The organism is Bacillus sp. FSL W8-0519 (genome assembly GCF_038005585.1).
Lineage (GTDB): Bacteria > Bacillota > Bacilli > Bacillales > Bacillaceae_G > Bacillus_A > Bacillus_A paranthracis.
This window is the reverse complement of the sequence record NZ_JBBOTL010000001.1, coordinates 1,483,333-2,406,078: the sequence shown is the minus strand read 5'-3', so window position 1 is coordinate 2,406,078 and position 922,746 is coordinate 1,483,333. Positions and strand designations below refer to the sequence as shown.

The following is a 922,746-nucleotide window of genomic DNA, read 5'->3' as shown; positions in this document are numbered from 1 at the left end:
GATACCCATCCTTCTTTTAATACACGAAAATAAAATCCTGTATATCCTGTTTCTTGAAAATATAGTGGTAACTTCGGGATATTGTATTTCTTAGCTAATTTAAAACAAGGTTGCCTTGGCTGCGTTACTTGTACAATTGCTTCTCCAATTTGAAATGTATCACCAATACAAACATCCTCTTCGCGCATATCACTAACTGTTATATTTTCTCCGAAAGCCCCATATACAAGATCTTGATTCAACTCTTTTTCCCAGTATGGATAGTGATCACCAGTATAAACACAAACTGCTTTATCTACTCCTCCATGATGAACTAAGTCAGCTTGTCCATCCCCATTAAATTTTACAAAAGATAAATATACCGGTTCCTTTACTTGTTTCTTATTTATGCCTGTATGAATTACTTTTCCGCCGTATGTAACCTCTTTTGGTAATCCTATATTTAAAGATAATAATTGATATTCATTAGCCATTCTATTTCCTCCTTTAAAGGTGTTACATGTATTTTCTCTCGGTTAATTTTTACAATCCTCTCTGTTATATAAAGATGATTATAAAACCTCTAAAATCATTGTTCAATTCAATTATTTATATAATAATGATAGGTATATCCTATTATTATGCTTGAGGTGATTCCAATCGAATTACGACAACTTGAATACTTTTTAGCTGTTTCAAAAGAATTACATTTCACAAAAGCAGCTGAGAAATTAAATATTTCACAGCCTTCACTAAGTCAACAAATACGTGCATTAGAGCATGAAGTTGGAATGCCCCTTTTCGATCGAATTGGTAAAAAAATATCTTTAACCGAAGCTGGGAGGATTTTATTATTACATAGTAAAACAATTTTTCATGAAGTTGAACAAGCCCGTTCTGCTATTCAAGATTTAAACGGATTACAACAAGGTTCCTTAACAATTGGATCATTATTAACCGTCGTAAATTACTTACTACCACCAGCTATTTTAAATTTTAATAATTTATATCCCAATATAGAACTTTCTGTATTAGGACTTCGCACAGGAGATATTCGTGAAAAATTATTACAAAACGAACTAAATATTGGCATTACATTTCTACCAGTGCACGATAAAGAAATTATTTCTATCCCTCTCTACAAAAGTGAACTTATAATAGTCGTACCAACTGGTCATCAATTAGCTGAACATAATCATGTATCTATTGCTGAATTGCAGAATTACCCTTTAATTCTTTTACCTAAAAATTTCTTTTTAACCGAATTAATTACATCCCATTGTCAAAAATTCAACTTTAAACCAAAACCAATTTTAGAAATTAGTACAATGGAATCTTTAATCCAAATGGTTTCAAAAGGCATGGGGATTACAGTTTTACCAAAACCGTATATAGACTTTTTACAAAATAAAAACATTCAAGCTATTAAAATAGAAAATCCTACTCCAATAATAGAAATAGGGCTTATTTATAGAAAAGATAAATATATGTGTGCTGCAACTCGAGAATTTATTAAACAATTGAAACTAACCGTACATTCTTTACAAAATTAAACGAACAAAAGAGATTATCCTATGAAGTCATTTCATAACGACCTAGTAGAATAATCTCTTTTCATAATGAAATAAAGTATTAACTATAAATTTTAGTGTACCTTTTTGGAAATTGGAATATATTTTGTAAAATAAGCCCCAACTAACAATAATACGATTGAAAATAGCACTGTCAACATACCGCCGAACTGAAACCAATATGCGAACAAATTAAAAATTGCAAGTGAAAAGAAACAAATTGAAGTTAATGCACTCTTCAATCCTTTTATTTCTGCTTTTTTTCTTTTTTGATACGCAATATACATGGAAACGGCTAAAAAAATGATAAAAACAAACATTAATAAAATGTTTAGCATCGGTAATCCCTCCAGTATAAATAACCTCCTTCGGTGCTACCATATTACCCCATTTACCCTTTTGGAATCAATTTATTATTCTCTTCTCTCCAAAAATCAGTATAAGTTTTATTTTCAAAGTTCACATTCACCTCAGAAAAAGGAAGACTCCCTCCAACCTCCAACGAGTACCAGTCATTTAAAAGTGGAGACCCGAAACAAATATTCATTGTGCATTCATGCAAATCAAATAATACGGAATGTAAAGTTCCAAACCATTCTTCATAATTATGCACCGTCAGCCCGGCAGGATATTCTTTTTGTACTAATCCTTTTAAAGACTCTATACTCACTTGTTCATTTCGATTTAAATGTTCATACAATGTGTGATATCGGTTTGTAGATTGTTCTAATCTTCTACTATTCAGTTTTTGAATAGGTAAACTAATTGCGTGGTTTGTTGATACGATAAAATCTTGGCTTTCCTCAACAATTGTGATTATTGATTTATATCCATCAAATATTTCAATACATACTGCATCTACAGGGTCGGCTACTATTAGATTCATATTACTAGCAATTGGTATTTCTTCTATTAGTGACTTAGCCTCCTGCACATTTTTGCATTTCTCCAATAATACTCTAATGACCGCAAAACATTGTAAACCACTTACCGCTGGCTTTCTTAAACCCGCAATATTTCCAACCGGTTGACCACATGCTGAAAATGTAACAGATAATCCATGCTCGTTAACTCCTTCCGTTCGGCCAAAATATTGAGTAGAAAAGCCACTATGTGCATATGCACCTTCAACATGAGTCGAACAAAAACGCATATCATCTATTACTGGTGACAAATCATAGTTTCTTAATACATAAGTATGCTTTAAATCTGTCTTTTTAGGTAAAACAGCACAATGGCTACAACCTGCTTTTAATAGTGTTTGATAATAATACATCATATTTTCAGATGAAATTTTTAATACTTCACAAAACCCTTCAATCTCTTCATTAATTCCTGGACAATAATTATGTAATATGTTCCTAGATTCTGTCCAATGCTGATGCGATATTAAATTTTCTTTCTGTATAAATTGCGGAATAAGGTAAGGATGTTGTTTTACAAATTCCCCTTGTTGCTTACCGATTTCATAATGACTTCCTTTTAGCGATGAAAAATACCCCTTTACTTGATACATCTAATTCCCCCTTATTGAATTTATCCATATCGTACCAAATAAATTGTATTCATTCTTGATGTTTTTTACTGTCTTTCAAATCAAATACGGCTGGAATAAAGCGAACAGTTATAAAATAAAAACTAGGAAACTGTAATCTTTAACAGTTCCCTAGTTTCCTTCATACTAAATGATTCCCTCTTCCACCATCGTTTCTGCAATTTGCACCGAGTTCCACGCCGCACCTTTTAATAAATTATCGGAAACGATCCAAAGATGGAATCCGTTTGGTGTATCAGGATCTTTTCTAATTCTACCGACAAATGTATCTATTTTCCCTTCTGCGTATAATGGCATTGGATACAGCTGTTCACTAGGGTTATCCTGCAAAATAACACCTGGTGCATCAAACAATACTTCTTTAATTTCTGCAACAGTTGCTTCTTTTTCAAGCTCTATATAAACCGATTCTGAGTGACCTGATATAACTGGAACACGCACACAAGTAGCTGCCATTTTCAAGTTTGGGTCTTCTAAAATTTTCTTCGTTTCTTGTATCATCTTTACTTCTTCAAAGGTGAAATCATTATCCGTGAATATATCTACTTGAGGAAGTACATTAAATGCAATTGGATAATGTTTTTTATCTTTTTTCGCTGGTAATATAGTACTCTCCACTTCTTCACCTGCAAGTATTGACTTAGCCTGTTCTTTTAATTCTTGAATTGCATGAATACCAGAACCCGATACAGCCTGATAAGTGGAAACGATAATTCGTTCTAATCCGAATACTTTTCGTATTGGCTGAAGAGCTGTTACCATCTGTAATGCTGAACAATTCGGAACTGCTATTATCCCTTTATGTTCCTTTAAAGTGTGCGCATTTACTTCCGGAACAACAAGAGGTACATCACGTGCCATTCGATATTCACTTGTGTTGTCAATTACGATGGCACCGCTAGAGACAGCTTGATTTACAAATTGTCTAGAAACTTCTCCTCCAGCGCTAAAAAAGGCAATATCTACCCCTTCAAAGCTATTTATTTTTGCTTCTTGTATAATGATCTCTCGCCCTTTAAATTGTACTGTCTTACCAGCCGATCTTTTTGACGAAAGTAACGTAACTTCAGTTATATTAAACTTTGTTTCTTTTTCTAACAGTTCAATAATTTTCTGACCTACTGCACCCGTAGCCCCAACAACAGCTACATGATAGCCCTTTTCACTCATCTTTTCTCCTCCAATGTTAAATGAATAAATATTTCTACAATTTCATTTTATAAGGAATTTAATCATTTGGAAAATTGAAATACGTGATATAATCATTCACAAATCATGATAATAAAAGAGGGATTGTTTATGGAAATGAGACACGTTAAAACATTTTGTGCGATTGTTAAGTATGGTGGTTTTTCTAAAGCTGCTCATGCATTAGGTTATGTGCAATCTACAGTTACAGCGCATATGAAAGCATTAGAGAACGATTTACATATTCCTCTTTTCGATCGGTTAGGAAAAAAAGTACTTCTTACAAAAGCAGGTCATCAATTTCATCCTTATGCTTTAGAATTACTTGCAATTTATGAAAAAGCGCAAGAAATCCCTCAAAATACCGATCAATTAGAAGGTACATTGAGTATTACATCAAACGAATCATTAGCAGTATATCGTTTACCACAATTATTACGTACTTACAAACAGAAAAATCCGAAAGTAAATATCGTACTTGAAACAAACACAAATGAACAAGCATTACAAAAATTACATGAAGGAGAAACAGACGTTGTCTTCATAATTGGAGAAAGTATAGAACATAATGATTTTATTACGTGTACTTTTAGTAATGAAACATTTGGATGGATTTTACCACCCCATTACTGTACACACTCTAATCCATTTTATTTACTAAACGATACCCAGTTTATCTTTACGGAACAAAGCTGCGGCTATAGACCGATGGTAGATCGTTTTTTACGTCAAAGCGGGAATATTCCAGCTAAAACATTTGAAACTTCCAACGTTGAAGTCATTAAACAATCCGTCATGTGTGAATTAGGAATTTCAATTCTTCCTTACATCGTTGTACAAGAAAGTTGTCAAAAAGAGCAACTCTGTTTTCAGCCTATTGAAACTCCAACAGTTATTCAAAGCCATGTAATCTATCATAAATCTAGATGGATTTCCCCTGTAGTACAGTCGTTTCTTTCACTATTAAAGGTTATGAAAGTATAAAATAATATGAAAGAAAACATGAGTTGAAATCCTTTAAAGAATATCAACCCACGTTTTCTTTACTACCACTTATATAGTCATCTTCTTTTTATTAGGTGATGTTTTTTCTTTAACTAGAACAAATATGATTGGAAGGACAAGTAAACTAGCAATTGCACAGATTGTTCCTAAAGAAAAAAACGGAAATCCATTACTTATGGCAAGTGACGCTACGCCAGAAGCAATAGTCATCCCAATATACATGGCAGAGCTATTTAATGCCATTACAGTCCCTCGCACAGCTGGTTTTAATTCTGAAATTAGTGCCGTTAATGATGCTTGTCCAAATCCAATAAATAAACTCCAAATAATATGTACAATAATTGCAATTACTAGATTTTCTGTGGAAAGCGAGAATGACATTACACTAATTGAGGATACAATGCTCGCAATGACTATAACACTCTTCTTTCCTATTTTATCAGCTAATTTTCCACCTAAAATATTACCAGCTACACTACCAACTCCTGCCAAAAAAATTACTATACCTATTTTACCAACAGAAATTCCAAAATTATTCTCATAATAAACACCTATGTATGAAAACATGCCATGTAATCCAATTGTCCATAGAAACGTTGCTAATAATGCAAATAAAACTGATATATTTACTACAGTCATTTTCAATGGTGCATCCACCGTTTCCGTTAAAGAAACATGTACATCCTCTCTCTCTTTTTCATTTCTTAATATGTGATTAATTAGTAATGTCAGAAATAAAGTTAAAAGTCCTATACTATAAAATGTCCATTGCCAATTTCCTATTTCAGATAAAAATGCGCCTATAGGTACTCCAATGACTGTTGAACCTATCATTGCTCCCATAATTGTTCCCATCGCTTTTCCTCTTGACTCATATGTAACTTTATCTCCTACTAATGCAAAAATACTTGGCATAATCATTGCACCAGATAAACCTGTTAGACCGCGAAATAATAAAAGAATTTCAAAATTCTTCGCTAATCCCGTACAAAATGTAGAAATAGAAAAAATAATAAACCCTATTATGATCATACGTTTCCTTCCAACTCTATCAGACATCATTCCAAATACGGGTGCAGTTATTCCATAACAAAGTGCATAAATAGTAATTAATAACCCTCCACTCCCATCAGGGATACTAATTGTTTCTGTAATTACTGGTAATAAAGGTGCCACTAATAATGAATCTAATCCAACAAAAAAAGCTACAATTGCCAAAATACGTATCATTGACTTTAACTCCATATATAACTCCCCTTTATTTCACATATGAAATAATTATTTATTATTATCCCTTCTTTAATTTTCACTGTACTAGTTTTTATTTCACATATGAAGTATTTATATAAATAAAAATGTAACAGAATGTTACATTTTTACTATATTTAATTCAAGTGCTTCTTCCACTTTAATAATAAAGCCTCTAAAAGTCCTTCTTCTTCTTTCGTAAAACAACCACAATTCTCTTTTAAAAAATCACTATATTGCACATCTACTTGCTTTTTCGTCTCTTCACCTTTTTTAGTTAAATAAACGAGCGTTTCACGTTGGTCATTCGGGTTCTTCTCTGTCATTACGTAACCATCTCGCTTCATCCGTTGAATCATTGTTGTCATATTACTTGGAACACATCCCATGTTTTCAATTAACTTTGACATAGATACTTTCCCAGATTTTGCGAGTACTTGAATCACTCCAAATTGTACATAACTTATATCATATTGTTCAATTGCCTTATCTAGATTTTTTTGGAGTAAATGATAAACATCACGAATATTACCGTAAAGCTCTCTGTTATTCATATGTAAGCCCCTCTATTTTATTTCATATATGAATCATATTCCCATTTATTTCTTGTGTCAACAAAAACACCTTTGTAATTATGATGACAAAGGTGTTTCAACATATCTCTTATTTATTAGTCTGTCCCCCACCTGCAATTAATTTACTACCTGAATATGTACCTTTTTGCATAAACACCTGATTAATCAACTCTTTTTGTTCCGCTTCTGACATTACTCCTGTTCCTTCGCCTAAATTCCCGCTTTGTAATTTCCAAATCTGATTGTGATCCGCATCCATTTTTTCATATTTTCCTTGTTTCCATCTCTCTAAAATATCTGCATATATTTTTCCTTGTACTAGATCATTGTTCTTTACAATATCAAGTAAACTTTCAATACGTTCTTGTGTAATAAAAATATAGCCCCACTTTTGATCAGCTTTCGTTTTTTGATGTGCCATTTCATGTAACGCTGTCTGTATTTTCTCATCTGTCCATTTAAAATTTTTATTAAAGCCGCTATTTGGTAATGAATGATTGCCATTTTCTAAAACCTTTGCATCTTCAGCTTTTACATTACTATCAGCCAGCACTTCTGCTGCCGGAGCAGCGGGTGATGCCTTTTTCGCAGCTGGTTTACTATTATTCAAATAATACAGCATACCATATGTTAAACCTACTCCGATTACCGCCATGCCAGCTATAATTCCAATTATTTTAAAGAATGTTTTCATCTTGCTCGTTTCCTCCCGCATATCTCATTCATAATATCTATTTATCAAAAACAGATGCAGCATCTCTTTTTTCGCTGCTTACTACAATTTTTTCATACTAGTCAACATAAACATAACTTTTACTTTCTAGAAATGTAGCAACTCCATCCTCATCGTTACTTTTAGCAATAAATTTAGCGACTGCTTTTAATTCCTCAACAGCGTTACTCATCGCTACACCAACCCCACACTTCTCTATCATTTCCATATCATTGTAGTCATCTCCAAAGGCAATAACTTCAGATACGTCTCGATTTAAGTGTTGTAGAACATATTGAATACTATTCCATTTTGAAACTTCTGCATGCATAATTTGACACAATGTCCCGTCATCTGTAATGACTGCCTTGCATTCATCAGGCAATTCTTTAATAAATTTCTGGTTTATTGAGCCTTTAGTACAAATAATCGCTTTAGAAGCTTTTTCAAATTCTAAACCTCTTACATCCATAATTTCACATGGTATATTACCAAAATAATAAGTAACATCAAAATTTGAATACAACTTATCACCTATTTCAAGGCAAATCTCATGAAGATTATACTTGTTTGCTATTTCTATGATTTCTAAAATGTTATTTTTAGAAATCTTCATTTCATATAAAATATCATTCCCTTTAAGAACTAGAGCCCCGTTATAACAAATGATAATCTCACTCTTTAACACGTCGGGAATATACTGTTTTATAGCTCTTGGCGGCCTTGCTGTAGCAAAAATCAATTCGTCTCCATTATTTTTACATTCCCTTAGAATATTAATAGATTTCTCTGAAATTGTTTTATCACTTCTTAATAAAGTCCCATCAAGGTCTGAAATAATAATCTTTTTCATACTTATCTTTATTCTCCTTTCACAAATAATAATTCGAAATATTGGTTATTTTTTGGATCACCAGAGCTGCTGCGGATAGTTAATCTCAACTTTCTTTTTTTCTCAATTTAATTCCAAATATCATTTCCATTTGTTATATATTTTTTATTTCCTGAAGTACATACATATTTCCTTATATTGTATTTCTTTTCTTTAAAAATTGAAAGATTATTCTGTCAAAAACACTATCTTTTCTAAATACTAATTCCACTCAAAGCATTTCATTTTAATTTTATAAAAATAAATGATAGCCTTATATTTAAAGGAGATGAATAAATATGAGTTTATTGCATAACGGTTTAACTTTTTTAAACTTTGATGATACGTATTTATTACAAAATAAACTACATTCTTATTCACATGAAGATATTGATTTTACTCATTTAGAACACGCAAATCTATATTGCGAAAACACTTCTTTAATGCATATAAAAAGAGCATTAAATCGCAGAAAGAATAAAGGAATTACTTTTATAGGTTCTGGAAATTATCATTATGTATCTCATTTATTATTAGAAGAAATAAACAAGCCTTTTACCCTTATACTATTTGATCATCATACTGATATGAACTTACAGGGAGCGAATGAACAGACTCTTATTTCCTGTGGATCTTGGGTATCATTTTCTCTTCGAAATAATGATAATTTAAAGAAGGTAATCATTATTGGGCCTTCTTCTCTTACAATTCATTCTAATGATTGTCCATACGTAGAAATTTTTCCAATTGATATATCACATGAAGTATCCATACATACAATACTTTCACATATTCATACAGAAACAATATATGTAAGCATTGATAAAGATGTTTTAGATCCAAAAGTTACTATTACCAATTGGGATCAAGGGCACATGAAATTATCTAGACTTTTACAATTTATTCATTCTCTAATTATGAATAAATCTATTTATGGTATTGATATTTGTGGTGAACTCCCAGTTTATCCTTCTCAACTTTTCTTACCTAAATATAAAAATGCTATTCATAAAAATGAACAAGCAAACTTACAAATTTTAAAAACAATTTATGAAACGAACTTACATATTCAATATGCATAAAAAGAACGAGTACCTTATAAGGTACTCGTTCTTTTTATGCGCGATTTTCTTTTAACCACTTCGTAATCGCATCTAATCTCGAAACATCAAAACGACTCTCTTCACACACATGTAAACTGTTTAAGTTATTTACAATTTCTAGTTCATTCGTTTTTACACTTTTCGCTTCAATTATTTTGCAGTACCCGTCTGTAATGGCATTTAAATTTTCATAATAACGTTGAAACGATTTTGATATATGTAAATGTTTTTCAAAGTTTCTTCTTCTTTTTGTCTCGTCAAATTCTTTCCGTTTTCTAAGTTCTTCATCATTCGTATATAAATAAAAATATTGATCAGGAAAACCAATTTCCCTATGTATCAGCTTTTCTTTATAAAAGTTTTCTATTAAAGATAATGGCTGATCAAATATTTCAAAATGGAAACACCAATTATAACTAAGCGGCTGATAAATGTCTCCATCAAGTATTACTAATTTATATTGCTCTGACTTCTGCATTGCTATTTTCCAGCGCTCTACTTGTTTTTCAAAATACCATGTTCTATGTTCATTTTTTGGTCTTTCAAATAATAAATTCACTTCAGGTATAATATAAGCACCATAATTCTTTTCTAACTCACGACACGTTGTGCTCTTACCAACCGCACTTGCTCCCTCAAACGCTATAATCCCCATAGTTTCTCCCTCTTTCATTAACTAAAATCTCTTTGTTTCGCTTTTCTCCCCCATAACTGTTTCCATAAAACAATTGAAGCGATGGAGAGCATTATTGTTGTAATGATACTGCCTTCAATACCAAATGTGCCTCCATGCAATATTTCTGATCCATTTGTTATAGACTTAAAAATCGGAGTGGAATACACATTTGTACCACTAACGGCGAAACCATATACATTATATTGCGCCCAATTCCAAATTGAGTGCCATGCACATATTCCCCATAGACCATCTTCTTTCAATACGTATAAAGCTGCGTATACTCCAACTAATATTATATTCGATATAGATAATATTGTAATTCCCGGATTAAGGAGATGAAGAAATCCAAATAAAAAAGAAGTAACAATTATTCCAACCCATATACGACCTCTAGTAGAAAGAACCGGGAATAACCAACCTCGTACAATAATTTCTTCAGTTGCCCCTTGTATTAAAAATGCAACTAAGGATCCTAATATACCTACTATTACTGTTGAGGTAATATGTTGTACTTGTAATTTTACACTTCCCATTAGTAACAGCAAAATAACTGGTATTGAAATAAATACAAATCCTATTAATGCACCTTTTAAATACTTTCTCATCCATTTCTCTTTCCAAAAACCAATGGATGAAAATGGCCTTTTTTCTACAAAACGAATCCATATAAATAAAATGAGTATAGCTCCTCCAAATGTTAACAGCATTCTAATATTATCATAAATCCCTTTCATGAATGTTGTTTCAACTTTCGGTAAAAATAACATAAACAACATAAATAGTTCACCTAAAGTCAAAAATATAATGGCTAATATTACAGCAAAGATTGGATGGACTTTTTTTCTCCCTGTTTTTGCTGCTTCAATTATTTTAAATGAATTATTTTTCACTCTCTTTCCTCCTTTTCCTTTATTAATATTTAATTCCCACCAGTTAACAACCATATTTTACCACAAGTGACCTATTAATAATATTTCACTCCATTTTTTACATGATTTTGCATAAACCAAAATTAGGAATAATATATAAATAAAAGAGATGTTTTTGTGTCTTTTACCATCCGATTTCACACTGGTATTACCAGCACTTGCTATTTCCCACCATTTGTTGTAAGATAGTAATTAAGGTCAATTTAACAGTATATTTTCTTTGCATATTATCAAGTATCAATCAGGAACATTTTATATTCCTTATGGGTTTTTGATAATATGTGAAATTTTATTTTTCATTCAAATAAGGCCGAACATATTGTAATCTTTTTAATTTTTAGGAGGCATTACCATGACATTAACAGGTAAAGTAAAATGGTTTAACAGCGAAAAAGGTTTCGGTTTCATCGAAGTTGAAGGTGGCAACGACGTATTCGTTCACTTCTCAGCTATCACTGGCGACGGCTTCAAATCTCTTGACGAAGGTCAAGAAGTTAGCTTCGAAGTTGAAGACGGTAACCGTGGACCTCAAGCTAAAAACGTTGTAAAGCTATAATTCAAACAATAAAAAGGTTGTTACCAGCACGGTTAACAACCTTTTTAATATATAACTAAAATTTTTTACATAAAAGGAGTGGTTACATGTATCGCAATCGAAAGAACGATGTAGCAGAAGTACCACCAGAACAAACCCCTGTCTGGGAATGTGAAGCAGAGGATTGTTTAGGATGGATGAGAAAGAACTTTTCATTTGAAGAAGAGCCTAAATGCCCTTTATGTAAAAGTAGCATGAAAAGCGGAGAACGTTTATTACCTAAGTTAGGTTAATTTTTACTTAACCCCTCTTATTTAAGAGGGGTTTTTTATTATAAATTTAAATCTTCAACATCCGTTCGAACTATAGAATACAATAATGCATCATGTTGCTTATTTCCTTGATGAATATATCCACGTAATAATCCTTCTTTATGAAAACCTATTTTACATAACATTTTACAAGAAGTAACATTTTCAGGGTATGTAATAGCACCAATTCTAAATAAGCCTAAATCTTGAAATCCATAACGAATAATTTCCCTGGCTGCTTCTGACGCATAACCATTCCCCCAATAACGAGGATGTAAGTCATATCCAATTTCAGATCGTTTACTCCATAATTGTAAATTATTTAATCCAATTGTACCTATTAAAGTATTTGTTTCTTTTAATACAATCCCCCATCGTATTGCCTTTTTCTCAAAGTAATTTTTTGAAAAAGATTCAATCATACGTGAAGCTTGTCCAAATTCTGTAAAAGAATTCATACCGTAATAACACGTTACCTCATCCAATGAAAAGATTTCATATATTTTTTGACAATAAGATTGTTCTATTTCAACTAAACGCAAACGTTCTGTTTCTAATATAGGAAATGCCATAGGATCACTCCTTTCTTTCTACTTATTCATTATAGCAGAAAACATATTTATAATTAGGAAAGTCCTCAATGTCCCATTAATCAAATATTTCAAGAGTAGCCTCCCCTCTTAATTCAATACGAAATAAGAGTAACCCTTCTTGCATTTACATGATGCGAAAAATAAAGAGATGATCATAGTACATTGATCATCTCTTTATTCCATACTCACTTTTCCCTTCTAAAACAACACCCTACCCCATACATTTATGGTAAAATATAGTCAATACATTATTTTATTGTGGAGGTGTAAATTTCCTTTGTATATATTCATCAGCTTATCCCTCTTACTCATATTACTCATATTTTTATTCGCAAAAAAGTTCACTCCAAACTCATTCATGATGACTAGTTTTAAAGGCAATAGCTTTAAGACATTTTCAATCAGCATTTTAATCGCCGCTACTCTTTCTCTTTCATATGGAATCTATCACGCAGCAACATATCAATCTAAACATTTAGATATCACATTACAAAATCAAAACTTTACTGTTTTCGGTAACGTTGGAGAGCTTGGATATTTCTCAGAAGAATTATTAAAAAAAGATACAGAAGTTAAGCTACATTTTGCCTCTTGGAAACCAATGCAATTAAATAATCCAGAAATAATAGTAAACTATCCTTCAGGTAAACAGGAAACATGGAAACCGAACATAACATTACTTCCTGCCAATAAATTAAAAGAGAAACATGGTATAAAAGAGCTTTATCAACTCTCATCATATTCATTTAAAGAATCCGGTAATATAACATTAACGATTACTGAGAATCATACAACGAATAAAAAGATCTCAATTCAAGTAAAATAAATAAAATGTCCCTCCGTTATATTGGAGGGACATTTTATTTATATATGTATGCTATATTAATTTGTCGGTTCATTTAATGTTGCAATTATCTTATTTGCAGTGTTCTTTCCATTTCCAATACACGCACCAATACCGACACCGTAATATGAGGCACCTGCTAAGTATACATTAGGATATAGATCCGTCATTTTTTCTTGTAATGTTTGAACTGCTTGATTATGTTCTAAATGATATTTCGGCATTAAATCTTTCCATTTTGTCACTTCAACTACTTCTGGTTCACCTTTAATTCCGAGACTCTTTTCAATATCATATAAAGCGACTCGTACTAGTTCTTCTTCATTATAATTTTTAATCGTTTCATATACCGGATTCGTACTCTTATAAAACATTCTCACTAATAGCTTTTGGTTTCCAGATGTATGTTTCCACTTCCGGCTTGTCCATGTACAAGCATCACAATGTAAATCACTGTTTTCTGTTACGATAAATCCTGTGCCGTCCGCTGGTAATTGTTCATCTAGTATGTCAAATCCTAAGTAAATACTTATAAGTGATGAATTTTTAAATGTATGAAACTGCTCGTTTAACTCATTAGACTGTAATAAACTTTCTGCGATATCATGCGGAGTTGCTAAAACAACATAATCAGCTTGGATTGATTCGTGATTTGCAAAGGAGACTTCATAGCGATTACCTTGTTTACTTACAGCTGTCGTTACAACACCCTTCTTAACAACCGTCTCAGTCAGCACTTCTTCTAAACGATCAATAATCGTAGATAATCCACCTTTAAATGATACGAACTTTTTGTTTCCTGCTGATTGAAACTGCTTTTTATTCTCTTCAAAACCTTTAATAATACTTCCATATTTATTTTTATAATCCAGTAAATACGGTAGTGTAGACGCCATAGTAAGCTCATTCAATTTACCAGAATATACACCTGAAAGCACCGGAGCAATTTGTCTTTCTACTAACTCTTTTCCTAAAAAGCTTTCTAAAAATACAGCAAGAGAAGTATCTTTTGTAAACTCTTTATTTTTCGTTATGAAATCTTTTAAAGCAACAATTTTCCCTTTCGTTGATACTAGCGTACTGCTAAACAACGATCGGGCACTCATCGGTATCCCAAATATAGTATCAGAAGGAATTGGATGTAAAATATTATCCGAATATATGTAAGAAATACCCGTTTCATTATATACCATTTCTTCTTCTAAATTTAAATCTTTTATAAGCGGCATGACATGTTCATTACGAGCAACGATAGAATCTGCTCCGGATTCCATAATAAAATCCTTTTCTTCTACACTATGGATTTTCCCACCTAAGTACTCTTCTTTTTCTACAAGGATTAAATTTAAATCTATATTATAATCCTTTTTTAATTTTTCTAAATAAAACATAGTAGAAAGTCCCGTTATACCTCCACCGATGACAACAACTGTTTTCATATGTATTGCGCTCCTAACCGATACAATTAATAATTCCTTTATTATTATACCCAAAAGTCCTTATATTCGACTAGCAACTTGCGCATTCTGTAAGAAATTAGACAATATATCCGAATAAATTTTTGGTTGATCATTATGTACTAAATGACCGGCAAACGGAATAACGGCAATATGAATATTTCCGTTTAATTGTTTGAACGTTGTAACAGCTGTAACTTCATCTTCTGAATCTCCCCCAGCAATACAGAGTGTAGGTATTTGAAGATTCGCTACATCACCAGTTTCATCGAAAGGATACCAATCTTTAACTTGCCACGATTCAAGCAATGCTTTCCAATCACTTTTTTCATGAATTTGATTCATATACGTTATAACTTCTTCATTTTTCATCAATTGCTCGTGACACTTCGCTTCATACTCCAGAGACTCTTCCCAATTATCCCTCTTAACCGGAAAGATTCCTGAAAAAGTTAATGTTCTCACTTTCTCTGGATACTTTTTTGCAAATAATAAAGCGATTAATCCCCCTAGTGAAACACCCGCTATATGACATCTATCAATTTGTAGATGCTCTAACGTATCATATAAATCCTTTGCAGAACGTAGGAAATAATTCTCCAATGTCCCCCCTGATTTTCCATGCCCTCTTAAATCAGGGCGAATGACTTGATAATTTTGTTCTCGAAAAAATGCTACCTGCTCTTCATATTCTACTAAACCTGTCATACCACCAGAATGTAAAAGTACGATTGGTTCCCCTTCTCCTGAAATGTACGTATGTAATATCATGTATCCGCCTCCTCTAAAACAGAATATTCCATCTATTATTAGTATATAGAATATACATCTGAATTTCCAAATAAAAAAGAACTATAACATTTTCACATCATGTCATAGTTCTTCCTATTTTAAAAACATAAAGTAATTAATCAGTTTGTCTATTTCTTGACTTAATGCCAATACTTTTTCATGTTGAATTCCGTAATCTGATACTAAATATAAAAGTTCTTCTTTCTTTATTTCAATTACTTTTTCCAATTTCACTAATTCCATGTCGTTTTACTTCTCTCTCCAATACTAAAATGTATGTATTTTAGTATAGCCTATTTACATAATTAGTAAAAGTAAAATACTCATGTAAAATCTTACATATTTTAAAATAATATACTAACAACAAATAAATTTATATTTTTGTACCTTAATACAGACCATTAGGCTTCATTACGTATTCATAACAAATCGGAATTTCTCTAAAGTTATATCTTTATATTTTGGAGCCCTCCTAATATGATCAAAGTAACTATATGAGAATTTAAAAACATGTCCAAAATCCCAATCAATTGACAAGCCACCTTTTAAAACAGTTTTATTTTCCATCTTTCTATCCCCCGTAAAAAAATCACTTTATACTCATCCTAAAGATGGCGTCAATACAAATAAAATATGATTGGATTCATCACTCTTATTCAAAAAACGATGTTTCACATTTGGCGGGATACGTACAACATCTCCTTCTTCTAAGAAGTACTCTTTGCCTTCTAACTCCACATAAACTTCTCCTTTCATAACAACAGCAATTTCTTCTTTATCTTCATGTGAATAGTGATTTTCCGTTGTATTTGCTTGTTTATTTAGGTCCATCATTAACATTTCAATACGCGCTTTCATAAAATCTGGTGTTAATACATCGTAAACTATGTGATCGCTATTTTCTCGATATACTTTCTTTCTATCTTTCTTCTTAGAAATGAGTGAATCTGTATCAATCTCATTAATAAATAGTGTAAATAGCGGTACATTTAACGCTTTCGCTATTAATTCCAATACACTTAACGAGGGATTCGCATGTCCTCGTTCAATTTGACTAATTAATGAAGTACTAATTCCTGCATAATCCGCAAATTCGCGAATTGTCATCTTATTTTTCTTACGATAACTTAATACAGTTTGTCCAAGCCTATCATGTATCATAGTAAATCCTTCCTTCGTCCATCATAATATATATTTCATCGCTTTTGTGTTGACTTACTAAACAAAGGCAAATAATCCTTTTCTATCGTCTCCGAGACTTATATACTTACCTTTGTACATTTTATCGTATTTAGTTTATTATAATAGACAATCTATCGGAGGGACAAACTTTGAAATCACCTATTCTTTCATATTGCATCTTATTTTTCGGTGTATTCGCCTTATCAACTTCAGCGATTTTTGTAAAATTGGCAGATGCTCCTGCAACTATCATTGCTTTTTATCGATTATTTTTCGCTGTATTAATTCTGTTGCCATTATTACTTTTTAATCGAAACAATCGAAACGAACTAAAAACAATAACAAGAAGACAATGGGGATTCGGATTCATTTCTGGGCTATTTTTAGCTGCACATTATGTACTATGGTTTGAATCGTTACAATATACTTCTGTAGCAAGCTCTACTGTTATCGTAACGTTACAACCTTTATTCTCAATGATTGGTGGTTATTTTTTATTCAAGGAAAGGTTTACGAGAGGCGCGATTATCGGTTGTCTCATTGCTATTTCAGGAAGTATCATCATTGGCTGGCAAGATTTCCAAATTAGCGTGGAAGCCTTATACGGAGATATTTTAGCATTTATTGCGGCAGGAATTATTACCGCATACTTTTTCATTAGCCAATATGTTCGTAAAGATTTGTCACTTATACCGTATTCGCTCATTAGTTATGGAAGTAGCGCCTGTTTTCTTGGTATATTTGCTTATATGAAACACGAATCTCTTATCCATTACTCTACACAAACTTGGCTATGCTTTATTGGTTTGGCGTTTATTGCTACGATTTTAGGGCAAACGATTTTTAATTGGTTATTAAAATGGATGAGTGCTACTGTAATCTCCATGAGCATTTTAGGAGAAACAATTGGGACTTGTATACTAGCGTACTTTATATTAAATGAGACTATTTCTTTACAACAAGGACTAGGCATTACAGTTATTTTTATTGGTCTTGCATTATTTTTATTACAACCAAATTCTAATAAAAAAGCATGACATTATACTGTCATGCTTTCACTATCCATTATGTACAATTAAACCATCAGGTCTAAAACGACTCATCATAATTTCATTAATAAACTTTCCGTAAGCTTTTAAATTTCCTATCTTTACTCCCTCTTCTACAAATCCGAATTTTTCATATAGAGTTTTCGCTTTAGGATTCGTTTCTAAAACACCTAGTTCTACTCTCTCTAACATTAACCAATTATCAGCCAAATCAAGCATTTTTGTAAGAAGAGCTTTTCCAATGCCTTTATTATGATATTCACTATCTACCCCGATAAACAAATCACCCGAATGAGATCTACGTCCAGGACTTTGGGTTAACCCAACAAATCCTACAACTTCCCCATCATACTCTGCGACAAATTCAAATTGATTTGGTGCTAAATTTCGAATTCTATTTTCCATCGCATCTACACGCATGCTAGGTAAGAAAATCATATAAGGTAAAACGTCATCTTGTATGCATATACGGTGAATCGCTCTGGCATCTTGTATTTCTACTGCTCTTACTTTGATCGTCATATTTTCTTCCCTCCATATTCTTAACAATACATATATTCATTCTAGCCTCCCGCATGAAACCCCTTCTCTCCTTTATTTCTTTATGTTATTTTTATATAATTATTTCGGCATAATATTAGCTTTACGAACAAACTTATCTACATTAACCGGTTAACTTTTTACTTTATTATATAACGCAAGCAGCTTTTCCATTGGAATACCATTTACTTTCATACCGGCTATATCACAATTTTCTATTTCCATATTTTTTAGATTACTACTACTTATCGTACTCCCTTCTAAATCACATCTATTAAATGAAATAGGATATTTATTTTCTCCAAGACTTGTATCTTTAAATTGAACTCCACCTAAAATCACCAAACTAAATTTACTGCCAGAAAGATTTAAATCTGCATATGAAGAACTTCTAAAATTAATATTTCTAAACTTGGATTGACTTACATTACAATTGCTCATATTCATATTCCTTATATTGCTGCCAACAAATGAACTATTTTTTAAATTTACTTGATAATACTCTGTATTTTCCAAGTTGCAGTTTTCGTATTGGCTATTTTTCATGTCTTCATTTTTAAATACACTTTCTTTGTTTGAGCTCGTCCCTATTCTTTTCACGTAACAATACTCATCTTCTGATTCAAAAATTGTTTGGTAACCCATCTTTTTATAAAAATGGTGATTATTAATTTGTCTACTCGATGTTTCGAGATCCCAAATCCTTATGCTTGGATATTCCGCTTCTATTAATTTAATAACATTTGATCCAATTCCTTTCCCTTGATAAACAGGCTCTACAAAAATACGATCAATCCGGCCATATGACTTACCTGAGATCGTAACTATAATTCCCCCGATTATTTTTTCATCCATTATTACTTTATAAGAATCCAATTCTTCGATTGAATATCTCATCATTTCTACTGAAGAATACCCTGGTGGTTGGATGTTATAGTCAATAACATCACCTTGACCACATAACCATCGTTCTGCTTCTTCATCAAATGTTCTTGTCATTATTTCTGTTAATTTTTCAGCATCTAAAATTGTAGCTTTTTCTATAGATATTATTGCCATTTTTGTTTTCCCCTTTATTATTACAAGATAATATTTTTGTAAACAATACAGTTATAAAATAAAGAAAATTAAAATTAATCACTCTACTTATTATTAAACTACAAATCAACCTATATTTTCCACTGTTCTTTAGATGAATAAAAAAGAGACCATGCAATATAAACATGATCTCTTCTATTATTTATTTTCACTTGTATATAATTTAAAATTAGTTTTTATTTCAGCCACTCGTTACAACTATTACTTAACTCCTGTAAATCCTCTATAAATCGACTTGCATGATATCCATCACAAACCGAATGATGTACTTGCAATGAAACTGGTAGCATAACTTTATTTTTTTCATTAAAATATCTCCCACAAGTTATAATAGGTAATAGATAATCAGCATCATTACTAATATTAAGATTAAATCCAGTAAAACTAGTCAAAGGTATGCTAGAAATCGGAAATACATTAGGCGGAGTATTTTCTTTCGTGAAAAGACCATGGACACTAGCATAGTATCTCATATCGTCTTCATAATTTTTATAGAAAGTGCGGAAATCACTTGAATAATCCGTCCATATACTTGAAAAAGACTTATCATCTTTATGAAAGATTGTATAACTCGGGATCATTTCCTCCCAATAGCCTAAAGCTCCTTCATCATTAAAAGATGTTCGAAATTCTTTATGATTATTTACTACTTTAGAAATTAAATATATAAAAACGGGATAAAATTTTACTCCCTTTTGATATACTTCCTCTAATAACATCGTGATATCAACATTAACAGTCATACTAAATGTACATTTCAACTTTAAATAATGCTCAAAATACTGCTCTCTATTCCAATTTTCTCTATCAATTACATGAAACTTCATTTTAATAGCCTCCTAAAATTTTCTTTTTATTTTAGGAGGCTAATTTCCTTGCTTTCACCATAATTGTTCACTCCTAACAGTTTACATTTCACCCTAATTGTTTATTTAATTATATTACATCTATAAGAATCAATTCACATATTTCTGGAAATCCATCCACATACTATAAATAAATCAAATAAAATTTGGAGGATTCATACATGAATAACAAAAATATAAATAAAAAAGAAAATGTTATCGAAAACGCTACACCTATTCAAAATAATAATACTGCCAATCTTACTATCGAAGAACAAGCAATGAACGGCTTATATGGAATGCCAGAAACCGATATTGAAGATGCTGATCATGCTGCATCTGATGATTTGACTTCAAAAAATTAATTACATTGAAAAAAGCCAAGGAAAATATCCTTGGCTTTTTCAACTACGCATCCACTTTTTGTATCTCTTCACTCTTCCTTGAAAGTTTTCCTGGCCAAAAAGCAAAGCGGCCTAAAACGACTGTGATTGCCGGTACAAGTAGTGGTCTTACAATAAACGTATCTAGTAATACACCAATTGCTGTTACAATACCAAATTGAACGAGCACTTGAATTGGAAGTGTTCCTAATACAGCAAAAGTTCCGGCTAAAATTAAACCTGCAGATGTAATGACACTACCTGTTTGTATAACACCATTTTTTACTGCATCCAAATGATTTTGTGTCTTCCTGTTTTTCCATATTTCTGAAACCATAAAGATATTATAATCTTCACCTAAAGCAACTAGAAATACAAATGCGTATAACGGTATTGCACCTTGAATAGCCGGTGCCCCCATACCGAAGTGAAGTAATATCCATCCGGCTCCTAATGCAGAGAAAAATGATAAAACAACAGTTACAATTAAATAAATCATCGCGACAATTGATCGTAAGTAAACAAGTAATAATAAAGCTATAATACTAATCATTACTGGAATAATAACCGCTTCATCACGTTCTGTAATTTGCTTTGTATCATATAATGAAGCCGTTTCTCCGCCAATCCATAGTCGATCTTCTGCATTACTAACCCCAGCATCTTTTAATACTTTTTCTACACGAGTTTTCAATTTAGGGATTTGATCTAATGCTTCAATTGAGTATGGATTTTCAGCTAAAGAAACCTCATACATTTTAATTTGCTTATTTTCTTTCCCCTCTTTTGGCTCTTTCACTGTTTTTACGAAAGAAAATTTCTCTAGTTCTTGTTTAATAGGAAGCTCTTTTCCTTTCGTGTCAACAACAACTTTTGCTGGCGCTAGTTCACCAGCTGAAAAATGATCACTAATTAACGTAAACCCTTCGCGTGAAGGCATATCTTTAGGAAACGATTCTAATAAGTCATACGTGTATTGAATACGTGGTACAAATGATGCCAATCCACCTAATACAAATACAGTAAGCATAATGATTGTCCACGGTCTACGTACTACAACATCTCCAAGTTTTTTACTAAAGGCACCTTTTGATTTTTTAACTTTTACTACTTTCTTTTTCCTTCTTGCTAATTCCTCATTCATCGAAGTTGTTCTCGGTACAAACGGGAAGAATGCAGCTCTACCGAAAATTAATAATAACGCTGGTAAAATTGTTAAAGCAGCGATTCCCATAATAAATACAGCAACACTAAATGGTACTGCAAATCGATGGAAGGCACCATAATGAGCAAGTAATAATGTTCCTAATCCAAGTACAACTGTTAACGCACTCATTATTATTGCACCACCAGAAGCTTTAATTGCAAGTTGCAGCGCCTTATATTTGCTTTCTTCTTCTAACAAGTACTCCCGATATCTCGAAATTAAAAATAAGCAATAGTCCGTTCCAGCACCGAACAATAACACTGTCATGATTGATATCGCTTGGGCATCGACTTTAATCCATCCGTGATCAGCTAAAAAACCGAGTGTAGGACTAATAATGCCGTATGCAAAGCCAACAACAAGTAAAGGTAAAATCGCTAATATTGGTGAGCGGTACAATAAGATTAATAAAACCAATACAAGTAATACAGTAGCAACTAACAATTTCACATCTGCTTGACTAAATAAGCTAACTGCATCCGTTTGAATGCCTACAGGTCCAGATAATCGAACATGTAAACCAGCGTCACTAATTTTTCGTTTGAATGGATCTTCATCGACTTTACTATTCACTATGTTTCTTAAATCTTCAAGATTTCCTTTTAATATATCTGTTCCAGCCGACTTGTTAAAAAATACCGGTGTAACAAATGATGTACCGTCTTTTGAAGTACTTTTTGATAATACTTGTTCCGGGATTGTATCAAATGGTGGTAACGTTGATTGTTCCTTTAAAGGACTAGCTTTTAACTCTTTATAAACGTCTTGTATGAGTTTATAATCTTGTGACTGTAATCCACCATCTCTATACCATACTACTAACAACGGATTCCCCGCATTATTCGGAAACTCTTTTTTCATAAGTGCTTCCGCTTGCTGCGACATAGCTGTTTCGGGTAAATTTTTCGGGTTCGGTTCTTTCGTACTATTTACTTGTGGTAACGTAAATGAAAGTAATAATGTAATAAGAATCCATACCGATAAAGTGATCCATTGCGTATTTTTACCTGCTACAAGCCTCCCTAACATATGTAACGGGTGCTTTTTCATAAAAAACCCACCTTCCTTTTTTCCTCCACTATTAATTATATATACTGGTCGGTTAATTAATCAAGAATGAATAAAAATTATGTTATAATTATCTAAACAATACATGTCAGGAGCGAATGGATTTGGAACAAAAACAACGCCCTCTTGGAAGGCCTCGTCAAAATAAAAATACAAAATCTACAAAAGCAACCATTTTAGAAGTTGCAACTCGGTTATTTCTTACTCAAAATTATCAAGTCGTTTCTATGGAGGAAGTAGCAAAAGTTTGTGGTGTTACGAAAGCAACCGTCTACTATTACTATTCAACAAAAGCAGATTTATTTACCGCTACTATGATTCAAATGATGGTACGTATACGTGAGAATATGTCGCAAATACTCTCTACAAACAATACTTTAGAAGAGAGATTATTAAACTTTGCTAAAGTTTACTTACATGCCACAATGGATATCGATATGAAAAACTTTATGAAAGATGCAAAACTGTCGTTATCTGAAGAACAATTGAAGGAATTAAAAAAAGCTGAAGATAGCATGTATGAAGTGTTAGAAAAAGCACTCGCTAAAGCGATGCAATTTGGAGAAATCCAAAAAGGAAACCCTAAATTTGCCGCTCATGCATTCGTATCTTTATTATCAATTGGGAATTTTAAAGATGAAAATGACAATCCTATTCTTACAAATATAGATGAATTAGCACAAGAAATCGTTTCTTTTTATTGGAACGGATTAGGACGTTAAAATTACATGGGTTTCCTTTAATAAAAAAGCATGTTTGTATTTCTTCAAACATGCTTTTTTATCATTTAAGTGTTTTATTTATATACCAACAATTAGACTACACTTTAGCATCCATTATTAAAAAATTATTATCTTCGACTTTTACAAATTTTGAAGTTGAATCTTTATATTCCCCTTACTTAATCCCCCGTGGTAACAAACTACAGATTCAATATCTAGATTTAAATACTTCTTCAAAGACTGCCGTGCTTCCATAATATTTAAAGTTGTTGGAGCATGAACTCCTCCTAACACTCCATTCACACTATACATCGAGTCTCCAGCGACAAGAATTTTGCTTCGTTTCAAATATAAACTAATATGCCCCGGAGTATGCCCTGGAGTATGGAGAATTCGTATTCCACCGCAATACGGAAGTTCTTGCCCGTCAATCACAGTGTCACTCACTTTTCCTTTTGGTGGATTCTCTACATGTACATCTTTCAATAAAGGTAAATCTCCCTCAATATATGGCTTATCTAACTCGTGCGCATATACTTTAATATCGCTTACACCATTCTCAAATACATCAGGAAGGCTACCTATATGATCTATATCCTGGTGTGTCAAAATCACAACTTTTAGCTTATCAACAGATACCCCAACTCTCTCCATCTCTACTTGTATATCTTCGAATTGTCCAGGAAAACCAGTATCTATTAAAACTGCCATTTCATCATTCCATAAAAGAATTGGGTGAATGATAAATTCTTGAAATTTAAGTTGTAACATTTCTACCCCTTTAGCAATCTCCATACAGCAATTCTCCTTTATAACTGAAGTTTGAAAATATGTACGAGTAAACTGAAAATATAAAGCACCGCTATCTCATAATATGTTTTGTCATCCCAATAGAGAATGCTTCAAACCCTATAGATTCATAATAAGATTGCAATTTTCCCACACACATAAGTTGCGGAATAACCTTGTTTTGTTCGCAGTGATGGATTAATCGTTTCACTATGTCTTTTCCAATACCAATATACTGATACTCCGGCATTACACATACACCGCAAATAACACCTGTTATTACACCATCTGATATAACACGCCCCATACCAATTAATTGTTGCTCTTTAAATGCGTATATTGCATACCAACTTTGTTTACACATTTGTTCTAATTCATTCACTGTTAATTTAAGAGAATTCCATCCTAAAGATTCATATAAAGCTAATAATTCATTAAATTTTGTAGGATGTTCACTTGTGTAGTGTATACTATTTTTCATGTAAATACTCCCTATTCTATAGTTTGTTAATGTTTCATAAAATTCCCCTTATGAAAATTGCGATTGACGTGAAAATAACTAGAACAAACTTCAATAAGAAAGATAGAATTCCTTCTCAACATAAAATAAAAAGAAGTTATCTCACTTGAGATAACTTCTTTTATGTAAGACTCTCATTATATTATCAACCAAAAAATATACAACTGCATACGATTAGCACAAACAAAACTAATAAACCATTTGAGAAATAACCCATTGAATACTACCCCTTTATTAAATTATGTAAAAGATTTTATCATAAAATGATTTACAACTTAATAACTGAAAAAGACATTGTATTCATTAGTTACGTATATTTAGTAATATTTTAATTTCTATTCATATTCTCCTTACTTTATTGTACTAGAAACTAAAAAGAATTCTCTTTCCCTTTTCATCCCTCAACTAAAATTCAATAATACAAATTTCGAAATGTTAATATATGATAAAATAAATTTAACAACACTTTACTTACAATAATAAGGGGGCCTGCTCATGAAGGCGAATCTAGGAACAATAAAAGAACACTTAAACAGTGAAGAAGATATTCTTTCTACACTCTACTGCGTAATAAATTTTGGTTATATCAGTAGATCTGGCATTTTAGCTGCTACAAATAAAAGATTATTGTTCTGTTCTGATGCTATGTTTGGAAAAGGACTAAAATGGGAATTCAAATATACTGAAATAGAAGATTTCAGTCATACGGATGGGGTTGTATTAGAGATGTCTGCAATTCCCTTTATCAAAAAAATAACCATGAACCATGGAGACGATTTTATTGTCTTTGATAATTTTTCAAGCCCACAAAACGTACAATCCTTTTTTAAGTTGGTTCAATCCAAGCAATAAACCTATCAAGACTCTTACATATACCATATTCTTTGACACGGTAAAGCTTATAGAATGTAAAAAGAGGGTTGCATTTGCACCCCTCTTTTTATATGTCACTGTTTTACTTTAAAATCTCTTTTTCACACATAGCTCTACTTATATTTTTTTGACTCATAATACCTTCTTAATTTTCATAATGTTTTCACCTAACTAAACGTATGATTTAGATTATCTTCATTATGCATGCTACAATCTTTCAATAGACCACATTTAACATTATATAATTTTTATAATTAGATAATACAAATTTATTTACGCTACTTTTACAGCTTTATTCTTCAAAATAAACTTTGCAAATAAGAAACGCACAAGTGGCCCCATAATAATTAATTGTAATGGATAAGCCATAATGAAATTTTTAATAAAAATTGTAAAATATATTGAAACAAATGAATCCCCTTGTAGCCCACCATGTAAATGCATCATAGTCATTCCGAAAAATGACATAAAGAACACCATTCCGATTACCATTGCTGTCGCCATCGCAACTATAATATTTATTTTCTTCGATTTATCAAACGGTAACATGAATACAATTTTTTTCGCACAAGGTCCAACGATACATATTTCAATTAATAGCGCAATAATAAATCCAATTAGTAGTTCTAATGCGATCTCCTTAATATGAATTGGCCCTCCTGATCCATTCGTTAGTAAATTGTAAAACGTCATTACGATAACCATCCCAAGGCACATCATCATACCAAATTGGAGGTTTTCCTTTCTTGTTGTTGGCAAAATTCATCATCCTTTCTCTTTGAGTCTTTGTCATTATATCGATATTGGAAACCTCTTCGTAAGTGAACATTTTGTGAACAAATTTAAAACGTTTTCATATATTTTCTTTGCTTTCAACTCAAATTCTCACTTTTACTTATAAAGGTTTTATATATTTCAATGTTGAATTACTAAATTGAAACATTACTACTAGGAGGAGAACCATGAATGAACAAGGATTTTTCGTATATCATATCGTAACAAGGAAAAAAATGAAGATTGGACAAAGCATTCAATTTAATAAAAATCAAACTAATACGCTATTCCACTTCTTTTTTGAAAGAAAACATTTAAATTCTAATGGTAAAGATTCTATACAAATTTTAAAAGAACATTATACAAATGAAGAATTACATATAAAGAATGAAAATGCTACAGTCGTTATGAATTACATGGATCAAACAATTAGAGCCATTAGAGAAACGATTGTGGAAATGGTTAGGCTGCAAGAATATCCTGATTATCCATCAAGATTGTCTTGTTTATATGCTGCTAAAAGCTATGAAGATGCTTTAAAATGGAAAGCATTATTTGATTCTTACAATCGAGAAGTTTTGCAGATTGTTAAACTACGAGTAATCGGAAGTTCTTTTGAAGGTGACGGGAATCTTTTACCGAAAGAAGATGCTATTCCTTTTTCTCAAAAAATGGAACAAGCTAGAGAATATTGGAAAGGAAATGTGAATAACGAACTCCCTGAGCTACTCATTAATGGCGAAATTGAAGTAGTCGAAATTATTGATGACTTTTCCTCAATGCATGTTTAATTTCTAACTAAATCAAATAGGATGGAGATTACAATGATGAAAAAAGTGTACTTCAATCATGATGGTGGTGTAGATGATTTAATTTCACTATTTTTATTACTTCAGATGGATAATGTCAAACTTACAGGTGTTTCAGTTATCCCTGCTGATTGCTATTTGGAACCAGCAATATCTGCAAGTCGCAAAATTATTGATCGCTTCAGCAAAGAATATATTGAAGTAGCCGCATCAAATTCCCGTGCGAAAAATCCATTTCCAAAAGACTGGCGGATGCATGCATTTTATGTAGATGCTTTACCAATTTTAAATGAGGCTGGAAAAGTTATAACACCTGTAGCAGCAAAGCCTGCACATCATCACTTAATAGAAACGCTTCTACAAACGGAAGGAAAAACAACTTTATTATTTACGGGACCCCTAACTGACCTTACTCGTGCATTATATGAAGCTCCCATAGTCGAAGATAAAATTGAACGTCTCGTTTGGATGGGGGGGACATTTCTTACCGCAGGCAATGTACATGAACCAGAGCATGATGGAACAGCTGAGTGGAATTCATTTTGGGACCCTGAAGCAGTAGCTCGTGTATGGGAATCAAAAATTGAAATTGACTTAGTGACACTAGAAAGTACAAACCAAGTTCCATTAACTATAGACATACGTGAACGTTGGGCAAAAGAACGAAAGTATATTGGTGTAGATTTCCTTGGCCAATGCTATGCGATGGTCCCTCCCCTCGTTCACTTTTCAACGAACTCTACTTACTACTTGTGGGATGTACTAACAACTGCGCTTGTCGGAAACACTAACCTCGCAAAAACTCAAACGATTAATAGTATCGTTCATACATACGGACCAAGCCAGGGGCGTACAGTGGAATTTGATGGTGGGCGACCTGTAAATGTAGTATATGATGTAAACCACAATGGATTTTTCAACTATATAACTGAATTAGCAAAGAAGGCTTCTACTTGAACCACTATCTATACGAAAAACACATAGAATGACACCCCTCCAGACAATGATTCCCCATTTAGAATTTGGTTGAAACTACATATTTAAGTATTGAAAAGAGTATTGAATTAAATTTCAATACTCTTTTTGTGCAATTTAATTATATTGGATTCATGTCGTGTCTTATTGATTATTCATTTCATAACCATTTACAAAAAACGTTATTGTTTCTAATTCATCTTCATTTAATTCTCTATCTATGTCTCGTTTATACGCTTCCTTTATCTTCCCTTCATCGCCTTTATGTATTTCAGTATAAGTTCCTACTGTTTTTAACATACGAATCTCTTGTAAAAACTCCTCTCGATTTATCGCTTCCCCATGAGAGAGAATATATGTCTCAGCATCAAATTTTTCTAATTCATCTATTAATGCAAACGTTCTTTTCGTCGTATAGTTCCACTTCGAAGAAAAAATATCTGCATATATACAGTCTCCTAAAAACAATATCTTTTCTTCTTTTATGTACATAACAACTGAATCATGTGCATGATCTCCGCCCACATGTTTTAACACGCAGGTCACCTCACCAAGGTCTAATTCAATTTGATCCTGGAACGTTAAGGTTGGAAGAATAATTTTAATATTTCTCGCTTTTTCTTCAAACTCTTTTTTGATGCAATCCGCACAAAATGCAATTTCCGTACCCTCTTTTACGCGTGCGTCCAACGCTTCATCTGTCCATTCATAAGATACTATTGCCTGCATTTCTTTTTTCGTTTCAGCGTGTGAAATAGTTAATGCATTCTGTAATACAGATAATCCAAAAATATGATCCCAATGCCAATGCGTTAGTGCTACAAAATCAGGATTCGATACATTTTTTTCTTTTAACATTTCTAAAAATAATTGTGCATGTTCCTCTGAATTCCCTGCATCGATCATTAATGTTTTTTCTTTTCCAATGACCATTCCTAATATAGGTCTATCTGTTTCAGAAACTGGTGTCATATACCAAAATGAGTTTCCTATTTTTTTAATTTGTTGCATAACCAATTCCCCTTTTCATTTTCTCACTTAAATTTAATATATAAATTATAACGAATCACTACTTTTTTCTCTATAATCAAACACAATTACTTGGACTAATCTAACTTTCCTTTTCGTAAGCTAAAAATAAGGTGGAAGAATCGGAGTGTGATACGATGGAACGATTATGGATTCCTATGATAGTTACATTTTTTTCATTTGGTGGCTTATTATTAGGCGGTGCTGTTGGCATTGCTACGCGCCAGCTAATTGAAGAAAAAATGCATCGTTTATATGCATTATGTGGCGGAATTTTACTTGGACTCTTACTACTTGAAATTATTCCTGAAACATTTTCAAGTTATGAAATGATTGGACCTATACTTGGTATGGCTATCGGTATTTTAATTATGAGCTTATTAGATAACTATTGTCACCATCCAATGATACATACAAAAGATCAACAAGCATGGCAAACTTTCCTTTTTCTCTCTTTCGCTATATTTATTCATAATTTGCCGAGTGGATTTGCTTTAGGTACTGCTTTTATTAATCATGCTGACTCTGCCATACCTTTTTTAATAGCAATCGTCGTTCACCATATTCCTGAAGGCTTAGCATTAATTATCCCCTTTCTATTTACAAAACATAAATATATTTCCTTTTTATTAACAACTTTATTACTATCTCTTATTCTCGGTACCGGTACAGTTTTTGGCATTTTAATGGAAGGAAAAGCGCTTCATTTACAAGGACTCATTATGGGAAGTGCTATCGGTTCACTTGGCTATGTCACAATTCATGAAATGCTTTGGAAAGCAAAGAAGCAGCTCTCTTTCCTTTCATTTTTAACATGGGCATCTAGTGGATTTTTACTAATAACAGTATTTACACTATTCGCTGGTCATCATTAAAGATAATAATATTATCATTTGTATATTTTTCCTTTTTCTCCAAAACATAATAGTATCTACCTGATTATAAGGAGGAACAATTATGTTTGGAAAAACAGCCGGTGAAGCATTAGTTGATTTATTAATTGACTGGGGCGTAGAACACATATACGGTATGCCTGGAGATTCCATCAATTCTATCATTGAAGCTTTAAGAAAAAAACAAGATAAAATTAAATTCATTCAAGTTCGCCACGAAGAAGCTGGTGCATTAGCAGCGGCTGCCTATGCGAAATTAACAGGAAAACTTGGCGTTTGTATGGCAATTGCAGGACCTGGTGCTATTCATTTATTAAATGGTTTATATGATGCGAAACTCGATAAAGCCCCTGTTCTAGCAATTTCAGGTCAAGTAGAAACCGATTTACTCGGAACGGATTTTTTCCAAGAAGTAAATTTAGAAAGAATGTTTGATGATGTCGCGGTTTATAACCAGCGTATTATGTCAGCAGAGCAACTACCTGCCGTAGTGAATCAAGCAATTCGAATGGCTTATACGAAAAAAGGTGTATCCGTTCTTACAATTCCAGATGATGTCCCGAAATTCGAAGTAAAAAATGGTGCTCGTATTACAAATACTTCTTTTACTTTGCCTGAGTTGTTTCCACAAAAAGAAGATTTAGATGCAGCAAAACTCGCAATAAATGCAGCGACAAAACCTGTTATTTTAGCTGGTAAAGGAGCAAAACATGCGAGAGAATCTTTACTTGCATTTGCAGAACATATTGGTGCTCCAATCGTACTTACATTACCAGCTAAAGGCGTTATTCCGGATGAACACCCTCTTTGTATTGGTGGATTAGGATTAATCGGAACGAAACCTTCTTATGAAGCAATGAAGCATGCAGATACTTTAATTATGGTTGGTACTTCTTATCCGTTCACCGGTTTCTTACCTGACAAAGCTAAGACAATTCATATCGATACAGATCCTGCCCAAATTGGGAAACGTTATGCGACAGATATTGGTTTAGCTGGTGATGCTGAAAAAACTTTACAATGGTTAATTGAAAATGTTGAAGAACACACAGACCATTCCTTCTTAGAACATTACCAAGACATGATGAAAAAGTGGGAAGAAAAATTACACGATCAAGAAGAAGACTCTTCCATTCCAATTAAACCACAACGCGTTATGCATGCTCTGCAGCAAGTAGCACATGATGACGCAATTCTATCAGTCGATGTCGGAAATGTAACAGTATGGACAGCAAGGCACTTCCGTATGACAAATCAACAATTTATCATTTCTAGCTGGCTCGCAACACTTGGTTGCGGTTTACCTGGTGCTCTTGCTGGAAAAATTGCATTCCCGGATAAACAAGTATTTGCAGTTTGTGGTGACGGTGGTTTTGGAATGACAATGAACGACTTCGTAACAGCTGTTAAATATAAACTACCAATTGTTGTCGTCGTATTAAACAATAATAAAATTGCGATGATTAAATTCGAGCAAGAAGTCATGGGTAATATCGAATTCGAAACAGACTTAACGAACCCTGATTTTGCAAAATATGCAGAGGCGTGTGGAGGTATCGGATACCGCGTTGAACATATAGATGAATTACTCCCAGCTTTTGAAAACGCAGTAAAACAAAACAAACCATGTATTATCGATGTAGTTGTAGATGCTAACGAAGCACCAATGCCAGCAAAAATCACATTTGGTCAAGCTGCTGGTTATACGAAGCATATGATAAAAGAATTATTTGAAGAAGGTAAGATTGATTTACCACCACTATAAACAGAAAAAGATAGCTGAAAACAAGTTGCTTTCAGCTATCTTTTTATTTTTGTATCTCTCTATAAAAAGAAAAGTCATTCGTAGTTGGTTGTACTTGTTTCTCTGCTTGCACTTCTCTACCTTTCCGCTCTGGCCTTCTCGTATTTCCTAACTTAATCGCATCTTGCATACTATTACTAACTAGATTTCCTGCGAGAATTGTCATACTATAAAAAGCAATCGGTATAAGTACAATCCATGTATGTGTAGTTAAATGGCGGAAGTTTTGACCAATTAGGCCAGTCCATTCTTTTGTTACACTATCTGGATCCATTCCACTGAAGGTTATTGTTCCGCCAAAAAATAATTGTAACAAACCAAGATGTAAAAGAAGTAATAACGTACTTACAAATTGTTGTGCTACTAATAAAAGAAATGGTGGTAACATATGAGGCCATATATGGCGCTTCAACCTCTGCCACTTACTACCGCCGAGCACAGTGGCTGCCAACATAAATTCTTCTTTCTTAATACGTTTTACTTCTTGCGCTACATACAACATCACTGTGGGTACAGCGAGACATACAAGAACTATAATTTGAAATGCCACACGCAAATATAACGGCACAACTTCTGCTCCACTATCAAACGTTAATACTTCATTTAACATAAAATAAGAAATCATAACCATCGGTACAATACTAAAAGGATCAAAAAAGGATGAAATAACTGGAAAAGAACGTTTACCATACATACCAAGAAGTAAACCAATTCCCCCTCCAACTATAACTCGTAAAATCGCTATAATTATACTTGCACCAACTGTCCATTTTGCACCTTCTATTATTTATTAATTGAACAAGGTCACGACCTTTCACATCACTTCCAAACCAAAATTTACTTGATGGTGCAAATGGAGCTGCCTCTAGTTCCCCTTTTTCGTTATACATCATCGTAAGTTCACGAATATTCCCATCAAAAAACAACGTATATCCAATACTAACAATCATTAGTACACTCAAAAAAGTAATACCTATCCAAAATCTCACATCTCTTTTTACAACTTGCCACATGTTACACACGCTCCTTTATAACATTTTGTAAGAACGTATGTAATAAACGAAATAGTATAAAAAGCGGTACGTATAATATAATTAAGCTCACTGTAAATATTTCTAATTTCGAATTTTCTTTTACAAAAACAAACATGCCGTACGTATTAAATATCCATTCAATAATATATAGATTTGATAACATAAATAAAATATTTGTTTTTGCATAATAGATCGTTGTTAACAAAACATTTCTTGAAATATGATGTGTTAAAATATGTCTTAAACTAAGCCCTTTACTTTTAGCAAACAAACTATAATCTTTCTCTAATTCTTCTTTAAACCGTAATAACAACAGTTTAATAAACAATAATGTTGTTGGTATTGTAAGACATATAATTGGTAACAAACGTATCCTTTCTTCCCCTAATCCAGCCAGTTTGATCGGCATAAATCCTGTTTTTTGAAACATAATTACGACAAGAAGTTGCGATAATAAAATAAGTAATATATCTGGTATACTCTCAAGCGTAAGAAAAATCCCGTTCCACATTTTCTGTTTCATATGAGAACGCTGTAATACCCAAACGACAAGTATATACGCTATAAGCAACGAGAATAAAAAAGCTGAAAGAAATACAATCATCGTTTCAATATAATGAATCCATATTTGCGGAAATAATTTTCTTGAGTCCCGAAATCCATATGTAATTTCACCCGGTTGAAGTAACTTTCCTCCAAGAAATACAATCGTGTTCCAAAAACCGATTAAATCAATTTGCAACCCCTTAAATAAACGCGGTAGTGCACCTAGGCAGAGTATACATAAGATTGCAGCTACTAGTTGTAAACAAGTAATCCCACACCACTTAACCATTCGCATCAACATAACAATTTCCCCTTACCATACGATAGAATATTCAGAAATAAAAAACTAAATATATCACATCTCTTTAGCTACTGTATGTACTTGCTTTTGCCCACTTGGTAGAATAGATTGATATAAACATGTAACAAACAATAATAAACCAAATAAAATAATATACAATGTATCTGCAAGAATCCATTTTGGGAATAACATCGCTATCGCCCCGAGAGATAAAAGCTGGAATCCTGTCGTTAATGGACTAAGCAAGCTTTGTACACGCCCCATGAATGACTCTTCTACAATTTCATACATCCAGCCCGATATTGCAACATTAATAAACGGTAAAAAGAAAGTCGCAAAAGCGATACATACATAAAAAGACCATACGTGATTTACAAAGTAACACATACCGAAGAAGATCCCTGAACCTGCCATACCAAATACAATAATAGGTTTAGGAGCATATTTCTTACCTATACTCGTTGCTACTATACTTCCAATTAATAATGAAATCCCTCCAACTACACCGCCCACCATTGCTAAACTTTCATACGTTGCTGGTGCCAATTTGTATTTTAATATGTAAGTAGTAGATACGCTTAAAATACCATTTAATAAACCAAACACGATAAATCCTAAAAGTAATTTTTTTAAAGTTTCATTTTGGTATATATACTTGATCCCTTCTTTAAACTCTGTTATTAACATCTTCAAATTAACTTCTTTCCATTTTGTTCTCCCATTTGGTAAACGAACTTTTTCTGGAATGGAGATCGTTTGAATCAAAATACCACTCATAATAAAAGTGAGCGTATTTACTAAAATGCTCCCGTAAATTCCAAAAGTCCAGTACACCATCGTTGCAATTCCTACACCAAACAAAGCATACAAACTATTTACCATTTGATTCATACCCGCTGCTGCACCGTATTGGTCTGATTCAACCACTCCCTGTATCATCGACTGTTCTGATGGAGAGAAAAATTGTATACATGCATTTTCCAAAAACAAAAATATAAAGACAAGTATAATCATCCCGTAATAAAGCGAAATTAGGATTCCAATATTACAGAGCGAACAACATATATTACTTATCGTACAAATACGTTGTCTATCAAAACGATCCACTACTGTCCCTACTAATAGAAAAAAGATTAATGCAGGTAACGCAATCATAATTTGCGTCATTGTTGCGTAAACTGGTTGTTTTCCGTATTGATCTAACAAGTAAAACATTAAAGAAATTCCAGCAATCATAGAACCGAGTCGTTCTAAAATATTCGCTAGAAAAAATCGTGCATACACTTTGTTGCGAAATAACTGTAGCATTTCTTTCATATTTCGTATCCTTTCTCTCGACAAAATAGTATTATTTTAGTCATTTCTCGGAAGTTATATTATATTTTTCGACCATTATCCAATCTTTTCCTTCTATATAAAGAACAATAAAAAAACTCTTGTTATCTATACAAGAGTCTTTTTTATTTAACTTCGCTTCATGTAATGATATATCTCGCTAACTTTTTAATTCTCTATAGTTTGGATACACTTTATTTATTTTACAAATGTATCGGACATCCACTCATAAAACTTTTCCTTCTCTTCAAATTGCGGATAATGCGCGGATTTTTCAAAAGTAATAAATTCTTTTTTCTCTGCTTCAATCGTATCAAAATATGTTTTTGCCGCATGAAATGAAGTATTATAGTCATATTTCCCCATAAGGAAATAAAACGGTAACTTCAGTTTCTTCACCTTAGTAGGTAATGGATTCTTTAAATCTTTTTCTAATAAGACAGTCTGAGAGTGTGATAATCCAACGTTATAACGAATTACGTCAAACAAGTTATATTCATTACTAAGTAACATCCCGATGTTATCACCATTTGGATTTTCAATGAGTCTTGATGTTCCACCATATTTCGCAACATAATTTCGCGGAGTGTATGTATCGCCATTTTTAATTTTTTCAGTCAATCCATTTAAATAGGAAACCTCATCTGTATTCCCAGCATTTTGTGCCTGTTCAATTACATAGTTTAAACTATCCATTTCACTTTCTACTGTATCACTCATCTGCCCTATCCCAACATACGCTTCGTATTTTTCAGGTGCTTTATTAGCAGCTTGCATTCCAATATATGTACCGTAAGAATGACCAATTAATATTACCTTTTCTTTTCCCATACGTTTTGAAATATACTCTGTCATAGCTAATACATCCTCTACAAGAAGATCTGATGTAAGATTTGAATATTCCTCAAAGAAATGATACGATTTCCCACTTCCTCTTTGATCATAATTAACTACGGTGAATTTCTCTTCCAATAATTTTTGATACTTTTGAGCATATGGTATTTCTGAAGAACCAGGTCCACCATGTACAAAAATAATAACTGGATTGTTCTTATCTTTGCCGCGTATCATAATTTCATGACTACTTCCATTTATCTCTATTTGTTCTAATGTACTTATACTGTTTTTTCCTTTTATTTGCGAAGTCCATGTAGGAAATACTAGTGCTACGATTAATGTTAGTGTAGTTATGACTCCAATAAATGTTATTAATTTTTTTATCTTCTTCATAGGATATATCCTTTCTTATAAATTTGTAAAAATAACAATTTAATTCTATAAAACTACATTAATAATATCCCATACACTTCTTAACATTCCGCTATATAAACTCTTAATATTTTCTTAATTTTCAATACATTAATCGTAGAAAAACTTAATCACAGGTATTACAAATATAGAAAAAAGCCCTTGTTTTCAAACAAGGACTCTTTTCATAAACTATTTAGCTACTTCTTCTTTCGGCATTACCATACCTTTATAAAGTTGAACAGTTATCCAGTAATAGATGAAATAAATGACTAAGAAGATTCCTATTGGCACCCACACTTTCACAAACGGGTCAACTAATATAAAGCTGAATAAGTTAAGCCCTACTAACACGTGGGAAATACCAATAATCGCTGGGAAGATAAATAAATATGAAATTTCTTTATATATACTTTTCGTTAACATACTACGTCTCACACCAATTTTTCGTAACATTTCATAACGTCGTACGTCACGAGAAGCACCTGTTAATATTTTGAACATAAGGGAACTTGCCATCATTGCTAAAAATGCAATTCCGAGGAAAAATCCCATAAACATTGTTCCACTCATGAAGCTGTTCATAAATTGATAAATTGTCATTTTCGTAAATAAGTCTACTTTTGTACCTGTTGTTTTTTCAATTTGTTCTTTTTGTCTCTTATCTATTTCGATCAACAACGGTTTATACTTTTTCATATCATCTACTTTTGCTAATGTTACAGTGTGTTCTGTTCCTTGAATTCCTTTATAATGTGCTTCATCTGCAATTCTTACAGGTTTTCCGTTAAATTGATTATGTGTAATTTGTATTTCTCTTACAATTGCATCTTCCCAATCCCTCGGCATACGAGGGAATTTTGCTGATTCAGGAGCCTCTAAAGCAGAATATACAGGTTCAGTTAAAGGTTCAGTCACACGTTTACGAACAGGCTCTTTTAAAGTTTTTGTATCAAAGTGGTCTGAAACAAGTGGCGGTTTCGCAGTTAAATCGTTACGTAAGTAATAAACCGCTTCTCCATCTACTTTATACTTGTACTTGCTTTCTTCCACAATTTCCATTTCTTTTAATGCAGCTGTATCTTGTTCATTCGGATCATGAATTACGACATCATACACACGTGAGAAGTCTGTCATAATACCTACATTTTTTTGGAACGCCATACCTGCTGTCATCGCACCTGCTCCTAATGCAATTAACATTGCTACAGTACCTAATACTCTCGATAAACTATTTACTCGAAAGCGTAGCTGTGCATATGTAAAACTATTTAAGCCCGTTTCATTTCGCTTTTTATTCCCTTTAATTTTCATCACAAAAAATGGGAGCAATGAACTAAAGATAAAATATGTTCCAAGCGTTGTAACGATTGTCGCTATTATAAAACCAAATTCAGCATATATTTTTACGTTAATCATAAAATAGTACCCTGTACTTACTAGTAATACACCAAGTACAGTCATTATAATAATGCGAGTTTTACTTTTCTTCACTTCATCTAGTGTTTCATCTTCACGTATTAATTCTAATTCTGTTTTACGTAATAAACGGATGCTATTCATTAAACCAGTAATAAAAAATAGTACTAAAAAGAAAATAGCTGTAACTATGATTGCTGGTGTATATACAGATGAATAACTACCCTTTGCTGAAATTTCCATACCATTCATTAAAAAGTTTCCTGCTACACTTGCTAGTAACATCCCTACTAAAATCCCGATAATAATACTAACAATACCCATACCGAATGTTTCAATAAATAATAATTGTGCTACTTTTTTCTTTTTCGCACCAAGCATCATGTACATACCGAGTTCTTTTCTTCTTAACGTGAGTAAGAAAGAATTGGCATATATAATATAAAATACAGTGATGAAAGATAATAGTATTGCACCTACCCAGAATACGAGTCTAATACTACTAATAAGACTATTATCCTTCGTAAATTCACTATTCATCGCCATCGTTTGGAACATGTAAAAAATACTAATACTAATAACGAGACCGATAAGTAAAACCATATAATCTTTTAACATCTTTTTCATACTATGACGTGATAATTTGAATAACATAGTCTCGCCCCCTACTTAGACTCAGCAGCTGAGCCCATATGAGCGAGCACACCTAAAATGTCTTGATAGAAACTTTCTCGCGTTCCTTGACGCTTTAATTCTTTATATAAAAGACCATCTTGAATAAATAAAATACGTTCACAATAACTGGCACTAAATGCATCGTGTGTCACCATCAAAATACTTACATTGTGATTTTCATGTAAATCTTGCATCGCTTCTAATAAGCTTTTTGCATTTTTACTATCAAGCGCTCCTGTCGGTTCATCTGCTAATACGATTGCTGGATTATGTACTAAAGCTCGTGCTGCCGCTGTTCTTTGCTTTTGTCCACCCGAAACAGCAGTTGGATATTTTGTTAAAATTTCAGTAATTCCTAATTTCTTCGCCACCTCATTTACCTTTCCCGTAATCTCACTTGAAGGTACACCTTGCAGAGAAAGTGGTAAAGCAATATTTTCATAAATTGATAAGTTTTCTAGTAAGTTAAAATCTTGAAAGATGAACCCTAATTTTTGAGATCGAAAATCTGATAATGCATTCCCCTTCATAGAAGTAATATTTGTACCAGCTATCGTCACACTGCCACCTGTCGCTTGATCCAATGTACTAATCACATTCAGTAAAGTCGTCTTTCCAGATCCAGAAGGACCCATAATCCCTACAAATTCCCCTTCTTTAATACTTAATGACACACCCCTTAATGCTTTTGACTGATTCTCATTTCTTTTCCCATACGTTTTTTCTACACTTTCTACAGTAACTACATTTGTTGACATCTCTTTCACTCCATCCCTTTTGTATAAATTTAATTTCTCACACATTTCTTATCTTTTTCTCATGTAAATTCTTAAGAATTTTTTAATTCTTCAAACTAAAAAGGTTATACAGATAACATGAACCTATTTCCTACTTCATATTCTCATCTTTCTACAACTCGTTCCTTCGATTTCGCTTACATTTACCTTACATTTTTGTAAGGTAAAAAAGAAAACACACCATTATGAATTGGTGTGTTTTCTCTTTAAACTCTATTTCCGATTATTTATTTCCTCTTTCATACTTTCCACAAATCCATTTAGTTCAACAACTTCTGATTTTTCTTCCCCATATTTACGTACATTTACAGCTCCGTTCTCCATTTCCTTATCCCCAATAACAAGTACATAAGGAATTTTTTGCATTTGTGCTTCTCTAATTTTATATCCTAATTTTTCATCTCGTACATCTCGTTCGACACGAACACCAGCTTGTGCTAATTTATCCACAATCTCATCTGCGTATTGTACATGGACTGCATTCGAAACTGGAATGACTTTCACTTGAACTGGTGCCACCCATGCCGGGAATGCACCACCAAAGTGCTCAATTAATATTGCTAAAAATCGGTCTAAAGATCCTAATACTGCTCTATGAATGACAACTGGTCTTCTCTTTTCATTCTTCTCATCTATATAATTTAAGTCAAACTTTTCGGGCATTTGGAAATCTAGCTGGATTGTTCCGCACTGATGACTTCTATTTAAAGCATCTTTAATATGGAAGTCAATTTTCGGTCCGTAAAATGCACCGTCACCTTCATTTAGTCTATATTTACAATTCAATGAATGTAATACATTTGCTAACGCCGCTTCTGCTTGTTCCCACAACTTATCATCACCCATTGAATCTTCTGGACGAGTAGAAAGTTCTACTTCATATTCAAATCCAAAAGTTTTATATACATAATCGATTTGCGCCATTACAGATTTGATTTCATCTTCAATTTGTTCTGGAGTTACAAATAAATGTGCATCATCTTGGCAGAAAGTACGTACTCTTAATAATCCGTTTAACGCCCCACTAAATTCATGGCGATGTACTTGACCAAACTCACACATACGAATCGGTAATTCGCGATAAGAATGCAATTTATTTTTGAACATTAACATATGACCTGGGCAGTTCATTGGTTTTAATGCAAAACTTTTATTATCCACTTCTGAGAAATACATATTATCTTTATAATGTCCCCAGTGCCCTGATCTTTCCCATACTTCTTGGTTCATCATGAATGGAGTGCGTACTTCTTGATAATTATATTCTTTTTGAATTTCTCTTAAAAAAGCTTCTAATTCATTACGAATAATTTGACCTTTCGGTAAATAAAACGGCATTCCCGGAGCCTCTTCAGAAAACATAAATAACTCAAGCTCACTCCCTAATTTACGATGATTTCTTTTTGCTGCTTCTTCAACGAAATGTAAATACTCTTCTAATTCTTTCTGGGAAGAGAATGCAACACCATATATGCGCTGAAGCACTTGATTGTTACTATCTCCTCGCCAATATGCACCGGAAACGTGAGTTAATTGAAAGGCTTTCAAATAACCTGTAGATGGTAAATGTGGTCCTCTACATAAATCTACAAATTCACCTTGCTTATATAGTGTTACACTTTCCTCACTAGGAATTGCTTCTAAAAGTTCTAATTTCAAGCGATCGTTCATTTCTTGAAACAGTTTAGCTGCTTCTTCTCGAGAAACCTCAACTCGTTCTATCTTTATATTTTCATTTATGATCTTTTTCATTTCTTTTTCAATTTCCCGTAAATCTTCTACGTTTACACTACTTGGAAGGTCCATATCATAATAAAATCCATTTTCAATAACCGGTCCTACACCAAGGTTTACATTACCATAAATTCTTTTTATAGCTTGTGCTAAAATATGTGCCGCAGAGTGCCTTGCAATTTCTACACCTTCATTTGAATCTAAAGTAATGATTTCTACTTCCGCATTTCCCTCAATATTACGGCGCAAATCATATAACCCATCATTTACTTTCCCCGCGACTGCTTTCTTTTTTAAACTATTGCTAATGGATCCCGCAATTTCTTCTAAAGTAATTCCTTTTACAAATTCTTTCACACTACCATCTGGAAATTTAATTTCAATCATTTGTTCTTTCATTTTTCATCTCTCCATTTCATAATAAAAAGCACACTCATCCCTAAAATAGGGACGAGCGTGCTTATACCCGTGGTTCCACCCAGATTCCCATCATAAAAAACATAATGGCTTCATTTACGGTAACGTCGTTTACACGGCACTAGATACTTCATTTCCCCAGTGCAGCTCTAAGGTGGTAAGTTATTTTTCTGCGTTAGGAAGTTCTCAGCTTTCCTTCCTTCTCTGTATAACCGGGGAAAATAACTCGTGTCCTTTTCTTCGCTTATTATGAAATTGAATGCAAAAAAGCATATTCATCCCTAAAATAGGGACGAATATGCTTATATCCGTGGTTCCACCCAGATTCCCATCACAAAAAACATAATGGCTTCTTTTGCGATAACGTCGCTTACACGGCACTAGATACTTCGTTTCCCTAGTGCAGCTCTAAGGTGGTAAGTTATTTTTCTGCGTTAGGAAGTTCTCAGCTTTCCTTCCTTCTCTGTATAACCGGGGAAAATAACTCGTGTCCTTTTCTTTGCTTTTATAATTACATCCATTAATTGTTATTTACTATATCTTATTCATTTTATTTTTGCAAGTGTTAAAAATAAATTTTTATTTAATAAAAAAAGAAACCAAAAATAAATTTTTGGTTTCTCCTTCTCAATTTTACCACTCTTGTGGTTCGTAATTTAAGTCTGCAAATAGACGGCGTTTCTCTTTCTTCGTTAAATCTCTCCACTGTCCAACTGGTAAATTATTCAATTCAATATTCATAATTCTCGTACGTTTTAACGTATATACTTGATACCCTAAAGCTTCACACATACGACGAATTTGGCGATTTAGTCCTTGTGTTAAAATAATTTTGAACTCATATTTTGATAACTGTGTGATCTCACAAGGAAGTGTTTTCGTTCCTAAAATTTTCACACCAGCTGCCATTTTTTCTAAGAAATCAGGTGTAATTGGCTTATCTACTGAAACGATATATTCTTTCTCATGTTTGTTTTCAGCACGTAAAATTTCATTAACGATATCACCATCATTCGTTAACAAAATTAAACCGTCTGAGTCTTTATCAAGACGTCCAATGTGACTAATTCGTAATGGATGATTCACTAGATCGATAATATTACCTTTTACTGATTTTTCACTTGTACATGTAATACCTACTGGTTTATTTAAAGCGATATATACGTGATCTCGAGCAATGCGAAGTTGCTCTCCATTTACGCGTACATCATCACCTGGATTCACTTGGTCACCAATTTTTGCAACCTTACCGTTAATAATTACTCTTCTCTCATTAATTAATTTATCTGCTCCGCGTCGAGACGCTTTTCCAGCTTCACTAATAAATTTATTGATACGCAAATTAGGCACATCCTTTTCTAAAAAAATTTCAAGCTCACACTGCTTCTACCGTACAATACAAAAGGGTAAGCCTCCTATTATAACTTAAATATATTAACATGAAAGGGTATATAACGTCTTCTATTAATTACTTATTTATAAGAAAATATCTTTATTATACATTCATTTATGCACTTTTTCCGTGCTTAATATACAAACCATTCTTCCTTACATACAGCTTCTTTACCTCTTATATCTTCTATATCTTCATGAATATTAGCTAGTTTATACAACTCAGGGAAAATCTCTTCTACATAATTTTGATGCGCCATTCCATCTTTCCAATAAGTTAACACGATGTAACGATTTTCATTTTTTAAAGACTTCCCAACTACCCCACCTAGCATCCCTTTTATATTTTTCATTCCTTTATTCCAAATTGTTTCTTGTTTATGTAAAAATTGCTTTTCTTTTTCTTCCTTTACATCACATACAGCCGCCCTTACGAAGGATCCTTCTGTAACAACGTCTTTCAAAGGCACTTCTGCTATATCATACAATGTTTGAAATAATTCGATTTCACATGAAAGAAACGTATCCACTTGATTACTATTTAAATAAATTGTATCGTGAGCACCATTCATAAATGATTGATATGCATTTCTATCTTCCCATAAAGTAAATACACATGCCTCATTTTCATTCCATCCACCAAATTGTCCATAAAAACCATCTAGATGCTGTATATCACGCCATTTTTCTTGTGCTTTTGAAAACAATTCCTTTTTCTCTTCTTCTACCTTACAATAGATTGTTTTTAGTAGCATATCTAATTCCCCCTTATCTTACATTCCATTTCTCATCTGCAATACTTTCTACTTTTCCCCTAAACGAACATTATTTTTACTCTCTATTTCTTCAGCTCTTATATGTATTAAAGAGGACCATTTCATCTCGTATCCTTGTTCAACACGCATATTTATCTTTTCTGTTCCAAACAACGATACTTTAAAAGATACGCTGTTAAACATCCATTTGAACTTCCTGTTGCCACGTCTTTCGGAATCCCATAATAGTCTGCAAAATCACGAACACTTAGATCACCTATTTGTTTACATAACATAATTATATCCTTCTAGTTATCTATAGTATTCAAAAAAGCATCCGCTCTTTCTATCAGCCATTCACCAAACGTACTTAAAAATAATAAAATTTCATTTATATCATTTATCGGTTCAATTACATATTGTAATGCCTTTCTCATATTTTTTTCTTGTTCGGGAAAATGCTTACTAAATAATTCATAGGCAGGATATAAGTCTCTGGAGTAAAGTCCTTCTCTCTCAATTGTCAATGCTAGACCTGACCTGATTATTATTTTCATAATCCAACGGCAACAATCCACAATATCATCCACGCCTTTATTATGAATTAATTCTTCGCGTGCTTGTCCAATTTGTTTCCGCAATTGAATAAGGTGTTCATAGGCTAACTCCTCACTTACTTTATATTTAGGTAAAGACAATGTTACATCTTGACCAAATATACATACTCCATGTGTCTGTATCATAAAGCTTATAAAAGAAAAACTCTTGGAATTTATCACTTCTTTTTCACTGTGAAAACTCAATTCCACTCCTGTTATACAACTAAACTTTTGCAAACTTTGAACTTCTAGTTTCTTTCGCCAGCTTAAGTCTATTAATTTAGGATCCTTTCGTACTACTATAATCACATCTATATCTGCAATTCCTTCAATTCCAATCCCTCTTGGAATTGAGCCTCTTATATAAACACTGTGTAAATCATCCTGTAGCAATTCACAACAAGTATTTTTTATTTCTTGTATTACCTCCATAAATATAGGTTGAACTTTTTCAATATGTGCATCATTTATAATATATCCTTCATCATCAGTAAAACAAAAGCGCCCTATTTTCTTTATAGTTGGCAAATAATCAACTCACTTCCATACAAAAAATTATTTTATTCCATACGTATATTATAATTCTAATAATTCAGAATTAAAAACAAAAAAATAGGATGTAAACACTCTTATAAGGGCGTTTACATCCTTTCACTTTTATCATCATTTATTTTTCAAATTATAACGCATATCTTTCCATATGCTGTCTACATAACTTCCACCCAGCCATTTCTTTCTTAAAAACTTCCATCGCTAAAACTGATGCTACTTTTTTATCTTGCAAATAAAAATCTACAATTGCAGATAAAATCAGTTCATTCTCTGTTCTTAAAATATGTGTTAGATCTTTATATTTCCAATAAGGTTTTTGTCCTTCATAACTTTTTAATGTTTCAATATTATCTTCTTTATATGTAGCGCCTCGGTATACTTCATAGTCTCTATCACTGTAATACCCAAAGTAACCTATAAAATCATCTGATACCCAACTATTTATTTTCTCAATGTTACCAGCATTTAAATCTTTACGATATTCCTCAACCGCACGTATTGCTTCTTTCTCCATTGAATATATCTCCTTTTATTTTCCTATACGATTTTTATTCTCTTTTATAAAACAAAACACCTTCTTATTTATAGATTGAACCTCTTTTTAAAAATACAAATAACCATAAACAACTTAGGGAAACCTCATTGTTTATGGGGCATTCCATTTACTTTTCAAATAAATAATACGTAAGTTCTCCCGGATAATGTAATACTGTTACTTTCCGCTCACCTTTTTTAAAACTAACAGTATGCCCGTTTTCTCCTAAGTTCTCCCATCCATTTGCCTTTGTAATAGGCACTACACTTATATATTGATAGTCCTCTTCATTATCATCGTTAATATGAATTGCTGACATTGGTACTGGAAAACCTTTAATTTTAGATTCTTTATTCATAAATATGAATGTAATTAAACCAACTAATAACATAGCCATTGAAATACTTGAAACTAGTTTTCTTCTATTCATTTTCACTAAAAACCCTCTTTTCTCGTATATAACTTTCATTATTTTACCAACTTTAATTATTTACGTATATAAAATAAATAATTTATATACTTTCCAACTTAATTTTCTCTACTTTAAACAACATCATTGTTATATATTATAATTATAAGTTTTTAAATTTTGGAGGCGTTACATATTGCAGAAATTACTTTTTACTAAATTGTCAGTTATTATTTCTATTTTCATCATTTTCGGTATGATTTTCTATGTTACTAATGTGAAAAATAACAATGAAAAAGCAACTGTAGAAACAGTGGATACAAAAATTTTCAAAACTAAATTACAACCTAAAATCGATGAATTGACTACTAATTATAATGATATCATCGAAAAAGATTGGTTGCCTGCTTGGGAAGAGATTAACACGAACGGTGATTCAGTAGACAGAGATAAACTATTAGTTACAATGAATGCTGTTTCAAAACAATATGAAAACATTATGAATGAAATAGACATTTTGAAAATTAAAGAAGATATATCAGAAGTACAAATACAAGAACAACTTCTTTATTTCACAACTGAATTTAAGGCTGCTTCTAAATTTATGAAAAACGCGGCAGATTTAATTATAGACGGAGCCACTAACTCTACTCCAAACAGTGCAACAATTGAAAATACGAAACATGCTTTAGGGCTTGCAGATCAACATATTGTCATCGCTTTATCTACTTTAACTGAAGTTGAAGAGAAATTAGGACTTTCGAAAAAATAGAATTCTTTACTATTTTAAAATAAAAAATGATTGCATTTCATTAATTGTATATCTATAATGTTTTTATTGATTCTATACACATTCAATTCGTATAGGTTATTAATTTTATAATTCGGATGAACCATTCAGGAGAAGGTCTATTGATCTACCGACGGGGCAAAAAGTTGTTAACCGACTTTGAAACTCTCAGGTCTTGTTTACAAGTAGAACTGCATGGGGACGAATCTCTGGAGAGACTCCCTCCCGCTTTAAATAGCGCGGAGGAAAACGAGCACCGAAGGAGCAAATCCGCTACTATAGCGGATAATCTCTCAGGTAAAAGGACAGAGACAAGCGAAAGAAAATGCCGATTTGTATCGGTTTATTTTTCTATCCCTTGTTTCTCCAGAGGCCATTTCATTTACTTGAAGTGGTTTTTATTTTTTCTAAAAAAGGAGAATAAAGATGGAGACAGTAAGTAAAGTATTAGAACAAATCAATCACTATGTGTGGGGATTACCAACGTTGTTGTTACTCGTTGGTACTGGTATTATTCTCACAGTGCGTTTAAAAGGTTTACAGTTTAGTAAACTATTATACGCTCACAAACTAGCTTTTAAAAAATCAGAAGATACATCTTCCTCTGGAGATATTAGCCACTTCCAAGCACTTATGACAGCTATGGCGGCAACGATTGGTATGGGAAATATAGCTGGTGTTGCAACTGCTGTGACGATTGGTGGACCTGGTGCCATCTTTTGGATGTGGATTACTGCTTTGTTTGGTATGGCAACAAAATATGCCGAAGCAATTCTTGCGGTGAAATACCGTGTTAGTAATGAAAATGGTGAATATTCAGGTGGACCAATGTACTATTTAGAACGTGGTTTAGGTAAGAAGTGGCTTGCAGTTTTATTTGCTATATTCGGTACAACTGCTTCTTTCGGTATCGGGAATATGGTGCAATCTAATTCAGTTGCAGAGGCAATGCGAATTAATTTCTCTTTCCCTCCTGCTTTAACTGGTATAGTAATGTCATTTTTAATCGCTATCGTTATTTTAGGCGGTGTAAAAAAAATTGGGAAAGTAACAGGATATGTTGTTCCTATTAAAGCTTTCTTTTATATCATTGCTGGTCTTATCATTATTTTCTATCACTACGATCAAATTCCTGAAGCATTTTCACTTATTTTTTCTGGTGCGTTTAATGGTACTGCAGCTGCTGGTGGTTTTATCGGTGCAACAGTTGCATCAGCTATTCAAATTGGAATGGCGCGCGGCGTATTTGCGAACGAAGCTGGTTTAGGGAGTGCCCCTATTGCCGCGGCGGCTGCAAAAACTGATTCCCCTGCAAAGCAAGCTTTAGTTTCAATGACTGGTACTTTTCTAGATACGTTTATTGTATGTACAATTACAGGGCTAGTATTAATTACTACAGGTGCATGGAAGTCTGGTAAAACTGGGGTTGAAGCTACAACACTTGCGTTTCAATCTGTATTCGGTACTGCTGGTAGTATGATTCTTGGTATCGCAATTATTTTATTCGCCTACTCTACTATTTTAGGCTGGTCGTATTACGGTGAGAAATGCGTGGCTTATTTATTTGGAGAAAGTGCTGTTAAATATTATAAAGCAATCTTTATTGTCATGATTGCTATTGGTGCGAATTTAAAATTAGGCATCGTATGGACATTTGCGGATATTGCAAATGGACTTATGGCGATTCCAAACTTAATTGGTCTTATTGGGTTAAGTGGTATTGTTGTTGCTGAAACGAATCGCTTTTTACAAGCAGAGAAATTGAAAGAAAATAATAAAAAACAGGCAAGTTAATCTATGAAAAAAGGAATGACTCATACATGATGAGCATTCCTTTTTTCATCCCCTCTTTTACTTTATTACTATCATTAAAAATATATTTATATCAATGTTTACTCCTTTTTATTCCTCCAAAAGTTTTTCACATAAATGTCATAAATCGTATGGTCTAACTATATAGTTGAAAAGGAATGCGACATTAAAGTGTCGCTGAAAAACTCATCCAAGAAAAGGGAGGAAAAATCTTTTGAAAAACAAAATCATTGTTTTCCTATCTGTTTTGTCTTTTATTATTGGTGGTTTCTTCTTTAACACGAATACTTCAAGCGCTGAAACATCATCTACTGATTACGTTCCTAACCAATTAATCGTTAAGTTCAAGCAAAATGCATCTTTAAGTAATGTGCAATCTTTTCATAAATCTGTCGGAGCTAATGTCTTATCTAAAGATGATAAGTTAGGTTTTGAAGTCGTTCAATTTTCAAAAGGTACTGTAAAAGAAAAAATAAAGAGTTATAAAAATAATCCAGATGTGGAATATGCAGAACCGAATTATTACGTTCACGCCTTTTGGACTCCAAACGACCCATATTTTAAAAATCAATATGGATTACAAAAAATTCAAGCTCCACAAGCTTGGGATAGCCAACGAAGTGATCCTGGTGTAAAAGTAGCCATTATTGATACAGGAGTTCAAGGCTCACACCCTGATTTGGCTTCGAAAGTAATTTACGGGCATGATTATGTTGATAACGACAATACATCTGATGATGGGAATGGTCATGGTACACATTGCGCTGGAATTACTGGAGCACTTACGAATAACAGCGTCGGAATTGCTGGTGTTGCCCCACAAACTTCCATTTATGCTGTTCGCGTATTAGATAATCAAGGAAGTGGTACTCTCGATGCTGTAGCGCAAGGTATTCGAGAAGCTGCTGATTCGGGTGCAAAAGTAATTAGTTTAAGTTTAGGAGCTCCAAATGGTGGTACTGCATTACAACAGGCCGTTCAATATGCATGGAATAAAGGCTCTGTTATAGTTGCAGCTGCTGGAAATGCTGGAAATACAAAAGCTAATTACCCTGCTTATTACAGCGAAGTAATTGCAGTTGCTTCTACAGACCAATTAGATAAGAAATCTTCATTTTCTACTTATGGTAGCTGGGTTGATGTTGCAGCACCAGGTTCAAATATATATTCTACTTATAAAGGAAGCACGTATCAATCATTAAGTGGTACATCTATGGCAACACCTCATGTCGCAGGAGTTGCTGCTCTTTTAGCAAATCAAGGATATAGCAATACACAAATTCGCCAAATTATTGAGTCAACTTCTGATAAAATTACTGGTACAGGTACGTACTGGAAAAACGGTAGAGTCAATGCATATAAAGCTGTACAATATGCGAAGCAATTACAAGAAAATAAAGCTTCTTAAGAAATAAAGTAAAACTTTAATCAGTTGATCTACCATTCATGCGGAATAAAATAGAAGGAGAGACTTCTACAACTAAAGCCTCTCCTTCTTATAAACTATATTACTCTCCCTGCTTTTTAACCATATGTAAATACAGAACAAAATCCATCATTGTCGACGAATGACCAAGTTGACGAATCATCGCTGTTATATTTCCTCTATGATATGTACCATGATTTACGACATGTTGTACTAACTCTAAAATTGAAGTTTCTAATTTTCCTACATATGGATTCTCGATAACAAATACAGCATTCACATCTTGTATTGTACTTAAAAAGTCTTTATATTGATCTGCCATGTTTTCAAACATTTTTTCTAATTCATGTAACGATTTGTTTTCCATTTGTTTTCGTAAATCTTCTCGGCCTTGTATTGCTTCATTCATACTTTTACCATGCAATATGTGTAACCACACTTGATCTGTAATATAAATATGGGCAAACGTATCCTTGATTGATGGAAATACACTCTGCATCTGTTCAGTAAAAATCGTCTCATAGTTTGGTAATTCTTTTAGTCGATTGAATAATCGTAGATTAGCCCAAGCATGGTAATCCACTTGTTTTAACATGTACTCTTTCAATCGAAATCGCCTCCTTATTGTATGAAACGAATAGTTTGTTTCTTTATTTCTGATTCTCTATCAGCTTTTGCAATTCCTTTTTCTTCAATTTCTTGTTTATTTATAGTTTTATATTTTACATACGTATGAAATTCCGTTTGAAATGGAAACGGTGTAATCCGAATTGTTTCCTTGTCCACCCATTCAGCTTGTATAGGTTTCTCCTCCTTACTATTAAACATTTCTGTTCCTTCAAAACCATCTTTAAACAAATCAATTTCCTCTTCCTTTTCTACACCCGGTTTATTCATACAGACATATAAAGAAAGTTCATCGCAAAACTTTAATAATCTATAATGCTTATCGAACATCACAAATTGCTCTTTTGTTAGCGTCGTCAATATTCTTTTTTGTCGTTCCAATTCCCCTGTATAAAATGACATCATTTCTTCATCTTCCTCATTTAATGGAAATGATAAAAAATGCTTACTACAAAGTAATGCTCCGTATGGATTGGCATCTTCAATTTCATTCAAACCAATCGTATAAAAGACAAAGCGTAATGAACTTGGACAATCCATAAAAGTATATGGAATATTTTTAGCATCATTTAAAATTGGTACTTTATCAAGTTCTATCCATCCTCTATCATGCTCATATATTGCATCAATTGTCTCTTTTAAATATGTTTCATCTTCAAAAAAATCTTCTTTTATATGCTTCGCAATCTCTCCAGCTAAAAAACCATGATCATGTTGACGAATTAATATACTTTCTTTCTCATCCTTTTCACGAAAAATCATCTGTATACTCCCCCTCATCCTCATATTACAGCGTTTTCTATGCATCAATTCTTAATTAATCCCTAAATATTAGCAGGGATTCAGTTTCTTGCAACGAAATTAACATAACTATATAGCATTCTTTCTAACAATATAAATAGCTTTATCTTTACTATCTATTATACTAAATCATTCATTCCAAAAAATTTTTTTATGAGGTGAAAACATGAACAAAACAGAATTAATTAAAAATGTCGCACAATCAGCTGATATTTCTCAAAAGGATGCTTCTGCAGCTGTACAATCTGTATTTGACACAATTGCTACTGCATTACAGTCTGGCGATAAAGTTCAATTAATCGGCTTTGGAACTTTTGAAGTGCGTGAAAGATCTGCTCGTACAGGACGTAATCCACAAACCGGCGAAGAAATTCAAATCGCTGCTGGTAAAGTTCCTGCATTTAAAGCAGGTAAAGAGTTAAAAGAAGCTGTGAAATAAACAAGAAACCAGCCATTTTATAGGCTGGTTTCTTGTTTTAATTTAGTAATTGCTTTATATTTTCTGCATGATACACCTCGCAAATATAAAATATGCATCTGCAGTTACTTACAATTTGATATTTTCTTGTTGGATACACATGCGCCGAAACAGAGCATCCATCAAATAATTCAATAATATTCCCAGAAGGCTGATATCCTTCATATAATACGTTCCTTCTTACTTCCATCTTTTCTATAAGTTTTTCAACTGGAATGTTTCCACTCTCTAGCTCCCTCTTTATTGTATTTGGTAAAAACGAGGTATCCGCAAAAATGAGATTTTCAGATAATACTTTCCCTTTATAACTAATATTGGATACACGGTAAAGAAATGTTCCGTTTTTATCAAAGAAACTCTTTGCTTCTTTCGGGATATACTGTCTATCCAGCACCTCTTGTTCTAGAACATCAAACTGAACTGTATCATTCAATAACTTTTCTAAAGCATGAATAGATGATGTATCTCCAGAAAATAAAATATTTTTAATTGCTTGTACATTATAAGTGGATTCATTTGTTCTATTTTCCGCTACTAGCATGAGGAACACCTCTTCTATAAAATATTTAATTAAACTTATTTATCATTTAAAAGCGCTACTGCATCCAGCTGTATGATTTCGGTGACTTCTTTACTACATATTGCAATTGAAGCTATATAATCTATACTTGGCCTTAAATCTCTCATCACTGTATTTTCTACTAACTCTTGTCTATCCTGAAAAACTAACAAGTTTGGAGGATCATTTGGAGCTGATATAGTAATATCCACTGGTGGAATCATTAGACCTTCACCTGTCGCTTTGAGCACAGCTTCCTTTCTAGTCCAATATGTTAAAAAACCTTCTATTTTTTGTTCATTTGGCAACTTCATAACTTGCGCTATTTCAATGTCGGTTAATACGCCTTCTACCATTTTCATAACATCAACATCTGGATTCATTTGTTCAACATCAACGCCTACAGGTGCAGACTTTGTAAATGCAACTACAACCCACTCACCCGAATGTGAAACCGATAACTGCGGCATCCCCTCTGGTAATTGTGGTCTACCATGTTGTAACTTACATACTGGGCACAGCCTATCAATTGGCACTTGAACTGGTGACATAGAAAGTATTTTACCTAGAACTAATCTACTAATTACACAACCGATTATAAAACGAGCACGATCTGCCGAATGATGATATGAATTTGCTTTCTCTCGTTCAACATCATTTAGTAAATTGTAATGCCATGATTGTAAATCCGAAATTCTTCCCCACCATATTTGACAATCATTCTCATTCAAAATCGGTATAGAATCTACAACTTTACTTTCTATCATGTAAACTCTCTCCTTCTAAATACCAATATCATTTTATTTCAAAAGACCATTTTCAAACTTATTCATTTACAACTTCTTTCTCTTTTTGTAATACAGGTAACGGTTTTTTCTTCTTTTTTGACATTACCTCTTTATCAGAAATACGTAAAGAAAATAGTAATGCTACGAGTAAAAATATTGCTGATCCAATTAATGCTGCTTGATATGGCAATAAATCTGAATGAGTATTATGTTGCACACTGCTATTTCCAAAACCGGCTAGTATACTAGCTAAAACAGCAACTCCTATCGCTGAACCTAATCGATTTTGCACATTAAATATAGTAGTTGCTCTCCCCATAGAAGGCGGCGTTATATTGTTAAATGCAGAAAATTGAACTGCTCCAACTGATTGGCCTAAGAAAATACCTATGCCAAACAATAATACCCGTATTTGCCAAGGGTTCGTATCGTGATTTACAAAACTTAATAAAATAAAGATAATCGCCGTACAAATTAACCCTATAGAAATTACCTTACGAGCTCCTAATTTCTTATATGACCATGGCACAATCTGTGACGATATCATTAATCCAATGGCCTCTGGGAATGTAGTAAGACCTGATTCCAGTGCGGATGCTCCTATTACATTTTGATACATAAGCGGAAAAACAAATAACATTCCTAGTAAACCAGCTGATGAAAATAATGAAATAAGGCTCATCTTTCTAAAGACTGGTTCTTTTAATAAGCGTAAATCTAACATCGGTTGCTTTACTTTCAGTTCTACGATTATAAACAATGTAATGAATACAACCCCAGCTATCCCAGTACTCATAATTTCTGGAGAAATCCACCCTTTTGACGGTCCCTGGCTGAGTGCATATATGAGCATCGCAAATCCTGGTGCTGATAAAATAAAGCCGAGAGAATCAAAGCGACCAGCTGATTTTTCAACATGCTCTGCTAAAAATAGAAGTCCAAATAGCAATGCAACAATTCCAAATGGTAGATTAATATAAAATGCCCAGCGCCAAGACATTTGATCTACAAAAAAGCCACCAATAATTGGTCCTACTGCCGGTGCGACAGCAATTGGCAACACAATAAACCGAGAAATTTTCGGCCTTTCCTCTGGTGAAAATGTTCGGAATAACATCGCCATCCCAACTGGTGTTAAAAGCCCCCCACCAGCACCTTGAATAATACGAAAAATATTCAAGGATGTAATATCGTTCGCTATCCCACATAACGCAGATGCGGTTGTAAATACGAAAAGAGCAGCTAGAAATACTCTTTTCGTACCGAATCGATCTCCTAACCAACCAGAAATCGGAAGGAAAACAGCTAAGCTAACTAAATATCCAACATTAACTGTCCCCATAGCAGATGGTGGCACTTGCAGTTCCTTACTTATCGTTTGCAGTGCTACATTTACAATCGTTGCGTCCATGGCAGCCATAAACATCGCTGTTATATATACGATGCTTACAACTACTTTTGGATTTATTTTTGCTTTCATTATCGTTTTCCTACTACTATTTTTTCACCAGCTTGATTACTTTTTGGATTCAAATCTGTCCAGGTATTTTCAACATATTGTAAGCAATCGTGCCTGCTAGCTTCTTCATGTACGACATTCCACCCAATAGGTACATCAAGAAAGACAGGCCAGAGAGAATACTGGCCCTCCTCATTTATTAATACTTTATATGTGTAATTATCATTTTCAAATGGATTCGTCATACTCTCCTTACCCCTTTCTTATTCTGCAAATATTTCGCTAATACTTGTCCAATTTCCGTAAGTGGACCTGGCTGACATAGATCTTTATGTCTACAGTCAATATCATGCTGCACAATTTTCCCATCTAAATAATTTAGCCATGTATTTGGAGAAATAGGATCAAACCAGTCTGGTATAACAGTAGATCTAAAGAATAAAATATCTCCATTATAAACTTTCGGTACGTATCTCCCTAATAATCCTACCGAATTTACATATGTTTCTTTCAAGTTCAATATAGTCTCTTCTTCAAGACTTGCTAATGCACTTCCATCTGTACGAAGGATTTCAACTGCACTCTCCATCGTAAGTGGTTTACCATCCATGTTATCTGGGTCATATCCGCCTAAAGCAAGTAATGCGATTAACGCTTCCTCTTCAGTAGGCGCTTCCGTATTCGGTAGGAAGTGACCAGGATAAGAATCTAGCATAACGAGTAATTCTACTTCTTCCCCTTCATTTTGTAGTTGCGCTGCCATTGCATGCACAACATTTCCTCCGAGCGACCAACCGAGTAAACGATATGGTCCGTGAGGCTGTACTTCACGAACGTGTTTTAAATAATCCGCTGCCATTTCCTCTAAACTTCTTGGAAGTTCTTCATTTTTAGCGATACCACGTGCTTGCACGCCGTAGATTGGATAATCTGTTCCTAAAGATTTCATAAGTCCTGCATAGCACCAACTTAATCCACCTGCTGGGTGTACACAAAATAGTGGCAATTGGTTTCCGCTTGCTCGTAACGGAAGCAACACATCGAGTGCACTTTGTCCATTTCCCACTTCAAGTCTTTCAGCAAGGCCTGCAACAGTAGGTGCTGCAAATAAAGTTCCGATATTTAATTCGATCCCAAGTGCTTCTTTAATACGGCTCATAAGCTGCACTGCAAGGAGTGAATGACCACCTAAATCAAAGAATCCGTCATCAATTCCAATTTGAGGTACACTTAGTACTTCTGTAAACAAGTCACATAACATTTCTTCTTGCGGTGTTCTTGGTCCACGACTAGAAGATGATACGATAAATTCTGGAGCTGGCAATGCCTTTCTATCTAACTTACCGTTCGGAGTTAAAGGGAACTCATTTACTACTACAAAAGCGTATGGAACCATATAATCTGGTAAACTACCACTAGCAAACTGACGCATTTCATTCGTATCAATCGCTTCATTATTTGATGCGACGATATAAGAAACTAATCGTTTATCCCCTGGTTGATCTTCCCGTACAATAACTGCTACTTGCTCAACTGTAGGGTGTTTCATTATGACCGCTTCTATTTCTCCTAATTCAATTCGGAATCCACGAATTTTTATTTGATGATCTGCACGTCCTATATAATCTAGCGTCCCATCTTGACGCCAGCGTGCTAAGTCTCCAGTACGATACATTCTTGTACCTGGCTTGCCAAATGGATCTGCAATAAAACGTTCTGCAGTTAAACCTGCCCTTCCTAAATATCCACGAGCAAGCCCTGCACCTGCAACATACATTTCTCCAACTACTCCAGGTGGCACTGGTTGTAAATAATGATCTAATACGTATACTTTAAGATCAGGTATACTGCACCCAATTAAACTATTTGCTCGTAAAGAAACGGTACTCTCATCTAGCTCAATATAACTAACATGTACTGTCGTCTCAGTAATACCGTACATATTAATAAGCTTCGGTGCGTTATGAGGATGTCGACTATACCAATCTTCTAATCGACTTAGCTCAAGTGCTTCACCTCCAAAAACAACATATCGTAAAGATAATTGTTGGCCAATCTCTTTATTTTCACGATCTGCTTGCATCAATTGATAGAACGCTGATGGAGTTTGGTTTAAAACAGTTACCTTTTCTTTAACAAGAAGCTGTAAAAATTCTTTCGGCGAGCGACTTACAGTATGTGGAACTACAACTAAGCGCCCTCCGTATAATAAAGGTCCCCAAATTTCCCAAACCGAGAAATCAAAAGCATATGAATGGAACATCGTCCACACATCGTTTCCATCAAACTGGAACCAATGATCAGTTGCTCCTAAAAGTCTTACTACATTTTGATGAGGTATCATAACGCCTTTCGGTCTACCTGTTGAACCTGATGTATAAATAACGTAAGCAATATGTGATGGAGTTAATGGCTTCACGCGCTCCATTTCATCAATATTGTCTTCACTATGTTTCTCAATTTCTTCTATTACTTTTACATTATCAACTAAAACTTTTAGTGCCTCATTACATTCAATTTCCACTTCTGAATTCGTTAAAACACATGATGGTTTCGCATCGTGTAGCATAAAAGAAATACGGTCTGCTGGGTAATCTGGATCTAACGGAAGGTATCCAGCACCAGCTTTAAGAACAGCTAATAAGCTTACAACCATGTTTAATGATCTTGGCATCGCTAAAGCAACGAGTTGATCAGGACCAATTCCTTTTGCTATTAGGAATCGAGCTATTTTATTTGCTTTTCTATTTAACTCTTCATAAGTTAATTTCTTATTTTCAAAGACGACAGCAATAGCATTTGGATTAATATGAACCTGCTTTTCAAATAATTGTGGCAATGTCATTTCTGGTGCAATTTGAAAACCACCATTCCACTTTTCTAACACTGTATTTTTCTCTGCTAAAGTTAATATTTCTAATCTGCCAATGGATTGATCTGGATTTGTCGCCGCATCATCTAATAACAAAATGAATCGTTCTATTAGTTTTTGAACCGTTTCATGTTTATATAAATCGGTACTAAACTCTAGTAAACCATGTAAACCGTTCGGAGTACCATCAACCCCGTGACTCTCACTAATTTCAAATGTTAAATCAAACTTCGCAGAGCCAACACTTTGAATTTCAAGGCTCGTTTCTATATCCGGGACATCAAAGATTGCTTCTGGCGTATTTTGGAAAGCTAACATAACTTGAAATAGCGGATGACTATTTCGAGTACGCACCGGGTTTAACACTTCAACGAGTCGTTCAAATGGAACATCTTGATTTTCATAAGCTGCAAGATTTGCCTGCTTCACTCTATTTAATAATTCTTTAAAACTTGGATCTCCTGAAGTATTTGTACGTAACACTAATGTATTTACAAATAAACCAACAATATCTGAAAGTACATCATCATTTCTTCCAGCAATCGGACTTCCAATTGGTATATCAGTGCCTGCACCTAATCTTGTAAATAGCGCACTTAGTCCTGCTTGCAATACCATAAACAAACTAACTCCGTTTTTCCGTGCGAGCTCTACTAACCTACTATGCATACCTGCATCTATATGAAAATGAATTGTTTCTCCTCTGTAACTCGTTTCCATTGGACGCTGATAATCTGTAGGTAACTCCAATTGATCTGGTAATCCCTTTAACTCTTTCTTCCAAAAATCTAATTGTGTTGAAATGAGACTTTCTTGTGTAGTTTCATCCCCTAACAATTGCTGTTGCCAAAGTGCATAATCTGCGTATTGAACTGGAAGTGTCTCCAGCTGTACTTTGTTCCCTTGACATCGCGCTTTATACGCCGCTGTAAAATCTCTCGTCAACGGTTGTAACGACCAGCCATCCCCTACAATATGATGCAATAGAATTAGTAATACATGTTCGTTTTCATTCACTGTAAATAGTTGCAAACGAACTGCTGGTTCAACATCGAGGTTAAAGCTATATCTTACAGCCTCCGCAAGTACACTTTCTAATTCATTTTTACATGTATTTGTTATAATCATTTCAAGATTTAAGTTTTCCATATGTAAAATTTCCTGGTAGGAACTACCTAATACGTTAGGGAAAATTGTTCTAAGTGTTTCATGTTTCTCGACTACATCATAAAAGGCACCTTGTAATGCTCCCTCGTTCAACTTTCCAGACAAACGAATGACTAACGGAATATTATAAGTAGGACTTGGACCTTCTAAACAATGTAAGAACCATAGTCTACGCTGTGCAAATGAAAGTGGAACTTCATTTGGCCTACTTACTTTCTTAATCGCTGGTCTTGCAGTTTTTGCTCGATCCAATTGTTTCACTAATTCAGCAACAGTTGGCGATTCAAATAGTTTTCCAATTCCTAATTCGACACTTAACGTTTCACGAATTCTTGCCATTAAACGCGATGCAAGAAGCGAATGTCCACCCATTTCAAAGAAATTATCATCAATGCTAATGCGAGAAACACCAAGTACTTCTGCAAATAAATGACATAATATTTCTTCTTTCGGATTTCTAGCAACTCTCTCATTGTTCATGCCATTAAAATCAGGAGCAGGTAATTTCTTTCTATCAATCTTTCCATTTGGCGTTAGTGGTAATTCTTCTAGCAATACAAATGCTGATGGCACCATATAATTCGCTAAACTTTCTGAAACATAAGAACGAATTTCTGAAAGATGAATCGTTTCCTTCTCTTCGGCAACAATATACGCAATGATTCGTTTATCATTTGGACGATCTTCTCGTACTATAACCACTGCTTGCTTAATATTTTCATGGCGTTGTAATACCATTTCAATTTCAGCTAATTCAATTCGGAAACCACGAATTTTAATTTGATGATCTGCGCGGTTCATGTACTCTAAAACACCATCACTGCGCCATTTTACTAAATCACCTGTACGGTACATGCGCTGCCCTGGTTTTCCATAAGGATTTGCAACAAACCGTTCAGCTGTTAACTCCGGTTTTCCTAAATATCCGCTTGCAAGTCCTTCCCCTGCAATATACAATTCACCAATAACTCCAGGTGGAACTGGTTGTAAACCTGCATCTAATACATACACGTCTGTATTCCAAATTGGCTTTCCAATAGGAGGTATACCACTTTCCCTTTCATCGATGTTCATGACAGTAGACCAAATAGTCGTTTCAGTTGGTCCATATAAATTAGTTAATGAACAACCTAATTCTTTTAATTTATTTGCTAAATGCGTTGGAAGAGCTTCACCACCAACTAGTATGTTTAGCCCTTGTAGCTTCTCTGGATAATCAGTTACTAACGCCTGCCAAAGCGTCGGTGTAGCCTGCATAATGGTCACTCTTTCTTCCTGTAAAAGTGTCGTTAATGCAGAAGGCTCTTGAATGTCTTCCTTTTGCGCAATTGTTAAACTTGCACCACTAATAAGAGGTAAATAAATTTCTAGAGCAGAAATATCAAACGCAAATGTTGTCACTGCTAATAAATGATCATGTTCATGTAACGAAAACTTTTGTTGCATAGCCATTAAAAAGTTACTTAAACCTCTCATAGGAACAATTACACCTTTTGGGTTACCCGTTGAGCCTGAAGTATATATTGTATAGGCTGGGTTTAAAAGTGATACATCATTCTTACATTCTATATTCATACGAGAATATGTATGTAATTCTAGTTTCGTTTCTTCGTCATCTAATACAATTTTTTTCATATCATTTTCTATAACTAACTTAGATGAAACAGATGAATGTGTTATGATACAAACTGGTTTTGCATCATTTACTATATAATTTATTCGCTCAGCTGGGTATTCTGGATCTATTGGTAAATACGCTGCACCAGCCTTTAAAACTGCTAGCATACTAGTTACCATTTCTATTGATCTTGGAAATACTAAAGCTACAAACTGATTTGCTCGTATTCCTTCTTTTACCAAATAGTGCGCCAGTTCATTCGCTCGTTCATTTAACTCTTTATACGTAAGATCTACACCGTTACAAGTAACTGCTACTTTATTTGGAGTTTTTTGTACTTGTTTTTCAAATAGTATAGGTAGGGCGATTAAATTATCAGCTTCCTTAGTTTCATTCCATTCCAATAAAACTTTATGATTTTCTTCAGGAAGAGTAATATTTATTTTTCCAATCGACTCGTCTTTTTGATAAGCATTTATCATTAATTCTAATAATTGCATAAATCTTTCTTTATGCAATGCTAGCTCCACACCATTATATACTTCCGGATTCGCATCAAAATGAATCATTAGCTCATTTTGATCAAAACGTTTATATACATTTATTGATAAATCATCGACAGGTCCTGCTGATAAATTATGTGTAATACCACGATTCCCACCAAAGTTAAGCCCGTAATCAAAAGGCATAACATTCACTAACGGTCCAAATAACCTTTGATTTTCACCTAATAACTTTAAGTCTCTTCTTAATTCCTCATGACGGTATTTATGATGGCGACGTACGTCTCGGATTTCTTTAGAAACTTGCTGTAATAATTCTACGAGAGTTATATTTGGGGTTACAGTAAGACGAAGTGGTACTAAATTCATTACCATACTCGGTGTATGAATAGATGCAGAACCTAGACGCCCCATCATCGGTAAACCTAAAACAATATCATTTTCACCTGTTAATTTATGCATATAAATACTTGTTACAGCGACAATGAATTCCGGCCAACTTGTTAACGAAATATTGATATTTTCTAGTAAAGCTTTCGTACTAGAACTACATAAATAAGCTGTTTCACGTAAAAATCCATTCGATGTTCTCGGTGCTCGTTCTGCCAAACTTACAACGTCTGGTTCATCCGCAAATTTTTCTAACCAAAAAGCACGATCTTCCTGAAATTGTTTAGACTCACGATACTCCATATCTTCTTGCACAACTTTTGCAAGAGAACCAAATGTCTTTTCATTCTTGTTTGTTTCTTCTATAAGTGATGTATACTCATTCGCTACCTTTTGGCTAAGAAGTGAAAATCCATAGCCATCCATCACAATGTGATGGATGCGCTGATACCAAAAGAAACGATTATTTTCAACTTGAATAAGTGCTTCAATAAATAAAGTATCTTTTTTCAAATCGACTGGCATAGATAAATCATTTTTCATCCATGCTTTAGCAGCCTCTTCAGGATTTTCTTCTTTACGAACGTCAATAAAATGCATATGAAACTGTGATTCTTCAATAACTTGCCATGGGCCAATTTCATCCTCTTCGAAGCGAACATGAAGTGCTTCTGCTTCCATTACAACTTTACGTACAGCTAATTCAAAAATGTCTTGATGAATATTTCCGTTTATTTCTACATATTCCCCAGTATTATAAATTGGATTAAGCGGATCTAATTGTTGCGCAAACCACATACCAGACTGCGCAGATGATAACGAATGACGAATCTTTTGACTATTAGGCATTCTTCACTACCCCTTTATTATGTAGTCTATATTAAAGTACACGTTCTGTTTGCAGAGATAATAAGCGATGCCAATCAACAACTGTTGGGTTCTCTGCTAAATCCGCAAAAGTAATCTCCTTTCCTTCGCGACGCCACTTCTCTACTAAACTCATAATTCTGACCGAATCAAGTCCTCTATTTAATAAATCTTCATCAGTCCCAACACTCTCTACTGGTTCACGAAGTAATTGTGCAACTAGTTCATGTACTTTTTGTAAAGTGATTTCATCATCATCTTTTAAACCTTGTAACTCTGTTAACAAACTATTAGTTGATGTCGTTACTGCACATCTATTTGACGCATACTCCAACGCTTGTTTATGATGTTCTAGTGAAAAATCAGCAACTGCATCCGCTACAAAGAACGGCTGAATTCCATCCATAAATGCTTCACAAGCTGTTAAAAGGCAGCCAATATGCGCATAAATACCGCAAATAATGAGTTGATCTCTTCCTTGTTCATTTAAAATTTCTAATAGATTTGTCTTTTTAAATGCACTATATCTCCATTTTGTTAAGAATATATCATCCTCATCAGGAGTAAGTTCATCGACAATTTTCTTTTTATCTGGTCCAGCAGGAATACCGTCCCCCCAAAAATCTTGTAATAACCCTCGTTGTTCTAGTGTTTGTCCACCCGGTTGCGCTGTATAAACAACTGGTATACCAAGTTCCTTACATTTTTCTCTTATCACCTTAATATTTGAAATGAGTTCTACTTTCGGTGACTCTTTATCGCTATATGCATCAAGAAAATATTCTTGCATGTCATGGATTAGAAGAACCGCACGTTTCGGATCTGGTTTCCAATCCACTTTATTTTTTGGTAGTTCTGATTCAATTGGCATTTTATATACTGAAATAGATGGGATAGCCATCTAATCACTTCCTTCCGGTTTTTATTATTGTTTTACTGTAATAAGTTTTTCAGCAATGACTTTACGTAGTTCTTTTTTGCTTACCTTTCCAACGCCTGTTTGCGGGAATGATTCAATAAATTCAATTCGATCTGGAATCTTATAAGCTGCTATACCACGCTCTCTTAAAAATTTTTTTAATTCACTTACTGCCGGAGCTTGTCCGCGAGCTATAACAAATGCACAAGTACGTTCTCCTAAATAATCGTCAGGCATAGATACAATCGCTACATCATGTACTGCAACATGTGCTAATAGATGATTTTCAACTTCTTCCGCGGCAACTTTCTCACCACCACGATTAATTTGATCTTTATCTCTTCCTTCTACAATGATGTAACCTTGTTCATTTACTTTCACAAGATCTCCTGTGCGATAAAATCCATCCTTTGTAAACGATTGTGCATTATGCTCTTCTGCTTTATAATAACCACGAATTGTATATGGCCCTCTTGTTAATAAACTACCTACTTCGCCAGGTTTTACATCGTTGTCATTTTCATCAACAACTCGTACTTCATCGAGTGCAGACATTGGTCTACCTTGTGTATAAATAATAATTTCTTCCGGATCATCTAATCTTGTATAGTTCACTAATCCTTCCGCCATACCGAATACTTGCTGTAATGTACATCCAAATGTAGGGCGTATACGTTTTGCAACTTCAGCACTAAATTTCGCGCCACCTACTTGAATCACTTCTAGACTCGATAAATCGTTATTACGTGAAGATGCAGCATCAAGCCATAGCATTGCTAATGGTGGTACGAGAGCAGTAATCGTAACTTTTTCTTTTTCAATAAGTGCAAATGCCTCATCTGGACTACCTCCAGTTGCCAGCACTACTTTTCCACCCGCATAGAAAGTTCCAAATGTTCCAGGAGAGCTCATCGGGTAATTATGTGCTACTGGAAGAACGGCCATATAGACACTCTTTGCACTTAAATTACAAATTTCAGCGCTAACACGTAAACTATAAATATAATCATCATGCGTTCGAGGAATTAATTTAGAAAGTCCTGTTGTCCCTCCTGATAATTGGAGAAACGCAACATCACTTGGCTGAACTTCTGGTAATGGAACGGGATCTATATATAAATCACTTATGTTCACAAATTCTTCTTCTTCTCCCACTACAATTACATGTTGTAAAGTTGGCACTTTCTCTTTCACTTCTCTTGCTAGTTTTCGATAATCAAAACCGAGAGCTTTATCTGAAATAACGTAAGCACTCGCCTCACCAAACTCACAAAAATAACTAATTTCACTGCTTCGATGTGAAGGTAATGCAAAAACAGGAAGTGCCCCAATTCGAAATAGTGCAAAACATACTTCGAAAAACTCAATAACGTTAGGTAGCTGGATTACAACTCGATCCTCTTGCTTTATTCCTAAATTCAGTAGCCCTGAAGCTAATCGATCTACTTTTTTATCAAACTCACTATACGTAATATGCGTATTACCACTTACAACTGCAATTTGATCGCCATATTTTTCAGCTCGCTCTCTTAACATCCCGCCAAATGTTTCCCCAAGCCAACACCCTTCCTCTCGATAACGATCAGCAAATTCTTTTGGCCATTTTGTATAACCTGTTAGCATTCTTTCTGCCCCCTACTTTTCATTAAGTGAACTATCATTTAATCCTAATGCTTTCAACATTGTTTGGAACTTAGCTGATGTTTCTGCTAATTCATCTTCTGGTTTTGACTCAGCAACAACGCCCGCTCCTGCATATAAACGGAGTGTATTTTCTTGTACTTCAGCACAACGAATTGTAACAATCCATTCACCGTCTCCATTTAAATCACTCCACCCTAGCATTCCTGTAAAGAATTCACGGTCAAATGGCTCAATTTTTTGAATCGCCTCTCTCGCTTCTTCCATCGGTGTGCCGCAAACTGCTGGCGTCGGATGAAGAGCAATTGCTAATTCCAAAGAAGTAGTATTCGGATCCTTTAGTTCACCTTTCACTTCAGTAGATAAATGCCACATCGCTTCACTATGAATAACGGATGGCTTTTCCGGAACATGTAATGTATGACAGTACGGACGAAGCGCTGCAGCAACTGCTTCTACTACTACCGCATGTTCATGTAAATCTTTTGGAGAAGAAAGTAATTCCTCTGCTCTTCTCTTATCTTCAGCTGAATCCTCACTACGTGGCCTTGAACCAGCTAACGGATTAGAAATAACTTGCATACCATTACGTGAGACGAGTAATTCAGGGCTCGCTCCAATTAACGTCTTACTACTCTCATTTTCATCTTTCGATACATTCACAGCAAATGTATATCCATGCTTATTATGCGCTGCTAATTCTCGAAGAAGTTTTTGCTTATCAATCTTTTCGGAAGAATTAACATCTAACGATCTGGATAGAACGATTTTTTTTAAATCCCCGCCCTTTATTTTTGCAATTCCTTGCTTCACACCATTCATATACACTTCAGGCGCTGGCATTGACGTCATTTCGAATGTTACGTTCTCATTTGTTTCAAACTGATTTGTTGTATTCAATTGTAAACGCTCAGAAATTCTGCTATATTCTGGTACGATAAGTTGAACTTCTTTTCTACGATCAAATGGCAAGGCACCGACGACGATAGGATTCGGATTTCCTGCTTGTTTTGCATTACGTAACACTGCTTGTACAAGCTCTGGAAAACTTTCAATTTCATGATGCTTTACTGTAGTAAACTCTCCTTCTGCTAATATCGTTCGAGTTGGTGAAGCAAAAAAGAATGAAGATTCAGTCTTATAATCTTCTAGTAATTTTTCTGACAGTTCCTTTACAGCCGTAAATTCCTTCATTGTATAGTAACCCCCTGAATTTTTTATTAAACGCCTAATGTAGCTCCGCCATCAACACATAAATTATGCATTGTAATATGACTAGCTTTATCTGAAGCTAAAAACAATACTGCTTCAGCAATTTCTGAAGGCTGTGCAATTTTTTGTAACGGTATACCGAGTCTATATGTACTTTGAGAACCAGCAATTATATTTTTTTCTCCATTCTCATCAGCCCATAGTAACCTTTGCATTTCAGTTTCAGTAGAACCTGGAGAAACTACGTTACAGCGAATGTTATACGCTGCAAGTTCTAATCCTAAACATTTCATAAACATCGTCGTAGCAGCTTTTGATGCAGCATATGCAGCCATCTCCATTCTCGGCGTATTTGCTGCATTTGAACCAACTGTAACAATTGCCCCTGACTTTCTTTGCATCATATGTTTACTTACTGCTCGGGACATATAGAAAACTCCTGTAGAATTTACAGAAAACGTTTTATTCCAATCTTCATCACTTAACGAGTGAATCGCTCCCATACGTAAAACCCCTGCAACATTTACTAATATATCTATTGGCGCTATTTCATTTTCAATATCATTTACCATCTGTTCAACTGCGGTACTATCACTCACATCTAAGCAAAACGTTTTCAAATGTATTTCATTTAAGAGTTCGTTTAATCCCTCTTCATTTTGATCAACCGCAATAACTGTAGCTCCTCTTTCTAAAAACATTTTAGCAACAACACTACCTATACCTTGAGCTGCACCTGTTACTAAAACAGTTTTCCCATCAAATTCCCCTAAGTTCATTTCCTCTATCCTTTCATTTAAAAATCAATCTAATTAAACAAATAATGATAATGATTATCATTATCGATGTAAAAAATAATACACTTACTAAACTAATTGGTCAAGTGTACTTTTCATTAAAATATTATTCATTGATAATGTTTTTCATTTAATGTTCTTACACCGAAATGATAATCTTTCTCAATAAACTTGTCAACCTATTTTTATTTTTCAGATAAAAACTTTAGTGCTTTTCAATACAATTACATCTAAAAGTATTAATAAACACTTACATTAATACTTTAATTCTTACTCCTCTTTGTAAAAATTGAAGATGATAAACTGAAGGTCTCTTCAGTTACAAAGCCTTAACAAAAAGTCGAACATTTATTTTCTCAATATTTGTCTGAAAATATATCTTGCAAACATCAATTCATATTTTCTTTATTATTTAAGATTTAATACATATTTCGAATACGATGTATCGATTTATTATATTCCAATATAATCCAAACGGATATTTCACTCACTTTTATATCAAAAAAAATAAAAAGTAATTTAACCTTGTTAAAATAACTCAAAAAAGCACCCTATTTAACAGGATGCTTTTTCGTAACTATAGTGTTATAGAAGATTTATATACTTATGCTACGCTGCGATACGCTTCTTCTTGTTCTTTTTTCTGTTTAGGTGCTCGAATTAAAATTGCGATAATGAATGACACGACACATAGTACGCCAATCACCATAAAGGTTGGTTTGAATCCACCTAGAAGTGCACCGATAAAGGAACCTGCAAGCGCTCCAAATCCAAATCCTTGATACACAATTCCGTAATTCTTACTATGGTTTTTCATACCGAAGAAATCACCAACAATAGCTGGGAAAATAGTAATATTTCCACCAAAACAAAACGCTACACTTGCTACACATACGAAGTAGATACCGTAATTCAAATCTACGAAACTTAGAACTAATACCGAACTCGCCATAACCACAAAAGTACCCGTAACGATTTTTAAACGACCAATTTTATCTGATAACGGTCCTAGAATAATACGGCCTAATGTGTTAAATATTGCAACCATAGCCACCGCATTAGCTGCTGTCGCTGCACTAAGCCCTACAAGTTGAACACCAATGTCTTTTACCATACCAATTAAGTATAAGCCACTCATACATGATGTAAATAACATGATGAATAATAAGTATACTTGTTTTGTGCCTAACATTTCTTTCATTGTATATTCATGAGTGTTTGTTTCCTGAACTGCACCTTGATCAGCAGCTTGATGGATTAAACAAGCTCCAAGGACAATCATAGCTGTAACAATTAAACCCCAATATATAAACGCTTGCGATACACCAACGGAATCGATTAACTTTGCATTTATATATTTGAAAATTAAGCTACCTGTACCATATGCAGCTACAGATATACCAGAGATTAAACCTTTACGTTCAGGGAACCACTTAATTAAATTAGATAGTGAAGTAATATAAGCTGTACCATCTGCGTAACCTACAACAACTCCTGCTAGTATATAAAGCAATATTAACGAAGAAGCTTGTGAACTAAGTACTAATCCTAGTCCTAATGCTAGTCCAGCTATCATAATAAGTTTACGAAGTCCCCATTTTTCTTGCAATTTACTTGCAAATAAAGTTGAAAATGCTAAGGAAAGACTAGTAATTGAGAAAGTTATCGCAACCGCGTTAAGACTCCAACCGTATTTACTAACTAAAGGCTGATTGAATAAACTCCATGTATATATCGTTCCAAGTCCCATTTGAACTATTACTGTACCAAGGACAACAAGCCATGGATTAACCTTTGATTTTTTCATACCTTTCCGCCTCCTCTTTCTATTTCAATGCTTTTCGCTAAGTCTTGTTTTTTTATGTTCATTTTGGTCATCTCTTTTGATTTAACACCCTCATTGTATAAGATGTTTTCAGTTATGTAAGCACTTACAAGACAAGGCGTCAAAAACATGGAATCAGTTACAGAAAACGAAGGATGAAATACAAAAAAATGTTTTTTAAATACGTAATAGTTGTTCATATTGTTTTGTATAAGTTAAATTTACATATGTTTTTGAATCCTTTTTTCAATAGTAAAACAATAAAACCGTCTCTTTAATAAACATTAAAGAGACGGTTTTATTAAATTAATTCATAAGCCTGACTTTCTTTATACATTTATAATTGTTTCTTCAAATGTAATAATTGGCTCTACAAATTCCATCATAATGAAAGCATTTTTAATACGTCTTGTTAAAACTTCTTTTAATTCTGCACACATTTCTTCTGTAAGTGATTTTACAAATACAAAGTTGTGATAATACATCACACTCTTCTCTTTACTTAAAGGATTTAAAAACATCCCCTCTTTTGTAACGAGAGCGTTAGAATGCCCCGCTAAAGTTGAAAGAAATGTCTCTAAAATTTTTATTTCTCTTTTTGAAAATGCTTCTTCACAAACTACTTTAATATTCATTTCTGTTATCATTTATATATTCCCCCAACCATTTTTTCACAAGGGGATACTATTAAATCTTTACACAACTCCCCTTGTCGTTCAAAAAATTCACCAGAAAACTAAGTTGACTAACTTGTTTTTTCCCTTTATTCATATAAATCTCTCCTTTCGTATATATTACTTCTCCATTTGTAATTGATTACCTTTTTATATTGAAGTTTTTCTATGTTTTTAATTGGAATTTCACCAAAAGGGATCTTATTCCTAAACATATATTTTTTTGTACTCCTAAAAAACCCTTACTTATTTACTTTACGTTTTGGGCTACATAGTATTTGTCTTTTAAATAATTTGTTTAGCTGCAGTATATATTACATAGAAATATTGTTTCACTGATGCTGAAAACAATTTACTTTGCTTATAATAAAATATAACTTTTAGCATAGGAGTACTTTATACTCTTCTATTAGACTACAAATATTTTTTTGATAAATAAAACTAAATATTCACTAATATACTTATACGTGGTTTAATATATATAATAAAAAATATTTCTGTCTTTAATGAGGAGGTACTATGAAAGCAAACGTAGGGGATACTATACTTTTTCAACGAAACAATTTAAAGATTACAGGATCTGTATTAAAACTTTATACTGAATCGGTCTTAGTTGAAATTACAAATGTAAGCGGTGGTACTTTTGAATTTGATCGAACAATTGTAAATCATAAAAACTATAAAGTTTTAAATGCAAATACATAAAACAACACAAAATAGCTCCTGCTAAACAGCAGGGGCTATTTTATATAAAAATATTTCACTAGTTTATATACCCTAAAACATTAACAATCTTACTCGCTTTTAAATTGTTAATATGATAATAAATTTCTAAACCTCTTCTCTCTGCTCGTAACACTTTACCCTTCATTTTTGATAAATGTTGTGAAACAGTAGATTGCGGGATGTTCAGTAACTCTGTTAATTGTGTTACATTACAAGTTTTTCTTGTACTTAATTCATTTACAATTTGCAGTCGGATTGGATGCGCCATAATTTTTAAAATATCTACATCTTCTTCTGAAACTAAAGTTTTTTTCATTTCACTCGTATATGTTGTCATAAGACATTCCCCTTTTATATGAATTCCATTTTTATAAGATCTATTTCCAAAATTTTTAAAACCCTCGATTAAAACTTTCATATAGAAATAAAAGGATTTTAAATTTTTGAAAACAGAACTTACATTCACTTTATTTATTTGGTACATATACATAATACAATGTTAATATGTGCTCTATGTGAAGTTCGCATAAATTTGTAATGAAGATTTTTCAAATAATTCACATCTAACTACATATTTCCTCCTAACACTATCCAGTGATTTTAACATATTTTAGGCGTTTGTATATACTATCTACAAAATAAATGTTATTTAGGGGGAATTCAAATGCCTACAATGTTACAAGAAGAAGTTGAAGAAGCGCGCGAAACATATGTCAGTCGTATCATTTTGGTCGGTGGATCGGCTTTATTTTTAGTAGGTGGTGTTATCTCGGCAATTTCGGCTTTTAAAGCTTATAATCGTTTGGAAAATACGCCGTCTTCTACAGATAACTCATAGGTGAATTATCTAATTTTGAATAACAAATAAAGAGGCTGTCCCAAAAGATGCTTTTTAGCCAAAATCGTATAAAAAGTGAAAGGCAGAAATGTTGATTTTATAACATTTCTGCCTTTTCGATTTCATGTGATCTTACTTCGAAAGAGACTTATGAGACAGCCCCTTTATTTTATCAAAAGTTCTATACTAAAGAATCGCAAATAATATGAATTACAATTGAACTTACTTCACCACAAACCGTGTCTGACTACACCCATCCTTCTGCTTCGTTACTTCTAATACAGCTGGCATTGCGTTTTTCAGCTCTTGAACGTGTGAAATGACACCGATAAATCGGCCTGATTTTTGTAAGTCAATTAATGCGTCTACAGCTTTTGTTAATGACTCCTCATCTAATGAACCGAATCCTTCGTCGATAAACATCGTTTCGATGGATATACCACCTTCATATGCTTGAATGACGTCTGCCATTCCGAGCGCTAAGCAAAGCGATGCATTAAATTTCTCGCCGCCAGATAGAGTTTTTACATCGCGTGTTTGGCCTGTGTACGCGTCGTATACATCTAGACCTAATCCACTTTGACGATTTCTCTTTTCAACTCGTTCACTTCGTTTTAAATAAAATTGTCCATTTGATAATTTACGTAATCGTTCGTTTGCAATTTGAACAATTTGTTCTAAATACTCAATTAAGATGTAACGTTCAAATGATATACGGCTTTCGTTATCACCTTTCATTACTTCATATAAGTCAACAAGTTCTTGGAAAGCTTTTTCTTCCTCATGAATTTGCTCATCAATACGTCTAATATTTTCATGTAAATCAGAAATATATGTTACCGCATTTTGCGCACGTTGACGTTTTTCTTTAATGATATCAAGGTTAATTTCTAGATCTTTTATATGTTCACCTAACGCTGTAATATCCATATACTCTTTATCTTTTAATTCACCCTGTAACTCTTCAATTTGTTTTGCAAGTACTTCAAGAGATGAATAATAGCTTTGAATTTCTTTTTGTAACATATCCATCTCGGCATCACTTAATTTCGCTTCTTTATACGTAATTTGATCTGTAAATCCACTCTGTTCAAGCTCTTTCATAAAGCGCGTGAAAGTCTCTTCTTTCTTCGATTTTGCACTTTCAAATTGATTAGAAGCACCTTCCTGTTCTGCTTGAATACGTATATTTTCATTTTGCCAATGTTGATACGCCTCCTGCACTTTCTTCCATTCGTCCTCCATTAATTTGAGCTCATGCATAGCTTGGTCAAACTGGACTTTCCAAGCTTGGACTGTTTGTAAGTTTTCAGGAATGTTTTTCTTATCATGTTCATATGACGTACGAAGCTGCATACAATCCATTTCTATACGGTGCTGTTCTGTTTCTACCTCATGTTTTTGTTTCTGAAGTGCATCTACTTTTTCTTCTATGCTTTTTATTTTCACAGCTGTTTGCTTACGCGTTTCTTCACTTGCTTTTAACGTATTCACTTCAGTTGCTAATTGTTTTCCTTTTTGAACAAGCGCACTATATGTTTCAGCTAATTCTTCTGAGCGATAACCTCGCTTCTTAACCTCTTCTATTACTTGTTCATATTGAAGATGATAGAAATTCCATTTCTCCTCTACTTGCACATGTAATTTTTCAGCAATGTTCTTCTTGTCTCTTAAATCATTTAACTCTTTTTCATTGATGGCATCACTTTGCTCTGAAGCTTTTTTCGGATGGTTCGTGCTGCCACATACTGGACAAGATTCACCATCATGTAGATGAAGAGCTAATATACCAGCTTGTTCACTTAACCAGCGACGTTCCACATTCTCATATGCACGAACTTTCTCTTGCATCTTAATAAATGCAGTTTCTTTTTCTTGCTCGAATTTTTGTTTTTCTTGCCATACGTCATATGCTTGCTTTAAAACTTTTGCATCTTCTCGCATATTCGTTAGTTCTTCTACTTTATCTACATATCGTTCAAGCGCTCGCTCTAATTGCTGTAATTCACCAGACATTAGCTGTTTTTGATTTGTATGCTCTTCTAATTGTCGATCTAAGTTTTGCATACTTTCTTTTAATTTTCCTAGTTGAATTTCTGCATTTTGTAAATTCAACTGTTTCTCAGCTAATGATGCAATAATCGGTTGTAACTCTTCTAATCTTTGAACAAGTTTTTTTGCATTTTCTCTCTCAGGTTCTTTATTCTTTACTGCTTCATATTTCTCCTGAGCAAGTTCAAAATTATTCATTATATTTTCTTTTTTAGCGATAATTTGTTTTAACAAACTTTCAGCTTTCTGCTCATTTTGCATTGCTTCTTCGTACCACTGTTCAAATGGTAATAAGCGCTTCGCTTGTTCCGCACGCTTAAAAGATATTTCTTTCATTTCAATTACTGAACGTTTTTCTTGTAAAGTATTATATTTCTCATTCTTTTGTTGTAAATCTATAAATTTCTCATTTACAGACTTCGCTGCATGAAAACGTGTTTCAGCATCCTTTAATTGCTTCGTTTGAATATCTTGTTCTACTTGTAATTGCTCCACCTCTGCCTTATACGCAGCTGTCTCTTGTTCTAATGCCTCTACTACTTGATGCGTATTTACATGGTCTTGTTCCACTAATGTCTCTAATAATGCTCCATCACGAATTGGTAATTTAAAAACATTACGGAAATATAACTCTCGCTCTTTCTGTTTTTCTTGTAAGACGTCTTTCCATTGTTTTCGTTTTTGGTCAAGTAACTCACGCATTAACTTATAACGATCTGTTTTAAAAATACGACGCAAAATCTCTTCTTTGTTTTCTGTCTCAGATGTTAATAGTTTTCGGAATTCCCCTTGCGGTAACATAACAATTTGGCTAAATTGATGTTTACTTAAACCAATTAAATCTTCTACTTTTTTATTTACATCCGTTACATGGAAACGATCAACAGCCGGAATCTTCTCTTCATCAATTACTTCATATAATTCTACTGCATGTCCCGTAATCGTCTTGTTCCCTTGTTTTTTATGTCCCAGTTGTCGTTTTATTTCATAACGTTTCCCTTTTAACTGAAAGGTTAATTCTACGCTTGTATACACATTATCATCAGCAAATTGACTGCGGAGCATGCTCGTATCACTTCGTTCTTCTCCGCTTGCCTCACCATATAAAACATAACAAATCGCATCAAAAATCGTTGTCTTTCCGGCGCCCGTGTTTCCAGAAATGGCGAAAATACGATGCTCTCCCAAATCGTCAAAATCAATTACTTCTTTCTGTTTATATGGGCCAAATGCCGTCATAATAAGCTGAATCGGTCTCATCCTCGTTCACCTTCCCGTTCTTGCACTGTTTGTAATACTTCTACAAATAGACGTTCTTTCTCTTCTGATAAATCTAAGCCTTTCATTTCTTTATAAAAAGCCTTTAATAATGATAAATCATCCATTTTATGTCTTGAAACAGTTACTTCATTTGACTCAGTGAACTCTCGTCTTTGAATGGCTCTTTCAACATGCATTGCATTTGGATAAACAGAGCGTATTTTTTCCATTGGCTGCAAGACAGGATTTTCATCTAATAATTTTACAAACACGTAATCTTCACTTACTGGATGTTGTAACAATTCATCTATTTTCGCTTCTACTGTTCGCATTTTACGGCGTGGTGTAAGTAACCTTTTTTCAATTGTTACTTCACCTTGCTCGTCCAATTCCACAATATAATATCCTTTTTTATGTTTTTCTTCAGAAATAGAATATGCAAGTGGAGAACCTGAATATCGAATTGTCTCATTACGTACAAAATGCGCTTGATGTAAATGTCCAAGCGCTGTGTAATGAAACTTATCAAAATAATGACTATTCACGTATTCAGCACCACCAATTGAAAGCGGTCGTTCAGCATCACTTGTATTCTCTTCCGCTTCGCCCGCAGAAGTTACAAATGCATGACCAACAAATACATGTCTAGCTTCTTTATCCATCGTTTCAGAAAGCTCATTCATAAAAATACGCATCGCATCATCATGAGAACGTACGTCTTCGTTTTTCAATACATGTCTCACTATGCTTGGATCCGCATAAGGAATGAGATGGAAGTGAACCTCCCCATATTCATCATTTAATATAATTGGCTCATATGGAAATTGAAATTGCCCCACAATAAATAATCCTTGTTTCTTCATTAAACTACTTCCAAAATGAATACGATCTGGACTATCATGGTTTCCTGCGACTGCAATAACTGGTGTTTGTAAATCAATCACTATTTTTTGCAGCACATCATTTAATAAGTCTACTGCTTCCGTAGGTGGAATTGCTCGGTCATATAAATCCCCTGCAATAATTACGGCATCTGGTTTTTCTTCTTCAACAGCTTGTACAAACTGATCTAATACAATCTTTTGATCTTCAGTCATATACACGCCATGAACAAGCTTTCCTAAATGCCAATCGGCTGTATGAAATAACTTCATGGTTTCCTGCTCCTTTTAATTTACTGAATTTAGTGATACAAGTTGATAGTTTATTGTAGTTTTTCCGTTCTCCCATTCTAACTTTTGTATCATTGCACTACCGATTCTTTCTTCATTTGATTTATATAAAGGTAATATTTCTTGAACTGTAAATAAGTGATAACCATCCAATTTTAATTGAAATATGTTTTCTTCTATATGTAATCTTACTTCTTTTTCATTTGAAATAATTTTTGTGTGCATCTCAAATTTCATGATAGATACAACCCCTTTTTCTAATCTCTACACTATTAATAGTATATTGGCTATGCAAGATTGACAAGTAAATACACGGTAAAGTACATACTTTTCTATTGCGATATGTTTTTTTAATTTCACATATAATACGGTATGTGAAATTTTATTCTTTCCAAAAATAAAAATGTCTCATATGACATCTTTATTTTTGGATAAATTCTTTCATTACATAATATAAAACTGTAATGAAAACAATCGCTACAAAAAATGAAAATACTGCAACAATGTACCCATCTTTATTTAATAAAATGCAAAAAGAAATAGATATGATAAAAATCGGAAATACAAGTCGTACTTTATCCTTCACTTCCTCTGTCGTATCTGTATGATGAAAATATTGCGTTATCCCTATCATTAAAGAAGACAAAATAATCACCGACAATAGTAAAGGTACTGGCATTCCGATTTCTCCTTTCTCTATTTCTAATGAAAAGCAATTTTTCTTTCATTATAATCACTTCAAATACTCTTTTCGAAGTGATTATGTACAATTTACACATATATAATAGCGTGTTTATCATGGTAACTTCAAATAATTACAATTACAGTAATGTTGTAATATTCATTTTCAACCTCCAAAATCCTGCAAATATAACTCGTCAAAATATGCAGTGGATAAATTAACATATACCGCCAACTTTAGACAAAATTTATAAAGGACATTTCAGTACGTATAAAGAATTAAGAATAAGAAGATATGTAAGGGAGGATGAATTATGACTGAACACGTTTTATTTTCTGTTAGCGAAAACGGCGTTGCATCAATTACTTTAAACCGCCCAAAAGCACTTAATTCTTTATCTTATGACATGTTGCAACCAATTGGGGCAAAACTGAAAGAGTGGGAACATGATGAGCGAATTGCGCTTATCGTATTAAAAGGAGCTGGCACAAAAGGTTTTTGTGCAGGTGGCGACATTAAAACTCTTTATGAAGCACGTTCAAATGAAGCTGCATTGCAGCATGCGGAACGTTTCTTTGAAGAAGAGTATGAAATTGATACATATATTTATCAATATAAAAAACCGATTATCGCTTGTTTAGATGGAATTGTAATGGGTGGTGGTGTCGGTCTTACAAATGGTGCGAAATACAGAATTGTAACTGAGCGTACGAAATGGGCAATGCCAGAGATGAATATTGGCTTCTTCCCAGACGTCGGTGCTGCTTATTTCTTAAATAAAGCTCCAGGGTATGCCGGCCGCTATGTCGCTTTAACAGCATCTATTTTAAAAGCTTCTGACGTATTATTTATAAACGCTGCTGATTATTTTATTGCATCTGATTCATTACCAAATTTCCTTACTGAACTGGAAAGTGTAAATTGGTCTAAAGAAGATGATGTACATACTCATTTAAAAGAAGTCATTCGTACATTTGCAACTGCTCCAACATTAGAAAGCGAGCTTGCTCCTTCATTAGAAGAAATTAATTCACATTTTGCATTCGATACAATTGAAGAAATTATTCATTCATTAGAGAAAGATCAAAGTTCCTTTTCTTTAAAAGCGAAAGAAACGTTATTATCAAAATCTCCTATTTCACTAAAAGTAACATTAAAACAGTTTATTGATGGACAAAATAAGTCCGTTGAAGAATGTTTCGCTACTGACCTTGTACTTGCTAAAAACTTCATGAGACATGAAGATTTCTTTGAAGGAGTACGATCTGTTGTCGTTGATAAAGACCAAAATCCAAATTATAAATATAAGCAGTTAAGTGATGTTTCAGAAGAAGATGTAAACCGGTTCTTTAACTTACTTAATGCGTAAAGTGAGAATTTAATAAGTAGGGTTTATCTCCCTCTTATTATTAGTAGAAGCAATCGCCCTTTCATACGGGATTAAATTGAGGCTATATAGTCGTATAATTACACGCCTATATAGCCTTTTTCCTATTTAATAAATTTTAATAAAATTTAATTTTATTAAATCGAATTATGTGCTACACTATTTTTAATTAAATATTCTAAAAATAAAAGAAGGAGGAGCGACTATGATTGAAAATTATTTTCTTTTCATCATTATGTCTATTTGTCTTATTATTTTACCTGGTCCTGATACTGCAATGGCTACGAAAAACACATTAGTTGCTGGTAAGGTAGGCGGGGTGAAAACAGTGTTCGGTACATGTGTTGCACTATTAATTCATACTTTAGCAGCAGTAATCGGACTTTCCGCACTTATTGTAAAGTCAGCTCTTTTATTTTCTATTTTCAAGTACGTTGGAGCTCTATATTTAATTTATATTGGTATTAAAGCCCTTTTAGCAGTAAGAAATAAAGAAGGCGTCAATACGAACGATATATCTTTGAATAACGCAAACGAGAATACTTCTTGCTTTCGCCAAGGGTTTCTTACAAATTTATTAAACCCTAAAATCGCAGTCTTCTTTTTAACATTTTTACCGCAATTTTTAAATCCAAATCATAATACGTTTATCCAACTTCTTATAATGGGCCTTACTTACTTAGTTTTAACAGTTATTTGGTTCGCTTTTTATATATTTTTAATTGATAAAATTAGTGCTTTTATGAAAAAACCGAAGACACAACGTTATATTCAAGGGTTAACGGGAATTGTCTTAATTGGTTTTGGTATTAAACTCGCTTTTGAAAAAAGCAATTAACAAGAAGAAAACCACCACTATTCATAGTGGTGGTTTTCTTTTAACAACTGATTTGGCTGTCTACTTTATATTAAAACCAGCGCTCAGTTACAACTTTTTTACGTGTATAGAATTGAACGCCATCTGTACCATTTGTACCTAAATCACCAAAGAATGAAGCTTTATTTCCTGCGAATGCGAAGAATGCCATTGGTGCTGGAACGTTTACGTTTACACCGATCATGCCCGCATCGATGTTATCACGGAACGTTTGTGCATGTTTACCGCTTGATGTATAAATAACCGCACCATTTGCAAATTTAGATTGATTTGTTAGATTAATACCTTCTTCTAAATCTTTAACACGTACAATGCTTAATACTGGAGCAAAAATCTCATCTTGCCAAATTTTCATTTCTTGATTTACACCGTCAAAGATTGTCGCACCTACAAAGTAACCTTCTCCAACTTCTTCCTTAATTTTACGGCCATCTACTAATAAAGTAGCTCCATCTGCTACACCGCTGTTAATATAGCCCAATACGCGTTCTTTATGAGACTCACGAATTAATGGTCCAACATAATTATCTTCGTGGAAACCGTCACCTACTTTTAACTTCTTCGTCTCTGCTACTAGTACGTCGATGAACTCATCTGCAATTTCATCAACTACTGCTACTACTGAACATGCCATGCAGCGCTCTCCACTACTTGCAAATGCAGATCCAATTACACCTTGTACCGTTTTCTCAAGATTGCAATCTGGCATAACAATCGCATGGTTTTTCGCACCAGCTAACGCTTGTACACGTTTCCCATGTTTCGTACCTGTTTCATATACGTAACGAGCTACCGGCTCAGATCCAACGAACGAAACAGCTTGAATATCTTTATTTTCTAAAATGCTATTTACAACATCTTTTCCGCCTTGCACTAAATTTAATACGCCTTTTGGAAAACCAGCTTCATAGAATAACTCTACAAGTCGCTCTGCTAAAAGTGGCGTTCTTTCAGATGTTTTTAATACGAATGTATTACCACAAGCAATTGCAAGCGGGAACATCCATAATGGAATCATCATCGGGAAGTTAAACGGCGTAATTCCAGCAACAACTCCAATTGGGTAGCGCCAAATTGATCCATCAATGCCGCTTGCAATATTCGGAAGTGCTTGTCCCATCATTAAATTTGGAGTAGATGTTGCAAGTTCTACTGCTTCAATACCACGTTGTACTTCACCAGTTGCATCCGTTAATGTTTTACCATTTTCTAGCGTAATGATTTTTGCAAGTTCTTCTTTGTTTTCTTGTAAAAGCTGTAAATATTTATACAATTGTCTTGAACGATTCGGAACTGGTACTTTAGACCATGTTTCGTATGCTGCTTTTGCCGCTTCAACAGCTTTTTCAACATCTTCTTTCGGAGATAGCGGAACGTAAGCGATAATTTTTCCAGTCGCCGGATTTGGAACTGCTTCTACTTCTGTACCAGTAGATTCTACCCACTCACCATTAATATGATTTTTTACTCGTTTAATTTCAGTTGTAATCATTATATTCTCTCCTTTTTTATGATGTTTATAAGTCTATTATTTTTGATTAGAAATTAATTGTTCACTAACTTTCTTATATAAAGCAGCCATATCGTTTTCACCATACCCAGCTTCACTTGCTTCTTCATATACGTTTAATAGCATTTCGCTTACTGGTAAGTGAAGCTCACTTTCTTTCGCTAAATCTACTGCAAACCCTAAATCTTTCTTTAATAAATTTACAGTAAAACCTGGCTCGTAGTTTTCTGATGCAATAAAACTTTTATAATTGCGCTCATAAATTCTACTTTGACCATAGCTTACATTTAAAATATCAAACATTTTATCTAAATCCATATTGTTCTTTTTCGCTAATGTTAAAGCTTCACTCACACCAGCTGTATAAAAACCAATTAATAGGTTATTAATTAATTTAACTGTTGTCCCACTATCAATTTGCTCACTAACATGGAAAATGTTCGCACCTAATACACCCATGATAGATTCCGTCTTTTCATATACCTTTTTTGATCCACCAACCATAAATGTTAATGTACGGTTTTCAGCTCCAATTACCCCACCACTAACAGGTGCTGCTAAAAAGTCTACTTTCTTTTCCTTTGCAGCTTCCTCTAACTGTTTGTTTAACTGTGGAGATACAGTACTTGTATCAATTAAAACTACATTCGAGTGACTATTTTCAAATAATCCTTCTTCGCCAAAATATACCGCTTCAACAGCGCGAGGTGAAGGTAAACTTGTAAAAATTACATCGCATGTTTCTGCTAGTTTTGAAATTGATAAGCCGATAATTCCGCCTTCTTTTTCAAAAGAAGCTTCAGCATTTTTATTTAAATCCACACCATATACTGTGTAACTTGATTTAACTAAATTTTTAGACATCGGAAGACCCATGTTACCTAAACCGATAAAACCAATCTTTTTCATATCGCTTTCCTCCTATTTACACAATATACTTTCCGCGATTTATACTAGCTTTCGCAATTTCTCTCTTTTTTGTAAATACGTTCGTGTATAAAGGCACTAATAATTGACGAATTTCAGTTAAAATCACGTGTCTATCTTGTTCTTCTGTAATAGCCGCGGAAAGTATAGAAATCGCTGATTCTTCTACTTTGCGATAGCCTTCTTCACAAATAACGTCAGTTATCATTTGTTTCGTACGCTCTTTTTCTGCACCATTTTTACTAATTGCTTTACTCGTACGTAAAAATGCTGATTCCATGACGTACACGTCCGTTAACATATTTGATAATACACGTGAATATTCTTGCTCTTGATCAATTTTTAAACCTGGAGTTTTAGAGAGCGTTTTCAAAGATTGTTTCAACAATTTTTTCGCTAATAAAATGTAACGATGGTTTCTTTCGACATTTTCTACATCAATCTCTATTTCAGTATCTTCAATTTGTTCCATTTGCTTCATTAACATTTTGGCAACTGTTAATCTATTAATTTCGTTCGTCCCTTCAAAAATACGACTAATTCTAGCATCACGGTATAATCGTTCTACTTCATACTCTTGCATATAACCGTAACCACCATGAATTTGTACAGCTTCATCTACGATATGACCAAGTGTTTCAGAAGCATTTACTTTATTCAGTGCACATTCAATTGCAAATTGAGACATTTTCTTCATAAGATCTTCATCGCTCTCATGAATTGCTTCATCAATTACACCTGCTGTACGATACGCTGCACTTTCTGCTCCATATGTAGCAATGATCATATTTGCAATTTTCTCTTGAATCATCGTAAAGTCTACTAATTCCGTTTGAAACTGTTTACGTTCTTTTCCGTATTGAACGGACAATCCAATTGCTTGCTTTGCTGTTCCAATATTTCCAAAGGCAAGTTTTAATCTAGCAAAGTTAAGAATATTAAGAGCTACGTGATGCCCTTTCCCAACTTCCCCTAAAACATTTTCAGCAGGTATGACAACATCTTCTAAAATAAGGGTAGCCGTTGAAGAACCTTTAATCCCCATTTTCTTTTCTTCTAGCCCAATAGATACCCCTTCACATGTTCTTTCGACAATAAACGCTGTCATTCCTTTATTTGTCTTCGCAAAAACAACGTATACATCTGCCATATGAGCATTTGTAATCCATTGCTTCTCACCATTTAACTTCCAAGCAGTACCATCTTCATTTAATACTGCACTCGTTTTTGCACTTAAAGCATCAGAACCAGCATTTGGTTCAGTTAAAGCATAAGCCCCAATCCATTCTCCTGATGCAATTTTCGGCAAATATTTTTCTTTTTGTTCTTTCGTTCCGTAATATATGTAAGGCAATGTACCTACACCTGCGTGTATATTAAATGAAACGCTAAATGCACCAGCGTATCCCATTTTTTCTGCTACAAGCCCTGAAACTGCCTTTCCTAATTCAAATCCGCCATATTCTTCTGGAACCTCGATACTTAATAATCCAAGTTCTCCAGCTTTCTCAAACAATTGACGAGAAACTTTATAGTTATGTTGTTCAATATTCTCCATTTGTGGAACAATTTCTTGTTTAACGAATTGTTCAGTCGTTTTTGCGATTAAATCTTCGTCTCCTGAAAAATCTTCTGGCGTAAAGAAAGCATGATTCACATCTTTATTAAGTGAAAAAAATTCATCCCACGGTAACTTCGTTTTCTCCATCTGAATCCCCCTATCATTTCGGCCTTACTTGCTACTACATATGCTCGTCTACGATGAGTGGAATATCTTATTTTTGAAAACAGAAGGCGATGAATTTTCACATCAAGCAGTTTGTCTTGCTAAAGATGTATTCTCATCGCCTTAGTTGTTTTATCTATTGATCCTCTGATAATACTGTTTTTGCAATTCCAGTATCTAGTTCTTCAAAGTCATGATATGAAATTGTTTCATATAACTCACTTCTCGTTTGCATATTAGAAAGTGCATCTTTTTGAGAACCAGTTTCCTTAATTAAAGTAAACACATTCTCATACGCTTTCGCTGCTACGCGAAGTGAAGTTACAGGATAAATAACCATTTGGAAGCCCATATTCGCAAATTCCTCTGCACTATAATACGGCGTTTTCCCGAACTCAGTCATATTGGCAAGTAAAGGTGCATTTACTTTACTATTAAATAGACGGAATTCCTCTTCTGATTGTAGCGCTTCTGGGAAAATTGCGTCTGCACCTGCTTTTACATATGCATTCGCTCTTTCAATTGCTTCATCTAATCCTTCTACACCACGAGCATCTGTGCGCGCTACAATATATAAGCTCGGTGCAACTTCTTTAATCGCTTTAATCTTTTGAACTAATTCTTCTGTCGTAACGAGTTTCTTACCATTTAAATGGCCACATTTCTTTGGTAATTGCTGATCTTCAATTTGGACAGCTGCTACTTTCGCTTCCACCATTTCTACTGCTGTTCTCGCTACATTTAGGACGCCACCGAATCCAGTATCAATATCAACAAGAACTGGTAAGTCTGTAGCTCTTACTAGATCCCTTGCTCTCTCTGCTACTTCAGTAGACGTCACGATTCCTAAATCAGGTAGCCCTTTACTTGCAGTATAAGCAGCTCCTGATAAATAAAGAGCTGAAAAACCTGTATTTTTCGCAACAAGAGCTGCCATTGCGTCATGAGCACCTGGAATTTGCAAAATTTCATTTGCTTCTACTAAAGCTCGGAAGCGATTCGCAAGCTCTTCTTGTGTTGACTGTTTATTCACAACCCAAGCCATTCTAAATTCCCCCTATTATTAAATTAAGAATAGATCTACAAATTCATTTACATTCATATTTTCTAGTTTCTCTTCATTTAAACAAGCTTCATGAATTTGTTCTTGTTGCTTACTAGAATAATGACCTGCCATATTTGCAGTGAATTTTTGAACAACTTTTGGAATCGCTTCGTCTCTACGGAAACGGTGACCAAGTGGATATTCACATTCCACATTTTCTGTTACAGTTCCATCTTTGAAATGAACTTGAACAGCGTTGGCGATTGAGCGCTTGTTCGGGTCAAGGTAATCTAAACTGTACTGTTTATTTTCAACAACAACCATCTTATTACGTAATTCATCTACACGTGGATCATTTGCTACTGCATCCTCATAATCATCCGCAACGATATCCCCTTTTAATAAACCAATTGCCGTAATGTATTGTAAGCAATGATCACGATCCGCTGGGTTATTTAATGGACCTTCTTTATCAATAATACGAATTGCTGATTCGTGCGTTGTAATTGTAATACGGTCAATCTCATCTAATTTCCCTTTAATTTCTGGATGTAATTTCACAGCACATTCTGCAGCTGTTTGTGCATGGAATTCTGCTGGATATGAAACTTTAAATAATACATTTTCCATTACATAAGAATCTAATGGTCTTGCTAATTTTAATTCTTGTTTATTGAATAATACATCTTGGAATCCCCATCCTGGTGCAGATAATGCTGTAGGGTAACCCATTTCACCTTTTAGAGCAGTCATTGCAAGATGAACACCGCGGCTCGTCGCGTCACCTGCTGCCCATGATTTACGTGATCCAGTATTTGGAGCATGACGATATGTACGAAGACTAGAATTATCAATCCACGCATGTGATAATGCATTAAAGATTTCTTCACGTGTTCCACCAAGCATTTTCGCAACTACAGCAGTTGTTGCTACTTTTACATATAATACGTGGTCAAGACCAACTCTGTTTAAGCTGTTTTCTAAAGCAAGTACACCTTGAATTTCATGTGCTTTAATCATCATTTCTAATACTTCACGTACTTTTAACGGTTCTTTTCCTTCTGAAATACGAACACGGCTAATATAATCTGCCACAGCTAAAATTCCGCCTAAGTTATCAGATGGATGTCCCCACTCTGCTGCAAGCCAAGTATCGTTATAGTCTAACCAACGGATCATACATCCGATATTAAATGCACCTTTCACTGGATCAAGTACATATGACGTACCTGGTACACGTGTACCATTTGGCACGATTGTTCCTGGTACAACTGGTCCTAATAATTTCGTACATTCTGGATATTGTAATGCTAAAATTCCGCATCCAAGTGTATCAAGTAATACGTAACGAGCAGTACTGAATGCTTCTGCACTTGTTACCTCTTTATTTAATACATAATCCGTAATCTCTTCTAATAATGCATCTTTTTGTTTAATTTCATTTGTTTTAATCATGCTATCCTTCCCTTTCTGTCGAAAATTCGTTATTATTAATGATGGGTGTCGGTCAAACACCCATCTGGCGGGCGGTGCTAACAACTCCCCAGTTGTTCTTATTTACTAAGCACATGTCGCTCGCCAATATAATTTACACGTGGACGGAACAAACGATTGTTCGCATGTTGCTCAATAACGTGCGCACATAGTCCTACTGTTCTAGAGCTAAAGAAGATTGGTGTGTACAGTTGAATTGGAATACCAAGCATCCAATATACTGGAGCTGCGTAATAATCAAGGTTCGGATAAATTCCTTTTTCCTTCTCCATAATCTTTTCTCCAGCTTCACACATTTCATATAGTGTATAGTCACCTTTCACATCACATAACTGTTTTAAAGCTTCCTTCATCATCAGTGCTCTTGGGTCCATCTTCTTCATATATACACGGTGTCCAAAGCCCATAATTTTTTCTTTGTTATATAGTTTCTTCTGTAATAACTCTTCAAACTTTTCAACATTACCAGCTTCTAAAAGCATGTACATAACCGCTTCGTTTGCACCGCCATGTAAGCTACCTTTTAAAGATGCAACCGCACCTGTTAAAGCACCATATAAGTCGGATTGCGTAGATGCAATAACGCGCGCTGTAAATGTAGAGTTTGGCATTTCATGTTCACTATATAAAACAAGGGAACGATCAAAAATCTTCTCCTCAAGTTCAGTTGGTTTTTTACCTGTTAACATATAGAAGAAATTCGCGCTATATGATAATTCCTTAAGTGGTTCGATTGGCTCTTCATTATTTAAAATATGATAGCTATTCGCTACAATGTTTGGTACTTTACTCAATAATTTGTATCCGCGACTTTTGTTTACTTCTAACGAGCGGTTTTCAATATCATTATCGTAACCAGCTAATGCGGACACACCTGTACGCAATCCATCCATAGGGTGTGTTTCTTTCGGTAATGCCTTCAGTACGTTGAATACACCTTCTGGTACCGCGTATTCTTCTTTTAATTTCTTTTCAAGTGTTGCTTTTTCATCTTCATTCGGTAGATGTTCTTCCAATAAAAGGTGCACAATGTCTAAGTACTCTTTTGTTTTTGAGAGTTCGATTAAATCATACCCTTGAATTACAATTTCACCTTTCACTGTGTCAAGAAACGAAATCTTCGTCTCCGCTGCCACTACACCATCTAATCCCGGGGAAAATTTTTCTTCAGCTTTCATCATTATTTCCTCCAATCCTAATAGATCTTCGTGCACATAACTGTAAGCCTTTACAATATTGTGAAACTACATTTCTATTTCAATGTATCAGAGTTTTTAGAAGATTTCAATTTATTTTATAATGATAAGTTTCCTATACTTTTCTTACTGTAACAATACAATTTTTTGAAAATAATTCTTATATTTTATAAAGAAAGAATAGACTTCTTTGCATATTTTTAAAAACAAGATATAAAGATTTTCCATATAACACCGCCAAATATACAATTATTCTAATTTTATTTACGAAATAGAAAAAACGAGCTGTACATAAATACAGCTCGTTACTATATGATATTTATTTCACTATGTCTTAAATATAATTTTTATATAAAACTTATTCATTTTTAATAAAGTTATTATTTTACATAATTAAATTGAATTTCTTCCATTTCCTCATGATAACTTACAAATAAATCATAGTTTTGAAAATACCAAAGATCATCAACATCTACAAAAAATATAATACCTTCCTTCTCAACTGACACGATTTCCCCATCTGGTTTCTCTGCAACAATCCCTAAAGAATATCCAGGCTGAATTGAACTATTCCCTCCGTACCTTACAGTAAAACGTACAGATTCACCGTGCTTTATACGTAATTCTTCCTGGAACCATTGTAGAGCTTTACGATCAATTGAAATTCTCATCTTTATTCCCCCCAGTTTATGCAAACTCTTTTTTTCCTAATCGTTGTTTTACAAAGAAGACGAAAATAATTAAGGCTATTAATGCTGAAATTGCACTCCCTGAAAATAAAATACGATAACCAAACATTTGTGAAACAACTCCAAGTAAAATAGCACCTAACCCGATTCCTAAATCAAACGCTGTAAAAAATGAAGCGTTCGCAACTCCTCTTTTACTCGGATCGACAATTGTAAGCATTGCCGCTTGCAATGCTGGCTGTGCTGAACCGAATCCAACACCATATAATGTAGCTGCGATAACTACACCTATTAAATCATTTGAAATCGTTAATACAACTATTGCAATAATAGTAATGCATAGTGCCGGAAGTATGATAAATACTTCTCCATACTTATCTAATAGTTTTCCTGAAATTGGCCTTACAATCGTTAAAGCAATTGCATATACAAGAAAGAATGTCCCAGGATTCACATCAATTGACGATGCAAATAGCGGTAAAAACGTCGTAATGCCTCCATATGCAAATGATAAAAAGAATACAACTATCGTAATGGATAGAACCGATTTTTCAAACAGTTGTATTTTCCCTTTTTCTTTTTGTGGTGTGAATGGCATTTTCGTCATTAACGATAGTAAGACTGCCATAAAGGATAAAAGAGTTGCTAATAAGAAAAGGCCGTGAAATGAATAATTTTGTACAACCGATAATCCAATCATTGGGCCGATTGCCATTGCAATCGTCATAGCCATTCCATACCAACCCATACCTTCACCACGGCGTGAATCTGGAATAATATCAGTTATCGCTGTTCCAACAGCTGTTGTAGAAACAGCCCATGTTACTCCGTGAATAACACGTAAAACAGCTAAAAGGACAATAGTCGTCGCTAAATGATAAGAGTACATCGTTAACCCAAAAAAGATGAGTCCCAAAATAATAAAGGATCTTCTACCATATTGATCCAACATCCCTCCAATAATCGGTCGTATTACAACTGCCGCTATTGTAAACATTCCCATCATAAGTCCGACTTGTGATTCATTGCCACCTATCTCTTTAATAAAAAGTGGGAGCGTTGGAACAAGTAAATAAAATGCTGTAAATAAGAATAACATTGCGAAAGTCATTTGAATAAATGATTTCGTCCATAATCGTTCCATAAATATTCCTCCATAAAAACGTAAAATCTTACAATTAACACCTCTATTTTACTGTTTCCTTGTTCCTTTTCCCTCCGTAAATAGACGTATCTTTTTATAATAAATAGTCTACCTTCAATTTAAATTGGTCTTACAACTTTATACGTATGTTTTAGCCTAAAGTCCTATCTAACTGTACCTTTATATGTGTGAAAAGAATATACTACTTTATTATCGCAACTTAGGAGTGAATATTTTTATGTGGGTATCATCAAGAGTAACTGCCGTAGTTCCTTCGGCTCCTGGGATACACGTTCCCGCCGTTCATACAGCTAGTTCTGATGTCGGTATTGAACTTCCCGCAACTTGGCAACACTATCAAATTCCCGGTCAAATTACCCCCTCATTTTGGCATCATGGTGCACATCCAAGTAGTACCCCCTTTCAAAGCCACGCTTATCCTCCGTTACCTCAATCTCAAATTTTTTATCATTTTCCTTCAATTTATTTTCAAAACTTCTATGGTACTTTTAATATTTAAAATACATTGTCTCATAGCTACTGCATTTAAAAGAAAAAAGCACTTAAGATTATAATTTTTACAAATCTTAAGTGCTTTTTAATATTTTTTATAAAATTTTCTTATTGTCCATTATTAGCAGGGGCCTCTCCTGCATTACCGCCAGTTTCTGGTTGTGTGGTCGCTGGTGGAGTTGTATTTCCTTGGCCTCCTCCATTATTTGCTGGAGGTGTCGTATTCCCTTGACCTCCACCGTTATTTGCTGGAGGTGTCGTATCTCCTTGGCCTCCTCCATTATTTGCTGGAGGTGTCGTATTCCCTTGGCCTCCACCGTTATTTGCTGGAGGTGTCGTATTCCCTTGGCCTCCTCCGTTATTTGCTGGAGGTGTCGTATCTCCTTGGCCCCCTCCATTATTTTGTTCATTTTGTTTCTTTTCTTCTTCTTGTTTCTTTTGCTCTTCTAGTTTCTTTTGTTCTTCTTGCTTCTTAAGTTCCTCTTGTTTCTTTTCTTCTTCTTGTTTTTTCAGTTCTTCCTGTTTCTTTAATTCTTCTTGCTTTTTCTCTTCTTCAGTTTTTTGCTGCTGATCTTGTTTTGGTTTTTCTGTCGTATCCGGTACGCTCGTATTTGGAGAAGAATCACGTTTTTCACCTTTTATACGCAGCTCACTACCTTCTTGAATTACACTACTTGGCATTTTAAATCTTGATTTGTCAGTAGCAAACTGACTCATCATTGCTTTAAAGATCAACTGTGCAATTTTCGTATTTTTACTACTAATATACTCGTCTTTACCATCTTTCATATATCCAGTCCATACTGCCATCGTATACTGCGGTGTATAACCTGCAAACCAACTATCACGAGTTGCACTTTCCGGAATGTTAAATTTCGCTAATTGTTTTGAATCATAGTTTGTTGTACCTGTTTTTCCAGCTACATCTAAAGAACTTATATTTGCTGCTGTACCAGTACCTGATGTCACTACTGAACGAAGCATATCAGTAATCATATATGCTGTAGAGTCAGCTATAACTTGTTTTGGTTTTTGTCCAAAACTTTGTGACTTTCCGTCTGGATAAACTACTTTCTTAACAAAATGCGGTTTTGCATACTTACCACCATTACCAAATGTCGCATAAGCACCCGCTATTTCAGTTGGTGATACTTCGTTTGTACCAATAGCTGTAGATTCTGTTGGCGCTTTTTTAAATGTAATACCTAATTTCTCAGAGAATTCCTTTGATTTATTAAGTCCTACTTCTTTTGCAGTTTTAACTGCTGGAACGTTACGTGACATTTTTAACGCCTCACGCATAGTAATTGGACCTAAATGACTTCTGTCTGCATTTCGAAGTTCTTGTCCAGTTGAATATTTAAATGGAGAATCATCAATTTGATGATACGTAGCCCATTTTAAGTATTCAATTGCAGGACCGTAATCAAAGATTGGCTTCATCGTCGAACCAGCTGCACGATCTAATTCAATGGCCATATTATGCCCTTTAAATACGGCTTTATTTTCACCGCGCCCACTACCTATAGCACGAACCTCTCCGGTTTTCGTATCCATAAATGTGAAAGCACCTTGGAACTTATCATTTGGATAATTAATAATATTTTCATTTAAAATCTTATCAGCAAAATCCTGTGCTTTCGTGTCTAATGTTGTATAAATTTCTAAACCGTCAGAACCAATATTAGCATCTGGCAATTCTTTTTCAACTTCTTTCACAACCGCATCCATAAATGCAGGATATGGCATTGCTTGTACAGTTGCAGTCCTAAGTCCATCTGTTACTTTAACTTTCGAAGCTTCTTCCATTTCTGCCTTCGTAATATAACCATGTCGATTCATTAATTTTAGTACAACATTTCTTCTTTCTGTTGCTCTTTCAATATTTTCTGTTTTCGTCGGATCATAGTTATTCGGTGCTTTTGGTAAACCTGCAAGCATCGCAACTTCTGGTAATGTTAAATCTTTCAATTCTTTACCATAGTAGTTTTGTGCTGCTGTTGCGATACCATACGAACGGTTTCCTAAGTTAATTTTATTTAAATACATTTCTAAAATTTCATGTTTTGAATATTGTTGTTCTAGTTTATACGCTAAATATATTTCCTGAACTTTACGTTTTGATGTTTTTTCCATCGATAAGAAGTAATTTTTAATAACCTGTTGCGTTATTGTACTTCCACCTTGTGAACCGTAATCTCCTTTAAGACTCACCAAAACAGCACGGGCAGTACCTTTAAAGTCTACTCCGCTATGCTCGTAAAAACGTGCATCCTCTGTTGCTAAAAATGCATTTTCTACTAATTTAGGAATTTGATTATACGTAACATTCGTCCGCTTTTCTTTCCCGTATTCATATACCAAATCGCCATTTTTATCATAAATTTTTGAGGATAACGGATTAACAAGTTTTGCTTTCTCAAGTTTTGGTGCATCCTTAATCATTACGAAGAAGGTAGCAACTCCCCCCACTAAACCAACAATACCAAGTAATAAACAAGTAATTAAAAACTTGCGAAAAAATGATGTTTTACCTTTTGGTTTTTGTGTTTTAGAAGCTGGCTGTTTTTTCTTTTTAACTTGTCGTCGCTCCTCTCGAGAACGATAATTTTCTGACATGTTACTTTCTCCTGCCTTTCAATTCTCCCGTTGATTTACTTAAAAATATTGAGGTCACTTTCTAAAATAAATTTAATTAAGAAAGTATATTGACCTGGAGCATTCAATATTTTCCTAATTCACAGATTATAAATTTTAGAATGCTTGTTACACAAAGTATTTTCACTTCTATTTTTCTAATAATGCTGCCCCTTTAAGCATAGAATGTAAAAAGTGAATTTTTAATACCTCGTATAAATAATATACCTTTTTTTCAAATGGTCAATATTTTCTTATTTATAAATCAAAGGTGAAATAAAAATAGCACAACGATATGTACTTCGTGTGAACTTCCTTATAATTACGTATAACGAACATTTAATATATTGCATATAAGTATAATACCTCTTTAATTATAAAGATTTCAACACCACAACCTCAACATCTATAAGATATTATTAAAAATGAAAAGTGAGGAGTTGCGTAATGATGGAGTTATCTCCCGTGATTTCCAAAACTATAGTTGCTGTTGGCTATAATCCTTTTTCTATGATTTTACGCATTCAATTAAAGCATGGACTGTATGATTTCTTTAACGTTCCTGAAAACATTTACACCGGTTTATTAAACGCACACTCTAAAACGAATTATCACAATACTTATATTAAAAATTCTTACCGCTACACTAAAATTTAAACTTAACTAGAATGAAAAAAGAAAGGAGGTAGTCCCCCCTTTCTTTTTTAAATCATTTCACAACTCAGCTATCTTCTGTTCTTTTTATTTATTTCATCATATGCTTGAATTTGTTTTTTTAAACGCCGATCTGCTTTTTTATCATGTACAACTAATATCGCATGAATAACACCTGGAACCCAAAATATTAATGTTAATATGAAATTAATTACTGCTTGAAATGGTTTTCCGCAAAATAATACGGCTACAGGTGGAAGAAGAATTGCCAACAAATACATCATCTCTTGAAAACTCCTTGTTTTGTATTTTTCTCTCTCCATACACTATAAAAACCAGTAACTTTTACATTTCCGATATTTTTATTACCCACTAATAACTGTTCTACCATATCCTACATCTTAATAAAACTATATTTATGTTTACAGTGAGATTCGTCTAAAAAATTTTCAAACCATTTTTTCAACATAGAACTGTTCACCTCTATGAAAGAATCTTCATCTTGCCTTATTACATACTTTTACTTAAATACTCAATCTCATGTTGTAACTTTTTAAATTGTTCAAAATGCATAGTGATAGATTGACTGTTTCCATACTCAGCACTATGCTTCACCAATAAAACACCCGTGTCATGAAAAAACGCGTCAAGCTCTTTTCTAATGGATACTTTCATTATATGCGCTGTTTTAATAGCCGATAAAATTGCAATTTCATTAAACTTTAATTTTATTTCCTTTGGACAAAATGCTTCTTCCACCAATATAACTTCATTGCTATAAATAAGTGCAACAAGATTACTTGACTTTGCATCTGTTAAATCTACTTTTTTTATAACATTATTCATTACATTTTGCCTCCTTTGTTTTCATATATGATAATTATACAATTTTCATTTTTAATTACGTAACCTTACATTCAGTTTAACACACTTTTATTATGGGATTAAGCTACACTTCAAACGTTTTATTATTCCGCAATTTTCGTTAGATGAACCCTTTGGACTATAAGACCATATAGTAGTGTTAACAAATGATTGTAAAGTGGGTGAGAACTATGCCCTCAGTTGTAGGGAATTTAGTTGTACAAAATAGTAACGGTTCATTTAATTTAGGTGATTTCTATAACGTTTCTCCAAAAGAAAACACGAAGGCTTATAATGGATCTGGTGCTTCCAACGTTGGTTTTGTTGTTAATACTTTTAATGGTGTGAGTGCGACTAATACGTTTGATTCTGACCTTGCGGATCAAAACCAAGTCGGTACAGCTTAACCCTATTTTTTCATCGTTCTGTTTAAGAATTTTTAATTTGTCCATACTATAATCAGGCTGTTATACAGCTATTGTTGATTTTTGGAGTACCCTATCTTTTTCTCCCTTTCCCTGGGGCTTAGCAGCTAGTATGAAGCTAGCTGCTTTTCCGTTTCATTTTTTCTGTTTCACATCTAACATAGCTTACTTTACGCTATTTCAATAATATCCGTGGTATTAAATACGTAAGTTTTATAAAACGCGTCAGTACACATTACAATGCGCTTTAGCGGATTTATATGTACAACTGTCATGTAGCTTGTAAGTATGTATCCATCTTCAAAATATGTCACCAATATTTCTTTCTCAGACAATAATGACATTAATAATTTATCAGAAATTCCCTCTTTTGCTTCTTTTGTTAAAAATGGTTTTTGTACTTTAAATTTCTCCCCAATAACCTTTCGCATACTTAATAACTGTTCCGACATTACTGTAAATGGAACCCATTCTCTTTTTGCTCTTTGTATCTTTACATCATTCATTTCTCTATCTCCTCGATTATTTATCCATTCTATTTCAAACATATTGCGCTTCGATTATTCTTTAATAATTGCTCGGCTCATATTTCCACCGCATGAACAGATAGGAAATCTCCCACCTCAAAATTCACAACATACAAGGAAAGTAAGTCGAAAATCAACTCCTCGTAAACAGCCGATTGGTGAAAATGTAATTAGTGGATGATGAACACCCACTAATTACATTTTCACTTTATTTCTAAATCGTATACTATCTACACATACAAGAACATTCGTTCTAATTATACACGAACCTACGTTCTTTTGAGAAGGAATTTATTTTTTCTTCATCAAATGAGCCTTTTTCCCATTTAATAGGAAGTTCACGTATCAACTAAAAAACGACTTCACTTAAAGAGAAGTCGTTTTTTCTAATCACCTATATTTCTATATTTATTTTTCTATCCTGACAAGTGTTCTTTCTGGAATACGAATCTCATCTATATGAAAATGATTTATTTTTAATTTTAATTCTCCCAATCGTTCCTTATCTTCATTACCAACCCAACAACTGAATAATTCAAAATAGTCCCCATCATTTAAATAACCTTCCATAATCGTGCATAAAGCTATTAGCTTTTTTTTAGCTTCCTTCTTCTCCCTTTCTGTTTGCCACTCATCAAGTTCAATACCTCACATTGTTGAAATTTCATACGTGTAACTTGTTTGAAATTGAAACTCTTGTACAATTTCAAGCATACTTTCATCTGAAAAACATGGTCCAAAAACAATTACATCATTAGAATCTGGATCCGTTAACGGAATTTCTACATTGCATCCTATATAACTTGCTAAACTCATTTTTACTCCTCCAATATTCACATAAAAATAACTTATATGAACATTTATCTACCCAAATATAAAATCCCTGCCTAAATTCAAAAAATCTATGAGATTTATAAAGAATCAAAACTCGTTCCTTATAAATTTCTATGAAAAGAGAGCAATTTAAACACTCTCTGTTCGTACATACTGCGTCAAACTATTTATTTATTTATAATTCACTCTAATTACTAAATATATTTTGGTTGTACTATTATATGTAACTCCCTCTCTGTTACTGCTTTTTTCGGGTTTCGAAAATACTCTAATTCGTATTTTAATACCTCATATTCAACCATCCCGATCTTAATCCCTTTCGTTTCTTTTAAAATAGCTAATAGGTTATTTATATCTTCATCATACGATTCAAAAATTTTCCCTCCGTCTTCTCTTTGAAAAATTACTTTCACATTTTCTCCCCCTACATCATTTATTTATCTATCCAATAATTCATTCTTCACCTTAAAATTTCATACGAAAAAGAACATCCATCTTAATAGAATGCTCTGCTTTTCACTTCATTTAACGTCAATATATTTCAATCTTATTGTATGTTTCATTCTGCAAATTATGTTTATCCACTTCTATAAAGTGAAACTTTAATCCACTCAATCTTTGTTCATTCCTGACTAATAATTAGCCTACGCAAATCTTACTGCCTACAAATAATGGGCTAAAATTAATTAATTCATTTTATATTTAATGAGATGAAACAAAACATTATAATATCAACATTCTATGAAGTGATGATTAACCTACTTCAAAATAATTACATAAATTCCCATTGTAATTCTTAATATTTATATGTAATATTGTATTGTCTTACTATCTATTTATAACTCACACACTAACTAGAAAAGGGAACCTTTAAAGGTTCCCTTTTCTAATTACAGTCATTATTTCTTTTCTAGAAATTCAAATGTATTTTTAAACTCTTTATCATTCACCTTAATATCAGCATCTTTCAATAATTCATTGACTACTTGTTGTTTCCATTTACCTGTCGTGTCTTGTAGTCTTTGCTGTTCTATATCTTTACGAATTGAATCTTTTACTTCATCAAATGGCTTTAATTCTTTTTTATCTGTCACTTTAATAATATGGTAACCGTAAGTTGTTTTTACTGGTTCACTTACTTGTCCTGCATCTAATTTATATGCAGCTTCCTCAAATTCTTTTACCGTTTGCCCTGGAGCAAAACCAGTGATTTCCCCGCCCTGTTCTTTTGAACCAGTATCCTCTGAGTATTGCTTCGCTAAAGCCGCAAAATCTTCTCCGTTATTTACTTTCTCTTTCACTTCTTTAGCAGTCTTTTCATCTTTTACTAAAATGTGACTTACCTTCATTTCTGGTTTATAGTTATCTTTTACATCTTTTTCTGTAACAGTCGCTTTAATCGCTTTCTCAAATGCAATTTCTGGCTTCATTTTTTCTTTTAATTCATCTTCATTTTTCAATCCAAGTTGTTCTAAAGTCGCTTTAAAGTTCTCACCCATTTTATCTTTTGCTTCTTCTACTTTCTTTTTTGCTTCCTCATCTGAAACTTTATATTTATCGAGCAACGCCTTACTTAACACCATTTGGTATAAAGTACTTTCCCCATATTTTTGTCTTAATTCTTTACTTAACTCTTTCTCTGTAACATTTCCTACTTTTGATGTTACTACGTTGTCTGAGGAACCACATGCAGATAATGCCAGTACTACACATGAAATAATTGTTCCTAAAAATAACTTTTTCTTTTTCAATTCAAAATACCTCACTTTTATTATTATATAAGAATAACTATACAGTGTTGTTGTGTATACAATGTGTTTTCTAGATGTAATTCATTTCATTTGAATAAACTATGTATCAGTAAAGGGACTCTTTACGTATTCATAACACATGTAACTACCTATAGTTACATGCTCTTCTAGTATCCAATTATTTTATCCAATATGTACCGCATTTTTCGCTCTGCCCACACATGTAAAAATTTTGATTCATTAATATTCCCTTAATAATTTATACATTCAGGCTCTGCATAGTAGTGAACTTTATATCATTATCAACTAAAGATTCATATTATACTAATATGCCTTTATAATCTAAACAAAAAACGCAGTATACAATAATACTGCATCATAGGAGCTGATTTCATGGAGAAAAAACCTATTGTTTTCAAAGTCCCACCAAATTCAAAATTAAAAGTTACATTTTTCGGTCCTTGTAACGAAGTAATTACAAATGTTTCTATAATTAATCAACTTTCCACACCTAAATGTCAAACTATTACACAATATCCAAACTATACGAAATATGAAACTGAAGTACGATCATTATCGAGTTGTTAATCCATTCTATACAAAATCCTTACAATTTGGTTAACTACAAAACCTTATTAATAGACTAAGATTACTCATTTCATGATATTTCATTGATAATTTATTGATTTTTCACACATTTACACCAACCGAACATATATTATCGTATGGAGATTATCCACTCATAAAACCTATCTTTCTTTAGAGCGTACTTTTTATGTATGCTCTTTTTTTATTTATCCCTTATTCTGTACATATAAATCTGATCACTTTTATATTTCACGTCGGGTAAATCGACCTGCCCTTTATAAATAATCTAGTCAAGGTGTCCCCCATAATACTTCTTTATTTATTAGACATTCACTACTCTATTAAATTCGTGTATCCATTCAAGCACCATTCATCTAATATATTTTCCTTCTAAATTCACAAAAGATGTATTAAAATTCTTTATATACTCAAGGAGGTCAAATATGTTCAAGTTGCATCCCATACTACTCATCTTAGGTTTTATTTTATTTTTATATAGTGTACTTGCCTTCATGTTATTCCTTTCCATACAATAGTAATACCTGCACAAACCGATGTTAAATATGTAATTTCTATATAGTAATGAAAAAGCCTTTAATTATACGGACATAAATTAAGATGTCTTTTTATACCGTTAGGCAACTAGCAAATGTAACGCCAAAGAACTTTTACACCCTTGTTACTTACTCTTTTTATTACCTGCAGAAAATCTAATACTTAAAATAAGATAGCCCTTTCAACATCAAAACTGTAAAAAATAATTTTAAAACTTTACCTTTCATCATTACATCTTTAGCATGTGAAATTCTCATGAAACAAACTCTATTTAACCGATTTACTTATAAAAAAATAACAATAATAATCCCCCACCATTCGGTACAGGGGATTAACTAAACCTACTGAAAAGTATTTTATTCTCTTCGTTATTTAATTGGAGAAGGAAATCTTGCAGCTTCAAAATGAACCGTATTCACGCCATTAACATTTTGAACAATTACTCCGGCGACACTACTCTCAGCAAAAACTTCAACTGAATCCCCTGCTTCTAATTGAAGAATAGAAGTTACTGAAACATCATTGTTAAAAAATACTCCAGTCCCAAAGAAATCATTATCTATTGCTATCGCTGGATTTCCATTCACACGAATTTCAACTCTAGCTCTGTAGTTCACATTAAAATCATTTGGAGAGAATGTTATATTCCCTAATATACTATATACCCCTTTAGTCTTCGGAATAAAAATAGATGTTGCTGGGTTATATTCATTCGCTAAATCAAACTGTTCATCTTGGAACAATACTTTAACAGAAGTATTTTCCGGGACAGGTTGATTCATTGTATTAACAGCTCTAAAGGCAGATGCCCTTACAAGTTTTTCCTTCTTATCCTCACAACAATTTTCTTTTACATACTTTTTATCACATTTACTATTTTCTCTAAAGCAATTATGACTTTTCTTTTTATAATCTTTACAATACTTACAGTAATAATAAGACGTAGTAAATCCCCCTTAAATTTATTATTACATACTATGCAATATAGATTAGAATCGTTTGGACAAACTGATACTCCTTTTAATAGAAAAAACCCCACCATTTCGGTGAGGATTACCCTTTATCTGCTGTATACTCAACTTTATTTAATTGGTGAAGGGAATCTAGCAGCTTCAAAATGTGAGCCGTCTTCCGAAGGACTTAAAACTCCGTCTATGCTACTTTGTGCATAAACCTCAACTTGATCTCCTGCATGCAATTGAATAATCGTCGAAACACTTACTACATTTCCAAAACTGATTGGACCAAAAAAGTCATTATCTATAGCTATTGCCGCGTTTCCATTCACACGAATTTCTACACGAGCTCTATAATTTAAGCTAGGATCGTTTGGAAAAAAACCAATCGTTCCAATAACAGAGTATACTCCTTTAGTCTTCGGAATAAAAATAGACGTTGTTGGATTATACTCATTTGCTAAATCAAATTGTTCATTTTGGAACAATACTTTTACAAAAGTATTAGCAGGAACAGGTTGATTCACCGTATTTCTAGCTCTAAATGCTGATGCCCTAACAAGACTATCCTTGTTGTCATTACACTTACTATTGTTCTTACAACAGTTATGCTGTTTCTTTTTATATTCTTTACAATACTTACAGTAGTAATAGCAAGACATACTCGTTCCCCTTTCATGCTTATTACTCCATATTATGTAAAGGAGATTCACAATGTTTGGACGAACTATTGTTTTCCCCCTATACTTGTCGCCTATTTATATACACGTAAGCGGAAGACATTTCAATAACACAACAACCTAGTAGTATAGTAATCTCTATTCAAATTTGATAAATCCCTTTCCTTTCTATTTTACTTTTTATGCATAAAAAAGAACGAACTTACATTCGTCCTTTCACACATTTTTATGGTCCAAAGCTTATCATCCAACCTAACATAAATCCAAATATAGAAAACAATAGCATAAAAAGATATAAACTACATGCCCACAATGCATATTTCCGACTTTTTCTTTTTGTGATCATTCCTATGACTGAGCATACCAATCCAATACCAACTATTTGCAGAAAACCTTTACCTATAAATGTTTCTTGTATAAGCAATATAATGTTCAAATATAATAACGCCAGAAAGGCAATAATTAATGAAATAGTCCCCATCCACGTTTCCTGTTTATAAATATGATTCTTTCTTTTTTTTAAGAATGCCAATTCCATAACCTCACTTCACCTACTTTCAATTTTCTAACTTTTTCGTGGCTCATTAATTTTTCAACTTCTGCTTTAGGTCCTGTTACAACTGCCCCATATGTTTTTACCCCATTTTTTTCAAGGAAAGAAATACGCTTTGACAACTCTAATACTTTCGCTCTAGATAGCTTCACTGCTAAATTTTCATGCTTTTGTAATGACTTTAACACATCAATAAATTGTTCCTCATGAGGTGAATCACTCACAAAAGCACCACTTGGTCTTGAAATCATATCTGCTGGAAAGCCAATCGGAGCAACATACATACCCTCGTCATTCGTTTGCTTCTCCTCTAACCCTGTATTAACGGCATACCAGACGATATCAATAGTGGGAAACATATTCGTTACCTCTTGTACACTCAACAATTCTCTAAAAGATATAAATGCTTCTACAACAGATTCTTGCGGAAGACCCTTTAATACTTGCGCTTCTTCACTACTATTATAGGATGAATTATAATTATTAGGATGAGACAATACCTCGTTATCTATATATGGGACTTCCGGAATTTTTTCATCTGTTGTATATTCACGGCTAACTTTCGTTGCTCTACTAAATATATAATCTGTTTTCTCTTCTCCTATTCGAATATCTTTCTTCCCTACCCTTTTATACAAATCAAAATGCAATTGTAAACTAAGCGGTAACAATGTTTGCTCCATGTCCCTATCTTTCAAAAATACATTTGGTTCTGTTACACTTAATGTTTGATTTACTACATTCCGTATCTCCATTGCGTTTGTAGGTGCAAATACATAGTATGCGAGAGTAGATATATATAATATAGGTTGAATAAGTAATAAAAAAGTAAATACAATTAAAACATTCGTAATACGCGCTCTTTTTTTCCCTATTTTCATCACTTGCTCCTGTTTTCCATTAGAAAGTGCATCCGGCCTTTGATGAAGAGCTTCTTGTAACAATTCTTTATAATCATCTTGTTCAGAATGAGGTTTATCATTTGTCATTTTGACTCTTTTCCTCCTTTAACAATTCTTTTAATCTCTTTCTCCCGCGAAATATGTGACTTTTATACGTGTTTAACTTTAAATCTAATACAGAAGCACCCTCTTCGTACGTTAATTGATGTACGTCACATAATAAAATAGCTTGCGCCTCTACCACCGGTAAAGTATGAATAATCTGAATTAATTTTTCATAACTATTTTTTGCGACTACATACTCTTCTGTAGATTCACCTGCTTGAATTGTTTCTAATTCCTCCGTTCCTACAAAAGCTACTTTTTTCTCTTTCCTAACAAAATCAATAAAGGTATGATATGCCACTTTAAAAAGCCATGATTTCACCTTTTGGTTTTCATAGTCTTCTAGATAAAGAAACGCCCGATAAAAAGTCTCCTGCATCAAGTCCTCCGCTACATGATGGCTACGAGAAAGGGAAAATAAATACCGGTACACATCGTTTATATAAACTTTATATATTTCTTCAATCTCCATCCCCCTCCTCCTTTCATATATAACACGAATAAACAAATTAAAAAGTTGCATTATTTTTCCTTTTTATTCATAAAAAATATTTATACGTTTCAATAACTATTTACAATTATAAACAAAACATAAGATGTTATGGCTATAAATATACTTCAAAATGGGGAAAAACGGTTCGGATGTTCTCCTGCTCTTGTAAATTGATAGTCATAGGACAATCTTCCTGTACGATATAACCACAGATAGGATTTCGTTGCTACCTCTCGTCCTGGTTCGCGTTAGTAAATGTTCATGTATCTTTTCATATAGTGCCACTATCCATCATTTGTCATGATAAGATAATTCTCATTCTTTCTTCGATCGACGATATTTTCTTATCAAAAAACAACTTGTAGAGTATGTACAAAGATTATCTCATCAGCTATTTACAAATTGTAGATGGAACTATTTGACGCTTACATATACACTCATCCCCCTCAATTATTTCCGCTATTTGCGGATACCTCAAAATTCGGCATCTGTGATAAAGGTAGGTGGGAGCTGGGTTTCCCGTATATATCCAATTGGTAATGGTTAGGTTAATAATCGGTTTGGGATACCTGCTCCTATTCATAAAATTTTCAGCTTATAGATTGAAGACAGTTCCATATGGAATCGTAAGAAAAGAACTTCCATACGGTGTGATTTGATGCACTGGATAAAAATACTCCATAGATGAATAATACGGCTGGATACCTTGTTGTTGCATTTGCATTTGTTGTTGCATTTGTAACGCTTGTTGAACAGCTTGAACTGTACTTTGTGCTCCGCTAAACGTTATTGATGTACCATATGCTGGTCGCATACCCGCTTGAGAATAAAAATACGAATAAAACATTTTTTTCAGCTCACTTTCATATAAGTTATTACAAATTATGTTATGATTCTTTATTTCAGTGGGTGCTGAAAGTTAGTCTATTAGCTTTGATTAGGTTTAAAAATTTCTATTCTCTCTTACACTTTCATATTTCAGTTACAAAGTTTATCTCCTAATACTAATTTAATTTTCGGAGGGGCATTTCATTTACAAGTTTTCGATAATTACTTTACAAACTAAAAAGGTAAAAAATTCACTATTTCTAATTCCATTCGATTACCTTCAAAACTATACAAATGAATTTTTAAGATTATTAAAGGTAAATTATCTATCTATACATCCTCCACAAAATAAAAGCACCCTAAACGGATGCTTTATTTTTCACTACTATAATTTCTTAGCAATAATTCAATTGTCCACGAATTTCACCATTAGGATGTTGTACTGTATGAACATTAATATAAATGTTTCCAGATATGATTTCATTTACAAGAGTAGCTAATGTTTGACCCGCTAACGGCCCAACCAAATCTTCTTGAGTAATTATTCCCGTAAGCGTTGCACACTCTATTGAAACCGGATTTGTTATAGGTCCAAATAAAAAAGCTACAACAGGACCATTAGTTCCTTTTGCTCCAATATGCAGATGGGCAACTACTACATCCTCTATATCAAATAAATCCAACTTAAATTTTAGGCTAAGCTCGTCCTGGCTTAATTTAAAGAAAGCCTCCCCTCGAGCGTCTGTTTCTACTGGTGGAACTTCATTTCTACCACGTAGCTTTGCAAAAAACATATCTATCACTCCTATGCTTTTATATACTACTAATATATTCATACCCTTTATATAAAGTGATAAAGAAGCAGTTGTTAGACCAATAAAAATTCATTTTATATGATAGATTAATTTATCAATTTTATAAAATCCATTAATTTAACTATAACGTTTTTTAAATTTGATTCATATATTGTAGTAGATTACTAGAAGGGAGGTGTAAATATGGAAAGTTGTGTTTTGTTCGTTAATGGACAACCTCTTTTAGTGGTATCAGTTGCTGGAATCGAAATTGCTAGATTAGAACTTTCTCTTCAAGTAGCATTGACTTTAATAGCATTAGGAATTCCAATCTGTGCATAAAAGTTAGGCATTTATAAAAAGAGGGCTTAAGCCCTCTTTTTTATTTTCACCTTTCCTTCACAACAAAAAAAGACGCCATTAAAATCACGGCATCACGTACAATAATTGCGATTTGTTTTATCATTACTTCACTAGCAACCCTAATTCATGTAGAATTTCTGAGAACGAATAGCCATATGCAAAACCTATAATACGAATCCCTGGGGTCCATCTATGTTCTAAATTTTCATTGTATGTTTTCTTATAATACTTTAATTCAGAATCTATATTATATTTGTCGTTAATAATTACTTCCTCACTATGAAATCCATCTATTTCAATCTGAACAGCTACGTACTCTGCTCCCTCAATTAAGGCTTTAATATAACACTTTTCTAATTCCTCTAATGTCATCCCCATTATTAACCTCCTATCATAATGGGCGTTTTGTTCGATAAAAAAGAACATCTGGATCAGTAAATACGAAGATATACAAAAGGTAATCTCATTGAGTATTCAATAGTTTATAAGCTGTTTGCTTGTCCCGCAACATATTATATGATTTTTATATAAAAATAGTTCATCCAAAAAAGTAAAAATTACCATTTATTATTTTAAAAGATAGTTACAATCTTATTTTTTAAGCTAGTCTATCAATCGCTCCCTTGTGTTAAAAGAAGCAACTAATTATATTTATGAGTTTAAAAACAGTCACAAATTATCTATATCACGCTCTAATCTTATTTTCTTAACCTCATTAAATTCCTTTACAAATTAAAAAAGCAGCTGTTACGCTACTTTACATTCATTTTATCCCCAAGAGAAATGATAAATATATTCTCCCGTTACATTTTGATTAATCCCAGTAATTCTAGCAAACCTCATTAAGTCTGCCCCTTGAAGAAAATACATCGCAAGCATTACTGGTACTTGCGACCACATAAATTGATAAAAATCCTCGACTCTTTCGTTTGTTGAAACAATTAAATCATTTACAGGCCCTTGATTCCATACAGAAGTACTAACTAAACGAAACGGAAGATCTTTCCCATTAACTACTATTCTTGCCATGCTTTGAGTTATGTCCACATCAATTCCCTCCATCATTACAAAAATCGGACCTGTGTATTTACTCCTATGGTTATAAATATTCTTGACTTTCATAAATGACTAAGGCAAATCTCTATTTTTCACTTCTATTCAAATGAATTTATTACAGTAAAAAATAAATGAAATTTTAGTATTACTCTCCCTCAACTTCCGTATTATTTAGATTATTTATACCCTTGTTCGCTTTTACAATCCGGTATGCAAAATTACATATCTTATTATCTCAATATCACTTTATTAACTACAATTTGATAGAAATTCATTTGTATCACCTGATAAATCAGCGTTTGTAATTTAATTCCTTATTTGAAATTCCACTCTTTTATTTTTAAACACTATATTCAAATAATTATATTGGAATTTCTTGTTGTATACACATCTATCTTTTTCATGTATTATATACGAGAAGAGTAAGGTAAGAGTTACTCTTTGCCATTTTAGGAAAGGTCCTGTTGGAAACAACAGGACCTTTTTCGTATTAGTAAAAGCAATCTTGATTTACTCATTTAACCCACTCATTACTTCCCCAAATATAGTTTCAACCATTTTTGCTTTAAGCTCTCTGACCTGAAATGCTATATGTTCTCTTCTAAGTAATCGACTACTCGTACTATGCGTGCTTCTCTTTACATACCTAACTTTCCGTACAGCTTGTTTCCCTTTAAAGTATTTCACATAATACAAACAAAAGAGCCGTTCTTGTTCCGTCAACTCTTCATCATCTAGCATCTCGTTCACCTCCTTAAAAATGCAGGATTTCCCTTTCCACTATCGAATTAGTAATGTTCGGAAAGGGGGTGTAACATGGCGGAAATTAAAGTAGGACTTACACAATTTTTAGACTTTACACTGAAAAGTAGTGCAGCTAAAACAAATTTTGTAAAAAATCTTAAATCTCAACCTGAATATCACCCAGTTTTTGATTACTGGAAACAATTACGAGAAACTGTTATTAAATTTCATAAAAACGAACTAGCTTTTGACTGTTTTGAAACATTAGTACAAACTGTTGACCAGAAGAAAAAGCAAAACTACATTGATGTTATAAAGCAGTATAAAAAATTTATTAAAAACAAAGACGTCTCTTGGTTTGATCCAGGTAAATCACATTGGTTATCACATAATTTAATCGTCCGCTCATCACCTGAACTTGGTTTGCTCATTAATGATGAGCCACATCTTATTAAACTGTTTTTCAAAGGAAAAAAAGAGCGAATTGATAAATATAACATCAACTCAACATTAACATTATTAAACGAATCAACATTTTCGAATGAACATAACAATGTGAATTATACGGTCCTTAATATCCAAAAGAACAAAATGTATACGAATAACTCTATTAATAATGATCATGTAATAGCTCTTGAATCAGAAGCTCACCAGCTTTGTTATTTATGGAATAAGATATAAAGGGTGTAGGAATCTCTTTATATGTCTTGTTCATGCGTAATTTAGGAACATTTTTCACAAACTACATTCATTTCGTTTAATTGAAGCTCACCTTCTTGTTTCTCACAAACAATGCAGGGTGGGCATTTTAAAAAAATAGTTTCTTTACCCATTTCACCATCCTAGTTACCCCTTTGAAAGAATAATGTAATACTGTCTTTCTATCACATCTACATTCCCCCTGACTTCTACCGCTAAATACTTCCTAACATGTTCTTACGATTCCTTTCTCGCTCCATATCATGTTTTTCTTTCACTCTATACAGTGCCGCAATTTTCCCTTCTAGTTAGCCTTGCTTCTTTTACCTGCATTACTTTATTTAGCTGTAATTGTTGCTGGAACTCCGCTAACGCCACTTAATCTCTTCTCTCACAACACCTCATAAAAATATATGGGGAAAAGAACTTTATAGCAATGGCTATCATGAATACAATTTACCTTACTAATAAATAGTAGCCTTACAATTTCAGAAGTTTGACACAGCTCACGAAAAAGCTTATAAAGAAAAGTGAGGTTCCTAATATTCATTTCTAAATTTAAGATGCATATAAGACTAGGACATAAAAAGTAGAATCACACTGGATATCTACTCATATGTACCAGGACTTCAAGAAACTGCGGTGGATCAATTTGCTAACGAATTTTCCGAAAAGAAAGGTTCTCGTTATAAGTTTTCCTTTCACAGCAAATACACCAACTAAATAACCAAAAATATTGATAGTGAAAAAGGAGAAACTAACATGAAAGAAATCAAATCTGAACAGGAATTCAAAGACATCATCGCAAGCGAGGAGCCAGTAGTTGTTAAGTTCTTTACTACATGGTGTCCAGATTGCGTGCGGGTGAAGAACAAGTAATTATTAAAGATTATATAAGTTTAGTAATCCCTATAACATAAAGGTTTTGAGGACATATCAGCGACCATTTCCCTTTTAAAATTACTCACGAATTTTCAGTTCGTTAGAAAATCTGTTAGAAGTTTGAGAGAAGTTTTCCTTGCAAACTTGTTAGCACTTTTTTATTTGATTGAATGCCAATGGTTATTTACTACTCCATTCAATTCATCCGCTAATGCATCTAATCTTTCCATTTCTTTTTCACCAAGTTCTTCTAAATAATTTTCACGATAATCTTCTGTCATTCTTTCGAGTGTTAAATATAGCCAATAAGCAACTTGAGAACTACTCATTTCATACTTACGTAGAACCTCATTTAATGCTTTTGCTGATTCAGTCATGTTGGATCACTCCTTTAGATAACTTTATTTTTCTCTTATTTGGTGGTAATGTCATTTCAGCAATAAAAGGTTTAGTTGTTTCTCCACCTGTTCGCAAAATATTAAATGCATGATATCTTTTCAATTTCAAACAATCCGCAAGTTCAAATGGTGCTAGTTCCTCTGCAAAAGCTTTAAATGTTTCTTTTGATGTTGGATACAAATGATAATGCGGTAGTGCATTCTTAATTGCTTGTTGTGCTTTCTTTGGTAACTGCTCCCAATAATGAAACAACCAAATAAATCCTACACGCCATTTTCTACTTTCAACAGCCATACTCTCCCAAAGTTTAGCGCTACGATTAAATTGATGCGGTTCATCCACCATAACAAAGAACGGAAATTGATTTTCTTCTTTTCTCATTTGCATCGCCAGATTTATTTTTGTCATTAATAAATTGCCAATTATATTTATTTGTTTCGGTGTTAAACCGTCTTTTTTTGCTACATCAATAACAAAAGCTTTTTTCTGACTCATAATTTTCACAAAATCGATTGATTCATTACTACTGAAACAATCCATCAGGAACGGATCCCCCATAATCATATCCATACGATTGTAAACAGGTTTAATCAATCTCATCCGCATATTATCGCTTTCATTCAAGTATTGGATAAGGGTCTGTTTATGAATCCCCTCTGGCATTTCTTCTATTACTTCCGCTAAATATTTTTTATCTTCCATAATACTGAATATCTCTTTTAACTGTGGAGTCTTCATACCAATTATAAAGGCGCGTAAATATCTTTCTGTTTGCACGCTATCCTCTAAACTATCCTCAAAGAATGAGAGTACTGCATCAGCTAACAATCCTTTTCCATAATTACTATACTGGGTTTCACACCAATCAAAAGATGGCTTTAGTTCAGAAATATTGATAATTTCGTATTGTGATGGATCTAAGACTTCTTTTAATTGATTTGTAACTTGGTGTTTAGCAGGATCAATAAAAATTGCACCAAACCCATTCCTTACTGCTTCTACCATTCTTGTAGCCCCATATCCATCCGTTTTACCTTGCCCCATTCCACCGATAACAGCAGTCGGTAAACACAGCTCATCTTCATTTTTAACTGGCATGTAAATTTGTTTGGTCTCACCCTTATAGGTTTGTGAGCCTAATAGTAATCCATTTTCAAATAAACTTGCTGGTACATCCGTTTCTAATTGCTTAATACTTTCAATTTTATACCTATCTTGTAAATGGTAAGTTGGCAACATGAATAAACGTGATGCTTCTTGAATAGACATATAATCAGAGTACATACTGATATTTTTGCGGCGCTCTTTCATATGCTGGAGCGTTCTTTTTCTATTTGCTGGGTAATTGATTAACTGGTTATCTCCATCTAATTCTCGAAAAGCTGTACTTATACTACGATTCAAAAGTATAGCTTGCTTTTCATCTTTCGCTTGTATCGCAATGCGAATATGAATTTGATATGCATCTCCTCGTGTCTTTTGTAGAGTTTCACTTCTTAAATGACCGTCCTTTAAAATAATTGCCCTATCGCTTTTTATAGAAATTTTTTCAGCGTTTTTCCCTGCTATTATTTCCCCAACAAAATTAATTGTACCTACTAACGAATGGCTAACAGCTTTCGAGGCCATATATGCCACATCTCTTTTATTAAAATGGAAGCGTAAAGGCATGTGTCCATCCTTTTTAAATCGTTCATACTGCTCTATAGCCGAGTTATACCAATCGTAGTGAGCTGGATGGCATAAAATTTGTATAATAATTTTTTCATCATCTTTCATGATGTTCAATGTCTCTAATAAAGAATTTAACCAGTTCGTTCTACGATCTACTTTTACAGATAGAAAATAATGATATCGTAGTTCCATTGTCGATATATATATTGGAGTGAATGTTTTGAATGGGTCTTCTATTTCTTTTGTTGTAACATTTGGCCATGTAGAATGAATAGCCTTTTCGGTTGATTTATCCATATCTGTTGGTATTGTAACTAAAAAATGTGTTTGTTTAGGTTGAAGTACCAATTCCCATGATAAAAAGTTTTTATCAAGCTTTTTCTTTTGTTTATTCCATCTTTCAAATACCGAACGATACATACAAAGCTGTTGTGAAAAATGATCAACACGATTATTCTCTAATTTGGAATGTGGGATGACTTGAATATGTTTCATTTCACCACCATCGCCTTTCCGATTTGAACAAGTATTTGCATAATTGCTGGTGCGAATTGTAGGCCTATGTAGCCCAAGCATGACCATTTGATCATATTAATTCCTGCACTCTTTTGTCCAAGCATTACTAAGATAAAACCAGAACTGATTGTGAGAAAACAGACTGGATATGATATACCTTGTATAAGTTGAATTAATGGTTCAAAAGCGTTAATTATTTTATCTTCAATCCAGCCGCTTGCTGCAGCTTGTTGAGTATTACCTAAAAGTAATGATGCTCCTAATCCAGCCGCATATAAAATCGGTTTTTCTTTCTTTTTCTTTTCCTTATATTCGCCACTCATAAACTCACGAAAATTATACGTTTCAACTTTTGCCATTCATCATCTCTCCTTTAGATGTAAATACTATACATACTTAGACAAGTAAGGAGCTGACGGTATGCCAGTCTTAGTAGTGATAGGTAAAGCATTAATGTATTCTGGTTCAGGATTACTTATTTTAAAGTTACTTGTTGATGCAATATCATGAATCAAATAAACGACGTCGCTTTACGATTTGACATAGATACCTTCACCTCTTGTTCTTTTACAGGAGGTGTTTTTGTTTCTTCTATTTGAAAAGAAGTTGGCGCTGTTATTGCATTTAAATTAGATAGCGAAACGCCTTCCATATCTCGTTGAATCAAACGTTTTATATATTTTGAAAAAACACCATTTTTTTCAGCATGTTTAAATAACAACATTTCAAATGGGTCTTTTTTACTAAAAGATACACTTCGGATTTTTCTATTTTTACTCACAGCCATAAACCACCTTTGCTAGGTTATACATACCAATTGCATTTGCATATTTAGAATGCAATTTTGTTACTTTCGAACCCGATTCAAAACTCGGACGAATAACCTTACAATCTGTGAATCGACTCTCGATGATAGGTTTTAATTTTTCTGCAATGCCTCCACCAATGCGAATAGGATCATGACGATTAAAGCGATTTAAGGCAGAAATTACACCTGAACCCATTGCTCCTATATCTCTTGTTTTTGTAGATTCCGCACCAAATCCAAGTGTGAAACTTTCCTTATCGATGAACTGGCCATCTTTAACTGTAGCGATATTTATGGTTCCGCTACCTGCATCGATAATCCTCACAAATGGCTCTTCTGGTATACACCAATAGGACGCAGCGCCTTCAGCAGCTACTTCCGCGCGACTAATTTGAAATCTTTTTTCTACTCCATTTAGTATTAATGTGTGGATTCCAGTAAGCATTGATTTTATTTCTGCTTTCTCAATTTCATCATGCATCTCAATCGGCTGACCTACAATCAATTTAACATCATTCGTTTTACTGAAACGATGGATAGCAATTAAAATTCTCAGTTTAGCATCTTCATGAGCCTTAGAAAGCCCCATTGAGTTTCTTGGAAATTCGGATTCTCTTTCTGCTAATTCACCTGCAAAAAAATTCACTCCATTGTAGATGCCAATCATTTCATCTTGATAGTTTGTTTCTAATCTTCTTTTTCGCGCTTCACCCAAAAATGAATTAAATGAGAAAACACCTTCTTTTGTAACTCCTTTCACTTCTTTATTTCCTGCATCCACAACAACTATCTCCATTTCATTCCCTCCCGTATTACAAGTGTTAAACCAATGTAATACTTCTGTCTTACTGTCTTACATTGGTATTACCGTTGTTAGTTAATTGTATTACCGTATGATTGTCTATCTTGCCTGTACAATTCAACATTTTTTGTGTTTGAGTTGTACTTTTTTAAAGGATTAGCTTTTTGTTTATGGAATTAGACAAAGAGGTGACTTTCTATGGAATTTAAATGCAGATTAAAAGTAATTTTCGCTGAAAGAGATATAAAAATTGGTGAGTTTGCTGATACTGTGGGGATTAATCGGTCAACATTAAGTCTCATTGTAAACGGGAAAACACTTCCTAATTTCACAAATGCTTATATGATCTCACGTAAATTACAGGTTCCTATTGAAAAAATTTGGATATTACAAGCTGAAAACAAATAAAAGCGCCCGAAGGTATACTTACCCCACGGACGCTTTTGCGCTCTTAGCGATGCTTGCGAGCTATGCTAAAGCTTATGCATGTATTTTAAAATAATGCATGTTTCTTGCAAAAATCTTTTTATGGATTAACTTTTTGTAAAATTTTCTAATTAATCTGATATACTTATAACCGTGTCAATAATACATACTCAGGGGGAAATTATCATGAAAAAAGAGCTATCTGTATTAGTTGCAACAGCGGTTTTAACAATGGGGCTTGCTGCATGCGGATCTACTGAGAACACTACAAAAAAGGAAGAACCGAAGGCTACTGAATCTAAAGAAGCAAAGACGGAGAAAAAAGATACGACAACAGAAAAGAAAGAAGCATCCAAAGAAACGGCTGCTACTTCTGAAAAAGAAACACGAAAAAGCGAATACGGTACGTTAACAGTTCTTAAAAAGAACGAAAATCTTGGCATCGCTGAAACTTCTGGTCCTTTCAAATTAGAATTAAATAAAGCACAAGTAGCGAAAATGGAAGTTAGTCCTAATTACAAACAAATGTTTAAAGATAAAGACAAAGTAACTGTTGTTACGATTGCGATGAAAATAGAAAATACAACTGATGATACAAATTCTTATTACCCTGACCAAGCTGTACTTGTTACAAATGACGGCGAACAAGTAGAAGCTTCTACTTTTATTAGTGACCATCTGGGTGGAGAATATATTGGGAAGGTAAAGAAACAAGGGAATGTAATCTTCCTTCTTGATGGGGAACCTGAAAAAATTAGTCATTTAAAACTCTCTATTAAAAAACCACATAATAAAGAATTTACTCCTGTTGGAGAAGAAAAATTAATTGAATTTGATATAAAATAAACGAAAAAAAGCCGCCCAACAGGACGGCTCTTATTTTTGCTCATCAAACTATTCTTTTGTATAGAAGTATTTAAGTCCTTTCGCATCTAGCCAAGCAGTAGCTCTATCTAATTCGTTTCCTTGGCGATAATCGGTTTCAAAACGCACGAGCCCTTGTTTATCTCCATAAGAAACAATATTAGATTTATATCCAAGAGCATCCATCATTCCTAACATCTCAGATACTAACGCTGTACCAAATTCATACGTAACAACTTTACTAAATTTATTCACGATAATCTCCACTCCTTCTTCTTGTTTCTCTGTTTTTTCAGCAATTTGATTTGTAAACCACGCCAAGGACTTGCTTCCAATTAACTCATTTAAATCACATTTACCAATACCAGGTACATTTCCCGTTTCTGTGTACTGCCAAATATCGCATGGATAAGCGGGTTTGTTACCGCCATAACGCGGAATCCATACAAAGTCACATTTTACATTTGCCATACCAAAAGGAGCGTACATATGATGGCCGACATATAAGCCGACTTTCTTAGCACCTAAACGGTATAACTCATCGATAAACGCTTGGGTGCCAGCTCTCATGTCGTCCATTGTTTTCACTTCTACATCAGCCACCCAGACCGTCGCACTTTTATCTCCACGGTTCCAGAAGTCTTGCGCTTCTTTCTTTGCATCAGCAATGGAAACGAATCGGCAAAACGCATAGTTACCGAAAGGAATGTTATGTTGCTTCATGGCTTGTACATATCCTTTGTATAATGGATCAACGTAATTTGAGCCATCTTGCACACGAGCAATTACAAAATCCAAATACTGTTTTGCGACTGGCCAGTTAATATTTCCGTTCCATTTTGAAATATCTACGATTTGTCCCATTATTGATCCACTCCTTTTTTCTCCGTTTGTTTTTGTTTCCCACCTAAAATTTCAACAGCATTCGTTAAAGCTTGCGGAAGTGGAACTCCCATTCTTCCTGCATTTTCTAAAAGAGACAGTAACTCATTTCCGATAAAAAAGAAAATCGTCGCTTCTCGTATTGCACTGTTTGTTCCCATAATTGCATCCGCTTGAGTAGCTGCTGCAACCAAAAGAAAAAGCACCACCTTTTTGGCGATGCCTTTAAATCCCACTTTACTTTTTAATTCCCCGTTAAAGCCTGCTGCGAATACACCGGTAATATAGTCGATTGCTGCCATGATAACAAGAACTTTCAACGTTGTATCCCACCCTCCCAAAAAGTATCCGCAGTAGCCACCAAAAGCAGCGATAAAAGATTTTAGTAATACATCAATTCGTTCCATTGTTCCTCTCCTTCCCAAAATAAAAAAGCCCACTATTGTGCGCTATTCTTAATTAAATCTGCTCTTCCATTGTCCGTTAAGTATTTATCGATGCGTTCTTTAAAGTGTTTTAATCGAGTCATAATATACTCATACGAAAATGCTTCTTCAATAATACGTTGTGCAATGTACTCAGCCATTCATCACACCTCCTTCCATTGGTGGGACGATAATTTCATCTAATGCTTGCTGCATTAACTTAAGTTTATCTTTAAAAGCTTCCACTTGCTCTACTGTTGGACTCGTAATAATTAACTCATCCAATGCGTTTTTTAAAAGTGCTTGTTGCTGCTTTAATTTTTCTAATTCAGAACGGTCAATCTCGCTTGCTGGCGGATCGATATATTCATAATGCGTTTTACTCGTTGCTAAGTCCACATAAAGCGCAGCAATTTTCCCGTTTTGTTCTGGATCGGGTAATTCTTCTACAAGTACACCTGTCAGTTCTAACTCTTCTTTCGTTTGCTTTAAACCGTGCTGTGCATCAAATGGATAGCGATGGATGAAACCGACACGAGCTTCTGTACTGTTCTCATTTCGCTTTGTTAATGCTCCTAAATAAATCATAATAGAACCTCCTCTACCATAAGTCTGCGAATGTTGCGTATGGTCCTTCAAAAATAGCCATACGAGTAATTTCATCTTGTTCCGGACCTATCGACCATAACTCTTTTCCATCAGGTGCTATTTTTTTGATGGATTTACTTCTTGCTGCAGCATAAATAAATCCATCTTTAGAAAGGACAATATCAACCGATTCAGCTTTATCAGCAAACTTACAGCGCCAGATTTGTTGGAAGTTCTGATCGTATTTTGCTACACCATCTCGGAACGTAAAGAATAGATTATTTGCATCTACCGCTATACCTAATCCGTTACAATCAAATCCTAAATTAAATTGCTTCACTTCTTTTCCGTCTTTTGTAATTCGAACGATAGTCCCACCATTCGCTCCAATAAAGACATGCGTGTTATTCATTGCAAAAGCAAAATTATTCCCCGCATTAGACGCAGGTAAATTAAATATCTGAGAACCGCTTGGGTCAAATCTAAACACCCTAGCCCTTATCGAATTAGATGTCGCCCCTGTATTGAACAAAACAAAGATATTATTATCTTTATCCGTTACTATTTGAGTTATTGATCCATCCGACTCATTTATCGTTCGCTTCCAAACTTCTTTACCTTGTGTATCTCGTTTGACTAAAATCAACCCAAGACCCTCATAAATAAATCCGTCCTTATCTACCGCAATCGCGGGAGTACCCGACCGATCAAGTCCACCCAATCGTTCACTAGCAGTTTTCCCCCACGCTACACTGCCATTAGGGGAAAGTCTCGTAAGTTTTCCTCTTACATATTCACCTGTCATAACGTAACCATCTTTATCTACTGCTAACGACTGTATATTTTCATATGTTGTATTATAGCCCCATAAAGGACTTCCATCATGACTTGTGATTTGTTTTACTGTAGAATTTGCATTTAACTGGACTTGCCCATTGTACGTTGCATAATACACATACACTTGCAAGTTACTGAAATTCACCCACTTCGTTCCATCCCAGTAATCCGCAATGAGCCATTCCCATTTTCCGTTACGGTACATTTTCGCAATACCGAACATGGAGTAAATTTGCATGAATTTATTTTTAAATACATGTAATTTATTCAAGTTTATGTTGCTAATAATGGAGTTTCTTGAGTAATCCATGTTGATTTCCTTCTTATTCGAAAAGACTTTTACAATCTTTTCTAAGACCATCTTCATTTCGATGTCTTTCAGAATGATCCAGATATTCCCCTCCTCTTTCGGTGCTTCCAGTCCTTCTTCGAGAAGTAGTACTTTATTTGGAGGAATATCGGTTTTAACCCATATATCTCCCTTTAATAAGGCTTTCGGTTCCGCCTTTTGGATAAACACGTTAATGACTCGTTTGAGTCCAAGAGAGGAACCACCAAAACCATGTTCTTGTAAATACGGCATTATTGCAACACCTCGTTTACTATATCTCCGTCACCATCGAGAATGAGTTTGTATTCATCTATTTTCGTAATCGTCTTTCCATCATCAGCATACTCTGCAACAGTTTGTTTATCGTAATCACCCGTTGTTGCGCTCACGGTAATAATGGCTTTTCTTCTCAAGATACCGCTTTTCGTCTTCCATTCGATGGTACGGAAAATACCGTTATCATCTTTATTGCTGCGGAATCGACTGAGTGACTCAAGGTGTTTATCCAGCTTATTGGAGTTGGTATTCATTTTATTTTTCAGTTCGGTGATGTCCGTTGTATTATCAGCAGTTGCTTTTTTCAGCGCTACTATATCTTTCGTATTCTCACTCGTTGCATTTACTAGAATAGAAAGTCCTGTTGCGGTGTCTGCTTGTTTTTCTACTAATTCTGTTACCGATGTTTTAAGAGATTGATTGTATGTTGCCTTTACATCGATTGGATTTGTTGTAAATTGGTGTTTATCTTGCACTAGGTATGTGACTGTGTATTCGGCTGTTGGGTCATAATTCGCAGATTCAGTTCCCCACGCCGCACTTGTTGATGCATACCGAGTCCACATATTATCCTTCACACCATTTTTATAAATAGCAACCATATCTTTTAATTTATTCTTTAACGGGTTTGCAGGGTTTGTCTGACCGTTGATATAGTAAACACCTGGTTGTCCTGTTGCCGTTTGTGGCACTACCCTCTCTCTTACCACAACACCACTATCGACACTCACCTGCGTCATACCCCTTACAGCAAGATCACCTTCAACTTGTACATTTTCAACTCTTGGAGTAGCAAGCTGATATGTTAACTTATATGGCGTATAATTAGGCGCTCTATTCGCTTTCACATAGGCAAGTGTTTGCGTTGGTGCGTCTTTATCGTCAACAACAGATTTCCATGCAATAGGCTTGCCGTTTGCATCGGTGGTTTTTACTTTCCAGCCGTTGAAATAGGCTTTGATTTCTTCTAGGACTGGTACATAATCTTGTGAGTACCCTGATTCCACATTAGGTATAGTTAATGTCACGACTTTCCCATCATCAATATAGGAGGTATCAGGGACATTCCAATTATATTCTCGCTTCATAAATAACCCTGTCGGTTTTTGAGTAATAGGAGATTGTGCTACAGTTGATTGTTCTATTGTGTAACCAAAAATTTTAAACCCTTCTTTATTTACTACATTAAACCAGTTTTTCGTGCCATCCAACACAACATCTCGTTCCCACTTACGAAGCACCTTCCACTGTCCGTCTTCCTGGTGCAACACATCATTTACACCGTTTTGCCCTGCTAATACCGCATTCGTGTATAAATACGATGGATTTCGTGGCGCGAATGGTTTTGGTTTGTCTCCTAAAACTAGCATTGGATTTGAAAAAACAGATAAACCTGACTGATTTTCTTGCCTTAAAATTATTTGTAATTCTACTGTTTCAGCTAGAGTTACAAAAGTTACACTGCTACTTTTAGTATCATTTAAAATTTGTTTTATTGCTCCGTTTGAACTTATGGAATTAATTTTAAATACACACGCCATCGGGAACGATAAATTATATTTTTGATTCGCATTTACCCTTAATCTAACATCATTATCTTGATTCCAATTGGTTGCATTTAATTCTAAATCATAAGGAGCCAGTACTCTTGCATTCGCATGTAATCGCCAAGCTAAATCCGTGAACGGTGGTATCAAATTCCCACCTTCCACAGTCACCACAGGATTTAAATGTTGCACACCTTGGACATACGGGAATTTATCCAATAACTTTTGACCGCTGTACTCTGGATCTACGTTAATCTTGTTATAGGTCGATTGGTCTACTTCGTATAAAGCATCCTCTAGCAGCGGTAATGATGTATTCACTTCTAGCTCCAGTTCTACGTAATCTGTGTTGATTACGGATGCTACAGTACCGTTTGATGGTTCTGCGGATGCAAGGAAATAAACAAATCCATCCGACTGTAATTCTACTAGCGCTCCACCTGCGCTATAAGATAATTTAGTAACAGTACCATTATTGTGACTAACCCCAACAGCATACCCTGTACCGACCCATCTATTTAATGTCGCTTTATTCCCATTAGCACCACTACCAAATCCCCACCAGTTACATGCAATTTTTGTAACAATCTGCTTCGCAATTGCAACTTTCTCAGCGAGTGTTGTTTTCCCTTGCCAAATTTGAGGTCCGAATTTGTCTTCTAATGTACGGATGATGTTGAACGAGAATACGTTTTGAGGAAATTGACCATCACTTATTGTATTGCTCGTTTTATAAACTCCGTTAAGAGTATTTATACGGTCATATTCCACCTCGAAAGGGAAATTATTCAAATTAGTTGGATTTAGCAAGGAATTACCAAAACCAACCTTACTTATATTCCCATTCTCAACAACATTCCCTGCTACTTTCCCACGAAAATCCTGCTTAATCGAATAAGATACAGTCGCTTGCCCAGTAAATCTCGTAACACCTTCGTACGTATTGCCACCATACAAAATTTTTGTAGTTCCTTTTTGCGGAATAAATACATAATATTTCGTATTATCTAAGTTGGTTTGTCCTAATAGATTTACAAGTGTACGCCCTTGAATTTCTACTGATAATGAAGATGCTACTGGTGCATTTAGGACGTTTAATCCTTGCTGTAATAACTGCGACTTCTTATCCGTTTCAGCTAAATCTGCTCCAACTTGCTGTAAGGCGAACTCAACTGTTTTTTCAGAGTAGTATCCCTTCGCATCAGCTAAGTTCACATCTTTCGCTTCACGTTTCGGTAACTGTGTTGTTGGTACCTTGCCCTCTTTATCTAACCCTGCAATACCATTTGGTTTCCCAACTTTATTTTCCGTTTCATCTTTCAATGTTTTGATAGAATCATCGGTATATTTATTTACCGCTCGCTTTAACTCATCAAGATCACCTTGCAGCATAACTAATCTATCGATTTCTTCAAATGCTTTTACTAATACTTCCCGTTGTACATATTCATTGCTTAAAGGAAGTGATAACTTCAATCGAGTCGTTAACCTTGGCATACTCTCACACCTTTCTGTATGCTTCTAATTCAGTCCATTTCAATTTATCTGCTTCAGTCCACGGTAAGTTCGCATTATCAAGTTCATTCCAAGTCACGTAAGTAAAGATGTAGTTAATATCTAAATGAGCTGGAATAATCGCACGTAATGCTATTCGGATATCTATTAAGTTTGGCGGTATGCCATACTCTCCAACAAATTTGATATTGACCGTATACTTCGGAATATCTTCTGTTACGTCCACTTCACCGTACTCGAAGCTTTCTGCTACTTTCTTAATCATCGCAATTCTTGTTGCACCAATACTTCTCAATTTACTGTTTACAAATGATTTTCTTTGATCAAGCGGCTTTTTTAGATTCACGGTGATGCTACATTCTCGTTCCCAGTCGTCAATGCCCCATGTACAAGTATCAACATGAAACTGATTTTTCGTTTCTACTCGTTCCTTTGCTTCTTCTATCAATTCATCAGCAATGATTTGCATTAAATTATTAAACAGGTGAGAGCTGCGGTATTCTCGCATGGAATATTCAAGTAAACGTTCTACTACTTCCTCACGTCGCATTGATCGTTACCTCACCTAATACAGCAATTTGACCATAATTCACAACAACGTCTTTTTGCTGTCCATTCATCAGAAGTTCTTTCGCTTGAATCAGCCCGAATGCATCTACCGCAATTGCACCTGCTTTTAAATGGCTAATCGCATAAGGCTCTCTCAGTATGGATTGCCTACTTGCATTATCACGCCAATAGAGCTTGTTACACGCTCGCAAATATGCAGTGATCTCTTTAATCAATACTTTTTTAATATCATCAATTCCGTCTAAAGAGGACACTTTAATTGATAAATTGATTGGAACCGCTGTTGCAGAAATAACAGATACACTCGCTCCGATTGGAGATTTTCCGTCACCAAGTTTGTCAGTTGGCGCGATAATTTCTTTTACTCCTTTTACAAGCAGATCTGAAGCTGGCATAAAACTCGAATCACAAATCAAAAGTTTTACAGTACCTTCTCCATTTGCGACTGGATGAACCAATACACCACCTATATCTTTGATCGCAAGCCCCCAACGAATATAATCGCCAATATTTCCACTGTTTGATGATTCCCTCAGCCACGTAAAATAACGGCTCGCAAAATCCTCATCGCGTTCCGCTTCTTCTCCACCAGTGATGCGCTCGCTATTAGATACATTAGAAACACCAAATGTTGATTCCATGAGTTCAATCGTTCCTGGTCCTGTATTCCCGATTTCACCTGGCGTAACACATTCGATGTTGACTGTCACACTTCCATTCGCTCCGATAACAGCTTCTTCTAATTGCACATACTCAATAATTTTTTTATCGAGTTCGTAACGAACAGACACGTATTTCGCACCTTTAATCAGCTTAGTACCTTCATTTCCCCACACGGTCACTTTCCCTTGTGATTTACGCGCTGGATAACGAACGAGTGGTGTTCTAGCTTCTACAATGACATCTAAATCAGTACCTTTTGCATATTGTGCGAAGCCATTGTAATACCATGTCTTCAGTTCTTTTCTGCCTTCACTGCGTTCGATTGCGAGTGGCTTTAATACATCATAGATAAAACCGCCCTGCCTTCTATCCCACTTCTTATCGACTTTACTTAATAAACGACTCATGACATCATCTTCTGTTTCATTCCACCATGCAGGATAACTCATTCTGTCACTTCCCTTCTCACAGGGATATTTCCGTAAATGGTATATACTGTGTATTCCGCAACAAATGCAGATTTTTCATCGCTTTGACGTTCAATCTTGATGACACTCACATCAATAATCCTGTCGTCATAAATCAAACTATCTCGTATTGCTTCTTTTAAGCGCAGTATTTTTGCTGCTTCATTTAAGTTCTGATCAATTAATACACTACGTGCTTCTGTGCCATAATCGTCGTTATAAACCCGGTAAGCGTTTCTTGGTGCACGATGTATTTTCTCAATGAGATTTGCCATACCTCGTTGCCCCTCATCTATTGTGACAGCTCCGTTTGCATCTGTGACAAACTCACATGTTTCAAAATCAAACAATGGCGTTAAATAACCGGTGATTTCTTCACTTTTCCTTTGTTCCTCTGTCTCATCGAAGTTCCAATTGATTTTCGGTATAGAATCAAACATAGGTGTTCACCACCACCCATAAGTCATTTTTGGATATAGAAGGAAAACGATTAGGAATAACAAGTGCTTTCGTACCAGCTGAAATCGGCCAGGGACAAAATGTTTGAGCTGCCGGAAAACTAATACTGTTATCTGCAAGAACAACGTAATCAGAACCGGTATAAGTACAAACTGCGACCATTTCATGAAGTGGTTTCAAAACATACTGCCGATCTGCGGGACCTGTTCCAGCAATTCGTTGTACCAGTACTGTTTCATCTTTTATGAATTTCACATGCGGTATAACAAAAAAAGCACTTGGCAAAGCCTTTGATGAACCGTGAATTTGTATCGTCACGTTTGGTTCACCAGTTATCACTTTACCGAGTGCGAACTCGCTTTCTTCTGGTTTGTCTCCTGCGTTTGTAATATGATTATATATTCGCTCGATACCTCTCATCCTTTCACCTACCCTTCTTCTTTTTTCACTTCTTCTGGCGGTACGTATGCTTTATTTGGCAGTGTCGTTGTTTTCGCAACATCTGCACTTAATACAACGCGGTTCTTATACACTTTGTACGATACTTTGCGAAAATAATACCCACCCAGCACCGTTTCCGTTGCATCTTCCAGATACACGTAATCACCAGACCAGAACCTTATTTCATCTAATCCGTGTACATGTTCGATTGTTCTTGATACATCCGGAAGTGTTTGCAGTTTCAGCATACTGTCTGCTCTACTTTGTGCAGCAGCTTCTGTTTCTGCGCTATACTCTTCCACTGTCGATAACGGTCCGTATTTTCGTATAGAACCTCCATCAGATTGGAATGCGACAATATTTTTTTCGCGGTTCACAACCTTAATACGGTTTTTTACATTCTCCGATGACACTTTCTTTTCTACACTCGTTAAACCCGCGCCTAATACAGGAACGAGTTTCGGTGGTGTCCACTCGAAAACACGCAATCCTTCCGGTTCAAAACGCACCCAATATTTCTTTCCTGTTCGTTTCTTACTCTCGTGAAGAATGATGATGATTATATCAAATATACTCTCTGCATTGTTTTTATCTAAATGCATAAGCGGAAATACAACGCCAATATCCACCATTTCTTTTATTGGATAATTGTATTTCCCTAAGATTTCACGCATCATTTGTGTTGCCGTTCTATTTTGGAACACAAACTCATCATCGGACTTCACCAAATTAAATAAATGATCATACGCAGTAATTTGTATTTCTTTCCCATTCGCATCACGGTATGCACGAATTAACCCTTTAAACCAAACGGTTTTACCGACTTTAATTTGTAACGGTTTACCATCTAAATCCTTAAATTCTTTATGGTGCACGAGTGAAAATTCAACCTTCACTGGCCCTGACTGATAATCATCATCGAATGCGATAGGAGGAATTACCGCTTCTGTTACGTCCATTTTGCCGATTAACACCTCAAGCAATGTAATCCCTCCTATCCAATATAATTCTTTGATATGAAGCCATGAACGTTGCTATATTGAATCATTACGAAACCATTTTCCCCCTGGTCATCACGACCAAGTGTAATCGTAGAACCTTCTTTAACGGTTCCGATTATTTTTCCGTTTGGTGAAGGAGAATCACGTACTGCAACCATACCAGCACCTATCATCGTGGCAGTTTTTAATGCGTACTTGTCTAAGTTTTTAGAAGGTGGTCGTGTAATTTCACCATTCGCATTCATAAAAGCTAATTTAATTTCCTTATGTTCTCTAAACACAATGGAGTATTCTATATAGCCGGGCTTATCGATCCAGTACTCAAATGACTTTAAAATCATTTCTTTTTGATAGTTCAGCTCGGTAATACAAAGTAATACGGGTTCTTCCGCTTCTTTGATTCCAATCAATGCATCCACTGCTTTTTGTGGATCATGACGAACTTCTTCACCGTATACCTTCTTAAACGAAAAAAAGGAAGTCCAAGAGACTTCCTCTAATTCCAAACCATCCGTAAAAGGGATTGCACCATGTTTTAAGGTTTGTACCTCATCCATTTTCACCCCTCCTCCTTTTGGTCCAATACCAGAAGGAGTGACGGGAAATGTTAGCTTTGCATTCTTTGTTAAAAGAAAAATCATTGCTCCATCACCCCTAAATTTACTTTTGTACTTGCATTGTTCACATCATCCAATTTATCTGCTACATAGTTGATAAATTTATCTGCTAATTCTTTAAATGTAGCATCGTCAGTATTCATCGCTCTTGCTGCATCGGCTGAAATTGTTACGTTGAATTCATTTGTTGTATAGTTCTTTTGTGAATGATTTGCATTGTTTGATGTTGTTGTATAAGATTTTCCGTTTCCGCCATTCGCAAAAGGTACAGTAATTTCTTTCGCAACATTAACTGCAGTATAACGAGCATCTTTTTTCTTCGCTTGCATACCATTTTCTAAGCCTTTAATTGTCCCAACACCAAATTTATGGAAAAGCTTTGACGGGCTGTTTATGCCTAGCAAGTTTTTTACTGGAGCTGGAACGATACTATCAATTAAGCCAGCTACTTTATCACCTAATCCGACAGCCGCCGATTTAATTCCATCCCAAAGTCCGTTTATTATTGCTTTTCCATAAGCGAGAAATTTTCCTGGCAATTCCTTCACGGTGTTAAGGATATTTTGCCAAGTTGACTGGAAGAAGCTTTTTATATTTCCTAAAATCGTTTTCACCGCGTTTAACATGCCGCTTAGGGCATTGGATACCCCTGTACGCATAGCGGACCAGGTTGAGGACGTAAACGAACTCACATTCGACCAAATCGAGCGGATAAATGCACCTGCTGCGTTTAACCCCGCAGAAATGGCTGATCGTAGGGCAGACACGGCTGAGGACACGACCTGAACGATCCCGCTCCAACTCGCGCGAAAAATGTTGAGTACCACCTGCAAAATTGTGGTAATTATATTTCGGATAAAATTGAATCCAAAATTGATCACCGATTGCAAAATGTTTATATATCCACGGACAATCGTAACCGCTCCGTTAAACATAAATCTAAATCCGGCAGACAATGCATTTCCGAGACCATTTATAGACTTGGTGAAAATCGATTTCGCACCATTCCAAATCGTAGTAAGCCCCGTCATAAATCCATTTCTTATTGCAGCCCAACCGCCAGTAAAAATCGCTTTCAGAGCTGTAAATCCTGCTTTAAACACACCAAATAGACGTCCAAGGAATAATAATTGCACGCCGTTCCAAATTGCCATTAGTGCGTTTGTAAATAAAGATTTGATCCCTTCCCATAATCCGCGCCAATTTCCAGTCAGTAAAGATGAAAAAATCTTCACGATCGCAAGGATTACGCCTGTCACACCTTTTATAAAGCCGGCTAGATTTTGAAGTGCTCCAACTACGATAATTTTTATCACGTTGAAGACTACAGAAAGAACTGGTTGTAAAGTACGAAAAATTGTAATAATCGATTTTACGATTGTGGATAGGGATGACATAATAACCGGTCCGCTTCCTTTAAAAGCAGAAGCAATTTGGCTAGCCACTGATTTTACGACTGAAACGATTCCGGAAAAGGCTTGTTTCACAGATGAAATGGTGCTTGTGATCTGCCCAATCATATCTGGTGATAGACCAGCCATTTTTAAGAAGGATACACCTTGTTTTGTATTCCCTTTAAAAATATCAAATAAGCCTTTTACAGCATTTTTCACATTATTTATCACGCCGATTGATTGTCGGATTGTCGCTGGATCTAGACCCGCTCTACTTAATAAAGAAACTGCTTTCCCTTCGTTACCGCCAAGAAGTGCAGAGAATCCTTTTACAGTATTCATCACAGAAGAAAGAGCACTCTTTACACTGAATATGACCCCAATTGCACCTTCAGAAAACCCTAATGTTCTTAGGAATCCACCGGCTTTCGTATCATTTCCAGACACAAGCGCCTTAATGCTAGCAATTGCAAGTTTAATATTAGTGGAAATCGTCATAACAGTTTTTATCGTTTCCGGACCAAATCCAAGGCTACCTAAAATAGATGCACCTTTTCCTTCGTTACCAGAAAAAATCGCTTTAATTCCATTCCATGTAGAAGTAAGGAACGTTTTTACTTGTCCTACTTTATTCATCAGAGAATCAAATGCAGATTTCACACCAGCGATTGCACCATTAACGATATTTCGGAAAGTCGTACTCTTATTATAAAGAACGACTATAGCAGCTCCTACCGCTATAATAGCGGTGACTACACCAAAAGCGATTCCGATTGTTGTAGCTAAAGCTCCTGCTGTAACTCCAAATACACCCGCAAGTAAAGTGAATCCTGATACGATACTTGGAATAAGTGCAGCTACAATCGCAAGAGCGCCACCAAACGCAATTAAGGTACCGATAATAACTGCTACAACAGCAATTGTTGTTTTTGTCCCCTGACTCAATCCGTTAAACCAACTTACAGCTGATTGTAAACCAGATACAACAAGTTTAATCGCAGGTAATAAAGCATCACCTAAAGCAATTGCAGCACCTTCAAGACCAGATTTCAACTCAATAATCTGCCCATTTAGGTTTTCATTCATGGTTTTCGCCATTTTTGATGCCGCGCCATCTGCTTGTTGAAGCATTTGGGTGTTTTTACCGAGTGCATCTCCGCCTTTTTCTACAAGAACCGCCCAGTGTTTATAGGCTTCCGCTCCGAAAAGCGTAGAAAGGGCTGAAGCTTTCTGTTGCATTGTTAATCCTTTTGTTTTTTCTTGGATGTCACCAACAAGCGCAGGTAATGGTTTCATTACACCTTTGCTATCGAAGAATGATAGATTTAGTGATTCCATTACTTTACGCATGGCTTTTGTAGGGCTTGCCAAACGAGTTAAAGATGATCCGAATGCTTGACCTGCTAAACTACCTTGAATACCAGCATCAGACATTGCCATTACAGCTGCAGTTGATTCTTCCATACTCCAACCAACTGATTTCGCAGTAGGAGCCAAATATTTCATGGCTTCTCCTAATTGCGATACATCTGTATTGGCACTGGCGGCGGCTTTTGCAAGTACATCAGCAACATGTCCAGCTTGTCCTGCTTCAATAGCGAAACCTGACATGATATTTGATGATATATCCGCTGCTCTACCTAAATCTAAGGCACCAGCGGCGGCTAAATCTAACATACCAGGCATAGCTTTCATAATATCGCTCGTCTTAAAACCAGCCATAGCAAGGAACTGCATTCCTTCTGCCGCTTCTGAAGCAGAGTACTTCGTTTTTGCCCCTAATTCCTTCGCTTGCTCCGTCAACTGTCCTAATTCGACTTTTGATGCACCAGAAACAGCAGCTACTTTACTCATTGCCGCTTCAAAATCAGCTGCAGTTTTTACACTTGCACCAAGACCTGCAACCACAGCGCCACCTGCTGCACCTGCAACCACACCAGTAGTAAGTAACGCCCCTTGCGCTTGTTCTAAGCCGTTTAACATTCGAGCATTTCTTTCATTTACGCCGCCAAAGCGTTGCTGGAGCTGGCTCATTCCGTTACCAGCTTCAGTCGCACTTTGACCTGTTCGTCGCATCGAATCACTTGTTTGGTTCGCTTGTTGATTGGTTTGTTGCATAGCAACATTAAATCGTTGTGTTTGTTGTGTTAATTGCGCCGTTCTCTGAGTTGTTTGTTGTAATGCAGCTGCCCCTGTGTTTTGTATACGCAGCGAACTATTTAACTGTCTTGCAGCTTGTGATGTCCGCTCCATTTGTTGTGTGATTCGTTTTAAAGGAGCAGACATCGAGTCCATTAAACTAATCTTGCCGGTTACTTGTTTGCTACTCATAGTTCACCGCCTTCATTAATCTTGGGCCTCGGCGGCTTCTTCATCTAATTCGTCTTGATATAAACAAGACGCAATTAAAAAGAGCTTCTTCTTATGTGGCATTAGAAAAAACTCTTCTGGATCAACATTATGTTTTTGAAAAAGCCTGTGGGCCCAAGATGCCATCGGGTCGGTCTTGATTAGTTTTTTACAGAATCAATCTCATCTTCTGCGGATCCTTCTCCTAATCCTGATAGCTCCACGATATAGTCTGTCGCTTTTACAATACCGCCTAATGATAAAATTTTTGGTACGATATATTCAGGGTTTGGTACTGGTGCACCGACCTTTTTCGCTAGTTCTGGTGATTTCCAATCAATATTTGTTCTCGTTTCATCTGTCGCAGCCGCAATCATTAAAGCATTGTACTTTGCTTCATTCATTTGTTCTAATGGTGGTTTCCCTTTCCCTTGCGGAATTTTTTTAATTACAGATTTACGGATATTTTGTTCTTCTTCGGCATCAACCGATTTCATAGGTAAGACAATATATTTTCCATCGATTGTTTGTACTTCCAATTCACCACGAACACGATCATCTGTATTTACCGCAAATAAATCATCTAAGCTTGCAAATTGATTTTTCTTTAATTCTGTCATAATAAGTATTCCTCCTAGCGCTTTTCGCGCGATATTTTATGTGCAAAGAAAAAAGAGAGGTTGTCCCTCTCTTTACTCAATAATTTCGAAATCATCGAACGTGAACGGAAAATCCTCTTCCACAAGATCTTTTACTTTAAATGCTAAAAGCGCTGCTTCATCAAAGCTAATCCCTTTAATGGCTACTTTATGATTCGCACCTTGTGTTTCTGCGTCTGGATCATGTAAGTCTCCAACTAATGTAAATGTTTCGTCTGGATTCGTTAGGATACGTCTAACAAGGGCTTTCGTATTTTCTGTGAAATACATTTTCATCTTCCCGGTACCAGAACCACCCATAATACGGTTACCATCTAAGAATGCATTCGCACGTTCAATTTTCTTTTTATCAAACTTAATTTTCGCTTCAAATTCCGATACTTCTGTCATTTGATCGCCTGTATCGTTATAGACCGCACCGTATTTACCACGAGCGATTTTACGAGGGTTGACTGTAGGTAAATTATTATCGTAAATGGACATCTAGCAGACCTCCTTAGGATACTTTATTTTTGTTGTATACTTTTTCAATTGCATCGATAATCAGATACTCCGTGATGAAATACGCTTCATCTTTGTAGACTGCCTTACCAAGATCTTGCGTATGGCGTGGGTCTTCATAGCAATTGAATGTGCCTAACTCAATAACTTCTTGTTCTGCAAGTCGAGTAAGTAATTCGTCTTTGATTGCTTGAGCAGCCGCAATACGTTTTGCTTGTGTGTTCGCTTTTGAAATATATCGATTGAAGATTTTTTCTTGTGCATTTGTAATGTAGTCAATACCGAGTACGACCTTCACCTTTTGCAGTGTGCGGATTGTCGCTGCTTCATCCGCATCCTCTGCCATACCAATTACTGCATCAAGGTTTTTCAGTGTTGTCATTGTGTTGACTGGCGTATTGAAACGAACTTTCTTTCCTTCCTGGAAGAACACGATATTACCCGTAGCAATACGTGCTTTCGTTTCTTCTACACCAAGCTTATCCACCCAAGTAAACGGGGTCGCTTTCTGTGCCACACTTTCATTTAGTGGGCATGCTAAAAGAGCCGCAGCCATGTAAACCGCAACTTCTTGTGGTGTATATAAACGCTCATCAATTTTCGCTTTTTGTACACAGTTCGCAATGCCGTAGTAATCAATATCCGTCGAACCTTCACCTGCTGTATAACCGGTAATTAACTTTCCAGCCACACGCATCGTTTGAACAAATTGCACAAGAAGTGTCTTGAGCGCAACATCTGTGACACCATCTAATACGACTCCATCCAGATCTTCTTCTGCTTTGGCTAAAGCAAAGAAATCATTGTAGTTCTCAACTTTTACGTTTTGTCCACTTACTCCACCAGCAAGAGGAATATTATTCGCATCACCGACTGTACCTGTTTTCCCGTCAATTTTGGTGATGACAATGTATAAGCTGTATTTCGTTTTGGCAATCAGTTCATCAATTGTTGCAAAGCTTACACGCTCTAATTCCGTAAAGCCTTCTGTGACGATTAACTGCTTTACACCTGTTTCCCCTAATTTCGGACGCACTGTTACTTTAAAGTTATTACCACGAGTGCCAGTATACTTAGCAGTAACGTTGACTGTATCCAATGCAACCGTCGCTTTCTTTGCATCTGTTGCAGCAAGACGCACGACTTTTAACAGCTTTAATTTCGTCATACGCGCTAAATCAACGAGGTGTGATGTTTGTCCTACGAAAGGATTGTTATCGTATGAGTATAAGTCTACAACGACGTTTTCTGGACCCCAATCCGCTTTAATCGGCATCATTAAAGTGCCGCGAGCAGTCGTATCAACTGCACCTTTTACAACGAGCTCTGCAAAGGAATAAAACCCGGTTTCGAGTTCGTGCTTGCCTTCTTTAAATGGTTTTGGCATCTAGTACACCTCTTTCTTCAAAAATTCTTGAATGGTACGATTCGCAGTTTCTACATCTACCTCACTAAAAGCAGAAAGCGCAGTACCAGCAACGTATTTCGGAACACCAAATAATTGTTCTGCTTGATCCACAACTTCATTTACTGGATAATTCACAATTGGAGCAGGAGTAGATTGTTGCTTTTCTTCTTTATTTGCCATCACGGCCACCTCGCTTTTTATCAACTAACCTGATATTGTTGTGAAATTTACGTAGGATTTCATGATGCTCCACAAGTTCAATGAACCTTTCTCCTTTTACAGTGAAGGTCCACACATCAACATCAGCTTGCTTTATTTCAAACTCAACATCCTCTAAACGAGCTTTTGTTGGGTTGTAGTCCTCATCTACTAGCGGAATGTCATAACAACACCGCGTAAGTGCATCTTGCAACTTCGCTTGAAATTGCAGTGCTTGCGTTTCTGGCGCTGTTTCTTTAGCCAGGAACAATGTACCGTGGATCAGTGGTCTGTACCGGTGAAACCCAACTGAATCTTGATACGGTTTACCGACTGGCGTTTGTAAATAGAAAAAAGGAGGCTCTGTTTCCTGCCTCCTTCTTGTCGTATATCCTTTTATGCCAGTGATAGTTTGAATGAATTTTAGTACACTCGTTACATCACACGAAACCAAGTTCATTCATAATCTCTCCCACTCTGTCTTCAAGCCATCGTAATGCTTCCGGCTCGAATTCATGCCAAGAGTCTTCCAGCATATGAGCGCCTTCTACCCATTTCCCTGCCTTTTTGGCAGCTTCACGGCTCATACCACTCTTTCTTGTACGGTGACCTGCTTCAACGTACTCAGCGTATTCAATATTTGAACCAACTACGATTTCAACGCCTTCCCCCATACCAACTTTTAAGAAAACTGCACCATCACCATCTACCCCTGCACCAGCAGATATAAAGGAATTACGTAATGCTTCTGTATCTACTGGTGTTTTCTCAACTACCATGTTCATCAGTTGCAGCGCTAGTGCTTCTGCCCATAATTCAAGTAGTTTGGGGAGCTTTTGGTTTATTACGCTTTTTATTTGTAGCATCCACTCATCAAAACCTTCTAGTATAAAGCCACCTTCGAAACTGCCGCTCATACTACCACTTTATCCTTTACATCAATTTCGAAATGGTGAATACCTTCACGGTCTGGAATCGGTTCGGGACATGAAGCAATGAAGGTGCCTAATTTATAACCACTTTTTTCTTCATACACTTCAATCTCATCACCAGCTTTAATACCAGGATAACGAGTGAGCAGAAGGTGTGTTCCATCTACTTCAACTCTTCCAAGTGGCTCGTTAATCTTGCTTAGATTTTTCTTTTCTAAAGAACATGATATACCTTCCGCAAGCGTAATCTTTGCTTCTTTGCTGTCATATTCGCTTCCATCATCTGCAAAGCGAAAGATGTTCATTTTATGAAATAGTAATTCATCAAAATTACTCAAAAGAAGAACACCCCCGAGTCGTTTTCCGGCTCTGTATATCCTTCAATGATTTCCATTGCCAAATCACGATACGATTTATTCTTATCCGCAAACGTTTCTTTGTAAGTGGAACGCTCAATACTTTTTACCTGTCGCGGTTCTTTCTCGTCTTTCACGAGATAACAGACGGCAAGTTTGATATCATCAGGGACCTGCTCATCTATTTTCTTTACTTTTGAGCGCACAAAAATAGAAGCTCGTAACAATGCGGCTTCCAGATCACTCACGTTATTTAGTTCAGCAAACAAGCTTTTCGCTTCATCTGCTGTAAGTAAGCTCTTCATCACACATCAATTTGCATTACGCCTGATGGATATGAAAGCTCAGGGAATGCAGCTTTTCCGATTTCGATGAATTCATTTTCTGTATTCAGTTCTCTCCAAGGCTTAACATACACTCCTGGTTGTCCGCCCTTTTCAACAGTTGGGCCTTGAACAGTAGAGCCTAGTGTAGTCTTACCTTCGATTCCAAGGAATACGACACGGCGTTCTGGTAAATAACGCTCTGATTTCCCATCTTCAAACGTAATTTCTAAATCATTTGTTGTAATCGGCGGGATGTTCCAGCGATTTAGGAATGTTGTTAATTCATCAGGCGTTACCATACCGCCTGCAATACCTTTAATATTTCCGATTGTTGATTTCGATTGCAGAATATCAAGGTATGCTGCATTCGACATGTGAATCGCTAATGGACGACGACCTGCATTAGCCTTCTTAAATTTTTCAATCCAATCTACAAGGTCTTTAATTGGGTTTGAGTTTTCTGTATCACTCCATTTTTTCGTTGCAGCGAATGCTTTCGGCACATCGAACTTTAAATCTAACGAGAATCCATCTAAATCGTATTTAATGTTCCCTTTGTACAATACAGATGAACGTAAATACTCTTCTGTCTCTTCCACACCTAACTTTAAGTTATCGATATGGTTAAAAGCGCGGTCAATTACTTGCTGACGCTCTTTATCAAACTTTGTATTCATGATTGTTAATTGGTCTTTTTGATCAAAGCGGTAACGGTGTGAAAGCTTGGCAACTTCACCAACAGCAGTTTCTAATCCTTGTTTGTCACGTAATGGAGCAGGTGCGCCAAATTCTAATAAATTCGCAGCGACATTTTGATTTTTCTTAAAGATGTCATATGCAAATGTTAGTCCGTATACATCCTTATCACGTGGTAAAAACGATAATGTTTTTGACTCAAACGGTATCGTTAAATTTTCCACATAACCAATTAAGGTTTCACGTTTAAATTCATCTAATTGTAAGATACTCATTCAGCTTCACTCTCCTTATCGAATGTCTAACATTTTTGCTTTTGCTTTGAACTCTGCAGTAATCGCAGGGCATTTTGATTCTTTCACATAACCACCAACAAGCCCTACTGCTTGCACATCGTTTGTATCGATACGAATATCACGGAATAATAATGATACTTGCTCAGTTGATGCTGCATCCTTCACTTTGTCAAAAGGACGTGTTTTCTTTGTTGTCGCATCGAAGATTAATGATGTGCCGGCAGGAATAACACCTGCTGAAAATGCAGTGTAATCTAGCGTTACTGTAATGGTTTTTATACCTACTACATCACGCAGAATTTCTTTACCAGAAACAACTGTATTTTTACGTGTATATAGATTCAATCTGCTTCACTCCTTAATTTTTTTGACTACGGCGTTTCGCTAATTCTGCACCTTTATCGTAGTCTGTTTTGGATGCTGGTGGATTTCCACCGCCTGGTGCAGTGCTTCCTGGTTTTTGTTGGCTACCACCTCCTTGACCGCCTGGTACTACTTCCTCACTTTCAAACAAGAACGGTTTCTCTGCCTTTACTTGTTCAATCGCTTCTTTCATATTCGTGATTTCGCCAGTATCAGGGTCAGTCGTTAATAATGGTTTAACCGCAGTAAAAAGGAGATCTGCATCATGCGGTTTGTGCCCGATAGAAGCTTTAACAAACGCAAGTTCAGTCTCCAATGATTTATTTTTAGTTGTGAGTGTTTCGTTTGAAGCTCGCAATGTTGCATCTGCCTCTTCTTTCCCATTTGCAGCAGCTAATTTATCTTGCAAATCCTTTAATGATTCAACGCCTAACTGCTTATACACATCCAATTTACCTTGTCGCTTTGCTTCTTTTGTTGCATCACCAAGTTGTGTATCCAGTTGTTCCTGCGTATAAGTCACAGGTGGGTCAGCTGGTGGATCTGTTGGTGGTGGGTCTTGTGGTGGATCAACTGGCGGATTCGGGTCCGAAAAGTATTGGAAGTTTCCTAAGCGTAGTCTAAATGTTGGTTTTACTTTTTCATGTAATTTCATTATTCTTCACTCTCCTGTTTCTTCTCTTTTCTATACTGCTTGTGATAATCAGCAGCAGAGCTTACATTTTGTTCTTTTGCATACTCTTCAAAGTTCTTCGCATCAGTACGATATGTTTTACCGGTTTCAAGGTTCCTTGCTGCACGTTGACGGTTTGAGTTATCAAATCCTCTTATGACTGCAACGAACGTTCTCCTGCAATTGGGATGCTCGACAGCTGCCACATTTTTCGAATCTTCTACCGAAACCTCTTTCCCATCCATTGCCCGGCACCTTGGACATGTTCTGTTATCTAATGACTCCAGTATCTTCATCGCTTCAATTAGATCCATACCTAATTCATCACAACGATTACTAAAATCGGTCATGTAGTCTTTCTTCGTTTCATTACTGGCCGTAATAATTTCAGTACGTACGAGACGTTCACTTTTGTATGCTTCTTGTCCGATTCGTTTCTGTAATTTATCAGCAGTCTTACGGAAACTCTCACCACGTTGCATAGAGTTCACCAATGTTACTCGTAATTCTGCTTTGAAGTTCTTTGTTTGCCCCCATAAATTATCCGAGAAGTGACCGTGACCCCAATCTTTCGTTAACAATGTTTTGATGGCACGTTCTGGTATGACTGGCGGTACAACAATGTATCCTTGTATTTGCCCTGCAACAATATAAGAAGCGAACGCATAATCAACTGCACCTACAGTTCTAATGGATGTAGTCACCGTGCCCGTTATCTCCGCATTCATACGATCAATACTCATTTCCATCTGTCTTAGGATTGCTTCTAAATCTTTTCCTCTTCTGATTTCGTCCCAATCCCATTTATCTTCTGGTGAACCTAAGCTTGTTCTTGTGTAAAGATAGGAAAGCTCCTTATTTATGTCTTGCAAGAACTCCGCGTACACTTCAAGCAGCACACGAATACGCTCATCCTTGAAATGAATGAGCTTTCTCTGCTGTTCTATCGCCATTTCCTGAAGCTTTTTCAGTTCTTCATGATTCATAGCTCATCATCCGTTTTATCGCTCTTCTGCATACGTTTATCACGGTTTGCGATATGTCCATCAATATTCTTCAAGTCAACTGTTTTACTCTCTGCTGCTTCTTGTTCCAATCGTTTCTGCTCTTCTTGTACTTTTTCAACGAACGGATTATTTTGCAGACGAGTAAATTGTGATAGTTCTCCATCTTGTTTAAGGAGGATTTCCACTAACTCTTTTAAGTTTTGTGGTTTATTACGATGTACCTCCCACCAAATCCAACGATGGTTAAATAAATCGTCCCGTTCATTTCCAGGCATCATTGTTTCTCTTAATACATCGGCTGGTTTTTTAACTTTGCTCGCAAGTAGCTTCTGCACATTTAACATCATGGTGATAATTAGGAATTTTCTCCTAATATAACGAGAAAGATATATTTCTTTTTCATTCACTTGTAAATCAAGCGGTGCATATAACTGTTCGATTGCCACACCAGATAAATCTGTAATGGCTTCTTGCTTATATATTTTCGGTAATTGAGATGTCTCAAATATTGAATCAATCATCGTTCGTGCTTGCCATTCAATCGGATCATTCTTCATATCAGCAATTAGATATTTTACATCAACCGAACTTTCTCCATCACTTTTCGCACCAATCGCACGTTTACTCCGCATTTTCTTCACATCGTCTTCATTTGGTATTGCACCAAGGAAAAGAAGGTACGGATCACAAAATACATCTAAACGATTGGAGTTGTCTGATACAAGACGTGATAGTTCTTCTAACTGTGAAATAATATCCGGTGAAAGGTTACTGGGTCCATACGGAATTTTACCGCCTTTCGGTCGTGCAAACTCACCATTTTGGAAGTATGCTGCAGGTACGATTGGAAGGTAGTGATAAACAGGATTTTCTTTTTTTCGTTTATCGAAAATAAAAGAACCATTTTCATGCACCAAGTACGTGACAGTTGTATCGTCATATACCTCCACATACTCAATTTCTTCATCGCCTACTTTATCTTTGTATCGATGAACAGTAGCAATCATTTCCCCACGATAATTAAATACAGGAAAACATTCGTTTAACGGATACGATTTGTACCGAATTTCACCGAAATCATTAAAGTAAAATAAAACAGTCGCTCCTCCTGCAATCAACGATCGTTTCGTATTTAAAAAATCCACCGCATGATCTTCATTATCTTCTGTCACGGATTCCAGTAACGCTCTAAATTCTTCAACCATTTCTTTTTTTACACCATTTTTAACAACCGTATCTGGAACATCACGGCTTATTGGCTTCCCTAGCATATAGGAAGCTGGCATATTACAAATAAGTTTAGAATAATTAATGACGATGCGATGGTTTGGATCATCATCTCGTTTTGGATTACGTTTCAATATTGCAAAATCACCATCAAATATATCTTGTTGTTTCTCTATGGTTGTTAGCAGCTTATCATGCTCTTTTAACAAGTCACTTAACTGCTCCCAATCATTCTTTTTCAACTCTTCTGTATATGCTTCTGTCATACTCACACCTCCTTTTCGTTTAAAAAGGGTGCGGAACCATTGCTTCAATCGTTCAAACATAGCGCACCTCCTAAAATCAACGATCAAACGAACTAAATACCGCTTCATTACCTTTCAAGATAATTGTATTAACAAAGTAACGATCACTATCCATCTGATGGTCATTCTGCTTAACTGGTTTGTCTTCACCACGTTCCATCGCTTTCTCATCCCATACATAAGAAGAGAACTCACGTAGTGTTTCTTTACAACAATCGCAGAATTTAATTAATTCCGTTGTTAATGCAGTCGCTACATTACGTATTCCATCTAATACATCGTTCTTTGCCTTTTTCACTTTCCAACCTTTTTGTTTCAGTAAAATAATAAATGAGCTTGCGGACGGGTCTACGATAATACGCTTAGTTAGACCGTTTGCAAACTCAACCAAATCATCATAATATTGTTCATCTGACTTCTGTAAATTCTTCTTACGAGCGTCATGATGGTATTCTTTCACCTTATACCAAATGCCACCTGATAATCCCCATAAGCCAAATGCCATCGGGTTTTGGGTACCGTAGTCACAAGAGATATAATATTGTTCATATTTTCTCGGATGCGACGGTACAACATGTTCCTCTTCATTGAACATACTGTATATTAAGCCTTCTGCCATTACCCATAAACCTAAGATATAGCGTTGATAGAACACGCCGCTAAACATACGTTTAAAGCGGTCTTTCACTTTCTCAGAAAGAGATAAGTTGTCATCCATCGTGAATTTCAAGTGACAAACTAACTTCTCTTTTTTCTTATCGATAAGTTCTGTTTTTACAAAGTGATATGGTGAACCTGGGTTACAGTTCATAAATATCTTTGCACCATCAACAGAACAACGCCCAATCATTTGATCAATAAATGATTTAGGAAATAGAGCAGCTTCATCTGCTAATGAACCAGCAGCAGTTAAACCCTGGAGTGTATCCTGCGAGTTCTCTTTATTAGCACCAAATAAGTAGTACGTATTCCATCCAATTTGCAGATAATTTTCAGAACGATTGTAATCATATCGCCATCCCCATGCGGTAAGTATCTGTATCATTGGATTAATTACGTTACGTTTTAATGAGCCAATTGATTTGCCGGCAATAATAAATGATTCGCCTTTAAACTTTTCCTGTGACCATTGCAAGAAGCTACAAATCATCGAAATTGTTTTACCGGAACGAATCGCGCCATCTGCAATAACGATGTCATGATTCTCATAGGGCGAACCATCTCGCCACCACCATAATAGTTGTAATTGTTTATTTGAAAACGGCTGGAACTTAAACGATTTGGTTTTACGCTTTTTAATCCTCGCCATCTGCATCACCAAATACTTCTTTCATCTTCTCTGGATCAGGAGCAGTAGCTTGTAAGAAATCTTGAATTGCTTCTGCATTATCATCATCTTCATCACCAGTTAGATTTGCAATTTCAGCATTAGCTTTCTTTATGTTCGCTTTCTGTACTTCCATATGCATCTTATGACGCTCTTCTTCAATTTTTCGTTTGAAGTTATCAGGCACTAAATCGAAGTACATCGCCAGCTTATCAAGTGCTTTCATCTTGTCAGCAAGCTTAATAGACACGCCATCTTTCCCTTTCTTCACTTCGGTAATAATGGACCCATCGACCTCATCTGATTCCGAAAAATCTACATAATTAATTTCAACCATAATTGGATTTCCATCATCATCTTCTAACGGCCCAAAGGCTCCCATTGCTTGTACTTCTTTCTTTCCAAAAGTCACGTAATTCGTAATATCCGCAAAAGCAATCTTGATGTATTCATTCAATACATCCATCGCTTCTACAAAAATATTCTCAACCATTTCGCCTTTAATCTCTCGGATGTATGATGCTACACGTTCTCTTCTCAGTAACCGGCTACTCGTAACATGCGCACTACTCTTGGCATAACCAGCTTTCAGTGCAGCTTGCGTACCGTTGAAATACTTCACGTAATACAAACAAAAGAGCCGTTCTTGTTCCGTCAACTCTTCATCATCTAGCATCTTTTTTAACTTGGCTTTTGTCTTGGGATTTTTAACATTAGTAACGCTCCTTTTCGCAATAGTAACGTTACCTTTTAATTGTTCATCCCATTTATCTTGTGATTTCCACTTTCTGATTTGAGATGGCTTCAGGTTTAGCTCCTTTGCAATCTCAACAAGTGGCTTCTCACCATTACTCGCTTTGTATATTTCGAATGCTTTATCACGATCTGGACTACGCTGTCTCGCCATCTACATCTCACCTGCCACCTCACGTTCGAGTTTGTTTTGTGCAAAAGAAAAAGCACCTCATTGGGTGCTTTAATTAGTCAACGATTTTTACTGTCTTACCGTCTTCTTGAAGAACTAAATCTTTATTACATTCAACATTTACTTTACCAGCTTCTTGAGTGAATCTAATGATAGTACCGTCATCATATTCACTAACAGTAACTATTTTTGTAGCCGTTTGTTCTAACACAGTGTTTTTCACTAAAACACGTCCCTCTAAATCGATTTCCATTTCTTGTGTCAATGTTATTCCTCCGTCTCTTCTATGAATTAATAAAAGTTAACTATCACTTTTATCTATATACCATTATACAATAATGTTCGACAATTTCACTCAATTCAAAATAATATTTTTTATCCGTACAACATTATATTCATGTCACCAATCAACCCAGCAATCATACTAGGCTCAATAAGAAACACAAAAGCCACGATACAAATGCACCGCGGCTGAATATATACATGTAATTGGTCTTTTCGCCTTTTCATTCTCCGTCCATTCCGACCGAGTAACGTTTTGATAAAGGGGCTATGATCATGGATTATGAGCGCATAGATACGTTATCCCCACGTTATGCTCTTTTCAAAGAACAAGTAACTGTAGGAATATCGTATCGTTGATTCCAATGTAAAAAGGTACCTGATTTAGTGCCCAAAATAGTGCCCTAAACGGTACCCGAAAAGTTCCATCTCTATGTCATACTAAGCGCTTTTGCAAACCGTAAAACACCTGATTTCCTCTTTCTATAATACTTTCCTCTCTTCATCCCAAGCACAGTATAAATGTATTCATCATTTAACTCTTTACGACTCATATATTTCATTTTGAGTATTTGCTGCTCGTCCTCATCAAGTGCTTCTTCAAACGCTCGCTTTAATTGTCTATATCTGATTTCATCTTCTGTACATTTCCTTAGTTCCGGAAATAATAATTCGACTCCGAACGCCGCTTGCTCTTCTATATTTTTAAATTTCACTTTTAACACGCGGTATTCTTGTAACTCTTCTATCACGAAAGGCCGTATTTCCTTTTCATTTACATGCCTAGAAGGTTGATTCATACGATACGGTTCCCCTCCGTTCGATCTGATTGCATTTTAGGACATTACTTCATTTCTTTCTGACATTCTTTTAAATAATCGATAGTTTCTTGAACCTGTTCTTTTGTTGAAAGTAATTCCATCACATTTCCTTCTGTGTTATACACACGAATCGTTCTTTCCTTAAACTCCATCCCTAACATTCCATCCTCACCTAAAAACTTTGCGTTAGCTTTCATTTTCAAAACCTCGCTTTCGAAAGATTATTTTGTTGAGTTTCTAAAAGAATTAATTCCAATCCCTCCTTTTCTATAAAACTCAGCTTCCCATTCATCTTTATAAACTTCCTGTAAACGGCCATATGAGTTTATAGTCATTTTCTCCCTCGCCATTGGCAAAGATGCATTAACACTAATAGGAAGACTTATAGGTAGTGTGATTTGCATTTGTTTCACTTTCTTACTACATTTCACGCAGAGCTTGTCGTTCGTTCCATCTTCCATGTCTACCCATTTATGTTTGCATTCCATTTTGCTTCCTCCCTTTGATACAAAATGAAATTTTTGTTCTATTTCTCTATCAGTAAATACGCTTTGCGTTCACCTTGTTCGTTCGTTTCAATCGCCCATAATGTTCTATGTGTCATATCTCCATCAGTTGATTCACCGTATTTCAATACAACATTTTTCCCGTCCAATTCAGATAATTTAAAAGTTGGTATGCTTGGAAACATACTCATCTCCATTTCTCAGCTCCCCTTTCTAATAAAATAGCGTTTTTATTCAATTATCGATCTAACTTCTTTACGTTTTTATAATCTGATATGAAACATTTCATATTTCGACATTTTTCTACACAAACTGACAAACTTGGTGTATTATATAGCAGAAGAGTAATTAAAAGACTTACTCTTTGCTATTGAGGGAAGAGCCTGAGAGCCATATCAGGCTCTTCTTTGTTTATATACCATTTATTCAAATAACGATTTTGTTTTAATTAATTCCTTGCAATGCTTGCATTAGCCCAAAAAACAGCTTCTTCAAGTTTTGTTAAGGCTAATGATTTTTCACGACTATTCGGGCATGATCCATCAATTAAATTTGCAAAATGTAAAGCTTCATTTCTAATATCTACAAACTTCTCTGTTTGTCCCTCTTTAGGTGGATGGTAAGTAAAGTTCTTTTTAATTTGTTCTTTCATGATTTTTAGCTCCTTTTCCAAAATAAAGATTTTATTTAGTTTTCCAGTAGCTCCGGATTATCGTAAATATTTTTATCGAAACCATCATCTAATCTGTTAATCCAAAAATTATTTAATGGGATTTCCCAATTGAATGGCTCAACTGATTTATCTATAGGATCCAAGTACCATCCAACAGCGGTATCGATAATTTCACCTGTTTCATGACACCTAACTGGAAATTCTCCTTTTTTTACAATGTAAAATCCATCACTGTCACCTTCGAAAATCTCCTTGCTATTTTTATCTTTCAAACCTGTATATTGTCCTACTGATTTTTTGTCTACAACATAACCAAGTAATTGATTTGAAATTAAATTTTGAGGAACGATATAATGTAATCCCGCTCCTGTTTTAGCATAGCTTCCATACATCCAATTCCCTTCACATTTACCTCTAAACTTAGATTCTTCCATCATCCATTCTCCCTTTCGTTTTCAAATAACTATTTTGTTTAAATTTCATCTTCGATTTCTATCTTTACAAAATCGACTGATTCAGAATAATATCCGTTCGATTCCCCTAACCAACGAAGCGTTACATATCCCTTGATTGTCGCTAATTTATAAAACGTCCAAGTGCTACTTCCCCAATCATTATCTGGGCCATCTTGACTAACTTCTTCTGCCATTGTTATAGGCGAACCAATAAGATCATCTAAATCCCCGATAATTTCTTCAATTCCAACTGACTCGCAGCAATCTTGTTGGTGATACATCTTGTAAATTTCCCCATCAGAAGTATAGAACAACAATTCATCTGGAACGTCTTGTTTAATTTCTGTTAAAACTTTTCCTTCTAAAATATCAAATGATACATAATTCATTTCTCATCCACCCTTTTCTCCAAAATAACGCTTTTGTTTGATTCTCATCCGCCCATATTAGGATTGATGCATTCCCACATATAATCATCAAATTCAATCTCTACGTTCTTAATAATCTCGCCTTTATGGATCTCAACATCTTGGTTGAATTCCATCCCTTTCTCGAACGCATAAACTTTTATATCCACGTTGTATTCTTTAGATAAGGTTGCTAATGGTGCTGCATCTATTCCCCAAGCCGCTTTATAATCTTCCAGTACGCATATTTCTAATTTATCTTCATCATCTTCAAAATAATGCTGAATGTTACTCTCTATAAAATTCCGACGTGTTCCTTTAATATGAAAAGCATTTTCTGACTTGATGAAGATTTCATACTCATCTTCCTCTACGATTTTTTCAGCAGGCGTTTGTTCAAAAAATCCATTTGGAATAGGAGTTAATGCTTCCAATAAAAACTTTCTAACATCCTCTTTTGTTCCTCTAACTTTAAAAGTACCTTCACACCAATTTGGCATATCTCTCATTCTCCTTTTCTAATAAAATTCAAATTGTATTACTTTATTTTTTATCAATAACTTAAAATATATTAATGATACGTAAAACACTTGTTAAGACTGATGTAATTCGCACTATTTGTTTCCCAAACGTTATATAATCAACTTGCAAGGCAATAGTTAAGACAGAAAATAAGGGTTCTGCCTTACTCTTCATTGTTCTATTTAATTACTTCCTTTTTTGAGTGCTAGGAGAACTCCTAGCCTTTTTTTATTCCTTCTTCTTGAAGAACCGGTTATACATATCTAACGCCAATATCGGTGCCCAAAAGAGAATGAAGAAGGCGATTATTAATGCAACTGGAGCTGGCACCTTTTCGATAATCTGATCTAATCCCTTGTTTCGGCACCAATAGCTGTAAAGCGAACCAAGCATCAAATATATCCCTAATACAGTTACAATCATTTCGCCACCCCCTGTTCCTTGCCGAATGCTGCAGCTCTTTCGTTGATTCGTTTTAATATGCGGCTAATATGCGGTTGACTCACTCCAGCATAATTACTTATTTCTTCTTGTGATTTATTTTGCGAGTGCATATCCCACACAATCATTTCTCGATCCTGTAATGTCTGAACAAAAGAATGAACTAACATTCCATCTTCAATTTCTTCTGTTTTACTCATTGAAGATTCATCAACCAACATTTGTTCTATAGTTACATCTTCATTGCTATTCCCTGTTGAATAAGCAATATCATTTAACGATTTTGTCATATGTTGATAGCGTAAAGCCTCTTTAACTTCTTCAATAGGTGCATCCAACTGCTTGCTGATTTCTTCTGGTTTCGCTTCTGAAAGCCCGTATCTCATGATTTTCCCTTTCAAGTAATATACAGAACGCGGTAACTTTACCTTTTGGGCATCTCTAATATTCACTGCGATCATGCCAAATATCTTTGGTATAGCGTAAGTAGTAAATTTGTATCCATACTCTGGATTAAAGCCCTCTCTCGCTTTCAGTAAACCGATCATGCCGTATTGAATTAAATCATCTATTTCTAAACCCGTATTACTCTTAATCACTTCAGCAGTCGAACTGTATTTTTTCCAAACGAAATTATAAACAAGATTTTTGTATTTCTTCATAAACTCATCATCCGGCATCCCTTTTACATCAACTGTTTCAGCCACTCGCTCCACCCCTTTTGATTTCTCTCATATTAGTTGGTCCTGTCCATTTCCCTTCACGTTCCCACTTCTTCTTGAGCTTTCCAACGTAAGTAAAACTGCGCTCATACATAATGCTGATTTCTGTATCTGGGATTCCCTTTTGATTTAACCCTCTTACAATTTCAGGCGTTAATCCAACTGGTACCCTTTTTCTTGGCCCACCATTCTTTTTCGGTTGTGTATCCAAGTATCTACCCAACTGGCGTAATTCTTCACCAGTCGGGCATGCTTTACACTCATTCACACTAAAACATTCATTTGAGGTACGATTATAATAACAACGTCTGCATTTCTGCTCGATAATGTCACCAATTTGGTATGTGAGCTCTTTTCGTTCTTCTTTTGTCAGTTTCATACCGCTCACCTATAAAACTACTTTGAGCGCCATACCGAGCGCTTGTGCTCTACCTTGTAACTCAAGGCGATGTTCACGTTCTTTTGCAGCTGTTTCTTCTGCGGCACGTACATTGATATGCATTTTTCGAAGATCATGCTCCAATTCATGGTTCTTTTCCGTAATCACATTAAATTCGTTAAGTAATGTGTTGTAATCCTCATCACGAGATTGTAGCTGCTCTTGCGATAGCTTTAGTGCATCTTCTGCTTCAAAGCGTGCCTTCTTTTCTGCGATAAGATCTTGCGCTAGTTTTTCTTTTATATCTTTTAATTCCTCGTACAGTTTCGATACTTCGCTTAACTCTTTTCGAAGTGTGTCTTTTTCACCAAGAATGTCATTTAATCGCTCTTTCCAAGAAACATCTAACGTTTCTGCTTTCTCAATATGTTTAGCCACTACAGAATTAAATTTTGGCGGTTCAGATTTCGTATTTTGAACGTTTTGAGGATGTGGTGATGGTTTTGTATTCTGCGGATTCTTTGATGCGCCTACGCGCTTGATAGGCGTTCTGTTTGCTTCTCGTCTTTTCGAAACGTGATGATACAAAGTTTTTTCGTTTACGCCTAAGTGTTCAGAAAGTCTTCCCCAAGTCCATTTCTTACTATCTGCAGCTCGTAATTTTTCAGCAGTCGTACAAATTTGATCCCAGTTTCTTTGTTCAGCCATATGTTCCGTTCTCCCCTCGAGTAGGCTTTCACCTAAACTTTTTAGTTTTTCACCGATTTCACAGTTCTCTGAACACCATGAAGTTTTATGGTTTTTGCAAGTGTTACTATATTTCGGAACCTTCGTACAGCCTTTACACTGATCATCTTGTATATTTAAAATCCTAAGTCGGACCTGCCGTTTCTCCTTTTTGTTCAATCCATCACCCCATATGAGATTGAAAGGCAGGTAGTACAACGAAATTGTTATACTACCAACCTGTAATTGTTAGTCTTCTAATTTTTCATTGAAAGGCTTGTCCTCATCAGCGCCTTCAGATTCATCAGAAGATTTCGATTCTTTTTCTTGCACTTGCTCTTCTTCCGTTACAACCGGTTCTTCCGCCATTGTTTCTTCCTTCGGTTTCTCTTCTGCCTTTGGCTGCTCTGCTACATCAGGCTGTTTCTCTTTCCATTCGTGCCATTTAATCGCTAATGGAGCAACACGTTTACGATACTCATCGATAACTTCAATGATTTGCCCGGATGACATATTGAGCTCGCTTGCAAGTTTTAAGTAAGACTCACCATCAATACGACGTTTCACGATTTCAGGTAATTTATTCGGCATTCCTTCAAAACTTGGTGCTAAACCGCTAATGATAAACGCATCAACGATTTCACGGTCTGTTTGCTCTTTCTCTTCACGCGTTTGGATCTTTTCTTCCGGGATATCGAAATCCGCTTCCATTTGCTCATACGCTTGTTTCACTTCTTGCACAACGCCTTTATCGTCTACTTCATATTCTGTTAACGGCTTGTTTGTTTTCGCGTTTAATTTCACATTGTAATTCACCACAAGAGATTCGATTGAAACATCCACTTTGATATCAATCATTTCAGATAGTGCTTCCATACTTCCATTTAACGAATCATCTGTTACTTCCAAAACGATTTCTTTTTTACCACCCGGTTTAAGATTTACTTTCTTTAACGTTGGTTTGAATTCGATATATGACATATGATCCGCTCCCTTTATTTAACTTGTTTTAGTTTTTTCTCTTCACGTTTTAATTTGTTGTACTCATCAAGTGTGATAAAGCCGCCGTATTTCTTTCCATGCTTTAGCAAGATGAGCTGTAAATGTGGATATTTATATTCGAACATCTTCTTTTTCACCGCGAATGTTTCGGTAACCATACCCTTTATGTCGACGACTTCCACATCACCATTTGGCAAATAAACCATGAAGTCTGCACTGTATGTAATTGCTTGATATTTTTTGCCGTTCTTTATAAACGCTGGTTGCAAGGTGAATCTCGGTTGCAATTCGAAACTTGTGATTTCACCTGCAGCTTGGCGTATTTTTAATCCGGAATAATAATCCGCTTCCGCTTTACTATCGAAAACATGACCGTCTAGGTTCACTTTCTTGTTGTTGTACTTACTCAATATCCATCATCCTGACGTTGATGGTTTACCTTGTTCTTTTCCAGGTATGCCGCTGCAATTTCTCCCCAAGTAAATCCGAGCATTTCACCAAGGGCTATAAATAAATCTAAACCGAACTCATAATCAAACTTAAAGTTCCACTCGAGTATAAATAATTTATTAAATTGCTCGGCAATTTTATCGCAAAAGAATGGTTTTATGTCCAACGTTTCAAGAGATTTATCTACTCCTAATTCCAGACCAATTGAAAGAATAAAGTGTAACCCATCCACGTATTCCTCTAAGATTATCTCTCGTCCTGATGCAGGCTTATCACTCCAATATTTAAAGCAACGTGTTTCGTTTGCAAGTTCAGCTAATTCCACTCGTAAAGCTACCACTTTTTCTAACAATAATACCTTCCCTTCAATCCCGTGTTCTTGAACAATCCGTTCATCTAACACTTTTTGCATTTGAAATAGCTGCGGTAAATTCATCGTTTTTCCCCTTTCGCTTCGCTGATCAGTAAAGTGATTTCGTAAACACCATTTTGAAAGTTTGTCATTCCATCCATCCCCTTCAACATTTATTAACTAATCCCACGAGCAGCAACAATATCAAGTGCCTGTTCTTGCGTGAATCCTTCTTTTACCAACGCATCAAATCTCGCTTTATATAATTTTGCAAGTTCCCCATGATACTGAATTTGCAAATGCAATTGACCTTTAAAATCATCAAGAATCATTTCAAACTCAATATTGGATAATTTACCGTTTTGCTCATTCAAATTGCATACTCTCCTTTTTGATAGCTTCGAATCACATTCCCCTCATCATCGTAGTAAGCAATTTCCCAGAAAGGATGGCAGTTGTGCTTCTCAATTTCGCCATCGAACAAAACGAACAAATTAGTTTTCCAGTTTCCAACAATCGTACCCCACATGCCAGCTACGTTTACTCGCATACCCATGTAAGCGAAGTGTAGGTTTCGAAAGTTTTGCATTTTCTTGAATGCTTGTTCCGCACTATACATACGCTTGATATCAAAAACACCTTCATTCTCACACTTTACAAACTTCATGAATTCTGCCATCGACATCGTTAAAAATTTGGTTCTGAACTTTTGCCAGTACAGGAATCTTGCTTTACTTTCCGTTTCGGCTACTACAAATTCTTCGTTCGGCCAATGTTCAAAAATGGTTGTGAGTTTGAACTTGTAAAGGAGAAAGCTCATCAGTCATCCTCCTTTACCATGTTGTCTACGAAATAGATTGGTTTTAATTGACTCTTATCAAAGCTTCTTGACATCACAATTGTTAAAGCACCTTTCAATGCAACTTCCTGGCAAAGGTCATCGTACTTTAATTGGAATCTTTCACCCAAGTACTCGACATAATCTCCCTCTTTAAACTCATCCACTTCACGTCCAACTTTCGCAAACACTCTACGTCTCTTTTCTTGCGCGATTTCTTCTGGGTTAGCTTTTCGTTCAATGTATTTCTTTGGTATGAATTGATTTTTTAAGCGACTGATTTTATCAACTATAAATTCATCATCATTATGAATGTCAGTTACTTTGCAAACATTCCCATCAATAACAGCCCAATCACCGACTTCAAACTTTGGCTCTTCTATCAAATCCCACTTTTCTGTTAAACAATTGCGAAGCTGCACAACTTGTTCTTCCTTTTCCCAATATAAAGCTGTTTCACAAGCTTCATCGCAAACAATACGAGCAATCGCTCCAACACCGCTTTTTGATACATCCTTAAACTTAGTACCAACTTTAAAGACGCCTTGTTCCATGCCTAACAATATTTCACCGCGACTTAATCCCTTGGTCTTCATCAATCCAACCACCCCCGTTTTTCACCTTCACGCAAGATGGAATCAATCAGCAACTTTGCTCCCTTCTGACTGACAACGACTTGTCCATCGAACAGCTCAATATTTGCATCGGATGCTTCACCGGTTACTACACAAACCTTCTCATGCTTTGCAAGAACAACGTTTTTACCATCTACATGGATTTCTAATTCCGTTCCTTCATGTAGTCCTAATGTTCTACGTAATTCTTTCGGAATCACTACACGACCAAGTTCATCTATTTTTCTTACGATACCAGTGTTTTTCATGGCTTCTTCTCCCCCTTAATTTGCAATCAACTTGCGGAACAGTTCTTCGTTTCTTGTGTCTAACGCATAATCGATGAGTTGCGCTTTACCGAGCTTTTCTAAGTTGTTAACCACCTGTGCCAATTCCATGCGAGTCGCCATTGGTAAGTCTGTTTCGTCCGTACCTTCACCTTCTAGCACTTCGATGAATTGCGGGAATTTATATTTATCAGCGAAGTTTAATTCGATATAGATATCTTCATCACGATTATGTCGGATATGTTAAAATGCTTTATCTGGATCAGTACCGACTAAACCATTCCGGTAAAAAACAAAAGGCTTCGTTTCTACACATGTTGTTGAAATGAATATAGCTCTTGAATAATTTCCTCTTGCATGTTCAACGAAATGAACTTGCTGCAATAACTGATCATGGCTCATTAAGTAATTTAAAGTCCATACACTTTCACGCCACTTACATTGAAAATTGTTCAAAAACCACTTAACAAACTCACGCTTTTTCTCAACCGACACGTTGCTCATGCAGTAACCCCCTTTTCCATCCTTCAAATTTTTGTATCCAAGCATCCCAATTTTCTTTTTGCGCGACTTCTTGCTGCTTTGCTACCTCGCACGTACAACCTTCAATCTTTATTGCCCCGGGATAAATTTCCGTATGAACTACACCAGTGTTACTACATGTCATGCACATTTTCTTCACTCCTTCTCACGATAATCATCGCCTTCTACAGCGATTAAATAATGTTTACTCATGCCGAACAAACGGCTCTTTGCTGCATAACCAATCTTTTCAGGTAATGTTTCATCGTCTTCATTTGAGCTGTATAAAATCGGCAAATTATGGCGATACCGATAATCAATAATTTGATAGTAGAGGTTCTCTTTGGCTTCTGACCATTTTGACTTCCCTAAGTCATCCCAGATGAGGACCTCTACTTGTTTTGCGTGGTTTAATAATCGGTTAAATTCTTTCTTATCATCGTTCATCATCTTCGCTGCAATAAGATCATCCATGAAAGTTCCGTCTGATATAAGCAGTACGCTATGTCCTCGCTTCATGAGGTACTTTGCTGCAGCTACTTGAAGATGCGTTTTGCCAAGTCCAAAACTGTTATGTTCTCTCTTTGCTTGTGCTCGCTTGGCTGGTTCTAATTGCTTAATCCGGAGTTCTCCAAACGTTGCGATGAATCCCAAGCTATTTTGTTTTGATTCCTTGATCTCTTTGAAGTTCTGCAAGTATTTCCCCATCGTGTTATACAAAAGCTTTTGTTCTTCTGTTTCTCGCTTGTATGAATCAAATCGCGCATCCGTAAATTCCTCTGGAATCATCGCGTTTTTCAGCCTACGTTCCAGTACTCGTTGCGCTTTACATTCGCAATCCTTTTGCATTGCCACTCGCATACCAAACTGATTTACTTCTTCGTAAAAAACCACTTCTGAATCCTGACATTTTAAACATCTATACTCGTTTAATGAAGCTTGGCATGTTGCGTTCTCGGCTTGCATTTTCTTCCTCATAGCTTCTGCCCGTACTAAAACCTTTGCCAACGCGTCCCCTACGTGTTGCATTTTCTACACCACCTCTTTGGTTTTTATAATCCTCATCAAGCTTGATTACATCTGCCAATGTTTTCACGTTGCTTTTTTGCCAGTTGATTAAAATCTTTCGAATGTAAGCCCATCTTGGAGCATTTTCATCGATAGCTTTATCAACTGCTCTATTTACTAGCTCACTACCAAACGAATCACAAAACTCTCCTAATTCCTGCTCTGCAATTACACTTAATGGAATGTTACTTTTCATTAGGTGTTCTAAGCTATTTTTAAACTGTGGATCAATTAATGGATGATGGTTACCATCATCATCTATATTTGTAGTAATCTCTGTAGTAATCTCTGTATTTGTCTTACGTTCTAACGTAGGAGGTTCCTCCGTTTTATCGTAAGAGGGTGGTACGTTTGAACGTAATAGGCTATTACTTTCTATCGTAGGTGGGCTATTACGTTTCAACGTAGGAGGGGTACCATTTCCCCAATATAAAATTGATATTTTTTGTATTTCTTCTGGAACAGGTTCAATAAACATCACATTATTGCACCTTGTCCCATTTACAATTACCGTTCGAAATTCAATATGAAGCAAGTTTCTATCTTTTAAATAATCACATGCATCTTTAACTTGTCTTTTAGTAAAGCCAAATGAATCTGCGAGCTGTTGATAATTCTTTTGAAGCATATCCGCCTTAAATTTCTGTTTGTACTTTACTTGATTTGATTCTTCATTCCTTATTTCTGTTGGTTTATACCAATAAACAACTTCTCCTAAGATGGTAATGGCAATTACATATGGCTTTCCGTTGTCTAATGTGATTGTTTTAAACCAACCATGATCTATCACATTTCCACGGAAGTTCATTTGTCCAATTTGTAGCACCTTGCTGTTCAAATGATTCACTCCCTCTCACAAATCGCGATGTAAGACTCATTTTCCTTAATGACTTTCTCTATTCGGTAACCTGGATATCCAGTTTGTATATAACGTGCAATCGACTGTTTTAATTCATCTTTTGATTGTGCTCTCTCCCACAATTTGCGAGAGAGTAGCACCTTTGATTTGTCACTCACCTTCAATCACGAATTCTGCTTGTCCATTCCCTTCGGCTGATTGATCTACTTCAATTGGATCAGCTTCAATGAATTCTGGTTCTTCCGTGATATCTTTTCGAACTACTTCGTCATGCTGCGCTTGTGACTGCACTTCAATGCTAATTGGTAGGTATTTAAACATATAACGAACCACTGTTTTCTTTGCCATTTCCTCATAATCTGTTTTCCACGGGCTATAGTTAGAATTTGCTGAAGCTGAACGCCCTCTACGTTTTTCAATTTCACTCTTTGGCATAAATTCCATTTGATGCCCACCATCTTTGAAATGCGCGACTGCATACGCTCCAATAAACTCACCACGATCACCAAATGACGGTTTGTGCTTCAGTTGAGGGTGTAAACCTAACTCGTATTCAAACTCATCATTTTCGTACACTGCATGAGCGTAAATGCTTTGTATATGACCAGAACGTCTCGCTAAATCAATCATGCCTTTATATCCGATAATGAAAGTCGCTTCACTCTTATACGGTAAGATGTAGCAATGACCTAGTAATCCAGGTTCAAGCCCTAATTGTACGGCTTGCATAACAGCTCCCATCAGTGACGGTACTTTGCATTCAAGTAGCTTTGGATTTGTACGAATCGTTGTTAAGGCAATTCGGCTCATCCGATCCATGCTCATATGCTTTGGTAATACTTCTGCAAAACGTGGAGCCATTTTCTTCATATACGCTTCCACTGTTTGTTCAGGTGTTACAGGTGCGCTCGCCTTACGATTTGCTAATTGATTTTTAACATCTTTGTTAGTTGCCATTATTTATTTCCTCCCTTATTTAACCGTGAATTTTCTTGCTTTAGATTCTTTAACATACTGCTCATATAAATCAGGATGATCTGCTTTAAATCGCTTGCTATCAAAACGATTAGTTGTGTAGGACTTCCAAAAAACTTTGTAGTTCTCAGTTCCACCAGCTTCACTTGTACCAAGCTTTGCTTTGATTTTGTTTTCGTACTCTGCCTTTTGCTCTTGTAACACTTTAATCTCTCTATCCACTTGATCACGCGCTTCAATGAGAAGTTCTTCTTGCTTGCCTAAACTTACAAAGCTATCTGTAATGGATTCTGGATATAAATGTTTAAGTAATTCTGTTGATGCATCCGAACCGTCAAACATCGGTGGCTCGTTCTTCTCAACGTTGTTGAGCCAAAAGTCTTTTTCAATATCGATAAGATACTGTATCAATTCCTCATCTCGTTCGATTTTTTTATGAACGAACTTATTACCACCGATTAGTACTGCAATCCACCATGCTTCATAGCCAGTTACAGCCATATAATGTTGACATTGGAGAAGGTAGGCTGCTGGAACTTCTTCATCTCCCCACTCTTTTTTTAAATATTCCGACGCTGTTTTGCATTCAAGTCCAACTTTTTCACCAACAATTAATCGGTCTACGTTTGCTAACATCCACGGATATTCAGGATGCTGGAGGATTGCATTTCTGCGTTGCACCTTTAAATCGGTACGTTTCGCAAATTCTTTTGCAACTACTTCTTCCAAAACATTACCGAAGTATGCCGCTTCACTTTGTATATCTTTTTTTTCAATCGCTTGTGTTTTTTCAAGGAACACTTGCACCGCTGACTTCCATTTATTTAAACCTGCTATTGCAGAAACATCAGAACCGCCAATACCTTGCGTACGTGCTTGCAACCATTGTGTGTGGTCCATGTTGAGTGTATTAACCAATACTTTTGCTTGCATGTTCTATTCACTCGCTTTCTGTGATATACTAGCCATAACTTATCTTTTAAAGGGGACTCATTGCCGTGAGTCCTTTTTCTATTCCCCAGCAGTTTTCTTCTCAAATCCAAGCTGCGTAATCATGTAATCCATAATGTTTTCTCTCAAAACTACTTCACCATCTGGTGCCATCAAAAACTCATCACCTGGCAGAATTTCATTTCCTAAAGCATCCTCAACTGGATGATCAATCATTTGTTCTTGCGGGTCAGCTTTGCCGTAACCGTTGTGCATCGCCATCGGGTTATCTAGCATCTTGTTCACCTCCTTCCACAGAAGAATGAAATATGTTATACTAGCCATGCGTCATACTTCAAACCGTTCTAGGCGTAGGACGGTTTGTTTTGTTTTCTTTCAACTTTCGATGTTCAATGGCACATGTAGCATGTTGTAATCTCCATCCACCTTTGAATCGTTCGAAGTGACCTTCTCTTACGCCGACCTTCTTACCACATCTATAACAGTAACCCTCATACTTATTTCTCACTTAGCTCACCTCCTCGCAAAGAGTTATGTAATGCGCTCTTACCACCGCACTTGCATCAACACCCTGACTTCTTAACCGCTGGATGATTCCTAAAATGTTTTTACGATCTCTTTCATGTTCTTCATCATATTTTTCTTTCGCTCGATACAGTGCTGCAAGTTCCCTTCTAGCTAGTCGTGCTTCCTTAATCCATTCACATAATGCATTTGCATCACGCTCTCTAAGCGCTTCAATTTGCTTTTGATTACAATGTAGTAAGAACTCATCTAACACTTGTTTCTTTTGCATGTCTTTTGGTAGAACTGGTGCTTTAATGCTCATATTCTCTTCACCTTCCGTAATTGTTTATTTTCTTTTTTTAACTGTTCATTCTCTTTGATAAGCTTTTCGAATGCATCAAATAACGCTACGCCACCCATGAATGACACAATAACCACCGCTGTTATTAAAAGGCTGAATGTACTTTCAACCAATATCACTTCCACTAAATCCCTCCTATACGATTTTTTCAGCTTGCTTTTCCATCCACTCATAAAATTTATGAGTAATGATCATCCATCGTTTTCCTTCTCTAAATGCTGGGAATCCGTCAGTTTTAACAATTTCGTACATTCTGTTCTTTCCGACTCCCAAAATCTCCATCGCTTCTTCTAACGTAAGTAAAGGCTTTTGATGGTTAGATTGCGACTGTTGATTTTGAAGAAGTTCCATTAATGGCTGGATTGCTTTTGATACTGCTTGTTGGATTTGTTCTTCAATGGTCATTTTGTTTTACTCCTCTCTATTTAACTTAACCAACTTTCACTTAACTATTAGTTAAGTTAAGGACAAAAAATTTTGATTGCATCTAGTTTCACTTTTAAAAACTCAGCAATTTTTACAATTAGGTCATAATAAGGACGGCGTTTGCCATTTTCTATGTACCAATAGTACACTTCGGTAATACCAACGGCTTCAGCTACTTCCTTACATGTATAACCTTGTTCTACACGTAGCTGCTTTAGAGTTTTCATATGCAACTCCTCTCTTCCGTTTTTGTTGTTAAACTCATAATAACTTAACCATAAGTTAAGTTCAAGTCTTTTTTGAAATTTTTTTCAAAAAAAATTTCCTCTTCCAACTTAACTGAGAGTTAATATATAATGTCAGTAAGGTAATATAAAATAAAATGAGCATATTATAAAACAATATAAAATAAATTTTGGGGAGCTTGGAATATGTTTAATCATGAGAGGTTAAAATCACTACTTGATAAAAAAGGGATTTCCCAACAACAATTAGCTGATGCGATTGGTGTTAGTTATGTTTCTGTTTATAACTACGTTGAGGGAAAAAAGAAACCAGGAATACGTACATTGCAAAAGATAGCAAATTTTTTTAAAGTTACTACCGATTACCTGTTAGGATTATCTGATTCGCCAAATTTAACAGCAGACCAAGATTTACAACTTACAGCAGAAGCTCAAGAAATTCTTCAAATCATAAATGAACTACCTGAAGAAAAACGAAAAAAGGCATTAGAACAACTAGAAATGTTTGTAAACTACGAAAAAGCAAAAGGGAATATTTAACGACAAAAGACTATCCAAGAGTAGATAGTCTTTTTACATTGCTTTTTCTCTTTTAGGTTCACTTAAACAAATAGATAATAATGTCTCTTTTGGGTTATCTTCTTCTTGTAGAAGTAATAAAGCTTGTTTAATCAGATTAACTTCCCCTTCTGCATTTTTCATCTTCTCTTATCCCCTTATCATTTTGTTATTTTTTTACATAAATTTCTTTTTTGTTCGTACACCTAAAAAGGAAATTTCCCCTAAAACTACAAATGACATCGCCTAAATAGACGATGTCATTTTAAATATATATGTAAACCTTAATTGCGTATCTTACCAACCGCCACCAGGATCAACCATCATTTTCTGAACTACTGGTTTTGAGTCATTTGTACTAGGCTTTTCTTTCGCAGAATCAGTGTTAACAACTAGTGTAGCTGCTAATAATAGTGCAGGAATAATTGTAATTAACTTTTTCATCTTATCACCTCTTTCCATTGTTAATTATACCAAATATTCAAATTAAACCCAAGTAAATTTTCGGTAAATTCGAATAAAATATATTTCCTGATTTTTGACACATTAGGAGAGATTGTTTCAGTAACTCTTCTCTTTTAGTTCCTTGATATGTTAAAGCCAAATATGCGGTCTGTATGTCCGTTAATTCACCAGTGGCACTTTTTATTTGATTTAACAATTCTCTTGCTCCTGTTGTGTTACCTTGTCTAATCATTAAATATGCCATTTCGCCTTGGTGAACAACATCTGAATCACAAATTCCTTTGTCATGATGAATCTTTAAAAATGATAATGTATGTTGCACCATTTTTTTCTTTTTCTCTATACCTTTAACCTTTCTATCACCAATCAATTGTAAAGTTTTCTCTAGGTAATATTTTGAGTTCTCATATTCACCTGCTGAGAAAACGTATGATTCACCTAATTTTAAGTATGCATTTACTTTTGGAAAAGAAAAAAAGTTATCCCACTCAAGATCATCTATTAATTTAATACAAACGCTCCTTGCTTCATCTACTTCTCCGCCTTGCAATGAAGTAACTGCAATCGCTTCTCTATAACGTAATTTGAAGCACTCACGAAGATACTTATTACTAATTTCATCAATTTTAGTTTCCAATGATTTCAGACGCTCATTTAAAGCTGTATAATTTCCTGTTTGATATTGCGCTTGACATAATAAAATTTCAGTTAACACTTCCATCTCCGTTGTTTTTACGGATTTACTTTCTACATGCAACGCTTTATGATACTGTTTGGCATTCAGTTCACCGATATATCGTTGATAAATAATTAGGTAAACTCTAGCGAATTCTTTATTTTCAGACACCTTAGACTGTAATTCACTATTTATTACTCCTATCAATAGATCGAACTTGCCTCTTAAAGCTAAGTCCTCCATCGCTTCGCGTAAATTCTCTGATTTCGGATTTGTGACATCGATATAATTCTTTAACATATTCCCTTGTACCTGTATTCCTTTGTTTAATAGGATGATTGTTTTAGAAAGAAAACCAAAACTAATATCTGTGTTACCTTTAAATACTTTTGTAACAGTACTTGGCTTAACACCCCAATGATCTGCCAGTTTGTTTTTTCTGATACCAGCTACACATAATTCTTTTTCAATTTGACCTAGAGCTTTCCACATGTTTTGTCCCCCTTGTTGGAACAAGACACACTTCCCTATCATGAAAACGCACCTTAATGATGAATCACATCCAAAAGCTGTGTTATACTAGCCGTATACGTTACGTAGACTCGTAACCGAAAGGCTCATGGCAAATGTTTTCCCTACTTCTATTAGGGTTAAACGGTGTAAACGTGTTCCCAGCACAGTTACACACGCTATGGGTCTTTTTCGTTCCGTTTGATTTCTTAAAATCAGTTTATCACAAGATTTGGAATTTTTAGTGCAACGATTGTACAACAAGGTTGAGAAATATTTTCTCAACCCATTGATAATATTTATAACATTTTATTTAATTTTTGAGTTTATTACAATCAATTATAGTGGATAATGAAGAATTTACCTATAATTTTTTGTATGGATACATTATCTTATTTTGCTACAAATATAAAATTACTACGTGAGGAACGTGGTTTAACACAGCAACAATTAGCAGATAAAATGACCCTATCTCGCAGTCGAGTAAATTCACATGAAAATGCTATATCAGCACCTGACTTTGACACTCTTGTGCAATATGCAAATTTCTTTGATGTATCTACTGACTTCTTGTTAGGTTTAACTGATGAAAGACGTACTTATGCACCGACGGATCAGATCGGATATTTATATACTTCTTTATCAGATATCTTAACGAATTTAACAGTAGAACAACAAAATGAAATTACGAAAAATTTGATGCGTTATGCCCGTTTCCTCAAAAACGATGTAAAAGACTTCACATAACGTGAGGTCTTTTACTTTTCTTTATTTTACCACAAAACAGAACGTTCGTTCTCTTTGTTTTTAAAAAAATATTGAGAAAGTTTTAAACTACATTCCTCCTGGATCTTGAGTATGACCAAGAGTTCCCGGATCAGCATATCCAGCACCACCACCTGGTCCGGCTTCACTATTCTTTTGAGTGTAATTCCATCCACCCGGATCTTTTGTATATGTATTTCTCATGGCTTCTTCCCTCCTTCCAGATTTGAATCTACAATTATTTTAGCTCACATGTTCTGCATCTGTAAATTCACTATTTCACTATTTTGGAATTTTGTAGGATTTCATACTTTTATTTTTGAATTAAATATATTAATATACATATAATTAGTTATAAGGAGTAAATTAAATGAATCAAATTGACTTTAGTTCTATACAGGCACCAGTTAATCTACTCGCTATGCAGGCAGCTATTATGGTCCTTGCCATGATAATTACCGGTAGCTTAGTTTACTACATGCTGTTAAAAATCCATACCCCAAAAACGTTTGCTAGTGTGATTGCGACGGTGTGTACTTTGGTAGTTGCCATTAAAACAATTACAATTCTGTTTACATGAGAACAAAAAAAAGAGCCTTGATGGCTCTTTTTATTTTAACCTCTTTAAACTGTCGTTAACTTTTTTCTTTCATTCACCTCAAAGTTAAATCGATTTTTTATCATCGCATTAATTTGGGGTGTCGAATTAGAAAAACCTAAATGTTTTCTAATGAAATCAAAATCATTATCATTTAACAGTTCAATGAATGCAGTGTTAACAAAAGATGAATTTAATGCTGTTACTCCCTTAAACGATACTACCGCTTTCTCATTTTGAGCAAACGCTTTTCTAATTAAGTCTTGAATTATTTTACCGTCGTCATTCGAATAGCAGCGTGCTACATGATCTAATACATTAATATTTACCATTCGAAATCCTCCTCATCTAATATAATATTTTCTATATTATCGGCCTTTAATTTAATTTGTATTAAAGTACCTGGATAATATGACGATGTTATACTATGTTCTACCTCAACATCATTTTTTCCTGCTTTACAAGTAAGTATACCATGATTAGAGCGAATATACATTTCTCCGCCATTATCTCTTACAACGTTTGCAACTAAAGTGGCTAATCCAACTCCTCTATTTCTAGGAGTGCTTCTTGTTGAAAAACCTTCTTGTATCGCTAACGCCAAAGCTTCACCATCATTCAAAGAAGGTCGTTTTTGTTTAATGTTATGTGGAATACCTACTCCGAAATCTGAAATAGCAATATGTACAGTATTTTCATTATCCTTATTCGGGTAGTGTTGCGCGAAAATACAACCAGACTCTTCCTGTGCGTGATCTTTGATGTTGTTAAAAATCTCTTCCATAGACACCCTTATATCATCGACCGATTCAATGGTTACCTCTAATCTATTCGCTAACCATTGCGAGAATCTCATTCGTAAGAATTGATAACTGTCCGCATATTTAACTAAATTTAACGGCATTGTTGTTCGACGTAAACACGATTCTTCTCGTAGTTTTTCTCCAAGATATTGTTCAAAAAATAGTGAGTCATCTAGATACTTAAGAGCATCTCGATCGTCTATTTTTCTGGGTAATGTCAACTTACATGTAACTCCATTTTTTGTTAACCATTCAAACAAATTCCCTAACACGGTTACTCCTGTCGGTTCAATAAATCCTAGTGTTCGGAAATTGAATGTAATTTCACTATCCTTCGGTTTTAAATCATGATCGATAACTTTTTCTAACAAATCATACATTGATTCGCCCAAAAATCTTTTTGGCATAAGGACTTCCATGCTTAAAAACTCACCCCATCTTTTATATCCTGTACATTAAACTTATGTACTTTATGTCTATTTCTATTATATCGCTTTTGTCGAATATTGGAAGGGGGTAGCGACAGTATATTGTATAACGAACAAATTATTTATCCCTCTTACAAAAAGTTACAATCATATCCTATAACTGAATTTGTTCATATATGGTAAAATGTATCCATCGCTGATATGTCCAACTATGTAATTTCCATAGCAGCAAAATTACAACTAGACTTATACAACATGAATCAATATAAGATGAAGGAGTGTATAAATTGAGAGGGCATGTCACTAAAAAGGGAAAGAAATGGTACATTGTGGTTGATAACGGTGTAAATCCTATTACAGGAAGGCGAAAACAGAAATGGATTTCCGGTTATGATAGAAAGAAAGATGCACAAGCTGATCTTTCTAAAATACTCGTAGAAATGCAAGAAGGCTCATATATTGAGCCCACTAAAATGACAGTACGTGAATTCTTTATTCAATATCTTGCTGCCAGAAAGATAAACCTTAGAGAAACCACGTACTATAATTACCGAAAACATATTAACAATCATATTATACCAAAACTCGGTAATATTCCAATGCAAAAGTTAAAAGGGATCGACCTCGAGAGGTTTTATAGTTCTTTGTCAGAAGGAATGAAACCTGTCACAGTTCGTAGCATTCATCAAATCGTGCGAACTGCACTAGCTTACGCTGTACGCCATGAAATTGTAAAAAAGAATGTAGCTGATGTCATTAGCCCACCTACTGCTGGTGCTGATGCAAGAACGGTTAATACATGGACTGAAGAAGAAGTTCTTCTTTTTTTAGAGAATGCAAAAGAAAGTCGTTATTATATCGCTTACCTTCTTGCAATTACGTGTGGAATGCGTAAAGGTGAAATCTTAGGGCTTCAATGGAAGGATATTGATTTTGAGAGAAGAACTCTATCAGTTAACCGTTCCCTCTCTCATATCACTAAAGAATTCCATGAACCTAAAACATCTTCAGGAAAAAGATTAATTGTTCTGCCTGAAATCACTTTACTGGCTCTCCAAGAGCATCTTCTGAAAATAAATGAAGAAAAAGAGCGATATGGTGAAGGCTATAACGACTATGATTTGGTTTGTCCGACATATAACGGTAACCCATGTAATTTCAGAAGTTTGACACAGCTCTGGAAAAAGCTTATAAAGAAAAGTGGAGTTCCTGATATTCGGTTCCATGATTTAAGGCATACCCATGCAACATTAATGTTGAAACAAGGTATACATCCGAAGATCGTAAGTGAACGATTAGGACATAAAAAAGTAGGTATCACACTGGACACCTACTCGCATGTTGTACCAGGGCTTCAAGAGACTGCGGTGGATCAGTTTGCAAACGAATTATTCGGGAAAAAAAATTCTCGTTAGAATTTCGTTAGAAGTTTTCGTTTCCAAACAAAAACAACACCTAAATTATTCCAAATATTATAAGTGAAAAAGGAGCAACAAAACATGAGAGAAATCAAGTCTGACAAGGAATTCAAAGACATCATCGCAAGCGAGGAGCCAGTAGTTGTTAAGTTCTTTACTACATGGTGCCCAGATTGCGTGCGTATGGACAACTTTATCGGAGATGTAATGGAAGAGTTCAATAAGTTTGAATGGTATTCTATTAATAAAGATGAGTTCCCAAATATCGCTGAAGAGTATCAAGTAATGGGTATTCCAAGTTTACTTGTATATCAAAATGGTGAGAAGCTAGGCCACTTACATAGTGCTAACGCAAAAACTGAAGAGCAAGTTACTGAGTTTTTAGAAGCATACTAAGATAAAAACCCTCTGAAAAATATTTTCTAGAGGGTTTTTTATTTTTTCCAAATCAGCTGTCAGAAGTGTACATATTTGTACTCCCTTCTCCTTCCAGGGTTATACATAGATCTAAATCGCTTGCATACCCTAACTTTGCACTTTACAACATATTTTTCCTTCACGAAACTTTGTTATCCACTTCTTAAAAAGCTATAAAACGTCAACAATGTTTGTATAGACCCACACGACTTTCGTTTGATACTCTATTTATAGAAAGAAATTCCTTGTAGAAAGGTGAGTGATTAAAATGGATACTCTTTCTCATAAAGAAGCTGATAAAGGTGCTATTGTCAGCATTTTGGCCTACATATTTTTATCCTCTATGAAAATCATCATCAGTTATATTACCCTCTCTAGCGCATTACGTGCTGACGGTTTAAATAACTTAACCGATATCGGTGCTTCTTTAGCGATATTAATTGGTCTAAAAATCTCTCGGAAACCTCGTGATCCAGATCATCCATATGGGCATTCGCGTGCAGAACAAATTGCATCACTTGTTGCTTCTTTTATTATGGCAACGGTCGGATTAGAAGTTGTTATTAGTGCCATTCAATCTTTTTTAAATCCGAAACAAGCAGCACCTAATGTACTTGCTGCATGGGTAGCTTTATTTTCTGCTGTCGTTATGTACTGTGTGTATTTGTATACGAAAAAGATTGCAGCACGAACAAGAAGTAAATCATTAGAAGCAGCTGCAAAGGATAATTTATCAGATGCCCTCGTAAGTATCGGTACAGTAGTAGGCATTGTCGGTTCACAGTTCCAAATGCCTATTTTAGATCCTATTGCCGCTTTAATTGTCGGTCTTATTATTTGTAAAACTGCATGGGAAATTTTCGTAGAAGCTTCTCATATGTTAACGGATGGAATCGATCCAGATAAGATGGAAGAGTATGCTGATGCGATTGAACATATTGGTGGCGTGGAAAACATCGTTGATATTCGCGCTCGTATGTACGGGAATCAAACGTACGTTGATATTACAATTGAGGTAGATGCTCGTATGGATGTTGGAGAAAGTCATTGTATTACTGACAACATCGAGGCTATGCTTCGGAAAAAGTTTGGCATTTATCATGCGCACATTCATGTTGAGCCAATGGAAAAAGAACCTATTATGACATAGGTTCTTTTTTAATGAACGTTTTATGAAATATAACACATAAAACGAGCCAGCTACCGCCAGCTGCCCATCCTGCTAATATGTCAGATGGATAGTGAACGCCAAGATATATTCGGCTAACTGAAATAGATAATACAACAAAGCTCGCTATAAAAATAATCAACAATTTTTTATGCAACGTAATACGTTCTTCTGTAATCGTGACGTATGCAATAAATCCTAAAAAAGCAGTAGCATTCATCGTATGACCGCTCGGAAAACTATATCCAGTTGCAGTAACAAGCTGCGACACATCAGGTCTTGCTCGCTCGTACCATAGTTTAAGCATACTGTTTAAATAACGAGATCCATAATAATTAATTGTTAGAAGTAATGCGCTAAGCAACTTTTTTCTAACGAGAAAATACATTACAAGAATAATGAGTAACGGAAAATATATTCTTTTGGAACCGATAAACGACACCCAAGTAAAGTAGGCTGTCAAATAATCGTTTCGAAAACTTCGAATAAAATGCGCGACTATATTGTCAAATTTCTCAATACAAGCGGTATGATACGAAAGTGATAATACGACAAAACAAATGAGTAGCGTTGAACTTAACAAGTATAAATGTCGATATCGTTTCACATACATAACCTCACTATGCAAAAAAATGGAGCGGTTGTTTTAGTTTTCCTCTCCATTCCTTTTTTATGCATAGTTTATTTAAAAATATAATTGTTAATTGTTTCTTTCATCATTGGAATATCTTCATTCGTTACTGTAAAGCGCATCACTTTCTCATCAAGATCAAGTGCTTCTGCAAATAAACCTGCTAATCCACGAGATTTTCTGTCTACTTCCATAATAATCTCTAGGCGATCGTAAGCACTTGGTAAAATTAATAATTCTAGTTCATCTAATTTCCCATAATACTGTCCAGAAACAGGAACAAACTCAAATTCTTGTGCAAATGGAACTTGCTTACGTAATCGATACGGTAATTCTTCACATTCTATATGACGCGCTTTAAAACCTAATTGATTCACACTTTCTAACACACTATTTAATAGTGCATTTGGCAACACTTGAATGTAATCACGATCACTCGGATCTATACTACGTTTAATATCAAGGCCTGTGTGAACCCAAACTGTTTTCATTCCAAGAGTAAGCGGTGTTTCAACTGGCATTTTAAATGAAAATGGAATTTCTCTTTTTTCATTCGGCTCAACAGAAAAAGGTTCTGTTAAACGAACTCGCTCTAAATCATATGTTGTTGTTATTTTTTTATCATCCACTTCTCGAATATACGATGTTGATAGCGTTAAGTAAATGCTTTCAATTTGTTGGCTGACGGAACCTCCAGTTATGTGAACCTTTCCGTATATCTCTTCACCAACAATATACTCATCTTTTTCAAGAACTGTATCTACTTTTGCATTACCGATACCAACGCTTGCTAAAAACTTTTGAAACATGGATCCTCCATCCTTTCTAAAGCAAAAGCTACATCTTTTTTTAAATCTTGTACATTCTCATAGTACGGCGTTTTTATTTGTAACATACGCATCAACATTTCACGGTTGTAATTTTCCAAAGTTAATTCGTCATACCATGGTTTTTCATATTTCTCATTAGATTCATAGCCTGCATATAATAAAAATAATGAGAAATGACCAAGCGCATAAAAATCGCTACGAAAGTGAACTTCTCGCATCAAAGCTTGTTCACCTTCATACGTTGTAGCTCGTTCATCACCCTCACCTTTCAATTTCGCCAACCCAAAATCAATAATACTAATTTGGTTTTCTTTCATTAATATGTTTGGAATGCGTAAATCTCGGTGAATAATACCTTTACTATGAAACACTGATACAATTTCTAATATTTCATATAAAATTTTTAAAACTTCACGTTCTGTATATACATGTCCATCTAAGAAAATATAATCTTCAAAATTTTTACCAGGCATATATTCCATCACAAAAAAGCTTTTTTTCTCCCATACGAAATGATCATATAAACTAGGAATTGCATGATGATTTAATGTTTGTAAAATCATTTTCTCTTGTTCAAATGATTTTCTACCAGACTCATATCTTTGTTTACTTTGTCTTAATTGTTTTAAGACTTTATATCTATTTATTTGTAAATCATTAACGACATATGTAACCCCATAACTACCCATTCCAATTACTGATTCAATTTTATAACGTTCTACAACAATTGTATTTTTTCGCAGTGGTCTATCAAATAAAGCTAGTATACGACGCCATTTCATCAACTACTTGAAAAGAAGCTACGGCTTTTACGTTTTCTTTTATAATGATGATGCCCATAACCAGATGAACGTCGTTTATAATCGCTACTTGAATAAGAGCGACCTCTATGGCGATAATCACTACTAGAATACGAACGATATTTTTTCTTTCCTAATAAAGAATCAATAATTTTTTTGAACATCCCTTCACCTCTTGAGTAAAATTTTCTTTTAATTATACCAAGTATTGCTGGCTACATTTGTGACAAGTTTGTAAAGAGTAAAAAACGACGAGTTAAGCCCGTCGTTACTTTCACTCATCCTCTTCATCAAACACTTCATCAATCATACATTTCTCTAATAAATACTCAAATGTAATATCTGCGAGATCTTCAATTTCTTCTCGTTTTGGGACGTATCCTCTTTCAATTAGTTGCTCATAAAAAAACTCCGCAATCTCTTCCGTATCAATTACGACTTCAATTTCCTTCATGAGCATCACTCCTTTATTTCTGTTTTATGAAAAAATCTCAAAAATATGTATATGAGATTAGAAAAATAGTTTTTCTTTTTTATAGGTCATATCCTTTGGACAAGGTGCATACGATGGTAGTACAAGCTATCAAAAAGGGGGATATAATTATGGAATATCAATACGAGGTAAAGCAAGAAGTAGGACAAACAAAAGAAGAGTTCATGCATGAAGATCAATGGGCAGACTCTCTTATTAAATGGCTTTTTATTTTTTTAATAATTGTAGGCATACCTTATACTGCATATGTTGTTGTTCAATTCATTCTCTCTTTCTAGTTAACTATTTTTTCTCTGTCAATTTAACTAAATAATTATGAACAACATCCATAACAATTTTGTATTCTTCATCTTTAAATGTATCAAATAACAATTGATAATCGTTATAAATATCAAGTAATCCATCAATGATTTCTTGACGATTTGTCTTAACACTCACTTTTTTCGAGTTGTTAATTGACTTTAATTTTCCTAAATCTAATTTATTCATACCTGCTTTATCTTGTTTCATTTTCTTCAAAATTGCATTTGCCGTTTGAGCATTGGCAAGTAACGTTAAATCTGACTCATCCGCTTCTAACCATTCACCATCCGTAATTCGTGACAGTTCATATATTGTATCTTCCCATGCATCATTTTTATATCTCCATACTTCTGTACGAAAACCAACAATACGGAAAACATCTTTATCATATCCTGTTACTTGCACGAGATCACCAAATGTGAAATTATAGTTTAATTCAATCCACTCAGTTTCACCTTTTTTCATATCTTGCTCTGTAACGTGCTGCAATGTTTGCTCTACGTAAAATCCATCGTGATTATTGACTTCGTATACGTAAACTCCATCTAAAACCTTCATATTTGTGATTTTACCAACGGTTCCATATAGCGTAATCACGACTATGTCCCCTACGTTATATTTAGGTTGCTTTTTCCTTGCCATCTATATCTCTCCTTTTTTTGACGTCGTGATTTTGATAACAGTATATGCAACCTACTTAAAAACGCTTATCACAGAAGCGTATATTCATAAATTTTTTCAATAAAAAATATCATCATATGAAAATTTATTTACAACGTAAAAAAAGCTAGCAAATAGACTAGCTTCATGTCGAAAAAAGTTCATATAGTTTTTATCTATCTTGTATGTATAAATCCCACGCTTCATCAAATATAGACATACTTTCTAGCATTCCACTTAGCTCTAAGTATGAACTAATTTCATCGTAATCTTCAGATTGCTTCGGAAAACTTAAATCATCATACATTGCCTCTGCTAAATTCGATATTTCATTACTAAATAAAGCTGCACGATGCTTCATCATATAGTGGTAAAATGTCTTTTTCAAAAATATTCCCTACCTTTCTAGCTTGGGTACATTATACAAGGCAAAAAAGAAAAAAACCAGCATAAAAGCTGGTTAAAAGTCGAAATAATTTCTTTTTAATAGACGTGGTCTTCCCATTAATTCTTCATATGTTAGTTGTTTTGGTAAGTCTTTCGTATAAATTAGAAACAATTGATCTTCTATTTCTTTCACTGTTTGATCTGATTGATAGTCCATACCACATGAGGAACAAGAAATGCATGGTGTCTCTTGGATTTCAATGGCTTTCGTACCATCTGGTAATTCCCAATATACAGTATTTAAGCTTTCTTTTGCTTCTGTACTGTCACACCACATACAATTCATACTGCATCACCCTCAGTTTTTTTGTCGTTTTCTTCTAATTTAGCCATTTGTGCTTGATATTTTTTATCTTTCAATTGGTCGCGCTTATCACGTTTATCTTTTAATGTTGCATGCGTTTCATTATCCTCATAGTCTTTACGACGGTTCATACGCTGTAAATCGTCTGGAACAAGATTAAATTTCTTATCACTCATAAGGCCTGCGATACCAACATCTGAACGTTTTTCTTCGTAGTTTGGATAAATTTCTTTAAAGTACCCTTCTGCTCTTCCTGGAATGTAGCTTTCTGGCTCTGGATACGTTGTAATAACACCTTCAAAGTTACGAAGTACAACTTTATCTGCACTTTGCGAGATTAAATAGTTTGGTTGAAGCGCAATTTTACCGCCTCCTCCTGGTGCATCAACAACGAATGTTGGTACTGCATAACCAGACGTATGTCCGCGTAAACCTTCAATAATTTCAAGACCTTTAGAAACTGGTGCACGGAAATGACCAATACCTTCCGATAAGTCACATTGATAAATATAATATGGACGTACACGGATTTTTACTAAGTCATGCATTAGTTTTTTCATAATTGGAACACTGTCATTAATACCAGCTAAAATTACTGCTTGGTTTCCGACTGGAACACCAGCATTCGCTAACATTTCACATGCTTTTTTCGATTCTTCAGTAATTTCAATAGATGTATTGAAATGTGTATTTAACCATACTGGATGATATTTTTTAATAATGTTACATAAGTTTTCTGTAATACGCTGCGGGAATACTACCGGCGCTCTCGTTCCGATACGAATAATCTCAACATGCGGAATCTCTCGTAAATTTTTTAATACATATTCTAAAATTTTATCGTTAATAAGAAGACCATCACCACCAGAGATTAATACATCTCGTACTTGTGGTGTTTCACGAATGTAAGCAATTGCATCATCTAATTGTTTCTTCGGCACACCCATTCCAATTTGTCCACTAAAACGACGGCGTGTACAGTAACGACAATACATAGAACATTGATTCGTTACTAAGAATAGTACGCGGTCAGGATAACGATGTGTTAACCCTGGAACTGGTGAATCTTCATCTTCATGAAGCGGATCTTCTAAATCATATTTTGTTTTATATAACTCTTCCGAGATCGGTACAGATTGCATCCGAATCGGACAGCGTGGGTCATCAGGATTCATTAACCAAGCATAGTACGGTGTAATATTTAACGGGATCGTTTTCGTTGAAATTTTAACGCCCTCTTCTTCATCAGGTGTTAAGTTAATCACTTTCTTTAAGTCATCTAACGTTTTGATCGTATTCGTTAATTGCCAAACCCAATCATTCCATTGCTCTTCAGTAACATCTTTCCATAATTCGATATCCTTCCAGTGACGATTTGGTTTGTATACATCATGTAACATTGCTATTCCCCCTTTTTATACGCTCATCCTTTATATAAGCAATAGTTATGCCAACTTTACTTTATTGATAAGTAAACGTACGGATAACCCTATTATATAAGCGAAAAAAATATTTTTAAGCACTGTATGAAATCCATACATACTATCATATTCATTACTTTTTATATATGTAAACGCTCTTTTATTGGTGCAAACACACAAAAACCGCCAATTATTCGGCGGTTTTGTCGTACTTACTCAGTTTATATTGAAGCGTCTGACGAGGGATACCTAACATTTTTGCAGCCTGTAATATATTCCCTTCTGTTTCAATTAACGCTTGATCTATTAATTTTTTTTCCGTTTGATGAAGTGCTTCTCTAAGAGGCAATATGCCCTTCTTCTTTGGAAAACTCTCTTTCCGAAATGTACGCGGTAAACAATTGGCTGTTAATGTATTCCCTTCTGCAATAATGACAGCATGTTCAATCGTATGTTTTAACTCTCGAACATTTCCAGGCCATTGGTAAGCTTGTAGTCTTTCTTTCGCTTCCTTATCCATTTGAAGTACACCTTTTTTATAACTTTTATTATATTCTTTCAAAAAATAAGACGCTAACAATAATACATCCTCCGTTCTTTCACGGAGCGGCGGAATATATAATGAAAAGACATTTAATCGATAGTATAAATCAGTGCGAATTTTATTCTCTTTTAAACATATTTCTGGTGGCTGATTCATTGCGGTAATAACGCGAACATCTACTTTTCTCGTCTTATTATCACCAATACGACGAATAACACCATCTTCTAATACACGTAGCATTTTCGCTTGTAAATCGAGTGGCATTGAATTCAGTTCATCTAAAAACAATGTCCCTCCATCTACAAGTTCAAATAATCCCGCTCGTTCAATTGCCCCCGTATAACTACCTTTCGTCGTTCCAAACAATAAACTTTCTAATAGAGACTCTGGCAAAGCTGCACAGTTTTGTGCAATAAACGGCTTGTTCTTCCGCTTAGAGGCTTCATGAATCGCTTGTACAAATAATTCTTTCCCTGTTCCTGTTTCCCCATATATTAAAACATTCGCATCAGTTGGGGCTACTTTTTGTGCTAATTCTTTCGTCTGTTTAAACCGAGCATCATTCGTCACGATCGTCTCAAATGCAACATCCTTTTTGACCGCTTTTTTTCTAGATGACCGCTTTATTTTCGACTGCAAATCGACTATTGTATCGGTAAGTTTTTGTACTGTGGAATAATCTTTTGCAATTTCAACAGCTCCAGCAATATTTCCATCTATGAAAATAGGTAACGTCGTATTTACTGTACAAATGTCTTCCCCATTTAAGTTTTGATAATGCTGCACTTGATGAACGATTGGCTTTTTTGTATCTAATACTTTCATCAACGTACTTGTTTCCCTAGATAAAGAAGGAAACGCTTCTAACAAATGTTTACCTAACACTTTTTCAATTTTTGATCCATCGTGTTTTGCAGCTACAGTATTATAGAAAATTGTAATACCATTTTCATCTACTGCGTGTATAGCCTCATCAATACTGCCCAAAATCGCCTCAATGACTTCTTGTGTCGAAACTGCTAGCAATGTCATCCCCCCTCTTGCCGAAAATCCAGCAAATACTATGCCGAATTTCCGGCATACCTATGTGCGATTATAAGCATGACGATTCCGTTCTATTTTTATAACGTACTATTTAGACAAATCTTTTACCCATATATTCATATCTTCTAGCTTATCAAAAATGTAGCAATTGTTCGCCAATCTTCCTGTATACGTATAGCCTAACTGATGAAAGGCTGCGTTCATTCCGAAAGAAAGCGATCGAGCAATTGTATAAGAACAGAAAATCGATTTTTCTTGAAGTTCTTCTTCTAACTTAATTAATAAACTTTTCATAAACCCATGTTTACGATATTCGGGTAAGGTCGCACAATTTGTTAATTCTGCATTTCCTTCTTTTATATTCATTTCTGCAGACGCTGTACTAATTATTTTCCCCTCGAATTCATACACATAGTAAATTGTATCGTCTTCTTTCATCGTTTGTTTTACATATCTCGCTTCGTTTAAAGGAGTTGGATACACTTCAAATACTTCTCCAAAGACAGCTGCTAATTCTTCTGCGTCCTCTTCTGTCGCTTTTCTTAATAGGAATTTTTCCGGAACTATTTTTTCCTTTACTTCTTTTGCTTTTACACCGCTTAAAATGGTATCTTCCTCAGCCCAATGAATACTATTTCGTCTTTCATCATTATTAAATTTCACGAAGAAGTATGCATCGTGACCTTGAAAATAATGTGGTATTGTTGCTTCTAATAAAAAACCGAAAGAGAGCCATGTTGAAACATGCTCTCCCTTTCCTTTAACAATACATTTAGTGAAAGAATGTTTCTCTGTTAATTCGTCAATTGTTTGGATGATTCTCTCAATATTTCCTGTGTAGTGGTCTACTCGAATACGTTTATTAAAATAGTCCAAAACGCCTTCTACTGTATAGCCATTCGTCTGTTCTCTAAAAGATTCATAGTATTTCATTTTTTCACCTCACACCAATCTAGTAATGTACATGCAATAATTTTTGCGGCAGCTATCATTTTATCAACTTCTATATATTCGTTTGGATAATGCGCTACTTTCGTTTCTCCTGGGCCAAATACTATCGTTGGTACACCTGCGATTTGTGTAAATAAACCTCCATCAGTCCCCCACGGTGATGCTTCAATAATCGGTTTGTTCCCTTCGATTTCAACAAAGTTATGTTCAAGCGTTGTAATTAACTCATGATTTTCTTCTAGTTCACCTGGAACCCATCTTGCTCCAAACCATTCCACTTCTACAGGATTTTCAACAAACCAATTGTCCACATCATTTAATTTAGCGATCCAATTCTCGAACTCTTCTTTTGCTGCCTCTATAGTCTCATTCGGCGCAATACCGCATCTTCCTTCTAAAATTAACGAATCAGGAACAGAACTTGGCCAGCTACCGCCTTCAATTTTCCCAATATTAATTGGAATTGGGATCGGGATTCCTTTAAATAATGGATCTGTAATTCGGTCATTTCTCTTCTCTTCCAACTTTCTCAAATGATCTATAACAAACATACTTTTTTCAATTGCACTTACTCCTTCATAACGCGTCCCACCGTGTGCTGCTTTCCCTTTCACATGCAGACGAAACCACATGGATCCTTGTTGTTTCGGGAAAAACTTCATATTTGTTGGCTCCGGAATAATAACACCATCTGCTTTATATCCTCGTAATATAGTTGCTAATGTTCCTGCTCCGCCACTTTCTTCTTCTATTACACTTTGAAAATAAATATCTCCTTTTAATTCAATACGAGATTCAATAATTGCTTCCATCGCAAGCATTAATGCGACATTGCCGCCCTTCATATCTGTCGTTCCACGACCATATATACGATTTCCTATTTTCTCACCACTATAAGGATGATAGTCCCACTGATTCACATCTCCTTCTGGTACGACATCAATATGCCCATTTAATATCATAGATTTCCCGTCGCCGCTTCCTTTAAGGGTTGCCACAATGTTCGGGCTATCTGAAAAACTTGTACGCGGTGATACAAAATAAGGATGATCTTTCATTTTAGAAAATGGTGGCTCCCATATATCAAGATCTAAACCTAGCTCACGTAATTTTTCAATCACAATTGCCTGCGCACCACTTTCATCACCAGATACGCTCTTTTCTTGAATTAATCGTTTTAAAAATTTTACGCTTTCTTCTTCATGACTCTCAATATAATCACAAACTTGTTTTTTTAATTGCTCCATATATTATATCTCCCCTCATTCAATTACTAGTAAGTTAGAGCCAATTTTAAAATCCGCTTCTGTATGTTGTTTTATATCTTCCACTGTGTATGGGCTCATCAATTCTTGTAAAATAAGTCCATCCTGCGTTACTTCCATTACTGCCATATCCGTAATAATTAAATCTACGCATTGTTTTGAAGTTAATGGTAATGTACACTCCGAAACAATTTTTGCATTTCCGTATTTATCGACATGATTCATCACAACAACGACCCGCTTCGCTTTTTGAGCTAAATCCATTGCTCCTCCAATACCTGGAACACGTTTTCCTGGAACAATCCAATTTGCTAAATCACCATTCTCGCTTACTTGTAATGAACCAAGAATCGTTATATCTAGTAAACCTTTTCGAATCATCCCAAACGCTGTGCAACTATCAAAATAACTTGCTCCTGTAATAAGAGAAGTTGGCAAACCTGCTGCGTTACATAAATTTTCGTCTTCATTTCCTTTGCTTGGTGTAGGTCCCATACCTACAATTCCATTTTCTGCATGAAACATAACGTTTATATCGTCAGGCAAATGATTCGGTACAAGCGATGGTATACCAATTCCTAAATTTACAATCATACCATTTTGTATTTCTTTCGCTGCACGTCTAGCAATCTTATCTCTCACTTCTACGCCCATACCCATTTCCAATTCACTCCTTCCGACGGTACGATATAATTTACAAATACTCCTGGGACAACAATTTCTTCTGGATCTAAACTTCCCAGTGGAACGATTTCTTCTGCTTCTACAATCGTTATATCCCCGGCCATAGCAACGTGAGGGTTCATGTTACGAGCGCTCTTATCAAACACAAGGTTGCCGAACGGATCTGCCTTTTTCGCATATACAATCGCAACCTCAGCAGTTAATGCTGTTTCAACTAAATATGTTTTACCATTCATTTCAACAGTACGTTTTCCCTCTTCTACAATCGTATCAACACCTACATCAACTAATACGCCACCAAGTCCTACACCACCAGCGCGAATACGCTCTGCTAATGTTCCTTGAGGAGAAAACTCAATTTGTAACCTTCCTTCGTTTAGCTGTCTTCCTGCATTTGGATTTGATCCAATATGAGAAGTAATTAATGATTTTACCCTTTCATTCGTAACGAGACGACCGATTCCTACATCAGGAAATCCTGTATCATTTCCAATTAAATTTAAATTTGTAACTCCTTTTTCTAAAATGGCCTGTATTAAAGATGGAGGGGAGCCAATCCCCCCAAATCCTCCAAACATTAATGTCATATCATCGTGGAATAAAGAAATTACCTCCTCTATCTCTTTTAATTTACTGAATGTATTCGTAATAGTTGTCATGCGATACTATGCCCTCCTTTTTGCATCATTTCTTCAACACTTTTTGCAAAAATTGAAAGTAATTCATCTAACTCGGAATATGTAGTTGTCATTGGCGGTGCTACAAGCAGTGCGCTATCTTCTTTTCCTGCTTGCCCTGAAACAGCTTGGTATAAAAGAAGACCATTTTTAGCTGCAACCGAAATAAGTTCCGATGCTTTTGTAAACGGTTGCAATTCTACTCCAATCAGCAATCCTTTTCCACGCACATCAGCAATGATTGTCGATTGTTGCTGAACTTTCTGTAATCCTTTTATTAAATACTCTCCCTTTTCCGCTGTTTTTTCAGGTAGATTATGTTTCTCCATATATTCAATAACAGCTAGAGCTGTTGCTGCAGATAATGGATTTGCACTTAACGTATGTCCACTCATAACAGAACGCGATCCTCGTAAAATTGGCTCCATAACACGGTCACTTACAACCGTCGCTGCCATCGGTGTGTATCCAGCTCCTAAACCTTTACCAAGGGTCATAATATCCGGTTCTACACCCCAATGCTCCATCGCAAACCATGCACCAGTACGCCCAAGCCCAGTCATTACTTCATCAGCAATAAATAAAATATCGTAATGACTACAAATGTCTTTAATAACTTTATAATATTCTTTCGGCGGAACGACTGCACCTCCAGCTGCTCCAATAATCGGTTCAGCAATAAAAGCCGCAATATGTTCTGCTCCAATCCTTTCAATTGATCTTTCTAGTTCAGTCGCACAAGCAAGCTGACAAGTTGGATATACCTTTTGTACCGGACATCTAAAACAATATGGAGCTGGAATAGTTGGATAATCTTCTAAAATTGACACGAAACGTTGTCTACGCAGTGGATGCCCAGACATTGATAAGGCTCCCATCGTAATACCGTGATAACTCATCCATCGTGACAAAATTTTATGTTTCCCTTGAATACCTCGCTCTTGAAAATGTTGAATTGCAATTTTCATAGCTGTTTCATTTGCTTCCGTACCACTATTCACAAAAAAGCTCCAGTTCAAATCTCCTACACTTAAATCGCTTAATTTCTTCGCTAATTTTTCAGCTGGTTCACTCGTAAACTGTGATCTATAAACGAAAGCAATCTCCTCTGCTTGCTTTTTGATAACGTCCGCAATCTCCTTTACGCCATGCCCAATACCTGCCGTAATTGCTCCTGACGAGCCATCAAAATATTTATTTCCGTTTTGATCATACAAATAGACACCTTTTCCATGTGAAATCATTGGATATGGCTGACCAACAAGTGGTTTAATTAAGTAATCGCGCATAGCGCTCCCCCATTTCTCCAATTTGTATATATATATGAAGAAAATTGACGTTTCTTTCATAAAAAAGAACCCTCTGCGAAAGCAGTGAATTTATCAAAAAACTATTATAAAATATACAAATGAGTGCTAAATATCATTTTAAAAACAGAAAATTCAGAACTTGAATTAAAGACCAACCCTTATCTATACGCTCAAATAACCCTCCCTTATATAAAATTAACGCTTCACTAAATGTTTTTCTAACATAATGTCAGCTTCCCTCAAGTGCCGACATTGTGTAAACTTCGACGAAACTCCCTTTAAACTCCTTCCTGTTCTCCTACTTTATATTGCATATTTTTAAACAAATCTCGACAATTAATCCTACTAAATGCATAGCAATTATTTTAAAGAAATCAATATTTCACATACAACTCCATCCGTTTTATACAATAAAAAAAGAACCGATTAACCACATTAATCAGTTCGGCACGACGCTCTTTTATCAGTTAATACCGTCACTTGCTAACATAAATAGAAACAATAGTATTACAAAATCACAATTCATCCTACAGTATAAAGCACAAAACCATCCATAACTCCATTCACAATTCCTTGCGGGATATCCCCATCCCAAGGTTTCATTCCTTTCCTTAATTTCAAACTACCTTTCCTTTATAATTTATGTAGGACAATTATTACTTTGTATGTGTATTTGCCCATAATTAAAAAAATCCCTAGTTTCCTAAGGGTTTCAGGACATGGTTTCGACATGTGACATGTTATGCTCTCAAATTTTTCATTTCGAAATACACACTTCCTCTGCCAATATGGATGATATATTTTTGTATCCTCTAGAAAATTATAACTCTCGTTCACCTAAACTTATCTTATCCTTAAAAAATACTTATTATTAATTTTCAACCTTTCTCCTTTAAAAAACAATTTTTTCGCATAACCTCATTCTTGCTAAGCATATAGTTTTAATGATGACAAAGGAGGAATGTTCATGTCTCAACCTGAAATCGAAAAATATGGACAAGAAGCTGCACGTTACGAACAGCTCGCTCGTTACTATCAATTTCATAATCCCAAAAAATATGTAGAACTATATATGAAATATTATGATGCGCTTACGAATCTTGTACAGGCATACGAAAAAAGAAATTCACAAGAAGCTGCTTTACCATCGCACATAAGATTTTTTCACTCTGCTTCAAATACACCTGCCGTTGACATTTTAGTAAACGGGCAAAAGGTAATTAAAAATATTTCATTTAAACAATTTAGTCCTTATTTAACATTAGTACAAGGTAAGTACCGAATAGATATCGTTCCTATTGGAAATGAAACGCCCATCTTTTCAGCTTTAGTACCAATAATGGGAAATCACACTTATACTTTTGCCGCAATAAATAGTGATAATCATCTACAATTACAACCTATGCTTGATAATACTCATTTACCAGCAGGCCAGGCAAAAATACGCTTTGCACACTTTTCTCCTGATACCCCTGTTGTAAATGTAAGTTTAAAAGCTGGCGATCATTTATTTGAAAATGTACTCTTTAAACAAATAACAGATTTTTTAGAAGTTAGCCCTGGTACAGCGGATATAGAAGTTTCACTCGCAGATCATCAAAGTGTCTTACTAACTATACCGGATTTCAAAGTCGAACCGAACATTATTTATACAATTTCAATTTTAGGTTATTCAACGAAAGATCCTAAATTAGAAGCCGTTATACTTACGAATTAAAACAGTCTACACCATTCATTTGGTGTAGACTGTTTATTTTTGAAATGCAATTTGAAATTCTGTCCAATCATTATCTGAACGACACATGATGGACCCATTATGCTTTTCTACAATTTGTTTACATACAAATAACCCAATACCAGTTCCTAACTTTTTAGTAGTTACAAATGGTTCAAAAATCGTTTCTACATTTTCAGCTGGAATCATTGGCCCGTTATTTTTTATTACAATCCGAATCGATTGATCTTCTTCAAATACATCAATGATAATTTTTCGTTCTTCTTTCATTGATTCAAGAGCGTCAATTGAGTTCATTAATATATTTAAAAATACTTGTCTCACTTCACTCCGATAACCAGTAAGCGGAATTGGGTATGGCAAATTCTTTTCAATAGAAACATTTGCATTGACCAAACTTGGATATAAGAACTGTATAATGTCTTGAAACAAATCATTTAGCCAAAACCGTTCAGATTCAGTCCACATTTCTTTTTTCGATACGAGTAAAAATTGCGAAATGCGAAAATTTAATTGGTCTAATTCATGAGAAATAATATCTAAATACGATAAACTAGGATGGTCTGCCTTTAATAATTTGACAAACCCCATAATGGAAGTAAGCGGATTACGAAATTCATGTACAAAACTAGCTGACATTTGCCCTAAAATTGTCAGCCTTTCTTTATGTGTTTCGTTAATATATTGCTGTTTTTCCTCTAAATTTCTTGATATAATTTCCGAGTATTTTAAAACAGTGTAATAAATTAATTTGTCAAAACAAGTATGTATTTGGGCCATAATTGGTTTCAATTCACGTGCACTAACATCTAATTCACACATCGCTTCGAAAAGCTCATTTCTTCCTACATTTGCATTATAAACAAAATCACCTATATTCGCATCTGCTCCTGCACGTTCAATAGCAATTTTCTCGCATAATGGCTGAAGATAATTTATATCTTTTTCTTCCATAGTAAGTTCAATAATAAACTCTAATAAATCCTCTCCATTTTGAACTGCTTCTAGTCTAAATGGATCTTTATCGGAAATTATCATTTTGTTTTTCCAGTTCTCAACGAATTGGTGCCTGTTGTTTTTCAAGTGCGAACAAAATACTTCTTTAATATCCTTATCGATTGGAAAAACCTCCATTCCTCCATTTCCATGCGACGAACACCCTTTATATTTTGAATATTAACACAAAAAACATGATTCGTTAATAGATTATTGTCACATTTTGTTAATATGTGTTGATAAAATTTTTATAACTTTATTAATTGTTTAGATTGTTACATTCCATTTTCCTTCCTTTCATTCAAATTTTTTATATTCGATGCGACTTTTTTTGCATCCTGCTTCATTCTTTCGTACAATAGAAAAGGAAAGGTGTGAAAAATATGGTAAATAAAAATGTGGAAGATTATCTCCAAGAAGGCATTTACGGCCAAAAGCAAAACAAACCAGAAGAACGTAATATGTATTTAACTACATTACGTGAGCGTGTAGAAATCGCTTTAACTATCGGTCAAGTAATGCAAAGTAATGTATATTCTGAAGTAGCTAGTAGCATGCACTCTTCTCAATCATTACAAATATTCCTAAATGGCGGCATTGCTTACCCACATTTATCAAAATACATTAAATTAGCGAACGAAAAAAATGTTCCTTTTACAATTGTTCAAAATAAAGGTACAGAAACACCAATCGGTTTAGTATTATCTCATAGCACTGCTGTCGACAAAGAACAAATTTATGTAGAAGATGCTATTTTCAAACAAGAAATGAAGTAAAAGGTACACTTGATTAAATGAAATCATTCTAAGAAACGTCAAATAAACAAAAAAAACGAGTATGGAATCGTAAACATTTCCTACTCGTTTTTTTCGATGTTTAAGTTCTAGTTCCTTTATTTTTTAATACACACTAATTTCATTTCTGTCATTTCTTCGATTGCATATTTAATTCCTTCACGCCCCGTACCACTTTCTTTCACACCCCCGTAAGGCATATGGTCTACTCTGAACGTTGGAATATCATTTATCATGACACCACCAACTTCAAGCTCATCAATTGCACGCATAGCTTTAAACAAATTATTTGTAAATACACCTGCCTGTAGACCGTAACGTGAATGATTTACTTGCTCTATAGCCTCATCAAATTCTTTAAATGTATTTACTGTCATAAGTGGACCGAACACTTCTTGGCACTGTACAGATACATGCTCTGGAACATTCGTTAATACAGTTGGTTCAAAAATCCTTTCATCACGTTTGTTACCACCATACAAAACGTTCGCTCCTTCTTTAACTGCTTCTTGCACCCAGTTATCGATACGCTCGACATCTTTTTTCGAAATTAAAGCTGATACATCCGTTTCCTCAAGCAACGGATCACCAACAACAACTGTTTCCATCGCTTTCTGTAACTTAGATAAAAATTCATCCAGTCTCTCTTCATGTACAAAAACGCGTTGTACCGAAATACAAACTTGTCCATTATTAACAAATGCTCCCCATTTTACTCGTTCAATTAATTCATCTGTTAATTCAACATCTTCATCAATAATAACAGCGGCATTCGATCCTAGTTCTAACGTAACTCGCTTTAACCCAGCCTTTGCCTTAATTCCAAGTCCAACTTTCGGACTTCCCGTAAAAGTAATGGAAGCAACATCATCATTTGTAACTATTGCTTCGCCTACAGTTGAACCAGGACCAGAAACAATATTTAAAGCCCCTTTTGGCAATCCTGCTTCTTCAAATAGTTCAACTAATGCATAAGATGATAGAGGCGTTTGATCAGCTGGTTTTAATACAACTGTATTTCCAGCAGCAATTGCGGGGCCCACTTTATGTGCCACTAAATTTAATGGAAAATTAAATGGTGTAATAGCTCCTATAACCCCAATCGGTTTTCGTATTGTGTATGCAATACGCCCATCTGCACCAGGTGCCGCATCAAGTGGCAGTGTCTCACCGTATATACGCTTCGCTTCTTCAGCTGCAAATTTGTATGTCTGAACGGTACGATCTACTTCCCCCCTTGCAGCACGTATTGGTTTTGCAGCCTCTTTTGCAATAATTTCTGCAAATTCTTCTCTTCTTTCATCCATTTTTTGTGCGACTTTCTCTAAAATAGTCGCTCGATCATATGCAGATAATGTATTCATTTCTTTCATTGCATTTTTTGCGGCAGTAACAGCCTCTTTTACATCTTCTTCCGTTCCTTGCGCAATTTCCGCTAATGTTTCTTCAGAGTATGGTGCGTATAATGGTTTATACGTGTTTACAGACTTCCAATCTCCATTTATATATAAATGCTTTTTCATAATTCTTCCCCTTTCAAATATATGTATACAACAATACTTCACCTAGTGAAAGGTCTGACTTATTTCATTGTAACATAGCCCTTATTCTGCCAAAAACATTATGCTCAAAAAAAACTCTGCCATCTAGCAGAGTCTACGAACTAATTTGTTCTTGTAATGAAATTTGTTTTTCATCTTCTAAAATAACAATTGATTCTACAGTTTTTGTAACTTCTAGTCTCTTTATATAGTGTCCATCTAATTCTTTTACGCAAAACTTATAATTTTCGATTTCAATGAAATCCTCTTCGGCAATTTCTATATTCTTCGTTAAAATCCATCCACCTATTGTGTCAACACCATTATCATCAATCGTTAAACCTAATAACGTATTTACTTCACTAACAAGTACTTTTCCCTCTAGTATTGTTTTCGTTTCACTAACTTGTTGAATTTCTGGCTGTTCATCTGTATCAAACTCATCTTGAATATCTCCAACTATTTCTTCTAAAATGTCTTCAACAGTAACAAGTCCAGACGTACCACCATATTCATCTATCAATATAGCAATATGTGTTCTTTCTTTTTGCATTTTTAAAAATAAGTCGTGTATTGGGATAGAGTCGATAACTAAAATAATCGGCCTAATATATTGCTCTACTTTCTTATTACTAACCGCATTATGCTGCACAAAATCTGTGAAAATATCTTTAAAATTCACAAAGCCTATTACGTGATCTTTGTCGCCATCAACAACTGGATATCTCGTATATTTTTCCCGAGACATTTTTTGCAACGCTTCTTCAGCAGGCATTTCTTTACTTATAATATGCATCTCAGTTCGGGGTACCATTATCTCTTTTGCTATACGATCATCAAATTCAAAGATTTTATTTACATATTTATATTCAGACTGATTAATCTCTCCATTTTTGTAACTTTCTGAAACTAATAACCGTAATTCTTCTTCTGAATGAACTTCATCGTGCCCTTTCGGTGGTTTCAGCCCTAGCAACTTCGTAATTATTCGGGCTGATCCATTTAATAGCCAAATAAATGGAAACGCCATACGATAAAAGAAAGTTAACGGTTTAGCAACAAATAAACTCACCTGTTCAGCTTTTTGAATCGCAAATGTTTTTGGAGCCAATTCCCCTATTACAACATGCAAAAATGTAATAAACAAAAACACTAAAATTACAGCAAAAATATCTGCTAGTTGAGTAGAAATGTTCAAATTCACAAAAAATGTGTCAAACATTTGCTTTAACGCAGGTTTACCGAACCACCCAATTCCCAGTGCTGTAACTGTTATTCCTAGCTGACAAGCAGATAAATATTCGTCTAAGTTTGTAATGACTGTTTTGACAGATGTTGCGCGATTATTTCCTTCTGCAATTAAATAGTCAATTCTTGAACTTCGCACTTTAACAATTGCAAATTCTGCTGCAACGAAAAATGCCGTTAAGGCAATTAAAACAATCACTATACTTATACTATATATGTCCAAATACTTTTCCTTACTTACATTGTAAGCAAGGAAGCCACCTCCTACTTAATTTTATTCAAGTGAAGTAAGCATTCTAATACTCTAACAAAATTCTACATTAGCAACCACCTTTTTATATATTATATGCATACATAAAAAAGATATTTATCATTATGATAATCTAATTCATTTCCCTCAGTCAAATGATTCTAAATTTCAAGATAAAAACTTTTATATTCACGATATATTCTTCCTAGCTTCATTTCGTGAAAAAACACTTTCTTTGCCGATTCCACACTTCTTTTGTCACACTGGAAGGGAACTTACTTCATAGATCGAAATCATTCAACAGGATATATATAGGAGGGATTATTTTGGAATATAAAACACCATTTATCGCAAAAAAATTAGGTGTTAGCCCAAAGGCTGTTGTCCGGATTGCACAACAATTAAATCTTACTATAGAAAAAAATAAATATGGTCACTTTATTTTTACACAAGATGATTTAGACCAAATGTTAGAATACCATCTTTCACAAATAGAGAAGTCCCAAAACACTCACCCTACTCAAAAAACATCATCAAATGATGTTGAAGAATTGAAAACTCAAGTAAATACAATTGTTCAAAACATATCATCACATGATTTTGAGCAATTAACCGCTCAATTAAACACAATTACGAGAAGACTAGATCGAATGGAAGAACAAATGCAAGATAAGGCAAATGATGTTGTTACGTACCAACTTTTACAACATCGCCGTGAAATGGAGGAAATGTTAGAGCGAATTCAAAAACTAGAAGCTACCCTCAAGAAAGAAGAACCAATCTATATTACTCCCGATACAAAGCCAATATATGAACGTGAAAAGAAACCGAAGCGCCGTAAAATGATTTTTAGTATATTTGGATTATAATTTTTAGACCCTTATTAAAATAATAAGGGTCTTTTTCATGAAGAATAATTTCATTTTAAAATCGCATTCTCTTTATTATACATATTCATTTCGTTTTATTTGGTTAACATAATATTCTTACTGTATTCTGCGATTAATGCCTGTGCATGGGCATTTCCTTGAATTACATCTCGAAATTCTTTTAAAGAATACAAATGCGTAGCCCCTTTTCGGGCATGAATTCGTACTGGTACACCTTGTAAAGTATCATGAAATTGAAATGGCTTATCTATCGGTTCAATTGGGAAACCGAGTGTTAATAAATACATATACATTCTTTTTGTAACCGCTGCGATATACCATTCTGCTTTTGTTTCTAATGCATGCATAAATAAAATAGCTGTTAGTCTTTTGAAGTGTCCTCTCCCACGAGACGTTTTCGCAATACTTAACTTGCCTATTTCATATACATTTTGCAAATCTTTCACTAAATCATTTTTAGAAAACGGATAGAAAAACTCAGAATTTGATTGTTCTGGTACCGTATACTTCATACATTCTACTGTACCGATATGATGTTCATCTTCTATTAATAAAAATCGTGATGGATTTAAATTACGTTCTACGAACATTAAGTTTCTTTCTTCACAAAAATCTCCCCATAGTTGCTCGAACCAAAAATGTTCTTCCTTTGTTTGAACACGCTGGAACATATTTCCCCGCCTTTCCCATCGCCGCTCTGTTTTTGATAACGCTTTCACTATCTATCATATAAGAACAAATCTTCGTATGCAACTAAAAATATTTATGACTTATTATATTCTGCAAAACGAATTAAATTCCATCATAATCATCTCTTATCCCTCATGTACCATCCTTCTCACAATATATTTATATTACTTGCAAATTCATATCGTATGAAGCCGTCTCCCCTACTGCATATAATTCTTCTTAATCTAAAGAAATCCTTTATAAAAAAGGATTTCTTTTACTTCTTCATGCTTTTTAACCACTTCTCAAAAATTTGTACCATTCCATGTTTTCCAGCTAATTTCTCTTCCCCTTGCTTTGTTTTATATGGATATAATTGTAAGAAAATACCACAACCAGACTCAATTTTTTTACTATGCATATGACTTCCTGGATATACACAAATGACTTCATAAATGGCCCTTCGATGATAGACTCGCTTTCCATCCTGTTCTTCTACAAATTTTATAGACCAGTACTTATACATTTGCTCAGTTGCTTTCGTATTCCCAACGTGCTGAAAAATATTGTACATTGGGCTATACTTCACTTCAATAATAATAGAAGATTGATAGACGTATTTCTCTTCCCCCTTTACATAACAGTCTAAGCGAATATCTGGCTTCTTCGTATCTTCTCCATTATAAAAATTACTCCCTTTACTTAATGCAATAAGAGGATGTGTTTCAATTAAATCATTAAATGCGACATGGACTTTCATATCATCTCGATGTAAAACTACTGTCGTTCCATCTTGTAATCCATCTACATAAAAATGTTCTTGTATTTGTTCACGAATGGAATTTCTAGCTTCAAAACCAATTTGCTCTAACATGGAAATAACGATAAAAAAAGCGTAATATTCATACACTAAAAAAGTTGGTTTATAAACAAATAATAAAGATGGAGATTGATCTGTATATTGTGGGAGTAAATCTAAATGCTGTAGTAATTGTTGATGTGGTATCGGTAAATTATGTGCGTTCATTCTACCCGTTTCAGAAACTTCTCTCCAAAATGGAGAATGCATTAAAGTTTGAAAGTATTGTACACTATCATGTACGAAATGCGCTAAAATTTTATATTCTTGTATCTTCATAGAACTTTTTCGTAAATCCGCCTCTTTTAGTAAATGTATATTTTTATATTTTTGTTTCTCTCTATCGGTCACTGATCCATTACGCTCAATTGTTTGTATAATCGTTTTTACAGCTTGAAATTCTTCTGATTTCTTCTTTTTTTCTCTTTCTAATATTTCAATTGTTTGACGCAAAAAACTTTCGGCTTCAAGTAAATAAAGATAAAATTGCATCGCTTTAAATTTAAGAAATGCATTTTCTATACTATTTTTTTGTTCGATAAACTTACGATTATAATATTTTGCGTACGGTTTTCTTTCCGCCACTACCGCTCCTTTCCTCGTTACTTTCCGCTCCTTTTCTTCCCATTTATATTCATGTATAAATTTTGAACTCGATTCTATTTTCTTAAAAATTTGCTTTATCTTTTTCATTTTTTGCGGCAACTTTCTAAGTAACACTAGATAAGAAGAATCTTCAATATCGCTAAGTGCAGAGAAAGTCTTTTTATAATAACCTCTATCTAAAATCAACTCATTTAAAATTGACTTCACATAGTTTTGAATCATTTCAAATTGATCATCAAAAAAATTTTTTGGAACGACTTGAAAAGCGCCATAATACGTTCGATTTTCTATATTCACCTCAAAATGATATAAACCACAACGCCATGGATAAAAGAATTCCGTTTTTCCATGTTCATATATTAATACCTTTTGTTTTTTTTCATTTATTTCATATTTTGTCTCTTTTATATTTTTCTGTCCCTCATAGACTTTATTCCATATAAAAGTAATATTCATTGGATTTTCATAATGGTATTGCAATCTAATTGGTTTTAATTCTTGCACTTTATAAATACATTGAACTAATGCTGTTGCAGAGGTACAAAGACGATTTAATAAAATATATTCTCCTTTTGACTCCGTTCCAATAATTAACTTTAATACAAAAGGAAGCGTTTCTTTCGTATCAACGATTTCTGTTTCGTATCGCCCATCATTTTGCATAACCATACAACTCCAGTTCTCTACGCTTTTCTCTTATATATGCTAAAGAGTGTTCAAATGTAGATACTCTGTTTGCAAGTGGAGATTGCAAAAGAGGTACTAATGTTGCCCCCCTTTTTACTTCCTCTGAAAGTAAAGACCCAACCATCATTTCAGTCCCTCTTATTTTCGTCAATACACGTTGCTTTATTTGTAAATCAAATCCTTCCTCTCTACTAATCATATAAGAATGATTATTTTGGAACGGTATATTTTGCAAATAAGTAGCAATTGCATTTGCACATCGAAAAGAAATTCCCTTTGACGTATCGTGTGATGACAATACACCATGTAACTTATCTAATAGCTCTAACTCTTCTTCAGAAAACACCTCAATCATCGTTTTATTCCTGACCCAATTTATGCGAAATTCTCCTGCAGTTACTTTCAGAGGTGGTTGTAATACAACTTTCTCTTGCTCCATACACATCTCACAAAACGGAATCTTTCGTAAAGTTATTACATTCGTCCGATCTAATAATCGATCTGAGAGCTCCTTCGTTGTTTCATCAAAATTCACAGTACCAACAAATATAATATTTTCTCCAATTTCAATTGTTGGCGGAATTGAATTTTCTTTTTCTTGCACACCTTCATATAAATTTAAAATACGATTTTGTTTTTCAAGTTGAAGAACAGATAGAAATGGAGTAAACCAATGCTCAATATGTGACATATTCATTTCATCAAAAACGATTATATACAGCTGATTTTGATTTTCTTTTGCCTTCATTAACGCCCTAACTAATTTTGTTTCACTTTCAATAAAAGTACCATTTGGATGAAGGTAACCAAGTAAATCATGTGGTTCTTGATATGATGGTGAAATCGGGATCCAAACCAATTCTTCCCCGTATTGTAATCCAAGTGCTTCTGCATAAGCTTGCACAAAACGGGATTTTCCAGCACCTGGTATCCCCCCCAGAATCGTCAACATATTTGTTTTTGTACTTATATGAAAGTTATAAATATCTGTTTCATCCAAATATAGCCCTTTATTACGTATAAAACTTTTCACATACTGTAAAAAGACGGATTCACGCTCATCCCATTCCCATTCATCCTTTTGCACTTTTATTTCCTCTACCTCTACAAGCTTACCTTCTTCAGTTATTCGTTTTTTTAATTGCTCATACACATGATTGCTTACAAAATATAATTGATCTTCTACCGCTATTTCTACATACTTCATCCAGTCATTAAGTTCTATATACTTACATTCCCGCTGCTGTTCAAAATATGCGATTGAACTAATTGACGATGACTTTAAAGATATATTTCCATATAACCTTCCCTCATGCCACAATAACTCAGGGGGCTCAAAGTCTTTCGGATATTTTGGCATTAGAAATGACAAATAACCGTTACTAAGTTTTCTTTCTAAAGACTCTCCCTTTTTATAATCGGAAACTTTAGGTACTGGAATCATTTTATAACCGTTTGCTATTTCTCGCGCTTCTTCTGTACAAATTAACTCCACGTATATATGTCCTCTTTCATAATAGAGACGAAACATAATCAATTGCTTTTCTAGTTTTCTTTTCTTTAATTCCGAAAAGACTTTTTCATTCTTTTTATTGCTACATAAACCTTCAAATACATATGGTTCATTTTTCAATTGCTCTTGCAATGTGAATGGTATTGGCGATAGGCATTGTACAAAGAAATTCTCTCCACTCTTCTCACTCTCTGCTTTTGTAAACTTCCCAATAAACCTCATATAGTACATTCGTTTTATAAAACTTGGCTGAAGAGCTTTATGTAATTTCACCTTCGTCACCTTCTTTTTTTCATACTATTCTTAGTGTATGAAAGAAACGCAAAACTAGAAACAAAAAACCTGACGTTATCCGCCAGGTTCAAAATGAAATCGTATATTAATGAGATGGAAATGCGTTTTTCTCTTGTAAGATGGCATTATGAGCAATTTTCATTTTAGCAAGTACATATCGTAAACGATCTTCAGCGTTTTCATCTTTATGTTGCTGTAATTCCGCCAAATTCTCTACCGCACTCGCTAAATTTTCAATCACTCCTCGCAGTTCAGGATGATGATTAAAAAAAGATTCTTGCACTAACACTTTCCTTACTTCACTCGCTAAATCAACAATTCTGTTCAACTGTTCTTTTCCTTCCATTTTCATCCCTCCTGAATATCTTATGTATTAAATATTCTATAGACAAAGAAAAAAGCCCTTTAAATGAAAAGGACTTTTACATTTTTATATTTCCAGTCAATAACATATAAAGAGATGTAACAGCTGCTACGACAATTGCCCACATTACATATCTCTCTATACGAGTAAAACAACGATTTCCTTTTTCTTTTCTTGCGTACACATAAACAATGATCCCAATTCCGTATACGATTGAAACGAGCAATAAATTCTTCAAACCAGCTGCATAAATAAGCCATATAGAGTAAAGTGAAGCAATTAAAGCTAGCGAACCATTTTTCACTTTTGCATCTTTTAGTTCATTTGTAATCACTAATTTGAATTGGAATAACGCTGATAATAAATATGGTACTAAAATTGATGTTGACGCTATGAAATACATAATTTGATATGTTGACTCTGAAAACAGAACGATTATAAATATAACTTGGGCAACGCCATTTGAGATCCATAATGCCATATGCGGTGTTTGTTTTTTATTTATTTTCGTAAAGACTTTCGGAAACACGCCATCTTTTCCTGCTACATGGGAAATTTCAGAAACAAGTAAAAACCAACCTATTAATGTACCTACAAGTGAAGCAACTAACCCGATGTTAATCGCTACTGCGCCCCACGTCCCAACAACATGTTCTAATACATGTCCCATTGACGGCGTTTCTAAAACAGAAAGTTCTCCTCTTGTCATCGCTCCCATTGACAAGACAGAAATTAAAATATAAATAGACATTACTAAAATAAGTCCTAATACTGTCGCTTTACCGACGTCTCGACTATTTTTCGCTCTTCCAGATAATACTACCGCTCCTTCAACCCCGATGAAAACCCAAAGAGTTACAAGCATTGTATTCTTCACTTGACCAAGTATAGAGGAAACTGAAATAGTTCCTTCTCCCCAAAAATCATGTGTAAATGTATCCCAGCGAAACGCTGTTACCATTACAACAATAAATAATACGATTGGTACCAATTTCCCTATTGTTGCAATCACATTCATAATAGATGCTTCACGAATGCCAAATAAAATTAGAAAATGAAGTGTCCATAATAAAAGTGATGCTCCTACGATAGACGCAACACTATTTCCACCTTTAAAAATGGGGAAGAAATAACCTAATGTACTAAACAGTAACATGATTGTTGCAACGTTTCCTAAAATTCCTGCTAACCAGTATCCCCAAGCACTGTTAAATCCGATATATTCACCGAAACCAGCACGTGCATAACTATAAATCCCGCCCTCAAGCTCTGGTTTCTTTCTTGCTAACGTTTGATATACGAGCGCGAGTGGAATCATTCCCATCGCTGTAATACACCAGCCAATTATGATAGAGCCGCTATTTGCTCCTACTGCTAAATCATGCGGTAAACTAAAAACACCGCCACCAACCATTGTTCCGACTACTAATGCAATTAATGGAAAAAATCCTAACTTCTTTTCTATTTGTACCACCCCATCTGTCATTCTAGGTGTTATGTTCGTTCAACTATTAAAGTCACCTTTTTCTCTAATAGACGCTTCTCTTATATTTTTTCAGGAAAACATTACTTATTCTAAAAGAAAATGAAGAAAAATGGAATACTTTTTTGAAAAAATGTATAAGTATGCACAAAAAAACCGTTCATTTTATAATGAACGGTCATTTCATACATATGAATTTGTATATTTTTTGTAAATTTAACGAAGTAAATTCTCTTTTTGTAAAAATTGTTTTGCGACTTCTTCACTACTTTTACCATTCACATTTACTTCATAATTCATTTTTCGCATTTCTTCATCTGTAATTTTTCCAGATAATTTATTTAATACTTTTTCAAGTTCAGGATATTTTTGTAATGTCTCTTTTCTTAATAACGGTGCACCTTGATATGGTGGGAATAACCCTTTATCATCTTTTAACACTTTAAGTCCGTACTGTTCCAATTCACTATCTGTTGAATATGCATCGATTACGTTAACATCTCCAGATTCAATTGCGCTATAACGCAGCTTCGGCTCCATCGTTTTAACATTCGAGAACTTATAGTTATATAATTTTTGCATTCCTTTATAACCATCTTCACGATCAGCAAATTCTAATGTGAACCCTACTTTAGCATCCTGTGCAATATTTCCTAAATCAGAAATTGTACTTATATTCTTTTGATCTGCTATTTTTTTCGGCATAGCTAGTGCATATGTATTGTTATACTCCATTGGTTTCAACATAACCATACTATATTTCTTTTCCATTCCAACGCGAGCCTGCTCATATACTTCATCCCGATTTGTACTTTTTGGCTCTTCTTTCACGAATGTAGATAAAGCTGTTCCCGAAAACTCAGGGTATATATCTACTTCCCCTGATTTCAACGCTTCGAATACAAATGATGTTTTTCCAAGACCTGGTTTTAATTGTACATGTAAATCGGTATCTTGTTCAATAAGCTGCTTATACATTTGAATTAAAATTTCAGGTTCTGATCCAAGTTTGCCCGCAATAACAATATCTTTCTTTTCGGTATTCCAAAGAAATGGAGAAGCAACCATTATACAAACAATACATATCGTCAATATAACACGCTTAGACGAACGTTTTGGACTCTCAAGCACCCGAAGTACTACATCAAAGAATAAAGCAAGTAACGCGGCTGGTACGGCCCCTAAAATGATAAGCGCATGATCATTCCGATCGATACCAAGCAATATGAGTTTACCAAGCCCACCAGCACCTATAAGAGCTGCTAATGTAGCCGTTCCAACAATTAATACCATTGCCGTACGAATACCGGCCATAATAATTGGTAACGCAAGAGGAAGCTCTACCTTCCACAGTCTTCTCCAGCTATTCATCCCCATAGCTTTCGCTGCTTCAATTAAAGATTCATCTAACTCCCGTATTCCTGTATATGTATTGCGTAAAATAGGTAATAGTGCATACACAACTAATGCGATAATCGCTGGAAGTTTTCCGATTCCTACTAACGGAATTAATAGTCCGAGCAATGCAAGTGATGGCACTGTCTGCATTACTGCAGAAGTTCCTATTATAAATTCAGCCATTCGCTCTTTTCTCGTTAATAAAATGCCAAGCGGTACCGCAATAATTACTGCAAAAAATAATGAAATAAGCGATATTTGTAAATGCTCACTTAATGCAGTTAGTAATTCTATTTTTCGTTCTTGGAACGTCTGTATAAAATCAGTCACTGTTTAGCCTCTTTCCTTCATTTGTTCAACGATATAATTGACAATATGACGACTTGTTAAAGCTCCAACATATCGACCATTTTCTTCAACTGGAACGACTTCATCAGCTCGCAGGCGAACTAATGCTTCTTGTAAAGAAGAATGTAATGATAGTGCCTCCCCTTCTATCCGCATACTTTCATCATGTGGCAATACATCTTCAATACTTTTCCCCTCATACCAAGGTCTTCCACGATTTCCAATGAATTCTTCTACAAATTCATTTTTCGGGTTATGTATAATTCCTTCTGGCGTATCTAATTGAACAACTTTTCCTTCTTTCATAACACAAATGCGATCTCCAAGTGATAATGCTTCTTGCATATCATGTGTTACGAATACAATTGTTTTTTGAATCTTCTTTTGCAATTGTACGATATCCTTCTGAAGCTGTTCTCTACTTAATGGATCTAGCGCACTAAATGGTTCATCCATAAGAACGATTTTCGGGTTTGCGGCTAATGCCCGCACGACACCTACACGTTGTTTTTGTCCTCCTGATAATTCATCAGGCATGCGATCGCGATATACGTCTGGATCTAGCCCGACCATCTGGAGCAACTCATCGACACGAGCTTTTATTTTTTCTTTGCTCCACTTTCTCATTTCAGGAACAACTGCAACATTTTCAGCAATTGTCATATGAGGGAACAAAGCGATTTGCTGCAACACGTACCCTATATCCCATCGTAATTCATTAATATTGTATTCTTGAATATCTTTTCCATCGATTAAAATTGAGCCTTCTGTCGTTTCAATTAAACGATTAATCATTTTCATGGTCGTTGTTTTCCCGCAACCACTCGGACCAATGAGAACAAAAAATTCTCCCTTTTTAATTTCTAAATGCAATGAATCCACTGCTTTTGTGCCATCTTCATATGATTTTGACACTTGATTAAACTGAATCACAAATACAACTCCTTTATCGTTGTTTCCTTTATTTTGATGGAATATGGAATTCATTTCAAATGATACGCATTATTCAACAAAAAAAGAGCTCACATTTGAGCTCTAACGGTCTAACAATATTGTTTTCATTATAGCGGCGTATTCACGCACATACATTTTTCTCTTAGAGCGCATTGGCGTTTCAGCAGCTAGTGCCTCCATCCTCATGCCTAAACGCTTTGCAATTATTTTCGTTCTATATAAATGATACGTATTGCTTACAACTACCGCATGTTTCACATCATATAAATCTATACTAAACTTTAAATTCTCATACGTATTTGTAGATTGATCTTCTATTAAAATACGACTCTCATCTATACCATGTACCATTAAATAGTTCCTCATACTATGAGCTTCCGGTATATCTTCATCTTCTCCTTGACCACCTGAAACAATTACTTTCGCTTCAGGATGAGAAACTAAATATTCCAATGCTACATCCAAACGGTTTTGAAGAGATAAAGACGGTCTATCTCCAAATAACTTTGCACCTAATATAAGAACGTACGGAGAGTGATGGCTCAGCTTTTCACGAGCAACTTTCTTCATTCGAAAGGTCATATAAAGAATGTATAGTGGTGGTAATAATAAAATTATAAGTAATATCCATTTGTTCATATATATGTTTGCACTCCCTTTCTTTTTATTATATAAAAAAAGATTGGAAGGCAGAAGTGTTTTTTAAACGATTGATTTATTAAAAACTTTCGTCCCTACTTTACGTTGTGAATATACATAATAAAGAGCAATTCCTAATGATAGAATCAATATACAGCTAAGTACGTAAAACGGGAGCATTACCCCAGCTTTAGATACACCAGCTGTAAACAGCATTAATAATACAATTCTTATTCCTGTACCAATTAATCGAAATAAGCTGTCAACACGTCCCATTACTTCGTTTGGGATTTCCTCCATCATCAATACATTTCTCGCCACTCTTGTCCCCGCATTTCCAATCGCATGAAAAATCGCTAGTCCATATAACAACATTACGGAAGGTTCAATAATCATTGCGGTAATTGAAATTACATAAATGCACATCGTCATAACGATTGAAACTTCTGTTTTGACATATTTCATTATGAGTGGAATACAGATTCCTGCAACAACAGCTCCAACACCGTACATCATTCCCTCTATCGCGTATACAGAGGCATTAGCTTTAAGTATATCCGAAATATAAACTGGTATTAAATAATTTGCCATCATGACACCTATAAACGGCATATAAGTAGCAAGTAAGAACCAAAAGAGCTTAGGACGTTTTTTCATAAAGTGAATTCCTTCGAACAATTGCTTCTTAAATGTTATTTTCTTTTTAATCTCTTTTTTCTTGACATACGGTATACATAAAAACAGCAAAAATGCTCCTACAAAAGTTAACATATCTACTAACAATATCCACTTCAAAGACACAACTTCAATTAGAAAGCTCGCGGCTGCTCCTGAAATAACTTGTGTTAACTGTCCTTGTATTTCCATCGTTCCACTTAAACTTTTATAATGTTCTGCTTGAAAAATTTCTTGGTTGAACGCAAAAATTGTAGGATAAAATAATAGATAGTAAAAAGAGCCCGCTATATAAATAAGAATATAATGAATAGAATGATAGGATTGCCCAGCAAATCCCCATATAACCATTATTCCGATTACGGCTATCCCAATACCTTCATTACATAATAATAAAGATTTTCTTGAAAAACGATCAATACTTTGCCCGATAAACGGAGTTAACAAAAACATAATCAGTGTTGAGATGATGGAAACATAACCAAACGTTGTCTCTCCTCCACTCTCTTTAATTAACAACCATGGAATCGTTATCATTACAATACCGGAACCAATAGCTGATAGACTATTGGCCCCTAGAATGAAATACAAGCGTGAATCTTTATAAAGAGATGACATATCACTCAACTCCTAGTTGCTTTTTCACCTCTTTATATACGCTCATATATGCTTTCAATTCTTTAACTACATCATGAATTAATGGTTTTGCATCTTCCCCAAGTTCACCATCTTGCACATGTAATCCATCAAGAACAACTTGTTTTGGAATTGCATTTGCATAAACACCTCTAGCGACCGTTCGCATGCTGTTTAATGCATTTATTCCACCTTTACCGCCACCAGCAACCGCTAACAACGCAACTGGTTTATGAATAAATTCATTACTACTTAAGTAATCTAAAGAGTTTTTCAGCGCACCGCTCATCGCATTATGATATTCTGGTGTACATAATACAACCCCATCCGCAGCTTTCACTAACGTTTTTAATTTTTTCACTGCCTCTAAATCACGTTGTGACTCTTCTCCATTGTATAAAGGTAACTCCTCAATTGCTAAATCATATAATTCCCCTTCAAATTGATCCGCAATATATTTTGCCACCACGCGAGTTCTACCAAATTTTCTTGGTGTACCGTTAATAACAACTAGTTTCATGATTATTTCTCCCCTTTGTTTTCAATTTCTACTTATATATTATCAGAAATTTCTACACAAAACACAATATAAAGAGTTAACTTGTTTCATAAAATAGTATGATAAACAAAAAAGAACTCATACTTTCGTATGAGTTTCGTACAATTACTTTGTTTCATCTCTCATGCTCAATGTACCTAAACTTTCATTTGCTTTAAAATGGTTATATGCTTTTTCCGCTAATCTTTTCCGTTCTTCTGATAATTCTATATATTTCATTACGTTTTCAATTATTTTTTCATACGGAGTAAATACAATACCCGGCCAATCTATTTCGTCCTCTGGGTTGCTATTTTCCGAAATAATAAATTTCTTATTTGCCACTGCATAAGAAACTCGAGGAGTTTCAAGAATACCAGATAAGTAAAAGTGGATATTTAATATAATTTTAGACCTGGCAATTAACTCATTTCTAACAATTCCCCATGCATTATTTTTAAAAACAATATTTAAATTCGGGGCAACGACTTTTAATTGATCCAATATAGCTTGCCGCCTTGGGTTAAGAGCACCTATAAACAGTATATCAATGTCTTCAATTAATTCTTCATCAAATGCATCTTTTTTTATTTCTAAAGTTGGTGCATAGTTCATGCCTACATGTTTTATTTCTTTTCCTACTCCTCTTTGTTTTAACCATTCTATATTTTGTTTACTATAATCCCAAATTTCCTTATCTTTTAATAACATTAAATAAAGAGGATGCGCATAAGGGCTTCCTTCATATAGCTGTTCTAAATTATAAATAATTGCATTTTTCGGAAGGAGATGTGGGCTATGTGCATATGTATGCGCTCCAAAAACAATTGTATTCCCCACATTTTCGAGTATTGTTTCTGATATGATTGCTGTATTTCCCTCTTGCTCCAATCGCCATTTCAAAGCTCGCGCAACATCTATAAAACTACCATACGTCTTTGGGCATATAAACAAACAATAATCATATTCTTTATTCAAATAAGCTTCCATTAGCCTTAAATTATTCTTATATAAATCTACATCCGGATATTTCAGTAAAAGATCCTTTGCATGTTTTTTTGCTACTTTATATAGTCCAGCATAATAAGCAGCAATGCACCTTCTTAATTCAATTCTTTGCTGATGTTCATCTGATACGTCCATGTTTAACAGAAGATTTGCGATACAATACGCTTTTAAATGATCACGATCATAATAATAATCTAGTAGTGGCAACAATTCTTCATACGTATTTCCATGCACAGATTCTCCTAGTTCTAGCGCCCATCGTATTAATTCCATTATTACTCCACTACTCCTTTAACCGAAATTGTATTTAATAAAATTTCGCATTACTTTCTACCATATTTGCTATATGCAACGGTAACTCATCTTTTTTCGATTCCAAAAATTTTTGTGACACTGCACCTAAATGCTTTTTATGTGGTATATAAAAAGCATTTATAGAAATCTCATAGTCAAATAAGTAATCATACACATGATAATCTACAAATAGAAGATCATTTTTCGGAAAAGGAATTTCCTTCCCTTGCAGGGCATACATCAAAGCAATATTATTTTGAGATTTTAATCGATACATTCTTGCAAGTTGATATAATGGCTCAGCCCTAGTTGGTCTATATTCCCACGCTTTTTGAAAATAAAGAACAGCTAATGCTGTATATTGCTCTTCTTGTTTCTTAGCATTTTCTTTTTCATCCACTTCTGTTACTTCAAGTTGTTTATTTGCTGAACGAGTTGCTAATTGTTCATAACAAAATCCTATTCGCAATAACGAATAAAATACCTCTTCAACCCATCCCCCTGCTTCCACTCGTTTTTTATACCATTTAATCGAATCTTCAAATTGACTTAAATGAAAATACGTTTGGGCTAAATAAAATAAATATCTTATATGCAAATCTGGCGTAGTTTCTGGATCACTCAGCCCTTGTAACAACAGCCTCTCATCTCTTTCAAATTTATCCGCTTTACTCCCACCATCACCAGGGTCATTAACGACAAGCGTCTCCAGTCTAGCTACTCTCGTATTGTAATCCTCTCCAACTTTGGAACGATCTATATCCCAATACTCATGAGTAACACCGACTGATTTCCATGGTAAAGACGCTTTTAAAAGCCGTGTAAGCCAATACTTAATATGAATATCATATTGTAATGTAAGATAATGGTCTTCCGTTAAGCTCGTTTTATCGAAATTCGGATCAACCTCTAAAATCATATCCGCATCTAATATTAATAAATAATCTGCTTCTGGGTATGTTTTTTGCGCTAACGAAACAGCTAAGCTTCTGTTATAACCAAAGTTTTTAAACGGCTCATGATGAACCGTCCCAGGTATCTCATTTTCCTTACACCAATTTTCAATAATTTCAGGCGTATGATCAGTTGATCCAGTATCACAAATAGAAACAAAATCTACAATTGATTTCGTAGCATTTAAACATCTTTCCATAATTCTAGATTCGTTTTTAACAATCATACAAAGACATAACTTTTTTTCTTCCCCTACATTCTTCACTTGCTCATTTCCCATTTAACCACCTCATATTTTTTTAACACGCTCTCTCCATATGTAACATCATTTCTTAGCTACACTGATGACATAATCATTCTTTTACTATTTATGAAAACTTCATTTTATTTATTCTTATTTTTATGTTGGGACATATTTCATGCAGCGCTTTATACTTAATACAACCAATACAAAAAACATAATGCGGGAATCCGTACATTTCAAAGTCTAAGAGGAGGTTATATTTTGTTGGATTACATTTGGCTAGATGACAAATCACCAATTTTAGAACAACTACCAAGCACCTTTAAATCTGCAGCTATATTGCTACACCCTTTTGTCCAAATGCCTTTAGAATGGGAAAAGTCTGTGAGAAAAAAACTATATGAGCACATCTATCCTAGCGCTGAAGAAATCATTCATAATGGGAAATCCGTTTCTTGGAAGGAAATGATGTCTTATAGTGGATTACATTCATACGCAGAATTAGCAATGGCCATGTTGACTTCCATTGGTGCTTTTACAGAAGAATATAAAAGAGAGGATTTAGCTGAAAAACTACATTCAAACTTAAAAGAAGATCTTTATTATCCAACAGAAGATTATACGTCTATATTTTTATTACATAAATTACTTAAACTCCTCGGTTCTAAAGGTGCAAAAAATTTATATTTCTCTGAACCAATTCTTGATACAAACGGATTATTAGAAGTAGATAATACTACTCCATTAGATATTTGGGACATTAGCAATAATGAGTTAATTATTACTAGCGAAGACAATGAGTATGCGTTTATGAGTATATTCGATTCCTTTACAACCTTATTATTAGCTAAAGAAGAAAATATAGAATATATTATTCAATCAATGAACGTTGAAGCTGTCATTTGTGACAAAAAAACGATGATTGATTGGTATTTTTAAATTAGTAATTTCTTAAACTATAAAAAAGAAACTTGCGCTTATGCACAAGTTTCTTTTCAAAAATCATCCTCTATTTTTTCACAACTTCATGCCCACCGAACTGATTACGTAATGCTGAAACTACTTTTCCATGGAATGTATCATCTTCCTGAGAACGATAGCGCATAAATAATGACATAGCGATAACTGGTGCTGCAGCTTGCAGTTCAAGTTCCGTTTCAACAGTCCATTTTCCTTCTCCTGAAGAGTTCATTACACCTTTAATGCCATCTAGTTTCGGACCTTCTGCAAATGATTTTTCAGTTAAGTCCATTAACCAACCACGGATAACGGATCCGTTCGGTAAAGTTACATAATATCCGTTTCGAAACAAATTCTTTTTCTAGTTTTTGAGTAACTTGTTATTTAGCTTAATAGGTATGTGGTTTGTTGTACAAACTCAACATTTTTAGTAAGATTTCGTAAGGTGTTAGGGGACAAAAAGTTTTAAATTTCATGAGCAAATTGTAGTAATAGATTAGATCAAAAAACGCCATCCTTTCCTATGATTCTATAGAAAGAATAGCGTTTTTTTCATTTTAGGTAGAATTTTATTTTGTTAACTTGATGATACTGTGCTTCTATCCCACATCGTCTCTAATTTGAAAACATTTATTCCATTTAATAATCCTTTAATGAAAATAACCTAACTGACATATTCAAACAACTCTATTGACACTTAACACTACACTTCATTAAGGTACATTATTCTAAATTTATTGATGTAGTTGAGATGGACTCACTTTTTGAATTTGAACAAGTATATCAAACGCTTTACCTAATGATATATCAACTGTTTTTGGTATATCAGGCCCTTCGGTAGTTACTCCAGCGAAAATTGGATGTTGTTCGTTCAACCAAGTTTTTGTCACACCGTTTGCCTTACGTAAATCAATAAAAAATTGATCTTTTTTAACTTGTCCAAAGATGTAGTTATAACTGTTTGGATCATCCGATTTTAATATTCCATTTGGGCCAAATTCACCATCGCTATTCTTAACATTGTATTGTCCTTCATAAACTGATGTTCCAATAGATACGTACCGTTTTCCGTAATACTCTGCTAAATACTGCCCAGCTACTTTAGGGTATACAAAAGGAAGCATATTTGTTTTCGAAACGTGGCCATTATGCCCCCATACAATAGTTTTTCCTAAATGTTCTTCAGTCCACTTTGCATTTTCATACATTGCGATATCATGTTTCAAATATAAATCAGATGGTTTATCAGGAGGTGACGTTAACATTGTAGTAAACTGTTCAATAATACGAGCATTTTGTTTTATCCATGCGAACTCTTTAGATTTCCCATTTAAATAACTTTTATTTTCCTCTAATAAAGCACTAATTTGTTTAGCATCTGAAATATACTTTTCTTTTTCTTCTTTCGTAAGGCTTTCAAAAGTATTCATATCCTTTGTTACAGGAATAAGACCTTTTATCTTCTCTTCTATCCTCGGCACAAGTTTTGAATTGGTTCTTTTAACATATTCTATTATATTATTATAAACATTCTCGTTTACTGATTGAATGTCCATCCCGATGATACGCACTTTAGATTTATGTTTTGGATTAGCATTATATTGCCGAATCCAATCAAGTAAATCTAACATTTCTTTCGTCTTAAATACAGGTGATAGATGCTGGCTTGGATTTCCCTTACCAGTAAGAACATATCGATCAAGTTCTAAAGCTCTGTCCCACCCCTCTTCTAAAACTAGGTTGGTAAAACCCTTTTCAGATACTAAATAATTTACAATACGGTTTTTCATCGTAAAAACTTCATGAGCCCCATGTGTAGCTTCACCTAAACCTACAATTGAAGCTGAACCCACCATATTCTTAAATGGTTTTAAATCATTAAAAGGTGTATTTGGATTTGTTGTTTTTAAAGGCTTCGCGTGCATTTCTAACCATTCCGCTATTTGATTTTTATTGTAGGGAGCTGTAACAGAAACTCCTGTTTTAGAGTCTGCATAAGTACTTCCTACAAAATTAGTCAGTATTATAGCAGAAACACCAAGTGCAGTAATCATTTTCTTTTTCATAAAACCCTCCTGAAATATTTACTTAAAACGATAGCGTTCTTTTATACTTAATTACGATTATTAAATTTTTTTAGAGCAAGTTGTTTTTTGCACCAAAATGATATATTTTAAACTATAAACCTATGACAAAACTTATCCATTTCGCCTTTTTGCCTACTTCCTAAATTCAGCAAGTAAAATACTTTTAAAAGGATCAGGATTACTAAAGTTAAAGCTGTTCAAATTGACGGCCAATGTATGCTTGCCTCCAAGTGTTCCACCAACAAAAGTGGAAAACCCTAGAACGCTACCTCTGTGTCCCCATACCGAGACACCGTTCGGAAGCTTAAATTCAACGATTCCAAGACCATATCCCGCTCCTTCTCTATCTGTAGGAACTGTAGTAAGCATTTGTTTTAGTTGCTGTTCCTTCAGTAATTTACCACTAAGTAAGTAAGAGAAGAATTTATTTAAATCGTCAGCAGTAGAAATTATATCTCCATCCGAGCTACCTGGGTTCATATATGTAACGTCTTTTAGCTCACTTGCTCCGTCTAGTTGGAAATAGCCACGGGCATGCTTAGTGCCTGGAATCACGCTTGAATTACCAGGTAGGAATGTATTTGACAAATCAAGCGGTTCAATAATCCGATTTTCAACCTCTTCCGCATAGCTGTTGCCAGTTACTTTTTCAATAAGGATCCCCAGTAATACGTATCCTGTGTTTGAATAAGACCAACCCTTTCCCGGGGCAAAGTCTGGGGGAAGAGAAATCCCCATCTTTACAAATTCTTCAGCCGTATACGATTTTTTTATATCCGTAATATCGAAGTCTTTTGAATTTATATAGTCAGCAATACCACTTGTATGATTCAATATTTGCCGGATTGTAATCTGGTTACCATCATATCCGTTTCCTTGAATGACACCAGGCAACCATTTTTCAATGGAGTCATCTAGATTCAAACGGTTCTCTCCAGATAATTGCAGTAGCACTGTTGCAATGAACGTTTTCGTCACACTGCCAATACGAAAGCGAAAATCTGCTTTCATTGGTTTCTTAGTTCTCACATCTGCTACCCCAGCGGTATAACTCCAAGTTTTACCACCCTTAGAAATTTGAGCGAGTATTCCTGGGTATCCAAGTTGTAGTGCATCTCGCATTGCTTTCTTAACGGAAGTACGATCGCTTTGCGTACTTGTTTGTAAAGAACTAGATACATTTTGCGACGATTCTGCTTTTACAATTGAGGCTGGTGTTATGTATAACAGGGAATTCCCAGCTATTAATAATGCTAGACTTCCACATATAATTTTACTGCGTGTTTTCATAAAGCATTCCTCTCCTCTATTTAAATTGTATTAATGATTGATAGGTCTAACCACACAGCTATCAACTCTCCCCATGATAAGGGTCAACACTGAATTTGCAATCATCTATAGACCAATTATTTCTTCAAACAACTCTCTGACCTAATAAATGATTAATCCCTCTTCTTCAGATATCTGTTAACTTCTATAATTTCTTCTTTTCTTCCATAGCGTTTTATTAATTAATTTGTTTTTATATAAATAGATAGTAACTACTCCCCCTCCCGTTCTTCTCTATATTTTGATCATACACATTGAAAATCTCTTTTTTCTTACTCCTTCCTTACAAATTCCTTACGTTCCAAACCACTTCTATATTTCGGTGGTTTTTGTTTTAAGAAAACTTAGTTCTATTAACTTGGTAACATTGGAATAACACCAAATGCCAATCAATTGAAGTAAAGTAAATGCTTCAAAAATAGGAATATTAGGAATTTCTCTTGATGGACATAGAAATCCGGTCCTCAATATAGAGATTTCCTTATGTAAGTATATTCCGCATTATAATTATAAAACTTAATTAATTTCTTATTTTTCAGAAAAATATAAAAACATCCCGGAATTTATTGTATAATGTTGTAAAAAGATGTCGGAGGGATTTAATGTTACATAAAATATCTCAATTCACAATGAAGCTTTCATCAATTCTTTTATCACTCTTATTATTATTAAATTTACCTTATTTATTTATCACTCAAAATGGATTTACCTTTCAACCAATTTATTTTTTTGACCAGATCGTTACTATGTTAAAACAGGTTTTCTCCCCTGAATCATTGTTGGTTATAGGATCAGACCCTAAGTATGGTCATTTAAAAACAACACCATTATTTCCAACTGTTTTAGAGCCTTATCTATATTCATTTACTATTTTATTTTTAGCCTTTTTGCTTGCGCTCTTTTTTTCATCTAGCATGGCATTTTTTTATTTTTTAGCAAAAGATTATATAAAAAAATGGATAAACCGAATTGTGTTCATATTAGAAGCTGTCCCTGATATGATGATGATGATTTGTTTGCAAATATTTTTCATATGGGTACTTCAGAAATTCGGAGAAGCTCCTTTCACTATTATTTCCTATAATGAAAATCGAGCTTATTTACTCCCTATTTTATCTTTATCTGTTTTACCTACATTACAAATGTTTCGAATGATGGTGTTATACATAAAAGAAGAACATGGAAAACATTACGTAGAGGTTGCATATGGAAAAGGCCTTTCATCAAGTTATATACTTTGTATTCATTTATTCAAAAATATATCTATCCACTTCTTCCACCATTTAAAAACGATTTTTGTTTTCTTACTGTCTAACTTATTCATTTTAGAATTCGTTTTTAATATGCAAGGCATTATTCAATTTTTATTTAAAAAGGCGTTTATTTCACCACCAGCTGCATTTATCATACTTGTGATGATTATTTTACCGTTTTACACCATTTTTCAAATCATCTCTTTCATGATGAATAAGTGGCAAAAGCAATTGAAAGGAGCAGCTTTATGAAATCTATTTGGAAATCAAAACGCTTTTTAATCGGCTTTACTTATTTATTCATACTTGTTTCAGCTAGTTTTATTTATAGTTGGTTCTTTAAAGATACCATCCCAAAAGCTCCCCAGTTACTTTACAATGACAATAACGAATTACTTGGAAAAGCTCCCTTTCCACCATCATTAATACCGCCTTTTGGATCTGATCGTTTTGGAGAGTCTGTTTTCTTACAAATTATAGAAGGAGCAAAATTTACTATTTTATTAGCCGTGGCAATTAGCTTCTTTCGAATTTTATTCGGAACATGTATAGGAATACTCTTAAGTTTATACGCTTCAAAATTCAAGAGATTTTTCCAAGCATGCTCAGAAGTTTTTTACTATATTCCTACTTTATTTATCGCATTTATACTCATCACACCTGTTAATATTGTAATCGTATCAAATGCTGATAGATTAGATCCAAATATTTCATTTGCGTTTTATCAAGTACTCGTACTTATATTCGTCGCACTGCCTACACTTTCTTTATATATATCCTCAGAGGTTGATGAATTTATGAAACAAGATTACATTTTAAGTTCCCAATTGCTAGGAGCTAGCCGTTTTCATATTATCAAAAAACACTTACGAGTCTTGTTACTTGATCGCTTATTTGTGTTATTTATGGAACATATTGTCCAAGCGCTCATACTCGTTATCCATTTAGCGTTGCTTGATATTATAATTGGCGGGATACAAATGCGTGAACTGTATGACGGAGTGCTCAAACCTGTTTCTCTATCTAATGATTGGGCTGGCCTTATTGGATTAAATCGTTATGAAATGAATCTTTCGTGGTGGATTATTTTTTATTCTCTCGCTTCATTCTTTATTACGATTCTATTTATTAAGCTTATGACAATCGGGATTCAAGATGCACTGAAAGCAAGAGATTCGCAAACTGTAGCAATTCAATCTGTTCCTGATCATAAAAAATTTGTTAAACATAAAGATTCTTTTTCTTTTGCAAATAAAGTAAACCTTTAATCATCTCTCATAAATCAAGTATGAATTGGCATTGATATTAGTAGAATATAAAAAGATGATCCCTATTGCATACAGGGATCATCTTTTTATGCAGTCTAACTTTTTTACATGTACTTTGTTAGACTCATATTTTTTATATTTAATGTGAATTATTTGCAATCACAATTATGCTGTTTAAAATCGATTACCATACGTCCTTGAATTCGACCTTGTTCCATTTCTTCGAATACACTTTGTACTTTATCTAGAGAACAAGTTTGAACAACAGGCACTACTTTTCCTTCTGCACCGAATATAAATGCCTCTTCTAGATCCTTACGAGTACCGACTAGAGAGCCAACCACTTCAATTCCATCTAGTACAAGTCGCGGAATGTTTAAATCCATCGTTTCTACTGGTAAACCTACTGCAACGACTTTACCACAAGCACGTACTGCATCAACTGCAGAGTTGAATGCTACTTTTGAAACAGCTGTTACTACAGCAGCATAAGCACCACCAAATTCATCTTGAACAATGTTATCAGCAGGACCTTGAGAAATTGGATTGATTGTCATATCAGCTCCAACCTCTTTTGCTAAGGCTAATTTATCGTCATTAATATCTACTGCAATTACCTTTGCACCAAATACGTTTTTAGCATATTGAATAGCTAGGTTACCTAATCCACCACAACCATAGATGACGATAGGTTGGCCAGGTTTAATATTGGATACTTTTATAGCTTTATATGTAGTTACACCCGCACATGTGATTGATGATGCTTGAGCTGGATCTAATCCTTCTGGTACTTTCACCGCATAATCAGCTGTCACAATACATTGTTCAGCCATACCACCATCTACTGAATAACCAGCATTCTTAACTTCACGGCAAAATGTTTCCCTACCTGTTACGCAATATTCACAACGTCCACAAGATTGGAACATCCATGCAATACTTACACGGTCTCCCACCTTTAGTGAAGTAACATCATCAGCGATTTTCGTCACAATACCTATACCCTCATGACCAAGAATACGGCCATCTGTGTTTCCAAAATCATGATTTGCAACGTGTAAATCAGTATGACAAACTCCACAATACTCTACATCTACTAGCGCTTCACCTGAGTGTAACGGACGTAATTCTTTTTCAATAATTTCAATGTTTGCTTTACTATTTTTATTAACTACTACTGCTTTCATATGTGATCTCCCCTTTAGTGTTTTAGAATTTTTCATGAGTTCATCTCACAACTTCTGTCTTCACTAGTTTGGCTAATCATTGTGCCAAGTTTAAATGTTCAATCATCATTACATGTTCATCATAACATGACACTTCAAAAACAAATTGTGAAATTATGAACAATGTTTGAATTGTTGTATAAATCGTTTTATATTTTTTTAAATGAGAGTCATCACTGGCTATAAGTAAGTCTCATATTTCTACAAGAAAATAAATAAACAAACTATTCACTAATAAAAAAGGGGCTGTCTCATAAGTCTCTTTCGAAGTAAGATCACATGAAATTGAAAAGGCAGAAACGTTATAAAATCAACATTTCTGCCTTTCACTTTTTATACGATTTTGGCTAAAAAGCACCTTTTGAGACAGCCTCTTTTTTATATTCGTTTCATCGAAATTGTTTCACGAATACTTTGTAGATTTTGCAACGTTTCTTCTTGGCGTTGTAACGATAACCCAACGTACAAAGTATCTAATAAACTTAACTGCGCTAATCTTGATGAACTTGCTTCTGTGCGGAATTCCGTTTCACGTGTTGAAGTGTATAATGTAATATCAGCCATTTGAATTAATGCCGATTTCTGATAACTCGTAATCGCAATAATTTTAGCTCCTCTTGCTTTCGCTACTTCTAACGCTTCCAGTAACCCTTTATTGCTACCAGAATGAGAAATGCCGATAACAACTGAATTTTTCGAGAGCAAACCAGCTCCTATAATTTGGAAATACGAATCAGTATGAGCGATACATGAAATACCCATTCTCATAAATTTATGATATGCATCCATCGCAATAATACCAGAACCACCATTTCTGTAAAACTCGATTCGATTTGCTTCTTACAAAGCTTTTACAGCTTGCTCTAATGCCGTATCATTTAACAAATGCAATGTATCTTGTAGTCCTGTAATATGCGAATGAAAAACTTTTTAGCAACAGTTACCATACTATCTTCTGCTGATACTTCTTCATGAATATTTTGCATCGGTGTATGGACAATTTCACGAGCTAATGTAATCTTTAAATCTTGGAATCCTTGCAAACCGAGGTGTTTACATAAGCGAAATATCGTAGCCTCAGAACTATTCGTAACTTCTGCTAACTCAGTAATAGATCTATGTACAACATCTTGTGGATGTTTTAAAATATGTTCAGCAATACTTCGCAATTCCGGTGATAAACCGTTTAACGAAGCTTGAATCTTTCCAATCCCACTTCTTGTACCAGGCATAGCATATCTTCACCTTCAATCGTAGCTTTATCCCGTAAAAAAACAATTGGTGTGGGTTAATAATCAGTGGGTATAGACCCTCCACGGATTAAAATTTCATTTTATTGTACCTAATTATTGAAAGAAGAAAAACCTTTATTAGACTTAACTATAACATTTTAATTGCTCCTATGTATTCTGTCATACTATGCGAAACATTTATTCATACTTATTATTATTTTCCCCATGTTTCACTGCATACAATGCAGCTTGCGTACGATCATCTACTTCTAATTTAGCTAAAACATTTGAAACATGTGTTTTTACAGTTTGTTCTGTAATATGAAGCACTGCTGCAATTTCTTTATTACTTCGCCCTTTCGCAATTTCACGAAGTACTTCTTGTTCTCTTTTCGTTAACATAGAAAAAGGGTTTTCTTTCTTGACTACTGATCGTCCTAATAGTGCTGGTGTTACTTTCGGATGAAAATTCGTATTTCCTTCATGTACTGCAATAATAGAAGCTACAAGTTGCTCAGGTTGTACTTCTTTTAATTGATAACCATCTGCTCCGGCTTCAAGTGCTGGTAAAACATAATCTTGCTCTGAAAAACTGCTTAATATTAGTATCTTTATCGTTTCATCATATTGTTTTATTTGTTTTGTTGCTTCGATGCCATCCATCTTCGGCATTGATAGATCCATTAATACTACATCTGGCCTTTTTGTTTGGACGAATGTTAACGCATCTTCTCCATTTTCTGCTTCCCCAACAATTTCAAATTCTTCTCTCGTTTTCAAAAAGAATACAAGTCCTCTTCGAACGATATGATGATCCTCAACTAGTAGTAATTTAATTTTCAACCTTCTTCTCCCCTTCAAACTGGCAATTGAATTTCAATTTTCGTACCCTTTTTCAGCTCCGTTTTTATTTGAAATGATCCCCTCATTAACTGAATACGTTCCTTCATACTTTTTAAACCGAGTGCTGACTCTCTTACTTGCTCTTGTATAAATCCTATTCCGTTATCCTCTATGTAAAAATACAACTGGTTATCTTCTATTTTTAAAAGAACATGTACCTTTTCACATGAAGCATGTTTTTTACAATTATGTATCGCTTCTTGACTAATACGCCATAAAACTTCTTCTATTTCATCACCAATTGAAACCATTCCATCAATTCGAACTTCCACGTGAATCCCTAACAACTTTCCGTAATTTTTAATTGCTTCAGCTAACCCTTTCTCTAATCCTTCCGGTCTTAATTGCCAAATCAAAAGTGTCATCTCTTGTAATGCTTCCTGTGATAATTCTCCAATATAGCTCAACATCTCTTGCAAGTCTCTATCTTGCGTCATATTTAGAGTACCTTTTGCGGTTAACATGATAGAAAATAACAATTGTTTTACTGAATCGTGTAAATCACGTGCAAGTCGATTTCGTTCAGCTACTACTACATATTTACGTTCTTTTTCCACTAGCTGAATACGTTGGATTGTCGTCCCTATTTGAAATGCAATTGATTCTAATAATGCTAATTCTTCCTCTGAAAAATGTGTTTTTTGAGGCGCGGCCACATTTAAGAGACCAAACTTCTCCGATCCAGACCTAAGGGGAATTGTCGCATGGTGCGTAACATTTTCGGTATCTCCCCAATTACACTCAATCGCATCCTCTATTCGCTTACATTCAATAATATTTGTCGCTTTTTCCAATCTGCCATTTACAAAACGCTCTACACACCAGCAATCTCCTTCACACATCGGCTTCTTCTCTTGCCACGTAAGAGCTGGCGGTAAGTTTTGATCTACAAGCATACGGTGTTTTCCACTTTCATCAATAAAAAAGATCCAGCCTGTTTGTAAATTCATAACTTGTAACAAAGTATGTAACACTTTTTCTAACATGTCTTGTAAATTTGTTGCTTCATTTAATAATTCAGCAATTTCTTTTAATGCCTCTAAACGATGCATCTCTTTTTCTTCAAAGTTCATTTTCATCACCATCTATCATTATAACATTAAGAAATTTCTAAATTCTACAAATTAAAAAGAACTGAATTCCTTCAGCTCTTTTTTTATATCAATCATTTTATTATTATTTTTCTATCCAATGTCGAAAGCAGCACTTCCGTTACCAAACTATTCTACTTTAGCTGTCCGATAAAGATTGTCCACCTTGTCTATGCTGTAAACTTTCAGTAGTAACAAGCATATTTGCTGCTGGCATTTGCACTTGATTCTTATGGAACATAGACATTAATTCAAATCTTACTTGTCTAGAAGTTTCAAAATAATCTTCTGGCTTTATTAAACCTGTAATACAAAATTCATATCCAACGTATTTCAGATTCGGGTTTAAATCTGTAACACCTACATATTTAAAAGGTTCAACAGCTTCATCCTCTACTTTATAAAGACTTGGGGCCAACTTTTCATTACAATTCACACAAACTTCCTCTAACAATTCCTTAACTCTTGTCGGATCTTCCTGATAACTTACCGTAATTCGTTCAATTACGCGCATCCAGCCTTTATTAAAATTTTGTATCGTTCTAATCTCTCCGTGTGGTATGGTAAGGAGTTTTCCTGACCATTCACGAATTTGCATAAAACGAATACTAATTTCCTCAATCGTTCCTGAGTTTGTTCCGTTAAAAGTAACAAAATCGCCAACACGAAACTCTTTGTCCGCTAATCTCGCAAAGCCTAATATAACATCTTTCAGCATCTGTTGTGCAGCAAAACCGATAACAACCCCCGCTATCCCTGCACCTGCAATGATACTTTTTATATCTACAAATTGGCTAATTAAATATATGATTAGACTAATGATAATGATATATCTAAAAATAGATCGAATCACACTTTGAATCGTTTGCTCTACCTCTTCATCAAAAAAGCTTGATTTCCTAAAAAACCAATCAATAATGCGGTTTATGACAAATGAAATAATGATTAGGACGAAAGCAAATAGTAAAAATCTTAAAAGTAAAAACTCTCTTACATAATTAAAAAATTCTTCAGTATACGTTAATAAACTCATCTAACCACTTCCTTACTAATTAAAAAATTCATAATCGTCTCAGTTTATTCTAGGAAAATCTATTATCTTCTCTAAAACGTCGCTACCCTTACTATGTATTTTGACTTTATTACTAATTCACTTTAAACAGTATGTCTAGATGTTCTTTTCCTTTCCCTTTAAATATACCCTTTTTAATAACCTAAAGGGAGCTAATCGTGAAATTTTTTAAGCGTTAAAACTTTATTCTACTCATTACGATTTCAACTAATTTATTCATTAACTAGATAAAAAAAGAGCTGAATTTATCAGCTCTTTTTTTCGATATTAATTGTTGTTTTACTGTTTTTTTCTTCTTTCAATTTTGGCAATTCAATTGTCAGTACGCCATCTTTATAATTTGCTTTAACATTTTCTTCCTCAACTCGTTGAAAATTAAAGCGTCGAGTTACAGAACCTATAGAACGTTCTTTACGAATATATATGCCATTCTCATTTTTTTCTTCTACTTCATTATGATTAGTTGCTTGAATCGTTAATACATCTTGTTCAAATTCAACTTGAATGTTTTCTTTTTGAAAACCCGGTAAATCTGCTTTTACTGTATATTTATCAGACTGTTCATGAACATCTACTTTAAAAGTATCCATGTTCATCGGTTTAAAGAAAGCATCTGTCATCCCTTCTAATAAAGAAGGCCCAAAATCAAAAATACCATTTTGACGTTTTGTTATCTCTGGAAATAAATTACGCATATTTTTTCCTCCTTATTATTTATGAATGAAAGATTATCTCTTTCTGCCTTTATTATAACATTTGGTCAAAAAAGGTCAAAGATTTTGTTTGACCTTTTTTGATGTATATTTTACCAAATAAAACAAATAAGTTATATGACTTCTCTCCCTCTTATAAAGAGGAAAATATTCACATAACAACGAATAGTATATTTGCTCTTATTTTTTCTTACGGAGGTTACATACAATGGGGTATATTGAAGAACTTAGAAAAGTTGTCGGATCAAGACCACTCAATCTAGCAGGAGTTGCTGTAGCTGTTTTCAATGAACAAGGACAAATATTACTTCAACAAAGGCGAAATGGTATTTGGGGTGTTCCTGGTGGATTCGTTGAACTTGGTGAATCAACAGAAGAAGCTGGGAGACGAGAAGTGTTCGAAGAAACAGGGATTGAAATAGGAACCTTACAGTTAATAAGCGTATTTTCTGGAAAAGAATTTTTTGTAAAATTACCAAACGGGGATGAGTTTTATCCTATAACAATCGCATATCTTTGCAAAGACATTAAAGGCGGCTTGCTAAAAGCTGATGGGATCGAATCATTAAGTGTCCAATTTTTTGATTTTGATAAGCTACCAGAAAATATTAGCCCATTTATAAAAAAATTAATTGAGCAAAACCTCGTCTCAATTTAAACGTAAAAAGAGACCTTTTTTAAAGGCCTCTTTTTTTACTTCACTTCTGCGTTTAAACAAGATTTAAAATGCCCAAGTGCAAATTCATGCCCTTGCGCATTAAAAGATGCAACCGCCTTTTCATAAACTACAATTTTAAACCCTTTATTATAAGCATCTACTGCTGTATGAAGAACACAAATATCAGTACATACCCCTACAAGGTGAACCTCTTCAATTCCTCTTTCTCTTAACTTCATCTCTAAGTCTGTTCCTGCAAATGCACTATATCGCGTTTTATCCATGTAATATACATTCTCTGCATTTTTATATGTTTCGTACACATCTTGTAATTCACCAAACAAATCTCTTCCATTTGTACCCGTTATGTTATGAGGCGGGAATAATTTTGATTCAGGATGATATACATCATTCTCTTCATGTTTATCAATAGCAAAGACAACGTAATCTCCATTTTCGATATATCGCTTCGTTATATGTACAAGTTCTTTCTCAATTTCTTGACCGGGTTTTCCGCAAGTTAAAGCACCTTTTTCCGCTACAAAATCATATGTATAATCAATATTTATAAGAGCTCGTTTCATTACTATCTCTCCTTCTCCTGTTTCACAGTAAACAATAGAAAATTTGTTATTACGACATCGTATGTACTATTCGACATTTCAAATGAAATACCTACATTTTTCTTCTGAAACTTACCTTATTCCGAGTTTATCATATAATAGCTAAACAATGGTAAAACAAATAGACCCTATCGATAAGTCATAAATTTGATAATGGAACGTAACTTGCATCATAAACCAAATTACTGACATCATCATATTAATCAAGAAGATACAAATACACCAGTTCACCTCTTCAACCGCTTTTTCTGTCATAGTAGTAACAAGTGGTCTCTTCCTAATTTAATCATATTAGAAAACGAAACAAGTGATTCACTATTACAACCTCTAGTATAAATAAAAAGTACACTACTTTTTGAGTAATGTACTTTTTATTCTTCTTATGACGCTGGTTTTGTTTCGAATGTTGCTTGATTAAAACTAATAACCTTTCCTTTCGGATCATTGTTTTCATACTGAACTGCCGTAATCGTATGACTACCTGTTTCAAGCGTCTTTTCTTTTAATTGTACTGTTGTCTGTGTTGTACTAGTTACTTGATATTTATCTGCAAACACTCGATCTACAAATACGAATGTTTCTTTATCATTTTGAAAATTAGAGAGCTCTAATTCAACGTGTTGAATTAAAGTATCCTTTTTAATGAATACAGCTGGTATATTACCATTCTCAGAAGTACCGTCTGGTGTAATAACTTTTACTTTTCCTTCTCCGACTGGCACTGCTCCTTCAGGAAATACTACTATATTCTCATTACTTGCGTTTACAACTCTTTCTTCCTGCTTTGATTGCGCACCTTCTTTTTCTTGTGGAGCGCCGCAACCGGCTAATAACAATACAGACAATCCAGTGATTATGAATTTTTTCAAAATTCATCCCCCCTGTCATTTCATTATAATTTATTATACAAAAATAACTTTTAAATTTTAAGACTATTTCCAACACTTTCATGAACAAATAGAATCTTGCTCACGATTAATGTATCATACTTTCCCTAATAGAACATTAATTTTTTTTATGAAATAAATAGTAATTCCCTCTTATCTATCATTTTAGCCTAACAGATTAATTACATACCTATCCAAAATAAAAAGACATTGTTTATTCAATGTCCTTTTATTTTGAGCTTTAAAAAACAAATGTTGTAATCTCATCTACTTCTTTTCTTGGAAGTTTCTTCGGCTTATCTTTCGGAAAACCGAGTGATATAACCATATTTATTTGCTTTTCAGGCTCAATTTGTAAATATTGTCGTAGTTCATCTTGAGCTAACAATACCGGTCCTGTCATTGGGCATGTACCAAGCCCCTTCGCATGTGCAGCTAACATTAAGTTTTGTGCCGCTAAACAGCTGCTCTTAATTCCTTCTTCTTCCCAAACTGAATCTGGAACAAAAGCAATCGGATCAAATATCTTTTCACGAAACTTTGATTCATATGGCGTTGCCAAACATACGATTAATACTGGTGCCTCCGAGAAAGCTGTTGCATATGGTCCAAAAGAACGTGTAAGTAATTTCCCTGCTTTCTCTTCTCCGGTTTCTGCCGCTTTTGCCGCAAGTTTATGTAATGCATCCCATGTCATTTGTTCAATTTCTTTAATTTTCTCTCGGTTCATAATGACCAAGAACTCCCAAGTTTGTGAGTTCGTATCACTCGGTGCATAACGAGCACAATCAATAATTTCTTTTATATCACTAGTGGATACTTCTTGTTCTGTGAACTTTCTAACACTTCGTCTACCGTGAATTACTTCTTTAAAATCTTCATAATTCATACATTAAATCCCCTTTTTACAGCGTTTTCAAATCTTGTCCTATCCTTGAATTATATCATGAAAAAAAGCTGGAGTAATACCAGCTTTTTTCTTCAATATTAGTTCGTAACTTTAAACAAACGAATACTTTCTTCATATGCAACTTGGAGTTTCTTTGTAATCGGTCCTCTTTCGCCGTTCCCGAACTGCTCGTCACCAATTTGAACGACTGGGAATATTTCAAGTGGCGTCGCTGTGAAGAAGCATTCGTCGGCCTCATACACTTCTTGAAGTGGAAATTCTCTTTCTTCTACTTCAATATGTAACTCTTTCGCTAATATAATAACATAGTGACGTGTAATGCCGTGTAGAATGAAATTGTCAGCCGGATGTGTAATCAATTTATTATTTTTCACCATAAAGAAATTTGAATGACACCCTTCCGTTACAATTCCATCTCGTACTAATATCGCTTCTTGATAGCCTTGTTCGTTTATTTTATTTTTAATCATAATATTAGGTAGCAGGTTTAAGGATTTTATATGACAGAACTTCCAGCGTATATCCTCTTCTACAGTAACTTTTATTCCTCGTTCCATAGAAGCAATTGGTCGTGGAAAAGAAACAATGTTTGCGAAATATGTTGGTTGCATATTTGACTCATATACATGATTACGTGCTTGAGCCCCTCTTGATATTTGCAAATATACATTCCCATCTTCTTGAAATTTATTTTTTTCAATCATTTGATATAACTCTTCCATTAACTCTTCCTTAGTAAACGGTGGAATTAATTTTATTTCTTCCATAGAATGAAAGAATCGTTCTAAATGTAAATCTAATAAATGTGGCTTCCCATCATATAGTCTGAATACCTCGTATATACCATCACCAAATTGAAAGCCTCTCTCCTCTAATGGAATCATCGGCTGTTCTTCCTTCGTATTTACAATTCTTCCGTTAAATAAAATCCAATCTTTATGAGTAGCTTTCATTTATTCCCACTCCTTTATTTCATGATTGTTTTAATTGTACAACTTATGCACGATCAAAAGAAGCAATTTTCTGTATTTTAACAAAATAAAAAGTGCATCACCTATTTAAAGTGATGCACTTTTTATTTACTTCAGAAAATATTTTTCAATATCATCTAACATAAGATTTGCAGCTACAATACCACCTGCTGTATTCCAAATCACTTCATCTACTTGGAATACTTTATTCTCTTTAGAAGCCTGCAGTTGCTTAAAGAGTGGATCTTCTGTCCATTCTTTTGCTAATGTATTTCCTTCATTATTCTTATCCGCGTCTTTATCAGATGTGAAATAGAATAAATAATCCCCGTCCATATTTGGAATTTGCTCTTTTGTAATTCCTTTAATTGCAAATTCATCTTTATCTTGTAATGGTGGTCGTTTAAATCCAATATCATTTAATACAACACCTGAGAATGAATTTTTTTGATAAATACGAACGTCACCAGGGACGAAACGAATAATAGAAACTTTAGAGTTAACTTTATCACCTAATTTTTCTTTTATTCCTGCAATACGCTTTTTATAATCATTAAGAGCATTTTGCCCTTCTTTTTCTTTATTTACAGCTTTCGTATAAAGTGTAAAGTTTTCTTTCCAATCACCGCGTAATGTTTCAGCATATACTGTTGGCGCGATTTCTTTTAATTGTTCGTATATTTTTTCGTGACGCATTTTATTTCCGATAATTAAATCCGGCTGAAGCTTCATTACTGCTTCTAAATTAATGTCACGCTCAGTTCCTACTACTTTCGTATTTTTTAACTCTTTCGCTAAATGAGGATACCATTCATCACCAGCTCGTGGTTTCGTCGTTCCAACCGGCGTTACTCCAACAGATAAAAGTGCCTCAGCGCCCTCATTTGTTAAAACCACAACTCTTTTTGGCGTACCATTTACTGTCGTTTCGCCCATTGCATGTTTTATCGTATACGAATCTTTCGCTTTAGCTGATGTATCATTTTCTTTCTTCTCTTCTTTACTACACCCTGCGATTATGATTGTTAGTAGCATAATGCAAAATATAAGTATATTTTTAGTGCGTGCCATAAGTCCTCCTAGTTGAAATTGATTATCATTTACTTTTTAAAGATTAATGTATATATCATACATTGTCAATAGATATATCAGAAAACTTTTTCAATATATATAATTTAGACCTCATTTTTATTCAAACTATTTTTATATTTATTTGCTACTCACATTTTTTATTCGTAACATGTGAAACATAAATGGACATAAGAAAGTAATTGTAAATCCAGTCAATACATAACGTAAATAATACATATCAGGTATGACTTTTTTTAATAGGAGCTGTACCACTAACAAAATACTAAGACCCAATACTGTTTTTACCACTTGCATTTTAAAATCATTACTTTCATTCATATTAATAAAATGATTCTCTAACATGATACCAATCGTAGAACCTGTCAAAACTCCTAGTAATTTAAGATTATCTACTTGGCTTGTCATAACATACATAATGAGTGAAACAGCCAATATAATTCGTTGTAACAATATAAATTTCCTATCACTTAATTCCATTGTTACTTTCGTATATAAATAAACAACTATGACACTAAATAAAACGGCACCTATTATATCACTGAGCCAATGTACACGTAAATATAGACGAGAAATAGCAACTAATATAATAAAAACAATACCAATGATCCAAACGATTCTCTTTTTACATAAAATCATAAATGAACCCCAAAACGTTGTTGCTAACTGCACGTGTGTACTTGGGAAAGAATAACTTGCAGCTGATTTTTCATATAAAGATTGAATTCCGTCGTATGTATACGGTCGCGGAATTTTCATAAATTCTTTTATCACTATACCTATATATCCAGAGAAACAAAGCATAACAATCATATGAAATGCTTTTCTTTTAGAAACGCACCAATACGAAATTGAAATAACAATTAAATATAATGTTTCATTTGCAATAATAGATACAAGTTTAAAAAATGCTGTAAGTACACTTCCCTCCAGACTGATCATCCATTCAAGAAATAACATATCAATATTAAACATACAAACACGATACCTCCCTAAAATTTAATTCTGCTATTTTTTAGCACTTCATATAAAGTGAAACTTTAATCAGCCCTAACCAATCGGACTTTTATGGGCAGCCCAATCCCCATCTAACTTCTTTGCTTTCGTTGAATTTTGAGGTGTGGGTCTTACTGCCCATTAAAGCGAGACAAACTAGTTGATTAACATTTCCAATTTATACACCCACTTACGTTACAGATTAAGAATATATAGTACCACATACTAAAAACAGATAATATGTTAAATCCTCTAATCATTTTTATAAATTTCAATGGAATTTTGAGTTTTATATACAAAGCCATTACAATTACAAATTAAAAAACCGCCTTATGTAAGGCGGTTTCTATCATTTTGTTTTAACCAATTTAAAATAAATATATACGATTGATAGTGAATATAACGTATGCAAAATAAAAGAAATAAAAGGGCTATTCCAGTGGTACTATACAGCAAACCAAACTTCAAAAAAATATTTAACAGCGGTGGAAAGTTCGTTATGTTTTGTAATGTAAGTAGCATACAAAACAAAAGGAAAAACACTGGGGCATATTGTAATTCATATGGCTTTCTCTTCTTATTCATTCTTTTTCGAATAAGCATATGGCTTAGCTCCGCTACTAAAAAACATCCTCCAATTAATACAAGACCAGAAGTCATCGTCATACACCCACCTGCCTTATATTTATCCCGCATAACTACTCATCGTTATATTTTCTTCACATATATTCCGTCTTCCACATTAAATCCAAAGCTCTCTATGAAAGATTTCGCTTGTTCTGTTAATTCCGTTTGTAATACCTTTATCTCTTTCACATTTCTTTCTTTCATCATCATTTCAAATGTGAAATACGTATTTGCCCCATAACCGTAACTTTGATAATCAGAGTGAATAATTAACTGAGATAAAACCACAGTCTCCTCTTGAACACGATAATCTATTACACCAATATATGTATCATCGACTTTCACACAATACTGTACCTGTTTCTCACTTAAACTATGTGAGTGAAACATTTCTTTAACAACGCTTTCATTTTCTACAGTTACTTTTTCAAACGTAATCATATGTTGTCCATCCTTTTACTATTATTGTATCAATAATACGTCCTATTTATGAAAAAAACCTTAAGACCATATGCGATCTTAAGGTTTTTCTAATTAAACTAAGCTATACGCACGTTTCGTTTCTTCGTGGAACTTATTCGTATCGTATTTATGCTCAACATAAATTTGATGCCATACCATAAACGCAAGTACAGTCCAAATTTTACGGCTATAATCGCCTTTATCTGCACAATGTGCTTCCAGTAAGTTTAATACATACTGTTTGTCGATTAAATGCTCTGTTTTACTCTCGTTTATAATATTGATAGCCCAATCATGCATTTCGTCTTTTAACCAGTGACGAATTGGTACTGGGAATCCAAGTTTTTTACGATCTAATACGTGATCTGGAACGATTCCGCGTGCTGCTTCACGTAAAATAGCTTTCGTAGTTCCGTTAGCAATCTTAAATTCAGTTGGAATTTTAGATGCAACATCGAATACTTCTTTATCTAAGAACGGTACGCGAAGTTCTAATGAGTTCGCCATTGTCATTTTATCAGCTTTTAATAAAATGTCACCGCGTAACCAAGTGAACATGTCAATGTATTGCATTTTGCTTACATCATCATAATCTTTAATTTCGTTATACAATGGTTTCGTGATATCCATATAGTTAACACTTTCATTGTAATACTTCATTAATTCAGCTTTCTCTTCTTCACGGAAGATTTTCGCGTTTCCATAGTAACGCTCTTCAATTGGCGTACATCCACGCTCTAGGAAGCTCTTTCCTTTAAAGCCTTCTTTAAGAGCACCACTTAGTGCTTTTAGAACGCTCTTACCTGGGCTAGGAATGTAAGAGAACATTTTCAGTGAGTTTGGCTCACGATAAATGTTATAACCACCAAATAGCTCGTCTGCACCTTCGCCTGAAAGAACAACTGTTACATGCTTACGTGCTTCTTTTGCAACGAAGTACAACGGTACAGCTGCTGGATCTGCTAAAGGATCATCCATATGCCAAATGATTTTTGGGAACTCATCCATAAACTCTTTCGCTGAAATGAATACGTTATGGTTTTTAACACCTAATTTCTCAGCAGTTTCTTTCGCAACATCAACTTCACTGAAACCACGTTGCTCAAAACCAACAGAGAATGTTAAAAGATTTGGATTCATTTCTCTTGCGATAGAAGCGATGATAGATGAATCGATACCACCAGATAAGAATGAACCTACTGGTACATCACTGCGCATATGCACTTTTACTGAATCATATAACACATCACGAATTGCTTGGATATGCTCCTCTTTCGTTGCACTTGAAGCATTGAAATAAGGTTTCCAGTAGCGATGGATTTCCATCTCTTTACCGATTTCTTTTACGAAATAATGACCAGGTTCGATTTTATTAACATCAATTGTTAATGTTTCTGGCTCTGGACCATATTGGTACGTAAAGTAATGTTGTAATGACGTTGGGTTAACGCCTTTATCTTCCATCACATGCATAATACTTTTCTTCTCAGATGCGAAGAATGTAGTATCACCTTGTTGTGCGATGTATAAAGGTTTAATACCGAAGTGGTCACGTGCACCGAAAAGTTTCTTTTCTTCACGATCCCAAATCATAAATGCAAACATACCACGAAGGTAGTCTACACATTTTTCTTTCATATGTGCATACAATGCAATGATAACTTCTGTATCAGATTGCGTTGCAAACGTTGCACCTTTTTCAAGTAACATTTCACGTAATTCTACATAGTTGTAAATTTCACCATTAAAAATAATTACATATCGATCATTTTCATAAGTTAGCGGCTGATGTCCTGCCTCTAAGTCAATGATACTTAAACGGCGGAAGCCAAATTGTACATGCTCATCACGAAAATATCCTTCGTCATCTGGACCACGGTGGAAAATCATCGTGTTCATATTTTCAAATTGATGTTTTTCTGTTTCTGAAAACTCTCTAGGGTTTTCACATAAACATCCTACAAAACCACACATACTTCTTACCCTCTTTCAGTTTTCATTCTGTCTCTATACTACTATATCAACCCTATTTATACTAGCATAATCAACTGAATATGGCGACCAAAAACTATAAAAAAATCACTCCATTTCACATTTTTAACAATTTTTTATGAAAACATGAAAATTAGGCAATCACCTTTCTCCGCTTTTGTCATATGATATTGCAAATTGATTTCTAGGAGGGAATACCATGAGTGAAGAAAAAAAAGACTCTTCTCGCCCACCAGTTCGCAATTATTTAAAGCAAATTGATGATTTCTTCGAGCAAACACCACTTCGCAATGTAATTGCTGATTTAAATCATTTTTTCCAAAAAGGAAATCGTTTATTAACATTCCCTGTAGATTTATATGAAGTTGGTGAAGAACTCGTTGTTACAGCTGAACTACCAGGTATACAAAAAGAACAAATTCAAATTGAAATACAAAATGAATACTTAAAAGTCTCTGTAAAAGAAGAGATACTGGAAGAAGAAGAGCAAACATCCCATAACTATTATCGCCGAGAACGTTCTATTTCAGAAGCATCCAGATTAATTAAATTACCGTACTCCATTAATAAAAAAGCAGCAAAAGCTTCGTATCAAAATGGCGTGTTAGAAATTCGGGCTCCAAAACTTCCACAGCAACATGACATTTTATCCATAGACTAATGTAAAAAAAGAAGGGTGCTTTAATTTGCACCCTTCTTTTTATTCTGCTAATCGCTTCATATCACGTATAATGTCCTCATACGGCGTATTACTAATGCCACTGTACTTTTTCATTACTTTTCCGTTTTGATCAATTAAATAAAATGATGTACCATGCATAACTTGACCATTCTCAGGTTTATCTACAAGTGTTTGGAAATTATCTTTTGCAAACTTTGTAATATCTTCTAACGAATAACCTGTTAACAGGTTCCAGTTACTAGTATCTTCTGTAAACTTTTGAATAAAAGCTTTCAAGTTTTCCGGCTTATCAAGGTCAGGATCTACGCTAAATGATACAAACTGAATATCTAATTTCTCTTCCTTTGCCATTTTCTGTAATTTTGCCATATTAGCAGTCATTGGCGGACAAACTGTTTGACAGTTTGTGAACATAAAATCTGCAACCCAAACTTTCCCTTTTAAATCTTTTGTACCAAATGGCTTTCCATCTTGATTTGTAAATTGGAAAGTTTCTAAATCCCAATTCAATGGTTTACGAAGCTTTGAACCTGATCCACTACATCCAGCAAGTACAAAGAGACAAAATACAACCATAAGACCAATTACTTTTTGATAACGCTTCATTTATAAACCTCTTTTCTCTATCCTAAATTTAAATAGGTTATGTTTATCATAACAAAAGTTAACACTACGAGAAAATTGTTTACTACATTTGTTCACGAAATCGTACGAATTTACGTATGTTACTTCTTTATTTCAAGCGAATTACTAGACAAAATAATTTTTTTACTATTATATCTCTAAATAATCGTCGCAAAACTAATTTTATTGTTATTTTTGTAAATGCACCTTCCTGTTTTTTTACAATTATTTAAACATTCATCCATGTTATACACTGTATTCCTTAACAACATTTCGGTACAATACAATTACAACGATTTTAAATGAGGTGATGTTCATGGCAAAGCGCTATGAAAATATGGATAATGTGAGTACAAAAAAATCAATTCGCTCTTTTATACGCTGGCGTAAAGAACGAAAGCAAAACAAAAAAGATTTTTCTTTCTTAGTAGAACAATCACCCGTTAAACAAAGTGCATTTTTGCAAAGTAATATTGAAAAAACGACTGTCACATGGATTGGGCATTCTACTTTTCTTATCCAAACGAATGGACTTAATATACTAACGGATCCAGTATGGGCCAATAAATTGAAGCTAATCTCAAGACTTACTGAACCTGGTCTTTCTATACAAGAACTACCTAAAATTGATATTGTCCTCATTTCACATGGTCATTATGATCATTTAGATTTTTCAACACTTCGCCAACTTAATGATGACGTATTATACTTAGTACCCATTGGGCTAAAAAAATTATTTACTCGTAAAAAATTCAATAATGTAGAAGAGTATAAATGGTGGGAAAGTACGACTATTGATGATGTTTCCTTTCACTTCGTACCTGCTCAGCACTGGACGAGAAGATCATTATTTGATATGAACACATCTCACTGGGGTGGATGGATTATTAAAAATGACAATATGGAAGAAACCATTTATTTTTGTGGAGACAGTGGCTATTTCCAAGGTTTCAAAGAAATTGGCAAACGCTTTTCAATTGATGTTGCCCTTATGCCAATTGGAGCTTATGAACCAGAATGGTTTATGAAAATATCTCACGTTTCACCTGAAGAAGCAGTGCAAGCTTATTTAGATTTAAATGCTACACACTTTATACCAATGCATTACGGAGCTTTTGCACTCGCTGATGAAACACCTCGCGAGGCAATAACAAGGCTTCGAAATAATTGGAATTTACGTATGTTACCGTGGGAACAACTGCATGTACTCTTTTTAGGTCAAACTTTCATTTATAATAGTGAAACACATTATAAGAAAGTGAATGAAAAAATTGAAACATTACATGTATAACGTAACTACTGATTTTCTATATTCAACATATAATATAGAAAATCATAAAGGGTGTTTTTTATGAATGAATATTTACAGACTCGCTATATCATTAGCGGTAGTGCCTGTATAGCCCTTCTTATTTCTTACTTTCTATTCACATAAAAAAGCTACTTGAAATAAATTTCAAGTAGCTTTTTTATTACTCTGCTAAATACATAAATCCGATTGCACCCGGACCTGTATGAGTACTAATAATAGGCGTTGTAAAGAAAATTTCTGATTTAGCAAATCCACTTACTTTTTCAACAGCCGCTTTTACATTTTCAGCTAAAGGAATTGCTTTCGCATGCGGAATTGCCACAGCTTTTACAACTTTTCCAGCTGTATCTTCCTCAAATAACTTAGCTAACGTTTTTACAATTTGACCTTGGCTACGCACTTTCGTTACAGGGTTATAAACACCATCTTCAAGGCTAGCAATTGGCTTTATATTAAGTAGCGAACCGATAAACGCTTTTCCTTTACCGATACGCCCACCCTTCACTAAGTTTTCTAATGTATCTACTACTACATATAATCGAGTATTCTTCCTTACTTCATCTACACGTTTTAAAATTTCTTCTAGTGAGCGTCCTTCATTTGCCATTTTCGCAGCTTCAACTACTTGATATGCTAAAGCATGTGTAATAAATTGCGAATCAACAACTGTTACTTTTGTGTCGGTCATTGATGCAGCACTATTTGCAGTTGCCACAGTACCACTCATTCCACTTGTCATATGAATGGAAAGTACTTCACTTCCATCTTCCCCTAACTTGTCATACATTTCTACAAATGTACCCATTGCTGGTTGTGATGTTTTTGGTAGTTCCTCTGATTTAATCATTTCTTCAATAAATTCATCTGGTTGTAGATCAACGCGATCTAAATATGTTTGTCCATTTACAGAGATTGATAATGGTAGAACATGGATGTCATACTTCTCAATTACCTCTTGTGATAAATCTGCCGTTGAATCTGTTACAATTTTAATTTTTTGCATATTATATTCTTCCCTTTCCAATACGCTCTCCTTGTTATTATACTAGTATTCCCATTGCTTTCAACAATTTGAAACGAAATTTCATTAAATTAATTATATTTTTATATCTAAAATGAAAAAGACAGAGCTCTTAACCCTGTCCCCACTCTATATCATGCATTTTTTTCAAGAGTATTTGTTTTATATACATTTAAATAATCATTCCACTTCAAACAATTTTGTAAATATTCACGGAAAGAATACGAAAATCTTGGGTGTTTTTGTTTTTGAATTTTTGCAATAAATAATTGAAGACGAGACTGTATTAGAAACGATAATGGATGCTGCGCTTGTAGGACAGGGATTTCAAATATTTTAATACACTCCCCTGTTGAATGAGTGAAATAAAAACTTTTCGTAATCACAATATCAATCCTCTTTTTCATTGGATTTTTGAACTTCTTCTACTTTACGCTGTAACACGTTGTTTAAAGTGGCGACTCCCATGAATACAAAAGTATCCTTAGACAATCTCTGTAGTCCTTTTGGTTAGAAGATTTATACTCTATTCATCTTCACCTAATCCATCCCCCACCCTAAATTCCTAATAAGATAAGGACTCGTTATCCGTATATTGCTTAATATATTCAGTATAAACTTATAAAAGCGCAAAGTTTGTCTAAATTTTGGAGATTCTATAATTTTTTTCTTCTCTATATTGTATACGTTTATAACTAGAGTATAACAAATAAATAAAAAAAGTGCCTTTATAACGAGGCACTTTTCGACTGAATTTCTTCTTCTCTTTTCTTTTTTCGCTTACTCACAATCTTTGATAAAGCGATACTAATTTCATAAATACAAATAAGCGGTACCGCAACTAAACTATGTGATAAAAAATCTGGCGGTGATATACACGATGCAATGATAATCAATGCTACGTAAGCATACCTTCTTATTTTTATTAGAAATTCCGCCGTCAATAGTCCAATACTCGTTAAAAACATTACTACTACTGGCAATTCAAAAATTACAGCAAATGGAACTGTTAAATTAAGAACAAAATGAAAATACTTTTCTGTCGTAAACATCGTATTAAACATTTCATTACCTATCGTAGTTAAAAAATGAAATAAAAACGGCATTACAACAAAATATCCAAAGCATAAACCTGCAATAAATAATATAGACAATACCGGTATATACATTAACGTCATCTTTTGTTCATTTGCATGTAAACCCGGTTTTACAAATAACCAAATTTGTATAGCAGCAAAAGGAATTGTACAAACGATAGCAAATACTGTAGCAATCGAGAAAAAAATCCACAATACATCACTTGGACCGAGAACAGTTAATTTCATTGGTAAGTCTTTTACAAGCCAAAAATAAATATCCTTCGTAAAAGTAAACCCAACAATTAAAAATAGTACAAAGGATAACACGGTATATATTACTCGTTTGCGAAGCTCAACTATATGTTCTACTACACTCATTTCCCGATCTTCCATCTCGTTCACCACACTTTATTTATCCATTTCGAAGAAAATTCATTACATTTTTTCTTTCTTTTCCTTCTCTTGAAATGCATCATCAGTCAATTCTTTCGTTGATTTTTTAAATTCTTTTAACGTTTCCCCTAAAGCCTTTCCGATTTCCGGCAATTTTTTCGGCCCAAATAAAATAAGTACAGCTACTAAAATTAAAATTAATCCTGGAAAGCCAATATTTGAAAACATTTCTCCATCCCCTTTATTAGTAGATTCCTTGTCCTACTATTGCATAATTTTATTTTGTCAAAAAAGTTTGAAAACGTCAACAAAACCATTACCTTTTGTCAAAAAAATTCAAAAATATAATCAATTATACAAATTTCATTTTCTATTGCTCTTGTGTATGATATGGTAAGGGAAATGACATATTATTTTATCCCGCTTTAACGGGCAGTAAGAACCACACCTTAAAATTCAGTGCAAGCAAAGAAGTTACGTGGGGGTGGGCTGCCCGTAAAAGCCCGATTGGTGAGAGCTGAAAATCAGTGGGGGGATGCCCCCCCACTGATTAAAGTTTCACTTTATAATAGTAGAAAGGATTACCATTATGACTGAAAAAATGACACGAATGACACAATTTGTGAAAGAAGAAATTGCAAATGCAATTACACATGGTATCGGTGCCATTTTAAGCATCCCTGCCTTAATCATATTGATTATTCATGCCTCTAAACATGGTACCGCATCTGCTGTTGTTGCATTTACGGTTTACGGTGTAAGCATGTTCTTACTGTACTTGTTTTCGACATTGTTACATAGCATTCACCATCCAAAAGTAGAAAAATTATTTACTATACTAGATCACTCAGCCATTTATTTATTAATCGCTGGCACATATACTCCTTTTTTACTTATTACGCTTCGTGGACCATTAGGTTGGACGTTACTCGCAATTATATGGACCCTTGCAATCGGGGGTATCATCTTCAAAATTTTCTTTGTACGTCGCTTTATTAAGGCATCGACGCTATGTTATATCATAATGGGATGGCTCATAATCGTTGCTATTAAACCGCTTTATGAAAATCTAACTGGACATGGTTTTTCACTACTTTTAGCAGGTGGAATTTTATATTCTGTAGGAGCTATATTCTTCCTTTGGGAAAAGTTACCTTTCAACCATGCCATTTGGCATCTTTTCGTATTAGGTGGTAGCGCAATGATGTTCTTCTGCGTACTCTTTTACGTCTTACCTACGGCATAATAAAAAAGGTTTCAGCTTTATGTAAGCTGAAACCTTTTTTATTACTTATGTAATTGTGATGCGATAACATCCTGTGTATGCTTCGTTAACTCTTTAATATCCATAGTCGCATACTCTTCAGGTGTAATCGGCTTAGAAATTGTTACTGTTGCACGAGCTCGCTTCATACGATTTCCATTTGCTTCAAACATTTTATATGTCCCATCTAATGTTACAGGTAAGATTGCTACACCAGATTTTACAGCAAGATGAAAACTACCAGCCTTAAACTCTCCAACTTCCCCACCCTTACTTCTCGTTCCTTCAGGGAAAATTACGATAGAATGTCCATTCTTCAATAGTTCAATCCCATCTTTAATCGCTTGAAGTGACTGGCGGCGATTGCTACGATCCATAAATACACAATTCATAAGTTCCATCCAAGTTGGTACAACTGGGAACTTTTTAATCTCTGCCTTTGAAACGAAGCCAATTGGTTTATTTAAATAACCTAGTAAAACAGGGATATCCATATTACTCTGGTGATTACTTACAACTAGTACCGGCTTGTCTTTCGGAACATTTTCAAGTCCTTTAACTTCTACTGTTCCTCCAGCTACACGTACCATTTTCTTACCAAACCAATTTGTCGTTTTGTACACAGCATTATCTTTTTCTTGTGGCGACATCGTATTTACTTGTCTTTTAAGACGCCACATTCTCGGTGTAATCGCAATTACGATTAAAATTAAATAAAAGATTTTAAAAAACGTTTGAATCATACAGAACCCCCACCTATTATCATTCCGACCTTCATTATACTAGACAAACGAAGGAAAAAGAAGAAAAAATGTCCAAACAACAAGTGTTTGGACATTTTTAAGTATGATAGATTAGAAACGTTTTGCTAATTCACGAGCATTAGCAATTGCTGCTTCTTTAATTTCTTGTGCTTTTTCAGGGTTTGCATTCATACCTTCAACTGCAATATATTCAGTATCATTTACACCGACAAATCCTAATACAGTTTTTAAGTGATTGCGTCCGAAGTCTACAGCTGCGTATGCTCCTTCAGAATATACGCCACCTGTCGCTTGAATGTGAAGTGCTTTTTTACCTTCTAATAAGCCAACTGGACCATTTTCAGTATATTTGAATGTTTTACCTGCGATTGCTACGTTGTCTAAGTATGCTTTTACTACTGGTGGGTAGCTAAAGTTCCACATTGGAGTTACAAATACATAACGATCTGCATTCATAAATGTTTCTAAGTTTGTGTTCATTGCTGCAACTTTTTGTTGTTGAGCTTCAGTTAAAGCTTCAAATCCTTCACCTGCTGCAAATTTACCCCAAGCAGCGAATACATCTGCATCGATTGCCGGTACTGTAGTATTGAATAAATCAATTGTTACAACTTCATCTTGTGGATGTTCGTTTTTATAAGCTTCGATGAATGCTTCCCCTACTGCCATTCCGAAAGAACCTTCTGCTGAATTTGGATTTGCTGTAATAAATAGTACTTTTGTCATTGTATTCTCTCCCTTTTCTACATTTTATCTTTAATTTGAGATTTATAATTTGAAAGTAAATAACTTACCTTATGTAAGTATAATACAAAAAGTTTCATTCGATGTCAATAAAAAATAGCTACTTTTTTTTCGTAAGTTAATGATTTATTTTGTTTCCTTAAAATTCAGTATATAGATATTAAGAATTCTTTCATAGAAAAAGGCTAGCTCTACAAATTATAGAGCTAACCTTTTATTACATATTATTTTTGAAATACATGTTTTACTTTTTCAGCTGGAATATTACTTCCGCCTCTACCTTTTACATCTTCAATCATCATAGTAATAACCATATCTGGTGAATTTAAATCAAATGCAGCGAACCAGCCTAGTTCTTTTCCTTCAGCCTCTTTTGATACTTTTAATTCCGCTGTACCTGTTTTTCCAGCAAGAGTCATGCCATCAATTTTAGCAATTTTCCCAGTACCATCTGGATCATTAATTACTTTCGTCATAGCAGTTTTTAATATATCCTGATTGCCTTTTGAAATTACATTCTCTTTCCAAACTTTTGGTTGCTTATCTGTTTTAATAATATATGGAGAAGGTATGTTTCCATCATTAACAATTGGTGCGTACGTTAATGCTAGATGGAGTGGCGTCATTAATACTTGTCCTTGTCCATAACCTGTGTCTGCCATTTGAATATCATTTTTAATACTATCATTTGCGATTTTAGAAGCTGGGAATCCATATTCAATTGGTAATTTCTCATCGAATCCGAATTTTTTCGCTTCACTCATAAATTTGTCTTTCCCGATCTTCAAAGCTTCTTGTGCGAAATAAATATTATCCGAGTATTTCATCGCCTTATCAAAATCAATCGGATTTGCATCTTTTACACGCGTTACATAATAATTACCCCAAGAAGAATCTTTTGTCCATTTCAATCCTTCAATTTTTAACTCTTCTTTTGGATCAATCGTTTTCGTTTCAAGACCAATTGCTGCTGTAATAGGCTTAAATACAGAACCTGGAACTGATAATTGTGTAAATCGATTCGTCATCGGTTTTTTCGGATCATTATTTACCGCATCACGTTGCGCTTTTGACGCCCCTCTTGTAAGGGTATTTGGGTTATAAGCTGGTGTGCTCACAAGTGCAAGTGTTTCTCCAGTCTTTGGATTAATTGCTGCACTTGATCCTACCTCATTTTTCATTTCATTATAAATTTCGCTTTGAACTGCACTGTCAATCGTTAAAGTTACATTTTCTCCATCAACAGCATCTGTTTTTGCTAAATTTTTAATTTCTTTTCCTTGTGCATCTTCTACGAAGACACGCCCACCTTTTTTACCGCGTAGCTTTTCTTCCAGTACTTGCTCTAAACCAGCTTTACCTACTGGATCATCTGCTTGATAACCTTTCTTTTGTAACGTTTTTAAATCTTCAGCATTCACTTTTCCAATATAGCCAGTAAGATGTGCGGCTTCTTCTCCTAATGGATATGAGCGAACATTTACTGGTTTTGTTGCAACACCAGGTAAATCTATGTACGTATTTTGTGTTGCTCCTTCAGGCAATATTCCAATTGGTACAAGGTAATTTGGTTTTACCCATTTAGCTGCTAGTTTTTGATCAATTTCTTCGACAGACATATTTAGTAACTTCGCTACCGTTTCTTTCGTTTGCGGAGCTGTATCCCCTAATTTTTCAGGAATCAATCCGATTTCAGAAGCTTTACCATTTACCGCAAGATATTTACCGTTACGGTCATATATTTCTCCGCGCTTCGGCTCTGTCGTTTGCATACGCACTTTACTATCTTTCGTCATACCTGGGAATATAAAATCAGGAGTCCAATCTATTTTCCAAGATTCTTTATCTCCATCCTTTTCTTTCACCATTTTTGCTTCATGGGCAAAATTGATTTTACCACCAACAGTATCCATGCTTACTTTAAAAGGAACAGGACCTTCATCTTTTTTATCTTCTTTTACTTCTCCTGCTTCTACTTTTAAGTTTTTCACTTCAATGCCAGAATAAATTTTTTCATATTTCTCAGTGAACTCTTTCTTTGAAATATCTTTTTTTGCCTTTTCTGATAATTGATCATACATTTCTGCAAATTTTTGTTTATTCCATGCTTTTGCATATGTATCAAATGCTTCTTGTGGTTTTTCTTCTTTACCACATCCGACTAACATGAATGTTAAGCAAAGAAAAAGAATCCCCCATATCTTTCTCAATCGATTCTCCTCCTCTTTCTCTCTTAATACTCTTGAAAATTTTAGCATTTTCACATGCTACCTTTCATTATAGCACTATCGAATCTCATCTATAAACCTATATTGATGGATATAAATAAAAAGATTGATGCGAATATTCACATCAATCCTTATTATTATTGTTGCTTTTCATATACATGATAATAGTACGTATACGGATTTTTTTCATCCGTTAAACCTTTTTCAACAAAAACTTCTTTCCAATTTGTCATATCCATTTCTGGGAAGAATGTATCTCCTTCAAATGCATGATGGATTTTTGTTATATATAACTTGTCTACATAAGGTAAAAAGAGATCATAAATTTGTGCTCCGCCAAAAATAAAGATCTCTTCTTCATTTTTGCATAGCTCAAACACTTCTTCTACAGAATGTGCTACTTCACATCCTTCAACATGATACCCTTCATTGCGAGTTACAATAATATTACGTCTTCCAGGCAGTGGTCTACCAATCGCTTCATAGTTCTTTCTTCCCATAATAAGCGGATGACCCATCGTTGTTTTCTTTACATATTGTAATTCACTCGGTAAGCGCCAAGGTAAATTATTATCTTTACCAATTACTCTATTCTCGTCCATTGCGACCATAAATGAAACTATCATCTTTTCATCTCCTCTACAATTACACTGCAACCGGTGCTTTAATTGCTGGGTGTGGATCATATCCTTCAATTGTTAAATCTTCCATTTCAAAATCGAACACAGATTTCACATCTGGATTTAATATAAGTTTCGGGAATGGACGTGGTTCACGTGCCAATTGCTTTTCTACTTGTTCAAAATGATTCGTATAAATGTGTGCATCTCCAATTGTATGAACGAATTCTCCTACTTCAAGTCCACATTCATGTGCAATTAAATGTGTTAGTAACGAGTAACTTGCAATGTTAAATGGAATTCCAAGGAATATGTCACCACTTCTTTGATATAGCTGACAAGAAAGTTTGCCATCTGCTACATAAAATTGGAATAACGTATGACAAGGCGGTAATGCCATACTTGGTACATCTTCAGGATTCCACGCAGAAACAATTAGGCGACGCGAATCTGGTGTTTTCTTAATCATTTCAATTACATCTTTTAATTGATCGAGTGTCTCACCAGCTGTCGTTTTCCAAGCACGCCACTGCTTACCATATACGTCTCCTAAATAACCATATTTATTTGAGAAATCATCATCTTCTAAAACGTTCTTTTTAAACAATTCCATTTGCTCATCGTACTGAACTTTAAATTCCTCATCTTGTTGTGAGCGAAGACCGAAATCAGTCATGTCAGGACCAGTATACTCTTCACTTTCTACCCAACTCTTAAATGCCCATTCATTCCAAATGTTGTTATTATGCTGCAATAAATAACGAATATTTGTATCACCTTTCATAAACCAAAGTAGCTCACTTGCTACAAGTCGAAACGGCACTCTCTTTGTTGTTAATAAAGGAAAACCTTTACTTAGATCAAAACGCATTTGATATCCAAATACAGATACAGTGCCTGTCCCTGTACGGTCTTCTTTCTTCGTACCATGCTCCATTACATGGCGGCATAAATTTAAGTATTCATTTTCAGCATGTTTCATATGTAGAAAAACCTTCTTTCAAATCTCTAGTCTATATGGATTTTATCATAAATTTAATGCTAACAGATTGAACAAACTAAATTTATAAAAAAACATTTCTATACTTAACAAAATTCTACTTCTGTATGTTCTTACAAAATCTAAATTCATATGCGCCTGAACCTAATTTCATTTCAGGCATATCACTTGACCTCCAATCATCTTCCACTATTCGTAATGTAGCAGATGTATTTGTTGGCACATCAACGTTCAATACTGCTTGTCCATGTTCTACACGCCAATCAATTTTAATTTCCCCATATGCTGTTTCACGCTTAATACAAACCCAATCTAGATTAGAATTAAAATGAGGCTGAATATAAAAATGTTTATATGCTGGTTTTGTTTCATCCACTTCTAATCCAATAATATATCGGTATATCCATTCAACGATAGAACCATATGCGTAATGATTGTACGAATTCATACTATCATTCCAAAGGGTTCCATCCTCTTTCACACCATCCCAATGTTCCCAAATCGTTGTGGCACCTCGTTTCACTTGGTATAACCATGATGGATAATCTTCATGAAATAGAAGCTTACAAGCAAGGTCATGACGGTTAAACTTGCTTAATATTAAATTTAAATACGGTGTTCCTATAAAACCTGTTGTTAAATGATTTTTATTTGCTTTTAAAAGCTCAATTAATCGATTAAATACTTTCTCCTTCACATTATCTTTCACTAGTTCAAAAAGAAGTACTAATATGTGGGCTGTTTGGGTATTTGAAATTAACCTACCATTCGGTGTAACAAATTCATTTTGAAACGCTTGAACAATATTTCCATGTAGCTCAGCATAAAACTTAGCATCTGTATTTTCACCTAAAATCTCAGCAACCTTTCGTAAAAGCGATGTAGAATACGCGTAATAAGCTGTCGCAATAAAATGCTTGTCTGTTCCGCCTTCATATACATCAGGTTTCGTATCTAATGCGAGCCAATCCCCTAAATGATAGCCTGTATCCCATAAATACTCATTTTCACCTTGTGAACGTATGTAATCTATATACTTCTTCATACTGTTATATTGCTCTTTTAAAATGGATACATCTCCGTAATGTAAATAGTGAACCCATGGACAAATAATTGCTGCATCGCCCCAACCGCCAGAAGTATGTAAATCAAAATCCGCTCTTTTCCCAAATGCATCTGGAATAACTAATGGCACAGCTCCATTCACATTTTGATCTAATGATAAATCTTGGAGCCATTTTTTAAAGAACAATTGCACATTCATAATTTGCGTAGCTGTCCCAATAAACATTTGTGCATCTCCTGTCCATCCAAGTCGATCATCTCGCTGCGGACAATCTGTTGGCACATCAAAGAAGTTCCCTCTTTGAGACCACTCCACATTATGATGAAGTTGATTGATTAATGGATTAGACGTTTCAAATGCTGTTGCTTTTTCCATATCTGTATGTAATACACACCCTTCAAAATCTGCTATTTGAGGGGGCTGGGTTAATCCACTTATTTTCACATATCTAAAGCCTTGATAAGTAAAATGAGGTTCAAACGTTTCCTCCTCTTCTCCTTTTGCTATATACACTATTTTTTGTTTTGCCTTTCGGAGATTCCCAGTATAAAAGCAACCGTCTTTATTTAATATTTCAGCATGATGCAATTCTATCTTTTGTCCAGTATAAACATGACGGACTTTAAACCGAACCCAACCTACCATATTTTGCCCCATATCAATAAGCCATTCATGATTGGGTAGTTTTGAAATAGCGATTGGTTTTATAATTTTCACTTTACGAATCGCTTCATTTTCCTGTGCAACAATTATTTGTTTGGAATGCTCAATTACTTCACCATCTTCTAGCACTTGTTCACTTTCTTCTAGCCTAGCGTCATAAACTTCTCCTTCATAAATTTCCGAATACAAAATAGGGCTTGGAGTTACTTTCCATGTTTCATCTGTTACAATTTTTTCTTTCGTTCCATCTTCATACGTGATATGTATTTGAGCAATTATCGCACGTCTTTTCCCGTAATAATTACGTACATGCTGCATAGTAATCGGCCCTTTATACCAGCCGTTACCTACCAGAGTAGAAATATCATTATACCCAATCTTTAATACATGCGTTATATCATATGTTTGATACAATATCCTTTTATCATAACTTGTCCATCCAGGGGTAAAATAACAATCTCCAATACGCTCTCCATTTATAGAAGCCTCGTATAATCCTAAACTAGTCATATATAAACGTGCTTTTTTAACTAATTTTTTAATAGAAAAGCTTTTATGAAAAGACATAACTTGCGTGCGTTCTTTTTTCGCAGCAATCCATTTTCCGCTCCAGTTTTGCCCTTGTAATCCAGTCTCCCAAAATGCTACTTCTGACCAAGGTGATTCTTCTCCGTAATTATCCCATACCTTCACTCGGTAAAAATAGCGTGTTTCCGTACTATATGAAAACGAATTAATTGGTATATATAAACTTTGATCTGTTTCTACCTTCTGTGAATCGAATACTATAGTTTGAAACTCTTTATCCTTCGCAACCTGCAATTGATACGCAAGTTGTTTTACATTTCGTTTACTCGACTCGATTTGCCAACTAATTTTAACAACTTTCGAATCTATACCTATCGGATTATTTTTATTATCACAGAGCAATTTTTTTATTGTTAGCACACTTCTTCACCATCTTTTCTAAATCTTAATTTAAATTAATTATAATAAAAATAAAATTCTAAATAAATAATAATTTTATTCATCCTTACAAAATTATTAACTTTCCATATTTAAAAAGGTTTTCATTTTCTATTACCGAAAGTATAGTGCGGTAGAACAAAAATTATATTTGGAGGTTAGAAGTATGTCTAAAATTGAAACGCCTGTTATGACTTCTTTACAAACAACGGTTGAAAAAATGATGAAGGATTTAAACGTCCCGGGAGCTGCTGTAGCTATTATAAAAGACGGTGAAGTTATTATTTCAGAAGGATTTGGCTATCGAAATCTAGAGACAAAAGAACTAGTTACACCGCGTACTTTGTTCGCAATTGGTTCCTCAACGAAAGCTTTTGGCACACTTTCATTAAGTTTGTTAGCACAGCAAAAAAGGTTTAATTGGGATACTCCTGTCCAGTCTTATATACCTAACTTCTCTTTATCTGAACTACTTGCTAGTTCACAAGTTACAGGAAGAGATTTAGCTTCTCATCGTACCGGGGTAAGTCGTCATGATGCCCTTTGGTACAGCTCTTCCTTATCTCGAAAAGATCTCGTTGAAAAAATAAAACATTTACCACTTGATGCACCGTTCCGCACATCATTTCTATATAACAACTTAATGTATGCGACAATTAGCTATATTGTAGAAAACATAACAAATCAAACGTGGGAGCAATACACTACAGAACATATTTTAGAACCTTTAAATATGAGACATACAAACTTCTCTGTTACCGATTCACAAACGACAGATGAATACGCTTTACCTTACATTGAAAATGACGGTGAAATAAAAGAAGTTCCATTCCGCAACATTGATACCGTTGGCGCTGCTGGTTGTATCAATTCTACAATTAAAGATATGGCAAATTGGGTACTTCTCCACTTAAATGAAGGAAAATTTGGAGATCATGAATTAATCTCCTCTGAATTATTACAACAAATGTATACACCACACAATTCCATTCCAGACCAACCGGTTTTATCACTCCCTGAATCTCCATTAAATAGTTACGGTCTTGGTTGGTTTATTAGCGCTTATCGTGGTAAAAAAGTAATTCATCATGGCGGTAATATCGATGGATTTTCAGCGCTTGTTTCATTCATACCAACAGAAAACATAGGCCTTGTCATTTTAACGAATGCTGGAGGAACATTACTTCCTACTTATCTCGCTAATCAAATTTATGACGAACTACTTGAATTAGAATCCATTGATTGGCATAAACGTGCTGTAGAAGATACTGAAAAAATGAAGGAAATGATAAAAGAAGCAACTGAATCCATTCCAGAACAAATTAAAGGAACTACACCTTCTCATAAATTAGAGGATTATACTGGTACTTTCGAACATCCGGCATACGGAACATTACAAGTATACAAGCGAGATGATTCGTTATTTGTACAATTTATGGAGATGGACATTCAATTAACACATCATCATTACGACATCTTTTCTGCAAAAGTTGATTTATTCCAAATGAAGATGAATCTATTATTTGCATATGAAATGAGTGTGAACGGTGAATTCCCTTCCCTTCAGTTACATGTACCAGCTACGCTAAGTACTCAGCCGCTTGCATTTAAGAAAATTAAATAAGTATTTTGATGGTAAAAAATAAAGGTAGGTGCGAATCACACCTACCTTTTCTATTTCATATCAATCTTATTTGGTTGAAACCAAATTGGCTTCGATAACTCAAAGTTATTATGATCCTCTAAAACTATAGTAAGGCGCTCTAACATATCATCTAACATATGCGGCGCTGCTCGTAATGTCCAGACAACTGAGGAGAAAACTGTCATACCAACGTACACCGTGTATAATTTCCAGAATTCCTCTGGTATTTTTCTATTAAAGTATCCTTCTATTTGTCCGATTGAATACGGAATACTAATGTCCCTTGCAAACAGTGCAATTTTCACAAAATCATGAAGTGGATCGCCCCAGTCGTAGCCATTAAAATCAACAACACCTACATATTTTCCATCCCGTACAATTATATTTTCTAAATGAAAATCATCGTGTTGAAATCGATTGGGGCGGTTCTTTAAAGATATTTCATTTTCTTCAATAAACTTTATGATTTTATCATCATTTTTTATGTTTATTCCACATGTTTTATATGCCTCTAAATATTTACTATGTTTTTTCATTGCTCTTTCATACCATGGAAGTATATCATTAGGAGCTTCATATGTATGCATTTTTGCTAAATCTTTTCCTGCCTCTATACCAATTTCATATTGTTCTTTTGGTGAATACGTAGGCAATAGCTTCTTTGCATCTTCCCCTTCTAAATACGAAAAAATACTATAGCATACACTTTCATCTTCCAATATACCTATTTCAATCGGCTTTTGTGCCTGTATGTTACGTTTTTCCATTTCATTTAAAATTTGAAACTCTATTTTTCTTCTTTCATACTCTTGTATATCGCCAATCCGTAACAAATATTTTTCCTCATCAATTGTCGTAACTATATATTTCTTATCCGGTGAAAAACCTTTAGAAATTTCTGCAATATTCGTTGCATCTTTTACTATTTGTATATTGTTTTGCCATGTTGTAATTGTTTTCATGTATATTCCTCCTTACATTTCTACATTTGGTGTGTAAGCCACTTCTATAATAAACCCATTCGGATCATAAAAATCAATCGTATAGTACCCTCCCGAATAATGATTCATTTCCATCGGACCACGTATTATCTTTATTTTCGTGCTAGAAAGAAATTCTGCTACCTCATCAACTACTTTTCTATTAATAGCTTGGTAACAAATATGTCTTGGTCCTAAAGTTCTTACGATTTCTTCATCTACTTCTTTAAAATATATTTCACTTTCTCCTGTGCTATATGCTACTTCATTTAACTTTCTCCAGCCAATTATAGAAAATAACATATCATAAAAAGAAATGGACTCCTCTAAATTCGCTACCCAAAATTCAATATGATGAATACCTGCTCGAAGTGTATTCATATTAAGAATACGCCCCTTGTACTACTTGTACAATTTCCATAGGTGTATTGACCATATAATCTGGTGCATCTTTTTTCACTGTTTCAATGACATCATATCCCCAAGATACCCAAATTACATTCACCCCTGCCTTTTTACAAGCCGCTACATCTCTCTGTTCATCACCAACGTATAACATATCTTTCTCCGTTATCTTTTTCGATTTTAAAAACCTTTTAATCATTTTATCTTTACCGAACAAATTTTTAGAACAATACACTTCTTGTATATTTTCTATACCATTATTGTGTAAAAACGCACGAATATGCTCCTCTGAGTTCGATGATATGACTGCAATTCCGTAGCCTTCTTTATGTAGTTCGTCTAATACATCTTTCATCCCATGGAACAAAATAAGATCTTTTATGGCAGGTTGATACAATTTATAAAACTCCAGCGCTAATATTGGTAGTTTATACAGCGGTACATCAAGTTGTTTACATCTTTCTGGCATCGTTAATTTACGTAAATACTCAATTTCTTCTTCCCTTACCGTTTTATATCCGTGCTTTTCAGCAAGTTGATTATAAATTGGTACAAATATATTTTGTGAATCTACTAATGTGCCATCAAAGTCAAAAACAATATATTTTTGCATTGTCCTACTCCCTTTACTTCTTTTTCTAAACCTATTTTATTCAACAACATAGTCGTCTTACCCTTCTATAAACATAAAAAAAGAACAAGATTTCTCTTGTTCTTTTTAAGAAAGCCATTTTGGCGGCACATTCGTATTCCAATAAATATTTCCCAACTCATGATGTCCGGAGTACCCATCATCAAAACGGTGATAGTGGAAATTAAAATAATACCCATCTTGCGGTGGATGATCTCTTCTTACGTGGAAACGCAATAAGTCATTTCCTGTTTTCGTATCGTAAACGTGAAAAATCTTTTCATTATTTCCACCAGCTGGTTTTTGAGAAATCGCTAATGATTGTAACGAATCTTCCGGTACATCATTTGCTAGTTCAGCAATTGCCTCTTCAATCTTCGGTAATATTACATCTTTAAACTCATCTTCAATTACTGGACCAATTTTAGTACCAAACTTTTGCATCGACTGTTTCTCTGCTTCTTGCATTGCGTAAGTAATAAAAGTATCGGTGGTTAACCTGTCATTCGTTTCTTCATATGTATAGGACGTACTCTCCAAATTTTGTTGCCCAGCTGTGCTTGTAGGCTTGTCCGCAGCTTTGGCATTATCAAGCAATATGGAAGGAGGCGTCACTAAACCAAATGTAAATACGGTAATTAATGCGACTAAGGTTTTTCTAAACCAATTTGGCATGTATGTTTCCTCCCCTTTCACTCATTATATTTTATATAACGGTTGTTTCCTCTATTATACAAAATGATTGTAATTTTTGCACTTTACAATTTTGTTAACGTTCACATATTTTTCACTTGAATATGAAATTGTAAGATTTCATACAATAAAAATACAACAATGATGAGGAGGAGATCCGATGACTTTAGATGTCATGTATTCCGCCGCAAGCATACTCGTTTTAGTATATTTTATTTATCAATGTGTGACAGATTAGAAAAAGAGCCATTTTTCGGCTCTTTTTCTATGGTAAAAATACAATCCAACCAATCCATACTATAAAAATAATCCCGGCAATTACAGCTGCTAATAAATAAAAATAAGAAAGGATAATTATTCCATATAAAAGGATTACTGGAAGTAATAAATAGCGATCTGCCTTCCATCTTAACAATAGTAATTTTCCTTCATCACAATATAAATGAAGAAACATTTTTTTCGCAAATTCAGCCCAATAATCGCGTGCATAGCGGGAAATTGCAAATAAAGCAAATGCAAGAATAATAGCTGCAATCCACCTAGGACTCATAACAATACTTATCGCGCTTATACATACAATTTGAATATAAAATATTCCTGCACTACTTGTACGGAAAAATTCTTTCAAAAAGGATTCAACAATACGATCATCAGTTTTCTTCCCTAAAAACTTTTTAGAACGTGGAAACATCCACGGCTTTTTATTCGAACTACTCGGTTTAGCTGCATGACCACCAACTTGCATAATCCCACTCGTCCAGCGCATACTTTCTTCTTTTTCTTTTTCAACTTCTTTAAAAAAGGAATTTCTATAATTTAGTTTTTCTTTTATCAATGCGATAATTAGAAAAACTACTAGACCGATACATAGTATAGAATAAAATGGATTTTTATAAATAAGAAACAGGCTCATTCCCAAAAAGGATAGACTTATAGAAAATATTACATTTTTTATAATCCATAGTAGCCATCGTTTCCCCACACGTACATGAATATATCTCGTTAATAACGACAACATACATCGAAATAGAGTAAAGAATAACCAAAATAATACGACTTGTATCTTCGTCACTCCAATACTTTTCATCAACACTGGTAACATAGCAACAACAACTACTACATTCGTTATCGCTATTCGAATAAACGTATATGTCATGCCATACTGGATTAATTTTTGCATGTGAGCGGGATACGAAATTAAAAATAAACTATCCGCTTGCTCAAAAAATGAGCGAACTCCTCTTGCATATGTAATCACATAAAATGCGAGTAGGCCTAATCCGAAAAAAACCGTCTCTCCTATCGCTAGTTCTTCCATCCATAGTGAACGATAATAAATTCCCATAAATATAAGTGCCGGAATAATAATATATAGCGCAACCGTCCAATCAGTTATAGAACGTATGGACTTCCATTTGCGCCCCAGTTCATGGCGTAATCTTTTATAAAATTGTTTTTTAATCATGCTGTTCACGCCTTACGATTACATCAAAACAATCTAATAATGAACTTCCTGGCATTTCTGCTAACGTTTGAATTGCCTCTAAATGGCCATCTGCGACTAATGTACCTTGAGAGATGAGTAAAAATCTTTCGCAAATTCTTTCAGCTGTATCTAATACGTGCGTACAAAGTAAAATTCCTGCCCCGCGTTCTTTTTCTTTATATAAATAACTTAAAAACTCTTTCGTAGCTACTGGATCTAGTCCGATAAAAGGTTCGTCAATGATATAAAAATCTGGTTCTGTTAAAAACGCTAATATAAGCATCGATTTTTGTTTCATACCTTTAGAAAACTTTGATAAATACTCATGTTTATGCTTATCCATTCGAAACATATGTAATAACTCTTCAGCTTTCCGTTCCCAGCTTCCGGCTTCGTTCTCGCGAGCTGCCATTAATAATTCAATATGTTCCCAAAGCGTCAAATAATCATAATATGTCGGGTGTTCTGGCACATATGCATACGGATTTTTCTTCTCGCCAAATGATATTTCACCATCCACATTTACAAGTAACCCAAGTATCGTTTTAATCGTCGTACTTTTCCCGGCACCATTTGCACCAATAAGAGCAACTAATTCACCTTTTTCAATAGAAAAAGCGATATCATGAATTGTTTTTTCACCTATTTCATATCCAGCAGAACGGATATTTACTTCTAACATACATTCCCCTTCTTTCCATTTCCAATACAAACAAGGAAAAGAATAATATATAACTATTTATATATCATTATAAAATATTTACTTTCCTAGCAGGAAAAAATATTTTTTAACAGAATAATAAATGTTTGATTACATTTTATTGGAGTGGATAATATGTCTTTTCAAATTCGTGAAGCGACGATAGACGATATAGATGCGCTTTGCTCTTTGACGAAAGAATTAAAAGGTTCCTCTATTTCCTATGAAGATATGAACAACCGATTGCAATTCGTACAAATGAGTCCTTTTGATTTTTTATATGTTTATGAGGAAGAAGAAACTATATTTGGATTACTTGGGTTTCGTATACGTGAAAATTTAGAAGATGTAACTCGTTATGGGGAAATTTCAATTATTAGCGTTGATTCTACAATACGACGAAAAGGCATTGGGCAAGTATTAATGGATTATGCAGAGCAATTAGCAAAGAAGCATAATTGCATTGGCACATGGCTAGTTAGTGGAACAAAAAGAGTAGAGGCTCATCCTTTTTACAAAAAATTAGGATATGAAGTAAATGGTTACCGATTTGTAAAATATTTTTAAACTACTTTTTAACGGAAAGGACTATAACTATGACAAACTTTCAAGCAATTTTCATTGACCGTGACGGTACAATTGGTGGCGATACTACAATACATTACCCAGGATCATTTACATTATTTCCTTTTACAAAAACATCCTTGCAAAAACTAAAAGCTAATCATATAAAAATTTTCTCTTTTACAAACCAGCCAGGTATCGCTGACGGGATAGCAACTGTAACCGATTTTGTACAAGAATTAGAAGGCTTCGGTTTTGATGATATTTATGTATGTCCTCATAAACACGGTGATGGTTGCGAATGTCGTAAACCAAATACAGGCATGCTGCTACAAGCAGCTGAAAGACACGGGCTTGATTTAACACAATGTGCTGTAATTGGTGATCGCTGGACTGATATCGTTGCAGGAGCAAAAGTGAATGCGTCAACGATTTTAGTACGAACAGGCGCTGGATACGACGCTTTACATACGTACCGAGACAAGTGGGCACATATTGAACCAAACTACATTGCAGAAAACTTTGAAGATGCGACAAATTGGCTTTTAAGTCAACTATAATGCAAATGAAAAGAGACGCCTTCAAAATGAAAGCGCCTCTTTTCATCTAATATTTTTTAAAACGTCAATTCATAATGGAAATAACGATTATCTCTCAAATAACCATTTTCAGCGTATAATCGCTGCGCTGATAAATTATCAATCTCCGTTTGTAATTTTACACCTTTTGCACCATTTTCTAAGGCAAATTCTTTCGCAGCTTCTAATAATTTTTTTCCTGTTCCTGCTCCGCGCTTAGCAGCTTGCACAAATAAATCATTTAAAATCCATAATTCTTTCATCGAAATAGAAGAAAATGATGGATATAATTGCGTGAATCCAATATATTCCCCGTCTTCAACTGCCACGAAAATAACTGATTCTTTTTTCTCGATTCGATTTCGTAAAAATACTTTTGCTCCTTCTAAATCGGAATCTTGTCTATAAAACATACGATAGTTATTAAAAACTGATGCTAGTCCATCTAAATCTGCAATTGTTGCCTCATATATTCTCATTTTACTCCATTCCCCTTCCAATACTGTCTCATTATATCCGTGGCCCATTTAGGCTGTACGATTTCTTCTTTCGGCATAAACTCTTTCATTATCGGCTTTATATCCAATATAGGGGTACCATCAATAGCATCTAACCCCTCAACAATAATTGATTTACCTTCTCTTTTCATTACCTTTACAATGGTTGCTCCTATACGATTCGGACGATTTTTCCCGCGCTGTGCAAAAATCCCTACTTTAGGATAATCATGATTATTTCTAGGATGTCTAGCAACATATTGAATTTGTTCATCAGTTACTTTGTGAAAATAAAAAACTACTTCAATATGAGAAAAATCTTCAATCCCTTGTATACTTTCTTCTGTATACATTTCCGTTAAAGTAATATAGGATTTTACTTCTCCCCACTCATCGTCTTTTATTTCCTTTCTTTCATTATGTACAAATGCGATTGGTTGAACTGAAAACATACGCATTCCCCCTTACATGTAACCACTTACATTATAAAATATTTTCTGAATGTTTTCCACATATACAAATTAGGTTACATAATATAATTATAATCTATTTCCTACAGCGAAATTAACTGCTTCAACTGCATGTATATAAGTCGTATCGAATATTGGAATGGATACGTCTTCCTGCTTTATTAATAATCCTATTTCTGTACATCCTAAAATGATACCCTGTGCGCCTTTTTGCACTAAATCTTCTATAACTGTTTTATAATACTCTCTGGATTGAGATACGATTTTTCCTAAACATAATTCTGTATATATGACTTCGTTTATTTTTTCTCTATTTTTTTCTAATGGCACTATGACTTTTATATCATTCTCTTTAATACGTGATTTATAGAAATCTTGCTCCATTGTATATTTTGTTCCAAGTAAACCAACAGTTTGAATACCTTTTCTTTTCATTTCTTTCGCAGTTGCATCTGCGATATGTAAAACTGGAATATGAATATTCTCCTTTATTTTCTCAATTACTTTATGCATTGTATTTGTGCAAATAATAATAAAGTCTGCGCCTCCCATTTGTAATGAATATGCTGCATTCCCTAGAATTTCTCCTGCACTATCCCAATCACCGCTAGACTGGAATCCTTCAATCTCTTCAAAGTCTACACTATTAATTAAACATTTAGCTGAATGTAACCCACCTAATCTACTTTTTATTTCTTCATTTATGATTCGATAATATTCAGCAGTTGATTGCCAACTCATACCACCAATAAGACCTATCGTTTTCATTAAACCCACACCCACCTTATACTATTTATTCAAGATAATTTCGAAATTTTATTATGTATATTATACATAATAAAACAAGACTTTACGTTTGATATATAAAGTCTTGCTTTAACTATTTCCAAGGAAATTTTATAAGAATATTCTGAAATTAATCACCTAATGTTTTTATAGAATCTTCATATCGATAATGAAAACATTCTCGATACAACTGTTTAATTTCATCATATGATGGCACACGTGGGTTATTTGCTGGACTTCCACTTTCAATTGCATCTGACGCCATTTTAGAAATAGCTTTTTCAAATTCAACTTCACCAATTCCGTATTCTTTTAAATTTGGAATACGAAGATCAAAACAAAGTTTTTTTATTTCCCCCAGCGTGTAGTCGGCTACTTCTTCATCACAATAGGAATACAAATCTTTATTTAAACAGCGGCCGATTTCCGCTAATCTTTTTACCGCACTACCTTTTGTATATTCTAAAACTGTAGGTAATAGTATTGCATTTGATATACCGTGTGGTACATGAAATAATGCCCCAACTGGCCTCGACATTCCATGAACTAACGTAACAGATGCGTTTGAAAATGCAATTCCAGCTTGTAAGGAAGCAATCATCATCGCTTCTCTTGCCTCCATATTCTCCCCATCTTCATAAGCAATACGTAAATATTTCATAATACTTTCAATTGCTGAAAGAGCGAGTACATCTGTAAGTGATTGTGAAACTTTAGAAATATATGCTTCGACTGCATGACATAATGCATCGATCCCTGTTGCTGCTGTAATATGAGGTGGTACAGAACGTGTTAAAATCGGATCAATAATCGCTACTTGCGGGGTAAAACTCGGATGCTTCATCATCATTTTTACATCTGTTCGTTTATTCGTAATTACTGCTACACTTGTTACTTCTGACCCAGTACCCGAAGTTGTTGGAATTGCAATGAGCGGTAGCGGATCATTGTCTATTTCCATATCCTTTTGGACATAATCTTCTACTTCTCCGCCATTTGTATATAACACCGCAACTGCTTTTGCTGCATCAATACAACTTCCACCACCAAGACCGATAATAAAATCACACTTTTCTTCTTTACAAATAGTTAACGCCTCTAACACGTGTATATTTGTAGGCTCAGCATTTACCTTATTATATGTAATAACGGTAATACCTTTTGTATTTAATTGTTGTATACAACTCTCAACATATCCTAAATTCTCCATAATTGTATCCGTAACTATAAACGCTCTTTTCCCGAATTTCTTGGATTGTTCCCCCAGTTTTTCAAGCGAATTTCTTCCATATAATACAGACTTCGGCATACGAAATTCAGCAACTTCTTGCAACTACTCCACCCCTTCTTTCCCTAATTCATGTTTTCGTCTATAAAATATCTATTTAATAAATCCCTGTTAAAGTATAGAACGCGATAACTAAAAATACAGCAAGCGTTTTCAAAACTGTAATTGCAAATATATCTTTATATGACTGTTTATGAGTTAATCCTGTTACTGTAAGAATAGTAATAATAGCCCCGTTATGTGGTAGTGTATCCATTCCACCTGATGCCATTGATACGATACGATGCATTACTTCTAACGGAATATCAAATTGATGAGCCGCTGCAATAAACTTATCTCCCATTGCACTTAAAACGATTCCCATTCCTCCTGATGCAGAGCCTGTAATACCGGCTAAAATATTCGTCGTGACTGCTCCATTCACGAGAGGGTTTGTGAATGTGGCAGAAATGCCATCTCTCATGATTGCAAAACCTGGAAGTGCGGCGATGACACCACCAAAACCAAACTCAGCTCCTGTATTCATTGTCGCAAGTAACGCTCCGCCAATACTTGTATTCAATCCAGCTTGAAATCCTGTTACGACTCGTTTCCAATATAATAATAACGTTGTTACAATACCTATTATAAGTGCCAATTCTACCGACCAAATTCCAACTACTGCACTTAATTCTACTTTTCCAAATGCTTTCATACCAATTGTAGAAAAATCAAAACCATTCGGATACCACTTCGGTATCATAATAGTAAAAACTTTATTCATTACACCTACTAAAACAAGTGGTATAAAAGCAATTACTTGCTGTGCTCTTGTAATTTCAAGACTTTTCAGTAACGGCATATCTTTTTGTTCTACTTGTAAAGAAGCTGCCATTTCCGTATTCCCATCGTTAAAACCAAAATATCCTTCTCCAGCTGCTTTCGCCTTCTTACGTCTACTCTCTAAATATAGTAAACCTAACGTAAGTACAAAAATTGCCCCTACAATACCAAGTATCGGCGCAGCATAAATGTCTGTTTTAAAAAACGTTGTAGGTATTACGTTTTGAATTTGTGGTGATCCAGGTAGCGCATCCATCGTAAACGTGACCGCTCCAAGAACAATCGTTCCAGGGATTAAACGTTTTGGAATATTCGCTTGTCGAAACAGCTTTGCTGCGAATGGATATACAGCAAACACTACTACATACACACTAACACCGCTATATGTTAAAATAGCCCCCATTAATACAATTGCTAATATCGTACGTTTTTCACCAACTAACTCTATAATTGTCTTTGCAATTGAGTCCGCAATTCCTGACATTTCTACTACTTTCCCAAATATTGCTCCAAGTAAAAATACAGGAAAATATAGTTTAATAAAACCTACCATTTTCTCCATAAAAATATTCGAAAAGAAAGGTAATACAAAACTAGGCTCTGTCAAAAACACTGCAAATAAAGCAAAAATCGGTGCAAATAAAATAACAGAAAAGCCTCTATAAGCTACAAACATAAGTAAACTAAGTGCTAATAATATAATAACTAGCTCCAATTATACCCCTCCTTTAACAGAAGATTCAAACTTTTATTGATAAACTTCTACTACTAATCTTTTGATTCTGACATCCCTCCTCTTATTCATACAAATTTTTCATGCTAAAAATGTCTAATTATAAGTATTCGATTACATATGAAAAATCCCTTTAAACAAAAAACGATTTCATCATCATACGTTATAAAGGGATTATTAGTCTCTATATTTACTTCTTTATCAAACTATTTTCTAAACAAAAATGATGTAGTTCTTTTACATCATTTACGATATGAGTCGCACCAACTTCAGTCAATTCCATTTCACTACCATAGCCATATAAAACGCCGATCGATGCAATTTCATTATGATTCGCGCCGATTATATCGTGCTTTCTATCTCCAATCATAACAATTTCTTCTTTATTAAGTTCTTCATTTGTTTGTAAAATATGAGCAATGATTTCTTCTTTTTTTATTCTTGTACCATCTAAATTACTTCCAATGATACCTTCGAAATAATTTGTTAGTTGAAAATGCTCTACAACTTGTTCAGCAAATATAGTAGGCTTTGAAGTTGCTATAAATAAACGATTTCCAGTATCTTTTAATTGTTTTAAAAGATTTGGAATACCCTCGTAAACATTATTCTCCAACAATCCACGTTGCTTTAAATATTCTCTGAAATAAAAAACAGCTCGTTCAACTTCTCCTTCATTCATATTATATCTCTCTACAAATGATTGCTGGATGGGTGGACCGATAAATGAATCTAACTCGCTTATATGTAATTCTTCAATGCCAACCTTTTTTAATGCATACAATACTGAATTTACAATCCCTTCTTTCGGATCCGTTAATGTTCCATCTAAATCAAATAAATATGTTGTGTACACGTTTCAATCCCCCACTCGTTTTACTTTATAAGTAACCTATAACAGATTTCCCCCTCTTTCCCTTCTATTATAATACTATCATTATCTTTTTTTCTGAAAAATTACTTTTCCTATGTCACATACTTTCACTTACAAAATGTAATAGATATGATAAAGTAAAAAAGTTACAATTATTTTAATAGAAACTGGTGAAACAAATGGTAATTACGTTAATTTTTATAATGGCTTTCACGATTGTAATCCACGCAGTTGAAACAAGCTCTTATAGTATTCGATTAGCAGGCGTTCGTTTAAAGAAGATCGCTGTTGCATTATCTGTCGTAGGAATCGTATTGCTCATTTCAAGAACGTCAAACTTACTACAAGCCTTTTTACTTGGCGGGATTGTCGATGAAGCAAAACTAGATTCTTCTATTGATTTAGAGAATATTATGCGACTCGTTCTATTATCGGCTTCTGTTGGTACGTTGCTTGCGATTATACTATATCCAACTTTGACAAAACTATTTGGATACGTCATTCAAAATTTTGAAACAGATGGTTCATTCATTCGAATGATGAAGACGAATAACATTCAAAAATTAAAGTACACAAAAAAATATGTACGGTTTCCAAAGTTCGAAATGATTCATAGACTACGCATTGGTGGTATTCCAAAACGTATTATGCTTATTAATATGTTTGCTACTGCTATTTATACAGCAGGTGTTCTTTCTGCCCTTTACGCTTCATTTCTAAATCCAGATTATGCAACAAACGCAAGTACAGCTTCTGGTCTTGTAAATGGTTTTGCTACAATTTTATTAACCGTACTACTCGATCCACGCATCGCTCTTTTAACAGAACGTGCTTTACAATCAGAGAATGGTGCTGAGTCTATGAGTAAAATGTACGGTTGGCTAATGATTTCTAGACTTTTTGGTACATTATTAGCACAACTACTATTTGTACCAGGTGCTTACTGGATTTTATGGATTATTGAACTAATACATTAATTTACTAGAAAGGTGAATATATCAATGAATATCCAAACAGAGCAACATATCATTCGCTTAATAGAAAACGACGAATGGATGATGGACGTATTACAATTAGCAAAATCACTAGAATTACCTGATTGGTGGATTTGTGCCGGGTTTGTTCGTTCTAAAATTTGGGATACTTTACATAACTACGAAATAAGAACAACTATACCAGACGTTGATGTCATTTATTTTGATCCTTTTCGTAAAGATGAGATATACGAACAATTATTAGAAAAGAAACTGATAAATTTGGATGCCTCTATCCCTTGGTCTGTAAAGAATCAAGCTCGTATGCACGTAGTAAATAATATGCCACCGTATTCTTCTTCTGTTGATGCTATTTCTAAATTCCCTGAAACAGCAACGTCTTTAGGGGTTACATTAGACGAAAAAAACAATGTTATATTAACAGCTCCGTGCGGCATTGAAGATGTTCTTTCCTTACAAGTGAGACCAACAGCTCATTTTCTGGAATCGAAAGAGCGTATACATATGTACAAAAACAGAGTTATTAAAAAGAACTGGCAAAGTAAGTGGCCTAGCATTACAATCACATATCCAGAAATTTAGAAAGGATGCTTCTTATTTAGAGAAGCACCCTTTTCTTCATTTCAAAAAATGTATGACTGTTTCTGCAAACCTATTTGCTTCCTCATAATGAGGTGAATGACCACTTTCTTCAAATACGATATACTTGCCGTTTCGGGCATCTTTATTAAATATTTCAATTTGTTTTTCACACGTTACAACATCATGTTTTCCTACTATTAATAACATTGGATTCTGTACATCTTTTATTTTAGATAATAATGACGTATGACATGCTCCCTCTAATTTTAATCTATCAAAGTGAATTTTGGAGCGATTTGAAAATTCTTCCCACTCTTCATCACTATATAAACTCTCATCTGTCTCATCTTCCTTATTATTGTAAATCTCCATTCTTTTTTCTTCTAATTCATCACTTAATCTTATATAAGCTTCTAACAACTCTTCTGAACAAGCATTGCTAGATGAATAAAATAAACACGCTTTTGCTACTTCTTCTTTTCCATATTTTTTTAATAAGTCCGCTGTCTTTTGTAATAAAGCTCTACTTGTTAATGCAAAATCAAAAGTTGGCCCTTCAAATATTATTTTCTCTATTGAACTTGGATATATCGACGCATATAACAATGCTACATATCCACCGAAAGAATGTCCAATTACAGACCACTTCTCAATTTGTAATACTTTTTTTAATTCCTCACAGTCTTCAATTAAATCTTTTAATCCAAAATCTTCGTCCTCAGTAATTTCTTCTGAGCGACAAACACCTCTTTGATCTATCATAATTACATATAAAGAATCTTTTAAACGTTCCGCTTGATGAAATGAAAAATCGTAACAACTTTCTCCTGGTCCACCATGCAAGTATAGAACTGGTTTATTTTTAGGGTTTCCATGCGTTTCAACGTATAGCTTTTTTCCTCTAATATGCATGTATTTCCCTGCTTCTATCAAATTCGCCTTTATGATCATCACCTTCTTTTTTTACTGAATATTATAACATCAACTGTTAAATAATCCCTATTACATTTAAAAAGACGATAATGATTGCGAGTGGTGCTACAAATCGAAGTAAAAACGCCCAACAAGTAAATACTTTCTTTCCATAATTTCCACCTACAAAAAACTCTGCTTCTAATACCTTTTTTTCCATTTTAAATGAAACGAAAATACTAATGAATAGTGCACCAAGTGGCATTAATATATTACTAGATAAGAAGTCTACTGCATCAAAAATATTTTTTCCGAAAATCGTAATATCACTCCATACTCCAAATGATAACGCTGATGGTATACCTACTAAGAAAATGCAGAAACCGATCATCCATGATAACTTTGTTCTTCTTTCTTGTTCGCCATTTGCTACTGCTGAAACAACTGTCTCTAATAGTGAAAATGCCGATGTTAATGTCGCAAATGTAAATAGTGCAAGGAATACTGTTAAGAAAAACCCACCAAATGGAATTTGACTAAATACTGATGGTAATACGATAAATAGTAATCCAGGCCCTTCTGTTGGCTCCATTCCTAATGAAAATACGGCCGGAAAAATTGCAAGTCCTGCAAATAATGAAACAAATAAATTCAATCCAACAATTGTTATTGCTGATTTTGGTAAACTTTCTTTTTTATTTAAATAGGAACTATACGTGACCATAATCGATATCCCGATACTAATCGCAAAGAAAGATTGTCCCATTGCGAACAAAATACTTTCTGAAGTAATCTTTGAGAAGTCTGGTTGTAAGAAAAACTTCACACCTTCCATTGCATTATCAAGTGTTAATGAGCGAACAATAAGAGCGACAAATAAAACGAACAACGCTGGCAACATATATTTACTTGCTTTTTCAATTCCGTTTTGTACACCTTTTGATACGACCCAAATCGTAATGAACATAAAAGCGAAATGTCCCATAATTGCCCAAACAGGATTTCCAATTGTTTCAGTAAATAATGAACCGTAATTTTGTCCTGGAGTAATAAGTTGTCCCGTTACTCCTCTGAATAAATAAATTAACACCCATCCACCTACAACACTATAAAACGAAAGTAGTATAAAACACGTTCCGACGCCAAGGCGTCCAATCCAGTGCCACCCTGTATTTGGTGCAATACTTTTAAATGCGCCAACTGCTTGTTTCTGCGTACTACGTCCAATCATAAATTCAGCTATAAGTAGTGGTAATCCAATTAATACAGTAAATAATATAAAGATTAAAAAGAATGCTCCTCCCCCGCTTTTCCCAGCGATATAAGGAAACTTCCATATTGCGCCAAGTCCAATTGCCGATCCTGCTGCTGCCATTATAAAACCTAATTTCGAAGTCCATTGCTCCGTCTGTTTCATCTCATTTTCCTCCTAATAAAATCATTTTATATAAATAATTAAATTTTATAAACCAATCCGAATAAACCCTCCATTTCTATTTCCATAAAATAAAAAAATGGCTCAACGTCTCTATATAAAGAGACGCTAAGCCATTTACTTAACGCGGTACCACCCTTATTGATTCCATTATGAATCCACCTTAGTAGTAATCGTTTGATTACAAACCTAATATCGAAGGTTAACCGTTAAGATTTACTAAGAATGTGATTCCGTTCCACCTTACTGCTCCTAGGCGAGTTCAGGATGTCATTTGACTATGTCACACCAACCCATAGCTCTCTGTACAAATATACGACCTTACTACTCCTATTCAACACATTTAAATATTTAGAATATATTTTCTTTTGAAATTAATATGAAGTATATCGGTTATATTTGTAACTGTCAAGGGATATATTAAAATTTGTTGAGAAACCTTTTTATGATCCTCCGTCATCATCATCACTATCAGCAGTACCTTCTTCTGGATCATCTTTATCTTGTTGTTACGATGACTCTTTTTGTTGAATAACGTTAGTTACCGCTGTAGTAGGCGACTCCACCTGTTATTGGATGTACTCTTACATCAACCGTTAAATCGTACTTTACGATGACTTCAAAACATAATACACCCCTTAATTTTTACAATAATTTTTTCTCTAGTAATGTCGTACACTGTACAAAGCCACTACAATCTATAAATTTTAACACTTAATACACTTATAAAATTATACGTTTACCAACTTATTTCTACACTAAAATGCAAAAAAGCACTTGTTGCCATAATTGACAATCAAGTGCTTTAAGTTCATATGTTTTTAAGTAGCGGAAATTTATAAGTTTTGTAGTAACAGTATGACACCCTTTACATGTCATGATAACTACTACGTTAAAACTTACGAGTTTGTACGAGTTCGTTAGTTTCATGCTCACTCCATGTGTTTATATTCACCGCCATGTAAAATGTCATATCGTCTAAGCTCGTACCTCGTTTTCTATTCTATCATTGCACACCGTACTCCATGATGGTATAACCATCATGGAGTATGTATTTTCAAACACCTTATATCTATAACTCTAGTAGAGATCATTTTTGTGTATTAATATATTCTCTAATTAGTTTCACATCACTTTCTCTCTTTTCATCAGGGGAAATTCCTAATTTTTTATACTTCCATATAATTAATCTCTCATAATGATTATAATTATTTTCTTCGTCTAATAAAGTATAATCAAATTCAATATCAAACTTACCAGTAGAATATAACTCAAATGTTAAATTAGTCCAAGGTTCCTGCTTATTTCTTTTAAATTCTTCCCATAACTCTCTAAAGAGGCTGTCAAGAAGATTTAATTGACGATCAGTCTCGTCTTCATCAATCCCTTCCATATCTTCAATATCTAAACTGTATATTGGTTCCTGCTTATTTTTTGGATAGTAGAAAAATACCGTCGAATCACTATATTCCTCAACTTCTGAATATACCATTACTTTTTCCCATGGTTCTGGAATAATATTGTTTAACTGTATAGCTACTTTTTGATAAATACTTTCCAAGTTCTCTGTATTCATTTACTTTCCTCCATATACATTTTTCAAACTAGCTTTAAATTTTTCTCCATCAATTCTATATTTTATGTTAAAGCTTACAGGCCTCACAGAATTCCCTTCATATACAGGTCTAATATCAACTATAACTTCCCGCTTATCTCTTAAAGCTTTTGCCCAAGCAGATTCCAATTTTTTATAAGCACTTACATTAACATTACCATTCATTGCAACTATGTTATCAATTAGCGGAGATCCATTAAATTGCGTACCGATTAAATGTCCACCATGATCGCCTTGAGTACTAGGAGCTTTGACTCGGTCTTCTCCTCCAGCAGCTAGCTGATGCTTACTATTACGTTCTCCCATCTCTAACGTTAATTCTCCAGAAGCTCTCTCAATTCTTCCTAGTTCATCTGTTTGATATAGATATCCATTCGTTTCATATTTTACATTAGGTTTCAATTTAAATTCATCTAAAAAGTGACTACCATCTTTAACTACATCATCAACAGCCTTACTACCTTTACCCGTACCCTTAACAACCTTACTCTCCATATACTGATAAGCCTCTTTCAGAGAATACTGTCCCCCCTCTGAGACCCTTCCTACTCCAGGCATGACATAGGCTTTCCCTACACCTGGGATCCATTTGTACTCCATTAATGTTTTTACTGCGTGCTGGATCTTTTCATTCCCCTGCAAGAAAGTTGTTTTTACGGTTGTGGCACCTTTGTTCCATAGGCTTCCGATTTTGTCGGCAAATCCTTTTGCTGTGGAGGCTACAAAGTTTACACCCTCTTTTACTTTGTGGCTGGCTGTTTTTATGCCATCGACAGCTGCTTTTCCAGCTACCATTGTTACGCCTTCGCCTAGTTTTTTTCCTGCTTTTACAATTGTCTTCCCAAAGCTAGAAGCGACATACTTTATTCCTTTTCCAGCAAGACTTGCCACTTTTCCAACAGGAACAAAGTTTAGGAGCGTCCATCCTGCGGCAATGAGTCTTTCTTTTGGTGATAATTCTTTTCCTGTAATAGGGTCTTTACCGGTAACTGCACGAATTGCATCATTTACTCCGATGAATTCAGCTGCTCTTTAGAATCTATTTTCTTATACTATTTGCTGAAACAATATATGTACTTATCATTTATTATACTCTCCTCTTTTCTATCCTAAAATGAAAAAAACACTTGTTGCCTCTCATAGACAATCAAGTGCTTTATGTTCATATGTTTTTAAGTACTATAAATTTGTAAATCTTGCAGTAAAAAATGTGATACCTTTTGTATATCATAAAAACTACTATTTTAAAACTCACGAGTTTATACGAGTTCATTAGTTTCATATACAATCCATGTGTTTATATTCATCGCCTAGTAAAATGTCATCTCACCTAAGCTCGTACTTCTTTTTTATTCTATCATTGCACATAGTAATAGTACTCCATGATGGTATTACCTTCATGGAGTCTCTATTTTCAAATATATCATTTTTCTTTTTTCTAATTCAATATTTTAATTATCTTTAGTTCGCTTGCCTTATGTGTTAGTGATATATAACACCTTTCTTATAGATAGCTTTGGCACTATAGAGTGCTCCTAAAAACATTATCTTTCCTCTCTACACAAATGAATATAATGACCAAATTCAGGAAATACGTCCCAGTTTCTTTCAAGGGTATCGCTAATCTCACGCTCCTCGACTAAGCCGGTCTTTAAATCCCTTTTTTCCATTGCTATATAGCCATTTTCTCGGAATCCCCAAATTAAGCTACTTACTTCTGTATCAGTTTCATCATCATATTCCCAATACGTAGCTGTTCTTAAAAATATCTTACTCTCACTCATAACTTCAAAATCATAATTTAAATACTTACAAATAAAGTCATCATAAAATCCCACCGAAACCCATTCATTTGTAACATTTACAATATACTTAAGGTTTTCATCTTCAGTTAATACCGCCGTATATGGTTCATGTTTTTGATGGTATGTGTATGCATCACGATCATCTAGAATATTCCAAGGCTTCTTTTTAATTTCCGACCATTCGTCACAATAATAAATTTTCATAGTCAATTATACACCTTCCCTTTAATATCCCTAATAATAATCCTATTTTTTGTTGCTTCATCAAGAATCGTTTGCGAAATTGGTTTATTTTGAACTGGCACTTCTAATATTAACTCACCTTTAAGTCGCCCCCCTTTGAGAGCGTTAGGATTAAAAGGACCATTTGATATTTTAGAAACTGAAGGATATTTTTTTGTAATTTCATTTAAATAACTCTTAGCTGTTTTTTCTTGTACTTCACTAAGCTGAGTGAATTTTCTCGATACTATTCCCTTATTTTGTGCATATGAGTCAACTACGTATTTTTTACCCCTACTTCTTTTGTTTCCAACGTAAGCTTAACATCATTCCCTTTAAACATTGGGAATCCTAAAATATCAAGCGGACAAACTATAATATCAATGGTATGACCGATGATATTAATATTATTGAGGATTTGCAAGCGAATGTCAGTTTTTGTTGAGAAAATAGGGATGGAAAAGACGAGCTTTTTTATTTAGATTGATTGATTCGAACACATGTTGGAAACGGGAATGAATGCTTTAGAGCATTTACAGAATTTCTTTACAAGCAACGAATCGAACGAGACATGGGAAAAGCTATCCTTGAAGTTCGTAAAAACAAATTAAATAATCTACGAATTGTTGGTAAAAATAATAAAAACATTAACTTAAACGAAGATGATAAATAACTCTTGTCATGAAATAACACTATAAAAAAAGTCAACAGACCACTACGTTCTCCTAACGTCGCTGTTGACTTTTCTTATTGGAAATGCATTTTTGTCAGTGCCCATGGAACTCACAAAATAGCATCAATTTCCTTTTACAATTTGACCAATATCTTTCTCATCTTCACTTATTAAATCATAAAATCCTACATGAACCCCTTCTTTATACAACCAACATAGGTCTGTTCCATAGGGAGCATCAAAAATTTCTAACATAACTGGTGCTATTTCTAATATAGAGCTTGCTCCTAAAACTTGAAAATTACTAGAATCATTTACATATTCATCATCATCTTCTAAAGAGTAAATAGTCCACCCATTTAATTGAGGAACTTCTGATTTTTCTCTAAATGTATAACGTATTGGTTTTCCGGCTACAACATTCTTAGAAACAATAAAACCTCCAAAGTCAGAATTATTAACTTTCATATTCACACTCCTCAATAATAGTTAATAAATCATTTCTCCAAGAATACTCTTTGGCATAATCCACACATGATTTTCCAAATTCATCTTTCAAATTATACTTTGAGCCACTACTAATAAGTAGTTTATACATCTCTTTATTATCTTTTGTAGACAATTTATTTATCGTAATAGCATATTTCAAGGGGATAGCATTATATTTATCTAAAGCATTGATATTAATCTCATTATCAATAAGTAACCTTGTTATCTCTAATTCATATTCTATTGTTGGACGTAAAACACAAAAATAAAACATATGCAATGCATTCCTTTTATTTTTAGCTGTAGTATAATTAATATCAATATCCTCTTCTAGCAAAAATTTTATAATCTTAAGTTTTTCACTAGAATTTTTATCATTAATCATTGCCATACACAATAAATTGATATCTAACTCACTATCAATTTGATTAATATCACCATCATAAAATCGTTTAAAATCTTCATAAGTTCCTTCTCTAACCGCATCAAAAATATTTAATATTTTCATTGCATCATCTTCCTAACTACTCATATTTATGACTCCTATTTGCAGAAGGCGTTTCTAATCTGAAATTATCTGGGTTAAACTGAAATTCCTTTAATTCTTCAAGAGTAATCTCACCATGTTTATACTTCTCAAACATTTTCTTATACGAATTTCCTTCTGTATGCCCAAAATCTACTTTACCTTTTCGTGGTCGTCCAGGTTCCAGTCAATTGTCTCACTAGTGTTAGGGTCTCGTAAAATTCCATCTGGGTCTATCTGTTTATTGAAAACATCTTTTTCAAATCCAAGTTTCTTTTCCCCAGATAATTGTGGTCTACCCCTAGGCTTTCCGTTTTTAATATATGGACCATTTTCTAAAGGGCCTGAAAAATCATCTAATTTCTTTATATTAGCTCCACTGGCTTTATCACCAACATCACCCGTACCCTTAACAACCTTACTTTCCATATACTGATAAGCCTCTTTCAGAGAATACTGTCCTCCTCCTGAGACCTTTCCTACTCCAGCTATGGCGAAGCCTTTTCCCTCGCCTGGGATCCATTTGTACTCCATTAATGTTTTTACTGCGTGCTGGATCTTTTCATTCCCTTGCAAGAAGGTTGTTTTTACGGTTGTGGCACCTTTGTTCCATAGGCTTCCGATTTTGTCGGCAAATCCTTTTGCTGTGGAGGCTACAAAGTTTACACCCTCTTTTACTTTGTGGCTGGTTGTTTTTATACCATCGACAGCTGCTTTTTAGTAGATACTCTTTATTTTCTCAATCTAACAAAATATTAGCTTTTTTATTATAACTTATTTCTATACTAAGACGAAAAAAGCACTTGTTGCCTATCATAGACAATCAAGTGCTTTAAGTTCATCTATTTTTAAGTAGTATAAATTTGTATATTTTGTAGTAACAGTATGACACCTTTTATATGTCGTGACAACTACTACGCTAAAACTTACGAGCTTGTACGAGTTCTTTAGTTTAATATATATTCCATGTGATTATATTCATCGCCTAGTAAAATGTCATATCGCCTAAGCTCGTACTTCGTTTTCTATTCTATCATTGCACACAGTACTCCATGATGGTACAACCATCATGGAGTACTTACTTTCAAACACCATATATTTTTTCTATCCACATCAAAAACAAATTCGTTTTCATTCTCTTTTCTTGTCTACCTACGCACAAAACTTTAAATATAATTATATATAAAACAAAAAATATATCAATAATACTTATAACTTCTATTCATCATGAACAATTAATCTTCTTATAATAAAAATGACCTTATTCAGCTTTAAGCTAAACAAGGTCATTTATCTATATTAAAACTCTTCTTCCCATGCTTCTTTTGCATCTAATAACCTTTGTGATAAAAACTCATAAAAATTCTTTGCTGTATTGTAGTCATCAAGTCCACCTTGTCTATCCCATGCTATTACTGGGCACTCATTGTTTTCCATATTACTAGTGTCTAGACAATAAGCATATTCCCCAATATTTTCAATAACTACTAAATTCTCACTCATTCCTAAATCCCTATAACTCTCTGTTTCAATAACAACAGAAGCTATATTAGACTTAGCCACCCCTAAAATATCAACACCAAATAACCCACCAGAGCCATAATTTGTTAAAAACCACTTATAACTTTCTGGCAATTTTAACTGTAGGGTATCTTGAACATAATCAACTTGTTTTTTATCTACTCCACCAGTAAAGTCATCTGATTCCATATTTACCTTAATAAAATTGGTTAATTCCTCTTTATTCATTCAAAATTCCTCCTTTTATAATTCAGCTTTATCTATTTGTTTAGCTCTCCATCTCCAATATTTCGACCTAAAATTTTCATATTGCTTTTTTAACACAGGGTCGTTTCTAAAGCTTCCACCATTCTCCACTAAGCCATGCAATATTTTATAATATTCCTTATGCATGCTACCCGGAAGCTCCACCATTGATCCGGGCTCTCTTTGAATTAAATGATGAAGTTCTATAGCAGTCCCATCTTGCCAAATTGGTGCTCTTCCTTTTTTCATCAATTGGAGATTTGTCATACCAGTTTTAGGGTCAATTCTCATATAATCAATATCTAACCTTTGAAAAACCCGTCTGCTAATATCCCTTACTTCTCCATTAACTTTAGTTGTTCCAGTATATTCTACATCCTTATAGTTTTTATATTCTTTACCCGTACCCTTAACAACCTTACTCTCCATATACTGATAAGCCTCTTTCAGGGAATACTGTCCTCCTCCTGAGACCTTTCCTACTCCAGCTATGGCGAAGCCTTTTCCCTCGCCTGGGATCCATTTGTACTCCATTAATGTTTTTACTGCGTGCTGGATCTTTTCATTCCCTTGCAAGAAAGTTGTTTTTACGGTTGTGGCACCTTTGTTCCATAGACTTCCGATTTTGTCGGCAAATCCTTTTGCTGTGGAGGCTACAAAGTTTACACCCTCTTTTACTTTGTGGCTGGCTGTTTTTATGCCATCGACAGCTGCTTTTCCAGCTTTTCCAGCTTTTCCAGCTACCATTGTTACGCCTTCGCCTAGTTTTTTTCCTGCTTTTACAATCGTCTTCCCAAAGCTAGAAGCGACATACTTTATTCCTTTTCCAGCAAGACTTGCCACTTTTCCAACAGGAACAAAGTTTAGGAGCGTCCATCCTGCGGCGATGAGTCTTTCTTTTGATGATAATTCTTTTCCTGTAATAGGGTCTTTACCGGTAACTGCACGAATTGCATCATTTACTCCGATGAATTCAGCTGCTCCTTCTATTCCCTTTTCCCACCATGATTTTTCATGTTTCTTTTCTTTTTTATGGGCTTCTTTCAATTTTTCATTTTGTTTCTTTTGATATTCTTCATCAGCTTGACGAAACTTTTGAGCGATACGCCGTAATTCTTTTTCTGTAACTTGTAAGTTACGTATGTAAGATTCCATGAGTCTCATTGATCTCATATATTCCCCATAAAAATGTTGACTCGTTGCTCCTTGCCATTGCATTTGAATACTAAACATAGATTGATTGAGATTTTGTTGTATGGTCTGGCTGTGTGTTTGCATCTCTGATATGTTTTTGGCAATTTGTTCGAGTTGTTCAGGTTTGACCTTAATTTCCAAACCTTCTCCCACCTTCCTCTATTTTATACCAAAAATGAATAGAACTGCATCAAATTTTACTTATCCCCTTTAGAAAAAACATCAAAAATACTATTATCACAAATCGCTTCAATTTCTTCCTTTACAAATAATTTTTGAAATTTTGTTCCTGGATTTAATATTACATTTGCCTCTAAATCTATCGTCTTTAATAATTCAACTGCATTCATAGAGACATACGGACATTCTTCTGGAATAACCATTTCTAAATGTTTCAAATCAGAATACAGTGGTAACATTAATCCTTCTTCCATTTCAAAATAATGAATTTGCAATTGTGTATTTTCAGTTGAAATCAAATTTCCTTCTTCATCTACAGTTGTATCGCCCTCTACCGAAGCAACAACGTACAAATTTGATTTCTGTAATATCTCATAAAAACGAACTCTTTTTTCTTCATTCTGTAAAGCCTCCACTAACGCCTCATCTAATGGACAAATTTCTAGTAAACTCATTGAACTTCACTCCTTATGCGAAATAATTTCGCCATCTTACTCAAAGTAAGATGGCGAATATTAAATCTAATTATTTTTTAACGTTCATAGATTTAATTGTTTCTACATTCTTTTTTGCTTGTTTCGTTATTTCTCCATTAATAGCATTTGCATATTTATCACGAGTTAAAAATTCAAAACATTTATATGCATTATTCGTATCAGTTGCGGACATATAACCTGCACCTTTATTCAACATTTTTAGAGCTACCGTATTCATCCATTCTTTAGCATCTGCTTCTGGATATCCTAATTCCATAGAACGATAAGTTAATTCAATTGCTGAAGCTAAATCTTCAATTGTATCTTTATTTCCACTTACCTTTGCAGCTTCAAATGTACTCAAATACTCAATTGTCACTTTTACTTCATCTTTAATTCCTAGCTCTTCAATTCCTGGTGTTTTATATAAAATTTGATAGTTGTTTAAAGCATCCTTATTCTCTAACTGTTTTGCTTCTTTAATTACAAGACCAGCTACATTAGAAAATCCTGTTTTGTCAACAACACCTCGGGAAGCTGCTTGACCATAATAATGTAAAGCATTATAAAGGCTCGTTTGACCTTTTTTATTTGCTTCATCACCTGCTAACTGAATAAGTTGAATTCCCTCCATTTTTTTGGATGCATTATCAATCATATTCATACCACTAATTTGGCCAATCGTTTTATCAATATCTTTTAACTGTGCAAGTAATGTGTATGATGGTAATAAGTTTTTACTTACTTCACTTTGCCATCCTGTCGTTCCATTTATTTTATTCCATTCATTTTCTGTATCTATCCATAATTTATTCGCATAATTAACCATTTCTTCTCTTGAGCGTTCCAATGGGTGCTTTGTACGAATTGCATTTGCAATATTTAATACCGCTGTATAATATTCTCCCTTATTTGCAGCATCGTTTGCTTTTCTTTCAAACATTAGCGGCATTAATAATTTATGAGATTCATCTTGAACAGATTTTTCTACTCTTGCCGTATTTGCTAATAAATTCGCTTTATTTATAGCATCTTCGACTTTGAAATTAGAATCTTTAATTTGTCCACGAAGTCCCTCTACAGCCGCACTAAATTGCTGTTCTAATTTTTCTTTTTGTTCTCCTGTTGCACCGTCAATATACTGATTTGCTAATAGTAAAGCATTTTCATATTGTGGATTCGCTGGATTTAAATATACATCAATTTGAGCAATTGCTTCTTCAGCCGGATCAGATTTCACTTTTTCTTTTTGATTACTTGAATCTACATTATTTGTTTTATTGTTATTTGTGGCACCTTCAGTTATTGATTCTTTTAGATTTTTCTCACTTGATGTAGCTGTTTCCTCATTTTCACTTACATTTTCTTCTTTAACTACTTTTCCTTCATTACTGCTAGGAACATCTTTCACTGCTTTTCCTTCATTACTGCTAGTCTTTTCTTTTACAGGGCTTGCTTTTTCTTTTGTCTCAGTTGCAGACATCACTACTGATGTTTGGATATTAAGGTTCTGTAATTCTTCTTGTAATAGCTTGTTGAAAATATCTTCTACATCTTGATTCGCTTTTTCTACTAATGTAGGATCTACGCTTTCAAATACTGATGTAACTAAATAAAATTTACTTAATGCTTGTTCTAAAGATGCTACATCCCCTGTATTTGACCACTCTCTTTTTTCTTTTGTTGCTGTTTGATAAACTTTTTCTGCTACAGATTTAATATAATCCTTCTTATTTTCACTTAAATATCTTTGTAGCTCTTCTTGAGTGGTAACCGATTCATTTAGTACATTCATTTGATTACGTAAATAGAATAGTGCTCTCTCATTTGAATATTCACCACTTGTAAGAATTTGTTCTACATTATCTAATGCTAGCTTATGTTCAGCTATTGATTTTGATTTTGATGGTGTATTCAATTGGCTAACGAGCGTCCAGTCTTCTTTTTTGCTATAGTAGTTCGTTAAATTATTTAATGCATTTTCATCCAGTTCTTTTTGACTCGTATAAAAATCATTAAAGAAAACAGATGAGTAGTATTTTCCATTGCCAGCGTACCACTCAACTAAAATATCTCCCGTTTTTGGTGATACTGTAATTGTTGGGTGTGTTGGTTCTGGATCTGGTTTTGGTTCTGGATCTGGTTTTGGTTTTGGATCTGGTTTTGGTTCTGGATCTGGTTTTGGTTCTGGATCTGGTTTTGGTTCTGGATTTGGTTTTGGTTCTGGATCTGGTTTTGGTTCTGGATTTGGTTTTGGTTCTGGTTCCGGTTTTGGTTCTGGGTCTAGTTTTGGTTTTTCTGTTTCAGTTCCTCCTGTTCCAGTATTAGTTTTTGGCGGTTCTACAGTGGATGTAGGTAATTGAGCATTATCATTATTTTTATTTGGCTCCGCCACAGGTCCCCCCATATTAGATGGCAAATCTAACTTTTGTGGAGTTGGTGCATCCGATAATTTGATTTGTGGATCTTTCTTTTCCACCGATACTTCATCTGGTTTATACGTCACTGGTGTAATTGGTGATTTATTATTCCCAATTAAGTCTGCTAAATTAATAGTTGGTTTTTCGCCGGGTTTTTCATCTTTTTTTGCAGGATCAGCGACTAAATTCGGGAACATAGACTGTAAATCGCCCCCTGTAATACGATCATCTTTTTTCTCTTCTGTATTACTTGCTAGTTTTACTTGTTCTTTTCCTGCTGTCTTAAAGCCTTTGTCATACACAAGATATCCTGATGTTCCTAGTAATGCTACCGACATTACTGATATAGCGACTTTTTTCCCTAAGTTATTATTGTTTTCCTCCATGTCCTTTTCCCCTTTTCCTATCTTTATTGAATCCAACCGTTTGTTTTCATTTCTGTTAGTTTTTCTTGCGCAGCTCTTACTTCAGATTCATTTTCATTTGCTTGCACTGTTTTTCTTAAGAAGCGACTTGCTTCCTCATATTTTTTCTGTTTAATTTTAAACATCCCGAATGCAAAATTCACATGCGGATTTTCATCGTTTTGTGAGTATGCTTCTGTGAAAAGCTTCTCTGCTTCATTTCCTTGTCCCACTTTATCGTATAAAATCCCTATATTTACAAGCGTATTTATATCGCGTGTTCCACTGCCGACAACTCTATTGTAAGCTTCTAACGCTTGTTGGTATGCAGCCGTACTCTTTGCGCCATCTCGCGTTTCATAAAATTGGCCCGCTTCGTAATACACAATTCCTAGTTGATTTAACAACTCAATATTTTTCATATCTTTTTGAATTGCAACTTGTAAGATGTGAGATGCTTGTTGATAATTCATTTCTTTCTTCGCACTATCAATTAGGTTTGTTTTATTCCAAAGCACATATAAATTTGAAAGTTCAATTGTATATATGGCATTCTTTGAATCTTGCATAATAGCTTCTTTAAAGAAAGATTCTGCTTTGTCTAACTGTACAGTTGCGGTTGATAGTTGACCTTTTAAATACGAAACAATTGCTTTATCTTCATTTGTTTTCGTACTCATTTTGACAATAACATCTTCTGCCTTTTCAAATTCCTTCATTTTCATATGACTTACAGCTAAATCTCGCATTGCATCTTTTTTGTATGGTTCAATTCCTTTTGCATTATTCGCTAGCGCTTGTTCAAAATTTTGCACTGCTTCTTGATATTTCCCAATGCGGAAATTCGCTGAAGCTAATAAATAAGCAGCTTCATTATTTTCTTTATCTATTTCTCTATCTTTTATTAGTTTTGTAATATAATCGATTGCAATTTTATTTTTTCCTTCAGCAACGTAAATCGTTGCTAATTGGAGATAAGCCTCGTCTTTACCCTTCACAGCAATTGCCTGTCCAACAGCTTCTTCAGCTTTTGTATATTTTTTATCATCATAAGCTTGTCGTGCTTGTTCCATAAACTTTTGATATTTAGCATTTGTTGTGTAGAAATAAAACAACGTCGAACCACCTATTACAACCACTACAGTTGAACCAATAATCAAAATCCATTTTTTATTCTTTTTCCACCATTTAGAAAAAGGTGACGGTTCACTTTGTTCATGTGCTACTGTAAGTGGTTGATTGGATGCTTTTGCATTTAAAATCTCATCATCTATATCATATTCCACTTGTTTTTTTGTTTGTTTTCGGCTCTGTAGAATGCTATTTGGCACTGTAATTGTAGCTGCTACTTCTTGCTGCGACTCTGTTCCTTGCTCTTCTTCTATCTCTTTAATAATGCTTTCAATTTCCTGTTTTAACGCCTGATCAATGTTTGGAAATTGTACGATTCGTGAATAGACGAAACAAGCAAATGCTGCATTGTTTTCTCGTTCCAATTCAGTAGCTAATTCCAAATAATGTTGTAGGACCATTTTATTATTTATTTCAGGCTCTTGACTCTCCATAGTTTGAATGATATATGCGAGTTCTTTTTGCAGAGCTGTTGATGAATTGAGTGAATTGAAAATTATTTTATATTCATATAATGCCGCTTGTTTAAATCCTCTCTCTTCTAATAATCTTGCAATTTCCAAACATTTTGATACAAAAAGAGAGTGTTCTTCTGCTGACTGCCTTTCCGCATCAATTTTTATTATTTCTCTCGCGCTATTAAATACATCGTACCACTGTGCAAAGCTTGGGCATTCTGCGAAAGAATTACTACTCCATGCCTGCTTAAATAATTTTGCAATTTCCCCGTTCCATTGATTATGTAATACTTGCTGAAGTAACGTATATCTTTCACATTCTGTCTGCATTTCTTCCGTTTTAAAGTAACTTGCATCCGTCCATTTTTTATTTCGAACTTCTTCACTACACCAACTTAATATTTCTCCTATTAAAATAGCACCTGCAAATCGATCGGCTTCTTTTTGCCATACTCCACTTGTCAAATACTTTGGTGCGTAACCCGCTGAACCTGCTGGCAATAATGACGGTCTTTTCGTTTTTGGGCCATACATTTGCTCAACATCAACAAGTTCGATATTGTGTTGGCCTTCAATTGCATTTTCACTTAAGAAAGGTACAAGTACGTTGCTAGACGATAAATCATTATGAGCAACTTCATTTTCTTCCATCATTTTAAGTGTTGTAAGAAATGCTTCTGCAATAAAGAAACATTGTTCTTTTGATAACATTCGTTGTTCTTGTAAAATATCAGCCCAAGTTGGACCTTCAATCCAAGGCATTACAATACTATTAGCAAGATCTTCTGATTTTTCGATAGCAGATGTATGTTCTTCTTTAGTAACGATATAGCGTGAACATACTTTCAGACCTGCTAAGGAAGAAAGTGGTTTCAGAAATGCTAGTTGATGTTTTTCCTCACGATAGCGTTCCTTAAAAACTTTTAATGCAATTCGTTCTACACCATTTTCCTGTTGTAATTGATAAACGGTTCCTTGCCTTCCCTCTTGGCCATAGGGCATTTCAATACCAATTACAGCTGGGTGTTTCTCAAAACGATAAACATCTTTATTAAGATTAATTTTTTCTCCTACTTCTGGTCGGAATCCCATTTTATCCCCTTACTCTCGTATAACAATTTTTCAAAAAAAGACCAGGAACAATAGCTCCTGGTCTTTTGCAATTGTTCTATTCTTAGTATGCGTTATCTGTGTTACGGAATTTATCAGCGATACGTTTTAAATCTGTTGAAATACCTTCTAAAATTGGAATGTATTGTTGCATTGCTTGTTTAGATTGGATAAATTCTCCACGGAACTTCGCTTGTGTTGCCCCAGCCCATTGTCCTTCTAAACTATTAATATCGCCTTCAAGTCTATTAATTTGACTTTGTGCTTCTCCTGCTGCGTTTTTAAAGTTTCCTGCGATTCTTTCAAGTTCTTCTGGTGTGATTTTAATTTCTGCCATTGTAATAATTTCCCCTTTCAAATCATAAATGATACAACAATTAGATTATAAACTATATTCATACAATTTTTAAAGAGCTAAATTACAAAAAAATTCTATTTTCTAGTAATTTAACCCTATTTTAATATTATTTCACTTTTAATTCAGCCCATTTCACACTAATTTTATCTATCATCGTGCGAAGTAAATGTAATGGTGTATATGCACATTTTATTTTTATTGGCTTTCTACGTATACAATATCCATCCCCACTTAATAATTCTTGATCCATTTCAGTATGTGGAAGTTTCATATTAAAGAAATACACATCGTTATTTTGTGTCGTTCCCAATAAATAACCAATACTTCTCTTTCTAATTTCCGCAAACCATTTTTCATGAGAATAGCTATTTAAACTAGACGTTGTAGCCGCTGTCATAAAGTGAATCCCTTTATTTTTACAGTTTTGGACTATTAGTTCCATTTTATTTTTCGCCTCATAATCAGTAGATAATACAGTTAACATTTGATCAATATCATCAATTGCAATGATTATTCTCTTATATGGAAACTCTACTGTTACGTTTGGATCTATAGAAGGCATTATTGGTTCTCTATTATTTATTAGCTCTAACAATTCATCTAACATTTCTTTTAATTGCATACCCTCTGTAACTTTCTTCTTCACATGAGGTAAATCTCCAAGAGCTAATAAGCCTGTAGGTCTTTCACCAAGGTCTACTAAGTATAGCTCAACCTTTTCAGGAGAGTATTGGTATGTAGTAGTGAATAGAAGTGTTTGTAATAACGATGTTTTTCCACCTTCTATTCTTCCCCCAATAAATATATGACTCATTTCATCTAAAGAAAAGCTTTGTAAGCGAATATCCTCTGTTTCTATACCTGCTGAAATTTGGGCTGTTTCTAATTTTTCAACCATATGTTCTACAAATATTTCTTTAGGTACCATTGGAATAGCTTTTGCTTTTTCACCATCCCATTCTCCATTCATTTTTTGAATAATTGTTTTTAATTGTTGAGAGTACTCAAGTTCACTTTCCCCAATAAACGGCAATGCTGCTTGGAATAGTTCCGGCGGTTGCCCTTTCATTAATCCACGGCCAACAGGAACTTCAATTAATGGGAATTTAGGTCTGCCTACTAAGTTATGGTATTCTGTTCCATCTTGCAATTCAAATGTAAGTGCCATCGGTATATTATTACGAACACGATCGAACATATCAATTGTTTGATTCAGAGAGAAATAGAAATAAACTCCGTATGTACTTGATTCACGCAATAATAATTCTAATACTTCATTTTCTTTCTCGAATTCATTTTTGAATCTTATATAACCATCTACCATTACTACTATAGCTGGTATTTTCTTTTCCACCATTCGGTTATACATAGAGAATGACTTTGCACCGATATTAGAAAAACTCTCTTTTCTATGCGTGATTTCCTTCTTTAAAAATCCAAATAGACGTTTCATTTTCTCATTTTCGCCTTCTTGTATAATCCCGCCTATATGAGGTAAGTCTCTAAAATCTAAGAACATTCGACCAAAATCAATAACATAGAAATTCACTTCTTCTGGTGTGTGCGATACAGCTAAGGACATAATAATTGTTTGCAACATCGTCGTTTTCCCTGTACCTGGCATACCATAAATATTTAAATGCCCTTCTTGTAAATCTAACTTCAGAGGAAATTGTGCTTGATTTGCAACATCATCAATTAATCCTACTGTTACTTGTAAATATTCTTTCGGTTTATTCCACTCAGCAATTGTCCAATTTTCCATAGCATAAAATTCTTTTAACAATAATTTTTCCGGTAATGGATCCAGCCAAGGTCCTGGTAATGCTTTAATATTTTCTTTTTCTGATACGCTCTGTACATATTGAATAAAAGCTTGTAATTGCTTTGGACTATTTGTCATTGGTTTTGGACGCTTTTTCACTTTTATTCTTTCACCGGAAAGCTTCACTTCTGTAAAGTCAACAATATCAAGAACTTTCTCTTCATCTGGATTATAAGGTGCTCCACTCCATGCAGATTGGAATAATTCCAATACTTCATTGCTACCAACTTGAAGATATCCTCGCCCTGGTACATTGATTTTAGATGCATCTGGAATCTTTAACATTTCACGACTATCCGCGTCATCTTGTACACGTAAACAAATTCGAAAACGTGAGTTACTCCAAATCTTGTCATTTACAACCCCTGAAGGTTTTTGAGTTGCTAATAATAAGTGAACTCCTAATGTCCTTCCTATTGCAGCGACACTAATTAGCTCGTCCATAAATTCTGGTTGTTCCTTTTTCATTTGAGCAAACTCATCAATAACAATAAATAAATGTGGTAAAGGTTCTTTTTCACGCCAGCTTGTTTCATAATATTCATCTAGATGCTGAACATTTCCAGCTTGAATGAATAATTTTTGTCTCCGTTCTAGTTCTGCCTTTAATGAAATTCTGGCACGCTCAATTAAGTTCGGGTCCTCTAAGTTCGTAATAGATGCAATAATATGCGGTAATCCCGCAAATGTGTTTGACATCCCACCACCTTTATAATCAATAAGCATAAATGCCATCTCATGAGGGTGATAGGTTGCTGCTAACGCTGCTATTATAGACTGAATTACTTCACTTTTTCCTGATCCTGTTGTGCCAGCCATTAGGCCGTGTGGACCATGCCCTTTTTTCTCTATTTTATCGTGAATATTTAGAAAAACAGGTTTACTTCCTTCTCTTACACCAATTGGAACCGGTAATGAAGTCGGATATCGATTTTCTTTCCATCTCTCTAGCACTTGTAGCTCTTCCATATTTTTAGCTTGAAACAAGTCTAAAAATGTTAATACTTTCGGAATGTTGGCTGCTGTAGAACTTTTCATTCGAATTGGAGCAATGCTTCGCGCTCCTAGTTCACATCGCTCGAATGAAAGTCGATCTACTTTAAAACTAGCACGCGTTGTTCCACTATTTTCAGCTGAACTTGAAAACGTTTCTACTAACTCACCATTTTCTCCATTTAAGCTTATTACAAGATCACATTCCATCGGTAAGCGTTCCTTTTGTTCCGCAAAAATAAATGTAGAAGCTCCTACACTTTCACCTTCTCTAAGTAACATTGGAGTTAAAGGATCATCTTCTAAAAACTCTCTCGCTGATAAGAAAAATACATACATCGGAATTAAAGGAACTTTTGCATCTGCTTGCGCAGAGGAATTATAGATTCTACGCATATTAAGTGGGGTAAATAGTACTTCAGCTAATTTCTGTGCATCTTGTTGATTTTCAGATAAAAAGCGCATACTTCTCTGTTCATCCCATACATGAGGAAGCCACCTCATCCAATCCCACTGCATTTTCTCCTTCTCATGATAAAATGCTGCTATTTTCACTTCATTTGGTGCATGATGCGTCATAATTTGTGTCGTTACAATTCGAATAAAGTTTAGTCTATCTTCTTTATTTCCGACTACACCAATTACATCATTTTTTTTCAAAGAAATTGAAATATGTCCATTCGGTATCGTATTGAAATCTCTTTTCACATTTTGTGCTTCTGTAACTAATGGATTTTCTTCGTAACCTTTCTGTTCAGGCACCTTCAATTCTACAAGGAATGGTCTTTCTCCTGTACCAATACGAATATCTAAAAAGTCTGGACTTTCAGGTGTTCTCTCCCACAAATTACTTTCCCTGTTTTCAATTCTTTGTACACTTTTTAATGGGCTTGGATTTTGTGTAATTAAATATTTTGCTTGTTCAACCTTTAACGTATCTAATTCCACTCGATGCTTTTGAATTTGCTCTAAATATCTTGTTTGTAATTGTTCAACCATTTGACGATGTTCTTTCTTTTTACGGAAATGCCCCATCGTTGTAATTATATATGATCCCAACATCGGAATACTTGAAACCATCATTAATGGCATATAACTTGAATTCATCTTCATAAATTTCATCATTACAAAATATAATACCAATGTTAAAACTGTCATCATTGCAGGCAGTAACATTGTTTCAATTGAAAACTTCGGCTCCTCCGGTATATTCGGTGGATCATGAATAATAACATCCCCTGTTGGTATCTCTACTTTCACACGCGGAGAGCGTTGAAAATACGGTGATTTTTGCACAAAACATTTCTCCTTCCCCATCCAAAAACTATTACTCAATGATTTTCCATACATAATCTTCTTCACTAGAAGACATATCTTGTTTAACAGGTTCATTATAAACTTCTTCTGCTGGCATCATTTCAAAAGAAGGGATAATTGCTCCTTTTTTATGTAGCATTACATATTGTCCATCCCACACATCATTATCGCGCAACGTTTCATCATTTCGAATAGAATGCCACTCTTCTTTATCTTTCGCCACTCTAATTTCATAGATCCCGCTCAATGCTTCATCTATTTTTTCATGATGTAAAATCGCTTCAATAATTTGTACCACTTTTACGTCATTTGGAATTGCAATATCAATTTCTTCATTTGACTGTTTTATGTATGTCACAATAATCTCTTCCACGTTAATTCACCTTTTTTCCATCGTGTTTATTACCAAGAAACATCTAAAAATGAAATATCATCGCTTGTCGGAGAGTTCTGTGCCCTCTCAATTTCTTTTAACACTTCCTCAAAGTTATACTGCTTAAGCGGCACAAGTCCGTCTGAGTGAATAACTATCCGATTCGCTTCTTGCCTAGATAATGCCTTTGAAAAAACCGCCAATTCCCCACCAATAATACCTCGCTGTGTAGACCATCTTTTCTCTATATTTCTCTTAAACTTCATTACATTCGAACAATTCTCCTTATCTTGAAACAATTGTACAAATGAATCGCCATGTGTAACTATCGTTATTTGTACTTTATCTTCATTTGGAATGAGTTCTATTTTCCCGCCAATAAACATCGTTTCACTACCTTGTTTTCGCTTTTCCTCCAAGACATCGCGAAGTAACCACGGTGTTTTTTCTGGCAACCGAAATGCACTCACTTCCTCTGAAGCTTCTTCTATCCAATTATTTAACTGTTCATTTAATAATGTAGCAATATCCATTTCACTTTCTTGACATGTTTCAAACAAGTTTACTAACTTCATACCAAGAAATTCCGCAGCAATTTCACCATGAAAAGACAGCCCTACACCGTCACATAACGCAAATATGAAACTAGTTCCATTATCTTGAAATGCTAGGAAGTCCTGTCCACACTCATTTAAATCCTGCGTTTCCTTTGCTCTTACATAGCTATATCGATAAGAAAAATGATTGGTTTTCTTATCTTGCAATACCGTTTCTTTCTTTTGCGATAGGATATATTTCACCATACTTCCCCCTCCTATCGAACCGGCGTTGCAGCCGACATTTGAAATCCAAGTGATACTAAATCCGCATTTGTCCCAGGAAACATCATCACCGCACCATCTGCAATATGAAATCCATGTTCTGTCATCATCTCACGATAGCTTTGAGGGATAGGCGATGAAAGTCTTTGCAACTTTGCACCATATTCATCTGTAATCTCTGTATTTGGCATAATGCCTTCCCACTTCTTTATATTAGTAATGTGTTCTTGCATGATTTCATCTGAAATAAAAATATTTTCAATTAGTACATTTCCATCAGGTACAGACATATTCATAATTCTTCGCACAATTAATTCTGGATCTTCACCAGTAGAAGCACCATCTGTCATATGACAAACAACAGGAGCTGGCCCGTCTTGTAAATTTGGTAATTCCTTTTGCAATAACTTCTCTACTACAGAGAAAGCTTTTGCTGTATCAGTTAAACGATGCGTTTGTATTTTTTCTAGAGGGCGAAGTCTTGCTACCTCGTCTATTGTTTTCACCCCACCCAATAAATCAAAAACATGATCGCTATAGGCTAAAATAGATAACTTATATCTCGGGAGCAAGCGACTACCTTTTGTTGAACGAAATACCATTTGGCGAATCGCTAAAGAAAGAGCATCCGTTACAATATCAATTCTTCTTTTTTCTTCTCCGCCTGCATCCATCATTTGGTTCATTGATGCGCTTACATCAAGAAGATAAATTATATAAGCTGGTGTTTGTTGTGTTGCTTGAGTTTGATATAACATGTTTCATACCCTTCCATACATTATTATATGAACTTTTTTTATATTCATATTTCATTATAACTTATGAATTTTCTTTTTCTCAATTCATTATAAAATGTTCTTAATATAATTTACATATTTTCACACAAAAAAACTATTATTCCTTTTAACATATGTTGAAATACATAAACCCCTTCTGTAATATAGAAGGGGTTTAAAATTATGGTATAAGACGAGTACAATCTCTCGGAAAAGCACTCGCTTCTCGTACATTTGTTAATTCTAATAGTTTATATACAACTCTCTCTAATCCAATTCCAAAACCACCGTGCGGAGGACAACCGTATCGAAATGTATTTAAATACGATTGAAATTTATCGGGATGTAATCCTTTTTCGTGAAACGAAGCGAGTAACATTTCATAATTATGAATTCGTTGTGCTCCTGATGTTATTTCTAATCCTTTATATAGTAAGTCGAACGAATCAGTTATAGCTGGATTCTCTTTATTCGGCATCGTATACATCGGTCTCGCTTCTTTCGGATAATGTGTAATGAAAACAAACTCACTCTTATATGTTTCCCTCACATATTTCCCTAGTAACTTCTCACCTTCTGTATCTAAATCCCCAATTGGCGATTCTTTCCGATACTTACTTTTCAAAATTTCTTGCGCTTCTAACAATGTGATTTTCGGTATTTCTGTAATGACAGGTACTTCTATTTGTAATAGTTGTAGTTCTTTCTCACAGTTTTTTGCTACTTGTTGAAACATATATCGTAATACATCCGTTTCTAATTGCATCACTTCATGAAAATCATTTATAAAGCCAATCTCTACGTCTAACGATATATATTCATTTAAATGACGGGAAGAATTGTGATGTTCCGCTCTATATACAGGTGCAATTTCAAAAACACGTTCTAATCCTCCCGCTACCATCATTTGCTTGTAAAACTGTGGTGATTGAGCTAAATACGCTTCTTTTTGGAAGTATGGAAGCTTAAAAACATTTGCTCCTCCTTCTGCCCCTTGCGAAACAATTTTTGGAGTAAATATACGTGTGAAATCGTTCTCTATAAGGAATTCACTAAAGCTCTGGACGAGCGTAGATTTCACTTTAAATATAGCAGCGGTTCGCTCATGTCTTAATGATAATACCCGTTCATTCAGTAGTTGATCTAAGCCAACTTGTAACTTCTTTTTATTTATTTCAAATGGAAGTGGTTCTGCGCCATTTAATATTTTCGCTTCGTGAGCAAGCACTTCAATCCCTAATTCTGTTTTCGAAGTCTCTACTATTTGGCCTACGACTTGAACAACACTCTCCACATCTACTTTAAATCCAGCTAGCTCGTTTTCTAATACGCATTGCATAACCCCTGATCGATCCCTTATTAATAAAAAACTAACATTACCTAGATGACGAATCTTTTTTACCCATCCTTGAAGTAATACAACCTTTCCGCTTTGCTTCGTACATTCTTTTGTGAGTGAACGCTTCATTATTGACTCCATTATTTTTCCCTCCGGTAATTTTATATTTATTTACGTTATTGTTGTCATCGTCATCATCCACGGTCACTCACCTCCCTTAAAAGAATACAAAAATCCGCCCCTATAAATAGGGACGGATTTTTCCGCGGTACCACCCAAATTGTCATAATGACCATCTTAGTCCTGATAACGGTAGGTACCGTTTGCTTTTACTAATTATCACGTTCAAAGCAACACTCACAGGTGTCTTTCCATCATGCGGTATCGCAATCTTCTCAGCAACCGATTGCTCTCTGTAGACCTTTGCATCATGTACTTTTCCTAATCATCACTTTTTATATTTACAGAGTATTCTATCTCTTCACACTATAAAATGCAAGCACTTTTAAATATATTTTAATTTTTCACATCCAGTTTTGTACAATTTCCTCTAAAGCCATTCCACGTGAACCTTTCAGTAAAACAACATCCTTTTTCGTTATTACTTTTAATACTTCCTCTGCTATCTCGGCTTTATTATCAAATGATTGTACTTTTCCTGCATGATAGTTCTTTCTTGCTTCTTCCGCTACAATTTCGGCTAACTCTCCATACGTAAATACATATTGAATACTCTCTTCATTTAACATTTTACCAATTTCTCTATGATATGTTTCACCGTTCTTCCCTAACTCCAACATATCCCCAATCACTATCATTTTTTTCTTATAGGCATTTAACTTCTGTAACGTTTCAATTGCAGCCTTCATGGAGGAAGGACTGGCATTCCATGCATCGTTAATAATTGTAAAACCTGTTTTAGCGGTTAAAAACTGAAAGCGCATTTGTGTAATATTTATTTGTTGCAATGCTTCTTGTATTTTTTCTATAGGGACTTTGTAAAATTGACCTACAGCGATTCCGACAATCGTATTAAAAATATTATGTTTTCCATGTAAGGGAACATCGTACTGTATTTTTGTATAATTTAATTTAAAATGAACACCATATTCATCTAATTGTACGTTCGTTGGAAACAAATCATTTGTATACTTTCCACCAAATGACTTACTTTCTATACCTAGCGTATTAATATGTTGAGAAAGTAATGGCTCATCACCATTATATAAGAACAGTCCACCGTCATGTAATCCGTCTACAATTTCAAATTTAGCCTTCGCAATCTCTTCTCTTGATCCAAGCGTCTCTAGATGTGACTGTCCAATCATTGTAATAATCGCTACATCTGGCTGTGCGATTCGTGATAAATTTCGAATTTGTCCTTTTTCACTCATTCCCATTTCAAGTATTAAGAACTCAGTATTTCGTTCCATTTCTAAAATTGTTAACGGCAAACCGATTTGACTATTAAAATTACCTTTTGTTTTATGCACTCTATAAGTTGAACTTAAAATGCTTCCTATTATATCTTTTACCGTAGTCTTGCCATTACTACCTGTAATTCCTATTACTTTTACATTTATCTCTCTTCGATAAAATTGTGCCAATTGTTGCAAAGCAAACAAAGTGTCATCCACAAATATAATTGGAATCCCTTTTGGCGGAGTACCGTAAGACTTTTTCCACAAGGAAGCGACAGCTCCATTATCCATTGCTTCTTTCACATACTCATGCCCATCTTTCACCCTAATGATTGGAACAAATAAATTTCCTTCTTTCATGTTTTTGGAATCTATACAGACACCATGTATTTCTAAATGATGAAATGATTCGTATAACCCTTCTCCATCTATTACTTCTTCAAGTTTTTTCAAATTCATTTGAATCAAAGTATCACCTTTTTCCATTAAATTACATATTTACTGTTTTATTTACACATATTAATAAAAATTTTATAGCGAGGTGTGTATATGCAAAAAGTGATTAGTTTCTTTCTCCTATTGTTTTGCCTAATTGTAGTAAACGAAACGTACGCCTATTCACCAAAATCTTTACCTATCTCTCAAAACTCTGATCAATGGCAAGTGAATATTGCTGAACCGAAAAAAGTAAACAAAAAAAAGCTTCAAGCTAAAAAAGATGAATTCCAAACTTATCAATTTTCAGTAAAAAATGTTGGAAACAGTGAAGTATATAACGTACAAGTCGAAGTATTCCGCAACGAACCAAAAACAAAAACGAAATATGAACTCTTTTCTCTAAAGGAAAGTCGTTTAGCAAGTGGAAAAACTGGATTTGAACATGCTAATTTTCCAGTTGCTACAAAAGCGGATGAAGTTGATGTAATGATTACTTGGCAAGAACACCCTTTCCGATCGATGCGAAATGGTCAAAAAGTTGAATCTAGAAAATTTAAAGAGCATTTTGTTTTTAAAGATGAAAAAAAATAAATGGAATGCGAATAAATTCACATTATCATCTATATAGCTTACTTTACTAGTACCAGTTCTAAAGCAAATTAAAAAGTCGTGGCTTATACATGCCACGACTTTTTATATTAATTCGTACTAATTCCTCTCGCTGCCCAAATACGATCGATATCCGCAGCATGTTGTCCGCCATATAAAAGAGCATCCGCTTGCTTAATCGCTTTCGCTCCATCACTGAATTTAGAGTTTGGTGTTAACGACCAGTGCGATTGTAAAATAATTTTCGTTGCAACATCACGACCAAATGCTTGCGCCATCTCATATTGTCCTTGAGCCCAAATTTCTCCATCATCATGTACTTCATTCGTAATATCTTTCGGATACACTTTATTATTATCTAATCGGCGTAAGCACGTCGGATCTGAACTAGAATAAGCAGTCGCATCCCATTCTCCAACACATGCTTTTCCGTAGCCTGTTGTCGATACTGCATCTTCATACGTAGCACCTAAGAAATCACCAAACCCTTCTCCCATCGCTCCACCTTCTGCAGAACTACCGAAGCCAGGAACTTGGTTATCTTGAATTGAATGTCCATATTCATGTGCGATAATACCTGCATCTTCTGCATCATCTACTCCACCAGTACCAAAGGTTAAAGCTTTCGTTGTCGGAGAATAAAACGAGTTGTCCGCCGTCGTTCCATTTACATTCACTTTAATAGAGCGATTATTAATATTTTTAAAACCTAGACTTTGAATGTAACGTTGTAAAGTATCGATATGATAATACGACATCACATCTTCAAAGCTATCATTTGCACGTGTATAGTTAAATTGTAAGTTTGTAGATTTCGTTTTTGCTTTTGAGGAAATCGTTACATACTCTCCAATTAAAAATCCTGTCCCATCTAAACCTTTTAACGTAACAGTCTTTAATTGGTTCGTTAATGCTGTTGAATCTGCATCATTGTTATCTTTTAAACCTACTTTACTACCGCTAGATACGACTGGGTTAGGTAAAAATACTTTTCCTGATCCTTCTGCTTTACGGTTTATATCAACCTTTTTAATTAACTTTCCATTTTCTGCATCAACAAATGTTTCCCATGCACCAAATGGATTATTAGAATGGACTACAACTTTATATACTGGACGAGCAATTCCTTCTTCAACAATATATCCAAATTCTTTCTCTGTAGGAGCCCATAAGTTTTGTTCACTTACTTCTCCAACATACGCCATTGATTTTTGTATTGCATCTTTTTCACTAATTTTTGTAGTAGCTTCCTTCACACCTTTAACAGATTGATAATCAGAAACAGCAAGTACTCCCTTTCCCTCTCCGTTAAGAGTAACTGTAATTTGTTTTGAAAATACAGGCGCACCATTCACAACTTGTTGGAACCTAACATATGAAGCTACTGACGTTTCTGTTGTAGAAATATATTGTAAGTCTGAAAGGTCTGCTTTTAATCCATACTGCGCAGCATTTTCTTTTAAATATTCTGTTGCTTTTTTCTGCGGCGAATAAGCTTCTAGCTTTACTTGCTGTTGTTTTTCCAATGCCGAAACTGTAGAAATTGTCCCCATTACTAACGGCACAGTCATTGCCATTGCCACCATTTTTTTATTAAACATAGAACCACTCCCCCTAATAAAGTAGCTCAACCTTATCCCATTACCACTAGGCAATCATTCCCCATAAAATGGGGGGAATAAAAATTGAATCTACGAGTAATTCTCTATGAACAATTCTATTACCTTTCCATTTAGGGGGAGTGAAATTTTCTCAATATTTATGTGTAAAGCGAAAACAATACTGTAGAAATAAATTTTAACAGCATTTTAATTAGCGTGTTATGGAGAAAGAATTTTTCTAGAGGTCCTATCGAATGTATTATGCAGAAAATAGCCGGATAAATTTCCATCATACAAAAAGGAAGTTGGAATCATTCCAACTTCCTTTTCTTTAATTAACTGAGCTTAATTTAATGCGGACTTTTGTCTCACCTAAAGAAATTTCATCGTCTTTATTCGTTAAGTGACCAAATGTAAATTGTTTAACGAGTAAGTTTTCTTCCAACAACTCTTTATGATTCGTTAACGTTTGCTGTAGTTCTTCCTCTGTATCAAGAATTACATCTACTCGTAAATTAACAGGTAAATTCAACTGCTTACGATATTCTTGAACGGCGCGAATGAATTCACGTGCTACCCCTTCTTGTAGCAATTCTTCCGTTACATTCGTATCTAACATTACTGTATATTGTCCGTTAGTTGTATTAGAGAATCCAGATTTCGCAACTTTCTCTACTAATACATCTTCAGTCGTTACAACTATTTCTTCTCCTGATGCTACTTCGTAAACTGCTCTTTCTGTAGAGACAAAGTTTTGTACCTCGTCTTGTGATAATTGTTTTAGCCAGCCATTTACTGCATTCACATTTTTACCGAACTTCGGCCCAGCCGTTTTAAAATTCAGCTTTAATTGATAAGATGTGTATTTCGTTTCATCGAGTTCAACATGGAACGCCTTCACATTTAACTCATCCATAACGATATCACGGTAAGATTCCCAATCCATATCATTTTCATTATGCTCAAGTAATACAAGTTCCGCTAACGGCTGTTTTACTTTTAAAGAATGTTGATTACGATTACTTCTTCCAAGTTCAACAACTTGTAAAACTGCATCCATTTCCGCTTCTAATTTCGGCTGAAGTAGTGATTCATTTACAACTGGATAATCCTCTAAATGAACGCTACTTCCAGTTAAATTCAAATGAATATCTTCAGCGACAAACGGTGTAAATGGTGCAATTAGTTTACTAATTGTTACAAGCACTTCATGAAGTGTCTCATACGCAGCTGCTTTTTCAGCATTCATACCAGATTCCCAGAAACGATTACGTGATCGTCTTACGTACCAGTTACTTACTTCATCTACAAGCGTCGCGATTTCACGAGCTGCATTCGTAAATTGATAATCATCAAGTGCAGTTCTCACTTTTTTCGTTGTGCTATGCAATCTTGATAATACCCATTCATCCAATTTCGTCCGCTTTACGTCATACGTTTCGTTCGGATTATACTCATCTAAATTTGCATATAAAACGTAGAAGCTATACACATTGACTAATGTATCTACAAATTTAGATTTTGCTTCTAATACTGTTCTTTCAGAAAAACGCTTCGCATTCCACGGAGCACTGTCAACGAGTAAAGCCCATCTTAAAGCATCAGCACCAAACTTCTCTACTAAATCAACTGGATCTAGTGCATTCCCTTTACTTTTAGACATTTTCTGTCCTTCCTCGTCTAGAACATGCCCTAGTGATAGCACTCGTTTATACGGTACTTTTCCAGTATATAGTGCTGATACAGCTAATAAACTATAAAACCAGCCGCGTGTTTGATCAATTCCTTCTGCAATTACATCTGCTGGAAACTGTTCTTCAAATAACTCTTTATTTTCAAACGGATAATGATATTGCGCAAATGGCATCGAACCACTATCAAACCAAACATCAATTACTTCTGGTGTGCGATTCATTGTACTTCCGCATTTTTCGCAGCAAACTTGCACTTCATCTACATACGGCTTATGCAATTCTAAGTCTTCAGGTGTCTCTTTCATACTATGCTTTCTTAAATCAGCAATGCTTTTCGGTGCGAATTGATGATCGCAACTTTCACATTCCCATACGTTTAATGGTGTTCCCCAATATCTATTTCGGCTAATATTCCAGTCCACCATGTTTTCTAAAAACTTACCAAATCGTCCATGTTTCATATGATCTGGATACCAAGTAACAGTATCGTTGTTTTGTAAAAATGTATCTTTAATTGCAGTCGTTCGGATTAACCAACTTTCACCTGCATAATAAAGAAGTGGTGAATCACAGCGCCAACAATGTGGGTAACTATGCTCATACTTTTCTTTATGATAAAGTAAATCTTCCTTCGCTAAATAACGAACGATATCTACGTCACAATCTTTTACAAATTTACCTTTCAAAAATGGTACTGCTTCTGTATATTCACCTTTCTCATCTACAACATGTAAGAATGACAACCCTTCACTTTGAACGACTCTATAATCGTCCTCTCCATATGCTGGAGCAATATGAACGAGTCCTGTACCACTATCTGCCGTTACAAAATCTGCTCCGATAACGCGGTACCCATTTGTAACTTCTTTCATCGGAAACGGTGCTGTATAAGAAGTATTTAATAATTCTTCTCCTTTATGAACAGATAATACTTCATAGTTTTCTTTTAATACATCTCGTACACGTTCTTTCGCAACAATGTATACATGACCTTCTTGTTTCGCTTTCACGTATTCCATATTTGGATGTACAGCGAGTGCAACATTTGCTGGAAGTGTCCAAGGTGTTGTCGTCCAACCTAGGAAGTATTCATTGTCACTATCTTTCACTTTAAACTTAACTGTTGCACTTAAATCTTTTACTGTTTTATACCCTTGGGCAACCTCATGTGAACTTAGTGAAGTTTGACAACTTGGGCAATATGGTGAAACTCTATGCCCTTTATACAATAATCCTTTTTCATGAATCGTCCCTAAAATATGCCATACACTTTCGATATATGGATTCTCTAACGTAACGTATGGATCATCCATATCTACCCAATAACCGATACTTTCAGTGAATTCACGCCACTGCTTCTCATATGTGAATACACTCTCTTTACACTTCTTAATAAATGGTTCAATTCCATACTCTTCGATTTCATGTTTACCAGAAATACCAAGTTGTTTCTCAACACCTAATTCTACAGGTAAACCGTGTGTATCCCATCCCGCTTTTCTTAATACTTTATAACCAGACATCGTTTTATATCTTGCTACTACATCTTTAATTGTTCGTCCAAGTGCATGACCTACATGTGGTAGTCCGTTCGCCGTTGGTGGTCCTTCATAAAACACAAAAGATTGTGCGCCTTCTCGATTCTGAATTGATTGTTCGAAAATGCTCTGCTCGTTCCACTGTTTACGAATACGTGTTTCTCTCCCTACAGCTGACTCTTTTACATCTACTTTCTTCATCTACAATCACTCCTTTTGAATGTTTTAAAGCACACAAAAAACCCGTCCCTATAAAATAGGGACGGGTTTACCCGCGATACCACCCTAATTCTATTAGCTCTTCACTAATAGCACTTAGCAACGTACTATCATACGTGTTCTTTGTAACGGTAGACATCCGTCCGAGCTTACTCATTTTCAGCCTCGGCTCCTCGGAGATGATTTTCAAATAACGTCTGCACACCGGCTTTCAGCAACATACCGGCTCTCTGGGGAACAGTACACTATTTTACTCTTTCTCGTCTTCAGATTTGTATACTTTGTTAAAAGCTATTTTATGCCATTTGGTAATCAATTGTCAACTAATTCGAAATATATATTTAATTATGCCCTTTTTTCACTATTCTTATACAATTACTTTTCAAATTCTCGCAGTGCTGCTAAATTTTCATCATCCTCGATAAGTTCAGCGAAAAATCCCGACTCATCCTCACGAAGTACAATTTCAAGCTCTTCCTTCGCCTCTTCATTCCTGTTTAACTGTGCTAAATAACAAGCACGATCATATCTTGCTAACAAATCACTCGCATCCATTGTTACTACTTCATTTGTTATTTTTTCTGCCTTTATCGTTTGGCCAGCACCATGATATGAAGATGCTAAAGAAAGAAGAATTGCTGTTTCATTCGGATGATGGATAGAAGCATTTTCTAATACGTGAATTGCCTCTTCAAACCTCTCTTGACTTTGATATATTTCTCCTAAAGCAAGAAATGCTCTACTTACAAATGGTGTTTGCTCCGTTAATTGTAAAGTAATCTTTTCTGCTTTTCTTTCTTCTCCTGCTTTAAAGAATACTTGTGCCTGAAGAAGAAGAGTATCGTAATCATCTGGTAACTCTCGAACCATTTGCTTCGTTAATTCCATAGCATCTCTTAACATACCTTCTTCCTCGCACTCAACGAAAAGATTTACAAGTTGCTTCGCTACTTCATAATCCCATTTATTTTCTAGTGACGTGTGCAGAATCTCTATTGCTTCTCTATTCATCTCTACATTCTCATAAAATAGCGCAAATCGCTGCGCTGCCATACTATTTTTCGGATTTAACTGTAACGAAATTTCATATAAATCAATGATTGTAGTAATAATCGAAATTTCTTTCGCACGGTTTTTCATACGATAAAGAGCTCTCGTAAATATGGATTTCTTCGGCTGTTCATTTTGTTGACGTTCAATCCATCTTTCTGTAACTGCAGATGCAGCGTACATAAACGCCATACTTCTTTCTGCCTTTTTGACTTTTAATATGTGAAGAAAATCTCGTATGTTAGACCATTTCTTATGTTGTTCTATCGCTTTTACATATACATCAAATATACGTTCATTATTTACATCTTTTTGTATAACCTTCATTGCAATTTCAATTGCTTTTGCATTTCTATTTTTCACTAATACTTTTGCATAATGATATAAAACTTCTGTATGCTCACTATCTAATCGTAGTGCCTCTTCAATCTGTGCTTGTTCTTTATCTATTTCATCCATCGCTCCATACACATATGCAATCGCATCTAATCGCCATATTTCAGGCACTTCGTCCACTAATTGTTCTAGTTCAGTCAGCAACTCTTTCTGAAGATTCATTTCTACTGAAAGCTGCGCCAAATATTCCATATTAATATGCAGCGGCTCTTCTTTCATTGCCTGAACCATATGACTTTGTTCTTTAGAACGATTTTCTTCTTTTTCATATATTTCCGCAAGCTGTAAATGTACACCGACGAAATTCCCATCAAGCTCTAAACATGTTTCATATGCCTGTTTTGCTTCCGTCAATTGTCCTAATGCCATAAGTGTTTCACCAATTCGGTAATACGGTAATGCCGTTTCCTTTTGTTCTATCGCCCTTTTATATCTTTTCATCGCTTGGCCATACTGTCCGATAGATTCATATAAAATACCTGTATAACAACCATATTCACTTACTTCATTTCTTTCTTTTTGTAACGTTCTTAAGAATGCTATACCTCGCTGCACAAATACCGTTCCTTTAATTCGATTCACATATTCATCTAACGCGCTTGCTACATTATATTCGCTCTGCTTTATACCACTCTCTAACTTAGACAATGCTACTTTAAACCCTTCTTCACTTCCACCAAGTTCAACTTCAGCATCCCATAAAACCATTCCCGCATTCATAAGAAAATCTTGGCTCTTTTCAATTTGTTTTTCAATACCGAGAATATATTCTTTTGCTTCCTTATATTGTTCTCTTGCCATATAAACTTGCGTAAGTCCGAAGTGAGAATAAACATCATCATGATTTTCTTCTAAAGCACGAGTATACAACGATTCTGCTTCTTCCAGGCTATCATTTTGAAAATGATAGTCACCCAGTTTTACATATAGAGGTGCCTTATCATCACAATTCTCAATACCTTTTAATAAAATTTCTTTCGTACTTTCCTCATCCTTCAAATCAGATTCGTATATTTCCGAAAGTTTCGTATAAATGTAAGGTGCATTACTATCCAAATGAATCGCTACTTTAAGCCCTTTTATCGCTAAATGTATTTTCCCTAAATGATGCGCACATCTCGCGCGCTCATACCATACATGTGCCTCATTTTTATTCTCTCTTAATAGGTCATTAAAAATTTCATACGCTTCTTCATATCTTTCTAAATCTATTAATATTAATCCGTGATTCGTTAAAGTGAATCTTTCTGGACTACGTTCTAAAGCAACTTGAGAAAACTGCAACGCCTTTTCAGATTGATCGATATACATGTATGATAACGCAAGGAAACTCCAAGCAATCGGCTGATCTGCGTCTAATTGTAATGAGGAACGAAAACTTGAAATCGCTTCTATATAACTCTCCTGTTCAAAAGCATATCTTCCGTTTATGAAATGATATAAAGCACGATTATTTTTCTTCTCAACACTCGCAAGCATTTGTCCAGCTTTTTCTAATTCTTCAAGACGAATAAAGCACTGCGCACCATGTAATTTAACAAAATCTGAGTTAGAAAATTTCTCCATTAACTTTTCTATACAATATAAAATAAATTCTTTATCTACTTCAACATCTAAATGCTTAACCGTATATAACCACGTATTCGGATTATCACTTGTCTCTTTTAAAAACTGTACTAACTTATGAATCCCCTCTTTATCTTGTTCATCTAAATGATCCGTTAAAGAAAAAATTGATTTGAAATAAGTATTTTCTTCTTCATTTAAAAATGATAGCTGTTCCTTCTTTTCTTTCGGAACAAATGTAATCGCTAAACAACCTGTATAACGATATTTATCTTGTAACTTACTATATTCCACAATAACTGGCTCTATAAAGTTCGGATCTTGAACATAAAAGGCCTGCAATGTATCATCATATCCAGCTAGTACTTGTACATGTGAAGCATGCTCAATATCTATACTTAATAAAACAGGAATTCCTTCATCAATCAATCTCTTATAATTCTCTTCATTCCCTTTAAAATAACGATATTCATAACCTAATTCTTCTAAATAAGAAACAGTATCTGAAAACTTCGATCCTGTCATATCAAAAATAAACTCTGCTATTTCATCTTGTGTACGTTTTTCTCCCCATAATTGCAACATCATTTCTAAACTTGTCGGCACACAATAATTATCCTTTTGTACGATGGGAACGATCGGCAGGTGAACCTTTTTTCCATCTGGATTTTTTTCTAAATTATGATATAAAGACCCTTTTAAACTTTTTTTTTCTTTTAATAACTGTTGTAAATCTACAAGTTTATTCATTTTGTACAATGCTTCTGCTCGTAAATGTACGAAATAAGCTTTATACGCATGATAAGGAAGCTGTTTATTTATGTTATCTATTACTGATAACATATCTTCGTACTTCCCTAAATCTAACACATATTTTATCTTTTCAAAATGAAAATATGGTACTTGTGGGAACTTTACAATTGCATCATCAATTAGCTGCAATGCACGTTTTTGTTCTCCTTTATTCGCATATAACTGTGATAATAAATAGGTAGATAACTCTTCACAATCTTTATGCTGCATACCAGCTATAAATTGTTCTTCTGCTTTCTCCCATTCACCTGTATGCATATAGACGTATCCCCATTTATCAAACACGGCACGTTCACTGTACTCCTCTGCCTTTTTCATATAATAAAGAGCTTCTTCATTTCGTTTCATTTCCAACAAACATCGTACTAAAGTAAAATATGTTTTCGCTAAAAGATCAACTTCAATTTCTTCTTTATTTACCTCTTCTAATGAGTCTTTTAACAACTGTTCTGCTTCAAGAATTTTCCGCTCATCAATTAACTCATCACAATATAAAGAGAGCGTTCTCATATTTGGGAATTTTTTATAGGCATAGCGAATGAGGAATGAACTGTATTGGTGCATAAGCCCTTCATCAGTAAGACGTATTAATATATCAAACTCCTTATGTGAAGGAATATTAGCAAGCCAATTCTTTACATAAGATAAAGTATTCTTTTCTTTTATATATGAAATTTCATTATTTATTTCCTGTAATCCATCTATAAATCTCTTGTCTTTCAAACAAGCATCTAACTGCTTAAAATCTAGCATGTATTCACCTCGAATATTTATTTATACTGCTACTTGCTTAGATTTTACACATCATATTGTATGTATTCAACTAAAATCTCCTATAATGGATAGTATTATTTAATATTATTCAAATTTATAACAAAATATAGTCAAAATGATTGTTTTTCTCTGTATTTTGTTTGATTAAATGGAATAACGTAACATGCGGATCTTATTTTTATATAGCTGTAATCATTACATGAAATTATATCGGCGATAATTCAAATATATCAGCGATTATATGTCGAATATCGACTTATCGACATTCAGCGACATGTTTCATCGTATTACTACCTATTAACATACTATTTCACCAAATGTAATTTTCATATTCGGAGCGTACACTAATGAAGAATGTATATGAAATGCTTTAAAAAATCGTAGTTCAGCTTCATATTGAGCTAGCGCATCATCATATGTTAATCCTCTGTCTATTAAATGTCCTATAAATTGCTGTTTATCACCTGGATTCCCCGCAATCCCCTCTTCCTTTAATGAATGATACAACTTCGCTTTACCATGATGGTGCATATTAGAATCTAAAAAGTTCACTTTATCACTTACTCTACATTCAATATTTTCCACGCCTAATTCACTTAAATATATCGGTATTTTCATACCAATATTTCCATCTTTTCCGCTTCTCTGTGTGTCACTTTCAAATAACTTCTGCAAAGTGCCTAACCTAATAAATTCCGATTGATTCTCCCCATCTAAAAAATATGAAGACATATTTGATATCCAATGTGGTTCAAAACAGATTATTTTTCCGCCCTTTTTAACTGAATGTATCATTTTTTGTAGCATTGTTTCTGGAGTAGTCATATGTAATAAGAAAGCATGACAGATTGCTATATCGTATTTATCGTTCAGTTCAATTTCTGTAGCATCTCCTTCAAGAAATTGTGACTCATACGGAAGTAAACGAAACAATTCTCTCGCTTCAGCAAGTAATGTTCCCCCGCTATCAATGCCTGTATACTTTGAACCTTTTGGAAGTAATGGCATTAATACTAAGCCTAAATAACCATATCCACAACCGAAATCAACGATATGTACGGGCTTTTTAATCTTCCAAACTGTATTTACTAAAAAGCTTACATAATCGTCGTTGTAATATAAATCTCTTGTATTTTTTAAATAAGTTAGTTTACTGTTCCAATCATACGTTTCCAACGTCTAACGCCTCCTTTTATATACAAAACTAAAGTTCTCTATATAATAGTCGTATTCCTACACTTTTCTTAAAATTTCAAAGCAAAAAGCTAGTGTGTTATTAAAAATACACTAGCTTTTTATTTGGAAGAAAAATTTAACAAGTACAATCACAATCAAAACAATCCGTACAATCTAAATCGCCACAATCTGCTTTTCTCTTTCTTTTGTTTCTCTTAAGATAATAATACAGTAGCCCAAACAATAGTATACAAATAGTAAAAGCTATTATTGCTTCTGTATACTTATTTTGAATCATAAAACCAATTCCACTTCCACCTGAAATAAAAATTAGAATTAAGTAAATCCAGAACATCTATGTAAATACCTCCGTTACTATATACCTTAAGATAATATCCAAATAACACTTGATGAAATAAATAACCCCATACCATTACCGCTTAATACACCAGTAGTTACTCTTAGTAAATTTGTGCTACTTCTCCATTTCCACTTTTGGGTAAATCCATCAATAAGTAACGGAATTTGAGCAGAGAATGATAGTATAATTGCAAAAAGAAATGAAAGTGTTATATAAAAATAAATTGGAAACATTAATATACCGATAAGCATGCCTGTACAACGCGCACATAAAGGTATGTATTTTTGTAGTTTAAGAAAACTTCTATCTGATCTTCTATGACAAGGAATTTGTAAAATCATATTTCGAATCAATATAAATCCTCCTCTCTAAAAAGATTTTAATTGATTTTGAAAATTAATTATATATCCAAATAAAAAACAAACCAGGTTTATATACTAAACCCAGTTTGTCAGTTTATTACTATGTTACATCTCCTCAGGTGCCTCCACCCCAAGTAAACGTAATCCCTCTTTTAATACAACCGTCACAGCATACACTAATGCCAGTCTACTGTCTTTCTCTTCACTCTCTTCTAATATACGCACATTTCCATAATATTTATTAAACGATTGTGCCACATCTAATACGTATTTCGAAATAACCGATGGCTCATTTTTGTTACATGCTCCTTCAATTACTTCTGGGAATTTGTTTAGTAATTTTACGATATTCCAACTATAATCGTCTTTTAAGGTAAACGTACACGTTTCAAATTCTACGCTTTCTTTTCTTAAAATAGAGCAAGCACGTGCATGTGTGTATTGTACATATGGGCCTGTTTCCCCTTCAAATTTCAGCATATTTTCTAATGAGAATTCAATATTATGCATACGCTCATTTTTTAAATCGTGGAAGATAACTGCGCCTACACCGACTTGCTTTGCTACTTCTTCTTTCTGTTTTAAATTCGGATTTTTCTCTTCAATATTTTGTTTTGCAAGTTCGATTGCTTCCTCAAGTACTTCTTCTAGTAAAATAACTCTTCCTTTACGTGTCGACATTTTCTTACCATCTTTTAAAATGAACCCAAACGGTACATGTTCCATGCCGTCAACCCAAGTGTAGCCCAACTTTTTTAATACAGTGAAAAATTGATTGAAGTGTAAACTTTGTTCCGGGCCAACTACGTATAACGCTTTATCAAAACCAAATGTGTTTTGACGATATAGTGCTGCTGTTAAGTCACGCGTTGCATAAATCGTCGCACCATCTGATTTTCTAATTAAGCAAGGTGGCATTCCCTCTTCTTCTAAATTAACGACTAATGCGCCTTCTGACTCTTCAAGTAAATCATGTTCCTCTAAAATCCCAATAAAGTCTTCCATTAAATTATTATAAAAAGCTTCTCCTTGAAAATTAGTAAATTCCACACCGAGAAGTTCATAAATACGAGAAAATTCTTTTAAGGATTCGTGGCGGAACCAATTCCAAAGCTCAACAGCTTCTTCATCACCTTCTTCTAATTTCTTAAACCAAGCGCGTCCTTCTTCTTCTAATTCTTCGTCGTCTTTTACCTCTTCATGAAATTGAACATATAACTTAAATAATTCACGTATTGGATCCTCTTTCACTACTGCTTCATTTCCCCATTTTTTATAAGCTGTAATTAACTTTCCAAACTGTGTTCCCCAGTCTCCAATATAATTAATTCCTACAACTTCATAGCCACATTTTTCAGCGATATGTTTCAATGAATTTCCTATCATTGTAGAGCGTAAATGCCCCATTGAAAATGGCTTTGCGATATTAGGAGAGGAATAATCGATAACGACCGTTTTTTCATATCCAAAATGATTGTGACCGTACTCTTCTTTCTCCGCTAAAATCGTTTTTAATACTGTATCACTTACCGTTTCACGATTAAAAAAGACATTTACGTAAGGACCAACAGCCTCTACTTTCGCAAAAAACGGATCACTTAATTTCTGTGCAACTTCCTTTGCAATAATAGCCGGTGCTTTTTTATATTGCTTCGCTAATGAAAAGCATGGGAACGCTGCATCTCCGAATTCATCTTGTTTCGGTGTTTCAATTAAATCTAAAATTTGCTGTTGCGTTAATTCATTCGTAAAAATATTAGATAAACTTTCTGCAAACTGCTTTTTATAATCCATGCTACAACCTCCTTCATTTTTAAAATACAAAAAACTCGTCTCTAAAAAAGAGACGAGTTTGAACCCGTGGTACCACCCTTGTTGTTCATTACGAACCACTTTCCCGTTTATAACGAGGACAGGGGGCCTCGGCTTACTCTACTATTCGTTCAAGAAGCATCTCCGAAGTGCGCTTCATCTTTTTCTTCCGCACTAGGCTCACACCATCCCTAGCTCGCTTTCCTTCTAAAAAAGACTACTCTCTTCATCACAGACAGTATATTTAATTATTGCTTATTATACATCTTTTCAAACAATTAGCAAGGGTCAATTACACCAAAGTGAAACTTAGCACTTTTTCTTTTGTATACGTGAAAATTGTGTTTTTCAAATCTAGAACTACGGAAATGATCTTTTAATACGACACGCTTTCTCGCCACTCGCTTCGCCTCCGCAATTGTTTCATCAGTAATATCATGATACAAAGCGAAATGTTTTAATCCTTTAATTCCGTCAGATTCTATGACAGTTTCTTCAAACATCGGATCGAGATAAACGATGTCATAGCTATTATCTTCACATTGTTTTAAAAATGCGAAGTGCTCCGTTTGCTTTACATCAATTCGTTGCATTGCTTCATCAATTTCAGAAACAGATGAAGACCATGTTTTCAAACCATTTTCCATAATATAAGTCATATACTCATTGCCTTCAAGTCCTGTTACTTTTCCGCTTTCACCAACAATATAACTAGCTACAATACTATCTGATGCCATCCCGAGCGTACAATCTAACACTGTCATTCCTCTCTCTAATTGCGTGGCTTGTACAAACGGATCATGTTCTCCGCGCATTAACCTTTTCACACGAAACATCGCTGAGTTCGGATGAAAGAAAAACGATTCTTCCGTACCTTTTGGATAAATAGCTAATCGGTTCTTCCCTACGACAAGTACATCTTGTTCATACTGTTCATGCAGCTTATGTACTGGTATGTCATTACGTTTAACGAAAGAAGCATTTAATTCTGCTGCTACCCTGTTTGCATAAGCTGTCATTTCTTTGTTCGTTCTTCCTGCTGTTGTTACTATCATTTTTTCACCTCTATATAAAGAAAAGAGGGAGATTTACTCTCCCCCTTCTTTAGCAATTCTTTTCGAAAGCTTGTTCTAAATTCGTAATAATTTCGTCCATAGTTGCACCTTCAATTTCATGACGGTGAATGAAGTGAACAACTTCTTTTCCTTTTAACAATGCCATAGATGGTGAAGACGGAGGAATTTCTCCGAAGTATTCACGCATTTTTGCAGTAGCATCTTTATCTTGACCTGCGAATACAGTTACAAGATGATCAGGTTGTTTTTCAGCACGAACAACCGCTTGACCTGCTGATGGACGTGCTAAACCAGCTGCACAACCACAAACAGAGTTTACAACTACTAAAGTTGTACCTGTTACGTTTTCCATAAATTCTGTTACAGCTTCTTCTGTAGTTAACTCTTCAAACCCAGAACGCACTAACTCTTGGCGCATTGGGATTACCATTTGGCGCATGTATTCTTCATAAGCATTTGACATCTTGTAATCTCTCCTTCAACTTTCATTCCAAATTCATCATATCACGCTCTATTAATAGGTGCAAAAGAAAGATAACGATGATTTCATTTTTTTGTAGGGATTTCACAAATCCCTTCGCGGCAATGTCCAACTGGGACAAGTTTTCTATTGTTAGCGATATAATCGTATACTTTACTTCCAAAACCAAGTACGATAGATAGCTTTATAAAAGGTACGGCAAACCAATAAGATGGAACGACCTTTGCTAATACATATATGCTATGAATGCCGTCATACCACTTATTATTTTTTAAAATATACAATCTTTGTTCCATCTTACTTTGTAGTTCTTGAGAAAGTTCATACTTCTCAACTACATCTTCATCTCTAAATGAAAAAAATTTCACCTTACCCTTTTTATCTAATTTTTTCGTACGTTCTGCAACCGCCGTACACATCGGACACCAACTATCATAGAAAACAATCATACATTATTCCCCTTTACGAGACTCCGTCATTTGTTTCCATACAGAACCTTTTGCTTCTTCTCCGCCTTCAATACGCTCTAACGCTAGACGTGCTTGCATTGCTACTTCAAACTCTGGATCATCTTGCGCTGCTTTTAATGCTGGAATCGCACTTTCGTCTCCTAGTTCAAATAAGAACATCGCTGCACGCCATCGTACTAATTTACTTGGATCTTTCAGAGATTTAATCATAACGAACATCGCTGCTGGGTCACCTACGTCTGATAAGCAATCACCTGCTGTACGACGAACGCTTACAGAGCGATCTAATAAGGCTTTATATAATAACGGTAATACTTCATCACCTTTTACCATACCTAAATATGCTGTTGCTAAACGGCGAATCGAAACTTTTTCATCATCTAACGCCATCTTCAACACTGGAATATCTTCTTCAGTAGGATCCATTTGTTCTAAAGCTGCAAAACGTTTTTTCCAGTCAGCATCTTTCATCATCTCTTCTGTTACTTTATATGGCTCACGCTTTTGAATCGTTACTTCAACAGCACCTGCCTGATTTAATAATTCTTTAACCGTTTCATTTACACGTTCTTCCGGATAAGCAGCAACAATCTCTTCTACTACTTCTTTCCCGATTTCTTCAAAATTACCGTAACGTGTACTTTGTTCCACCCATTTACGTTCTTTTACAACGTTTGGTGCAGACATTTGCACTTTCATAATTGATTCTTTAAAACGGTCAGGTAAACCAACACGTTCTTCCGTCGTTCCATCTGTTAACTTTACTTGCATTGGAATTGTAAAGAACATTTGAACAAACACTTTCACTTCCCCAAAATGAGCAAGTTGTTGTTCTTCACTTTCTTCCACTACTTCTTCGCCAAAAACAGCACGAACTTGTTGTAATAACACTTTCCAGTCATACTTTGCATTTCGCTCCACTGCTAAAAAGTCAGCTACATGATATACACCTTTAATGCCTTCAATTTTCAAAATTTCTTGCACTTGCATTGGCGCTTGTTCTTTATTTTCATTTGTATAATTATTACGTGCTCCTGATGGTAATACTTCATTCAAAATAACTTTCATTGTATTTGGACTTGGCGTCGGTTCAATTGCTTTAATCTTCACGTAAATAACTCTCCTTTATTGCATGTTCTTAGCTGTATTGTAACATGTTATCACGCTATACTCCTACTCGGATGCTTAATTTTACTATTTACCTTTCTACATCGCCGGAAAGTTTCATTCATTCTATTTTCACCTAATCATTCCATAACTATAGTTAAAAATATAATTGACAATTACATAAAAAGGGATTAACCTTAACTCATAAAATGACCGCGGTCATTTTATGAACAAAGTCATTCAAAGGTGGAGTGATAACAAATGAACAATGTCATAATTATTGGTGGCGGTATTGCTGGACTTTGCGCAGCAATTTCCTTACAAAAAATAGGAATAGAAGTAAAAGTATATGATAAAAACAATGAGCCTACTGTTGCTGGTGCAGGTATTATCATTGCCCCAAACGCAATGCAAGCACTTGAACTATACGGCATTTCTAAGAAAATCAAAAAATTCGGCAACGAAAGTGACGGTTTTAACCTTGTATCCGAAAAAGGTACTACTTTCAATAAGTTAATTATTCCAACTTGCTATCCAAAAATGTACTCCATTCATAGAAAAGATTTACACCAATTACTACTTTCTGAACTAAAAGAAGATACTGTCAAGTGGGGAAAAGAATGCGTAAAAATAGAACAGAATGAAGCAAGCGCCTTAAAGATAGTATTTCAAGATGGTAGTGAAGCACTCGGTAATATACTCATTGCGGCTGATGGTATTCATTCTGTCATTCGAAAGCAAGTAACACAAGGCGATAATTATCGTTATGCAGGATATACGTGTTGGCGCGGCGTAACTCCTGCTAATAATCTTTCTTTAACAAATGATTTTATTGAAACTTGGGGAACAAACGGTAGATTTGGTATCGTCCCTCTTCCTAACAACGAAGTATACTGGTATGCGCTCATAAACGCGAAAGCTAGAGATCAAAAATACAAAGCTTACACAACAACAGATTTATATAATCATTTCAAAACTTACCATAATCCAATCCCATCTATTTTAAAGAACGCATCGGACATTGATATGATTCATCGTGATATTATAGACATCACTCCAATGAAACAGTTTTTTGACAAACGCATCGTATTCATTGGGGATGCTGCCCATGCACTTACTCCGAATTTAGGCCAAGGTGCTTGCCAAGCAATTGAAGATGCGATTATTCTGGCTGAATGCATTAAAAATAATGCTCATTATCGTCAAGCATTTTTAGAATACGAACAAAAACGACGAGATAGAATTGAAAAAATCTCAAATACTGCATGGAAAGTTGGAAAAATGGCACAAATAGAAAGTAAACCTTTAACTATAGTAAGAAACGAAGTAATGAAACGTATGCCAAAATGGGTTTCTGAAAAGCAAACACATGAACTATATAGTTTTCATTTATAACATATAACTATAATGAAAACTATAAACAGAATTATGACGTAAGATTCTATTTGAGATTATCTCTTAAACAGATATAATTGTTTTTGTTAGGAGTAGATAAAATGCTTAGAGAAACGAGAAAAAAAGAGTTAAAGGAACTTATATTCCTAAAAGCAGTACAGCTCTTTCAAGAACGCGGGTACGAAAATGTAACGGTTCAAGATATTACTACTGCATGTGGGATAGCGAAGGGCACTTTCTTCAACTACTTTCCGAAAAAGGAAAACATATTATTATTTTTAGGTGATTCTCAAATTGAGCTATGGAATGAAAGTTTAAAAACTTACGAAAATGTGGAACATCCAAAAGAAAGAATCAAACTTGTTTTAGGCGATTTACTGGATCGATTTACTGGACATGGTGATTTAATGAAGCATGCCGTCTTTGAGATTATAAAGTCAAACTACTTAGTAGAAAATGAATTAAAAAGTATACAACAGCTACAAGAAGGTTTGTCTTCAATTATTACAGAAGCGAAAGAGGCAGGAAAATTAAACAGTCAATGGGATATAAATATTATCACTTCTACTGTTATGAGCACTTATTTTTATACACTAATGTCGCATTCGCTACTACATGGAAATGAAATCATTGCGAAAAATATTCTCAATCAACAATTAGATGTTGTTTGGGAAGGTATTAATCAAAAGTGATAGAGGGCTATGTTACTAGACCCTCTTATTACGATGCCCCCTCCCGCCTTCTCTCCAAAAAGGTTATACTCTCAATCACAACTTCAGTTCTATATATTCTCTTGCCTTGTTCATCATCGTAATTACTCGTCTGAATACGCCCTGTAATCCCAACAAGTGAGCCTTTCTTACAATATTCAGTTACATTCTCAGCCGATTTTCGCCATACGACACAATTAATAAAATCTACTTGTTGTTCACCTAAACTATTTCGAAATCCTCTATTCACCGCAACACATACTCGTGCATACGCGACGCCTTGCTTTGTGTAGTATAATTCTGGCTCCTTTGTCAATCTACCGATTAATACAACTCGATTCATCATAAGTTATACCACCTCACATATTTTTCTTCATTGTAAATAAAAATGTATGAAGGGTAAAAAGCGTAAAATAATATATTTTAAAGTAAAAAAGATTATTTTTTATGCTATAAAAGAAAAAAAGAAACCTTACATATTTTAAACATGTAAGGTTTCAAAAATTATACTTCACTGCATGAAATGTAATATCCTCCACGAGCCATCTTTATTTCCGCACGATACAATACTTCTTCTAAGTAAAAAGTTATCGGTTTTACTTTACTCTCAAATTTAAGTTGTTCATTACATTCAGCTGCATAACTTTCAATAGCTGAAGTAATAACTTCTCCCGATGGATACGTTAAAGCATCATCTAGTTCTATGAAAAAACTTTTAGAAAATAATTTTTTCATAATCCCTTTCTTCTCTTTCATCATATTCCATCCACTTCAATTTAAAGTTACCAACATCCATATTATACCACATCATCAATTTATCTTTGAAAATAAAAAAATCCTGCATTTTTCATGCAGGATTTTTTATTAGTCATTTTTCGTAAAGTAAGAAACGAAACGAAGAATTTCTAAGTATAACCAAACTAATGTAAGCATTAGTCCCATTGCAGTGTACCACTCCATATATTTCGGAGCTTGACTACGTACACCATTTTCGATTAAATCGAAATCTAGTAATAAGTTTAGTGCAGCAACTACGATAACAACTGCACTAATAATAATACCGATTGTACCGCCTTGGTGAATGTACGGAACCGTTACACCAAACATGTTTAGTAGAAATACGACTAAGTACATAACCATAATTCCAAGTGTTGCTGCCATCACGCCTGTACGGAATTTATCCGTTACTTTTACTACACGTGTTGCATATAACACTAACATTGCAAATAGAATTGAGATTGTTAGTAAAACAGCATTTAAAACGATAGAATCGCCAAATTTCATTGTATAAACCGCTGAAATACTACCTAACACAACCCCTTCTACTGCTGCATAGATTGGTGCACCAAAAGGTGAAATACGTGGGAAGAACATAGATGCAAATGCGATGATTGCCGCAACGATTAAAGCGCCAATTAATACTGGCATCTTCATCGTACCCTCTATCATCTGTATGTATGAATAGACAGACGTTGCAAGTAGCAAGATAAGCATAATAAACGTTTTGCCTACTGTTCCGCCAATAGTCATCGCAGAAGCACTTGCTCCTTCTTTACGGAATGCCTCTTTTTTCAACATTGGATTAGATGTTCTCATTTTTTCCCTCCTAAAATAGGTTCTACCAATAGTGTAAAGTTTTTCTCTTTACTTTTCAATATATGCAGCTTGTTTTTATTTTAATCCTTCAACAATGTCCGATAGTTCACTCCATCTTTCCATCGTTTTTTCTAGCTCTTCTTCTGTTTTCTGCTGTGCTTCAGACAATTCTTGCGCTTTCGTAAAATCAGAACCAACATTCGCAAGCTCTTCTCCAATTGATTCTAGCTTTTCTTCAAGTTCCGCAATTGTATCTTCAATAGTTTCCCATTCGCGCTGCTCGTTATATGAAAGTTTACGCTTACGTTGTTGTTTCGGTGCTTCTTCCACTACTTTTTTCTCTTTCTGTACTTCCGCTTTCTCAATAAGTTCTCTCGTTTTTTCCATTTCTAAATAATCCGTATAACTACCTAGAAATTCACGCACTTCTCCTTCTCCCTTAAAAATGAATAATTCATCTACTACTTTATCTAAGAAGTAACGGTCATGTGATACAGTTAAAACGACACCGGGGAAATCTTCTAAATAATCTTCTAATACAGTTAATGTTTGTGTATCTAGATCATTCGTAGGCTCATCGAGTAATAGTACGTTCGGTTCTCCCATTAATATACGTAATAAATATAAACGTCTTCTTTCACCGCCAGATAATTTGCCAAGCGGTGTACCATGTGAATGCGGCGGGAATAAGAAACGTTCTAACATTTGAGACGCACCAATTACTTTTCCGTCTGTCGTATGAATGACTTCAGCGATTTCTTTAATGTATTCAATCATACGTTGATTTAAATTCATCTCTTCATTTTCTTGCGTATAGTAAGCGATTTTTACTGTTTGCCCAACTTCAATTTCACCACTATCAGGAGATATTTTACCTGCAAGCATATTTAATAGCGAAGATTTCCCGCTTCCATTCGCTCCAATAATTCCGATACGATCGCCTGGTTTCACGATATGATTGAAGTTGTTTAATACTGTTTTATCGCCAAATTTTTTCGTTACATCTTTTAACTCAAGTACTTTTTTCCCAAGGCGACTACCGCTAAGCGCAATATCAACTGACTGTTTTGCAGCTGGCCCTTCTTGACCTTTTAACTCTTCAAATCGTTGAATACGTGCCTTTTGCTTAGTCGAACGAGCTTTTGCACCACGGCGAATCCATGCTAATTCGCGGCGATATAAGTTTTGACGTTTTGATTCCTGCGCAAGTTCTTGTTCTTCACGAAGTGCTTTCGCTTCTAAAAACGTACTGTAATTCCCTTCATAACTATACAGTTTTCCATTGTCTAATTCGAAAATACGATTCGTCACACGATCTAAGAAATAACGATCATGAGTTACAAGTAATACTGCACCTGTGTACCTTGCTAAATATTCCTCTAACCACTCAACTGTCTCATGGTCAAGATGGTTCGTAGGCTCATCTAAAATTAATAGATCCGGTGTTTCAATAAAACACTGCGCCATCGCAATACGTTTTTTCTGCCCACCAGATAAATTTCCAACAGTTGCTGTGAAATCCGTAATTCCTAGTTTCGTTAATAACGATTTTGCATTCGCATTTGCTTCCCACGCACTCATTGCGTCCATACGTTGTTGCACTGCAAATAATTGTTCCTGTACCTTTTCATTACTTGGATCTTTTTCGATATGTAATAGCGCCTTTTCATAATCACGAAGAAGACGAATTAAAGGTGTATCACCATGGAAGACTTGTTCTAATACTGTTAATTGTTCATCAAACTCTGGTTGCTGTGATAAATAACTAATTGTATACCCACGTGAATGAGTCATATCACCTGTGTCAGGAATTTCTGCCCCTGCAATAATTTTTAACAACGTTGATTTACCAGTACCATTTACACCAATAATTCCGGCACGTTGTCCTTCTGCAATACTAAATGATAATCCATCAAATAACGGTTTCTCTCCATATGATTTTGATAAGTTTTCCACAGTTAACATTTTCATATTTGTGCATTCCACTCTTTCATAAATTGTTCAATAAACTGTTCCATATAACGATGACGAACTTCAGCCTCTTGTTTTGCTGCATTCGTATTCATTAAGTCTTTTAGTTTTAAAAGTTTTTCATAAAAATGATTTAAAGATGGGTCATTATTTTTTCTATATTCTTCTTTCGTCATCACTTCACGAGGAGGAATAGTTGGATCATACATTAGTCTCCCTTTCGCTCCGCCATACGCAAATGTGCGAGCTATTCCAATTGCACCAAGAGCGTCTAAGCGATCTGCATCTTGAACAATCTTCCCTTCAATTGACTCCACTTTACCGCCATGACCACCTTTATAAGACATATTGGCGATAATATGAAGAACATGCTTACTTTCCTCTTCTTCAACATGTAACTCTTCTAACCAATCAGAAACTTTTTTCATTCCTGCTTCTTCACTTTCATTTAACTTCTCATCTGCCACATCGTGAAGTAATGCTGCCATTTCAATTATAAAACGATTTCCTCCTTCTTGCTCGGATAAAGAAATCGCCAGTTTATGTACACGCTCAATATGATACCAATCATGCCCACTCGCATCTTTTTCTAAAATATGTTTTACAAAAGTAATTGTTTTTTCTATCTTTTCTTGTTTTGTCATTTTATCTTCACCCAGTTACTTATTGTAACACGCCCGCATTTTTTCATCACATATTTTCTTGTCCGCCCATACACTAGGTGGTAGGCATCATCATGAAGGAGGAATAAATATGTTCTATAATAATCAACCGCCTTACCCACAACAACCATTTTACCCTCAGCAACAAGAACAAAGATATACAGAACAATATGAAGAACAAGAGCAACAATATGAACAAAATCCATATGCAGCGCCACAAACTCAAGAACAACAATTTCAACAAAATCCATATGACACACGTCCAAGTTACGAATATCCTCAAAATCCATATGCAGTACCACAAACTCAAGAGCAACAATTTCAACAAAATCCATATGTAGCACCGCAAACTCAAGAACAACAATTTCAACAAAATCCATATGTAGCAGCACAAACTCAAGAACAACAGTTTCAACAAAACCCATATGTAGCACCGCAAACTCAAGAACAACAATTTCAACAAAATCCATATGTAGCAGCACAAACTCAAGAACAACAGTTTCAACAAAACCCATACCCAACTCAGCCACAACAAACTCAAGTACAACAACAAATGTATCAACCAAACTACGACGCACGTGTCTCACCACCTAAACCACCAACATTAGATATTACACAACCACAAATTTTACCACCTGGACCAACATTAGATATTACACAGCCTCAAATTTTACCACCTGGACCAATTACAGAACCAACGCAACAACAGATTCAACAAGTTGTCGGTACACAGTTCTTACCTTTAAAGAAACCTGTACTAGATTTCGTAAAACCTTGGGTAGATTATGGTTTAAATGAAGCGAAACATACATCACACAAACACGCTTTAACAGAAGTTGCTGCGATTATGTTTTTAGTTGGGAAAGGATTTAATCCGACAATTGCTCATTATATTGTAGAATCTTGGGAGAAGAATGAGCAGTTTTAGTTTCATTCATTTTATGCTATATAAAAAGATAAAAGTGCCACAAATGTCTGCTGTACAAACATTTGTGGCACTTTTTATTTTTCACGTTATATCTTTTCTAAAATAGTATTAAATTAATCTTGTCTTCCGCTCTTCTATCCGAATTACTTTTCCACTTTGATATATAAATGATTGTTCACCAAATCCACTTTTGGGTGGTTCTATTAGCTGAACCTGACCATTTTCAACAATATATATTCCGTTTATTTCTAAATCAATTTCAGCTGTCATTTCAACAAGATTTTCTTTTCTAATTCCCACCAAGATTACTCCCATATGTTATTATTACTTTATCGAAGTAAGTGGTTTTATTCATCCACTACGCGAGTAAAGGTGTGAAAATTTTTGAGTAATATGAATAAAAGCCGAATTGAAATTCTAAAAATGAAAGCAAAAAGAACTGGTAGTAGAAAAGAACTCGTAGACGAACTTTCTAATATTGTTACAGTTTCTATGGACTCATTTATGGATCCAAAATCTAATGATTTATTTTGTAAAGACTTATTTAACACGCTAACACAAACTTCAAACATAAAAAACTTTGGTAGCACTAATTATGAAGAAAACAGAAGACTATCAATAGTACTGTTAAAAGAAACAGCTAAAACCATTAAATTTCCAGTTGATCAAGGGAGGCTCTTTTTCTCTAAGGGTGGTAAAATTGAAGCAGTTAAACTGAACATTGGTGAAGTATTTGAGAATTTAGAAGAGTTATCAACCATATCAAAATTTCTAACTGGATATGCAGATTTTGTATTAGTTGGGGATGATTTAGAATTCGGGATCGTTATTGAGCGCACTGAATATCACTACGAATTCAGTATGTGGGGCGTATCCACAATATGAAATACGAAAATACAAAAGACCACTTCAAAATGAGAGTGGTCTTTTTATTACTTTATCTATCAACCTTTTCAAATGATTCATATCAACACTTTCTTTTAAGACCTTTTCTTCCTAGGACCTATAATCAATTTAATCGCCGTTCTTTCTTGATCATTAATAGTAACCTCTTGAAATGCTGGAACAAAGGCTAAGTCAATACCACCTGGAGCAACAAATCCTCTTGCGATTGCAATTGCTTTAATCGCTTGGTTTAATGAACCCGCTCCAATCGCTTGAATTTCTACATTTCCACTTGTTCTTAGTACACCTGCTATTGCGCCTGCGACTGAATTGGGGCTTGATTTTGAAGATACTTTTAATATATTTTCCATGTAAGTTGCTCCCTCTATTATTTAATTACTCTTTTGTTACCGTATAAAATATTTCAACGTATCTTTAACTACTATTCACACCAAAAGCAAACAATACTACATATGTACATTCATTCGATACTTTTTCTCTTCTTCCTGCCGTGCTACGTAAATAAAGGTCAACGACTCCAAACCTTATATATACAAATATTTAAAAGACATAAATTCACTTAAACAATCACATCATTGTAACTGAAGATACTCGTTTTACTTTTGCAGGTGCAATTACAATATAAAAAGCATTCCTGCTACATTTCAAGAATTCTCTACCAAATACTTAACCTTTGTGCCTTCAAAAATTCCCATTATACCTTTCTGTTAATCTAATAAACATGAAAAAAGTACCGAGCTCTTCTACTACAAAAATTCGGTACTTTTTTCTCATTCTTTCTTATTTCTCCACATAAACCGACTTAACGATTGTACGATTATATGGTTGTCCTTCTTTATTCATCCCTTTTATATCCATCGTAACGTTATATACTCCTTGTTGCTTTATGTCCTTCAAAGCACCAGTAAATGTATTGTTATTCACATTTTGTAATTCATTATATTCAGAGACTAGTTTCCCTTCTTTATTCACGACTCTTACTGTTATGGAAAGATTTCCTTTCATTTCAGGTGCCACAGGTGATTTTTTCAGTTTATACTCAGATTTATTTAATTTTACTTTTGTAGGCATTTGAAGAACAAATGGTGCGCCATCCTTGTAATCGCTTACAACTAAATATGCATCTTTCGACTGCTTCGCTATCATTTTAACTTTCCATTCTCCTACATCCATTTTATCAAATTTAAATGTTTTAATTGTCGCGCCACCAAAGAAAGATTCATCTTCACCAGTAGTTATAACACTATCCTTATTTGTATACACTTTTCCTTTTGGTGATATCATTTGTACTTCTACATCCGACGAAGCAGTTAATATAGAAACAATTCCTTCTGCCTTTTTATCAACCGCAACAGTTTGCTCTATCCACTGATTTTGTGGCAATTCCCCTCCTAAAATGCTTTGATTTGAAGTTGTATTTAATTGTTCTATATTTTCATTTGAACTAGTGCTGGATGCTACTAAAGCTGGAACCGGTACATTTGCTGTACGTAAATACGGTTCAATTCGTGAGAACACAGCAGATCCTTTTCGTATATTATCATGATCAAATCTAGAATCTGTAAATAAATGCGTTCCATACGGCAGCTTAGCACTCCACTCATTTACTAGTCCATCATTTGAACCGTATGATGACAAATATAATCCACCCATTGATAACGCCGAAAATACAGGGCCCCAGCTAGTCCCAGTAACTGTATAATAACGGTTTAATTTAGCTGCTGGATTATTATCAATCGTTGAACGAAATTTTGCCATTTCGCCCATTTGTAATGAATACGTACCATCATCTTTTTGACCTAATATAGAAGCAAGCCATCCTGCCCACCAACTATATGATAAATCCGCTAAGTTTGATCCATGATGTGGCGTCGCAAGTGTAATAACATTTCCGACAAATCGATTTGCCCCATATTCTACTAATGCAGCTTGTGTATCGATACCACCTTTACTATGTGCTACAATATTAACTTTTTTACCGAAATGATTATATATTTCTTCTAATTTTTGTGCTAACAATTTTCCGTTATCCCACTGACTAGCTGACCCTTTCCCAGCAGCATCATATAATTGTATAAATACTGTTTGATAGCCTGCTTTCAAAGCATAGTCATACATATCATTCATATCGTGATATACTGTCTTTCCATACCAACTATCAGCATTCCCATTCCTTCCTTGCACAAAGAGAATTGGAGGCTTACTTTCATCATAATTAGCAGGTTTTTGACCTAAAAACCATTCTCCAGGTGTAAAGACTTCTTGATCTGGAAAGCCTGTTTTAAGCTCTTTTACAACTTCTGCTCGCACATTTGTGCTAATCATTGGAACCATGATAAAAAATACAATTAGTAAGGCAACACATCTTCTCATCAATCGCATGTTACTCCCCCCACATTTTTTGAAAGAAGGCGCTCGTTGTAATATTTTTTATCTTCTCTCTTAATACTAGATAATCTTTGTACTTAAACAAGACCCTGTCCCTATTCTTAAGAGATTACTAGTCCCCCTTCTTCCTTAACACACGTTATTCTCTTTGTTTCTATCTCTTCCTTTTGAGTGAATGCTACAAAAAAGTTTCTCAACAATTGTTAACTTTACTGAATCTAATATCCCCCAATTATTATTGTTTATATAAAGCATACAAATCTTGAAAAAACTTTAGTAAAAAAACACTTTATTACCAGCTAGTTATAAAAAAAGTTAATGAATATATGTGCTTTTATTTAATTAAATACAAACTAAACAAAATAGAAGCTAATATTGTAAGACTTTCCTATCATTAAATATTAAACTGAATTTTATGAATAGATACTAATATTTCCAGAAACATATATTATGATAATTTTCGCAGACTTGAATTAAACTTTTAGAAGTACTAACCTATTGGTGAGCAGAAGAAAATTCTGTAAAAAGAAAGGAGAATGCTTTATGATGACCGATTTACAAAAGGAGTTTTTTAAACGATTAAAAATTCCTGCAAAAGAAATAACATTTGATGATTTAGATGCAATTCTCTTAAAAATGGGATTGATTCTCCCCTATGAAAATCTCGATATTATGGCTGGTACTATTAAAAACATCTCAAAAAATAACTTAATAGAAAAGTTACTTATTCAAAAACGAGGCGGTCTTTGTTATGAATTAAACTCCTTATTGTATTACTTTTTAATGGATTGTGGATTTCAAGTATATAAAGTAGCTGGTACTGTTTATGACCTTTATGATAATAAATGGAAACCCGATGATGGTCATGTCATTATCATATTACATCATAATAATAAAGATTATGTTATAGACGCCGGTTTTGCCTCTCATCTACCTTTACATCCAGTCCCTTTTAACGGAAAAGTCATCTCTTCTCAAACGGGTGAATATCGAATTCGCAAACGAATTACCCGAAAAGGTACACACATTTTAGAAATGAGAAAAGGAGCTAACGGGGAATCTACAAATTTCTTGCAATCTGAACCTTCAGATGAATGGAAAATAGGCTATGCCTTCACTTTAAATCCAATAGATGAGAAAAAGGTTAATAATATCCAGAAAATCATTGTAGAACATAAAGAATCTCCTTTTAATAAAGGAGCTATCACTTGTAAATTAACTAATTATGGTCACATATCATTAACAAATAAAAATTATACAGAAACCTTTAAAGGCACCAAAAATAAACGTCCAATAGAATTAAAAGATTATGCTCGCATTCTTCGTGAATCTTTTGGAATAACGCAAGTGAAATATGTAGGAAAAACACTAGAAAGAGGTTAGTTGACTAAAAGTATTTCATAATAAAGCAGATTCCATATTTAGAATCTGCTTTATTTTATATTTTGTTATAAAGAAATTTGTTTTGCTCTTATCCTTTAATTTTCAATGATATACTCATCATCATATTTATCGTATTGGAGCCCTGACCCTATTTTTGATTCCGTAACTTGATCTCTTAAAAACGGTGCAGCTTCCATCTTGCTAGTTGCAATTTCAATTCCATATTTCTTCGTTAAATGGGCTAATTCTATTAAAAACCACTCTCTTCGCAATGTAACTGGAATATCAAATGTCCTTCTTTTCATATATAATAGCACCTCTTTAATTTTCATAACTTAAAAATATCACTGCATGCACGTATGAAAACTACTTTTCATCACTAACAGCCAATGAAACATTATAGTATATGCATGTCCATTTTAAACGTGCTATTAAAAAAAGAATACTTCAGTTTACATAAAATAATTATTTATTAGTAGAAAGAGGCTTGTCCTCCTCTTTCTACTCTAGAGATTTAAATTAAGAACATCTTGGTACACCTAAAGCTAAGAATAAACCTGCTACTCCCGCAGTAATCGGTACTTTTAACGTAATAACATCGTCTACTTTCGTTACTAAAAAGAAAGCATTACCTTCTTGTAATATACAAGTCACCAACAATTGGAATTCCATTCAAATCCCCTCCTTTCAATCTATATATTATACTTTATGGATTTTATTTAAAAATGTAATAGGAAATATATCCATTTTCTTCTATATACAAATAAATGTTCATCAGTCTATTAAAAATATTAATGTCCGCTGTTAAATACCACTCCTATTATTCTCAAATCAGACACATAATAAGTGATTTCAATCACCACGTTGTTTTTCATTTATCGCTATTCTTAATTTAGATATTACATTTAAACTTTATGGAGGCATTCATATGGAACATACATTTACTGAAACTTCTATTGTCGGTGAGATTGTTACACAGTTTCCGAAAGCTAGTGATCTTTTTAAATCCTATAGAATAGATTTTTGTTGTGGCGGTAATAAGCCACTTATTGATGCAATTCATGAAAGAAATTTATCAGCTACTGAAGTAATTACAGAGTTAAATACGCTTTATCATAATACGAAACGATTAAATGAATCTGAAATTGATTGGAAAAATGCTTCTTATCGTGAATTGATTGATTATGTAATTCATAAGCATCATCGTTATTTAAATGAAGAGTTACCACAGTTAAGTCCTTATGTGACGAAAGTATTACGTGTTCATGGAGCAAATCAGCCGCATTTAGCTAAAATTCATAAGCTATTTCATGAACTTAAAATGGAATTAGAACAGCATTTAATTAAAGAAGAAACAGAAGATTTCCCATTAATTTTAGAATTTGAAAAAAATCCAACTGATGAAAACTATGCAAAGTTACGTAAAGTAGTAGATGAACTAGAAAATGAACATAACCACGCTGGCAACATTATTAAAGAGCTTCGTAAAGTTACACATGACTTTACTCCTCCAGAAGGAGCTTGCGGCACTTATCGACTTGTTTACAATCGCCTTGAAGCGTTAGAGTCTGATTTATTTGAGCACATTCATGTAGAAAATAATATTTTATTTCCACGTGCCATTACGAGAGCGTAAATAAAGTGCAGGACATGAGTATACATACTGATGTCCTACTTTTTCATTTTGCGAAACCTATCCACATCACCCTCACATAAATCAGAATTTTAACAATTTGTGAATCATTATAAAAATGTGATAAATATCACATCTCCCCCTTTCTTGATTTTCTATAATAAAAATATAATCCTTTGTTCAACATTTCACATAAAAAGGGGAAACGAAAATGAAAAAACGTTTAGTTATGATCGGAAATGGTATGGCTGGCATACGTTGTATGGAAGAAATATTAAAACATGATTGTGATTCATATGAGATTACTATTTTTGGAGATGAACCACACCCAAACTATAATCGCATTATGCTCTCTCATGTTTTACAAGGTAAAACAAATATACAAGATATCATTATGAATGAATACAGTTGGTATGAAGAAAACGAAATAACTTTGTATACAAATGAAAGAGTTCAAAGTATTGACCGAGAAGAAAAAGTTATTATTACAGAAAAGAATCGTACTCTTACATATGACAAGCTTATTATTGCAACAGGTTCTAGTGCTTTTATTTTACCGGTTGAAGGTTCCACTCTTCCTGGTGTAACAGGTTTTCGAACTATTGAAGATACACAGTTTATGATGGATACTGCTAAAGAAAAGAAAAAGGCCGTTGTCATTGGTGGTGGATTACTTGGTTTAGAAGCAGCAAGAGGTCTTATTGACTTAGGAATGGACGTACATGTTGTTCATTTAATGCCTAGCTTAATGGAGCAACAACTAGATACGAAAGCAGCTTCTCTACTGCGTGAAGATTTAGAAGCACAAGGCATGAAGTTTTTAATGGAAAAGAAAACTGTAAAAATTCTTGGTACAAACCATGTTGAGGGCATTCAATTTGAAGATGGTGAAGTTGTAGATTGTGATTTAATCGTAATGGCTGTCGGAATCCGACCAAATACGCAAATAGCAAGAGATGCTGGTTTAATTGTCAATCGCGGCATTGTAGTCAATGACTATATGCTAACAAATGATGAGTCCATTTATGCAGTTGGCGAATGTGCAGAACATGACGGTATCGCATATGGACTTGTTGCCCCTCTTTATGAACAAGGTGCAATATTAGCAAAACATATAACAAATTTACAAACTGATGGATATTCGGGCAGTATCGTCGGTACGCAATTAAAAGTTGCTGGTTGTGATTTATTCTCTGCAGGCCAAATTTATGAAGATGATCAAACGAAAGCAATATCCATCTTTAATGAATGCAAACGTTCCTATAAAAAAGTATTAATTCGTGACAATAAAGTCGTCGGTATCGTTTTATATGGTGACACCGCTGATGGTACACGCCTCTTTAGCATGTTAAAGAAAGAAGAAGATATACAAGAATATACACCAGCGTCCATTCTTCACAAAGCTGGTGAAGAAAGTGAATTTGATGTTGCTACAATGAGTGCGGATGACACGATTTGTGGATGTAATGGTGTTACGAAAGGAACAATCGTACATGCCATTTTAGAACAAGAGTTAACGACTTTTGAAGAAGTTAAAGGCTGTACGAAAGCCGCAGGGTCATGTGGTAAATGTCGTCCACTTGTAGAACAAGTTTTATCTCATACACTCGGAGATGCTTTTGATGCCTCAGCCCAGTCTGCTGGTATGTGCGGATGTACACCTTTATCACGTGATGAAGTCGTAGCGGCAATTCATGAAAAAGGCTTAAAATCACCAAAAGAAGTACGAAATGTTCTTGGTTTTGTACATGAAGATGGCTGTTCGAAATGTCGTCCTGCTTTGAACTACTATTTACGTATGGCGATTCCAGAAGAATATGAAGATGATAAAGCCTCCCGTTTCGTTAATGAAAGAATGAATGGTAACATCCAACACGATGGTACATTCTCTGTTATTCCACGTATGTACGGAGGCGTTACAACAGCAGATGATTTAATGAAAATTGCTGAAGTTGCGAAAAAGTATAATGTTCCACTTGTGAAAATTACCGGTGCAAGTCGAATTGGCTTATACGGTGTTAAGAAACAAGATTTACCTAACGTATGGGCTGACTTAAATATGACTTCTGGATATGCGTATTCAAAATCTCTTCGTAATGTAAAATCATGTGTTGGCTCTCGTTTCTGCCGTTTCGGTACAAAAGATTCATTAGGACTTGGTATGCTCCTTGAACAATCATTAGAAATGGTAGATACACCTCATAAAATGAAGATGGGTGTAACGGGTTGTCCGCGTAACTGTGCGGAAGTACTTACGAAAGATTTTGGCGTTGTTTGTGTCGAAAATGGATACCAACTTTATATTGGTGGAAATGGTGGTACAGAAGTACGTGAAGCTGATTTTGTAATGATTGTACCTACTGAAGATGATGTTCTTCGCATCGCTACAGCTTACATGCAATATTATCGTGAAACTGGTATTTACGGAGAGCGTACTGCCTACTGGACAGAACGATTAGGCTTCGATCACATAAAAGAAATACTGCAAGATGCAAATATGGTCACTAAGTTAAATGAACGTTTCCAAACAGCTCGTGGCACATATAAAGAAGCTTGGGGACAAGCACTAGAAACGAAATCATTAAAAGCGATGTATGAAGTAGAAACTGTGAAATAAGGAGCTGTGATCTATATGATACAAACGAAAGAAAAAATAAAAGTTATGCGTGCAGAAGATCTTCCTATTCAAATCGGTAAAGAGGTACAAATGAAAGGTATGTCTATCGCCCTATTCCGCCTCTCAAATGGTGATATTCGAGCTGTAGAAAATCGTTGTCCTCATAAAAACGGACCGTTAGCAGAAGGAATTGTATCTGGTGAATTCGTCTTTTGTCCACTGCATGATTGGAAGATTTCATTACTAACAGGTGAAGTTCAAAAACCTGATGACGGTTGTATTCAAACGTACGAAGTAGAAGTCATTGATGATGACATTTATATATATATGTAATTTACAAAAGGAAGCCTCCCCCCCTGGCTTCCTTTTAAATAAAACTAGATGAGGTGCAATTATATGAACGGATATGTATATTTAGTTGGTGCAGGACCAGGTGATGAAGGGCTTATTACAAAGAAAGCGATAGAGTGTTTAAAACGTGCAGATATTGTTTTATATGACCGTTTACTAAACCCTTTCTTTCTTAGCTATACAAAACAAACATGTGAACTTATGTATTGCGGAAAAATGCCAAAGAATCATATTATGCGACAAGAAATGATTAACGCACACCTTCTTCAATTTGCAAAAGAGGGAAAAATTGTTGTCCGATTAAAAGGCGGAGATCCATCTATTTTTGGCCGTGTTGGTGAAGAAGCAGAAACTTTAGCAGCAGCAAATATTCCATATGAAATTGTACCAGGCATTACATCTAGCATCGCCGCTAGTAGCTATGCAGGTATCCCCCTTACCCACCGTAACTACAGTAATAGCGTTACTTTACTAACCGGACATGCAAAAGGTCCTTTAACCGATCATGGAAAATATAATTCATCTCACAATAGCGATACGATTGCCTACTACATGGGTATAAAAAACTTACCTACAATTTGCGAAAACTTACGACAAGCAGGAAAGAAAGAAGATACGCCAGTAGCAGTCATTGAATGGGGTACAACTGGTAAACAGCGCGTTGTCACAGGGACACTATCTACCATTGTTTCTATCGTCAAAAATGAAAATATTTCTAACCCTTCTATGACAATTGTTGGTGATGTCGTTTCCTTACGTAATCAAATCGCTTGGAAAGAACGTAAACCATTACATGGTAAAAAAGTTTTATTTACATCCGCAACAAATAAAACAAGTGTAATGAAGCAAAGGTTACAAGAAGCTGGTGCAGAAATATATCAAATTCCAACTTTCAAAAAGGAAGAATATACATTAACCCTTGAACAAATCAATGAAATTTTTAACGTTGATCGTCTTGTTTTTTGTTCAGCTGAAAGTGTAGAAATTTTGATGCAATCATGTAGTAAATACCAGAAAGATATTCGTTCCTTACAGGCAGAGCTGCAACACATGAACGTTGCCACTCAAGAAAAACTTATGCAATATGGCCTACTAAGTAAAGAAGCAAAGTTCTCTTCCGATACAACTGTTTATTTAGGCAGAAATATTAATCGGATTGCATTTATTCAAGAGAAAATTGGTGCCGGCTCCTATATGATGACTCATAAGTATACAATTGATCATCGTTTCGATGAAGTCCATTCTCGTATGCTTTCAGAATTCTTATGGGATAGCATTGTATTTGAAGGACGCGCTTCTATTGATACGTTTCTAGCAGAAGTAAAACGTCTTGGCTTTATCGATATTGTTACTCTCCCATTCTCATATACCGACGTTCCAACTTTACACTATGCAAATAAAGTCGGGTTTCATAACATTGATCATCAATTACAAGAAACTCTTATGCAGAAAGACATGGTAAGACAATGAAAGGAATTGTATATGTTGGACACGGTAGTCGCTTGCAAGAAGGGAACGAACAATTCATTCACTTTATTCAATCTGTTATGAAAGAACGTAACGAAAGCATTCAAAAAATAGCTTTTCTAGAACTAACGACACCTACCATTTCGGATGCAGTTACAGAAACGATACTAGAGGGAGCAACTGAAATAATGATTGTACCTGTTTTATTATTTGCAGCAGCTCACTATAAATGTGATATTCCTTTTGAGATAGAACAAATGCAAAAGCAATATCCACATATAACATTTTCAGTTGTACCACCTTTTAGTACGCATCCGCATATGGTTGAACTTGTAGTGAAAAGAATACGTGAAGCTATGCCAATGCAAAATAGTAGTATTTTACTCGTAGGAAGAGGTAGTAGTGACCCCCAGCCCATACATGAGTTACAGCAAATTGGAGTAGCTGTCGAACAAAAACTCAGTATACCAGTATCGTGCTCCTTTTTAACGAAAGGAACACCCTCTTTTACTGCTGAGCTAAAGACAATAACATCAACTGCATCCCATGTATATGTCATGCCCTACCTTCTCTTTACCGGATTATTGCTTCAAAAAATTAAGTTGTATACAAAAAAATACGATCACGTGACGACTTGTAATTGCCTACAGTTTGATACATATATGAAATTAACATTGTTAGAACGAATGGAGGAATGCATATATGTATAACATGTACCCCCTTATGTTTAATCTGCAAAATAAAGTGGTCGTTATCATTGGTGGAGGTAAAATTGCATATCGAAAAGCGTCTGGATTAAAAAATACAGGCGCTTTTGTCACCGTTATCAGCCCAGAAATTTGCGAGGAGATGAAGGAACTTCCTTTTATTACTTGGAAGCAAAAAACTTTTAGTAATGATGATATTAAAGATGCTCACCTTATTTATGCAGCTACAAATCAACATGCTGTAAATATGATGGTCAAGCAGGCCGCCCACGATTTTCAGTGGGTTAACGTTGTAAGTGATGGTACAGAATCATCTTTTCACACACCTGGCGTCATTCGACATGATGAATATGTTGTCACTATTTCAACTTCAGGTAAAGATCCATCGTTTACGAAGCGTTTGAAGCAAGAACTAACATCTATATTGCCTAAACTTATAAAAAAGATTTCTCGTACACATAAATTGTAGTCTATTTCTTAGTTAAAATCGTAATTACCTTTGGACAAACGTTTGTTAGGGGACGTTTGTTCTTTTTGTTGTAGTTCCGTTCTTTTATTCCATAAGCAATCTACGAAGAAAATGAATGGTGTTTGCAACTTGTAAGCAAGTAAATTTCATGACAAGTGCAACATTACGAGCAACTCTTTCTATTCAGTTTTTATATTGGATATTCATTCAACCAATTTAGCGCTTGTTCATAATCGTCAAAAAACTCTACGGATTCTTTTGTATTGGATTGTTGCAAATACTTCAGTATCTCTCCTTCTTCAAGAAGAAATGCAATTGCCTTGCTATGATTCAAAATAGTTTCATTGAAGAACTTCTCTTTCCATACTTTTTGAACAGAAAAATGATTTGGCGTGTATCCTTTTCTATCCACCAACAATTTGTATTTCCGCCCCTCAGAAATAAATTGCTGACAAACCTGCTCAAAGCCATTAAACCATTCATACACATCCTCTGTTTTAATCTGGCCAATTAGATGGGTAACAATCAAATCTCCTGAAATAGTTGTACTAATATTCTGTTTACTCATTTTAGAATCATCTCCCTTAAATACAATTATGAGGAAAAACCTCATAAAATCAATAAAGATAAAATTCTTACTTGACACTCCCGCCCCATCGCTATCATCCTAAGCTCATGTAATCTTAATTATAAGCGAAATTGCGTCTTTTTTCGCAAGTCTATATGTAAATGCTTTAAAGATTTGTATACGAAATAAACCTTAATGAGTTTCCTTTTTTGAATTAAGCCGCTTAATTATCAGACACGATACAATTGTAAACGACACCTAATATATGAAAGACTGCTTTTTCTCATATCGATTCCCTTCCATCACTCGCCACCTCAAATCTATTCGTTTTTGCATGTAAATTCAAAACAAAATATATGACAAATAAATAACGACAGTTACTGTAACAATACTAAAAAGTGTTGAAAATAAAACGATTTGCGCATGTAGTTCAGGCTCTATTTGATACTCCATAGCAATGGTTGCTGTATTTCTTGAAGTAGGAAAAGAACTTGCAATAAATAATGATTGTGCAACAATACCATCAATCTTTAGTAGGTAGATCATGGTAAGTGCTACTAATGGTCCCATCAGTAACCTTCCAATTAAAGCCCATGTTATGACTCGATGGAAAAATTTAAGCTTAATGTTGGATAATTGCGCCCCTAGCAATATGAGTGCTATTGCAACAAAACCATTCGCAAGCTGATTAAGAGGTAGCAAGATAGAATTAGGTAATTGAATTGTAAAAGATTGAAAGAGAATCCCTAATACGAGCGCATGAAATACAGGCAGTCTTAGAAATGATTGAATAATACCTCCGATTGTTTTTGTTGCTGATAGTAAGTTATATATTCCATATGAATAGGTTAAAAGATTCTGGAAAATAACAATGAAAATCTGAATGGAAACCCCCACTGGATTGTGACTAAAAATCAATTGACTTACTGGTAATCCATAATTACCGGAATTCATTAACGAAATGCTATTTTTTAGAGCTGCACTTTCCCCTTTTTCTAACTTTAATATTTTTGAAATAAAATGACTTACTATGATCAGACTTAGACTGTAAAGCATTAAATAGTATATTATCTGGAGCAACAAATCTATTTCTATACGAATATCATATATATTCACAAATACAGCCGCAGGCATCAAGCAATACGTAATAAGTGTAGATAGTTGCTTTAAGTCAAATTGAAACTTTCTTTGTAAGATTGCACCAATTAGCATCAATATTAATATCGGTAATATTACGTCTAATATAATAAAAACAAACATTTACAACCTCATTCTACATATATTTTAGTTGGATTAAACACTTTACTACATATGGATCACATTTAATTCATCGGAAAACACTATTAGTTCTCAATAATCAGAAAAAACACTCATTTCATTTCCCTCCCCTTTCTTTTCTTTAACATAACAAATATGATCCATAAAGAAAATTATGGATTATTTATAGAAATTTATAATTTTATCTTATCGAACTGAACTGTATTCTTTAGTTTAAGTATACTTTTTCACAATACTCATTAGCCTTATCAAAAAGCTGGTTCTAATAAAATATGAAGTTTTTTCTTGTTATAGATACCGTCATATGTTTTTTAAAATTCCGAGGAATTTCAATTTTTATATTTCTTGATATAGATTGATAGATATTTTTTAGAAAGGAGTGACTATTAATCGATTCATTAGCGATCAATAGTCATATCGTTTAATTCAAAAGTTATTGTTTTCATTCTCGATATATTCCGAATGTTTTATGAGGATGTTTCGTTTATTCATTTCAGTCTTATAACAATCGTACTGTTTCTTTTACTTTGTAAACTTTCAATAGACAAAAAACTGAGTTCTCGATTGTAGAATTAGATTTAAGGTCATACATTTATCCCTTAATTTCTTTATCTGTAGGCAAAACAATTGCAGCTATTATATAAATTAACACTGTAAATCCGCTAGTAAAAAAGGCTGATAATGCAGTTACTATGCGAAGGATACTAACATCAATTCCATACTTGTCACTTAAGCCACCTAACACACCTGATACTTGTTTATCTTGAGTGGACTTATATAACTTTTTCATCTAAACACCCCAATCCAATTAAATATTTGCTTTCTAAAAATTAGTTTAATCTTTATGCTTGAACTAACCTGCCCTTTAATTGAATAACATCTGATATTTATATTTTAACATAAAATCCCATTACTCTTCTGTTTTTCATTTTAAAACCACATTATTTCAGGAAACAAACGTTCGTTAAGATATCAATAGAAAACATGTTGAAGCCTATTACTAAAAGAACCATCCCAAAATACTTTGGGACGGTTCTTTTTCCTTATTAATGATTCTTTAACATCACTAAGAGTTTCTCCTGACTATACATCCAGACTGTAATAATTAAACAAGCAAGTGCGACTTCTGATAACGCCATAAATCCTATTGCATAATGACCTGTTAGTTGGAATAGTAATGTTAAAATTAGAGGCGGGAAGAATCCTCCTAGTCCGCCTAAAGCTGAAACGAGTCCGTTTACAATACCAGCTTGTTCAGAGAAATACATTGGAACGAGTTTGAAGATTGTACCATTACCGATACCTGCGCAAAATGCGACAAGTAGGCAACCAAATGTATATACGTTCATGCTAGGCATAAATGATAAAATAATACCTGAAAGTGTTAAACCGATAAATACGAAGATTAATATTTTAAATGGATTAACCTTATCACCGAGCCAACCACCAATCGGACGCATAATTGTTGCGAGTACGATGAATCCGGCTGTACGTATACCTGCATCTACTTTCTCTAATCCGAAATGAGATACTAAAAAGTTTGGTAAATATACTGTAAATGCAACAAATGATCCGAAAGTTAAAAAGTAAAAGATACATAAAAACCAAAGTTTCTCATTTTTATATACACCTTTTATTTGTTCCATTAGTGGTGTATTCACTTTTTTCTCTTTACGATCACCTAATAAAAAGTTCATAAGTGCAAACGCTGCAAGTAAAATTAAATAACATTGTACTGTCGTTCTCCAGCCAACTGAAGTTGCGATAACAGGCGCTAAAAATGAAGTAATTGCTGTTCCAGCGTTACCGACACCGTAAATACCATTTACAAAACCGTGACTCTCTTTTGGAAAGTATTTTGGTAAAGAAGTTACTCCTACAGAGAATACAGCACCACCGATTCCTACAAATAATCCACCAATAATTAAATCCATCATAGAATTGGCAACACTAATATAAAAAACAGGAAATAATAATAGAATAAAACTAATAAAGAATAATTTTCTTGCTCCGAAACGATTGGTCCAATAACCAATTGGAATGCGAAGAACAGAACCTAAAATAACGGGTACTGCTGTTACCATAGAAATTTGTCCCGCAGTTAATGGGATATCCACTTTAATATAGGGCATTAATGATGATAAAATAACCCACACCATAAAACCGATAATTAGATTAGAAGTTTGTAAACTTAATTGAAAATTAGGACTTTTCATCCTGTTCCCTCCTATGTATACGTAGTTATATTCATTCCCTCCAGCCTAATCACGTTCTTACATGATTAGGCTGAAAAGAATCAACCACCACTTACTGGCGGAATCATTGCTACGACATCACCAGTTTGAATAATGTCATCCTCATTTGCGTATTCTTCATTTATCGCGACCATAATCTCGTTTGAAATTGCTACATTATATTCCTTAATCAGAACTTCCTTCAGCTTCGCGACTGTAATATTTTCACAATCTATGTGTAATGCTGGCTTACTTACTTCTTCTTGTAAATGTGCAAATAATAGTACTTCAATCAAATTCTCATCTCCTTTCCAGGCTCGCCATTACCATATGCTGTTTTCTCTAACTGATCGCCTATCCACGACTCACTATCTTCCCAAAACTCTTTTTTCCATATCGGAATAATTTGTTTTATACGCTCCATAATATATTCATTCGCCTCATAAGCAGCTTTCCGATGCGGTGTAGCAACAGCAACGACAACAGCCAAATCAGAAATTTGTAATGTACCAATGCGATGTGTAATTGCCACATATGCCCCAGGCCATTTCTCCCCTACTTCTGTACCAATTCTCTCAAGCTGTTTCTCCGCCATTGTTTTATAAGCTACATACTCTAAATAAAGGGTACGACGGCCTTTCGTAAATTCTCTAACAGTGCCAATAAAAGTAGTAACCGCACCACACTCACGCCGAATTACTTTGTTTGTAACTTCTTCAATTGATATAGGTGTATCTATTACTTCATAATACGTATGTGTCATTTCGCACCTCTTATCTTTGTATAAATTAGCAACCTATTTTTCTATTATTTGTATGAACGAAGCAATTCTTTCCATGGCCATTCACTTCCGTTGGTTGATTCTAATAACAGTACCGAAACAGTAATTCCAGCTTTAAATCCTCTCGTTCCCCCTGGCAAAACGATAAATGCATTCGCTTCTGCAAGTGAAGAAATTGCGCTAGATTTATCTAAACCAACTGGTGTAACTTGTAATTGACCATCTACAATTTCTACTCTCCCTCTTACAAATCGAGTAAACGGATTTGCTTTCGGAAAGTCTTTTTGTAAAATTGCCTCTGCACGAAATACGTACGAATCTTTTCTATGCAAGTATGTTCCAATGACTGGTCTAACATATAATTCACAACCGACATAACAAGCTGAAGGATTACCAGATAAACTAAATAGTAGTTTTCCTTCTACCTCAGCTACAGTTGTCACACTTCCTGGTCGCATCGCTATTTTGTTAAAAAGTACATTAGATTGTAATCTCTCATAAATAGCAGGCAAATAGTCATAGTCTCCTACTGAAACGCCACCAGTCGTAATTAAAATATCAACTTCTTTTATCGCCTTTTTCACATTGTTATAACACGTCTCAAAATCGTCAATGAATTGTCCATAATACCGTACAACTCCGCCCGCTCGTTCAATTTGCGCAGCTATCATATAGGAGTTACTATTTCGAATCTTCCCTGGCTTTAATTGTTCATGTACTTCAAGCAGTTCACTACCCGTCGTTACAATTCCAATAATCGGCTGTTTTACAACATGTACGGAACTATAACCAAACGTAGCAAGAAGTGCTGCAACTCCAGGATTAATAACAGTCCCTTTTTTCACAAGGGTGCTATTTTGTTTTACATCTTCTCCTTTAAAAGAAATGTTATCACCAGGAGAGAAAGACCGTTTTAATACCATATAAGTCTTTTCGTTTTCTTCAAACCCTTCCGTTATCTCCAACATCACAACCGCATTACACCCTTTCGGAATTGCGGCTCCTGTCATAATACGGACAGCTTGAAATGCTTTCACTTCTTCTGTAAAAACAACCCCTGCTCCAATTTCACCAATCACTTCAAACTGAATGGGATTACTGCTACTTGCTTCTTTTGTGTCTTCCGCTCGAATCGCAAATCCGTCGTACGGAGAGCGATCAAAATGTGGGACATCATGATCTGCAATAACATCTTCTCCAAGCGTTCTACCGTAACTTTCTATAAGAGAAACCTCTTCTGTTTCACCTTGATGAGCATATTTCATTACTCGTGCAACTGCTTCTGCCACTGGAATCGGTATACGTTTTTCTAACATTCTTTTTCACCTCGTTTTAATAAGGAGAAACTCTCTCTGTTCATCCTATATATTTTGCATATAGTCGTTTTGCCATTTTCACATCATTTGTCCCATGAACAAATGCCCTACCGTCTGTAAATAAAACGAAACGATATTCATCAATTAGAAATGATAGTAAGTACGGCGTTTTTTGGACATGTACAATTTTTTGTAATCTTTTTTTAATTTCGTTTAAATTTAGAGCTCTCTTTATTCCTGGACGGATTTGAACTGTATTCCGTCCGCATAGCACCTCCGTTTTCACCTGTGATTCAAATGTTAAACTTGGGTACGTACGTGTATTTCCGCAAGATGGACATGTACTTTTTTTCTGTTTATTTACTTTTAATGAGAGAAATTGATTGTTCCAAATATCAAATGATAACATTGTTCCTCGTAGCGTCTCGAAATCATCCACCAATATTTTCATTGCTTCTGTCACTTGGTGAGCAACAACCATCTGTACAGCTGGCTGAATAATTCCCGCTGTATCACATGTTGCACCGCCCATCGGATGATCCATTAAGCAGCGAAAACATGGTGTTTTTCCTGGAAGAATTGTGTACGTTACACCGTAACTTCCAATGCATCCACCGTATATCCAAGGTATATTTTCTTTTTGTGAAATATCATTTATAAGTAGACGCGTATCAAAGTTGTCAGTCGCATCTAATATGAGATCCACTTCTTTCGTTAACTCTTCCATTTCTTTCATTGTGACATCCGTTACAACTGGTACAATTTCCACCTCAGAATTAATCCTTCTTACATGTTCTGCCGCTGCAATTGCTTTTGGTTTGCATTGTTTTGCATCTTCTTCTGTATATAACTGTTGCCGTTGTAAATTACTCCATTCGACATAGTCACGATCGGCAATTGTCAATTTCCCAATTCCCATCCGAACGAGCGCTTCTGCATTTGCAGCTCCTAGCGCCCCCGCACCAATTAAGAGCACATGCTTTTCCCTTATTTTCCTTTGTCCCATTTCACCTATTCCAGAAAACAATACTTGTCTTGAATATCGCTCTTGCATAAGGAATCCTCCTTTCGCTATCCACCAATGTAAGACATCTCAACTTTTTGACGTTTATTTGTACTTTCCGCCGTTCTTTCATCTGAATATCGATCTGTTCTATATCGCCATGTATGTTGTAAAATTTTTAATAGTGATGCATCAGAAATATTTTCTCGAAGAAGCGATCGTAAATCCGTTCCTTTTTCTCCAAATAAGCACGTATAAAACTTGCCGTCTGCCGAAATACGGGCTCTCGTACAAGAAGAACAAAATGACTCAGATACTGAAGTAATAAATCCAACTTCGGCATCGCTTCCTACATATCGATACAATTTCGCAACTTCTCCAAAGTAACGAGGTTTAACAGGTTCAATTGGATATACACGATTAATTTTCTCTATTAATTGTTCCTTCGTAACGACTTGTTCAAAGTTCCATCCGTTCGTACTGCCTACATCCATAAACTCAATGAAACGTAACTGTATTTCTTGTTCTTTAAAATACTGAGCCATAGGAAGAATTTGACTATCATTCATCCCTTTTTTTACGACCATATTTACCTTTACTTCTAATCCAGCTTCCTTCGCTGCTTCAATTCCTTTCAGTACAGGTTTCGTACTTACATGTCTTCCATTAATTTTTTGGAAGACACAATCCTCTATTGCATCTAAACTAATATTTACACGCTTTAATCCTGCTTCTTTTAGCGCCTTAGCTTGTTTTGCTAAATGAATTCCGTTTGTTGTGAGCCCAATATCTTTTAAGCCTTCTAGCTTTGCAAGTCTTCCAATTAACTTCGGTAAGTCTTTACGCAATAAAGGTTCACCGCCAGTAAGCCTAATTTTATTAATTCCCATACTTATAAATAATCTCGCTAACCTTTCTATTTCATCAAACGTTAATAAACACTCTTCCTGTAAAAAAGCATAATCAGGTCCGAACACTTCAGCAGGCATACAATATGTGCACCTAAAATTACAACGATCAATAACTGAAATGCGTAAATCTTGAAGTGGCCGCTTTAAAGAATCTTTCATGTTCTCGTGCATCTATATCCCTTCTTTTCTGCTGCAATCCTTAGTAAGCTTTCATTTTTTTATTTGCCTTTATTATAAAAAAGAAGCTACATATTCAATGTGACTTTTCTCACATCACTTTCCCCATTCAAAAACTTTTCACAAATCCGTTCGCATTTTGTTCACATCTTCAGGCCATACTCCTTACGGTCATTGAAATTTTACATTATTTTTAAAATAGCTCTTGCATTTTCATCATATTTACACTCAAAATAGGAAATGTATTGCTTATAAGAAGAAAGGTGATTGCTGTGGCAAACAGTATGACATTATCTCAAGATTTAAAAGAATTACTTGCATCTGTTGAATATAAAATGCAGATAAAAAAAGGTAGTTTTATTTTTCAAGAAGGTATGGAGGCAACCGAACTCTATATCATCCACTCAGGAAAAGTACAAATTAGTAAACTTAGTGCTGACGGACAAGAACTAACACTTCGAATTTGTTCGGCATACGACATTATTGGAGAATTAACATTGTTCACGGATAATGCGAAGTATTTATTAAATTCAAAATGCCTTGAAGATGTTGAAGTAGGCGTTATAAAGCGTGAAGCGTTAGAAAAAGAATTACTCCAAAAACCAGCTCTTGTATTTGAATTTATGAAATGGATTAGTGAACATTTAAGAAGAATGCAAACGAAGTTCCGAGATTTAGTATTACACGGCAAAAAAGGTGCCTTATATTCTACTCTCATACGAATGACAAATAGTTATGGTGTTTTAAAGGAAAATGGTATTCTCATCGATTTACCGTTAACGAATCAAGAACTTGCTAATTTCTGTGCAACTTCACGTGAAAGTGTAAATCGAATGTTAAATGAATTAAAAAAGCAAGGTACAATTTCTATTCATAAAGGAAAGATTACAATACACGATTTACAATTTTTAAAATGTGAAATTGCTTGTGAAGATTGTTCTGCTTCTGTTTGTAGTATTGATTAGCGTCTTATTTAGGTACTTATACCTATAAGGAAAGCCGAGGTCTCCAATTAGATCTCGGCTTTCCTTATAAATTACGAAACATATAAAACTAATTTATTTTTTCAATTCATTTGGAATACGTCTTCTGTAAATTACATAGCTACGGCTTACATATTTAATTGGGGCACTAAATACGTGTACCAGTCTAGTAAATGGCCATACTGCGAAAAGCCCCATTCCCGCAAGAATATGAATTTTAAACCATACAGGTACTTCCTTCATATAATCAACTTTCGGTTGAAAAACGAAGAGGCTTCGGAACCATGGACCGATCGTTGTACGATAATCAAATCCTTTTGAGTCGATATTTAAAAACGTTGAAGAAAGTCCTGCTAGCATTACGATAAGTAATAGAATAAGCGCAATATAATCTCCCTTTGTACTCGTTGCAATGATACGTTTTACCGTTACGCGGCGGTACGTTAATATAATTAAACCGATGATTGAAGCAACCCCTGCTGGAAGCCCAAAACTAATTGCTACTACATGATACGTATGCTCAGAAATACCTATGGAACGGTATACAGCTTCTGGAATTAAAATTCCCATAACATGACCGCCAATTACGAACATGATCCCAAAGTGGAATAATAGACTTCCGATTCGGAGCATTTTCTTTTCTAATAGTTCACTAGATTTTGATGTCCATCCAAATTGATCATAGTTGTATCTAAAAATATGTCCACCGATAAAGATTGCAAAAATGATATAGGGAAACAACACCCATAGAAATTGATCCATCATTTTGACAACTCTCCTTTCTAATTTGTCTGTACACCCCATGTATCGATAGCGAGTAGAACAGCCGCAAGAATTGGTTCATACATACTATCAGCTTCTTTTAACTGAACGTGTAATGCTTGGATGTTCTCTTTGTATTTACTCATAATTGGTTCACTGTCTTGCTCATTTGCATTTGCAAAAAACTCTAGTAATAGCGGTAAATAATCAGGTAGTTCTTTATCTGTTACTTCAAAACCAGATTTTTTATAATGCTGTTTTAACTCTAGTAATTCAATACCTCTTTCCCTTTGCTCACCGGTGTTCATATACGTTAAATACATATTTGTCTTCTTACCAAAATCAAATGTATATACGTAACTATCAATAAGTTGATCGTTCGTTTTATCCAGTGCTTGTTTTATAAATGCTGTAAGTGAAGTTTTAACTTCTTCCTGTTCAATCGCTTCAATCTCTTCTTGCAATTCAGCTAAAGCTTCTCTCCACCCGAGTTCCGGATAGGAGAGAAGGAATGAAGAACAAGAAAAAGCAATTTGTAGACTTTGTTTCATATTTTTCCGCCCCCATTATTTAAGAAATTGTCATGCAAGAGCCTGGACCACCTGCAAATGATAAACCACAGCTTCCTTGTTCATTGTATAAATCTGCAACTTGTTCGCGGTGAGACGTCGGGATAACAAAACGATCTTTATATTTTGCGATAGCAAGCAGACGATACATGTCTTCTACATCTTGTTTTGTTAAACCAAGTTCTTTTAATACCGCTTCATTTGGTTCTTTATTAATTTGCAGTGCTCTCATATGCGTTCGCATAACAGCCATTTTTTTCAATGTAAGTCGAATGTGTGATTCATCTCCTGCAGTGAGTAAATTCGCTAAATATTGAATTGGAATACGCATATTATCGATAGCAGGGAAAATCTCTTCTGCTTGCCAGTTACTACCTTTCCCTTCCACCATATTCATAATTGGGCTAAGCGGTGGGATATACCAAACCATTGGCATTGTACGATACTCTGGGTGAAGTGGTAGAGCAATTTTCCAATCGATAATCATTTTATAGATTGGTGACTGTTGTGCCGCTTTAATCCACTCTTCAGGAATGCCTTGTTTTTTCGCTTCAGCTGCTACTTCAGGATCATTTGGATCTAGGAAAACAGTAAGCTGAGATTCATATAAATCTTTTTCATTCTCAACAGAAGCCGCTTCTTTTACTTTGTCAGCGTCATATAGCATTACCCCAATATATCTGATACGTCCTACACATGTTTCCGAACAAATTGTTGGCATACCAGCTTCAATACGTGGGAAACACATTGTACATTTTTCCGCTTTATTCGTTTGCCAATTAAAGTACACTTTTTTATATGGGCAAGACGATACGCAGAATCTCCATGCACGACATGCGTTTTGATCCACAAGAACAATCCCATCTTCTTCCCGTTTATACATCGCACCAGATGGACAAGACGATACGCAAGATGGATTCATACAATGTTCGCATATGCGTGGTAAATACATCATAAAGACATTTTCAAAATCGGTTTTAATTTCTTCTTCCATTTTCTTTACGTTCGGATCTTGTAATCCTGTTATATGTCCACCAGCTAAATCATCTTCCCAGTTTGGACCCCATTCAATTTTGTCGATAAATTCGCCTGTAATTGCTGATTTCGGACGAGCAACTGGCTGATGCTTACGCTGCGGACTATTTGTTAACGTTTCATAATCATAGTTCCACGGTTCAAAGTAATCATCAATTGTTGGTTGATCTGGATTGTGGAAAATATTCATAAGGCGCTTCATTTTCGAACCGGATTTCAGCTGAATTTCACCATTTTTCAATTCCCAGCCACCTTTATATTTCTCCTGATCTTCCCATTGCTTCGGATAACCAATGCCAGGTTTCGTTTCTACGTTATTGAAATACATATATTCAGCACCTGGACGATTTGTCCAGGTGTTTTTGCACGTTACGCTACAAGTATGGCAGCCGATGCATTTATCTAGGTTCATTACCATTCCGACTTGTGCTTTAATCTTCAAGCCAATCTACCTCCTTCAGTTTGCGAATTACAACGTTTAAATCGCGCTGGTTCCCAGTTGGACCATAATAGTTAAATCCATAACTTAATTGACCGTATCCACCAATCATATGTGTCGGTTTTACGTGAATTCGAGTTGGACTATTATGCGTTCCCCCGCGATTACTTGTTAATTTCGTTCCAGGTACGTTAATGTGGCGATCTTGCGCATGGTGCATAAACGCCATTCCTCTCGGTATACGGTGCGTTACAACTGCACGTGCTACAACAACACCGTTACGGTTAAAGCACTCAATCCAATCATTATCTGCAACACCAGCTTCTTCAGCATCTTCTTTATTCATCCAAACAGTTGGACCACCTCTAAATAGCGTTAACATCGGTAATGAATCAAAGTACATACTATGAATGGACCACTTATTATGCGGTGTTAAATAGTTTAGTGTAATCTCTTTCCCTTCTACTTCAGGTCGTGATTTACGGAACGGTTTATGTTGCAGAATTGGTTTAAATGTTGCCATCGTTTCACCAAATTCTTTCATCATGTCATGATCTAAATAGAAAGATTGTCGTCCAGTGATTGTTCTCCAAGGGATGAGACGTTCTACATTTGTTGTAAATGGTGAGTAACGGCGCCCACCTTTTTCAGAACCTGTAAAGGCTGGAGAAGTAATTACTGTTTTTGGCTGCGCTGTAATTTGTTCAAATGTGAAGCATTCTTCTTCACGTTCTTCTGCTAAATCACGTAATTTTAAATCTGTTTGTTTTTCAAGTGCTTCCCATGCTTTTACAGCCATATGACCATTTGTTGTAGAAGAAAGCGTTAATACCGCTTCAGCAGCATTGATTGCTTCTTTTATGTCTGGACAACCTTTCGCAATAGAATCTGTTCGAACAACTCCTAATCGGCTTTTTAATTGCTCATACTCTTTTTCTGCCGACCAAGAAATTCCTTTCGTACCAATCGGTTGTTTCCCGGCATTTGGTCCAAGTGCTGTCATTTTGTCATAAATCGTTTTATAATCCCTTTCGACAACATGAATTTGCGGCATCGTTTTACCTGGTATTGGTTCACACTCACCTTTGCTCCAATCTTTAATCTTACCAAGTGGTTGTGCTAATTCTTGCGGTGTATCATGAAGAAGTGGTGTTGCAACAACTTCTTTCATTGGTTCAAGATCAATTTTCTCTGCTAAATCTGACACAGCTTTAGAAAGTGAAGTGAAAATATCCCAGTCAGAACGTGCTTCCCATGGCGAACCGATTGCCGGATTAAATGGATGTACAAATGGATGCATATCTGTACTGCTTAAATCGTGTTTTTCATACCAAGTTGAAGCCGGTAAGACGATATCAGAATAAAGCGCTGTTCCAGCCATACGGAAATCTAAATTAATGAGCAAATCAAGCTTCCCTTCTGGCGCTTCTTCATGCCATTTCATTTCTTCTGGTCGTAATGAATCACTATCATCATTCATTAATCCGTTCGTTGTACCTAATAAATGTTTTAAGAAATATTCGTGTCCTTTACCAGAACTTGAAATTAAGTTTGCACGCCAAACGAATAAGTTGCGCGGGAAGTTATTTTTGTTATCTGGATCTTCAATCGCAAATTTTAGTTCTTTTTCTTTTAATTTTTGTGCAACATATTTTCCGATTTCTTCTTGTGTTGTTGCACCAGCAGCAACAGCTTCTTTATATAGTTCAATTCCATTTTTCTCAAATGTCGGATAAGAAGGTAACCAGCCAAGTCGCGCCGCTAATACGTTGTAATCACCGTGATGTTGATAACGAGAGTTGCCTTCGACTGGTGATGCTAAATGTCCCACTGGTGTATCTTCATAGCGCCATTGATCTGTTACGAAATAGAAGAAAGATGTACCGTTTTGTAATTTCGGTGGCCCTTGCCAATCTTTTGCCATTGCGATTGTTTGCCATCCTTCTGCTGGTCGTAATTTTTCTTGCCCAACGTAATGCGCCCAGCCACCGCCGTTTACACCTTGTGCTCCAACGAGAAGTACAAGATTTAAAACGGCGCGATAAATTGTATCAGAGTTAAACCAATGGTTAATACCAGCCCCGACAATAATCATTGAGCGACCATTCGTATCAACAGCATTTTGTGCGAACTCACGAGCGATTTGAATAATAAGCTCACGTTTTACTCCTGTCATTTTCTCTTGCCATGCAGGTGTAAACGGCACGTCATCATTGAAGTCTTTCGGCTCTTGTCCACCAAGCCCTCGGTTCACACCGTAATTTGCTAACGTTAAGTCATATACAGTAGTAACGAACACTTCGCCCTCTTCTGTCATAACCTTTTTCACTGGAATTGTACGTTCTAATACTTTGTTTCCATTATCAGAGAAGTACGGGATTTGTACAGTTCCAACATGATCTTCCATTCCAAGTACAGAAAGACGTGGATCAATCTTTTCGCCTGTTTCTTCATCTTCTAAACGTAAATTCCATTTCTTTTCGTTATCCCAACGTGACCCCATTGTGCCATGAGGTGTTGCAAAATCATTCGTGTTCTCGTTCCAAAGTACAGGTTTCCATTCTCCTAACTTTGTTTCGCGTCCAATATCAGAAGCATTTAAGAATCGATCCGCAACGAATTGGTCTCCTTTTTGTTTCAATGTAACGAAGAAAGGAAAATCAGTATATTGCTTCGCATACTTTGTGAAGTATTCCACTTGATTATCTACGTAAAATTCTTGTAAGATCACGTGCCCCATTGCCATCGCAAGTGCACCGTCTGTACCTTGTTTCACACTAATCCAATCATCCGCAAACTTTGTTGACTCAGCAAAATCAGGACTGACAGAAACGACTTTCGTTCCTTTATATCGAACCTCCGCTAAAAAGTGTGCGTCTGGTGTTCTTGTCATCGGTACATTTGAACCCCATGTCATAATGTAACCAGAGTTATACCAGTCACTACTTTCTGGTACATCTGTTTGATCACCCCAAATTTGCGGAGAAGCTGGTGGTAAATCTGCGTACCAATCATAGAAACTAAGCATCGGTCCACCCATAAGTTGCATAAAGCGGCTGCCTGCAGCATGACTTAACATCGACATAGCTGGAATTGGTGAAAAGCCAACATTTCGGTCTGGACCGTATTTCATTACTGTATATAATAATGAAGCTGAAACGAGTTGTAACACTTCATCCCAATTCGCACGAACGAATCCCCCTTTACCACGTGCCTGCTTATACTTGCGTGCTTTTTCAGGGTTTTCCACAATGCTTTTCCAAGCATCTAATGGTGACCCATTATTTTGTAATTCCTCTAGCCACATACTCCAAAGAACACCACGTACATACGGATATTTCACACGAAGTGGACTATAAATGTACCAAGAAAAACTCGCTCCACGTGGACACCCTCGTGGTTCAAAGTCAGGCATATCTGGACCTGTTGTTGGATAGTTAAGCTCCTGTCCTTCCCAAGTTACAATTCCATCTTTCACATAAATGTTCCAACTACATGAACCAGTACAGTTCACACCATGTGTAGAACGAATTACTTTATCATGCTGCCAACGCTTTCTATACACATTTTCCCATTCACGATCTTCATATGTTTCTTGTGTATGATTATCGTTATAACGATCTATTGGTGAAAAATATTTTAAACGTCTCATTAGTGCTGAAGGTTTCTTCTTCATACTGTTCACTCCTTTAATACGTCTCTCTTACATACCCTTACTATAAGAGAGGTTGTAAAATACAGATGTGACATTTCGCACAGTTCAAGAGATTGTCAAAAATTCCGAAAAAAATATAAAAAGGTGAAAATCTAATCATTGTGGAGGGCTCACATCCTTCACTGACTGTTAAGTTACTTCCTTGCTTCTAGCAAAGTTTAAGATGAAGTACAGATAATAATGAGCTTGTAAAAAAATTTCTTATATAATAGAGGAAGTAATTTGGGAGTAGTTAAATTTGATATACCTAAATCGTTAGATGAGTTAATAAATGAAAATACAATACTTTAAATTCACCATATCAAGGGCAACTATCCTGAAAATAGTTGAACAAAAAACGCCAGGAAATCCATATGAATTGTCAGCAACTTGGATTGAATCAATAGAAGAATACACCAAGAATGTCAGGATTTTAAGATAATAATAAAAGGAGTATATTATGAAATTAGAACCGCTTTATGCAGAAAACATTATCGTAGCCGTCATATATAAAAATGAGTTTAGATGGTATGTAACAGATAAAGAACTATGGTTTTTAGATTATAATAAATTAGATAATGCATATAAAAATTTAGGTATAAGCATTGAAGATAATGACGAAACAGAAGAAAGAAATGGAATAAAAGTATTAGATCATGAAAATGTAGAAGTATTTTTAGTAAGGATTAATAAATATAAAACAACTAAAGAAGAATTAAATTATTTACTACTTGAAAATATTAAAAGGAAAAATGCAGGAGAAGATCTATTAGATTTTAGTCCAATCTTATTAATTAACTTTGATAATAAAATACTATATTCAATGTTTCCAGAACCGGCATCATATGAAAACTATGTACCAAAAGATTGGAGTGGTACATATGAAGATTTCACTGAATTCATACCTACATCAGAGAAATATTGGATAGATAAGTTTAATAATAATTTACTTTTACTATAATTTAAGTAGGAAAATAGAGATGATAGTATAAGAATTTATTACCTTAATAGAGCTTATGAGATTAATAGAGAAGTAAATAGAGTCACTAAAGCCAGAAATAAAGGAGTAAAATAGTCATGAAATATCCATATAGTTTTGAAGTGCTTAACAGTAGTGATTTAGTTATGAGACTTCCTCAAGAAATTAAACTTGTTGAAACTTTTTTAGGAATTGAAGTTACATCTTTTGGAGATTGGATTTTAGAAGAAATACATAATGTTTTAAACGGAGAAAAAAATTATGTAGTAGTAAATGGCAACATTTGCAGTTTAGAAATTCGGAACGACACAACTACTGTGTTAGACAATTTAGCCGAAGATGGTAAAGGAGAATATTGTGAGATTGAAACAATGGAATTGGTAGAATTAATTCATATTTGGTTAAATAAACGAAAAGAATATAAGAAAGATAAAAAATAAAGGAGTGTAATAATTTAAATAACTGGCCTCTTCATGAGAAGTCGACTTTATTTTTTATTCACAAAGGGGTATTAATATATGTTCCAAACTATACGCGTAGGGTTTCCTACGCTATTTATTTTGCTCATTGAGGTCAATCTTTCCTTCCCCTCTTCTACTTTTACCGATGATACTATTCTATATCAAGACATATTTCACATAAAAAGAGAAATCATTATTTACCATATTGCCCTTAGTTACTGAAACAATTATACTAGATGTAATCAGAATAAATAATCTGAATATTCTTAGAATTAAAGGTAATAGTTTTATACTCGCACATAGAGAGGTACGTTCTATTTTCCACTAAATAGATTAGAAAACGATAATAACACATTAGGAGGATTACGATGCACCAGCTTGATTCATTACATCCCATTATAGAAAAAATAATCAACAATATTGAAAAGTTAATGGTCGGAAAACGAAAAGAAACGATCTTAGCTTTGACAGCTCTCTTAGCTGAAGGTCATGTACTATTAGAAGATGTTCCTGGCGTCGGGAAAACAATGTTAGTACGGGCACTTTCTAAATCTATTGATGCTGATTACAAACGTATTCAATTTACACCTGATTTACTTCCATCAGATGTAACAGGTGTTTCTATTTATAATCCGAAAGAGCTTCAATTCGAGTTCAAGCCTGGACCAATTATGGGGAATTTTATACTTGCTGATGAAATTAATCGTACATCTCCCAAAACACAATCTGCCTTACTTGAAAGTATGGAAGAAAGCAATATTACAATAGATGGTATGACAAGACCGTTACCAAAACCGTTCTTTGTAATGGCTACACAAAATCCGGTCGAATATGAGGGAACATATCCTTTACCAGAAGCCCAGCTCGATCGTTTCTTATTGAAGCTAAAAATGGGATATCCTTCGCCAGAAGAAGAATTTGAAATTTTAAACCGGATGGAAAAAACAAATCCCCTCTCCCATTTACAAGCTATTACTACAATAGAAGAATTACTTTATTTGCAACAAAGCGTACGGGAAGTAAGTATGGACAAAGGAATTAAGCATTACATTGTAAAGCTTGTTAGTCAGACTCGTTCTTATAGTTCTATACAACTAGGTGCAAGTCCGCGTGGCTCGATTGCTTTAATGAAAGCTTCACAAGCTTATGCATTCATCCATGGCAGAAATTATGTTATTCCAGACGATATTAAATTTTTAGCTCCTTACGTGTTAGCTCACAGACTCATTCTAAAAATGGAAGCAAAATTTGAAGGAATAACAGGGGAACAAGTTATTTCAAAAATCGTTGCACGAACTACCGTGCCGACTCAAAGGAAGATGAACCTTTAATGAAACGCACGCTACGAGCACTATATCACGTTACGAAGTTATTACTAATCCCTTTATGCCTAGTGTTAACATTTGTGTATGCTATGCTTCAAGGAGGATTTGTAAGTTGGTTTTTATTTTACAGTATGGTTCCTATTGGTCTTTATTCACTTTTACTCCCCTTCTACGCTTTACGGGGTGCTGAAGTAAAAAGAATAACAAATCAAAACGATTATGTAGCAGGAGAACGATTTGTAAGCACGATTACAATAAAAAGAAAATTTCCTTTCCCCTTACTTTATTTAGTTATAGAAGATGAACTGCCACCACACCTTACAAGTTGTAGACAAACAAAGATGAATAAAACAATACTCTTTCCAGGATTAAAACGAAATATTTCGTTTCAATATGCAATTGACACAATCCCTAGAGGAGAGCACACTTTTTCAAGCGTACGAGTCAAAACTGGTGATCTATTCAGTATGATGGAGAAAGAAGTAACTTTTTCAGTTCCGGATACATTTTTAGTCTATCCTCAGTATGTAGATATAACGTATCAGCAATTGGAAAACCATTTCGAACAAGGAGCGCTCTCAGCAAATATAAATTTCACAAAAGACTCTACCATTTCTGTCGGTGTGAGAGACTATAAACCTGGTGACCGCTTTTCATGGATTGATTGGAAAGCAACTGCAAGAACAAACAACATTATGACGAAAGAGTTTGAACAACAGCGTAGCCATAATATTATGATATTCATAGACAGAACTGAGTCCCCTCTATTCGAATCAGTCGTCACATTTACTGCCTCTATTGTCAGGGCTGTATTGAAGCAAAATTCACCAGCGTCATTTGTGTCTGTCGGAAAAGAACGAACTTTTTTCCCTTTAGACAATGGAGATAGTCAGTTGCAGCAAATCTTTTGTCATTTAGCGAAAGTACAAGCGGACAGTGTATTCCCGCTCTCCCGGAGTGTAGAAATGGAATTAAGAAAAGTTTATGAACCCGTAACGATACTACTCGTGACAAGCGATCTTTCTCCCGATATTCAAAAGGCGGCTGACTATGCCGCTATACAAAATAGAAAATTACTAGTTTTTATTGTAAAAGAAAAACCGAATCAACTCTCACATCGAGAACTAAGTATTTTAGAAACTCTACAAAAACGAAAAATATTTGTAAATGTGGTTTATGAAAACCGATATACAAATGTGTTTTTTGAGGTGAGCAAATGACAACATTACAAACAAAATACAAATGGGATATGAGCAGATTCTTCATGCATGCATGCGCATTTCTACTTTTACTAGAATGGATACGACCCCTTATAGGTATTACAAACGTAGGTAGATTAGATATTTTTGTAATATTTATAGGAATTTGCTTCACTCTTTCTTTTTTTCAAATAAGGTGGCAAATTCCACTAAAGATCGTGACGATTTTATTCATCATTCATTTCCTGTATTATAAAAATGCTTTTATTAATCCAACTTGGCTAACAAAATTTTTTACTGATATTTCTCGAAATTCCTCCCTGTTATTTCAGGGGAATTTACTAGATATTTCTCCTGTTTTTCCTACACTTTTATTTTTTTTATCATTTTGGTTTTTGAGTGCTTTCATCTCTTTTTGGATGATTCATAAAAAGCGTGGATTGTTATTTCTTATATTGACTATTATTTATATCACCGCTTTTCATAACTTACATGTATACAATGCAAACTACGCTATTATTCGTACCGTTGTCATCGGCTTTTTTATGCTGAGTCTTCTTCGCATAGAACATATAAAAGAGAGTGAGCACTTACAAAATTATGCTAGAGAAATCTCAAAACTACTTAAACCTCTTACAATATTTATTGTATTGTCAGCAACCATCGCATACTTTGCGCCAAAATTTGGCCCTCAATGGCCAAACCCAATGGATTTTTTAAAATTCAACACATCCGAATCAAGTAAAAAACAAGAAGTTTCTAAAATTGGATATGGTCTTGATGACTCAAAATTAGGCGGTCCTTTTACGGCAGATCCTACAATTGTTTTCACAGCACAAACGCAAAACAAACAATATTGGAGAGTAGAAACGAAAGATTTTTATACCGGAAAAGGTTGGGAAGTTTCTGAAAATCAAAAGAAGGTTACTTTTAAAAATAAAAACGACGTCGTGAGTTGGTACGAACAAAATACAAAAACAGAGACAACTTCGGCAACAATCACCATGCAAAAAAGTTATCCGCACCTTACCTATCCAGCAGGTTTAGTATCAGTTGAGGCTTCTTCCGATGTATCATACAGCGTTGACCCATTTTCAGAAAAAATCTATACGATGGACGCAGACTCTTCCACTACTTTACATTCATATAAAGTAACATATGAGGTCCCGGAGTTTTCCATAGAAAACTTGAAAGCTGTAAAAACGAATGAAGGTCAAGAAACAAATCCTTATTTCATGACAAAGTACACGCAACTTCCCGAATCATTACCGCAGCGAGTAAGAGACTTAGCTGTTAATCTAACAAATGATAAAAACAACCGATATGATAAAGTATTAGCTATTGAAAACTACTTTACTGACCATTCTTTTGTATATGAAACAACGAATGTCTCATTCCCTACCAAACACCAAGATTATGTAGATCAATTTCTTTTCGATACAAAAAGCGGCTACTGTAATAATTTTTCGACGTCTATGATTGTTTTACTTCGTTCTGCCGGGATTCCAGCTCGTTGGGTAAAAGGTTATACAGAAGGAACACTTGATAATACGTTGGTGGGTGCGGAAGGTGAGGATGTTTATAAAGTCGCGAACGATAACGCACACTCTTGGGTCGAAGTATATTTCCCTGGATATGGATGGATTCCATTCGAACCGACAAAAGGATTTACGAATCCCTATAATTTCACAAATAATACTCCTGCTCCTACTTTACAAAATAACGAAGTATATAATTCTAATAACGAACCCATACAACAACGAAACAATGAAGCAAAGCTCAAAAGTTTAATAGAAGATACAGAAGATGCTTCTACTAAAAAGATTCCAAATTCTAAAAATGGATTTTCTTGGTGGTACGTATTCCTCTCTACGATACCGATTAGTATTATAGGATACATTCTATTCATCACTAGAATGAAATGGATTACGTTTTTTATCATTCATTTCTATAAATATCGAAAAGATGATGCCGTTTATACAAAAGCTTACGATTCACTCCTAAAACAATTTGCGCGAATTGGTATACGACGAGATGAGAGTCAAACATTCCGAGAATATGCTCTCCATGTTGATACACTTTACAACTCGGCCGATATGCAACAACTTACTTTCAGTTATGAGAATGCTATATATCAAAAAGGACAAGCCGCAGCAGAATGGAAAAAATCCGTACAGTTATGGGAAGTACTTATGAAAAAAGCTGCTTCTCCACCTAAATCAAATAACTTCCATTCAGCGATTTAATATTGACAATGTGAATGTAAATAAAATGCCTCAAAGAACAAAATAGTTCTTTGAGGCATTTTTTAATAAAGTGAAACTCCTAGTTATTCGCCAAGTACCTTCTCAATCTCAACCTCTAAATCCACCGGCTTCGTTTGCGGTGCAAAACGCCCTACTACTTTTCCGTCTTTTCCAATTAGAAATTTTGTAAAGTTCCATTTTACTGCTTTCATACCGAGTAAACCTGGTGCTTGTTCTGTCATGTATGTATACAGAGGATGAGCCTTATCACCTTTTACATCAATTTTTGCAAACATTGGGAAGTTTACACCGTAGTTTAATTCACAAAAACTAGTAATATCTGCTTCTGTTCCTGGTTCTTGCCCTCCGAATTGGTTACAAGGGAAACCGAGTATTTCTAGCCCTTGTTCTTTATATTTATCATATACTTCTTGTAATCCTTTATATTGCGGTGTAAACCCACATTTACTAGCTACATTTACAATAAGAAGTGCTTTTCCTTCGTAATCTTTTAACGATTTTTCTTCACCTGTAATTGTTTTAGCTGAAAAATCATAAACTGTCATTGTCCTTACCCCTCTCTTCACTATCATTCCATGTTTATACTATACTACATTCGTGAATTTACAGCTCTTATTACGTATTTCTCTCTACAATTGAAAGCGCTTTATTTCCGTTCGAAAATTCGACACAAATTACTAGACTTTTATGATGGAAAGTTTTACAATTGAATTGTGAACAAAATGTGACAGTTTATATTCTATTATTATAGAAAAGGATGGTGTTCAATATGAAAACTGCACAACATGAAACGATTTCAAATCGCGAGTTTTATTTCGTACTATATATGATGTTATTGTATGTGATTGGCTGGGTAATCGATGTAAATGGTTTATTTTTAAGCTCCTACTTTAATTTAGCGGGAGAGATTATGCTTCCATTAGTTGGCGGCATTGTTGGACTATTCGTTATGTCTATTAATAAACAACAAAGACAATAAGAACATTACAAAAAGGCAGAAGACGAAACTTTCGTTTTCTGCCTTTTTGTATTTTTAGCGTATAATAGTTACATACCGTATATAAGGAGTGGTAAAGATGAAAAAAGTAGAACAATTATCTTCTCACCTATATCTGATTGATGATTTTGATTTACAACATAATGAACGAACTGGTACGTACGTTTTATTAGGTGATGATATTACTTTAATTGAAACTTGTGCAGCCCCTTCTCTTCCGTATATTTTAGACGGCTTACAACAATTACATATTGATTTAAACGAAGTTAAAAACATTATCGTTACACATGTTCATTTAGATCACGCCGGTGCTGCTGGTTTAATGATGGAAAAATGTCCAAATGCTACTTTATATGTGCATTCTCGCGGTGCTCGTCATATGATTGACCCAACAAAACTCATTTTAGGTGCAAAAGCTGTGTACAAAGAAGATTTCGATAAACTTTTTGATCCAATTCTTCCAATTGAAGAAGAACGTGTTCATATTGTACAACATGGTGATACGTTACAAATTGCAGAAGACCGCATCCTTACATTTTATGATACACCGGGACATGCAAAGCACCATATTAGCATTCACGATTCATTAACAAACGGCATTTTTACTGGCGATACAATTGGAATTTATTATAGAGAACTCGCAGACCTTGGTGTAGAACTGTATTTACCATCAACGTCCCCTTCACAATTCCAACCAGATGCGATGATTGCTTCTAAAAATCATATTCAAAGTATGAATGTAGATACTATTTATTTCGGCCATTACGGCGCATCATCCAATGTTACAGAAGTATATAAGCAACTAGAACATTGGTTACCTATTTTCGTTCATACTGGTAAAGAGGTCTTTGAAAAATATAATGATTTCGATGAAGCTACTAAAGCTTTGCAAACTGTATTAATAGATAAGGTCTCTTCTCACCTTACAAAGTTAAACGTTCCATCAGATCATTCCGTTTATAACATTTTACATCTAGATATAGAAATTAGTGCGATGGGCATTATAGATTATTTCACGAAGCAAGAAAAAGCAAACACCACTATTAAATAACCGTAAAAGAAGAGATATACAACAGTAGTTATTGTATATCTCTTCTTTTTTTGAATATATTTTGAGTAAAGGATGGTGGAATATAATGCAAAAAGTGATGCTATACCTCTGCTTTACATTATTTATCGTCTTATTATTATTTATCGGAGTGAAAATTCAATTTTATTTAGATACAGACGCACAAGTAAACTTTAACGTTTATCCAAGATTATTCTACTTTACACTCTTCCCTCTTATAGTCGGCATTTTATTACGATTCCTTCAATCTACTAATCGTGAAACGAGTAAACAAAACTGGCGCTTTCAACCGGATAAATTTATCGCCATTACTGTGCCTACACTATTCATTTCCTTTTCTCCAGCTCTACTCTTTTCACCAGTTGGTGCATACCTACCTTATATAACTAATATTATTCTTATCAATACAACTTTTGTTACGATAATTAGTTTAATAGCTGGTTATTCCCTTTTAGATTGTTTTATACAAAAGGATCCTGCAAATATGAAAAAATATAATTGAATACTCTATTTTATTTCAATAAAAAGGCTCTAAGCGAAAGCTTTGAGCTTTTTTTAATTATCTCACCTTTTCGTCTACATACTCCATAATCTGCTCTGCTTTCATAAATCTTTCTTTATATGCCTCAGGTATTTCTTCTACTTTTATTGCACCAGTTGATTTTGTCTTCACTCGTACGATTTCATGTGTCATTAAAGCTTCCATATAGCGATCAAACTCTTCTTGCGTTAATACTTCCCTACTTGATTTATGACCATTTAATTTATCAAAGTATGGTTGAAGGCCCATACTTACCTTTTTCATTTCTTCTCTTTTTGCTGGCGATAATGCATCATAATCAATATTGCCGTTCGAATCTCCGTACGCAAGCTTTGCATTTGTTAATTTCTTTAGTTCTTTTGTAAACACTTCATATTCTTTTGTACCCATTTCATCTTTCGCTTCTGATAACTTTGCACTAAAACGCATGTACGCCTCTAATGTCATCGTTCCAGCATGTTTTTTTAAGTTTTCAAAAGACCCGTATATACCATCTGCCATAATAGATTGATATGCAAAACCAGTTGTTGGGATTAAAAACGCCGCTGCAAGTACTCCTGCGATAAGGCGTTTCTTCTTACTTCCCCCACGCTTCATTTTTATTTGAACGATTACTTTTTCTTTCAACTCCGGCGGCGCAACAATCCCCTTCGCTTCTTCTTGTATAGATTCTCGAACTCTACAATCTAAACTCATTTCACATTCCCTACCTCTCCTAAAAAGATTTCTTCTACTTGCTCTTTTTGACGTAGTTTCTTTAAAGCCGAATGAATTCTAGATTTCACAGTACCAATTGGAATATGTAATATTTCTGCTACTTCTTCTTGTGAGTAGTCGTGCAAGTACCTTAAAATAATAACTTGTTTCAATTTATACGGTAATTTATGAATAAGTTCGATTAGTTTTCGATTTGATATTTTACTTACAACATCGTTAGAAAAATCACTTTGTACCGGTTTTCTTTGCTCTTCTGCTTTTTTTATAATTCGTAGTCGCATCCATCTCTTTCTTCTATAAGAGTGAATTTGTTTAATTACAAGTCCAATTAGCCAAGGACGAAATGGCTTCTCGCTATCATACTTACGAAGCGATTCATATAGCTGTATGTATATTTCTTGAACGACATCATCTACATCCGCTTTATCATCTATTAAAAAATGTGCTGTCTTATATACTTCGTGAATCGTTACATCATATAATTCACTATACGCTTCTTTATTTCCTGATAAAGTTAATTGGATCAAATCTGTATACACTGTTTCATCCTTCATATACCACCCCTCCTTTGTCTTACACTTTATATTGGCAAGTAATCTATATTTCGTTCGATTTTTTCAAAAGTTTTTTATATGAATTAATATAATGATTCAATACGTTCATAAGCTTCACTTATAACCTTGCATAACTATTATATAATTTTCCAATTCCTGATAAAGATTTAAAATGATTTATATAGTCAAATTTAGGGGGATAAATAATGAAAGCTATCATTGTAACATCGTTCGGTGGTCCTGAAGTGATGAAATATACAGATGTGGATATGCCGGTTATTTCAGAAAATCAAGTTTTAATTCGCGTTGTTGCTACAAGTGTAAATTTCGCTGATATTAAATCACGTTATGGCAAAAAAGGAAATAAAGTACTACCTTTTATTCCAGGGATAGATGTCGCTGGTATAGTAGAACGTGTCGGCTCTCATGTGAAAAATATAAACCCTGGACAACGTGTCATTGCTTTTCCTCAAAATGGATCTTACGCAGAATACGTTGTTTCAAATGAAAATCTTACTTTCGTTTTACCTGATGAAGTCGACTTTCAAACTGCAGCAGCATGCCCTATCGTATCTTTCACAAGCTATAATTTACTCGCAAATGTAGCAAGGCTTCAACAAGGTGAATCAGTACTCATTCATGCGGCTGCTGGTGGAATTGGTACTACAGCTATTCAACTTGCAAAACTATTAGGGGCTGGAAAAGTTATCGGTACTGTCGGAAGTGAAGCAAAAAAAGAAATTCCTTTATATGCTGGAGCTGATTATGTAATTTGTCATCAGAATGAAGATTTTGTAGAGAAAGTCAATGAGCTGACAAACGGTGAAGGGGTTGATGTAATTTTAGATTCTATTTCTGGAACTGTTTCGGAAAGAAGTTTAAAATGTCTTGCTTATTACGGCCGCCTCGTTCATTTCGGTAATGCTAGTGGTGAAATTGGCAATTTTCAAACGAAAGATTTACATGCAAGTTGCCGCTCTATACTCGGTTTTAGCTTTGGAACTACACGAAAAAAACGTCCTGAACTACTCCAAGAAACTGCAAATGAAGTTTTCCGTTATTTGCGTGACGGACGTTTGCAAATCAAGGCTACGAAATCTTTTCCACTTCAAGATGCAGGGAAAGCACATGAATGGGTCGAAAGTAGAAAAAGTACAGGGAAAGTAATACTAACTGTTCAGTCCTCCTCCTGAAATGAATACTTGAAACCGAGGTGTCATTCATGGGATCACGAATTATGCATGCTATTATCGCTAACGGTATTGCCGAAAAACTATGTATTCAAGATAGAACTTCTTTCATACTCGGAGGTGTAGCCCCTGATGCGGTTCATTCAGCAGAAGAAAAAGGAACTTCACACTTTTACGCTGGCACAACGAAAAATTATACGAGAAGGATAGCTTTTAATTCTTTTTTTCAAAAATATAAAGCTCAAATGGATTCCCCTTTTCTCTTAGGCTATTACACTCACCTCATTGCTGATGATAATTGGCTAAGCGGCTTTTTTCTTCCTTGGTTAAAAAATAGAATAGAAAATGATGAAACGATCGCACCTATGTACTATAACGATTTTAAATTGTTAAATGCAAAATTGCTTCATCATTACGATAAAGAACAACAGCTCTTCTCGCTTCTCAATCAAGATGCTCACATTGTCGATATTGAAGAGGTTTCTAAAGAAAATGTTTTAGAATTTCGAAAATATCTTTTTGAAGATATGTTGTATCCAAAGCAACATTTGCATGAAGACTTACAGGTGTTTACGTTTAATCAAATTGTCGGTTATATGGAAACCGCTATTGAAAAAGGAACATTTTTTATTAAACAACTCTCTCATGATAAATTCATTTCAAAGATTTAATCCCCCTCAATATGTTTGAGGGGGATTTTCACATAACAATATTATTATCGGTTCTTTTCCATAACCGCAAAATAATTCCCTTCACTATCAGCAAAGTTAAATACTTTACCAGAAGGCATAGTTACCATTTCGCCAACAGTAACATTTTTATTTTTTAAATCTGCATATAATTGATCAAGATTTTCTGAGAAGAACATTAAAGACGGTGTACCAAGATTCAATTCTGGGCTCATCTTAGAGATAACTTCTTTATTATGTAATATAATGCTCGTTTCAGCACCGTTAGTTGGAGCGATTTCAATCCATCTCATTCCTTGTTTATTATCTTCCTCTGCAACTACATGAAATCCTACCTTTTCCGTCCAAAAATTTACTGACTCATCTTGATTATTTACATATAACATAATTTGTCCTACTTTATGGATCATTGCATTTCCCCCTAATGGTTTTTATATTCTATGTAGCTTTCTACAAATACTATCGTTATTCCTTTTGAGTTGGTATGTACTTCTTTGCAAAATTTATCGACTGACTCATCCCATCCAGTTCATCAAAATAATCATTTCTTTCAATCATGTTATATCCATTGAATCCAATTTCATCTAATACCTTGAAGAATATATCGAAATCCACTTCACCATTTCCTACTGCTACTTCAATATACTTACTTGAACTATCGCTTTTCACTTTTGTACAATCTTTAATATGAGTTTGTACTATATAATCTTTTAATAGCAATAAACCTTCTACCGGATTTTCATTTACATCACTAATTAAATTTGCTGGGTCAAAGTTAACCGCTAATCCTTTTGAATTTATATTTTCTATAAATCGCTTTAACACTATCGCTTTTTCAGATCCTGTCTCAATAGCGAAAAATCCTCCAAATCTGAACGCTAAGTCTCCTATTTCATTACAAACACGTATCATTTTATCATAGTACTCACTATTTTCATCATCAGGGATTTTCCCAATATGGGCAGTTACTATGTTAGCTCCTAACCTTAACCCTTTATCAGTAATATATTTAAGACTCTCTATTGCACATCCAGCTTCAGTTCCTATCATTCCATTTTCTCCGAAGCTAATTGCTAATGACGGGACTTGAATCTCATTAAAAGATAAGTTTTCTTTTAATGTGTTCCATTGTACCTTTGAAATGTTAGCTAAGTTGAAAGTCGAATTCATAGCATATAATTGAATATATTCTAACCCCCATTCTCTCGCCTTCTTTATTCCTTCGTTTACTTCAATATGTTTCGTATTTAAAAACATTCCTAATTTCCTATCCATATGTGTACCTTCTTTTTATTATTTCGTATCAGTTTAATATTCGGCTTTTTTTATATTATTTCCTCGTATAAACGAAATAAATAAACTACCCTTTTTTTCGATACTCCCAGTAAAAGCATATATATGATAGGCACATAAAAAACACTAATACAATTCCCATTATCACTTGATTACAAATAAAAAAGACGTAACTACAAATAGTTACGCCTTCCACATTATTTATCTAGGCTTTTTCTTCCCAGTAAATGCTGGTTTCTTTTTCTTTGGTGCTTTCGGTTTTGTTTCTACAAATGATCCTTTGAACATTTCTTGCTTCGTAAATACGATACCTAGTTTTTTCGCAAATTGTAGTAATTTACGCTCTTCTTGCGGTGTTACAAGAGATACAACAGTTCCTTCTTTACCCATACGTCCAGTACGTCCTGAGCGGTGAATATATTGGTCTACTGTGTCTGGTAATTCCAAGTGAATTACATGTGTTAAATCGTCAATATCGATACCGCGTGCTGCAATATCAGTAGCAAGTAAAATTTCTAATTTTCCTCCGCGGAAAGCACGCATTGTCGCTTCACGCTCTTGTTTACTTGCTTCTGCATGAAGAGCCGCTGCTTTCATTTTACGGAATTTCAATTTCTCAGTAATTTCATCTAAACGGAATGGGTCGTTTAAGAAAGCAACTGCTTTTACATCGCCCATATGCATAATTCTTCTTACGTAATCATTTTTCTCGCGTCGCTCACAAATGATATACGTATGCTCAACTAAGCTTTTTGATTCTGCACGTGTTACACGTACTAATTGTGGTTCAACTGCTAAATCACGCGCCGCATCTTCTGCTGCTTTTGTCATTGTAGCCGAGAAGAATACTAATTGACGATCGCGCATCGTAGATTTAATTACATCTTGTACAGCGCCCATCATCTTTTGTTTTACAATTTGATCAAACTCATCAAATACAATTGTTTTCACTTCATGCATTTTTAGCTTTTTCATACGAATTAATTCTAAAATACGTCCTGGTGAACCGACAATCACTCTTGGGTGTTTCTTTAATTTTTCAACTTGGCGCTTAATATCTGCACCACCAATTAAAGATGCACCTGAGATCTCAGTTCCTGCTGTAAACTTTTGAACCTCTTCATGAATTTGCATGACAAGTTCACGTGTTGGTGCTAAAACAACAACTTGTGGCTGTTTTACTTCAGGATTAATTTTATGTAAAAGGGGTAATAAGTACGCTAATGTTTTTCCTGTTCCAGTTGGAGATTCAGCTATAACGTCTTGTCCTTCTAAAATAGTTGGAATCGCTTGTTTTTGAATTTCAGTTAACTCTTTAAAACCAGCCTTCTCCCAAGCTTGTTGTAAAAATGGTTGCATATCTTTTATCATTTGTTTTTCTCCTTTATCTCTATTTTTGAAGAAAATGTTGTATTGTTCGCACCGTTTCTATCATGTGTGAAATAACAGCTATTAAATCATCAACATGGTCTTCTGTAATCGCTTTTTGAAATAGAACCTCTACCTTATTATGATATGAAATCGCTTGCTTATTATATTCGTATGAAAGTTTTTGCGTAATCATTCTTTCTTTTCCCCATATAGAATGCATGAAAGTTTCAATTTCTTCGCACATTACTTCTGGTTTTTCTATCGAGAATGAAAATGCTAATTTCATTTCACAACCTGGTGTAAATTGTGGTACTTCTAATATTTCACCAGACAAGTTCTTTGCATCTACAGATAGTGAAAATGTTGCTTCTACTAACGGTTCGAATGGTTCTGTTAATTGAAATGAAATATGATATATACGACTTAATGAAGCAAGGTCCATCATATCTTTTCGATCAGTTACAAGAATATCTCCATGTAAATCAAAATCATAAACAGCGCCTTCTACGATTACTTTTAAATTATCAAAAGCAGTTGGATCAAACATAATTTCCTCCAAAAAACAGGCGCCTTTCGATGGAAAGGCGCCACTTGATGTATATATAGTTTACAGATAAACGAGATGAATTACAACCTTTTAGAATAAACCTACTGCTTTTCCATCTTCATTTACATCCATTTGTAGTGCTGCTGGTTGTTTTGGAAGGCCTGGCATTGTTAACATTGTTCCTGTTAACGCAACGATAAAGCCTGCACCAATGGATGGTTTTAGCTCACGAATTGTAACGATAAAGTCAGATGGACGACCTAATTTCGTTGCATCGTCAGAAAGAGAGTATTGTGTTTTCGCCATACAAATTGGTAGGTTACTCCAACCTTCGCCTTCATATTGAGCTAATTGCTTACGTGCTTTCGGAGCAAATTCAATATCTTTTGCGCCGTACACTTTTTGAGCAATTGTACGAATTTTCTCTTCTAATGGTAATTCTAATTCATAAAGTGGTGCGTAGTTGTTTTCACCTTTTTCAATTTCTTTTAACACTTTTTCAGCAAGGTCAACTCCGCCTTGGCCACCTTTCTCCCAAACTTCTGTTAAGGATACCGCATAGCCACGCTCATTACACCATTCTTGTAAGTATGCAACTTCTGCATCTGTATCTGTAATGAATTTATTAATTGCAATTACGAAAGGCACACCGAAGCTTTGAATTGTTTCAACATGCTTCTGTAAGTTCTCCATACCTTTTGCTAATGCATCTACATTTTCTTCTTTTAATTGATCTTTTGCTACGCCACCATGCATTTTAAGCGCACGAATCGTCGCAACAATAACAACTGCTTCTGGTTTAATGCCAGCTGCACGAGCTTTAATATCTAAAAACTTCTCAGCACCTAAATCTGCACCAAATCCAGCTTCTGTAATAACATAATCACCTAATTTTGCTGCCATTGTAGTAGCGATAACACTGTTACAACCGTGAGCGATATTCGCAAATGGTCCGCCGTGAATGATAGCTGGTGTATTTTCTAACGTTTGCACTAAGTTTGGCTTTAATGCATCTTTTAATAATAATGTTAACGCACCTTCTACCCCTAAATCTTTAACCGTTACAGGTTGATTTGCAAAATTATAAGCAACTACGATGCGTGATAGACGTGCTTTTAAATCTTGAATATCTGTTGCAAGGCAGAATACGGCCATAATTTCAGATGCTACTGTAATATCAAAACCGTCTTCACGTGGTACACCTTGAACCGGTCCACCAAGACCAATTACTACGTTACGAAGGGCACGATCATTTAAGTCAACACAACGTTTCCAAACGATTTTACGCGTATCAATTCCAAGTGTATTTCCTTGTTGGATATGATTATCAATAAACGCCGCTAACGCGTTATTAGCAGTTGTGATCGCATGGATATCTCCAGTAAAGTGAAGGTTAATGTCTTCCATTGGTACAACCTGTGAAAAACCACCACCTGCTGCTCCGCCTTTTAGCCCCATCGTTGGTCCAAGAGATGGTTCGCGAAGTGCAATTACTGTTTTCTTACCAATTTTATTAAAAGCTTGACCTAAACCAACTGTTACTGTTGATTTACCTTCTCCAGCTGGAGTTGGGTTAATCGCTGTTACTAAAACAACTTTACCGTCTTTCTCATTCTGTAAGCGCTTAAAAATATCAAGAGATAACTTACCTTTATAATGACCGTATGGCTCTAATTCATCTTCTAAAATATTTAATTCAGCTGCAATTTCTTGAATCTTCTTCATACTTGCTTCTTGTGCGATTTCAATGTCGGATTTAACTGTTGTAGTAGTTGTCATATACCCTAGTCCCCCTTTAATTGGTTCTGATGATATTGTATCAGTTTTTTGTATTTTCTGCACTTATTTACCTCCTAAAAATTCTTTCATTTCTTTATGCTTTTTTAACATAAATACCCATAAGAATGTTAACGATTGTTGTAACTCTATAGGAAGTTGACCTAACATCTTCTCATTTACTCCGCGCTTATATACACCGATTCCATCTACAACTTTAAAACCTTGTTCTTTTGCTAACTGTTCAAATTCCCAGGGCATCATCGTATTACAAACAACGTCTTTGCCGTATAAACGAGGATAACTGTTCTCGCGCGGCTTTGCTGTCGGTCCTAAAATTGCAATACATGCATATCCATCCCTTTTTAGAACACGCTTTATCTCATTTAATGCTCGTAATGGCTCCTCGGTCCATTCTAAAGAATTAATTGCCATAATTGCTTCAAATTGTTCATTTTCGAACGGTAAGGAAGAAAGATCTCCTTTTATAAAGGATAAATCCGGTCCCTCTCCGCGCTCCTTACCTTTTTGAATCATCACTTCTGATAAATCTACTCCAACTGCTTTATAGCCCGCGCGACTTAATTTATATGTACCGTATCCATCTCCACAACCAACGTCAAGCACCTTGGCTTCTTTCTTCACATATTGTTCAAAAAATGGAATAATCGTACTCCTACTCCCACTATCCCACATCTCCTGACTATTTTGATTCCAAAACTCTGCACTACTATCCCATTTCTTCTCTGCTGATTCATGCCAATTAAATTTCGTCATACATTCCCCTACCTTCACGCTTTATCACTCATTTCATTCTACATCATTTTCCAAAATTCCTGTTTTATCTTCATTAGGAAATGTACATGCTAATAAAGGAATCTTTATTCTCCAATTTTTGCTTTACTTGGGTTTAACTCATACTCATGTTCTTCTCTTTATGAAAGATAATATAAGTACACCCAATTGAAAGAGAGGGATGTACATGCGAAGAAAGAGAAATCATCATTTTAAAAGTGGTGAAAAAAACGAAGAGTATGCAGCTGAAATATCACCAGCTGGCATTCCAATTAGACATAAACGTAAAGAAATTTCAAATGAAATAGAAGGTACAAATACCGGTGCAATGATAGGCTATGTCGCTTTATTTCTTTCGCTTTTCTCCATTGCATTTTATCCAGTTACACTCGGTTCTCTTGCGATTTTAGTTGGCTTATTAGCTGTCAATTTTGGAGCAAGAACACTTGGATATACCGCAATTGGTTTTGGTAGTTTTTCTGTTTTATTTACTTTACTTTATCCGCTTGCTTTGTCAGCGTTTTAAAAAAACACACCAAGTTATACTTGGTGTGTTCATTCATGATACAACATAATATGACCGCATCCACAACAATGCTTCGCTGTAATTTCTTGAAACACTGGATAATTTTCTTCATCCCGATGCTCAATAAATACCTTTTCAAATCGATACATATTTGGCGCATATGCCCAATCTTGTTTCGTACGTGCGTATAATGTAGAAGAGAAAAACTCCTCACCGCCACAAACAATACATTCCTTCTTCATCAATATCCCTCCTATGCTTGTCTTACTTCATCTATATGAACATAAGCATAAAAAAAAGACCTTCTATTACTAGAAAGTCTTCTCTGAAACAAAAAGAAATGTACCAAACATTCCTACCCCGCTATATTCTTTTGTAACATCAGCTTCTGTTTTAAATGTTTGCTTTACAGTCATAAAGAATACACCATTTCGTGCATCTGTACTTTCAAATTTTAGTTTTTCTTTTTTACCATCTACATTTTGTGTGCATTCAAAACTACCCTCGTCACATTTCAATGCATACTTATCTTCTAGATACAATTTAAAATCTGATTCTTTCGGACAAGTGATAAGTAAAATTGCCACAAGAATAATACTTACAATACCCACAATTGTATAATATTTCTTCATTTGTACTCCTTTCAAAAGACAAGAAAACTTGACTGCATGCGCCAAGTTTTCTTAGTCCACAACCCATTGCCACTCTTGTTCTTTCTTATCAAAAATAAGCCAACCAGTCTCTGTTGCTTCTTCTTTCAATTCATCGATATTATCTAGTACCTCATCCGTACTTTCATACGAACCGACTACATAAACTGGAATTTCAAGACCCCTTCTTGACTCAATTTTCCCTGCCAGATCAATATAAAGACCATCTTCCATTAATGGAATAAGCCCCATAATCACTTCTTTTGAAATTGCTGGGAAAATTTTTGATTTTTGGAAGAAAGAAAAACGTTTCTTACCGAAAGCACCGAGTTTATAAGGAATAACTTTACTTAACATTCCTACAAAATCAGCAATTCTACGATAATACACTTTGTTGTACCATCCGTCATCATGTGAAAAATAAACAAATCTATTTTTCAATAACGGAAAGAATGTTCTTGCAAGTGGTTCTTTTTTGTGAGCCAAATATAAAAGCTCTGCAATTTCTTTTGGCTCTAGTTCATCTAAATCGCTTGCATCATCAAAATCTACCCAACAAAATTCATCAAATTCATCAATCTCTGCTTGAATTAACTTATGTATATTTTCTTCCTCAACATATTCAAATAAAGTATGATAATGAAAATCTGTCCATTCAAAATTATGCTTTAAAAGCAACACTTGATGAAGCGGTGAAGGGATGTTACTTGCAAACTCTTTAAACGTAATTCCTGATGTAATAAAACAATGACCTCGACGATTACCATTAATATATATCATATTCTTTACTTGGTCAGATCCTCCAGACAAAGCACCTAGCCACCTTCGTTTTATATGTTTCAATTCTATAGCATATTTTAACATGAAAAATTTTAGAAACATAGAAAAAACTTCAAAAACTATTTACAATTTCATGTGTTTTATTACATAGTGATTACAAGAAAAAACACCTGCTTGTAAGCAGGCGTTTTTAAAGGATTTCATCTGGGTTTTGAGGATGATGATTTCCCTCTTTCTTTTCATCTTTTTGGAACATCGATTGAATTTTATCAATTGTTTGTGGAGCTAATTCAATCATTTTCTCTGCTAAATGTGTCGCATTTTGCAAATGAAGAATATTTACTCCATCTTTATTCACCACAAGAAATGCTACTGGTGTAATAGAAACACCACCCGCGCTACCGCCACCAAATGCAGGGTTACCGTTCGCTCTTTGTCCATCATTCGTTTGGAAATCAGAACCTCCTGCTCCAAAACCGAACGCTACTTTAGAAACCGTTAACACTACACCACCGTCAGCCGTTTGAACAGGCTCTCCAACAATCGTATTTACATCGACCATTTCTTTTAAATTTTCCATTGCCGCTTTCATTAATCCTTGAATTGGATGATCCACCGTTCATAACCTCCTTTGTCATATCTTTCCTAGTTTTTCCGAAAGTTTGTGAACTAAACATAAAATTTTATATTGATTTCAAAAAACTTAAGTTGTAATATTTAGAAAAATAAAAAAAGAGGTCGATTCGTTATGATGCGAAAATTAACAAAGAAAGATCATGAACAAGTATTCGCTTACCTAAAAGAAGAAGCAGCCCTTAACTTGTTTATTATTGGAGATATTGAAGCTTTCGGTTATGACACAGATTTTCAAGAATTATGGGGCGTATTTAAAGAGAATGGAACATTAAAATCAATTCTACTCCGATTCCACGATTCATTTATACCCTATAGTAAAGAAGAACTTGTTACCACTGATTATGAGACAATTCTTTCCGCATATAAGCCGCTTAAACTCTCTGGTAAGTCAACTATTGTAGAAAGATTTGAAACTGCTTCCAGTCTACAATTAGGCTCCAAAAATGAAATGTATTTTTGCGAATGTATAGATGCCGACAACTTGCCTAATACGCCTGTCCAAGAAACAATTAAACTTGCCACACTAGATGATGTCGAGCGAATTATGCAATTAAGAAGTAGCATTGATGAATTCCCGACTGCTCATGAATCAGAAAAAATTTTAAGGCAAGCTCTCGAAACAAATACAGGACGTACATATTATATTGAAAAAGACGGTGCAATCATCGCATCCGCCTCTACTTCCGCTGAAAATTCATTATCTGCAATGGTAGGACAGGCGAGTTAATTCACCCGAGGTAGGACAAACCTCACAAGGTTAAACTGAATGGTTATCTATGACGGAAACAATATTCTCACAAGAGACCACTTTCCAGGTTACTCACAAGTAGCCTATGGAGGTGGTCTTTTTGTGCGTACTCAAGGAGGAAACTAAATGGCACTACTTAGATTTATGATAAAGGATTACCTAGAGGATAAAGAACTCAGTGGGCTAGCTCCTAGGACAATACAGAGCTACAGGGATACACTCAATGAATTTTCTCGCTGGCTCATTGCTGAGAAGGAGATTGTTAACATCGACGATATTACTCCACAAGTTATAAAGAGCTACCTCCTCTACTGTTCCAAGGAGAGAGGAAACACAGTAGTCACTCGTAATGGTAAGCTCCAGCACTTAAAGACATTCTTTAGGTACCTAGAGGATGAGGACATTATAGAGATCCGTAGCAATCCCACTAGCAAAATTAAGCCTGCTAAGACAGACAAGACTATCAAGGTCTACTCCGATGAACAGATAAAGCAGATGCTTAGATACTACAGGAGGATGCGCTCTCGAGAAAACACATTGTATAGCTACAGAGGGCATACCGTGATAGTCGTCCTCGCTGGTACAGGCATAAGACTAGGCGAGCTGGTATCCATGAGGTGGGACTCCGTTGATCTACTCAATAAGACTATCACTATCTTTGGGAAGAATCGTAAGAGCCTGTCTACTCCGTTAACGGATAAGGTAGCTCGGGAGTTGTACGAGTGGAGATTATTCTGCGAGAAGTACTACATTAAATTGCCTGCTCATGTGTTTAATAACCACAGAGGTAACCCACTAACAGTGAATGCTGTCAAGTTAATGTTCACTAGGTTGTCCGTGCGTATGGGATTCAAAACTTCAGCTCACATGTTTAGACATACCTATGCGAGCAACTGTTTAAGAGCTGGTATGGATATATACACCTTGAGTAAGCTGATGCATCACTCCCAGATAAGAACTACCGAGGTGTACCTACATGCTTTCGGCAACTCGTTAGCTGAATCAAACGATAAATATAACCCACTCAATAGGTTCGACTTTTAAGACAGATAAAAAGAGAACCCTGCTCTAGTTTGGCGACCTGACAGGGTTCTCTCTTGAAGGAAAACTCGAAGGAGCTTTCTTGTTTGCTATTGTATCATGCTTATTGGTACTAGCTCAAGAGGTGTTCCTTCTATAAAGATGGAGGACTATATAAATGAAGGAACTCAGAAAATACATATCATTTGATTCAGTAGCTGAGATGGACAAAACTATTGATCTTATTCTAAAAGAATATAACTTAAAAGATAGCGAGCGAGTAATACTTGTAAAGCTATCAAACTACTCATGCAAGTTCGTTGGAGTTAGCTACCTCAAGAATAACACTTTAGCTGATCTAACAGGATACTCTAAGCGTACTGTTCAGCGTGCCCTCAAACGTTTCAGCGAGTTAGGAATCGTTACTCGTATTGAACAGTTTAAACCTGTTAAGGGTGGCTACTCAGCATTCATCTGTGTAATTAATCCTTTTGAGCGTCACCATGAGCTGGCATCTTGTAAGGAGGCTACCGAGCCTTCTCCTGAGCAACCTGACGAGCCATCTCACGAGAACGAAGCCATTACAACTAAAACTAAAAGCTCTAAAGAATTAAAGATACGTAATAGCGCACCTGTTGAATTGGATGATTTAGATTCATCTTATTTGGTTAACTCATGTGTACCTATGGAATTTATCAATGCAGTATCCCCCTTCTTTGGTACAGCTAAGGAGATATATGCTATTTGGGGTAAAGTTAAATTGGCTGCAAGCAAGTATGCACCTGACTTAGTTGATACAACTGAGGTGGCAATCTCAGCGTTCAAACAATCTGTATTTGCTCTGAAGATGAACAAGATTAGAAAAGACTTCAAAGGTTATTTATTTGGCGTTCTCTCAAAGATGATGTCTGTTGAGCAAAGAAAACTGAAGAATAAACTTTTCAATTTCCTACAAGATTAAACTTAGGAGGAGCACACACTATTAGGGATCGCCAGCATTTCGGACAACTCATTTACATAGTTATTGAAAGCAGAAGTTCCCTGTTAAATAGGGTCTCCAGGGCTTATAGGATCTCCTGGATAAAATATCGTAATAAAAAACCGTACTCGACTTGGAACTTCCGCAGAAGCGATGAGTCGATTTGCATTAGGAGCAGACAACACCACCTCACTGTTCGGTGTAGCCGTTGCATCAGCTAATGTGACTGGTGGAATATCAAGACCTGAAGGTGCAGAACGTTGTATCGCCACATTCACAAAGTTACTGGAGAGATTTCGAGCGATGACGGTCATCAGACGGAGAGGAGCTGTCGGGAGAAGTTCACCGCCTGGTGCATATTGAAAAATCTTATTTTCAATAAGTTGTTGAATCGTAACGCCGTCTGGGGGCGGTGCCACTCCCACAGTTGCGTCCACACAGAAGTCTTGGCGAACGATGAGCAAATCAGAATGAATGACAGCATCACTTATAATTCGGTCATTGCGGCATCCTTCTTGAGGACAACTATTGGAACAAGTAGAGGAAAACCCACTCCCTAACGGTTGATAACAAGGGTTGCAGCTTTTACTATTTTTTGATGACATGAACAACCAAACTCCTTTACGTATCATACTGTTATATACAATGTAAAATGAGTATGTTTTTCTTGTACGTTTGTTCATGTATATCCAATAAAAAGCAAAATGTATAGGGTTGTTCCCGTTCGGGCTTATACAACTTTCTAAACGTCTTATACTCGTTTATGTACCTACTGAGATGCCCTCTCAAGGAAAACATCCTCTCAGATTCCCTTGTACAAACTCCTATGAGGTTACCCCTAATGTTTGCACCTCAAAAATCTGACACCTGTGTATGAGCCTTGTGCGAGCTCTAGTTAGATTTAGCACCTTTTGATAAATTTTTAAAATAATTCACGAAATGTTATTGACGGTTCAGGAACTATTAATGTAGTATGTAATTAAGCCACTTAGGAAACGAGGTGACTAGATGGAGACTAAGCAACAACGATTCTACACAAGGATCATGGAGTACTACGAGTTGGATAACATAGAGGACGCTAAAAGAATGTATAACGCGTACAATCAACTCAAGAAGATCGAGACTCCTCACAAGGCAACTATCGTAGACAACATGCTAACTCGTTTGTACGCTGGCAAGAAGATTATCGAGTAACACAAAATAGCCCTATCTCTCAGGTCTGCAAACTAGAAGAGATAAGGCTACGCAATTTAGTCGAACCTATAAGGCTCTTTCCTCCCTATGGTATCACGAGCAGGAATAGCTGTAAAGGTTCGACTCCACAGGAGGCGAATAAGTTGAGACTTAAAGATTGGGTTAAATCAACCTTGGTAGCTGGCGGCAGCATTACCTTTCTTTACGCAGCCGGTTACATCGTTTCACTCATGATTGTACACCTGTAAGTATTACCTATCTCATGTAAATAAACAAAAACTAAAGGGAGAAATTATTATGACAACAAACACTATTCAACCAACTAAATTCGATATGGTTATGGAGGAGATCGATACTCTAGTATCTAACTTCCAAGACTCACTAACTCGTATTACTAATAAAGTGTGCGAAGTAGATGCATTCCAACTAGGCATTACGTATATAGTCATCTTACGAGCTGGCAAAATCTCTGAAACTCTTAGTTTTAATCTAGACGAATTAACCGAGGAGGATTTTTAACTCCACAGGTTCAATCACATCTGTCTTGTCGAAAAGTAAACGTTAAATAAATAAGAATTTATACATATATCTTGTGTCTTATTTTGAAACGTAGCTAAATAGAGATAAGAAAACTATTGAAACTAAAGGAGATTGATTGATATGAATAAATCAAACAATGTTACCCAGCAGGAAATCAAAGTAGAAAGACTAACAAGAGTACGTGAGTGCGTCTTATCAGCAACACAATTTAATGTAACCGTTAAGAATGCTGAGTGTTTACACAACGAGGCTTCAGCTGATATAGAGTACTTGATCCTAAGTGAGCTAATACTACTTAGAATTGAACTTCCTCGTGTAGCTGTACGACTGCATAATGCAATTGATGAGTTAATTAATGTAGATGATATACACTCACAGTTGATATCTGAGGAGAATATCAACGAGGAAGCTATCGAGTCTGCATGCGATAGTCTAGTAGATTGCTGGAAAGCATTTACCGAGGAGTTCAACAAATGGGTAAGTGATAAACGTAGAGGGACTAATAAAGTAGGAACTCTGAAGGTGGTTAAATAATATAATCCTACCCCATATCGCAATATTACCGAGCCGACTCCCTGAGTCGGCTCTTTTATTTTCTTTCTCAGGGATATTATTATGGTAATTGAAATTACAGTTTGTACACTCGTTGAAACCAATTAGATAGCTCATGAACTTACTGTTTATCCAGCACAAACCCTCTAGCCATCCCCATCTATTATATTATTAAATTGGCAATTTACCTCTGTAAACTTTCTTAACATTATTGAAGGTGCATTAATCGTTTCATAAAATCGTTCTATTTCACTCTTAGCGTTCTCCTCCATCATTTTCTTCTATACCTTCCTCTAATAAAAACCCTAAATCAGATAGTGTATGTATTGCATTAATTAACCTCAAGGCATCCAGCTTACTCCACTCATTTGGATTATCCCTACCATGAAGAACCCAGTTTCGATTTAGTATAAGTGGTCTGTTTGGATTCTCTTTTTCTAAATCTCCAAAACTAAAGGTTTCATAAATAAATGTATATGCTGAAACATGGAGTGCACTATCATAACCTTTATATTCAGTATCTATATCTATCCCCTTAAATGTACTCTTCCAAAATTTACGCTTTCGGTTTGCAACATCACTATTTAGTTTAGCTTCTCTTTTTATTAATTCAAATGTTAGACCCTCAACAACACTAAATAAGCTAGGTATCGTTATGTAGTAATCACCCTTCTCGTAACAACTAAAACACTGTTGTAGTAAACTTCTCCACTTTACGAGATGCTCTTTCTTTAGGAGATCGTCCTTGATAGAATTATAAACTTCGTATTTTTCGTAATAGTACTCGAACTTTCTATCAATTTCAGCCTTATCTTGAATTTTAGATATTTCCTCAAACCTTCTCCAGTCCATTTGCCCTGAAAGCGTCCATCCAAACTTACCTAATTTTTCAGCTGGCTCTATCCAACTTTCAAATATTCTTTTACTATCAATTTTCTCTATACCAGCAAACGCTTGCTTTAAAAGATCGGAAGTTTTTATTTGTAACTGCACTTGTTTAAAAAATTTATTATATTCTTCCTTGTATATCTGGCGCAAAGCAGCTAAGGCCCCCGTTACTCCGTTTGAAGTATCCCCCTTTAACTTGTCCATCATTAATCTCCCTTCTCAATATCAATATAGAATATTTTACCACATGAAAGCATTTTTCAATATCGGACTCACAGTATCTATAAAAAACGGAGTAACCATTATTGGCTACTCTCCTTATCCACAGTAATTTGTTGGAGGAATCTCAATTCAGCATCTTCCTCTACCCTACCTGCTCGGTATTCTATCTCACTTACCTCAGTAACATTAATCCCCTCGAGGTAGACTAACTTATCAAACAGATTACTAAACATGTGTAACACATCGTTTTGAACTTGCTGGATATCTTCCTCAGGTGTTACCTCTCTATAGTGTGCTTGTTTGTACATTTCCCCCTCAGGTTTAAACTTATAATCGACAGCTACTTTAATATATTTTTTCATATTAGTTTCCTCTCTTTCTATTCATCTCTTTTATTTTGTTGTGTGGCTTAAATGCTTCTCTTTTATATTCCAGCTCACTAATCTCCTTAACAGTTACATCTAGCACTTTGCCCCCTGAGGTGTGCTTATCAACTGTTTCCTGCATAGTATCTCTATAAAGCGGAGCTAAAATGGTTCTAGCCACCTCTGGGGATTCCTTAACAATCATAAAGTCAGTATAAACATGCTTCTCGTCCATCTCGTAGTAATACACTGTAGTTTCAACACTCACATAGTTAGCCATATAACTCCCTCCTCGTGTTTATAAAATATCAAGTACTACGATTACGCTATACAGGTTAATCCATACTAGGATTCTTGTTGAGTTCTGCTGTTGACCCTGTAGTCTAAATTACATGGTAAGCCCTCCTATTCCTAAGAGGGCAACCAATTAGTTTCTTCTGATTACTTGCTTGTCGAATCCAAAACCAGCTGTACCTATACTAGGCCCACCAATTACAACTTGTTGGATAGTATCCTGTAGTCCTTCTAAACCGGATCCATCTACCCCCACCTCACCAGACACTTCATGGCGAACTGTAATAGTTGTAGAACCTCCTGTGAAAGCTTCTAATCCTGTACCTGCTAGAGCTACGTCTGCCTCGTTAGCAACCCCTGAGAAGGCGCCTCCGATAGCTTTCTGCATAGATCCTACTTGAGTCATTGCAGCGTTGTACCACGTAGGGAAGAACGCTTCACCTGATTTGTCTAGGTCGCTTAGTGGCCCTTTCTTGGCAGGTGAGAACGGTAAGTACTGACGGATAGATTTCATACCTCTGTAGACTGCGTCAATAGCTCCATTGAAACCATTGATAACTCCATTGGTGAAACTAGAGAGTAAACCTTTACCAGAGTCATACAAAGTATCCGTCCAAGCCCAGAAGCCTTCCCACATACCATTCATACCTTCCCAAGCTATACTACCGAGGTTACTAAGGTTATTTTTAGCTCCAGTAGCGAAACTCTTAGCATTAGCTACACCAGCCTCCCACATAGCAGAAGCACCAGCCCACGCAGTATCTACCATGTTACTAAACTTAGTTTGAGCATCGTTAACCATCCCAGATAGGTATGCCTTGGAATCAGCCTTCATAGAGTTATATTTACTAACTGCTGCGTTGTACATCTCGATAGATTTAGAACGAACAGTGCTAACTGTGTTGTCCCACTTTCGAGAGGTATCATTCCACCAATCAGTGGCGTCTCGCTTCATTTTGTCGTATTGCTTTTCTATCCACTGAGTGCCTTCTCCCCAGTATTTCTCGATGTCACCCCATAGTTTCTTTCCATAAGCTGAGATAGTATCCCAGTTCTTCCACATTAGGACACCTGCTGCGACTACAGCCATAATAGCTGCTGTAATCCAAACTCCGGGGAATAACCACGTAGTTGCATTCAAAGCAGTCTGAGCTATTGTTTGTCTACCTGTAGCAGTAAATAATAAGCCGAACCCTCTAGCTACAGCCGTACCTGCATCAAATACTGCGGTTAGCCCTTTCGCTACAGCCTCAACAATTTGTAGAGCTTTCATCCTCAAGTACAAACCACCTGCTAGAGGAATAAGCCAATCCATGTTCTCAGCTACTAATAATAATGCTCCGCCTAGTATCTTAAGAATTACCTCTAGAGCACCTGACTCTATAGACATCTTCAAGAATGCATCTGTAGCAGCTAGTATTCTAATGGCAAATGGATATAGTGTTTCTATCATAGTCCAAAGTACATCTACGATAGTTCCTATTAGACTAAATATGATAGGCGTACTCTCTTGAACCATTGCTACGAACTTTTGGAATCCCGGATTACTCTGTAGCTCCCAAGCCCACTTAGCGAACTTGTCAGTCATACTAACCATGCCATCTCCGAATTGCAGACCTAACGGAGCGAATGCTACCATGAGACCGCCAAACCCCTTGAGGATATTACCTGCTGAGATCATTACCCTCTCGAACATAGGAACCGCGAAAGTATTCATATGCTCAAAGAATGGATTTACTCTGCCCTGCTCGATAGCATTGTTCATGTAGGCAAACATGTTTGCAAAGGATTCACCTGTAGCTTGGAATACTGGGAAGAGTGGCTTCATAACAAGCCTTAGCCAGTCTAACCCCTCAGCCATAACTCGAAGAGTCGTAGGAGTCATCTGATCCTCCATAGCTTTCCACTCATCTTTAAACTCATTGATAGCTACTACAGCTTGTTTCTCTGCCTCGGTCATGTCTTGCCAGATAGCTTCTACTTTAGCCATTGCTTTGGCGTACCCCTTAGCATCGTTGTTAATCATGGCCGCATTAACATCGAGCATTGCATCTTCGAGGTCGCCAGCTTTCTCCCATGTCTTCATTATCGTGGTGGCGGCTAGTCCGCCGAATCCTACGGCAGCTAGTCCAGCGGTACCAAACAAGGAAGCGATAGCCCCGAGTCCACCTAGTAAGGCTGGTGTCATAGCGGAAGCTGCAATGGTAATACCTCCAATGATAGCCGCCATCTTCTTAGCTTCACTCGAGGTATGCCTAAACTGGGCACTAGCTCGATCATCCGCATCAATTATGATTTCTATTAATGATGCCATTGTGCTCTCACCATCCTTGTATGTGATCTATGAGAACGACAAATAAGCCTAGCTCGTTAGTAACTAGGTGGTTATCGTCCTCATAAGTTTTTTTTAATTACCGTTCATTCCATCGAATAGAATTGCATAGTTAACCTCATTAGGGTTATCTGTATTGTCCCGACTCTTACGGTACTTACGATTAAGCCCTAAAGTCTCAGCTTGACGGATTGCTTTGCCTTCAAAGTCTACTAGGCTAACCTTTAAGTTGGTTGCGTAGTTCATACCTACAGAGTCAACTCGCATAGCCTTAATTGAATTTATGAGGAAGCGATCTAGTGCTACCTCATCTAACGGCTCCAAGTCATAGTTTTCCTTGTAATAACTCCAAGTATTATCGTAGAAGGCTTGTTCCTCCTCAGTCCACTCCTCAAGGAACTTCCTAGAGTAAATCCCATGAATTGTTTTCTCGTGTCCCTTCTTCAAGTTTGCATCTCTCATACGTTTTCCCTCCTCAGTTTTAGCTCCTGTGCTACGTCCTCCATGCACTTTACAACGGAGATTCTTTTCATTTGTTGGCGAGTGAGTACAAACTGTATTGTTACCTTTGATAGCGCCACAAATAGATACCTCTCCCTTCAGCTTAGTCTTAATGGTTGCCATCTCCTCAGAGTCCCTTGTGAGATCGCCACTAATAAGCCTGTCTCTTACGTTGTTTATATACTCCCGGAGACCATTAGGTAATTCCTTAGGTTTACTCATGTTGTCTACCTCCTTAGTTAAAACTATTTAGATATTCTTGATACTCCCTATTCTGCTCAGCTGTATATTTAGTGGTATTTTCACCTCTTAAGTTAGCCATATAGGATTGATACTCAGCTTCCTCTCTAGCTTCTCTAAATGCTTGCACCTGTGCTTTCTCCTCAGCAAGCTTAATTTCTGCAGCTTTCACCTTCATTTGTAATTCACGGAACTTCATTTGGAGTTGAAACTCTTTTGCCTTCTCGTATAGCGCTTGCTTGCGGTCATTTAATTGAAGTTGCTCACTGAATAGCGTTGCAGTTTTTACTTGAGGGAAAGCTACGAGGGAGACCTCACGGAGTTTTATGGGGTTACCTTCTTTGTCTGTGTAGAATGAAACGGATAACTTCTTAGCAGTCTTGTTGGCCACTTTCTCTTTGATAACCTCATCGACTACTCGAATCTTACCCATAAGCTTGTTACCTACTACACTTACCGCCTCGAGGAACCCTACTGTATCTCTGACACTCTCTGAATGATCTAATTGCAAAGGAACATTCTCCTCAAGGTTAAACGATTGAGATAAAGCCTGCAGATCCTTTTCTGTGTAATTGCGTCCTCTGTGAACGCCTGTGGCGAAAAGCTCTGCATCTTTGATAAGGTCGCCCTCTGAGTTGGCTGAGAAGTTCTCCTTTAGATGACCACTTTCTTTGAACTGCTTGAACATATTGTCTACCTCCTTCAATTAATCTATATGAGAAAGAAGACCTTAGCTGCGCTAAAGCCCCCTAGTCATACTCTTTGATTCCTTCAGTGGAGTAATTCACCTCAGAAGCAACCTCCATCCTAGTGACTTCAGCAGTTAGCTACTAAGCATGACCTACTCAGTTATACTGTGTTGTATGTTCTTTTAGTTACTTTCTCCGAAGTATTTATTCCAAGCTTGCATGAACTCTTCATATTCTTTATCAATCTGAATATCCATCTTATCTTGCGCTTCCTTTAGTGCATCTGAGTATATACCACTGATGTAATTTTCATGCTTACCCATATGACCTCTAGAGACAGCCAATCTCTTCAAGTTAGCTTGACTTCCGCCCGTGAACATAAAGTTATCAATATAGTCAGCCTTTGCTCTGACCATACTTTCTACTTTTCGACTTTTTATAGTTAACGCATTATTCTCTGTGTCCTTCTCAGCTGCCTCCTTAAGCTCTGCCTGCAGTTCTTCATCTGTAATAGCTTGAATTTGTTGAGCCAGCTCACTTAGTTTATTTCGGTGGTTTGTAATCTCTGTAGAAAACTTCTCCTTGGCCGTCTCATACTTAGCTACAGCTTTCTTGTTAGTTGCGTTTTCGTCTAGCATTAAGTCTACTTTCGCTAACTCTAGGGCCTTATCAACTTGTCCAATCTTACCGCTTAATTCGTTAACTTTACTGTTTAGTTCTGCTACCTCATTGTTTAACTTACCTAGTTTAGTTTCGTTACCTTTTGTGAAAAATTTAGTGATAATACTCATAATCAATCACTCTCCATAGTTTAGTTTTTGTTTGGGTTTTTCTTCCTAGCGGCTCGGGGGTGGGTGAGCCTATGTGAGGAAATGGGTTAAGAGGTGTATTACTGGGTGATTCCTATTAGTCTTGCGAACTCTTTCTTTCCTTTCTCAGATATTAAAAGTTGTAATCCTCCATAGCCCGTATTCTTATATTGAATACATCCTTTCTCTTTCAGGTAAGCGTAATGGCTAGTATGGAGGTAACTGCCCCGTTTGCTTCTAAAGAGTACCTTCTTCTCTATCAACTCATTAGTTAATTCTTGAGCAGATCTGAATCCTAGTTGTTTCGCAATGTCTGTTACTGGGAGGAAACCCTCGATACTTAGCACTTTATTGTGATACTCTACAGCAGGAGTTTGCTCCTCAATTGTCTTCTTCGCCTGAGCTAGCTGTTTAGATTTCCTATCGAGTGTCTTCTGGGCTAACACAAGCGCTCTAGCTATGATAGCTTGTTCGTCATCATCCTCTGTTGTAATCATATACCCACCATCTTGTCGGATACTCGGCAGCACCTCAGAAGTGATCCACTTCTTAAAAGCTTTTGCTTGTGGTTTACGACTTAGGAAAATCAAATTATAGAGACCTGACTCGTTGACAACTAACTTATTAGGATTACCAATACCCTCATTAATAATGATAGTATTCTTTTCTTCCTCATCTAATTTGACTAGAGCCTGCGAAGGATTGCCAATCTCTAATACATCACATACATCCTTAGCAATAAACCACACTTGGTTACCCTCTTTGATTGCTCTCAATTCACCTAATCCATTATCGAATACTTGTAAACTATTACTCATTTAATCTCCTCCTTAGTTTATTTTCCTTTCGCCTAGTAAGGTGCGCTATAAGATTTTAGTTTTAGGAACTGTACTTTCTGTTTTCTCACGATAGATTAAACTTGATAAAACTTGTCTACCTCGTTAATATTCCAATAAAATGAAGATGTACGGGCTAGAACCTCTCCGACATTCCATATAGCAACATGTAACTCATTAGATCCTTCTGCAACAGTAACTTCTTTAACAATGTCTTCTATACCGTTAGCCCACTCGAAGGTATCAACCATTTTAATTTTCTTCTTAGTGTCCTTCCTCATGTCGACACCATAGTAGTATGTGTTAGCATACTGCCCTCGTTTGATATGCAGGAATTCTTTCTCCTCAAGTTCAGCTACATGGCGTTTAACGGTTGCTAGGCTATTGCCTGTGAGCTGGGCTAGATCGTCATACGTGATTGTTGAACCTAAAACAAGCAACTCTCGGATAGCCTCGAAAGTCGCCTGTACAGACTCTTTAACTCCCAAACCAGCAAACTCACTTTCTAGCTTCTGTAGTTCTTTTCTAGATAACTTATCGCTCTCAGGTCGCTCTCCTACTAGAGATAGGTACTCGTTGTATTCGTCCTCAGTAGCTAAACCTTTTAGGCCTTGTTCGTTTCTCCAATCAATAAATGCATTCCAGTTATTCAACCTTAACAGCTCCCCTCTGTCTTACTCTTTAACACTCAATAATCGAGATGCATCTTTCTCACCTAAAGCACTTGCAATCCGAGATAGCGTGTTTAAACTAATTGGTGAACCTCTTTTAATCTTACTCATATATGAACGGTCTAGGTTTGCCCTATCAGCCAACTGCGTAATCGAAACTCCATAAGCATTAATTATCTTATCAACGTCCAAATAGAATTTAACTATCACTGTTTTAACCTCCTTGGTAATTATTTTATATAGCGTTTTTATTCCACTAATCTCCAAAAAGGAACCGGCTTATTAGATAAGCCAGCCAAAACTAGCATAAACTAGGAGGTGGATATAATAAGTTATTTCGGGGGATAACAAAGCAAATAATTCATACGTCAGCATGAACTTTGAGGAGCCATTCCTTCTCACGGTAGACCGATTAGAATATACTCTTGAAAAAGTTTCTCTCATATATAACATACCTCAGGTGACACAACCTCTTATTTACCCCTTCATAAAGATAATTAGGAAGAGTGTGACTACCCCCTTATTAACCCTACATATATATAGTACGAAAACCGTTACCACCTCTTATTTATACATTCATAACTAATATGAGTGGACTGTGACCCCTACAGAGAAAACCCATTAGCTCCAACAGGATTGCGTCCTTTATTGAGACCACTTTTGAACTATGACTTACTAATAACCCCCTTCCTAATTTTCACATTTATAAGAGTGGCACTTAAAAATTCTTCTCAATAGGTATATACTAAATGTGTTGCATCTGAAGGACCTTGAACCTGCATTCCTACGTTACTAACTCAGGGGATTTACATTACAAACCAGAGTACAAAAAGCTACAACTCACCAAGCGACCTCTACAGGTTACTAATGAATTGTAGCTCTTTGTTTGTAGCGTGTAAGTCTAACACCATAGCTTTCTTAACTTCCTCAGAGAAACTTGGGAAGTAGTTCTCAATGAACTCTGCCTCGCGGTCAGTCTGTATAGTTCCACCCGTGAGACGGATCTGCTTGAGGATTTTCTTTACTTCCTTTTTCCACTGTTTGGCGATTGGCTTACGAGAAAGCATTAGTACTTCGTATAGTCCATATTCAGTAATAAACCATGATTCTTGTACTCCACCAAGGGTGTAAACATTGTTTACTACCTTATCAGAGCTATCTACTTTTTTCATCATCATTCTTGTATTACTGTGTTCGATCCAATCAGCCACATCCTTTGCAAGAAAAAGTGGTTCTTCAATACTTCCATAAACCTTAAAATGTTGTCCTAAAACGTCTTGCTGGTAAACTACTTGTAAACTAGTTTTTCAATTAAGATTCTATGGATACCGTCCTCAAATTGATTCAAAAATGGTGTATGAAACCGCCAGCATTGAATCATGTTCAGACTTACTCCCCCAAAGGTTTGAACCTGTTTCACTTTCGGGCTTCTCTGTATTCTGTATAGAACCTTTTAGACTTTCTCACAGTAACCCCTAAAGTAAAACTAAAGAATTGCTGCCTCGTTAATTATTATCCAAAAGTTATTTCTAGGAGAATATTAATCAGTCGATTCTATAGAGATCACTTAGTTGGCTACCTCTACTAGCCCTCACCCTCTCAGAACATAAATACAAAGCCTGAGACGGCGAATCTACAGAAGCATACTTCAAAGGCTGTCTTACTCGTTTACGATAAAGCATATCCTTGAAGTTGAACTCTGTAGATTATCTTAATTGTGCCGTCTCCTATAGCTCTTTAATGCCTTTAAATACCTTAAACCTAGAGAAGGAAATCTATTAGTATTACCTATGGAGTTATAACTGCTGGTTTACTAGCTAGTACTCTCTATTGTCTTCCTCAGTAGTTCTTTATTTATTTTCTTTACTGAGCTAGATACCCTTAGTTAACTATCAAGTTGTATCTTAAGAGATAAGATGTAAAACAGACATACTCTGTGGCATTACCTGAGGAGAAAAACTAATGAAGAAAACTGTACGAGCAATCTGTTAGAATTATTTTATAAGGAGATTGTTTAGCTTCACTGCTAGAGCTCGTCCTCATAGGAACTTGTAGAGTACGTTCAATAAGCGATATTGATAGGACAACCATGAGAGCGAATAGAATAAACCAAGGGAGGTGTTATATGATTAAACACTTTGGATTAGGAGCCTTATTTATAAGTATTGGCTTATTAGGTGCCTGCTCACAAGAAGAAGCTACCACTACGAAGGCACCATTTGAGGACTACAAGCCATCTCAAGGGTACATTAATGAGGGGGAATTTGAAGCTCTTGATTATAATATGACTCGTGAGGAGGTAGCTCAGTTGATTGGCGGTGTAGGTGAACTATACAAAGAAGAAGACTACATAGAAACCATAATTTACAAAGGTGAAGGTAATATAAAATTTGCTATGCTGAGATTCGAAAATGGCAAGTTGGATATGTGGAACAAACAGGATAAAGAATAATTGCTTTATAGATAGTTAGATATAAGGAGCTAGACTGAAGAGGTCTACTCCTTTATTACATTCTTACAGGTACCTCTCTTGCCTACTCATGAGATACGCTATACAAGTGTAACCTTAAGTGCAATAACTATATCCCTTGTCTGACCTGTTCTTGATTAGTAAATGGCTTCATTAGTAGTAAACTCAATGATAATCCACACAGTACTAATCCATTTACATATAATTGTACTGCGCTCTCCTCAGTATTCAATAGTTGAGCACGAATCTTTTTGGCAACTTCAGAGGCACCTCCTAATAGCATTCCTACTCGGAGGATAGCTCTCTTAGGAAATAATGTGCTCTCGCCGCTAGAATATGTATACTTCTCTCCATTTCTCGATGTTACCGTATATGATCCTCTTCTTTTCATTTTCGGAAAGAAGGAACTTATTTTGTTTCCCTTCATATACGTGTACCCATCTGAAACAAGTTCATCCTTGTGAGATTCAAGTAGATTATTTATCATTTTCTCTGGTACTTCGTAAAAATCTGCGACCTGTTGAAGGGTAGCCATTTCCAACTCTGGTGGCAACGAAAATTCTTTTACTTTGCTAAGTACCTCCACCTTGTCAACTAAACTATCTCGCTTATCTTTCGGGCTAATTACCTCATTAGTTAATTTTACGTCACTCATGAATATTCCCCCTTTGTTTATCTTAATTATATGTCATCCTCCACCTGAAATACAATGATATCCATCAATACCATAAATAGTAATACTTAGGTAATATAAACTAGGGGATAGTTTTAATGATTGGTTTGGTGATCGGTTTGCGAGACTGCATTAGTACTTCGTAGATACCGTCCTCAAATTGATTCAAAAAACGTTGTATGAAACCGTCAGTATTAAAACAGTATTACCCTTACTCTCTCTTCCAAGAGATTGACCCCACTTTTTCGGGTTTCTCTGTATTCTGTATATAACTATATCAGACCATCTCATAGGCAAGATTCTGAAAGAATTCACCTAATAGATTTCAGCTCAGTTAAAAAATAAATACAAATGACTACTGAGGAAGATTAATTAGTTATCCTATATAGGTTTACTACTTGGTGAAACCAAGAGAAAGACTATATAACTATCCTCAAAGAGTTTATCCTTCTCTAGGTTTTAAGTATTTAAATGCATTTAAAACAAATAACTACCTAAGGCAGAACCAATTAGTTTAACTACAGAGCTAAATCTGTAAAGTATTATCTTCTCATTACTGAGATAGGTAAGTCTTTAAAGCTACTCTCTGTAGGTATTACTTAATTAGTTATCCTTCTCAGGTTTTAAGTATTTATGTTTTGAGAAGTTAAGAACCTATGAGTTGGACTAATTAGTTGAACTTAATAGTTTTAACTCTTTAGGTTTTAACTTACTAGAATTATCTGATGGGGGTTAAACCCTTGGTACTACTGGGTTTACTACTAGTTTTACTACTTAGATTTAACTACAGAGTATCAAAAATAAGCAGTTATTCTTTAAAGGTAAAACTGAGAAGATAAACTCTTAGAGTAGAGCTGAGAGACAGATCACTCTTGAGGGTGCTTTCAAAAATGCCTACCCCTAGCAGAAGCTAGATGTGCCAAGGGATACAGCCGTTTTAAGGACTGTCTAAAAAGGTCAGAGTGTCAAAAATCAGCACTTTTTAGAAGGAGCTAACGAGGACGGACAACGGAGATGTAACTATGAGGGCGAATGTTGGGAGAATAAATTTTATAAAATTGACTGAGGAGATAAAACTCGGGAGGTCGATTTTGTGTCTGTATAGTAACGCTGTATGGCACCATCCGATATGTGCACCCACCCCTATGGTTGTAATACGTGAGGCTAAGGAGGTAAGGCCAAGGAGTATCCCTCCTCAACAGTGACAGAGAGGTAGCTAACGAGATCGACTGTAAGAGTCTAGCCATACAAGGCAACAACGCAAGTAGTACATACGAGCTGGGCTTACCTCCTGTAACCAACTACCGGTCTTCACCTCATATAACTATCAATAACAATTACCTTATGAGCCGGCACTCCTCAGCCTTATATACAAGTAACAACTTACGTATTTACTTATCAGTTCCTCTGTTAGGTACACGCTCAAGAGATGAATCTACATGGTTCATACTCGTATACAAATAAAAAAGAAACCACGAGGCAGCAACTTAATTGTCACCTATCTCGTAGTTCCTTCTTGTAATTTTCTCTTATTAATCTCTTTATATAGCTTACCTTGAGATATCCCTACTTGACTAACAATATCCTTGATAGAGTATTCTCCTGAGTCATACATCTGTAGGGCTACCCTTATTTTGTCATCGTCTAGTTGAGGTCTACCTAATTTAACTCCACGTTTCTTTGCGCTTGCTAGCCCTTCTTTTGTTCGCTCTGCTATTAAGTCTCTCTCAAGTTGGCTGATTACTGCCATCATAGAGAACATAGCTTTTCCAGTTGGCGTTGAAGTATCCATGTTTTCCTTTAGTGACACGAAAGTAACACCCATAGCATTTAACTCTTCGACAGTTGTAAGGATATCCAGAGTGTTCCTTCCTAGCCTACTAATGGCTTCTACAATAACGATATCACCTTCTCGTACTGTATCCATGAGCTGAGTTAGTCCTGCTCGATCTTTTTTAGTTCCGGTATATTTCTCTTGGATTAATCTATCATAGCCATACTTGTTTAGTGCTTCTAATTGTCTATCAAGTAACTGCTCATCAGTTGAAACCCTAGCATAAGCGATTCTCATCAGGTTCCTCTCCCTTACATTTATTGTACCTTTAATGTAACATGAGCGTTTATTAAATGTAAAGGTTTTGTGTAATATTTTATGTAATAACTTTATGTAATACCTAAAAGGCTTAACGGCAAGGTTTGCTTCCCTAGTAAAATGATTACACTTATCTATCGTTTTATGTAATCTTAGCATATAATATTATCAGATTGCTCCCAAAGGACATGGCCGTAGTAACAAGGTCTTTCGTATTCTCTTTTAGCTGATCTAGTTGCTATGGAGGTCGGTTACGATCTCCTATAAAATAAACTTGTAAATTATTTACATAGAGTTATACCTCGGGTAATGTAGTATCTATGGGGGGAATGCAATGTGATAAAGAAGCTATTTAGAAAACTAGCGGATGACTTCAAGAGTGACTGGGGTGCTATGAAGGAACATAAAGAAGCAATGGATCATTTACCTACAAAGGCCGTCCTCGTGTATAGCGGTAGTAGAGAGTTCGTCTTTACAGGTGCCGATATGGTGCTGTTCCTAGGTAGTAGCCGTGATAAGAAGATGTACTTAAAGAATCAACTAACGGGGAGAAACGTTAACTTTTATAAGGACAGCAGAGTATCTTACGAGATGGTGGAATACATAAAAGCTACTAAGGAAATACTTTAGTATGTTAACAATGAATAAAACTAGTGAGGTAGGACTATAAAGGTTCTACCTCTTTTGTTTGTATTGGTGAGGTGGAATAATATGAGTAGTACCTAACAGGGGGATTCTCCAAGGGGATTTTACCTTCTCAGGTAGAGCTTAATAGTTATATTTTTATACCCTTTATAGTTCCTATGTTGATGTACTGAAAAGTGACCACATCGAGGTGGGGGTTTTACCTATTTAGAGCACCTCTTTAGCCCTACCTCTCTCGTTCCTATCCATCAGTTCCTCTGTAGTATCTGGTGCTCCTTAGATTCACCTCAAGGGAAAGATCCTCCTCCTCACAGGATCCATCTGAATAGTTATCCCTTTGATAGTTGACTCACAAGCTTGTAACCTCTATAATTTTCCTAAATGAATAATTAAAAGAGTGGTCACTCATAGATAACACCTCATCAGGCTTAACCTCCGCCTCTACTTCCGCTGAAAATTCATTATCTGCAATGGTTGTTGGCGTATGTACACACCCGAATTACCGCGGAAATGGATTTGCTTCACTCATATTACAAAAAATGATTCAAGACTTTACGAAAGAAAGCCGAACACTTTGCCTGTTTTATAACAATCCAACTGCTGGACGAATTTATAAACGACTAGGGTTTAAAGACATTGGGATGTGGACGATGTATCGATAATAATAAAAAGCCGATTTAAAATCGGCTTTTATACATATTGTGCTATTCCAGCTTCAAAAGCTTTCTTATCATTATTTAGTACGCCAAATAATGCTTCTTGAAGCGCAAATGTACTCTTATAAAAATACATTCGCTCCTTTACTGCTTCTAAATTAGGATAATAGGCTTCAAATAGTTGTAAAAACTCTTCTCCATAACTAGCTAATATGCCAGCAAAATCATAAGCTGGATCTCCAATGCTCGCCCCACCAAAATCTATGACCCCTGAAATATTCTTTTTTGTTGCACTATATAAAATGTTTGTCATGCCAAAGTCCCCATGAACAAGACTAGGAGTAAAGTTAAAATGACTACTTTCATTTAAATATAACTCAAACGATGTTGAGACCTCTTTTCTCGCTACATTTCTCATGAATGGATAAACATGTTCTTTTAATTGGCTATATAAACTATTTATTTCTGAATACATATCAGTACTATCACATTGCATAATACCTTCGAATGTAGATAACGGAATTTCATGCAACTCTTTTAAAAATCTCGCCAATGTGTACGCAAGTTTCTGTAATTGCTTTTCATCATTTATTTCTGTAAAAACATTTTCCCAAAACGGGTCTCCTTCAATCATCTCATAACCTGCAAATACTTTCCCTGGTACTTCATTTTGAAACCCTTGATAACTTGGATTGGGAATTTGAAGCGTAATGAAGGGTCTTATTTTCTCTAGTAACTGTGTTTCTATTCGAAGTTTCTGAATACCTTTTTCATATTTCGGAAACCGGAATACTATATTATCATTTACAATTAACACATCATTATTTTGACCTATTTCATTTATATAAACAGAATTTATTTGCAATTCAGGATACAACCTTTGTAAATACGCAACATACTCATTTTCTTTTCTCATTCTTTCTCTTCTCCCGTTCAAACTATTATTCTCACTTCAAAGTCATAATGACCTGTCTTTCAACAAAACCAAACTGTTCGTACATCTCTTTTGCAAAATTTCCAGCAAATACATTCAAACGAATTTCTGAATAATTCTTTTGTAATTCCTTAATACCAGCCTCCATTAACTTTCTTGACAATTCTTTCCCGCGGTACTCTGGAAAAACATACAATTCGTATATAAACCCTAGTTTTTCATGAGAAAAATAGTCCGTATTTTCCCCTATTAATATCCAACCCATTACAACGTTTTCTTCTTTAACGACTAAATAATACGCTCCCTTTTCTACAATCGGCCTTGTAATTTCAATCGCTTTCTCTGTATTTAAACGACAATTTCCCCTCGTACCTTCAAAAAGCGATTGAGCTGCATATTGTATTATTTCGTCCGTTTCTTCCCGATTTGCCTTTTCTATCATTTTTTACAACTCTCCTCTTTAATAGGCATTAATATCGCTCGTTCAAGATCCTCCGCTTCCATAACAATTGCCATCAATCCCTTTTCTGTACTTGTCTCATGAAGCTCCCCCTTTTCCCAAAACACAGCTTGTCCCGCTTCCACCTTCACTTTTTCTTTATTTGCCCCGCATACATATCCTTCTCCGTCCACAATAAGAAGCAGTTGCGATACAACTGCTTCATGATATCCAATTATTCCATTCTCTTTTAAATGCATAGCACCGATATGTATATTCCCTTGATGGTTTACTATTTTCGACATTATGAAATTAGATTGAAATGCTGTAATTTGCTTTCCTACTTTTTCACTAAAATCAAAGATTTTCACTTCTAGTCCTCCTTATATGTATAAAACCATCCTTACTGTCTGCATCATATGTCCTTCAAAATCTTCTTCAAATTCTTCTAATTGTGCAAAACCTTTCGCTTCATAAAAACGTTTTCCTTTTTCATTCGCTGCTTCTACATGAATGTATAGTTTCCGAATTCCTTTTAATACTGTTAACCCTTTTTGTAATAAAGCACTTCCTATCCCTTTCCCTTGTTGATCTGGTAACAAATAAATTGCTCCTAATTCTGCTTCGTTTTGCAGTCTAACAGGTGAAAAATTTGCAAAGCCAATGACTTCTCCCTCTTCTTCTGCAACGAATAAATGTGTATTCTCAAGACGATATTTCATTTTTTCATCAGAATAAGCCTCGTCTAAAAAACTGTCTTGAATCTCTCTCGGAATAATGCCTTCGTATGTATCATGCCAAGCTATTTTCGCTACTGATTGTACAGCATGAATATCTTCCTGCTTCATTTCTCTAATTACATATGTCATCTCGATGTCTCCATTCTCTTTAAATTATATTCTGCTAATATACGAGAAGAAATGGCAGAACCATTTTCATAATTCACCTTTATTAATTTTAATTTCTCAATTGAAGCTGTTGCATGATCAAATTTTTCATAAATATATTCCATTACGCTTAAAAACTGATTTGTATGTAATCTATTTGCAATCGTACAATGCGGAACCCACTTTCCCGGTACGTAATATGAATTTGGGTTGTCATGAAAATTGTTAAAATAATCATGATAAGAATGATGAAATTTTAACAATGCATCAGTAACAGTCGGTGCTAGAAAGACCGTTCCGTTAGTAGGAAAAGTTCCAATAGAAGGAAAAGTTACTGGATCCATATTTTCTTGAATAGCTACAAACTCCCCTAATTTCTCCTTATACAAATGAACATTTAACTCATTATAATCAGCTAACATAATATGAGGTTCTGCTCCGGCTAATTGATTTGTGCCAATAATATTTGTTAATTCATTTTGCAATTCTGTAATTTTATTAGTAAATACACGATCAAATGTAGCAATAATAGCGTACATATCCCTTCACCCCTTTGTTACACATAGCGCTTCCCATTCTTCACGAATCATTCCCATTCGAATAGAGTCATAGTACGTTCCGTTATAATAACGGCATTTTCGCATTCTACCTTCTAAGCTCATTCCTATTTTCTCCGCTACTTTCATCATACGTTCATTACCAGACCAAGTCGTGAGCCCTACTCTACCAATCTCCATCTTTTCAAATAGTAAATCCCGATATAACGTTAACGCTTCTGTACCGTAACCGCCATTCCAGTAAGCCGGATTATAAATGACAATTCCCATCTCCAACCAACGCGTCGGTTTATACTCCCAATAAAATCCGACCGTCCCTATAACTTGACCGTTATGTTCTATAATTAAATTGTATAGCGGTTCTTCTTTTAAACGAGTTTGCATCTTTTCCTTATAGGCTGAGTATTCTTGCATCGAAAACGGAAAATACGGTGCATCCCATTTTTTCCATTCTGGATTTTCTTCTTTAAACACGAGATTCCATAATGTTTTTATATCTGATTCTTCAATTGTACGAATTGTTACTCTATCCCCTTTTATGATTACGCTTTTCATAATTTCCTCCTACACTCCTCTTTATTTCATATATAATTATAATGTTTTTTCTGAAAAATCAAAACAGATATCGTTTATTATATTGTATAATTTTGTTATAAGATACCAATTATTCATGTAGAAAGCTGGTGATTCAATGAATAATCGATTTAGTATTACTTTATTTCTCACTATTGTTACGGCAAATATTATTCTCTATTTCTTCTTACCATCAAATATTGTTACGAAATGGGACTTCAATGGAACGCCTACATCAACAATGGATAAAGCTACTTTTGTTATCGTAAATATAATTATATGTTCTTTCGTATTCTTTTTATTTTTAGCTTTATCTAAAGCAGCGAGTAATCAGAAATTTCTCCTTTGGATCGGCAATACTATTTTACTATTCTTATTTTTTGTCGATATTGTCATTGCCCTTATCGCTCTTGGCTTTTCACTTCCTCTTGATCATTTTATATTTTTAGGATTAGGGCTTTTATTTATATTAATAGGTTATTTCAGTTCCAAAATTGATACGACTGAATCAACTGTTTCATTGGAATGGAATGATAAGCACCTCGAAAAAAGAGCTTCAAATATTTGTAGTATTTCAATGATAATAGCAGGTATTTTACTAGCGGGGCTTCCATTTATCGTTTCTACTCCTTATAGAGGTTATGCTATACTAACAATTATTTTAGGAATGACGCTTGTCATTTTACCGAGTACGATTTATTTACTTATTAAAGATAGCAAGCAATCTACTTCTTAAAAAAAATAGGAGGTTACATCCCTCCTATTTCAGCTAAATATTTTCTTTTTCGTCTTTTCTATCTCAACTAAAATCCCTTTCTCTATCCAGCCTTCTACTCCATCTTTTTTAATTAAATCATATCCTGAGCAGCTACCATTAATGAGAGAAACAATATCCCCTTTTTTTACGCTTATTTGCGCACAAGATATATCCGTTTTCACTGTGTATTCACCTGAATCAAGTTGCTTAATATATTCATCTTTCACATAAAGTAATGTATTCGTTTCCCTTTGCCTGCATATTGTGTAATCTTGCTTCTTCTCCATAGGCTCTATGTAATAATGTGGATAGGTAACCCCGCCCTGCATTGTTGCATCGGCATGAAAATCTGCTATTACTTCATATTCTGGAAAATAGTCTACATATGTATAAGAAAACTTATCACTTGCACTTGTCCTCTGAATGATAAATGCATTTAATTGTCCTGCCTCTTTAATCGTATTTCCACCGTCAATTGCAATAATCTTTTTTCCCTTATCAATAACAGGATTGTTAGATGGTGCCTTCTCTGAATAGTTTACAACAGGCCAATGACCGACAACTACATACTTATTTGCTTTATGTGATTGATTGAAAAACTCCGGTATTGCTATCGCATTTTTTTGTTCTGTCTCTTTCCAATCTTCTCTATCTTCAAGGCCAGCATGTACAAAGATATAATCCTCCGTTTCAATCGCTGTTGGTAATTCTGTTAGCCACTTTATTTCTTTTGAGAAATGGCTCATTAATTTTGTTTTCAATTCACGGATATCACTTTCTTTATGAACGTTAATATTCAATTGCGCTAGCCATTCATTAAAAATTGTATTTTTTCGCGTACACAAATAATTTATTAAAGCAGGATTTTCATTTACAAGTGCTTCAACTACAACTTCACAATTCCCTTCTATTACATACACATTTGGCTTACTAACTACTAGATCCATCACATAGTTTACGACGCCAATACTATTTCTTCCTTTCTCACAAAGATCGCCATTAATAATTAAATAATCTTCATCTTGAAAATTAACTTTATGTAGTAGTTCCTTAAAAAGGTCTAATTCTCCATGAATATCAGAAATAATGATGACTCTTACATCATTTGGTATAGATAATTTCTTTATTTTTTCCAAGTATAAACGCCCCTAACATTCTCTAAATTCAAGATTCCATTTTAAATTTCTAATATTCGACAAATCATATCGCTAGACCTGTCCCTAGCTCAAATCTGAAAAAGAAAATAGGTTCCATATATTTTTACACACGGAACCTACTTAGTATTATAACTCTTTATAAAAAGAATAGCTTACCTTATTAAAGCCCTCTCTTTCATAAAAACGATGTGCATCAATTCTTGGAAATGCAGATGTAAGTACGATAGAACTGCACCCTTCTTCTTTCCCCCATTTTTCTACATATGACAGCAGAACATTACCATACCCTTTTGATCTATGAGCTTCCGCGGTTACAAGGTCATATACATAAACATGTTTCTCATTATAAAAATTCGTACAAATTGCTACACCAGCTAGACTAACAACTTCATTCTCTTCGTTACGCAGCGAAAATAGTTTATAATTTTCTTCTTTCATTTTTTGAAATAAAGAACTTGCTTCTTCTCTTGAAAGTTTTGTTCGTAATTGCTGTAATACGGGAAATACTTCATGTAAATCAGCTTCTGTTACTACTTCTTTAATATTCATTATGATTCTCCCCTTACTATTTATAAAATTTTCTAAATGTTATATCATCATTATAGAAAGTAACTGCCCTTAACTTAAGTGACAGTTCTATTCTTTTTTATAAGGCCAGTATAAAAAGGAGCGTCTACAAATGGATCTGACTATCCCATTAGTGTTACAAAATAAAACACCTATTTACTTACAAATTTACGAATATATGAAACGAGAAATCTCTCATGGATCACTACGTGCCGGTACACGTCTTCCTTCTCACAGAAATTTAGCTATGCAACTTAATGTGAGTCGTATTACAGTTGAATCCGCTTATCAACAATTACTAGCTGAAGGTTACGTAGAAAGCAAACCGAAACGCGGGATTTTTGTTGCGGAAGTAGATATTGATGTCATTCAAAAGAAACAACAAATTGCGTCAAGCAGTACTAACAATAAAGAAAAAGAACAATATGATTATGATTGTAGTCAAGGACTTATTGATCAAAAAGCTTTTCCCATAACAAACTGGAAAAGAGCGTTACACGAAACTTTATTGCAGTATGAAAATGAATTATTTGCTAAAGAAGATCCACAAGGTGAGCTCGTTCTACGAGAACATATTTCAAAGTATTTATATCATGCTCGCGGGGTACATTCTTCACCTGATCAAATTATTATTGGAGCAGGTACGCAGCCTCTTCTTTGGCTACTCCTTCAACTACTTGGTTCAAAAAAAGAATACGGAATCGAAAATCCTGGATTTCACCGTATACCTGCTATGATTCAAAGTTGTGGCCTTCCTGTTCACCCGATCCCTTTAGACGATAAAGGGATTCATATTTCCGCTTTATGTGAATCCGGTTCCAATGTGGCATATGTCACTCCATCTCATCAATTTCCACTCGGAATCATTATGCCATTATCTAGAAGACTCGAGTTATTAAAATGGGCGAATGATTGTAATGGTTATATTATTGAAGATGATTACGACGGGGAATTTCGCTATATAGGAAAACCTATTCCTTCTTTACAAGGGCTAGATTCAAATGAACGTGTTATTTATATGGGAACTTTCTCGAAATCTTTTTTACCTTCTTTACGAATGGGATATATCGTTTTACCACCTCATCTTTTAAAAGTCTATAAAGAACTTGGTGGTATGTTTAAACAAACTGTCTCTACAATGCAACAACTTACCTTTGCTACCTTTATTCAAAGTGGTGATTGGGAACGTCATATTAACCGAAGTCGTACGTTATATAAAAGAAAACATATTTCTTTAATTAAATCTATTAAAAGCGAAATGGGAAATAACGTGCATATACTCGGTGAACAATCCGGGCTTCATATTGTACTTCACGTTCATAACGGGATGAATGAACAAGAACTTATTCATGCAGCTGCAAAAGAACGTATTAAGTTATACCCTCTCTCCACATATGATTTTGTTTATAATGTGAGGGAGGAGTCATATGTATTGCTCGGTTTTGGCAGTATTCGAGAGGAATGTATTGAAACTGTTGTCAAATTACTGAAAAAAGCGTGGTTCCCTAAATAAAAATAGCTCCACGCAAGTTATACTTACGTGGAGCTATTTTTATGCACTATTTTTCTGATCTCATTGCCCTTCCCGGACGTTTGACACCAGTTGTTTCTGTTGAATAGGAAGCTTCAATAATAGCAGTTGGATCTACAGAGAGAACGAGATCTTTCATTTTCGGATAAATGAAACGGTTTGTAATACAATAAATGATTCTCTTATGTTCTCCTAAAAAACCACCTTCTCCATGTAGATACGTAACGGATAATTGCAATTCTTTCATAAGTAGATCGCCTATTTCTTTATTTTTACCAGAAATAATCATAACGCTCTTTCCTTGATTAATGCCATCTAATATGAAATCAATCATCTTCGTAACAATATAGAAAATTGCTAATGAGAACATCGCTTGTTCAATTGAAAACAAAATGGCAACAAAGATGAAAATAACCGCATTTACAGCAAGTAAAAATGTACTAATCGGCACTTTAAAATGTTTATTCATCCAAACAGCTAACATTTCTGATCCATCAATTGCTCCGCCCATTTTTACTACAATTCCTACACCAACACCAAATAGAACTCCTCCATAAAGAACAATTAACAATTCAGAAGTTGTAATTGCTGGAAATGGTTTCAAATAAATCAATCCGAGTGTTGTCACAACATTTGCATAGGACGTACGGATAAAGAACTTCTTTCCCATTACTTTTGCAGTAAATAATAAAATCGGGATATTAATCCCCAAGAACACTCCATAAAGCGGCAATCCTGCAACTTTATTCGCCATAATAGCAATGGCTGTTACCCCGCCATCTACTAATCCATTAGGCGCTAAAATAAGCTCTAATGAACCTGCTACAATAATTGAGCCAATTGTTAATAATACGTATTCAAATACTTTCTTCATTCATTACCCCCAAAACTTATATATTTTCTTAGTATTATTTTAACGTAATTTCTCTACTAATACAAAGATATCAGTTTATATACACAAAAGTTTCACCTTTATAGTGATTTTTATGTAATTTTTTATTGAAACACACTTACCCATTGTAGTAAGTGTGCCTCAAACATTTATTTAAGTTTCAAGTACGAATTCATTTTCATTTTAAATATTTCATCAACTGCCCTTTTATATCCACCAGCCTTTCGAAGTGACTCTCCAACTTTACGACTATTTTCCTTAAACGTTACATCATTCATCACTTTCTTTACAGACTCTCGTAACAATTCAGAAGTGAGTTCTTTACGATTTAGCCTTATTCCAGCCCCTACTTCATTTACTCGTTTCGCAACTAAAGGCTGATCTCCTGTTACCGGAATTACAACTAATGGGACACCGTAATACAGTGCTTCACTCGAACTATTCATACCACCGTGTGTCACGAATACATCAGCATGCTGTAATACTTCTAATTGTGGCACATAATTATACACCTTAAAGTTATCCGGAATGTTTTCAAATTGACTTATATTTATCTTCTTACCAACAACTAATACGACTGTCGCTTCTACATCTTTAAAAGCTTCAAAACATTTTTCATATAGCTCAGGTTGTTCATTGAAAACTGTTCCCATAGAAATGAAAATCACTTTTTCATCTTTTAAATGTTCAATAGGAAAGCTACCTACTTCTTTTCGAGTAGCAATTGATGGACCGACAAACTTATATGATTCATCAAATACATCTGAACGCGGCTGATATTCTTTTGAAGTATACACAATCGTAATATCACCAGGATGGTTCATAATATCATACATACTAGTACACTTCATTCCATACTGCTTATTCCATTTTTCCATTCCCGCTAAACAAGATTGATACAATGGATTCATTTCATCTACTTCTCTTGATTCATGTTCATCGTTAAAAGTAATGTACTGATTAAAAGCAAACGTTGTACAAGAAGAAACACTAGGTAATTGTAAAACATTGGCTATAATACGTCCTACTGGAAAATGATTATCATATATCAAATAATCGTACTTTTCCCCTTTTGTTTCTTCTACAATTTGAGTAACAATACGTTCTGATGCTTCCATCATATGAGACAGCATCGTCAAAGGACTCCCACCTTCATTTACTCGCTCCATAATATTAATTTGAGAGAGAAAATTCTCAAACTCTCGGAATTGTGCACCTGTTGCTTCAATCTTCTTTCTAAAATCTTCAATACAATACGAAACAACTGTCTCCCCTCGCCGAATTAACTCACTTACAATAGCTAAAGTCGGATTTATATGACCTTCTCCAGGGAAATTTATTACGAGTACGTTTGCCATCATATTCTCTCCTATCTAATATTATTAATAATTAATTATATTAATTAATTTAAAACTATTATAAAGGAATCTATTCTATTTCTTCACATTTTTCTCTTCATTTTATTATTGAGAAATATTTTTCATAACCTACGTTATCCCCCTATTGAAAGTGTGCTTAACTCTTCATTTACTGAAAAATATGAGATTTATATTTGGGTATTTTTACAGATTTATCATCAAAACATTATTTTGATAATTCATACAAAAGTAGAAAAATATAATTTCCAAACTGATTTCTCACCGTAAATTTATTTAAATTCTATGTTGTCCCTATCATTATCCACTTGCAACATATTCTGTTATATAATAAATTTATCGAATTTACAGAAAAAGGAGCAATTTCATGCTACAACAACTATTCGCTTCACCTATTTTATCTATTCAAACTTTACACCCAGGTTATGAAGAACATGCAAGCGATGTGTTTCTTGTTAAAACAGCATTTGAAGAAGTTATTGTTCGTTCCTCAAAAATGACTGAAGAACCAAATAATGATTTTTGGTGGGGATGTAAAAACCTTTTTGGAACCGATCCAAGGAACGTACATCATTTAGAGCATATACACGAATTATTGAAAAAGCATACTAACTTGCCCATCCCCACTATTTTGCAAAAACATGTTTTAAATGGCCGGAAGTATGTTAGTGTCGAAAAACTAACAGGAAGTACGCTCCAATCCTTTATCGGACAATCTGATTCAATTTTATTCAGCCTTGGAAAAGGACTAGCAGAAATTCATTCGTTTCAAGCAAAGTTTATAGGAAACCCATCAGGTACTTTCCAAGTTCCACTAGAAGAATGTAAGTCTCACATATTAAAAGTCAGTAAAGAACTTGTAAATAGATTTTATTCCAATAATGCGAGCATCCGTAACGCATTTCCTACTTTTGAACAACAACTTTCTTCCTTACCGGTACCAAAGGAAGCTACGCTCGTTTTAATTGATATGGACCCTACTCAGTTTTTATCAGATGGTACAACTATTACAGGTTTAGTAGATACAGAAGCTTATGCAGTTGCTCCCCGAGAATTTGATTTTATCGGCTTAGAATATGTATTTACAAAAAAGGAAGCTCATGCTTTTAAACAAGGTTATGAAACCATCATGCCTATTCCTAATCTTGTAGAATGTAGACGTCCTTATCGATATTTGTACCGTTTATTATCTGTTCAGGGCAGTGTGGAATTAGAAAAGTGGCTAAGTCATCCATCCTATTTTTAAATTCGAAGGTGAGAGGTTATGAAATGGAAATTCAGAAAAAGTGTTCTTTAACAGAATGTGAAATACAACAAATGAAAGATTTAGCTCATATTTGCGGGCAACACGATCAAATTGATTACTCGTCAGATTTACATGTAAACTTTTTAACTGCTCGTAATAAAGAAGAGATACATGACTTTTTACTCTATGACGATACTCAATTAGTCGGTGCATTAAGTATGTATGACTTTGAAAGACCTACCAAACTTGAGTTAATAGGCTTTGTTCATCCGAACTATAGGAAACAATATATAGGTACTACTCTTTTACAAACCGCAATGAAAGAAATACGATTAAGAGAGGCAGACGAAGCTCTTCTTATTATGAATGGGGCGTCTGCTTCTGGGAAAGCATTTGCAATACATATGAAGCTACCTTATTTATATAGTGAATATAGTATGGAGTTCAAAGCAAATGGAGCGCAAAAAAGAACGAAGAATGCTATACAACTTACTCTTGCATCTTCAAAATCACTGCTTGATCTGATTGAAATTTCTAGTAAAGCGTTTGGAGATTCAGTAGAAAACACCACTACATGGTTACAAAAGATGATGGATTCATCTTCCCATCAAGTTTACAGTGCTCTTATCGATAAAAAAGTGATAGGAACAATTACAGTTTCTAAAGAAGACCAATCTACTACACTATCAGGATTCGCCGTTCACCCTTCTTATCAAGGGAAAGGATACGGTAAAGATATTCTTACGTCCATGATACATACCCTTATTACAAAAGGAGTTTCAACAATTAAATTAGACGTCGAAACGAAAAATAACCATGCTTTAAAATTGTATACACAATGTGGTTTTGAAATGAAAACGAAGTATGATTATTATAATGTAATGAATTTCGAGGTGAATGCATGTGTCTAAAAAACTAATTTATTCTGATTATGATATTTTCGCATCCATTTATAATAAACATTGGGGGCATTATGCTGAACACTCCTATCTACTTTTGGAAAAACTCATTTTACAATATGCACCACCACATTCTCATATTTTAGATCTTTGCTGCGGGACTGGTCACCTTACTAAGAAATTAATTGAGAATCATTTTGTAGTAACTGGTATAGATGGTTCTGCTCAAATGATTGAATACGCACGTCAAAACGCTCCAGACGCAGCCTTTATCGTCGATGATGCTCGCTATTTCAATATAAATGAGCAATTTCAATATGTTATCTCTACTGGCGATAGCTTAAACCATATTTTAAAATTAGATGAATTAAAAAGTGTTTTTCGTAATGTTTATTCTATATTACATAGTGAAGGTACATTCGTATTTGATATGAATATGGAAAAAGGTTTTCTTGAAAACTGGAGCGCTTCCTTTCACATTTCAGAAACGGAATATGTTTGTACAATCGATTCTACATATGATAATGACAATAAAAAAGCAGTCATGAACTTTATACTATTTCAACATGACATAGATAATAATTGGACAAGAAGTGACTTTTCTTTTGAAGAAGCTTGTTATTCCAATGAAGAAATAATTTCTTTGCTAGAATCCGTAGGTTTTAAGGACATTCAATCACACGGTACAAATAGAACATTTTTCATTTGTCAAAAATAAAAAAACTGAATCATAACGATTCAGTTTTTTCTTAGTATATTTACAATAGCAGTCGTTTCATTATTTTCTTTATATACACGTGGAATTCTTCTGTCTAACATACATGTAACTTCATAGTTAATTGTACCTAACATATCCGCTATTTCTTCTACTGCAATGTTTTCTTCGCCTTGTTTACCGTAGAATACTACTTCGTCTCCCACTTGTACTGGCATTGCTTTTGAAACGTCTAACATGAGCTGATCCATACAAACACGACCAATAACAGGTACTCGAACTCCATTTATTAATGCATGCCCTTTATTAGATAACTGACGGTTATAGCCATCAGCATAACCAATCGGTATAGTGGCAATCCATTCTTCACCAGTCGTTACATACGTATTCCCATAACTTACACCGCGATTTTTCTTTGCATGCTTAATATGAGCTACTTTTGATTTTAACGACAACGCAGGCTGCAGAGAAACAACTGAATGATCTACCTCTTTTGAAGGATACATTCCATAAATTCCGATACCGACACGAACCATATTTTGAAATGTATTGCTAAGTTCCATTGATCCTGCACTATTTGAACTATGAATATATGGGATATGAATTCCTAATTCTTTTGCTGTATTGACAGCTTTTTCAAATAAACTTGTTTGCATATTCGTATATGATTTATCGATTTCATCTGCCGTAGAGTAATGTGTAAACATTCCTACTACCTCTACATACTCCATACGTTTTAATTCCTCTAAAAATGGTTTAACCTCTTCTTCTTGTAAACCAATGCGACTCATTCCTGTATCAATTTTCACCTGAATTTGCGCTTTCTTTTGAAGACGGTTTGCGATTTCATTTATACCTTGTAAATCTTCACTTCTATAAACAGTTATCATTACATCATATTGAATTGCTTCTTCCGCAGATGCTACTGACGTATAGCCTAAAATTAAAATCGGCACGTTAATTCCTGCTTCTCTTAACTCTATCGCTTCATCTACAAATGCAACTGCAAGCTGATTTATTCCTGCTTCAATAGCAGCTTTTGCAACTTCAACTGCCCCATGACCATACCCATTCGCTTTTACAGCAGCCATCATTGCAATATTTTCATCATTCACTCGTTTTTTAAATTCTTTTACATTATGTTTTACTGCATTTAAGTCAACTTCAACAATTGTATCTCTTCCATATTTCAAACTCATTGGTCTAACTCCTAACTCAATAATTGCATTCCATTCTATTTCACGTTTCATATGACCTTTTACAATATAATACTTTTCAATATGCTAGTCAAACTACTAGAATTTTCGGAATTTTGAGTACGATATAATACCCTCAAGAAACTATTATATACGTAGAAGAGGAGAATTACAATGTTTGTACAATCTGTATTGCATCAACTTAAAGTTGCTGTTGATACTTCTATTCAAATGCTTAACCGATATAAAGAAGACGAATTAAAAATACAACCAATTCACTCGAAGCGATCATTATTTGAAATGTGTGCACATCTTTCTCTTATTTGCCATGCTGATTTACTCATTTTAAATGGTAGTACGGAAAAAGAGTTACGTACCTTTTATTTAGAACATACACCAGAAACAATTGCGTACATGCAACAAATAATGCTTGAAGGATACAACCTTCTCTCTAAAACATTTCTTTCCTATTCCCATGAAGAATTAGCGGCAGTTATGACTGCCTATTGGGGTGTTTCTTATTCTCGGTTTGAATGGTTACTTGAAATTGTTGCACACTTTTATCATCATCGTGGACAAATACATATTTTATTATGCGAGCACATTAAAGATCCTAACGTACCTTTATTTCAATAAAGGTACGTTAGACGACATAATGCTTTTCTAAGGCAAATAAAATACCACCTTCACTCGCCTTCTTTGTAACGAAATCAGCTCTTGTTTTTAACTCTTCTCCGCCATTCCCCATCGCAATACCTAATCCTACATACTCTAACATCTCAATATCATTGCTACCGTCACCAAAAGCAATGGCTTCTGATTTGCAAATGTTTAGGTGCTCTAATACCTTTTGAATTGCAGTTACCTTCGATACTTTATTATCTTCCAACACATTCATAACATAACCGTGAAAACGTTCAAACGTAAGTGCTGGATATCTTTCAAGAAATTTTTGAGCTTCTATTTCATCTGCATACAGACATAAACAATAGATTTCTTCTGACAAATCCCTGCTTTTTTCTGGATACTTCTCTAAATTCAACGTCTCGCTAAGCGCTTGCATTACACGCTCATTATCCGAAGCTATTCCGTTCATTGCAAAATCCTCGGTAAAATAAGAAATACCGTGACCATGTAATTCTGCAAACTCTGAGATATCATGAACGATTTCACTTGAAAGTACTGATTTATGTAGAACCGTTTCCTCACACTTAATATGTGCACCATTTGCAGAAATAATTGTATGTATGCCCAGCTCTTTAAATTGCGAACATAAGCTATATGGTCTCCCTGTAGTAACAACTACGTGAATCCCTTTTTCTATTAATCTTTGTATTGCTTCTTTTGTGCTCTCATGCATACTTCTATCAATTTCGCTTAAAAGCGTACCGTCAACATCAAAAAATACTACTTTGTACATAGATCTTTACATCCCGTCCAAATGATTCGTATCATTAATGAAATGTACTGTTTTTTGTTCGCCATCCATTTCAATTAAGCTTATTCCCGTATCTCCCATTTTAAAATAATAATCCATTGAAATGGGCATTTTGAAAAACGCACGTAATAGACTATTTATTACACCACCATGTGCAACAATTGCAATTCGGTCATACGTATTCTCTGTCACGATTTTAGAAAAGATGCCTTCTATTCTCATTCGAAACTCAATAAATGACTCCCCATTTTCAAATCGATCATGAAGAAACTGTGGCTCGGGATATTTCTTTGCTTCTTCAAATGAAAGACCTGCTTGCACTCCATTATTGAACTCCATTAATTCCTCTTCTAATTGAATTGGACACCCAATTCCCTCTGCTAACATTTCACCTGTTTCGCGAGCCCGTTTTAATGTACTTGCCCAAATGAAATCTGGCGGGAAATCTGCTTTCACTTTCTGTACAAGTCTTTGCACCTGCTCTCTTCCCTTTTCTGTTAATTCAAAGTCAGCTCGTCCTTCATGTACGTTTAAAATATCAGCTTCTGATTCTCCGTGGCGTATTAGTAGTATTTGCATGTTTCTTCACTCCCCTTTTCTCCTTAAAACCAAGAATAAATTTTAACATATTATTAGAAATTTTCAAAACAACAAAAGCAACCCCCATTCATAAGAGAATGAAAATTGCTTTTATTACTAACTAAATTTCTTTTAAACACTCTTTAGACTTTCCTCCTACTCCCCAATGCGAACTTGGGATTTCATTCACTAAAACACGGACTCGTCCAACATCTACATCCAAGTTTTTCGCGACTACTTCTGTAACATCAAATATTAGATTTTGAATTTGCTCTTGCTTTCTACCTTCTATTATTTGAATTTGTATAATGGGCATTTTTATCTCTCGCTTTACTATTTATTCACAAAACATCGCTACACTTCCCAAATCATCAAATTGTGCAATGATAGAATCTCCAGATTTAAATGCAATCGCTTCAGATAATGCTCCACTTAATACAATATCACCTTTTTTTAATCCTTCATTTTGTAAATCAAGTTTATTTACCGCCCAAGCGATTGCCTCTGCTGGATGTCCCAGCACAGCTGCTCCTGTCCCAGTCGTAGCAATCTTACCGTTCTTTGACATAACCATTCCTACATTTGCTAAATCTATATTCTTAACATCAATCCATTTGCTTCCTAACAAAAATTTTGAAGAGGAACAATTATCTGCTATTACATCAGGTAATGTAAATTTAAAATTCAAATATCTACTATCAATCACCTCTAAAGCTGGCGCAACATATTTTGTTGCCTTTAATACATCATCAGCTGTCACATTCGTTCCTTGTAAATCCTCACCTATTAAAAAAGCAATCTCTGGCTCTACTTTCGGATGAATCAACGTTTCATATTGCAATGGCTCCCATTCGAATGCAAGCATATCATGCAACAAATATCCGTAAATCGCTTCATCAATCCCCATCATTTGTTGTTTTGCCTTACTCGTTAATCCAAGTTTCACACCAACTCTTTTAGAACCTTCGCTCATTTTTTGTTCAATTAAACGTTTTTGCAGTTTATAAGCATCCTCTACTGTTAAATCAGGATGCTTATCCGTTACTTTTACTACTTCTTTTCTTTCCTTTTCAGCTTGAAGTAAATAGTCAATAATTTCTAAATCTGCCCCTTTCACTAAAGCCATATGTTACACCTCCATTTTTATCTTTGCTAATTCTGCAGCTACATCTAAAATCATATCCTCTTGTCCTCCAACTACTTTTCTTTTCCCCAGTTCTATTAAAATATCACGTGTGTCTACCTTAAAGCGTTGTGCCGCCCTTTCAGCATGTAATAAAAAACTAGAGTATACCCCTGCATATCCCATTACTAGACTACTTTTTTGAATTTCTTGTGGTACTGGTAATAAAGGGGCAACTATCTCCTCTGCGACATCCATCATCTTATATAAATCTATATCTAGCTTATATCCCATACGATCCAAAACAGCGAGCAATACTTCTGTTTGGGCATTTCCAGCTCCTGCGCCAAGACATCGTACACTTCCATCAATACGTGTCGCTCCTTCTTCAATTGCAGTAATTGTATTTGCTACTGCAACCGAAAGATTATTATGACCATGGAAACCAATTTCAATATTTAAAGATTGACGCAAAGCACGGATACGTTCACGTACTTCATGAGGCAATAAAGCTCCTGCAGAATCTGTTACATAAACTGCTTCTGCACCATAACTTTCCATAAGCTTTGCTTGTTCTACTAACTTTTCAACCGATGCAGAATGTGCCATCATTAAAAAACCGCACACTTCCATACCTAACTCACGCGCAAATTGAATATGCTGAGCGGAAACATCCGCTTCTGTTACATGTGTTGCTACACGAACTAGTTTCGCACCAATATTTGCAGCTTGCTTTAATTCATGAATCGTTCCAATACCAGGAATTAACAAGACAGCTATTTGAGCTTGCTTACACTCATCTACCGCAGCTTCAATGAGCTTCATTTCATTAACTAATGACTTCCCATATTGTAAAGTAGAGCCACCTAAACCATCTCCATGGCTCACTTCGATATAATGCATACCTGCCTCATCTAATGCCCTTGTTACAGATCGAACTTGCTCTTCTGTAAATTGATGTTTCATTACATGACTTCCATCACGTAAACAAACTTCCGTTATTCTCACTGGTCTTTCACTATTTCGCCTCATTCATTACACCTCTTTTCTTCTCTGAAATGATTTGCTTTGCAAATTCTTCACCTACTTTTAATGCTGCAGCTGTCATAATATCTAAATTACCGGCATAAGGAGGAAAATAATCTCCAGCTCCTTCAACTTCTAAAAATACAGTTACACGATTCCCATCAAACATTGGTTCTTGTTTCAAAGAGTAAGCAGGAACATACGTCCTAACCCGTTCTACCATTTTATGAATTGCTTCATAGATAGAAACCTCATCCATATCCTTAGCTTCACAATAAATCGTATCTCTCATTAATATAGGTGGCTCTGCAGGGTTTAATATAATTATCGCCTTCCCCTTATCAGCCCCACCAACTTCTTCAATTCCACGCTTTGTCGTAATTGTAAATTCATCAATATTTGCTCTTGTACCTGGACCTGCACTTAAACTGGAAATTGTAGCAACGATTTCTGCATATGTAACATTCGCCACCTCATTAATAGCATGAACAATCGGGATTGTTGCTTGTCCCCCGCACGTAATCATATTAACGTTTTTCTTATCTAAAAAATTATTATTTCGAATAGCAGGACAAACAAATGGCCCATATGCAGCCGGTGTTAAGTCAATTACTATTTTTTCAAGCTCTTCTAACGTTTTCGCATGATACCTATGTGCTTTAGCTGAAGTTGCATCAAATACAATATCAGCTAAACTGGGATTATCAATAATCGTCTGTATTCCATTATCAAAAACCTCGTATCCGGCTTCTTTCGCCCTCTTTAAACCATCCGATTCTACATCTATTCCAATCATGGCATTGAGGTCTATGACTTCACTTTTTCTTAATTTATACATTAAATCCGTACCAATATTACCTGATCCAATTATGGCCGCCTTTACTTTCTGCACATCTATCCCACCTTTTCATAACATTTTAACCTATATGAATGTAACTGAAACCGATCCTAGTGAACCGAAGTCAGCTTGAATGCTATCTTTACTATTCACTGAGACTGCACCAGATAACGCCCCTGGTAAAATTAACTCTCCTGCTTTTAATTCAATATTAAATTCATGTATTTTATTAGCTAACCAAGCAATAGCTTGTGCAGGATGCCCTAATGCAGCAGCACCAGCCCCCGTGGCAATTAAACTATTATTTTTATAAAGTGTCATTCCAGTTGTACGTAAATCTACTTTATCGATGCTAGAAAATCTGTTCCCAATTACAACTTTTGCTGACGAGCCATTATCCGCTACTGTATCGACCAATTTTATTTTCCAATCGGAAATACGACTATCAATTATTTCAAGTGTAGGTACAACATACTTCGTTGCCATCAGTACATCAATATATGTAATATTAGGCCCTTTTAAATCTTTCTCTAAAACAAATCCTATTTCTGCTTCTATTTTCGGAGCTACAAAAGAACTTATTGAGATTGTACTTCCATTTTCTATTTTCATGTCATCTAACAAATGTCCATAATCTGGTTCATTTACCCCAAGCGTCTGCTGCATCGCAACACTCGTAAGTCCAACTTTCTTTCCGATTACATAACGCCCTTTCTCCAACTTTCTTTCTACTACTTCAAGTTGAATATTATATGCATCCTCAATAGATAAATTAGCATATCTCTCAGTAAAAGGAGGTATTCCTACACGTGAATCTTCAGCCTGTAATAGCTCATCAGCTAATTCTTTAATTAACAATTGCTCTCACCTCATTTTTAAAAATTTATATATATGTCCAATCCACTACATTGTAACTAGCCCCCACCCATCGACTTATTTTCATAAACATTAAATGAGGGCTCTTTGTAATTAAGTTAAAATATTATCCTTATAATTTCATCGTTACCGTTTTAGCTTCCGTATAAAATTCGAAACTATGACGTCCACCTTCTCTACCAATTCCACTTGCCTTCGAACCGCCAAATGGCGTACGTAAATCTCGGACATACCAGCAATTAATCCATAGTAAACCTGAATCAATTTGTGAAACCACTCGTTGTGCTCGTCTAAGATTATTTGTCCAAACAACTCCAGCTAGTCCATAAATGGAATCATTCGCAATGCGAATTGCATCCTCCTCCGTTTTAAATGGAATAACAACTAGAACTGGACCAAATATCTCTTCCTGCGCTACACGCATACTGTTATCAACATCATATAGAATAGTAGGTTCATAAAAGTTTCCTTCTACTAGACTCTCTACTCTTTTTCCACCATAGGCTAATTTTGCCCCTTCTGAAGTTCCTATTTCTACATAACGATTAACTGTTTCTAAATGAGATTTTGATACAAGCGCTCCCATATCTGTCTCTTCAGAAAGAGGATCTCCAACTTTTATTCTTTTTACAGCCTCTACAAATTTCTCTAAAAACTGTTCATATACACTTTCTTGCACTAGTAATCTTGAACCAGCTAAACAAATTTCTCCTTGATTCCGATAAATAGCTTCAATTGAGCCTTGTACTGCTTCATCTAAATCCGCATCTTCAAATACGATATTCGCTGATTTACCTCCTAGTTCTAATGAAACAGGTATTAAGTTCTCTGATGCATTACGCATAATTGTCTTGCCTGTATTACTTTCTCCAACAAATGAAATTCTTCTAACAGCTGGATGTGTTGTCATTTTTGTCCCAACAGTATTTCCCGGACCTGTAATAATATTAAGTACACCTGGTGGTAGTCCTGCATCATTTGCAATTTCACCAAGCATAACTGCACTTAATGGAGTATAAGAGGCCGGTTTGACAACTACAGTATTACCAGAAGCAAGTGCCGCTGATGCTTTCCATGTCATTTGCATAAATGGCAAATTCCAAGGAATGATTAAACTTGTCACTCCCGCAGGAGCATACTTTGCATATGACATAAAATTATGTTTGTCATAGTGCTCGTGCACCATATATTTAGCCATTTCAGCAAAGAAGCGAAAATTATGAGCCGAACGTGGTATATCGAATCCTTTACTTTCTTTAATTGGCTTTCCCACATCCAGAGTTTCTATATAAGCTAGCTCATCCACTCTTTCCATAATCAAATCCGACATTTTGCATAAAATATTTGATCGCTCTTCCACAGGCATTTTACTCCAAATACCGCTTTTAAATGTACGTTCTGCCACATCAATTGCTCTTTTGGTGTCCTCTTCATTTGCCTTTGCAATAGATGCAAGCTTTCTATTCGTTGCTGGATTGAACGTATCAAACGTTTCACCACATACAGAATCCACATACTGTCCATCAATAAACAATTTCGCATCTTTCACTTTCAGTTTGTCCGCTAATAATTCTTTGTTCACCTTCTTTACCTCCTACTCCTCAATTTCTAAAACCATCTCAATTTCAATTGTTGTATTATTAGGTAACTGAGCCATACCGACTGCTGAGCGAGCATGTTTCCCCTTTTCTCCAAATATATCTACTAATACATCCGATGCACCGTTCATTACTTTTGGCTGATTAATAAAGTCTTCCGTACTATTTACAAAACCAAGTATTTTTACAATTCGTTTTACCTTATTTAAATCACCTAGTTCATTTCTCACAACACTTAACAAATTCAACATCGATTGCCTTGCCGCTTTATACCCTTCATCAATTGAAATATCTTTTCCTAATTTCCCGTGATACTCATCTACACCTTGTCCAGCAGTAAATAATAAGTTACCTACTCTTACACAACTAACATAATTTCCAACTGCCGGGCGAATAGCTGGTAGTGTAATTCCCAACTCACTTAGTTTATCCTCAGGTGTTTGTACTCTCTGCATATGCTACACCTCGTTTTTTTATATCAATATTTAAAAATTCCGCAGCATTTCCCCCAAGCATCGCTGCTTTTTGTTCCTCTGATAAACTGGCTGTTTCATCAATCACTTTACCCGGATCAACTTCTCGCAATAAAAATGGATAATCTGAACCCATGAAAATCTTTTCATGCCCAAACCTTTCAATCATATATTTCAAATTAATAGGATCATAATTTAAAGAATCAAAATAAAATTTCTTTGCATAATAACTAGGAGGATGCGTAGTCAATCGTAAATGCGGCCATACTTTCCAGCCTTGATCTAACCTTGGCAAAATATATGGGAAAGAGCCGCCGCCATGCGCAAAACAAACCTTTAGCAGTGGAAACTTCTCCATTATTCCACTCCATACTAATGTAGCTGCCGCAAGTGCCGTTTCACTCGGCATCCCAACTGTATACATAAAATTATGATGTGGCATTCTATCACGCCCTAATGTTTCCCATGGATGAATAAAAATCGGAACTTGCCATTTTTCAGCCATTCGAAAAAATTCAATAAACGATGGGTCATCTAAATTTTTTCCATTTACGTTTGTACCAATTTCAATACCATGTAAATTTAATTCCGTTATACAACGCTCCATTTCACGAATCGCAGTTTCTCCATCTTGCATCGGAACCGTTCCTAACCCTACAAAACGATCTGGATATGCTAAAACTGTTTCTGCAATAAAATCATTTTGAATACGTGCCATACTTTCGGCTTCCTCTGGTTTTGCCCAATACGAAAATGTAACGGGGATTGGTGATAGAACTTGAATATCAACACCTTCACGATCCATATCTTCAATTCTTTTCTTAGGACACCATACTTGGTCTGTCACGTCTCGAAAATTTTTACCTCCAACCATAATACTTGCACCACATGTACAAGTCCGATTTAATATCGGCCAACGACCGCCACCAAACTTCTCTTCAAAATCTGGAAAAGTTTCAGGAATAATATGTGTATGAAAATCTATTCGCACTTCCATTCCTCCACTTCCTCTGGCATAATATGACCGCAGTTTTTACACGCTCGAATTTCTTTATTTGAATTAAAACTATGAATTGCTTCTTTTACTTGTTTTTCAATATCACTTAATTGGACGCGTACACGATGCATTTCATGATTACACTCATCACAGAACCAAACGAAATCCTCAAGTTCTCCTTGGCTACGTTTTCTTTCAATTACAAGCCCATATGTGTTAGCAACGCGATGTGGTGAATGCGGTACCATAGCTGGGAGCATAAATACATCCCCTTCTTTTACTGTGACGACTTCCCGCTTCCCTTCTTCTGTAATACATTCCACATAACATTCACCTTTAATTTGATAGAAAAATTCATCTGAAGGATCTACATGGAAATCACGTCTTCTATTTGGACCACCTAATATCATGGCGATAAACTCTGAATCTTGCCAAATAACTTTGTTATTTACTGGTGGCTTCAATAACTCCTTATTCTCATCAATCCATTTTAGTAAATTAAAAGATTGCAATGTTTTAGACATACTATTTCCTCCTTATAATTCCTTTTTATTTATATCGTTTTAAAAGACCAACCGAGTAAAGAACTAGACTTTTGCAAATCCCCATGATAGATATAATCTCTAATTCTCGTTGAAGATATTCGCTCACCTTCATCACAGCAAACATCTTTCACTATAGAAAGGTTGAATTGTTCTCTTAGTAGCTCAATATTTCCCTCACGATTTTTTCCAAACCTAAAATCTTGACCAATAAAAATTTCTACAGGGCTTAACCTTTTTATATCTTGAATAAAGCAACTCGCACTTTTTGTTATATAAGACTCATCAAACCGAATTACAATCACATGTTCAACACCAAGGTTTTGAATACGTTTCACTTTCTCATCAATAGTCGTTAATACTTGCGCTCCTTGAAAATATGAGCGTGGTGGTGGATCAAATGTGTACACAACATTTGTTATCTTTAATGCTTTTGCCTTCTCAACCGCATTTTTAATTACGGCTTGATGACCTTTATGCACACCATCAAATGCTCCAATTGAAACAATAGATTCCGTTAATTCAGGTATACACTGCTCATGTATATAAATGATACTCATCTCTTTTCTTCTAAAGTTAAATTTCCAAATAACCAAATTCCTTTGAAATCAAATTTGCCGTATTCATCACACTTTGAATTATGATTTCACGGTTACTTCCTTGCATATACGATATAGGTCCAACAATATTAAGTGCCGCAATAGTTCTCCCAGTATAAGATCGAATAGGAGCTGCAATTCCATACAGTCCATGCTCATTTTCGTTATCACTAATTGAATAACCTTGCTTACGAATTTTCTGTAACTCTGTTTGGAATTGTTTGACACATGTAATGGTATTGGGTGCTCGTCGTAAAAGCCCTTTTTCTGAAGTATATTCTAAGGGTGATGAATGAAATGAAAGCAGCACTTTCCCTGTGCTTGTACAATATGCAGGTTCTCTTGATCCAACATGTGTTGAAATTTGAACGGACTCCTTCGATGAAACTTTCAATATAAATACAACATCACCACGGTCAAACATACCGATATGCACAGTACCACTAAAATTTCTTACTAGCTCTTCAACAAGCGGAATCGCTCCACTATATATCTCTTGCTGAAACATGACTTGATTTCCCCACTCTAACAATTTCCAACCTAATCTATATTTTCTTTGCTCATCTTGTATGAGCATTCCTTCTGCACACAACGTACGAACAAGATGGTGAACCGTACTTGCATTCATATTTAGCTTTTCCGCTATTTCCGAATTACCTAGCACAGGCTCATCACTTGTGAAACAATTTAGAATTTTGCAAATTTTACCGATGGAAGCAATCAAATCATATACCTCCCCTATTCCAGTTACAGTTCTCACGTTCTAGATATTGTTAAAAATATAAGAAGAATTACATCCTAACAGTAAAATTCTTTCTATCATCTATTGCTCCTTCCTTTTCCAAACAAAAATGTAAGCGCAAACATTTTTATTTAACTTAAGGCCCCTTCAGATGAACTCGATTGCAACGCATTGTTCACAAGTGAAAAAGTTTGTTGTTTTTTGTACGCATTATAAAACATTCCCATTTTACGCACCGGATCTCCAGAATAATAACGCTCATATTGTAATAACCGTTGTCCAAAAGCCTCACCACATAAGTCCCATGCTAATTTAAACAAACGAACCCGTTCCTCAGAGGATACTCCTTCACGCCCGATATAATACTTTTGCATATCATCATGAATCTCGGGGTTCATAAAATCAGCACCTGTCGGTGACATTAATAATCCACCCGCACCTATAGTTTGAATAATCTCAATAGCCCGCGGATACATCTTAGGTAATAAACTGCGTATCGTATCAAGCGGTAACCTCGCAGGAATAACTTCTCCATATGAATTCGTTTCATACTCATATTCAGCTACTTGCAGGAGAGCACGTATCGTTTCAACATCTTGCATAAGCTCTGCTAGCTGGTTTTGTACATTTAAAAAACCATCTACTCCAATCGAATCTGCTAATTTCATAGCTACTTCAGCTGCAAAAGATAGTTTTACTAACCCTCTTACCCCAGATTGATGTGCTGGTTGATGACCAATTCCGGTTTTAGGATACAATTGATTCCCAGCTTCCACACTTTGATAAATAAATACTTTATCCCACGGGATAAACACATTATGAAATACTAGTAATGCATCCATTTCCTCAAACCTTGATGCGAGTGGATGATCAAATAAAGATCGTTTTCCATCTTGCATTGGCTCACGACATAGAATTCTTAGACCTGGTGCGTCAATTGGAACTGCAAAAGAAATTGCATGACGTTCATCACCTGGCTTAAAACTTGGATAGGAATATATTATTACCTCATCCGTAATCGGCGCCAGTGTCGCTAACATTTTAGCACCACTAACATACATTCCTTCCGCTGTTTCACTTACTACCCCTAAATGCATTGTTTCATCTTCTTGTTGATGGGAGGCCTTACTCCGATCATTTTGCGGATTAATAATTGCGTGTGTTAAAAACAAATCATTATCCCTTATATGTTTATAATAATTTTTTATATTCGCTCCCCATTCTGGATTAAACTTCTCAAAAAACCACGAATTACTTGCCATTGAAGTAACCGTTACATTTAAAAAATCAGGTGTTCTACCCATTAAACCATAAGTGGCTTTTGCCCACACTTCAAATAATTCGCGGCGTACTTTTAAATCCTCATAATTTCTCGGTACTAAAAATGCATTTGATACCCTTTCTCCTGTCTCTTCGCATATATGAGTAATCTTATCTTGATATTCTGGATTGTGCTGCATATCATATAAGTTCGCAATTTGTATAATTGGTTCACGAAAAACATCTTCATTTACTACATCCGTTACTTTTCTTCCTCCAATCCAAATTTCAGGATTTCTTTTTCGCAACCCTTCAATATACTGTTCCCCTGTTCTAATTGCCATTCTTTCCCCTCCAATTTCCAATAATAATATACTAAAAAGTTTAGAAATTTTACCAGATGACTGAATTTTCAATCATTATATCAATTCTATTTCTTACAGATTCTCCTTTATTTCATATTATGAAATCTTAAAAATTTTTTAGTGTAAATGAGTAAGGAACGGTCCCCCGTCCCTTACTCATTTAATTTATAAATTAAAAAATGATAAAAAATAAAAAGAGAAACGGCATCCCATTTCTCTTTTTCACTCTTATTGTTCTTTTTCTGTATTATTTAAAGGCAGTTTCTTCGCTTGTTTTTCTTTAAAGATTTCACCAATTGCCCCGAGAGTACCAAGTGTTTCAATTGCATTAGATGGAATAAAGACTTTATTTGCTGGCCCTTTCGCAACTTCAGCTAATGATTCAAATGATTTGTAAGCAAGTATACGTTCATCTAAATTCGCCTCGCGAAGTAATTCAATTCGATTTTGTTCTGCTTTTGCAATTTCCTCAATCGCTCTTGCTTCCCCTTGCGCTTCTAATTCTTTTGCTTCTTTAATACCTTCTGCTTCTCGAATACGCGCTTCTTTATCCCCTTCAGCCATTAAGATTTTACTTTGCTTTTCCCCTTCAGCACGAAGGACTTTATCTTGTTTTGCAGCTTCAGCTTCTAATATGATCGCACGTTTATTACGCTCTGCTTTCATTTGTTTTTCCATTGATGCTTGCACATCTTTCGGCGGATTAATATCGACAACTTCAACACGTTCAATGCGAACGCCCCATTTTTCTGTAGCTTCATCAAGTGCTAAGCGAATTTCTGTTGAAATTTTTTCACGACCAGATAACGTTTCATCCAGTTCCATTTTACCAATGATTTGACGCATCGTTGCTGAAGTAATGTTACGTACACCGTATTCATAGTTCGAAATACCATATGTCGCAAGTTCCGGTTCAACGACTTGATAGAAAATAATTGTATCAATTTCCACTTGTACATTATCTTTCGTAATTACTTTCTGCGGTGGTACATTCGTTTGTTGAATACGCAAGTCGTGATATACGCGAACGCGATCCACAATCGGAATTAATAAATTTAATCCCGGCTGCATAACCCGCTGAAACTTACCAAATCTTTCAATGACTCCAACTTTTTGCTGTGGAATAATTTTAATTGTTAATGCGATAAATGTAACAACAATTAGTGCAAAAATAATCGTTAACGTTAATGCTACCATATTTATTCACTCTCCTTTTTCACTTGTAATATAGTACTATTTCTCTTTATAACAACAACTTTTTCTCCAGTATCAATTGGAGCATCTGCAACAGCTGTCCAAGTATCTCCATTCACCTTCACAATACCGTTCGTTTCATTTGTAATCGCTTGCATAACAATCCCTTTTTTACCGACTAACATATCTACTGTATCAGTAAAACCTTTTGCTTCTCGAAAGTTTTTTGATATTCTTTTCGTAAAGAAAGTCAACGTTAAACTTACAATCGCACCAGCAACAACTTGTAATAGTAGTGCTTCAGGAGCAAACAAAGCAATAAGACCTCCGACAACAGCTCCAATTCCAAGCCAAAGCATGTAAAATGTAATCGACAGCATTTCCGCAATAAATAAAATACCAGCTATTATAAACCAAATTACCCAAGCAGCCATTTGCAACCCTCACTTTCTTTCTCATTTTCTATATGTATATGAAGAAAAGAATGGTTTATCCGCCCTTTCTCATACGTGGGCGCTTACTACAAGCTATTGTACATTTTCACTGTTACAATGAGTATTATTAAAATACTATATTAATATATTCTTCATTATACATGAAAATCCCTTTCAAAAAGTGACAAAAAATTTAATTCTTTCAAAATTTATTTTTCAAATTATAATGATTATAACTACTGTCATATTTTCCCCAGAAAGGGTGTGTACTTATTGCAAAAACGTTCATTGACTTACTATTTAGGATCGAAAATATGCATTACTCTCGCTGACATCGTATACGTAATGATTATTACAACTCATATGTATATCACAACGAAATCAGCTACATTAACTGCTCTTTTTCCATTATTACAAGTCATAACTAATCTTATAGCAAATACATCTGCACCACTTATAATGAATCGTTTTCCATCTTATTCATTACTGTTTACACTACAATGGATAAAAACTGCTCTATTATTTTTATTCATGATATTATTCCCGGTCCTTTCCACAAACATTGTAGTACTATTCATTTTCATTTTTTTCATTTCATTATGTAGTGGCTGGAGCGCTCCATTACTATACGGTATTCTTCCGCGCCTTACACCGAAAGAAAAATTAGTAAAAGTAAATAGTATTTTTTCCTTTTCCACACAAATTGCACAAGCCGCTGCTTATTCATTTACAAGTATTATTGTTCTTCTCGTCGGCGCTACTACTACACTTATGATGAATAACATATTGATGATTTTCGGATGTGTTGCACTACACTTTTCATTACGATCCATACATACTGAACGAGTAATAGAGCCTTCTTCTTCAAAAGGTGATACTTTATTGGAAGGTTGGAAGCTCTTATTTCAAAACCCTTCCCTCCGTACTGTTACATGTATGGACTTAATTGAAACTTTTGCAGGGACGATATGGATCGGTGCTATTACGATGGCTTATGTAACAACTGTCCTTCATAAAGGAGAAGAATGGTGGGGATTTATTAATACAAGTTATTATGTTGGGACGTTAATTGGCGGTCTATTAGCGTGGAAAATGAGTACATACATTCAAAACAATTTAATACGCTCTATGGCGATAGGCTCTCTTCTGTTTAGTATTCTTACATTTTTATATGGTATAACAAGTAGCGGATTTATTGCGCTGTTCCTATGCATTCTAATGGGCCCATGTTACCAAATTAGAGATATTTCTCAAACAACTGTTTTACAATCCAGCGTCGCTCCATCTTTATTATCAAAGATGTATACAGCTCACGGCGCTCTTCTCTCAACAGCTTCTGGCCTTTCTATGCTGAGTGTTGGCATTATTACCGATTTGTTCGGTGTTCGTACGATCTATATTCTCGCTTCAATCCTTATATTGTGCTCTGCTTGTTTATCATTTAACTTATTAAAATATGATAAGACAAAGCAAAAAAACATGTCACTTTAATGAACAAAATAAATAGGACAGGATTTCCTGCCCTATTTATTTTATTTATGATAAGTTAGGAGATTTCCGATGCTTTGTCGCTTGTTCAAAAGCGTATGCGAGTTTAATTAAAGTCCCCTCACGAAAAGCAGTGCTTGCAAGCGTAATTCCAAATGGTCTCCCGTTATCCATATATCCCGCAGGTATTGCTATAGACGGATAACCTGCTTTCGCACATATAGTGGAGCCTATATAAGAAGGAAACAGAATCGCATCAAGATTATATTTTTCCAGTGCAAAATCAATGCCTTGTTCTTGTGAAAAATATATATCTTCTAATCTTGCATTTAAATATTGTGGATTTCTTAACGTATTAGGAAAATCTTTTCTTCTTTCTAACTTAGTTTGTCCATATCTCAGAGCTCTTTCTGCTATGTTTTCATTAAACTCCATTAACTCTGAAATAGAATGCACTGGTATAGTAGAAGGCAATTTCGAAAGATAGTTATCTAAACTATGCTTTAATTCATAAAGCGATACACCCCAGCTCCATTCTCTATGAAAAGACGGAATATTAATATCCTCTACTACTGTCGCTCCCTCAATACGCAATACTTCAATCGTTTCCTTAAACAATTTTTCATCATACTCACCAGTTTCATAATACTCTTTTGGTGCATTGCTATATACACCAATTTTCGCTCCATTTAAACCATTAACATCAAGGTATTTTGTATAATCATGCTCTGCTATCCCTTCACTTTTATAAGTGGCTACATCTTTCTCATCTACCCCAGTTAAACTCCCTAACAAAATAGCCGCATCTGTTACCGTTCTAGCAAATGGTCCTGCTGTATCTTGCGAATACGTAAATGGAATAGTACCTCTACGACTAATTAAACCAACAGTCGGTTTAATACCGACTACAGAGTTTTGAACAGCTGGACTCAAAATAGAACCATCCGTTTCTGTTCCAACCGATATTACTGTAAAGTTAGCAGCAACTGCTATGGCAGATCCTGTACTTGAGCCACCAACAAACATATCATCCTCACCCGTACCGTAAGGGTTTATTGTTTGCCCACCTCTTGCACTATATCCAGCCCACATTTCAAATGACATTGCATTTGCTAATTCTGTCATATTTGTTTTCCCTATTATCACTGCTCCTGCTTCTCGCAGCTTCGTAACGAGAAATGCATCTTCACTACTTATATGTTGTTCTAACGCAATCGTACCTGCACTTGTATGCATAGAGTCATTCGTTTCAATATTGTCCTTAAGTAAAACAGGTATACCATGTAATGGACCTCTTTTACCTTTAATCTTTCTTTCATAATCTAACGCTTCAGCAATAAAGATGGCGTCTGGATTGATTTCTAAAATAGAATTAATTTCCGGTCCATCTTGATCATACTTTGCGATTCTATGAAGGTAATACATAACTAGTTCTTTTGAAGTTAACTTTCCATCTTCCATCGCTCTTTGTATATCATGAATTGTTAATTCTTTTTGTAGTAGTGTATTGAACTGAATCTCCATTTTCATTCTCCTTCTATAAACCTTTATTGATAGCATATCTCTATTACTTTTTCATTTTCTCCGCTCCTCACATATACAACTACAATCCCTCTATAAGAATTCAACTTACCGATGTAAAAACCTTTTATTTCCTGAAAAATAAAAAAAGTCTGAAACGATTTCACCTTCGCCTCAGACCCTATTATTACTGCACGTATACCTCATCTAACAAATGTAAAAACTCACCTTGTTTCCCCGCTAATTCAGGGCATTTTGCAATATCAATCCATTCATAGCAAAATACTAACCCTTCATCTTCCTCACCGGCACTTACAATATGTTCCCAACGATCTTTTACATCTGTTAGTAATGTTACGTGAAAGAAATGGCGTTTTTCATATTCCTTTTTTTCTCTCACATGTATGATGTAATCAGCTAGGAATCGTTCTATGCATAAATGACGTAACCCAGACTCTTCTTGTACTTCACGTAAAATCGCTGCTTCTAGCGTTTCCCCTTCGTCAACCGTTCCCCCTGGCACTTGTATACCAGCTTCAGGTATATCACGATGTTTAAAAACAAGCAGTTGCATAACTCCTTCTTTTTCTCTTGTCACATATGCGTGTACTTTTTTCTTATATAACACCGTCATAATCCCTCTCTCCCCTCAATTGTTCACTGCGCTACTTCTTCAAGTGTTAGTTGATTTTCATATAAATATGTAGCTTGTGGATTTCCCACATACCTCACGTGCCATGGTTCAAATCGATAGCCCGTAATCGATTCTTTCTCTTTTGTATATCGGATGACAAAACCAAATTTATGGGCATTTTCAGAAAGCCACTGCCCTTCTTTCGTTTCACCAAAAACTGTCTCTAACTGAAACTTAGCAGATTGTGATGTGATATCCATAGCTAGTCCTGTTTGATGTTCACTCGTTCCAGGAACTGCACTCGACATTGCCGTTTTGGCTTCTCCATCTTGTTTTTTATACATTGTATTTAACGCTTTTTGCCGATCAAAAGATCTAAATCCAGAGACTGCAAATAAGAAAACACGCTCCTTATCCGCTTGCTGAAACATTTCCTCAAGCGCACCGGCCGCCTCTTTCCTCATTTTTTTCTTTTCTTGATCACCTTCACTAGAATAGCGCACTTTCGGAATAACTAAATCTGGCGGTCTATACCCGTCTGGTAAACGCCTACTTTTATTCACAAGCACAAGCATTGAATTCGGATTACTAATTACCGCAATATCTCCATCCATATTCGCAATCGTTTCTTTCGCTTTCGGAAATATGTTATTTACATTCACCTCGCGCGCTTGCTTATCCTTATACATTTTATAATTGATTCCCGCTACTCCAACAATGAGTATCGCCGCTACGATACCAAGTAGTATCCATCTTTTTTTCATATAACGACCTCTTATTTTAATAATTTGGCCATTTCATACTCATCGATGTTCTCTCCATCGATAATAAGAGCAGCTCTTTTGACACCTTCTTTCTCAAATCCAGCTTTTTTATATAGTGCCTGAGCTCTTGTATTGTGGGCCATTACCGTTAATTCTAAACGCCATACATCATGTAATCTTGCCCACTTCTCGACCTCTTTAAACAATCTAGTCCCAATACCTCGCCCGCTATACTCTTGCAAAATCCCAATTACAATACTTGCTACATGTCTCTTTCTTTGAATATGATTTCCATTCACTAAAATAAACCCTACTATTCTCTCTTCTTCAACTGCTACCAATATTGTTGCATATTTATTTTCTACAAAACGCTGAATCATTTGCTCTTGTTGCTCGGCTGTGAATTTCCTTTCTCCTGGTTCATACAACATAAATTTTGTTTCTTCATCTAATTGCTTACTTAATTGCAAAAATGATGCTGCATCTTCTACTTTGATTTCCCTAATCACTTCAATCACCCTACCAATTTCATAATAAAAAGCTTTCCTTGTAAAAAGATTTTCTCTACTTTCCCGAAAATCCCTTTGTAAATCTCCCAGTATAATTTGACAAATTTCGATTTTACTATAACATCGACAAATTATGTCTATTCTGTGACGCATCATTAATTACAAAAAAACGCAAGCTTTACATTACACTCACGTTTTTTCAGACTCTCGCATTCATTTCTGTTTCACTTTATCCATTCACTTTTTCTGCCTGCCAGAAATATTCACCAAACGCTTTAGCTAGCGCATCAATCGATCGATTTAGTTCTTCCTCTGTATTATCCACGCCACCAACTTCAATTAATATCGCTTGTCCTGACAAATCTTGATTGTAGACACCATTTCCTGTTTGGAATCCTTTTTGAATGACACCACGACTAACGCCTGGATATTTCTTACTAATCGTCTCATGTAAAGCCGTTGCTAATTGCAAGTTTTTTTCATAGTTTTTGTTACCTTTCCCTACTACAAACGCAAGCTTCGCATATGATTTATCACCGATTATTTTTGTCGTGACATTTTTCCGAGCACTATCACGATGTAAATCAAAGAAGTATTGTAATTCTTTATTGCCGGCCATTGCTTCTTGTACAATTTCCCGTGACATTTTATATGAACTATTACTATTTAACCCTTTACTAATCAACTTTTGACCAACATCAGTCTTGTCGTTAGTTGCTCCGATTCCTTCATTTGCTAATTGTTCACGAAATCGGTCGCCGACTATTGAAATATTCGTTACGGAACTTGTGGCTTTATTCGGATTTGGATCATTTGTTAAATTCAATAATGGCAAATAAGATTCCCAGCTATGCGAATGATAAATAAATGCAACTTGTCGTTTTCCTGTCGTTTGAGCTGGTTGCTTTTTCTCTTTATTCGTATCCGGCTTTTGAGCCTGTCCACCTTCTCCAGTCCGTTCTTTTACTACTTCTTCAAGTGGAACGCTCGACTCTATAGGCAAGTTAGAATAATTTGTTCCTTCACCCGCAATAACAATTTCTGTATCGTACTTACCGAAACCAGGTAGCTCTTTGCCGACAAAACTGCGTACATCGTTAAAACGAATATTCGTAGCCATAGAAAAGAGAAACGAAGATATTGAAAAATCTTGATTTAAATTTCTATATTCCTGTGTAAAATAATGATTCTCTTTCCCAAGAACATACATGTAACCATTCATTGATAACTCATTTAACCAATTATATAAATACGTTGACTTTGTCTCTTTCATAGAAGTTACCATCATACTAATAAGAAAAAAAGTCGCCAGTACTGTAGCAATAATAAATAATACTAACTTACGTACACTCGTGAATTTCACATAAAAAAAGCCTCGATTCATACTATCACCTCTCTATTTCAAGTTATGTACAAGCTCTAGAGAATAGACCGTCTAAATTCAGGCTATATTGTTAATGAGGTGAAATGAATTGAAACTACTAATAGGAACACTCCCCGTTGTACTATCATTTATTTTTTATTGGCTTGCTAAGCATCCTACCATCCGTGTTGTGTTACATATTTCAGCATATCTAGCACTTTATGTACTCGGTACAATCATTTCTATTCATATATATGATGTTTTTATGCAAGACTTAGTTTTTATGACAAGTATTCATGGGATTTTACTAAATCCATTTTTTCTTATATCAGGAGCGTATATAGGGATATACACTTTGTACCTACTTTTGTCCTACATTATTACAAATATAGAAAATGGAGCGCAATGAAATGCAACCACCGTTCATCTGTCATACATGCAAAAAAAGAATTACGCGAAAGAAAGATCTTATTACTACCACATGGTACTTCCGCTTTTATGTATTTCATAGTGATTGTTTTAAACGACAGCAAGTTTTTATCTCACGATTTATCCCTGTGAATACACTTATTAATTTCTTTCTTATTATATATGGGCTGATTGTTGGTAGCATTCTTATGACTGTAGAGCCATCTATCATTTGGCTTGTTTTCTTACTTCCAATTTTATATCGGTTTCTTTCCTATTATTATGTTGAACGTTTTTTCTCTAAATGAAAGTTAGACTTTCCTCTAGGAATACTTAAACATTCCCACTCATTTTCTTTTAACATTTTACCAATGTAAATCATTTGTCCAATATGCAAAGCATAATGAGAAATTTGTCTTTCAATTGCTTGCATGACAGTATGTGCTTCACCGCGAATATATACCGTCTGCAATAAATGTTCTGACGTTAGTGCATTCATCGTTTTAAAAACATATTCCCAACCTTCATTCCATGCTGCGAGTACCTCTTTCTTAGAAGAATAACCACCTTCAAATTCAGCATCTCGGTTACGATCTATTTTTTCACCGTCAGATGTTAAAAAATCCGTCCATCTAGAACGCATATTACCGTGCAGATGCTTAATTATAATTGCTATGCTATTTGTTACTTCATGAGAAGACCATTCAATCTGTTCATATGATAATTGTGAAAGCACCCGTTCCCCTTGTTTCTTTGTTGCTTCAAAATTCGAAATGGCACACTGTACGTATTCGCGTCCAATATCCATGTTCCCCCGCCTTTACATTAACTAATTTTTGTTCCATTTGGTAATTCCATATTAGGCTGCAGTAATACGACATCACCCGCTTCAGGTACTCCTCCTAAAACAAGTACTTCTGATTTAAATCCCGCTACACGCTTTGGCGGAAAATTTACAACAGCAACGATTTGCTGACCGATTAAATCTTCTGGGTTATATCTCTTCGTAATTTGAGCACTTGACTGTTTCATTCCAAGCTCTCCAAAATCAATTTCTAGTTTAATCGCTGGAACTCTCGCTTCTTTAAATTCCTCTGCATGTGTTACAGTCCCAATCCGTAAATCCAAAGTTAAAAAATCTTCAAAATTAGCCATTTTATCACTCCTTTCATTTATTACTTAGACAAAACAAAAAAATCCCCTTTAAAAAAAGAAAGGCGCCTAAGCACCTTTCTTTTGTAATTCACTTGATTCATTTGATTTATAGAAGAAGAAACCGAGGATCCCGCCAATACATGATGGGATTAACCATCCTATTCCTTCTTTATATAATGGTAACATTTGTAGTACGTTAGAAATCGCGTCAATTTTAATATTCGCACTTTCTAAACCGTTAAAGAAACTAATTAACAACGCACCTAAAATAGCTCCAATATAAATGGTATTACGCTTCCCAATCCATTTATGGAAGTAAGAAAGTACAATTAATACGATTGCAACTGGATAAATAATCATTAACACTGGTAAAGTAACTGCGATTAATTGTGTTAAACCTAGGTTAGATACAATTAAACTAAATACACATACCATTGTTACAATCGTTTTATGCGAAATTTTTGGGAATAAGTTTGTAAAGAAGCCAGCACAAGCTGATGTTAATCCAACAGAAGTTGTTAAACAAGCAAGTACAATAACAAGTCCTAATAAAATTTTACCACTTGTTCCATATAACTCATTTACAACATTCGTTAAAATAAGTCCACCATTCTCTGATACCCCAAGTGATGTACTTGTTGAACCAAGATAAGCAAGTGATAAATAGATTAACGTTAAACCAAGTACAGCGATAATACCTGATACTACTGTTATTTTTGCAATTTGATTACTCTCTTTTATTCCTTTAGAGCGGATAACTTGTACAACTACAATTCCAAATACAAGCGCACTAATTGCGTCCATCGTTAAATATCCTTGAATAAATCCACCAAAGAAAGCATTTTCCTTGTATGCTTCTAGCGGTGCAACTGGTTCTCCAATCGGATCAACAATTGCCTTTCCGACAATTACAGCAACAATTAATACTAACAATGGTGTAAGAAATTTCCCGAACCAATCCACTAATTTTGATGGATTTAAAGATAAATACCAAGTTATTCCGAAGAAAATTATAGTGAAAAGAAATAGCATGTACCATTCGGAAACTAATGCCTCTGATAAAAATGGCTTCATACCCATTTCAAATGAAACGGCTCCCGTACGCGGAATCGCGAAAAAAGGTCCAATCGCTAAATAACTAATTAATGGGAAAACAAACGCAAATATAGGGTGAACTCTAGAAGATAGCGCTTTCAAGTCCCCCTCTACAAACGCGACAGCTGTTACAGCTAATAGGGGTAATCCGACTCCCGTTACAAGGAATCCAATTGTAGCAACCCAAACATTCTCTCCAGCTTGTTGCCCTAAAACTGGTGGAAAAATTAAATTTCCTGCTCCTAAAAATAGTGCAAATAACATTAAACCAATTGCTACCGTATCACCTGGCCTTAAACGTCCCTTCATGCTTTTCATTTGCATAGCACTTTTTCATTGTTTATCTCTATTTTCACAATATGCTATGCATCCTCCTCTCTGTTCAAGCTGATAAAATATGCCCCTTACAAAGCAGTGTCTTTCTCCATAATTTCTCCAGTCCCCTTATTTTTACTCTAATTATTAATTTTTGATTTTTGATTTTTTTGAATTTTTAAATCATTAGAGTGGTATTGCGCGGAGTATAGTTGTCAGACCTCTTTGTTTTTATCACACATATAGTAACATATTTAGTTGAAAAATAAAAACATATTTTCAAATTGACTTTTTTGAAAATCAAAATTATCTACATTTTTTATTCTTTTGCACAAATATTGTTTCAAACTCACTTATTATCCTATCGTTATTTTCAAATAATTTTATATACGCAACATAACAAAAGCCATCCAACATAATTAGACGGCTTTTGCATATTATTCTATCGTTTCAACTTCACGTGGATTTTTCATCTCTTCCACATACACCACTCTAAATCCGTGATCTTCTAAATCTTTCAATAACGTCTCTAATTCACCATCGTTAAACTCTTCTCCTAATGTAAACATAATTCTACGAACTAATAAGGCATCATTATCAAAAGTCATTAAACTTTGGATACCTGTATATTTTTTTAATACTGTCGATAATTTTTGAATAGCCCCATTATAATCTTGTGTCCCAATCATGACAGAATATTTACTAGAATGAACGCCCCAAGCATCTTCTAATAGCTCAAAAACTTTTTTATGCGTTAAAATCCCAAGAAAGACTCCTTTTTCATCAACTACTGATAAATAAGGTAATTTTTTTATTGTAAAAAATACTTTAAAGAACGAAGAATCTTCTCTAACATATCCTTCTTTATCGTTTAATAGTTTTAATACACTCTCTTCCAGTGAACCTTTATATTCTAAAATATCTACTTTATATATATTCCCTAAATATTTCTCTTTTTTTTCATCTAAAACTGGTACACAACGATAACCAGTTTTATTTAAATGCTCTAGCGCTTCCCCTACTGTAATTGAACTTGAGCAAAATAAAACTTCCCTTTTCGGCACATAATTCCCTTTAATCCTCATAAACAGCCTCCTTATGTTAAAATACTTTCTGTGCCATAACTATATTATATTTTCAGAAAAAAATAAATAATTTATTTTATTTTTCTGAAAATTATTCATTTTCTTGTCATAATTTATTCACGTTTCATTCAATTCTATCCACTACAATACTAAACTTCTTTAAGAAAAATATATTGTAACTTACTCCGAAAAAAGCTAAAATAAGAATAAGAATTTTCTGAATATTCAAAGAGTAGGTGATTACATGTCTTTATTGCGCTCACATATATATAAATTTATCGTTGGTGTTCTCATTATATTTATCATTAGTCCTATTCCAACTTTATTCATTACACATAAATACTCATACATCACCGGCTTTATAAGCATTTTCCATAACTTCGCACAACTTTCTTCGATGACAATTCCAAAGATTGATTGGATGCACGAATCTATCTTTTTCTCAGCAAATGAGATGGTACATACTGCTAATCAATCAACACCGTTATTCCCTTACATGTGGGAAATATATTTTTTATCGATTGTTCGTTTTACCTTTACTCTTGCAATCGGATTCTTCATCAGCTTAGGGATTGGCCATTTAATTTTTAAAGCACCTCAATCGGTTAAAAAGTTCGCTTCTTTATTAAGATGGATTCCTTATTCTTTATGTACTGTATTATTACAATGCGCAGTCTTATTACTACTCCTATACATCACAAAATTTATAAAGATTCCTTACTACTCATCTTTTATCATCGTTTGTAGTACTTCCATGATTATCGTTATGCAAGCAATAAAAAAATGGATTCCTTTCTTAAGTAATACAAATGAATATGAAATAAAACAAGCTTCTTTCCTTGTAGATACATTGTTTTTAGCGCTTACTTCGAATCATAAATCTATTTTAGGTTCCATTATTCTTTCATTCGTTTTTATGGAATGCGTTTTTCACGCAAGTGGACTATTGCAATTTATCGTTCAATTCGGCGGAAATGCACCTATTATTGTTACAATTAGCTTATTACTTTTGTATATCCCGTATTGTATACTCTCATTCCTTCAAACGCTATGGACGACAAACCACTTTAAACAACAATCATACGCTTTAACGAGAAGTATTCCAAAACCTTAATTTAAAATAACCCTCTAGAATCTGAAAGTAGAGGGTTATTCCTTTTGTATAGCGGACAAAATAACAGCAAATTCAAAAACCATTGCAGAAACATACCAATATTTACCCTTTTTCTTTGACTATTCTTTTCATTTGGATTTATTATAAAAGTATAACATAATTGCAGGAGGTGACATCTTTATTCCAAACGACGGAATAGAGAATACACTTGGACATATTAAATATTTTTCTCATCTTTGTTCTTATCCTTATTTCCGGCTTTTTCGTTGCATCAGAATTTGCTGTTGTAAAAGTACGAAAAAGTCGAATTGACCAGCTTGCAAACGAAGGCAATAAACAAGCTTTAGCTGCAAGAAGTGTCATTTCTAATTTAGATGTTTATTTATCAGCTTGTCAGCTCGGGATTACAATTACTTCTTTAGGGCTTGGTTGGCTTGGTGAACCGACTGTGGAACATTTACTACGACCGCTCTTTGAAAAGATTAATATTACTGGAACAATGGCAAATACTTTATCATTTATTATTGCTTTTAGTGTGATTACATTTTTCCATGTTGTATTAGGTGAATTAGTTCCAAAGTCATTCGCAATTCAAAAAGCAGAGGCGATTACGCTTAAGTTTGCACGACCACTTATTTTATTTGATAAAATTATGTACCCGTTCATTTGGTTACTTAATAGTACTGCTATCTTTTTCACAAAACTACTCGGTTTAGAACCTGCGAAAGAAAATGAACTTGCCCATTCTGAAGAGGAACTACGACTCATTTTAGGTGAAAGTTTCAAAAGCGGCGAAATAAATCAAACCGAATATAAATATGTAAATAATATTTTTGAATTTGACGACCGAGTTGCGAAAGAAATTATGGTCCCTCGTACAGAAATGATTTGCTTATCTACTGAAAATACGTTAGAAGAAAATATGGATATCGTCGCAACTGAAAAGTATACACGCTACCCTATCATCGAAAAAGATAAAGATGATATTATCGGTATGATCAATACGAAAGAAGTATTTCACGATCAAACGAAAGGCATTCATAAGCCACTTGAATCTTACATACATCCAGTACTAACTGTATTTGAAACTGTTCCAATTCGTAAAACACTGGTACATCTACAAAAGAATCGCGTTCAGATGGCAATCGTTATGGATGAATATGGTGGTACTGCTGGACTTTTAACAATGGAAGATATTCTTGAAGAAATCATTGGAGAAATTCAAGATGAGTTTGATGCAGATGAATCACCTATGATTGAAAAACGTACACCTAAACTTACTGTTCTAGATGGAAAAGTACTTATTTCTGAAGTAAATGATATGTTTGGCTTACATATTGATGAGAGCGACTTAGATACAATTGGAGGCTGGCTATTATCGCAAGCAGTTGACGTAAATATTGAAGCTGGCTACTCCATCGAATATGCCGGTTTTCAATTTAAGGCATTAGAACTTGATGGACATCAAGTCAAAAAAATTGCTGTACATAAATTAGATATACAAAAGGAGTTATAAAGTGACTGTTTTCTTAACAATCTGTATCATTGCCTGTTTCATTATTTCATTTCTAGCTTTTATTTATCCTATTATCCCGGGCATCCTAGCTGTCTGGGCTGGATATTTCATTTACCATTTTGGTATAAATGGCGGAGAACTAACGATTTCTTTTTGGATTATTCAAGCTATTTTCACACTATTCATTTTCGTTGCTGATTTTATTGCAAATGGATATTTCTTAAAGAAATACGGTAGTTCTAAATGGGGCGAACGTGTCGGAATGATTTCGATCATTGCCGGATCTTTCTTCTTCCCACCATTCGGACTTATTATCATACCGTTCTTAGCGGTATTTATAACCGAATTAATGCATAAAAAAGCGCCAAAAGACGCTTTTCTAGTAGGAGTTGCTACTGTAGTTGGTTTTTTAAGCAGTACAGTAGCGAAAGCCATTCTCCAAATCATTATGATTATCATATTTGTATGTTATATCGTCTTTTAACCATCCCAATTTCGGGATGGTTTTTTAATATGAAATACCTACTCGACTATTCTCATATTTGTTTTCACTACACAGATTCCATGTAAATTGCGCTGTATCACCAACTGTTATTTTTGCTCCTCCTTCTGGTAATACATCTTTTTCAGTTCGATATATACCTGTCACATCACCGTCAATTAAATGCGTCGGACAAACGACCGTCCAGCATAAATTACTACTACTAAGTATCTTATATGCAGCTAAATGATCTTCTGCTGCTGTTGTCGACTTTCTCTTTGATTCCGTTGATTGAAAACGATATAAATTTAGATTTGTTCTTGCTTGTAAAATACCGGCTGTTCCTATTGTAATGATTTTACGAACGCCTTCTTCTTCCATTTTCTTTATAATTTGTGGCATACTCTTCGCTAACGTCCCATTTTGATCCGTTCCAAGTGCACTAATTACTATATCGCTTCCTTTTATCGCTTTCTTTATATCATTTTCATTTAATACATTACCTTCTATAACTCGTAATCTTTCATGATTTATTTCTACCCTACTTGAATCACGCGCTAATGCAGTCACTTCTGCTGAATCTTTTAATGCTAATTTAATTATGTTTGAACCTACTCGCCCTGTTGCTCCCAATATACATACTTTCATTTGTTTTCCCCCTCTTTCATTCTTTCTCTATTTTTCAATAATCTCAATCAATTTACAACAAAAAAGCTTCCTCACATAAAAGAGGAAGCTCTATTATTACATTATTTCTTTTCTTTAGAATCCGTAGACTTCTCAGTTCCACTTGTTTCTTTATCCTTTTTATCCTCTTGTTGTGTTGTTGTATCGTCCTCTTTCTTCTTGTCCTCACCTTTACTACAACCTACCATTAATAAAGAACTTGCAAGTGCCATAGCAGTTAATGATTTAACCCATTTGTTCATTTGCGTTTCCTCCTTTTGATAGAATATGTACAATCCCATATTACTCTCTATTTTTAAAGGAAAGATTGAAAAATAGTAAATAAACGGTAAATATTTGTAAATTTTCTGATAATAAATATGTACATATATTCATTTTTCTCCACGAAAAGTAAAAAACTAAGGCGCCTATCTTTCCGCCTTAGTCTCTTATGCAAATTTCTCATTTTCATATACATGTTTAATCTTATACTCTTTCTTCACGACATATTGCCATACACTATAGGCATAACGATTCATTTTCAGGAAGCAGTTTTCTAAAAACGAGCGAAATTCTGGATTTGCAACTTCAACTGCCACTTGAGCAAACTTTAACGCTAACCGTTTCAAATGCGAAATATAACAAGTTGCAATATACATATCACCTGTATATTTACTATCAGTTTCCTTTTCCATTTCATGAAAATGAAATGAAATTGGTTCACAAGTTATATGCTGTACATTCTCTCCTTCTTGAAAGTTCACTTGTTCATTATATGCTTGCAACATATATGGTAAATGATGCTGTAATAGCTCCTTTAATTCTTCGTCTCTTACCTGTCCTGTATACTCCCCAACCTTATATATAAGCATATAACTATACCTCATCAATTCTTTCATACAATCCATGAAAGTGCCTCCCTACTTTTTGTCTATATGCTATAAATATGATGCTATAACATTTGCTATTCTTGCTAAAAACCAATCCCATTTACTAATTTCCTCAAAATCTTCTTCCGAAAATCTTTTTGATTTATGGAAGTCTTCTTTTAGTCGATCCCATACGTCAGCAACAACTGTTTTATCATATACGACACAATTAGATTCACAATTTAAATAAAAACTTCTATTATCAAAATTCGCTGTACCTATATCAACAATTTCTCCATCAATGATTGTTACTTTCCCGTGAAAAAAACCATTCCGATATTGATAGATCTCCGCTCCAGCATGGTTCATCTCTCTCAAATACGGATAGGCAGCTTGTTTTAACAATACTGCATCACTTTTAAATGGTACGAGAATTTTCACATTGACACCGCGGTTTAATGCACCTTTTAACTCTTTCATCATTTCTTTACTTGGTACAAAATATGGTGTAGCAATAATTAAAGACTTTTTAGCCTGCTTTAAAAACGCTCCATATTTTTCCCATAACCCTTTTCCATCTGAAAATAAATATTGATATTTTACATTCCCAATTGCAGGTAGACTTTCATGTACAGGCATTTTTTCTCCCGTATCTTCTTTCCAGTCAGCAGCAAATTTTCTTTCCATATCCGTGGCACCATTCCCCTTAACCCGCACATGATAATCACGCCACTGGCCAAATTTCGGATCTTGTCCAAGGTATTCCTTTCCGATGTTAAAGCCGCCGATATATGATACTTTTCCGTCTATCGTAACAATTCGTCTATGATTTCGCTGATGCAACGAATAGAATAAATGTTTCAATTTAGGTTTTTTACTAAACGTAAACTGGACACCATTGCTTTGTAGTTGACGAATTACCTTTTTCTTCAGCTTATATCCACCTATTCGATCGACTGACAATTTCACTTCTACTCCGCTAGATGCCTTTTTCTCGAGCAACTGCAAAAACTCTTTGCTTATTTCATCTTTACCTACAATATAAAAATGAATATATATGTACTTCTCCGCATTACGTATATCCTCAAATAAATTCGTATATAACTCTTCACCGTTCGTATACAGTTGAAATTCACCTAATCTAACTTGTCCTACTTCATATTCACTAGCCATTTTTTTCCCCATTTCCACATCGATGTTCATCCAAATGAATACACCTATTACACAAAGGATTACAACGAAAAAGTGTTTCATGGATATTTTCCTTTCTCCACTTACTGTTATTTCTATATCTTCCCTTTTTTAATACAATATCATTCAAGAAAATATGTCATTGCATGATATATGTCCATATCAAACGATAGCTCATTTGCATATTGTATGTTGTATCTTAAAATAAAAGGAGGAAATAACAATGGGCTTCGCACATGGTAATGGATTCGCGCTATTAGTCGTATTATTTATCCTCTTAATCATCGTCGGTGCTGCTTGCTTCTGCTAAGTAGTTATTGTCACATGATATGCGGATAGAAAAACTATAAAAGCGGACACCTACTTTTAGGTGTCCGCTTTTCATATGAAAAACATTTCGGTCTGTTATAATGCCATTAACGACTAAATATTCAACTCAAAAAGTTAGTAATGTAGCTACTTTCTTACTCTCTGCCTTACGTATATGACGTTGTTCTGCACGCAACACTGCAATGCGATGTAATTCTTTCTCTTCTTCTGTTTCAGGGATTACTCGCGGCACAGGAACTGGATTATTTTCCTTACTCAGTGCAACAAAAGTAACAAAAGACGTTGCTGCGATACGCTTCTCACCTGAAATTAAATCTTCCGCTACTACCTTCACAAATACTTCCATAGACGTTCTACCCGTCCAAATTACGAAGGATTCATAACTAACACAATCTGAAGAGCGAACTGGATGTAAGAAATCAACCCAATCCATAGAGGCTGTTACACATTCTTTTCTTGCATGCCTCGTTGCTGAAATAGAAGCAACCATATCCATCTCGGCTAATATCTTTCCACCAAATAACGTGTTATGATCATTTAAATCTGTTGGAAATACTCGGCTCGTTTTGAACACCCTTGATTCATTGGCTGTTTTCCCCTTTACTTCTGTCATTGTTATCACCCCTTTAATGATGTATCCCTAATATCTCAATAATCACTATACTAAATGAACTACACGTTTAATATTAACAACATTCAGAACTTTTAGTCCATAAAAAAGAACCGATGTTATCAATCGGCTCCTCTAAATACATATTGTTCTTTTGGCTGTTCAACTTTATTCCATTTCGTTACTTCTAAAACAGGAATGTTCGCATGGAACGGCTGATAAAATTCAGTAGAAATTTCTCCCTCTATTTGAATCCAATCATCGTTTTTCCATTCTACACCTTCTGGCTTTTTCACTAACATACCATATACACCAGAATCCGCTACACAATGTATAATACCGAAACGGAATAAGAAGTATTGTTCTTTTTTAGAAGAATCATCTTTGAAAACAAAACCTTTAAATGATAATTTTTTCCCAGTAAACTCACCAGGGTAATTGTAAATCGTCTCCATTCCTTTTAGGAAGTTTTCATCATTTAAAGTAACACTATCCTTTGTTACAAACTCTTTCTTCCCTTTCTCCATTACACCACGGTATCCTTCTTTTCCGTAATATATACTCGTATCAGGTCTTAAAAATTGCCTTCTCATAAATGGATCTGTACTTTCTGCTTGTGCAACAGGAAAATGAAACCCTTTTGCCTTAACAATATCTGAATCTAACGTTGCAATTGGGAAAAATAATCCCGAAACAATTGGAAAACAGAACAATGTGTACGAGAATGCTTTTTTCCACCATGTATTCTCATCTTTTGAATGGTCATGCCCGCAATGGCTATGATCACAACTACAATCCTGTTTTCCTTGTTCTTTCTCATGTTCTTTTTGGAAAACAATAATAATTTGAACAATCGTTAAGAAACCTAAAATAATAGCTGCTGTTGTTGATAAATAGGCATACTTCATATTGATATACTTCGTAATATTACCTGAAATATGAAGCTGCGCGATTAAGATTGTAAAACCTAATAATATATATGCTCGAAACATAACCTACCACCCCATCGCATAAATGAGTAGTGAGCTTGCATAAACAACAACTGTAACTGTAACTGTAACGACAATTACAAATTTTGTTTTAAATGTCGCAAGCATCATAAACATATTTTTAATATCCACCATCGGTCCATATACGAGGAACGCGACAAGTGATGCTGTTGAAAATGTACTTTGGAATGACGAAGCAATAAATGCATCTGCTTCTGAACAAAGTGATAAAATGTAAGCAAGTCCCATCATAACAGCTGGTGAAGAAAACGGACCTTGTCCTATAGCAAGAAGTGTTGAAGTTTGTACGAACGTTTGAACTGCAGCTGCAATTAATGCACCTAATACTAAATATTTTCCCATCGAGAAAAATTCCTCAACAGCATGCGTACATACATCCCACATTTTTTTACGTAATGGACGCTTATGATTCACTTCTGGGAAGTGATCATCTCGTAATTGATGTTCTTTAAACATAAATGATAATATAATTCCAACAATGATTGCTACGATAATCGCTACAATAGAACGATACCATACCATGTGCATACTACTTCCAAAGGCAACGTATGTTGCAAATAATACGACCGGATTAATAATTGGACCAGTTAACATAAATGCAATCCCGGCATATGGCGGAACCCCTTTTCCAATTAATCGCCTAACAATCGGAACGATTCCACATTCACAACCTGGAAACATCATCCCTAAAAAAGTAGCCATTAAAACAGACAGAAATCGGTTTTTCGGCATCCATTTTGCTACCATATCTTCTGTCACAAACATTTGAATGAATCCTGAAATAAATACACCAATGAGCACAAAAGGAAGTGCTTCGATCAATATGGAGATAAAGATTGTATTCATTTGCAGGAATGCTTTCGGTAATTGAAACAATTCCATGATGTATTTCCTCCAACTTTTCATTAACAATATGTAATTTTAACCCCATTTTATTGATTGGACAAGACTTATACGGAATTCATCCCTTTCATATACATTACATTTTATAAGTTATATTCTATTCAAAATTTGGGATTTCATAGCAAAAAAGCTGCTCTAGCGCAGTTACACAACTATGCTAGAGCAGCTTTCTTATCGTTAAAAGTAACGTTTCTTCCAAAATACAAATGCTAAAGCGCAAGATAATGTTGCACATATTATGAGTACAATTACAAAACCTTGAGCCTCACCTTCAAATGGAACCTTTACGTTCATTCCGAAGAAACTAGAGACCATTGTTGGTAATGATAAAATGATTGTAATAGACGTTAACAGTTTCATAACACTGTTCAAATTATTCGATATAACAGAGCTAAAAGTATTCATCATTCCACTTAGAATATGACTATATATTTCCGCCATTTCAATAGCCTGTTTATTTTCAATTAATACATCTTCTAATAAATCTTGATCGTCTTCATACATTTTTAAAAATGTACTGTTACGCATTAATTTTTGAATTACAATTTTATTCGCCTTCAATGATGTTGTAAAGTATACTAAACTTTTTTCAAGACCTAGCAATGTGAAAATCTCTTTATTTTTCATCGACTGATTTAATTGATGCTCTAAATCGATTGTCTTTCTGTTAATTTGCTTTAAGTATCTTAAATAGTAAGTAGAAATCGTATATAAGAGCTGAAGTGCAAAGCGTGTCTTTTTAAACGTATAAAATTCTTTAATACGTTGATTAATAAAACGTTCAAAAATTGGATTTTCTTCTAAACAAATTGTCACAAAGCAATCTGGCATTACAATCATACCTATTGGAATCGTGTCATAAATCGAATTTCCTTCTTCATCATGTCTAACTGTTGGAATATCCACGATTATTAAAGTATTATTGTCTTCCTTTTCAATACGAGAGCGTTCTTCATCATCTAAAGGGTCTTTAATGAAATCTAAGTCCACATTTAAAGTTTGTACTAGATATTGAATTTCTTCTTCCGTTGGATGAAGTACATTAATCCAGCAACCCTTTTGCATTTCCTCAACCTCTTGTAGTTTTCCGTTTCGGTCTGTTAAATAAATATTTAACATACTATCACCCCGATTCTTTTTACATGTAGGAATCTACCTCTCTTACATAACAGTTTTTGAACCGCCATTCTCAGCATATGAAACATACGTTTAAATTTCAATAGAAAAATTATTTTGAAAACGTTTTTATAAGAAAAATATTACAAACAAAGAAAAAGACAGAGTGCTCTCTGCCTTAAAAAGCTTATGTTGCCTTTATAACATATTTAGAAAGCATCCACAAGTTAAAGCCAACTGAAATCGTATAACCAGCGTATGTTGAAATAATAAAACTTACATAATCAAAATACGGAAGCAATACAATATTTAAAACTATCTTCACAATAATGCCAATCACTAACCCTAGCACTGTTTTCTGTTGTTGATTAATTCCTTGCAACATTGCAGCCGTTACTGTAAAAAGCGAAAATAGTATACAAGCAGGAGCGTAATACCGTAAAATAACGCTTCCCATCTCCGGATCATTTCCGGCACCAAATAAAAGAGTATACACTGGTTTTGCTAACACCATCATTCCAATTGCCGCGGGTACCGTAATACCTACTACTAATAGATTCGTCCTCGTAAAATGTTTGTACAGTAACTTCACATTTCCTGCTGTATAAGCTTTTGTCATCTCAGGTACGAGTGACATACTAAAAGCAGTCGCAACGGAAACTGGGATAAGTACAACCATCTGAACAAGTCCAATTATCGCATTAATCTTCTCCGCTTCTCCTTGCATATATCCTATTTGTATAAGTAATTTATTAATTGTAAATGTGTCAATCGTCTGATACAACGGAATTGCTAAACCAACCACAACAAATGGTATTGAATATGTAAAGAGCTCCTTATATAGTGAAAAAAAAGATTTCGTTGTTTGCGGTATACTTGCCATTTCTTTTTTCTTTAAGTGCTTTCTCCTCCTTATGTAATACGCACTTAAAACAGTTAGTCCACCTATCGCTCCCATAAAAGCACCGAACGTTGAAATACCAACAGCTAGTGAGATAGAAGCTTTTAAAACATATAAAACGACAAAGCTTCCTATCAAGATGGTTAAGACTCGAAAAAATTGCTCTACAACTACACTTAGAGCAGAAGGCCCCATCGATTGAAATCCTTGAAAAAAGCCCCTTAATAAACTCATTACTGGTACGAGTATTAACGCAAAACTTACAATTTGAATATTAGTAGTGACCGCCGCTACACTATTCCCCGTTTGATCATTTCCATCGATTACAAGTTTAGCCAAATGCGGAGCTAGCATATATAACGTAAAACACGAAATAACTCCCATTATAAACATAAAAACAATTCCACTTTTCAACACTCTCTTAACCGTATGATAATCATTTAATTGATCATATTTTGATACCATCTTTGAAACTGCAAGTGGTAGTCCCATCGTCGCAATGCTAAGCATAATTGTATATGGACGATAAGCATACGTGTATAAAACGTACCCACTCGTACCGACCATAGCTGTAAATGGTATAACATATATAAACCCTAACATTTTAGATATCATCGTTGCCATTGTTAAAAATATCGTTCCACGTATAAACGGTGACCCTTTCATCACATTCCTCCGCTACGCTTTATTATTACACATTATGGACAACTCCTTTTTTTTAGAACCAAAACAAATAAAAAAGCCAATGAAAAATCATTGACTTTAACGCGCTGCTTTTTTCTTTTTGAAATACTTTAAACCGAAGTATAGAGCAACAAAGAGAACCGCTCCTATAATTATGTAATGTGTGTAGTCAGATGCATACTCTTTAATATGTCGCCAATTTCCACCAAGCTTTTCACCTAAATATATAAATAGTATTGACCACGGAATAATCGCAACTACTGTATACAGTGTGAATAGTTTTAATGGCATCTTAGCTAATCCTGCTGGAATAGAAATTGCATGACGTACGACTGGGATAAAACGTGCCGAAAAGATTACTCCTGCTCCGTAACGCTTAAACCAATTTTCTGCTATGTCTAAATGGTGTTTATTAATAAGCAGATATTTCCCATATTTCTCTACAACTGGACGTCCACCATAGTATCCAAGCCAATATAAAAAGATTTGGGCTAAAGTACCACCGATTGTTCCAGCAATAACTGCACCGACAAAGCTAATTTTACCATCTGCGACTAAAAAGCCAGCATACGAAAGTACAATTTCACTTGGGATAATTTCAATCATTAAAGCTAGCGCTACTCCAAAGTAACCTAAACTTGCAAAAAATTGCAATAACTGATCTATTATGCTTGCTAACATCTTATTTTCTATCTCCTTTTTTCTTCACATACCATCTCATTATTACATAAAGGTTGCATTCTGCCAATATCTTCATGCCGACAATATCACAGGCATACGCATTATTAATCTATTACTATTTCTTTCTGAGGTTCTTTTATGTAGGCAAACATTTGTTTAATTTGCTCTTCTGTATTTCTAGCAATCGATAAATTAGGCAATTCATTTTCACCAAAAAACTCCACATCATCTGTTTCAATACTAGTTTTCTTTTCACCGCCAATAATTTTACAGCCAATAAAAATTTTATATACATGCGTTGCTGAAGGCGATGGTTGATGTTTTTCTTTATCAAATATAGCGAGTAACTTAAAATGATCTACCTCATAACCTGTCTCTTCGAAAACCTCTTTTGCTGCTACTTCTGTCGGCGTATAACCGATATCAGCCCATCCACCTGGCAATGCCCATTTCCCATCACTTTTTTCTTTCACAAATAATAACTTTTCATTTTGAAAAACGACTGCTCTTATATCGACTTTAGGTGTTTGATAGCCTGTCTCACTTGCAAATAACTTCTCTACAACTTCCCAATCTGTCTTTGTATAATGTGACATCATCGAAATGGAAATATCCCGTAATTGTTGGAAACGTTCTATATCATACACATCCTTAGAATACGTTAAACCCGCTTGAGCTATAGATTGTATTTGTTTTACCCAATCAATCCATTTTACCGTCATGTTTCCACATCTCCATCCTTTATTAAGTATATATTACGCCAATTCTACCAATACTTCTTTATTATACAAAAAAAGAGATTGATAATGTTCCAATCTCTTTCAAAATTAATCCAATTCATGTAAATGATCTTGTATATACTTTCTTCTTTTATTTATATATTCCTCAATCATATCAGCTTCTTGATCAAATATTTCTAATTTTCCTTTCATATATGGATCTTGTAGTAAATAAGGACGAATCGACTCACACAAACTTTCTACTTTCGGCATCATAAATGAAACGGTAAATTGTTCTTCTAATATTTCTTCCAAAATACCTCGGTATTGCTTTCTAAATACAGGTATATCTAACAATCTTGCACTTAACGTGTTATAACCTTGAATACGAATATATTCATGATTAAGTGGTCTCCCTTGTACATCTCGCCCCCAAGTCGCATCATAATCCCACGGTATTACTTCAAATAAATTTGTTTCATCATTATGATATAGTGCATAGTTATGAACGAAACCATCAAAGTTTTGTGTAAAAATAACGCCAGCTAACCATCGTAAATATTTATCAACATGCAAAAACTTCCCAATTTCTTTTTCATAAGATTCCCTCGACAAAGCGTTCGCTTGAAATACAAATTCACTCAGCTGTTCTTCACTATTTTCATTCGAGTATTTAAATTCATAACCCGCAAAGAGCTCGGTCTTAACATCTTTATCTCTCTCACTCATTAAAGAAAAATTCGCATCATCATCTATCGCATAATAAATAGAACCACTCGGTAATCCTCTATTTTTCAAAAAGTTTTCGTCAACCGATTCTAACTGTAAATATACACCTTGAATTTGACCATTAATTTTTATAAACACATGTTGTGATTTCGGTGAAAGTACACCAATATCATGAAAAAAGTCTAAAGATAATTTATTTCGTATGAGAGACGGATCCATAAACTCAGAATTTAAATGAATCTCTTTCGCACCTTGAAATTTTTTAGGCTTATAAAACATAACATGATAAGATTTTTTCTCAAATTCACGAATATGAGCACCACGGTATACGATATCAATATCATACTTCTTTTTTCCATAAGTTAATTTTGCTGGTACTGGACTGTCTGACCAAATGTCTTTTTTCAATTCCACTAAGTACATTGGATGAATAAAAAAATCATATGAAGGTAGCATGTTTTCTCATCCCTTCTCAGTTCTCTTCATTCAATGTATGCAACTCGCCTTGTCCATACATCCGCTATCATCTATTTATATAAAATTACACTCTTGTCCTGTTCAGAAAGATACCTACATACATATCCTGTTAAGGAAAAAGAATACCTTTTCAACTTAATACATGATAAGGAGGATTTCTATGAAACGTGATATTAGAAAAGCGGTTGAAGAAATCAAAAGTGCTGGGATGGAGGATTTCTTACACCAAGATCCAAGTACTTTTGAATGCGATGATGATAAATTCACTCATCATACTTGTACAACTGGATGTAAATGTACAACTGGGGGTAAATGTCCAAGAACAAGATGTACTCGCGTGAAACATTGTACGTTCGTTACAAAATGTACACATGTGAAAAAATGGACATTTGTTACAAAATGTACTCGTGTACGCGTTCAAAAATGGACGTTCGTTACGAAAGTGACGCGTAGAAAAGAATGCGTTTTAGTTACAAAACGTACTCGCAGAAAACATTGTACATTCATTACAAAATGCATACGCTTTGAAAAGAAATTTTTCTGGACTAAACGAAGTTTCTGTAAAAAGTGCGAATTCTTCCCGCATAGACACGGCGGCTCTTGCGATGATTCATGCGATCATGGTAAAGACTGTCACGATGATGGACACAAATGGAATGATTGCAAAGGCGGACATAAATTCCCATCTTGCAAACACAAGAAATTTGATCACTTCTGGTATAAAAAACGTAATTGTTAGTTTTTATGCCTACAAAAAAAGGCCGTTTTGCGGCCTTTTTTACGTTTATCCCGCTTTATTGAAAATGACTTATATCTGCAAATTGCTTCACTTCACCTTTACCATCTTCAAATTCTATTATACTGAGACTAGCACTATGCATAAATGGATCATTCCACACATTTTCTATTTCAATACCCGCAAAATGTCCTACAAGTAATTTTGCTGCTGCCGCATGGGAGACAATTAATATACTTTCTCCTTTATGCTTTTCTAAAAGAATCTGCATCCCCTCAATTACCCTTTTATGAACAGCCTCAAAATTTTCTCCTGATGTTGACTGAAAAAGATGTGGCTCATACCAAAATAACTGTATGTCGTCTGGATATTGCCTTTCTATATCATCAATTGTCTGTCCTTCCCATATACCCATGCTAATTTCATAGAAATGCTCATCCGCGATTATCGGTATATCACGTTCTCCCTTTATTAACTCTGCAGTATGAAGGGTTCTTTCACTCGGACTACTATAGATTGCATGAATAGATAAATCTTTCATTCGCTCTCCTAATTGCTTAGCTTGCAGTATACCATTTTCAGTTAAAGCAGAATTTTTCCGTCCTTGCATTCGCTTCGCTACATTCCATTCCGTTTCACCATGCCTTGTTACATATACCGTTGTCTTCACTTCAATTCCCCCTTACCATGTTGGCCGCAATTCCCACGGTTCTACTCGTCCTACAATCCATTCATTACATTTACGTTCAATTCCTTTTATTACCCCATCCGATATTTCTTCATGAGTAAGCCATCTTGCGTATGTATCTTCTAATATAAAACCTAAAATTATTCTATGATAGCTACATCGCGTACCACCTATTTTTTGTGAGGCTATTCTCGACGCTTTACTGCCTAAAATATGAAAAACTTCGTATGTTTCAGGCGACAAGTCTAATTCTCTACAAATAAGTGATAACGCATCTTTTGCACTTGAGTGTATCCATGCGACAACTAATGTTATTGGGCCATTCCGCTCAATTGTGCTTTTAATAGCTACCTTTACATCGTCATCATTATGATAATCTAACGGAAGGCATGTGATATTTTCTGGTATAGCACTCTCTCGTTTAACATTTTCTAATTTCACTTCATCTCTTCCAATAATAGAAACATGAAACCCTTGCTCACAAAGCCACATAGACACCCTCTTTAGCATTCCTGTTCCACCAATTACTAGCGCATGCAACTTTCTTTGCCCCCCTTAATAAAACGTCATATGAGGTTTATCTTCCCTATAATAATTAAGCCTGTCTTGCAATGTCCCTGAATGAAACTCAAATTTGTGGCCGTCAGGATCAACAAAATATATAGATTCACAGTCCCTTACATCCCGTTCTCTTCCTTGTAAAATATGAACATCGTTTTCTTCTAATCGCTGCAGTAGACGTTCAAAGTCTTTCTGTTCAACAGAAAACGCAATATGCGTATAAGATTGATGAATCTCATTTCTTGGAATATGTATTTCTTCATTAAGCGCTATCCATACTCCACATATATTAAAATATGCAAGTTTTCTTCCTCTAACTAATAATTCTCCTTCCAATACTTTTTCGTAAAATGTAATAGAATCTTCTAAATTAGATACTGAAAAACAAAGATGATTGATTCCTTTTAACAACTCTAATTCCTCCTATACAAATAAAAGATGAGCGAAAATTCTCTCATCTTTTATTATACTATTTTTTTGTAATATATGCCCATTTATAACTGAAGTCCCCACCAAACGTATGATTTGCAATACCTTTTACGTATGGTTTCTCTAAGTATGCGGTACTTTGTTGGTACGTAGGAGAAATGGCAGCATCTTGACCAATTAAGATTTTTTCCGCTTCTGCAAGTGCATTCCAGCGTGCTTTATCATCTTTTAATAGTTCTCCTTTTGATTTCGCTACTAACTCATCATACTTCGGATTAGAATAATCCATTTCATTAAATGAGCTTCCAGTAACAAACATATCAATATAAGTCATTGGATCTGGATAATCTGGACTCCATGCAGATAAAGAGAATTCATATTCAAGTTTCTTTTCTAAATCCAACTTCTGCTTATATGGCTGTTGTTTTAAATTCACTTTAATACCAGGTAAGTTTTTCTCTAACTCTTCTTTAATAAAGTCTCCTACTTTTTTACGACTACCGTTATCATCATTTAGTAATTCGACTGTAATTGTATCTTGACCAAGTTCTTTCTTCGCTTCTTCCCATAATTTTTTCGCTTTTGCTGCATTATCTTTACTGTCACGGAAATTTTTATTTACAGTACGGAAATCTTTCCCATCAGGTCCTGTCGTAAATTTTTCAGGTACTAAGAAATACGCTGGCAATGATCCATCATTTAAAATAACATTTGCAATTCCTTTTTTATCATATGCTAGATCAATTGCTTCACGAACTTTTTGGTTTTTAAACGTTGCATTTTTTTGGTTAAAACGTAAGAAATACATACGTGGATCTAACTTCGTTTTAAATTCATCTGGCTTATTCTTTTTATATTTATCAACAAATTCAGAAGTTAAAATAACCCGATCAGCTTGATCACTATCATATAAATTTACTCCTGTGCTTGTTTCCTTCACAATATTCACATTAATTTCTTCTAACTTCACAGTATCTTTATCCCAATAATTAGGGTTTTTCTTTAACTGATAACTTCTTTCATGTTTCCATTCACTCATCGTAAATGGTCCATTATATAATAATTTATCTGCTTCTAATCCGTATTTATCTCCTTGTTCTTTCACATATTTTTCATTTAAAGGGAAAAATGTTGGGAATGAAGTAAGCTCAAGGAAATATGGTGCTGGTTGTTCTAATTCTACTACTAAAGTTTTATCATCCTTCGCTTTCACTCCTAATTGATCTAACGGTAATTCTCCTTTATTTACTTTCTGTGCATTCTTTACATCAAATAAAATAAATGCATACTCAGCTGCCATTGCTTTATCTAATGTACGTTGCCATGCATATACAAAATCTTGCGCTCGAACTGGATCACCATTTGACCATTTTGCATCACGTAATTCAAATGTATATGTCTTTTTATCTTCACTAATTTTCACGTCTTTTGCCATACCTGGAGTTGGTTTATTATCCTTATCTAAACGATATAATCCTTCCATTGCATTTACAAAGGCACGGAATGATACAGAGTCTGTTGATTTTGACGTATCCATTGAAGGAATTTCAGCTGTTTCTAGTAAGTTTAATACTTGCTTATCTGCTGCCCCCTTACCTGTTTCTTTCTTCGTTGTAGATGCCTTCTCCCCATTTCCGCAACCCGCAACTAATATACTAGTCGATAATGCAACTGCAGCAATCGTTGTTACCTTTCTCTTCATTGTTCCTTCCCCCAATCTATATGTATAAATGAAAGCCAGTATAATACATATTATTATACAAAAGATTCAGATTATTTCAAATATTATTTTCGTATATACAAAAAAAGAAGCGGATAGAGAGCTCTACTATCCACTTCTTTTTCTTTTTCTTTTACTTGTAATCCATCCTCTATGTCAAATGGATTTTGAACTTTAAATATTTCGTCCATTATCTTTAAAAATTCTTCCTCATTTTTAGATTCGCCATTAATCATAAGTGAGTATGGCTCAATCTCACCCAATTTATAATCAACAACAAATTGGATCGTAACCTTTTTCTTCGACATATCCGGACTATCCCCTTGGAACTCTACCAATTCTAATCCTTCCGTGCCACGATAATATGCCCAACCCGGATTTCTAAAATAATTTTCAAACGATTCACCAATTGAAAGGAATGGATATTCATATAGCGAGCTTGTACGAACTTTTTGAATAATATCTCGATCAGTCGGGAAAAAGAAATGGCTGATAAAAATACTAGCAACCGCTAAAATCGTAACAATTGTTGCTCCCATTTTACTCGTTCCACCACTATCACGAATGAGGTACTTTTCAACCGATCCATCTTGAATTTCTCTTGCTTTTATTCGATATATACGCCTTTCTGCAAATTGATAATATAATCCATTCGCAAAAATCGCCATTCCAAATAAAATAAAAACGAGTAATAGAAACGTAAGAGGCACCATATTAATGATCGGCAATGCTACGTTGAAGCCCATATAATAAGAAAACGCATCACACGCTAATAATAACACTACAAATAAAGCTGCAGGTAAATAATACTTACGATATCCGAGCCAACCTACATTGAAAATAGCTGCCCAACCATTCCAGCTCCACCTAGCAATCCGCTTTTCCTCAAGCTCCCATTTCCTTTTGTAATACGGATATTGTCTCCCTACATATACTTCTAATTCCTTGTCTATTAGCGAACTTCCTTCACTCTGTTCAGTATGCAAAGTCCGCTGGCAACTTTCACAATTCAGCTGATTTCCCTCGCAAAGTTGCCCACAATTTATACATTTCAAAACAATCCCTCTTCCCATCCATACGTCATTTCAAAATACCTTCATGTTTTAATAACCACTCTTTCCTCCATAAACCGCCCGCATACCCAACAAGTTTCCCGCTCTTTCCTATTACACGATGACATGGAACGATTATTGAAATCGGATTGCGACTATTTGCTCCTCCTATTGCTCGTACAGCTTTCGTATTTCCGACTTTCTCTGCAATATCTAAATATGAAGCACTTACGCCATAAGGAATCGTATAGAGCGCATCCCATACATTTTTTTGAAATGCTGTTCCCTCAGGAGACAACGGGACTGTGAACTCTTTTCTATTCCCCTTAAAATATTCATCGAGCTCATTTATACATTGATCTATCATTTCATTTGTATGTTCTTCTTGTCTCTCATCAACAAATATAACAGACGTAATTCCTTTATCGTTCGCTGTAATTTCTAGCAAGCCTAATTCACTTTCATAATAAGCTTGGTACATATGTCATCCTCCAATTCAATTCATATTCATTATTGTAACACGAATAGACAAAATTTTTCGTATAAGCGTTTTATTCGAGAAACAAAAACGAGAATGATACAATGTAAGAAAATTCAATCTAGGAGGCTATTGGATGAATTACAAACTTTTTTCACCTTATACAATTAAAGACGTTACATTAAAAAACCGGATTGTTATGTCACCTATGTGCATGTATTCATCGAAAAACGAGGATGGCCAAGTAACGAATTTCCATCTCATTCATTATGGAACAAGAGCTGCTGGTCAAGTTGGTTTAGTTATGATTGAAGCAACAGCCGTGTTACCTGAAGGTCGAATTTCAAATAAAGACTTAGGCATTTGGGATGACAGTCTAATTGAAGGCTTACATAAAGCGACAACTTTTATACACGATAATGGTGCAAAAGCTGCCATTCAACTCGCTCATGCTGGAAGAAAAGCAGAATTAGAAACAAATGCGTTAGCTCCTTCAGCCATTCCATTTAATGAAACAATGAAAATGCCAATAGAAATGAGCAAACACCAAATTAAAGATACTGTATTAGCTTTTCAGCAAGCTGCAGTACGATCCAAACAAGCTGGATTTGACGTTATTGAAATACACGGTGCTCACGGTTATCTTATTAATGAATTTCTTTCTCCACTTACCAATAAGCGGACTGATGAATATGGTGGTTCACCTGAAAATCGATATCGTTTCTTACGCGAAATCATTGAATCGATAAATGAAGTTTGGAACGGACCGCTATTTGTTCGTATTTCAGCAAATGATTATCATCCTGACGGGTTAACAGTTCAAGATTATGTACAATATACAAAATGGATGAAAGAACAAGGAGTAGATTTAATCGATTGTAGCTCTGGGGCTGTTGTACCTGCGCGCATCGATGTTTACCCTGGGTATCAAGTACAATATGCTAAACATATTAAAGAGCATGCTAACATTGCAACTGGTGCAGTTGGATTGATTACGACCGGGGCACAAGCAGAGCAAATTTTAAATAATAACGAAGCAGATTTAATTTTTATCGGACGTGAGTTACTTCGCAATCCTTACTTCCCAAGAATAGCCGCCAATGAACTTGGCTTTGAATTAGAAGAACCGTATCAATACGAGCGAGCGCCTGGGAAAATCAGTACAAATAAATAAAACCGAGAAGCTTTTCTTCTCGGTTTTATTTATTCTATCGTTGTAATTTCATTCGAATTATAAATGTGGATACCTGATTCTTCTCGCAATGCAGTTATATACATCCCTTTTGCCACATCTTTAGCGGAAATTGGTTTATACTTTTTGAAGGCTCCTTTAAATATAAAAGGAATCATACGAGATAATTTTTCCGCCATTCTTTCACCAAAGCGAAATTCTTGTCGATTTCCTACTAATAAAGATGGCCTAAAAATGTGAATACCACCGATTACTAACTTTTGCAATTCCTCTTCCATTCTTCCTTTCACTTGTGAATAAAAGAAAAACGATTTAGGATTCGCTCCCATTGAGGACACAACAAGGAAATTTTGCACCCCTTGTTTTTCAGCTAAACAAGCCGCTCGTAACGTATATTCATAATCTACCTTTTTGAAATTAGCTTTCGTTTTTGCTTTTTTGATTGTTGTTCCTAGACAACTAAATACGTCATCTACAGCAAAGAACTCTTTATATTCCTCTAATGCCAAATAATCTACTTGCTTTTGCTGTAACTTTTCATGTTGCCATTGCATTGGTTCTCTTACAAAAATAGTAACCGAATCGTAGTAATCTGATTCAAGTAATAGACGCGTTATCTCTTGCCCAACTAAACCACTTGCACCAAGTACTAACGCTGTTCGCTTATTCATATATGCATATACCTCTTATTTTACTTTTCTCTCCTTTAGTAACATACAACTTTTAGGAGTTTCCTTCTCTCATTTTACCACAAGTAAAGCACTATGCGTACGCATAGTGCTTTACTCACTCTTTTTTCTCATCTTTCTCTCGTAATTTTGTTACGGTTGATGCATCTCCTAAATTACTTATTAATCTTCTTAAAAAAATTAAGACTACGGCTAATGGTAATACTACCGCTAATATCAATAAAATAGCTTCCATTAAGTAACCCAAACACTCAGCCCCCTCTACACCCTCCTTTCATATATATGAACACAGCGTTGTCACATATGCATGTATTCGCAAAAATAACACACCTATATTTGACAACTTTATAACAAAATCAAATCGGAATGATTATTATTTATTGCAACTTTATAAAAGATGTATTATACTAAGTTCGCAAACTAAAACGTAATTATTCCGTTTTGTATTAAAATGATATTTTTCTTCTATAATTGGGGAAAATATATCCGTAAAAAAAGAAAAGAGGAGAACTTCATGCCTAAAAGATTGACTATATTTTCATTCTTACTTATTTTCACTTTAATTTTTACTGGCTGCTCAAATACAAAAGAAGGTAATGCCAAGAAAGACGGAAAGCTAACTGTTTATACAACTATTTTTCCTCTTGCAGATTTCGCAAAAAAAATTGGTGGCGACTATGTAACTGTTGAAGCAATTTATCCGCCTGGTGCCGATTCTCATACATTTGAGCCAAGTCAGAAACAAACAGTACAAGTTGCAAAAGCCGATTTATTCGTTTATAACGGTGCTGAATTAGAACCATTTGCTGAAAAAATGGAAAAAACATTACAAAAAGAAAACGTTAAAATTGTAAATGCATCAAAAGGTATTGAACTGCGTACTTCTACTGAAGAAGAGCATCATGATCACGGAGACGGCCATAAAGAGGATGAACATCATCACGATAAAGACCCACACATTTGGTTAGACCCTACTCTAGCAATGAAACAAGCAGAAAAAATTAAAAATGCACTTGTAGCATTACAACCTGACCATAAACAAGAGTTCGAAAAAAACTTTGCAGCACTTCAAACAAAATTTACTGATTTAGATGATCAATTTAAAGCAGCAGTTGCGAATGCAAAAACGAAAGATATTTTAGTTTCTCATGCGGCTTATGGATACTGGGAACAACGCTATGGCCTGAAACAAATTGCTATCGCCGGTATTTCAGCTTCTGATGAACCATCTCAAAAACAACTTGCTGACATTACAAAAACAGTAAAAGAACATAATCTAAAATATATTTTATTTGAAACATTTTCTACTCCAAAAGTAGCATCCGTTATTCAAAAAGAAACAGGTACAAAGATTTTACGCTTAAATCACTTAGCTACTATTTCTGAAGACGATGCGAAAAATAATAAAGATTACTTCACTTTAATGGAAGAAAACGTAAACACATTGAAAGAAGCTACTAACTAACCAACTTTTGATAAGAAGAGGCTGTCTCAAAAGGTCTTTAAATAAGACCTTTTGGAGACAGTTTTTTATTTTAACTTTAATATGGATGAGAAAATCTTTAAGAATCAAGAGTAGTTCATTTTAGAGATGTAGTTTCAATTGAAACTACATCTTTTCATGCTCATAAAAACTCTATATCCACTTCACATTTACATTAGATTCATCCATAATTTTCTCATATAATATATCTATTTTTATTAATATTAAGTATTTACATTTCCCCTTCCTTACCTCATAATTTTAATCGGGAAAGGGAGGAAAAAAATGGTTCAAATAAAAGTAACGCCCGAAGAATTGGAACGAGTTGCAAAACGGGCAAACGATACAAAGCACGCATTAGAATCTATACATAATAACTTATGCAATCAAATTGATTACATGTGTTTTCAATGGACAGGCGCATCAAATCAAAACTTCATTCAAATGTTTAACAATGCGAGACCATCCGCATTCACAGCTATTAATGCGCTTGTGCATGTTGAAGAAGAATTAAAGAGAATTGCTGAGAAATTCCGCGTTGCAGATAGTGAAGATGTAACATCCAAAAAAACGGCTAAGTCTAGTAAAGCACCTGAAAAATCTTTCTTAGGAAAAGTATGGGATGGTATAGTAGATGGTGCGGGAGATGCTGTTGGAGATACAATTGACGGTATAAAAGCATTAGGTGACTGGGAAACTTGGAAAGGCATGGGCTACACTGTCACCCATTTAGATGAAGCTTTACCTGCTATGTGGGATGCGTTATCCGACTCTTTTAATAAAGATGTGATAAATGGAGATGCAGAAACACGTGCAAGATGGGGATCGTATGCTTTAACACAAATTGGATTGGGTCTTCTTGGAGATAAAGGGGTCAGTAAGGCTGCAAAGCTTGCACAAGGGGCTAAATTCTCTCAAGGTATCTCGAAAGCTGGACAATTATTTAATAAAGGCGATAATTTGGCTTTCGCAGGCGGTAATGGTGGTAGATCTGTATTTGATAGTGCTAGTTTTAGACAAGCCGAAGAAAAACTTTCAACCTACCAGTTTGCTAAAGGTGATAGGTCCCAACCTGTCACAAGTGTAGGTGAAGCACAAGTAAAACGTTATTTAGAGAATACTGGCGGAACAGTGGCAGAAATCAAACCGAGATATACACGTGAACAAATCGAACATCTAGCTGAAAGTAACTTTGAAAATCAAATAGATTCTGTTTTGCGGGATGTAGATATATCACGTGAAAAGTTTAATGAGCTAAAAACAAAAATGTATCATGAACTTAGTCCAGAAGAAGTAGTAGCCATGAAACAGATTAGAGACAGTGTTCCCGCACCAACTTCTACTACAATGATGCAGAAAGCAATTCCGTTAGAAGATATAAAAAAATACTTAATGGATGAGCGATTCAATGAAGTCGGGGGATGCGTTGCAAAATTTGAAGATGTAGCAGACATTCAATCATCACATGACTTATTTCACTCATTACGTTTAGATTATCACAAAACCAAATTTACTACCGAAAGTGATTTTGGTGTTATTAGATTTACATCGGATGATGCGGAAAAACTATATATTCCTTATGGCGATAATTTTAATGACCCAATAAATAAAAAACCTAGCGATTACTTACAATATCCTCAAACAGGAAATGGATTTGTAATGTCTGAAAACGGACGTATTATTCCAGAATATGAATCTCAATTTCCACAGAAATTAAGACCACATGATGGAGCAGAAATATATGAAGTTGTAAACGGAAAGGAACGATTGGTAGGAATATATAGCGAGCTAGATAAAAAATTTATTCCAGCTGTGACTAAGAACTAAGAAAGGAATTATGGAAATGATTAGACGAGATGAGTATGCAGTTTATAAAGGGACAGAATATAGTATATCCAAAATCGGTAATCGGTTTATATTAACTTCTACAAATCAAAAGGACTTACAAAACGGTTTTACACCCTACGAACGAAATCCCAATTTATTTATAAAAGAAGTTGAAAAATCCGAGTTAGAAACAGCGTATGACATTACACCTTTTGCCAAGCATAAAGAAATTATGTTTCGAATTATTGGAGAAAATAAAGACAAGGGAACTGTTTCAATATATACGATTGATCCCAAAGTAGGAAAAGAATTAGGAATGTCTTCACCTGGTCGTGGGGAATTCGTAAAAGATGTAAGACTAGAAGATGTTGAGTTAATTGAAAAAGTAGAACCTATCTGGGGATTTACACTAAATAAAGAGAATTAATTACAATAGATAACAGCAGAACCTTATAAGCACAAAGGTTCTGCCGTTTAATACCGGCAACCGAAAAACAGTAGATTAGGTGACTCAATGATTAGAGATGGAAAATATGGATTATATAATGGACAAGAATACATGTTAGCTGGAAAGAAAGATGATCTAGAAATTATATCGAATGATCCAGCTGAACTATTAAATGGTTTTATTCAAGATGATTGGGATGAAAATATTTTCTTTAAAAAAATAAAAAAAGAAGACTTGGATACCGCTTATGAAATTACAACATACGCAAAATATAAAGGACATAATTTCGGAGTACTAACTGCAAGCGAATTAAAAGTAGTTATTGCTACAAATAATCCACAGGTAGGACACAAACTAAATATGTCTGTACCAGGTCGTGGGGAATTTCATATGGAAGTAAATAGGACAGATGTTGAGTTAATTGAAGAAAAAAAACCTATATGGGGATTTACACTAGATATAGACAATTAATTACACCAAATAAAAGCAGAACCGTATAAGGGTTCTGCTTTTATAATCCTTACCTATTTTGTAACAATAGCAAATCCTAAACCAGCATCTTTATTTTAACTAGCTATCCAAATTGATAAATATAAGGATCAATATGTTCCTAAAAACACAATCCAGAATTTCTCCTGTAGGATATTACATACAGCAGACAATACAAAACCAAGTGCCCCTTCAACGAGTGCAATGTGCAGTGAATAAAAATATTGAGTTCACCAATGGAGATGCTCTTATTAGCATAATGTTTATGTGTTTCTGCTTGACTTGACCAAAATAACAAGTAAAATTATCCATATTAGCTTTTAAGCTATATTAATTTAGAAGGTGAGTTGGAATTATGACTCTTCACATTTGTGAAGTAACAGAAAAAAATTGGCGTTCGGTAGCTGCTTTAAACGTCGCAAAAGACCAGCAGCAATTTATTGAAAGCAATGCGTTTTCTTTAGCAGAATCATTATATGAGGGAAACGGAACGTCAGTAGGTTTATATGATGGAGAAACACTTGTAGGATATGCAATGTATGGATGGTATTGTGAAAAACGTAAAAGCATATGGTTAGACCGCTTTATGATTGACCAACAATATCAAGGAAAAGGATACGCAAAACGTTTCCTTCGCTTGCTTATTCAATTCTTACAAAATAAATTTGAATGTAAAACAATTTATTTAAGTTTACACCCAGACAACAAACTTGCAATGGGATTATATGAGTCATTTGGCTTCCGTTTAAATGGCGATATTGATGATGAAGGTCCTGTTGTAGGTGTTGTAATGGAGTTACTTTTAGATGAACATACAAACCTGTGAAAACAGGTTTTTTTAGTCCTTCGTTTTTGGCAATCTAGTATTTTTCTACAAAACACTTAGTTAAGTCCAAAAAATAAGCCTGCAATAAACGCAGACTTATTTCACACACTCCTCGAAATGTGCTTGGAACCATTCTTTATTAATATCTTTTCCGATAAAAACAACTTCACTTACTCGATCTTCGCCCTCTTGCCACTCTCTATCATACGAAGCAGCAAATAACGTATGTACGCCTTGGAAAACGATACGTTTATCCACTCCATCAATCGATAAAATTCCTTTGTAGCGATATAAATATTCTCCTAGTTCTTGAACGACAGCTGACATCCACTCATTTAGTTTTTGTAAATCTAACGGACGCTCTTCGCGTAGTACAAACGATTTTACACCTTCTAAATGATTATGCTCTGTATGAGGATAAATTTGTAACGTATCTTTCGTTTTAAACGTTTGAATTTGTAGTAACGATGGAATATCCACATCACAATTAGTCGACTGAATTAACTTTACAGTCGGGTTTATTCCTTGCAATTCATGTAAGAGATTTTCTTTTTCACTCTCTTCAATTAAATCTAACTTATTCACTAATACAACATCAGCAAATGCAATTTGTTCTTTTGCTTCTAGCCCTTTTTCAAAATGTTTATGTATATGATAACTATCTACTACTGTTACAACACCATTAATTTGGTATGCAGATTGAATAACAGGATCTAAAAAGAATGTTTGAATAATAGGACCTGGATTTGCAAGACCCGTCGTTTCAATTACTAATCCATCAAAGTCCATTTTCCCTTCTGCTTTTACGTCCAGTAATTGTTTTAACGCAACGAGTAAATCCTCACGTACAGTACAGCATAAACAGCCGTTGGTCATTTCCATAATTTCTTCTTCAACATTCATAATCAACTGATTATCAATACCAATTTGCCCGATTTCATTTACGATCACCGCCAATTTCTGACCGTGATTCTCTGATAAAATACGATTTAATAATGTCGTTTTCCCTGAACCAAGAAAACCAGTTAATATTGTTACTGGAATCATTTTGTACCTCTCCTTATAGCTATATGTTTCTACATTATAGCATATAGAAAAAATCGTTTTTGTAGCAAAACATATTTATTGTATGTACGACACTGTAACTATATAATAATATGTAGCAAGAAAGCCTTTTCAAAACATTATTCATTCATCAAGGGGGCACTTATAATGGAACGAGTTCAAATGGCCGAAACACTCGAATTTTCTCGTATGATTCAAGGTTTTTGGCGTTTAGCAGAATGGAATATGACGAAACAAGAATTACTTTCTTTCATTGAAGATTGTATGGATATGGGAATTACCACTTTTGATCATGCTGATATTTATGGCGGTTATATGTGTGAAGGACTGTTCGGAGAGGCATTACAACTAAAGCCTTCCTTACGTGAAAACATGCAAATCATCACAAAATGTGGAATCGCTCCCCCATCACCGAAATTTCCAGAGCGTTATGTTGCTCACTACAACACTAGTGCAAAACATATTATTCAAAGTGCAGAAGCTTCACTTAAAAATTTACATACAGATTATATTGACGTATTACTTATCCATCGTCCTGATCCTTTCATGGATCCAAATGAAGTGGCAGAAGCGTTCTCACGCTTAAGACAAGAAGGAAAAGTTCGTCATTTCGGTGTATCTAACTTTTTACCTTCCCAATTCAATATGTTAAGTTCATACTTAGATTTCCCGCTTATTACGAACCAAATTGAAGTATCAGCTCTGCAGCTTGAACATTTTGAAAAGGGAACAATTGATTTATGTCAGGAAAAACGAATCAATCCAATGATTTGGTCACCTCTTGCTGGCGGAGAAATCTTTACTGGTCAATCAGAACGTGCTGTACGTGTACGTGAAACTGTGCAAAAAGTTGCTACTGAGCTAGGTGTTTCTAGTATCGATACGGTTATGTATGCTTGGTTACTTGCACATCCAGCTAAAATGTTGCCAATCATCGGCTCTGGTAAATTAGATCGTGTTAAAACAGCCGCTCTTGCTACAAAATTTAACTTAGACCGTCAACAATGGTTTACAATTTTCGAAAGCTCTAACGGACATCCTGTACCATAATACACAAAAAGAAGAGCCGTTTCTCTACAGCTCTTCTTTTTCATATGTATTTCTAGTCATCGCAAATACACACATATCCCTTAAGCCATTTCCATCTACTGCAACACTCGCACTTTCTAAAACACCCTCTAATTTAAAACCTAATTTCTCAGGGATCGCTCTACTTTTCTTATTTAAAGAATCACAACGAATTTCTACGCGATTTGCTTTCAGTTCAGAAAAAGCATAATCTGTTATCCCCTTTGCAGCCTCAACCATATAGCCCTTTCCACTAAACCTCGAATCAATCCAATACCCGATTTCAAATTGGGGTATATCCCAATTAATGCGATGCAATCCGCTAGATGCGATAAACTCGCCTGTTTCTTTCGAAAAAACTAGTAATCTTAAGTCCTCACGCTGTAAAAATTGAATATGTGATTTTCTAATGCTCACTTCTACTTCTTCCTCTGTTTGCTCTTTTTGTGCAAAAACCATCCATGGTTTTAATTCTTTCATAGAAGCTTGAATGGCATCGTATACAGCTTTACCATCACCTGGTTTCGGCATTCGAATCAATAGCCTTTCAGTATAAAATTCAGAAGGAAAATCGAATAATAATGGATTCACTGTAAACACTCCCTATAATTCTTTTATATATAATAATATCCATCTCAAACTATACAGTAAAGAAATTTCTGAATTTTATACATTTAATTCATTTACATCTACCGCAACACGAACGCCAGATTCAATTGCCCCTTGTATCCATCCGTGATATAACGTTGTATGGTCTCCAGCAAAGAATATTCTTCCCTCTGGTTTGACAATCGCTGGTTGCAACTCTGATTCTTGATCTGCCTGAAATAGAGCAAACCCTCCAAGTGCATATGGATCCAACGTCCAACTTTTTGATATACCTGATAAGAATTCATCATATACTTGACCACCTAATATCGTTGCTAAGTTTTGTAATGTGTAATAAATACGGTCACCCTTTGATAAGCCATCCCATAACAACGCATCATAAGACCATGTATAGCTTCCTAGCATCATAGCTGGTCCCTTCTCTCCAATTCCATAGCTTGGATAATAGGCGTAACGAATTGGCAAATCTGTTATAATTCTGCCACCTAACTGTCCTTGTTCTTCCCAAAATCGACTTTTAAATTGAATTCCTATTTTTGTCGCTGGCATATAATGCAATTCACGAATTGCTTTCCATTTCTCATGAGATATAGAATCAAATGGATCTACTTCTACAAACCGCATTGTCGAAAACGGAATGGTAACAATAACTAAGTCCCCTGTAATACTACTATATTCAAACGTTTCTTCGTTTCGATAGAAAGCTGTCACACCATTATCATGCTGATGTAGCTTCATTAATTTTTGATTATATATAATATCTTCCTCTAATTGTGGTAAAAAAGATTTTGGCAATCTATCATTACCGCCTATTATTTCACAAAATCCGCTCTCCTCTTGCATAATGTATAAAAAACGTAATGTCTCAACGAATGACCTTTCTAAAAAACCTTCTAAATCCAACAAAACACCAATCATCTCAATTGTTACTGGTGAAAAGTAAGTATTATATTGATAAGGGTGATACTTTAAAAATTGTCCTGTAGAGTATCTGCCAAAATCATTTACTACAACATCCCAATTTTTCTCTGGGTTCTTTTTAATAAAATTTATAATAGGCTGTACCGCTAACAATAATAGCTCCTCAGATGTTTTCCCAACTTCATTCATTTCCACAGGATACTTTAATATACTTGGCTCTTTTTCATATTGTTTTAATGTCGTTTTTCGGCCGTTTACGTAAATAATATCAGTCTCATTCCTATTAATAAAAGGGCCTACCTGTAGCCCAAATTTTCTTATATATGCCATCGTTAATGTATGCGAATACGGAATTCTCATCGCCCCTACATCCAAATATAAACCGGTATCTTCCATTCTAACTGTCTCTATGCGGCCACCTACCCGGTTGTTTGCCTCAAAAATCTTCACTTCATGTCCCGCAGCTTTTAATAAAGATGCCGAAACTAATCCAGCCATGCCAGCCCCTACTACAATAATTTGCTTCGGACTCGTCGTCTTCTTTAATCCTTTATTTATAATTTTTAACGTTTCATCCATCTCCGTGTTATACATTATATCTTTCTGCACAATTCCACCCCTTACTTCATCAAATGGGCATTAGTCGTTTAGTGCATTTTATTCATAAATTTCCATAAACATAACAACAGAGCAAGTTGAATATTCACTGAAAATACATAAGAGATCGCTCTCACATCTCTTCACGCTTCGTATAATATAGCAACAGCAAATAAGGAGTGGTTAAAAATGAAACCAACTTACGACTACAATGCTACAAAAAAGTATTTAGAAGAAAAGAAACAACAGCTATGCAACAAACTTAGTAATATGCATCTATCTAAAAAAGAGCGTGAACAAATAAAACTTGAGATTGATAACTACGAATATATTTTAAATGTAGTCGAAATGAATCATTATGAACGAGGATTTTCACATTAAAAGTGGATATATAATTTATCCACTTTTTATTTTGAGCATTTCATTACGCATTTTTCGTAAGTAAATATATAATAGGATGTACATTAAGATTGAGAGGTATATTCTATGATCAAATTAAGTGTATTAGACCAATCCCCTATTTCAGATGGTAGTACGGCAGCCCAAGCTTTTTCACATACAGTTACGCTTGCGCAAGAAGTTGAAAAACTCGGATATACACGCTTTTGGGTATCAGAGCATCACAATTCTGTAAACTTTGCTGGTTCAAGTCCAGAAATACTTATTTCTCATATTGCAGCAAAAACGGAGCGTATGAGAGTTGGTTCGGGTGGTGTTATGTTACCTCACTATAGCCCGTATAAAGTTGCTGAGAATTTCCGTGTTTTAGAAGCGCTTTATCCAAATCGTATTGACCTTGGTGTCGGCAGAGCACCTGGTGGTATGCCCATTGCAACTCGCGCACTTCAAGAAGGAAAAATGGTCTCACTTGATCAATATCCAGAGCAAATTGCAGATGTTGCAATGTACTTACATGATCAAGTACCAGAAAACCATCATTATGCAAATTTAAAGGCTACTCCTGTAATTCCCACATCTCCTGACATGTGGTTGCTTGGCTCTAGCGGAGAGAGTGCAAAGATTGCCGCACAACAAGGTGCTTCTTTTGCATTCGCACAGTTCATTAACGGATACGGCGGCCCTGAAGTAATGGAAGCTTATCAAGAACAATTCCAGCCTTCCTATTTAGGAGATAAACCAAAATCAATCGTCGCTATTTTTGTTATTTGCGGAGAAACAAATGAAGAGGCGGAAAAAATTGCTTCTAGTTTAGATTTATCAATCTTATTACTAGAACAAGGAAAGCGTACAACTGGCACTCCTTCTATCGAAACTGCTCAAAATTATTCATATAGCACGTATGATTTATTCCGTATAAAAGAAAATCGTCAACGTATGATAGTAGGCGATCCGTCTTCTGTAAAAGAAAAAATCATAAACTTAAGCAAAGCGTACAATACTGAAGAATTTATGATTGTCACTATTACTCATCGATTTGAAGATAAATTGAATTCTTATCGCTTATTGGCAAATGCTTTTAATTTATAATTTTAAAAAGGAGATACATCACATATGATGCATCTCCTTTTCTTACTACTTATTGTTTTCATTCCCTATATATTCAATAGCTTCTTTCAATACCTCTTCAAAGTGAATAGGATAATCATGATTTAAGTTAGGTATAATTTTATACTTATGTTCTATATTCTTATCTCTTAATAATTGTACAAATTGCTGTGTGCATTCGAAACAATCTTCATCTTGATCACCGCAGACTATATATCCCTTTATATGTTTATCCTGTAGTACTCCCAGCAACTCATTCCATTCTTCAACCTCTGGAAGCCACGGTGCCATAAAAATAACCCCATCCACAGCTATATTTTTTTGTAAAATTGTATATAGAGCTACTCTTGCTCCAGCAGAAAAACCGCCAATTATTACATGTTCTACTGTACGGTTCTCTATAAGCTTATCGTAATGCTCTTTTAATTCTTCTTTCCCTCTATGTAAATCATCCCATACAAACCCATCTGAAAACTGGATTTTCGAAGACTGTGGTAAAGCTAACGTATAATTTTGTGCCAAAACAGATTTCCAATATGGTTCTATTATTCCTATATTTTCTTGATCACCGTGCATTGCAATAAATAGTTTTTCTTTTTTCTTACTTTCTATATATTTCACATCTGCTCGTTCTGTTTTCTTTGCTAACTCTTCTCTTTCTTTACATAATTGAACCATTTGATGAAACTCTTCAAATTTATGTAGTGGTTTTAAATCGTCGTCCGAAATTAAATACTCATTTCCATACCAAAAACCCTTTTCTATAATAGCTTCCTTCATTAAATGCAACGCTTCTTCTTCAAGTCCTGCTGCACTCGCTAATGCATATTTAAAATTATATATTTGAGCCTCATTCCCTACTATACCTTTAGCATGCTCCATTATATAAGTGTACGCTTCTAAACTTCCTTTACTTGCATAGCAATGTAACGTTTCATTTAATAATTGAATGTAAGTCATACCATTTTTCATACATCTACTCCCCCGTAACCTGTTATAATATTTATGTCTCAAACCTTTATATCATTCTGTAATCGTTATATAACTCAAGCTAACAATAACTTTATTCTTAAAATGATACTCAATTATTACTCCTCTTTACCCAATAAATTTAGTATAAAGTTTAATAGACTGAAAAATAAATATTTTTACAACCAAAAAAAAGACAACAATATATTTATTGTTGTTCTCAATACATCTACCCACTCTTTTGTTTTTTTCTATCTGGTTTACTTGAAACTAAATAATGTTTTTCTGAAATATATAAGTCTCTTTTTAATATACGATCTAAGTAAGGTCCTAGTTTCATTCCGCATATGAGGCGATCTTCACTACCTTCTACAATTGGAAACATTTCTTTTTCTGTTACATACTGATCTACTGCCTTTTGTACAATATCAATTTCTTTCACTAGGTTTAAGTTTTCTTCTGTATGTTCAAATACCTCAAGCGTTTCCTTCGTAATAAGAAAATGGTTTGTTGGAAATGCAGGTAAATACGGCTTTAACAAATCATAATTCACTGTATAATCATCATTTACTAATACTGTATAAACGATATTAGCATTCTTTTCTAGAAACTTAGCCATCGCTTGTTCCAATTCATCTTTCGTAATTTCACGCTCTTCTTTTCCAGTTTTGAAAAAGCGAAACATCGCATCGCCTCCTTTTTACTATATTATAGCATAAAAGAAAACTGAAAAATCACAAAAAAGTCATTGAAAGAATTTTTCAATGACTTTTTTCTTTATATTCTTATATTTATCCCGCTTTAATGGGCAGTAAGCCCCCACTGATTAAAGTTTCACTTTATTTTAAGAACGCACTTAGCATCCATACATGTTGTTCTAATGTTGTATGAATTGCTAACAACATGTCCGCTGATGTTTCATCTCCAGCTTCACCAGCAACTTCCATGCCTTCTTTTAGTTCTTGAATAAGTGCTGAGTAATCATTTACTAATGTTTGCACCATTTCTTCTGCAGATTCCTTGCTTGTCCCTTCATTCACACTAGATGTTGCAAGATATTCTTTCATTGTCGCTAACGGCTTACCTTCCAATGCTAAAATACGTTCTGCTAATTCATCAATATACGTTCCAGCTTCATTGTAAAACTCTTCAAATTTCTCATGTAATGTAAAGAAGTGTGGTCCTGTCACATACCAGTGATAATTATGTAGTTTCACATATAACACATTCCAGTTTGCTACCTGCTTGTTTAATACTTCAACAACATTTGTTTTCGTACTCATACAATCCACTCCTCTTATCATTTTGTAATGATTATCTTTTCATAACCTAGTTACATGTTACCATACATTTCCTATCCTTTCGAACGATTAGCTTATATGTAACAAAGTTTTAACACCTTTAATATTTCCCTAATATGTATTAATTCATGTATGTTTTCAAACACTTCATACGTCTAATTGTCCAAGCTCATACATATGCATAATAGTAAATCAAGCTCATCGTAGTAGAAAGAGGGATAACATGGACAATCAACAATGGCAAGTAGCAAAGAAAGTCGCTGCTACTTATATTGGAACAGTCGTTGGAGCTGGATTTGCTACTGGACGAGAAATTGTTGAATTTTTTACAGTGAATGGCTTTTATGGAACAATTGGTATATGTATAAGTGGATTTTTTTTTATTTGGCTCGGTACAAAAATGATGTTACTCTCCTCACAAATCGGTGCATTTTCAGCGCAAGAATTTAACAAATATTTATTTGGGGATGTATTTGGAAATGTCGTAAACACATTATTATTGCTCGTATTATTTGGTGTAACGAGCGTTATGTTATCAGGAGCTGGAGCGGTATTTGAAGAGCAACTTCGTTTACCAAGACAACTCGGTATTTTCATTACAGTAATCGCCTGTCTCATTATAGGTAGTCGCGGATTACAAGGGGTTTTTGAAGTTAATACACTTGTCGTACCTATTATGATGATTTTCATTATCGGACTTGCTATTACAACGTTTTTTCACGGTACAACTCCTATTAGTAACACTATTCCTGCAGAAAGCTGGAATATGAAGTGGATAACTAGTCCTATTACATATGTCGCCTTAAATCTTTCTCTCGCCCAAAGCGTCCTCGTCCCGTTAGCCAGCGAAGTAAAAGATCGAAAGGCCATTTTATGGGGCGGTATTTTAGGTGGGGCAGGACTTTCTTTAATATTATTATGTAGCCATTTAGCTATCTTATCAGTCGACCAATTTTATCAATATAACATTCCAATGGCTGAAGTCATAAGAAAATTCAATGCCACTTTTCACTTTTTCTTTGTTCTTATCATTTTCGGTGAAGTATTCACAACTTTAGTTGGCAATGTGTTCGGAATGACAAAACAAATGCAATCCATCACTGGCTGGAAAAATAACAATATTATTTTCTTCATTTTACTAATAAGTTATTGCTTTAGTTACGTTGGTTACAGTGAATTACTCCATATTCTATATCCAGTAATCGGGTGGGTTAGCATCATTTTACTTCCGATTATTGCTTTTAAACAACTTCAAAAAACATAAAAAGCATCCATGTTATTGGATGCTTTTTATATATATTTACTCACAATCATCACATACTTCCCAGTACGGCCCCATTTCGATTGCCAAATATGGCTTTAATTGCAACCGAATCATTCGACTAGGCATACGTTCTAAAACGAATTGAATCCCTTCTTCCTCTTCGTCTAATTCAACTTTTGAAATCGCAATTCTTTGCATCGTCGAAATAGGCATTCCATCTTTATATAAAGTGATTTTCACCTCATCATATTCATTAAAATACAATTCAACACTCATTTGATTTTTCAACATTTCATTAACAATTTCATATTTATCATTTCGTTCCTGGATTATATATTTCCAAGCGCCTCTACCTTCTTCTTTCGGAGCTGCTTGAAATAATGTCATCAAATCCTCGTATAGCATAAGATAACCCCTCTCTTACTAAAAAACGATGAGTATTTTATATACTCTTTATCTCTATCACTATCCATATGTATTGTACCATATATCGCCGTTCTTACCGTATTCATTTGCTTCATAACTGTATATAAAACACCTGATTCTCTGCATTACTTTCTGGATTGTCTCTTAATGCATTTCTTAATCCCCTTCTAAAGCTTTCAAATCATATCAAACTTAAGTAAATACTTTCTTTGTCCACCCTCCAATTTATTATTTCCATGCAATAAAAAAAGAAGAGTGACTTATATCACTCTCCTTAAAAGAATTTCCCAGTAGCTGCTAACGCTAATACTAGTATTAAAATAGTAAATAATAATGATACAATGAAACTAAAAATAGGTAATGCTTTCTTTTCATTCTTCTTCAAAAGTAACTTTAAACTAAGGAAGATGTTTATTGGTACAAATATAAAATAAAAATATTTAACAATTTGTACCGAACTATTCGAAAGTGTTTTTAAAATAAACACTTCAATTAGAAAAACAATAAAAAATGAAATACTTAACCAAAATGAGACATAACTAAGCCAAGAATGTCTTTTTGTCCCCCAATACACTCCCATACGAATCTCCTTTTATTTGTATTCTATATGATTATAATTATACACAAAGTTAACAAATACCTTTATTTTTCGACAAATATTATACAAAATATATATTTAAACCTCATAAAAGTATTGTGTATTTCTATTTAATTTTACAAAAAAAACAGACTACTCCAATAGCATACTGCTATCTTGGAGTAGTCTGTTCTCTATTAAACTTTAAATCTTTCAATTAATACTTGTAACTCTTCAGCCATTTGAGAAAGCGTACCAGCTGCAGAACCAATTTCCTCCATCGAAGCTAATTGTTCTTCCGCTGATGCTGCAACGTTTTGAGTACTCGTCGCATTATTCTGCGCTGTCATTGCAATTTGTCCTACCGAAATAGACACTTCATTTGCACCTTTTGACATCCCGTTAGCCGTTTCAACCATCGTTTTAATTTGATCGGCAATTTCGTTTGTAGATTGTAAAATCTCAGTAAAGTTTTGCTTCGTTTCATTCGCAATTACAAGTCCAGATTGAACTTCTTCATTTACATGCCCCATTGATTTTACCGTCTTACTCATGTCATCTTGTATTTCACTTATTAATTTACTAATTTCACTAGAAGATACGCTAGACTTCTCCGCCAATTTACGTACTTCATCTGCAACGATTGCAAATCCTCTTCCGTGCTCTCCTGCTCTTGCAGCTTCAATTGCCGCATTCAAAGCTAGAAGATTTGTTTGATCTGCAATATTTTGAATGACTTCCAGTATGTCACCAATTTGTTTTGATTTATTATTTAATAACTGTATAACTTCATCTGACTGTGAAACAGATTCTGCAATAGACTGCATTTGATTTACTGTTTTTCCTACTAGTTTTCCACCATCTTCTGCTTTTTCACGAGTATGCGCAGAAGCCGTACTAATTGATGATGAACTATTTGCTACATGTTGAATTCCTTCTGTTACATTAAATAGTAACATTGCACCATTTTCTACACTTGTTGTTTGTGTTGTTGCCCCGCTCGATATTTCATCCATTGCCATTGTAATTTGCTCAGTCGCTTCACTCGCTTGTCTTACACTTGCCGTTAGCTCTTCTGATGCTGCTGCAACATGTCCAGCCGAAGTATTAATTCTTCCGATTAATGTTCGCAATGCATCAGTCATCTCATTAAATCCTTTTGCAAGTTGACCAATTTCATCATTAGAATGAATTTCGATGGTTTGCGTTAGATCTCCCTCACTTATTTCTTTAGAAGTGACAACTAATCTTTTTAATGGCTTCGTTATAGAAAGTGTCACAAAATAAATAAGTGCCCCGCCTATAACTAATGAAATGAACATAACAATTAACATATTATAAAATACAGGCTGCGCAGCTTCAATTACTTCATTTGAGTACATCGTCCCACTGATTTTCCAACCTGTTTTTACATTTGTAGCAAATACCATTTGTTTTTCGCTACCGTCATACATATATGAAAAAGCACCATGATTATCTTCATAAATTTTCTTCGCCCAAGAATCAGATGCTTTTTCTCCTGACTTCTCTTGAGGATGTGCAATTATTTTTTGTTTCCCATCTAAAATGAAAGCATATCCCTTTTTACCAATATTAATTAACTTCGTTGTTTTTAATAAATTATCTAAACTTAAATCTATCGCTACAACACCGTTTTTATCTTCTGCTTGTTTTGCAATCGTTACGACAATATGTCCATTTCCTTTTGCCTTATACGGCTCAGTAATTACAATACCACCTTGTTTTGCCACTGCATCTTTATACCAAGAACGTTCTGTTGGATCATAGTCCGCTGCCATTTGTATATTTGGTTCTTGCACAAATTTCTTATCATTTCCAGCAACGTATACTTGTTCAACATCTTTATTTAAATTAATATATTGAGATAACATCTTCCTTAATTCATCTTGATTTTCCCCTTGATACATATTCCCTTGAATCACTCGCGCAAAATTATTTATATCATTAAATTTTGCCTCAATCATTTGATTGATTAAATTATCTAATATTTTTATATTGTCGTGAGCACTACTCGTAATTTGTGATTCAAAATTCTTTTTAGCTGTTTGATAAGACATGCCTCCGATAATAGAGACCGCCGCAATTAGAATGACGAAAAATGAAATTAGTAGTTTTTTTGCTACTTTCATATCACGAAACCAATTTAATAGTCTACCCATTACAAACCTCCTGCTTTTCAATTTTATAAGATAAATATTGTGAATTATAAATATTTCCCATTCCCTAATTATTATTTTCATAACCTATTATGATGAATACTTTGTAAAGTTTAAACAAATAAATTCTATTTGTCTATATATTTAAATAATATTATTATAAAATTTACAAATGTAAAAAACCAAAGGAATATACCTTTGGTTTTTTACATTTTTTTATGCTGTTTAGAAATCTTTTTCCACTTATCACGCTCTGCTCTTGCAAGAACAGCATCTTGTTTTCTCATAAAATAGGCTAGTTCTCTTTGTAATTTTTTATAGCTTTGCAATCGATTTATCGTAATCATTCCGTTATCAATTGCCTTATGCACTGCACACCCTGGCTCATTTTCATGCTTACAGTCCCTAAAACGGCATGTATTTGCTAGTTCTTCAATATCAGAAAATGTTGTTTGAATCGCATCGCTTCCTTCCCAAAGCTGCAGCTCCCTCATACCCGGAGTATCAATAACTAAACTACCACTCGGTAATCGGAACAATTCACGATGAGTTGTCGTATGCCTTCCTTTACTATCTTCCTCACGAATATCTCCCGTTTTTGCTACTTCAATTCCTATAAGTGCATTTAACAAAGTAGATTTCCCAACCCCTGATGACCCGACTAAAGCAATTGTTTTTCCTGAAGTAACGAATTGCTGCAACGATTCAATACCGGTATGCTCTACACTATCAACGACGAAGATTGGAACACCAATTGCCACAGCTTCCGTTTCAACAATTTTCTGCTCTATGTCCTCACATAAGCTACTCTTTGTTAAAACAATTACAGGCATTGCACCGCTTTCATACGCTAATAGTAAATAACGTTCCATTCTTCTTACATTAAAATCATGATTAAGTGCATTCACTAAAAATAGATAATCTACATTTGCTGCTATTACTTGTTCTTCCGTTCGAGTACCAGCCTCTTGTCTAGAAAAAGAGCTTCTTCTTGGAAAAATACGATGAATAATTGCTTTCTTTTCATTCTCTATTTTCTTTATATACACCCAATCACCAACTGCTGGATAATCTCCCTTCGTTACTGCTTCATGTCGAAACTTTCCAGACAGCTCTGCCATATATTCACCATCATTACAAATAATTCGATATATATGCTTATGCTCAAGTAAAATTCGTCCTACTTCAAAGTTCTCAACAGCTTGTTCCTCAAAAAAAGAATCCCAGCCGAACGATTCTAAAATATTTTGATTCAAATTGATATCCTCCCTAGTTTAAGCTAAGCGGAAGGATCGTGCGCTCCCTTATATAGTCTCGCCCTTTCCATCCACCTTTGTATTTGGTTTATTATTCATATAAGTTATTTTCGCCATAATACATCACCCCGTTCTCATTTTAATTACTCTCATTATATGGAATATTCATTTAAAAAGCTACCTTATTTAACGTAATTTTCAAACATTTCATTTTTCATCATTCTAATTTGCCCACGGTGACTAATCTCATCTTCTAGCACGTGAAACCACAAATAGTACTGGTTATGAGCTACACCGTTAGGCCACTTTCTTTCTGACATAAGCCATTCATCACCTTGTTCACTCAAATACTTCAGTGATTCTTCTCGAACACTTTGTAGAAGCTGTACATAATACTTTATTTCATGACCACGAATGGTTTTCCTCGATTCTCCTAAATAGAGTGCGTCTTTCCATATTTCTAATTCTTCCTTTGTAAAGTCACGCTCTTGAAATGAAATAAGCTGATGTGCTTTTTCAATAGCTGCTATATGCTTTAGTAACGCTCCAATGGAATTCCCTCCACTCGGTATCATTAAATCTAATTGCTCAACCGATAGATCTCTTATTTCAAGGAATGTTACAGCCCTTGTATGCTCCAGCATGCTTACTAATTCCCCTATATTTTTTGTATAACCAGCCACACTTCTTATTCGGTAATCTATATTCATATCACGCACCCTTTTCTGTATTCATATTAAGGAATAACAGCTTCATATAATAGACTGAAATATATCAGATTTTTCTGTTATAATTAAATTGAATACGTAATACCCCCAAACAAACTTTCTCAATATGCTTCTATGAAATATTAAAAGGAATCAATATAAAATAATCGAATCTTATTCACTAAAAGGAGTGGATTCGATGGAAATGTATCAATGGCTAACCGCTATACTCGTTGGTGGCATTACCGGTTTCGTTTCCCATCTAATCAATAACCAAGGTAAGTTATTGCTTCCACGCCGTTTGAAGACTTTTTTTCACTTTGGGTTTTTGACTGATATTTTCACTGGTAGTCTAGCTGCACTTCTTGGACTCGTTTTATTTGATGTCACCTTAATCAAAGAAATTATTAAAGTATCCATTGTGACTGCTATTTCCGGTCAGACTTTTTTACTACATCAAGCTCTTGGTGGCGAACAGGCTAAAAATACGCAAATCGGGAAAGCTGATGAGAAGATTCAAGAAATTGACAAATTATTGCGACGTTAGTCTATACTTTTTTTGAAAATTATTGCTATAATAAACAATAAATATTTTCTATTGCGTCGTTTGTCAGAAGAAAGGGTGTTTCGTATGACAAAAAAGAAAATAGAAGATTTCTTAACAGACACTGAAAAAGAGGAACTGCTAGAAAACTATAAATGTTTACGAGAAGCCCGCACAAAAAGCGAAGCTAACTATTTTGGAGAAGCAGTAAACCATCTATTAAATAAAGCTAAACAACGAATTATTAAAGATGCAGGCATACATGATGAAAATGCAGCAACTGTTCAATCAAAGAGAAAAGCACTGTTTTAGTTCATTAGCTAAAACAGTGCTTTTTATTATGTTATTTTTCACATTACTTTCACAACTATTTCACAATTATAAGTAGTCCTATATGTTATACTCAGTATATCCTTTTCCAAGGAGCTATATGCCGATATATGAATCCCTATCTCTATAGGGATTTTTATTTTTGGGCTTTTTTTATTTGTAAGGACTTTATGACGCAATTCCTGTTTCACTATTTTCAGTAAGCTTTTCACTTTTTCTAAACAGAAATACAGCTATAATATATAATATTGCAGTAAAACTACCTACAAATATAAAATTGTGAGATGCGGCAAATAACATTCCTGCCATTGCCGCTCCAATCATTTGACCAATATACATAGAAGCATTAGCTAGAGCCGCTCCTGTTCCTCTTGCTACGATAGATATGTTTTGTAAGTGCCTCATCATTAATACAAACAAAATTCCTGTCACAAAAAACAAAACAAAAAATAATAACTCCACAATTATAATGTTGTTTACATGAGGAAGTAATGCATATAGAACTGCTGTAAATATAATTCCACCATAGAATGAAAGGTTATAACCAATTTTATTTACGATTCTAGGTCCAAAAATATTACCAGTTAAATTTCCTAATCCTAATACGAGCATAGCTGTTCCTATTTCATGAATTTGCAAGCCAAATTGAATAGACAGCCACACACCGAAGAATGAAAATGCAGCAAAATTACCAGTTTGAAAAACAAAATATGCAAAAAAAGAAAGTGAAACCTTAGAATCTGAAAGTAATTGTTTATAACGCCTTAAGATATTTGTTTTATTTCCATTTATATAACCCGGTTGTATTTCTGGTAATACTGCATAAATAAGAATAACAAGTAGTGCTGATAATATACCAATGATGAAGAATGGTGTTGTATAGTGTATCATTGCTAAATATGATCCAACTGGCAGTCCTAAAATTTGAGAGAGTGACAATCCTGCTGTTGCAATCCCAATTGCCTTTACAATTTGTTCCTTCTCTATAAGGAGCGGAATAGATGCCCACACTTGTGGAGATACAAAGGCTGCACTTACACCTGCTAAAAATCTCAATATTAACATCCATAGAAAACTCGGTGCAATTCCACATAAAAACGTACTTAACGCAAAAAAACTCATCCCTATTACCATCACTTTTTTTCTGTTTAAACTATCTGATATAGGACCAGCGATAAGTGCAAATGCAGCATATCCCAAAGCATATGAACTCACCATCCACCCTGACAACTCAGTTGAAATATGATACACCTGTTGTAATGTGGGTAAAAGTGGTGAAATTAAGAAAGTATCTGTACCGATCATAAACATGATTGTAAAGAATACAGCTAGTACTCTTTTCATTTAAATCTTCTCCTTTTATATAAAAAGAGGGAATTATCCCTCCTTTCAACTAATCTTCTAAAATAGATTCAATCTCTTTCATGACATTTTCATTCAATGAAACTTCCACCGCTCTTACACTTTCTCTTATTTGCTCCGCTCGTTTCCCACCAGGAATAACAGTATCAATTCCTTTTTGGTTTAATAACCACGCTAAAGCTAAATGCGATAATTCGAGATCCTTTTCTTTAGCTATGTCTTTTAACTTTTCAACTTTCTTAAAGTTGCTCTTATATGTATTCTCTTCAAATAGATTTACACTTTGACGCCAATCTCCTTTATTCAATTTGAAATCTTCTGTATATTTACCACCTAGTATCCCAAAAGCAAGAGGCCCGTAAGGAATAAATGAAATACCTGATTCTATACAATATGGCAAAAGTTCTTGCCCAGCAGTACGATCTAACATATTATACGGTGATTGTACAACATCTATGTGCCCATACTGATTTGCTTCTTTTAATTGCTCTACGTTTACGTTAGATATTCCAATTGAACGAATTTTCCCTTCTTCTTTTAGGCGAGTAAGTTCTCCAATTGAATCTATGTAACTTGTTTCTGGGTTTGTAAAATGTAAATAATATAAATCAATATAATCAGTTTGTAATCTTCTTAAGCTATTTTCTACAGCTTTTCTTAAATAGCTCGGTTCATTATTCATATAAACCTCTCCATTTAATAACGGTTGTATTCCACCTTTGGTAGCAAGTACAGCTTCGTGGCGTTTTCCCTTCAATACTTCCCCTACCAATTCTTCTGATCTGCCGAAACCGTATGAATCTGCTGTATCAATAAAGGTAATCCCTTGCCCCATAGCTTCTTCTATTAATCGTTTTCCTTCTTCCTCATTCACATCAGCATATAAATTATGTCCCCCTACAGCGTTTGTTCCTAACCCCAACTTTGAAATATTTAGTCCTGCCTTTTGCAATTTTGTATACTTCATTTTTTTCTCCCCCTATATTTCTATTGTTCGAATATATTCGAACAATAGAAATATACCACTTTATATGTTATAGTGCAAATATATTACTTACACGAGCAGGTGAAAAAATGCGTACTCTCTATCATCCAAATCGAGAAGAAATTCAATTCTCTTCTGTTCTATATGCACTTAGCGATCAAATTCGTTTACAAATTGTAACTATGCTACTAGAAAAAAACGAACAATCTTGTGGCGCGTTAAACATTCCAATCGCGAAATCAACTTTATCACACCATTTCAAAGTTTTACGTGAATCCGGTGTTATGTATACACGCCTTGAAGGAACTCAACGTTTCATTTCAATTCGTGAAGATGACTTAAATGCTAGATTCCCCGGTTTATTAGATGTCATAATACATGCGACAGAACCATACTAAACAACATCTCATAGGAATATGAGATGTTGTTTAGTTTTTCTATTCTTTTAATAAATCTAATAAACCATTCCCTTCAGATGTACGTTCATATCCTAAAGGTACAGTTCTTTTAATAAGTTGTGCATATATTTCTGGTTCTGATAACTTTCTACCATATTCCCTTTCACACTGCTTTATGAGCAATGCCAGTGCTCCAGCGACATGCGGTGTGGCCATAGAAGTTCCACTTAATACCGCATATTTCCCTTCAGGATACGTAGATAATATTTCATCGCCTGGCGCCACTAAATCAATTTCTTGATTTGAATTACTAAAACATGCGATTTTCCGCTCTAAATTGACGGCACCCACTTCAATTACTTCTGAGTATGCACCTGGGAAATCTAGTTCCTCCGTATTATCATTACAATCTCCATTATTTCCAGCAGCACATACGACGAGAACATCTTGCTTTACTGCATTTTGAATTGCTTCATGTAATTCTGGAACATCTTGCGGGCCACCAAGTGACATGGAAATGACTCTAACTCTTTCTTTATTAGGCCCTCTCCAATTTACAGCATAATGTATCGCCTCAATAATTTGCTCATAACTTCCAGAACCATCTCCTGCTAAAACCTTTAACACTAACATTTTAGCAAGTGGTGCGACTCCTAAAACACCAACTCCATTTTCAGTCGCTGCAATTGTCCCAGCTACATGAGTACCATGTCCGTTATTATCAAGATAAATATTTGGATCTCCTTCGTAATCTTTCGTGAAATTTCTTCCGCCGATAATACGATCCTTTAAATCTATATGATTCATATCACACCCTGTATCTAATACTGCAACAACAATATCTTTTCCTTTTGTACTCTTCTCCCATACTTGTGGAGCATGAATGAGTTGTACACCTGGCGGAATTTCATTTACTTGTTCAACCACCTTATCTACTGTAAAAGGAATCAATTGTATACCTTTTTGTTTATTCGCTGTACTACTATTCATTGTAATCCCTCCTGAAAATATATTATTTTCATTTCAGACCACTTTTGAAAACACTTACATTTAACATTCGTTTTATGTGTTTCGTTTTCCTTCCTTAAAAATGTTTCTCAATAAGGCTTACGAAATTTATACTACTCTTTTATTTATCTCGTAATTTGTAGACATCAAAAATCCGATTGGTACAACCAATAACCAAAATAAAAGGACCACTAAATTGGTCCTTTTACTGTCTTTCAAGAATGATATGAAATTTTTAAAATAATATAAATTAAGACTAAGCCTCACTCTTGTTTAAAAACTTCTCTATTTCTTTTATTAAATATTTCGCTCCATCTATACTAACAGTAATGTTTCCATTTGCTAATGATATGTTTTGATTTGAAACATCACCTGTTATTTGACAAGCATTGTAAGGTTGATATTTTTGTAAAATGACTTTGTCTTCTTCTACGAAAATTTCAAGCGGTGATTTAATTTGTATTCCCAATACATCACGTAATTCTTTAGGAATTACAATTCGTCCTAATTCGTCTACTTTTCGAATAACTCCTGTTGCTTTCATATTACTTCCTCCCTTACTATTTATTAATTTTTTCACCTCGCTTTTTCCATTTTATCACTTTTTGGTAATACCTGCCTCTTTTTAGAAAATTTTGTACTCAAGTTAAAAAAACACATTTAACGAAGACGTAATCTCTCTTTCAATTGTTTTAAATAACGAAATCGAATCAGTAAAAAATATACAACTTGAATTCCTACGAAAATACTTAATACAATCGCATTTTCTTTAAATAGTGAGTACTCAAACATCTGTCCGAGTGCAGTTAACGCTACTGCCCCATGTAATGTTGCAACACCTATTGGAACAAAGAATAAAAGCGCCAATCGAATTGTAACTACTTTCGATAATTCTCCACTTGTTAAGCCTACTTTTCGAATCATTTCAAACAAACGAGTATCATCCTCCAAGTCAGAAAACAAACGGAAATAAAGGAAGCTTCCTGCACATACGAAAAATACAATACCGATAAAGAAACCTACAAATAGAATTGGTCCTGCAATTTGTAAACTTTGGTTTTGTGCGTACTCTTCTGCACTAAACGTTGCATGTTCTTCATAAGGTTTCATCTGATGCGTTAGTTCTTTCCCAACCTCAATTTCATCTTTCGTTCCCTCTGTTTTGTATACATAATTTTTTTCCTCTTTAAATCCATCTTGTAATGCATCATACTGCTTGTTAGAGATTACATAAACGTTACCTCTTATTATTTTACTTAATGAAGACGTATTAATTTTTTTCACTTTTAAAGGTTCATTCAAATGTGGCAACGTAATTTCTTTTCTTTCTTTCATCGGTGGTCCTGGTATATCAACTGCCAAAAATAAAACTTCTTTTTTGGATCCCTCATGAAAGGGTTCTCCTGTTAACTTCGCATATTCCTTATAGTCTGATTCCTTTATAAACGTGGCGCTTCTTAACGACTGCTCCTCCGTTTTCTTTGTTGAAATATTAGTTTTTGAAGCTGCTATACTATGTTTCTTTAACCCTTCGTCAATCATCTTCAAATGCTGTGATTCATTACTATTTCCTTGCTTAGAATGATAGTGAAACGCAATTGGTCTCTCCATAACCGCCTTTGTCATTGATGTAAAGCCAACTAATGTACCTATTGCTGAAAATGCTACAGTTGAAATTATCGTTACAATAAAGAACATTCTTGCGTTATCTCTCATACGGTAAGCTAAATCTGACAACGTAATAATATTTGTCTGTGTCCAATAAAAACGTTTACTTTTTTTACATAGTCTAATAATAAAAACACTCAACTGCTTGTACAGCAAATACGTACCAATAATGACTACCGTTGTAACAGGAATCATCATGATAAATACCATTGCACCGTGTGACATAAGCGCTCCTGCATATCCGGCACTAAGCAATATAACTGCTAATATAGAAGAAATAATGGATGCTTTCGGTTCCGGCTTCGCTTCTGCCGATCCTCTAAACAATTTCATAATTTTATTTTTTCGAATCATTCCTGCACTAAACAATGAAATGATCATAAATAATACGAAAAACATAATACTCGTTACAACAATGGCTTTCATTGGAATGTAATAAGGTAAGGAAATATCTAACTTTAATATCATTGGAGCTATAAATAGTAATATTCCGGAAAATAGCATTCCAGCAAGTATCCCAAAAATAATTGCCCCTATTCCAATCATAATATTTTCAAAAAAGATAAGACGCTTTAATTGATATTTCGTCATACCTAACATCATTAAAATTCCTAGTTCACGCTTTCTCGTTTTTAAAAACATTCCCATCGAATATAAAATAAAGAAAAATGTAAATAAGTAAATAATGGACTGTGCAAAAGACATACTTACGAACACATATCGTCCCAATTCTCCAGCACTTAATGCCGGATGAAACGCAAAAAACGAATAAACAAAAAAGGCCATAATAGCAAATGCACTACTTAAAAAATATGCTGAATATGTTCGTCTATTTCGCGTCACATTCCGATATGCGAGTTCTCTAATATTCATATTACTTCTCCGCCCTTCTACTAACTATGTTCTTATATTAGTAAAGTACGGAAATCCCTTCCATCGATTCAAATGACAAAAACCTTACATTATTGAAAGGTTTCAAAAAAATTGCTTAAACGATGCAGTTTCATTATAATGACTACATTCATATTCATACACACATCCTATTGTATATTCTTTAATTTTGCGAAATAATAAAGGATAGAAGTATGTACCAATATACATATAAACTTATTTACCGCTTTAATATGAATAGGAGGAAAACATAATGACATTGCAAGAACAGATTATGAAAGCATTACACGTTCAACCTGTAATTGATCCGAAAGCAGAAATCCGTAAACGTGTTGATTTCTTAAAAGATTATGTAAAAAAAACAGGTGCGAAAGGATTTGTACTTGGAATTAGTGGCGGACAAGACTCTACATTAGCTGGACGTTTAGCTCAGCTTGCAGTGGAGGAAATTCGTAATGAAGGTGGTAATGCAACGTTTATCGCCGTGCGCCTTCCTTATAAAGTGCAAAAAGATGAAGATGATGCGCAATTAGCATTACAATTTATTCAAGCTGATCAATCTGTTGCATTTGATATCGCTTCAACTGTTGATGCTTTCTCAAATCAATACGAAAACTTATTAGATGAATCGTTAACAGATTTCAATAAAGGTAACGTAAAAGCACGTATCCGCATGGTTACACAATATGCAATCGGTGGACAAAAAGGGCTCCTTGTTATCGGAACAGATCACGCTGCAGAAGCTGTAACAGGATTCTTTACAAAATTCGGAGATGGTGGTGCAGACCTATTACCATTAACGGGATTAACGAAACGCCAAGGACGCGCTCTATTACAAGAATTAGGTGCGGACGAGCGACTTTACTTAAAAATGCCAACAGCTGATTTATTAGATGAAAAGCCAGGTCAAGCTGATGAAACAGAGTTAGGTATTACGTATGATCAACTTGATGACTATTTAGAAGGTAAAACAGTTCCAGCTGACGTTGCAGAAAAGATTGAAAAACGTTACACAGTGAGTGAGCATAAAAGACAAGTACCAGCATCAATGTTTGATGATTGGTGGAAATAAATGAAACATAAAAAAGAAGCTAATCTCATTTAGCTTCTTTTTTATATGTTAACGATATACCCCTACCCTTTTCTCCAATAAATCTTGCAGGCAATCTTCATGCTGTTTACAAAATAACGGTGGCATGTTGTCTAACCGGAAAAACTTCAAATCCAACGTTTCATCACCATCTACTTTTTTGTCGCCTCCAACTATTGAGCATGAAAAACACATCACAATTGACTGCGCCTTGTCTCCATTTGGATATGATTGAAAATATTTTGTATACACTCCAATAAGTTCATTTATTTCTACATCATACCCGGTTTCTTCTTTTATTTCTCGAATTGCAGTTTCCGCAGCCGATTCTCCTATCTCCATTGCCCCCCCTGGAAAGCCCCAAGCGTTAAAGTCACCTCTTTTTTGCAGTAATACTTCTCCTTCTTTATTAAATACAAAACCACCGGCAAAGTTTAAGAAAACATAATCATGCCCTACTTTTTCGCGTAATTCTTTTATATAATTGGCCATTCTCTTTCCCCTTTTCATACTTCTTTTATCGCTATTCCTTATCTTTTTCAAGCAATTCAATAATTCGATCTAGCTTCTGATTCATATGCATCACTTGTTGTTTTTTTGCAGCGCTGTTTAGAAATACTCTTCTAATAAACAAAGTAAATGATAGGAAAAACAAAACGATAAGTCCGATTACTAAACAAGTATATATCAATATAAAAATATCACTCTCGAACAAATTCATTTAGATTCCACATCCTTCCTCCTTTCATTTTATCATATAATTCTGATTTTTGTAGTAATACATAAGGAAAAGAGCATCCTTTACAGATGCTCTCTTTCACCGATTAATACGTAAATGTAATTGTCGCTAATGAATAATCTGCCATCGCACTATAAGGTGCTACTTGATAAGATACACGCTTTGCACCCTTTGGCCAATTTATTTCATTTAATACTTTCTTTATATCTTGCATCGTCCCATCCATAGACTGCTTATATCGTACTTCTACCTTTTCTGGCTTAGAAGCAAATTGTTGCTGTAATTTCTTCTTAAAATCACTATAATTCTCTGCTCCGTATTGTGTAGACATATATTTTAAATTTGTTTCTTTTAACATTTGTTCATACGCCACAGTCTTTGAACTACCCGCTTTTATTTTGTTTGTTAATTCATTAAAGTAGCTTGTAGTTGCTGCTGGATATTTGCTACGATCCCAATCGTGGTCTTTACTTAATTGTTCATCAGACATATTAAAATATGAATATGTTACGCGCCCAGCTTTATCTGGTACTGGATCATCGAATGTTGTATCAAGATGATACCATTTGTTTTCAATGTTCACTAAATTCCATGCGTGAGCTTGTCCATTTCCTGTACCTGTTACAATATGGTTTTGGATACCTGCTCCTTTTAGCAATTCATATGTTAATAACGTATATCCTTGGCAAACAGCAGAGCGATTCGCTAATGCTTCATATGCTGTATATGCTTGATAAGACGTATCATATGATACATGTTTTACAACGTAATCATGAATAGCTTTTACTTTCTCATGATCATCCATCCCTGGTTTTACAATCGAGCCGATAATCGCTTTTGCCTGAGATTTTACATATTGTGTTTGCTCTTTCGATTCACGGTACTTCACTTGCAGTGTAAATGTATAGTTTCCTGGTAACCCTTTAATGGAATATCTAGTAGACGCTACATTATATTTTACATACTCATCTGCATCTACAATTTTATTAAACTCGCCATACAATTCATCCATAATACTTCTAGCATTTCTATCTTTTGTTTTATATGTGATTGTAATATTTTCTTCTCGATTATCAACCTGTTTTTTTAATTCTTTTTTGAAATCATTTAACAACTTTGTATCTGATTGCGATGTCGCTACAGTTTGATTTGTAGCTGCATAAGATACAGATGACGCGTGTAAGCCCCCCATTACTATAGTTGAACAAAGTGCGGCAGCTGTCACATACTTACTTGTCTTTCCCATCATGTCACTCCTTACATTCTATAACTATACGAAAAAGTATCGTATAGTTTCAGAGTATACAATACTTTTTCGTATAGGTCATATGAGATTATGCATATTTAACATTGTAAAAGGGTTGTTCTTTTTACAAGAACAACCCTTTTCATTAACAAGTTTGTAATACACAACATGCATTTTCAAAACGTCGATTTTTCAAGTCTTCATTTCCTATACAGAAATAAAGCATCCCTAAATCTCCCCACATCATATTACAATTTTTAGTATCTGAATCAATTTGGAATAAAAGCGTCATTTGCTGCGGATCTATGTCCATATATTGTCCAGTCTCGTATAATACCTCATCTTGTACAGAAAATGGCTCACCAAATATTTGATGGTTATCATAGTTGTCTGGAATTAGCTCTTCAAGTAATTGCAAGAAACGGTCCGAATCAGCCTCATCTTCAATGAAAAGCTCTGGCAATTTATACGTTAATTCAAAAGTAATTGCACACTGGTTATAATTCGTTTGCAATTCATCTCCTCTTCGTAATTGCTCTACAGGAACATCATAATAAAGCACACGCCCCGCTCCAGTTGGATTCACATCTTCTTCAAAATAATTTTCCACGGTAAAGAAATATAACATCCCCGTCTTAGGAAGATCGTGATTCATACCAATATTTTGTAAATCCTTTAAATTAAATTGTGCAATAAACTGTAACGTATTTCCTTTATGCGTTGGATATTCAAATGTAAATGGCAAGTCAGGAACCCCTCCCATTTTCGAACTACCTATCGCTACTGTTTCCTCCTGCTTTGGCACAACTTTTATACAAGGAAATACAGTATTCATAAGTTCCTCTTTTAAATGCGTCAGCCCATATTTATCAATTAATACTTCAATTTGTTTATTCATACATTCTCCTTATATTTACATACTTATTTGTATCATCGCACAAAAATTATACTCCATTCTTTATAAAAACAACAAGCCTCCAAAAAAACGGGCTCTTCCTTCATACGCGAACAAGTTAAAAAAAGCATAGTATACATTGTTCCTACAAACACGATAGTTCATTATTTCTTCCAGTACATTTTCCCCTCGTTCATTTTTATTTTTAATTTAAGGAGGAATTCCACATGGGTTACGGATATAGTTGCGGCGGTTACGGTTACGGCGGTTACGGCGGTAGTTGTGGTGGATGTGGTTATGGAGGCTTCGCTTTATTAATCGTTTTATTTATCCTTCTAATCATCATCGGAGCTAGCTGTTGGGGCGGCTTTGTAGGCTGCTAGTAAATTTAAAAACTATTGTAAAAAAGCACGTATAATACGTGCTTTTTTGCCATTTTCAAATATTTTATGTGAAAGGAAGTATGACTTTATGAAGATTGATGGTGTTTTTGAAGGAGGCGGTGTACGCGGAATTGCGCATGTAGGGGCAATTTGCGCGTTAGCTGAAAAAGGCTATGAATGGGAACGTGTAGCTGGAACATCAGCTGGTTCGATTATCGCTGCGCTCCTAGCAGCAGGATACTCTTGCTCAGAGCTAAAAACGATTATAACAAATATTGATTATGATAAATTTACGAAGAGAACCTTTATTGACAGAATCCCGTTTATTGGAAAAGGATTAAGCGCATGGACTACTCTTGGTATTTACTCTAATATTTTTATAGAAGAATGGATTGAAGAATTACTTCGAAAAAAAGGAGTTCATTTATTTACAGATTTACCTGATTTAAATAAGCTTAAAATTATCGCTTCTGATATAAGTAATGGTAAAATGGTTATCTTTCCTGATGACTTACCGAACTACGGATTTTTAAATTATCGCTTCTCTATTGCGAAGGCTGTACGAATGAGTAGTACAATCCCCTTCTTTTTTGAACCGGTAAAATGGAGAACCCCAAAATGGAAGCAGCCTTGTTATATGGTTGATGGAGGAATTTTAAGCAATTATCCAATTTGGATTTTCGACTCCCCTACCTCTCCCCGCTGGCCGACTTTTGGGTTTCATTTCGTAAAAGATGAGATTCAAGCTGACCCAGCCCACTACAACGAGCCTATCTCCATGTTCAAAGGACTTTTTAAAACAATGATGCAAGCCCATGATTTACGTCATTTAGACAAGGAATCAAAAGCAAGAACAATTACAATCCCAACAGGATCCATTACTAGTACAAACTTTGAGTTAACAATGGAAGAAAAAGAGTGGCTATACAATTCTGGTTATAACGCCGCAAATAAGTTTTTACAATCGTGGAATTTCAGACAATATATTGATAACTATAGAAACGGAAATCAGGATCGAAAATCAAATCGTTATTTCCGTCAACTTGACTCATAATATTATTATCTTTTATACGAGAACACGTAACGCTTTCAAAAAATAAGCCTAGTAATATAATATGTTACTAAGCTTATTTACTTTCTGTATCATTATTATACGTTGTTTAAGGATAAGTTAACCCTTCTGCTTCCTCTGCAGTAATAACGGTGTATCGATTTCCCGTTCGTAATCCTAACAATTCTGCTTTTTCAATTGCTTCCTGCTTCGTCTCCGCATAAGCAGCTAAATATTTTTCTCCATTGATAATTTGGCAAATTACATATTGTTTCATTACTTTCTCCTCTTACTTTTTCATTAGTTGTGCAAGTTTTTTTATACCTATTTCAATTTCTTCTAATGTTGCGTATGAATATGGATACAAATTTTCATTTCTTCTATACAATATACACTATCATAATAAATTTAAATAGGAGGAAATATGATGAGTGAAGCAATTATTCATGGGATCATTCTTGCATTTGGTCTTATCATTCCATTAGGTGTTCAAAATGTTTTCGTCTTTAACCAAGGTGCGAGCCAACCAAACATTTGGAGGGCAGCCCCTGTCGTATTAACTGCCTCTATATGTGATACGTTACTCATATTGATAGCGGTACAAGGTGTTTCCCTTGTACTCCTTACTTTTTCTTGGCTAACTAACTCATTATATATAATTGGATTTTTCTTTCTCCTATACATGGGCTTTGTTATTTGGAGAAGTACCCCTTCCAACGATGTAAAACAAGAAAAAAGTATGCCAGTAAAAAAACAAATACTTTTCGCTGCATCGGTTTCATTATTAAATCCACATGCAATTTTAGATACAATCGGTGTAATTGGAACAAATTCGATTCAATACATAGGAAATGAAAAATGGGCTTTCACACTTGCAACTATTATCGTTTCTTGGATTTGGTTTATAAGCTTAGCTTTAGCGGGGAAATTTCTAAAAAGGCTAGACTCAACCGGAAAGACAATCGTATTATTAAATAAATTTTCTGGTCTCATCATATGGAGTGTCGCACTTTATATGTTAAAACAAGTTATTTATTCCTAATGAACGAAAGAGAATTGCATGTTACTGAAAACATCATGCAATTCTCTTACAAATTATGAAGTAGGTTCTGGTTTCTTTTTTACGTTCTTTGCATCTTTTGCTGGTTTAATCCAAATGATTGCTATAGCAGCACCAATCCCAGCGAGAATACTTGTTACATAAAACACTTCATGGTCAGCACCTTTCATGAAAAAAGAGTATAGAGGTGGTCCAGCTGCTACACCGATAAATCGCATAGAACTATAAAATGACGTAACCGTCCCCCTTTGCTCCTTTTCAATTCCTTGTGTAATGAGAGCATCTAAACATGGGAGTGCCATACCAATTCCTACCCCCATAATAACGAGACAAAGAAGTAGTAAATAAATTCCTTTTATAAATAAAGGAATGATGACTGATGCAGCAGCCATTAAAAAACCAATGTAAATACACTTCTTCATCACATTTTGGTTATCTCCAATTTTTTTGCCAGCCATATATGAACTAAGTGACAGTACAAGTAACGGGATTGCAAGTACACACCCTTTCCAAATACCATGAATGTCATACTTTGATTCCAATATAGTTGACAAATAAAAGAGAATTCCGAATAAAATAAGCATAATAATTGCACCTAATGCAAAAATGGCAATTAACCATCTTCCTTTTTCTCGAAACGTAGCAAGAATTGATTTTATAAACTCTTTAAGCGGTGGTACTTCTCCTTCTTGTTTCTTTGCCTTTACTAGAACAAGTAATAAAACAATTGATACTACGCATAAAACTGGAATCGCCCAAAACGGCAAGAACCATACAATGGCAGCCAGAGCAGACCCTAAAATAGGGCTCAACACTTTCCCAAATGTATTGGATGTTTCGATGATTCCTAAACCTGTACTAACTTGTTTTTCATCTTTGTATAAATCACCAACACACGGTATAACAACTGGCATTGCACCAGCAGCACCAATACCTTGAATCGCTCTACCGATCAATATCCAAGTGTAGGGATTATCAACTTTCCAAGATACCCAACCAGTTATCGCTCCTCCTATAGCCGCAATCAGCAAACTCGGAACCATTACCATCTTTCGTCCCCATCTATCTGATAAATAACCAGCAATCGGTATAAGTAGAATGGCTACGATAGAATAAATGGTAATAATCATGGATACTTGAAACGATGAAATATGTAATTTCTTTTCAATAGTCGGCAGAATTGGAATGAGCATTGAATTCCCTAATGTCATAACAAGTGGAACTGATGCAAGCGCAATCAAACAACAGTTTTCTTTTTTTAACATGTTGGCTTCGAAACCTTTCATCATATATTTCTTACCATATAATAGCCCTGCTGGAACGTAACTTTTCATTCCACCAGGGCTATTACATTTTTACTACTTCCCATTCACAACAAAAGAAATTGGGGAAAATATAGTATTATTCCTATTCTTTGAATCCAGTTCACAATATATCCATACCAATTAATTGAAAAAAAAAGAAAGGAAGAATCCTTCCTTTCTCCTATAACCTTCTACAATTAGCGAGTATATCCGCCACCAAGTTGTTGTTCTGCCATCGCTACAAGGCGTTTTGTAATTTCACCGCCTACAGAACCGTTTGCACGTGAAGAAGTATCAGCGCCAAGTTGTACACCAAACTCTTGTGCAATTTCATATTTCATTTGATCTAAAGCCGCTTGTGCTCCATGTGATGCTAATTGATTAGAATTACGATTTCTAGCCATTACCAATCACCTCCTTATTTATATATAAATTGTGTTAAATTTTAATTTAAATACATGGTAATTTTTGGTTATTTTCATTTAAAAAAAAGAGTCTCTACAATGAGAGACTCTTACATCATTTTATACTAAGAAGTTACTACTTCTAAATTTCTATTTGTTAGTACTTTCATTTCTTCTTTTCATATATCTTTCGCATTATGTCCCAACCATTCGAGTGAAACAAAAAAGGTATACTTTAATTGGTATACCTCTTTCAAACATACACTTTACATAATAATATTATTAATATCTTTCCAACAATACGCTGTCTCTTCCACCTGTAATCTTTCTAAAAATTTTGTATCCATTTTTTCTGGATTAAACTTTTCATAAAACGTTTTAGAAGGGTTATTCGTAACAACCCATACTAAAAGTGATTGCATATTATTGTTTGTACATTCAGATAGTAAAGCTTGAAATAACTTTTGTCCTATTTTCATGCCTTGATACTCTTGTAAAAGGTAAATCGCATATAATTCTCCATCACAATTATATGTACCAGTTCTTTCTGCTCCTCCATCGATGAATCCAACTATTTCTCCATTTAACGTCTCTGCTACAAATCTAAATTGATGGTTACTTTCTTTTTGAAAAATGTTTTCCCATTGTTTTTCCCGTTTCTCATATGTTATATTTTCTAAAATCTCGTTAGGGAATATGCCTTGATATGTCGTTTTCCAACTATCAGCGTGGACCTTTGCTATACCTGGTATATCATCTTTTATCGCTCTTCTAATATGTATTTCCATCATTTCTCCCCCTCGTTTACTCATCATTATATCAATTTACTTCCTTAAAAATCCAAACAAAAAAGAGTGAATTCACTTCACTCTTTTTTGTTACAATTATCTACTTTCCACTTCAACTGAAACAACACGATCTATCTCTTTTAGTGAGCTATATAACTCAGTTGTATATAAATCTTCTGGAGCTAAAATAACCATCTCTAATTGCTGAAATGCTCCACTATCTATATCTTTAATCTTCACGCGTTTTACATGCATTCCTAAATTTTTAATCTGCTTAAATATACCATCTAACTCATGATGCTCTTTTACAGTAATTTTAATAGACAAGTCCTTTTGTCTTAATGAATACGGTCCTGCAATTTTCACAAGTTGCGGAAGTACATTAATTGCTAAAATAATTAAAATCATAGCAACCGTCGCTTGTAAATAAAATCCTGCTCCAATCGCAATACCTAAAGCTGAAGCAGCCCACACCATAGAGGCGGTCGTTAATCCAGAAATAACGTCATTACTTCTTCGTAAAATAACACCTGCTCCAAGAAAACCAATTCCACTCACAATTTGAGCAGCTAAACGCATGGGATCCATATTTGTATGCCCTGGAACAGAATATACATGTACAGATTCAATTGAAACCATCGTAATTAAACAACTTGCTACAGAAATAACCATACTTGTTTTCACACCAAGTGGTTTATTCTTTAGCTGCCTATCTATCCCGATGAATAATCCTAAAAAGAGTGCTAAACCTAATTTGAGTAAAAATTCATATGACATATTTCCAGTCTCCTTACTTTACAATGTTTCCCTTGGAATAATTCACTATAACTCTTTTATGATATCAATTCCAGTCTTTTCTATTCATTTAACGTAAAAAACCGAAAAAACATTTGTGACGATGTTTCTCCGGCTTTTTATTACGCTTAAAACTCTTCTTTATTTCTTATCTTTAATCTTAATCTCTGCATCTTTGTAGAATGCTAATTTACTGTCATTATACTCTTTTGTAAAATTGTTAAATTGCTCTTTTGATTTTTGTGCTTCCATAGTTAATTCATTAACAGCCTTAACTTTTTCACCAATCTCTTTTAATTTCGTTTCTTTTACTTTTAATTTTTCATACAATTCTTTTTCGGTCGCTAACGCCTTCGTATAATTTTCATTCATCTTTTGGAATGCATCATAACGATTTTTATACGACTCTTCTACTGCTTTCGCTTGTTTTTGTAACTTTTTATCTTCAAGCTTCTCTATATTTCCTTGAACAGATTTCGTTTCTTTCTGAGCTTTTTCTAGCATTTCTTTCTCATTTTTCAAAGCTTTTTCACGATCATCTACATTGGCAGTAGCCTGCTCTATTTTCTTCATAACAGCGTCATTATGATCTTTACCTTCTTGTAAAATTTGAGAATATAGTTCTTGGCCTTCCTTCTCTAACTTCTCTAATTTTTTCGCTTCATCAACTAATGATTTCTCTTGTGTCGCCGCTGTTTCAAAAGCTGTATATAGGTTTTCTTCTGGTTTTTCACCGAAACAACCTGTTAATAGTCCTACTGATAGTGCTCCAACTACTGCTACTTTTCCATACTTCAACGTTCATTCCTCCATTACATACGGTTATCATGCCAGAAATTCACTGGGAAGTGACTCTCTTCATGATAAGCTTCAAACTCATAACCCTTTTCTTTTAACCCTTTTAAAATTGCTGGCACAGCAGCAACTGATTGCGGATGAATATCATGCATTAAAATGACTTCTTGTGGTTTTGTTGCATTTGTTAATACATTTTGAGCAATTTGTGCTGCAGCTGCATCAACTTGCATTTTATTATATTTCCAATCTAATGAATCAATTGTCCAATCCCACACTTTAAAGCCGCCCTCTACCACTTTATTTCGAAGACTTTCATTTAATCCAGGCATTGAACCGTATGGTGGACGTGTTAATTTAGGTGATTTCCCAATAATATTGGCGATTAAGCTTTGATCTTCTTTCATCTCATTTACATACTCGCCATTTCTATATAACTTTGCAAAATTATGCGTCATACTATGCATTCCTACATAATGACCTTCTGCATTTTCTCGTTTCACTAAATCTGGAAACTCTTTTACATTCGCTCCAATTAAAAAGAATGTCGCCTTCGCATCATGTTGTTTTAACGTATTTAATAATTCAGCCGTATATTTCCCCGGGCCATCATCAAATGTAAGATAAGCAACTTTTCTTTCCTTGCCATTAAAACGACTTGGTGCCGTTTTATTCATTTCTACTTTCGGTTGTTCACTTGCGAGTTGTACTACATTTTCTTGTTTTGCAACAGCCTTTGCTGGTGAAGTAATGGATTGAAACATGAAATACCCAATAGCTACTGCTGCAATCGCTATTAAAACGAATACTACTCGTTTAATTTTAAAAGCTTTTTCCATTCTATCGAATTCCTCTCCCTATTAATCTTATATATAAATCACCCAATATAATTATACATCTATTTATTTTATTACACTATATAAACAGACCTATATATGTATTATAATGGGAGTTTTATCAAAATGGTCGTTCCTATTCCTTCTTTACTTATAATATTTATTGTACCTCCATGAAGCTCCACCATTTTTTTAACGATGGCTAAACCAAGACCCGCACCTGTAGCATAATTATTAATCTGGTAAAATGACTGTTCTATATACAGTAAATGCTCTTTAGCAATTCCAATCCCTTCGTCTTTCACCTTTATCACTGCTTGTCCTTTATTTTTAGTCACTTCAATATATACTTTACCATTTTTATGTGAATATTTAATGGCATTTTAAACAATATTCAAGAAAATTTGCTTTAGTCTATTTCGATCTCCTATCAATTCGATTCTTTCTATAGTTTTGATGAATTGCATTTGCTTCTCTTCAGCATTAGGAGTTAATTGCCAAATCTTCTCCTCTAGTATATCGTATAATTGCACCTTTTGTTTATATAAATTGAAATGATTTAAGTATAAAAAATCGTTACAGAAAAGTTACAAATCCATCTCGATAAAAAAAGATTGGCAAAGGCCAATCTTTTTTTATTATTCATTTCGAACTGGCTTTGGTGTTACACCTAAATGTTCATTTAATTTTTTCGAAATATCTTTCACATTTTTTTCATTTGGAATGTAATAATAAATGCCTCCGATACGTTTATCCGTACCTTCCACTTGCATTTTTTCCATTTCCAAATTAGATCCTGCCATATTTTTCGTAATAGCAAGCATATCATCGAAAGTTAAGTTCGTTTTCATATTTTTATCAACCGCATCAAGTAAAGAGCCCATTTTGCTAATAGCTTGAACAGACATCGCTTTTTTAGCAATTGCTTCAATTACAAGTTGTTGTCTTTGACCACGCATTGCATCACTGTCAATTTTACGCGTTCTTGCAAGCGCAAGTGCTTGTTCTCCATTTAAATGTTGGTAGCCTTTCTCTAAATGAATCATACCTGCTTGGTCTTTACTATCTTGTTCAGTGAAAGTAACTGGTACATCAATATCAATACCACCAAGTGAATCGACAATTTGTACGAATGATTCAAAGTTAAACTTCACATAATAATCAACAGGAACATTTAAAAATCTTTCCACTGTATCGCGTGTACTTTCAACACCACCAAATACGTGTGCATGTGTAATTTTATCTAATTTCTTTCTAGATGGAATATATACACGTGAATCACGCGGAATACTTACTAATTTAACTGATTTATCATCTTTATTAATTGTTGCTAATAAAAGTGCATCTGTTCGAACAGCTTCTCCGTATTGGCTTTTTCTCATTTCACTACCATCAACACCCATAATTAGAATTGAAATGTTATCCTTTAAAGGTTCAACTTCTTTATCACGCTTCGATGATTTATCAATTTGTGCATATGCATCACTTACTACTGCTTTTGCTTTATTATATATTAACGATCCATATCCTACTCCACCAAAAATAAGTAAGAACAATGGAATTATAATGAACCATTTTATTGATTTTCTTTTAGAACGTTTTTTACTGCTTCTCGTATTCTGTTCTAATTCAGAGCTCATATCCATTCGCCTCTCTTTCTCTTTCCCAATTATAATGCAAGTCTATTAACCTTCATATTGAATTTCCTTTCAATTACCTTACAATTTTGTAAGGTTACTGCGCAAATCCAATATGTACTCCATTTCACATTATACTCTCGTGCTTATTTTTGGCAAGTCACTATTTATATAAAATTATTTTTAAATTCATATATTATAATTTTATTAGTTTGGTGTATACATAGTTTGCTTTCCATTATTAATAATGAAAACTGATTTTGCTTTTATTTTCGTCTTTTGTATTTCTATCTCTTCATTTGAGAAATTCACAATAATTTCAATATTTTTTCCATACGAAGCTGATTGTACTAACTTATCTTCTGACAAATATGCAAAGTTCGTCATTTCTTCTTTTACTGCCTTTTCATGAACTTCATTCCAAACTTTCAGGTGCTGCGTAATTTCTTGTTTATGCTTATTCCACTCTACTTCATCTAAATGGTACAACGGAGGAACGTTATACAATAATTCGTATAACATACGGTTTCTAACCTCATCTTTTACTTTCAAGCTTCCCCATTCCCAGTGGTGCGTTGTAATTACAGAATCATTGTATACTAATTTATATAATGGTACTGAATATGCAGGATTTAAATATACTTGTTTATACTCTTCTTTTAACGGTACTTGTTTCGCATATTTTTCTGGAACATTTTGATTCGGTGACCAATATCCACCTACATAATACGGACTTGTTTTATTTTTCCTCATATCTTCATCGTCCCATTTAATTACAGGCGTTTCAATACCATGAGCAAATGCAATCGTACTACTAGCAAAATCATTTCCGCCTTCAGAACCAACGACCATACCCTTTTCTTGCGCAATGTAGTCCATTCGTTTTAAACGTGCTTTTAAATCTTGCTCTTGTGTCGTTATATGTTTCGCTGAATAGTCATCGTAAATTTCACCTGTCGCATCACAATCAATAAACCATGAATTATATTTAGGTCCATTTTGTAATATATCGTTCATTCGTTCTTTTACACTAGGAAGAGATAAAGTTGGATTTAATTTTCGCCCTCTACCTAAAAACCCTTGCACCTTTTCTCCATTTTTCTTCGTTACAGTAGCCTCTTCGTATAATGATGGGTCATTAAAGGATGCTGTGTTCCAATTTTTATCACTTTTTTCGTGAATGGAATGATATGAGTCATACGGACCAACTAAATACCCCATTTCCTTAGCTTCTGTCACGAAATTAGGTTGCATAAATCCTTGTTCCCAGTTTGGCAGACCAATCCACGCTTTTTCTATTCCTGCCTCTTTCATTTCCTTTAGTATGTCCGTTCCATCTGCATTACCCCATTTACTTACCTCTTCAACCGCATCACCAAGTAGCGACTTTAATAAATGCTTATTTAAGCTATACAATTCTGTATTCGTTAAGTGACCTACACCTTTCTTTAATAGCACACTAGCTTCCTGATTAACGTTTTGAAAAATATCATCTTTATAAAATTCTTTCATTGATAACACTTCGTTTATATAACGTAAAATAACATTTTTTTGATACTTATCAATGAAATCTTGTTTACTTACTTGATCTAATACATTCAATTCCCCAGGCTCTGAACTATATTTTTGAATAAGCTCTTTTATATGGCTAAACAAAGGGCTATTTATTTTCTCTCTTAGCCTTGGCCAATTTACATTACTTTCTGATAAGCCATTTTGATTCCAAAAATAAAAATGAGCTGCACCGTAAAGCTTTTCTATCTCTTTATTTTTTCTAGCCTTTTCTTTTAATGTTTTAAATTCACCTTTTCGAGCGATATTGTCTTTATACAGTTTAGCAATACTTACTACATCATTATTTGTCACATATACTTGAAATCCATATGTTTTATTTTTATTTATACGCGGAAATTCATGTATAAAATCAAACCCGATTTTCGGATCCGAATGAAATTTCACCTCATTATTAAACATATTGTTCGCGATATATACAATTGAATATTTCAAACCATTTAATGCGAAAAACTTCATAGAAAATGATTCAGCAAATGAATATGCATCATCCTTTAAAAACTTCTTCCAATTTTCATCATTACTCGAAATTTGCTTCCCTTCCCATAACGGAAGTGTATAATTTTCAGCTTGTACTTTCGGCCAAGTAAAGCTTTCTGCACCAGTCGATTCTACTTCAATATTTAAGTGATCTTTTTTCTTCTCTAGACTCACTTTTACTTTTTGATCTGGATATTCCCAAGATGTACGATCCTTTTCTTTTTTTACATTCAACACCTTCATTTTCGGCAAGGGCTGTGATGCCAGTGCCTTTACGCCATCATGTTCTACAATTAACGTGAAAGTCTCTGGATTGACATCATAAGTAAATTCTTTATACGTTGCTTTCTTTATTTTAGACTCTTGAACAGTATTGCTACCTTTTACATCACACCCGACTAAAGTCGAAAATGACATCGTTGTAAGAAGACATATTGCTATCATTTTTTTCATCTTCTGCACCTCCACCACTGAATATACAGAGGCTTTGTTACAGGAATGTGGCAAAAAAATAGAACCAGCATAATGCTAGCTCTATTTTTGGGATTAAAAATAAATATATATGGGCAACTATAATCTGCTTAATATATATAGTACAATAACCGTGTTTTTTCATCCTCACTAATTATAAAAGCAAATCATTCAAAGCTTTAACATGCATTTCTTAACTAAAAAAATAAGTGTATATAACATACGCTAAAACTAGCACTAAAATTACTATCGCTGTACCTTTCCAATTCATACCACCCGCCATATCAACTGGACTACCCGTTTCAGCTCTGTTGAGCCCATCATGTAAAGAACCGGTAGAATTGTTTTTCAATTCACTTTGCCTTATACGTTCTCTTTTTTCTTCCGGTAACTCTTTCTTCATATGATCCGTTCACCTCCAAGTTAATATACTCTTTACTAAATTATACATTCATATTTTTCTTTTATATGCAAACATATTTACAACATAAAGAAAGCTAGCGATACTAGCTTTCTTTATAATCCAATATGTTCTTCTTTATTTACAGTAATCCCTCTATGATCAATTTCTAGCTCACACACTTTCATAGACGTAAATACTCTCGCTAATTGCTCAGCAATTTCTTGACGTTTCTCATACGGCGTTAATATAAAAATAGATGGTCCTGCACCGCTAAGCGCTGTACCGTATGCACCGAATTCTTTTGCACATTTACGAATAGATGGTAATAACGGTACAAGCTCTAAACGATACGGCTCGTGAAAATGATCCCTTTCCATCATTTCGCCTACAACTTTCCATTTCTTTTGACATAAAGCAGCTACTAATACATTACTTATTGCACTAGCCTTAACAGCTTCATGAAACGGGAATACATCTGGTAATACAGATCGACTTTCATCTGTATTTAGCTCTTCATTTGGAATAAGAGAAATAACACCTAATTCCTTACTTTCAATTCTTACAACCGAAACATTCTTCCCATCAAGTGCTCCGATTACAGTTCCTCCTAATATAGAAGCAGCAACATTATCAGGATGACCTTCAAAATTTGTAGCAATTTGAACTCTTTGATCAGTCGTTAAGTTCAATTTTCCGAGTTGATTCGCAAGCTCTATCCCAGCTACAATTGCTGATGCACTACTTCCTAGACCTCTTGTTAGCGGAATGTTACTAGTAACTTCTATTATATAGGGTGATAAAGAAGGACATACTTTACATGCCGTGCTAACAATTAAATTTTTATCGTCTGTCGGAATTGAATCTTCAAAGGAATGGATTACTTGCCATTTATCAGCTTTTTCTTTAACTACTACATGTAAATATAATGACAAAGCTATTCCTACTGAATCGAATCCAGGTCCAACATTCGCTGTACTAGCAGGAACACGAATACTTAATGGTATCACGACATAATCACCCCTTTAATATGCTCTTTAATTTGTTCTATATTATTTGAAACACTTGCAATATCTAATGTATTAGCAGAGATTGCGATATCAGGATCTTTCAAGCCGTTTCCAGTTAAAACTGCAACAACTGTTTCTCCTTTTTTGATTTTTCCAGATTGAACATGTTTCATTACGCCAGCTAATGAAGCATTCGATCCTGGCTCAGCGAAAACCCCTTCCGATTTTGCTAATAATCTATACGCATGTAAAATTTCTTCATCTGATACCATATCTATTTCACCGTGAGATTGCTCAGCAGCCTCTACTGCATATGACCAACTTGCTGGGTTACCGATGCGAATCGCTGTTGCAATTGTTTCTGGCTCGTCAATTACATGCCCTTTTACAATAGCAGCTGCTCCTTCCGCTTCAAATCCATGAATTCTTGGCTTCTTATATCCTTTTTCTTTCTCATATTCACAGAAACCCTTCCAGTACGCTGTAATATTCCCAGCATTCCCAACAGGAATCGCTAGAACATCTGGTGCACTTTGCAATTGGTCACAAATTTCAAATGCTGCTGTTTTTTGCCCTTCAATTCGATAAGGATTTACCGAGTTAACTAATGTGATTGGCTCTTCTGCAGCAATATTTCTTACAGCCTTTAGTGCATCATCAAAATTTCCTTCTATTGAAATAATTTCAGCACCATAGGCAACTGCTTGCGCTAATTTCCCATGTGCAATCTTTCCTTCCGGTATTACGATAATACATTTCATTCCAAGGCGTGCCGCGTATGCGGCAGCCGATGCTGATGTATTACCTGTCGATGCGCAAATAATGGCCTCCGAACCTTCTTCTTTTGCCTTTGCGACTGCCATTACCATACCACGATCTTTAAAGGAACCTGTCGGATTCGCTCCTTCGTACTTACCATATAACTGAATCCCTAATTGTTTTGATATATTTAATAACGGAATAAGGGGTGTATTTCCTTCCATTAAGCTCACATCAGGTGTGTTTTCGTTTACCGGTAAATAAGAAGCATATTGGTTTAATAGTCCTTTATACATATTGTTTTTCCTCCTCAATAATGTAGTAACTGTTTATTTCACTTGCGACATCTTCTATCGCTCCTAAAACTCGTTCGAATTGATACTTTGAAGTTTGATGTGTCACAACAACGACTTCTGCAAGTTCACGATTTAAAGGTAATTGAATCACTTCTTTTAAACTTACAGAATAATTAACGAAACATTCTGTTATTTTTTGCAACATACCAGGTTCATCTCGTAATGAGATACGTAAGAAATATTTCGAAACGACTTCTTCATCCCCTTGTAATTCGTACGGCTCTGGTTCTTTTAACGCACTTTTATTTTTCTGAACTTGATTCATATTTTTAACGATTGAAATAATATCACTTACTACAGCAGAACCAGTCGGTAACTTCCCAGCTCCAGGTCCGTAAAACATTACTTCTCCTACCGCTTGCCCGTGAACATATACTGCATTAAATTCATTATTTACATTCGATAATGGATGATGACTAGGTAAAAGAGTCGGTTCTACACTTAAATGAATGGCTGATCCGTGTTTCTCTGCTTTACCAATTAATTTCATTGTAAACCCTAACTTTTCAGCCATTTGTAAATCTTCTTTTTCGACCTTTCGAATCCCTCTTACTTGCACATCATCTAAAGAAACATTCATCGAAAAACCTAAGTTTGCAAGAATCGCTACCTTTCTCGCCGCATCTAGCCCATCTACATCCGCTGTCGGATCTGATTCTGCGAAACCTAATTTTTGTGCTTCCTGTAAAGCCTCTTCATACGACCATCCATTTTGACTCATCTTTGTTAACATGTAATTTGTTGTACCATTTACAATCCCCATTATTTTTTCAATTTGATCTGATGCTAATCCGTCTGTTAACCCTCTTAACACCGGAATACCGCCCGCTACACTTGCCTCATAACATAAATCACAATCATTATCGTTCGCCAGTTGGAGAAGTTCTGCACCGTATACAGCCATTAAATCTTTATTTGCTGTTACGACATGTTTCTTATTTCGTAAAGCTTTAACAATATGCTGCTTCGCTTCTTCAATTCCGCCCATTACCTCTACTACAATATCAATATTTGAATCATTTAGAACTTCATCAACATGACTTGTTACTACGATTCCATCAATACAAACATCACGTTCTTTTTCTAAATCACGTACAGCAACTGTCTTCACTTTCACTTCATACCCTGTATCAAGTGCAATTTTTTTATAATGTTCTTTCAAAATATGGACAACACCACTTCCGACCGTACCTAATCCTAACACCCCTACATTAACAACATTATTCATCTTCTAATCTCCTCCTACAATTTTATTTTTTATCAATCACCTTACTCTGCTTTTCAATCATGCAGGTGGTGGTTATTTCCGTACGTACAAATCGTTTCATGTTACAGCACCTCCTTTCAAAGTAATAAAAAAACACACTCATCCCTAGGAAAGGGACGAATGTGTTTTCGTGGTTCCACCCTTGTTCCAACCTAGACGTATTTCTCTCTAGATTGCTCAAGTTCAGATAACGGCTGATTCCGTCAATAATTACTAGATTACTCGTTCACTATTGAAGTTCAAAGGTGGTAAAATCATTTCTCGTGTTAGGAAGCTCACACCCTTGACTTCCCTCTCTGTAAACCGTAAAAATGATTCCGTGTCCTTATCGTTACTTTTCGTTCATGTTTATTTGTTAACTCATTATACTCGCATAAAAAACAAAATCAATACTATTTTTTAATTATTTTCAATTTTCAATCTGTAACCCATAAAAAAAACACACTCATCCCTAGGAAAGGGACGAATGTGTTTTCGTGGTTCCACCCTTGTTCCAATCTAGACATATTTCCTCCTAGATTGCTCAAGTTCAGATAACGGCTGATTCCGTCAATAATTACTAGATTACTCGTTCACTATTGAAGTTCAAAGGTGGTAAAATCATTTCTCGTGTTAGGAAGCTCACACCCTTGACTTCCCTCTCTGTAAACCGTAAAAATGATTCCGTATCCTTATCGTTACTTTTTCGTTCATGTCTATTTGTTAACTTATTATAGTTATCAACTTTTTAAAAAGCAAGCCTATTTTTGTTCATTATTTTTAAAAATACGAATCATTTTATTTTAAAATAACAAATCATCTAATATAGATTTCTACTCTTGCACATGTATTCATCACTTACAAACTAACAAGATTGATATTAAATTCTCATTCTAAAACGTTTAGAGTTTCACACCTCAACACTATATTTAAAAAGTAATTTTCTTAATACAATCTTTCCCTATAACTTTCTTCTAAAGAACGTGCAACATCCTCTTCTGAAGTATTCACTTTCGCATGCTCCAATAACATTTTTGCTGCTGAAGGTAACTCTTTTTTATGTAACCAAGATTCCGGATCCCACATTTTAGAACGAATAAAAGCTTTTGCACAATGAATATAACACTCTTCTATTTCAACAACAATTCCAAGTAGCGGATTGCGTCCATTTACCTGCATTTCTTGCAAAATTTCTTCGTCGTTTGTTATATACGCTCGGCCATTTATTCTGAGTGTCTCCCCAAGGCCTGGGATAAAAAAGATTAATCCTACACGTGGATTGGAAATAATATTCAAAATGGAGTCTATACGGCGGTTGCCTGGTCTTTCTGGAATGATAATTTTATTATGGTTTAATACGTAAACAAATCCAGGTGCATCTCCTCTCGGTGAAGCATCACACTCTCCTAATTTATTTGCTGTAGATAATACTAGAAAAGGAGATTTAGATAGAAAATCTACGCAATGGTGGTCTAATGATGAAATAACCTTTTTCAAAGCTCGCTCACTTGGTTCCCCTAATATTTTCCGTAATTCTACCTCAGTTGAAATAATCGATTTTATTTCCGTCCTCTCTATACCCACTTATACCCTCTCCTTTTTTCTTTATTTTCCCAAAATTCATTACAAATATTGTATAATAAAATTTGCAGAAAGGGGAATTAAAATGACAGAGTGGTTAACGATATTCGATTCTGAAAGAAATACACTTGGGAAGAAATTACGTGATGAAGTGCACCGTGACGGTGATTGGCACGAAACATTTCATTGTTGGTTTGTAGAAAAAGATGATGAAGATATGTTCTTATATTTCCAATTACGCTCTAAAAATAAAAAAGAAGCCCCATGTATATGGGATATTACTTCAGCTGGACATATTATGCATGATGAAGATGTACAAATTGGTGGCCTTCGTGAAATTAAGGAAGAATTAGGGCTTTCCTTTCAAACTACTGATCTAGCATATACAGGAATCTTTACAATAGATTATGAAATTTCAAATCTTACGGATCGCGAGTTTTGCCATATGTATTTTCACAATGTCATCGATCCACTTCCATTCGCACCAGGTGAAGAAGTAGATGATGTGATGAAAGTACATGCAACTTCTTTTCTACAACTATTAAAAAGAGAGATTTCATCTTTTACAGCTACTTCTGTTTTGAGCAATAAACCGCTAACGATAACTTTTGATGATATCTATCCATATGATCTTGCATACTATGAATTTGTTGTTGAACAAGGAAAAGACTTACTAGAAAATAATAGTTTATAAATAAAATAGGACTCCTAGCATTATATTGCATGAAGTCCTATTTTTTCATTATTGTTCAAGCATTTTTAATCTACTCTCTACTCGTATAAATAAACGAATGATTAATAACAGCATAATCACCATAATCGCTATCATTGTATGTGGATATCTAAACAGTATACTAACAACACTTCCAATTAACATCATAATGAATCCGTTTTGCTTCATCACTTCTGCACTATACCTATTACCTACATCCCATAATTCTTTATTTTTCATAGATCGTTTCGTACGATAACCATATGCCGCATTAATATCGGTCGGTGGATTTTTTTGAAGGACAATCGCCGCAAGTATAAATATAATACCTATTAAAATACTCATTCCTATGTTTATTAGTGCATACATCAATTATATTCCCTCCTAACAACCTACAGCTTCATTATACGACAAAATCCTGTTTTTTCCAATTCAACAACACATTCACTTCCGCTCTTTCGATGTTTGGAACATACTTGGCAGCGTTACAAAGCGCGCCCCTTTCGTTTTTAACTGCGGAATCATTTTGTCTAGCGCCTCTACAGATCCTTGCAGGCGTCCACCTGGAGTTGAATGTTGAAGTATGATACTACCAGGGAATGAGTTCCCTAACACATTATTTGTAATCGTATCAGCACTTACACCTTTCCAATCAACTGTATCCACACTCCACTGTACAATCATAAAGTTTTGCTCAGTTGCCCAATGCAATTGATTTTCAAGTATTTCACCATACGGCGGGCGTATAAATTTAGGAGCATAGCCGGCTATACGTTTTAATATTTCTTCCGTTTTTATAATTTGATTACGGTACTCATCCTCATTTACTTTCGCTAAATTAGGATGACTATACGTATGATTACCAATTACATGCCCTTCATTCGCAATACGCTTTACTACATTTGGAAACTTTTCTGCATTTTCACCAAGCAGGAAAAAAGTCGCTTTTACATTATGTTGTTTTAACTTATCTAATATTTTTGGCGTGAATTCTAAATCCGGTCCATCATCAAATGTAAGTGCGACTTCCGCTTTATTGTACGGTCCTGAAAATGCGTACGCATATTTTTCGACCCAAGAAAATGGTGTCCACGATCCACGTTCATCTGCTTTCATTTGTACTTCATAGCTTTGAGGGATATATGTGTATGGCAATGTTCTTATATAATCTCCGTAATAAAATAAGTTATATGGCATATAAGCATACGAAACATTTCGTTCTAGTCCCCATTGATATGGAGTAAACATTTGTGGCGAATAAAAATAATACATGATAAAAACCTCCCTAAAGTTTCATATGTGATTCCTCTGCACTTTGTTAGAGAAATTGTTATTCATAAACAAAAATAAGACTGTCCGTCATTTGGACAGTCTTACTGCTGACTATTATTAATAAATTGATGTACTACCTTTCGGCAAAGCTTTCACGTGTTTTAAATAGTTCGTCACTTTATCATCATCATCTTGCGGATATCGATACCCATATGTGTTAGCAATTTCATTCGCCACTTCCCTAAATAAATTACCCATGACAAAGAATGACTCCCATATGTTTTCATATTCCGCATTAGAAAATGTCCTCTTAAATTGCTCCCACATATCTTTTTCAATATATTGCTCGAAATGCTTTCCAAACTTTCCTGCATTAACTGTAAAGTCTGTTTTCATACCAATATGCCATTCTAGCATTACGATGAACATATCCCGCACTGGACCATCAAGCATTCCTTTTGCATAAGAAAGTTCCTCACGCCATAACCCTTTTGCCACATTCGTACTACACCACCAAAACTCATTACAGCAACCTAAAAACTCTTTTTCTGTAGGCTTTTTTATTAAGTAATCTTTATCGCTTGCTGGCGGGAATTCTTCTATACAATTATCTTTATCGAGAAGTAATTTACTTAAACTATCTTGTCCAACGAAATTATTTATTAATTCAACTGGCACTAGTGTTAAATCAATCCGATTCCCATCCATGAACTGCATTAAATACGGAAACTTTCCGTCTCCATCTGGTGGAACTAATGACATTTCTTCCGGCATTTGTACAATCATTATTTCTCCAAATCTATGAATCCAATTATGATTAGACGTAAAGGATTGTATATCTTTTACAACATACATAATATCATAGTCTTGAAAACAATCTCTTTTCACATGTGGATTTACACGCGATCCATTCATGATGACAGCTCGGATTCTTTCATCCTCTTTTGCTGTATTCATAATTAAGTCTATCATTTCTTTTTCTGTTCTCATCTACTCACAACCTCCAATTTTTTATATAAAATATAGTGATATGTATATAGGAGGTCCACGAGCTAACTGCGTTGTATACGATACAAGTTATAATTTTTCAAACATCTTTTTCATTCTATTTATCTCCTTTCGGTATTCTTTTACGAAAATGTAAAATCTTTCGGTATTCATACATCACTCATATATTGATCAACAGCCGTCCACTTCTCAATCATACTCATGGAAATACCATCGCTTTCAATACTTTTCTACTATTTACCTTCAATTATACATAAAATTCTGTCTTATATACAAAAAATAAAGAAGGGAAATCTACTTCATTACAAAATAGATATCCCTTCTTTTGTTTATACATGTATCCCTTACGGATTAGTAGACCAAAGTCCTGCTGATTTAATAAATGTACGTTTATTTAATTTCAGCTGCGCTACGATAAACTCTGCAATATCTTCTGCTTGCATAACTTTATCAGGATTTCCATCAGTTAGCCCTAAATCTACAGCCATATCTGTTGCTACTGTACTTGGAGTTAAAGCTGTTACGCGAATGTTATGTTTACGAACTTCCATCGCTAACGATTCTGTTAAGCCAAGAACACCAAATTTAGAAGCACTATATGCACTTGTTACAGGTGCACCTTTTTGTCCTGCTGTAGATGAAATGTTAATGATATCACCAGATTGTTGTTCAATCATGCTTGGTAAAGCTGCACGAGTTGCATAGTATACACCCATTAAGTTTACTTGAATGATTTTTTCCCAATCAGCAACGTCTAGTTCTAAAAACTTACCGAACTTAGAAATACCAGCGTTATTAATTAAAATATCGATAGATCCTAAACCGTTTTTTAACGTCTCAATTGCAGTAGTCACTTCTTCATATGAAGAAACATCAGCAGTCGCAATAACAGCTTTTACGCCTTCTGCTTCTACTTCTTTCGCTACAGCTTTTAAGTTTTCTTCTGAGCGAGCTAAAAGACCTACATTTACGCCCTCTTTCGCTAATGCGATCGCTACAGCGCGACCAATCCCTCTACCTGCTCCTGTAATTAAAGCATTTTTGCCTTGTAATAATTCTGCCAAGTATAACACTCCTTAATCATCTCAGTTATGTATTATATTAAAATTGTATCTATGTTTATGTAAAAAGGCAATGATGCACTTTCATGTGCGTAGGTTACTTGTAGGTAACTATAGAAAGTTCTTATTTATAATTCTCATCTTTTTTCCATAATTCATGTAAAATAGAAATAAATTCCATAAAGGAGAGCATATGCGTATGAAAAGAAAAAATGGTTCTTGTCACTATCTGCAGTCGGACTATTTAGCATATTTTTGGCTATGTACTTTATATTTGGTAATCCACTATATTATAAAGTAATAGAAAAAGAAACTAACGAATATCTCCATACTATAAAAGGAGATAAGCAAAAAGAAATACAAAGCATAACCGGAAAATATACTTCCCTTTATAATATCGGCTATTATGCAGAGGTAGTATATAAAGACGAACCTTATTTTACATACTCTTATACATACGATAATAATAAAAAAATAATACAAGACAATGGCATTTTAGGAAGACATACTGAATCATTTGAGCATCTTAATTTAAATTGGTCACTGTTCGATCAACTAATACAAGGGATTCATACGAACTTACAAGAAAGATGTTTAAGTGAAAAAAAGGATTATTCTATACGACACATTCATTTCATTGATATAGATGATGATAAAAACGATGCAGAAGCATACGTTGACTTTAAGAAAGATGAAAAATCAGATTATTCATACCGTATGAATAATGAAGGAAAAGCTTATCAATATAGTTGCAGTAATGGGAAATGTATTTTTAAAGAAAAATAGTGTTAGAATGTTCCCCTTCTAACACTATTTCTCTTCATGATTCGAAATACGTACAATAAATTCCGTACCACTGCCTTCCTCACTCTCGACTTTTATTTCTCCTTGATGAAGGTCGAGTACTTTTTTTACGATAGCCAAACCTAAGCCACTCCCTCCATAAGCACGATTTCGTGAAGAATCCGCTTTATAAAAGCGCTCAAAAATATGTTGCTTCTGTTCTTCAGATATCCCAATTCCCGAATCGCGAATACGTACTTCTACTAATGTCTCATATTCTTTTAGCTTGATTGAAATCGTACCGCTACTTGGAGTAAATTTAATACTATTATGAATTAAATTAATCCAAACTTGACTCATACTTTCTTGGTCAGCAGTTATATGCACTTTTTCTAAATCAAGGTCTAATTCAATTTCTTTCTCAGCCCAAAGCGGTTCACTATTTAACACAATTTGCTTTAACTGTTGATCTAATCGATAAGTAACTCTTTCTGGTGTATATTCTTCCGACTCTAATAGGGTGAGTTTCAGTAAATTTTGACTTAGTTTAGATAATCTCGTCGTTTCTGTTTCAATAATGGTAAGATAATGCTTTCTTTTTTCCTCAGGAAGATTAGTATCTTGTAGCGCTCTAGCAAATCCTTTTATAGAAGTTAATGGTGACTGTATTTCATGAGAAACATTCGATACAAATTCCTGGCGCATTTTCTCCATCGCATTTAGTTCATCTGTCATATCATTTATACTTTTTACGAGCACACCAATTTCTCCATCATATTTCTCTTCATTTCGTATTTTTACGGAGAAGTCCCCTTTTGCAATTTTTTGTATCGGTTCAATAATAGTCCAAATCATCGCCTCTCGCTTCGGTCTCATTAATACTGCAATTAATATCCAAAGAAGAATCATAAATATAAAACTGAGTATGTCACTAATGAGGTAGGTAACAAAAGGAGATAAATGTATTGCAAGGGCATCCAATATACTAGATGATACATAAAATGCTGTAGACCAAATAATAGTAAGAAAAGAAAAGAGTGCTATTATCGCTCCCGTTACTTTCAGCATCTTGAATTTACTCATTCGTTCTCTTTTTCTCATTTACTTACCTCTAAGCGATATCCTAAACCCCTTATTGTTTTAATACTAAATTTCGACTTCTCTTCTTGAAACTTCTCACGTAACCGATTTATATGAACGTCTAGTGTGCGTTCATTCCCTTCAAAATCATATCCCCATACATCTTCAATTAATTGCTCTCTCGAACAAGTTCTCCCTGCTTTAGAGCCTAAAGTAAAGAGCAATTCGAATTCTTTTAACGGTAACGTAACCGTTTGTTCTCCAATTGTAACTTCAAATGTTTTACGATTTAACAGTACAGTTCCAACTTGAATTGATTGCGACACTGTAATTTGGTAACGTTTCAATAACGCCTTAACCCTCACTACTAGTTCTATCGGATCAAATGGTTTTACAAGATAATCATCCGTACCAAGATGAAATCCTTTTACTTTTTGAGACGTTTCCCCTTTAGCAGTTAACATCAAAATCGGAATATCATAGTATTTTCTTAATTCAAAACATACATCAAATCCATCCATATTCGGCATCATGATATCAAGAATAACCATATCAACTTTCACTTCATCTATTTTTTGAAGTGCATCTAGACCATCAATTGCTTCATATGTTTGAAATCCTTCCCGCTCTAAAAATACAGAAACAAGTTCTCTAATATGTGGATCGTCATCTACTATTAAAATTTTTGGTAGCAAAGAAAACCTCTCCTTTCTACGTAGCATCTTTTATATAACTTTTAAAAATGAATCACCAGCGGAGTATAAGCCCCACTGATGATTCATTTTATAATACGCCCTCTTTAATTTTCAATTGTTGCGTTGCAAATTCACGATACATGTCATGTGTGCGTAACAATTCATCATGTGTACCACTACCTGTAAGATTCCCTTTTTCTATAAAGATAATTTTATCTGCATCTACTACAGTAGAAAGTCTATGTGCAATAACTAACGTTGTTCTGCCTTTCATTAAGTTATTTAATGCCTTTTGAACGACAGACTCTGATTTACTATCTAAACTAGAAGTTGCTTCATCTAACATAAGAATTTGTGGATTTCGAAGTAACGCTCGGGCAATGGCAATTCGCTGTCTTTGTCCTCCAGAAAGTTTCACACCACGTTCTCCAACTTCTGTTGCATATCCATTTGGCAAATCATGAATAAATGCATCTACATATGCCATCGCCGCTACTTTTTCAATTTCTTCATCTGTCACTTCTCCCTCAACGCCGTAACAAATGTTATCCCGAATCGTTCCATCAATTAACGGACTATCTTGTGAAACGTAACCAATTTGACGTCGCCATGACTGTAATGAATAGTTCGTAATTGTATCTTTCCCTAATTTAATAGCACCGCTAGTTGGCTCATAAAAACGTTCTAATAATGAGAATAACGTCGTTTTCCCGCTACCACTTGGTCCTACGATTGCTGTTACTTTTCCAGATTCAATTGTGAAATCAATATTCTTTAACACTTGCTCTTCTTCGTTATACTCGAAATGTACATTTTCAAGAACAATTGGTTGCTTAGCATTTGTGACTTTCACACCAGTTTCATGATCTTCTACTTCATATTCTAAAATTGTATTAATTCTTTCCGTTGCACCAATCGCCTTTTGGAATTGTGTAAAGAACATAGATAATTGACTCATCGGCATTATAATTTGAACTAAATATAAAATAAACGCTACTAGTTCCCCAGTTGTTAATGCACCACTAGAAACTCTCATCCCACCATATCCTACGATAATAACAAGCAGTGCCATTAAAACAAACGACATAACTGGTGAAATTAACGCTTGCACTTTTCCTTCTTTCAAACCAAATTGCAATAACTTTTCGATACCTTTATTTCCAGTTTCATATTCTCTTTTTTCTGTGTTCGAAGATTTCACTAAACGAATTTCTGATAATACTTGCGTTAGCACACTTGTAAAAGAAGCTGTTTCATCTTGAAGCGCTTTTGAAATCTTATACATTTTTCTTCCTAGTGGAACTAAAATCAGTACTGATAATGGAATAACCGTTAAAAGTAAAAGTGTCATTTTCCAATCTAAAACAAATAATACAATTAATGATCCGACGATTGAAATACCACCTGTTAGTAAGTTTGACAAATGCTCAGAAATTAATGTCTTCACAACACCTGTATCATTTGTCATTCGGCTAATTGTATCGCCTGTTCTATTTTGATCATAATAAGATACTGGCAATATAAGTACCTTTTTCCACAAACGTTCTCTCAGTCCAGCTACAATCTTCTGTCCTATATAATTTAATAAATATATAGACAATCCTGCAGCTATAGTTTGCATAATAAAGAATGCAACTAATCCAACAATTTGTCCTGTACTAATTGAGGAAAGTGAAAAATTATCTACTAACCCTTTTGTTAACATCGGAATAAATAAACTTGCTCCCGTAGAAAGCAAACTCATTAATAACGCAAAAATAAAAATCCCTTTCGGAGGCTTTGTATCTTGAATAAGGCGTAAAAACTGCCTCCAATTCCCTTTTTTCTTTATTTCATCTCTAACTTCCATTCATGTTCATCTCCTCGTGTTAAACAAAACTGTTCTTTCTAAAAATAGAATACAATACAAATGTAAACTGAATGTAAACACACATTTTGTATTTTTACAAAATATACATAAAAACTCATCTTTACAACAGATATAAACATCTGATATTATTACCTGGTACTTAATATTATTCTATGTGAATTATAAATAACTAATTTAAAATACTATATAAATCTCCAGTTATTGAAAGGAGTATCCTTTTTGCAAACAAATATACATTCCGAAAAGGAAACAATTATTTTTATTCATGGATTAGTTGGCAATCGTCGTGCCTTCAAAAAAGAGCATAAACGATTTTCAACCTCCTACAACATTATTACGTATGATTTATTAGGTCACGGCGATGATAAAGGTGAAGCTATCGAATTTTCATTACAACGCCTCGTTGATCAATTATTGAATTTATACGAAAAAGAAGGCATTCAAAAAGCTCATATTTGCGCCTTAAGCTATGGCTGTTATATCTCTACCATTTTTGCACAAATGCACCCAGAAAAAGTATTAAGCATTTGTCATATTGGCGGCCATTATAATAATCCTTCTCTTTTATATAGCGTATTTCAAAAATTTTGGGAGAAACGAGGAGACGATTACTCTAAATGGCTCTCTCAATACGCAAATACCATTTTTCCAAGTGGCATACTAAAAGCAAACCCATTTGCAGTCATTTCAAGAAATATTTATTACCGTTTCGGATTGCAATTACATTCATCAATTATTGTCCAATCATTACGACATCGGTTAGAATTCGATTTAAAATCTAAATTAAAATCACTTCCCCACCCTATACTATGGGTAATGGGTGAACATGATCATCTCTATAAATCTTGTCTTTTTGATTTAAAGTCCATTCTTCCTAACGTTTTATATAAAGAAATACCGTTAGCAGGACATGCAGCAAATTTATTTCGCCCTAACTATTTCCATGACCTATACGATCGATTTTTAAACGGGAAGTTAAAGTAAAAACTACTATACTCCCAATTTATTCAACTATAAAAAGGCTTCCCAAGTTTCCCTGGAAAGCCTTTTCTCTATTCGAAAAGTATATAAACTACTTTTTCTTAGTATGCTTTTGTGTAACCTAAAAGGTGCTTGCTCCAGTAAGAGTTGCTTACTGAACTAATACGTACGCCAGTTGCATCAGTTTCTGCACTAATGAACTGACCGTTTCCTAAGTAAACACCCATGTGAGAAGGACCTGATTTATAAGTGTTTTGGAAGTATACTAAATCACCTGGTTGTGGATTGCTAGTTTTTGTTTTAGAGCTCCAGTATCCAGCAACTGTTTGACGAGCGCCTTTATGACCAGTTTGATTTAATACGTAGTGAATGAATCCACTGCAGTCAAAACCAGCAGGTGTTGTACCAGCAGTTCTGTACGGTGAACCATTTAAAGATCTAGCGAAACCAGCGATTGAAGATGTATTTCCACCTGTTGTTGGTTTTTGTACGTCTTTACCTGGTTGTTGAACGTTATTTGTAACGTTATTGTTATTTGTAACGTTGTTTACTCCGCCTTTTACAAACTTAACGAAGTCTGCACTTACGTAACCTGCACGGCCGTTATGGTTAATTTTGTACCAACCATTTTCAGCGCCAGTAACGTTTAATACTGTACCGTTTGTTACGCCACCAATTACAGCGTTGTATGTAGCTGGGCCTGTACGTACTTTTAGAGCACCAGTGTTAACAACATAAGAACCACCAGTTTGAACTGTAGTAGTATTGTTGTTTGTAGTTGGTTGTTGTGTTTGGTTAGATACAGCAGAACCACCTTTTGTTACGAAGTCTTTGCTTACGTATCCAGTTCCACCATTGAAGTTGATTTTAAACCAATCTTGTACTTCACCAACAACTTGTACTGTTTTACCTTTATTTACAGAGCCTAATACTGTATGAGATGTACTTGGGCCTGTACGTACGTTAAGTGAAGAAACGTTTACTGTGTAAGTACCAGTTCCTTGTTGAACAGTAGTTCCTGTTTTACCACCAGTCGTTACGAAGTCACCACTTACATAACCAGTTTGACCGTTTACAGTTACTTTGAACCAACCGTTTTCTTGTCCAATTACTTGTAGTACTTGACCTTGTTTTACTTTAGAAATAACGCTATGTCCTGTACCAGCACCTGAACGAACATTTAATACATCAGCAGTTACTGTGTATTTTAAGTCAGATTTTGTTTCTACATTTTTTGTTTCAGTTACAGTCGTTTGAGTTTGAGTTTGAGTTTGTCCATTAATTTCTTTTAGCGCTTCGTTTGAAACTTGTGCTTGAGCAGAATCCATACCTGGAACTGCAACACCTACTACAGAAGCTGCTGCTAAACCTGCAATTACTTTTTTCATAAGTTGTCTTTACTTCCTTTCCCTACTATCCTCTTTAAAAAAACTTATAAACTTAATACTTTACAATATTATCAAAGTAAAATATTCATTAAGTTCCATTTTTTAGCAAGAGTTTTATTTTTCACACAGAGTTCATTTTAAATGAATGAAGTGAAATCCGTGTGAACTTCATGTGAACTTTACCATTAAACTTACTCTTTTTGCAATGCTTTTTTCATATTTCTTATGTATTTCATTGAAAATTCGACATACCATTCATTATCTTAGTAAATATTTTTCTATCCACTTTGAAAAATTCTATTCATCTAACACAATGCAAAGAATGTATTACTTAGTATAGTTCCTCCCATGAAGCATACTCTTATCATGACAAAAAACACTTTTTTTATCAATAGTATAATATTTTTAGAAAACTATTTTTGATACTATCTATCACTTTTAAAAGATTTGACGATTTGTAAGATTTAACTTCAAAAATTCTGTTCTAATTTGACGAAAGTACACATTCCGCTACCCATTTTTAACTGTCTATGGAATTTATAGGGTATTTATATTATCATATATATAGTAGCGTCTTAATCTATACACATTTTATTTACCCTACACGGAAAGCAATTGAATTTTAAGATGAGCGTTTTATTGCTTGCAAATAGTGGAATCAAAAGGGAGGTATATTTATGAATAACATAATAGATGATCCTATAAATAAAAATATAGAACTGTACTATGCTTTTTTTCAATTCGTTTCAATTATTACCTTACAAAAAATATCAACTATTGAAACACGTAAAAACGAATTAAAAAATCAGATAAAAAATTCCTATCAAAAAAATCCTTACTACTTATAAAAAGGTGAACAGGTTGTATCCCTGTTCACCTTTTTATAAGTAGCAAAACCCCGATTGGTTCAAATAATAATTAGTGGGGGATAAACAATTCCCCCACTCGTTCCTACATTATTTATAAATTTTTACACGGTTTTCTAAAGGCTGGTATTCTTTTTCACCTGCAGGTACAACCGGTTTACCAAACGGCATTTGCGCAATAAGCTTCCAATTTTCTGGAACTCCCCATTCTTTTCTCACTTCTTCATCAATTAATGGATTGTAATGTTGCAATGTAGCACCAAACCCTTCAATTTCCAAAGCTGTCCAAATTGCAAATTGTAACATTCCAGAGGATTGCTGAGACCAAATTGGAAAGTTCTCTTTGTATAATGCAAATTTTTCTTGCAGTTCTTCCACCACTTCACTATCTTCGAAGTATAGAACTGTTCCATAACCACTTTTAAATGCATTCATTTTTTCTTCCGTAGAAGCGAAGTTATTTTCAGGTACAATTTTTCGTAACGTTTCTTTCGTAATATCCCATAACTTATCGTGTTGTTCTCCAAGCAAGACGACAACGCGAGCACTCTGAGAGTTAAAAGCTGAAGGTGTATGTTTTACAGCATGATAAATCACTTCTTGAATTTTTTCATCAGAAACTACTTGTTCTTTACTAATTGCGTAAATAGATCTTCTGTCTTCAATCGCTGAGTAAAAATCTTTTGCCATCATAATTCCCTCCAATTTTCATTTGAGGCTTTTTCCTATGTACACATCATATGCCCCTCAAAACTTATCATTAATAAGTTTCTAACTTTATAATATAAACAAACAATAATAAACTCAAATAATAACACTCACATTTTTTACCTTTTTACTTTATTAGTGCTAAAAAATAAAAGGCAATTTGCTGTTACCGATAGTACGTAACAACAAATTGCCTTTCTTATATGATGATCCAACTCAGTATTTCACTTAATTAACTAAGCCGAATGCATAAGACATTAGCTTATTCGTCTCTGTAAAACGCTTCGTTTTACCTTTTGTTCCCATAACAACTGTAATAATACGAGTATCACCTTGTTTTGCTGTACCCGTAAAACAATACCCTGCGTTATCTGTAAATCCTGTTTTTAATCCGTCTATTCCTTCTATATATAAAGCTTTATTATTTTTGTTTAACATATCATTTGTACTTATAACATTAATATTATTAAATGCTAACTGACTTTGACGTAAGTGAGTCACTTCTAATATTTCTGGGTAATCTTTTATAAGATGATACGCCAAGTTTGCTACATCACCAGCCGTCATTTTTGTTTCACTTCCATCGGGCTCTTGTAATCCAGAAGCATTTGCAAATTTAGCATGTTCCGACATTTTGAACTGTTTCGCTTTTGCATCCATAAGCTGAACGAAATCTTTCTCCGATTTTGCCATATGTTCTGCTAAAGCCACAGCTGAATTATTAGCTGACTCAATCATTAATGCATGATATAAATCTTTAACAGTTAATGTGTCATTAACTTGTACTGGGATTCTCGCTCCCTCTGTTTGTGCCGCTTTCGCACTCATTTTCACCGGATCTTCCCAGCGAACTTTCCCATTATGTACATTTTCTAATAGAAGATATGCTGTCATCATCTTAGACATACTTGCTGGCGCAAAAGCCTCATTTTCATTATGTTGATAAATAACATCTCCATTACTCGCATCAATAATCATAGCTGCTTTTGCATCAATTTCCGGTGGTATGTACTTTGGTGGGACTACTTTTTCAACTAATCCTGTTTTAGGTAGTTCTGCCACTTGTAAAGGTTGTCCCTCTAAACTTGTTGCACTCTTTTGAGTTCCTTGGAATAAGAACCAACATATCCCTAAAACAATGACTAATAGGACTGTCAGCCTTCCCCATTTTAACCGCTTCATTTCAAAACTCCTTTAACAAACCTTTTATACACTCACATTTAACCATAACAACTTTCCCTTTATATCGTCAAGGTAAAAAGCATATTTATTCATCTACAGCAATTATTATTTCAATGCATGTATGTTACAATAACAATACCGAAATATAAGAATATTCAATGATAAACCTTATGAATAAAACTATTAATTGAAGGGATTCATACAAATGCCACTTCCAAAATCATTAAAATACGGAGATACAATTGGGATTTACTCCCCTTCTTCTCCAGTAACCTACACTTCTCCTAAAAGATTTGAACGAGCGAAATCTTACTTACAACAGAAAGGATTTCATATATTAGAAGGTTCACTAACAGGTCGATATGATTATTATCGTTCGGGTAGTATACAAGAGCGTGCTGAGGAACTAAATGCTTTAATAAGAAACCCGAATGTTTCTTGTATCATGTCAACAATTGGTGGCATGAATTCAAATTCCTTATTGCCTTATATTGATTATGATGCTTTTCTAAATAACCCTAAAATAATGATTGGGTATTCAGATGCAACAGCTTTATTACTAGGGATTTATGCAAAAACAGGACTCCCTACATTTTACGGCCCGGCACTCGTTCCCTCCTTTGGAGAATTTGAGCCTTTTGTAGATGATACATACAAATATTTTGTAGAAACATTACTGCATGATCAAGCGCTTCCATACAACATAAAACAACCTTTATTTTGGTCAGACGAATTTATTAATTGGGAAGAGAAAACGAAAGAAAAAGAACTTAGACCAAATAATTGGATTTCTGTAACAAATGGACAAGCTACCGGACGGATAATTGGCGGCAACTTAAATACAATACAAGGAATTTGGGGCAGCTCTTTTATGCCATGTATTCAAGAAGGCGATATTCTCTTTATTGAGGACAGTTCAAAAGATGCAGCTACTATTGAAAGAAGCTTTTCATTCCTTAAAATTAACGGTATATTTGATAAAATTTCAGGTATCATTCTTGGAAAGCATGAGCAATTTGATGATTGTGGTACAAATCGAAAACCTTTTGAAATACTATTAGAAGTACTTCAAAATCAAAGAATTCCTTTTCTAGCCGACTTCGATTGTTGTCATACACATCCAATGATTACCATGCCTATCGGTGTTCAAGTAGAATTGGATGCAACAAATAAAACGATACATATTGTAGAACCTTGGAAAAAATGAATACATGGCTTTTATTGTTTTACAATAAAAGCCATGATACTATATAATTTGGAATGTGAAAGATTAAACTAAATACGTTCCAATATCTATCATTAAAAAAATTAGGTATAAATATATATTTATATGCAAAAGAGAGTGAATAAATGAAACCAACTATTAAAAATTACTTATTTTTACATGTAGCTTTTTTGATATATTCTATCATTATGGTTTACATGAAATGGGCGGCTAAATTCCCCATTGCTTCCATCTCATTTTTTATGGCTTATTTCGGACTAGTTATACTTTTATTTGGATATGCAATTTTATGGCAACAAGTAATTAAACATTTCGAAATATCAAAAGCATATTCACATCGCGGGATTATTATACTATGGTCAATGCTTTGGTCAGTATTTCTATTTGGAGATACGATTCAGTGGAATCATTTACTTGGTGCAGCTATTATTATCGTCGGAATTGTGGTGGTGACAAAAGATGAATAGTTATATGTTATTATTTATTTTCGGGATAATTTTAGCTAATTACTCACAAATATTATTAAAAAAAGCTACTTTGCAACAATACGATTCTAGAATAAAAGAATATGTGAATCCTTATGTTATTATCGGCTACTCTTTATTTGTAATTAACGCTGGATTAAATGTTATCGCCATGAAGGGCATGGTATTAAAACAAGCATCAGCATTAGAATCCTTAAGTTATATCATCATATTAATTTTCGGTTGGTATTTCCTAGGAGAAAAAATAACGAAACGTAAACTCATCGGCAACATGATTATTATCGTTGGTGTAATCGTTTATTGTATCCAATAGTAAAAGGCTCCGTTTATCACAAACGGAGCCTTTTACTATTGACCTAAATTTTGCACCTTCTCTTTCAAATCTCGAACTTGATCTACCGTCTGCATAAGCTCCGAGTTTTTAAACTCTTCTACATTCACTTTCCCTTCTTCTATCTTTGTCATCGCCGTATCAATTAACGTATTTAACTTTTCGTTATATCCGACGATTTGCTGATGAAGATCCTTTGCTACATCAGGCGGTGTTAATTCATTAAAAGCGGGTATATCTTGTTTAATTTCACTAAGCTTCGCTTCTAATTCTTTTCGAGCTTCACTATCATTAACAGCCTTTTCAGCTAATGCTGGTGCATCATTTGCAAACGCACTTATTTCATTTATATAGTCTGTCGCTTTTTGAGCATAATCTATGGAGTTCTTTCCTTGTTCTACTAGTGAACATCCCATTAAGCCAATTGTAACTATAAATACTACTAAAGTTGATTTTATTTTCATTTTAGGCTCCCTTCGTCTTTATAATTGTCTGTAAGTTTCTCTATCCTAACTTCTAGCTACATTACTTATAACCTTTTTTCAAATAGCTATTTACCCTCTTACATGCCCGATTACTGTTACAACATCTACTTCTATATGTACGCTAATAATATCTTCAATTATATCCGTATATCCTTGTCCTATAGCTGTTCCATAGTGTAATGTAAGCCCCTTCTTTTCATACACTGACTTTGGTACTGAAAAAATAAATCTCCTCAGATTTCTTTCATCAGCCGGTTCCATAATTAAAACAATCCCATCCTCATCAAACATATACGCTCGCCCTCCAACTTTACATTCACTATGGCTCAGTATTGCCTTGGTCAGCAAAATTTAAAACATAATACGTTTATATACACACTATGCTGCACCATAAAAATAAAAAACATTCCTTCTTTTTGTTAAGAATGAATGTTTTTTAAAAAATCAATTTCTAACTCTAGCATCTTTCTTTGACGAGGTTTTACTTTTCTTACGGGAACTCCCGCATAAATATACCAATCATCTAAACTCTCTTTTACCATACTCATCGCACCGACTGCCGTACCTTCTCCTATAGTTACATTTGGAAAAATAATAGAATTAGCACCAATAATCGCATGTTTTTTTAAAATAACTTTTTCTGTTTTCACATTCCTATATTGACTCGGAACAGTTGGTCCCATTAATGTATTCCCACTGAAATCATCTAGTACTGCATATACGATTGTTTTAGCTGAGATATTTGCAAAGTCATGCATTTCAATCCCAACTTCCCCTCCATATAACGCTGTATACGCTGATATATGCGAATAACTTCCAATTGTAATTTTGCCACTTAAAATGCAAAAATCATCAATCCTTACATGATTACCTACTGATATAACACCTGGATTATATATACTTGCTTTTTTACTAATCAATACATTCTTCCCAATTGATAAAAATCCAATTTTCTTTAGCTCTTCTTGACTATAAAAACTATTCATCTGCCAACACCGCCCTCTGACCTAAACATCTTACAATTTGTTCTACTATTTCTTTCGTCATTCCTTCCCATAAAGGCAAACTTACTATTCGTTTTGCTATTTTATTCGTTCTTGTTAAATCTGTAGACTTATAGTTTCTAAAAAGAACTTGTTGGTGGCAAGAGGGCGAAAAGTATAATCTAGCTTCTATTTTCTGTTTTTTCAGGTCTTCTATTACTTGTTTGTTGCGAACTTCTTCCGGACAAAGAATAGGCATAAATTGCTGAATAACTACTTCTGTCTTTTGGAGTTGCCACCCTTTTTTCATTAATCCATTACTTTGTAACAATTGTTTATACCATTCAGAAATACGGGTGCGTTCTTTTAATTTGTCATCCCATTTTTTCATAGTTGCAATCCCAATAGCGGCTGCATATTCAGACATTTTACAATTAAACCCCATCATCGTACATTCACGATTTGTATCAAATCCGAAATTCCCCATTCTTTTAATACGTTGTATATCTTCTTCATTTTTACTATATATGAGCCCTCCTTCACCAATTCCAAAAGGCTTTGTTGCATGAAAACTATATACGATCATTCCACTAAAATCCTGTCCATAATGCACACTTCCATTCATCAATCCGAATCCCGGTGCCGCATCTACGACAACCGGAACACCCCTCTTCTCTAATTCTTCATATTCTTCTAAGTTCATCCATGATCCAAAAGTTGCGTACGGGACAACAATCGCAACCTCTTCTTTTAATTCTTCAATCTTATCCAAAAGTACTGTTTTATCCATATACCAATCATCTATTGAAATATCAATAAAATAAGGTTCCAATCCACACCAAATAGCTGCTAATGGAGTCGCTGGGAATGTAAAACTAGGCATGAGAGCATATTTTCCTTTTTTTCTTTTCTTAAGTTGAATGGCCGCCATTAACCCTAACGTTGCGTTTGCTACTGTTGTAACAGCTCCCCTGTTCTGAAAAAATCCCGACATAATTGTTTGTTCAAAACGTTGATTTATAGGTCCGTAATTCGTATATATGTGAGATGTATCAATTTCCTTCAATTCATCCAAATACTCAATTACAGGTACAGTTGAAGCACGTAAAAAAGGAATATTCTCCATATCTATCTATTCCTTCCTATCATTTTCGGACAATATAGAGCATATCTGTTTCAGATAAGCCAAATTTCCTAGCACTTTTCATCCCTTGTTTTTCAGCTAGGTTATATAATTCCACCTTAAATCCCGCATTCATTAATCGTTGAATGAACCCTGATTGATTATAAATTCTCACATGATCTTCTTGACCAAAAGCTAATTTCCTCAATTGTGGAGTTACAATTAATTCATTCTCTATAATAGAATCCACATTCATTACGATGGGTACTTGAATAATTCCCCATCCACCTGGTTTTAGAACCCTATATAACTCTCGCATTGCTTTGCCATCATCAAGAACATGTTCTAATACGTGGCTACATAAAATTACATCAAAAGTATTACTATCATATGTAATGCTTGTAACATCAATTTCCTTCATTAATGGATCCTTTGGCTCTAAATCCCCACATACATACGTAATATTTTTATACTCGTTAAACCAATCTCTTACATTCGCTTCAGGTGCAATATGAAGCATAGTATATTTTCTACTTAACAAGTCCGTTTCCGTTTCAATGTACACACGATACAATCTTTCACGATCCATCGAACTACAAACTGGACATATCCCTGTATCTTTATTCCACATCTCAAATTTATATTTTGGAAAATCATAACGTGCTGGCCAAGGTGAAAATTTTTCAAATTGTTGATTGCAATATTGACAATAACAACATTCTTTCTCAAACATATGGGCAACTAGTTTGTTTAACCCCTTTTTAATCTTTTCATTATAAATTTGATCTAGTTCTCCATTTCTTACTGCATCCTTAACTATAAATCCCGCATTCTCTAAACAATAGGATAAGCTCTCTTTATAATCTCTTTCAGAACTTAAAAAACCACTATTATATGCATCTATAATTAATTCAATCCACTCGTCAATTGTCATTAAAATAAAATGCATTTGTTTTTGATTTTGTCCACTATGTTGTCTAAAATAACTAAGAGGTTCTTGTATATAAACTACTTTTCCTTTCCTCATCATGTCTAGCCAAGTTGCAATGTCATTAATAGCAGAATAAGCCTTCCCTTTAAAATACCCAAACTTCCCTTCAAACAATTCCCGATTAAACAAAACAGTTGTCGGCTCACCAACTATATTTTTCAAATTTTTTAACATATAATTCCCTAATTCTTTTCCTTCAAAAAGCGTAGTTTCTTTCGCGATTTTCATATTTAATGTTGAAGGTGGTAATATCTCTCCATTCTCATCAATCAGTTCACGATATGACGTCACAAATGAAATATTTTCTAACGTCAAAAAGTATTTCATCATTCTCTCGATCTTTTCATGATGAAATAAATCATCATCTAATAAAAAGTTTATATAGTCCCCATTCGCAAGTTCTACACACTTATTAAAGTTTTCAGCAACTAACGGCGTTTCATTTTTAACATATGTAATACACTTATATTCACGTAAATACGGTTGAATCATCGCATTGACTTCATTATTTGTACTGTCGTCAGAAATAATAATTTCAATATTTTCATATGTTTGATTCAGAGCACTATTAAGCGCCAATTCCAAGTAATACGGTCTATTGTACGCAGGAATAAGTATACTTACTTTCGGTAAAGGAGAATTATTATTTATATATTGTTTTTTCTTTTCTATGTTTATTTTCTTTTCTTTAATTTTTTGATAATAGTCTAATGTATATAATATTGATGATGGAACTATCCTTCTTGCATATTCTAGAAAATTAGTTATCGCTTCATCTAACTCTTTTTCGTTAGATAAGAAACCATATTTTTCTCCAGCTATAATACTATGTGAAAAATCTTCTAATCCATCCATCATTTTATTAGATTCATTTAACTGTTGATCTGGATGTAATCGAAAGTAACTCAGTGTCTCTGCAATATATACCGCTTTTCCTTTACTTAATAAAGATAACCATGAAGCTATATCTACGTTACAAAGATACCTCCTCTTATCAAAAATCCCATACGGTTCTTGTAAATCATTTTTACGAAATAAAACTGTTGTCGGTTCTCCAATATAATTTTTTTGATCGACAATTACCCTATTTGCTAATTCTGTTCCCTCTATAATCGTATCCTCTTTAAATAAACGGACAGTTGAATAAATATGTCGTAGTTCTTTCCCTTTTTCATCAATTACTTGACGATGGGATGTTACAAGCTTAATTTCATTATCTAAATCATTGAAAAAATACTTCATCATTTTTTCAATTTTATCCACATGAAAGATATCATCGTCCATTAAAAAATTTATATATTCACCGCTCGCTTTATTAAATAACATTAGAGCATTTTCAAACTGTCCGAGAGTTGACCTGTTTTTTATATAAGTAATATTTGAATGATCACATAAGTATTTTTGTAACACCTTTTCTGTTTCATCATTCGTACTATCATCTCCAACTATAATTTCTATATTAGAGTACGTTTGTTCCAGCACACTACGTAACGCCTCTTCAAAGTAGCGAGGACGATTATATGTAGGAATTAATACACTTACCAACGGAAGTTGATCTACCACCTCTTCATTTCTTTCAATACGAGTTCTCATTTTACTCTCTCACCTCTTCGCATATTATTTATATACGCGACACAAAAATCACATTACTGTAACCGAATGGAGCCTATATACTTTTATGCAGAAATGAAACGAAATATCATACTTTTCGTTCCTGAATAAACATATTTAATAACACGGACATTTTATTTGCACCTTTTTTATTCATATGATCACTATCATAAAAATCTTCATCACAAAATAATGGCGAATCAAATAAATCTATAATTTGAAAAGAATATTGAGCTTGAAAATCGTTTATAACTTTATAAAAATCTTCTTTTAATTTCTTACTACTACAATTGAAATAATGTGAAGTAACAGGGAATACAACAATTAGTGGTTTTATATCATGTTTTAAAAGTAATTCTAAATATGTTTTAAAAATTGTTTTATTTTCAACTAAAGTATGAGGATATGACAATTTAGCATGTGAAGCTGCTCTTATTTTTCCGTGTTCTTCAAAAGGAATGTGAAGAGGAGTGATATTCCATTCAGCATTTATCCAGGGCAATATCAATGATTCATCTGTTAGTTCGTCTAATAAAATATATTCAAAATGCAAATTAAAAATAGAAAAAAGTGGTTTCGGGGTATCTAGATGTGAGAATCCATCAGTGGATAGAGGAGAATGAACTACAGTATGATGGCCGTCTTGAAACAATGGATAATATACTTTGTGAATTCTATATGATTCAGATGATAACGACATGTCAAAGTAAAACGAGAAATAAGCTATTCCTATCAAACAATATTGAAAGGAATGATCGTTTGATAGAAGTTGTGATGCTATTAAATAATCATAGTATAAATCTTGCGATGGAAGTGTTAGTTTTATTGACTTTTTTGAGAGGAGCTCTGTACTTATGCCACAATGCGGATAAGACAAGCCCGTCGCAAACAATTCATATGTCGGATCACCCTTTGCTTTTTTCATAGAAATGTATAGAGACATAAGATCCGGATTTATTTGATAGATAGAAATTAATTTATTCCTCCATTCATACATGTATTTTGTTAAATTAATAATTTTTGTACTTTGCACGCCCCTGTTTATTAATTCATTTACAAGTTTTTCTGCGTCCACTCTCCAAATAACTATATATTGAAAAGAACTCTCTATACGAACAATAGCTGAAACGTCTACAACATGAACGATTGTTTTACATTTATTTTTGTCTAATGTATTTTGAATCTTCTCCCTTGATAATTCATCACTTAAAACAATAATTTTACACTGCTCCTTCACGTATATCCCCTCCATTATATGTATAATATGAAATTCATTTTTCATTCGTAACGATCATATACATTTGCCATCCATCAAAAAAAGAATAGAATATTTATTTTAAAACAAAAAATAGCTCCACCATTAGGCGTAGCTATTTTTCCATTACATACTTAATAAAGTGAAGCTTTAATCAGTGGGGGGTTTTTCATCCCCCACTGATTATTAGTTGAACCAATCGGACTTTTATGGGCAGTTGATCCCCCACCTAACTTCTTTGCTTTCACTGCATTTTAAGGTGGGGGTCTTACTGCCCATTAAAGTCGGATAAAATTATATTCCTTTGTCTAACTCATAAAGCATACGATACTTTTCATTTTCTTTCAGAAGTTGTTCATGACTACCTTGCATCACAATTTGACCACGATCAAGGAATATTACTTCATCAACATGCTCCATTCCTACAAGATGGTGCGTAATCCAAATTACTGTCTTTTCTTCCGTTGCAGAAAACATTGTTTCTATTAAAGATAATTCTGTCTTTGGATCTAAGCCGATTGTAGGTTCATCTAGTACAATGATTGGTGCTTCTTGCATTAGCGTTCTAGCAAAAGCAACCCGTTGTCTTTCCCCGCCAGAAAACCTTTTCCCCATCTCATGCATTTTTGTTTGTAATCTATCTGGAAGAGAAGCAACATGCGAAGCTAATTGTGCTTTCTCTAAAGCATTCCATATCTCTTCATCTGTTGCCTCTGGTTTGCCGATTCGCACATTATTCCCAATTGTCGTATCGAATAAATGCGGCTTTTGATTCAATACAGAAATATATTTTGATAAAAGATTCGTGTGAGCATGTTCACTATTCAATAAAACTTCACCCTGTAATGGGCTTAGTGCACCTGTTAACAATTTTAACAAAGTAGATTTTCCAGTTCCGCTTCTTCCTAAAATGGCGATTTTTTTTCCTGCTTTTATTTGTAATGATACGTCTTTCAATACAAATTCATTGCTATCTGGGTAACGATACGATACATGATTTAATTCAATGTCTATATGTTTTGGTGCAACATAATCTTTATCTCTAGGTAATCCCTTTTCATCCTGTAAAATACCATTACCTTCTACTTGATTGAGACGATGAGCGGATTCTACATATGATGGAATTCGATCGATAGCATCTGACAGAGGAATTAACGCGTTTGTGACAGATAACGTCATTAAGACGAAAGCCGCAATAACGGTAGGAGCAATCTGTTCACTCGCCGCCTCATTTCCAGTCCATATAATCATTGAAATAACTACAATACCCACTACTAATTGAATAATACTGTCCCGAATATGATTCCAGCGCTTCATTCTTTTTTCCGTTTTTAACAACTGAGCATTTTGATCTACATACTTATCAATGAATTCATCTTTTCTACCACTTGCTTGCCAATCAGATAATCCAAAAACAGCATCTGTTAGTTGTTGGTACAAACGGTTTCTTCCTTGCTTTAAAGTAACATGATGTTTCTTCATTAAAAGTAATGATATAAATGGAAGAAGAAAAACGATAATAGCCAACATACATGCTGCAATAAGTGCAAACACTACGTCAAATGTACCGATAACAAGTACGAATATGCTATATACAACTAATGCTAATATGCTAGGAAATATTGTACGTAAATATAGGTTTTGTAAATGCTCTATATCTTCGGATAATACGCCTAACATATCGCCCGTTTGAAATCGTGAACGGAAAAATAACGCCTGTGGTTCTACTATCCCATATAGTTTCGTTCTCATCTTTTCTAATATGCGTAATACAACATCGTGTCCAACTAAACGCTCTACATAATGAAATACCGCTTGTCCTATACTAAACGCACGTGTTGCAACGATAGGAACATATACAGCCATTACATTTTCTGGTCTAAGAGCAGATTTAGAGATTAAATAACCTGAAATGAAAAGTAGCATCGCACCTGAACTAACTCCAAGAAGACCAAGGAAAATAGTTACAGTCATTCTACCTTTATTTTGCTGTATATACGGTTTAATCCAGTTACTCATCTCTATCCCCTCTCTTTCCTGCGAAAATGTAATGCTTCATTCTTTACAAGTTCTTCATACGTTCCGCTTTCTATCATTTTCCCTTTATTTAAAATAAGAATATGATCCATCTGTTTCATCCAATGAAGACGATGTGTTGCAAGAAATACTAACTTACCTTCAAACAGACGTAACATCGCTTGCTTTATTTCAAATTCAGTTTCAATATCAAGATGTGCTGTAGGCTCGTCTAATAAAATAATTGGCTTTTTGCTTAAAAGGGCTCGTGCCATTGCGACACGTTGTTCTTGTCCGCCACTCAGCATACGCCCACCTTCTCCAATTCTTTCATACATTCCATTTGGAAGCGATGTAACGAGTGAACGAAGACCAACTTCATTCATAACTCTTTCCACTTCTTCATCCGTTGTATTTGTTTCATAGAAACAAATGTTATCTTTTAATGAAAGCGGGAAAATATAAGGTTGCTGCGGAATATAAGCAATATTCTTTTGCCACTCTTCACGAGTAGCCCCGTCAATTTCCACACCATTTACAATCATCTTTCCAGCTGAAGGAGTTAAAAACCCTGCTAATACGTCGATTAACGTTGATTTTCCTGCTCCACTTTCACCAATTACACCTATAGCGCCAGTGCCTTTCCAAGTAAAATCAATTTCCTCTAATATAGCTTTTTCAGATTCATCATTCTTTACTTTTACATCTTGTAATTTCAAATTACTAGTTGAATTCCATATTAAGTCTACATTAGATTCTTTCTTCCCTATTTCTTTTTGTCGCTGTAAAATCTCTTCTATTTGCTCCATTGCAAGTTGTCCATCTAACGTAGCATGATAATTTGCTCCAACTTGTTTAATCGGCAAGAAGTATTCCGGAGCTAAAATTAAAATCGTAAGGGCTGGCAATAGTACAATTGTTCCATCTATTAAACGTATCCCTAATCCGACCGCTACAAATGCAATTGATAAACTCGTAAAGAAATCTAATGCAAATGAAGAAAGAAAAGCAACTCGCAAAGTACGCATCGTTGCTTTTCTATATCTTTTACTTACTTTTTCAATCTTTCCTTCGTGTTGTTTACTTTGACCTAAATACTTTAATGTTTCTAATCCTTTTAACGTATCTACAAAATGATTAGAAAGAACACGATATGTTTCATATTGGCTATCCGCCATTTTCTGCGCTGCTAATCCTAGTAGGATCATAAAAATAATTACGATAGGAATCGTTACAACTAAAATGATTCCTGACTCAATATCTAGTGTAAAAACATATAGTACAATTAGTCCTGGTACGATACTACTTCTAATCATTTTAGGAATTGTTAATTCAATATATGTTTTAAATTTCTCAATACCCTCTATCGATAAGGTAACCAGATGACCTGTTCCAACAGTTTGAACATACCGTGGACCTAATGTGAAATACGCCTCTATTAATTGTTTTCTCAGTAGCGATCCTGTTTGTTCAGCGAAACGTTCCACTAATATTTGTGACATTCGAACTAGCAAATGACGTACTGCAAACGTGATTCCAAAATAAACAGTTTCATTTAACATAGATTGCACTGCTTCTCCCTGAAATAAAAACGTAATAGCCCGCGCTAAAAACACTGTTTGTGCAATAATACTAAAAGCTTCTAACATGCTAATGATTGTTAGCACTACATATAAAACTCGGCTACCAGGATACGACGGAAGTCCTCTTTTTCTTTTCATTAGTACTCCAAATCTTTATCTGACTTAACAGGTTGTCTAAACACATAGAAACTCCATATTTGACTTCCCAATACAAATGGCAATATAGCAATTGAAAAATACGTCATCAGTTTTAGTGCATAATCTCCTGATGCTGCATTATAAATTGTCAAATCGTATATTGACCCTAACGAACTAATTAAGACACGCGGGAACATGCCGGCAAACACACTCGCACTTAGTAAAATGATTGTTAAACTTGTCATAAAGAAAGCCCAACCATCTCTTCTTCTTTTATTTAATAATGTTGACACACATAATGCTACAAAAGCTCCAATCGGAACCATAATCCATTCTGTACCATGACCAGTGAAAATATCTGTTTTCCATAACCCTACACTAGCAAAAATAAGAAGCGCTATAATTGCAAGTGGTGCAATTTTCAATGCAGCAATACGTGCACGTTCTCTTAACTTACCAGTTGTACGTATTGTAAGGAATTGCAAGCCGTGAACAATACATAGCAGAAGGAACATAACTCCTCCAAGTAATGCAAAGGGATGAAGTAATTGTAGGAATCCACCTACAGCATTTTTCGTCTCATCAATTGGAATACCTACCATAAAGTTAGCAATGGCAACTCCCCAAAGGATAGGTGGTAATAAACTTCCTAAAAACATACCCCAATCCCAAAAACCTTTCCATTTATGATTGTCTATTTTCGCACGGAATTTAAAGGAAACACCTCTTATAATTAAAGCAAGAAGCATAAATACAAAAGGAATGTAAAACCCACTAAATAAAGTTGCATACCAGTGCGGGAATGCTGCGAACATAGCGCCACCTGCACAAACAAGCCATACTTCATTCGCATGCCAAAATGGGCCAATTGTATTTAAGTAAATCCTTTTCTCTAAATCGTTTTCTCCTAAAAACCTTGAAACTATACCTACACCGAAATCGAAACCTTCAAGTACAAAGAAGCCTACGAATAAAATTGCAATAATGATAAACCACAACTCATTAAGAGATAACATACTCATCCTCCTTATCAAATGGATCATGGCTTTGAGAATCCTGTTTCGCTTTCTTATTCTCATGTCCTTTAATGATACGAACGAATAAGTAAATGGTAATTCCACCTATAATTAAATATAGTGATGTGAATGAAACTAAAGAGAATAACACTTCTCCGAACGTAACATTTGGAGATACAGCATCTTCCGTTTTCATAACACCGAAGACTACCCAAGGCTGACGTCCCATTTCAGTCATAATCCATCCTACTGTATTACCGATAAACGGTAGTGAAATTGCATACACCATTAATTTTAAATACCAAGTTTTTTCAGCTAAACGGTCCTTTTTGGATAAGAACCAACCGTACGCTCCTAGAAGAAGCATAAATGTTCCACTCATTACCATCGCTCTAAAACTCCAAAACATCGTGTGTACTGGCGGAATATAATCTCCAGGCCCATATTTTTCTTCATATTGCTTTTGAATTTGATTCATCCCTTCTACTTGACCGCTAAATTTATCAAATGATAATAGGCTTAGCATATAAGGGATTTGAATTTCAAACGAATTTTCTTTCTTCTCTGCATCAATTTTCGCAAATACAGTAAATGGCGCTGGATCTTCACTCGTATTCCATAACGCTTCAGCAGCCGCCATTTTCATTGGGTGTGTTTTGATTAATTGTTGCGCTTGCGCATGACCGAAGAATAATACTAGCGCCGTTGTAAGTGTTCCAACAATGATAGAAATGCGGAATGATTTTTTAAACACTTCCGTTTCTTGGGCTTTCGTTATTTTCCATGCACTCACACCTGCAATAAAGAATGCACCCGTTGCAATTGCCGCTGTAATGGTATGCGGGAATTGTACCCATAATTGTGGATTTTGAATAATTGCTAAGAAATCATTCATTTGTGCACGTCCATCTGCTGCCATTTCATATCCTACTGGCGATTGCATAAATGCACTTGCAGTTAAAATCCAAAATGCTGATAACATTGTTCCAATTGAAAGGAGCCAAATACATAAAAGGTGAATGCGCTTCGGTAATTTATCCTCACCGAATACCCATAAACCTAAAAATGTAGACTCAATGAAAAATGCTAATAAACCTTCAATCGCAAGTGATGGACCAAACACATCACCTACGAAACGTGAATAGGTTGACCAGTTCATACCAAACTGGAATTCTTGTAAAATACCAGTTACTACACCTACCGCAAAGTTAACAAGGAATATTTGTGTCCAAAACTTCGTCATCTTCTTATAAATTTCTTGTCCCTTTACCACATATAACGTTTGCATTAACGCAATGATAAAAGCTAAACCAATAGACAGCGGAACAAAAAAGTAATGGAAAATCGTTGTTGATGCGAATTGTATTCGTGCCAATTCGAGCGTTTCCATACTACAATCACTTCCTTCATAGTTTTTATAATAAAAGTTAATTGAGCAATCTTATCAAGCTCAATTATTAAGAAATACGAAAAGACAAAAACATTTTGTATGTATTGTCGAAAAATACGAAGTTTCAGTTTTTCAAACTATTGTAATGCTATTTTTTACCTTTTCACTATTTCTGTAGTGTTTTATTCGTTAATCGAATTGTATAATATACCTGCATAGTAAATTCAGCTGATTTTTGACGTATTATTGACATCATTTTGTCTGAAATATGTCTTTTGGTATTTTTTTGAATTAGATTTTTCTCATCGATAAAATGTGTTTTTTTAATATGAGACTTATCTTTGCATCAATAAAATAATCGTTTCTCTCTTTATACACTTGACTTTTCTACGAAAAAATGTCCTATTAACCAATGGATAATTTCGTTATTTTTTTGTCAAGAGAAAAATGTATTTCTAAAATTCAAACATGAAATATTGTTATTCAAAAATAGGAAATAACCTCCTCTTTTCAGATTAAAAATTCACTTTTTTGTCATTTTTTCAAACTAAAATAAATAAAAAAATACCGAGAATCCATTGGACTCTCGGTATTTTTTTATTTATTTTGCTGTATGTTTTCTAATAGCCGGTAAAATTTCAGTAGCAATTAGCTCGATATTTTTCTCAATTTTATCATATGGTACGCCACCAAAATCAATTTCTGCCATAAAGCGTTGTTGCCCAAACAATTCATATTGGTAAAGCATTTTTTCAATAATTTGTTGTGGGCTACCAACCATTAACGCGTCACGGTAATCTATTGCATTTGTAAATTGTTGTTTCGGATACCCACCACCGCGTAGCGTAAGCATACCAGCATTAATGTGAGGGTAGTATTCACTAAGTGCATCTTGTGAATTTTTCGCTGTATAAAATAAACTCGTTGTTGCAACTGGCAAACTCGCTGGATTAAATCCACTTTGCTCAGCCGCCTCACGGTAAGCATCTACTGATCCTTTAAAGTTAATAGCTGGACCACCTAGTGTTGTTATCATCATTGGTACACCTGCACGTCCTGCTTTAATCGCACTAGCTGGTGGGCCACCAACTGCACGCCAAATTGGTAAGTTATTATTTTTAGCTCTTGGAATAACCGATGCATGCGCAAGCGGTGCTCTGAACTGTCCATTCCATGTTACATGTTCCTCTTTATTAATTTTTAATAAAAGATCCATCTTCTCTTCAAATAACTCTTCATAATCATTCACATCATAACCAAGTAAACTATATCCCCCAATACGAGATCCACGACCAGCCACAATTTCTGCACGTCCATTAGAAATCAAATCAAGTGTAGCAAAGTCCTCGTATACTCGTACCGGATCAGATGTACTTATTATCGTTGCTGAACTTGCAATTTTTATATTTTTCGTTGCTTGCGCAATCGCTCCTAAAATAACTGTATGAGCTTGCGTTGTAAAGTGCGTTTGATGACTTTCACCGACAGCAAATACATCAAGTCCAGCTTCATCCGCTAACTTTGCTGTTTCAATTAATTCATGAATTCTTTGTTCTGCACTAATTTTCTCTCCATTATGCGGATTTAAAACATGATCCCCAATCGAATATAATCCAAACTCCATCCCTTTACTTGTATCCATACGGTATTTTTCCATCATTACTCTCTCCTTTAATAAAGTGTTATTAGTTTCTCTTTTAAAAACGTTTGTAAGTCAAATGTATTTTCCTATTGTCTATAACTTCACTTGATTAGTCAATTGATAGTGTAAAAAAAATTACTCTTGCGGTAATTCTTTTTTTTCACTATGCTTATGAACCTTTGTCATTAGCTCGTATAACATTTTCTGTTCCTCTTCATTTAATACGTCATCAAAAAACGATGATTGAAATGCAAGTTGCTCTGGCAATGCTTTCTCTAAGGCAGCTTCCCCTTGCTCTGTCAGACTAATTGTTTTCGTTTTCCAATCTTGTTTTCGTACAATATATCCTTCTTTTTCAAGACGCGCTAACATTCGAGAAATACCGCCTTGTGTAACAGTTACCTTTTCAGCTAACTCCATTTGTGTTAGTGGTTGATACGTACGTATTTGCAAAAGCACATCAAATTGAGCAGTTGTTAAATCAAAACGTTTTAAAAACTCATTTGACATCTGATTACTTTGGTTCGTAAATCGTATTAAACGTAACCATATTAATGATCCTATCGTATTATCACGCATGTTTGATCACTTCCTATCGTGAATCTTACTATCACTTTACTACGCAAGTGATAAAAAAGCAAGAGAAAACGTGAAAAATATCTCATTAAAGTATTACATAAATAACGATAAGAAAGAATTCATGTTTAAATGAATTCTTTCTTATCGTTATTCTTAACTTTCCATATCATTCATTGCTATATGTAAAGCGCCTACTGCTTTGGGCCAACCAACATAAAAAGCCATATGTGTTATTAATGCAATCATTTCATTTTCTTTAATTCCATTTTGTTTGGCCAGTCGCAAATGAAATGGTAATTGTTCTGTATTACCAAGACTGATTAATACCGACACTGTACATAAACTCCTTTCTCTTAATGTTAAAGTGTCATCTCGCCACACTTCCTCGAACAATATTTTTTCACTATAATGAGCAAATGCAGGTGCCTTTTCTCTCATTTTCTCTTGAATACAATATTCAATGGATTCATTCATTATTTCACTCCCCCTTCACTTTTACCAATTGCGCCAATCCTTGACCAAACGACCAATTTTCAGCGGCTGTCTCGTTAAGTGTAATAAAAATGTCTGCACTTTTTATACTAGAACATTCAGAAACCCTCAAAGATATTGACTGATACAGATCGCGTTTCTGTTTTATCGTTCTTCCCGGTCCACATGTAATAGAAACATAAATCATATTCTCTGTTCTCTTTTCTCCCCTTTCTAATAAATAATATGGATCATATAAAAAATGATTTTGTTGATAAGGTAAAAACATTTCAAAAAAATCATTTTCAGGGATGTTAAAATGTTTAATTAATGAAAGATGAATACATTCACCTATCTTTTTCAATTCTTCTTCATTTAATATATTTTCATGATAATAAACGTTCACAAAAGGCATATATTTTCATTCCTTTTTCTTAATTTAACTTCAACATATTTTCATCGTGAAATGTACAAAACCTCATATACTGTAGTACCTTTATTCGTTATCATATCAGGCTTTTCTTCATAAAAATTAAACTTACTATATCCCCATTTATCTGGATTATATACTATTACATTGCCTAAACAATTCTCTACCTTTTGATCCACAATGGTAGATTGAGTCCCAATCAATGATTCACTTTGAGAAATACTTCCTTCATATTCAACAACATATCTACATTTCTTAAAATCATTTTTTAAATTAACAACTAATGGAACACCTATATTTATTTGTTGCCACCCAAAAGATTGTAAAATATTATCGTAATACCCTTCAAAGATAAATTTGTTCATTCCTTCATGACCATTCCAAATATATAAAGGTGCATAACAGTTATAGAAATTTCCGTCCTTATCTGCCTCAGTAATTAAATAAGCTTTAAAATTCAAGTCTTGAAAACCATCCGTTTTATACCCATTATCCTTTACCCTTTTCTTAATAATCTCCATATCATAATATTTCGGCAAAATGACCTTATATTGCATTCCAATCATGTTTATCACTCACTTTCCATCTTATATACACAATGATAAACCGATGATTGACTAACGTAAAATAGGTATAAATTATGTTTGGTATCATTTATAATGATATCGTATAAGGGGCTGTGATAAATGGAAATAAATGATCTTATTATATTCAAAACTGTGGCTAGCGAAGGTTCTATTAGTAAAGCTGCGAAAGAGTTAGGGTATGTTCAACCGAACGTAACTGAGCGAATTAAAAAATTAGAACAAGAGTTAGAAACACCTTTACTACATAGAGATAACAAAGGCGTTTCTTTATTACCTTCTGGTGACATTTTATTAGACTACACAAATCAAATATTAACGCTAGTAGAAGAAGCAAAAAATAAAATTAAAACAAGTGGGTCTTCTTATATAATCGCAACGTCACAATCTATTTTGACTAATTATGTAAGCAAGCGCATTAAAGAAAATTTTAGGAGTTATCAAATATATGTAGAAAATAGTAGTCATTTGCAAAAATTACTGCAGCAACAAAAAGTTGATATGGTCATTACTTATGAGGATTACCCAGACATATCGTTTAAAAAAGTATTTTCCACTTCAATTTCTATCGGCTTATTAAAACCGAAAGAAAAGTGTACCATTGAATTTTCAAAGGAACTCTTCTTCGTTAGTAATGACAAAAAGTGCCCTTTTAGGAATAAGACGATACAATTTCTAAAAGAAAATAATTTATCTCAGTGCCAACTTCAACAATTAGATTCTTATTCGCTTATAGAAGAGTTTATTCAGGACGGAAAAGGAATAGCCTTTTTACCAATTAAAAATGATAAATTAGTACCAATTGAAGATGTTCCAATTGAGAAATTAGCTGTTCATTTCTTTACGAACCAAAATTCTATCAAACAAATCCCTGATGAACTATTTAATTAATATAATATTTATAAAAGAACTAAATTTACATACAGCAATAAAAATCCCTCCTTTCCGAATCTAAAAGAGGGATTTTCATATTCTATACAATTGATTTTTCACACATTTTGCTCCACTTCTGCACTTTTCTCCTTCTTATTCCGTTTCATATTCTTCAGTCCCTTAACCGTGCCAACTAATCCTTTCGGGAAAACTAGCAATACGATAATGTACAATACACCAAGAATAATCGTCCATCGTTCAAAGATCGGATACTCTGTAGCTAGTTCTGATAAATAATATTTTAGGGATTCAATAATTCCAGCTCCTGCAATGGCTCCAATTAACGTTCCAACGCCTCCAATCATCGTCATCAATAATGCATTTAATGTCATTTCAATTGAAAATACAGTTGTATTAACAAAGCGCAGTGTAATAACAAATAAACCACCGCTAATTGCAGCTACTACTCCTGCAACAATGCTAGCAATAATTTTATAATGAAGAACTTTATATCCTAGTGCTTCAACACGTTGCTCGTTTTGTGAAATTGCCTTTAATACTTTTCCAATAGAAGATTTGGTAAAAAGACGTAACAGAACAAAAATGATAAGTAAACATATAAGTGTTACATAATAAAACGTAAAACGCTCACGAAATACGTCTGGTACACCAAATGTAAAACCATCTCCTCCGTGAGTGAGCCCACGCCATTTTTCAGCAAGTACGAAAAACAACTGTGAAATAGCAAGTGTTAACATTGCATAAAAATGACTTTTCAGCCGTAAAGAAAGCAAACCAATTATATAACTAACAATGGCTGAAATGATAATTGCAGCTACTATCCCTATTAAAAAGTTCGTTATGGATACTCCTTGTCGATCAAATAAAAGTGCTACGCCATATGCTCCGATTCCAAAGAACATACAATGGCCGAATGATACAATTCCTGTATATCCAAGCAATACATCAAAACTCATTGCAAAAATAGCAAAGATGAAGATTTGAGTGAACAAAATTAACAAGCTCCGTGAATCATTTACGAATGGAAATACACTTAAACAAATGAGCATACATACTCCGAAGTATACTTTAATTCGATTTGATGTGCTGTTCACCATTTCACCCCTTTTCACCAACAAGTCCATTTGGCTTCACGATTAAGAAAAACAGTAGCATTAACATATTGATTGCAAGTGATAAATCCGGTATAAAATACGCTGTAAAAACACCCGCCAATCCGACAATTAAAGAAGCGATTGCTGAACCTTGTACGCTTCCTAACCCTCCAATGATTACTACTATGAAAGCCAAAATCGCATACTGCATACCCATCTCGGCGAAAATAACGCCTGAATACGGTGCTAATAAGAAGCCTCCCAACGCTGCCATTCCTGCGCCTAATAAAAAGACGAAAGAAAATATCGCTTTTACGTTAATACCGAGCGCTTGAACCATCTCTTTATCCATTACGCCTGCGCGTATCATAAGACCTATCTTTGTTTTTTTGAGCAATAATAATAATGCAATGTATATGATAACCCCAATTATGATAACGAATAGACGGTATTTAATTAATATAACGCCTCCAAATGTAAAACTTCCTTGTAGCCATAACGGTAACTTTGCCCCAATTGGATTTGGTCCCCAAAATACTTTAATACATTCACTAAGTACAAGCATTCCTCCAAGCGTAACAAGAAGCTGTCGAACATGATTTCCATATACCGGTCTAATAAGGAATCTTTCTAAAATAAATCCAAGGAACATTCCCATAGCTATTGCTCCAATTAAAGCTAACACATAACTCCCTGTCATATTAAATAGCCAAACACCTGTAAATGCTCCCCACGCAAATAAACCACCATGTGCGAAGTTTAGAACACTCATTAAACCGAAAATAAGTGAAAGACCTGATGCTAATAAAAAAATGAGCATCCCTGTTGAAATCCCATTTACAAATAAATTGATTAACACATCCATCCTTCTCACCCCGGATTCATGTTAAGAGATTCCTAAATATTTGTGACACATTTCCTTATCCTCTTTTAATTCATGCATAAAACCGTTATGAACAATTTTTCCGTTATCCATAATATAAAAATAATCACCAATTTGACTAGCCATCATAAAATTTTGTTCAACGAGTAAAACTGTTGTTTTTTCCTTCATTTTCAAAATAGCTATCATTAACTTTTCTATCATAATAGGAGACAAGCCTTTACTCGGCTCATCAATAAGTAATAAACCATCACTATTAATAAATGCTCTTGAAATTGCTAACATTTGCTTTTGTCCCCCGCTTAAGAGTCCGCTTTTTTTGTGCCAAAATTGCTTTAAATCTGGAAATAGTTCAAGCATCCATTCTATTTTTTCTTCCGCTTCTTCACCCTTACCTCTAGCAAGAGCGAATGTTTCTTCTACTGTCAGATCGTGAAAAATACCTTGATTTTCTGGTACATACCCTATCCCTTTCCTTGAAATTAAATGTGTAGATAATCCATTTACTTGTGTACGATCATAATAAATTTCACCATGTGCGATATGGTGAAACCCCATAACCGAACGTAACGTCGTAGTCTTCCCTGCCCCATTTCTTCCAAACAGTACAGTAATCGTTCCTTTCTCGACAGTAAGAGATACCCCTTGTAAAATATGAAACTGATCTAAATACGTCTCTATATTATTCACTTGTAATAGTGCCACTATATAATCCCCCTAAATAAGCACTTTGTACACGCTCATCTTTCATAATTTCTTCGGGTAAACCTTCAGCCAATAACTCTCCATGAAATAAAACGATTAGATGGTCTGACAAACCTAGTACCATATCCATTTTGTGTTCAATAAGTACAATTGTACTCTCTGGATGTTTCTTAATATTTTCAATCACTTGTAGTATAGCTGGGACTTCCTCGACCGAAATACCTGCCGTCGGCTCATCAAGTAATAACACATCTGTTTTTAAAGCTAATAACATCGCAAGTTCTAGCTTTCTTTTCTCTCCATGTGCCAAATCTTTCGCTAATACATTCTCTTTCTCCTGAAGTAATACTGTTTTTAAGAAACGTCTCGCCTCTCCAACTTGTTGCTTTAATTTTGCTGGACTCGGGAAAAAACTATAGTAATCTTGTACGAATGATTGAACACTTAAACGGACATTTTCAAGTACCGTTAATTCTGGGAATATGTTTGTAAGCTGAAAAGAGCGACCGATTCCTAAGCGTGTTCGATCTGAAATCGATAGTTTTGTAATATCTTGCCCTTTAAAATACACTTCACCTGTTGTGGGTGAAATCTGTCCACTTAGTAAATTAAATAATGTTGTCTTACCCGCACCATTTGGCCCGATAATAGAAATGAGTTTTCCTTTTTGTACAGTTAAATTTACATCTTTAATAACATGATGCTCGCCAAAAGATACACTAAGATTTTTCGTTTCTAGCAAATGTGTCACGAAATCCCTCCCTTTAAAACTTTCAGTATGAAAGAAATACGTATAAAGAGGGTGTACCCCTCTTTATACGTAAACAACAGAAAATTCAGTCTATTTATTTTGAACTGGTGGTTCTGTTTCTTTCATCGTTAATTCTCGCTCTAACACTGGCACCGGATAATCAACACCATCTTGTTTTTTCAATGTGATAGAATACAGCGTCTGCATCGCTTGATGATCCTTCTCTCTAAATTTCATCTTTCCTTTCGGTGTATCAAATTCCATTCCTTCCATTTTCTTAATTAATGTATCTACATCTGTATCACCTTTTGTTTTCTTTAAAGCTTCTACAATTGAAATTGCCGCTGACATTCCTCCTGCTGTAAATAAATCTGGCACCGCACCATTAAATCGTTTTTTATGTTCTTCCACTAACCAATCATTCACCTTATTTTTCGGGAGTGTATGATAATAAACAGAAAAACCTTGCATTCCTACTAATGCATCCATCGTTTTTAATGCTGGTATATCTGGTGCACCTGTAGAAATTTTAATACCTTGCGCTTCCACATTCATATCTTTCAACTGTTTCCAAGGTGAATTCGCCCCTGCCCAAACGATAAATAAATAATCTGGTTTTGAGCTAATGATATTTTGAATATTAGCTGTGAAGTCAGTCGAATTTGTATCTGCATATTGCTCGTTTACAATGTTCGCACCTAATTTCTTTGCTCCAGCTTTAAACGCCGCAATTCCTTCACGGCCGTATGCGTTATCTTGTGCCAACGTTGCTATTTTCACATCTTTTTTAGCAATTGCTGCAGCACCAGCGACTGCATCTTGAGATGAATTTCTACCTGTTCTAAAAATATATTTATTCCAGTTCTTACCGGTAATACTATCAGCTACCGCCGGTTCTACAACCATTATTTTTTCATATTCTTCAGCTAGTGGTAAAACCGCTAATGTATCACTTGAACTAGACGATCCGACTAAAAAATCAACTTTCTCTTCTTCTAATAACTTCGTAGCTTTTTTAACCGCTACATCAGCTTTTGTTTCTGTATCTTCTACAACAAACTTAATCTTCTTTCCTTCCACTTTCCCAGTTCCATCCGTCGCATAGTCTAACCCTAATTCAAATCCGTTCACTGTTTGTTTTCCATATGATTCTAACGGACCTGTTAATGATGCAAGAACCCCTACCTTAATCGTCTTTTCATCCTCTGTACTTGTTTTCTTTCCTGAACAAGCTGCCGTTATGAATAACGATCCTAAAACACAACCAGTAGCCATCATTTTTAGCCATTTACGTTTTTTCATCGACATTGTGATCCTCCCCATACTTTTCTTTCTGATAGAATCAAACACGCCAAAATTCCCCATCCGTAATTATGACTTTTTCTTTGAATCATACAAACAAATTTATTAAAAAATTAATGAAGTACCATTACATTCGCCGCCCCTTTCCAAATACCTCCATTTCCCATATATTCATTTAGTATTTTTCACCACCTAATCACAGTAGCTGCCCACGTATACCCAGTCCCTGCACTAACTACTACTGCAATATCTCCGGCCTGTAATTTCCCCTGTTCATTTGCAAAGTGAAGACCAATGCAAGGATCAAGCGCTGACATATGTCCATAATGATCTAAATATACAACTTGTTCTTCTGCTAGCCCTAGCCCCTGTATCAATTCTATTAACATAGAACGTTTTGTATGCAGTGGTAACAATACTTTAATATCTTTAGGAGTTAACCCACTTTTTCTTAATGCCTCCCGAATCACCTTGTCAAAATTAGGGATTGAAACCCGATCTAGACGTTCTTTCATACTAATAGGATCTATTACATCAATATAATGCTGTCGATTCTCAACTGTATCGTAGCTCGCAACCTGCTTCGATCCACCTGCTGGAATACGAACATCTTCATGAAATGAACCATCTGTTATAATCGCACTTCCTAATATTTCACCGTTTCTAGCGTCTTTTTTCACTAAAGCTGCACTTCCGCCATCAGCGAAATTAAACATAAAACGCGAACGTGGATTATCATAATCTACAATTTGAGATTCTTTACATCCACCTACTAATAATATATTTTCAATTGAGTTATCGGAGTAGAGCATATCTTTTGCGACTTTGAGAGCAATAGGAAAGCAAGAACTAACATTCATAATTTCAAAAGCATAAGCATTTTTCAATCCAAGTTCATGCTGAATTTTTGGGGCACTTGACCATACGTGGTAATCTTTATGTGGACTGCCAAAATAAATGACTACATCAATAGATTGAGGATCTACTTGTGATAATATTGGTTTTGCAGCAGCAATAGCTAAATCTGATGCATGCATCGTTTCATCTGCGACATGTTTTTCATATAATCCAAACTTTTCTATAATAATATGCTCAGGAATACCTGTTTTTTTAGATAGGTCTGCAGCCGTCTCTACGTCTTTTGGGAAGAAAACACCAGTCGCTTCAATCCCAATATTCATTAGAATACCCCTCCTTCTTTTGGCACCATCATTGTAGCTACACCTGTTAATACTAAATCTCCTTTTTGGTTATGACACTCTGTTAACAATTTCAAAACTCTCTTTTCCATCATAAATTCTTGTACTGTAGCCGTTGCTGTAATTGTATCTCCTATAAAAACTGGTGCTGTAAATTTAATAGTTTGCTCCATGTAAACGGATCCTTTTCCAGGTAAATGAATACCAAGCAATTGCGATAATAAACTAGAAGTTAGTAAACCATGTGCTATTCTTTGATTAAATCTAGTTTGTTTCGCATACTCATGATCAATATGGATTGGGTTAAAATCCCCACTTAAACCTGCAAATAATACAAAATCTGTTTCTGTAATTGTTTTACTACATGACGCCTGTTGACCAGTGATATATACCGTCATCTCTTCACCTGCTTTTCAATTGATTTGCTAACTGTGCTTTTTGAATTTTACCAGTTGCATTTTTTGGCAATTCCTCTAGAAAAACAATTTCTTTCGGTATTTTATATTTTGCTAGAAATAAACGACAATGCTCAATGACTTCTTTTTCAGTTAATACACTGCTACTCTTTTTCACAATAAAGGCGATTGGAGTCTCTCCCCACTTTACATGTTGCCTACCAACGACCGCTACCTCATATACGTCCGAAAGCTTATTAATGACTTGCTCTACTTCAAGTGGATAAATATTTTCACCACCGGAAATTATCATTTCTTTTTTTCTACCGACAATGTATACAAAACCATCTTCATCAACTCTAGCTAAATCACCCGTATATAACCAACCATCTTGAATCGCTTCTTTTGTTGCATCTGGCCGGTTCCAATACTCTTTCATTACATTCGGTCCTCTTATTAGTAACTCCCCAACTTCACCAACCTCAACTTTATTTTTGTTTTCATCAATAAGTTCATACTCACAAAACAGAACAGGTTTCCCAATCGAGCCTACTTTACGTCTTGCATCTTCTTCTGAAAGCATAAATACGGTTGGTGATGTTTCAGTCATACCGAAGCCTTGACCAAATAAAAATCCTCTATCTATAAATTCCCTCATCAACTCTTCTGGACAAGGGGCACCACCGTTATAAAACCAGCGAACTGATTGTAAATTTGTAGTCTCAAACTTTTCGCAATTCATTAATGCTTGATGAATTGTAGGTACTCCCATCACTACGGTCACTTTATGTTTTTCTATCATGGAAAGAGCTGTGGTTGGTTCGAATTTTCTTGGAATAATGATTACACCGCCTGCAAATAAAGTTGGAAATGCAAATAAACCAATTCCACCAATATGAAATAAAGGTAATAATACAATAGAGCGGTCGTGCATAGTTAAGTCAATCGCAAATGTATTATTAAGCGCATTCCAAAACATATTGTCTTGTGTAAGTACAGCTCCTTTCGGTTTTCCCGTTGTCCCTGAGGTATAACATATAATAAAGGATGCGCTTTCATTTATCTCTTCAAGGTTGTCACTTTTTCTATCTTCTATTTCTTTTAAACTTTTAATCAAAATAACTCTTTGAACATACGATACCTTATGCATTGACAGTGCCATATTTTGAAAGGTTTCCTCTACAAATAAAACTGTAGTTCCACTATCTTTTAACTGAAAGATAAGTTCATTTTCTGTTAACCGTATATTAAGTGGAACAGCAATACATTCTACTTTTGCTATAGCAAACAAAAGTACAATATATTCCAAGCTATTTTGTGATAAAATGGCTATCCTTTCTCCTTTTTGCACATTCAAGTCATAAATTAGATAGGCTGCTACTTTACTTACATACTCATGTAACTGTTTATATGTCATTTCCTCCTCTTCTGTAATAATGGCAATGCGATCTGGATGTAAATAGGACCGTTTTTCAATCCAATAAGCAATGCCCTGCATATTTCCCCCACTCCTTTATCTCTTTCTCAATCCTTCAAATATTAATGACATCGCTGCTTCAAATACATCTTCCGGAACATCTTTCTCTTCCCAATAACCCCATCGCATTCCTAGAAATTGCCCAATTGACATAAGACAATACGCAATTGTTTCTTTATCAAGTTGTTTAAACTCTCCCGCTTCCATACCAGCCGATAAACTTTTTAAAAATCCATTTGCGAGCTTTGCATAGTACCATCTATATAAGTTATCATCAACAACTACTGCCTGTTGTACAATATTATATAGATTAGGTCGATCTTTCACCCACCGAAAAAAAGCCTGAAAACCTCTTCTTTGTGCCTCTTCATAACTTGATATTCCCTTCATTTCTTCTTTAATAATTAAGCGTAACTCACGGTTCAATCTGCGAATCAATTCATCAAATATATCTTTTTTAGATGGAAAGTAATTATAGAAAGTTCCGTGTGCTACCTTTGCTTCTTGTGTAATATTCACGATAGAAGCCTCGTAATATCCTTTACTACCAAATATCTCTTCTGCAGCACACAATAATTTCTCTCTCGTTTCTAACCCTTTTGTTGTTAGATTTTTTACATCCATTATTATTTTTTCTGACACCTGAATCACCTCTTAGATTTGATTATAAATAAATTTCTGAATTTTACAATTATTACCGTTAGACAAAATCTGCAAGTGTTTTTCTACATACAAAAGGCCTAACTTAAAAATAAGTTAGGCCTTTCATCTTAATTAGAATTATTTTCTACTTTCTCTAATCCTTCAGCCAATTGTTTCTTATCTAGCCCTTCCCCTATTACTACTAAGTTCGTCGGGAAACCGAAGTCTTGTTCCAGTAAAGTTGGTACCCCAAATGAATATTGGAATAGGTGCGGGTATTTATCTCCATGGAATTTCACAAATCCTTTTACACGATAAATACTATCTGGTAAATTTGAAAGCCATTCATATAAATTGTCTTGATCAATCGATTTCGTAAATTGATATGTCATCGTTTGTATATGTAAATGCTGTTTGACATGTAGTGTCTCATGTTCCCCATCATTCATAAATTCAGCTTCTTCTATATCTTCTAAAGATATATTACAATATTTTGTTTCAAACAATTTTGCATGATTATTTATTGCTTTCACGTCTTCAATTACTTTGTTCTTATCCGCAAATGTTAGTAAATCTGATTTATTAATTAAAATATGGCTACCAAATTTCATTTGCTCATGCAGTAGCTGTTGCACATTTGCACTTAATATACTTCGATTTAACCACCTTACTGCATCTAAAACGACTACTATTGATTTCACTTCTAAGAAAGGTGCTAAAATTGGTGATACACATGCATCTAACACTTCAATTGGATGCGCAACACCTGTCGTTTCTATATAAATGACATCTGGTCTTTCTTGCTGATATAACGAATGTAATTGTATTTCAAGCTCTTCTTTTAACGTACAACAAATACACCCTTTAAGAAGTTCCCTTAAAACATTCTCTTTTCCAATAATATCTGTATCTACTGAGTATTCACCAATTTCATTCATTAACACTGCAACTTTTCTATTCTTCTTTTTCTCCGCTAACAATAAATTTTGTAATAATGTTGATTTTCCGCTACCTAAAAAGCCACCTAATATATGAATTTCTACTTTATTCATTTGATCTACCATCCATTTCTTTATTTCAAAACGCATTCAAAGCGTAATAATTACGATTTATATTTATTATTTTATTAAAAGAGTCGTGATTTGTAAATATATCTTCACTGTTCATTTACTTCATATGCAACTCGAATTCCAGACTCTATTGCTCCTTGCATCCACCCATGTGTTAATGTCGTATGCTCTCCTGCAAAGTGCACTTTTCCAGATGGTGGTGTAATATACGGAAATAACTCGAGCTCTTGACCTGGTTCAAAAGCTGTAAATGCACCGCAAGAATACGGATTTTGACTCCAGCTAAAAGATGTTCCCGTAACAAACTCACTATAGACGATATCACCGTATATTTCTGCTAAATTTTTTAATGCGTAACGAATGCGTTCTCTATCCGGTAAACTATCCCATGTTAACGCCTCATCTGCCCACGTATAACTCGCTAAAACGATAGCTGCCCCTGGTGTATGAATGCCATAACTCGGATAATATGTAAACCGTATCGGTAAATCTGTAATAGATTTACCTCCACACTGTCCCGCTTTCTCCCAAAATCTACTTTTAAACTCTATCGCAATTTTAGTTGCAGCAATATAATTTAATTCACGAATTGCTCGTCTTTTATAATAAGAGAATAGATTGTAAGGCTGAATTTCAACAAAACGTAAAGCTGAAAATGGGATCGTAACAATTGCAACATCACCTGTAACCATAAATCTCTCAATAGTTTGTTCATAGTTTACTTGCATCATCACTTTGCTATTTTCTTGTATAATTTTTTCAACCTTATACCGCATAAATATATTCTCATTTAACTGCGATAAAAATGCTTTTGGTAATGCATCCATCCCGCCCGTTATTTCATAATATTTCGTCGTTGAAGTAAAGAAGACCATTTCTCGTAATACTTCAATTAAAGACATTCCCATATACGCTTCCATATCAAGAAGTACACCAATCATATCTATTGCACCGTCTGAATAATATTCAGTTAAAAATGTGCCGAGCGAATATGCTTTATACTTTTTCTCAACAATACTCCAATTCTTATTAGGATCTTTCTTAATATAATTTAGAATCGGTTCTAATACCTCTAACATTAACTCTTCTGCCGTTTTACCTTTTTCCCTCTCTAAAATAGGATATCCAAGTATACTTGGATTTTTTTCGAATATGCTTAATCTCGTTTTAATATTATTCGTATAAATAATATCTGAAGCGGTTTTATTTATAAAAAGATTTAACGGTAATTTAAATTTACGAATGTAAGCTAAAGTTAACTTGTGTGTATCAGGAATTCGCATTGGTCCTGCATTAAAATATAAACCTCTGCTAAACGGTTCACGTATCGTATATATTCTTCCGCCTATTCGATTATTCGCTTCTAAAATTGTTATGTTATGACCTGCTTCTTTCAATAACGATGCTGCAACTAATCCTGAAATTCCTGCACCAACAACAATAATCTGTTTTGGCTCCTTCGTTTTAACGAGCCCCACATGAATAATATGGAGCATTCTTTCCATCGTTAATGGCTGCATCATGGCCTTTTCCCCTTCAATAAAGGATTTTATTGCATTATATTCGGTTAACTTACTTCCTATGTTTTATGCAAGAAATTGCACGGATACATTTTCAAATACTTGAATATCTTTTATAAAATGTAATAAACTAGATATGAATCTATAGAAGTAAGACGTATTATCTTACATAATAAAATCAATGAAATTGCGAGGAATTTTGAAATGAAAAAAGGTATTAACCGTGTTGTATTAGTCGGAACAGGAGCAGTTGGATGTAGTTATGCTTACTGCATGATTAACCAAGCTGTAGCTGAAGAATTTGTTTTAGTTGATGTAAACGAAGCAAAAGCTGAAGGAGAAGCGATGGATTTAAGTCATGCCGTTCCATTTGCTCCAGCTCCAACTAGAGTATGGAAAGGTAGCTACGAAGATTGTAAAGATGCTGACCTTGTAGTCATTACGGCTGGATTACCACAAAAGCCAGGTGAAACACGTTTAGATTTAGTTGAGAAAAACGCTAAAATCTTTAAACAAATCGTTCGCAGTATTATGGATAGCGGGTTTGATGGCATTTTCTTAATCGCAACAAATCCTGTAGATATTTTAACTTACGTAACTTGGAAAGAATCTGGTTTACCGAAAGAACGTGTAATCGGTTCTGGTACAACGCTTGATTCTGCTCGTTTCCGCTATATGTTAGGTGAGTACTTCGATATTGGTCCACACAACATTCACGCCTATATTATCGGAGAACATGGCGATACTGAACTTCCAGTTTGGAGCCACGTTTCCGTTGGTATCCAAAAACTACAGACACTGCTTGAAAAAGACAACACGTATAATCAAGAAGATTTAGACAAAATTTTCATAAACGTTCGTGATGCAGCTTACCATATTATTGAGCGAAAAGGTGCAACTTACTACGGTATCGGTATGTCACTTCTACGTGTTACTAAAGCGATTTTAAATGATGAAAATAGTGTATTAACTGTATCGGCTTACTTAGAAGGTCAATATGGTCAAAAAGATGTGTATATTGGTGTACCTGCTGTTTTAAATCGCGGCGGGGTTCGTGAAATTTTAGAAGTAGAATTAAGTGAAGACGAAGAATTAAAATTCGATCACTCAGTTCAAGTGTTGAAAGAAACAATGGCTCCTGTTCTTTAATATGTATAGCAAAAAGCAATCCAAATTATTTCGGATTGCTTTTTACTTTATTTTCTATTTTTTAATCGATTCCTCATTATTTACATCAAGTACATCTAAGAAAAAGATAAAGATTGGTATCCCGATAATAAGCCCCCATATTCCAAGGAAATGTTCTGAAAAGATGAGAATTATAAATGTATAAAAGATTGGTAAATTCGTTTTCGCAGACATAAACTTCGGGTTTAAAAAATAACTTTCAAGAGCATGGATGACTGTAATGAAAATAAGTATGTATACAACGTACATAACTCCGCCTACGTTATAAGCAATGATACTAAGTGGAAATAAAGAAATAATCACACCTGCAACTGGAATCAACCCTAGTAGAAAAATCATAACAGCTAATACGAGAAGCTGCGGAAATCCTAAAACAATTAATGCAATAACAGTAAGAATACAATTTACAACCGCAATTAAAAACTGTGCTTCAATTACTTTACCGAACGATCTTGCAAACCTTTCGCCAAAATATGCGATTTCCTCATAAAAAATCTTTAGCTTACTCTCTTTAAATTTAGAAGTAAAGGTAATAATACGCTCCTTCTCTAATAAGAAAAATAAGCTTAATATGAGAGACAATAATATTTGTAAACTTACCTTCCCTATATTTGCTATCGATTGATAGATGACATCTACACCTTGTTCTATATACTTTGATACTTCCATTCCGTTAATTGTCGAAAGTGCATATTTAATGATTTCATTATCAGGCGGGTTTTGAAAGAACAATTTAAATTGATAAATCAATTGCGAAATTTGTATCGTTAACACAGGTAAATATTTATACAATGTCGTGCCAATAAAGGAAACTAATATGATATACAAACAGGCGATAACAATTTTCCGGTTCACTTTCAATTTTTTTGAAATAAAACGTTGAAATCGATCCATTAAAAATGTCAGTATAAACGTAATTAATATTAAGTTGATCATACTTTTTAATCCATATAATACAAGCGCTACTATTATTAAAACGAGAAACCGTTGAAACCCTCTACTTCGAAAAAAATTTTTCACTTCATTCATTAAGATTTAACCTCCCCCTTCAATGGATGGAAATTGAATATATTACATTTTATGAACTTCTATAGACAATCTTTCTTACTAATTAGAAAGAATCCTTTTTTTCTTTTTATATTGTTAGATTCTATTTATATTAGCCCACCTAATTACTTCAGTTGAGCTCTTTTTTTCGTTTAACCTTTTACAATTTAGGTGGTTTTCTATTTTTAGACTGCTGCTCATACGCATATCCAATATTGAAAAGCTCTTTTTCACCAAACTGTTTCCCTACAAACACTACACCGATTGGTTCTCCATTTTTATCATATCCAGCAGGAACCGCTAATTCCGGATAACCAGCTACAGCGGATAGAAGAACTTCATCGTTATTAATCATAACTAGAGCATCCAAACCTTTTTCTACTAAATATCTATCTAGCTCTTTTCTTGCATTTTTTTGACTCGTTTGCACTACTTTTTCAAACTCATCTTTCGTTGTAGCAGATTTTTCAGATCCCTCAATTAATGTTTGTCCATATTTTATTCGTCTATTACTATCCTTTTTATTAAACGCTATAATCTCTTCTAACGATTTTACCGGTACATTTTTTTGCTTTGAAAGAAAATCGTTAACATTATGTTTGAATTCATATTCTAATATTTGTAGATTATCTACACCCTCAGCGTTTAACTGAATATCATCAGTCACTATTGCACCTGCATCTTGAAGGTCTTTTCTTATCTTTTGTGCTACTTCTTTTCTATTGTCATCTTGTCGATCTATTGAAAATAGTACTCCTACTTTTTTCCCTTTCAAACCGTCTATTGATAAGTCCTTCGTATAATCCATTCTTTCTTTATCTTTCATTTTTTCTGTCATAGCATCTTTTTCATCATAACTTACCATTATGTTAAATAACGTTGCCGCATCCTTTACCGTTCTTGCCATCGGCCCTGCTGTATCAAGCGTTTCAGCTAACGGAATAATGCCTGATCTACTCACCATACCTAGTGATGGACGTAACCCAACTACTGATTGCTGCGTCGCTGGTGCTACAATTGATCCAGTCGTTTCTGTCCCGATTGCAAGCGGTGCAAAATCTGCCGCAACTACTGTAGCAGATCCAGAGCTTGATCCTGATGTATCAAACGTAATCGGACCATACGGATTCAAATTTTGTCCTTTTTTCCCGCTATATCCGCTAGGCATTGTAAAGGATAAATAATTTGCCCACTCAGACATATTCGCTTTTCCTAAAACAAAAGCACCTTCTTCTTTCAACTTTTTCACAATCGTCGCATCCTCATCTGCAACCCAATCTTTTAACACATATGTTCCTGCACTAGTCGGCATCACTTTTTCCGTCTGTACATTATCTTTTACAACGACAGGAATACCATATAAATTCGACTTTTTGTTTCTACCTCGCTCTTGATCTAACTTTCTTGCTTCTTCCATCGCATTAGGATTTATCTCTGTAACAGCATTTAATGTTATTCCATTTTGATCATGTTCTTGTATTCTAAAGAGATAAATACTCGTTAATTCTTCATATGACAACTTTCCATCATCAATCATTTTTTGAAGCTCATCTACAGTCGCATTTACGACTTCTTTTTCTTTCATCTTTACATTTTCTATATTAATTCCTTTAAGCTGATTATGTATCGGTTGTAGCACTCTTTCTTTATCATATACAATACGCTCAGGTTCCTTTGGAAAATAATTTTTATACATGTAATATCCGCCGGCACACGCTAATAAGACAACGCCTCCAGCGATAGACAGCGTTCCCTTTACCCATTTCTTCATGTTGCTTCCTCCACTCTATAAGGTGCTTCGTTATACGAAAAAGAGAGTTACTTTTTACTTAACTCTCTCCAATCGAAATGCCAAATGAAAAAATGAAAGATTTCAATCTAATTACTTCTTTTTTTGCATTTGCTTCGCTAACATTTCTTTCACTTGATTATACGTTAACCCTGAATTTTTATTTAAACGCTTTACTTCCTCGACATCAGTACCTACCACTGTATATTTTTTCTCACCATTCATTTTTCTAGCTCCCTTCTCACCGGATTATTTCTTATATTTCTTCCCTAAATGCGCATAAATTAACACCACTACAAAAAAGGAAGCTGTTTTTAAGCACAGCTTCCTTCTCGTTACATATTGTATTTCTTAATAAAATTTCACTACATCTTCAGTAGGCAAGAACGTTCTTTCTGCTGGTTGTTCGTTTGGTTCACCAAATGGCATTTGACCTACTAAGCTCCACTCTGCTGGAATATTCCAAGTTTCTTTCACTTCAGCATCTACGATTGGGTTGTAATGTTGTAATGATGCCCCAATTCCTTCAGCAGATAATAACATCCACACAGTATGTTGTAACATTGCATTTCCTTGATGAGACCAGAATGGGAACTGATCTTTATATAATGGTGCGTTTTCTTGCATTTTTTCTACAGTTGCTTGATCTTCAAAGAATAGTACAGTCCCTACACCTGCATGAAAACCTTTTAGTCTTTCAACAGTCGCTTCAAAGTTTTCTGCTGGTACGCGGGCTCTTAATGTTTCTTTCACAATATCCCAAAACTTTTCATGCTCCCCATCCATTAATACAACCATACGACCACTTTGCATGTTGAAAGATGTTGGTGCGTGTAAAGCTGTTTTTAGCACTTCTTCAATTCTTTCTTTCGTAATTGCATCATTTTTTGTTACTTTACGAATGGAACGGCGGTTCACGATTGCTTCTTTTAAGTTTGTTGTAGTTGCTGACATTTTAATTCCTCCAAATGTTTGTTTTATAATTTATTTTGTTATTTCATAACAAGCGAATTAGCAATATCCATCGGTATTACATTGCATACCTTCAAATGAATTTGTTTTATCCTTTTCAATTTCTTTATCAATGACCCTTTGTAGCGTTTCTTTACTAGCAAGCCCTTGAATGATTTCATCTCCAATCATGACAGTTGGAACAGCCATAATATTCGCTTCATCATATGCGTGCTGAATTGCTTCTTGATGCTTTTCCTTATATTTACGAGTTACTAAAGCATCTTTAAATTCCGCCTCAGGAAGTCCTACTTCTACCGCTAATTTTGTTAACACATCAATATCTTCAATGTTTTGCTCTTCTTGGAAAAATGCTGTGAATACGCGGTGATGATACTCATTACCTAGTCCACGTTCTTTCGCAAATTGACACCCTTCGAAAGCTAAATGTGTATATGGATGCGGAGAAACACGTGGCAAACGCATATCAATTCCTAACTTCTTCGCTGTCGGAAGAATGAAAGCATCCCATGAACCTAATTTTTCTGGCTCATTCCATGGATCTATTTTTGAATATGGACTTGGACGTAATTCAAATGGCATCCATTCAATTTCTACATCTTTCTCTTTCGCTACTTCATCTAATGGACCTTTTGCTAAAAAACAAAATGGACATATAAAATCTGAGTATACTTTCATTTTTACAGTCATAACTTTTACACCTTACCTTTATAGTTGTAACTACATAAGTTACATTAATATTAAAAAAATATAAATATGATTTAAGCATTCATTTTTTCTTGCAAAGTTTCAAACAGCTGCCCCATCGTAATATTTCTCAAAACTTCTTCCATTGCGGATTGTGCTTGAATTAAAATAATTTCTAACACCGCTTGAATATTCGCCCCAATTGGACAATCTGGATTCGGTTGCTCATGAATGTGAAATAATTTATCCTCTTCCACTACATTCACTGCATGATACACATCTAACAATGTGATTTCATGTAAATCCTTTAGTAAACCTGCGCCACCCGGTCCACGATTTACGTAAACAAAGCCAGCTTGTTTCAAGTACGACATCATTTTACGAATGACTACTGGATTTGTATTGACACTCTCAGCCATATAGTCTGAAGTACAAAGTGAAGATGGATTGTTTTTCAAAATAGATAAAATATGAATAGCTATGGAAAAGCGGCTACTAATTTTCATCGTAATCACCACCTCGATGTAATCATTATAGTTACAACCAAAAAATAAGTCAATCCTTTTCACATATTTTTTATAAGTAAATTAAAAAGTGTCCCATTATAATATACGAGACACCTCTTTTTATTCTGCAAATAGCGCCTGAAATTCTTCAATAAATAGCTGCACAGCGATTGAAGAATCCTTTAATGAAGGAACAGCTAAAGCAATTTCTCTCCATACTTGCGGTTCCAATTCTCTCGTTTGCACATTCTGTGGTAAATTCGTTAAAGATAATTCAGCTAATATTGCAATGCCTAATCCTTCTTGAATCATATTTAAAGCTGTCGTAACTGTCGAAATTACATACTCAGCCCGAAGTGGTACGTTTGCTTGTTTAAACATATCGATAATGGGTGGTTCGTATCCGCCCTTACATAATATGATCGGTTCATTCTCCAAATCACGAATTGTAATAGCATCCTTCTTGCAAAGAGGATGATCCTCTCTTAAAATAACAACCATTTTCCCCTTCGTTAATGGAACAATCTCCATCTCTTTATTAGGTAAAATAACAATCCCTATATCAACAACCCTCGATACTAACCAATCTTCAACTTCTTTAATCGTTCCTTCACAAAGAACGACTTCTAAGTTCGGATACTTCTCCTTAAAATGGTTTATCATTTTCGGTAAGAAATGTGCAGAAGCACTCGGAAAACTCCCAATTCGAATCGTCCCCACTTCGTGTCCTTTCTCCATCGCAACTTCTTGTTCAATCTTCTCTACACCGTTCAAAATCTCTCTAATATGTACAAGAATTCTGTTTCCTACATCCGTAACGAGTAATCCTTGTCGTTTATCACGTATAAGAATCGTAACTCCTAACTCTGACTCAATACTTGAAATCGCATGACTTACTGCTGGCTGCGTCATATTTAACACCCGAGCAGCCTTCGTAAAACTACCTAACTCAACAGTTTTTATTAATACTTGTAGTTGTGTAATGGTCATAACTAATCGCTTATACTCCTCATAAAAAAGATTCATTTTATTTATTACAGTCGATATCATATCATAGTGAAATGAATAACATCAAGGAGGTCTTACAGTGACACAGCTTTCTCGAACTAAGACGGCCATCATCCTTACCTTTCTCGTTTTCATGTGGGGAATCAATTGGCCTTTATCTAAGTTTGCCCTGCATTATACACCACCCGTTTTATTTGCAGGCGTTCGAACTTTAATTGGAGGATTCATTTTACTCCTGTTCGCATTACCGAAATACAAAGAGTTACACTTAAAAGAAACTTGGCATTTATACGTTATTTCTTCTTTACTTAATATCATTATATTTTACGGATTACAAACTGTCGGCCTTCAATATATGCCCGCTGGTCTATTTTCCGCCATCGTATTTCTACAACCCGTTTTACTTGGTATTTTCTCGTGGATATGGCTTGAAGAATCAATGTACGGTTTAAAAATTTTCGGGCTTATACTCGGATTTATTGGCGTAGGTGTTATTAGCTCAAGCAGTTTAACTGGACATATTTCTATTATCGGGATTCTTCTCGCGATAGGATGCGCTATTGGCTGGGCACTTGGAACCGTATTTATTAAGAAGACTGGGCACCGCGTTAATTCCATTTGGATGGTAACACTGCAACTTATTATTGGCGGACTTTGCTTAATTGGATGTGGATCAGAGTTTGAAAGTTGGTCTAGTATCGCTTGGAGTATGCCGTTTGTTAGTGTACTACTCTTTATTTCATTCTTTGTTATTGCAATGGGGTGGCTTGCATACTTCACACTCGTTGGAGCTGGTGAAGCAAGTAAAGTTGGGGCTTATACATTTCTCATTCCTCTAATCGCTATTATTGTAAGTTCAATTTTCTTACATGAGGCCATTACTATTAGCTTATTTATCGGACTATTATTTATTGTAGTGAGTATTTGTTTCGTAAATATAAAGCCGAAAACACTTGCTGTAGGGCAGCGGATTGAAGTGAAGTAAATTAACATAAGAAGGAGCCTACTGATTGTAGGCTCCTTCTTATCGTTATTACTTATTTTTTACGACGTACCATAAAAACACACGTACCTACCGAAGATACAATCGCCAAAATAGATAAAACAATTGCTATCAATTGCATATTACTAGTACCTTCATTCTTTTCTACATTAGATACTTCACCATGTTCTCCTGTTAATGACGTACCTTTTGCAATTGTAGTAAGTGAATGCGGTTTTTCAGCTTTCTCATCGCCTGTCCATTCAACAATTTCTCCGTCTTTATATTGTTGATATGCATCCCAAGCTATTTTTTGTTCTTTATCCGGATTTTTAGCGACGAAAGTAAACCGCTGGAATTGGCCAGGTAAAATCCCTTCTCCTGTTGCTTCCCATACTACAGTTTTCACTTTTCCGGCACTATCTTTTTGCTCTTCCATTTTCCACCCTGGCACTGGTTCATACTGTTGGAATTCCACACCAGACGGTATTTTCAGTGTAACTTTTGTTGTTGCTACATTCTTTTCAACTGGTACTTTTATCGTGTAAGTCTCCCAAGAGCCGATGTCAGAAGTTGCTGGCTTCACAGTGACGTGCGCACTAACAGGTAACGAAAAAATTCCCATTGCAATTACTGTTGCGATCATTGTTGTTCCTAATTTTTTTATGCGTTTCATTTTCAATTAGCTCCTTTTTATCTATACCTACTCTTTATCCCGCTATTCGCCGGGCAGCCCAATTGATGAGGGCTGCTTAAAGTTTCACTTTATCTGCCACCTACAATAAATTTATAATCCGTATCGAAGCTATCAAGCGATTTCGTTAATCCATGTACTTGTATATTCCAGTTGCCTGTCATGTTAATATACATACCTTCTGCTTCATATTCTCCCGGTGAAACTGCCGAAACTTTAAATGATCCCTTTCCCATATTCATATCTAACGATTGAGTTGTTAATATGATTTGTTCCATATTAGTAACAGGTTGTCCGTTCTCATCCTTTAAAGTAATATGGAATATATTTTGTCCTACTCTATTAGGACTTACATTTAGCGTCATTTCATATCCATTATCCAATTGTTTACTCTCTGTAAAAGGTCCAGTAGGAGGCATCTGTGGTGTTTGTACGTTTGTCATAAAAGCTACGATTACGAAAATGATAATTCCAATGATAAACTCTACTTTCACCGTAGCACCTAATCCTTGCTCCGCTCTCATTTTCCCTTTCACATAATGAATAATTCCTAATATCCCCATGAAAATGAATAAAAGTATCTTTGCTAATAAAGCTAATCCATACTTCGTATCAAATAACGAGTGGATTGTTGGAATAAAAAATGTACTGTTAAAAAGACCTGTTATGAAAATCACAATGACAGCACATATTGCCCACGGTGAAAAACGCTTAATCATATCCCAATACATACTCCACTTATCATCCTCTTTACGTAAAAGAAGAATAATAGATGATAGACCACCAATCCATAATGAAGCTGCGAATAAATGTAAAAAATCCATAACAACAGCAATTTCTTTAAACTTTAAACCATATGCGTGACTATTACATGCTTTCATAACAAGTAGACCAATAAACAATACTATTGGAACGCTCCATACTTGAAACGACGACAGCTTCTCACGCCTCATTGCAAAATACGTAACGATTATAAGCGAACTAATAAGAGTCATTTGAGTAATCCATATATAACCAAAGACAGAAAGCTGTAATGTTTCTTTTAATAGTAAAGGATTGAATGCTTCTAGCCATGAAACATCCGCATTTATTTTCGCTTGTAGTGGTAGATTGAATAACAAGCTAATAAATATCCCTAATAAAGAAATCCATATTATGTTCTTACTCCTTGATCGAACCGAGGTTGCATTCCCTTTATACATAATAAGATTAAAGAATAGCACTCCTATAAATAGTGAGAAACTTGTATATAAAATTCCACGTTCCATGATCATATCAATTTGCGGAACATATCCCACCTCTTCTACTTGTATATCATCTGCTCCAGCTTCCGCTAATCCAATACGGAATGGAATAACTCCTTGAATTGGATGTCCATCAGCTGAAATTACTTTCCACTGAATAGAATAGAGACCGTTTTTGAGATTCTCTTTTAATCCGGCTTCTAATAGCTTTTTATTATTTTTATCAATATGAGCATCTTTTAAATCGACCCTTTTACCTGATGTATCTCTCACGTACAATGTATTAAAACTTGAAACTTGTATGTCCTCATCGAACTCGATTTTCACAACAGACGGTGCTTTCTTCAATGTTTCATTTTCAGTAGGGTTTGATTTCACAACGTATGCATGAGCAGATGCACTTTTCGGTATCAATACGATAAGCACACATACAATAAATAACAATGTCCCTAACCTTTTCATTACTTTCACACTCATTTCACTTCTTTCTTCCTCATCGCTATATTTTCATTATTTTTACTTCCCGAGTTGGATTCTTGGACGAAATATTAACCTGATTAAATATAATCTTCTATACAGTATAACTATTTATTTCTCTCTCACCTCTAAACTTCCAATACAATAGTAACTACCTTGATAGATACAACTTATATTTTTAAAGTCGATTGTTATTATATCATAAAATATATTTATGTAAGTTCTTGAAGAGGAAAAGTTATCGTGAATCATTTGTGAAGAAAGTGTGAAATGCATAAATAAAAAGGTATTACGTTATTACGTAATACCTTCTTAAAAATATCTTTCTTCTACTTCTCTTCCGGATAATCACAATACTCTATAATTGTTCCCTCTGTATCCGCTGGGTTAAGATAGATTAATCTTCTGCCGTGTTTATTCATTCGAAGCGTATGCTCTAACGTTCGAATGTCTTGTTTTTTCAATTCCTCTAAAGCTACATCTAAATCATCTACTCGATATGCAACATGATGAACACCTTTACCTTTTTGTTTTATAAATCGGGCAATTGGTGAAGTGGTGTTATTTGTCGGCGCAAGCAATTCAATTCTATCTCCATCCACTTCAAGAATGGCTACTTCACTTTCAACACCAGGCGCTTCACTTACGTAACGATCTATTAAAGTTCCTGACAACACTTTTTCATAAAAACGTATCGTACTATCTATATCTCGAACTGCGATGCCGATATGATCAATTGTTTTTTTCATTTTATTTCCCCTACTACTTTATTTTCTTTCATTATTAATAGTAACAAAAAAAGCTATAGAAACAAGTTCTATAACTTTTTTATTTAACCTATTTTCTTATCCACATTAGCTGCTGGTTGAACTTGATTTTTTGCTTTCACAATGCTAATGACATACCCGATCAATCCGCCAATAAGTGCTGGTAAAATCCACCCTAACCCAACTTCATGCATTGGAAGTATTTTAGTAAGAAAATCATTTACTACTGCTAACTTCATACCAGCTGCATTCAATCCATCGAACACACTTACAATAAATGTAATTAATAAGCTACCTTGATACACCTCTGCTCGTCCTTTAAACAATGGATGAAGGAGCGTTAGGAAAATTAAGACGATTGCTAATGGATAAATCGCGATTAATACAGGAACAGAAATTGCAATTAATTGCGTTAAACCTACGTTCGCAACAACTGCACTGAACACTGATAAGATGATTGCTATCTTTTTATACGAAACATTCGGGAATAGTTTATGGAAGAATGAAGAACACGCTGAAACAAGTCCTACACTAGTCGTTAAACATGCTGCTGTAACCATAATCCCTAATATAATTCCGCCGTATGACCCAAAATAATAGTTTGAAACTTTTGCTAATACTGCACCACCATTATCTAAATGACCAAGTTTTGCAACACTTGAAGCTCCCATAAATGAAAGTGCTGAATAGATCATTGCTAAAATAGATGCAGCAATCAATGTTGCTTTTGCACAAACAATCATAATGTCTTTTTTTGTTTTTGCGCCCTTTTCTTTAATCGCATTGATGATGATAATACCGAATACGAATGATGCCAACGTATCCATTGTTAAGTAACCTTCTTGGAATCCTTTAAAGAACGCATGTGATGTATATGCCTCTGCAGGTGCTTGCATTTCTCCCATTGGATGAATAAAAGCAAATACTACTAAAATCCCAATAAACGTTAATTTAATTGGCGTTAAGATTTTTCCTACAATATCGACAATTTTCGCGGGATTTAGCGAAAAAAAACAAGTAATGCTAAAGAATATAATTGTAAAAAGAATGAGTGCTGAAGAACCCATAGCTTCTGGTACAAAAGGCTTCATACCAATTTCATAAGAAACGCTGCCTGTTCTCGGAATAGCGAATAGTGGACCAATCGCTAAATATAAAACTGTCGTAAATACAATGCCGAACACTGGATGTACACGACTTGCTAACGATTGTAAATCTTCTTTACCTGAAATTCCAAATGCTAATACCCCTAGCAACGGTAAACCTACACCTGTTACTAAAAATCCAGCGTTAGCAATCCATACATTCTCTCCTGCCGATTGACCAAGCATTGCTGGGAATATTAAATTTCCTGCCCCGAAAAATAGTGCAAATAACATTAAACCAATAACAACTATGAACGAAAACGGTACTTTGTTCGTCATAATATAACCTCCATTCAATATAACCTATGTCATTTCCATTTTTAACTAATTGAATTTTCTGAATATTTAACTTAAGTATCAACTATTCTTGAACTCATTATAGTTTGATACTTAATATTTTGCAATACTATTTTCGAACTTTTCATTCATTTTATAAATATACATTTTTTAACATAGAAATAGACTAAAAAACCAACATGGTCATCCATGTTGGTTTTTCCATTTTTACTATCAATTAATTAAAATTTCGCCGCTACTTTCTTAACGTTCTCTAAACCTTCTTCAACAATTTGTTGTGAGCGATCTGGATATTGGTTGTGTCCTTCAATTACAACAGTTTCTGGATTTGTAATTCCCCAGAACCCAAGTACAGTTGTTACGTAATTAACTGCCATTTCCATAGGAGCCATTTGTTCTGAAGAGTAATCTGAACCACGAGCACCTAACACAACTACTTTTTTACCACCAGCTAAGCCTTCTGGACCATTAGCTGTATATTTAAACGTTTTTCCAGCTTGAGATAAATATGAAATATATGTGATTAATGGTGCTGGTACAGTAAAGTTCCATAATGGGAATGCAAATACAACTTTATCAGCTTCTAAAAACTGATTTAAATATTGATCTACTGTAGCAACTGCCTTCTCTTCTTCTGCTGTTAATTCCATACCTTGACTACGTTTGTATCCACCTGAAATAGCAATATTTCCGTAATAAGGAAGATCTAATGCAAATAAATCTAACTCTGTAATTTCTGTATTCGGATTTGCTTCTTTATAAGTACTTACAAATGTTTCATACATTTTTGAACTAACTGCTTGCTCCGCTGGGCGATCGTTTGCTTTTACAAATAATACTTTTGACATTGTTTTATTCTCCTCTACTTTTTGATTTTCTTCTTTTTTACCAAATAACGAGCTAAATAATCCCATTTTCTTCACCTAAACTTTCTTATCATATTCATTATTCATCATCATAAAAATTCTTATTCTAATAAAAAGTTCCAATTGATACCTTAAGGAAAGTTAATTAAAACTTTTTGTTATTTAATTACCTTATGTAAGTGATTGTAATATAGTCACTTACTTTAGTCAAGTAACTTTTAATAAAAAAATAAATCTCAAATTAAAAACATTTACTAAAATACAATTGAACACCAAATTACAGCCTTATTACTTGTATAATAAAATTAGAGAGGAAAATTCATATTTAGAAAGGATTCATTCATGAGCACGATAGAAAAGATTCAAACTTTTATTATTCTTTTTGCTGTTACATGCGGCATCATACTCGGGCAATTTAATTTCATACATATGTATTCAGAGCGATTTATTGTCCCCTTCTTATTTTTCATGCTATATGGATTATTCCTCAGCATCCCATTAAAAGAAATAAAAAACGGATTTCACAATCTAAAATTTGCTGGAACAAGTCTTACTATTAACTTTTTATGGACACCTTTACTCGCTTGGGGATTAGGAGCACTATTTCTTTCAGATCACCCAGCACTGTGGATTGGATTTATAATGCTAATGGTTACTCCATGTACAGATTGGTACTTAATCTTTACTGAAATAGCAAAAGGTAATGTAGCACTTTCTACAGCGATTTTACCAGTAAATTTAATTTTGCAAGTACTACTACTTCCCATTTATTTATTTTTATTCGCTGGTGTTATGAAGACTGTAGCGGTTTCTGTTTTAGTAGAAAGTATTGTTATCGTAATCGTCTTACCATTTTTACTTGCACACGCTACAAAATTCATTATGAATAAACTGAAAAAAGCTGAAACGCTCGAGAATAAACTCATTCCGTTTTTCAGCTCTGCCCAAATTGTATTTTTAAGTTTAGCAATCGTAGCGATGTTTGCATCACAAGGTAAATATTTACTACAAAATATGAGTGTCGTTTTATTATTACTCATTCCTGTTCTATTGTTCTTCATCATTAATTTTGTACTAGGACAATTTATCGGGCGCGTTATGCGTTTATCTTATAAAGATACAGTAAGTCTAAATTTAACAACGTTAGCAAGAAACTCACCTGTTGCTCTTGCTATTGCTGTGACTGCTTTCCCTGACGAGCCTCTTATTGCACTTGCACTCGTTATTGGACCGTTAATTGAACTGCCAGTACTTGCTTGTGTTTCACAAGTGTTGTTACTTATTAAGAAAAGACGGCAATATATATAATAAAAAACGTCCTATAGCAGGACGTTTTTTATTTTTGAAAAATCTCATACAACACTTATTTCTTATTTATCATTACAAATGAAATAACCGAAACTAGAAACGTAATAATACCAATTATAATAAATACAATAGAAGCTGAAATTAACTCTAAGGAATATCCCGTTATTGCAATTCCAACCGGGGTTGATACTAATAATAACGAATTTAAAAAACCAAAAAATCTTCCTTGCACTTCATTTGGAATTAACTTTCTATACAACACTCCAAAATATATATTACTTACCCCAAATGCAATTCCTGACAGAAAATAATAAACTGAAAATAATACCGGATTTAACGTCGTACCCATTGCAGCATTAAAAACCCCCATAATAGCTGTAAATATAAAAGCAGTCGTAATCGTTTTATATGTACGAATCTTTTTCGTAATAAATGCTCCTATTAAAATCCCTATCGGTGATGCCGCAAAAACTATACTATACCATCCCGTAGAAAGGTCCATTTCTCTAACAACTATTACTTGTAGCGAAAGCATACACGCCGCTCCAAGTAAATTAATAAGCGCAGCGCTCATAAGCAATGTTTTCAATGATTGATTACTATTAAATATGGAGAAACCCTCTTTAAAGTCTTCGTAAAAAGGCTTTTTCTTTTCTACTTTTAATTCACGTGGAAATTTAATTTTCATTAAAATTAAAAATGATATAAAAAATGTAATTGCATCTAACAAAAATACTCCATGAAAATTAAAAATACTAATTAAAAGGCTAGCCATTAAAGGAATGGCTACCGATATGGTTTGTATTGATATTTGCCTCAGCGTAATCGCCTGTTGAACATGCTTTTCTTCCACATATGTTACTAATGCTGCATTTGAAGCCGGAGTAAATAAAGCACTCCCAATTGAGCGTATTATAAGTAAAATTAGTAACGGAATGTATAGCATTTTATTATAAAATGCTATAACTGCAATTAAAATCATGACGATACATCTCATAACATCCGCAATTATCATAAGCTTTCTTCTTGACATTCGATCTGCTAACGTTCCTGTTACAGGTGCAAATAAAATCGCCGTCGTCGCAATTGCAACGTTTACTCCAGAAACAAGTAATGGAGAGTTCGTTAATTTCATTACCCATAACGGTAAAACGAGCGTAACCATAGAATTACCTATTAAAGAAATGCAACTTGCTAAGAAAAAATACGAAAAAATTTTATTGCTCCAAATACTTGTGCTATTCTCTTTTAAATCCTCAATTTCATTATTCACTGCATCCTCCATTTTCCTCTTGTATATTTTCTTTAATTCTTCCTCACCACCTTTCAAAACCTCTATTTAAATGAGAAAAAACCTTCTTCAAAATAAGAAGAAGGTTTACTTATAACCGCATCTTATCTATTAGGAATTTTAGATCCTACAGGATTTAGCACCTTTATATCACATAAGGTTGCTGAGGCTTCGAAGGGCCAGTCCCTCCACCTCTCTTAATAAGAAGTTTTTATTTAATTATCTAAATTCATTATATTTTACATCAAAATAATTTCAATATGTTTTTTTATACAGTTAAAAGAAGATGACATCTATCATCTTCTTTTAACAATTTTGTCGTTACGTTAACAAGACCTTTCTAATTAAAAATGATAGGAAACGTAAATATAACGAAAGCTGCCCAAAGTCCGTAAATTGGTAAATACTTCGTAACGGCATCTTGGATAGCTGTCGGTCCTGATTTGCTTTGCAAGAAACGCATATAGGAAAACATAATCCAAATTAAATTTGCCCAGATCAGTATGTTTACCCCTAAAACAGCAAGTCTATTAGGTGTAATCCCGTAAGAAGAAAGTCTGAATACAATGGCTGATAAAGCGACAGTGTCAATAATAAGCGCCAGAACAATTAAGGCAAAATTTATATAATCTGAAATGTTCTTTTTCTCATCCGAATCACTCTCAACGATAGAAAATATGGTAACGGCCAACACGCCAAGGAGTATTCCGTTGAAGGCCATTAAGAAATTGCGGTCCAAGAAAGGATTTTTCCCGACCCATATAACCGTTATAAGATAGATTAGCAACGTAATCAAGACAAGTGGACTAAAAATTTTAGATATGTATGGTGTAATATTTTTAGCAAGTTTAAGATTCAATGATACTAAGTATGCAGCCACTACAGCGAGAGCGGCAGCTCCAAATAAAACAACATTACTAAAATAGAACTCTCCTATATCCAAGTCAACAAAACTAAATAATCGCATGGTGAATACTGCTAGTATCATTCCACTCACTGCCATGCTCGCGTAGAGAAGACCATATTCTAAATTAAATTTAATATAAGCTAATCTTGTATTACCTTTTGAATATTCATTTCCTGTAAATGCAAGTCCCAATAAGACCCATAACAATATAGGAAGATGTAAATACGCAAGGATACTGCTGTCTTTATAATTTAATGGCAACATATTAAGATACAACCCGGCAATTAGGAACAACGCTGCAAGGAAATAAATAATACTTTTTTTCGGGGTATTATTGTAAACAAAATAAGCAGCGATAAAGGGAATTACACCAAAAGCTAGGTTAATTGGAGCAATTGCTTCCTGCTCTACAAAGTGGAAAATGATCCTGGTGCTTATGCCGGCCAGAATAGCTAAAAGGCCCATGAATAAGAAACCTTTTTGAAACAAAGATGTTTTTTCTTTATTTACTTTCTCCTTGAAATGCAACCTTTCATACCAAGCACCTAGAACTTGAGAATCAGGGTTTTGGTCCCATGCTTGTGAGAATGCTTTTTTAAAAGCTTTCGGATCTTTTCTATACATCTTCTCCAACTCATGGGGGTTATCCATATTTTTAACAATCAAATTGTTAATGTTCATAGTTATACCTCCTCTAATTTTAAAAATAAGGTTGTTACCTTTTAACAAAAGCACCTCACTCATTTATTATGATTTTGATTTTAATACAAGTTTTATCGTTTTACAATAAAAAATTATTATTTAAAGATTTTTTTTTATCGTTAAATTTTATATAAAAGAAAAACAAAAGAGCATGACAGTTTTATGTCATGCTCTTTTAACAAATTAATTCTCAAATACAAAATTAATCTTATTATCTTTCCACTCTAATTTCGCATCAAATGTTTTCTCGCCCTTTTTAAAGCCTTTAATTAAATCGGTTTTCTCACCTTTTAAGAGCTTTGTCATATTCTTTTGCGAAATTGTTTTACTTAATATCTTCTTCGAGATGGTAAAGTCACATTGTGTCGTGTTGTAATTAGAACAGCCGTAAAACGTTGACTTATCAATTACATCGCCATCACATTTTTTACAGCTACCAACCTTTTTACCTGTTGTAAATTTCGATCCTTTTCGCTCAATCGATTCAACATGTAATCCAGTGAAATCCCACTTCTCAGACATTTCAACCGCATCTTCAATAATTTTAGCTGATAATTTTTTCGTTTGTTCCATAAAAGTTGCTGGTGATGCTGTACCTTCCCCAATTTCCGCAAGACGTTGCTCCCATTTTGCGGTCATTTCTGGTGAAGCTAGTATTTTGTCACCGATTGCGGTAATTAATACTTTCCCTTTATCGGTCGCATACACTTGGTTCTTCTTCACATCTATATATTTACGGTCTTTTAGCATCGTAATAATACCTGCACGGGTCGCTTCTGTACCTAAACCTTCTGTTTTCTTTAATACTTTCTCCAGCTCTTCATTCTCTAAATACTTACCAGCTGTTTTCATTAACGTAATAAGTTGTCCTTCTGTATAACGCTTCGGTGGTTGTGTTTTTCCCTCTTTCACTTTCACCTTTACAACTTTTCCTTCTTCACCTTCAGCTACAATTGGAAGAATGGTTTCGTCATCTTTATCGTCTTGGAAAATAACTTTACGCCATCCTTCTTGAATTTGCTGTTTTCCTTTTGAAATGAATTCAGCACGTTCATCTACAAGCGTTACAATTGTTGTATAGTCAAAGATTGCAACTTCATAATGAGCTGCAATAAGCCTTCTTACGATCATATCGTAAATTTTCTTTTCATCACCTGATAATCTGCTTGGGTTTGTAACTTGCTCTGTCGGAATAATGGCGTAGTGATCTGTTACTTTCTTTTCATTCACATAACGCTTATTATTCATAATCGATTCAACCGGAGCTGGTAATAAACCTTTATATTCATCAAACTGACTTAACTTCTGTAAAATATCAGGGAATGTTGCCGCTTCACCTTGTGTAACATAGTTGGAATCCGAACGAGGATAAGAAACAATCCCTTTTTGATATAGTGCTTGCGTTATATCAAGCGTCTTTTTCGGTGAAAACTTAAAGGCTTTATTTGCCGTTGCTTGCAGTGATGATAAGTTAAATAAAAGCGGCGGCTGAAATTCTTTACGCTCCGTTTTCATTTCCTTCACTACTGCCGTTTTACCTTGGCAAAATGCCGCAATTTTATTCGCCATATCAGGGTCTTTTAAGCGGGATTCACTATCCTTCTCCCATTTCCCCTCATACTTCTTTCCTTCTATATTAAAGGTTGCGAACACTTCCCAGAACGGCTCTGACTTAAAGTTTTCTATTTCCTTTTCACGCTTTACGATTAACGCGAGTGTCGGTGTTTGTACACGACCAGCTGAAAATACATCATTCATTCCTTTTTTCTTTAGCAAAATACTAAACACACGCGATGCATTCATACCAACAACCCAGTCAGCACAAGATCTTGTGTATGCTTCGTAATACGTATTAATCGTGTCTGATTCATCAAGCAAGTTTTTAAATCCTTGGTAAATAGCTTGCTTCGTTAAAGAGGAAATCCAAAGACGCTTCATTGGCTTTTGCACGTTGCAAAGGTTAATAATATTTCGTACAATCAATTCCCCTTCACGCCCAGCATCGCCCGCGTGAATAATTTCTGTTACCTGTGGATTATGTAACAGCTGTTTCACAACGTTAAATTGCTTATACTTCGACTTTGTTACTTCAAATTGAAAACGCTCTGGAATCATCGGTAACGTATCAAGTGACCATTTTTTCCACTCTGCATGATAATGTTCTGGATTACATAACTGCGTCAAATGACCAATTGCCCATGTACAGTACGCTCCATTTGGAAATAACTCATTCGCTTCTACTTCTAAATATCCATCTTTCCGGCGATATTTAAATTGTGAAACAAGAGCCAAACCTTGATCTGGTTTCTCGGCAATAATTAATTTCATTTTATAACTCCCTATCTGTATTCCACTGTTACTTTCATTGTCTATCTGTTTAGAAGCGATGATAAAACAACAATCTTATTTATCATTCGCGGGTTGTCCCAAGTAATGGGATAACTATAATATTATACGCTTATTCTTTATTGCTTCACAATAGAAACTCATTATATAACACTTTCTTTCACATGTTCACACGTAAAAAAATCAAACGCCACCTTGCTTTCATTTATGAAATTGTGCAGATAATATGCAGATATAAATAAGCATAAGTACTCTCTATATGAACATATGATGAAGTGAATGATAGGACAGGGAGGTATCATGATGTTTGCTTATACATTAACTGCCTTAATGCTTTGCTGTATCTCAATTATTATTACATCATATATTTCGAAACGTAGTGGTACCCTAATGGAGTATATGGTATTTATTATGTCTTTTAGTATGAGTATCGGTTTAAGTATAGGTTTTTATTTAGGTATTCTATTTAAAGGAGAATTGCTATATTCTACTTTGCTTGCGATTTTAATTAGTGGTTGTATCGGCTTTTTAGTTGGTCTACGTTTTCATCTATATACTGCTTTAGAAGGAATGTTCTCTGGGGTAATGGCAAGTATGATGGGAGCAATGATTACAGAAATGCTAAATGCGCAACAAGCTCATAGTATACTGTTTATCAGCCTTTTATTTACTATAACGATTACTATGTCATTTATAATTCAAATTTTATCAGAAAGGTTTTCTACTGTGATCCACCGATGCTTTTTGTTATTGCTTTCAATTAGTGTTGTAATTATTGTTTCGGTATTCATAACATTCCCCGATTTTACTCCTTCAACTTCACACGAGTATAAACAACATATGCACTAACACTTAAAACAAAATTATTAAATCAGAAACCTTAGAAGAAGCCATACTTTTAGGTATGCAAGAGGATTTCTCTGTAACGAATGTATTAGCAGTTCTCCTATTTATTAGGGCTTTATTTCTTAAGAAACAATAACACTGTGATTATTAAATTAGAAAAAGGTAACCAAAATCCTCTTCACAAAAAAACGTATGATTGTGTATAATAAGAACTAATGTTCCTTTCGGGGATTCACTAAACCTAAATTACACTTATATATCAAATAGAAGAGGATTGATATACCATGAAAATTGATAGACCCAAAATTTCACCAGAGTTATCTTCAAAAAATTTTCAAGATATTTTTTATGAAGAAGATCCTACACTAGAAATGTGTGAAATTATCGATTCCACTTTCGAAAATGAATCTGTGGATAGAGTACGATTATATGATGCCGTGATAAAGAATTGTAAGTTCACGAATACAGACTTTAGCAATATTGATATTACAGATGTTTGTTTTGAAAACTGTGATTTATCAAATGTTAATTTAAGCAATTCTTCTGTTCACAGAGTTGAATTTAAAAACAGTAAATTAATCGGGGTTAATTTTACAGAATCTAGCTTAGGAAATGTTAAATTTGAGAATTCTATTTTGAACTTAGCTGCATTTGGAAATTCTAAACTAGAAAAGATTGTATTTAATGAAACTTCATTAAATAGTGCAGATTTTTTTGACTGTAAACTAAAAAAAGTTGAATTCCAATTATGTAGCCTTGACGAAGCTAATTTTGACCAGACATCACTGAAGGGGATCGATATTAGCTCTTCTAATTTTAATACTCTGACAGTTTCAGTGAGCGATTTAAGGGGATGTAAAGTATCTACATATCAAGCTGTTCAGTTTGCGACTTTATTAGGATTAATAATTAAAGATTAGTATTTCGAAGATAAAAAGAACCCTATCCCGAATCATGGATTTTTTAATTGTCCACGATTCGAGATAAAGTTCAAATAAATTAGTGATGACTTTCTTATTATTTAACTACAGCTTGTTTTCCTTTGACATGTTCATTATTTACACTCATAAACGCTTCAATCTCTTCAACTTCTCTAATGATATCTTTTGACAAGTTTTCGTATCCGTCTTTCGTTACAAGAATATCATCTTCAATACGAATTCCAATCGATTCTTCTTCAATATAAAGACCAGGTTCAATTGTAATAACCATGCCTTCTTCTAATACTCTATCTTTGTATGTCCCTACATCATGCGTATCTAAACCAAGGAAATGGCTGACACCATGATAATAATATTTTGATAACTCTTCATCTTCTTGAATTAAACCAACCGCTTTACACCCTTCTGCAAGTACTTTTTTAGCATGCTCATTTAATGCAGCGAACTTTAAGCCTGGCTTAATAATCTCTGTTGTTTCTTTCAATGCTTTTAATACGATATTATAAATTTGTTTTTGGCGACTAGAGAATGTTCCATTTGCTGGGAATGTATAACTAATATCAGCGTTATAGTAGTCTTTTTGAGCGCCTAAATCTAGTAATACTAAATCACCATTTTGAATTTGCGCATCATTATCTTCATAATGAAGAACTGTAGCATTTTTCCCACTTGCCAAAATTGTATTGAACGCATGATGCTTAATGCCAGATGACTTCAGTGTGAAATCAAACTGAGCTTCTAATTCATATTCCATTATGTCTGCTTTTGCATGCTTAAGTACATTGTAAATACCGTCTTTCGTTACAGCAATCGCTTCTTTCATAATTTCAATTTCTTCTTCTGTTTTAAACACTCGCAATTCACAAATATTCGGATATACATTACCAATTGTTACGTGTGGATATTGTTCTCTTACATGTTTAGCAAATGCTAGCGTTTTTGTCTCTGTACCATTCCACTCACGACGCTCTAAATCTAAATATAGATGCTTCATATTTTCTGTGAAGAGTATATTTGACATTGTCTTCTCAAAACTATCTAAATATACAACTTTCTTTATACCAGAAATTTTCTCTGCTTCTTCTTTAGAAACTGTTTTACCGACCCATTTTTCCATTACTGGATCTGATTTTTCAATGAAAAGTGTCTCTTCTACACAATTCCCAAACTTTTTCAGCATAAAAATAACATTTGGTTCATCGATTCCTGTTACATAATAAAAATTCCGATTCGGCACAAACTTATAATGTGCATCCGCTGACATATGAGGTGCTTGACCAGCAAATAAAATTGTAATCGATTCATCTGGTAATGTGTTTACTAATCGTTCTCTATTTTGAGCAAAAAATGTTGATTTCATAATAATCCCCCTAGCGTTCTATGTATGATTAAAAAATAATTATCTAATCAATTCATTTTATTATTGTTACAATTTTTCGTCAATTTTTAACCTTTTTTGATGGTGTTGACATAATTAAAATTACACGTTAAAATAACTATAAATTAGTAAGCAACTAATGTAATTAAATTAAATTAGAGGTGAAACAAATGAAAAACATTTTATTACGTATTAACGAATTATCAAAAAAAGAAAAAGCAACTGGATTAACAGTTGATGAAAAACAAGAACAACAAATGCTACGTCAAAACTATACACAAACATTTCGTGGAAGCTTAGATTCCATTTTATTAAACACAAAAATTGTTGATCAAAATGGTCTTAACGTGACACCAGCCGCATTACAAGATGCTCAAATACGTTTAAAATTAAGCAAATGAGTTCCGCGCAAAAGAATTTCAATAAAACATAAAAAGAGCTGGATTTCCTATTTAGAAATTCCAGCTCTTTTTATTGTTTTTTCTAATTTAGCATACGAGCGATACATAGCAATTCTCCACGATACAATCATTGCAAAAGCGAGTAAGAAAAACATTCCACTTAACTCTGCTAAGTCAATCGATTGACTTAAATACGATTTCATTACTACTCGCACTGCTAATAATCCAACTAAAATAAATATAAATGCTTTTGACGGTTTCATATATATTTGTTCATTTCTTATTTCAAACTTCGTTGTTTTAATAAGGAATATAGAGAAAATAAGTCCTACAGTAATTGCTTCTACTATTTCTAATGACGTTAACCGAAACGCTGGTAAGAAGTACATCATAGCACCAGTACTCATAAAAAATGGGGGCAATATAATTTTCTTTTTCGTTACCGGTTTTTTCGCTGCTTTAAAGCGAAGAAACATGACACCAACAGCCATACAGACTGCTACAATACTTGATAAAAGTGCTATCATACTTTCCACTCCTATCTATTTAAATGACTTTTTGAGCAAAATCATAAATTAATAAGTAACTACAAGCACCATTATAGAATTTCTTCATTATATCCCTCCTGCTGTAAACTTTCCATATTCGCTGCAATCATTTTACGCAAAGTTTATGAACGGAATATGAACAAAATATTACATTCAATTTTCAAACAAAAAAGCCATTTTGCAATTAATATTGCAAAATGGCTTTTAACTTATTTTAAATCGTCATTTGTAAAAGCACCTGGAAGTAATTGCTCAACAGTCACTTCTTTTTCATCGCCTTTTACATTCGTTAGTAATACAGGCATTTTCGGATCACAAAATTCAGCAATTACTTGTCTACAAGCACCACATGGTGAAATTGGTCCGTCCGTTTCTCCTGTAATAACTAAGTAACTAAAGTCGCGCTCACCTTCTGATACTGCTTTAAAGATTGCTGTTCTTTCTGCACAGTTACATAAACCATAAGAAGCATTTTCTATATTACAACCAGTATAAATTTTACCTTCTTTCGTAACTAATGCTGCCCCAACAGGAAATTTTGAATACGGAATATATGCTTTTTCTAACATCTTATTTGCTTCTTCAATATATTTTTTCTTATCCATATTATTTCCCCCTCAAAGTAAGTGTAATTATGATTAGTCAGTAATAACTGTATGAACTAATTTAGGAGCCACTGCTGTTTCAGCGATAGAAATGTTCTCATAAATTTTCGCTTTTACATCTTCTACATTTTCGCGATTTGCATAAATCGTTACGAATGGCTCGCCTTCTTTTACTGCATCTCCAACTTTTTTACGTAACATTAATCCTACTGCTAAATCGATTTCATCTTCTTTTGTTGCACGACCAGCACCAAGTAGCATAGCTGCGATACCGATTTCATCAGCAACAATGTTAGAAATAACACCTGAAGTTTTAGCAGGTACATCAATTACATATTTCGCTTGTGGCATTTTTTCTGGATTGTCTACAATCGAGCTATCTCCACCTTGATTGCTTAAGAACTCTTTAAACTTCTCAGTTGCTTTTCCGTTCTTCATCACTTCAATTAACATTTCACGCGCTTCTTCTAATGTATTAGCTTTTTTCGCAAGTACAACCATCTGACTTCCTAATACGAGTACTAATTCTGTTAAATCTTCTGGACCTTCACCTTTTAATGTATCAATTGCTTCTTTCACTTCTAGAGCATTACCGATTGCAAAACCAAGTGGTTGTGACATATCAGAAATAACAGCCATTGTTTGACGTCCTACATTATTTCCGATACGTACCATTGCATGTGCTAATTCTTTTGCATCTTCTTCTGTTTTCATAAACGCGCCAGCACCTGTTTTTACATCAAGTACGATTGCGTCAGCTCCAGCTGCAATTTTTTTACTCATAATTGAACTTGCAATTAGAGGAATTGAGTTAACAGTTCCTGTTACATCGCGTAATGCATAAATCTTTTTATCTGCAGGTGTTAAGTTTCCTGTTTGTCCGATAACAGCTACTTTGTCACGGTTTACAATATCAATGAACTGCTCTTTCGTAATTTCAACGTGGAATCCTTCTACTGCTTCTAATTTATCAATTGTTCCGCCCGTATGTCCTAAACCACGACCAGACATTTTTGCTACTGGTACATCTAAAGCAGCTACTAATGGCCCTAATACTAATGTTGTTGTATCACCAACACCACCAGTTGAATGTTTGTCTACTTTAATTCCTTCAATTGCAGATAAGTCGATTGTTTCTCCAGACTCCACCATTGCCATCGTTAAATCTGCACGTTCGCGATCTGTCATATCTTTAAAGAAGATTGCCATTGCAAGTGCACTTACTTGATAATCAGGTATACTTCCGTCTGTATAACCATTAATAAAGAATTTGATTTCTTCAGTTGTTAATTCTTTGCCGTCACGTTTTTTCGCAATAATATCTACCATTCTCATTACAATCACCATTCCTTTTTATATGATATGAATCTATTAAAATAATAAGCCTACGATTGTTGCTGATAAGAAGCTTACTAATGTTGCACCGAAAAGTAATTTCAAACCAAATCTTGCGACTACATTCCCTTGCTTTTCATTTAAGCTCTTAACTGCCCCTGCAATAATTCCAATTGAAGAGAAGTTTGCAAATGAAACTAAGAATACAGATATAATCGCTGTCGTTCTATCTGAGAAATTAAAGTTTCCTTGTGCTAAATCTGTCATAGCGACAAATTCATTTGATACTAATTTTGTTGCCATAATATTTCCGGCATTAACTGCTTCATGCCAAGGTACACCCATAATAAATGCAAATGGTGCAAATGCATAACCGAGAATTTCTTGGAATGAAATACCGATTACACCTTTAAATACTGCATTAATGAATGCGATAAGAGCAACGAAACCAATTAACATAGCTGCTACTGTAATCGCAACTTTAAATCCATCAATAATGTATTCCCCTAATACTTCAAAGAAAGTCTTTTTTTCTTCTTCTTGTACTTCTAACATATCTTCTTCATCAGTAACTTCATAAGGATTAATAATAGAAGCAATAATAAAGCCCCCGAATAAGTTAAGCACTAAAGCGGTTACAACATATTGGGGTTTTAATAACACCATATACGATCCAACGATAGACATGGAAACGGTAGACATTGCAGATGCACATAATGTGTACATTCTTTTCTCTGGCAATAATCCTAATTGTTTCTTAACTGAAATAAACACTTCAGATTGTCCTAAAATCGCAGAAGCAACAGCGTTATATGATTCTAGTTTCCCCATTCCATTTACTTTACTTAATGCTAGACCGATAGATTTCACAATAATAGGTAACACTTTAATATGTTGCAAAATACCGATTAAAGCTGATATAAATACGATTGGCATTAATACACTTAAAAAGAATGAAAACTCTTTTTGATTTACTAATCCACCAAATACGAAATTTACACCGTCAGCGGCATATTTTAATAGCTCTCCAAAACCATCTGCTATTCCGCTAATTAATATATTCCCTACACTTGTATTTAATAATAGAAACCCCAAAATGAATTGTAATATAACCATCGTTATGATTGGACGATATTTGACTTTCTTTCTATCATTACTAGCAAGCCAAGCGATACCTAAAATCAATACGAGGCCAAAAACACCGATTAAGTATTTCATAAGCCATCTCCTCCCGTGTTCGTATCCGCTTACATTTCTTTCAATTGTTAAAGCAATAGATACACTTTACTTTGTGTATCTATTGCCCTTGACTTCACTAATGATTAGTAGTTATCTGTAGCACCTTTTGCATCATTTAATACGATTGCAACACTAGCACTTGCTCCAATACGAGAAGCTCCAGCAGCTACCATTTTGTCTGCATCTTCACGTGTACGAACACCACCAGATGCTTTTACACCAACGTTTGGTCCTACTGTTTTACGCATTAATGCGATATCTTCAGCAGTTGCTCCGCCAGTTGAGAATCCAGTTGAAGTTTTTACGAAGTCAGCACCAGCTTTTACTGATAATTCACAAGCGCGTACTTTCTCTTCATCTGTTAATAGACAAGTTTCAATGATTACTTTTACAAGAGCTTTTCCTTTTGCTGCTTGTACTACTTCATAAATGTCTTTTTCAACAAGTTCGTCGTCGCCATCTTTTAAAGCGCCTACGTTGATTACCATGTCAACTTCAGTTGCACCTTTTGCGATAGCATCTTTTGTTTCAAATGCTTTTGTTTCAGTCGTGCTTGCTCCTAATGGGAAACCGATTACAGTACAAACATCTACATCATGTCCAGCTAGTTCCTCAGCAGCTAGCTTTACCCATGTTGGGTTAATACAAACAGAAGCGAATTTATATTCCTTTGCTTCTTCGATTACTTTCATAACATCTTCTTTTGTAGCATTAGCTTTTAAAATTGTATGGTCAATTAACTTTGCAATATTCATTATCTTCACTCCTCATATCTTTTAACAACTTCATTCTAACTCTTAGTTGAACAAATGTAAATATACTTTTGAAATTTTGTTCATTCTTTTTAAAAAGGAATTTCCTTCTAGTAAATAAAGCGCATTCTAACTAAGAAATACTTCATATATAAATTCAAATTTTTTATATTAACAATGGTAGTATGTATCTCAATATCCATAATTATTTTAAAAAAGGCAATTTGTATTCAAAAATAATCCCATAATTCATACATAACAAAATAAAAGGCTTTCTCAAAATGAATATCTTGAGAAAGCCTTTTATTTCTAATCTTCTTTTTGATAATGTAACAATTCTTTCGCCGTATGCTGATCGATAATTAATACATTTGCATATCCGCCACGTAACGCACCATCAATTGCTTTTATTTTTCTATTACCACCTGCAACTAAAATAGAGCGTTTCTTTAATTTTAGTTCTTCTAACTCAATTCCGATGGTTCGCTTATTAATTTCTTCACTACTAATATTTCCGTCTCCATCAAAGAAACGTGAACAAATGTCACCGACCGATTGTTTTTTGAGTAAACTCGTTTCATCCTTATCGAAATAACCTAATCGGAATAATAGCGCTTCGTCTCGCACTGTTCCTACAGTGAAAATTGCAATATTCGCTTGTTTCCCCATTTCGATAATGTGATGAATATGTCGATCCTGCTCTACTAATTCTTTTGTCACTGCATTATCAAATATAACTGGAAGAGGTAGATTTCTTGGCGTCGTTTGAAAAGCATCTGCAAATAATGCAATGGTTTCATTTGCATATGTATTTACACTCGAATGGCTAATACCACCTTTTAGCTGGACAACTTCTACACCTTTTACATGTTGTGGTACGATTTTTCTAGCGATTTCATACATCGTCATTCCCCAGCTTACACCAACGATATCACCGTTTTTAACCGTCTTTTCCATATACTCAGCTGCATATTTACTTATATACTCTGTAATCGTTGCATATTCTGGCACTGGGGAAAATACAACATGTGCTTCTAACAAGTTATATTTTTCTTTCAGTAAATTGCCGACATTATCTAAATCAGCAAATGGATCGGCTATACTAATTTGAACAAATCCTTTTTCTTTCGCGTACTTTAATAGTCTAGAAATTGTCGGTCTTGAAATATTTAATTTGTTAGCAATTTCTTGCTGACTATAATCTGATTGATAATATAATCTTGCAACTTCAACACTTAATTGTTGTTTATCTTTATCCATAGTAACTCAATACAAATCCTTTCCTGTATTTCCTTTTCGTTACAAGCATTATACAGCTTTATGCAAGAAATTTCGACTACTGAATTTTATATACCTGAACTTCTACTCCGCTTAGTATATACAATGAAATTTAATCAATGGGGAGTTTGTCCCTCCCCTACTGATTATCATCCCTCACAAATTAGGCGTTTACGGGCGACTTATCTCCCATAATGTAGAATCTTTTTATTAAGCAAACAGGTCGGATTATTAAGAAACTCATTTTTAAAACTCAAATTAGTATGTAAGTGTGAAATAGTATTAGAATAAATAAGAGAAATAACCACTATTGATTATTTCTCTTTTCATATACATATTTATTTTTGGAAAAATAATCTAACCCCAAATACTAATAATACTGCGCCCGTAATACCCTCCATTATACGGTTCACTCGTTCTTTTCTTAAAAAAGTTCTTAATTGACGTATTAGCGAGATATAAAGCAAATACCATATTGCGGTCAAAGTCGTAAATGTGACTCCTAATAAAAGAAATTGGAGGAAATGATTTTGATTACTTACAATAAATTGAGGTAAAAAACTAAGGAAGAACACAGCAGTTTTTGGATTTAAAATTGCCGTAGTAAATCCTTGTCTAAAGCTTTTAATTGCCCCAATATTCTTAGAGTCCATTTCTATTGGACCTGACATATCTTCTTTTTTATGTAAGGCACTTTTAATTGACTTTACAGCTAAGTAAATTAAATAAAAAGCCCCAGCACATTTTATAAATGTAAATAACATAGCAAATTTCATTAGAATAGCAGAGAGTCCTAACGTAGCCATTATTGTATGAATCATCATTCCAGATATCGTTCCTAAAACTGTCTTTATCCCACCACTTTTACCATGCGAGATAGTATTTTTTGTAACTAGTGCAAAACCAGGACCAGGCATCATTATGATTAACATTGCTGTAAGGATAAATAATAGATAATTTTCCATGTTCTAGTATTTCCTTTCCAATTTTTAGTTTTGCTTACAGTATAGCTTTTTTCATTAAAACATTAAATATAAAAGACTTGATCAGAAATTTATATATCAAATTACAAGTCCACCTCTCACAAAAACAGGATAAAAAAATAAACAGCAGAACTAGTCCACTGTTTACTTCGCTACGCCTTCATGTAATTTTTCTGTATAATCTTTTACGTCTTTCCAGCTATCTTTTGCTGTATGTAAATCTTCTTTTATAAACGTAAACTCTTCAGGAGTAATTCCTTTTACGTTTTGTAATAAGTTATTATATTTTGCCCCTACTGTATACCATTGATTTGATATGTTTTGCAGTGCTGTAATTGCTGCATCAATCGTTTCAGTCATATTTGTTGTTTTATTTTTTACATCTGTCAAAATTGCGACTTCTGCTTGCGCTCCAGAAATTCTATCTTTTAAATTAGCGATTTCTCGTTCTGCATTTGCGATATCTTTTTTCGCGACGGCAATCATCGGTCCGCCAGCAAGACATGTTATTAGAGCTACGCAAAGTACGCCACCAGCAATAACCATATCATTACTCTTTTTAATCGAATCGTTATATGTATTTATTTGTTGCTCTAGAGCTGGAATACCTGCATTCGTACTTGCCAATATCGCTGTTAACTGATTTGTATCCTCTTTGAAACTATTTGTATCTTTCGCCATTCTATCGCGAAAAGCTTTCAAATTTCCTAATAATCCATCTACCTCATTTTGATTCTTTACAATATCCGCATACAACTTTTCTAAATCCGCTTTTAATTTTCCGCTATCCTTTTGATCAATCGCTATTAACATGTCATTATAATACGATTGAAAAGTATTATTGTAATTAATAATATTTTGATCCGTTTTCATAATTTGAGGCTTCATACTATTTAACCAATACGCCGCATTCATTTTTGCATCTCTTTGATGCTGAATCATATTCCCTTTAAGCTCACCATTAATCGAACTTATTTTGCTTAAATCCGTTTCTTGCTGATTTTGAATTAATTTTGCATATGAATCCATCGCGAATATGCTCGATGTTGTTTGTGCCATTACATCTTGGAATCCTGCTGGGCCAAGAGAGTAATCATTCGCATTTTCTTGTTGTATTTTTACGTTTTGTTCTGCTGCAAAAGTATGTAAAGGAAATGCATTACTCGTTGCCACCCCAGCAATCATTAATGTTAAAAGACATTTCTTATAAAATCGTTTCTGCATACTTTTCACCTAGTTTCTTTATAAGAGTATAAAAAGCTCCTGCTCACAACTGAACAGGAGCTTCAAATCATTCATCAACACTTAACGCTCTAACGATTCGTATTCGATTATGCTTTTTTTGTGTCTACTACTTTAATGTCTTCAGCATAAATCTTTTCTGCATAGTCTTTAATGTTTTTCCAGCTATCTTTCGCAATGTTTAAATCTTCTTTAATAAAAACAAGGTCATTCGGACTAATTGAATCTACATTTTGAAGTAAAGAATTGTATTTTGACCCCATTGTGTACCATTGGTTTGAAATGTTTTGCAACGCTGTAATTGCAGTATCAATTGTATTTGTTAAATACTCCGTTTGTATTTTAATGTTTGTTAATCCTGCTACCTCTAATTGAGCAGTTGTAACTTGTCCTGTTATTTTTTGAATTTCAGCTTGTGCATTATCAAGCTCCTTTTTTGCTAATACGATTCCAGCTGTACCACCGCCTACAGCTGCTGTACCACCTGCAATTAACGCCACTCCTAACGGCGTTCCTGCACCTGTAGCAATAACTACTGCACCACCGATAATTGCAATTGGCCCTAGAGCTGTCGCAACTGATGAACCGATAATAATTGCATTATATTTACTAATTGCTTCATTGTACGTTGTAATTTGATTTTGCAATAGCGGAATTCCAGCGTCTTGACTAGCTAAAATAGATGTAATTTGATTTGCATCACCCTTAAAGTTTTGCGTATCCGACGTCATTTTATTTCGGAATTTCTTTAAGTCTTCTACTAACTGATCTACTTGCGCTTTATTTTCATTAATACTACTTGATAATCTAGTTAACCCTTTCGTAAGCGTCGCTTTATCTTTTGCATCAACCGCAGCAACTAAAGTATCATAATAGTTTTGGAATTTCGTATTGTAATTAATGATATTTTGATTTGTTGAAATAAGCTGTGGCTTCAATACATCTAACCATTGCTTCGCATTTCCTCTAGCTGTATCCTGGTGCTGAATCACTTTTCCTTTTAAAGCAGCATCAACAGACGATACATTTCCAAAGTTAACATTACCTTGTTTAATAATTGTTAAAGCGTACAGATCCATTACTAAAGCGTTTGAACCTGTTCTTTCCATTGCATCTTTTAGGCCTTCTGGTCCTAATGAGTATTCCTCATAGTCATTATAAGCTTTTGCTACCGCATGAACTGGAGCTTGTTTCACTGTACTTTCAGCTGCATACGTATGCGCTGGCATAATGTTTCCTGCTGCAAATACTGCCATAAGTGCTGATAGAGCCATTACTTTATAAGGTTTTTTTGTCATTTTTCTTCTCTCCCTATATCGTTACTTATTTTTAATGTACTTCAACGTTTGTAACGTAATCTTCAAATTGATTCGTTTGTTTATTCATTTCATCACTTACTTTTTTAATTTGGTTGAAATGTTTTTGTAGTAAACTACTATCTGTATATGTGCCTTCTTCAACATTTTTTTGAATTTGGATCATATTATTGTTTAAAACTTTCCAATCCGTTAACAACGTTTCTAAAGTTGTAATTTGACGGTCAATTAGTTCTGTAAAGCTACTTACTTGATCTTCAACGAATGTAATTTGTGTCGCCTCTGCTTCAGTTTGTGATAATTTTTGAATAAGTGGTAGAAGCTCTTTTTGTTTTTGCTGAATACGAAGAGCCGCTTCCCTCGTTTGACTATCGGCAGCATTTACAATTTCATTACTTAAAGTACCGATAGAAACAAAATCAATTGTTTTCGTTTGTGCAGTTTGATTTGTAATTGTAAATACTTGTTTACCGATATTAATAGAACCTTTAATAATTTCTTGAGGTCTATTCAATATAGTAGTTAGTTCAGCTTGAATTTCCCCTTGAATTCTTTTAATATCTTCTCTTAACTTCACAATATCTCCACTTGATCCTTGTAGTGTTTTTATTGCTTCATCAGCCTTTATCGATAAGTTATTACTATCTTTGTCTAATACTGCTTTAAATCGATTTAGTTCTAATAAATCTTGCTCCATACTCTCTTGGATGCTTTGTACTTGCAATTGTAATTTTCCATATGCGCCTGTAAAATCTGCTTTTGCCTGTTCATTTTCATTTACGTTTTCTGCTAGTTCATAGAGCTTACTATAATAGCTATTAAATCTAGTACTATACCTCATCATCTCTTGATTTAAGTCGATTAACTTCGGATTATATTCATCAATCCACTCTCTTACATTTGCCTTTGCAAATTTTTGATGATTCGTCAAACTACTCATCGCGTTCACCTTAATGTCTGGCTGTTGTAAAATAACTAATCCATATGCTTGTATAAGTGGTGATTGTGATCCTAACATTCTAATTGAATTCGATAATGTATTTGGAGCAATTACATTTTGTGCATATACTGTTTTCACTTCTGTTTGCCCCTCCTTAGCGTAAGCGCTTACAGGAATAAAACAACTCGTAGATACTGCTGTAACCAATAACCCTGTAATTAAAGTCTTTTTCACTTTAACTCCTCCTATGTATTAGCAACTATTACTATCGCATTTTATTATTCTATTTTCTTCCCCATAATTTGAGATGGTTAAAATAGAGAACGTTCTCACCGCAATCCATGTATGAACCACCTCTCTCGTATTGCTACAGTACTTACTTATCTTCACAAAACATTTTATTATTTTTTCATATGTGATTAGTATGAATAACATTGTATAAAATTTCTATTTTATAGCAATTTCCACATTCACACAGTGAATATATTACATAAAAATATTATTCATATTAAACTAAATAACGTACGTAAATATGAAATTCCGTTTTGTTTTCATATAAGTTTTATACTGTAAGGTCATTTAAACACAGCTATTTATATAACGTAAAGAAGTATTTTCATTCCCTTTATTTTCAAGCTTTCATGTCTTTATTTTAAAATATAATCCACTTTACTTTTTCAATTGAAATATCCATATATCACAACAAAAACCTCTACTTACTCACAGATGTAAAAATTATATCAATATATCTTTCGGATTCGTATGCAATTATGCATAGCGTATACACAAAAAGGATAGCTTCACTTTCGTAAAGCTATCCTTAAAAAACCTTCTTATTTTTTCAAATGATATGGTACTGTTGTAATAACAACATTTCTTTTATAGAGTAAATACGCACGAATGAGTAAACTAGACTGATTATGAAGAATGTTATGCCAACCTTTTTTCGGAATGAATTGTGGTATAACGACCGTAACTCGGTAATTTGATTCACTCGCTTTATACTGTACTGTATCAATGAACTTTGTTAGCGGTTGAATAATACTTCTATAATGAGAATGTAAAGTAACAAGCCTTACTTCAGGTTGCCACTTCTTCCATTTCTCTTCAAATTTCTTTTCCTCTTCTCTGTCAAAAGCGACATATACAGCAATAACTTGATCTGCTGAAAGAGACTTTGCATAGTTCAATGAGTTTTCTACCACATGTGTCATACCAGCTACTGGAACGACAATTACATTTCCTTCAATCGGAACAATCCGTTCACAAGTTTTTAAACTTAGTTGGTCTCCTACTGCATCATAATGCTTCTTAATTCGGTGGAATAAGAAGATAATTACAGGTAAGAAAATAAGGATTGACCAAACTTGTGCAAATTTAGTTAAAAAGAACATACTCATTACGATAAAACTAATGACTGCACCAATTAAATTGACCGTTAATCGTAAAGCCCATCCTTCCGGTTTTTCACGAAGCCATTTTAATACCATACCACTTTGAGAAAGGGTAAATGGAATAAATACACCTACTGCATATAACGGAATTAAATGCTCTGTTTGCCCTTGGAAAGCTACAATTAAAATAATCGATGCGATTCCAAGTATAATAATTCCATTTGAGTAACCTAGGCGGTCTCCTCTAATCGTAAACATTCTTGGTATAAACTTATCTTTTGCAAGGTTTACTGCTAATAACGGAAACGCAGAATATCCTGTGTTAGCAGCAAGGATTAATATTAAAGCTGTTGTACCTTGTATGAAATAGTACATGAAATTACGTCCAAATGTTTGTTCAGCAATTTGTGAAACAACTGTTACTTCTTTACTTGGAGAAATTCCGTAATAATAAGCTAAGAACACAATTCCTGAAAATAAAACTGCAAGTAATGCACCCATTGCAAGCAATGTTTTCGCTGCATTGTTTGGCGCAGGATCTTTAAAGTTCGGAATTGCATTTGAAATTGCTTCAACACCTGTTAAAGCAGAACTACCTGATGCAAATGCTCTTAGTAATAAAAATAAACTAATCCCTGCAACTGGTGTTCCAATCGGCGTGTGTAAAGCCTGCGAAACGTGCCCCGTTAAAATATTGTATATCCCTACACCAATTAATATAAATAGTGCCAAAACGAATAAATAAACAGGATATGCTAAAACGGAAGCTGATTCCGTTACACCTCTTAAATTTAAGATGGTAATAAATATAACAAATATAATCGCAATGATTACATTATGTGCATGTAAACTAGGAAAAGCAGATGTGAGCGCATCTGTACCTGCAGACACACTTACTGCAACAGTTAAAATATAGTCAACTAATAAAGATCCTCCAGCAATTAAGCCTGGATTCATCCCTAAATTTTCTTTTGATACAACATACGCGCCCCCGCCATGCGGATAAGCAAAAATAATTTGACGATAAGATAAAATAAGGGCCGTCAATAACACTAATACCCCAACAGCGATCGGAATGGAATACCAATAAGCGATCGCTCCAACACCTGCTAAAGCAATTAAAATTTGCTCTGGACCGTAAGCAACTGATGACAATGCGTCAGAAGATAAAATAGCTAAAGCTTTCGTTTTATTAAGCTTCTGTTCTCCAAGCTCTGTTGATTTTAACGGTCTTCCAATTAAAAATCTTTTAATAGATGAAACCACTGCTGTCCACTCTCCAATAATTTTGTACGAACTTTTCTGCTAGTTATAGCGGATAAACGATTTCTTCAGAAAACAAAAAATGTCTACAAGCCATAACGAAATAGACTTGTAGACATTATTTTTTTTGTCGCACAAGCTCCACCTTCCTTCTCAATATAACGCTTACGAGGTTAGCTGTCGGATTCGGGCCTATGAGTAGCCCTACCTTTTTCAAGGATTCACCCCATTGGATTAAGAACTAATCCATAAGAACGGGTCCCCCGCACCATGCGGTTTCAGCGATTTAGAAAATTGAAACTGTGGATTATAATACTCCTTTATTTTCAAAATGTAAACAAAAATTTTTAAAAAGAAAAAATTAAAATGATGGCGCATAATCCGCTGGTAAATATACATAATGAATACTAAAAAATCAATAAAGGAGATCTATATGTCTAAAGAAAAGAAGCCTATTTTTTCCGATTCCTATTTAGATGCATTAGCAAATGAAATTAATCAATTATACGGTAAACGTGAACAGGAAATAAATTTGACAGATAGAACAAAAAGAAATAAATGATTTGTCATAAAAAAAGAAAGCAATACACTTATATATTGCTTTCTTTTTTATTTTTTCATACATCCAATTGTATTGCTGATTTGTTAAAGGTCATTTCTTCATACACTTTCAAATTTTGATATACTGCTCCTAATAATGGTGCTTCTATAGAAAATTGTTCCGCTACATCTAGTAAGTATCCTTGTAAGTGCTTCGCTTCAATAGACGAACCTTTTTCCATATCACGCTGCATCGATGACTTCATATTATACGAAATTTTATCAATTATTTTCATATGTTCTTGGACAATATTATCTTTAATTGGTGCTCCTACACATCTCATAATTTCCATACATTCTTCAAATAAGTTTTGGATAAAATCGCGTCCACCTTCGCTTTCACGAATCGGTCCTATCGGTGCACGCATTAATGTTGTCACACCTGACATTACAGTGATAAATAAATATTTATGCCACATATCTTGCGTAATGTTTTCACTTAAAATAAAACTAGATTTCGTACCTGCAAATGCTTTAGAAATATGCTTTATTCTCTCTGAATCTTGAGACTTCATTTCTCCAAACATAAGTCTATTTGCAGCGCTAGTTTGTACAATTTCTCCTTGATTGTTTAACGTCGTCTCGATAAAGCATAAACCACCAATTACTTTTTCCTCACCGAATTCCTTTTGTAATAGCGATACATGAGCAATACCATTTAGCAACGGAATGATTACAGTACTTTCACCTACAAACGGCTTCAAATCTTGAATTGCCTCGTTTAAGTGATACGCTTTTGTTGAAAATAGAATCACATCAAATGGAGCAGTTTGATCTTCTTTCGTTATTAATTTCGGTTGAAAGGAAAAATCTCCGTTAACACTTCGGATTACAAGTCCCCTTTCCTCCAATTGTTTTTTCCGTTTACTACGAACAAGAAAAGTAACATCTTCTCCTTTTTCTACTAAGCGTCCCCCAAAAAATCCTCCAACGCCTCCCGCTCCTAATACTAAAATACGCATACAACATCCCCCTTTTCAAAATACAATTTTATAACATTCAGTATACATAACATTATACATGTCCCCTACTAAATAAGCTGAATTTTCATTCTCAATTGAGTATAAAACAGTGGTTATTTTCAAATAAATTTGGGCATGTTGTTTCTATAGCATATATGGAAAGGAAACAATATAGATGGAGGCAATACAAGTAATTGAGGAAAAAGATGTAGCAACAGCTATATTTCAATTTATATTCCCGTTTTCGTTTAAAGCTGGATATGAACAACAGATGTTCCCTTTCTTACAAAAAAATGATTTTCGTCCTTTTCGGCTCGATCATCTCGATGATGAAAATACATATTATGGGGAGTTTAAAGTTTCACATCAAAATATGGAAGCATACTATCTTTCATTTACCAATAAAATTCTCTTTCCTCACTCAGAGCATCAAAAGGGCTTGCAACGTTATTCAAAGGACCTTAACTTAGCTGGACATTTAACAACAAATCTTATTTCAATCCCATTCAAGATACACTCTATTGATGTAACACTTTGTCCTTATGAACTTGGCTTCTTAACAATTCGAACAGAAGTAAACACTGCTCCAAACATGACTTTATCCGAAGCAATCGAATTCGCTGCTCGCTTCCGTGTACTTGAAACTAAAAATGATACAAATGAGACTATTTGTATTGAATGTAACGGAAAAAAGTATTCCCAAGTGGAAAGATTCATTTTTGGTTATTTATTTCATGGCGTAACAGATTTCTTTGAGAAGAAGAGATTAAGAAGTTCTTACTTTCAAACCTTTCCTTTCTTTGAAGATCAGCGAATGTACGTACAAACTTTATTATCTATAAAAGAAGATATGGAACTGAATGAAGTGGATGTTTATCGTACTTCTAGTCTTTCCGGGTTAACAAGTGATGGCAAGGCATATGTGAGTGCAAATAATCTGCCTTATATTCATGATTATTTAAAACAACACGCTTACCAAAGATGGGCTCCGAATCGCTATTTCATAATGGAAGAACATATATTCACATGTGTAACAAATGAAGGAGAACGCGAATTTACTAAACTTGCGAGTCAAATGTATGGGGAGTTTTATTACGCTTTATTATTAAATCTATTTCATAAAATTGTTTTATTGAAAATGGCAAACGCTTATGCTGAATTAAACATTGAACAAGATACAAATGAAATAGAGAAATTAATTTATTCAATCAATTCGTTTACGGCGAATTACTTTTCTTTAGAGCTAGTATCCCAATCACAGAGTGAAGATATTTTCTTCCGCTTAAGAAAGCTTTTTAACATCGAGATACTATACTCGAATGCAAAACAAAATCTTGATAGTTTGTTTAAATATCAAGAAAATGTTGCTTCAAAAAAAGATAGCCTTTTACTATTAATTTTAACGCTCTACTCTGTAGTAGGCCAAATGTTAGGGTTTACTATGATTGATCTGTTAAGAAACACCGATTCAAACAAAATATCATCGCCACTTGAATTTTTCGCGCTGTTAATAGCAATTAGCGGCATAGTCATTTCACTTATTTTAGGTGCGCAAAGTTTATACCAATGGAGTCTACAACATAAACGAAGAAAAGCATGGGTAAAACAAACTGTACTTTCTGCTGTGAGAGAGAAAGATGATAAGAAGTAAAGAAGAGTATTTTTACATTGAAGTATGTGGTACGCTACAGTAATTGAAATTTTTATCAGCGATTTTCAAATTATATCGGCGCAACTCGAAATATATCAGCGATTATTTAAATATATCGACTTACCGACAAAAAACGCCAAAAATCAAATATAAAAAAGGCTAATCCAAAAATTTAGATTAGCCTTTTCCCTCTTACTTCTCTGCTTCGATTTTCTCTAATGCAGCAGCTACTTGTTCTTCCGTTAATTCATGTTGTATTACGTAGCGGTTACGTGGGCTTACACGGCATTCGTGAGAACATGCACGTAAATATTTCGCCTCGTTTTCTTCAGAACATAAAATTTTCTTGTTACATTCTGGATTTGCACAGTTTACATAGCGCTCACAAGGTTCACCTGTAAAGTGGTCTTTACCAACGATAACATGTTCTTTTTGGTTTACTGGTACAGCGATACGCTCATCGAACACATAACATTGTCCATCCCAAAGCTCACCTTGTACTTCTGGGTCTTTTCCGTACGTTACAATACCGCCGTGAAGCTGACTTACATCTTCATAGCCTTCACGAACTAACCAACCAGAAAACTTCTCGCAACGAATTCCACCTGTACAATAAGTTAAAATCTTTTTGCCTTCAAGTATTTCTTTATTTTCACGAATCCAATCTGGTAATTCACGGAATGATTCGATATCAGGTTTGATCGCACCTTTGAAGTGACCTAAATCAAATTCATAATCATTTCGCGCATCAATGATAACTGTATCTTCTTGTTTCATTGCTTCATAAAAATCTTTTGGCTCTAAATACTTCCCAGTTATTTCGTGTGGGTTAATGTCATCTTCTAGACGAAGTGTAACTAACTCTGGACGAGGACGCACGTGCATTTTCTTGAATGCATGACCATCAGCTTCATCTATTTTAAACACGATACCGTCAAAACGTGGATCATTGTTCATTGCTTCCATGTATTTCTCTGTTTGCTCTACAGTACCAGAACAAGTTCCGTTAATACCTTCTTTAGCTACAAGGATTCTTCCTTTTAACTCAAGTGAATTACAAAATTCTAAATGCTCTGCCGCGAATTCTTCTGGGTTTTCAATTGTTGTGTACATGTAATATAGTAATACTCTGTATGGTTTTGTAGTTGCCAATGTATTTCTACCACCTATCTAATTTTTAAAATCATGTATAAGTTAACGTTCATATCAAAACATATATAATAAGAAAATGAATCCCATTTCCTTCTCTTTATACTATTTTCTATCAGTTAACAAAAATAAAAAACAAGATTACACACCAAAACACTGTGGTTATGTTGTAATCCCAATATATTATATATCATACAAATGCAATTCCATCAATTAATATGCTGTATTATCGGCTTTATGTTCACATAAATTTCAAAAATAGCCCTTTAATTCATTATGTTTCCCCGCCTCATCACACCATAAACTCCCAATTTTTAATAATGCCACACCATTCATTGTATAAAGACATATAATTTGCACTAAGGAAACATTTATGTTCAAATAAAAATATCATCTAATACATTTAAATGTATTGAAATAAACAATAAGAATACTTACAATAATTTCATCAAGTTAACATTTCAAAGGGGAAAACTACTATGAATAAAGATATATCAAAAGATGAACATGTCCCTTCTCAAAGTACAACTGTTCAATCAGCGCATTTAGCATTAAGCGGACAAACGAAAGGCTTAAAAAGACTTTTACCATTCTTAGGTCCTGCTTTCATTGCTTCAGTCGCTTATATTGACCCTGGCAATTTCGCGACAAATATTGCCGCTGGATCACAATATGGATATTTATTACTCTGGGTAATTCTTGCTTCTAATTTAATGGCTGTATTAATCCAAACTTTATCAGCTAAATTAGGAATCGCTACAGGTAGAAACCTTCCTGAAATTGCTCGAGAAAACTTCCCAAAACCTGTTTCCATCGGCTTATGGATACAAGGTGAACTCGTTATTATGGCGACTGATTTAGCTGAATTTATTGGAGCTGCACTCGGATTGTACTTATTATTTGGGATTCCGATGTTACCGGCAGCTTTAATTACAGCTGCTGGATCATTTATTATTCTTGAATTTCAACGTAGAGGCTTCCGTCCATTAGAAGCTATTATAACAGGAATGATTTTTATCGTTGTTATCGCTTTTGGTGTACAAGTCTTTTATGCAAAACCGGAATTAAGTCCCCTACTTTCAGGACTTTTCATCCCAAAATTCCAAGGCGTAGACAGTATATTACTTGCAGCCGGAATTTTAGGTGCGACAGTTATGCCACACGCAATCTATTTACATTCCGCCTTAACGCAGCGCCGCGTAGTCGGAACAAATGATGAACAAAAGAAAAAGATTTTCCGATTCGAATTTATAGATATCATTATCGCAATGATTATCGCTGGAGCAATTAATGCAAGTATGTTAATTGTTGCTGCTGCACTATTCTTTAAAAACGGCTTGCATGTCGAAGATCTTGATGTCGCTTTTAACCAGTTTAGCAACTTAGTCGGTCCTGTATCAGCTGCTTTATTTGGAATTGGTCTCTTATCAGCAGGACTATCTAGCTCTTCTGTCGGTACAATGTCAGGTGATATTATTATGCAAGGTTTCATTCGAATGCATATTCCGTTATACTTACGCCGATTTATTACAATGATTCCACCATTAGTTATTATCGCTTTAGGTGTAAATCCAACTTACGCTCTAGTCATGAGTCAAGTCGTCTTATCATTCGGTATTGCCTTTGCATTAGTACCACTTATTATGTTTACAAGTAGTAAAAAAATTATGGGGGCACTCGTTAACCATCGCATAACTACCTTTATCGCTTGGATCATTGCTGTACTTGTTATCATTTTAAATATTTTCTTACTGTATCAAACATTTGTAGGGTAATGAAAGAAGAAGGCTGTCTCAAATTTCTGTTAAAGACAGCCTTCTTCTTTTTAAATTATAGATTTTCATCATCCATTTACATGACAGACCGTGCTTTCAACAAATTTTATAAACTCTTCTTCCTCCTCAATAAATGGAAAATGATTACTATATTCAAATGTCGACATTATCGCATTTGGCATAAGCTCCGCTACTTCCACTGCAAATTCATACGGACACTGTGCATCATAAATTCCAGCGTAAATATGGGCTGGTATATTTACATTCTCTAATTGTAAACGTAAATCAAATGTAGGTAACTCCTTATAAGAAAAATAATCAAGACGCTTTGATACTGTTTTACCGCTGTTCGGTCTAGCAATCATTTCATCATACGCTGTTTCATTATATAAAGACATCATTGTCCACTCTTTATTTACGGCACGCCTCTCATCAATTGTAGAAGCTACGTCCCTGAGCACTGCAAATATTTCTCTTAAACGAGCATTTTGATCATTATCTCTACAATAAATACTATTTTTATGATTCATATACTCAGCTGATGCACATAATCCGCCAGCTATAATTTTTACAAGCCTCTCTGGACACATTATCGCATATTGTAAAGCTAGCATTCCACCTGTTGAATGACCTGCATATGTCCAATCTTTAAAATTCAACGCCTCACGTATCGCTTCTAAATCACGTACTGCATCTACCATTCCCAAATTATATTTGGTGGTGTCATGTGTAGAATTTCCGCATCCTCTTAAGTTTATAAGGTACACTGTGTAATGATTCGTAAATGCAGAAGCAAATAAATTACCATTACTATTAAACTCACTGTATAGATGTGTTACACAAAGTGGTTTTCCTTCTCCCTTTTGAAAATACTCAAATTTCCCTCTATCAGTTTCGATATAATATTTCTCCCACATCAGCGTTTCCCCCTAATGTCTTTTTATATATTCTCCTTTTTCCGGCATTATCACACCCTTCTCAGTTCGAAAGTAAAGTGGTAATCCTTCCGAAAAAAATATGCTTACCTTGGATGGATCCTGCCTTTGATGATGAATATGTAAATGTGGCTCACTTGAACTTCCTGAGTTACCTACTTGAGCAAGAAATTCTCCTTCATTTACATGTTGTCCTTCCTTCACTTTAATTGACCCTTTCTTTAAATGCGCAAGAACCAAAAATGTCCCTGTTTCATCTAGTCGTAAATAAATATGATTTCCCGCCATTGACTGAAAATCATCCGATCCCGGAACTAAATCTTTTTCATCATTATTAATTGATACAACTGTTCCAGAAGCTGGTGCCATTACTTTCGCTCCATATATTCCATAATCATCCAACTTACTACTTTTCACTTCAGCAGGAGGAATGAGAATATCATATGCCCAGCGCTCATTTGGTTTGATAACGTGATAGTTCGTTTCTAAACGATCACCACCCCAACCTATTAATGCTCGTTCATTTAAAGGAAAGCGCACGACTACTTTAGGGCTCGTAGAATGTACATCTGCCGGGTAAGCAAGTCCGCCTATGTTAGCGAACCATCCTAAGGGCCAAGCTCCAATTATAGAAAAAAGCACAATGAAGAGTAGCGTTCTATCTATTCGCTTTCTGAAAATGCCTTTCCACACAAATAGTAATACTGACCCTATCAAAATAAAGCTTAATACGAAGCTAAAGGCTTGTATACTCCACCAAAAAACGACTGATATAATACCATTAACTAAATAAATTACACTCCAACTTGTAAGTAAAAAAGCAACTAAAATTACCAACACATATTTCTTCCACATGTTATATCCCCACTCTCATATCCTTGTTCTACATGATACGAATTGAAAATTACAACATACGTAAGAAATACTTACGACTTTCTTACATTTCTTTATACTGCGGTAAAACGATAGTAAAAACTGTTTCTTTATCGTTACTACGTACAGCGATATCTCCTTTATGAAGTTCTGCTATACTTTTCGCAATTGCAAGTCCCATTCCTTTTCCACCTGTATGAGAGCTGCGTGATTTTTCACCACGATAAAACTTCTCAAAAACATAAGGCAGGTTCTCATCCGGAATACATTGCCCAAAATTTTTAATTTCTATTTCAACATTCATGTCTCTTTTAGAAATTTGAATTACAATCTCCTTTCCGTCTTTCCCGTACATAATACTATTACTAATTACATTTTCGAATAACCTCACCATAAGTGCTACATCCATTTCCACATGTAACTCCTTATCACCTTTCATACAAAAGCTCATATCGGCATCATCTAGTTGTGGTACAAAATCAATCATAATTTGTTCCATTAACGCTTTCATATTTACTACACTTTTATGTAATTCAATCTCTCTATAATTTATTTGACAGTATTCTAATAATTCATCAACTTGATTTTTTAATTCATAACTTTTTCGCTTTAATATGCTTACATACTGTTCACATTCTTCTCCATTTGCATGCAGCTTATTTCCTAATAAGTCCGCATAACCGATTAAAGATGTTACTGGCGTTCGTAAATCATGAGAAATATTACTAATCATTTCATTTTTCATTTCCTGTGATTTTTTTTCATTCTCGATAGACTCTTTTAAGCTTTTCGCCATTCTATTAACATTTGTCGCTAGTTCACCAATCTCATCGCTTTTCGAAATAGGTATATGTATTTCAAAATTACCTTCACTTATTTCTTTCACGTTCTTGTTAATTTGAGACAACCTTTTCATCAGCGTTTTTGTCATGAATGCAAAGTATGTTGTAGTAAAAATCAAAAAAACTATAAAATATAAAAATGAATATTTTTCCTCTAAAACATTAACCTGACTATATATATTTCCAACCAAAATTTGAAACACTATTATACTTACAGTCGCTAACAAGATGCTACATATGAATGCGATAAAAAACTTAGCTCTAATGCCTTGTAATGATTTAATCTTCAATTTTATATCCGACTCCCCAAACATTTTGAATAAACTTCGGTTCTTTTGGATTCTCTTCAATTTTATTTCTTAATCTTGCGATATGAACCATTACTGTATTATTGCTTTCATAAGCCCTTTCTTTCCAAACGCTCTCATATATTTCTTCAATAGTAAATACACGATTCTTTGCAGCTGCCATTAAATACAAAATATCATATTCAGTTTTCGTAAGATTGATTGTTTCTCCATATAACATTACTGTTCTAGACGCTTCATCTATTTCTAAACCTCTAATATTTATTTTCTTTTCTATTACTTGGACAGCATTTTGATTGAAATATGTATACCTTCTTAATTGAGCCTTCACTCTTGCAATTAATTCAATTGTACTGAACGGCTTCACAATATAATCATCTGCTCCCGTACTAAATCCGACGACTTTATCTACGTCCGATGATTTTGCACTTAAAAACATAATTGGCAAACTATGTTTCTCTCTAATTCTTCTACACAATTCTATCCCATCCATTTGTGGCATCATAATATCCAAAATAGCAAGTTGAATGCTATTATTATTTATAATTTCTAAAGCCTCTTCTCCGTTATGAGCACTAAAAACTTTAAAACCTTCTTGCATTAAATTCACGTTCATAAATCGAACAATATCTTGATCGTCATCTACAATTAAAATTGAATTTTTCTCCATATACAAACCTCTTTTTGAAATATATTCCACAATCAATTTTATCATAAATTAAAGCCATACTCCCCTCTTGAATAATCTTTATTTTCAGACTAAATTATATAATAACAACACATTCTAGTTTCAAAAGAAATGGAGTGAAAGCATGTTTCCTATATTGAAAACCGACCGACTCATTCTACGAGAACTTACCGAAGAAGATGCACCAAGTATACTAAAATGCTTTTCTAATACTGACGTACTGCGCTATTATGGCCAAAAACCGTTACAAGATATTGATCAAGTGAAACAAATTATTCATAACTTTAAACTGAGTTACAATGCAAGAAGCGGTATAAAATGGGGAATCGAATCAAAAGACAAGAAAGAACTCATCGGTACCATTGGTTTTCACGATTGGTCTTCTGAGCATAAACGGGCCAATATAAGTTATGCCTTTTTGCCTGAACACTGGGGACAAGGATATGCGACTGAAGCTGTTTCTGAGGTTATATCATACGGTTTCCATACGATTCATTTAAAGCGGATCGGAGCAATTGTATTTCTTGAAAATGAAGCTTCCAATAAAGTACTATTAAAATTAGGCTTTGAAAAAGAAGGCGTTCTAAAAAATTATATGTATCAAGATGACATTCCCTATGATACGAATTTTTATTCTTTATTAAAATCGTTTTAATAGAATACATGTGTAAAAAACTTGTTTCAGTACAACAGTTATAGGTAGCGAATTTTTAATGAAGGATGCGAAGTACTATACTTTATAAAACATTAAAAAAGGGCTGTGAGTAAGCTTTTACTCATAGCCCTTTTTTATGTTCTTTTTCTGTTTTCGCAATGCTTTTGGTACGTATACGCAGAAAGGCTCACTTTCCATATAATCCCCCGTCATTGCATATGCTCTAGAACGAGATCCCCCACAAACATATCGAAACTCACAAACACCACACTTTCCCTTATACTTGTCAGGATTACGAAGATTTTGAAAAACAGGGGAGTTCCGATAGATTTCAGCTAGCGAATTTGTTCTAATATTCCCGGTTTTAATCGGCAATAACCCACTTGGATATACATCTCCAATATGAGAAATAAATACAAAACCGTTTCCATCATTCACCCCTTTTGGAGCACGCCCAAGCCCATTAACTCGCCCCGTCATCCCATTCATCAATACATCCTGATATTGAATGACCTGTTTTTCCTTTTTATGTTCTTTCATTTTTTCTTGGATCACAACACGTCTATAGTGCTGACCAGCTGTTGTTTTAATATCAAAAGAAACCTTTTTACTAAGTTGATATAGCCAACGGAATACCCTTTCATGTTGAGCTGGTGAAATCATATCTTTTTCCTTCCCTCGCCCTATTGGAACTAAGAAAAATATACTCCAGAGTACACATTCTAATTCTTCTATTAACACTGCCATCTCTTCAAGTACATCCACATTATAATTAGAAACAACGGTATTAATTTGAATAGGAATTTTTAATTCATGCAAATAACGAATCGCATTCATCGTTAATTGAAATGACCCTTCTGTCCCTCTAAAATGATCGTGTATTTCAGCTGTTGGTCCATCTAAACTAAATGCCCATCTAGCAAGTCCTACTTCTTTTGCTTTTTGAATCGCTTCTTTCGTAACTTTCGGGGTGGCACTTGGCGTCATAGATACTCGAACACCTTTTTTCACAGCATATTCCGCAATATCATATACATCTGGACGCATTAATGGATCTCCACCAGTAAATACAAGCATTGGATTTTCCATTTCATATATATCATCAATTAGTTTTTTTCCTTCTTCAAATGTTAACTCTAGAGGATGACGATGATACTGTGCTTCTGCACGACAATGCAGACATTTTAATTGACATGCTCTTGTCAACTCCCATATTACAATAAATGGATTATTATTAAAATCAAGATTCATCAATATTAACCCTCCCATCAATTGATATTCTAATTGTAAAGTTATATATGTATTTATGGTGTGAGATGTATCACAAATCATTCTCTTCCTACCCTACTGTTGATCTAATGTTTCTACCTTCCTCTTCACCAATTACAAAATCTCTTTTTTTAATATAAATACCCCTTTAGACTAAATTATCTAAAGGGGTATTTATATTAACATCTCTGCTTTCTTCAACTCATCAAATTTAAATTAAGTTGTTTTAAAATAGTATTTTTAAAGTTTTCCAACATCATTACCTCTTTTCTAAAACCATAAAGAACGTACTATCTGGTAGCGCAATATCATTCCCAGACTCATCTGTAAACTCGATTTTCTCGCTAAGATGGTTTGTATATCCATCCTGCAAATAGTTCATAGCTTGAACGATATTTACTTTATCTCCAAAGATACCCTTTACGAAGTCCTTATAGTCGTTTGGCGTAAAAATTCCAAACTGCTCCTGCACTTCATGAACAAAGGAATCCTCGCCCCAAGTATACGTATATAAGAACTCCATTGCATCATTAACAGGCATTTTGACTGTATTGTCTGCAAGTACCTCATACTGGATTATACGCCCCTTAAATTCTTGGACATACTGCTCTAAGAACTTCATTCCGCCTGCATCTTTAAAACGAATCACCCGCATTAACCTTTTATCTTCGGTCATGATGCCATCACGAATGATAATACGGCCTCCTGGCTTTAATACCTCATAAGCAGTCTGCAGCCCCTTTTTAATTACTTCATGATTAAATTTCCTACCTTCATACTCGATATAAGAGAACAGCTCATGAAGGATAGAAGAATATACAATCGTATCAACCGATTCTTTTTCAAATGAGCTGCTTAAATTGATTGCATCCCCTTTAATGACGTTCCAAGAACGCCCCTCGTTCTGCTTCTTCTTTTTCAACGTATCAATCACGTTTTCGGAAATATCGATACCGTAGATTCGTTTATCCTCGGTCTCTTCTTCAATCATGTCTAGCATGACACCACCACCGGCTCCGACATCTACAATCGTATCTCCCTTTATGTAATCAAGAATAATTCGTTTATCATCAGCCGAGCTATTCATATGCTCCAGATACACTTCTTCGTTATGGAATCTATCATATGCATCCTTTCGTAACCCGAAGAAATCAAACAGCAGGACATTTGCCCGAGCATGCATCATATCTATCTTTTCTGCCTCTACACAGAAGGTAATTAACGCCTCACCTACAGCAGAAAACCGAAACGACACATACGCAGTCTTCATATCTTCATCGACTTTAACCTGAAAAGAAACATGCGTTGTATTCGGTTTCTCGTTCTCACGGTACTCCCGTAAATACTTCTCAATAACTCGCTTACGATACACGTTGTCCTTTTTTTCACCTTTGAAATCATAATGTAGCTGCTGCATCAATTTCTCGAAATGTATATGCTGAACTTTTCTAGTGCCTATCTCATTCTTTAACATAACAAAAACTGTCCAAATATCCTCAAAGCTAAGAGCATGCATAGACGGTTCTACATACCACAAATCCTTATCAGATAAGAATGTTTGAACGTCACTCTTCTCGCTCCCCATAATTATATCTTTTTCAAATGCTGACTCCTTATGTTTTGGCGTGAGTCTATGTATACGAGAAGTAAATGGCTCCATATAACCATCAAACAGACCATCAATTGTAATCTTCACATCGTTCTTCACTTCACTCCACAAAGCTTTTGATACGCCCTCAATAATGCATTGGTTAAGATAGTATAGAATCTCCTTTAACCTAACGTCTCCATATTCTTCTTTATATGTGTTAACTAAATCAACATGAGAGTCCAAACGAGCCTCCCCGCGTATATACTGCCCGATTAATCCATGTGTTCTAATTAAATCTTGAATAAACAAATATTCAGTAGAGTTTAAGTTTGTCTCTACACGTTCAATAAACTGAATATCACTAAAGATATCAGCAGAACCCTCGTTATGTACCAATAGATTAATCCCTTTTTTCTTCCATTGCTCCCGCTGTTTTAAAGATCCTACCTTTGCAAGCTCACTATACGTTAGTACCTTTTCAATAATACGATATGCTTCTTCACCTAAAGACAGTCCATCTAACACTTGCAGCGTACGGTGTACATAGTACAACACTGCATCTGTTTTTAATGCACCAAGTACTTGTACATTCTCATAGTTTTGATGTATCTCCTCTGCCTCAATTAGATGCTTTAACCACGTAGGGATTGCAACAGAAATCCCTTCAATGTATGTATTTAGAACTTCAATGCTTTTCAACTTATTTCCCCCATATATAATCAATATCTGTAGTAAGGTCTAAGGCATCTTCTCCAAAAAGAACATCACCTTATGTCCCTCCCCCTAAATACTACTACTACTTGCTTTTTACCATCTACATCTCTTTCGAATAAAAATGTATCAAACCCAGTCTTTTTATTATGTAAAAGAGAGTTATAAATTCCGTTACTACCATGCCAAAGTTGTAACATATTTTTTGTTCATCTCTTATTTTAACTTCATGAGGAATTTCGAAAGATCACCTCTTAAATTAATAAACATATGTTGTAACAAAATCAACTGAAAATGGAAACGGCAAGCGGGTGCATTCCACTTGCCGTTTTTTCATAGCTTAGTATGTATTTGAATTTCTTTCGCTTTCTCTTTTTCACCCTTCACCCGTACAATTAAATCATATGATCCGGATTTTGGAGCTTCAAAAGAAAGCAAACCTTCTTTTTGAGAAGTGATTTCTTCTTCATAAATAACCTTATCATCTTTTGTAACTTGTAATAAAATCGTACCTTCTTCAACAGCTGCTTCATAAGGGATTTCCACATTTCCTTTTTCAGCTTTAAGCGTTTGTACATCGTAATACCCTTGCAGAGAACCAATTTTTAAAGTCGTTTCGCCATTTTTTTGAACCTTTGTAACTTGTGTTGCTGTATTGCACGCGCTTAACAATACAACAAGAGTGAGAATCATAAATAAACGTAATGATTTCATAGAAATTCCCCTTTTTTATGTATATGTGAATTAAGATCCATTCTTTAACTATTTCAAAAACACCAACACCTAAAAAGAATCACTGTTTTTCTTCAATTTCTTTTTTAAATAATTTTTGAAACTCTAATTCTGTTTCATTAATAAAACCAAGATGTAACACACTAGAGATATCTTCATGATTCAAAAAGAAATTGTACTCTGAAGAAATATTACCATGAGGGAAATAACAACATACATAATCCCATGTTGTTTTTGTTTCAGAATCCATCTGTCTTCTTCCATAAACCATTAATGGATGTTCCCAATCTTTAAACATTACAACAGAACCTATTGGAAGTAATTCTAACTCTAAATTTTGTCCCATCTTATTTCCCACCTCTTAAAATAGCTTTTTTTACAATAAAATACATAATAGAGAATAGTAAACAAGCTCCAATTGTACCGAAAGTTGCAATTGAAATTTTCCCTGCTAATGATTCATTTGGATCTAATGCATTAGGTAAAACTGTCCCAAAAATTGCAATGCAAGCTAATATAACCATAAAATATTTTAAAATTTTCACTTTCTTATTCATACTAATTTTCCCCTTTATTCTTTAATAGCAAATTCTCCACCAAATCCCCATAAACCTACACCAGGACCAAATGGTACATGGAATTTCACTCCACTTTTTCCAGCTTCTAAAGATCCCCCGACTGTCCCAAGTGACGCCGATCCTCCAATTTGTAATTTTTTATCAGAAAATGGAAGTGGGATTTTTATAGCACTCTCATATTTTACCAGAGTAGCTTCAGCTCCTATATGTAAATTCCCATTTTCTACATGAGCACCTAACTCTGCAGTAGCAAGTGCTACTTTAGCTTCAGCTCCTACTCCAAATCCTCTAATATTCTCTTGTTCTATTCCAGCTTGGGCTACTGTAAAACCAACCATAGGTCCAAAAGTTTGTTCCCTCTTGTTTTTATCTTTCACATCAAATCTATCATAAGTACGAGAACTTACAAACGGCTCGGCTTCAACTGTAAGACCTTTAATAAATAGACCACCATTTCCCTTTTCATCTACAAGTGACTTTTCATACTTTTCACCATTAATTACATTACCAATTCCTTTTACAACTACTCCAACTCCCGCTTCAACCGCTGACTTTGAATTCATCAAAAGTGAATCATTTTTAGAGTTTTTAGACGAATATTCCATATCAGCTTTTTCAAATTTCTCTGCTATACGAAGTAATTCATCTTCTATTTGCTTTATAATATTAAGAAAAGATTCATGTGCTTTATTCATTCTAGGTAGATCATTATAAAAACTTAAACTTGAAGCACCAATCCATCTCATTTGAAGATTTAATAATTCCCCTTGAATTTTCAAATGACGATCTGATTCTATATTACTAGCATATTTAAAATTCTTTGCAATTCTTCTCAATTCTTCCGGTCTAACTTGTATATTCCCCATGGATATCCCCCTACCCTAATAACACATTCAATAAATCTTATAACATAAACATTTAATTTTAATCATTAAAAATCCTACTCTTTCTTACTTTAATTGTTTCTAAAATATAGATAAGAACCCCTAAACCAAATATCTTTTCAGCATTAGAAATATTATTACCTAATTTAATAATAGGTACATTTAATCCGAATCTTTCGCTCCATTCCAAAGGCATATATCCTCTTTTACAGTTTATTAATATCCGGTTATCCATTGTACGAAAAGAAGTTTCGAAAAAATCAAATTCAACTTCTACTTCAGAAATTTTTATCTTTTTTTCATTCGTTAAAGCACCACGTACCATTCCAAATCCTTGTATCATATTTTCTTTAAACATCCCTACACAATTATAATTTGAATCATAAATAGCCCAATCATAATTTTCAACTTCACTATGAAAATATGCTAGAATTTCTCCATCACTTGCTTCCAATCCAAAAACTTGTTTATTTTTTAAAACAGGTAATGTTGAAGAAACCATCTTTGTTCCTGCTACATATATCCCATCAGGAGTATATAAGCCCAAATGTTTATTATTTTCAGGTAATTCTAATAAAATATAAGTATCGATATCCCAAAACTTCAAATCATTTTCAACTATATTTTCTTTTAATAAATCGCCTTTTCTTAGTTGCCAAAATCCAATACCAAAAACAACAAATGAAACTATAATAATAAAAATTACTGGTCCCCAATTAATATTACCTCGAGTATTATATATACCAATTAATCCATAAAGAAAGAGCCCAATTCCAATCAAACACTTAAACTTCCCCTTTTTTTTATAAAACTCAAATAATTCCACACAAACACCTCTATCAATTCATCTTAATACCCCAAATTACCTTTTAAGTATACCAAGGACAAAATATATAATCTAATATTTTTTTTATATAATTAAAAACAAACATAGTTACAGAAAGAAAATGCTTGTATGTTGATTTATACTACATTCCCTTATTCCTTGTATGCTATATTTCTATTCTTCTTTTTACTTAAACAAACTATTTGTTGCAACTTCTTATGAATGTGTAACTACAATTTTGCACTTCTCTTCTTTATATGCTAGGAACACTACCAAAGGATTTCCCTGTCCTCTGTAAAAAAACCTTACTTTTAATAAGTAAGGTTTTTTTATTTATTTATTTATTAGCGATATAAGCATTTTTATAAGTATAAACACCACCAAATTGATGCTTTTCAATTCCCTTTACGTAATCCTTTTGTACATAAGCTGAACCAATATGATACAGCGGCGCTACAGCTGCATCTTCTAATAATACCTGCTCAGCTTCTAGCAATGCTCCCCATCGTTTCTCTGGTTCTAGTACGAGATCAGTTTTCGCTTTCTTTATTAATTCATCGTAACGAGGATTGGAGTAACTCATTTTATTATTCGGATTACCCGTCGTAAATAGTTCTAAATAACTAATTGGGTCTTTATAGTCTGGTCCCCAATTTGCCATAGTTATATCGTAATCACCTGTTTGTTCTAACTGTAATTTTTGCTTAAATGGCTGTTGTTTAATTTGTATCGTTAATCCTTGTAAATTCTTTTCTAAATCACCTTTTATATATTCTGCCATACGTTTTGCGTTATCTTGTTCAAATGTTAAAAACTCGAAGTTTACTTGTTCTACTCCAAGCTCTTTTTTCGCTTCTTCCCAATTTTTTTTCGCACTTTGTACATCATATAAAGAAAGGTTTCCGTTTTCTTCCCTAAAATCTTTTCCCGTTTCTTCATTGATATGCCCAACTGGTACTAGCCCAGTTGCAGGTTTTGCTCCGTTATTAATAAAATGAGCAACGAAATCCTCTTTATTTAACGCGAATGAAATAGCCTGTCGCACTTTCTTATTTGCTAACGCACTATTTTTTTCATTAAAACGTAGCATAGCAATTGCAGGTTCGCTCGACATATGTAACTCCTTATCCCCTTTATACTTGTCTACAAATTGAGAATTAATAGGCACCCGGTCCAAATTACCAGCTTCGTATAAATTAACAGCGGTCATTGTATCCTTTACAATTTGAAAGTTTATCTCGTCTAATTTCACTTTCTTTTCATCCCAATATGTAGCATTTTTCTTTAATTGAAACTCTTGTTCATGCTTCCATTTCTCTAATACAAATGGCCCATTATATATGAGATTACTAGGTTCCAATGCATAATTCTTTCCTTGTTCTTTCAAAAATGATTCATGCTGTGGTAAGTAAATAGGTAGCGCTAACAACTGTAAAAAATACGGGATTGGCTGTTCAAGTTCCACTTCCAATTTATAATCATTTATAACTTTAACCCCAAGTTCAGCAAGAGGTACTGTTCCCTTATTTATCTCTTTTGCATTTTTCACGTAAAAAAGCATATACGCATATTGAGACGCTGTTTCAGGATTAATTGCACGTTTCCATGCAAACATAAAATCATTTGCTGTCACACTGTCTCCATTTGACCATTTTGCATCTTTACGCAAATCAAATGTATATTTTTTACCATCTTCACTTCTTTTAAACGATTTTGCTACCGCTGGAATAGGCTGATCTTGATTATCTAATACATACAACCCTTCAAATATGTTTTGCATAACGTGCGCTGACGTACCATCCATCGTTTTCGCGGTATCAAGAGAAGGAATCTCTTCTGATACTGTTACATTTAATACTTGTTTTTTTGACTCTGCATCACTTCTATTTTCCTTGTTATTACAAGCTGTTAATAATAAAGATGTAACAAGTGCCATTACCATTAAATGGCTCTTTTTTCGCTTCATGAGTTGTTCTCCTTAAATATAAAATATTATAAAGCGTTATATATTATAGCAGAAATATGAACAGAAAGATGCGACATTCTTTTGAATATTTATTCGTTCAAGAAAAAAGTGACCCTTTTAAAAAGGATCACTAAAGATTGAATGTATAATCTACGCTGTTCGCTCAAGTTTAAAAAACATCTCCTATTGTATACCTCCCTTTTTGCTTTAACTTTTCTTCTGTTTCATATAAATCCCCCCATAATTAACTTAATAGACATATAGGTACAGTTTGGTTGGGATATTTTTTTATCTCCATTAAGAAATGCCGCTTTTTTTTTGAAATTCAGGTCAAGTAGCAAGTGATATTTTACAAATCTTATACACTTAAGGATTTTGTAAGGATCAAGTAAGAAAAACGAGAACTTTGTTTCGTATAGTCAAAATATAAAGTGAAGAAAGAGAGATTAGGAGTTACTAGAGCCATTACGACAAAACCAGAACTGTTGGTTTTAGATGAACATATCAATGGTTTAGACGTTGTTACAACAGAACCTTAATTTATCATACCTATTTTTCACCATCACATATTGGAGGTTAAAACATGAATAAAAAAAAGAAAATACAAAAATCAATACTTTCCTTTACCCTGCTCTTTTCTTTAGGCATTTCATCTTTTCCGCTTACAACAGCTATTCACGCAAATACACATGAGGAACCATCTGTAGAAAAAAAACGAGTCTCTTTAACGGAGCGTACCTCATTATTTTTTGAATATCTCCAGCAAGATAAATATGCAGAGGCACTTCAGTTGACGTCTGCTGCTTTTCAATCCAAGTTTACAGCAAACACATTACAAAACTGGTGGACACAGAGTGGCTGGAGCGGTATAAAAAGCATGGGGCCCCCCGTGATAAAAGAACGAAACTTAGTCCATCAGACGGTGGAAATGCCAGCAGTTATCGAAGGAACTACCATACCGCTACTCCTTAAATTTACACCTGGCGGGAAAGTAGATGAAATTGGAGAAAGGCCTCCCAAGGAATCATATACCATCCCGCATCCTAGCTATGATCAACCTGACTCTTATCAAGAACGTGAAATCGTCATCGGAAATTCCACCTATCCGTTACCAGCGACATTAACGGTTCCGAAACATAAGCCTGGTGAAAAGCTACCCGTAGTTGTTCTTGTTCATGGTGCTGGCATCCATGATCGCGATAGCACATATATGGGAACAAAAATCTTACGCGATCTTGCGGTGGGCCTTTCATCCAACGGAATTGCAGTGTTGCGCTATGAAAAACGTACCTTAGAACACGCATTAAAGATGAGTGCAGAACCTGTTACGTTAGACCGTGATACTACAGATGATGCAATATATGCAGCAAAATCAGCAGCGCAGCAGGAAGGCATTGATCCAAATAATATTTTCATTCTTGGACATAGTCTAGGAGCTGGCGCAATGCCACGTATACTAAGCAAATCACCTTCTTCACTTGTTAGAGGAAGTATCTTACTCGCACCACCTGCACGCCCCTTGACTGACATTGCCATTGATCAGAATCAATACCTAGGGGCGTCAAAGGAAGTAATCGATGAACTAAAAAGACAGTTCGCTTTTATCCAAGACCCTACGTTCAATCCTGAGCATCCTCCAACTGGCTACAATTTGGGATCGCCTCATTTTATGTATGATGTTTCTAGGTGGCGTCCTGTTGAAGAGGCAAGATCACGAAAAGAACCTTTACTGATTCTGCAAGGAGCACGCGATTATCAAGTAACAGTAAAAAATGAATATATAAAATGGCAGGAAGGGCTTTCAAACCGCAGGAATGTTCAGTTCAATGAATACCCAAAATTGAATCATTTCTTCACAGAGGGTGATGGGGAATTAAGTCTTCCTAGTGAATATGAAATCCCTGCTAATATTCCTAAATACGTAATTCAGGACATTATTAAATGGGTCAACGCGACAAAAGAATAAGAAACATCAAAATCCTTTAAATAATCATTATGATGTAAAGGATTTTTGAAACTAATGATTTTATCTAAATTCTTAACTTCTTTTTATTAATAAAAAGGTTCAGACACAAAAACAGGATGTGGAGAAGACTTTCTCCACATCCTGAAAATACCTATCTTTGCAAACCTCGTTTATATCGACTTGCTTCAAATATAATACGCTCTTCATCTAACGTTTTACATTCGCCATTCCAAACGACATGTTTTCCGTTAATAATTACATCGCTTATATCTTTTCCACTAGCAGCATATACAAGATGCGATAATACTTCATCTGCTGGTTGTAAATGGGGCTTATTAGACGGATCAATTGTAATGAAATCAGCGCACTTTCCAACCTCAAGTGATCCTGTTTGTTTCATACCGATTACTTCAGCAGCTCCTTTAGTTGCAAGTGTAAGAGCTGTTTCAACCGGTAACGCTGTTGCATCTTGGTGAATACCTTTTTGTAGTAAAGTCGCTATGCGCATTTCTTCAAACATATCTAAATTATTGTTAGATGCAACACTATCTGTTGCAATTCCTACTTTCATCCCTGCTTCTAACATCGCTTTTACATTCGCTATACCAGACCCTAGTTTTAAATTACTATTCGGATTATGAGCTACTCGAACGTCATGTTCCGCTAAAAATGCACGCTCATTGTCATCTAATACTACACCGTGTGCAATCACTGTTGGTCGTTTAAACAATCCGCAACTTGCCGCATATTCTACTGGACGTTTTCCGTACTGCGCTTCAATATCACGTACTTCACGCTCTGTTTCCGAAAGGTGAATATGAACCATCGTTTGATTTTCTACTGCAATACGTGCACACTCTTCTAACAGTTCTGTACTGCATGTATATGGACTATGCGGTGCAACCATCGTAGTTAACATACCACTTTCGTTATAGTAACGCTTCACATATTTCTCAGCTTCTTCAATTGCTTTCTTTTCATCCTCTTTCGTTCCAAAGCTAAATAAAGTTCTTGAAACAGCAGCTCGCATCCCGCTCCTTGATACCGTTTCCATAATTGCATCTTGATCTACTCCAATTGGATTAAACATATCAGAGAATGATGTTGTACCACTTTTCACCATTTCAAGTAATCCTAGTTCCGTACTAGCAACCGCAAGTTCTGGAGTAAATTGACTTTCAAGTGGCCAAATTCTTGTCTCAAGCCACGGCTGTAATAACATATCATCACCAATACCTCTTAAGAGACTCATTACAACGTGTGTATGTGTATTGACAAGCCCTGGTAAAACCCATTTTCCTTTCATGTCAATTACTTCATCTACTTCAAAATCATTAGCGAATTCTCCGCTCTTCACATCTATAATTTGATCATTTTCTACAATGATATATCCATTTTCTATCACTTCATTTTGTTCATTCATCGTTACGATTGTAGCGTTTACATAAGTTGTTTTCAAAAGTATTTCCCCTTTCAACTCTATGAAGTTCCCTTTAATAAGTTACCACCATTATAGTAACTTATTAAAGATTAAGAGTCAAAAGATAATTTCAATTCTTTCGTTATCTTTTTCTTCAACATGCAATATTGTTTTTCATTTGTATCTGCAAATGCTTCTTCTCGATTTGATTCTATATCCATATAATTCAGTTTTTCATTAAATTGAGCCTCTGTAAAATCAAACCTCTGTCCATCTATAAAGTTATAAAAGTGCCACGCCTCTCTTACTTTTGTCTTTTTAATCTCTCCTCCGTATATGTCTTGAACGACCAAAGCCGTTACACCACACTGTCCCTTTGCTGGATTCTCAGTCGTCCACTTCGAACTTGTTTCAATCGACCACGATCTTATTAATGCTTCATATATTCTTTTTTCCTTTACATCATCCACTCTAATCTTCCCCTACTATTAATAGTTTTACACATCATATTTCAAAAGAGGCAGTAAACGATCCTTAAAGACCGTTGATGGTGTCTCTCCGATTAACTGTGCGCCCATTTTCAAGTAATATCCTTTTGCATTCGGATCACTATCAATCGTAAAACTTTTTAAGCCTAGTTCATTTGCTTTTTCTATTACATACTTCCACATTATTTTCCCGTAGCCTTTCCCTTTGTAACGAGGATGAATGTACAGGAAATCGAGAGCTTTATCATTACGTAAAAATGAGAAAAATCCAATCTTCGTATTATCGTTTTCAAAAACATATACAAAATTATTATTTATATACTCTTCTGTAATAGTTAAATCTTCCTTACAGGCAATTATGAATTCTTCACTATAATCCCACGTCGCTTTTGATTGTAGTGCGAGTTCACTTAATTCATTTGCTTCACTTAATAACGCTTCTCTTATCTTCATGATTCTTTCTCCTCACCTTCGATATGTAAACTATTAAAATGATTCGAAAAGTAATTAAAAAACCCTCTTATTTTCATAAATCTTTATTATAATCAGTACGGCCTGTAACAATGTATTTAAAGAAAAAAACGCCATCTTTGAAAGTTGGCGTTTTCTTCTTCTAAAATTTTTTTCAAACTCAATCTTTCGTTTTACTATTTCTAACGATAAACACCTATACAGTTTCTACTACCGCCTCAAGCATTGTTCCATTTTTAGCATAATTCGTATGCCAAGAAAAAGCTTTTTCTAAAACATGAGGAGTTTGTCCACCTCTCGTTTTAGCTTCTTCGTAATAAGCTCTTAGCTGATCACGATACATTGGATGTGCGCAATTCTCGATAATTAATTCCACTCTTTCTCTTGGGGCCAGTCCTCTTAGATCAACATACCCTTGTTCAGTGACGATAACATCTACATCGTGTTCCGTATGGTCCACATGTGAAACAAAAGGAACGATACTTGAAATGTTGCCACCTTTCGCAATCGATTTCGTAACAAAGATAGCTAGGCGAGCATTTCTCGCAAAATCACCAGAACCACCGATACCATTCATCATTTTTGTGCCTAAAACGTGAGTAGAGTTCACATTTCCGTATATATCTAATTCTAAAGCAGTATTAATCGAGATTAATCCGAGGCGACGAATGATTTCAGGATGATTAGAAATCTCTTGCGGGCGCATCATTAATTTGTCACGATATTTTTCAAAGTTGGAAAATACTTTTTGCATTTTCTCCTCAGAGAGTGTGATTGAACAGCATGAAGCAAAATTGACTTTTCCAGCATCCATAAGATCAAAGACCGCATCTTGTAAAACTTCAGAATACACTTCTAAATCTTCAAACTCCGAATCTAACATTCCATGAAGAACAGCATTAGCCACTGAGCCAATTCCTGATTGTAACGGTGCTAAACGATTTGTTAATCGGCCTACTTCGACTTCTTTTCGAAGGAACTCTATTAAATGCTGTGCCATAATAACAGTTTCTTCATCCGGAGGAACAATTGTCGATGGTGAGTCTAATTGGTTCGTAAACACAATCCCTTTCACCTTTTCAACATCGATTGGAATGCCAATCGTTCCAATTCGATCATCCGTTTTCACAATTGGAATTGGAAGTCTTTCTCCTTGTTTACCTGGTTCATATAAATCATGCAGTCCTTCTAACTGCGTGGATTGAGCCATATTCATTTCAATAATAATGGACTTAGCATTTAAAGAAAACGCTAAAGAATTTCCTATTGAAGTTGTTGGAATAATCATGCCATCTTCAGTAATCGCAACCGCTTCCAAAATAGCAAAATCTACATCCATAACGTCAGCGCGAAGTAACTCTGATGTATGAGATAAGTGCTGGTCCACAAATAAAAAATCTCCGTTATTAATTCCTTTTCGCATAGTCGCATCAGCTTGGAAAGGCAATCTTTTCCCTAAAATTCCTGCTTCCGCAAATAATTTATCTACATCAGAACCTAAAGAGGCACCAGTATAAACATTTACTTTAAAAGATGTATCATTCTTAACTCGGTTTACAAGCGCAAATGGGACTGCTTTTACATCACCTGCACGTGTAAACCCACTTAAGCCTAAAGTCATTCCACTTTCAATCCATGAAGCTGCTTCTTCAGGTGTAACTACGCGATCTTTCAGACGTTCATCCCTAATTCTATTCAAATTATTCTCCATATGTAATCCCTCTCCCTATGAATATTCATAATTATTTTACACTTTAACAGTATCTAAATAGGGATTTCAGTATACAATGGCAAAAATTCAGACAAAACAGCGAATCTAGTCTCTAAAGCAGAATAATTTAGAATCCTAGAAGTTTACGAAAATAACTAGCGTATGATTGACTAACTGGAACCCTCTCTCCATTATCCATAGAAAGTAAAAAAGTAGAATGCGTATCAGGATAAATCGCTTGAATATGATTCACATTTACAATAAAGGAACGGTGGCATCTAATAAATGAATCTTTCGGAAGTAAGTATTCGAATTCTTGTAACGAGTATTTATGTGTCCCTGTTAACTCTTCTGCATTTACATACGTCTTTTTATCTTTCGCCTCTAAATACATGACTTTTGAAAAAGGAACCGGAATCCAGCCGTCCGTTGTTTTTAAAGTAACGACTGATTTTCCGTCCGTTAAAGCTGGATAAATGGCTGTCACGCAACCTTCAAGCTTTCCATTGTTTGAGAATGGTACGGCCATACCATGATAAGGAATACCAAAAACATCCCGATTCATAAACTCAGAGGTTTTTTGGTTTGTCACCATTGCTTTATGAGCAATCGTTCCTTCCTTTATAGGATCACCGACACTAATCTTTAAATCAATTCGTTTACTTGGCCGATAGTATATATATTCTTTCGTATTCGATACAGCAATTGAAATTTCATCTGAAAATAATTCCCCAACAACATCTAATAGTAAACCTAATGTTTTATCTTCCATTCTATTAACACCTCATTCACTATTATACTACTATTATGAATGGCCTCTGTTGCTTTATAAAAAGTTTGATTATTAATTTTATACATTTATCTCCTCATTTGCACAAGGCTTTCTATTTATTTAATTATATAGAATATAACCTACCTTCAAATATGTAAAAATGACATGAACACTACATCAGTAAATACTTGCAACACCTACAAACAAAAAGTCCAAACTATAAACAGTCTGGACTTAGCTTTCATTCTCATTTATTATGTTCTTCTAACCACGAAATCAAATCTTGAAATACTTCTTCTCTATTCACTTCATGGAACATTTCATGTCTTCCATTTTCATATAGACGCAGCGTTACATCTTTTACGCCACATTTTTTATAATTTTCATATACTTCTTTTACACCTTTTCCCATATCTCCAACAGGATCACGATCTCCTGAAAAAATATGTATTGGAAGGTTTTGCGGTGTTTTCTTAAACTCTTCTAGTTTATTTACTTCTAACACACCAGAAAATAATTCTCGATAAAAACTAGTCGTACAAATGAATCCACATAATGGATCCGCAATATATTTATCTACTTGACTGTTATCTGAAGATAACCAATCAAATTTTGTGCGATTTGGTTTAAAGTGCGAATTGAAATTTCCGAAAGATAAAAAGTTTAGCATCGGACTTTTCGTTTTTGCCCCGCGTAATTTCATCTCAATTGTCGCTACTCTATGACCAATGACTCCTAAGAACCCTGGGTTTCCACCAGTTCCTGAAATAAGGAATCCATCATATAGTTCGCCTCTAAGTTGCACAGCTCGTCTTGATAGGAAAGATCCCATACTATGGCCAAGTAAAAATAATGGACATGACTGCTCTTCTTTTATCATTTCCGAAACAAAGATCACATCAGACACAACCTGATTCCACCCTATATCCGGTTCAAAATGACCATAGTCTTCTTCTCTTTTTACTGTTTTCCCATGGCCTTTATGATCATGCGCATAAACACCATACCCTGCTTCTAATAAAGCATCAATAAAATCTGTATAAACACCTGCATGTTCTGTCATACCATGTGCAATTTGAATAATCCCTTTCGGTTCACATTCTGGTAACCACTTGCGTAAATAAATTTCTGATTCATCCAATGCCGTAACGAAACTTTCCTGTACGTTCATTTCGTCAGCCCCCAACTCTATTATGTATCTCAAAAATGAATATCTATTCATTATTCTTATTATGTATTATATGCAATTGCTTTCATTATGACAAATACCTACCTTTTCCGATTAGCTGTCAAACTATTTATGTTGACGAAACGTCTATAAAATTATATAGTTACTTACATAAAGTAACTATATGGTTTTAGGAGGTTTTTACTATGATGCCATCACTATTTTTAGCACATGGTTCACCAATGCTCGCTATTCAAGATACAGATTATACAAGTTTTTTAAAAACACTTGGAGAAACATATAAACCGAAAGCAATTGTTATTTTCACTGCTCACTGGGAAAGTGAAGTATTAACGATTTCCTCATCAGATAACGAATATGAAACAATTTATGATTTTGGAGGTTTTCCTCCAGAGTTATATGAAATTAAATATCGTGCAAAAGGTTCTTCTAGCATTGCATCCATGTTAGAAACAAAATTTAAAAACAAAGGTATTCCAGTTCATCATAATATGACGAGAGGTTTAGATCACGGCTCATGGACACTATTGCACCGTATGTATCCAGAAGCAAATATTCCTGTCATACAAATATCAGTAAATCCATTCCTTTCTGCAAAAGAACAATTTAAGATTGGAGAAGCATTAAAAGGACTTGGACAAGAAGATATTTTAGTAATCGGTAGCGGTGTTACCGTTCATAACTTACGAGCACTGAAATGGAATCAAACTACACCCGAACAATGGGCAATTGAATTTGATGATTGGATTATAAAACATATGCAGACTAACGATAAAGATGCGTTGTTTAATTGGGAAAACAATGCGCCTCATGCACAATTAGCAGTACCAAGAGCAGAGCATTTTGTTCCTTTATTTATCGCTATGGGAAGTGGTGAAAATAGCGGTGAAGTCATTCACCGTAGTTACGAGCTTGGTACATTAAGTTATCTTTGTCTCCAATTTTAAAGAAAAAAGGATGAAGCAATCATTGCTTCATCCTTTTTTCTTTCACTTAGTTAACTAACTTCCAAATGTCGTTTCTCTGATACCTCTTCGTTCTTATTATGAAAATAAACCCAAATACACGCAATAAACAATAGTGATGATGTAGAGAAGAAAACATATTGAAACCCTGCATGTGCTGCAATTTGTCCACCAAGTACTGGTCCAATCATATTTCCTAAAAACTGAAACGATTGATTATATCCAAATATTCGTCCCGTTACATGAGTTGGTGTATGTTGTTTTAGTAGAGTTTGTACGGAAGGTAATAATCCTGCTTGTGCAATACCTAATAAAAATCTAAGAATTAATAGTTGCCAAGCTGAGGTTACAAATGCTTGCGGGATAAAAATAATTCCTGCAGCAAACAACGCTACAACTAACGTTTTTTGAGGACCGATATGATCTGATAATCGTCCTAATCTTGGTGCTGCCAAAATAACAGCTAATCCTGTCGCTGACATAACGGCGCCTGCAATTGTTTCAATATGCGCTGTTTGAGGACCAACTAAATTTTTCACGTACAATGTAACAATTGGCTGAACAGACATATTAGCAAGTTGAATAATAAATGTTGTTACAAACAAACTAATAATCAAATGTTTAGCTGGAACCATCGTCCATACTTTTTTCGTTTGTACTTTTTTTGCTTGAGCAGAGTGATTTTCTTCATGTAGAAAGAAAAAAACGATGAGAAAGGAAAGGAATAAAAAAGCTCCTGTAACAAGAAAAACATGACGCATTCCAATTAACTCAGATAAATAACCTCCAAGTAACGGTCCAAGTAAAGAACCGCTCACGCCACCAGTTGAAATTGTGGAGATCGCCCAACCTGAATGCTCTTGCGGAGTTTCTGCTGCAATAAATGTCATTGCTGTTGAAAGGAAACCAGATACTGCTCCCATCAAAAATCTTAGTGCGACTAGTTGATATACATCCGTTACAAACCCCATAAGCGTCATAATAATCGCCATACCAAGGCTAGCACGAATTAGCATCAATTTCCGTCCATGTATATCACCAAGCTTTCCCCATATTGGTGATACGATCGCACCCATTAAAAATGTTACACCAAATGCAAGTCCCGACCACTGTGCAATACTAGAAGTGCCAGTCACCCCTAATTCCTCAATATAAAAAGATAAAAAAGGAATTACTAAACTCATACCGGCTGCAGTGGTAAAACAACCTAGCCAACAAATCATTAAATTTCGTTTCCAGCTGGCCATTTTCACACCTTCTTTCTTTAGATACCCATTCTACACCCTTTCTTATAAAAAGTTTAGTAATTTGCTTTATTTGTAAGATTTACTACAAAACCCGCTATTTTCTAATAAAAATCACTACATTCCCACATTTTTTTCATAATAAAACCAACTCCACCTAAATGAAGTTGGTTAATAATCCATGATCGGTATTAAACGTGCATTACAACATCTCTCATAAAACTCAATTGGGCCCGCTTGCCCAATAATTGCATATTCATAACCCTCTTGCTTCATACTATGTAGACTACAATGTAACAATTGCTTCCCTACACCTTTCACACGATTTTGTTTCGCCGTGCCCATTGGACCAAACAATCCTTTCTTTCCTCTCACTACGTCATAACAAGCGAAACCTACTATCACTTCTTCTTGCTCTGCTATATAAATAGGTAAGTTTTCTTTATATGTACGAAATCCATACTCTATCGAATGTAACCACCGTTCACCAAATTCTGCTTCAACAAAAATTGCTAATTGTTCAAAATCAGAAGCGTTAGCCTTTCTAACAGTACAAGTTAAATCATTATAAATAGGAACAAAACTTTTTAAATCGACTGCTAAATCTCTTGGCTCAGCTATAATACGTAATATATCTCTTTGCATCTGTGCATTTTCAATAACTGGATTTACACGAAATAATGCATATATAACATGTCCTTCATTAATTATTACTTGCTGAAAACGTTCCATACGTTTTTTCGCTATTTGTAAAATTTCTAGCGTCTTATGGGATAATTTATATTGTCCTATTTTTTTATAATCTTGATCCGTTAAATCATATTGTTTTCGTAATGAAAATTTTTCTGAAAAATCCGTACCCATATTACGGAACAAATACATATACAACTCGCCACAAACGCCAGTACCTTCTTTACACATGCCAATAAATAAATGAACTGGTTGAATGATATTACATTCTGCCTCTTCTGCTGCAATCTCCAATATGTTATGCACACGTTTTGTAAATTGAAACTCCTCCATATGTATTTCCATCCTCTACTAATTTACTAACAAACCGTAACCATAAATAATTGAAACAATTACACCCACTACCAATATACCTGGAAGTAAATTTGCCACCTTGATTTTAATAATACTAAGCAAGTTCAATCCAATAGCGGCTATCATAATACCACCTGTAGCTGTCATTTCTACTATAAATTGATTCATTAATTCCTTCGGGACCAAACTATTAATTTGTGTTGCAAAAATTGCAATACCACCCTCATATAAAATAACGGGAATCGCTGAAAATACTACGCCAATTCCTAAAGTTGTCGTTAATATAATAGAAATGAATCCATCGATAATTGCCTTTGTAAATAAAATATCATGATTTCCGCGAATTCCACTGTCGAGTGCACCAAGTATCCCCATCGCGCCAATTGCAAATATTAAAGTAGCTGTTACAAAACCTTCTGATATGCTCCCTTTCCCTTTCGATCCAACTTTATTTTCTAGCCAATCTCCTAACTGTTTTAACTTTCCCTCTAATTGTAACCATTCCCCGATGACGGTACCAATTACTAAACTTAGTATGACAACAAGAAAATTTTCACTTTTCAATGCCATTTGAAGTCCAAGTACAGTAACCGCTAAACCGATTGCATGCATAATTGTTCCCTTCATACTTTCTGGTATTCTACTAAATAATTTACCTAGTAAAGTACCAAATATAATGCAAATCCCATTTACAACTGCTCCTAATATAACCATTTCTCATTCTTCACCCTTCGAATTCTTTATTTCTATATTTTGGTTTATTCATTGATTTACAGGTTATCTATATGTTAACTTAATATTGAGAATATTAACAAATGTTTTTTTCAATACATAAACCGCATTTTTTATATCTGTACATAAACCAATTACTTTTTATAGACTCATTGCTAATTTAATTGCGGGATAAACTCAAAAGGGAAGGTATTTATGAAAACTTTACTAAAACGATTTTTGTTAATAGCCTTTTGCATTACGCCAATTGTTGTATTAATTAACCACTCTTTTACTTCAAAAGCGAAAGACAAACCCGATTTCCAAAACAAATCTAGCAAAACTGCTTCAACGAGAGAAAAGAAAATAGAAGACCCAGAAATTACCCTCACCTTTTCTGGTGATACAATGTTTGATTGGCAATTACGTCCGGTAATCGAAAAAAACGGGGCTGATTATCCATTCCAGCATGTAAAAGAAGAAATAACAAAAGCTGATATTTCTTTCGTTAATTTAGAGTCTGCATTTACAACGAGAGAAAAAAAAGCTCCTGGACAACTGTTTTGGATTAAAAGTGATCCATCCACGCTTCAAGCTATAAAAAACACCGGTTATGACATCGTAAATATCGGGAATAATCATACACTTGATTACGGACAAGAGGGATTACTAGATACAATCTCTTACGTAGAAAAATCAAAGTTCCCTTACATTGGAGCCGGAAAAAATGCAAAAGACGCATATACTGCACGAGAAATGACTGTAAAAGGAAAAAAATTCAAATTCCTTTCATTCGTCCGATTTATGCCTGATTTTACTTGGGTAGCTGATGACAATAAACCTGGCGTTGCGAACGGGTATGATTTAAATCTTGTAACAAAAACAATTAAAGAGCAAAAGAAAGATGCAGACTATTTAATTGTCTATATGCATTGGGGTGTCGAAAAATCAAATCGTCCGGTAGATTATCAAAAACAATATGTAAATAAAATGGTTACAGCAGGAGCCGACGCGATTGTCGGAAGTCATCCACATTGGTTACAAGGGTTTGAATATTATAATAACGTTCCTGTCGCTTACTCATTAGGAAACTTTTTATTCCCAAGTTATGTGAACGGAAAAAGTGCTGAAACTGGTGTATTAACTTTAACTTTTAAAGGAAAGGATGTCCAAATGTCATTCAATCCTTATATCATCCGTAACAACCAAGTTTCCCCTGTGAATGAGGAGGAAAAGAGAAAAGCTCTACAATATTTACAAGAAGTTTCAAGCGATGTAGAAATTGATGATGCAGGGAAAATAAAAAACAGACGAAACTAAACAGCGCATAATCTATTTTCCTGTAATATACATTAAAGAATAGGTGATGAACATGCTAAAAGATTTATTAGAAAATGTAAGTTTGTTAGAGAATATTTATAAAATGTCTATAGCCGTTCTACTTTTATGTTCACTTTTCTCTGTTAGACTTCTAAAAAAAATAAAACGGGAACGAAAACTTACTACCTTTGAATTTACTATGTATGTAATCATTCGTATTGCGATCCTCTTTTGGTTAGCTAGCTTTATTCTTCTTGAATTTAATGAATATCTAGTTTAACTATAAAAAAGATAGAACAAGCATTATATTTCCCCGCTTGTATCTATCTTTTTTATTTGGGTGCTAACTCTTTCCTTCTATTAAATAAGCAAATCAAACAAAACAGGATTTTTATTAAGCTCCATAAATTGAATGTTATTTTCTTTAAAACGGGTAATTAACTGCTCGTAATCTTCTTTATGTTTTAATTCTACTCCGACTAATGCTGGACCATTTTCCTTATTATGTTTCTTAATATACTCAAAGCGAGTAATATCATCTTCTGGCCCTAATCCTTTATCAAGAAATTCTCTTAACGCACCTGAACGCTGTGGGAATTCAATGATGAAATAATGCTTTAATCCTTCATAAATGAGAGATCGTTCTTTCATTTCTTGCATTCTATCAATATCATTATTTCCACCACTTAGCGTACAAACAACTGTTTTACCTTTTATTTCATCTCTATATAAATCAAGCGCTGCAATAGAGAGTGCACCAGCTGGTTCAGCTACAATCGCATTTTTCTTATACAGTTCTAAAATCGTCGTACAAACCTTTCCCTCTGGTACTAAAACAATGTCATCAATTACATCTTTACAAGTTTCAAATGTTAACTTTCCTACCTTTTTAACCGCTGCCCCATCAACAAAACTATCTATTTTCTCCAATGCGACATTATCATTTTGAAGAAAAGCCTCTTTCATAGATGCAGCTCCCATTGGCTCTACCCCAATGACCTGTGTAGCAGGACTAACACCTTTCACATATGTACCAACACCTGATGCTAATCCACCACCACCAATTGCTGTAAAGATATAATCAACCGGTTTCTCCATATCATGCATAATTTCAACTGCCACTGTCCCTTGACCAGCAACTACGTACGGATCATCAAACGGATGAACAAATGTCATTCTATTTTCTTCACAATAACGCTGTGCTTCTTGGAAAGAGCTATCAAATGTATCACCAACTAATACAATTTCCGCAAAATCACCACCGAAAAATTGTACTTGTGACACTTTTTGTTTAGGTGTCGTCGTCGGCATGAAAATTTTTGACGGAATCTTCAATAAATTACACGTATAAGCTACTCCTTGCGCATGATTACCAGCACTTGCACAAACAACACCGTTTTGTAATTGTACTTTCGGTAAACTTTGAATTAGATTATACGCACCACGAATTTTGAAAGAGCGAATTAATTGTAAGTCTTCTCGTTTTACATAAACGTCACAATCATATTTCTCAGATAAAACTGTATCACGTTGTAACGGTGTTTTAATAACGATATCCTTCATGCAATTATGAGCCATTAAGATATCTTCAATTTTCACTCTCTCCTTTACCTTTTGCACCATTTCATATCATCCTTATCTCTTTTATATTGGCTCAATCAAAATTTGGGACTTTTAGGACTGCACCTGTATTCGCCGACGTTACCATCTGTGCGTAGCGCCCAAGCCATCCCGTTTTCACTTTCGGTTCTGGTCGTTTCCATTCTTTTTTACGCTTATCTAATTCTTCATCACTAATTCTTACTTCTAACAACCTTTCCTCAACATCGATACAAACGATATCCCCTTGTTCAAGAAGTGCAATCGTTCCGCCCGCAGCTGCTTCTGGCGAAATATGCCCTACTGAAATACCACGTGAAGCACCAGAGAAACGACCATCGGTTAACAACGCAACATCTGCACCTAATCCCATGCCAGCAATCGCTGACGTTGGTGCTAACATTTCCGGCATACCAGGACCGCCTCTTGGTCCTTCATAACGAATAACAACTACATCTCCTTTTTTAACCTTCCCAAGCATAATGCCGGCAAGCGCCTCATCTTGTGAATTAAAAATAACACAAGGTCCTTCAAATCGTTTTACTTCAGTTGCCCCGCTTTTAATAACTGCTCCATCTTTCGCAAGGTTTCCTTTTAATATACGTAATCCACCTTCTTCACTATGAGGATTTTCAAGAGAATGAATCACTTCCTTATCTTTAATCTCTGCATGAGCAATATTTTCTCTTAATGTTTGCCCCGTAGCAGTAATACGATCTAAATGAAGTACCCCTTCTTTTCGGCTCATCTCTTTCAAAATTGCACTAATCCCGCCCGCGCGATCAATATCTTCCATATGCCAATTAGAAGCAGGGCTTACTTTACATAAATGTGGTACACGCCTTGAAACAGCATCAATACGGCTCATATCATAATCTAGTCCTGCCTCATGTGCGAGTGCTAATGTATGTAACACTGTATTTGTTGAACCGCCCATCGCCATATCAAGCGCGAACGCATCATCAATTGCTTCTTCTGTTACGATGTCTCTCGGTTTAATATCTCTTTCAATTAAAATCTTTAATTTCTCTGCTGCTTGTTTAATTAATTCCTCACGTCTTGGATCAATAGCTAAAATACTACCGTTACCAGGAAGAGCTAAGCCTAATACTTCACATAAACAGTTCATAGAGTTCGCTGTAAACATACCGGAACAAGAACCACAAGATGGACAGCCATGATCTTCAATATCTTTTAATTCTTCTTCTGAAATTTTCCCAGATTGATAAGCTCCTACTCCTTCAAAAACGGAACTCAGATCAACAACTTCTCCTTTAGATGTTTTTCCTGCTGCCATCGGGCCGCCCGAAACAAACACAGTCGGAATATTAATACGTAGTGCAGCCATCATCATACCAGGTGTGATTTTGTCACAGTTTGGAATACAAATCATGCCATCAAACCAGTGTGCATTTACAACCGTTTCTACTGAATCTGCAATGATTTCTCGACTCGGAAGCGAATAGCGCATACCGATATGCCCCATCGCAATACCGTCATCTACTCCAATTGTATTAAATTCAAATGGAACCATGCCTGCTGCACGTACTGCTTCTTTAACAAGTTTCCCAAACTCATTTAAGTGCTTATGACCTGGAATAATTTCAATAAAAGAATTACAAATAGCTATAAACGGTTTATCAAAATCTTCATCTTTCAAACCAGTTGCTTTTAATAAACTACGATGCGGCGCTTTATCAAAACCTTTTTTAATCATGTCACTTCTCATCTTGTCAAATCCCCTCTTACGTATTTTTCACTTACAATCTATTACTCTATTTCTTTACTAATTCTTTCGGTGCATGAATCCAGCTCATCATTTCACGAAGCTCTGCTCCTACTTTTTCTAACTGATGATTTTGCTCTGCTTTTTTCATCGCATTATACGTTGGACGCCCAGCTTGGTTTTCTAAAATCCATTTCTTCGCGAATTCACCTTGCTGAATTTCTGTAAGTACTCGTTTCATTTCTTTCTTCGTTTCATCTGTAACAATTCTCGATCCTGTTACATAATCTCCGAACTCTGCCGTATCGGAAATAGAATGTCGCATGTTCGTTAAACCACCTTCGTACATTAAATCAACAATTAACTTTAATTCATGTAAACATTCGAAGTATGCAATTTCAGGACGATATCCGCCTTCTGTTAACGTTTCAAAACCAGCTTTCACAAGTGCAGTTACACCTCCGCAAAGTACCGCTTGCTCACCAAACAAATCCGTCTCTGTTTCTTCTTGGAATGTCGTTTCAATTACACCTGCACGTGTACAACCTACACCTTTTGCATAAGCAAGTGCTACATGTAACGCTGTGCCTGTTGCATCTTGATGTACTGCGACTAATGCTGGAACACCATTTCCTTCTTGAAATACACGGTGAACGAGATGACCTGGACTTTTTGGCGCAACCATCGCTACATCTACGTAACTTGGCGGATTAATTTGGCCGAAGTGAATGTTAAATCCATGTGAAAAAAGTAACATTTGTCCTTCACGAAGATTCTCTTCTACCTCTGCTTTATACACATGAGCTTGCTGTTCATCTGGCAGTAACATTTGTACAACTTGCGCGGTTCGAACTGCTTCTGAAACAGACATTACTTCAAATCCATCTGCTTTTGCTACTTCAAAAGACTTACCAGGCCGAACACCAACTACAACTTCCACACCAGAATCGCGTAAATTTTGCGCCTGTGCATGACCTTGAGACCCATAGCCAATTACCGCAACTGTTTTCCCTTTTAATAACTCTACATTTGCATCTTGCTCATAATATGTTTTCATACTCCATACACTCCTTATAATTTGTTTACTTGCAGTACATTGATTAACTTTTTCAACTGACCGACGAGTAATGTTGCTTCTTGTTCTGTACAAACTGCCGTTAACTCCATTTCACTTTCATTTAAATTTAATGAAGAAATATAATAACCACGCCGAGCAAAAATTCCACTTATGCGTAATAAGACATTTGGATCGTTATCGATAACTAATGAAAAAGTATGACTCATTCTTCCCACCTCTTCATAATCATTTCGTTATTCCCTTTATTTGGTGGAACCATCGGAAATACGTTTTCACCTTCTTCTACACAAAAATCAACTACGACAGGTCCTTCATGAGCAAATGCTTCTAACATCACTTGTTTCGCCTCGGTTGAATTTATCGCTCTTAATCCTTTCACTCCATAAGCTTCTGCCACTTTCACAAAATCTGGCGATCCAATTTTCGACTCTGATAATCGATTTTCATAAAACATTTCTTGCCATTGCCTTACCATCCCTAAAAATTTATTGTTTATAATAAATACTTTTACAGGGATGTTATTTTCAGCAATTGTTTGTAGTTCTTGAATATTCATTTGAAAAGAAGCATCACCTGCAATACAAATAACGAGTTCTTCTTCTTTTGCAAGCTGAGCACCAACTGCCGCCGGGAAGCCAAATCCCATCGTTCCTAATCCACCTGATGTTAGAAAAGTCCGCGGGTTTTTCGCTTTATAAAAATGCGCAGCCCACATTTGATGCTGTCCTACTTCTGTCGTAACAATCGCTTCACCATTCGTTAATTCACTTACTAAGCTAATAACATGCTGTGGTTTTAACTCACTTTCTTTTTGAATATAGGAAAGAGGGTATTCCGCTTTCCATTCCTCGGTTTTCGTAAGCCATTCATCTGTCTGTGTACAAATTGGCATATGTAACAACATGTGTAACGCTTTTTTTACATCTCCAACAACTGGATACTTTACCGCTACATTTTTTTGAAACTCCGAAGGATCTATATCAATATGTACCTTTTTCGAATGCGGAGAAAAGAGTTCTAATTTTCCTGTTACACGATCATCGAAGCGAACACCTAAAGCAAGTAATAAGTCACATTCTGTTACTGCCATGTTTGCAGCGTACGTTCCATGCATACCGAGCATTCCTAAAAATAATGGATCTCCCGGCGGATATGCACCTAGTCCCATTAAAGTTGACACGACTGGAATACGATTTTCTCTTGCAAATTTGATCAGTTCATCAGATCCATCTGAATGAATGACACCTCCTCCAATATAAAGAAGTGGACGTTTCGCTTTTGAAATTTCTTTCGCTACCTCTCTAAGTTTCATGCTGTCTGGTACGAGTTCTGGTTTGTACCCCGGAATATCAACTTCTTCATTAAAGAAACTGGTGACTTTTGCATTTTGAACATCTTTTGGAATATCAATTAATACCGGCCCCGGCCGCCCGCTTTCGGCGATGTAAAAAGCTTCTTGTACAATGCGCGATAAATGATTCACATCACGAACTTGGTAATTATGCTTTGTAACAGGTACTGTAATTCCAACAACATCTGCTTCTTGAAATCCGTCTTTACCAATTAATGACTTTGCAACTTGCCCTGTAATGACAACTAAAGGAATCGAATCCATATAAGCATCTGCTAAGCCCGTAACTAAATTTGTCGCCCCTGGGCCAGAGGTAGCAAAGACTACCCCGACCTTTCCAGAAGCTCTCGCATATCCTTCTGCCGCATGAATAGCAGCTTGTTCATGACGAGTTAAAATGTGCTTTAAACCACTTCCGTATAACGCATCGTACACTGGCAAAATCGCTCCGCCCGGATAACCGAAAACAGTCGTTACGCCTAAATTCTTCAAGCATTGAATAACGTGTCCAGCTCCTGTCACATCTTCACACTGTAATTTCTCATATGTTGTATACTGTTGCTCCATTTTAATTAACTCCTCTCCCTACCTACAGTAAGCTTTCCGCCAATCCTGGAACACGTACTCCTCTTTCCCTCGTTAACTTTTTAAATTCCTCTGTCAATTGTTTCGTTACACTTCCTGGTTTCCCATCTCCAATTTCTCTTGAATCAACTTTTACAACAGGAATTAATTCTGCTGCCGTTCCCGTTAAAAATACTTCATCTGCTACATATACGTCATGGCGAGTAAATGGCCTTTCCTCACATGGAATATGAAGTCGCTCACATAGCTCAATAACACTATTTCTTGTAATACCTTCTAATGCTCCTAAATAGGATGGCGGGGTTAATACTTTTCCATCTTTCACAACGAAAACATTATCTCCAGATCCTTCACAAACATATCCTTGTTGATTTAACATAAGAGCCTCTAGCACTCCTGCTTGTGCCGCTTCAATTTTTACAAGTACGTTATTTAAGTAGTTCATTGACTTAATACGTGGGTCTAAAGCATCTGGCGTATTACGTCTTGATGCAACAGATACAACGCTTAATCCATTATCGTAAAATTCCTGTGGGAATAACTTTAATTGTTCTGCAATGATAATAACGCTCGGTTTCACACAACTTCTCGGATCGAGCCCTAAGTCCCCTTTTCCTCTTGAAACAATTAACCGAATATAAGCATCTGCATACTCATTTTTTTGAAGTGTCTGTAAAACTGCTTCTTCCATTTCGTCAACCGTCAGCGGGATTGTAAGTAAAATAGATTTTGCCGATTCATATAATCGTTTTACATGTTCTTTTAAACAAAATACATTTCCACCGTAACTACGAATCCCTTCAAATACACCGTCTCCGTATAAAAAACCATGATCATATACTGAAACAACTGCCTTTTCTTTTTCTACAAATTCCCCATTCATATAAATGTACTGATTTCCCATCTCACATCGCTCCTCTTTTTTTCTCTCTATTTTTGCAATCTATTTCTATATCGATTGCTGAGATGAGTATTTTTAACAGAATATTCAGTATATAAACTTTAAAAATATACTCGTCTCAACAATCGATTACATACATACTTATAGCAATCCATTGCTGAGACGAGGGAATCGTGGTACCACTCAGCTTCCTTACACTTCTCACGAAATGTAAGCTCTGCAAGTCCAATTAGACTTTTGTTTTTCTATCGGAAACAACCCCGCTACTTTTTACTAGTTTTCAAAAGTAGTGCTCCGAGGTGATCTTCAATGATGACATTGTTACCACCCTCACAGCATCTGGGTAGCTCTCTGAAACAATTTTTATCATTTACTCTCCTCTTCTACGCATTCTCTTATTTTTAAAAATAAAAACTCTCGCCTCAGCAATCAACTACTACAATTTAGTAGCTTTGATTGCTGAGGCGAGAGTTTCGCGTTACCACTCAGCTTCCTTATACTTCTCACGAAATATAAGCTCTGTAGGTCCAATTAGACCCCCGTCCTTTTACCGGAGACGATGCCGTCGCCCTCTACTCAGTTTCCCTTTCGCAAGCGATGCTCCGAGGTGATCTTCAATGACTCGATTGTTACTACTCTCACAGCCTTGGAGTAGCTCTCTGAAACGATCATAATCATCTACTTTCCTCTTCTTTGCATATACAACATATAAAGTTAGAAAATTCTTAATTAACTTTCATTTGTTAAACGTATTATAGGACGTTGTTCTTTTCATTGTCAACATGTTTTTTTGATTTTTTTTAATACTACATATATTTTCGAATCTTTTTTATTGCGCAATAAAACTTTTTATATAATACTATATAAAACATATATATTTAGGAGGATTACAACAATGTCCGAAATAACATACGAACTCGCAACCTTCGCAGGCGGTTGCTTTTGGTGCATGGTAAAGCCGTTTGATGAACTTCCTGGTATTCATAAAGTACTTTCTGGCTATGCAGGTGGTCATGTAGAAAACCCAACATATGAACAAGTAAAAGCGGGTACATCTGGTCATTTAGAAGTTGTACAAATTACATTTGATCCTTCTATTTTCCCATATGAAAAATTACTGGATTTATATTGGCCACAAATCGATCCAACTGATGATGGCGGACAATTTTTTGACCGTGGTCCATCTTATCGCACCGCTATTTTTTATCATAATGAAATGCAAAAAGAACTTGCTGAAAAATCAAAACAAACTCTTGCGGAAAGCGGTATGTTTAAAGAGCCAATCGTAACTGAAATTCGCCCGGCTGCACCTTTTTATGAGGCTGAAGAATACCATCAACATTTCTATAAAAAAAATCCAGAGAAATATGCTACTGAGCAAAAAGAATCTGGCCGTGCAGATTTTATAAAAGAAAATTGGCAAAAAAAATAATAAAAATGCATCGTACCTTTTAAGTACGATGCATTTTTATCTTTGAAAAAAGTACCATACAATGATAAAAACAACAGCTGTTAATGTCCAAAGTATTATCTCATTTTTAGTTTTATTCTTTTTATTAGTCATTTTATTTTCTCCTTATAGCTATTTAACATATTCAAGATTTCCTTTGTTTCATTGTCCACCTTATATACGTGAATACATCCTTACAAATTCTTATAACAAGACCACCAACGATTCCGATTGTAATTGAAATTACTAACATCTGTACAAAACTAAGAGTAGTTGTGTATGTTATGTAGATAACAATACATATAAGTAAAACATCCGGTAAAGAAAGTAAAAACTTTTTAAACATTTCTTTAGCTCTCCTATGTTTTATTTATAAATTATATCTTTTAAAAAAGAAATCTATTACCGTTTCTTAAATAAAAAACCTCCAGTTTAAGCACTAGAGGTTTTCCATTTTATTTCTTCAATCTCTCAATAAAATCCTGTAATTTATCAAGTGATTTCATATTCTGATTACAGGCCACGGCATCTTTGCAAATATAGTTTCCCTTTTTCACGAAAGTTCCTGGTATATCACCTTTAATTTCAACTAAAAACATCCCTACCTCTTCATGTCCGTGACATAAAGAACAAATGCTCTTTTTATTTAAGCTTTGGAACGTTCCTTGCAGACCAACAAACTTATTTTTATCATTTTTTGCTATAATAAATTTCCTGCTTGATCCTTTATCAATCCAGCTTAAATAAGATATTTCTTTCATATCTATTTCTTCCATATCAGGCAGTTTTAACTTTTTCGCTTTAGGAAATAGTTTTTTTAATGTTTGCGCTGTAACTTCCTGAAACGGAATGACGTACGGATTTATTTTCATTAAAAACGATTCTGCATCTTCTCTATTTTGAACTGTTAATACCGTATCGATTAACTCTTTCTGCTCATCCGTTAAATTCTCAAATACATGTATTATTTTTTCAATTGCTAATGATTTTAACGCTTGAATGACACCTCTATCATTTGCCGTTGCGTGCCCATTCGCTAAAATATAAGCTTGTGATTTTATAAAATTATATTGATCACTTCTAATAAAAGCTTCCATCTTTATCACTCCATACAAATTATTGATCTAATCTTATTGTATACAATGATTTAGCTTTTTGGTATGTAAAAGATAACTTAGAAACGAATATTACATACATCGATTATATTTTACCGCTCCATTTCCTGACAAAAGAAGCCATCATCTGTTTTCCATTCCGCATATAACACGTCTTCAAATTTAGTAATTCCTTTTTGCTTTATTTGCTTATACAGCCATCCTTCATCAAAGCCCGCTTCTCTCAAATTATCTTTCACTACTTTTCCATCACTAATTAATGAAATTGGTAAGTATACAGGCTTATGTTTTAAACTTAAATCATTTATAGTGGGAGATTCGTATTTACTTTTTTTCAGAACACTTATATTTCCGTTAGGTTCTAATATCATATATTCAACTTCTCGGATTGAAAATATATCTTTTTGTTGCCTAAGCATTTGTTGTAATTGGTTAATGTCCAAATGATTTACACTTAATTGTTCACGATCAATCTTTCCATTACGAATAATAATGGAAGGATATCCTTCAAAAAACCTTCTTGTTCCTCTTATTTTTTGCGTTATCACTTCTATTGTATAAATTAAAATTACCCATACAAATACTGAATATAAAATAGACCACACTTTAATTTTAGGATCATATATTGAATTTCCAACGAGCTCACCAAGAACAATAGCAGAAATAAAATCAAATGGCGTCAGCTGAGATATTTGTGTTTTCCCTAATATTTTTGTAGCAATTAATAGAACAAAGAAACCAATTAAAAGCTCTATCGTTATTTGTCCAATATGATTCATATATGCTCACCTTTCTGCTTTTCACTCAAATGTTCTATTTAGTAAAAAAACGACATATTTTTCTATTATCTTTCCCATTCATAAGCTATATATCCAATAGATACAAAGCAAAAAAGAGTCTAGTTCAAAATAATATTTGAACTAGACTCTTTTTTTCATTTAGAATACACAATCTTTTTAATCGTTTCTCCGGAAAGAAAATACTCTTCTGCAAGTTGATGAATAGCAATTCCACTTTTAAACGCTTCTTTAATGGCTTTGTTTCTTTCATCTAACTGTTTTCTTCCTCCAGATCGTGTTCCCCATTTATAATGTTTCGTTTCTTGTTTTGGAATGTAAATTGTTTCACCTTGTATATACTTTTGAATTTCAGTAATTAAACTCTCTGGTAAAACTGCCTTAGCTTTTACGTATTTCATTTCTGCTCGCCCCTTATTTTTTATGGTTCATTTCAATAAGGTGCAAAGCCAAATACAAAAAATGATACAAGCTCATTTTGGCGATGAATTGTATATTACCTGTCTACCTCACGCAAAGTATCGCCATTTCCATACTTGGCTTTGCATGAGACGCTGCAGTGTCTGGCAATTGAATTATAATCGCCATGTAAACACCTCCTAATATACCTTTTTCATTACATTATATGATAAATTCCTTCCCCTTGCATCCACATCCTTTTTAAAGCATGAAATTACTTAGTTTGATATAATACTTTTTAGTCCAATCAAAAACTATAGTGAGGTTGCTTTATGAAAAAGAAAATAATCATTACAATCATTACATTATTCATTATTACTGTAGCATTATTCGGAACATACAAATTGATGAATGCAAGAAGCTTTCAATTATTTGGAGATTTAACAAATCGAGTAGAAACAAATGAAAAGGTGATTGCTTTAACTTTTGATGATGGCCCTACTAACAATGTAAAACAAATATTACCGCTACTAGATACATACAATGCAAAAGCTACTTTCTTTTTAATTGGAAATGAATTAGAGAAAAACCTATCGTTAGGAGAATCTATCGTACAATCTGGACACCAAGTTGGAAACCATACATATTCTCATAACAGAATGGTTTTTAAAACACCTTCTTTTATTAAAGAAGAAATAGAAAAAACGAATGCATTAATCCGCCAAACAGGATTTACAGGCGCCATTGATTTTAGACCACCTAACGGGAAAAAGCTAATTGGTCTGCCCTATTATTTAAATAAAAACAATATCGAAACAATCACCTGGGACCTTGAACCTGATACTTTTTATAAATCTGCTGCTGATAAAATTGAATATGTTAATAAAAATGTAAAACCAGGTTCTATCATTTTACTGCACTCTATGTATGATGAGTCTAATGAAAGTTTACAGACCATTGAAGGTATTTTAGACTCTTTATCTAAGAAGGGCTATCAGTTCGTAACAGTAAACGAACTACAAAAAAGAACAAAGTAAGAAAGGTAGCGTATCATACAATGATACGCTACCTTTTTGTTTAAATAATGCCAAGTACATTTAAGAATACGATAATAATCGCAATTGGTGCGATGAAGCGAAGTAAGAATAACCATAATACGAATAATTTATAGCCTTTATTTTTACTTACACCAAGCTCTTTCATTAATACATCTTTCTTCATTTTTAAAGGAACAAAGATAGAAACTAATAAAACACCAAGTGGCATTAATACGTTACTAACTGCATAATCCGCTAAATCAAAGACTGTCTTTCCGAAAATCTTCAGATCGCTTAATATACCAAATGACAATGCTGATGGTACTCCTACAACGAAGATTAATAAACCTACGATTAAAGCCATTTTTTCACGTTTCCCTTTACCTTTTGCAGTTAAAGATGCCACGCTAATTTCTAACATCGAAATCGCTGATGTAATAGTAGCAAAGAAGAATAGTAGTAAGAAAACGATGAAGAAGAATTTTCCGAATGCCATTTTACTAAAAATAGCTGGCAGTACGATAAATAATAGTCCCGGTCCTTGAGATGGTTCCATTCCAAATGCGAACACTACTGGGAAAATTGCAAGTCCTGCAAGTAATGTAATCACAAGCGTTAAAGCTACGATAGAAAATGCTGAACGCGGTAAACTTTCCTCTTTCGGTAAGTATGAGCTATACGTTACCATTACTGCTACTCCGACTGATAGTGAGAAGAACGATTGTCCCATCGCATATAAAATAACTTCTGATGTTACATGTGAGAAATCAGGTTGTAAGAAGAAACGAACCCCTTCTCCTGCACCATCTAACGTAAGTGCACGAACGATTAATACAAAGAATAAAACGAATAGTGCTGGCATGAAATATTTATTTACTTTTTCAACACCATTTTGTACACCTTTACTTACGATAAAAATAGTAATAAGGATGAATAATAGCTGTGATCCTACTGCTAAATACGGATTGGAAATGATTTCACCAAACGTAGCTTCGTATGCGCCATTTCCTTCCCATAGTCTACCTGTAATTGCATTCCATAAATATAATAAAATCCAGCCTCCTACAACACTGTAGAAAGAAAGTAATATGAAACAAGTTACAATCCCTAATTTCCCTAACCATGGCCATAATGTTTTTGGTGCGATTTCTCTATACGCATCAACAGCCTCTTTTTGTGTACTTCTTCCGATAACGAATTCAGCTAATAATAGCGGTAAACCAATTAATAATGTGAAACCGATGAAAATAAGGAAGAACGCGCCGCCCCCTCCAATTCCGGCCATATACGGGAACTTCCAAATAGCCCCTAGACCAATTGCTGAACCTGCCGCAGCTAATACGAAACCTAATTTCGATGTCCATTGCTGTGAATTCATTTGTTAATCTCCTCTCTTTATCTTTTTCTGTTTTACAATTCGGTATTTATATTGTTCTATCCACACTCTTTTCTAATACGTTCACTTCCTCTCTACTAATAAAAAACGCCCCTACGTAAATACGTAGGGACGACAAAAATATCGCGGTACCACCCTAGTTATGAAGATACACCAAAGTTAGGACCTAAATAAAAAACGTCCCTACGCAAATACGTAGGGACGATAAATTATCGCGGTACCACCCTAGTTATGAAGCCACAACAAAGTAAGACCTAAATAAAAAACGTCCCTACGTAAATACGTAGGGACGATAAATATCGCGGTACCACCCTAGTTGTGAAACAATCTTCACCACTTTATTTGATAACGGTATAAACTACCGTCTTTCATTTCCTCATAATGTGAGATTTATGAAAGATGCTCCAGGACGAACTTCATGAATAATCTATATACTGATTCACACCAACCATCAGCTCTCTGTAATAGGGAGATATTCACTACTATACCCTTTCATTGCCCAAATATTATTTTCCGAATTGATTACTATCATTTTTATCACACATTAAAAATAGTGTCAACTTATATTTTGAATTTTTACGTATTACATTCTATTTGAAAATGTAAAATATGACTTTTAAGTGGATAATATTAGAATATTTATGTTCCATACTATATTAACTACTCTAACAGGTTTATAGTAATATACGATAAACGTAAGACAGCACGAGTAGGAGGAAAGAATTTTGTCTACTTCAAAAGTTTTAAAAGGAACTGCTTTATTAAGCGGCGCAACAATGATTTCACGTATATTAGGTTTTATATACTTCTTCCCTTTTCAACTATTAGTCGGAACACAAGGGGTCGCTTTATATGGATATGCATACTCTTGGTACGGAATTTTATTAAGCTTTTCAACTGCCGGTATCCCTATTGCCGTTTCCAAATTCGTTGCAAAGCATAATGCGCTTGGTGATTATAGTACAAGCAAAAAATTATACAACTCTAGCGTAAAATTAATGTTGTTTATGGGATTTTTAGGGTTTTTAGTTTTATTTATTGGAGCACCCTACATATCACAATTTATTATTCGCTCGAAAACGCCAGATCCACAATTTATCTCTGACGTAACACTTACGATGCGAGCATTAAGTTTCGCACTTATTCTCGTACCAGCAATGAGTGTGACACGTGGTTATTTCCAAGGATTTCAACATATGAAACCAAGCGCTGTTTCTCAAGTCGTAGAACAAATTGCACGCGTTGTTTTCATTTTAGTTGGTAGCTTTATCGTCTCAAAACTATTAGGAGGTTCCGTAGCCTCTTCTGTTGCAGTTGCTACGTTTGGAGCTGTTATCGGAGCACTTGCAAGCGTCTCTATTTTAATGATGTACTGGAAAAAATATAATGGGTTAAAACCTCCCGAAGGTGAATTAAAATCAAGAGCATCCAATATTCCATTAAAAAATATTTATATAGAATTACTTCGATATGCCATCCCAATTGTATTTGTCGGCATCGCAATTCCACTCTACACGTTAGTAGATCAATATACTGTAGCTGATGTCCTTAGAGCGATGGGAGAGCCGTTAGAAACAGCAAATGCAGTTTTCGCTTATATAACGAACTATGCCCAAAAGTTAATTATGATTCCAGCTTCACTTGCAACTGGATTCTCCTTAACGATCATTCCGGCTATAACGAAATCTTATACAAGCGGGAAATTAGAAGAATTACAAGAACAAATTTCAAAGATATTTCAAGTCTTGTTATTCTTCACAATCCCGGCTGCATTTGGTCTTGCTAGCATCGCTTACGATGCATTCCGCATGGTTTATGTAAATCCTGAAATCGCACTTGGTGGATCACAATATTTAATTTCATTCGCACCGTCTGCTATATTAAGTGCGATTTTCACAGTTTCAGCAGCTATTTTACAAGGAATCGATTATCAACGAAAAACAATGATTGCATTCTCAGCCGGAATTCTCGTTAAAGTTGTAGTAAATACACCGCTCTTACATTTATTTGGCGGACACGGTGCTGTACTTGGAACCATTCTTGGATACCTCGTTTCCAATAGTATTATGTTGTACTGCATCGTTAAGTTTGTGAAATTTAAAATTGGTGAGACAGCAAAAACAGTATTTCTTATTACAATTTACTCCGCAGCAATGTCTGCTGTTGTGATGGCATTAAAATCAATTTTAACATGGTTAATTCCTGGACAAACTTATATGGAATCACTTCTCATTGTCGTTATATGTGGCGCTGTAGGAGGGCTTGTTTACCTTTTATTCGTATTAACAAGTGGACTTGCTTCACATATTCTCGGTGATAGAATTCAACGCTTACCTATACTGGGGAAATTAGTAAAATAAAAAACAAAGAGATGTAACAAGGGTTACATCTCTTTGTTTTTTATTTCGCATATTGAATACGCTTTTGCTGTTCAGCGATATGTAATTCTGGAGCATGGTGTTCTACTAACTGTAATAGCTCCTCGATTAACACTTCTAACTCCTGTACACTATACTCCGGTTTCCCTATTAAAGCATTCGCCATACGCTCATATAAGTTTTCAGGCTTAATAATCATTCGTTCCACATTATATGGCATCCATTTAAACGCCGGGTGATGTACATACATTTTATTCAAACCAAATAAGACACCAAATATATTCCTTTGTGCTTCACAAATAACATCATATAGCATAAGCCAGTCTTTTCGTTTTAAAAGTGCCTCTCGATTATGCCAGCGATTGCTTAACCAAAGATTTTCTGAAATCATCCGTTTCGCTAGATTTTCTGGATATGCTACCACTCTATCTTTTAATGCATGTACTTTCTCTTCTCCATACAAACTAACACCGTCATGCACGGATGATACAATACATTGTTTTTCATAACTTATATCATATTGATCCACCACATCCGAAATCACTTTCTCTACTGTTTCTGTTAAAAAGTTACTAATCTCTAATTTAATTCCTTCTTTCGTCAAATACGTTTCCGACCATTCTTCTTCCTCATAAGGATGATATGACAAAATTGTTCCACCAATATAGTTAATAGGCCCTTTACGATCCTCATTCTCTGGTGGCATTGACCATAAAATATGTAGTTCTATATCTGAATGTTCATCTTCTAGCTTTCTAGCTACTGAACCGGCTAAAATAATAGCCTCCACTTTTGGGTTCTTCCTATAAATCCCTGACATTTCTATTGCTTTCTCTTTTAATCCCACTTCATTTCCCCCTATAATTGCATTACAGCCTTACTTCTTTTATTTATTTCGATATTACACATTTTATTCCCTTTTCAAAGTTCCACTACATCATATTTCTACCCAATAACGTTGTACAATTTCCCCAGTATGAGAAGAAACTACTTCATTTTCTAACACACCGCCAACCTTTTGAATCGTTTTAGCCGAAGCGATATTAGCTTTATCACAAGTTATTAACACTTTCTGCAATCCTAATTTTTGTGCTTCATCCAACGCAAATTGTAGTTGTTTTGTAGCGTAACCTTGGCGACGTTTATTTGGATGGACACTATATCCAATATGACCACTTTCCCGCAATAATTCTGAGTTTAGTCGATGTCTAATATTTACAAAACCTATAAGTTCCCCTTTTTCAAAACTTAAAAATTGGCTAGACGGTACTCGATTACCTTGTAAGTTTTCTCCCGCTTCTTGTATACTCACTTTTTCAAACCATTCATCGAGAGAATCAAAATTTTGTAAAGAACTACTGCCGTGTGGTTGTTCATCAGCATGTAAAAACGCATCGCGATACTCCATAATTTGTTTGCTATATTCATATGTTGGTTTTAATAGTTTCATTGTGCTTCTCCTCTCTAAATAACCTACAACAAACCCCTTAATAGCTCTCTTTCACCATTAAGGGGTTTCTATCATTTTCATTCAAATAATCCCATACTCAAATAACGCTCACCTGTATCAGGTGCAATACATAAAACTTTTTTACCAGCACCTAATCGTTTCGCAATCATAATCGCTGCGTAAACAGAAGCACCAGAAGACGGCCCAACTAATAACCCCTCTTGTCTAGCTAAGTTTCTCATTGTCGTTAAAGCCTCTTCGTCTGCAATTTGAATAATTTCGTTATACACCTCTGTATTTAAGTTTTTTGGGATAAACCCTGGACTTGTTCCTACTAGTTTATGAGGACCCGGAACACCTCCCGATAGTACGGGAGATCCTTTCGGTTCTACTACTGCGATATATAAGTTTGGTAGTTTCTCTTTTAACGTTTCTCCAGTCCCTGTAATAGTTCCACCCGTTCCAGCAGTTGCTACGAATGCATCAAGCTTTCCATCCATTTGTTCATAAATTTCAAGTGCAGTTGTATAACGATGAATATTCGGGTTTGCTGGATTTTCAAATTGTTGCGGAATAAAACTATTTGGAATTTTCTCTTGCAATTCTAACGCCTTCGCAATTGCTCCTGGCATTCTTTGTTCTGCCGGTGTTAAAACTACTTCTGCACCGTATGCTTTCAATAAATTTATACGCTCTTTTGACATATTGTCCGGCATAATTAAAATCGCTTTATATCCTTTCGCAGCCGCGTTCATCGCTAAACCAATTCCTGTATTACCACTTGTTGGCTCAATAATTGTATCTCCTGGTTTGATAAGACCATTCTCTTCTGCAACGTGCAATAAATTATAGGCAGCACGGTCTTTCACACTGCGTGATGGATTAAACATTTCTAGTTTTACATACACATCTGCTGCGTCTTCTGGAATAAATTTAGATAAACGGACGACAGGTGTATCTCCTATTAATTCTGTAACATTTTCACATAATTTCATAGTGCATCCCCTATTCTATCGTTTTCTTATCACTTGGTAATAACCAAGAAGTAAGTCCAATTAATGGTAGACAACTACATAGTAACATAATGAATTGTAGACTATATATGTCAGCCAATTTCCCAAGAACTACAGAGCCTAAAGCGCCGAGTCCAAACGCAAGCCCTACAATTAATCCAGATACCATTCCTACTTTTCCAGGAACAAGCTCTTGCGCATATACAACAATTACACTAAAACTACTTGAACTAATAAAACCGATACATAAAAATAGCGGTATGACCCATACGAGCGAAACGTGGGGTAATAAAAGTGCAAGTGGGGCTGAACCTAGCATTGAAAATACAATAATTGTTTTCTTTCCAAATCGATCTGCTAATGGACCACCAAAGAAGGTTCCTAACACACCAGCAATCATAAATGCGAATACGAAATACTGAGCATTTTTTATCGATAAACCGTAATGCTCAATTAAGTAAAATTGATAAAAGTTCCCAATACCAGCACCGTACCAAGATCGTACAAAAGTAAGAAAAACAAGAAGTAAAATAACAAATTTAATATGTGTACTTACAATCGCATTTTCCGCCTCAAGCGCAGCCCTCTTTTTTCTCCTCACAGCGCCAGTCGCTAATTCATTCCTATACCAATTTGATACGAAAATTAATAATACAATTCCTACCGCCGCAAAGGCCGTAAAACCTAAAGAACCAATTTGTCCAAGCGGAACGAAAATTAACGCTGTAAAAATAGGAGCTAGAGAATTACCTGTATTTCCTCCCACTTGATAAATCGCTTGCGCTAAACCTCGTTTCGTCCCTGCTGCCATATAAGCAACTCGGGCGCCTTCTGGATGAAAGACTGCAGAACCCAATCCGATAAATAAAACAGAAATAATAACAATAATAAAGTTCGGTGCAAACGCGAGTCCAATCATCCCAAGCATACTCGAAAACATTCCGAGCGGTAATAAAAATGGTGACGGTTTCTTATCCGAATACATACCAAAAACCGGCTGCATAATCGATGATGTCATATTTAACGCAAACGCAATCCACCCTACTTGCATATAGGATAAATTCATCGTTTTTTCCAAAATAGGAAACAACGCGGGCACAACTGCTTGCATCGAATCATTTAAAAAATGACCGAAACTAATCGCAAATAATATTCGATATATTGTCGGTGTTTCTACTCTGTTTTTTTGCGAAACTGCCTGCATATGTGTATTTCTCCTTCCTGTATAAAATATATATTTATTACAGTAGGTGTAATAAATTCTGACTTTTGAAACATTTCTATTCTATACTGGTTTCATTTCTTTTTCCAGAAATATCACCTTTTAAATAATATATTTTTTCTATATGCTTTATCGGATTTATTTATAGAAATTTTCTATATTTTCTTTTATACTAAGGCAGAGATGAAGGAAAGGATGACAACTATGAAGAAAAAAACAAAGGGAATCGTTGCACTCTCAATCACATTATCTATGTTTTTAACAGCATGTGGTCAAAAACAAGAGGCAACAACTACCGGAGAGAAGAAAAAAGAATCTTCGAAACAAGTATTAAACATTGTAGAAGCTGGGGAAATTTCTACACTTGATTCATCTATCGCAACCGATGGGTTTTCTTACGCTGCATTAAACAACGTAATGGAAGGATTATATATGCCTGGTCCTGACAATAAACCTGTTCCTGCAGCAGCTGAATCATACAAACTGAGCGAAGACGGAAAAACATATACATTTACATTACACGATTCAAAATGGTCAAATGGCGATCCAGTAACTGCCCATGATTTTGAATATGCATGGAAACGGGCCGTTAATCCAGAAACTGCTTCTGAATACGCACATATTATGTTCGATATTAAAAACGCTGAAAAAATAAATAAAAAAGAATTGCCAATTGATTCATTTGGTGTAAAGGCGATTGATAATAAAACTCTTGAAGTACAGTTAGAACACCCTGTTCCATACTTTTTAGGTTTAATGGGATTTGCAACATTTTATCCTCAAAACAAAAAGGTTGTAGAAGCACAAGGGAAAAATTACGGACTTGAAGCTGCAAATGTAGTTTATAACGGACCTTTCCAATTAAGTGAATGGAAACATGATACAAGTTATAAAATGACAAAAAACCCGAACTACTGGGATAATAAAAATGTGAAATTAAATGAAATTAATGTAAATATCGTAAAAGATACTTCAACAGCCGTTAATTTATTTGAAAGTAAACAAGTAGACCGTATTACGATCAATTCAGAGTTTGTTGATAAATATCAAAAAGATCCGAGCTTAAAGAAAATGGAACGTCCTTCTGTGACATTTTTCCGATTTAGTCAAAAGAACCCTTTATTAGCAAACAAAAATGCTCGTAAAGCTATTTCGCTTGCTTTTGATAAACAAGGAATCGCAACAACGATTTTAAACAATGGTTCTATACCTGCGAATGCATTCGTTCCAAAAGGATTCGTAAAAGGACCTGACAATAAAGATTTTCGCAGTACAAGTCATGTAAAAGTAGAAACAAATGTGAAAGAAGCTAAAACACTATGGGAAACTGCGAAAAAAGAAACAAATTTACAAAACGCTTCTCTTTCAATCATAACAACAGATGAGTCTAACGATAAAAAAATTAGTGAGTTTTTAAAAGGTGAGCTGGAGAAAAACTTACCTGGATTAAAAATCACATTACAACCACTTCCAGTAAAAGCATTTTTAGATCGTGAAGGAAATGGTGATTATGACATTTCACTTTCTACATGGGGACCAGATTATCCTGATCCTACAACATTTTTAAATATGTTCGTTACAGACGGACCGTTTAATAAGATGAGTTACTCAAACAAACAATACGACGAATTAATTGAGAAAACGAGCTCTACTTTAGTAACTGACTTACCAGCACGTTGGAAAGCGTTCCAAGATGCAGAGAAAATCTTACTTGAAGATGATGCAGCTATCGCTCCAATCTTCCAATCAGGACTTGTATATTTAGAACGCCCAACAGTAAAAGGTGTTGTTGTTCGTCCATTTGCAGGAATTTATTCTTATAAGTGGGCCTCTATTACGGAATAAGAAAAAGGCGATCCTAAAACATATTAGGATCGCCTTCTTTATTAAATTGCAAAACGCTTATACTTTTCGTAATCGCTCGTCTTACATTCCACTTCTAGTTTCGTACCTTCGTTTTCATAACTCGTAGATAGAACGTGCGCATGAGTATTGAAATAAGAAACTACCTGCCCTTGATCATACGGAATTAACATTTCACACTTCGTATACTCTTTATAAATGTGTGAGCGAATCATTTCGACAAGCTCTTTTATTCCAACATGTTTCTTCGCCGATAAATAAACACGGTCTTCTTGTACTTTCGGAATTTCAACATCTACCATATCTGATTTGTTATAAGCATAAATGGTTGGGATATTTTCTACTCCAATTTTCTTTAACGTTTCATTTGTAATATCAATTAACTGTTCATAATTTGGATTTGCGTAATCTACAACGTGAATAAGTAGGTCCGCTTCCGCTACTTCTTCTAACGTTGAACGGAATGCTTTCACAAGGTGATGTGGTAATTTACTTACAAATCCAACTGTATCTGTTAATAAGAATGATTTATTATCTGGTAAATCAATATTTCGCACAGATGTTTCTAACGTCGCGAATAACATATCTTTTTCAAACACTTGTTTTTCTTCTGTACCATTGTAAATTTCAAGCATCGCATTCATCGTCGTTGATTTTCCTGCGTTCGTATAACCTACTAATGCTACAACAGGAATTTCATTTTTCTTACGTTGTTTTCGCTGCGTTTGACGCTGCGCAACAAGAGCTTCTAAATCTTTATTTAAAACTGAAATTTGTTCTTCAATTTTACGACGATCCAACTCTAATTTCTTCTCACCGACACCTTTATTTTTCGTACCAACACCGCCGCTCTGTCTTCCTAACGATTCACGAAGACCAATTAAACGAGGCATCATATACTGAAGGTGGGCCACTTCTACTTGCAACTGCGCTTCTTTCGTTTTCGCACGTTGCGCAAAAATGTCTAAAATTAATATGGTACGGTCAATTACTTTACAATCTAAATCTGCTTCTAAATTTCGAATTTGAGAAGGCGATAATTCGTCATTAAAGATGACCATATTCGCACCTACTTCATTTACATAGGCTGCTACTTCTTCAATCTTCCCTTTTCCAATATAATGGGATGGATTTACACGTTGTAAATTTTGCGTCACTTGTCCAATTACCTCTACATCACAAGCTTCTGCAAGATTCGTTAGCTCTTCCATCGAATATGCAAAATCATCCTCATTACCTAAATTTACTCCAACTAAAACTGCTCTTTGTAATAATTCTTCCATATATTTATTCCTCCATTTCGATTACGTAAAATAAAAAACACAGGTCGCTGCCTGTGTTTTCGTAAACGGATAAGGGTTCACCAAAGAAATAGAAGAAAGTTGTGCTTTCATCCTATCTCATAGTTAAAAAGTCCCAAGATCGTATGCGTATCCACTATAAGTGTTCACCTATACAATCCCATTCTATTTATAAAGGCAAAACAAAAAGAGGGCGTATTCGTCCCTCCCTCTTTTTCACATATAAGCTTAATAAAGGGTTCCTTTAAAATAGGCAGACCAATCCCGTTCACTCTGCACACAGACAGAGCCTTTGAGCGCTATTCAATTATTGGCACAAAGTATTGAGACGTAATCTGATTAAGATCAAAGGAAGCCCCTCCGTTCATTTTAAGTTACATAAAGTGTAGCATAAGTAATTCGCTTTCACAAGGTTTAACAACCTATATCACACGAAAGAAAATCTTTATATTTTTACTTTAATCGTCATTTTTTGCGAGTTCTTCTCACGATAAAAACAATGATTAATAATAGACAAATGGAAATGATAGCAACTTGCCACCAACTGAAACCGCTCACCATCTCCCCTTTTAAATCCACTTTCTTCGTTGGAACAGACTCTTTTGCAATTTGACGTAAAGCCACTTTGTCCGCCCCTGCCTCATCTAATCTCTTCGTTCCACTACAACTATTTGTGTGTAATTGTTTTTCAGATCCTCTTTGAGAAGAATATATTAAGTACTCTCCTCCTTCCACAAAATGAAACACACAATCACCACCATTTGTATATACAATAATTTGCGAAGAATTTGTCCCTTTCCAAATTTTCTTCACTTCAAATAATACTTCAATTCCACCTCCTTCTTTCCTTCCAACCTCAATTACTTGTCCCTCAAACACTACATCGTTTTTTTGAAAAGCCTCTTCTGCTGATACGTTAATACAATCACAAGCATAAGATTTCTCTGGAAAAATAATAAAAATAAAGCTACAAATAATGACAAAAGGCAACATACGTAAAATTCTTTTCAAGGAGCCCAACTCCCTTCATTATCAATTTTAGAAACTTCTCGTATATTATTTTTACAACACTCGCTAAATTCCTCCATAGTAAGCTAAGTCGTTCAATACACTAAAAATCTATATTGACATTTTTATAACCTGGTATTAGTATCAGGTTATAAAATAAAGTTAGGAGCTGTTCCTATGAATTCTAAATCCCGTATTACTGCAATTGGTACTCATGTTCCAGAACAAATATTATCAAATCATGATTTAGAAAAAATGATCGATACGAATGATGAATGGATTGTACAAAGAACAGGAATGAAGGAAAGAAGAATCGCTAGCGAAGATGAATACGCCTCAAACTTAGCCATTAAAGCAGTTGAAAATTTATGTACAACATATAAGAAAAACTTAGAAGATGTCGACTGTATCATTGTCGCTACTACTACTGCTGATTACGTTTTCCCTAGTGTTGCTTGCCAAATACAACAATACTTCAACATACCTCATACAATGGCATTTGATTTAAATGCCACTTGCGCTGGTTTCACATATGGCTTGCACGTCGGTAATAGCTTGATTACTTCTGGATCACATAAAAAAGTACTTGTCGTAGCGACAGAGACATTATCAAAAGTTACTGATTACACCGATAGAACGACCTGCATTTTATTTGGCGATGGTGCTGGCGCTATTTTATTAGAAAGAGATGAAAACAAACCAAGCTTTATCGCGTATCACATGGGCACAAACGGTGACGGCGGAATTCACCTATACAGAACAAATTTATCTACCACTATGAATGGCACACAACTGCAAACAAATGAAAAAATCGTTCAAAATGGAAGAGAAGTATATAAATGGGCAACACGTACGGTGCCAGCAGGTATAAAAGAACTATTACATACTGCAAATATGCAAAAAGATGATATAGACTGGCTCATTCCTCATAGCGCTAACTTACGCATGATTGAATCTATTTGTGAAAAATCTCAAATTCCAATACAAAAAACATTAACGAGCGTGGAATATATGGGGAATACATCTTCTGTCTCTATTCCACTCGCTCTAGATTTAGCTAGAAAAGAAGGGAAATTAAATAACGGAGACACACTTTTACTGTACGGATTTGGTGGTGGTCTTACACATTTAGGTCTTATTGTGGAGTGGGATTTAAGTTAAATGCATGAAAAAGAGGTTCTAGTCAATAACTAGAACCTCTTCTTTAATTTCTTTCTCCTTTTCGAGACCATATCACAACAGGAATCAGCATGAAAGCTAACACTCCTCCAGCTAATGACAATGCCGCATAACTTGAATTCGCTACTACCATTCCTGACATCGCTCCACCAGAAGCTCCAGCTAACGCAATAAACACATCTATCTTCCCTTGTGTTTTTGCACGTGTGGAAGGTATAGTTGCATCAACAATTTGAGCAGTACCACTTATTAAACCGAGGTTCCACCCTAATCCAAGTAAAGACAAAGCAACGATTAATAGTATTAAAGAATCACTCGGCGCTATCGCAGCTATGACACCTGCTGCTAATAAGATTACTCCACCAGCTATACTCATCTTAGTTCTGCCAATTTTATCAATTAATATTCCTGTAACGAGAGATGGAAGATACATTGCACCTACATGAAAACCAATTACAAGACCTACTGCACTTAAAGCATGACCGTGGTGTCCCATATGAACTGGCGTCATCGTCATAATCGCAACCATCACGATTTGCGTAAGTATCATTACGATAGCTCCAACTGTAATGCCTCTTTTATTTTCTTTCGCTTCTTCTATTACCGCTTGCCCTTTATATGTATGTTCTTGTTTATATGATTCTATCATATTAGCAATAAGTAACGGATCTGGACGTAGCATAACAAAAAGGACAAGACTCGCCAGTATAAACGCCGCCGCTGATAATATGAATGGGCCAGCAAGTTCAGGAATTCCAATTGAATGAGCAAACCTTCCCATTACACCTACTAAATTTGGACCTGCGACTGCACCAAAAGTCGTCATTACCATCGTAATACTAATGGCAGTTGCTCTTTGCTTCTTATTCGCTAAATCCGTTCCAGCATAACGCGCTTGTAAATTTGTAGCTGTGCCCGCGCCATATATGAGTAAAGAAACTAGTAAAAGAATAATACTATTTATTAAAGCTGCCAATACAACTCCAATAGCCCCTAGTCCACCTACTATAAAACCCGCTGCAAGCCCTACGCGGCGACCATACTTTTGCGATAACTTCCCAACAAAGAAAGCCGCTATCGCAGATCCCATCGTAAACATAGCAGCCGGTAAACCTGCAAATGCATCTGTCCCAAGCATTTGCTGCGCAAGAAGTGCACCTACTGTAATCCCAGCAGCTAACCCAGCTCCGCCGAACATTTGTGAAATACTTACGATTATTAACGTTCTTTTGTATAATTTTTGTTGCTCTTCCTCTGTATACATACGATTACTTATTAAAGCCCCCGCCTTATGTAACAATTCTTCATCCTCCCTTTAAAATTAAACCCTCTTGTTAATGTACTATGTTTAACGTTACATATTCAATGCCATTTTCCATTCTTCTCTTTCATTCTAAAAAACTTTCTAACCGAACTCGACTTCTCTCATGCTATATTAAAAATACTACCATTCACAATATGTAATCAAAAAACAAAAAACAGGCTGCTATTAGCCCGTTTTCTTTACACTTCCTCTACTACTCTTCCACTTTTCTTTTTACTCAAAACCTTTCTTTCCGAAAATAACAAACTTACTAAAGCACAAATTAAAATAATTGGCACACTCGCTTTATATAAATCTGTAAAACTCATCGCCATCTGATTCTTAGCATAATGGTTTACATCATTCGAAAATGCGAGTACTTCTTTCTTTATACTTTCCTCTTGTTTTTCAACTTCATTTGTCACTTGATTCATAACTTCTTCTCTTTTTATATCTCTATATTCTACTGGAACAGCATTTAACACTTCATCTACTTTTTGGTGAATTAATTCGTCTTTTTTCTCTTTATGTAACCCTACAAATTTTTCATTTTGATGCTTTTCTACATTCGTTTCTATACTTTGATTCTCTATTTTTTCTTTTGTCATTTGTAATATCTCCGCTTGCTGAGTATTACCTACATGAATATTACGCACCTTTTCTTCTGCATAACGATATACATTCTCTTTATTTACAGTTAAGTTGTGAGTTAAATTAGATACAAATATTGCGACCGCTAAAACAATACCTACTTGCCGCAACATTGACACGACACTTTGAGAAGCAGTTAATAATTCCCCTTCAAACGAAGAAGCACTTAAAACTGTAATTGGACCTACTACTAAACCATACCCAACACCCAATATCATACATGGAATAATAATTTCTATATTTGTTGAATTAACATCAATCATTTGCAACCAATAATAAGATAAGCCCATCACAAGAAAGCCTGATAAAATAATAGTTACTTTTCCGAGTTTTTTAATTAAAGTTGCTGCAGCTGGTGAGACAAAAAATATCATTGCTGAAATAGGTGTCACTAAAAAAGCTGCTTCAATTTCCGTTCGACCTTGTATTTTCGTCAAGAACGTCGGAAGCAATACAGTAACTCCAATTAAAAATACATTACTTAATATGACAACGATAGATGCTCCGACAAACATTCGATCTTTAAATAAATTTAAATTCACCATGGGGTTATGAATCTTTCGCTCTACTAAAACAAATAGAATAAGAGAAATAGTGCTAATTGCATAACAAAACAAAGCTATATTACTTTGCCATCCCCATGTATTACCTTTTACTAATATGAGAGTAAAAGAAAAAATTGCTGTGCTACTTAATAGCAATCCTATCCAATCTATTTTTGAGGTAATACGTTCTTCATTTTTTATTTGTAGCATAAAGCAGCATAAAATGATTCCAAGAATACAAATTGGAACATTTACGAAGAACACCCATCTCCAACCGAAATTTTGTGTAATAATTCCACCTATTACTGGACCCATCGCAGCTGATAGTCCCTGTGTTACTCCCAAAATCGCAAGTGCAACATGCCTCTTTGCTAATGGCATAGCTGATACGCCAATTACCATACTAGTTGGAAATAAAATCGCTGCACCTACACTTTGTATAAAGCGAGAAAAGATAAGAAAATCGCCCGTATTAGCAAAAGCACAAAGTACTGATCCACCACCAAAAATTATCAAACCAACAATATACATCTTTGCTTTCCCAAAAATATCAGCTATCCGTCCTAGCGGAATAGCGAGTACAGCTATTGTCATTGTATAAACATTTAATACCCAAGACATCTTTTCTAATGAAGTATTTACACTCGTTTGTATCGCTGGTAAAGCTATATTCATAATTGTCGTATCAATCATACAAAGAAATATACCTAAGCACATTAAAAAGACAATCTTAATACCCTTTGATTGTTCCATGTTCTTCTACCCCTTTATTTATTATGAACGTTTTTTCAGTCTTCCATTTTATTGTGTTCTTTTGCTTCTAGTTGCTCTAGTTTTCTTTTCAAAGTCTCTACTTGAGCACTATACGATGCGATTCCTACATCAAGTGAAATTTCCTCAACAAAAGTAATACCTTCTCTCCACTTTTCATATTTCAGACGTAGATCCGCAATGTATGCTTCTTTCCTTTCAATTTCGTCCTTAATCCATTTTTTTATCGCCTGACCATCGCTGTAATTACCGAAATACATCCTCATTAAAAAATCTGAACGTAAAACATCTTTCTCTACATCCGTTTGCATGTATTGATAAAACTCTTCACGCCCTGCATCTGTAATAAAGTACATTTTCTTATTCGGTTTCCCTTCTTGCATAACAACTTCTTTTTTTATTTTCCCCTCTTTTTCCAACTGACGTAACGTTGGATAGATCATCCCAAAACTTCCATCAAAGAAATGAGTAAATACATCTTCAAACACAATTTTAATATCATAACCAGACAATTCTTTTCCCATTAATAAACCTAAAACAACATCTCTTCCTTTCAAAATAAGACCCCCACATAGTATATAATCAATAATCATATTAACAATGTTAATATGATTATTGATTATATACCTTATTCTGTTATTTGTAAAATGTTTCTAAATAAAAAACACCCTGTAATTTTATTGTTCAAAATTACAGGGTATCTCTACTTTATATTTCATATGTAAACCTTGTACTATTTTACAACTACATCTTGATTCGTTTCAAAGTCTTCCGTCTTACCTTCTTTCATTTCATAATAATAAGAAGGCAATTCTATACCATGCTCTACAAAATAATCCTCAATTAACGAAATAATCACTTTCAACGTTTTCAAACGTGCGTATAATTTATCGTTGCTCGCGATTATTTGCCATTTTGCATTAGGCTTATTTGTTTTTTCAAACATGTCTTCCATTGCCTCAACATACTCGTCCCATTTTTCACGGTTACGCCAATCTTCATCTGTAATTTTCCATCTTTTTAAAGGATTGTTCTCTCTATCCTTAAACCTCTTTAACTGTTCATCTTTACTAATATGATAGAAAAACTTCCCGATTATATAATGATCATCTGTTAATAGTTTTTCAAAATCATTAATCTCGTCATACGCTCTCGTCCACTCTTCCTTTGTAGCAAACCCTTCAACACGCTCAACTAACACGCGGCCGTACCACGAGCGATCAAAAATAGTAATTTGCCCGTACTGAGGAAGTTTACGCCAGAAACGTTGCAAGTAATGGTATCGTTTTTCATGAGGTGCTGGTGCTCCAATTGGATTTACTTGAAACCCACGCGGATCAAGGTGTTCCGTCACTCGTTTAATCGCCCCACCTTTTCCAGCCGCATCCCAGCCTTCCATAACGAGCATAACTGCAATTTTTTCTTCTTTTACAATTTGCTGCAACGCTAATAAGCGCCTTTGATATTTTTCAAGTTTCTTATTGTACTTAGATTTCGATTCAATTCTTTTCGTTACATCTACTTTAGCAAGAACTCCATTTTCCATAAAACAAATCCCCCTTGTTGTATGACAATGTTATCTTACCATACTTTTTTGGTAATTTCTTCATAATTCTATTCCCTTTGACTTATACTTCAAATCGAGAACCGAACTGATAAATCACATCCGTACATACTTTATAGCACATCATCAACAAATGTATATTCCTATTAATATTTCAAACAAAAACAACCATCAGCTGATATATAAACAAGATAATGGTTGTTTAAAAATAAAAAGCTCTACGTGTTAACTATTCTCGATAAATATCTTCTAAAATTATATATTCATTGACTTTTCCTCACATTGATTCAACGCTACATAACAAGCTCCATATACACCAGCATCATTATGTAATGATGCTAAAGCGATTTCCACCTTATTTTGATAGATATCCATTATTTTGTCATGGAACCTTTCTTGAATTTGTTTCAAAAATGGTTCACCTTGCTCTGTAATACCTCCCCCAATAATAATTAATTCGGGGTTAAATATATAAGTAATATTTACTAAACCAGCAACAACATACTGTAGAAACTGTTCATATACATCCTTTGCCAATCGTTCTCCTCTGTACATACGTTCTATAATTTCTTCACCTGTGATTGTACCTATCTCTAGCCCTTGAATTTTTGATGCTTCTTTATACTGACGAATCAATGCCGAAGTCGATGCATATCTCTCATAACATCCCTCTCCGCCACAACTACATTTTTCTCCATTATGAACAATTATCATATGACCAAGCTCTCCTGCTAATCCTTTCACTCCCTGAAGCATTTTGCCATTTATAATGATTCCACTACCAATTCCGGTTCCAAGTGTGATTAAAACAATATGTTCTTTCCCCTGCCCTACTCCTTTCCACATTTCACCGAGACAAGCTGAACGAACATCATTTTCAATACTCGCCACATACCCTGTCTCACTATAAATGTAATCTGCTATTTTTGTACCGCTATATCCCGAAATATTGGCAGAATACAGAACTTCCCCCTTGATATTATCAATAATCCCACACGATGATACACCTACAGAATGAATTTTATAGCTCTTTTCAAACTCATATATTACTTCACAAATGCGATACAAAATTTCTTTCTTTTGATTTTGTACTGGTGTTGTTATTTTCCCTTGTTCATGTACCATTCCTTGTTCATCAATCATTGCATATTTTATAAAAGTTCCTCCAATATCAAAACAAGCAACGTACTTCCCCATATTTCTCCCCTTCCTACTTTTAGACAATTGTAATTTCATTATAGAAATTCTCTACATTTTTAAGCTGTATGTAACCTGTTATTTCCTCAGCTGCGTTAGCCATTCCACACGCCACCGAAAAACGAAGTGCATCCTTTATCCCATACCCCTTTGCGAGTGCTAACGTTATTCCTGCAACCATTGCGTCACCTGAGCCAACGGCATTGATTGTTTTTATTTCTGAAATAATTGCCCTTATGCTTTCATCTTTCGTAATAAGTATCGCTCCTTCTCTTCCAAGTGATAACAAAACATACTGCACGCCCCCCTCGCAGATTTTAGTTGCTTCCGCAATCATTTCTTCCTGTGACACACGTTTTTTTTGAAGCAACTGACAAATTTCTTGCCTGTTTGGTTTAATTAAAAATGGTTTTCCTTGTATGCCATGCAATAATGGTTCTCCACTTGTATCTAATATGAATTTTTTACCGTTTTCAGCCGCCTTTTGTGCCAACTGTTGATAAAATGAATTTGGAATACCCTTAGGTAAACTTCCCGATGCAACAATAAACTCAAAATCTTTTACTATCCTTTCATATTTTTTTATAAAAAGAGCTATTTCATCCTCTGAAATAGCTGGTCCTGCTTCTAATACTTCAGTAGCTGACGCAGATTTTTTTGTGATTAACGCTATACAATTGCGAGTTTCTTCTTTAACGGAAACAAACTCATCAATAATCGATAAATCTTTCAATCTTTTTCTTATGAACTCACCATTACTACCACCAAGTAACCCAGCTCCTGTTACTTCTTCTCCAAGCAAACGAAGTACTCTCGATACATTAATGCCTTTTCCACCCGCAGTTTTTTCATAGTCTTTCGTACGATGTATTTTGTTTAGTTTTAATTCTCCTAATTCATATCGCATATCAACAGATGGATTCAATGTAATTGTCGCAATCATAAGAATATCTCCTTACACACGATTTAAACTTTTGCACATCTTTATTTTATCTGCAACAACCCGTTTCATCGCCATAATTGCATCTGAAAAATATTTACGCGGATCATTTTCTTCTGGATGAGAATGTAGATAATGGCGTAATGCTGTTCCGAATGCAATTTTTAGCTCTGTTGCAATATTTACTTTACAAATTCCTAAACGAATCGTTTCTTGCACTAAACTGTCTGATAATCCAGATGCCCCATGTAGTACAAGAGGAATATTGACTTGCTTTCTGATATTTATTAATCTTTGTAAATCTAATTTTGGTTCCCCTTTATATAGTCCATGTGCCGTTCCAATTGCAACTGCCAATGAGTCAATATTCGTGCGTTCTACAAATTCTTTCGCTTGGTAAGGATCTGTATAAATTGAGTTTTCTACTTTTATATCTTCTTCTATTCCTGATAATTGCCCTAATTCAGCCTCTACTGTTACTCCATATTGTTTTGCATACAACGAAACTTCCTGAACAATCTGAATATTCTCTTCAAATGGATGATGCGATGCATCAATCATAACAGAGCGAACTCCTGAATCAATACAATTTTTAATATCACTTATATCCTCATGATGATCTAAATGTAGGCTAATTGGTATTTCATATTGCTTTCTCGCTGCTTCAATCATATGCAAAAGATATTCTTTTCCCATATATTTTATTGTGCCTGGTGTAGCAGCTATAATAACAGGTGACCTAAGCTCTACTGCGGATTCAATTACTGCTTTTAAAGTTTCTAAATTATGAATATTAAAAGCCGGAACCGCATAACCCTGTTCTTGTGCATTTCTCAGTATAAATTGAGTTGAAACAAGCATACTCTCAAATCCTCTCTTTATTCTTTTTATATTTCATTTCTCCCCCTACAACTGTTCCTATAAGATCTAAATCCTCTGTTAATATAAGAAAATCAGCTCTTTTCCCTGGTGCTATACTTCCAATTTCATTATCAACTCCAATACTTTTAGCAGGAATTAACGATCCCATATGAACACATTCCCATAACGATGCATTTGTCCATTTCTCTATATTCTTCACACCATCAATAAATCGAAGTGTACTTCCTGCTAAAGAACCCGCCTCTGTTCGGGCAATGCCGTCTTGCACTTGGACAACAAATTCTCCTAAATTATATGTGCCATCCCCTAATAAGCCCGCTCGCATACAGTCACTAACTAAACAAGTTTTGTCGTATCCTTTACATTTATATAAAATATTCACTACGCTTGGATGTACATGATGTCCATCTACAATGATTTCACCATACACATGCTCAGTTGAGAGTACCGCTCCAACAACGCCAGGTTCACGGTGATGTAATCCTTTCATTCCATTAAACGTATGCACAAAAATCGTCGCTCCTGCTTGAATCGCATTCTGGCATATCTCATAGTTTGCATTCGTATGCCCAATTGCTACATGAATATTCTTTTTCACAGCATGATGTATACACGCAATAGCACCTTTCCTCTCTGGTGCCATGGCAATTTTTTTAATTGTCCCTTCTGATGCAACAATCCACTCCTCTAACATTTCAATGGTTGGATCAATAAAATATTTAGAGTTTTGTGCACCTTTATAGACCTCCGTAAAACAAGGTCCCTCCAGAAAAGCTCCAATAATATTGGCCCCATCCACTCCTCTTTTTTTTGCATGAGCTATATTTTTTAAAGCTTTCATTATATTTTCCGAAGAATCAGTTAATGTTGTAGGTAAAAAACTCGTAACACCATTTTCCAATAACATAATAGAAATATTGTTTAACGATTCATATGTGCTATCCATTACATCATGTCCCGCTACACCGTGAATATGTGTATCCACAAATCCTGGAGAAATAATACTTCCTTCAAAATCCATTACTAACGCTCCGTCTACTATTTCTTCAACATGTTTTAGAAAGTAGCCATTTACAATATGTAAATATCCACCCTCACGAACACCATCTTCTAGTAGATACATAGATGCTTTGACATAGTAGTTCATAAATTGCTATTCCTTTCCTTTATAAGGATGTACTGTTACCCCTCGAACGATACGATTTACACTTCCACTTGGACAAGGGTTATCTGGAGTAATCCCTAATGCAATAGATTTATATAACGCTAAAATTTGTCCGTATAATATATAAATAAACGTAATATACATGTCATCTTTCAGATTGCGTCCGTCATTGCATAAAAATGTATTTGAATTTCGCCTTGCTTCCTGATTATCTTGATGTGCTATAACAATAATCTCGCTTCTTTCTTTCTCTTGAAAAAGCTCTTTTAATAAATCAAGATCATATTTTTTCGTATACTCATCATTAGATAAAAATAATACAACAACTGTATCCTTATCTAAAATTGATTTCGGTCCATGCCTAAACCCAAGTGTTGTGTCAAACGTAACTGGGATACGACCAGCAGTTAACTCTAAAAATTTTAAAGCAGCCTCTCGAGAAAGTCCCTCGAATACGCCTGATCCTAAAAATACAATTTTACGAAATTCTTTTTCTGCAATTCGTTGAATTTCCTGTTCTTGTTTTTTGATTACATCTTTTCCTAATCTTACAATATCCATAATGCTAGGTTCTAAAAGATGGGTCTGATTATAGTTACATAACATAAGTGCAGTTAACATCATAGAGGTAAAACTTCCTGTCATTGCAAACCCTTGATCGTTTGCCTCCTGTGGCATATACATAACAAAAGCGTTCTCTTTATGCTGAAATTGCTTCGCTAAATTTCCTTCTTCATTACATGTTAAAATAATATGATAAACTGAATGAATAATTTGTTCTCCTAATTGCGCTGCCGCTACACTTTCTGGACTATTGCCTGAGCGAGCAAAAGACACTAAAATTGTTGGGATGTCTGGCTGAAGATAGTAATAAGGACTTGAGACTATATTTGTTGTTGGAATGCTTTCAATATGCATTTTCTTTAAATCCGTAATCCTTTTTACATATGGAACAATTGTGTCTCCAACAAAAGCGGATGTCCCTGCACCAGTGAAAATAACCCTCACTTGTTCATGATCTCTTGAAATACGTGAAAAGAAGTCTATAATTTCATGATGTTTGCTTTGAAAATTCAAATATACTTGCTCCCAAAGATCTGGCTGTTGTGCAATTTCTTTCGCTGTAAAACACGCTCCATATGTTTCTCTTATTTCATCATTTGCATGTAATAACATTTCAGAACCCCCTTAATATTAGTCCACATCTTATCACGTCATCATTACCAGTTGAATTACAATAAGTATAACTATACTTATTGTAATTCAACTGTGTAAGTAAATTTATCTCCTCTTGCAATGGTCTGTGTGTATTCAATTATATTTTCTTTCGCATATGCAATACGTTCTAGAGATAAAGATGGTTCATTCTTTTCAACTTGTAGCCATGTTGCATGCTCTTTTTCTGCTGCAATCGCTTTGAAACTTTCCACCGCACGTGTGATATGAACTTGGTATTTTGTACGGAAAATCTCGTACATTGGTGTTTCTTCTAATTCTTTCTTCGTTAAATATGGAAAGAACTTTACAGGAATATAAGATGTTTCAAATAGCATGGGTTCTTTATCAGCTAACCTTAATCTCGTAATTTGATATACCTCTTCTCCATTGTTAAGATTCATAATTTTCGATATTTTTTTATCGCAATGAATTATGGAAAATGATACGACTGTTGATGATGGAACCTTTCCAAATTTTTTCATTTCTTCTGTGAAACTATAAAAACGGACAAGACTTTGATTAAATACACGAGGTGAGACAAAACTCCCTTTACCATGTTTTTTATAAATATATCCTTCTTTTTCTAATTCTTGCATCGTCTGCCTTACTGTTGTTCTACTTACATCATGAATCTCGCATAGTTCACGTTCTGATGGAAGCTTATCATGTTCTTGTAAATTCCCAGTTTCAATTTGCTCCACAATAATATCCATTAGTTGGTAGTATAATGGTGTTCGATTATCTTTTGCAATCATGTTTTACTCCCTCATCTATAAAGTTGTTATGACCAGTTTATGGCTATTATATCGAATGAAAATAGGAATTACCATTACTTTCTCACAGAGAAAGATAAGCTTATTCTATCTGTTAAAATTTACTTGAATCGTATATTTAATTTGTTTCTTTATATGCACTCTTCTTACTTTGCTAGATTCATCGATTGTTGTAACTCTGTCACATATTGCTTAAGATTTACTGTTTCACCCGTTATTCTTGATCTTTCAGCAGCAAATGCAATCAAATGACTATTTGCCGAAATCATTGCAGACGTTAAACTTTCTGTTTTATTGCTTTTTACCTTTTCGATAAAATCAGTCATAATTGCATTATCTGCTCCCATATGTCCACCTTCTATTGTTTTTGGGTAAATCGTTTCAACTTCACCTGAAAAATATTTGACCTTCAATTCATTTAATACATCATGACCATGAATTTCACCATGTGTTCCCATAATTTTAAACGTACGGCAACACTCTTTTGTAAATGCAGACATTGTAAAAGCAACTGTTACATCATTATCAAACAGCAAATTTACTACTTGATGATCCACAACATCATTGTCACAATGGTACACACAACGCCCATAAGGTCCCTTTTTTAGTGCCTCCAGTCTATTTTCAATGCTTGTATCAATAGAAACTACATTCGCTGGCCATTCATCTCTCTCATGTAAATACCATTTTAAAGCAGAATATTGGCAGTTTCCCTCAACTTCACAACCATCTGTACAACGTAACGTCGAACCCTTAGGTGCATGTTCGGATTTAAAATGAGTCAAACTTCCAAAAGATGAAATCTTTTCACACTCTGCACCCACAAGCCATTGTAGCACATCCATATCATGACAACATTTTTGCAAAATCATTGAACTTGATTCAGACTTATTACGCCAATTCCCTCTTACAAAACTATGTGCTTGATGCCAATGACCGACATTTTCATTCCATTGAATTGAAACGATATCCCCTATCTTCTTTTGATCAACAATTTCTTTTAAAGTCCTATAGAATGGTGCATACCTTAACACGTGACATACTGTTAATAACACGTTATATCTCGTGGCAGCCTCTGCAATTTCCAATGTCTCTTTAGGACTTGGTGACATTGGTTTTTCTAATAAAATTTTGTATCCCTTCTCAATCGCTTGCATTACAGGTTTATAATGAAACCGGTCGGGCGAACAAATAAGCAATACATCACAAAGCTTTTCTTTCGCTAATAACTCTTCCCATGTTTCAAATTGCATATCTTCCGAAACGTTATGCATTTCAGAGAATTTCTGTCTTTTTGCATTATCCAATTCTGCAACCGCAACAAAAGTTATCTCTGTTGGATGTTCTAACGCGTAAGAAGCATAAGCGTACATTCCACGACTTCCTGCCCCAATTAATGCCGCCGTAATCATACATATCCTCTCCTATTCTATTATTCTTATTTTCCACCTGTAATTGTAATTCCTTCAATAAATTGTTTTTGTAAAAAAATAAACAATAACAACATTGGTAAAATCGCTAAAAATGATCCCGCCATTAGCACAGGATAGTTTGTTGCATATTGCCCTTGTAGTGAAGATAAACCAACTGATAATGTCATCATATCTGGTGAATTATTTACAATCATCGGCCACATCAATTCATTCCAAGACCAGAGTGTTGTAAATATACCAAGTGCAATTAAACCTGGTTTCGCAAGAGGCAGCATAACATACCAATAAATTTGGAAGTGATTGCAACCATCTAATCTCGCCGCTTCTTCTAGTTCCTTTGGAACGCCCATAAAAAACTGACGCAATAAAAAGGTACCAAATGCACTAAATAACCCAGGTACAATTACCGCTTGTAATGTATTCAACCAATCCAGTTTTACCATAATTAAATATTGTGGAAGCAAAAACACTTGAGCTGGAACCATTAGGACGGAAAGAGTTAGTAAAAACAGTACATTTCTACCCGGAAATTGTATTCTAGCAAAAGCATAAGCTGCTAATGAGCATAAAAACAACTGCCCAATCGTTCTAGCTATTGTAACAATTACAGTATTCATCATAAATTTTAAAAATGGTAATAAGTTGAATATTTCCGTATAGTTACTCCACATAAATTGAGATGGGATAATAACTGGTGAAACTTGAACAGATTCTGCATAAGTCTTTAGAGACGTTAATATCATCCAAATAAAAGGACCAATGGTTAATAAGGCACCTATGATAAGTATTGTATGAATCATAATTTTATTTTTATTGACTGCACCTACTCTTTTATTCATCATAATGCACCCACTTTTTCTGTAATATCATTTGAATCGCTGTAATGATTAATATAATAATTAATAATACAACTGCTATGGCTGCCGAATATCCTTTTTCATTCAAAATAAAGGCATTTTGATAAAATAAATAAACAATAGATTGTGTATTTTCAATTACATTACTTGTTCTACCAATCATCATAAAGATGAGATCGAATACTTGAAATGCCCCAATTAAAGACATAATCGTTACAAAGAAAATAACTGGCGATAAAAGTGGCAATGTAATCTTAAAGAAAATTGTAATTGGCCGGGCTCCATCCATAATTGCTGCTTCATAGTATGTTTTAGGGATGTTTTGGAGACCAGATAGAAAAATAACCATGTTATATCCTATCCCACCCCAAATCGCAACTATAATAATTGAATATAATGCAATGTTAGGGTTGGTAAGCCAATTAGGACCATCAATTCCAAAGCATGATAACATGTAATTGAGTAACCCATAGTCAGAATTATAGATCCATTTCCATACCATCGCGATTGCAGCAGGCATTGTAATAACAGGTAAAAAATATAATGTTCTATACAGGGATTTCCCTTTAATGTTTTGATTTAATAGCACCGCTAATATGATGGATAAAAATATACTGATTGGAACAGTAAGCACGATATAAATAAATGTATTTTGAAAAGCCTTTCCTAAATCTTGATCAGTAAACATCTTTTTATAGTTTTCTAATCCAATCCATTCATAGCTACCAAACGCATCCCACGCTGTAAAACTAAAATAAATATTTTGCAAAATTGGCCACATATAAAAAATGAATAACCCTAGCATAGTTGGGGCAATCATGACATATGCCCATATATAATCTAATTTCTTTTTCTTTTTATATTTTTTTTGTATATGTGTGTGTTTTTGCTCCACTACCTTTATTGATAGATCCTCCATCTCTTCACTCCTCCCATAATTTTTGATTTAAAGTAAGGAGAGGATCCCTCTCCTTATTTTTTAGAAAGAACTTCATTTGCCTTCTCTGTTAATTCTTTTGTTGCATCTTCAACATTCAATTCTCCTCCCCATACCCTTTTTAATACTTTTGTTTCTTGCTCCCATAAAGCTCCTGTATTTTTCACACTCGGTAATGGGTAAGAATATTCAAGACCAGTGATATACGCTTGTAAATTCAAGTTTGGAACGGATTTAACCCATGCTTCTTGTGTTCCATTAAAAGCAGGAATAACTGTTCCAGTTTCTGCAAACACATCTGCTGCCTCTTTAGAACCTAAATATTTCACAAATTCCCAAGCTGCATCCGGATATTTTGTTTTCGCTGAGATGACATTTGCTAGACCATGAATCATAACAGCTCTTTCTTTCCCTTTTGGCATAACAGCAATATTTAAATCAGGATTTTTCTTATATTCTGGTACCATCCAAGGCCCATCAAAAATCATCGCTACTTTACCTGATAAAAACAAATCAGATGCTGTTGTCTCTGTCATTTGAGCAAATGTTGGTGATAATCCTTCTTTAATAAAACTAATGTTATAATTAAACGCTTCAATTGCTTGTGGTTTATTAAATCCTACTGTTTTTTTATCTTTAGAAAGAACATACCCTTTATTTTGGTAAATGAGATCATAATAGCCACCTTGATTTCCCATTGCTGCTGCAAATCCCCAAACATCTTTTTCCTTTTTCGTCAATTTTTTTGCAGCTTCTTTCATTTTCTCCCAATCCCATGAATCATCTGGATATGCTACTCCAGCTTCATCAAATAATTTTTTATTATACCAAAGTGCCGTTGTATCAAAATCTTTTGGAATACCGTAAGTTTTATTATCTACTGTATATAAATCAACTAAAGATTTCGGATAATTTTCCAATTTATACTTATCCTTTTTCGCTTTATCATCCAAAGGCATCAATACTTTCCCCGAAGCGTATTTCACAACATTTGGTCCATTCATCCAAAATACATCCGGCAATGCATTTCCTGTTGCTGCCGTTTCAAGCTTCTGAAAATACTGCCCATACGCTGTTAATTCTATTTTCACCTTAATATTCGGATGTTTTTCATTAAACTGTTGAACCACTTTTTCCACTGCTGGTAGTTGTTTCTTATCCCAAAGTGCATACCGTAATTCTATTTTTTCATCTTTAGATGACGTGTTAACTTTTTCGCCACTGTTAGAACATCCTACTATTGCCAATAGCAATGTTGACAAAAAGATAATAAACCACTTTTTCATCCCTTTTCCTCCTCTAGAAACAATCATCTATATAACATAATCTTTACTTATGTTTCTTGTAATTCACTGACGACAAATTAAACTAATATAATCAACTTTACAAAAGATTTGGAGCACCTTGTAAATAAAGCGTTTACAAACGAATTTTATTCATTTATAAAAACAATGCTCGTCTCTCCCTTCCCTATCAATTTTAGTAGACTTATGTCATTACCAGTTGAAGGAATAAACTATCATTGATATATTATTTATACATATACCAATTTGATCACGACATGATGTTGTCATTACCAGTTGTTATGAAGTATAACACTATCACTTTTTCCTCTGCAATATATTTTCTGAATTTTTTAAATTTTCATCACGAACTGTATTAATCCATTATCCCTATATAATTTGTTATTAATAAATAATATAAAGATAAGGAGTGTTGATATGATTCAACAATTAAAAAAATATTACGCTAAAGATATAAAAATTAATGAAGCCATACTTTCTGAAGATTACAGTTGGTTTTTGATTGACGGGAATAGAGTAGGAATTCGTAAATCTCGCTTACATAAACGGGAGTGTCAATTGCTTTCATCCCTCTTAACTCCCATCCATACTGACACATGCTACGAAACAAAAATAGAAAAGTATTGGTACGAAGCGTTATATCAGAGTAAAGATATTCAAATAACATCTGTACGCTTTTTACATTTCTTCACAACACATCCTATAACGGAACGAGAAGAATTTCATAATGCTTTACATTCAATACTTGGTTTTGATACTCCTACAATATGGGAAACTTTACAAACTGGAGTCCTCATCTTAACAGAAAATATATCTGAATATAGATTACAAACAGCCCTTGATACGCTAGAAACAGATTTTTTTATATCCTTATCCTTTTTTGTCGGCAGACACTACACCCAAACCAATCAAGTTTCTCACTTGTATCAATGGGAACGAAATTTATTTTCTTATCTTTCTCCCTATTTATCAAAGAAAATTACATACATTGAACAACTTCTCCCTTATCAATTAATGACCTTATTACCAAAAGAAAAAAGAGAAAAATATACAAATCGTTTATTGGAAAAAGTTTCCAATGATAAAGAACTAATAGAGAGTATTAAAGTATTCTTCCAATGTAATTTAAATGTATCACTTGCGGCTAAACAATTATATTTACACCGAAATACTTTACAGTATCGAATTGACAAATTTATTGAAAAAACAGGATTGAATATAAAAACATTTGAAGGTGCTGTGGCTGTTTATTTGGCTTTTCTTTCTTTGAACATCTCGTAATTTTGCATAAAAAAATTAACTTTTTTTGTGCAACTTACCAATTCACCTTACATTAAATAAAACTTATAATTCAGTTAATTATAAAAATAGGGGTGATGTATAATGGCCGAACTCGTATTAAATCATATTTTCAAATTATACGATAATAAAACAACTGCTGTTTCTGACTTCAATTTACATATTCAAGATAAAGAGTTTATTGTATTTGTTGGCCCTTCTGGTTGTGGAAAATCAACTACTCTACGGATGATTGCAGGTTTAGAAGACATTTCTGACGGCTCATTTTATATTGATGGTAAACTTATGAATGACGTCGCTCCAAAAGATCGTGACATTGCAATGGTATTTCAAAATTACGCACTATACCCACATATGTCTGTTTACGATAATATGGCGTTTGGTTTAAAATTACGAAAACTACCAAAAGATGAAATTAATCGTCGTGTAACTGAGGCAGCAAAAATATTAGGTCTTGAAGATTATTTAAAGCGAAAACCAAAAGCATTATCGGGTGGACAGCGCCAGCGTGTGGCATTAGGAAGAGCTATCGTTCGTGATGCAAAAGTATTCTTAATGGACGAGCCTCTATCCAATTTAGATGCTAAATTACGTGTAAGTATGCGTTCAGAAATTTCTAAGCTTCATCGCCGCTTAAACACAACTACTATATATGTAACACATGATCAAACGGAAGCAATGACAATGGCATCACGCCTTGTTGTGATGAAAGATGGTATCATACAACAAGTTGGTACACCAAAAGAAGTTTATGATACTCCTGAAAATGTTTTTGTTGGCGGATTCATTGGTTCTCCAGCTATGAATTTTTTTACTGGAACATTAAAAGATAACTATTTTCATATAGAAAACATTCGTTTTAAAGTACCAGAAGGGCAATTAAAAAAATTGCAGAAAAAGGGATACAATAAAAAAACACTTATACTCGGTATTCGTCCAGAAGACATTCACGATGAACCAATTGTCCTTCAATCTTCTCCCGATTCAACTGTCGAAATTAATGTTGAAGTTGCTGAACTATTAGGTGCTGAGACTATGATACATGGAAAACTTGAAAATCAAAGTTTTGTCGCACGAATTAATGCTCGATCAGAACTGAAAGCTGGCGATAAACTTTCAGTAGCCTTTAGTTTAACAAAAGCACATTTTTTTGATAGTGAGACAGAACTACGTATACGTAACAATTAAATACACTTAATTGATTATTCTAAAATTAGATGTACAAAAAAGCTGTGTAGTATGACCTTTACACAGCTTCCTTCTTTAATCCCTTAAACATACTATTACTATTTAACCTTATGATGAGAGAATTCTTCTCTTAAACATTTTGATATTAATCATTTTATTTGTAGGGTTAAGGGGATGACCGTCCGTTTAATTAAAAACAAATGAACGCTGTTAGTATCACATACCATTGCCATATCAAACTCGTTACATATCCCTTCAACCAACACCTTAAAACATTCTTCTATTATCATTTATTTCCGAAAAATTAAAATAAAAAATCTGAAGACACTATCTAAACTTCGGATACTTAAAGTACCACGATCCTTACGGTTTTTAGTAGTATTTCGGATCCAACTTCCCTTTCATTTCATTCCATGCCTAAAGGCGGATCGGCTTTCTTGTTTAGAAAAAGATGTAATAAAACTAAGTACAAGCATAGCAAATAATATAATAACTCCTAACCCAATATTCATAAAACGAATCCCTTACATTATATGGTATAACTTAACATAAAGAGAAGATAATAATAAATAAATCCGTTACAGAATGGGAGCTCTCAAAAAATGAAACGAAAAATATTAACTCTCTTTACGCTTATATGCTTAGCACTACCAATACAAGCTAGTGCATACACATTTCAATCACTACCAATTGCATCAAAGTCTAAACAATGGTATATCGAAATTGATAAATCTCATAACGTAAACAAGCAAGCAATCCAGCCAAAACAAGGTGTATTTGATACATATAGTTTACTCGTAAAAAACATCGGTCATGATGTATCAAACGTATCCGTGGAAATACTTGATAACAATCCTACCTCTAAAGCTACCTTTAAACCTACTACACCTAATGAAAATATTTCTAAAAGTCATACAAGCTTTGACTACATGGTATTCCCATTAGACTTTAATAGCCATAATTTTAAAGTTGTGATTACTTGGGAAGAAAAGAACTTTTCTTACAACAGCCATCCAGTAAATGAAAGTAAAAAAATGAAACAAACATTTGTATTTAATGAAGAGTAAGCCCTAATTTAATTAGGGCTTACTCTTCATTTACAAAACCAGTTTGAATGGCTTCTGTCACTTCTTTTGTGATGTCCAGTTTTGTTGCATCGGTGCTAATTTTCTTATACCAAATATGCACGGAAGGCTTTTCGTTACAAAAATGTTTTATTAATACTAGTTGATTATATGCTAGCTTATTTTCTCTATGGGTAGCAATATAGACTGTGAAATTTTTTGCTTCAAAGATCTTTTCCTGCAAAGTATATTGGTTGTCCCATTCCTTTGCGACTATATCGTTCAAATTTTTTATAAGCATATAAGTCGTTCCCACCTTCCCTTATATCATCAATCAAATCTTCGAATACTCGGCACACATAATGCTACTCCAATTGTTACAAGTACTAAAATAGCTAATGTTATAATCGTTATCTCACCACCTATGACAGTAGCTAACCATCCTACAACTACATAACCTAGTGGCAATAAAGCAAATGAACCTAACATATCAAGGCTTGCCACTCTTCCAAATGCTTCTTCTGGCACGAGCTCTTGTAAACTCGTTTCCCAAATGAGTCCAAATATCATCATACCGAACCCTTCAATTGCCATTAATGCGATTAAAGCAGGTGCCCAAGTAATGAACGGCATTATTAAAAGCGCACAACCACTTATTAAAACACCACCATAGGCAAGTATTCCCCGCTTATACCACCGTTCTCTCCCGCCAAATATTAGCGCGGCAATTACAGCTCCAACACCAGAGGATGCCATTCCTAATCCATACACGTATGCTTCAAAATGATGATGAACATTAAATAACCATGGAATTAATACGACAATAATTCCTGCATAACAAATATTGATAAAAGAAAAAACTAAAATTGTAATCCATAGCCACGGATGACTTTTTAAAACGAAAACACCTTCCATAAACTCTTGTTTGTAATCGATTTTTCTTTTTTCAATCGTTTTTACTTTTTTAAACTTTATTTCCCTTAAAAATAATAAACAAAAAAATGATAACAAATATGTTACTGCATCTAGTCCAAACCCTATTCCAGCAGATGCAACTGAAACGATTAATCCTCCAAGAGCCGGTCCAATTAGTCGTATACCTTGATTACTCATTTGCGTTAATGCATTAGCTGCATTTCGAATGTCCGGTACAAATACTTTCGCTCTTACAGCCGCATACGCTGGTTGAAATATCCCTTCCATAAGTCCATATAATGCTATGAGGACATATAGAAGCGGAATTATTAAATCATCCATAAATATAAGTGTTGCAAGTAATAGCATTAATATGCAGCGAACTATATCTGTAAATAACATTACTTTCACTCGATCCATTCGATCTACGATTAATCCCGCAAACGGTAACGCAAGAATATTAGGAAGCATGTACATTGCCATAGTCATTCCCATTACAACTGTTGATCCAGTTAATGAATATACAACGACTGGCAAAATAACCATCGTTATCGAACTACCTAAAGTCGAAAGCAATTGCCCGATCCATAAAAATTTAAAATGTGGTGACGCTTTAACCGGCAATAACAATTTACCGATATAACTTAAACTTTTCTCTGTTGGTATTTCTCCTTGCATATACCTCTCCTCTTTTCAAATTAAGTTAACAATAAAACAAAAACAGAAAATTCAATCTTTAACACTTTTAATTATATATGAAACGGTTTAATTATTGGTAAAAACATAAAAAAGAAACTCATACTGAATCTAAAAATATTACATGTTAAATATAAATAAAAAAGGTGTTTTCATAAGTGAAAACACCTTTTTTATTTATAATTTTAAGTTCTTCTTCAATGTCCAATATTTTTCTTGCGCATTTTCAAATGAAAATTCTACCCAGCCATTTGGATCTTCACGATATACATTTACTTTTGTACCATTTTCTAGTTTTCCAACTTCATTTTGTGTCACATTTGGTACACTCTTAATTGGATTGTTAAACGGGAATGGAACTTGATAGTAAGATCCTACCGATTGGACAGTAGCTTTTGCATCTTTTGCATAATCTGTATAAGGAATCGCTTCACTTAATACTTCTACATTTAATGTATTAGGGTTTTTCGGTAGTCGTTTTGCATTTTGGTAATCTGCTTTATTAAAAGGCTTAATGCGTTCCATGATATTAGCGATTTTCCCAGCCCATGCTGTATCTGTTGAATACATAACATTCATTGCTGGCAATGTGTAACCTTTGAAATATCTTGCACCATCTTCTAAGTAGTTCTTTTTTACATAATCAGCGTTATATGAAATACTTAGTCCGTATGACGGTAAATATTTTGCATATGCAAATGGATCACGATCATATGCTCTTAAACCAAATAAATTATGTTTACGATATGCAATTTCTGATTTACCGTAACCAGATTCTAAGATTGCATGTGCAGCTAAGTATAGTGCATTCACACCATACTCATTTTGCGCTTTAATAAAGTCTTGTCCAATTCCAACTAACGGGCTATCTGGATGGAATCTTTGAATATAATTATCAATCTCTTGCGCTGTTACGTTAGATGGTAATGTCACATCTAGATTAATATATGATGGTTGTTCAACAGGAACATCCTTTTTTATTTGCATCGCTTTATATAAAAGTTGTGCATAGCCTTCACGCGTTAATACACCTGATGGATCAAATCCTCCAAGTCCATTCCCTGCCGCTACACCATTAGATTGCAATGCACTAATTGCTTCCTTTGCCCACCAATATGTTGCATCTATATCATCAAATGTATGTGGTGCTTTTACTTCTAATTTAAATGCTTTTTGCAAAATAACAGACATCTCCGCACGTGTTAATGATTCTTTCGGTCTAAACGTTCCTTTATCATCACCTACGAAAATCCCCATATCTGTTAATGCTAAAATTTCCTTTGGGAACATTGTCGTTCCTGCACTAATATCAGAGTATGGATTTTTATAATCACTTTTTGCTTCTGGTTTTAATGCGCGATACATTAATGCTGCTACTTGCTCACGAGTTACAACATCTCCGAAGCCGAATTTACCATTATCGTAACCTGCAATAATCCCTTTTGACGTTAAATCATTAATTGCTTCAAGTGCCCAATGATTTTTTGGAACATCTGGAAATTCTTTTGTAGATGCAAACGAAGTTGCTGGAGCCATCACTACTTGAAGCGCGACTGTCACTGCTAACACATTAGAAATAACTTTTTTCATAAATTTTTTAACACGTTTTTTATATGCTTGTCCCGTGTTAACTTGCCTCCCTTTATCGTATAATTTTCCCTATTAAACTAACACACTCTTAAATAGTCAACAGTAAAAGTATACGTGATAAAAATCAACTAATCTACCATTATTTTATTTATAATCAACATAATACGATATATCTTTTTATTTCGATACAAAATTACATAAAATCACATAAAAAGCCCATCTCTATGTAGACGATGGACTTAGCAATCAATATTGTTATTTAGCTAAACGATATTTTTCAACATCGAAACCTTTCCATTCATAATAATCTAAAATCCCAGCATAAACTGCCTCAGCAGCAATTTGTCTTCCTGATTCAGTAGCTAATTTACCATTATCTATATCATTATCAATAAAGGCAAGCTCTGTTAAAACTGCTGGTACTGTATTATTATTTACTACATAAAGTGAGTGATTGTCTTTTATATTTCTATCTCTTGTATGTAGTGCTTCTACTACTCTATTTTGAATTTTCTTTGCTAACACTTCACTATCCTTTTCAATCTGTGTCTCTTCTCCACGCTTGGATTTTTTATAATAATACGTTTCCGTTCCATGACCATCATGATTTTCAGAAGAATTTGCATGAATGCTTACAAATATATCTGCATTGTTCTCTTGACCAAATTTCACTCGATTCGCAAGAGATTCATTTTTGTTACTTCCTGGATTTCCGTTCTCTTCACGTGTTAATAAAGCTTTTAAAGGTGTATTTTTTTCTAACAACTTCTGTAATCTTAAAGATGTATCAAATACGATTTTACTTTCCTCTACACCTTGCCCTGGATTCCCTGGATCAAATCCTCCATGACCAGGATCAATAATAACTACCTTTTCTACTAAAGGGTTACCTATTTTAAGAGAATCTGCCTTTTTTATAAATTGAGCTGCCTCTGCTTTAGTTAGAATTTTTTCGGGCTCCCATTTGTCACCAGTTCCAATAGAAATCCCTAATTCAACTAGAATGTTAGCTTTTGCTTTACCCCAACTTTTTTCTAGATCACTAAATTTAGTTGCTGGAGTACCATTTACTTTAGAATCTAATTTGTAAGCTTCTACAATAAGAGAGGCCATTGAAACTCGGTCAATTTTCCCAGTGGGATCGAATACGCCCGCTCCTTTCCCTTTTACAACGCCAGCTTTTTCTACAGCTGCGATGAATGGGGTATACCATTGGTTTTGAGAATCACCGAAAGATGGTTTAGCATTTTTATCGATTGGTAAGTTTAAGATTTGAGCCATCATTGTAGCTGCTTCTGCACGAGTGATTTCTTTTCCTGGCTCAAACATTCCTTTTTCGTTACCTGTAACTGCACCTTTCTCTACTAAATAGTAAATAGAGTCTTCTGCCCAATGTTTAGCTGGGACATCTGGAAATTTTTTCGTTTGCGCGAAACTACTAGATGAATAAGATAATATACTAGCTGCAATTACTCCTGCTGCGATTATTCTATTTTTCATAGAATATATTCCCCTCTCAAGTACGATGTATTTATGTAACAGACTAATTATAGTTCTGAAAATTAGTAATAGTCAATTGAAAATTGTATAATTTTGTATTATTATTGTATTTTTTGTCATACATAACTATAGTTAAAAACTATAAGATTTTATTAAGAGGAGAGATTCATATGAGCAACAATTGGAAAGATATAGAGCACCGTATGTATACAATGTGTATGATTCAGCGGAATAACAAAGTATTGTTAATACAGCGCCCCAATCACCTTGGCTTCCCTGGTTACATCGCTCCCGGCGGAAAAGTAGATTTTCCAGAAAGTATCGTTCAAGCTACTAAACGGGAAGTAAAAGAAGAAACTGGATTACTTGTTTCAACTTTAACCTTTAAGGGATTAGATGAATACGTAAATCCGAAAGAAAATGTTCGATATATGGTATTTAACTATTGGACAGATTCATTTGAAGGTGAACTCCTTTCGAATCCTCCTGAAGGTAAATTATTATGGGTACCAATCGATACAGCACTAAATCTTCCTATGCAAGATTGGTTTAAAGAAAGATTTCCATTATTTTTTGAAAAAGGTACGTTTGAAATTCAACGTGTTTGGGATCGAGACTTAGATAAACAAGTCGCTATGACAATTACCCATACGTAAAAAAAGCTTGGAATCTCTCCAAGCTTTTCTTACTTCTCCTCTATTTTCTTAATCTCATAATCAATTTCTAAAAACTTAACTCCAAATATCCACATTTTATGGTTAGCTTCTAACATTTGATTGGTGCCCTCTTTAATAATAAACGTCTCAGCTAACGGTAAACGGATTGTAAAGAAACGAGTATGTATATAGATTCCCTCATCTCCCTTACCATTTCTTCTCAGCTTACTAGTAATAATTAAATTATTATTATCATTACGTAATTTTAAAACCCCCGTCATATTCGAATATGGTAGAGGCAATGCGATATTCATATATGTCTCATTCTTATACGTATGTTTTGAGTAAAGAGCTACAAAAATAGATGCTCCTGCTTCATTTTTCCTTAACCAAGCTCTTACATTCTCCCTTCCATCCTTCTCATCCATTATCCCTATGATAGAGCCGTGCATCGTTTCCCACTTGCCGCCCATTCCTAAATGTATTTGTCCTACACGCTTACTCATTTTCTCATAGCAAAATGCAAACGGGCGGAACCAGCGAGTCCATTTAATATGCGATTGTAATTCATACTCTGTTGTATTTTCATAAAAACGAATAATACTTACAGGAATCTTGGCCCTATCAAATATCCCACTATGGAAATCATTCATTTTATCAACTAAACCTTTGTATTCCTTGCTATCTATTACATTTCTGTTATGTAAAAATGCTTCACCAACTGTCGCCTCTCCTCTTAATCTGCTCATTGGTTTCCCGTAATATTTACAGTTCGGAACACTCTTTTCAATCATCCAGCCGACAAATGCCGGCAACGCTACTCCAATTCCATTAACAACACCGTGAATCCAAACCATTTGAGCAATTGTAATCGTCATTACATGTTTCAAATTCCCATACGAATATATAAGTGAAAACATAATTGTTACCATGAGCGTACTAGACGATATGATTAGGAGGATTTTTGCACTGATAGCATTAAATTTCGCCCGCCAAACATAAATTCCATACCCATAAATCGCACATAAATATAGGAACACTGCAAAAAATTCAAATACCCTTGAGTACGTAATTCCAATCGCAACTGTCATCGGTGAAATGACTATAATAAACATAATTGCATCATATACTTTACTGCTCTTTTCTCTCTTCCGCCCTATTAAACCAGCTGATAATGGCAATAGAAATGCAGAGTAATGAAAATGTGCAGCGGTAAGCAAAATGATGTCAGAACTAAAGTGCATAATGGAGAGTTTTGCTACAGAAGCAAAAAACCAAAAACCACCTAAAAACAAATAAATAAACGCACTATCGATAGCTGTCTCTTCTAACGGTGTCCATCCTCTTTCTAGTAATCTATTTATACCAAATAACGCAACGATCCCCGTATATACAAACCAAATTATCGCAAAGATATATTGATTTGTTACGAAAGCTAACATTGCACAAATCGCTGCTATCGGATATAAAAACGATACGGATTTATAAAATAATAAATACAATCCATTTCGTGCTCTTTTATCAATAATACAAAAAGACATCGGTATACATAACAAAATAGATAATAAAATAATTGCTTCAACTGGGTTTACATTTGACCACTCACATATTAGAAAAATAATATAACAAGCAAGCCCAACTATTATATTTTTCATATCATTTATTTCCTCTCCACAAATGTTCCCCTATATGAAAATAATGAACCAATTAACGGATTGCATACTTGTACATGAATTCGAAAGCACTGTTTTGTTTCATCATAACTTTCTACAATGTTGGCCTCTCCGTATAAGAATCTAGGTAACGGGATTTTTCTTCTAAACATGTAAAACCATTGTTTCTTTGAAGAAATATGCATCGCCCCCATCTCATCAATATGAAAATTCAGTGTAGAAACAAGTATGTGTGGTTCACCAAAATAATCTACAATTTCATTTTCATCGAATTTCATTACCGCATTAAAATATCTTTTCTTATTACGAAAGTAAAAAGTACGATTCCACCGCACAAGTTCATTTCCATGTTCATCTCGCTCAGCGGTATTATGTATTGTAAATGGCACTTTCTTCCCACGCTCAGGGAAAAACATTCGAAACTTCGATGCAATTTTTAATATCAATTTTACGAAAAAAGAACCTCCGTAAATTTCATCCATCTTTCCTTCTCCAGTAAAGCTATTTTCTTCTGTAATCTCATAGCGTTTCTGTAATTTTGGATGAAGTTTTTTATAAGCATCCCCTAATAGTCTTTCATACATATTAGCCATACATTATCCCTTTCTCTTCCTCTTACAATTTTTTGCACTTGGTAAATCAAAACTATTTATATAACCGACAATCGATACCCCCATTAGTAAAACGTTTAATGTGATTGGATTAAACGGCTCTGTAAAGCTTACGATATTCGTAAATCCTGCCACTATCGTTAAAGCTATTAACATAAAAATATGTAGTATAAATAATTTTTGTTTTGGAACTGGAAATAGCCATATGATACCAAAAATAATTTCTAACATCCCTATTACTTTAAGAATTGCAATACTATTTCCAGTTGAATCAATAATCGCAGAAAGCATCTTCATCTCTTCTGGATGACTGAAAATTATTTTTGGGAAGATCCCTTGATACATCCATACAAATGCAAATAAAAAACATACGAGCCAATATGTCATTGTTCTTCTAATTAGCAACCTAGGATGAAGCCCCTTTTCTAACCATAATTTTAAAGCATCAAAACTCCAAGCAGTCGCCCAGCCTAATAACGGCCGAAACATATAGAAATCTATTACATTCCCTATACGACCAAACCTCGTATCATAATCATATTGCGTCTCAAAATGAATGTGTTCTTTACGGGGTGTATACTTCCAATAACCACGCCCTATTTGAATAAGTGATAATTGATTTTCTGTCCAAAATTTTAAAGAAGAAATACGTTCTCCCGTTTCTTTTCTTATCTCACCTATCGATTCACCTTCTCCAGCTATTTCAAGTCCAAATCCGATTTTTGTTTTATATAAAAATTTCTGTGGTTCTCCTTCTTTTTTCTCTACATACGAAATTTCAGTAAAGCGGGCATCCCATTCTGTATGTATATGTGGTTCTTGCGTGTATTCCCATAATTTTTCCATTGTTGTGTTCATTTCTGCTGAAACATAAATAGGCTTTTTCCCTTTCATTCTTCCACCTCCAATGAACTATAATTTTAATGTACATGTAATAAATTTATTTTGCTACATTTTTCACAAACTTCCTCGTAAAAAGATAGAATTTTTAAAATATATATAAAACACTTGATTCCTCGAAAAATTTAAATTATTATAAAACAAATGTTACCAACAACTTCATAAATCAAACACTCTCGCCTAAAACGTGAGATAGAGGTTGCGATACTTATGAGTATTCTAATGGAGACACAGAGATGTCTATGAAATTAGATGAAAGGAAGTATTGCCGAAATCGATATATTTCTCTGTATGTATCGATTGGGGCTGTTTTCGAATAGAAACAGAACTGTCATATGTACAGACGTGTACGTATGAAGAGCTATCTACAAAAAAGAGATATCATTTTTATGGTATTCCTTTTTTGGCGGTTTTTTTATTAGCTCCGTTTTCTGTTTCCCTTTTCCTGTAACAGCACCATCCTCACTTATTTGAGATGGTGTTTTTTGTTTTTCTCTGGTAACTACAGGAATATTGGGATTTATATATGTCCTAATCTATTCTTAAAAATGGATGAAAGAAGGAATTCGTAATGGAAACGATTGTACAAAAATTTGGTGGCACTTCTGTCGGAAGCGTTGAGCGCATTCAACATGTAGCAAATTTAATTATTGAAGAATATGAAAGAGGACATAGTATCGTCTCTGTCGTTTCAGCAATGGGGAAAAGTACAGACGAACTTGTAGCACTCGCTAACGCGATTACAGAAAATCCGAGTAAACGTGAAATGGATATGCTTCTATCAACAGGAGAGCAAGTGACTATTTCATTATTAACGATGGCATTACAAGCAAAAGGTTATAACGCAATTTCATTAACAGGATGGCAAGCTGGTATTACGACAGAATCTGTACATAGTAGTGCACGGATTACTGACATTCATACGGATCGAATTCAGTCTTATCTTACTAAAGGTACCATTGTTATTGTAGCTGGTTTCCAAGGAGTCAGTGAAGATCTTGAAATTACAACGCTTGGACGAGGTGGTTCTGATACAACTGCGGTTGCATTAGCTGCTGCACTGAAAGCTAAAAAATGTGATATTTACACAGATGTGACAGGCGTATATACGACGGATCCACGAGTTGTAAAAGATGCTTATAAATTAGATGAAATTTCTTATGACGAAATGTTAGAACTTGCAAACCTCGGTGCTCGTGTATTACACCCGCGTGCTGTTGAGTTTGCTAAAAATCATAATGTCATTTTAGAAGTTCGCTCAAGTATGGAACAAGAAAATGGAACAATTGTAAAAGGAGAATGTAACATGGAACAACAATCAATCGTTAAAGGTATTGCATTTGAAGATAATATTACACGCATCACAGTGAAAGGATTGGAACAAGGCTCGCTTTCAACAGTTTTCTCTACATTAGCAGCGGCACATATTAATGTAGATATCATCATTCAAAGTATTACAAATGAAGGAACTGTTCATCTCTCCTTCTCCATCCATTCTAATGATTTAAAAGAAACATTAGGGGTATTGGAACAAAATCAAGAGGCACTTCACTATGAATCAGTAGAATATGAAAATCATTTAGCAAAAGTATCAATTGTAGGATCTGGTATGGTCTCTAATCCAGGTGTTGCTGCGAATATGTTCACTACTTTAAAAGAAGAAGATATTCATATTAAAATGGTAAGTACATCAGAAATTAAAGTGTCTGTCGTTATTGACCGCCTTCATTTAGTAACAGGTGTCGAGGCGCTGCATCAATCATTTATGGCGAAAATTGAGCCTTTAGTGCAGATGAGCTAATTTCTACTAGTAAAACTTAAAACAAATTATATGAATCTACTTCCTTCCTATATAAACAGAAAGCTATTTGCATATAGAGTAATAAGAAATGTATTTATCATTTAAATAATACACTTCATTCTATACAACGATCGGGCCCTTTAAGAGCATACAGCGTAGAAACATTTTTCGGGGAAATCGCGGTATTGTTTGTTAACAAGATACTATATGACATACTTAAAAACAGCTTGTCACATTTTCCTATACTGTGACAAGCTGTTTTTTGTTTGAAAGGAATTTGTAACTTTTTAATAGTATAATTAAGAAGATGATTAGATAATACACTTTTACATATAAGGAGATAAAGACAATGTCAAAAAATAAATTACTCAGAATGGACAATGTTAGCATCGTTGTAGAATCCCTTGATCATGCAATCTCTTTCTTCGAGGAGATTGGGTTAAAACTCGAAGGGCGTGCCACTGTAGAGGGTGAATGGGCCGGTCGCGTAACTGGACTCGGTTCGCAGTGCGTAGAGATTGCTATGATGGTAACTCCAGATGGCCATAGCCGAATTGAACTTTCGCGATTTCTTACCCCGCCCGCTATAGCAGATCACCGGGCAGCTCCTGTCAACGCCCTCGGTTATTTGCGCGTCATGTTCACCGTTGAAGACATTGACGAAATGGTATCTAGGCTTACTACTAAGCATGGTGCTCAGCTCGTTGGCGAAGTAGTTCAATACGAGAACTCTTACCGTCTCTGCTACATTCGTGGAACTGAAGGCATTTTAATCGGTTTAGCGGAAGAACTCGGTAATAAATAAGTAATTTTTTATAAGAAGTCTTTACTAAAGTAAAAATATTTGAAAGAAATTCTCGCTTCATAAAACTTAGATTTTAAACCCCGTCCTAGCTTGAGAACGGGGTTATGCTTGTTTGAACTTTTTAACATACTATTAACATCCTAAAATTATTATAAAACAATTTAGTTTCTTGTTATACTCTTTCCTAGGAAATATAACTTACTCTTCTCACTTTTTGTCATATATATCTTTTCTTTTAAAAAACGATCTGAACTCATTCAAAATAACTTTCTTCACATCCGAATAAAAAACCATCATGAATAGTGCAATTACTAATACAACCACCTGTATTTTTTCATAATCAATGAACGCACTCATAATTAGTAAACCAAATCCAATATAAAAACCAAAATCGTTCTCTTTCTCAAAATCCTCATCTTCTTCATCAATATGTATTTTTTCTTTAATGTTTTGATTCCCTTTTATTAACTCATCGAGCGTAATATTGTACATTTCGCTTAGTAAAATTAAATTATCAATATCAGGACAACTTTTATCATTTTCCCATTTACCCCGCTTTAACAGGCAGTAAATCTCATCAAAGCTTTTAAGCATAATCAAGGCAGCCAGATGCGATTAACTGCCTATAAAAGCCCGATTGGTTCAACTAATAATCAGTAGGATAAATCGCCCACTGATTAAAGTTTCACTTTATATACCGCTTGCCTCGTCACACCAATCTTTTTAGCAACATCCTCTTGTGAAAATCCCTTTGACTCTCGTAATTTTTTTAACTGCTCTCCTAAGCTCATAACATCCCCCTCCTTTAACAAATTATTACATAAAAAGAGATATAAAAGAAAGAAACCATTAGTAAAACTCACTGTAAACCATTCGTTTACAAAGTAAAAAAAGAGAAAACAGCTCTATATTTAAGCTATTCTCTCTCTTCTATTAAAATAGATGAATATTTTCTTTCTTGCAAGCTTCACGTAAATCATCAGGCCATACAGAAGATTGAACTTCACCAATATGTGCTTTACGTAAGAAGTACATGCACATTCTCGATTGTCCGATACCACCGCCAATTGTTAATGGTAGTATGTCTTCTAAAATACCTTTATGGAAATCATACTCACGTTTATAGTCTTCACCTGTTTTCGTTAACTGCTCATCAAGTGATTTACTATCAACACGAATTCCCATTGATGATAATTCAAATGAAGATTGTAGTACTGGGTGCCAGAATAAAATATCACCGTTTAATTTCCAATCATCATAATCAGCTGCGCGTCCATCATGCTTTTCACCTGAACGAAGTGCATCACCAATTCCGATAATGAAGACTGCACCGTGTTCTTTTGCAATTGCATGTTCACGATCTTTCGGTGTTAATTCTGGATATTTATCTTCTAGTTCTTGAGAAGTAACGAATACAATTTCTTCTGGTAAATACTTCCCAAGGAACGGATACTTTTCAAATAAGTGGTCTTCTAAATCTTTGAATATTCCATAAATTGTTAGTACTGTTTTTTGTAAATAATCTACAGTACGCCATTCTTTTTGAACGATTTTTTCCCAATCCCATTGGTCAACGTAAATAGAATGTGTTGCATCAAGTTCTTCATCACGACGGATCGCGTTCATGTTTGTATATAAACCTTCACCAGCTTCATATCCATATTCATGGAGTGCAAATCGTTTCCACTTCGCTAGTGAGTGCACAATTTCTAATTCTTCTCCTGAGTGTAACATATCAAATTCAATTGGACGTTCTACACCGTTTAGGTGATCGTTTAATCCTGATTTTTTCGTTACGAATAATGGTGCAGATACACGGAATAATTCAAGTCGTTTTGCTAATTGATCCTCGAAAAATGTTTTAACTTCCTTAATTGCGATTTGAGTCTCTCTTACTGTCATTAATGATTGATACATGGTGGTTTCCTCCTAAAATGTTTGGATGTTGTGAAAAGAAGCCAACAAAAAAAGCCCTTCTTTCCCAAAAAACTGGGACGAAAGGCTTTGGTTCCGCGGTACCACCCAAATTAGCAACAGAGGTTGCTCACTTATACAATACGGAGATGAAATATCTCGATACTGTTCTTCTTGTAACGGCGAAGTTCCCGGCTAAGTCTACTTTCCTATCAAGGATTTCGGTTAGCAACTCCAGGAGGTTCTTCATAATAGGCTTCGTATCAGGCTCACACCACCCCTGACTCGCTTAGACTACGTCCTACTACTACTCGTCCTTTCATAGTCGTTTTGTTGTCACATCTCTGAAACATTTTATTAATGATTATTCTATACAAAAAATAAAGAAAGTCAACAAAAAGTTTTAAAATATTTTTCAATTCTTTATTTTACGGCTTTATTGATTGTTTCCAATATACCTTCTTTACTTCTTTTGCCTAGATATTCTAAAAAACGTCTCACTAACTGAAACTAACGTATATACGACGATTAATGTAATCGTTCGAAATATAGAATCCGCAGTATTTCGTATTATTTTCATTTTCTTTGTAATTCCTTTCAGTTTACTTGCAAATTCATGATATACTATAGCATTCAAGCAGTTTGTTTTCCTTAAAGCAAACATAGTCATTTATAAAGAGTATTTTCTAAATCATTGACTATTATCAAATTAGATTTTTATATAACGGAGTGATTATATGAGTAAAACGAAAGCAAAACCGAAAAAAGGTGTAGGACAAGGTACAGGAAGTAAAGGGTGGAACCGTTGGCAATCAAGTGCAAAAAAGAAGAAAGCTGCAAAGCCATACAAAAGTAAAGGTACAAAGAAATAACATTTAGTTTCTTTACTTTGTACAAAACAAAATATAATTATTACAACGAAAAAGCTATGCCCTCATATATTTGAAGGCATAGCTTTCTTTATTAGATCATTAAAATATCTCGAATTTCTTCTTCCGTGATGGATGATAATTTCTCTTCTCCCGGCTCAATCACTTCAGCAATTAAATTTTTCTTACTCTCTTGCAGTTCATGCATTTTTTCCTCGATTGTTCCGTGAGCCACTAACTTAATAACTTGTACCGTATTTTTCTGTCCCATCCGATATGCCCGATCTGCTGCTTGTTGTTCAACAGCTGGATTCCACCATAAATCGTATAATATAACCGTATCGGCACCCGTTAAGTTAAGCCCCGTACCACCAGCTTTTAAAGAAATGAGAAATAGGTCCCCTTCCCCTTCGTTAAATCGATTACATAGCTCTACACGTTCTTGCGAAGGTGTATTTCCGTCTAAATAAAAGTATGGAATCGCTTGACGATTTAATTCACGACCAATAATGGACAGCATCTTTGTAAATTGAGAAAAGATTAAAATTCTCTTACCAGTACTTCTACATTCCTCTAGTATGTCTAACAGTTGCTCAAATTTAGCTGAACTCCCTTTATAATCATCAACGAATAAAGCGGGATGACAGCAAATTTGTCTCAATCTCGTTAAGCCAGCTAAAATTCTAATTTTATTTTTACGTAACGTGTCTTTGTCTAAATGTTTTAACGTTTCTTCTCTTAATTTCGCTAAATAAGCAGTATATAGTCTCTTTTGGTCTGGTAATAACTCCGATGACTGTAAGTGCTCTATTTTATCTGGCAGCTCCTGTAATACATCTTCTTTTAATCGTCTTAATACGAAAGGTTTTACGCGCTTCGCTATATCTTCACGCCTTAAATCACCGAACTCTTTTCTTCCTGGTAATAATTCTGGAAATACAACGTGGAAAATAGACCATAGCTCTTCTAATGAATTTTCTACAGGCGTTCCTGTTAGTCCGAAACGATATTCAGCTTGAATTGTTTTCACTGCTCTTGCAGTTTGCGTTGTCGGATTTTTAAACGCCTGTGCTTCATCAAGAAATAGCGTATGAAACGGCCTCGCATACGACCTTATATCTCTTCTTAGTAATGGATATGACGTAATTACGACATCAAATTCTGCTACATCTTTTAAAATTTTTCGCCGTTCTGTCTGATTTCCATCTGCAATAACTGCTCTAATATGTGGAGCGAATTTTTTCAATTCACTAAACCAATTATAAATAAGCGAGGACGGTGAAACGACTAATATAGGCAGCTTCTTCTCTCGAATTTCAGGCAAAACAGAATCTATATAAGCAATACTTTGCAGCGTTTTTCCAAGTCCCATATCGTCTGCTAAAATACCGCCAAAACGGTAATAGGCAAGTGTTTTCATCCATTCGAACCCGTATACTTGATACTCTCTCATTACAGCATGTAAAGTTTGTGGCACTGTAAATTTTAATTTTTTCGGGTTTTGAATGCTTTCAACTAAATCTTGAACAGACTCATCTAAACTTAAAACATTACCTTCATGAAGTCCGTTCATCCATTTTACACTCCGAATAAGCGGAACATTCACTTCTTCCCCATGTAAAAATTCTTTTCGAATACCTGATTCTTTTACAAACTGATTAATTTCATTAAACTCTTTGCTCTCTAGTGATAATAGAGAACCATTCGCTAATCGGTAATATTTACGTTTCTCCTCAAGAGCCGCTAATACACCTTTAATTTCAGCTTCTGGTATTCCTTTTATATCAAAACGAAATGATAACCAATCAATTCTTTCTTTTCTTCTCACTCTAATAAGAGGTGCGGTATCACCTTTATGAATGCGTAATTTAATTGCTGTTGTCGCGTAAATATCAACTAAACCTTTTAACGTTGGAACGATGTGATATAAAAAGTTATACTCAGCTTCTTCATTATGCATAAAGTAACCGCCTTCTGTTTTCGCAAAGGCACTTTCACTCATAATGTCTAAAATCTCTTTTTCCTTTTTCTCATCACGATTAAAAACAGAAGGTTGCCCGTCTTCTTCTAGCGGATTAATCACGACGTTTCCATAATGAAATTCAAGACCTGCTAGCAAACGATTTTTCACACGATCTAAATATAGCTTTGCTTTTAACGATGGCGTTTCAACACGATCGGATATGACTTCATCAATGCGCACTGTTCCAAGTTTCATTAATCCAGGCACAACTTTCGCTACGAAATGTTCCATCTTATTTTCAGGAATATAAAATTGATTGCTATTTGAGCGACTCATCATCTTTTGCAATTCAATAAGTCGCATACAATCTTCCATGGGTAAATGATATAATTTCCCATCGTAAAGAGCGTTGTTATACATCTCCATAACTCGAACACGATTTAGACCGTCTATATGAAGGGTAAACCCGCCATTATTCCCTTTCGTAAACTCAAAATGTAATGGCAATAACCCTTTTGAAATGTGTAATCCCTGAAACAGTTGCTCATTTTGTTTCAGCTGTACATACTCGGCTCTAGAAAGTGCAGAGAGCATATCATTCCACGAAGCTGGCGGTATAAATATCATGCTTTTATCTTGTTTCGCATGTACTTCTAGTGCATCTTCATACATTTTTTCGTTATGATATATTTTAATGAGTTGTTGTATAATCGCGTCTGTTTCTTGTTTAAAACTGTGTACATCTGGCGTATATGTAAATTCATTGGAACAATGAAAAGTCTCTCTCTTCTCCACTTTAGAAAGAAATTCTCTAATATGATTTATAAAATATGTTTTGGCAAGTTTTAACTGAATTCCAAGAAGAGCCCCACCGCTTTTCGTCGCTACCGGTGAACATATAAACGCAACATCTAATATTTCACGTGTATCAAACCGATGTTGTTTACTTTTTGGCCTCAGTGGTTTATCTGCAAACAACTGAAACATCCCGTTTGTTAATTGATCATTTCTGCTACTAATAGAGCCCATTCCACCCGTTTGCTGGTTATAATTTATTTGTATCAATACAGCTGCTACATGTTGACAGTACGTTTGGAAAGACGCTAACGAAGGACAACTACATCTCGCAACAACATCACCTTTCTTAGCTTTTTCTACCGTAACATGAAAATCCTCGTTCCCTTTTACCGTCGCCTCACAAATTTCTTTCGTTTCATCATAGTAATTCACGATTACTTTATTTGATTTATAATAAGCTTCGCCTCTTTTATATGAGGTTTCTCCACATACTTCTTTAATAATCGATTTATTTAATGTAAAACTCATTGTTTTGACACTTCCTTAATGTAAAACCATTTTCTCTTACTTAACATTTTACATGCTTCACGAGAAAATATAAAATGTTGATTTAACAAAAAAAGATGCTTATTTATAAGCACCTTTTCACTCTATCTCCATCAGTCGTTTCGCCTCAAAATACAACACTTGAATAAATTTTTTCGTATTAATTCGTATATGGCCAGAAGTCGCTACCCCATCCTTTGTCATTTCTGTCATCCGTTTTCTAACTACAGTGAAATCAAAAAACTTCGGAGCATAACTTTCAAATTTCGGATTTGAAAAGTCTGTTAGTCCAAGAGAAGCTAAATGGTTTAATGATTGATAAATTGCTCTTCTTACACGTTGTTCAGATGCTTTTCTCTCCTTCTCTATATCTGCTTCTGAAGCTAGTTCCCCTAATTTTTTTACTGTTATTTGGTAAAAGATATCTTTTAAAGCAGGAAATCCAAACTCAAATGTTTGCGCCTTTTCTTGTCCATATAAATATTCCAGCATACTAAGTAAATCTTTACTTCCGTTCTCTCCCGCAATACCGAGTTCTGATAGTAAGAAGCGTCCTGAATCTGATATCTTTTTCCCTTCTTGCACTGTTTCACTACGCATTTGCTGCTTTTCCCACTGAAACACATTATTCAATGATTTTTGAATGTCATATATAGAACGTTCCAAACGAATACGTTCTATCACTTTTCGTACAACAGATACTACTTCTATTTTGTTTAGTGGTTTTGTAATATAATATTCCACACCAAGTGTATATGCCTCACCAATGAGCTGTTTCGATTCAACTTGGGAAATCATAATAATTTTCCCAGTAAATGAAGATGCTATATGGCGAACTGTTTCAATGCCGTCTCTCATCGGCATTAGTAAATCAATAAATAAAATGTCCACTTTTTTATAATTTAACTGTTCTGCTTCAATAAACGCTCCATCTTCCGATTCTCCAATTACTTCCCCAAGATCGCCATCCTCAATAATTTGCGAAAGCATCGAACGGAAAACTTCATCATCATCTACAATATAATAAAACAAACCTATTCCCCTTCCCGCTTTAAACTGCACTCCGGTAAACAAACGATAAACTTACACCCGTTCCCATTTTCATTGTCTTCTAACCTTACTTCTCCGCCGAGCTCTGTTACCATTTCATCTATGTAAGAAAGTCCAATACCTGTGGACGGTGTTCCTGTTTGATCATACTTTGAAGTAAACCCGGGCTTAAATACTAATTTCTTATACTTTTGTGCGATACCTGGGCCATCGTCAATTACTTCAAAGATTACATTTTTTTCTCGTTTATATAACTTAATACGAATGAGGCCTCTATCTTCAATTGCTTCAACTGCATTCGCAACTAAGTTATTAAAAATTGATAGCACCGTATACACGTGATATGCAGCGTGTTCACCTTCTATATGTTTAGAAAAACGTATATCTTTCTCTAACATTTCAGCATACTTTTCATTTATTCTTACAATCATTTCTGTAAGCTCATGACCTTCTACATACTCAGCCACATTTTTATCTAATAACAGTTTAGATAATCCTGCAAAAATCCTTTGATTATCCTTTTTTATTTCGTGCACTTCTCCTGCTATTTTCAATGCTGTTTTACTGCTGGAATCATCATTCGCTTGTAAATTCCGATATAATTGATACGCTTCTTGTGTAATTAATTCTGCATTTTGTAACGTTTTTTTCAAATGAACAGATTCTACATATAAATTTGAAAGGTGCATGAACATTTTTTCATTTTCTTTTCGAACTTGTGATTCTTTTAATTTCGTTTCATATAAATTCATCATATTTAAAAAGCCAAGTGCAAAGAAGCTACGGAAAATAGCAATAATGATGAGTTTATTTACTTCAGAAATTGTTATTGTTGTACCTAGTACTAACATGTGATAAAACGCAAGTTCCGACATACTTGCAACAATTTCAATTGAAATTCCAAGACATCCAATAACAATTGGCTTCTGATGAAACTTATTCACCCTACAAAGTGAAAAAAGACTTCCATAAATAAAATAATAAAAGAACACAGGATAACGCAAATAAAATGATTCTGTCATATGAAATGAGCCTTGCATGACCCAGTCAAGGCATACGCGGAATAAGACTACACATATACCGACAAGAATACCCGCAGCAGCTGCTGGTATTCTTCTTAAAAATAGTAATAAAAAGAAGAATAACGGTGTCCCAAAGCTAACACGAAACGTATCATTAAAAGGATGAAAATTAAGCTCTCCAGCAATCGGAACAACAACCATTAATATAATTAAAAGAGATATATCTTTCTTCCATAATTGATTCCAATTCAAAGGTGCCACTTCCTATACTCTTTTTTCAGTAATAAAAGTGAAAGCCCGCTTATATTATAAACGGGCTTTATTTCTATATTCTAACCTTTTCTACCGCTTTTATTTGGCGATACTCAGGCTCCCAGATTGCTTCTTTCACTGCAATCTTGATATCGTTATCACTTAAGTTCTCTCTCGCAACACCTTCCGCAACGGCAACTTTCGCTACTTCAATTGCTACCATTTCCGAGATATTACGTAGCTCTTCAACTTCTGGCAAAATAGGTGCTCCTGGCTGACTTGTATCAACCATACTTGCAACTGCTTCAGCTGCTGCTGCGAACATTCCATCCGTCATAACGCTTGCACGTACGACAATTGTACCAAGACCAAGTCCTGGGAAAATAAGTGCATTATTTGATTGTCCAATCACATACGTTACACCGTTATATGTAACTGGTTCAAATGGACTTCCTGTTGCAACTAATGCTCTCCCTTCTGTCCACTCGATTAAATCGGCTGGTTTTGCTTCAGCAAGTGGCGTCGGATTCGACATCGGTAAAATGATTGGTCTTTCTACGTGAGAAGCCATTTCTTTAATAATTTCTTCTTTAAATGCACCAGCAACGGTTGATGTACCGATTAAAATTGTCGGTTTCACATGTTTCACAACTTCAGCAAGTCCAATCACACCATTTTGTTTCCACTCACTTACTTCCGCTTCTTTTCTTGCATACGGAATTTGGAAATCAAGAAGATCTTCCATATTATCTGTAACTAATCCGTTACGATCTATACACCAGAAACGCTTATATGATTCTTCTTCTGATACGCCTACGCGGACCATCGCATCTCTAACTTGATCTGCGATACCGATTCCAGCCGTACCAGCACCAAACACAACAACGCGGTGTTCACTTAGCGGTACACCAGAAGCTTTCACTGCAGATAATACAGCAGCAAGTGAAACTGCACCTGTTCCTTGAATATCATCATTAAACGTACAAATATCATGACGATATTTATCTAAAATTTTTCGTGCATTTCGAGAACTAAAGTCTTCCCAATGTAAAAGCGCTTTCGGGAATTGCTTATTTACCGCTTGTACAAATGTATCAATAAATTCATCGTAAGCTTCACCTGTTATACGAGGGTGACGATTTCCAATATAAAATGGATTGTCTAATAATTCTTCACGATTTGTACCTACGTCTAAAATTACCGGTAATACGCGGCTAGGATCGATTCCAACTGCCGCTGTATAAACAGCTAATTTTCCGATTGCGATGTTAATACCACCAACGCCCCAGTCACCAATTCCAAGTATGCCTTCTCCATCTGTAACAACGACTAAATCAATATTTTCTGCTGTTGCACCGATATTGGCGAATGCTTCTTCAATACCTGACGGATCGTTAATTGATAAATACACACCACGTGGTTTACGATATTCATGACTATATCTTTGAATCGCTACACCAACAGTTGGTGTATATACGATTGGTAACATTTCGCGTAAATGATCTGTTAAAATACGATAAAATAATACTTCATTTCGATCATGTAACGCTGTTAAGTATACATTCTTTAATAAATCATCCGGCTGAGAACAAAATTGTTCGTATGCTCGGCGCGCTTGTTCTTCTAACGTTAAAACTGCTGGCGGTAATAACCCTTTTAAACCTAATTCTTCTCTTTCTTCTTGCGTGAAAGCAACCCCTTTATTTAAAAGTGGTGTTGATAATACTTCTACTCCTCTTAATGTTGTTTCTAATGAACCATTAGAAGCTACTGTAAACTTACTCATAACATCCCTACCTCTATTCATATATAGCATTTCTATATTGTAAACAAAAAAGAGGGGCTTGTCCCCCCTCTTCTTTTAGTTTTTCTTTAAAAGAGTTGCTCCTGCAATCCCTGGGTGCGTCATTTCGAATGGATCTAGAATTAACTCTAAGTCTTCTTGTGACAGTACACCATTTTTCACACAAAGTTCTCGAACGGATTGCCCTGTCGCGATTGCTTCTTTCGCAACGCGAGCTGCTGCTTCATAACCGATATGAGGGTTCACGGCTGTAATAATTCCTACACTCTTCTCAACATACTCTTTTAAGCGATCTTCATTCGCTTCAATTCCTTTTAAGCAATTATCTGTAAAGGCACGGAAACCGTTATTCATAATGCTAATTGATTGTAGTAAGTTGAAAACAAGTACTGGTTCCATCACGTTTAATTCTAATTGACCTGCTTCTGAAGCAAGGCAAATTGTATGATCGTTACCAATTACTTGGAACGCAATTTGATTAATTACTTCTGGCATAACAGGGTTTACTTTCCCTGGCATAATAGATGAACCTGGTTGACGAGCCGGTAACATAATTTCTGCTAAACCAACACGTGGACCTGATGCCATTAAGCGAAGGTCATTCGCAATTTTAGACATATTCATCATACATACTTTAAGTGCTGCAGATACTTCTGTGTATGCATCTGTATTTTGCGTTGCATCTACTAAGTCTTCTGCACCAACTAGTGGTAGTTCACTAATTGCAGCTAAATGTTTTACAACTGCTTCAATATATTCTGGGTCTGCATTTAAGCCTGTACCAACTGCAGTTGCTCCCATGTTCACTTCATATAAGTGTTGACGTGATTGCTGAATTCGTTTCATATCACGTTCAAGTACACGAGAGTAAGCTTTAAATTCTTGTCCAAGGCGAATTGGCACAGCGTCTTGTAAATGTGTACGACCCATTTTAATCACATGATCGAACTGTTCTGCTTTTAATTCAAATACATCGTGCATATAACCCATCGTTTGTAATAAACCTTCTAATGCGTTTAATGTAGCGATATGAATCGCCGTTGGGAATGCATCGTTTGTTGATTGCGCCATGTTTACATGACTATTTGGACTAATATAATGATAGTCTCCCTTTTCCATTCCTAATAATTCAAGAGCACGATTGGCAATGACTTCATTGGCATTCATGTTCATTGAAGTACCTGCTCCGCCTTGGATTGGATCTACGATAAAATGATCATGCCATTTTCCATCGAGAATTTCTTGAGCAGCTTCTGCGATCGCGCCGCCCTTGTTCAATTCCAATCTTCCTACATCTGTATTGGCAAGCGCTGCAGCTTTTTTTACAACTGCGAACGCTCTAATTAAACCTTCATGGATTTTGTATCCTGTAATTGGGAAGTTTTCAACTGCACGCATTGTTTGTACGCCGTAGTATGCATAGTTTGGTACTTCTTTTTCACCTAAAAAATCTTTTTCAATTCGAACACCATTTTTAACTTCAGTTAATGTTGCCATGATTATTCACTCCTTAACGATTTCTTATGCTGCTTTTGTTTCTTTGACTGTTTCTACATATTGTTTTGCTTTCTCATTATCGAATTCGCCTTCCCACTTCGACATAACAATGGCCGCTAATGCATTTCCTAATACATTGACAGATGAGCGAATCATATCTAAAATGCGGTCAATTCCCGCAATTAACGCGATACCTTCTAGTGGTAACCCCATTGAACCTAACGTTGCTAATACAACAACGAACGATGCACCTGGAACTCCCGCCATACCTTTGGATGTTAACATGAGAACGAATAATAACGTTATTTGCTCTGTCAGTGACATGTGCACACCGTACATTTGTGCAACAAATAATGCCGCTAACGCTTGATAAATAGCCGATCCAGTCAAGTTAAATGTATAACCTGTCGGAATTACGAAAGAGGCAACTGCCTTTGGACAACCGAACTCTTCCATTTTTCTCATTATATTAGGTAAAACAGCTTCTGAACTTGCTGTCGTAAATGAAAGAATAAGTTCTTCTTTTAAAATTTTCATTAATGTAAAAATGTTTACGCCAACCATTCTTGCATTAATACCTAATACAATCACAACGAATAGTATAACAGTTACGTATACAGCTAGCACTAGTTTTCCTAAAGGAAGTAGTGTTGCTACACCAAATTTTGCAACCGTAACCGCAATTAATGCGAATACACCAAATGGTGCAAATTTCATAACTTGATTTGTAACCCAAAACATCGCTTCGAGTACACCTTCAAAGAAGTTAAAAACAGGCTTTCCTTTTTCCCCAATTGCTGCGACTCCTAAACCGAATAATACTGAGAAGAAAATAATCGGTAATAAGTCACCTTGTGCAATCGATTCAAATACGTTTTTCGGTACGATATGAACAATCGTCTCAGCGAATCCTTGCTTCTCTGTAGCATCTGCTGTTTGTTTATAAGAAGAAATATCACTTTGCTGTAAGTTATTCATATCAACGCCAGTACCCGGCTGGAATATATTTGCCGCAAGTAATCCCATTAAAATAGCAATCGTCGTAATAATTTCGAAATAAAGAATGGTCTTCCCGCCCAGTTTCCCAAGCTTCTTCATATCGCCTACACCAGCTACCGCAACAATTAATGCTGAAATAACAATCGGTACTACAATCATTTTAATTAAGTGAATAAATATATCCCCAATTGGTGTAATATAAGAAATCGCCGTTTTATTGCCATAAAAGACTGCCCCTACTACAATCCCTAAAACAAGCGCGACAAAAATTTGTGTTGCCAATCCGAATTTTTTCATTTATGTTCATCCCCTTCATGCGAACGCTTTCAATTTGAATTTATAAAAGCTACTCACACATCTTATAAGCGAACCTACAAAATCATACAAAAACCTACAAGTTCGTCACAAAAAATTCAAATATTTTTCTTCTTTTTTTCATTGACACCATTTTGTTAAAAAACGATAAAATAAACTTGATAAGTAATCAGATTATTTCGTATAATCAAAAAGATATATACTTAAAACAACTCAAAATGAAAAGGAGTGGATGATATGAAAAATTATGTGCAAAAATTCGTTCTATCTTCTTCTTTTCTTTTTCATTTTCTTAAAAAGGAACAAAGGCATTCGCCTTTGTTCCTTTTTTATTTCAATCTATATAGGGGGAATTGTTATGAGACCATATAAACGTGTCTTAATTAAATTAAGCGGCGGTGCACTTGCCGATCAAACTGGAAATAGCTTTAACTCCAAACGATTAGAACATATCGCAAACGAAATTTTATCCATTGTTGATTTAGGTATCGAAGTATCCATCGTCATCGGTGGCGGTAACATTTTTAGAGGTCATCTAGCTGAAGAATGGGGAATCGATCGTGTAGAAGCTGACAATATCGGGACGTTAGGTACAATCATTAACAGCTTAATGCTACGCGGCGTTTTAACAAGTAAAACAAATAAAGAAGTGCGCGTTATGACCTCCATCCCGTTTAATGCTGTAGCTGAACCATACATTCGCCTACGTGCAGTCCACCATTTAGATAACGGGTATATCGTTATTTTTGGAGGTGGTAACGGGCAACCATTTGTTACGACAGATTATCCAAGTGTTCAAAGGGCCATTGAAATGAATAGTGACGCAATATTAGTCGCAAAACAAGGAGTAGATGGCGTCTTTACTAGTGATCCAAAACATAATAAAGCAGCAAAAATGTACAAAAAACTAAACTATAACGATATAGTTAGGCAAAACATACAAGTAATGGATCAAGCCGCTTTACTACTTGCCCGTGATTATAATTTACCAGCACACGTCTTTAACTTTGATGAGCCTGGAGTAATGAAAAGAATTTGTTTAGGTGAGCATGTGGGGACGTTAATTAATGACGATGCTTCATTGCTTGTGCATGAAAAATAATTATTTCCCATCAAAAAAGGGCGTCTTTTCTAGACACCCTTTCTTCCTTTATCATCACAAATAAAAATCAATCCATCCCGCAAATTTCTCCTTACAACGCTCCCAAAAAGATAACTTCTCAAAAAACTCTTTCGTCATTTCTTTTGAATCATGAAAATCTTGGGCTAATGCTTCGTTCACTTCTGATACAATAGTTCCACCATGAATATACAAGTTCATTTCATCATTTATATTGAAGCTACGCGAAGTAAAGTTTGTTGTGCCAATAACGGTTAATTCATTATCAATAAGCATTAACTTCCCATGAAACATTCCTTTTTTATACCCATATACAGTAATACCATTATTAATAGCTTGACGTATATATGGATACGCTGCTTCTTTTATAAGAGGTAGATCTGGTTTATATGACCAAAGTATTTTTACTGTAACACCACGCTTTTGTGCTGCAATTAAAGCATTCATTGATTCTTTATTTTTCGCTATAAAATACGGCGTTGCAATTACAATTGAGTGCTGAGCTTGTTTTATTAGCTCTATATATTTTTTAGCAACGTAATGTCCATTGTAACTGACCATAGTATGCAATGTATTCCCTTTACTAGCCTTATTTGTGCTCCTCTTTATATCCTCTTTCGTATCTCGTTTCCAATCTAAAGCAAATTGTTCCTCTAAATCTTTTGCTCCTTCTCCTTTAAGCCGCACATGATAATCACGCCAATATCCAAATCGCTTATCTTTTCCTAAGTACTCATCTCCTATATTAAAACCACCTGTATATCCAATCTCCCCATCAATTGTCGTAATACGGCGATGATTACGATGGTGAAGTGAATAAAATCCGAATGGTAATTCAGGTTTTCTACTATACGTAAAATGAACACCACTTTCCCGCAATTCATTTATCATCTCTCTTTCAAATGATAAATCATTAATGCGATCCACTGATAAATAGACGTTTATTCCTTCTTTTGCCTTCTCTTTTAATAAATTTAAAAAAGTATGGCTACTTTTATCATCCGACAAAATAAAAAAATACGTGTAAATAGATTGCTTTGCTTCTCTTATGTCAGTAAATAGCTGTTTATAAAACGACTTCCCTTCTACGTATAATTGAAAATCACTATAGTGAGGGGCATACTCTGTCGGCATATTTTTGCCAGCTTCCATTTTCCTTCCTAAGGTAACGTCAATATGCATCCAAATTAAAATAAAAACGAAAATAGCAATAATAATAGAAGTAACTCGCAATATTTTTTTAATCATTTTAATTTCCTTCCGCTCGTTTTCTTTCCTCCTTTCTATTTTGTCATTCAAATTTAGATTTCATGCTTTATACAAAAAAGGATGTCACTTTACATCACACCCTTTTTGTATTAAACAAAGTTTCTCGCATCATTATTTCTTCCAAATTTATAAATGGCAATTAAGAAGAACGCAATCGCAAAAGCGAATAAAATTAATATGTTTAAATACAACTCAGAGAATGGAATTCCTTGTTGTAATTTTGCTATCGTATCTAATAACCAACGCTGCGGAAGAAAATTAGCTACTTTTTGTACTGCATTTGGCATAATGTCGTACGGGAAATAACATCCAGCAAGCAAACATGTTGGTACTATCACTAAATTTTGCATTGCATTTGAAGCAGCTGAACTTTTTGAAAAAGACACAATGACTAATGATAAACCAATTGCAATTAAAGCGAATATCATAAGCACACCAATCATTACTATGAAAGGCATATTAATATTTGTATGAAAAACATTCGTCAGAAATAGTACTGCAATGACAATTTGCAATGTTAATATCATCATATTTACTGCCACATTGGACAATATAAATTTCTTTCCATCAATTGGTGTTGATAATAATCTAAAGTACGTTCTATTCTCTTTTTCTTTTAAAATAAATCCTGATAAGTTCACTGCTGAAAACAACATAAACATAATAAGATAACCCATCGTTTGATTTGTCATATCTTTATTTTTCGAAGTATCTTCTAGCGTCTCCGTTTTCATTTTAAATGAACTTTTTTGATACCCTGCGTACATCTTATCAAATGCACTTTGATCTGTTCCTGCTACTTTACTAATAGCTGCTACATTATCAATATAATTGTATAAATATGATTTTATAAATCCTGTTACTTGATCACCTTTAATCGATGCAATTTCAATATGATCTGGTTTCCCTTCTCGAACGCTTTTTGAAAAACCAGAAGCTAATGTAATAACTCCATCAAGTTTTTTAGAAGTGAGTTTATCTTCTATTTCAGACTCCTTAACCTTACTCACATTCACATGATTTAATCCTTCTAAAAACTTTATCGTATCGTTTGCTATCGGCTCATTTTCTTTATTTACAATCCCGATATTTAACGTTCCTTGCCCTGCATTTCCGTATATCGAAAAAGAGATGAGCGTCCCGATTATTGGCAAACTAATAATAATCAATAACCCTTTTTTATTTTTCAAAAGTACAGATAACGTTTTTTGTATGAGCCATAAAATATCCTTCATACTATAGCCCCTCCCGTCTACGTAATGCAATAATTGCAATTAATAAAAAGAGTGCTGATATTCCAATATTTAAAGAAATGACTGGTAGTGCTGCCCCTACATCATTCGCATAAATAATTTTCATAACAGCTGTATTTGCCCACGTTAATGGTGATAAATTCGTAACGAAATTTTCTTCTATTACGAAATATGCACCGCCAAAAATAGAAGCTAGTTGCACTACCACCATAATAATTGCTCTAGACGATTCAGGTGTTTTTGTAATATATCCAATCCCTAAACCGAAGCTAATTGCTAGAAAGACTTCTGTTAATAAAATAAGAAATATGATTCCAAGGTGATCTCCCCAATTCGCTTGAAAGACAAATTTACTAAATAACATAACGAGTAATATGCACAGGGCATTTGCTACTAGACTACCAAGCACTTTCCCAATGAAGATTTCAGCCTTACTTATAGGTGCAGCAATAAGGCGATCTCCTGTTTTACGTATTCGTTCGCCTCGAATTAGAAAACTTGCTCCCATCGCAGCATACAGCGCAATCATCGTCGTCATTACAACCGCATAGTAATCCATAGAACCCGGTTTATTCGCAGCTTGTAAAGATGTTTCTTTTATATAATCATTATGATTTCCATTTGAAATAACTGCGCTCACCTTACTAGGATCAACTTTTGCAACTTCGGCTGCTACATTGTACTTATCAACAAATGTTGTAAGCATGCCTTCCACAATACTTCCCTCAATACTACTTTTGTCACTTCCGTAAGTTTTTGCACCATCTTTATTTAATTCTACATAAGCAGCATATTTATTTTGCTTCACTGCTTCCTTCCCATCTATACCTTCAGAAGCTTTTTTAAAATGAATCCCCGATTTATCAACTTCTTTCGCAAATGCTTCAAATGCTTGAGAAAACGTGCTACTCGCTTCATCTTTATATAGCACCCGTATATCTTTAATTGAATGACTATCACTATTAAACGCATTACTTAATGCTGTACCTAACACAAGCATAAGCACAATCGGAAAAGCTAACATAAAAACTAAAGTTCTTACGTCTCTGAAATCTCTTTTCATATGCATAATTGCAATATTGAAGATGTTCAATTGATGAACCTCCCTTTACCTTTTCTTCATTTACTCTTTATTTATCTCGTAAATTTCTTCCAGTTAACGTAAGGAATACCGTTTCTAAGTTAGGAGCCTGCTCCTCTAACGAACGGATTTCAATGTCATGGTTGATGAAGTGCTGAACAATTTTATTTAAATTATTTAATCCTGCATCAGAATTTACTTTAATTACGTTCTCTTCAATTTGAACAGCTTTCACACCGTTTATCTCTTTTAATTTTTCTACATCTAAATTCTCTACCGATTTCACTTCAATCCAAATATCTTTCGTATCAGTAATAATCGCTTTTAACTGCTCTTTCGTTCCTTCTGCAATCACTTTACCGTGATCTACTATCGCTATTTTCGTACAAATCTCTTCTACCTCTTCCATATAGTGACTCGTATAAATAATCGTACTTCCCATTTCGTTTAATTTCCGAACAGACTGCAGGATATAATTTCTTGACTGTGGATCAATTCCAACTGTCGGCTCATCCATAATAATTAACTTCGGTCTATGAGCAATTGCACAAGCGATATTCAGTCTTCGCTTCATCCCACCAGAAAAGTTCTTTGGATAGCTTTTCTGTTTATCACTAAGTCCTACAAATTGAAGAGCTTCCTCGACCCTAGCTTTTAATTCAGCTCCTCGTAATCCGTACAATCCAGCAAAGAATTTCACATTTTCATAAGCTGTTAACTCTTCATAAATTGCAATATCTTGCGGAACGATACCGATATTCATCTTCGCAAATCGATTATGTTTCTTTATATTTTTTCCTAGTATGCTAATTTCACCTTCATTACTTCTTAACAAACCAGCAATCATGTTGATTGTCGTACTCTTACCAGCACCATTCGATCCTAAAAAGCCAAATATTTCTCCTTCTTTAATAGATAAAGACATATTATCAACTGCGATGAAATCACCAAATTTTTTCGTTAAATTTTTAATTTCTAAAGTATTCATCGTTTCACCCCTATTTCGGTTTCTCTGCTTTTAGTATAAACAAAAAGAATGAACCTGCTCAGTGCAGAAGTTCATTCTTTTCACATGAGATTATTCACTTTTTTCATATGAGATGATTCATCCTCATATCGGTAGCAACATTGTTACTGAAAAACCACTTGTTCCATCTACAATAATTTTACCATTTACAGACGCCGTTCGTTCCTCCATCCCCATAATCCCGAGACCTTTTTTAACAAGTGTTGCACCTTTTCCATTATCCTTCACTTGCACTTTCACCATCTTGTTAAGTACATGAATATCGATTGAAATGACTGTCGCATCAGCATATTTCATCGCATTTGTTAATGCCTCTGTAACATTTTCACCGATAATCTTCCACTGAATCGGTGAAATCATATCTAAATTCCCTTTATATACGAAAGGAATATTTATATCATGCTTGCCGGCAAATTCCTCTATGAATAATTTCATACGATGAATGCCAATTTGCTCAGTTGGTGGCTTCATATTTTTTAATGTAATCCGAATGCTTTCAATACCATCTTTTGAAATATGTATTGCATTTTGTAATAACTCAGCTGATTTTTCTTTATCTATCTCCATTAACCTCTTTGCTGCTTCCATTTGAATGAGTGCCCCTGTCATCGAGTGGCCAATTTTATCATGAATTTCCTGTGATAACCGGTTTCTCTCTTCTAACTTAAATGTGTACTCTGATTGTCTTATATACTCTTTATTTTCATTTAAGCTTTTCGTCAGCCGCTGCATATCTTTTCGCATCTGATCATTTTGTGATTCAAGCTTTAATACGCGCGATATATACCGTTCTGCCATAGTTAATACGAGAAAGGAAAATGCAACAATTAATCCATATGTCATTCTAATACTTTCATTTGTAAAGATAATAGGAATCATCATAATGATAAATAGCTGCCATTTCTTCTCTATATAACGGAATATAACTTCATATGAGTTCAGTGGTAAAAACAATATAAAGAACGAATGAATCTTCCATGTAAATAACATAACTAAGCCAATCGATACAGAAGTTAATATGTTTTTGTACGTATCTTTTTTACATATAGAAATCAGCACGTTTACAGAAAGATATAAAAGCAAAGTAAGTATAATCCATGGTAAGTTCGCAACATTTAAATACATGTAACTAAACACAATATATATAAAGACAATTAATTTACTTACAATTAACCAAAATTCCATATCTTTAATCTACTTTCCCTGTTAAATAATAAATCGCGATTTGTGTACGATGTTCCAGTCCAGTTTTCCCTAAAACTGACGTAATATAATTTGCAATTGTTCCTTCTGATATGAAAAGTTGCTTCGAGATTTCTTTATTCGAAAAGCCTTTTGCAATTAATGCGATAATACTCAGCTCTCTTTCAGTAAAAAGACTTTTATCTATTTTACATTCTTCCTCTTTACTTTCCATTAAATTAGACTTAATTTTATCGAGAACTACATCTTGCATAACGGTTTGACCGTTATATACTCCTTTAATCGCATCTCGAATACGCTCTGGATCATTATTTTTTAATAAATAACCTTTTGCTCCGTTTTTTACTGCATCCAAAATATATTCATCGTCATCAAACGTCGTTAAAATAAGCGGCTTCGTTTTCGTCTCTTCACAAATGAATTTCGTCGCCTCTACCCCGTTCATATTTGGCATGCGAACATCTAATAGAGCGATATCAACGTCGTTCTTTTTGCAATATTCCACTGCTTCTTTCCCATCATTTACTGTATCTACTACTTCGAACTCTTCATATGTATTTAAAATAATTTTCATACCTTCTCTTATAAAAGAGTTATCATCTGCTATTAATATTTTAATTTTCATGTTTGTTAGTATGGATCTTCCCCTACTAACATTCACATCCTTTCTTCCCGTAACATTTCTTACTTGCTCATTATATACTTCTCTTTACCATTTTTTCACACCTTTTTTCATCTAGCCCCCTTCCTAAAAATATATTATTCTTTTTTTACAACATGTGTAGGGTGACTTATCGTTCTTTACGTCTATATAATAGAATGCGTCAAAAAGGAGGGAGAGACCCATTGAGGAAAAACAATTAATTGAAAAAGCACAGCAAGGAAGCGAACATGCTTTTCGTATCCTTGTGCAAACATATCGTCATTATATTTTTCAAGTTATCTTTTCTATTTTAAGACATGAAGAAGATGCGAAAGATGTTACACAAGAAGTATTCGTAAAAATTCACGCCTCTCTCCCAAATTATCAATTTCGCGGATTAAAAACGTGGATGGCGCGTATTGCCACCAATCACGCTATTGATTATAAGAGAAAGAAAGCTAGAGAAAACGAAGAACTCTCTTTATGTAAAGAAACTGAGGAAAATATAAAATCCTCTCATAATATTGAGGCTTTATTATTGACGAAAGAGCAGAAATTACTCATTGCTCAAAAACTGAGAGAACTTCCCGATAATTACCGTGACGTCGTTCTCGCACATTACTTAGAAGAAAAAAGCTATCAAGAAATTGCTTTACAGGAAAACATCGAAGTGAAAACAGTCGAAATGAAACTGTATCGGGCAAGAAAGTGGATTAAAAAACATTGGAAGGAGGAAGAGTTTCTATGATGCATTATTCAAAAGAAGATTGGCGCAATTATACATTAAATGTTATAGAAAGCAATGAACGTGAATCTATGGAAGAACATCTTTATGAATGTGATCATTGTTTAGCACTTTATATGGAAAGTATTGATGAACAACAGGAAAACCTTCCAATGATAAATGATGATTCATTTACGAACGAAGTTATGACGCAAATTAATTTTGAAACGCTACAACCTAATGAAAATATAAAAACAAACTCACTAAAGCGCACCATCGTTCACTACATAATTGCGACTGCGGCTACAATTATTTTTATGGTAAGTGGTTTATTCCAATATATTTTCACAGCGACATCAAATTTCGAGAAATCTTCAAAACATAACGAGTCTTCTATCTCACAACAAATTGTAAACAAATCGGTAGACACATCAAAAAAGGACGGAGGTTCAAAGCATGAATAAAAATCCCTTTTTAGCACTTGTATTAGGGCTAATTCCTGGGCTTGGACATTTATATTTAAAGAAGTTTGGACGGTTTATTTTATATGGTGGAGGAGCTTTATTACTATTTTCCATTGCAGTTTTTTGCGTAGTAGAATTAATAGCGCGCGAACTTGCTTTTCTTTCTCTATTTTTACTAGCCGTGTTATGGGTGGTCAACTTACTAGATTTAGTTATCACAATTATTAACCAATCGAAAAAACAAGCAACCGGAGAATTGACAGAGTCCTCTAAAGAGAGCGAACGATTTTATATCATTCTTCTTTCCATCATCCCTGGACTTGGTCATTTTCAATTAGGACTTATGCAACGTGGCCTTACATTTTTAGTAGCTTGTACAGGAATCGGAAGTATGATCATTTTCGTTGCTCTTTTAACATCTCAAGAAAGTTTTCTTATCTTTCTCGTGACGTTACCTGTTTTATGGATTTATAATTTCTTCGATGTTGTTCAGCAACTCCAGAAAAAAGAACGTGGTGAGCAATTAATTGATCGTACCATTTTCGAAGATTTTGAAGAGCACCGTGAACAAGGAAAAAAAAGTAAAACTTTCGCTTCTATTTTAGCGATGTTTCCTGGAGCAGGACATATGTATTTAGGCTTACAGCGCCGTGGTCTTCAGCTTATGGCAGCCTTTTTACTTTCAATATATTTGCTCGATTTATTAAGACTTTCAGCGTTTTTATTTTTAGTACCCATCATTTGGTTCTATAGCTTTTTTGACGCTTTACAACAAACTGCAAAGTATGGGAAAGAACGTGTAAATGACGAACCTATCATTGATTATTTTATCAATCATCAAAGATGGATCGGTATCGGGTTAATTGCACTCGGTGGTTATTATTTATTAGATCAAACAGTCCTTCCTATTTTGAATGATTACTTCGCAAGTATATTTAACATTCATCTTAGCGAGCTGTATTATCGCTATTTCCAAACATCTATCGTTGCACTCCTCTTAATTGGTGGCGGCTTTAAATTATTACTTGGAAATAAAGAAAATAAAGGTGGTACAAAAGAATGAGAACATGGCGCGTTGGAACATTTTCAATGGGGCTTTCTATTATTGCATTAGGTTGCTTCTTACTATTTTCAGTTATAAAAGGTACTGAGGTATTAGATTCCTTAACCGCATGGTGGCCTGTTTTACTTATTATACTTGGCGTGGAAATTTTACTTTACCTACTATTTTCTAAGAAGGAACAATCATTTATTAAATATGATATTTTTAGTATTTTCTTTATCGGTGTTTTAGGAAGTGTTGGCATTGCTTTTTACTGTTTATTATCAACTGGATTGCTAGAAGAAGTTCGCTACGCCATTCATACAACTAGACAAACGAACACGATTCCAGAAAGCAAACTTAGCATTCCTGAATCTATCAATAAAATTGTCGTAGATGCAGGTACAGACAACCATCCTCTAACGATAGACGGAAGAAACTCAAATGAAGTTAGCCTTCTTGGAACATATGAAATGACAACAAAAGGAAATGAAAAACCAAATTTAAAACAAGAAGATTTTCTTTCAGTTCAAACGACCGGAGAAACAATGTATATAACATTAAAGTCGTTACCGTTTCATCAAAGACTGTTTGGTCATGAACCACGCGTAAAGCCGACACTTGTACTACCGCAAACGAAACATGTAGAAATTCGTGCTTCTAATCGCGATCTTTCTCTTTATCCAGGTCAATTACAAAACAATTGGTTTGTACAAGAAAGCTCAGGTGTATCTGTTCATTTAATAAAAGAAAGTGACATCTCTCTAACAGCAGTAACAAACCAAAAAGAAGCTATCGGAAATACACCTTGGGAACAAGTAGAAAATTTAACGAAAAAAGAAAATAATTCTTCAGAAGAAAATCCAGAATTCAACGGGCAAGAACATTGGTATAAAAATTCGATTAAAACTGGAAATGGAACGTACAAGTTAAATATTGAGAAAGCTTACAATTTAAATATGAGCGTTATTGAAAAATAAAAAAACCTTCCGCAATTGCGGAAGGTTTTTCTCATATAATCGCTTTAATTCCCTCTAACACTAAGCCAATCATAAATCCGCAAACAGCTCCGTTTACTCGGATCCATTGCAAATCTTTACCGACGTTATTTTCAATCATTTCAATTAACGTTTTATCATCTAACTTATCAAGATTTTCTTGCACAAGCTTTCCGATTTTCGAATGGTTATTCTCAACAAGCTTCACAACTTGTTTTTGTAACCAATCTTCTATTTTTTGAACAGTCACTTCGTCATCTTTTATTTTATTCATTTGTTTTTGTAAAAATGGAATAACATACTTATCCGCAAATTCTTCATTGTTTACAAAGACAACTGCTTTTTGCTGCACTTGTTCCAGCATCTCTTTAATTTTGTCAGTAGCGTTCCAATTGGCAATCCACTTTTCTTTCCATTTTTCTAATTCCTGTAGCAACGCTTCATTTTCTTTTACATTTATAATTTCTTGACGAATTTTCGCTAATATAAGTTGTCTCGTGCTATTATCAGCATCTTGTAAGCTGCTAATATTACTAATAATAAACTTCTGCAAAATACCGCCAATTTTATCTTCATCTACAATATTCATAAATGATTTCAAAGTAAACTGCAAGAATCCATCTACTTTTATATTTTCCATCGCCTTCATACCTAAGCTTCCGAGTTGGTAACGCGCTTCATCTTGCGCTGTCCAGTCTTTCACTTTTACTAATATGTAATCAAGTGTCTTTTCATCATATTCTTGCACAACTAATTGATCAACAAGCACTTGTAAAATGTTACTTGTATTCATTGTGTGCAAATATGTTTTTAATTCTTTTTCAATAATAACCGCTAATTTTTCCGTATCTATTGAAACAATCGCTTTCTCCGCAATCGTTACAATCCCTTTTTTCACAGCATCAGACTGCATTTCTCTCTCTGCAATTTGCAGCACCATTTGTGCTAATTGCATTTCTTTTACTTTATTCGTAATACTTTCTTTCGTTAGCCACTCATTTTCTAACGTATTGATGAGCCCTTTCGTTACTCGTTTACGGTTTTTCGGTAACAAAGCTGTATGCGGAATTGGAATTCCCATCGGGTGACGGAATAATGCTGTAACTGCGAACCAATCTGCAAGCCCGCCGACTAACCCAGCTTCAAATCCACCTTGAATAATCTCACCAGCTACCGACCCTTGAAAAGGAATAGAAGCCGCAAAACCTACCCCCATAACCCCAAGCGAAATACCCGCTATATATTTAGTCTGTAATGACATCGTATACACATCCTCTTATTATGTAAAATAAAGCTTTTTTGTTATATTTATTCGATCTTAGTAATCCTTTATATCTATACTATAAAGAACATATGTGAAAATAACAAAGATTTTTATGTACATGAAAAAATGAGACTATAACTAGCCTCATTTTCCTTACAGTATTAATTCTAAACCTTTCTTATAATACCCATTCATCACATCTTCTGGAACCATACTACCGCCAGTTCCCCACACAATATGAGTACCTTTCTTCATCTTCTCTGTTAACTGTTGTTTTTGTAAATAATCATCTTCTGCACATACTTTCACTGGTCCTATCATACCAGCTAATGCAGAAGGCTCTAAATAAATCTTTTCCGTATCAGCTAGTTCTTTTAATAATCTATATAACTCTTCATCACTTACTGTGTAATTTCCACTCAAAAATGGTTCTATCGTTTTACCGACAAATCCAGACGGTCTTCCTACCGCTAGTCCGTCCGCGTCTGTTACATTATCAATCCCGATATCTTGAACGGCAATTTTATCATGAAGTCCTGTCATTAAACCGAGTAACATGCATGGAGAATGCGTAGGCTCGGCAAAGAAACAGTGTACGTTGTCTTTATACAATAACTTTAAACCAAATGCGACTCCGCCAGGCCCGCCCCCTACTCCGCATGGTAGATAAACGAATAAGGGATGTTCTTCGTCTACTACAATCTCTAACTCGTCTAATTGTTTTTGTAAACGCGAGGCTGCGACTGCGTATCCTAAAAATAAATCATGCGAGTTTTCATCATCTACAAAATAACAGCTAGGATCAGCATCTGCTTGCCTTCTTCCTTCTTCTACAGCTTTACTATAATCAGCTTCATATTCAATAACATTTACACCTTTACTTCTTAATAAATCTTTTTTCCATTGTTTCGCGTCTGCTGACATATGAACCGTTACGTTAAAACCTAGTTTCGCACTCATAATCCCAATGCTTAGCCCTAAATTACCTGTAGAACCTACAGCAATTGAGTATTTTGCAAAAAACTCTCTACATGTATCACTATCTAAAATGGAATAATCATCTTCTTCTGTTAACATACCATGCTGCAAAGCTAATTGTTCAGCATGTTTCAACACTTCATAAATGCCGCCTCTAGCTTTAATTGATCCTGATATTGGGAGATGGCTATCACATTTTAATAATAATTCTCCTAAAATAGGTTGCTCGTAATTTTTCTCTAAAGCTTGTTTCATAGAAGGGATTTTCAATAAAGGTGATTCAATGATGCCTTTCGTCTCTTTCGTTTCAGGAAAAACTTTCGCAATGTATGATGCAAAACGCTTTAACCTCTCCTCCGCATCTTTTACATTCTCTTCACTGAGTGGCGAATCTTTTATTGCCGTTTCATACTTTTCCATGTTCGGATTCACCCAAAACACTTCTTCTGTTGCGATTAATTTATTTAATAGTGGATATTCCTCTTTTAATTTCTCTATTCCCTTCATTTCTCTTCCTCCTCATCACCTTGTAGCTTACGATTTAATAAATTATAATTAAATTAATTTTAATATAGTTTAACATAAATTTTTCACTTTAGTTAATTTTAATTTAATTTATTTAAATATAATTTAATAATTAGTAAGGAGATTTTCATTATGGAAAATATAGATATTGGTAAAAAAATTGAAAAACAAAGAAAAGAAAAAGGTTTAACGAGTAAAGAACTTGCAAAGATGGCTGATATTACACCATCTATGTTAAGTCAAATTGAGCGTGGATCTGCTAACCCTTCTATCCAAACATTAAAAGTACTCGCTAAAGCTCTTGATGTTCCAACATTTAGCTTTTTACTTGAAGATACAAATACAGACGATTTAATTGTACGTTCTCATAAACGAAAAAAAATGATTATCGATAATTTATCATATGAAATGCTATCACCTGATTTCACAGGAAATTTAGCAACAGCAATTATGACCGTCCCGCCGAATACAGCTTCGTCAGAAAATGTGCTAGAACATAAAGGTGAAGAATTAGCATATGTATTAGAAGGGAAAATCACATTACATTTAAATGAAGAAGAGTACATATTAGAAACGGGTGATAGCGTAAAAATACCCGCTTATTTAAAACATAAATGGGTAAATCAATTCGAGAAAAATGCCATTGTTTTATTTTCTGTTACTCCGCCGATTTTTTAATAGATGTAATAAAAATAGCCACGTGCGGATTCCTCCGTACATGGCTATTTTTATCTTTTCGGCACGAACAAAATCCCTAAACTCATAACACAAAAACTTAGTATTTGCTGCATCGATAAACCAAATAGAACCGAATTCTGTTCACTAACAAGCGAAATAATAATATGAGCAAACCCCTCAATAATTAGAAAAACACTTATATTCTTTCCATTTCCAAGCCTTTCATTTTTCATCCATAACAAGCCCATTATGCAAAGGGCAAGTATGATCTCGTATGCGAAAATAGGGTGATATAAAAATTTAGATTCATATATTTTCATTCCCCAAGGCAATGTCGTTTGTACTCCTACTTTTTGGTGGAATAGAAAATAAAAAATAATACTCATACATAGCGCAATAGGTAATGCATCAAGTAAAGTACGAAGCGAAAATTGCCCCTTTTTACTTTTCGAAACAATGTATACACTTGCAATTATGCATCCTACTACAATATGTTTCGTACTTCCTATAGCTAATAATGCTTGCAGTGGCGACCTAATAGCCCATACTGGATTTAAAATTGCCGGTGCAAATTTCCATACAAATACGATGATAAGAAAAGCATTTGTTACTGCATCCATCATTTTTTCATATGGTACACTTTCGTTCTTCATCTTTCGTTTCATCAACATAAATCCAAATAAACTTCCAATTATAAGAGATACGGGTTGTAACCTCACGATCCACTCCATCACTATGAAATCCCCTCTTAACTCTCAATTAATTTCTTGAATTTCTCTTCTAATTGATCTGGAGGTAGTACGCCTCGTACTTGCTCTACGATAATTCCATCTTTATTAACAAAAAATGTCGTTGGTAAAGAAAACACTTTATAATCTAATCCGGCTACTCCGTCCATATCTAGTAAAACAGGAAACTTAAATCCGTGACGATCCGCAAAAGCGCTCGCTTCTTGCACTGGATCTCCTATTGTTGCATTTACCGCAAAGATTTCAACATCCTTTTTATATTTATCATACATACGAACTAAGTCAGGTGCCTCCATTTCACATGGACCACACCATGATGCCCAAAAATTAATAAGATATGGTTTACCTTTTGCATCATTTAACGAATACAGCTTCCCGTCTAATCCTTTTAATGTTATGTCTGGTGCTTTAAATCCTACTTGTGGTAATACTTCTGTTTTCTGTAATTCCGCTTGTTTCGCTTTTCTTTCTTTTTCTTCTTTCTTTGCATTATAAAAATTAACTCCGGCCCAAATTAGTGCTCCGGCTAGTATAATAGCAATTAGTTTCTTCACTTTTCTTCCTCCCAAAACACTACATAAAGTAGTGTTAATTCTTAAAAAAAAAGAGGCTATATGCACTCTCCGACAATCAGTACAACCGACATACAGAATAAACCTAATGTTACATATACCGAATTCGTATGTAACGGAATAGTAAGCTTAACAACTTTTTCATGTAACACTTGCTCGATTCGTAAATTTATTGCTGTTTTTGCAAATGAAGCTGTCACACATCGGTTTTCCATTGCCTTTATTTTAATTAATTTTAATAACGCGCTACCTAACTCAAACGAAGACTCCATTTTTTGCATCGCATATTTATCAGCAGCTAGCTCCTGATACGTGTGATACCGCTGTAACAACCCTTTTAATATCGGTATGTACATCATTCCTTCTGCTAATAACGTAAAACAAAATAATTTTAGCGGATCTCGATTGTTTTGATGATATTCTTCATGAAAAATAATCGCATCCATTTCTTCATCTGAAAATGTTTGAAGCATCCCTTCTGACATGACAATTTTCGGACGAAATAACCCAATTGTAAATGCCGCAACTTCCGCAGTCGGCAATATATATATTTGTTTTCCTTTTCGAACGAAAGGAATAAGTACTTTTTGTAATCTTTTAGTATCGAAAAATTGTCGCCACATTCTTTTGCACACGATAAACACTGTAAGTAGTAGAAATCCAGCGATTATAATACGAATGAGCGATAATTCTTTCATATGTTTTTCTAACTGAAACAAGCAAAAATTTGAAAGAAAGAACGCCTTATTTTGAAAAAGAAATGGATATGTAACGTAATACACTAACATACTGAAAAAGACGGTACTAACAATTACTGCTAACAATACGATTTTACGCATTTGCCATTTCATTTCATTAATCCTCTTTTTTTAACTGACTCAATTTATCTTCTAACTTTTTTATTAAAGTCGGATCAACTTGCTCTAACTCATCTAGCATATGATTTACAACCAAATCTCCAAATTCCCCCATCAATTCCTGTGTCATTTTCTTCGTTTGATTGGATAAGAATTCTTCTTTTGTTTGTACAGCACGATATATGCCACTTCTTTTCACAGTCTGTTTTTCTAAATGTAATTTCTCTACTAACCTGTTCATAACTGTCATCACAGTATTAAAATTCACAGGTGATTCTTCGCTTAATTTCTGCTGTACTTCTTTAATCGTAATACCCTCGCTAGACCAAACAATCTCCATAATTTTTGCTTCAAGCGGTCCAAAGAAATGATTTAACCCTTGCTCATTTAGCTTATAGTTTTGAGTAAACATCATGCGTCTCCTTTCACACTACGAATTGTAGTATAAATTAATTGAAAGGTCAAACGTAGATGATATATACGAAAATGAACTACCTATAAATACATAGGCAATTCCATTCATTTTAAACCTAATTTTTCTCCAAATGTATCAAAGAGATACTGCTCTAATATTTGTACACTAAATTTCTCATTACGCCCAAGTGCAAACAATTCCCGATTTTTCGCTACGATCGTATCTAACGGGATAACGACATTATCTACTATTTTTGTAATTTCAATGATGTTACTTTTTACATTTACCTCTGTTTTAAATTCAATGTTTTCTAATACGATATGCGAGCGTCTTCCTGATGCAAAAAAAGTAAAGTTAGGATTTTTATAAATACCAATTTCACTCTCTAGCGGATATAAATACTGAAAAATGATATCTCTATGTCCATCTTTTATTATTTTTTCATCCTTCTCATCATCCAAGTATTCCTTCACCTTCGTTGTAAATTCGAATCGAAAATCCACTTTTCTCACGCTCCCTCTTTGTATTTTTATATTAAATAAATATATTGAAATAATTTTACCATATTGTAATACAAGTTCCTATTAAAAGTAAAAACTCATTTGTAAAATCTCTATTATTGCCGATTCCTTTTTAAAGGATAAGTACTCATTCAATATGAATACATGCTTCTTTATATCCATTTAAACATATTGTTTCCATATTTTGAAACAATAGTATGAAGTATTATATATTAATAAATTGTTTCTAATTCATTTCTCAATATAACCAGCCTTTGCTTTACTATTCCGATATATTCAAACTATATTTTCTACTTAATCATTACATCGCAGAAGGAATGTAACTCTCTTCTATCGAATTTTTATATAACGAAAATGATTAGGTGGTGCTTTACTATGAAATTAGCTGTCATTGGTGGCGGTGATTTACAAGATTCAAATCACTCGCCTATTAATGAGCGACTTATAGAATTAACAAATAAACAGTATCCGAAAGTATTATTCATTCCTACAGCTAGTCATGATGATGAAAGCTATATAAAATTATTTTTAGACACATTCGAAAAACAATTACACTGTGACGTACAAATTTTACGTATTATAGCCGATACACCTTCTAAATATGAAATAGACGAAATGATTCAGTCTGCTGATTTAATTTATCTCAGTGGCGGAAACTATATTCAAATGATTTCAGAATGGAAAGAACATAAGCTCGATGAAAAATTACTATCGGCTCTGCAGCAAGGAACGCTCATTGCAGGGTGTAGCGCTGGTGCTATGTGCTGGTTCACATCTAGCATCCGCTCAGATTATGAAGGTTCCGGTTATATAGAGCAACGGCTGGGGAATTGTGAACAAAAGGTTTTGTCCACATTATAATCAATTAAATAGAATGAACGCCTTCCATTCCTTTTTACAAAATCATCAAGGGAATATAGAAGGCATTGCACTAGAGGATAATTGTGCCTTATATATTACAGAAGAATCTTTTGAAATTATAGGTGAACCAGAAAAAGCGTGGGAGTTTTATATGAGTGATAACAAACTCATTAGACAACATTTTGATATTACTTTAAAAAGCTATTTGTAACCTACACTTACAAAAAATGTCCCTAAGTATAATAACTTAGGGACATTTTCAATATTTAACTCACTAATCGTGTAATTCGTTTCTTCTGCCATGAAATCTTATAATATGCATATTGTAGTATTAAACTGACAATAAACGCTGCTGGGTACCCAATCCATATCCCTTCTATGCCAAGACTTGTATGGTAAGAAAGGTAATACGCTACAGGTACTTCTACAAGCCATATTGATACGACGCCGATAACAGTTGGCCATAATACTGTACCACTCGCTCGCATTGTCGCACTAATAATTTGCGCATGCCCGAAAATTAAATAACTCCATAATGTAATCATAACTAGGCTATGAGCAATTTCAATTGTAGTTTGACTCGTTAAAAATAGTGATAGAATGTCTCTTGAGAACAAGTAAATAAGAGATATTAGCACACCACCGATGACGTAGTTCATAATAATTCCGGCCTTCACAACTTTCTGCAATCGATCAAATTGATTCGCACCAATTGATTGGGCAGCAAAAATGGAGACTGTAATACCAAGACTAACTGCTGGCATTTGCACATAACTTGCAACTTGGTTCACAACGCCATAAGCTGCTGTTGCATCCGAACCGTAACGATTTACAAACGCAATTACCGCAATTTCTGATAATGAAACTAATATCATATTAATACTCGCTGGAATACCAAGTCGTAGTAAAAGCTTTAATAACCCCCAATCCATTCGAAGATATTTCCTTACCGTACTATCTAATTGTAGTGGGTGATTTTTTTTCTTTAAATACACTAACATGACAATAAACGTAATAACTGTAGATATAACAGAAGCATAGGCTGCTCCATACACATCTAATTTTGGAGCACCTAACCATCCAAAAATAAGGATTGGTAATAAGATCATATTTAGCGCTGTACTTACAATTAAAAAGTAAAATGGCGTTTTAGAATCTCCTGTACCTCTCATAAACGTTGTGTATGCGAAATATAAAAATAAGATTGGCATCGATATAAATAAAATACGTGCATAATGTACACTTATTTCAATAATATTTTCTGGCGTCCCCATAAGGCGCATAATATCCATCGCAAAAATACTACCTACTATCGCTAACACAACTCCAATAATAAAGGTAAATGTTAGCGTCGTACCAACAATCGCTTTTAAACGATCTTCGTTTTTTGCCCCAAACGCCTGACCAATTAAAATGGAACTCCCTGAACCAATACCAATTACGAATGAAACAAGTAAGAAAAATAATGGGAAGAATGCCGATATGGCCGCTAAATCATTCACTCCAAGCCACCTTCCTACTACTACCATACCGAATAATTGTCCAACTGATTGTAGTACATTACTTAATAGTAACGGTACTAAAAACATGGACATCGATTTCCAAATCGGTTTACTCTCACTTTCTAACTTATGTGACTCCGCACCTTCTTTATTGTTATTTGTAGGTGGTTTCAAATTTCATTTCTCCTTTTATTAAAAATCTGTTTTTCAACTTCTATCTCTTTGTATAGTTGTTATAACGATGTGCTTCTATTCATTTTCTTGTCCCTATATTATAACTTCACCCAATATTGGCTTCCATCAGCTGTTCTATCTAAAAACCCGTATTCGATTAAATATCTTCTCAAAGTTACAAAATCCGGATATACGCTTTCTATAATAGCATTTACTTCTTTTTCAGTGTACTTTTTATGACTATCAAACTTCGTCACTAAATGACGTAATATAATTAATTTACGCTTTTGCTTTTTTGGAAATTTAGAAAGCGGTCCATCTAATCCCTCTGTAAAATGTGTTTTTAACACTTCATCATTTTCTTCTTCTGTAATATTGTAACGATCATCTACCATCGTTGCTGTTCTATGAATGGGTACAAATTTCGTTTGTACTTTTGATTTTTCTTCTGACAGTTCCATTAACGCTAAAAACACTTTCGCTTGCTTCATTTTCTCTCGAAGTGTAAACCGATGATTGCGGATGGTTGAAGTACTTCCGCCATCCATCTCTTTCACAATCTCTTTATCATTCAGCCCCATATGGAAAAACTGAACCATCTTCTTTTGCAAATCCGTTAAACCCGTATACTTCTTATCAAGGTTTAATAAATAGTCAAACATAGATGTATGTTCGTTTTGCACATGCAATTGTACAAACTTCTCTGCTTCATACAAAACTTGATTATCTTGATAAATAACACCCTTAATAAACGTTTCTCCACAAGCTAAACAAATATACTCTTCCGTTTCCTCATCAAACACATACCCTTTTTTCAATTCCTCTACCGACGCATCCCAAAACTTCTCTGAAATATCGCTCATACTAAACACTCCTTTAAAATGTCCGTTTTAAAATAAACAAATTCCAATAACGTTTATTACCACTTCATCATCTTAACATAAACGAAATAAACATTTCAATGTTTCGTTTACCTATTTTTCAAACCTTTATAAAAAATGTCTATAAAATATTCTTTAAAAAGGACATGAAGCAATAAAAAGCGAATGTATTTAATAAATAAATTACGATAGGATGTGAAACAAAACATGACTATTCTGCACGGCTCTTGGTTTACTGTTAAACAAATTGCCCAAAATACATATGCAATTAGTGAATATGGAGATTGGGAGAAAGTACATTCAATTTTAACTACAAAAAAGGTGTTTCCGTATAAGAAAACACCTTTTACTTTTTATATATTCTATTTAAAGTCTCAACTAAAACCTTACTTGCTTGTACAAATGTATGCTTTCGGTTTCTATCTTCAACAAATGTATTAGCACAACTCCCCATAATCATCATACAACTAATTATGACTAACACTATCTTTCTATTCTTGTAAGTCACTTCATGCCACTCCACTATTACAAAACTTCTTTTGAATGTATCCCATCAAGAAATTTTACATGAATAATAAAACGTGCGAATATGCAATTATGCATATTCGCACGTTTTATTACAATGTTATGATTTAATTTAGTTAAAGTACACGTATACCGAGGTGACTAACTTGAAATTTAAAGCGAAAAAAAATCCATTTCACGTCATTTTTATTACATTATTTATCCTGATTTTTTTCATTTCACTATTTTTCCAAAATGAAAATTCTATTTTTTTCACCCTCATGATGCTGCTAAATATCGTGAATCTTTCTTCATTCTATTTCTCTCACTACAACGTAACAGAATCATCTCTTTTCGTAAAACATGGTTTCATACTACGTACTGAAATTCCCTTTGAAGATATTCGCCACATTAAATACTCTGGTAAAAAACTTCATTCAAAGAAATGGACTAGACAGCAATTAGAAATCCATTATAATTTATTCGACTCTGTGACAACTTTCGTACCACAAGAAGAAGAAAAATTCATTGCACTTTTAAAAGAAAACTGCCCACATATGAAAATATTGAATATGTCTGCTAACAAATAATATATTTTGGCATTTACAGTAATAAAAAAACCAAGATTCTAAACAAAGAATCTTGGCGTTTTTATTACTCTTTCGGAGCAATCATTTTTTTCGGATCGACAATTTCATCAAATTGTGCTTCTGTTAGTAATCCAGATTGCAATGCTGCTTCTTTTAAAGTTAACCCTTGTTTATGAGCATGCTTCGCAATTTTCGCTGCATTTTCATATCCGATATGCGGATTTAATGCTGTAACAAGCATTAATGAACGATTCACATTCTCTTTAATGACTTCTTCATCTGCTTCAATACCAACTGCACAATTATCATTAAATGAAACAATTGCATCTGCTAATAAGTGAGCAGATTGTAAGAAGTTATATGCAATAACAGGTTTAAATACATTTAACTCAAAATTGCCTTGGCTCGCTGCAAATCCGATTGTTGCGTCATTTCCCATCACTTGTGCTACAACCATCGTTAACGCTTCACTTTGCGTTGGATTTACTTTACCTGGCATAATAGAGCTTCCTGGCTCATTTGCTGGAATAATAATTTCTCCTAGCCCACTACGTGGACCACTTGCCAGCCAGCGCACATCGTTAGCAATTTTCATTAAATCCGCTGCTAATGCTTTTAATGCCCCATGCGTATATACAACTTCATCATGACTCGTTAATGCATGGAATTTATTTGGTGCAGAAATAAATTGCTTACCTGTAAATTGGCTAATTTCCTCAGATACCATCTCACCAAATTTAGGATGGGCGTTTATACCTGTTCCAACTGCAGTACCACCAATCGCAAGCTCTTTCATATATGTATTGCTCTCTGCAATCATACGCTCTGTTTTTTCAAGCATACGGTGCCATCCACTAATTTCTTGTCCTAATGTTAACGGTGTCGCATCTTGTAAATGTGTACGACCAATTTTTATAATATGTTCAAATGCTTTTACTTTTTCTGCTAACGTTTCTTTTAATTTCGTAATTGCTGGTAACACGTGATTTTCTACTGCGAGTACACATGCTACATGAAGCGCAGTTGGGAAAGTATCATTTGAACTTTGAGACATGTTCACATCATCATTCGGATGAATATGTACGTCAAATCCTTTCTCTTTCAAAATTTGATTCCCTCGGTTTGCAATTACTTCATTCACATTCATGTTTGACTGAGTACCACTACCTGTTTGCCATACGACAAGTGGAAAATGTTCATTCCATTTCCCTGCTATCACTTCGTCAGCTGCTGTCACAATTGCTTCTGCTTTTTCTTCTGATAGCTTTCCTAATTTTTTATTAGTAAGTGCTGCACTCTTCTTTAAAATGGCAAATGCTTTTACAATTTCAAGCGGCATTTGCTCTGTTCCAATCGGGAAGTTTTCTTTACTACGTTGTGTTTGTGCTGCCCATAATTTATCAGCTGGAACTTTAATTTCTCCTAATGTATCTCTTTCAATTCTGTACTCCATGTTTTCATCCCCTTGAAAATATAATACCTACATTTCTTATAATAACAGACTTCCCTCTAAATGATAAGAATTCTCACTCATATAAATAGATATTTTATATTTATTTTAAAAACTCCTCTTGACCTAAACTTAAGTTTAGGTTGTATTCTTTCCTTTGTAACCTACTATAACAATACTGGAGGAATTCAATATGAAAAAGTATGTTTTCATAATAAAAAATCACCTTCTACAACACGTAGAAGGTGATTTTTTATTATGACGCTTCTTTTCCTTTTTCAGCATCATCTACATACCAAATGAACTTGCCTGTATATCCGTAAATAACTGCTAAAATTAACGATACGAAGCTTAACCACATAAATGGAATGTATGATATCGTCGCAACACCTAAAATACCAGCCATAAAAATACCGTTATCCGACCATGGAACCATACCTGAAGTTAATGTTCCACCTACTTCTGAGTTACGCGCTAATACGCGGCGGTCGATTTTTAGTTTATCATAACTTTCTTGCATAATTTTCGGTGTTAAAATAAGTGATACGTACATCGCACATCCAAATATGTTCGCTAAAAATGCAACGATTAATGTAGATAATGTTACATTACCAGCAGAATTTAATTTCTTTTCGAATTTTGATACGATTACTTTTAAAACACCTAATTTTTCAAGTAATCCACCAAACCCTAAACCGAAAATAATTACGGCTACTGAACCGAGCATACCGTTAATTCCGCCACGGTTTAATAACTTATCGACAAACTCAACGCCTGATTGAATTGAGAATCCGTTATATGCTGTTCCAATTGCGTCTCCAAAGTGCATTCCTTGGAAAACAGTTGCCCAAATTGCGCCAAGTAAAGCTCCCATTGCAATTGTAGGCATAGAAGGCTTCTTCATTGCTAATAGGACAATGACAATAATCGCCGGAACTAACATCCATATTTTAATATCAAAGTGTTTTAATAATGATTCCTTTAAAAATTCTACTCGATTTAAATCTACGTTATCTCCGCCATACATCCAACCAGCTACAGTAAACATAATGCTAGTAATAATATACGCTGGAACGTCTAATACAAGCATAGCTCGTACGTGTGCAATAACATCTACTTTTGCCATAGATGCTGCAAGTACTGTACTATCAGAAAGTGGCGATAATTTATCCCCGAAATAAGCACCTGAAAGAACTGCACCAGCAACAAGTGGTAATGGTAACCCAAGACCTTCACCAATCGCCATCATAGCAATACCTGCTGTTCCTACCGTTCCCCAAGATGTTCCTGTTGCGATAGAAGTGATCGAACAAATAATTAATGTTGCTAATAGGAATATACTAGGGTGAATAAATTCTAATCCATAATAAATTAATGTTGGTACTATCCCACCAGCAATCCATGTTCCAATTAAAGCACCTACTGCAACTAAAATGAGTATTGCTTCTAATCCGTTAGAAATCCCTTTCGTAATTGCATCTTGCAATTCTTGATAACGAAATCCTAATCTTAATCCAAGCGCAATTACTAAAAACCATGAAATAAATAGCGCTAATTGAATTGGGAGATCAAAAATCGTTTGGAAGGAAAAGACAACAGCAAGAAATAATAATAAAAGAACTATGATTTCTAGCATCGATGGTAATCTTACACTTTTCATTTTTTTCTCTCCTTACAAGTCGATAACATGACGTGTGTCGTCTTACATGTATGTAATATACAATTAGCGAAGACAAAACAAAATTTTCATATTATTTCGATTTATTTTTCCAGTATAATATATTGGACACCTTTTCTATTGTAAAAGTAGATGCTACTTTTCGCAATGGAAAATATAAAAAATGTTACATTTTTTATATTTAACAATCAAAGAGTAACTTTTTTAATATTTGCCAACATAAAACTTTTTACTATTATCCTCACCGTTTAAAGGAATATCATTATTCCCCACACAAAAAAGCACGCATCATTCAAATGATGCATGCTCCACTTTTATTTATACATATTTTGTATTTCTTCTTTATTTTGAAGTATTTCCACAAACTTATCGCTACAACCTTTCGGAAATAATACGCCGAGTCCATATGAATGCTGGAACTGAAAATGAGGGTGCTTTGCTGTGACTTCATCCCAAAACTTATACACGCCGAAGTTTCGATCTTTCACCTCAATATCATGAAATAACACAATACCGTTATTCGCAAGTTTCGGTAACCATGTTTTATAATCATGAGAAACTGCTTCATACGTATGATAGCCATCAATATGCAACAAATTTATCGTTCCATCTTGAAATTGATCAACAGCCTCATCAAAAGTAGATTTAATTAAATTACCTATATTGGGATAGCTCATTTTCACCACTTTATCTACAATTTGGAAAACACCTTCTCCATATGGACCTGTATGCCCGTCTCCTGTCCAAGTATCTACAGCATAACATTTTGTAGCTAATCCCCCATCCTTTACCCCTTGACAAAAACTGAAAAAAGAAGCGCCTAAATGTGTACCTAGCTCAACTAATATTTCTGGTTTTTCAAATCTTACTAAATCGTATGCGAACTCCAAATGCCCAAGCCACGCAGTATTCGCACGAATAAATGGACTAAAATTATCAAATTCAAATGTTGGTTTATGAGTAACCCAGTTCATCGCGTATCTCCTTCTACACATATTTTTAACAAACCAAATTACTCTTATCTTTATTTTTTTATCCGCTTGATTATGATTTAATTTTATAATTTTCTCTCACTTTATTTAACCTGCTCGCTTGTATCGTAAATATAACTGGAACTATTCAAATCTCCACCATACAACACAGAAATTTCAGTTTATTTTTTATTCATTTCGTGATATATTGCATATTGTATATAATATATTTCCTGAAAGGAGGACTCTATACATGATGGATCCAAATCGTTTAAAAGGAATCATTATGGTTGTCATCGGTGCTTGTTTATGGGGCTTGTCCGGAACAGCTGCACAACAACTTTTTCAATATGACAATATTTCTACTGAATGGTTAGTTACAATTCGATTGCTTATATCGGGCGTTATCTTACTCATTATTTCATCATTGGGAACGAGAAAAAAAGAAATATTCAGCATATGGAAACAAAGATCTGATGCTACTAAAATGATATTGTTTGGCCTATTCGGTATGCTTGCTGTACAATACACGTACTTCGCTTCTATTAAAGAAGGAAATGCTGCCGTTGCAACATTATTGCAATATTTAGCTCCTATATTTATTACTGTATACTTACTTTTCAAATGGAACGTTCGTCCATCAAAAATTGATTTTATTTCAATTGCCCTTTCATTAGTAGGCACTTTTCTCTTACTAACAAACGGGTCTGTTCATAACTTAGCTGTTTCTACACCAGCTATCGTTTGGGGTATTTTATCTGGATTATCTCTTGCTTTTTATAGTTTATATTCAAAAGAATTACTAGATAGATGGTCTTCCTCAGTTATCGTTGGATGGGGCATGATTATTGGGGGTATGGGTGTAACGATTGTACACTTTATTACTACGAAAGAATTCATTTTATTGTCAACGATGAAATATGTAAAACTAAATACTTTACCGCTCATCACATTTGTCATCATTTTCGGAACACTTATTGCCTTTTATTTATACTTAGACAGCATACGATACTTAACCCCGAAAGAAACGACATTATTCGGTTGTACAGAACCACTCGCAGCTATTATTTCTTCTGTACTTATATTACATGTACCGTTTCAATCTTTTCAGTTATTAGGGGCTTTTTGTGTCATTGTAATGGTGCTTATCTTAAGCCAAAAACCGGATGAAGGGAAACCTGAATTAAAGCTTGTTCATCAGAAAAAGGAAAATATACAATGAAAGGATTGAATTCACTATGCCTATCCCTCAAAATAATAAAAAACTAGGAAGAGTTTCAGCAAAATCACTCGTTTTAAATCAACTACAAGATTGGATTATTGAAGGTGTACTGAAGCCCGATGAAAAAATTAATGATGGGGAACTGGCTGAAGCACTAGGAGTAAGTAGAACACCTGTAAGAGAAGCACTTCAAATATTAGAGCTTTCTGGATTAGTGGAAATGGTACCTGGGCAAAAAACAAAAATTGCTCCTATTCAGTTAGACGACATACCTACTATTTATGAAACGATGGCTGGTCTTCACTCTATTATAGGTAAGCAAGCACTTCAAAACATTACAGACGCTGATCTGAAGCTACTTTCTGAAATAAATGATGACTTTCAGTACTCTATAGAGAAAAAAAACGCAAAACAAGCTTTAGAATTAGATATACAATTTCACAATGCAATTTCTTCTATTGCTAAAAATCAATATATTGAACCCTTTCTAGAAAATATGCAACTTCACGTCTTACGCCTTGAATATTTATTTTTCCAAAACTTTGTTCCAGCAAGTCAATCTATTGATGAACATCACGCTATCATTCAAGCACTGCAGAAGCAGGATGAAAAACAAATGGAACAAATGATGACTCAAAACTGGCTCCGTCCAATGAAAGAAATACAAAAAATAATTTCTACGAAATAGAAAGAGAGCTGGCTACATAAAATCGTAACCAGCTCTCTTTTTACTAATATATATAGTTATGCCTGAATATTTGCATAATCTTCCATATCTTCGTATTCTTTTTCCAATTCCTCTAAAGACAGCTCGTATAATTGTCGATCGCGAATTTTAAACACACCTGCTCCAATTAACTCATCAATTAAATGCCTCTTACGATTTTCAACAGCAAAACGGAGTTGACTACTCATCTTTTAAAAAAACTCCTTTCTACGATTATTGAAAATGATAATCTTTATCAATTACCACTTTTGATTATAAAAGATGACTCTTTATAAGTAAAGTAATTTCATGAAATATTTACCTTACAAAGTATTTGTGGCCACATTATATATATGTATGCTGCGCGAAAAATGTTATGACACTTTTTCTTATCCTTTTTCTTTCATACTTTGCAAGTTGTCTCACTATGATGAAATTCACCATCTATTTCTACTTGAATGGTGACATGTTCTACATGAAACTTCTCTTTTAATACTTCCGTAGCCTCTTTTAATACACTTTGTGTTTCATTTCCTTGAATAATCAAGTGGCAAGTTAATACTTGAAAATCCGATGTGACAGACCATATGTGCAAATCATGAACTTCTTTTACAATCGTAATATTTAACAATGTACTTTTTACCTCTTCAACATTTATGTTCTGCGGTGCACCTTCCATTAATATATGGACCGTATCACGTGTTACACGCCATCCACTAATAATGACTAAAATAGACACAAGAATACTAGCAATCGCATCTGCAGCAGTCCATCCGAAAAATTTAATAAGTAACGCAGCAATTATCGCTCCGACTGATCCTAATAAATCGCCTAATACGTGTAAGAAAGCACTTCTTAAATTTAAATTACCCTTCACATCTCCGCCTCTCATTAATATCCCAGCTGATAAAATATTAATAAGCAGACCAAGTACAGCAATAATAAGCATTCCATTACTAGCAATCTCAACTGGCTCTTTAAAACGGCGAATTGCTTCAATAAAAATGTATATTGAAATGACAATAAGGACGACACCGTTACATAATGCCGCTAACATTTCGACTCGCTTATATCCATATGTTTTCGCAGTTGTTGCTGTTTTTTCTCCGAGTTTAAACGCAAGTAAACTTAAAGCTAAAGATACTGCATCACTTAGCATATGCCCCGCGTCAGATAGTAGTGCTAAGCTATTTGTTACAAATCCCCCAATAACTTCAGCAATCATAAAACTTGTTGTTAGTAAAAATGCAAGTAATAACGCTTTTTTATTATTAGAATTACCATGATTATGTGAATGCCCCATACTAATGCTCCTTTAAGGATAATATCTGTACATTAGTATGAAACAAACTCCCCATCTTTATCCCGCTTCCTCTGTATAAACACTTCGCTACATTTCAAACAAGTCCTTTTTCTCAACAAAAAATAAGACTACTTCTTTTTCAGCTTCATATTGTTTACTAATGAAAGAATTTTTAAGGAGGTTACGAAAATGAAACGTTTATTTCTCTGTATGGAACGTGAACTTGTTGTAGTGAAAGAACGATATGGTAACTATGAAGCGGCGTATCACTTACAAAATATGCAACCTACCTGTATCGCTGTTGATCCATTTCAAAAAAATCGTGTATATTGCGGCACTTTTGGACGAGGTCTCTGGTTAAGTGACGATAGCGGAGATTCATGGAGACCAATTGGAGATTCTTATCGTTACTTTGATTTTCCAAAAGAAGATGGTATTTTACATTCTTCGATCACTTCCATTACGATAAGCCCGAATGAACAAGTTAACGGATATGGCGTCGTTTATGTCGGCACAGAACCGAGCGCTTTATTCCGTTCAGAAAATGGTGGGGAAACGTGGACGGAACTAAAAAATATGAAATCATTATTATCTTCTTATACGTGGGCTTTCCCTCCTAGACCTTTTACTCATCACGTACGCTGGATTACGGTTGATCCAAACAATCCAAATACAATCTACGTTTCAATCGAAGCTGGTGCCGTTATTCAAAGTAACGATAAAGGGCATACATGGATTGATAAAAAATTCGGTGCTCCTATCGATGCTCATCAATTACTTATGCACCCTGAAGCCCCAAATCGCCTTTATGCATCATGTGGTGACGGATTTATGGGCGGACCTGATCGCGCATATCTTGAAAGTTATAACAGTGGAAACAGCTGGATTTCATGTAGTGATGGACTTGAACATCATTATTTATATAGCATGGCTATCGATCCAGCTGATTGTAATACAATTCTCGTTTCTGCCGCACCGAGTGCAGATCTCGCTCATCACCGTATTCCTTATGAATCTTATATTTATCGTAAAACGAAAGATACTCCGTTCCAGCAAGTACAACAAGGACTACCATCTGCAATCGGTACAGTCATTTCGATGTTTGCGACAAACGAAGCCGAACCACATACATTTTACACTTTAAATAACAATGGCGTGTTTCAATCCAATGATAGCGGCGAATCGTGGGAACAACTAAATATTCCTTGGAAAGAGGAATATAAAACGCAGCATCCGCATGCATTACTTGTTACTACTCCTTAACGAAAAAAAGACTGCCTAATGTTTTAGGCGGTCTCTCTTTTATTTCTTTAAATCAATAACGATATCATCTAACACAAAATCTTTCTTTTTCGCTTCTTTTTTCGGTACTTCTATTTTCTTCTCTTTCCCATTCACATACTCCACTCCACCATGATTTTCAGGTGTATGAACTCGCAAGTGCACGTGAGGTGTAACGATAAGCTTTGTTGCATTTTTATTTAACTTTTGGAATGTGGAACTCCAACTACTTTTGTGCGGTTCTGCTACTGTACTAGTTCCGCCATTTCCTTCACCAGCATATTTATTTCCTAAATCATCTTTTATTTCTAATTCCACATCAGCGCTATCCCATATACTTCTTAATACTTTAGATTCTTCCTGATTGAAAAAAACGATAAATGACATCGGAGTTACTTCCATTTTGTCTATATTTACTTTTATTAATTCATTTTCAGAAACCCCATTAACCTTTACTTCTTTACTATCCATTGCTTTTAAACTAAGTGCGAAATTCCAGTTTCCCTTTATTACATTACCTTCATAATCCAACTCAATTGCCTCTATATCCCACCAAACATTTGCAACATCTAATCTTTCACTACCATGACCACTCATCGTAGTCATACCTACATATTTCCCCTCTCCAACTTTTGTAACGTTTGAACTACCTCCTCCGCCATCAAAGCCCATAACTTGCGGACTTCCAAATGGGAACGGTTTCTCTCCTAAATCTTTTTCGCTCTCAATAGAATATGTGATTGTAATAGTTCTACCATCGAACACAGCATCATTAATGGTAACCTTAACCCCATTACTCTCCCTCGTCATATTCAATTCAGTCGAAAACTCTTTATAATTTTCATATAACCCTGTTCTACCATTATCTAAAAATCGGAATATGTCACCTACTATTGGTAATCCTCCAGCGTATGTCGGAAATCCGATGCCAAGCATGGCAACCGATACGCCGACTAAAATAGATGCAGCAGCAACGCCTTTTTTCCAACTTTTCATCTTTTTCTTCGTACGCATCGATTGTTTTACATTGCGCTTTACTTTTTCTTTTTCAATTTCAGAAGCCTCAATTTCCTCAAGTTCTTTCTCATCTATATCAATATCATTTAATAGTTCATAAATGTCTTTCATATGACACTACCTCCAAAACTAATTTTCGTAGCATTTTGTTGTAGTTTCTTTTTTCCACGATACACACGATTATCTATCGCTGCCCGAGTTAACCCTAACTTGTCTCCTATTTCTTCTGTCTTCATACCAAGAAGATATTTCATAATGAACACCTTTTGATCTAACGGTTCTAATTGATTAATAAGCTTCAATAACTCTTCCCTATCTTCCATAACGATTAATTCATCTTCTGCTGACTTTTCCGTACTAATATGAAACTCATCCGAAATAATCTCTACTTTTTTAGTTGCCTTCCGGTAATAATCAATCGCCTTAAATTTCGCAATTGCCGCAATCCATTTTTTAAAATCATTTGGTTCTCCATGAAATTTATTTGCGTTATTCCATATGGAAAGAAATATATCGTTTACACATTCCTCTATGAGTCCATCATTTTGAACCGGAAGAAGAAATTTGTGGGTTATTCCTTTTATGAGCGGTAAGTATGTATCGACAACAAATTCTAGCGCATCTTCTTTTTGTCGCTGTAATCTTTTTATATAATTTTTCTCATTTGATTTCATGTAGCGATTCCCCTTATTTTTTTGTAAAAGCTTTTACACCCTATATAACGTCTAAAAAAATATTTTCTCTCATATTTTTATTATTTTTTATATGTAATGGAATACTTTCCCTTAGCCATTGTCTCACGTAACTATGCGTTCAAAGAAAATTTTCTCAAGTCTGCAATTTGATTCATGTAGTACACTATTTATATAGTCATTCTTTAACTTAGTGTACATTTTATTTCGTTAATCTACTATTTAAAATTAGGAGATGAGATGTGTATGTGTGGAATTACAGGTTGGGTAGATTGGAAAGAAGACCTTTCAAATCAACATGTTATTTTAAAAAAGATGGCAAATCGTATTCAGCATCGCGGTCCGGATGCTGAAGGGTTTTGGTTTTCACCTCGTGCGGCCTTTGCACACCGTCGGTTAATCGTAATTGATCCAGAAGGCGGAACGCAACCGAAGACATTTCGTACTGGTGATTATACGTATGCTCTTACGTATAATGGAGAAATTTATAATTTCCGTGAGCTGAGAGAACAACTTAGGAAATGTGGTCATACATTTGAAACGCATTCAGATACAGAAGTGTTACTACATGCTTATTTAGAATGGAAAGAAGACTGCGTACAACATTTAAACGGCATTTTCGCTTTCGCCTTATGGGATGATCAGAAGCAACAACTGTTTTTAGCACGTGATCATTTAGGCGTAAAACCACTCTTTTATACAGAAAGAAATGACAGTATTATTTTCGGATCTGAAATTAAAGCATTATTAGCTCATCCATCTGTCCCTGCTGAAATTGATACGGATGGCATAAATGAAATATTTGGATTAGGGTTATTTCGAACTCCAGGATGTGGCGTCTTTAAACATATTCAAGAAGTGCGTGCTGGACATTCTATAACGTTTACACGTGATAAAAAAGTAGTTACGAAGTATTGGAATTTAGAAAGTAAGGTCCATACAGATTCTATAGAAGATACATCATCACATATTTTATCTATTTTACAAGATACAGTAAAAAGACAATTAATTGCCGATGTTCCTCTCGTTTGCATGTTATCAGGAGGATTAGATTCTAGCGGTATTACTGCACTAGCAGGAAAAGAATTTGCTGCTGAAAATAAAACACTTCATACGTATTCCGTTGACTTTGTAAATAGCGCAAAAGATTTCGAGCTGACATTTGCTCGCACTGGTTTAGACGCTCCTTGGGTAAAACGCGTTTCTGAACATGTAGGGACATCTCATCATGATATTATTGTGAATGCTGAAGAATTAGCTAATCACTTATTCGTTCCCCTCCGTGCAAAAGATTTACCGAGTGCTGGCGAAATGGAAACTTCACTATATTTACTATTTTGCGAAATGAAAAAAGATGCGACCGTAGCTTTATCGGGAGAATCTGCTGATGAAGTATTCGGTGGATATCCTTGGTTTCATCAAGAAGAATTACTATATGTAGATAAATTTCCTTGGCTAACAAATTGGAAAAATACATCTCCTCTTCTACTACATGAAATAAGTAACCAATGTAATCTAGAAAACTATATTGATACACGATTCCAAGAAGCGATACTTGAAGTACCTACTCTTGAAGGTGAAAGTAAAAAATCCGCGAAACAACGTCAAATGTTTTATTTATTTTTAACGAGATTTCTTCCGTTCTTACTTGACCGTAAAGACCGTATGAGTATGGCTGTAGGATTTGAAGTTCGTGTACCGTTTTGCGATTATCGATTAGTTGAATATTTATGGAACGTTCCTTTCAACATAAAAAGCATTGATAATATTGAAAAAGGTATTTTACGTAGAGCACTGAAACCTGTTTTACCTGACGATGTACGCAATAGAAGAAAAAGTGCGTATCCAACTTCACAAGACCCACATTATTTACAAAAAATTCGTCATTTATCACTCGACATGTGCAGTAATAAAAACAATCCTATTTTCTCACTTATTAATCATTCCACATTACTTGCTATTGCCGATCAGAGTAATAAAGAAATTAACAATTTCGAAGCAAGAAGTGCTATGGAATACATGCTACAAGTAAATGAATGGTTAAAAACGTATCACATCCATATTGCTTAAAAAAAGGAGTTCAAGGATAAAAACCTTGAACTCCTTTTATATTAATTAGCACATCGTTTATTTTCAGTGTCAATGGACCATCCAATAATTGTGGCACAATCTCTACCTTTCCACTGCAGTACATTTGTTAATACTGGCTCAATCTGTAAGCAACTTCCGTCGTGTAATATTTCTATTAAAGATTGGTCATCATCAAACCTTCGTTTATCACACTCTAAAATACCGTCCGTTGCCATTACGATGTGATTCATTCCTTTTTCTAATCCTCTTACACCTGACGTAAAGCAAGGTGTATTTGCTGCAAAAATATTTTTCCTACCGATATATTCGTAATTCTTCCGTTTATTTAATCGCCCTTTCCCATTCTTCGTTTTCTCAGAATGGAATAAATATGCGAAACAATTACCAACTGATAACCAATATAAAAATTCGCCTTTTCGCAAACATATTAAACATGCGAGTTCCTCATCATCTTGATCACATTTTTCAATAAACAGCTCATCTGTAAATAAAGCTAACAAATACATATGTGTATGATGAAAAGCTAAATGTATCGGGTAGGAAAATAACTCTTTTAGTTTCTCTTTTCTTTCCGAAATTGCTTCTACTATATAATCTATATTTTTTGTTTTGTGATGTGTATCAAAAATCATAACAAATTCAAATTGTAATTCAGGATCCCACCAAGCAAGCACCGCATCTCCTCGTTCATATGCATCACTCTCTTGATTTCCCCCATATACGCCGACTGAAAGAGGACCACATTTTTCAACATGTATTTCATCTACATACATCTGTTCATGACTCATCCATTTGAATGTATTCACAGCTATCATCCTCTCTCTTGCTAAATGTATACCTTTACACATAGATTACCTTATATTTCAATAAAAATAAACTTTTTCAACATTTTTTATCCAAATAAAAGGATTTTATTTCTACACTAACGAATATATCTTAATATACGATATAAAAACAGGAGGATTTATTATTATGAAAGACATCAATCAGCATTGGGAGAACATTTATTATCACTTACGATATGAATATGAAGACAATCTTTCTCACCAAGCTATTCGTATTTTACAAATCGTTTCTCGTGAGAAAGAAATAACAATTGGAAAAGTTGCTACTGAGCTTACTCTCTCTCATAACACAGCTTCTGAACACGTAAAGCGCCTTATTCAAAAAGGCTATATCATGAAAGAAAGAAACAAACAAGATGAAAGAGTTGTGAACCTTACTTTAACGAAAGAAGGCATTGAAGTATTAGAAAAGCATACTTTACTAGATAAAGAAAAGATAAAAATATTAGAATCGCAGTTATCGAAAGAAGAACAACAATTAATTGAAAAAGCTTTTTCATTATTAGCGAAGGAGGCAAAGTATGCATTTCCTCGTTAAAGTAATCGTTTCGGCACTTATTATCGGTGTTATTACTGAAGTAGCTAAACATTATAGTACGATTGGCGGGTTTATCGCTGCCCTTCCTCTCGTTAGTTTACTGAGCCTGTTTTGGATTTCTTTCGAAGGCGGGAACAAACAAGAATTAAGTCAATTTGCTATAGGCGTATTATATGGATTTCCTGCATCCGCACTACTATTATTTATCGTCTATATTGGTCTAAAAAACTCTTTTTCACTTAGTACATCGGTCCTGTTTGGTATAAGCGTTTGGTGTATCGTTTTTGCTTGTCAAAAATTATTTCAAGCTTAGTTAGGAGGGTTTATTATTTATAAACTTGTAGAGGTATTAGGGCAAACTATAGAAGTATATATAAAAGGAAGTAGTAAACAAACGGTAGTCATTCAAACCGGAATGACTTGCTCATTTTATGATTGGCTTCCTATTATCGAAAAGCTTTCACAGCACTTTACAGTCGTTTCCTACCATCGCCCTGGTTACGGAAAAAGTGAACTAGGAAATGATTCGCGTACTATAAGGCAAGTGACAAAAGAATTACATATGTTACTACAGAAATTAGCTATTCACGAGCCTATCATTCTAATTGGTCATTCCTACGGAGGCTTATGTGCACAACATTTTGCGATGTTACATGAAGATAAGTTGCAAGCACTTATTTTAGTTGATTCTACATCCATGAACTTACACCGATTAGATGAACTTCATTTACCAATTTCTGATCAGACTGATTCGGATGATATGTGGCTTCAAAAATATAATACATACTCTAAAATGGATGTAGACATGCTTTCTAATGAACTAAAGCCAATACTCGCTAATCAATCAAGACAGTACATTGAATTTTCTACCTCTCCTACATTATATAAAGCGACAGCTTCTGAACTATCTACGTGGAAAAATTGTGCTCGCTCAATAAAAGAACTCTATAAAACATTAGAAGTACCTTTAATCGTTATCGGTAGAGACCCTCAATATTCTATTACTCAGTTGACTGAGGGCGGCATGCAAAAAGAGGAAGCGACACAACTTGAAGCAATGTGGCAAGAACTGATTCATGAACAATTACAACTCTCAATAAACAGCCAATATATACTTGCTGAACATGCTGGTCACGGAATAGAAAATGATCGACCAGATATTATTATTGAGGCTGTTCAATCTGTACGAATAAAAAAAGGAAGCAACTAAAGTTGCTTCCTTACTTATCTATTCATAATCTTCTTCATCATCGATTTCTTCGTAATACGCATTCCCATTACTTACATATATAGGACCATTCGCAACGTCAATACGTAATACCCATGCCCATGGCACAGCTAAACGCTTATGTATTGCTCGCCAAAAGCTCATTGATTTTCTTTCGTACTCCTGGAACTCCTGAAGTAACTCTTTGTAGGAGGAACCGTCTAACTGAATATTTGTTTCTAACAAACGAGAATGGGCATAGTACTGCAGCTCTAGCTCAGCAGCAATTTCCATTTCTTCTTCCGTTGCCATACCTATAATTGTTCCATCTGCTGGTGCAATTTCATATACGTTGTGAACTTCAATAAGCCCTTCTTTCTCTTTCTCAAACATGTAAACAGCCTCCTTTAACATATATTTTTTATGTTACAAAGTCATACTTCTACAATAACATCTCTCTTTCCTCTTTTTTTGATAAACTTTTACAAATTATTTATCTGATGACCCGTATTCTCTATCCTTTCGGCAGAAACTAAATCTTCATTATGAAAATTCAACTTAAATATATCAGGCATACGAATTGTTTTCCAAAATCGAAAATCATATTTTGAATCAAAATAATTCATGAGTAATACCATAATATTCCCATGAGTTCCTATTACAATATTCTTATCTTTATATTTTTTTAATATATTTTGCATACATATTACAGCACGCCTTTGCGCTACATCATTCGATTCTCCGCCTTCGTGTGCAAAATCCCAATCTTCCCACACCTTTTGGACTGCATCATTAAAATCTGTTACTGACTCTGAACTTAATAACCTTTCTCGTAAATCTTCTTCTATTTGTATCGATACATCATATGTATTCGCAATTCCTTGTACAGTTTGAATTGCTCTTTTGTACGGGCTTGAAATCACTACATCAATATGTCTATCTTTTAATAAGTTTGTTACATTCTCTGCATCCAAGTGTCCTTTTTCTGATAAAGGACGCTCCCGTTCTTCTTTTGTATAGGTAGAATGGGCATGGCGAACGAAATATATTGTTGTCATTATTCAACTTCCTTTCTTATTTTCAATCTATATTCAATAATAAGATGGGGGAATCCTGTATTTAAAAAGAGCGCTTTTCATAAGCGCTCCTTTGTTTACATAATAAAATTATTTCATTATAATTTATTTCTAAATTCCTCACTTATGACAATATCTCGAGTAAAGTAATCCATATTACTTAGAAGTTTTTCAAATGCTTTTTCACTCAAATTGTTCATCATAAAGACAATCTCAATCTTATTCCCTTTTTTATCAGTACCATAGAAACTATTTGTTAATACAAATGCCGTAGAACCACCTTTCTGTCCAGCAAATTCGAACATACCCTCTCCTACGGTTCCTTTAAATATATTCTCAATCTCACCTTGCATTTGTGGTGTAAAATAATTTCTGCTATTTATCTTTTCCAGTAAACTCATGTAATCCTTCGCATTTGCACCTACAAACCGATCTGACCAAATACGCTGAGAGTCCATATCGGCTTTTAACGATATATCGTGTTTTGCCCATTCTTTCTCGTCTTTCATCCATTCATGTATTTGCCATACATGCTTAACATATTCATCATTAGACATATTACGTAGCTTGTCCAATGCTTTATTTTGAGGAATATGCAGTTCTTTTTCAACATAGCCCCTCATATATAGTGCCCCTGTATACGTTGGATAAAATTCATCGTGACTATTTAAGCCTAACTCTTTCAAACTTTCATTTATACGCGCTACTCCCAGCTTGTCCAATAAATATGATGCATTTGCATTCGAACTATGATGGATCATTCCTTTCACTACTTCTTCTAAAGAAGTTTGACCACCCTTCACTAACTCTTTAGCTTTTACATCATCTAGCCATGCAGAGTGTGCACCACCATCAGTATTTTTCACATAGTATTTTTCTAATTCTTTCAATGAAATTTGCTCGTCTTTTCTTATTTTCCCTCCAGCTACTTGCTTAGCATATTCAATTGCTATAACGATTTTCGACATACTTGCTAGCGGTAATTTTTCTTTTTCATTTATTGATGTCAATGTTTTACCATTTCTTTTAATAATTAAAGAAGTTGTTTTATCATCCTTATGTTCTTTTATGTAATTTAGCACATAATTAGAATCTTCTTTGGAATTGACATATTCCTTCACTGAAAAGAAAGCTATACAGCCTACTATAGTAATTCCAGCTATAGTTCTAACAATTTTTAACCCCCTCATAATACTCCCCCTAAAATGAATATATTATATATTATACTAAATAAATTTACCTTTTTAAGTAATATTTAGATTAATTATACAAAATTACTTCTTTTCTTAAACAACAAAAAAACATGCCTTCATTAGACAAGCATGTTTTGTGATATCCTTCACATTATTTAGCTAAAAATAAACTTTTTACTTACCATGATGTAACATTAAATCACTAAGTTCTTCTTCAATGTGATTTAATTTCGCAACGCCTTCTTTCCATTTATGAATATAACGTGAAACCCCAACAAAAAACAAAACAATAATTGTGGAAAGAATAATACCATATACGATTGCTACAGTACTCATAGTTACACTTCCTTATAATTAGTAATGTGGTTATTAGTTATATTTTTATTATAAACCTTTTTCTTTTAAAATACTTCAATTTCAACTTTTTGTAACAAAATTGATTTTTCTAATATTTCGTTCGTAAAAATGACATATTTTTCACAAATTATACAAAACTTCACCATATGTACTATTACCATATGAGTTATATTATTAAATAGAATAAAGGGGATGATATACTATGACGACTTGGTTTATTGTAATGTTAGTTGTATTTGGAGCATTTAAAATTATCGTTTCTAGCCTTCCTAACACTGTTATTGAATCCATTATTAGCAAGTACGAAACACATCCAAAACTTGAAGAAGAGAATGTGACTATTACAATTCACGGAAATAACGTAGAAGGCGAACAGAAATCAAAAATTATTCATGATTTTAACGAAGGTTTATTTTTAGATCGCTATTATGCACCACCCCATAATGAAGGCACTCCTTTAATTATCCATGCAAAACGTGGTAAAAAAGATTTCACATTTTATATTTACAGTCATGAAGAGCATGTTGATGTTGTAAAACAATATAAAAAGAAGGTAGTTGCTTATAGTTTACGCTCTAAAAATCTTCAAAATAGTGATATGTTCGTGTCAGCTGATTTGTATAGTGATAATAAAGTTATTGAATTTTGACTAAAAAAGATAAGAGGCTTACTACATTCTATATGCAGCAAGCCTCTTTAAAGTTGTTTCAAATTATATCCATCTGCTTATGTAATGCTTAAAAAACGAATAATAAAGTTGTTTACTTCTTATTGAACTAACGCCCCCGTTAGTTTAAGTGTAACTCTTCACAATTATTTCATATTATATAGGTAAATAGAAAGATAAATTAGAATTTAGTTTATAGTTATAAAAATAAGTTATTTATATCCTTATAATTCTTCAAAAAGGAGAGTGTATGAAAAAGACTATTGTTTTTGTATTAACGATATTTATATTATTCCCAGGATTCGCATCACAAAGTTATGCGTTGTCAGATTCGAAATCTGAGGCAATACAAGCATTGCTAGATGATGCCCGTCGTACATCAGGTGTGCCTGGAATGTCAATCTCAATACTTGCTGATGGTGAAGTGTTCTACTTTTCTTCTGGGTATGCAGATCTTGAAAAGGGATTGTCTGCAAGTGAAAATACACTCTATGAGTTGGCCTCGGTGAGTAAAGCTTTTACTGGTATGGGGATTTTGCTATTGGAAGAGCAAGGGCTGCTATCAATGACTGATCCTATCCAAAAATATTTACCTTGGTTTACGTTAAAGTATCAAGGTAAACCTGTTGATATGCAAAACCTTACACTAAATAATTTTCTTCACCATACCAGCGGCCTAACAAATATTAGACATACTCAAAATATTCCACAAGGTAATACGCCTGATATGTTGCAAAAGACTGTGGAAACGCTGGTAGATGCAGAATTGGCGTTCTCTCCCGGTGAACAATATAACTATGGAACCGTTAATTATGATGTATTGGGTTTAGTTATTGAGATTGTATCACGACAAAGCTATGAAGACTTTATGAAGGAACAGGTATTTCTACCCTTAGGTCTTCACCAGACGTATGTTTATAAAGAAGATGCTCAAGCCACTGGACAGTTAGCACAGGGCTACCGTTCTTCTTTTTTTATAACAACTCCATTTAACGCTCCGGATTATGCTGGGAATAAACCTGCCGGCTATATCATTTCTAATACAAAAGATATGGCGCGTTGGATGGGCATACAGATGGGTATCGTGCAGGACATACCCGAAATATTTCACAGGGCCATCGAAAAATCACATAGGGGTGATATGTCTGTTTCGGCTGTCAATGATATGTATTATGCGGCAGGTTGGTCGGTAAACGCCGAACAAACTTTTATAGAACACAATGGGGGTAATCCAAATTTTAGTACCAAAGTAGCCATACTGACAAATGAAAGAACAGCCATCTGCTTACTGAGCAACGGCGCAAATACCAATATAAACCTGGTACTAAAAGTTAAAAATATATTAAACGGCAATCTAACTCAGTCATATGAGATAAGCGGCAGACAGCTTTTGGACATCATTTTGTCGTCTACCACAATTATTCTTTGCCTATTAGCCGTTCTGTTATTTTTCTTAGGATTAAGAAAAAGGAAAACGAATGAGCAGCAGCCGATGACAAAAAAGAGAACAATCGTAACAATTATTTTCCTAATCGCTACGATTGCCCAGTGTATAATGTTTTTTGCCTTCGATTGGTCAACGATACTTATTTGGCAAACATATAGTGTTCTTACAGCTTTAATTTCGTCAACATTATTAACAACAAGCATTACTTGGTTTGTATATACTCAGCGATTAGATGCCTCGGTCCAAAAATAAGTATAATGTTAAGTAAATAAATCCTAATTTATCGATATTTTTAATTTAAAAAACAGAAGACACCTCGGTGTCTTCTTTAATGTCATCGACACTTCTCCTAGTTAAACCCACTTGCTATTTCTTCCACTAACCTGCCTCGTTAGTAGAAGAAGGATTTTTAAACAACTATATTATTTTTTAAATGACTTTATTGTAAATTAAACAACTTTATTATCTCTGTACATGATTTAGCTTAATACTCATATATAAAAAGGAATCCATGGCATATGGATTCCTTTTTACTATTTACTGAAAAATAAGCTCTGTCTTCAAACTATCTTTCGGTAACAACCAGCCTTTTTTCTCTAAACTCGCCATTAATAATTCCCTTTGTTTTGTCGCAATACTTTCTTCATTTGTTTTAAATGACACTTCTATTACGAAGTCATCTTCTAATTTCCCAGTATTACTTAGTGGCCACACTTCAATATTCGTTTTACTATTTTCAAACTCCCCTGTATACCGTTTCATTAATACAGGACCGTAAATACGGGAATCCCTTAACATCTCTTCTCCCCAATTCGTATACAACCATTTGTTCATTTTCCCTGGTAACTTTTCTACTAACATGTTTTGAGCAGCTTTTTCGTTTGGTAAATCAAGTACTCCATATCCTTTCGCACTGTAACTTTTCTTATTTGAAATACTTAACGTTTTCTTTTCAAATCCCCAGTCTATTTCCGCCTCATAACTATCCGTATTACTATCGAATCCTTCTTTTTTAGCTACTTCTAGTGCATCTTGAATTACACCATTTGGAATAGGATATCTTTTTTTATATGTTAGCTCAAAATCTTTACTAAATTCTTTCTTTCGTATTCTGGCAAACCAGCCTTCATTACTTAAATTTTTATTTGCAGTATCTAAAAACTGTACTTGTATTCTTTCATAATTTGTACCAGCCTGGAAATGCTCTAGTACATCTTGCTTCATCTCTTTGTTAGGACCTAGTACTTGTTCTGGCTTTAATAATAACTTCACTTCAAAACTAGGTGTCATTGGACTAGCGGCAAATCCTTCCTTAACGTTATAAAGGAAACAACAAAAGAAAATACTTACGAATACAAATACGCTTTTCATATACCTATCCCCTTTACATTTCAAATGACTTCTATTCGTTCCATAGTAAGTGAATATACATTTTCATACCCTGCGGTGCTAAGCTTTTTCTGTAATCGATCCGTATCCTCTTTCAAAGCGTGTACTAACACCGTATGTTCTGGTGATAATGTATTTAACATCTCTTTCACATCTCTTATACTTTGGTGAACTTTATATGGAACTCGCTTCACCCTACATTCTTTACCTACACGTTCCTTCAAAACTTTTTCTGCAAAACTCCCTTTCGCAATATGTCCAGTAAAGATAATAGAATTTCGTTCGTCATGCCGAAGTTGTTCATAATATAACTGCGCTCGCTTCGTTTGCATATTCGCATCACTCATTACAACTATTCCATAACTATGTTGCGTACCGCTGTCATCATCCATAACTATTATGTTTCTTTTTAAACTCTCCATTAGCTCTTCAAGTTCTTCATTATTTTTGATCCAATCTTTATATGCGAACATCTGTTGAAATCCATCCAAAATTTCTTGATCTACTATAATAGGGAGTTCTTTATATTTTTTATATAAATACAATACGATATCTTGCGCCCTACCAAGGGGGGGCAATGGTAGTAATGTTATCCCTTTATTCCCGGCGGCGCGTTCAATTTCTGTACATAGTTCGTTTATTCGTTCATGTTGCGAAACATCATCAGTATGATAAGCGGCATCTACGATTGCGACTTTTATATCGCCGTGCAACTTCTCAGGTAAATTAGCTCGCAATATGTTAGACTCTGCTGAGTAATCGCCAGAATAGAATACATATGTATGACTCATATCCACTAAAAACCAAACAGCTCCTAATACATGCCCACTATACCCCCATTGAAAACGCAATGTAGGAGTAATCTGTACCCATTCATTCGGATTGCTAATCTCATCAATATATACATAATTTAAATCTTTCACATTTTGGTCGGTATAAGGTACATGCCATCCTTGCGCCAAATTGTAGTTTCTCCATTTTTCATAGTAAGCTGGGAGTTGCTCCTTCGTATAACGAGTTGTCCATATTTTTTTCTTATATCCATACTTCGCTAATAAAGGTAAGCCCATCGTATGATCTTCATGAATATGTGACAAAAATACTGCATCTAAAAACGGTACAACTTCTCGTTCTATTTTTGGATAACTATCCTTATATGACCGATTAATACCACAATCAAATAATATTTTTGTCTCTTTATTTTTTACGAAGTAGCAGGAGCGACCGTATTCTCCCGCTCCTCCCCATACTTCTACCCTCATCATGCTACCCCTTTTCGTTTGTGCTCCATATGCTGCAGAAGTAATAAACATAGTGTTGTAAGTCCAACTGAAACGACAGCCATCGCCATTCCAATAGATACTTCTCCTTGTTCAAATTGAGCAAAAATAAATGTTGCTGACGTTTCTACCGATGGAGGTAGTACGAGAAGCGATGCTACTAACTCCCTTATCGAGATTGTAAATGTCATCGCCCATCCGGCAAGAATACCCGGGATAATAAGAGGGAATATTATTTTTCTAAAAATATACATATAATTCCCAGAAAAAATACTTCCTGCCTGCACGAGAGAATCATCAATTTGCCCGAGCGATGCTTTTACATACTGCACTGTATAAGGTAAAAAAAGAACAACGTACGTTACGATTACCATGACTGGTGTATTGTAAATGGACAGGGGCATATAGGGGGAATTCCAAAATAAAATAAGCCCTACAACCATTACGATTCCTGGTACCATGTTCGGTAACATACCGCACATATCCAGCCATTTTTCAGAGGACTTTTTCCCCTTTCGAATCATAAGTGCTAAAAAGACGCCAATCATAACAGCAATAATCGCTGTTATAAGTGAAAAAAGAAAACTGTTCCATAGAGCTTCTAATCCTGGAGATCCGATTGTAAATAATGCTTCATAATGACTCGTTGTAAAGTTATGTAACTGTAAGCCTCCGCCTCTTAATTTTGACAAAGAAGCAATCAGTATAGAAAAATACGGGATTCCAATTGATACGATTAATAAACCAATTACATAAACCCATGCTACAACGCGCACATATATAGACAAAGTGTACCTTTTAGATTTCACACCTTTTCCACTAACCATTGCATATGAATACTTTCGATTTAATACGTTTTGCATATACCAAATGAGCATACATGCACTAAGTAATAAAGAAGATAATGCTGTTGCACTACTAAAATCAATTGGCCAACTCGAAATAAATTTATGAATCTCTGATGTTAACACATGAAATCCGATTCTTCGTCCAAATGTAGCCGGTGTTCCAAATTCAGCAATCGTCTTTACGAAAATGAGTAAAGCGCCCATTACATAACTTGATACTAATAACGGTAATATTATTTTTCTTAAACGATAGAAAAAGCTTCCACCATGAACTGCTGCCGCTTCTTCTTTACTACTCCCAATTTGAAGTAATGTATTCTTCAACATGAAGTAAAGAAATGGGAATAAATGCAGACTCATAATTAAAACCATACCTCCTAAGCTAAAGAACGAAGATGAAACCGTCTTTAGCATCGGAAAAAACTGTTCAAAATAGCCGTTCGGTTGCATGAACAAAATCCAGCCCATCGATCCAATATACGGCGGTGTCATAAATGGAATCATAAAAACAATATCTAACTTGCTATGCTTTCCAACATCTGTTTTGCTCATAATGAAAGCTAGTGGAAATGCAAAGATAGTTGCCCCTATTACTACGAGTACACCTAGAAGCATCGAATTTAGAAAAATCCCAGCTAATCCACCACTCTGCATCACTTCAAACGGCTTTAAAAAATTCCAACTACTATTTTCATATACACTAGAAAGTAAAATGAGAAAAAGCGGAATGACGATTAACATCGCCACAAGTAACAACGCTACCGTCATCCCAACTTGCCTTACTGATCCAAATCGATTTACCATGTAATCACCATCTTATTGAAATACTTTCTTAAATTGTTTTCCTATTTCATCTTGTTCTTTCTCAACTGTTTTCCAATCAATATGTAATACTGGAATCTCTTCCACATTTGGTCTATTTTCCGCTTTTATATCTGTTCTACCGGGTAATAAATACGCTTTAGAAATTTGTTTTTGTACATCATCTGATAATAAATAATCAATAAACTCTTTTGCACCTTTTACATTTTTACTATCCTTCATAATACCTGCTGCACGTGGGCTAATAACTGTTCCGCTTTTTGGATAAACAATATCAACTGGTTCACCCTTTGCTTTTGCACTGTACGTCATATAATCAACACCCGCAATGACCATATCTTTTGCTCCTGTTACAACTGGATCTAACGCTTCTTGGTTTGCCCCTGCTACTGTAACTTCATTTTTCTTAAGCTGTTCAAATAAATTCCATCCATCTTTTCCATTCTTTTTCACATATCCTGTCACAAAGTCTAAAGCTGAACCTGAAAGTGCTGGATCTGGAAGATTCACTTTCCCTTTCCATTCTCCTTTTGTTATATCGCTCCAATCTTCAGGCGCTGTCTTCACATTTTTTGTGTTATACACAATTCCTAACGCTGAAGCACTATATCCAAAATAATGTCCTTTATCATCCGACCATTCAGAACGAAGCTTATCAGCTTGTTTCGCTTCTTTATAAGCTAACGTTTGTCCATCTTTTTTTAATCCTTCCATCGCTGGTAAAGATGCAAGTACGACTACGTCAACGACTGGATTTTTCTTTTCGGCTTCCATTCTCGCTAAAATTTTACCTGTTGTTCCTTGAAACATTTCCACTTTTATACCCGTTTTCTTTTCAAAGTCCTTTTGAATTTTTTCTGCTAATCCTTTTGGTCCTGCACTATATACAACAATCTTCTTTTCATTCGTAGTTTTACTTTTTGCATCTGCATTACCTGTCTTTGAACTACACCCTGTTACTACGGCAGAAAATAATAAAGTACATATAAATAACGACTTAAGCGAACTGAATTTCTTCATACGATTCTCCCCCTATATGATGAATACATTTTTTCGGTACATATAACGATACTGGCTTTCCGATGCTTATCTTACTATTGTGATAAGCTGTCCATATTCCGAGTGTCCCCATATTTACTTTCACTTCATAACGCTCTCCTACATATGTAACGTGCTGGACTTCACCTGTATACATTTCACACACTTCATTTTTTGTCCAGCTCACATGCTCTGGACGAACCATTTGTTTACCCTCTACAAGCCAATTTGCCTTACCAACAAATTTTGCAACAAATTCATGAGATGGCTTCACATAAATATCTTCTGGTGTTCCTTTTTGTAATACTTCTCCTTGTTTCATGACAATAATTTGGTCTGACATTGACATAGCTTCTGTTTGATCGTGCGTTACATACAATGCCGTTAAACCAATGGAATGAACGATATCCATAAGCTCTAACCGCATTTCTTCTCGCAAAATTGCATCGAGTGCACTGAGCGGTTCATCAAACAAAATGAAATGTGGCTTCGTTACAATTGCTCTCGCAAATGCGACACGTTGCTGCTGTCCGCCAGAAAGTTCATGCGGATATCTTTTCTCCATTCCTTGCAAGCGAACTCGCTTTATTGCCTCTTCTACTTTTTCCCGTAATTGATTCGTTTGCTTTGTAGCTCTTAAACCAAATGCAACATTTTCAAATACAGTCATGTGTGGCCATAAAGCAAAATCTTGAAATACCATACCGATATTACGTTCATGAGGAGATGTTTTTATTTTTTTAGAAGAAGAATACATGCACGTATCTCCAAAATATATTTCACCTTTATCTGGCTCTTCCAGTCCTGCAATCATTCTGAGTAATGTCGTTTTCCCGCATCCCGAAGGTCCTAACAGTGTGGTGAATTCACCTTGTTTCATCATAATTTGTAACGGCTTTAACGCTTGTACTTTTCCAAATGATTTTTCTAATCCACTAATTTTAATATCCATCGTTTCACCTCTCTCCCCTCACTCTTAACCTGCTTTCATTCTATATGGAAGATTTATACTGAATGTTAATGTACTGTAAAGATTAAATTAAAAAACTTCTAATAAACTATTTATTTCTATAGATTTTTTCTATAGTTAGAAGAAAAAGGGGCAACTTGCCATGAATCTCTTAAAATTAGAAATTGTAGTGCTTATTAAGAAATACAAAAAGCTCACGATTGTTGCAGAACAGCTTGGAGTTAAACAACCTACTATTACATTCCATATAAAAAGCTTAGAAGAGGAACTCGGTGTACCTTTATTTGAATTACGTTCTGGAAGATATTTCTTAACAGAGGCTGGTGAGGCATTGCATCATTATGCTTGTAAAATAGATGCGCTTATGAAAGAAGCTAGGCGAGTCACGCAAGAGTTTAAAGATTTTCATAAAGGAGCTATAACAATTGGCGCTAGTTATGTACCAGCGACATATCTTTTACCAGAAATTGTTCATCAATTTCAATGTGAATTTCCAAATATAAAAATAACACTCATGGTAAAAACAGCTCCTGAAATTCGAACGATGCTACAAAATCATGAAATTGATCTCGGTGTAATTTCAGCAGCACCGTTTGATGAATCACTTTTAAAACAGACGAATGTAATGCCTGATACACTTGTTCTTGCTTTCTCCAAAGAACATCATTTTTCAAAAAAAGAAAATGTATCATTACAAGATATCGAAAAGGAACGCATATTACTACATCGTAATCCATCTACAACGAGAGATTTACTTACAAAATGGATGTTAGCTCATAATATTACATTCCAATCAGAAATTGAATTAGATTCATTAGAAACGATGAAACAAATTTTAAAATACGGTAATGGGGTTGCCTTTATTTCTAAACTTGCTATTGAACAAGAAGTACAACGAAATGAACTACGCTACATACCCATCCCTGAATTTGAATTTCAACGTAACATTTATACGATTCATCATGAGGACAGGTGGAATTCTAAAATTATTTCTTTTTTACTACATAACATCACTTCTTATGCAACAAAAAATTAAAAGACTGTCGCTTTACACGACAGTCTTTTAAGCTATAACTCTATTTATTTTTCTTCGCTTCAATTTTTGCTTGCGCCTCTTCAGCCTTATCTAATGCTTCTGAAACTTTTTTCTCTTTTTCTTTCACATCATCTATACTATCTACAGCTTTAATGAGTTTATCAATTCCTTCTTCTTCTACTTTTCTACGTTTTGCTACTCTTTCATTTACTTTCTCTTCTACATCTTTTGCTTTTTGAAGCATATTCTCTGCATTTGATGTTACAGCTGTTTCAAGTGCATCGTCTTTTTTCATTTGTAACACTTCATTTGCAATGTCTTTCGCTTCTAAATACTTACCGTCTTTTAATGCCGTTGCTCCGTGATCCATTTTCTCGGCCATTTCTTTATATGATTTCGCTTCATTTCCCGATTTCTCTTTTTCTGCTTTTTCAAACCACATTGTTGCATCACTATATTTTTCATCTTTCAATGATTGCATACCTGTTTCAATATATGTGTCATAATTACTACATCCAGCCATTACGACTAACAGAAAAAGCATAACAAAACTTAATTTTTTCATGCTGTTGTCTCCTTTTCTTTGCCTGCTCACTTTACTTTAACATACATGAAAAAGAGTTTCAAAAACTAAAATACTGATTTGGTCATTTTTATGAAGATAAGTCAAATTTTTATTATTTTATTATTTTTAAGCCGACACATCCACTTGCTTTTTCGCCATATGTTGCCTTACTCCAACTAATACAACTAACAATAAACCTCCGCCTATTGTCATCATAACAATGCTAGTTGGTAACATATCTAACAATAATCCATATATAATCATACCGAGCGGTGCGATTGCAGTCGCAATTGTTTCAAGTAGGCCAAATACACGCCCTAAGTAGTTCGGATCTGTCGTTTTTTGCATATGTACTTGCATCGGAATATTGACAATCATAATTGCTATACCAGTTAACATCATGAAAGCAATATAGTAAATAAAACTTGCCACTTTTGGAATGGTAACTAACAACGGGAAGACTGTACATAAACTCAAACCAGCAAACAAAAACAGTCCAGTATAAATAGAACGAAACGGATTATTCACTTCTTTACGCACTGATAAAGCAATCGCCCCCATTAGCATCCCGACTGCTAACATTCCCTCTACAGTACCGAGTTGCTTTGAAGATAAATGCAATGTACGTATGATAATGTATGGCAGTGCAACGGTTAGCCCACACGCAAAAAAGTTTACCCACAATGCTATTTTCATTAAACCATATATTTCATGTTGTCGTTTTACATATAAAAAACCTTCTTTTATACTCGTCAAGAAATGCTCTTTACTCTCAGCCACTACTTTTTTATATAAATCAAATACAATAAATAATTGCAAAATAACCGCTAAAAAGAACGTAATACTATTTAACAAAAAGAACGACTGAATTGAAAAGAAACCAAATACTACTCCGCCAATAATTGGTCCTAAAATATTTGATAAAGAAGCTGCCGTTTGATTTAAAGCACTCGCTTTTTGAATACGCCCCTCATCTACTAAATTAGGAATAGATGAAGTTAATGCAACAGAATAAAAACTTGCACAAATTGATAATAATGCTGCTGAAACATAAATAAAAAGAAGTGATGGTCCAAATATAGTAGCAAGGATAAACATGATAAGCATCGTTAAACTACTTAATAAATCTGTACCGATGACAAGCCATCTTCGACTCACACGGTCAGCTACAGCACCTGCAATCGGACCACAAATCATCCTGGGAAGCGACCCGCAAACGAGCGTAGTTGCAAATCCCATCCCTGAACCAGTTGTCTTTAATACGTATAACCCCATTGCGAACGTATAAATACCTGCGCCTAATAAAGACGTCATTTTTCCAATCATCATTAAAATGATATTTCTCGTTGCAATCTTCATTCTTGAATCATTTTGATCTATACTTACATCTTCCATTATGACACTCTCCCTTTAAAAGTTAAATTGTGTTAAACTTATTATATAATCAACTTTCCAATTATTACAACAAAAAGTTTAATTGTATTTAACTTTTGATTATAAAGGAGCTACAATATGGCAACTCTCGGAGAAAAAATTAAAGCATTACGTAAAGAAAAAAAACTTACACAAACTGAGCTAGCAGGTTCAGAATTGACAAAAAGTATGCTTAGTCAAATTGAAAATGGAAAAGCTACACCTTCTATGAAAACATTACAATATATTGCAGAAAAACTTGAATGTGAACCGAGCTTTTTATTAGAAGAAGATGAAGGAAAAATTGTAGAACTCATTCAAAAAATGGAGCCACTAATAAAGGCAAATGGCGATGAAGTATACAAAACTTTACTACCTATCGTTCAAACAGATTTACCTCCAACTTTAAATACAGCTCGTTTATATAAACAGTTCATAACAGCAGCAGCTGTTATGAACGATTATAATATTGAATATTACGTTGAAACAGCTGTTTCTATATTTGAAAAATATACTTTGTATCGCGAAAGTACTGAAACGAAACTACTGTTTTACTATATGCTCTACAAACGGAAAAAATATAAAGAATGTTTACAGTTGATTACCAAAGTTCGCGATGAATATAAAACGAAGAATTTAGAAATGGATTTGATTACACATATACAATTATATTTAAAAGAAGCAATTATTTTACTCGCATACGGCAATTATGATAAATGTGAAAAAGTCATTTTAGATGCACTTGCATTTTCAAAAAAACATCAAGTGTATTATAAAACAGATGAATTTTACCGTATTTTATCTTATCAAAAAATCATTACAACTGATAAAGAACGATATTTATATTACATAAAAAAGTCAGAGCAATTTGCCATTTTTACAGAAGATACTTTATCCGCTGCAAATATAGATATATTAAAAGCTTATTACTACAATACAATTACTAATGAATATACAATCGCATTAGAACATCTAGAACAATTTCGCGAAAAACTAAAAGACGAACCAATTTTTCAAGACAATGGATTGTATTATCTTGAAAAAGGAAAATCTCTGTATGGTTTAAAACGTTACGAGGAAGCTTTGGAAACATTAAAACACGCTACCATACCAGATTATATGAGTCATCCACTTGATCAATCGTGGTTATTAACAGCTGGATCCTATCGTGCCCTGTGCCATATAGAACTGCAAGATAAACCAGCTGCTTTGCAAGAAGCAAAAGAAGCAGTTCAAACGATAGATGGTTATCCCGACTCCATCTTCACTTCATTTATTAAAGGAACATTACAAATAATACAAAAACTTTAAGAATGTCTCGAAATGGTATATTATTCCTCTTTTTTAGCAAAGATAATAATGATGGGAGGAATATAAATGAATATTCAACGTGCAAAAGAGCTTTCTGTGTCAGCGGAGCAAGCGAATGTTAGTTTTCAAGGCATGCCTGTTATGATTCAACACGTCGACGAAAGCAATGAAACCGCCCGCATATATGAAGTAAAAAACCCAGGACGCGAATTAACAGTTCCAGTTAATAGCTTAGAGGAAATATAAGAAATGCCACTTCATTTTTTTGAAGTGGCATTTTTCTTTTTCTATATAAATGTCATTCCTATTTTCTCTTTAGTAATCCATACAAACCAATACAAATTACAATGAAGCCTACTATTCCACAAGCTAGTTTTATAAATATGTCTCTTGTTTCATAGCTTCTAACTTCGACTACACTCTTTTTAAGACGTTCCATTTCCTTTTGCTCACTTTCTACTCGCTCCCCATATACTAACAAACGATATTTACTTGATGTATATGGCTCACATGTAAGCAGTGTAACTTTGTCTTTTCCTTTTATTACATTTAATTTATCCACTTGATTTGGATAAATAATTTCACGGCCAATTACTTTATACACTTGCTTCTTTCCAAATACCTTTACATAGAATACATCTCCATCACTTAACCGATCCAGATGACGAAACATCGTTGCTCCGTGATATCCACGATGTCCTGCCAATACAGCATGTGTATCTTTCCCGCCAATCGGTAAAGAAGTCCCTTCAATTTGCCCTACTCCTTTACTTAAGTTTTCTTGACTTGCTCCTAAGTAAATTGGCAATTCCTCATTTATTTTCGGAATAGAAATCGTACCAAATATTTCATCTTTGTTTATAAAATTTAACGGTTCCGTACTTATTTCATCATCCTGTACAAATGGGTCACTCATTTTGAAAATAGTTTTCCCTAACGATTTATTATATGTTTCCATCTTTCGAAACTTCTCATTTACATCTTCTATTTTTAAATCATCAACCATTTTTTCATAACGTATCACTTCTGTCTTATATACATACTTGTTTATATAATTAGCAATTATTGGATATAAAAACAGGGATAATCCTGTAAGAAACAATACTACGCTTATAACTCCCCTTCTCACACACTCACCACACAATACATACTATTTTCGTTTTTTTAAATAGATTATTAGAAGGATAATGCAAATAATACCAATAGGAAAAACGATCATCCAATCTTCTAAAATGAAAGGTTTTGTAATCATTTCTTTTTCACCAGCATCATATGGAACACGGTGTCCTCTCACTAGTAACCTGTGCGTGTTCACTCCATAAGGGGTACACGTAATTAATGTTGCGTAATCTTGTCCTTGTACTACTAATAAATCTTCTGTCTCATTTGGTAACACAACTTTTATTTGATCTACCTGATAGGCAAGTACTTTATCTAATGTATGAATATAAAATATATCTTTCTTTTCAATTTTGTCTAAATGAGTAAACATTAGCGCTGAAGGTAAACCGCGATGTCCCGTTAAAACTGTATGCGTATTTTCTCCTCCTACTGGTAGTGAAGATTCATTCAGTTGTCCAACTCCACGACTTAGTACTTCTTCCGTCGTCCCTTGATAAATTGGAAGATTCACATTAATTTTAGGGATTTCTACATACCCCATAACATCCCCTATATTTAACATATCTACATATGAACTTTTTTCCTCATCACTCTTTTCATGAAACGGGTCTGAAAATGTTTGCGTTGTATTTTGGACCTTCTTATTATACTCTCGTGCTTCCATTTCTTTACGATCAATCTCTTCCTGCTCCAGCCTCTTTATCGCTTCATCATATGTACTTACTTCTGAATAATGTGTTCTTGTTGCAAACCAATTGCTTACAGTTGGATAGAGAAATATACTTAATCCTAGTAAAAAAATACTTCCAAAAATTATATTTCGTTTCATAATAGCCTCTTTCACTACGGATAAAATGTGGAAAAGAGGAAAGCAATATGCCTTTCCTCTTTTCTAAACTCAATTATTATAAACATATAAATTAAGAATTTTTTACAGGTTTTTTTCTAAAGAAAATAAATGTCGCTACCGCCATTAGTATAAGGCCCACTACTGTGAAGAGAATTGTACCCATACCACCTGTTGCTGGAATAATCCAACCGCTCTTATTATTCTCAACTTGTAGCTCTATTTTTTGGTGTTTTTCATCAAGTGTAATATTAATCGGATCTCTTAACTTTTGATAGTGTTCGACTGCACCGTCTTTATCTTTATACTTTGGTGCTTCCGTCTCAACAATTTGATATTCACCGTACGGGATTTCATTCCATGTAATAATACCATTTGCATCTGTTATATCATTCATTTCTTTCCCATTAACTTTTATAACATTACCTTTTTTATCTTGTAATTGGAACTTCGCACCTTCTAATTTAAGCGTCTTATCCTTACCATCAACTTTTTCAATTTTAATATTTCCCGCTGTCGGTGTGACCACCACTTCATTAGATGGCTTTCCATCTTTTTCTGATGAAACATCATCTTTGTTTACAAAATCAAGTACTGCTTTGTTTGGAATTTTCACTCCAGATTCAACATCACTTTTAATTTTTGCAGTAATTTGCAAATGAAGTTCTTTCCCATTAATTTTTGAAAAATCTTCAATTGTAGCGGTTACTTTTTGACCTTCTACAACTACTTTTACACTACCATCTTCAACTTTCTTTCCATCAACCATAACAATTGGTTGGCCTTTTATTTCCAAACGATCATCTAAAATATCTGTTACGACATATTTTTTATATAATTTAATATCTTCTGGAAGTAATGTTTTAATATCATACGTATAATCTGTCTCTTTATTAATTCCAGCTACTTTTGAACCGTTATTTATACTTTTAGTAATGGTAGGTTCTTTATAGTTCTTTATATCATCCAGCTTAACGACTTCACCAGATTCCTTAATAGAGAAAGGACGCTCCTCTTTACTAGTTAAATAACCTGTTGGAGCCTTATGCTCAATAAAATAATAATCCCCATATTCTAGAGAATCTACACGAACTTTACCATCTTCCCCTGTTACTAATGAACTCGGTGTCTTAACTTGTGTGCTTGTTCCATCTTTATTCTTTTTAAATAAATGGAATTCTGCATCTTTTAATACTTTACCGGCTTCACCTTTTTTTACGAATTCTACTGAACCACGTTTTGTTTCATTTTTAGGGTAAATATGAACATCGTAATTTAAATCTTTACCGTCTGCACTTGTCATTGGAATATCGACAATAAAAGTAGTCTTATCCAACGCAATATGTTTTGGACCCTCAATTGCTTTTACTTCATAACGTCCTAGCGGAAGATTTGAAAAAACAGCTTCCCCTTTTGCGTTTGTTACCTTTGTTATTGCAGCGTCTTTTACTGGTTTTGCATCTTCTTTTATAACAGTTCCATCATTTGAAATTTTTTCAAATGACTCAATTCGTTTAATTTCAAAAGTTACACCTTCTAAAGGTTTTGCATCTTCTGGAACAGTTTGTCCTTCTTTTCCATTACCTTCTGTAGTTGTTTTAGAATCTTTACTTTGTTCAAACTTGTGAATCGTTAAAGTACCTGTACTTTTTGATTCCGCACTAACAATCATGTTAGATAACGTCGAAAAAGCTAACATACAGATTAAAAATAAACTAAAAATCTTTTTCATTGTTGTCCACTCCCTATCATTTGCATTACCTTTGTTATTTCTATCTCTCATTATTTCTCTTTCTAACAAAGAGGAACAATGTAACAAACATCAATATTCCACCAATTACATAATAAATAATTGTCCCTATTCCACCAGTCTCTGGAATAACAAATTCACTCTTTTTATTTACTACTCTTATTTTCTGTGAATCCATTCCAGATTTCACTTCAATTTCTACTGGTTCTCTCATTAACATATATCCTTTTGGTGCTTGTACTTCTTTTAATGTATATTTGCCAACCATTAATGGAATAGAAGTTGCCAAACCATCTTTATTGGTTGTTAATTTACATACTATGGTTCCATCTTTACTAATCACATTAAATACTGCGCCTTCCAATTTGAGATTTTCATCGTTCGCATCTACTTTTTCAATCTCAAATTTCCCTAATGCTGGCGGTACTACCAACACTTCATTTGATACGAATTTCTTCTGGTCAAACAGTAACTCTGCTTTATTTGGAATACCATCATTCGCATTGTATTTCGTTAGTATATCTGCATTTACATTCGCGCTTAATTTTGACTTAATATGCATTGTATACGATTGATTCGCAAGGTAAGCATAATTTCCGTCCTGCTTCGGTAACTCAATACTTACTTTCTTTAATTGTTCATCAATTTGCGGTATAACTTCTATTTCTTCTCCATCGCTGTTTACAAGCTTTACTTGTAAGATAGTTAAAATATCCTCTAAGTCATCCTGCAATACTACTTTTTCAAGGTTCATAATATCATTACCAAAATGATAGTTTACATGCCATGTAAACTCTTCATCTATATTTTGTAATGTCGCTTTTTCCACTTCTTTTTCATCTGCATCCGAAACCATCTTTCTTACTTTAGGCTCCTTTGCTTCCACATTCGTTTTTACATTCGGTTTTTGTGGAGGTAAATCTTCATTATCTGGTGTTTTTCCCTCAACAACCGCTATGTTCTCAATTTCCTTCGTTTTTAATGCATCTTGCGTAACTTTCACTTTAAAAGTTACCGTTCGTTCTTCTGTATCAAGTACGTCACCAAAGTTTAATTTAATCGTGTTATCCTCATACGACCCCTCATCCTCGTCAACTGCATCTGTCAATAAATTTCCATTTAACTTCATGCTACCAGTTATATACTCTATACCTTCAGGAAGCTTATCCGTTAGACGCATATCTTTAATAAGCCCATTTTCTACCTTATTTCGAAGTTTAATTTGATACTCTAATTCATCATTGACATGGAATTTTTCTTGCTTAATACCAATAATCTCTTTCTTCGATTCTAGTTGTCCAGACAACGGATCAACCAGTGTTTCAACTTCAGGCTTTTCCTTATCTTTCGAACTATCAGTCTCAACTATTGCTATATTTTTTATTTTCTTATTTGCCATCTCCGGCTTTACAACAACTTCAAACGTAATTGCTTTCTCTTCCTCACCTTTAAGATCGCCGAAATGAGCATAAATCGTTCCATCTTTTATATGTGCATAATCTTCATCTTCAACATCCGTTTGTTCCTTTCCGTTTATCTTTAACGTGTTCGGAACATACTCTACTCCTTCAGGAAGGTTATCCGTAATTTTAACTGCCTTTAAGATAGAATCTGGAACACTATTTTTAGCATGAATTGTATATTCTAGTTTGTCGCCAACTTTCAGCGTACCACCGTTTATATCTTTAGCTAGTTTAGTAGCTACTAACTTCCCAGGTTTCTCTTCTCGTTCGGGTAATACTTTAACCACTACTTTATTAGAATCGTTAGCTTCAACCTGACTTCCTGTTAACTCATCAATCCCTTGAACGACAGCGATATTAGGAATTTCTGTTTCTACCTTTTCTCCCCTTAGTTTCGCTTTAAATTCAATGATTGTCTCAGGTGTTTTATCCGTATAGATTCCACCTTTTGTAGCAATTGCTCCTTCACCAATTCTTATTGTTAACTTTCTTGTCTTTGCATCATAGTCAACTTGTTCTGTTTCATTTCCAGCATTCGGACCAGAAATGATTTTCACCGAATTTGGTACAAATTCTAGACGTGAATCTAAAACATCTTCAATTTTTGTATCAACAGAACTCGAATTCGGTTCAATGTTTTTCACCCGTAAACGATATGTAACCTCATCACCTGGCTCATACTTTTCTTTTGCATCTACTACTTCCTTATCGATTACAAGCTCTGGCGCTGTTGCATTTACTGCAAAGGCTAATGTGTTTAATACGTAGTCATCACCAGCTGTCGCAGCTTTTAGGCGTATTTCTTTTTGCTCTGGTTTAATATATCCTGCTGGTAACTTGATTAAATCTGCATCAACTCCCAAATTATTTTTATAATCTGGATTAAATGTACCTGGATACTTATCTCGCATATGTTCCTCATATTCAGAAATAGTGGAATTGAATATATTACCGGTTGGATTCAGCTTATCAGTAACTTCCTTCCAAGTATTATCTGTATGAACAAAGAGTTTATCACCTTGCCAATATCTATCACCTTGGACAGCAAAAACAGAAACTTTTGGATCTAAATCTCCAGTTTTTGAAGCAAGAAAGTTTTTCACAGTGAATTCTTTTTCACCAGATCCAGTAGCTCTTTTCAATCCACCATCATAAACAGTAAATGCTTTTCTTGTTTTTGACTTATCTTTCGTGATCACTAGCATGTACCATCCGGCAAAAGAATAATATCCATAATTATACGCAAGCTTTGTATTTGGATAAGGAATATTTGCTACAGTATAGCTTCCTCCTTTTGAATTAGAGGACTGTAAAAGCTTTGTAACATCTGCATAGTTAGAATAATAAGTACCATCAATACCAAATCCATAAAGCAAGCCACTTCCGTAATACGTATTACTTGGTTTTACTTGAAAGCTCTTCCCTGCCGGAGTCGTGAACTTAACTGGTGCTACATACTGTTGCTGCGTTAATTCATAACGTGTTGAACTCCAATATAATCCAGCCCATTCAATTTCAGCATCTTCTGGAACGGGAATATATGCCTTAGATGAATTTGTAGTTGTTGGATCATCATCTATATCAATAAGTTCACGGGTATAGCCATTCGGTGCTGTATACGCAGTATTCGTTATATCTGAATACAACGCCGTTTTCTTTTGAGATTCAGTAGCTTTAATACCTAAATTCACATTACCGGTCGAATACATCTCACCTTTATGAATAGATTGATAGGTTGGTTTATCAAACCCTTCTTCATCTGTAACTGCTGCCGTTGCCGTATCAATCGGACTTAAAAACTGTAATTGGGATAATAGCAAGAGTAAACTCATAACAACTACAAATGCATTTAATACTTTTTTATTTTCTTTTATCCTACTGTGCAAAGAGGTCACCTCCTTCAATAAATTTTACTAACATATTATATATATATACTTTATACGTATTATTCTAATATAAATCACATATTTTGTTAACAAAATATGTGATTTTTTCCTATTTTAAACATTTATATATAAAGATATTTATATGAAGTGATAAAAAATTTCGAACATCAATATAGAAACCATCTTACTTCATTCAAGTGACAATAAAAAAACGAAATATTAATAAGAAGCCATAACTTCTTTTCTATTTATTACATGCTAAACTAGATAAAAAGGGGGAATGTATATGAAAAATAATTTACAAAAAACAAGTCATTATTATGCAGTTATATTCACTTCTAATTTATCAAATGATACAACAGACTATAATGCCGCTTCTGACAAAATGGAGGAACTTGCAAAGCAGCAACCTGGATTTCTAGGTGTAGAAAGTGCACGAGATCATTCAGGGCTCGGAATCACAATTTCTTATTGGGAATCACTTGAGGCGATTGAAAATTGGAAACAGAATGCCTTACATAAAGAAGCGAAAAAAAGGGGCCGTGAGCAATGGTATGAAAACTTCCACCTTCGTATCTGCCTTGTTGAGAAAGAATTTAAATTTCATAGAGGTACTTTATAACGATGAAGAAAAAATTAGCTCTCGTTGTTGTTCATGAGATATATGGTGTGAACGACCATATGCATCACGTTACCCATCACTTCACTTCATCTCATATAGATGTATTCTGTCCTAATCTGCTACAATCGCAACCTGCATTTCATTATAGTGATGAAGAAAAAGCATATCATTTTTTTATGAATCATATTGGATTTGAAGATGGAAAAAAGCAAATTGAAACATTCATTACTCATCTTTCTAGTCGTTACACACATATTGGACTTATCGGCTTTAGTGTTGGTGCTACCATCTCATGGCTATGTAGTAACAATCCGAAAATAGATTTTATTATCGGATGCTACGGTTCCCGTATACGTGACTATATTCATATGAAACCAACATGTGCTACCTTACTTATATTCCCTGAAAAAGAAGCTAGTTTTTCAGTATCCTCTTTCATTCAATCGTTGCAGCAACAAAAAAATCCTTTATTAGAAATACACCAACTACACGGTGAACATGGTTTTCTAAATCCGTACACCGAAAAATATAACGGGCACTCTACAAATCAAGCATATAATTTAATAGAGTCATTTCTTGTAAAAAACACTCTTATAAAGGAGATGTAAATGACACTTACATTACTCTTACTTATTTTCCTATTCATTGCCTTTTTCTCAGTACTAACTATTATTTTAGTAACCGTAAAAAAGGGAGCGTTTTCCAAACGCCCCTACTTACAATCTATTATCGTTTGCATTTTATTTTTTACAAATTGGATCTTATATTTATCAACTTTTTATGCGTTACTTCCCGAAAAAATTAGTGAGTTCCTATTTCTACCCATTTGGTTTTCCCATTGTATATTAGGTTTTATCACTTTCTGGCGCGAATGGAGAAACAATCGTGTGTTCTCGATATGTATCGGTTTTCTTTCCTTTATTAGTTTTTTATTTGGTTTATTGTTGTTAGTTCTTTCGGGGATGTGACTGTTATAAGGAGGATAAAAATCCTCTTTATAACAGTCTTTTTCGTTCCATAACGAAAGGAATTATTAAATAAAGAGCGTAAGCAATTACCATCCAAATGGTAAATGACATGATTTGCTGTGAGGTTAATTGTGAGAATATATTAGAAGAATGATACAAGATGTAAGAATCTAAAGTTAAACCAATCGCTGTGCCACATATACCTAACTTAATAACTGCATATTTCGAGGTATCCAGTTTTTGATATAACCACATTACAAAATATAAAGCTATAGCTGTCCCTAATTCAAGCAACGCCATTTGTAGAAAAAATCTATTTGAAGTGTATTCTAATAAAACAGAAGAACCGAAAATAATGAAGAACGCTGAGGCAAAAAGCCAAATGCCGATAGAAAATAAAATAGTGAGCCAAAGTCTATTATTCACTGACATTACCTCCCTTTTGTAGCACTGTAAACTTTTCCAAGAGCATATATAAATCACCATATACTTTTTCTGTAGAAAAAGATGGATTGAATAACGCTTGCAATGCCAATCCATCAATTAATGCATTACATAAAACGCTCCACGTTTCAGTTGAAATTTGAGATGTCATTGTACCTCCTATTTTTTTATTTAACACTCTTGTCAATTCTTGGTTTTCATAATGTAACAATCCACCAATTTTATTTTTCATCGCATCATTTTGTAATCCACTAGCTACTAATTGAAAAAACAAATGATGATACATTGAATCTTTCACGCATCTACTTTCAGCAGACTGTAAAGCCTTTTCTAACTGTACATCCTTTCCTATTTGTTCCCACGACGCTTTACAAAACGATTCAGTTACTTCAAGTAATAATTGATCTTTCGTTTTAAAATGATAATATACGGTACCTTGAGTAACTTGAGCACTCTCTGCAACTGCTTTTAATGTCAACTTTTCCATCCCATGCTCTGCAATAATTTCTTTTGCTGCTTGTAGTAACTTCTCTTTATTAACAACATTCGGTTTTGCCATTTCTATGCCCCCCTTTTAAGTTAGTTGGATAACTAACTTAAATTATACAGAAAAATCAGATAAAATAAAAGGAAGAAAAGCCAGCATTCAACTTTTCTTCCTTTTATGTTTACCTTTAGCTTTCACTGTCACTGATTCACAAGGTGTATAATATATTTGAGGTGTCGCCTTATCAACAAACATCATAAACGTAATAAAGCCGATAATAAAGAAAATAAACAACGTTAACAAAATTGCTCCTATCGTTAAAAGTATCATAACACCACCCCTATATTTTTCATGTTATTACACTTTTCGCTATTATATGAGCGTAATCCTTTTTAGAAAAAGAAACGTAACAAAATAATCACAATCACACCAGTTAATACTGTACCTAATAAACTACGAGTATATATCGCTACAAGAAATGTTGGAATTGCTGCAATCAAGTAATCCCACTGCATCGTGTCATGCATAAATAAAACTTGCGCTAAAAGTGCTGCTAATATCGCGATTGGTATGTAATTTAACCATTTTAAACCCCAGTCTGGAATTTGTAGTTTGCTAAATACGAGTAGAGGTAAAATACGTGGCACGAGTGTGACAGCTCCTGCTGCTAATAAAAGTAATAATACGTCTAATCTCATTTCCATTTTTCAATCACCACTCCAATCGTCGCAGCTAGTAATGTTGCGATAATAACCGCTATACTATCTGGCATAAATAAGTGTGAAACGTACGCAATTATAATCGCTACAATTGCAACAGTAAGATGAATTGCCAGTTTCGGTTTACTACTTATGAGCTGAAGTACAAATAATCCGATAAACATCGCTGGTAATGCATAATCCATACCGTACGTATGCGGATCTGGTATCCATTCACCAAATAGCCCGCCGATAATAGTAGCAAGAATCCAGTTTAAATAAGCCGTTACATTTAGCCCAATCATCCATCTTTCGCCTAAATATCCTTTTTGCGCTGCATGCTGTACTGCAACGCCGAACGTTTCATCTGTAATTTGCGAACCGATTAGTAAGTTTTTAAATAGAGGCAGTTTCGTAAAGTACGGCGCAAGTGCAGCACTCATAAGAAGGTGGCGCAAATTAACAAAAAATACGGTAAAAATAATTGCGGAAGCAGGGGCACCAGCTGCATACATACCTGCTAATATAAATTGGGCAGAACCTGCATAAATTAAAGTGGACATAAACGCAATTTCAATAATGGAGAAACCAGCTGTTTTTGCAATTACACCAGCTGCTATGCCGATGCTTAAATAACCAAATACAGTTGGTAAACAATCTTTTACTCCTTGCTGAAATGTATCATCGCTCTGCAAAGCTACATGAGCCTCAGCTTTACTCATCTCTATCATCCTCCATTTCTTCTAAAGTTCGTTTTCCTGTTACGACATGAACTAAATCTATATTTTCACGCCACAACGTATCTAACTTATCAGCTCCAAATTCCTTCGTAATTTCTTCAACCATAATATCGTGTCGCACATACTCTGTAGCAACGAGAACTAGAGCTGGATCATACGTTGTAACAGCCCATGAAGTGCTATCATTTGAGAAGTTCGCAATTAATACTTCTTCCCCGTCACGCGTGATTACAGTTAAATGACCACCCATTCTCTTTTCAACAACGTGAGGCGTCATATAATTATGGTGAAACGTCGCGCCTATTTTTGTATCAGGAGCGCCAAATAAGATTGAAAATATATGTACACCTTCCTCTTCCTTTTGATGAATGTATGGCTCAATTTCATGCACTTGATCTTCCCATACAGAAATCCATAACTCTCCCTTCGCTCTATTAATTATATTGCATATTTCCTTCAAAACCCGATCATTTGAGCGAATATGCGAAATTACATCTATTTGTCGCTCTTGTTCTAAACTATTTAATTTCTCATCTAAAAATTCAAAGGACTTTTCAAAGTCTTTTCGCATTCGATTCATTAATTCGGTAGCTGGTACTGGTACATATTTAACTGGTTCAGAAGGTACAATATGTACCGCTCCTTTATCCATTAACTTACCGAGTACCTCGTAAATCATAGAACGAGGTACTCCTGTTTGTTTACTCACTTCATACCCAGTTACTGGGGAATGTTTTAGTAGTCCAATATACGCTTTACATTCGTACTGGGAAAAACCTAACTTTTGTAATTCTTTTATAATTTCATCCATCAGTACTCCTCACAATCTAAATCGCTCTAACCTCAAAGCGACGATTTTGCTTACCTTTACTTTTTACTTTATCAATAACAAGTGTTCCTATTTCACTCGTATTTTTCACATGTGTGCCTCCACAAGCTTGTTCGTCTAAATTTTCAATTGTAACAATGCGGATTTCTTGTATAGTAGTTGGTAGGAGGTTTATTGCGGTCTTAATCATTCCTACAGCATTTTCTGCTTCTTCGCGGCTCATATAACGAGTAGAAATTTCTTTATTTTGTTTAATAAGTTTATTCACTTCCTTAACAATTTCTTCTACTTCCACGCTCGATAACTCTTGTAACTCATTAAAATCGATACGTGCTTTGTCAGGATAAATTTGATTTCCAGTGCATAGAGCTCCATACTTTTCATAAACGACAGCTCCGATAAGATGCAGTAAAGAATGATGCCGCATTAAATTATGACGTCTTTCCCAATTAATCTCTAATTTAACGGGACCTAATTTTACTTGAGCTCCATCTTTTATATAGTGAACTATTTCTCCCTGCTCCTTCTTTACTTTTTGAACTTCAAATACAGACCCATCTTGTACAATGACACCCGTATCACATTCCTGCCCTCCACCAGTTGGATAAAAAACTGTTTCTTTTACAAATACTTTATTTTCTTCTACTTTTATCACTTCTGTTTCGCAACTCGTTTTGTATGCATCTTCTAAATATAATTCCGTTGTCATACTCTCACCTCTTTAGTAGTTATAGTTATACCCACTAATATAAAAAAGAAGCTCTGCAAAGTCAATTGATAATTCTGAAATTTAAATTTAATAAAAGACTCCTATATTAGGAGTCCACTATCTCAATATTTCATTCGCTTCTTTTTCATAAATTTTATCAAACGAAGTCATAACGCGTTGTGATGCTGAAATCATTCTTTGATCCGTCATAAGATCTGCCATCTCTTTCGTCATATCTACATTTGAATTTTCTAGCATATGATTTTTCACTAATCCTGTTCCGTTCGGTAAATCAGCAATGTTTCCTTCTGCTAGTGTAAAGCTTTTGTTTTCTCTTTGCATTAGACGAGAATTCGCTTCTGCATCTACTGTTTTTGTTTGCAGGCGAGCAATATTATTTTGTGTTCCCTCATCATATAATGTACCATCTGGTTGTACAGCTACCTTTGCTCCTTCAGGAATACGAATACGTTCATTATTCTCTCCCATAACATAAGCACCTGAAGATGTTTGCAAGTAACGATCACTATTTATTGTAAAACTACCATCTCTCGTTAAAAACGTTTCATCGTTTTTAGATGTAACGAAAAATGATGTTGTACCGTTTGCACCGTCATCTAAAAAGAAATCTGTAGCACTATTTGTCATTTGTATATTTCCTTGTACTAAATTCACATGCGTTGCGGCTGGTACTACAGCGTAATCGACCGAACCGATATTTGTTACAGCACCATCTCCTCGGCGATATGTATCTTGTACATCAAATACTTTAGAAGTCATATTTTCTGCTTTAAATCCTGTCGTTTGAGCATTTGCAACGTTATTTGAATGAACATTAATACGCTGCATATAATTCATCATACCCATAGAACCTATATAAAGACCGTTCATACTCGTTTGAATAAGGCAATCGCCTTATCCTTCACCTCTTTTCTATGATGTTTGCAACATTTGTTTCGCTAAATGTTCCGCTGTAGCGATATGTATGTTTTTCTTTACGTCTTGTCCGTCTGTCATTAATACAATAGGAGCTGATGATACTGCTGGAATTTTCAACAATTCACCACTACTTGCCGTTTCATCAAATTTCGTAAAGACGATACCATCAATATGAATATCTTTAAAGTTCGTAATGATTTCGATCATGTCTTTACTTTTCATCGAAGCTGATAACGTTAAACAAATATAATCTGGCTCTACTTGTCCCATCGTTTCAATCATTTCTTCCACTGTTTCTGACGCACGATAATTTTTTCCAGCTGTATCAATTAAAATATAATCGACGCGCGCTTCTTCTTTAAAGTACGTAAGCGCTCTTGTCATTGCAGCTTCATCACGTACAGCGATTACTTCAAATCCAATTGTCTTTACGTAATCTTGCAGTTGCTGCACTGTCCCAATGCGCGAATGGTCTGTCGTAATAAAACCAACCGTTTTTTTCATACCGTGAAATTGCCACGCCATTTTCGCAAGTGTCGTCGTTTTTCCAACACCAGTTGGACCGATTAATGCAATTGTTTGTACTTCTTTTTCAAATACGTTTTCTGTGTTGAAATGAGATCTCATATCTTCCAATATATATTCGATTACTTCTTCTTCTGTAATCATCGTTGCATTCTCAAACTTCACTTTTAACTTTTCAACATATGCATGAATGAAGTATTGTTCTACGTCGTTTTGCTCTAGCATACGAATTACTTTTTGAATAATAAATGGTACAGATTCTTGCTTTTCTTTTTTTACAACTACTTCTTCTTTCTTGACAGGAACGACTTTCTTCACGGTTTTTTGCTTTTTCGTTACTTTCGTTTCTTCCGTCTGTTTCACAACGACGATACCTTTTTCAAACAGCTTTAATAGTTTCTCTTTCTTTCTTGCCCATTCTTCACTATTTCCTGTTTGCATTGCCGCGTACGACATAGGAGTCGTCACGTTTTCTAAATTGTGCAGTACCGATTGAATTCCGTTCGCCTTCACAATTTGTTCTGAAGGGTCATTTACAACATCCATTAATTGTTCATGAAATTCAGCTGTACTTTCGTTCACTTCTTCCTGTTTATCCTCTGGAAAAGCAACTAACATTTCATAATTCTTTTTCCAAAAAAACGGGATATTTCGTTTTACACTTTCATCGACAACGTAATAATAATCTGTACCATATTGGTCAAATAACTTTCGATACAATTCATTTTTCGAAGCTGCTTTTATTCGCATTAACGCTTCTTTCTTTTCTGTACTTTCCATTACTTCACCCCCTACTATTCAATATAGGCAATTTGATCTACAACAATTTCTGGTGCTAATTCGCTAATACAAAGTACTTGTGCTTCTACTTGATAACGCTCAAGAAGTCTTACAATCGCAAACCTGAAATCTTTTCTACGCGTTAATAATATTGGTTCTCTTCCCATTAACCTCGCTTGTTTCAGTACGCGTTGTACTTGTTCAACGACTCGCGTTTCTAAATCTAAATCCCAGTTTAATAAATAACCTTGATAAGAATTGTTCACAACGTCTGCATCTAACTCGATTGAATCTGAGAAGAGCGCCGCATATATTTTCCCGTCAGGATTTTTCGCATTTTCACAAATCACTTTTGAAATACATTCACGGACGAATGACGTTACGCCGTCAACATGGTTTTGATAAATTTCTTTTCCGTCAATAATACCTTCAATAATGGTTGGTAAATCACGAATAGAAATACCTTCTTTTAGCAATTGTTTAATCACATTTTGAACGAGTGATAAGTCAATTTCTTTCTTCTTAATCTCTTCTAATAAAACGCCGTTATCATTTTCAAGCGAATTAATTAAGTCTTTTACATGTTGACGCTGAATTAACTCATGAAGATTACGTCTAACGACAACATCTAAATGCGTAATTAATATGCTAAGTGGCTCTAATACTTGATAGCCTTTCATTTGTGCATCTTGTACCATATGCTCTAAAATCCAATATCCATCCTCGCCAAAAATTGGATCTTTCGCTGGTTCTGCATCTAAATCGGCCATTACGTTCGGTGTTTTCAGTGCTAATAAGTAACCTGATTTTAAAACACCTTCAGCTGCCTTCGCACCTTTAATACGAATAATGTAACGTCCACGTGGTCTAAAACTCGTATTATCTTTAAAGTTAATTCCAGGAACGTTAATACCAAGGTCGGTAATAATTGATTTCCTCATAAGAACAACTTTATCACGAGCTGTTTCCCCGTTAATTTTCTGCTTTACAAGTGCTGCTAAATCTAAGCCGAGTTCTACAATAATTGGATATTTATCTGTAAATACGCCAAATGAATCTTCCACTTGTTGCAGTTGCTCATCTTCGCCTTGAATCATTTCTAATTCTTTTTGAAGCTCATCTTCTTTTTCTTTCTTCATTCGGTTTTTATTTCGAATTCCTAAGAAGATAATTGTTCCACCAACGAGTGCGAATGGTAGAAATGGTAGCGGAGTAAAAATACCCATTGCGATAAATAAACCGCCAAGCGCATATACAACGACTTCATGCGCTAATAACTCTTTAAAGATACCTTCCGTTACCGTATCCGGTGAGCCGTCAAATACACGCGTTACGATAATACCAGTTGAAATCGCAAGCATTAACGAACCAATTTGGTTTACAATTCCGTCACCGACAGTTAGCTGTGTATAATGAAGAGCTGCTTCACCAAAGCTCATTCCTTGCTGCATCATGCCGACAATTAAACCGAAAATAATGTTTACGAATAAAATGACGATCCCGAAAATAACGTCCCCTTTAATGAACTTTCCGGCACCATCCATCGCTCCGTAAAACTCTGTTTCCATATTTAATTTTTTTCGTTTTGCTTGTGCATCTTTTTCTGTAATAATACGCTGGTTTAAATCAGCATCGATTGACATTTGTTTCCCTGGTAAAGAATCAAGTGTAAAACGAGCTGCAACTTCAGCTGTACGAGATGCACCATTTGCAACGATAAACTGGAATATGATTAATACTGTAAAAATAACGATACCAATTAATAAGTTCCCGCCAATTACGAACTGGCCGAACTCTTCAATAACATGACCCGCATTTCCGTTTGTCAAAATCGCTCGCGTCGTCGATACGTTAATCGATACGCGGAAAATCCCGATTAATAACAACATCGTCGGAAATGACTTTAATTCATCCCACTCGTTAATACTTGTCGCTCGCATATAAATAAGCACTGACATACTTAGTAGAAAAACGATAATGATATCAAGTATAAATGGTGGAAGTGGAATTAAGAGCGCCACTACGAATGACGCTGCTAAAAAGATAGAAAAATAGGTTCTTGCAGAATCTATCTTAAACAAAGAGATCTCCTCCAAACGCGCTATTATACTTCAAGTTCATTCGTTTGAATTAAATAGCGCATAACTTCAATTACAGCTACGTATAAATCTTCTGGAATCGCCATATCTTCCTCGACTTGATAATATAAAGAACGAGCAAGCGGACGATTTTCCACCATTGGTATTTCTTGTTCACGGGCAAGCGTTCGTATATATAATGCGAGTTCATCTTCCCCTTTTGCAACGACAATTGGTGCTGCATCAACGTGTTTATTGTACCTGAGTACGACCGAAATATGAGTCGGATTGTTTACAATAAACGTTGCGCCATCCATCTTCTTCGCAATTGTTCCTTGCAATATGGCATGCATAAAGTTTTTTCGTTTCCCCTTTACTTGCGGGTCCCCTTCATTATCTTTATGCTCTTGTTTTACTTCTTCTTTTTTCATCTTAATATCTTGTTCGTACTCCCATTTTTGATAAATAAAATCAATAATAGAAAGAACGATTAATATAATTAAAATAGCTAAAAAGATAAATTTAATTTGCCTAATAATTTCAGTAAGTGACGCTGTCCAGTTAAATCCAATCATACTAACGATTGTCTCTAAATTCTTTTTAAAAAGAACGTAAGCAACATAACCGATTAATCCCATATAAAATAGTGATTTCAAAATATCTACTAAACTTTTACGACTAAACAATCTCGTAAAATAGTTTTTTGGGTTAATACGTGACGCTTTCGGCTTAATAACTTTAGAAGAAAATAAGAAACCGACTTGAATCATATAATTGAATAAATGAAAAGCGTATACGAGTATTAATATGGGAGCTGATACTTTTAATAGTAAAATCCCCATTAAATAAAAGTACTCGGTCGAATCTGTATTTTTTCCAATTTGATCAAACAGCACCGATACAGAATTGGCAATCTCAAACCCTAGCCAATCTCCAAAAAAGTAAACGACAACTGCTAACACAAGTATGGAAAATAAATTATTTAAATCTTTACTCCGGGCAATATTCCCTTCTTCACGCGATTTCTTACGCTTCTGCGGGGTGGCCTTTTCTGTTTTATTATCCTTTGCCATGAGCGTCCCCCTACTTCGTTAAGAAAAAGTTAAATAGTTTCGTATATTCCTCAAGCAATACATCCGTCATATTTTTAAACACATAACCGAGCATCGGTACACTCATCGCAATAAATAAAATGCCACACGTAATTTTAATAACATACGCATTCATAAAAACGTTTAATTGCGGAGCGTTTTTTGCGATTAAAATTAAAACAAAGTTAATGATGAACAAACTTCCCATGAGCGGAAGAGCAATTTCAACCGCTGATGTAATCGCAAATAATAACGTTGCGAGTAGACTATCTAAAAAACTAGTCGTCAGCAATTTTGAAATCGCCTCTGTATATTGAAACGACTTTAAAATCGTGGCAACGAAATAATTAATGCCGCCAAGTGAAATAAAAATAATAAGAAAAAATATATCAAAAATGGTTGATAGTAAAGTAGACTGTGAGCCTGCATTTACATCAAATAAACTTGCTTGTGATAAACCGATATCAAAGTCTAAAATATGCCCAGCCATTTTCGGAATGTTCCACAGCATTTCTACAATTTTTGAAAGTGATAATCCAATTACAATTTGCGTACCAGCATAAGCTGCAACGTCCCAAACTGTCTTGATGTGAGAAACATCAACTTGATCGGCAACTGTAATGGAAAGAGCAAGTCCAAATGTAACCTTCGCCATCGCTGGAATGGATCGTCCAGAGAAAAACGGTAAAAAATATAAAAATGAAGTAATGCGGCAAAACGCAAAAAACGTCGCCGCCCATAATTCCATATTCATTTCATTCCACCTATCTTAGTACGAACGCAATAGCGATGGGATTTTATCAAATAAATCTAAAATAAGCGTCGTTAACTCTTGAAACATCCACGGACCTAAAATGATAATAACGAGTACAATACTCGCCATTTTCGGTAAAAACGTCAGTGTTTGTTCTTGAATTTGCATCATCGCCATAATGACAGCGATGATAATAACGACAATCATACTAACACCGGCAACCGGCATTAAAATCATAACCCCTTTATAAAAAAAGGTTTGAAAAATATCTATAATTGGTGACGTATTCATTTATATGACTCCTATCACATAGCATCAAACGCTTCAGGCGACCGTTTTAAACATAATGTCGACGATTTTTGTATATCCACCTAAATATACGAAAACGAGTATTTTAAATGGTAAACTTAAAATCATCGGCGGTACCATCATCATCCCGAGGTACATTAACAGTGTACTAATAATCAAATCTATAAATACAAACGCTAAATAAATGAACATCCCCGTTAATAATCCCTTTTGGATTTGCGTTAACGTAAAGGATGGAACGAGCGTAAATAGTGAAAGATCTTTTAAATCTTTCGGCAACTCTTCTCCGCGTACTTTCAGCATCATTTTTAAATCATGCTTATACGTATGCTTTGACATATACTCTTTCATAATCGGCGCTGTCGTTTCCGCAGCTTGGCTTACTGTTATTTTCTCTTTTGTCATCGGATCCCACACATCGCTCTTTAGCTGCCCAAGAACAGGCTGCATCGTAAAGAGTGATAAAAACAAGGCAAGTCCAACGAGCACTTGGTTCGGCGGTAAATTCATTACCCCGAGTCCTTGACGTGTAATCCCAAGAACGATCATAAAATAAGTAAAATGTGTAAATAATAGAACGATAGATGAAGATAATGACAAAAGGGTAACGAGCGCAAATAACTGTACACTTGAGTTACTCGTAAACTCTTTTCCATTTTCGAAATTAATAAAACCGTTTTGGGCTGCATACGCTGGATTTACAAAAATAATTGAAAAAACGATAGAAAATACGAAAATAACGGCTAATAACGATAACTGTTTCTTTATTCTCATGATGGATCCTCTACTTTTTTCGTTTCACTCTTCACCGCGTCTTCTAGCGCTTGTTGAAACTGATTTCCTGTTCCTGTTAATTGCACAGATTGAACACCGTTATTACTAATAACAGTGAACACTTGCTTACCATCCACTTCAAATAAAAAGGCGCTCGTTTGATGATTTAAATAAACACCGTCCTTCACTTGAATATGGCCATTTTCACCTTGTTTAAAAAACTGCTGCTTGCGCGTCTTTTTCGTCATATAATATGCACCGTAGCCGAGCGCACCAAACAGTAAAACGACTTGAAATAAGGTCGTCATATACGACATATGACTCCTCCTCTACTCTTTATCTTGCATTTGACTTTGCGCTTTCATAAGCGCAGCTTGCTTCTTGTCAGCTTCAATTTCAGAAATGATAATACCGAACTTCTCGTCCATTACGATCGCTTCCCCAATGCCGACTTTCATATTACTTAAATATACATCTACTTTATGTCCTAAGTTTTTCTCTACTTCCAGAACATCGCCCACTTTTAACTGTTTCACATCACCGAGCGTAATAGATGTTTTCCCAAGCTTTACACCAAGTTCAATCGAAATATCTGAAACAGTATCAATATGTGCTTTACTTGCTTCATTTCGCTTTCCTGCAAATTCTTCTAATCCCATTAATGACACAGGAGATACTTCATGCTTCATATGGATCCTCCTACTCTACAAAACTTTTAAATAGGAGCGCCTTACGCGTTCCATCTTTCCCAATAAAACAATTAAATTTATGTTTTCCATCTACAAACCCAAGCAATTCATCCGAAACTTTCGTATGAAGCGGAATAATATCGCCTTCTTCAATTTGTTCAATCTCACCCATTGTCATCTTCTGCTCACCAATCGCAACGTGAACTGGTTTATACACTTGATTTACTTTCACTTCTACTTCAGATGTATACTTTTTACGCTTATCCGAAGAATGTTCGACAATATTTTCAGACGTTAACTTATCCATAATTTCTTCAACAGATAAGAACGGAATCCCAATACGAACTGTCGTATTCCAAAAATCCGTTTTCATATTTACGTTCAGTAATGAAATAATATCACTCGCTGTCGTAATCTTAAGTGCATTCGGATCTGTCTCTGTCGTTACAAATGTCGGTTTGATCGCCACAACACTTTCAAATGATTGCTCTAAATTTTTGCATAGAAGCGCAAATATATTATCAAGCGTTAAAAACTCGAATGCCGTCAGTGGTCTACGCATCGTAAAATTACGCTTACTATCTCCGCCAAGCCAGCACTCATGAATGTAAATAACAAATGCTAAATCAATCTCAATAACAATTTCTCCAAGCTCTGGAAGTCCGAGATCAATGACGCAATATAAATAGTAATCTTTCGGCATTTTCTCCACATACTCACTCGTAAATGGAACTTGCTCCACTGTCGAAGGCTCTAAGTCAATCGGAATACGCATACGCGCAGATAACGTCTGTGACGTCTGTTTACCAAACGTAGAAGCAATCGCTTGCAAGCTACGTAAATGTTCAACACCGAACTTCTCCGGTCTATTAAAATCATACTCTTGAAATTTATCTTGCTTCCCTGCTTCTTGTGCGAAAGCTGGCATTTCCTCGCCTTCATTTACCGCCTTCAGCAGGGCATCAATTTGCTCTTGGCTTAATTTATCGCCACTCATGAAAATCCCCTTCCCTACCTTTTCAATTCAACGATTTCAACGTACATTTTTCCATTCTTCGTTAAAATCTTTCCGGTTCCAATCTCTTCATTCTCAAGCATAAGACGCACCGTATTTTTCGTTGAATTTTCAAGACGATACAATGTACCTTTCGTAATATGAAGCAGATCTTCAATTTTCTTTTTCGTATTTCCGATTTCAAAATAAATTGTTAACGGAATATCATCTTGTAATTTCAAATCTAGCCACTCCCATATCATGTTCACGAAAATTTCATGTTCTCTCTCTATATATATGAAATTTCTTATTTTGAAACATCAATATTTAATATTTTTTTAATATATCCTTGCGTTTCTTTAAATGGAGGCACCCCTCCGTACTTTCTCACATTACCAGGGCCAGCATTATAAGAAGCAAGCGCTAATACTAAGTCACCGTTATTTTTCTTTAAATAACCGCTTAACTCTTTCACGCCGCCTTCAATACTTTCAGCTGGTGAAAATGGATTTTTTATACCCATCTCTTTTACATTCGCCGGCATAAGCTGCATAAGGCCCATCGCCCCTGCATGCGACACCGTTTTCGGATTAAAATTAGACTCTACTTCAATCATTTTTTGAATTAACGTTTTCGGAATTCCGTATGTACGACTTACTCTATCTATAATATCCTCATACTTCCCTTCATTTGAAGAACGTATTTTTTGAATATTATACTTCTTCGTTAATCCCCACGTATCAACAGCCTCATTTTTCGTTTCCGGAAAACGTCGTTCAAACTCTTTTTGTGCAACTTGCACGTCATCGACTTTTTTCGTTTCAGGCTTTTCTTCTGGCTTACTTACTTCCTCTACTTTACTAGAATCACCTTTATTAACGAGCGCTTCTATTTTCGTAGATTGTACCGGCTGACTCATATCCTCTACTTTTGCCGCCTGCGTAGTAGCCTTCGTCTCCTTCATAGGATCGCTCTGCAACTTTTCTTGAAAACGACTACTAACGAAAGCCTGCGGACTACTTAACTTTTGCTGAAATTGTCCTTTTTTATATGCAAGTACTTCTTTTACTATATTTCCAACTACCATAATATCACCTTTTCGGTAAACAAAGATAATCTAATATTAGAGTTTTTTCGTAAAGTTTGCAATAATCCTTTGCAATTATATTGTAATAAAAAAACGACTAAATTGTTAAACTGTTATTTTTTTATATTTATTAATTCAAATTTTCAGTTGACACCCATTATAGCAAGGCTTACAATAAATTCGAAATTGTTTTTTTTGCATATTACCGTTTTTCAATTTGCAGAAAACTCAATATAAAAAAATGGGGGTTCTTAATCATGAGAATTAATACAAACATTAATAGCATGCGTACGCAAGAATACATGCGCCAAAACCAAGCTAAAATGAGTACTGCTATGGATCGTTTATCAAGCGGTAAACGTATCAACAACGCTTCTGACGATGCAGCAGGTCTTGCAATCGCAACTCGTATGCGTGCACGTGAAAGCGGATTAGGTGTAGCAGCTAACAACACACAGGACGGTATTTCTTTAATCCGTACAGCTGACTCAGCAATGAACTCAGTATCTAACATCTTACTTCGTATGCGTGACCTTGCTAACCAATCTGCAAACGGCACAAATACAGACAAAAACCAAACAGCATTAGATAAGGAATTTGCTGCTTTAAAAGAACAAATCGATTACATCTCTAAAAACACAGAATTCAATGATAAAAAATTACTAAACGGTCAAAATTCTACAATTGCAATCCAAACATTAGACAGCGCTGAAACAAACAAACAAATTAACATTAATTTATCTGATATTTCTACTGGCGCATTAAACATTAATAACTTAAGTATCGCTTCAGCTGGAACAAACGCTCCTCTAAAAGGTTCTTTAGCCCAAGCTATTACAGATGCATCTTCTCTAGGAACTGCATTAAAAGAATTATCCGATGCTACTGGTGAAGCTGGTGAAACTGAACAAGGACGAATAACTGCTGTTAATAATTTCAAAGTTAAATTTGACGCTATTAAAGATAGTTTGAATCCCGCTGATGTATCTAAAATCACAGAAGCTATTGATACATTCAATGGTGATAAAAGTATTGACAATGCCAATACTATTGGAACATTATATGCAGGTATGAAACCAGCTAAGGATACAGACGTTGACGCAGCTAAAACTAAAGCCACTAATTTAACTGATTTAGACGGTTTTACTACTGGAAAAGGAAAAACTGCACAAGAAAGAACTGATGCGGTAAATGCCTTCAAACAAGAGTTCACTAAGATTCAAGGTGGAATGAGCAAAGAAAATGTAGATAAAATTAATGCCGCAATTGCTAATTTCGAAAAAGCTGATGGAACTGGAAATACTTTAGAAAACGCTCAAGCAATTGGTACATTATTTACACAAACAGCAGCTGGCACATCATACAATGCATCTAATGCTATTAAAGCAATTGATGAAGCTCTTACAAAAGTAGCTGACAACCGTGCAACTCTAGGTGCTACATTAAACCGCCTAGACTTTAACGTGAACAACCTTAAGAGCCAAGCATCTAGCATGGCATCTGCTGCTTCTCAAGTAGAAGACGCTGATATGGCGAAAGAAATGTCTGAAATGACTAAGTTCAAAATCTTGAACGAAGCTGGTATCAGCATGCTTTCTCAAGCAAACCAAACTCCACAAATGGTTTCTAAATTATTACAATAATCCATTTGAGTTAGTTTCACAAATAAACCTCTCTGCTTGCGGAGAGGTTTATTTTTTGTAAAACCTTCCTTTTTTTGATGGGAGAGAGCATCCGCGTGGCGTAGAAGCGGTCAGTGCCTATCTTTATCCCCTCTCATGTTAAAACACAACTAGAAAATAAGCATAAGTCTCTTTTTCTGTTCATAGCTGTTTATTAGATTAAGAGATACCGACTATATCAATCTATAAGGAGTGTCTATTATGCGTATTGGTACGAATGTTTTAAGTATGAATGCTAGGCAGTCATTGTATGAGAATGAAAAACGTATGAATGTTGCAATGGAGCATTTGGCGACTGGTAAGAAGTTAAATCATGCTTCTGATAATCCAGCTAATGTTGCAATTGTAACTCGTATGCATGCGAGAGCGAGTGGTATGCGCGTAGCAATTCGTAATAATGAGGATGCGATATCGATGCTTCGTACAGCGGAAGCTGCACTTCAAACTGTGACGAATGTTTTACAGCGTATGCGTGATTTAGCTGTTCAATCTGCTAATGGTACAAATTCAAATCAAAACCGTGATTCACTAAATACAGAGTTTCAATCTTTAACAGAACAAATTGGCTATATTGATGAGACGACTGAGTTTAATGATTTATCCGTTTTCGACGGACAAAACCGGCCTGTTACGTTAGATGATATCGGTCATACAGTAAATGTAACGAAACATATTTCCCCTTCCCCTACACAACATGACATCAACATTTCAACAGAACAAGAAGCAAGAGCGGCGATTCGTAAAATTGAAGAAGCTTTACAAAATGTATCACTTCACCGTGCCGATCTCGGGGCTATGATCAACCGACTGCAATTTAATATCGAAAATTTAAATAGCCAAAGTACAGCATTAACAGATGCTGCTTCTCGAATTGAGGATGCGGATATGGCGCAAGAGATGAGTGATTTTTTAAAGTTTAAATTGTTAACTGAAGTTGCACTTAGTATGGTTTCACAAGCAAATCAAATTCCGCAAATGGTTTCTAAATTACTGCAATCATAATTGTCATACCACTCTTTGAAACGATTCCATACAAAAGCAAAAGGGAAATACATATACACTATGTATTTCCCTTTTATTTTGTACCCAATACTTTTATGGTGCTACCGTCATAACTTGTCCTCTACGGTCGATTCGTATTTTCATTTTTCCGTCTTGTGCATTATATAGTCCTAGTTTATTTAATTCTATTTTACAATCTTGTACGAAAGTTGGTAATTTACGAATTTGATCGACGTCGGAGCTTTTAATGAAATAAACTAACTGTTGCGTCATGTCTTTCACATCTTGCACAAGTTCTTCTTTTTCTCGTTTTAATCGTTCATTTTCCGATCGTAGCGCTCGGAGTTCACTTTCCAGACTACTCCTACTAGACTCTTCTTTAAAATGCCCTGCGGCCATGCTAGAAAGCTTATAAATACCTTCCATAAACTGATGCAGTTCATCTTCTTTTCTTTCACTATGTTGATTAATTGTCTCAAAGTTATCAACGATACCAGATATAACTGTTACGAGGCTTTTTTCACTCTCTTTATGCTGTACTTCCTCTTTTAATACTTGGTTGTTTTCTTTTTTCGTTTCAACATTTGTTTCTTTTACAGGTATATATTTGCGCTTGCGTCCAGGTTTTTGTTTTTCAATATTTTCAAACGGTATTTCACGTTTTTTTAATTTGTAATACGTATTTTGTAACTGACTTTCTGTTTTCGGGAATAGATTTAGTTCGTTTTTACTAACATACTTTGAAATATTAATAATGTTTAAACCGTGACGTTGGCAAAATTGATACACTTCATACAGTAACTCTAGTTCAGACTTGAGCCATGTGATCGTTGATTTTTCATATGCTCGTATTCCGCCATGTTTTTCTATATCTATTTGAAATAATACCATTCTATTATATAAATCAACTAGTTCTTCATACTTTACTTGGAATTGTTTTTCTATTTTTTTAAATTCCACTTCTAGTTGCATATCGTTCATTTTATTATTTGACATGTTTTGTAAGAGACTTAATACATTAATTGCTGTGTGGTGATACATAATCTGTGCCACTCCCCCTCATCCTTTCACAATTCTCATCAGACTCCCATGTCCATTCAGAAAATAGAAAATTTTACATATCCATATTATAACATTTCGAAATTATCTGTCAAATAATAAACATACAAAAATGTATAGAAAGTATAGAAATAGAAAAAGATTTTTTCATTCATATGCATAATTGCATATTAATCACTTTTAATTATATTATATGGTATTTAGAATGTAATTTCACCGAAAAAATTTGCGTTATCACGAAAATTTACTAAAATAATCCAAGAATATTTTTTTATATTTTCAAATCAAAAATCTTTAAATGAAGATTGTTTATACATACAACCACTCCAACAACGTTCCATCTTTCCAACTATACAGCATATAGAACACCAAAAAGGAACTAACCAATACTACACATGGCTAGTTCCCTTCTCCCACTAAAAGACTAGAGTTATAAATAGAATCTACAAACCTTCAATTGAAATCTCACATCGCATAGGGCTCTATTAAGCACTGACCGCTCCACATATGGCTAGTTCCTCTATTCCAGCTAAAAAGAAGCTTTTAAAGCACTAACTTATCTACTAAACCAATTAACTCTTGAATATCTGGCTTACTTACTTGAGCATTTGCTCCCACAGCTTCACCTTTATGGAATAATTCATTTGTAATTAAGGAAGAGAAAATAACGACTGGTAAACGATTCATGATTTCACTATCTTTAATTACTTTCGTTAAATGGTGTCCATCCATTTTCGGCATTTCAATATCCGTAATTAACAGGTGAATATGTTCAAACATTTTTTCTCCTTGCTCTTTCGCTAGCTTTTCAATTTGCGCTAACGCTTCTGCACCATTGCTAAAGAAGTTCATTTTCGTATATCCAGCTGATGATAATGTTTCTTCTAATATTTGACGAAGCATTGCTGAATCTTCCGCAATATAAATAATTTTTTCACCGCGATCTGTTTTTTGTTCTAATTTTGAAAGTGATTTATTATCATAACCAGTACCGCTAATCTCACATACAATTTTCTCGTAATCTAATAGTAAGATGATTTTTCCATCTAGTTTTACAATACCAGATGTCGTTTCTTCTAATCCCATAGATAATGAAGCTGGCTCATCAATTTGCTCCCATGAAATACGTTGAATACGATGCACTTCATCCACGCGGAAAATAACTTTCATTTGGTTTAATTCTGAAATGATAAATTTCGTTTGATCAAGTGGCTTTGTCGATTTTAAATTAAGAGCTGTCGCTAAGTTAATAACTGGTAAAATTTCACCGCGTACTTGAACAACACCTTCAACTGCATGATGAGATTCTGGCACAGTTGTAACAGGGAATGGATTAATGATTTCACGTACTTTCATTACGTTAATACTAAATAGGTTTTCACCAACAGTATATGTAACAATCTCTAATTCATTTGTTCCGCTTTCTAATAAAATACTTTGTGCTTGTGACATAAAGGTGTCGCTCCCCTTTCATTATTTCCGTATATCTAATTATTAAGCTTTATTAAAACGAAAAAGTCAACTACCTATATAAAAAATATAGATAGTCGAACGATTCATTTCTTTATTTAAACAGGCGATTAATCTTTTATAAACGAAGCAAGGGCCTCTAGTAACACTTCTTGTGCTCCTACAATTTCTGTCGGCATCGCTTCCCATTTTTTCGAAAGCTTTGCTTCGACTCTTATTCTTAACTCTGTATTCATTACTTCTAGCACATATTCTTTCGTTGCTATATCAACATCCAGTAGCGCAAGTGCATATAGTTCCGGATCATTTATTTTTTCAAATAATCGTTTTAATACTGCCGGCGCTATATGTTTTAATTTTTCAATATGAATCTCTTTATCCGAAAATAGCAACTCATATTGAATGAATGTAACATTTTCTTTCATCACTTTAAAATAGCAATTATTTTTTTTATCATTTACAAAATAACCATTCGGATCAGCAATAATACTCTCTACTTTACGAATTAAATCTGGCAAACTACTCGCCGTCATTACAGTCCGCTGCTCAACCTCACTCGGCGAAATGAATGTAACGCGATACTTATTCTGCGCCATCCTCCTCACCTCTCCTTTTATAAAAATCTATCATCATTAACGATCCAAAAGGTACTGGTCTACCATGAAATGATTATCTTTTCCCAAAACCACCCAGTACCTCTCATATCTCTGGTCTTACAACTACGTACAGATTATAGCTGTTATCTACACTTCGTTTATCTCTTCTTCGGCTACCCTAGTAACTCTCCATATCTCTGGTCTTACACACCGGTCGAGACACTATTAGGCACTGACCGCCACCACACATCGCCAGTTCCTCTCTCAAAACCTAAAAAAAGAGCTTTTAAAATCTTTTAAGATCTTTTCAGTAACTCGATGTTATTAAACCAAAACGCAATTTGCTGATCCGTTATCCCTGATAACGTAACAAAAAACTCACGGCACTTCATCTCATCTTTAAACAGTTGATACTTCCACTCGCCCTCACTACCAACACTTACGAAATAAAATTCATGAATACGTCCAATGATTGCTTGTTTTTCACCAAATGAATAGGGCGGCACTTGCTTAATTTCAAATTGATCTGGTAAATATACATGCTCTTCTCGTTCCATTTTTAACACTTGCTCGGCAAGTTCACGTTTATTTTCGAAAAAAGGCAACTGTAAAATTCGCTCTTGTCTTGTCATACGAATAAAAAACCCTTTCTACTACATTACAATTTTTCTTGATTATATATTATCGAATTAAGTTTACAACTTCATTTAATACTTCATCTGAAATTTTAATTACTTTCGCATTCCCTTGGAAACCGCGTTGGTATAACATTAAGTCAACGAATTCTACAGATAAATCTACGTTTGCACCTTCTTGTGCACTACCACGTACTTTTCCTGCACCATTTTGACCAGATACACCCATTGCTAAAATACCAGTTGTATTCGTCGCTGTATAGTTACCATTACCAGTTTTCATTAAGCCGCCTTCGTTCGGGAACATTGCAACAGCTAATTGACCCGCAGCTTTCATACTTCCATCCGAGTATTTTACCATCACATATCCACCGTCAGCAATAAAGCAATCTTTTACAGTCGCTGCTGCTCTACCATCTACATCTGTTACTGCTAATGTTTTCTCTGTCGGGTGGTTTGTTAATTTACTAAAATCTATTTTTACTGTTCCACCATTAAATGGAATATTCGCTTCAGGGTTTACCGGATTCGGCTTCCCTACCGCATCGAATTTCACCTCACCACCTGCGCCATCAACCTCGTTAAACGCTGTTTCTTTTTTCGAGTCGTTACGCATATATACTTTATATTTATAATTATGTTCACCATCTTGTTTAAACTCCACGCGCATTGTCCATGTATTACCGGCATTATCGTATACAGGCAATTCTTGCGTAATCTGTTTTGCATCAGCTGGAATGTTCCCACCAACGACTCCTTTTGACGTACGAATACCACCGATTGCTGATCCCATTGGAACTTGCAATGGTCCCGGGATACCAGTTAAATCAACATTACCAGTTGATGGATCTGCTGGATAAGCGAATACATATTGCCCTTCTGTATTCGTAATATAGTAATCTGAAGATATTGTAAATGTCCCTTTACGTGTAAATTCCATATTTCCAGCTTTTGAATCACCTACGACGAAGAAACCATTACCTTCCATTGCCGCTTGTGTTTTACCACCAGTTAACGTAATTGTACCATCGGTATAATCCGTCACCGTCCCGCTCATTTTCACACCGTTACCAATACTTTTTGGGTTCGTCCCTGCGTATCTATCGTCGCCTTTCGCACCAATTGAATTGTTGTACAGTAAATCATCAAACATAGCTTTTTGTTTTTTATAACCAACCGTTTGTGCATTGGCGATATTATTTGAAGTTACACTTAATGCATTTTGTGTTGCATTCATTCCTGTAATACTTGTATATAACGCTTTAATCATAACGTATGGACACTCCTTATGAATTTGTAGTTTTTTCTTCTTCCGTTACTTTTTGATCATCTGTCTTCGCATCTTCTGGATTTGTTTCTCCAATTGGTTTATCAGACACTCTCTCAACGAAACGAAGAGAGACAACTTTATTATCAATAACGAGCTGTACCTCGTTATTTTCTGCGAGGCGAACTGTCTCTACTTGACCAGTTACTTTTTTACCGTCACCGTCAATACCTCTTACGTACTTCCCTAAAAACTTCATCCCACCATCAAGCGCTGTTGAATACATCGTTGATTGCAGTTTATCTACCGCTTTCGTCATATTCTGTACTTGTTCCATAAGAGATAACTGCGCTGTTTGGTTCATCATTTGATTCATATCCATCGCATTAAATGGATCTTGGTGCTGGAAACTCGATAAAAACAATTTCAGAAAATCATCTTTTCCCATTACTCCAGGAGTTTTTTGTTCTCCTGCTGATACTCCATTCATTTGCCCTACTGCCGGTTGTGCACCGTTAACAGGTGCGTTCCTATTCTGCGCTCCTGCTTGTAACGGAATATGATTTGTACTCGTTGTATTTAATCCAACTGTTGGCACGCTTTATTCCTCCAATAATCCCGCAAATTCTTTTGATTCTTGTTTCTCATGTTTCGTACTTGCTAATTGCTGCTTTTGCCTTTGCTCTTGTTCTCGCTGTTCTTTACGATTTTCATCTTTATCTGAATAGCTAATTTGAATATTAATTTCTTTTTCTTTTAACTTCAGTCTCAATTCATCAAAAATGATTTCAACACGTTTCTTCGCATCGTGTTTTTCCATTTCCACATGAACATCAATTTGATCTCCATGTTTTTTCATAAACACTGTTAATGTACCAAGTTTTTCTGGATTTAACTGGAATAAAACACGCTCTTGTTTCACTACAAACTTTTGCAAGGCTTCTACTTGTGCTTCCATTTTCTTTCCTAAGTCAGGCAATGAAACTTTCTCAGCGCCACTATTTGATTTCCCTATGTGATCGGTACTTATCGCTTTATTTAATAACTCTGCACCGGCAGAATTCGAATCGTTGAATACATCACCTTCTGGCAACTCTACCTTGACATCTTTGCTCTCAGCTTTCGGAAGATCTCCATCTAAGTCTTTGAACTCTTCCTGTTGCTTTGCAATATTACAAGCTTCTTTTTCTACAACGTTCAATATTTGCATCATTTGCTCTGGCATCTTCACTTTGTCTAATGCCATTTGCATTGTATCTTCTAAACATATAGCATTTTTGATATTCATATTAGAAATGAGTTCTTGTAATTGTTGTAATTCACCTGCGGGTAATTCGTTAAGTTTTATATTTCCATATTCTTTATATAGCTCTTGTATTTTTTGTATGTATTGATATAACAATTCTGGCTGCACACGTAATTGCTCAATTGCAACCATTTGCTCAGATACAGCTAACAATAACTGTTCTGTCTCTTTTTTTTCTTCTTTCTTTACATTTGGCTCTTCTTTCGTTGCCGATTTTTTAGAAAGAATGTTTTCTTTTCTATCCTCTGGTGCATCTTTTTGCTTTGTTTTCTCCGTTTTCGGCTGCTTTTTGTTTTCCATTCTCATCGCACGATCGAATGAAGAATCTTCACTTTTAGATTGTACTTCTAGCCCTTTTTCTTTTTGCGGAGGTAAACTTTGTTGCACCGGTAATACAGACTGTATCACTACATTCACCTCATCCATTCATACACATTTTCAAATCAAGAAGCATTTTTTCTTCCTGCTTTTCTCGTACTTTCGCAAGCTTTCTACAATCTTCTTGATACATCTCATCAATGACACGTTCTTTTTCTTTTACTTGTTCTAAAAGGCTTTCATTTTTTCGAATAAAATCTTCTGTTTTTTTAATTTTCCGATTCCATTCTTCTATTCTTTCAGGTGAAAACGTATGTGAGGAAAGCATACCAGCCATAATACGTTGCCCAGTTTGTACGACTTTACTACGCGATTTCACAACATATAAATCATATTCTTTTTTTTGTTCTATTTTTCTTTTTTCAGCTGTTAATTCATACACTTCTTTCAAAATCTGTTCTTTTTCTTGATTTATTTGCAATTTTATCGTGTCGTACTGCTGCTTATCCACCTGTTTTCATAGCCCCTTCCTATTATAACGTTCTCTTTTTCTATTATATAGTTTTTTTCCAAAAAAATCTGTGAAATATTAAAAAACAAAAAAATAAGACCTGCGAAGCGCAAGGTCTTATACTATATGGTGCATTGCTTCAACAATATCGTTAAATTGGAAACTATCAGATCGACCTTGTTTTAAAAACGTATTTATACCTTCTACTTTATTTTTACATTCAAAAATATAAGCATTTTCTGCATTTTCTTGAATCGTTCCTAATTTGAAATACAATTCATTTTCTTTATAAATAGATAAAATTTTTCGCATTTCATTTGCCAGTTGCCAATGAGTTGGCGACACGATTTCTTCCATAATCCGACTTACTGAGTCTAGCACTGAAATAGCAGGATAATGACTGAGCGTTGCAAGTTCACGTTTTAATACAATATGTCCATCTAAAATACCACGTGCTAAATCCGGTACCGGACCGTTTAAATCGTCTCCATCAACGAGTACAGTATAAATACCCGTTATAGCCCCCTTTTTCGTTTTCCCAGATCGCTCTAACAGCTTCTTCATATAACTTTCCATTAAAAGTGTTTTACCACCAATCGGTAACTCTTTAACGGCAATATCAACACTTCTACGCGCGTCAGCAAAACGTGTGACAGAGTCCATCATAAGTAATACGTTATTGCCTTCGTCTCGAAAGTATTCAGCAATAGATGTTGCAAGCTTAGCTGCACGAAGCTGCATAAGGTGACTTTCATCTGACGTCGCTACGACAACGACGCTTTTCCTCATACCTTCCTCGCCTAATTCTTTTCGAATAAAATCTTTTACTTCCCGGCCACGTTCTCCTACTAAACTAATAACGTTAATATCCGCTTTTGCGTTTTTTGCAATCATTCCAAGTAAAGTAGATTTACCAACACCTGACCCAGCAAAAATACCAATCTTTTGACCGATACCTATTGTTAACATAGAATCAATTGATTTTATTCCCGTTTCAAATACTTCAGTAATCTCTTCACGTTCAAATGCATGAATCGGCGGAGCATCTAATTTTATTTTTTGTAATGGAATGTTTTCAGCATTCTCATTTAACACTTCACCATTTGCACTTAACACTTTTCCAAGTAAATGATTGCCACGAGGTACAGCAACATCTTCTGCAATTAATGTAACTGAATCTCCGTAACATACTCTTTCTGTTTGTTCAAATGGAAGTAACATATTGTTTTCTTTCTCAATCGCAATTACTTCACATAAAACATTATGTTCCCCAACGAAGCAAACATCTCCAATTTTTGCTTTCGGTCCTTTCGCTACGAAAAACTGTTCTTGTACACTATGAACTTTACCGACTTTCGTATAGAACGGCGTTTCAATAAACGTATTCCATTTACTATGTTCGATTATGAGCTGGTTGTTCATATATTTTGCTCCTCAAATAATTTCTCTTCTTCCCATTTTTGACGAAGTTTCGCAAATATAGGTGCAAATTTAAATTCAAAGAACTCTTTCTCTTCTTCCAGAACAAATTCACCAAACTGTAAGGAAAAATCATATTTCCATTCTACTAATTGTAGTAGCCAATACTCTTTCGTATTTTCCTTCTCTTCTTGAATACGTTCAAATGTTTCTGGATGTACTGTAATGACTAGTTTTTCAAACGAAGTAGGCAACGTTTGAACAATGCCATTTAAAATAGGTAATACATCAAGTAATCGCGAATCTACTGCTTGGTTCACAATTTTTTCTGCTAGTTGGAAAGATTGATCCCATAATAATTCTGTCCATTCGTATGCTGTTTCTTGTTGCTCTTTTTGAAACTGCTGACGTGCCGATTCTATTTCTTTCATCTGCTGCTGAACGTGCATTTGAAATTGTTCTTGATCATGTACTAACTGCTGACGCTCTCGTTCTAATATTTGCTGCTCTTGCCTTAGCTGATTTAGTTCAACATGTAACGATTGTTGTTGCGCAAGAAGTTCTTCATGATCTACTTGTATTTCTTCTACGTGAACTGGTATTGGTTTTGGAAATTGTAATTCATACGTTTCTTCAGAAAAAGAAACAGAATTCTTCGGAATTCTGTTTTTAAATAAGGACATCATCTTCACCTCTTTGAACGATAATTCTTCCTTCTTTCTCTAACTTTTTCACCGTACCTGTAATCATTTGCTGCGCTTTCTCAGCATCTGTCATCTTAAGTGGTCCTAAGCCATCTAATTCTTCCAGAATCATCTCTTTACGGTTTGAAGACATACATGTAAATAATTTCTCTTTAATTTCTTCTTTTGCAATTTTAAGCGCTTTTGCAATGACACCGTTATCTGTAATTTCCTCTAACACACGGCGAAGCGCAAGATCTTCAAGACCAAGTAAGTCTTCAAAGACAAACATATTTTCTTTAATTCTCTCAGATAACTCATAATCAACTTCATCCAGCTTTTGAAAGACTGTTTTTTCAACGCCTCGTGAAACATTATTTAAAATGTTCACAATTGTTTTTAAGCCGTCTGTTTTATTGATTGCACTAAACGCCATATTATTTAATTTCGCTTTTAATAGCTCACCAATTTGATTAATGAGTTCACCGTCAACTTGTTCTAGTTTCGCAATACCCATTACCGTTTCTACTCGCTTATGATCTGGCAATCTCTCAATTAATTGAGAAGCAAGTTGCGGTTTAATGTAAGAAGCGATAATTGCAATTGTTTGTGGTGATTCATCATTAAGCACTGTAAGAAGTGGCTCTAAATCTGTAAGTGAATTTAAGAATTCAAATGGATTATCTTTGTTGTACCAAAGGTCTTCCAATAATTTTTCAAGCTCGTCTTCTGGCATATTTTTAAATATGCGACGAATGTACTCTTTATCTGGAGTGACTAAGTTCAATTCTTTTACATTTAGTTCATATAAGAACTCCCCTAGCACATTCTCTAACGTTTCTGGTTTATATACACGAAACTTCGCGATTTCACGAAGCAACACTTCTTTTTCCTCAGCCGTCATATATTCAATGACTTTTGCTGCCACCTCTTCATCTAATGTACGAATGAGAATGGCAGCTTTTTCTTTGGAGGAGATTTCATCTAACATCGTTGTTCCTCCCTTACTGTCCGTTTAACCATTTTTTAATTACTTTTGCAGTACCTTCTACATGTTCTTTCGTAGCATCCTGCACTTGTTCATCTAACGTTGGTTCTTTCGGTTGTTCTGGCTCAGGTTTTGGCTCTGGTACTATTTTCTCTTCCGGAATTTCCATAATACTTTCACTACTTGCAGCAACTTCCTCTTCTGCTAAGTATTCTTCATATTCCTCTTCTTCTTTCTTTCTCTTACGTCTAGCTAAGAAGAACCATATTAGACCAAAGAGCGCTAATAAGCCACCTGTAATACCACCGATTAACCACCAGTTTATACCACTTTCTTCTGGTTCTTTCTTCTTCTCTTCTTTCGGCTGATCAAACTGAACAGTTACAACGTTAACTTGACCATTTGTAAAGTTCCCATTTGGATCAGCTTGAAGTCCAGCTGCTGTACCAATCGCTTCTTTGAAAGTCGTCATATCAATTCTTCGTTTTACTAACGTATCATTATCCACCCATACAACAACATTTGTTTTCGTTAACTCTGGGTGTTTCTTAATCGTTTCAACTGTTTTATCTATTTCATAGTTTTCGATTTTGTTACCGTTTTTATTATCGTAGACGATTTTGCCATTTTGATTATTGTTCGTACCGTAGTTCGGCACTTCGCCGTTCGCTGTAATACCAGCACCTTGCTTCGTATCTGCACCTTCTTGCGCAGTAGAGCTTTCCTCTTGCTCTTGTTTACTACGAAGCACACCTTTATCCCCATATTTTTCAGATTGACGTGTAACTTCATCGTAGTTTACAGATACTTTCGTATTCACTTTATATTCATTCGGCTTAAACATCGTCATTAATGTTGCATCGATATCTTGCTTTAATTTACCTTCAATTTGGTGTTGCATCTCTACTTCTTTCTCATAAGAAGAGGAACTAGTAGCATGCGCTTCATCTGCCCCTTTTGAGATAACACCTTTTTTGCTATCAATAACACTTACTTCTTCTGCTTTTACACCAGGAACTGCTGCACTGATCATTTGCTGTACACCCGCAACTTGATCAGCCGTTAATAGTTGACCACGCTTTACACCAACCGTAATTGCGGCTGTTCCTTTTGCTTTTTCTTCATCAAAAATTGTTTCTTTTTCAGGTAATGTAATTTGAACATTTGCCGTTTCAACTGTCGCAAAGTTTCTTACAATGTCTTGCTCTAATTGCTTTTTCGTACCGACAATTTGCTTCATTTTTTTATCTTGCTCACTTGAACCGAGCGAGCTTTCTAATAAAATTTCCTCACCGCTTTTTGAGTTAAACGGTAAGCCCATTCCATTCATTTCTTTTCGAACCCATGGAGCATCATTTTTTTGCACACGAATCGAACCATCGGTTGCTAATTGGTAATCGACACCTAGCTTCGATAATTCTGCTGTAATCTCTTGCTTGTCTGCATCATTTAAATTTTGATATACAACAACATATTTATCTGGCAAGGTGAAGTATAAAAGTGCTCCTGTTACAATTGCTAAAAGCGCAGCACCAATGACTAACTTATGCCACGTTTTTAACGATTGGAAAACATTTTTTAACTTTTCCATTTAAACACACCCGTCCATTTTCCTAAATTTGCATATTAATTAGTGACTTATAATTTTCAATAAGATTATCACGTACAAGAGCAGCCGTTTTCATTTGAGACTCAGCTTTCTTTTGCTGAATTAAAACGTCATGTGTTTCTCCTACTCCTTTTGTTAGTAAATCATATACCGCTGTTTGCGCATTATTTTGCGTTTGATTCATATCTTCCAATAAATCGATAAACTTCTTCCCCTCGACTACAGATGTTTGTGTATTTTTCGGTACACCAATTGACTGAATCGCGCCAAATGGTTGTGTATGTAACATTGGTTGGATTTTCATCTTCCCATATTCCCCCTTTATCCTCGGCCGATTTCTAAATCTTTATCCAGCATTTTTTTATTCGCATTTAATACACTTGTATTTGCTTCATACATTTTTTGAGCAACCATTACATTCGTCATTTCAGCAGTCACATCAACATTCGGATAACGTACATATCCTTCTTCATTTGCATGCGGATGCGTCGGATCATACACTAAGTTTTCAGTTTTGTCTGCCTCAATACTTTTTATTTTCACCCCGTTAGTCGGTGCACTGTCTAACATATTCGCAAAACTATTATTTGATTCAAGCACTACACTACGGCGCTCATACAAATCTGCCCCCGGAGCTGCCGTTGTATTTGCATTTACAATATTATTTGAAGTAACTTCCATCCATTTTCTCGCTGTTGTTAGCCCTGATCCACTTGCATTAATTGCCTGAAACATCGTTGTCTCTCCTTCTACTATTAACGTCCGCGAGCTGCTTGGTTAATTGCATATTGTGTATTAATTGCATTAATTGAGATCCCATACAATTGGTTTGCTTTCATTAAATCTAGCATTTCTGTCGTTACATCCACACTATTTCCATCTTTATTCGTTTGCATTGACTTCGTTTGAATCTTTGCATATGTATTTTTCGCATTTACTGTCGGTAAGTGCATTTCATTCGTTTGATATAAATCTGCATTAGTTTTTAAATCCGCAGTATTACTCTTATATAATGCACTACTTTTATTCATTTGCTCAGCAAATGTAACGTCTTGTGCTTTATAGCCAGGTGTATTCGCATTTGCAATATTACTAGAAACAGCATTTCGTTTCGTCACTAAATAATTCATATAATGGCTTACATCAGTTACTAAATCTGGCATACTCCACACCCTTCCTTTTTAACTTATCATTTTGGCATAATAATCCACTGATGGAAGTTTCACTTCATTATTTAATTTCTTATATGTATTTATTAAAATATTAACTATTATGTACCCTTACATATTTTATTCCATTTTTACATTGTTGTCTTTAGAAAAATACAAAAATATAAAAAAGAATACAAAAAAGCTGTATACGCGTAGTAATCTATATACTATTTGAACATATTTACGACTAGCTGTAGATTATTTTTATATTATTTAGATTACTTCTATTTTTTACAGTCATAAAATGAAACCTCAATCAGCGGAACTCTTTATTTACATGAAGGAATGGCCCCCCTTGTAATAAGGGGGATCCGTTTCCACACTTTATAATTAATATTTACCGTAAAATGAATTGGCTTTCATTCGCCCATCATTTGTCATAATCATTTCTTCCAAAATCTTTTGCTTATCTCGAATATGCTGTGCTGCCTTAATAATAAATGGACTTACTTCTGCCGCAACTTGTGCGCGCGTTTCTTCATCCAATGTCATCATCCAGCGATTTAACATCGCGCTCTTCTCAGCAAACTCTTCATCTGACACTTGCAATTCACCGATTTCATTAAAACAGCCGACAAATGCTCGATAAATATCATTGTTCATTTTCAAGCGCTCCGCGATAACCGTCTATTAAATCTTGTAACACTTTCACAATTGCATCAATATCTTTCGCTTCACGTGTTACTTTCATCGTTTGAATTTGAACACTTATCCAATCATATAAACCATAAAGACTATCATATAAATCTTTCGTAATCTCAGGGTTTAATTGAAGCTTTAATTCTTCAAAAATACGTTCTAACTTCTCAAGAAGCGCATCTCCCTCTTGTAGTTTAAAAGTATGTAAAAGCTCTTCTAAATTACGAAACTCTACAATGCATCTTTCATAAATAAAAATTGTATTTTTAATCGGATTACTCGTCATAATATCATTTTGCATATAACGTTGCCATGCTTGCATACGATCACTTCCTCAACTTTCATTAATCATCACTTTTTTGTTTTGTCATTGCTTTAATTGTTTTTAATTGGCTATCTAGCGCCGCTAATGTACTTTCTAGTTTTTGATACTTCTTCACAATTTCATCTTGTTTTTGCAAGTTTTGTGCTTCAATATCTTTAATCTTTTTATCTAAATCACTTACACGTGAATCAATACTTTTTACTCGTTCTCCTACTACACCTTTATCACCAAATAATTTTTCAAGTGGTTCTTCCATCATTTTCCCTAATCCGTTAGAACTAAAGAAAAATTGCTTCGCTGCATCCGGCTTCTCTTTTAACGCTTTCGTTAATGCTTCATCATTAACTTCCATCGTTCCATCTTGCTTTAATTGAATACCAAATGAGAATAAGTAATTACCATCTTGAGAAAATGTTACGACGCTATTCATCGCTTGGCGTACACTTTGCATAATAGCTTGACCTTGGAACGCCCCGCCTTTACCAGCAAAGATATCTACTGTAGAAACAGCTTTATTATAATCCGCAACCATTTTTTTAATAACATTTGATGCGTCTGTTACGTTTGAGTCACTTACTGTAAACTTCAGCTCTATCCCTTTTGCTTGTGCCTCTGTTGTCTTTGGATCAACCTCTGTACTTTCTCCGTCCGGATTTTCTACTGGCTTTTCCTCTACTTTTTGCTCAGTTACTTTTAATAATTCAATTTTCACACCTGGAAGGGCTTCAACTGTATTGGTGGAGCTGCTACCTGTAATACCATTAATCGTATATTCAGCATTTTGCGCTTCATTGATTATATGGATCGCTGCACCCTTCTCATTAGCTAACCCTATATCTTGAAAAAATTTAGATGTGTTCCCCTCAAAATTAATCACTCCATCTTTTCCTTCTTTTTTTGAGGTCATAAAAATTTTATTTCCAAGTGTGTAAGCTGATACACCATAATCTCCATCATTAATTTTATTAATTAAATCCTTATATGTCATATCAGATGTTATTTTTAGTTCTTTATTACCTAGTTTTAATGTTTCATCTCTATTAAGCTTTGCATCTATATCTTTAATTTCATCAGAAGCTATTTGATGGCGCTGCGCAAGCTGTGTAATCTTCATATTAAAAGTTCCCGCAATAGCTCCACCATCAGCTTTGACATTAATATAACCGTCTTGTGATGTTGTTACCTTTTTCTCATTCCCTTTAAAAGCCGCTAAATTTTTAAATGTTTGCGTGAAAGAACTGAATTCCGATTTTAAACTTGTATATAAAAGTTTATCTTGTGAAAGGCTATTCTTTTCAGTTGTATACGGTGTTTTTCTCATATCTAACGCATTCATTTCTAATTCAACGAAGTTAGAAGTATCGATCATGTTATTTCCGAGATTCCAAATCTGTTGTCTACCGCCAATACCTGTTATCGTTCCTGCCATATTTCTCACTCCTTATTCTTTACATGTAGTCTAAAATACTCGTTTTACTCATCGTGCTAACCGCTTTAAGCGTCGCTTCATACGTCGCGTTAATATACGCCAAGTCAGAAATTGCTACCGCTAAATCAACATCTTCAATTTCTTTACGATTTTCTTGAAGTGCTAGATTTTGCTCGCTTAAAATTGTCTTAAACGTCTCTACAGTGTTCATCGTTGCTCCCACTTCTGTTGTACGGTTAATAACACTATCCAAGTTTTTCTTATTTTCCGTTAAAATCGGTTGCAGCGCCTTTTGATCACCACTTTGCATCGCATCTTTCATCTTTACTAACGTTTGAATAACAGGAGTTAGTAAGTTCTCGCCATTACGAAAAGCTTTAATTTCATAACCGTCATTTAGCTTCCACATTACATCTTTTTCGCCACCTTGGTATGTCCCATCATCTGCAAATGGAGGTTTCTCTGCACTATTTCCACCAAAAAGATAACGACCTTGTTCTTTCGTATTCGCTAAATATACAACTTGTTTTAAAATTTGATCGATTTCGGCACCGATTGCCTTTAATTCTTTTTCACCATTTGGTCCATTTAATGCTTGTATTGTTAATTGATCCGCTCTCGTTAATGATTTCACAATGCCTGACAATGTATTTTCTGTCTGACTTAACACGTTTTTAGAATCCGCTATATCTTTTTGCATTTGTTCAATATTCGCCAACGAATGTTGAATTGCAAATGATTTACTTGCTGCAAGTGGATCTTCACTCATAAGAAGATTTTTCTTCCCTGAAGTTACTTGATTTCGATGATATTGCTGTTGGGCATTCAAATCCATTAACTGATTCTTTGCCCAGTTTGCATTTTGAAATGTAGATACTCTCATTTCTATCTCCTCCTTTATCTATTGAAAATTGATTGGAAGGTGCAACCGGAACTATTTCCGGCTTTCCTCCATTCTTCCTTATCCGGCAACCGCCCTGTATCTCTGGTCTCACACCGATAGGTCCTCTATTAGGCACTGACCGCTTCTACACTCCACTGGCTCTCTCTTTAAACATAAAAGAAAAGATCTTCGCTTTTGTCACTCATTATCTAATAATTGAAAACAGACTATCAAACACTTCATTCATCGTTGTAATAGCTTTAGAATTCGCAACGAAGTATTTTTGGAAGGCCATTAAATTAACCATTTCTTCTTCCATATTCACGCCTTCGATACTCATCTTTTCTTGCTGAATACCTTCTAGTAAGTCTCCATGAATTTTTTGATAACCGTTCACTTCACTTTTATCAGATGCTACCTTCACTATGAATTGGTCTAATGCTTTTTTATATGAAAGACCATCTTTATAATCTTCATCTGTAATGCCTGCCAATTTATTTGCAGTTTCAGCAGATATTTTCATTTTCGAAAAATCATTCGCAAATTCTGGATTTAATTTCAACTCTTTCGCATAATCTCCAACGAAGAAGTCTTTTCCCATCACTGTATTTACTTGATTTTTCACTGAACTCATTAACTCTTCAAGATTTTTCTTATAACTAGCAATCTGCCCTTTCGTATCGATTGCAGATTTTATTGCCCCACTAGTTATAGGAATTTCCGAACCGTAAATTTCAACAGACATAGGTTCTTTCGTTTTATTTAGTTGCAGCGGATATGTATCTTGTCCATTCACTGTTAAAACGCCATTCATTCTAACACTTGCGATATTAGGATTCATAGATTCATAAGATACTTCTATATTGGCATACTTAGACATTTCTGTAACGATACGGTCACGTTCGTCTAAAAGTTGATTTGGCACTTGTGTACCAGCTTGTCCAATTTTTTTATTCGCTTCTGCTAGACTGTCAGCAAGACGATTAAATTCATTGACATGCGCTTCAATATCTTCTGTCGTCTGCGCTTCTACTGAATCTAAATTTTTCGCAAGTTTATTTACCTGACTTGTAAACTTCCCAGTTTCAGAAATTAGCGTATCATAATAGTTTGATTGATCTGGATTTTTCGCCACTTCTCGAAAAGCATTAAAGAATCCATCCATTAAACTAGATAGTGAATTTTTACCTGTCGTTCCTACCATAGACTCTACTCGTGATAAAACCGAGTTCTTATAATTATAGTAAGAGAGCTGAGATAATTGGTCGTTAAACTGTTTCGTCTTCACTTCATCTGTAATACGATCAACACTTAACGTTTGTACACCATAACCAATTCTCTGTTCTGGTGTATGACCATTGCTCGCTCCAACAGATCCGTAATTCACCATTTGGCGCACATAGCCAGGTGTATGAATGTTTGATAAGTTTTGTTTCGTCGTTTGTAATCCCATTTGGGCCGCTAACATACCCGATAACGGGGTATTGTAATCAGATAATCTCATAATGCTTCACTTCCCCTTTACAATAGTTCGTTCATAAAGATTTGCGAATTATTGTTTCGTTCTAAGTTATATTCAGAAACTGAATCCACAATACTTTCTGTAGTTTTTAATAGTACGTTTAAGTAATATTGATTTTTCAAAAGAAGCATTTTTACATTTTCTTCTAATCCAATTAAGTTTTTTTGTAATTTTTCCATTTTCTCAATTTCTTCTTGAGAAAAATGCGAAAATAACGCACTTACGCGAAATGATTCCACTCCCTGTTCTTTACAAAACTGAACAACCATTTCTTCAAATGATCTCGATAATTGTTTTAAACCTTCAATGTACTGCAATTGCTCTACTTGTAACTTTTGAACTGCATTTACATTTTTATTTTTTAAATTCTCATATATTTGTTCTCCAAGCGTTTGAATGTTTTCATATGCTTTTTGAATAATAACGAGCTTTTCATATAATTGTATATACATATAGCTTCCTTCCCTTTTACAAGACTAAATTTACAATTAAACCGTGGATTTCTCCAATTTGATTTAACATTTCTAAATGTCCCGTTTTTGTATTAATTAAGTTCATAACATCTTCTAACTCATTCAATCCCATTTCCGCCTGCTTTACAATCGTCATTTTCTGTGAATAGCCATAACGCGGATGACGAGACATGACATCTTTATATTGCAATACATTATCAACGTAAAAATTCAAAAATGATTTTACTGTATTTTTGTATTCCATTACGTTATCAAGTGTTAATTCCATTTCGATTTTTTCTTTAATTTCTCCAATATTATCAACAAACGCTTCCATTTGTTCTAACAACTTATCTTTTTTCGGATCTGCATGCAAATTATCCGAAAATGCAAGTCCAGTCCTGACATTTGCTTCTTTCGGCATTTGAGTAGCAGGCGGTATATGCGATAAGATTGGATTATGCGAGATTGAACGCAGCATATATATCACCTATTTATTTTTTTATTTCTTCCAAAAGTTAATCGTAAAATCTAGTTATTTATAATTATACTCTGAACACTAATATTTTGCAGTTATTTTTTATAGAAGATATGTTACAATTTAGCATGAGGTGGCACAATTCTATGAATATTTTTCTTTGTGGTTCAAATCAATTAACAGCATTAGATCAAGAAGAAATTAAAAAATTTTTAACTGACTATGCTCACAAACATAAAATTTACATATTATGTTATAAATCTATTGAAAATGAGGTACTTCGTTTTTTCGTTGAAAACGAAAGGCTCGCTCAAAATTTATGCCTTTACACGCTCCAACCGTTACAAGCAGTAACAGATGAATTCCAAGAAATCGTAGATTATTTAAAATCACACGGAGCCGAGTATGTTGCTTTTGATCATCCTTCCGACTCTATTTATCGATCTGATTATATGTTTTTTGTGAAACAAATTATTGAAGATACCGATTTAGTTCTCTGTTTTTATAACGGAGACAAACATACATCTGTCATTCCCGTTGACATTGCAAAAGAAGCTGGGATTGATGCTGTCATTTATGATTTACCAGGTTTACATGAAAAACAAATGAAAAAAAGCTTTGAACAAAAAATTCGTATGATGTAAAGGGGGCGGCACAATATCGTTATTGTGCCCATTGTAAATATGATAATTGAACAAGATTATGATCATTTTATCACGAGTTTTAAACAACAATTCAATATGGATATCGCTTCGTATAAACAAGATAGGATGCGCCGTAGAATCGATGCTTTTATTTCAAGAAAAGGCTTTGAAAACTATACTACATTTTTAAGTACTTTACGTGTTGATCAAAACTTATTTTTAAGTTTTATTGACTATATTACAATTAACGTTTCAGAGTTTTTTAGAAATAAAGAACGTTGGCAAACGTTAGAATCGAAAGCACTGCCAAAATTACTCGAACAAAATAACGGAAAATTAAAAGTATGGAGTGCCGCTTGCGCTGCTGGTGAAGAACCATATACACTCTCTTTAATTTTATCGAAACATCTCTCTCCATTTCGCTATGAAATACTAGCAACGGATCTTGATTTTCATATTTTAGAGAGTGCAAAACGTGGTCAATATACGGAACGTTCTTTGAAAGAATTACCTAGCGATTTGAAAGAACGTCATTTCACAAAAGAAGATGATATATATTCATTACATCAAAATATTAAACAACACGTCACGTTCAAACAGCATGACCTATTAATGCAATCGTTCGATACAAATTACGATTTAATTGTTTGTCGTAATGTAATGATCTATTTCACAGAAGAAGCAAGAGTCAAGCTGTATGAAAAGTTTAGCCGTTCTTTACGAAAAGGCGGTGTGCTATTTGTCGGTAGCACAGAGCAAATTTTAACACCTGAACGATTCAATCTTCAGCGTTTTGATACATTCTTTTATGAAAAAATATAGAAAAAAGCAGGATTATTGCACCCTGCTTTTTTTGTATTTATTTACTAAAATCATAACAAAGAATTGCGTGATTCCGTTCATTTTTTATATAACTCGAATTAAAATAATACAAGCAACCCATATAAAGAGAAAAAGAAACGTCATAGACCATTTATGTTCTTGCACCGTTTGTTTCAATGCCTGTGATAATTGTGTCATATTCATTTCTGCAAGTGCTCTCCATACACTTGCATCCCGCTCTTTAGCTGTGCGATCCGTGACGCTAATTAAAATGGTTTCGTTAGACAATTTCGTGATATACGCAGTAATAACCGTTACCATTAAATTTATATTTCCTTCTGACGAGTCACTCTCCACGCTAGAGAGGAGTGCACTTACATCTAATAACGGAATGTGTACCTTTCTACCAAATGATAGTTGTACTTCAGCGAAATCATACGTTCCATCTAATAAAGGCAGTTCTTTTATATGCGCCTGTTTCACAAGCCCTTGTAAGCTTCTCATTACTTGTTCAAATATTTTATCTGTTTGCTTTCCTTCTCCAGATAATGTATGTAACTTTTTAAAGAGTTGTAATACTGTATCCATCTCTTTAGAAAGCATTTCCTTCATAACCTTTCCATCACCTAAACTCGCAAGTAAAATCCCTATTTCGTTATTTTTCGAAATAATTTTAGACTGTCCAGTAAACACTAGATTACTATACTTTCGTTCTTTCTGGATTTCATGTTCTGAAATAGCTGCAGGCTGTTTTAATGGTTGTAGCGTCTTATTTTCAATTGTCGTACGTTTAATTTCCATTTAAGCGCCTCCACTATGATGAAATTAATTAGCCCCATTCTTTATTGCTCTTTAAAACTAAAAATAGTACGAATAAACCTGACATAATAGCAAATACATTAGAAGCTTGTATTCCATGGTCACTTTTAGTTTCTTTCTTATCTTCTGGCTCTTCTTTTTTTTCTTTCTTTTTCAAAATGACTTGATTGTTATTATCTTTATCTTTTTGAGCCTTCGTATTATTTACTTCCTTGTTGTCTGTGAGAGGCTCTTTTATAACATAAGTAATTTTTTCTTTCTCTTTCAATGGTTCTTTTATAAGGTCGTTTACTTTCTCTTCTTTTTTCGGAATTTGAACAACTGGCTGTTTTTCTTCCTGAAGCGGGATTTCTATTTTCGTGTCTTCCTGCTTCTCAGTTTCTTTCTTATCTTCTAGTTTATTTTCTAATTTATCTTCTTTCTCTCGTTCTTCTGTCTTTTTATCCTCTTCTGTTTTTTGTTCCAAAACAGAAACGACATACTCACTTTCTTCAACGAGTTTATTTCCAGCCGCATCTACTACCTCTACAAGTAGCTCGTATGTCCCATTTGATAGTGCATCCGTTATTTCAAATACTTTTTGCCATTCCATGTCGCGCTTATTGTAATCTAATAAAAATGTAATCTCTTTATTGTCTTTTCCTTTTAATGTAACACGAACTTCTTTCACAACCGATTCCACGTCTGCCGCCTTCACTCTTACACGTATAGAATCGCCTCGTTTTCGTTCGATTACATTCTCCTTCGCCTCGTCAATAGTGACTTTATGCAACTTCGGCATCTCTTTATCTATTGTTGGCGTTTCATTATTTATACGAATAAGTGGGACTTTCACTTCATTTTCTATCAGCTCTTCTTTCTCATTTTCTTTAAAACTTTGAATAAGCTGAAGGTTCCAATCACCTTGCAAATCAAAAATCCCGACCTTATAGTTAGCAATCCATCGCTTCGTCTCTTCTTCATAGTCAAAAGGTATCATTCTTTCTTGCTCATACAGATTACTGTTTTTTGGCAAACGCAACATACCTTTTATACTTTGAATATTTGTCTCTTTTGGCTCTACAATAATCCGTATTTCTTCGCCAACTTTTAATTCTCGCTTATTTATTGTAATAATCCCTTGATCCGTCTCTATCTTTTTTTCGGTTTCTTGCTCATTCTTTACTTCTTGTTGTTCCTCTTTATCTTGCTTTATTTCCACTTGTTCTGGCTGTTCTTGAACTTCCTTATTCTCTTCTTGTACATCCACTTCATTTATATTTTGTTCTGGCACATTTTGCTCTTCCGCCTGACTTTGCAGTGGGAAGAGCAAGCACACATGTATGCATAGCCAGCAAATTAGAAAAAACTTTACGCTTTTCATCTACTATTTCAACGCCTTATAGTGATTTTGTCACTTTTACTCCGAAAAATCCATCTACATTTACAAGTTCACCATACGCCACCAATACATCATTTACATAAATTCGAATTGGTTCATCAATATCTTCATCTAATACAACGGCTTCATTTTCTTGTAAACTTAATATATCTTGAATCGTTTTCACTGTACTTCCAAATACAAATTTCACATTCATTTCTACATTTTGTAGAATAGATGTATCCATATACACTGGCTCAATTTGTTTCACTTCTTTAAATTCAATAGGTTGTACAACAGGTTCTACAACCTCTTCTTCCATTTCTTCCTCTGCAATCTCTTCTTCTGCTTCCACCATTGGATATAGCAGTCGTCTTACCATTTCTTTCGCTTCTGAAATCGGTAAAATTTGATACATTTTCGATTGAAGCAAGTCGCCAATTTCAAGGTTGAACGTAATTTGAACGAGTTCATCCACTTCCATTGACTCTCCCAAATATTCCATTTCTTCTTTTAACGTGACAAATTTGACGTCTGGCGGCGTCATGTCCATCTTCTCTTTAAACATTTCTGACATCGCTGTTGCCGCATGCCCCATCATTTGGTTCATGATTTCTTTAATACCGCTCAGCTCTAATTCACTAAGCTCTTTCTCTGGATCAATCTCCCCTGTTCCCATCATCATTAAATCTACCATTGTCAAAGCAACATCTTTCGTAAATACGAATACGTTCTCATTCTTTAAACCTTCAACAAAATCGACATTTAAAATCACAAAGGGAACCGGTACACCGTCATAATGACGCACATTAATCGCTTCTACATTGGGTGTACTAATCGTAACCGGCTGATTTAAAAGCGTTGATAATACCGTTGAGGCTGAACCGATGGAAATGTTGGCAATTTCCCCAAGTACATCTTTCTCCTCTTGCGTTAACTGCTCTTTTTCAACATGTTCTTCTACAATCTCGGCTTCCGCTACTTCTGCTGGCTCTTCTTGCTCTTCTACGCCACCAGATAATTGTAGTAATTTATTTATCATTTGTTTCGCATGTTCAACTGAAACAATTTGTACAAGTTTAGAGTTTACAAGATTATCTATTTTAAGGTCAAACGACACTTTCACAATCGTGTTATTTCCAGTTATTCCAGAGATTTTCTCCATCTCTTCTAATAACTTTACAACTTTAATTGTCGGCGGTGACATGTCTACTGTATCTTGGAAGAATTCCGACATAGACGTCGCTGCGAATCCCATCATCTGGTTCATCGCTTCTTGTACAGCACTTAGCTCTAATTCGCCAAGTTCTTTTCCCTCTTCCACTTCACCTGTCCCCATCATCATTAAATCAGCAATAGATAAAGCAACATCTTGCTGAAGGACAAGTAGATTTTCCATATCTAATCCTTTTGTAAAATGAATATTTAATACAACATGAGGAACCTCAACATCACTTGTATCGTATAAATCCACTAGCTCTACATGAGGAGCAGTTATACTTACTTGCCTATTTAAAATCGTTGATAATACTGTCGAAGCAGAGCCAAATGATATATTTGCAATTTCGCCAAGAATATCACATTCTTGAGGCGTTAAAAGCTCCTTTTCTTTTTCTAGCACAATTGTACTCGTATCCCCTTTTGTGTGTTGCTCAGGCATTTTCCCTGCCTCCTCATTTTTGTTTTTCTATTAAATGAATACACTCATTACATTTTAACAAATTTATTACGTAAATCGTGAACATGTATTTATTTCCTGTTATATATATTAGTATGTAATTAACCAAAAAGCTCCCCAATTGTATACAAGTGGGGAGCTTTCCTTCATTCCTATTATAAACCTTCTGGGTTTAAAATGAGGACCACTCGTCCATCGCCGAGAATCGTCGCGCCAGAGAAATAGTTCGAACTTTCTGCAAAGAAATCACCTAATGACTTTAAGACAATTTCTCTTTGGCCGATAATTGTGTTTACAATAAGTCCATAGCTACGATGTGTATTACGAACAATTAACACAGGAACCATTTGACTTTCATATGATTCAAATGCCTCATCTACTGATTTTTCACCAAATACAGTACTCAAATGCTTCACTTCAATAATTTGATCACGATAGTTTAACACGTCTTTTCCTTGTAAGGTTTGGATGTCTTCTCTCTTAATACGAATCGCTTCAACAATGTTACCAAGAGGTAGAGCATAACGTTTATCATTCGTTTGAACAAGCATAGATTGAATAATGGACAACGTTAATGGAAGTTCAATTCTAAATGTACTTCCCTTTCCTTCTTCTGAATCAATAATTAAATGTCCACCTAAACTATGGATTGTATGTTTTACAACATCTAATCCAACCCCGCGCCCTGAAAGATCCGATACTACTTCTGCTGTACTAAATCCTGGTTGGAAAATGAGATCAAACACTTCACGATCCGTTAATTTATTTGCCTCAGATTCTGTTACAACACCATTTTTAATTGCTTTTTCTAATACTTTCCCTTTATGAATTCCATTTCCATCATCCGTAATTTGAATTACGACATGATTTCCACTATGGAACGCTTCTAATTTAATTGTACCCGTCTCATTTTTCCCTGCATCACGACGTTTTTCAACAGTCTCAATACCATGATCAATTGCATTACGAATTAAATGAACGAGTGGATCACCGATTTCATCAATAACAATTTTATCAACTTCTGTATCTTCACCCGTAATTTGCAAATCGATTTTCTTCCCTAAATCTTTCGCTAACATACGCACCATACGCGGGAAACGATTAAAGACTGTTTCAATCGGCACCATACGCATGTTTAGAAGTACATTTTGAATATCTTTTGAAATATCGCCTAATCGATTTAAATGCTCAATTAATTCTTTGTTTTGAATTGCTTGTGCCAATTCATCTATGCGACCACGCTCAATTACACTCTCTTCAAACATGTTCATTAATCGTTCAATTTTCTCTAGCTGCACACGAATGGAACGATTCTCACCTTTAGCATTTTTCGTTTTTGCAGTGCTTTTAGTTGGCGTAGCACTTGCAGGTTGCTTCGCTGTCTCAATAGGTGCTTCCACCTGCGCAACTATAGACGACTGTATCATTTCTTCTACTCGCGTAGTTTCTTGCGTAGCAACCATCGAATCTACTTCCTGTAATGATTCTCCTTGTTTCACTACTACTTTCTCAATTTCAGAAACGTGAAGCACTACCTGTTTCACTTCTTCTTCACTACGATCCGTATTCATAAATACTGTAAACTCAAAACCGAAAGCATCCGCTTCGATTTCTTCAATACTAGGAACCGTTTTTTGTATATCGCCTATATTTTGCAGTGCTTCAATACACATAATGGCACGTACTGCTTTTAAAATAGCTTGCTGTTCAACGGTTATATGCACTTCATGCGAAACTGCATCATCATTGTTTATAGACTCTTGCTCTACATGTTCCATAGAAGTTTCTACATTTCCGTTCAATAACGCTTCTAATTTTTGCTTCGTTGCGACTACATCAATATTACCCATTCCGCCTTGCTGCACATCTGCAACCATTTTCTCTAAATTATCAATGCATTCAAAAATCACATCAATAATATCCGCATGTACTACTATATTCCCATGACGAATTTCATCTAAAACGTTTTCCATTTTATGCGTTAAATCCGCCATTTCCGTAAATTCCATACTCGCAGACATACCTTTGAACGTATGAGCTGAGCGGAATATTTCTCCCACTACATCCATATCTGTAGGATTCTGCTCTAAAATTAGCACATTTTCATTTAGCGACTGTAAATGTTCTTCCGACTCTTCAAAAAATATATTTAATAGATCTGTTTGCATTTTCATCCCCTACCTGTCTAACAAACATTTCATTTATGTATAACAATTTAGTGTTTTAAAATGAGAAAAAAGGGGCCACACATCTATCCGTTATCACTGTTTTGATTCCTTGTGGCACCCCTTTTATATTAGCTATTTGCTACTTTTGTTAAAGCTTCGATTACGCGATCTGCTTGGAATGGCTTTACAATAAAGTCTTTTGCCCCGCCCTTAATTGCATCTAATACCATACCTTGTTGTCCCATTGCTGAACAAATAACAACCTTTGCACTTGAATCAATTTTCATAATTTCTTTTAATGCTTCAAGTCCGTCCATTTCTGGCATAGTAATATCTAATGTTACAATATCAGGTTGAAGTTCTTTATATTTTTGAATTGCCTCCACTCCATTTTCCGCTTCTCCGATTACTTCAAATTCAGAATTACTTTTTAATAAGTTTTTAATCATTGTTCGCATGAACATCGCATCATCTACAACTAAAATTTTATGTGCCATTCTTTTTGATTCTCTCCTTCTATGTATAAATATATCTTAATATTTCACCTTATCATTCTCACTCATTATACAAAATAAAACGATAAAATTTAATATTTTTTTAAAAGAATTTCTTCATTTTAGTATTTTATTACTAAAATACTAAAATACTATTCTTTAATGTAAATGACAACGCGACGGTTTTTCTCCCAATTTTGCGGTGAATCATTCGGTACAACTGGCTTTGTGTCTGCATATCCTACCGCAGCTAACCTTTTATCCTCCACATTATACACTTCAATTAAATGGTGGATCATATTAGCTGCTCGTGCTGAAGATAATTCCCAATTAGAAGGGAACTTTTCATTATGGATCGGTCTACTATCTGTATGCCCCTCCACAACAATTGAGTTTGGTACGGATTGAAAAAATCCGACTAGTTTGCTAATAATTTCTTTTGCTTCAGGCTTAACGTTCGCATCACCTGTATCAAATATTAAATTATCTACTATAACAACGCTTACCCCTGTATCTTCTCGATATACATTCACTTGACTAATACCGTTATTATCTACATATGCTTTTAACTTTTTGTACAAGTCGTCCATTCGCTTTTTTGAGACCATTTTTTCATCATTTTTTTCATGTGAAATATCTGGTATAGTATTTTCCATTACTTTTGCATCAACTTGCTCCGTATCACTAAACTTTTCAAGCATCTTTGACAATTTTACTGCATCCTGCTTTGAAGTAGCAACTAGTAATACAAAGAAAGTTAATAATAACATCGTTAAATCTGTAAAAGTCGTCATCCAACGAGGCGATCCCTTTTGCGGTCGTTTTATCATCACCATACCACTCCTTGCAATATTAGGCTGCTCGTTTTACTTTTTTTATCTTTGTTTCGTATACATACGTATCGAGTTTTAACTTTAATTTAGACGGAATTTGTCCACGATACAATTCTGAAATTGCTTCAATAACAAACTTCTTCTCTGTATATAAATCTTCAATACCACGATACACTTTTTCAGCAAGAGGGATTGCAATCATATTTGCAAGTACTGATCCATACAATGTCGTTAACATCGCAACTGCCATCCCTGTACCAATTTGCGATGTGTCTTGCAAGTTTTGAAGCATAATGATAAGACCAATTAAAGTCCCTATCATACCCCAAGCCGGAGCGAAATCGCCAATTTTATCTAATAATACTGCCCCTTTTCTTAATTCATACACTTCCGTTTCAACATCTTTCATTAACACTTCTTTTAATTCATCTTCATCGTAACCACTTAACATTAATCGAATTCCTTTTTGAATAAAAGGATTGTCCACCTGCTCTCCATCAACCTCTAAAGAAAGTAAACCGTGTTTTTTAGATTTTTTTGAAAAATCAACAAACAAATCCGTTAACTGTTCTAAATCTTCTTCTTTTCTATGTAAAACAGTAAAAATACTTTTCGTATATTTTTTTATTTCTCCAAATCGATATGCCACAACAATTGTCGCAGTTGTTCCCCCTATGACAATTAAAATAGATGAAACATCTAAAAAGTTTTTAAAAGCTTTTATTCCGCCTCCACCAAGCATAATTGCCGCTATCACTATGGCAAAACCTACTAAAATGCCAAATGGGCTAGAAATGTCAAACTTCCTTTTTTTTCTTTCTGGTCTAGCAAATCCTTGATTTTCGTCTCCCATATTCCTGCCCTTTCCTTTTCATTTTTATAAAACATTTTTTTATTTTAATAATGCGTTTTCACATATAATGCTTATTATACGCTCATCATCTATTTATCGCAATATACTCATAAAATTGACACATTTCATTTCCATATTAGAATTATAGTATGGAAATACGAGGAGGATCACGATGGAACATAACATTTTACAAGTCATTGCACTAGCGGAAAAACTAAAATATGAAATGCGACATAGCTGGCTTTCTAACGGACGTCAAGAAAGTGTTGCTGAACATACGTGGCGCATGTCTCTAATGGCCATTTTAGTTGAACCTTATTTAGATCAGAAAGTAAATATTGAAAAATTACTTAAAATGGTTATTATTCACGATCTAGTCGAAGCAGAAGCTGGTGATATTCCTGCTTTTGATACAATGAATAGTCATGAATTACAATTACAAAAACAAATAAATGAACAAGAAGCAATTTCAAATATTAAACGAACATTAAAAGGTTCTCTCGGCGAGGAATTATATGATTTATGGATGGAGTTTGAAGCGAAAGAAACGTACGAAGCAAAAGTTGCTAACGCACTTGATAAGCTTGAGGTAAAAATTCAGCATAACGAAGCTGATATTGATACGTGGCTGCCAATTGAGCATAAAATGACATTCCAAGTAGCAAAGCATACAAACTTTGATTCTTTCCTATCTAAATTACAAAAAATCATTGAGCAAGATGGTGAAAAAAAATTATTAGCTGCCGGCATTGACGTTGAAGCCTGCAAGCAATAATGAAATAAGACACTCAGTACGAGTGTCTTATTTCATTATTGTTGATACAGCCTGCTTGTAAATAAGTTGTTGTTTTCCATCAACTAACATTAAAACGGTAAATTTGTCTATTGCAACAACTTCTCCTACTATTCTAACGCCACTCTTTAAAAAAATTGTAACAATACCTTTTTCTTCTTTTATTTGTTTATATAGCTCTTCTTGTAAATGTTCCAAATATATCTCTCTCCTCTTTGTTGAATATCTTAATATAAAAAACTACAAATTATTTATTTATGTACTTTATCTTTCACATTCATAAACTTATTAATAAGTATATCTAAATCTCGGCTAAATAACAAAACTTTATCATGATCCAATCCATGTCTAGCAACAAGTTGAATTAGCTCTTTCTTTTTAGTTTCTATTTTATTTTGTAGTTGTCCCATCTCCATCTCTTCACTAAAACTCCCTTTTCCCATAATATTACTTGTAAAATTATAGTACAAATCCTCTCATAAAAAAATATAAAAATGGTTTTTTTTACAATTTTTATATTTTTTTATGAACAAATCGCAAAATATATAACGATTCATTCATACATCAGTAACTCAATATACACTTAAAATGACCACACAGGCGTTTGTCTAATTACAAAAGAGACTGGCTCCTTTTCCACAAAAAAAACATACTGTATACAGTAGTCCATGAATTATATAGATTAACTTACTCAAAAGGAGGAAAACATATGAGCTATGGTGGAAGTTGCGCTGGTTTCGGCGGTGGATTTGCTTTGCTTATCGTACTATTCATCCTTCTAATCATCATCGGATGTAGCTGTTGGGGTGGCGGCGGATACGGATACTAATATATCCTATCCTTAACAAATGAACGAAAAACTATAAGAAAACAGCTCATGTTTGAGCTGTTTTTTTCATACTTTCGTATGAAGTTATGTCCCTCTTTTTTGTGATTTCAACTAATAAAAAACGTTTACTATGAAATAAGAAACATTTTTACTTAGGAGGATTACAATGATTAAAGGTCTTTACGAAGCACATTTACCTGTCCGTAACTTAGAAGTGTCTATACCTTTTTACGAATCGCTAGGACTAAAATTATATAAAAGAGGAGACGATATTGCTTTCTTTTGGATTAAGGAAAATGAAAGTTGGCTCGGTCTTTGGGAAGGCACAGAATACAAAGTAAATTATCATCCCTCTTTACGACACATCGCCTTTCAAGTAAGCTTACATGATTTAGAACATGCAATACATTGGCTAAACCAAAAAGGCATTTCAGCACGAAAAGATTTTGGAATGGAGCCAATTGAACCAATTGTTTTTCCAGAGTTAGCGCATGCCGCCGTATACTTTAACGATCCTGACGGAAATAGTTTAGAATTGATTGCACAATTACCTGTTGGACTCCCTACAGAGGAGAAAGTGTATTTAAGTGAGTGGAAAAAAACAAGTTCAAGCATCATCATTACATAAGGATTAATCTTTTTATGTCAGTTTCTTATTCCGCGCTTCTTAAAACAAATAATAACTTCAAAAAACTATTTTATGGGCAAACATTAAGTGTGCTTGGAGATTGGTTTCATACTGTAGCTTTATTAACGTTCGTCTATAGCATAACGGAATCTCCATTTATGATCGCACTTACTTTTATAAGTAAAGGTTTACCACAACTACTTCTTAGCCCTTTTATAGGCGGAGTGGTAGATCGTTTTTCTAAAAAGAATATTATGATTTTTACCGATATTACACGGGGAATTCTAGTCCTTACATACATACTCGCAAGCTATAAAATTGAAATTATTTTCATTGCTAATATATGTTTATCTGTACTTTCTTGCTTATTTGAGCCAGCTAAACAAGCAACCTTAAAAAACATCGTACACGAAAATCATTTCGTAACTGCTAACTCTCTTTCTAGTACAATGAATGGTTTTATGTCTATTATGGGTGCTTCTTTAGGCGGGATAATTGCACAATCTTTACATATTGAGTTCGCTTTTTTAGTAAATAGCCTATCATACTTTATTTCAGCCTATTTTATTTATAATATGAGTGTTCCCTCTTATGATACTTGTAAGAAGAAAAAAGCATTTTTTACTGATATAAAAGATGGTTACACATACATATTACAAACAAAAATCATTTTAATATTAATTCTTGTAGGCATTTCATGGGGGCTTATTGGAGGTGCTTATCAGCTACTTCTAACAATCTATGCCGAAAAAATTTTCCACACGAACATTGGGATTTTATATACGGTTCAAGGGGCTGGGCTTATGATAGGAAGCCTTCTCGTTAATCTTTACATATCCAGCAATAAAGAAAAAATGAAAAAAGCATTTGGTTGGGCCTACTTCCTACAAGGCTTTTTCTTTCTTGGATTCATTCTATCCGATCAACTTATTTTCGGTATCATTACATTACTCTGTATGCGCATAGCAGGAGGAATCATCGTTCCACTTGATACGACATTACTTCAAACTTACACGCGTGAAAATATGATTGGTAAAGTTTTCTCCTTTCATTACTCTATTTATAGCTCACGTATACAGTTATCTATGCTCATGACAGGATGGTTATTAGAAATCCTTTCTCCTCAAATAATTGGTAGTTTTCTAGCTACATGTTGTATTTTTGTTAGTTTTATATGGCTGTTCTTGTATTATCGCGGGAAACTTAATGAAGAATCTACTATTGCTTAATAGCATGTTTATGTACATGCTATTTTTATTTATGTCGAAATATAAAGGAAAAAGACGATTTATTTTCCTTACGTTCTAATTTTTTAGAATGTACAATAAATTTAGATTATAAGAAAGGGGATGCCATAATGTTTGACGATAGACTTACTATTTCAGCTGAACAGCAGAAGCTCATTTCCAACGCAACTCGTATTCAAATTCTTCACCTTTTAAAAGACGAAGCACTCACTGCAAAACAAGTAGCTACTAAACTAAACAAATCTACTGGTAGCGTACATTATCACGTTCAAATTTTATATGATGGAGGGTTACTTGAATTAGTAGACACGAAGGAAAAACGAGGGATTATTGAAAAATATTACAAGGCAAAATCTGCTCATTTCTATATTGAAGAAAGCGACACAGAGGGAACGAATACAGGTAGTCATATTGTTTCTCATTTATTTTTAACTCCAGAGGAATTACAACAGCTTACTTGGGAGGTTACACAAGTTTTATTACGCTGGGAAAACAAAACCGCTCGTCAATCTAACTCTGAAGAGGAATACGCTATTTCCTGCAGGATAAAAAAACAATGAAAGAAAGGTTCAGCTGCTCATGAAAAATAAATTATTATTATTGTCGGGAACAGGAATTTCTCGTTTAGGTGATTTTATGTATCTCATCGCCTTAAACGTAATGGTGTTACATAGCACAAACTCTCCTGCTGCTGTAGCAGGATTATGGATTGTCGGTCCAATTGCGACCGTTGTTACAAAAATTTGGTCTGGTAGCATAGTAGATCGATTAAACAAACGGTCCATTATGCTTATCACAGATATCATTCGAGCAGTTCTCATTGGCTGCGTTCCACTATTTGATTCTATTTGGGCCATTTATATTTTTATCTTTTTGACTCGCATTGCTACATCATTTTTCGATCCAGCTTCATTTTCTTATAAAACAATGCTTATACCTGCTGAAGAACGCGCTCAATTCAACGCTTGGAGTAGCTTTTGTACAAGCGGGGCTTTTATTATCGGTCCAGCTCTTGCTGGAATACTTCTCACCACGCACTCAGCATCCTTTGTAATTTACTGCAACTCACTTTCCTTTCTACTTTCTACTATTCTCATTTATTTCTTACCTAATATTACGTTACAAACAAAGCAAAGCGAAGAAGTTGCAAATACTTTCGTACAAACATTACGAAGTGATTGGAAACAAGTTTTTTCATTCGCTCGAACTGAAACGTACATTATTCTCATATTCGTTTTATTTCAAGCGACTATGCTTGTCGCTATGGCACTTGATTCACAAGAAGTTGTTTTTACAAGACAAGTACTGTTTTTAACCGATATAGAATACAGTATGCTTGTTAGTATAACTGGCGCTGCTTACGTTTCCGGTTCATTTCTTGTCTCTCTCTTTGCCAAACGTTTACCAATTCAATATTGTATCGGATTAGGGACAATTTTCACAGCAATAGGCTATGTAATTTTCGCCTTTTCAAATTCATTTATCGTCGCGGCAGGCGGTTTCATTTTACTTGGCATTTCTTCATCATTTGCTGGTACTGGCTTTTTTACATTTTATCAAAATAACATCCCGGTTCATATGATAGGACGTATCGATAGCGTATTTGATTCCATAAAAAGTTTTATCCAAATCTTTTTCATTTTAGCAATTGGAGCATCCGCACAATTTCTTTCCGTTCAAATGACTGTAATAAGTAGCTCGTTACTCATCCTTTTCCTTTCCTGTTTATTAGCAATCCGAGTAATGACGCCTTCACGAGAAAAATATTTTAAGGCTACAGGATCATCATTGGAATATTAATTGCAACATATAAAGCGGCTACTTTGCCGCTTTTTTCCCCGTATGAAAGGCCAGTAAGCCTCCACTGATTAAAGTTTTACTTTATGTTAAAATATTAATGAAATTTGATTATGTGGGGGGGCTTTTTTGAATACTATATTCATGTTCATTTGTATTATATTAGTAGCTTCTATTTTACAAACAAGTACCGGTTTTGGCTTTTCTATTATGGCAACACCTTTCTTACTCATGTTATTTCTACCACAAGAAGCTATACAAATAAATATCATTTTATCATTCATTATTTCTATATCACTCATTTGGAAAATAAGAATGGACATTGATTGTATTCTACTGAAAAGATTAATTTTCGGCAGTATAGTTGGTGTTCCTTTTGGTATTATCATTTTCACTTCTATTAACATCAACACATTTAAATTAGCAATTAGCATCCTACTCTTACTATTAACTTTGATGCTAATCTGTAACTTTAAGATTCAATCAACAAAATCTAGAGATTTCATAGTTGGCGGATTATCCGGTCTTTTAACGACAAGTATCGGTATGCCAGGACCACCCCTGTTACTGTACTTTACAGGAACTGATACAAAAAAAGAGAAGCTGAGAGCAACTACTTTAGCTTTTTATCTATTTATATATTTCATTAGCCTACTAACGCAAATACTCTTTACTGGCACAAACAAGACAATTTGGGAATCAAGTTTTTACGCTATTCCAATCGTATTTCTAGGTTTGTATATAGGTCAAATTATGTTCAAATGGCTTAATCAACGAGTTTTTAAAATATTTACGTATATTCTTTTGAGTTGTACAGGTATATATCTTCTTATTGAAAGTTTGCATTTGTTATAAAAGGTGCTTTAGTATGTGTCATAACGGCGGATAAGTTTTCAATATTTTTAAACGTGATAACAATAAAAAGCGGCTATTATGCCGCTTTTTATTTTCAAATTAAATATTTTAAAACTAGAAGCCCACCCATCGCTATTACAAACACATTGAAAAAAATCAGCCAACTTTTTTCAAACTCTTTATATCTCTCTTCTTTCACCCCGCGTTGTTTTAGCTTCTCAATTACAGTTTTCAGTTCTTGCTCATGCTCGGTACTTCCTAATTGTATATAGTTATTATCTATAGTAATTCCATATACATTCTTCATTTTTTTATGTCGCGAAACTGCTTGAATTGAGTTGATTAACACATTGTACTCATTTATTTTTTTGAAATAACAATCTAACGATTTAATTCGTAATCTTGTATTTGTTAAAACAATGTAATAATAAAAAGTAGCACCTGCAGTTATTATACTTGGGATAACTTTAGAATTCACAAGGCTCCCCTCTTCCACTAATATTTCACATTCAATTTCTTCTCCTTCTTGTAACTCTTTCCGAACTGATTCTTCCAACATTTGCACCGTTAATTTCTTCAATAATTCTCCGTTTTTCACATAATACTTATCTACATTTATAGTCTCATCCGCTTCTTTCTCTAAACGTGTAATCTCTTCCTCTGAATATTGGAGCTCATTTAACATAGATAATAATCTTTTATCCATATTACACACTCCCTTTCCACAGTTTTTGAATTTTTTTCTTCCCGCGTGAAATTCGATTATATATATAATCCACCGTTACTTTTAATTCTTTTGCAATGTCATCAATGGAATATCCATCAATATACCTCTTTAAAAAGATATATCGATCTTTCTTATTTAAATCTTGAACTATTTCCATAATCTCTTCTTCTTGTTCTATGTCATACCTATCATGGACACCTGTATCTATCTCTACGTCTTTATCAATTTTATTCTCTTTATATACTTTCTTTTTATATTCCAACGCCTTTAGTTTAGTAATACCAATCATCCAAGATTTTAAGTTGCCCTTTTCTGTATCAAAATGGTCGATATGAAACCAAATAACAGTAAATACATCGTTATAACAATCATCCACATATTGTTTCTCCATAGGGGTACTTAATGATTTATGAATAATGTACAAAATTAATTTTCCATATTGATCAATCACTTCTTTCAAAGCATCTTGATCGCGTTTTTTCATAGCTATAATGAAATCCTCTTCAGAATTGAAAATCATAAGCATCTTCCTTCCTCAATTCCCCTTTAGCAGCTGCCTTTACTTACTATTGGCATTTCATTCTCATTTTCTATCACTTTTGTAAAAAATTATTAATTTTTATTTCTATGTATATGATAACAAACAAAATACCTAAGTTCAGAAAGTAGTATCTACATTCTGAACTTAGGTATTAACAATTAAATTATTCACTTATACTAACGTTTCATCACAAGTCTCTGTTACGTTTTTAAAATATTGCAAGTTCTCCTTCGCTTCAGGTCTGCCTTTTTACTCACTTCTTATTAAATCCTTTTTCACTTAAAAACTCTTTCATATGCATTCTTTTTTCTTTAGACATAAATGAACTCATCGATTCCGTCCATGTTACGTTTTTTTGATTTGATGATCTTTCTTTATAATACGCGCTCATCGTTTCGTCGTATTCGTTTAATAATTCATCATATTTCTTTTCATCATATCCATTTTCATGAAGGATAGCTGTTACTGGTAAACGTGGTTTCACTCCATGATCTTCATCTGGTACACCGACTGTCATTCCGAATACAGGATATACTTTATCTGGTAAATGAAGCAATTCGCTCACTTCTCCCGGATTATTACGAATACCACCAATATAACAAATACCGTATCCTAACGATTCTGCTGCTAACGCTAAGTTTTGCGCAAAGAGTGAAGCATCTACCGTTGCTACGATAAAGTCTTCCACTCCTTCATGCTTTATCTCGGTACCATGTTTTTCACATGCCATTTCAAGTCGTTTTAAATCTGCACAACAAACAAAGAATGCTGCGCAATCTTTCACATGACGATTTCCGGATAACTCTGCTAGTTTCGCCTTTAAGTCTTGATCGGTTACATATATAACAGAGTAAGCCTGTACAAAATGCGAGGAGGCAGCATGCTGCGCAGCTTGCACCATTCTTTCTACTACATCTTTCGGAATAGATTCTTCTTTATATTTACGAACTGAAACGTGTTGCTCCATTTTATGTATCATCTCATTCATGAAAACCACTCCTTTTTCTCTTCATAATGAAAAATTAACATATCTTTTCCAATATTCACAACTTATAAGCACAAAAAGAGCAATTCTTTTTGAATTGCTCTTTTTAAAAGATCTATTAATACGGTAAATGAAATTATATCGTCGATTTTTTCAATATATCAACGATTCCCTGCACTATATCGACGATTTTTCAAATATATCGTCGATTCGACAAAAAATATCGACTTACCGACAAATAACGACAAACTCACTCCGAATTATTCCTTATCTTATTACGCTGTTTTCAAAACTTTAATACCTTTTACGATATTCCAAATGAAGTAGTAAATTCCTACAAGAATGAACACTGCATATGTGATCATCATTCCAATTCCAGCACCGTCAGATTGATTGAATCCTAAACCGAATATTCCTGATATCGCTAATCCTCCGAATAAAATTGCGTACGGGAAAATATGTGACCAAAATGCTTTTTTCGCGTGGTATTTCACTTCATCTTCCGCAACGAAGTACACGATAATTGGTAATAAAAATGGGGCAAAAAAGATACTAAAGTAACATAGTGAAGATAATATATTATTTCCTTTCATCCGATTCACCTCTAAATAGTTTTTGTTATCTTCATTATGTCAGGAATCCATTCTAGAAACTATCGCTTTACCTTTCATTAAGATGACATATTTGTAAGATTCCCCTCAAAAAATCCCGCCTAGAATGCTAGGCGGAATCACTTCCACTATATTCGATTCATAAACCAATATTGCGTGATGGCTAAATATTCACGTATATTCGATGGAATGACAATTCGCTTTGGTGTTTCGGCCGGAAGACCTTCTAATTGTAAACCTTGCTTAGCTGCTATTTTTTTCGCTCTAAACATGTGGAAATCGTTTGTTACGATCATTCCTTTTTTCATATTGTCCGGAATTAAAGGTTTTGAGAATTTAATATTTTCATCTGTACTCGTTGACTTATCTTCCATGATAATGCGGTCTTCTGCAATTTTTAGTTTCATTAATCCATTTTTCATTGCTAATGCTTCTGAAATATCTTCCCCTTTTCCTTTTCCTCCAGACACAATAGCAATTGCTTTCTCATGTGCTTTCAAATACTCAGCTGCTTTATCAATACGATATTGCAATGAGTACGATGGTTTCGTTCCGTTTACTTTCGAGCCTAATACAATGATATAATCAGCTTCATAGGTCGCATTCATGTGCCCATGCTTATAAATGTTATATTGTAAAAATCCCACATAAACGGCGCAAACCATTATAATTCCTATCATATACTTCATTATTTTTTTCTTTCTCATATCTATATACTCCTATGTTCTTTGCTTCTTTCATGATAATATCCATTTATTTGTTTGTATACAGACAAATTCCAAATCACCCTAATTTATCCTCTAGAAAGTAATATTTATATTTCTTTCGGGAACAGTAAGTACAACTTTGCACGAAGGAGTGTCTCTATTGCTTCTCTTTTTATGTAACGTATCGTTCTTTTTTATTTTATTTTTACTATCACTTAAGATGCTCGGTAAATCAGCTTTAGCACAACTAACTCCTCATGATTTTGGTGCGATTATCTTTTTATCTTATTTAGCTTTTCAAGCCATACCAGTCTCTGGTGCTTTGCAAGCTTTTCTCGGTATGGTTGTAATTACATGTTTACATTTAATCCTTACAAAATTAAGCCTATTCAACAAACTAAATCGTTTTATTCTCGGGCACCCGATTATTTTAATTAAACATGGTGATATTATTTTTGAGAACTTACAAAAAAGTAGGTATCCCATTGCTGAATTACTTTCTAACCTTCGCGTTGCAGGATACCCGAGTGTTCATGAAATTGAATACGCTATTTTAGAAGCGAATGGAGCCATTAGCATTTTACCAAAGCGTGAACTTGTACCATTAACTCCGAAAGATTTGAATATAGATGTTAAGTATGCTGGATTACCAATTGCCCTTATCGTCGATTCACAAATTCAATACGATAACTTAAAGTTAATTCATAAGGACGAAAAGTGGTTATATAAAGAATTAAAAGAAAAAGGAATTACAAACATTAAAAATGTTGCCTTTGCGTCTGTTCAAGAAATTGATGGATCTTTTGCTATTAGTTTAAAAAAATAGAAAATCCCCTTCATTTCTTAAGGGGATTTTCTTCATTATATCGCTTCTTTCTTTCCCGCCATATTTAATGGAACAGGATGTTTCATACGATTCATCGTAAATACGATAATCGCTGTCAATACTTCCGCTACTGGCATAACGAGCCAAATTCCGTTTATCCCAAATAATTTCGGCATAATCCATAATAATGGAATAATAAATAGTAACCCTCGGCTCATTATAATAAGTACTGATTTTGTCGTTTGTCGCACTGATTGGAAGTACTCTCCATATACAATGTTATAGCCTAAAAATACGTATTGGATAAAGAACAAGCTCATACCCGTTAATGTTAACTCCAATAACTCTGGAGATTGGACATCAAATAGACCAATAATATATTTCCCAAAGAATAATCCGACAATTATTGCAACGCCTCCAAGTACAACTGCAATTTTCACAGCAAACTGTAATCCTTCACGTAATCTTTCTGATAAATTTGCACCGTAATGGAAACTAGCAATTGGTTGTAACGCTGCTCCAACGCCGAAGAATAGTAGTAATGTCATCGCATGGATACTGTTTACCATCGCATAGGAAGCTACTCCTACTTCTCCTGCATATTGAACGAATGCAATATTAAAACCAATCGTTACAATCGCTACTGTACTTTCGGCTGTAAAACTTGGAAAACCTATTATCATAATTTGTTTAACTGTATCCCATTCAAAATGGAATTTCGTCCATTTTAAAATACTACTTTTTCTAAAGAAGTGTGTTAATAATACAAGGAAACCAATCGCTGCTGAAAGAATAGTTGCTGAAGCAGCTCCTGTTACGCCCCATTTAAAGATGAAAATAAAGATATAGTCAAACACTATATTTAATACAGCTGTTACAACTAAACCTGCCATTGCTAAATTAGGATTTCCATCATTTCGTATAAATGTACTTAAAATATTTTCTAAAACGTATATCATTCCAAATGTTAATAATACGTGTAAATAGTCTAACGCATACGGTAAAATCACTTCGTTTGCACCGAATAAGTATGCTAAGTCTTCTATTCTCCATAAGCAAATCGCCGCTAAAACGCCTACAATAATGACTGCTACTGTCATGGATTGAGTAAAAATAGACCTTGCTCTTTCAATTTTATTTTCACCTAATGCAATGGAATATAACGTTGCCCCGCCCATTCCAATCCATAATGAAATAGAGAAGAAAATTGAAAACGCTGGAATAGCCACGTTTACTCCTGCTAAACCGTTCGCCCCAACTCCTCTACTAATCATGACAGCGTCAATTACAATATTCACTGACATTAATACCATTCCAAGAACGGCTGGTATTAAATAAGAAATAAATAAACTTTTTATCGGTTTTTCTCTTAATTTTTCTGTTGCTTCCATACTATTTTGCTCCTTTTTTTCAACTCTCTTTTCTTAGTTTAAACCTTCAAGTAACTTGAAGGTCAATAGAGAATTTGAAAAATAGGTAACTTACTTATCGTGTTTCATGCCAATTTGTAATGATACGAGTGCTACAACTTATTGCTTTATTTTTTCATTATAGGAATTTGAATTTCTGTTACTTGCTCCTCTGGATTTTCTGTTACAGACCAATCGATTAATCCAATCTCAATCGCATCTCCACTTACCTCATATCCTTCTTGATCAATGTATGCAAGTAATTCCTTATACGTTGCACCTGTTTCTTCATACGGTCCATGATGATAAGAACAAGCATATAAACCTTCCTTAATCTCATCTGAACTCTGTACTTGGAAAGGCATGTAATCCAAAAGAATAAAAACACTGCTATATGCTTGAAACTCATTTTGCATGAATCCTTTTTTCGCGACTGTTACACCGATATCTCCAGAAAATAAGCTATCATCCATTTGCCTCATATTTTTTTGCAACGAATGAATGTAGTACTCAAACATATCATCCGTCGTATCCGGGGCAACAGCAATAGCTGTTATTTTTCGCTGCGGGATCTCTTTTATTACCACTTGTTCAGCTTTTGCTTTTGTTGCTTCCTTAATTAAATGAATTCTATGCTCCATTTTCGCCAAAGCATACTCAATTTCTCTTTGTTTTTTCAACATCATCTCTTGTTGTTTTTCCAGTAAATTGAGTGCATATGCTGGATTTCTTTCATCAATATATTTCTTAATTTCCTTTAATGGAATGTTTAATTGGCGTAAAAACTTAATCGTATCTAATAGTGAAAATTGATCGATTGTATAATAACGATAATTTGTTTGCGGGTCCACAGTGGACGGATGAAAAATTCCCTTCTCATCATAATAGCGTAAAGTAGATTCCGCTATATTATGCATTTTTGCCATTTCTCCAATTGTAAAGCGTTTATTTAATAACATCTTTTATTTCCTTCCATTTCTATTTATTTCATTATATGTTCATTCTGTCTTCAAAACAAAAAAGAATTCTCCTACGAGAATTCTTTTTATTAACTCTTAAACCTCTATTATTATAGGAAGGATCATCGGTTTTCTTTTCGTATTCGTATATATATACTTCCCTAAAGCTTCTCTTACTTCTCTTTTCAAAATACCCCAACTATTCACTTTCTCTTTCTTCAAATTATTAATTGTAATAACAGCTAATTTATTTAATTCCTTCAAAAACTCTTCTGAATCACGAACATAGACGAATCCACGAGAAATAATATCAGGACCTGAAATTATTTCTCCATCCACTTTATTAAAAGTAATAACTATAACGAGCATTCCATCTTCTGAAAGTTGTTTCCGATCACGTAATAATGCATTTCCAACATCACCAATTCCTAATCCATCTACATATATATTTCCTGCTTGTATTTTTCTCGATTGAACGGCCACTTCATTACTTATATCTACAACATCTCCATTACGAACGATAAAGATATTCTCTTTTTCAACACCAATTGATTCTGCTAACAAACTATGGTGATGTAGCATTCTAAACTCTCCATGAATTGGGATAAAATATTTTGGCTTCATTAATGTGAGCATTAACTTTAATTCTTCTTGATATGCATGGCCAGATACATGGACTCCAGTAGAACTGCCTGATCCGTAAATCACTCTTGCCCCTAATGCAAATAAGTTATCGATAATTCGCGAAACGTTACGTTCATTTCCTGGAATAGGAGTCGCAGCTATAATAACTGTATCTTCTGGTAAAACATCTACTTGCCTATAGTTTCCACTAGCTAAACGGGCTAAAGCTGCCATTGGTTCTCCTTGACTTCCTGTACAAAGTATTGCGACCTGCGATGGATCTAAACGATTTACCTCACTTGCTTCAATTAACATACCATCTGGAATATTTAGATACCCTTTCTCTAGAGCAACTTCTACTACATTTACCATACTTCTGCCGAGCAAAGCCAGTTTTCGATTTGTTTTTATACAAGCTTCAACTATTTGCTGAACACGATTCACATTAGAAGCAAATGTAGAAATAATTACTTTTCTATTTGCTTTCATAAATATTTCCTCTATCCGTTCTCCTACCGATCTCTCTGATGGAGTAAAACCTGGTCGTTCTGCATTTGTACTTTCCGATAGTAAAGCTAGTACACCTTCACTACCTATTTTAGCCATTTTATGAATATCAGGATGTTGGTTATTTACTGGTGTTAAATCAAATTTAAAATCCCCAGTATGTACTACATTACCTTCTCGAGTATGAAACACAATACCGAGACAATCTGGAATACTATGATTCGTTTTAAAAAATGTCGTCTTAATAGAACCGAGATCAATTTCTGATTCTGCGTGAATGACGATTAATTCTGTATCATTTTGAAGATTATGCTCTTTTAATTTAATTTCAATTAAACCTAACGTTAACTTCGTCGCATAAATTGGTACGTTTAGTTGTTTTAAAAAATATGGTATTCCGCCAATATGGTCTTCATGTCCGTGCGTCACGACTAACCCGCGAATTTTTTCTTTATTTTCTTGTAAGTATGTGATGTCTGGAATTATTAAATCAATTCCTAATAAACTTTCATCTGGAAATTTAGATCCACAATCAATAACGACAATATCATTTTCATATTGAATAGCGTACATATTTTTCCCTATTTCATTTACTCCACCTAAAGCAACGATAGACAAGTTATTTTTTAATGACTTCAAATGATAAGTCCTCCCTTTCACATTTATAATTCGTGAAATAGCATTTAGGCTTTATTATTTGTAATAAAAAAGGACTTCATACTATTTCATACATATAAAATCCACACGCTAATCTTATATGTATATCCCTAATAACACCGTCTCTCTCTAAAAAAGCTCCCATTTTTTCATTGATTTTTTGCAAAATATATTATATATTAATTACAGGTTCAAATTACAAGTTCAAAAGAACTTGTAATCAGACCCTTTGTTTAATGGGTTTTACATATTTTCATTAGGCAAATTCCGAGAAATCGTATGATAAAAATAAAAATGATAAGGAGAGGATCCGATGGAATTCGAATTTTTCTTTCAAATTGCACTTATTTTATTAAGTACAAAGCTTGCTGGTGATCTTAGTGTTAGATTAGGCCAACCTTCTGTACTCGGTAAATTAATTGTCGGTATCGTTATCGGTCCAGCTGTATTAGGTTGGATTGAAAACTCAGAACTTCTAACACAATTAAGTAATGTTGGTGTTATTCTTTTAATGTTTATGGCAGGACTTGAAACAGACTTAGAGGAATTAAACGCAAATCGTAATTCTTCTTTAGCTGTTGCACTTGGAGGTATCATTCTTCCATTCGTAGGTGGTTACGTTTCTGGTCTTATTATGGGAATGGAACAAGGAAATGCTGTATTTTTAGGATTACTTCTATGTGCGACAAGTGTTAGTATTTCCGTACAAACACTTCGCGATTTAGGAAAGATGAAAACACGTGAAAGTACAACTATGCTGGGCGCAGCTGTATTTGATGACATTCTTGTCGTTATTTTATTAGCATTTGCAATGAGTTTCCTAGGTACAGACGATGTTAACTTAACAATGATTATCTTGAAGAAAGTTGTATTCTTCGCTTCTATTATTTTAATCGGATGGAAAGGTGTTCCTGCGATTATGCGCTGGTTATCACCGCTACGCGTATCTGAGTCTATCGTGAGCGCGGCTCTTATCATCTGTTTCTCATTCGCATATTTCGGCGAACTATTAGGAATTGCTGGTATTATCGGTGCTTTCGCAGCTGGTATCGCTATTTCTCAAACGAACTACAAACATGAAGTAGAAAAGAAAGTAGAGCCAATCGCTTACGCTATGTTCGTTCCAGTATTCTTCGTAAGTATCGGTATGAATATTACATTTGACGGTATTGGCGATCAAATTTGGTTCATCCTAGCATTAACAGTAATCGCTGTATTAACGAAACTAATCGGTTGTGGCTTAGGTGCACGAATGACTGGATTTGATGCTAAGTCTTCTGCAATTATCGGTTCTGGAATGGTTTCTCGTGGTGAAGTTGCACTTATCATCGCAGGAACAGGACTTTCTTCAGGTCTACTAGCACAAGATTACTTTACAGCTATCGTTATTGTCGTTATTTTAACTACAATGATTACACCACCAATGTTAAAATACACTTTTGGTGCAAAAGATAAAGCAATGAAAGCAAGTAAATAAGTTTAATAAAAAAGAAGCTTACTATCTTATAAGATAGTAAGCTTCTTTTTCGTTTTATCTTTAAACAATCCCGTTCGTTTTTAACCATTTTCAAAAATAATTCGTGCTTCATCATCATCAATATCATTACGAAATGAATACACCATAATGCCATAATCATCTACATATTCACCTAGCTTCATTTCCTCCACTTTCTTATAAAAATCGTCTACCTCATAGTGTGGAATATACGCATCCCAAACTGGTTCATGTATTCTTTTGTACGCTGTCACTTCTAAATCATATCCGTCTTCATAATATCCGATGTGATAATGTTTACTAGGTTCATATTTCTTCATAATAAATTCCCCTCTCTTTGAAAATTTATCATATTTCACATCATAAACAAAAGCGAGCTGTATATTACAGCTCGCTTCATTCATTAAATACGTTCCATCGCTGTCTTCAACGTTCCAACAACAAAGGCAATTTCTTCACTTGAAATAATAAGCGGTGGTGCTAGCGTTAAAACGTTATTATATCCTGCTGTTGTCATACCGTTTCGTCCTATAATTAACCCTTTTTCTTTACAAGCATTTACAACACTTGCAATTTTGTCATTATCAATTGGCTCTTTCGTCTCTTTATCATTTACTAGTTCAATTCCAACTAGTAGTCCTTTTCCTCTAATATCCCCTACAAGTGGATGTTCTCCAATTTCTTCTTTTAATTGCTCTAATAAAAGCGAGCCCATTTGTGCAGAGCGCTCAATTAAATTTTCATTCTCCATAATTTCTAAGTTTTTAAGTGCTAGTGCACAAGCTGCAGGATTTCCACCAAATGTATTAATATGACGGAAGAATTCATATTCTCCCTTTCCTTTAAATTCTTCATATATTTCTTTTTTCACAGCTGTTGCTGATAATGGTAAATATGCACTTGTAATCCCTTTTGCCATTGTAATAATATCTGGTTTCACATCATAATTCATAAATCCAAATGCCTTTCCTGTACGCCCAAAACCGCAAATCACTTCATCGCTAATGAGCAAGGCACCGTGTTTTTGACACGTTTCATAAACAGCTTTCATATAGTCTTGTGGCGGCATTAAAATGCCTCCGCCTGTAATAATTGGTTCCATAATAAAAGCTGCAATCGTTTCACTTAGTTCCCATGTCATGACCCGATCTACTTCTTTTACACATTCTACATCATAAATGTTCTCTCTTTCTATTCCAGGCATACGATAACAATCTGGCGGCGTTACATGTAAAAATCCTGAAGCAAATGGCTCATATTGATATCTACGCTGTGCTTGTCCCGTCGCTGCCATCGTTGCCATTGTATTCCCATGATAGCCGCGGTAACGTGACATAAATTTATAACGATGTGGTTCACCTTTTTGCGCATAGTATTGTCTTGCTATTTTAAAAGCTGTTTCGTTTGCTTCCGAACCACTATTAGAGAAGAAAATAACATACTCTCCTCCAAGCCATTCATTTAATTTTTCTGCAAGCTTTATAGCCGGTTCATGTGATTGTGACATCGGAAAGTATGATAATGTTTGTAATTGCTTATAGGCCGCCTCTGCAAGCTCTTTTCTTCCATACCCGCTATTTACACACCATAGACCACTCATACCATCTAAATATCTTTTTCCTTGTATATCTTCAACCCAGCACCCTTCTGCTTTTGCCCCTACCATTGTACTATTTGGACTAAAGGGACGCATTCCGTGCCAAACATATTGCTCATCTTTTGCTAATAATTCATCAGTCTGTTTCGTTTTCATCATTTCTTCCACCTTCCATAACAACTTATTTTTCACAAAAGCTGCGCTGGTACCATGATGATTTAAATTTCTCCCTGCTTATTTTCATTCCACAAAATTAAGACAAATCCTACTTACAAAGCAGTATTATTTACAAGAAAATGACAAAAGAAAAAGGAGCTTTTCTTATCTATCGAAAAGCTCCTCTTTTTTAATGCGAAGACGCGTCACTAATACCATGCCCAGTATTAGATTTCACGAGAATTTCATCAAATTTCGCTGCATCTTCTTTCTTACTAGATAAAACAGTTCCTAAATACGCTGCAAGAAATCCAAGCGGAATCGAAATAATTCCGGGTGTCGTATATGGGAATATCGCTTCCCCGACAAATATAGCTTTTCCAGCTACAGGGTTCCATACATTTGGGCTTAACGCTACAAGAACAATAGCTGATACAAGACCAGCAATCATACCAGAGATGGCACCTGTTGTATTGAAGCGCTTCCAATATATTGTGAATAATATAACTGGCAAGTTTGCACTCGCTGCAACTGCAAATGCTAACGAAACTAAAAATGCTACGTTCAATGTTTGAGCAAATAACGCTAGTATAATAGACAATACCGCTACTCCAATAGACGCATAACGAGCCATGGATACTTGCTCTTTTTCCGTTGATTTCCCCTTGCGGATAATTTCATTATAAAAATCATGTGCGAATGCGGATGCTGCTGTTAATACAAGGCCTGCCACTACAGCTAAAATCGTTGCAAAAGCAATTGCTGATACGAAAGCAAATAAGAAATCTCCGCCCAATGCTTTCGCTAATAAAGGTGCTGCCATATTACCAGCAGGGTTTGCTTTCATAATCGCCTCATTCCCTACAAACGCCGCTGCCCCAAATCCTAAGAAAATTGTCATAATATAAAATGCGCCAATTAACCACGTAGCGTATACGACAGATTGACGTGCTGTTTTTGCATCACGTACTGTAAAAAAGCGAACAAGAATGTGTGGTAATCCTGCCGTACCAAGGACTAGTCCTAAATTTAAAGATAGTGTATCAAGACCATCTTTATACTTTACTCCTGGATTTAAAAACGAATCTTTTAATGGAGTTGCTGTTTTCATTTGAGCAAACATTTCCGTCACACTAAAATTAAATTTTGCGAAAACGATAACAGAAATAATAAATGTACCAGCCATAAGTAATACAGCCTTAACAATTTGCACCCAGCTCGTCGCGGTCATTCCGCCAAAAATAACGTACACTGTCATTAATGTACCAACAATTAAAACGGATGTTGTATATTCGATCCCTAATAATAACTTAATAAGTGCACCCGCCCCAACTAATTGTGCAATCATATAAAAAATTGAAATCGTCATCGTATTAAGCGCTGCAACTCCGCGAACTTTTTTCGCGTCAAAACGCGCCGCAATCATATCCGCTAACGTGTACTTCCCTAAATTCCTTAGCGGTTCTGCGACAAGGTATAGAACAACTAAATAAGCAACTAAAAAGCCGATACTATAAAAGAAACCATCAAACCCAGTTAATGCGATCGCTCCAGCTATACCAAGAAAAGACGCAGCAGACATATAATCTCCCGCAATGGCCAGACCATTTTGCCAACCAGTTAATCCCCCTCCAGCTGTATAAAACTCACTCGCATTTTTCGTTTTTTTCGATGCAAAATAGGTTATGACGAGCGTACCAAGGACAATAATTAAAAATAGTGCAAATGCCGTCGTATTCAAGTTCAGCCCCTCCCTTTTTGCATATTTTGTAGAATTTTTTGCGAGATTTCATCAAAGGATTCCGCCTTTTTGCTATAAATCATACATAAAGCCCAAGTCATAATAAATTGTGCAAAAGCAAATACCCACGCCCACGTAACATCACCAAATGCCGGTGTATTGAGTACCTTTGAATACGATGTTAAAATAGGTAACGCAATAAAAAAACTTAAAAAGAAAATACTCATTGGAACGATAAACTTCTTTTTCTTATTTAATAACAATTGAAATTCTTCTGACTGAACAACCTCTGTATAATTCACCTCATTTTGTAACTTACGTGCTGACGTATCATCTCTTTTCATTCTCTTATCCCCTCTCTTACTAGAAATGCAATTCCCCCTTGTATACCTAAAGACTAAATTTTATAAATATTCAGAAACTTATTTTCATTTTAGACAATCCATACATTCCTGCAAAGATTTTTCGATAGACATTTTTCGGCATTTTCCCCTAAGTTTTTAATATACTTTTTCAAAATAAAGTGACACCTTACTTATTTTTTCCTCATTAAAACAAAAGCAGTGCTTAACGCACTACTTTTTTCTTTTTTTCCTTTTCTAAATTACGAGCTGTTTCGCTTAATTCAACGTCTTTTCCATCTTTAAGCGTTCCAAATATGAAATCGAATACTGGATTTGAAACACCAAACCAAAACTTTTCATTTTTATAATGGTGTAATATGTGCTGTTTTTTTAGCCATCTTCCAAACTTAGTAACAGGACGAATTGGCTTATGTGCAATATAATGTTTCCATTCATAAACGAGAAGCATAATAATCATTCCAATTCCGAACGAAAGTGCAATAGTAACGCTTTTTGTTATAGCATATGATATAAGTAAATATATAGTAAAACTCGGTATACTAAACCATACAGGTAAAAATAACAGTTTTAAATCATCTGGATAGACGTGATGGTCATAATGTAATCTTCTTAGCATTTTTAATAAAAATACGTTTTTAGGTGGTTTTAAGTGAAATAAAAAACGGTGTGTCATATATTCGTTTAGCGTATAAAAAATAATACCAAACAAACAAGCTAACAAACCGATCCATGTGAAAAATTGCATTTTTAAAATAATGATAAAAACAAATAAAATACTATACATAATAACGATATCATGTTGTAAAAAGAACTCTTTCCCCACCCTCTTCATCTTCCTTCCCCCTTTTCAAAAAAAACAGTCGCAACATATCGTTACGACTATTTCTTTTCTATATCTTATTCTATACGCTTTACAAATTTGCCTGTTGCTCTATTGTCGAGAAAAAATTGTTCGGTCCAAATATATTTTGCTTCGGAATAATATGTTCCACCGCAAACACTGTTACTTCTCCTCTTTGTACCTCTCCAATGATAAGCCCAAATATTTCATGATTTACAGCAAACGTTGGTTGCTTTGTTTGTAGTAATCTTGCTGCATTCTGAAATACCGCTTCATATAGTGGATTTCTATCAGTAATTTCTTTTCTGATTTTTGGTGCTAACGTAATAATGATTTCTTTTCCGTCAATAGTGGTTCGATACATAAAAATCTCCCCTTCAATCTTATGTGAACAACTGTAAAGCTTTGTATGCAAAATGGATAGAATATCCTACTAAAATAATACCTGCTCCGGCTGTTATATAGCCAAGTGCTTTTTGCTTTAATAAAGTTCTGCCAAAATGGACAGAAAAAGCAATATTTACATTCCATAAAATAATACCAACGATAATACAAAGACTATACAAAAAGGCTTCTTGTTTCGTTACCTTCGTAAGCAATGAGCTAAGTGTACTTCCGTATATACCAAACCAAAAAACAAGATTTAATGGATTGGATATCGCAATTAAAAAACCTGCCATAAACGATTGTTTAAGGCCGCCTACCTCTTCTTTTTTATATTCCATATTCGATTGAGAAATTCCTTGTTTTACACTTTGAAATCCTAAATAAAATAATAAGAAAAACCCTGTGCAATACATAAAAGCTTGTACATATGTATACATAAACAGAGAAGATAAACCGAAATAGATGAGAAGCATAAACAAAATATCTGCTGTCATTCCACCAATTCCAACAACCCACGCATGCCAAAAACCTCGTTCAATTCCTCGTTTTAACATTTCAATATTAATCGGACCTACTGGCGCAGCTAATGAAATACCTAATACAATTTGTTGTATAATCGCTCCAAACATCACTCTATCCTTTCTACTTCCTTTACTATTAAGTAATGATGTAATAATTAAAAATAGACTAGCTTCCCTCAAAATATTTACTACTAAAATACCCTTTTTTATCCAAAATATGCAAAAGAGCCATCCAGATGATGACTCTTACTTTTCTATCTTATGAAGAAAAGGACATTTTCCTTTTAACGGTTCTACATCGTCTCCTATAAAGTATTGTTTCCATTCACGATGATCCGGATCACCATAATGACTAATGTTAGGATGTTTCGGCAGCTGATCCCACTTTTCAACTCGCTCACGGACCGTTTGCCTAGAATATGCTCCTTTAGGACGATCCCCTTCTAATCCATCAAATATAGTACGTGGCTGAAATCCAATAACGAGAGAATTTCCTAAATGCCTAGTTTTTCGTTGTTTATAGGCTGGTGCGTTTCCAAATGCGAATATCGGTTCCCCGCCAAATGAAAATTCCCATAAGTAATGGTCTGGGTCTTTAGGAATTTGCTTTGGCCATGTTTCCTTATCGTTTTCATGTAAATATTGTAGTACTTTCCAAAAGTAATCACGGTAATATTCCAGTGATTGCTCCTCACATTCCGGTTCTACAAAAAGAAAAAAGCCTCTTCTTACAATTGGACGCTCTTTCATTAGCTCTAAAAAAGATAACATTGTATGCGGCAAATGACTCCAATCATTATGAGATAGAAAGGAATAGCGAAGTTCATTCTTTTTCAAAGCAGTTAAACCAAAATAACATGGGAAAGTTGGTTCTAATACGACGTTAGAAAAATTTTCAAATTCCTTTGCAACCCAATTCGGTATGTCGTTTCTCATTCTCATTCCTTCATTATCTAATAAATAAGACTCATTCATTCTTTCACCCCATTATGTATAGCATTCAATTAAGACTATTACATACTTGGCCTGTCCTATACCTATTTAAAAATTTGGTTAAAAAATTATTTAAAAATACAAAAAAATAAAATCGCTTACTTGACTAAATTCTCCCAATTCGTGTATATTTAAATTAATCATTTAGCAGAATATTCAAGATTATAGCATTTTTAGTTTATATTATCTTTTCAAATGAATTTCACTAAATGAAAAAAGCAAATGTTTTTAGGAGGAATTGTAACATGCAAGGAAAAGTAAAATGGTTTAACAACGAAAAAGGTTTTGGATTTATCGAAATTGAAGGCGCTGACGATGTATTCGTACATTTCTCTGCTATTCAAGGCGAAGGCTACAAAGCTTTAGAAGAAGGTCAAGAAGTATCTTTCGATATCACTGAAGGAAACCGTGGACCTCAAGCTGCTAACGTAGTAAAACTTTAATCCAACATATGACAGGAGGTTACCTTACTTGGTAACCTCCTTTGTTATTCCTTTGTATATTTCCGTTTTCCAGAGCAAAAACTATGTGAAATGCGCACTATACAAAGGAGGAATTATTAATGGGATCAGAAGTAAATGATTTTGAAGAAGTGAAATTCCGTGTAGAAACAGCACAAAAAATGGTAGGATCAGCGACAATTTCAATGGATCCAGATACATTAGAGCATGCTACCACTGCTGTAGAAGCAGCTCGCTCTCAGCTTGAAATTATGAAATCTGTTGCAACAGATTTAGACGAGCCATTTTTAATAAATGAGGAAAAGAAATTAAGCGAGTGTGAGCATCAATTAAATGAAGCGAAGCACTAAAAAACATCCAGAGAGTTTTCTCTGGATGTTTTTTCATGACAACTGTTCCCCATATTTTTTCAATGTTTCTCCAACTGTACATTGTCTTATACAAAAGGAATGAGCATAATACTTACTATTTGTCTTTCGATTATGTTCTCGCAAAAAACATCCTTCACAATACGTTTCTAATAAGTCATTTACCTCTGTAATGAGTTGCTTTTTATCCACCTTTGCACCTCTCTATTCGGTTATTTCTTTATGACTATCAATCACTGTTCCTTCTAATGCTTGCGTAGCTAATTGATGTGCTTCTTTATTTTGTTTTCTTGATATAGGCTCACATACAAGTTTTAATTTCATTTGCTTTGCTTTTTGCTCAATTTGGTCTAAATAATGATTTAAATGTTCATCATAACAAGGCCATTCTCCAGCCAATTGCTGCAGTACAACTTGAGAATCTCCGCGAAGCGTGACCGCTTCATACTTAATCCCTAATTCCTCGAGTATATTCATGCTATATAGTAATGATGCATATTCCGCTTCATTATTATCATATATGCCTTCTATATATGCATTACGGCGAATTCGGTATTTTGTATTTCCTTTTTTATAGTATACACATATGCCTATACCAGCTTCTTTCGTCTGTACATCATAGCCGCCATCAAAATAAACGAGTATTTCTTGGGGTTCTTCCTCCACTTGTTTGCTCAGCTTCTTCATTTCCTTTAATGACCATTCTGCATCCATTTCATCGTAAAATAATACTTCTTTCACTCTTCCTGTTTTCTCGAAATCCTCCGCAAATTGAAGTGCTTCTTCTATGTTCATATAATCTGTCGTTAATTCCGTCTGAAAACCGCGTTTTGTTTTATACAACCAATGAATTTTATATTTCATACTAGATTCCCCTTATGTAAGACTTCTTATATGTATCCAGCTAATGAAAGCCTCACTTTATTTTATTATATTTTATCAAGAGTCAAAGAATTATATTCAATATTATCACATGCAAAAAGAGCTATCCCTATAGGAATAGCTCTTTCATCTATTACATAAATCTTTCAAATTGTACTCGTTTATTAATCCAGTACATTACAGGCATACCAATCGCCATAACAACAAATTCACCGATTGCACATGTTAACCAAGTCAACATGAATGGTAAATCAAATGCAAGATGAAGTTCAATTGCAATCATAAACATTGTAATTGTAAAAATGACTGTATTAAAAATCATACGAGCCCAAACACCTTTAATAAATCGCATAGAAATAATCGTTGCAACTAATGCAAGAATAGATTGCCCTACTCCAAATACTAAATCGTAAGCGATCATAGGTGAGAAAAAGAGATTCGTTAAAAATACACCTAATACAATTCCGTAAATTGCTTTCTTATTAAATACAACGAGATGATTAAACATCTCTGAAATACGAAACTGTACATTCGTAAAGCCAAATGGCTGAATAAGCATAGAAACAGCAATATATAATGCCGCTAAAATACCATTACCGACTAAAGTTCTAATATTCATGACAAAATCTCCTTAGTTTTTTTACGTGGGATGGTTTCGAACCACGTTATTCGTTTTTTAAGCAACAAGATTATATTTTACGCGTTAGCCCCCCTTTCGTCAATAGATTCCTACCATGAACTACCCTTTTTCTTTTAGACAACGTATAATGAAATATATGAAAGATTTAGGAGGTTGTATTTCATGACTGCAACAATTCAAAATGAAAAAGTGATCGTTACCATCTCTGACAAAGGTGCAGAATTACAAAGCGTTCTCTTAAAAGAAGACAATACAGAATACTTATGGCAAGGTGATGCTACTTATTGGGGACGCCGTGCACCAATTTTATTCCCAATCGTCGGCCGATTAGTAGATAATACATACTACGTAGATGGTAAACCTTATTCTTTAACACAACACGGCTTTGCTCGTGATCTTACATTCTCTGTAGAAGAACAAAGTGAAACGAAAATCACCTACATTGTAACTAGTAATGAAGAAACATTAAAAAAATACCCATATGAATTCGAATTACTCGTTTCTTATGAACTAGACGGACAAACCGTTCATGTAACATACGAAGTGAATAACCCTGCTTCAAAAGAGATGTTCTTCTCAATCGGAGCACATCCTGGTTTCAATTTCCCGTTATTAGAGGGCGAGTCATTTACAGATTACCATCTATCTTTTAATGGTCCAGAGCGTTTAGAAACGAGCGTATTAGAAGGACCTTACCTTTCAAATAAGAAGCAACTAATTGCTGAAAGTACGAATGAGTTGCCACTTACATACGACCTATTTAAAAACGATGCACTTATTTTTGAAAATATGAATACAGATGAAATCTCCATCCGTTCTCATAAACATAATAAATTCGTAAAAGTAGAATTTGACGGATTCCCATTTGTCGGCGTATGGACACCAGGCGAGAATGCACCTTTCTTATGTATTGAACCTTGGTACGGAATTGCTGATGAAGTAAATCCAGCAAAAGATTTCAAGGAAAAAAAAGGAATTCAATCTTTACAAGCGAATGAAACATTTACATGTCGTTATAGTATTACAATCGGCTAAGTTACTCTATCCCCTACTTCAAAGAAACATATAGGTAGGGGATCATCTTATCATTTGGAGGTTTCTCATTTTGATTGAAGTATATATTGATGGTGCATCAAAAGGAAATCCTGGTCCTTCTGGTGCAGGCGTATTTATTAAAGGGGTTCAACCCGCTGTACAATTATCATTGCCCCTTGGGACAATGTCCAATCATGAAGCGGAATACCACGCTTTACTTGCGGCATTAAAATATTGCACGGAGCATAATTATAACATTGTCTCTTTTCGTACAGATTCGCAACTTGTTGAGCGAGCTGTCGAAAAAGAATACGCAAAAAATAAAATGTTTGCACCACTATTAGAGGAAGCACTGCAGTACATAAAAAGTTTCGATCTCTTTTTTATTAAGTGGATTCCAAGTAGTCAAAATAAAGTTGCTGATGAGTTAGCTAGAAAAGCTATCTTACAAAATTAACGGGGGTATGAGTGTGAAAAAAGATTGGATTGCTCCTCTTGCTTTATTATTTGTGTCTTTTATTTGGGGAGCTACATTTGTTGTCGTTCAAAATGCTATGTCTTTCGTTGGACCATTTACTTTTAATGGTATACGTTTTTTATTCGCTGGAATCATTTTATTATTCGTTCAAATGATTTTCTCAAAAAAAACTTCAAAACAACATATAAAACAGAGTAGCCTCGCTGGATTAACCGTTGGATTCTTTTTATGCGTCGGCTATGTATTACAAACATTCGGCTTACTTTATACAACTTCTTCAAAAGCTGGTTTCTTAACAGGGCTTAGTATCGTTATGGTACCAATCTTGTCTTTTATCTTTTTAAAACAAAAAGCTACTATTTTTATCGTAATTGGCATTGCTGTAGCAACAGCGGGTTTATATTTATTAACAGCAGGTGATTCTTTTCAATTAAACATTGGAGATATACTCGTTCTCGGTTGTGCAGTTGCTTTCGCTGCTCATATTCTCGTTAACGGCTTCTTCTCTAAAAAAATATCACCTTTATTGTTAAGCACATCGCAAGTATTAGCTGTCGGTATGTTTTCTTCTATTTGCGCCTTTTTGTTTGAAGATTGGGAAAAATTATTTTCAGTAGCACTATGGACGAATTCTTCCTTTTTATTTGCTCTATTTCTAACTTCTCTGTTCGCGACATCCATTGCTTTTTTCATTCAAACATCAGCACAAAAACATACGTCTCCAACGAGAGTAGCAATTATTTTCGCAATGGAGCCCGTTTTCGCTGCCTTAACAGGCGTTCTCGTTGCAAACGAACAACTTTCTATTTCCGCTATTATCGGATGCCTCTGTATTTTCCTAGGCATGGTTTTTGTTGAATTACCTTCTAAAACAAAAAAAGAAGCGCAGGCTGCGTGAAGTTACGCTTGTAACTTCCGCATAAAAGCCTTAGCGCTTTTTTTATCTGTAATCTCTTCTTCTTTCAATCGTTCTAATAACGCAACAAAATAACTGCCATCAAACTGCAATTGATGCTTAATTGTCGCTTCTATTGCTGCGTTTACAATGCCATCAGATGCACCCGTATATCCTTGTCCGAACATAATAAATCCTTGTGCTTCCTCTGATAATTTAAATCCTTTCGTATGTAAGAATGAAAGATAATCTTCTACTGTTTGCATGTTATTCCCACCTACTCAAAAATTCTCCACTTCCTATCATACATGTTTTTATACGCCATGAGAATGAAATTTCTTTGACAACTTTGTAAATCAGCCTATACTCTACTTGCAATGGAGGATTTCCTTATAATATGGAGGAATATGTACAGTGGAACTTATTTCATATTAAAGGGGAGACACGATGAAACAAGCACTATTAATTATCGATGCGCAGCAAGAATTAATGGATGGAAATGAACAAGAAAGTGAAGTTTTTCGTAAAACCGAATTATTATCTACACTCAATACAGCCGTGCAGAAAGCAATAGATGCCAATGCCCTTATTGTTTTCGTAAGAGATATCGATGTTGCTTCTGGTAGCGGAGAAGGCTTTGAAGTACATAATCAAATTCAAGTACCTCAATCTGCAATCCTTATTAATAAAGCCGCAACAAATTCATTCTATGGTACTTCTTTACTTGAACTGTTAAAAGAAGAAAAAATTAACCATATCGTTATGGGTGGATGTAAAACAGAACATTGTATCGACACCGCTGTTCGAACAGCAACTGTACAAGGCTTTGATGTTACATTAATTAAAAACGGTCATTCCACAACTGATTCTGACGTATTGACTGCAGAACAAATTATCTCTCACCATAATAAAATTCTCCATGGTCATTATAATGTTGATCATTTTTCTATGGTGAGAGATATCGAGGAAGACCTCTTTCAGCCAACTCACGATCAATATCGTGATTAACGAAAAAGAATCCTTCGTCCAGAAGGATTCTTTTTCATCCAAAAATTTGTGCTGCAATGCTATATAACTCATTATTCCTTTTTAATAATTGACCGCTATTTTTCATCATAATTGGTGGTGTATTAACCTTTTTGAAACCGGTAATCTCTAATACTTTCATGAAACCTTTCTTTCCTTCTAGTACATCAATTCTTAATTTATCATTATGCCCTTTTGCTAAATCATGTACAATTCTCATTGCCATCTCATCATTTTTAGCAACAACCGGCCCTATTATTTTATTTTCTGGTGTTTGTATACTTATACCGTATCCTATTACATTTTCTTTTATATCCTTTACAACAACACACTGATCACTTTGCATAATTCTTTTCTTTAAAAACTGTTTTCTATTTGTTCCAAACGCATATTCATCTATTTTTATTATTTTTTCTAAATCACCCTCTTTATAATTCATCATATAATCTTCATTTCTTACACAATAATCATTCGCATCGTACGAGTTACATATGTATTTAGAAACATAACTTACTGCCCTAAATCCTAATTTTTCATATAAAGGTTTCCCTTCATCCGTAGCAATCAGCATAATGGGAGTATGAGCTGATACGCTCTTAATGCATGAATTCGTTATCGCTTTTCCAATCCCTCTCCCCTTATAATCTGGATGTACAATCACCATTCCGATAGACGCTAATTTCTCTCCATATAATATTATTGCCGCGCTAGCAATTAGTTCCTTTCTCTCATTCCAAACACCGTATACAATCCCTGCGTTAAAAATAGTCTCAATTTCTTCTCTGTTATAATCCCACCCAATATAAGAAGATAATGATACAATATCGCCTATTTGTTCTTCCCTAAGACGCTCCACTCTTATTTTCAATCCAGTCATTCTCCATCCCCTTATTTAGACATTTAAATCATTATTACTAAATCAACTTGTACATGTTACCCTTTATTTGTCACACACATATCCTATTTTGACCAAGACTATATTGTAAATGAGGTGACAACATGCCCATTACGAATCGATTTTCTACCACCACTAACGGCGCACTCGCTATTACAGGAAATACTTTAGGCTTAAGTAAAATTAGTAATCAAAACCGTGCTGGTACAATCGGGGCAATTGGTGCATTCGCAACTACGAATACCGCTTTACAAGTACCTACTTTTCCTGCTGGTACAACGTTAAACTATACACAAAATAGTTCTACCGCTATTTTAAATATCCCTGCTGGTAGTACAATTCTTTACGCGGAACTCGTTTGGGGTGGAAACTATTTATCTCGTGATCAAAACATTACGAGTGTATTAGGAAACCCGGTTTCTTTTACAACACCTGTTTCAACATACTCGATTACTCCTTCAGCTGTTACAGCTTCAAATCAAACTTTCGTTTCAAATTCTATTACATTTGGCTTTTACACTCGTTCAGCAGACGTAACCACTCTTATTCAAGCTGGAGGTTCTGGTTCCTATACTACAGGAGCTGTCCCTGGACTTGTAGATCCTATAGATGCTTCTAATGGAACAATTAATTCAGCTGGATGGACGCTTATCGTCGCTTATCAGAACGGGACATTACCCGCAAGAAACTTAACGATTTATGTAGCAGGCAACCGTGTTTCTGCAGAAACTGGTAGTGCCGATGTATCTGTCTCAGGATTTTTAACACCTTCAGGAGGCCCTGTAAGCGGGAGATTATTTTTAAGTTCTACCGAAGGAGATGCTGATTTAACGGGGGATCAAGCTTTATTTGGACCCAATTTCAGTTCATTAAATGCATTATCTGGGCCAAATAATGCTGTAAATAATTTTTTTGGTTCTCAGGTCAATAATGCTGCTGGAAACTTAGATACAACTGGGACATTTGGAACGCGAAATCAAAGTGCCTCTACAGGTACAAACATCTCAGCCGGGAGACAGGGCTGGGACATTACTTCTATTGATATTTCTCCTTATTTAACAAATTCCCAAGTGTCCGCCGCCATCCGTTTAACTACTAACGGAGACGCGTATATGTTAAATACAGTCGGTTTACAAATCAACATAAATTCACCTAACATACAAGCAACGAAAAGCGTAAACAAAAGTGTCGCTGCAATTGGAGATGTCGTCACTTATACCGTTACGATTCCTAATACCGGGCTTCTTCCCGCCAATAACGTTATTTTTATAGATAATCTTCCTACCGGTACTTCCTTTATACCTGGCACTGTAACGGTAGATAACGTACCACAAACAAATGCTAATCCGGCTGCTGGTATATCTCTTGGAACAATTAATAACAGTGCTTCTCGTACAGTAACTTTCCAAGCGACTGTCGTTTCACTTCCAAATCCAAATCCGATTTCTAACACTGCTAATATTACATTTCAATATACACCAATTGCTGGAGGAACAACCTTTAACGGTCTTGCTACAAGCAACTCTGCTGGAACACAAATTAACCTCGCAGATATTAATGGAACAAAATCAGTTAACAAACTTTTTACCGATATTGGCGAAACGCTAACTTACAGTATCGCTTTAGCTAATATAGGAAATATCGCCGCAACGAACGTTATATATACGGATCCGATTCCTAGCGGAACTACTTTCATTCCAGGGAGTGTAACTGTTAATGGTGTTACTCAGGCTCCCGCTACTGGTATATCAATTGGATCTATTGCTGCTAATTCTACGACTACTGTTGCATTTCAAGTATTTGTTCCTTCTATTCCCCAAACAAATCCAATATTAAATAGTGGTACAACAACATACCAATACATTCCTGTTCCAAATCAACCGGCAGTAAGTGGGACTGATACAACGAATATTGTCTCCACTCAAGTGAATAACGCTACTGTCACTATGGCAAAAGCAGTAGATAAAAATTTCGCTGATATTGGTGATACACTAACGTACACCGTTTCCTTTACAAGTACAGGTAATACAAATGCGAACAACATTATTTTTACAGACGCTATTCCTACTGGAACGACTTTTGTCCTTAACAGTTTAACAATAGATGGCACAACACAAGTGGGAGCAAATCCCGCTAACGGCGTGAACATTGGATCGATCCCAACTGGTACAACAAAAAACGTTTCATTTCAAGTAGTAGTAAATACAATACCCGCGTCAAATGTCGTATCTAATGGATCAAACGCTTCTTATCAATACATCGTCAACCCTAGCCAATCACCCGTTACAAAAAATATTTCTTCTAATCTCGTTTCCACTCAAATTAATAATGCAAATGTAACATTAACAAAATCAACAAATAAACAATTTGCTACAATTGGCGAAACAATCAGTTATACAATTCTTATTACAAACAGTGGAAATACAGCTGCAACTAACGTGCAATTAACAGATCCACTTCCAAATGGAACAATTTTAACTCCTGGTACTGTAACACTAAACGGCATTTTGCAAAATGTAGATTCTCTCGTTGCTTTACCTATCGGTACAATTCCTGGCGGAGCTACTTTTACACTTTCTTTCCAAGTAACTGTCATCAATATTACCGCCCAAAATCCTATCATTAATAATGCTTTCGTTTCTTATTTATACACTGTAAATCCTAGTCTGCCACCAACTTCAAAAACAGCAAATTCTAATTCTGTTACATCAACAATTAGACTAGCAAACCTTCAAGCTACTAAATCTGTAGATAAAACGTTTGCGGAAGTTGGAGATGTATTAACTTACACCTTCGCTCTTACAAACAATGGGAATGTTACAGCAAACAATGTAGTACTATCCGATTCAATAGCGAACGGGACTTCCTTTGTACCGAACAGTGTTATCGTTAACGGTGTTACTCAGCCGGGCGCAACACCAGCTAGCATCAATATTGGTAGCATCAATGCTAATACTACGATTACAGCTTCATTCCAAGTATTAATCACTAGCATTCCAAACCCAAACCCTATTTCAAATAGTGCCTCCATCTCTTATAACTTTATTGTTGATCCAAACGCTTCGCCTGTAAGTAAGAACACTACTTCAACTACTACATTTACGCAAGTAAACGATGCAAATGTCATTTCAGCCAAAACAGTAGATAAAGGGTTCGCTACTGTAGGAGATGTATTAACTTATACCGTCGTTTTAACGAATGCAGGAAGTGTTTCTGCTGATAGCCCTACTTTCGTAGATACGAATCCAGACGGTACTACCTTTATCCAAAACACTTTCCTTATTAATGGTGTACTCCAAAATAACGCCGATCCAAATGTCGGTGTTCCGTTACCTTCCATTCCTGCGAACGGCTCACTTACCGTCTCTTATCAAGTAACTGTCACCTCTTTACCAACACAAAATCCAACAATAAATTCATCTAGTACACAGTATAGTTTTATTTTAAATCCGGGCGATCCACCAACTATAGAAACATCTTTAAGTAATACTGTAAGTACACAAATTAATGTAGCAAATGTAGTTATTGTCAAACAGGTAGATTTAACTATTGCTGATGTTGGGCAACCAATCACATATACCATTGCCCTAGCTAACCCAGGAAATACTACTGCAAATAATGTTGTTGTTACTGATATACTACCTCCTGGTACGACTCTCGTACCAAATAGTATTTTTATAGGTGGTGCTTTACAGCTAGGTGCGGATCCAAGTGTTGGCCTTCAAGTTGGTACGATTCCAGCAGGCGGAATTACAACAATTGTTTTCCAAATTAGTGCAACCAGTTTACCTTCACCAAATCCAGTTCAAAACAGCGCCGCACTTCAATATAGCTTTATTGCCGATCCAAATTTACCTGCTGTTGTGAGAAATGCTACTAGTAATATAGTAACGACACAAATTAATACTGCTAATATTGTCGCTACGAAACTAACAAGTACAAATTTCGCTGATGTTGGTGATGTCATAACTTATGCAACGATTTTAACAAATAACGGCAATATCCCTGCCTCTAATGTAACGTTTACAGATATCATTCCAGCTGGTACCATCTTCCTTCCTAACACTGTAACGATTAACGGCGTCCCTATAGCTAATGCAAACCCGGCTAATGGCATTTTAATTGGTACGATAGGAGCGAATTCATCACGTACTGTTTCATTTCAAGTTTCTGTACCAACTATTCCTAGTCCAAATCCGATTACGAATCAATCGAGCACTACATTCCAATACACGTACGATGCATCCAAACCAGTTGTAACGCAGATGTTGGCCTCTAACACCGTACAGACAACTATTAATAATGCTACGATTGCCGCTGTGAAATCGGCAGATAAACAGTTTGCTAACGTAAATGATATGATTACGTACACGACTACTTTAACGAATAACGGGAACACACTTGCAACAAATGTAATTTTTACAGATGTAATTCCAAACGGAACATCATTTATCCCTAATAGTGTAACAGTAAATGGAAATACACTCCCTAATACAAATCCAGCAAGTGGAATTGCAATTGATCCAATAAACCCTAATACAAGTGCAACAATCTCATTTCAAATAATAGTAAATTCCATTCCTAATCCAAATCCAATCCCGAACCAAAGCAATACAGCGTACCAATATGTCATAGATCCTAACTTACCTCCAGCATCCGCTAATGCGTTAAGTAACGTAATAACAACTCAAATTAATAACGCTACAATCGTCGCTACGAAGTCAGTAAATACACCGACAGCTGCAATTGGGGATATCGTTACTTATACGATTGCCGTTACGAATACAGGAAATATTCCTGCTAGTGCTACAGTTTTAACAGATGGACTCGGCGCAGGCGCTTCATTTGTCCAAAACTCTGTAACTATCAATAATATTCCGCAGCCGGGGTTAGATCCATCACTTGGTATTCACTTAGCAGATATTCCCCCAGGAGATACTGTATTCATTTCTTTTCAAGCACAAATTTTAGCGATACCACCTAGTGGCACATTAACAAATAATGCTCTTGTAAATTATGAATATACCGTGAATCCAAACCAATCACCTGCTGTTAATAGTACAATTACAAATACAACGGTTACTCCAATTATTGATGCTACATTAGTTTTAAATAAAAATGCGAGTACAACTTTCGCTACAATTGGTGATACGATTACATTCACTTCATCTGTTACAAACACAGGAAATACTACTGCGAACAACATTGTGTTTACAGATTCCATTCCAAATGGTACTACCTTTGTCCCAAATAGCTTTAAAATAAATGGTGTAACCGTCCCAAATGCAAATCCGCAAAACGGTATCAATATTGGTAACTTGAATGCAAATGCATCGATTACACTCAGTTTTCAAGTAAACATTACAACACTACCAAACCCTAATCCAATTCCTAACAAATCATCGCTTCAATATAGCTTTATTGTTGATATAAATGAGCCGCCTGTTTCACGAACAGTTCAATCCAATAAAACCTTTACACAAGTAAATACAGCTTCCGTTATCGCAACAAAAACTGCAAGCAGCGCATTTGCTGCTGTTGGAGATACAATTACGTATACAACTACCCTCACTAATAGCGGAAATACTACCGCAAACACACCTGTTTTTATCGATATATTACCACCCGAACTTTCATTCGTTCCTGATAGTGTACAAATTAACTCCATCCCACAACTTGGATTTAGACCAGATAGCGGAATCTCTTTAGACTCAATTCCAGTTGGAGGAACGATAACAATTAGCTTTCAAGCTATTGTTGGCTCAATACCAGCTACAAATCCAACATTGAACCAATCTAGCACAACATACTCTATCATTGTTGATCCTACCCAGCCGCCGGTGACAGAAACAGCTACAAGTAATCCAACTTTAGTTCAAATTAACGAAGCGATTATTCAAGCAACGAAAAGTGTGGATCGACTATTTTCTGACATCGCACCTGGAAATTCATTTTTAACGTATACTGTTTTATTAGAAAATATAGGGAACACAACTGCTACGAATATCATTTTTACAGATCCGATTCCAAATAATACAATATTTATAGAAGATAGCGTTCGAGTAGGTGGGGTTTTATTTCCTGGAGTAAGTCCAGCGAACGGGATACCTATTGGAGATATTATTGCAGGAGATTTTATAAATGTTACCTTCCGTGTGCAAGTAGTTAGCATCCCAAATCCTATTTTTACAATCGGACCTGGAGGACCAAACTCACCAGTTGTAAACGGTGCTTCTATTGATTATCAATTTATGACAGGACCTAATTTACCACTTGTTTCACGAAATACGACATCTAATTCTGTTTCGACACAAATAAATTCTGGGGAAATTGTGGCAATCAAATCTGTAGATAAAACTTTCGCAACGATTGGCGATACAATTTCTTATACAATTACATTAAGCAACCCTGGAAATGTCACTTCACAAAATATAATTTTCACGGATACTTTACCTGATGGAACGGCATTCATATCTGGCACTCTTACAAACGATTCTGGTACACAGCAAATCGGAAATCCATCTAACGGGATTCAGATTGGAAATATAAACCCAAATGGAACGGCCGTGATTACTCTTAATGTACTTGTTACAAACATTCCAAGTATAAATCCAATTTCTAATTTTAGTTCTGTACAATTTGCACATGTGGTTGATCCTAGCCAACCTGCCGTAACACAAACGAATGTATCTAATTCTGTTTCGACAACAATTAATAGTGCAATATTAACGACCCAAAAAAGCGTTGATAAATCTATCATTTCTGTTGGAGATACGATTACGTATACAACAACTATTACAAATACAGGAAATACGACTGCAACGAATATAACGTTCACGAGCGCAATTCCAGCTAACACTACCTTTATACCAAACTCAGTCAAAATAAATGGGGTTCAGCAATCTGGTGCGCAACCAGCACTTGGAGTAACTATACCAAATATCGCGCCTGGTGAAACAGTAACCGTTACTTTCCAAGCAACTGTTCTTTCTGTTCCCCCTTCAAGTTCAATTATGGGTAGTGACACAATTTTATATTCTTATACTGTCGATCCAAACGGAACTCCTATTACAACTTCTACTTCAACGAATATCGTTACAAACCCGGTACTTGATGCTATGATAACGATGGTGAAATCTGTAGATCAAACACTTGTAACACTAGGTGATACCATTACCTATACGACACTTTTGACAAATATCGGTAATACAAACGCTACGAATATTACTTTCACTGATCTTATACCAAATGGTACAACGTTTATTACTGATAGTGTTACAATAGGTGGCATTACACAAATCGGGCTCAATCCTAATACCGGCATAACAATTGGATCAATTGCTCCTAACAGCTCAATATCTATAGCATTTCAAGTTACCGCTACTTCTACACCAGCCCAAAATCCTATTGCCAATTCCGCTACTGCTTCTTACACATTTATCGCTGATCCAAATGCACCAGTTGTTTCAAGAAATGTTACTTCAAACACAACATTTACTACAATTAATACAGCTACCATTCTTTCATCTAAACAAGTTGATAAAGCATTTAGCCACATCGGAGATACACTCACTTATACTGTCACTTTAACAAACAATGGAAATTCATCTGCACAAAATGTTATTTTCACAGATACTATGCCGAGCGGAACTACATTTATTGCAAACACATTTTCCATTAATGGAGTTTCTCAAAGTGGTGCGAATCCAGTAAACGGTGTAAATATTGGACCGATAACAGCGGGGGCTACAGTAAATGTTTCCTTCCAAGTAAACGTGACCTCATTACCAACCGAAAACCCAATGGTAAATTTCTCATCAACATCTTATCAATTAATCTCACCGCCTGATACAGAAACTTCAATTAGCAATCCTGTTTCAACGCAAATTAAAGAAGCCATATTATCTATGACGAAGAATGAAAGTGCATCCTTTGCAGATATCGGGCAAACTGCCTTTTATACTACTTCTATTTCCAATATAGGAAATACGGATGCAACTAATATAGTATTCACAGATGTATTACCAAGTGGACTCACATTTGTTCCTAACACATTAACCGTCGATGGCGTTTTACAACCTAACGCGAATCCAAATACAGGTGTATTACTTGCAGCACTTCCACCAAATGAAATATATAGTATCGTCTTTCAAGTTACAGTTAGCAGCATTCCACCTATTAATCCAGCACCGAATACAGCATCAACGACATATGAGTTTACTGTTGATCCTGTTAACCCTCCAGTGTCGAGTTCAGCTACTTCCAACACTACGCTTCTTCAAATAAATAACGCAAATATTATAAGTACAAAAACGGCAGATCTTACCTTTGCGGATGTTAGTAATACAATAACATTTACACTTAACCTCCCTAATACCGGGAATGTGGCTGCAACTGATGTTACCGTCATCGATATACTTGATAGCAATTTAAGTTTCGTTCCAAATAGTTTCACAGTTAATGGGCAAACCATTCCAAATGCTGATTTATCTACTGGTGTAAATATCGGTTCCATTAATGGTGGTAATACGGCAATTGTCACATTCCAAGCAACTGTTACTACACTTCCTACACTTAATCCTATTTCTAATTCTGCTTCTATCACATATCATTATGTCGTTGACCCTAGCCAGCCATCTATTACAACTTCTAATCAATCTAATACAACAACCACACAAATTAATAGCGCTATCCTTACTGCACAAAAAAATTCAAATGTATCTACGGTTGACATTGGGCAAGATATTGTCTACTCCGTTACAATTACAAATAGCGGAAATGTTAGTGCAACAAATGTTATTTTTACCGATCTTATTCCAGATGGAACTTCATTTGAACCGAATAGTTTTACACTTAACGGAACTAGCATCCCAACTGCAGATATCGTTACAGGGGTTCCAATTGGTGATATCGCGCCAAACCAATCTGTCATTGTGGCATTTAATATTATCGCAGATGAAATCCCGCCTATAAATCCAATTACCAATCAAGCTAGCGTTAACTTTCAACATATCGTTAATCCGACTAATCCACCAGTTTCAAAAAACATTACTTCTACTACTGTTTCAACAAAAATCGAAAGTGCAATTTTAAACACGATTAAAATCGGAGATAATGCTTTTGCAACGATTGGTGATACGATTACGTATACAACTACGATTACGAATACAGGAAATATTCCAGCTAACAACGTTGTTTTCTCAGACCCTTTACCTTCATGGACACAATTTGTTACAGGATCAGTTGTTGTTGACGGTACTTCATTACCATCCGCTTCTATCATTGATGGTGTTGGCATAAATACAGTCAATCCAGATCAAACTGTAACAATCATATTCCAAGTTCAAATTGTAAGCAATCCGACAACATTCACTCCTGAACTCCAGAACTTAGGATTTGTGAACTTCCAATATAACGTAGGCAATGCATTACAGGCTCAGCCTGGCAACGTGGAAACGAACGTCTTCGTTACTTCTATTCATTCAGCAATACTTTCAGCTGTAAAAACTGCTAGTACAGCCTTTGCAAATATTGGCGACACGATCACTTATACCGTTTTAATTCAAAATAGCGGCAATACAAATGCTACGAATGTAAATTTCTCAGACCTCATTCCAGCAGGAACGACCTTTGTTGAAAATAGTTTTACTGTAAATGGAAATACCATTCCAGGTGCCAATCCAAATAGTGGAGTTACTATCGGGACCGTTAGCGCGGGTAGTTCCTTAACTGTTACTTTCCAAGTCATAGTTACATCTACCCCACCTTCAAATCCAATTACAAACGTTGCATCTATTCAATATGCATTCATCGTTGATCCGGCGGCTCCTCCTGTTACCGGCACAATAACTTCTAATAGCGCTTCAACACAAATTAATAACGCGACTGTTACAACTATTTTAGAGGCAGATCGAACAATCGTATCTACCTTAGATATCATTACGTATACAGCAACATTAACGAATACTGGGAACTTCCCTGCAAACTCTGTATTACTCATTAACGGTGTTCCTGAAGGGGCATTATTTGTTCCAAATAGTGTCACGCTTAACGGGATTTCACTTCCAGATGCAAGTCCAACTCTCGGTATTCCAGTTGGTATTATCGCACCAGGTGATTCTGCTACGATTACGTTCCAATTTCTTGCAAACTCTATTCCACCGCAAGGAGCAATTATAAATCAAGCACTTACAAGTTACACGTATATTGTCGATCCGAGTCAACCTCCAGTTACAGCAACCTCCTCATCTAATACGGTTAGTACAGCTGTCGTTGATGCATCGCTGTCTGTAATTAAAAATACAGATTCTCTCGTACAATCTACTAACGGTACAATCACTTACACTGTAGTCGTTCAAAATAACGGGAATACAACTGCAAATACAGTTACTTTAACAGATTTGGTCCCAGAAGGAACTGCATTTATTCCGAATAGTGTGACCATTGATAGTGTCTCAATTCCAGGTGCCGATCCAAACGTAGGGATACCATTAAACTCCATAGCGCCTTCAGACATTATCACCATAACATTCCAAGTGATCGTTCAATCCATTCCAAGCGTGAATCCAATTTCTAATATAGCCCGTATTGCCTATACTTTTATCGCCGATCCAACCGCTCCTATCATCTCTCGAACAATAACGTCTAATCCAGCAGTCACACAAATTTCGGATGCGAATGTTCTTTCATTAAAAGCAGTCAATGCACAACAAGCAACAACAGGTGATATTTTGACTTATACGATAACGCTAGAGAATACCGGAAATATTCCTGCTTCAAATCTTATATTTTCAGATACTCTTCCAGAAGGGACTACATTCGTAGACAATAGTTTTACACTTAACGGAACAGCTATACTTGGTGCAAATCCAAATGCAGGTGTTACTTTGCCTAACCTAGCAGCAAACGCTACTCACCTTATTTCGTTCCAAATTCTTATTAACGATCCATTCTCGCAACAATCGATTACAAATCAATCCAATACAACATATACAATTCAACCAGATCCAGGGCAACCGCCTATTACGGAAACATCTACTAGTAATATCGTCATTACAAATTTCGTGCAAGCACAATTAACAATTACAAAAACATCCAATCCAACAACTGTAGATATTGGTGGAACGATACTTTATATTTCTGAAGTGAAAAATATCGGCAATGTTGACGCAATAAATATTATTTTTACAGATTCGATTCCAGCTGGGACTACATTCGTTCCCGACAGTGTCACAATTAACGGTGTACTTCAGCCTGATACAAATCCAGAAAACGGAATATCAATTGGAACGATCCCATCAAATAGTTCCAAAACAATACTATTTCAAGTACAAACAAACAATCCACCTACTGAAACCGAAATTGTAAATCAATCTTCAGCAACGTACCAATATGTAAGCATTCCTACAGCTCCCCCAGTAAATCGCTCTGCAACTTCTAATATCGTTACAACATCACTTCAAAATGCAAATATTATTTCTGTTAAGCAGGCAGATGTTACTTTCGTATCCATCGGGCAAAATATTACCTACACAAATACACTACAAAATATAGGAACTGTTCCGGCTAACAATACATTGTTCATTGACAATATTCCAGAAGGTACGATATTCATTGAAGATAGCTTATCAATAAATAATGTCATTCAGCCTGGTGCGAACCCTGAAAATGGAATAACTCTTGGCACGATACAACCAGATGAAACAGTCACTATTTCATTCCAAGTACAACTTACAAGTATACCTCCTGGCAATACAGTCATTAACATTTCAGACACTTCGTATGAATACCAAATTGAGCCTAGTTCTCCAATTATTCAGCGTAGATCGTTATCAAATGCAGTAACTACTGAAGTCCGTACAGCAAATGTTAGTGCACTTAAATCTGCTAACAGATCTATTACACGCATAGGTCAAATCATCACATATACAGTCGCCGTTACAAACGCTGGTACAGTACCTATTACAAATACTCTCCTAATTGACGCAATTTCTGCTGGCACCACATTCATTCCAAATAGCATTCTTGTAGATGGTATACCAAGACCTAACGAGAATCCAAGTACCGGAATCACCCTTAATATTATCCTTCCAAACAATACAATTATCGTTACATTCCAAGTAAATGTAGTCTCTATACCTCCTCAAAATAACATTAATAATATCGCCGTCATCCACTATGAGTATCAGCCGGACCCAAGCTTACCACCAATTTCAGAAACGACATCTTCCAATACTACAAATATACAATTTATTGATGCTATTCTTATCGCTACAAAATCTGCTAATACAATAGTAGCTAATATTGATGAAACTATTGAATATACAGTACTCATTCAAAATAACGGATCCACTACAACTAACTCCATCTTTTTTACAGATACGATAGAAGATGGAACAGTCTTTATTCCAGGAAGTGTAATAGTTAACAACACGGTACTTCCTGCAGCAGATCCAAATATCGGTTTTTCTATTCCTAATATTGCGTCAAGTCAAGCGACTACAATAACGTTCCAAGTTTCCGTTACGAATTTACCTGCTGTAAACCCAACACCTAATACTGCAAACATCGTCTACGACTTTATTTTCAACCCTGATTTTGCACCAATTCAAAAATCGACTAATTCCAACACTACTTTCGTTCAAATTAATGATGCTGATATCGTTTCACTTAAAACTGTTGATTTGACTTCTGTAACAATTGGTGACATTTTAACTTATACAACAACTTTAACGAATACAGGGAATACAGATGCCACTGCTGTTGTATTTACAGACAATATTCCTGGTGGAACTACCTTTATTGACGGTAGCGTTTTAGTAAATAACATTCCGCAGCTTAACGCCAATCCAAGTACCGGTATACTTGTAGGAACGATTGCTCCTAACATTTCTATCCCAGTCACATTTTCTGTTACCGTCATAGCGCTTCCAGCTAGCGGCCATGTTCAAAATCAATCAACTTCTCGTTATACGATAAATGGAGAAGAACAAATATCGACTAGTAATATTACCTTCACTGAAGTTATTACTGCTACTGTAGTCGCAACAAAAACAACGCCTATCCAATACGGTGACCTACAAACGATTATCCCTTACACAATTTCCATCACAAACAACGGGAATATACAAGTAGAAAACATTATCGTGACAGATATCATCCCAGCAAATACGAACTTTATAGAGAACAGCGTTATTGCGAATGGCAACGCTCGTCCAAATGACAATCCACTTAGCGGGATACAAATTGATAACATTCCCCCTAATACAACAGCAACTATTCTATTCCAAGTACGGGTTACTTCGATTCCGCAAACAAATCCAATCTCTAACACGAGTACAATTGAATTTCAATACACGTTACCAGATCGACCACCTATTACCGAAACTATTATTTCATCAGCTGCCATAACAGAAATTAATCACGCGACTTTAAATAGTAATAAAGCTGTTGACCTGGCATTTGCAACTGTCGGTGATACGTTAACGTATACGATTATACTCAATCAAACTGGTAATGTTGCAGCAAATGATGTAGTCATTCAAGATATGATTCCTCAAGGTACTACGTTTATAGAAAATAGCGTTATTGTAAACGGAGAAACTCTTCCGGGAGTTAATCCAGTAAGTGGCATACCAATTGGTACTATAATTGTAGACGGAGATGCTATCGCTTCATTCCAAGTTTCTGTGACTTCTATCCCAACACCAAATGAACTCAACAACAATGCAATTACTACCTTTAACTATACCGTCAATCCAAATAACGCACCTGTTACAAATACAACCACAACAAATACTGTCACAACAACTGTCCAAAATGATAATGTCATTGCGATAAAAGCTGTTGATTTCACGAGTGCCTTACCTGGTCAAACTTTAACTTACACCATTACGATTACTAATAGTGGTAATATCACTATTGAAGATCTTCTTCTAGTAGACACAGCACCAGTAGATACGACATTCGTTAGTGGTAGTGTTACAATTAACGGAATCAATCAACCTAATACGAATCCTGAAAATGGTATTACATTAGGAACTCTTGCTCCTAATGACTCTGTTATTATTACATTCCAAGTAACAATCTCTTCTTCTACTCTTCAATCTACAATCAATAACGATGCGACTGTTTCCTACACGCCTATTGTCGGTCCAATCGAACCACCTATTACGATTACAAGGCAAATAAATACCGTTACAAAGCAAACAAATACTGTTACAACAATAATAGTTGATCCAATGGTTAGTATTGAAAAAACAGCCGATAAATCTATCGTGGCGACAGGGGACATCATAACTTTCACATTAGAGGTGATAAATCATTCACCAATTTCTACAATCAGTACTTCTGTCCTAGATATAATTCCAGCCGGTACAACATTTATAGAAAACAGCGTATCAATTAATGGTACTCAAGTTCCAAATACCCGTCCAGACACTGGTATTAATATCGGCTCTTTACCTGCAGATGGAGTAGCAACGATAACATTTAGAGTTCTTGTAACTTCTATTCCTTCAAACAGTACAATTATAAATTCTGCAACAGTTACAGCCGCTTTCCAATTGACACCACAGGATCCGATTATTACTTTCGTTGTTAATTCGAATATTGTTCGTATACCAGTTCAATTTGTAACTGCGACAGTCACGAAAAACGCTTCCGTCAGCTCAGCTTATTTCAATCAATATTTTGATTACACGGTGCGTATTACAAATACTTCTGAGATTTCACTCTTAAATATTTCTTTACAGGATACTATTCCAGTAGGTTTACAATTTATGAGCGGCACCGTCTCCATTAACGGAGAACGCTCTCCACTAGCGAATCCGAATATCGGTTTCCTAGTTGCTACTAATTTAGAACCAAGCGAAACAATTATCGTGTTATTCACCGTACAAGTGATAAGTCCACCTGTTACTAATGAGTTTAAAAATACGGCTAATATTTCGTTACAACTTCAAGCCTCGCCTACCGATCCACCAATTACAGTAACCGTTACAAGTAACGAAAACATCGTCACTTTTGTTCCAGAAAACCAAGATGAAATACTTCCAAATTTAAGTTGCTTCTTTGACGGGGAACGCTTCATACGGATTACTCCTCGAAATGTACGAAATTACCTTTGGACTTGGATTTGGTGGGATTAAATGAAACAAAAAGAGATTGTAGTTTGGTTGAAACCAAATTACAATCTCTTTTTCATTCTCTTTATCGTACTACTTAATAACTCGTCCAAGCATTTATAACCGAGCATCATCTCAAGTTAATTTAGTCGTAATAAGTTGACCTGCCTCATTAATTGTTACTTTCCATTTCGCTCCACTAACAGTCTTCATAATGATACCTTTACTTGCTTCTATTTCAATATCTCCAAACATTCTTCCGCCTGTTGTTGCTAACCAAGCATTCCCATTTTCCATAGAAGATCTCGCAAATATACGATTAATTCGAAAACGTTTATGGTCTTGAACATAACCACTCAGTGTAATTCTCGCTTTATATAGTTGACTCGCCTTCATATTCGATATAATTGTGTCGCCTACATTTAATGGAACATCCGATGCAACAACCCAATTTCCAGTTGCACTTAATGCATACTCAATTTTAATTTTCTTCGGGCTCTCTCCCCATCCAAAATACATGCCAAAACAATTCAACATTTGGATTGGATTTTTCGTAAAATCTAATTCAATCACAACTGGATTACTATCCGGAACATCGATATAGTTTACACTTTGTTCATCTATTAAATTAAAACAATTTGCAAGATTCCCCCCGTAAGGCAATTTCCCACTTACTTGCTTAACAGTATACTTCTGCTGAGCATTTACTAATATATCATCTTGGTTCCCTATTAAATGTGGTTTATTTAACGTAATCGGCAACTGAATCCGAAGAGATTCTTCATAGGTAGACTTACAAACATTGTATTGTCCTTTATCTACAATAGTTGTGGAAAGTAAATTCGAAAAAAGGTAGTTACGATGCGAATTAGAAGAAAATTCAATGACAATCTGTTCGCTACTCATCCGGTACGTATCCCAGATCATACAATCAAATGTATTATAAGCGCCCGTACAACGAATTACTTTTTTCGTTTGCTGTCTACATTGTACTTGAATATCATGAAATGTATTACCTGAACTTTCATTTGGCAAATCACTATTTCCATCTACTTCTATCCCATACTGACATCCATCAATAAATATAGATTGAAATACATTTGCATTAATCCAGCAAGGGGTATTTATATCATCTATAAATTCTGTCTTTAAATGTATTGCAGTTTGAAAGTTTTTAATTTGAATAAAGTTGACTTGAAAAAAACTAATATAGTCCCATGCTTTTTGACAATAAAAGTGTATAGCCTTTCCTTTATATGACGACGTTGCATTTATTATATTTATATTTGATATAAGAGAGTGATTAGGAACTTCTATTTGTTGTGAACCGGAAACATAAATAACTGCAGATTGAAACAGTGGATTTATAACTTGAACTGTACCACCTGTTATAGACGCATTTTGTTGCAATTCGAACGCATTAAAATCTCCATCGATTTGTAGTGTTACAGTAGGATCTAGCTCTAACCTTACATTTGATTTAACAACAACCGGCTTTACAATTTTGTACGTATTTACCCCTGTAATTCTAACCGTCGAAATTCGATTCGCTACACAATAATTTATAGCTTGCTGAATTGCTAATGAACTATCATTTCCCGAGTTTGGAACTGCTCCAAAACAATCAATATGAACGCTATTTTCTGGTGCACAATCTTCTTGGGAAGAAATATATTCTGACAAAATAAATTCACTCCTCATATTACCTTTTTCATATAATATGTGAGTTTTATCTTAAAAGTTTCTATAATAAAAAAAACAAACGACTTCTACAGTCATTTGTTTAATTCATATAAATCTTTCGTTTCTTCTATCATTTTGGTTAACGAGAAATATCTCTCTGCTTTCTCTCGTGCTTTCAGTCTAATACCATTCACCTTTTCTTCATTCTCTTTTAGTTCCTCAAGCGCACTTACAAATCCTGATTCGCAATATTCAGATATCAAAACACCTGATTCTCCATCTATTACTGCTTCATTTATTCCGCCGACATCTATTGAAATAATTGGTGTTCCTGTGGCCATCGCTTCAATTACCACCATCGGAAACACTTCACGAAAAGATAATAAAAGTAGGGCATCCATATTCCCTATAAATCTATGTGGTTCCGAAATATTCCCTAACATCTTTACATTTTGCTGCAATCCATACTTTTCTATTTCTTTCATAATAGACTCTTTCTCTGGTCCATCACCAGCAATATAAAACTTAAAATCATCTCTCTTTCTCAACACATTTGCAATTTTTACAAATAGTCGATGGTTTTTTTCTTTGGATAATCTGGCTAATATCCCTACATGATAAGTAGATTCTGTCTTTTTCTGCCGAAATAAAAACTTTTCAATATCCACACCATTATAAATCGTCTTTATTTTTTCTGCAGCTACATGCATTGAAATTAAATTATTTTTTTCAAACTCACTTACTGTAATAATATTGTTCACATATTTATTCATGAAATAACGAAAAAGAATTGGCATTTTCTTTTCTAATATCGTTACATTATGTTTCGTATACACGACTTTTATCTTTTTTTTCATAGACTTTTGAAGTAGAAATGAATATAAAACCATTCGTAAACTATTTGCATGAATAATTTCTATCTTTCGATCACAAATTTCTCTTCGCAAGTAATACATATTTCTCAAATGATTCCATCGACTAAGCAACATGAAATTTTCTTTTCTAGTAAGAGATTCATATAGTTCTCCATCACCTGCAGCTGTATAAACTGTAAAGTTCTCATCACGCAAATTGCTTTCCAATTTACAGAAATAACTTTCAGCTCCTCCAGTTATCAATTTGTCTGTCATCAACAATATATTCATAATTGCGTCTTCCCAACTACATTGATTTTATTTTTTCTATAGGCATGAAAAGCATACTTACTAAAATAGTAAAAAATTTGCACTGCATTCAATCGTTTTTGTTCCTTTAATAATTTCCAATACCGAAAAGCCGCTCTCATTTTATTTCTCGAAACAGAATTCTCTACAATTCTATACTTCGCTAACACTTGCTGTATTCCTTTCGCTTCATGCCCTTCATGTAATAAGTTTAGCCATAGTGCTGTATCTTCCGGCTGTACATTAGGCATTTCAATATGCGAAATTTTTTCCTGATCAATCATTACTGTTAAACAACCGATAATTGTATTTCCTGCCAAACGATGATAGTCAACAAATTTTGGTACATTCACTTCTCGATTTAGTCCGTTACCGTTTTCATCAATTAAACTATACGATGTATATGAAAAGGCCGCATTCATTTCTTCCATAAATAACAATTGCGTCTTCAATTTATTTGGCAACCATATATCATCGCTATCTAAAAAAGCAATATATCTTCCTCTCGCCTCTTCAATCGCTAAATTCCGAGCTTTCGCAGCACCAACATTTTCTTTTAACGATATTAGCCTAATACGCGAGTCCCCTTCTATTATCTCTTTAATTTTTGCAGCAGATTGGTCAGTTGAAGCGTCATCAACGATAATCATTTCCCAATTTTCATATGATTGATTTTGTACTGATAAAATCGTCTCACCTATAAATCGTATACTATTATAAGAAGGTGTTATTACAGAAACATGAGGCGCCTCATTATGTGCTGATAGACATTTTACCATCTATCTTTCCCCTTCCTTCATATATTGAAATGTACTTCACAACAATTGCTAAAAATAAAAAGAACGCTTCGTTAATAATGAGTGACAATGAGATCATCTGAAATAAAAATGCAACCATAGTCAATAAAAGATACGGTTTTTCACGAAACAAAGTATACTGCGTTAACTTGAACATTAATACAAATAAAAAAGCGCTATATAAAAGAAAACCAATTGTACCCGATTCAGATAAAATTTCTAAAAATGTATTGTGCACATATAATTTTTCATTAAATTGAAATTCATAATAATTCGAAAAATTAAACGCACCGATTCCGATATATGGATTAGATAAATAATATTTAAAAGCTGCTTCCCATAATGTAAATCTGCCACTTCCATTATCATGCGAAAAATCAGAAATTCGTTTATTCAATATGTCATCCAATTGGCCACCCATTACACTATTAGATAAACTAAAGATCACTACACCAAACAATAGTAAACTCATCATTATTTTTATTTTTTTTGCAAAACTAGAAGTACATACATATACAAAAATGACAAGCACAAGCGCTAATATTCCTCCCCTTGAAAAAGTTAATAAACTTGTCGTAACACATAAAATCAATCCTAAAATGTTCGTCATATTATGTAAATTTGTCATATAATACATAAAAAATATTGTATTATAAAAAATAAAAATGTTAGGATCATCTAGCAAACCAATTAATCTTGGATATCCTCTATCAACTAATAGTCCGGCAAAAATTTCTCTTTCTTCTCCACCGTATAACCCAAAGTGCTGTAAACCAACTATATAAAGTATTAAGCTTACAATATTAAATATAAATCCTACATAAAAAATAGATGATTCAAGTGTTGCTATTTCAATATTTCCTAATAAATTTCTCATTATAAAATAACAACCTAAAACAAGTAACACACCAAAAATCATACGAATGCTAGCATGTAAATATATAGAAAGAATTCCACTCAAACAATAGATGAAATAAAATAGTAAAAATACAACTTCATGAAAATATAGCTTTTGGATATGGAAGTTTTTAATTGTTAAACAAAAATATATGACTAAAAAAATCATATAGATCTTCAACGAAAATCCAATATATATATTGTATTTACTTAACATGACAAATAATATTAGAAGCATAATCCATTTCATCGACATTTTCATATTATTTTCCATATGCTATATCCCCTGTTTCGTAATATAATCCTTTTTGCGTGTTTTTGTTATAAACGAAAAAAGAAGTTTTTTCAGCTCATAATCATATAGGAATATACCAACTACTACGATTAACGTATTCAGAACGAGCGCAATGAAATGATATGTATGCAACATATATTGCACCCCAATAAAAGTTACGCCAAAATAAATTGTATAAGGTATGACAATTTGGAATACAATTTTCTTCCTCACTACACTTACTGCTATATACCCAACTAAAGCTACAATTTCAAATAAAACCATAGCATAAGCCGCTCCTATCACTCCACCAATACTACTAAAACTATAAAGCATAATCCCACCTATCACTAATGCTATACATTGCACAACCGTTCTTTTATTTTGACGTCCACTCGTTGTTAAGCCGTCAGCTATAGCAATATTTAAACTTTGTAGCACAATGAGAAAGGATAATATTTGGAGTGGCTCTACTGCATTGCTCCATTCCTCATAAAAAAATATAGAAATAAAGTATGGTGCTAAATGATATAAACCGATTGTCATACAGACTCCCACAATCGCCATTGATTTTATTTGAAGTAAGTTTAATTTCGTATGCTCTTCTAAATTTTTTTGATTATAATGCTTAAAAAGCACTGGGTAAAACGCACCTGCAATTACCCCTGGCACTTGATATAAAGCTGCTGGCATCCGGTACGCCACTGCAAAAACACCGACCATACTTAGTGGCAATGTATAGTTAAGTAAGATAGGCGCTAATTGCGGGGTGCTCATTATTAAAAAACCGCTAATAATAAAAGGTGTTAATTGCCAAAATAATGCTTTATGGATTACGACTTTCATATTCATTTTCGTCTTTTTTCTCATGATATATATGCTGAACAAACCACCGATCATATACCCAAAAGCATATAAACGAGCTGTTACATACACCGGTAACTCTCCGAAAATACAAAAACATGTAATGATGATAACAACTGACGCTGATACAACTTTAATAAGTGCTATATACTTCATTCGTTCCATCAACTGAAAGTAGGCAATCCCTATATTTTGGAAAGTTAATCCTATTAACATGAAAAACATTACGTTTATCATCATGTAAATTACATTTCTATCCGCATACATATAATGAATAGCAATATAACCGATTATAGAAATAAAAATAAGTAGGATCATCCTTATTTTTATATACGACAATAAAATCTTCCCTAAGTCTACTCCATCTTTTGCCCCTTCTCGAAGAAACGTGTTAGTAAGTCCTAAATCTGTGAAAAATAACATAACAAACGTCACTGCTATGGCAACACTAAACATTCCATAATGTTGTGCATTAAAAAAATTTGCTAAAGCAATTAAACTTACAGCCTGAAAAAGATTAGCTAAAATCGTGCTATAAAATAGATGGATAATATTATTTAAAATAGATTTACCCATACCTGCTCTCCTTTGCAAGCAACCTAGCCTACTTACATATATTTATCTTGCACCATTACCGTTCAATACAATTAAAACAGTTTTACATAAAATACGAATATCCATCCTGATCGTTTTCATTTCAATATACTCTATGTCCAACTTCAATTTTTCTTTTGCATCAAGATTATACCCTCCATTTATTTGTGCCCATCCTGTTAACCCTGGTTTCACGATTAAGCGGTCTTTGAATTCTGGAATATACGTATCAAATTGTTTATAAAAATACTCTCTCTCTGGTCTAGGTCCCACAAAAGACATATCACCTTTTAAAATATTTAAAAGTTGCGGTAACTCATCAATTCTCGTTTTTCTTATAAATGATCCAACTTTAGTAATTCTTGAATCATTTTCATCTGCCCATTGTGGTCCATTTATTTCAGCCTCTTTTACCATCGACCTTAATTTAAATACATTAAATTTCTTCCCATTAATACCTAAACGTTCTTGAAAATAGATTGGAGCTCCTGCTGTTTCGAAAGCAATCATAATACAAAAGAACAACATAATTGGTAGCGTTACTAGTAACAATATGAGTGAAAATGTAATATCAAACAAGCGCTTTATACTTCGATTCAAAATACTGGTCTTTTCTTGGGCCGGAATCGCATACAACTTGGCTTGATTTGTTTCACGAATCATAGTTCGTTACCCCCACATTCAAGAATATAAAACTATACCCATTAATTCACATTCTTTCTTTTTTATATCAGTTATTGCTTTTTGCACGGTACGTAGGGAATCTTTTCGCTTTTTGACTGCTAAGATCACTCCATCGCATTTCCCTGCACTAATGTGCGTAACAGGAAGCTCAAATACTTCAGAAGAATACAAGAGAATATAATCAAAATCTTCTCTCCACTTCGCAATTGCACGATCAAATTCATCCATAGAAACTAAAGTCGTTCCGGTGTGTACTGTTTTTTTGGCAGGAATACAATATAAGTATTTAGATAAATTACTAGAAAAAGATTCATAACTACAGGTGAAATCGCTTATTATATCATTCACTGTTTTCGTATGATTACTTTGTAATAGTAGATGTAGTTTAGGATCAGAAAAATTCACATCGATAAGTAACACCTTTTTTTTCATTTCTGCAAACACTAGCCCTATATTTACTATAAGCTGAGCAACAACGCCTCTATCCTTCGTTGAAATAACTGTGAATACTTGTTTTCCTGTTTTTTTCAACTCGTGATATACAGTATAAAACTGCTCTTTCATTAGAGCATCATGCGGATTAAATAAAAGCTGTTTCTTTGTTTTAAACATCGACATGTTCACCTCGATATATAGCTGATTGCGGATCAACTTCTGTAGATTCCTTTTTTCTTTTCGGTTCCATATTTATGTGACCAATTACAGGAACTGTTGTTATCTTCTCTAAATCCTGTTCCACGTATATACGTTCATCAAAATAATCTCGAAATACGGCTAAACCTATCCCAACAAAAAAACTAACAATTAAAGAGATAGGAATGATAAGTTGAATTTTCGGAAACAACTTTTCAGCTTTTTCCTGTAACTCAGGATCAGTTAATATTTTTACCCCCTGCACATTCGTATACTGTTGAAAGCTTTTTTGAGATTGTTCTGCCAATGACTTTACAATTTCTTTTACGATTATAGGATCCGAATCTTTTACTGTAACAGTAACAATTTGTGAGTTGTCCATATTCACCACTGAAATTTTTTGTGCTAGTTCATGACTTGATTGCTCTAATTTCAAAGTTTTTTTCACTGTTGAAATAATGAGTGGACTTTTTAATATATCAACATAAGATGTTACCAGTTGCTTATTTTCCTGTGTTTTATTTGTTGAATTTTCCTTATTAAACTCATCTAAATTCCCAACGAGAATTTGTGTTGAATATTGATATGAAGGCTTTAATACGTACATAGAGATAAGAATTAGAGAAACAGTTAAACAGCACATCGTCAAAATAATTGTTACTATCCTTCTTTTCAATAACTGTTGAAAATCCTTCATACTAATTTCTTGCTTCAATTATTTCACCGCCTTTGTCTGATTCATATTCTGAACATCATTCTTTACAGATAACCCTTTCTTCTTTCTATTCGCTTGCTTTGTTACATACTTTCCGACTCTGAATGCAAATTTTTCTATAAATATATACGAAAGCATCGCAAGTATAAACGAAAAAACGAGTGAAAAAATTAAAATAATAGGCAACGGCAATATTTCATGAAGCATGTATATAAGGGAAAATAACGATATGATATGGTATAAATAAAGACTGTAAGAAATCTTCCCCAAATATAACAAGTATTTATTACGCAACAACGATGACAAAGTTGATACTGATAGACTTAATATGACAAATAAACATGCACTTATCGCTACTACGTAGTCTCGCAATATAAAATTATTGAGCACTTTAATTTCTCCGATAAGCCCTTCATACATATAAAGTAAAATCGCTAATAAAAACCATGCAATTTTCTCATTTTTAGTACGATTACTATAAAAAATTATTACATTATTTTTATACTTCGCAACTAGTGCTCCTAGTAAAAATAGCACCGTGTAATGTGGTGTTAACATATAGCTTGTTAATGTTAAACTCGAGCGAAATAAAAATAATATCGCAACAGAGCATATACTAAAACTAAACAATGTCAATAACGAATCCCTCAACGTTTTTCTTAAACAAACCATCAAAACTAACGGGAAAATGATTGATATTCGCATTTCATGAACAAGTGACCAAATTACGCCGTTATATGCATCTGTATTATATTTCCCAACCAATAATATATGCTGCACGATTAGGCTTAAAGAACTTTCAATCGTCCATGAGCGATTAAACCATTCACTTAAATGAGAAATTCCATATTCACTCATTGTAGTTTGGCATAAAATAGCTATAAGTATCGCTACGATATATGGAATATAAATTCTGCATATACGCTTTACAAGGAATGACCTATAGCTATCATAATTTTTTTGAATAGATTCATACAAAACAAATCCACTCAAAACAAAAAAGATAATAACAGATTCGTTACCACTACTAAAAACAAGACGAGCAGGTGTTTCTTTTAATAGATACATAACAAATAGTTTATTATCTTCATAACTGTAATTTTGAAATACTGAAAAAATCATTAAATGATGGCCAATCATTACTACTAATGAAGAAATCCCTCTAATTGAATCCAGTTCTTCATACCTATTCATCGCTTTATATCAACTCCTAATGAAATGATAATAATCATTTCAAAGCGACACCATTATTCATATTCCTCTCCTTTCTTTTCATTCCAATTTTTCATATTAAAATGATTTATAGCGTAATTTTTAATGTATTGCAACATTTTTTGTAATATTATGAATAGTCAATCCCTTTAATTGGTATATACCAATTTCAACCTCGAAAAATGAAAAAGATTGCTAGAAAAGCACTATAAAAATATCTTGTATATTTACAAAATTAAAGATAGGAATAGCATTTTTTCCAATATAAAATAAAAAAGATAGCCTTTATAGGCTATCTTTTTTATTTTATTTAATTACTAGCACCACTATATGCTACATGTCGTTTCTCAATTCGTTCCTCAATTTCTTTCATATTTTCTTTATTATTTAATAGTGATTGTTTATTTTCAATTAATAATTGTTTAAAAGATTTTCTCACTTTTTTTCTCATTTTCATTGTCCTCCTTGGGGGATGATTTATATAAAAGATAAAGAATTATCTGGTTGTTCTTATAATAATTGATTGTTGTGAATTCCATTTGAACTTCATATGAAAATTCCGTTTATTTTCTGACAACTTTGTGAACACTCAAAAAAGAGTCTCCTAAAACAATTTTATAGTCGTTTCATTCAATTACATAAATCGCCATTTGCATCATCTTATATCAATTTACCTTGTCGAAATATTTATATATTTTAAGCTGCATTCCATATACTTTCATCTACTAAAATTCTTTTTTTCAAAATAAAAAAGAAGGTGTCACCTAGTCTAAGTTCGACTTATGCAACATCCTTCTTTCCAAACTATTTACAGCATATTGATTAACATTTCAGGTCTTCCCCAATTCATTTCTTCACAAACGAATCGTAGTTTTTCTTCATCTATTGTGTGTAATCCTTCTTCTAGTGAACATGAAATTGGAACTTCACAATGAATTTGCGCTAATTGTAATGAAATATTTAAATTCTCTAAATCACTTTCGATCTTCGTACGTTGCGCTTTCGTTAATGATGCCATATTTTCTAGTACAGTTGCTACTGTACCATGTTCTTGAATAAGCTTATACGCTGTTTTTTCACCGATACCTTTTACACCTGGGTAATTATCGCTCGTATCTCCCATGAAAGCTTTCGCATGCACGATTTGCCACGGTTCTACACCTTTTTCTTCCATAATTTTCTCTGGTGTGTAATACTCGTAATTTCCAATTCCTTTGCGCAGAAGCATAACTGTAACGTTCTTATCAACAAGTTGAAGTAAATCCGTATCACCTGTTAAAATATAAACTTCCGCTTCATTGCAGTATTGTTTTGCTAGTGTACCGATACAATCATCCGCTTCATACCCTTTCATGCCGATAACTGGAACAGATAATTTTGCAGTCATTTCTTGCACTAGATCAAATTGCGGAATTAATTCTTCAGGTGGCGCTGCACGATTCGCTTTATAATTTGAGAACGACTCTGTTCTAAATGTTGTACTTCCCATATCCCAGCATGTTACGATGTGTGTCGGTTCAATTGCTTGCATTGCCGTTAATAAATGTTTCATATAACCATGAATCCCGTTTGTAGGGGTACCATCTTGTCGTTTCATAAACTGCCCGTAGACACTTGTTGCATAAAAAGCACGAAATAATAGTGCCATACCATCAACTAATAATACTTTTTTCATAATTCCTCTCCTACCAAAAAAAATAATAACCCCACGTCATCACGTAAGGTTATATAAATAGATTACCATTCTACGTTTTTCAACTTTGTCTATTATACATTGTTTTTGTATATTTAGCATCATTTACACATTAAGACGTTTTACTACAACAAGTATGAAGAATCCCTGTATACGTATTTTTCCCAGTTGAAACTACTACAGCTTTTGCATTTCCACTAACAATATACGTCCCTTTGAAACATACATTTTCAAGTTCAAGTGGATTATAGTCTTTCATTCTTTTCAAAGGAATAAATCGTTTGCGTTCAAGATGATAGCAACTTTCAAATTTCTCAATACTCGCATCGTTTCCTGTTAGCACAGATTCATTTACTAATAGATCATTTGCATAAATGATACGTACATCTGCTGGTACTGTATCACCTTCCGAAAGGAAAATCATATCTCCAGGAACAAGCTCTTGTACTGGCAAATCCATCATTTTTAATTCACCGTTTAAACCTGTTACACTAGAACATTCTACTCGAGACACAGTAATCTTCTCACATTGTAATCCATCTCTCACATGTTGTTTTGAAAAACCTGGGATCATTCCACCTAGCTTCATCATCACTTCTGCAATACGAGCTCTTTTTGAAGTTAATTCATTTCGGCCGTATACTTGAATACGTTTTTGTGCCTCTTTCATAGATAATCCATCTCTTGTTGTTTTAAAATACGCAAATACAGATTTTACATCTCTCGTTGCGATTTCAATTAATAAATCTTTATTTTTTTGAAGCATCGTTTGTTCTTTCATTGATTTTTTGTTTAATTTATATGACGTGTTACCCACAGTTTTGTTTGCATATAACATATTATCGTCTCCTCCTTTACAACGTAGGAAGAAACGCTTTGTTTCTCAATTTATCCACTTTACGGTGAAAGTGTCTAGCGCCTAAACATACATATAAACGCTACATGATGATAAATATAGAGGGAGGAACAAGTCGTTTCCTGCCTACATCATATATTTTTGATTTGAAGTATATGGGTAACGGAACCGAGTCAGAATTTGACATGCTCCTCACCTCCTCGTTTTATTTTATAGTTTATACTATGAAATTACTCATAGCTTTGTAACAAAAAGACCCTTACTCCGAAAAGAGTAAAGGCCATGACATACACAAATAAACGATTCCTAATACAATTAGAAATCTACGGACCTCTCCCTCGCCGAGTTTTAGCACTGTATAGCATAGGTACATTACCAGCTACATTAAGAAAAACCTTAATTCGATCATTCCTGTTGACCCATTGGCGTCTCTCGACATTTTTGGGCAGTAGCATTTCTCTATACAGGAGCCTCACCTAACAGAGACTTATTTTTATTACATAGAAAATGTTACTCTTATTTAAAATAGATGTCAACACCTTGAATGGAATCTTTTCCTTATTACAACAACTTCCTCTCATATACATACTATTTCTCTTTCTACGTATCAAATGAATGAAGCACATATTTTAAAATTAGTAAAAATAAAAACCTTACGTTTAAACGTAAAGTTTTTAATAAGTTATACAACCAGCAATTACAATCCCAATTGAAAGCGATAAAAACATAAGAAAAAGACCGACCGCTTGATTATCTTCTTCAAGACTTTTATTTATATTAAAGCGTGGTGTAAGCCACTCAGCTAAATAAAAGACGATAATTTGAGCCAAAATCCCAACCGCTCCCCACGAAACCATATCAAGAAGTGAAATGGAATTAGCTGCTGTTGAATATAAAACAATAGCTAACCCAAGTAATCGCCCTCCAAGTACATAGCTTACTGCCTTATTCCCTTGAGCCATTAACTTAAATTCTTTTACTTTCGTTGTCACTTCCATCAGGAAAAGACCTATGCATAAAAGACCAAGTGTTACTGCTAAATATAATAAAAAATTAATCATATACTTCCTCCTTTTTTATACCTACTGGTAAATAGTACGATTCATTCCCCGTAATTTTTTCACCAGCACGAATACCGATACTACTTGCTTTTCCTGCAATTAAAAACGAACCAAACACATACGACAGTTTCTCCATCCCTTTCTCTGTTTCCAAAGATACGACTGGAAGTTCTGTATACTTTTGAAATATCGGCAGTGACGCTTTATACGTTTGGTGTGCATTTTGAATCATAATATTTTCGTCCTTATCACGAATGGTAATCGTGTCTCCCTCTCTACCAAATGAAGGTTTTTGAACGAAAGAACCTTTTCCTAAAAATAAATCTGGTTCTAAATATGTAGGTAACATATATTCTTTAATCCACTGTCGTTCCTCATTTGTATAAAAGACCTCTTCTTCTGCTAATCCCCAAATAAGACACTGAACTGATTTAGGCTGAAGTAAAAATGCTGACAAAGGATTTATAATAAACAGCTTTCCGGCTTTTACGAGTTGCAACAACTCCACACCTACCAAATCCCCTGTTTCAGGATCTTGATCCTCAATTAAATCTTCTATCGGATATGTTTGACGATATAAAACATCAATTTGCACTCCATCCCTATCCACTAAAGAATCTTTTGTAATTCTAAGTTCTGACATTGGCACGACTTTATTTTCAACACGGCATAACTGACTTAAATACATAGTCGTATTCCAATCCTCAATATGCTCATGATGCGCTGTAAAAACAACATTTGGGTTGTCTATTCCCTTTGTCGCTTCCATTACAGCTTTTGTAACACCAGAGGATAGCAATCGCTCTTGGCCTAAGTTTGGATCATCATAACCTAGCTTTTTACAAACTTCCCCATTCATTTGAAAGCATTCCATAATAAAGGTAGGTGTATCACTATTAAACTCAAGCATTTTCATTTGGTTATCGCCTGTTAAAACGAAATCAAATCGTGAAATAACAGATTCAGGATATAATCCTTTCATTCTAATGAACGATAAGCTTGCGGGGGGAAATCCAAGTTCAAGAAGCTGTTCGTCACTTAAATTACGCAAAAGTCTAGCAGTCTTAAAAAATATTTTCCCCATTCGTTCAGTTGCAACTTGTAATTGTTTCATAGTCTCATTTGTTATAGGAAAAACATGAAACAAACTATACTCACATTCATATAAATCCGACCAGAAATCCTGATATTTTGAATAAAACTCTTTTCGATCCCTTATGTATTGCGACATATGTTAGCCCCCAAATCCTCCCTTTGAACCGCTTCCAATTCCATCTTTAAATTCCGCAGACGATTGATACGATTTAAATGCCGATGAATTTTTAAAAGTGGATTTATTTTGATAGTATGTTCCGCCATAGAAATAATGTCCACGATAACCTGAACTACTATCATCACACTGCCATACCCCAAGTTCATCATCCCAATCCCAATCTGCACAACTTTTATCATTCGGTTTTGGGGGTAAATCTTGTGCGCAGCCAAATAAGGTGCCAGTCATTAAAGACGTTACGACACCACCTACTAGCCATTTCGTTTTTGTCACCTTCGCACTCCCCTTTATAAAATATATTTCTATTATATAAGAAGCCATGATAAAGTAGAAGAAAAAGGAAGAAGAGGGATGAAATGCGCTTAGAATATCGACTTAATGATGAAACAAAAGGGTATCCTGCTTTATGGAATTACACAAATATTTCTAATTCTGAAATTATCGCACGCATGACTTGTGAATATTTTATAAAAGATAAAAATACATATGTTGTTACTGCAACTTCAGTAGATCCAGATGGAACAGTAGTTATATATATTCAACAAGAAACTTTCTCTAACGATCCTTCAGATCCTACTTACTTCCACATCGGTTTTGAAATTAGAGAGCTAAAGGATACAAGTTCAAACTTGATTGAAAGTAAAGATGTATGGAACTATGAAGAAATCTTGCCATATCTGCATTCAGATATTATATATATTCAACAAGACGGCATGCATATGGAATTTACTTTAGATTCAAGAGAAATTGATGAAGACAGAAAGTGCTACATTTATTACGGAAACTTCACAGGTGAATCAAGATAACATGGATATATGTATACAACAAAAAAACCTTACGTATAAAACGTAAGGTTTTTATATAGCCCCACATATGCCGTTCTCTCTAGATGTCCATAAACCTGCTCTCACAGGTGGATGCTCTCACAAATGTTTGTAACTTCCTTCTTAAAAAGATGGCATGTTAGCTACATTTAAATATTGAACTTCCATATTAAACTTATTGGTTTAAGACATGCATAAGCTACGTACACCGTAGGAATTTTATATAATGTTAGTTGAAATAAGACCCCCGCACGTGCCGCTCCTCGTAAATGTCCAAAAACCCGCTACTCGCAGGTGGATGCCCTCACAGTTACCGTACATCTTCCTCCACAAGGAAGGCTTGATGATGGTCACTAAATATTGAGCTTCCGTATAACTAACATCGGTTTTAGACATAAATAAGTTACGTACACCGCAGGATGTATTATTTACTTGTCGTTATATTATCACATTGTTTCCAATGTGTAAAATACAAAGTTTTTCGAGCAATCTCTTGCTTGTGACCTTATTTTAATACAAATTATTTTTGCATGCAAGTGATTAATCTTCTTCTTTTGCAATTTGATTTTCTGGATAAGAAATCCAATCACTCCAGCTACCTGCATACAATTTAACATTTTGGAATCCAGCTAATTTCAATGCAACGATATTTGGACATGCTGTAACACCAGAACCACAATATACAATTGTTTCCTTATCTTTCGAAAGATTTTGGAATCGTTCTTGTTGCTGAGCTTCATTCTTAAATTGTCCTGATTGCAGCATTCCATCCTTCCAAAAATAATTTACTGCTGTTGGAATGTGTCCTGCTTTCGGATCAACAAGTTCCTCTACACCAGCATAACGTTTTGGCTCTCTAGAATCAATTAACGTAACATCTGCACCTGCATAGATATTCTCTCTCACCGTTTCCATCGTTACAAGCATATGATTTTGTATATTTTCTTTGAATGCTTTTCGTTTAGCAACAGAAATTTCTGTTGTTACCGGTAGTCCATTCTCTTTCCATGCTGGAAATCCACCATCTAATATATATACTTTCTCATGTCCTACATAGTTTAATAACCACCAAAGACGAGAAGCATTTGCACCCGCTTCACTGTCATATGCAATCACTGTCGTATGTTCATCAATACCAGCTCGCGACAGCTTGTCTGCAAACTCCTCAATATTTGGTAACGGGTGGCGACCACCATGTTCTGTTATAGGACTTGATAAATCTACATTCAAATCAAAATATAATGCATGAGGAATATGTTCCTCCTCATACTTTTCTCTACCCCAATTAGGATTCGCTAAATCAAAACGACAATCGATTATACGGACGTTCTCATCTTCTATATGCTCACGTAACCATTCGACTGTAACTAACATCTTTAACGACCTTCTTTCTCTTTCAAACGACTTACATACTCCATAACCATTTCTTTTGTAACATATTTACGCTCTAGTGTAACACCATTTTTTGCAAGAGCATTAATTTGCTTCGTTACAACATTAATGACATCAACCGAAAATTCTTTCCCATTTGACGCAAGAGATACGGCTGCTTCAATAGCTGCTTCACGCTGCGCATCTAATTGTAAACATGCTTTTACACTTTCATTTTGTTTACGAGAATGTGCTGTAATTGCTTTATGTACTTCCATCTTCTCTTCCCCCTAAATAAGTTATACGTTCTGATTTAATTCCATTGCAAGCCGAATCATATCACGGCATACAATCCCATTTTCAATAATCTCTTCTTCATAATGCTTCGAAAAGTAATCAAAATCAATAGAAAAAATACGAAATCCACATTTTTGATAGAAAGCAAGTTGTGAAACACTAGAATTGCCTGTACCAACTTCAAGTTTTGACATACCATATCCTTTAGCAGTTTCTATAGCATGACTTATTAGCTTCTTTCCAATCCCTTTTCCTTGCAAATGCTCTACAACCGCAATATTCATAATTTCCATCGTCTTCGGCCTTGTTTCCAAAATTACATATACACCGATTACATTATCCTCTTGCTTAGCTACGTATGTTAATCCTCTTTGTACATATGCACCAATTTGCTGTTCACTTGGATCAGCAAGTAGTAATAAAGACTTCGGTATAACTTCTTTTGAAATACGTTCTATTACAACAGTCATAAAAAATTCCCCCTTCTCTATTGTTCTAAACCCTCCTTGTCTACCATAAGTAATAGAAAGGAGGGATTCACCATGGACAACAATGAGAAAAAATGCAACGTCATCTCTATTGATGGAAAGAAGAAGAAGAGCGACACGTATTCCTATCCAAAATTAGTAGTAGAAAATAAAACATATGAATTTTCTTCGTTCGTCTTATGCGGTGAAACACCAGACGGCAGACGACTCGTTCTTACTCATATGATTTCTACCGATGAATTTGCTGGATTTGTCAAATCTTTAGATACGGTACTACAAAAGAAAATCGAACGAATCTTTTTCTCATAACGACTACATCACATACATTTCTTTTTCAATCTCTACTAATTGCTTTTGCAATTGTTCTTTACTTTGTTCATATAGTGATACATCAATCGTTTCAGCCAATGCAAATAATACACTTTCATAATAATTCATTACATCTTGCTGCATCACTTTTTGGAATAAGTTCCATTTCAAATCCCACTCTTGCTTATAATGATGAACAAATAAATCTTTTTCATCAGCTACATAGTTTGATACGAGAGGTTCTAATACAGATTTAGCGTCTTCTTGCATAAAGGCTTTTTCATTCTTTTCAAAAAAGCTTTTCTCGTTTTTAAAGTGTGCCAATGCTTTTTTGAAATCTTTTATTTCAACTGAAGGAAACGGTTCTTTATGTGTAATATCTTTATATTCATATTCCACTGTTCCATTCATAGAAATTGATTCATTTTCTACTTTACAGTTCACCACAATTTCATTCTTTGCACGCTTCATCGCTTCATCTATCCATCTTTCAAGGCGTAATGATGTCGCACGCATTTCTTGTAATAAATCATGCTGAATAAATGCTACTAATTCCATAACACACTGCTGCAACTGCACTTTCACATTTCCATCCGTTCGAAGCGATGCTGGATTAATAAATTCAGTAAACACATCGTTATAGCGTAGGAATAGACGTTGTTGCACGTAATAAAGCAATTCTTTCACTTCATTTTGCATCGCCTGTTCTTCAGCAAGTACACTATATGATGAAATGATATGAAGTAGTTGATCACGCTCTGCTTCATATTTTTTCGTTTGCTTCTCTTTCTCTTCATTCCCCTGCTTTGCACCATTTATCATATTTACTAACAGCTGATCTGCCCCTTGCAATGCACCATATAAAGCATGAACAGATACGAGCATTAAATCTCTCATCATAAAGGATGTAAATGATTCCTCGAACTTAGCAATCCCAGAGTTTTGTAAAATACCGTACTTCTCTTTCTCAATATTTTTTCCTTGTTTCTCTTCAAGCGCACATAAACTTGAAATTGCAAATAAACGTGGATTTCTAATACCGTATTGTAGTAGCTGGTCTGCGATATAACCTTTTACCATTTCAAGTTCTTCTTCAGACTCTGCTAAATCGGCCGCATTAATTAAGAAGAACATTTTATCAAGAGCAAAAGTATCCTTTACACGACCGAGCTGAATTAAAAATTCACGGTCAGCACGAGAGAACACGTGATTATAATACGTGACAAACAAAATAGCATCTGCGTTTTTAATATACTGGAACGCAACGTCTGTATGGCGGGCGTTAATAGAATCCGCTCCAGGTGTATCTACAAGCGCTACTCCTTGCCTTGTTAATGCACAATCATAATAAAGCTCCATGTACTCAACAAAACAAGATTTTTCTTCATTCGCTACATAATCAGAAAACTCTTCTAATGTAACTTGTACTTTCTCGCCTAAATGTGCAGAAACTGTATCATACCCTTTTTGTACTGCTCGTAAAAAGCTAAATGTTGTTTTTTGCTTCCCAGTTGGTGAAGGGTATTTCATAACTTTATCAATCTGCGCTAACGCTTCATCTAACGTAGTAATCTCATAATGAAACAGCTTATAAACAGCTTTCATATCTTCTAATAAGGCTTGCTTTGATTTAAATTGAACCATTACTGTTCCGTGTGGTTTTTCCTCTGTAACTGGCAAAATTTGATTAATCGTTGCCGTCGTCGGATTTGGTGACACTGGAAGTACTTTCTCACCAAGCAATGCATTGGCAAATGATGATTTCCCAGCACTAAAAGCTCCAAATAATGCTACTGTAAATTGTTTCGTTTCCACACGGCGCCTTTTTTCTATTACCTCTTGCTGTACATGTTTTAGCGCTGGCAATGGCTCTAATATCGTTTCAGCTTTCTTCACTTTCTCTAATATACGCTGAATATTTAAAGCTGCCGTTCCTTTTATCTCTTCCTCACGAGCCGTTACGTTATCATTTACAATTTCCTGCTCTTGTAGTGTGAATTTCTCACTAACAATTTGTTTTTTACTTTGCAATATCTCTTCTATTTGCAATCCTTCTGGTGTAGCAACACGATCATGCCAAACATTTTGTAAATAGCCTTCATATGCCTCCAAATTGTTACTGTATTGCAATTTCGTTTCTTTCGCCGTTTGCAACATCGTATATGTTTCAATCTCTTCTTCAATACGATCAACTGCTTCTTTTACCTTTTGCTTTAAAACGACTGCACTTTTATCAAAAATTTGCTGTGCTTTTGTAAAATAACGTTTCTTTAATTCATTCGCTACATCCGCTGTATAAAGAAGTAAGTAATCACCTGTGAAACCTGCACCTTGTTTAATTACTTCTGCTAACATTTCTGGTCCAAAAGCAATTTCTAAATCATATATGTCTTTCCCAATCTCTTCTGTAAACAACCCTTCTTCTTTTAAGAAGGCAACAATAAATTCTTTCACATGAAAATCAAGTTGCGTTTCGACAGTCTTTTGCAAAGCAGCATAAAAAGCATCTAAACGTCTCTGTTTTTCTTGCTCAGTCTTTCCTTTCGCAAATAGCAAACCAACTTTAAATTTTGTTAATTTCGTTTCTAAGTACGCATTTGCCAATTCTCTCATTTCAAATGGCATTAAATACGCGTTATCTAATATAGCTTGTAAGCCTTTTATAAATTCATTTCTCATTTGAGACTCTTTATTAGCCTCGCGATGTTTCATTTCCGTTAGCTCTTCTTTCTTTTCAACTATTTCTGAAATGGAAAGCGGTGATGCTAACTCTTCCTCATATTTCAAAAGAGCTTTTTCATTTTCAGAAAGAATAAACGAGAAATGTTCCCCCATTAAATATTCTGTTTCTCGCACCATTCCATCTCTTACATACTGCTCTTTTTCTTTCATAATAGAAGTAATTAACGTTTCTAGGTTTTCAATTTCATTATGTGGATGGTTCATCATTCGTAATGATGTATAATAAACTCCATCTACTTCAATATCCCAGTTAGAGAATGATTGTTTTACACTATCGCTATAATCTGCAAACGATAATTCATTTTCTTTATGTTTATCTATTTGATTTACAACTAGATAAACCGTTTTATTACGTTGTTTCAATTCTTTAACAAATTGTAAATTCACTTCCGATTGGACGTGATTATAATCCATCATATAAAAAATTACGTCTGCTAGATGCAGCGTTGATTCTGTCGCTAGTTGATGGGCATCATCTGTTGAATCAATCCCTGGTGTATCAACTAACATAACACCTTCAGGAATTGGTGCATCATTCCGATAAATATGAACACCAATTACCTCATCGCCATCTTTACAAATTTGTTTTAATTCTTCTGCTGAATATGCACCGTCATATTCGTACTGCTCTCCAGATTTAATCGTTACAACAACACGATCAAATCCCTTTTCAATTTTAACGACGTTAGCGCTTGTCGGAATTGGACTTGTCGGTAACAACTGCGCTTTATATAGATGATTCATCATCGTTGATTTCCCTGCTGAGAAGTGACCGCAGAATGCTATCATAAGCTGCTCTCGTTTATATTTTTGAATTACTTCAAACAACTTTAAACTATTCTCTGCATCGCCGTGTTTTTGCCACTCTTCATAAAAACAAACAAGCTTTTTCATACCGTTTGTCTGTACTATGTTTGTCATCCCCTTGTTCCCCTTTATCCAAGATGTATATGCTATTTGCAAGCTAATAACCAATGAGAAATGCACCTACTCATTGATTACCTTTTCACTTTACTATCATACTAAATTTTCAGCATATTCTCATTAAAAATAAAAAATCCCTTTCATTCTTTTTACAAATGAAAGGGATTTTATGTAATATCACTCATTTTGCTGTTCCTACTCCATTTAAAACATACTTTGCAATAACTGCATATACAGCGACTGTACCTGCTACTAATGCATATACCATACTCATGCACCAACCTTTTTTGATAATGATTATCACTTTTGAATACATTTTATCATTAAAGAGAATCATTATCAACACTTTTTCATAAAGAAAGCCCCTTATAAGAAGGAGCTTCACTGCCTGTTTTGAAGAAGATTAAAACTTGTTGTGCACTCTTATTATATCTCATCTTACATAACTTAATAGTTAAAAAAAATGGAAATCCACCCTATACCCTCCATCTTACATTTTGTATAATAAAAGGGAATTACTTAACAAGGAGGAAAATAATGACACAAAACATTTCACAAGGCGAGAGGATACACTCCATCGATATTATTAGAGGAATAGCTGTACTTGGTATTTTTCTTGTGAACTGGCCTGTTATCGCCGGGATTGACTCACGTGATATTACAGGAGTTTACGAGGGGCTAGATAGCTATATCCGTCTATTTTACGATATGTTTATTCAAACAAAGTTTTATACTATCTTTTCGTTTTTATTCGGCCTAGGATTTTACATTTTTATGACTCGTGCTGAAGCGAAAACAGATCGACCAAAAACTTTATTTGTTCGTCGCTTACTTATTTTATTATTATTTGGTTTCTTACATTACGTTCTTTTATGGGACGGAGACATTTTACATACTTATGCAATTACCGGGTTTTTCTTATTTTTATTTTACAAAAGAAAGCCACGTACTATTTTAATATGGTCAATTGTACTATTAAGTTTCATGCAATTGTTCACTTTATTAGGTTCTCTTGTCATGTTAATCGTGCCAGTAGAGGAGTTAGGCCTTTCCACAGCAATTATGCCGTTAGAAAACTGGGGCGTACAAATCACAGACCGATTCTATTCTTTCTACTCTGAAGCAATAAGTAACAGTCTTATTATGCTTCCTGAAACACTAGGATTGTTTTTACTCGGATTATATGCCGGTAAAAAAGATATTTTCCGCCGTGCGAAAGAATTAGATCCAAAACTAAAGAAATGGCAAATTATTATGTTTGTTTTAACATTACCGATGTGGTTTATTATGGTTTACTTCTTTATGAACAATCAACCATACACACCATTTTCACTTATGGGTATTACGATGATAAGCGGAAAGACATTATTCATATTCTACATTTTCACGCTCATGCGTTTATTACAAAAAGAAAAATGGCAAAAGATATTACGTCCGTTCCAGTACGTTGGTCGAATGGCATTAACAAATTATATCTCGCATACAATTGTTACGTTGCTTGTATTCGGAATATTATTCAAAAATGATTATCTTGCTCCATTATGGGTAGGACCACTATTTTGCATCGGTTTCTACACGCTGCAAATCTTTATTAGCCGCTGGTGGCTGTCACGTTACCAATACGGGCCACTTGAGTATATATGGCGCCTTGGTACGTACGGAAAGATGATGCCACTTAAAAAGAAAAGCAAGGTCTCGTAAACAACACAAAAATAAAAGGTTCAAATCGCATGCGATTTGAACCTTTTATCAATTTTACGCTTCTCTTACCGCACTTTGCATAGACACCGGCTCTTCTTTTACTTTCACTTTACGCTGTGGCACCATATTAAATACGATATTTAAAAGGACTGCTGACGCACTTCCTAGTACGATTCCGTTATCTGTTAAAATACGAATGCTTTCTGGAAGTTGTGAGAATAATGTAGGAACGACAGTAACTCCTAGTCCGATCCCAACAGAACATGCAACGATTAATAAGTTTTCTTGTCTTCCAAAATCAACGCTACTTAACATTTTAATACCATATGCCATTACCATACCGAACATCGCTAACATCGCACCGCCAAGTACTGATTTCGGAATGATTGTTGTAATAGCTGCGATTTTTGGAATGAATCCAAGAACGATTAACATACCACCACACGTGTAAATAATCACGCGATTTCTTACTCCAGTTAATTGAACAAGCCCTACGTTTTGTGAGTATGTTGTATACGGAAAGGCGTTGAAAATACCACCTAACACCATCGCTAATCCTTCTGCACGATACCCTTTTGTTAATTCTTTTTCACCAATCTTTTTATTGCAAATATCAGATAATGCAAAATAAACACCTGTCGCTTCTACAATCCCTACGCAAGCAACGAGAATCATCGTAATAATTGGCGTTAATTCAAACGTTGGTGTACCGAAATAAAATGGCTGGATACCATGGAACCAATCCGCTTCTCCAACCGCTTGCAAGCTTACTTTCCCCATAAATGCTGCAACGATTGTACCGAACAATAGACCTAGTAAAATAGAGATTGAACGAATAAATCCGTCGAAGAAACGATACATAATGATAATAAATAGTAACACACCAAATGCTAATGCTAAATTTTCAAGACTACCGAAATCCTTACTTCCTACTCCTCCAGCCATATCATTAATTGCTGCTGGAACAAGTGTAACTCCAATTACGGTAACGACAGATCCTGTTACAACAGGTGGAAACAGCTTTACAAGCTTTCCAAATAATTTCGCAAAAATAACAACGAATAACCCCGCAGCAATAATTGCTCCATAAATAGAGGATACGCCGTATTGTTTTCCGATTGCAATCATCGGCCCAACGGCTGTAAATGTACAACCTAGTACAACTGGGAGTCCAATACCGAAAAAGCGATTTGATAATGCTTGTAAAATTGTCGCAACGCCGCACATTAATAAATCAATTGAGACTAAATATGTTAACTCTTTTTGATTTAAACCAAGTCCGCCGCCCACTATAAGCGGAACGATAATTGCGCCAGCATACATAGCAAGCATATGCTGCATACCAAGCGATGCGATTTTAATTGGATGTTGCTTCATCGTTTATTTCACCTCCGCAGTTTCTTGCTGTACAAATGTAACTGCGTTATTATCAAGTGATGCAATTTCTGCTAGTGATTCAACACGAACGCCTTGTTCACGAAGCTTCTTTCCTCCATCTTGAAATGCTTTTTCAATAACAATACCAAGTCCAGCAATACTTGCTCCAGCTTGCTCTACTAGGCTCATTAAACCTAAAGCAGCCTGACCGTTTGCTAAAAAGTCATCAATAATTAAAACGCGATCACTTTCATCAATATGATTTCGAGATAACGAAATTTCATTCGTTTCTTGTTTTGTAAATGAATATACGTTTGCAACATACATATTATCTTGTAACGTTAACGATTTACGCTTTCTAGCAAAGATTACTTTTACACCAAGCTCTAATGCAGCCATAACTGCTGGTGCAATACCTGAAGATTCAATCGTCACGATTTTTGTAATGTTCTCTTCTTTAAAACGTTTAGCAAATTCTTTTCCGATTTCTTGCATAAGTACTGGATCAATTTGATGATTTAAAAATGCATCTACCTTTAATACATCACCAGATAAAACCTTTCCTTCGTTCAAAATCTTTTCTTGTAATACTTTCATGTTTGTTCCCCCTCTTATGCAATAAAAAAACTCCAAAAGCCGCCACCACTCGTTACAAGTGAGAGACGCGCTTTTGGAGTTTCGCAAAAAAGAATGCTAAACAAGCAAATATATTCGTCCTCACTCATAGTCAAAGTATTTACGGTACTTCGGTAGAAACTTGCAGGCCATATCCCCGCGATTATATGAGTGTAGCTAACTATTTATTTTATAGAAGGATTATAACGCACTTTTTATACTTTGAAAAGCTTTTATTCATAAAACACGTACAAATTTTATAAAAACATCATTTTCGTTCGAGTTTTGTAAACTCTTTCATTCCCAATTATAACTTCGTTAAAATGATTGGTCCATCTTCTGTAATCGCAATTGTATGCTCATATTGAGCTGATAATTTCCCGTCCATCGTTCTCGCGGTCCATCCATTTAAATCTACTTTCGAATATCGCATACCTACATTGACAATTGGCTCAATTGTAATTACCATTCCTTCTTGTAACTCAGGCCCTTGTCCTTGCTTCCCAAAATGAAAAATTGCTGGTTCTTCATGAATTTCTTTACCGATTCCATGTCCCGTAAAGTCTCTTGCGACAGAAAAACCTTCAGCAGCTACATAACTTTCAATCGCATAACCAATATCTCCTACATGATTACCGATTATCGCCTGCTCAATGCCTTTATACAAAGCATTCTCAGCTACTAGTAATAACTTTTCTGCTTCATCAGAAACTTTTCCAATTCTATACGTCCAAGCAGAATCTGAAAGACCACCATTTAAGTTTACTACCATGTCAATTGTTACAATATCACCCTCAGTCAAAGGAACATCGGCCGGAAATGCATGACACATTTCATCGTTTACAGATGCACATATCGCATATGGATATCCGTTGTACCCTTTCTGCTCAGACGTTGCACCATGTTTTTCTAAATACGCTTCCACAAACGTATTAATTTCTTTTGTTGTAATACCTGGTTTCATTATCTTCGCAATTTCTCTATGACATGAAGCAAGTAATTTTCCAGATTCATGCATTAAACCTATTTCATTTTTCGTTTTAATTGTAATCATGCTGTCTCTCCTTACTAAACTTGCTATTTACCATTAAACTTCAATCATACACATCCTCTTCCAAAATTACAAAACTTCCAATTACAAATAGTAAGATTTATTTCTGCATAAAAAAACAGAAGGAGATTCTTCTGTTTTTTTAATCATTTTTACATATATAATTCATTTTCAAAAACTCAAAATAACTACCATTCGTCTTCTGTATAAACGTCCCAACTGCTTCAAACCCTGCCCTTTTATACACTTTAATCGCTCTTTTATTAAATGTAGCTACTGATAGTGTTATATACTTGCATCCATATTTTTCTTTACTAAAAGCTAGTATAGCATTTATGAACTGTAAACCAAATCCATTCCCAGTTATATTAGGTCTCATTCCAAGACCTATATCAACCGTTCCATCATTTATTTTACAAACAGTAAAATAACCAATGAGAGTGCCATTTTCCTTCACAGAAAATGTATGATTCCCTCTACTCTTATCTTGTAAAAATTCGGCTAAATCTTCTTCATCTGCCTCTATATCGTAAAAGGAATATTTCCCTTCATAATGCCAGTTGTATGCAATTTCTTCTGCTTCTTCTTGCGTCATCACTGTATAAGTATACTCCATTTTTCTATCCCCTTAAAAAAAAGAGCTGCAAGTAAGCAGCCCTTTTTTATAACTCGTAAATCTCTCTATACTTCGCTTCTAAATAATCTGCTAAGTAATTTGCATTCAATCCTTCACCTGTTACATCTGCTAAAATTTCAAGTGGCTTTTTCGTTTTACCGTATTGGTGAATGTTTTCTGTTAACCATTCACGAATTGGTGTTACGTTTCCTTCTTCTAATAATGCATCAAAGTTCGGAATGTCTTTTACCATTCTTTGCTTAAATTGCGCTGCATACATATAGCCAAGCGCATAAGATGGGAAGTATCCAAATGAACCACCAGCCCAGTGAACATCTTGTAATACGCCTTGTGCATCGTTAGCCGGACGAATTCCTAAATATGCTTCCATCTTATCATTCCAAGCCGCTGGTAAATCCTTCACTTGTAATGTGCCATCAAATAACTCTTTCTCAAGTTCATAACGAACCATAACGTGAAGCGGGTATGTAAGCTCATCTGCTTCTATGCGAATAAACGACGGCTTTGATTCATTAATCGCATCATAAAACTCATCTACTGATATATCATTGAATTGACCATCGCTATACTCTTTTAATAAATCATAATTTTTCTTCCAGAATGATTTATTACGACCGATAAAGTTCTCAAAGAATAATGATTGTGACTCATGAATACCCATAGATGTTCCACTACATAGCGGTGTACCTTCAAATTTCTCTGCAATATTTTGTTCATATACAGCATGACCACATTCATGAATTGTGCCAAACACAGCCATACGGAAATCTTTTTCGTCATAGCGTGTCGTAATACGAACATCCCCCCTATTTAATGTGATTTCGAATGGATGTACCGTTTCATCAAGACGACCTGCTTCAAAGTCATAATTTAATTGCTTTAATAGCTCTAATGTAAAGTTTTTTTGTTTTTCTTTTGAAAAATGTTCTGATAAAGCACTTGTCTTTAATCTCTTTTGCGAATCCGATATTTCTTTTACGAGCGGTACGATACGCTCACGAAGTTGACCAAATACGTGGTCTAACACTTCTACTGTAATGCCCGGCTCATACATATCTAATAATGTATTATATTTATATGTTTCATAACCCCAATATGTAATAAATTTCTTTTTAAATTCAACGATTTGTTCTAAATACGGACGGAACATTTCGAAATCAGATTTTTCGCGAGCTTCTTCCCACACACTTTCTGCTTTCGCTTCTAATTTCACATACGCTTCATATTCCGCTTGTGGAATTTTCTTATTTCTATCATATTCTTTACGGCACTCTTCCACCATTTTCTTCGTCGTTTCAGAAAGCTTGTCTTCACGTATTAAATCTTCAAGCTCTGTTAAATAATTTCCCATTTCATCTGAAGTCGACATAGCAAACACTTCTGATGAAAGCATGCCAATTACTTCTGAACGCTGGTCTACACCTTTTTTAGGCGCACCTGTTCTTAAGTCCCAAAACATTAAGCTTAACGCTTCTCCGTAATTTTGTATCTTCTTCACATATGTTAAAAATTGTTTTTCTACTTCATATGTAGCTACTGTCATTATATAAAAACCTCCTTTTTCTACCTCAAACTTAATTCGACATGAAAATCTAAATTCCTTTTATAATAGAAAAAAAGCTTGGCAAGCGCCAAGCTTTCTCCTTATAATTCTTTACCTTCTACTGGTAGTACGTTTTTCACTGCTTCTACCACTTTCTCATCTTCTGTATCAGATAAGAAGATTGATATAGCACCTTTATCTTCGCTCGTACGAATTAAACGGCCAATCCCTTGACGAAGACGTAAAATCATATATGGTACATCTACATCCCAGAATGGATCATTTACGTGCTTACGCTTCGCTTCAAACACAGGATCGTTTGGAGGGAATGGTAATGACCAAATAATAACATGTGATAATGATGAACCAGGAATATCTAAACCTTCCCATAAATGAACGGCACAAAGTACAGTCTCTTCTTCATTTTGGAAACGAGAAACAAGCTGACTAATTTCTTGGTCCCCTTCATATAGGAACGGAACTGACATTTGTTCTTTACTTACATATTCTTTAAACGCTGCAAGTTCTTGCGTTGTACGGAATAATACAAGTGTACGTCCATTTGTTTTTTGTATATTTTCAAGTGTATATTGACACTTTCTTTCCCATTCATTTTCTTTCGTATGAGATAGTAAGTTTACTGCCATTTGCTCTTCGTAATCAAACGGGGAGGCAACTGAGAATGATAAGTAATCTTTTACCCCTAAGCTATTTGCTGTAAATGCGAATGAATCGTTGTTAGATAATGTAGCAGAAGAGAAAATATACGGGATTTTCTTCGAGAATACTTTCTCTTGTAATACTTCTTCAACTGCACGCGGCATAATTACTAACGTGAAAGCTCCATCACCTTCTTCACCCCATGTAATTACATTTTTCTCGTGCATAAACAGACGAAGTGAATGCTCTAATACATCTAAATGTTCATCAACGATATTTAAATCATACGTGTTTACTGTATGCATTTCACTTTCAAATACTAATGCATCACCGACTTCACCAATTTTCGCATAAAGTCGCTTCGCTTCAGCCGTTACTTTTTCTGTCACAGTAATTTCTAAACGATCAGAACCAGCAATTTCTTTTTTATTCTCTTGTAACACATCAAAGAATCGCTCTGTTTGCCAAATTGTTTCTTCTACTAAATGCGCAAACTCCTCGCGAATATCATTTTGTAATAATCTCGTTAAAAGTTGCTCCATCATCGTTTGCTTTAAACGATATGTTAAAGCTTTTTGAGCTGCATATTCTACAAGATGTCCTTCATCAAATACAACACAACTACTTTCTGGTAATAACGGAATTTGTCCTTCACGCTTACGAGCATCATACGTCCAAATATGATCCATATAGAAATCTTGAGAGCAAATAATTAAATCTGCTGCTTTACGATAATGTTCACGTGATAGAGTCTGCCCGCAACGATGACGAGAATCACAAGTGAAGCAATCTTGGAAATAATCCCAATTTACTTTTGACCATTCCTCGTCATTTAAAAGCGGAAATTCTTTTCGGTCACCGTAGTGAGTAAAGTTTTGCATCGTACCATGATCGAATACAAACTGCGGTAATTCGTAGTATACATCTTCAATTACTTCTGGAGCTCGTCCACTCATAACATCTTCAAGTTTACGTAAACATAAATAATTATCCATTGATTTCGCAAGTCTTACATCTACCGATAAGCCTAATGCCTCAGATAATTTAGCAATGTCCCCTTCTTCTTTCACAAGCTGCTCAATTAACGTTTCATCTGCACAAGCGATAATCGCTGGCTTTCCAGTATAACGTGCATAACAAATTGCATATAGAAGATATACAATTGTTTTCCCGGTTCCTACACCAGCTTCTGCGAACATAACTTTCTTTTCTTGGAAAGCACGCTCTAATTGAAACGCCATAAAAATTTGTTCATCACGCTCTTCAAAGCCTTTTTCCGGAAGGATGTCGTAAAACACATCTCCAATCCACTCATTCAACTTATCATAAAAATTGTCTTGTTTCCCTACTTCAAATGGTAATCTCTTCTCAGTAAACATCCTTAGCCTCCAACCAAAAAGTTTTTCTATAAAAGATATAGCAACTGCTACTCATATGTGTGCAGCCACTTTCCCCTGTTGCAATACATAGAAATACACGAAAAAAAATTTTCCTTTCGAAAAAGGAAAATTTTCTTCTATATTAATGACTTTAAATACCGTTTATCAATCGCTGTTTCATGTGAAAGAGCTGACAAATATTCTTCTTGTGCTTTTTGTATTTCATCTACAATCGCACCTTGGCTATCCACTTCTTTTCCGAGCTCATCATACGTACGGTGAATAGCTTTTTGAATCATTGATAATTGGAAACTATCCATATCAGTTCCTCCTTTACGCATTACATAATAGCCAGTATATGCGCGCTGGAGGAGTTTTATACTATGAATTACGAGGTGGACGTTTTCCGAAGTATTGGTAGTAATCTGTACGGATAAATCCGTTAAACAGTTTACGTTTCTTCGATGCATCTTTTCCGTAGCACTTCTCAAATGCTTCGTAACTTGTTAATACATACGCCGACCATGTGTCTAATGGACGGAATACTTGTCCCATTTCTTTATACAGTTGTTCAACAAGTGCTTTTTCACTTAAACGTTCTCCGTATGGAGGATTCGTTACAACATAGCCATAATCCTCTTTTGTTGTGAAATCTTTTACTTGCATTTGTTTAAATGTAATTAAATCGCCTAAACCGACTTCTTCTGCATTATCTTGAGCAACACGGATCATACGATGATCAATATCTGATCCAATGATTTGCAATGGTTGATCATAGTTCGCTAAATCTTCTGCTTCTTGACGAGCTTCACGCCAGTTTTGTTTACCAACCCAGCCCCACTCATCCGATGCAAAACCACGGTTAAAACCTGGTGCGATATTTTGTCCAATTAATGCTGCTTCAATCGGAATTGTACCTGATCCACAGAAAGGATCCACGAAAGGACGATCTGGCTTCCAGTTTGTTAATTTAATTAAAGACGCAGCTAATGTTTCTTTTAAAGGAGCTTCCCCTTGATCCACACGATATCCACGTTTATGAAGTCCAACACCGCTCGCATCGATTGTTAATGTTGCGATATCTTTTAACATTGCAATCTCAATACGGAATAACGGGCCATCTTCTTCAAACCAAGTTGTACGTTTATATGTTGTTTTTAATTTTTCAACAACAGCCTTCTTAACGATACGTTGGCAATCCGAAACACTGAATAACTCAGATTTTAAAGATTTACCGATAACAGGGAACTCACCGTTCTCTGGAATATAATCTCCCCAGTTTAATGCTTTCGTTTTCTCAAACAGCTCATCAAATGTTGTCGCTTTAAATTCGCCAACTTTAATTTTCACACGGTCCGCAGTACGTAACCATAAATTCGTGCGACAAATCGCCTTTTCATCTGCTTCAAATGTTACTTTGCTGTTTTCTACTTGGCATTCATAACCAAGATCACGAACTTCTCGGGCAACTAAAGCTTCAATACCCATTGCCGCTGTTGCGATTAAAGTAACTTTTCCCATTTGCATTCACCTCTTATGTATATTCAAACAATAATTAATAGCCATTTATCCTATTAATTATTACATTTTACGAAGAATTTTCTCATTAACCATTTTAACTCATAATTTATAACTTCATACAAATAAAAAGCCCTCCTCTAACAAAGGAGAGCTGAGTTATTTCATAGTTGGTTCATAACGTTCTGTAAGCCATGTTCTGTTCCTTTGTACTGCAAACGGCCCACGCCTCGTACTCCGGTGGCAATCATCTATCTACAGGTTATACAACCTGTCCTTTCCCATCGTTCATTTCCTTGGAAAAGATTCCCCTACCATTATTTGGGTTTCTCGCTCGTGGGGTTTACCTCGTTCCACTCCTATCATTTCTTCAAGGACTTCGTCACTGTGGCACTTTAAAGGTAGTCAAACCATATCCGATAGGACTTAGGTTTTTTCCCTGCCGTTAAACCAGCCTTACAGCCAGAATACCCTAGCTTATGAATTGGCTAGGCACGAACACTACAGCCATCTCAGGCCGTGCGAGCATGGACTTTCCTCTACAACGTTGGCGTTGCAGCGATTACCCAAACGTTATGACATCCATTAGTATAGTGGAAACAAAAAGATTTTGCAATGTTTTTTTCTATGTAAAATGCTGTAACCTTTTTATCACCAGAAATTATTCATATAACTTACTTCCAAATACAGCTTTTTCTAAATTCGATAGACGTTTTAAAATGTCCGTATTCGTGTTGTTATATACTGGTTGTGCAACTGGTGTTTGTACAACTGGTTGTTGTGGAACTTGCGTTGCTGCTAGCTTTTGTTCTTCTAGTTCACGCTTTAAACGAGCATTTTGTTGCTTTAATTGCTCAAATTCCTTGTGAAAAGCTTCGTAATCTTTAATGATCATATCAAGAAACTTGTCTACTTCTTCTTGTTGATAACCTCTCATACCTGTTTTAAATTCTTTTTCTAAAATATCTTTTGCCGTTAATTTAATTTTATCCGAAATCATTTTCTTCACCTCAAATTTTTGCCAAAACTTTCATTAACTAAATTTTTTCAGAAACAATGCTTTTTGTCAATCATATATACGAGTACTATATTACATATTACTCAGCATTATTCCACTGTTCCTCTTCTATTATATCTTGTAAATCGGAAAAAAGAATGAAATAACTGTGATAATTTTCTATTTCTCCTTTTTTCTTTGCCGCTTCTACAATATATTTAGGACTCCCTGGTTTTTCTTCATCATATACAGCTAAAAGTGCATCACTTTTTTCAATAAAAAATTGATTTTTTAATTTAAATTGCTCTGGGCTTTCGTACTTTCGTTTTGTGATACTATCAACATGGTCTGCTTGAGAGAGAATAAATTCGTAATATTCACGGTTATCTTCCTTCCAACCTTCTTCTTGTTCTAAAAATGGAGTAAATACCGCTAATTTTAAATCTGGATATTCTACTTGTATTTCAAAAACAACTTCAGCAGCCCATAATTCTACACCTAACTGGCCACTTATTATAACCCACTCTAAACCATCTTCTACAAAAGCAATTAATTTACGACGCAACGCCTTTTTTATACATTCTACTCCTGGATGATCATTTTTAAATATTCCAAGTTCAAAGGGCTTATAGCCTGTTACTGCAATAACTTTCATATCAACACTCCAATTACAAAAAAAGAACTAGCATTTCGCTAGTTCTAACATATCATTTACTTTTTAAATATTCCACCAACGTTTGGTCCAATATTCGGACCTACTGGTGATACATTGTTTGGTAAAAATGGTGATACATTTGGTCCTGGTCCAAACGGCGATACATTCGGTCCTGGTCCGAATGGGGATATTTGATGACCGTGGTGGTGGTGATGATGACCATGGCCACATGGTCCACATCCGCCGAATCCTGGATCGATTGGGTCCACAACATTTACATTTGAATTTGTTTGCGGGAAGAAGTTTTGGTTTTTAATTTGTTGATGATGTACATGTGTTGTATGCGTCGGGAAAATGTGTGGCACCACCGTTGTTGAAAAAGAATGTGTTACGCATTGTTTCGTCGGATGAATGACAGGAGCAGTTGTACAAATAGGTCCTGTAGGCTTATGCCCTCCAAAGCAAGGATGACAATGATGCATAGTTTTTCTCTCCTCTCTCATAAAAAAATCTGATTACACTTTACAGTATGAGAAAAAAGGGTAAGCCGCTTGTTATATATACCCATTTATTCTAAGGAAATTTGTCTAGTCTTTGATTTTCTATCCAATGCTTTTATAGACAAACCTTCGACATTACTTACCAAAAAAGCCTCCCACTTGCTTTACAATACCTGTCACTTGATTCATCGCATTCATCATTTGTCCAGCTGTATTCATCATTTTATTTACATCATAGTTACCATCTGAATTTTTAAATTGGGAAACAAAACTAGAAAATTGACTTGGTTGCTGCTGTTGCTTTTGTTTATTTTGTGTCGGATACGGTTGTTTTGGTGGATAAAACATCGCTTGTTGATTGCCATAGGGAGATGGTGGTGGCATATAGTATTGTGAATTTATATAAGGTTGCGGTTGTTGATTCATATACGGTTGCTGCGGTTGATTCATAAACGATACTTCAAATGGCTGGTAATAATTTTGATTTCCATAATGAGGCTCGAAAGGATACATATTATAACGTAAATATGTATCCGTATTATATTGGTACATATTTTGCTGTGCATATGGATTAGATTGCTGATATACGTTAGATTGTTGAAACATGCATTCTCTCCTCCTTCACATAAGTTTCTACATATATAATATGTACTTGTAAAATAATTTGTGTGACGGAGTATCTGTCTATTTTTGTCGGAAGTTTAAATTTTTAAAAAATTATAAAAGAAAACCCTTCCATGCTATGATAAAAAAGAAGAAGATTCTCATGGGGGAGGAATCAACATGGTATTAGGGGATTTAAAACAAGCGTTTTCTCAAAAAAAGGGGTATTACACAGAGAATGTAAATGAATTGTTAGACTTTGCGAGACATTGGTATCTCGAAGGGAAAATATGTATTTCAGATTACCGAACAGTAATAAAAGAACTAGAAATAAACGGGGCAACAAAACCTACAACAGTGACAGAAGCATAAAAAACAAGAGGGTTTTCCCTCTTGTTACTTACATTGCTCAATTATATTTTGCAAAGTATACGAAATGGCTTGATGCGTTTCAAAGAATCGCTTACCTTTACCTTTATTTACAAAGCATTGCAACACATTTGTTTGTAAATTATCGTACACTTGATCAATTTGCTGAACATGTATATACTTCGGTTTTTCTTCCTTAATCCATTCATAAGCTAATTCTTTCCACACTTTTAATTCCTCATCTACCATATCTACAAACGGTTTCATATCCTTATAAAAATCGTATTCAATCATTTCTCTTTTTTTCACATTTGCTTCATTATTATGTTGCATAAGTTTTTCCGAAGACTGTATTAATGCCTCATACTTCATTTTATTCCCACCTTATTATGCACTCACTACGACGTTTTGAAATGCCTTCACCCAATTCCCTTTTTCTTCGTGATGCACTAATTTATTTTCCATATGCTCAATATGCATTTCTGTTATTTCTATCTTGTTGCATATTTTTTCACTCTTATCCTTTAATGCATGATTCATTCTAATCCCTATATTCATTTCCAGCAAATCGAGAGAACTTAACATTTGATCCATTGTTTTCATTACATCTTCCTTCTGAACCATCGCCATATACAAAACGCCTCCTTCTTTGCTTTTCCTTTGTCATGTAATTTCGCCGAATGATTCTTCACTCCTGCCCACATGACAAAACTAGTTGTTATTCGTCAAAGAAATCATTTTGTATGTCATTTATAGAAATGGTAACAATACAAAAAGGAGGTGCATGAAAATGGCAAAGAACAAAAACGAAAAAAAGAAAAAACAAAATAAACAAAATAAACCCGAAACTGGCAATCCAAAATTAGATGGTCCAAACTTCCCTGCTACATAAAGTGAAACTTCTTTAATCTCTTATATTCATTACGTTTTGAGATTAAATGTTTACCACGCATAGTAGGGTTACTTCACATTAAGAAGTCCCGTCTTCATTTATGAAGACGGGACTTCTTTTTTATTATATCACGAACTCATCCATCCTTTTAACAAAACGATTTACGGTGGAAGCAATATAGATTTGCTCCCTCTTTCTTTTATACCATTCTGTTATATCAACTTCACCCGTATACTCTTCTCGTAAAAATAGTTCATTTATTTCCGTATCTCTACAAAACCAATCTCTCATACTTATTTCATCATGTGCAACAGCAGGATAAACTTCTCTAAGAGCTGGTGTACAAGATTTTCTAGCTTCACTTACATAACATTCATAATCTGTTCTTGATCCTGTGTGTATCGTTTGCGATGCAAATCTATGGAATAAACTTTTGTAATTCGGATGGAACAGTAACGCTGCTAATTTCTTTCCTAGTTCTATACGCTTCTGTAACGTTTCAAATTGATAAACTGAAAAACCATACACCTTCCCTTCAACGGTTGGGAATATAACGGCACTAATATGAAGCATTTCTTGTAATTTAAAAAGGGCTGTATGGAATACATGTTTTTTAAAGTATGCATTCTCAATAACTGGTTTTTGAATTTTATTTTGTTCATTTATAATAAGCGCTGTCATAAGTCTATTTATATCTTTTTTCTCCCAAAAATATATCCATTCTTTTTCCATAAAAATGGATACGTTAAAATATTGTAACAAATGGAATAGTGGGATCTGCCTCCTCTTACTTTCTTCGTATAACAACAGCTGAGGAAATGCATCTAAAAAAATAATCCAATTTGCTTCTTCGTAAGTTAAAAACAAATGTTTTTTTACTGTTTGAGGTAAAACAGTAGCATAATATCTCCCTTCTAAATCAGTCATATTCCATCCTGCATTTCTTGAGACCATACTTGCTAAAAAAGCCCACCTAATCTCACTATTTCTTACATAATATTCTTGATAACACTCTGTTCGAGAAATGTTGTCCATATTAGCTATTTCTATTTCCCTCTTCATGTTGTAAACCATTGTTTTTTCTTTCTCTGTACAGACCGTATTTTTACGATATTGTTTAATTTTTTCATAATCATTCCATGTAAACATGAATAAGTCATCATACCTTTCTGCAAAAAGGTCACATCTTTTTTCATTTTTTGTTATAATCACCTTTGTAAGTAATTCTTAGCAAGTTGGGAGTGGACACACTATGACCATTCGTTACCCAAATGGAAAACGGTACAATCAAGCTTCACAACCTCATAAAACACCAATTAAAAAACATACTTACAGTAATAGAGGTATGTCCCTTGAAGAGGAATTGAATGAAACGAATGAATATTACTTAACCCATAATATTGCATGCGTACATAAAAAACCTACACCTCTTCAAATTGTAAAAGTGGATTACCCCGCTCGAAGTGCTGCAGTGGTAAAAGAAGCGTATTTTAAACAACCTTCTACAACAGATTACAACGGTGTATATAAAGGGAAATACATCGATTTTGAAGCGAAAGAAACAAAAAATAAAACGAGTTTTCCACTTCAAAACTTCCACCTTCATCAAATTGAGCATATGAAGCAAGTAATCGCTCATAATGGAATTGCATTTGTTATTATTAAATTTACACTTTTTGATGAACTTTATTTATTAGATGCAAAACATATTATTGCATTTTGGAATCGTCAAAATACAGGTGGAAGAAAATCGATTACGAAAGAAGAAATAGAAGAGCATGGATCCTTATTATCATGCGGTTATCACCCTCGGATTGATTATATCCGTGTACTAGACACGGTTTATTTTTCGTGATAGAGTCATCACTAAGGCTCTTTTTTCGACTTTTGGGGAGAGAATGAAAGGTAGGAGAAAGTATAATGTCAGATAATTATCGTTCTCGTACAGAACGAAATCATGTAAAAAATCAAAAGCAAGAAACAAATACAGAGAAAAAACCAAAGAAAAAAGGCTCCTTTTTTAAAAAATTCCTTATAGGTTGTCTACTTCTTGGTATCGTTGGTCTTGTAGCTGGCGTGTCCGCTTTCTTTGTTATGGTGAAGGATGCTCCAAAATTAGACAAATCAAAACTTGTCAACCCTTTATCAACAAAGTTTCTTGATAAGAACGGGAACTTTTTCTATGAATACGGTGCTGAAAAACGAACCCACGTTACGTATGATCAAATTCCAAAAGTAGTTGAAAATGCATTCCTTGCAACTGAGGATTCACGTTTCTATGATCATAATGGAATTGATTTTAAACGAACTACAAAAGCAGTTATGGAAAATGTCACTGGGGGATTCGGATCTCAAGGTGGTAGTACGATTACACAACAAGTAGTCAAAAACTATTTTCTAACGATGGACAAAACTGCAAAGAGAAAAGTGCAAGAATGGTACCTATCTTACAAATTAGAGCAACAATACTCTAAACATGAAATTTTAGAAATGTATTTAAATAAGATTAACTTAGGTAACCGTTCGTACGGTATTGCAACAGCAGCAAAAAAATATTATGACAAAGATTTAAAAGACTTACAGTTACATGAAGCTGCAATGCTTGCAGGTTTACCCCAAGGTCCTAATATTTATGATCCTACAAAAAAAGACAACGTTGAAAGAGCTACACAACGTCGAAACGTCGTATTATCATTAATGAATCGACATGGTTATATAACAAAAGCTGAGATGGATAACGCAACGAAAATCCCTGTAACTGAAGGTCTTCAACCATCTTCAGAAGTAACGGAGATGAAGTATCAAGCATTTTTAGATGCTGTTGTAAAAGAAGTTGAAAAAGAATATCCCGATGTAAATATCGGTTCAGATGGTTTAACGATTCATACAACACTTGATCAAGATGCGCAAGATTATGCTGATAAAATTATGGATGGCAATCTTATTAAGTATCCGAACGATCAATTCCAAGGATCATTCGTATTTATGGATACACAATCTGGAGAAGTTCGAGCAATTGGAGCTGGGCGTAAAGAAAGTAAGTCTACTTTCAAAGGTCATAATATGGCCACTGATTTAAAACGCCAAGTTGGTTCAACAATGAAACCAATTTTCGACTACGGTCCAGCAATTGAGAATTTACAATGGTCTACATACCATCAATTAAATGACTCAGAATATACGTATTCCGATGGTAAAAAAATACGAAATGCAACAAATAGTTACAAAGGTGACGTTTCACTACGTGAAGCTTTGAAAAAATCATTAAACATTCCCGCTTTAAAGACAGCTCAAGCGGTTGGTCTTCCTAAGTCACAAGCGTTTGCTGAAGGTTTAGGTATGACATTTAAAGACGGCAAAACATATGAATCAACAGCAATTGGTAGTAACGATAGTTCTCCATTACAAGTAGCAGGTGCATATGCAGCCTTTGGTAACGGTGGGAACTACAATAAACCGCACTTCGTAAAAGAAGTTATCTTCCCAGATGGGAAAAAGAAAAGTTTTAAACCGAAAGAACAACGTGCGATGCAAGACTACACAGCTTACATGGTGACTGACGTTCTTCGTGACGTAGTAAAACCTGGTTCTGGTGGTACGGGTCCAACAGCATACGTTTCAGGTGTTGATGTTGCCGGTAAAACAGGAACACAAAACTTTGATGCAGACGTTATAAAAGAATATGGTATTCCAGCTGATGCAAACAGAGATAGCTGGTTCGCTGGATATACACCGCAATATACAATGGCAGTATGGACTGGGTACGAAAAAAATGGCCCAGAAAACTACATTAGTGATCGTTATACTAGAATTGCACAGCAAATGTTCCAAGTAATGATGAGTAAATTCGCTACAGATAAAACTCGTTTCGAACGCCCTTCTTCTGTACAAGAATTAAATGGTGAATTGTACGTAAAAGGCGCTAAAAAGGATGCAGTGAAACAAATTAAAGTAGATGCACCTAGTGGTCTTAATGTCACTTTCGATGGCGCTAGCACAGTTACACTAAACTGGTCTGGACCAGCAGAAGTTGATGCGTATGCCGCAAGCTATAAAGCGACTGACGGTTCAAGTGGTAGTTTATCAATAAAAGGTACGACAGCTACTCTTGGTGGTATTAAACCAGGCGTTACTTACAGCTTCTCTGTAGTAGCGAAAAAAGGTACTGGAACAAGCCCTGCCGTTGGTGCATCCTTCACTGCGCCTGGAGGAACTCCAGACGCGAAGAAAGCTGAAGATGAGGCTGCTAAGAAGAAGGCTGAAGAAGAAGCTAAGAAAAAAGCTGATGAGGAAGCTCAGAAAAAGGCCAATGAAGACAAATTAAAACAAGAAGAAGCTACTAAAAAAGCTGAAGAAGAAGCTCAGAAACAACAAGAACAACAACGTAAACAACAAGAAGAAGCTCAAAAGAAAGCTGAAGAGGAAGCTAGAAAAAAAGCTGAAGAAGAAGCTAAAAAACAACAAGAACAACAACGTAAACAGCAAGAAGAGGCTCAAAAGAAAGCTGAAGAGGAAGCTAGAAAAAAAGCTGAAGAAGAAGCTCAGAAACAACAAGAGCAACAACAACAACAAAATACCGGCGAAGATACACCTCACGCAGACGGAAATGTTGTTACAACAGAGTCTTAATACAAAAAAAGAAGTCCTTTCTCTTAACGAGAATAGGACTTCTTTTTTGTTATCATTTTCTTTACATATAGTTTTTCTATTTCAATATACAACTGCGCTAACTGAATATAAGAATGATAATTATTCGGTTTCTTTATAATGAACGAATATCGCTCTATAAAATTAACTGGTTGCACTTCCAATTCACTCGTAAAATCTTCTATTTTATTCAAACTATGAACAGGTTGCTCATTTAGCCAATATACAATTGATAATAAATGTGCTGCAAAAAGAATCATCGGACCTTCAGCTTCTTGTTTCTTTCTGTTTCGAAATAAAGTAGCAATGTCCTCATGCTTATTTTTCCATACATTCAACATTACCGGAATACTGTTTTCAATTTCATTCCACGGCTCATATTGTCTTTCCATATCATATATAAAATAAGTCTTTTGTATTGTTTCTTCAAATGACTGTTCTGTATAATACGCAATCGAATTTATACTTTCTTTAAAAAATGGTAAGCACCGAAATTCTCTCGGTATTTCTATCACTCGCTCCATCCTTTATTTCCCCTTCATTCGCTTCTTTCCTTCTCGGCATACTTCTAGTAAAGGGCACTCTTCACATTGTGGTCGCTGCGCTTTACAGTGATAACGTCCAAAGAAAATCATACGGTGATGTGTAACGCTCCATTCATCCATCGGAATTTTCTTCATTAATGTCTTTTCTACTTCTAACACCGAATCTTTCCATCTACAAATCGCTAACCGTTTACTCACTCTCTCTACATGCGTATCAACAGCAATTGCCGGAATACCAAACGCTACCGAAACAACTACGTTTGCTGTTTTCCGACCTACACCTGGTAACTTCGTAAGCTCATCTCGATCTTTCGGCACTTCCCCATTGTAATCATCTAATAACATTCTGCACAATTTTTGAATGTTTTTTGCTTTATTTCTATACAAACCAATAGAACGTATATCTTGTTGTAATTCTTCTAGCGAAACACTTAAATAATCTTCTGGTGTTTTATATTTTTGAAATAAATTTTTCGTCACTTTATTTACAAGTGCATCTGTACATTGTGCAGATAATGCTACCGCGATTACTAGTTCAAATGGATTATCATGAATTAATTCACAATGTGCTTCTGGGTACATATCCGCCATTGTGTCTAAACAATAGCGAATTTGCGTTTTATTTAACATATACTTCCTCCTACATTACTGCTCCAACCAATTATAAAAAGGCACTTTTCCAGTAAATTTCGTCTCTTGTTTTGTCGTTTGCTGCGTTCGTTGTTGATTTGCTCTAAATTTCCGTCCTTGGTTTTGGGCTTGATCTACTGTTTTAATACCATTCTTTTTCCATTCAAATAAAATACGATCAATATATCGGAAATTAAGCTTACCACTCATTACAGCTTCCCTGAGGGCCGCTTGAATTAAATTCGGATGATGTTGATCTTGATCTTCCCACATTCCCAACGTTTCACATTCAAATGGAGAAAGTGGTCTTCCAAATTCTTTTTCAAATACTGTATATAAATTTACTTGCAATTGCTTTATTTCTTTTTGTTCTTCCTCTATTGATTCATTCATTAAGAAATGCAATATTTTTTCCCATAGCGGTTGTAAAGAATAACTTTCACACATCATCGCTTCTGATTTTTGTCCACCTTCTAGTGATAAAAAACCTTTTTGAATCAATGCCTGAATTACTTCCATACATTTCATTTCGGTAATCGTCATCCGTTCTGAAATCTCTGACGGAGTCGGAAATGAATTGCCCGATTCTAAAAATGTATGTACATGAAGTACAACCATAAATTCTGTTTCATTTAACCCTAATTTTTTATAATGCATCATAAGTAATTTTGGAATTGCAATGCTTCCCTGCTCAAACCACTGTAACATCATTTTCTTTTTCATCACCAAACACCTCGCTCTCTAGTATAACACACCTTTCGCTATTTCTTTTTGCCACAATTCGTCAAAAAAACCTCCCTATTATGTAGGAAGGTTTTTGTATTACATTAATAAAATATACAATTAAGCTTGCACTTTACTTTTCATAAACGTGTGAATACGTTCTAATGCTTTCTCCACTTGTTCAAGAGATGTCGCATATGATAAACGAACGTTATTTGGAGCACCAAATCCTGTACCTGGTACAAGAGCTACTTTTTCCTCTTCTAATAGAGCTTTTGCCCAATCATCAACAGTTTCGTATCCTGATAAAGCTACTGCTTCTTTTACATTAGGGAATAAGTAAAATGCACCTTGTGGTTTAATGCAAGTAAAGCCAGGGATTTGAATTAATTTATCATAAATAATGTTTAATCTCTCTTCAAATGCTTGACGCATTGTTTCTACAGGTTCTTGTGAGCCTGCATATGCCGCGATTGCGCCGTATTGAGCGATTGAAGTAGGGTTTGACGTACTATGACTCGCTAAGTTCGTCATCGCTTTAATAAGCTGCTTATTTCCTGCTGCATATCCAATACGCCATCCTGTCATAGAATGAGATTTAGATACACCATTAATAATAAGTGTTTGTTCTTTTAATGCATTAGAAAGCTGGGCAACCGAAGTATATTCTGCTCCACCATAAATTAATTTCTCATAAATTTCATCTGAAACGATTAAAATATTGTGTTCTAAACATACTTCTCCAAGCTGTTGTAATTCTTCTTTGCTGTAAATCATTCCTGTTGGATTGCTCGGTGAATTAATAATAACTGCTTTCGTTTTCTCTGTAATTGCCTCACGCAGCTGCTTCGCTGTAATTTTGTATTCATTATCTTCAAGGCCTTCTACATAAACTGGCTTACCACCAGCAAGCTTTACTTGTTCCGGATAACTTACCCAGTATGGCGTAGGGATGATAACTTCATCACCTTCATCAAGTAGTACTTGGAATAATGTATATAATGCATGCTTTGCGCCGTTACATACAATAATTTCAGACGGATCATACGCAATTCCTTGATCACGAGTAAACTTCTTCACAATTTCTTGTTTTAACGCTTGTAACCCACCTGTTGGTGTATATTTCGTATGTCCTTCTAACATCGCTTTATGTGCAGCATCCATAATATGTTCTGGCGTATTAAAGTCAGGTTCTCCTGCCCCTAATCCAATTACATCATGACCTTCTGCTTTTAATGCTTGTGCCTTTGCTGTAATTTCTAAAGTTGCAGATGGTGTTAAAGCAGCTACTCGCTTTGCTAATTTCATTTGTAGTTCCCCCTACATCTATTTTTCAATGCTGTATCGTCGTAAAAACTGCCCATCTTTAAATGCAAGATAGTAATAACTATAACGATTTTCATCATCAATATATGTAACTTCCCATAATGGTATATTGTTTTCAAAGCCTAATTTTATTTTTAAAATTTCTTTAGGCTTACTTTTGTGCTCCTTACTGTCATCTCCGACTTGTTCAATCGTTCTTTGTAAAGCCTCTTTTTCAGAAATACCTTCACTCTTTTTCCTTACTATAGTTTCCCCTTTTTTCTCAGGCACCCAAACGATAAGTTGTTCTCCTTTTTCATCTGTACCTTGTACGACAGTATATGAAGATTCTCCGTTATAATAATCCACAGATTTTACTTTTACAAGCTTTGCTTTTTCTTTTGCAATTTCTACAGATTTTGCCTCTTTAGGGATTTTCTTTTCCATTGCTTTATTATAAACATACGCCCCATATATTCCGCTAGCAACGATTACGATAACGATTGCAAAGATCCACTTTTTCATTGTATCACTACGTTCTGTAAATCGTAAATACAGCTGTTTCTTTATCTTTTTCGTCTAATGCTAATCCGAACATGAGGTCCTGCTCTTTTAACGTACGATTCAAACTATCAACGATTTTATACAAGTCAGACGAATATTTAATACGCGTCGTTGATAGGACTTCGATTTTCTTATCCATGAAAAAACTCCTCCGTTACACAAAAATTTCTAATTATAGAAGAACGCAATGCGGTTACAATAAGAGTACATTCTTTACAACCCCTGCTTCATCACCCATCTATTATAGCAGGACATGTACAGCAAAAAAAGGTTTCAAGTCGAAAACCGATACATTTTGTATACAAGAAGTAAGAAAAATAAAATTCCTCCTACCCACATTTTTTACGCCTGAAGTTTACATGCACTTCAGGCGTATTTTTCCTTCCAATTTTATTCAATTGGCCGTTCCTTTAATTGTTCTAACAATTCTTCTAGAGGGCCTTCATAAAGCGGAACAGTTGGAATTGATTGTAAAAAACGTTTTCCATAGGAAGCGCTTGTCAAACGACGATCTAGTACAAACACCGTTCCGGTATCTGTACTTGTTCTAATAAGACGACCAAATCCTTGTTTGAAACGCAGTATTGCTTGCGGGAGTGCTAACTTAGCGAATACGTCCTCTCCTTGATTTTTTAACCACTCTCCTTTTGCTTCCATCATCGGTTGATGAGGAGGCGTAAAGGGAAGACGGACAATAACAAGACAACTAAGGGCATCTCCAGGTATATCTATCCCTTCCCAAAAACTACTTGTTCCTAATAAAATTGATTTATCGAACTCTTGAAACTTACGAATGAGACGACTTCTGCTCTTATTATTCACACTTTGCGTTAATAATAAATAACCTTCTAATTCCTCATCATTTTTCAAATTCGTATATGCTTCTTTCAACATTTCATACGAAGTGAACAAAACAAGCATTCTACCTTCTGTAGCTTTCGCTATTTTTGCAATATGAGCCGACACAGATTCAATATATTCTTCATTACTTGCTTGCTTAATAAAGGGCACATCCGTTGAAACCATTAATTTCATCTGTTCTTCAAAATGGAATGGTGATGGGACCTGTAATGTATTTGGAGCAAAATCATGTAAGCCTAGCTCTTCTTTTATATAGTCAAATGAATCGTTTACTGTTAGCGTTGCTGATGTGAAAATAACACTCTTTTTCTCTGTTAAAAATTCATCAGCAAATCTTTCACCAATATGAACAGGTTGCCCATATAAAACAGTTGAATGAATGGTTCCCTTCGTTTCAGTTTCCATCCATGTCACATATGAATTTTTTTCTAAAATGAGTACTTGTAAAGATTGCGCCATCTTTCTCAACAACTCAATTAAATGCATAAATTCACCTGTAACAACATGCATTTCCCATTCTAATTTACTTTGCAATATATCAACTTGCTTCTCAAGTGTAGAGAGTAATTTCCTTATATCATATACAAAGCGATTTGTTAACTCGGTAATACTATCCCATAACTTACCTTTCTCTACTTCCGTGTTATATCGATAAATGAGTGGCATATTGCTGATCCCTTGTTCCTGCTTTGTTTGTTTAAAGATGAATGCACGTAACATTTGGAATAGCTCATCCGCATCAAATTTCAATTCCTTCAAACTATGACTTACCATGCGGAAAGTAGAACGGGAGGCTTGCTCTGATTTTTTCATCATTTTATATACTTTAGAAAGTACATCATCTGTTTCTAGCGTACCAAGACGAGATAAAACTAGCTGGAAATACATACAGGAGAACTGTTCACCTAATGTTCTACTCGCTGCTTCCTCGATATGATGAGCCTCATCAAAAATAATATGTTCACATGAAGCAAACAGTGGTTCTTCACTTGAAAAATCTTGAAATAATAACGCATGATTTGTAATAACGATATCTGCAAATAATGCTCTATTCTTTGCTCGTTGATAAAAACAACGACTAAACCAGTTGCTTTGCATCCCACCCGGACTATGTACATCACTACAAATCCGGTTCCAAAGTAACTTTCCGCCCTCAGGAATATTTAATTCATCACGATCGCCCGTTTCCGTTTGCAATAACCACACTAAAATTTTTGCCTTCGTGAGCGCCATATCATAATTCTTCTCTTCTTCTTGCAAAGCATATTCAAATTTATGTAGACAAAGATAATGCTTTCTTCCTTTCAGAAGAGCTACTTCAAATGAAAATGGCATTATTTTCTGTAATAATGGAATTTCTTTTTCTAGTATTTGTTGCTGCAGTTGTACAGTTTGGGTACTTATGATGACAGGTTCTTCTTTTTTCTTTGCAAAATAAATACTTGGAAGCAAATATGCAAGAGTCTTTCCTGTTCCTGTTCCTGCTTCAATTAGTGAAAACCTAGAATCTCTTAGCGCTGTATATATTTCCTTCATCATACTCTGTTGGCTTTCTCTTTTTTCAAACTTTGGCATATTCGACTCAAGTTTATCAATTGTCTTATGCAAGAAAGCATCAAATTTAAATGCACATGTTTCACTTAAGTTTAAAGAATAATTCCGTTTTCGAAGGGCAATATTTCGATACACTTCATATCCCTCTGCTCCTTTTTTACCATGCATCATTTTCTTTAAAATATTTTCAGAAAGCACATCCGCTATATCACTTTGAAACACATCACTCAATTCATAAAGCGATTGCAAGGTGACAAGGGGTAACTTCTCAATTTCATTTAAAAATTGTAAAAACAATTCCGCTGTTGCAAGAGCATCACTATCCGCACGATGCGGTTGATCATGCTCTAATTCGTGTTGTTTAGCTAAATCACGTAATTTATAACTATCAGCCGTTGGCAAAAGAATTTGCGCCAACTCAACTGTATCAACTTTTGGACAATGTATTTCTGTATATCCAGCCTGCCTTAATTCTTCCGTTAAAAAATTCCAATCAAAGTGAACGTTATGTGCAACGAAAGCTGCACCTTGTAATAGCTCAACAACCATTGGGGCTACATCTTCAAATAACGGGGCTTGCTTAACCATACTCTCATCAATCCCTGTTAACTCTGTAATAAATGGTGGAATCTCTCTCTTCGGATTAATAAAAGATGAAAAAATCTCTAATATCTCTCCATCTTCCACTACAACAGCTGCAATTTGGGTAATTTTATCTTTCCCATCCTTCCAGGAGTTCCCTGTCGTCTCTAAATCCACAACGACATAACGCTTACTCATATATGTAACACCTCAATTTCTTACCTATCAAACAGAAAATTATATAATGTTACTATACCACGTTTTATCTCATCTTAATGAAAAGATGCACAAAAAAGGCTATCTCCATAATAGAGATAGCCTTCTTACTTATAATATCGTACCCGCTTTTTCAGCACCTAACATTTCAATAATTTGATTATCATCGTCTAATACTGCAATTTTCGGCTCTTGTTTATGAATATTTTCTTCTGCCACTAAACCGTAGCAAATAATAATAACTTTATCTCCTGGCTGTACAAGCCTTGCAGCTGCACCATTCAAACAAACAACCCCGCTACCACGTTCTCCTTTAATAACATATGTCTCTAAGCGAGCACCATTATTATTATTTACAATTTGGACTTTTTCGTTTTCTACAATATTTACTGCATCCATTAAATCTTCATCAATTGTAATACTACCTACATAATTTAAATTTGCTTCTGTTACTGTTGCGCGATGTAGCTTCGCTCTCATCATTGTGCGAAACATAGATGCTCCCCCTTATTTAACCGTTAATGTTATATTGTCAATTAATCGTACATTGTCAAATTTAACTGCAATTGCTAAAATGATTCGTCCTTCAATTTTATCCACTACTTGTAGTGAAGGATACGCATATAAATCAGCATAATCTACAGTGCCTTTCGTATATGTCTCAATATACTCCTTCACAAGAGTTGTAATGATTTCTGCATTACGTTCTCCTGTCTCAATTCTTTCTTTCGCTATACATAGACTGCGGTATAAATGAGGAGCCTCTTCACGCTCTTCTGGTGATAAATACACGTTACGAGAACTTTTGGCTAATCCATCTTCTTCCCTTACAATATCCACCGGTACGATTGTAACCGGAATATTAAAATCAGCGACAAATCCTTCAATGACAGCAACTTGCTGTGCATCTTTCATACCGAAATAAGCACGTGTTGGCAATGTAATATTAAATAGTTTCATTAGTACAATCGCAACACCAGCGAAATGACCAGGTCTTTGTTTTCCGCATAACACATCGGTACGCTTCACAACTTCTACTGTTGTCGTTTGTTCTGCTGGATACATTTCTTCTACGCTCGGATAAAATAAATAATCTACACCGTTTTCTTTTGCTACATTTTCATCTCTATCAATATCACGAGGGTATCGATCTAAATCTTCATTTGGTCCAAACTGTAGCGGATTAACAAACACGCTTAAAACTACAATTTCATTTTCTTCTCTTGCCTTACGTAATAAAGTCGCATGACCTTCATGTAAATAACCCATCGTTGGGACAAAACCAATACTTTTTCCACTTGCACGTAGTTCGTTTGTAATTTGCTGCATCTCTTGCACTGTATTTATGATTTTCATTATTGTTTTCCTCCGTATAACGCTAAACATTCTTCCTCTTTCATTGTGAATGAATGTTTTTCTTCCGGAAATTGACCTGTCTTTACTTCAGTTACGTATTGTGAAATCCCTCGCACAATCTCCTCTTGAACAGACGTATATTGCTTCACAAATTTCGGAACACGATTTACGCCATATGAGATAAGATCATGATAAACGAGTACTTGCCCATCCACTTTTTGTCCTGCTCCAATTCCAATCGTTGGAATTGTTAGTTGCTTCGAAATAAATTCTGCTAGCTGCATTGGCACACATTCTAATACAAGTGCTATCGCACCAGCTTCCTCACATCTCTTCGCATCTTCTATTAATTTTTTTGCACTTTCAGCATCTTTTCCTTGTACTTTATAGCCACCTAACACTCCTACAGATTGAGGAGTTAAGCCTAAGTGTGCCACGACAGGAATTCCCGCACTCGTCAAGTAATGAATAGTTGATATCACTTCTCCTGCACCTTCTACCTTCAGTGCATGAGCACCACTCTCTTGAACGATGCGGCGTGCATTCACCATCGTATCTTGAGGCGACACATGATACGACATAAATGGCATATCAGTTACAATAAACGTCTCTTTCGCTCCTCGGCGTACAGCTTTCGTATGATGAATCATATCCTCTACTGTTACAGGTACTGTTGAATCATAGCCGAGCACAACCATCCCAAGGGAATCTCCAACTAAAATCATATCAACTTCCGCTTCTTCTGCTAACTTAGCAGATGGATAATCATACGCCGTTAGCATTGTAATCGGCTCACCTTGCTCTTTCATTTTCAAAAAATCTGTTTTTGTTTTCAAAACTACTCCTCCTTTATACAGGAGAGAGGAGATGGCCGAAATCATATAAAAAACCCCTCTGGCCATAAAAGGGCAGAAGGGTTGTGTGTTAGTCGGCATTATTCATCCCTCTGTCCCAGTCCGTTATTGGATCAAGGCAGAATCCAAGTTATTATTTTTCGTATTGCTTCGAATCATAGTGCAGTTCGCTCTGATACTGCCCACATTCGAACTAATTATAGCAAACTCCAAAAAGGAATTACTATATTTTTTTGAAAAAATAATTTTTATTCTTATTACGGTATGTGAAATTTATAAGTGAACGATTCAATCATAGAAAGATAAACTTTTTAAATACATGGTATAACTCATAAAATAATGATGCAGGTTAATTGAGGAGATATACTTACAAAAGGAGAATTGCGAATGTCTATAAACAAATGGTTATTTCGATTCATCGGTTTTCTTGTGATACTTGTGGTAATAACAACTTTAAATTCCCTCAATGTATTTGCCTCAGTTAACAACTTGGCACAACCTATTGCGTCAGCGAAAGTGATTGAAGTTGAGCTAAACGATGATTACTTTAATCCAAACGTCATCACGATTCCAATTAACGAATCAACAACATTACTGTTAAAAAATAAAGGTAAGAGTGAGCATACCTTTACAATCAAAAAACTCGGTATTGATGTCGTCGTCGAGGCAGGAAAAGAAAAAAACATTACCGTGAAACCTAACAGTGCCGGTACATATGAATTAATATGTCGATACCATCTCCTCAAAGGAATGGAAGGTAAAGTAATCGTCAAATAAGAAGCAAACTCAACTGGACGATCTTTTAAAATAAAACTTAAATATTAAAAGATTTTATTAATATGGAAATAAAAAAGAAGTTCCAAAAGAGGAACTTCTTTTACTTAATTTCGATATCCGCAGAATGAATATGATGTACTTTTCCTTCATGGTCTTCTAGGAGCAATACACCATCCTCTGTAATTCCTTTTGCTATCCCTGTAATTGTCTCTCTCATCGTTCGAGCGTTAATTTCTTTCCCGATGCTTACAGCGTAACTTTCCCAAAGAATTTTAATGACAGAGAAACCATTTTGTAAATACTCTTCATATAATTTTTCTAGTTGTAAAAAGATTTGTTGCATAAGCTCCGCACGAACAATTGGCTTACCAGATTCAATCGCTAAAGAAGTAGCAATATGCTGAATTTCCTCATCAAAATGTTCTTGCTTTTGATTCGCATTAATACCAATACCCATAATGACAGCATTAATTTTATCAGGATCAGCTTGCATTTCTGTTAATATTCCTACAGCCTTTTTCCCTTGAATTAAAATATCATTCGGCCATTTTATTCCTACGTTTACACCTGTGCACTTTTCAATTGCTTGCGCAACGCTAACAGCGGCTAACAAAGTAAGTTGTGGTGCATGTTGAACCGGGATTGATGGGCGTAAAATAATACTCATCCAAATTCCTGTTCCTTTTGGTGAATGCCATTTTCTGCTTAAACGACCTCTACCCGCTGTTTGTTCTTCTGCCACAACAATTGTTCCTTCTTCTGCACCTTCATAAGCAAGCTTTGCTGCAATATGTTGCGTCGATTCAACGGACTCTTCAAAATACACTGTTCTACCAATATGTTTCGTTTGTAACCCTAACTGTATTTCATTCGCAGTCACTTTGTCTGGCTTACTTGCAATTCGATAACCTAATCGACGCACAGCTTCAAGTTCATATCCCTCATTCCGAAGGTCCTCCATATGTTTCCACACAGCAGTTCTTGAGCAACCAAGTTTATCACTAATCGTTTGACCAGATACAAACTCGCCATCCGCTTCCGAAAAAACTTGCAATAACTGCTTTCTTATAGTAGATTGCATTCTTGCAGCCACTCCCTTATACACTCTTTCTCATTTACTACGTTTCCTTGTACAATTGCTTCTTCAATTTTTTGAATCATTTCAGCAACCCACGGACCTGGCTTTTTATTTGCCCAGTTTAACAAATCATTCCCAGTCACATTCATCTCTTGTCGACTCTTAATTGGCAATGCTTGAAACAACGTTTGTACCCGGTTAACAGCTGTATGATCATAGCTTTCAATCATCGCTTCATATACTCTTTCTGCCATTTCAGCTATATGAATTCCCGTTTTATAAAGAAGAACTGTATCCCAATCCTTCTCCTTTCTCTTACGGATTGTTAATAAAACTGCGACGATATCTTTTATTTTTTTATTCGAAAACTTCCATTGACGTAAAAAGACAGCTGGATGTTCTTCTCCAATACAATATAAGAAAAACGCCCACGCCTCAATGTCTGCTTCAAAAGAATCCCATTTATACTGCGTAGCTTTTAACAATTTCTCTTCTGACATCTGTAAATATGGTAGATGAGAAAATAGTTTCGTTTCTACTAATTCTTTGAGAGCCTTCACACAATATGTGCCAGTTAACAGTTTTTCAAACTCCACTGTAATTCTCTCAATTGCTATATGTTCCAGCAAATGTCCATATGTTTCAATTGCTTGCTTCGTTTTCGTCTCTAAAGAAAAACCTAACGTACTTACGAACCGAATACCACGCATCATTCGCAGGGCATCTTCTTGAAACCGATCCGCAGCATTTCCCACTGTCACAATTTCTCTCTTTTGAATCGCTTCCTGTCCAGCAAATAAATCAACCATTTTTCCTTCTTCTGTCATTGCAATTGCATTCATTGTAAAATCACGACGTTTTAAATCCTCTTCTAATGAACGAACAAATTGAACACTACTAGGTCTTCGAAAGTCTTCATATTCACTCTCTGTTCGAAAAGTGGTTACCTCATAAGGCTCACCATTTTCTACGACAATTACAGTTCCATGTTCAAGACCAACAGGAACATGTCTTGGAAATATAGCCATCACTTCTTCTGGTAAAGCAGATGTCGCAATATCAATATCTCCAATCGGCCTATCGATAATAAGGTCTCTTACGCTTCCACCGACAAAGTAAGCCTCATGCCCTTGTTGCTTTAAAGTCTCAATAATAGAACTAGCTTTTTTAAATCTTTCCATTTTTGTCATCCCTTAGTACATCATAGTAAATCGTTTCATATTGTGAGACGATTTTTTCAGAGCGAAACTGCTCGTAAACACTTTCTCTTGCTCGCTCTCCCATATTACGGTGAAGTTCTTCATCCTTTAATAGCTGAATGGCTTGATCTGCCACTCCTGTTGTATCGCCAACTTCACATAAATATCCTGTATCACCATGTTGAATGACTTCTGGAATACCTCCAACCCTTGTTCCGATACAAGGTACACCACACGCCATCGCTTCTAATAAAACAAGACCAAAACTCTCCTTCTCTGATAAAAGCAACATTAAATCACTCATCGCAAGTAGTTCTGCAACATTATCTTGCTTCCCTAAGAATAAGACGCGATCTTCAATATGTAAATTTTTCACCAACTGTAAAATCGTGCAAAATTCTGGTCCATCTCCAACAAGAAGCAACTTCGCATCTACTTCTGTAACAATTTTAGCAAATGCCTGCACAACATCTTGCACACGTTTCACTTTACGGAAGTTTGAAATGTGAATGAGTATCTTTTCACTCTCACTTATACCGTATTCTTTCTTTAATTGGGTCATATCACGTTTGAAATATACACGTTCGTCTATAAAGTTATATACCGTTTGAATGTCTTTATTTGGTTTTACAAGCTCATGCGTTTCGTTAATTAATGAATGCGAGACAGCCGTCACAACATCAGATTGCTCAATACCAAAACGAATTAAATTATTTAGCGAAGGGTCGGATCCTAACACAGTAATATCTGTTCCATGCAAGGTTGTAACAATTTTAATACGCTCTCCAATCATTTGTTTTGCTAAATAAGCACAAATGGCATGTGGTATTGCGTAATGCACATGTAAAATGTCTAGGTTTTCTCTTTGTGCAACCTCTGCCATTTTACTCGCTAACGCTAAATCGTATGGTGGATATTGAAATACAGAGTATTGATTTACCGTCACTTCATGAAAATAAATGTTTGGATACACTTTATTTAACCGGAATGGTAAACCCGATGTAATAAAATGAATTTCATGCCCGCGTTCCGCTAATTGCTTTCCTAATTCTGTTCCAACAACTCCAGAACCACCTACAGAAGGATAACATGTAATACCTATTTTTAATTTCATTTACATCCCCCTATTAAATCAGCATGTAATAAAACCGGTTTCTTACTCATAAACCCTTCGGCATATAAAACTCCAACTTCTTTTCCAAACATTTTCTCACGGGCGACTACAGTTTCAACGTAACCTTCTGTTAACGGCGTTTTCACACCATCACTCCCTGTTGAAAACTGACTTTCATACGCTTCTAATGCTTCCACCTTTTGCGATACGTATTCACTAATATCTATACAAAAATTCGGTTTATGAAAACCATTAATCATATAATGATAAAAAGACTCCACACGATGTGGTGGAACCTCTGGCATATATTTGCGAATTCCCGCTGAAAAAATAGCTTCTTCCACAAGTTTTGCACAATTTGCATGATCTGGATGACGATCTTCATAATACGGCGCAAAAACTAGTTTTGGTTTATATGTACGAATTACCTTTACAATTTCACGTATATACTCTTCTTTCATATACAAACCACGGTCTGGCATCGCTAAATTTAGTCTCGTTTTTACTCCCATTATACGAGCTGCCGCCTTCGCTTCTTCTTTTCTTAACTCTATCGTTCCGTTAGAAGAAAGATCAGCTTCTGTTAAATCACAAATACCTACTTCATACCCTTGCTTCGTATATTTAGCAATGGTACCCGCCATGCCGATTTCAACATCATCGGCATGGGCACCAAACGCTAATATATGTAATCCACTCATAATTGTTCCCCTCATTTTCTTAACTTGCGGTAATCTAAATCTCCTCGCTCTAATGCGTGCATTAACATTTCAGCACTTGCCATATTCGTCGCAAGTGGAATTGCATATACATCACATAAACGAAGCAATGCATTCACATCCGGTTCATGCGGTTGTGCTGTTAATGGATCGCGGAAGAAAATTACCATGTCTAAATCATTTTTTGCAATCATTGCACCAATTTCTTGATCGCCGCCAAGAGGACCAGATTGATATCTTGTTACAACTAAGCCGGTCGCTTCCATAATACGAAGTCCTGTCGTTCCTGTTGCAAATAATTCATGTTGTTCAAAAATTGGTTTATATGCGTATGCAAACGAAACCATGTCGTCTTTCTTTTTGTCATGTGCGATTAAGGCAATTTTCATCCGTTGTCTCCCCTTTAGTCGATAATATTTTCTAAACCGTACACAAGATGATCTAGATTCATTACTGTCTCAATTGATAGTTTTACACCAGACATAAATGATGCACGATTGAATGAATCATGACGAACTGTTAACATTTGTCCGTCTCCACCAAACATTACTTCTTGGTGTGCAATAAGTCCTGGTAAACGTACACTATGAATGTGAATGCCGTCTACGTTTGCACCACGAGCCCCTTCTAGTTGCTCTACTTCATTTGGATGACCTTGCTGCTTTGATTCACGATTTTGACGAATCAATTCTACTGTTTTTACCGCTGTACCAGATGGTGCATCTAGTTTTTGATCATGATGCAATTCAATTACTTCAACATCTTGGAAGTATTTCGCTGCCATTTGTGAGAATTTCATCATAAGAACTGCACCAATTGCAAAGTTTGGAGCGATAATTGTTCCTACTGCTTTTTCTTTCGCAGTCTCAGTTAATTGTTTTAGCTCTTCTTCAGTAAATCCAGTTGTACCAATAACAGAACGAAGTCCACGCTCAACTGCTAGTGTAACGTGTTGTTTCCCAACTTCTGGCGTTGTTAAATCTAACAACACATCTGCTTCTACTTCCTCTAAACAAGTATGTAAATCTCCATAAATAGGTGTATCTAGCGCTGGCATTCCCGGTAAATCAGAGATTTTCTCTCCACCATGCTTATAATCCACTGCTGCTACTAAATTAAAATGTTCCGTTCTTTCCATAAGAAGAACTGCTTCATGTCCCATACGTCCTCTTGGTCCAGCGATAATTACTTTAATTTCTTTCATTATTCTTTCTCTCCCTCATCAATACGTGTCCAGCGATCTTTATCGCGAGTATTAAATTTATTCATTACAATGTTATGTGCTGTTTCTAAATCAATATTTAAACTATTTGCCATACAAATCATAACAAATAATACATCTCCAAGCTCTTCTTCAATACTACGTTCTGTTTCAGTTGTTTTCTTCGGTTTCTCACCATAATAATGATTCACCTCTCTTGCAAGCTCCCCCATTTCTTCCGTTAAACGAGCCATCATTGCAAGTGGACTGAAATAACCTTCTTTAAACTGACCAATATATGCATCAACTTCTTTCTGCATATCCTTCATCGTTTTCGCTTCCATACAATTCACCTCTAATCCTTCCTCTTTCATGTTAGCCAATTCATCGCGATTTGACAAATATTATTCCCCGCCAAACACCTATTTGCGACCCTTTTTGGGAAAGATTATAATAAAGTGAAACTTCTTTTGCGTTTTTGGCAAAAAATCAACCAGAACCAATCGATTTTTATAGCCTTCACTATTTTCACTAGCAACTAGAAATTACTTATCATTATGTTTTACCGTTTCAGCGGAGCAATGCCATTTACATAATTAGGGGGATTTCTATATGACATCAAATTTGAAGATTCGAAATATCATTTTTATTTTAATCGGTTCCGCTATTTTTTCTTTCGGTATTGTGAATATCAATATTGAAAATCACCTTGCAGAAGGTGGATTTACCGGTATTACACTATTATTGTATTTTCTATTTAAGTTTGACCCTTCTTATTCAAACTTAATTTTAAATATCCCTATATTTTTTATTGGTTGGAAGTTACTTGGAAGAGCGACATTTATATATACACTAATCGGCACCTTTAGCGTATCTTTATTTCTATGGATTTTTCAGCGTTACGAAGTTCTCAACTTACATGTAAACTTACAAAATGATATGACACTCGCAGCTTTATTTGCTGGGGCATTTATTGGTATCGGTCTTGGGATCATATTTAAATACGGCGGAACTACTGGCGGTGTAGATATTATTGCGAGACTCGCTCATAAATATGTTGGCTGGAGTATGGGGAAAACGATGTTTATGTTTGATGCTATCGTCATTATCGTCTCTATCCTTACCTATTTATCATATCGCGAGGGTATGTATACGTTAGTTGCTGTTTTTATCGGGGCGAAAGTCATTGATTTTATGCAAGAAGGAGCCTATGCAGCAAAAGGAGCAACTATTATCTCCGATAAAAACGATGAAATTGCTGCTAAAATTTTATCTGAGATGGAGCGCGGAGCGACCTTTTTAAAAGCTGTTGGATCGTATACAAAAGTGGAACGGAACGTATTGTATTGCGTTGTGGCTAAAAATGAAATCGTGAAATTAAAAAATATTATTACTTCTGTAGATCCTCATGCATTTGTTGCAGTAAGTGACGTACATGATGTAGTTGGTGAAGGTTTTACGTTGGATGAAAATAAAAACCCATTACATACATAAACACAACTAGAAAAGCTTTTTAGCTTTTCTAGTTTTTTATTACGTATTGCTTAAGTTTCTCTAAATCCTCATAAATAAGCTCCAATAAGCCCCGATTATAAAAAATGGAAGCAGGATGGAAGGTCGGAAAAATATGATATTCTTTCTCTGACCATGTAAATTCTGCACTTTGCATATCCTTTAATTTTTGAATGGGCTGTTTTAATAATTGTCCGTGCACATCTGTAATCTTTTTATCTTTTCCTGCTAAACGTTGAAGACCGATATTGCCAAGCGTGACGATAAGCTTCGGATTTATTTTCTCTAATTCATAATCTAACAACGGTGCATGGGCAACTATTTCTCCTTGATTTGGCGTTCTATTATACTTTTTTTGTATGATTTCACCATTTCGTTCTTTTTTCTCTCGCCACTTATAAGGTCTACTCCGAACAGCACTCGTAATATATACTTCTTCTCTTGTAACGTGAATACGTTCTAAAAAACCCATTAATTGTTTTCCGGCTCTCCCGCTAAACGGAATCCCATTATGAATTTCTGTTTCACCAGGCGCTTCTCCTAACAACATAAATTTCGGATTTTCAGGGCCTTGTCCACTTAAAAAACCTTCTAATTGATAAGGAGCACTACGCTCTTTCACCTGTTTTACTAAATGGTCTGGATATTTCATTTCCCCACCGCCTTTCCGCATTACTTCTATTATTTCTATTTGCAATACATTATATAATTCAATCCACAAAACAAAAAAGACTATCAAAATTGATAGTCTTTAGTCGTCGCTACGCTGCATACCAGTATAAATTAATACGAGACGTAATAATTCAAATACCGCTACGGCTGCAGCTGCTACATATGTTAATGCTGCCGCATTTAATACTTTACGAGCTTGGCCATATTCATCTGTTGATACGATTCCTAACGCTTCAATTTGTTGCATCGCACGCTTTGATGCATCAAACTCAACTGGTAATGTAACGAGTTGGAACACAACACCTGCTGCCATTAAAATGATACCTAAAAATATCATGTTGGCCATCGATGCAAAAATACCGATCATAATAAATATCCAAGAAATATTTGAACCAAAGTTCGCAACTGGCACTAACGAATGACGAATACGCATAAAGTTATAATCTTTTGCATCTTGAATTGCGTGTCCTACTTCGTGTGCTGCAACTGCTGTACCAGCAACTGAATGACCGTAATAGTTATCTGTTGATAATCGAACTGTTTTGGCAGTTGGATCATAATGGTCTGATAAATGACCTGGTGTTTCTTCTACAGCTACGTTGTATAATCCATTTTCATCTAAGATTTTCCGAGCCACTTCTGCTCCTGTCATACCTGATGTTGAATAAACTTGTGAATACTTGCTATAGGCACTACGTACTTTTGACTGTGCATACAACGGTATGATCAAAATGATCGCGAAGTAAATTAAATAAAACATCATGAACCTCCATTGAAGTTTTAATTATAGTACTTCTCATTCTATTTTCTTCTGCCACCATTGTCAATGAATAAACCTTACAATCCGAATCTTTATTTATTACATTATCTATTCTTAGAATGTACATTACTTTTTCTTTTTTCTCTCTCTCCTTTATACTTTCTCCACCCAACATAAGTTAATGTGAATAAAATAAGACCTCCAGTAATTGTCATAAACCAAATGAGAGAAGGTGCAATTTCATCTTTTTTTACTGTATGAAATATTTTTTGCAAATCTCCTTTAATGATTCCTAATTGCATTTGCCCACCTTTTGTTTTTAACATAACGTTACGAAATTCATCTAAATAAGATAAATGGGCATTTACACGCTGCACTTCATTTTCTGGCAAGGCAATCATTAAGCTTGGATAAATAATATTAAATTCATGTAAAAATGTGTTTAACGTTTGTTGAAACTGTCCCGTATCTTCTTTTTTCATCGCTTTTTCCATTTGAGAAAAGGCATCCATTACTTTTCCTTCTCTTTCCATCCAAAGTGGTTGATATTTCGATACTTGCGCATCGACAGCGAGCTGCAGGGCTAACACATTATCAATTTTAACTTGTTTCCTTACATCTTCTTCCGCGAGAGATTGTTTCGCCTTGTCGTAAGCTAAAGAAATAACTCTAACTTGATCTGGCGTTACTTCCTGCTTCTTTTCATTCCCCTTTATTACAAACTGCTCCGAGAAATGTTGCAGTACTTGTACTGCTTTTTCATCTTCATTACGCTTCACTAATTGTAATGAGTCATCTAACAACCCTGTTAGTTCACTCCACTCCTCAGCATATATACGTAACGGAAACATGATAATTAGAAATGCAATCAGTCCAATTAATGTTCTCTTCATCACGGTCCCCCCTATAACTACTAGTACAAAATATGTTAATGTGGACAAGAATAGAACAGAACTGGACCGAAAAATATATTATCGTTTTACAAACAAAAAAAATTCTCTTTAAACAGAGAATTTTTCTTTTGAAATCCTTTTCTTTTTTACGAAATATTTATACAAGCTATAACAAATTATGCTACCACATAAAATAAATAATAAAATAGCACACGCTGCATGCATAAAAAACTCTTCTGGTAACATTAATATAATCGGATCCTTCTCAGGATCAAAAACCCAATAATCATTACTGAATAAAAGCTTATGGAATATCACAAAACTCTTTTCAAAATTAATAACAATCGGTAACATTAACGCTATTGGAAAAATGATTGTTAAAATAGATCCATGTAGTAAAAACTTTTCATTTTTCTTTTTTAACAAATACATGCCGCCTACTATTGCAATTATAATTGTCGCATACATTACATATTGAATCTTTACTAAAATGTTTTTCACATCTACAAAATGAACACGGCCATTTGTAGACATATCTAGTGTTGGCAAATGTAATGCTCCGTCATAAAATGGCGATAAATATGTGATAAGCACATCATAATTTCTTTTAATATCATCCTTCGTCATATCTGCTAAATCTGGAATGTTCAAAAAATCAATTTCAAAATAATATAGCCATTTTCCATATACAACCGCCGTTGTTGCGAGTGCAAATATAGAAAATGCTATGCTATATGAAACAATTATCGTAATCAATCGATCCAATATTTTTGTACCACTCGTATTTTTCTTCATTTTCTCCCCCTACATATTCTAACTATCATAAAGAAAACTGTTTTCGATTCTCACGTAAGCAAAAATAATATGTCATACAAAGCACAGCAATGCTTAACCAGAACGTAAAATAACCAATTTCTCCTACAAACAAATGCATAATTCCGTATCTCGGCATTTGCCAGAACAAATAATCAATTGCATCATTATGTAATGTCCATATAGCGGCTACCGCAAAATGCCATTTTTTTATACGGTAAAACGGTGCATATAGCACTGCTTGTACTGCCATCGCAAAATGCGAAAGCATTAACATATACCCGATAAGGCCAATAGGACCTTTTACATAAATCATAACCCCATTTACAACAACAGCCCATATACCATATTTTATTAAAGTAACAATCGCTAGCGCCTCTATTAATCCCCAATTTCTCTTTATTAAAAAAGCGATTAAAACAAAGACAAAAAAAAGACTTGCCATAGGACTATCGGGTACAAACGGCCAAAATATAGGTAAAGTTTCTTTTAATTGATTTCCATACCATATGAATCCGTATATTGTACCTAATATGTTAACAACTAATAAAAATAATAATACGGAGCGTTGCCTTAACATTGCATACAAGTAAACCAAGCTGTATGTCCAACACCTTTCATTCTTTCATCAAACTCTACTCTATTATATAGTAAACTTTCTATCATCAAAATAAAAAGCTGACTACAAATTTTGTAGTCAGCTTTTTATTATTTTTTATTATACTTTGCAACGAATTCCGAAAGCTTCTTCAGTTCCTCATCTGTACCTTTAAATACACCTTTAGGCATGGAACCTTTTCCCTCTTTCGCAATTTTAGCAATTTCTTCTGGCTTCAAAGTTAAATTTTGCAGTGCTGGTGCTGCTGCGCCGCCCTGTAAATTGTCACCGTGACATGTTAAACAAGTATTTTTTTGCATTAATTTATAACCGTCATCATTTTTATCAACTGGTGCTGTTTTTACAATTGCTCCTTGTTTTTTTGCAGCTTCCCAGTCGTGGTGTGCTACAGATTCCCAAGTTAAAAAGATAATCGATGCAACTGCTAAAAGCATAAATCCCGTTGCTACAGGACGCTTCAATGGGCGTCTTTCTGGACCTCGATCAAGAAATGGAGCTAACAGTAATGCGCCAAACGCAATCCCTGGCATAATGAACGCTCCAATTACAGTAAATGAGCCAGAAGCATAAGAATACTTTAATAACTGATACAAGAATAAGAAATACCAATCTGGAAGTGGTATATACCCAGCATCAGTTGGATCCGCCATTCTTTCAAGCGGTGACGGATGCGCCACTGTTAAACATAAATAACCGATTAAAAAAACTGCACCAACCATCCATTCTTTTAACAAGAAGTTCGGCCAAAATGCTTCTGTTTTCCCTGGGTATTCCGAATAGTCTTTTGGAATATTTGGTTTCCGAGCTACCGGTACCCGAGAATCTCCTACAAACTTCATCCCTTTGCCGCGATGCATAATCTCCCTCCTTTAGTTCTTTCCCCTTTAATTTAGCAATCTCTTATAGCGGACCGGAAATACCTTGTTTGCGAATCATGATGAAGTGGAAGGCCATTAAACCTAGAAGTGCTGCTGGTAAGAAGAAGACGTGAATAGCAAAGAAGCGAGTTAATGTTTGAGCGCCAACAATTTCGGAATGACCAGCGAGTAATGTTTTAATGTAAGGACCAATAAGCGGCGTTTGCTCTGCAATTTGAATCCCTACTTTCGTAGCAAATAACGCTTTCATATCCCACGGTAATAAATATCCGGTAAAACCAAGACCTAACATAACAAAGAAAATAAGAACACCAACAATCCAGTTTAGCTCACGAGGCTTTTTATACGCACCCTGGAAGAAAACTCTAAGTGTATGTAAAAACATCATTACAATTACGAGACTAGCACCCCAGTGGTGCATACCACGAACAATTTGCCCATATGCAACTTCATTTTGCAAATAATAGACCGATTCCCAAGCATTTTTAATATCAGGCACATAATACATCGTCAAAAACATTCCAGATAAAATTTGAATTACAGTAACGAAAAAGGTAAGTCCGCCAAAGCAATAAACGAATGCAGAAAAGTGATGTGCCGGGTTTACATGTTCAGGTACTTCATGATCAGCGATATCACGCCATATTGGTGTAATATCTAACCTTTCATCTACCCAATCATAAATTTTATTTAGCATCTACTTTGCACCCCCTCTTGGCTTCGCTTTTCCTAAGTACAGCGTTCCATCTTTCACTTTAGATTCGTATACATCAAGTGGAGCAAGGGGCGGCGTGCCTTTAATGTTTATCCCGTCTTTTGTGTAACGGCCCCCGTGACATGGACAAAAGAATTGATTCGGATGTGCTTTGTCCGAATTCCAGTTCACTGTACATCCTAAATGTTTACATACTGGAGAGAATGCAACAATGTCTCCGCTTTCATCTTTATGAACCCAAGCTGATTTTGGCTCTTCGGACTTGTACCAACCATCAACCTGCTTCACCTTAAAGTCGAAACGTTTCGGCTCTGTTGTAATATCCTTTACTTGTGCAACAGCAACCATATCCGTTCCCGCTTCTTTTCTTAACACCGGATCAAGCGCAAATCGCGTCATCGGCATTAAAATACCCGCTGCCATAAAGCCTCCTACCCCTGTAAGGGTGTAATTTAAAAACTGTCTTCTTGACACACGATGTTCTTTCTCGCTCACGAAAATTTCCCCCCTCTATCAGAAATTGTCCCCTCGTGATAAATTATATAAAAAATAAAAACTAGGACACTATCATGATATAATACGCTCATGCACAGGTCAATATCATACTACTCATAATAATAAGAACTTTCTGTTTATTATTATTTTCCCCATTTTTCTTCTAACATTACCATTATATTTTTTATATGTGCATGAATCACTTCTCTTTTCGCTTGATCACTAAATTGTTCTAACGCTAATGAAGGAAACCAAAATAAATCTCCCTGCAATTCTTGCATATCTTCTTTCCATGAAAAATCACTTGTAACATAAGCAATATGCTTAAAACCTTGCTTTTTCAAATGATTTGTCCATTCTTGCAAACGACCTTTTTCGTTTTTTTGACTTTCTACTAGATACGTAAATGCAGGTAATAAAAGCACTCTTCCTTTATATTCTCTTTCTAGCTCCATACTCAACAATTCGATAAATTCCCCTTGTTCTACTACCATTTTCATTTCTTTCGCTGCTGAAATTGATAAAAGTGGTATAACACCCGTATCTACATATTCTCTTGCTTGCTCAAACTGTTCCACATCTTTTACAATCCATTTCAAATGTCTTCCCTCCCCCGTCTATAAATGACAGAACTTTCACTTTATATATATTAAACCATACTAAAAGAGGTAAAAAAAGAAAAACTACCTATATTAAGGTAGTTTTTCTTGAAAAAGTCTGAAATTTGTAAAATTTTATGAATCCAAATGAATTCTATAACATCTTTAACTCCGCTGTTAACCTATGAAACGCTTCCTTATCTTGCTTATCCAGCGCTTCATCAATTTGTTTCAAAAGACGTTCTCTTCTAAAAGAAAATACACTTTCTTCTAAAAACCTTTCTGCAAGTAAACGATCTTTTTCATTTACTTCAATGTGCTTTGGTAAATATGGGTTTTCTTCTAATACAGCTACGTAATTGGCATTTTGAAACGATGATTTAAAATTGAGTTGAATATAAATATCCTCATCTCGATTTAAACGAATATCATGAAACGATTTTTCAGCATCTGTTGTCATAACATTTTGTTTAAAAAAGTGAAACGGTGTGTCTTTTACACAATTCGCGGACATTACTAAGCCACGCGGACAATATTTTGCATGCTCTACGAAGTGGACTTTATGCATCAATTGGTCGTGACTCATTAAATAATTCAAAATCCATACACATTCACGCTGTTTCAGTTGGTAATTATTCAAAAACCATTTTACAAAATCCTTCTTCTCGTTTACAGAAACAGGGGTATTCATAGCAATTAAGTCCCTCCTCTGTCTTTCTCTTTTCTTTTTAGATTCAAGAAGCGGTATTCAGTTTCCTTCCAACTTATGAAAAATCCTCTAAATTATATAACAATTCTTCAATATGAATTTGTGTCGGGTCTAGTTGTATTAACTGAGTAAATACTTCTTTCGCCTCTTTTCGCATACCTTCTTCCAATAAGAAATAACCGTACTCTTCCAAGAAGTCTGGATGATTCTTAAAAGAAGTATATGCACTTTCATAGTGTTTTAATGCATCAGAATACATTTCTAATTGTTTTTTTGCAAACGCAAGATCCCAAAGTAGTTGTGTATCTGGTTCTCCGCTATCGATAGCACGCTCTACAACGGCAATTAGCTCTTCATACTTTTCTTGTTCCTTTAAGATATATGCATATTTTAATGTTGCACCTAAATGTCCTGGATCTAACTCAAGCGCTTTTTGAAGCACTTCCTCTGCTTCCGCTATTTTCCCTAATTTCGCTGCAATGTTCGCTAATTCTACATAGAATGGTACAGAAAGTTCATCTACTTTAATTCCTTCATGAAGTGTTTCATAGCTTTCTTGAAGCATTCCTTCTTTTTCATAGCTTTTCGCTAAATACATGTAAAGAGATGCATACTCAGGATCTAATTCTTTCAGTTCTTGCCAAGCACCAATTGCTCTTTGGTATTCTTCACCTTGGTATAACGTGAATGCATATCCAAATAATGAGTGAATATCTTTTTGTTCCTCTAAACCTGCTTCGTAGTAAGAAATCGCCTCTTCCCAATTTCCAATGGCACTTAACGTTTCTCCAAGGCGCAGTGCAATGACAACACCACCCATTACTTTATGCTCCGCTAATAGCGACTCATAATAAGTAATTGCCTTTTGTTCTTCACCTTTACTACTATATAACTCTGCTAATCCAAACGTAATGACAGGCTCGTCAGGCATCATTTCTTTCGCCTTTAATAGTTTTTGTTCTGCTACATCATCGAAACCTTGCATTTGGAATAAATCCGCTACAAGTAATAACGATTGAACATATAAATCATCATTTTCCGGAATATCATGAAGTACTTCAATCGCTTCATCTTCTTTATCTAGATCAATATATAATTCTGCTAAAAATACAGTGAATTCACTTTCCTCTGGATACAATAAACGCAAATCTTCTGTAATAGCTAACGCTTCATCCGTAAATCCAAGAGTATGATAATAGCGAGCAATATCATACTTCTCTTCATCATTCGCAATTTTTAATTGCTCTTTTAATAATTGTAATCCTTTTTCCGCTTCACCATTTTCAATATATGAAACAGCTTGTTCAAACTTTTGCATAAACGTCTCCTTTAATTCTAAAAAATATTCTTTTCTGTTCATTTACCCTGCTATTAACGGGCAGTAAGACCCCACCTCAAAATTCAGCTAGGGCAAAGAAGTTAGTTTTGGGGGCAACTGCCCGTAAAAGCCCGATTGGTGTGGGCTAATAATCAGCGGGGGATAAACATCCCCCCCATTGATTAAAGTTTCACTTTATCATAAGCAACTCATTGTTAGAACGCAACCTTTAGAATGAGCATGCTTCTTCTTACAGAGTAGTTAATTGTTCAAAGGTTCGGATATGATACCGATACCTTCTTATCTTCTTCTATTGTACCGCTTTCTTTTATGACCGTGCAAATAACTTCTCCCACTAATTATCGAGCCATACCAATCTTGATTTACAGAACAACTTAATTACTAAACTTCAACTTTTTTAATGCGATAAAAAAGACTCCTCTAATAGGAGCCTTCACAATCTCTTAAGAATATGTTTCCTCTTTCTGTACTTGCTCATTTACAAGTTCTTTCAGTAACTCTATAATTTCATCATTTTCTTCTTTCAAACCGACAGTAATACGAATGCCATCATCGATACCAAATGCAGCACCAGAACGAACAATATATCCTTTTTTCATTAATCGTTCAAAAGCTTCATTACCAGGAATACCGAGTTTTAAGAAAATGAAATTTGTTTGAGATGGATAATAGAATACGTTATATTCCTTACAAAATGCGTAATATTGATGTAATCCTTCTTCATTCTTTTTCACACATTCTTGTAAAAATGCTTGATCTTCTAATGCAGCAAGTGCTACAGATTGCGCTACAGTCGATGTATTAAATGGTAACCTCGCTACTTCTAGCTGCCCGATTAACTCCGTATTACCAACTGCATATCCGATACGGAAAGCAGCTAGACCATATGCTTTTGAAAACGTACGCAATACCATAAGATTTTCATACTTTTCAAGAAGTGGTAATGTTTGCGGATAGTCTTCTGCTCCCGCATATTCATAATATGCTTCGTCCATAATAACAAGCGCTGACTTAGGAACTGATTCTAAAAATGAAAGTAATTTTTGTTTTTCTACATATGTACCTGTCGGATTATTCGGGTTACAAATCCATACAATCTTCGTTTGATCATCTACTTGCTGTAACATCGCATCTAAATCGTGAACGCCATCTTTAAGTGGTACTTCACGAACTTCTGCTCCTTCAATAACAGCATGGTGATGGTATTGTGAGAATGTTGGATTCGCCATTACAACATTTGTTCCTTCGTGTAGTAACGCACGACTAATCATTTGAATAACTTCATCTAATCCACTACCAAATAACAGTTGTTCCGTTTTAACACCTAAATGTTTTGCTACTTGTGTCCGAAGTTCAAAGGCATGTCCATCTGGATAAAGAGCGTATTGACTCGCTACAGAAGTTAATGCTTCTGTTACGCGTGCTGAGCACCCGAATGGATTTTCGTTCGATGCTAATTTCACAATTTTTGATAACCCATATTCCCTTTTTACTTCTTCAATATTTTTCCCAGGCACATATGCTCTCAAAGTTAACAATTGCTCTTTCACTCTCATTTTTCTTCCCCCAGTCATTTTATTCAATTCGATTACAATACGGTTATACTCCCTTACTATAATCGTTTATCATAACTGTCACTATTACGAAAATACTTCTAAATAGGCTCTCCATAGCTGTTATCTACTTCTTATACCCATATCCTTTTGAAATGCCTCTAACGCAATATGAACAGTCTCATCAGGAATAGATACGACATTCACTACCCCATATTCCTGCATAAGTACCATATGAATTGTTCCTGCATTCGCTTTCTTATCTTGTTTCATCAACCCGACGAGGCGTTCTACACTTAAATCACTTGGCATTTTTGGATAGCCGTACTTCAAGAACCACTGCTTCATCTCTTCATAAGCAAGATTAACCTTATACACCTGCTCACTTAAGAATATAGCAAATAACATTCCAACCGCTACTCCGTCACCGTGAGTAATATTTCCATATCCTAGTTCTTTTTCTAGAGCATGGCCTAACGTATGTCCAAAGTTCAAATGAGCACGTACACCTTTTTCTGTTTCATCTTGCGCTACAATGTTTGCCTTTACAGGAATTGCCTTCGTTAATATGTGGATTAATTTCTCATCACGAAGATCTGCTAATGTTTGCACTTCTTCTTTTAGCCAATGATATAGCTTTACATCACCAATTAGAGCATGTTTTATCACTTCTGCATAACCCGAGCGCCACTCTTTTTCAGGAAGAGACTGTAAAAACGGCGTATGATATACAACTGCTTCCGGTTGATGGAATGCACCTATCATATTTTTACCTAACGGATGATTGATTGCTACTTTCCCACCTACCGCGCTATCGTGAGCTAATAAAGTCGTCGGAACTTGAACAAAGCGAATTCCACGCATAAATGACGCAGCAACAAAACCAGCTAAGTCTCCAATCATCCCGCCTCCAAGTGCGATAATTAAAGAATTTCTATCTAATTTATTTTCAAGAGCTGACGTATGAGCCGCATAGAAATTTTCAAAGGACTTCTCTTTTTCACCACTCGGTACAACGAATGAAAATACTTTTTGATCTATTTGCAACGCATCTACAACTGTCTGTAAATGTAAAGGTGCAACAGCCTCATCTGAAATAATCATAATGTTTGATACAGATGGCTGCATGTTTTGAACGATTGTTGTCAAATGTGACAACGATTCTTTTCCTACATATACATCATATTCTTTTGATTTCGTTTGAATATGTATGTTTCCCATTAAAATCCCCTCGCATATTCATTATGTTTCTCAATATTTTCACGAATAAGGTCCATACGATCTAATCCAAATTGTTCTATTAAAGCTGTCGCTAATTCCCAAGCTACAACCGCTTCCGCAACGACACTAGCTGCTGGAACAGCACAACTATCTGAACGTTCAATACTTGCTGTAAAAGGCTCTTTCGTATCAATATCGACACTTTGAAGAGGTTTATATAGTGTAGGTATCGGTTTCATCACTCCGCGCACAACAATTGGCATTCCAGTCGTCATACCGCCTTCTAAACCACCCGCGTTATTTGTTCTTCTTGTATATCCATGCTCTTCATCCCACAAAATTTCATCATGAACTTCGCTACCCGGTCTATGTGCTGCTTCAAAACCAATTCCAATCTCGACCCCTTTAAAGGCATTAATGCTCATTATTGCGGCTGCTAATTTTGCATCTAGTTTTCGATCATAATGCACATAGCTGCCTACTCCAATCGGCATTCCTTCCACAATTACTTCCACGATGCCACCGATTGAATCACCATTTGATTTCGCATCATCAATTGCTTTTATCATTTGATTACCAGCTTCTTCATCTAAACAGCGTACAGGTGATGCTTCTGTAATACTTTTTAATTCTTCAATTGAACGATACGTAGTCTCTTTAGCCTGTACACCGCCAATTTCAATTACATGGCCTGCTACTGCAATACCAAGTTCCGCTAACACTTTTTTTGCAACCGCACCAGCAGCAACACGTACTGTCGTTTCGCGTGCCGAAGAGCGTTCCAGTACATTTCTCATATCTCTATGACCATATTTAATCGCACCATTTAAATCAGCATGTCCAGGTCTTGGTTTTGTTACTTTCCTTTTCATTTCTTTTTCTTCTTGTTCCGTTAACGGCTCTGCACCCATAATTTTTGTCCAATGTGCAAAATCACGGTTTTCAACAACAAGTGCAATTGGAGAACCTAATGTCTCTCCATGTCTAACACCACTTACAATTTGCACTTGATCTGTTTCAATTTGCATGCGTCTACCACGCCCATATCCCTTTTGCCTTCTAGCTAACTCTTCATTTATATCATCCGCTACTAATGGTAGTCCGGCTGGAACACCTTCTATAATCGTTGTAAGTTGTGGACCATGAGATTCACCAGCTGTAATATATCGCATACGTTATTCCTCTTTTCGTATATGTATTTATCTCGCTATATTAAGCAATAATTTTATCTTTCATTACTCTAAAAATATGAAAGAGTTATTCATACATCAGCCATTCGCTTATTCTCCGATAGGCCTTTACTTTACATATCAATATATCATAACAGCTCTAACTTCGTAACTAATAGAAATAAAAAAAGTGCAAGAAGAATACCCCTATTCTCCTTGCACTTTCTACTATTATCACAGTGATTAAAGCGTTTACAAATTATTTCAAAATAATTAGTAAATCCATTCATTCATTAATTTTGAGTAGTCAACTAATTCTTCTTCCTTAAAGAAAATACCAATCTCGCGCTCTGCACTTTCTAACGAATCAGAACCATGGATAATATTTTTGGCAACAGTTACACCGAAATCTCCACGAATTGTTCCAGGAGCTGCTTCATGTGGTCTTGTTTTACCCATCATGTTACGAGCTGTATCTACTACACCTTCACCTTGCCATACCATTGCGAATACAGGACCAGATGTAATAAAGTCTACTAATTCACCAAAGAAAGGTTTTTCTGTGTGCTCAGCATAGTGTTGTCCAGCGATTTCTGGAGTGACTTGCATTAATTTTGCACCAACTAATTGAAAGCCCTTCTTCTCAAAACGAGCTACAATTTCCCCAATGAAGGCACGTTGTACACCGTCTGGTTTAACCATTAGAAATGTTTTTTCCATAAAAAATCTCTCCACTTCTGAATTATGTATGTAATTGTATATCCCCACACACATATTAACACCCTTATCACAATTGTGCAATAGTTTTGAAATAGAGAGATTATTTTATTTTTTAGAAAAAACACTAAAATTTTCGTTTTCCAATATACTTTGCTACATTTTGTAATGCATACTTTGCTTGTCCACGTGGGAGTGGTTTTATCATTTCTAATGCTTTATGTAAATAACGTTCACTAAACGCAAATGCTTTATCAATAGCAGCACTATTCTTTACAGCTTCAATAATTTCTTTCATTTCGTCCGCTGTTGTATTTTCATGTACAGATCTGATTTTCTTACAAAGGATTGGATCTTCCATAGCATATAAGGCAGGAAGCGTAATGTTTCCTTGCAATAAATCGCCCCCAGCAGGTTTTCCAAGTTTCTCTTCTGTAGAAACGAAGTCTAAAATGTCATCAATAATTTGATACGACATCCCTACGAAATAGCCATACCAAAACAGACGGCTTACCGTATCACGATTAGCGCCAGCAGCAATCGCTCCTAGTTGGCAACTTGCAGCAATTAATAAAGCGGTTTTTCGCTTTATTCTTCTTAAATATGTTCTTAAATTTTGGTCATAGTTATACTTATCTTTAATTTGTTCGATTTCACCTTTACAAACTTCTAAAATGGTATGCGATAGCGCCTGATGCGCCTCTGGAATTTCAATATTCGTTATACATTCAAGAGACTTAGCGAATAAATAGTCCCCTGTATACATTGCAATACGATCTCCCCATTTCGCATTCACAGTTGCACTACCACGTCGTAAAAACGCAGCATCAATAACATCATCGTGAACAAGAGAAGCCATATGAATAAGTTCTAACGCAACAGCTACATGCTTAATTGCATCTAACTTATAATCTCCAAATTTCCCCGCAAGCAACACAAATACAGGACGAATTCGCTTCCCACCAGCTTCAATAAGTTGTAATGCCGCCTCTTCTACTAATGGCTGTTCAGAAGCAACTGTCTTTTTTAATTCTTTTTCTATCACATTAATATCCGATCGTAAAAAAGAGTACATAAGTTGTAACTTCATATTGTTCACCTTAACCTAAAACTTCTTTTTTCTATTTTGATTCTGGTTTCATGCCTAAATGCATCGCTGCTACCCCAAAAGTAAATGGCTTCACTTGCACACGTTCAAGTCCAGCTTTTTCGAACATATTAGCCAATTCTTTCATACCTGGGAATGTACTAGCAGATTCTTGTAGCCATGAATATTCTTTATAACTTTTCGCAAATAACTTTCCAAATAACGGCATGATATATTTAAAGTATAAAATATAACCTTGTCGAAAACCAATCATTGTTGGTTGAGATGTTTCTAAACAAATTACTTTTCCACCTGGTTTTACTACACGCGTCATTTCTTTTAATACGTGCATATAATCCGGTACATTACGTAAACCAAATCCAATCGTTACATAATCAAACGTGTTATCTTCAAATGGAAGTTCCATTGCATTCCCGTGCAGAAGTTCTACTTGTTTTAATTGTAACGCCTCTACCTTTTGCTTACCAACAGATAACATATTTTCGCTGAAGTCTAAACCAACAACCTTGCCCTGTTCACCCACCGCTCCAGCTAGCGCAATTGTCCAGTCCGCTGTTCCGCAACATACATCAAGCGCTTTACTACCTGGTTTTACATCCATAATGCGCATCGTCTCTTTGCGCCACGCTTTATGTCTTTGAAAACTAATTACAGAATTCATCACATCGTATTTATCAGAGATTTTCTCAAATACATCATGTACTCTTTCTTCTTTTGATTGTTGCATGCTCGTACCTTCTTCCAATGTAAAATTGCTTATGTCTTCGATGTATCTCTTAACACAGAGTTTATTTCGCTTATATCTGTGTGATTTTCTAAAAATTGATTTTCTTTCTTCCTAAGTTTCATCATCCATCCATTCATAACTGTTTCTGCATCTGCTTTATCGTTCACAATCCCTTGAACAGCTTGAAAAACAGGTGAATGTTGTTTATTAACATGTAGTTCACATTCTTTTTGGAGACGATTTTTCCCTAGTACATATGTTATAAACGGCTTCCAATGCACTAAATGAAAATGATCACATGTTTTTTGCAACAGTGCAGACTCAATCATTACTACACTCTCCATTATGTCATCCACCGTTTTATGCGCTTTTTGATATAACATTATTTTGTGTTCATTAATTTCTTTAATTCCTTCAGCAAGCGCACGAATTAAAACAATATCACGATTCATAGACAATAAGTAATAATATAACCCGCTATAGTAATCACCAGCAAGCACTGTTAACTGGCGACGCTTATGCGATTCATTCGCTTCTTCCCCTGCTTTATTTGATACTCTTTCATGTGTATCAAGCGCAATTTGCACAAGCATAATCGTCACTACATAATGCTCAATTTGTTCTATATGTAAATTTGCACCTTTTAAAGCACCATATAACAATGCGATTTTCTCTTCATCAATAAATGGTTCTTCAATATAGTTTATAAAATAAGGATGGCGTAATTTCACCATCAATTTCTCTCTTATACCCGCATACCCTCCGTAGATGTCACACACAAAAATCACCCTTGTTTTCTAATTCATAAAACTTATTATAACACATACACTCTATTTTCTATAACCAAAACTTGGCTACTCTTTCCAAACTTCTACCGAACTACATAACATCTTCTATTCTTTTAAGTAATCTTTCTATTCTCACTCTGCCTCGCTAAAACTATATCATTTATTTACAAAAAAAAAAAAGAAAAGCAGTTTCCCACTTTTCTTTACTTCGTTTTAATAAAAGATAAAATTTCACTACGTGCTGCAGCATCATTTTCTAGCACACCACGTACTGCTGTTGTTACTGTTTTTGCACCTGGCTTTTTCACACCGCGCATCGTCATACACATATGTTCCGCTTCTACTACTACCATTACACCATGCGGCTCTAGTACTTCCATAATAGAGTTCGCTACTGTTGATGTAATACGTTCTTGCAGTTGTGGACGACGTGCAATTGTATCTACAGTACGAGCTAATTTACTTAACCCTGTCACTTTTCCGCCTTGCGGAATATATGCAACGTGAGCAACTCCATAGAATGGAACTAAATGATGCTCACACATCGAATAAAACGGTATATCTTTTACTAGTACAAGCTCCTCATGATCTTCTCCGAACACTTTGTGTAAATGTTCTTTCGGATCTTCATGCATACCTGAGAACACTTCTGCGTACATTTTTGCAACACGCTTTGGTGTATCAAGTACTCCCTCTCGATTAGGATCATCTCCAATTGCCTCTAAAATAAGGCGTACTGCATGTTCAATTTGTTCTAAATTAACTTTTGCCATCCGCTAGCCCTCCCGAAAACCTAAAAGTGATACGAACACATTCTAGCATATTTATGTTTTTAAAAGCAAAAAGAAGAGTTTCCAAAAAGGAAACTCTTCTTCCCTGTTAATATGTAAGGATTATTTAACCGCATCTTTTAACGCTTTACCAGGTTTGAATGCAGGTACTTTACTTGCAGCGATTTCAATCTCCTCACCTGTTTGTGGGTTACGACCTTTACGAGCCGCACGCTCACGAACTTCGAAGTTACCGAATCCGATCAGTTGTACTTTATCACCTTGTTTTAAAGCTTCTAAGATAGAATCAAAAACAGCGTCTACTGCTTTTGTTGCGTCCTTTTTAGAAAGGGAACTTGCTTCTGCAACAGCATTGATTAAATCTGTCTTGTTCATGCCATTCACCTCCTCCCAAAGATAAGACTGTATAATGATCATAAAATGAGTCTTACTTTCATTTGTAGGCAATTTTTGCAAATTCTATACTACAAAGATGTAGATAAATCATTATCAACGCCTATATTATACGATTCTCCTTTATAATTCAATATTTTTAAGGAAATTGTTACTCTTAAAATGTGAAAATCTGATGAAACTTGACAATTTACAACAATATATTAGATAATAGCTGTTTATTTTCCTATTCTATATGCGAAAATTAAAAAATCCCTCTACGATGAGAGGGATTTTTTCTTATAATATAATCGCAATTAATCCGCCAGATCCTTCATTAATAATTCTTTCTAGCGTTTCTTTTAATTTATATCTCGCATTTTCTGGCATTAAAGATAGTTTCGCTTGAATGCCTTCCCGAACAATAGAACTCAGTGAACGTCCAAATATATCAGAATTCCAAATTGATAATGGATCATCTTCAAAATCTTGCATTAAGTAACGAACTAGTTCTTCACTTTGTTTTTCCGTACCAATGATTGGCTCAAACGTAGACTCCACATCTACTTTAATCATATGAATAGATGGAGCTACAGCTTTTAATTTCACACCAAATCTTGAACCGTGACGAATAATTTCTGGTTCATCTAAACTCATGTCAGCTAACGCAGGCGCCGCTACACCATATCCTGTTTGTTTGACCATACGCAGAGCATCCGCCACTTGATCGTATTCTATTTTCGCATGAGATAAATCGAGCATAAGCTTCAATAAATGATCTTTCCCTCGAATTTCTACTCCTACTACTTCTTTTAAAATTTGATCATATAATTCATCTGGTGCATATAAATCAATCTCTGCTACGCCTTGCCCCATATCAATGCCAGCTAGGCTCGCTCGATCAATAAATTCATACTGACTAAACTGCCATACGACACGGTCTACATCACGAAGACGTTTTATATCCTTCACAGTCTCTTGAACGGCTTCTTGATAACTTTGGCGTAACCAATGCCCTTCATTTAGTACCATTACCCAGCTCGGAAGGTTCACATTCACTTCTAAAACAGGGAACTCGAATAACGCCTCTCGAAGTACATTGTATACATCTGTTTCCCTTAAACTTTCAACACTCATCGCAATGACTGGGATATCATATTCTTCAGATAAGCTTTGGCGCAATTGCTCTGTATCTGGATGATACGGCTGTACAGTGTTAATGATCATAATGAAAGGTTTTCCAACTTCTTTTAGCTCATTTACGACGCGTTCTTCTGCCTCTATATAATCTCTTCTTGGAATTTCACCAATCGTTCCATCTGTTGTAATGACAACACCAATTGTTGAATGTTCTTGAATTACTTTACGTGTTCCGATTTCTGCAGCTTCATGGAATGGAATAGGCTCTTCATACCAAGGAGTATTAATCATGCGCGGGCCATTCTCATCTTCATAACCTTTTGCTCCTGGAACAGTATATCCGACGCAATCTACTAATCGAATATTCACTTCAAGACCTTCATCTACTTCGATAGAAACCGCTTGGTTTGGAACAAATTTCGGTTCCGTCGTCATAATTGTACGACCAGCAGCACTTTGAGGTAGTTCATCCTGCGCTCTTTGACGGTCAGACTCATTTTCAATATTAGGAATAACTACAAGTTCCATAAATTTTTTAATGAATGTTGATTTCCCTGTTCGAACAGCTCCTACAACTCCAAAATAAATATCACCGCCTGTGCGTTCCGCAATATCTTTAAAAATATCTACCTTTTCCAAGTGATTCCCTCCCTCAATATTTTTGGGAATAATTCCACGTTTATAGTCAACTAATACCTTCTCTAACGTTGCCTATAATATCTGATATAATATAATGGTATTCTAGAAGTTCGGACAATATATCATATAATTTTGTCCAATTTCATATGACTATTAAAAAAATACCTTTTGTTTGCATCGCAAGTTGTGTAACATAAAAAACCTTTCTTCTAGAACTTATTCACTAAAAGAAAGGTTCATGACTTATGATTTTAAAAAAATTGGTTCTCCATTCTTTACCGTATACGGTAAAGAATACGCAGGTACAAACGGAGAATCTTTCGAAAGTATATTTCGAATATCTTCCCCCTCCTTAAATTGCCCTTCATTTTTTTTCAACGCTTCATATAAGTCGATTCTATAATCAACATAAATTTCTCCCTTCTCATTAATTACAAAAGGAAGGCCTTTACCAGAATATGGACTTGTCACTTGCGGTACATCTTTATATCCAAGTTTTTTGAAATCTAATTCATACACACCATCTGAAATTACCTTTTTAAAAGGTGGATATTGATGTTCATCTCGATACATCCTCAGCTTTAATGATAATTGCTGAATTTGTTCAGCCATCCTCACATCAATTAATTTTACTGTTGGGTTTGTTTCAACGTCTATTAATACGTATTGATATACTCCCCCGCTTTCATAGGCATTCCCTGGTGCTTCTTGTATGTAACGCGGAGAAATCTTTTGAAAATCGATTGGGTATTTTTGATAAATAGGCGTATTCATATCCCGCGTCTTAATTGGCAATATCCCGTCATTTTGCTCCTTAAATGTCGCAACAGCTTTTTGAACGACCTGCAACTGATCTTCATAAGGAACAGCATTTTGTTTCATATTTTCTTTTGGATACAGACACCCTGTTAAAATGCTCATACAACAAAATATTAAAATAATATGGACTTTTTTCACTAGTAATCACCTTTTCATACTAATATAACTCGCTCCGTACCATGCCCTTTACTGCTGTACAGGACCACTAAATACAACAAGAAAAATAACAATTCCTGACACAATCATGAGGGTGTACGCTACCAATGCTGTAATCCCTTTCAAAACTTTATTCTTTATTTTATATCTGCTTAGTAAAATAAAACTTACTGCAAAAAACATAAATCCAATTGCCCCTAAAGCAAACCACATTTTTATAAGCCCTTCCGACATATACACACCCCTTTTTATTAATCTATTTTTATACTATTTTAACAAATTAAAATCTTTAAACAAATACAAAAAAGAACATTTTACTACAAATCGAGAATATGTAGTTTTAATCAATAGGTTTTTCAGCATTTTCCACCAGTCTAGATAAAAATAAAACCGAAGCGAGCATATCTCTCGCTTCGGTTGACCAAATATGCCCAAAACAGCTCTATTCCCATACTTTCATGGCTATCATATGCAATTTACAAACTCTTTGTTTCTCATATTTTATTTTTTAAACATTTTGCTTAACGAGCCAAAATCTGTCGGCATATTATTGTTAATAATCGCTTTTACAATTTGATCCTCTTGTTCTTTCGGCACTTCACGTCCTGCCATAAGAGCCACTTGATGAATCAATTGACGAAGTACAGTCTCATCACGTAAATTCGCATTTTGTACAGATGATGCTAATTTAAAAATATCTTCTTTATTCACTTTCGCTTCTTTTTCAATGTTATTAAAAATGTTGTTATCCATTCTTTTCACCCTCTCCTCAAGTTACTCTTCATCCTATGCAAAAATAAAAAAATGGTGAAAAGACCCAAAAAATAAAAAGCGACAGAAGTACAAATGTACTTCTGTCGCTTTTCTTTAAAGTAAGTCAGGTATAGCTTCCACTTCGTGTTTTCGAACACGCCCCATTAATGAGCCTACTGCATCTTTTACATTATTCCCATTGAATAGCACATCATATAAAGCAGCTGTAATCGGCATTTCTACTTCCATTTTTTCTGCCAATTCATGAGCAGCTTTCGTTGTTCTTACACCTTCGACAACCATACCCATACTTTCTAACACTTCTTCTAAAGAGTGTCCTTTTCCAAGCATATTTCCAGCACGCCAATTTCGGCTATGAACACTTGTACAAGTTACAATTAAGTCACCCATACCAGTTAGTCCAGCAAACGTTAACGGATTTCCACCCATTTTTCTTCCTAAACGAGCAATCTCCGTTAAACCACGCGTCATTAATGCCGCTTTCGCATTATCCCCTAATCCAAGACCATCAGTTATCCCAGCAGCTAATGCGATAATATTTTTTAACGCACCACCAAGTTCAACTCCAACGATATCTGGATTTGTGTATACACGGAAGTAACTATTCATAAACAAATCTTGTACTTCCTCAGCCGCTTCCATACGCTTTGCTGCAGACGTAACAGTTGTCGCTTGACGCAACCCTACTTCTTCAGCATGACTCGGTCCAGACAGTACAACAACATCTTTAATCAAGTCCTCTGGAATTTCTTCCTCAATCACTTCCGAAATACGTTTTGACGTACCAGGTTCAATTCCTTTACTTGCATGAATCCAAGTAGTCGGGCCCGCTACATATTTCTTCATATCTTGCAGTACTTCTCTATACGCTTTCGTTGGTACTACAAGAAGTACTACATTTACATCTACTAATGCTTCTTCTAAAGAAGAGTAGGCTACGATTGTGCTTGGCAATGTAATTCCTGGGAGATATCGACTATTCTCATGTTTTGTATTAATCTCATCCATAAGTTCAGAACGATTTCCCCAAATACGTACATCATGCCCATTGTCAGCTAATACCATCGCTAACGCTGTTCCCCAGCTACCTGCTCCAACTACTGTGATTTTTGTCATAAAATCACATCCTCTCCATTAGTCTCTTGCTCTAGCGATAATGTGAATCGGTGTTCCTACAAAGCCGAATGATTCACGTAAACGATTCTTTAAGAAGCGCTCATATGAGAAGTGCAATAGTTCTGGATCGTTTACAAACACAACAAATGTTGGTGGTTTTACCGCAACTTGTGTTGCATAGAAAATCTTCAGACGACTACCATTATGCGTTGGCGTTGGATTCATCGCTACCGCATCCATAATTACATCATTTAATACGTTCGTTTGAATACGGATACTATGGCTTTCATTTACCTCATCGATAACCGGTATTAACGTTTGTGTACGTTTTCTCGTTTTTGCAGATAAGAATACAATCGGTGCGTACTCTAAAAATTGGAAATGAGCACGGATGTTTTCTTCAAATGCTTTCATTGTTTTCTCATCTTTTTTCACTGCGTCCCATTTGTTTACAACGATCACGACAGCTCGCCCTGAATCATGAGCGTATCCAGCGATTTTTTTATCTTGTTCAATAATTCCTTCTTCACCGTCTAAAACGACTAAAACAACGTCAGAACGTTCAATCGCTCTTAGTGCACGAAGTACACTATACTTTTCTGTACTTTCATACACTTTCCCTTTTTTACGCATACCAGCTGTATCGATAATTACATAATCTTTTCCATCTTTACTATATGGTGTATCGACAGCATCACGAGTTGTTCCTGCTACATTACTAACAATTACACGCTCTTGACCAAGAAGAGCATTTACAAGTGATGATTTCCCTACGTTTGGACGTCCAATTAAAGAGAAACGAATTGTATCTTCATCATATCCGTCTTCTTCAATCTTTGGAAAATGCTGTGCAGCTTCGTCTAATAAGTCACCTAATCCTAATCCGTGTGTACCTGAAATTGGGAATGGCTCACCAAATCCTAATGCATAGAAATCATAAATGTCACTGCGCATTTCCGGATTGTCCACTTTATTTACTGCAAGTACAACCGGTTTATTTGAACGATATAATATTTTCGCAACTTCTTCATCAGCTGCTGTTACACCGTCACGACCATTTGTCATAAAAATGATAACATCCGCTTCATCAATTGCCACTTCAGCTTGTTGACGAATTTGTGTCAAAAATGGCTCGTCTCCAATATCAATTCCACCTGTATCAATAATGTTAAATTCATGATTTAACCATTCTCCAGCGCTATAAATACGGTCGCGCGTTACACCTGGAATATCTTCTACAATTGAAACTCTCTCTCCAACAATTCTATTGAAAATAGTAGATTTCCCTACGTTCGGGCGGCCTACTATTGCTATTACTGGTTTCGGCATATACTTTCATCCTTTCAACTTGCTTCTGTTTATTATGTAAAAAACCCTTCTTTGTGCAAGAAGGGATTTGCATTCCAGAATATTTCTCAGCGTATCAAAACACCTCACATTATAACACACGTTGCTAATGTTTCACAATAATATATACATTCTCTTGTAAGCGATGCGCAATGCCATCTAGAATTGCCTCTAAATTATTTGCAACAAATTCTAACTCCTCTGTCGATTCACAAGTAAACAGAGGGGCACCACCAGCAAATTTCTCCGGAGTCGTTGTAATAACTGCAAGAATTACACTTTCTAACATCATCTCTTATCTCCCCTTCCTTTCGGGGCTTCCGATGACATATGAACAGCACTTTCTAACGTCGGCACGTTCCCTATGACACCTATTGCTTTCTCCACATCTTGATCTTGTGGTAAGACAAAGATTCCAACCCTGCCATCCTCTAAATCACGCTTTGCTAGCGGCGCAAGTGCCGGCGTACCAGAATCTCTATAAATCCCTAAAGCAACAGAAACATCATGTAAAATAGCTTGTCGTTGCCCTAAGTTTGAGATTGTCACCATCGCATCAATTGATTTCGGTCTTAAAATAAAGCCCATTCCATATTTCATAATTTCCTCTTGTCTTGCTGGCAATCCAATATTCATAATGTAAATATTATCAATATATAGCCCCGCCCCTTCAAAACGAAGTGGAACATGCTCGATATCAACAAGATCATGCAACCTCTTACCAGACATTAATGTTTTCGCGATAAAAAATGCGATGATAGCCATAACGACTCCAGCAATCCATGAACGGAACCCTATATAAGCAAACGTCGTTACAAACGACGTTAACATCGCCAAATAGTTGCGACTTTCAAAAACTAATGCAATTCCTTCAATATATGTATTCCCACGTGGTACAAGCTCATAACCATCTAATTGTTGAAGTGTATTTCTTTCCATATTACGCACATCACGAAACTGTGTTGCTGCTAACGTAAGAAACGTAATGGCAGAAAAATCTTTTTTCAATATAGACGGAATTGCAATCGCTCCTAAAGCCGCCGCAATTAACCCCATCGCAATATGAATAATTTTCCCGTGGAGCCTCGTCGGATATTGCCGGGTATCTGTCCGAAGCATGAGCACTCTCGTTACCGTCCCTGCTATTACGCCGCATAAAATGGCCGGTGTATATTCAATCATGTATTACCCTCGCCTTTCTTTTACGTATTTTCCTCTTAAACTGTTCCATGTGTACGGAGACTTTCGCAATCCAAAATAAAATTGCCATGAATAATGTAGAAACAGCAACGATATCAAAAAACGCTAAACTACCGTAATCGTAAGGAAAATGCAGTTTCCGAAAAATAATTGTCACAAACAATTCTCCCTGTAACATTCCTATATAAAGAGAACATAGTCGTAATATGCGATCCTCATGTAATAAAACGGATGCATATACAAGAGCACTACTTAACAAAAACAACCTGTCCACCACAATCCAAATTGGATCATATACTTCTAACAAATGAAAACTTGTATATAACATTGCAATAATAAGTGCCGAAAGTAAGCTATATAATTTTTTCCAAATAGAATAGAGCGTGAGTCCTATAAAAGCTATACCAGAAAGTAAAAGTGCATTTACTGATACCGTAAATGAAGCAATCGTTACATGTAACGGAGAACAAATAATAAAAATCAATATACAGGCGCTTATCTTCCACCGAATAGAGTCCTTTTTCATAAAAAATGTTACGACAATCCACCCTATCCAAGCTACAAAATAAAAAGTACTCCCTTCCATCATTTCACCTCCTATGTTTTCCATTATGGGAACTTTTTATGAAAGTTAATCCACTTTCTTCGCGCATAGTTTTTTCATATAACAGCAACACTTTTAATAAGGAGGTGCTATTCATTATGGGTAAAGATCGTCAAGAACGAAAACTAAGAGAATCTCGCCGCGTTGAATCTGATCGTGACCAATCACTACAATATCCGGGTGCAACTGGACTTGATACACCTGAGCAAGCTCGAAAACAGAATCAGCACTAATGAATACAAAAAGACGGTTTCGATATTGTACGAAACCGTCTTTTACATATTTCTTCATAATTTCTATTCATATTGAAATAACATTTCACATACAAATCTTTCTAAACTTTATTTTTATCCATACCTATTTTTCTTAGAAAAATTAAACCTTCTGCAATAATTCAATGGCACATTATCTACATTTCTCAGTCGCAAATTTTACAAGATACTGTTTATATATAGGAATTATTTCATTTTTCTAGAATATCAATTCCATCCCTCGCTTTATATTACTAAAATGAATAGAAAACAAAAAAATCAACCAAACGGTCGATTTTTTATCTTCTACTATAATGCGTCGTATCAATGCCACGCTGCGTTAACCAATGATACGTTTCGCCCTTTACAACAAGAGGAACAGACTGTAACTCTTCTATCGTCTTCGCGCCAAGAGCTGTCATAATAAATTTCAAGTCTGCATGTAATAGATCAATTTCATCCACTAACTTCTCGATGCCATCTTGCATTAAAATGCGTAAAAAGTATCCAGCAAAAGCAGTTGTATTCGCCCCTAATGCGATTGCTTTCGCTACGTCAAGCGCTGTTTGTATACCCCCAGATGCAATAAAAGAGAGGTTATTATTTGTAGAGGTTGCTTCAATAATCGAGGTAGCTGTTTGTATGCCCCAGTTATTAAAATAAGAAAGCATTCGCTGTCTTCTTTCATTTTCAACAGCAGCAAAATTCGTACCACCTTGTCCGCCAATATCAATTGCCGTTACACCTACGCTCGCTAACTGTTGCATTGTTTCCTTACTCATCCCAAATCCAACTTCTTTTACAATGACAGGAACTTTACTATTTAAAACAATTTTCTCAATACGCTGAAGTACACCAGTAAAGTCACGGTCTCCTTCTGGCATCGTTAACTCTTGTATGACATTTAAATGAATTTGCAATGCATTCGCTTCAACCATATCAACAGCACGCTCTGCCTGTTCAACAGTTGCCTCACTACCTAAATTAGCAAAGAAAATACCATTTGGATTTACCTTTCTAATAATCTTATAAGAAGCAGCCTCACTTTCATCTTTTAACGCTGCCATTTGCGATCCTACAGCCATAGCAAGGTTATGATGTTTCGCTACATATGCTAATTGCTCATTAATATGTAACGTTTTCTCTCCTCCACCACCAGTCATCGCATTGATAAAAATCGGCGAACTTAGTGAAAGTTCGCCGATTTTTGTTTCACATGTTATTGTATCATAATTTGAATTTGGCAAGCTTTGATGCACAAAATCAATATCATGAAAGCCATGCGTACGAGACTGACCAGTAGAAAGAGCGTATTCAATATGATCTAATTTACGTTTTGCCCTTACCACTTGTACCCCTCTTTATTTTTTTAATTTTTTCAGTTGTTCACCAATAATGTCACTTAATTGGAAAGTAGCAGAATCAGCATTCGGTTCATACTGACTATAATCTTCAGTTACATTATTTTCCTCAAGCGCTTCTTTTATACTTAAAGAAATACGTTTCTCTGCTACATGCACTTCAAGCACTTTCACTTTTACTTCTTGTCCCATTTCCAATACTTCATTTGGATTTTTCACGTGACGATTTGCAATTTGAGATACATGCACAAGACCTTCAACGCCCGGTAAAATTTCAACGAATGCACCGAATGTAACAAGACGTTTTACTACTCCTTCACGAATATCTCCAGCTTTTACTTCGCCACCAACATTTTCCCAAGGTCCCGGTTGAGCTGCTTTAATTGATAAAGAAATACGTTGTGTGTCAGCATCAACAGATAATACCTTTACTTTTACCTTTTGACCTTGCTCTAATACTTCAGAAGGTTGCTCTACACGTTCGTGTGAAATTTGTGAAATATGAACTAAACCGTCCACACCGCCAACATTAACGAAAGCACCAAAATCCGTTAGTCGTTGTACTGTCCCTTCAACAACGTCGCCTTCTTTTAATGAAGAAATTGCTTCTTTCTTCTTAGAATCTAGTTCTAATTCTACTACCGCTTTATGCGAAAGGATTACACGATTTTTTTCACGGTCCAATTCAACAATTTTCACGGCTAATGTTTTGCCTTTATAGTCAGTAAAATCTTCTACATAATGTACTTCTACAAGTGAAGCTGGTATAAAGCCACGAACACCAAGGTCCACAACTAATCCACCATTCACGATATCTTTTACGGTAACATCAAATACGTGACCAGAAGTAAATTTCTCTTGTAATTCTACCCATGCTTTTTCTGCATCAACAGCACGTTTAGATAATACAAGATCATCCTCTTCTAACTTAATAACCTTTAATTCTAGTGTTTGATCTAATTCTACAACATCGCTTGCTTTTTCAATATGAACGTTAGCTAATTCACTAATTGGAATTACGCCATCTGTTTTGTATCCAACATTTACAAGCACTTGTTTCTCTTCAACTTTCGTTACAGAACCTGTAACAACGTCACCAACTTGTAATTCTTTTGAATCCATAACTTCTTCATTCATTTTCTCTACCATGGAAATACCTCCCTACAGAATTGACAAAGCATTTTTTATGTATATACGAAATGAAAACAATTGTTTTCATTTGCATGTTTAAGAATTTATCATCACATACGTAAGCTTCATACATTTCACTAGAAAATATATTAAACCTATATAAATAGTATACAGCAAAATCATGTTGAAGAAAGTATGTTTTGAAATATAATAGCGAATATATTCTGACAGTTTTATTCCTCTTTAACTAACTTCTTATAAATCCGGTCATTTGTCAAGGAAAGAGACTCACAATTCACGTATCCTTTACATTTTTATATAAACAAAAAAGAAAGAGGCTACCCCCTTTCTTTATTTCGCAAACACTCCCGAAACAATACCCATAATTTTTTGGACAACTTCTTCAATTGATAAAGAAGTTGTATCTAATTCCAATGCATCATCAGCTTTTTTTAGAGGAGAAACTTCGCGTTCTGAATCTAATTTATCACGCTGAGCAATTTCTTCTTTTAATTGCTCTAAATTAGAATCGAAACCTTTATTCATATTTTCTAAATGTCTTCTTTCTGCTCTTTCTTCAACAGAAGCAAGCATAAAGATCTTCACTTCAGCATCTGGTAACACATGTGTACCAATATCACGACCATCCATTACAACGCCGCCTTTTTCCGCTAACTCTTGTTGACGGCGTACCATTTCTTCACGAACAAGGCGATGTTTCGCCACAATCGATACTCGATTCGTTACCTCAGGTGTACGAATGACTTCAGAAACATCTTGTCCATTTAAAAATACAAGTTGTGTATTTTCTCCTTGCTGAAACTCGATTTTCACATTTTTTACAACTTCCATTAACTGCTCTTCATTTTCAATATCCACTTTTTGCTCAAGGGCTGCGTATGTAATCGTACGATACATTGCGCCTGTATCAATATAAACGTAAGAAAGCTTCTTCGCTACAACTTTCGCAACTGTACTTTTTCCAGCAGCTGCTGGACCATCTATAGCAATTGAAATTCGTTTATCCATTGTAACACCTCATTTTTTCACTTATAAAACAAAACGAAAAGCAGGTATTCTCCTGCTTCTTCTCATTTGCTTCACGTCATTAAATCCTCAATTATTGTAGCATAATCCTTCATAGAAGAAAATGAAAACTACCTATTCACCTGTAAGATTTCTGCTTTGTTTTTTACCATGACACCTTCATAATAAACAATTTTAGATAAATATTTCACTGATGACTTATGTATAAATAACAATTGCACAACAGAAAGACAAATGAATTGTATTATTAATATACGAATAAGCATTCTCTCCATCTTTTTCAACGTAATGGCTCCCTCCTATACTGTATTTGCACATTTCGTTTCGTAATTTTATACATCGTACATATAGCATTTCATTTTATTGTCATTTTCGAGGCATACTTTTATACATTTCCATTGTCGAATTTACTCAAAACATGTTATGTTCTAAATGTATTTTTTTACTTGAAAGGGGTATAAGCATTGAAAAGAATCCTAGTTTTACACACAGGTGGAACAATTGCAATGGAGGAAGATAAAGAAACTGGGGTCGTACAACCAGGTGAAAAAAATCCTCTTTTAAAATTCATTCCTGATTTAGAAGGCGATGTTGATTTAATCGTTGAAGATGTGTTTCATCTACCATCTCCTCATATGACACCGAGCGAAATGTTACAATTACAAGTCATCATTGATGAAAGAGTAAAACAAGACAACATTCATGGCGTAGTCATTACGCATGGTACGGATACATTAGAAGAAACGGCCTATTTCTTAGATTTAACAGTACAAGCAACTATTCCGATCGTTGTAACAGGCGCAATGCGCTCTAGCAATGAATTAGGTGCTGATGGTCTATATAACTTCTTATCAGCTGTAAAAGTCGCTAGCAGTAGTGAAGCTGCCGAAAAAGGCGTTTTAGTCGTATTAAACGACGAAATTCATTGCGCTACAAACGTAACGAAAACACATACAAGTAATGTAGCAACATTCCAAAGTCCACAGTATGGACCAATCGGTATGGTAACAAAACGTGGTGTTGTATTCCACCATGCTTTAGTACATCACGAAACATATTCAGTAAATAAGGTTTCTAAAAATGTAGTCGTTCTAAAAGCGTACGCTGGTATGGACGATACATTGTTAGCAGCAATTGAAAATCTTCCAGTAGACGGGATTGTTATTGAAGCGCTTGGACAAGGTAATTTACCTCCAAGAACACTTCCTAGTCTAGAACGGCTAATAAATAAAGGAATTCCTGTCGTATTAGTTTCTCGCTGTTTCAATGGGATCGTTCAAGATGTATATTCATATGAAGGTGGCGGCAAACAATTAAAAGATATGGGTATTGTATTCACATACGGTTTAAACGCTCAAAAAGCACGTATTAAATTATTAGTTGCATTAGAGAATACAACTTCTCATGAAGCAATCCAAAACATGTTTATGCACGATTAAAAAAGAAGCTGTCGAAGTTTATTCCGACAGCTTCTTTTTATATTTCTCTTGTTGCAATGGTTTGCGCAATCGCATCCCCATGAAATCGACCGTTCTCAATAAATATTTCATTTGCATTATTTCCAGCAGCAATTACACCTGCAATGAAAATATTTGCAGCGTTCGTTTCCATCGTATCCTCTGCATAAATTGGACGTCCTGTCGCTTCATCAATCCGAACACCCATCTTTGTTAAGAAACTATGATCAGGATGGTAACCAGTCATCGCAAATACAAAATCATTTTGGATTGTATATGCTTCGCCATCAACTGTATACGTTAATGTATGTTCAGTAATTTCTTTCACATGAGCCCCGAAATGCATGTGAATTGTACCATTTCGAACTAACGCCTCAAACTCTGGCAAAATCCAAGGCTTTATGCTTGGTGAATACTCACTTCCGCGATATAGTACCGTTACACGCGCACCAGCTTTCACAAGCTCTAACGCGGCATCTACACTCGAGTTTTTCCCACCTATAACTACTACATCTCGATCAAAATAAGGATGTCCTTCTTTAAAATAGTGAGCTACCTTCTTCAATTCCTCACCTGGAACGTTCATATAATTTGGATTGTCATAATATCCAGTTGCTACAACAATATATTTCGCTATATACATTTCTTTACTTCCGTCACGCTTTGTCGTTTCAACCTGAAAAACTTCTCCATCTTTTTGAACTTTCTCTACTCGTTCAAAAGCATTTACACGTACAGATTTACGCTTTACTACTTCACGATAATACGCAAGCGCTTGATTTCGAACAGGCTTACGATTTTCTGTAATAAAAGCTACATCACCAATTTCTAATTTTTCACTAGAAGAGAAAAATGTTTGATGGGTTGGATAATTATAAATCGCATTTACAATGTTTCCTTTTTCAATTACTAACGGATTTATCCCTACCTTTTGCAACGAAATTGCTGCTGCTAATCCGCACGGACCGCCTCCAATTATGATAGCTGTTTCTTTCTGCATACTCGGTTCACTCCTAGTCTTCTACCAATACACTATTTATAAAAACAAGAAAAAACCTACTTACAGCAGTAGGCACCTATCTTTATTGTATTCATTTTTCATATATTTGTCATCTAAACGAAACGTACATCCGATAGACATCTGCTAAAAACTGCTGAAATTTAATACCTTGTTTCCCTAAAACATTTTCAGGATCAATCTTTCTGGCTGGATCAAGTGTTTTATGTGATACGATATCTTTTTTCGGATTCAAGCCGAAGTTTTGACATAAATACGCATGATACCACGTAAAACGTGTATATGCTTCCCAAAAATTAACATCACCGCCATAACAAAGCTCCACTCCAATGGCAGCCTTATTGGCATCATACCCATATAAGTCATTATCTGTCGGCACACCATATCGAACATGATAAGCAACTTCATTTATAGGAATAATTTCTAGTATTGTTTTGTCATCTATAAATGTATGTGCCGAAGCTTTCGGTTGTATTTCATTAAAATAATCCCGATTCCCAATCGCATTGCTACCAGGATTCCCCGTATCATGGCTTACAATAAACCTTACTTTAGAAAGAGGAATTCCCGGCCGTGAACTTCCATATCCAATATAGTTACGCTCTATAGGAAACATCGCCATTACTACCAACTCCCGCTTCAGAAGATTACCTTACTTCTTTATATATGTATTCGGTAGCAATGTCCTTATAGCATATTTCTTACGCGAAGAGAAAATCGAAAATATTTGATGTGAACACCATAAATAATAAAATACTTACAGCAACTCCATAAAAACCGTAAAACCAAACACAATCTTCTTTCGTATCTAAACCGAAAAATTTATTTACTGATTGTAATAATGTGCCGCGCTTACTTTGTTTGTTTCTTAATACTTCCACTCGTTCTACAACATCTGCTGGCATCATAAATCTTTGGTCTACTGTCATTTTCATCATTTATCTCTCCTTAAAATCATTTCCGTTTTGTTTATCTAAGGAGAGTATAGCACGTTTGTTCGTGTAGAACAAGCGTTCTTTTCTTTTTTATTTTATTTTTCAGCAAATCCAGTAAGAATCGTGATTACAAAGGCGATAATTGGCCCTACTACAACCGCACCAAATATTAAAAACAGTAGCCCTTCCCCGAACACCCGAACAATACTTGTCTTTTTGGCTTTCGTCGTTCTTGCAAGTTCTCCCTCTAACCTCTTAACCTTTTCTTCTAATTGTTCTACCCGTTCCAACATTTCATTTCCCATTTACAACACCTCACTCTAATGCTTCAACAAAAAAACGTGATTCCCTCGAAAGGAATCACGTTTTCTCACAATATAATATTATACCCAACCTCTGAAGCGACTTGCTTCAGCCATTTTACGAACACCGACCATATACGCTGCTAAGCGCATATTCACTTTACGAACTTGTGCTGTTTCATAAATAGAATCAAATGATCTTACCATTACTTTTTCTAAACGTTGTTCTACTTCTTCTTCAGTCCAGTAGTAACCTTGGTTATTTTGTACCCACTCAAAGTAAGATACTGTTACCCCACCAGCACTCGCTAATACGTCTGGAACAAGTAAAATTCCGCGATCTGTTAAAATTTTAGTTGCTTCTAATGTTGTTGGACCATTTGCAGCTTCAACAACGATTTTTGCTTTAATATCATTAGCATTTTCTTCTGTAATTTGGTTCTCAATTGCAGCTGGAACTAAAATGTCGCAATCAAGTTCTAACAATTCTTTGTTTGAAATTGTATTATTAAATAGTTTTGTTACTGTACCGAAGCTATCACGACGGTCTAATAAATAATCAATATCTAATCCGTTTGGATCATGCAATGCGCCGTAAGCATCTGAGATCGCAATAACTTTCGCACCTGCATCATGCATAAATTTAGCTAAGAAGCTACCAGCATTACCGAATCCTTGAACAACAACGCGTGCACCTTTAATATCAATGTCGCGTTTTTTTGCAGCTTCGCGAATACAAATTGTAACACCTTTCGCTGTTGCTGTTTCACGTCCATGTGATCCACCTAATACAAGTGGCTTACCTGTAATAAATCCTGGTGAATTAAATTCGTCAATACGGCTATACTCATCCATCATCCATGCCATAATTTGAGAGTTTGTGAATACATCTGGAGCTGGAATATCTTTCGTCGGTCCTACGATTTGGCTAATTGCTCGTACATAACCGCGGCTTAATCTTTCTAACTCACGGAATGACATTTCACGCGGGTCACAGATAATTCCACCTTTACCTCCGCCATATGGTAAATCAACAATACCACATTTTAAACTCATCCAAATTGAAAGTGCTTTCACTTCATTTTCTGTTACATTCGGATGGAAGCGAATTCCACCTTTCGTTGGACCAACAGCATCATTATGTTGTGCACGATATCCTGTAAATATTTTAACAGTCCCGTCATCCATACGAACTGGTATTTTCACTGTCATCATACGAACTGGTTCTTTTAATAATTCATATACTTCGTTTGGATAACCCAATTTTTCTAACGCTTCACTAATAACAATTTGTGTTGAATTCAATAGTTCAAAATGTTGTTCCCTTTGTTGTTGTGTTTTTGTTTGAGTTCCCTTTTCGGCTACCATAGTAAGTAAACCCCCTGTAATTTCACTTGTTTAGTAAACCTTCATTGCCTAGTATACACCGTTAAATTTGGAATGCAATAGAAAACGCTAACAAATATATACAAAGTATTTTCTTTTGCAAGCGTTTTCACTATCATTATAGTCCTTTTATCGCTTTTAGAAAAGTAAAATACTTAAATATTTAAATATTTTTTATTTTATTCATGTACAGTACTTTGAAAAAATACATTTAAGTAAGGTAAAAAACAAAACCTTAGCTATGTTACATTAGCTAAGGTTTTGTTTTTTCACAAAGTAATTGTGTATTTGTTCAATTGCTTGAGAAGCCATTAATTCTTTACCATACTCCATTAGACGATAAATAGTTGCTGTAGACGGATTACCATATTCCGCTAAAATAGCTATAAAATCTGCCTTCAGTAATTGTATTTGCTCCTCTTCTTCCATCCAAAGATAGAAACGCCCATCCCACGTATATAATTTTCCGCCAGTTACATCAAGGTTATATAAACGATTCGACAGGTTAATTACGTCATCTAGTGTAGCAAACTCATAAAGGATATGCTCGCTTTCATCTAGAGTCACTTGCATTTCAATAAACTCGTCACGGAACTCATCATCTGTATCCGCTTCTTGATGTTCTTTCGTTACAATTACGACCATTCCTTGCGCTTGTAGAGAAAATACTTCAACTGCAATCGGGCCATCCGCTTCAAATCCCAATTCTTTATTTGCTTCTTGCATCATATCACGAAATAATTGCTGTACTTTCGGTGCATTTCTCCACAAATCTTCTTTCGTTAATCCTCGTTCAGATAAATCATCAAATGTTAAGAAAATTTTTATCTTATTGTAATTTAATCGTTCCAGCCTCATCTCATACCCTCCCTACGCAACCAATGAATATAATTTTTATTATATGAAATAGAAAATAGATGGTTCTTTTCGAACAACTATTCTAACATTTTTAACCAATCATCCCATTCTTCTTTCGTGTCACCAATTAGGCTTGTTTGAATGTTCAACTGATCTCCAGCACCTATTTCTCCTATAACCCCAACAGAAAGGTTTTCACTTTTTTCTTGCAACAAATTCAAGTAGCTCGTTGCGTTCTTCAGTTCTCGTCCGTCATCAAAAGAGATTACTACATATTTAGGTCTTATTTGCTCAACAGCTAACGTAATACTATCTTCCGCTAAGCTTGCCCTAATATATATCACCTCATATCCTTTTAATCGTAAATACGTTGAGAAAACAAACCCTTTCAACATATTACTTTCTAACACAACAACTTTGTGTATAGAAGAAAACGATGATGCATTATGATATACCATCCCTAGACGCGTTTGTAAAAATGATACGACATATTGGAATTGCACCATTGTAACTTCATTATTATTTTTTAACGTTAACAATTTATTTGACACTTGAAGAACAATACTTGCGATAACTTTTTCTGTTGCATAAATACTAAAGGCCTCGTTTAACAATGCAGAAGTTGTAATTTCATCAAATTTTAACAAAGCTTGTAGTAAATCGTCCACTAAAACAACTTCTCTATCGTAATGTATTTCATTTTGAACACTATTCTGCAAACGATTCCCTTCTAATAATTGAACTGCTTGTCCAATCATCATGCCGGAAGAAACCTTGTCCATTAACCATTTCAAAATTTGAATATGCTCTTCTGTATATAATCGATGCCCCGCATGATTCCGCTTTGGGGCAATCATTTGATATCTTCTTTCCCATGCACGAAGCGTACTTGGTTGAACTCCAATTATTTTTGAAACAGCTTTTATGTTATATTTTCCGTTTAGAGTTGGCATCATTTCCCTCCGCATAACGTAATAATATGTGTTTGAGCAGGTGCTCGGAAGCGAAGTGGAATCAACGTTGTTCCATACCCATTACTAACAAAAAGAGTTATATTTGAATGCTTATATACGCCACCTTTTAAATATTTTTTAGATGGGAATAATCGAATCTGCCCTCCATGTGTATGTCCACTTAGCACAAGTGAAATTTGTTCTTTTCCAGACATTTTATTTATTATATCAGGGTTGTGGCTAATTAATATGCGAAAACCATCTTCTTTACAATCAGCCAACGCTAAATCTAAACGATCACGTTCCAAACCAACATCATCTACACCGAGCAAACAAATTTTCTCTCCTAATTCAGACTCAAATACAACTCTTGTATTATCTAAAACTTTTACATTATTTTCTAATAACAAAGCATCTAATTCATGATATTCAATTTCATAATCATTATTTCCCCATACAAAATATACAGGAGCTATTGCTCTTAGCTTTTGTATATTTGCAGAGATTTTCGATAAAGGGACACCTTTTTCCGCTAAATCACCACCAATAATTACAAGATCAACTCTTCCTTTTACTTGGTCAATTAACGAATTCGAAATGACCCTTCTATGAATATCAGATATAAAAAATACATTTACTTTTTGAAAACTTTTCGGAAATTCTTCAAATATTAAAGTATGTTCTAGCACCGTATTACGCATTGCTTCTGTATACATTACAAGAAGCATTATAATACCAATACAAACGAGAGTACTTAATAAGATAATCCATATCATATATTTTTACTCCCCTCCTCATAAAGATAATCCTCAGTTTTTATAGTAAGTATTTTACTAACTTTTTCGCTTTGTGGACTTATCTTTTATCGGAATTTTTAATTCTTGACCTACATTCACTTCATCTTTTTGTAAATCATTATACTTTTTAATCACTTCGATCCCAGTTTCATCTGAAAAATATTGCTTCGCTATACTTTCTAAAGTTTCTCCCTCTTTCACCGTATGCGTGACGACTTTCTCAGATGATGCCTCGGACTCAGATTTAGCTGAATCAAAAAAAATAACCTCAAATGCACTTTTTCCAGCGTTATTACTATCACTTTTCACCTGAATATATTTATCTGTATACCATAAGATGCTAATTGGTAGTAATATGAATAGAAATGTTAAAACTCGAACGAAAATATGATTCATTTTAAACTTTTGTTTTTTTTCTTTATTTCTATGAATTTCACTACGCGGCGGTAAACCTTCTTTTTCTTCCACTCGCTCAACTTCTAATTCCTCTTCAAAATCAGGAATTCGTCTTCTCATGTTGTTCACCACCACCTTCCATTTATTTTCTTAATTGGAGTCCCATTATAAAATCAACAAGAAAGTGTGCAAAGATTGTTATAAACAAATTTCCTGTCCATTCAAATACGTAACCAAAGACAAAACTAATGAAACAGACGAAACAAAACAAAAATGGCTTTTTTATATACCGAATATGTAACACTGCAAATACAAAACTCGCTATTACAATTCCAAAGTGCGTCTGTACTACACCTCTAAATAAAAATTCTTCTGCAAAGCCGATAATGAACGTAATAACGAGTAGATGCATAACTGACATCCCTTGAAACATCCTATCATTAATACCACCATCATCAAACCAAGACTCTGGAAATACTCGCATTGCAACATAATCTAATAACACAATACCAATCGCTAACAAGCCACCTATTATAAGTATAGACACCGGTTCCCATTTCCACAGACTATACACCGATTTTATATCTCGGAATAGTATATATGCTAGTAAACAACCGATACCGATAATAATGAACTGTGTGATATACAGATTCAGCCTTATTTCTTTCGGACTCATATCTTCAATATTATGCCTTTGAATGTTCATCATTCCCCCATCTTTTCTAGACCGAAAAGCTTTTGTAACTCTGTTTCCCAATTATAGTCGAAATCCGATTGTTGCGCTTGTCTTTTTTTATAATCTGTTTTTGTAATATGACAATAGTCGCAGCAATTCTTTAACTCGCCCTCTTTTCTGTAACCGAACTGTCGCAGCAAATATTCTCGTCTACATTCTTTCACTTGTATCCATGATTTCATATTTTCTAGCTCACTATATTTATTACGTAACCTTATTTCTACTTCAGCTATTAATCTGTTCATAATTTCATCTGACAAGCTCTCTAATATTAGTTTTCGTTGTTGTATGATTCCAAGCTGTTCAAGATGATAGCGGATGAAACGCCAATATTGTTCATTAAATCTTGCTGCATTATAACAAATTTCTTCTACCTCTTCTATTGGTAATTCTTTCGTTTGAAACATTCTTTCCTGTAGTAAAGAAAATAAAAATTGTATTTGTGACTGGCTTGGCAATTCATCTTCAATTATTGAAATTGGTAAATCGTGATCTAACGGACTACATAGTAAAATAGCTATACTTGGTTCACCATCTCTTCCAGCTCTTCCGATTTCTTGTAAATAAGAAGCTATATTAGTCGGATAGTGAAAATGAATAATATATCTCGTGTTTGATTTATTTACTCCCATACCAAAAGCACTTGTACATATTACAAGCTGTAATTGGTCATTCATAAACTGCTGTTGAATTAACATACGCTCTTCATGTTCCATACCACCATGATAGAAAGCGACACCAGTAACGCCTTTTCCTCTTAAATATTCCGTTAAACGTTCTGTCCACGCTCTGCTTGAACAATATACAATCCCCGGCCCTTGTAAATACATCACCTGGTCCAAAAGCGCCTCTTTCTTCTCTTCTATCGTCTCTACAAATTGTACTTCCATTGCTATATTTGGACGATCAATAGAGTATACATGCTGCGTCACATTCTCCAAATTCAAACTCTCTGCTATATCTCGGAGTACATCTTTCGTCGCTGTTGCAGTTAATGCTAGCACTGTAGGAGACCCGATATTCTTAATAACTACATTTAGTTTTTTATAATCTGGTCTAAAATCATAACCCCATTGCGAAATACAATGAGCTTCATCCACAACAAATAATGAAATATGAACTTTCTTCAATTCTCTTATTAACAATTCCGACTGCAACATCTCTGGTGATACAAAAATAAATTTATAAGAAGCTAATCTTTTCATCGCTTCTCTTTTTTCCTGTAATGTCCGAAAACTATTAAATGCTATCACTCGGTTTTTCACAACATATTTTAATTGTGTAACCTGATCTTCCATCAAAGATAATAATGGTGATACAACAAGTACTGTCCCTTCTTGCATGAGCCCTGGAAGTTGATAGCACATAGACTTCCCTCTTCCGGTCGGAAGCATCGCTATAACATCTTTTCCTTCCAATAAATCTGTAATTACCCCTTTTTGACCTGGACGAAATTCAGAATATCCAAACCACCTATATAAATATTCCTCAAGTTTCATTTATACCCTCCATCCGCGCCAATACAAGACGAACTTCAAAATAAGAGATATCCTCTCCAACCGCTTGTTTCAACTCACGCAGCTTACGTGTTTGTAATGCATCAATTACTTCTGTTACTTTATCTATTTTGTCTTTTTCCATAAACATCTCGATTGAAAAATCTCTTTCTCGCAAAGCAATTTCAACAAAATGATCTTCTATCGTTGCAACCTTTAGATTTCTAATTGTCGCTATTTCTTCTAATGAGCGCCCTTGCCTCCAAAAATTATATGTTTTTTTTGTTGATAAACTAAATAATTCAGCTCTCTCATTTGGATAAGAAATAATTTCAGCTAATAACGGAAATTCATTTTCATAATCGCGAACTTCTTGTATAAGGAAATGAATTGTACCCCAAAATAAAAAGTACACCCTGAAAACATCTCGTTTCGTAATTTCTGCTAACTGCTGCAATGTACAACCGATACGTTCATATCCTGTTAATCTATATGTTACAATCGTTGCTTCTACCACATCACATTTCCTTAAAAGAGTATATATTTCTTTCCATAATCTTTTTGCCAATTCACTACGCCTATACGGCATACCTGTTAAAAAGCGTTTCACCCAAACCATTATTTCTGTATCTTGTTGAATAGGAATAAACTTCGTATTATTCTGTTGTAAATTAGATATAGTTTGAATAATTAAAGATAATCTTTTCCAAAATGTTTCACCTAATTCACCATAGTGCAAACCATGTAAATGCGCTGGAAAAGCATACCCTTCCTCCCATGTATGTAACTGCATTTTACCTTTAGGTGTTAACAAATATGTATTTTCATGTATTTCTTGAATCAAATCTGCTTGCAACAACTTTGCAACTTCACGATCATATTCAGCTCTATTTAGCGATTTATATATTCCAAACAAAAAAGAAATTCGGAACATATTTCCATCTTGTAACGTTTGCGAAGAACGTTTTCCCTTTAATAAATAATAAATAGAAGAAACGGTCCTTTCACCATTCAATTGTTTTAAACAATACAATACAGTATATTGTAGTTGCATTACCGCTTCCACCTTTCAATCTAACTTAGTTACTCATTAAACTTATCATATGGGCAATATGTACTTGTATATATTCTATTGTACCAAACGAAATAACATTTACGTATTTTGAAAATCTTATGACATAATGCAGAAATTAGTTGACACTCTAATTGATAAGGATTATCATTATAATTTTATGTTGAAAAGTTTTAAAAACCGTTTTACAATAAGGTTATAATTTTTATGGCGAGCTTTTCACATACATATTATCAGGAGGGAAAAAAGATGGCAAAATATACAATCGTTGATAAAGATACTTGTATCGCATGTGGTGCTTGTGGCGCTGCTGCACCAGACATTTATGACTATGATGATGAAGGTATTGCATTCGTAACATTAGACGATAACCAAGGTATTGTTGAAATTCCAGATGTATTACTTGAAGATATGATGGATGCATTTGAAGGTTGTCCAACTGACTCAATTAAAGTTGCTGACGAATCATTCGACGGCGATGCTTTAAAGTTCGAATAGTCTTTTATTAACTTCAAAAAATACCCCTCATTCCTTTGAGGGGTATTTTTTGTTTTCTATTTTCATTCTCCTTATTAAAAAACCATTAGTAGTTACATACTACTAATGGTTTTATTTTATATTTTATGCATTTTTCATTTTTGCAAACACCCATACTTTCAGGCGTGAGAATAACGCTACAAATACAATTGTCACAACAATTCCTTTAATCAAATTAAATGGTAAGATTGCCGTTACAACCGTTGTCTTTATCGCTTCGCTAGACATAGCTGGTGAATTTAAAAACCAAGTGTAAGCTGGGAATATGATGATGTAATTTAATACGCTCATAATAAGAGCCATTGTAATTGTCCCTAGCATTAATCCTGTCGTTAAACTCTTAACAGTACGATACTTTCTAAATAAGAAAGTTGCTGGTCCAATAAATAAACATCCTGCAATAAAGTTAGCAATTTCTCCAACTGGTACTCCCGTTAAACTCCCTTGAATCCCGTAATGTAAAATATTCTTTATCGCTTCTACAATTATCCCTGCAACCGGCCCGAAAATAATTGCAGCAATTAGAGCTGGTACATCACTAAAATCAATTTTTAAAAATGGCGGAAGCCCTGGGAATGGGAAATCCAACATCATCAGTAAATATGCAATACTACTTAGCATCGCTACACTCACCATCTGCACTACACTGTTTTTTTGTTTCATCTTTCTCTCTCCTTTTCCATCGATCATCTCATGGAAAGTGGAAAGGTTCTGCTATGCCTACTTTTTCATAGAACGAAAAAACCCTTTGTGTTTTACACAAAGGGAGAATTTAAGGCACATCAAACAGACGTTCAAATACTTATCTTTTTTGAACGCTTGAACCTCCATCTTCTCCCATCCAGACTGTACTGTCGGCTTTGGAATCACACCAAATCCTGCCTTAACGGCTCGCGGGCTTAGAACAAAATCACATATAGTTCATCACCGCCGGTCGGGATTTTCACCCTGCCCCGAAGATAGACCGATATTCTATTTTCCACTTCATTATACAACAACATGATCGTATTGTGAACAAAAAAATCGTAACTTATTAAAAATAAGTTATTGATTTTACATAATCAAAATCATTCATTATATTTTACAATACACTCCATATTTTTTAGTATTCGGCATTTCTCCTATGAATCCCCTAGTCATATATAATTAAAAGTGATAAGATGTTGAATTGTTAAGATAAGAACATTTTCTGGATTATGGAGGAAATGTCATGAAGAAAGAGAAGAGACACTCTATTCGAGAAACAATGAAAAAAAACTTAAGGAAAGAATACTTTTACTTAAAAAAAGAATTACTTTTCTACTGTCCAATTGATTTAGGCACATTCTCAAGCGAGACATACTATGCTGCTTTCGATGAAGATGGCATCAGTATTTATCAGTATGATAAAAAGACAGAAAGTAAATTAAAATTATGTGAGCGTCATCCGTGGAAGAGTTGGAATAAAGTGAAGGTGGATCATTATTTAACAACTTCACAATTTATTTTTCAAGGTGAGCGAAACTGGATATTATCCCTTTTCCAAAAAGGAAAAGAAGCTCAAAAAATAATCGAAGAGCATACATCTTTACAAACTGAAGTTGTTTCCCGCTCTTTCTTAAAAAAACTTCCTGGTTTCCGTTCTAATGCACCGTTGAATAAATACATCGGCAGCATTTGCTATACTGCACTCATTGCATTTTTATTAAAATGGATGATTCCATTTCAAGGACCACAAATCGCCCTGTACTCTATTTCAATCGGTTGTATGCTTCTTGGTTTACTTTGTTTGACAATTGGTTTAATTGAACCGACTATTGTACTATTTCGAACAAACGAAAAAACAAGAGCGAAAGTATTTTACTTATATAGCTACTTAGCTATTTCTGGATTTATATGTGTCTTTATTTTTTGGTAAAAAAGAGCTAGTTAAACTAGCTCTTTTTTTTACTTTACATATAATTGTTGATTTGGATAAATGAGCTCTTGTTGCAACCCATTTTTTTCTTGAATTTCCTTAACGGACATTCTAAATTTCCGTGCAATGCTAACTAGAGTATCACCTTTTTGGACAACGTATAACGATGAAGAAACTGTTTCATTTCTTTGTTCATGTAAAACAAGCAATGGATTCATCGCATTCTTTTTTGCCATCGTCCATCTTCCTTGATGAACTTCTAAATGTAAGTGTGCACCTCGGGATTCTCCTGTATTTCCTACTTCTCCAATTATTTCTCCTTTTGAAATATAATCCCCTTGAACTACATATCTCTTATTTAAATGTGCATACACAGCCTCATATTCTCCATGTTTAATAAATATAACGTTTCCATAACTACTTGAATAATAAGACTTTGTTACCTTCCCTTCTTGAATAGCTGACACAGGCGTGCCGATCGGTGCCGCTATATCTATACCGTAGTGTTTTCCGTGCCTTGTTCCAAAATAATCACTTATCTGTCCTTCAACAGGCCATGCCCATTGATTTCCCTCTGCGTACACATGTAATTGAGATAAAAACAGTACTGTCAATAACATGACGCCGTATTTTAAAGCTTTCATATACATCCTCCGTTTTCTAATTACGACCATACCTTCTCTATTTTGGTATATTACAGAAAAAACTATACAAAAAAAGAAAGTGAATCACTCCACTTCCTTCTCTTTCTTATCACGAAAAACGATTGCACTGCGATTATACTCTACATCTTTTACTTGTAATCGAGCGTTTATTACTCTAGCTACTGCAAATAAATAATCAGATAATCTATTTACATACTTTAGAACAACTTCATTTATTTCTCCTTCTTTTTGCAGGGACACGATACATCGTTCTGCTCGCCTTACAACTGTACGTGCAATATGAATAGCAGCTGCCGACTCGCTTCCACCTGGTAAAATAAACCGTTCTAGCGGCGGTGCTTCTTCTATATATGAATCAATTCTACCTTCTAAGTTTTCGACCATTTCAATTTTTACTTTATAAGGAATTTTCTCGCCTACTATCGCCAAGTCTCCCCCGCAATCAAATAGTTCATGTTGAATATTTTCAAGTTCATTATAAATATCTCCGAAAGACCCGCCTTGTAGTTTAGTCATCGCATATCCAATATGAGAATTCGCCTCATCTATTGTGCCATATGCTTCAACTCGGATATTATCTTTATCCACTCTGCCGCCTATTACACTTGTTGTCCCTTTATCTCCTGTTTTTGTATATAATTTCATTGCTTTACGACACCCCTCTCATCATTCTTCATTCGACTAAGTTAGAAAAAAGTTCTACTATTATTTATTTAATTGATTTTACAAAAAAATAAACAACAGTAGAACTTTATTCATTATCAACTTTTAAAACGCATATTTAAATTATACGATTCGGTAAATATACAGAGAATGTAGTTCCCTCTCCAACAACACTTGAAACAGCAATTTTCCCATCATGGCCTTGCACAATATTTTTTGCAATCGCAAGCCCGAGTCCTGTTCCACCTTTTTTCCCACGTGTTCTTGCTTTATCAGCTTTATAGAAACGATCAAATAAAAATGGAATATCTTCTTCTGGAATACCAGCGCCCGAATCTTGTACTTCAAAAATAAGACCATTATTTTTCGTATCAATTACAAGCGTTACATGTCCACCTGCGTTCGTATGACGTATTGCGTTATCAATTAAATTCGTCAATACTTGTTCCATACGATCTGCATCAAACGGGTATTGCTCAATTGGATTTTTGAAATCAACCGTTAACGCGACTTCTTTATCCTTTGCAATTCCTTGGAATTTACGACCTATTTTTTCAACGAAAGGATGAATATCAACTTCACCTATATGTAACTCTACATTACCACTTTCCATACGCGCTAAATCTAACAATTCATTTACAAGTTTCCCTAAACGAACGGATTCATCATAAATGATTTGAACAAACTCGTTAATTTCTTCTTTTGTTTGCACAATATCATCTAAAATTGCTTCACTATACCCTTGGAGCATGACCATCGGTGTACGAAGTTCATGTGATACGTTCGCAATAAAGTCTTGGCGCATTTTCTCAAGACGGCGTTCTTCCGTCATATCACGCAATACAGCTACAGCCCCACGAATTTTCGTTTGATTGTAAAGCGGCGTCATAAGAACTACATAGTTACCTTTTTGTAAATTAATTTCAACCACTTGTTGTTGTTCGCTTTCTACAACGAGATGGAATAGTTCAACAAGTTCAGAAGGTAGTTTTTTACTGAGCTCTATCTCTTTTTCTTCTTGCCAAACTTGTAAGAAATGTTCAGCCGGCGGATTGATTACAACGACTTCACCCTCTTGATTTAATGTAATAACCCCATCTGCCATACTACTTAAAATACTAGCTAACTGTTCTTTCTCTTGCTGCAGGGCATTCATATTAAACTTCAACTGTTTCCCCATTTGATTTAAGGCCGTTGCAAGCTCACCAATCTCGTCCTGGGATACCATAGGAGCTTTTGCATCAAACTTCCCACGCGACACCTCAAAAGCAACCTCACGCATTTTACGAAGTGGCGCTGTAATTCGAGTAGATAAAAAGAATGCAAAGAAAGTTGTTAATATAATCGCAATCCCTGCTGATAAGAATATAAAATCAGTCGTTCTTTCCATACCTTGTATCGGTACTTGTAAAGATTCGTATACAAACACTGCACTTTGATTTTTTGACTGCACTGGTTTTCCGACAATCATAATATCATTTTCAGTATTTTTATTCTTTCTACTATTAGAGGCTTTTCTAATGTTATTCTTAATTTCTTTTTTGTCTGTAAAAACAGCCGCTAATTCTTTATCTTCTTTCAAATCATCCATTGTAAGAGTGACTAATCCTTCTTGTTTCGGTGAAGAAGATATTTCTTTACCATCTTCTACAATAATGATCCTTGAAAGTGGGTCAGAGAATTTGTACGCGATATTCTCAATCGTTTTTACATCGGCACCTTCTTCAATTAACTCTGAAACACTTGTTGCAACTTTTTGAAGCCTAGCTTCACTCATATCTACATAATATGTTCTAAAAAACTGTGAAAGTAAAATCGCAACAAATCCAAGCACGAACGAAACGAGAAGTAATATGGTCATCCATAACTTCCCTACTACACTTCTCCAAAGCATCAGTCGTTCACAACCTCAAACTTGTAACCTACGCCCCAAACGGTAACAATCATCTTCGCAGCATCGGGTGATTTTTTACTTAACTTCTCACGTAAACGCTTTACATGCGTATCAACTGTACGTAAATCTCCGAAGAATTCATATTGCCATACTTCTTTTAGCAATTGCTCACGATCGAATACTTTATCAGGCGCTTTCGCTAAGAATAATAGTAATTCGTACTCTTTCGGTGTTAAATTCACCTCATTACCATCTGCTGTAACACGGTGTGCATCATTATCAATTGTTAAATGAGGGAACACAGTAACATCTTTTGTCGTTGTATCTTGTGTAAAGAATGTTGTTGGTACAGAACGGCGTAAGACCGCTTTCACTCGAAGCACTACTTCGCGTGGACTAAATGGTTTCACAATATAATCATCAGTTCCTACCTCAAACCCTTGTACTCGATTTACTTCTTCACCTTTTGCTGTCAACATAATAATTGGCGTTGCTTTCTTCTCACGAACCCCTTTACATACTTCAATACCATCTTTACCAGGCATCATAAGATCTAATAGGATTAAATCATAATCATTTTGCAGCGCCATTTCTAAAGCTGTATCACCATTGTCTGCTTCTTCAATTGTGTATTGTTCTCTCTCTAAATACATTTTCAACAAACGACGAATACGATCCTCATCGTCTACAATTAAAATTCTTGATTCATTTTCCATTTCTACCCGTTGCGTACTTTTACCACAACGGTTCACACCTACCCTTCTATACTATTATGTTGCGCTATTCTCGTTTATTTAAGCAATCTTCTAAATGTTTCACTTCCCATATTATGCTTCACAAGAATAATAAAGTTCGTTCAATTTTTTTCCAAAACTATGTATTTTTTTTGAACAGTATATAATGTCCTCGACATCATTTTACAAAATCAACCGCTACTTTGTCATGTTTTTCTCAAAAAAGAAGAAAAGTTGACAAAAATAAAATAGGAAAGTGACATACACTCTCCTATTTTATTTCTCTATGCGTATGAATGTAAACCCGCGATAATTAAGTTTACTACAATAAAGTTAAACATAATGATTGCAAAACCAATTACCGCTAACCATGCTGACTTCTCTCCATGCCATCCTTTTGATAAACGTAAATGTAATACCGCCGCATAAAAGAGCCACGTTATAAGTGCCCAAACCTCTTTCGGATCCCAGCCCCAAAAACGTGTCCACGCTATTTGAGCCCAAATCATAGCGAAAATTAATGCACCCAATGTGAAAACTGGGAATCCAATTGCAATAGAACGATATCCTATTTCATCTAACAAATCGCTATTCGTATTTTTCACTAACGGCTGAAGTGCCGCTGATACTCGTTTACGTAAAATTAGCCTTAATACAATATAGAGTAACGTTCCGACTAACACTGACCAAATAACAGTATTTAATTTTTTCGCATTTACAATCGCCGGAACTTCAACTGTCGGCTCTAATTTATTTTCTGTCAGTAACTTCCCTTCATGCGGCCCCACTAAAGCCGGAAGATTGTATTTCATTTCCACTTGTTGTTCATTTTTATCAATCCATTGAAACTTTGCTTCATATTTCATACTAGAATATACCGTTGTTACTCCAATAAACCCAACTGTACAAACAAGTGTGAATACTACCGTCTCTAGCCAAAATGTACGTTTACTTTTCACTGATTGATCTACATTTTTCAATAAATACATAACGCCTGTAATAAAACTAATTGCTAAAATTGCTTGTCCTGCAGCCGCAGTCGTCACGTGAATATGTAACCAATTACTTTTTAAAGATGGAATAAGCGGTGATATTTCCCTCGGAAACATACTCGCGTAGGCAATTAATAAAAGCGCAACTGGTAATGCAAAGAGCCCAATTATACTTACGCGGTACATAAAATACATGACAATAAATGCTCCGACAAGCATCATGCCGAAAAACGTACCGAACTCAAAAAAGTTACTAACCGGTGCATGTCCTGATGCAATCCATCTTGTAACAAAATATACCGTTTGTGCAATAAACCCTAAAATTGTAATCGTTATTCCTACATTTGCCCATTTATGACCCTTTTCTTTAATTGCTCCCCCAAAAAATAGAGTGGCAATTAAATATAAAATAAATGCGGTAAAGAGAAAGTTACTACTTATTTGCACCATATCGTTTCCCCACCTTAACTAATTTTTTTATCGACTACTTTATCATTTGGTTGCGGAATTGCTGTACCTTCTAGTACTCTTTCAATATCTTTCTTTAAACCGAACCAGTTTTTATTCGTATGTCCTGCAATCCACCATTCATCATTAACGCGTTGTATCCAAATACGGCGATGATTCCAATACATTCCTTGAATGACACCAACCATAAATATAAACCCTCCAATACCGAGAATCCAAAGCGTTAAATCTTTTCTTACAGTAAGTGCTGTTGCATTTTGCATTTCCACACCTGCAAAGGACATTTTATATTTGTTATTCCCATCAGGTTCTATATTTTGCTGAATACCAACAAAACTCACTTCACCATCTGGTGTTTCAGGTGTAAACATTTTAAATACAAATGCAGGGTTGTTTGGTAATTTTGTTTTTGTATTTGGTCTTCCATTCTCATCAAAATAAAAATCAGGGAAATAGCTTAATAGTTCTAAAGAATAACCATTTCCTAAATCATATTTTTCTGCAGGGTTTGTTAAATCAACTTTAATCGGTCCCCACTTTTGATTATTTTCTTTATTTTGCAAGTTAAAGGACATACTTTTAAATTCATTTTCTTTATAATCCACTTGATACACTGCAAACTTATCAAATTTCAGTGGTTCATTCACTCGAATTTCCGCTTCTTTTACTTTTTCCAATTTCGGCTTTTGTCCTGCTATATTTTCCCCTACTGCTTTATACAATACAGCATTCGTTTGGAAGTTTTTCGCAATCATTTTATCACCTACACGGTCAATTGCTTCATCAAAAACCTCCTTGTCCTTACTTTTATCATAAACTTCCTTTATAAACTTCTCGTTTTTTAAATAGTATTGACCATCTGTCCCTGGTATTTCTTTCATTTCTCCATCACGTAACCAAATCGCTTCGTCTACGTACATACTTGGTAAAAAACGGAGCATCGCACCGAATAAAAAGATGATGAGACCGATATGATTCACATATGGACCCCAGCGTGAAAACCGTCCCTTTTCCGCCAAAATATTTCCGTCTTCCACTTTTACGTTATAGTTTCTTTTCTTTAAATTCTTTTGAACTCTTTCAAAATCACCATCTTGCGGTGTACCAGTACCGTATAATCTTTGTCTCTTTAAAAAGCTAGGGTGTCTTTTCACCCCTTGCTTCTTTAAAGCTTTATAAAGTGGAATGACACGATCTAAACTGCATATCACAAGTGAAATACCAATTGAAGCAATTAAAATCATATACCACCACGAACCGTATAAATTATTAAAGCCTAATTGATAGTATAATTGCCCTAAAAATCCGTATTCTTGCTTATAATATTCAGCTGGTGCAATTCCTGGAGTTATGTACATTTCTTGCGGAAAAATAGTCCCTATCGCCGATGCAGCTAAAGTGATTACAATGAGCCATACACCGACTTTTACAGAAGAGAAAAAGCTCCAAATTTTATCAATAATCGTTTTTGTTTGCGTGAGAGATCTCCGAGCACTCCCCTCATAGCGCATATCCAATAGTTTTATATTTTCATTGCTTTCAAATGGTTTCCCGCAAGCTTCACAAAAAACAGTTCCTATCGGATTCACATGTCCACATTCACATTTAATTTCTTTCAACACTCTCACCGCCCCTGTATCTATATGTACTATTGTATATTCTAACCTCAAGTTACCGCAATACTCAGAATTTTTAAACCAAAGGCACTATAGGTAAGCGCCTTGTATGTAAAGGTTTTCTTTATTACGGAGTGATTTTCTTTAAATACTCCTCCAATTGTTCCTTCGTTTGTTCACCTTTAATCTCTTGAATCACCTTACCATCTTTATCAATCAAGAAGCTTGTTGGTAATGGTATTACTCCATACGTTTTTATAATTTCTCCACCTTTATCGATTGCAACAGGGAACTTAAGATCGTATTGTTTCACAAAATTCTTAACAGCAATATCCGTTTCATCTGCATCTAACGCAATGATTTCAACGCCTTTTTCTTTATACTTTGGATATAGTTCATTCATATAAGGCATTTCTTTCTCACAAGGTTTACACCACGTACCCCAAAAGTTTAAAAATACACCTTTTCCCTTAAAATCTTTTAGCTCAATTTTCTTTCCTTCTAAATCTGTCACAACAAAGTTAGGTGCTTCTTTTCCAATTTCCATTTTCTCTTCTTTAGAGAAATATCCTTGATAAAGTGTAAATCCTACAGCACCACATAAAATGAGCAGAATAATAACGCGAAATAATAAGCGATTTTTTTTCATATTGTCTCCCCTCTCTTCGACGAGTGATGAATATATGTATTTTTTAATAAATCACCAGCGGAGCATTCCACTGGTGAAATTTTCACAATATCGATTAGCGAGGCTTTGTAGAAGCCAATGCACGTAATTGTTTTACCTCATGTGGTGTCAATTCTCTTGCATCACCAGGTCGCAGGCTTCCTACTTCTAAGAAAGCATAGCGTTCACGCTTTAGTTTCACTACTTTACAATCTAACGCTTCAAACATACGACGTACTTGACGGTTACGTCCTTCATGAATTGTTAATTGTACAATCGCCATTTCTTTACGCTTGTCCCAAGAAATAATCTTCACACGTGCTGGTGCTGTTTTTCCGTCTTCTAACATCACACCGCGTTCTAACATGCGGATTTTTTCACCTGTTAGAGGCCCTTTTATTTTTGCAACATATGTTTTTTCAACTTTATATCTAGGGTGCATTAATACGTTTGCGAAGTCCCCATCGTTTGTCATTAATAATACGCCAGACGTATCATAATCTAAACGTCCGATTGGGAATAAACGTTGTGTAATTTCCGGGAAAAAGTCTGTTACAACACTTCTTCCTTTATCATCTGATACACTTGAAATTACGCCAGTTGGTTTATATAGTAAAAAATAAACAGGTTCTTCTTTTTCAAGAGGGATGTTATTTACTTCTACTTTATCTTGAGGAGTTACTTTCGTTCCTAACTCCTTCACTATTTTTCCGTTAACTTTCACTTTTCCTTGCTGAATTAATTCCTCAGCCTTTCTTCTCGATGCAATACCTGCTTGCGCAATCACTTTTTGTAATCGTTCCATTTCTTTTTTTCACCTCGAATTTATCTTACCTTACATTAGAAAGACTTGGCAACCGCATACGCTTGACGGCTTTTTGCTCCATCTTACTTAAACAACATAGCGATGATAATAAACATATAAAGGTCAAATCATGGTTTTACCTTTTATTATTGTCCATATTTTTCATATTGCTCACAATAAAAGTTCATTATTTTGTCAAAAATACCGCATAAAAAAACCACTATTAAGCAACACCTTAATAGTGGTCGTATACGTATTATAAGCGAAATAGCATAAAAAATGAATAGCATTACTGAAACAATAGAGAAACAAATACAATCGAACAAATAATTCCGATTAAATCGGCAAAAAGTCCTACTTTTAATGCATCTCCCATTTTTCTAATTCCAACAGCTCCGAAGTATACTGTTAAAATATAAAAAGTTGTGTCTGTACTCCCTTGCATCGTAGAAGCCAATCGCCCAATGAACGAGTCCGGTCCATACGTCGCAATTAAATCGGTCGTAATACTTAAACCAGCAGAGCCCGAAATAGGACGTATAAGTGCTAGTGGAACAATTTCTGCTGGGACATGAATTAAATCTAACATCGGCTTCATTACTGATATCATTGCATCTAATGCACCTGAAGCTCGAAATATAGAAATAGATACGAGCATTCCAACCATAAACGGTAAAATAGAGATTGCAATTTGAATCCCTTCTTTTCCCCCCTCAACGAACGATTCATACGTCGGAACTTTCTTTATCGTGCCATATAGAAGGATAAAACCAATGACACAAGGGATTACCCATAATGATATCGTATTGACAATGCTCATTTTTTCCGCCCCTTCCTACTCCTTCTTCGGTAAAAATAGCGGTCAATCCAAATCGCTCCGATCATAGAGAGTACTTGTGCAATGAATGTTACCCCAACAATTTCAGTTGGATTTGCTGATTCATACGTCATTCGAATCGAAATGACGGTCGTAGGAATTAAAGTAATCGCTGATGTATTTAATGCCAAAAACGTTACCATAGAACGGCTCGCCGAATCCTTCCCTCCATTTAACTCTTTCAATTGTTCCATCGCTTTAATGCCAAGAGGGGTCGCTGCATTACCTAAACCAAAAAAGTTTGCCATCATATTTGATAAAATAAATCCCATTGACGGATGATCCTTCGGTATTTCTGGAAACAGCCTTTTTACTATCGGCATAAAAAGTGCCACTAACTTTTTTAACAATCCGGCTTCCTCTGCAATTTTCATTAAGCCGAGCCAAAATACTAAAACACTAATGAGTCCTATACAAATCGTTACCGCATCTTTCGCTCCATCAAATACAGCTTTATTTATTTCTTCCATTGTTCCATTTATCATCGCATACACAATCCCAATGACAGCCATCGCTACCCATACGAGATTAACCATCGTTCCCAACACCTATCATGTAAGAAAAAATTTCTTTCACATTATTCCAGTACATTCCCGTTGTAGCTACTAACTTTCGTTTACTATAAAATAAATTCCGTTCTCCAACTTTCTCATTGCCAACATAAACGTCTGTCTTTCCAACCTTTACTCCATCCACAAGCTTTGCACTTTTATCTAGTTCAACTTTTAATACTACGCTCTTTTTTTCTTCTTCAGTTAAAGGTACTGAAAAACTATTTTTCGTGTAAACATGATTGGCGTATTTCTTTTCGGTTATTTCAGCAAGTGCTCCTTGTCCTAAAACTTTTGTTTGTTCGAAACGGTCAAAACCTTTATCAAATAAATTCATATGATCATCCCAATCACTAGAAGCGCTCAAAGTTACGACAATTAGATCTAGTCCATCTTTTGATGCTGTTGTAACAAGCGTTCTTCCTGCTTTCTTCGTAAAACCTGTTTTTCCCCCTGTTGCAAATTCATAATACGACGTCACAAGTTTATGTTTATTTTTCCACGGATAATCCCACGAATCTGATTTATACGTTTTTGTTCCAAAAATTTTCTTAAAAGTTTCGTTCCCCATTGCATACCTTGTTAAAAGTGCCATATCATAGGCCGACGAATAATGGGATCCATCTCCATCCAAACCATGTGGGTTTGAAAAGTGAGTGTCTTTCATTCCAATTTGTTTCGCCTTTTCATTCATTAAATATACAAACCCTTCTATACTCCCTCCTACATTTTCAGCAATTACTTGTGCTGCATCATTACCAGATCTAAGCATGAGTCCATATACTAAATCCTCTAATTTTACTTTCTGTCCAGGCTTTAAATAAATTGCTGAGCCTTCTACTCTCACTGCTTCATTACTAACCGAGACCATTTCTTTCATTTTTCCTGACTCAGCAGCTAACAAGGCAGTCATAATTTTTGTTATACTAGCAATCTTTTGCGGCTCATGTTCTGCTTTTCCGTATAATACGCGACCTGACTGTTGCTCCATTAATACAGCATTTCGAGCACTAACATTGCTGGTCATCTTTGCATATGTAGGAATTGGTATAACGCTTGCGTACATAATAAGAAGCGTAATGATTACACAAATTCGTCTCATATTTCCCCCCACGTCCTTTTGGCACTTTTTGTACAAGTGTATGCTTGGCCTTTTAAAATATGAACGAAATCTCCCTCTCCTTCCAATAAAAAAGACGCAGAGAACCTGCGTCTAATAAGGTGTCCATTCTATTTGTTTTGCACTTTCAAATCTTTTTTCTACATCCGGCCAATTTACAACATTCCACCAATTTTTAATATATTCATCTTTTCGATTTTGGTATTGTAAATAATACGCATGTTCCCACACGTCTAGTACAAGGAGCGGTATCGTATCCCATTGTGTAAATAATTGATGAAGTGTACTCTGTAAAATTTCTAATCTTCCCGATCGCGGAACCCAAACGAGAATTGCCCATCCTGAACCTTCCACTTTAGAGGCTGCTTCTGTAAAATGTTTTTGAAAACGCAAGAAACTTCCAAAATCTTGTTCAATCCGGTGTGAAAGAGCCCCTCTTGGACTTCCGCCGCCACCTTTTTTCATGTTATTCCAAAATATTGTGTGCAAGTAATGACCTGATCCATGAAAAGCAGCTTCTCTTTCCCAATGCTTAATTAAATCAAATTGATTTGTTTTTCTCGCTTCTTCCATCATCTTCTCTGCCTTATTTAATCCTTCCACGTAACTACGATGATGTTTATCATGGTGTAACATCATAATTTCTCTAGAAATATACGGTTCTAACGCATTATATGGATAAGGTAGTGGTGGGAGTGTATGCCCTCCAATTGGAACAGCTCGTTCACTATCCCCTCTTTCACATAGTTCATATTCCTCTTCCCCCTGCACGAATACTTCCTGCAAATGATGTTGAATATGTTCTACATCATCACTTATTTCATACATAAACTCTGCATCTGTATCATACTCATGCTCTTTCATACGGTCTAATAACGTTTGAATTTTATAAGCAAGCATATGGACATCATACACTTCCATTGCACGGCTATCTAATACGTGAAGAACACTTTCACACCAGCTTTCTACTTCATGAAAGTAATCTGTGAATACACCTTGCTGGCTCATGTTACACCTCCTTAATGCTATCCCCTTAAATATATTCAAAGGCAATCTCTTATATAACTGTACAAAAGGAAAAGAAGCTAAGTCCCCTCAGCTTCTTTTTCGCAGTTAATATTTGTGTAACATCTTTGTTTGATAATCCGTCTCATAATATTCTAATTCTTCACGCATCAATTGGAATTTCCCCTCTAAGCTCTTCATTACTTCCTCTACAGATGCAGGTGGTGTTTGTTGAAAAACGATGGAGTTTTTCCCTGTATAAGCAGACCGACTATTTTCATACCAATGATCACTCTTTGGTGAAAAAAACTCTGCAATTACTTGATGATAAATTTTATATAAAATCTTTTCAGCTGCTGTCTTTCGAAATGGCTGGCTATTTAACAAAACAAAACACGCATCATGCCCTTCTTCACAAAAAACGAGAAGACGTCTTATTGACGCTAATAACCCTTTATAATATTGTTCGTTTCCTGCCGGTGTCTCTTCTAATAAAGAAGGCAACGTATGATAATTTACATAATTGGTTATCAAATGAATAACATCTTCTAAAAACATAGAAACTTGTTCTGTTTGATTTTCCACCATTAGATTAGACATTTTTCCCTCTCCTTTGCCAGTTCACTCTATTTCTACTCTTTTATTTTTATGTAATTCAGCCAATATTTCTTGTACTTTCACGACTATTTCCTCATCAAAATATTGTTGGAATTCTTCTATATTATTTAAATACAAACGTTTTTGCATGCGAAGCTCATTCTCTTTCAGTAAACAACAGATCGCTACAATATCCCGCAAATATATGTCTTGATTTTCTACTTTACATACCGGATTTCCTTCAAAAGGAGTAATTTCTTGTACAACTTCTTCAAAATACCGAACATATAAAACAGAAAAGGTTCTTTCTTTATCATTTAATATATATGTCACTTCAGATCTATTAAAAAAATCTTCTGACGTATTAGGCTTTGCTTTCTCTAGCTCATATCCCGCATAACCTATTATAATCATCTACTTCCCCTCTCTTCCTTCTTTCAATTCATTTTAACTTAATTTTCTGACAAACGAAATACTCTTTTAAATATAACCCTTATAAAAAATAGCTTCCTTATACAGGAATTTACCTTTTTATTTTTCTTGAAGTTTGTCATAATAATATTATTGTCTCAGTTTTCTTATACAAGGAGAGTTGTATTTATGTCGTTTTCATGGAAACGTTTCTTACAAATCGGGAAAATTATCTTCCCATTTGTTGTATTAACAATTGTATTCTTTCAAGCAAAAAAAGAATTAGCAGGCATTTCTTTTTTAGAAGCAATCAATACAATTAAAAACATTCCAACCGGAGGAGTCTTTTTAGCCATTACACTTGGTGCATTTGCCGTATCAACAATGTTCTTTTACGACTATGTTATGCTTCGTTATTTAAAAGCTGATATACCTGTCCAAAAGATTTTTCGTATCTCATGGATTGCTAATACCTTAAATGGATTTATTGGATTTGGTGGTCTCGTTGGAGCGGGTGTACGTACGATGCTTTATCGTCCATACATAAAAGAAAATGGCAAGCTGATTAAAAGTATCGCCTGGATGACAACTGCTTTTATTAACGGACTCGCTATTCTTTCATTCCTCGGCCTTATTGGAATATTAGACACAAGTTTTATTTTGCATGAAAAACCGTGGCTATGGCCTGTTTTGATCTTCTTCGCCCTTTTCGTCCCTATATACATTGGCTTTTCTAAACTAAAAAATAGAAAACCAAAGCAAACCGAAGGACAAGATGAACGAGAAGAAGAGAAAAATCCAACTGTTTTATACTCATTAGTTTCATTAGTTGAGTGGGTATCTGCTGGTATTGTTATGTACGTCATACTAATATTATTTGGCATTGATATCGAATTTCAAAAGTTTTTAGGTGTGTATGTAATCGCTGCTTTAGCTGGTGTTGTTAGTCTTGTACCTGGTGGACTTGGTTCATTTGACCTTGTCTTTTTAACTGGGCTCGGACAATATGGCATTGATACAGGCGTATTACTACCTGCTATGTTATTATATCGCCTCGTCTATTACATTTTACCATTCTGCCTTGGTCTTATTTTTGCAGCTTTTGAAATGACAGGCGTGGCCATTAAAAAGTTTGAAGACAAACCTTTTATTGCGCCTGCATTAGAAACAACTGGTGTTATATGGACTTTGCAGCGTGATTTTCTAGGAAAACTAGGTTCGTGGGCCTCTGCTGCTTTAACAGTATTTGCTGGATTAATGGTTATTTTATCGACCATTCTACCGACAAGTATAAACAGAGCACACGCCTTACATATTCTAGCTCCAAAACATCTTATTCAATTTTCTTTTAGCTTATCACTAACATTCGGTATTCTCCTCCTGATCCTTTCACGAGGCATATATTATGGAACAAAGCGTTCTTACTATATGACGATTATTTCTTTAATCGGAGCAGCTATCTTTAATACGCTAAAAGGGATTGATATTGAAGAAACGTTTATTTTATTAATTGTACTCGCTGTATTATATATGCTTCGTAAAAGATTTGTACGCGAGAAAATGGAAGTCTCACTTTCTGATATCGTAAAAGTTTTTATATTCTTACTTATAACTTTATATTTATATAAAAACTTAGGTATTTTATTTGCAGGTGCAAAAGAAGCTTTTAAACCTGATTTTGTCGTTCGTAATATTACGCAAGTAAAACGAAGTGCATTAGCAGCTGCCTTTTTCGTTCCTACATTTTTACTGATTGGCTCACTCATTGCTAATCGTTATCGAAATGAATTTCCCGGGCAACCAGCTAATGATAAAAGATTACAAAACTTTTTAGATGAACATGGTGGAAATGTACTTAGTCATTTAGGTTTCTTAGGCGATAAACAATTCTTCTTTAGTAGTGATGGGAAAGCGCTCCTTCTCTTCTCTATAACTGGAAAACGTCTTGTTGTACTAGGTGATCCAATTGGAGATCCTTCCTCCTACCGTACTGTGTTACAAGAGTTTTTAGCTGAAGCTGACCGATTTGGATACATTTGTGTATTCTACCAAATTGAAAGTAAATGGATGAGTTTATATCATGATTTTGGTTACAACTTCTTTAAGCTTGGTGAAGAAGCTGTCGTTGATTTGAATACATTTACAATAACAGGAAAAAAACGCGCCGGTATGCGAGCGACTTTCAACCGTTTTGAACGAGAAGGCTATACATTCTCTATTCACCAGCCGCCGTTCTCAGATGAACTATTTGAAGAATTAAAAAAAGTTTCAGATGCGTGGCTCGGTGGAAAAAAAGAGAAAAGTTTCTCACTCGGATACTTTGATCGTGAATATATTAGCCGTGCTCCTATCGCTACATTATCTGATGCAGATGGAAAAATCATTGCATTTACAACTTTTATGCCAGTATATCAAGACGGATCATTGTCTGTTGATTTAATGCGGTATTATCCAGATGCACCTAGCGGCATTATGGATGCCATTTTCATCCACCTATTCCAGTGGGCAAAAGAAAATGAATACCACTCCTTTAATATTGGTATGGCACCACTTTCAAATGTAGGTTTATCGACACAATCTTTCTGGTCTGAACGGGTTGCTGCTGCCATCTTTAATAATGTTCGTTACACATATAGTTTCAGCGGGTTACGACATTTTAAAGAAAAATATAAACCAACATGGAGCGGTAAATATTTAGCATTTAGAAAGAATCATTCTTTACCAATTACAATGCTCTCTGTAACAAAATTAATAGGAAAAAGAAAAAACAGCTAAATAGTTAGCTGTTTTTTCTTTTTTGAACTTGTACAATGAATTCTTTTTCATATTTCTTTCCATTTATATAGAAATCTCCCCATATTTTATACGTTCCTTCAGCAGGAAATGTAATGCGATATTGTAATTGCTCATCTGTATCAACAGGGATTGCATATAAAAAGTTTTCTCTCGTTTCGTCCACGATATAGAGCGCCTCCACTTCTCCTCTCTCTGCATGTAGTTTCAATTTCTCACCCTTTTTCGCTTGAAATTGAAATGTTAACGTCACTGGCTCATTCGGATGCAATGCACCAAATAATAGAGAAACTTCATACTCCCCTATTTTTTTTGTAAGTACACTATCGATTGGAAATTTTACTTTTTTCTTATTTTTCTCGTCTATTTCTTTCCCAAAATCTTTCTTCGCAAATGATTGCACAGACTTATTTTTGTCTTCATATAAAAATATTGTATAGCCTTCATCTTTCGCTATTTTAGAAGATACTTTATATGATCCATTTCCTGCGAATGTAGGTTTCATTTGTTGTACGTGTTTTAATTGTCCGTCTACAATAACTGCACGAATTTGATCATTCACACCACGAACTTCGCTATTTTTATTATTTAATAATTGAAATGAAATATCCGTTTTCTTATTTCCTTTTCCATTTGATACATCCCATTTTACTTCCTGAACATCACCTACAGTCTCTGTAGTTTCCTGATACTTTTTTATGTAAAATCCACCTACCACAATAAATAACAAAGCAACAAGTCCAATGACAAGATTTTTCAAAACATCACCTACCATTTTTATAGTCTCTATTCATACAAAACTTCTTTCATATATATTCTAGATTATGATTTATGAAATCCTTCTGTTTTGCACATATTACAAAGGATAAAAAAGATTTTAATTGAAAGGATTCATAGTGTATAATGCAAATGATATTGATTTCTATCAATACATTATAAGGAGGACTTTTCATGAGTGTACATATTGAAGCAAAACAAGGTGAAATCGCTGAATCTATTCTATTACCTGGTGATCCATTGCGTGCAAAATATATTGCTGAAACATTTCTAGAGGACGTTACTTGCTATAATAACGTACGTGGAATGTTAGGATTCACTGGAACTTATAAAGGAAAACGTGTATCTGTGCAAGGTACAGGTATGGGTGTTCCTTCTATTTCTATTTATGTAAACGAATTAATCCAAAGCTACGGAGTTAAAAATTTAATTCGCGTTGGAACTTGCGGTGCTATTCAAAAAGACGTAAAAGTACGTGACGTTATTATTGCAATGACAGCTTGTACGGATTCTAATATGAACCGTTTAACATTCCCAGGATTTGATTTTGCACCAGCTGCAAACTTCGACCTTCTAAAAAAAGCTTACGATGCTGGAACTGAAAAAGGCCTACACGTTCGTGTTGGTAACGTTTTAACAGCAGATGTATTTTACCGTGAGAGCATGGACATGGTGAAAAAGCTTGGAGATTACGGTGTACTAGCAGTAGAAATGGAAACAACTGCGCTTTACACATTAGCAGCGAAATACGGTGTAAATGCATTATCTGTCTTAACAGTAAGTGATCACATCTTCACTGGTGAAGAAACAACATCTGAAGAGCGTCAAACTACATTTAACGAAATGATTGAAATCGCTTTAGATGCAGCAATTCAACAATAATACATTAAAGAACTCGTCATACGTCTGTCGAGTTCTTTTTATGTGACTTTTTATTAAAAACTACTTTCAGAAGAGACAGATTTTCTCCTCTACTTTTTTGTAACGTTTGTTATAATAAAGAAATCATTTACAGTATTTCTCACAAGAGGTGACGCAGTGAAAAACAGAAGTATCGTCTTTAAACTATTTTTATTAACATCAACATTATTTACAATCATATTCCTCCTCTTTTTCCTAGGACAATCTCTATTTTTAGAGAAATTTTATATTAATAAAAAAGTAAAAACAGTTCAAACTGCTTTTGAAAAGTTCGTAGATACGTACGAAAAAAGTGGGAAAACTTATGAAGAAATTCGAAAACTAAAACAAGAATTTCATGATAAAACAAATGCTGACATGCAATTTTTAAATACGAATGGCATTATTAAAAGCGACAACAATTACTATATTGACGTATTTAATCCTAAAAATAATGAGACATATTCTATTCCGCTCAATAATCTTTTAACACCCGAAGAATATAAGAAATTCGAAAACTTAGGATTGAAAAAAGACGATGTGATAAATGTCGTCGGTTTGCTACAAAACAAAACAATAACACCAATAAAATTGACAACAAATTACAATCGATGGCAAAACGAATATACCAATTCAGATTTTTCATCTATTAATGGTAACCCTTCTAAAAATAGACTTACAAACCGATACAAAACTGTTACTCAAATTGAGTTTACTGGTACGATCTCTAAGTTACAACTTCCATCGAAAGCGGAGGTTCGTCTTGCAAATGATATTGAAACATTGCAAGCCGTTCAATATTTTGCAGAGCTTATTAGAAATGGCACTGCTAACTCGCAGCAATTAAACACTTATATAATAGATAGCGGGGAGAATATAAAGAATAGTATCTTTGTAAAACCTATTATGAAAAATGGAGAGATTACAGAATATGCTTTTGCGATAGCATCCTTGCAACCTGTTAATGAAGCGATGCTCGTTTTGAAAGATTATTATGTCTATGCCTTAATCATCGTATTTCTCGTAATTATTTTATTATCCTTCTACTACTCAAAAATCATTGTGAAACCATTAATTAAAATGAATCGTGTTACAAAAAAAATGGCCAATTTTGATTTTAGCGAGAAATTACCTGTAACAGCAGACGATGAAATTGGAGGGCTTTCCGGTAGTATTAATACGTTATCTGTAAATTTAAAAGACCGAATTGATCGATTAAATGTTGCCAATACAAAATTACAACAAGATATTGAACGTGAACGTCAATTAGAGAAAACGCGAAAAGAATTCATTTCTGGTGTATCACACGAATTAAAAACACCACTTAGTGTAATTAGAAGTTTCGCAGAAGGAATTAAAGATGGCGTTAGTAAAGATACGACGTATTACACAGATGTTATTTTAGAAGAAACCGAAAACATGAACAGACTTATTGTTGAAATGTTAGAATTAGCAAAATTAGAATCAGGTACGTACAAGCTAGATATGACGACATTCTCAATCGGTGAACTAATTCAACAAGTCTATACAAAGTTATTATTTAGCATGGAGGAAAAACATTTACAAGTGAATATAGATGTAGACCCTTCTATATTTGTGAAAGCGAATCGTAGTCGAATTGAACAAGTAGTTGTGAACTTACTTAGCAATGCAATTCGCTATACGCCAGATGGAGAAAAAATACAAGTCTCCGTTATAGAAATGGAAGATACAGTAAAAGTTGAAATCGAAAACACAGGAAACCCTATTCCAGAAGACAGTCTTGAAAAAATTTGGGATCGTTTCTACCGTTTAGATGCATCGCGTAGCCGTCATACTGGTGGTACTGGTCTTGGATTATCTATTGTTAAAAATATTTTAGACCTCCACCATGCCGAGTATGGTGTATATAATACGACTAATAGTGTTGTATTCTACTTTAATTTACAAAAAGTAAAAGAAGTCAAATAATTTGTCTTAATTTCACTAGGAGTTCACATGAAATTCACACTCTCCCTTTATAGTTAGAAACAAGT

Annotated in this window: 945 protein-coding genes, 3 other RNA genes, 20 pseudogenes, 8 riboswitches and 12 other annotated features (1 of these 988 only partly in view); of the genes and pseudogenes, 211 read left to right on the top strand and 757 right to left on the bottom strand. The window is 34.8% G+C overall.

Annotated elements, in window-relative coordinates; all coding sequences use genetic code 11:
- On the bottom strand, positions 1 to 473 hold the 5' portion of the coding sequence (locus NST14_RS12580) for an MOSC domain-containing protein (protein ID WP_073541496.1). The gene continues 217 nt to the left of window position 1, outside the view; 473 of the gene's 690 nt are visible here — the first part of the coding sequence; its start codon is at positions 471 to 473; the stop codon falls past the left edge of the window.
- Between the two features lie 156 nt (positions 474 to 629).
- Between NST14_RS12580 and NST14_RS12575 the strand changes: the two genes are divergently transcribed.
- Positions 630 to 1,532, top strand: coding sequence for a LysR family transcriptional regulator (locus NST14_RS12575; protein WP_000612252.1), 903 nt, complete (start codon positions 630 to 632; stop codon positions 1,530 to 1,532).
- Positions 1,533 to 1,624: 92 nt separating this feature from the next.
- Here NST14_RS12575 and NST14_RS12570 read toward each other — a convergent pair whose 3' ends face one another.
- The 3 genes from NST14_RS12570 to NST14_RS12560 all read right to left on the bottom strand — a co-directional run bounded on the left by NST14_RS12570 (position 1,625) and on the right by NST14_RS12560 (position 4,275).
- The gene (locus tag NST14_RS12570; protein ID WP_000932117.1) at positions 1,625 to 1,888 is read right to left on the bottom strand and encodes a hypothetical protein; all 264 of its coding nucleotides are present in this window, start codon (positions 1,886 to 1,888) and stop codon (positions 1,625 to 1,627) included.
- A 53-nt stretch (positions 1,889 to 1,941) separates the two neighbouring features.
- On the bottom strand, positions 1,942 to 3,066 hold the full coding sequence (locus NST14_RS12565) for a C45 family autoproteolytic acyltransferase/hydolase (protein WP_000285217.1): 1,125 nt from the start codon (positions 3,064 to 3,066) through the stop codon (positions 1,942 to 1,944).
- A 165-nt stretch (positions 3,067 to 3,231) separates the two neighbouring features.
- Positions 3,232 to 4,275 (bottom strand): aspartate-semialdehyde dehydrogenase, encoded by a 1,044-nt coding sequence (locus NST14_RS12560; RefSeq protein ID WP_001290626.1) that lies wholly within the window; start codon positions 4,273 to 4,275, stop codon positions 3,232 to 3,234.
- Between the two features lie 129 nt (positions 4,276 to 4,404).
- Between NST14_RS12560 and NST14_RS12555 the strand changes: the two genes are divergently transcribed.
- Positions 4,405 to 5,277 (top strand): LysR family transcriptional regulator, encoded by an 873-nt coding sequence (locus tag NST14_RS12555; protein WP_000425885.1) that lies wholly within the window; start codon positions 4,405 to 4,407, stop codon positions 5,275 to 5,277.
- Positions 5,278 to 5,346: 69 nt separating this feature from the next.
- On the opposite strand, the gene NST14_RS12550 is transcribed toward NST14_RS12555, so the two are convergent.
- The 4 genes from NST14_RS12550 to NST14_RS12535 all read right to left on the bottom strand — a co-directional run bounded on the left by NST14_RS12550 (position 5,347) and on the right by NST14_RS12535 (position 8,686).
- Entirely contained in the window at positions 5,347 to 6,543 is a 1,197-nt protein-coding gene (locus tag NST14_RS12550; RefSeq protein ID WP_000421209.1) for an MFS transporter, read from the bottom strand.
- Between the two features lie 140 nt (positions 6,544 to 6,683).
- Positions 6,684 to 7,100, bottom strand: a complete 417-nt coding sequence (locus tag NST14_RS12545; protein ID WP_001065034.1) for a MarR family winged helix-turn-helix transcriptional regulator — start codon at positions 7,098 to 7,100, stop codon at positions 6,684 to 6,686.
- 109 nt (positions 7,101 to 7,209) lie between these two features.
- Entirely contained in the window at positions 7,210 to 7,815 is a 606-nt protein-coding gene (locus NST14_RS12540; RefSeq protein WP_000846580.1) for a PRK06770 family protein, read from the bottom strand.
- A 97-nt stretch (positions 7,816 to 7,912) separates the two neighbouring features.
- A complete protein-coding gene (locus NST14_RS12535) occupies positions 7,913 to 8,686 on the bottom strand; it encodes a Cof-type HAD-IIB family hydrolase (protein ID WP_000720249.1) in 774 nt (257 codons plus the stop codon).
- 317 nt (positions 8,687 to 9,003) lie between these two features.
- Between NST14_RS12535 and NST14_RS12530 the strand changes: the two genes are divergently transcribed.
- Entirely contained in the window at positions 9,004 to 9,786 is a 783-nt protein-coding gene (locus tag NST14_RS12530; RefSeq protein WP_000054634.1) for an arginase family protein, read from the top strand.
- 34 nt (positions 9,787 to 9,820) lie between these two features.
- Here NST14_RS12530 and NST14_RS12525 read toward each other — a convergent pair whose 3' ends face one another.
- Both NST14_RS12525 and NST14_RS12520 read right to left on the bottom strand, forming a co-directional pair.
- Positions 9,821 to 10,480 carry an AAA family ATPase gene (locus tag NST14_RS12525; protein WP_000657887.1) on the bottom strand — a complete coding sequence of 220 codons (660 nt, stop codon included), beginning with the start codon at positions 10,478 to 10,480 and terminating at the stop codon, positions 9,821 to 9,823.
- Positions 10,480 to 11,376, bottom strand: a complete 897-nt coding sequence (locus NST14_RS12520) for a CPBP family intramembrane glutamic endopeptidase (protein WP_229142725.1) — start codon at positions 11,374 to 11,376, stop codon at positions 10,480 to 10,482. Before NST14_RS12520 ends, NST14_RS12525 begins: the two co-directional genes overlap by 1 nt.
- A 391-nt stretch (positions 11,377 to 11,767) precedes the next feature.
- Here NST14_RS12520 and cspD point away from each other — a divergent pair, with 391 nt between their 5' ends.
- Both cspD and NST14_RS12510 read left to right on the top strand, forming a co-directional pair.
- Positions 11,768 to 11,971, top strand: coding sequence for a cold-shock protein CspD (gene cspD, locus NST14_RS12515; protein WP_000176368.1), 204 nt, complete (start codon positions 11,768 to 11,770; stop codon positions 11,969 to 11,971).
- Between the two features lie 86 nt (positions 11,972 to 12,057).
- Positions 12,058 to 12,243 carry a cold-shock protein gene (locus tag NST14_RS12510; protein WP_000286198.1) on the top strand — a complete coding sequence of 62 codons (186 nt, stop codon included), beginning with the start codon at positions 12,058 to 12,060 and terminating at the stop codon, positions 12,241 to 12,243.
- Between the two features lie 38 nt (positions 12,244 to 12,281).
- Here NST14_RS12510 and NST14_RS12505 read toward each other — a convergent pair whose 3' ends face one another.
- A complete protein-coding gene (locus tag NST14_RS12505; RefSeq protein ID WP_000885380.1) occupies positions 12,282 to 12,833 on the bottom strand; it encodes a GNAT family N-acetyltransferase in 552 nt (183 codons plus the stop codon).
- A 298-nt stretch (positions 12,834 to 13,131) separates the two neighbouring features.
- Between NST14_RS12505 and NST14_RS12500 the strand changes: the two genes are divergently transcribed.
- Positions 13,132 to 13,680, top strand: a complete 549-nt coding sequence (locus NST14_RS12500; protein WP_073541502.1) for a hypothetical protein — start codon at positions 13,132 to 13,134, stop codon at positions 13,678 to 13,680.
- Positions 13,681 to 13,736: 56 nt separating this feature from the next.
- Here NST14_RS12500 and NST14_RS12495 read toward each other — a convergent pair whose 3' ends face one another.
- The 5 genes from NST14_RS12495 to NST14_RS12475 form a co-directional block, all read right to left on the bottom strand.
- Entirely contained in the window at positions 13,737 to 15,137 is a 1,401-nt protein-coding gene (locus NST14_RS12495; RefSeq protein ID WP_000860368.1) for a protoporphyrinogen oxidase, read from the bottom strand.
- A gap of 60 nt (positions 15,138 to 15,197) precedes the next feature.
- Complete coding sequence (locus NST14_RS12490) at positions 15,198 to 15,926, bottom strand: alpha/beta fold hydrolase (RefSeq protein ID WP_000600658.1); 729 nt, start codon at positions 15,924 to 15,926, stop codon at positions 15,198 to 15,200.
- Between the two features lie 114 nt (positions 15,927 to 16,040).
- A complete protein-coding gene (locus tag NST14_RS12485; protein ID WP_000424361.1) occupies positions 16,041 to 16,190 on the bottom strand; it encodes an aspartyl-phosphate phosphatase Spo0E family protein in 150 nt (49 codons plus the stop codon).
- 168 nt (positions 16,191 to 16,358) lie between these two features.
- On the bottom strand, positions 16,359 to 16,514 hold the full coding sequence (locus NST14_RS12480) for a hypothetical protein (protein ID WP_000428945.1): 156 nt from the start codon (positions 16,512 to 16,514) through the stop codon (positions 16,359 to 16,361).
- A 33-nt stretch (positions 16,515 to 16,547) separates the two neighbouring features.
- Positions 16,548 to 17,108: a helix-turn-helix domain-containing protein gene (locus NST14_RS12475; protein ID WP_000581024.1), complete on the bottom strand. Its 561-nt coding sequence runs from the start codon at positions 17,106 to 17,108 to the stop codon at positions 16,548 to 16,550.
- A gap of 170 nt (positions 17,109 to 17,278) precedes the next feature.
- Here NST14_RS12475 and NST14_RS12470 point away from each other — a divergent pair, with 170 nt between their 5' ends.
- A complete protein-coding gene (locus tag NST14_RS12470) occupies positions 17,279 to 18,166 on the top strand; it encodes a DMT family transporter (RefSeq protein ID WP_000841801.1) in 888 nt (295 codons plus the stop codon).
- A gap of 21 nt (positions 18,167 to 18,187) precedes the next feature.
- Here NST14_RS12470 and NST14_RS12465 read toward each other — a convergent pair whose 3' ends face one another.
- From NST14_RS12465 to catA, 3 genes are all read right to left on the bottom strand, one after another.
- Positions 18,188 to 18,700 carry a GNAT family N-acetyltransferase gene (locus NST14_RS12465; RefSeq protein ID WP_000153561.1) on the bottom strand — a complete coding sequence of 171 codons (513 nt, stop codon included), beginning with the start codon at positions 18,698 to 18,700 and terminating at the stop codon, positions 18,188 to 18,190.
- A 150-nt stretch (positions 18,701 to 18,850) separates the two neighbouring features.
- Positions 18,851 to 19,777: a GNAT family N-acetyltransferase gene (locus NST14_RS12460; protein ID WP_000974857.1), complete on the bottom strand. Its 927-nt coding sequence runs from the start codon at positions 19,775 to 19,777 to the stop codon at positions 18,851 to 18,853.
- A gap of 215 nt (positions 19,778 to 19,992) precedes the next feature.
- On the bottom strand, positions 19,993 to 20,643 hold the full coding sequence (gene catA, locus NST14_RS12455) for a type A chloramphenicol O-acetyltransferase (RefSeq protein ID WP_000668565.1): 651 nt from the start codon (positions 20,641 to 20,643) through the stop codon (positions 19,993 to 19,995).
- A gap of 200 nt (positions 20,644 to 20,843) precedes the next feature.
- On the opposite strand from catA, the gene NST14_RS12450 reads away from it, so the two are divergent.
- Positions 20,844 to 21,026: a DUF4021 family protein gene (locus NST14_RS12450; RefSeq protein ID WP_001060594.1), complete on the top strand. Its 183-nt coding sequence runs from the start codon at positions 20,844 to 20,846 to the stop codon at positions 21,024 to 21,026.
- A 43-nt stretch (positions 21,027 to 21,069) separates the two neighbouring features.
- Here NST14_RS12450 and NST14_RS12445 read toward each other — a convergent pair whose 3' ends face one another.
- Positions 21,070 to 23,301, bottom strand: a complete 2,232-nt coding sequence (locus NST14_RS12445) for an MMPL family transporter (RefSeq protein ID WP_000716562.1) — start codon at positions 23,299 to 23,301, stop codon at positions 21,070 to 21,072.
- A 122-nt stretch (positions 23,302 to 23,423) separates the two neighbouring features.
- Between NST14_RS12445 and NST14_RS12440 the strand changes: the two genes are divergently transcribed.
- The gene (locus tag NST14_RS12440; RefSeq protein ID WP_000435998.1) at positions 23,424 to 24,041 is read left to right on the top strand and encodes a TetR/AcrR family transcriptional regulator; all 618 of its coding nucleotides are present in this window, start codon (positions 23,424 to 23,426) and stop codon (positions 24,039 to 24,041) included.
- Between the two features lie 141 nt (positions 24,042 to 24,182).
- Here NST14_RS12440 and NST14_RS12435 read toward each other — a convergent pair whose 3' ends face one another.
- Together NST14_RS12435 and NST14_RS12430 are read right to left on the bottom strand one after the other, a co-directional pair.
- Positions 24,183 to 24,836, bottom strand: a complete 654-nt coding sequence (locus NST14_RS12435; RefSeq protein ID WP_000401513.1) for an MBL fold metallo-hydrolase — start codon at positions 24,834 to 24,836, stop codon at positions 24,183 to 24,185.
- Positions 24,837 to 24,903: 67 nt separating this feature from the next.
- Positions 24,904 to 25,311 carry a GNAT family N-acetyltransferase gene (locus tag NST14_RS12430; protein ID WP_000797951.1) on the bottom strand — a complete coding sequence of 136 codons (408 nt, stop codon included), beginning with the start codon at positions 25,309 to 25,311 and terminating at the stop codon, positions 24,904 to 24,906.
- A 534-nt stretch (positions 25,312 to 25,845) separates the two neighbouring features.
- Here NST14_RS12430 and NST14_RS12425 point away from each other — a divergent pair.
- Positions 25,846 to 26,202, top strand: a complete 357-nt coding sequence (locus tag NST14_RS12425; RefSeq protein ID WP_000646618.1) for a PH domain-containing protein — start codon at positions 25,846 to 25,848, stop codon at positions 26,200 to 26,202.
- A gap of 294 nt (positions 26,203 to 26,496) precedes the next feature.
- Here the strand turns inward: NST14_RS12425 and NST14_RS12420 are convergent, their stop codons facing one another.
- Complete coding sequence (locus NST14_RS12420; RefSeq protein WP_001143424.1) at positions 26,497 to 26,982, bottom strand: hypothetical protein; 486 nt, start codon at positions 26,980 to 26,982, stop codon at positions 26,497 to 26,499.
- A 203-nt stretch (positions 26,983 to 27,185) separates the two neighbouring features.
- On the opposite strand from NST14_RS12420, the gene NST14_RS12415 reads away from it, so the two are divergent.
- Positions 27,186 to 27,788: a DUF2441 domain-containing protein gene (locus NST14_RS12415; protein WP_001005240.1), complete on the top strand. Its 603-nt coding sequence runs from the start codon at positions 27,186 to 27,188 to the stop codon at positions 27,786 to 27,788.
- A gap of 33 nt (positions 27,789 to 27,821) precedes the next feature.
- Complete coding sequence (locus NST14_RS12410) at positions 27,822 to 28,763, top strand: nucleoside hydrolase (RefSeq protein WP_033671930.1); 942 nt, start codon at positions 27,822 to 27,824, stop codon at positions 28,761 to 28,763.
- Between the two features lie 162 nt (positions 28,764 to 28,925).
- Here the strand turns inward: NST14_RS12410 and NST14_RS12405 are convergent, their stop codons facing one another.
- The gene (locus NST14_RS12405; RefSeq protein WP_001184077.1) at positions 28,926 to 29,792 is read right to left on the bottom strand and encodes an MBL fold metallo-hydrolase; all 867 of its coding nucleotides are present in this window, start codon (positions 29,790 to 29,792) and stop codon (positions 28,926 to 28,928) included.
- Positions 29,793 to 29,947: 155 nt separating this feature from the next.
- On the opposite strand from NST14_RS12405, the gene NST14_RS12400 reads away from it, so the two are divergent.
- Both NST14_RS12400 and NST14_RS12395 read left to right on the top strand, forming a co-directional pair.
- Positions 29,948 to 30,685 carry a ZIP family metal transporter gene (locus NST14_RS12400; RefSeq protein WP_000440593.1) on the top strand — a complete coding sequence of 246 codons (738 nt, stop codon included), beginning with the start codon at positions 29,948 to 29,950 and terminating at the stop codon, positions 30,683 to 30,685.
- A gap of 82 nt (positions 30,686 to 30,767) precedes the next feature.
- Positions 30,768 to 32,468, top strand: a complete 1,701-nt coding sequence (locus NST14_RS12395) for a pyruvate oxidase (RefSeq protein ID WP_000467230.1) — start codon at positions 30,768 to 30,770, stop codon at positions 32,466 to 32,468.
- A gap of 43 nt (positions 32,469 to 32,511) precedes the next feature.
- Here the strand turns inward: NST14_RS12395 and NST14_RS12390 are convergent.
- The 13 genes and pseudogenes from NST14_RS12390 to NST14_RS12330 all read right to left on the bottom strand — a co-directional run bounded on the left by NST14_RS12390 (position 32,512) and on the right by NST14_RS12330 (position 46,318).
- A pseudogene (locus NST14_RS12390) lies at positions 32,512 to 33,520 on the bottom strand (ABC transporter permease subunit).
- Between the two features lies 1 nt (position 33,521).
- Positions 33,522 to 34,388, bottom strand: a complete 867-nt coding sequence (locus NST14_RS12385) for an ABC transporter permease subunit (protein ID WP_000929044.1) — start codon at positions 34,386 to 34,388, stop codon at positions 33,522 to 33,524.
- Between the two features lie 54 nt (positions 34,389 to 34,442).
- The gene (locus NST14_RS12380; RefSeq protein WP_255256082.1) at positions 34,443 to 35,714 is read right to left on the bottom strand and encodes an MFS transporter; all 1,272 of its coding nucleotides are present in this window, start codon (positions 35,712 to 35,714) and stop codon (positions 34,443 to 34,445) included.
- Positions 35,715 to 35,921: 207 nt separating this feature from the next.
- Positions 35,922 to 36,953, bottom strand: a complete 1,032-nt coding sequence (locus NST14_RS12375; RefSeq protein WP_229142724.1) for an alpha/beta hydrolase — start codon at positions 36,951 to 36,953, stop codon at positions 35,922 to 35,924.
- Positions 36,954 to 37,163: 210 nt separating this feature from the next.
- Positions 37,164 to 39,044: an FtsX-like permease family protein gene (locus NST14_RS12370; RefSeq protein ID WP_229142723.1), complete on the bottom strand. Its 1,881-nt coding sequence runs from the start codon at positions 39,042 to 39,044 to the stop codon at positions 37,164 to 37,166.
- An 11-nt stretch (positions 39,045 to 39,055) separates the two neighbouring features.
- Positions 39,056 to 39,823: an ABC transporter ATP-binding protein gene (locus NST14_RS12365; RefSeq protein ID WP_000106430.1), complete on the bottom strand. Its 768-nt coding sequence runs from the start codon at positions 39,821 to 39,823 to the stop codon at positions 39,056 to 39,058.
- A gap of 252 nt (positions 39,824 to 40,075) precedes the next feature.
- Complete coding sequence (gene thrS, locus NST14_RS12360) at positions 40,076 to 41,995, bottom strand: threonine--tRNA ligase (protein WP_000663052.1); 1,920 nt, start codon at positions 41,993 to 41,995, stop codon at positions 40,076 to 40,078.
- A gap of 44 nt (positions 41,996 to 42,039) precedes the next feature.
- Positions 42,040 to 42,263 (bottom strand) — a binding site (T-box leader).
- Positions 42,264 to 42,298: 35 nt separating this feature from the next.
- Positions 42,299 to 42,522: a binding site (T-box leader), on the bottom strand.
- Positions 42,523 to 42,646: 124 nt separating this feature from the next.
- Complete coding sequence (gene rluF, locus NST14_RS12355) at positions 42,647 to 43,354, bottom strand: 23S rRNA pseudouridine(2604) synthase RluF (protein ID WP_001222168.1); 708 nt, start codon at positions 43,352 to 43,354, stop codon at positions 42,647 to 42,649.
- 185 nt (positions 43,355 to 43,539) lie between these two features.
- The gene (locus NST14_RS12350) at positions 43,540 to 44,160 is read right to left on the bottom strand and encodes a YdbC family protein (protein WP_000925148.1); all 621 of its coding nucleotides are present in this window, start codon (positions 44,158 to 44,160) and stop codon (positions 43,540 to 43,542) included.
- A gap of 152 nt (positions 44,161 to 44,312) precedes the next feature.
- Entirely contained in the window at positions 44,313 to 44,456 is a 144-nt protein-coding gene (locus tag NST14_RS12345; protein ID WP_002080500.1) for a PhzF family phenazine biosynthesis protein, read from the bottom strand.
- Positions 44,457 to 44,468: 12 nt separating this feature from the next.
- On the bottom strand, positions 44,469 to 45,287 hold the full coding sequence (locus NST14_RS12340) for a hypothetical protein (RefSeq protein WP_001142116.1): 819 nt from the start codon (positions 45,285 to 45,287) through the stop codon (positions 44,469 to 44,471).
- A gap of 151 nt (positions 45,288 to 45,438) precedes the next feature.
- Complete coding sequence (locus NST14_RS12335; RefSeq protein ID WP_000409890.1) at positions 45,439 to 45,825, bottom strand: DUF4440 domain-containing protein; 387 nt, start codon at positions 45,823 to 45,825, stop codon at positions 45,439 to 45,441.
- Positions 45,826 to 45,973: 148 nt separating this feature from the next.
- Positions 45,974 to 46,318: a hypothetical protein gene (locus NST14_RS12330; RefSeq protein WP_113733087.1), complete on the bottom strand. Its 345-nt coding sequence runs from the start codon at positions 46,316 to 46,318 to the stop codon at positions 45,974 to 45,976.
- A gap of 133 nt (positions 46,319 to 46,451) precedes the next feature.
- Between NST14_RS12330 and NST14_RS12325 the strand changes: the two genes are divergently transcribed.
- From NST14_RS12325 to NST14_RS12315, 3 genes are all read left to right on the top strand, one after another.
- On the top strand, positions 46,452 to 47,027 hold the full coding sequence (locus tag NST14_RS12325; protein ID WP_095842958.1) for a hypothetical protein: 576 nt from the start codon (positions 46,452 to 46,454) through the stop codon (positions 47,025 to 47,027).
- A 217-nt stretch (positions 47,028 to 47,244) separates the two neighbouring features.
- Positions 47,245 to 47,364, top strand: a riboswitch (glycine riboswitch).
- Between the two features lie 107 nt (positions 47,365 to 47,471).
- Positions 47,472 to 48,839: an alanine/glycine:cation symporter family protein gene (locus NST14_RS12320; protein ID WP_000451019.1), complete on the top strand. Its 1,368-nt coding sequence runs from the start codon at positions 47,472 to 47,474 to the stop codon at positions 48,837 to 48,839.
- Between the two features lie 232 nt (positions 48,840 to 49,071).
- Positions 49,072 to 50,265 (top strand): S8 family peptidase, encoded by a 1,194-nt coding sequence (locus NST14_RS12315; protein WP_000790931.1) that lies wholly within the window; start codon positions 49,072 to 49,074, stop codon positions 50,263 to 50,265.
- Between the two features lie 100 nt (positions 50,266 to 50,365).
- Here NST14_RS12315 and NST14_RS12310 read toward each other — a convergent pair whose 3' ends face one another.
- Together NST14_RS12310 and NST14_RS12305 are read right to left on the bottom strand one after the other, a co-directional pair.
- Complete coding sequence (locus tag NST14_RS12310) at positions 50,366 to 50,890, bottom strand: DinB family protein (protein WP_000666447.1); 525 nt, start codon at positions 50,888 to 50,890, stop codon at positions 50,366 to 50,368.
- A gap of 14 nt (positions 50,891 to 50,904) precedes the next feature.
- Positions 50,905 to 51,672 (bottom strand): DUF3891 family protein, encoded by a 768-nt coding sequence (locus NST14_RS12305; protein WP_000577265.1) that lies wholly within the window; start codon positions 51,670 to 51,672, stop codon positions 50,905 to 50,907.
- A 205-nt stretch (positions 51,673 to 51,877) separates the two neighbouring features.
- On the opposite strand from NST14_RS12305, the gene NST14_RS12300 reads away from it, so the two are divergent.
- Entirely contained in the window at positions 51,878 to 52,150 is a 273-nt protein-coding gene (locus tag NST14_RS12300) for an HU family DNA-binding protein (protein WP_001043907.1), read from the top strand.
- Between the two features lie 37 nt (positions 52,151 to 52,187).
- On the opposite strand, the gene NST14_RS12295 is transcribed toward NST14_RS12300, so the two are convergent.
- The 11 genes from NST14_RS12295 to NST14_RS12245 form a co-directional block, all read right to left on the bottom strand.
- The gene (locus NST14_RS12295; RefSeq protein WP_000959145.1) at positions 52,188 to 52,730 is read right to left on the bottom strand and encodes a hypothetical protein; all 543 of its coding nucleotides are present in this window, start codon (positions 52,728 to 52,730) and stop codon (positions 52,188 to 52,190) included.
- A gap of 35 nt (positions 52,731 to 52,765) precedes the next feature.
- Complete coding sequence (sfp, locus tag NST14_RS12290) at positions 52,766 to 53,515, bottom strand: 4'-phosphopantetheinyl transferase Sfp (RefSeq protein ID WP_000572990.1); 750 nt, start codon at positions 53,513 to 53,515, stop codon at positions 52,766 to 52,768.
- Between the two features lie 58 nt (positions 53,516 to 53,573).
- Positions 53,574 to 55,016, bottom strand: coding sequence for an MDR family MFS transporter (locus tag NST14_RS12285; RefSeq protein ID WP_000644781.1), 1,443 nt, complete (start codon positions 55,014 to 55,016; stop codon positions 53,574 to 53,576).
- A complete protein-coding gene (locus NST14_RS12280; RefSeq protein ID WP_000184064.1) occupies positions 55,016 to 55,240 on the bottom strand; it encodes an MbtH family protein in 225 nt (74 codons plus the stop codon). Before NST14_RS12280 ends, NST14_RS12285 begins: the two co-directional genes overlap by 1 nt.
- Entirely contained in the window at positions 55,237 to 62,394 is a 7,158-nt protein-coding gene (locus NST14_RS12275; RefSeq protein WP_001133894.1) for an amino acid adenylation domain-containing protein, read from the bottom strand. The genes NST14_RS12280 and NST14_RS12275 overlap by 4 nt, the downstream gene beginning before the upstream one ends.
- 31 nt (positions 62,395 to 62,425) lie before the next feature.
- On the bottom strand, positions 62,426 to 63,313 hold the full coding sequence (dhbB, locus tag NST14_RS12270) for an isochorismatase (protein WP_001007245.1): 888 nt from the start codon (positions 63,311 to 63,313) through the stop codon (positions 62,426 to 62,428).
- A 24-nt stretch (positions 63,314 to 63,337) separates the two neighbouring features.
- Positions 63,338 to 64,954 (bottom strand): (2,3-dihydroxybenzoyl)adenylate synthase, encoded by a 1,617-nt coding sequence (locus NST14_RS12265; protein ID WP_229142722.1) that lies wholly within the window; start codon positions 64,952 to 64,954, stop codon positions 63,338 to 63,340.
- A gap of 12 nt (positions 64,955 to 64,966) precedes the next feature.
- Entirely contained in the window at positions 64,967 to 66,166 is a 1,200-nt protein-coding gene (gene dhbC, locus NST14_RS12260; protein ID WP_000657802.1) for an isochorismate synthase DhbC, read from the bottom strand.
- 26 nt (positions 66,167 to 66,192) lie between these two features.
- Complete coding sequence (dhbA, locus tag NST14_RS12255) at positions 66,193 to 66,963, bottom strand: 2,3-dihydro-2,3-dihydroxybenzoate dehydrogenase (protein WP_001048422.1); 771 nt, start codon at positions 66,961 to 66,963, stop codon at positions 66,193 to 66,195.
- 622 nt (positions 66,964 to 67,585) lie between these two features.
- Positions 67,586 to 68,788 (bottom strand): L-lactate MFS transporter, encoded by a 1,203-nt coding sequence (locus NST14_RS12250; protein WP_000748916.1) that lies wholly within the window; start codon positions 68,786 to 68,788, stop codon positions 67,586 to 67,588.
- A 347-nt stretch (positions 68,789 to 69,135) separates the two neighbouring features.
- The gene (locus tag NST14_RS12245) at positions 69,136 to 69,453 is read right to left on the bottom strand and encodes a hypothetical protein (RefSeq protein WP_000627294.1); all 318 of its coding nucleotides are present in this window, start codon (positions 69,451 to 69,453) and stop codon (positions 69,136 to 69,138) included.
- 546 nt (positions 69,454 to 69,999) lie between these two features.
- Here NST14_RS12245 and NST14_RS12240 point away from each other — a divergent pair.
- The gene (locus NST14_RS12240; protein ID WP_000646792.1) at positions 70,000 to 70,185 is read left to right on the top strand and encodes a YkvS family protein; all 186 of its coding nucleotides are present in this window, start codon (positions 70,000 to 70,002) and stop codon (positions 70,183 to 70,185) included.
- Between the two features lie 58 nt (positions 70,186 to 70,243).
- On the opposite strand, the gene NST14_RS12235 is transcribed toward NST14_RS12240, so the two are convergent.
- Positions 70,244 to 70,543, bottom strand: coding sequence for an ArsR/SmtB family transcription factor (locus NST14_RS12235; RefSeq protein ID WP_000214794.1), 300 nt, complete (start codon positions 70,541 to 70,543; stop codon positions 70,244 to 70,246).
- Between the two features lie 327 nt (positions 70,544 to 70,870).
- Between NST14_RS12235 and NST14_RS12230 the strand changes: the two genes are divergently transcribed.
- Positions 70,871 to 71,044, top strand: a complete 174-nt coding sequence (locus tag NST14_RS12230) for a hypothetical protein (RefSeq protein WP_001142747.1) — start codon at positions 70,871 to 70,873, stop codon at positions 71,042 to 71,044.
- Positions 71,045 to 71,266: 222 nt separating this feature from the next.
- On the opposite strand, the gene NST14_RS12225 is transcribed toward NST14_RS12230, so the two are convergent.
- From NST14_RS12225 to NST14_RS12210, 4 genes are all read right to left on the bottom strand, one after another.
- The gene (locus NST14_RS12225; protein WP_001247429.1) at positions 71,267 to 74,356 is read right to left on the bottom strand and encodes an AAA family ATPase; all 3,090 of its coding nucleotides are present in this window, start codon (positions 74,354 to 74,356) and stop codon (positions 71,267 to 71,269) included.
- On the bottom strand, positions 74,353 to 75,510 hold the full coding sequence (locus NST14_RS12220) for an exonuclease SbcCD subunit D (protein ID WP_000765138.1): 1,158 nt from the start codon (positions 75,508 to 75,510) through the stop codon (positions 74,353 to 74,355). Before NST14_RS12220 ends, NST14_RS12225 begins: the two co-directional genes overlap by 4 nt.
- Positions 75,511 to 75,525: 15 nt before the next feature.
- Positions 75,526 to 75,765 (bottom strand): DUF2584 domain-containing protein, encoded by a 240-nt coding sequence (locus tag NST14_RS12215; RefSeq protein WP_000667348.1) that lies wholly within the window; start codon positions 75,763 to 75,765, stop codon positions 75,526 to 75,528.
- Positions 75,766 to 75,949: 184 nt separating this feature from the next.
- The gene (locus NST14_RS12210; protein WP_001145041.1) at positions 75,950 to 76,207 is read right to left on the bottom strand and encodes a hypothetical protein; all 258 of its coding nucleotides are present in this window, start codon (positions 76,205 to 76,207) and stop codon (positions 75,950 to 75,952) included.
- Between the two features lie 316 nt (positions 76,208 to 76,523).
- Between NST14_RS12210 and NST14_RS12205 the strand changes: the two genes are divergently transcribed.
- Together NST14_RS12205 and NST14_RS12200 are read left to right on the top strand one after the other, a co-directional pair.
- Positions 76,524 to 77,579, top strand: coding sequence for an enoyl-CoA hydratase/isomerase family protein (locus tag NST14_RS12205; RefSeq protein ID WP_000134898.1), 1,056 nt, complete (start codon positions 76,524 to 76,526; stop codon positions 77,577 to 77,579).
- A gap of 223 nt (positions 77,580 to 77,802) precedes the next feature.
- Positions 77,803 to 78,435 (top strand): LysE family translocator, encoded by a 633-nt coding sequence (locus tag NST14_RS12200; protein ID WP_000572339.1) that lies wholly within the window; start codon positions 77,803 to 77,805, stop codon positions 78,433 to 78,435.
- A gap of 70 nt (positions 78,436 to 78,505) precedes the next feature.
- On the opposite strand, the gene NST14_RS12195 is transcribed toward NST14_RS12200, so the two are convergent.
- The 8 genes from NST14_RS12195 to NST14_RS12160 all read right to left on the bottom strand — a co-directional run bounded on the left by NST14_RS12195 (position 78,506) and on the right by NST14_RS12160 (position 88,205).
- Positions 78,506 to 79,966 carry a CoA-acylating methylmalonate-semialdehyde dehydrogenase gene (locus NST14_RS12195; RefSeq protein ID WP_000633359.1) on the bottom strand — a complete coding sequence of 487 codons (1,461 nt, stop codon included), beginning with the start codon at positions 79,964 to 79,966 and terminating at the stop codon, positions 78,506 to 78,508.
- Between the two features lie 36 nt (positions 79,967 to 80,002).
- Positions 80,003 to 80,893, bottom strand: a complete 891-nt coding sequence (locus tag NST14_RS12190; protein WP_000719437.1) for an NAD(P)-dependent oxidoreductase — start codon at positions 80,891 to 80,893, stop codon at positions 80,003 to 80,005.
- Between the two features lie 16 nt (positions 80,894 to 80,909).
- Positions 80,910 to 82,619: an acyl-CoA dehydrogenase family protein gene (locus NST14_RS12185; protein ID WP_074532976.1), complete on the bottom strand. Its 1,710-nt coding sequence runs from the start codon at positions 82,617 to 82,619 to the stop codon at positions 80,910 to 80,912.
- 154 nt (positions 82,620 to 82,773) lie between these two features.
- A complete protein-coding gene (prpB, locus tag NST14_RS12180) occupies positions 82,774 to 83,682 on the bottom strand; it encodes a methylisocitrate lyase (RefSeq protein WP_000312650.1) in 909 nt (302 codons plus the stop codon).
- Positions 83,683 to 83,700: 18 nt separating this feature from the next.
- Positions 83,701 to 85,137 (bottom strand): 2-methylcitrate dehydratase, encoded by a 1,437-nt coding sequence (prpD, locus tag NST14_RS12175; RefSeq protein ID WP_000598131.1) that lies wholly within the window; start codon positions 85,135 to 85,137, stop codon positions 83,701 to 83,703.
- Between the two features lie 98 nt (positions 85,138 to 85,235).
- Positions 85,236 to 86,357: a citrate synthase gene (mmgD, locus tag NST14_RS12170; RefSeq protein ID WP_002170253.1), complete on the bottom strand. Its 1,122-nt coding sequence runs from the start codon at positions 86,355 to 86,357 to the stop codon at positions 85,236 to 85,238.
- Between the two features lie 395 nt (positions 86,358 to 86,752).
- Entirely contained in the window at positions 86,753 to 87,043 is a 291-nt protein-coding gene (locus tag NST14_RS12165) for a HesB/YadR/YfhF family protein (protein WP_001222846.1), read from the bottom strand.
- A gap of 16 nt (positions 87,044 to 87,059) precedes the next feature.
- Positions 87,060 to 88,205: an MFS transporter gene (locus NST14_RS12160; protein WP_000440647.1), complete on the bottom strand. Its 1,146-nt coding sequence runs from the start codon at positions 88,203 to 88,205 to the stop codon at positions 87,060 to 87,062.
- 238 nt (positions 88,206 to 88,443) lie between these two features.
- Between NST14_RS12160 and NST14_RS12155 the strand changes: the two genes are divergently transcribed.
- Complete coding sequence (locus NST14_RS12155; protein ID WP_000270175.1) at positions 88,444 to 88,725, top strand: hypothetical protein; 282 nt, start codon at positions 88,444 to 88,446, stop codon at positions 88,723 to 88,725.
- Positions 88,726 to 88,826: 101 nt separating this feature from the next.
- Here the strand turns inward: NST14_RS12155 and NST14_RS12150 are convergent, their stop codons facing one another.
- The gene (locus NST14_RS12150; RefSeq protein ID WP_074532975.1) at positions 88,827 to 91,337 is read right to left on the bottom strand and encodes a PBP1A family penicillin-binding protein; all 2,511 of its coding nucleotides are present in this window, start codon (positions 91,335 to 91,337) and stop codon (positions 88,827 to 88,829) included.
- A 465-nt stretch (positions 91,338 to 91,802) separates the two neighbouring features.
- On the opposite strand from NST14_RS12150, the gene NST14_RS12145 reads away from it, so the two are divergent.
- Complete coding sequence (locus NST14_RS12145) at positions 91,803 to 92,012, top strand: KTSC domain-containing protein (protein WP_002163658.1); 210 nt, start codon at positions 91,803 to 91,805, stop codon at positions 92,010 to 92,012.
- A gap of 68 nt (positions 92,013 to 92,080) precedes the next feature.
- Here NST14_RS12145 and NST14_RS12140 read toward each other — a convergent pair whose 3' ends face one another.
- Complete coding sequence (locus tag NST14_RS12140) at positions 92,081 to 92,293, bottom strand: YqaE/Pmp3 family membrane protein (RefSeq protein ID WP_000990231.1); 213 nt, start codon at positions 92,291 to 92,293, stop codon at positions 92,081 to 92,083.
- A gap of 226 nt (positions 92,294 to 92,519) precedes the next feature.
- Positions 92,520 to 92,855, bottom strand: coding sequence for a hypothetical protein (locus NST14_RS12135; protein WP_001066866.1), 336 nt, complete (start codon positions 92,853 to 92,855; stop codon positions 92,520 to 92,522).
- 209 nt (positions 92,856 to 93,064) lie between these two features.
- Here NST14_RS12135 and gerPF point away from each other — a divergent pair, with 209 nt between their 5' ends.
- Positions 93,065 to 93,280 carry a spore germination protein GerPF gene (gerPF, locus tag NST14_RS12130; RefSeq protein ID WP_001141565.1) on the top strand — a complete coding sequence of 72 codons (216 nt, stop codon included), beginning with the start codon at positions 93,065 to 93,067 and terminating at the stop codon, positions 93,278 to 93,280.
- Positions 93,281 to 93,468: 188 nt separating this feature from the next.
- Here gerPF and NST14_RS12125 read toward each other — a convergent pair whose 3' ends face one another.
- The 4 genes from NST14_RS12125 to NST14_RS12110 all read right to left on the bottom strand — a co-directional run bounded on the left by NST14_RS12125 (position 93,469) and on the right by NST14_RS12110 (position 96,410).
- Positions 93,469 to 93,804: a YolD-like family protein gene (locus NST14_RS12125; RefSeq protein ID WP_001000611.1), complete on the bottom strand. Its 336-nt coding sequence runs from the start codon at positions 93,802 to 93,804 to the stop codon at positions 93,469 to 93,471.
- A 669-nt stretch (positions 93,805 to 94,473) separates the two neighbouring features.
- The gene (locus NST14_RS12120) at positions 94,474 to 94,641 is read right to left on the bottom strand and encodes a hypothetical protein (RefSeq protein ID WP_000050509.1); all 168 of its coding nucleotides are present in this window, start codon (positions 94,639 to 94,641) and stop codon (positions 94,474 to 94,476) included.
- 212 nt (positions 94,642 to 94,853) lie between these two features.
- Positions 94,854 to 95,072 carry a hypothetical protein gene (locus tag NST14_RS12115; RefSeq protein WP_000864286.1) on the bottom strand — a complete coding sequence of 73 codons (219 nt, stop codon included), beginning with the start codon at positions 95,070 to 95,072 and terminating at the stop codon, positions 94,854 to 94,856.
- Between the two features lie 486 nt (positions 95,073 to 95,558).
- Positions 95,559 to 96,410: a peptidylprolyl isomerase PrsA gene (locus NST14_RS12110; RefSeq protein ID WP_000727481.1), complete on the bottom strand. Its 852-nt coding sequence runs from the start codon at positions 96,408 to 96,410 to the stop codon at positions 95,559 to 95,561.
- A 393-nt stretch (positions 96,411 to 96,803) separates the two neighbouring features.
- On the opposite strand from NST14_RS12110, the gene NST14_RS12105 reads away from it, so the two are divergent.
- Positions 96,804 to 96,998 (top strand): hypothetical protein, encoded by a 195-nt coding sequence (locus NST14_RS12105; protein ID WP_000412568.1) that lies wholly within the window; start codon positions 96,804 to 96,806, stop codon positions 96,996 to 96,998.
- A 923-nt stretch (positions 96,999 to 97,921) separates the two neighbouring features.
- Here NST14_RS12105 and NST14_RS12100 read toward each other — a convergent pair.
- The 7 genes and pseudogenes from NST14_RS12100 to NST14_RS12070 all read right to left on the bottom strand — a co-directional run.
- A pseudogene (locus tag NST14_RS12100) lies at positions 97,922 to 98,494 on the bottom strand (C1q-like domain-containing protein); the annotation flags it as partial.
- Between the two features lie 140 nt (positions 98,495 to 98,634).
- Positions 98,635 to 99,171, bottom strand: coding sequence for a complement C1q domain-containing protein (locus tag NST14_RS12095; RefSeq protein WP_229142720.1), 537 nt, complete (start codon positions 99,169 to 99,171; stop codon positions 98,635 to 98,637).
- A 244-nt stretch (positions 99,172 to 99,415) separates the two neighbouring features.
- Entirely contained in the window at positions 99,416 to 99,727 is a 312-nt protein-coding gene (locus NST14_RS12090; RefSeq protein WP_000417668.1) for a hypothetical protein, read from the bottom strand.
- Complete coding sequence (locus NST14_RS12085; protein ID WP_074532974.1) at positions 99,709 to 100,731, bottom strand: anti-sigma factor; 1,023 nt, start codon at positions 100,729 to 100,731, stop codon at positions 99,709 to 99,711. The genes NST14_RS12090 and NST14_RS12085 overlap by 19 nt, the downstream gene beginning before the upstream one ends.
- Positions 100,721 to 101,221, bottom strand: coding sequence for a sigma-70 family RNA polymerase sigma factor (locus tag NST14_RS12080; RefSeq protein ID WP_000401919.1), 501 nt, complete (start codon positions 101,219 to 101,221; stop codon positions 100,721 to 100,723). Before NST14_RS12080 ends, NST14_RS12085 begins: the two co-directional genes overlap by 11 nt.
- 616 nt (positions 101,222 to 101,837) lie before the next feature.
- The gene (locus NST14_RS12075) at positions 101,838 to 102,089 is read right to left on the bottom strand and encodes a DUF3947 family protein (RefSeq protein ID WP_000500111.1); all 252 of its coding nucleotides are present in this window, start codon (positions 102,087 to 102,089) and stop codon (positions 101,838 to 101,840) included.
- 376 nt (positions 102,090 to 102,465) lie between these two features.
- Positions 102,466 to 102,864 carry a CHRD domain-containing protein gene (locus NST14_RS12070; protein WP_000464534.1) on the bottom strand — a complete coding sequence of 133 codons (399 nt, stop codon included), beginning with the start codon at positions 102,862 to 102,864 and terminating at the stop codon, positions 102,466 to 102,468.
- A 204-nt stretch (positions 102,865 to 103,068) separates the two neighbouring features.
- Here NST14_RS12070 and NST14_RS12065 point away from each other — a divergent pair, with 204 nt between their 5' ends.
- Positions 103,069 to 103,206, top strand: a complete 138-nt coding sequence (locus tag NST14_RS12065; protein WP_000443219.1) for a DUF3956 family protein — start codon at positions 103,069 to 103,071, stop codon at positions 103,204 to 103,206.
- Between the two features lie 123 nt (positions 103,207 to 103,329).
- On the opposite strand, the gene NST14_RS12060 is transcribed toward NST14_RS12065, so the two are convergent.
- The 3 genes from NST14_RS12060 to NST14_RS12050 form a co-directional block, all read right to left on the bottom strand.
- Positions 103,330 to 103,605 carry a hypothetical protein gene (locus tag NST14_RS12060; RefSeq protein WP_000525900.1) on the bottom strand — a complete coding sequence of 92 codons (276 nt, stop codon included), beginning with the start codon at positions 103,603 to 103,605 and terminating at the stop codon, positions 103,330 to 103,332.
- A 390-nt stretch (positions 103,606 to 103,995) separates the two neighbouring features.
- Positions 103,996 to 104,349, bottom strand: a complete 354-nt coding sequence (locus NST14_RS12055) for a hypothetical protein (RefSeq protein WP_033670822.1) — start codon at positions 104,347 to 104,349, stop codon at positions 103,996 to 103,998.
- 444 nt (positions 104,350 to 104,793) lie between these two features.
- On the bottom strand, positions 104,794 to 105,024 hold the full coding sequence (locus NST14_RS12050; protein WP_000883188.1) for a terminase small subunit: 231 nt from the start codon (positions 105,022 to 105,024) through the stop codon (positions 104,794 to 104,796).
- 75 nt (positions 105,025 to 105,099) lie between these two features.
- On the opposite strand from NST14_RS12050, the gene NST14_RS12045 reads away from it, so the two are divergent.
- From NST14_RS12045 to NST14_RS12035, 3 genes and pseudogenes are all read left to right on the top strand, one after another.
- Positions 105,100 to 105,708 (top strand): hypothetical protein, encoded by a 609-nt coding sequence (locus tag NST14_RS12045; RefSeq protein ID WP_000807968.1) that lies wholly within the window; start codon positions 105,100 to 105,102, stop codon positions 105,706 to 105,708.
- A 505-nt stretch (positions 105,709 to 106,213) separates the two neighbouring features.
- Positions 106,214 to 106,449: pseudogene (locus NST14_RS12040) on the top strand (hypothetical protein); the annotation flags it as partial.
- A gap of 39 nt (positions 106,450 to 106,488) precedes the next feature.
- Positions 106,489 to 106,599 (top strand): annotated as a pseudogene (locus tag NST14_RS12035) (thioredoxin family protein); the annotation flags it as partial.
- A gap of 167 nt (positions 106,600 to 106,766) precedes the next feature.
- On the opposite strand, the gene NST14_RS12030 reads toward NST14_RS12035, so the two are convergent.
- The 5 genes from NST14_RS12030 to NST14_RS12010 all read right to left on the bottom strand — a co-directional run bounded on the left by NST14_RS12030 (position 106,767) and on the right by NST14_RS12010 (position 110,801).
- Positions 106,767 to 106,985 (bottom strand): hypothetical protein, encoded by a 219-nt coding sequence (locus NST14_RS12030; RefSeq protein WP_073535904.1) that lies wholly within the window; start codon positions 106,983 to 106,985, stop codon positions 106,767 to 106,769.
- Positions 106,978 to 109,176 (bottom strand): hypothetical protein, encoded by a 2,199-nt coding sequence (locus NST14_RS12025; protein WP_080493066.1) that lies wholly within the window; start codon positions 109,174 to 109,176, stop codon positions 106,978 to 106,980. Before NST14_RS12025 ends, NST14_RS12030 begins: the two co-directional genes overlap by 8 nt.
- Positions 109,173 to 109,556, bottom strand: coding sequence for a hypothetical protein (locus NST14_RS12020; RefSeq protein WP_073535906.1), 384 nt, complete (start codon positions 109,554 to 109,556; stop codon positions 109,173 to 109,175). The genes NST14_RS12025 and NST14_RS12020 overlap by 4 nt, the downstream gene beginning before the upstream one ends.
- Before the next feature lie 152 nt (positions 109,557 to 109,708).
- Complete coding sequence (locus NST14_RS12015) at positions 109,709 to 109,978, bottom strand: hypothetical protein (protein ID WP_073535907.1); 270 nt, start codon at positions 109,976 to 109,978, stop codon at positions 109,709 to 109,711.
- Positions 109,971 to 110,801, bottom strand: a complete 831-nt coding sequence (locus NST14_RS12010) for a ParM/StbA family protein (protein ID WP_073535908.1) — start codon at positions 110,799 to 110,801, stop codon at positions 109,971 to 109,973. Before NST14_RS12010 ends, NST14_RS12015 begins: the two co-directional genes overlap by 8 nt.
- A 204-nt stretch (positions 110,802 to 111,005) precedes the next feature.
- On the opposite strand from NST14_RS12010, the gene NST14_RS12005 reads away from it, so the two are divergent.
- Positions 111,006 to 111,215 carry a helix-turn-helix domain-containing protein gene (locus NST14_RS12005; RefSeq protein WP_073535909.1) on the top strand — a complete coding sequence of 70 codons (210 nt, stop codon included), beginning with the start codon at positions 111,006 to 111,008 and terminating at the stop codon, positions 111,213 to 111,215.
- A 204-nt stretch (positions 111,216 to 111,419) separates the two neighbouring features.
- Complete coding sequence (locus NST14_RS12000; protein ID WP_073535910.1) at positions 111,420 to 112,079, top strand: hypothetical protein; 660 nt, start codon at positions 111,420 to 111,422, stop codon at positions 112,077 to 112,079.
- 48 nt (positions 112,080 to 112,127) lie between these two features.
- On the opposite strand, the gene NST14_RS11995 is transcribed toward NST14_RS12000, so the two are convergent.
- From NST14_RS11995 to NST14_RS11690, 61 genes and pseudogenes are all read right to left on the bottom strand, one after another.
- Positions 112,128 to 112,961: a GH25 family lysozyme gene (locus tag NST14_RS11995; protein ID WP_073535911.1), complete on the bottom strand. Its 834-nt coding sequence runs from the start codon at positions 112,959 to 112,961 to the stop codon at positions 112,128 to 112,130.
- Positions 112,961 to 113,386, bottom strand: a complete 426-nt coding sequence (locus NST14_RS11990) for a phage holin family protein (protein WP_073535912.1) — start codon at positions 113,384 to 113,386, stop codon at positions 112,961 to 112,963. The genes NST14_RS11995 and NST14_RS11990 overlap by 1 nt, the downstream gene beginning before the upstream one ends.
- Before the next feature lie 32 nt (positions 113,387 to 113,418).
- On the bottom strand, positions 113,419 to 113,565 hold the full coding sequence (locus NST14_RS11985) for a hypothetical protein (RefSeq protein WP_175556103.1): 147 nt from the start codon (positions 113,563 to 113,565) through the stop codon (positions 113,419 to 113,421).
- A complete protein-coding gene (locus NST14_RS11980; RefSeq protein ID WP_341118785.1) occupies positions 113,558 to 113,992 on the bottom strand; it encodes a hypothetical protein in 435 nt (144 codons plus the stop codon). The genes NST14_RS11985 and NST14_RS11980 overlap by 8 nt, the downstream gene beginning before the upstream one ends.
- A 13-nt stretch (positions 113,993 to 114,005) precedes the next feature.
- Positions 114,006 to 115,412: a PQQ-binding-like beta-propeller repeat protein gene (locus NST14_RS11975; protein ID WP_073535914.1), complete on the bottom strand. Its 1,407-nt coding sequence runs from the start codon at positions 115,410 to 115,412 to the stop codon at positions 114,006 to 114,008.
- The gene (locus NST14_RS11970) at positions 115,412 to 118,480 is read right to left on the bottom strand and encodes a hypothetical protein (RefSeq protein ID WP_341118782.1); all 3,069 of its coding nucleotides are present in this window, start codon (positions 118,478 to 118,480) and stop codon (positions 115,412 to 115,414) included. Before NST14_RS11970 ends, NST14_RS11975 begins: the two co-directional genes overlap by 1 nt.
- A 4-nt stretch (positions 118,481 to 118,484) precedes the next feature.
- Complete coding sequence (locus NST14_RS11965) at positions 118,485 to 119,048, bottom strand: putative phage tail protein (protein WP_073535916.1); 564 nt, start codon at positions 119,046 to 119,048, stop codon at positions 118,485 to 118,487.
- Complete coding sequence (locus NST14_RS11960; RefSeq protein WP_341118780.1) at positions 119,038 to 120,180, bottom strand: baseplate J/gp47 family protein; 1,143 nt, start codon at positions 120,178 to 120,180, stop codon at positions 119,038 to 119,040. Before NST14_RS11960 ends, NST14_RS11965 begins: the two co-directional genes overlap by 11 nt.
- Positions 120,177 to 120,638, bottom strand: coding sequence for a contractile injection system sheath initiator (locus NST14_RS11955; protein ID WP_073535918.1), 462 nt, complete (start codon positions 120,636 to 120,638; stop codon positions 120,177 to 120,179). The genes NST14_RS11960 and NST14_RS11955 overlap by 4 nt, the downstream gene beginning before the upstream one ends.
- Positions 120,631 to 121,077: a hypothetical protein gene (locus tag NST14_RS11950; protein WP_073535919.1), complete on the bottom strand. Its 447-nt coding sequence runs from the start codon at positions 121,075 to 121,077 to the stop codon at positions 120,631 to 120,633. The genes NST14_RS11955 and NST14_RS11950 overlap by 8 nt, the downstream gene beginning before the upstream one ends.
- Before the next feature lie 8 nt (positions 121,078 to 121,085).
- On the bottom strand, positions 121,086 to 122,072 hold the full coding sequence (locus NST14_RS11945; protein ID WP_445662295.1) for an XkdQ/YqbQ family protein: 987 nt from the start codon (positions 122,070 to 122,072) through the stop codon (positions 121,086 to 121,088).
- 20 nt (positions 122,073 to 122,092) lie between these two features.
- Complete coding sequence (locus NST14_RS11940; RefSeq protein WP_139264453.1) at positions 122,093 to 122,656, bottom strand: SH3 domain-containing protein; 564 nt, start codon at positions 122,654 to 122,656, stop codon at positions 122,093 to 122,095.
- 80 nt (positions 122,657 to 122,736) lie between these two features.
- The gene (locus tag NST14_RS11935; RefSeq protein WP_073535922.1) at positions 122,737 to 126,441 is read right to left on the bottom strand and encodes a phage tail tape measure protein; all 3,705 of its coding nucleotides are present in this window, start codon (positions 126,439 to 126,441) and stop codon (positions 122,737 to 122,739) included.
- Positions 126,442 to 126,620: 179 nt separating this feature from the next.
- A complete protein-coding gene (locus tag NST14_RS11930) occupies positions 126,621 to 127,079 on the bottom strand; it encodes a phage tail assembly chaperone (protein ID WP_073535923.1) in 459 nt (152 codons plus the stop codon).
- Positions 127,080 to 127,151: 72 nt separating this feature from the next.
- Positions 127,152 to 127,601 carry a phage tail tube protein gene (locus NST14_RS11925; RefSeq protein ID WP_073535924.1) on the bottom strand — a complete coding sequence of 150 codons (450 nt, stop codon included), beginning with the start codon at positions 127,599 to 127,601 and terminating at the stop codon, positions 127,152 to 127,154.
- A gap of 13 nt (positions 127,602 to 127,614) precedes the next feature.
- Positions 127,615 to 129,006, bottom strand: coding sequence for a phage tail sheath N-terminal beta-sandwich domain-containing protein (locus NST14_RS11920; RefSeq protein WP_073535925.1), 1,392 nt, complete (start codon positions 129,004 to 129,006; stop codon positions 127,615 to 127,617).
- Positions 129,007 to 129,207 (bottom strand): hypothetical protein, encoded by a 201-nt coding sequence (locus tag NST14_RS11915; RefSeq protein WP_073535926.1) that lies wholly within the window; start codon positions 129,205 to 129,207, stop codon positions 129,007 to 129,009.
- The gene (locus NST14_RS11910) at positions 129,197 to 129,685 is read right to left on the bottom strand and encodes a hypothetical protein (protein WP_073535927.1); all 489 of its coding nucleotides are present in this window, start codon (positions 129,683 to 129,685) and stop codon (positions 129,197 to 129,199) included. Before NST14_RS11910 ends, NST14_RS11915 begins: the two co-directional genes overlap by 11 nt.
- On the bottom strand, positions 129,666 to 130,142 hold the full coding sequence (locus NST14_RS11905; protein WP_073535928.1) for an HK97 gp10 family phage protein: 477 nt from the start codon (positions 130,140 to 130,142) through the stop codon (positions 129,666 to 129,668). The genes NST14_RS11910 and NST14_RS11905 overlap by 20 nt, the downstream gene beginning before the upstream one ends.
- The gene (locus NST14_RS11900; RefSeq protein ID WP_073535929.1) at positions 130,139 to 130,495 is read right to left on the bottom strand and encodes a hypothetical protein; all 357 of its coding nucleotides are present in this window, start codon (positions 130,493 to 130,495) and stop codon (positions 130,139 to 130,141) included. The genes NST14_RS11905 and NST14_RS11900 overlap by 4 nt, the downstream gene beginning before the upstream one ends.
- Positions 130,492 to 130,818: a hypothetical protein gene (locus NST14_RS11895; RefSeq protein ID WP_073535930.1), complete on the bottom strand. Its 327-nt coding sequence runs from the start codon at positions 130,816 to 130,818 to the stop codon at positions 130,492 to 130,494. Before NST14_RS11895 ends, NST14_RS11900 begins: the two co-directional genes overlap by 4 nt.
- A complete protein-coding gene (locus NST14_RS11890; RefSeq protein ID WP_073535931.1) occupies positions 130,818 to 131,810 on the bottom strand; it encodes a major capsid protein in 993 nt (330 codons plus the stop codon). The genes NST14_RS11895 and NST14_RS11890 overlap by 1 nt, the downstream gene beginning before the upstream one ends.
- 15 nt (positions 131,811 to 131,825) lie before the next feature.
- Positions 131,826 to 132,176 (bottom strand): hypothetical protein, encoded by a 351-nt coding sequence (locus NST14_RS11885; protein ID WP_073535932.1) that lies wholly within the window; start codon positions 132,174 to 132,176, stop codon positions 131,826 to 131,828.
- Positions 132,177 to 132,189: 13 nt separating this feature from the next.
- Positions 132,190 to 132,849, bottom strand: a complete 660-nt coding sequence (locus NST14_RS11880; protein WP_073535933.1) for a phage scaffolding protein — start codon at positions 132,847 to 132,849, stop codon at positions 132,190 to 132,192.
- Positions 132,849 to 133,853 carry a minor capsid protein gene (locus NST14_RS11875; protein WP_073535934.1) on the bottom strand — a complete coding sequence of 335 codons (1,005 nt, stop codon included), beginning with the start codon at positions 133,851 to 133,853 and terminating at the stop codon, positions 132,849 to 132,851. Before NST14_RS11875 ends, NST14_RS11880 begins: the two co-directional genes overlap by 1 nt.
- Positions 133,850 to 135,367, bottom strand: coding sequence for a phage portal protein (locus tag NST14_RS11870; RefSeq protein ID WP_175556104.1), 1,518 nt, complete (start codon positions 135,365 to 135,367; stop codon positions 133,850 to 133,852). The genes NST14_RS11875 and NST14_RS11870 overlap by 4 nt, the downstream gene beginning before the upstream one ends.
- Positions 135,368 to 135,443: 76 nt before the next feature.
- The gene (locus NST14_RS11865) at positions 135,444 to 136,715 is read right to left on the bottom strand and encodes a PBSX family phage terminase large subunit (protein WP_073535936.1); all 1,272 of its coding nucleotides are present in this window, start codon (positions 136,713 to 136,715) and stop codon (positions 135,444 to 135,446) included.
- Positions 136,702 to 137,640, bottom strand: coding sequence for a terminase small subunit (locus NST14_RS11860; RefSeq protein WP_073535937.1), 939 nt, complete (start codon positions 137,638 to 137,640; stop codon positions 136,702 to 136,704). Before NST14_RS11860 ends, NST14_RS11865 begins: the two co-directional genes overlap by 14 nt.
- 73 nt (positions 137,641 to 137,713) lie before the next feature.
- Positions 137,714 to 137,923 (bottom strand): hypothetical protein, encoded by a 210-nt coding sequence (locus NST14_RS11855; RefSeq protein ID WP_073535938.1) that lies wholly within the window; start codon positions 137,921 to 137,923, stop codon positions 137,714 to 137,716.
- Between the two features lie 448 nt (positions 137,924 to 138,371).
- Positions 138,372 to 138,740: an ArpU family phage packaging/lysis transcriptional regulator gene (locus NST14_RS11850; protein WP_073535939.1), complete on the bottom strand. Its 369-nt coding sequence runs from the start codon at positions 138,738 to 138,740 to the stop codon at positions 138,372 to 138,374.
- 44 nt (positions 138,741 to 138,784) lie between these two features.
- Positions 138,785 to 138,958 carry a hypothetical protein gene (locus tag NST14_RS11845; RefSeq protein WP_175556105.1) on the bottom strand — a complete coding sequence of 58 codons (174 nt, stop codon included), beginning with the start codon at positions 138,956 to 138,958 and terminating at the stop codon, positions 138,785 to 138,787.
- Between the two features lie 24 nt (positions 138,959 to 138,982).
- Complete coding sequence (locus NST14_RS11840; RefSeq protein ID WP_073535940.1) at positions 138,983 to 139,249, bottom strand: hypothetical protein; 267 nt, start codon at positions 139,247 to 139,249, stop codon at positions 138,983 to 138,985.
- Positions 139,250 to 139,287: 38 nt separating this feature from the next.
- A complete protein-coding gene (locus tag NST14_RS11835; RefSeq protein ID WP_002170415.1) occupies positions 139,288 to 139,464 on the bottom strand; it encodes a hypothetical protein in 177 nt (58 codons plus the stop codon).
- Between the two features lie 251 nt (positions 139,465 to 139,715).
- Positions 139,716 to 139,919, bottom strand: coding sequence for an Acb2/Tad1 domain-containing protein (locus NST14_RS11830; protein WP_000662953.1), 204 nt, complete (start codon positions 139,917 to 139,919; stop codon positions 139,716 to 139,718).
- 35 nt (positions 139,920 to 139,954) lie between these two features.
- On the bottom strand, positions 139,955 to 140,374 hold the full coding sequence (locus NST14_RS11825) for a YopX family protein (protein WP_239693907.1): 420 nt from the start codon (positions 140,372 to 140,374) through the stop codon (positions 139,955 to 139,957).
- Positions 140,375 to 140,412: 38 nt separating this feature from the next.
- Positions 140,413 to 140,784, bottom strand: coding sequence for a DUF7448 domain-containing protein (locus NST14_RS11820; RefSeq protein WP_073535941.1), 372 nt, complete (start codon positions 140,782 to 140,784; stop codon positions 140,413 to 140,415).
- A 44-nt stretch (positions 140,785 to 140,828) separates the two neighbouring features.
- Positions 140,829 to 141,302 carry a hypothetical protein gene (locus NST14_RS11815; protein WP_073535942.1) on the bottom strand — a complete coding sequence of 158 codons (474 nt, stop codon included), beginning with the start codon at positions 141,300 to 141,302 and terminating at the stop codon, positions 140,829 to 140,831.
- 250 nt (positions 141,303 to 141,552) lie between these two features.
- Positions 141,553 to 141,747 carry a hypothetical protein gene (locus NST14_RS11810; RefSeq protein WP_073535943.1) on the bottom strand — a complete coding sequence of 65 codons (195 nt, stop codon included), beginning with the start codon at positions 141,745 to 141,747 and terminating at the stop codon, positions 141,553 to 141,555.
- A complete protein-coding gene (locus tag NST14_RS11805) occupies positions 141,744 to 142,472 on the bottom strand; it encodes a sigma-70 family RNA polymerase sigma factor (protein WP_445662293.1) in 729 nt (242 codons plus the stop codon). The genes NST14_RS11810 and NST14_RS11805 overlap by 4 nt, the downstream gene beginning before the upstream one ends.
- The gene (locus NST14_RS11800) at positions 142,465 to 142,866 is read right to left on the bottom strand and encodes a hypothetical protein (RefSeq protein WP_073535944.1); all 402 of its coding nucleotides are present in this window, start codon (positions 142,864 to 142,866) and stop codon (positions 142,465 to 142,467) included. The genes NST14_RS11805 and NST14_RS11800 overlap by 8 nt, the downstream gene beginning before the upstream one ends.
- A gap of 9 nt (positions 142,867 to 142,875) precedes the next feature.
- Complete coding sequence (locus NST14_RS11795) at positions 142,876 to 143,574, bottom strand: hypothetical protein (RefSeq protein ID WP_239693911.1); 699 nt, start codon at positions 143,572 to 143,574, stop codon at positions 142,876 to 142,878.
- A gap of 33 nt (positions 143,575 to 143,607) precedes the next feature.
- Positions 143,608 to 143,772: pseudogene (locus tag NST14_RS11790) on the bottom strand (zinc-finger domain-containing protein); the annotation flags it as partial.
- Positions 143,773 to 143,841: 69 nt separating this feature from the next.
- A complete protein-coding gene (locus NST14_RS11785; RefSeq protein WP_073535946.1) occupies positions 143,842 to 144,573 on the bottom strand; it encodes a 2-methylcitrate dehydratase in 732 nt (243 codons plus the stop codon).
- 14 nt (positions 144,574 to 144,587) lie between these two features.
- Positions 144,588 to 145,004: a DUF1064 domain-containing protein gene (locus NST14_RS11780; protein ID WP_073535947.1), complete on the bottom strand. Its 417-nt coding sequence runs from the start codon at positions 145,002 to 145,004 to the stop codon at positions 144,588 to 144,590.
- On the bottom strand, positions 145,001 to 145,480 hold the full coding sequence (locus tag NST14_RS11775) for a dUTP diphosphatase (protein ID WP_073535948.1): 480 nt from the start codon (positions 145,478 to 145,480) through the stop codon (positions 145,001 to 145,003). Before NST14_RS11775 ends, NST14_RS11780 begins: the two co-directional genes overlap by 4 nt.
- 92 nt (positions 145,481 to 145,572) lie before the next feature.
- Positions 145,573 to 145,770, bottom strand: a complete 198-nt coding sequence (locus NST14_RS11770) for a hypothetical protein (RefSeq protein ID WP_073535949.1) — start codon at positions 145,768 to 145,770, stop codon at positions 145,573 to 145,575.
- Entirely contained in the window at positions 145,767 to 146,216 is a 450-nt protein-coding gene (locus tag NST14_RS11765; RefSeq protein WP_239693908.1) for an MFS transporter, read from the bottom strand. The genes NST14_RS11770 and NST14_RS11765 overlap by 4 nt, the downstream gene beginning before the upstream one ends.
- Complete coding sequence (locus tag NST14_RS11760; RefSeq protein WP_073535950.1) at positions 146,216 to 146,830, bottom strand: hypothetical protein; 615 nt, start codon at positions 146,828 to 146,830, stop codon at positions 146,216 to 146,218. Before NST14_RS11760 ends, NST14_RS11765 begins: the two co-directional genes overlap by 1 nt.
- Positions 146,830 to 147,117 carry an AbrB/MazE/SpoVT family DNA-binding domain-containing protein gene (locus tag NST14_RS11755; protein WP_073535951.1) on the bottom strand — a complete coding sequence of 96 codons (288 nt, stop codon included), beginning with the start codon at positions 147,115 to 147,117 and terminating at the stop codon, positions 146,830 to 146,832. Before NST14_RS11755 ends, NST14_RS11760 begins: the two co-directional genes overlap by 1 nt.
- Positions 147,118 to 147,378: 261 nt before the next feature.
- On the bottom strand, positions 147,379 to 147,639 hold the full coding sequence (locus NST14_RS11745; RefSeq protein ID WP_341118752.1) for a YpiB family protein: 261 nt from the start codon (positions 147,637 to 147,639) through the stop codon (positions 147,379 to 147,381).
- On the bottom strand, positions 147,620 to 147,808 hold the full coding sequence (locus tag NST14_RS11740) for a hypothetical protein (protein ID WP_073535953.1): 189 nt from the start codon (positions 147,806 to 147,808) through the stop codon (positions 147,620 to 147,622). The genes NST14_RS11745 and NST14_RS11740 overlap by 20 nt, the downstream gene beginning before the upstream one ends.
- Positions 147,809 to 147,813: 5 nt before the next feature.
- Complete coding sequence (locus tag NST14_RS11735; RefSeq protein ID WP_073535954.1) at positions 147,814 to 148,623, bottom strand: ATP-binding protein; 810 nt, start codon at positions 148,621 to 148,623, stop codon at positions 147,814 to 147,816.
- Positions 148,577 to 149,563 (bottom strand): DnaD domain protein, encoded by a 987-nt coding sequence (locus NST14_RS11730; protein WP_073535955.1) that lies wholly within the window; start codon positions 149,561 to 149,563, stop codon positions 148,577 to 148,579. Before NST14_RS11730 ends, NST14_RS11735 begins: the two co-directional genes overlap by 47 nt.
- 171 nt (positions 149,564 to 149,734) lie before the next feature.
- A complete protein-coding gene (gene recT / locus NST14_RS11725; RefSeq protein WP_073535957.1) occupies positions 149,735 to 150,541 on the bottom strand; it encodes a recombination protein RecT in 807 nt (268 codons plus the stop codon).
- A 15-nt stretch (positions 150,542 to 150,556) separates the two neighbouring features.
- A complete protein-coding gene (locus tag NST14_RS11720; RefSeq protein WP_073535958.1) occupies positions 150,557 to 151,492 on the bottom strand; it encodes a lambda-exonuclease family protein in 936 nt (311 codons plus the stop codon).
- 78 nt (positions 151,493 to 151,570) lie between these two features.
- Complete coding sequence (locus NST14_RS11715) at positions 151,571 to 151,786, bottom strand: YqaI family protein (protein ID WP_073535959.1); 216 nt, start codon at positions 151,784 to 151,786, stop codon at positions 151,571 to 151,573.
- Positions 151,787 to 151,844: 58 nt separating this feature from the next.
- The gene (locus NST14_RS11710; RefSeq protein WP_175556106.1) at positions 151,845 to 152,018 is read right to left on the bottom strand and encodes a hypothetical protein; all 174 of its coding nucleotides are present in this window, start codon (positions 152,016 to 152,018) and stop codon (positions 151,845 to 151,847) included.
- Positions 152,019 to 152,339 carry a hypothetical protein gene (locus tag NST14_RS11705; RefSeq protein WP_073535960.1) on the bottom strand — a complete coding sequence of 107 codons (321 nt, stop codon included), beginning with the start codon at positions 152,337 to 152,339 and terminating at the stop codon, positions 152,019 to 152,021. It abuts the gene before it with no gap.
- Positions 152,336 to 152,503 (bottom strand): hypothetical protein, encoded by a 168-nt coding sequence (locus NST14_RS11700; protein ID WP_175556101.1) that lies wholly within the window; start codon positions 152,501 to 152,503, stop codon positions 152,336 to 152,338. Before NST14_RS11700 ends, NST14_RS11705 begins: the two co-directional genes overlap by 4 nt.
- Positions 152,504 to 152,513: 10 nt before the next feature.
- Positions 152,514 to 152,783 carry a helix-turn-helix domain-containing protein gene (locus tag NST14_RS11695; protein ID WP_073535961.1) on the bottom strand — a complete coding sequence of 90 codons (270 nt, stop codon included), beginning with the start codon at positions 152,781 to 152,783 and terminating at the stop codon, positions 152,514 to 152,516.
- Positions 152,784 to 152,839: 56 nt separating this feature from the next.
- Entirely contained in the window at positions 152,840 to 153,031 is a 192-nt protein-coding gene (locus tag NST14_RS11690; RefSeq protein ID WP_073535962.1) for a helix-turn-helix domain-containing protein, read from the bottom strand.
- 204 nt (positions 153,032 to 153,235) lie between these two features.
- Between NST14_RS11690 and NST14_RS11685 the strand changes: the two genes are divergently transcribed.
- Positions 153,236 to 153,589 (top strand): helix-turn-helix domain-containing protein, encoded by a 354-nt coding sequence (locus NST14_RS11685; RefSeq protein WP_073535963.1) that lies wholly within the window; start codon positions 153,236 to 153,238, stop codon positions 153,587 to 153,589.
- 33 nt (positions 153,590 to 153,622) lie between these two features.
- Here NST14_RS11685 and NST14_RS11680 read toward each other — a convergent pair whose 3' ends face one another.
- From NST14_RS11680 to NST14_RS11670, 3 genes are all read right to left on the bottom strand, one after another.
- On the bottom strand, positions 153,623 to 153,751 hold the full coding sequence (locus NST14_RS11680; RefSeq protein WP_275664445.1) for a hypothetical protein: 129 nt from the start codon (positions 153,749 to 153,751) through the stop codon (positions 153,623 to 153,625).
- 153 nt (positions 153,752 to 153,904) lie between these two features.
- Positions 153,905 to 154,051: a complement C1q protein gene (locus tag NST14_RS11675; RefSeq protein WP_073535964.1), complete on the bottom strand. Its 147-nt coding sequence runs from the start codon at positions 154,049 to 154,051 to the stop codon at positions 153,905 to 153,907.
- A 37-nt stretch (positions 154,052 to 154,088) separates the two neighbouring features.
- Positions 154,089 to 155,240 carry an AimR family lysis-lysogeny pheromone receptor gene (locus NST14_RS11670; protein ID WP_080493068.1) on the bottom strand — a complete coding sequence of 384 codons (1,152 nt, stop codon included), beginning with the start codon at positions 155,238 to 155,240 and terminating at the stop codon, positions 154,089 to 154,091.
- A gap of 396 nt (positions 155,241 to 155,636) precedes the next feature.
- Between NST14_RS11670 and NST14_RS11665 the strand changes: the two genes are divergently transcribed.
- The gene (locus tag NST14_RS11665) at positions 155,637 to 156,005 is read left to right on the top strand and encodes a helix-turn-helix domain-containing protein (RefSeq protein WP_073535965.1); all 369 of its coding nucleotides are present in this window, start codon (positions 155,637 to 155,639) and stop codon (positions 156,003 to 156,005) included.
- An 87-nt stretch (positions 156,006 to 156,092) separates the two neighbouring features.
- Here NST14_RS11665 and NST14_RS11660 read toward each other — a convergent pair whose 3' ends face one another.
- Entirely contained in the window at positions 156,093 to 156,227 is a 135-nt protein-coding gene (locus tag NST14_RS11660) for a hypothetical protein (RefSeq protein ID WP_275664446.1), read from the bottom strand.
- Positions 156,228 to 156,393: 166 nt separating this feature from the next.
- On the opposite strand from NST14_RS11660, the gene NST14_RS11655 reads away from it, so the two are divergent.
- A complete protein-coding gene (locus NST14_RS11655; protein ID WP_073535966.1) occupies positions 156,394 to 156,603 on the top strand; it encodes a hypothetical protein in 210 nt (69 codons plus the stop codon).
- Between the two features lie 44 nt (positions 156,604 to 156,647).
- Here the strand turns inward: NST14_RS11655 and NST14_RS11650 are convergent, their stop codons facing one another.
- A complete protein-coding gene (locus NST14_RS11650) occupies positions 156,648 to 156,953 on the bottom strand; it encodes an STAS-like domain-containing protein (protein WP_073535967.1) in 306 nt (101 codons plus the stop codon).
- Positions 156,947 to 157,831: an ATP-binding protein gene (locus tag NST14_RS11645; RefSeq protein ID WP_341118738.1), complete on the bottom strand. Its 885-nt coding sequence runs from the start codon at positions 157,829 to 157,831 to the stop codon at positions 156,947 to 156,949. Before NST14_RS11645 ends, NST14_RS11650 begins: the two co-directional genes overlap by 7 nt.
- Before the next feature lie 308 nt (positions 157,832 to 158,139).
- On the opposite strand from NST14_RS11645, the gene NST14_RS11640 reads away from it, so the two are divergent.
- The 3 genes from NST14_RS11640 to NST14_RS11630 all read left to right on the top strand — a co-directional run bounded on the left by NST14_RS11640 (position 158,140) and on the right by NST14_RS11630 (position 160,837).
- On the top strand, positions 158,140 to 159,267 hold the full coding sequence (locus tag NST14_RS11640) for a tyrosine-type recombinase/integrase (RefSeq protein ID WP_073535969.1): 1,128 nt from the start codon (positions 158,140 to 158,142) through the stop codon (positions 159,265 to 159,267).
- A gap of 84 nt (positions 159,268 to 159,351) precedes the next feature.
- Entirely contained in the window at positions 159,352 to 159,666 is a 315-nt protein-coding gene (locus NST14_RS11635; protein WP_071742343.1) for a thioredoxin family protein, read from the top strand.
- A 289-nt stretch (positions 159,667 to 159,955) separates the two neighbouring features.
- Complete coding sequence (locus NST14_RS11630; protein WP_000380376.1) at positions 159,956 to 160,837, top strand: cation diffusion facilitator family transporter; 882 nt, start codon at positions 159,956 to 159,958, stop codon at positions 160,835 to 160,837.
- Here the strand turns inward: NST14_RS11630 and NST14_RS11625 are convergent.
- The 5 genes from NST14_RS11625 to NST14_RS11605 form a co-directional block, all read right to left on the bottom strand.
- Positions 160,827 to 161,462 carry a phosphatase PAP2 family protein gene (locus NST14_RS11625; protein WP_002163663.1) on the bottom strand — a complete coding sequence of 212 codons (636 nt, stop codon included), beginning with the start codon at positions 161,460 to 161,462 and terminating at the stop codon, positions 160,827 to 160,829. The two genes, NST14_RS11630 and NST14_RS11625, sit on opposite strands and share 11 nt — an antisense overlap.
- A 74-nt stretch (positions 161,463 to 161,536) precedes the next feature.
- On the bottom strand, positions 161,537 to 162,295 hold the full coding sequence (locus NST14_RS11620) for a sporulation protein (RefSeq protein WP_061536148.1): 759 nt from the start codon (positions 162,293 to 162,295) through the stop codon (positions 161,537 to 161,539).
- A complete protein-coding gene (locus NST14_RS11615; RefSeq protein WP_061536149.1) occupies positions 162,277 to 163,098 on the bottom strand; it encodes a serine/threonine protein kinase in 822 nt (273 codons plus the stop codon). Before NST14_RS11615 ends, NST14_RS11620 begins: the two co-directional genes overlap by 19 nt.
- A complete protein-coding gene (locus tag NST14_RS11610) occupies positions 163,098 to 163,280 on the bottom strand; it encodes a hypothetical protein (protein WP_000473370.1) in 183 nt (60 codons plus the stop codon). The genes NST14_RS11615 and NST14_RS11610 overlap by 1 nt, the downstream gene beginning before the upstream one ends.
- Before the next feature lie 110 nt (positions 163,281 to 163,390).
- On the bottom strand, positions 163,391 to 163,570 hold the full coding sequence (locus tag NST14_RS11605; protein WP_000658451.1) for a YozD family protein: 180 nt from the start codon (positions 163,568 to 163,570) through the stop codon (positions 163,391 to 163,393).
- A 149-nt stretch (positions 163,571 to 163,719) separates the two neighbouring features.
- Between NST14_RS11605 and NST14_RS11600 the strand changes: the two genes are divergently transcribed.
- Positions 163,720 to 163,887 (top strand): DUF3930 family protein, encoded by a 168-nt coding sequence (locus NST14_RS11600; RefSeq protein WP_000456537.1) that lies wholly within the window; start codon positions 163,720 to 163,722, stop codon positions 163,885 to 163,887.
- A 4-nt stretch (positions 163,888 to 163,891) separates the two neighbouring features.
- Here the strand turns inward: NST14_RS11600 and NST14_RS11595 are convergent, their stop codons facing one another.
- The 10 genes from NST14_RS11595 to NST14_RS11550 form a co-directional block, all read right to left on the bottom strand.
- On the bottom strand, positions 163,892 to 164,554 hold the full coding sequence (locus NST14_RS11595) for a hypothetical protein (protein WP_000101501.1): 663 nt from the start codon (positions 164,552 to 164,554) through the stop codon (positions 163,892 to 163,894).
- A 190-nt stretch (positions 164,555 to 164,744) separates the two neighbouring features.
- On the bottom strand, positions 164,745 to 164,960 hold the full coding sequence (locus tag NST14_RS11590; protein WP_000750724.1) for a YozE family protein: 216 nt from the start codon (positions 164,958 to 164,960) through the stop codon (positions 164,745 to 164,747).
- Positions 164,961 to 165,032: 72 nt separating this feature from the next.
- Complete coding sequence (locus NST14_RS11585) at positions 165,033 to 165,305, bottom strand: YokU family protein (protein WP_000995764.1); 273 nt, start codon at positions 165,303 to 165,305, stop codon at positions 165,033 to 165,035.
- Entirely contained in the window at positions 165,302 to 166,723 is a 1,422-nt protein-coding gene (gene ablA, locus NST14_RS11580) for a lysine 2,3-aminomutase (protein ID WP_000902136.1), read from the bottom strand. Before ablA ends, NST14_RS11585 begins: the two co-directional genes overlap by 4 nt.
- Before the next feature lie 211 nt (positions 166,724 to 166,934).
- On the bottom strand, positions 166,935 to 168,320 hold the full coding sequence (rocR, locus tag NST14_RS11575) for an arginine utilization transcriptional regulator RocR (RefSeq protein WP_001997445.1): 1,386 nt from the start codon (positions 168,318 to 168,320) through the stop codon (positions 166,935 to 166,937).
- A gap of 99 nt (positions 168,321 to 168,419) precedes the next feature.
- Positions 168,420 to 169,265 carry a putative beta-lysine N-acetyltransferase gene (gene ablB / locus NST14_RS11570; protein ID WP_061536150.1) on the bottom strand — a complete coding sequence of 282 codons (846 nt, stop codon included), beginning with the start codon at positions 169,263 to 169,265 and terminating at the stop codon, positions 168,420 to 168,422.
- A complete protein-coding gene (locus tag NST14_RS11565) occupies positions 169,262 to 170,530 on the bottom strand; it encodes a peptidase (RefSeq protein WP_061536151.1) in 1,269 nt (422 codons plus the stop codon). The genes ablB and NST14_RS11565 overlap by 4 nt, the downstream gene beginning before the upstream one ends.
- Before the next feature lie 15 nt (positions 170,531 to 170,545).
- Positions 170,546 to 171,208, bottom strand: a complete 663-nt coding sequence (locus NST14_RS11560) for a CoA transferase subunit B (protein ID WP_061536152.1) — start codon at positions 171,206 to 171,208, stop codon at positions 170,546 to 170,548.
- Positions 171,193 to 171,891, bottom strand: a complete 699-nt coding sequence (gene atoD, locus NST14_RS11555) for an acetate CoA-transferase subunit alpha (RefSeq protein ID WP_000208119.1) — start codon at positions 171,889 to 171,891, stop codon at positions 171,193 to 171,195. The genes NST14_RS11560 and atoD overlap by 16 nt, the downstream gene beginning before the upstream one ends.
- Positions 171,888 to 173,198, bottom strand: a complete 1,311-nt coding sequence (locus NST14_RS11550; protein ID WP_001205894.1) for an aspartate aminotransferase family protein — start codon at positions 173,196 to 173,198, stop codon at positions 171,888 to 171,890. The genes atoD and NST14_RS11550 overlap by 4 nt, the downstream gene beginning before the upstream one ends.
- Positions 173,199 to 174,186: 988 nt before the next feature.
- Between NST14_RS11550 and NST14_RS11545 the strand changes: the two genes are divergently transcribed.
- Complete coding sequence (locus tag NST14_RS11545; RefSeq protein WP_229142719.1) at positions 174,187 to 174,936, top strand: DUF4397 domain-containing protein; 750 nt, start codon at positions 174,187 to 174,189, stop codon at positions 174,934 to 174,936.
- A gap of 33 nt (positions 174,937 to 174,969) precedes the next feature.
- Here NST14_RS11545 and NST14_RS11540 read toward each other — a convergent pair whose 3' ends face one another.
- Positions 174,970 to 176,088 (bottom strand): BA2291 family sporulation histidine kinase, encoded by a 1,119-nt coding sequence (locus tag NST14_RS11540; RefSeq protein WP_000451748.1) that lies wholly within the window; start codon positions 176,086 to 176,088, stop codon positions 174,970 to 174,972.
- 245 nt (positions 176,089 to 176,333) lie between these two features.
- Between NST14_RS11540 and NST14_RS11535 the strand changes: the two genes are divergently transcribed.
- Positions 176,334 to 176,726 carry a YueI family protein gene (locus tag NST14_RS11535; protein WP_214328850.1) on the top strand — a complete coding sequence of 131 codons (393 nt, stop codon included), beginning with the start codon at positions 176,334 to 176,336 and terminating at the stop codon, positions 176,724 to 176,726.
- A gap of 116 nt (positions 176,727 to 176,842) precedes the next feature.
- On the opposite strand, the gene NST14_RS11530 is transcribed toward NST14_RS11535, so the two are convergent.
- Both NST14_RS11530 and NST14_RS11525 read right to left on the bottom strand, forming a co-directional pair.
- Positions 176,843 to 178,267, bottom strand: coding sequence for an aldehyde dehydrogenase family protein (locus NST14_RS11530; protein WP_000716452.1), 1,425 nt, complete (start codon positions 178,265 to 178,267; stop codon positions 176,843 to 176,845).
- Between the two features lie 133 nt (positions 178,268 to 178,400).
- A complete protein-coding gene (locus NST14_RS11525) occupies positions 178,401 to 179,756 on the bottom strand; it encodes a hemolysin family protein (protein WP_002163665.1) in 1,356 nt (451 codons plus the stop codon).
- 353 nt (positions 179,757 to 180,109) lie between these two features.
- Between NST14_RS11525 and racA the strand changes: the two genes are divergently transcribed.
- A complete protein-coding gene (racA, locus tag NST14_RS11520) occupies positions 180,110 to 180,652 on the top strand; it encodes a chromosome-anchoring protein RacA (RefSeq protein WP_000456007.1) in 543 nt (180 codons plus the stop codon).
- A 95-nt stretch (positions 180,653 to 180,747) separates the two neighbouring features.
- Here racA and NST14_RS11515 read toward each other — a convergent pair whose 3' ends face one another.
- The 12 genes from NST14_RS11515 to NST14_RS11460 all read right to left on the bottom strand — a co-directional run bounded on the left by NST14_RS11515 (position 180,748) and on the right by NST14_RS11460 (position 194,872).
- On the bottom strand, positions 180,748 to 181,344 hold the full coding sequence (locus NST14_RS11515; RefSeq protein WP_000487805.1) for a hypothetical protein: 597 nt from the start codon (positions 181,342 to 181,344) through the stop codon (positions 180,748 to 180,750).
- Positions 181,345 to 181,619: 275 nt separating this feature from the next.
- Positions 181,620 to 183,470, bottom strand: a complete 1,851-nt coding sequence (locus tag NST14_RS11510; protein WP_001178636.1) for a hypothetical protein — start codon at positions 183,468 to 183,470, stop codon at positions 181,620 to 181,622.
- Positions 183,460 to 185,280, bottom strand: coding sequence for an AAA family ATPase (locus tag NST14_RS11505; protein ID WP_000766181.1), 1,821 nt, complete (start codon positions 185,278 to 185,280; stop codon positions 183,460 to 183,462). The genes NST14_RS11510 and NST14_RS11505 overlap by 11 nt, the downstream gene beginning before the upstream one ends.
- A 106-nt stretch (positions 185,281 to 185,386) precedes the next feature.
- Positions 185,387 to 185,647, bottom strand: a complete 261-nt coding sequence (locus tag NST14_RS11500; RefSeq protein WP_000398576.1) for a hypothetical protein — start codon at positions 185,645 to 185,647, stop codon at positions 185,387 to 185,389.
- A 76-nt stretch (positions 185,648 to 185,723) separates the two neighbouring features.
- Entirely contained in the window at positions 185,724 to 187,151 is a 1,428-nt protein-coding gene (arcD, locus tag NST14_RS11495; protein ID WP_229142718.1) for an arginine-ornithine antiporter, read from the bottom strand.
- A gap of 213 nt (positions 187,152 to 187,364) precedes the next feature.
- Complete coding sequence (locus tag NST14_RS11490; RefSeq protein WP_000129131.1) at positions 187,365 to 188,876, bottom strand: ABC transporter permease/substrate-binding protein; 1,512 nt, start codon at positions 188,874 to 188,876, stop codon at positions 187,365 to 187,367.
- A gap of 3 nt (positions 188,877 to 188,879) precedes the next feature.
- Positions 188,880 to 189,827 (bottom strand): ABC transporter ATP-binding protein, encoded by a 948-nt coding sequence (locus NST14_RS11485; protein WP_000614093.1) that lies wholly within the window; start codon positions 189,825 to 189,827, stop codon positions 188,880 to 188,882.
- A gap of 102 nt (positions 189,828 to 189,929) precedes the next feature.
- A complete protein-coding gene (locus NST14_RS11480; protein WP_001045793.1) occupies positions 189,930 to 190,487 on the bottom strand; it encodes a YdcF family protein in 558 nt (185 codons plus the stop codon).
- 63 nt (positions 190,488 to 190,550) lie between these two features.
- Entirely contained in the window at positions 190,551 to 191,780 is a 1,230-nt protein-coding gene (locus NST14_RS11475; protein WP_000097178.1) for an MFS transporter, read from the bottom strand.
- Position 191,781: 1 nt separating this feature from the next.
- Positions 191,782 to 192,318, bottom strand: a complete 537-nt coding sequence (locus NST14_RS11470) for an NADPH-dependent FMN reductase (RefSeq protein ID WP_000780354.1) — start codon at positions 192,316 to 192,318, stop codon at positions 191,782 to 191,784.
- Positions 192,319 to 192,462: 144 nt separating this feature from the next.
- The gene (locus NST14_RS11465; RefSeq protein ID WP_000420435.1) at positions 192,463 to 193,617 is read right to left on the bottom strand and encodes a hypothetical protein; all 1,155 of its coding nucleotides are present in this window, start codon (positions 193,615 to 193,617) and stop codon (positions 192,463 to 192,465) included.
- A 34-nt stretch (positions 193,618 to 193,651) separates the two neighbouring features.
- A complete protein-coding gene (locus NST14_RS11460; RefSeq protein WP_000526212.1) occupies positions 193,652 to 194,872 on the bottom strand; it encodes a tetratricopeptide repeat-containing glycosyltransferase in 1,221 nt (406 codons plus the stop codon).
- Positions 194,873 to 195,011: 139 nt separating this feature from the next.
- Here NST14_RS11460 and NST14_RS11455 point away from each other — a divergent pair.
- Positions 195,012 to 195,775 (top strand): annotated as a pseudogene (locus tag NST14_RS11455) (DUF2711 family protein).
- A 70-nt stretch (positions 195,776 to 195,845) separates the two neighbouring features.
- Here NST14_RS11455 and NST14_RS11450 read toward each other — a convergent pair.
- The 3 genes and pseudogenes from NST14_RS11450 to NST14_RS11440 form a co-directional block, all read right to left on the bottom strand.
- Positions 195,846 to 196,115, bottom strand: a pseudogene (locus tag NST14_RS11450) (hypothetical protein); the annotation flags it as partial.
- A 415-nt stretch (positions 196,116 to 196,530) separates the two neighbouring features.
- Entirely contained in the window at positions 196,531 to 197,862 is a 1,332-nt protein-coding gene (locus NST14_RS11445) for an erythromycin esterase family protein (protein WP_000728409.1), read from the bottom strand.
- 153 nt (positions 197,863 to 198,015) lie between these two features.
- Positions 198,016 to 199,173: a serine hydrolase domain-containing protein gene (locus tag NST14_RS11440; protein WP_000857777.1), complete on the bottom strand. Its 1,158-nt coding sequence runs from the start codon at positions 199,171 to 199,173 to the stop codon at positions 198,016 to 198,018.
- A 641-nt stretch (positions 199,174 to 199,814) separates the two neighbouring features.
- On the opposite strand from NST14_RS11440, the gene NST14_RS11435 reads away from it, so the two are divergent.
- Positions 199,815 to 200,717 (top strand): ABC transporter permease subunit, encoded by a 903-nt coding sequence (locus NST14_RS11435; protein ID WP_048556969.1) that lies wholly within the window; start codon positions 199,815 to 199,817, stop codon positions 200,715 to 200,717.
- Positions 200,714 to 201,733: an ABC transporter permease gene (locus NST14_RS11430; protein WP_000836592.1), complete on the top strand. Its 1,020-nt coding sequence runs from the start codon at positions 200,714 to 200,716 to the stop codon at positions 201,731 to 201,733. Before NST14_RS11435 ends, NST14_RS11430 begins: the two co-directional genes overlap by 4 nt.
- 149 nt (positions 201,734 to 201,882) lie before the next feature.
- Here the strand turns inward: NST14_RS11430 and adhP are convergent, their stop codons facing one another.
- The 6 genes and pseudogenes from adhP to NST14_RS11400 form a co-directional block, all read right to left on the bottom strand.
- Positions 201,883 to 202,920, bottom strand: coding sequence for an alcohol dehydrogenase AdhP (gene adhP / locus NST14_RS11425; protein WP_000649106.1), 1,038 nt, complete (start codon positions 202,918 to 202,920; stop codon positions 201,883 to 201,885).
- Positions 202,921 to 203,337: 417 nt separating this feature from the next.
- Positions 203,338 to 204,191: pseudogene (locus tag NST14_RS11420) on the bottom strand (MurR/RpiR family transcriptional regulator).
- 198 nt (positions 204,192 to 204,389) lie between these two features.
- Positions 204,390 to 205,034 (bottom strand): response regulator, encoded by a 645-nt coding sequence (locus NST14_RS11415; RefSeq protein WP_000694640.1) that lies wholly within the window; start codon positions 205,032 to 205,034, stop codon positions 204,390 to 204,392.
- Positions 205,035 to 205,048: 14 nt separating this feature from the next.
- Positions 205,049 to 206,146, bottom strand: coding sequence for a sensor histidine kinase (locus NST14_RS11410; RefSeq protein WP_139303581.1), 1,098 nt, complete (start codon positions 206,144 to 206,146; stop codon positions 205,049 to 205,051).
- A 178-nt stretch (positions 206,147 to 206,324) separates the two neighbouring features.
- Positions 206,325 to 207,218 (bottom strand): mechanosensitive ion channel family protein, encoded by an 894-nt coding sequence (locus NST14_RS11405; protein ID WP_000055418.1) that lies wholly within the window; start codon positions 207,216 to 207,218, stop codon positions 206,325 to 206,327.
- A gap of 287 nt (positions 207,219 to 207,505) precedes the next feature.
- Positions 207,506 to 207,952 carry an Hsp20/alpha crystallin family protein gene (locus NST14_RS11400; protein ID WP_229142717.1) on the bottom strand — a complete coding sequence of 149 codons (447 nt, stop codon included), beginning with the start codon at positions 207,950 to 207,952 and terminating at the stop codon, positions 207,506 to 207,508.
- 226 nt (positions 207,953 to 208,178) lie between these two features.
- On the opposite strand from NST14_RS11400, the gene NST14_RS11395 reads away from it, so the two are divergent.
- On the top strand, positions 208,179 to 208,628 hold the full coding sequence (locus tag NST14_RS11395) for an NUDIX hydrolase (protein WP_000540517.1): 450 nt from the start codon (positions 208,179 to 208,181) through the stop codon (positions 208,626 to 208,628).
- Between the two features lie 35 nt (positions 208,629 to 208,663).
- On the opposite strand, the gene NST14_RS11390 is transcribed toward NST14_RS11395, so the two are convergent.
- The 9 genes from NST14_RS11390 to asnB (NST14_RS11350) form a co-directional block, all read right to left on the bottom strand.
- A complete protein-coding gene (locus tag NST14_RS11390; RefSeq protein ID WP_000816786.1) occupies positions 208,664 to 209,212 on the bottom strand; it encodes a cysteine hydrolase family protein in 549 nt (182 codons plus the stop codon).
- 419 nt (positions 209,213 to 209,631) lie between these two features.
- The gene (locus tag NST14_RS11385; RefSeq protein ID WP_000713485.1) at positions 209,632 to 210,120 is read right to left on the bottom strand and encodes a hypothetical protein; all 489 of its coding nucleotides are present in this window, start codon (positions 210,118 to 210,120) and stop codon (positions 209,632 to 209,634) included.
- A 259-nt stretch (positions 210,121 to 210,379) separates the two neighbouring features.
- Complete coding sequence (locus tag NST14_RS11380) at positions 210,380 to 211,027, bottom strand: nitroreductase family protein (RefSeq protein ID WP_001105307.1); 648 nt, start codon at positions 211,025 to 211,027, stop codon at positions 210,380 to 210,382.
- A 98-nt stretch (positions 211,028 to 211,125) separates the two neighbouring features.
- Positions 211,126 to 212,001 (bottom strand): D-amino-acid transaminase, encoded by an 876-nt coding sequence (dat, locus tag NST14_RS11375; protein ID WP_048556967.1) that lies wholly within the window; start codon positions 211,999 to 212,001, stop codon positions 211,126 to 211,128.
- Positions 212,002 to 212,127: 126 nt separating this feature from the next.
- Complete coding sequence (locus NST14_RS11370) at positions 212,128 to 213,090, bottom strand: ABC transporter substrate-binding protein (protein WP_229142716.1); 963 nt, start codon at positions 213,088 to 213,090, stop codon at positions 212,128 to 212,130.
- Positions 213,091 to 213,228: 138 nt separating this feature from the next.
- Positions 213,229 to 214,083, bottom strand: a complete 855-nt coding sequence (locus NST14_RS11365; RefSeq protein WP_048556966.1) for a phosphatase PAP2 family protein — start codon at positions 214,081 to 214,083, stop codon at positions 213,229 to 213,231.
- A gap of 351 nt (positions 214,084 to 214,434) precedes the next feature.
- Complete coding sequence (locus NST14_RS11360) at positions 214,435 to 214,764, bottom strand: hypothetical protein (RefSeq protein WP_000200476.1); 330 nt, start codon at positions 214,762 to 214,764, stop codon at positions 214,435 to 214,437.
- A gap of 48 nt (positions 214,765 to 214,812) precedes the next feature.
- Positions 214,813 to 215,172: a GNAT family N-acetyltransferase gene (locus NST14_RS11355; RefSeq protein ID WP_000627507.1), complete on the bottom strand. Its 360-nt coding sequence runs from the start codon at positions 215,170 to 215,172 to the stop codon at positions 214,813 to 214,815.
- A gap of 93 nt (positions 215,173 to 215,265) precedes the next feature.
- Entirely contained in the window at positions 215,266 to 217,167 is a 1,902-nt protein-coding gene (gene asnB / locus NST14_RS11350) for an asparagine synthase (glutamine-hydrolyzing) (protein WP_000333816.1), read from the bottom strand.
- A 217-nt stretch (positions 217,168 to 217,384) separates the two neighbouring features.
- On the opposite strand from asnB (NST14_RS11350), the gene NST14_RS11345 reads away from it, so the two are divergent.
- A complete protein-coding gene (locus tag NST14_RS11345) occupies positions 217,385 to 217,846 on the top strand; it encodes an Hsp20/alpha crystallin family protein (RefSeq protein WP_001288082.1) in 462 nt (153 codons plus the stop codon).
- A gap of 39 nt (positions 217,847 to 217,885) precedes the next feature.
- Here the strand turns inward: NST14_RS11345 and NST14_RS11340 are convergent, their stop codons facing one another.
- A complete protein-coding gene (locus tag NST14_RS11340) occupies positions 217,886 to 218,473 on the bottom strand; it encodes an SCO family protein (RefSeq protein WP_229142715.1) in 588 nt (195 codons plus the stop codon).
- A 334-nt stretch (positions 218,474 to 218,807) separates the two neighbouring features.
- Here NST14_RS11340 and NST14_RS11335 point away from each other — a divergent pair, with 334 nt between their 5' ends.
- Positions 218,808 to 219,782 carry an MBL fold metallo-hydrolase gene (locus NST14_RS11335; RefSeq protein ID WP_073540587.1) on the top strand — a complete coding sequence of 325 codons (975 nt, stop codon included), beginning with the start codon at positions 218,808 to 218,810 and terminating at the stop codon, positions 219,780 to 219,782.
- A 181-nt stretch (positions 219,783 to 219,963) separates the two neighbouring features.
- Here NST14_RS11335 and NST14_RS11330 read toward each other — a convergent pair whose 3' ends face one another.
- The 4 genes from NST14_RS11330 to NST14_RS11315 form a co-directional block, all read right to left on the bottom strand.
- Positions 219,964 to 220,806, bottom strand: coding sequence for a DegV family protein (locus NST14_RS11330; protein WP_025991670.1), 843 nt, complete (start codon positions 220,804 to 220,806; stop codon positions 219,964 to 219,966).
- A 152-nt stretch (positions 220,807 to 220,958) separates the two neighbouring features.
- On the bottom strand, positions 220,959 to 221,210 hold the full coding sequence (locus tag NST14_RS11325; RefSeq protein ID WP_000629015.1) for a DUF2535 family protein: 252 nt from the start codon (positions 221,208 to 221,210) through the stop codon (positions 220,959 to 220,961).
- 342 nt (positions 221,211 to 221,552) lie between these two features.
- Positions 221,553 to 222,296, bottom strand: coding sequence for a twin-arginine translocase subunit TatC (gene tatC, locus NST14_RS11320; protein ID WP_000390137.1), 744 nt, complete (start codon positions 222,294 to 222,296; stop codon positions 221,553 to 221,555).
- A gap of 42 nt (positions 222,297 to 222,338) precedes the next feature.
- Positions 222,339 to 222,524, bottom strand: a complete 186-nt coding sequence (locus NST14_RS11315; protein ID WP_000492443.1) for a twin-arginine translocase TatA/TatE family subunit — start codon at positions 222,522 to 222,524, stop codon at positions 222,339 to 222,341.
- A 361-nt stretch (positions 222,525 to 222,885) separates the two neighbouring features.
- Here NST14_RS11315 and trhA point away from each other — a divergent pair, with 361 nt between their 5' ends.
- Positions 222,886 to 223,542, top strand: a complete 657-nt coding sequence (gene trhA, locus NST14_RS11310; protein ID WP_000136894.1) for a PAQR family membrane homeostasis protein TrhA — start codon at positions 222,886 to 222,888, stop codon at positions 223,540 to 223,542.
- A 41-nt stretch (positions 223,543 to 223,583) separates the two neighbouring features.
- Here the strand turns inward: trhA and NST14_RS11305 are convergent, their stop codons facing one another.
- The 6 genes from NST14_RS11305 to NST14_RS11280 form a co-directional block, all read right to left on the bottom strand.
- Positions 223,584 to 224,303: a lysophospholipid acyltransferase family protein gene (locus NST14_RS11305; protein ID WP_000616591.1), complete on the bottom strand. Its 720-nt coding sequence runs from the start codon at positions 224,301 to 224,303 to the stop codon at positions 223,584 to 223,586.
- A 111-nt stretch (positions 224,304 to 224,414) separates the two neighbouring features.
- A complete protein-coding gene (locus tag NST14_RS11300; protein WP_000170021.1) occupies positions 224,415 to 225,050 on the bottom strand; it encodes an FMN-dependent NADH-azoreductase in 636 nt (211 codons plus the stop codon).
- A gap of 242 nt (positions 225,051 to 225,292) precedes the next feature.
- Positions 225,293 to 227,278 (bottom strand): penicillin-binding protein 3, encoded by a 1,986-nt coding sequence (gene pbpC, locus NST14_RS11295; protein WP_001227220.1) that lies wholly within the window; start codon positions 227,276 to 227,278, stop codon positions 225,293 to 225,295.
- Between the two features lie 155 nt (positions 227,279 to 227,433).
- Positions 227,434 to 227,922, bottom strand: coding sequence for a dihydrofolate reductase (locus NST14_RS11290; RefSeq protein WP_000637198.1), 489 nt, complete (start codon positions 227,920 to 227,922; stop codon positions 227,434 to 227,436).
- A 19-nt stretch (positions 227,923 to 227,941) separates the two neighbouring features.
- The gene (locus tag NST14_RS11285; protein ID WP_000679613.1) at positions 227,942 to 228,898 is read right to left on the bottom strand and encodes a thymidylate synthase; all 957 of its coding nucleotides are present in this window, start codon (positions 228,896 to 228,898) and stop codon (positions 227,942 to 227,944) included.
- A 115-nt stretch (positions 228,899 to 229,013) separates the two neighbouring features.
- The gene (locus tag NST14_RS11280) at positions 229,014 to 231,593 is read right to left on the bottom strand and encodes an alpha-L-rhamnosidase (protein ID WP_000955697.1); all 2,580 of its coding nucleotides are present in this window, start codon (positions 231,591 to 231,593) and stop codon (positions 229,014 to 229,016) included.
- Between the two features lie 184 nt (positions 231,594 to 231,777).
- Here NST14_RS11280 and NST14_RS11275 point away from each other — a divergent pair, with 184 nt between their 5' ends.
- On the top strand, positions 231,778 to 233,235 hold the full coding sequence (locus NST14_RS11275) for a serine hydrolase (RefSeq protein WP_000034338.1): 1,458 nt from the start codon (positions 231,778 to 231,780) through the stop codon (positions 233,233 to 233,235).
- A gap of 50 nt (positions 233,236 to 233,285) precedes the next feature.
- Here NST14_RS11275 and NST14_RS11270 read toward each other — a convergent pair whose 3' ends face one another.
- From NST14_RS11270 to NST14_RS11245, 6 genes are all read right to left on the bottom strand, one after another.
- The gene (locus NST14_RS11270; RefSeq protein ID WP_000849688.1) at positions 233,286 to 234,218 is read right to left on the bottom strand and encodes an aminoglycoside phosphotransferase family protein; all 933 of its coding nucleotides are present in this window, start codon (positions 234,216 to 234,218) and stop codon (positions 233,286 to 233,288) included.
- A gap of 12 nt (positions 234,219 to 234,230) precedes the next feature.
- Positions 234,231 to 234,617 carry a VOC family protein gene (locus NST14_RS11265; RefSeq protein WP_001094657.1) on the bottom strand — a complete coding sequence of 129 codons (387 nt, stop codon included), beginning with the start codon at positions 234,615 to 234,617 and terminating at the stop codon, positions 234,231 to 234,233.
- A 1-nt stretch (position 234,618) separates the two neighbouring features.
- Positions 234,619 to 235,254 (bottom strand): HAD family hydrolase, encoded by a 636-nt coding sequence (locus NST14_RS11260; protein ID WP_001174997.1) that lies wholly within the window; start codon positions 235,252 to 235,254, stop codon positions 234,619 to 234,621.
- 105 nt (positions 235,255 to 235,359) lie between these two features.
- The gene (locus NST14_RS11255) at positions 235,360 to 235,947 is read right to left on the bottom strand and encodes a YpjP family protein (RefSeq protein WP_001134413.1); all 588 of its coding nucleotides are present in this window, start codon (positions 235,945 to 235,947) and stop codon (positions 235,360 to 235,362) included.
- 283 nt (positions 235,948 to 236,230) lie between these two features.
- Positions 236,231 to 237,430 carry an ABC transporter permease gene (locus NST14_RS11250; RefSeq protein WP_000592557.1) on the bottom strand — a complete coding sequence of 400 codons (1,200 nt, stop codon included), beginning with the start codon at positions 237,428 to 237,430 and terminating at the stop codon, positions 236,231 to 236,233.
- Positions 237,423 to 238,133, bottom strand: a complete 711-nt coding sequence (locus NST14_RS11245; protein ID WP_000895233.1) for an ABC transporter ATP-binding protein — start codon at positions 238,131 to 238,133, stop codon at positions 237,423 to 237,425. The genes NST14_RS11250 and NST14_RS11245 overlap by 8 nt, the downstream gene beginning before the upstream one ends.
- 153 nt (positions 238,134 to 238,286) lie before the next feature.
- Here NST14_RS11245 and NST14_RS11240 point away from each other — a divergent pair, with 153 nt between their 5' ends.
- Both NST14_RS11240 and NST14_RS11235 read left to right on the top strand, forming a co-directional pair.
- Positions 238,287 to 238,718 carry a GNAT family N-acetyltransferase gene (locus NST14_RS11240; protein ID WP_000009783.1) on the top strand — a complete coding sequence of 144 codons (432 nt, stop codon included), beginning with the start codon at positions 238,287 to 238,289 and terminating at the stop codon, positions 238,716 to 238,718.
- Positions 238,719 to 238,747: 29 nt separating this feature from the next.
- On the top strand, positions 238,748 to 239,275 hold the full coding sequence (locus NST14_RS11235; protein WP_000181094.1) for an HAD-IIIA family hydrolase: 528 nt from the start codon (positions 238,748 to 238,750) through the stop codon (positions 239,273 to 239,275).
- Positions 239,276 to 239,331: 56 nt separating this feature from the next.
- On the opposite strand, the gene NST14_RS11230 is transcribed toward NST14_RS11235, so the two are convergent.
- The 6 genes from NST14_RS11230 to NST14_RS11205 form a co-directional block, all read right to left on the bottom strand.
- The gene (locus tag NST14_RS11230) at positions 239,332 to 239,772 is read right to left on the bottom strand and encodes a GNAT family N-acetyltransferase (protein ID WP_001223863.1); all 441 of its coding nucleotides are present in this window, start codon (positions 239,770 to 239,772) and stop codon (positions 239,332 to 239,334) included.
- Positions 239,769 to 240,242 carry a tRNA (N6-threonylcarbamoyladenosine(37)-N6)-methyltransferase TrmO gene (tsaA, locus tag NST14_RS11225; RefSeq protein ID WP_000493235.1) on the bottom strand — a complete coding sequence of 158 codons (474 nt, stop codon included), beginning with the start codon at positions 240,240 to 240,242 and terminating at the stop codon, positions 239,769 to 239,771. Before tsaA ends, NST14_RS11230 begins: the two co-directional genes overlap by 4 nt.
- A gap of 87 nt (positions 240,243 to 240,329) precedes the next feature.
- Complete coding sequence (locus NST14_RS11220) at positions 240,330 to 241,028, bottom strand: aspartate/glutamate racemase family protein (protein WP_000848599.1); 699 nt, start codon at positions 241,026 to 241,028, stop codon at positions 240,330 to 240,332.
- 148 nt (positions 241,029 to 241,176) lie between these two features.
- Positions 241,177 to 242,379, bottom strand: a complete 1,203-nt coding sequence (gene eutG / locus NST14_RS11215) for an alcohol dehydrogenase EutG (RefSeq protein WP_001158502.1) — start codon at positions 242,377 to 242,379, stop codon at positions 241,177 to 241,179.
- 52 nt (positions 242,380 to 242,431) lie between these two features.
- Positions 242,432 to 243,871, bottom strand: a complete 1,440-nt coding sequence (locus tag NST14_RS11210; RefSeq protein ID WP_000424306.1) for a GntP family permease — start codon at positions 243,869 to 243,871, stop codon at positions 242,432 to 242,434.
- 208 nt (positions 243,872 to 244,079) lie between these two features.
- On the bottom strand, positions 244,080 to 244,745 hold the full coding sequence (locus tag NST14_RS11205; protein ID WP_000288833.1) for an HAD family hydrolase: 666 nt from the start codon (positions 244,743 to 244,745) through the stop codon (positions 244,080 to 244,082).
- 197 nt (positions 244,746 to 244,942) lie between these two features.
- On the opposite strand from NST14_RS11205, the gene NST14_RS11200 reads away from it, so the two are divergent.
- Together NST14_RS11200 and NST14_RS11195 are read left to right on the top strand one after the other, a co-directional pair.
- Positions 244,943 to 245,740, top strand: a complete 798-nt coding sequence (locus NST14_RS11200) for a lipid II flippase Amj family protein (protein WP_000237162.1) — start codon at positions 244,943 to 244,945, stop codon at positions 245,738 to 245,740.
- A 24-nt stretch (positions 245,741 to 245,764) separates the two neighbouring features.
- Positions 245,765 to 246,340 (top strand): nucleotidyltransferase family protein, encoded by a 576-nt coding sequence (locus tag NST14_RS11195; RefSeq protein ID WP_001025800.1) that lies wholly within the window; start codon positions 245,765 to 245,767, stop codon positions 246,338 to 246,340.
- Positions 246,341 to 246,376: 36 nt separating this feature from the next.
- Here NST14_RS11195 and NST14_RS11190 read toward each other — a convergent pair whose 3' ends face one another.
- The 22 genes and pseudogenes from NST14_RS11190 to NST14_RS11095 form a co-directional block, all read right to left on the bottom strand.
- On the bottom strand, positions 246,377 to 247,291 hold the full coding sequence (locus NST14_RS11190) for an alpha/beta fold hydrolase (RefSeq protein WP_000584222.1): 915 nt from the start codon (positions 247,289 to 247,291) through the stop codon (positions 246,377 to 246,379).
- 37 nt (positions 247,292 to 247,328) lie between these two features.
- The gene (locus NST14_RS11185) at positions 247,329 to 248,669 is read right to left on the bottom strand and encodes a sodium-dependent transporter (RefSeq protein WP_000814557.1); all 1,341 of its coding nucleotides are present in this window, start codon (positions 248,667 to 248,669) and stop codon (positions 247,329 to 247,331) included.
- 116 nt (positions 248,670 to 248,785) lie between these two features.
- Positions 248,786 to 249,034, bottom strand: a binding site (T-box leader).
- 743 nt (positions 249,035 to 249,777) lie between these two features.
- Positions 249,778 to 250,263 carry an immunity protein YezG family protein gene (locus tag NST14_RS11180; protein WP_001091052.1) on the bottom strand — a complete coding sequence of 162 codons (486 nt, stop codon included), beginning with the start codon at positions 250,261 to 250,263 and terminating at the stop codon, positions 249,778 to 249,780.
- A pseudogene (locus NST14_RS11175) lies at positions 250,264 to 251,331 on the bottom strand (DNA/RNA non-specific endonuclease); the annotation flags it as partial. It abuts the gene before it with no gap.
- Between the two features lie 515 nt (positions 251,332 to 251,846).
- Positions 251,847 to 252,311, bottom strand: coding sequence for a hypothetical protein (locus NST14_RS11170; protein ID WP_000708805.1), 465 nt, complete (start codon positions 252,309 to 252,311; stop codon positions 251,847 to 251,849).
- An 814-nt stretch (positions 252,312 to 253,125) separates the two neighbouring features.
- Positions 253,126 to 253,470, bottom strand: a complete 345-nt coding sequence (locus NST14_RS11165; protein ID WP_000867689.1) for a DUF2185 domain-containing protein — start codon at positions 253,468 to 253,470, stop codon at positions 253,126 to 253,128.
- Positions 253,460 to 253,999: an ankyrin repeat domain-containing protein gene (locus tag NST14_RS11160; protein WP_000698516.1), complete on the bottom strand. Its 540-nt coding sequence runs from the start codon at positions 253,997 to 253,999 to the stop codon at positions 253,460 to 253,462. Before NST14_RS11160 ends, NST14_RS11165 begins: the two co-directional genes overlap by 11 nt.
- A 16-nt stretch (positions 254,000 to 254,015) precedes the next feature.
- The gene (locus NST14_RS31020) at positions 254,016 to 254,135 is read right to left on the bottom strand and encodes a GH-E family nuclease (protein ID WP_001998786.1); all 120 of its coding nucleotides are present in this window, start codon (positions 254,133 to 254,135) and stop codon (positions 254,016 to 254,018) included.
- Positions 254,136 to 254,410: 275 nt separating this feature from the next.
- A pseudogene (locus tag NST14_RS11155) lies at positions 254,411 to 254,734 on the bottom strand (WXG100 family type VII secretion target); the annotation flags it as partial.
- 22 nt (positions 254,735 to 254,756) lie between these two features.
- Positions 254,757 to 254,974: pseudogene (locus tag NST14_RS31015) on the bottom strand (hypothetical protein).
- Between the two features lie 342 nt (positions 254,975 to 255,316).
- Positions 255,317 to 255,766 (bottom strand): SMI1/KNR4 family protein, encoded by a 450-nt coding sequence (locus NST14_RS11150; protein WP_001030889.1) that lies wholly within the window; start codon positions 255,764 to 255,766, stop codon positions 255,317 to 255,319.
- A gap of 15 nt (positions 255,767 to 255,781) precedes the next feature.
- Positions 255,782 to 257,119 (bottom strand): WXG100 family type VII secretion target, encoded by a 1,338-nt coding sequence (locus NST14_RS11145; protein ID WP_229142714.1) that lies wholly within the window; start codon positions 257,117 to 257,119, stop codon positions 255,782 to 255,784.
- Between the two features lie 56 nt (positions 257,120 to 257,175).
- A complete protein-coding gene (locus NST14_RS11140; RefSeq protein WP_000054422.1) occupies positions 257,176 to 257,613 on the bottom strand; it encodes an SseB family protein in 438 nt (145 codons plus the stop codon).
- A gap of 70 nt (positions 257,614 to 257,683) precedes the next feature.
- Entirely contained in the window at positions 257,684 to 260,440 is a 2,757-nt protein-coding gene (locus tag NST14_RS11135; RefSeq protein WP_229137197.1) for a hypothetical protein, read from the bottom strand.
- A 23-nt stretch (positions 260,441 to 260,463) separates the two neighbouring features.
- Complete coding sequence (locus NST14_RS11130; RefSeq protein ID WP_061184802.1) at positions 260,464 to 263,139, bottom strand: tetratricopeptide repeat protein; 2,676 nt, start codon at positions 263,137 to 263,139, stop codon at positions 260,464 to 260,466.
- Positions 263,140 to 263,221: 82 nt separating this feature from the next.
- Positions 263,222 to 263,494, bottom strand: coding sequence for a WXG100 family type VII secretion target (locus tag NST14_RS11125; RefSeq protein WP_000807831.1), 273 nt, complete (start codon positions 263,492 to 263,494; stop codon positions 263,222 to 263,224).
- A gap of 127 nt (positions 263,495 to 263,621) precedes the next feature.
- On the bottom strand, positions 263,622 to 267,629 hold the full coding sequence (essC, locus tag NST14_RS11120) for a type VII secretion protein EssC (protein ID WP_048556842.1): 4,008 nt from the start codon (positions 267,627 to 267,629) through the stop codon (positions 263,622 to 263,624).
- 31 nt (positions 267,630 to 267,660) lie between these two features.
- A complete protein-coding gene (locus tag NST14_RS11115; protein WP_000391141.1) occupies positions 267,661 to 268,023 on the bottom strand; it encodes an EsaB/YukD family protein in 363 nt (120 codons plus the stop codon).
- Positions 268,024 to 268,052: 29 nt separating this feature from the next.
- Positions 268,053 to 268,826, bottom strand: coding sequence for a protein phosphatase 2C domain-containing protein (locus NST14_RS11110; protein ID WP_000241759.1), 774 nt, complete (start codon positions 268,824 to 268,826; stop codon positions 268,053 to 268,055).
- An 11-nt stretch (positions 268,827 to 268,837) separates the two neighbouring features.
- On the bottom strand, positions 268,838 to 269,602 hold the full coding sequence (locus tag NST14_RS11105; RefSeq protein WP_000966842.1) for a vWA domain-containing protein: 765 nt from the start codon (positions 269,600 to 269,602) through the stop codon (positions 268,838 to 268,840).
- Positions 269,603 to 269,801: 199 nt separating this feature from the next.
- A complete protein-coding gene (aspS, locus tag NST14_RS11100) occupies positions 269,802 to 271,100 on the bottom strand; it encodes an aspartate--tRNA(Asn) ligase (protein WP_101219120.1) in 1,299 nt (432 codons plus the stop codon).
- Between the two features lie 105 nt (positions 271,101 to 271,205).
- Positions 271,206 to 271,417 (bottom strand) — a binding site (T-box leader).
- 66 nt (positions 271,418 to 271,483) lie between these two features.
- The gene (locus NST14_RS11095; protein WP_229142713.1) at positions 271,484 to 272,866 is read right to left on the bottom strand and encodes a UDP-N-acetylmuramoyl-tripeptide--D-alanyl-D-alanine ligase; all 1,383 of its coding nucleotides are present in this window, start codon (positions 272,864 to 272,866) and stop codon (positions 271,484 to 271,486) included.
- Positions 272,867 to 272,929: 63 nt separating this feature from the next.
- Between NST14_RS11095 and NST14_RS11090 the strand changes: the two genes are divergently transcribed.
- The gene (locus NST14_RS11090; RefSeq protein WP_001174424.1) at positions 272,930 to 273,409 is read left to right on the top strand and encodes a hypothetical protein; all 480 of its coding nucleotides are present in this window, start codon (positions 272,930 to 272,932) and stop codon (positions 273,407 to 273,409) included.
- A gap of 107 nt (positions 273,410 to 273,516) precedes the next feature.
- Here the strand turns inward: NST14_RS11090 and NST14_RS11085 are convergent, their stop codons facing one another.
- The 11 genes from NST14_RS11085 to NST14_RS11035 form a co-directional block, all read right to left on the bottom strand.
- Positions 273,517 to 275,028, bottom strand: a complete 1,512-nt coding sequence (locus NST14_RS11085; protein WP_000482267.1) for a M36 family metallopeptidase — start codon at positions 275,026 to 275,028, stop codon at positions 273,517 to 273,519.
- Between the two features lie 331 nt (positions 275,029 to 275,359).
- Entirely contained in the window at positions 275,360 to 278,461 is a 3,102-nt protein-coding gene (ileS, locus tag NST14_RS11080; RefSeq protein ID WP_000754927.1) for an isoleucine--tRNA ligase, read from the bottom strand.
- A 54-nt stretch (positions 278,462 to 278,515) separates the two neighbouring features.
- Positions 278,516 to 278,755, bottom strand: a binding site (T-box leader).
- Between the two features lie 99 nt (positions 278,756 to 278,854).
- Positions 278,855 to 283,057: a bacteriocin-processing peptidase family protein gene (locus NST14_RS11075; protein WP_229142712.1), complete on the bottom strand. Its 4,203-nt coding sequence runs from the start codon at positions 283,055 to 283,057 to the stop codon at positions 278,855 to 278,857.
- Positions 283,058 to 283,375: 318 nt separating this feature from the next.
- The gene (locus tag NST14_RS11070) at positions 283,376 to 284,254 is read right to left on the bottom strand and encodes a class I SAM-dependent methyltransferase (protein WP_000451285.1); all 879 of its coding nucleotides are present in this window, start codon (positions 284,252 to 284,254) and stop codon (positions 283,376 to 283,378) included.
- Between the two features lie 136 nt (positions 284,255 to 284,390).
- A complete protein-coding gene (locus tag NST14_RS11065) occupies positions 284,391 to 284,609 on the bottom strand; it encodes a hypothetical protein (protein WP_000498599.1) in 219 nt (72 codons plus the stop codon).
- Positions 284,610 to 284,638: 29 nt separating this feature from the next.
- Positions 284,639 to 284,968 carry a DUF2085 domain-containing protein gene (locus tag NST14_RS11060; RefSeq protein WP_000620803.1) on the bottom strand — a complete coding sequence of 110 codons (330 nt, stop codon included), beginning with the start codon at positions 284,966 to 284,968 and terminating at the stop codon, positions 284,639 to 284,641.
- A 114-nt stretch (positions 284,969 to 285,082) separates the two neighbouring features.
- Positions 285,083 to 286,771 (bottom strand): arginine--tRNA ligase, encoded by a 1,689-nt coding sequence (argS, locus tag NST14_RS11055; RefSeq protein ID WP_000384855.1) that lies wholly within the window; start codon positions 286,769 to 286,771, stop codon positions 285,083 to 285,085.
- A gap of 45 nt (positions 286,772 to 286,816) precedes the next feature.
- Positions 286,817 to 287,031, bottom strand: a binding site (T-box leader).
- 36 nt (positions 287,032 to 287,067) lie between these two features.
- Entirely contained in the window at positions 287,068 to 287,844 is a 777-nt protein-coding gene (locus tag NST14_RS11050; RefSeq protein WP_073540569.1) for a class I SAM-dependent methyltransferase, read from the bottom strand.
- Positions 287,845 to 287,893: 49 nt separating this feature from the next.
- Positions 287,894 to 288,328, bottom strand: a complete 435-nt coding sequence (locus NST14_RS11045; protein WP_000063713.1) for a BrxA/BrxB family bacilliredoxin — start codon at positions 288,326 to 288,328, stop codon at positions 287,894 to 287,896.
- An 83-nt stretch (positions 288,329 to 288,411) separates the two neighbouring features.
- Positions 288,412 to 288,795, bottom strand: a complete 384-nt coding sequence (locus NST14_RS11040; RefSeq protein ID WP_000634897.1) for a thiol-disulfide oxidoreductase DCC family protein — start codon at positions 288,793 to 288,795, stop codon at positions 288,412 to 288,414.
- A 3-nt stretch (positions 288,796 to 288,798) separates the two neighbouring features.
- A complete protein-coding gene (locus NST14_RS11035; RefSeq protein WP_000692572.1) occupies positions 288,799 to 289,926 on the bottom strand; it encodes a conserved virulence factor C family protein in 1,128 nt (375 codons plus the stop codon).
- 258 nt (positions 289,927 to 290,184) lie between these two features.
- Between NST14_RS11035 and NST14_RS11030 the strand changes: the two genes are divergently transcribed.
- Positions 290,185 to 291,318 (top strand): FAD-dependent monooxygenase, encoded by a 1,134-nt coding sequence (locus NST14_RS11030; protein WP_001066845.1) that lies wholly within the window; start codon positions 290,185 to 290,187, stop codon positions 291,316 to 291,318.
- 101 nt (positions 291,319 to 291,419) lie between these two features.
- A complete protein-coding gene (locus tag NST14_RS11025; protein ID WP_000943173.1) occupies positions 291,420 to 292,010 on the top strand; it encodes a TetR/AcrR family transcriptional regulator in 591 nt (196 codons plus the stop codon).
- Positions 292,011 to 292,038: 28 nt separating this feature from the next.
- On the opposite strand, the gene NST14_RS11020 is transcribed toward NST14_RS11025, so the two are convergent.
- The 5 genes from NST14_RS11020 to NST14_RS11000 all read right to left on the bottom strand — a co-directional run bounded on the left by NST14_RS11020 (position 292,039) and on the right by NST14_RS11000 (position 296,239).
- On the bottom strand, positions 292,039 to 292,374 hold the full coding sequence (locus NST14_RS11020) for a single-stranded DNA-binding protein (RefSeq protein ID WP_000982030.1): 336 nt from the start codon (positions 292,372 to 292,374) through the stop codon (positions 292,039 to 292,041).
- A gap of 158 nt (positions 292,375 to 292,532) precedes the next feature.
- Entirely contained in the window at positions 292,533 to 292,787 is a 255-nt protein-coding gene (locus NST14_RS11015; RefSeq protein ID WP_000975123.1) for a DUF4318 domain-containing protein, read from the bottom strand.
- A 105-nt stretch (positions 292,788 to 292,892) separates the two neighbouring features.
- Positions 292,893 to 293,624, bottom strand: a complete 732-nt coding sequence (locus NST14_RS11010) for a Bax inhibitor-1/YccA family protein (protein WP_001260642.1) — start codon at positions 293,622 to 293,624, stop codon at positions 292,893 to 292,895.
- A gap of 75 nt (positions 293,625 to 293,699) precedes the next feature.
- On the bottom strand, positions 293,700 to 295,595 hold the full coding sequence (locus NST14_RS11005) for an ABC-F family ATP-binding cassette domain-containing protein (protein ID WP_000783206.1): 1,896 nt from the start codon (positions 295,593 to 295,595) through the stop codon (positions 293,700 to 293,702).
- Complete coding sequence (locus NST14_RS11000; RefSeq protein ID WP_000165943.1) at positions 295,592 to 296,239, bottom strand: HD domain-containing protein; 648 nt, start codon at positions 296,237 to 296,239, stop codon at positions 295,592 to 295,594. Before NST14_RS11000 ends, NST14_RS11005 begins: the two co-directional genes overlap by 4 nt.
- 109 nt (positions 296,240 to 296,348) lie before the next feature.
- Here NST14_RS11000 and NST14_RS10995 point away from each other — a divergent pair, with 109 nt between their 5' ends.
- Positions 296,349 to 297,185 carry a hypothetical protein gene (locus tag NST14_RS10995; protein WP_229143468.1) on the top strand — a complete coding sequence of 279 codons (837 nt, stop codon included), beginning with the start codon at positions 296,349 to 296,351 and terminating at the stop codon, positions 297,183 to 297,185.
- Between the two features lie 108 nt (positions 297,186 to 297,293).
- Here the strand turns inward: NST14_RS10995 and NST14_RS10990 are convergent, their stop codons facing one another.
- Positions 297,294 to 297,485, bottom strand: coding sequence for a DUF3954 domain-containing protein (locus NST14_RS10990; RefSeq protein WP_078417153.1), 192 nt, complete (start codon positions 297,483 to 297,485; stop codon positions 297,294 to 297,296).
- 84 nt (positions 297,486 to 297,569) lie between these two features.
- Between NST14_RS10990 and NST14_RS10985 the strand changes: the two genes are divergently transcribed.
- Positions 297,570 to 298,070 carry a YxiF family protein gene (locus tag NST14_RS10985; RefSeq protein WP_000069081.1) on the top strand — a complete coding sequence of 167 codons (501 nt, stop codon included), beginning with the start codon at positions 297,570 to 297,572 and terminating at the stop codon, positions 298,068 to 298,070.
- A 95-nt stretch (positions 298,071 to 298,165) separates the two neighbouring features.
- Here the strand turns inward: NST14_RS10985 and spoVS are convergent, their stop codons facing one another.
- Both spoVS and NST14_RS10975 read right to left on the bottom strand, forming a co-directional pair.
- Complete coding sequence (gene spoVS, locus NST14_RS10980) at positions 298,166 to 298,441, bottom strand: stage V sporulation protein SpoVS (RefSeq protein WP_000427804.1); 276 nt, start codon at positions 298,439 to 298,441, stop codon at positions 298,166 to 298,168.
- A gap of 430 nt (positions 298,442 to 298,871) precedes the next feature.
- The gene (locus tag NST14_RS10975; protein ID WP_073540565.1) at positions 298,872 to 300,473 is read right to left on the bottom strand and encodes a lipase family alpha/beta hydrolase; all 1,602 of its coding nucleotides are present in this window, start codon (positions 300,471 to 300,473) and stop codon (positions 298,872 to 298,874) included.
- Positions 300,474 to 301,022: 549 nt separating this feature from the next.
- On the opposite strand from NST14_RS10975, the gene NST14_RS10970 reads away from it, so the two are divergent.
- The gene (locus tag NST14_RS10970; RefSeq protein WP_000988051.1) at positions 301,023 to 301,862 is read left to right on the top strand and encodes an arylamine N-acetyltransferase family protein; all 840 of its coding nucleotides are present in this window, start codon (positions 301,023 to 301,025) and stop codon (positions 301,860 to 301,862) included.
- Positions 301,863 to 301,957: 95 nt separating this feature from the next.
- Here the strand turns inward: NST14_RS10970 and NST14_RS10965 are convergent, their stop codons facing one another.
- Together NST14_RS10965 and exsG are read right to left on the bottom strand one after the other, a co-directional pair.
- Positions 301,958 to 302,167: a hypothetical protein gene (locus NST14_RS10965; protein ID WP_000830253.1), complete on the bottom strand. Its 210-nt coding sequence runs from the start codon at positions 302,165 to 302,167 to the stop codon at positions 301,958 to 301,960.
- A gap of 214 nt (positions 302,168 to 302,381) precedes the next feature.
- A complete protein-coding gene (gene exsG, locus NST14_RS10960) occupies positions 302,382 to 302,534 on the bottom strand; it encodes an exosporium protein ExsG (RefSeq protein ID WP_000395678.1) in 153 nt (50 codons plus the stop codon).
- 256 nt (positions 302,535 to 302,790) lie between these two features.
- Here exsG and ric point away from each other — a divergent pair, with 256 nt between their 5' ends.
- The 6 genes from ric to NST14_RS10930 all read left to right on the top strand — a co-directional run bounded on the left by ric (position 302,791) and on the right by NST14_RS10930 (position 309,106).
- On the top strand, positions 302,791 to 303,498 hold the full coding sequence (ric, locus tag NST14_RS10955) for an iron-sulfur cluster repair di-iron protein (RefSeq protein WP_000401354.1): 708 nt from the start codon (positions 302,791 to 302,793) through the stop codon (positions 303,496 to 303,498).
- Positions 303,499 to 303,706: 208 nt separating this feature from the next.
- The gene (gene nirB, locus NST14_RS10950; protein ID WP_000746896.1) at positions 303,707 to 306,112 is read left to right on the top strand and encodes an NADPH-nitrite reductase large subunit; all 2,406 of its coding nucleotides are present in this window, start codon (positions 303,707 to 303,709) and stop codon (positions 306,110 to 306,112) included.
- A gap of 15 nt (positions 306,113 to 306,127) precedes the next feature.
- Positions 306,128 to 306,445: a nitrite reductase small subunit NirD gene (gene nirD, locus NST14_RS10945; protein WP_000616691.1), complete on the top strand. Its 318-nt coding sequence runs from the start codon at positions 306,128 to 306,130 to the stop codon at positions 306,443 to 306,445.
- 63 nt (positions 306,446 to 306,508) lie between these two features.
- A complete protein-coding gene (locus tag NST14_RS10940; RefSeq protein ID WP_001014949.1) occupies positions 306,509 to 307,933 on the top strand; it encodes a uroporphyrin-III C-methyltransferase in 1,425 nt (474 codons plus the stop codon).
- Complete coding sequence (locus tag NST14_RS10935) at positions 307,930 to 308,640, top strand: sirohydrochlorin chelatase (protein ID WP_000676466.1); 711 nt, start codon at positions 307,930 to 307,932, stop codon at positions 308,638 to 308,640. Before NST14_RS10940 ends, NST14_RS10935 begins: the two co-directional genes overlap by 4 nt.
- Positions 308,633 to 309,106 carry a precorrin-2 dehydrogenase gene (locus tag NST14_RS10930; RefSeq protein WP_000282597.1) on the top strand — a complete coding sequence of 158 codons (474 nt, stop codon included), beginning with the start codon at positions 308,633 to 308,635 and terminating at the stop codon, positions 309,104 to 309,106. The genes NST14_RS10935 and NST14_RS10930 overlap by 8 nt, the downstream gene beginning before the upstream one ends.
- Before the next feature lie 190 nt (positions 309,107 to 309,296).
- On the opposite strand, the gene NST14_RS10925 is transcribed toward NST14_RS10930, so the two are convergent.
- The 9 genes from NST14_RS10925 to moaA form a co-directional block, all read right to left on the bottom strand.
- Entirely contained in the window at positions 309,297 to 309,719 is a 423-nt protein-coding gene (locus tag NST14_RS10925) for an STAS/SEC14 domain-containing protein (protein WP_073535995.1), read from the bottom strand.
- Between the two features lie 297 nt (positions 309,720 to 310,016).
- Positions 310,017 to 310,934 (bottom strand): AEC family transporter, encoded by a 918-nt coding sequence (locus tag NST14_RS10920; protein ID WP_000497478.1) that lies wholly within the window; start codon positions 310,932 to 310,934, stop codon positions 310,017 to 310,019.
- A gap of 610 nt (positions 310,935 to 311,544) precedes the next feature.
- Complete coding sequence (locus NST14_RS10915) at positions 311,545 to 311,742, bottom strand: PspC domain-containing protein (RefSeq protein ID WP_000737852.1); 198 nt, start codon at positions 311,740 to 311,742, stop codon at positions 311,545 to 311,547.
- 256 nt (positions 311,743 to 311,998) lie between these two features.
- Positions 311,999 to 313,168 carry a nitrate transporter NarK gene (narK, locus tag NST14_RS10910; RefSeq protein ID WP_229143466.1) on the bottom strand — a complete coding sequence of 390 codons (1,170 nt, stop codon included), beginning with the start codon at positions 313,166 to 313,168 and terminating at the stop codon, positions 311,999 to 312,001.
- A gap of 80 nt (positions 313,169 to 313,248) precedes the next feature.
- The gene (gene moaD / locus NST14_RS10905) at positions 313,249 to 313,482 is read right to left on the bottom strand and encodes a molybdopterin converting factor subunit 1 (protein ID WP_000573674.1); all 234 of its coding nucleotides are present in this window, start codon (positions 313,480 to 313,482) and stop codon (positions 313,249 to 313,251) included.
- Positions 313,479 to 313,949, bottom strand: coding sequence for a molybdenum cofactor biosynthesis protein MoaE (locus NST14_RS10900; RefSeq protein ID WP_000149969.1), 471 nt, complete (start codon positions 313,947 to 313,949; stop codon positions 313,479 to 313,481). Before NST14_RS10900 ends, moaD begins: the two co-directional genes overlap by 4 nt.
- Before the next feature lie 44 nt (positions 313,950 to 313,993).
- Positions 313,994 to 315,283: a molybdopterin molybdotransferase MoeA gene (locus NST14_RS10895; RefSeq protein WP_074604007.1), complete on the bottom strand. Its 1,290-nt coding sequence runs from the start codon at positions 315,281 to 315,283 to the stop codon at positions 313,994 to 313,996.
- A gap of 40 nt (positions 315,284 to 315,323) precedes the next feature.
- Entirely contained in the window at positions 315,324 to 316,337 is a 1,014-nt protein-coding gene (locus tag NST14_RS10890) for a molybdopterin-synthase adenylyltransferase MoeB (protein ID WP_001158139.1), read from the bottom strand.
- Positions 316,338 to 316,354: 17 nt separating this feature from the next.
- Positions 316,355 to 317,368 (bottom strand): GTP 3',8-cyclase MoaA, encoded by a 1,014-nt coding sequence (gene moaA / locus NST14_RS10885; RefSeq protein ID WP_000545017.1) that lies wholly within the window; start codon positions 317,366 to 317,368, stop codon positions 316,355 to 316,357.
- Positions 317,369 to 317,646: 278 nt separating this feature from the next.
- Here moaA and NST14_RS10880 point away from each other — a divergent pair, with 278 nt between their 5' ends.
- Entirely contained in the window at positions 317,647 to 318,339 is a 693-nt protein-coding gene (locus tag NST14_RS10880) for a Crp/Fnr family transcriptional regulator (protein ID WP_000013859.1), read from the top strand.
- A 93-nt stretch (positions 318,340 to 318,432) separates the two neighbouring features.
- On the opposite strand, the gene narI is transcribed toward NST14_RS10880, so the two are convergent.
- Genes narI through NST14_RS10860 form a run of 4 tightly spaced genes read right to left on the bottom strand, consistent with a single transcriptional unit; the run spans position 318,433 to position 324,838 of the window.
- On the bottom strand, positions 318,433 to 319,122 hold the full coding sequence (narI, locus tag NST14_RS10875; protein ID WP_000969219.1) for a respiratory nitrate reductase subunit gamma: 690 nt from the start codon (positions 319,120 to 319,122) through the stop codon (positions 318,433 to 318,435).
- A 17-nt stretch (positions 319,123 to 319,139) separates the two neighbouring features.
- Positions 319,140 to 319,670, bottom strand: coding sequence for a nitrate reductase molybdenum cofactor assembly chaperone (narJ, locus tag NST14_RS10870; protein ID WP_000814203.1), 531 nt, complete (start codon positions 319,668 to 319,670; stop codon positions 319,140 to 319,142).
- 19 nt (positions 319,671 to 319,689) lie between these two features.
- Positions 319,690 to 321,165 (bottom strand): nitrate reductase subunit beta, encoded by a 1,476-nt coding sequence (gene narH / locus NST14_RS10865; protein WP_000692685.1) that lies wholly within the window; start codon positions 321,163 to 321,165, stop codon positions 319,690 to 319,692.
- Positions 321,155 to 324,838, bottom strand: a complete 3,684-nt coding sequence (locus NST14_RS10860) for a nitrate reductase subunit alpha (RefSeq protein WP_000729079.1) — start codon at positions 324,836 to 324,838, stop codon at positions 321,155 to 321,157. The genes narH and NST14_RS10860 overlap by 11 nt, the downstream gene beginning before the upstream one ends.
- 478 nt (positions 324,839 to 325,316) lie before the next feature.
- Between NST14_RS10860 and NST14_RS10855 the strand changes: the two genes are divergently transcribed.
- The 5 genes from NST14_RS10855 to NST14_RS10835 all read left to right on the top strand — a co-directional run bounded on the left by NST14_RS10855 (position 325,317) and on the right by NST14_RS10835 (position 331,066).
- Positions 325,317 to 325,817, top strand: a complete 501-nt coding sequence (locus NST14_RS10855; RefSeq protein WP_000764323.1) for a hypothetical protein — start codon at positions 325,317 to 325,319, stop codon at positions 325,815 to 325,817.
- A gap of 116 nt (positions 325,818 to 325,933) precedes the next feature.
- The gene (locus NST14_RS10850; protein WP_000877041.1) at positions 325,934 to 326,275 is read left to right on the top strand and encodes a hypothetical protein; all 342 of its coding nucleotides are present in this window, start codon (positions 325,934 to 325,936) and stop codon (positions 326,273 to 326,275) included.
- A gap of 389 nt (positions 326,276 to 326,664) precedes the next feature.
- Positions 326,665 to 327,627: an AAA family ATPase gene (locus NST14_RS10845; protein WP_061184728.1), complete on the top strand. Its 963-nt coding sequence runs from the start codon at positions 326,665 to 326,667 to the stop codon at positions 327,625 to 327,627.
- A complete protein-coding gene (locus tag NST14_RS10840) occupies positions 327,627 to 328,841 on the top strand; it encodes a DUF58 domain-containing protein (RefSeq protein WP_000831664.1) in 1,215 nt (404 codons plus the stop codon). The genes NST14_RS10845 and NST14_RS10840 overlap by 1 nt, the downstream gene beginning before the upstream one ends.
- Positions 328,838 to 331,066 (top strand): transglutaminase TgpA family protein, encoded by a 2,229-nt coding sequence (locus NST14_RS10835; protein ID WP_073540557.1) that lies wholly within the window; start codon positions 328,838 to 328,840, stop codon positions 331,064 to 331,066. Before NST14_RS10840 ends, NST14_RS10835 begins: the two co-directional genes overlap by 4 nt.
- Positions 331,067 to 331,149: 83 nt before the next feature.
- Here the strand turns inward: NST14_RS10835 and bsaA are convergent, their stop codons facing one another.
- Complete coding sequence (gene bsaA / locus NST14_RS10830; RefSeq protein ID WP_000219435.1) at positions 331,150 to 331,632, bottom strand: glutathione peroxidase; 483 nt, start codon at positions 331,630 to 331,632, stop codon at positions 331,150 to 331,152.
- A gap of 224 nt (positions 331,633 to 331,856) precedes the next feature.
- Here bsaA and NST14_RS10825 point away from each other — a divergent pair, with 224 nt between their 5' ends.
- From NST14_RS10825 to NST14_RS10815, 3 genes are all read left to right on the top strand, one after another.
- Positions 331,857 to 332,066, top strand: a complete 210-nt coding sequence (locus NST14_RS10825) for a DUF3925 family protein (protein ID WP_000844978.1) — start codon at positions 331,857 to 331,859, stop codon at positions 332,064 to 332,066.
- A 97-nt stretch (positions 332,067 to 332,163) separates the two neighbouring features.
- Positions 332,164 to 333,135 carry an MBL fold metallo-hydrolase gene (locus NST14_RS10820; RefSeq protein ID WP_000754986.1) on the top strand — a complete coding sequence of 324 codons (972 nt, stop codon included), beginning with the start codon at positions 332,164 to 332,166 and terminating at the stop codon, positions 333,133 to 333,135.
- A gap of 85 nt (positions 333,136 to 333,220) precedes the next feature.
- Positions 333,221 to 333,655 carry a hypothetical protein gene (locus NST14_RS10815; protein ID WP_001174521.1) on the top strand — a complete coding sequence of 145 codons (435 nt, stop codon included), beginning with the start codon at positions 333,221 to 333,223 and terminating at the stop codon, positions 333,653 to 333,655.
- 57 nt (positions 333,656 to 333,712) lie between these two features.
- On the opposite strand, the gene NST14_RS10810 is transcribed toward NST14_RS10815, so the two are convergent.
- Positions 333,713 to 334,390 carry a DUF3600 domain-containing protein gene (locus tag NST14_RS10810; RefSeq protein ID WP_000050680.1) on the bottom strand — a complete coding sequence of 226 codons (678 nt, stop codon included), beginning with the start codon at positions 334,388 to 334,390 and terminating at the stop codon, positions 333,713 to 333,715.
- A complete protein-coding gene (locus NST14_RS10805; RefSeq protein ID WP_000651119.1) occupies positions 334,387 to 334,965 on the bottom strand; it encodes a sigma-70 family RNA polymerase sigma factor in 579 nt (192 codons plus the stop codon). The genes NST14_RS10810 and NST14_RS10805 overlap by 4 nt, the downstream gene beginning before the upstream one ends.
- 206 nt (positions 334,966 to 335,171) lie before the next feature.
- Between NST14_RS10805 and NST14_RS10800 the strand changes: the two genes are divergently transcribed.
- Both NST14_RS10800 and NST14_RS10795 read left to right on the top strand, forming a co-directional pair.
- Positions 335,172 to 336,158 carry a quinone oxidoreductase family protein gene (locus NST14_RS10800; protein WP_000644145.1) on the top strand — a complete coding sequence of 329 codons (987 nt, stop codon included), beginning with the start codon at positions 335,172 to 335,174 and terminating at the stop codon, positions 336,156 to 336,158.
- A gap of 29 nt (positions 336,159 to 336,187) precedes the next feature.
- A complete protein-coding gene (locus NST14_RS10795) occupies positions 336,188 to 336,826 on the top strand; it encodes a zinc dependent phospholipase C family protein (protein WP_000535596.1) in 639 nt (212 codons plus the stop codon).
- 44 nt (positions 336,827 to 336,870) lie between these two features.
- On the opposite strand, the gene NST14_RS10790 is transcribed toward NST14_RS10795, so the two are convergent.
- From NST14_RS10790 to NST14_RS10765, 6 genes are all read right to left on the bottom strand, one after another.
- Positions 336,871 to 337,254 (bottom strand): VOC family protein, encoded by a 384-nt coding sequence (locus NST14_RS10790; protein ID WP_318581511.1) that lies wholly within the window; start codon positions 337,252 to 337,254, stop codon positions 336,871 to 336,873.
- 55 nt (positions 337,255 to 337,309) lie between these two features.
- On the bottom strand, positions 337,310 to 338,119 hold the full coding sequence (locus NST14_RS10785; RefSeq protein ID WP_000375197.1) for a sugar phosphate isomerase/epimerase family protein: 810 nt from the start codon (positions 338,117 to 338,119) through the stop codon (positions 337,310 to 337,312).
- Between the two features lie 219 nt (positions 338,120 to 338,338).
- Positions 338,339 to 339,508 carry a DEAD/DEAH box helicase gene (locus NST14_RS10780; RefSeq protein ID WP_000588613.1) on the bottom strand — a complete coding sequence of 390 codons (1,170 nt, stop codon included), beginning with the start codon at positions 339,506 to 339,508 and terminating at the stop codon, positions 338,339 to 338,341.
- 19 nt (positions 339,509 to 339,527) lie between these two features.
- Positions 339,528 to 340,055 carry a hypothetical protein gene (locus tag NST14_RS10775; RefSeq protein WP_113733316.1) on the bottom strand — a complete coding sequence of 176 codons (528 nt, stop codon included), beginning with the start codon at positions 340,053 to 340,055 and terminating at the stop codon, positions 339,528 to 339,530.
- 90 nt (positions 340,056 to 340,145) lie between these two features.
- Entirely contained in the window at positions 340,146 to 341,834 is a 1,689-nt protein-coding gene (locus NST14_RS10770) for a formate--tetrahydrofolate ligase (protein ID WP_012644371.1), read from the bottom strand.
- Positions 341,835 to 341,897: 63 nt separating this feature from the next.
- Positions 341,898 to 342,608, bottom strand: coding sequence for a class I SAM-dependent methyltransferase (locus NST14_RS10765; protein WP_000160036.1), 711 nt, complete (start codon positions 342,606 to 342,608; stop codon positions 341,898 to 341,900).
- A gap of 205 nt (positions 342,609 to 342,813) precedes the next feature.
- On the opposite strand from NST14_RS10765, the gene NST14_RS10760 reads away from it, so the two are divergent.
- Positions 342,814 to 343,152 carry a hypothetical protein gene (locus NST14_RS10760; protein WP_001253203.1) on the top strand — a complete coding sequence of 113 codons (339 nt, stop codon included), beginning with the start codon at positions 342,814 to 342,816 and terminating at the stop codon, positions 343,150 to 343,152.
- A gap of 29 nt (positions 343,153 to 343,181) precedes the next feature.
- Here NST14_RS10760 and NST14_RS10755 read toward each other — a convergent pair whose 3' ends face one another.
- The 4 genes from NST14_RS10755 to ytfJ form a co-directional block, all read right to left on the bottom strand.
- Positions 343,182 to 343,394, bottom strand: a complete 213-nt coding sequence (locus NST14_RS10755) for a hypothetical protein (RefSeq protein ID WP_000711202.1) — start codon at positions 343,392 to 343,394, stop codon at positions 343,182 to 343,184.
- Between the two features lie 69 nt (positions 343,395 to 343,463).
- Entirely contained in the window at positions 343,464 to 343,784 is a 321-nt protein-coding gene (locus NST14_RS10750; RefSeq protein ID WP_000761177.1) for a hypothetical protein, read from the bottom strand.
- A gap of 51 nt (positions 343,785 to 343,835) precedes the next feature.
- Positions 343,836 to 344,612: an oxalate:formate antiporter gene (locus NST14_RS10745; RefSeq protein ID WP_000014090.1), complete on the bottom strand. Its 777-nt coding sequence runs from the start codon at positions 344,610 to 344,612 to the stop codon at positions 343,836 to 343,838.
- Positions 344,613 to 344,772: 160 nt separating this feature from the next.
- The gene (ytfJ, locus tag NST14_RS10740) at positions 344,773 to 345,198 is read right to left on the bottom strand and encodes a GerW family sporulation protein (RefSeq protein WP_000349987.1); all 426 of its coding nucleotides are present in this window, start codon (positions 345,196 to 345,198) and stop codon (positions 344,773 to 344,775) included.
- Between the two features lie 132 nt (positions 345,199 to 345,330).
- Between ytfJ and NST14_RS10735 the strand changes: the two are divergent.
- The 3 genes and pseudogenes from NST14_RS10735 to NST14_RS10725 form a co-directional block, all read left to right on the top strand.
- A pseudogene (locus tag NST14_RS10735) lies at positions 345,331 to 345,930 on the top strand (GNAT family N-acetyltransferase); the annotation flags it as partial.
- Positions 345,931 to 346,092: 162 nt separating this feature from the next.
- Complete coding sequence (locus NST14_RS10730) at positions 346,093 to 347,010, top strand: tyrosine-type recombinase/integrase (RefSeq protein ID WP_229143732.1); 918 nt, start codon at positions 346,093 to 346,095, stop codon at positions 347,008 to 347,010.
- A gap of 154 nt (positions 347,011 to 347,164) precedes the next feature.
- On the top strand, positions 347,165 to 347,947 hold the full coding sequence (locus NST14_RS10725; protein WP_229143731.1) for a helix-turn-helix domain-containing protein: 783 nt from the start codon (positions 347,165 to 347,167) through the stop codon (positions 347,945 to 347,947).
- An 83-nt stretch (positions 347,948 to 348,030) separates the two neighbouring features.
- Here NST14_RS10725 and NST14_RS10720 read toward each other — a convergent pair whose 3' ends face one another.
- Positions 348,031 to 348,390: a hypothetical protein gene (locus NST14_RS10720; protein WP_229143730.1), complete on the bottom strand. Its 360-nt coding sequence runs from the start codon at positions 348,388 to 348,390 to the stop codon at positions 348,031 to 348,033.
- A 1,066-nt stretch (positions 348,391 to 349,456) separates the two neighbouring features.
- Between NST14_RS10720 and NST14_RS10715 the strand changes: the two genes are divergently transcribed.
- Together NST14_RS10715 and NST14_RS10710 are read left to right on the top strand one after the other, a co-directional pair.
- A complete protein-coding gene (locus tag NST14_RS10715) occupies positions 349,457 to 349,678 on the top strand; it encodes a hypothetical protein (protein ID WP_229143729.1) in 222 nt (73 codons plus the stop codon).
- A gap of 141 nt (positions 349,679 to 349,819) precedes the next feature.
- On the top strand, positions 349,820 to 350,233 hold the full coding sequence (locus NST14_RS10710; RefSeq protein ID WP_229143728.1) for a hypothetical protein: 414 nt from the start codon (positions 349,820 to 349,822) through the stop codon (positions 350,231 to 350,233).
- 273 nt (positions 350,234 to 350,506) lie between these two features.
- On the opposite strand, the gene NST14_RS10705 is transcribed toward NST14_RS10710, so the two are convergent.
- The 11 genes from NST14_RS10705 to NST14_RS10655 all read right to left on the bottom strand — a co-directional run bounded on the left by NST14_RS10705 (position 350,507) and on the right by NST14_RS10655 (position 359,309).
- Positions 350,507 to 351,343 carry a hypothetical protein gene (locus NST14_RS10705; protein WP_341118663.1) on the bottom strand — a complete coding sequence of 279 codons (837 nt, stop codon included), beginning with the start codon at positions 351,341 to 351,343 and terminating at the stop codon, positions 350,507 to 350,509.
- Between the two features lie 98 nt (positions 351,344 to 351,441).
- Positions 351,442 to 351,723 (bottom strand): hypothetical protein, encoded by a 282-nt coding sequence (locus NST14_RS10700; RefSeq protein ID WP_229143013.1) that lies wholly within the window; start codon positions 351,721 to 351,723, stop codon positions 351,442 to 351,444.
- A 1-nt stretch (position 351,724) separates the two neighbouring features.
- Entirely contained in the window at positions 351,725 to 352,006 is a 282-nt protein-coding gene (locus NST14_RS10695; protein ID WP_229143012.1) for a hypothetical protein, read from the bottom strand.
- Between the two features lie 147 nt (positions 352,007 to 352,153).
- Entirely contained in the window at positions 352,154 to 353,659 is a 1,506-nt protein-coding gene (locus tag NST14_RS10690; RefSeq protein ID WP_229143011.1) for a hypothetical protein, read from the bottom strand.
- Positions 353,660 to 354,427: 768 nt separating this feature from the next.
- On the bottom strand, positions 354,428 to 355,075 hold the full coding sequence (locus tag NST14_RS10685) for an HGGxSTG domain-containing protein (protein WP_229143010.1): 648 nt from the start codon (positions 355,073 to 355,075) through the stop codon (positions 354,428 to 354,430).
- A gap of 13 nt (positions 355,076 to 355,088) precedes the next feature.
- Positions 355,089 to 355,781 carry a hypothetical protein gene (locus tag NST14_RS10680; protein ID WP_229143009.1) on the bottom strand — a complete coding sequence of 231 codons (693 nt, stop codon included), beginning with the start codon at positions 355,779 to 355,781 and terminating at the stop codon, positions 355,089 to 355,091.
- A gap of 183 nt (positions 355,782 to 355,964) precedes the next feature.
- Entirely contained in the window at positions 355,965 to 356,573 is a 609-nt protein-coding gene (locus NST14_RS10675; RefSeq protein ID WP_229143008.1) for a hypothetical protein, read from the bottom strand.
- 98 nt (positions 356,574 to 356,671) lie between these two features.
- Positions 356,672 to 357,409, bottom strand: a complete 738-nt coding sequence (locus NST14_RS10670; RefSeq protein ID WP_101219555.1) for a BRO family protein — start codon at positions 357,407 to 357,409, stop codon at positions 356,672 to 356,674.
- A 95-nt stretch (positions 357,410 to 357,504) separates the two neighbouring features.
- Positions 357,505 to 358,080, bottom strand: a complete 576-nt coding sequence (locus NST14_RS10665; protein WP_229143007.1) for a winged helix-turn-helix transcriptional regulator — start codon at positions 358,078 to 358,080, stop codon at positions 357,505 to 357,507.
- A 21-nt stretch (positions 358,081 to 358,101) separates the two neighbouring features.
- Positions 358,102 to 358,308 (bottom strand): helix-turn-helix domain-containing protein, encoded by a 207-nt coding sequence (locus NST14_RS10660; RefSeq protein WP_229143006.1) that lies wholly within the window; start codon positions 358,306 to 358,308, stop codon positions 358,102 to 358,104.
- 644 nt (positions 358,309 to 358,952) lie between these two features.
- Positions 358,953 to 359,309 carry a BRO-N domain-containing protein gene (locus NST14_RS10655; RefSeq protein WP_229143005.1) on the bottom strand — a complete coding sequence of 119 codons (357 nt, stop codon included), beginning with the start codon at positions 359,307 to 359,309 and terminating at the stop codon, positions 358,953 to 358,955.
- A gap of 914 nt (positions 359,310 to 360,223) precedes the next feature.
- Here NST14_RS10655 and NST14_RS10650 point away from each other — a divergent pair.
- Entirely contained in the window at positions 360,224 to 360,550 is a 327-nt protein-coding gene (locus tag NST14_RS10650) for a hypothetical protein (RefSeq protein WP_229143004.1), read from the top strand.
- A gap of 127 nt (positions 360,551 to 360,677) precedes the next feature.
- On the opposite strand, the gene NST14_RS10645 is transcribed toward NST14_RS10650, so the two are convergent.
- Both NST14_RS10645 and NST14_RS10640 read right to left on the bottom strand, forming a co-directional pair.
- Positions 360,678 to 361,223, bottom strand: coding sequence for a hypothetical protein (locus NST14_RS10645; RefSeq protein WP_229143003.1), 546 nt, complete (start codon positions 361,221 to 361,223; stop codon positions 360,678 to 360,680).
- Between the two features lie 1,516 nt (positions 361,224 to 362,739).
- Positions 362,740 to 363,312: a recombinase family protein gene (locus NST14_RS10640; RefSeq protein WP_229143002.1), complete on the bottom strand. Its 573-nt coding sequence runs from the start codon at positions 363,310 to 363,312 to the stop codon at positions 362,740 to 362,742.
- 357 nt (positions 363,313 to 363,669) lie between these two features.
- Between NST14_RS10640 and NST14_RS10635 the strand changes: the two genes are divergently transcribed.
- On the top strand, positions 363,670 to 363,963 hold the full coding sequence (locus NST14_RS10635; RefSeq protein WP_229143001.1) for a hypothetical protein: 294 nt from the start codon (positions 363,670 to 363,672) through the stop codon (positions 363,961 to 363,963).
- Between the two features lie 443 nt (positions 363,964 to 364,406).
- Positions 364,407 to 364,640 (top strand): annotated as a pseudogene (locus tag NST14_RS10630) (GNAT family N-acetyltransferase); the annotation flags it as partial.
- A gap of 28 nt (positions 364,641 to 364,668) precedes the next feature.
- Here NST14_RS10630 and NST14_RS10625 read toward each other — a convergent pair.
- Genes NST14_RS10625 through NST14_RS10600 form a run of 6 tightly spaced genes read right to left on the bottom strand, consistent with a single transcriptional unit; the run spans position 364,669 to position 368,006 of the window.
- Entirely contained in the window at positions 364,669 to 365,550 is an 882-nt protein-coding gene (locus NST14_RS10625) for a phosphotransferase family protein (RefSeq protein WP_001224479.1), read from the bottom strand.
- 31 nt (positions 365,551 to 365,581) lie between these two features.
- Positions 365,582 to 366,010, bottom strand: coding sequence for a GNAT family N-acetyltransferase (locus NST14_RS10620; protein WP_000570284.1), 429 nt, complete (start codon positions 366,008 to 366,010; stop codon positions 365,582 to 365,584).
- Complete coding sequence (locus NST14_RS10615; protein ID WP_000688092.1) at positions 366,007 to 366,378, bottom strand: hypothetical protein; 372 nt, start codon at positions 366,376 to 366,378, stop codon at positions 366,007 to 366,009. Before NST14_RS10615 ends, NST14_RS10620 begins: the two co-directional genes overlap by 4 nt.
- A gap of 12 nt (positions 366,379 to 366,390) precedes the next feature.
- The gene (locus tag NST14_RS10610) at positions 366,391 to 366,876 is read right to left on the bottom strand and encodes a GNAT family N-acetyltransferase (protein WP_000222822.1); all 486 of its coding nucleotides are present in this window, start codon (positions 366,874 to 366,876) and stop codon (positions 366,391 to 366,393) included.
- Positions 366,873 to 367,433 (bottom strand): 2'-5' RNA ligase family protein, encoded by a 561-nt coding sequence (locus tag NST14_RS10605; protein WP_000270870.1) that lies wholly within the window; start codon positions 367,431 to 367,433, stop codon positions 366,873 to 366,875. Before NST14_RS10605 ends, NST14_RS10610 begins: the two co-directional genes overlap by 4 nt.
- A gap of 6 nt (positions 367,434 to 367,439) precedes the next feature.
- Positions 367,440 to 368,006 carry a GNAT family N-acetyltransferase gene (locus NST14_RS10600; protein ID WP_073540519.1) on the bottom strand — a complete coding sequence of 189 codons (567 nt, stop codon included), beginning with the start codon at positions 368,004 to 368,006 and terminating at the stop codon, positions 367,440 to 367,442.
- Positions 368,007 to 368,142: 136 nt separating this feature from the next.
- On the opposite strand from NST14_RS10600, the gene NST14_RS10595 reads away from it, so the two are divergent.
- Positions 368,143 to 368,760: a DUF1648 domain-containing protein gene (locus NST14_RS10595; protein WP_001065180.1), complete on the top strand. Its 618-nt coding sequence runs from the start codon at positions 368,143 to 368,145 to the stop codon at positions 368,758 to 368,760.
- A gap of 29 nt (positions 368,761 to 368,789) precedes the next feature.
- On the opposite strand, the gene NST14_RS10590 is transcribed toward NST14_RS10595, so the two are convergent.
- On the bottom strand, positions 368,790 to 369,917 hold the full coding sequence (locus NST14_RS10590) for a metallophosphoesterase (protein ID WP_229143000.1): 1,128 nt from the start codon (positions 369,915 to 369,917) through the stop codon (positions 368,790 to 368,792).
- Positions 369,918 to 370,064: 147 nt separating this feature from the next.
- Positions 370,065 to 370,487, bottom strand: a complete 423-nt coding sequence (locus tag NST14_RS10585) for a GNAT family N-acetyltransferase (RefSeq protein ID WP_001021919.1) — start codon at positions 370,485 to 370,487, stop codon at positions 370,065 to 370,067.
- Between the two features lie 130 nt (positions 370,488 to 370,617).
- Between NST14_RS10585 and pdxR the strand changes: the two genes are divergently transcribed.
- Entirely contained in the window at positions 370,618 to 372,018 is a 1,401-nt protein-coding gene (gene pdxR / locus NST14_RS10580; RefSeq protein WP_073540517.1) for a MocR-like pyridoxine biosynthesis transcription factor PdxR, read from the top strand.
- 46 nt (positions 372,019 to 372,064) lie between these two features.
- Here pdxR and NST14_RS10575 read toward each other — a convergent pair whose 3' ends face one another.
- Both NST14_RS10575 and NST14_RS10570 read right to left on the bottom strand, forming a co-directional pair.
- Positions 372,065 to 372,910: a YitT family protein gene (locus NST14_RS10575; protein WP_000755132.1), complete on the bottom strand. Its 846-nt coding sequence runs from the start codon at positions 372,908 to 372,910 to the stop codon at positions 372,065 to 372,067.
- Between the two features lie 167 nt (positions 372,911 to 373,077).
- Positions 373,078 to 374,286 (bottom strand): macrolide family glycosyltransferase, encoded by a 1,209-nt coding sequence (locus tag NST14_RS10570; protein WP_073540516.1) that lies wholly within the window; start codon positions 374,284 to 374,286, stop codon positions 373,078 to 373,080.
- Positions 374,287 to 374,671: 385 nt separating this feature from the next.
- Between NST14_RS10570 and NST14_RS10565 the strand changes: the two genes are divergently transcribed.
- Genes NST14_RS10565 through NST14_RS10555 form a run of 3 tightly spaced genes read left to right on the top strand, consistent with a single transcriptional unit; the run spans position 374,672 to position 377,167 of the window.
- On the top strand, positions 374,672 to 375,550 hold the full coding sequence (locus NST14_RS10565) for a hypothetical protein (RefSeq protein ID WP_061535790.1): 879 nt from the start codon (positions 374,672 to 374,674) through the stop codon (positions 375,548 to 375,550).
- A 23-nt stretch (positions 375,551 to 375,573) separates the two neighbouring features.
- Positions 375,574 to 376,461, top strand: a complete 888-nt coding sequence (locus tag NST14_RS10560; protein WP_061535791.1) for a GNAT family N-acetyltransferase — start codon at positions 375,574 to 375,576, stop codon at positions 376,459 to 376,461.
- Positions 376,454 to 377,167 (top strand): class I SAM-dependent DNA methyltransferase, encoded by a 714-nt coding sequence (locus NST14_RS10555; RefSeq protein WP_000038489.1) that lies wholly within the window; start codon positions 376,454 to 376,456, stop codon positions 377,165 to 377,167. The genes NST14_RS10560 and NST14_RS10555 overlap by 8 nt, the downstream gene beginning before the upstream one ends.
- Before the next feature lie 20 nt (positions 377,168 to 377,187).
- On the opposite strand, the gene alr is transcribed toward NST14_RS10555, so the two are convergent.
- Positions 377,188 to 378,363, bottom strand: coding sequence for an alanine racemase (gene alr, locus NST14_RS10550; RefSeq protein ID WP_061535810.1), 1,176 nt, complete (start codon positions 378,361 to 378,363; stop codon positions 377,188 to 377,190).
- Between the two features lie 171 nt (positions 378,364 to 378,534).
- On the opposite strand from alr, the gene NST14_RS10545 reads away from it, so the two are divergent.
- Entirely contained in the window at positions 378,535 to 378,996 is a 462-nt protein-coding gene (locus tag NST14_RS10545; protein ID WP_073540514.1) for a DinB family protein, read from the top strand.
- 7 nt (positions 378,997 to 379,003) lie between these two features.
- Here the strand turns inward: NST14_RS10545 and NST14_RS10540 are convergent, their stop codons facing one another.
- The 16 genes from NST14_RS10540 to NST14_RS10465 all read right to left on the bottom strand — a co-directional run bounded on the left by NST14_RS10540 (position 379,004) and on the right by NST14_RS10465 (position 392,444).
- Positions 379,004 to 379,780, bottom strand: coding sequence for a Cof-type HAD-IIB family hydrolase (locus tag NST14_RS10540; protein WP_061183067.1), 777 nt, complete (start codon positions 379,778 to 379,780; stop codon positions 379,004 to 379,006).
- A 6-nt stretch (positions 379,781 to 379,786) separates the two neighbouring features.
- A complete protein-coding gene (locus NST14_RS10535; protein ID WP_071742466.1) occupies positions 379,787 to 380,377 on the bottom strand; it encodes a histidine phosphatase family protein in 591 nt (196 codons plus the stop codon).
- 121 nt (positions 380,378 to 380,498) lie between these two features.
- Positions 380,499 to 380,699, bottom strand: a complete 201-nt coding sequence (locus NST14_RS10530) for a 4-oxalocrotonate tautomerase (RefSeq protein ID WP_254916606.1) — start codon at positions 380,697 to 380,699, stop codon at positions 380,499 to 380,501.
- Positions 380,700 to 380,714: 15 nt separating this feature from the next.
- Positions 380,715 to 381,503, bottom strand: coding sequence for a 2-keto-4-pentenoate hydratase (locus tag NST14_RS10525; RefSeq protein WP_001229803.1), 789 nt, complete (start codon positions 381,501 to 381,503; stop codon positions 380,715 to 380,717).
- A 3-nt stretch (positions 381,504 to 381,506) separates the two neighbouring features.
- Complete coding sequence (gene dmpG, locus NST14_RS10520; protein WP_042874946.1) at positions 381,507 to 382,532, bottom strand: 4-hydroxy-2-oxovalerate aldolase; 1,026 nt, start codon at positions 382,530 to 382,532, stop codon at positions 381,507 to 381,509.
- A complete protein-coding gene (locus NST14_RS10515; protein WP_098487111.1) occupies positions 382,519 to 383,418 on the bottom strand; it encodes an acetaldehyde dehydrogenase (acetylating) in 900 nt (299 codons plus the stop codon). Before NST14_RS10515 ends, dmpG begins: the two co-directional genes overlap by 14 nt.
- A 30-nt stretch (positions 383,419 to 383,448) precedes the next feature.
- Positions 383,449 to 384,222, bottom strand: coding sequence for a 2-keto-4-pentenoate hydratase (locus NST14_RS10510; RefSeq protein ID WP_071742471.1), 774 nt, complete (start codon positions 384,220 to 384,222; stop codon positions 383,449 to 383,451).
- A 130-nt stretch (positions 384,223 to 384,352) separates the two neighbouring features.
- Entirely contained in the window at positions 384,353 to 385,822 is a 1,470-nt protein-coding gene (locus tag NST14_RS10505; RefSeq protein ID WP_001031170.1) for an aldehyde dehydrogenase, read from the bottom strand.
- A 12-nt stretch (positions 385,823 to 385,834) separates the two neighbouring features.
- The gene (locus NST14_RS10500; RefSeq protein ID WP_001190048.1) at positions 385,835 to 386,293 is read right to left on the bottom strand and encodes a RidA family protein; all 459 of its coding nucleotides are present in this window, start codon (positions 386,291 to 386,293) and stop codon (positions 385,835 to 385,837) included.
- On the bottom strand, positions 386,271 to 387,308 hold the full coding sequence (locus tag NST14_RS10495) for an amidohydrolase family protein (protein ID WP_000453804.1): 1,038 nt from the start codon (positions 387,306 to 387,308) through the stop codon (positions 386,271 to 386,273). The genes NST14_RS10500 and NST14_RS10495 overlap by 23 nt, the downstream gene beginning before the upstream one ends.
- Positions 387,293 to 387,832 carry a 3-hydroxyanthranilate 3,4-dioxygenase gene (gene nbaC / locus NST14_RS10490; RefSeq protein WP_000047733.1) on the bottom strand — a complete coding sequence of 180 codons (540 nt, stop codon included), beginning with the start codon at positions 387,830 to 387,832 and terminating at the stop codon, positions 387,293 to 387,295. Before nbaC ends, NST14_RS10495 begins: the two co-directional genes overlap by 16 nt.
- A 29-nt stretch (positions 387,833 to 387,861) precedes the next feature.
- A complete protein-coding gene (locus NST14_RS10485) occupies positions 387,862 to 388,410 on the bottom strand; it encodes an FAD synthetase family protein (RefSeq protein ID WP_000022929.1) in 549 nt (182 codons plus the stop codon).
- A gap of 16 nt (positions 388,411 to 388,426) precedes the next feature.
- A complete protein-coding gene (locus NST14_RS10480; RefSeq protein ID WP_071730004.1) occupies positions 388,427 to 389,173 on the bottom strand; it encodes an IclR family transcriptional regulator in 747 nt (248 codons plus the stop codon).
- Between the two features lie 149 nt (positions 389,174 to 389,322).
- A complete protein-coding gene (locus NST14_RS10475) occupies positions 389,323 to 390,795 on the bottom strand; it encodes a 4-hydroxyphenylacetate 3-hydroxylase family protein (RefSeq protein WP_001007861.1) in 1,473 nt (490 codons plus the stop codon).
- Positions 390,796 to 391,044: 249 nt separating this feature from the next.
- Positions 391,045 to 392,013, bottom strand: a complete 969-nt coding sequence (locus NST14_RS10470; protein WP_000226248.1) for an SPFH domain-containing protein — start codon at positions 392,011 to 392,013, stop codon at positions 391,045 to 391,047.
- Between the two features lie 2 nt (positions 392,014 to 392,015).
- Positions 392,016 to 392,444, bottom strand: coding sequence for an NfeD family protein (locus tag NST14_RS10465; protein WP_000741985.1), 429 nt, complete (start codon positions 392,442 to 392,444; stop codon positions 392,016 to 392,018).
- 273 nt (positions 392,445 to 392,717) lie between these two features.
- Between NST14_RS10465 and NST14_RS10460 the strand changes: the two genes are divergently transcribed.
- Entirely contained in the window at positions 392,718 to 393,935 is a 1,218-nt protein-coding gene (locus NST14_RS10460; protein WP_113733036.1) for an MFS transporter, read from the top strand.
- 45 nt (positions 393,936 to 393,980) lie between these two features.
- Here the strand turns inward: NST14_RS10460 and NST14_RS10455 are convergent, their stop codons facing one another.
- The 5 genes from NST14_RS10455 to spoIIP all read right to left on the bottom strand — a co-directional run bounded on the left by NST14_RS10455 (position 393,981) and on the right by spoIIP (position 398,744).
- Positions 393,981 to 395,456: an amidase family protein gene (locus tag NST14_RS10455; protein WP_000405428.1), complete on the bottom strand. Its 1,476-nt coding sequence runs from the start codon at positions 395,454 to 395,456 to the stop codon at positions 393,981 to 393,983.
- 184 nt (positions 395,457 to 395,640) lie between these two features.
- Positions 395,641 to 396,087 carry an NUDIX hydrolase gene (locus tag NST14_RS10450; RefSeq protein WP_000217588.1) on the bottom strand — a complete coding sequence of 149 codons (447 nt, stop codon included), beginning with the start codon at positions 396,085 to 396,087 and terminating at the stop codon, positions 395,641 to 395,643.
- A 23-nt stretch (positions 396,088 to 396,110) separates the two neighbouring features.
- On the bottom strand, positions 396,111 to 396,851 hold the full coding sequence (locus NST14_RS10445; RefSeq protein ID WP_000747657.1) for a M15 family metallopeptidase: 741 nt from the start codon (positions 396,849 to 396,851) through the stop codon (positions 396,111 to 396,113).
- An 11-nt stretch (positions 396,852 to 396,862) separates the two neighbouring features.
- Positions 396,863 to 397,360 (bottom strand): GNAT family N-acetyltransferase, encoded by a 498-nt coding sequence (locus NST14_RS10440; RefSeq protein ID WP_000617586.1) that lies wholly within the window; start codon positions 397,358 to 397,360, stop codon positions 396,863 to 396,865.
- 229 nt (positions 397,361 to 397,589) lie between these two features.
- Positions 397,590 to 398,744, bottom strand: coding sequence for a stage II sporulation protein SpoIIP (gene spoIIP / locus NST14_RS10435; RefSeq protein WP_001079296.1), 1,155 nt, complete (start codon positions 398,742 to 398,744; stop codon positions 397,590 to 397,592).
- Positions 398,745 to 398,832: 88 nt separating this feature from the next.
- On the opposite strand from spoIIP, the gene NST14_RS10430 reads away from it, so the two are divergent.
- The gene (locus tag NST14_RS10430; RefSeq protein WP_098487107.1) at positions 398,833 to 399,132 is read left to right on the top strand and encodes a hypothetical protein; all 300 of its coding nucleotides are present in this window, start codon (positions 398,833 to 398,835) and stop codon (positions 399,130 to 399,132) included.
- Position 399,133: 1 nt separating this feature from the next.
- Positions 399,134 to 399,439 (top strand): hypothetical protein, encoded by a 306-nt coding sequence (locus NST14_RS10425; protein WP_002091944.1) that lies wholly within the window; start codon positions 399,134 to 399,136, stop codon positions 399,437 to 399,439.
- Here NST14_RS10425 and NST14_RS10420 read toward each other — a convergent pair.
- From NST14_RS10420 to cbpA, 4 genes are all read right to left on the bottom strand, one after another.
- Positions 399,412 to 399,939, bottom strand: a complete 528-nt coding sequence (locus NST14_RS10420; RefSeq protein ID WP_000351110.1) for a DUF1572 domain-containing protein — start codon at positions 399,937 to 399,939, stop codon at positions 399,412 to 399,414. The two genes, NST14_RS10425 and NST14_RS10420, sit on opposite strands and share 28 nt — an antisense overlap.
- 17 nt (positions 399,940 to 399,956) lie before the next feature.
- Positions 399,957 to 400,286: a chaperone CsaA gene (csaA, locus tag NST14_RS10415; protein WP_001263033.1), complete on the bottom strand. Its 330-nt coding sequence runs from the start codon at positions 400,284 to 400,286 to the stop codon at positions 399,957 to 399,959.
- A 66-nt stretch (positions 400,287 to 400,352) separates the two neighbouring features.
- Complete coding sequence (brnQ4, locus tag NST14_RS10410) at positions 400,353 to 401,690, bottom strand: branched-chain amino acid transport system II carrier protein BrnQ4 (RefSeq protein ID WP_406644238.1); 1,338 nt, start codon at positions 401,688 to 401,690, stop codon at positions 400,353 to 400,355.
- 443 nt (positions 401,691 to 402,133) lie between these two features.
- Positions 402,134 to 402,781 carry a cyclic di-AMP binding protein CbpA gene (cbpA, locus tag NST14_RS10405; protein ID WP_001220513.1) on the bottom strand — a complete coding sequence of 216 codons (648 nt, stop codon included), beginning with the start codon at positions 402,779 to 402,781 and terminating at the stop codon, positions 402,134 to 402,136.
- 244 nt (positions 402,782 to 403,025) lie between these two features.
- On the opposite strand from cbpA, the gene NST14_RS10400 reads away from it, so the two are divergent.
- From NST14_RS10400 to NST14_RS10390, 3 genes are all read left to right on the top strand, one after another.
- On the top strand, positions 403,026 to 403,895 hold the full coding sequence (locus NST14_RS10400) for a hypothetical protein (protein ID WP_098487106.1): 870 nt from the start codon (positions 403,026 to 403,028) through the stop codon (positions 403,893 to 403,895).
- 208 nt (positions 403,896 to 404,103) lie between these two features.
- Positions 404,104 to 405,411: a hemolysin family protein gene (locus NST14_RS10395; RefSeq protein WP_000353728.1), complete on the top strand. Its 1,308-nt coding sequence runs from the start codon at positions 404,104 to 404,106 to the stop codon at positions 405,409 to 405,411.
- A gap of 1 nt (position 405,412) precedes the next feature.
- The gene (locus NST14_RS10390) at positions 405,413 to 405,895 is read left to right on the top strand and encodes a DUF456 domain-containing protein (RefSeq protein WP_000215659.1); all 483 of its coding nucleotides are present in this window, start codon (positions 405,413 to 405,415) and stop codon (positions 405,893 to 405,895) included.
- Between the two features lie 24 nt (positions 405,896 to 405,919).
- Here the strand turns inward: NST14_RS10390 and NST14_RS10385 are convergent, their stop codons facing one another.
- The 4 genes from NST14_RS10385 to cls form a co-directional block, all read right to left on the bottom strand.
- Positions 405,920 to 406,540, bottom strand: a complete 621-nt coding sequence (locus tag NST14_RS10385) for an NAD(P)-dependent oxidoreductase (RefSeq protein WP_000861632.1) — start codon at positions 406,538 to 406,540, stop codon at positions 405,920 to 405,922.
- A gap of 101 nt (positions 406,541 to 406,641) precedes the next feature.
- Positions 406,642 to 406,821 carry a hypothetical protein gene (locus NST14_RS10380; RefSeq protein ID WP_001045960.1) on the bottom strand — a complete coding sequence of 60 codons (180 nt, stop codon included), beginning with the start codon at positions 406,819 to 406,821 and terminating at the stop codon, positions 406,642 to 406,644.
- 186 nt (positions 406,822 to 407,007) lie between these two features.
- Positions 407,008 to 407,466, bottom strand: a complete 459-nt coding sequence (locus NST14_RS10375) for a spore coat protein (protein WP_000340560.1) — start codon at positions 407,464 to 407,466, stop codon at positions 407,008 to 407,010.
- Between the two features lie 30 nt (positions 407,467 to 407,496).
- Positions 407,497 to 408,681, bottom strand: a complete 1,185-nt coding sequence (cls, locus tag NST14_RS10370; RefSeq protein ID WP_000680141.1) for a cardiolipin synthase — start codon at positions 408,679 to 408,681, stop codon at positions 407,497 to 407,499.
- Positions 408,682 to 408,841: 160 nt separating this feature from the next.
- Between cls and NST14_RS10365 the strand changes: the two genes are divergently transcribed.
- Positions 408,842 to 408,928, top strand: a complete 87-nt coding sequence (locus tag NST14_RS10365) for a YjcZ family sporulation protein (protein ID WP_000505094.1) — start codon at positions 408,842 to 408,844, stop codon at positions 408,926 to 408,928.
- 126 nt (positions 408,929 to 409,054) lie between these two features.
- Here the strand turns inward: NST14_RS10365 and NST14_RS10360 are convergent, their stop codons facing one another.
- The 8 genes from NST14_RS10360 to cotH all read right to left on the bottom strand — a co-directional run bounded on the left by NST14_RS10360 (position 409,055) and on the right by cotH (position 416,757).
- Positions 409,055 to 409,561, bottom strand: a complete 507-nt coding sequence (locus NST14_RS10360; RefSeq protein ID WP_000141167.1) for an acyl-CoA thioesterase — start codon at positions 409,559 to 409,561, stop codon at positions 409,055 to 409,057.
- A 119-nt stretch (positions 409,562 to 409,680) separates the two neighbouring features.
- On the bottom strand, positions 409,681 to 410,550 hold the full coding sequence (locus NST14_RS10355) for a TIGR03943 family putative permease subunit (RefSeq protein ID WP_000488047.1): 870 nt from the start codon (positions 410,548 to 410,550) through the stop codon (positions 409,681 to 409,683).
- Positions 410,551 to 410,553: 3 nt separating this feature from the next.
- A complete protein-coding gene (locus NST14_RS10350) occupies positions 410,554 to 411,450 on the bottom strand; it encodes a permease (protein ID WP_000418725.1) in 897 nt (298 codons plus the stop codon).
- Between the two features lie 198 nt (positions 411,451 to 411,648).
- Positions 411,649 to 412,590: a magnesium transporter CorA family protein gene (locus NST14_RS10345; protein WP_000932396.1), complete on the bottom strand. Its 942-nt coding sequence runs from the start codon at positions 412,588 to 412,590 to the stop codon at positions 411,649 to 411,651.
- Positions 412,591 to 412,774: 184 nt separating this feature from the next.
- A complete protein-coding gene (locus NST14_RS10340) occupies positions 412,775 to 414,154 on the bottom strand; it encodes a putative polysaccharide biosynthesis protein (protein ID WP_098487105.1) in 1,380 nt (459 codons plus the stop codon).
- A 96-nt stretch (positions 414,155 to 414,250) separates the two neighbouring features.
- Positions 414,251 to 414,853 carry a DedA family protein gene (locus NST14_RS10335; protein ID WP_000881208.1) on the bottom strand — a complete coding sequence of 201 codons (603 nt, stop codon included), beginning with the start codon at positions 414,851 to 414,853 and terminating at the stop codon, positions 414,251 to 414,253.
- A gap of 104 nt (positions 414,854 to 414,957) precedes the next feature.
- Positions 414,958 to 415,575 (bottom strand): NUDIX hydrolase N-terminal domain-containing protein, encoded by a 618-nt coding sequence (locus NST14_RS10330; protein ID WP_000216914.1) that lies wholly within the window; start codon positions 415,573 to 415,575, stop codon positions 414,958 to 414,960.
- A 105-nt stretch (positions 415,576 to 415,680) separates the two neighbouring features.
- On the bottom strand, positions 415,681 to 416,757 hold the full coding sequence (cotH, locus tag NST14_RS10325) for a spore coat protein CotH (protein WP_048556892.1): 1,077 nt from the start codon (positions 416,755 to 416,757) through the stop codon (positions 415,681 to 415,683).
- 181 nt (positions 416,758 to 416,938) lie between these two features.
- Between cotH and exsB the strand changes: the two genes are divergently transcribed.
- Entirely contained in the window at positions 416,939 to 417,517 is a 579-nt protein-coding gene (gene exsB / locus NST14_RS10320) for an exosporium protein ExsB (protein ID WP_000817501.1), read from the top strand.
- Positions 417,518 to 417,572: 55 nt separating this feature from the next.
- Here the strand turns inward: exsB and NST14_RS10315 are convergent, their stop codons facing one another.
- From NST14_RS10315 to NST14_RS10290, 6 genes are all read right to left on the bottom strand, one after another.
- Positions 417,573 to 418,184: a phosphoserine phosphatase 1 gene (locus NST14_RS10315; protein ID WP_061535803.1), complete on the bottom strand. Its 612-nt coding sequence runs from the start codon at positions 418,182 to 418,184 to the stop codon at positions 417,573 to 417,575.
- A gap of 12 nt (positions 418,185 to 418,196) precedes the next feature.
- Complete coding sequence (locus NST14_RS10310; RefSeq protein WP_061535804.1) at positions 418,197 to 418,742, bottom strand: short-chain dehydrogenase; 546 nt, start codon at positions 418,740 to 418,742, stop codon at positions 418,197 to 418,199.
- A gap of 15 nt (positions 418,743 to 418,757) precedes the next feature.
- The gene (gene fosB, locus NST14_RS10305) at positions 418,758 to 419,174 is read right to left on the bottom strand and encodes a FosBx1 family fosfomycin resistance bacillithiol transferase (RefSeq protein ID WP_000911692.1); all 417 of its coding nucleotides are present in this window, start codon (positions 419,172 to 419,174) and stop codon (positions 418,758 to 418,760) included.
- A 58-nt stretch (positions 419,175 to 419,232) separates the two neighbouring features.
- Positions 419,233 to 420,894, bottom strand: a complete 1,662-nt coding sequence (locus NST14_RS10300) for a peptide ABC transporter substrate-binding protein (protein WP_061535805.1) — start codon at positions 420,892 to 420,894, stop codon at positions 419,233 to 419,235.
- An 83-nt stretch (positions 420,895 to 420,977) separates the two neighbouring features.
- Positions 420,978 to 421,967 carry a DUF2628 domain-containing protein gene (locus tag NST14_RS10295; protein ID WP_113732688.1) on the bottom strand — a complete coding sequence of 330 codons (990 nt, stop codon included), beginning with the start codon at positions 421,965 to 421,967 and terminating at the stop codon, positions 420,978 to 420,980.
- Between the two features lie 25 nt (positions 421,968 to 421,992).
- Positions 421,993 to 422,445 (bottom strand): methylated-DNA--[protein]-cysteine S-methyltransferase, encoded by a 453-nt coding sequence (locus NST14_RS10290; protein WP_000283894.1) that lies wholly within the window; start codon positions 422,443 to 422,445, stop codon positions 421,993 to 421,995.
- A 133-nt stretch (positions 422,446 to 422,578) separates the two neighbouring features.
- On the opposite strand from NST14_RS10290, the gene namA reads away from it, so the two are divergent.
- Positions 422,579 to 423,616 carry an NADPH dehydrogenase NamA gene (namA, locus tag NST14_RS10285; protein ID WP_001107026.1) on the top strand — a complete coding sequence of 346 codons (1,038 nt, stop codon included), beginning with the start codon at positions 422,579 to 422,581 and terminating at the stop codon, positions 423,614 to 423,616.
- Between the two features lie 29 nt (positions 423,617 to 423,645).
- Here namA and NST14_RS10280 read toward each other — a convergent pair whose 3' ends face one another.
- Positions 423,646 to 424,305, bottom strand: coding sequence for an oxidoreductase (locus tag NST14_RS10280; RefSeq protein ID WP_001042754.1), 660 nt, complete (start codon positions 424,303 to 424,305; stop codon positions 423,646 to 423,648).
- Between the two features lie 115 nt (positions 424,306 to 424,420).
- Positions 424,421 to 424,570 carry a hypothetical protein gene (locus NST14_RS10275; protein ID WP_000540927.1) on the bottom strand — a complete coding sequence of 50 codons (150 nt, stop codon included), beginning with the start codon at positions 424,568 to 424,570 and terminating at the stop codon, positions 424,421 to 424,423.
- A gap of 267 nt (positions 424,571 to 424,837) precedes the next feature.
- Here NST14_RS10275 and NST14_RS10270 point away from each other — a divergent pair, with 267 nt between their 5' ends.
- From NST14_RS10270 to NST14_RS10250, 5 genes are all read left to right on the top strand, one after another.
- Positions 424,838 to 425,788 (top strand): metal ABC transporter substrate-binding protein, encoded by a 951-nt coding sequence (locus tag NST14_RS10270; protein ID WP_001126173.1) that lies wholly within the window; start codon positions 424,838 to 424,840, stop codon positions 425,786 to 425,788.
- A 303-nt stretch (positions 425,789 to 426,091) separates the two neighbouring features.
- On the top strand, positions 426,092 to 427,633 hold the full coding sequence (locus NST14_RS10265; RefSeq protein ID WP_000249905.1) for a WXG100 family type VII secretion target: 1,542 nt from the start codon (positions 426,092 to 426,094) through the stop codon (positions 427,631 to 427,633).
- Between the two features lie 16 nt (positions 427,634 to 427,649).
- Positions 427,650 to 428,060 (top strand): hypothetical protein, encoded by a 411-nt coding sequence (locus NST14_RS10260; RefSeq protein WP_000621152.1) that lies wholly within the window; start codon positions 427,650 to 427,652, stop codon positions 428,058 to 428,060.
- An 87-nt stretch (positions 428,061 to 428,147) separates the two neighbouring features.
- Positions 428,148 to 428,552 (top strand): hypothetical protein, encoded by a 405-nt coding sequence (locus tag NST14_RS10255; protein ID WP_000617398.1) that lies wholly within the window; start codon positions 428,148 to 428,150, stop codon positions 428,550 to 428,552.
- A 373-nt stretch (positions 428,553 to 428,925) separates the two neighbouring features.
- The gene (locus tag NST14_RS10250; RefSeq protein WP_000172420.1) at positions 428,926 to 429,396 is read left to right on the top strand and encodes a GNAT family N-acetyltransferase; all 471 of its coding nucleotides are present in this window, start codon (positions 428,926 to 428,928) and stop codon (positions 429,394 to 429,396) included.
- A gap of 96 nt (positions 429,397 to 429,492) precedes the next feature.
- Here the strand turns inward: NST14_RS10250 and NST14_RS10245 are convergent, their stop codons facing one another.
- Complete coding sequence (locus NST14_RS10245; protein ID WP_000613440.1) at positions 429,493 to 430,443, bottom strand: CobW family GTP-binding protein; 951 nt, start codon at positions 430,441 to 430,443, stop codon at positions 429,493 to 429,495.
- Positions 430,444 to 430,608: 165 nt separating this feature from the next.
- Here NST14_RS10245 and NST14_RS10240 point away from each other — a divergent pair, with 165 nt between their 5' ends.
- Positions 430,609 to 431,511, top strand: coding sequence for an aldo/keto reductase (locus NST14_RS10240; RefSeq protein WP_000442810.1), 903 nt, complete (start codon positions 430,609 to 430,611; stop codon positions 431,509 to 431,511).
- 24 nt (positions 431,512 to 431,535) lie between these two features.
- On the opposite strand, the gene NST14_RS10235 is transcribed toward NST14_RS10240, so the two are convergent.
- Together NST14_RS10235 and NST14_RS10230 are read right to left on the bottom strand one after the other, a co-directional pair.
- Positions 431,536 to 432,120, bottom strand: a complete 585-nt coding sequence (locus tag NST14_RS10235) for a GNAT family N-acetyltransferase (RefSeq protein ID WP_001068763.1) — start codon at positions 432,118 to 432,120, stop codon at positions 431,536 to 431,538.
- Positions 432,121 to 432,195: 75 nt separating this feature from the next.
- Positions 432,196 to 433,668 (bottom strand): flavin monoamine oxidase family protein, encoded by a 1,473-nt coding sequence (locus tag NST14_RS10230; protein WP_001168137.1) that lies wholly within the window; start codon positions 433,666 to 433,668, stop codon positions 432,196 to 432,198.
- Between the two features lie 177 nt (positions 433,669 to 433,845).
- Between NST14_RS10230 and NST14_RS10225 the strand changes: the two genes are divergently transcribed.
- Both NST14_RS10225 and NST14_RS10220 read left to right on the top strand, forming a co-directional pair.
- Complete coding sequence (locus tag NST14_RS10225; protein ID WP_000805515.1) at positions 433,846 to 434,037, top strand: DUF3896 domain-containing protein; 192 nt, start codon at positions 433,846 to 433,848, stop codon at positions 434,035 to 434,037.
- 105 nt (positions 434,038 to 434,142) lie between these two features.
- The gene (locus tag NST14_RS10220; protein ID WP_229142999.1) at positions 434,143 to 435,144 is read left to right on the top strand and encodes an LLM class flavin-dependent oxidoreductase; all 1,002 of its coding nucleotides are present in this window, start codon (positions 434,143 to 434,145) and stop codon (positions 435,142 to 435,144) included.
- A 45-nt stretch (positions 435,145 to 435,189) separates the two neighbouring features.
- Here the strand turns inward: NST14_RS10220 and NST14_RS10215 are convergent, their stop codons facing one another.
- From NST14_RS10215 to NST14_RS10205, 3 genes are all read right to left on the bottom strand, one after another.
- Positions 435,190 to 436,134: an alpha/beta hydrolase gene (locus tag NST14_RS10215; protein ID WP_000788435.1), complete on the bottom strand. Its 945-nt coding sequence runs from the start codon at positions 436,132 to 436,134 to the stop codon at positions 435,190 to 435,192.
- A gap of 226 nt (positions 436,135 to 436,360) precedes the next feature.
- Positions 436,361 to 436,816, bottom strand: a complete 456-nt coding sequence (locus tag NST14_RS10210; protein WP_000488187.1) for a DUF3939 domain-containing protein — start codon at positions 436,814 to 436,816, stop codon at positions 436,361 to 436,363.
- 154 nt (positions 436,817 to 436,970) lie between these two features.
- Positions 436,971 to 437,414 carry a Dps family protein gene (locus NST14_RS10205; protein ID WP_000105198.1) on the bottom strand — a complete coding sequence of 148 codons (444 nt, stop codon included), beginning with the start codon at positions 437,412 to 437,414 and terminating at the stop codon, positions 436,971 to 436,973.
- A gap of 241 nt (positions 437,415 to 437,655) precedes the next feature.
- Here NST14_RS10205 and NST14_RS10200 point away from each other — a divergent pair, with 241 nt between their 5' ends.
- Complete coding sequence (locus NST14_RS10200; protein ID WP_001990330.1) at positions 437,656 to 438,696, top strand: YkvI family membrane protein; 1,041 nt, start codon at positions 437,656 to 437,658, stop codon at positions 438,694 to 438,696.
- 36 nt (positions 438,697 to 438,732) lie between these two features.
- On the opposite strand, the gene NST14_RS10195 is transcribed toward NST14_RS10200, so the two are convergent.
- The 5 genes from NST14_RS10195 to NST14_RS10175 all read right to left on the bottom strand — a co-directional run bounded on the left by NST14_RS10195 (position 438,733) and on the right by NST14_RS10175 (position 443,842).
- Positions 438,733 to 439,101: a DUF3979 family protein gene (locus tag NST14_RS10195; RefSeq protein WP_000965077.1), complete on the bottom strand. Its 369-nt coding sequence runs from the start codon at positions 439,099 to 439,101 to the stop codon at positions 438,733 to 438,735.
- A 295-nt stretch (positions 439,102 to 439,396) separates the two neighbouring features.
- Positions 439,397 to 439,702: a hypothetical protein gene (locus NST14_RS10190; protein WP_000539568.1), complete on the bottom strand. Its 306-nt coding sequence runs from the start codon at positions 439,700 to 439,702 to the stop codon at positions 439,397 to 439,399.
- Between the two features lie 194 nt (positions 439,703 to 439,896).
- Complete coding sequence (locus NST14_RS10185; protein ID WP_000533111.1) at positions 439,897 to 441,879, bottom strand: HAMP domain-containing methyl-accepting chemotaxis protein; 1,983 nt, start codon at positions 441,877 to 441,879, stop codon at positions 439,897 to 439,899.
- A 203-nt stretch (positions 441,880 to 442,082) separates the two neighbouring features.
- Positions 442,083 to 443,132 carry a ribosome small subunit-dependent GTPase A gene (rsgA, locus tag NST14_RS10180; RefSeq protein ID WP_001073059.1) on the bottom strand — a complete coding sequence of 350 codons (1,050 nt, stop codon included), beginning with the start codon at positions 443,130 to 443,132 and terminating at the stop codon, positions 442,083 to 442,085.
- 182 nt (positions 443,133 to 443,314) lie between these two features.
- Complete coding sequence (locus tag NST14_RS10175) at positions 443,315 to 443,842, bottom strand: DinB family protein (RefSeq protein WP_229142998.1); 528 nt, start codon at positions 443,840 to 443,842, stop codon at positions 443,315 to 443,317.
- Positions 443,843 to 444,038: 196 nt separating this feature from the next.
- Between NST14_RS10175 and NST14_RS10170 the strand changes: the two genes are divergently transcribed.
- Both NST14_RS10170 and NST14_RS10165 read left to right on the top strand, forming a co-directional pair.
- Positions 444,039 to 444,386 (top strand): DUF4257 domain-containing protein, encoded by a 348-nt coding sequence (locus NST14_RS10170; RefSeq protein ID WP_000426313.1) that lies wholly within the window; start codon positions 444,039 to 444,041, stop codon positions 444,384 to 444,386.
- An 84-nt stretch (positions 444,387 to 444,470) separates the two neighbouring features.
- The gene (locus NST14_RS10165; protein WP_000162601.1) at positions 444,471 to 444,695 is read left to right on the top strand and encodes a hypothetical protein; all 225 of its coding nucleotides are present in this window, start codon (positions 444,471 to 444,473) and stop codon (positions 444,693 to 444,695) included.
- Between the two features lie 186 nt (positions 444,696 to 444,881).
- On the opposite strand, the gene NST14_RS10160 is transcribed toward NST14_RS10165, so the two are convergent.
- Both NST14_RS10160 and NST14_RS10155 read right to left on the bottom strand, forming a co-directional pair.
- Positions 444,882 to 446,057, bottom strand: coding sequence for an MFS transporter (locus tag NST14_RS10160; RefSeq protein WP_000832291.1), 1,176 nt, complete (start codon positions 446,055 to 446,057; stop codon positions 444,882 to 444,884).
- A gap of 49 nt (positions 446,058 to 446,106) precedes the next feature.
- Positions 446,107 to 447,042, bottom strand: a complete 936-nt coding sequence (locus tag NST14_RS10155; protein WP_000877956.1) for an aldo/keto reductase — start codon at positions 447,040 to 447,042, stop codon at positions 446,107 to 446,109.
- Between the two features lie 107 nt (positions 447,043 to 447,149).
- Between NST14_RS10155 and NST14_RS10150 the strand changes: the two genes are divergently transcribed.
- Complete coding sequence (locus NST14_RS10150) at positions 447,150 to 447,458, top strand: ArsR/SmtB family transcription factor (RefSeq protein WP_001259915.1); 309 nt, start codon at positions 447,150 to 447,152, stop codon at positions 447,456 to 447,458.
- 39 nt (positions 447,459 to 447,497) lie between these two features.
- On the opposite strand, the gene NST14_RS10145 is transcribed toward NST14_RS10150, so the two are convergent.
- The 3 genes from NST14_RS10145 to NST14_RS10135 all read right to left on the bottom strand — a co-directional run bounded on the left by NST14_RS10145 (position 447,498) and on the right by NST14_RS10135 (position 451,007).
- On the bottom strand, positions 447,498 to 448,448 hold the full coding sequence (locus NST14_RS10145; RefSeq protein ID WP_001089047.1) for a serine protease: 951 nt from the start codon (positions 448,446 to 448,448) through the stop codon (positions 447,498 to 447,500).
- Positions 448,449 to 448,722: 274 nt separating this feature from the next.
- Positions 448,723 to 449,010: an AbrB/MazE/SpoVT family DNA-binding domain-containing protein gene (locus NST14_RS10140; protein ID WP_000648330.1), complete on the bottom strand. Its 288-nt coding sequence runs from the start codon at positions 449,008 to 449,010 to the stop codon at positions 448,723 to 448,725.
- 116 nt (positions 449,011 to 449,126) lie between these two features.
- Positions 449,127 to 451,007, bottom strand: a complete 1,881-nt coding sequence (locus tag NST14_RS10135) for an FtsX-like permease family protein (RefSeq protein ID WP_048556912.1) — start codon at positions 451,005 to 451,007, stop codon at positions 449,127 to 449,129.
- A 271-nt stretch (positions 451,008 to 451,278) separates the two neighbouring features.
- Here NST14_RS10135 and nadE point away from each other — a divergent pair, with 271 nt between their 5' ends.
- Complete coding sequence (nadE, locus tag NST14_RS10130; protein ID WP_000174879.1) at positions 451,279 to 452,097, top strand: ammonia-dependent NAD(+) synthetase; 819 nt, start codon at positions 451,279 to 451,281, stop codon at positions 452,095 to 452,097.
- A gap of 48 nt (positions 452,098 to 452,145) precedes the next feature.
- Here nadE and NST14_RS10125 read toward each other — a convergent pair whose 3' ends face one another.
- The 4 genes from NST14_RS10125 to NST14_RS10110 form a co-directional block, all read right to left on the bottom strand.
- Positions 452,146 to 452,607 (bottom strand): NUDIX hydrolase, encoded by a 462-nt coding sequence (locus NST14_RS10125; RefSeq protein WP_341118608.1) that lies wholly within the window; start codon positions 452,605 to 452,607, stop codon positions 452,146 to 452,148.
- 31 nt (positions 452,608 to 452,638) lie between these two features.
- Positions 452,639 to 452,836, bottom strand: coding sequence for a DUF4083 domain-containing protein (locus tag NST14_RS10120; protein ID WP_229142997.1), 198 nt, complete (start codon positions 452,834 to 452,836; stop codon positions 452,639 to 452,641).
- A gap of 103 nt (positions 452,837 to 452,939) precedes the next feature.
- Complete coding sequence (locus tag NST14_RS10115) at positions 452,940 to 454,100, bottom strand: transglutaminase domain-containing protein (protein WP_000520843.1); 1,161 nt, start codon at positions 454,098 to 454,100, stop codon at positions 452,940 to 452,942.
- Between the two features lie 145 nt (positions 454,101 to 454,245).
- Positions 454,246 to 454,998: a YwqG family protein gene (locus NST14_RS10110; RefSeq protein WP_001041265.1), complete on the bottom strand. Its 753-nt coding sequence runs from the start codon at positions 454,996 to 454,998 to the stop codon at positions 454,246 to 454,248.
- 224 nt (positions 454,999 to 455,222) lie between these two features.
- Between NST14_RS10110 and NST14_RS10105 the strand changes: the two genes are divergently transcribed.
- Both NST14_RS10105 and NST14_RS10100 read left to right on the top strand, forming a co-directional pair.
- Complete coding sequence (locus NST14_RS10105) at positions 455,223 to 455,378, top strand: YjcZ family sporulation protein (RefSeq protein ID WP_000540426.1); 156 nt, start codon at positions 455,223 to 455,225, stop codon at positions 455,376 to 455,378.
- 88 nt (positions 455,379 to 455,466) lie between these two features.
- Complete coding sequence (locus NST14_RS10100; protein ID WP_000686816.1) at positions 455,467 to 456,432, top strand: patatin-like phospholipase family protein; 966 nt, start codon at positions 455,467 to 455,469, stop codon at positions 456,430 to 456,432.
- Between the two features lie 106 nt (positions 456,433 to 456,538).
- Here the strand turns inward: NST14_RS10100 and NST14_RS10095 are convergent, their stop codons facing one another.
- Entirely contained in the window at positions 456,539 to 456,706 is a 168-nt protein-coding gene (locus tag NST14_RS10095) for a DUF3933 family protein (RefSeq protein WP_000816383.1), read from the bottom strand.
- 150 nt (positions 456,707 to 456,856) lie between these two features.
- Here NST14_RS10095 and NST14_RS10090 point away from each other — a divergent pair, with 150 nt between their 5' ends.
- Complete coding sequence (locus tag NST14_RS10090; protein ID WP_001287306.1) at positions 456,857 to 457,471, top strand: LysE/ArgO family amino acid transporter; 615 nt, start codon at positions 456,857 to 456,859, stop codon at positions 457,469 to 457,471.
- Between the two features lie 53 nt (positions 457,472 to 457,524).
- Here the strand turns inward: NST14_RS10090 and NST14_RS10085 are convergent, their stop codons facing one another.
- The 14 genes and pseudogenes from NST14_RS10085 to NST14_RS10020 form a co-directional block, all read right to left on the bottom strand.
- A complete protein-coding gene (locus NST14_RS10085; RefSeq protein WP_033670231.1) occupies positions 457,525 to 458,754 on the bottom strand; it encodes an MFS transporter in 1,230 nt (409 codons plus the stop codon).
- Positions 458,755 to 458,990: 236 nt separating this feature from the next.
- On the bottom strand, positions 458,991 to 459,197 hold the full coding sequence (locus tag NST14_RS10080) for an alpha/beta-type small acid-soluble spore protein (protein WP_000113545.1): 207 nt from the start codon (positions 459,195 to 459,197) through the stop codon (positions 458,991 to 458,993).
- A gap of 266 nt (positions 459,198 to 459,463) precedes the next feature.
- Positions 459,464 to 459,988, bottom strand: coding sequence for a GNAT family N-acetyltransferase (locus NST14_RS10075; protein WP_073536147.1), 525 nt, complete (start codon positions 459,986 to 459,988; stop codon positions 459,464 to 459,466).
- A 93-nt stretch (positions 459,989 to 460,081) separates the two neighbouring features.
- On the bottom strand, positions 460,082 to 460,762 hold the full coding sequence (locus NST14_RS10070) for an MgtC/SapB family protein (RefSeq protein ID WP_000119508.1): 681 nt from the start codon (positions 460,760 to 460,762) through the stop codon (positions 460,082 to 460,084).
- Positions 460,763 to 460,921: 159 nt separating this feature from the next.
- A complete protein-coding gene (locus NST14_RS10065; RefSeq protein ID WP_000873552.1) occupies positions 460,922 to 461,578 on the bottom strand; it encodes a YkyA family protein in 657 nt (218 codons plus the stop codon).
- Between the two features lie 14 nt (positions 461,579 to 461,592).
- Complete coding sequence (locus tag NST14_RS10060) at positions 461,593 to 462,414, bottom strand: peptidoglycan-N-acetylglucosamine deacetylase (RefSeq protein ID WP_229142996.1); 822 nt, start codon at positions 462,412 to 462,414, stop codon at positions 461,593 to 461,595.
- Positions 462,415 to 462,515: 101 nt separating this feature from the next.
- Positions 462,516 to 462,980: pseudogene (locus tag NST14_RS10055) on the bottom strand (sensor histidine kinase); the annotation flags it as partial.
- 69 nt (positions 462,981 to 463,049) lie between these two features.
- Positions 463,050 to 464,051, bottom strand: a complete 1,002-nt coding sequence (locus NST14_RS10050) for an LCP family protein (RefSeq protein ID WP_229142995.1) — start codon at positions 464,049 to 464,051, stop codon at positions 463,050 to 463,052.
- Between the two features lie 204 nt (positions 464,052 to 464,255).
- A complete protein-coding gene (locus NST14_RS10045) occupies positions 464,256 to 466,553 on the bottom strand; it encodes a glycoside hydrolase (RefSeq protein WP_229142994.1) in 2,298 nt (765 codons plus the stop codon).
- 211 nt (positions 466,554 to 466,764) lie between these two features.
- Complete coding sequence (locus NST14_RS10040; protein WP_000711908.1) at positions 466,765 to 466,974, bottom strand: DUF6366 family protein; 210 nt, start codon at positions 466,972 to 466,974, stop codon at positions 466,765 to 466,767.
- 113 nt (positions 466,975 to 467,087) lie between these two features.
- Positions 467,088 to 467,981: a homoserine kinase gene (gene thrB, locus NST14_RS10035; RefSeq protein WP_000612668.1), complete on the bottom strand. Its 894-nt coding sequence runs from the start codon at positions 467,979 to 467,981 to the stop codon at positions 467,088 to 467,090.
- A complete protein-coding gene (gene thrC, locus NST14_RS10030) occupies positions 467,978 to 469,036 on the bottom strand; it encodes a threonine synthase (RefSeq protein ID WP_048556918.1) in 1,059 nt (352 codons plus the stop codon). The genes thrB and thrC overlap by 4 nt, the downstream gene beginning before the upstream one ends.
- On the bottom strand, positions 469,029 to 470,324 hold the full coding sequence (locus tag NST14_RS10025) for a homoserine dehydrogenase (protein ID WP_048556919.1): 1,296 nt from the start codon (positions 470,322 to 470,324) through the stop codon (positions 469,029 to 469,031). The genes thrC and NST14_RS10025 overlap by 8 nt, the downstream gene beginning before the upstream one ends.
- A gap of 148 nt (positions 470,325 to 470,472) precedes the next feature.
- Positions 470,473 to 470,704: a binding site (T-box leader), on the bottom strand.
- A 114-nt stretch (positions 470,705 to 470,818) separates the two neighbouring features.
- Positions 470,819 to 471,050: a binding site (T-box leader), on the bottom strand.
- A gap of 237 nt (positions 471,051 to 471,287) precedes the next feature.
- Positions 471,288 to 471,926, bottom strand: a complete 639-nt coding sequence (locus NST14_RS10020; protein WP_048557541.1) for a pyridoxamine 5'-phosphate oxidase family protein — start codon at positions 471,924 to 471,926, stop codon at positions 471,288 to 471,290.
- Positions 471,927 to 472,008: 82 nt separating this feature from the next.
- Between NST14_RS10020 and NST14_RS10015 the strand changes: the two genes are divergently transcribed.
- Positions 472,009 to 472,617, top strand: a complete 609-nt coding sequence (locus NST14_RS10015) for an NUDIX hydrolase (protein ID WP_048557540.1) — start codon at positions 472,009 to 472,011, stop codon at positions 472,615 to 472,617.
- A gap of 48 nt (positions 472,618 to 472,665) precedes the next feature.
- Here NST14_RS10015 and NST14_RS10010 read toward each other — a convergent pair whose 3' ends face one another.
- The 4 genes from NST14_RS10010 to NST14_RS09995 all read right to left on the bottom strand — a co-directional run bounded on the left by NST14_RS10010 (position 472,666) and on the right by NST14_RS09995 (position 475,979).
- The gene (locus tag NST14_RS10010) at positions 472,666 to 473,004 is read right to left on the bottom strand and encodes an SdpI family protein (RefSeq protein ID WP_000271090.1); all 339 of its coding nucleotides are present in this window, start codon (positions 473,002 to 473,004) and stop codon (positions 472,666 to 472,668) included.
- Between the two features lie 75 nt (positions 473,005 to 473,079).
- Positions 473,080 to 473,907 (bottom strand): peptidoglycan-N-acetylglucosamine deacetylase, encoded by an 828-nt coding sequence (locus tag NST14_RS10005; RefSeq protein WP_048557539.1) that lies wholly within the window; start codon positions 473,905 to 473,907, stop codon positions 473,080 to 473,082.
- A gap of 117 nt (positions 473,908 to 474,024) precedes the next feature.
- Positions 474,025 to 474,897 carry an aminoglycoside 6-adenylyltransferase gene (locus NST14_RS10000; protein WP_048557538.1) on the bottom strand — a complete coding sequence of 291 codons (873 nt, stop codon included), beginning with the start codon at positions 474,895 to 474,897 and terminating at the stop codon, positions 474,025 to 474,027.
- A gap of 362 nt (positions 474,898 to 475,259) precedes the next feature.
- Positions 475,260 to 475,979 (bottom strand): 3-ketoacyl-ACP reductase, encoded by a 720-nt coding sequence (locus NST14_RS09995; RefSeq protein ID WP_000818985.1) that lies wholly within the window; start codon positions 475,977 to 475,979, stop codon positions 475,260 to 475,262.
- Positions 475,980 to 476,237: 258 nt separating this feature from the next.
- Between NST14_RS09995 and NST14_RS09990 the strand changes: the two genes are divergently transcribed.
- The gene (locus NST14_RS09990; RefSeq protein ID WP_229143016.1) at positions 476,238 to 476,762 is read left to right on the top strand and encodes a DUF3139 domain-containing protein; all 525 of its coding nucleotides are present in this window, start codon (positions 476,238 to 476,240) and stop codon (positions 476,760 to 476,762) included.
- A 24-nt stretch (positions 476,763 to 476,786) separates the two neighbouring features.
- Here the strand turns inward: NST14_RS09990 and hitS are convergent, their stop codons facing one another.
- The 3 genes from hitS to NST14_RS09975 all read right to left on the bottom strand — a co-directional run bounded on the left by hitS (position 476,787) and on the right by NST14_RS09975 (position 480,383).
- Positions 476,787 to 477,860 carry an envelope stress sensor histidine kinase HitS gene (gene hitS, locus NST14_RS09985; RefSeq protein ID WP_048557536.1) on the bottom strand — a complete coding sequence of 358 codons (1,074 nt, stop codon included), beginning with the start codon at positions 477,858 to 477,860 and terminating at the stop codon, positions 476,787 to 476,789.
- On the bottom strand, positions 477,857 to 478,534 hold the full coding sequence (gene hitR, locus NST14_RS09980) for an envelope stress response regulator transcription factor HitR (protein WP_048557535.1): 678 nt from the start codon (positions 478,532 to 478,534) through the stop codon (positions 477,857 to 477,859). Before hitR ends, hitS begins: the two co-directional genes overlap by 4 nt.
- An 88-nt stretch (positions 478,535 to 478,622) precedes the next feature.
- Complete coding sequence (locus NST14_RS09975; protein WP_229142993.1) at positions 478,623 to 480,383, bottom strand: ABC transporter ATP-binding protein; 1,761 nt, start codon at positions 480,381 to 480,383, stop codon at positions 478,623 to 478,625.
- A gap of 240 nt (positions 480,384 to 480,623) precedes the next feature.
- On the opposite strand from NST14_RS09975, the gene NST14_RS09970 reads away from it, so the two are divergent.
- Positions 480,624 to 481,388, top strand: coding sequence for an alpha/beta fold hydrolase (locus NST14_RS09970; protein ID WP_001194298.1), 765 nt, complete (start codon positions 480,624 to 480,626; stop codon positions 481,386 to 481,388).
- A 98-nt stretch (positions 481,389 to 481,486) separates the two neighbouring features.
- Here the strand turns inward: NST14_RS09970 and entFM are convergent, their stop codons facing one another.
- The gene (gene entFM, locus NST14_RS09965; RefSeq protein WP_074532117.1) at positions 481,487 to 482,773 is read right to left on the bottom strand and encodes an enterotoxin EntFM; all 1,287 of its coding nucleotides are present in this window, start codon (positions 482,771 to 482,773) and stop codon (positions 481,487 to 481,489) included.
- Positions 482,774 to 483,450: 677 nt separating this feature from the next.
- On the opposite strand from entFM, the gene NST14_RS09960 reads away from it, so the two are divergent.
- Positions 483,451 to 483,621, top strand: coding sequence for a DNA mismatch repair protein MutT (locus NST14_RS09960; RefSeq protein ID WP_229142992.1), 171 nt, complete (start codon positions 483,451 to 483,453; stop codon positions 483,619 to 483,621).
- A 108-nt stretch (positions 483,622 to 483,729) separates the two neighbouring features.
- On the opposite strand, the gene NST14_RS09955 is transcribed toward NST14_RS09960, so the two are convergent.
- A complete protein-coding gene (locus NST14_RS09955) occupies positions 483,730 to 484,332 on the bottom strand; it encodes a nitroreductase family protein (RefSeq protein ID WP_001993708.1) in 603 nt (200 codons plus the stop codon).
- 243 nt (positions 484,333 to 484,575) lie between these two features.
- Complete coding sequence (locus NST14_RS09950; protein ID WP_229142991.1) at positions 484,576 to 485,529, bottom strand: D-alanyl-D-alanine carboxypeptidase family protein; 954 nt, start codon at positions 485,527 to 485,529, stop codon at positions 484,576 to 484,578.
- Between the two features lie 205 nt (positions 485,530 to 485,734).
- On the opposite strand from NST14_RS09950, the gene NST14_RS09945 reads away from it, so the two are divergent.
- From NST14_RS09945 to NST14_RS09935, 3 genes are all read left to right on the top strand, one after another.
- Entirely contained in the window at positions 485,735 to 486,736 is a 1,002-nt protein-coding gene (locus NST14_RS09945) for a S66 family peptidase (protein WP_229142990.1), read from the top strand.
- Positions 486,737 to 486,879: 143 nt separating this feature from the next.
- A complete protein-coding gene (locus NST14_RS09940) occupies positions 486,880 to 487,221 on the top strand; it encodes an EamA family transporter (protein ID WP_000805123.1) in 342 nt (113 codons plus the stop codon).
- The gene (locus tag NST14_RS09935) at positions 487,214 to 487,552 is read left to right on the top strand and encodes an EamA family transporter (RefSeq protein WP_229142989.1); all 339 of its coding nucleotides are present in this window, start codon (positions 487,214 to 487,216) and stop codon (positions 487,550 to 487,552) included. Before NST14_RS09940 ends, NST14_RS09935 begins: the two co-directional genes overlap by 8 nt.
- Positions 487,553 to 487,587: 35 nt before the next feature.
- On the opposite strand, the gene NST14_RS09930 is transcribed toward NST14_RS09935, so the two are convergent.
- The 15 genes from NST14_RS09930 to NST14_RS09860 all read right to left on the bottom strand — a co-directional run bounded on the left by NST14_RS09930 (position 487,588) and on the right by NST14_RS09860 (position 503,849).
- Entirely contained in the window at positions 487,588 to 488,034 is a 447-nt protein-coding gene (locus tag NST14_RS09930) for a DUF6376 family protein (RefSeq protein WP_000695301.1), read from the bottom strand.
- A gap of 90 nt (positions 488,035 to 488,124) precedes the next feature.
- Entirely contained in the window at positions 488,125 to 488,346 is a 222-nt protein-coding gene (locus tag NST14_RS09925; RefSeq protein ID WP_000459104.1) for a hypothetical protein, read from the bottom strand.
- A gap of 128 nt (positions 488,347 to 488,474) precedes the next feature.
- Entirely contained in the window at positions 488,475 to 489,041 is a 567-nt protein-coding gene (locus NST14_RS09920) for an acyltransferase (RefSeq protein ID WP_001084169.1), read from the bottom strand.
- Complete coding sequence (locus tag NST14_RS09915) at positions 489,034 to 490,164, bottom strand: DegT/DnrJ/EryC1/StrS aminotransferase family protein (RefSeq protein ID WP_000427955.1); 1,131 nt, start codon at positions 490,162 to 490,164, stop codon at positions 489,034 to 489,036. Before NST14_RS09915 ends, NST14_RS09920 begins: the two co-directional genes overlap by 8 nt.
- A gap of 19 nt (positions 490,165 to 490,183) precedes the next feature.
- Entirely contained in the window at positions 490,184 to 492,745 is a 2,562-nt protein-coding gene (locus tag NST14_RS09910) for a glycosyltransferase (protein ID WP_001260404.1), read from the bottom strand.
- A 106-nt stretch (positions 492,746 to 492,851) separates the two neighbouring features.
- The gene (locus NST14_RS09905; protein WP_000662729.1) at positions 492,852 to 494,000 is read right to left on the bottom strand and encodes a hypothetical protein; all 1,149 of its coding nucleotides are present in this window, start codon (positions 493,998 to 494,000) and stop codon (positions 492,852 to 492,854) included.
- Positions 494,001 to 494,312: 312 nt separating this feature from the next.
- A complete protein-coding gene (cydC, locus tag NST14_RS09900; RefSeq protein ID WP_163072623.1) occupies positions 494,313 to 496,037 on the bottom strand; it encodes a thiol reductant ABC exporter subunit CydC in 1,725 nt (574 codons plus the stop codon).
- Between the two features lie 2 nt (positions 496,038 to 496,039).
- The gene (gene cydD, locus NST14_RS09895; RefSeq protein WP_000824085.1) at positions 496,040 to 497,755 is read right to left on the bottom strand and encodes a thiol reductant ABC exporter subunit CydD; all 1,716 of its coding nucleotides are present in this window, start codon (positions 497,753 to 497,755) and stop codon (positions 496,040 to 496,042) included.
- Positions 497,755 to 498,771, bottom strand: coding sequence for a cytochrome d ubiquinol oxidase subunit II (gene cydB, locus NST14_RS09890; protein WP_000950063.1), 1,017 nt, complete (start codon positions 498,769 to 498,771; stop codon positions 497,755 to 497,757). Before cydB ends, cydD begins: the two co-directional genes overlap by 1 nt.
- The gene (cydA, locus tag NST14_RS09885; RefSeq protein ID WP_000448876.1) at positions 498,758 to 500,161 is read right to left on the bottom strand and encodes a cytochrome ubiquinol oxidase subunit I; all 1,404 of its coding nucleotides are present in this window, start codon (positions 500,159 to 500,161) and stop codon (positions 498,758 to 498,760) included. Before cydA ends, cydB begins: the two co-directional genes overlap by 14 nt.
- 601 nt (positions 500,162 to 500,762) lie before the next feature.
- Positions 500,763 to 501,818 carry an LLM class flavin-dependent oxidoreductase gene (locus tag NST14_RS09880; RefSeq protein WP_000417578.1) on the bottom strand — a complete coding sequence of 352 codons (1,056 nt, stop codon included), beginning with the start codon at positions 501,816 to 501,818 and terminating at the stop codon, positions 500,763 to 500,765.
- A gap of 120 nt (positions 501,819 to 501,938) precedes the next feature.
- Positions 501,939 to 502,382: a MarR family winged helix-turn-helix transcriptional regulator gene (locus NST14_RS09875; RefSeq protein ID WP_001205511.1), complete on the bottom strand. Its 444-nt coding sequence runs from the start codon at positions 502,380 to 502,382 to the stop codon at positions 501,939 to 501,941.
- Between the two features lie 153 nt (positions 502,383 to 502,535).
- A complete protein-coding gene (locus tag NST14_RS09870; protein WP_000980847.1) occupies positions 502,536 to 502,859 on the bottom strand; it encodes a carboxymuconolactone decarboxylase family protein in 324 nt (107 codons plus the stop codon).
- Position 502,860: 1 nt separating this feature from the next.
- Positions 502,861 to 503,268 carry a tautomerase family protein gene (locus NST14_RS09865; RefSeq protein ID WP_001117244.1) on the bottom strand — a complete coding sequence of 136 codons (408 nt, stop codon included), beginning with the start codon at positions 503,266 to 503,268 and terminating at the stop codon, positions 502,861 to 502,863.
- A gap of 41 nt (positions 503,269 to 503,309) precedes the next feature.
- On the bottom strand, positions 503,310 to 503,849 hold the full coding sequence (locus NST14_RS09860; RefSeq protein ID WP_000579921.1) for a DUF4865 family protein: 540 nt from the start codon (positions 503,847 to 503,849) through the stop codon (positions 503,310 to 503,312).
- A 120-nt stretch (positions 503,850 to 503,969) separates the two neighbouring features.
- On the opposite strand from NST14_RS09860, the gene NST14_RS09855 reads away from it, so the two are divergent.
- The gene (locus tag NST14_RS09855; protein ID WP_000405015.1) at positions 503,970 to 504,758 is read left to right on the top strand and encodes a LysR family transcriptional regulator; all 789 of its coding nucleotides are present in this window, start codon (positions 503,970 to 503,972) and stop codon (positions 504,756 to 504,758) included.
- Between the two features lie 98 nt (positions 504,759 to 504,856).
- Here NST14_RS09855 and NST14_RS09850 read toward each other — a convergent pair whose 3' ends face one another.
- The 11 genes from NST14_RS09850 to NST14_RS09800 all read right to left on the bottom strand — a co-directional run bounded on the left by NST14_RS09850 (position 504,857) and on the right by NST14_RS09800 (position 515,802).
- Complete coding sequence (locus tag NST14_RS09850; RefSeq protein ID WP_001997236.1) at positions 504,857 to 505,810, bottom strand: branched-chain amino acid ABC transporter permease; 954 nt, start codon at positions 505,808 to 505,810, stop codon at positions 504,857 to 504,859.
- A gap of 49 nt (positions 505,811 to 505,859) precedes the next feature.
- Positions 505,860 to 506,720, bottom strand: coding sequence for a branched-chain amino acid ABC transporter permease (locus NST14_RS09845; RefSeq protein ID WP_000382790.1), 861 nt, complete (start codon positions 506,718 to 506,720; stop codon positions 505,860 to 505,862).
- 21 nt (positions 506,721 to 506,741) lie between these two features.
- The gene (locus NST14_RS09840; RefSeq protein ID WP_001196704.1) at positions 506,742 to 507,443 is read right to left on the bottom strand and encodes a branched-chain amino acid ABC transporter ATP-binding protein; all 702 of its coding nucleotides are present in this window, start codon (positions 507,441 to 507,443) and stop codon (positions 506,742 to 506,744) included.
- Positions 507,421 to 508,194, bottom strand: coding sequence for an ABC transporter ATP-binding protein (locus NST14_RS09835; RefSeq protein ID WP_000149327.1), 774 nt, complete (start codon positions 508,192 to 508,194; stop codon positions 507,421 to 507,423). The genes NST14_RS09840 and NST14_RS09835 overlap by 23 nt, the downstream gene beginning before the upstream one ends.
- A 90-nt stretch (positions 508,195 to 508,284) precedes the next feature.
- Complete coding sequence (locus tag NST14_RS09830) at positions 508,285 to 509,502, bottom strand: substrate-binding domain-containing protein (RefSeq protein WP_000061985.1); 1,218 nt, start codon at positions 509,500 to 509,502, stop codon at positions 508,285 to 508,287.
- A 179-nt stretch (positions 509,503 to 509,681) separates the two neighbouring features.
- On the bottom strand, positions 509,682 to 510,677 hold the full coding sequence (locus NST14_RS09825; RefSeq protein ID WP_001020494.1) for a 3-oxoacyl-ACP synthase: 996 nt from the start codon (positions 510,675 to 510,677) through the stop codon (positions 509,682 to 509,684).
- Positions 510,677 to 511,093, bottom strand: a complete 417-nt coding sequence (locus tag NST14_RS09820) for a MaoC family dehydratase (protein ID WP_000219483.1) — start codon at positions 511,091 to 511,093, stop codon at positions 510,677 to 510,679. The genes NST14_RS09825 and NST14_RS09820 overlap by 1 nt, the downstream gene beginning before the upstream one ends.
- Positions 511,094 to 511,097: 4 nt before the next feature.
- Positions 511,098 to 512,588 carry an o-succinylbenzoate--CoA ligase gene (locus tag NST14_RS09815; RefSeq protein WP_001161515.1) on the bottom strand — a complete coding sequence of 497 codons (1,491 nt, stop codon included), beginning with the start codon at positions 512,586 to 512,588 and terminating at the stop codon, positions 511,098 to 511,100.
- A gap of 15 nt (positions 512,589 to 512,603) precedes the next feature.
- Entirely contained in the window at positions 512,604 to 513,209 is a 606-nt protein-coding gene (locus tag NST14_RS09810) for a TetR/AcrR family transcriptional regulator (RefSeq protein WP_001290794.1), read from the bottom strand.
- Positions 513,210 to 513,337: 128 nt separating this feature from the next.
- Complete coding sequence (locus NST14_RS09805) at positions 513,338 to 514,261, bottom strand: CobW family GTP-binding protein (protein ID WP_001044949.1); 924 nt, start codon at positions 514,259 to 514,261, stop codon at positions 513,338 to 513,340.
- Positions 514,262 to 514,365: 104 nt separating this feature from the next.
- Positions 514,366 to 515,802: a flavin monoamine oxidase family protein gene (locus NST14_RS09800; RefSeq protein ID WP_073541028.1), complete on the bottom strand. Its 1,437-nt coding sequence runs from the start codon at positions 515,800 to 515,802 to the stop codon at positions 514,366 to 514,368.
- A gap of 201 nt (positions 515,803 to 516,003) precedes the next feature.
- Here NST14_RS09800 and NST14_RS09795 point away from each other — a divergent pair, with 201 nt between their 5' ends.
- Complete coding sequence (locus tag NST14_RS09795) at positions 516,004 to 516,948, top strand: L-lactate dehydrogenase (protein WP_000715321.1); 945 nt, start codon at positions 516,004 to 516,006, stop codon at positions 516,946 to 516,948.
- Positions 516,949 to 517,002: 54 nt separating this feature from the next.
- On the opposite strand, the gene NST14_RS09790 is transcribed toward NST14_RS09795, so the two are convergent.
- The 7 genes from NST14_RS09790 to NST14_RS09760 all read right to left on the bottom strand — a co-directional run bounded on the left by NST14_RS09790 (position 517,003) and on the right by NST14_RS09760 (position 522,978).
- Complete coding sequence (locus NST14_RS09790) at positions 517,003 to 518,016, bottom strand: AI-2E family transporter (RefSeq protein ID WP_001006585.1); 1,014 nt, start codon at positions 518,014 to 518,016, stop codon at positions 517,003 to 517,005.
- Between the two features lie 178 nt (positions 518,017 to 518,194).
- Positions 518,195 to 519,805 carry an amidase family protein gene (locus NST14_RS09785; protein WP_000759428.1) on the bottom strand — a complete coding sequence of 537 codons (1,611 nt, stop codon included), beginning with the start codon at positions 519,803 to 519,805 and terminating at the stop codon, positions 518,195 to 518,197.
- A 111-nt stretch (positions 519,806 to 519,916) separates the two neighbouring features.
- Positions 519,917 to 520,048: a hypothetical protein gene (locus NST14_RS09780; protein ID WP_001012837.1), complete on the bottom strand. Its 132-nt coding sequence runs from the start codon at positions 520,046 to 520,048 to the stop codon at positions 519,917 to 519,919.
- Between the two features lie 126 nt (positions 520,049 to 520,174).
- Entirely contained in the window at positions 520,175 to 520,777 is a 603-nt protein-coding gene (locus NST14_RS09775; RefSeq protein WP_001277021.1) for a nitroreductase family protein, read from the bottom strand.
- Between the two features lie 57 nt (positions 520,778 to 520,834).
- Positions 520,835 to 521,485 carry a DsbA family oxidoreductase gene (locus NST14_RS09770; RefSeq protein WP_000216672.1) on the bottom strand — a complete coding sequence of 217 codons (651 nt, stop codon included), beginning with the start codon at positions 521,483 to 521,485 and terminating at the stop codon, positions 520,835 to 520,837.
- A gap of 71 nt (positions 521,486 to 521,556) precedes the next feature.
- Positions 521,557 to 521,988 (bottom strand): Rrf2 family transcriptional regulator, encoded by a 432-nt coding sequence (locus tag NST14_RS09765; protein ID WP_073541027.1) that lies wholly within the window; start codon positions 521,986 to 521,988, stop codon positions 521,557 to 521,559.
- Positions 521,989 to 522,108: 120 nt separating this feature from the next.
- The gene (locus NST14_RS09760) at positions 522,109 to 522,978 is read right to left on the bottom strand and encodes a LysR family transcriptional regulator (RefSeq protein WP_061536834.1); all 870 of its coding nucleotides are present in this window, start codon (positions 522,976 to 522,978) and stop codon (positions 522,109 to 522,111) included.
- A 97-nt stretch (positions 522,979 to 523,075) separates the two neighbouring features.
- Between NST14_RS09760 and NST14_RS09755 the strand changes: the two genes are divergently transcribed.
- Positions 523,076 to 523,981, top strand: coding sequence for a DMT family transporter (locus NST14_RS09755; RefSeq protein WP_000192793.1), 906 nt, complete (start codon positions 523,076 to 523,078; stop codon positions 523,979 to 523,981).
- 52 nt (positions 523,982 to 524,033) lie between these two features.
- Here the strand turns inward: NST14_RS09755 and NST14_RS09750 are convergent, their stop codons facing one another.
- From NST14_RS09750 to NST14_RS09730, 5 genes are all read right to left on the bottom strand, one after another.
- Positions 524,034 to 524,654 (bottom strand): YcnI family copper-binding membrane protein, encoded by a 621-nt coding sequence (locus NST14_RS09750; RefSeq protein ID WP_000821410.1) that lies wholly within the window; start codon positions 524,652 to 524,654, stop codon positions 524,034 to 524,036.
- A gap of 89 nt (positions 524,655 to 524,743) precedes the next feature.
- Positions 524,744 to 526,393, bottom strand: coding sequence for a copper resistance CopC/CopD family protein (locus tag NST14_RS09745; RefSeq protein ID WP_113732775.1), 1,650 nt, complete (start codon positions 526,391 to 526,393; stop codon positions 524,744 to 524,746).
- Positions 526,394 to 526,722: 329 nt separating this feature from the next.
- Positions 526,723 to 527,142, bottom strand: coding sequence for a VOC family protein (locus NST14_RS09740; protein WP_000750841.1), 420 nt, complete (start codon positions 527,140 to 527,142; stop codon positions 526,723 to 526,725).
- An 83-nt stretch (positions 527,143 to 527,225) separates the two neighbouring features.
- Complete coding sequence (gene brnQ, locus NST14_RS09735) at positions 527,226 to 528,584, bottom strand: branched-chain amino acid transport system II carrier protein (RefSeq protein ID WP_000182720.1); 1,359 nt, start codon at positions 528,582 to 528,584, stop codon at positions 527,226 to 527,228.
- Positions 528,585 to 528,823: 239 nt separating this feature from the next.
- A complete protein-coding gene (locus tag NST14_RS09730) occupies positions 528,824 to 529,516 on the bottom strand; it encodes an FMN-dependent NADH-azoreductase (RefSeq protein WP_000522508.1) in 693 nt (230 codons plus the stop codon).
- A gap of 294 nt (positions 529,517 to 529,810) precedes the next feature.
- On the opposite strand from NST14_RS09730, the gene NST14_RS09725 reads away from it, so the two are divergent.
- Positions 529,811 to 530,776, top strand: a complete 966-nt coding sequence (locus tag NST14_RS09725; RefSeq protein WP_000103770.1) for an arsenic resistance protein — start codon at positions 529,811 to 529,813, stop codon at positions 530,774 to 530,776.
- Between the two features lie 55 nt (positions 530,777 to 530,831).
- Here NST14_RS09725 and NST14_RS09720 read toward each other — a convergent pair whose 3' ends face one another.
- The 3 genes from NST14_RS09720 to topB form a co-directional block, all read right to left on the bottom strand.
- Positions 530,832 to 532,061 carry an MFS transporter gene (locus tag NST14_RS09720; protein ID WP_000389107.1) on the bottom strand — a complete coding sequence of 410 codons (1,230 nt, stop codon included), beginning with the start codon at positions 532,059 to 532,061 and terminating at the stop codon, positions 530,832 to 530,834.
- A gap of 107 nt (positions 532,062 to 532,168) precedes the next feature.
- Positions 532,169 to 532,274: riboswitch (SAM riboswitch) on the bottom strand.
- Between the two features lie 133 nt (positions 532,275 to 532,407).
- The gene (locus tag NST14_RS09715) at positions 532,408 to 533,655 is read right to left on the bottom strand and encodes a DUF4153 domain-containing protein (RefSeq protein ID WP_001024717.1); all 1,248 of its coding nucleotides are present in this window, start codon (positions 533,653 to 533,655) and stop codon (positions 532,408 to 532,410) included.
- A gap of 204 nt (positions 533,656 to 533,859) precedes the next feature.
- A complete protein-coding gene (gene topB / locus NST14_RS09710; RefSeq protein WP_000766745.1) occupies positions 533,860 to 536,004 on the bottom strand; it encodes a DNA topoisomerase III in 2,145 nt (714 codons plus the stop codon).
- A gap of 321 nt (positions 536,005 to 536,325) precedes the next feature.
- Between topB and NST14_RS09705 the strand changes: the two genes are divergently transcribed.
- A complete protein-coding gene (locus tag NST14_RS09705) occupies positions 536,326 to 536,871 on the top strand; it encodes a hypothetical protein (protein ID WP_000458505.1) in 546 nt (181 codons plus the stop codon).
- A gap of 281 nt (positions 536,872 to 537,152) precedes the next feature.
- The gene (locus NST14_RS09700; protein ID WP_000687264.1) at positions 537,153 to 537,788 is read left to right on the top strand and encodes a pentapeptide repeat-containing protein; all 636 of its coding nucleotides are present in this window, start codon (positions 537,153 to 537,155) and stop codon (positions 537,786 to 537,788) included.
- A 97-nt stretch (positions 537,789 to 537,885) separates the two neighbouring features.
- Here the strand turns inward: NST14_RS09700 and NST14_RS09695 are convergent, their stop codons facing one another.
- Positions 537,886 to 539,169 (bottom strand): aminopeptidase P family protein, encoded by a 1,284-nt coding sequence (locus NST14_RS09695; protein ID WP_229142988.1) that lies wholly within the window; start codon positions 539,167 to 539,169, stop codon positions 537,886 to 537,888.
- Between the two features lie 188 nt (positions 539,170 to 539,357).
- On the opposite strand from NST14_RS09695, the gene NST14_RS09690 reads away from it, so the two are divergent.
- Positions 539,358 to 539,588 (top strand): DUF896 domain-containing protein, encoded by a 231-nt coding sequence (locus tag NST14_RS09690; RefSeq protein ID WP_000789848.1) that lies wholly within the window; start codon positions 539,358 to 539,360, stop codon positions 539,586 to 539,588.
- A gap of 47 nt (positions 539,589 to 539,635) precedes the next feature.
- Here NST14_RS09690 and NST14_RS09685 read toward each other — a convergent pair whose 3' ends face one another.
- From NST14_RS09685 to NST14_RS09635, 11 genes are all read right to left on the bottom strand, one after another.
- Complete coding sequence (locus NST14_RS09685; RefSeq protein ID WP_000561052.1) at positions 539,636 to 540,115, bottom strand: CcdC family protein; 480 nt, start codon at positions 540,113 to 540,115, stop codon at positions 539,636 to 539,638.
- Between the two features lie 230 nt (positions 540,116 to 540,345).
- Entirely contained in the window at positions 540,346 to 540,741 is a 396-nt protein-coding gene (locus NST14_RS09680) for a cytidine deaminase (protein ID WP_000358525.1), read from the bottom strand.
- Between the two features lie 33 nt (positions 540,742 to 540,774).
- Positions 540,775 to 542,076, bottom strand: coding sequence for a pyrimidine-nucleoside phosphorylase (locus NST14_RS09675; protein WP_001983022.1), 1,302 nt, complete (start codon positions 542,074 to 542,076; stop codon positions 540,775 to 540,777).
- Between the two features lie 36 nt (positions 542,077 to 542,112).
- Complete coding sequence (locus tag NST14_RS09670; protein WP_000876184.1) at positions 542,113 to 543,294, bottom strand: NupC/NupG family nucleoside CNT transporter; 1,182 nt, start codon at positions 543,292 to 543,294, stop codon at positions 542,113 to 542,115.
- A 104-nt stretch (positions 543,295 to 543,398) separates the two neighbouring features.
- Positions 543,399 to 544,070 carry a deoxyribose-phosphate aldolase gene (deoC, locus tag NST14_RS09665; RefSeq protein WP_001017431.1) on the bottom strand — a complete coding sequence of 224 codons (672 nt, stop codon included), beginning with the start codon at positions 544,068 to 544,070 and terminating at the stop codon, positions 543,399 to 543,401.
- A gap of 306 nt (positions 544,071 to 544,376) precedes the next feature.
- Entirely contained in the window at positions 544,377 to 545,327 is a 951-nt protein-coding gene (locus NST14_RS09660) for a sugar-binding transcriptional regulator (protein WP_000356563.1), read from the bottom strand.
- 356 nt (positions 545,328 to 545,683) lie between these two features.
- Complete coding sequence (locus NST14_RS09655) at positions 545,684 to 546,310, bottom strand: LysE family translocator (RefSeq protein WP_000433004.1); 627 nt, start codon at positions 546,308 to 546,310, stop codon at positions 545,684 to 545,686.
- 162 nt (positions 546,311 to 546,472) lie between these two features.
- Positions 546,473 to 547,552, bottom strand: a complete 1,080-nt coding sequence (nheC, locus tag NST14_RS09650) for a non-hemolytic enterotoxin subunit C (protein WP_001172007.1) — start codon at positions 547,550 to 547,552, stop codon at positions 546,473 to 546,475.
- A 107-nt stretch (positions 547,553 to 547,659) separates the two neighbouring features.
- Complete coding sequence (nheB, locus tag NST14_RS09645) at positions 547,660 to 548,868, bottom strand: non-hemolytic enterotoxin NHE subunit B (protein ID WP_000162969.1); 1,209 nt, start codon at positions 548,866 to 548,868, stop codon at positions 547,660 to 547,662.
- Positions 548,869 to 548,899: 31 nt separating this feature from the next.
- Entirely contained in the window at positions 548,900 to 550,060 is a 1,161-nt protein-coding gene (nheA, locus tag NST14_RS09640) for a non-hemolytic enterotoxin NHE subunit A (protein ID WP_000751839.1), read from the bottom strand.
- A 599-nt stretch (positions 550,061 to 550,659) separates the two neighbouring features.
- The gene (locus NST14_RS09635) at positions 550,660 to 552,486 is read right to left on the bottom strand and encodes an APC family permease (protein WP_000254902.1); all 1,827 of its coding nucleotides are present in this window, start codon (positions 552,484 to 552,486) and stop codon (positions 550,660 to 550,662) included.
- 144 nt (positions 552,487 to 552,630) lie between these two features.
- Positions 552,631 to 552,777, bottom strand: a riboswitch (cyclic di-AMP (ydaO/yuaA leader).
- 139 nt (positions 552,778 to 552,916) lie between these two features.
- On the opposite strand from NST14_RS09635, the gene NST14_RS09630 reads away from it, so the two are divergent.
- Entirely contained in the window at positions 552,917 to 553,045 is a 129-nt protein-coding gene (locus NST14_RS09630) for a hypothetical protein (protein ID WP_000031869.1), read from the top strand.
- 55 nt (positions 553,046 to 553,100) lie between these two features.
- Here the strand turns inward: NST14_RS09630 and panE are convergent, their stop codons facing one another.
- Complete coding sequence (gene panE / locus NST14_RS09625; RefSeq protein ID WP_001221880.1) at positions 553,101 to 554,045, bottom strand: 2-dehydropantoate 2-reductase; 945 nt, start codon at positions 554,043 to 554,045, stop codon at positions 553,101 to 553,103.
- A 175-nt stretch (positions 554,046 to 554,220) separates the two neighbouring features.
- Between panE and NST14_RS09620 the strand changes: the two genes are divergently transcribed.
- Complete coding sequence (locus tag NST14_RS09620; RefSeq protein WP_000387465.1) at positions 554,221 to 555,696, top strand: hypothetical protein; 1,476 nt, start codon at positions 554,221 to 554,223, stop codon at positions 555,694 to 555,696.
- Between the two features lie 192 nt (positions 555,697 to 555,888).
- On the opposite strand, the gene trhO is transcribed toward NST14_RS09620, so the two are convergent.
- Positions 555,889 to 556,848: an oxygen-dependent tRNA uridine(34) hydroxylase TrhO gene (gene trhO, locus NST14_RS09615; RefSeq protein ID WP_000246227.1), complete on the bottom strand. Its 960-nt coding sequence runs from the start codon at positions 556,846 to 556,848 to the stop codon at positions 555,889 to 555,891.
- A 476-nt stretch (positions 556,849 to 557,324) separates the two neighbouring features.
- On the opposite strand from trhO, the gene NST14_RS09610 reads away from it, so the two are divergent.
- Positions 557,325 to 558,620, top strand: coding sequence for an Nramp family divalent metal transporter (locus tag NST14_RS09610; protein ID WP_001030647.1), 1,296 nt, complete (start codon positions 557,325 to 557,327; stop codon positions 558,618 to 558,620).
- 68 nt (positions 558,621 to 558,688) lie between these two features.
- Here NST14_RS09610 and NST14_RS09605 read toward each other — a convergent pair whose 3' ends face one another.
- From NST14_RS09605 to NST14_RS09590, 4 genes are all read right to left on the bottom strand, one after another.
- The gene (locus NST14_RS09605; protein ID WP_000263701.1) at positions 558,689 to 559,537 is read right to left on the bottom strand and encodes an alpha/beta fold hydrolase; all 849 of its coding nucleotides are present in this window, start codon (positions 559,535 to 559,537) and stop codon (positions 558,689 to 558,691) included.
- A gap of 12 nt (positions 559,538 to 559,549) precedes the next feature.
- Entirely contained in the window at positions 559,550 to 560,410 is an 861-nt protein-coding gene (locus tag NST14_RS09600; RefSeq protein WP_000265703.1) for a M23 family metallopeptidase, read from the bottom strand.
- A gap of 82 nt (positions 560,411 to 560,492) precedes the next feature.
- Positions 560,493 to 561,560 (bottom strand): sensor histidine kinase, encoded by a 1,068-nt coding sequence (locus tag NST14_RS09595; RefSeq protein WP_000695279.1) that lies wholly within the window; start codon positions 561,558 to 561,560, stop codon positions 560,493 to 560,495.
- Positions 561,550 to 562,248 carry a response regulator transcription factor gene (locus tag NST14_RS09590; RefSeq protein ID WP_000414537.1) on the bottom strand — a complete coding sequence of 233 codons (699 nt, stop codon included), beginning with the start codon at positions 562,246 to 562,248 and terminating at the stop codon, positions 561,550 to 561,552. The genes NST14_RS09595 and NST14_RS09590 overlap by 11 nt, the downstream gene beginning before the upstream one ends.
- A 142-nt stretch (positions 562,249 to 562,390) precedes the next feature.
- Between NST14_RS09590 and NST14_RS09585 the strand changes: the two genes are divergently transcribed.
- Positions 562,391 to 562,921: a GNAT family N-acetyltransferase gene (locus tag NST14_RS09585; protein ID WP_000483981.1), complete on the top strand. Its 531-nt coding sequence runs from the start codon at positions 562,391 to 562,393 to the stop codon at positions 562,919 to 562,921.
- A 117-nt stretch (positions 562,922 to 563,038) separates the two neighbouring features.
- Here the strand turns inward: NST14_RS09585 and NST14_RS09580 are convergent, their stop codons facing one another.
- From NST14_RS09580 to NST14_RS09545, 8 genes are all read right to left on the bottom strand, one after another.
- A complete protein-coding gene (locus NST14_RS09580) occupies positions 563,039 to 564,172 on the bottom strand; it encodes a TIGR04053 family radical SAM/SPASM domain-containing protein (RefSeq protein ID WP_001046898.1) in 1,134 nt (377 codons plus the stop codon).
- Positions 564,173 to 564,449: 277 nt separating this feature from the next.
- Positions 564,450 to 566,480 (bottom strand): class I SAM-dependent methyltransferase, encoded by a 2,031-nt coding sequence (locus NST14_RS09575; RefSeq protein WP_000835418.1) that lies wholly within the window; start codon positions 566,478 to 566,480, stop codon positions 564,450 to 564,452.
- Positions 566,481 to 566,825: 345 nt separating this feature from the next.
- Positions 566,826 to 567,206: a BA_1872 family lipoprotein gene (locus NST14_RS09570; protein ID WP_000838921.1), complete on the bottom strand. Its 381-nt coding sequence runs from the start codon at positions 567,204 to 567,206 to the stop codon at positions 566,826 to 566,828.
- 79 nt (positions 567,207 to 567,285) lie between these two features.
- On the bottom strand, positions 567,286 to 567,570 hold the full coding sequence (locus NST14_RS09565; RefSeq protein WP_000531359.1) for a DUF4176 domain-containing protein: 285 nt from the start codon (positions 567,568 to 567,570) through the stop codon (positions 567,286 to 567,288).
- A 1-nt stretch (position 567,571) separates the two neighbouring features.
- A complete protein-coding gene (locus NST14_RS09560) occupies positions 567,572 to 567,781 on the bottom strand; it encodes a hypothetical protein (protein WP_001036914.1) in 210 nt (69 codons plus the stop codon).
- A 14-nt stretch (positions 567,782 to 567,795) separates the two neighbouring features.
- Positions 567,796 to 568,668 carry a WXG100 family type VII secretion target gene (locus NST14_RS09555; RefSeq protein ID WP_000526898.1) on the bottom strand — a complete coding sequence of 291 codons (873 nt, stop codon included), beginning with the start codon at positions 568,666 to 568,668 and terminating at the stop codon, positions 567,796 to 567,798.
- A 58-nt stretch (positions 568,669 to 568,726) separates the two neighbouring features.
- Entirely contained in the window at positions 568,727 to 569,512 is a 786-nt protein-coding gene (locus NST14_RS09550) for a hypothetical protein (RefSeq protein ID WP_000418478.1), read from the bottom strand.
- Positions 569,513 to 569,849: 337 nt separating this feature from the next.
- A complete protein-coding gene (locus tag NST14_RS09545) occupies positions 569,850 to 571,478 on the bottom strand; it encodes a peptide ABC transporter substrate-binding protein (protein ID WP_000823528.1) in 1,629 nt (542 codons plus the stop codon).
- A gap of 583 nt (positions 571,479 to 572,061) precedes the next feature.
- Between NST14_RS09545 and NST14_RS09540 the strand changes: the two genes are divergently transcribed.
- Positions 572,062 to 573,444, top strand: coding sequence for an alpha/beta hydrolase family protein (locus tag NST14_RS09540; RefSeq protein WP_001035239.1), 1,383 nt, complete (start codon positions 572,062 to 572,064; stop codon positions 573,442 to 573,444).
- A 151-nt stretch (positions 573,445 to 573,595) separates the two neighbouring features.
- On the opposite strand, the gene NST14_RS09535 is transcribed toward NST14_RS09540, so the two are convergent.
- From NST14_RS09535 to NST14_RS09510, 6 genes are all read right to left on the bottom strand, one after another.
- Positions 573,596 to 574,921 carry a bifunctional S-methyl-5'-thioadenosine deaminase/S-adenosylhomocysteine deaminase gene (locus NST14_RS09535; RefSeq protein WP_001997220.1) on the bottom strand — a complete coding sequence of 442 codons (1,326 nt, stop codon included), beginning with the start codon at positions 574,919 to 574,921 and terminating at the stop codon, positions 573,596 to 573,598.
- 53 nt (positions 574,922 to 574,974) lie between these two features.
- Positions 574,975 to 575,334 carry a YunG family protein gene (locus NST14_RS09530; RefSeq protein WP_000342916.1) on the bottom strand — a complete coding sequence of 120 codons (360 nt, stop codon included), beginning with the start codon at positions 575,332 to 575,334 and terminating at the stop codon, positions 574,975 to 574,977.
- A gap of 27 nt (positions 575,335 to 575,361) precedes the next feature.
- Positions 575,362 to 575,805 carry a GNAT family N-acetyltransferase gene (locus tag NST14_RS09525; RefSeq protein ID WP_000701904.1) on the bottom strand — a complete coding sequence of 148 codons (444 nt, stop codon included), beginning with the start codon at positions 575,803 to 575,805 and terminating at the stop codon, positions 575,362 to 575,364.
- Between the two features lie 214 nt (positions 575,806 to 576,019).
- Entirely contained in the window at positions 576,020 to 577,534 is a 1,515-nt protein-coding gene (locus NST14_RS09520) for an acetyl-CoA hydrolase/transferase family protein (protein ID WP_000429847.1), read from the bottom strand.
- A gap of 127 nt (positions 577,535 to 577,661) precedes the next feature.
- On the bottom strand, positions 577,662 to 578,306 hold the full coding sequence (locus tag NST14_RS09515; RefSeq protein WP_000389714.1) for a LytTR family DNA-binding domain-containing protein: 645 nt from the start codon (positions 578,304 to 578,306) through the stop codon (positions 577,662 to 577,664).
- A 247-nt stretch (positions 578,307 to 578,553) separates the two neighbouring features.
- The gene (locus tag NST14_RS09510; RefSeq protein ID WP_001102559.1) at positions 578,554 to 579,477 is read right to left on the bottom strand and encodes an alpha/beta fold hydrolase; all 924 of its coding nucleotides are present in this window, start codon (positions 579,475 to 579,477) and stop codon (positions 578,554 to 578,556) included.
- A 203-nt stretch (positions 579,478 to 579,680) separates the two neighbouring features.
- Between NST14_RS09510 and NST14_RS09505 the strand changes: the two genes are divergently transcribed.
- Positions 579,681 to 580,442 carry a DODA-type extradiol aromatic ring-opening family dioxygenase gene (locus NST14_RS09505; RefSeq protein ID WP_000982925.1) on the top strand — a complete coding sequence of 254 codons (762 nt, stop codon included), beginning with the start codon at positions 579,681 to 579,683 and terminating at the stop codon, positions 580,440 to 580,442.
- Between the two features lie 50 nt (positions 580,443 to 580,492).
- Here NST14_RS09505 and NST14_RS09500 read toward each other — a convergent pair whose 3' ends face one another.
- The 3 genes from NST14_RS09500 to NST14_RS09490 all read right to left on the bottom strand — a co-directional run bounded on the left by NST14_RS09500 (position 580,493) and on the right by NST14_RS09490 (position 583,462).
- Positions 580,493 to 581,707, bottom strand: coding sequence for a multidrug efflux MFS transporter (locus tag NST14_RS09500; RefSeq protein WP_000179317.1), 1,215 nt, complete (start codon positions 581,705 to 581,707; stop codon positions 580,493 to 580,495).
- 168 nt (positions 581,708 to 581,875) lie between these two features.
- A complete protein-coding gene (locus tag NST14_RS09495; RefSeq protein WP_000390865.1) occupies positions 581,876 to 582,727 on the bottom strand; it encodes a GNAT family N-acetyltransferase in 852 nt (283 codons plus the stop codon).
- A gap of 18 nt (positions 582,728 to 582,745) precedes the next feature.
- Entirely contained in the window at positions 582,746 to 583,462 is a 717-nt protein-coding gene (locus NST14_RS09490) for a DUF554 domain-containing protein (RefSeq protein ID WP_000236043.1), read from the bottom strand.
- 213 nt (positions 583,463 to 583,675) lie between these two features.
- On the opposite strand from NST14_RS09490, the gene NST14_RS09485 reads away from it, so the two are divergent.
- Both NST14_RS09485 and NST14_RS09480 read left to right on the top strand, forming a co-directional pair.
- Positions 583,676 to 584,779 (top strand): CapA family protein, encoded by a 1,104-nt coding sequence (locus NST14_RS09485; RefSeq protein WP_061536822.1) that lies wholly within the window; start codon positions 583,676 to 583,678, stop codon positions 584,777 to 584,779.
- 52 nt (positions 584,780 to 584,831) lie between these two features.
- Entirely contained in the window at positions 584,832 to 585,059 is a 228-nt protein-coding gene (locus NST14_RS09480; RefSeq protein ID WP_000910228.1) for a hypothetical protein, read from the top strand.
- An 80-nt stretch (positions 585,060 to 585,139) separates the two neighbouring features.
- Here the strand turns inward: NST14_RS09480 and ilvA are convergent, their stop codons facing one another.
- Genes ilvA through ilvE form a run of 6 tightly spaced genes read right to left on the bottom strand, consistent with a single transcriptional unit; the run spans position 585,140 to position 592,022 of the window.
- Positions 585,140 to 586,402, bottom strand: a complete 1,263-nt coding sequence (ilvA, locus tag NST14_RS09475; RefSeq protein ID WP_000250338.1) for a threonine ammonia-lyase IlvA — start codon at positions 586,400 to 586,402, stop codon at positions 585,140 to 585,142.
- Positions 586,403 to 586,433: 31 nt separating this feature from the next.
- Positions 586,434 to 588,107: a dihydroxy-acid dehydratase gene (ilvD, locus tag NST14_RS09470; RefSeq protein WP_001255809.1), complete on the bottom strand. Its 1,674-nt coding sequence runs from the start codon at positions 588,105 to 588,107 to the stop codon at positions 586,434 to 586,436.
- A 46-nt stretch (positions 588,108 to 588,153) separates the two neighbouring features.
- Positions 588,154 to 589,161 carry a ketol-acid reductoisomerase gene (gene ilvC, locus NST14_RS09465; protein WP_098486993.1) on the bottom strand — a complete coding sequence of 336 codons (1,008 nt, stop codon included), beginning with the start codon at positions 589,159 to 589,161 and terminating at the stop codon, positions 588,154 to 588,156.
- A 14-nt stretch (positions 589,162 to 589,175) separates the two neighbouring features.
- Complete coding sequence (locus NST14_RS09460; RefSeq protein WP_000019906.1) at positions 589,176 to 589,388, bottom strand: ACT domain-containing protein; 213 nt, start codon at positions 589,386 to 589,388, stop codon at positions 589,176 to 589,178.
- Positions 589,385 to 591,100: an acetolactate synthase large subunit gene (gene ilvB / locus NST14_RS09455; protein ID WP_000437840.1), complete on the bottom strand. Its 1,716-nt coding sequence runs from the start codon at positions 591,098 to 591,100 to the stop codon at positions 589,385 to 589,387. Before ilvB ends, NST14_RS09460 begins: the two co-directional genes overlap by 4 nt.
- A gap of 22 nt (positions 591,101 to 591,122) precedes the next feature.
- Complete coding sequence (gene ilvE / locus NST14_RS09450; protein ID WP_000528129.1) at positions 591,123 to 592,022, bottom strand: branched-chain-amino-acid transaminase; 900 nt, start codon at positions 592,020 to 592,022, stop codon at positions 591,123 to 591,125.
- A 152-nt stretch (positions 592,023 to 592,174) separates the two neighbouring features.
- Positions 592,175 to 592,414, bottom strand: a binding site (T-box leader).
- A gap of 62 nt (positions 592,415 to 592,476) precedes the next feature.
- Positions 592,477 to 592,722, bottom strand: a binding site (T-box leader).
- Between the two features lie 192 nt (positions 592,723 to 592,914).
- Here ilvE and msrA point away from each other — a divergent pair.
- Positions 592,915 to 593,451 carry a peptide-methionine (S)-S-oxide reductase MsrA gene (msrA, locus tag NST14_RS09445; protein WP_073541907.1) on the top strand — a complete coding sequence of 179 codons (537 nt, stop codon included), beginning with the start codon at positions 592,915 to 592,917 and terminating at the stop codon, positions 593,449 to 593,451.
- Positions 593,452 to 593,614: 163 nt separating this feature from the next.
- On the opposite strand, the gene NST14_RS09440 is transcribed toward msrA, so the two are convergent.
- The 4 genes from NST14_RS09440 to NST14_RS09425 form a co-directional block, all read right to left on the bottom strand.
- Positions 593,615 to 593,815 (bottom strand): hypothetical protein, encoded by a 201-nt coding sequence (locus NST14_RS09440; protein ID WP_000473064.1) that lies wholly within the window; start codon positions 593,813 to 593,815, stop codon positions 593,615 to 593,617.
- A gap of 109 nt (positions 593,816 to 593,924) precedes the next feature.
- Positions 593,925 to 594,566, bottom strand: coding sequence for a FusB/FusC family EF-G-binding protein (locus NST14_RS09435; protein ID WP_000387063.1), 642 nt, complete (start codon positions 594,564 to 594,566; stop codon positions 593,925 to 593,927).
- 110 nt (positions 594,567 to 594,676) lie between these two features.
- Positions 594,677 to 595,363, bottom strand: coding sequence for a DUF421 domain-containing protein (locus NST14_RS09430; RefSeq protein ID WP_001015532.1), 687 nt, complete (start codon positions 595,361 to 595,363; stop codon positions 594,677 to 594,679).
- Positions 595,364 to 595,518: 155 nt separating this feature from the next.
- Entirely contained in the window at positions 595,519 to 595,782 is a 264-nt protein-coding gene (locus tag NST14_RS09425; RefSeq protein ID WP_000878319.1) for a CD3324 family protein, read from the bottom strand.
- A gap of 330 nt (positions 595,783 to 596,112) precedes the next feature.
- Here NST14_RS09425 and NST14_RS09420 point away from each other — a divergent pair, with 330 nt between their 5' ends.
- Entirely contained in the window at positions 596,113 to 596,817 is a 705-nt protein-coding gene (locus NST14_RS09420; RefSeq protein WP_098486994.1) for a polysaccharide deacetylase family protein, read from the top strand.
- A gap of 40 nt (positions 596,818 to 596,857) precedes the next feature.
- Here the strand turns inward: NST14_RS09420 and NST14_RS09415 are convergent, their stop codons facing one another.
- Entirely contained in the window at positions 596,858 to 598,195 is a 1,338-nt protein-coding gene (locus NST14_RS09415; RefSeq protein WP_001088182.1) for a sodium-dependent transporter, read from the bottom strand.
- Between the two features lie 300 nt (positions 598,196 to 598,495).
- Positions 598,496 to 598,718: a binding site (T-box leader), on the bottom strand.
- Positions 598,719 to 598,938: 220 nt separating this feature from the next.
- Between NST14_RS09415 and NST14_RS09410 the strand changes: the two genes are divergently transcribed.
- On the top strand, positions 598,939 to 600,573 hold the full coding sequence (locus NST14_RS09410) for a putative polysaccharide biosynthesis protein (protein ID WP_074604044.1): 1,635 nt from the start codon (positions 598,939 to 598,941) through the stop codon (positions 600,571 to 600,573).
- A gap of 40 nt (positions 600,574 to 600,613) precedes the next feature.
- Here the strand turns inward: NST14_RS09410 and NST14_RS09405 are convergent, their stop codons facing one another.
- From NST14_RS09405 to NST14_RS09390, 4 genes are all read right to left on the bottom strand, one after another.
- A complete protein-coding gene (locus tag NST14_RS09405) occupies positions 600,614 to 601,438 on the bottom strand; it encodes a DUF4037 domain-containing protein (protein ID WP_229142987.1) in 825 nt (274 codons plus the stop codon).
- 90 nt (positions 601,439 to 601,528) lie between these two features.
- Positions 601,529 to 602,041 carry a GNAT family N-acetyltransferase gene (locus NST14_RS09400; RefSeq protein ID WP_000771318.1) on the bottom strand — a complete coding sequence of 171 codons (513 nt, stop codon included), beginning with the start codon at positions 602,039 to 602,041 and terminating at the stop codon, positions 601,529 to 601,531.
- A gap of 77 nt (positions 602,042 to 602,118) precedes the next feature.
- A complete protein-coding gene (cysK, locus tag NST14_RS09395) occupies positions 602,119 to 603,036 on the bottom strand; it encodes a cysteine synthase A (protein WP_000762262.1) in 918 nt (305 codons plus the stop codon).
- Positions 603,037 to 603,046: 10 nt separating this feature from the next.
- A complete protein-coding gene (locus tag NST14_RS09390; protein ID WP_001149408.1) occupies positions 603,047 to 604,258 on the bottom strand; it encodes an MFS transporter in 1,212 nt (403 codons plus the stop codon).
- A gap of 222 nt (positions 604,259 to 604,480) precedes the next feature.
- Between NST14_RS09390 and NST14_RS09385 the strand changes: the two genes are divergently transcribed.
- Complete coding sequence (locus NST14_RS09385) at positions 604,481 to 606,121, top strand: peptide ABC transporter substrate-binding protein (protein ID WP_071742600.1); 1,641 nt, start codon at positions 604,481 to 604,483, stop codon at positions 606,119 to 606,121.
- Between the two features lie 41 nt (positions 606,122 to 606,162).
- Here the strand turns inward: NST14_RS09385 and hflX are convergent, their stop codons facing one another.
- Together hflX and NST14_RS09375 are read right to left on the bottom strand one after the other, a co-directional pair.
- Positions 606,163 to 607,422, bottom strand: coding sequence for a GTPase HflX (gene hflX, locus NST14_RS09380; RefSeq protein WP_000391886.1), 1,260 nt, complete (start codon positions 607,420 to 607,422; stop codon positions 606,163 to 606,165).
- A 483-nt stretch (positions 607,423 to 607,905) separates the two neighbouring features.
- Positions 607,906 to 608,451 carry a hypothetical protein gene (locus NST14_RS09375; protein WP_000821910.1) on the bottom strand — a complete coding sequence of 182 codons (546 nt, stop codon included), beginning with the start codon at positions 608,449 to 608,451 and terminating at the stop codon, positions 607,906 to 607,908.
- Positions 608,452 to 608,625: 174 nt separating this feature from the next.
- Here NST14_RS09375 and NST14_RS09370 point away from each other — a divergent pair, with 174 nt between their 5' ends.
- Complete coding sequence (locus tag NST14_RS09370; protein WP_001086306.1) at positions 608,626 to 609,609, top strand: ketoacyl-ACP synthase III; 984 nt, start codon at positions 608,626 to 608,628, stop codon at positions 609,607 to 609,609.
- Positions 609,610 to 609,652: 43 nt separating this feature from the next.
- Here the strand turns inward: NST14_RS09370 and NST14_RS09365 are convergent, their stop codons facing one another.
- From NST14_RS09365 to NST14_RS09300, 14 genes are all read right to left on the bottom strand, one after another.
- On the bottom strand, positions 609,653 to 610,891 hold the full coding sequence (locus tag NST14_RS09365; RefSeq protein ID WP_370647152.1) for an MFS transporter: 1,239 nt from the start codon (positions 610,889 to 610,891) through the stop codon (positions 609,653 to 609,655).
- Positions 610,892 to 611,130: 239 nt separating this feature from the next.
- Positions 611,131 to 612,879, bottom strand: coding sequence for an MFS transporter (locus tag NST14_RS09360; RefSeq protein ID WP_229142986.1), 1,749 nt, complete (start codon positions 612,877 to 612,879; stop codon positions 611,131 to 611,133).
- Between the two features lie 35 nt (positions 612,880 to 612,914).
- Positions 612,915 to 613,454, bottom strand: coding sequence for a PadR family transcriptional regulator (locus NST14_RS09355; protein ID WP_061131122.1), 540 nt, complete (start codon positions 613,452 to 613,454; stop codon positions 612,915 to 612,917).
- A 176-nt stretch (positions 613,455 to 613,630) separates the two neighbouring features.
- Positions 613,631 to 614,443 (bottom strand): polyphosphate kinase 2 family protein, encoded by an 813-nt coding sequence (locus tag NST14_RS09350; protein ID WP_049114130.1) that lies wholly within the window; start codon positions 614,441 to 614,443, stop codon positions 613,631 to 613,633.
- Between the two features lie 273 nt (positions 614,444 to 614,716).
- On the bottom strand, positions 614,717 to 615,658 hold the full coding sequence (locus tag NST14_RS09345; RefSeq protein WP_062822334.1) for an ROK family protein: 942 nt from the start codon (positions 615,656 to 615,658) through the stop codon (positions 614,717 to 614,719).
- A 19-nt stretch (positions 615,659 to 615,677) separates the two neighbouring features.
- A complete protein-coding gene (gene pfkB, locus NST14_RS09340) occupies positions 615,678 to 616,601 on the bottom strand; it encodes a 1-phosphofructokinase (protein ID WP_000562120.1) in 924 nt (307 codons plus the stop codon).
- Positions 616,602 to 616,613: 12 nt separating this feature from the next.
- Complete coding sequence (locus NST14_RS09335; RefSeq protein ID WP_000961489.1) at positions 616,614 to 617,459, bottom strand: tagatose-bisphosphate aldolase subunit GatY; 846 nt, start codon at positions 617,457 to 617,459, stop codon at positions 616,614 to 616,616.
- A gap of 4 nt (positions 617,460 to 617,463) precedes the next feature.
- Positions 617,464 to 618,627, bottom strand: coding sequence for an N-acetylglucosamine-6-phosphate deacetylase (nagA, locus tag NST14_RS09330; protein ID WP_001110428.1), 1,164 nt, complete (start codon positions 618,625 to 618,627; stop codon positions 617,464 to 617,466).
- 6 nt (positions 618,628 to 618,633) lie between these two features.
- Positions 618,634 to 619,821 carry an SIS domain-containing protein gene (locus NST14_RS09325; protein WP_000924262.1) on the bottom strand — a complete coding sequence of 396 codons (1,188 nt, stop codon included), beginning with the start codon at positions 619,819 to 619,821 and terminating at the stop codon, positions 618,634 to 618,636.
- Positions 619,822 to 619,898: 77 nt separating this feature from the next.
- Positions 619,899 to 620,618, bottom strand: a complete 720-nt coding sequence (locus tag NST14_RS09320) for a GntR family transcriptional regulator (protein ID WP_000560690.1) — start codon at positions 620,616 to 620,618, stop codon at positions 619,899 to 619,901.
- 164 nt (positions 620,619 to 620,782) lie between these two features.
- Positions 620,783 to 622,048 (bottom strand): Gfo/Idh/MocA family protein, encoded by a 1,266-nt coding sequence (locus NST14_RS09315; RefSeq protein ID WP_000626886.1) that lies wholly within the window; start codon positions 622,046 to 622,048, stop codon positions 620,783 to 620,785.
- Between the two features lie 26 nt (positions 622,049 to 622,074).
- Positions 622,075 to 622,908, bottom strand: coding sequence for a carbohydrate ABC transporter permease (locus tag NST14_RS09310; RefSeq protein WP_002163696.1), 834 nt, complete (start codon positions 622,906 to 622,908; stop codon positions 622,075 to 622,077).
- Positions 622,901 to 623,845 (bottom strand): carbohydrate ABC transporter permease, encoded by a 945-nt coding sequence (locus NST14_RS09305; RefSeq protein WP_000389885.1) that lies wholly within the window; start codon positions 623,843 to 623,845, stop codon positions 622,901 to 622,903. The genes NST14_RS09310 and NST14_RS09305 overlap by 8 nt, the downstream gene beginning before the upstream one ends.
- A gap of 53 nt (positions 623,846 to 623,898) precedes the next feature.
- On the bottom strand, positions 623,899 to 625,149 hold the full coding sequence (locus tag NST14_RS09300) for an ABC transporter substrate-binding protein (protein WP_048557500.1): 1,251 nt from the start codon (positions 625,147 to 625,149) through the stop codon (positions 623,899 to 623,901).
- A gap of 435 nt (positions 625,150 to 625,584) precedes the next feature.
- On the opposite strand from NST14_RS09300, the gene NST14_RS09295 reads away from it, so the two are divergent.
- The 3 genes from NST14_RS09295 to NST14_RS09285 all read left to right on the top strand — a co-directional run bounded on the left by NST14_RS09295 (position 625,585) and on the right by NST14_RS09285 (position 628,721).
- Positions 625,585 to 626,448, top strand: a complete 864-nt coding sequence (locus tag NST14_RS09295) for a PucR family transcriptional regulator (protein ID WP_048557499.1) — start codon at positions 625,585 to 625,587, stop codon at positions 626,446 to 626,448.
- A gap of 102 nt (positions 626,449 to 626,550) precedes the next feature.
- Positions 626,551 to 627,654 (top strand): ABC transporter ATP-binding protein, encoded by a 1,104-nt coding sequence (locus NST14_RS09290; protein WP_000829438.1) that lies wholly within the window; start codon positions 626,551 to 626,553, stop codon positions 627,652 to 627,654.
- Positions 627,655 to 628,256: 602 nt separating this feature from the next.
- Complete coding sequence (locus tag NST14_RS09285) at positions 628,257 to 628,721, top strand: hypothetical protein (protein WP_229142985.1); 465 nt, start codon at positions 628,257 to 628,259, stop codon at positions 628,719 to 628,721.
- Positions 628,722 to 628,740: 19 nt separating this feature from the next.
- On the opposite strand, the gene NST14_RS09280 is transcribed toward NST14_RS09285, so the two are convergent.
- The 4 genes from NST14_RS09280 to NST14_RS09265 all read right to left on the bottom strand — a co-directional run bounded on the left by NST14_RS09280 (position 628,741) and on the right by NST14_RS09265 (position 633,419).
- Complete coding sequence (locus NST14_RS09280) at positions 628,741 to 629,019, bottom strand: hypothetical protein (protein ID WP_000905836.1); 279 nt, start codon at positions 629,017 to 629,019, stop codon at positions 628,741 to 628,743.
- Positions 629,020 to 629,048: 29 nt separating this feature from the next.
- Positions 629,049 to 630,311, bottom strand: a complete 1,263-nt coding sequence (locus NST14_RS09275; RefSeq protein ID WP_229142984.1) for an MFS transporter — start codon at positions 630,309 to 630,311, stop codon at positions 629,049 to 629,051.
- 195 nt (positions 630,312 to 630,506) lie between these two features.
- Complete coding sequence (locus tag NST14_RS09270) at positions 630,507 to 631,919, bottom strand: S-layer homology domain-containing protein (RefSeq protein ID WP_048551857.1); 1,413 nt, start codon at positions 631,917 to 631,919, stop codon at positions 630,507 to 630,509.
- 255 nt (positions 631,920 to 632,174) lie between these two features.
- Entirely contained in the window at positions 632,175 to 633,419 is a 1,245-nt protein-coding gene (locus tag NST14_RS09265; protein ID WP_000797228.1) for an N-acetylmuramoyl-L-alanine amidase, read from the bottom strand.
- 170 nt (positions 633,420 to 633,589) lie between these two features.
- Here NST14_RS09265 and NST14_RS09260 point away from each other — a divergent pair, with 170 nt between their 5' ends.
- Positions 633,590 to 634,075, top strand: coding sequence for an 8-oxo-dGTP diphosphatase (locus NST14_RS09260; RefSeq protein WP_000070007.1), 486 nt, complete (start codon positions 633,590 to 633,592; stop codon positions 634,073 to 634,075).
- A gap of 29 nt (positions 634,076 to 634,104) precedes the next feature.
- Here NST14_RS09260 and NST14_RS09255 read toward each other — a convergent pair whose 3' ends face one another.
- From NST14_RS09255 to NST14_RS09245, 3 genes are read right to left on the bottom strand one after another with little or no spacing between them, the layout of a single operon-like run.
- Positions 634,105 to 635,730, bottom strand: coding sequence for a YndJ family protein (locus NST14_RS09255; protein WP_229142983.1), 1,626 nt, complete (start codon positions 635,728 to 635,730; stop codon positions 634,105 to 634,107).
- 5 nt (positions 635,731 to 635,735) lie between these two features.
- Positions 635,736 to 636,341: a DUF4166 domain-containing protein gene (locus tag NST14_RS09250; protein WP_229142982.1), complete on the bottom strand. Its 606-nt coding sequence runs from the start codon at positions 636,339 to 636,341 to the stop codon at positions 635,736 to 635,738.
- A 3-nt stretch (positions 636,342 to 636,344) separates the two neighbouring features.
- Positions 636,345 to 637,253, bottom strand: coding sequence for a DoxX-like family protein (locus NST14_RS09245; protein WP_000676654.1), 909 nt, complete (start codon positions 637,251 to 637,253; stop codon positions 636,345 to 636,347).
- A gap of 191 nt (positions 637,254 to 637,444) precedes the next feature.
- Positions 637,445 to 637,631, top strand: a riboswitch (Lysine riboswitch).
- A gap of 199 nt (positions 637,632 to 637,830) precedes the next feature.
- Here NST14_RS09245 and NST14_RS09240 point away from each other — a divergent pair.
- Entirely contained in the window at positions 637,831 to 639,060 is a 1,230-nt protein-coding gene (locus NST14_RS09240; protein ID WP_229142981.1) for an aspartate kinase, read from the top strand.
- A gap of 349 nt (positions 639,061 to 639,409) precedes the next feature.
- Complete coding sequence (locus NST14_RS09235; RefSeq protein WP_000041939.1) at positions 639,410 to 639,865, top strand: VOC family protein; 456 nt, start codon at positions 639,410 to 639,412, stop codon at positions 639,863 to 639,865.
- A 207-nt stretch (positions 639,866 to 640,072) separates the two neighbouring features.
- Here NST14_RS09235 and NST14_RS09230 read toward each other — a convergent pair.
- The 4 genes and pseudogenes from NST14_RS09230 to NST14_RS09215 form a co-directional block, all read right to left on the bottom strand.
- A pseudogene (locus NST14_RS09230) lies at positions 640,073 to 640,414 on the bottom strand (helix-turn-helix domain-containing protein); the annotation flags it as partial.
- A gap of 128 nt (positions 640,415 to 640,542) precedes the next feature.
- Positions 640,543 to 640,656: a helix-turn-helix transcriptional regulator gene (locus tag NST14_RS09225; RefSeq protein WP_000051967.1), complete on the bottom strand. Its 114-nt coding sequence runs from the start codon at positions 640,654 to 640,656 to the stop codon at positions 640,543 to 640,545.
- Positions 640,657 to 640,798: 142 nt separating this feature from the next.
- Positions 640,799 to 641,782 carry an aspartate--ammonia ligase gene (gene asnA / locus NST14_RS09220; protein WP_000284909.1) on the bottom strand — a complete coding sequence of 328 codons (984 nt, stop codon included), beginning with the start codon at positions 641,780 to 641,782 and terminating at the stop codon, positions 640,799 to 640,801.
- Positions 641,783 to 641,852: 70 nt separating this feature from the next.
- Positions 641,853 to 642,111: a binding site (T-box leader), on the bottom strand.
- A gap of 131 nt (positions 642,112 to 642,242) precedes the next feature.
- The gene (locus NST14_RS09215) at positions 642,243 to 642,416 is read right to left on the bottom strand and encodes a hypothetical protein (protein WP_033670848.1); all 174 of its coding nucleotides are present in this window, start codon (positions 642,414 to 642,416) and stop codon (positions 642,243 to 642,245) included.
- Positions 642,417 to 642,516: 100 nt separating this feature from the next.
- Here NST14_RS09215 and NST14_RS09210 point away from each other — a divergent pair, with 100 nt between their 5' ends.
- On the top strand, positions 642,517 to 642,651 hold the full coding sequence (locus tag NST14_RS09210; protein WP_000047591.1) for a DUF3934 domain-containing protein: 135 nt from the start codon (positions 642,517 to 642,519) through the stop codon (positions 642,649 to 642,651).
- Positions 642,652 to 642,742: 91 nt separating this feature from the next.
- Here NST14_RS09210 and NST14_RS09205 read toward each other — a convergent pair whose 3' ends face one another.
- The 6 genes from NST14_RS09205 to NST14_RS09180 all read right to left on the bottom strand — a co-directional run bounded on the left by NST14_RS09205 (position 642,743) and on the right by NST14_RS09180 (position 652,876).
- Positions 642,743 to 645,937: an SNF2 helicase associated domain-containing protein gene (locus NST14_RS09205; protein ID WP_229142979.1), complete on the bottom strand. Its 3,195-nt coding sequence runs from the start codon at positions 645,935 to 645,937 to the stop codon at positions 642,743 to 642,745.
- A 117-nt stretch (positions 645,938 to 646,054) separates the two neighbouring features.
- Positions 646,055 to 646,987, bottom strand: coding sequence for a response regulator (locus NST14_RS09200; RefSeq protein ID WP_229142978.1), 933 nt, complete (start codon positions 646,985 to 646,987; stop codon positions 646,055 to 646,057).
- A gap of 2 nt (positions 646,988 to 646,989) precedes the next feature.
- Complete coding sequence (locus NST14_RS09195; protein WP_074542897.1) at positions 646,990 to 648,288, bottom strand: sensor histidine kinase; 1,299 nt, start codon at positions 648,286 to 648,288, stop codon at positions 646,990 to 646,992.
- 64 nt (positions 648,289 to 648,352) lie between these two features.
- Entirely contained in the window at positions 648,353 to 650,065 is a 1,713-nt protein-coding gene (malS, locus tag NST14_RS09190; RefSeq protein ID WP_002081413.1) for an oxaloacetate-decarboxylating malate dehydrogenase, read from the bottom strand.
- 75 nt (positions 650,066 to 650,140) lie between these two features.
- Complete coding sequence (gene aspA / locus NST14_RS09185) at positions 650,141 to 651,580, bottom strand: aspartate ammonia-lyase (protein WP_000224205.1); 1,440 nt, start codon at positions 651,578 to 651,580, stop codon at positions 650,141 to 650,143.
- Between the two features lie 24 nt (positions 651,581 to 651,604).
- Positions 651,605 to 652,876, bottom strand: a complete 1,272-nt coding sequence (locus tag NST14_RS09180) for a cation:dicarboxylate symporter family transporter (protein ID WP_000713289.1) — start codon at positions 652,874 to 652,876, stop codon at positions 651,605 to 651,607.
- A gap of 376 nt (positions 652,877 to 653,252) precedes the next feature.
- Here NST14_RS09180 and pyrH point away from each other — a divergent pair, with 376 nt between their 5' ends.
- Positions 653,253 to 653,996, top strand: coding sequence for a UMP kinase (pyrH, locus tag NST14_RS09175; protein ID WP_001248049.1), 744 nt, complete (start codon positions 653,253 to 653,255; stop codon positions 653,994 to 653,996).
- Between the two features lie 54 nt (positions 653,997 to 654,050).
- Here pyrH and NST14_RS09170 read toward each other — a convergent pair whose 3' ends face one another.
- From NST14_RS09170 to NST14_RS09145, 6 genes are all read right to left on the bottom strand, one after another.
- Positions 654,051 to 655,262, bottom strand: coding sequence for a phospholipase D-like domain-containing protein (locus NST14_RS09170; protein WP_061184836.1), 1,212 nt, complete (start codon positions 655,260 to 655,262; stop codon positions 654,051 to 654,053).
- A gap of 110 nt (positions 655,263 to 655,372) precedes the next feature.
- Positions 655,373 to 656,518, bottom strand: coding sequence for an ABC transporter permease (locus NST14_RS09165; protein WP_000651873.1), 1,146 nt, complete (start codon positions 656,516 to 656,518; stop codon positions 655,373 to 655,375).
- Between the two features lies 1 nt (position 656,519).
- Complete coding sequence (locus NST14_RS09160; RefSeq protein WP_073541814.1) at positions 656,520 to 657,629, bottom strand: ABC transporter permease; 1,110 nt, start codon at positions 657,627 to 657,629, stop codon at positions 656,520 to 656,522.
- A 37-nt stretch (positions 657,630 to 657,666) separates the two neighbouring features.
- The gene (locus NST14_RS09155; RefSeq protein WP_001093819.1) at positions 657,667 to 658,605 is read right to left on the bottom strand and encodes an ABC transporter ATP-binding protein; all 939 of its coding nucleotides are present in this window, start codon (positions 658,603 to 658,605) and stop codon (positions 657,667 to 657,669) included.
- 123 nt (positions 658,606 to 658,728) lie between these two features.
- The gene (locus NST14_RS09150) at positions 658,729 to 659,829 is read right to left on the bottom strand and encodes a sensor histidine kinase (protein ID WP_061184838.1); all 1,101 of its coding nucleotides are present in this window, start codon (positions 659,827 to 659,829) and stop codon (positions 658,729 to 658,731) included.
- A gap of 4 nt (positions 659,830 to 659,833) precedes the next feature.
- Positions 659,834 to 660,472 carry a response regulator transcription factor gene (locus NST14_RS09145; RefSeq protein ID WP_000694106.1) on the bottom strand — a complete coding sequence of 213 codons (639 nt, stop codon included), beginning with the start codon at positions 660,470 to 660,472 and terminating at the stop codon, positions 659,834 to 659,836.
- Positions 660,473 to 660,755: 283 nt separating this feature from the next.
- Here NST14_RS09145 and NST14_RS09140 point away from each other — a divergent pair, with 283 nt between their 5' ends.
- Genes NST14_RS09140 through exsE form a run of 4 tightly spaced genes read left to right on the top strand, consistent with a single transcriptional unit; the run spans position 660,756 to position 663,700 of the window.
- A complete protein-coding gene (locus NST14_RS09140) occupies positions 660,756 to 661,238 on the top strand; it encodes an RNA polymerase sigma factor (RefSeq protein ID WP_001195469.1) in 483 nt (160 codons plus the stop codon).
- Entirely contained in the window at positions 661,235 to 661,678 is a 444-nt protein-coding gene (locus NST14_RS09135) for a hypothetical protein (RefSeq protein ID WP_000972367.1), read from the top strand. Before NST14_RS09140 ends, NST14_RS09135 begins: the two co-directional genes overlap by 4 nt.
- Complete coding sequence (locus NST14_RS09130) at positions 661,671 to 662,741, top strand: hypothetical protein (protein ID WP_001039082.1); 1,071 nt, start codon at positions 661,671 to 661,673, stop codon at positions 662,739 to 662,741. The genes NST14_RS09135 and NST14_RS09130 overlap by 8 nt, the downstream gene beginning before the upstream one ends.
- Positions 662,738 to 663,700, top strand: a complete 963-nt coding sequence (gene exsE, locus NST14_RS09125; protein WP_001261401.1) for an exosporium protein ExsE — start codon at positions 662,738 to 662,740, stop codon at positions 663,698 to 663,700. Before NST14_RS09130 ends, exsE begins: the two co-directional genes overlap by 4 nt.
- Before the next feature lie 31 nt (positions 663,701 to 663,731).
- On the opposite strand, the gene NST14_RS09120 is transcribed toward exsE, so the two are convergent.
- A complete protein-coding gene (locus tag NST14_RS09120) occupies positions 663,732 to 664,979 on the bottom strand; it encodes a DUF445 domain-containing protein (RefSeq protein ID WP_000058288.1) in 1,248 nt (415 codons plus the stop codon).
- 156 nt (positions 664,980 to 665,135) lie between these two features.
- On the bottom strand, positions 665,136 to 666,467 hold the full coding sequence (gene dsdA / locus NST14_RS09115) for a D-serine ammonia-lyase (RefSeq protein WP_073541815.1): 1,332 nt from the start codon (positions 666,465 to 666,467) through the stop codon (positions 665,136 to 665,138).
- 150 nt (positions 666,468 to 666,617) lie between these two features.
- Between dsdA and NST14_RS09110 the strand changes: the two genes are divergently transcribed.
- Positions 666,618 to 667,163: a helix-turn-helix domain-containing protein gene (locus tag NST14_RS09110; protein ID WP_000427642.1), complete on the top strand. Its 546-nt coding sequence runs from the start codon at positions 666,618 to 666,620 to the stop codon at positions 667,161 to 667,163.
- A 50-nt stretch (positions 667,164 to 667,213) separates the two neighbouring features.
- Here the strand turns inward: NST14_RS09110 and NST14_RS09105 are convergent, their stop codons facing one another.
- The 5 genes from NST14_RS09105 to NST14_RS09085 all read right to left on the bottom strand — a co-directional run bounded on the left by NST14_RS09105 (position 667,214) and on the right by NST14_RS09085 (position 670,259).
- On the bottom strand, positions 667,214 to 667,894 hold the full coding sequence (locus NST14_RS09105; protein WP_229142977.1) for a prolipoprotein diacylglyceryl transferase family protein: 681 nt from the start codon (positions 667,892 to 667,894) through the stop codon (positions 667,214 to 667,216).
- A 17-nt stretch (positions 667,895 to 667,911) separates the two neighbouring features.
- Positions 667,912 to 668,466, bottom strand: coding sequence for a TlpA family protein disulfide reductase (locus tag NST14_RS09100; RefSeq protein WP_000733159.1), 555 nt, complete (start codon positions 668,464 to 668,466; stop codon positions 667,912 to 667,914).
- A gap of 56 nt (positions 668,467 to 668,522) precedes the next feature.
- Positions 668,523 to 669,335, bottom strand: coding sequence for a M56 family metallopeptidase (locus tag NST14_RS09095; protein WP_073541817.1), 813 nt, complete (start codon positions 669,333 to 669,335; stop codon positions 668,523 to 668,525).
- A 4-nt stretch (positions 669,336 to 669,339) separates the two neighbouring features.
- Positions 669,340 to 669,753 carry a BlaI/MecI/CopY family transcriptional regulator gene (locus tag NST14_RS09090; RefSeq protein WP_000495065.1) on the bottom strand — a complete coding sequence of 138 codons (414 nt, stop codon included), beginning with the start codon at positions 669,751 to 669,753 and terminating at the stop codon, positions 669,340 to 669,342.
- 107 nt (positions 669,754 to 669,860) lie between these two features.
- A complete protein-coding gene (locus tag NST14_RS09085) occupies positions 669,861 to 670,259 on the bottom strand; it encodes a DUF3942 family protein (protein ID WP_000347533.1) in 399 nt (132 codons plus the stop codon).
- A 393-nt stretch (positions 670,260 to 670,652) separates the two neighbouring features.
- Here NST14_RS09085 and NST14_RS09080 point away from each other — a divergent pair.
- Positions 670,653 to 671,349, top strand: a pseudogene (locus NST14_RS09080) (peptidase E).
- Positions 671,350 to 671,404: 55 nt separating this feature from the next.
- Here the strand turns inward: NST14_RS09080 and NST14_RS09075 are convergent.
- Both NST14_RS09075 and NST14_RS09070 read right to left on the bottom strand, forming a co-directional pair.
- Positions 671,405 to 672,814 (bottom strand): MATE family efflux transporter, encoded by a 1,410-nt coding sequence (locus NST14_RS09075; RefSeq protein ID WP_229142976.1) that lies wholly within the window; start codon positions 672,812 to 672,814, stop codon positions 671,405 to 671,407.
- A 98-nt stretch (positions 672,815 to 672,912) separates the two neighbouring features.
- A complete protein-coding gene (locus NST14_RS09070; protein WP_001280289.1) occupies positions 672,913 to 673,677 on the bottom strand; it encodes a DUF2087 domain-containing protein in 765 nt (254 codons plus the stop codon).
- Positions 673,678 to 673,902: 225 nt separating this feature from the next.
- Between NST14_RS09070 and NST14_RS09065 the strand changes: the two genes are divergently transcribed.
- Together NST14_RS09065 and NST14_RS09060 are read left to right on the top strand one after the other, a co-directional pair.
- Positions 673,903 to 674,136 carry a hypothetical protein gene (locus NST14_RS09065; protein WP_073541818.1) on the top strand — a complete coding sequence of 78 codons (234 nt, stop codon included), beginning with the start codon at positions 673,903 to 673,905 and terminating at the stop codon, positions 674,134 to 674,136.
- A gap of 230 nt (positions 674,137 to 674,366) precedes the next feature.
- Entirely contained in the window at positions 674,367 to 674,789 is a 423-nt protein-coding gene (locus NST14_RS09060) for a PH domain-containing protein (RefSeq protein ID WP_061184845.1), read from the top strand.
- Positions 674,790 to 674,853: 64 nt separating this feature from the next.
- On the opposite strand, the gene fumC is transcribed toward NST14_RS09060, so the two are convergent.
- The 3 genes from fumC to NST14_RS09045 all read right to left on the bottom strand — a co-directional run bounded on the left by fumC (position 674,854) and on the right by NST14_RS09045 (position 678,891).
- Positions 674,854 to 676,242, bottom strand: a complete 1,389-nt coding sequence (gene fumC, locus NST14_RS09055) for a class II fumarate hydratase (RefSeq protein WP_000456628.1) — start codon at positions 676,240 to 676,242, stop codon at positions 674,854 to 674,856.
- Between the two features lie 253 nt (positions 676,243 to 676,495).
- Positions 676,496 to 677,899, bottom strand: coding sequence for a Na+/H+ antiporter NhaC (nhaC, locus tag NST14_RS09050; protein ID WP_000843974.1), 1,404 nt, complete (start codon positions 677,897 to 677,899; stop codon positions 676,496 to 676,498).
- 332 nt (positions 677,900 to 678,231) lie between these two features.
- Positions 678,232 to 678,891, bottom strand: a complete 660-nt coding sequence (locus NST14_RS09045) for a class I SAM-dependent methyltransferase (protein ID WP_001104680.1) — start codon at positions 678,889 to 678,891, stop codon at positions 678,232 to 678,234.
- 253 nt (positions 678,892 to 679,144) lie between these two features.
- On the opposite strand from NST14_RS09045, the gene NST14_RS09040 reads away from it, so the two are divergent.
- Positions 679,145 to 680,110: a DMT family transporter gene (locus NST14_RS09040; RefSeq protein ID WP_033688413.1), complete on the top strand. Its 966-nt coding sequence runs from the start codon at positions 679,145 to 679,147 to the stop codon at positions 680,108 to 680,110.
- Positions 680,111 to 680,126: 16 nt separating this feature from the next.
- Positions 680,127 to 680,798: a GntR family transcriptional regulator gene (locus NST14_RS09035; protein ID WP_002163700.1), complete on the top strand. Its 672-nt coding sequence runs from the start codon at positions 680,127 to 680,129 to the stop codon at positions 680,796 to 680,798.
- 56 nt (positions 680,799 to 680,854) lie between these two features.
- Here NST14_RS09035 and fbpA read toward each other — a convergent pair whose 3' ends face one another.
- Together fbpA and NST14_RS09025 are read right to left on the bottom strand one after the other, a co-directional pair.
- The gene (fbpA, locus tag NST14_RS09030) at positions 680,855 to 681,025 is read right to left on the bottom strand and encodes a Fur-regulated basic protein FbpA (protein WP_000098302.1); all 171 of its coding nucleotides are present in this window, start codon (positions 681,023 to 681,025) and stop codon (positions 680,855 to 680,857) included.
- A 194-nt stretch (positions 681,026 to 681,219) separates the two neighbouring features.
- Entirely contained in the window at positions 681,220 to 682,119 is a 900-nt protein-coding gene (locus tag NST14_RS09025; protein ID WP_000510073.1) for a cation diffusion facilitator family transporter, read from the bottom strand.
- 189 nt (positions 682,120 to 682,308) lie between these two features.
- Here NST14_RS09025 and NST14_RS09020 point away from each other — a divergent pair, with 189 nt between their 5' ends.
- A complete protein-coding gene (locus NST14_RS09020; protein WP_073541819.1) occupies positions 682,309 to 683,382 on the top strand; it encodes a WD40/YVTN/BNR-like repeat-containing protein in 1,074 nt (357 codons plus the stop codon).
- A 39-nt stretch (positions 683,383 to 683,421) separates the two neighbouring features.
- Here the strand turns inward: NST14_RS09020 and NST14_RS09015 are convergent, their stop codons facing one another.
- Positions 683,422 to 684,528 carry a DUF4179 domain-containing protein gene (locus tag NST14_RS09015; protein ID WP_000653152.1) on the bottom strand — a complete coding sequence of 369 codons (1,107 nt, stop codon included), beginning with the start codon at positions 684,526 to 684,528 and terminating at the stop codon, positions 683,422 to 683,424.
- A complete protein-coding gene (locus NST14_RS09010; RefSeq protein ID WP_048557479.1) occupies positions 684,525 to 685,091 on the bottom strand; it encodes a sigma-70 family RNA polymerase sigma factor in 567 nt (188 codons plus the stop codon). The genes NST14_RS09015 and NST14_RS09010 overlap by 4 nt, the downstream gene beginning before the upstream one ends.
- 264 nt (positions 685,092 to 685,355) lie before the next feature.
- Between NST14_RS09010 and asnB (NST14_RS09005) the strand changes: the two genes are divergently transcribed.
- Positions 685,356 to 687,179, top strand: coding sequence for an asparagine synthase (glutamine-hydrolyzing) (gene asnB / locus NST14_RS09005; RefSeq protein ID WP_073541820.1), 1,824 nt, complete (start codon positions 685,356 to 685,358; stop codon positions 687,177 to 687,179).
- Positions 687,180 to 687,220: 41 nt separating this feature from the next.
- On the opposite strand, the gene NST14_RS09000 is transcribed toward asnB (NST14_RS09005), so the two are convergent.
- On the bottom strand, positions 687,221 to 688,048 hold the full coding sequence (locus tag NST14_RS09000) for a protein phosphatase 2C domain-containing protein (protein WP_002163702.1): 828 nt from the start codon (positions 688,046 to 688,048) through the stop codon (positions 687,221 to 687,223).
- A 124-nt stretch (positions 688,049 to 688,172) separates the two neighbouring features.
- On the opposite strand from NST14_RS09000, the gene NST14_RS08995 reads away from it, so the two are divergent.
- From NST14_RS08995 to NST14_RS08985, 3 genes are read left to right on the top strand one after another with little or no spacing between them, the layout of a single operon-like run.
- Entirely contained in the window at positions 688,173 to 688,583 is a 411-nt protein-coding gene (locus NST14_RS08995; protein ID WP_000651919.1) for a MarR family winged helix-turn-helix transcriptional regulator, read from the top strand.
- Positions 688,567 to 688,896: a DUF3147 family protein gene (locus tag NST14_RS08990; RefSeq protein ID WP_000545633.1), complete on the top strand. Its 330-nt coding sequence runs from the start codon at positions 688,567 to 688,569 to the stop codon at positions 688,894 to 688,896. The genes NST14_RS08995 and NST14_RS08990 overlap by 17 nt, the downstream gene beginning before the upstream one ends.
- A 60-nt stretch (positions 688,897 to 688,956) precedes the next feature.
- Positions 688,957 to 689,793, top strand: a complete 837-nt coding sequence (locus tag NST14_RS08985) for an alpha/beta hydrolase (protein WP_033674038.1) — start codon at positions 688,957 to 688,959, stop codon at positions 689,791 to 689,793.
- Positions 689,794 to 689,811: 18 nt separating this feature from the next.
- Here NST14_RS08985 and NST14_RS08980 read toward each other — a convergent pair whose 3' ends face one another.
- The 5 genes from NST14_RS08980 to NST14_RS08960 all read right to left on the bottom strand — a co-directional run bounded on the left by NST14_RS08980 (position 689,812) and on the right by NST14_RS08960 (position 692,577).
- A complete protein-coding gene (locus tag NST14_RS08980; RefSeq protein WP_000461770.1) occupies positions 689,812 to 690,183 on the bottom strand; it encodes a hypothetical protein in 372 nt (123 codons plus the stop codon).
- 89 nt (positions 690,184 to 690,272) lie between these two features.
- Complete coding sequence (locus NST14_RS08975; RefSeq protein ID WP_073541822.1) at positions 690,273 to 690,848, bottom strand: histidine phosphatase family protein; 576 nt, start codon at positions 690,846 to 690,848, stop codon at positions 690,273 to 690,275.
- 116 nt (positions 690,849 to 690,964) lie between these two features.
- A complete protein-coding gene (locus tag NST14_RS08970; RefSeq protein WP_073541823.1) occupies positions 690,965 to 692,056 on the bottom strand; it encodes a serine hydrolase in 1,092 nt (363 codons plus the stop codon).
- A gap of 177 nt (positions 692,057 to 692,233) precedes the next feature.
- Entirely contained in the window at positions 692,234 to 692,395 is a 162-nt protein-coding gene (locus tag NST14_RS08965; protein ID WP_000108701.1) for a hypothetical protein, read from the bottom strand.
- A 65-nt stretch (positions 692,396 to 692,460) separates the two neighbouring features.
- Entirely contained in the window at positions 692,461 to 692,577 is a 117-nt protein-coding gene (locus NST14_RS08960) for a multidrug transporter MatE (protein ID WP_073541824.1), read from the bottom strand.
- A gap of 41 nt (positions 692,578 to 692,618) precedes the next feature.
- Between NST14_RS08960 and NST14_RS08955 the strand changes: the two genes are divergently transcribed.
- Positions 692,619 to 693,065, top strand: a complete 447-nt coding sequence (locus tag NST14_RS08955; protein ID WP_000214587.1) for a YfmQ family protein — start codon at positions 692,619 to 692,621, stop codon at positions 693,063 to 693,065.
- Positions 693,066 to 693,333: 268 nt separating this feature from the next.
- Positions 693,334 to 694,782, top strand: coding sequence for a serine hydrolase domain-containing protein (locus NST14_RS08950; protein WP_073541825.1), 1,449 nt, complete (start codon positions 693,334 to 693,336; stop codon positions 694,780 to 694,782).
- A gap of 285 nt (positions 694,783 to 695,067) precedes the next feature.
- Here the strand turns inward: NST14_RS08950 and NST14_RS08945 are convergent, their stop codons facing one another.
- From NST14_RS08945 to NST14_RS08925, 5 genes are read right to left on the bottom strand one after another with little or no spacing between them, the layout of a single operon-like run.
- Entirely contained in the window at positions 695,068 to 695,901 is an 834-nt protein-coding gene (locus tag NST14_RS08945; protein WP_000843594.1) for a hypothetical protein, read from the bottom strand.
- 20 nt (positions 695,902 to 695,921) lie between these two features.
- A complete protein-coding gene (locus tag NST14_RS08940) occupies positions 695,922 to 697,184 on the bottom strand; it encodes an MBL fold metallo-hydrolase (protein WP_033671937.1) in 1,263 nt (420 codons plus the stop codon).
- On the bottom strand, positions 697,181 to 698,851 hold the full coding sequence (locus NST14_RS08935; protein ID WP_044790328.1) for an ABC transporter permease: 1,671 nt from the start codon (positions 698,849 to 698,851) through the stop codon (positions 697,181 to 697,183). Before NST14_RS08935 ends, NST14_RS08940 begins: the two co-directional genes overlap by 4 nt.
- A gap of 12 nt (positions 698,852 to 698,863) precedes the next feature.
- Positions 698,864 to 699,889 (bottom strand): ABC transporter substrate-binding protein, encoded by a 1,026-nt coding sequence (locus NST14_RS08930; protein WP_073541826.1) that lies wholly within the window; start codon positions 699,887 to 699,889, stop codon positions 698,864 to 698,866.
- The gene (locus tag NST14_RS08925; protein WP_000351825.1) at positions 699,867 to 700,859 is read right to left on the bottom strand and encodes an ABC transporter ATP-binding protein; all 993 of its coding nucleotides are present in this window, start codon (positions 700,857 to 700,859) and stop codon (positions 699,867 to 699,869) included. The genes NST14_RS08930 and NST14_RS08925 overlap by 23 nt, the downstream gene beginning before the upstream one ends.
- Positions 700,860 to 701,019: 160 nt before the next feature.
- On the opposite strand from NST14_RS08925, the gene NST14_RS08920 reads away from it, so the two are divergent.
- Complete coding sequence (locus NST14_RS08920; RefSeq protein ID WP_001050629.1) at positions 701,020 to 701,913, top strand: LysR family transcriptional regulator; 894 nt, start codon at positions 701,020 to 701,022, stop codon at positions 701,911 to 701,913.
- A 40-nt stretch (positions 701,914 to 701,953) separates the two neighbouring features.
- On the opposite strand, the gene NST14_RS08915 is transcribed toward NST14_RS08920, so the two are convergent.
- Positions 701,954 to 702,478 carry a DUF4398 domain-containing protein gene (locus tag NST14_RS08915; RefSeq protein ID WP_000736430.1) on the bottom strand — a complete coding sequence of 175 codons (525 nt, stop codon included), beginning with the start codon at positions 702,476 to 702,478 and terminating at the stop codon, positions 701,954 to 701,956.
- A 126-nt stretch (positions 702,479 to 702,604) separates the two neighbouring features.
- Positions 702,605 to 703,873, bottom strand: a complete 1,269-nt coding sequence (locus NST14_RS08910) for an MFS transporter (RefSeq protein WP_073541827.1) — start codon at positions 703,871 to 703,873, stop codon at positions 702,605 to 702,607.
- Between the two features lie 117 nt (positions 703,874 to 703,990).
- Between NST14_RS08910 and NST14_RS08905 the strand changes: the two genes are divergently transcribed.
- The gene (locus tag NST14_RS08905; RefSeq protein WP_048557473.1) at positions 703,991 to 705,202 is read left to right on the top strand and encodes a helix-turn-helix domain-containing protein; all 1,212 of its coding nucleotides are present in this window, start codon (positions 703,991 to 703,993) and stop codon (positions 705,200 to 705,202) included.
- Positions 705,203 to 705,268: 66 nt separating this feature from the next.
- Entirely contained in the window at positions 705,269 to 705,448 is a 180-nt protein-coding gene (locus tag NST14_RS08900) for an H-type small acid-soluble spore protein (RefSeq protein WP_001025740.1), read from the top strand.
- Between the two features lie 58 nt (positions 705,449 to 705,506).
- Here NST14_RS08900 and NST14_RS08895 read toward each other — a convergent pair whose 3' ends face one another.
- The 4 genes from NST14_RS08895 to NST14_RS08880 form a co-directional block, all read right to left on the bottom strand.
- Positions 705,507 to 706,331 carry a class C sortase gene (locus tag NST14_RS08895; protein ID WP_033671938.1) on the bottom strand — a complete coding sequence of 275 codons (825 nt, stop codon included), beginning with the start codon at positions 706,329 to 706,331 and terminating at the stop codon, positions 705,507 to 705,509.
- A gap of 21 nt (positions 706,332 to 706,352) precedes the next feature.
- A complete protein-coding gene (locus NST14_RS08890) occupies positions 706,353 to 707,153 on the bottom strand; it encodes a class C sortase (RefSeq protein WP_000827791.1) in 801 nt (266 codons plus the stop codon).
- A 91-nt stretch (positions 707,154 to 707,244) separates the two neighbouring features.
- Complete coding sequence (locus tag NST14_RS08885; RefSeq protein ID WP_229142975.1) at positions 707,245 to 708,903, bottom strand: SpaH/EbpB family LPXTG-anchored major pilin; 1,659 nt, start codon at positions 708,901 to 708,903, stop codon at positions 707,245 to 707,247.
- A 40-nt stretch (positions 708,904 to 708,943) separates the two neighbouring features.
- Complete coding sequence (locus tag NST14_RS08880) at positions 708,944 to 712,279, bottom strand: isopeptide-forming domain-containing fimbrial protein (protein WP_239692549.1); 3,336 nt, start codon at positions 712,277 to 712,279, stop codon at positions 708,944 to 708,946.
- A gap of 277 nt (positions 712,280 to 712,556) precedes the next feature.
- On the opposite strand from NST14_RS08880, the gene NST14_RS08875 reads away from it, so the two are divergent.
- From NST14_RS08875 to NST14_RS08865, 3 genes are read left to right on the top strand one after another with little or no spacing between them, the layout of a single operon-like run.
- Complete coding sequence (locus NST14_RS08875) at positions 712,557 to 712,892, top strand: antibiotic biosynthesis monooxygenase family protein (RefSeq protein ID WP_000794571.1); 336 nt, start codon at positions 712,557 to 712,559, stop codon at positions 712,890 to 712,892.
- A 2-nt stretch (positions 712,893 to 712,894) separates the two neighbouring features.
- Positions 712,895 to 713,500 carry a dienelactone hydrolase family protein gene (locus tag NST14_RS08870; RefSeq protein ID WP_073541829.1) on the top strand — a complete coding sequence of 202 codons (606 nt, stop codon included), beginning with the start codon at positions 712,895 to 712,897 and terminating at the stop codon, positions 713,498 to 713,500.
- The gene (locus NST14_RS08865; RefSeq protein WP_229142974.1) at positions 713,501 to 713,860 is read left to right on the top strand and encodes a hypothetical protein; all 360 of its coding nucleotides are present in this window, start codon (positions 713,501 to 713,503) and stop codon (positions 713,858 to 713,860) included.
- A 27-nt stretch (positions 713,861 to 713,887) separates the two neighbouring features.
- Here NST14_RS08865 and NST14_RS08860 read toward each other — a convergent pair whose 3' ends face one another.
- From NST14_RS08860 to NST14_RS08770, 19 genes and pseudogenes are all read right to left on the bottom strand, one after another.
- On the bottom strand, positions 713,888 to 714,286 hold the full coding sequence (locus tag NST14_RS08860; protein ID WP_001065260.1) for a DUF5367 family protein: 399 nt from the start codon (positions 714,284 to 714,286) through the stop codon (positions 713,888 to 713,890).
- Positions 714,279 to 714,863, bottom strand: a complete 585-nt coding sequence (locus tag NST14_RS08855; RefSeq protein WP_229142973.1) for a TetR/AcrR family transcriptional regulator — start codon at positions 714,861 to 714,863, stop codon at positions 714,279 to 714,281. The genes NST14_RS08860 and NST14_RS08855 overlap by 8 nt, the downstream gene beginning before the upstream one ends.
- 87 nt (positions 714,864 to 714,950) lie before the next feature.
- Positions 714,951 to 715,121: a DUF3951 domain-containing protein gene (locus NST14_RS08850; RefSeq protein WP_000602230.1), complete on the bottom strand. Its 171-nt coding sequence runs from the start codon at positions 715,119 to 715,121 to the stop codon at positions 714,951 to 714,953.
- Between the two features lie 62 nt (positions 715,122 to 715,183).
- Complete coding sequence (locus NST14_RS08845) at positions 715,184 to 715,495, bottom strand: AzlD domain-containing protein (RefSeq protein WP_000425940.1); 312 nt, start codon at positions 715,493 to 715,495, stop codon at positions 715,184 to 715,186.
- Positions 715,486 to 716,211 (bottom strand): AzlC family ABC transporter permease, encoded by a 726-nt coding sequence (locus tag NST14_RS08840; protein WP_000029966.1) that lies wholly within the window; start codon positions 716,209 to 716,211, stop codon positions 715,486 to 715,488. Before NST14_RS08840 ends, NST14_RS08845 begins: the two co-directional genes overlap by 10 nt.
- Entirely contained in the window at positions 716,204 to 717,040 is an 837-nt protein-coding gene (locus tag NST14_RS08835) for a TrmB family transcriptional regulator (RefSeq protein ID WP_229142972.1), read from the bottom strand. The genes NST14_RS08840 and NST14_RS08835 overlap by 8 nt, the downstream gene beginning before the upstream one ends.
- Positions 717,041 to 717,056: 16 nt before the next feature.
- Positions 717,057 to 717,767 (bottom strand): alanyl-tRNA editing protein, encoded by a 711-nt coding sequence (locus tag NST14_RS08830; RefSeq protein ID WP_000206094.1) that lies wholly within the window; start codon positions 717,765 to 717,767, stop codon positions 717,057 to 717,059.
- A gap of 117 nt (positions 717,768 to 717,884) precedes the next feature.
- On the bottom strand, positions 717,885 to 718,658 hold the full coding sequence (locus NST14_RS08825; protein WP_001013947.1) for a flagellar basal-body rod protein FlgG: 774 nt from the start codon (positions 718,656 to 718,658) through the stop codon (positions 717,885 to 717,887).
- A 42-nt stretch (positions 718,659 to 718,700) separates the two neighbouring features.
- Positions 718,701 to 720,011 carry a flagellar biosynthesis protein FlhF gene (gene flhF, locus NST14_RS08820; RefSeq protein WP_229142971.1) on the bottom strand — a complete coding sequence of 437 codons (1,311 nt, stop codon included), beginning with the start codon at positions 720,009 to 720,011 and terminating at the stop codon, positions 718,701 to 718,703.
- A gap of 14 nt (positions 720,012 to 720,025) precedes the next feature.
- Positions 720,026 to 722,092, bottom strand: a complete 2,067-nt coding sequence (gene flhA / locus NST14_RS08815) for a flagellar biosynthesis protein FlhA (protein ID WP_229142970.1) — start codon at positions 722,090 to 722,092, stop codon at positions 720,026 to 720,028.
- A 23-nt stretch (positions 722,093 to 722,115) separates the two neighbouring features.
- Positions 722,116 to 723,162, bottom strand: a complete 1,047-nt coding sequence (flhB, locus tag NST14_RS08810) for a flagellar type III secretion system protein FlhB (protein ID WP_001030102.1) — start codon at positions 723,160 to 723,162, stop codon at positions 722,116 to 722,118.
- 10 nt (positions 723,163 to 723,172) lie between these two features.
- Positions 723,173 to 723,934, bottom strand: a complete 762-nt coding sequence (locus NST14_RS08805; protein ID WP_001055697.1) for a flagellar biosynthetic protein FliR — start codon at positions 723,932 to 723,934, stop codon at positions 723,173 to 723,175.
- Positions 723,935 to 723,949: 15 nt separating this feature from the next.
- The gene (locus NST14_RS08800; RefSeq protein WP_001098085.1) at positions 723,950 to 724,225 is read right to left on the bottom strand and encodes a flagellar biosynthetic protein FliQ; all 276 of its coding nucleotides are present in this window, start codon (positions 724,223 to 724,225) and stop codon (positions 723,950 to 723,952) included.
- A 33-nt stretch (positions 724,226 to 724,258) separates the two neighbouring features.
- Complete coding sequence (locus tag NST14_RS08795) at positions 724,259 to 725,017, bottom strand: flagellar type III secretion system pore protein FliP (RefSeq protein WP_001220586.1); 759 nt, start codon at positions 725,015 to 725,017, stop codon at positions 724,259 to 724,261.
- A complete protein-coding gene (locus NST14_RS08790) occupies positions 725,014 to 725,334 on the bottom strand; it encodes a hypothetical protein (RefSeq protein WP_000121176.1) in 321 nt (106 codons plus the stop codon). The genes NST14_RS08795 and NST14_RS08790 overlap by 4 nt, the downstream gene beginning before the upstream one ends.
- 12 nt (positions 725,335 to 725,346) lie before the next feature.
- Complete coding sequence (gene fliN / locus NST14_RS08785; protein WP_000680025.1) at positions 725,347 to 725,706, bottom strand: flagellar motor switch protein FliN; 360 nt, start codon at positions 725,704 to 725,706, stop codon at positions 725,347 to 725,349.
- Positions 725,707 to 725,716: 10 nt separating this feature from the next.
- The gene (gene fliM, locus NST14_RS08780) at positions 725,717 to 726,703 is read right to left on the bottom strand and encodes a flagellar motor switch protein FliM (protein WP_000012187.1); all 987 of its coding nucleotides are present in this window, start codon (positions 726,701 to 726,703) and stop codon (positions 725,717 to 725,719) included.
- A 14-nt stretch (positions 726,704 to 726,717) separates the two neighbouring features.
- A complete protein-coding gene (locus tag NST14_RS08775) occupies positions 726,718 to 726,942 on the bottom strand; it encodes a flagellar motor switch protein FliN (RefSeq protein WP_000775712.1) in 225 nt (74 codons plus the stop codon).
- A gap of 86 nt (positions 726,943 to 727,028) precedes the next feature.
- Positions 727,029 to 727,619 (bottom strand): annotated as a pseudogene (locus NST14_RS08770) (lytic transglycosylase domain-containing protein); the annotation flags it as partial.
- A gap of 425 nt (positions 727,620 to 728,044) precedes the next feature.
- On the opposite strand from NST14_RS08770, the gene NST14_RS08765 reads away from it, so the two are divergent.
- Both NST14_RS08765 and NST14_RS08760 read left to right on the top strand, forming a co-directional pair.
- Positions 728,045 to 729,430 (top strand): flagellin N-terminal helical domain-containing protein, encoded by a 1,386-nt coding sequence (locus tag NST14_RS08765; RefSeq protein WP_229142968.1) that lies wholly within the window; start codon positions 728,045 to 728,047, stop codon positions 729,428 to 729,430.
- Between the two features lie 240 nt (positions 729,431 to 729,670).
- Positions 729,671 to 730,471 carry a flagellin N-terminal helical domain-containing protein gene (locus tag NST14_RS08760; RefSeq protein ID WP_229142967.1) on the top strand — a complete coding sequence of 267 codons (801 nt, stop codon included), beginning with the start codon at positions 729,671 to 729,673 and terminating at the stop codon, positions 730,469 to 730,471.
- 93 nt (positions 730,472 to 730,564) lie between these two features.
- On the opposite strand, the gene NST14_RS08755 is transcribed toward NST14_RS08760, so the two are convergent.
- The 22 genes from NST14_RS08755 to NST14_RS08650 form a co-directional block, all read right to left on the bottom strand.
- Positions 730,565 to 731,512, bottom strand: a complete 948-nt coding sequence (locus tag NST14_RS08755; RefSeq protein WP_000274728.1) for a DNA-binding domain-containing protein — start codon at positions 731,510 to 731,512, stop codon at positions 730,565 to 730,567.
- Positions 731,513 to 732,073: 561 nt separating this feature from the next.
- Positions 732,074 to 732,982: a chemotaxis protein gene (locus NST14_RS08750; RefSeq protein ID WP_000075951.1), complete on the bottom strand. Its 909-nt coding sequence runs from the start codon at positions 732,980 to 732,982 to the stop codon at positions 732,074 to 732,076.
- A gap of 128 nt (positions 732,983 to 733,110) precedes the next feature.
- A complete protein-coding gene (locus NST14_RS08745) occupies positions 733,111 to 733,596 on the bottom strand; it encodes a LysR family transcriptional regulator (protein ID WP_229142966.1) in 486 nt (161 codons plus the stop codon).
- 296 nt (positions 733,597 to 733,892) lie between these two features.
- Positions 733,893 to 734,228: a DUF3964 family protein gene (locus NST14_RS08740; protein WP_000198182.1), complete on the bottom strand. Its 336-nt coding sequence runs from the start codon at positions 734,226 to 734,228 to the stop codon at positions 733,893 to 733,895.
- Positions 734,229 to 734,277: 49 nt separating this feature from the next.
- Positions 734,278 to 735,501, bottom strand: coding sequence for a flagellar hook protein FlgE (gene flgE / locus NST14_RS08735; protein WP_000588317.1), 1,224 nt, complete (start codon positions 735,499 to 735,501; stop codon positions 734,278 to 734,280).
- A 16-nt stretch (positions 735,502 to 735,517) separates the two neighbouring features.
- Positions 735,518 to 736,096 carry a flagellar hook assembly protein FlgD gene (locus tag NST14_RS08730; RefSeq protein WP_229142965.1) on the bottom strand — a complete coding sequence of 193 codons (579 nt, stop codon included), beginning with the start codon at positions 736,094 to 736,096 and terminating at the stop codon, positions 735,518 to 735,520.
- A 3-nt stretch (positions 736,097 to 736,099) separates the two neighbouring features.
- Positions 736,100 to 737,230 carry a flagellar hook-length control protein FliK gene (locus tag NST14_RS08725; RefSeq protein WP_229142964.1) on the bottom strand — a complete coding sequence of 377 codons (1,131 nt, stop codon included), beginning with the start codon at positions 737,228 to 737,230 and terminating at the stop codon, positions 736,100 to 736,102.
- Positions 737,223 to 737,633 (bottom strand): hypothetical protein, encoded by a 411-nt coding sequence (locus tag NST14_RS08720; RefSeq protein WP_000360875.1) that lies wholly within the window; start codon positions 737,631 to 737,633, stop codon positions 737,223 to 737,225. The genes NST14_RS08725 and NST14_RS08720 overlap by 8 nt, the downstream gene beginning before the upstream one ends.
- A 117-nt stretch (positions 737,634 to 737,750) precedes the next feature.
- Complete coding sequence (locus NST14_RS08715; RefSeq protein ID WP_001064656.1) at positions 737,751 to 739,055, bottom strand: flagellar protein export ATPase FliI; 1,305 nt, start codon at positions 739,053 to 739,055, stop codon at positions 737,751 to 737,753.
- Positions 739,052 to 739,735, bottom strand: coding sequence for a FliH/SctL family protein (locus NST14_RS08710; protein WP_229142963.1), 684 nt, complete (start codon positions 739,733 to 739,735; stop codon positions 739,052 to 739,054). The genes NST14_RS08715 and NST14_RS08710 overlap by 4 nt, the downstream gene beginning before the upstream one ends.
- Positions 739,722 to 740,726, bottom strand: a complete 1,005-nt coding sequence (fliG, locus tag NST14_RS08705) for a flagellar motor switch protein FliG (protein WP_000883350.1) — start codon at positions 740,724 to 740,726, stop codon at positions 739,722 to 739,724. The genes NST14_RS08710 and fliG overlap by 14 nt, the downstream gene beginning before the upstream one ends.
- A 13-nt stretch (positions 740,727 to 740,739) precedes the next feature.
- Positions 740,740 to 742,314 carry a flagellar M-ring protein FliF C-terminal domain-containing protein gene (locus tag NST14_RS08700; protein WP_163262673.1) on the bottom strand — a complete coding sequence of 525 codons (1,575 nt, stop codon included), beginning with the start codon at positions 742,312 to 742,314 and terminating at the stop codon, positions 740,740 to 740,742.
- A gap of 22 nt (positions 742,315 to 742,336) precedes the next feature.
- The gene (fliE, locus tag NST14_RS08695; RefSeq protein WP_000701675.1) at positions 742,337 to 742,636 is read right to left on the bottom strand and encodes a flagellar hook-basal body complex protein FliE; all 300 of its coding nucleotides are present in this window, start codon (positions 742,634 to 742,636) and stop codon (positions 742,337 to 742,339) included.
- Positions 742,637 to 742,653: 17 nt separating this feature from the next.
- Complete coding sequence (gene flgC, locus NST14_RS08690) at positions 742,654 to 743,067, bottom strand: flagellar basal body rod protein FlgC (RefSeq protein WP_000484677.1); 414 nt, start codon at positions 743,065 to 743,067, stop codon at positions 742,654 to 742,656.
- A gap of 20 nt (positions 743,068 to 743,087) precedes the next feature.
- Entirely contained in the window at positions 743,088 to 743,495 is a 408-nt protein-coding gene (gene flgB, locus NST14_RS08685) for a flagellar basal body rod protein FlgB (RefSeq protein ID WP_001113117.1), read from the bottom strand.
- Positions 743,496 to 743,873: 378 nt separating this feature from the next.
- Positions 743,874 to 744,146: a hypothetical protein gene (locus NST14_RS08680; protein ID WP_001058066.1), complete on the bottom strand. Its 273-nt coding sequence runs from the start codon at positions 744,144 to 744,146 to the stop codon at positions 743,874 to 743,876.
- Entirely contained in the window at positions 744,136 to 744,504 is a 369-nt protein-coding gene (locus NST14_RS08675; RefSeq protein WP_001149522.1) for a flagellar export chaperone FliS, read from the bottom strand. Before NST14_RS08675 ends, NST14_RS08680 begins: the two co-directional genes overlap by 11 nt.
- 22 nt (positions 744,505 to 744,526) lie before the next feature.
- Positions 744,527 to 745,936 (bottom strand): flagellar hook-associated protein 2, encoded by a 1,410-nt coding sequence (locus tag NST14_RS08670; protein WP_229142962.1) that lies wholly within the window; start codon positions 745,934 to 745,936, stop codon positions 744,527 to 744,529.
- Positions 745,937 to 745,955: 19 nt separating this feature from the next.
- Positions 745,956 to 746,819 carry a flagellar hook-associated protein 3 gene (locus tag NST14_RS08665; protein ID WP_001266392.1) on the bottom strand — a complete coding sequence of 288 codons (864 nt, stop codon included), beginning with the start codon at positions 746,817 to 746,819 and terminating at the stop codon, positions 745,956 to 745,958.
- Between the two features lie 205 nt (positions 746,820 to 747,024).
- On the bottom strand, positions 747,025 to 748,323 hold the full coding sequence (gene flgK / locus NST14_RS08660; protein ID WP_229142961.1) for a flagellar hook-associated protein FlgK: 1,299 nt from the start codon (positions 748,321 to 748,323) through the stop codon (positions 747,025 to 747,027).
- Positions 748,324 to 748,340: 17 nt separating this feature from the next.
- The gene (locus tag NST14_RS08655; RefSeq protein ID WP_229142960.1) at positions 748,341 to 748,793 is read right to left on the bottom strand and encodes a hypothetical protein; all 453 of its coding nucleotides are present in this window, start codon (positions 748,791 to 748,793) and stop codon (positions 748,341 to 748,343) included.
- Between the two features lie 16 nt (positions 748,794 to 748,809).
- Entirely contained in the window at positions 748,810 to 749,274 is a 465-nt protein-coding gene (locus NST14_RS08650) for a YaaR family protein (RefSeq protein ID WP_000946323.1), read from the bottom strand.
- A 143-nt stretch (positions 749,275 to 749,417) separates the two neighbouring features.
- Here NST14_RS08650 and NST14_RS08645 point away from each other — a divergent pair, with 143 nt between their 5' ends.
- Together NST14_RS08645 and NST14_RS08640 are read left to right on the top strand one after the other, a co-directional pair.
- Positions 749,418 to 749,915 carry a flagellar motor switch protein FliG gene (locus NST14_RS08645; RefSeq protein ID WP_001020115.1) on the top strand — a complete coding sequence of 166 codons (498 nt, stop codon included), beginning with the start codon at positions 749,418 to 749,420 and terminating at the stop codon, positions 749,913 to 749,915.
- Between the two features lie 39 nt (positions 749,916 to 749,954).
- Positions 749,955 to 750,737: a CheR family methyltransferase gene (locus NST14_RS08640; RefSeq protein ID WP_000582906.1), complete on the top strand. Its 783-nt coding sequence runs from the start codon at positions 749,955 to 749,957 to the stop codon at positions 750,735 to 750,737.
- A gap of 84 nt (positions 750,738 to 750,821) precedes the next feature.
- On the opposite strand, the gene NST14_RS08635 is transcribed toward NST14_RS08640, so the two are convergent.
- From NST14_RS08635 to NST14_RS08605, 7 genes are all read right to left on the bottom strand, one after another.
- Complete coding sequence (locus NST14_RS08635) at positions 750,822 to 751,538, bottom strand: hypothetical protein (protein WP_048557456.1); 717 nt, start codon at positions 751,536 to 751,538, stop codon at positions 750,822 to 750,824.
- Positions 751,539 to 751,566: 28 nt separating this feature from the next.
- On the bottom strand, positions 751,567 to 752,919 hold the full coding sequence (locus NST14_RS08630) for a transglycosylase (RefSeq protein WP_229142959.1): 1,353 nt from the start codon (positions 752,917 to 752,919) through the stop codon (positions 751,567 to 751,569).
- A 16-nt stretch (positions 752,920 to 752,935) separates the two neighbouring features.
- Entirely contained in the window at positions 752,936 to 754,576 is a 1,641-nt protein-coding gene (locus tag NST14_RS08625) for a flagellar motor switch protein (protein ID WP_229142958.1), read from the bottom strand.
- Positions 754,577 to 754,749: 173 nt separating this feature from the next.
- Positions 754,750 to 756,762: a chemotaxis protein CheA gene (locus tag NST14_RS08620; protein WP_001192576.1), complete on the bottom strand. Its 2,013-nt coding sequence runs from the start codon at positions 756,760 to 756,762 to the stop codon at positions 754,750 to 754,752.
- Between the two features lie 128 nt (positions 756,763 to 756,890).
- Entirely contained in the window at positions 756,891 to 757,259 is a 369-nt protein-coding gene (locus tag NST14_RS08615) for a response regulator (RefSeq protein ID WP_000940577.1), read from the bottom strand.
- 149 nt (positions 757,260 to 757,408) lie between these two features.
- Positions 757,409 to 758,086 (bottom strand): OmpA family protein, encoded by a 678-nt coding sequence (locus NST14_RS08610; protein WP_000596046.1) that lies wholly within the window; start codon positions 758,084 to 758,086, stop codon positions 757,409 to 757,411.
- A 22-nt stretch (positions 758,087 to 758,108) separates the two neighbouring features.
- Complete coding sequence (locus NST14_RS08605) at positions 758,109 to 758,942, bottom strand: flagellar motor protein MotP (protein ID WP_000502135.1); 834 nt, start codon at positions 758,940 to 758,942, stop codon at positions 758,109 to 758,111.
- A 172-nt stretch (positions 758,943 to 759,114) separates the two neighbouring features.
- Here NST14_RS08605 and NST14_RS08600 point away from each other — a divergent pair, with 172 nt between their 5' ends.
- A complete protein-coding gene (locus NST14_RS08600; protein ID WP_000400760.1) occupies positions 759,115 to 759,717 on the top strand; it encodes an HD domain-containing protein in 603 nt (200 codons plus the stop codon).
- Positions 759,718 to 759,744: 27 nt separating this feature from the next.
- Here NST14_RS08600 and hfq read toward each other — a convergent pair whose 3' ends face one another.
- Together hfq and NST14_RS08590 are read right to left on the bottom strand one after the other, a co-directional pair.
- Entirely contained in the window at positions 759,745 to 759,933 is a 189-nt protein-coding gene (gene hfq / locus NST14_RS08595; RefSeq protein ID WP_000400661.1) for an RNA chaperone Hfq, read from the bottom strand.
- A 53-nt stretch (positions 759,934 to 759,986) separates the two neighbouring features.
- Positions 759,987 to 760,205 carry an aspartyl-phosphate phosphatase Spo0E family protein gene (locus NST14_RS08590; RefSeq protein WP_002091864.1) on the bottom strand — a complete coding sequence of 73 codons (219 nt, stop codon included), beginning with the start codon at positions 760,203 to 760,205 and terminating at the stop codon, positions 759,987 to 759,989.
- 239 nt (positions 760,206 to 760,444) lie between these two features.
- Between NST14_RS08590 and NST14_RS08585 the strand changes: the two genes are divergently transcribed.
- The 6 genes and pseudogenes from NST14_RS08585 to NST14_RS08560 all read left to right on the top strand — a co-directional run bounded on the left by NST14_RS08585 (position 760,445) and on the right by NST14_RS08560 (position 765,091).
- A complete protein-coding gene (locus NST14_RS08585; protein ID WP_000120179.1) occupies positions 760,445 to 760,564 on the top strand; it encodes a YjcZ family sporulation protein in 120 nt (39 codons plus the stop codon).
- 166 nt (positions 760,565 to 760,730) lie between these two features.
- Positions 760,731 to 761,199: pseudogene (locus NST14_RS08580) on the top strand (VOC family protein).
- 7 nt (positions 761,200 to 761,206) lie between these two features.
- Positions 761,207 to 762,421: an MFS transporter gene (locus tag NST14_RS08575; RefSeq protein ID WP_229142957.1), complete on the top strand. Its 1,215-nt coding sequence runs from the start codon at positions 761,207 to 761,209 to the stop codon at positions 762,419 to 762,421.
- Between the two features lie 128 nt (positions 762,422 to 762,549).
- Complete coding sequence (locus tag NST14_RS08570; protein ID WP_229142956.1) at positions 762,550 to 762,999, top strand: ArsR/SmtB family transcription factor; 450 nt, start codon at positions 762,550 to 762,552, stop codon at positions 762,997 to 762,999.
- A 19-nt stretch (positions 763,000 to 763,018) separates the two neighbouring features.
- Positions 763,019 to 764,239 carry an MFS transporter gene (locus tag NST14_RS08565; RefSeq protein ID WP_000791689.1) on the top strand — a complete coding sequence of 407 codons (1,221 nt, stop codon included), beginning with the start codon at positions 763,019 to 763,021 and terminating at the stop codon, positions 764,237 to 764,239.
- 126 nt (positions 764,240 to 764,365) lie between these two features.
- Positions 764,366 to 765,091 (top strand): sulfite exporter TauE/SafE family protein, encoded by a 726-nt coding sequence (locus NST14_RS08560; protein ID WP_229142955.1) that lies wholly within the window; start codon positions 764,366 to 764,368, stop codon positions 765,089 to 765,091.
- 94 nt (positions 765,092 to 765,185) lie between these two features.
- On the opposite strand, the gene NST14_RS08555 is transcribed toward NST14_RS08560, so the two are convergent.
- From NST14_RS08555 to NST14_RS08530, 6 genes and pseudogenes are all read right to left on the bottom strand, one after another.
- Positions 765,186 to 765,797, bottom strand: coding sequence for a flagellar motor switch protein FliG (locus NST14_RS08555; RefSeq protein WP_000361347.1), 612 nt, complete (start codon positions 765,795 to 765,797; stop codon positions 765,186 to 765,188).
- 1 nt (position 765,798) lies between these two features.
- Positions 765,799 to 766,344, bottom strand: coding sequence for a sigma-70 family RNA polymerase sigma factor (locus tag NST14_RS08550; protein ID WP_229142954.1), 546 nt, complete (start codon positions 766,342 to 766,344; stop codon positions 765,799 to 765,801).
- Positions 766,345 to 766,530: 186 nt separating this feature from the next.
- Positions 766,531 to 766,596 (bottom strand): annotated as a pseudogene (locus tag NST14_RS08545) (glutamine amidotransferase); the annotation flags it as partial.
- 16 nt (positions 766,597 to 766,612) lie between these two features.
- Positions 766,613 to 767,347, bottom strand: a complete 735-nt coding sequence (gene nfsA / locus NST14_RS08540; RefSeq protein ID WP_073536415.1) for an oxygen-insensitive NADPH nitroreductase — start codon at positions 767,345 to 767,347, stop codon at positions 766,613 to 766,615.
- Between the two features lie 272 nt (positions 767,348 to 767,619).
- Complete coding sequence (locus NST14_RS08535; RefSeq protein ID WP_000678038.1) at positions 767,620 to 767,937, bottom strand: DUF4870 domain-containing protein; 318 nt, start codon at positions 767,935 to 767,937, stop codon at positions 767,620 to 767,622.
- 146 nt (positions 767,938 to 768,083) lie between these two features.
- Positions 768,084 to 768,635, bottom strand: a complete 552-nt coding sequence (locus tag NST14_RS08530; RefSeq protein WP_306447215.1) for a YdcF family protein — start codon at positions 768,633 to 768,635, stop codon at positions 768,084 to 768,086.
- A gap of 187 nt (positions 768,636 to 768,822) precedes the next feature.
- Here NST14_RS08530 and NST14_RS08525 point away from each other — a divergent pair, with 187 nt between their 5' ends.
- On the top strand, positions 768,823 to 769,488 hold the full coding sequence (locus tag NST14_RS08525) for a DUF421 domain-containing protein (protein WP_000923930.1): 666 nt from the start codon (positions 768,823 to 768,825) through the stop codon (positions 769,486 to 769,488).
- Positions 769,489 to 769,523: 35 nt separating this feature from the next.
- On the opposite strand, the gene NST14_RS08520 is transcribed toward NST14_RS08525, so the two are convergent.
- From NST14_RS08520 to NST14_RS08510, 3 genes are all read right to left on the bottom strand, one after another.
- Complete coding sequence (locus NST14_RS08520) at positions 769,524 to 770,879, bottom strand: MATE family efflux transporter (protein WP_000388378.1); 1,356 nt, start codon at positions 770,877 to 770,879, stop codon at positions 769,524 to 769,526.
- 146 nt (positions 770,880 to 771,025) lie between these two features.
- Entirely contained in the window at positions 771,026 to 771,856 is an 831-nt protein-coding gene (locus NST14_RS08515) for a MerR family transcriptional regulator (protein WP_000925955.1), read from the bottom strand.
- Positions 771,857 to 771,952: 96 nt separating this feature from the next.
- A complete protein-coding gene (locus NST14_RS08510; protein WP_000838577.1) occupies positions 771,953 to 773,626 on the bottom strand; it encodes a ribonuclease J in 1,674 nt (557 codons plus the stop codon).
- Positions 773,627 to 773,957: 331 nt separating this feature from the next.
- On the opposite strand from NST14_RS08510, the gene NST14_RS08505 reads away from it, so the two are divergent.
- Positions 773,958 to 775,121, top strand: coding sequence for a cation:proton antiporter (locus NST14_RS08505; RefSeq protein WP_000393887.1), 1,164 nt, complete (start codon positions 773,958 to 773,960; stop codon positions 775,119 to 775,121).
- Positions 775,122 to 775,181: 60 nt separating this feature from the next.
- Here NST14_RS08505 and NST14_RS08500 read toward each other — a convergent pair.
- The 8 genes and pseudogenes from NST14_RS08500 to NST14_RS08465 all read right to left on the bottom strand — a co-directional run bounded on the left by NST14_RS08500 (position 775,182) and on the right by NST14_RS08465 (position 781,722).
- Positions 775,182 to 775,543 (bottom strand): annotated as a pseudogene (locus NST14_RS08500) (DUF3986 family protein).
- Positions 775,543 to 776,892, bottom strand: coding sequence for an aspartate aminotransferase family protein (locus NST14_RS08495; RefSeq protein ID WP_053083438.1), 1,350 nt, complete (start codon positions 776,890 to 776,892; stop codon positions 775,543 to 775,545). The pseudogene NST14_RS08500 and the gene NST14_RS08495 overlap by 1 nt, the downstream one beginning before the upstream one ends.
- A 190-nt stretch (positions 776,893 to 777,082) precedes the next feature.
- Positions 777,083 to 778,633, bottom strand: coding sequence for a solute symporter family protein (locus NST14_RS08490; RefSeq protein ID WP_001098246.1), 1,551 nt, complete (start codon positions 778,631 to 778,633; stop codon positions 777,083 to 777,085).
- 2 nt (positions 778,634 to 778,635) lie between these two features.
- Positions 778,636 to 778,977, bottom strand: a complete 342-nt coding sequence (locus NST14_RS08485) for a DUF485 domain-containing protein (protein ID WP_000817360.1) — start codon at positions 778,975 to 778,977, stop codon at positions 778,636 to 778,638.
- A 223-nt stretch (positions 778,978 to 779,200) separates the two neighbouring features.
- Complete coding sequence (locus tag NST14_RS08480) at positions 779,201 to 779,830, bottom strand: sterol desaturase family protein (protein WP_000832150.1); 630 nt, start codon at positions 779,828 to 779,830, stop codon at positions 779,201 to 779,203.
- Between the two features lie 79 nt (positions 779,831 to 779,909).
- Entirely contained in the window at positions 779,910 to 780,203 is a 294-nt protein-coding gene (locus tag NST14_RS08475) for a hypothetical protein (RefSeq protein WP_000286373.1), read from the bottom strand.
- A 19-nt stretch (positions 780,204 to 780,222) separates the two neighbouring features.
- Positions 780,223 to 780,855 (bottom strand): LysE family transporter, encoded by a 633-nt coding sequence (locus tag NST14_RS08470; protein ID WP_000466557.1) that lies wholly within the window; start codon positions 780,853 to 780,855, stop codon positions 780,223 to 780,225.
- A gap of 138 nt (positions 780,856 to 780,993) precedes the next feature.
- Entirely contained in the window at positions 780,994 to 781,722 is a 729-nt protein-coding gene (locus NST14_RS08465) for a YqcI/YcgG family protein (RefSeq protein WP_048557448.1), read from the bottom strand.
- Between the two features lie 263 nt (positions 781,723 to 781,985).
- Here NST14_RS08465 and cspB point away from each other — a divergent pair, with 263 nt between their 5' ends.
- Together cspB and NST14_RS08455 are read left to right on the top strand one after the other, a co-directional pair.
- The gene (gene cspB / locus NST14_RS08460) at positions 781,986 to 782,183 is read left to right on the top strand and encodes a cold shock-like protein CspB (protein WP_001161727.1); all 198 of its coding nucleotides are present in this window, start codon (positions 781,986 to 781,988) and stop codon (positions 782,181 to 782,183) included.
- A 119-nt stretch (positions 782,184 to 782,302) separates the two neighbouring features.
- Complete coding sequence (locus NST14_RS08455) at positions 782,303 to 782,551, top strand: DUF2564 family protein (RefSeq protein ID WP_000534391.1); 249 nt, start codon at positions 782,303 to 782,305, stop codon at positions 782,549 to 782,551.
- Between the two features lie 33 nt (positions 782,552 to 782,584).
- Here the strand turns inward: NST14_RS08455 and NST14_RS08450 are convergent, their stop codons facing one another.
- From NST14_RS08450 to NST14_RS08440, 3 genes are all read right to left on the bottom strand, one after another.
- Positions 782,585 to 782,761, bottom strand: coding sequence for a zinc-finger domain-containing protein (locus NST14_RS08450; RefSeq protein WP_000358801.1), 177 nt, complete (start codon positions 782,759 to 782,761; stop codon positions 782,585 to 782,587).
- A gap of 12 nt (positions 782,762 to 782,773) precedes the next feature.
- Entirely contained in the window at positions 782,774 to 783,433 is a 660-nt protein-coding gene (locus NST14_RS08445) for a ribonuclease H family protein (protein WP_000875519.1), read from the bottom strand.
- Positions 783,434 to 783,584: 151 nt separating this feature from the next.
- The gene (locus NST14_RS08440; RefSeq protein WP_001026467.1) at positions 783,585 to 784,070 is read right to left on the bottom strand and encodes a QueT transporter family protein; all 486 of its coding nucleotides are present in this window, start codon (positions 784,068 to 784,070) and stop codon (positions 783,585 to 783,587) included.
- A 6-nt stretch (positions 784,071 to 784,076) separates the two neighbouring features.
- Positions 784,077 to 784,121, bottom strand: a riboswitch (PreQ1 riboswitch).
- 132 nt (positions 784,122 to 784,253) lie between these two features.
- On the opposite strand from NST14_RS08440, the gene NST14_RS08435 reads away from it, so the two are divergent.
- The 3 genes from NST14_RS08435 (at position 784,254) to NST14_RS08425 (ending at position 786,502) form a co-directional block, all read left to right on the top strand.
- Positions 784,254 to 785,126 carry an aldose 1-epimerase family protein gene (locus NST14_RS08435; RefSeq protein ID WP_000127426.1) on the top strand — a complete coding sequence of 291 codons (873 nt, stop codon included), beginning with the start codon at positions 784,254 to 784,256 and terminating at the stop codon, positions 785,124 to 785,126.
- Between the two features lie 70 nt (positions 785,127 to 785,196).
- Positions 785,197 to 785,583, top strand: a complete 387-nt coding sequence (locus tag NST14_RS08430; protein WP_000573873.1) for a reverse transcriptase-like protein — start codon at positions 785,197 to 785,199, stop codon at positions 785,581 to 785,583.
- Positions 785,584 to 785,596: 13 nt separating this feature from the next.
- Positions 785,597 to 786,502 carry a DMT family transporter gene (locus NST14_RS08425; protein ID WP_000711159.1) on the top strand — a complete coding sequence of 302 codons (906 nt, stop codon included), beginning with the start codon at positions 785,597 to 785,599 and terminating at the stop codon, positions 786,500 to 786,502.
- Between the two features lie 2 nt (positions 786,503 to 786,504).
- Here NST14_RS08425 and NST14_RS08420 read toward each other — a convergent pair whose 3' ends face one another.
- Positions 786,505 to 786,765, bottom strand: coding sequence for a DUF6123 family protein (locus NST14_RS08420; protein WP_001195212.1), 261 nt, complete (start codon positions 786,763 to 786,765; stop codon positions 786,505 to 786,507).
- Between the two features lie 181 nt (positions 786,766 to 786,946).
- Between NST14_RS08420 and NST14_RS08415 the strand changes: the two genes are divergently transcribed.
- The gene (locus tag NST14_RS08415) at positions 786,947 to 787,507 is read left to right on the top strand and encodes a cysteine hydrolase family protein (protein ID WP_229142953.1); all 561 of its coding nucleotides are present in this window, start codon (positions 786,947 to 786,949) and stop codon (positions 787,505 to 787,507) included.
- 34 nt (positions 787,508 to 787,541) lie between these two features.
- On the opposite strand, the gene NST14_RS08410 is transcribed toward NST14_RS08415, so the two are convergent.
- Positions 787,542 to 788,402 (bottom strand): GNAT family N-acetyltransferase, encoded by an 861-nt coding sequence (locus NST14_RS08410; RefSeq protein ID WP_229142952.1) that lies wholly within the window; start codon positions 788,400 to 788,402, stop codon positions 787,542 to 787,544.
- Positions 788,403 to 788,524: 122 nt separating this feature from the next.
- Between NST14_RS08410 and NST14_RS08405 the strand changes: the two genes are divergently transcribed.
- Positions 788,525 to 803,569 carry a DUF7507 domain-containing protein gene (locus tag NST14_RS08405; RefSeq protein WP_341118522.1) on the top strand — a complete coding sequence of 5,015 codons (15,045 nt, stop codon included), beginning with the start codon at positions 788,525 to 788,527 and terminating at the stop codon, positions 803,567 to 803,569.
- Between the two features lie 111 nt (positions 803,570 to 803,680).
- On the opposite strand, the gene NST14_RS08400 is transcribed toward NST14_RS08405, so the two are convergent.
- The 15 genes from NST14_RS08400 to NST14_RS08330 form a co-directional block, all read right to left on the bottom strand.
- Positions 803,681 to 805,228, bottom strand: coding sequence for a hypothetical protein (locus tag NST14_RS08400; protein ID WP_070805642.1), 1,548 nt, complete (start codon positions 805,226 to 805,228; stop codon positions 803,681 to 803,683).
- A 92-nt stretch (positions 805,229 to 805,320) separates the two neighbouring features.
- Positions 805,321 to 806,373 (bottom strand): glycosyltransferase family 4 protein, encoded by a 1,053-nt coding sequence (locus tag NST14_RS08395; RefSeq protein ID WP_229142950.1) that lies wholly within the window; start codon positions 806,371 to 806,373, stop codon positions 805,321 to 805,323.
- The gene (locus NST14_RS08390) at positions 806,370 to 807,170 is read right to left on the bottom strand and encodes a glycosyltransferase family 2 protein (RefSeq protein ID WP_229142949.1); all 801 of its coding nucleotides are present in this window, start codon (positions 807,168 to 807,170) and stop codon (positions 806,370 to 806,372) included. The genes NST14_RS08395 and NST14_RS08390 overlap by 4 nt, the downstream gene beginning before the upstream one ends.
- Positions 807,145 to 808,359: an O-antigen ligase family protein gene (locus NST14_RS08385; protein ID WP_229142948.1), complete on the bottom strand. Its 1,215-nt coding sequence runs from the start codon at positions 808,357 to 808,359 to the stop codon at positions 807,145 to 807,147. Before NST14_RS08385 ends, NST14_RS08390 begins: the two co-directional genes overlap by 26 nt.
- Positions 808,360 to 808,362: 3 nt before the next feature.
- Positions 808,363 to 809,799, bottom strand: coding sequence for an oligosaccharide flippase family protein (locus tag NST14_RS08380; RefSeq protein ID WP_142385789.1), 1,437 nt, complete (start codon positions 809,797 to 809,799; stop codon positions 808,363 to 808,365).
- Between the two features lie 42 nt (positions 809,800 to 809,841).
- Positions 809,842 to 810,480, bottom strand: a complete 639-nt coding sequence (locus tag NST14_RS08375; protein ID WP_000617630.1) for a sugar transferase — start codon at positions 810,478 to 810,480, stop codon at positions 809,842 to 809,844.
- Between the two features lie 18 nt (positions 810,481 to 810,498).
- Positions 810,499 to 811,119 (bottom strand): CpsD/CapB family tyrosine-protein kinase, encoded by a 621-nt coding sequence (locus tag NST14_RS08370; protein WP_002163715.1) that lies wholly within the window; start codon positions 811,117 to 811,119, stop codon positions 810,499 to 810,501.
- A complete protein-coding gene (locus tag NST14_RS08365; RefSeq protein WP_000806898.1) occupies positions 811,106 to 811,849 on the bottom strand; it encodes a YveK family protein in 744 nt (247 codons plus the stop codon). Before NST14_RS08365 ends, NST14_RS08370 begins: the two co-directional genes overlap by 14 nt.
- Complete coding sequence (locus tag NST14_RS08360; protein WP_109630974.1) at positions 811,850 to 813,043, bottom strand: acyltransferase family protein; 1,194 nt, start codon at positions 813,041 to 813,043, stop codon at positions 811,850 to 811,852.
- A gap of 328 nt (positions 813,044 to 813,371) precedes the next feature.
- Positions 813,372 to 813,512 (bottom strand): FbpB family small basic protein, encoded by a 141-nt coding sequence (locus tag NST14_RS08355; RefSeq protein WP_001228048.1) that lies wholly within the window; start codon positions 813,510 to 813,512, stop codon positions 813,372 to 813,374.
- A gap of 357 nt (positions 813,513 to 813,869) precedes the next feature.
- The gene (locus NST14_RS08350; RefSeq protein ID WP_073541939.1) at positions 813,870 to 814,736 is read right to left on the bottom strand and encodes a 5'-3' exonuclease; all 867 of its coding nucleotides are present in this window, start codon (positions 814,734 to 814,736) and stop codon (positions 813,870 to 813,872) included.
- Between the two features lie 130 nt (positions 814,737 to 814,866).
- Positions 814,867 to 815,592 (bottom strand): P-type ATPase, encoded by a 726-nt coding sequence (locus tag NST14_RS08345; protein ID WP_229142947.1) that lies wholly within the window; start codon positions 815,590 to 815,592, stop codon positions 814,867 to 814,869.
- A gap of 343 nt (positions 815,593 to 815,935) precedes the next feature.
- Positions 815,936 to 816,101: riboswitch (M-box (ykoK) riboswitch) on the bottom strand.
- Positions 816,102 to 816,284: 183 nt separating this feature from the next.
- On the bottom strand, positions 816,285 to 816,671 hold the full coding sequence (locus tag NST14_RS08340) for a DUF350 domain-containing protein (protein ID WP_000606860.1): 387 nt from the start codon (positions 816,669 to 816,671) through the stop codon (positions 816,285 to 816,287).
- Positions 816,664 to 817,902, bottom strand: coding sequence for a glutathionylspermidine synthase family protein (locus NST14_RS08335; protein WP_000084961.1), 1,239 nt, complete (start codon positions 817,900 to 817,902; stop codon positions 816,664 to 816,666). The genes NST14_RS08340 and NST14_RS08335 overlap by 8 nt, the downstream gene beginning before the upstream one ends.
- Before the next feature lie 3 nt (positions 817,903 to 817,905).
- Positions 817,906 to 818,217 carry a hypothetical protein gene (locus NST14_RS08330; protein WP_229142946.1) on the bottom strand — a complete coding sequence of 104 codons (312 nt, stop codon included), beginning with the start codon at positions 818,215 to 818,217 and terminating at the stop codon, positions 817,906 to 817,908.
- Positions 818,218 to 818,300: 83 nt separating this feature from the next.
- Between NST14_RS08330 and NST14_RS08325 the strand changes: the two genes are divergently transcribed.
- Positions 818,301 to 818,750 (top strand): hypothetical protein, encoded by a 450-nt coding sequence (locus NST14_RS08325; protein ID WP_229142945.1) that lies wholly within the window; start codon positions 818,301 to 818,303, stop codon positions 818,748 to 818,750.
- Between the two features lie 54 nt (positions 818,751 to 818,804).
- On the opposite strand, the gene ssrS (NST14_RS08320) is transcribed toward NST14_RS08325, so the two are convergent.
- The 5 genes from ssrS (NST14_RS08320) to NST14_RS08300 all read right to left on the bottom strand — a co-directional run bounded on the left by ssrS (NST14_RS08320) (position 818,805) and on the right by NST14_RS08300 (position 820,906).
- Positions 818,805 to 818,988, bottom strand: a non-coding RNA gene (ssrS, locus tag NST14_RS08320) — 6S RNA.
- Between the two features lie 21 nt (positions 818,989 to 819,009).
- A non-coding RNA gene (gene ssrS / locus NST14_RS08315) (6S RNA) lies at positions 819,010 to 819,192 on the bottom strand.
- A gap of 116 nt (positions 819,193 to 819,308) precedes the next feature.
- On the bottom strand, positions 819,309 to 820,142 hold the full coding sequence (locus tag NST14_RS08310) for a sulfurtransferase (RefSeq protein WP_000961784.1): 834 nt from the start codon (positions 820,140 to 820,142) through the stop codon (positions 819,309 to 819,311).
- A gap of 2 nt (positions 820,143 to 820,144) precedes the next feature.
- Positions 820,145 to 820,417: a YpbS family protein gene (locus tag NST14_RS08305; RefSeq protein WP_000451811.1), complete on the bottom strand. Its 273-nt coding sequence runs from the start codon at positions 820,415 to 820,417 to the stop codon at positions 820,145 to 820,147.
- A 21-nt stretch (positions 820,418 to 820,438) separates the two neighbouring features.
- The gene (locus tag NST14_RS08300) at positions 820,439 to 820,906 is read right to left on the bottom strand and encodes a GNAT family N-acetyltransferase (protein WP_000219278.1); all 468 of its coding nucleotides are present in this window, start codon (positions 820,904 to 820,906) and stop codon (positions 820,439 to 820,441) included.
- A 72-nt stretch (positions 820,907 to 820,978) separates the two neighbouring features.
- Between NST14_RS08300 and NST14_RS08295 the strand changes: the two genes are divergently transcribed.
- Positions 820,979 to 821,233 carry a DUF3931 domain-containing protein gene (locus NST14_RS08295; RefSeq protein ID WP_000369740.1) on the top strand — a complete coding sequence of 85 codons (255 nt, stop codon included), beginning with the start codon at positions 820,979 to 820,981 and terminating at the stop codon, positions 821,231 to 821,233.
- 3 nt (positions 821,234 to 821,236) lie between these two features.
- Here the strand turns inward: NST14_RS08295 and NST14_RS08290 are convergent, their stop codons facing one another.
- Positions 821,237 to 824,896, bottom strand: a complete 3,660-nt coding sequence (locus NST14_RS08290; protein WP_229142944.1) for a dynamin family GTPase — start codon at positions 824,894 to 824,896, stop codon at positions 821,237 to 821,239.
- Positions 824,897 to 825,436: 540 nt separating this feature from the next.
- Here NST14_RS08290 and NST14_RS08285 point away from each other — a divergent pair.
- On the top strand, positions 825,437 to 826,600 hold the full coding sequence (locus NST14_RS08285; RefSeq protein WP_229142943.1) for a DUF418 domain-containing protein: 1,164 nt from the start codon (positions 825,437 to 825,439) through the stop codon (positions 826,598 to 826,600).
- A 54-nt stretch (positions 826,601 to 826,654) separates the two neighbouring features.
- Here NST14_RS08285 and pbuX read toward each other — a convergent pair whose 3' ends face one another.
- From pbuX to NST14_RS08220, 13 genes are all read right to left on the bottom strand, one after another.
- The gene (gene pbuX, locus NST14_RS08280; RefSeq protein WP_000809240.1) at positions 826,655 to 827,977 is read right to left on the bottom strand and encodes a xanthine permease PbuX; all 1,323 of its coding nucleotides are present in this window, start codon (positions 827,975 to 827,977) and stop codon (positions 826,655 to 826,657) included.
- A gap of 3 nt (positions 827,978 to 827,980) precedes the next feature.
- Positions 827,981 to 828,574: a xanthine phosphoribosyltransferase gene (locus NST14_RS08275; protein ID WP_000866490.1), complete on the bottom strand. Its 594-nt coding sequence runs from the start codon at positions 828,572 to 828,574 to the stop codon at positions 827,981 to 827,983.
- A gap of 107 nt (positions 828,575 to 828,681) precedes the next feature.
- Positions 828,682 to 828,783: riboswitch (purine riboswitch) on the bottom strand.
- 116 nt (positions 828,784 to 828,899) lie between these two features.
- Positions 828,900 to 829,646 (bottom strand): type I methionyl aminopeptidase, encoded by a 747-nt coding sequence (locus NST14_RS08270; RefSeq protein WP_048557436.1) that lies wholly within the window; start codon positions 829,644 to 829,646, stop codon positions 828,900 to 828,902.
- 139 nt (positions 829,647 to 829,785) lie between these two features.
- The gene (locus NST14_RS08265) at positions 829,786 to 830,259 is read right to left on the bottom strand and encodes a GNAT family N-acetyltransferase (protein WP_000456878.1); all 474 of its coding nucleotides are present in this window, start codon (positions 830,257 to 830,259) and stop codon (positions 829,786 to 829,788) included.
- Between the two features lie 46 nt (positions 830,260 to 830,305).
- Positions 830,306 to 831,823 carry a carboxypeptidase gene (gene ypwA / locus NST14_RS08260; RefSeq protein ID WP_073536401.1) on the bottom strand — a complete coding sequence of 506 codons (1,518 nt, stop codon included), beginning with the start codon at positions 831,821 to 831,823 and terminating at the stop codon, positions 830,306 to 830,308.
- Positions 831,824 to 831,924: 101 nt separating this feature from the next.
- Entirely contained in the window at positions 831,925 to 833,862 is a 1,938-nt protein-coding gene (locus NST14_RS08255) for an ATP-dependent DNA helicase (protein ID WP_000493701.1), read from the bottom strand.
- 137 nt (positions 833,863 to 833,999) lie between these two features.
- Complete coding sequence (locus NST14_RS08250; RefSeq protein ID WP_000376895.1) at positions 834,000 to 834,182, bottom strand: DUF3921 domain-containing protein; 183 nt, start codon at positions 834,180 to 834,182, stop codon at positions 834,000 to 834,002.
- Between the two features lie 61 nt (positions 834,183 to 834,243).
- The gene (locus NST14_RS08245) at positions 834,244 to 835,383 is read right to left on the bottom strand and encodes a THUMP domain-containing class I SAM-dependent RNA methyltransferase (RefSeq protein ID WP_000521234.1); all 1,140 of its coding nucleotides are present in this window, start codon (positions 835,381 to 835,383) and stop codon (positions 834,244 to 834,246) included.
- A 180-nt stretch (positions 835,384 to 835,563) separates the two neighbouring features.
- An RNA gene (rnpB, locus tag NST14_RS08240) (RNase P RNA component class B) lies at positions 835,564 to 835,954 on the bottom strand.
- 87 nt (positions 835,955 to 836,041) lie between these two features.
- Positions 836,042 to 836,380: a cell division regulator GpsB gene (gpsB, locus tag NST14_RS08235; RefSeq protein WP_000622430.1), complete on the bottom strand. Its 339-nt coding sequence runs from the start codon at positions 836,378 to 836,380 to the stop codon at positions 836,042 to 836,044.
- Between the two features lie 97 nt (positions 836,381 to 836,477).
- Positions 836,478 to 837,032 carry a DUF1273 domain-containing protein gene (locus NST14_RS08230; protein ID WP_000862920.1) on the bottom strand — a complete coding sequence of 185 codons (555 nt, stop codon included), beginning with the start codon at positions 837,030 to 837,032 and terminating at the stop codon, positions 836,478 to 836,480.
- Positions 837,033 to 837,088: 56 nt separating this feature from the next.
- Entirely contained in the window at positions 837,089 to 837,514 is a 426-nt protein-coding gene (locus tag NST14_RS08225) for a CotD family spore coat protein (RefSeq protein ID WP_000546265.1), read from the bottom strand.
- A gap of 153 nt (positions 837,515 to 837,667) precedes the next feature.
- Positions 837,668 to 838,138, bottom strand: coding sequence for a YppG family protein (locus NST14_RS08220; protein ID WP_000487707.1), 471 nt, complete (start codon positions 838,136 to 838,138; stop codon positions 837,668 to 837,670).
- A gap of 177 nt (positions 838,139 to 838,315) precedes the next feature.
- On the opposite strand from NST14_RS08220, the gene NST14_RS08215 reads away from it, so the two are divergent.
- Positions 838,316 to 838,507: a YppF family protein gene (locus NST14_RS08215; protein ID WP_000242664.1), complete on the top strand. Its 192-nt coding sequence runs from the start codon at positions 838,316 to 838,318 to the stop codon at positions 838,505 to 838,507.
- Positions 838,508 to 838,531: 24 nt separating this feature from the next.
- On the opposite strand, the gene NST14_RS08210 is transcribed toward NST14_RS08215, so the two are convergent.
- Positions 838,532 to 838,876 carry a YppE family protein gene (locus NST14_RS08210; protein WP_000872959.1) on the bottom strand — a complete coding sequence of 115 codons (345 nt, stop codon included), beginning with the start codon at positions 838,874 to 838,876 and terminating at the stop codon, positions 838,532 to 838,534.
- 15 nt (positions 838,877 to 838,891) lie between these two features.
- On the bottom strand, positions 838,892 to 839,134 hold the full coding sequence (locus NST14_RS08205) for a hypothetical protein (RefSeq protein ID WP_001252039.1): 243 nt from the start codon (positions 839,132 to 839,134) through the stop codon (positions 838,892 to 838,894).
- An 85-nt stretch (positions 839,135 to 839,219) separates the two neighbouring features.
- Here NST14_RS08205 and NST14_RS08200 point away from each other — a divergent pair, with 85 nt between their 5' ends.
- Positions 839,220 to 839,396, top strand: a complete 177-nt coding sequence (locus NST14_RS08200) for a hypothetical protein (RefSeq protein ID WP_001982922.1) — start codon at positions 839,220 to 839,222, stop codon at positions 839,394 to 839,396.
- Positions 839,397 to 839,519: 123 nt separating this feature from the next.
- Here NST14_RS08200 and NST14_RS08195 read toward each other — a convergent pair whose 3' ends face one another.
- Entirely contained in the window at positions 839,520 to 840,545 is a 1,026-nt protein-coding gene (locus NST14_RS08195; RefSeq protein WP_033688403.1) for a DUF2515 domain-containing protein, read from the bottom strand.
- A 103-nt stretch (positions 840,546 to 840,648) separates the two neighbouring features.
- Here NST14_RS08195 and recU point away from each other — a divergent pair, with 103 nt between their 5' ends.
- Entirely contained in the window at positions 840,649 to 841,251 is a 603-nt protein-coding gene (recU, locus tag NST14_RS08190) for a Holliday junction resolvase RecU (RefSeq protein ID WP_000155592.1), read from the top strand.
- A gap of 65 nt (positions 841,252 to 841,316) precedes the next feature.
- Entirely contained in the window at positions 841,317 to 844,025 is a 2,709-nt protein-coding gene (locus NST14_RS08185; RefSeq protein ID WP_229142942.1) for a PBP1A family penicillin-binding protein, read from the top strand.
- Positions 844,026 to 844,048: 23 nt separating this feature from the next.
- On the opposite strand, the gene NST14_RS08180 is transcribed toward NST14_RS08185, so the two are convergent.
- The 10 genes from NST14_RS08180 to panB form a co-directional block, all read right to left on the bottom strand.
- Positions 844,049 to 844,567 (bottom strand): YpoC family protein, encoded by a 519-nt coding sequence (locus NST14_RS08180; RefSeq protein ID WP_000442682.1) that lies wholly within the window; start codon positions 844,565 to 844,567, stop codon positions 844,049 to 844,051.
- Between the two features lie 3 nt (positions 844,568 to 844,570).
- A complete protein-coding gene (gene nth / locus NST14_RS08175) occupies positions 844,571 to 845,218 on the bottom strand; it encodes an endonuclease III (RefSeq protein WP_000933025.1) in 648 nt (215 codons plus the stop codon).
- 15 nt (positions 845,219 to 845,233) lie between these two features.
- Positions 845,234 to 845,941 carry a DNA replication protein DnaD gene (gene dnaD, locus NST14_RS08170; RefSeq protein ID WP_000728540.1) on the bottom strand — a complete coding sequence of 236 codons (708 nt, stop codon included), beginning with the start codon at positions 845,939 to 845,941 and terminating at the stop codon, positions 845,234 to 845,236.
- A 120-nt stretch (positions 845,942 to 846,061) separates the two neighbouring features.
- Entirely contained in the window at positions 846,062 to 847,249 is a 1,188-nt protein-coding gene (gene aspB / locus NST14_RS08165; protein ID WP_000761548.1) for an aspartate transaminase AspB, read from the bottom strand.
- 18 nt (positions 847,250 to 847,267) lie between these two features.
- Entirely contained in the window at positions 847,268 to 847,771 is a 504-nt protein-coding gene (locus NST14_RS08160) for a cell wall elongation regulator TseB-like domain-containing protein (RefSeq protein WP_000758749.1), read from the bottom strand.
- Positions 847,772 to 847,778: 7 nt separating this feature from the next.
- Positions 847,779 to 847,949, bottom strand: a complete 171-nt coding sequence (locus NST14_RS08155; protein ID WP_000358352.1) for a YpmA family protein — start codon at positions 847,947 to 847,949, stop codon at positions 847,779 to 847,781.
- 251 nt (positions 847,950 to 848,200) lie between these two features.
- Complete coding sequence (gene dinG / locus NST14_RS08150; protein ID WP_000044927.1) at positions 848,201 to 851,005, bottom strand: ATP-dependent DNA helicase DinG; 2,805 nt, start codon at positions 851,003 to 851,005, stop codon at positions 848,201 to 848,203.
- A gap of 129 nt (positions 851,006 to 851,134) precedes the next feature.
- Positions 851,135 to 851,518: an aspartate 1-decarboxylase gene (gene panD / locus NST14_RS08145; RefSeq protein WP_000490176.1), complete on the bottom strand. Its 384-nt coding sequence runs from the start codon at positions 851,516 to 851,518 to the stop codon at positions 851,135 to 851,137.
- 12 nt (positions 851,519 to 851,530) lie between these two features.
- Complete coding sequence (gene panC, locus NST14_RS08140; RefSeq protein ID WP_000691778.1) at positions 851,531 to 852,379, bottom strand: pantoate--beta-alanine ligase; 849 nt, start codon at positions 852,377 to 852,379, stop codon at positions 851,531 to 851,533.
- Positions 852,379 to 853,215: a 3-methyl-2-oxobutanoate hydroxymethyltransferase gene (gene panB / locus NST14_RS08135; RefSeq protein ID WP_000853114.1), complete on the bottom strand. Its 837-nt coding sequence runs from the start codon at positions 853,213 to 853,215 to the stop codon at positions 852,379 to 852,381. Before panB ends, panC begins: the two co-directional genes overlap by 1 nt.
- 405 nt (positions 853,216 to 853,620) lie before the next feature.
- Here panB and NST14_RS08130 point away from each other — a divergent pair, with 405 nt between their 5' ends.
- Positions 853,621 to 854,010 (top strand): cupredoxin domain-containing protein, encoded by a 390-nt coding sequence (locus NST14_RS08130; protein WP_048557433.1) that lies wholly within the window; start codon positions 853,621 to 853,623, stop codon positions 854,008 to 854,010.
- 100 nt (positions 854,011 to 854,110) lie between these two features.
- Here NST14_RS08130 and NST14_RS08125 read toward each other — a convergent pair whose 3' ends face one another.
- Genes NST14_RS08125 through NST14_RS08095 form a run of 7 tightly spaced genes read right to left on the bottom strand, consistent with a single transcriptional unit; the run spans position 854,111 to position 859,665 of the window.
- On the bottom strand, positions 854,111 to 855,091 hold the full coding sequence (locus tag NST14_RS08125; RefSeq protein ID WP_001192048.1) for a biotin--[acetyl-CoA-carboxylase] ligase: 981 nt from the start codon (positions 855,089 to 855,091) through the stop codon (positions 854,111 to 854,113).
- Positions 855,076 to 856,269: a CCA tRNA nucleotidyltransferase gene (locus tag NST14_RS08120; protein WP_000439308.1), complete on the bottom strand. Its 1,194-nt coding sequence runs from the start codon at positions 856,267 to 856,269 to the stop codon at positions 855,076 to 855,078. Before NST14_RS08120 ends, NST14_RS08125 begins: the two co-directional genes overlap by 16 nt.
- The gene (gene bshA / locus NST14_RS08115) at positions 856,256 to 857,401 is read right to left on the bottom strand and encodes an N-acetyl-alpha-D-glucosaminyl L-malate synthase BshA (RefSeq protein ID WP_000768296.1); all 1,146 of its coding nucleotides are present in this window, start codon (positions 857,399 to 857,401) and stop codon (positions 856,256 to 856,258) included. Before bshA ends, NST14_RS08120 begins: the two co-directional genes overlap by 14 nt.
- Positions 857,398 to 858,102 carry a bacillithiol biosynthesis deacetylase BshB1 gene (gene bshB1 / locus NST14_RS08110; protein ID WP_000015666.1) on the bottom strand — a complete coding sequence of 235 codons (705 nt, stop codon included), beginning with the start codon at positions 858,100 to 858,102 and terminating at the stop codon, positions 857,398 to 857,400. Before bshB1 ends, bshA begins: the two co-directional genes overlap by 4 nt.
- An 11-nt stretch (positions 858,103 to 858,113) precedes the next feature.
- Positions 858,114 to 858,509 (bottom strand): methylglyoxal synthase, encoded by a 396-nt coding sequence (gene mgsA, locus NST14_RS08105; protein WP_000684755.1) that lies wholly within the window; start codon positions 858,507 to 858,509, stop codon positions 858,114 to 858,116.
- Between the two features lie 14 nt (positions 858,510 to 858,523).
- Complete coding sequence (gene dapB / locus NST14_RS08100) at positions 858,524 to 859,324, bottom strand: dihydrodipicolinate reductase (protein WP_000658806.1); 801 nt, start codon at positions 859,322 to 859,324, stop codon at positions 858,524 to 858,526.
- On the bottom strand, positions 859,324 to 859,665 hold the full coding sequence (locus NST14_RS08095) for a nucleotide pyrophosphohydrolase (protein WP_001992677.1): 342 nt from the start codon (positions 859,663 to 859,665) through the stop codon (positions 859,324 to 859,326). Before NST14_RS08095 ends, dapB begins: the two co-directional genes overlap by 1 nt.
- 268 nt (positions 859,666 to 859,933) lie before the next feature.
- Between NST14_RS08095 and NST14_RS08090 the strand changes: the two genes are divergently transcribed.
- On the top strand, positions 859,934 to 860,815 hold the full coding sequence (locus NST14_RS08090; RefSeq protein ID WP_000203301.1) for a YitT family protein: 882 nt from the start codon (positions 859,934 to 859,936) through the stop codon (positions 860,813 to 860,815).
- Between the two features lie 28 nt (positions 860,816 to 860,843).
- Here the strand turns inward: NST14_RS08090 and NST14_RS08085 are convergent, their stop codons facing one another.
- From NST14_RS08085 to NST14_RS07945, 29 genes are all read right to left on the bottom strand, one after another.
- Positions 860,844 to 861,485, bottom strand: coding sequence for a uracil-DNA glycosylase (locus NST14_RS08085; protein ID WP_000876851.1), 642 nt, complete (start codon positions 861,483 to 861,485; stop codon positions 860,844 to 860,846).
- A gap of 99 nt (positions 861,486 to 861,584) precedes the next feature.
- Complete coding sequence (locus NST14_RS08080; protein ID WP_000499536.1) at positions 861,585 to 862,265, bottom strand: zinc metallopeptidase; 681 nt, start codon at positions 862,263 to 862,265, stop codon at positions 861,585 to 861,587.
- Positions 862,266 to 862,369: 104 nt separating this feature from the next.
- Positions 862,370 to 863,158: a sporulation protein YpjB gene (gene ypjB, locus NST14_RS08075; RefSeq protein ID WP_000831595.1), complete on the bottom strand. Its 789-nt coding sequence runs from the start codon at positions 863,156 to 863,158 to the stop codon at positions 862,370 to 862,372.
- Between the two features lie 108 nt (positions 863,159 to 863,266).
- The gene (gene lit, locus NST14_RS08070; RefSeq protein ID WP_000742533.1) at positions 863,267 to 863,953 is read right to left on the bottom strand and encodes a lipoprotein intramolecular transacylase Lit; all 687 of its coding nucleotides are present in this window, start codon (positions 863,951 to 863,953) and stop codon (positions 863,267 to 863,269) included.
- Between the two features lie 25 nt (positions 863,954 to 863,978).
- Positions 863,979 to 864,569, bottom strand: coding sequence for a DUF1405 domain-containing protein (locus tag NST14_RS08065; RefSeq protein WP_229142941.1), 591 nt, complete (start codon positions 864,567 to 864,569; stop codon positions 863,979 to 863,981).
- 110 nt (positions 864,570 to 864,679) lie between these two features.
- A complete protein-coding gene (qcrC, locus tag NST14_RS08060) occupies positions 864,680 to 865,447 on the bottom strand; it encodes a menaquinol-cytochrome c reductase cytochrome b/c subunit (protein ID WP_000554606.1) in 768 nt (255 codons plus the stop codon).
- Between the two features lie 43 nt (positions 865,448 to 865,490).
- Positions 865,491 to 866,165: a menaquinol-cytochrome c reductase cytochrome b subunit gene (gene qcrB / locus NST14_RS08055; RefSeq protein WP_000932700.1), complete on the bottom strand. Its 675-nt coding sequence runs from the start codon at positions 866,163 to 866,165 to the stop codon at positions 865,491 to 865,493.
- Positions 866,166 to 866,678 carry a menaquinol-cytochrome c reductase iron-sulfur subunit gene (gene qcrA / locus NST14_RS08050; protein ID WP_001290418.1) on the bottom strand — a complete coding sequence of 171 codons (513 nt, stop codon included), beginning with the start codon at positions 866,676 to 866,678 and terminating at the stop codon, positions 866,166 to 866,168.
- A 143-nt stretch (positions 866,679 to 866,821) separates the two neighbouring features.
- Positions 866,822 to 867,277 (bottom strand): YpiF family protein, encoded by a 456-nt coding sequence (locus NST14_RS08045; protein ID WP_000871307.1) that lies wholly within the window; start codon positions 867,275 to 867,277, stop codon positions 866,822 to 866,824.
- Positions 867,278 to 867,431: 154 nt separating this feature from the next.
- Positions 867,432 to 867,968 (bottom strand): ReoY family proteolytic degradation factor, encoded by a 537-nt coding sequence (locus tag NST14_RS08040; RefSeq protein ID WP_001095923.1) that lies wholly within the window; start codon positions 867,966 to 867,968, stop codon positions 867,432 to 867,434.
- A gap of 73 nt (positions 867,969 to 868,041) precedes the next feature.
- Complete coding sequence (locus NST14_RS08035; protein WP_001168676.1) at positions 868,042 to 869,304, bottom strand: tetratricopeptide repeat protein; 1,263 nt, start codon at positions 869,302 to 869,304, stop codon at positions 868,042 to 868,044.
- Between the two features lie 464 nt (positions 869,305 to 869,768).
- The gene (hisC, locus tag NST14_RS08030) at positions 869,769 to 870,881 is read right to left on the bottom strand and encodes a histidinol-phosphate transaminase (protein ID WP_001264036.1); all 1,113 of its coding nucleotides are present in this window, start codon (positions 870,879 to 870,881) and stop codon (positions 869,769 to 869,771) included.
- Between the two features lie 120 nt (positions 870,882 to 871,001).
- On the bottom strand, positions 871,002 to 872,099 hold the full coding sequence (aroB, locus tag NST14_RS08025) for a 3-dehydroquinate synthase (RefSeq protein ID WP_000526830.1): 1,098 nt from the start codon (positions 872,097 to 872,099) through the stop codon (positions 871,002 to 871,004).
- Positions 872,099 to 873,271: a chorismate synthase gene (gene aroC, locus NST14_RS08020; protein ID WP_001269362.1), complete on the bottom strand. Its 1,173-nt coding sequence runs from the start codon at positions 873,269 to 873,271 to the stop codon at positions 872,099 to 872,101. Before aroC ends, aroB begins: the two co-directional genes overlap by 1 nt.
- 270 nt (positions 873,272 to 873,541) lie before the next feature.
- On the bottom strand, positions 873,542 to 873,988 hold the full coding sequence (gene ndk / locus NST14_RS08015) for a nucleoside-diphosphate kinase (RefSeq protein WP_000415887.1): 447 nt from the start codon (positions 873,986 to 873,988) through the stop codon (positions 873,542 to 873,544).
- A 124-nt stretch (positions 873,989 to 874,112) separates the two neighbouring features.
- Positions 874,113 to 875,075: a heptaprenyl diphosphate synthase component II gene (gene hepT, locus NST14_RS08010; protein WP_000776082.1), complete on the bottom strand. Its 963-nt coding sequence runs from the start codon at positions 875,073 to 875,075 to the stop codon at positions 874,113 to 874,115.
- A 31-nt stretch (positions 875,076 to 875,106) separates the two neighbouring features.
- On the bottom strand, positions 875,107 to 875,820 hold the full coding sequence (menG, locus tag NST14_RS08005) for a 2-heptaprenyl-1,4-naphthoquinone methyltransferase (protein ID WP_001187667.1): 714 nt from the start codon (positions 875,818 to 875,820) through the stop codon (positions 875,107 to 875,109).
- 29 nt (positions 875,821 to 875,849) lie between these two features.
- Positions 875,850 to 876,599: a heptaprenyl diphosphate synthase component 1 gene (locus NST14_RS08000; protein ID WP_139303657.1), complete on the bottom strand. Its 750-nt coding sequence runs from the start codon at positions 876,597 to 876,599 to the stop codon at positions 875,850 to 875,852.
- A 212-nt stretch (positions 876,600 to 876,811) separates the two neighbouring features.
- Entirely contained in the window at positions 876,812 to 877,381 is a 570-nt protein-coding gene (gene folE, locus NST14_RS07995; protein ID WP_001151482.1) for a GTP cyclohydrolase I FolE, read from the bottom strand.
- A 120-nt stretch (positions 877,382 to 877,501) separates the two neighbouring features.
- Positions 877,502 to 877,774 (bottom strand): HU family DNA-binding protein, encoded by a 273-nt coding sequence (locus tag NST14_RS07990; RefSeq protein ID WP_001043860.1) that lies wholly within the window; start codon positions 877,772 to 877,774, stop codon positions 877,502 to 877,504.
- Between the two features lie 297 nt (positions 877,775 to 878,071).
- Entirely contained in the window at positions 878,072 to 879,550 is a 1,479-nt protein-coding gene (gene spoIVA / locus NST14_RS07985) for a stage IV sporulation protein A (protein WP_000416519.1), read from the bottom strand.
- A gap of 243 nt (positions 879,551 to 879,793) precedes the next feature.
- The gene (locus NST14_RS07980) at positions 879,794 to 880,507 is read right to left on the bottom strand and encodes a hypothetical protein (RefSeq protein ID WP_049113550.1); all 714 of its coding nucleotides are present in this window, start codon (positions 880,505 to 880,507) and stop codon (positions 879,794 to 879,796) included.
- A gap of 48 nt (positions 880,508 to 880,555) precedes the next feature.
- The gene (locus NST14_RS07975; protein ID WP_001288998.1) at positions 880,556 to 880,759 is read right to left on the bottom strand and encodes a DUF2768 domain-containing protein; all 204 of its coding nucleotides are present in this window, start codon (positions 880,757 to 880,759) and stop codon (positions 880,556 to 880,558) included.
- Positions 880,760 to 881,026: 267 nt separating this feature from the next.
- On the bottom strand, positions 881,027 to 881,278 hold the full coding sequence (locus NST14_RS07970; protein WP_000369754.1) for a stage VI sporulation protein F: 252 nt from the start codon (positions 881,276 to 881,278) through the stop codon (positions 881,027 to 881,029).
- 114 nt (positions 881,279 to 881,392) lie between these two features.
- On the bottom strand, positions 881,393 to 882,415 hold the full coding sequence (locus NST14_RS07965; protein WP_000161776.1) for an NAD(P)H-dependent glycerol-3-phosphate dehydrogenase: 1,023 nt from the start codon (positions 882,413 to 882,415) through the stop codon (positions 881,393 to 881,395).
- A gap of 18 nt (positions 882,416 to 882,433) precedes the next feature.
- Entirely contained in the window at positions 882,434 to 883,744 is a 1,311-nt protein-coding gene (gene der, locus NST14_RS07960; RefSeq protein WP_001125893.1) for a ribosome biogenesis GTPase Der, read from the bottom strand.
- A 124-nt stretch (positions 883,745 to 883,868) separates the two neighbouring features.
- On the bottom strand, positions 883,869 to 884,054 hold the full coding sequence (locus NST14_RS07955; RefSeq protein WP_000979054.1) for a capping complex subunit for YIEGIA: 186 nt from the start codon (positions 884,052 to 884,054) through the stop codon (positions 883,869 to 883,871).
- Positions 884,051 to 884,944: a YIEGIA family protein gene (locus NST14_RS07950; RefSeq protein WP_000575282.1), complete on the bottom strand. Its 894-nt coding sequence runs from the start codon at positions 884,942 to 884,944 to the stop codon at positions 884,051 to 884,053. The genes NST14_RS07955 and NST14_RS07950 overlap by 4 nt, the downstream gene beginning before the upstream one ends.
- Positions 884,937 to 885,548, bottom strand: a complete 612-nt coding sequence (locus tag NST14_RS07945) for a YphA family membrane protein (protein ID WP_229142939.1) — start codon at positions 885,546 to 885,548, stop codon at positions 884,937 to 884,939. Before NST14_RS07945 ends, NST14_RS07950 begins: the two co-directional genes overlap by 8 nt.
- A gap of 116 nt (positions 885,549 to 885,664) precedes the next feature.
- Between NST14_RS07945 and NST14_RS07940 the strand changes: the two genes are divergently transcribed.
- Positions 885,665 to 885,799, top strand: a complete 135-nt coding sequence (locus NST14_RS07940; protein ID WP_000513900.1) for a YpzI family protein — start codon at positions 885,665 to 885,667, stop codon at positions 885,797 to 885,799.
- Positions 885,800 to 886,116: 317 nt separating this feature from the next.
- On the opposite strand, the gene NST14_RS07935 is transcribed toward NST14_RS07940, so the two are convergent.
- From NST14_RS07935 to NST14_RS07920, 4 genes are all read right to left on the bottom strand, one after another.
- Entirely contained in the window at positions 886,117 to 887,166 is a 1,050-nt protein-coding gene (locus tag NST14_RS07935; protein WP_000251033.1) for a type 2 isopentenyl-diphosphate Delta-isomerase, read from the bottom strand.
- A gap of 12 nt (positions 887,167 to 887,178) precedes the next feature.
- Positions 887,179 to 888,327, bottom strand: a complete 1,149-nt coding sequence (gene rpsA / locus NST14_RS07930; protein WP_000229569.1) for a 30S ribosomal protein S1 — start codon at positions 888,325 to 888,327, stop codon at positions 887,179 to 887,181.
- Between the two features lie 333 nt (positions 888,328 to 888,660).
- Positions 888,661 to 889,338: a (d)CMP kinase gene (cmk, locus tag NST14_RS07925; protein ID WP_000361264.1), complete on the bottom strand. Its 678-nt coding sequence runs from the start codon at positions 889,336 to 889,338 to the stop codon at positions 888,661 to 888,663.
- Between the two features lie 128 nt (positions 889,339 to 889,466).
- Positions 889,467 to 889,640 (bottom strand): YpfB family protein, encoded by a 174-nt coding sequence (locus NST14_RS07920; RefSeq protein ID WP_000738061.1) that lies wholly within the window; start codon positions 889,638 to 889,640, stop codon positions 889,467 to 889,469.
- A gap of 180 nt (positions 889,641 to 889,820) precedes the next feature.
- Here NST14_RS07920 and ansA point away from each other — a divergent pair, with 180 nt between their 5' ends.
- Positions 889,821 to 890,795 (top strand): asparaginase, encoded by a 975-nt coding sequence (gene ansA, locus NST14_RS07915; protein WP_000822020.1) that lies wholly within the window; start codon positions 889,821 to 889,823, stop codon positions 890,793 to 890,795.
- 37 nt (positions 890,796 to 890,832) lie between these two features.
- Here the strand turns inward: ansA and NST14_RS07910 are convergent, their stop codons facing one another.
- From NST14_RS07910 to NST14_RS07855, 12 genes are all read right to left on the bottom strand, one after another.
- Complete coding sequence (locus NST14_RS07910) at positions 890,833 to 891,813, bottom strand: YpdA family putative bacillithiol disulfide reductase (protein WP_001168493.1); 981 nt, start codon at positions 891,811 to 891,813, stop codon at positions 890,833 to 890,835.
- Between the two features lie 109 nt (positions 891,814 to 891,922).
- On the bottom strand, positions 891,923 to 892,453 hold the full coding sequence (locus NST14_RS07905; RefSeq protein ID WP_001240643.1) for a peptidoglycan recognition protein family protein: 531 nt from the start codon (positions 892,451 to 892,453) through the stop codon (positions 891,923 to 891,925).
- Positions 892,454 to 892,532: 79 nt separating this feature from the next.
- Positions 892,533 to 892,769 (bottom strand): DUF3961 domain-containing protein, encoded by a 237-nt coding sequence (locus tag NST14_RS07900; RefSeq protein WP_001983018.1) that lies wholly within the window; start codon positions 892,767 to 892,769, stop codon positions 892,533 to 892,535.
- A gap of 92 nt (positions 892,770 to 892,861) precedes the next feature.
- Positions 892,862 to 893,071 (bottom strand): hypothetical protein, encoded by a 210-nt coding sequence (locus NST14_RS07895; protein WP_229142938.1) that lies wholly within the window; start codon positions 893,069 to 893,071, stop codon positions 892,862 to 892,864.
- A gap of 78 nt (positions 893,072 to 893,149) precedes the next feature.
- Complete coding sequence (gene gudB / locus NST14_RS07890) at positions 893,150 to 894,436, bottom strand: NAD-specific glutamate dehydrogenase (protein ID WP_000225176.1); 1,287 nt, start codon at positions 894,434 to 894,436, stop codon at positions 893,150 to 893,152.
- A 267-nt stretch (positions 894,437 to 894,703) separates the two neighbouring features.
- Positions 894,704 to 895,312, bottom strand: coding sequence for a genetic competence negative regulator (locus NST14_RS07885; RefSeq protein WP_001235392.1), 609 nt, complete (start codon positions 895,310 to 895,312; stop codon positions 894,704 to 894,706).
- A gap of 77 nt (positions 895,313 to 895,389) precedes the next feature.
- A complete protein-coding gene (locus NST14_RS07880) occupies positions 895,390 to 896,265 on the bottom strand; it encodes a MerR family transcriptional regulator (protein WP_001142636.1) in 876 nt (291 codons plus the stop codon).
- A complete protein-coding gene (locus tag NST14_RS07875) occupies positions 896,265 to 897,041 on the bottom strand; it encodes a metallophosphoesterase (RefSeq protein WP_341118480.1) in 777 nt (258 codons plus the stop codon). The genes NST14_RS07880 and NST14_RS07875 overlap by 1 nt, the downstream gene beginning before the upstream one ends.
- Positions 897,042 to 897,098: 57 nt before the next feature.
- Entirely contained in the window at positions 897,099 to 897,578 is a 480-nt protein-coding gene (locus NST14_RS07870) for a LysM peptidoglycan-binding domain-containing protein (RefSeq protein ID WP_001254346.1), read from the bottom strand.
- A gap of 22 nt (positions 897,579 to 897,600) precedes the next feature.
- A complete protein-coding gene (locus tag NST14_RS07865) occupies positions 897,601 to 898,164 on the bottom strand; it encodes a CPBP family intramembrane glutamic endopeptidase (RefSeq protein ID WP_001025765.1) in 564 nt (187 codons plus the stop codon).
- Positions 898,164 to 899,693 carry a RecQ family ATP-dependent DNA helicase gene (locus tag NST14_RS07860; protein ID WP_000762996.1) on the bottom strand — a complete coding sequence of 510 codons (1,530 nt, stop codon included), beginning with the start codon at positions 899,691 to 899,693 and terminating at the stop codon, positions 898,164 to 898,166. The genes NST14_RS07865 and NST14_RS07860 overlap by 1 nt, the downstream gene beginning before the upstream one ends.
- The gene (locus tag NST14_RS07855; protein ID WP_001176996.1) at positions 899,683 to 900,744 is read right to left on the bottom strand and encodes a helix-turn-helix domain-containing protein; all 1,062 of its coding nucleotides are present in this window, start codon (positions 900,742 to 900,744) and stop codon (positions 899,683 to 899,685) included. Before NST14_RS07855 ends, NST14_RS07860 begins: the two co-directional genes overlap by 11 nt.
- Positions 900,745 to 901,011: 267 nt before the next feature.
- Between NST14_RS07855 and NST14_RS07850 the strand changes: the two genes are divergently transcribed.
- Entirely contained in the window at positions 901,012 to 901,260 is a 249-nt protein-coding gene (locus NST14_RS07850) for a ferredoxin (protein ID WP_001151996.1), read from the top strand.
- A gap of 123 nt (positions 901,261 to 901,383) precedes the next feature.
- Here NST14_RS07850 and NST14_RS07845 read toward each other — a convergent pair whose 3' ends face one another.
- Positions 901,384 to 901,962: an ECF transporter S component gene (locus NST14_RS07845; protein ID WP_000810854.1), complete on the bottom strand. Its 579-nt coding sequence runs from the start codon at positions 901,960 to 901,962 to the stop codon at positions 901,384 to 901,386.
- A 162-nt stretch (positions 901,963 to 902,124) separates the two neighbouring features.
- A riboswitch (FMN riboswitch) is annotated at positions 902,125 to 902,264 on the bottom strand.
- A 245-nt stretch (positions 902,265 to 902,509) separates the two neighbouring features.
- On the opposite strand from NST14_RS07845, the gene NST14_RS07840 reads away from it, so the two are divergent.
- Positions 902,510 to 903,196, top strand: coding sequence for a hypothetical protein (locus tag NST14_RS07840; protein ID WP_000711807.1), 687 nt, complete (start codon positions 902,510 to 902,512; stop codon positions 903,194 to 903,196).
- 29 nt (positions 903,197 to 903,225) lie between these two features.
- On the opposite strand, the gene NST14_RS07835 is transcribed toward NST14_RS07840, so the two are convergent.
- The 14 genes from NST14_RS07835 to NST14_RS07770 form a co-directional block, all read right to left on the bottom strand.
- Positions 903,226 to 903,840 carry a peptidoglycan DD-metalloendopeptidase family protein gene (locus NST14_RS07835; protein WP_000645703.1) on the bottom strand — a complete coding sequence of 205 codons (615 nt, stop codon included), beginning with the start codon at positions 903,838 to 903,840 and terminating at the stop codon, positions 903,226 to 903,228.
- 84 nt (positions 903,841 to 903,924) lie between these two features.
- Entirely contained in the window at positions 903,925 to 904,506 is a 582-nt protein-coding gene (locus NST14_RS07830; RefSeq protein ID WP_103102097.1) for a cob(I)yrinic acid a,c-diamide adenosyltransferase, read from the bottom strand.
- 136 nt (positions 904,507 to 904,642) lie between these two features.
- Positions 904,643 to 906,418 carry a sensor histidine kinase ResE gene (resE, locus tag NST14_RS07825; protein WP_000964682.1) on the bottom strand — a complete coding sequence of 592 codons (1,776 nt, stop codon included), beginning with the start codon at positions 906,416 to 906,418 and terminating at the stop codon, positions 904,643 to 904,645.
- Positions 906,418 to 907,134, bottom strand: coding sequence for a DNA-binding response regulator ResD (resD, locus tag NST14_RS07820; protein WP_000426862.1), 717 nt, complete (start codon positions 907,132 to 907,134; stop codon positions 906,418 to 906,420). Before resD ends, resE begins: the two co-directional genes overlap by 1 nt.
- A gap of 302 nt (positions 907,135 to 907,436) precedes the next feature.
- Positions 907,437 to 908,594 carry a cytochrome c biogenesis protein ResC gene (resC, locus tag NST14_RS07815; protein WP_000250096.1) on the bottom strand — a complete coding sequence of 386 codons (1,158 nt, stop codon included), beginning with the start codon at positions 908,592 to 908,594 and terminating at the stop codon, positions 907,437 to 907,439.
- A 14-nt stretch (positions 908,595 to 908,608) separates the two neighbouring features.
- A complete protein-coding gene (gene resB / locus NST14_RS07810; protein WP_000910527.1) occupies positions 908,609 to 910,234 on the bottom strand; it encodes a cytochrome c biogenesis protein ResB in 1,626 nt (541 codons plus the stop codon).
- Positions 910,235 to 910,355: 121 nt separating this feature from the next.
- On the bottom strand, positions 910,356 to 910,877 hold the full coding sequence (gene resA / locus NST14_RS07805; protein WP_000742198.1) for a thiol-disulfide oxidoreductase ResA: 522 nt from the start codon (positions 910,875 to 910,877) through the stop codon (positions 910,356 to 910,358).
- A 94-nt stretch (positions 910,878 to 910,971) separates the two neighbouring features.
- Entirely contained in the window at positions 910,972 to 911,700 is a 729-nt protein-coding gene (rluB, locus tag NST14_RS07800) for a 23S rRNA pseudouridine(2605) synthase RluB (RefSeq protein WP_000440555.1), read from the bottom strand.
- A 289-nt stretch (positions 911,701 to 911,989) separates the two neighbouring features.
- Positions 911,990 to 912,520: a spore maturation protein SpmB gene (gene spmB, locus NST14_RS07795; protein ID WP_000029510.1), complete on the bottom strand. Its 531-nt coding sequence runs from the start codon at positions 912,518 to 912,520 to the stop codon at positions 911,990 to 911,992.
- On the bottom strand, positions 912,517 to 913,113 hold the full coding sequence (gene spmA / locus NST14_RS07790) for a spore maturation protein SpmA (RefSeq protein ID WP_000247808.1): 597 nt from the start codon (positions 913,111 to 913,113) through the stop codon (positions 912,517 to 912,519). Before spmA ends, spmB begins: the two co-directional genes overlap by 4 nt.
- A complete protein-coding gene (gene dacB, locus NST14_RS07785; protein ID WP_001252622.1) occupies positions 913,106 to 914,230 on the bottom strand; it encodes a D-alanyl-D-alanine carboxypeptidase DacB in 1,125 nt (374 codons plus the stop codon). The genes spmA and dacB overlap by 8 nt, the downstream gene beginning before the upstream one ends.
- A gap of 111 nt (positions 914,231 to 914,341) precedes the next feature.
- On the bottom strand, positions 914,342 to 915,256 hold the full coding sequence (locus NST14_RS07780) for a superoxide dismutase (protein ID WP_000082669.1): 915 nt from the start codon (positions 915,254 to 915,256) through the stop codon (positions 914,342 to 914,344).
- Between the two features lie 105 nt (positions 915,257 to 915,361).
- Positions 915,362 to 915,853, bottom strand: a complete 492-nt coding sequence (locus NST14_RS07775) for a YpuI family protein (RefSeq protein ID WP_000067567.1) — start codon at positions 915,851 to 915,853, stop codon at positions 915,362 to 915,364.
- A gap of 21 nt (positions 915,854 to 915,874) precedes the next feature.
- On the bottom strand, positions 915,875 to 916,264 hold the full coding sequence (locus NST14_RS07770) for a hypothetical protein (protein ID WP_000583786.1): 390 nt from the start codon (positions 916,262 to 916,264) through the stop codon (positions 915,875 to 915,877).
- A 186-nt stretch (positions 916,265 to 916,450) separates the two neighbouring features.
- On the opposite strand from NST14_RS07770, the gene mprF reads away from it, so the two are divergent.
- A complete protein-coding gene (gene mprF / locus NST14_RS07765; RefSeq protein ID WP_000010860.1) occupies positions 916,451 to 919,036 on the top strand; it encodes a bifunctional lysylphosphatidylglycerol flippase/synthetase MprF in 2,586 nt (861 codons plus the stop codon).
- A 4-nt stretch (positions 919,037 to 919,040) separates the two neighbouring features.
- On the opposite strand, the gene NST14_RS07760 is transcribed toward mprF, so the two are convergent.
- Positions 919,041 to 919,829, bottom strand: coding sequence for a hypothetical protein (locus NST14_RS07760; protein WP_000232619.1), 789 nt, complete (start codon positions 919,827 to 919,829; stop codon positions 919,041 to 919,043).
- A 176-nt stretch (positions 919,830 to 920,005) separates the two neighbouring features.
- On the opposite strand from NST14_RS07760, the gene deoD reads away from it, so the two are divergent.
- Positions 920,006 to 920,713, top strand: coding sequence for a purine-nucleoside phosphorylase (deoD, locus tag NST14_RS07755; RefSeq protein WP_000110707.1), 708 nt, complete (start codon positions 920,006 to 920,008; stop codon positions 920,711 to 920,713).
- A gap of 156 nt (positions 920,714 to 920,869) precedes the next feature.
- Positions 920,870 to 922,681, top strand: coding sequence for a sensor histidine kinase (locus NST14_RS07750; protein WP_000797533.1), 1,812 nt, complete (start codon positions 920,870 to 920,872; stop codon positions 922,679 to 922,681).
- Positions 922,682 to 922,746 lie beyond the last annotated feature (65 nt).

Excerpts from the sequence above, each read along its gene's own strand:
- NST14_RS12570 (WP_000932117.1), bottom strand. The coding sequence starts at position 1,888 with ATGCTAAACATTTTATTAATGTTTGTTTTTATCATTTTTTTAGCCGTT.
- NST14_RS12565 (WP_000285217.1), bottom strand. The coding sequence starts at position 3,066 with ATGTATCAAGTAAAGGGGTATTTTTCATCGCTAAAAGGAAGTCATTAT.
- NST14_RS12560 (WP_001290626.1), bottom strand. The coding sequence starts at position 4,275 with ATGAGTGAAAAGGGCTATCATGTAGCTGTTGTTGGGGCTACGGGTGCA.
- NST14_RS12555 (WP_000425885.1), top strand. The coding sequence starts at position 4,405 with ATGGAAATGAGACACGTTAAAACATTTTGTGCGATTGTTAAGTATGGT.
- NST14_RS12550 (WP_000421209.1), bottom strand. The coding sequence starts at position 6,543 with ATGGAGTTAAAGTCAATGATACGTATTTTGGCAATTGTAGCTTTTTTT.
- NST14_RS12545 (WP_001065034.1), bottom strand. The coding sequence starts at position 7,100 with ATGAATAACAGAGAGCTTTACGGTAATATTCGTGATGTTTATCATTTA.
- NST14_RS12540 (WP_000846580.1), bottom strand. The coding sequence starts at position 7,815 with ATGAAAACATTCTTTAAAATAATTGGAATTATAGCTGGCATGGCGGTA.
- NST14_RS12535 (WP_000720249.1), bottom strand. The coding sequence starts at position 8,686 with ATGAAAAAGATTATTATTTCAGACCTTGATGGGACTTTATTAAGAAGT.
- NST14_RS12530 (WP_000054634.1), top strand. The coding sequence starts at position 9,004 with ATGAGTTTATTGCATAACGGTTTAACTTTTTTAAACTTTGATGATACG.
- NST14_RS12525 (WP_000657887.1), bottom strand. The coding sequence starts at position 10,480 with ATGAAAGAGGGAGAAACTATGGGGATTATAGCGTTTGAGGGAGCAAGT.
- cspD (WP_000176368.1), top strand. The coding sequence starts at position 11,768 with ATGACATTAACAGGTAAAGTAAAATGGTTTAACAGCGAAAAAGGTTTC.
- NST14_RS12510 (WP_000286198.1), top strand. The coding sequence starts at position 12,058 with ATGTATCGCAATCGAAAGAACGATGTAGCAGAAGTACCACCAGAACAA.
- NST14_RS12505 (WP_000885380.1), bottom strand. The coding sequence starts at position 12,833 with ATGGCATTTCCTATATTAGAAACAGAACGTTTGCGTTTAGTTGAAATA.
- NST14_RS12495 (WP_000860368.1), bottom strand. The coding sequence starts at position 15,137 with ATGAAAACAGTTGTTGTCATCGGTGGAGGTATAACGGGACTTTCTACT.
- NST14_RS12490 (WP_000600658.1), bottom strand. The coding sequence starts at position 15,926 with ATGATATTACATACGTACATTTCAGGAGAAGGGGAACCAATCGTACTT.
- NST14_RS12485 (WP_000424361.1), bottom strand. The coding sequence starts at position 16,190 with ATGGAATTAGTGAAATTGGAAAAAGTAATTGAAATAAAGAAAGAAGAA.
- NST14_RS12480 (WP_000428945.1), bottom strand. The coding sequence starts at position 16,514 with ATGGAAAATAAAACTGTTTTAAAAGGTGGCTTGTCAATTGATTGGGAT.
- NST14_RS12475 (WP_000581024.1), bottom strand. The coding sequence starts at position 17,108 with ATGATACATGATAGGCTTGGACAAACTGTATTAAGTTATCGTAAGAAA.
- NST14_RS12465 (WP_000153561.1), bottom strand. The coding sequence starts at position 18,700 with ATGACGATCAAAGTAAGAGCAGTAGAAATACAAGATGCCAGAGCGATT.
- NST14_RS12460 (WP_000974857.1), bottom strand. The coding sequence starts at position 19,777 with ATGGCAATAATATCTATAGAAAAAGCTACAATTTTAGATGCTGAAAAA.
- catA (WP_000668565.1), bottom strand. The coding sequence starts at position 20,643 with ATGAAGTTTCATGTAATTGATAGAGAAAATTGGAATAGAGAGCAGTAT.
- NST14_RS12450 (WP_001060594.1), top strand. The coding sequence starts at position 20,844 with ATGAATAACAAAAATATAAATAAAAAAGAAAATGTTATCGAAAACGCT.
- NST14_RS12445 (WP_000716562.1), bottom strand. The coding sequence starts at position 23,301 with ATGAAAAAGCACCCGTTACATATGTTAGGGAGGCTTGTAGCAGGTAAA.
- NST14_RS12435 (WP_000401513.1), bottom strand. The coding sequence starts at position 24,836 with ATGGAGATTGCTAAAGGGGTAGAAATGTTACAACTTAAATTTCAAGAA.
- NST14_RS12430 (WP_000797951.1), bottom strand. The coding sequence starts at position 25,311 with ATGAAAAATAGTATACACTACACAAGTGAACATCCTACAAAATTTAAT.
- NST14_RS12425 (WP_000646618.1), top strand. The coding sequence starts at position 25,846 with ATGAAGGCGAATCTAGGAACAATAAAAGAACACTTAAACAGTGAAGAA.
- NST14_RS12415 (WP_001005240.1), top strand. The coding sequence starts at position 27,186 with ATGAATGAACAAGGATTTTTCGTATATCATATCGTAACAAGGAAAAAA.
- NST14_RS12410 (WP_033671930.1), top strand. The coding sequence starts at position 27,822 with ATGATGAAAAAAGTGTACTTCAATCATGATGGTGGTGTAGATGATTTA.
- NST14_RS12405 (WP_001184077.1), bottom strand. The coding sequence starts at position 29,792 with ATGCAACAAATTAAAAAAATAGGAAACTCATTTTGGTATATGACACCA.
- NST14_RS12400 (WP_000440593.1), top strand. The coding sequence starts at position 29,948 with ATGGAACGATTATGGATTCCTATGATAGTTACATTTTTTTCATTTGGT.
- NST14_RS12395 (WP_000467230.1), top strand. The coding sequence starts at position 30,768 with ATGTTTGGAAAAACAGCCGGTGAAGCATTAGTTGATTTATTAATTGAC.
- NST14_RS12385 (WP_000929044.1), bottom strand. The coding sequence starts at position 34,388 with ATGTTGATGCGAATGGTTAAGTGGTGTGGGATTACTTGTTTACAACTA.
- NST14_RS12375 (WP_229142724.1), bottom strand. The coding sequence starts at position 36,953 with ATGAAGAAGATAAAAAAATTAATAACATTTATTGGAGTCATAACTACA.
- NST14_RS12370 (WP_229142723.1), bottom strand. The coding sequence starts at position 39,044 with ATGTTATTCAAATTATCACGTCATAGTATGAAAAAGATGTTAAAAGAT.
- NST14_RS12365 (WP_000106430.1), bottom strand. The coding sequence starts at position 39,823 with ATGTCAACAAATGTAGTTACTGTAGAAAGTGTAGAAAAAACGTATGGG.
- thrS (WP_000663052.1), bottom strand. The coding sequence starts at position 41,995 with ATGAAAGAACAAATGATTGAAATTAAATTTCCAGATGGTAGTGTGAAA.
- NST14_RS12350 (WP_000925148.1), bottom strand. The coding sequence starts at position 44,160 with ATGCTACTAAAAACAATCTATTGTAAGGTAGAAGAAGAGAAAAAGGAA.
- NST14_RS12345 (WP_002080500.1), bottom strand. The coding sequence starts at position 44,456 with ATGTTATGTAAACAAATAGGTGATCTAAGTGTTCGTGATTTTGCAGAC.
- NST14_RS12335 (WP_000409890.1), bottom strand. The coding sequence starts at position 45,825 with ATGGAGAAAGAAGCAATACGTGCGGTTGAGGAATATCGTAAAGATTTA.
- NST14_RS12320 (WP_000451019.1), top strand. The coding sequence starts at position 47,472 with ATGGAGACAGTAAGTAAAGTATTAGAACAAATCAATCACTATGTGTGG.
- NST14_RS12305 (WP_000577265.1), bottom strand. The coding sequence starts at position 51,672 with ATGATTTTTCGTGAAAAGGATGAGAAAGAAAGTATATTAATTCGTCAA.
- NST14_RS12300 (WP_001043907.1), top strand. The coding sequence starts at position 51,878 with ATGAACAAAACAGAATTAATTAAAAATGTCGCACAATCAGCTGATATT.
- NST14_RS12295 (WP_000959145.1), bottom strand. The coding sequence starts at position 52,730 with ATGCTAGTAGCGGAAAATAGAACAAATGAATCCACTTATAATGTACAA.
- sfp (WP_000572990.1), bottom strand. The coding sequence starts at position 53,515 with ATGATAGAAAGTAAAGTTGTAGATTCTATACCGATTTTGAATGAGAAT.
- NST14_RS12285 (WP_000644781.1), bottom strand. The coding sequence starts at position 55,016 with ATGAAAGCAAAAATAAATCCAAAAGTAGTTGTAAGCATCGTATATATA.
- NST14_RS12280 (WP_000184064.1), bottom strand. The coding sequence starts at position 55,240 with ATGACGAATCCATTTGAAAATGATAATTACACATATAAAGTATTAATA.
- NST14_RS12275 (WP_001133894.1), bottom strand. The coding sequence starts at position 62,394 with ATGCCTAATAGTCAAAAGATTCGTCATTCGTTATCATCTGCGCAGTCT.
- dhbB (WP_001007245.1), bottom strand. The coding sequence starts at position 63,313 with ATGGCTATCCCATCTATTTCAGTATATAAAATGCCAATTGAATCAGAA.
- NST14_RS12265 (WP_229142722.1), bottom strand. The coding sequence starts at position 64,954 with ATGCTAACAGGTTATACAAAATGGCCAAAAGAATTTGCTGATCGTTAT.
- dhbC (WP_000657802.1), bottom strand. The coding sequence starts at position 66,166 with ATGAAGGAATTTACGGCTGTAAAGGAACTGTCAGAAAAATTACTAGAA.
- dhbA (WP_001048422.1), bottom strand. The coding sequence starts at position 66,963 with ATGAACTTAGGGGAATTTGATGGGAAAACTGTTTTAGTAACAGGTGCA.
- NST14_RS12250 (WP_000748916.1), bottom strand. The coding sequence starts at position 68,788 with ATGAAAAAATCAAAGGTTAATCCATGGCTTGTTGTCCTTGGTACAGTA.
- NST14_RS12245 (WP_000627294.1), bottom strand. The coding sequence starts at position 69,453 with ATGATAACAGAAATGAATATTAAAGTAGTTTGTGAAGAAGCATTTTCA.
- NST14_RS12240 (WP_000646792.1), top strand. The coding sequence starts at position 70,000 with ATGAAAGCAAACGTAGGGGATACTATACTTTTTCAACGAAACAATTTA.
- NST14_RS12235 (WP_000214794.1), bottom strand. The coding sequence starts at position 70,543 with ATGACAACATATACGAGTGAAATGAAAAAAACTTTAGTTTCAGAAGAA.
- NST14_RS12230 (WP_001142747.1), top strand. The coding sequence starts at position 70,871 with ATGCCTACAATGTTACAAGAAGAAGTTGAAGAAGCGCGCGAAACATAT.
- NST14_RS12225 (WP_001247429.1), bottom strand. The coding sequence starts at position 74,356 with ATGAGACCGATTCAGCTTATTATGACGGCATTTGGCCCATATAAACAG.
- NST14_RS12220 (WP_000765138.1), bottom strand. The coding sequence starts at position 75,510 with ATGAAGTTATTTCATACAGCCGATTGGCATTTAGGAAAGCTTGTTCAT.
- NST14_RS12215 (WP_000667348.1), bottom strand. The coding sequence starts at position 75,765 with ATGAAATTTGAGATGCACACAAAAATTATTTCAAATGAAAAAGAAGTA.
- NST14_RS12210 (WP_001145041.1), bottom strand. The coding sequence starts at position 76,207 with ATGCCAGTACCTTTACTATTGTCGGTGATTATTTTGTCTTCTTTAATG.
- NST14_RS12205 (WP_000134898.1), top strand. The coding sequence starts at position 76,524 with ATGACTGAACACGTTTTATTTTCTGTTAGCGAAAACGGCGTTGCATCA.
- NST14_RS12200 (WP_000572339.1), top strand. The coding sequence starts at position 77,803 with ATGATTGAAAATTATTTTCTTTTCATCATTATGTCTATTTGTCTTATT.
- NST14_RS12195 (WP_000633359.1), bottom strand. The coding sequence starts at position 79,966 with ATGATTACAACTGAAATTAAACGAGTAAAAAATCATATTAATGGTGAG.
- NST14_RS12190 (WP_000719437.1), bottom strand. The coding sequence starts at position 80,893 with ATGAAAAAGATTGGTTTTATCGGTTTAGGTAACATGGGTCTTCCGATG.
- NST14_RS12185 (WP_074532976.1), bottom strand. The coding sequence starts at position 82,619 with ATGGAGAAAACGAAGTTACCGTGGGATGAATTTTTTTCACTTAATAAA.
- prpB (WP_000312650.1), bottom strand. The coding sequence starts at position 83,682 with ATGGCTTGGGTTGTGAATAAACAGTCAACACAAGAAGAGCTTGCGAAT.
- prpD (WP_000598131.1), bottom strand. The coding sequence starts at position 85,137 with ATGATTAAAACAAATGAAATTAAACAAAAAGATGCATTATTAGAAGAG.
- mmgD (WP_002170253.1), bottom strand. The coding sequence starts at position 86,357 with ATGATGAAAGCTGAAGAAAAATTTTCCCCGGGATTAGATGGTGTAGTG.
- NST14_RS12165 (WP_001222846.1), bottom strand. The coding sequence starts at position 87,043 with ATGAGAATTTCAATTGATCGTAAAGCTCTACAATGGTTCCAGGAAGAA.
- NST14_RS12160 (WP_000440647.1), bottom strand. The coding sequence starts at position 88,205 with ATGGAACGATTATGGACGAAATCATTTATTCAAATGACTTTCGCAATG.
- NST14_RS12155 (WP_000270175.1), top strand. The coding sequence starts at position 88,444 with ATGTGGGTATCATCAAGAGTAACTGCCGTAGTTCCTTCGGCTCCTGGG.
- NST14_RS12150 (WP_074532975.1), bottom strand. The coding sequence starts at position 91,337 with ATGTCAGAAAATTATCGTTCTCGAGAGGAGCGACGACAAGTTAAAAAG.
- NST14_RS12145 (WP_002163658.1), top strand. The coding sequence starts at position 91,803 with ATGATGGAGTTATCTCCCGTGATTTCCAAAACTATAGTTGCTGTTGGC.
- NST14_RS12140 (WP_000990231.1), bottom strand. The coding sequence starts at position 92,293 with ATGATGTATTTGTTGGCAATTCTTCTTCCACCTGTAGCCGTATTATTT.
- NST14_RS12135 (WP_001066866.1), bottom strand. The coding sequence starts at position 92,855 with ATGAATAATGTTATAAAAAAAGTAGATTTAACAGATGCAAAGTCAAGT.
- gerPF (WP_001141565.1), top strand. The coding sequence starts at position 93,065 with ATGCCCTCAGTTGTAGGGAATTTAGTTGTACAAAATAGTAACGGTTCA.
- NST14_RS12125 (WP_001000611.1), bottom strand. The coding sequence starts at position 93,804 with ATGAATGATGTAAAGATACAAAGAGCAAAAAGAGAATGGGTTCCATTT.
- NST14_RS12120 (WP_000050509.1), bottom strand. The coding sequence starts at position 94,641 with ATGAGTTTAGCAAGTTATATAGGATGCAATGTAGAAATTCCGTTAACG.
- NST14_RS12105 (WP_000412568.1), top strand. The coding sequence starts at position 96,804 with ATGGAGAAAAAACCTATTGTTTTCAAAGTCCCACCAAATTCAAAATTA.
- NST14_RS12095 (WP_229142720.1), bottom strand. The coding sequence starts at position 99,171 with ATGTCTTGCTATTACTACTGTAAGTATTGTAAAGAATATAAAAAGAAA.
- NST14_RS12090 (WP_000417668.1), bottom strand. The coding sequence starts at position 99,727 with ATGGAATTGGCATTCTTAAAAAAAAGAAAGAATCATATTTATAAACAG.
- NST14_RS12085 (WP_074532974.1), bottom strand. The coding sequence starts at position 100,731 with ATGACAAATGATAAACCTCATTCTGAACAAGATGATTATAAAGAATTG.
- NST14_RS12080 (WP_000401919.1), bottom strand. The coding sequence starts at position 101,221 with ATGGAGATTGAAGAAATATATAAAGTTTATATAAACGATGTGTACCGG.
- NST14_RS12075 (WP_000500111.1), bottom strand. The coding sequence starts at position 102,089 with ATGTTTTATTCGTATTTTTATTCTCAAGCGGGTATGCGACCAGCATAT.
- NST14_RS12070 (WP_000464534.1), bottom strand. The coding sequence starts at position 102,864 with ATGTTTTTTGCAAAGCTACGTGGTAGAAATGAAGTTCCACCAGTAGAA.
- NST14_RS12065 (WP_000443219.1), top strand. The coding sequence starts at position 103,069 with ATGGAAAGTTGTGTTTTGTTCGTTAATGGACAACCTCTTTTAGTGGTA.
- NST14_RS12060 (WP_000525900.1), bottom strand. The coding sequence starts at position 103,605 with ATGGGGATGACATTAGAGGAATTAGAAAAGTGTTATATTAAAGCCTTA.
- NST14_RS12055 (WP_033670822.1), bottom strand. The coding sequence starts at position 104,349 with ATGAAAGTCAAGAATATTTATAACCATAGGAGTAAATACACAGGTCCG.
- NST14_RS12050 (WP_000883188.1), bottom strand. The coding sequence starts at position 105,024 with ATGCTAGATGATGAAGAGTTGACGGAACAAGAACGGCTCTTTTGTTTG.
- NST14_RS12045 (WP_000807968.1), top strand. The coding sequence starts at position 105,100 with ATGGCGGAAATTAAAGTAGGACTTACACAATTTTTAGACTTTACACTG.
- NST14_RS12030 (WP_073535904.1), bottom strand. The coding sequence starts at position 106,985 with ATGACTGAATCAGCAAAAGCATTAAATGAGGTTCTACGTAAGTATGAA.
- NST14_RS12025 (WP_080493066.1), bottom strand. The coding sequence starts at position 109,176 with ATGAAACATATTCAAGTCATCCCACATTCCAAATTAGAGAATAATCGT.
- NST14_RS12020 (WP_073535906.1), bottom strand. The coding sequence starts at position 109,556 with ATGGCAAAAGTTGAAACGTATAATTTTCGTGAGTTTATGAGTGGCGAA.
- NST14_RS12010 (WP_073535908.1), bottom strand. The coding sequence starts at position 110,801 with ATGGAGATAGTTGTTGTGGATGCAGGAAATAAAGAAGTGAAAGGAGTT.
- NST14_RS12005 (WP_073535909.1), top strand. The coding sequence starts at position 111,006 with ATGGAATTTAAATGCAGATTAAAAGTAATTTTCGCTGAAAGAGATATA.
- NST14_RS12000 (WP_073535910.1), top strand. The coding sequence starts at position 111,420 with ATGAAAAAAGAGCTATCTGTATTAGTTGCAACAGCGGTTTTAACAATG.
- NST14_RS11995 (WP_073535911.1), bottom strand. The coding sequence starts at position 112,961 with ATGGGACAAATCGTAGATATTTCAAAATGGAACGGAAATATTAACTGG.
- NST14_RS11990 (WP_073535912.1), bottom strand. The coding sequence starts at position 113,386 with ATGGAACGAATTGATGTATTACTAAAATCTTTTATCGCTGCTTTTGGT.
- NST14_RS11985 (WP_175556103.1), bottom strand. The coding sequence starts at position 113,565 with ATGGCTGAGTACATTGCACAACGTATTATTGAAGAAGCATTTTCGTAT.
- NST14_RS11980 (WP_341118785.1), bottom strand. The coding sequence starts at position 113,992 with ATGATTTATTTAGGAGCATTAACAAAGCGAAATGAGAACAGTACAGAA.
- NST14_RS11975 (WP_073535914.1), bottom strand. The coding sequence starts at position 115,412 with ATGCCGTATTTACAAGAACATGGTTTTGGTGGTTCCTCTCTTGGACTC.
- NST14_RS11970 (WP_341118782.1), bottom strand. The coding sequence starts at position 118,480 with ATGCCAAGGTTAACGACTCGATTGAAGTTATCACTTCCTTTAAGCAAT.
- NST14_RS11965 (WP_073535916.1), bottom strand. The coding sequence starts at position 119,048 with ATGCGACGTGAGGAAGTAGTAGAACGTTTACTTGAATATTCCATGCGA.
- NST14_RS11960 (WP_341118780.1), bottom strand. The coding sequence starts at position 120,180 with ATGAGTTATCCTGCATGGTGGAATGAAACAGAAGATGATGTCATGAGT.
- NST14_RS11955 (WP_073535918.1), bottom strand. The coding sequence starts at position 120,638 with ATGTTTGATTCTATACCGAAAATCAATTGGAACTTCGATGAGACAGAG.
- NST14_RS11950 (WP_073535919.1), bottom strand. The coding sequence starts at position 121,077 with ATGAGAGGTATCGAGCGAATATATAATCATATTACAAACGCAGGAGAC.
- NST14_RS11940 (WP_139264453.1), bottom strand. The coding sequence starts at position 122,656 with ATGGATGAGGTACAAACCTTAAAACATGGTGCAATCCCTTTTACGGAT.
- NST14_RS11935 (WP_073535922.1), bottom strand. The coding sequence starts at position 126,441 with ATGAGTAGCAAACAAGTAACCGGCAAGATTAGTTTAATGGACTCGATG.
- NST14_RS11930 (WP_073535923.1), bottom strand. The coding sequence starts at position 127,079 with ATGACAGAATTAAAGAAAAATCAATTTGCAAGCTTAGATGATTTATTT.
- NST14_RS11925 (WP_073535924.1), bottom strand. The coding sequence starts at position 127,601 with ATGTCCATTTACGATAATAATTTACCTACAGTCAACCCTCGTAAAATC.
- NST14_RS11920 (WP_073535925.1), bottom strand. The coding sequence starts at position 129,006 with ATGCCAAAACCATTTAAAGAAGGCAAGCACGAACTCGAAACCGGGTTT.
- NST14_RS11915 (WP_073535926.1), bottom strand. The coding sequence starts at position 129,207 with ATGGCAAATAAAGAAGAAAAGCAACAATCTACTCCTGCTCCAATTGTG.
- NST14_RS11910 (WP_073535927.1), bottom strand. The coding sequence starts at position 129,685 with ATGAACTTGGTTTCGTGTGATGTAACGAGTGTACTAAAATTCATTCAA.
- NST14_RS11905 (WP_073535928.1), bottom strand. The coding sequence starts at position 130,142 with ATGAGCGGCAGTTTCGAAGGTGGCTTTATACTAGAAGGTTTTGATGAG.
- NST14_RS11895 (WP_073535930.1), bottom strand. The coding sequence starts at position 130,818 with ATGAAGAGCTTACTTACAGCAGATGAAGCGAAAAGCTTGTTTGCTGAA.
- NST14_RS11890 (WP_073535931.1), bottom strand. The coding sequence starts at position 131,810 with ATGAGTATCTTACAATTAGATGAATTTAAACGTGAAACCTTAATTGGT.
- NST14_RS11880 (WP_073535933.1), bottom strand. The coding sequence starts at position 132,849 with ATGAAATTACATGAAAAAGTAAAACCAACATTTAGACTACGCTTAGGA.
- NST14_RS11875 (WP_073535934.1), bottom strand. The coding sequence starts at position 133,853 with ATGAATCATGAAGAACTGAAAAAGCTTCAGGAAATGGCGATAGAACAG.
- NST14_RS11870 (WP_175556104.1), bottom strand. The coding sequence starts at position 135,367 with ATGACAGAAGCATATACAGAAGAGTTGAAAAAGAATGATTGGGAGCAG.
- NST14_RS11865 (WP_073535936.1), bottom strand. The coding sequence starts at position 136,715 with ATGGCGAGGATTAAAAAGCGTAAAACCAAATCGTTTAAGTTCCAGCCG.
- NST14_RS11860 (WP_073535937.1), bottom strand. The coding sequence starts at position 137,640 with ATGGCGAGACAGCGTAGTCCAGATCGTGATAAAGCATTCGAAATATAC.
- NST14_RS11850 (WP_073535939.1), bottom strand. The coding sequence starts at position 138,740 with ATGAATCAACCTTCTAGGCATGTAAATGAAAAGGAAATACGGCCTTTC.
- NST14_RS11845 (WP_175556105.1), bottom strand. The coding sequence starts at position 138,958 with ATGAAAGCTAACGCAAAGTTTTTAGGTGAGGATGGAATGTTAGGGATG.
- NST14_RS11840 (WP_073535940.1), bottom strand. The coding sequence starts at position 139,249 with ATGGAATGCAAACATAAATGGGTAGACATGGAAGATGGAACGAACGAC.
- NST14_RS11835 (WP_002170415.1), bottom strand. The coding sequence starts at position 139,464 with ATGGAGATGAGTATGTTTCCAAGCATACCAACTTTTAAATTATCTGAA.
- NST14_RS11830 (WP_000662953.1), bottom strand. The coding sequence starts at position 139,919 with ATGAAAGAACAAATTAAAAAGAACTTTACTTACCATCCACCTAAAGAG.
- NST14_RS11825 (WP_239693907.1), bottom strand. The coding sequence starts at position 140,374 with ATGGAAGAATCTAAGTTTAGAGGTAAATGTGAAGGGAATTGGATGTAT.
- NST14_RS11820 (WP_073535941.1), bottom strand. The coding sequence starts at position 140,784 with ATGAATTATGTATCATTTGATATTTTAGAAGGAAAAGTTTTAACAGAA.
- NST14_RS11815 (WP_073535942.1), bottom strand. The coding sequence starts at position 141,302 with ATGCCAAATTGGTGTGAAGGTACTTTTAAAGTTAGAGGAACAAAAGAG.
- NST14_RS11810 (WP_073535943.1), bottom strand. The coding sequence starts at position 141,747 with ATGATTGTAACTGTATTAGGGATATATTTGATGCTTGGTTCGCTTTAC.
- NST14_RS11800 (WP_073535944.1), bottom strand. The coding sequence starts at position 142,866 with ATGAAACTGACAAAAGAAGAACGAAAAGAGCTCACATACCAAATTGGT.
- NST14_RS11795 (WP_239693911.1), bottom strand. The coding sequence starts at position 143,574 with ATGGCTGAACAAAGAAACTGGGATCAAATTTGTACGACTGCTGAAAAA.
- NST14_RS11785 (WP_073535946.1), bottom strand. The coding sequence starts at position 144,573 with ATGTCATATATCGAATTCAAACCAACGTTAAAGAAAGTAAATCTTAAA.
- NST14_RS11775 (WP_073535948.1), bottom strand. The coding sequence starts at position 145,480 with ATGAATTTACCGCAGCTATTTCAAATGCAAAAAGTGTTAGATGAACGG.
- NST14_RS11765 (WP_239693908.1), bottom strand. The coding sequence starts at position 146,216 with ATGAGCTTTCTCCTTTACAAGTTCAAACTCACAACCATTTTTGAACAT.
- NST14_RS11760 (WP_073535950.1), bottom strand. The coding sequence starts at position 146,830 with ATGAAGACCAAGGGATTAAGTCGCGGTGAAATATTGTTAGGCATGGAA.
- NST14_RS11755 (WP_073535951.1), bottom strand. The coding sequence starts at position 147,117 with ATGAAAAACACTGGTATCGTAAGAAAAATAGATGAACTTGGTCGTGTA.
- NST14_RS11745 (WP_341118752.1), bottom strand. The coding sequence starts at position 147,639 with ATGAGCAACGTGTCGGTTGAGAAAAAGCGTGAGTTTGTTAAGTGGTTT.
- NST14_RS11740 (WP_073535953.1), bottom strand. The coding sequence starts at position 147,808 with ATGTGCATGACATGTAGTAACACTGGTGTAGTTCATACGGAAATTTAT.
- NST14_RS11735 (WP_073535954.1), bottom strand. The coding sequence starts at position 148,623 with ATGCAAGCCGAGAACGCAACATGCCAAGCTTCATTAAACGAGTATAGA.
- recT (WP_073535957.1), bottom strand. The coding sequence starts at position 150,541 with ATGGCAACTAACAAAGATGTTAAAAATCAATTAGCAAATCGTAAGGCG.
- NST14_RS11720 (WP_073535958.1), bottom strand. The coding sequence starts at position 151,492 with ATGCAAGCAAAAGTATTGGTTAATACACTCAACATGGACCACACACAA.
- NST14_RS11715 (WP_073535959.1), bottom strand. The coding sequence starts at position 151,786 with ATGCTAGATAACCCGATGGCGATGCACAACGGTTACGGCAAAGCTGAC.
- NST14_RS11705 (WP_073535960.1), bottom strand. The coding sequence starts at position 152,339 with ATGAGCATTAAAGCACCAGTTCTACCAAAAGACATGCAAAAGAAACAA.
- NST14_RS11695 (WP_073535961.1), bottom strand. The coding sequence starts at position 152,783 with ATGACCATTGAAGAACAAATCCAACAAGCAGTATCAAAAGCAATCCAG.
- NST14_RS11690 (WP_073535962.1), bottom strand. The coding sequence starts at position 153,031 with ATGAAAACTCTAAAGCAGCTACGTGTAGAACAAGGTTATACATGTAAG.
- NST14_RS11685 (WP_073535963.1), top strand. The coding sequence starts at position 153,236 with ATGTTTAATCATGAGAGGTTAAAATCACTACTTGATAAAAAAGGGATT.
- NST14_RS11680 (WP_275664445.1), bottom strand. The coding sequence starts at position 153,751 with ATGAAAAATGCAGAAGGGGAAGTTAATCTGATTAAACAAGCTTTATTA.
- NST14_RS11675 (WP_073535964.1), bottom strand. The coding sequence starts at position 154,051 with ATGAAAAAGTTAATTACAATTATTCCTGCACTATTATTAGCAGCTACA.
- NST14_RS11670 (WP_080493068.1), bottom strand. The coding sequence starts at position 155,240 with ATGTGGAAAGCTCTAGGTCAAATTGAAAAAGAATTATGTGTAGCTGGT.
- NST14_RS11665 (WP_073535965.1), top strand. The coding sequence starts at position 155,637 with ATGGATACATTATCTTATTTTGCTACAAATATAAAATTACTACGTGAG.
- NST14_RS11660 (WP_275664446.1), bottom strand. The coding sequence starts at position 156,227 with ATGAGAAATACATATACAAAAGATCCGGGTGGATGGAATTACACTCAA.
- NST14_RS11655 (WP_073535966.1), top strand. The coding sequence starts at position 156,394 with ATGAATCAAATTGACTTTAGTTCTATACAGGCACCAGTTAATCTACTC.
- NST14_RS11650 (WP_073535967.1), bottom strand. The coding sequence starts at position 156,953 with ATGGTAAATATTAATGTATTAGATCATGTAGCACGCTGCTATTCGAAT.
- NST14_RS11645 (WP_341118738.1), bottom strand. The coding sequence starts at position 157,831 with ATGCCAAAAAGATTTTTGGGCGAATCAATGTATGATTTGTTAGAAAAA.
- NST14_RS11635 (WP_071742343.1), top strand. The coding sequence starts at position 159,352 with ATGAGAGAAATCAAGTCTGACAAGGAATTCAAAGACATCATCGCAAGC.
- NST14_RS11630 (WP_000380376.1), top strand. The coding sequence starts at position 159,956 with ATGGATACTCTTTCTCATAAAGAAGCTGATAAAGGTGCTATTGTCAGC.
- NST14_RS11620 (WP_061536148.1), bottom strand. The coding sequence starts at position 162,295 with ATGTTTCAAAAGTTTTTAGCAAGCGTTGGTATCGGTAATGCAAAAGTA.
- NST14_RS11615 (WP_061536149.1), bottom strand. The coding sequence starts at position 163,098 with ATGAAATGGCGTCGTATACTAGCTTTATTTGATAGACCACTGCGAAAA.
- NST14_RS11610 (WP_000473370.1), bottom strand. The coding sequence starts at position 163,280 with ATGTTCAAAAAAATTATTGATTCTTTATTAGGAAAGAAAAAATATCGT.
- NST14_RS11605 (WP_000658451.1), bottom strand. The coding sequence starts at position 163,570 with ATGAAGGAAATTGAAGTCGTAATTGATACGGAAGAGATTGCGGAGTTT.
- NST14_RS11600 (WP_000456537.1), top strand. The coding sequence starts at position 163,720 with ATGGAATATCAATACGAGGTAAAGCAAGAAGTAGGACAAACAAAAGAA.
- NST14_RS11595 (WP_000101501.1), bottom strand. The coding sequence starts at position 164,554 with ATGGCAAGGAAAAAGCAACCTAAATATAACGTAGGGGACATAGTCGTG.
- NST14_RS11585 (WP_000995764.1), bottom strand. The coding sequence starts at position 165,305 with ATGAATTGTATGTGGTGTGACAGTACAGAAGCAAAAGAAAGCTTAAAT.
- ablA (WP_000902136.1), bottom strand. The coding sequence starts at position 166,723 with ATGTTACATGATGTATACAAACCAAATCGTCACTGGAAGGATATCGAA.
- rocR (WP_001997445.1), bottom strand. The coding sequence starts at position 168,320 with ATGACATTGCTAGCAGTTTCGACACAAGAAGTCATTGAGGCGATTTTG.
- ablB (WP_061536150.1), bottom strand. The coding sequence starts at position 169,265 with ATGAAATACTATGAATCTTTTAGAGAACAGACGAATGGCTATACAGTA.
- NST14_RS11565 (WP_061536151.1), bottom strand. The coding sequence starts at position 170,530 with ATGGAGCAATTAAAAAAACAAGTTTGTGATTATATTGAGAGTCATGAA.
- NST14_RS11560 (WP_061536152.1), bottom strand. The coding sequence starts at position 171,208 with ATGGGTATGGGCGTAGAAGTGAGAGATAAGATTGCTAGACGTGCAGCG.
- atoD (WP_000208119.1), bottom strand. The coding sequence starts at position 171,891 with ATGACAACTATTACGAATACATTCAGTAAATTAAAAGAGATAGAGGAG.
- NST14_RS11550 (WP_001205894.1), bottom strand. The coding sequence starts at position 173,198 with ATGCGCGATTACTTAATTAAACCACTTGTTGGTCAGCCATATCCAATG.
- NST14_RS11545 (WP_229142719.1), top strand. The coding sequence starts at position 174,187 with ATGTCTCAACCTGAAATCGAAAAATATGGACAAGAAGCTGCACGTTAC.
- NST14_RS11540 (WP_000451748.1), bottom strand. The coding sequence starts at position 176,088 with ATGGAGGTTTTTCCAATCGATAAGGATATTAAAGAAGTATTTTGTTCG.
- NST14_RS11535 (WP_214328850.1), top strand. The coding sequence starts at position 176,334 with ATGGTAAATAAAAATGTGGAAGATTATCTCCAAGAAGGCATTTACGGC.
- NST14_RS11530 (WP_000716452.1), bottom strand. The coding sequence starts at position 178,267 with ATGAAAAAGCATTTATATATAAATGGAGATTGGAAGTCTGTAAACACG.
- NST14_RS11515 (WP_000487805.1), bottom strand. The coding sequence starts at position 181,344 with ATGTTCCAGCGTGTTCAAACAAAGGAAGAACATTTTTGGTTCGAGCAA.
- NST14_RS11510 (WP_001178636.1), bottom strand. The coding sequence starts at position 183,470 with ATGCAAAATGATGGGCGATACGAAACAGAAATCGTTGATACGAAAGAA.
- NST14_RS11500 (WP_000398576.1), bottom strand. The coding sequence starts at position 185,647 with ATGGAAGGAAAAGAACAGTTGAACAGAATTGTTGATTTAGCGAGTGAA.
- arcD (WP_229142718.1), bottom strand. The coding sequence starts at position 187,151 with ATGACAGATGGGGTGGTACAAATAGAAAAGAAGTTAGGATTTTTTCCA.
- NST14_RS11480 (WP_001045793.1), bottom strand. The coding sequence starts at position 190,487 with ATGAACAAATGGATATTACTTATAATTTTATTATTACCACCACTATAC.
- NST14_RS11475 (WP_000097178.1), bottom strand. The coding sequence starts at position 191,780 with ATGTCATCTCTTTATAAAGATTCACGCTTGTATTTCATTCTAGGGGCC.
- NST14_RS11470 (WP_000780354.1), bottom strand. The coding sequence starts at position 192,318 with ATGAAACTAGTTGTTATTAACGGTACACCAAGAAAATTTGGTAGAACT.
- NST14_RS11465 (WP_000420435.1), bottom strand. The coding sequence starts at position 193,617 with ATGGAATTAATACGATGGGCGCTAGAACTAGGAGAATCTGTGCATGGA.
- NST14_RS11460 (WP_000526212.1), bottom strand. The coding sequence starts at position 194,872 with ATGGGAAATGAGCAAGTGAAGAATGTAGGGGAAGAAAAAAAGTTATGT.
- NST14_RS11445 (WP_000728409.1), bottom strand. The coding sequence starts at position 197,862 with ATGAAAAAGAAAATGATTACTGCACTTGGTGTTTCTGCTATAATACTG.
- NST14_RS11440 (WP_000857777.1), bottom strand. The coding sequence starts at position 199,173 with ATGAAAACACGCAGTAAAATTATATGTGGAAGTCTAGCATTATTAATA.
- NST14_RS11435 (WP_048556969.1), top strand. The coding sequence starts at position 199,815 with ATGTTACATAAAATATCTCAATTCACAATGAAGCTTTCATCAATTCTT.
- NST14_RS11430 (WP_000836592.1), top strand. The coding sequence starts at position 200,714 with ATGAAATCTATTTGGAAATCAAAACGCTTTTTAATCGGCTTTACTTAT.
- adhP (WP_000649106.1), bottom strand. The coding sequence starts at position 202,920 with ATGAAAGCAGTAGTAGTTAATAAAAATAGTAAAGCAAACATTGAAATT.
- NST14_RS11410 (WP_139303581.1), bottom strand. The coding sequence starts at position 206,146 with ATGCATCGTTTAGAGGCATTAAAAGAAATTGCTGAATTATTAAATGAA.
- NST14_RS11405 (WP_000055418.1), bottom strand. The coding sequence starts at position 207,218 with ATGAGTTTATTAACGTATACTGAAGAATTTTTTAATTATGTAAGAGAG.
- NST14_RS11400 (WP_229142717.1), bottom strand. The coding sequence starts at position 207,952 with ATGCGTAATTTATTTCCAGAGATAACAAAACGTCAAAATGGTATTTTT.
- NST14_RS11395 (WP_000540517.1), top strand. The coding sequence starts at position 208,179 with ATGGGGTATATTGAAGAACTTAGAAAAGTTGTCGGATCAAGACCACTC.
- NST14_RS11390 (WP_000816786.1), bottom strand. The coding sequence starts at position 209,212 with ATGAAACGAGCTCTTATAAATATTGATTATACATATGATTTTGTAGCG.
- NST14_RS11380 (WP_001105307.1), bottom strand. The coding sequence starts at position 211,027 with ATGAATTATGAAGATTTTAAAGAAGTAATTCACGGTAGACGAAGTGTT.
- dat (WP_048556967.1), bottom strand. The coding sequence starts at position 212,001 with ATGAAAGCTACTCATAAAGATTGGATTTTATTTAACGGAAGAATTGTA.
- NST14_RS11370 (WP_229142716.1), bottom strand. The coding sequence starts at position 213,090 with ATGGCACGCACTAAAAATATACTTATATTTTGCATTATGCTACTAACA.
- NST14_RS11365 (WP_048556966.1), bottom strand. The coding sequence starts at position 214,083 with ATGTTTAATATTGATATGTTATTTCTTGAATGGATGATCAGTCTGGAG.
- NST14_RS11360 (WP_000200476.1), bottom strand. The coding sequence starts at position 214,764 with ATGACTTCTGGTCTTGTATTAATTGGAGGATGTTTTTTAGTAGCGGAG.
- NST14_RS11355 (WP_000627507.1), bottom strand. The coding sequence starts at position 215,172 with ATGATTACGTTTGAAAAAGTAACTGTAGAAAATGAAAGCGTTGTTAAA.
- asnB (WP_000333816.1), bottom strand. The coding sequence starts at position 217,167 with ATGTGTGGTTTTGTAGGATGTTTATGTGAAAACCCTAGAGAGTTTTCA.
- NST14_RS11345 (WP_001288082.1), top strand. The coding sequence starts at position 217,385 with ATGAGTGAAGAAAAAAAAGACTCTTCTCGCCCACCAGTTCGCAATTAT.
- NST14_RS11340 (WP_229142715.1), bottom strand. The coding sequence starts at position 218,473 with ATGAAGCGTTATCAAAAAGTAATTGGTCTTATGGTTGTATTTTGTCTC.
- NST14_RS11335 (WP_073540587.1), top strand. The coding sequence starts at position 218,808 with ATGGCAAAGCGCTATGAAAATATGGATAATGTGAGTACAAAAAAATCA.
- NST14_RS11330 (WP_025991670.1), bottom strand. The coding sequence starts at position 220,806 with ATGCAAAAAATTAAAATTGTAACAGATTCAACGGCAGATTTATCACAA.
- tatC (WP_000390137.1), bottom strand. The coding sequence starts at position 222,296 with ATGGAAGATCGGGAAATGAGTGTAGTAGAACATATAGTTGAGCTTCGC.
- NST14_RS11315 (WP_000492443.1), bottom strand. The coding sequence starts at position 222,524 with ATGTTTTCAAATATTGGCTTTCCAGGATTAATTTTAATTTTAGTAGCT.
- trhA (WP_000136894.1), top strand. The coding sequence starts at position 222,886 with ATGACTGAAAAAATGACACGAATGACACAATTTGTGAAAGAAGAAATT.
- NST14_RS11305 (WP_000616591.1), bottom strand. The coding sequence starts at position 224,303 with ATGATTCAAACGTTTTTTAAAATCTTTTATTTAATTTTAATCGTAATT.
- NST14_RS11300 (WP_000170021.1), bottom strand. The coding sequence starts at position 225,050 with ATGACAAAAGTACTATTTATTACAGCAAATCCAAATTCAGCAGAAGGT.
- NST14_RS11290 (WP_000637198.1), bottom strand. The coding sequence starts at position 227,922 with ATGATAGTTTCATTTATGGTCGCAATGGACGAGAATAGAGTAATTGGT.
- NST14_RS11285 (WP_000679613.1), bottom strand. The coding sequence starts at position 228,898 with ATGAAACATGCTGAAAATGAATACTTAAATTTATGCCGCCATGTAATG.
- NST14_RS11275 (WP_000034338.1), top strand. The coding sequence starts at position 231,778 with ATGTCTAAAATTGAAACGCCTGTTATGACTTCTTTACAAACAACGGTT.
- NST14_RS11270 (WP_000849688.1), bottom strand. The coding sequence starts at position 234,218 with ATGAAAACAATTACAACATGGCAAAACAATATACAAATAGTAAAAGAT.
- NST14_RS11265 (WP_001094657.1), bottom strand. The coding sequence starts at position 234,617 with ATGAATACACTTCGAGCAGGTATTCATCATATTGAATTTTGGGTAGCG.
- NST14_RS11260 (WP_001174997.1), bottom strand. The coding sequence starts at position 235,254 with ATGCAAAAATATATTGTTTTTGACTTTGATGGCACATTAGTAGATTCA.
- NST14_RS11255 (WP_001134413.1), bottom strand. The coding sequence starts at position 235,947 with ATGCCAAATTGGTTTAGAAAAACCTTAGTCGCATTAATTACCGTATTT.
- NST14_RS11250 (WP_000592557.1), bottom strand. The coding sequence starts at position 237,430 with ATGATTAAAAAACAATTTTATAAAAGATTACGCCATGAACTGGGGCGC.
- NST14_RS11245 (WP_000895233.1), bottom strand. The coding sequence starts at position 238,133 with ATGTTAGAAGTAAATATCCGTTCTGCTGGATATGAAATAGGTGAAAAA.
- NST14_RS11240 (WP_000009783.1), top strand. The coding sequence starts at position 238,287 with ATGTCTTTTCAAATTCGTGAAGCGACGATAGACGATATAGATGCGCTT.
- NST14_RS11235 (WP_000181094.1), top strand. The coding sequence starts at position 238,748 with ATGACAAACTTTCAAGCAATTTTCATTGACCGTGACGGTACAATTGGT.
- NST14_RS11230 (WP_001223863.1), bottom strand. The coding sequence starts at position 239,772 with ATGAGAATATATGAGGCAACAATTGCAGATTTAGATGGACTAGCATCA.
- tsaA (WP_000493235.1), bottom strand. The coding sequence starts at position 240,242 with ATGTTTTCAGTTCAACCAATCGCATTTGTACATAATGAAAGAAAGGAA.
- NST14_RS11220 (WP_000848599.1), bottom strand. The coding sequence starts at position 241,028 with ATGAAAACGATAGGTCTTATTGGTGGTATGAGTTGGCAATCAACTGCT.
- NST14_RS11200 (WP_000237162.1), top strand. The coding sequence starts at position 244,943 with ATGGTAATTACGTTAATTTTTATAATGGCTTTCACGATTGTAATCCAC.
- NST14_RS11195 (WP_001025800.1), top strand. The coding sequence starts at position 245,765 with ATGAATATCCAAACAGAGCAACATATCATTCGCTTAATAGAAAACGAC.
- NST14_RS11190 (WP_000584222.1), bottom strand. The coding sequence starts at position 247,291 with ATGATCATAAAGGCGAATTTGATAGAAGCAGGGAAATACATGCATATT.
- NST14_RS11185 (WP_000814557.1), bottom strand. The coding sequence starts at position 248,669 with ATGAAACAGACGGAGCAATGGACTTCGAAATTAGGTTTTATAATGGCA.
- NST14_RS11180 (WP_001091052.1), bottom strand. The coding sequence starts at position 250,263 with ATGAATACAGAGAACTTGGAAAGTATTTATCAAAAAGTAGCTATACAG.
- NST14_RS11170 (WP_000708805.1), bottom strand. The coding sequence starts at position 252,311 with ATGAAAATTTATTATTGTGACGAATGGTCGGAAATTAAAAAGAAGCCT.
- NST14_RS11165 (WP_000867689.1), bottom strand. The coding sequence starts at position 253,470 with ATGAAAGTTAATAATTCTGACTTTGGAGGTTTTATTGTTTCTAAGAAT.
- NST14_RS11160 (WP_000698516.1), bottom strand. The coding sequence starts at position 253,999 with ATGAAAATATTAAATATTTTTGATGCGGTTAGAGAAGGAACTTATGAA.
- NST14_RS31020 (WP_001998786.1), bottom strand. The coding sequence starts at position 254,135 with ATGTTTGAGAAGTATAAACATGGTGAGATTACTCTTGAAGAATTAAAG.
- NST14_RS11150 (WP_001030889.1), bottom strand. The coding sequence starts at position 255,766 with ATGAATAAAGAGGAATTAACCAATTTTATTAAGGTAAATATGGAATCA.
- NST14_RS11140 (WP_000054422.1), bottom strand. The coding sequence starts at position 257,613 with ATGAGTTTACTAGAAATTTGTCCATTAGATGAGGCGTTAGTGGAGGCT.
- NST14_RS11135 (WP_229137197.1), bottom strand. The coding sequence starts at position 260,440 with ATGGAGGAAAACAATAATAACTTAGGGAAAAAAGTCGCTATATCAGTA.
- NST14_RS11130 (WP_061184802.1), bottom strand. The coding sequence starts at position 263,139 with ATGGGATTCCGACCAGAAGTAGGAGAAAAAATTAATCTTAATAAAGAT.
- NST14_RS11125 (WP_000807831.1), bottom strand. The coding sequence starts at position 263,494 with ATGGCAGAAATTAAAATCACACCAGAAGAACTTGAAAGAATCGCAGGA.
- NST14_RS11110 (WP_000241759.1), bottom strand. The coding sequence starts at position 268,826 with ATGGTGAAATATATCCTATCGCAAAAGAAAGAAACGGTATTGCAAGAT.
- NST14_RS11105 (WP_000966842.1), bottom strand. The coding sequence starts at position 269,602 with ATGTTATATCAAACTCAAGCAACACAACAAACACCAGCTTATATAATT.
- aspS (WP_101219120.1), bottom strand. The coding sequence starts at position 271,100 with ATGGAGTCAATAATGAAGCGTTCACTCACAAAAGAATGTACGAAGCAA.
- NST14_RS11095 (WP_229142713.1), bottom strand. The coding sequence starts at position 272,866 with ATGGAAAAAGGTGATACTTTGATTCAAATGAATTTGAAAAAACTTGAA.
- NST14_RS11090 (WP_001174424.1), top strand. The coding sequence starts at position 272,930 with ATGCAAAAAGTGATTAGTTTCTTTCTCCTATTGTTTTGCCTAATTGTA.
- NST14_RS11085 (WP_000482267.1), bottom strand. The coding sequence starts at position 275,028 with ATGTTTAATAAAAAAATGGTGGCAATGGCAATGACTGTGCCGTTAGTA.
- ileS (WP_000754927.1), bottom strand. The coding sequence starts at position 278,461 with ATGAAGAAAGTAGATGTAAAAGAGTCAGCTGTAGGGAGAGAAACACGT.
- NST14_RS11075 (WP_229142712.1), bottom strand. The coding sequence starts at position 283,057 with ATGCTAGATTTTAAGCAGTTAGATGCTTGTTTGAAAGACAAGAGATTT.
- NST14_RS11065 (WP_000498599.1), bottom strand. The coding sequence starts at position 284,609 with ATGTTCTGGATTTACTTAATTCTAATTTTTATTTCAGGTGGAAGTGGA.
- argS (WP_000384855.1), bottom strand. The coding sequence starts at position 286,771 with ATGGATTATAAAAAGCAGTTTGCAGAAAGTTTATCTAATATTTTTACG.
- NST14_RS11050 (WP_073540569.1), bottom strand. The coding sequence starts at position 287,844 with ATGATAGTAACAACAGCAGGAAGAACGAACAAAGAAATGACAGCTTAT.
- NST14_RS11045 (WP_000063713.1), bottom strand. The coding sequence starts at position 288,328 with ATGTCAAATGCTTATGAAGAATACATGCGCCAAATGGTAATCCCAATG.
- NST14_RS11040 (WP_000634897.1), bottom strand. The coding sequence starts at position 288,795 with ATGATTGTTTTCTATGATAGTTGGTGTCCGATGTGTACGGCGGTTGCA.
- NST14_RS11030 (WP_001066845.1), top strand. The coding sequence starts at position 290,185 with ATGAACAATGTCATAATTATTGGTGGCGGTATTGCTGGACTTTGCGCA.
- NST14_RS11025 (WP_000943173.1), top strand. The coding sequence starts at position 291,420 with ATGCTTAGAGAAACGAGAAAAAAAGAGTTAAAGGAACTTATATTCCTA.
- NST14_RS11020 (WP_000982030.1), bottom strand. The coding sequence starts at position 292,374 with ATGATGAATCGAGTTGTATTAATCGGTAGATTGACAAAGGAGCCAGAA.
- NST14_RS11015 (WP_000975123.1), bottom strand. The coding sequence starts at position 292,787 with ATGATGAAAGAGAAGAAAGGGATTATGAAAAAATTATTTTCTAAAAGT.
- NST14_RS11010 (WP_001260642.1), bottom strand. The coding sequence starts at position 293,624 with ATGAGAACATCTAATCCAATGTTGAAAAAAGAGGCATTCCGTAAAGAA.
- NST14_RS11005 (WP_000783206.1), bottom strand. The coding sequence starts at position 295,595 with ATGAAAATGTTAACTGTGGAAAACTTATCAAAATCATATGGAGAGAAA.
- NST14_RS11000 (WP_000165943.1), bottom strand. The coding sequence starts at position 296,239 with ATGACAAAACAAGAAAAGATAGAAAAAACAATTACTTTTGTAAAACAT.
- NST14_RS10995 (WP_229143468.1), top strand. The coding sequence starts at position 296,349 with ATGTTCTATAATAATCAACCGCCTTACCCACAACAACCATTTTACCCT.
- spoVS (WP_000427804.1), bottom strand. The coding sequence starts at position 298,441 with ATGGAAAATATATTAAAAGTATCTTCAAAATCAAGCCCCAATTCAGTC.
- NST14_RS10975 (WP_073540565.1), bottom strand. The coding sequence starts at position 300,473 with ATGCGATTGATGAGAAGATGTGTTGCCTTACTAATTGTATTTTTTATC.
- NST14_RS10970 (WP_000988051.1), top strand. The coding sequence starts at position 301,023 with ATGATGACCGATTTACAAAAGGAGTTTTTTAAACGATTAAAAATTCCT.
- NST14_RS10965 (WP_000830253.1), bottom strand. The coding sequence starts at position 302,167 with ATGAAAAGAAGGACATTTGATATTCCAGTTACATTGCGAAGAGAGTGG.
- exsG (WP_000395678.1), bottom strand. The coding sequence starts at position 302,534 with ATGGAATTCCAATTGTTGGTGACTTGTATATTACAAGAAGGTAATGCT.
- ric (WP_000401354.1), top strand. The coding sequence starts at position 302,791 with ATGGAACATACATTTACTGAAACTTCTATTGTCGGTGAGATTGTTACA.
- nirB (WP_000746896.1), top strand. The coding sequence starts at position 303,707 with ATGAAAAAACGTTTAGTTATGATCGGAAATGGTATGGCTGGCATACGT.
- nirD (WP_000616691.1), top strand. The coding sequence starts at position 306,128 with ATGATACAAACGAAAGAAAAAATAAAAGTTATGCGTGCAGAAGATCTT.
- NST14_RS10940 (WP_001014949.1), top strand. The coding sequence starts at position 306,509 with ATGAACGGATATGTATATTTAGTTGGTGCAGGACCAGGTGATGAAGGG.
- NST14_RS10935 (WP_000676466.1), top strand. The coding sequence starts at position 307,930 with ATGAAAGGAATTGTATATGTTGGACACGGTAGTCGCTTGCAAGAAGGG.
- NST14_RS10930 (WP_000282597.1), top strand. The coding sequence starts at position 308,633 with ATGTATAACATGTACCCCCTTATGTTTAATCTGCAAAATAAAGTGGTC.
- NST14_RS10925 (WP_073535995.1), bottom strand. The coding sequence starts at position 309,719 with ATGAGGTTTTTCCTCATAATTGTATTTAAGGGAGATGATTCTAAAATG.
- NST14_RS10920 (WP_000497478.1), bottom strand. The coding sequence starts at position 310,934 with ATGTTTGTTTTTATTATATTAGACGTAATATTACCGATATTAATATTG.
- NST14_RS10915 (WP_000737852.1), bottom strand. The coding sequence starts at position 311,742 with ATGAAAAAGTTATATAAGTCCACTCAAGATAAACAAGTATCAGGTGTG.
- narK (WP_229143466.1), bottom strand. The coding sequence starts at position 313,168 with ATGAAAAGTCCTAATTTTCAATTAAGTTTACAAACTTCTAATCTAATT.
- NST14_RS10900 (WP_000149969.1), bottom strand. The coding sequence starts at position 313,949 with ATGACACATACGTATTATGAAGTAATAGATACACCTATATCAATTGAA.
- NST14_RS10895 (WP_074604007.1), bottom strand. The coding sequence starts at position 315,283 with ATGTTAGAAAAACGTATACCGATTCCAGTGGCAGAAGCAGTTGCACGA.
- NST14_RS10890 (WP_001158139.1), bottom strand. The coding sequence starts at position 316,337 with ATGCAAGAGCGATATTCAAGACAAGTATTGTTTTCTGGAATAGGTGAA.
- moaA (WP_000545017.1), bottom strand. The coding sequence starts at position 317,368 with ATGCACGAGAACATGAAAGATTCTTTAAAGCGGCCACTTCAAGATTTA.
- narI (WP_000969219.1), bottom strand. The coding sequence starts at position 319,122 with ATGATGGATCAATTTCTATGGGTGTTGTTTCCCTATATCATTTTTGCA.
- narJ (WP_000814203.1), bottom strand. The coding sequence starts at position 319,670 with ATGAAACAAAGTCTACAAATTGCTTTTTCTTGTTCTTCATTCCTTCTC.
- NST14_RS10860 (WP_000729079.1), bottom strand. The coding sequence starts at position 324,838 with ATGAAGAAGAAACCTTCAGCACTAATGAGACGTTTAAAATATTTTTCA.
- NST14_RS10855 (WP_000764323.1), top strand. The coding sequence starts at position 325,317 with ATGAAATTAGAACCGCTTTATGCAGAAAACATTATCGTAGCCGTCATA.
- NST14_RS10850 (WP_000877041.1), top strand. The coding sequence starts at position 325,934 with ATGAAATATCCATATAGTTTTGAAGTGCTTAACAGTAGTGATTTAGTT.
- NST14_RS10845 (WP_061184728.1), top strand. The coding sequence starts at position 326,665 with ATGCACCAGCTTGATTCATTACATCCCATTATAGAAAAAATAATCAAC.
- NST14_RS10840 (WP_000831664.1), top strand. The coding sequence starts at position 327,627 with ATGAAACGCACGCTACGAGCACTATATCACGTTACGAAGTTATTACTA.
- NST14_RS10835 (WP_073540557.1), top strand. The coding sequence starts at position 328,838 with ATGACAACATTACAAACAAAATACAAATGGGATATGAGCAGATTCTTC.
- bsaA (WP_000219435.1), bottom strand. The coding sequence starts at position 331,632 with ATGACAGTTTATGATTTTTCAGCTAAAACAATTACAGGTGAAGAAAAA.
- NST14_RS10825 (WP_000844978.1), top strand. The coding sequence starts at position 331,857 with ATGAAAACTGCACAACATGAAACGATTTCAAATCGCGAGTTTTATTTC.
- NST14_RS10820 (WP_000754986.1), top strand. The coding sequence starts at position 332,164 with ATGAAAAAAGTAGAACAATTATCTTCTCACCTATATCTGATTGATGAT.
- NST14_RS10815 (WP_001174521.1), top strand. The coding sequence starts at position 333,221 with ATGCAAAAAGTGATGCTATACCTCTGCTTTACATTATTTATCGTCTTA.
- NST14_RS10810 (WP_000050680.1), bottom strand. The coding sequence starts at position 334,390 with ATGAGTTTAGATTGTAGAGTTCGAGAATCTATACAAGAAGAAGCGAAG.
- NST14_RS10805 (WP_000651119.1), bottom strand. The coding sequence starts at position 334,965 with ATGAAGGATGAAACAGTGTATACAGATTTGATCCAATTAACTTTATCA.
- NST14_RS10800 (WP_000644145.1), top strand. The coding sequence starts at position 335,172 with ATGAAAGCTATCATTGTAACATCGTTCGGTGGTCCTGAAGTGATGAAA.
- NST14_RS10795 (WP_000535596.1), top strand. The coding sequence starts at position 336,188 with ATGGGATCACGAATTATGCATGCTATTATCGCTAACGGTATTGCCGAA.
- NST14_RS10790 (WP_318581511.1), bottom strand. The coding sequence starts at position 337,254 with ATGATCCATAAAGTAGGACAAATTATGTTATATGTAAATAATCAAGAT.
- NST14_RS10785 (WP_000375197.1), bottom strand. The coding sequence starts at position 338,119 with ATGGATAGGAAATTAGGAATGTTTTTAAATACGAAACATATTGAAGTA.
- NST14_RS10780 (WP_000588613.1), bottom strand. The coding sequence starts at position 339,508 with ATGATAAAAGATATGCAACCATTTTTACAACAAGCTTGGGAGAAGGCT.
- NST14_RS10775 (WP_113733316.1), bottom strand. The coding sequence starts at position 340,055 with ATGTTTGATCCAACTGCTTTTGATAATTTAAAAGTAATCGTAGAAGGC.
- NST14_RS10770 (WP_012644371.1), bottom strand. The coding sequence starts at position 341,834 with ATGACAACTACTACAACAGTTAAATCCGACATTGAAATCGCACAAGAA.
- NST14_RS10765 (WP_000160036.1), bottom strand. The coding sequence starts at position 342,608 with ATGACGAAATTTAATTGGCATGAATCAGCAGAGAAGAAATGGGATAGT.
- NST14_RS10760 (WP_001253203.1), top strand. The coding sequence starts at position 342,814 with ATGCGAAGAAAGAGAAATCATCATTTTAAAAGTGGTGAAAAAAACGAA.
- NST14_RS10755 (WP_000711202.1), bottom strand. The coding sequence starts at position 343,394 with ATGAAGAAGGAATGTATTGTTTGTGGCGGTGAGGAGTTTTTCTCTTCT.
- NST14_RS10750 (WP_000761177.1), bottom strand. The coding sequence starts at position 343,784 with ATGAAGAAATATTATACAATTGTGGGTATTGTAAGTATTATTCTTGTG.
- NST14_RS10730 (WP_229143732.1), top strand. The coding sequence starts at position 346,093 with ATGGCACTACTTAGATTTATGATAAAGGATTACCTAGAGGATAAAGAA.
- NST14_RS10725 (WP_229143731.1), top strand. The coding sequence starts at position 347,165 with ATGAAGGAACTCAGAAAATACATATCATTTGATTCAGTAGCTGAGATG.
- NST14_RS10715 (WP_229143729.1), top strand. The coding sequence starts at position 349,457 with ATGACAACAAACACTATTCAACCAACTAAATTCGATATGGTTATGGAG.
- NST14_RS10710 (WP_229143728.1), top strand. The coding sequence starts at position 349,820 with ATGAATAAATCAAACAATGTTACCCAGCAGGAAATCAAAGTAGAAAGA.
- NST14_RS10705 (WP_341118663.1), bottom strand. The coding sequence starts at position 351,343 with ATGGACAAGTTAAAGGGGGATACTTCAAACGGAGTAACGGGGGCCTTA.
- NST14_RS10700 (WP_229143013.1), bottom strand. The coding sequence starts at position 351,723 with ATGAAAAAATATATTAAAGTAGCTGTCGATTATAAGTTTAAACCTGAG.
- NST14_RS10695 (WP_229143012.1), bottom strand. The coding sequence starts at position 352,006 with ATGGCTAACTATGTGAGTGTTGAAACTACAGTGTATTACTACGAGATG.
- NST14_RS10690 (WP_229143011.1), bottom strand. The coding sequence starts at position 353,659 with ATGGTAGCATTCGCTCCGTTAGGTCTGCAATTCGGAGATGGCATGGTT.
- NST14_RS10685 (WP_229143010.1), bottom strand. The coding sequence starts at position 355,075 with ATGAGTAAACCTAAGGAATTACCTAATGGTCTCCGGGAGTATATAAAC.
- NST14_RS10680 (WP_229143009.1), bottom strand. The coding sequence starts at position 355,781 with ATGTTCAAGCAGTTCAAAGAAAGTGGTCATCTAAAGGAGAACTTCTCA.
- NST14_RS10675 (WP_229143008.1), bottom strand. The coding sequence starts at position 356,573 with ATGAGTATTATCACTAAATTTTTCACAAAAGGTAACGAAACTAAACTA.
- NST14_RS10670 (WP_101219555.1), bottom strand. The coding sequence starts at position 357,409 with ATGAGTAATAGTTTACAAGTATTCGATAATGGATTAGGTGAATTGAGA.
- NST14_RS10650 (WP_229143004.1), top strand. The coding sequence starts at position 360,224 with ATGATTAAACACTTTGGATTAGGAGCCTTATTTATAAGTATTGGCTTA.
- NST14_RS10645 (WP_229143003.1), bottom strand. The coding sequence starts at position 361,223 with ATGAGTGACGTAAAATTAACTAATGAGGTAATTAGCCCGAAAGATAAG.
- NST14_RS10640 (WP_229143002.1), bottom strand. The coding sequence starts at position 363,312 with ATGAGAATCGCTTATGCTAGGGTTTCAACTGATGAGCAGTTACTTGAT.
- NST14_RS10625 (WP_001224479.1), bottom strand. The coding sequence starts at position 365,550 with ATGAGAAAAGAAAATGAGTATGTTGCGTATTTACAAAGGTTGTATCCT.
- NST14_RS10620 (WP_000570284.1), bottom strand. The coding sequence starts at position 366,010 with ATGATAGAAAAGGCAAATCGGGAAGAAACGGACGAAATAATACAATAT.
- NST14_RS10610 (WP_000222822.1), bottom strand. The coding sequence starts at position 366,876 with ATGACATATGTAATTAGAGAAATGAAGCAGGAAGATATTCATGCTGTA.
- NST14_RS10605 (WP_000270870.1), bottom strand. The coding sequence starts at position 367,433 with ATGTACGCTATTATTGCTACATTTGATCGTGTATTTACTAATAAAATT.
- NST14_RS10600 (WP_073540519.1), bottom strand. The coding sequence starts at position 368,006 with ATGAAAAGCGTAATCATAAAAGGGGATAGAGTAACAATTCGTACAATT.
- NST14_RS10595 (WP_001065180.1), top strand. The coding sequence starts at position 368,143 with ATGAATAATCGATTTAGTATTACTTTATTTCTCACTATTGTTACGGCA.
- NST14_RS10585 (WP_001021919.1), bottom strand. The coding sequence starts at position 370,487 with ATGAATATTAAAGAAGTAGTAACAGAAGCTGATTTACATGAAGTATTT.
- pdxR (WP_073540517.1), top strand. The coding sequence starts at position 370,618 with ATGGATCTGACTATCCCATTAGTGTTACAAAATAAAACACCTATTTAC.
- NST14_RS10575 (WP_000755132.1), bottom strand. The coding sequence starts at position 372,910 with ATGAAGAAAGTATTTGAATACGTATTATTAACAATTGGCTCAATTATT.
- NST14_RS10570 (WP_073540516.1), bottom strand. The coding sequence starts at position 374,286 with ATGGCAAACGTACTCGTAATAAATTTCCCTGGAGAAGGTCATATAAAT.
- NST14_RS10565 (WP_061535790.1), top strand. The coding sequence starts at position 374,672 with ATGCTACAACAACTATTCGCTTCACCTATTTTATCTATTCAAACTTTA.
- NST14_RS10560 (WP_061535791.1), top strand. The coding sequence starts at position 375,574 with ATGGAAATTCAGAAAAAGTGTTCTTTAACAGAATGTGAAATACAACAA.
- alr (WP_061535810.1), bottom strand. The coding sequence starts at position 378,363 with ATGAGTTTGAAATATGGAAGAGATACAATTGTTGAAGTTGACTTAAAT.
- NST14_RS10545 (WP_073540514.1), top strand. The coding sequence starts at position 378,535 with ATGTTTGTACAATCTGTATTGCATCAACTTAAAGTTGCTGTTGATACT.
- NST14_RS10540 (WP_061183067.1), bottom strand. The coding sequence starts at position 379,780 with ATGTACAAAGTAGTATTTTTTGATGTTGACGGTACGCTTTTAAGCGAA.
- NST14_RS10535 (WP_071742466.1), bottom strand. The coding sequence starts at position 380,377 with ATGCAAATACTACTAATACGCCACGGAGAATCAGAAGCTGATATTTTA.
- NST14_RS10525 (WP_001229803.1), bottom strand. The coding sequence starts at position 381,503 with ATGGCTTTAGTGAAAGGGGCAGATTTAGAAATTATTGACTATTTACTT.
- dmpG (WP_042874946.1), bottom strand. The coding sequence starts at position 382,532 with ATGAGGCGAAATAGTGAAAGACCAGTGAGAATAACGGAAGTTTGTTTA.
- NST14_RS10500 (WP_001190048.1), bottom strand. The coding sequence starts at position 386,293 with ATGCAGAGAGTACAAACACCTGAGGATAAACTAAGTGAGTTGGGAATT.
- NST14_RS10495 (WP_000453804.1), bottom strand. The coding sequence starts at position 387,308 with ATGGAAGTGCGAATAGATTTTCATACACATATTATTCCTGAAACTTTT.
- nbaC (WP_000047733.1), bottom strand. The coding sequence starts at position 387,832 with ATGTCTAAAACATTGCAATCTTTTAATTTACTAAAATGGATTGATGAG.
- NST14_RS10485 (WP_000022929.1), bottom strand. The coding sequence starts at position 388,410 with ATGAGTATCATTTATATACATGAGCAGTGTATACCTGAATTAACGGAA.
- NST14_RS10475 (WP_001007861.1), bottom strand. The coding sequence starts at position 390,795 with ATGGCAATTAGAACAGGGGAACAGTATATTGAAGGGTTGCGAAAAAGA.
- NST14_RS10470 (WP_000226248.1), bottom strand. The coding sequence starts at position 392,013 with ATGGTAGCATTAACGTTAACGATTATTTTTGCACTAATTGTTGTTACA.
- NST14_RS10465 (WP_000741985.1), bottom strand. The coding sequence starts at position 392,444 with ATGGCTGCTTGGGTAATTTGGTTTATAATAGCTGGTATTTTATTTATT.
- NST14_RS10455 (WP_000405428.1), bottom strand. The coding sequence starts at position 395,456 with ATGGAGATTCAGTTCAATACACTACTACAAAAAGAATTAACAATTCAT.
- NST14_RS10450 (WP_000217588.1), bottom strand. The coding sequence starts at position 396,087 with ATGACGGTGTTATATAAGAAAAAAGTACACGCATATGTGACAAGAGAA.
- NST14_RS10445 (WP_000747657.1), bottom strand. The coding sequence starts at position 396,851 with ATGAAAAAAAGATGGATACTACTTGGTATCGTAGCGGCGATACTCATT.
- spoIIP (WP_001079296.1), bottom strand. The coding sequence starts at position 398,744 with ATGAATCGAGGCTTTTTTTATGTGAAATTCACGAGTGTACGTAAGTTA.
- NST14_RS10425 (WP_002091944.1), top strand. The coding sequence starts at position 399,134 with ATGCAACCACCGTTCATCTGTCATACATGCAAAAAAAGAATTACGCGA.
- NST14_RS10420 (WP_000351110.1), bottom strand. The coding sequence starts at position 399,939 with ATGGATATTGGACGCGAATACGTACAGTGTGCCATTTCGAATTTTGAA.
- csaA (WP_001263033.1), bottom strand. The coding sequence starts at position 400,286 with ATGGCTAATTTTGAAGATTTTTTAACTTTGGATTTACGGATTGGGACT.
- brnQ4 (WP_406644238.1), bottom strand. The coding sequence starts at position 401,690 with ATGAAGGGACGTTTAAGGCCAGGTGATACGGTAGCAATTGGTTTAATG.
- cbpA (WP_001220513.1), bottom strand. The coding sequence starts at position 402,781 with ATGAGGATTAAAGGGAATTATGTGCCGAAAAGGGAAGTTTTATTTTGC.
- NST14_RS10400 (WP_098487106.1), top strand. The coding sequence starts at position 403,026 with ATGTCTTTATTGCGCTCACATATATATAAATTTATCGTTGGTGTTCTC.
- NST14_RS10385 (WP_000861632.1), bottom strand. The coding sequence starts at position 406,540 with ATGAAAGTATGTATATTGGGAGCAACAGGGCGAGTAGGTTCAAACATA.
- NST14_RS10380 (WP_001045960.1), bottom strand. The coding sequence starts at position 406,821 with ATGAACAAATGGGTTAAATCATTAACTGCTATGGCACTTGCAAGTTCT.
- NST14_RS10375 (WP_000340560.1), bottom strand. The coding sequence starts at position 407,466 with ATGGATTGTATGAAAGAATTGATGAGGTATAGTTATATGCTTATATAT.
- cls (WP_000680141.1), bottom strand. The coding sequence starts at position 408,681 with ATGAAACACTTTTTCGTTGTAATCCTTTGTGTAATAGGTGTATTCATT.
- NST14_RS10365 (WP_000505094.1), top strand. The coding sequence starts at position 408,842 with ATGGGCTTCGCACATGGTAATGGATTCGCGCTATTAGTCGTATTATTT.
- NST14_RS10360 (WP_000141167.1), bottom strand. The coding sequence starts at position 409,561 with ATGACAGAAGTAAAGGGGAAAACAGCCAATGAATCAAGGGTGTTCAAA.
- NST14_RS10355 (WP_000488047.1), bottom strand. The coding sequence starts at position 410,550 with ATGTTTCGAGCATATATATTATTAGGTTTTACAATCTTAATCGCGCAG.
- NST14_RS10350 (WP_000418725.1), bottom strand. The coding sequence starts at position 411,450 with ATGGAATTGTTTCAATTACCGAAAGCATTCCTGCAAATGAATACAATC.
- NST14_RS10345 (WP_000932396.1), bottom strand. The coding sequence starts at position 412,590 with ATGTTAAATATTTATTTAACAGACCGAAACGGAAAACTACAAGAGGTT.
- NST14_RS10340 (WP_098487105.1), bottom strand. The coding sequence starts at position 414,154 with ATGAAAGGGTCACCGTTTATACGTGGAACGATATTTTTAACAATGGCA.
- NST14_RS10335 (WP_000881208.1), bottom strand. The coding sequence starts at position 414,853 with ATGTTAGCAAGCATAATAGATCAGTTATTGCAATTTTTTGCAAGTTTA.
- NST14_RS10330 (WP_000216914.1), bottom strand. The coding sequence starts at position 415,575 with ATGACGGTAAAATGGATTGATTGGGTAAAACAAATACAATCTATAGCT.
- cotH (WP_048556892.1), bottom strand. The coding sequence starts at position 416,757 with ATGCTACCTTCATATGATTTTTTTATTCATCCAATGTACTTAGTGGAA.
- exsB (WP_000817501.1), top strand. The coding sequence starts at position 416,939 with ATGAAACGTGATATTAGAAAAGCGGTTGAAGAAATCAAAAGTGCTGGG.
- NST14_RS10300 (WP_061535805.1), bottom strand. The coding sequence starts at position 420,894 with ATGAAGAGAAAGGTAACAACGATTGCTGCAGTTGCATTATCGACTAGT.
- NST14_RS10290 (WP_000283894.1), bottom strand. The coding sequence starts at position 422,445 with ATGTACCAAGCTTATTATGAAAGTGAATTAGGCTTGCTAGAAATTACA.
- namA (WP_001107026.1), top strand. The coding sequence starts at position 422,579 with ATGAATTACAAACTTTTTTCACCTTATACAATTAAAGACGTTACATTA.
- NST14_RS10280 (WP_001042754.1), bottom strand. The coding sequence starts at position 424,305 with ATGAATAAGCGAACAGCGTTAGTACTTGGTGCAAGTGGTTTAGTTGGG.
- NST14_RS10270 (WP_001126173.1), top strand. The coding sequence starts at position 424,838 with ATGCCTAAAAGATTGACTATATTTTCATTCTTACTTATTTTCACTTTA.
- NST14_RS10265 (WP_000249905.1), top strand. The coding sequence starts at position 426,092 with ATGGTTCAAATAAAAGTAACGCCCGAAGAATTGGAACGAGTTGCAAAA.
- NST14_RS10260 (WP_000621152.1), top strand. The coding sequence starts at position 427,650 with ATGATTAGACGAGATGAGTATGCAGTTTATAAAGGGACAGAATATAGT.
- NST14_RS10255 (WP_000617398.1), top strand. The coding sequence starts at position 428,148 with ATGATTAGAGATGGAAAATATGGATTATATAATGGACAAGAATACATG.
- NST14_RS10250 (WP_000172420.1), top strand. The coding sequence starts at position 428,926 with ATGACTCTTCACATTTGTGAAGTAACAGAAAAAAATTGGCGTTCGGTA.
- NST14_RS10245 (WP_000613440.1), bottom strand. The coding sequence starts at position 430,443 with ATGATTCCAGTAACAATATTAACTGGTTTTCTTGGTTCAGGGAAAACG.
- NST14_RS10240 (WP_000442810.1), top strand. The coding sequence starts at position 430,609 with ATGGAACGAGTTCAAATGGCCGAAACACTCGAATTTTCTCGTATGATT.
- NST14_RS10225 (WP_000805515.1), top strand. The coding sequence starts at position 433,846 with ATGAAACCAACTTACGACTACAATGCTACAAAAAAGTATTTAGAAGAA.
- NST14_RS10220 (WP_229142999.1), top strand. The coding sequence starts at position 434,143 with ATGATCAAATTAAGTGTATTAGACCAATCCCCTATTTCAGATGGTAGT.
- NST14_RS10215 (WP_000788435.1), bottom strand. The coding sequence starts at position 436,134 with ATGAAAAATGGTATGACTTACATTCAATTATTAAATGAAACGTTACAT.
- NST14_RS10210 (WP_000488187.1), bottom strand. The coding sequence starts at position 436,816 with ATGTTTCGCTTTTTCAAAACTGGAAAAGAAGAGCGTGAAATTACGAAA.
- NST14_RS10205 (WP_000105198.1), bottom strand. The coding sequence starts at position 437,414 with ATGAGTACGAAAACAAATGTTGTTGAAGTATTAAACAAGCAGGTAGCA.
- NST14_RS10200 (WP_001990330.1), top strand. The coding sequence starts at position 437,656 with ATGGACAATCAACAATGGCAAGTAGCAAAGAAAGTCGCTGCTACTTAT.
- NST14_RS10195 (WP_000965077.1), bottom strand. The coding sequence starts at position 439,101 with ATGCTATACGAGGATTTGATGACATTATTTCAAGCAGCTCCGAAAGAA.
- NST14_RS10190 (WP_000539568.1), bottom strand. The coding sequence starts at position 439,702 with ATGGGAGTGTATTGGGGGACAAAAAGACATTCTTGGCTTAGTTATGTC.
- NST14_RS10185 (WP_000533111.1), bottom strand. The coding sequence starts at position 441,879 with ATGGGTAGACTATTAAATTGGTTTCGTGATATGAAAGTAGCAAAAAAA.
- NST14_RS10175 (WP_229142998.1), bottom strand. The coding sequence starts at position 443,842 with ATGAATATAGATTACCGAATAAGAAGTGTGGCTGGTTATACAAAAAAT.
- NST14_RS10170 (WP_000426313.1), top strand. The coding sequence starts at position 444,039 with ATGGAAATGTATCAATGGCTAACCGCTATACTCGTTGGTGGCATTACC.
- NST14_RS10165 (WP_000162601.1), top strand. The coding sequence starts at position 444,471 with ATGACAAAAAAGAAAATAGAAGATTTCTTAACAGACACTGAAAAAGAG.
- NST14_RS10160 (WP_000832291.1), bottom strand. The coding sequence starts at position 446,057 with ATGAAAAGAGTACTAGCTGTATTCTTTACAATCATGTTTATGATCGGT.
- NST14_RS10155 (WP_000877956.1), bottom strand. The coding sequence starts at position 447,042 with ATGAAGTATACAAAATTGCAAAAGGCAGGACTAAATATTTCAAAGTTG.
- NST14_RS10150 (WP_001259915.1), top strand. The coding sequence starts at position 447,150 with ATGCGTACTCTCTATCATCCAAATCGAGAAGAAATTCAATTCTCTTCT.
- NST14_RS10145 (WP_001089047.1), bottom strand. The coding sequence starts at position 448,448 with ATGAATAGTAGTACAGCGAATAAACAAAAAGGTATACAATTGATTCCT.
- NST14_RS10140 (WP_000648330.1), bottom strand. The coding sequence starts at position 449,010 with ATGAAAGCAACAGGAGTTATTCGAAAAGTAGACGAATTAGGACGAATT.
- NST14_RS10135 (WP_048556912.1), bottom strand. The coding sequence starts at position 451,007 with ATGAATATTAGAGAACTCGCATATCGGAATGTGACGCGAAATAGACGA.
- nadE (WP_000174879.1), top strand. The coding sequence starts at position 451,279 with ATGACATTGCAAGAACAGATTATGAAAGCATTACACGTTCAACCTGTA.
- NST14_RS10125 (WP_341118608.1), bottom strand. The coding sequence starts at position 452,607 with ATGGCCAATTATATAAAAGAATTACGCGAAAAAGTAGGGCATGATTAT.
- NST14_RS10120 (WP_229142997.1), bottom strand. The coding sequence starts at position 452,836 with ATGAATTTGTTCGAGAGTGATATTTTTATATTGATATATACTTGTTTA.
- NST14_RS10115 (WP_000520843.1), bottom strand. The coding sequence starts at position 454,100 with ATGGGAAAGACAAGTAAGTATGTGACAGCTGCCGCACTTTGTTCAACT.
- NST14_RS10110 (WP_001041265.1), bottom strand. The coding sequence starts at position 454,998 with ATGAATAAACAAATTGAAGTATTAATTGATAAATATGGGCTGACGCAT.
- NST14_RS10105 (WP_000540426.1), top strand. The coding sequence starts at position 455,223 with ATGGGTTACGGATATAGTTGCGGCGGTTACGGTTACGGCGGTTACGGC.
- NST14_RS10100 (WP_000686816.1), top strand. The coding sequence starts at position 455,467 with ATGAAGATTGATGGTGTTTTTGAAGGAGGCGGTGTACGCGGAATTGCG.
- NST14_RS10095 (WP_000816383.1), bottom strand. The coding sequence starts at position 456,706 with ATGAAACAATATGTAATTTGCCAAATTATCAATGGAGAAAAATATTTA.
- NST14_RS10090 (WP_001287306.1), top strand. The coding sequence starts at position 456,857 with ATGAGTGAAGCAATTATTCATGGGATCATTCTTGCATTTGGTCTTATC.
- NST14_RS10085 (WP_033670231.1), bottom strand. The coding sequence starts at position 458,754 with ATGTTAAAAAAAGAAAACTGTTGTTTGATTGCGCTTGCATCAGTTCCA.
- NST14_RS10080 (WP_000113545.1), bottom strand. The coding sequence starts at position 459,197 with ATGGCTAGAAATCGTAATTCTAATCAATTAGCATCACATGGAGCACAA.
- NST14_RS10075 (WP_073536147.1), bottom strand. The coding sequence starts at position 459,988 with ATGATGGAAATACATATTAGAAGAGCGATAAAAGATGATATACCAGGT.
- NST14_RS10070 (WP_000119508.1), bottom strand. The coding sequence starts at position 460,762 with ATGTCATATGAATTTTTACTCAAATTAGGTTTAGCACTCTTTTTAGGA.
- NST14_RS10060 (WP_229142996.1), bottom strand. The coding sequence starts at position 462,414 with ATGGAAAAAGCTTTTAAAATTAAACGAGTAGTATTCGTTTTAATAGCG.
- NST14_RS10050 (WP_229142995.1), bottom strand. The coding sequence starts at position 464,051 with ATGAGCTCTGAATTAGAACAGAATACGAGAAGCAGTAAAAAACGTTCT.
- NST14_RS10045 (WP_229142994.1), bottom strand. The coding sequence starts at position 466,553 with ATGAAAAAAATGATAGCAATATGTCTTCTTACAACGATGTCATTTTCG.
- NST14_RS10040 (WP_000711908.1), bottom strand. The coding sequence starts at position 466,974 with ATGAAGAAAGAGTTACCGGAAGAAAAAAGAGAACGTATAAGGCAAAGT.
- thrC (WP_048556918.1), bottom strand. The coding sequence starts at position 469,036 with ATGTATAAAGGACTATTAAACCAATATGCTTCTTATTTACCGGTAAAC.
- NST14_RS10025 (WP_048556919.1), bottom strand. The coding sequence starts at position 470,324 with ATGAATAATGTTGTTAATGTAGGGGTGTTAGGATTAGGTACGGTCGGA.
- NST14_RS10015 (WP_048557540.1), top strand. The coding sequence starts at position 472,009 with ATGACAGAGTGGTTAACGATATTCGATTCTGAAAGAAATACACTTGGG.
- NST14_RS10010 (WP_000271090.1), bottom strand. The coding sequence starts at position 473,004 with ATGTATGCACTAATAAACATAGGAATGAGTATTTTAATAGGTATTATA.
- NST14_RS10005 (WP_048557539.1), bottom strand. The coding sequence starts at position 473,907 with ATGTATTATTTTTATTCGCCACAAATGTTTACTCCATATCAATGGGGA.
- NST14_RS10000 (WP_048557538.1), bottom strand. The coding sequence starts at position 474,897 with ATGAGAACAGAAAAAGAAATGATAGACTTAATTATGAATACAGCAAAA.
- NST14_RS09990 (WP_229143016.1), top strand. The coding sequence starts at position 476,238 with ATGTACTTTATATTTGGTAATCCACTATATTATAAAGTAATAGAAAAA.
- hitS (WP_048557536.1), bottom strand. The coding sequence starts at position 477,860 with ATGAGAAAAAGAGAACGAATGAGTAAATTCAAGATGCTGAAAGTAACG.
- NST14_RS09975 (WP_229142993.1), bottom strand. The coding sequence starts at position 480,383 with ATGGAAGTTAGAGATGAAATAAAGAAAAAAGGGAATTGGAGGCAGTTT.
- entFM (WP_074532117.1), bottom strand. The coding sequence starts at position 482,773 with ATGAAAAAAGTAATTGCAGGTTTAGCAGCAGCTTCTGTAGTAGGTGTT.
- NST14_RS09960 (WP_229142992.1), top strand. The coding sequence starts at position 483,451 with ATGAATAACATAATAGATGATCCTATAAATAAAAATATAGAACTGTAC.
- NST14_RS09955 (WP_001993708.1), bottom strand. The coding sequence starts at position 484,332 with ATGATGGCAAAAGATTTTTACTCAGCGATTGAAGACAGAAGATCTATT.
- NST14_RS09950 (WP_229142991.1), bottom strand. The coding sequence starts at position 485,529 with ATGAAGCGGTTAAAATGGGGAAGGCTGACAGTCCTATTAGTCATTGTT.
- NST14_RS09945 (WP_229142990.1), top strand. The coding sequence starts at position 485,735 with ATGCCACTTCCAAAATCATTAAAATACGGAGATACAATTGGGATTTAC.
- NST14_RS09940 (WP_000805123.1), top strand. The coding sequence starts at position 486,880 with ATGAAACCAACTATTAAAAATTACTTATTTTTACATGTAGCTTTTTTG.
- NST14_RS09935 (WP_229142989.1), top strand. The coding sequence starts at position 487,214 with ATGAATAGTTATATGTTATTATTTATTTTCGGGATAATTTTAGCTAAT.
- NST14_RS09930 (WP_000695301.1), bottom strand. The coding sequence starts at position 488,034 with ATGAAAATAAAATCAACTTTAGTAGTATTTATAGTTACAATTGGCTTA.
- NST14_RS09925 (WP_000459104.1), bottom strand. The coding sequence starts at position 488,346 with ATGTTTGATGAGGATGGGATTGTTTTAATTATGGAACCGGCTGATGAA.
- NST14_RS09920 (WP_001084169.1), bottom strand. The coding sequence starts at position 489,041 with ATGAATAGTTTTTATAGTCAAGAAGAGCTAAAGAAAATTGGATTTTTA.
- NST14_RS09915 (WP_000427955.1), bottom strand. The coding sequence starts at position 490,164 with ATGGAGAATATTCCTTTTTTACGTGCTTCAACTGTACCTGTAATTGAG.
- NST14_RS09910 (WP_001260404.1), bottom strand. The coding sequence starts at position 492,745 with ATGAGAACTCGTATTGAAAGAAATGAAGAGGTGGTAGATCAACTTCCG.
- cydC (WP_163072623.1), bottom strand. The coding sequence starts at position 496,037 with ATGAGTAACTGGATTAAACCGTATATACAGCAAAATAAAGGTAGAATG.
- cydD (WP_000824085.1), bottom strand. The coding sequence starts at position 497,755 with ATGAAAAGAAAAAGAGGACTTCCGTCGTATCCTGGTAGCCGAGTTTTA.
- cydB (WP_000950063.1), bottom strand. The coding sequence starts at position 498,771 with ATGTTATCTCTTAATGAGTTGTGGTTTATCATTATTGCAATTTTATTC.
- cydA (WP_000448876.1), bottom strand. The coding sequence starts at position 500,161 with ATGGAAACGCTCGAATTGGCACGAATACAATTCGCATCAACAACGATT.
- NST14_RS09880 (WP_000417578.1), bottom strand. The coding sequence starts at position 501,818 with ATGGAAAAATACCGTATGGATACAAGTAAAGGGATGGAGTTTGGATTA.
- NST14_RS09875 (WP_001205511.1), bottom strand. The coding sequence starts at position 502,382 with ATGCGTGATAATACGATAGGATCATTAATATGGTTACGTTTAATACGA.
- NST14_RS09865 (WP_001117244.1), bottom strand. The coding sequence starts at position 503,268 with ATGCCTTTTGTGAACGTTTATTATCATGAAAATATATTAAATGAAGAA.
- NST14_RS09860 (WP_000579921.1), bottom strand. The coding sequence starts at position 503,849 with ATGATTGGAATGCAATATAAGGTCATTTTGCCGAAATATTATGATATG.
- NST14_RS09855 (WP_000405015.1), top strand. The coding sequence starts at position 503,970 with ATGGAAATAAATGATCTTATTATATTCAAAACTGTGGCTAGCGAAGGT.
- NST14_RS09850 (WP_001997236.1), bottom strand. The coding sequence starts at position 505,810 with ATGCTCATTTGTTTAAGTGTATTTCCATTCGTAAATGATTCACGGAGC.
- NST14_RS09845 (WP_000382790.1), bottom strand. The coding sequence starts at position 506,720 with ATGGATGTGTTAATCAATTTATTTGTAAATGGGATTTCAACAGGGATG.
- NST14_RS09830 (WP_000061985.1), bottom strand. The coding sequence starts at position 509,502 with ATGTCGATGAAAAAACGTAAATGGCTAAAAATGATGGCTACTGGTTGT.
- NST14_RS09825 (WP_001020494.1), bottom strand. The coding sequence starts at position 510,677 with ATGAATATTGGGATTGAAGCGACTGGTGTTTTCTTCCCAAAAGACGTA.
- NST14_RS09820 (WP_000219483.1), bottom strand. The coding sequence starts at position 511,093 with ATGACGGTATATATCACTGGTCAACAGGCGTCATGTAGTAAAACAATT.
- NST14_RS09815 (WP_001161515.1), bottom strand. The coding sequence starts at position 512,588 with ATGCAGGGCATTGCTTATTGGATTGAAAAACGGTCCTATTTACATCCA.
- NST14_RS09805 (WP_001044949.1), bottom strand. The coding sequence starts at position 514,261 with ATGAATAAAGTAGAAATTCATATATTAGGTGGCTTTTTAGGTAGCGGA.
- NST14_RS09800 (WP_073541028.1), bottom strand. The coding sequence starts at position 515,802 with ATGATGCAGCCATTAACGATGGAAAGAATGCTCCATATTATTCATGTG.
- NST14_RS09795 (WP_000715321.1), top strand. The coding sequence starts at position 516,004 with ATGAAAAAAGGTATTAACCGTGTTGTATTAGTCGGAACAGGAGCAGTT.
- NST14_RS09790 (WP_001006585.1), bottom strand. The coding sequence starts at position 518,016 with ATGAATGAAGTGAAAAATTTTTTTCGAAGTAGAGGGTTTCAACGGTTT.
- NST14_RS09785 (WP_000759428.1), bottom strand. The coding sequence starts at position 519,805 with ATGAAGAAATGGGTAAAGGGAACGCTGTCTATCGCTGGAGGCGTTGTC.
- NST14_RS09780 (WP_001012837.1), bottom strand. The coding sequence starts at position 520,048 with ATGAATGGTGAGAAAAAATATACAGTGGTAGGTACTGATGTCGAGGAA.
- NST14_RS09775 (WP_001277021.1), bottom strand. The coding sequence starts at position 520,777 with ATGTCAGCAACTACAACAAACTTAAAAGAAGCAATCGTGAACCGCCGT.
- NST14_RS09770 (WP_000216672.1), bottom strand. The coding sequence starts at position 521,485 with ATGACTGTAAAAATGAAAGTATACTCAGATTTTATATGTCCATTTTGT.
- NST14_RS09765 (WP_073541027.1), bottom strand. The coding sequence starts at position 521,988 with ATGAAAATTAGTAGCCGCTTTTCCATAGCTATTCATATTTTATCTATT.
- NST14_RS09760 (WP_061536834.1), bottom strand. The coding sequence starts at position 522,978 with ATGACCATTACACAACTACAAGTATTAATAAAAACTGTTGAGTTAGGT.
- NST14_RS09750 (WP_000821410.1), bottom strand. The coding sequence starts at position 524,654 with ATGAAACGCATAAAAAAATTAGGAACAACAATGATCGCAACAGTAATT.
- NST14_RS09745 (WP_113732775.1), bottom strand. The coding sequence starts at position 526,393 with ATGAGTGTGAAAGTAATGAAAAGGTTAGGGACATTGTTATTTATTGTA.
- NST14_RS09740 (WP_000750841.1), bottom strand. The coding sequence starts at position 527,142 with ATGAAAAAAACAATTGATCATATCGGCATCGCAGTTCGAGATATAGAT.
- brnQ (WP_000182720.1), bottom strand. The coding sequence starts at position 528,584 with ATGACGAACAAAGTACCGTTTTCGTTCATAGTTGTTATTGGTTTAATG.
- NST14_RS09730 (WP_000522508.1), bottom strand. The coding sequence starts at position 529,516 with ATGGGATTATTTAGCTCGTTATTTGGTAAAAAAGAAGAAAATCAAAAA.
- NST14_RS09725 (WP_000103770.1), top strand. The coding sequence starts at position 529,811 with ATGAGCACGATAGAAAAGATTCAAACTTTTATTATTCTTTTTGCTGTT.
- NST14_RS09720 (WP_000389107.1), bottom strand. The coding sequence starts at position 532,061 with ATGGAGGATGCAGTGAATAATGAAATTGAGGATTTAAAAGAGAATAGC.
- NST14_RS09715 (WP_001024717.1), bottom strand. The coding sequence starts at position 533,655 with ATGAACATTAACAATTTGATTGTTAAAAATATGGATAACCCCCATGAG.
- topB (WP_000766745.1), bottom strand. The coding sequence starts at position 536,004 with ATGAAATTAATTATTGCCGAGAAACCAGATCAAGGTTTGGCTCTTGTT.
- NST14_RS09705 (WP_000458505.1), top strand. The coding sequence starts at position 536,326 with ATGTTTGCTTATACATTAACTGCCTTAATGCTTTGCTGTATCTCAATT.
- NST14_RS09700 (WP_000687264.1), top strand. The coding sequence starts at position 537,153 with ATGAAAATTGATAGACCCAAAATTTCACCAGAGTTATCTTCAAAAAAT.
- NST14_RS09695 (WP_229142988.1), bottom strand. The coding sequence starts at position 539,169 with ATGAAATCAACATTTTTTGCTCAAAATAGAGAACGATTAGTAAACACA.
- NST14_RS09690 (WP_000789848.1), top strand. The coding sequence starts at position 539,358 with ATGAAAAACATTTTATTACGTATTAACGAATTATCAAAAAAAGAAAAA.
- NST14_RS09685 (WP_000561052.1), bottom strand. The coding sequence starts at position 540,115 with ATGATAGCACTTTTATCAAGTATTGTAGCAGTCTGTATGGCTGTTGGT.
- NST14_RS09680 (WP_000358525.1), bottom strand. The coding sequence starts at position 540,741 with ATGGATAAGAAAAAATATATTGAAGAAGCAAATAAGATGTTAGAAAAA.
- NST14_RS09675 (WP_001983022.1), bottom strand. The coding sequence starts at position 542,076 with ATGAGAATGGTAGATATTATTGCGAAAAAACGTGACGGCAAAGAATTA.
- NST14_RS09670 (WP_000876184.1), bottom strand. The coding sequence starts at position 543,294 with ATGAAATACTTAATCGGTGTTTTTGGCCTCGTATTGATTTTAGGTATC.
- deoC (WP_001017431.1), bottom strand. The coding sequence starts at position 544,070 with ATGAATATTGCAAAGTTAATTGACCATACAATTTTAAAAGCTAATGCT.
- NST14_RS09660 (WP_000356563.1), bottom strand. The coding sequence starts at position 545,327 with ATGGATAAAGATAAACAACAATTAAGTGTTGAAGTTGCAAGATTATAT.
- NST14_RS09655 (WP_000433004.1), bottom strand. The coding sequence starts at position 546,310 with ATGGAAAATTATCTATTATTTATCCTTACAGCAATGTTAATCATAATG.
- nheC (WP_001172007.1), bottom strand. The coding sequence starts at position 547,552 with ATGCAGAAACGATTTTATAAGAAATGTCTTTTAACATTAATGATTGCT.
- nheB (WP_000162969.1), bottom strand. The coding sequence starts at position 548,868 with ATGACAAAAAAACCTTATAAAGTAATGGCTCTATCAGCACTTATGGCA.
- NST14_RS09630 (WP_000031869.1), top strand. The coding sequence starts at position 552,917 with ATGTCTAAAGAAAAGAAGCCTATTTTTTCCGATTCCTATTTAGATGCA.
- panE (WP_001221880.1), bottom strand. The coding sequence starts at position 554,045 with ATGCGTATTTTAGTATTAGGAGCGGGAGGCGTTGGAGGATTTTTTGGG.
- NST14_RS09620 (WP_000387465.1), top strand. The coding sequence starts at position 554,221 with ATGGAGGCAATACAAGTAATTGAGGAAAAAGATGTAGCAACAGCTATA.
- NST14_RS09610 (WP_001030647.1), top strand. The coding sequence starts at position 557,325 with ATGAATAAAGATATATCAAAAGATGAACATGTCCCTTCTCAAAGTACA.
- NST14_RS09605 (WP_000263701.1), bottom strand. The coding sequence starts at position 559,537 with ATGTGGGAGAAATATTATATCGAAACTGATAGAGGGAAATTTGAGTAT.
- NST14_RS09600 (WP_000265703.1), bottom strand. The coding sequence starts at position 560,410 with ATGTGGAAGAAATATGTGTTGGTAATTTTAGTTGCTTTTTTACTTACA.
- NST14_RS09590 (WP_000414537.1), bottom strand. The coding sequence starts at position 562,248 with ATGGAGAAAAATTCAATTTTAATTGTAGATGACGATCAAGATATTGTT.
- NST14_RS09585 (WP_000483981.1), top strand. The coding sequence starts at position 562,391 with ATGTTTCCTATATTGAAAACCGACCGACTCATTCTACGAGAACTTACC.
- NST14_RS09580 (WP_001046898.1), bottom strand. The coding sequence starts at position 564,172 with ATGAATCTTGATTTTAATAATAATCCATTTATTGTAATATGGGAGTTG.
- NST14_RS09570 (WP_000838921.1), bottom strand. The coding sequence starts at position 567,206 with ATGAAATCATTACGTTTATTTATGATTCTCACTCTTGTTGTATTGTTA.
- NST14_RS09565 (WP_000531359.1), bottom strand. The coding sequence starts at position 567,570 with ATGGGACAAAATTTAGAGTTAGAATTACTTCCAATAGGTTCTGTTGTA.
- NST14_RS09560 (WP_001036914.1), bottom strand. The coding sequence starts at position 567,781 with ATGAATAAGAAAGTGAAAATTTTAAAATATTTTATGGTTATATTAGCT.
- NST14_RS09555 (WP_000526898.1), bottom strand. The coding sequence starts at position 568,668 with ATGGGGAATATACAAGTTAGACCGGAAGAATTGAGAAGAATTGCAAAG.
- NST14_RS09545 (WP_000823528.1), bottom strand. The coding sequence starts at position 571,478 with ATGAAGCGAAAAAAGAGCCATTTAATGGTAATGGCACTTGTTACATCT.
- NST14_RS09540 (WP_001035239.1), top strand. The coding sequence starts at position 572,062 with ATGAATAAAAAAAAGAAAATACAAAAATCAATACTTTCCTTTACCCTG.
- NST14_RS09525 (WP_000701904.1), bottom strand. The coding sequence starts at position 575,805 with ATGAAGATAAGAGAAGCGTTATTAAGTGAAGCAAATGAATTAAGTGAA.
- NST14_RS09520 (WP_000429847.1), bottom strand. The coding sequence starts at position 577,534 with ATGGAGAATAATTTGAATAGAATTAGGGATGAACGTCTGAAAGATCGC.
- NST14_RS09515 (WP_000389714.1), bottom strand. The coding sequence starts at position 578,306 with ATGGAAGATAAAACATTAGGTTTACTATTAGATGTTGTTGGGGAATTA.
- NST14_RS09510 (WP_001102559.1), bottom strand. The coding sequence starts at position 579,477 with ATGAACGTACAGGAAAGTTTCGTTACGGCATTGGATGAATCAGAAATT.
- NST14_RS09505 (WP_000982925.1), top strand. The coding sequence starts at position 579,681 with ATGATGCCATCACTATTTTTAGCACATGGTTCACCAATGCTCGCTATT.
- NST14_RS09500 (WP_000179317.1), bottom strand. The coding sequence starts at position 581,707 with ATGGCCAGCTGGAAACGAAATTTAATGATTTGTTGGCTAGGTTGTTTT.
- NST14_RS09495 (WP_000390865.1), bottom strand. The coding sequence starts at position 582,727 with ATGGAGGAGTTTCAATTTACAAAACGTGTGCATAACATATTGGAGATT.
- NST14_RS09490 (WP_000236043.1), bottom strand. The coding sequence starts at position 583,462 with ATGGTTATATTAGGAGCAGTTGTAAATGGGATTTGCATTATATTTGGT.
- NST14_RS09485 (WP_061536822.1), top strand. The coding sequence starts at position 583,676 with ATGAAAACTTTACTAAAACGATTTTTGTTAATAGCCTTTTGCATTACG.
- NST14_RS09480 (WP_000910228.1), top strand. The coding sequence starts at position 584,832 with ATGCTAAAAGATTTATTAGAAAATGTAAGTTTGTTAGAGAATATTTAT.
- ilvA (WP_000250338.1), bottom strand. The coding sequence starts at position 586,402 with ATGGTGCAAAAGGTAAAGGAGAGAGTGAAAATTGAAGATATCTTAATG.
- ilvD (WP_001255809.1), bottom strand. The coding sequence starts at position 588,107 with ATGAGAAGTGACATGATTAAAAAAGGTTTTGATAAAGCGCCGCATCGT.
- ilvC (WP_098486993.1), bottom strand. The coding sequence starts at position 589,161 with ATGAAAACATATTATGAGCAAGATGCAAATGTAGAGTTATTAAAAGGG.
- NST14_RS09460 (WP_000019906.1), bottom strand. The coding sequence starts at position 589,388 with ATGAGTCATACTTTTTCATTAGTTATCGATAACGATCCAAATGTCTTA.
- ilvB (WP_000437840.1), bottom strand. The coding sequence starts at position 591,100 with ATGGAGCAACAGTATACAACATATGAGAAATTACAGTGTGAAGATGTG.
- ilvE (WP_000528129.1), bottom strand. The coding sequence starts at position 592,022 with ATGGGAAATCAGTACATTTATATGAATGGGGAATTTGTAGAAAAAGAA.
- msrA (WP_073541907.1), top strand. The coding sequence starts at position 592,915 with ATGTCCGAAATAACATACGAACTCGCAACCTTCGCAGGCGGTTGCTTT.
- NST14_RS09440 (WP_000473064.1), bottom strand. The coding sequence starts at position 593,815 with ATGTTTAAAAAGTTTTTACTTTCTTTACCGGATGTTTTACTTATATGT.
- NST14_RS09435 (WP_000387063.1), bottom strand. The coding sequence starts at position 594,566 with ATGGAAGCTTTTATTAGAAGTGATCAATATAATTTTATAAAATCACAA.
- NST14_RS09430 (WP_001015532.1), bottom strand. The coding sequence starts at position 595,363 with ATGAATCATATTGGACAAATAACGATAGAGCTTTTAATTGGTTTCTTT.
- NST14_RS09425 (WP_000878319.1), bottom strand. The coding sequence starts at position 595,782 with ATGAAATACGTAAAAGCTAAGGCAGTTTTACCAGAGAGTTTAATTACT.
- NST14_RS09420 (WP_098486994.1), top strand. The coding sequence starts at position 596,113 with ATGAAAAAGAAAATAATCATTACAATCATTACATTATTCATTATTACT.
- NST14_RS09415 (WP_001088182.1), bottom strand. The coding sequence starts at position 598,195 with ATGAATTCACAGCAATGGACATCGAAATTAGGTTTCGTATTAGCTGCG.
- NST14_RS09400 (WP_000771318.1), bottom strand. The coding sequence starts at position 602,041 with ATGAAACTATTAAAACCAACATATGAATATAGCAAACAAATTATGGAG.
- cysK (WP_000762262.1), bottom strand. The coding sequence starts at position 603,036 with ATGAAATTATGTGAAAATGTTACAGAATTAATAGGAGATACACCTGTC.
- NST14_RS09390 (WP_001149408.1), bottom strand. The coding sequence starts at position 604,258 with ATGCAGGCAGTTTCGCAAAAAAACAGAGTAGAAACACCGACAATATAT.
- NST14_RS09385 (WP_071742600.1), top strand. The coding sequence starts at position 604,481 with ATGAAGAAAAAAACAAAGGGAATCGTTGCACTCTCAATCACATTATCT.
- hflX (WP_000391886.1), bottom strand. The coding sequence starts at position 607,422 with ATGGAAGAATTATTACAAAGAGCAGTTTTAGTTGGAGTAAATTTAGGT.
- NST14_RS09370 (WP_001086306.1), top strand. The coding sequence starts at position 608,626 with ATGAATTCTAAATCCCGTATTACTGCAATTGGTACTCATGTTCCAGAA.
- NST14_RS09365 (WP_370647152.1), bottom strand. The coding sequence starts at position 610,891 with ATGTATACAGAGGAAGAGCAACAAAAATTATACAAAAGAACGTTAATA.
- NST14_RS09360 (WP_229142986.1), bottom strand. The coding sequence starts at position 612,879 with ATGGAACAATCAAAGGGTATTAAGATTGTCTTTTTAATGTGCTTAGGT.
- NST14_RS09350 (WP_049114130.1), bottom strand. The coding sequence starts at position 614,443 with ATGGAAAATGGAGTTCTTGCTAAAGTAGATGTAACGAAAAGAATTGAA.
- NST14_RS09345 (WP_062822334.1), bottom strand. The coding sequence starts at position 615,658 with ATGGGGAAGTACGTTGCTTGTTTTGATATTGGAGGAACTTTTATAAAA.
- pfkB (WP_000562120.1), bottom strand. The coding sequence starts at position 616,601 with ATGATTGCGACAATTACATTGAATCCATCTGTTGATATGCGATATGAA.
- NST14_RS09335 (WP_000961489.1), bottom strand. The coding sequence starts at position 617,459 with ATGCTTGTTTCAACTCAATTTATACTGAGAAATGCACAAGAACAGGGT.
- nagA (WP_001110428.1), bottom strand. The coding sequence starts at position 618,627 with ATGAACTACTATGTCAAAGCATCTATGTATCTACTAGAAGATGGTGTT.
- NST14_RS09325 (WP_000924262.1), bottom strand. The coding sequence starts at position 619,821 with ATGTTATTACATGCAAATGATGAAATAAGAGAAACATATGGAGCGTGT.
- NST14_RS09320 (WP_000560690.1), bottom strand. The coding sequence starts at position 620,618 with ATGATTGCAAAAGATAATCGAACACCATTATACTACCAACTAATGGAT.
- NST14_RS09315 (WP_000626886.1), bottom strand. The coding sequence starts at position 622,048 with ATGATTACGGCGGCATTAATTGGGGCAGGAAGTCGTGGAATGTACGCT.
- NST14_RS09310 (WP_002163696.1), bottom strand. The coding sequence starts at position 622,908 with ATGAATAAAAGAGTAGGTGCAGTCAATAAAAATAAAATTATGATTCAT.
- NST14_RS09305 (WP_000389885.1), bottom strand. The coding sequence starts at position 623,845 with ATGGAGGATCTATCAATAAAGGTAGTGGAGCAAAAACACACACATATA.
- NST14_RS09300 (WP_048557500.1), bottom strand. The coding sequence starts at position 625,149 with ATGAAAAAGTGGTTTATTATCTTTTTGTCAACATTGCTATTGGCAATA.
- NST14_RS09295 (WP_048557499.1), top strand. The coding sequence starts at position 625,585 with ATGATTCAACAATTAAAAAAATATTACGCTAAAGATATAAAAATTAAT.
- NST14_RS09290 (WP_000829438.1), top strand. The coding sequence starts at position 626,551 with ATGGCCGAACTCGTATTAAATCATATTTTCAAATTATACGATAATAAA.
- NST14_RS09285 (WP_229142985.1), top strand. The coding sequence starts at position 628,257 with ATGAAACGAAAAATATTAACTCTCTTTACGCTTATATGCTTAGCACTA.
- NST14_RS09280 (WP_000905836.1), bottom strand. The coding sequence starts at position 629,019 with ATGCTTATAAAAAATTTGAACGATATAGTCGCAAAGGAATGGGACAAC.
- NST14_RS09275 (WP_229142984.1), bottom strand. The coding sequence starts at position 630,311 with ATGCAAGGAGAAATACCAACAGAGAAAAGTTTAAGTTATATCGGTAAA.
- NST14_RS09270 (WP_048551857.1), bottom strand. The coding sequence starts at position 631,919 with ATGAAAAAAGTTATTTCTAATGTGTTAGCAGTGACAGTCGCGCTTCAA.
- NST14_RS09265 (WP_000797228.1), bottom strand. The coding sequence starts at position 633,419 with ATGAAAAATAGAATAATCGCAGCAGGAGTAATTGCAGCTAGTATATTA.
- NST14_RS09260 (WP_000070007.1), top strand. The coding sequence starts at position 633,590 with ATGAGCAACAATTGGAAAGATATAGAGCACCGTATGTATACAATGTGT.
- NST14_RS09255 (WP_229142983.1), bottom strand. The coding sequence starts at position 635,730 with ATGAAAAATATAATAGTTGGGCTTGCTTGTTATATTATTTTTCTAATA.
- NST14_RS09250 (WP_229142982.1), bottom strand. The coding sequence starts at position 636,341 with ATGGCTAATATGTATGAAAGACTATTAGGGGATGCTTATAAAAAACTT.
- NST14_RS09245 (WP_000676654.1), bottom strand. The coding sequence starts at position 637,253 with ATGAAAGGGAAAAAGCCTATTTATGTTTCAGCAGAAATGAACACAACA.
- NST14_RS09240 (WP_229142981.1), top strand. The coding sequence starts at position 637,831 with ATGGAAACGATTGTACAAAAATTTGGTGGCACTTCTGTCGGAAGCGTT.
- NST14_RS09235 (WP_000041939.1), top strand. The coding sequence starts at position 639,410 with ATGTCAAAAAATAAATTACTCAGAATGGACAATGTTAGCATCGTTGTA.
- NST14_RS09225 (WP_000051967.1), bottom strand. The coding sequence starts at position 640,656 with ATGAGCTTAGGAGAGCAGTTAAAAAAATTACGAGAGTCAAAGGGATTT.
- asnA (WP_000284909.1), bottom strand. The coding sequence starts at position 641,782 with ATGTATCAATCATTAATGACAGTAAGAGAGACTCAAATCGCAATTAAG.
- NST14_RS09210 (WP_000047591.1), top strand. The coding sequence starts at position 642,517 with ATGAGTAAAACGAAAGCAAAACCGAAAAAAGGTGTAGGACAAGGTACA.
- NST14_RS09205 (WP_229142979.1), bottom strand. The coding sequence starts at position 645,937 with ATGAGTTTTACATTAAATAAATCGATTATTAAAGAAGTATGTGGAGAA.
- malS (WP_002081413.1), bottom strand. The coding sequence starts at position 650,065 with ATGAGTAAGTTTACAGTAGCTTCTAATGGTTCATTAGAAACAACATTA.
- aspA (WP_000224205.1), bottom strand. The coding sequence starts at position 651,580 with ATGGCAACATTAACTGAAGTTAAAAATGGTGTTCGAATTGAAAAAGAT.
- NST14_RS09180 (WP_000713289.1), bottom strand. The coding sequence starts at position 652,876 with ATGAAAAAATTCGGATTGGCAACACAAATTTTTGTCGCGCTTGTTTTA.
- pyrH (WP_001248049.1), top strand. The coding sequence starts at position 653,253 with ATGAGACCATATAAACGTGTCTTAATTAAATTAAGCGGCGGTGCACTT.
- NST14_RS09170 (WP_061184836.1), bottom strand. The coding sequence starts at position 655,262 with ATGATTAAAAAAATATTGCGAGTTACTTCTATTATTATTGCTATTTTC.
- NST14_RS09165 (WP_000651873.1), bottom strand. The coding sequence starts at position 656,518 with ATGAAGGATATTTTATGGCTCATACAAAAAACGTTATCTGTACTTTTG.
- NST14_RS09155 (WP_001093819.1), bottom strand. The coding sequence starts at position 658,605 with ATGAATACTTTAGAAATTAAAAATTTAACGAAAAAATTTGGTGATTTC.
- NST14_RS09150 (WP_061184838.1), bottom strand. The coding sequence starts at position 659,829 with ATGGAATTTTGGTTAATTGTAAGTAAATTAATTGTCTTTATATATATT.
- NST14_RS09145 (WP_000694106.1), bottom strand. The coding sequence starts at position 660,472 with ATGAAAATTAAAATATTAATAGCAGATGATAACTCTTTTATAAGAGAA.
- NST14_RS09135 (WP_000972367.1), top strand. The coding sequence starts at position 661,235 with ATGATGCATTATTCAAAAGAAGATTGGCGCAATTATACATTAAATGTT.
- NST14_RS09130 (WP_001039082.1), top strand. The coding sequence starts at position 661,671 with ATGAATAAAAATCCCTTTTTAGCACTTGTATTAGGGCTAATTCCTGGG.
- exsE (WP_001261401.1), top strand. The coding sequence starts at position 662,738 with ATGAGAACATGGCGCGTTGGAACATTTTCAATGGGGCTTTCTATTATT.
- NST14_RS09120 (WP_000058288.1), bottom strand. The coding sequence starts at position 664,979 with ATGTCATTACAGACTAAATATATAGCGGGTATTTCGCTTGGGGTTATG.
- dsdA (WP_073541815.1), bottom strand. The coding sequence starts at position 666,467 with ATGAAGGGAATAGAGAAATTAAAAGAGGAATATCCACTATTAAATAAA.
- NST14_RS09110 (WP_000427642.1), top strand. The coding sequence starts at position 666,618 with ATGGAAAATATAGATATTGGTAAAAAAATTGAAAAACAAAGAAAAGAA.
- NST14_RS09105 (WP_229142977.1), bottom strand. The coding sequence starts at position 667,894 with ATGGAGTGGATCGTGAGGTTACAACCCGTATCTCTTATAATTGGAAGT.
- NST14_RS09095 (WP_073541817.1), bottom strand. The coding sequence starts at position 669,335 with ATGAAATGGCAAATGCGTAAAATCGTATTGTTAGCAGTAATTGTTAGT.
- NST14_RS09090 (WP_000495065.1), bottom strand. The coding sequence starts at position 669,753 with ATGTTTACTCAAAACTATAAGCTAAATGAGCAAGGGTTAAATCATTTC.
- NST14_RS09070 (WP_001280289.1), bottom strand. The coding sequence starts at position 673,677 with ATGAGCGATATTTCAGAGAAGTTTTGGGATGCGTCGGTAGAGGAATTG.
- NST14_RS09065 (WP_073541818.1), top strand. The coding sequence starts at position 673,903 with ATGACTATTCTGCACGGCTCTTGGTTTACTGTTAAACAAATTGCCCAA.
- fumC (WP_000456628.1), bottom strand. The coding sequence starts at position 676,242 with ATGGAGTACAGAATTGAAAGAGATACATTAGGAGAAATTAAAGTTCCA.
- nhaC (WP_000843974.1), bottom strand. The coding sequence starts at position 677,899 with ATGAAAAGTGTAAGATTACCATCGATGCTAGAAATCATAGTTCTTTTA.
- NST14_RS09045 (WP_001104680.1), bottom strand. The coding sequence starts at position 678,891 with ATGAACTGGGTTACTCATAAACCAACATTTGAATTTGATAATTTTAGT.
- NST14_RS09040 (WP_033688413.1), top strand. The coding sequence starts at position 679,145 with ATGGATCCAAATCGTTTAAAAGGAATCATTATGGTTGTCATCGGTGCT.
- NST14_RS09035 (WP_002163700.1), top strand. The coding sequence starts at position 680,127 with ATGCCTATCCCTCAAAATAATAAAAAACTAGGAAGAGTTTCAGCAAAA.
- fbpA (WP_000098302.1), bottom strand. The coding sequence starts at position 681,025 with ATGAGTAGTCAACTCCGTTTTGCTGTTGAAAATCGTAAGAGGCATTTA.
- NST14_RS09025 (WP_000510073.1), bottom strand. The coding sequence starts at position 682,119 with ATGGGGCATTCACATAATCATGGTAATTCTAATAATAAAAAAGCGTTA.
- NST14_RS09020 (WP_073541819.1), top strand. The coding sequence starts at position 682,309 with ATGAAACGTTTATTTCTCTGTATGGAACGTGAACTTGTTGTAGTGAAA.
- NST14_RS09015 (WP_000653152.1), bottom strand. The coding sequence starts at position 684,528 with ATGAAAGACATTTATGAACTATTAAATGATATTGATATAGATGAGAAA.
- NST14_RS09010 (WP_048557479.1), bottom strand. The coding sequence starts at position 685,091 with ATGAAATCAAATGAGAAAAATTATATAAAAAGATTACAGCGACAAAAA.
- asnB (WP_073541820.1), top strand. The coding sequence starts at position 685,356 with ATGTGTGGAATTACAGGTTGGGTAGATTGGAAAGAAGACCTTTCAAAT.
- NST14_RS09000 (WP_002163702.1), bottom strand. The coding sequence starts at position 688,048 with ATGTGTAAAGGTATACATTTAGCAAGAGAGAGGATGATAGCTGTGAAT.
- NST14_RS08995 (WP_000651919.1), top strand. The coding sequence starts at position 688,173 with ATGAAAGACATCAATCAGCATTGGGAGAACATTTATTATCACTTACGA.
- NST14_RS08990 (WP_000545633.1), top strand. The coding sequence starts at position 688,567 with ATGCATTTCCTCGTTAAAGTAATCGTTTCGGCACTTATTATCGGTGTT.
- NST14_RS08980 (WP_000461770.1), bottom strand. The coding sequence starts at position 690,183 with ATGTTTGAGAAAGAGAAAGAAGGGCTTATTGAAGTTCACAACGTATAT.
- NST14_RS08975 (WP_073541822.1), bottom strand. The coding sequence starts at position 690,848 with ATGACAACAATATATTTCGTTCGCCATGCCCATTCTACCTATACAAAA.
- NST14_RS08970 (WP_073541823.1), bottom strand. The coding sequence starts at position 692,056 with ATGAGGGGGTTAAAAATTGTTAGAACTATAGCTGGAATTACTATAGTA.
- NST14_RS08965 (WP_000108701.1), bottom strand. The coding sequence starts at position 692,395 with ATGAGTACTGTAGCAATCGTATATGGTATTATTCTTTCCACAATTATT.
- NST14_RS08960 (WP_073541824.1), bottom strand. The coding sequence starts at position 692,577 with ATGGTAATAGTACATATGGTGAAGTTTTGTATAATTTGTGAAAAATAT.
- NST14_RS08955 (WP_000214587.1), top strand. The coding sequence starts at position 692,619 with ATGACGACTTGGTTTATTGTAATGTTAGTTGTATTTGGAGCATTTAAA.
- NST14_RS08950 (WP_073541825.1), top strand. The coding sequence starts at position 693,334 with ATGAAAAAGACTATTGTTTTTGTATTAACGATATTTATATTATTCCCA.
- NST14_RS08945 (WP_000843594.1), bottom strand. The coding sequence starts at position 695,901 with ATGAAAAGCGTATTTGTATTCGTAAGTATTTTCTTTTGTTGTTTCCTT.
- NST14_RS08940 (WP_033671937.1), bottom strand. The coding sequence starts at position 697,184 with ATGATGAGGGTAGAAGTATGGGGAGGAGCGGGAGAATACGGTCGCTCC.
- NST14_RS08935 (WP_044790328.1), bottom strand. The coding sequence starts at position 698,851 with ATGGTAAATCGATTTGGATCAGTAAGGCAAGTTGGGATGACGGTAGCG.
- NST14_RS08930 (WP_073541826.1), bottom strand. The coding sequence starts at position 699,889 with ATGAAGAAATTCAGTTCGCTTAAGTCGTTATTTATATGTACTTTATTA.
- NST14_RS08925 (WP_000351825.1), bottom strand. The coding sequence starts at position 700,859 with ATGGATATTAAAATTAGTGGATTAGAAAAATCATTTGGAAAAGTACAA.
- NST14_RS08920 (WP_001050629.1), top strand. The coding sequence starts at position 701,020 with ATGAATCTCTTAAAATTAGAAATTGTAGTGCTTATTAAGAAATACAAA.
- NST14_RS08915 (WP_000736430.1), bottom strand. The coding sequence starts at position 702,478 with ATGAAAAAATTAAGTTTTGTTATGCTTTTTCTGTTAGTCGTAATGGCT.
- NST14_RS08910 (WP_073541827.1), bottom strand. The coding sequence starts at position 703,873 with ATGGAAGATGTAAGTATAGATCAAAATGATTCAAGAATGAAGATTGCA.
- NST14_RS08905 (WP_048557473.1), top strand. The coding sequence starts at position 703,991 with ATGGCAACTCTCGGAGAAAAAATTAAAGCATTACGTAAAGAAAAAAAA.
- NST14_RS08900 (WP_001025740.1), top strand. The coding sequence starts at position 705,269 with ATGAATATTCAACGTGCAAAAGAGCTTTCTGTGTCAGCGGAGCAAGCG.
- NST14_RS08890 (WP_000827791.1), bottom strand. The coding sequence starts at position 707,153 with ATGAAACGAAATATAATTTTTGGAAGTATTTTTTTACTAGGATTAAGT.
- NST14_RS08885 (WP_229142975.1), bottom strand. The coding sequence starts at position 708,903 with ATGAAAAAGATTTTTAGTTTATTTTTAATCTGTATGTTAGCTTTTTCG.
- NST14_RS08875 (WP_000794571.1), top strand. The coding sequence starts at position 712,557 with ATGAAAAATAATTTACAAAAAACAAGTCATTATTATGCAGTTATATTC.
- NST14_RS08870 (WP_073541829.1), top strand. The coding sequence starts at position 712,895 with ATGAAGAAAAAATTAGCTCTCGTTGTTGTTCATGAGATATATGGTGTG.
- NST14_RS08865 (WP_229142974.1), top strand. The coding sequence starts at position 713,501 with ATGACACTTACATTACTCTTACTTATTTTCCTATTCATTGCCTTTTTC.
- NST14_RS08855 (WP_229142973.1), bottom strand. The coding sequence starts at position 714,863 with ATGGCAAAACCGAATGTTGTTAATAAAGAGAAGTTACTACAAGCAGCA.
- NST14_RS08850 (WP_000602230.1), bottom strand. The coding sequence starts at position 715,121 with ATGATACTTTTAACGATAGGAGCAATTTTGTTAACGTTGTTTATTTTC.
- NST14_RS08845 (WP_000425940.1), bottom strand. The coding sequence starts at position 715,495 with ATGGAAATGAGATTAGACGTATTATTACTTTTATTAGCAGCAGGAGCT.
- NST14_RS08840 (WP_000029966.1), bottom strand. The coding sequence starts at position 716,211 with ATGAGTAAAGCTGAGGCTCATGTAGCTTTGCAGAGCGATGATACATTT.
- NST14_RS08835 (WP_229142972.1), bottom strand. The coding sequence starts at position 717,040 with ATGGATGAAATTATAAAAGAATTACAAAAGTTAGGTTTTTCCCAGTAC.
- NST14_RS08830 (WP_000206094.1), bottom strand. The coding sequence starts at position 717,767 with ATGACAACGGAATTATATTTAGAAGATGCATACAAAACGAGTTGCGAA.
- NST14_RS08825 (WP_001013947.1), bottom strand. The coding sequence starts at position 718,658 with ATGAACGGTCTTTATATAGGTTCTATGGGTATGATGAATTATATGCAG.
- flhF (WP_229142971.1), bottom strand. The coding sequence starts at position 720,011 with ATGGAAAGTACAGAAAAGAAAGAAGCGTTAATGCGAATAAAAGCAGCT.
- flhB (WP_001030102.1), bottom strand. The coding sequence starts at position 723,162 with ATGGCAAAGGATAATAAAACAGAAAAGGCCACCCCGCAGAAGCGTAAG.
- NST14_RS08805 (WP_001055697.1), bottom strand. The coding sequence starts at position 723,934 with ATGAATATGGAATTATGGGCGGCGACGTTTTTTGCGTTTTGCCGCATT.
- NST14_RS08800 (WP_001098085.1), bottom strand. The coding sequence starts at position 724,225 with ATGAATACGTCACCAATTATAGATATTTTTCAAACCTTTTTTTATAAA.
- NST14_RS08795 (WP_001220586.1), bottom strand. The coding sequence starts at position 725,017 with ATGAGAATAAAGAAACAGTTATCGTTATTAGCCGTTATTTTCGTATTT.
- NST14_RS08790 (WP_000121176.1), bottom strand. The coding sequence starts at position 725,334 with ATGTCGTATATGACGACCTTATTTCAAGTCGTTTTACTGTTTGGTGCG.
- fliN (WP_000680025.1), bottom strand. The coding sequence starts at position 725,706 with ATGAAGCATGAAGTATCTCCTGTGTCATTAATGGGATTAGAAGAATTT.
- fliM (WP_000012187.1), bottom strand. The coding sequence starts at position 726,703 with ATGAGTGGCGATAAATTAAGCCAAGAGCAAATTGATGCCCTGCTGAAG.
- NST14_RS08765 (WP_229142968.1), top strand. The coding sequence starts at position 728,045 with ATGAGAATTAATACAAACATTAATAGCATGCGTACGCAAGAATACATG.
- NST14_RS08760 (WP_229142967.1), top strand. The coding sequence starts at position 729,671 with ATGCGTATTGGTACGAATGTTTTAAGTATGAATGCTAGGCAGTCATTG.
- NST14_RS08755 (WP_000274728.1), bottom strand. The coding sequence starts at position 731,512 with ATGTATCACCACACAGCAATTAATGTATTAAGTCTCTTACAAAACATG.
- NST14_RS08750 (WP_000075951.1), bottom strand. The coding sequence starts at position 732,982 with ATGTCACAAGCACAAAGTATTTTATTAGAAAGCGGAACAAATGAATTA.
- NST14_RS08745 (WP_229142966.1), bottom strand. The coding sequence starts at position 733,596 with ATGGCGCAGAATAAGTATCGCGTTACATTCATTTCGCCGAGTGAGGTT.
- NST14_RS08740 (WP_000198182.1), bottom strand. The coding sequence starts at position 734,228 with ATGACAAGACAAGAGCGAATTTTACAGTTGCCTTTTTTCGAAAATAAA.
- flgE (WP_000588317.1), bottom strand. The coding sequence starts at position 735,501 with ATGATTAAAGCGTTATATACAAGTATTACAGGAATGAATGCAACACAA.
- NST14_RS08725 (WP_229142964.1), bottom strand. The coding sequence starts at position 737,230 with ATGGATGAGGTGAATGTAGTGATACAGTCTGTATTACCGGTGCAACAA.
- NST14_RS08715 (WP_001064656.1), bottom strand. The coding sequence starts at position 739,055 with ATGAACAACCAGCTCATAATCGAACATAGTAAATGGAATACGTTTATT.
- NST14_RS08710 (WP_229142963.1), bottom strand. The coding sequence starts at position 739,735 with ATGTCCTTATTTAAAAACAGAATTCCGAAGAATTCTGTTTCTTTTTCT.
- fliG (WP_000883350.1), bottom strand. The coding sequence starts at position 740,726 with ATGTTAGATGAAATCTCCTCCAAAGAAAAAGCTGCCATTCTCATTCGT.
- NST14_RS08700 (WP_163262673.1), bottom strand. The coding sequence starts at position 742,314 with ATGGAAAAGTTAAAAAATGTTTTCCAATCGTTAAAAACGTGGCATAAG.
- fliE (WP_000701675.1), bottom strand. The coding sequence starts at position 742,636 with ATGAAAATCCAACCAATGTTACATACACAACCATTTGGCGCGATTCAG.
- flgC (WP_000484677.1), bottom strand. The coding sequence starts at position 743,067 with ATGTTTCAGGCAATTAATGCAAGTGGATCAGGGCTAACAACAGCGAGA.
- flgB (WP_001113117.1), bottom strand. The coding sequence starts at position 743,495 with ATGCCAGATTTAGTAACTGATGTAAGCCATTATATGAATTATTTAGTG.
- NST14_RS08680 (WP_001058066.1), bottom strand. The coding sequence starts at position 744,146 with ATGAACAATGATATTTATCGAGCATTTGTCGGCTGTTTTAATGAAATC.
- NST14_RS08675 (WP_001149522.1), bottom strand. The coding sequence starts at position 744,504 with ATGCAAGCATGGCAACGTTATATGCAAAATGATATTATGACGAGTAAT.
- NST14_RS08670 (WP_229142962.1), bottom strand. The coding sequence starts at position 745,936 with ATGGCAGGAACGATAACAGGTATTGGCGGTAGACAACAGATTTGGAAT.
- NST14_RS08665 (WP_001266392.1), bottom strand. The coding sequence starts at position 746,819 with ATGAGAGTATCTACATTTCAAAATGCAAACTGGGCAAAGAATCAGTTA.
- flgK (WP_229142961.1), bottom strand. The coding sequence starts at position 748,323 with ATGAGATTATCTGATTACAATACCCCGTTATCGGGTATGTTAGCGGCC.
- NST14_RS08655 (WP_229142960.1), bottom strand. The coding sequence starts at position 748,793 with ATGTATATACAATTATATGAAAAGCTCGTTATTATTCAAAAAGCATAT.
- NST14_RS08650 (WP_000946323.1), bottom strand. The coding sequence starts at position 749,274 with ATGCTGCGTTCAATCTCGCATAATCCAATCTTATCGCATATACCGCCT.
- NST14_RS08645 (WP_001020115.1), top strand. The coding sequence starts at position 749,418 with ATGAATATTTTTCTTTGTGGTTCAAATCAATTAACAGCATTAGATCAA.
- NST14_RS08640 (WP_000582906.1), top strand. The coding sequence starts at position 749,955 with ATGATAATTGAACAAGATTATGATCATTTTATCACGAGTTTTAAACAA.
- NST14_RS08635 (WP_048557456.1), bottom strand. The coding sequence starts at position 751,538 with ATGGAAATTAAACGTACGACAATTGAAAATAAGACGCTACAACCATTA.
- NST14_RS08630 (WP_229142959.1), bottom strand. The coding sequence starts at position 752,919 with ATGAAAAGCGTAAAGTTTTTTCTAATTTGCTGGCTATGCATACATGTG.
- NST14_RS08625 (WP_229142958.1), bottom strand. The coding sequence starts at position 754,576 with ATGCCTGAGCAACACACAAAAGGGGATACGAGTACAATTGTGCTAGAA.
- NST14_RS08620 (WP_001192576.1), bottom strand. The coding sequence starts at position 756,762 with ATGCAAACAGATCTATTAAATATATTTTTTGAAGAGTCGGAAGAACAT.
- NST14_RS08615 (WP_000940577.1), bottom strand. The coding sequence starts at position 757,259 with ATGGCACATAAAATTTTAGTTGTAGATGATGCGATGTTCATGCGAACA.
- NST14_RS08610 (WP_000596046.1), bottom strand. The coding sequence starts at position 758,086 with ATGATAAAACGACCGCAAAAGGGATCGCCTCGTTGGATGACGACTTTT.
- NST14_RS08605 (WP_000502135.1), bottom strand. The coding sequence starts at position 758,942 with ATGGGAGACGAAAATCAAGGATTTGCTAGACCAGAAAGAAAAAAAAGG.
- NST14_RS08600 (WP_000400760.1), top strand. The coding sequence starts at position 759,115 with ATGGAACATAACATTTTACAAGTCATTGCACTAGCGGAAAAACTAAAA.
- NST14_RS08585 (WP_000120179.1), top strand. The coding sequence starts at position 760,445 with ATGAGCTATGGTGGAAGTTGCGCTGGTTTCGGCGGTGGATTTGCTTTG.
- NST14_RS08575 (WP_229142957.1), top strand. The coding sequence starts at position 761,207 with ATGTCAGTTTCTTATTCCGCGCTTCTTAAAACAAATAATAACTTCAAA.
- NST14_RS08570 (WP_229142956.1), top strand. The coding sequence starts at position 762,550 with ATGTTTGACGATAGACTTACTATTTCAGCTGAACAGCAGAAGCTCATT.
- NST14_RS08565 (WP_000791689.1), top strand. The coding sequence starts at position 763,019 with ATGAAAAATAAATTATTATTATTGTCGGGAACAGGAATTTCTCGTTTA.
- NST14_RS08555 (WP_000361347.1), bottom strand. The coding sequence starts at position 765,797 with ATGGATAAAAGATTATTATCTATGTTAAATGAGCTCCAATATTCAGAG.
- NST14_RS08550 (WP_229142954.1), bottom strand. The coding sequence starts at position 766,344 with ATGCTTATGATTTTCAATTCTGAAGAGGATTTCATTATAGCTATGAAA.
- nfsA (WP_073536415.1), bottom strand. The coding sequence starts at position 767,347 with ATGAATGAGATGATACATAAAATGGAGCAACACGTTTCAGTTCGTAAA.
- NST14_RS08535 (WP_000678038.1), bottom strand. The coding sequence starts at position 767,937 with ATGAAAGGAAATAATATATTATCTTCACTATGTTACTTTAGTATCTTT.
- NST14_RS08530 (WP_306447215.1), bottom strand. The coding sequence starts at position 768,635 with ATGATAGGAATTATAATGGTTTGCGCCGTTTATGTGGGATTTTTACAA.
- NST14_RS08520 (WP_000388378.1), bottom strand. The coding sequence starts at position 770,879 with ATGGAAGCAACAGAAAAATTAAGAGAAAAACCGATAAAAAGTTTATTT.
- NST14_RS08515 (WP_000925955.1), bottom strand. The coding sequence starts at position 771,856 with ATGTTATTAAATAAACGCTTTACAATTGGAGAAATGGCAAAAATGCAT.
- NST14_RS08505 (WP_000393887.1), top strand. The coding sequence starts at position 773,958 with ATGGAATTCGAATTTTTCTTTCAAATTGCACTTATTTTATTAAGTACA.
- NST14_RS08495 (WP_053083438.1), bottom strand. The coding sequence starts at position 776,892 with ATGAAAACGAAACAGACTGATGAATTATTAGCAAAAGATGAGCAATAT.
- NST14_RS08485 (WP_000817360.1), bottom strand. The coding sequence starts at position 778,977 with ATGAAAAGAGATGATACGTCAGCACGTAAGTTACAAAATGAGGTGAAT.
- NST14_RS08480 (WP_000832150.1), bottom strand. The coding sequence starts at position 779,830 with ATGAAGAGGGTGGGGAAAGAGTTCTTTTTACAACATGATATCGTTATT.
- NST14_RS08475 (WP_000286373.1), bottom strand. The coding sequence starts at position 780,203 with ATGTATCGAACCACTATTGACGGAAAAGAAATCATTATTACGTTAGCA.
- NST14_RS08470 (WP_000466557.1), bottom strand. The coding sequence starts at position 780,855 with ATGTTTGGAGCGATTATACAACAAATTGTATTAGGTATTTCATTAGCT.
- NST14_RS08465 (WP_048557448.1), bottom strand. The coding sequence starts at position 781,722 with ATGAATGAGTCTTATTTATTAGATAATGAAGGAATGAGAATGAGAAAC.
- cspB (WP_001161727.1), top strand. The coding sequence starts at position 781,986 with ATGCAAGGAAAAGTAAAATGGTTTAACAACGAAAAAGGTTTTGGATTT.
- NST14_RS08455 (WP_000534391.1), top strand. The coding sequence starts at position 782,303 with ATGGGATCAGAAGTAAATGATTTTGAAGAAGTGAAATTCCGTGTAGAA.
- NST14_RS08445 (WP_000875519.1), bottom strand. The coding sequence starts at position 783,433 with ATGAAATATAAAATTCATTGGTTGTATAAAACAAAACGCGGTTTTCAG.
- NST14_RS08440 (WP_001026467.1), bottom strand. The coding sequence starts at position 784,070 with ATGAATATTAGAACTTTAGTCGGTAATGGTATTTTAGCGGCATTATAT.
- NST14_RS08435 (WP_000127426.1), top strand. The coding sequence starts at position 784,254 with ATGACTGCAACAATTCAAAATGAAAAAGTGATCGTTACCATCTCTGAC.
- NST14_RS08420 (WP_001195212.1), bottom strand. The coding sequence starts at position 786,765 with ATGCAAACAGTAGAAGATTATCTTTCATTCTTACATACGAAAGGATTT.
- NST14_RS08415 (WP_229142953.1), top strand. The coding sequence starts at position 786,947 with ATGAAACAAGCACTATTAATTATCGATGCGCAGCAAGAATTAATGGAT.
- NST14_RS08410 (WP_229142952.1), bottom strand. The coding sequence starts at position 788,402 with ATGACTGGATTGAAAATAAGAGTGGAGCGTCTTAGGGAAGAACAAATA.
- NST14_RS08405 (WP_341118522.1), top strand. The coding sequence starts at position 788,525 with ATGCCCATTACGAATCGATTTTCTACCACCACTAACGGCGCACTCGCT.
- NST14_RS08395 (WP_229142950.1), bottom strand. The coding sequence starts at position 806,373 with ATGAATATATTGTTGATGACAGACAAATTGATAACTGGAGGAGCTGAA.
- NST14_RS08390 (WP_229142949.1), bottom strand. The coding sequence starts at position 807,170 with ATGGTAAAATGTCTATCAGCACATAATGAGGCGCCTCATGTTTCTGTA.
- NST14_RS08385 (WP_229142948.1), bottom strand. The coding sequence starts at position 808,359 with ATGGAAAATAATATGAAAATGTCGATGAAATGGATTATGCTTCTAATA.
- NST14_RS08380 (WP_142385789.1), bottom strand. The coding sequence starts at position 809,799 with ATGGGTAAATCTATTTTAAATAATATTATCCATCTATTTTATAGCACG.
- NST14_RS08375 (WP_000617630.1), bottom strand. The coding sequence starts at position 810,480 with ATGATTCGTGAAACAAATCAAGCCAAGTTGTATGCGATTCCGGCCCAA.
- NST14_RS08370 (WP_002163715.1), bottom strand. The coding sequence starts at position 811,119 with ATGTCGATGTTTAAAACAAAGAAACAGCTTTTATTTAATCCGCATGAT.
- NST14_RS08360 (WP_109630974.1), bottom strand. The coding sequence starts at position 813,043 with ATGAATAGGTATGAAGAACTGGATTCAATTAGAGGGATTTCTTCATTA.
- NST14_RS08355 (WP_001228048.1), bottom strand. The coding sequence starts at position 813,512 with ATGAGAAAAAAAGTGAGAAAATCTTTTAAACAATTATTAATTGAAAAT.
- NST14_RS08350 (WP_073541939.1), bottom strand. The coding sequence starts at position 814,736 with ATGAAAAAAGTATTATTAGTTGATGGTATGGCACTATTATTTCGTGCT.
- NST14_RS08345 (WP_229142947.1), bottom strand. The coding sequence starts at position 815,592 with ATGTTATATGCAAACAAAACTGTGGGTAACACGTCATATAAATTAAAC.
- NST14_RS08340 (WP_000606860.1), bottom strand. The coding sequence starts at position 816,671 with ATGATTAATTTTTTATTATATTTAGCAGTAACACTTGGTCTTTTATGC.
- NST14_RS08335 (WP_000084961.1), bottom strand. The coding sequence starts at position 817,902 with ATGTCGCAATACATAAGGGATCGAAAAGAGTTTTATTCAAAATATCAG.
- NST14_RS08325 (WP_229142945.1), top strand. The coding sequence starts at position 818,301 with ATGCGCTTAGAATATCGACTTAATGATGAAACAAAAGGGTATCCTGCT.
- NST14_RS08310 (WP_000961784.1), bottom strand. The coding sequence starts at position 820,142 with ATGTTAGTTACAGTCGAATGGTTACGTGAGCATATAGAAGATGAGAAC.
- NST14_RS08305 (WP_000451811.1), bottom strand. The coding sequence starts at position 820,417 with ATGGAAGTACATAAAGCAATTACAGCACATTCTCGTAAACAAAATGAA.
- NST14_RS08300 (WP_000219278.1), bottom strand. The coding sequence starts at position 820,906 with ATGACTGTTGTAATAGAACGTATTTCAAAAGAAGTTATACCGAAGTCT.
- NST14_RS08295 (WP_000369740.1), top strand. The coding sequence starts at position 820,979 with ATGGACAACAATGAGAAAAAATGCAACGTCATCTCTATTGATGGAAAG.
- NST14_RS08290 (WP_229142944.1), bottom strand. The coding sequence starts at position 824,896 with ATGACAAACATAGTACAGACAAACGGTATGAAAAAGCTTGTTTGTTTT.
- NST14_RS08285 (WP_229142943.1), top strand. The coding sequence starts at position 825,437 with ATGACACAAAACATTTCACAAGGCGAGAGGATACACTCCATCGATATT.
- pbuX (WP_000809240.1), bottom strand. The coding sequence starts at position 827,977 with ATGAAGCAACATCCAATTAAAATCGCATCGCTTGGTATGCAGCATATG.
- NST14_RS08275 (WP_000866490.1), bottom strand. The coding sequence starts at position 828,574 with ATGAAAGTATTACAAGAAAAGATTTTGAACGAAGGAAAGGTTTTATCT.
- NST14_RS08270 (WP_048557436.1), bottom strand. The coding sequence starts at position 829,646 with ATGATTACAATTAAAACGAAAAATGAAATAGGTTTAATGCATGAATCT.
- NST14_RS08265 (WP_000456878.1), bottom strand. The coding sequence starts at position 830,259 with ATGGAGTATACTTATACAGTGATGACGCAAGAAGAAGCAGAAGAAATT.
- ypwA (WP_073536401.1), bottom strand. The coding sequence starts at position 831,823 with ATGACAGTAGCTACATATGAAGTAGAAAAACAATTTTTAACATATGTG.
- NST14_RS08255 (WP_000493701.1), bottom strand. The coding sequence starts at position 833,862 with ATGTTTACTGAGAAGAGATTACCATTTGAAGTAGGGAAACAAGACAAT.
- NST14_RS08250 (WP_000376895.1), bottom strand. The coding sequence starts at position 834,182 with ATGGATAGTTTCCAATTATCAATGATTCAAAAAGCTATTCACCGTACG.
- NST14_RS08245 (WP_000521234.1), bottom strand. The coding sequence starts at position 835,383 with ATGGGAAAAGTTACTTTAATCGCAACAGCGGCAATGGGTATTGAAGCT.
- gpsB (WP_000622430.1), bottom strand. The coding sequence starts at position 836,380 with ATGATTTCGGATAAAATTAAATTAACGGCAAAAGATATTTTAGAAAAA.
- NST14_RS08230 (WP_000862920.1), bottom strand. The coding sequence starts at position 837,032 with ATGAAAGTTATTGCAGTAACAGGCTATAAGCCCTTTGAACTTGGAATA.
- NST14_RS08225 (WP_000546265.1), bottom strand. The coding sequence starts at position 837,514 with ATGCATCATTGTCATCCTTGCTTTGGAGGGCATAAGCCTACAGGACCT.
- NST14_RS08220 (WP_000487707.1), bottom strand. The coding sequence starts at position 838,138 with ATGTTTCAACAATCTAACGTATATCAGCAATCTAATCCATATGCACAG.
- NST14_RS08215 (WP_000242664.1), top strand. The coding sequence starts at position 838,316 with ATGGTATTAGGGGATTTAAAACAAGCGTTTTCTCAAAAAAAGGGGTAT.
- NST14_RS08210 (WP_000872959.1), bottom strand. The coding sequence starts at position 838,876 with ATGAAGTATGAGGCATTAATACAGTCTTCGGAAAAACTTATGCAACAT.
- NST14_RS08205 (WP_001252039.1), bottom strand. The coding sequence starts at position 839,134 with ATGGCGATGGTTCAGAAGGAAGATGTAATGAAAACAATGGATCAAATG.
- NST14_RS08195 (WP_033688403.1), bottom strand. The coding sequence starts at position 840,545 with ATGTTTACATGGAATGATTATGAAAAAATTAAACAATATCGTAAAAAT.
- recU (WP_000155592.1), top strand. The coding sequence starts at position 840,649 with ATGACCATTCGTTACCCAAATGGAAAACGGTACAATCAAGCTTCACAA.
- NST14_RS08185 (WP_229142942.1), top strand. The coding sequence starts at position 841,317 with ATGTCAGATAATTATCGTTCTCGTACAGAACGAAATCATGTAAAAAAT.
- NST14_RS08180 (WP_000442682.1), bottom strand. The coding sequence starts at position 844,567 with ATGGAGCGAGTGATAGAAATACCGAGAGAATTTCGGTGCTTACCATTT.
- nth (WP_000933025.1), bottom strand. The coding sequence starts at position 845,218 with ATGTTAAATAAAACGCAAATTCGCTATTGTTTAGACACAATGGCGGAT.
- dnaD (WP_000728540.1), bottom strand. The coding sequence starts at position 845,941 with ATGAAAAAGAAAATGATGTTACAGTGGTTTGAGCAGGGAAGCATTGCA.
- aspB (WP_000761548.1), bottom strand. The coding sequence starts at position 847,249 with ATGAAATTAGCAAAGCGAGTAGCTGCTTTAACACCATCTGCAACTTTA.
- NST14_RS08160 (WP_000758749.1), bottom strand. The coding sequence starts at position 847,771 with ATGAAAAAGTGGATCTTTGCAATCGTTATCGTAATCGTTGCTAGCGGA.
- NST14_RS08155 (WP_000358352.1), bottom strand. The coding sequence starts at position 847,949 with ATGGATAAGAAAATCGAAGTCCTATCAACGACGCGTATTAAATATTCG.
- dinG (WP_000044927.1), bottom strand. The coding sequence starts at position 851,005 with ATGAGTAAGCGTTATGTCGTTGTGGATTTAGAGACGACAGGGAACTCC.
- panD (WP_000490176.1), bottom strand. The coding sequence starts at position 851,518 with ATGTTTCGCACAATGATGAGAGCGAAGCTACATCGCGCAACAGTAACA.
- panC (WP_000691778.1), bottom strand. The coding sequence starts at position 852,379 with ATGAAAATCATAAATACAGTGCAAGAGATGCAGCAAATTACAAACGAA.
- NST14_RS08130 (WP_048557433.1), top strand. The coding sequence starts at position 853,621 with ATGTCTATAAACAAATGGTTATTTCGATTCATCGGTTTTCTTGTGATA.
- NST14_RS08125 (WP_001192048.1), bottom strand. The coding sequence starts at position 855,091 with ATGCAATCTACTATAAGAAAGCAGTTATTGCAAGTTTTTTCGGAAGCG.
- NST14_RS08120 (WP_000439308.1), bottom strand. The coding sequence starts at position 856,269 with ATGGAAAGATTTAAAAAAGCTAGTTCTATTATTGAGACTTTAAAGCAA.
- bshA (WP_000768296.1), bottom strand. The coding sequence starts at position 857,401 with ATGAAATTAAAAATAGGTATTACATGTTATCCTTCTGTAGGTGGTTCT.
- bshB1 (WP_000015666.1), bottom strand. The coding sequence starts at position 858,102 with ATGAGTGGATTACATATATTAGCGTTTGGTGCCCATGCCGATGATGTT.
- mgsA (WP_000684755.1), bottom strand. The coding sequence starts at position 858,509 with ATGAAAATTGCCTTAATCGCACATGACAAAAAGAAAGACGACATGGTT.
- dapB (WP_000658806.1), bottom strand. The coding sequence starts at position 859,324 with ATGAAAGAAATTAAAGTAATTATCGCTGGACCAAGAGGACGTATGGGA.
- NST14_RS08095 (WP_001992677.1), bottom strand. The coding sequence starts at position 859,665 with ATGGAAGCGAAAACGATGAAGGATATGCAGAAAGAAGTTGATGCATAT.
- NST14_RS08090 (WP_000203301.1), top strand. The coding sequence starts at position 859,934 with ATGACATCAAATTTGAAGATTCGAAATATCATTTTTATTTTAATCGGT.
- NST14_RS08085 (WP_000876851.1), bottom strand. The coding sequence starts at position 861,485 with ATGAAATATCCAGACCATTTAGTAAAACAGGTGAAAGAGCGTAGTGCT.
- NST14_RS08080 (WP_000499536.1), bottom strand. The coding sequence starts at position 862,265 with ATGTTTTATTTAATTTACTTCGCGATCATTTTGATCATACCGTTGTAT.
- ypjB (WP_000831595.1), bottom strand. The coding sequence starts at position 863,158 with ATGAAGAGAACATTAATTGGACTGATTGCATTTCTAATTATCATGTTT.
- lit (WP_000742533.1), bottom strand. The coding sequence starts at position 863,953 with ATGAAGAAAAATACGAGTGGTACAAAAATATTGGATCGATTGATTACG.
- qcrC (WP_000554606.1), bottom strand. The coding sequence starts at position 865,447 with ATGCATCGCGGCAAAGGGATGAAGTTTGTAGGAGATTCTCGGGTACCG.
- qcrB (WP_000932700.1), bottom strand. The coding sequence starts at position 866,165 with ATGCTAAATAAAATTTATGATTGGGTAGATGAAAGGTTAGATATTACA.
- NST14_RS08040 (WP_001095923.1), bottom strand. The coding sequence starts at position 867,968 with ATGAATACCCCTGTTTCTGTAAACGAGAAGAAGGATTTTGTAAAATGG.
- NST14_RS08035 (WP_001168676.1), bottom strand. The coding sequence starts at position 869,304 with ATGCAAAAGTTTGAACAAGCTGTTTCATATATTGAAAATGGTGAAGCG.
- hisC (WP_001264036.1), bottom strand. The coding sequence starts at position 870,881 with ATGAGAGTGAAAGAGCAATTGTTAACTTTGAGAGCATATGTGCCTGGG.
- aroB (WP_000526830.1), bottom strand. The coding sequence starts at position 872,099 with ATGGGAAACATACATATTCAAACGAAATCAAAAGAATATGATGTATAT.
- aroC (WP_001269362.1), bottom strand. The coding sequence starts at position 873,271 with ATGCGATATATTACAGCTGGTGAATCTCATGGTCCACAACTTACAACG.
- ndk (WP_000415887.1), bottom strand. The coding sequence starts at position 873,988 with ATGGAAAAAACATTTCTAATGGTTAAACCAGACGGTGTACAACGTGCC.
- hepT (WP_000776082.1), bottom strand. The coding sequence starts at position 875,075 with ATGAAGTTACAACTTATGTACTCTTTTTTACGATCGGATATTAATGTG.
- menG (WP_001187667.1), bottom strand. The coding sequence starts at position 875,820 with ATGCAACAATCAAAAGAAGAAAGAGTACATGATGTATTTGAGAAAATC.
- folE (WP_001151482.1), bottom strand. The coding sequence starts at position 877,381 with ATGGCAAAAGTTAATTTAGAACAAATTGAACATGCAGTACGCCTTATT.
- NST14_RS07990 (WP_001043860.1), bottom strand. The coding sequence starts at position 877,774 with ATGAACAAGACAGATTTAATCAATGCTGTTGCAGAAGCAAGTTCCCTT.
- NST14_RS07975 (WP_001288998.1), bottom strand. The coding sequence starts at position 880,759 with ATGTCGGAAGGGCTTATAAAAATGTGGTTTGCTTTAGGGGCAATTGGA.
- NST14_RS07970 (WP_000369754.1), bottom strand. The coding sequence starts at position 881,278 with ATGGATAACAACATTTTTAATAACATTGAAAAAGAAGCGAAAGTGAAT.
- NST14_RS07965 (WP_000161776.1), bottom strand. The coding sequence starts at position 882,415 with ATGACAAAAATCACAGTAGTTGGAGCAGGTAGCTGGGGAACAGCGTTA.
- der (WP_001125893.1), bottom strand. The coding sequence starts at position 883,744 with ATGCCGAAACCAGTAATAGCAATAGTAGGCCGCCCGAACGTAGGGAAA.
- NST14_RS07955 (WP_000979054.1), bottom strand. The coding sequence starts at position 884,054 with ATGATGTTAGAAAGTGTAATTCTTGCAGTTATTACAACGACTCCGGAG.
- NST14_RS07950 (WP_000575282.1), bottom strand. The coding sequence starts at position 884,944 with ATGATTGAATATACACCGGCCATTTTATGCGGCGTAATAGCAGGGACG.
- NST14_RS07945 (WP_229142939.1), bottom strand. The coding sequence starts at position 885,548 with ATGGAAGGGAGTACTTTTTATTTTGTAGCTTGGATAGGGTGGATTGTC.
- NST14_RS07940 (WP_000513900.1), top strand. The coding sequence starts at position 885,665 with ATGGGTAAAGATCGTCAAGAACGAAAACTAAGAGAATCTCGCCGCGTT.
- rpsA (WP_000229569.1), bottom strand. The coding sequence starts at position 888,327 with ATGGTAGAGAAAATGAATGAAGAAGTTATGGATTCAAAAGAATTACAA.
- cmk (WP_000361264.1), bottom strand. The coding sequence starts at position 889,338 with ATGGATAAACGAATTTCAATTGCTATAGATGGTCCAGCAGCTGCTGGA.
- NST14_RS07910 (WP_001168493.1), bottom strand. The coding sequence starts at position 891,813 with ATGCAGAAAGAAACAGCTATCATAATTGGAGGCGGTCCGTGCGGATTA.
- NST14_RS07905 (WP_001240643.1), bottom strand. The coding sequence starts at position 892,453 with ATGGCGATGTTTCCTATAGAGCGTAACTATATTGGATATGGAAGTTCA.
- NST14_RS07900 (WP_001983018.1), bottom strand. The coding sequence starts at position 892,769 with ATGATGAAAATGACAGTAGACCAAAGATTTATGATGCCAGCAGATGTT.
- NST14_RS07895 (WP_229142938.1), bottom strand. The coding sequence starts at position 893,071 with ATGGGAAATGAAATGTTGGAACGGGTAGAACAATTAGAAGAAAAGGTT.
- gudB (WP_000225176.1), bottom strand. The coding sequence starts at position 894,436 with ATGGTAGCCGAAAAGGGAACTCAAACAAAAACACAACAACAAAGGGAA.
- NST14_RS07885 (WP_001235392.1), bottom strand. The coding sequence starts at position 895,312 with ATGAGGCTGGAACGATTAAATTACAATAAGATAAAAATTTTCTTAACA.
- NST14_RS07880 (WP_001142636.1), bottom strand. The coding sequence starts at position 896,265 with ATGCCAACTCTAAACGGAAAATATAACATAAAAGCTGTTTCAAAAATA.
- NST14_RS07875 (WP_341118480.1), bottom strand. The coding sequence starts at position 897,041 with ATGATATGGATTATCTTATTAAGTACTCTCGTTTGTATTGGTATTATA.
- NST14_RS07870 (WP_001254346.1), bottom strand. The coding sequence starts at position 897,578 with ATGAGAAGACGAATTCCTGATTTTGAAGAGGAATTAGAAGTTGAGCGA.
- NST14_RS07865 (WP_001025765.1), bottom strand. The coding sequence starts at position 898,164 with ATGAACATTCAAAGGCATAATATTGAAGATATGAGTCCGAAAGAAATA.
- NST14_RS07860 (WP_000762996.1), bottom strand. The coding sequence starts at position 899,693 with ATGAAACTTGAGGAATATTTATATAGGTGGTTTGGATATTCTGAATTT.
- NST14_RS07855 (WP_001176996.1), bottom strand. The coding sequence starts at position 900,744 with ATGCAACTACAATATACTGTATTGTATTGTTTAAAACAATTGAATGGT.
- NST14_RS07850 (WP_001151996.1), top strand. The coding sequence starts at position 901,012 with ATGGCAAAATATACAATCGTTGATAAAGATACTTGTATCGCATGTGGT.
- NST14_RS07845 (WP_000810854.1), bottom strand. The coding sequence starts at position 901,962 with ATGAAACAAAAAAACAGTGTAGTGCAGATGGTGAGTGTAGCGATGCTA.
- NST14_RS07840 (WP_000711807.1), top strand. The coding sequence starts at position 902,510 with ATGAAGAAAGAGAAGAGACACTCTATTCGAGAAACAATGAAAAAAAAC.
- NST14_RS07835 (WP_000645703.1), bottom strand. The coding sequence starts at position 903,840 with ATGAAAGCTTTAAAATACGGCGTCATGTTATTGACAGTACTGTTTTTA.
- NST14_RS07830 (WP_103102097.1), bottom strand. The coding sequence starts at position 904,506 with ATGAAATTATATACAAAAACAGGAGATAAAGGGACAACAAGTGTAATA.
- resE (WP_000964682.1), bottom strand. The coding sequence starts at position 906,418 with ATGCTTTGGAGAAGTGTAGTAGGGAAGTTATGGATGACCATATTACTT.
- resD (WP_000426862.1), bottom strand. The coding sequence starts at position 907,134 with ATGGAAAATGAATCAAGAATTTTAATTGTAGACGATGAGGATCGTATT.
- resC (WP_000250096.1), bottom strand. The coding sequence starts at position 908,594 with ATGGTGCAAATAAGTAGTAACTTTCTCTTTACCGCATTTATTTTATAT.
- resA (WP_000742198.1), bottom strand. The coding sequence starts at position 910,877 with ATGAAAAAAAATCGCTTATTATTTCGCGTTATTATTCTGCTCATTTTA.
- rluB (WP_000440555.1), bottom strand. The coding sequence starts at position 911,700 with ATGGAACGATTACAAAAAGTGATTGCGCAAGCAGGTATTGCATCGAGA.
- spmB (WP_000029510.1), bottom strand. The coding sequence starts at position 912,520 with ATGAGCATTGTCAATACGATATCATTATGGGTAATCCCTTGTGTCATT.
- spmA (WP_000247808.1), bottom strand. The coding sequence starts at position 913,113 with ATGGTTAATCTCGTATGGGTAGCGATGGCTGTCATTGGGATTGTGTAT.
- dacB (WP_001252622.1), bottom strand. The coding sequence starts at position 914,230 with ATGAGACGAATTTGTGTAATCATTACGCTTCTTATTATGTACGCAAGC.
- NST14_RS07780 (WP_000082669.1), bottom strand. The coding sequence starts at position 915,256 with ATGAGCCAGCAAGGTGTATTCACAGATTACTTTCATGAAGTAGAAAGC.
- NST14_RS07775 (WP_000067567.1), bottom strand. The coding sequence starts at position 915,853 with ATGTCTAATCTAATGGTGGAAAATCAAACAGAACAAGTTTCTATGTTT.
- NST14_RS07770 (WP_000583786.1), bottom strand. The coding sequence starts at position 916,264 with ATGATTATAATAGGTTATGCGGGATATGAGCTAGAGAAAGCAAAGCCT.
- mprF (WP_000010860.1), top strand. The coding sequence starts at position 916,451 with ATGTCGTTTTCATGGAAACGTTTCTTACAAATCGGGAAAATTATCTTC.
- NST14_RS07760 (WP_000232619.1), bottom strand. The coding sequence starts at position 919,829 with ATGGTAGGTGATGTTTTGAAAAATCTTGTCATTGGACTTGTTGCTTTG.
- deoD (WP_000110707.1), top strand. The coding sequence starts at position 920,006 with ATGAGTGTACATATTGAAGCAAAACAAGGTGAAATCGCTGAATCTATT.